818 protein-coding genes, 18 tRNA genes, 3 rRNA genes, 2 other RNA genes, 6 pseudogenes and 1 riboswitch (2 of these 848 running past the window's edge) are annotated in these 908,202 nt (G+C 64.5%); of the genes and pseudogenes, 417 read left to right on the top strand and 430 right to left on the bottom strand.

Annotated features, from left to right (window positions below; all coding sequences use genetic code 11):
* Nucleotides 1–1,473: the 3' portion of an ATP-binding protein gene (locus tag P2869_RS15490; protein WP_346833734.1), read on the top strand. 234 nt of this gene lie to the left of the window's left edge; 1,473 of the gene's 1,707 nt are visible here — the last part of the coding sequence; its start codon lies off the left edge, out of view; its stop codon occupies nucleotides 1,471–1,473.
* A 209-nt stretch (nucleotides 1,474–1,682) separates the two neighbouring features.
* Entirely contained in the window at nucleotides 1,683–2,828 is a 1,146-nt protein-coding gene (locus P2869_RS15485) for a class I SAM-dependent methyltransferase (RefSeq protein ID WP_277596932.1), read from the top strand.
* 171 nt (nucleotides 2,829–2,999) lie between these two features.
* Here the strand turns inward: P2869_RS15485 and P2869_RS15480 are convergent, their stop codons facing one another.
* Both P2869_RS15480 and P2869_RS15475 read right to left on the bottom strand, forming a co-directional pair.
* Nucleotides 3,000–4,304 carry an MFS transporter gene (locus P2869_RS15480; protein ID WP_126879654.1) on the bottom strand — a complete coding sequence of 435 codons (1,305 nt, stop codon included), beginning with the start codon at nucleotides 4,302–4,304 and terminating at the stop codon, nucleotides 3,000–3,002.
* 565 nt (nucleotides 4,305–4,869) lie between these two features.
* Nucleotides 4,870–5,190: a hypothetical protein gene (locus tag P2869_RS15475; RefSeq protein ID WP_017776150.1), complete on the bottom strand. Its 321-nt coding sequence runs from the start codon at nucleotides 5,188–5,190 to the stop codon at nucleotides 4,870–4,872.
* Between the two features lie 396 nt (nucleotides 5,191–5,586).
* Between P2869_RS15475 and P2869_RS15470 the strand changes: the two genes are divergently transcribed.
* Entirely contained in the window at nucleotides 5,587–6,423 is an 837-nt protein-coding gene (locus P2869_RS15470) for an SAM-dependent methyltransferase (RefSeq protein WP_277596931.1), read from the top strand.
* 49 nt (nucleotides 6,424–6,472) lie between these two features.
* On the opposite strand, the gene P2869_RS15465 is transcribed toward P2869_RS15470, so the two are convergent.
* Both P2869_RS15465 and P2869_RS15460 read right to left on the bottom strand, forming a co-directional pair.
* Nucleotides 6,473–7,033 (bottom strand): DUF1415 domain-containing protein, encoded by a 561-nt coding sequence (locus tag P2869_RS15465; protein ID WP_277596930.1) that lies wholly within the window; start codon nucleotides 7,031–7,033, stop codon nucleotides 6,473–6,475.
* A gap of 46 nt (nucleotides 7,034–7,079) precedes the next feature.
* Nucleotides 7,080–7,721, bottom strand: coding sequence for a TetR/AcrR family transcriptional regulator (locus P2869_RS15460; protein ID WP_277596929.1), 642 nt, complete (start codon nucleotides 7,719–7,721; stop codon nucleotides 7,080–7,082).
* 158 nt (nucleotides 7,722–7,879) lie between these two features.
* On the opposite strand from P2869_RS15460, the gene P2869_RS15455 reads away from it, so the two are divergent.
* Nucleotides 7,880–9,163, top strand: coding sequence for an MFS transporter (locus P2869_RS15455; protein WP_277596928.1), 1,284 nt, complete (start codon nucleotides 7,880–7,882; stop codon nucleotides 9,161–9,163).
* Nucleotides 9,164–9,370: 207 nt separating this feature from the next.
* Nucleotides 9,371–9,964 carry a nitroreductase family protein gene (locus P2869_RS15450; RefSeq protein WP_017776145.1) on the top strand — a complete coding sequence of 198 codons (594 nt, stop codon included), beginning with the start codon at nucleotides 9,371–9,373 and terminating at the stop codon, nucleotides 9,962–9,964.
* 294 nt (nucleotides 9,965–10,258) lie between these two features.
* Here the strand turns inward: P2869_RS15450 and P2869_RS15445 are convergent, their stop codons facing one another.
* Nucleotides 10,259–11,860 (bottom strand): MFS transporter, encoded by a 1,602-nt coding sequence (locus P2869_RS15445; RefSeq protein ID WP_277596927.1) that lies wholly within the window; start codon nucleotides 11,858–11,860, stop codon nucleotides 10,259–10,261.
* Nucleotides 11,861–12,200: 340 nt separating this feature from the next.
* Here P2869_RS15445 and P2869_RS15440 point away from each other — a divergent pair, with 340 nt between their 5' ends.
* A complete protein-coding gene (locus P2869_RS15440; RefSeq protein ID WP_277596926.1) occupies nucleotides 12,201–13,451 on the top strand; it encodes an Hsp70 family protein in 1,251 nt (416 codons plus the stop codon).
* Between the two features lie 231 nt (nucleotides 13,452–13,682).
* On the opposite strand, the gene P2869_RS15435 is transcribed toward P2869_RS15440, so the two are convergent.
* Nucleotides 13,683–13,886 carry a cold-shock protein gene (locus tag P2869_RS15435; RefSeq protein ID WP_017776142.1) on the bottom strand — a complete coding sequence of 68 codons (204 nt, stop codon included), beginning with the start codon at nucleotides 13,884–13,886 and terminating at the stop codon, nucleotides 13,683–13,685.
* Nucleotides 13,887–14,329: 443 nt separating this feature from the next.
* On the opposite strand from P2869_RS15435, the gene P2869_RS15430 reads away from it, so the two are divergent.
* Nucleotides 14,330–15,922, top strand: a complete 1,593-nt coding sequence (locus P2869_RS15430; protein ID WP_277596925.1) for an APC family permease — start codon at nucleotides 14,330–14,332, stop codon at nucleotides 15,920–15,922.
* Nucleotides 15,923–16,056: 134 nt separating this feature from the next.
* On the opposite strand, the gene P2869_RS15425 is transcribed toward P2869_RS15430, so the two are convergent.
* The 6 genes from P2869_RS15425 to hemA all read right to left on the bottom strand — a co-directional run bounded on the left by P2869_RS15425 (nucleotide 16,057) and on the right by hemA (nucleotide 21,626).
* Nucleotides 16,057–16,863, bottom strand: coding sequence for a class III extradiol ring-cleavage dioxygenase (locus P2869_RS15425; protein WP_277596924.1), 807 nt, complete (start codon nucleotides 16,861–16,863; stop codon nucleotides 16,057–16,059).
* 147 nt (nucleotides 16,864–17,010) lie between these two features.
* A complete protein-coding gene (locus P2869_RS15420) occupies nucleotides 17,011–17,619 on the bottom strand; it encodes a UbiX family flavin prenyltransferase (RefSeq protein ID WP_277596923.1) in 609 nt (202 codons plus the stop codon).
* 178 nt (nucleotides 17,620–17,797) lie between these two features.
* Nucleotides 17,798–18,109, bottom strand: coding sequence for a Grx4 family monothiol glutaredoxin (gene grxD / locus P2869_RS15415; protein ID WP_017776138.1), 312 nt, complete (start codon nucleotides 18,107–18,109; stop codon nucleotides 17,798–17,800).
* A 109-nt stretch (nucleotides 18,110–18,218) separates the two neighbouring features.
* Nucleotides 18,219–19,121, bottom strand: a complete 903-nt coding sequence (gene prmC, locus P2869_RS15410) for a peptide chain release factor N(5)-glutamine methyltransferase (protein WP_277596922.1) — start codon at nucleotides 19,119–19,121, stop codon at nucleotides 18,219–18,221.
* A 16-nt stretch (nucleotides 19,122–19,137) separates the two neighbouring features.
* On the bottom strand, nucleotides 19,138–20,220 hold the full coding sequence (prfA, locus tag P2869_RS15405; protein ID WP_017776136.1) for a peptide chain release factor 1: 1,083 nt from the start codon (nucleotides 20,218–20,220) through the stop codon (nucleotides 19,138–19,140).
* Between the two features lie 119 nt (nucleotides 20,221–20,339).
* Nucleotides 20,340–21,626 carry a glutamyl-tRNA reductase gene (hemA, locus tag P2869_RS15400; protein ID WP_017776135.1) on the bottom strand — a complete coding sequence of 429 codons (1,287 nt, stop codon included), beginning with the start codon at nucleotides 21,624–21,626 and terminating at the stop codon, nucleotides 20,340–20,342.
* A gap of 196 nt (nucleotides 21,627–21,822) precedes the next feature.
* Here hemA and P2869_RS15395 point away from each other — a divergent pair, with 196 nt between their 5' ends.
* From P2869_RS15395 to P2869_RS15385, 3 genes are all read left to right on the top strand, one after another.
* Complete coding sequence (locus tag P2869_RS15395) at nucleotides 21,823–22,227, top strand: hypothetical protein (protein ID WP_277596921.1); 405 nt, start codon at nucleotides 21,823–21,825, stop codon at nucleotides 22,225–22,227.
* A 17-nt stretch (nucleotides 22,228–22,244) separates the two neighbouring features.
* Nucleotides 22,245–24,059, top strand: a complete 1,815-nt coding sequence (locus P2869_RS15390) for an aminopeptidase P family protein (RefSeq protein WP_277596920.1) — start codon at nucleotides 22,245–22,247, stop codon at nucleotides 24,057–24,059.
* Between the two features lie 105 nt (nucleotides 24,060–24,164).
* The gene (locus tag P2869_RS15385) at nucleotides 24,165–24,788 is read left to right on the top strand and encodes an HAD family phosphatase (protein ID WP_017776132.1); all 624 of its coding nucleotides are present in this window, start codon (nucleotides 24,165–24,167) and stop codon (nucleotides 24,786–24,788) included.
* Between the two features lie 65 nt (nucleotides 24,789–24,853).
* On the opposite strand, the gene P2869_RS15380 is transcribed toward P2869_RS15385, so the two are convergent.
* The 8 genes from P2869_RS15380 to ychF all read right to left on the bottom strand — a co-directional run bounded on the left by P2869_RS15380 (nucleotide 24,854) and on the right by ychF (nucleotide 33,500).
* Nucleotides 24,854–25,975 carry a DUF748 domain-containing protein gene (locus tag P2869_RS15380; RefSeq protein ID WP_277596919.1) on the bottom strand — a complete coding sequence of 374 codons (1,122 nt, stop codon included), beginning with the start codon at nucleotides 25,973–25,975 and terminating at the stop codon, nucleotides 24,854–24,856.
* A 94-nt stretch (nucleotides 25,976–26,069) separates the two neighbouring features.
* Complete coding sequence (locus tag P2869_RS15375) at nucleotides 26,070–26,879, bottom strand: IclR family transcriptional regulator (RefSeq protein WP_277596918.1); 810 nt, start codon at nucleotides 26,877–26,879, stop codon at nucleotides 26,070–26,072.
* Between the two features lie 76 nt (nucleotides 26,880–26,955).
* The gene (locus tag P2869_RS15370; protein WP_277596917.1) at nucleotides 26,956–27,684 is read right to left on the bottom strand and encodes an SDR family NAD(P)-dependent oxidoreductase; all 729 of its coding nucleotides are present in this window, start codon (nucleotides 27,682–27,684) and stop codon (nucleotides 26,956–26,958) included.
* A gap of 81 nt (nucleotides 27,685–27,765) precedes the next feature.
* Nucleotides 27,766–29,067, bottom strand: coding sequence for an MFS transporter (locus tag P2869_RS15365; protein ID WP_277596916.1), 1,302 nt, complete (start codon nucleotides 29,065–29,067; stop codon nucleotides 27,766–27,768).
* A gap of 136 nt (nucleotides 29,068–29,203) precedes the next feature.
* Nucleotides 29,204–29,731, bottom strand: coding sequence for a 2,4'-dihydroxyacetophenone dioxygenase family protein (locus P2869_RS15360; protein WP_277596915.1), 528 nt, complete (start codon nucleotides 29,729–29,731; stop codon nucleotides 29,204–29,206).
* Between the two features lie 303 nt (nucleotides 29,732–30,034).
* Nucleotides 30,035–31,699, bottom strand: coding sequence for an energy-dependent translational throttle protein EttA (gene ettA, locus P2869_RS15355; protein WP_017776126.1), 1,665 nt, complete (start codon nucleotides 31,697–31,699; stop codon nucleotides 30,035–30,037).
* 210 nt (nucleotides 31,700–31,909) lie between these two features.
* Entirely contained in the window at nucleotides 31,910–32,233 is a 324-nt protein-coding gene (locus tag P2869_RS15350; protein ID WP_017776125.1) for a DUF3761 domain-containing protein, read from the bottom strand.
* 172 nt (nucleotides 32,234–32,405) lie between these two features.
* Nucleotides 32,406–33,500, bottom strand: coding sequence for a redox-regulated ATPase YchF (ychF, locus tag P2869_RS15345; RefSeq protein ID WP_277596914.1), 1,095 nt, complete (start codon nucleotides 33,498–33,500; stop codon nucleotides 32,406–32,408).
* 347 nt (nucleotides 33,501–33,847) lie between these two features.
* On the opposite strand from ychF, the gene P2869_RS15340 reads away from it, so the two are divergent.
* The 4 genes from P2869_RS15340 to P2869_RS15325 all read left to right on the top strand — a co-directional run bounded on the left by P2869_RS15340 (nucleotide 33,848) and on the right by P2869_RS15325 (nucleotide 38,705).
* The gene (locus tag P2869_RS15340; RefSeq protein ID WP_126879636.1) at nucleotides 33,848–35,020 is read left to right on the top strand and encodes a UbiH/UbiF family hydroxylase; all 1,173 of its coding nucleotides are present in this window, start codon (nucleotides 33,848–33,850) and stop codon (nucleotides 35,018–35,020) included.
* A 108-nt stretch (nucleotides 35,021–35,128) separates the two neighbouring features.
* Nucleotides 35,129–35,854, top strand: coding sequence for a DsbC family protein (locus tag P2869_RS15335; RefSeq protein ID WP_017776122.1), 726 nt, complete (start codon nucleotides 35,129–35,131; stop codon nucleotides 35,852–35,854).
* 216 nt (nucleotides 35,855–36,070) lie between these two features.
* The gene (locus tag P2869_RS15330) at nucleotides 36,071–37,897 is read left to right on the top strand and encodes a PDZ domain-containing protein (protein WP_277596913.1); all 1,827 of its coding nucleotides are present in this window, start codon (nucleotides 36,071–36,073) and stop codon (nucleotides 37,895–37,897) included.
* Nucleotides 37,898–38,108: 211 nt separating this feature from the next.
* Nucleotides 38,109–38,705, top strand: a complete 597-nt coding sequence (locus tag P2869_RS15325) for an NAD(P)H-dependent oxidoreductase (protein WP_277596912.1) — start codon at nucleotides 38,109–38,111, stop codon at nucleotides 38,703–38,705.
* A 112-nt stretch (nucleotides 38,706–38,817) separates the two neighbouring features.
* Here P2869_RS15325 and P2869_RS15320 read toward each other — a convergent pair whose 3' ends face one another.
* From P2869_RS15320 to rpe, 8 genes are all read right to left on the bottom strand, one after another.
* Nucleotides 38,818–39,669: a uracil-DNA glycosylase gene (locus P2869_RS15320; RefSeq protein WP_277596911.1), complete on the bottom strand. Its 852-nt coding sequence runs from the start codon at nucleotides 39,667–39,669 to the stop codon at nucleotides 38,818–38,820.
* Nucleotides 39,670–39,702: 33 nt separating this feature from the next.
* Nucleotides 39,703–40,353: a CYTH domain-containing protein gene (locus P2869_RS15315; protein WP_277596910.1), complete on the bottom strand. Its 651-nt coding sequence runs from the start codon at nucleotides 40,351–40,353 to the stop codon at nucleotides 39,703–39,705.
* 27 nt (nucleotides 40,354–40,380) lie between these two features.
* Nucleotides 40,381–41,166, bottom strand: a complete 786-nt coding sequence (gene trpC, locus P2869_RS15310; RefSeq protein WP_277596909.1) for an indole-3-glycerol phosphate synthase TrpC — start codon at nucleotides 41,164–41,166, stop codon at nucleotides 40,381–40,383.
* A gap of 48 nt (nucleotides 41,167–41,214) precedes the next feature.
* Nucleotides 41,215–42,246 (bottom strand): anthranilate phosphoribosyltransferase, encoded by a 1,032-nt coding sequence (gene trpD, locus P2869_RS15305; RefSeq protein ID WP_026121724.1) that lies wholly within the window; start codon nucleotides 42,244–42,246, stop codon nucleotides 41,215–41,217.
* A 17-nt stretch (nucleotides 42,247–42,263) separates the two neighbouring features.
* Nucleotides 42,264–42,857 (bottom strand): aminodeoxychorismate/anthranilate synthase component II, encoded by a 594-nt coding sequence (locus tag P2869_RS15300; RefSeq protein ID WP_277596908.1) that lies wholly within the window; start codon nucleotides 42,855–42,857, stop codon nucleotides 42,264–42,266.
* A 13-nt stretch (nucleotides 42,858–42,870) separates the two neighbouring features.
* Nucleotides 42,871–44,364 (bottom strand): anthranilate synthase component I, encoded by a 1,494-nt coding sequence (trpE, locus tag P2869_RS15295; RefSeq protein WP_042302705.1) that lies wholly within the window; start codon nucleotides 44,362–44,364, stop codon nucleotides 42,871–42,873.
* 473 nt (nucleotides 44,365–44,837) lie between these two features.
* The gene (locus tag P2869_RS15290; RefSeq protein ID WP_199544845.1) at nucleotides 44,838–45,542 is read right to left on the bottom strand and encodes a phosphoglycolate phosphatase; all 705 of its coding nucleotides are present in this window, start codon (nucleotides 45,540–45,542) and stop codon (nucleotides 44,838–44,840) included.
* Entirely contained in the window at nucleotides 45,542–46,231 is a 690-nt protein-coding gene (gene rpe, locus P2869_RS15285; RefSeq protein ID WP_126879627.1) for a ribulose-phosphate 3-epimerase, read from the bottom strand. The genes P2869_RS15290 and rpe overlap by 1 nt, the downstream gene beginning before the upstream one ends.
* A 336-nt stretch (nucleotides 46,232–46,567) precedes the next feature.
* Here rpe and apaG point away from each other — a divergent pair, with 336 nt between their 5' ends.
* The gene (gene apaG / locus P2869_RS15280) at nucleotides 46,568–46,942 is read left to right on the top strand and encodes a Co2+/Mg2+ efflux protein ApaG (protein WP_017776111.1); all 375 of its coding nucleotides are present in this window, start codon (nucleotides 46,568–46,570) and stop codon (nucleotides 46,940–46,942) included.
* Between the two features lie 96 nt (nucleotides 46,943–47,038).
* On the top strand, nucleotides 47,039–48,289 hold the full coding sequence (locus P2869_RS15275) for an MltA domain-containing protein (RefSeq protein WP_126879626.1): 1,251 nt from the start codon (nucleotides 47,039–47,041) through the stop codon (nucleotides 48,287–48,289).
* A 69-nt stretch (nucleotides 48,290–48,358) separates the two neighbouring features.
* On the opposite strand, the gene paaK is transcribed toward P2869_RS15275, so the two are convergent.
* The 5 genes from paaK to paaN form a co-directional block, all read right to left on the bottom strand.
* Entirely contained in the window at nucleotides 48,359–49,663 is a 1,305-nt protein-coding gene (paaK, locus tag P2869_RS15270) for a phenylacetate--CoA ligase PaaK (protein ID WP_277596907.1), read from the bottom strand.
* A 115-nt stretch (nucleotides 49,664–49,778) separates the two neighbouring features.
* The gene (paaI, locus tag P2869_RS15265; RefSeq protein WP_126879625.1) at nucleotides 49,779–50,240 is read right to left on the bottom strand and encodes a hydroxyphenylacetyl-CoA thioesterase PaaI; all 462 of its coding nucleotides are present in this window, start codon (nucleotides 50,238–50,240) and stop codon (nucleotides 49,779–49,781) included.
* A gap of 1 nt (nucleotide 50,241) precedes the next feature.
* Entirely contained in the window at nucleotides 50,242–51,033 is a 792-nt protein-coding gene (gene paaG / locus P2869_RS15260) for a 2-(1,2-epoxy-1,2-dihydrophenyl)acetyl-CoA isomerase PaaG (protein WP_277596906.1), read from the bottom strand.
* Nucleotides 51,034–51,081: 48 nt separating this feature from the next.
* Nucleotides 51,082–52,284, bottom strand: coding sequence for a 3-oxoadipyl-CoA thiolase (gene pcaF, locus P2869_RS15255; RefSeq protein ID WP_277596905.1), 1,203 nt, complete (start codon nucleotides 52,282–52,284; stop codon nucleotides 51,082–51,084).
* A 102-nt stretch (nucleotides 52,285–52,386) separates the two neighbouring features.
* Nucleotides 52,387–54,096, bottom strand: coding sequence for a phenylacetic acid degradation protein PaaN (gene paaN, locus P2869_RS15250; RefSeq protein WP_277598155.1), 1,710 nt, complete (start codon nucleotides 54,094–54,096; stop codon nucleotides 52,387–52,389).
* Between the two features lie 136 nt (nucleotides 54,097–54,232).
* Here paaN and P2869_RS15245 point away from each other — a divergent pair, with 136 nt between their 5' ends.
* The 6 genes from P2869_RS15245 to rrf all read left to right on the top strand — a co-directional run bounded on the left by P2869_RS15245 (nucleotide 54,233) and on the right by rrf (nucleotide 60,681).
* Nucleotides 54,233–55,009: an enoyl-CoA hydratase gene (locus tag P2869_RS15245; RefSeq protein WP_017776103.1), complete on the top strand. Its 777-nt coding sequence runs from the start codon at nucleotides 54,233–54,235 to the stop codon at nucleotides 55,007–55,009.
* Nucleotides 55,010–55,463: 454 nt separating this feature from the next.
* Nucleotides 55,464–56,994 (top strand): 16S ribosomal RNA (locus P2869_RS15240).
* A gap of 63 nt (nucleotides 56,995–57,057) precedes the next feature.
* Nucleotides 57,058–57,134: transfer RNA gene (locus P2869_RS15235), tRNA-Ile, on the top strand.
* 40 nt (nucleotides 57,135–57,174) lie between these two features.
* Nucleotides 57,175–57,250, top strand: a tRNA-Ala gene (locus P2869_RS15230).
* Nucleotides 57,251–57,542: 292 nt separating this feature from the next.
* Nucleotides 57,543–60,423, top strand: a 23S ribosomal RNA gene (locus P2869_RS15225).
* Nucleotides 60,424–60,567: 144 nt separating this feature from the next.
* Nucleotides 60,568–60,681 (top strand): 5S ribosomal RNA (gene rrf / locus P2869_RS15220).
* Together the 16S, 23S and 5S rRNA genes with 2 tRNA genes alongside form the textbook arrangement of a ribosomal RNA operon.
* Before the next feature lie 238 nt (nucleotides 60,682–60,919).
* Here rrf and P2869_RS15215 read toward each other — a convergent pair.
* Nucleotides 60,920–62,116 (bottom strand): M20 aminoacylase family protein, encoded by a 1,197-nt coding sequence (locus tag P2869_RS15215; RefSeq protein WP_277596904.1) that lies wholly within the window; start codon nucleotides 62,114–62,116, stop codon nucleotides 60,920–60,922.
* 170 nt (nucleotides 62,117–62,286) lie between these two features.
* Here P2869_RS15215 and P2869_RS15210 point away from each other — a divergent pair, with 170 nt between their 5' ends.
* Both P2869_RS15210 and P2869_RS15205 read left to right on the top strand, forming a co-directional pair.
* The gene (locus tag P2869_RS15210; protein WP_277596903.1) at nucleotides 62,287–64,365 is read left to right on the top strand and encodes a molybdopterin oxidoreductase family protein; all 2,079 of its coding nucleotides are present in this window, start codon (nucleotides 62,287–62,289) and stop codon (nucleotides 64,363–64,365) included.
* Between the two features lie 160 nt (nucleotides 64,366–64,525).
* On the top strand, nucleotides 64,526–66,199 hold the full coding sequence (locus P2869_RS15205; RefSeq protein ID WP_277596902.1) for a long-chain fatty acid--CoA ligase: 1,674 nt from the start codon (nucleotides 64,526–64,528) through the stop codon (nucleotides 66,197–66,199).
* A 278-nt stretch (nucleotides 66,200–66,477) separates the two neighbouring features.
* Here the strand turns inward: P2869_RS15205 and P2869_RS15200 are convergent, their stop codons facing one another.
* On the bottom strand, nucleotides 66,478–67,689 hold the full coding sequence (locus P2869_RS15200; RefSeq protein WP_017777135.1) for a porin: 1,212 nt from the start codon (nucleotides 67,687–67,689) through the stop codon (nucleotides 66,478–66,480).
* Nucleotides 67,690–68,022: 333 nt separating this feature from the next.
* Here P2869_RS15200 and coq7 point away from each other — a divergent pair, with 333 nt between their 5' ends.
* From coq7 to lpxC, 18 genes are all read left to right on the top strand, one after another.
* The gene (gene coq7, locus P2869_RS15195) at nucleotides 68,023–68,670 is read left to right on the top strand and encodes a 2-polyprenyl-3-methyl-6-methoxy-1,4-benzoquinone monooxygenase (protein ID WP_126877980.1); all 648 of its coding nucleotides are present in this window, start codon (nucleotides 68,023–68,025) and stop codon (nucleotides 68,668–68,670) included.
* Nucleotides 68,671–69,059: 389 nt separating this feature from the next.
* Nucleotides 69,060–69,488, top strand: a complete 429-nt coding sequence (gene mraZ, locus P2869_RS15190; protein ID WP_017777133.1) for a division/cell wall cluster transcriptional repressor MraZ — start codon at nucleotides 69,060–69,062, stop codon at nucleotides 69,486–69,488.
* Between the two features lie 26 nt (nucleotides 69,489–69,514).
* Entirely contained in the window at nucleotides 69,515–70,456 is a 942-nt protein-coding gene (rsmH, locus tag P2869_RS15185) for a 16S rRNA (cytosine(1402)-N(4))-methyltransferase RsmH (RefSeq protein WP_277598154.1), read from the top strand.
* Nucleotides 70,453–70,809, top strand: coding sequence for a cell division protein FtsL (ftsL, locus tag P2869_RS15180; RefSeq protein WP_017777131.1), 357 nt, complete (start codon nucleotides 70,453–70,455; stop codon nucleotides 70,807–70,809). Before rsmH ends, ftsL begins: the two co-directional genes overlap by 4 nt.
* A complete protein-coding gene (locus P2869_RS15175; RefSeq protein ID WP_017777130.1) occupies nucleotides 70,806–72,689 on the top strand; it encodes a penicillin-binding protein 2 in 1,884 nt (627 codons plus the stop codon). The genes ftsL and P2869_RS15175 overlap by 4 nt, the downstream gene beginning before the upstream one ends.
* Nucleotides 72,686–74,257, top strand: a complete 1,572-nt coding sequence (locus P2869_RS15170) for a UDP-N-acetylmuramoyl-L-alanyl-D-glutamate--2,6-diaminopimelate ligase (protein ID WP_277596901.1) — start codon at nucleotides 72,686–72,688, stop codon at nucleotides 74,255–74,257. The genes P2869_RS15175 and P2869_RS15170 overlap by 4 nt, the downstream gene beginning before the upstream one ends.
* A complete protein-coding gene (gene murF / locus P2869_RS15165) occupies nucleotides 74,254–75,666 on the top strand; it encodes a UDP-N-acetylmuramoyl-tripeptide--D-alanyl-D-alanine ligase (RefSeq protein WP_126877983.1) in 1,413 nt (470 codons plus the stop codon). Before P2869_RS15170 ends, murF begins: the two co-directional genes overlap by 4 nt.
* Nucleotides 75,667–75,686: 20 nt before the next feature.
* Complete coding sequence (mraY, locus tag P2869_RS15160) at nucleotides 75,687–76,856, top strand: phospho-N-acetylmuramoyl-pentapeptide-transferase (protein WP_017777127.1); 1,170 nt, start codon at nucleotides 75,687–75,689, stop codon at nucleotides 76,854–76,856.
* A 13-nt stretch (nucleotides 76,857–76,869) separates the two neighbouring features.
* Nucleotides 76,870–78,393 carry a UDP-N-acetylmuramoyl-L-alanine--D-glutamate ligase gene (murD, locus tag P2869_RS15155; RefSeq protein WP_277596900.1) on the top strand — a complete coding sequence of 508 codons (1,524 nt, stop codon included), beginning with the start codon at nucleotides 76,870–76,872 and terminating at the stop codon, nucleotides 78,391–78,393.
* On the top strand, nucleotides 78,390–79,661 hold the full coding sequence (gene ftsW / locus P2869_RS15150; protein WP_017777125.1) for a putative lipid II flippase FtsW: 1,272 nt from the start codon (nucleotides 78,390–78,392) through the stop codon (nucleotides 79,659–79,661). The genes murD and ftsW overlap by 4 nt, the downstream gene beginning before the upstream one ends.
* Nucleotides 79,658–80,782, top strand: a complete 1,125-nt coding sequence (murG, locus tag P2869_RS15145) for an undecaprenyldiphospho-muramoylpentapeptide beta-N-acetylglucosaminyltransferase (RefSeq protein ID WP_277596899.1) — start codon at nucleotides 79,658–79,660, stop codon at nucleotides 80,780–80,782. Before ftsW ends, murG begins: the two co-directional genes overlap by 4 nt.
* Nucleotides 80,779–82,176, top strand: coding sequence for a UDP-N-acetylmuramate--L-alanine ligase (gene murC, locus P2869_RS15140; RefSeq protein WP_017777123.1), 1,398 nt, complete (start codon nucleotides 80,779–80,781; stop codon nucleotides 82,174–82,176). The genes murG and murC overlap by 4 nt, the downstream gene beginning before the upstream one ends.
* The gene (locus tag P2869_RS15135; protein ID WP_277596898.1) at nucleotides 82,173–83,111 is read left to right on the top strand and encodes a D-alanine--D-alanine ligase; all 939 of its coding nucleotides are present in this window, start codon (nucleotides 82,173–82,175) and stop codon (nucleotides 83,109–83,111) included. Before murC ends, P2869_RS15135 begins: the two co-directional genes overlap by 4 nt.
* Before the next feature lie 52 nt (nucleotides 83,112–83,163).
* Nucleotides 83,164–83,916 (top strand): cell division protein FtsQ/DivIB, encoded by a 753-nt coding sequence (locus P2869_RS15130; RefSeq protein ID WP_277596897.1) that lies wholly within the window; start codon nucleotides 83,164–83,166, stop codon nucleotides 83,914–83,916.
* Nucleotides 83,917–83,943: 27 nt separating this feature from the next.
* Nucleotides 83,944–85,176 (top strand): cell division protein FtsA, encoded by a 1,233-nt coding sequence (gene ftsA, locus P2869_RS15125; protein ID WP_017777120.1) that lies wholly within the window; start codon nucleotides 83,944–83,946, stop codon nucleotides 85,174–85,176.
* 128 nt (nucleotides 85,177–85,304) lie between these two features.
* On the top strand, nucleotides 85,305–86,498 hold the full coding sequence (gene ftsZ, locus P2869_RS15120; RefSeq protein ID WP_017777119.1) for a cell division protein FtsZ: 1,194 nt from the start codon (nucleotides 85,305–85,307) through the stop codon (nucleotides 86,496–86,498).
* Between the two features lie 271 nt (nucleotides 86,499–86,769).
* Nucleotides 86,770–87,273, top strand: a complete 504-nt coding sequence (locus P2869_RS15115; RefSeq protein ID WP_277596896.1) for a peroxiredoxin — start codon at nucleotides 86,770–86,772, stop codon at nucleotides 87,271–87,273.
* 263 nt (nucleotides 87,274–87,536) lie between these two features.
* A complete protein-coding gene (gene lpxC, locus P2869_RS15110; RefSeq protein WP_017777117.1) occupies nucleotides 87,537–88,454 on the top strand; it encodes a UDP-3-O-acyl-N-acetylglucosamine deacetylase in 918 nt (305 codons plus the stop codon).
* A gap of 95 nt (nucleotides 88,455–88,549) precedes the next feature.
* On the opposite strand, the gene P2869_RS15105 is transcribed toward lpxC, so the two are convergent.
* Nucleotides 88,550–89,020 carry a DUF721 domain-containing protein gene (locus tag P2869_RS15105; RefSeq protein ID WP_277596895.1) on the bottom strand — a complete coding sequence of 157 codons (471 nt, stop codon included), beginning with the start codon at nucleotides 89,018–89,020 and terminating at the stop codon, nucleotides 88,550–88,552.
* Between the two features lie 323 nt (nucleotides 89,021–89,343).
* Here P2869_RS15105 and secA point away from each other — a divergent pair, with 323 nt between their 5' ends.
* The 4 genes from secA (at nucleotide 89,344) to P2869_RS15085 (ending at nucleotide 94,889) form a co-directional block, all read left to right on the top strand.
* Nucleotides 89,344–92,166: a preprotein translocase subunit SecA gene (secA, locus tag P2869_RS15100; RefSeq protein ID WP_126877989.1), complete on the top strand. Its 2,823-nt coding sequence runs from the start codon at nucleotides 89,344–89,346 to the stop codon at nucleotides 92,164–92,166.
* A 165-nt stretch (nucleotides 92,167–92,331) separates the two neighbouring features.
* On the top strand, nucleotides 92,332–93,573 hold the full coding sequence (argJ, locus tag P2869_RS15095; protein ID WP_277596894.1) for a bifunctional glutamate N-acetyltransferase/amino-acid acetyltransferase ArgJ: 1,242 nt from the start codon (nucleotides 92,332–92,334) through the stop codon (nucleotides 93,571–93,573).
* 15 nt (nucleotides 93,574–93,588) lie between these two features.
* The gene (locus P2869_RS15090; protein WP_017777113.1) at nucleotides 93,589–94,458 is read left to right on the top strand and encodes an ATP-binding protein; all 870 of its coding nucleotides are present in this window, start codon (nucleotides 93,589–93,591) and stop codon (nucleotides 94,456–94,458) included.
* A complete protein-coding gene (locus tag P2869_RS15085; RefSeq protein ID WP_277596893.1) occupies nucleotides 94,455–94,889 on the top strand; it encodes an NUDIX domain-containing protein in 435 nt (144 codons plus the stop codon). The genes P2869_RS15090 and P2869_RS15085 overlap by 4 nt, the downstream gene beginning before the upstream one ends.
* A 71-nt stretch (nucleotides 94,890–94,960) precedes the next feature.
* Here P2869_RS15085 and yacG read toward each other — a convergent pair whose 3' ends face one another.
* From yacG to P2869_RS15040, 9 genes are all read right to left on the bottom strand, one after another.
* On the bottom strand, nucleotides 94,961–95,161 hold the full coding sequence (gene yacG, locus P2869_RS15080) for a DNA gyrase inhibitor YacG (protein WP_199543786.1): 201 nt from the start codon (nucleotides 95,159–95,161) through the stop codon (nucleotides 94,961–94,963).
* Between the two features lie 104 nt (nucleotides 95,162–95,265).
* Nucleotides 95,266–96,021: a cell division protein ZapD gene (gene zapD / locus P2869_RS15075; protein WP_017777111.1), complete on the bottom strand. Its 756-nt coding sequence runs from the start codon at nucleotides 96,019–96,021 to the stop codon at nucleotides 95,266–95,268.
* Nucleotides 96,022–96,250: 229 nt separating this feature from the next.
* Nucleotides 96,251–96,877, bottom strand: coding sequence for a dephospho-CoA kinase (coaE, locus tag P2869_RS15070; protein ID WP_277596892.1), 627 nt, complete (start codon nucleotides 96,875–96,877; stop codon nucleotides 96,251–96,253).
* A gap of 36 nt (nucleotides 96,878–96,913) precedes the next feature.
* Nucleotides 96,914–97,849 (bottom strand): A24 family peptidase, encoded by a 936-nt coding sequence (locus tag P2869_RS15065; protein ID WP_277596891.1) that lies wholly within the window; start codon nucleotides 97,847–97,849, stop codon nucleotides 96,914–96,916.
* 28 nt (nucleotides 97,850–97,877) lie between these two features.
* Entirely contained in the window at nucleotides 97,878–99,104 is a 1,227-nt protein-coding gene (locus tag P2869_RS15060) for a type II secretion system F family protein (protein WP_277596890.1), read from the bottom strand.
* Nucleotides 99,101–100,324: a GspE/PulE family protein gene (locus P2869_RS15055; RefSeq protein ID WP_051062084.1), complete on the bottom strand. Its 1,224-nt coding sequence runs from the start codon at nucleotides 100,322–100,324 to the stop codon at nucleotides 99,101–99,103. The genes P2869_RS15060 and P2869_RS15055 overlap by 4 nt, the downstream gene beginning before the upstream one ends.
* Nucleotides 100,325–100,571: 247 nt before the next feature.
* Nucleotides 100,572–101,897 carry an HlyC/CorC family transporter gene (locus P2869_RS15050; RefSeq protein WP_051062070.1) on the bottom strand — a complete coding sequence of 442 codons (1,326 nt, stop codon included), beginning with the start codon at nucleotides 101,895–101,897 and terminating at the stop codon, nucleotides 100,572–100,574.
* A 149-nt stretch (nucleotides 101,898–102,046) separates the two neighbouring features.
* Nucleotides 102,047–102,123 (bottom strand) — tRNA-Pro (locus tag P2869_RS15045).
* Between the two features lie 30 nt (nucleotides 102,124–102,153).
* Entirely contained in the window at nucleotides 102,154–103,146 is a 993-nt protein-coding gene (locus tag P2869_RS15040; protein WP_026121911.1) for a polyprenyl synthetase family protein, read from the bottom strand.
* Nucleotides 103,147–103,395: 249 nt separating this feature from the next.
* On the opposite strand from P2869_RS15040, the gene rplU reads away from it, so the two are divergent.
* From rplU to proB, 4 genes are all read left to right on the top strand, one after another.
* Entirely contained in the window at nucleotides 103,396–103,707 is a 312-nt protein-coding gene (rplU, locus tag P2869_RS15035) for a 50S ribosomal protein L21 (protein WP_006025184.1), read from the top strand.
* Between the two features lie 24 nt (nucleotides 103,708–103,731).
* Complete coding sequence (gene rpmA, locus P2869_RS15030; protein ID WP_017777104.1) at nucleotides 103,732–103,995, top strand: 50S ribosomal protein L27; 264 nt, start codon at nucleotides 103,732–103,734, stop codon at nucleotides 103,993–103,995.
* A 194-nt stretch (nucleotides 103,996–104,189) separates the two neighbouring features.
* The gene (gene cgtA / locus P2869_RS15025) at nucleotides 104,190–105,323 is read left to right on the top strand and encodes an Obg family GTPase CgtA (protein ID WP_042302543.1); all 1,134 of its coding nucleotides are present in this window, start codon (nucleotides 104,190–104,192) and stop codon (nucleotides 105,321–105,323) included.
* An 82-nt stretch (nucleotides 105,324–105,405) separates the two neighbouring features.
* Nucleotides 105,406–106,524, top strand: coding sequence for a glutamate 5-kinase (gene proB, locus P2869_RS15020; RefSeq protein WP_017777102.1), 1,119 nt, complete (start codon nucleotides 105,406–105,408; stop codon nucleotides 106,522–106,524).
* Between the two features lie 21 nt (nucleotides 106,525–106,545).
* Here the strand turns inward: proB and P2869_RS15015 are convergent, their stop codons facing one another.
* Entirely contained in the window at nucleotides 106,546–107,106 is a 561-nt protein-coding gene (locus P2869_RS15015; protein ID WP_277596889.1) for a CNP1-like family protein, read from the bottom strand.
* Nucleotides 107,107–107,254: 148 nt separating this feature from the next.
* Complete coding sequence (locus P2869_RS15010) at nucleotides 107,255–107,923, bottom strand: RNA pyrophosphohydrolase (protein ID WP_277596888.1); 669 nt, start codon at nucleotides 107,921–107,923, stop codon at nucleotides 107,255–107,257.
* Between the two features lie 245 nt (nucleotides 107,924–108,168).
* Between P2869_RS15010 and P2869_RS15005 the strand changes: the two genes are divergently transcribed.
* Complete coding sequence (locus P2869_RS15005) at nucleotides 108,169–109,905, top strand: proline--tRNA ligase (protein ID WP_277596887.1); 1,737 nt, start codon at nucleotides 108,169–108,171, stop codon at nucleotides 109,903–109,905.
* Between the two features lie 19 nt (nucleotides 109,906–109,924).
* Nucleotides 109,925–110,521 (top strand): MarC family protein, encoded by a 597-nt coding sequence (locus P2869_RS15000; RefSeq protein ID WP_017777098.1) that lies wholly within the window; start codon nucleotides 109,925–109,927, stop codon nucleotides 110,519–110,521.
* 124 nt (nucleotides 110,522–110,645) lie between these two features.
* Here P2869_RS15000 and P2869_RS14995 read toward each other — a convergent pair whose 3' ends face one another.
* Both P2869_RS14995 and ffh read right to left on the bottom strand, forming a co-directional pair.
* The gene (locus P2869_RS14995; RefSeq protein WP_017777097.1) at nucleotides 110,646–111,197 is read right to left on the bottom strand and encodes a hypoxanthine-guanine phosphoribosyltransferase; all 552 of its coding nucleotides are present in this window, start codon (nucleotides 111,195–111,197) and stop codon (nucleotides 110,646–110,648) included.
* A 147-nt stretch (nucleotides 111,198–111,344) separates the two neighbouring features.
* Nucleotides 111,345–112,712, bottom strand: a complete 1,368-nt coding sequence (gene ffh / locus P2869_RS14990) for a signal recognition particle protein (RefSeq protein WP_042302537.1) — start codon at nucleotides 112,710–112,712, stop codon at nucleotides 111,345–111,347.
* 81 nt (nucleotides 112,713–112,793) lie between these two features.
* On the opposite strand from ffh, the gene ccsA reads away from it, so the two are divergent.
* The 6 genes from ccsA (at nucleotide 112,794) to P2869_RS14960 (ending at nucleotide 120,305) form a co-directional block, all read left to right on the top strand.
* Nucleotides 112,794–113,723 carry a cytochrome c biogenesis protein CcsA gene (ccsA, locus tag P2869_RS14985; RefSeq protein WP_017777095.1) on the top strand — a complete coding sequence of 310 codons (930 nt, stop codon included), beginning with the start codon at nucleotides 112,794–112,796 and terminating at the stop codon, nucleotides 113,721–113,723.
* 5 nt (nucleotides 113,724–113,728) lie between these two features.
* The gene (locus tag P2869_RS14980) at nucleotides 113,729–114,088 is read left to right on the top strand and encodes a PP0621 family protein (RefSeq protein WP_277596886.1); all 360 of its coding nucleotides are present in this window, start codon (nucleotides 113,729–113,731) and stop codon (nucleotides 114,086–114,088) included.
* On the top strand, nucleotides 114,085–114,705 hold the full coding sequence (gene ampD / locus P2869_RS14975; protein ID WP_126878017.1) for a 1,6-anhydro-N-acetylmuramyl-L-alanine amidase AmpD: 621 nt from the start codon (nucleotides 114,085–114,087) through the stop codon (nucleotides 114,703–114,705). Before P2869_RS14980 ends, ampD begins: the two co-directional genes overlap by 4 nt.
* A 471-nt stretch (nucleotides 114,706–115,176) precedes the next feature.
* A complete protein-coding gene (locus P2869_RS14970) occupies nucleotides 115,177–118,197 on the top strand; it encodes a ribonucleoside-diphosphate reductase subunit alpha (RefSeq protein ID WP_277596885.1) in 3,021 nt (1,006 codons plus the stop codon).
* Between the two features lie 463 nt (nucleotides 118,198–118,660).
* Complete coding sequence (locus tag P2869_RS14965) at nucleotides 118,661–119,896, top strand: ribonucleotide-diphosphate reductase subunit beta (protein ID WP_026121908.1); 1,236 nt, start codon at nucleotides 118,661–118,663, stop codon at nucleotides 119,894–119,896.
* A gap of 91 nt (nucleotides 119,897–119,987) precedes the next feature.
* A complete protein-coding gene (locus P2869_RS14960; RefSeq protein ID WP_277596884.1) occupies nucleotides 119,988–120,305 on the top strand; it encodes a hypothetical protein in 318 nt (105 codons plus the stop codon).
* A gap of 4 nt (nucleotides 120,306–120,309) precedes the next feature.
* Here P2869_RS14960 and P2869_RS14955 read toward each other — a convergent pair whose 3' ends face one another.
* From P2869_RS14955 to P2869_RS14905, 11 genes are all read right to left on the bottom strand, one after another.
* Nucleotides 120,310–120,750 carry a hypothetical protein gene (locus tag P2869_RS14955; RefSeq protein ID WP_277596883.1) on the bottom strand — a complete coding sequence of 147 codons (441 nt, stop codon included), beginning with the start codon at nucleotides 120,748–120,750 and terminating at the stop codon, nucleotides 120,310–120,312.
* A gap of 414 nt (nucleotides 120,751–121,164) precedes the next feature.
* Nucleotides 121,165–121,641 (bottom strand): glycine zipper 2TM domain-containing protein, encoded by a 477-nt coding sequence (locus P2869_RS14950; RefSeq protein WP_017777089.1) that lies wholly within the window; start codon nucleotides 121,639–121,641, stop codon nucleotides 121,165–121,167.
* A 45-nt stretch (nucleotides 121,642–121,686) separates the two neighbouring features.
* Nucleotides 121,687–122,625, bottom strand: coding sequence for a carbohydrate kinase family protein (locus tag P2869_RS14945; RefSeq protein ID WP_277596882.1), 939 nt, complete (start codon nucleotides 122,623–122,625; stop codon nucleotides 121,687–121,689).
* 125 nt (nucleotides 122,626–122,750) lie between these two features.
* Complete coding sequence (gene tpx / locus P2869_RS14940; RefSeq protein WP_017777087.1) at nucleotides 122,751–123,251, bottom strand: thiol peroxidase; 501 nt, start codon at nucleotides 123,249–123,251, stop codon at nucleotides 122,751–122,753.
* A 77-nt stretch (nucleotides 123,252–123,328) separates the two neighbouring features.
* Entirely contained in the window at nucleotides 123,329–124,993 is a 1,665-nt protein-coding gene (locus tag P2869_RS14935; RefSeq protein ID WP_277596881.1) for a DUF3426 domain-containing protein, read from the bottom strand.
* 47 nt (nucleotides 124,994–125,040) lie between these two features.
* On the bottom strand, nucleotides 125,041–125,943 hold the full coding sequence (gene prmA / locus P2869_RS14930; protein WP_277596880.1) for a 50S ribosomal protein L11 methyltransferase: 903 nt from the start codon (nucleotides 125,941–125,943) through the stop codon (nucleotides 125,041–125,043).
* Between the two features lie 4 nt (nucleotides 125,944–125,947).
* Complete coding sequence (gene accC, locus P2869_RS14925; RefSeq protein WP_017777083.1) at nucleotides 125,948–127,315, bottom strand: acetyl-CoA carboxylase biotin carboxylase subunit; 1,368 nt, start codon at nucleotides 127,313–127,315, stop codon at nucleotides 125,948–125,950.
* Between the two features lie 180 nt (nucleotides 127,316–127,495).
* Nucleotides 127,496–127,960, bottom strand: a complete 465-nt coding sequence (gene accB / locus P2869_RS14920) for an acetyl-CoA carboxylase biotin carboxyl carrier protein (protein ID WP_017777082.1) — start codon at nucleotides 127,958–127,960, stop codon at nucleotides 127,496–127,498.
* 79 nt (nucleotides 127,961–128,039) lie between these two features.
* Entirely contained in the window at nucleotides 128,040–128,495 is a 456-nt protein-coding gene (aroQ, locus tag P2869_RS14915; protein WP_277596879.1) for a type II 3-dehydroquinate dehydratase, read from the bottom strand.
* Nucleotides 128,496–128,689: 194 nt separating this feature from the next.
* Nucleotides 128,690–129,235, bottom strand: a complete 546-nt coding sequence (locus P2869_RS14910; protein ID WP_126878025.1) for a TlpA disulfide reductase family protein — start codon at nucleotides 129,233–129,235, stop codon at nucleotides 128,690–128,692.
* Nucleotides 129,236–129,283: 48 nt separating this feature from the next.
* Entirely contained in the window at nucleotides 129,284–129,940 is a 657-nt protein-coding gene (locus P2869_RS14905; protein WP_017777079.1) for a hypothetical protein, read from the bottom strand.
* Nucleotides 129,941–130,254: 314 nt separating this feature from the next.
* On the opposite strand from P2869_RS14905, the gene mpl reads away from it, so the two are divergent.
* The 16 genes from mpl to pyrF all read left to right on the top strand — a co-directional run bounded on the left by mpl (nucleotide 130,255) and on the right by pyrF (nucleotide 148,758).
* Nucleotides 130,255–131,697: a UDP-N-acetylmuramate:L-alanyl-gamma-D-glutamyl-meso-diaminopimelate ligase gene (gene mpl, locus P2869_RS14900; protein ID WP_277596878.1), complete on the top strand. Its 1,443-nt coding sequence runs from the start codon at nucleotides 130,255–130,257 to the stop codon at nucleotides 131,695–131,697.
* Nucleotides 131,694–132,299, top strand: coding sequence for a YqiA/YcfP family alpha/beta fold hydrolase (locus tag P2869_RS14895; RefSeq protein WP_277596877.1), 606 nt, complete (start codon nucleotides 131,694–131,696; stop codon nucleotides 132,297–132,299). The genes mpl and P2869_RS14895 overlap by 4 nt, the downstream gene beginning before the upstream one ends.
* A gap of 162 nt (nucleotides 132,300–132,461) precedes the next feature.
* Nucleotides 132,462–134,636 (top strand): RNB domain-containing ribonuclease, encoded by a 2,175-nt coding sequence (locus tag P2869_RS14890; RefSeq protein ID WP_126878029.1) that lies wholly within the window; start codon nucleotides 132,462–132,464, stop codon nucleotides 134,634–134,636.
* The gene (gene aroE / locus P2869_RS14885) at nucleotides 134,633–135,502 is read left to right on the top strand and encodes a shikimate dehydrogenase (protein ID WP_277596876.1); all 870 of its coding nucleotides are present in this window, start codon (nucleotides 134,633–134,635) and stop codon (nucleotides 135,500–135,502) included. Before P2869_RS14890 ends, aroE begins: the two co-directional genes overlap by 4 nt.
* Nucleotides 135,503–135,516: 14 nt before the next feature.
* The gene (gene mtgA, locus P2869_RS14880; protein WP_277596875.1) at nucleotides 135,517–136,263 is read left to right on the top strand and encodes a monofunctional biosynthetic peptidoglycan transglycosylase; all 747 of its coding nucleotides are present in this window, start codon (nucleotides 135,517–135,519) and stop codon (nucleotides 136,261–136,263) included.
* A gap of 566 nt (nucleotides 136,264–136,829) precedes the next feature.
* Entirely contained in the window at nucleotides 136,830–137,774 is a 945-nt protein-coding gene (locus P2869_RS14875) for an IclR family transcriptional regulator (RefSeq protein ID WP_277596874.1), read from the top strand.
* Nucleotides 137,771–138,931, top strand: a complete 1,161-nt coding sequence (locus tag P2869_RS14870) for a 2-dehydro-3-deoxygalactonokinase (protein ID WP_277596873.1) — start codon at nucleotides 137,771–137,773, stop codon at nucleotides 138,929–138,931. The genes P2869_RS14875 and P2869_RS14870 overlap by 4 nt, the downstream gene beginning before the upstream one ends.
* 224 nt (nucleotides 138,932–139,155) lie before the next feature.
* Nucleotides 139,156–139,836: a 2-dehydro-3-deoxy-6-phosphogalactonate aldolase gene (locus P2869_RS14865; RefSeq protein ID WP_017777071.1), complete on the top strand. Its 681-nt coding sequence runs from the start codon at nucleotides 139,156–139,158 to the stop codon at nucleotides 139,834–139,836.
* A complete protein-coding gene (locus P2869_RS14860) occupies nucleotides 139,833–140,627 on the top strand; it encodes an SDR family oxidoreductase (RefSeq protein ID WP_277596872.1) in 795 nt (264 codons plus the stop codon). Before P2869_RS14865 ends, P2869_RS14860 begins: the two co-directional genes overlap by 4 nt.
* A 170-nt stretch (nucleotides 140,628–140,797) precedes the next feature.
* Nucleotides 140,798–141,796 carry an arabinose ABC transporter substrate-binding protein gene (locus P2869_RS14855; protein WP_126878035.1) on the top strand — a complete coding sequence of 333 codons (999 nt, stop codon included), beginning with the start codon at nucleotides 140,798–140,800 and terminating at the stop codon, nucleotides 141,794–141,796.
* 119 nt (nucleotides 141,797–141,915) lie between these two features.
* Nucleotides 141,916–143,448: an L-arabinose ABC transporter ATP-binding protein AraG gene (gene araG / locus P2869_RS14850; RefSeq protein WP_126878036.1), complete on the top strand. Its 1,533-nt coding sequence runs from the start codon at nucleotides 141,916–141,918 to the stop codon at nucleotides 143,446–143,448.
* A gap of 76 nt (nucleotides 143,449–143,524) precedes the next feature.
* Complete coding sequence (gene araH, locus P2869_RS14845; RefSeq protein WP_277596871.1) at nucleotides 143,525–144,541, top strand: L-arabinose ABC transporter permease AraH; 1,017 nt, start codon at nucleotides 143,525–143,527, stop codon at nucleotides 144,539–144,541.
* A 35-nt stretch (nucleotides 144,542–144,576) separates the two neighbouring features.
* The gene (locus tag P2869_RS14840; RefSeq protein ID WP_277596870.1) at nucleotides 144,577–145,392 is read left to right on the top strand and encodes an SDR family oxidoreductase; all 816 of its coding nucleotides are present in this window, start codon (nucleotides 144,577–144,579) and stop codon (nucleotides 145,390–145,392) included.
* Nucleotides 145,389–146,303 (top strand): SMP-30/gluconolactonase/LRE family protein, encoded by a 915-nt coding sequence (locus P2869_RS14835; protein ID WP_277596869.1) that lies wholly within the window; start codon nucleotides 145,389–145,391, stop codon nucleotides 146,301–146,303. Before P2869_RS14840 ends, P2869_RS14835 begins: the two co-directional genes overlap by 4 nt.
* Before the next feature lie 304 nt (nucleotides 146,304–146,607).
* The gene (locus P2869_RS14830) at nucleotides 146,608–147,765 is read left to right on the top strand and encodes an aldose 1-epimerase (protein ID WP_277596868.1); all 1,158 of its coding nucleotides are present in this window, start codon (nucleotides 146,608–146,610) and stop codon (nucleotides 147,763–147,765) included.
* Between the two features lie 177 nt (nucleotides 147,766–147,942).
* A complete protein-coding gene (gene pyrF, locus P2869_RS14825; protein WP_277596867.1) occupies nucleotides 147,943–148,758 on the top strand; it encodes an orotidine-5'-phosphate decarboxylase in 816 nt (271 codons plus the stop codon).
* Between the two features lie 62 nt (nucleotides 148,759–148,820).
* Here pyrF and P2869_RS14820 read toward each other — a convergent pair whose 3' ends face one another.
* The 4 genes from P2869_RS14820 to thiL form a co-directional block, all read right to left on the bottom strand.
* Nucleotides 148,821–149,372, bottom strand: coding sequence for a cupin domain-containing protein (locus tag P2869_RS14820; RefSeq protein WP_199543836.1), 552 nt, complete (start codon nucleotides 149,370–149,372; stop codon nucleotides 148,821–148,823).
* Nucleotides 149,373–149,392: 20 nt separating this feature from the next.
* Nucleotides 149,393–149,893, bottom strand: a complete 501-nt coding sequence (locus tag P2869_RS14815; RefSeq protein ID WP_017777061.1) for a CinA family protein — start codon at nucleotides 149,891–149,893, stop codon at nucleotides 149,393–149,395.
* Nucleotides 149,894–149,968: 75 nt separating this feature from the next.
* Nucleotides 149,969–150,664, bottom strand: coding sequence for a phosphatidylglycerophosphatase A (locus P2869_RS14810; protein WP_346833733.1), 696 nt, complete (start codon nucleotides 150,662–150,664; stop codon nucleotides 149,969–149,971).
* Nucleotides 150,654–151,646, bottom strand: coding sequence for a thiamine-phosphate kinase (gene thiL / locus P2869_RS14805; RefSeq protein ID WP_017777059.1), 993 nt, complete (start codon nucleotides 151,644–151,646; stop codon nucleotides 150,654–150,656). The genes P2869_RS14810 and thiL overlap by 11 nt, the downstream gene beginning before the upstream one ends.
* 276 nt (nucleotides 151,647–151,922) lie before the next feature.
* Between thiL and P2869_RS14800 the strand changes: the two genes are divergently transcribed.
* The 3 genes from P2869_RS14800 to P2869_RS14790 all read left to right on the top strand — a co-directional run bounded on the left by P2869_RS14800 (nucleotide 151,923) and on the right by P2869_RS14790 (nucleotide 155,782).
* On the top strand, nucleotides 151,923–154,235 hold the full coding sequence (locus tag P2869_RS14800) for an NADP-dependent malic enzyme (RefSeq protein ID WP_017777058.1): 2,313 nt from the start codon (nucleotides 151,923–151,925) through the stop codon (nucleotides 154,233–154,235).
* 538 nt (nucleotides 154,236–154,773) lie between these two features.
* Nucleotides 154,774–155,205: a ribonuclease gene (locus P2869_RS14795; protein ID WP_017777057.1), complete on the top strand. Its 432-nt coding sequence runs from the start codon at nucleotides 154,774–154,776 to the stop codon at nucleotides 155,203–155,205.
* Nucleotides 155,206–155,221: 16 nt separating this feature from the next.
* Entirely contained in the window at nucleotides 155,222–155,782 is a 561-nt protein-coding gene (locus P2869_RS14790) for a barstar family protein (RefSeq protein ID WP_026121903.1), read from the top strand.
* A 104-nt stretch (nucleotides 155,783–155,886) separates the two neighbouring features.
* Here P2869_RS14790 and P2869_RS14785 read toward each other — a convergent pair whose 3' ends face one another.
* Nucleotides 155,887–156,627: a 16S rRNA (uracil(1498)-N(3))-methyltransferase gene (locus P2869_RS14785; RefSeq protein ID WP_017777055.1), complete on the bottom strand. Its 741-nt coding sequence runs from the start codon at nucleotides 156,625–156,627 to the stop codon at nucleotides 155,887–155,889.
* Nucleotides 156,628–156,662: 35 nt separating this feature from the next.
* Nucleotides 156,663–157,076 carry a VOC family protein gene (locus P2869_RS14780; protein WP_026121902.1) on the bottom strand — a complete coding sequence of 138 codons (414 nt, stop codon included), beginning with the start codon at nucleotides 157,074–157,076 and terminating at the stop codon, nucleotides 156,663–156,665.
* A 525-nt stretch (nucleotides 157,077–157,601) separates the two neighbouring features.
* Between P2869_RS14780 and tkt the strand changes: the two genes are divergently transcribed.
* Both tkt and gap read left to right on the top strand, forming a co-directional pair.
* Nucleotides 157,602–159,632: a transketolase gene (gene tkt / locus P2869_RS14775; protein ID WP_026121901.1), complete on the top strand. Its 2,031-nt coding sequence runs from the start codon at nucleotides 157,602–157,604 to the stop codon at nucleotides 159,630–159,632.
* Between the two features lie 109 nt (nucleotides 159,633–159,741).
* Nucleotides 159,742–160,752, top strand: a complete 1,011-nt coding sequence (gene gap / locus P2869_RS14770) for a type I glyceraldehyde-3-phosphate dehydrogenase (protein ID WP_017777052.1) — start codon at nucleotides 159,742–159,744, stop codon at nucleotides 160,750–160,752.
* A gap of 147 nt (nucleotides 160,753–160,899) precedes the next feature.
* Here the strand turns inward: gap and P2869_RS14765 are convergent, their stop codons facing one another.
* Nucleotides 160,900–161,598 carry an FCD domain-containing protein gene (locus P2869_RS14765; RefSeq protein ID WP_277596866.1) on the bottom strand — a complete coding sequence of 233 codons (699 nt, stop codon included), beginning with the start codon at nucleotides 161,596–161,598 and terminating at the stop codon, nucleotides 160,900–160,902.
* Nucleotides 161,599–161,816: 218 nt separating this feature from the next.
* On the opposite strand from P2869_RS14765, the pseudogene P2869_RS14760 reads away from it, so the two are divergent.
* The 3 genes and pseudogenes from P2869_RS14760 to P2869_RS14750 all read left to right on the top strand — a co-directional run.
* Nucleotides 161,817–163,061: pseudogene (locus P2869_RS14760) on the top strand (C4-dicarboxylate transporter DctA); the annotation flags it as partial.
* 320 nt (nucleotides 163,062–163,381) lie between these two features.
* Nucleotides 163,382–164,395, top strand: coding sequence for an allantoicase (alc, locus tag P2869_RS14755; RefSeq protein WP_277596864.1), 1,014 nt, complete (start codon nucleotides 163,382–163,384; stop codon nucleotides 164,393–164,395).
* Nucleotides 164,392–164,928 carry an ureidoglycolate lyase gene (locus P2869_RS14750; protein ID WP_017777048.1) on the top strand — a complete coding sequence of 179 codons (537 nt, stop codon included), beginning with the start codon at nucleotides 164,392–164,394 and terminating at the stop codon, nucleotides 164,926–164,928. The genes alc and P2869_RS14750 overlap by 4 nt, the downstream gene beginning before the upstream one ends.
* An 86-nt stretch (nucleotides 164,929–165,014) precedes the next feature.
* Here P2869_RS14750 and fur read toward each other — a convergent pair whose 3' ends face one another.
* Nucleotides 165,015–165,443 (bottom strand): ferric iron uptake transcriptional regulator, encoded by a 429-nt coding sequence (gene fur / locus P2869_RS14745; protein ID WP_017777047.1) that lies wholly within the window; start codon nucleotides 165,441–165,443, stop codon nucleotides 165,015–165,017.
* 123 nt (nucleotides 165,444–165,566) lie between these two features.
* On the opposite strand from fur, the gene bamE reads away from it, so the two are divergent.
* The 11 genes from bamE to P2869_RS14690 all read left to right on the top strand — a co-directional run bounded on the left by bamE (nucleotide 165,567) and on the right by P2869_RS14690 (nucleotide 177,445).
* On the top strand, nucleotides 165,567–166,472 hold the full coding sequence (bamE, locus tag P2869_RS14740; RefSeq protein ID WP_277596863.1) for an outer membrane protein assembly factor BamE: 906 nt from the start codon (nucleotides 165,567–165,569) through the stop codon (nucleotides 166,470–166,472).
* A gap of 84 nt (nucleotides 166,473–166,556) precedes the next feature.
* Nucleotides 166,557–167,354, top strand: coding sequence for a 4-hydroxy-tetrahydrodipicolinate reductase (gene dapB, locus P2869_RS14735; RefSeq protein ID WP_277596862.1), 798 nt, complete (start codon nucleotides 166,557–166,559; stop codon nucleotides 167,352–167,354).
* A gap of 64 nt (nucleotides 167,355–167,418) precedes the next feature.
* Nucleotides 167,419–168,153, top strand: coding sequence for a MotA/TolQ/ExbB proton channel family protein (locus tag P2869_RS14730; RefSeq protein ID WP_199543845.1), 735 nt, complete (start codon nucleotides 167,419–167,421; stop codon nucleotides 168,151–168,153).
* Nucleotides 168,154–168,170: 17 nt separating this feature from the next.
* Nucleotides 168,171–168,671 (top strand): biopolymer transporter ExbD, encoded by a 501-nt coding sequence (locus P2869_RS14725; protein ID WP_277596861.1) that lies wholly within the window; start codon nucleotides 168,171–168,173, stop codon nucleotides 168,669–168,671.
* Nucleotides 168,672–168,961: 290 nt separating this feature from the next.
* Nucleotides 168,962–171,556 carry a leucine--tRNA ligase gene (gene leuS / locus P2869_RS14720; protein ID WP_277596860.1) on the top strand — a complete coding sequence of 865 codons (2,595 nt, stop codon included), beginning with the start codon at nucleotides 168,962–168,964 and terminating at the stop codon, nucleotides 171,554–171,556.
* Nucleotides 171,557–171,687: 131 nt separating this feature from the next.
* Nucleotides 171,688–172,239, top strand: coding sequence for an LPS assembly lipoprotein LptE (gene lptE / locus P2869_RS14715; RefSeq protein ID WP_033351422.1), 552 nt, complete (start codon nucleotides 171,688–171,690; stop codon nucleotides 172,237–172,239).
* 30 nt (nucleotides 172,240–172,269) lie between these two features.
* On the top strand, nucleotides 172,270–173,454 hold the full coding sequence (gene holA, locus P2869_RS14710; protein ID WP_277596859.1) for a DNA polymerase III subunit delta: 1,185 nt from the start codon (nucleotides 172,270–172,272) through the stop codon (nucleotides 173,452–173,454).
* 249 nt (nucleotides 173,455–173,703) lie between these two features.
* Complete coding sequence (locus P2869_RS14705; protein WP_277596858.1) at nucleotides 173,704–174,975, top strand: glutamate-5-semialdehyde dehydrogenase; 1,272 nt, start codon at nucleotides 173,704–173,706, stop codon at nucleotides 174,973–174,975.
* A 22-nt stretch (nucleotides 174,976–174,997) separates the two neighbouring features.
* On the top strand, nucleotides 174,998–176,395 hold the full coding sequence (locus P2869_RS14700; RefSeq protein ID WP_277596857.1) for an AAA family ATPase: 1,398 nt from the start codon (nucleotides 174,998–175,000) through the stop codon (nucleotides 176,393–176,395).
* A gap of 15 nt (nucleotides 176,396–176,410) precedes the next feature.
* Nucleotides 176,411–177,019: a hypothetical protein gene (locus P2869_RS14695; RefSeq protein ID WP_277596856.1), complete on the top strand. Its 609-nt coding sequence runs from the start codon at nucleotides 176,411–176,413 to the stop codon at nucleotides 177,017–177,019.
* A 9-nt stretch (nucleotides 177,020–177,028) separates the two neighbouring features.
* Nucleotides 177,029–177,445, top strand: coding sequence for a CopD family protein (locus tag P2869_RS14690; protein ID WP_017777038.1), 417 nt, complete (start codon nucleotides 177,029–177,031; stop codon nucleotides 177,443–177,445).
* Between the two features lie 29 nt (nucleotides 177,446–177,474).
* Here the strand turns inward: P2869_RS14690 and P2869_RS14685 are convergent, their stop codons facing one another.
* Nucleotides 177,475–178,323: a MurR/RpiR family transcriptional regulator gene (locus P2869_RS14685; protein WP_017777037.1), complete on the bottom strand. Its 849-nt coding sequence runs from the start codon at nucleotides 178,321–178,323 to the stop codon at nucleotides 177,475–177,477.
* A gap of 280 nt (nucleotides 178,324–178,603) precedes the next feature.
* Here P2869_RS14685 and edd point away from each other — a divergent pair, with 280 nt between their 5' ends.
* The 4 genes from edd to P2869_RS14665 all read left to right on the top strand — a co-directional run bounded on the left by edd (nucleotide 178,604) and on the right by P2869_RS14665 (nucleotide 183,397).
* Nucleotides 178,604–180,505, top strand: a complete 1,902-nt coding sequence (gene edd / locus P2869_RS14680) for a phosphogluconate dehydratase (RefSeq protein WP_277596855.1) — start codon at nucleotides 178,604–178,606, stop codon at nucleotides 180,503–180,505.
* A gap of 2 nt (nucleotides 180,506–180,507) precedes the next feature.
* Nucleotides 180,508–181,149 carry a bifunctional 4-hydroxy-2-oxoglutarate aldolase/2-dehydro-3-deoxy-phosphogluconate aldolase gene (gene eda, locus P2869_RS14675; protein ID WP_277596854.1) on the top strand — a complete coding sequence of 214 codons (642 nt, stop codon included), beginning with the start codon at nucleotides 180,508–180,510 and terminating at the stop codon, nucleotides 181,147–181,149.
* Nucleotides 181,150–181,485: 336 nt separating this feature from the next.
* Entirely contained in the window at nucleotides 181,486–182,883 is a 1,398-nt protein-coding gene (locus tag P2869_RS14670; RefSeq protein WP_277596853.1) for a GntP family permease, read from the top strand.
* A gap of 10 nt (nucleotides 182,884–182,893) precedes the next feature.
* Entirely contained in the window at nucleotides 182,894–183,397 is a 504-nt protein-coding gene (locus P2869_RS14665; protein ID WP_199543856.1) for a gluconokinase, read from the top strand.
* Nucleotides 183,398–183,568: 171 nt separating this feature from the next.
* Here the strand turns inward: P2869_RS14665 and purB are convergent, their stop codons facing one another.
* Nucleotides 183,569–184,957, bottom strand: coding sequence for an adenylosuccinate lyase (gene purB, locus P2869_RS14660; protein WP_042302484.1), 1,389 nt, complete (start codon nucleotides 184,955–184,957; stop codon nucleotides 183,569–183,571).
* Between the two features lie 246 nt (nucleotides 184,958–185,203).
* On the opposite strand from purB, the gene P2869_RS14655 reads away from it, so the two are divergent.
* The 6 genes from P2869_RS14655 to P2869_RS14630 all read left to right on the top strand — a co-directional run bounded on the left by P2869_RS14655 (nucleotide 185,204) and on the right by P2869_RS14630 (nucleotide 190,887).
* A complete protein-coding gene (locus P2869_RS14655; protein WP_277596852.1) occupies nucleotides 185,204–186,175 on the top strand; it encodes a LysR family transcriptional regulator in 972 nt (323 codons plus the stop codon).
* A gap of 136 nt (nucleotides 186,176–186,311) precedes the next feature.
* Nucleotides 186,312–187,616 (top strand): Glu/Leu/Phe/Val dehydrogenase, encoded by a 1,305-nt coding sequence (locus P2869_RS14650; RefSeq protein WP_026121897.1) that lies wholly within the window; start codon nucleotides 186,312–186,314, stop codon nucleotides 187,614–187,616.
* A 156-nt stretch (nucleotides 187,617–187,772) separates the two neighbouring features.
* Nucleotides 187,773–188,666: a glutamate/aspartate ABC transporter substrate-binding protein gene (locus tag P2869_RS14645; protein WP_017777029.1), complete on the top strand. Its 894-nt coding sequence runs from the start codon at nucleotides 187,773–187,775 to the stop codon at nucleotides 188,664–188,666.
* A 78-nt stretch (nucleotides 188,667–188,744) separates the two neighbouring features.
* Nucleotides 188,745–189,485 carry an amino acid ABC transporter permease gene (locus P2869_RS14640; RefSeq protein WP_017777028.1) on the top strand — a complete coding sequence of 247 codons (741 nt, stop codon included), beginning with the start codon at nucleotides 188,745–188,747 and terminating at the stop codon, nucleotides 189,483–189,485.
* Complete coding sequence (gltK, locus tag P2869_RS14635; RefSeq protein ID WP_017777027.1) at nucleotides 189,485–190,165, top strand: glutamate/aspartate ABC transporter permease GltK; 681 nt, start codon at nucleotides 189,485–189,487, stop codon at nucleotides 190,163–190,165. Before P2869_RS14640 ends, gltK begins: the two co-directional genes overlap by 1 nt.
* A complete protein-coding gene (locus tag P2869_RS14630; protein WP_017777026.1) occupies nucleotides 190,162–190,887 on the top strand; it encodes an amino acid ABC transporter ATP-binding protein in 726 nt (241 codons plus the stop codon). Before gltK ends, P2869_RS14630 begins: the two co-directional genes overlap by 4 nt.
* 45 nt (nucleotides 190,888–190,932) lie before the next feature.
* Here the strand turns inward: P2869_RS14630 and P2869_RS14625 are convergent, their stop codons facing one another.
* Nucleotides 190,933–191,871, bottom strand: a complete 939-nt coding sequence (locus P2869_RS14625) for a class II glutamine amidotransferase (protein ID WP_081601905.1) — start codon at nucleotides 191,869–191,871, stop codon at nucleotides 190,933–190,935.
* 245 nt (nucleotides 191,872–192,116) lie between these two features.
* Between P2869_RS14625 and pyrC the strand changes: the two genes are divergently transcribed.
* From pyrC to rnpB, 3 genes are all read left to right on the top strand, one after another.
* On the top strand, nucleotides 192,117–193,178 hold the full coding sequence (gene pyrC / locus P2869_RS14620) for a dihydroorotase (protein WP_126878062.1): 1,062 nt from the start codon (nucleotides 192,117–192,119) through the stop codon (nucleotides 193,176–193,178).
* A gap of 11 nt (nucleotides 193,179–193,189) precedes the next feature.
* A complete protein-coding gene (locus P2869_RS14615; protein ID WP_277596851.1) occupies nucleotides 193,190–194,170 on the top strand; it encodes a DUF3025 domain-containing protein in 981 nt (326 codons plus the stop codon).
* A 65-nt stretch (nucleotides 194,171–194,235) separates the two neighbouring features.
* An RNA gene (gene rnpB / locus P2869_RS14610) (RNase P RNA component class A) lies at nucleotides 194,236–194,647 on the top strand.
* Between the two features lie 94 nt (nucleotides 194,648–194,741).
* Here rnpB and P2869_RS14605 read toward each other — a convergent pair.
* Complete coding sequence (locus tag P2869_RS14605; protein WP_026121894.1) at nucleotides 194,742–195,161, bottom strand: OsmC family protein; 420 nt, start codon at nucleotides 195,159–195,161, stop codon at nucleotides 194,742–194,744.
* 715 nt (nucleotides 195,162–195,876) lie between these two features.
* On the opposite strand from P2869_RS14605, the gene rplM reads away from it, so the two are divergent.
* The 3 genes from rplM (at nucleotide 195,877) to erpA (ending at nucleotide 197,269) form a co-directional block, all read left to right on the top strand.
* A complete protein-coding gene (gene rplM / locus P2869_RS14600; RefSeq protein ID WP_017777021.1) occupies nucleotides 195,877–196,305 on the top strand; it encodes a 50S ribosomal protein L13 in 429 nt (142 codons plus the stop codon).
* A gap of 11 nt (nucleotides 196,306–196,316) precedes the next feature.
* Nucleotides 196,317–196,709 carry a 30S ribosomal protein S9 gene (rpsI, locus tag P2869_RS14595; RefSeq protein WP_017777020.1) on the top strand — a complete coding sequence of 131 codons (393 nt, stop codon included), beginning with the start codon at nucleotides 196,317–196,319 and terminating at the stop codon, nucleotides 196,707–196,709.
* Between the two features lie 194 nt (nucleotides 196,710–196,903).
* Complete coding sequence (gene erpA, locus P2869_RS14590) at nucleotides 196,904–197,269, top strand: iron-sulfur cluster insertion protein ErpA (protein WP_017777019.1); 366 nt, start codon at nucleotides 196,904–196,906, stop codon at nucleotides 197,267–197,269.
* Nucleotides 197,270–197,374: 105 nt separating this feature from the next.
* On the opposite strand, the gene P2869_RS14585 is transcribed toward erpA, so the two are convergent.
* Complete coding sequence (locus P2869_RS14585) at nucleotides 197,375–198,466, bottom strand: anhydro-N-acetylmuramic acid kinase (RefSeq protein WP_277598153.1); 1,092 nt, start codon at nucleotides 198,464–198,466, stop codon at nucleotides 197,375–197,377.
* Nucleotides 198,467–198,751: 285 nt separating this feature from the next.
* Between P2869_RS14585 and tyrS the strand changes: the two genes are divergently transcribed.
* The 3 genes from tyrS to P2869_RS14570 all read left to right on the top strand — a co-directional run bounded on the left by tyrS (nucleotide 198,752) and on the right by P2869_RS14570 (nucleotide 201,284).
* Nucleotides 198,752–199,999 carry a tyrosine--tRNA ligase gene (tyrS, locus tag P2869_RS14580; RefSeq protein ID WP_017777017.1) on the top strand — a complete coding sequence of 416 codons (1,248 nt, stop codon included), beginning with the start codon at nucleotides 198,752–198,754 and terminating at the stop codon, nucleotides 199,997–199,999.
* Nucleotides 199,996–200,466 (top strand): D-aminoacyl-tRNA deacylase, encoded by a 471-nt coding sequence (dtd, locus tag P2869_RS14575; protein ID WP_017777016.1) that lies wholly within the window; start codon nucleotides 199,996–199,998, stop codon nucleotides 200,464–200,466. Before tyrS ends, dtd begins: the two co-directional genes overlap by 4 nt.
* A 158-nt stretch (nucleotides 200,467–200,624) precedes the next feature.
* Entirely contained in the window at nucleotides 200,625–201,284 is a 660-nt protein-coding gene (locus P2869_RS14570; RefSeq protein WP_277596850.1) for a histidine phosphatase family protein, read from the top strand.
* A gap of 40 nt (nucleotides 201,285–201,324) precedes the next feature.
* Here the strand turns inward: P2869_RS14570 and P2869_RS14565 are convergent, their stop codons facing one another.
* The 9 genes from P2869_RS14565 to P2869_RS14525 form a co-directional block, all read right to left on the bottom strand.
* Nucleotides 201,325–202,284: an oxygenase MpaB family protein gene (locus P2869_RS14565; protein ID WP_277596849.1), complete on the bottom strand. Its 960-nt coding sequence runs from the start codon at nucleotides 202,282–202,284 to the stop codon at nucleotides 201,325–201,327.
* A 38-nt stretch (nucleotides 202,285–202,322) separates the two neighbouring features.
* Entirely contained in the window at nucleotides 202,323–203,387 is a 1,065-nt protein-coding gene (gene ruvB / locus P2869_RS14560) for a Holliday junction branch migration DNA helicase RuvB (RefSeq protein WP_126878067.1), read from the bottom strand.
* 152 nt (nucleotides 203,388–203,539) lie between these two features.
* Nucleotides 203,540–204,121, bottom strand: a complete 582-nt coding sequence (gene ruvA, locus P2869_RS14555) for a Holliday junction branch migration protein RuvA (RefSeq protein ID WP_199543868.1) — start codon at nucleotides 204,119–204,121, stop codon at nucleotides 203,540–203,542.
* A 124-nt stretch (nucleotides 204,122–204,245) separates the two neighbouring features.
* Complete coding sequence (gene ruvC / locus P2869_RS14550; protein ID WP_026121892.1) at nucleotides 204,246–204,788, bottom strand: crossover junction endodeoxyribonuclease RuvC; 543 nt, start codon at nucleotides 204,786–204,788, stop codon at nucleotides 204,246–204,248.
* A 124-nt stretch (nucleotides 204,789–204,912) separates the two neighbouring features.
* Nucleotides 204,913–206,478, bottom strand: a complete 1,566-nt coding sequence (purH, locus tag P2869_RS14545; protein ID WP_017777010.1) for a bifunctional phosphoribosylaminoimidazolecarboxamide formyltransferase/IMP cyclohydrolase — start codon at nucleotides 206,476–206,478, stop codon at nucleotides 204,913–204,915.
* A gap of 43 nt (nucleotides 206,479–206,521) precedes the next feature.
* A complete protein-coding gene (locus P2869_RS14540) occupies nucleotides 206,522–206,755 on the bottom strand; it encodes a Fis family transcriptional regulator (RefSeq protein ID WP_017777009.1) in 234 nt (77 codons plus the stop codon).
* The gene (dusB, locus tag P2869_RS14535) at nucleotides 206,752–207,813 is read right to left on the bottom strand and encodes a tRNA dihydrouridine synthase DusB (RefSeq protein ID WP_277596848.1); all 1,062 of its coding nucleotides are present in this window, start codon (nucleotides 207,811–207,813) and stop codon (nucleotides 206,752–206,754) included. Before dusB ends, P2869_RS14540 begins: the two co-directional genes overlap by 4 nt.
* 194 nt (nucleotides 207,814–208,007) lie before the next feature.
* Nucleotides 208,008–209,237 carry a UbiH/UbiF/VisC/COQ6 family ubiquinone biosynthesis hydroxylase gene (locus P2869_RS14530; protein WP_277596847.1) on the bottom strand — a complete coding sequence of 410 codons (1,230 nt, stop codon included), beginning with the start codon at nucleotides 209,235–209,237 and terminating at the stop codon, nucleotides 208,008–208,010.
* A gap of 148 nt (nucleotides 209,238–209,385) precedes the next feature.
* Entirely contained in the window at nucleotides 209,386–210,810 is a 1,425-nt protein-coding gene (locus P2869_RS14525) for an aminopeptidase P N-terminal domain-containing protein (RefSeq protein WP_277596846.1), read from the bottom strand.
* 237 nt (nucleotides 210,811–211,047) lie between these two features.
* Between P2869_RS14525 and P2869_RS14520 the strand changes: the two genes are divergently transcribed.
* Nucleotides 211,048–211,662: a glutathione S-transferase N-terminal domain-containing protein gene (locus P2869_RS14520; protein ID WP_176049032.1), complete on the top strand. Its 615-nt coding sequence runs from the start codon at nucleotides 211,048–211,050 to the stop codon at nucleotides 211,660–211,662.
* Nucleotides 211,663–211,686: 24 nt separating this feature from the next.
* Here P2869_RS14520 and P2869_RS14515 read toward each other — a convergent pair whose 3' ends face one another.
* Entirely contained in the window at nucleotides 211,687–213,072 is a 1,386-nt protein-coding gene (locus tag P2869_RS14515) for a sensor histidine kinase (protein WP_277598152.1), read from the bottom strand.
* Between the two features lie 2 nt (nucleotides 213,073–213,074).
* Complete coding sequence (locus P2869_RS14510; protein WP_017777003.1) at nucleotides 213,075–213,752, bottom strand: response regulator; 678 nt, start codon at nucleotides 213,750–213,752, stop codon at nucleotides 213,075–213,077.
* Nucleotides 213,753–214,035: 283 nt separating this feature from the next.
* Between P2869_RS14510 and P2869_RS14505 the strand changes: the two genes are divergently transcribed.
* From P2869_RS14505 to P2869_RS14495, 3 genes are read left to right on the top strand one after another with little or no spacing between them, the layout of a single operon-like run.
* On the top strand, nucleotides 214,036–215,067 hold the full coding sequence (locus P2869_RS14505) for an ABC transporter substrate-binding protein (protein WP_017777002.1): 1,032 nt from the start codon (nucleotides 214,036–214,038) through the stop codon (nucleotides 215,065–215,067).
* 58 nt (nucleotides 215,068–215,125) lie between these two features.
* On the top strand, nucleotides 215,126–215,968 hold the full coding sequence (locus tag P2869_RS14500) for an ABC transporter ATP-binding protein (RefSeq protein ID WP_277596844.1): 843 nt from the start codon (nucleotides 215,126–215,128) through the stop codon (nucleotides 215,966–215,968).
* 21 nt (nucleotides 215,969–215,989) lie between these two features.
* Nucleotides 215,990–216,850 (top strand): ABC transporter permease, encoded by an 861-nt coding sequence (locus tag P2869_RS14495; protein ID WP_126878074.1) that lies wholly within the window; start codon nucleotides 215,990–215,992, stop codon nucleotides 216,848–216,850.
* 179 nt (nucleotides 216,851–217,029) lie between these two features.
* On the opposite strand, the gene P2869_RS14490 is transcribed toward P2869_RS14495, so the two are convergent.
* The 3 genes from P2869_RS14490 to P2869_RS14480 all read right to left on the bottom strand — a co-directional run bounded on the left by P2869_RS14490 (nucleotide 217,030) and on the right by P2869_RS14480 (nucleotide 220,736).
* Nucleotides 217,030–218,643, bottom strand: coding sequence for an FMN-binding glutamate synthase family protein (locus tag P2869_RS14490; protein ID WP_277596843.1), 1,614 nt, complete (start codon nucleotides 218,641–218,643; stop codon nucleotides 217,030–217,032).
* A 277-nt stretch (nucleotides 218,644–218,920) separates the two neighbouring features.
* Complete coding sequence (mnmA, locus tag P2869_RS14485) at nucleotides 218,921–220,108, bottom strand: tRNA 2-thiouridine(34) synthase MnmA (protein ID WP_277596842.1); 1,188 nt, start codon at nucleotides 220,106–220,108, stop codon at nucleotides 218,921–218,923.
* A gap of 145 nt (nucleotides 220,109–220,253) precedes the next feature.
* The gene (locus P2869_RS14480) at nucleotides 220,254–220,736 is read right to left on the bottom strand and encodes an NUDIX hydrolase (RefSeq protein ID WP_277596841.1); all 483 of its coding nucleotides are present in this window, start codon (nucleotides 220,734–220,736) and stop codon (nucleotides 220,254–220,256) included.
* 278 nt (nucleotides 220,737–221,014) lie between these two features.
* Here P2869_RS14480 and P2869_RS14475 point away from each other — a divergent pair, with 278 nt between their 5' ends.
* Genes P2869_RS14475 through P2869_RS14465 form a run of 3 tightly spaced genes read left to right on the top strand, consistent with a single transcriptional unit; the run spans nucleotide 221,015 to nucleotide 223,967 of the window.
* On the top strand, nucleotides 221,015–222,166 hold the full coding sequence (locus P2869_RS14475) for a Re/Si-specific NAD(P)(+) transhydrogenase subunit alpha (protein WP_277596840.1): 1,152 nt from the start codon (nucleotides 221,015–221,017) through the stop codon (nucleotides 222,164–222,166).
* A 14-nt stretch (nucleotides 222,167–222,180) separates the two neighbouring features.
* Nucleotides 222,181–222,510, top strand: a complete 330-nt coding sequence (locus tag P2869_RS14470; RefSeq protein WP_042302460.1) for an NAD(P) transhydrogenase subunit alpha — start codon at nucleotides 222,181–222,183, stop codon at nucleotides 222,508–222,510.
* A gap of 2 nt (nucleotides 222,511–222,512) precedes the next feature.
* On the top strand, nucleotides 222,513–223,967 hold the full coding sequence (locus P2869_RS14465; RefSeq protein ID WP_277596839.1) for an NAD(P)(+) transhydrogenase (Re/Si-specific) subunit beta: 1,455 nt from the start codon (nucleotides 222,513–222,515) through the stop codon (nucleotides 223,965–223,967).
* A 26-nt stretch (nucleotides 223,968–223,993) separates the two neighbouring features.
* Here the strand turns inward: P2869_RS14465 and P2869_RS14460 are convergent, their stop codons facing one another.
* Nucleotides 223,994–224,680, bottom strand: a complete 687-nt coding sequence (locus tag P2869_RS14460) for a YafY family protein (protein WP_017776993.1) — start codon at nucleotides 224,678–224,680, stop codon at nucleotides 223,994–223,996.
* 96 nt (nucleotides 224,681–224,776) lie between these two features.
* The gene (locus P2869_RS14455; protein ID WP_017776992.1) at nucleotides 224,777–225,166 is read right to left on the bottom strand and encodes a VOC family protein; all 390 of its coding nucleotides are present in this window, start codon (nucleotides 225,164–225,166) and stop codon (nucleotides 224,777–224,779) included.
* 266 nt (nucleotides 225,167–225,432) lie between these two features.
* Between P2869_RS14455 and P2869_RS14450 the strand changes: the two genes are divergently transcribed.
* Nucleotides 225,433–225,774: a metalloregulator ArsR/SmtB family transcription factor gene (locus P2869_RS14450; protein ID WP_277598151.1), complete on the top strand. Its 342-nt coding sequence runs from the start codon at nucleotides 225,433–225,435 to the stop codon at nucleotides 225,772–225,774.
* 97 nt (nucleotides 225,775–225,871) lie between these two features.
* On the opposite strand, the gene P2869_RS14445 is transcribed toward P2869_RS14450, so the two are convergent.
* From P2869_RS14445 to P2869_RS14425, 5 genes are all read right to left on the bottom strand, one after another.
* Entirely contained in the window at nucleotides 225,872–227,191 is a 1,320-nt protein-coding gene (locus P2869_RS14445; RefSeq protein WP_277596838.1) for a class I SAM-dependent RNA methyltransferase, read from the bottom strand.
* Nucleotides 227,192–227,387: 196 nt separating this feature from the next.
* Complete coding sequence (locus tag P2869_RS14440; protein ID WP_277596837.1) at nucleotides 227,388–228,209, bottom strand: PqiC family protein; 822 nt, start codon at nucleotides 228,207–228,209, stop codon at nucleotides 227,388–227,390.
* Between the two features lie 8 nt (nucleotides 228,210–228,217).
* A complete protein-coding gene (locus P2869_RS14435; protein WP_017776988.1) occupies nucleotides 228,218–229,903 on the bottom strand; it encodes an MlaD family protein in 1,686 nt (561 codons plus the stop codon).
* On the bottom strand, nucleotides 229,900–230,604 hold the full coding sequence (locus P2869_RS14430) for a paraquat-inducible protein A (protein WP_017776987.1): 705 nt from the start codon (nucleotides 230,602–230,604) through the stop codon (nucleotides 229,900–229,902). Before P2869_RS14430 ends, P2869_RS14435 begins: the two co-directional genes overlap by 4 nt.
* Before the next feature lie 6 nt (nucleotides 230,605–230,610).
* A complete protein-coding gene (locus tag P2869_RS14425) occupies nucleotides 230,611–231,387 on the bottom strand; it encodes a paraquat-inducible protein A (RefSeq protein ID WP_277596836.1) in 777 nt (258 codons plus the stop codon).
* Between the two features lie 523 nt (nucleotides 231,388–231,910).
* Between P2869_RS14425 and P2869_RS14420 the strand changes: the two genes are divergently transcribed.
* The 4 genes from P2869_RS14420 to P2869_RS14405 all read left to right on the top strand — a co-directional run bounded on the left by P2869_RS14420 (nucleotide 231,911) and on the right by P2869_RS14405 (nucleotide 235,189).
* A complete protein-coding gene (locus tag P2869_RS14420) occupies nucleotides 231,911–232,471 on the top strand; it encodes a cytochrome b (RefSeq protein WP_017776985.1) in 561 nt (186 codons plus the stop codon).
* Between the two features lie 8 nt (nucleotides 232,472–232,479).
* Complete coding sequence (locus P2869_RS14415) at nucleotides 232,480–233,067, top strand: YceI family protein (protein WP_277596835.1); 588 nt, start codon at nucleotides 232,480–232,482, stop codon at nucleotides 233,065–233,067.
* Nucleotides 233,068–233,131: 64 nt separating this feature from the next.
* A complete protein-coding gene (locus tag P2869_RS14410) occupies nucleotides 233,132–233,719 on the top strand; it encodes a YceI family protein (protein ID WP_176049034.1) in 588 nt (195 codons plus the stop codon).
* 198 nt (nucleotides 233,720–233,917) lie between these two features.
* Complete coding sequence (locus tag P2869_RS14405; RefSeq protein WP_277596834.1) at nucleotides 233,918–235,189, top strand: MFS transporter; 1,272 nt, start codon at nucleotides 233,918–233,920, stop codon at nucleotides 235,187–235,189.
* A 165-nt stretch (nucleotides 235,190–235,354) separates the two neighbouring features.
* Here P2869_RS14405 and secF read toward each other — a convergent pair whose 3' ends face one another.
* From secF to queA, 5 genes are all read right to left on the bottom strand, one after another.
* Nucleotides 235,355–236,305 carry a protein translocase subunit SecF gene (secF, locus tag P2869_RS14400; protein WP_017776981.1) on the bottom strand — a complete coding sequence of 317 codons (951 nt, stop codon included), beginning with the start codon at nucleotides 236,303–236,305 and terminating at the stop codon, nucleotides 235,355–235,357.
* A 15-nt stretch (nucleotides 236,306–236,320) separates the two neighbouring features.
* The gene (gene secD, locus P2869_RS14395) at nucleotides 236,321–238,414 is read right to left on the bottom strand and encodes a protein translocase subunit SecD (RefSeq protein ID WP_277596833.1); all 2,094 of its coding nucleotides are present in this window, start codon (nucleotides 238,412–238,414) and stop codon (nucleotides 236,321–236,323) included.
* 140 nt (nucleotides 238,415–238,554) lie between these two features.
* Entirely contained in the window at nucleotides 238,555–238,884 is a 330-nt protein-coding gene (yajC, locus tag P2869_RS14390) for a preprotein translocase subunit YajC (RefSeq protein WP_114813382.1), read from the bottom strand.
* Nucleotides 238,885–239,110: 226 nt separating this feature from the next.
* Entirely contained in the window at nucleotides 239,111–240,301 is a 1,191-nt protein-coding gene (tgt, locus tag P2869_RS14385) for a tRNA guanosine(34) transglycosylase Tgt (RefSeq protein WP_277596832.1), read from the bottom strand.
* 134 nt (nucleotides 240,302–240,435) lie between these two features.
* The gene (queA, locus tag P2869_RS14380; RefSeq protein WP_277596831.1) at nucleotides 240,436–241,533 is read right to left on the bottom strand and encodes a tRNA preQ1(34) S-adenosylmethionine ribosyltransferase-isomerase QueA; all 1,098 of its coding nucleotides are present in this window, start codon (nucleotides 241,531–241,533) and stop codon (nucleotides 240,436–240,438) included.
* Between the two features lie 82 nt (nucleotides 241,534–241,615).
* On the opposite strand from queA, the gene recG reads away from it, so the two are divergent.
* From recG to ubiA, 7 genes are all read left to right on the top strand, one after another.
* On the top strand, nucleotides 241,616–244,108 hold the full coding sequence (gene recG, locus P2869_RS14375) for an ATP-dependent DNA helicase RecG (protein ID WP_277596830.1): 2,493 nt from the start codon (nucleotides 241,616–241,618) through the stop codon (nucleotides 244,106–244,108).
* 154 nt (nucleotides 244,109–244,262) lie between these two features.
* Entirely contained in the window at nucleotides 244,263–245,222 is a 960-nt protein-coding gene (locus P2869_RS14370) for a LysR substrate-binding domain-containing protein (RefSeq protein WP_017776975.1), read from the top strand.
* Between the two features lie 183 nt (nucleotides 245,223–245,405).
* A complete protein-coding gene (locus tag P2869_RS14365; protein ID WP_017776974.1) occupies nucleotides 245,406–245,582 on the top strand; it encodes a hypothetical protein in 177 nt (58 codons plus the stop codon).
* A gap of 92 nt (nucleotides 245,583–245,674) precedes the next feature.
* Nucleotides 245,675–247,126 (top strand): catalase, encoded by a 1,452-nt coding sequence (locus P2869_RS14360; RefSeq protein WP_277596829.1) that lies wholly within the window; start codon nucleotides 245,675–245,677, stop codon nucleotides 247,124–247,126.
* 141 nt (nucleotides 247,127–247,267) lie between these two features.
* Nucleotides 247,268–247,435 carry a hypothetical protein gene (locus tag P2869_RS14355; RefSeq protein WP_156125922.1) on the top strand — a complete coding sequence of 56 codons (168 nt, stop codon included), beginning with the start codon at nucleotides 247,268–247,270 and terminating at the stop codon, nucleotides 247,433–247,435.
* A 168-nt stretch (nucleotides 247,436–247,603) separates the two neighbouring features.
* Nucleotides 247,604–248,092, top strand: a complete 489-nt coding sequence (locus P2869_RS14350) for a Dps family protein (RefSeq protein ID WP_017776971.1) — start codon at nucleotides 247,604–247,606, stop codon at nucleotides 248,090–248,092.
* A 116-nt stretch (nucleotides 248,093–248,208) separates the two neighbouring features.
* Nucleotides 248,209–249,072: a 4-hydroxybenzoate octaprenyltransferase gene (gene ubiA / locus P2869_RS14345; RefSeq protein WP_277596828.1), complete on the top strand. Its 864-nt coding sequence runs from the start codon at nucleotides 248,209–248,211 to the stop codon at nucleotides 249,070–249,072.
* Nucleotides 249,073–249,106: 34 nt separating this feature from the next.
* On the opposite strand, the gene proC is transcribed toward ubiA, so the two are convergent.
* The 6 genes from proC to P2869_RS14315 all read right to left on the bottom strand — a co-directional run bounded on the left by proC (nucleotide 249,107) and on the right by P2869_RS14315 (nucleotide 256,211).
* Nucleotides 249,107–249,922 (bottom strand): pyrroline-5-carboxylate reductase, encoded by an 816-nt coding sequence (gene proC, locus P2869_RS14340; RefSeq protein WP_126877859.1) that lies wholly within the window; start codon nucleotides 249,920–249,922, stop codon nucleotides 249,107–249,109.
* Nucleotides 249,923–249,954: 32 nt separating this feature from the next.
* Entirely contained in the window at nucleotides 249,955–250,653 is a 699-nt protein-coding gene (locus P2869_RS14335) for a YggS family pyridoxal phosphate-dependent enzyme (RefSeq protein WP_277596827.1), read from the bottom strand.
* 111 nt (nucleotides 250,654–250,764) lie between these two features.
* Entirely contained in the window at nucleotides 250,765–252,003 is a 1,239-nt protein-coding gene (glcF, locus tag P2869_RS14330) for a glycolate oxidase subunit GlcF (RefSeq protein ID WP_277596826.1), read from the bottom strand.
* An 8-nt stretch (nucleotides 252,004–252,011) separates the two neighbouring features.
* The gene (gene glcE, locus P2869_RS14325) at nucleotides 252,012–253,100 is read right to left on the bottom strand and encodes a glycolate oxidase subunit GlcE (protein WP_126877862.1); all 1,089 of its coding nucleotides are present in this window, start codon (nucleotides 253,098–253,100) and stop codon (nucleotides 252,012–252,014) included.
* Nucleotides 253,101–253,234: 134 nt separating this feature from the next.
* Nucleotides 253,235–254,728 carry an FAD-linked oxidase C-terminal domain-containing protein gene (locus P2869_RS14320; RefSeq protein WP_199540203.1) on the bottom strand — a complete coding sequence of 498 codons (1,494 nt, stop codon included), beginning with the start codon at nucleotides 254,726–254,728 and terminating at the stop codon, nucleotides 253,235–253,237.
* Nucleotides 254,729–254,786: 58 nt separating this feature from the next.
* On the bottom strand, nucleotides 254,787–256,211 hold the full coding sequence (locus P2869_RS14315; RefSeq protein WP_277596825.1) for an FAD-linked oxidase C-terminal domain-containing protein: 1,425 nt from the start codon (nucleotides 256,209–256,211) through the stop codon (nucleotides 254,787–254,789).
* A 177-nt stretch (nucleotides 256,212–256,388) separates the two neighbouring features.
* On the opposite strand from P2869_RS14315, the gene P2869_RS14310 reads away from it, so the two are divergent.
* Together P2869_RS14310 and hmpA are read left to right on the top strand one after the other, a co-directional pair.
* Nucleotides 256,389–257,009: a cob(I)yrinic acid a,c-diamide adenosyltransferase gene (locus P2869_RS14310; protein ID WP_277596824.1), complete on the top strand. Its 621-nt coding sequence runs from the start codon at nucleotides 256,389–256,391 to the stop codon at nucleotides 257,007–257,009.
* A 109-nt stretch (nucleotides 257,010–257,118) separates the two neighbouring features.
* Entirely contained in the window at nucleotides 257,119–258,324 is a 1,206-nt protein-coding gene (gene hmpA / locus P2869_RS14305; protein ID WP_277596823.1) for an NO-inducible flavohemoprotein, read from the top strand.
* Between the two features lie 43 nt (nucleotides 258,325–258,367).
* On the opposite strand, the gene P2869_RS14300 is transcribed toward hmpA, so the two are convergent.
* The 6 genes from P2869_RS14300 to P2869_RS14275 form a co-directional block, all read right to left on the bottom strand.
* Nucleotides 258,368–258,700, bottom strand: a complete 333-nt coding sequence (locus tag P2869_RS14300; protein ID WP_026121882.1) for an XRE family transcriptional regulator — start codon at nucleotides 258,698–258,700, stop codon at nucleotides 258,368–258,370.
* A 15-nt stretch (nucleotides 258,701–258,715) separates the two neighbouring features.
* Nucleotides 258,716–259,057 carry a type II toxin-antitoxin system RelE/ParE family toxin gene (locus P2869_RS14295; RefSeq protein ID WP_026121881.1) on the bottom strand — a complete coding sequence of 114 codons (342 nt, stop codon included), beginning with the start codon at nucleotides 259,055–259,057 and terminating at the stop codon, nucleotides 258,716–258,718.
* 221 nt (nucleotides 259,058–259,278) lie between these two features.
* Nucleotides 259,279–260,352, bottom strand: coding sequence for a 3-deoxy-7-phosphoheptulonate synthase AroG (aroG, locus tag P2869_RS14290; protein ID WP_017776959.1), 1,074 nt, complete (start codon nucleotides 260,350–260,352; stop codon nucleotides 259,279–259,281).
* A 385-nt stretch (nucleotides 260,353–260,737) separates the two neighbouring features.
* Nucleotides 260,738–262,204 carry a metalloprotease TldD gene (gene tldD / locus P2869_RS14285; protein WP_277596822.1) on the bottom strand — a complete coding sequence of 489 codons (1,467 nt, stop codon included), beginning with the start codon at nucleotides 262,202–262,204 and terminating at the stop codon, nucleotides 260,738–260,740.
* A 52-nt stretch (nucleotides 262,205–262,256) separates the two neighbouring features.
* Complete coding sequence (locus P2869_RS14280) at nucleotides 262,257–263,099, bottom strand: carbon-nitrogen hydrolase family protein (RefSeq protein ID WP_199540208.1); 843 nt, start codon at nucleotides 263,097–263,099, stop codon at nucleotides 262,257–262,259.
* Nucleotides 263,100–263,233: 134 nt separating this feature from the next.
* Complete coding sequence (locus tag P2869_RS14275; RefSeq protein ID WP_277596821.1) at nucleotides 263,234–267,607, bottom strand: AsmA-like C-terminal region-containing protein; 4,374 nt, start codon at nucleotides 267,605–267,607, stop codon at nucleotides 263,234–263,236.
* 192 nt (nucleotides 267,608–267,799) lie between these two features.
* Between P2869_RS14275 and glnE the strand changes: the two genes are divergently transcribed.
* The gene (gene glnE / locus P2869_RS14270; protein WP_277596820.1) at nucleotides 267,800–270,595 is read left to right on the top strand and encodes a bifunctional [glutamate--ammonia ligase]-adenylyl-L-tyrosine phosphorylase/[glutamate--ammonia-ligase] adenylyltransferase; all 2,796 of its coding nucleotides are present in this window, start codon (nucleotides 267,800–267,802) and stop codon (nucleotides 270,593–270,595) included.
* Nucleotides 270,596–270,622: 27 nt separating this feature from the next.
* Here glnE and recN read toward each other — a convergent pair whose 3' ends face one another.
* Both recN and P2869_RS14260 read right to left on the bottom strand, forming a co-directional pair.
* Entirely contained in the window at nucleotides 270,623–272,290 is a 1,668-nt protein-coding gene (gene recN / locus P2869_RS14265; RefSeq protein WP_126877870.1) for a DNA repair protein RecN, read from the bottom strand.
* A gap of 29 nt (nucleotides 272,291–272,319) precedes the next feature.
* Nucleotides 272,320–273,222, bottom strand: a complete 903-nt coding sequence (locus P2869_RS14260; RefSeq protein WP_277596819.1) for an NAD kinase — start codon at nucleotides 273,220–273,222, stop codon at nucleotides 272,320–272,322.
* 310 nt (nucleotides 273,223–273,532) lie between these two features.
* Here P2869_RS14260 and hrcA point away from each other — a divergent pair, with 310 nt between their 5' ends.
* From hrcA to pabB, 7 genes are all read left to right on the top strand, one after another.
* Nucleotides 273,533–274,552: a heat-inducible transcriptional repressor HrcA gene (gene hrcA / locus P2869_RS14255; protein WP_017776952.1), complete on the top strand. Its 1,020-nt coding sequence runs from the start codon at nucleotides 273,533–273,535 to the stop codon at nucleotides 274,550–274,552.
* A 136-nt stretch (nucleotides 274,553–274,688) separates the two neighbouring features.
* The gene (hemH, locus tag P2869_RS14250) at nucleotides 274,689–275,756 is read left to right on the top strand and encodes a ferrochelatase (protein ID WP_277598150.1); all 1,068 of its coding nucleotides are present in this window, start codon (nucleotides 274,689–274,691) and stop codon (nucleotides 275,754–275,756) included.
* A 91-nt stretch (nucleotides 275,757–275,847) separates the two neighbouring features.
* Nucleotides 275,848–276,255 carry an RNA-binding S4 domain-containing protein gene (locus P2869_RS14245; RefSeq protein ID WP_017776950.1) on the top strand — a complete coding sequence of 136 codons (408 nt, stop codon included), beginning with the start codon at nucleotides 275,848–275,850 and terminating at the stop codon, nucleotides 276,253–276,255.
* A 503-nt stretch (nucleotides 276,256–276,758) separates the two neighbouring features.
* Nucleotides 276,759–277,334, top strand: a complete 576-nt coding sequence (grpE, locus tag P2869_RS14240) for a nucleotide exchange factor GrpE (RefSeq protein WP_026121878.1) — start codon at nucleotides 276,759–276,761, stop codon at nucleotides 277,332–277,334.
* A 574-nt stretch (nucleotides 277,335–277,908) separates the two neighbouring features.
* The gene (dnaK, locus tag P2869_RS14235; RefSeq protein ID WP_042303326.1) at nucleotides 277,909–279,864 is read left to right on the top strand and encodes a molecular chaperone DnaK; all 1,956 of its coding nucleotides are present in this window, start codon (nucleotides 277,909–277,911) and stop codon (nucleotides 279,862–279,864) included.
* Nucleotides 279,865–280,159: 295 nt separating this feature from the next.
* Nucleotides 280,160–281,293, top strand: a complete 1,134-nt coding sequence (gene dnaJ, locus P2869_RS14230) for a molecular chaperone DnaJ (RefSeq protein ID WP_017776945.1) — start codon at nucleotides 280,160–280,162, stop codon at nucleotides 281,291–281,293.
* A 24-nt stretch (nucleotides 281,294–281,317) separates the two neighbouring features.
* Nucleotides 281,318–283,207, top strand: coding sequence for an aminodeoxychorismate synthase component I (pabB, locus tag P2869_RS14225; RefSeq protein ID WP_277596818.1), 1,890 nt, complete (start codon nucleotides 281,318–281,320; stop codon nucleotides 283,205–283,207).
* A gap of 121 nt (nucleotides 283,208–283,328) precedes the next feature.
* On the opposite strand, the gene panB is transcribed toward pabB, so the two are convergent.
* The 7 genes from panB to P2869_RS14190 are packed head-to-tail and all read right to left on the bottom strand — an operon-like array spanning nucleotide 283,329 to nucleotide 289,699.
* Nucleotides 283,329–284,144: a 3-methyl-2-oxobutanoate hydroxymethyltransferase gene (panB, locus tag P2869_RS14220; protein ID WP_017776943.1), complete on the bottom strand. Its 816-nt coding sequence runs from the start codon at nucleotides 284,142–284,144 to the stop codon at nucleotides 283,329–283,331.
* A 41-nt stretch (nucleotides 284,145–284,185) separates the two neighbouring features.
* On the bottom strand, nucleotides 284,186–284,866 hold the full coding sequence (locus P2869_RS14215) for a deoxynucleoside kinase (RefSeq protein ID WP_199540214.1): 681 nt from the start codon (nucleotides 284,864–284,866) through the stop codon (nucleotides 284,186–284,188).
* Nucleotides 284,863–285,456: a 2-amino-4-hydroxy-6-hydroxymethyldihydropteridine diphosphokinase gene (gene folK, locus P2869_RS14210; protein ID WP_277596817.1), complete on the bottom strand. Its 594-nt coding sequence runs from the start codon at nucleotides 285,454–285,456 to the stop codon at nucleotides 284,863–284,865. The genes P2869_RS14215 and folK overlap by 4 nt, the downstream gene beginning before the upstream one ends.
* A 48-nt stretch (nucleotides 285,457–285,504) precedes the next feature.
* Nucleotides 285,505–287,142: a polynucleotide adenylyltransferase PcnB gene (pcnB, locus tag P2869_RS14205; protein ID WP_277596816.1), complete on the bottom strand. Its 1,638-nt coding sequence runs from the start codon at nucleotides 287,140–287,142 to the stop codon at nucleotides 285,505–285,507.
* Nucleotides 287,139–287,825, bottom strand: a complete 687-nt coding sequence (locus P2869_RS14200; RefSeq protein WP_017776939.1) for an HAD family hydrolase — start codon at nucleotides 287,823–287,825, stop codon at nucleotides 287,139–287,141. Before P2869_RS14200 ends, pcnB begins: the two co-directional genes overlap by 4 nt.
* A gap of 11 nt (nucleotides 287,826–287,836) precedes the next feature.
* Nucleotides 287,837–288,589, bottom strand: coding sequence for a DnaA regulatory inactivator Hda (gene hda, locus P2869_RS14195; RefSeq protein WP_017776938.1), 753 nt, complete (start codon nucleotides 288,587–288,589; stop codon nucleotides 287,837–287,839).
* A 33-nt stretch (nucleotides 288,590–288,622) separates the two neighbouring features.
* The gene (locus P2869_RS14190) at nucleotides 288,623–289,699 is read right to left on the bottom strand and encodes an AI-2E family transporter (RefSeq protein ID WP_017776937.1); all 1,077 of its coding nucleotides are present in this window, start codon (nucleotides 289,697–289,699) and stop codon (nucleotides 288,623–288,625) included.
* A 92-nt stretch (nucleotides 289,700–289,791) separates the two neighbouring features.
* Between P2869_RS14190 and purM the strand changes: the two genes are divergently transcribed.
* Entirely contained in the window at nucleotides 289,792–290,847 is a 1,056-nt protein-coding gene (gene purM / locus P2869_RS14185; protein ID WP_277596815.1) for a phosphoribosylformylglycinamidine cyclo-ligase, read from the top strand.
* 139 nt (nucleotides 290,848–290,986) lie between these two features.
* On the opposite strand, the gene kynA is transcribed toward purM, so the two are convergent.
* The 3 genes from kynA to kynB form a co-directional block, all read right to left on the bottom strand.
* Complete coding sequence (kynA, locus tag P2869_RS14180) at nucleotides 290,987–291,967, bottom strand: tryptophan 2,3-dioxygenase (RefSeq protein WP_277596814.1); 981 nt, start codon at nucleotides 291,965–291,967, stop codon at nucleotides 290,987–290,989.
* 10 nt (nucleotides 291,968–291,977) lie between these two features.
* Nucleotides 291,978–293,228, bottom strand: coding sequence for a kynureninase (gene kynU / locus P2869_RS14175; RefSeq protein WP_277596813.1), 1,251 nt, complete (start codon nucleotides 293,226–293,228; stop codon nucleotides 291,978–291,980).
* An 82-nt stretch (nucleotides 293,229–293,310) separates the two neighbouring features.
* On the bottom strand, nucleotides 293,311–293,952 hold the full coding sequence (gene kynB / locus P2869_RS14170; protein ID WP_277596812.1) for an arylformamidase: 642 nt from the start codon (nucleotides 293,950–293,952) through the stop codon (nucleotides 293,311–293,313).
* A gap of 160 nt (nucleotides 293,953–294,112) precedes the next feature.
* On the opposite strand from kynB, the gene P2869_RS14165 reads away from it, so the two are divergent.
* Nucleotides 294,113–294,619 (top strand): Lrp/AsnC family transcriptional regulator, encoded by a 507-nt coding sequence (locus tag P2869_RS14165; protein WP_277596811.1) that lies wholly within the window; start codon nucleotides 294,113–294,115, stop codon nucleotides 294,617–294,619.
* Between the two features lie 76 nt (nucleotides 294,620–294,695).
* Here P2869_RS14165 and P2869_RS14160 read toward each other — a convergent pair whose 3' ends face one another.
* The gene (locus tag P2869_RS14160) at nucleotides 294,696–295,208 is read right to left on the bottom strand and encodes a flavin reductase family protein (protein ID WP_277596810.1); all 513 of its coding nucleotides are present in this window, start codon (nucleotides 295,206–295,208) and stop codon (nucleotides 294,696–294,698) included.
* A 175-nt stretch (nucleotides 295,209–295,383) separates the two neighbouring features.
* Here P2869_RS14160 and msrA point away from each other — a divergent pair, with 175 nt between their 5' ends.
* Nucleotides 295,384–295,932, top strand: coding sequence for a peptide-methionine (S)-S-oxide reductase MsrA (msrA, locus tag P2869_RS14155; protein ID WP_277596809.1), 549 nt, complete (start codon nucleotides 295,384–295,386; stop codon nucleotides 295,930–295,932).
* 63 nt (nucleotides 295,933–295,995) lie between these two features.
* Here msrA and P2869_RS14150 read toward each other — a convergent pair whose 3' ends face one another.
* The 3 genes from P2869_RS14150 to pdxH form a co-directional block, all read right to left on the bottom strand.
* On the bottom strand, nucleotides 295,996–297,249 hold the full coding sequence (locus P2869_RS14150; protein WP_277596808.1) for a DUF72 domain-containing protein: 1,254 nt from the start codon (nucleotides 297,247–297,249) through the stop codon (nucleotides 295,996–295,998).
* Nucleotides 297,250–297,339: 90 nt separating this feature from the next.
* The gene (locus P2869_RS14145) at nucleotides 297,340–298,554 is read right to left on the bottom strand and encodes a cyclopropane-fatty-acyl-phospholipid synthase family protein (protein ID WP_017776928.1); all 1,215 of its coding nucleotides are present in this window, start codon (nucleotides 298,552–298,554) and stop codon (nucleotides 297,340–297,342) included.
* A gap of 158 nt (nucleotides 298,555–298,712) precedes the next feature.
* Nucleotides 298,713–299,351 (bottom strand): pyridoxamine 5'-phosphate oxidase, encoded by a 639-nt coding sequence (pdxH, locus tag P2869_RS14140; protein ID WP_017776927.1) that lies wholly within the window; start codon nucleotides 299,349–299,351, stop codon nucleotides 298,713–298,715.
* A 218-nt stretch (nucleotides 299,352–299,569) separates the two neighbouring features.
* Here pdxH and tcdA point away from each other — a divergent pair, with 218 nt between their 5' ends.
* On the top strand, nucleotides 299,570–300,487 hold the full coding sequence (tcdA, locus tag P2869_RS14135; protein WP_277596807.1) for a tRNA cyclic N6-threonylcarbamoyladenosine(37) synthase TcdA: 918 nt from the start codon (nucleotides 299,570–299,572) through the stop codon (nucleotides 300,485–300,487).
* Between the two features lie 102 nt (nucleotides 300,488–300,589).
* Here the strand turns inward: tcdA and trxA are convergent, their stop codons facing one another.
* Together trxA and P2869_RS14125 are read right to left on the bottom strand one after the other, a co-directional pair.
* The gene (trxA, locus tag P2869_RS14130) at nucleotides 300,590–301,438 is read right to left on the bottom strand and encodes a thioredoxin (RefSeq protein ID WP_017776925.1); all 849 of its coding nucleotides are present in this window, start codon (nucleotides 301,436–301,438) and stop codon (nucleotides 300,590–300,592) included.
* A 59-nt stretch (nucleotides 301,439–301,497) separates the two neighbouring features.
* Nucleotides 301,498–302,373 carry a pirin family protein gene (locus tag P2869_RS14125; RefSeq protein WP_277596806.1) on the bottom strand — a complete coding sequence of 292 codons (876 nt, stop codon included), beginning with the start codon at nucleotides 302,371–302,373 and terminating at the stop codon, nucleotides 301,498–301,500.
* 197 nt (nucleotides 302,374–302,570) lie between these two features.
* On the opposite strand from P2869_RS14125, the gene P2869_RS14120 reads away from it, so the two are divergent.
* Nucleotides 302,571–303,470, top strand: coding sequence for an EamA family transporter (locus P2869_RS14120; protein ID WP_277596805.1), 900 nt, complete (start codon nucleotides 302,571–302,573; stop codon nucleotides 303,468–303,470).
* 167 nt (nucleotides 303,471–303,637) lie between these two features.
* Here the strand turns inward: P2869_RS14120 and P2869_RS14115 are convergent, their stop codons facing one another.
* Nucleotides 303,638–305,203, bottom strand: a complete 1,566-nt coding sequence (locus P2869_RS14115) for an N-acetylmuramoyl-L-alanine amidase (RefSeq protein WP_277596804.1) — start codon at nucleotides 305,201–305,203, stop codon at nucleotides 303,638–303,640.
* On the bottom strand, nucleotides 305,185–305,802 hold the full coding sequence (gene tsaE / locus P2869_RS14110; RefSeq protein ID WP_277596803.1) for a tRNA (adenosine(37)-N6)-threonylcarbamoyltransferase complex ATPase subunit type 1 TsaE: 618 nt from the start codon (nucleotides 305,800–305,802) through the stop codon (nucleotides 305,185–305,187). The genes P2869_RS14115 and tsaE overlap by 19 nt, the downstream gene beginning before the upstream one ends.
* An 89-nt stretch (nucleotides 305,803–305,891) precedes the next feature.
* Between tsaE and queG the strand changes: the two genes are divergently transcribed.
* From queG to xerD, 3 genes are all read left to right on the top strand, one after another.
* Nucleotides 305,892–307,205, top strand: a complete 1,314-nt coding sequence (queG, locus tag P2869_RS14105; protein ID WP_346833731.1) for a tRNA epoxyqueuosine(34) reductase QueG — start codon at nucleotides 305,892–305,894, stop codon at nucleotides 307,203–307,205.
* A gap of 57 nt (nucleotides 307,206–307,262) precedes the next feature.
* Nucleotides 307,263–307,736 carry a methylated-DNA--[protein]-cysteine S-methyltransferase gene (locus tag P2869_RS14100; protein WP_026121874.1) on the top strand — a complete coding sequence of 158 codons (474 nt, stop codon included), beginning with the start codon at nucleotides 307,263–307,265 and terminating at the stop codon, nucleotides 307,734–307,736.
* Nucleotides 307,737–307,843: 107 nt separating this feature from the next.
* The gene (gene xerD / locus P2869_RS14095; RefSeq protein ID WP_277598149.1) at nucleotides 307,844–308,794 is read left to right on the top strand and encodes a site-specific tyrosine recombinase XerD; all 951 of its coding nucleotides are present in this window, start codon (nucleotides 307,844–307,846) and stop codon (nucleotides 308,792–308,794) included.
* A 116-nt stretch (nucleotides 308,795–308,910) separates the two neighbouring features.
* On the opposite strand, the gene P2869_RS14090 is transcribed toward xerD, so the two are convergent.
* Nucleotides 308,911–310,839: an AMP-binding protein gene (locus tag P2869_RS14090; protein ID WP_277596801.1), complete on the bottom strand. Its 1,929-nt coding sequence runs from the start codon at nucleotides 310,837–310,839 to the stop codon at nucleotides 308,911–308,913.
* Between the two features lie 89 nt (nucleotides 310,840–310,928).
* On the opposite strand from P2869_RS14090, the gene ybaK reads away from it, so the two are divergent.
* Together ybaK and plsY are read left to right on the top strand one after the other, a co-directional pair.
* Nucleotides 310,929–311,420: a Cys-tRNA(Pro) deacylase gene (gene ybaK / locus P2869_RS14085; RefSeq protein ID WP_277596800.1), complete on the top strand. Its 492-nt coding sequence runs from the start codon at nucleotides 310,929–310,931 to the stop codon at nucleotides 311,418–311,420.
* 295 nt (nucleotides 311,421–311,715) lie between these two features.
* Nucleotides 311,716–312,348 carry a glycerol-3-phosphate 1-O-acyltransferase PlsY gene (gene plsY / locus P2869_RS14080; protein WP_017776915.1) on the top strand — a complete coding sequence of 211 codons (633 nt, stop codon included), beginning with the start codon at nucleotides 311,716–311,718 and terminating at the stop codon, nucleotides 312,346–312,348.
* 138 nt (nucleotides 312,349–312,486) lie between these two features.
* Here the strand turns inward: plsY and P2869_RS14075 are convergent, their stop codons facing one another.
* Nucleotides 312,487–312,972, bottom strand: coding sequence for a YajQ family cyclic di-GMP-binding protein (locus P2869_RS14075; protein ID WP_017776914.1), 486 nt, complete (start codon nucleotides 312,970–312,972; stop codon nucleotides 312,487–312,489).
* Between the two features lie 154 nt (nucleotides 312,973–313,126).
* Here P2869_RS14075 and murB point away from each other — a divergent pair, with 154 nt between their 5' ends.
* Nucleotides 313,127–314,188: a UDP-N-acetylmuramate dehydrogenase gene (gene murB / locus P2869_RS14070; protein ID WP_277596799.1), complete on the top strand. Its 1,062-nt coding sequence runs from the start codon at nucleotides 313,127–313,129 to the stop codon at nucleotides 314,186–314,188.
* A gap of 114 nt (nucleotides 314,189–314,302) precedes the next feature.
* On the opposite strand, the gene argF is transcribed toward murB, so the two are convergent.
* On the bottom strand, nucleotides 314,303–315,232 hold the full coding sequence (gene argF, locus P2869_RS14065) for an ornithine carbamoyltransferase (protein ID WP_017776912.1): 930 nt from the start codon (nucleotides 315,230–315,232) through the stop codon (nucleotides 314,303–314,305).
* A gap of 476 nt (nucleotides 315,233–315,708) precedes the next feature.
* Between argF and P2869_RS14060 the strand changes: the two genes are divergently transcribed.
* The gene (locus tag P2869_RS14060; RefSeq protein WP_026121871.1) at nucleotides 315,709–316,056 is read left to right on the top strand and encodes a DUF3579 domain-containing protein; all 348 of its coding nucleotides are present in this window, start codon (nucleotides 315,709–315,711) and stop codon (nucleotides 316,054–316,056) included.
* Nucleotides 316,057–316,219: 163 nt separating this feature from the next.
* On the opposite strand, the gene rpsT is transcribed toward P2869_RS14060, so the two are convergent.
* A complete protein-coding gene (gene rpsT / locus P2869_RS14055) occupies nucleotides 316,220–316,495 on the bottom strand; it encodes a 30S ribosomal protein S20 (RefSeq protein WP_017776910.1) in 276 nt (91 codons plus the stop codon).
* Between the two features lie 363 nt (nucleotides 316,496–316,858).
* On the opposite strand from rpsT, the gene murJ reads away from it, so the two are divergent.
* Nucleotides 316,859–318,409 (top strand): murein biosynthesis integral membrane protein MurJ, encoded by a 1,551-nt coding sequence (murJ, locus tag P2869_RS14050; protein ID WP_126877892.1) that lies wholly within the window; start codon nucleotides 316,859–316,861, stop codon nucleotides 318,407–318,409.
* A 5-nt stretch (nucleotides 318,410–318,414) separates the two neighbouring features.
* Complete coding sequence (locus tag P2869_RS14045; RefSeq protein WP_026121870.1) at nucleotides 318,415–319,257, top strand: SirB1 family protein; 843 nt, start codon at nucleotides 318,415–318,417, stop codon at nucleotides 319,255–319,257.
* 121 nt (nucleotides 319,258–319,378) lie between these two features.
* Here P2869_RS14045 and P2869_RS14040 read toward each other — a convergent pair whose 3' ends face one another.
* From P2869_RS14040 to lpxK, 5 genes are all read right to left on the bottom strand, one after another.
* The gene (locus tag P2869_RS14040; RefSeq protein ID WP_126877893.1) at nucleotides 319,379–320,137 is read right to left on the bottom strand and encodes a 3-hydroxyacyl-CoA dehydrogenase; all 759 of its coding nucleotides are present in this window, start codon (nucleotides 320,135–320,137) and stop codon (nucleotides 319,379–319,381) included.
* Between the two features lie 173 nt (nucleotides 320,138–320,310).
* On the bottom strand, nucleotides 320,311–320,973 hold the full coding sequence (adk, locus tag P2869_RS14035; protein ID WP_017776906.1) for an adenylate kinase: 663 nt from the start codon (nucleotides 320,971–320,973) through the stop codon (nucleotides 320,311–320,313).
* A 294-nt stretch (nucleotides 320,974–321,267) separates the two neighbouring features.
* On the bottom strand, nucleotides 321,268–322,068 hold the full coding sequence (gene kdsB / locus P2869_RS14030) for a 3-deoxy-manno-octulosonate cytidylyltransferase (RefSeq protein ID WP_126877894.1): 801 nt from the start codon (nucleotides 322,066–322,068) through the stop codon (nucleotides 321,268–321,270).
* Between the two features lie 230 nt (nucleotides 322,069–322,298).
* Nucleotides 322,299–322,499 (bottom strand): Trm112 family protein, encoded by a 201-nt coding sequence (locus tag P2869_RS14025; protein WP_017776904.1) that lies wholly within the window; start codon nucleotides 322,497–322,499, stop codon nucleotides 322,299–322,301.
* Nucleotides 322,480–323,499 carry a tetraacyldisaccharide 4'-kinase gene (lpxK, locus tag P2869_RS14020; protein ID WP_277596797.1) on the bottom strand — a complete coding sequence of 340 codons (1,020 nt, stop codon included), beginning with the start codon at nucleotides 323,497–323,499 and terminating at the stop codon, nucleotides 322,480–322,482. The genes P2869_RS14025 and lpxK overlap by 20 nt, the downstream gene beginning before the upstream one ends.
* Before the next feature lie 601 nt (nucleotides 323,500–324,100).
* Between lpxK and xseA the strand changes: the two genes are divergently transcribed.
* Together xseA and sodB are read left to right on the top strand one after the other, a co-directional pair.
* Nucleotides 324,101–325,501: an exodeoxyribonuclease VII large subunit gene (gene xseA / locus P2869_RS14015; protein ID WP_277596796.1), complete on the top strand. Its 1,401-nt coding sequence runs from the start codon at nucleotides 324,101–324,103 to the stop codon at nucleotides 325,499–325,501.
* 436 nt (nucleotides 325,502–325,937) lie between these two features.
* Nucleotides 325,938–326,519: a superoxide dismutase [Fe] gene (sodB, locus tag P2869_RS14010; protein ID WP_017776902.1), complete on the top strand. Its 582-nt coding sequence runs from the start codon at nucleotides 325,938–325,940 to the stop codon at nucleotides 326,517–326,519.
* Between the two features lie 106 nt (nucleotides 326,520–326,625).
* On the opposite strand, the gene clpP is transcribed toward sodB, so the two are convergent.
* Nucleotides 326,626–327,306 (bottom strand): ATP-dependent Clp endopeptidase proteolytic subunit ClpP, encoded by a 681-nt coding sequence (gene clpP, locus P2869_RS14005; protein ID WP_277596795.1) that lies wholly within the window; start codon nucleotides 327,304–327,306, stop codon nucleotides 326,626–326,628.
* A 207-nt stretch (nucleotides 327,307–327,513) separates the two neighbouring features.
* On the opposite strand from clpP, the gene P2869_RS14000 reads away from it, so the two are divergent.
* A complete protein-coding gene (locus P2869_RS14000) occupies nucleotides 327,514–328,596 on the top strand; it encodes a sigma-70 family RNA polymerase sigma factor (protein ID WP_277596794.1) in 1,083 nt (360 codons plus the stop codon).
* Between the two features lie 88 nt (nucleotides 328,597–328,684).
* Here P2869_RS14000 and P2869_RS13995 read toward each other — a convergent pair whose 3' ends face one another.
* The 3 genes from P2869_RS13995 to P2869_RS13985 all read right to left on the bottom strand — a co-directional run bounded on the left by P2869_RS13995 (nucleotide 328,685) and on the right by P2869_RS13985 (nucleotide 333,274).
* Entirely contained in the window at nucleotides 328,685–329,962 is a 1,278-nt protein-coding gene (locus tag P2869_RS13995; protein WP_026121868.1) for an EAL domain-containing protein, read from the bottom strand.
* A gap of 287 nt (nucleotides 329,963–330,249) precedes the next feature.
* Nucleotides 330,250–331,635: a multidrug transporter subunit MdtD gene (gene mdtD, locus P2869_RS13990; protein WP_277598148.1), complete on the bottom strand. Its 1,386-nt coding sequence runs from the start codon at nucleotides 331,633–331,635 to the stop codon at nucleotides 330,250–330,252.
* 223 nt (nucleotides 331,636–331,858) lie between these two features.
* Complete coding sequence (locus P2869_RS13985; RefSeq protein WP_199540235.1) at nucleotides 331,859–333,274, bottom strand: PLP-dependent aminotransferase family protein; 1,416 nt, start codon at nucleotides 333,272–333,274, stop codon at nucleotides 331,859–331,861.
* Between the two features lie 125 nt (nucleotides 333,275–333,399).
* Here P2869_RS13985 and P2869_RS13980 point away from each other — a divergent pair, with 125 nt between their 5' ends.
* Nucleotides 333,400–333,765: a DUF2917 domain-containing protein gene (locus tag P2869_RS13980; protein WP_277596793.1), complete on the top strand. Its 366-nt coding sequence runs from the start codon at nucleotides 333,400–333,402 to the stop codon at nucleotides 333,763–333,765.
* A gap of 24 nt (nucleotides 333,766–333,789) precedes the next feature.
* On the opposite strand, the gene P2869_RS13975 is transcribed toward P2869_RS13980, so the two are convergent.
* Nucleotides 333,790–335,046: a citrate/2-methylcitrate synthase gene (locus P2869_RS13975; RefSeq protein ID WP_277596792.1), complete on the bottom strand. Its 1,257-nt coding sequence runs from the start codon at nucleotides 335,044–335,046 to the stop codon at nucleotides 333,790–333,792.
* Nucleotides 335,047–335,217: 171 nt separating this feature from the next.
* Here P2869_RS13975 and P2869_RS13970 point away from each other — a divergent pair, with 171 nt between their 5' ends.
* Entirely contained in the window at nucleotides 335,218–336,636 is a 1,419-nt protein-coding gene (locus P2869_RS13970) for a CoA transferase (protein ID WP_277596791.1), read from the top strand.
* Between the two features lie 32 nt (nucleotides 336,637–336,668).
* Here the strand turns inward: P2869_RS13970 and P2869_RS13965 are convergent, their stop codons facing one another.
* Nucleotides 336,669–337,415, bottom strand: coding sequence for a GntR family transcriptional regulator (locus P2869_RS13965; protein WP_017776892.1), 747 nt, complete (start codon nucleotides 337,413–337,415; stop codon nucleotides 336,669–336,671).
* A gap of 215 nt (nucleotides 337,416–337,630) precedes the next feature.
* Here P2869_RS13965 and P2869_RS13960 point away from each other — a divergent pair, with 215 nt between their 5' ends.
* Nucleotides 337,631–338,476: an aldo/keto reductase gene (locus P2869_RS13960; RefSeq protein ID WP_277596790.1), complete on the top strand. Its 846-nt coding sequence runs from the start codon at nucleotides 337,631–337,633 to the stop codon at nucleotides 338,474–338,476.
* A 129-nt stretch (nucleotides 338,477–338,605) separates the two neighbouring features.
* On the opposite strand, the gene P2869_RS13955 is transcribed toward P2869_RS13960, so the two are convergent.
* The 11 genes from P2869_RS13955 to P2869_RS13905 form a co-directional block, all read right to left on the bottom strand.
* Nucleotides 338,606–339,043 carry a hypothetical protein gene (locus P2869_RS13955; RefSeq protein WP_026121866.1) on the bottom strand — a complete coding sequence of 146 codons (438 nt, stop codon included), beginning with the start codon at nucleotides 339,041–339,043 and terminating at the stop codon, nucleotides 338,606–338,608.
* A 297-nt stretch (nucleotides 339,044–339,340) separates the two neighbouring features.
* Nucleotides 339,341–339,880 (bottom strand): hypothetical protein, encoded by a 540-nt coding sequence (locus tag P2869_RS13950; protein WP_277596789.1) that lies wholly within the window; start codon nucleotides 339,878–339,880, stop codon nucleotides 339,341–339,343.
* An 871-nt stretch (nucleotides 339,881–340,751) separates the two neighbouring features.
* Nucleotides 340,752–342,971: an ABC transporter ATP-binding protein gene (locus tag P2869_RS13945; RefSeq protein ID WP_277596788.1), complete on the bottom strand. Its 2,220-nt coding sequence runs from the start codon at nucleotides 342,969–342,971 to the stop codon at nucleotides 340,752–340,754.
* A complete protein-coding gene (locus tag P2869_RS13940; protein WP_017776886.1) occupies nucleotides 342,968–343,843 on the bottom strand; it encodes an ABC transporter permease in 876 nt (291 codons plus the stop codon). Before P2869_RS13940 ends, P2869_RS13945 begins: the two co-directional genes overlap by 4 nt.
* Complete coding sequence (locus tag P2869_RS13935) at nucleotides 343,840–344,859, bottom strand: ABC transporter permease (RefSeq protein WP_017776885.1); 1,020 nt, start codon at nucleotides 344,857–344,859, stop codon at nucleotides 343,840–343,842. The genes P2869_RS13940 and P2869_RS13935 overlap by 4 nt, the downstream gene beginning before the upstream one ends.
* A 116-nt stretch (nucleotides 344,860–344,975) precedes the next feature.
* Nucleotides 344,976–346,631: an ABC transporter substrate-binding protein gene (locus tag P2869_RS13930; protein WP_277596787.1), complete on the bottom strand. Its 1,656-nt coding sequence runs from the start codon at nucleotides 346,629–346,631 to the stop codon at nucleotides 344,976–344,978.
* Between the two features lie 219 nt (nucleotides 346,632–346,850).
* A complete protein-coding gene (locus P2869_RS13925; protein ID WP_017776883.1) occupies nucleotides 346,851–347,369 on the bottom strand; it encodes a cupin domain-containing protein in 519 nt (172 codons plus the stop codon).
* A 172-nt stretch (nucleotides 347,370–347,541) separates the two neighbouring features.
* Nucleotides 347,542–349,647 carry an elongation factor G gene (gene fusA, locus P2869_RS13920; protein ID WP_017776882.1) on the bottom strand — a complete coding sequence of 702 codons (2,106 nt, stop codon included), beginning with the start codon at nucleotides 349,645–349,647 and terminating at the stop codon, nucleotides 347,542–347,544.
* Nucleotides 349,648–350,145: 498 nt separating this feature from the next.
* A complete protein-coding gene (locus tag P2869_RS13915; RefSeq protein WP_277596785.1) occupies nucleotides 350,146–350,649 on the bottom strand; it encodes a DUF192 domain-containing protein in 504 nt (167 codons plus the stop codon).
* Nucleotides 350,650–350,897: 248 nt separating this feature from the next.
* Nucleotides 350,898–351,095, bottom strand: a complete 198-nt coding sequence (locus tag P2869_RS13910) for a hypothetical protein (protein WP_042303276.1) — start codon at nucleotides 351,093–351,095, stop codon at nucleotides 350,898–350,900.
* Between the two features lie 290 nt (nucleotides 351,096–351,385).
* The gene (locus tag P2869_RS13905; protein WP_277596784.1) at nucleotides 351,386–351,952 is read right to left on the bottom strand and encodes a pseudouridine synthase; all 567 of its coding nucleotides are present in this window, start codon (nucleotides 351,950–351,952) and stop codon (nucleotides 351,386–351,388) included.
* 413 nt (nucleotides 351,953–352,365) lie between these two features.
* Between P2869_RS13905 and icd the strand changes: the two genes are divergently transcribed.
* Nucleotides 352,366–353,622 (top strand): NADP-dependent isocitrate dehydrogenase, encoded by a 1,257-nt coding sequence (gene icd / locus P2869_RS13900; RefSeq protein WP_017776878.1) that lies wholly within the window; start codon nucleotides 352,366–352,368, stop codon nucleotides 353,620–353,622.
* A gap of 136 nt (nucleotides 353,623–353,758) precedes the next feature.
* Here the strand turns inward: icd and P2869_RS13895 are convergent, their stop codons facing one another.
* Nucleotides 353,759–354,307 carry a flavin reductase family protein gene (locus P2869_RS13895; RefSeq protein WP_277596783.1) on the bottom strand — a complete coding sequence of 183 codons (549 nt, stop codon included), beginning with the start codon at nucleotides 354,305–354,307 and terminating at the stop codon, nucleotides 353,759–353,761.
* A complete protein-coding gene (locus P2869_RS13890) occupies nucleotides 354,285–355,400 on the bottom strand; it encodes an LLM class flavin-dependent oxidoreductase (RefSeq protein WP_277596782.1) in 1,116 nt (371 codons plus the stop codon). The genes P2869_RS13895 and P2869_RS13890 overlap by 23 nt, the downstream gene beginning before the upstream one ends.
* 170 nt (nucleotides 355,401–355,570) lie before the next feature.
* Between P2869_RS13890 and P2869_RS13885 the strand changes: the two genes are divergently transcribed.
* Nucleotides 355,571–356,056, top strand: a complete 486-nt coding sequence (locus P2869_RS13885; protein ID WP_277596781.1) for a winged helix DNA-binding protein — start codon at nucleotides 355,571–355,573, stop codon at nucleotides 356,054–356,056.
* An 852-nt stretch (nucleotides 356,057–356,908) separates the two neighbouring features.
* On the opposite strand, the gene cspD is transcribed toward P2869_RS13885, so the two are convergent.
* Complete coding sequence (gene cspD, locus P2869_RS13880) at nucleotides 356,909–357,115, bottom strand: cold shock domain-containing protein CspD (RefSeq protein ID WP_017776809.1); 207 nt, start codon at nucleotides 357,113–357,115, stop codon at nucleotides 356,909–356,911.
* A 592-nt stretch (nucleotides 357,116–357,707) separates the two neighbouring features.
* Between cspD and clpS the strand changes: the two genes are divergently transcribed.
* The 3 genes and pseudogenes from clpS (at nucleotide 357,708) to P2869_RS13865 (ending at nucleotide 361,852) form a co-directional block, all read left to right on the top strand.
* Nucleotides 357,708–358,022, top strand: a complete 315-nt coding sequence (gene clpS / locus P2869_RS13875) for an ATP-dependent Clp protease adapter ClpS (RefSeq protein ID WP_017776808.1) — start codon at nucleotides 357,708–357,710, stop codon at nucleotides 358,020–358,022.
* On the top strand, nucleotides 358,019–360,316 hold the full coding sequence (gene clpA / locus P2869_RS13870) for an ATP-dependent Clp protease ATP-binding subunit ClpA (protein ID WP_042300162.1): 2,298 nt from the start codon (nucleotides 358,019–358,021) through the stop codon (nucleotides 360,314–360,316). The genes clpS and clpA overlap by 4 nt, the downstream gene beginning before the upstream one ends.
* A gap of 148 nt (nucleotides 360,317–360,464) precedes the next feature.
* Nucleotides 360,465–361,852: pseudogene (locus P2869_RS13865) on the top strand (amino acid permease).
* Nucleotides 361,853–361,886: 34 nt separating this feature from the next.
* On the opposite strand, the gene dut reads toward P2869_RS13865, so the two are convergent.
* The 6 genes from dut to P2869_RS13835 form a co-directional block, all read right to left on the bottom strand.
* Complete coding sequence (gene dut / locus P2869_RS13860) at nucleotides 361,887–362,333, bottom strand: dUTP diphosphatase (RefSeq protein ID WP_017776806.1); 447 nt, start codon at nucleotides 362,331–362,333, stop codon at nucleotides 361,887–361,889.
* A gap of 55 nt (nucleotides 362,334–362,388) precedes the next feature.
* Nucleotides 362,389–363,390 carry an LLM class flavin-dependent oxidoreductase gene (locus tag P2869_RS13855; RefSeq protein ID WP_277596780.1) on the bottom strand — a complete coding sequence of 334 codons (1,002 nt, stop codon included), beginning with the start codon at nucleotides 363,388–363,390 and terminating at the stop codon, nucleotides 362,389–362,391.
* Nucleotides 363,391–363,594: 204 nt separating this feature from the next.
* Nucleotides 363,595–364,809 carry a bifunctional phosphopantothenoylcysteine decarboxylase/phosphopantothenate--cysteine ligase CoaBC gene (coaBC, locus tag P2869_RS13850; RefSeq protein ID WP_277596779.1) on the bottom strand — a complete coding sequence of 405 codons (1,215 nt, stop codon included), beginning with the start codon at nucleotides 364,807–364,809 and terminating at the stop codon, nucleotides 363,595–363,597.
* Between the two features lie 100 nt (nucleotides 364,810–364,909).
* The gene (gene lspA / locus P2869_RS13845) at nucleotides 364,910–365,410 is read right to left on the bottom strand and encodes a signal peptidase II (protein ID WP_017776803.1); all 501 of its coding nucleotides are present in this window, start codon (nucleotides 365,408–365,410) and stop codon (nucleotides 364,910–364,912) included.
* Nucleotides 365,410–368,247, bottom strand: coding sequence for an isoleucine--tRNA ligase (ileS, locus tag P2869_RS13840; protein ID WP_277596778.1), 2,838 nt, complete (start codon nucleotides 368,245–368,247; stop codon nucleotides 365,410–365,412). Before ileS ends, lspA begins: the two co-directional genes overlap by 1 nt.
* A 190-nt stretch (nucleotides 368,248–368,437) precedes the next feature.
* Nucleotides 368,438–369,433 (bottom strand): bifunctional riboflavin kinase/FAD synthetase, encoded by a 996-nt coding sequence (locus tag P2869_RS13835; RefSeq protein WP_017776801.1) that lies wholly within the window; start codon nucleotides 369,431–369,433, stop codon nucleotides 368,438–368,440.
* Between the two features lie 150 nt (nucleotides 369,434–369,583).
* Here P2869_RS13835 and purN point away from each other — a divergent pair, with 150 nt between their 5' ends.
* The 6 genes from purN to nadC all read left to right on the top strand — a co-directional run bounded on the left by purN (nucleotide 369,584) and on the right by nadC (nucleotide 376,677).
* The gene (gene purN, locus P2869_RS13830) at nucleotides 369,584–370,267 is read left to right on the top strand and encodes a phosphoribosylglycinamide formyltransferase (RefSeq protein WP_277596777.1); all 684 of its coding nucleotides are present in this window, start codon (nucleotides 369,584–369,586) and stop codon (nucleotides 370,265–370,267) included.
* Nucleotides 370,264–371,577 carry an RsmB/NOP family class I SAM-dependent RNA methyltransferase gene (locus P2869_RS13825; protein WP_277596776.1) on the top strand — a complete coding sequence of 438 codons (1,314 nt, stop codon included), beginning with the start codon at nucleotides 370,264–370,266 and terminating at the stop codon, nucleotides 371,575–371,577. The genes purN and P2869_RS13825 overlap by 4 nt, the downstream gene beginning before the upstream one ends.
* Before the next feature lie 54 nt (nucleotides 371,578–371,631).
* Nucleotides 371,632–372,996 (top strand): mechanosensitive ion channel domain-containing protein, encoded by a 1,365-nt coding sequence (locus tag P2869_RS13820; RefSeq protein ID WP_277596775.1) that lies wholly within the window; start codon nucleotides 371,632–371,634, stop codon nucleotides 372,994–372,996.
* A 313-nt stretch (nucleotides 372,997–373,309) separates the two neighbouring features.
* Nucleotides 373,310–374,506 carry an acyl-CoA desaturase gene (locus P2869_RS13815; protein ID WP_026121848.1) on the top strand — a complete coding sequence of 399 codons (1,197 nt, stop codon included), beginning with the start codon at nucleotides 373,310–373,312 and terminating at the stop codon, nucleotides 374,504–374,506.
* Nucleotides 374,507–374,647: 141 nt separating this feature from the next.
* The gene (gene nadA, locus P2869_RS13810) at nucleotides 374,648–375,778 is read left to right on the top strand and encodes a quinolinate synthase NadA (protein WP_277596774.1); all 1,131 of its coding nucleotides are present in this window, start codon (nucleotides 374,648–374,650) and stop codon (nucleotides 375,776–375,778) included.
* Nucleotides 375,778–376,677: a carboxylating nicotinate-nucleotide diphosphorylase gene (nadC, locus tag P2869_RS13805; protein ID WP_017776795.1), complete on the top strand. Its 900-nt coding sequence runs from the start codon at nucleotides 375,778–375,780 to the stop codon at nucleotides 376,675–376,677. Before nadA ends, nadC begins: the two co-directional genes overlap by 1 nt.
* Before the next feature lie 71 nt (nucleotides 376,678–376,748).
* Here nadC and nadB read toward each other — a convergent pair whose 3' ends face one another.
* The 4 genes from nadB to radC form a co-directional block, all read right to left on the bottom strand.
* Nucleotides 376,749–378,347, bottom strand: a complete 1,599-nt coding sequence (nadB, locus tag P2869_RS13800; protein ID WP_017776794.1) for an L-aspartate oxidase — start codon at nucleotides 378,345–378,347, stop codon at nucleotides 376,749–376,751.
* Nucleotides 378,348–378,587: 240 nt separating this feature from the next.
* The gene (gene rpmG / locus P2869_RS13795) at nucleotides 378,588–378,755 is read right to left on the bottom strand and encodes a 50S ribosomal protein L33 (RefSeq protein WP_017776793.1); all 168 of its coding nucleotides are present in this window, start codon (nucleotides 378,753–378,755) and stop codon (nucleotides 378,588–378,590) included.
* Between the two features lie 10 nt (nucleotides 378,756–378,765).
* A complete protein-coding gene (gene rpmB, locus P2869_RS13790) occupies nucleotides 378,766–378,999 on the bottom strand; it encodes a 50S ribosomal protein L28 (protein WP_026121846.1) in 234 nt (77 codons plus the stop codon).
* Nucleotides 379,000–379,273: 274 nt separating this feature from the next.
* Entirely contained in the window at nucleotides 379,274–380,029 is a 756-nt protein-coding gene (gene radC, locus P2869_RS13785; protein ID WP_017776791.1) for a DNA repair protein RadC, read from the bottom strand.
* 201 nt (nucleotides 380,030–380,230) lie between these two features.
* Between radC and P2869_RS13780 the strand changes: the two genes are divergently transcribed.
* The 7 genes from P2869_RS13780 to P2869_RS13750 all read left to right on the top strand — a co-directional run bounded on the left by P2869_RS13780 (nucleotide 380,231) and on the right by P2869_RS13750 (nucleotide 386,774).
* Nucleotides 380,231–380,686 (top strand): peptidylprolyl isomerase, encoded by a 456-nt coding sequence (locus tag P2869_RS13780; protein ID WP_017776790.1) that lies wholly within the window; start codon nucleotides 380,231–380,233, stop codon nucleotides 380,684–380,686.
* Nucleotides 380,687–380,690: 4 nt separating this feature from the next.
* Entirely contained in the window at nucleotides 380,691–381,650 is a 960-nt protein-coding gene (gene ispH / locus P2869_RS13775; RefSeq protein WP_277596773.1) for a 4-hydroxy-3-methylbut-2-enyl diphosphate reductase, read from the top strand.
* Between the two features lie 582 nt (nucleotides 381,651–382,232).
* Complete coding sequence (locus tag P2869_RS13770) at nucleotides 382,233–382,859, top strand: hypothetical protein (RefSeq protein WP_277596772.1); 627 nt, start codon at nucleotides 382,233–382,235, stop codon at nucleotides 382,857–382,859.
* Between the two features lie 216 nt (nucleotides 382,860–383,075).
* Nucleotides 383,076–384,026, top strand: a complete 951-nt coding sequence (locus tag P2869_RS13765; RefSeq protein ID WP_017776787.1) for a branched-chain amino acid ABC transporter permease — start codon at nucleotides 383,076–383,078, stop codon at nucleotides 384,024–384,026.
* Nucleotides 384,027–384,050: 24 nt separating this feature from the next.
* Nucleotides 384,051–385,220 (top strand): ABC transporter ATP-binding protein, encoded by a 1,170-nt coding sequence (locus P2869_RS13760; protein WP_017776786.1) that lies wholly within the window; start codon nucleotides 384,051–384,053, stop codon nucleotides 385,218–385,220.
* A gap of 61 nt (nucleotides 385,221–385,281) precedes the next feature.
* Nucleotides 385,282–386,058 carry an ABC transporter ATP-binding protein gene (locus tag P2869_RS13755; protein WP_017776785.1) on the top strand — a complete coding sequence of 259 codons (777 nt, stop codon included), beginning with the start codon at nucleotides 385,282–385,284 and terminating at the stop codon, nucleotides 386,056–386,058.
* Nucleotides 386,058–386,774 (top strand): ABC transporter ATP-binding protein, encoded by a 717-nt coding sequence (locus P2869_RS13750; RefSeq protein ID WP_026121845.1) that lies wholly within the window; start codon nucleotides 386,058–386,060, stop codon nucleotides 386,772–386,774. Before P2869_RS13755 ends, P2869_RS13750 begins: the two co-directional genes overlap by 1 nt.
* 190 nt (nucleotides 386,775–386,964) lie before the next feature.
* Here P2869_RS13750 and P2869_RS13745 read toward each other — a convergent pair whose 3' ends face one another.
* The 3 genes from P2869_RS13745 to P2869_RS13735 all read right to left on the bottom strand — a co-directional run bounded on the left by P2869_RS13745 (nucleotide 386,965) and on the right by P2869_RS13735 (nucleotide 389,979).
* On the bottom strand, nucleotides 386,965–387,447 hold the full coding sequence (locus P2869_RS13745; RefSeq protein ID WP_277596771.1) for a GNAT family acetyltransferase: 483 nt from the start codon (nucleotides 387,445–387,447) through the stop codon (nucleotides 386,965–386,967).
* 8 nt (nucleotides 387,448–387,455) lie between these two features.
* A complete protein-coding gene (locus P2869_RS13740) occupies nucleotides 387,456–388,640 on the bottom strand; it encodes an acetylornithine transaminase (RefSeq protein WP_126877922.1) in 1,185 nt (394 codons plus the stop codon).
* Nucleotides 388,641–388,947: 307 nt separating this feature from the next.
* The gene (locus tag P2869_RS13735) at nucleotides 388,948–389,979 is read right to left on the bottom strand and encodes a CDP-6-deoxy-delta-3,4-glucoseen reductase (protein WP_126877923.1); all 1,032 of its coding nucleotides are present in this window, start codon (nucleotides 389,977–389,979) and stop codon (nucleotides 388,948–388,950) included.
* Between the two features lie 66 nt (nucleotides 389,980–390,045).
* Here P2869_RS13735 and P2869_RS13730 point away from each other — a divergent pair, with 66 nt between their 5' ends.
* Nucleotides 390,046–391,128, top strand: coding sequence for an NAD-dependent epimerase/dehydratase family protein (locus tag P2869_RS13730; RefSeq protein ID WP_277598147.1), 1,083 nt, complete (start codon nucleotides 390,046–390,048; stop codon nucleotides 391,126–391,128).
* An 85-nt stretch (nucleotides 391,129–391,213) separates the two neighbouring features.
* Here P2869_RS13730 and P2869_RS13725 read toward each other — a convergent pair whose 3' ends face one another.
* Both P2869_RS13725 and P2869_RS13720 read right to left on the bottom strand, forming a co-directional pair.
* Nucleotides 391,214–391,402: a hypothetical protein gene (locus P2869_RS13725; protein ID WP_017776779.1), complete on the bottom strand. Its 189-nt coding sequence runs from the start codon at nucleotides 391,400–391,402 to the stop codon at nucleotides 391,214–391,216.
* A gap of 157 nt (nucleotides 391,403–391,559) precedes the next feature.
* Nucleotides 391,560–392,264 (bottom strand): 16S rRNA pseudouridine(516) synthase, encoded by a 705-nt coding sequence (locus P2869_RS13720; protein WP_277596770.1) that lies wholly within the window; start codon nucleotides 392,262–392,264, stop codon nucleotides 391,560–391,562.
* Nucleotides 392,265–392,779: 515 nt separating this feature from the next.
* On the opposite strand from P2869_RS13720, the gene P2869_RS13715 reads away from it, so the two are divergent.
* Nucleotides 392,780–394,057 carry an MFS transporter gene (locus P2869_RS13715; RefSeq protein ID WP_277596769.1) on the top strand — a complete coding sequence of 426 codons (1,278 nt, stop codon included), beginning with the start codon at nucleotides 392,780–392,782 and terminating at the stop codon, nucleotides 394,055–394,057.
* On the opposite strand, the gene P2869_RS13710 is transcribed toward P2869_RS13715, so the two are convergent.
* Nucleotides 394,058–395,140 carry a tartrate dehydrogenase gene (locus P2869_RS13710; RefSeq protein WP_277596768.1) on the bottom strand — a complete coding sequence of 361 codons (1,083 nt, stop codon included), beginning with the start codon at nucleotides 395,138–395,140 and terminating at the stop codon, nucleotides 394,058–394,060. It abuts the gene before it with no gap.
* Between the two features lie 136 nt (nucleotides 395,141–395,276).
* Here P2869_RS13710 and P2869_RS13705 point away from each other — a divergent pair, with 136 nt between their 5' ends.
* Nucleotides 395,277–396,227 (top strand): LysR substrate-binding domain-containing protein, encoded by a 951-nt coding sequence (locus P2869_RS13705; RefSeq protein ID WP_277596767.1) that lies wholly within the window; start codon nucleotides 395,277–395,279, stop codon nucleotides 396,225–396,227.
* On the opposite strand, the gene P2869_RS13700 is transcribed toward P2869_RS13705, so the two are convergent.
* Genes P2869_RS13700 through hyfB form a run of 7 tightly spaced genes read right to left on the bottom strand, consistent with a single transcriptional unit; the run spans nucleotide 396,208 to nucleotide 403,812 of the window.
* Entirely contained in the window at nucleotides 396,208–396,540 is a 333-nt protein-coding gene (locus P2869_RS13700) for a hypothetical protein (protein WP_277596766.1), read from the bottom strand. The two genes, P2869_RS13705 and P2869_RS13700, sit on opposite strands and share 20 nt — an antisense overlap.
* Entirely contained in the window at nucleotides 396,537–397,139 is a 603-nt protein-coding gene (locus P2869_RS13695; protein ID WP_277596765.1) for an NADH-quinone oxidoreductase subunit B family protein, read from the bottom strand. Before P2869_RS13695 ends, P2869_RS13700 begins: the two co-directional genes overlap by 4 nt.
* Nucleotides 397,139–398,728 (bottom strand): NADH-quinone oxidoreductase subunit C, encoded by a 1,590-nt coding sequence (locus P2869_RS13690; RefSeq protein ID WP_277598146.1) that lies wholly within the window; start codon nucleotides 398,726–398,728, stop codon nucleotides 397,139–397,141. The genes P2869_RS13695 and P2869_RS13690 overlap by 1 nt, the downstream gene beginning before the upstream one ends.
* A 2-nt stretch (nucleotides 398,729–398,730) precedes the next feature.
* Nucleotides 398,731–400,194: a hydrogenase 4 subunit F gene (locus P2869_RS13685; RefSeq protein ID WP_277596764.1), complete on the bottom strand. Its 1,464-nt coding sequence runs from the start codon at nucleotides 400,192–400,194 to the stop codon at nucleotides 398,731–398,733.
* Nucleotides 400,187–400,855 (bottom strand): formate hydrogenlyase, encoded by a 669-nt coding sequence (locus P2869_RS13680; protein ID WP_017774442.1) that lies wholly within the window; start codon nucleotides 400,853–400,855, stop codon nucleotides 400,187–400,189. The genes P2869_RS13685 and P2869_RS13680 overlap by 8 nt, the downstream gene beginning before the upstream one ends.
* Entirely contained in the window at nucleotides 400,856–401,806 is a 951-nt protein-coding gene (locus P2869_RS13675) for an NADH-quinone oxidoreductase subunit H (RefSeq protein WP_017774443.1), read from the bottom strand.
* Nucleotides 401,803–403,812, bottom strand: a complete 2,010-nt coding sequence (gene hyfB, locus P2869_RS13670; RefSeq protein ID WP_277596763.1) for a hydrogenase 4 subunit B — start codon at nucleotides 403,810–403,812, stop codon at nucleotides 401,803–401,805. Before hyfB ends, P2869_RS13675 begins: the two co-directional genes overlap by 4 nt.
* Before the next feature lie 326 nt (nucleotides 403,813–404,138).
* Here hyfB and P2869_RS13665 point away from each other — a divergent pair, with 326 nt between their 5' ends.
* The 5 genes from P2869_RS13665 (at nucleotide 404,139) to P2869_RS13645 (ending at nucleotide 408,647) form a co-directional block, all read left to right on the top strand.
* Nucleotides 404,139–404,636 carry a hypothetical protein gene (locus tag P2869_RS13665; protein WP_017774445.1) on the top strand — a complete coding sequence of 166 codons (498 nt, stop codon included), beginning with the start codon at nucleotides 404,139–404,141 and terminating at the stop codon, nucleotides 404,634–404,636.
* Between the two features lie 91 nt (nucleotides 404,637–404,727).
* Complete coding sequence (locus tag P2869_RS13660) at nucleotides 404,728–405,021, top strand: HPr family phosphocarrier protein (protein WP_017774446.1); 294 nt, start codon at nucleotides 404,728–404,730, stop codon at nucleotides 405,019–405,021.
* Nucleotides 405,022–405,151: 130 nt separating this feature from the next.
* Nucleotides 405,152–405,349: a ribbon-helix-helix protein, CopG family gene (locus P2869_RS13655; protein WP_277596762.1), complete on the top strand. Its 198-nt coding sequence runs from the start codon at nucleotides 405,152–405,154 to the stop codon at nucleotides 405,347–405,349.
* 291 nt (nucleotides 405,350–405,640) lie between these two features.
* Nucleotides 405,641–407,563 carry an OmpA family protein gene (locus P2869_RS13650; RefSeq protein ID WP_277596761.1) on the top strand — a complete coding sequence of 641 codons (1,923 nt, stop codon included), beginning with the start codon at nucleotides 405,641–405,643 and terminating at the stop codon, nucleotides 407,561–407,563.
* Nucleotides 407,564–407,891: 328 nt separating this feature from the next.
* Nucleotides 407,892–408,647 (top strand): response regulator transcription factor, encoded by a 756-nt coding sequence (locus P2869_RS13645; RefSeq protein ID WP_160167475.1) that lies wholly within the window; start codon nucleotides 407,892–407,894, stop codon nucleotides 408,645–408,647.
* 94 nt (nucleotides 408,648–408,741) lie between these two features.
* On the opposite strand, the gene P2869_RS13640 is transcribed toward P2869_RS13645, so the two are convergent.
* Nucleotides 408,742–408,826: transfer RNA gene (locus P2869_RS13640), tRNA-Leu, on the bottom strand.
* 90 nt (nucleotides 408,827–408,916) lie between these two features.
* Nucleotides 408,917–410,302 carry an oxygen-independent coproporphyrinogen III oxidase gene (gene hemN / locus P2869_RS13635; protein WP_277596760.1) on the bottom strand — a complete coding sequence of 462 codons (1,386 nt, stop codon included), beginning with the start codon at nucleotides 410,300–410,302 and terminating at the stop codon, nucleotides 408,917–408,919.
* 253 nt (nucleotides 410,303–410,555) lie between these two features.
* Here hemN and P2869_RS13630 point away from each other — a divergent pair, with 253 nt between their 5' ends.
* From P2869_RS13630 to P2869_RS13620, 3 genes are all read left to right on the top strand, one after another.
* Nucleotides 410,556–410,879 carry a YkgJ family cysteine cluster protein gene (locus P2869_RS13630; protein WP_277598145.1) on the top strand — a complete coding sequence of 108 codons (324 nt, stop codon included), beginning with the start codon at nucleotides 410,556–410,558 and terminating at the stop codon, nucleotides 410,877–410,879.
* Nucleotides 410,880–411,018: 139 nt separating this feature from the next.
* Complete coding sequence (locus P2869_RS13625) at nucleotides 411,019–411,558, top strand: DUF1439 domain-containing protein (protein ID WP_277598144.1); 540 nt, start codon at nucleotides 411,019–411,021, stop codon at nucleotides 411,556–411,558.
* A 71-nt stretch (nucleotides 411,559–411,629) separates the two neighbouring features.
* Nucleotides 411,630–412,526: an undecaprenyl-diphosphate phosphatase gene (locus P2869_RS13620; protein WP_017774452.1), complete on the top strand. Its 897-nt coding sequence runs from the start codon at nucleotides 411,630–411,632 to the stop codon at nucleotides 412,524–412,526.
* 46 nt (nucleotides 412,527–412,572) lie between these two features.
* Here P2869_RS13620 and trmB read toward each other — a convergent pair whose 3' ends face one another.
* The 3 genes from trmB to P2869_RS13605 form a co-directional block, all read right to left on the bottom strand.
* Nucleotides 412,573–413,358: a tRNA (guanosine(46)-N7)-methyltransferase TrmB gene (gene trmB, locus P2869_RS13615; protein ID WP_017774453.1), complete on the bottom strand. Its 786-nt coding sequence runs from the start codon at nucleotides 413,356–413,358 to the stop codon at nucleotides 412,573–412,575.
* 528 nt (nucleotides 413,359–413,886) lie between these two features.
* On the bottom strand, nucleotides 413,887–414,537 hold the full coding sequence (locus tag P2869_RS13610; RefSeq protein ID WP_017774454.1) for a hypothetical protein: 651 nt from the start codon (nucleotides 414,535–414,537) through the stop codon (nucleotides 413,887–413,889).
* Nucleotides 414,538–414,778: 241 nt separating this feature from the next.
* A complete protein-coding gene (locus P2869_RS13605) occupies nucleotides 414,779–415,786 on the bottom strand; it encodes a GlxA family transcriptional regulator (RefSeq protein ID WP_199540270.1) in 1,008 nt (335 codons plus the stop codon).
* Between the two features lie 401 nt (nucleotides 415,787–416,187).
* Between P2869_RS13605 and P2869_RS13600 the strand changes: the two genes are divergently transcribed.
* Complete coding sequence (locus P2869_RS13600; protein WP_017774456.1) at nucleotides 416,188–416,829, top strand: HD domain-containing protein; 642 nt, start codon at nucleotides 416,188–416,190, stop codon at nucleotides 416,827–416,829.
* A gap of 34 nt (nucleotides 416,830–416,863) precedes the next feature.
* Here the strand turns inward: P2869_RS13600 and P2869_RS13595 are convergent, their stop codons facing one another.
* The 4 genes from P2869_RS13595 to P2869_RS13580 all read right to left on the bottom strand — a co-directional run bounded on the left by P2869_RS13595 (nucleotide 416,864) and on the right by P2869_RS13580 (nucleotide 419,164).
* Nucleotides 416,864–417,088 (bottom strand): hypothetical protein, encoded by a 225-nt coding sequence (locus tag P2869_RS13595; protein ID WP_017774457.1) that lies wholly within the window; start codon nucleotides 417,086–417,088, stop codon nucleotides 416,864–416,866.
* Nucleotides 417,089–417,343: 255 nt separating this feature from the next.
* A tRNA-Gly gene (locus P2869_RS13590) sits at nucleotides 417,344–417,418 on the bottom strand.
* A gap of 80 nt (nucleotides 417,419–417,498) precedes the next feature.
* Nucleotides 417,499–418,062 carry a YggT family protein gene (locus P2869_RS13585; protein WP_017774458.1) on the bottom strand — a complete coding sequence of 188 codons (564 nt, stop codon included), beginning with the start codon at nucleotides 418,060–418,062 and terminating at the stop codon, nucleotides 417,499–417,501.
* A gap of 166 nt (nucleotides 418,063–418,228) precedes the next feature.
* A complete protein-coding gene (locus P2869_RS13580) occupies nucleotides 418,229–419,164 on the bottom strand; it encodes a DUF2520 domain-containing protein (RefSeq protein ID WP_277596759.1) in 936 nt (311 codons plus the stop codon).
* 309 nt (nucleotides 419,165–419,473) lie between these two features.
* Between P2869_RS13580 and P2869_RS13575 the strand changes: the two genes are divergently transcribed.
* Complete coding sequence (locus P2869_RS13575) at nucleotides 419,474–419,635, top strand: hypothetical protein (RefSeq protein WP_168724576.1); 162 nt, start codon at nucleotides 419,474–419,476, stop codon at nucleotides 419,633–419,635.
* A gap of 472 nt (nucleotides 419,636–420,107) precedes the next feature.
* Nucleotides 420,108–420,401, top strand: coding sequence for a hypothetical protein (locus P2869_RS13570; RefSeq protein ID WP_017774461.1), 294 nt, complete (start codon nucleotides 420,108–420,110; stop codon nucleotides 420,399–420,401).
* Nucleotides 420,402–420,514: 113 nt separating this feature from the next.
* Here the strand turns inward: P2869_RS13570 and P2869_RS13565 are convergent, their stop codons facing one another.
* Nucleotides 420,515–421,198 (bottom strand): LysE family transporter, encoded by a 684-nt coding sequence (locus P2869_RS13565; protein ID WP_017774462.1) that lies wholly within the window; start codon nucleotides 421,196–421,198, stop codon nucleotides 420,515–420,517.
* Nucleotides 421,199–421,313: 115 nt separating this feature from the next.
* Nucleotides 421,314–422,894, bottom strand: a complete 1,581-nt coding sequence (locus tag P2869_RS13560; RefSeq protein ID WP_017774463.1) for a UbiD family decarboxylase — start codon at nucleotides 422,892–422,894, stop codon at nucleotides 421,314–421,316.
* A 595-nt stretch (nucleotides 422,895–423,489) separates the two neighbouring features.
* Here P2869_RS13560 and P2869_RS13555 point away from each other — a divergent pair.
* Nucleotides 423,490–424,680 carry a transglycosylase SLT domain-containing protein gene (locus tag P2869_RS13555; protein WP_277596758.1) on the top strand — a complete coding sequence of 397 codons (1,191 nt, stop codon included), beginning with the start codon at nucleotides 423,490–423,492 and terminating at the stop codon, nucleotides 424,678–424,680.
* A gap of 163 nt (nucleotides 424,681–424,843) precedes the next feature.
* Here P2869_RS13555 and P2869_RS13550 read toward each other — a convergent pair whose 3' ends face one another.
* The 9 genes from P2869_RS13550 to P2869_RS13510 form a co-directional block, all read right to left on the bottom strand.
* Nucleotides 424,844–426,046, bottom strand: a complete 1,203-nt coding sequence (locus P2869_RS13550; RefSeq protein WP_277596757.1) for a pyridoxal phosphate-dependent aminotransferase — start codon at nucleotides 426,044–426,046, stop codon at nucleotides 424,844–424,846.
* An 88-nt stretch (nucleotides 426,047–426,134) separates the two neighbouring features.
* The gene (nusB, locus tag P2869_RS13545; RefSeq protein WP_017774466.1) at nucleotides 426,135–426,569 is read right to left on the bottom strand and encodes a transcription antitermination factor NusB; all 435 of its coding nucleotides are present in this window, start codon (nucleotides 426,567–426,569) and stop codon (nucleotides 426,135–426,137) included.
* Nucleotides 426,566–427,081, bottom strand: coding sequence for a 6,7-dimethyl-8-ribityllumazine synthase (gene ribH, locus P2869_RS13540; RefSeq protein ID WP_017774467.1), 516 nt, complete (start codon nucleotides 427,079–427,081; stop codon nucleotides 426,566–426,568). Before ribH ends, nusB begins: the two co-directional genes overlap by 4 nt.
* A gap of 79 nt (nucleotides 427,082–427,160) precedes the next feature.
* Nucleotides 427,161–428,321, bottom strand: coding sequence for a bifunctional 3,4-dihydroxy-2-butanone-4-phosphate synthase/GTP cyclohydrolase II (gene ribBA / locus P2869_RS13535; protein WP_017774468.1), 1,161 nt, complete (start codon nucleotides 428,319–428,321; stop codon nucleotides 427,161–427,163).
* Nucleotides 428,322–428,444: 123 nt separating this feature from the next.
* On the bottom strand, nucleotides 428,445–428,624 hold the full coding sequence (locus P2869_RS13530; protein WP_017774469.1) for a DUF1427 family protein: 180 nt from the start codon (nucleotides 428,622–428,624) through the stop codon (nucleotides 428,445–428,447).
* A gap of 12 nt (nucleotides 428,625–428,636) precedes the next feature.
* On the bottom strand, nucleotides 428,637–429,599 hold the full coding sequence (locus P2869_RS13525) for a zinc-binding alcohol dehydrogenase family protein (protein ID WP_277596756.1): 963 nt from the start codon (nucleotides 429,597–429,599) through the stop codon (nucleotides 428,637–428,639).
* A 199-nt stretch (nucleotides 429,600–429,798) separates the two neighbouring features.
* A complete protein-coding gene (locus P2869_RS13520) occupies nucleotides 429,799–430,665 on the bottom strand; it encodes a helix-turn-helix transcriptional regulator (protein ID WP_017774471.1) in 867 nt (288 codons plus the stop codon).
* A gap of 468 nt (nucleotides 430,666–431,133) precedes the next feature.
* On the bottom strand, nucleotides 431,134–431,481 hold the full coding sequence (locus tag P2869_RS13515; protein WP_126877961.1) for a hypothetical protein: 348 nt from the start codon (nucleotides 431,479–431,481) through the stop codon (nucleotides 431,134–431,136).
* 475 nt (nucleotides 431,482–431,956) lie between these two features.
* The gene (locus P2869_RS13510) at nucleotides 431,957–432,409 is read right to left on the bottom strand and encodes an Rrf2 family transcriptional regulator (RefSeq protein WP_277596755.1); all 453 of its coding nucleotides are present in this window, start codon (nucleotides 432,407–432,409) and stop codon (nucleotides 431,957–431,959) included.
* Nucleotides 432,410–432,510: 101 nt separating this feature from the next.
* On the opposite strand from P2869_RS13510, the gene P2869_RS13505 reads away from it, so the two are divergent.
* The 3 genes from P2869_RS13505 to P2869_RS13495 all read left to right on the top strand — a co-directional run bounded on the left by P2869_RS13505 (nucleotide 432,511) and on the right by P2869_RS13495 (nucleotide 437,199).
* Nucleotides 432,511–433,416, top strand: coding sequence for an NAD(P)/FAD-dependent oxidoreductase (locus P2869_RS13505; protein ID WP_277598143.1), 906 nt, complete (start codon nucleotides 432,511–432,513; stop codon nucleotides 433,414–433,416).
* Between the two features lie 1,071 nt (nucleotides 433,417–434,487).
* The gene (locus P2869_RS13500; protein WP_277596754.1) at nucleotides 434,488–434,913 is read left to right on the top strand and encodes a YHS domain-containing protein; all 426 of its coding nucleotides are present in this window, start codon (nucleotides 434,488–434,490) and stop codon (nucleotides 434,911–434,913) included.
* A gap of 132 nt (nucleotides 434,914–435,045) precedes the next feature.
* Nucleotides 435,046–437,199 carry a copper-translocating P-type ATPase gene (locus tag P2869_RS13495; protein WP_346833730.1) on the top strand — a complete coding sequence of 718 codons (2,154 nt, stop codon included), beginning with the start codon at nucleotides 435,046–435,048 and terminating at the stop codon, nucleotides 437,197–437,199.
* A gap of 106 nt (nucleotides 437,200–437,305) precedes the next feature.
* On the opposite strand, the gene P2869_RS13490 is transcribed toward P2869_RS13495, so the two are convergent.
* Nucleotides 437,306–437,908: an ANTAR domain-containing protein gene (locus tag P2869_RS13490; RefSeq protein WP_277596752.1), complete on the bottom strand. Its 603-nt coding sequence runs from the start codon at nucleotides 437,906–437,908 to the stop codon at nucleotides 437,306–437,308.
* Nucleotides 437,905–439,092, bottom strand: a complete 1,188-nt coding sequence (locus tag P2869_RS13485) for a transporter substrate-binding domain-containing protein (protein WP_277596751.1) — start codon at nucleotides 439,090–439,092, stop codon at nucleotides 437,905–437,907. The genes P2869_RS13490 and P2869_RS13485 overlap by 4 nt, the downstream gene beginning before the upstream one ends.
* A gap of 403 nt (nucleotides 439,093–439,495) precedes the next feature.
* On the opposite strand from P2869_RS13485, the gene P2869_RS13480 reads away from it, so the two are divergent.
* The 6 genes from P2869_RS13480 to P2869_RS13455 all read left to right on the top strand — a co-directional run bounded on the left by P2869_RS13480 (nucleotide 439,496) and on the right by P2869_RS13455 (nucleotide 446,085).
* On the top strand, nucleotides 439,496–440,743 hold the full coding sequence (locus tag P2869_RS13480; protein ID WP_277598142.1) for an urea ABC transporter substrate-binding protein: 1,248 nt from the start codon (nucleotides 439,496–439,498) through the stop codon (nucleotides 440,741–440,743).
* Between the two features lie 82 nt (nucleotides 440,744–440,825).
* Nucleotides 440,826–442,436, top strand: a complete 1,611-nt coding sequence (urtB, locus tag P2869_RS13475) for an urea ABC transporter permease subunit UrtB (protein ID WP_277596750.1) — start codon at nucleotides 440,826–440,828, stop codon at nucleotides 442,434–442,436.
* The gene (gene urtC, locus P2869_RS13470) at nucleotides 442,433–443,569 is read left to right on the top strand and encodes an urea ABC transporter permease subunit UrtC (protein ID WP_277596749.1); all 1,137 of its coding nucleotides are present in this window, start codon (nucleotides 442,433–442,435) and stop codon (nucleotides 443,567–443,569) included. The genes urtB and urtC overlap by 4 nt, the downstream gene beginning before the upstream one ends.
* Nucleotides 443,566–444,321: an urea ABC transporter ATP-binding protein UrtD gene (urtD, locus tag P2869_RS13465; protein WP_277596748.1), complete on the top strand. Its 756-nt coding sequence runs from the start codon at nucleotides 443,566–443,568 to the stop codon at nucleotides 444,319–444,321. Before urtC ends, urtD begins: the two co-directional genes overlap by 4 nt.
* 2 nt (nucleotides 444,322–444,323) lie before the next feature.
* Nucleotides 444,324–445,028, top strand: a complete 705-nt coding sequence (gene urtE, locus P2869_RS13460; RefSeq protein ID WP_017774485.1) for an urea ABC transporter ATP-binding subunit UrtE — start codon at nucleotides 444,324–444,326, stop codon at nucleotides 445,026–445,028.
* Between the two features lie 61 nt (nucleotides 445,029–445,089).
* On the top strand, nucleotides 445,090–446,085 hold the full coding sequence (locus tag P2869_RS13455; RefSeq protein ID WP_026121366.1) for an acetamidase/formamidase family protein: 996 nt from the start codon (nucleotides 445,090–445,092) through the stop codon (nucleotides 446,083–446,085).
* A gap of 229 nt (nucleotides 446,086–446,314) precedes the next feature.
* Here P2869_RS13455 and P2869_RS13450 read toward each other — a convergent pair whose 3' ends face one another.
* Entirely contained in the window at nucleotides 446,315–447,256 is a 942-nt protein-coding gene (locus P2869_RS13450) for a LysR substrate-binding domain-containing protein (RefSeq protein WP_277596746.1), read from the bottom strand.
* Nucleotides 447,257–447,337: 81 nt separating this feature from the next.
* Here P2869_RS13450 and P2869_RS13445 point away from each other — a divergent pair, with 81 nt between their 5' ends.
* Nucleotides 447,338–447,736: a nuclear transport factor 2 family protein gene (locus tag P2869_RS13445; RefSeq protein WP_277598141.1), complete on the top strand. Its 399-nt coding sequence runs from the start codon at nucleotides 447,338–447,340 to the stop codon at nucleotides 447,734–447,736.
* A 133-nt stretch (nucleotides 447,737–447,869) separates the two neighbouring features.
* Here P2869_RS13445 and P2869_RS13440 read toward each other — a convergent pair whose 3' ends face one another.
* A complete protein-coding gene (locus P2869_RS13440; RefSeq protein WP_277596745.1) occupies nucleotides 447,870–448,283 on the bottom strand; it encodes a helix-turn-helix domain-containing protein in 414 nt (137 codons plus the stop codon).
* A 92-nt stretch (nucleotides 448,284–448,375) separates the two neighbouring features.
* Here P2869_RS13440 and P2869_RS13435 point away from each other — a divergent pair, with 92 nt between their 5' ends.
* Entirely contained in the window at nucleotides 448,376–449,329 is a 954-nt protein-coding gene (locus tag P2869_RS13435; RefSeq protein ID WP_277596744.1) for an aromatic alcohol reductase, read from the top strand.
* 237 nt (nucleotides 449,330–449,566) lie between these two features.
* Here the strand turns inward: P2869_RS13435 and P2869_RS13430 are convergent, their stop codons facing one another.
* The 4 genes from P2869_RS13430 to P2869_RS13415 form a co-directional block, all read right to left on the bottom strand.
* Nucleotides 449,567–450,658 carry a porin gene (locus P2869_RS13430; protein WP_277596743.1) on the bottom strand — a complete coding sequence of 364 codons (1,092 nt, stop codon included), beginning with the start codon at nucleotides 450,656–450,658 and terminating at the stop codon, nucleotides 449,567–449,569.
* A gap of 243 nt (nucleotides 450,659–450,901) precedes the next feature.
* Entirely contained in the window at nucleotides 450,902–452,023 is a 1,122-nt protein-coding gene (locus tag P2869_RS13425) for a 2,3-butanediol dehydrogenase (protein ID WP_277596742.1), read from the bottom strand.
* Nucleotide 452,024: 1 nt separating this feature from the next.
* Nucleotides 452,025–453,335, bottom strand: a complete 1,311-nt coding sequence (locus P2869_RS13420) for an MFS transporter (protein WP_277596741.1) — start codon at nucleotides 453,333–453,335, stop codon at nucleotides 452,025–452,027.
* A gap of 18 nt (nucleotides 453,336–453,353) precedes the next feature.
* Entirely contained in the window at nucleotides 453,354–453,887 is a 534-nt protein-coding gene (locus P2869_RS13415; protein ID WP_277596740.1) for a 2,4'-dihydroxyacetophenone dioxygenase family protein, read from the bottom strand.
* A 177-nt stretch (nucleotides 453,888–454,064) separates the two neighbouring features.
* Here P2869_RS13415 and P2869_RS13410 point away from each other — a divergent pair, with 177 nt between their 5' ends.
* Nucleotides 454,065–455,030, top strand: a complete 966-nt coding sequence (locus tag P2869_RS13410) for a helix-turn-helix domain-containing protein (RefSeq protein WP_277596739.1) — start codon at nucleotides 454,065–454,067, stop codon at nucleotides 455,028–455,030.
* Nucleotides 455,031–455,519: 489 nt separating this feature from the next.
* On the opposite strand, the gene P2869_RS13405 is transcribed toward P2869_RS13410, so the two are convergent.
* The 4 genes from P2869_RS13405 to P2869_RS13390 form a co-directional block, all read right to left on the bottom strand.
* Nucleotides 455,520–456,155, bottom strand: a complete 636-nt coding sequence (locus P2869_RS13405; protein ID WP_277596738.1) for a riboflavin synthase — start codon at nucleotides 456,153–456,155, stop codon at nucleotides 455,520–455,522.
* 23 nt (nucleotides 456,156–456,178) lie between these two features.
* A complete protein-coding gene (gene ribD / locus P2869_RS13400) occupies nucleotides 456,179–457,300 on the bottom strand; it encodes a bifunctional diaminohydroxyphosphoribosylaminopyrimidine deaminase/5-amino-6-(5-phosphoribosylamino)uracil reductase RibD (RefSeq protein WP_277596737.1) in 1,122 nt (373 codons plus the stop codon).
* Between the two features lie 76 nt (nucleotides 457,301–457,376).
* Nucleotides 457,377–458,672: a glutamate-1-semialdehyde 2,1-aminomutase gene (gene hemL / locus P2869_RS13395; RefSeq protein WP_277596736.1), complete on the bottom strand. Its 1,296-nt coding sequence runs from the start codon at nucleotides 458,670–458,672 to the stop codon at nucleotides 457,377–457,379.
* A gap of 244 nt (nucleotides 458,673–458,916) precedes the next feature.
* A complete protein-coding gene (locus P2869_RS13390) occupies nucleotides 458,917–459,402 on the bottom strand; it encodes a hypothetical protein (RefSeq protein WP_277596735.1) in 486 nt (161 codons plus the stop codon).
* A gap of 168 nt (nucleotides 459,403–459,570) precedes the next feature.
* Here P2869_RS13390 and P2869_RS13385 point away from each other — a divergent pair, with 168 nt between their 5' ends.
* On the top strand, nucleotides 459,571–460,806 hold the full coding sequence (locus P2869_RS13385; RefSeq protein WP_277596734.1) for a Bcr/CflA family multidrug efflux MFS transporter: 1,236 nt from the start codon (nucleotides 459,571–459,573) through the stop codon (nucleotides 460,804–460,806).
* 139 nt (nucleotides 460,807–460,945) lie between these two features.
* Here the strand turns inward: P2869_RS13385 and P2869_RS13380 are convergent, their stop codons facing one another.
* The 3 genes from P2869_RS13380 to zwf all read right to left on the bottom strand — a co-directional run bounded on the left by P2869_RS13380 (nucleotide 460,946) and on the right by zwf (nucleotide 465,118).
* Nucleotides 460,946–462,862 (bottom strand): bifunctional transcriptional regulator/glucokinase, encoded by a 1,917-nt coding sequence (locus tag P2869_RS13380; protein ID WP_026121373.1) that lies wholly within the window; start codon nucleotides 462,860–462,862, stop codon nucleotides 460,946–460,948.
* Nucleotides 462,840–463,544 (bottom strand): 6-phosphogluconolactonase, encoded by a 705-nt coding sequence (gene pgl / locus P2869_RS13375; protein ID WP_126876715.1) that lies wholly within the window; start codon nucleotides 463,542–463,544, stop codon nucleotides 462,840–462,842. The genes P2869_RS13380 and pgl overlap by 23 nt, the downstream gene beginning before the upstream one ends.
* A gap of 113 nt (nucleotides 463,545–463,657) precedes the next feature.
* On the bottom strand, nucleotides 463,658–465,118 hold the full coding sequence (gene zwf / locus P2869_RS13370; RefSeq protein ID WP_017774509.1) for a glucose-6-phosphate dehydrogenase: 1,461 nt from the start codon (nucleotides 465,116–465,118) through the stop codon (nucleotides 463,658–463,660).
* 516 nt (nucleotides 465,119–465,634) lie between these two features.
* On the opposite strand from zwf, the gene P2869_RS13365 reads away from it, so the two are divergent.
* From P2869_RS13365 to ugpC, 4 genes are all read left to right on the top strand, one after another.
* Nucleotides 465,635–466,882 carry an ABC transporter substrate-binding protein gene (locus tag P2869_RS13365; protein ID WP_017774510.1) on the top strand — a complete coding sequence of 416 codons (1,248 nt, stop codon included), beginning with the start codon at nucleotides 465,635–465,637 and terminating at the stop codon, nucleotides 466,880–466,882.
* A 125-nt stretch (nucleotides 466,883–467,007) separates the two neighbouring features.
* On the top strand, nucleotides 467,008–467,943 hold the full coding sequence (locus P2869_RS13360) for a sugar ABC transporter permease (RefSeq protein ID WP_026121374.1): 936 nt from the start codon (nucleotides 467,008–467,010) through the stop codon (nucleotides 467,941–467,943).
* A 76-nt stretch (nucleotides 467,944–468,019) separates the two neighbouring features.
* Nucleotides 468,020–468,865 carry a carbohydrate ABC transporter permease gene (locus tag P2869_RS13355; protein ID WP_017774512.1) on the top strand — a complete coding sequence of 282 codons (846 nt, stop codon included), beginning with the start codon at nucleotides 468,020–468,022 and terminating at the stop codon, nucleotides 468,863–468,865.
* 30 nt (nucleotides 468,866–468,895) lie between these two features.
* Complete coding sequence (ugpC, locus tag P2869_RS13350) at nucleotides 468,896–470,014, top strand: sn-glycerol-3-phosphate ABC transporter ATP-binding protein UgpC (protein ID WP_017774513.1); 1,119 nt, start codon at nucleotides 468,896–468,898, stop codon at nucleotides 470,012–470,014.
* A 98-nt stretch (nucleotides 470,015–470,112) separates the two neighbouring features.
* Here ugpC and P2869_RS13345 read toward each other — a convergent pair whose 3' ends face one another.
* The 3 genes from P2869_RS13345 to trxB all read right to left on the bottom strand — a co-directional run bounded on the left by P2869_RS13345 (nucleotide 470,113) and on the right by trxB (nucleotide 472,874).
* Nucleotides 470,113–470,733: a trimeric intracellular cation channel family protein gene (locus P2869_RS13345; RefSeq protein ID WP_026121375.1), complete on the bottom strand. Its 621-nt coding sequence runs from the start codon at nucleotides 470,731–470,733 to the stop codon at nucleotides 470,113–470,115.
* A gap of 85 nt (nucleotides 470,734–470,818) precedes the next feature.
* Nucleotides 470,819–471,604, bottom strand: coding sequence for a Smr/MutS family protein (locus P2869_RS13340; RefSeq protein WP_277596733.1), 786 nt, complete (start codon nucleotides 471,602–471,604; stop codon nucleotides 470,819–470,821).
* A gap of 274 nt (nucleotides 471,605–471,878) precedes the next feature.
* A complete protein-coding gene (gene trxB, locus P2869_RS13335) occupies nucleotides 471,879–472,874 on the bottom strand; it encodes a thioredoxin-disulfide reductase (protein WP_277596732.1) in 996 nt (331 codons plus the stop codon).
* A 429-nt stretch (nucleotides 472,875–473,303) separates the two neighbouring features.
* On the opposite strand from trxB, the gene P2869_RS13330 reads away from it, so the two are divergent.
* On the top strand, nucleotides 473,304–475,637 hold the full coding sequence (locus P2869_RS13330) for a DNA translocase FtsK (RefSeq protein ID WP_277596731.1): 2,334 nt from the start codon (nucleotides 473,304–473,306) through the stop codon (nucleotides 475,635–475,637).
* Between the two features lie 89 nt (nucleotides 475,638–475,726).
* Nucleotides 475,727–476,494: an outer membrane lipoprotein chaperone LolA gene (gene lolA / locus P2869_RS13325; RefSeq protein ID WP_233411303.1), complete on the top strand. Its 768-nt coding sequence runs from the start codon at nucleotides 475,727–475,729 to the stop codon at nucleotides 476,492–476,494.
* A 46-nt stretch (nucleotides 476,495–476,540) separates the two neighbouring features.
* Here lolA and cytX read toward each other — a convergent pair whose 3' ends face one another.
* Nucleotides 476,541–477,857, bottom strand: coding sequence for a putative hydroxymethylpyrimidine transporter CytX (gene cytX / locus P2869_RS13320; RefSeq protein ID WP_277598140.1), 1,317 nt, complete (start codon nucleotides 477,855–477,857; stop codon nucleotides 476,541–476,543).
* Between the two features lie 425 nt (nucleotides 477,858–478,282).
* On the opposite strand from cytX, the gene P2869_RS13315 reads away from it, so the two are divergent.
* From P2869_RS13315 to P2869_RS13305, 3 genes are all read left to right on the top strand, one after another.
* The gene (locus P2869_RS13315) at nucleotides 478,283–479,596 is read left to right on the top strand and encodes a replication-associated recombination protein A (RefSeq protein ID WP_277596730.1); all 1,314 of its coding nucleotides are present in this window, start codon (nucleotides 478,283–478,285) and stop codon (nucleotides 479,594–479,596) included.
* Nucleotides 479,597–479,706: 110 nt separating this feature from the next.
* Entirely contained in the window at nucleotides 479,707–480,999 is a 1,293-nt protein-coding gene (gene serS, locus P2869_RS13310; RefSeq protein WP_277596729.1) for a serine--tRNA ligase, read from the top strand.
* A gap of 229 nt (nucleotides 481,000–481,228) precedes the next feature.
* Nucleotides 481,229–481,319 (top strand) — tRNA-Ser (locus tag P2869_RS13305).
* Between the two features lie 256 nt (nucleotides 481,320–481,575).
* Here P2869_RS13305 and P2869_RS13300 read toward each other — a convergent pair.
* On the bottom strand, nucleotides 481,576–482,100 hold the full coding sequence (locus P2869_RS13300; RefSeq protein ID WP_346833729.1) for a YadA-like family protein: 525 nt from the start codon (nucleotides 482,098–482,100) through the stop codon (nucleotides 481,576–481,578).
* Nucleotides 482,101–482,395: 295 nt separating this feature from the next.
* Entirely contained in the window at nucleotides 482,396–483,733 is a 1,338-nt protein-coding gene (locus tag P2869_RS13295) for an NYN domain-containing protein (RefSeq protein WP_277596728.1), read from the bottom strand.
* Nucleotides 483,734–484,037: 304 nt separating this feature from the next.
* Here P2869_RS13295 and map point away from each other — a divergent pair, with 304 nt between their 5' ends.
* From map to minE, 5 genes are all read left to right on the top strand, one after another.
* Complete coding sequence (gene map / locus P2869_RS13290; RefSeq protein WP_277596727.1) at nucleotides 484,038–484,823, top strand: type I methionyl aminopeptidase; 786 nt, start codon at nucleotides 484,038–484,040, stop codon at nucleotides 484,821–484,823.
* A 150-nt stretch (nucleotides 484,824–484,973) separates the two neighbouring features.
* Nucleotides 484,974–485,507: a GNAT family N-acetyltransferase gene (locus P2869_RS13285; RefSeq protein ID WP_277596726.1), complete on the top strand. Its 534-nt coding sequence runs from the start codon at nucleotides 484,974–484,976 to the stop codon at nucleotides 485,505–485,507.
* 160 nt (nucleotides 485,508–485,667) lie between these two features.
* Nucleotides 485,668–486,477 (top strand): septum site-determining protein MinC, encoded by an 810-nt coding sequence (gene minC / locus P2869_RS13280; RefSeq protein ID WP_277596725.1) that lies wholly within the window; start codon nucleotides 485,668–485,670, stop codon nucleotides 486,475–486,477.
* 72 nt (nucleotides 486,478–486,549) lie between these two features.
* A complete protein-coding gene (minD, locus tag P2869_RS13275) occupies nucleotides 486,550–487,365 on the top strand; it encodes a septum site-determining protein MinD (RefSeq protein ID WP_017774527.1) in 816 nt (271 codons plus the stop codon).
* A 14-nt stretch (nucleotides 487,366–487,379) separates the two neighbouring features.
* Nucleotides 487,380–487,634 (top strand): cell division topological specificity factor MinE, encoded by a 255-nt coding sequence (gene minE / locus P2869_RS13270; protein WP_017774528.1) that lies wholly within the window; start codon nucleotides 487,380–487,382, stop codon nucleotides 487,632–487,634.
* 93 nt (nucleotides 487,635–487,727) lie between these two features.
* On the opposite strand, the gene P2869_RS13265 is transcribed toward minE, so the two are convergent.
* Entirely contained in the window at nucleotides 487,728–489,128 is a 1,401-nt protein-coding gene (locus P2869_RS13265; RefSeq protein ID WP_277598139.1) for a chloride channel protein, read from the bottom strand.
* A 237-nt stretch (nucleotides 489,129–489,365) separates the two neighbouring features.
* On the opposite strand from P2869_RS13265, the gene waaC reads away from it, so the two are divergent.
* Nucleotides 489,366–490,388 (top strand): lipopolysaccharide heptosyltransferase I, encoded by a 1,023-nt coding sequence (gene waaC, locus P2869_RS13260; RefSeq protein WP_277596724.1) that lies wholly within the window; start codon nucleotides 489,366–489,368, stop codon nucleotides 490,386–490,388.
* A gap of 41 nt (nucleotides 490,389–490,429) precedes the next feature.
* Here the strand turns inward: waaC and P2869_RS13255 are convergent, their stop codons facing one another.
* The 9 genes from P2869_RS13255 to rph all read right to left on the bottom strand — a co-directional run bounded on the left by P2869_RS13255 (nucleotide 490,430) and on the right by rph (nucleotide 498,101).
* The gene (locus P2869_RS13255; RefSeq protein ID WP_017774531.1) at nucleotides 490,430–490,609 is read right to left on the bottom strand and encodes a hypothetical protein; all 180 of its coding nucleotides are present in this window, start codon (nucleotides 490,607–490,609) and stop codon (nucleotides 490,430–490,432) included.
* 157 nt (nucleotides 490,610–490,766) lie between these two features.
* On the bottom strand, nucleotides 490,767–492,083 hold the full coding sequence (locus P2869_RS13250; protein ID WP_017774532.1) for an MFS transporter: 1,317 nt from the start codon (nucleotides 492,081–492,083) through the stop codon (nucleotides 490,767–490,769).
* A 391-nt stretch (nucleotides 492,084–492,474) separates the two neighbouring features.
* Nucleotides 492,475–492,903 (bottom strand): energy transducer TonB, encoded by a 429-nt coding sequence (locus P2869_RS13245; protein ID WP_233425700.1) that lies wholly within the window; start codon nucleotides 492,901–492,903, stop codon nucleotides 492,475–492,477.
* Between the two features lie 344 nt (nucleotides 492,904–493,247).
* The gene (locus P2869_RS13240; RefSeq protein WP_017774534.1) at nucleotides 493,248–493,460 is read right to left on the bottom strand and encodes a hypothetical protein; all 213 of its coding nucleotides are present in this window, start codon (nucleotides 493,458–493,460) and stop codon (nucleotides 493,248–493,250) included.
* A gap of 189 nt (nucleotides 493,461–493,649) precedes the next feature.
* Nucleotides 493,650–494,975 carry an MFS transporter gene (locus tag P2869_RS13235; protein WP_277598138.1) on the bottom strand — a complete coding sequence of 442 codons (1,326 nt, stop codon included), beginning with the start codon at nucleotides 494,973–494,975 and terminating at the stop codon, nucleotides 493,650–493,652.
* A 368-nt stretch (nucleotides 494,976–495,343) separates the two neighbouring features.
* Nucleotides 495,344–495,433, bottom strand: a tRNA-Ser gene (locus tag P2869_RS13230).
* A 75-nt stretch (nucleotides 495,434–495,508) separates the two neighbouring features.
* Nucleotides 495,509–496,678, bottom strand: coding sequence for a radical SAM family heme chaperone HemW (hemW, locus tag P2869_RS13225; RefSeq protein WP_277598137.1), 1,170 nt, complete (start codon nucleotides 496,676–496,678; stop codon nucleotides 495,509–495,511).
* A 41-nt stretch (nucleotides 496,679–496,719) separates the two neighbouring features.
* The gene (rdgB, locus tag P2869_RS13220; RefSeq protein ID WP_277596723.1) at nucleotides 496,720–497,367 is read right to left on the bottom strand and encodes an RdgB/HAM1 family non-canonical purine NTP pyrophosphatase; all 648 of its coding nucleotides are present in this window, start codon (nucleotides 497,365–497,367) and stop codon (nucleotides 496,720–496,722) included.
* Nucleotides 497,364–498,101 carry a ribonuclease PH gene (gene rph / locus P2869_RS13215; protein WP_277596722.1) on the bottom strand — a complete coding sequence of 246 codons (738 nt, stop codon included), beginning with the start codon at nucleotides 498,099–498,101 and terminating at the stop codon, nucleotides 497,364–497,366. Before rph ends, rdgB begins: the two co-directional genes overlap by 4 nt.
* Before the next feature lie 231 nt (nucleotides 498,102–498,332).
* Here rph and P2869_RS13210 point away from each other — a divergent pair, with 231 nt between their 5' ends.
* From P2869_RS13210 to P2869_RS13190, 5 genes are all read left to right on the top strand, one after another.
* Complete coding sequence (locus tag P2869_RS13210; RefSeq protein ID WP_017774539.1) at nucleotides 498,333–499,256, top strand: YicC/YloC family endoribonuclease; 924 nt, start codon at nucleotides 498,333–498,335, stop codon at nucleotides 499,254–499,256.
* A gap of 46 nt (nucleotides 499,257–499,302) precedes the next feature.
* The gene (gene gmk / locus P2869_RS13205; RefSeq protein WP_017774540.1) at nucleotides 499,303–500,007 is read left to right on the top strand and encodes a guanylate kinase; all 705 of its coding nucleotides are present in this window, start codon (nucleotides 499,303–499,305) and stop codon (nucleotides 500,005–500,007) included.
* Nucleotides 500,008–500,043: 36 nt separating this feature from the next.
* Nucleotides 500,044–500,247 carry a DNA-directed RNA polymerase subunit omega gene (gene rpoZ, locus P2869_RS13200; RefSeq protein ID WP_006999799.1) on the top strand — a complete coding sequence of 68 codons (204 nt, stop codon included), beginning with the start codon at nucleotides 500,044–500,046 and terminating at the stop codon, nucleotides 500,245–500,247.
* Between the two features lie 118 nt (nucleotides 500,248–500,365).
* On the top strand, nucleotides 500,366–502,732 hold the full coding sequence (locus P2869_RS13195; protein ID WP_277596721.1) for a bifunctional (p)ppGpp synthetase/guanosine-3',5'-bis(diphosphate) 3'-pyrophosphohydrolase: 2,367 nt from the start codon (nucleotides 500,366–500,368) through the stop codon (nucleotides 502,730–502,732).
* 64 nt (nucleotides 502,733–502,796) lie between these two features.
* Nucleotides 502,797–503,291, top strand: a complete 495-nt coding sequence (locus tag P2869_RS13190; protein ID WP_026121381.1) for a phage protein NinX family protein — start codon at nucleotides 502,797–502,799, stop codon at nucleotides 503,289–503,291.
* Between the two features lie 84 nt (nucleotides 503,292–503,375).
* Here the strand turns inward: P2869_RS13190 and P2869_RS13185 are convergent.
* Nucleotides 503,376–503,452: transfer RNA gene (locus P2869_RS13185), tRNA-Arg, on the bottom strand.
* A 71-nt stretch (nucleotides 503,453–503,523) separates the two neighbouring features.
* A tRNA-Arg gene (locus tag P2869_RS13180) sits at nucleotides 503,524–503,600 on the bottom strand.
* A 114-nt stretch (nucleotides 503,601–503,714) separates the two neighbouring features.
* Between P2869_RS13180 and greB the strand changes: the two genes are divergently transcribed.
* Complete coding sequence (gene greB / locus P2869_RS13175) at nucleotides 503,715–504,275, top strand: transcription elongation factor GreB (RefSeq protein ID WP_017774543.1); 561 nt, start codon at nucleotides 503,715–503,717, stop codon at nucleotides 504,273–504,275.
* 111 nt (nucleotides 504,276–504,386) lie between these two features.
* Here greB and P2869_RS13170 read toward each other — a convergent pair whose 3' ends face one another.
* Together P2869_RS13170 and P2869_RS13165 are read right to left on the bottom strand one after the other, a co-directional pair.
* The gene (locus P2869_RS13170) at nucleotides 504,387–505,520 is read right to left on the bottom strand and encodes a porin (protein ID WP_114810167.1); all 1,134 of its coding nucleotides are present in this window, start codon (nucleotides 505,518–505,520) and stop codon (nucleotides 504,387–504,389) included.
* Between the two features lie 534 nt (nucleotides 505,521–506,054).
* A complete protein-coding gene (locus tag P2869_RS13165; protein WP_081601801.1) occupies nucleotides 506,055–506,270 on the bottom strand; it encodes a hypothetical protein in 216 nt (71 codons plus the stop codon).
* A gap of 416 nt (nucleotides 506,271–506,686) precedes the next feature.
* On the opposite strand from P2869_RS13165, the gene P2869_RS13160 reads away from it, so the two are divergent.
* Together P2869_RS13160 and P2869_RS13155 are read left to right on the top strand one after the other, a co-directional pair.
* A complete protein-coding gene (locus tag P2869_RS13160; RefSeq protein ID WP_017774545.1) occupies nucleotides 506,687–506,890 on the top strand; it encodes a cold-shock protein in 204 nt (67 codons plus the stop codon).
* Nucleotides 506,891–507,284: 394 nt separating this feature from the next.
* A complete protein-coding gene (locus P2869_RS13155) occupies nucleotides 507,285–508,445 on the top strand; it encodes an exonuclease domain-containing protein (protein WP_277596720.1) in 1,161 nt (386 codons plus the stop codon).
* 6 nt (nucleotides 508,446–508,451) lie between these two features.
* On the opposite strand, the gene P2869_RS13150 is transcribed toward P2869_RS13155, so the two are convergent.
* The 5 genes from P2869_RS13150 to pepN form a co-directional block, all read right to left on the bottom strand.
* Nucleotides 508,452–509,012: a chorismate mutase gene (locus tag P2869_RS13150; RefSeq protein ID WP_051062014.1), complete on the bottom strand. Its 561-nt coding sequence runs from the start codon at nucleotides 509,010–509,012 to the stop codon at nucleotides 508,452–508,454.
* A gap of 292 nt (nucleotides 509,013–509,304) precedes the next feature.
* Nucleotides 509,305–509,454 (bottom strand): hypothetical protein, encoded by a 150-nt coding sequence (locus tag P2869_RS13145; protein WP_017774549.1) that lies wholly within the window; start codon nucleotides 509,452–509,454, stop codon nucleotides 509,305–509,307.
* A gap of 650 nt (nucleotides 509,455–510,104) precedes the next feature.
* Nucleotides 510,105–510,180: transfer RNA gene (locus P2869_RS13140), tRNA-Thr, on the bottom strand.
* Between the two features lie 54 nt (nucleotides 510,181–510,234).
* A complete protein-coding gene (locus P2869_RS13135) occupies nucleotides 510,235–511,251 on the bottom strand; it encodes a class 1 fructose-bisphosphatase (RefSeq protein ID WP_017774550.1) in 1,017 nt (338 codons plus the stop codon).
* Nucleotides 511,252–511,611: 360 nt separating this feature from the next.
* A complete protein-coding gene (gene pepN, locus P2869_RS13130; RefSeq protein WP_277596719.1) occupies nucleotides 511,612–514,338 on the bottom strand; it encodes an aminopeptidase N in 2,727 nt (908 codons plus the stop codon).
* A gap of 249 nt (nucleotides 514,339–514,587) precedes the next feature.
* Between pepN and P2869_RS13125 the strand changes: the two genes are divergently transcribed.
* Nucleotides 514,588–515,298 carry a DUF4136 domain-containing protein gene (locus P2869_RS13125; RefSeq protein WP_277596718.1) on the top strand — a complete coding sequence of 237 codons (711 nt, stop codon included), beginning with the start codon at nucleotides 514,588–514,590 and terminating at the stop codon, nucleotides 515,296–515,298.
* Between the two features lie 142 nt (nucleotides 515,299–515,440).
* On the opposite strand, the gene P2869_RS13120 is transcribed toward P2869_RS13125, so the two are convergent.
* The 6 genes from P2869_RS13120 to P2869_RS13095 form a co-directional block, all read right to left on the bottom strand.
* A complete protein-coding gene (locus tag P2869_RS13120; protein ID WP_017774554.1) occupies nucleotides 515,441–516,013 on the bottom strand; it encodes a TMEM165/GDT1 family protein in 573 nt (190 codons plus the stop codon).
* Between the two features lie 56 nt (nucleotides 516,014–516,069).
* Nucleotides 516,070–516,213, bottom strand: a riboswitch (yybP-ykoY riboswitch).
* Between the two features lie 157 nt (nucleotides 516,214–516,370).
* Entirely contained in the window at nucleotides 516,371–517,726 is a 1,356-nt protein-coding gene (guaD, locus tag P2869_RS13115) for a guanine deaminase (RefSeq protein ID WP_277596717.1), read from the bottom strand.
* A gap of 52 nt (nucleotides 517,727–517,778) precedes the next feature.
* Nucleotides 517,779–518,855, bottom strand: a complete 1,077-nt coding sequence (locus P2869_RS13110; RefSeq protein WP_277596716.1) for an adenosine deaminase — start codon at nucleotides 518,853–518,855, stop codon at nucleotides 517,779–517,781.
* 67 nt (nucleotides 518,856–518,922) lie between these two features.
* A complete protein-coding gene (xdhC, locus tag P2869_RS13105) occupies nucleotides 518,923–519,939 on the bottom strand; it encodes a xanthine dehydrogenase accessory protein XdhC (protein ID WP_277596715.1) in 1,017 nt (338 codons plus the stop codon).
* 729 nt (nucleotides 519,940–520,668) lie between these two features.
* On the bottom strand, nucleotides 520,669–521,175 hold the full coding sequence (locus P2869_RS13100; protein ID WP_017774558.1) for a disulfide bond formation protein B: 507 nt from the start codon (nucleotides 521,173–521,175) through the stop codon (nucleotides 520,669–520,671).
* A 138-nt stretch (nucleotides 521,176–521,313) separates the two neighbouring features.
* Nucleotides 521,314–522,702 (bottom strand): amidase, encoded by a 1,389-nt coding sequence (locus tag P2869_RS13095; RefSeq protein WP_277596714.1) that lies wholly within the window; start codon nucleotides 522,700–522,702, stop codon nucleotides 521,314–521,316.
* 222 nt (nucleotides 522,703–522,924) lie between these two features.
* Here P2869_RS13095 and P2869_RS13090 point away from each other — a divergent pair, with 222 nt between their 5' ends.
* The 3 genes from P2869_RS13090 to P2869_RS13080 are packed head-to-tail and all read left to right on the top strand — an operon-like array spanning nucleotide 522,925 to nucleotide 526,184.
* Entirely contained in the window at nucleotides 522,925–524,682 is a 1,758-nt protein-coding gene (locus tag P2869_RS13090; protein ID WP_277596713.1) for a cation:proton antiporter, read from the top strand.
* On the top strand, nucleotides 524,679–524,837 hold the full coding sequence (locus tag P2869_RS13085; protein ID WP_277596712.1) for a hypothetical protein: 159 nt from the start codon (nucleotides 524,679–524,681) through the stop codon (nucleotides 524,835–524,837). Before P2869_RS13090 ends, P2869_RS13085 begins: the two co-directional genes overlap by 4 nt.
* A 9-nt stretch (nucleotides 524,838–524,846) precedes the next feature.
* The gene (locus tag P2869_RS13080; protein WP_277596710.1) at nucleotides 524,847–526,184 is read left to right on the top strand and encodes a type 1 glutamine amidotransferase; all 1,338 of its coding nucleotides are present in this window, start codon (nucleotides 524,847–524,849) and stop codon (nucleotides 526,182–526,184) included.
* Nucleotides 526,185–526,211: 27 nt separating this feature from the next.
* Here P2869_RS13080 and P2869_RS13075 read toward each other — a convergent pair whose 3' ends face one another.
* Entirely contained in the window at nucleotides 526,212–526,775 is a 564-nt protein-coding gene (locus P2869_RS13075) for a GNAT family N-acetyltransferase (protein WP_277596709.1), read from the bottom strand.
* A gap of 345 nt (nucleotides 526,776–527,120) precedes the next feature.
* Between P2869_RS13075 and P2869_RS13070 the strand changes: the two genes are divergently transcribed.
* A complete protein-coding gene (locus P2869_RS13070; protein ID WP_277596708.1) occupies nucleotides 527,121–528,416 on the top strand; it encodes an MFS transporter in 1,296 nt (431 codons plus the stop codon).
* A gap of 204 nt (nucleotides 528,417–528,620) precedes the next feature.
* Here the strand turns inward: P2869_RS13070 and P2869_RS13065 are convergent, their stop codons facing one another.
* Complete coding sequence (locus tag P2869_RS13065; RefSeq protein WP_277596707.1) at nucleotides 528,621–530,558, bottom strand: tetratricopeptide repeat protein; 1,938 nt, start codon at nucleotides 530,556–530,558, stop codon at nucleotides 528,621–528,623.
* A gap of 200 nt (nucleotides 530,559–530,758) precedes the next feature.
* Here P2869_RS13065 and P2869_RS13060 point away from each other — a divergent pair, with 200 nt between their 5' ends.
* Nucleotides 530,759–532,549: an FAD-dependent monooxygenase gene (locus P2869_RS13060; RefSeq protein ID WP_277596706.1), complete on the top strand. Its 1,791-nt coding sequence runs from the start codon at nucleotides 530,759–530,761 to the stop codon at nucleotides 532,547–532,549.
* Between the two features lie 39 nt (nucleotides 532,550–532,588).
* On the opposite strand, the gene P2869_RS13055 is transcribed toward P2869_RS13060, so the two are convergent.
* The 4 genes from P2869_RS13055 to P2869_RS13040 are packed head-to-tail and all read right to left on the bottom strand — an operon-like array spanning nucleotide 532,589 to nucleotide 537,924.
* Nucleotides 532,589–532,822 carry a formate dehydrogenase subunit delta gene (locus tag P2869_RS13055; RefSeq protein WP_017774566.1) on the bottom strand — a complete coding sequence of 78 codons (234 nt, stop codon included), beginning with the start codon at nucleotides 532,820–532,822 and terminating at the stop codon, nucleotides 532,589–532,591.
* A gap of 4 nt (nucleotides 532,823–532,826) precedes the next feature.
* A complete protein-coding gene (gene fdhF / locus P2869_RS13050; protein WP_277596705.1) occupies nucleotides 532,827–535,808 on the bottom strand; it encodes a formate dehydrogenase subunit alpha in 2,982 nt (993 codons plus the stop codon).
* A gap of 14 nt (nucleotides 535,809–535,822) precedes the next feature.
* A complete protein-coding gene (locus P2869_RS13045; protein WP_277596704.1) occupies nucleotides 535,823–537,388 on the bottom strand; it encodes an NADH-ubiquinone oxidoreductase-F iron-sulfur binding region domain-containing protein in 1,566 nt (521 codons plus the stop codon).
* Nucleotides 537,385–537,924, bottom strand: coding sequence for an NAD(P)H-dependent oxidoreductase subunit E (locus P2869_RS13040; RefSeq protein ID WP_277596703.1), 540 nt, complete (start codon nucleotides 537,922–537,924; stop codon nucleotides 537,385–537,387). The genes P2869_RS13045 and P2869_RS13040 overlap by 4 nt, the downstream gene beginning before the upstream one ends.
* Nucleotides 537,925–538,059: 135 nt before the next feature.
* Between P2869_RS13040 and P2869_RS13035 the strand changes: the two genes are divergently transcribed.
* Nucleotides 538,060–539,160 carry a substrate-binding domain-containing protein gene (locus tag P2869_RS13035; protein ID WP_017774570.1) on the top strand — a complete coding sequence of 367 codons (1,101 nt, stop codon included), beginning with the start codon at nucleotides 538,060–538,062 and terminating at the stop codon, nucleotides 539,158–539,160.
* A gap of 109 nt (nucleotides 539,161–539,269) precedes the next feature.
* Entirely contained in the window at nucleotides 539,270–539,533 is a 264-nt protein-coding gene (locus P2869_RS13030; RefSeq protein ID WP_017774571.1) for a hypothetical protein, read from the top strand.
* 77 nt (nucleotides 539,534–539,610) lie between these two features.
* Here the strand turns inward: P2869_RS13030 and ssrA are convergent.
* The 4 genes from ssrA to ompA all read right to left on the bottom strand — a co-directional run bounded on the left by ssrA (nucleotide 539,611) and on the right by ompA (nucleotide 542,386).
* Nucleotides 539,611–539,967: a transfer-messenger RNA gene (gene ssrA / locus P2869_RS13025) on the bottom strand.
* A 109-nt stretch (nucleotides 539,968–540,076) separates the two neighbouring features.
* On the bottom strand, nucleotides 540,077–540,790 hold the full coding sequence (gene gph / locus P2869_RS13020; RefSeq protein ID WP_277596702.1) for a phosphoglycolate phosphatase: 714 nt from the start codon (nucleotides 540,788–540,790) through the stop codon (nucleotides 540,077–540,079).
* Nucleotides 540,791–540,822: 32 nt separating this feature from the next.
* Entirely contained in the window at nucleotides 540,823–541,521 is a 699-nt protein-coding gene (ubiG, locus tag P2869_RS13015) for a bifunctional 2-polyprenyl-6-hydroxyphenol methylase/3-demethylubiquinol 3-O-methyltransferase UbiG (RefSeq protein WP_017774573.1), read from the bottom strand.
* A gap of 214 nt (nucleotides 541,522–541,735) precedes the next feature.
* Complete coding sequence (gene ompA, locus P2869_RS13010) at nucleotides 541,736–542,386, bottom strand: outer membrane protein OmpA (protein WP_026121386.1); 651 nt, start codon at nucleotides 542,384–542,386, stop codon at nucleotides 541,736–541,738.
* Nucleotides 542,387–542,886: 500 nt separating this feature from the next.
* On the opposite strand from ompA, the gene gyrA reads away from it, so the two are divergent.
* The 17 genes from gyrA to cysM all read left to right on the top strand — a co-directional run bounded on the left by gyrA (nucleotide 542,887) and on the right by cysM (nucleotide 562,345).
* Nucleotides 542,887–545,529 carry a DNA gyrase subunit A gene (gene gyrA, locus P2869_RS13005; RefSeq protein WP_277596701.1) on the top strand — a complete coding sequence of 881 codons (2,643 nt, stop codon included), beginning with the start codon at nucleotides 542,887–542,889 and terminating at the stop codon, nucleotides 545,527–545,529.
* A gap of 125 nt (nucleotides 545,530–545,654) precedes the next feature.
* Nucleotides 545,655–546,254: a DUF2059 domain-containing protein gene (locus P2869_RS13000; RefSeq protein ID WP_026121387.1), complete on the top strand. Its 600-nt coding sequence runs from the start codon at nucleotides 545,655–545,657 to the stop codon at nucleotides 546,252–546,254.
* Nucleotides 546,255–546,506: 252 nt separating this feature from the next.
* Complete coding sequence (gene serC, locus P2869_RS12995; RefSeq protein ID WP_199540325.1) at nucleotides 546,507–547,589, top strand: 3-phosphoserine/phosphohydroxythreonine transaminase; 1,083 nt, start codon at nucleotides 546,507–546,509, stop codon at nucleotides 547,587–547,589.
* Between the two features lie 58 nt (nucleotides 547,590–547,647).
* Nucleotides 547,648–548,730, top strand: coding sequence for a prephenate dehydratase (pheA, locus tag P2869_RS12990; RefSeq protein WP_017774578.1), 1,083 nt, complete (start codon nucleotides 547,648–547,650; stop codon nucleotides 548,728–548,730).
* A 226-nt stretch (nucleotides 548,731–548,956) separates the two neighbouring features.
* Nucleotides 548,957–550,069 (top strand): histidinol-phosphate transaminase, encoded by a 1,113-nt coding sequence (gene hisC / locus P2869_RS12985; protein WP_277596700.1) that lies wholly within the window; start codon nucleotides 548,957–548,959, stop codon nucleotides 550,067–550,069.
* A gap of 25 nt (nucleotides 550,070–550,094) precedes the next feature.
* On the top strand, nucleotides 550,095–551,138 hold the full coding sequence (locus P2869_RS12980) for a prephenate dehydrogenase/arogenate dehydrogenase family protein (RefSeq protein ID WP_277598136.1): 1,044 nt from the start codon (nucleotides 550,095–550,097) through the stop codon (nucleotides 551,136–551,138).
* Nucleotides 551,139–551,151: 13 nt separating this feature from the next.
* Complete coding sequence (aroA, locus tag P2869_RS12975; RefSeq protein WP_017774581.1) at nucleotides 551,152–552,456, top strand: 3-phosphoshikimate 1-carboxyvinyltransferase; 1,305 nt, start codon at nucleotides 551,152–551,154, stop codon at nucleotides 552,454–552,456.
* A gap of 4 nt (nucleotides 552,457–552,460) precedes the next feature.
* Entirely contained in the window at nucleotides 552,461–553,171 is a 711-nt protein-coding gene (cmk, locus tag P2869_RS12970; protein ID WP_126876680.1) for a (d)CMP kinase, read from the top strand.
* Between the two features lie 177 nt (nucleotides 553,172–553,348).
* Nucleotides 553,349–555,079 (top strand): 30S ribosomal protein S1, encoded by a 1,731-nt coding sequence (rpsA, locus tag P2869_RS12965; protein ID WP_081884853.1) that lies wholly within the window; start codon nucleotides 553,349–553,351, stop codon nucleotides 555,077–555,079.
* Between the two features lie 23 nt (nucleotides 555,080–555,102).
* Entirely contained in the window at nucleotides 555,103–555,426 is a 324-nt protein-coding gene (locus P2869_RS12960) for an integration host factor subunit beta (RefSeq protein ID WP_017774584.1), read from the top strand.
* Between the two features lie 223 nt (nucleotides 555,427–555,649).
* Nucleotides 555,650–555,943 (top strand): lipopolysaccharide assembly protein LapA domain-containing protein, encoded by a 294-nt coding sequence (locus P2869_RS12955; RefSeq protein ID WP_017774585.1) that lies wholly within the window; start codon nucleotides 555,650–555,652, stop codon nucleotides 555,941–555,943.
* A gap of 64 nt (nucleotides 555,944–556,007) precedes the next feature.
* Nucleotides 556,008–557,183 carry a lipopolysaccharide assembly protein LapB gene (gene lapB / locus P2869_RS12950; protein ID WP_277596699.1) on the top strand — a complete coding sequence of 392 codons (1,176 nt, stop codon included), beginning with the start codon at nucleotides 556,008–556,010 and terminating at the stop codon, nucleotides 557,181–557,183.
* Between the two features lie 109 nt (nucleotides 557,184–557,292).
* Nucleotides 557,293–558,699: a UDP-glucose/GDP-mannose dehydrogenase family protein gene (locus tag P2869_RS12945; protein ID WP_017774587.1), complete on the top strand. Its 1,407-nt coding sequence runs from the start codon at nucleotides 557,293–557,295 to the stop codon at nucleotides 558,697–558,699.
* A gap of 13 nt (nucleotides 558,700–558,712) precedes the next feature.
* Nucleotides 558,713–559,675, top strand: coding sequence for a D-glycero-beta-D-manno-heptose-7-phosphate kinase (rfaE1, locus tag P2869_RS12940; protein WP_126876730.1), 963 nt, complete (start codon nucleotides 558,713–558,715; stop codon nucleotides 559,673–559,675).
* Between the two features lie 10 nt (nucleotides 559,676–559,685).
* Nucleotides 559,686–560,678, top strand: a complete 993-nt coding sequence (gene rfaD / locus P2869_RS12935; protein WP_277596698.1) for an ADP-glyceromanno-heptose 6-epimerase — start codon at nucleotides 559,686–559,688, stop codon at nucleotides 560,676–560,678.
* Nucleotides 560,679–560,755: 77 nt separating this feature from the next.
* Nucleotides 560,756–561,118, top strand: a complete 363-nt coding sequence (locus P2869_RS12930) for a helix-hairpin-helix domain-containing protein (RefSeq protein ID WP_017774590.1) — start codon at nucleotides 560,756–560,758, stop codon at nucleotides 561,116–561,118.
* 324 nt (nucleotides 561,119–561,442) lie between these two features.
* The gene (gene cysM, locus P2869_RS12925) at nucleotides 561,443–562,345 is read left to right on the top strand and encodes a cysteine synthase CysM (protein ID WP_017774591.1); all 903 of its coding nucleotides are present in this window, start codon (nucleotides 561,443–561,445) and stop codon (nucleotides 562,343–562,345) included.
* 128 nt (nucleotides 562,346–562,473) lie between these two features.
* On the opposite strand, the gene mltB is transcribed toward cysM, so the two are convergent.
* Nucleotides 562,474–563,733, bottom strand: a complete 1,260-nt coding sequence (gene mltB / locus P2869_RS12920) for a lytic murein transglycosylase B (protein ID WP_277598135.1) — start codon at nucleotides 563,731–563,733, stop codon at nucleotides 562,474–562,476.
* Between the two features lie 366 nt (nucleotides 563,734–564,099).
* On the opposite strand from mltB, the gene P2869_RS12915 reads away from it, so the two are divergent.
* Both P2869_RS12915 and P2869_RS12910 read left to right on the top strand, forming a co-directional pair.
* Complete coding sequence (locus P2869_RS12915; RefSeq protein WP_277596697.1) at nucleotides 564,100–565,023, top strand: histone deacetylase family protein; 924 nt, start codon at nucleotides 564,100–564,102, stop codon at nucleotides 565,021–565,023.
* 10 nt (nucleotides 565,024–565,033) lie between these two features.
* A complete protein-coding gene (locus P2869_RS12910) occupies nucleotides 565,034–565,846 on the top strand; it encodes an enoyl-CoA hydratase (RefSeq protein WP_277596696.1) in 813 nt (270 codons plus the stop codon).
* Between the two features lie 33 nt (nucleotides 565,847–565,879).
* On the opposite strand, the gene P2869_RS12905 is transcribed toward P2869_RS12910, so the two are convergent.
* On the bottom strand, nucleotides 565,880–566,812 hold the full coding sequence (locus P2869_RS12905; protein WP_277596695.1) for an alpha/beta hydrolase: 933 nt from the start codon (nucleotides 566,810–566,812) through the stop codon (nucleotides 565,880–565,882).
* A gap of 248 nt (nucleotides 566,813–567,060) precedes the next feature.
* On the opposite strand from P2869_RS12905, the gene P2869_RS12900 reads away from it, so the two are divergent.
* From P2869_RS12900 to P2869_RS12875, 6 genes are all read left to right on the top strand, one after another.
* On the top strand, nucleotides 567,061–568,095 hold the full coding sequence (locus P2869_RS12900; RefSeq protein WP_017774596.1) for a methionine ABC transporter ATP-binding protein: 1,035 nt from the start codon (nucleotides 567,061–567,063) through the stop codon (nucleotides 568,093–568,095).
* Nucleotides 568,085–568,738, top strand: a complete 654-nt coding sequence (locus P2869_RS12895) for a methionine ABC transporter permease (protein WP_026121722.1) — start codon at nucleotides 568,085–568,087, stop codon at nucleotides 568,736–568,738. Before P2869_RS12900 ends, P2869_RS12895 begins: the two co-directional genes overlap by 11 nt.
* 105 nt (nucleotides 568,739–568,843) lie before the next feature.
* Nucleotides 568,844–569,641 (top strand): MetQ/NlpA family ABC transporter substrate-binding protein, encoded by a 798-nt coding sequence (locus P2869_RS12890; RefSeq protein WP_126876672.1) that lies wholly within the window; start codon nucleotides 568,844–568,846, stop codon nucleotides 569,639–569,641.
* 257 nt (nucleotides 569,642–569,898) lie between these two features.
* The gene (locus P2869_RS12885) at nucleotides 569,899–570,648 is read left to right on the top strand and encodes an electron transfer flavoprotein subunit beta/FixA family protein (protein ID WP_114810210.1); all 750 of its coding nucleotides are present in this window, start codon (nucleotides 569,899–569,901) and stop codon (nucleotides 570,646–570,648) included.
* Between the two features lie 14 nt (nucleotides 570,649–570,662).
* The gene (locus tag P2869_RS12880) at nucleotides 570,663–571,598 is read left to right on the top strand and encodes an FAD-binding protein (RefSeq protein WP_277596694.1); all 936 of its coding nucleotides are present in this window, start codon (nucleotides 570,663–570,665) and stop codon (nucleotides 571,596–571,598) included.
* 100 nt (nucleotides 571,599–571,698) lie between these two features.
* Nucleotides 571,699–573,489, top strand: coding sequence for an acyl-CoA dehydrogenase (locus tag P2869_RS12875; protein WP_199540336.1), 1,791 nt, complete (start codon nucleotides 571,699–571,701; stop codon nucleotides 573,487–573,489).
* Nucleotides 573,490–573,625: 136 nt separating this feature from the next.
* Here the strand turns inward: P2869_RS12875 and P2869_RS12870 are convergent, their stop codons facing one another.
* Entirely contained in the window at nucleotides 573,626–574,912 is a 1,287-nt protein-coding gene (locus P2869_RS12870; RefSeq protein WP_277596693.1) for a D-amino acid dehydrogenase, read from the bottom strand.
* A 141-nt stretch (nucleotides 574,913–575,053) separates the two neighbouring features.
* Here P2869_RS12870 and P2869_RS12865 point away from each other — a divergent pair, with 141 nt between their 5' ends.
* Together P2869_RS12865 and P2869_RS12860 are read left to right on the top strand one after the other, a co-directional pair.
* Complete coding sequence (locus P2869_RS12865) at nucleotides 575,054–575,542, top strand: Lrp/AsnC ligand binding domain-containing protein (protein WP_017774603.1); 489 nt, start codon at nucleotides 575,054–575,056, stop codon at nucleotides 575,540–575,542.
* A 113-nt stretch (nucleotides 575,543–575,655) separates the two neighbouring features.
* The gene (locus P2869_RS12860) at nucleotides 575,656–576,795 is read left to right on the top strand and encodes a PA0069 family radical SAM protein (RefSeq protein WP_277596692.1); all 1,140 of its coding nucleotides are present in this window, start codon (nucleotides 575,656–575,658) and stop codon (nucleotides 576,793–576,795) included.
* A gap of 44 nt (nucleotides 576,796–576,839) precedes the next feature.
* Here the strand turns inward: P2869_RS12860 and P2869_RS12855 are convergent, their stop codons facing one another.
* Nucleotides 576,840–577,304: an NINE protein gene (locus P2869_RS12855; protein ID WP_277596691.1), complete on the bottom strand. Its 465-nt coding sequence runs from the start codon at nucleotides 577,302–577,304 to the stop codon at nucleotides 576,840–576,842.
* A 391-nt stretch (nucleotides 577,305–577,695) separates the two neighbouring features.
* On the opposite strand from P2869_RS12855, the gene rpsP reads away from it, so the two are divergent.
* The 6 genes from rpsP (at nucleotide 577,696) to P2869_RS12825 (ending at nucleotide 582,102) form a co-directional block, all read left to right on the top strand.
* Nucleotides 577,696–577,959 (top strand): 30S ribosomal protein S16, encoded by a 264-nt coding sequence (gene rpsP / locus P2869_RS12850; protein ID WP_017774606.1) that lies wholly within the window; start codon nucleotides 577,696–577,698, stop codon nucleotides 577,957–577,959.
* Nucleotides 577,960–578,108: 149 nt separating this feature from the next.
* A complete protein-coding gene (rimM, locus tag P2869_RS12845) occupies nucleotides 578,109–578,852 on the top strand; it encodes a ribosome maturation factor RimM (RefSeq protein WP_277596690.1) in 744 nt (247 codons plus the stop codon).
* A gap of 26 nt (nucleotides 578,853–578,878) precedes the next feature.
* A complete protein-coding gene (gene trmD, locus P2869_RS12840) occupies nucleotides 578,879–579,706 on the top strand; it encodes a tRNA (guanosine(37)-N1)-methyltransferase TrmD (protein WP_126876666.1) in 828 nt (275 codons plus the stop codon).
* Between the two features lie 93 nt (nucleotides 579,707–579,799).
* Nucleotides 579,800–580,186 (top strand): 50S ribosomal protein L19, encoded by a 387-nt coding sequence (gene rplS / locus P2869_RS12835; protein ID WP_017774609.1) that lies wholly within the window; start codon nucleotides 579,800–579,802, stop codon nucleotides 580,184–580,186.
* Nucleotides 580,187–580,335: 149 nt separating this feature from the next.
* Nucleotides 580,336–581,019, top strand: coding sequence for a CoA pyrophosphatase (locus P2869_RS12830; RefSeq protein WP_017774610.1), 684 nt, complete (start codon nucleotides 580,336–580,338; stop codon nucleotides 581,017–581,019).
* Between the two features lie 147 nt (nucleotides 581,020–581,166).
* Complete coding sequence (locus P2869_RS12825) at nucleotides 581,167–582,102, top strand: CobD/CbiB family protein (protein ID WP_017774611.1); 936 nt, start codon at nucleotides 581,167–581,169, stop codon at nucleotides 582,100–582,102.
* Nucleotides 582,103–582,164: 62 nt separating this feature from the next.
* Here P2869_RS12825 and P2869_RS12820 read toward each other — a convergent pair whose 3' ends face one another.
* From P2869_RS12820 to P2869_RS12810, 3 genes are read right to left on the bottom strand one after another with little or no spacing between them, the layout of a single operon-like run.
* Complete coding sequence (locus tag P2869_RS12820) at nucleotides 582,165–582,485, bottom strand: DUF2007 domain-containing protein (RefSeq protein ID WP_017774612.1); 321 nt, start codon at nucleotides 582,483–582,485, stop codon at nucleotides 582,165–582,167.
* Nucleotides 582,486–582,516: 31 nt separating this feature from the next.
* Complete coding sequence (rsgA, locus tag P2869_RS12815) at nucleotides 582,517–583,467, bottom strand: ribosome small subunit-dependent GTPase A (protein WP_017774613.1); 951 nt, start codon at nucleotides 583,465–583,467, stop codon at nucleotides 582,517–582,519.
* Nucleotides 583,464–584,723, bottom strand: a complete 1,260-nt coding sequence (locus P2869_RS12810) for a M48 family metallopeptidase (RefSeq protein WP_017774614.1) — start codon at nucleotides 584,721–584,723, stop codon at nucleotides 583,464–583,466. Before P2869_RS12810 ends, rsgA begins: the two co-directional genes overlap by 4 nt.
* Nucleotides 584,724–584,813: 90 nt before the next feature.
* On the opposite strand from P2869_RS12810, the gene orn reads away from it, so the two are divergent.
* Nucleotides 584,814–585,446 carry an oligoribonuclease gene (gene orn, locus P2869_RS12805; protein WP_126876665.1) on the top strand — a complete coding sequence of 211 codons (633 nt, stop codon included), beginning with the start codon at nucleotides 584,814–584,816 and terminating at the stop codon, nucleotides 585,444–585,446.
* A gap of 56 nt (nucleotides 585,447–585,502) precedes the next feature.
* Here the strand turns inward: orn and mog are convergent, their stop codons facing one another.
* Entirely contained in the window at nucleotides 585,503–586,138 is a 636-nt protein-coding gene (mog, locus tag P2869_RS12800) for a molybdopterin adenylyltransferase (protein ID WP_277596689.1), read from the bottom strand.
* A complete protein-coding gene (gene yjgA / locus P2869_RS12795) occupies nucleotides 586,119–586,730 on the bottom strand; it encodes a ribosome biogenesis factor YjgA (RefSeq protein ID WP_277596688.1) in 612 nt (203 codons plus the stop codon). Before yjgA ends, mog begins: the two co-directional genes overlap by 20 nt.
* A gap of 200 nt (nucleotides 586,731–586,930) precedes the next feature.
* Here yjgA and pmbA point away from each other — a divergent pair, with 200 nt between their 5' ends.
* Nucleotides 586,931–588,301 carry a metalloprotease PmbA gene (gene pmbA / locus P2869_RS12790; protein WP_199540343.1) on the top strand — a complete coding sequence of 457 codons (1,371 nt, stop codon included), beginning with the start codon at nucleotides 586,931–586,933 and terminating at the stop codon, nucleotides 588,299–588,301.
* Between the two features lie 135 nt (nucleotides 588,302–588,436).
* Here pmbA and P2869_RS12785 read toward each other — a convergent pair whose 3' ends face one another.
* The 9 genes from P2869_RS12785 to P2869_RS12745 form a co-directional block, all read right to left on the bottom strand.
* Nucleotides 588,437–588,940 (bottom strand): dihydrofolate reductase, encoded by a 504-nt coding sequence (locus P2869_RS12785; RefSeq protein ID WP_277596687.1) that lies wholly within the window; start codon nucleotides 588,938–588,940, stop codon nucleotides 588,437–588,439.
* Nucleotides 588,941–589,023: 83 nt separating this feature from the next.
* On the bottom strand, nucleotides 589,024–590,559 hold the full coding sequence (locus P2869_RS12780) for a sigma-54 dependent transcriptional regulator (RefSeq protein ID WP_033350861.1): 1,536 nt from the start codon (nucleotides 590,557–590,559) through the stop codon (nucleotides 589,024–589,026).
* 15 nt (nucleotides 590,560–590,574) lie between these two features.
* Nucleotides 590,575–592,020 (bottom strand): hypothetical protein, encoded by a 1,446-nt coding sequence (locus P2869_RS12775; protein ID WP_277596686.1) that lies wholly within the window; start codon nucleotides 592,018–592,020, stop codon nucleotides 590,575–590,577.
* Between the two features lie 161 nt (nucleotides 592,021–592,181).
* A complete protein-coding gene (locus tag P2869_RS12770; RefSeq protein ID WP_277596685.1) occupies nucleotides 592,182–592,985 on the bottom strand; it encodes a peptidase C39 in 804 nt (267 codons plus the stop codon).
* Nucleotides 592,986–592,991: 6 nt separating this feature from the next.
* Nucleotides 592,992–593,606 (bottom strand): C39 family peptidase, encoded by a 615-nt coding sequence (locus P2869_RS12765; protein ID WP_277598134.1) that lies wholly within the window; start codon nucleotides 593,604–593,606, stop codon nucleotides 592,992–592,994.
* 223 nt (nucleotides 593,607–593,829) lie between these two features.
* Nucleotides 593,830–595,236 carry a hypothetical protein gene (locus P2869_RS12760; protein ID WP_126876659.1) on the bottom strand — a complete coding sequence of 469 codons (1,407 nt, stop codon included), beginning with the start codon at nucleotides 595,234–595,236 and terminating at the stop codon, nucleotides 593,830–593,832.
* Nucleotides 595,237–595,260: 24 nt separating this feature from the next.
* Nucleotides 595,261–595,956, bottom strand: a complete 696-nt coding sequence (locus tag P2869_RS12755) for a hypothetical protein (RefSeq protein WP_277596684.1) — start codon at nucleotides 595,954–595,956, stop codon at nucleotides 595,261–595,263.
* Nucleotides 595,953–596,459 carry a hypothetical protein gene (locus tag P2869_RS12750; protein WP_277596683.1) on the bottom strand — a complete coding sequence of 169 codons (507 nt, stop codon included), beginning with the start codon at nucleotides 596,457–596,459 and terminating at the stop codon, nucleotides 595,953–595,955. The genes P2869_RS12755 and P2869_RS12750 overlap by 4 nt, the downstream gene beginning before the upstream one ends.
* A gap of 74 nt (nucleotides 596,460–596,533) precedes the next feature.
* Nucleotides 596,534–597,019 carry a hypothetical protein gene (locus tag P2869_RS12745; RefSeq protein ID WP_277596682.1) on the bottom strand — a complete coding sequence of 162 codons (486 nt, stop codon included), beginning with the start codon at nucleotides 597,017–597,019 and terminating at the stop codon, nucleotides 596,534–596,536.
* Between the two features lie 531 nt (nucleotides 597,020–597,550).
* Here P2869_RS12745 and P2869_RS12740 point away from each other — a divergent pair.
* Together P2869_RS12740 and P2869_RS12735 are read left to right on the top strand one after the other, a co-directional pair.
* Complete coding sequence (locus tag P2869_RS12740; RefSeq protein ID WP_026121398.1) at nucleotides 597,551–598,942, top strand: sigma-54 dependent transcriptional regulator; 1,392 nt, start codon at nucleotides 597,551–597,553, stop codon at nucleotides 598,940–598,942.
* A gap of 201 nt (nucleotides 598,943–599,143) precedes the next feature.
* Nucleotides 599,144–600,115 (top strand): thymidylate synthase, encoded by a 972-nt coding sequence (locus P2869_RS12735; RefSeq protein WP_199540349.1) that lies wholly within the window; start codon nucleotides 599,144–599,146, stop codon nucleotides 600,113–600,115.
* A gap of 229 nt (nucleotides 600,116–600,344) precedes the next feature.
* Here P2869_RS12735 and P2869_RS12730 read toward each other — a convergent pair whose 3' ends face one another.
* On the bottom strand, nucleotides 600,345–603,053 hold the full coding sequence (locus P2869_RS12730) for a DUF6600 domain-containing protein (protein ID WP_277596681.1): 2,709 nt from the start codon (nucleotides 603,051–603,053) through the stop codon (nucleotides 600,345–600,347).
* A gap of 317 nt (nucleotides 603,054–603,370) precedes the next feature.
* Nucleotides 603,371–604,084 carry a helix-turn-helix transcriptional regulator gene (locus tag P2869_RS12725; protein WP_277596680.1) on the bottom strand — a complete coding sequence of 238 codons (714 nt, stop codon included), beginning with the start codon at nucleotides 604,082–604,084 and terminating at the stop codon, nucleotides 603,371–603,373.
* Nucleotides 604,085–604,321: 237 nt separating this feature from the next.
* On the opposite strand from P2869_RS12725, the gene P2869_RS12720 reads away from it, so the two are divergent.
* The gene (locus P2869_RS12720; protein ID WP_169743695.1) at nucleotides 604,322–604,471 is read left to right on the top strand and encodes a hypothetical protein; all 150 of its coding nucleotides are present in this window, start codon (nucleotides 604,322–604,324) and stop codon (nucleotides 604,469–604,471) included.
* Between the two features lie 115 nt (nucleotides 604,472–604,586).
* Entirely contained in the window at nucleotides 604,587–605,090 is a 504-nt protein-coding gene (locus P2869_RS12715; protein WP_026121399.1) for an acyl-CoA thioesterase, read from the top strand.
* A 93-nt stretch (nucleotides 605,091–605,183) separates the two neighbouring features.
* On the opposite strand, the gene fumC is transcribed toward P2869_RS12715, so the two are convergent.
* The 4 genes from fumC to P2869_RS12695 all read right to left on the bottom strand — a co-directional run bounded on the left by fumC (nucleotide 605,184) and on the right by P2869_RS12695 (nucleotide 610,523).
* Nucleotides 605,184–606,590, bottom strand: coding sequence for a class II fumarate hydratase (gene fumC, locus P2869_RS12710; RefSeq protein ID WP_277596679.1), 1,407 nt, complete (start codon nucleotides 606,588–606,590; stop codon nucleotides 605,184–605,186).
* Between the two features lie 179 nt (nucleotides 606,591–606,769).
* Entirely contained in the window at nucleotides 606,770–608,347 is a 1,578-nt protein-coding gene (locus tag P2869_RS12705; protein ID WP_277598133.1) for a phospholipase D family protein, read from the bottom strand.
* A 425-nt stretch (nucleotides 608,348–608,772) separates the two neighbouring features.
* Nucleotides 608,773–610,176: an MATE family efflux transporter gene (locus P2869_RS12700; protein ID WP_277596677.1), complete on the bottom strand. Its 1,404-nt coding sequence runs from the start codon at nucleotides 610,174–610,176 to the stop codon at nucleotides 608,773–608,775.
* Between the two features lie 125 nt (nucleotides 610,177–610,301).
* Nucleotides 610,302–610,523, bottom strand: a complete 222-nt coding sequence (locus P2869_RS12695) for an RNA-binding S4 domain-containing protein (protein WP_017774638.1) — start codon at nucleotides 610,521–610,523, stop codon at nucleotides 610,302–610,304.
* A 274-nt stretch (nucleotides 610,524–610,797) separates the two neighbouring features.
* Between P2869_RS12695 and P2869_RS12690 the strand changes: the two genes are divergently transcribed.
* Entirely contained in the window at nucleotides 610,798–612,900 is a 2,103-nt protein-coding gene (locus P2869_RS12690) for an ATP-dependent helicase (protein ID WP_277598132.1), read from the top strand.
* Nucleotides 612,901–612,958: 58 nt separating this feature from the next.
* On the opposite strand, the gene P2869_RS12685 is transcribed toward P2869_RS12690, so the two are convergent.
* From P2869_RS12685 to fdxA, 8 genes are all read right to left on the bottom strand, one after another.
* Nucleotides 612,959–613,726 carry a DUF4088 family protein gene (locus P2869_RS12685; protein ID WP_017774640.1) on the bottom strand — a complete coding sequence of 256 codons (768 nt, stop codon included), beginning with the start codon at nucleotides 613,724–613,726 and terminating at the stop codon, nucleotides 612,959–612,961.
* Between the two features lie 359 nt (nucleotides 613,727–614,085).
* Nucleotides 614,086–614,406, bottom strand: coding sequence for an AzlD domain-containing protein (locus tag P2869_RS12680; RefSeq protein WP_277596675.1), 321 nt, complete (start codon nucleotides 614,404–614,406; stop codon nucleotides 614,086–614,088).
* Nucleotides 614,403–615,083 (bottom strand): AzlC family ABC transporter permease, encoded by a 681-nt coding sequence (locus P2869_RS12675; RefSeq protein WP_277598131.1) that lies wholly within the window; start codon nucleotides 615,081–615,083, stop codon nucleotides 614,403–614,405. The genes P2869_RS12680 and P2869_RS12675 overlap by 4 nt, the downstream gene beginning before the upstream one ends.
* Before the next feature lie 149 nt (nucleotides 615,084–615,232).
* Nucleotides 615,233–616,096, bottom strand: coding sequence for an AraC family transcriptional regulator (locus P2869_RS12670; RefSeq protein WP_277596674.1), 864 nt, complete (start codon nucleotides 616,094–616,096; stop codon nucleotides 615,233–615,235).
* Between the two features lie 54 nt (nucleotides 616,097–616,150).
* The gene (locus P2869_RS12665; protein ID WP_017774645.1) at nucleotides 616,151–616,684 is read right to left on the bottom strand and encodes a CreA family protein; all 534 of its coding nucleotides are present in this window, start codon (nucleotides 616,682–616,684) and stop codon (nucleotides 616,151–616,153) included.
* A gap of 124 nt (nucleotides 616,685–616,808) precedes the next feature.
* Nucleotides 616,809–616,884, bottom strand: a tRNA-Asn gene (locus tag P2869_RS12660).
* Between the two features lie 64 nt (nucleotides 616,885–616,948).
* A tRNA-Asn gene (locus P2869_RS12655) sits at nucleotides 616,949–617,024 on the bottom strand.
* 142 nt (nucleotides 617,025–617,166) lie between these two features.
* Complete coding sequence (fdxA, locus tag P2869_RS12650; protein WP_017774646.1) at nucleotides 617,167–617,490, bottom strand: ferredoxin FdxA; 324 nt, start codon at nucleotides 617,488–617,490, stop codon at nucleotides 617,167–617,169.
* Between the two features lie 302 nt (nucleotides 617,491–617,792).
* Between fdxA and pncB the strand changes: the two genes are divergently transcribed.
* The 5 genes from pncB (at nucleotide 617,793) to rmuC (ending at nucleotide 624,042) form a co-directional block, all read left to right on the top strand.
* Nucleotides 617,793–618,995: a nicotinate phosphoribosyltransferase gene (pncB, locus tag P2869_RS12645; RefSeq protein ID WP_277596673.1), complete on the top strand. Its 1,203-nt coding sequence runs from the start codon at nucleotides 617,793–617,795 to the stop codon at nucleotides 618,993–618,995.
* 169 nt (nucleotides 618,996–619,164) lie between these two features.
* Complete coding sequence (locus P2869_RS12640; RefSeq protein WP_277596672.1) at nucleotides 619,165–619,827, top strand: lactate utilization protein C; 663 nt, start codon at nucleotides 619,165–619,167, stop codon at nucleotides 619,825–619,827.
* Nucleotides 619,828–620,083: 256 nt separating this feature from the next.
* A complete protein-coding gene (locus P2869_RS12635; protein ID WP_277596671.1) occupies nucleotides 620,084–621,526 on the top strand; it encodes a sodium:proton antiporter in 1,443 nt (480 codons plus the stop codon).
* A gap of 45 nt (nucleotides 621,527–621,571) precedes the next feature.
* A complete protein-coding gene (locus P2869_RS12630) occupies nucleotides 621,572–622,561 on the top strand; it encodes a D-glycerate dehydrogenase (RefSeq protein WP_277596670.1) in 990 nt (329 codons plus the stop codon).
* Complete coding sequence (gene rmuC / locus P2869_RS12625) at nucleotides 622,558–624,042, top strand: DNA recombination protein RmuC (RefSeq protein WP_277596669.1); 1,485 nt, start codon at nucleotides 622,558–622,560, stop codon at nucleotides 624,040–624,042. The genes P2869_RS12630 and rmuC overlap by 4 nt, the downstream gene beginning before the upstream one ends.
* Nucleotides 624,043–624,087: 45 nt before the next feature.
* Here the strand turns inward: rmuC and P2869_RS12620 are convergent, their stop codons facing one another.
* The 6 genes from P2869_RS12620 to P2869_RS12595 all read right to left on the bottom strand — a co-directional run bounded on the left by P2869_RS12620 (nucleotide 624,088) and on the right by P2869_RS12595 (nucleotide 631,669).
* Nucleotides 624,088–624,606, bottom strand: a complete 519-nt coding sequence (locus P2869_RS12620; protein WP_277596668.1) for a GNAT family N-acetyltransferase — start codon at nucleotides 624,604–624,606, stop codon at nucleotides 624,088–624,090.
* On the bottom strand, nucleotides 624,607–624,882 hold the full coding sequence (locus P2869_RS12615) for a hypothetical protein (protein WP_017774653.1): 276 nt from the start codon (nucleotides 624,880–624,882) through the stop codon (nucleotides 624,607–624,609).
* A gap of 48 nt (nucleotides 624,883–624,930) precedes the next feature.
* Nucleotides 624,931–626,244, bottom strand: coding sequence for a gephyrin-like molybdotransferase Glp (glp, locus tag P2869_RS12610; protein ID WP_277596667.1), 1,314 nt, complete (start codon nucleotides 626,242–626,244; stop codon nucleotides 624,931–624,933).
* Nucleotides 626,245–626,349: 105 nt separating this feature from the next.
* Nucleotides 626,350–626,964, bottom strand: coding sequence for a molybdenum cofactor guanylyltransferase MobA (gene mobA, locus P2869_RS12605; RefSeq protein WP_277596666.1), 615 nt, complete (start codon nucleotides 626,962–626,964; stop codon nucleotides 626,350–626,352).
* Nucleotides 626,965–626,977: 13 nt separating this feature from the next.
* Nucleotides 626,978–628,096, bottom strand: coding sequence for a GTP 3',8-cyclase MoaA (gene moaA / locus P2869_RS12600; protein WP_277596665.1), 1,119 nt, complete (start codon nucleotides 628,094–628,096; stop codon nucleotides 626,978–626,980).
* Between the two features lie 285 nt (nucleotides 628,097–628,381).
* Entirely contained in the window at nucleotides 628,382–631,669 is a 3,288-nt protein-coding gene (locus tag P2869_RS12595) for an Rne/Rng family ribonuclease (RefSeq protein WP_277596664.1), read from the bottom strand.
* A 774-nt stretch (nucleotides 631,670–632,443) separates the two neighbouring features.
* Between P2869_RS12595 and P2869_RS12590 the strand changes: the two genes are divergently transcribed.
* From P2869_RS12590 to P2869_RS12575, 4 genes are read left to right on the top strand one after another with little or no spacing between them, the layout of a single operon-like run.
* Nucleotides 632,444–633,550 (top strand): RluA family pseudouridine synthase, encoded by a 1,107-nt coding sequence (locus tag P2869_RS12590; protein WP_277596663.1) that lies wholly within the window; start codon nucleotides 632,444–632,446, stop codon nucleotides 633,548–633,550.
* Nucleotides 633,531–634,190, top strand: a complete 660-nt coding sequence (locus P2869_RS12585) for an HAD-IA family hydrolase (protein ID WP_277596662.1) — start codon at nucleotides 633,531–633,533, stop codon at nucleotides 634,188–634,190. Before P2869_RS12590 ends, P2869_RS12585 begins: the two co-directional genes overlap by 20 nt.
* Nucleotides 634,187–634,579: a Rieske 2Fe-2S domain-containing protein gene (locus P2869_RS12580; protein ID WP_017774660.1), complete on the top strand. Its 393-nt coding sequence runs from the start codon at nucleotides 634,187–634,189 to the stop codon at nucleotides 634,577–634,579. Before P2869_RS12585 ends, P2869_RS12580 begins: the two co-directional genes overlap by 4 nt.
* Nucleotides 634,580–634,596: 17 nt before the next feature.
* Nucleotides 634,597–635,610, top strand: a complete 1,014-nt coding sequence (locus P2869_RS12575; RefSeq protein ID WP_277596661.1) for a S49 family peptidase — start codon at nucleotides 634,597–634,599, stop codon at nucleotides 635,608–635,610.
* A gap of 94 nt (nucleotides 635,611–635,704) precedes the next feature.
* On the opposite strand, the gene P2869_RS12570 is transcribed toward P2869_RS12575, so the two are convergent.
* Together P2869_RS12570 and P2869_RS12565 are read right to left on the bottom strand one after the other, a co-directional pair.
* Nucleotides 635,705–636,424 carry an SAM-dependent methyltransferase gene (locus tag P2869_RS12570; RefSeq protein WP_277596660.1) on the bottom strand — a complete coding sequence of 240 codons (720 nt, stop codon included), beginning with the start codon at nucleotides 636,422–636,424 and terminating at the stop codon, nucleotides 635,705–635,707.
* Complete coding sequence (locus P2869_RS12565) at nucleotides 636,421–637,056, bottom strand: Maf-like protein (RefSeq protein ID WP_277596659.1); 636 nt, start codon at nucleotides 637,054–637,056, stop codon at nucleotides 636,421–636,423. Before P2869_RS12565 ends, P2869_RS12570 begins: the two co-directional genes overlap by 4 nt.
* A 247-nt stretch (nucleotides 637,057–637,303) precedes the next feature.
* Here P2869_RS12565 and P2869_RS12560 point away from each other — a divergent pair, with 247 nt between their 5' ends.
* From P2869_RS12560 to fabF, 8 genes are all read left to right on the top strand, one after another.
* Nucleotides 637,304–637,969 carry a DUF177 domain-containing protein gene (locus tag P2869_RS12560; protein WP_277598130.1) on the top strand — a complete coding sequence of 222 codons (666 nt, stop codon included), beginning with the start codon at nucleotides 637,304–637,306 and terminating at the stop codon, nucleotides 637,967–637,969.
* A gap of 148 nt (nucleotides 637,970–638,117) precedes the next feature.
* Entirely contained in the window at nucleotides 638,118–638,297 is a 180-nt protein-coding gene (rpmF, locus tag P2869_RS12555; RefSeq protein WP_017774665.1) for a 50S ribosomal protein L32, read from the top strand.
* 124 nt (nucleotides 638,298–638,421) lie between these two features.
* On the top strand, nucleotides 638,422–639,528 hold the full coding sequence (gene plsX, locus P2869_RS12550) for a phosphate acyltransferase PlsX (protein ID WP_026121404.1): 1,107 nt from the start codon (nucleotides 638,422–638,424) through the stop codon (nucleotides 639,526–639,528).
* Complete coding sequence (locus tag P2869_RS12545) at nucleotides 639,528–640,517, top strand: beta-ketoacyl-ACP synthase III (protein WP_026121405.1); 990 nt, start codon at nucleotides 639,528–639,530, stop codon at nucleotides 640,515–640,517. Before plsX ends, P2869_RS12545 begins: the two co-directional genes overlap by 1 nt.
* A 130-nt stretch (nucleotides 640,518–640,647) precedes the next feature.
* Nucleotides 640,648–641,580, top strand: coding sequence for an ACP S-malonyltransferase (gene fabD / locus P2869_RS12540; RefSeq protein ID WP_126876628.1), 933 nt, complete (start codon nucleotides 640,648–640,650; stop codon nucleotides 641,578–641,580).
* 169 nt (nucleotides 641,581–641,749) lie between these two features.
* Entirely contained in the window at nucleotides 641,750–642,499 is a 750-nt protein-coding gene (fabG, locus tag P2869_RS12535; protein WP_017774669.1) for a 3-oxoacyl-ACP reductase FabG, read from the top strand.
* 165 nt (nucleotides 642,500–642,664) lie between these two features.
* Nucleotides 642,665–642,904: an acyl carrier protein gene (gene acpP / locus P2869_RS12530; RefSeq protein WP_004197638.1), complete on the top strand. Its 240-nt coding sequence runs from the start codon at nucleotides 642,665–642,667 to the stop codon at nucleotides 642,902–642,904.
* A gap of 183 nt (nucleotides 642,905–643,087) precedes the next feature.
* On the top strand, nucleotides 643,088–644,326 hold the full coding sequence (gene fabF / locus P2869_RS12525; RefSeq protein WP_017774670.1) for a beta-ketoacyl-ACP synthase II: 1,239 nt from the start codon (nucleotides 643,088–643,090) through the stop codon (nucleotides 644,324–644,326).
* A gap of 121 nt (nucleotides 644,327–644,447) precedes the next feature.
* On the opposite strand, the gene P2869_RS12520 is transcribed toward fabF, so the two are convergent.
* Nucleotides 644,448–644,678 (bottom strand): hypothetical protein, encoded by a 231-nt coding sequence (locus P2869_RS12520; protein WP_277596658.1) that lies wholly within the window; start codon nucleotides 644,676–644,678, stop codon nucleotides 644,448–644,450.
* 298 nt (nucleotides 644,679–644,976) lie between these two features.
* Between P2869_RS12520 and rpoE the strand changes: the two genes are divergently transcribed.
* The 13 genes from rpoE to nagZ all read left to right on the top strand — a co-directional run bounded on the left by rpoE (nucleotide 644,977) and on the right by nagZ (nucleotide 657,974).
* Nucleotides 644,977–645,576, top strand: coding sequence for an RNA polymerase sigma factor RpoE (rpoE, locus tag P2869_RS12515; RefSeq protein WP_017774672.1), 600 nt, complete (start codon nucleotides 644,977–644,979; stop codon nucleotides 645,574–645,576).
* A gap of 86 nt (nucleotides 645,577–645,662) precedes the next feature.
* Nucleotides 645,663–646,295: a sigma-E factor negative regulatory protein gene (locus tag P2869_RS12510; RefSeq protein ID WP_277596657.1), complete on the top strand. Its 633-nt coding sequence runs from the start codon at nucleotides 645,663–645,665 to the stop codon at nucleotides 646,293–646,295.
* A 5-nt stretch (nucleotides 646,296–646,300) separates the two neighbouring features.
* Nucleotides 646,301–647,362 (top strand): MucB/RseB C-terminal domain-containing protein, encoded by a 1,062-nt coding sequence (locus P2869_RS12505; RefSeq protein ID WP_277596656.1) that lies wholly within the window; start codon nucleotides 646,301–646,303, stop codon nucleotides 647,360–647,362.
* A gap of 23 nt (nucleotides 647,363–647,385) precedes the next feature.
* Nucleotides 647,386–648,894, top strand: coding sequence for a DegQ family serine endoprotease (locus P2869_RS12500; protein WP_277596655.1), 1,509 nt, complete (start codon nucleotides 647,386–647,388; stop codon nucleotides 648,892–648,894).
* Nucleotides 648,895–648,910: 16 nt separating this feature from the next.
* Nucleotides 648,911–649,180 carry a glutaredoxin family protein gene (locus P2869_RS12495; protein ID WP_199540372.1) on the top strand — a complete coding sequence of 90 codons (270 nt, stop codon included), beginning with the start codon at nucleotides 648,911–648,913 and terminating at the stop codon, nucleotides 649,178–649,180.
* Nucleotides 649,181–649,386: 206 nt separating this feature from the next.
* The gene (gene lepA, locus P2869_RS12490) at nucleotides 649,387–651,180 is read left to right on the top strand and encodes a translation elongation factor 4 (protein WP_277596654.1); all 1,794 of its coding nucleotides are present in this window, start codon (nucleotides 649,387–649,389) and stop codon (nucleotides 651,178–651,180) included.
* Nucleotides 651,181–651,204: 24 nt separating this feature from the next.
* Nucleotides 651,205–652,098 carry a signal peptidase I gene (gene lepB / locus P2869_RS12485; RefSeq protein ID WP_017774678.1) on the top strand — a complete coding sequence of 298 codons (894 nt, stop codon included), beginning with the start codon at nucleotides 651,205–651,207 and terminating at the stop codon, nucleotides 652,096–652,098.
* A gap of 152 nt (nucleotides 652,099–652,250) precedes the next feature.
* A complete protein-coding gene (gene rnc / locus P2869_RS12480; RefSeq protein WP_277596653.1) occupies nucleotides 652,251–653,681 on the top strand; it encodes a ribonuclease III in 1,431 nt (476 codons plus the stop codon).
* 53 nt (nucleotides 653,682–653,734) lie between these two features.
* On the top strand, nucleotides 653,735–654,643 hold the full coding sequence (gene era, locus P2869_RS12475; RefSeq protein WP_026121407.1) for a GTPase Era: 909 nt from the start codon (nucleotides 653,735–653,737) through the stop codon (nucleotides 654,641–654,643).
* The gene (gene recO, locus P2869_RS12470; RefSeq protein ID WP_277596652.1) at nucleotides 654,630–655,619 is read left to right on the top strand and encodes a DNA repair protein RecO; all 990 of its coding nucleotides are present in this window, start codon (nucleotides 654,630–654,632) and stop codon (nucleotides 655,617–655,619) included. The genes era and recO overlap by 14 nt, the downstream gene beginning before the upstream one ends.
* Entirely contained in the window at nucleotides 655,616–656,380 is a 765-nt protein-coding gene (pdxJ, locus tag P2869_RS12465) for a pyridoxine 5'-phosphate synthase (RefSeq protein ID WP_017774682.1), read from the top strand. Before recO ends, pdxJ begins: the two co-directional genes overlap by 4 nt.
* Before the next feature lie 72 nt (nucleotides 656,381–656,452).
* Nucleotides 656,453–656,893 (top strand): holo-ACP synthase, encoded by a 441-nt coding sequence (acpS, locus tag P2869_RS12460; RefSeq protein ID WP_199540375.1) that lies wholly within the window; start codon nucleotides 656,453–656,455, stop codon nucleotides 656,891–656,893.
* Between the two features lie 52 nt (nucleotides 656,894–656,945).
* Nucleotides 656,946–657,974, top strand: coding sequence for a beta-N-acetylhexosaminidase (gene nagZ, locus P2869_RS12455; protein WP_277596651.1), 1,029 nt, complete (start codon nucleotides 656,946–656,948; stop codon nucleotides 657,972–657,974).
* Nucleotides 657,975–657,996: 22 nt separating this feature from the next.
* Here nagZ and P2869_RS12450 read toward each other — a convergent pair whose 3' ends face one another.
* The 3 genes from P2869_RS12450 to earP form a co-directional block, all read right to left on the bottom strand.
* Nucleotides 657,997–659,379, bottom strand: a complete 1,383-nt coding sequence (locus P2869_RS12450; RefSeq protein ID WP_017774685.1) for a sigma-54 dependent transcriptional regulator — start codon at nucleotides 659,377–659,379, stop codon at nucleotides 657,997–657,999.
* A gap of 667 nt (nucleotides 659,380–660,046) precedes the next feature.
* Nucleotides 660,047–660,604 (bottom strand): elongation factor P, encoded by a 558-nt coding sequence (efp, locus tag P2869_RS12445; RefSeq protein ID WP_017774686.1) that lies wholly within the window; start codon nucleotides 660,602–660,604, stop codon nucleotides 660,047–660,049.
* 117 nt (nucleotides 660,605–660,721) lie between these two features.
* Nucleotides 660,722–661,924, bottom strand: coding sequence for an elongation factor P maturation arginine rhamnosyltransferase EarP (earP, locus tag P2869_RS12440; protein ID WP_277596650.1), 1,203 nt, complete (start codon nucleotides 661,922–661,924; stop codon nucleotides 660,722–660,724).
* Nucleotides 661,925–662,079: 155 nt separating this feature from the next.
* Between earP and uvrC the strand changes: the two genes are divergently transcribed.
* The 7 genes from uvrC (at nucleotide 662,080) to P2869_RS12405 (ending at nucleotide 667,372) form a co-directional block, all read left to right on the top strand.
* Nucleotides 662,080–664,290 (top strand): excinuclease ABC subunit UvrC, encoded by a 2,211-nt coding sequence (uvrC, locus tag P2869_RS12435; RefSeq protein WP_277596649.1) that lies wholly within the window; start codon nucleotides 662,080–662,082, stop codon nucleotides 664,288–664,290.
* 137 nt (nucleotides 664,291–664,427) lie between these two features.
* Nucleotides 664,428–665,021, top strand: coding sequence for a CDP-diacylglycerol--glycerol-3-phosphate 3-phosphatidyltransferase (gene pgsA / locus P2869_RS12430; protein WP_017774689.1), 594 nt, complete (start codon nucleotides 664,428–664,430; stop codon nucleotides 665,019–665,021).
* Between the two features lie 161 nt (nucleotides 665,022–665,182).
* Nucleotides 665,183–665,258 (top strand) — tRNA-Gly (locus tag P2869_RS12425).
* 60 nt (nucleotides 665,259–665,318) lie between these two features.
* A tRNA-Gly gene (locus P2869_RS12420) sits at nucleotides 665,319–665,394 on the top strand.
* Nucleotides 665,395–665,509: 115 nt separating this feature from the next.
* Nucleotides 665,510–665,583, top strand: a tRNA-Cys gene (locus P2869_RS12415).
* Nucleotides 665,584–665,718: 135 nt separating this feature from the next.
* Nucleotides 665,719–666,738, top strand: coding sequence for an alpha/beta fold hydrolase (locus P2869_RS12410; protein ID WP_277596648.1), 1,020 nt, complete (start codon nucleotides 665,719–665,721; stop codon nucleotides 666,736–666,738).
* Nucleotides 666,739–666,850: 112 nt separating this feature from the next.
* The gene (locus P2869_RS12405) at nucleotides 666,851–667,372 is read left to right on the top strand and encodes a GNAT family N-acetyltransferase (RefSeq protein WP_277596647.1); all 522 of its coding nucleotides are present in this window, start codon (nucleotides 666,851–666,853) and stop codon (nucleotides 667,370–667,372) included.
* A 35-nt stretch (nucleotides 667,373–667,407) separates the two neighbouring features.
* Here P2869_RS12405 and P2869_RS12400 read toward each other — a convergent pair whose 3' ends face one another.
* The 3 genes from P2869_RS12400 to P2869_RS12390 all read right to left on the bottom strand — a co-directional run bounded on the left by P2869_RS12400 (nucleotide 667,408) and on the right by P2869_RS12390 (nucleotide 669,492).
* Nucleotides 667,408–668,337 (bottom strand): cytochrome c oxidase assembly protein, encoded by a 930-nt coding sequence (locus P2869_RS12400; RefSeq protein ID WP_277598129.1) that lies wholly within the window; start codon nucleotides 668,335–668,337, stop codon nucleotides 667,408–667,410.
* A 24-nt stretch (nucleotides 668,338–668,361) separates the two neighbouring features.
* Nucleotides 668,362–668,844 (bottom strand): copper chaperone PCu(A)C, encoded by a 483-nt coding sequence (locus tag P2869_RS12395; RefSeq protein ID WP_277596646.1) that lies wholly within the window; start codon nucleotides 668,842–668,844, stop codon nucleotides 668,362–668,364.
* A 75-nt stretch (nucleotides 668,845–668,919) separates the two neighbouring features.
* Nucleotides 668,920–669,492, bottom strand: a complete 573-nt coding sequence (locus P2869_RS12390; RefSeq protein WP_277596645.1) for an SCO family protein — start codon at nucleotides 669,490–669,492, stop codon at nucleotides 668,920–668,922.
* Between the two features lie 613 nt (nucleotides 669,493–670,105).
* Between P2869_RS12390 and otsB the strand changes: the two genes are divergently transcribed.
* A complete protein-coding gene (otsB, locus tag P2869_RS12385; RefSeq protein ID WP_017774695.1) occupies nucleotides 670,106–670,858 on the top strand; it encodes a trehalose-phosphatase in 753 nt (250 codons plus the stop codon).
* Nucleotides 670,859–670,937: 79 nt separating this feature from the next.
* Nucleotides 670,938–672,416, top strand: coding sequence for an alpha,alpha-trehalose-phosphate synthase (UDP-forming) (gene otsA, locus P2869_RS12380; RefSeq protein WP_277596644.1), 1,479 nt, complete (start codon nucleotides 670,938–670,940; stop codon nucleotides 672,414–672,416).
* 77 nt (nucleotides 672,417–672,493) lie between these two features.
* Here otsA and P2869_RS12375 read toward each other — a convergent pair whose 3' ends face one another.
* Nucleotides 672,494–674,329, bottom strand: coding sequence for an ABC transporter ATP-binding protein (locus tag P2869_RS12375; RefSeq protein ID WP_277596643.1), 1,836 nt, complete (start codon nucleotides 674,327–674,329; stop codon nucleotides 672,494–672,496).
* A gap of 692 nt (nucleotides 674,330–675,021) precedes the next feature.
* Here P2869_RS12375 and P2869_RS12370 point away from each other — a divergent pair.
* Together P2869_RS12370 and P2869_RS12365 are read left to right on the top strand one after the other, a co-directional pair.
* A complete protein-coding gene (locus tag P2869_RS12370; RefSeq protein ID WP_026121411.1) occupies nucleotides 675,022–676,086 on the top strand; it encodes a glycosyltransferase family 4 protein in 1,065 nt (354 codons plus the stop codon).
* Nucleotides 676,087–676,318: 232 nt separating this feature from the next.
* The gene (locus P2869_RS12365; RefSeq protein WP_277596642.1) at nucleotides 676,319–677,209 is read left to right on the top strand and encodes a hypothetical protein; all 891 of its coding nucleotides are present in this window, start codon (nucleotides 676,319–676,321) and stop codon (nucleotides 677,207–677,209) included.
* 16 nt (nucleotides 677,210–677,225) lie between these two features.
* Here the strand turns inward: P2869_RS12365 and gudD are convergent, their stop codons facing one another.
* Together gudD and P2869_RS12355 are read right to left on the bottom strand one after the other, a co-directional pair.
* Nucleotides 677,226–678,584, bottom strand: coding sequence for a glucarate dehydratase (gudD, locus tag P2869_RS12360; RefSeq protein ID WP_199540385.1), 1,359 nt, complete (start codon nucleotides 678,582–678,584; stop codon nucleotides 677,226–677,228).
* 127 nt (nucleotides 678,585–678,711) lie between these two features.
* Complete coding sequence (locus tag P2869_RS12355; RefSeq protein ID WP_233411330.1) at nucleotides 678,712–680,013, bottom strand: MFS transporter; 1,302 nt, start codon at nucleotides 680,011–680,013, stop codon at nucleotides 678,712–678,714.
* Between the two features lie 402 nt (nucleotides 680,014–680,415).
* On the opposite strand from P2869_RS12355, the gene P2869_RS12350 reads away from it, so the two are divergent.
* Complete coding sequence (locus tag P2869_RS12350) at nucleotides 680,416–681,192, top strand: FadR/GntR family transcriptional regulator (RefSeq protein WP_277596640.1); 777 nt, start codon at nucleotides 680,416–680,418, stop codon at nucleotides 681,190–681,192.
* A 70-nt stretch (nucleotides 681,193–681,262) separates the two neighbouring features.
* Here P2869_RS12350 and kdgD read toward each other — a convergent pair whose 3' ends face one another.
* Nucleotides 681,263–682,210: a 5-dehydro-4-deoxyglucarate dehydratase gene (gene kdgD, locus P2869_RS12345; protein ID WP_233425701.1), complete on the bottom strand. Its 948-nt coding sequence runs from the start codon at nucleotides 682,208–682,210 to the stop codon at nucleotides 681,263–681,265.
* A gap of 124 nt (nucleotides 682,211–682,334) precedes the next feature.
* Nucleotides 682,335–683,327, bottom strand: coding sequence for a LacI family DNA-binding transcriptional regulator (locus tag P2869_RS12340; RefSeq protein WP_026121414.1), 993 nt, complete (start codon nucleotides 683,325–683,327; stop codon nucleotides 682,335–682,337).
* A gap of 284 nt (nucleotides 683,328–683,611) precedes the next feature.
* Here P2869_RS12340 and P2869_RS12335 point away from each other — a divergent pair, with 284 nt between their 5' ends.
* Together P2869_RS12335 and P2869_RS12330 are read left to right on the top strand one after the other, a co-directional pair.
* Nucleotides 683,612–684,445: an NAD(P)-dependent oxidoreductase gene (locus P2869_RS12335; protein WP_199540386.1), complete on the top strand. Its 834-nt coding sequence runs from the start codon at nucleotides 683,612–683,614 to the stop codon at nucleotides 684,443–684,445.
* A 41-nt stretch (nucleotides 684,446–684,486) separates the two neighbouring features.
* Complete coding sequence (locus P2869_RS12330) at nucleotides 684,487–685,389, top strand: SMP-30/gluconolactonase/LRE family protein (RefSeq protein WP_277598128.1); 903 nt, start codon at nucleotides 684,487–684,489, stop codon at nucleotides 685,387–685,389.
* Nucleotides 685,390–685,431: 42 nt separating this feature from the next.
* Here the strand turns inward: P2869_RS12330 and P2869_RS12325 are convergent, their stop codons facing one another.
* The 4 genes from P2869_RS12325 to P2869_RS12310 form a co-directional block, all read right to left on the bottom strand.
* The gene (locus P2869_RS12325; protein WP_277596639.1) at nucleotides 685,432–686,865 is read right to left on the bottom strand and encodes a UbiA family prenyltransferase; all 1,434 of its coding nucleotides are present in this window, start codon (nucleotides 686,863–686,865) and stop codon (nucleotides 685,432–685,434) included.
* A gap of 147 nt (nucleotides 686,866–687,012) precedes the next feature.
* Entirely contained in the window at nucleotides 687,013–687,492 is a 480-nt protein-coding gene (locus tag P2869_RS12320; RefSeq protein WP_277596638.1) for a GtrA family protein, read from the bottom strand.
* Entirely contained in the window at nucleotides 687,489–688,235 is a 747-nt protein-coding gene (locus tag P2869_RS12315; RefSeq protein WP_277596636.1) for an SDR family oxidoreductase, read from the bottom strand. Before P2869_RS12315 ends, P2869_RS12320 begins: the two co-directional genes overlap by 4 nt.
* Nucleotides 688,232–689,584: an FAD-binding oxidoreductase gene (locus P2869_RS12310; protein WP_277596635.1), complete on the bottom strand. Its 1,353-nt coding sequence runs from the start codon at nucleotides 689,582–689,584 to the stop codon at nucleotides 688,232–688,234. Before P2869_RS12310 ends, P2869_RS12315 begins: the two co-directional genes overlap by 4 nt.
* A 242-nt stretch (nucleotides 689,585–689,826) precedes the next feature.
* On the opposite strand from P2869_RS12310, the gene P2869_RS12305 reads away from it, so the two are divergent.
* Nucleotides 689,827–690,978 (top strand): hypothetical protein, encoded by a 1,152-nt coding sequence (locus P2869_RS12305; protein WP_277596634.1) that lies wholly within the window; start codon nucleotides 689,827–689,829, stop codon nucleotides 690,976–690,978.
* Nucleotides 690,979–691,172: 194 nt separating this feature from the next.
* Here the strand turns inward: P2869_RS12305 and P2869_RS12300 are convergent.
* The 4 genes from P2869_RS12300 to P2869_RS12285 all read right to left on the bottom strand — a co-directional run bounded on the left by P2869_RS12300 (nucleotide 691,173) and on the right by P2869_RS12285 (nucleotide 693,425).
* Nucleotides 691,173–691,247 (bottom strand) — tRNA-Val (locus P2869_RS12300).
* A 48-nt stretch (nucleotides 691,248–691,295) separates the two neighbouring features.
* Nucleotides 691,296–692,060 (bottom strand): DNA polymerase III subunit epsilon, encoded by a 765-nt coding sequence (gene dnaQ / locus P2869_RS12295; RefSeq protein WP_199540391.1) that lies wholly within the window; start codon nucleotides 692,058–692,060, stop codon nucleotides 691,296–691,298.
* Nucleotides 692,061–692,136: 76 nt separating this feature from the next.
* Complete coding sequence (gene rnhA, locus P2869_RS12290) at nucleotides 692,137–692,586, bottom strand: ribonuclease HI (protein WP_017776169.1); 450 nt, start codon at nucleotides 692,584–692,586, stop codon at nucleotides 692,137–692,139.
* Entirely contained in the window at nucleotides 692,583–693,425 is an 843-nt protein-coding gene (locus P2869_RS12285; protein ID WP_026121733.1) for a class I SAM-dependent methyltransferase, read from the bottom strand. The genes rnhA and P2869_RS12285 overlap by 4 nt, the downstream gene beginning before the upstream one ends.
* 19 nt (nucleotides 693,426–693,444) lie before the next feature.
* Between P2869_RS12285 and gloB the strand changes: the two genes are divergently transcribed.
* From gloB to P2869_RS12250, 7 genes are all read left to right on the top strand, one after another.
* Nucleotides 693,445–694,242, top strand: coding sequence for a hydroxyacylglutathione hydrolase (gene gloB / locus P2869_RS12280; protein WP_199540392.1), 798 nt, complete (start codon nucleotides 693,445–693,447; stop codon nucleotides 694,240–694,242).
* Between the two features lie 175 nt (nucleotides 694,243–694,417).
* On the top strand, nucleotides 694,418–696,082 hold the full coding sequence (locus tag P2869_RS12275; protein ID WP_277596633.1) for a transglycosylase SLT domain-containing protein: 1,665 nt from the start codon (nucleotides 694,418–694,420) through the stop codon (nucleotides 696,080–696,082).
* Nucleotides 696,083–696,348: 266 nt separating this feature from the next.
* Nucleotides 696,349–697,593, top strand: coding sequence for an MFS transporter (locus P2869_RS12270; protein WP_026121735.1), 1,245 nt, complete (start codon nucleotides 696,349–696,351; stop codon nucleotides 697,591–697,593).
* A gap of 501 nt (nucleotides 697,594–698,094) precedes the next feature.
* On the top strand, nucleotides 698,095–699,261 hold the full coding sequence (gene carA, locus P2869_RS12265; protein ID WP_017776174.1) for a glutamine-hydrolyzing carbamoyl-phosphate synthase small subunit: 1,167 nt from the start codon (nucleotides 698,095–698,097) through the stop codon (nucleotides 699,259–699,261).
* A gap of 94 nt (nucleotides 699,262–699,355) precedes the next feature.
* On the top strand, nucleotides 699,356–702,610 hold the full coding sequence (gene carB / locus P2869_RS12260; protein ID WP_017776175.1) for a carbamoyl-phosphate synthase large subunit: 3,255 nt from the start codon (nucleotides 699,356–699,358) through the stop codon (nucleotides 702,608–702,610).
* A gap of 154 nt (nucleotides 702,611–702,764) precedes the next feature.
* The gene (gene greA / locus P2869_RS12255) at nucleotides 702,765–703,241 is read left to right on the top strand and encodes a transcription elongation factor GreA (protein ID WP_017776176.1); all 477 of its coding nucleotides are present in this window, start codon (nucleotides 702,765–702,767) and stop codon (nucleotides 703,239–703,241) included.
* Between the two features lie 23 nt (nucleotides 703,242–703,264).
* Nucleotides 703,265–703,765, top strand: a complete 501-nt coding sequence (locus tag P2869_RS12250; RefSeq protein WP_026121736.1) for a DUF4149 domain-containing protein — start codon at nucleotides 703,265–703,267, stop codon at nucleotides 703,763–703,765.
* 78 nt (nucleotides 703,766–703,843) lie between these two features.
* Here P2869_RS12250 and P2869_RS12245 read toward each other — a convergent pair whose 3' ends face one another.
* Nucleotides 703,844–704,383: a YhbY family RNA-binding protein gene (locus P2869_RS12245; protein ID WP_126876725.1), complete on the bottom strand. Its 540-nt coding sequence runs from the start codon at nucleotides 704,381–704,383 to the stop codon at nucleotides 703,844–703,846.
* A 220-nt stretch (nucleotides 704,384–704,603) separates the two neighbouring features.
* Here P2869_RS12245 and P2869_RS12240 point away from each other — a divergent pair, with 220 nt between their 5' ends.
* From P2869_RS12240 to phoR, 11 genes are all read left to right on the top strand, one after another.
* Nucleotides 704,604–705,278 carry an RlmE family RNA methyltransferase gene (locus P2869_RS12240; RefSeq protein WP_017776179.1) on the top strand — a complete coding sequence of 225 codons (675 nt, stop codon included), beginning with the start codon at nucleotides 704,604–704,606 and terminating at the stop codon, nucleotides 705,276–705,278.
* Nucleotides 705,279–705,445: 167 nt separating this feature from the next.
* Nucleotides 705,446–707,341, top strand: a complete 1,896-nt coding sequence (ftsH, locus tag P2869_RS12235) for an ATP-dependent zinc metalloprotease FtsH (RefSeq protein ID WP_017776180.1) — start codon at nucleotides 705,446–705,448, stop codon at nucleotides 707,339–707,341.
* A 79-nt stretch (nucleotides 707,342–707,420) separates the two neighbouring features.
* A complete protein-coding gene (gene folP, locus P2869_RS12230) occupies nucleotides 707,421–708,308 on the top strand; it encodes a dihydropteroate synthase (RefSeq protein WP_199540396.1) in 888 nt (295 codons plus the stop codon).
* A 42-nt stretch (nucleotides 708,309–708,350) separates the two neighbouring features.
* Entirely contained in the window at nucleotides 708,351–709,709 is a 1,359-nt protein-coding gene (gene glmM / locus P2869_RS12225; protein WP_126876592.1) for a phosphoglucosamine mutase, read from the top strand.
* Between the two features lie 340 nt (nucleotides 709,710–710,049).
* Nucleotides 710,050–711,081, top strand: coding sequence for a phosphate ABC transporter substrate-binding protein PstS (pstS, locus tag P2869_RS12220; RefSeq protein WP_277596632.1), 1,032 nt, complete (start codon nucleotides 710,050–710,052; stop codon nucleotides 711,079–711,081).
* A 172-nt stretch (nucleotides 711,082–711,253) separates the two neighbouring features.
* The gene (gene pstC, locus P2869_RS12215) at nucleotides 711,254–712,258 is read left to right on the top strand and encodes a phosphate ABC transporter permease PstC (RefSeq protein ID WP_017776184.1); all 1,005 of its coding nucleotides are present in this window, start codon (nucleotides 711,254–711,256) and stop codon (nucleotides 712,256–712,258) included.
* Nucleotides 712,255–713,151, top strand: coding sequence for a phosphate ABC transporter permease PstA (gene pstA / locus P2869_RS12210; RefSeq protein WP_017776185.1), 897 nt, complete (start codon nucleotides 712,255–712,257; stop codon nucleotides 713,149–713,151). Before pstC ends, pstA begins: the two co-directional genes overlap by 4 nt.
* 15 nt (nucleotides 713,152–713,166) lie before the next feature.
* Nucleotides 713,167–714,015 (top strand): phosphate ABC transporter ATP-binding protein PstB, encoded by an 849-nt coding sequence (gene pstB / locus P2869_RS12205; RefSeq protein ID WP_017776186.1) that lies wholly within the window; start codon nucleotides 713,167–713,169, stop codon nucleotides 714,013–714,015.
* 25 nt (nucleotides 714,016–714,040) lie between these two features.
* Entirely contained in the window at nucleotides 714,041–714,745 is a 705-nt protein-coding gene (phoU, locus tag P2869_RS12200) for a phosphate signaling complex protein PhoU (protein WP_017776187.1), read from the top strand.
* Nucleotides 714,746–714,773: 28 nt separating this feature from the next.
* A complete protein-coding gene (gene phoB / locus P2869_RS12195) occupies nucleotides 714,774–715,475 on the top strand; it encodes a phosphate regulon transcriptional regulator PhoB (RefSeq protein ID WP_017776188.1) in 702 nt (233 codons plus the stop codon).
* Between the two features lie 154 nt (nucleotides 715,476–715,629).
* Nucleotides 715,630–716,943, top strand: coding sequence for a phosphate regulon sensor histidine kinase PhoR (gene phoR, locus P2869_RS12190; protein WP_017776189.1), 1,314 nt, complete (start codon nucleotides 715,630–715,632; stop codon nucleotides 716,941–716,943).
* A gap of 90 nt (nucleotides 716,944–717,033) precedes the next feature.
* Here phoR and ppk1 read toward each other — a convergent pair whose 3' ends face one another.
* Nucleotides 717,034–719,097, bottom strand: coding sequence for a polyphosphate kinase 1 (gene ppk1 / locus P2869_RS12185; RefSeq protein WP_017776190.1), 2,064 nt, complete (start codon nucleotides 719,095–719,097; stop codon nucleotides 717,034–717,036).
* A gap of 188 nt (nucleotides 719,098–719,285) precedes the next feature.
* Between ppk1 and ppx the strand changes: the two genes are divergently transcribed.
* Nucleotides 719,286–720,866, top strand: coding sequence for an exopolyphosphatase (gene ppx / locus P2869_RS12180; RefSeq protein WP_277596631.1), 1,581 nt, complete (start codon nucleotides 719,286–719,288; stop codon nucleotides 720,864–720,866).
* Nucleotides 720,867–720,989: 123 nt separating this feature from the next.
* Here ppx and P2869_RS12175 read toward each other — a convergent pair whose 3' ends face one another.
* The gene (locus tag P2869_RS12175; protein ID WP_017776192.1) at nucleotides 720,990–721,808 is read right to left on the bottom strand and encodes a GNAT family N-acyltransferase; all 819 of its coding nucleotides are present in this window, start codon (nucleotides 721,806–721,808) and stop codon (nucleotides 720,990–720,992) included.
* A gap of 180 nt (nucleotides 721,809–721,988) precedes the next feature.
* Complete coding sequence (locus P2869_RS12170) at nucleotides 721,989–722,450, bottom strand: histidine phosphatase family protein (protein ID WP_017776193.1); 462 nt, start codon at nucleotides 722,448–722,450, stop codon at nucleotides 721,989–721,991.
* A gap of 135 nt (nucleotides 722,451–722,585) precedes the next feature.
* On the opposite strand from P2869_RS12170, the gene P2869_RS12165 reads away from it, so the two are divergent.
* Nucleotides 722,586–722,662: transfer RNA gene (locus P2869_RS12165), tRNA-Pro, on the top strand.
* Between the two features lie 83 nt (nucleotides 722,663–722,745).
* On the opposite strand, the gene P2869_RS12160 is transcribed toward P2869_RS12165, so the two are convergent.
* The 5 genes from P2869_RS12160 to P2869_RS12140 all read right to left on the bottom strand — a co-directional run bounded on the left by P2869_RS12160 (nucleotide 722,746) and on the right by P2869_RS12140 (nucleotide 730,054).
* Nucleotides 722,746–724,017: an FAD/NAD(P)-binding oxidoreductase gene (locus tag P2869_RS12160; RefSeq protein WP_017776194.1), complete on the bottom strand. Its 1,272-nt coding sequence runs from the start codon at nucleotides 724,015–724,017 to the stop codon at nucleotides 722,746–722,748.
* Between the two features lie 107 nt (nucleotides 724,018–724,124).
* The gene (locus P2869_RS12155) at nucleotides 724,125–725,507 is read right to left on the bottom strand and encodes a TolC family protein (protein ID WP_017776195.1); all 1,383 of its coding nucleotides are present in this window, start codon (nucleotides 725,505–725,507) and stop codon (nucleotides 724,125–724,127) included.
* 42 nt (nucleotides 725,508–725,549) lie between these two features.
* Nucleotides 725,550–725,759 carry a DUF2892 domain-containing protein gene (locus tag P2869_RS12150; RefSeq protein WP_017776196.1) on the bottom strand — a complete coding sequence of 70 codons (210 nt, stop codon included), beginning with the start codon at nucleotides 725,757–725,759 and terminating at the stop codon, nucleotides 725,550–725,552.
* A gap of 10 nt (nucleotides 725,760–725,769) precedes the next feature.
* Nucleotides 725,770–729,012 carry an efflux RND transporter permease subunit gene (locus tag P2869_RS12145; protein WP_277598127.1) on the bottom strand — a complete coding sequence of 1,081 codons (3,243 nt, stop codon included), beginning with the start codon at nucleotides 729,010–729,012 and terminating at the stop codon, nucleotides 725,770–725,772.
* Between the two features lie 22 nt (nucleotides 729,013–729,034).
* Nucleotides 729,035–730,054, bottom strand: a complete 1,020-nt coding sequence (locus P2869_RS12140) for an efflux RND transporter periplasmic adaptor subunit (RefSeq protein WP_277596630.1) — start codon at nucleotides 730,052–730,054, stop codon at nucleotides 729,035–729,037.
* A gap of 522 nt (nucleotides 730,055–730,576) precedes the next feature.
* Here P2869_RS12140 and P2869_RS12135 point away from each other — a divergent pair.
* On the top strand, nucleotides 730,577–730,927 hold the full coding sequence (locus tag P2869_RS12135) for a metalloregulator ArsR/SmtB family transcription factor (protein WP_026121738.1): 351 nt from the start codon (nucleotides 730,577–730,579) through the stop codon (nucleotides 730,925–730,927).
* 138 nt (nucleotides 730,928–731,065) lie between these two features.
* Here P2869_RS12135 and P2869_RS12130 read toward each other — a convergent pair whose 3' ends face one another.
* Entirely contained in the window at nucleotides 731,066–731,734 is a 669-nt protein-coding gene (locus P2869_RS12130) for a Spy/CpxP family protein refolding chaperone (protein ID WP_325101035.1), read from the bottom strand.
* 254 nt (nucleotides 731,735–731,988) lie between these two features.
* On the opposite strand from P2869_RS12130, the gene P2869_RS12125 reads away from it, so the two are divergent.
* The 6 genes from P2869_RS12125 (at nucleotide 731,989) to P2869_RS12100 (ending at nucleotide 743,742) form a co-directional block, all read left to right on the top strand.
* On the top strand, nucleotides 731,989–734,637 hold the full coding sequence (locus P2869_RS12125; RefSeq protein WP_017776201.1) for a PAS domain-containing sensor histidine kinase: 2,649 nt from the start codon (nucleotides 731,989–731,991) through the stop codon (nucleotides 734,635–734,637).
* A gap of 103 nt (nucleotides 734,638–734,740) precedes the next feature.
* Nucleotides 734,741–735,949, top strand: coding sequence for a ligase-associated DNA damage response exonuclease (locus P2869_RS12120; RefSeq protein ID WP_277596629.1), 1,209 nt, complete (start codon nucleotides 734,741–734,743; stop codon nucleotides 735,947–735,949).
* Nucleotides 735,946–737,676 (top strand): ATP-dependent DNA ligase, encoded by a 1,731-nt coding sequence (locus P2869_RS12115; RefSeq protein ID WP_017776203.1) that lies wholly within the window; start codon nucleotides 735,946–735,948, stop codon nucleotides 737,674–737,676. The genes P2869_RS12120 and P2869_RS12115 overlap by 4 nt, the downstream gene beginning before the upstream one ends.
* A 234-nt stretch (nucleotides 737,677–737,910) precedes the next feature.
* Nucleotides 737,911–738,765 (top strand): translesion DNA synthesis-associated protein ImuA, encoded by an 855-nt coding sequence (gene imuA / locus P2869_RS12110; protein ID WP_017776204.1) that lies wholly within the window; start codon nucleotides 737,911–737,913, stop codon nucleotides 738,763–738,765.
* A complete protein-coding gene (locus P2869_RS12105; RefSeq protein ID WP_033351363.1) occupies nucleotides 738,656–740,317 on the top strand; it encodes a DNA polymerase Y family protein in 1,662 nt (553 codons plus the stop codon). Before imuA ends, P2869_RS12105 begins: the two co-directional genes overlap by 110 nt.
* Before the next feature lie 56 nt (nucleotides 740,318–740,373).
* On the top strand, nucleotides 740,374–743,742 hold the full coding sequence (locus P2869_RS12100; RefSeq protein WP_277598126.1) for an error-prone DNA polymerase: 3,369 nt from the start codon (nucleotides 740,374–740,376) through the stop codon (nucleotides 743,740–743,742).
* Nucleotides 743,743–743,763: 21 nt separating this feature from the next.
* Here P2869_RS12100 and P2869_RS12095 read toward each other — a convergent pair whose 3' ends face one another.
* Together P2869_RS12095 and P2869_RS12090 are read right to left on the bottom strand one after the other, a co-directional pair.
* Entirely contained in the window at nucleotides 743,764–744,765 is a 1,002-nt protein-coding gene (locus P2869_RS12095; RefSeq protein ID WP_277596628.1) for an SDR family oxidoreductase, read from the bottom strand.
* Nucleotides 744,766–744,793: 28 nt separating this feature from the next.
* Nucleotides 744,794–745,006 (bottom strand): heavy-metal-associated domain-containing protein, encoded by a 213-nt coding sequence (locus P2869_RS12090; protein ID WP_017776208.1) that lies wholly within the window; start codon nucleotides 745,004–745,006, stop codon nucleotides 744,794–744,796.
* A 285-nt stretch (nucleotides 745,007–745,291) separates the two neighbouring features.
* On the opposite strand from P2869_RS12090, the gene cueR reads away from it, so the two are divergent.
* The 3 genes from cueR to P2869_RS12075 all read left to right on the top strand — a co-directional run bounded on the left by cueR (nucleotide 745,292) and on the right by P2869_RS12075 (nucleotide 746,841).
* Nucleotides 745,292–745,720, top strand: a complete 429-nt coding sequence (gene cueR, locus P2869_RS12085) for a Cu(I)-responsive transcriptional regulator (protein ID WP_126878425.1) — start codon at nucleotides 745,292–745,294, stop codon at nucleotides 745,718–745,720.
* A gap of 291 nt (nucleotides 745,721–746,011) precedes the next feature.
* On the top strand, nucleotides 746,012–746,158 hold the full coding sequence (locus P2869_RS12080; protein WP_017776210.1) for a DUF3563 family protein: 147 nt from the start codon (nucleotides 746,012–746,014) through the stop codon (nucleotides 746,156–746,158).
* Between the two features lie 284 nt (nucleotides 746,159–746,442).
* A complete protein-coding gene (locus tag P2869_RS12075; RefSeq protein WP_277596627.1) occupies nucleotides 746,443–746,841 on the top strand; it encodes a hypothetical protein in 399 nt (132 codons plus the stop codon).
* 13 nt (nucleotides 746,842–746,854) lie between these two features.
* On the opposite strand, the gene rlmJ is transcribed toward P2869_RS12075, so the two are convergent.
* Together rlmJ and P2869_RS12065 are read right to left on the bottom strand one after the other, a co-directional pair.
* On the bottom strand, nucleotides 746,855–747,700 hold the full coding sequence (gene rlmJ / locus P2869_RS12070; RefSeq protein WP_277596626.1) for a 23S rRNA (adenine(2030)-N(6))-methyltransferase RlmJ: 846 nt from the start codon (nucleotides 747,698–747,700) through the stop codon (nucleotides 746,855–746,857).
* Nucleotides 747,701–747,912: 212 nt separating this feature from the next.
* A complete protein-coding gene (locus tag P2869_RS12065) occupies nucleotides 747,913–748,884 on the bottom strand; it encodes an aldo/keto reductase (RefSeq protein WP_017776213.1) in 972 nt (323 codons plus the stop codon).
* Between the two features lie 195 nt (nucleotides 748,885–749,079).
* Here P2869_RS12065 and P2869_RS12060 point away from each other — a divergent pair, with 195 nt between their 5' ends.
* Both P2869_RS12060 and P2869_RS12055 read left to right on the top strand, forming a co-directional pair.
* Nucleotides 749,080–749,877: a 3-hydroxybutyrate dehydrogenase gene (locus P2869_RS12060; RefSeq protein ID WP_017776214.1), complete on the top strand. Its 798-nt coding sequence runs from the start codon at nucleotides 749,080–749,082 to the stop codon at nucleotides 749,875–749,877.
* A gap of 17 nt (nucleotides 749,878–749,894) precedes the next feature.
* Nucleotides 749,895–751,133: a patatin-like phospholipase family protein gene (locus tag P2869_RS12055; RefSeq protein ID WP_017776215.1), complete on the top strand. Its 1,239-nt coding sequence runs from the start codon at nucleotides 749,895–749,897 to the stop codon at nucleotides 751,131–751,133.
* Nucleotides 751,134–751,246: 113 nt separating this feature from the next.
* Here P2869_RS12055 and P2869_RS12050 read toward each other — a convergent pair whose 3' ends face one another.
* The gene (locus P2869_RS12050) at nucleotides 751,247–752,446 is read right to left on the bottom strand and encodes an amino acid aminotransferase (RefSeq protein ID WP_017776216.1); all 1,200 of its coding nucleotides are present in this window, start codon (nucleotides 752,444–752,446) and stop codon (nucleotides 751,247–751,249) included.
* Nucleotides 752,447–752,920: 474 nt separating this feature from the next.
* Here P2869_RS12050 and uvrB point away from each other — a divergent pair, with 474 nt between their 5' ends.
* The 5 genes from uvrB (at nucleotide 752,921) to P2869_RS12025 (ending at nucleotide 758,614) form a co-directional block, all read left to right on the top strand.
* The gene (uvrB, locus tag P2869_RS12045) at nucleotides 752,921–755,014 is read left to right on the top strand and encodes an excinuclease ABC subunit UvrB (RefSeq protein WP_017776217.1); all 2,094 of its coding nucleotides are present in this window, start codon (nucleotides 752,921–752,923) and stop codon (nucleotides 755,012–755,014) included.
* Between the two features lie 318 nt (nucleotides 755,015–755,332).
* Nucleotides 755,333–755,890 (top strand): iron transporter, encoded by a 558-nt coding sequence (locus P2869_RS12040; protein WP_017776218.1) that lies wholly within the window; start codon nucleotides 755,333–755,335, stop codon nucleotides 755,888–755,890.
* 131 nt (nucleotides 755,891–756,021) lie between these two features.
* Nucleotides 756,022–756,312: a cupredoxin domain-containing protein gene (locus tag P2869_RS12035; RefSeq protein ID WP_233425781.1), complete on the top strand. Its 291-nt coding sequence runs from the start codon at nucleotides 756,022–756,024 to the stop codon at nucleotides 756,310–756,312.
* 41 nt (nucleotides 756,313–756,353) lie between these two features.
* On the top strand, nucleotides 756,354–757,196 hold the full coding sequence (locus tag P2869_RS12030; RefSeq protein ID WP_017776220.1) for an FTR1 family protein: 843 nt from the start codon (nucleotides 756,354–756,356) through the stop codon (nucleotides 757,194–757,196).
* Nucleotides 757,193–758,614, top strand: a complete 1,422-nt coding sequence (locus P2869_RS12025; RefSeq protein WP_277596625.1) for a 4Fe-4S binding protein — start codon at nucleotides 757,193–757,195, stop codon at nucleotides 758,612–758,614. The genes P2869_RS12030 and P2869_RS12025 overlap by 4 nt, the downstream gene beginning before the upstream one ends.
* A 403-nt stretch (nucleotides 758,615–759,017) precedes the next feature.
* Here P2869_RS12025 and P2869_RS12020 read toward each other — a convergent pair whose 3' ends face one another.
* The 4 genes from P2869_RS12020 to P2869_RS12005 all read right to left on the bottom strand — a co-directional run bounded on the left by P2869_RS12020 (nucleotide 759,018) and on the right by P2869_RS12005 (nucleotide 761,374).
* Nucleotides 759,018–759,281, bottom strand: coding sequence for a hemin uptake protein HemP (locus P2869_RS12020; protein WP_199540415.1), 264 nt, complete (start codon nucleotides 759,279–759,281; stop codon nucleotides 759,018–759,020).
* A gap of 146 nt (nucleotides 759,282–759,427) precedes the next feature.
* Nucleotides 759,428–759,910: an SRPBCC family protein gene (locus tag P2869_RS12015; RefSeq protein ID WP_017776223.1), complete on the bottom strand. Its 483-nt coding sequence runs from the start codon at nucleotides 759,908–759,910 to the stop codon at nucleotides 759,428–759,430.
* Nucleotides 759,911–760,004: 94 nt separating this feature from the next.
* Nucleotides 760,005–760,403 carry an OsmC family protein gene (locus P2869_RS12010; RefSeq protein WP_017776224.1) on the bottom strand — a complete coding sequence of 133 codons (399 nt, stop codon included), beginning with the start codon at nucleotides 760,401–760,403 and terminating at the stop codon, nucleotides 760,005–760,007.
* A 98-nt stretch (nucleotides 760,404–760,501) separates the two neighbouring features.
* Nucleotides 760,502–761,374, bottom strand: coding sequence for a pirin family protein (locus P2869_RS12005; RefSeq protein ID WP_126878334.1), 873 nt, complete (start codon nucleotides 761,372–761,374; stop codon nucleotides 760,502–760,504).
* 125 nt (nucleotides 761,375–761,499) lie between these two features.
* Here P2869_RS12005 and P2869_RS12000 point away from each other — a divergent pair, with 125 nt between their 5' ends.
* The gene (locus P2869_RS12000; RefSeq protein ID WP_126878335.1) at nucleotides 761,500–762,540 is read left to right on the top strand and encodes a LysR family transcriptional regulator; all 1,041 of its coding nucleotides are present in this window, start codon (nucleotides 761,500–761,502) and stop codon (nucleotides 762,538–762,540) included.
* Between the two features lie 419 nt (nucleotides 762,541–762,959).
* On the opposite strand, the gene P2869_RS11995 is transcribed toward P2869_RS12000, so the two are convergent.
* The 9 genes from P2869_RS11995 to P2869_RS11955 form a co-directional block, all read right to left on the bottom strand.
* Nucleotides 762,960–763,379: a biopolymer transporter ExbD gene (locus P2869_RS11995; RefSeq protein WP_017776227.1), complete on the bottom strand. Its 420-nt coding sequence runs from the start codon at nucleotides 763,377–763,379 to the stop codon at nucleotides 762,960–762,962.
* 18 nt (nucleotides 763,380–763,397) lie between these two features.
* Nucleotides 763,398–764,117, bottom strand: coding sequence for a MotA/TolQ/ExbB proton channel family protein (locus tag P2869_RS11990; protein WP_277596624.1), 720 nt, complete (start codon nucleotides 764,115–764,117; stop codon nucleotides 763,398–763,400).
* Between the two features lie 43 nt (nucleotides 764,118–764,160).
* Nucleotides 764,161–764,865: an energy transducer TonB gene (locus P2869_RS11985; RefSeq protein ID WP_277596623.1), complete on the bottom strand. Its 705-nt coding sequence runs from the start codon at nucleotides 764,863–764,865 to the stop codon at nucleotides 764,161–764,163.
* A 409-nt stretch (nucleotides 764,866–765,274) separates the two neighbouring features.
* A complete protein-coding gene (locus P2869_RS11980) occupies nucleotides 765,275–765,526 on the bottom strand; it encodes a (2Fe-2S)-binding protein (RefSeq protein WP_277596622.1) in 252 nt (83 codons plus the stop codon).
* A 307-nt stretch (nucleotides 765,527–765,833) separates the two neighbouring features.
* On the bottom strand, nucleotides 765,834–766,718 hold the full coding sequence (murI, locus tag P2869_RS11975; protein WP_277596621.1) for a glutamate racemase: 885 nt from the start codon (nucleotides 766,716–766,718) through the stop codon (nucleotides 765,834–765,836).
* A 15-nt stretch (nucleotides 766,719–766,733) separates the two neighbouring features.
* Entirely contained in the window at nucleotides 766,734–767,213 is a 480-nt protein-coding gene (bfr, locus tag P2869_RS11970; protein WP_017776233.1) for a bacterioferritin, read from the bottom strand.
* A gap of 223 nt (nucleotides 767,214–767,436) precedes the next feature.
* Nucleotides 767,437–768,960 carry a fumarate hydratase gene (locus P2869_RS11965; protein WP_042299783.1) on the bottom strand — a complete coding sequence of 508 codons (1,524 nt, stop codon included), beginning with the start codon at nucleotides 768,958–768,960 and terminating at the stop codon, nucleotides 767,437–767,439.
* A gap of 76 nt (nucleotides 768,961–769,036) precedes the next feature.
* The gene (locus tag P2869_RS11960) at nucleotides 769,037–769,645 is read right to left on the bottom strand and encodes a TIGR00645 family protein (protein ID WP_081601877.1); all 609 of its coding nucleotides are present in this window, start codon (nucleotides 769,643–769,645) and stop codon (nucleotides 769,037–769,039) included.
* 254 nt (nucleotides 769,646–769,899) lie between these two features.
* Nucleotides 769,900–770,799, bottom strand: coding sequence for a DMT family transporter (locus tag P2869_RS11955; RefSeq protein WP_277596620.1), 900 nt, complete (start codon nucleotides 770,797–770,799; stop codon nucleotides 769,900–769,902).
* A gap of 384 nt (nucleotides 770,800–771,183) precedes the next feature.
* On the opposite strand from P2869_RS11955, the gene acs reads away from it, so the two are divergent.
* The 6 genes from acs (at nucleotide 771,184) to P2869_RS11925 (ending at nucleotide 778,059) form a co-directional block, all read left to right on the top strand.
* Entirely contained in the window at nucleotides 771,184–773,166 is a 1,983-nt protein-coding gene (gene acs / locus P2869_RS11950; RefSeq protein ID WP_277596619.1) for an acetate--CoA ligase, read from the top strand.
* A 117-nt stretch (nucleotides 773,167–773,283) separates the two neighbouring features.
* The gene (locus tag P2869_RS11945; protein ID WP_033351366.1) at nucleotides 773,284–773,649 is read left to right on the top strand and encodes a DUF4212 domain-containing protein; all 366 of its coding nucleotides are present in this window, start codon (nucleotides 773,284–773,286) and stop codon (nucleotides 773,647–773,649) included.
* Complete coding sequence (locus tag P2869_RS11940; protein WP_017776239.1) at nucleotides 773,646–775,664, top strand: sodium:solute symporter family protein; 2,019 nt, start codon at nucleotides 773,646–773,648, stop codon at nucleotides 775,662–775,664. The genes P2869_RS11945 and P2869_RS11940 overlap by 4 nt, the downstream gene beginning before the upstream one ends.
* Before the next feature lie 59 nt (nucleotides 775,665–775,723).
* Nucleotides 775,724–775,814 (top strand) — tRNA-Ser (locus P2869_RS11935).
* Between the two features lie 269 nt (nucleotides 775,815–776,083).
* Nucleotides 776,084–776,611: a DUF4145 domain-containing protein gene (locus P2869_RS11930; protein ID WP_277596618.1), complete on the top strand. Its 528-nt coding sequence runs from the start codon at nucleotides 776,084–776,086 to the stop codon at nucleotides 776,609–776,611.
* Nucleotides 776,612–776,637: 26 nt separating this feature from the next.
* Nucleotides 776,638–778,059 carry a P-loop NTPase fold protein gene (locus P2869_RS11925; protein WP_277596617.1) on the top strand — a complete coding sequence of 474 codons (1,422 nt, stop codon included), beginning with the start codon at nucleotides 776,638–776,640 and terminating at the stop codon, nucleotides 778,057–778,059.
* 212 nt (nucleotides 778,060–778,271) lie between these two features.
* Here P2869_RS11925 and P2869_RS11920 read toward each other — a convergent pair whose 3' ends face one another.
* From P2869_RS11920 to P2869_RS11880, 9 genes are all read right to left on the bottom strand, one after another.
* On the bottom strand, nucleotides 778,272–778,463 hold the full coding sequence (locus P2869_RS11920) for a hypothetical protein (RefSeq protein ID WP_277596616.1): 192 nt from the start codon (nucleotides 778,461–778,463) through the stop codon (nucleotides 778,272–778,274).
* A gap of 2 nt (nucleotides 778,464–778,465) precedes the next feature.
* Nucleotides 778,466–778,969, bottom strand: coding sequence for a hypothetical protein (locus P2869_RS11915; protein WP_277596615.1), 504 nt, complete (start codon nucleotides 778,967–778,969; stop codon nucleotides 778,466–778,468).
* Nucleotides 778,969–779,919: a hypothetical protein gene (locus P2869_RS11910; RefSeq protein ID WP_277596614.1), complete on the bottom strand. Its 951-nt coding sequence runs from the start codon at nucleotides 779,917–779,919 to the stop codon at nucleotides 778,969–778,971. Before P2869_RS11910 ends, P2869_RS11915 begins: the two co-directional genes overlap by 1 nt.
* Before the next feature lie 72 nt (nucleotides 779,920–779,991).
* Nucleotides 779,992–780,396 (bottom strand): hypothetical protein, encoded by a 405-nt coding sequence (locus tag P2869_RS11905; RefSeq protein ID WP_277596613.1) that lies wholly within the window; start codon nucleotides 780,394–780,396, stop codon nucleotides 779,992–779,994.
* A gap of 199 nt (nucleotides 780,397–780,595) precedes the next feature.
* Nucleotides 780,596–780,883, bottom strand: coding sequence for a hypothetical protein (locus P2869_RS11900; RefSeq protein ID WP_277596612.1), 288 nt, complete (start codon nucleotides 780,881–780,883; stop codon nucleotides 780,596–780,598).
* Between the two features lie 456 nt (nucleotides 780,884–781,339).
* Nucleotides 781,340–782,593 (bottom strand): virulence-associated E family protein, encoded by a 1,254-nt coding sequence (locus P2869_RS11895; protein ID WP_277596611.1) that lies wholly within the window; start codon nucleotides 782,591–782,593, stop codon nucleotides 781,340–781,342.
* Nucleotides 782,590–782,874, bottom strand: coding sequence for a hypothetical protein (locus P2869_RS11890; protein ID WP_277596610.1), 285 nt, complete (start codon nucleotides 782,872–782,874; stop codon nucleotides 782,590–782,592). Before P2869_RS11890 ends, P2869_RS11895 begins: the two co-directional genes overlap by 4 nt.
* Nucleotides 782,875–782,890: 16 nt before the next feature.
* Nucleotides 782,891–783,097, bottom strand: a complete 207-nt coding sequence (locus P2869_RS11885; protein ID WP_277596609.1) for an AlpA family phage regulatory protein — start codon at nucleotides 783,095–783,097, stop codon at nucleotides 782,891–782,893.
* 152 nt (nucleotides 783,098–783,249) lie between these two features.
* Nucleotides 783,250–784,494, bottom strand: coding sequence for a site-specific integrase (locus tag P2869_RS11880; protein WP_277596608.1), 1,245 nt, complete (start codon nucleotides 784,492–784,494; stop codon nucleotides 783,250–783,252).
* Nucleotides 784,495–784,892: 398 nt separating this feature from the next.
* On the opposite strand from P2869_RS11880, the gene P2869_RS11875 reads away from it, so the two are divergent.
* Nucleotides 784,893–786,005, top strand: coding sequence for an AlpA family phage regulatory protein (locus P2869_RS11875; RefSeq protein WP_277596607.1), 1,113 nt, complete (start codon nucleotides 784,893–784,895; stop codon nucleotides 786,003–786,005).
* Nucleotides 786,006–786,136: 131 nt separating this feature from the next.
* Here the strand turns inward: P2869_RS11875 and P2869_RS11870 are convergent, their stop codons facing one another.
* Nucleotides 786,137–787,507, bottom strand: a complete 1,371-nt coding sequence (locus tag P2869_RS11870; RefSeq protein ID WP_277596606.1) for a hypothetical protein — start codon at nucleotides 787,505–787,507, stop codon at nucleotides 786,137–786,139.
* 310 nt (nucleotides 787,508–787,817) lie between these two features.
* Between P2869_RS11870 and P2869_RS11865 the strand changes: the two genes are divergently transcribed.
* Together P2869_RS11865 and P2869_RS11860 are read left to right on the top strand one after the other, a co-directional pair.
* Nucleotides 787,818–788,195: a hypothetical protein gene (locus tag P2869_RS11865; protein ID WP_277596605.1), complete on the top strand. Its 378-nt coding sequence runs from the start codon at nucleotides 787,818–787,820 to the stop codon at nucleotides 788,193–788,195.
* A gap of 415 nt (nucleotides 788,196–788,610) precedes the next feature.
* A complete protein-coding gene (locus P2869_RS11860) occupies nucleotides 788,611–789,759 on the top strand; it encodes an inovirus-type Gp2 protein (RefSeq protein ID WP_277596604.1) in 1,149 nt (382 codons plus the stop codon).
* Between the two features lie 81 nt (nucleotides 789,760–789,840).
* On the opposite strand, the gene P2869_RS11855 is transcribed toward P2869_RS11860, so the two are convergent.
* The 3 genes from P2869_RS11855 to P2869_RS11845 all read right to left on the bottom strand — a co-directional run bounded on the left by P2869_RS11855 (nucleotide 789,841) and on the right by P2869_RS11845 (nucleotide 792,833).
* Entirely contained in the window at nucleotides 789,841–791,436 is a 1,596-nt protein-coding gene (locus tag P2869_RS11855) for a hypothetical protein (RefSeq protein ID WP_277596603.1), read from the bottom strand.
* Nucleotides 791,437–791,831: 395 nt separating this feature from the next.
* On the bottom strand, nucleotides 791,832–792,167 hold the full coding sequence (locus P2869_RS11850; RefSeq protein ID WP_277596602.1) for a hypothetical protein: 336 nt from the start codon (nucleotides 792,165–792,167) through the stop codon (nucleotides 791,832–791,834).
* A gap of 30 nt (nucleotides 792,168–792,197) precedes the next feature.
* Nucleotides 792,198–792,833, bottom strand: a complete 636-nt coding sequence (locus tag P2869_RS11845) for a hypothetical protein (RefSeq protein ID WP_277596601.1) — start codon at nucleotides 792,831–792,833, stop codon at nucleotides 792,198–792,200.
* A 530-nt stretch (nucleotides 792,834–793,363) separates the two neighbouring features.
* Between P2869_RS11845 and P2869_RS11840 the strand changes: the two genes are divergently transcribed.
* Nucleotides 793,364–795,841, top strand: coding sequence for a DEAD/DEAH box helicase (locus tag P2869_RS11840; RefSeq protein WP_277596600.1), 2,478 nt, complete (start codon nucleotides 793,364–793,366; stop codon nucleotides 795,839–795,841).
* 175 nt (nucleotides 795,842–796,016) lie between these two features.
* The gene (locus P2869_RS11835; protein WP_277596599.1) at nucleotides 796,017–796,745 is read left to right on the top strand and encodes a hypothetical protein; all 729 of its coding nucleotides are present in this window, start codon (nucleotides 796,017–796,019) and stop codon (nucleotides 796,743–796,745) included.
* An 80-nt stretch (nucleotides 796,746–796,825) separates the two neighbouring features.
* On the opposite strand, the gene P2869_RS11830 is transcribed toward P2869_RS11835, so the two are convergent.
* The 6 genes from P2869_RS11830 to P2869_RS11805 form a co-directional block, all read right to left on the bottom strand.
* Nucleotides 796,826–797,017: a hypothetical protein gene (locus P2869_RS11830; RefSeq protein WP_277598125.1), complete on the bottom strand. Its 192-nt coding sequence runs from the start codon at nucleotides 797,015–797,017 to the stop codon at nucleotides 796,826–796,828.
* 74 nt (nucleotides 797,018–797,091) lie between these two features.
* On the bottom strand, nucleotides 797,092–797,790 hold the full coding sequence (locus P2869_RS11825) for an Abi-alpha family protein (RefSeq protein ID WP_277596598.1): 699 nt from the start codon (nucleotides 797,788–797,790) through the stop codon (nucleotides 797,092–797,094).
* Nucleotides 797,791–797,917: 127 nt separating this feature from the next.
* On the bottom strand, nucleotides 797,918–798,541 hold the full coding sequence (locus tag P2869_RS11820) for a hypothetical protein (RefSeq protein ID WP_277596597.1): 624 nt from the start codon (nucleotides 798,539–798,541) through the stop codon (nucleotides 797,918–797,920).
* 220 nt (nucleotides 798,542–798,761) lie between these two features.
* Nucleotides 798,762–799,037 (bottom strand): hypothetical protein, encoded by a 276-nt coding sequence (locus P2869_RS11815; RefSeq protein ID WP_277596596.1) that lies wholly within the window; start codon nucleotides 799,035–799,037, stop codon nucleotides 798,762–798,764.
* 192 nt (nucleotides 799,038–799,229) lie between these two features.
* Nucleotides 799,230–799,547, bottom strand: coding sequence for a hypothetical protein (locus tag P2869_RS11810; RefSeq protein ID WP_277596595.1), 318 nt, complete (start codon nucleotides 799,545–799,547; stop codon nucleotides 799,230–799,232).
* A 136-nt stretch (nucleotides 799,548–799,683) separates the two neighbouring features.
* On the bottom strand, nucleotides 799,684–800,241 hold the full coding sequence (locus P2869_RS11805; RefSeq protein WP_277596594.1) for a GYF domain-containing protein: 558 nt from the start codon (nucleotides 800,239–800,241) through the stop codon (nucleotides 799,684–799,686).
* 256 nt (nucleotides 800,242–800,497) lie between these two features.
* On the opposite strand from P2869_RS11805, the gene P2869_RS11800 reads away from it, so the two are divergent.
* The 4 genes from P2869_RS11800 (at nucleotide 800,498) to P2869_RS11785 (ending at nucleotide 802,733) form a co-directional block, all read left to right on the top strand.
* Nucleotides 800,498–800,839 carry a helix-turn-helix transcriptional regulator gene (locus tag P2869_RS11800; protein WP_277596593.1) on the top strand — a complete coding sequence of 114 codons (342 nt, stop codon included), beginning with the start codon at nucleotides 800,498–800,500 and terminating at the stop codon, nucleotides 800,837–800,839.
* Nucleotides 800,840–800,925: 86 nt separating this feature from the next.
* Complete coding sequence (locus tag P2869_RS11795; protein WP_277596592.1) at nucleotides 800,926–801,213, top strand: hypothetical protein; 288 nt, start codon at nucleotides 800,926–800,928, stop codon at nucleotides 801,211–801,213.
* Nucleotides 801,214–801,330: 117 nt separating this feature from the next.
* Nucleotides 801,331–801,723, top strand: a complete 393-nt coding sequence (locus P2869_RS11790; protein WP_277596591.1) for a DUF4304 domain-containing protein — start codon at nucleotides 801,331–801,333, stop codon at nucleotides 801,721–801,723.
* A 644-nt stretch (nucleotides 801,724–802,367) separates the two neighbouring features.
* Nucleotides 802,368–802,733 (top strand): hypothetical protein, encoded by a 366-nt coding sequence (locus tag P2869_RS11785; protein WP_277596590.1) that lies wholly within the window; start codon nucleotides 802,368–802,370, stop codon nucleotides 802,731–802,733.
* Between the two features lie 79 nt (nucleotides 802,734–802,812).
* Here the strand turns inward: P2869_RS11785 and P2869_RS11780 are convergent, their stop codons facing one another.
* Nucleotides 802,813–803,034 (bottom strand): hypothetical protein, encoded by a 222-nt coding sequence (locus P2869_RS11780; RefSeq protein WP_277596589.1) that lies wholly within the window; start codon nucleotides 803,032–803,034, stop codon nucleotides 802,813–802,815.
* An 86-nt stretch (nucleotides 803,035–803,120) separates the two neighbouring features.
* Here P2869_RS11780 and P2869_RS11775 point away from each other — a divergent pair, with 86 nt between their 5' ends.
* The 4 genes from P2869_RS11775 (at nucleotide 803,121) to P2869_RS11760 (ending at nucleotide 806,440) form a co-directional block, all read left to right on the top strand.
* On the top strand, nucleotides 803,121–804,026 hold the full coding sequence (locus tag P2869_RS11775) for a DUF72 domain-containing protein (protein WP_277596588.1): 906 nt from the start codon (nucleotides 803,121–803,123) through the stop codon (nucleotides 804,024–804,026).
* A 131-nt stretch (nucleotides 804,027–804,157) separates the two neighbouring features.
* Nucleotides 804,158–805,264: a hypothetical protein gene (locus P2869_RS11770; RefSeq protein ID WP_277596587.1), complete on the top strand. Its 1,107-nt coding sequence runs from the start codon at nucleotides 804,158–804,160 to the stop codon at nucleotides 805,262–805,264.
* A 7-nt stretch (nucleotides 805,265–805,271) separates the two neighbouring features.
* Nucleotides 805,272–805,694, top strand: a complete 423-nt coding sequence (locus tag P2869_RS11765; RefSeq protein ID WP_277596586.1) for a hypothetical protein — start codon at nucleotides 805,272–805,274, stop codon at nucleotides 805,692–805,694.
* A complete protein-coding gene (locus P2869_RS11760) occupies nucleotides 805,691–806,440 on the top strand; it encodes a hypothetical protein (RefSeq protein ID WP_277596585.1) in 750 nt (249 codons plus the stop codon). Before P2869_RS11765 ends, P2869_RS11760 begins: the two co-directional genes overlap by 4 nt.
* A 537-nt stretch (nucleotides 806,441–806,977) precedes the next feature.
* Here P2869_RS11760 and P2869_RS11755 read toward each other — a convergent pair.
* A protein-coding gene (locus P2869_RS11755) for an IS3 family transposase (protein WP_277598124.1) occupies nucleotides 806,978–808,176 on the bottom strand; the annotation gives its coding sequence in 2 pieces (ribosomal slippage) (nucleotides 806,978–807,861 and nucleotides 807,861–808,176; 1,200 coding nt in all).
* A 307-nt stretch (nucleotides 808,177–808,483) separates the two neighbouring features.
* Here P2869_RS11755 and P2869_RS11750 point away from each other — a divergent pair.
* On the top strand, nucleotides 808,484–809,584 hold the full coding sequence (locus P2869_RS11750) for a DUF6236 family protein (protein WP_277596584.1): 1,101 nt from the start codon (nucleotides 808,484–808,486) through the stop codon (nucleotides 809,582–809,584).
* A gap of 245 nt (nucleotides 809,585–809,829) precedes the next feature.
* On the opposite strand, the gene P2869_RS11745 is transcribed toward P2869_RS11750, so the two are convergent.
* The 3 genes from P2869_RS11745 to P2869_RS11735 form a co-directional block, all read right to left on the bottom strand.
* Nucleotides 809,830–810,411, bottom strand: coding sequence for a TetR/AcrR family transcriptional regulator (locus tag P2869_RS11745; RefSeq protein ID WP_277596583.1), 582 nt, complete (start codon nucleotides 810,409–810,411; stop codon nucleotides 809,830–809,832).
* 27 nt (nucleotides 810,412–810,438) lie between these two features.
* Nucleotides 810,439–810,930, bottom strand: coding sequence for a DUF302 domain-containing protein (locus P2869_RS11740; RefSeq protein WP_277596582.1), 492 nt, complete (start codon nucleotides 810,928–810,930; stop codon nucleotides 810,439–810,441).
* 63 nt (nucleotides 810,931–810,993) lie between these two features.
* On the bottom strand, nucleotides 810,994–812,460 hold the full coding sequence (locus P2869_RS11735) for an amidase family protein (protein ID WP_277596581.1): 1,467 nt from the start codon (nucleotides 812,458–812,460) through the stop codon (nucleotides 810,994–810,996).
* Between the two features lie 191 nt (nucleotides 812,461–812,651).
* On the opposite strand from P2869_RS11735, the gene P2869_RS11730 reads away from it, so the two are divergent.
* Nucleotides 812,652–813,038, top strand: a complete 387-nt coding sequence (locus tag P2869_RS11730) for a hypothetical protein (RefSeq protein ID WP_277596580.1) — start codon at nucleotides 812,652–812,654, stop codon at nucleotides 813,036–813,038.
* Nucleotides 813,035–813,277, top strand: a complete 243-nt coding sequence (locus P2869_RS11725; protein WP_277596579.1) for a hypothetical protein — start codon at nucleotides 813,035–813,037, stop codon at nucleotides 813,275–813,277. Before P2869_RS11730 ends, P2869_RS11725 begins: the two co-directional genes overlap by 4 nt.
* Here P2869_RS11725 and P2869_RS11720 read toward each other — a convergent pair.
* The 3 genes from P2869_RS11720 to P2869_RS11710 all read right to left on the bottom strand — a co-directional run bounded on the left by P2869_RS11720 (nucleotide 813,248) and on the right by P2869_RS11710 (nucleotide 815,269).
* Entirely contained in the window at nucleotides 813,248–813,688 is a 441-nt protein-coding gene (locus P2869_RS11720; protein ID WP_277596578.1) for a hypothetical protein, read from the bottom strand. The genes P2869_RS11725 and P2869_RS11720 overlap by 30 nt on opposite strands.
* Nucleotides 813,689–813,870: 182 nt before the next feature.
* On the bottom strand, nucleotides 813,871–814,962 hold the full coding sequence (locus P2869_RS11715) for a helix-turn-helix transcriptional regulator (protein WP_277596577.1): 1,092 nt from the start codon (nucleotides 814,960–814,962) through the stop codon (nucleotides 813,871–813,873).
* Nucleotides 814,963–815,047: 85 nt separating this feature from the next.
* Nucleotides 815,048–815,269, bottom strand: coding sequence for a hypothetical protein (locus P2869_RS11710; protein WP_277596576.1), 222 nt, complete (start codon nucleotides 815,267–815,269; stop codon nucleotides 815,048–815,050).
* Nucleotides 815,270–815,836: 567 nt separating this feature from the next.
* Here P2869_RS11710 and P2869_RS11705 point away from each other — a divergent pair.
* Nucleotides 815,837–816,097: a hypothetical protein gene (locus P2869_RS11705; protein ID WP_277596575.1), complete on the top strand. Its 261-nt coding sequence runs from the start codon at nucleotides 815,837–815,839 to the stop codon at nucleotides 816,095–816,097.
* A 9-nt stretch (nucleotides 816,098–816,106) separates the two neighbouring features.
* Here P2869_RS11705 and P2869_RS11700 read toward each other — a convergent pair whose 3' ends face one another.
* From P2869_RS11700 to P2869_RS11690, 3 genes are all read right to left on the bottom strand, one after another.
* A complete protein-coding gene (locus tag P2869_RS11700; RefSeq protein ID WP_277596574.1) occupies nucleotides 816,107–817,729 on the bottom strand; it encodes an IS66 family transposase in 1,623 nt (540 codons plus the stop codon).
* Between the two features lie 99 nt (nucleotides 817,730–817,828).
* On the bottom strand, nucleotides 817,829–818,182 hold the full coding sequence (gene tnpB / locus P2869_RS11695) for an IS66 family insertion sequence element accessory protein TnpB (RefSeq protein WP_055347105.1): 354 nt from the start codon (nucleotides 818,180–818,182) through the stop codon (nucleotides 817,829–817,831).
* Complete coding sequence (locus P2869_RS11690; RefSeq protein WP_277596573.1) at nucleotides 818,182–818,646, bottom strand: transposase; 465 nt, start codon at nucleotides 818,644–818,646, stop codon at nucleotides 818,182–818,184. Before P2869_RS11690 ends, tnpB begins: the two co-directional genes overlap by 1 nt.
* 636 nt (nucleotides 818,647–819,282) lie before the next feature.
* Here P2869_RS11690 and P2869_RS11685 point away from each other — a divergent pair.
* Genes P2869_RS11685 through P2869_RS11675 form a run of 3 tightly spaced genes read left to right on the top strand, consistent with a single transcriptional unit; the run spans nucleotide 819,283 to nucleotide 822,646 of the window.
* Nucleotides 819,283–820,848: a recombinase family protein gene (locus P2869_RS11685; RefSeq protein WP_277596572.1), complete on the top strand. Its 1,566-nt coding sequence runs from the start codon at nucleotides 819,283–819,285 to the stop codon at nucleotides 820,846–820,848.
* Nucleotides 820,845–821,747, top strand: a complete 903-nt coding sequence (locus P2869_RS11680; RefSeq protein ID WP_277596571.1) for a ParB N-terminal domain-containing protein — start codon at nucleotides 820,845–820,847, stop codon at nucleotides 821,745–821,747. Before P2869_RS11685 ends, P2869_RS11680 begins: the two co-directional genes overlap by 4 nt.
* Nucleotides 821,744–822,646, top strand: coding sequence for a plasmid partitioning protein RepB C-terminal domain-containing protein (locus tag P2869_RS11675; protein ID WP_277596570.1), 903 nt, complete (start codon nucleotides 821,744–821,746; stop codon nucleotides 822,644–822,646). Before P2869_RS11680 ends, P2869_RS11675 begins: the two co-directional genes overlap by 4 nt.
* A 224-nt stretch (nucleotides 822,647–822,870) precedes the next feature.
* On the opposite strand, the gene P2869_RS11670 is transcribed toward P2869_RS11675, so the two are convergent.
* Genes P2869_RS11670 through P2869_RS11655 form a run of 4 tightly spaced genes read right to left on the bottom strand, consistent with a single transcriptional unit; the run spans nucleotide 822,871 to nucleotide 827,054 of the window.
* Nucleotides 822,871–823,998 carry an acyltransferase gene (locus tag P2869_RS11670; RefSeq protein WP_277596569.1) on the bottom strand — a complete coding sequence of 376 codons (1,128 nt, stop codon included), beginning with the start codon at nucleotides 823,996–823,998 and terminating at the stop codon, nucleotides 822,871–822,873.
* A complete protein-coding gene (bla, locus tag P2869_RS11665; RefSeq protein WP_277596568.1) occupies nucleotides 823,995–824,867 on the bottom strand; it encodes a class A beta-lactamase in 873 nt (290 codons plus the stop codon). Before bla ends, P2869_RS11670 begins: the two co-directional genes overlap by 4 nt.
* A gap of 46 nt (nucleotides 824,868–824,913) precedes the next feature.
* Nucleotides 824,914–826,674 carry a M56 family metallopeptidase gene (locus tag P2869_RS11660; RefSeq protein ID WP_277596567.1) on the bottom strand — a complete coding sequence of 587 codons (1,761 nt, stop codon included), beginning with the start codon at nucleotides 826,672–826,674 and terminating at the stop codon, nucleotides 824,914–824,916.
* Nucleotides 826,671–827,054, bottom strand: coding sequence for a BlaI/MecI/CopY family transcriptional regulator (locus P2869_RS11655; protein WP_277596566.1), 384 nt, complete (start codon nucleotides 827,052–827,054; stop codon nucleotides 826,671–826,673). Before P2869_RS11655 ends, P2869_RS11660 begins: the two co-directional genes overlap by 4 nt.
* A 209-nt stretch (nucleotides 827,055–827,263) precedes the next feature.
* Here P2869_RS11655 and P2869_RS11650 point away from each other — a divergent pair, with 209 nt between their 5' ends.
* Entirely contained in the window at nucleotides 827,264–828,088 is an 825-nt protein-coding gene (locus tag P2869_RS11650) for a hypothetical protein (RefSeq protein WP_277596565.1), read from the top strand.
* A 186-nt stretch (nucleotides 828,089–828,274) separates the two neighbouring features.
* Nucleotides 828,275–828,736: a hypothetical protein gene (locus P2869_RS11645; RefSeq protein ID WP_277596564.1), complete on the top strand. Its 462-nt coding sequence runs from the start codon at nucleotides 828,275–828,277 to the stop codon at nucleotides 828,734–828,736.
* Between the two features lie 244 nt (nucleotides 828,737–828,980).
* Here the strand turns inward: P2869_RS11645 and P2869_RS11640 are convergent, their stop codons facing one another.
* The 4 genes and pseudogenes from P2869_RS11640 to P2869_RS11625 all read right to left on the bottom strand — a co-directional run.
* The gene (locus P2869_RS11640; RefSeq protein ID WP_277596563.1) at nucleotides 828,981–829,778 is read right to left on the bottom strand and encodes an alpha/beta hydrolase; all 798 of its coding nucleotides are present in this window, start codon (nucleotides 829,776–829,778) and stop codon (nucleotides 828,981–828,983) included.
* A 427-nt stretch (nucleotides 829,779–830,205) separates the two neighbouring features.
* Nucleotides 830,206–831,204: an aldo/keto reductase gene (locus tag P2869_RS11635; RefSeq protein ID WP_277596562.1), complete on the bottom strand. Its 999-nt coding sequence runs from the start codon at nucleotides 831,202–831,204 to the stop codon at nucleotides 830,206–830,208.
* Between the two features lie 92 nt (nucleotides 831,205–831,296).
* A complete protein-coding gene (locus P2869_RS11630; RefSeq protein ID WP_277596561.1) occupies nucleotides 831,297–832,277 on the bottom strand; it encodes an AraC family transcriptional regulator in 981 nt (326 codons plus the stop codon).
* A gap of 82 nt (nucleotides 832,278–832,359) precedes the next feature.
* Nucleotides 832,360–832,473, bottom strand: a pseudogene (locus tag P2869_RS11625) (LuxR C-terminal-related transcriptional regulator); the annotation flags it as partial.
* A 104-nt stretch (nucleotides 832,474–832,577) separates the two neighbouring features.
* On the opposite strand from P2869_RS11625, the gene P2869_RS11620 reads away from it, so the two are divergent.
* The gene (locus P2869_RS11620) at nucleotides 832,578–833,591 is read left to right on the top strand and encodes an IS110 family transposase (protein WP_277596560.1); all 1,014 of its coding nucleotides are present in this window, start codon (nucleotides 832,578–832,580) and stop codon (nucleotides 833,589–833,591) included.
* A 702-nt stretch (nucleotides 833,592–834,293) separates the two neighbouring features.
* Here P2869_RS11620 and P2869_RS11615 read toward each other — a convergent pair.
* Nucleotides 834,294–834,941 (bottom strand): LysE family translocator, encoded by a 648-nt coding sequence (locus P2869_RS11615; RefSeq protein ID WP_277596558.1) that lies wholly within the window; start codon nucleotides 834,939–834,941, stop codon nucleotides 834,294–834,296.
* 96 nt (nucleotides 834,942–835,037) lie between these two features.
* Between P2869_RS11615 and P2869_RS11610 the strand changes: the two genes are divergently transcribed.
* Nucleotides 835,038–835,970, top strand: coding sequence for a LysR substrate-binding domain-containing protein (locus P2869_RS11610; RefSeq protein ID WP_277596557.1), 933 nt, complete (start codon nucleotides 835,038–835,040; stop codon nucleotides 835,968–835,970).
* A 132-nt stretch (nucleotides 835,971–836,102) separates the two neighbouring features.
* Here the strand turns inward: P2869_RS11610 and P2869_RS11605 are convergent, their stop codons facing one another.
* The 11 genes from P2869_RS11605 to P2869_RS11555 all read right to left on the bottom strand — a co-directional run bounded on the left by P2869_RS11605 (nucleotide 836,103) and on the right by P2869_RS11555 (nucleotide 844,464).
* Nucleotides 836,103–836,747, bottom strand: coding sequence for a hypothetical protein (locus P2869_RS11605; protein WP_277596556.1), 645 nt, complete (start codon nucleotides 836,745–836,747; stop codon nucleotides 836,103–836,105).
* Between the two features lies 1 nt (nucleotide 836,748).
* Nucleotides 836,749–837,048: a hypothetical protein gene (locus P2869_RS11600; protein WP_277596555.1), complete on the bottom strand. Its 300-nt coding sequence runs from the start codon at nucleotides 837,046–837,048 to the stop codon at nucleotides 836,749–836,751.
* Between the two features lie 76 nt (nucleotides 837,049–837,124).
* Entirely contained in the window at nucleotides 837,125–837,493 is a 369-nt protein-coding gene (locus P2869_RS11595) for a hypothetical protein (protein ID WP_277596554.1), read from the bottom strand.
* 116 nt (nucleotides 837,494–837,609) lie between these two features.
* Nucleotides 837,610–838,416: a DUF4942 domain-containing protein gene (locus tag P2869_RS11590; RefSeq protein WP_277596553.1), complete on the bottom strand. Its 807-nt coding sequence runs from the start codon at nucleotides 838,414–838,416 to the stop codon at nucleotides 837,610–837,612.
* 52 nt (nucleotides 838,417–838,468) lie between these two features.
* Nucleotides 838,469–838,990 carry a hypothetical protein gene (locus P2869_RS11585; RefSeq protein ID WP_277596552.1) on the bottom strand — a complete coding sequence of 174 codons (522 nt, stop codon included), beginning with the start codon at nucleotides 838,988–838,990 and terminating at the stop codon, nucleotides 838,469–838,471.
* Between the two features lie 102 nt (nucleotides 838,991–839,092).
* On the bottom strand, nucleotides 839,093–840,139 hold the full coding sequence (locus P2869_RS11580; RefSeq protein ID WP_277596551.1) for a hypothetical protein: 1,047 nt from the start codon (nucleotides 840,137–840,139) through the stop codon (nucleotides 839,093–839,095).
* Nucleotides 840,136–841,074: a phage capsid protein gene (locus P2869_RS11575; RefSeq protein ID WP_076903711.1), complete on the bottom strand. Its 939-nt coding sequence runs from the start codon at nucleotides 841,072–841,074 to the stop codon at nucleotides 840,136–840,138. Before P2869_RS11575 ends, P2869_RS11580 begins: the two co-directional genes overlap by 4 nt.
* Nucleotides 841,075–841,106: 32 nt before the next feature.
* Nucleotides 841,107–842,099 carry a lambda-exonuclease family protein gene (locus P2869_RS11570; RefSeq protein WP_277596550.1) on the bottom strand — a complete coding sequence of 331 codons (993 nt, stop codon included), beginning with the start codon at nucleotides 842,097–842,099 and terminating at the stop codon, nucleotides 841,107–841,109.
* Between the two features lie 71 nt (nucleotides 842,100–842,170).
* Entirely contained in the window at nucleotides 842,171–843,139 is a 969-nt protein-coding gene (locus P2869_RS11565) for a DUF932 domain-containing protein (protein WP_277596549.1), read from the bottom strand.
* A 90-nt stretch (nucleotides 843,140–843,229) separates the two neighbouring features.
* A complete protein-coding gene (locus P2869_RS11560) occupies nucleotides 843,230–843,574 on the bottom strand; it encodes a hypothetical protein (protein ID WP_277596548.1) in 345 nt (114 codons plus the stop codon).
* 110 nt (nucleotides 843,575–843,684) lie between these two features.
* Complete coding sequence (locus P2869_RS11555; protein WP_277596547.1) at nucleotides 843,685–844,464, bottom strand: hypothetical protein; 780 nt, start codon at nucleotides 844,462–844,464, stop codon at nucleotides 843,685–843,687.
* A gap of 284 nt (nucleotides 844,465–844,748) precedes the next feature.
* Between P2869_RS11555 and P2869_RS11550 the strand changes: the two genes are divergently transcribed.
* The 5 genes from P2869_RS11550 to P2869_RS11530 all read left to right on the top strand — a co-directional run bounded on the left by P2869_RS11550 (nucleotide 844,749) and on the right by P2869_RS11530 (nucleotide 852,193).
* Nucleotides 844,749–847,280, top strand: coding sequence for a type VI secretion system Vgr family protein (locus P2869_RS11550; RefSeq protein WP_277596546.1), 2,532 nt, complete (start codon nucleotides 844,749–844,751; stop codon nucleotides 847,278–847,280).
* A 5-nt stretch (nucleotides 847,281–847,285) separates the two neighbouring features.
* On the top strand, nucleotides 847,286–848,233 hold the full coding sequence (locus P2869_RS11545; protein ID WP_277596545.1) for a DUF4123 domain-containing protein: 948 nt from the start codon (nucleotides 847,286–847,288) through the stop codon (nucleotides 848,231–848,233).
* A gap of 67 nt (nucleotides 848,234–848,300) precedes the next feature.
* The gene (locus P2869_RS11540) at nucleotides 848,301–851,177 is read left to right on the top strand and encodes a T6SS effector BTH_I2691 family protein (protein WP_277596544.1); all 2,877 of its coding nucleotides are present in this window, start codon (nucleotides 848,301–848,303) and stop codon (nucleotides 851,175–851,177) included.
* Nucleotides 851,174–851,905, top strand: a complete 732-nt coding sequence (locus P2869_RS11535) for a putative type VI secretion system effector (protein ID WP_277596543.1) — start codon at nucleotides 851,174–851,176, stop codon at nucleotides 851,903–851,905. Before P2869_RS11540 ends, P2869_RS11535 begins: the two co-directional genes overlap by 4 nt.
* A 33-nt stretch (nucleotides 851,906–851,938) precedes the next feature.
* Nucleotides 851,939–852,193: a PAAR domain-containing protein gene (locus P2869_RS11530; protein WP_017776247.1), complete on the top strand. Its 255-nt coding sequence runs from the start codon at nucleotides 851,939–851,941 to the stop codon at nucleotides 852,191–852,193.
* A 555-nt stretch (nucleotides 852,194–852,748) separates the two neighbouring features.
* Here P2869_RS11530 and P2869_RS11525 read toward each other — a convergent pair.
* The 4 genes from P2869_RS11525 to P2869_RS11510 all read right to left on the bottom strand — a co-directional run bounded on the left by P2869_RS11525 (nucleotide 852,749) and on the right by P2869_RS11510 (nucleotide 856,440).
* A protein-coding gene (locus P2869_RS11525; RefSeq protein WP_277598123.1) for an IS3 family transposase occupies nucleotides 852,749–853,947 on the bottom strand; the annotation gives its coding sequence in 2 pieces (ribosomal slippage) (nucleotides 852,749–853,632 and nucleotides 853,632–853,947; 1,200 coding nt in all).
* A 389-nt stretch (nucleotides 853,948–854,336) separates the two neighbouring features.
* Nucleotides 854,337–854,717, bottom strand: a complete 381-nt coding sequence (locus tag P2869_RS11520; RefSeq protein ID WP_277596542.1) for a response regulator — start codon at nucleotides 854,715–854,717, stop codon at nucleotides 854,337–854,339.
* Nucleotide 854,718: 1 nt separating this feature from the next.
* Nucleotides 854,719–855,120: a response regulator gene (locus P2869_RS11515; RefSeq protein ID WP_277596541.1), complete on the bottom strand. Its 402-nt coding sequence runs from the start codon at nucleotides 855,118–855,120 to the stop codon at nucleotides 854,719–854,721.
* 297 nt (nucleotides 855,121–855,417) lie between these two features.
* A complete protein-coding gene (locus tag P2869_RS11510) occupies nucleotides 855,418–856,440 on the bottom strand; it encodes a sensor domain-containing diguanylate cyclase (protein ID WP_277596540.1) in 1,023 nt (340 codons plus the stop codon).
* A 172-nt stretch (nucleotides 856,441–856,612) separates the two neighbouring features.
* On the opposite strand from P2869_RS11510, the pseudogene P2869_RS11505 reads away from it, so the two are divergent.
* Nucleotides 856,613–856,759 (top strand): annotated as a pseudogene (locus P2869_RS11505) (diguanylate cyclase); the annotation flags it as partial.
* Nucleotides 856,760–856,822: 63 nt separating this feature from the next.
* Here the strand turns inward: P2869_RS11505 and P2869_RS11500 are convergent.
* The 15 genes and pseudogenes from P2869_RS11500 to P2869_RS11430 form a co-directional block, all read right to left on the bottom strand.
* Nucleotides 856,823–856,963: pseudogene (locus P2869_RS11500) on the bottom strand (transposase); the annotation flags it as partial.
* Nucleotides 856,964–857,106: 143 nt separating this feature from the next.
* Nucleotides 857,107–858,024 carry a MerR family transcriptional regulator gene (locus P2869_RS11495; protein WP_277596539.1) on the bottom strand — a complete coding sequence of 306 codons (918 nt, stop codon included), beginning with the start codon at nucleotides 858,022–858,024 and terminating at the stop codon, nucleotides 857,107–857,109.
* Between the two features lie 1,646 nt (nucleotides 858,025–859,670).
* Nucleotides 859,671–860,552: an alpha/beta hydrolase gene (locus P2869_RS11490; protein ID WP_277596538.1), complete on the bottom strand. Its 882-nt coding sequence runs from the start codon at nucleotides 860,550–860,552 to the stop codon at nucleotides 859,671–859,673.
* A gap of 76 nt (nucleotides 860,553–860,628) precedes the next feature.
* The gene (locus P2869_RS11485) at nucleotides 860,629–861,156 is read right to left on the bottom strand and encodes a chalcone isomerase family protein (protein WP_277596536.1); all 528 of its coding nucleotides are present in this window, start codon (nucleotides 861,154–861,156) and stop codon (nucleotides 860,629–860,631) included.
* Nucleotides 861,157–861,171: 15 nt separating this feature from the next.
* Nucleotides 861,172–862,416, bottom strand: coding sequence for a cyclopropane-fatty-acyl-phospholipid synthase family protein (locus P2869_RS11480; protein ID WP_277596535.1), 1,245 nt, complete (start codon nucleotides 862,414–862,416; stop codon nucleotides 861,172–861,174).
* Nucleotides 862,413–863,240 (bottom strand): DUF1365 domain-containing protein, encoded by an 828-nt coding sequence (locus tag P2869_RS11475; RefSeq protein WP_277596534.1) that lies wholly within the window; start codon nucleotides 863,238–863,240, stop codon nucleotides 862,413–862,415. Before P2869_RS11475 ends, P2869_RS11480 begins: the two co-directional genes overlap by 4 nt.
* Complete coding sequence (locus P2869_RS11470) at nucleotides 863,237–864,544, bottom strand: FAD-dependent oxidoreductase (RefSeq protein WP_277596533.1); 1,308 nt, start codon at nucleotides 864,542–864,544, stop codon at nucleotides 863,237–863,239. The genes P2869_RS11475 and P2869_RS11470 overlap by 4 nt, the downstream gene beginning before the upstream one ends.
* Before the next feature lie 84 nt (nucleotides 864,545–864,628).
* Entirely contained in the window at nucleotides 864,629–865,258 is a 630-nt protein-coding gene (locus P2869_RS11465; RefSeq protein ID WP_277596532.1) for a lipocalin family protein, read from the bottom strand.
* Nucleotides 865,255–866,355 carry a cyclopropane-fatty-acyl-phospholipid synthase family protein gene (locus P2869_RS11460; RefSeq protein WP_277596531.1) on the bottom strand — a complete coding sequence of 367 codons (1,101 nt, stop codon included), beginning with the start codon at nucleotides 866,353–866,355 and terminating at the stop codon, nucleotides 865,255–865,257. The genes P2869_RS11465 and P2869_RS11460 overlap by 4 nt, the downstream gene beginning before the upstream one ends.
* A gap of 55 nt (nucleotides 866,356–866,410) precedes the next feature.
* Nucleotides 866,411–867,199: a DUF1295 domain-containing protein gene (locus P2869_RS11455; protein ID WP_277596530.1), complete on the bottom strand. Its 789-nt coding sequence runs from the start codon at nucleotides 867,197–867,199 to the stop codon at nucleotides 866,411–866,413.
* 182 nt (nucleotides 867,200–867,381) lie between these two features.
* Nucleotides 867,382–868,113 (bottom strand): anti-sigma factor, encoded by a 732-nt coding sequence (locus P2869_RS11450; RefSeq protein WP_277596529.1) that lies wholly within the window; start codon nucleotides 868,111–868,113, stop codon nucleotides 867,382–867,384.
* Nucleotides 868,110–868,694 carry a sigma-70 family RNA polymerase sigma factor gene (locus tag P2869_RS11445; protein ID WP_277596528.1) on the bottom strand — a complete coding sequence of 195 codons (585 nt, stop codon included), beginning with the start codon at nucleotides 868,692–868,694 and terminating at the stop codon, nucleotides 868,110–868,112. Before P2869_RS11445 ends, P2869_RS11450 begins: the two co-directional genes overlap by 4 nt.
* Nucleotides 868,695–868,958: 264 nt before the next feature.
* Nucleotides 868,959–870,503 carry a cryptochrome/photolyase family protein gene (locus P2869_RS11440; RefSeq protein ID WP_277596527.1) on the bottom strand — a complete coding sequence of 515 codons (1,545 nt, stop codon included), beginning with the start codon at nucleotides 870,501–870,503 and terminating at the stop codon, nucleotides 868,959–868,961.
* On the bottom strand, nucleotides 870,500–870,592 hold the full coding sequence (locus P2869_RS31105) for a DUF2256 domain-containing protein (protein WP_346833746.1): 93 nt from the start codon (nucleotides 870,590–870,592) through the stop codon (nucleotides 870,500–870,502). The genes P2869_RS11440 and P2869_RS31105 overlap by 4 nt, the downstream gene beginning before the upstream one ends.
* A gap of 71 nt (nucleotides 870,593–870,663) precedes the next feature.
* Nucleotides 870,664–871,260, bottom strand: a complete 597-nt coding sequence (locus P2869_RS11430; protein ID WP_277596525.1) for a deoxyribodipyrimidine photo-lyase — start codon at nucleotides 871,258–871,260, stop codon at nucleotides 870,664–870,666.
* A gap of 255 nt (nucleotides 871,261–871,515) precedes the next feature.
* On the opposite strand from P2869_RS11430, the gene P2869_RS11425 reads away from it, so the two are divergent.
* Nucleotides 871,516–872,517: an FAD-dependent oxidoreductase gene (locus tag P2869_RS11425; protein ID WP_277596524.1), complete on the top strand. Its 1,002-nt coding sequence runs from the start codon at nucleotides 871,516–871,518 to the stop codon at nucleotides 872,515–872,517.
* Nucleotides 872,518–872,562: 45 nt separating this feature from the next.
* On the opposite strand, the gene P2869_RS11420 is transcribed toward P2869_RS11425, so the two are convergent.
* The 4 genes from P2869_RS11420 to P2869_RS11405 form a co-directional block, all read right to left on the bottom strand.
* Nucleotides 872,563–873,117 carry a DUF2878 domain-containing protein gene (locus P2869_RS11420; RefSeq protein ID WP_277596523.1) on the bottom strand — a complete coding sequence of 185 codons (555 nt, stop codon included), beginning with the start codon at nucleotides 873,115–873,117 and terminating at the stop codon, nucleotides 872,563–872,565.
* Nucleotides 873,114–873,806: a sigma-70 family RNA polymerase sigma factor gene (locus tag P2869_RS11415; RefSeq protein ID WP_277596522.1), complete on the bottom strand. Its 693-nt coding sequence runs from the start codon at nucleotides 873,804–873,806 to the stop codon at nucleotides 873,114–873,116. Before P2869_RS11415 ends, P2869_RS11420 begins: the two co-directional genes overlap by 4 nt.
* A gap of 66 nt (nucleotides 873,807–873,872) precedes the next feature.
* The gene (gene folE / locus P2869_RS11410) at nucleotides 873,873–874,604 is read right to left on the bottom strand and encodes a GTP cyclohydrolase I (RefSeq protein WP_277596521.1); all 732 of its coding nucleotides are present in this window, start codon (nucleotides 874,602–874,604) and stop codon (nucleotides 873,873–873,875) included.
* A gap of 652 nt (nucleotides 874,605–875,256) precedes the next feature.
* Nucleotides 875,257–875,556, bottom strand: coding sequence for a hypothetical protein (locus P2869_RS11405; protein WP_277596520.1), 300 nt, complete (start codon nucleotides 875,554–875,556; stop codon nucleotides 875,257–875,259).
* A gap of 390 nt (nucleotides 875,557–875,946) precedes the next feature.
* Between P2869_RS11405 and P2869_RS11400 the strand changes: the two genes are divergently transcribed.
* Genes P2869_RS11400 through P2869_RS11385 form a run of 4 tightly spaced genes read left to right on the top strand, consistent with a single transcriptional unit; the run spans nucleotide 875,947 to nucleotide 878,242 of the window.
* Nucleotides 875,947–876,327: a phosphonate transporter gene (locus P2869_RS11400; RefSeq protein ID WP_277596519.1), complete on the top strand. Its 381-nt coding sequence runs from the start codon at nucleotides 875,947–875,949 to the stop codon at nucleotides 876,325–876,327.
* Nucleotides 876,324–876,653 carry a hypothetical protein gene (locus tag P2869_RS11395; protein ID WP_277596518.1) on the top strand — a complete coding sequence of 110 codons (330 nt, stop codon included), beginning with the start codon at nucleotides 876,324–876,326 and terminating at the stop codon, nucleotides 876,651–876,653. The genes P2869_RS11400 and P2869_RS11395 overlap by 4 nt, the downstream gene beginning before the upstream one ends.
* Nucleotides 876,654–876,680: 27 nt before the next feature.
* Complete coding sequence (locus P2869_RS11390; RefSeq protein WP_277596517.1) at nucleotides 876,681–877,457, top strand: GGDEF domain-containing protein; 777 nt, start codon at nucleotides 876,681–876,683, stop codon at nucleotides 877,455–877,457.
* Nucleotides 877,454–878,242, top strand: a complete 789-nt coding sequence (locus P2869_RS11385) for an EAL domain-containing protein (RefSeq protein ID WP_277596516.1) — start codon at nucleotides 877,454–877,456, stop codon at nucleotides 878,240–878,242. The genes P2869_RS11390 and P2869_RS11385 overlap by 4 nt, the downstream gene beginning before the upstream one ends.
* A gap of 52 nt (nucleotides 878,243–878,294) precedes the next feature.
* On the opposite strand, the gene P2869_RS11380 is transcribed toward P2869_RS11385, so the two are convergent.
* Complete coding sequence (locus tag P2869_RS11380) at nucleotides 878,295–879,191, bottom strand: LysR family transcriptional regulator (RefSeq protein WP_277598122.1); 897 nt, start codon at nucleotides 879,189–879,191, stop codon at nucleotides 878,295–878,297.
* Nucleotides 879,192–879,290: 99 nt separating this feature from the next.
* Here P2869_RS11380 and P2869_RS11375 point away from each other — a divergent pair, with 99 nt between their 5' ends.
* Both P2869_RS11375 and P2869_RS11370 read left to right on the top strand, forming a co-directional pair.
* Nucleotides 879,291–880,880: an NADH-quinone oxidoreductase subunit L gene (locus P2869_RS11375; protein ID WP_277598121.1), complete on the top strand. Its 1,590-nt coding sequence runs from the start codon at nucleotides 879,291–879,293 to the stop codon at nucleotides 880,878–880,880.
* Nucleotides 880,881–880,905: 25 nt separating this feature from the next.
* Complete coding sequence (locus P2869_RS11370; protein WP_277596515.1) at nucleotides 880,906–883,476, top strand: DUF2309 domain-containing protein; 2,571 nt, start codon at nucleotides 880,906–880,908, stop codon at nucleotides 883,474–883,476.
* A gap of 170 nt (nucleotides 883,477–883,646) precedes the next feature.
* Here P2869_RS11370 and P2869_RS11365 read toward each other — a convergent pair whose 3' ends face one another.
* Nucleotides 883,647–883,913, bottom strand: coding sequence for a hypothetical protein (locus P2869_RS11365; RefSeq protein ID WP_277598120.1), 267 nt, complete (start codon nucleotides 883,911–883,913; stop codon nucleotides 883,647–883,649).
* Between the two features lie 769 nt (nucleotides 883,914–884,682).
* On the opposite strand from P2869_RS11365, the gene P2869_RS11360 reads away from it, so the two are divergent.
* Nucleotides 884,683–884,943 (top strand): type II toxin-antitoxin system prevent-host-death family antitoxin, encoded by a 261-nt coding sequence (locus P2869_RS11360; RefSeq protein ID WP_042303648.1) that lies wholly within the window; start codon nucleotides 884,683–884,685, stop codon nucleotides 884,941–884,943.
* Nucleotides 884,940–885,206 carry a Txe/YoeB family addiction module toxin gene (locus P2869_RS11355; protein ID WP_042303647.1) on the top strand — a complete coding sequence of 89 codons (267 nt, stop codon included), beginning with the start codon at nucleotides 884,940–884,942 and terminating at the stop codon, nucleotides 885,204–885,206. The genes P2869_RS11360 and P2869_RS11355 overlap by 4 nt, the downstream gene beginning before the upstream one ends.
* A 190-nt stretch (nucleotides 885,207–885,396) precedes the next feature.
* Here the strand turns inward: P2869_RS11355 and P2869_RS11350 are convergent.
* The 3 genes and pseudogenes from P2869_RS11350 to P2869_RS11340 form a co-directional block, all read right to left on the bottom strand.
* Nucleotides 885,397–885,762: pseudogene (locus P2869_RS11350) on the bottom strand (transposase); the annotation flags it as partial.
* 42 nt (nucleotides 885,763–885,804) lie between these two features.
* Entirely contained in the window at nucleotides 885,805–886,587 is a 783-nt protein-coding gene (locus P2869_RS11345) for a GntR family transcriptional regulator (protein WP_277596514.1), read from the bottom strand.
* Complete coding sequence (locus P2869_RS11340; protein ID WP_277596513.1) at nucleotides 886,584–888,326, bottom strand: glycerol-3-phosphate dehydrogenase/oxidase; 1,743 nt, start codon at nucleotides 888,324–888,326, stop codon at nucleotides 886,584–886,586. The genes P2869_RS11345 and P2869_RS11340 overlap by 4 nt, the downstream gene beginning before the upstream one ends.
* A gap of 214 nt (nucleotides 888,327–888,540) precedes the next feature.
* Here P2869_RS11340 and P2869_RS11335 point away from each other — a divergent pair, with 214 nt between their 5' ends.
* From P2869_RS11335 to P2869_RS11315, 5 genes are all read left to right on the top strand, one after another.
* On the top strand, nucleotides 888,541–890,052 hold the full coding sequence (locus P2869_RS11335) for an FGGY-family carbohydrate kinase (RefSeq protein WP_277596512.1): 1,512 nt from the start codon (nucleotides 888,541–888,543) through the stop codon (nucleotides 890,050–890,052).
* A gap of 87 nt (nucleotides 890,053–890,139) precedes the next feature.
* Nucleotides 890,140–891,945, top strand: a complete 1,806-nt coding sequence (locus P2869_RS11330; protein ID WP_346833727.1) for a thiamine pyrophosphate-binding protein — start codon at nucleotides 890,140–890,142, stop codon at nucleotides 891,943–891,945.
* Nucleotides 891,946–892,005: 60 nt separating this feature from the next.
* Nucleotides 892,006–893,607: a sugar ABC transporter ATP-binding protein gene (locus tag P2869_RS11325; RefSeq protein WP_217997797.1), complete on the top strand. Its 1,602-nt coding sequence runs from the start codon at nucleotides 892,006–892,008 to the stop codon at nucleotides 893,605–893,607.
* Complete coding sequence (locus P2869_RS11320; protein WP_277596511.1) at nucleotides 893,597–894,604, top strand: ABC transporter permease; 1,008 nt, start codon at nucleotides 893,597–893,599, stop codon at nucleotides 894,602–894,604. Before P2869_RS11325 ends, P2869_RS11320 begins: the two co-directional genes overlap by 11 nt.
* Nucleotides 894,605–894,665: 61 nt before the next feature.
* Entirely contained in the window at nucleotides 894,666–895,703 is a 1,038-nt protein-coding gene (locus tag P2869_RS11315; protein WP_277596510.1) for a substrate-binding domain-containing protein, read from the top strand.
* A 344-nt stretch (nucleotides 895,704–896,047) separates the two neighbouring features.
* Here the strand turns inward: P2869_RS11315 and P2869_RS11310 are convergent, their stop codons facing one another.
* On the bottom strand, nucleotides 896,048–896,854 hold the full coding sequence (locus P2869_RS11310; RefSeq protein WP_277596509.1) for an IS5 family transposase: 807 nt from the start codon (nucleotides 896,852–896,854) through the stop codon (nucleotides 896,048–896,050).
* A gap of 72 nt (nucleotides 896,855–896,926) precedes the next feature.
* Here P2869_RS11310 and P2869_RS11305 point away from each other — a divergent pair, with 72 nt between their 5' ends.
* The 5 genes from P2869_RS11305 to P2869_RS11285 all read left to right on the top strand — a co-directional run bounded on the left by P2869_RS11305 (nucleotide 896,927) and on the right by P2869_RS11285 (nucleotide 903,684).
* Entirely contained in the window at nucleotides 896,927–897,373 is a 447-nt protein-coding gene (locus P2869_RS11305) for a hypothetical protein (RefSeq protein ID WP_277596508.1), read from the top strand.
* 97 nt (nucleotides 897,374–897,470) lie between these two features.
* The gene (locus tag P2869_RS11300) at nucleotides 897,471–899,231 is read left to right on the top strand and encodes a ShlB/FhaC/HecB family hemolysin secretion/activation protein (protein WP_277596507.1); all 1,761 of its coding nucleotides are present in this window, start codon (nucleotides 897,471–897,473) and stop codon (nucleotides 899,229–899,231) included.
* 384 nt (nucleotides 899,232–899,615) lie between these two features.
* A complete protein-coding gene (locus tag P2869_RS11295) occupies nucleotides 899,616–900,374 on the top strand; it encodes a glutathionylspermidine synthase family protein (protein WP_277596506.1) in 759 nt (252 codons plus the stop codon).
* Entirely contained in the window at nucleotides 900,344–900,790 is a 447-nt protein-coding gene (locus P2869_RS11290; protein WP_277596505.1) for a glutathionylspermidine synthase family protein, read from the top strand. The genes P2869_RS11295 and P2869_RS11290 overlap by 31 nt, the downstream gene beginning before the upstream one ends.
* Nucleotides 900,791–901,509: 719 nt before the next feature.
* Complete coding sequence (locus P2869_RS11285; RefSeq protein ID WP_277596504.1) at nucleotides 901,510–903,684, top strand: hypothetical protein; 2,175 nt, start codon at nucleotides 901,510–901,512, stop codon at nucleotides 903,682–903,684.
* A 79-nt stretch (nucleotides 903,685–903,763) separates the two neighbouring features.
* Here P2869_RS11285 and P2869_RS11280 read toward each other — a convergent pair whose 3' ends face one another.
* From P2869_RS11280 to P2869_RS11265, 4 genes are all read right to left on the bottom strand, one after another.
* A complete protein-coding gene (locus P2869_RS11280) occupies nucleotides 903,764–905,080 on the bottom strand; it encodes a tyrosine-type recombinase/integrase (RefSeq protein WP_277596503.1) in 1,317 nt (438 codons plus the stop codon).
* A gap of 356 nt (nucleotides 905,081–905,436) precedes the next feature.
* Nucleotides 905,437–905,796, bottom strand: coding sequence for an immunity 52 family protein (locus tag P2869_RS11275; RefSeq protein ID WP_277596502.1), 360 nt, complete (start codon nucleotides 905,794–905,796; stop codon nucleotides 905,437–905,439).
* The gene (locus P2869_RS11270) at nucleotides 905,678–906,202 is read right to left on the bottom strand and encodes a 2-dehydropantoate 2-reductase N-terminal domain-containing protein (RefSeq protein WP_277596501.1); all 525 of its coding nucleotides are present in this window, start codon (nucleotides 906,200–906,202) and stop codon (nucleotides 905,678–905,680) included. The genes P2869_RS11275 and P2869_RS11270 overlap by 119 nt, the downstream gene beginning before the upstream one ends.
* Nucleotides 906,203–906,232: 30 nt before the next feature.
* A complete protein-coding gene (locus P2869_RS11265; protein ID WP_277596500.1) occupies nucleotides 906,233–907,468 on the bottom strand; it encodes a citrate/2-methylcitrate synthase in 1,236 nt (411 codons plus the stop codon).
* Between the two features lie 268 nt (nucleotides 907,469–907,736).
* On the opposite strand from P2869_RS11265, the gene P2869_RS11260 reads away from it, so the two are divergent.
* Nucleotides 907,737–908,202, top strand: the start of a protein-coding gene (locus tag P2869_RS11260; protein WP_277596499.1) for an AraC family ligand binding domain-containing protein. 659 nt of this gene lie beyond the right edge of the window; the window shows 466 of its 1,125 coding nt (coding positions 1–466); it begins with the start codon at nucleotides 907,737–907,739; the stop codon falls past the right edge of the window.

Here is a 908,202-nt window from a genome sequence, read left to right as displayed (position 1 = left end):
GCGTCGTTCAATCGCAATGTGGTGGACAGTTGCCTCGCCGGGCGCACGCTTTCGTACCGGGACAAGGACCTGGTGCTGTATCGCGAGGGTCGCGCGGAAGACGTGTGGCTCGACCTCAGCTACAGTCCGCTCGCCGATGACGACGGCCGTCCCGCGGGCGTGCTCGCCATCGTCTTCGAGACCACGGCGAAGGTGCTGGCGCTGCGGCAGCGCCAGCGTGCCGAAGAGGAACTGCTGAAGCTCACGCAGACGCTGGAGCAACGCGTGGCCGAGGAGGTATCGGCGCGCGTCGCGATGGAAGAGCGGCTGCGCCAGTCGCAGAAGCTCGAAGCCATCGGCAGTCTGACGGGCGGTGTTGCGCACGATTTCAACAACGTCCTGCAGGTCATCTCCGCAAATCTTCAGCTCATCGAAATAGCCACGCGAGGCAACGACGCGCTCAAGCGTCGGGTGTCGGCAGTGAGCAACGCGGTTGCGCGCGGCGCCAAGCTCGCGGCGCAACTTCTCGCGTTCGCGCGACGGCAGCCGCTCGTGCCCACGGTGTTCGACCCTGTCCGCCTCGTCGAAGGCATGGCCGAGATGCTGCGTCGCACGCTGCCCGAAACGACGGAGCTTACGACGGCGGTTCCCGCTGACCGGTGGAACATCTGCGCGGATCGCAACCAGCTGGAAATCGCGCTGCTCAACCTCGTCATCAATTCGCGCGACGCGATTCACGGTCGCGGCAGCATTCGCATCGAGATCGGGTGCGTGCATGCCGCGAGCGACGAACACGCCTGCGTGGCCGGCGTGCCTGCCGGCGAGTACGTGCGTATCTCGGTCTCCGACACGGGCACAGGCATGCCCGAGCACGTGAAGTCGCGCGCTATCGAACCATTTTTCACGACCAAGGCCGAGGGGCAGGGAACCGGCCTGGGCTTGAGCATGGTGTTCGGCTTTGTCTCGCAGAGCGCGGGCTACGTCGACCTGCTGAGCGCAGAAGGCCGCGGCACGACGGTGGATCTGTACTTCCCGCGCAGCCTCGACCCCGCGAGTGACGCCGCTGCGCCCATCGGCAGATTGGCCACGCGCGGCGGGGAAACCATCCTCGTCGTGGAGGACGACGCCGACGTGCGGATCGCCGCGATCGAGATGCTCGCCCAACTCGGCTACAAGGTGATCTCCGCGCAGGATGGCGATGCCGCGTTGGCGCAGCTTCAGGGCGGGCAACGCGTCGATCTGCTGTTCACGGACGTGGTGATGCCCGGCACGGTGAGGAGCAGCGAGCTCGCGCGCATTGCAGGCGCGCCGCCGCACAACGCGCGCATTCTGTTCGCCTCTGGCTATACGCGCGACGTGATCTTCCACGACGGCAAGCTCGACGAGGGCGTGGCGCTCATCGGCAAGCCGTACCGTCTGGAAGGCCTGGCGCGGGCGGTGAGGGATGCGCTGGATGCGGCGCCGGGGAAATCCGCGGAAGGCTCGGGCCAGTAACGCGCGCGCTGAGGCGTTCCGCACCAGCAGGACGCGCGGTGATCCGCATTTGGCTGGGGCCGGCTCCCCCCGTTCCACGCATCGCTTCCAGGCCGGCAAGCCCCGCCCCCCCGACGTGCTATACCGATGCTTTAAGATGACGCGCTCGCGGCCGCCTGGCACGCGCGCTTCTCGTCATCACTCGTCATCGAGTTCCCACTGCATCCGCCATGACCGATTTCCCCACCCTCAGCTGGTCCGACGAACAAGGCACGCACGTCGCGCGCTGGCGCTCCGAAGCGGGCGTGCCCGCGCCGAAACGCGTCGTCGTCGCCGACGACCGCATCACGGCCGACGCCGCGTGGCGCCTCGCCTGCGAGGGCACGGCGCTGCTGTGGCACGGCGATTTCCAGAACGCGCGTCAGCTGCTCCAGGCTATGGCGCGGCGCATGGAGCGCAAGCCTCACAAGAAAGCGAAATCGCCTCCGCCATCGCCGCGCGACGCGTTCAACCTGCACCGTCTCGCGCAGGCGCAGCGCGCACGCACGCTCGGCATGTTGCTGATTCCGCTCGCCGCGGATTACACGATCGCCCTGCGTCGCGCGCCCGACGTGAAGCAGGCATGCGAGGAGGTGTACGGCGAGGCGAGCCCTTCTGGAGACACAGGCTCCGTCGTTTCGCTGCGCGAGTTGCTCGGTCTGATCGGCGCGCACGAATGGCGCAAGAAGGGCGTGGAGATTCCCGCGCTGGGCGACCGGATTCATCCTTACTACGGGGTCTTTTCGCCGGTGCGCGGCGAGTACCTCGATCTCGTCGCGAGCGTGCCTCTGCCCTCGCAGGCGAAGGCATTCGACATCGGCACGGGCACCGGCGTGATTGCCGCGGTGCTCGCAAAGCGCGGCGTGAAGCACATCGTCGCGACCGATCAGGATCCGCGCGCGCTCGCGTGTGCCCGCGAGAACCTGGCGCGGCTCGGTTACGCGTCGCAGGTGGACGTGGTGCAGGCGGACCTCTTTCCCGAAGGCCGCGCGCCGCTCGTCGTGTGCAATCCGCCGTGGGTGCCCGCGCGACCGTCGTCGCCTATCGAGCATGCCGTGTTCGATCCCGAGAGCCGCATGCTGCTCGGTTTCCTCAACGGTCTGAAGGATCATCTGGAACCTGGCGGCGAGGGCTGGCTGATTCTCTCGGACTTCGCCGAGCACCTCGGCCTGCGCACGCGCGATGAACTGCTTGCGGCGATCGATGCCGCAGGCCTCGAAGTGGCCGGCCGCGAGGATATCCGCCCGCGGCATCCCAAAGCCGCCGATCCTACCGATCCGCTCTTCAAGGCGCGCGCCGCGGAAGTCACTTCGCTGTGGCGGCTCAAGGTGCGTTGAAGCAAGTTGCAGCACGCCGTGAGTGTGCATCAGCACACCGATACGCCGGCACTGCGCACGCAACTGAAGACGCTGTTCCATGACGGCACGCCGCCCGTCGAGGTGGTGCGAGTGGCGTGACTGGCGTGAGTGGCGTGACTTACGCTGGAGCGCGGCAAGGCAGCAACGCGACTACATGGCCGACCGCGCTTCGCCGTCCATCTGCTGGCGCCGGTCGTCGGCTGCGGAAAGCGGTTCGATCCGGCCCACGATGACGAGATAGCTGAACGCTCCGAGAAAACAGAAGCCGCCTGCCACGACGAGCGGAATGGTGAACGAGCCCTGGGTGAGCTGAACCATCGCGCCCGTGAAGGTCGTGATGACGATGCCGGCGAGATTCGACGCGAAGTTCTGGATGCCGCCAATCGACGCGACGTGCCGCGGCGTGGGCGCCACGTCCGCGGGCAGCGACCAGATGCTCGCGGCGGCGAACGCGAGGCTGCCGTACGAAATGCCGAAGAACGCCAGCATGAGCCAGATGTTCGAGGTGAACGCGCAAAGCGTAATCACGGACGACATCAGCATGCCGCCCACCATGCACGTCTTGCGCGCCGCGGTGAGGCTCCAGCCGCGGCGGAACAGCGCGTCCGAAACGAGGCCGCCTATCCAGCCACCGGGAATCGACATCAGTGCCGGAATCATGCCCAGCGTGCCGAGCGACTTCAGCGAAAAACCGCGCGTGGCGACGAGATAGCTGGGAAACCACGTGATGAAGAAATAGATCACGAAGTTGAGGCAGAAGAAGCCGAGCATCATGCCCCACAGCGTGCGGTAGCGAAACAGCGAGCCCCAGCTCACGGAGGGTTCGTCGGGACCGGCGCGGCGCTCAGCGGATTGCGGTGCGGGGACTTCGCCGTCGGCGCCAGTCATGTCGGCGTGTGCGGGCGCGCGGTAGATGGCGAACCAGCCCACCACCCACACGAAGCCCACAACGCCTGTGATGATGAACGAGGCCTTCCATCCGAGCGTGCTGATGATGAGCGCGACGAGCGGAATGGAAAGCGCGGAGCCCACGCGCGAGCCGCTGTCGAAGATGCTCGTGGCGAGCGCACGTTCGGCGGGACGAAACCACTGCGCGACGAGCTTTGCGCACGACGGGTACGCGCCTGCCTCGCCCACGCCGAGCATCAACCGGCAACCGAACATCGACGCCACGCTGGTTGCGCCCGCGGTAGCCGCCGTGAAGAGCGACCACCAGCCCACCGCGAGCGGTAGCGCGATGCGCGCGCCCACGCGGTCGACGAACCAGCCGAACGGCATTTGCATGAACGCATAGGTCCAGAAGAAGCCGCTCAGGATGAGCCCCATTTCGGCGGGCCCAATGCCGAGCGCGTGCTGGATCTGCGGCGCCGCGACGGCGAGGTTGGCGCGATCGACGTAGTTCACCGCGATCGCAAGAAAGCACAACAGGACGACGACCCAGCGCATTTTCCTCATGTCTCTTGTCTCCTCCTCGAACGGCATCATGGCGATGCATGGCGGCCCGCTGCGATGCCGGACAGCGGACCACACTGGTGCGCCGCGTTTGCGTTCGGCGCCGGTGTCTTGTTCTGAAAGCGTGCGGATGACTACAGCATGGGACGTGCCGCGCGAGAACGGAAAACTCGCGCGACGCGCATGGCGGACGGTTCGGGTGAGACGGCTTTTTGTGTCGCCTGACGGTGACGCTGAACGATACGTTGGGCGAAGCCTTCGACGAGCGCGTCTTGCGCCATAGCCTGCTTGCGGCGTGGCGCTGGCTGTGTGCGTGCTGCACCGCGCCACGCGACAGGCGGCCATCGCGGTCATTGATAGTAGGAATGGGAGGGGGAGGCGGTCAAGGCATTTTCCGGCGCGCGCTGTGTGGCACTCGCCTTGGCGCCTGCCGCGGGGCTCGCTGTTGCCGGTGCCGAAATCGTGCTGCGCGCGGCCATGCAGTAGACCGTGCGCGCAACGCGTGCGTGCTGGTGCCGCTGAGTCTGTCCAGCCAGGTTCGGCCTTCGTCAGCCCGCGCCAGCCTGCATCAACCCGGATAAGCCTCGTCGACCTTCAGCCCGGCGAGCTTGAAGATCACGCGCAGCGTTTGGGGCTTGATGTCGCGGCGCGCGGCAAGCGAGGTCATCACGAAGTCGAGCACCTTCGCGTATTTCAGCAGGATCAAGCAGGTTTCCAGGTTGGCTTCGCCGTCGCGCATGTGTTCCGCGAGCTGCAGCATCTCCACCGAAATGTCGCGAGCCATTTCGAGTTCGATCTGCTGCTTCTCCGTCCACTCAGGCGTGGCCGTGAGCTTTGCGAGCAGTTCCTGAAACTTCTGCTCGGCCTTTCCGTCGGGTAGTGCGTCCATTGCCGCCTCATTTCATGCCGCGTGCGCTTCTGGGCGTGTTCGACGCTGTCCGGCGCACTGCAGGTTACGTAACATGAGCGCCCATGTTCCGGCGCGTCCTCCCCACATGCCTGCCGGCTTGTTGCGCCGGCGGGCGAGTCTGGTCCCTCTGGTGTCTTGTTTATGCGGGTTCTACGCACGGCACACCGGTGCGGCGTTCACTGCCGGCCGTCCGGCGACCGGGTCTTGCACGAAGCGTTCCAGGCGCACTCGGGCAAGATGGTGCCGCGCCGCCGGTTCCGTCCGGCTTTTTCCGTAAAATGACAGGTACTTTCCGTTCCTTCTGTCCTCTGTCGCACGTTTCGTGGCCCTTCGCCACGCGTCGCTGCGTCTGTGCTGCCTCACGATCCGCTTACGATGTCCACTGCCGCCAAGACCTACGAAGTCCGCCCCAATCAGTCTGTCGAACTCCTGAAGGAACTCCATATCCTCACGCGCGACGGCAAGATGAACCAGGACAGCCGGCGCAAGCTCAAGCAGGTGTATCACCTGTTCCAGTTCATCGAGCCCCTGCTCAAAGAACTGAAGAACGAGAAAGCGAACATCACGCTCGTCGATCACGGCGCCGGCAAGTCATACCTTGGTTTTATTCTCTATGACCTGTTTTTCAAGGAGCAGTGCGATAGCTCGCATATCTTCGGCATCGAGACGCGCGAAGAACTCGTCACGAAGTCGCGCGAGCTTGCCGCGCGGCTGGGTTTTGGCGGGATGTCGTTTCTGAATCTCTCGGTGGCGGAGTCCATCACGTCGAGCGAACTGCCGGAAACGGTCGATATCGTCACGGCACTGCACGCCTGCGATACCGCGACGGACGACGCTATCCGATTCGCACTGAAGAAACACGCGCAGTACATCGTGGTGGTGCCGTGCTGCCAGGCCGAGGTGGCGGGCGTGTTGCGGCGTAACAAGGGCAAGTCGCTCGCGAACGCGCTGACGGAAATCTGGCGGCATCCGCTGCATACGCGCGAATTCGGCAGCCAGATCACGAACGTGCTGCGCTGCCTGCAACTCGAGGCGCACGGCTACCAGGTGAGCGTCACCGAACTGGTGGGCTGGGAGCATTCGATGAAGAACGAACTCATCATTGCCCAGTACAAGAATTTGCCGCGCCGCAAGCCTGCGGAGCGTCTCAACGAGATTCTGGATACGCTCGGCATCGCCGAGCTGCGCGAGCGGTTTTTCGTGGAGGCCTGACGGGCGGCGCAGTGCGGCCGGGGCGAGCGAACGTGCCGCAAAGGGCGAGTCAGTCCTTCTCGCTCATCCATTTGCGCCAGCCTTCGAGTCCCATCTCGCGCAACGTAGCCTCGTTGCGCTCGTAGATCTGGGCGGCGTCGGGAAACGCCTCCACGGCGCGGTCGATGCTCGCCTCGCGCAGCAGATGCAAGATCGGATACGGCGCACGATTCGTGTAGTTCTCGATGTCGTCGGCTTGCGTTCCTTCGAACTGGAACTGCGGATGGAAGCTCGCAATCTGCAGCGTGCCTTCCAGTCGCAGCTGCCGGAGCAGCCGGTCGGCGAAGTGCGTGCAGTCGTTGAAATCGGCGAAGTGGGCGAACGCGTTGGGGAGAATCAGCAGCGTCGTGTCGATATCCGCTGGGCCCGCTTCGGCCAGCGTTTTCAGCTCCGTTTCGAGATCGGCGAGCACGCTTTCCAGGTCCGTCGCTTCGCTTATCGTGTAGCGAATCTGGTTCTTCACGTGCACGCTCTTCGCGAACGGACACAGGTTCAGGCCGATCACGGCGCGCGTGAGCCAGTGGCGCGTGTCGCTCAGGATCGTTTCGCGGGAGGCGGGGGAAAGCGGCATGGTGGTGGGGCGGCGGAGCGAACGAAAGCCGTCATTCTAGATGCGGTTACGGCGCGCTTTGGGTGGGTGCCTGCGGGCAGGCCGCTGCGATCAACTGCGCGGCTACTTTCGGCGCGGCGAGTATCGGACCGCACCCCGGCCCGTAGGTCTGGCTGGCCGCGTAAATGCCTTCGATCAAGAGCGCGAGCGCGTTGGCGAGCGCGGCTGCGTCGTTCGCGCCGGCCTCGGCGGCCAGCTCGGTGAGCCGCGCCATCAGTTTCGTCTTGTTGTCCGTCACGCATCGCCGCGCGGGGTGGTTCGCGTCGGGAAACTCGGCGGAGACGTTCACGAACGGGCACCCGCGATAGTCCTTCACGGACGCCCGTTCCGCGAGGTCTTCGAAATACTGGAGCAGTTGCTTCGCGGCGTTGCCGGGGTGCTTCTCGATGCTGCGCTCGAAGCGCTGGAAGAAGCGTTCGTCGGAGCGCTTCAGGTACGCGACGACAAGATCGTCCTTCGACGAAAACTGCCTGTAGAGGCTCATCTTGTTCACGCCCGCGCGTTCCACCACGGCTTCCACGCCGACGGCCCGCACGCCTTCGCGGTAGAACAGATCGGCCGCGGCGGAAAGCAGATGCTCCTGCGCCTGCGATGCGGCGGTGGGCGGGCGGCGCGTGCCGGTTCCGGATGACGATTCGTGTTGCGACATGTCCATGCTGCCTGTAGTGACGTCGGGGCGATGCCTTGACATGTTACCGAGCGGTAACTAAGATCGCAACAATCTTGTTACTGACCGGTAACAAGCATCGGATGGCGGGTGGAGTGCGGCGCCGAAAGCGCGCCTAACAAGAACACAAAGGAGCGCGGATGAACTGGGCAGCAAGGATGGTAGGCGGACGCTTTCACTACGGTTGGCTGGCGGTGGCAGTGGTGTTTCTGGTGCTGCTCGCGGCGGCCGGAACGCGCGCCACGCCCAGCGTGATGATGATTCCGCTCGAGCACCAGTTCGGCTGGAGCCGCGCGACGATTTCGCTCGCCATATCGGTGAACATCGCGCTTTATGGCCTGATGGGGCCGTTTGCAGCCGCCGCCATGCAGCGCTTCGGCGTGCGTCCCACCATCCTCACGGCGGTGGGCACGATGGGCGCGGGCGTGGCGCTCTCTTCGATGATGACCCACCCGTGGCAGATGATTCTCGTCTGGGGCGTGATGGTGGGCGGCGCAACGGGCGTGGCGGCGCTCACGCTCTCGGCGACGGTGGTGAACCGCTGGTTCAGCACCCATCGCGGCCTCGCGATGGGCATTCTCACCGCGAGTTCCGCCACGGGGCAGCTCGTGTTCCTGCCGCTGCTCGCGGCCATCGCCGAGAAGCACGGCTGGCAGGCGGTCGTGTTCGTTGTGGCCGCCGCCGCTGCGGTGGTGCTGCCGCTTGTGGCATTCCTGCTGCCGGAGCGCCCTGCGGACCTCAAGCTGCGCCCGTTCGGCGAAGCGCACGACGCGCCGCCGGCGCCCATGGCCGCCGCCCAGAATCCGCTCAAAGTCGCCTTCGGCACGCTCGCGATGGCGAGCCGCACGCGCGACTTCTGGCTACTGTTCTTCAGCTTTTTCATCTGCGGCGCGAGCACGAACGGCTATGTCGGTACCCATTTGATCGCGATGTGCGGCGACTACGGCATGACCGAAGTGCAGGGCGCGTCGCTGCTCGCCACCATGGGCATCTTCGATCTGTTCGGCACGACGCTCTCGGGCTGGCTCTCGGATCGTTTCAACAGCCGCGTGCTGCTCTTCTGGTACTACGGACTGCGCGGCCTTTCGCTGATCTACCTGCCGCATGCTTTCGGTATTGACTTCTTCGGGCTGCCCATCTTCGCTGTCTTCTACGGGCTCGACTGGATCGCCACCGTGCCGCCCACCGTGCGACTCGCCACCGACGTCTACGGCAAAGAGGCTGCGCCGGTCGTGTTCGGCTGGGTGGTGGCGGGCCACCAACTGGGCGCGGCCTTCGCGGCGCTGGGCGCCGGCATGCTGCGCGCAAGCCTCGGCACCTACACGGTGGCGTCGATGATTTCAGGCGGGTTGTGTCTCATTGCATCGGTCATCGTGCTGCGGATCAATCGCGGCGAGCAGCGGGCGGTCGCTGCGGCGGTATAGGCGCAAGGCGCTGCACGTCTATTCCCTCTGAGGTGCTGAGCATCGGAACAGATTGCACAGCACCTGTCGTGTCTCCCGGTTATGCTATGGCCCTTTGACGGCCGGCGTTTGCCAGGCGCCGGTCGTCGGCCGTTCATATTTCCGCGGTCGGCATCTTCGGGCCGCGGGGCATCAGGATCATCACGACCCACTGCACCGAGAGACGCCATGAGCCACAAACCCGCCCCTACCGAAGTGCCCATCCACGAACTGCTCGCCGGCCGCTGGAGCCCGCGGGCCTACACCGCCGAGCCGCTTTCCCGCGACGCACTGCGCGCCGTGCTCGAAGCCGCGCGCTGGGCGCCGTCGGCATACAACGCGCAGCCGTGGCGCTTTATCGTCTTCGACCGCTTCGCCGACGAGGCGGCTTTCAAGCGCGCCTTCGGCACGCTCGTGCCGTTCAATCAACAGTGGAACGCGTCGGCCCCCGTGCTGATCGCCGTCACGGCGCACACGCGCAATGCCAAGGGCGACGTGAACCGCACGGCGCTTTACGACGCAGGCGCGGCGGCGATGTCGCTCGTGCTCCAAGCGCACGCGCTCGGTCTCGCCGCGCATCAGATGAGCGGCGTCGACGTGCCGGCGTTCCGCAAGGAATTCGCGATTCCGGAAGACGTCGAGGTGATCGCCGTTATCTCGCTCGCCCACCATGGCGACGCGCAGAAGCTGGAGCCGGTGTTGCGCGACCGCGAAAAGGCGGAACGTGCGCGCTTGCCGGTGGGTGAGATCGCCTACGGCGGGGCGTGGAATAAAGCGTTCTGAGGATTTGAGGGGGCGGGGCGGCGTGGTGGGTGTGGGGTGAAAGGGTAGGCTTGCATGGGCGGTTGGTGTCGGCTGTGGCTGTGCCAGGGTGCCCGCATCGCATCGCATCGCATCGCATCGCATCGCATCGCATCGCATTGGCATTGGCATTGGCGTTGGCGTTGGCGTTGCGCTCGCGGACCACGCTGCGCCGTGCGGTCAAGCCGCGCGAGGCCCCGTGCCGAGGTGCCACCGCCGCGTCCTACGGCGGCATCTCATTGCCACACTCCCCGCGCTCCGCAGCACTCGCCCCTGCTATGCGCGTTTGCCGCTTCCCCGTACTTCGTTCGCGGCGCCGCTTTCGTGGGCGACACCTGGGGCAACGGTGTCCGTCGAGTCTGTCGGCGCATTTTTCCGCACCTGCCGGGCGCCGTTGTCCGCCTCTTCGTCGCTCACTTCGGAGAGCGGCGCCGCCACCGTCTCTAGCGACTTGCGCTCCGCGTCCACGCCCCAGATCGCCGCGATCACCGCGGCCGCGATCATCAGCATCGACCCTGTCAGATAACCGGTGAAGACTTCGCTGCGCTGATGCGTGTCGATCAGCCGCCCGAAGAAGGCCGGCCCCGCGATGCCGCCCAGCGCCGTGCCGAACGCATAGAACACCGCGATGGCGAGCGCGCGGATCTCAAGCGGGAACGACTCGCTCACCGTCAGGTAGGCCGAACTCGCCGCCGCGGAGGCGAAGAAGAAGATCACCATCCACGCCGCCGTCTGTGTCGTGACGGTGAGCCACTGCTGCTCGAACAGATAGCCGCTCACCGTCAGCAGCACGCCCGAAATGGCATAGGTGGCGGCGATCATGGTGCGCCGGCCCGCTATGTCGAAGAGCCGCCCCAGCACGATCGGCCCGATGAAGTTGCCTGCCGCGAACGGCAGCAGATACCAGCCTACGTGTGCGCTGGGTACGCGGTAAAAGTCCGTAAGCACGAGCGTATAAGTGAAGAAGATCGCGTTGTAGAAGAACGCCTGCGCGGTCATCAGCGAAAGGCCCACGAGCGAGCGGCGCCGGTGCAGCACGAAGAGTGCGCGCAGCACTTCGCCGAGCGGCGTACGGTGTCGGGCGCGCAGACGCAGCGGCCGCAGCACGTCGTCGGCGAGCGTGTGGCCGGCGCGGCGAAAGCGGGTCTCGATGTCCTCGACCACCGACTTCGCCGTCTCGTGCTCGCCGTGCGTCATAAGCCAGCGCGGGCTTTCGGGAATCCATCGGCGCATGGGCAGGATGGCGAGCGCGAGCGCGGCGCCGATCAGAAAGCAGGCGCGCCAGCCCCAGTCGCCCGGCAGCAGGTTGGGATCGAGCAACACCAGCGATCCGGTCGCGCCAAGCGCCGCGCCCACCCAGAACGTGCCGTTGATGCCCAGATCGGTCCATCCGCGCACGCGCGCCGGCGTGAACTCCTGGATCGTCGAGTTGATGGCGGTGTATTCGCCGCCAATGCCCGCCCCCGTGAGAAAGCGGAACACGATGAAGCTCGCGAGATTCCACGACAGCGCCGTGGCCGCGGTCGCCGTGAGGTAGAGACCGAGCGTGACGAAGAAAAGGCGCCGGCGGCCGAGGCGGTCGGTGAGCCAGCCGAACCCGAGCGCGCCGAGCACGGCGCCCGCGATGTACGCGCTGCCGGCCAACCCGACGTCGGCATTCGAAAAGCGCAGCGCGGGGCTCGCCTTCAAGGCGCCCGCCACGGCGCCGGCGAGCGTTACTTCCAGGCCGTCGAGCAGCCATGTGACGCCAAGCGCCACGACGATCAGCGTATGAAACCGGCCCCACGGCAGCCGGTCGAGCCGCGAGGGCAGATCGGTCTGGACGACCGCGGCGGCGGGCGACGAATCGCCTGCTGAGGCACGGGGTAGCCGGGACATGGCGTGGCGTCTCCTTGGTGCGGCGTGGGTGGCGCGGCGTTGTGGCGCTGGTTGCCGGATGCCGGATAGGTACCGCAGTGTTGTCGCGGTGTTGTCGCGATGTGGTCGCGGCGTTGCTGCATGCCGCGCTGGAGTGCGGCTGCCCAGAACACGCTTCACGGCGCGCTTCCGCTTCCGTATATCTCCTCGCTTCGGGGCCGCAGCAGGCGTAGCCAAGCCACGTCGCAATCGCCGTTCCCGGCCGCTGGCCGCGCGGCTATCCGGTTGATCGCCAAGCGGTTTTCATGATACAAAGCCCGTCCTCATTTTTCCGCGTCAGCCGTGAGCGGCGAGTCCAGCCATGAACTTCTGCGCGATTGACTTCGGCACGTCCAATTCGGCCGTTGCCTTGCCCGATGGCGCGTCGATGCGCCTTGCCCCGGTGGAGGGCGCGTACACCACGCTGCCCACCGCGGTCTTCTTCAATACCGACGAACACACGCGCGAATTCGGCCGCGCCGCGCTGGCGGCGTACGTGGACGGCTTCGACGGCCGGCTCATGCGGTCGATGAAGAGCATCCTCGGCTCGCCGCTCGCCGAAACCACGACGGACCTCGGCGACGGCAGCGCCATCCGCTATACGGACGTGATCGCCACCTTCCTCGCGCACCTGAAACAGTGCGCGGAGGCCTGCGCGGGCAGCCCGATCGCGCGCGCGGTGCTGGGCCGCCCCGTGTTCTTCGTCGACGACGACCCGCGCGCCGACGCGCTCGCGCAGCGCCAGCTCGAAGCGGCGGCGCGCTCCATCGGGCTCGCGGAAATCCATTTTCAGTACGAGCCGATTGCCGCGGCGTTCGACTACGAGTCGCGCCTCGCGGAAGAGGGGCTCGTGCTCGTGGCCGACATCGGCGGCGGTACGTCGGACTTTTCGCTCGTGCGCGTCGGCCCGGATCGGATGGCACGCATCGAGCGCAAGGACGACGTGCTCGCGCACCACGGCGTGCACGTGGCCGGCACGGACTTCGACCGTCGCGTGGAACTCACGGCCATCCTGCCTGAATTCGGCTATCGGACGCTCGACCCCGAAGGGCGCGAGATGCCGAACCGTATCTATTTCGATCTCGCGACGTGGCATCTGATCAACACCGTCTACACGCCCAAGCGGGTGACGGAGCTGAAGCTGATGCGCCATCTGTTCTGCGATACGCGCCAGCACGACCGCCTCATGCGCGTAGTCGAACGGCGGCTGGGTCATGCGCTGGCCGCGCGTGCCGAGGAGGCCAAGATCGGCGTGGCCGCCGGTGGCGAAACGATGATCGATCTGGAAGAGGTGGAAGAAGGGTTGCGCCTCGCCTTCGACGAGGCGCAACTCATCGAGGCCGGCATCGAGGAAACCCGCCGCATCGTCGAGGCGGCGCGCGAGACGGTGCGCACCGCAGGCGTCGCGCCGCGCGAGGTGAGCGCGGTGTACTTCACCGGGGGCTCGACGGGGCTCGCGTTTCTATCGAACGCGCTTGCCGCCGCGTTCCCTGAAGCTCGCCCGGTCTTCGGCGACCGGCTCGCCAGCGTGGCGACGGGGCTCGGCATTCACGCCCGACGGCTGTTCGGCTGAGCACTGAGAGAACGGTTACGGGCCGGCGGACGATCCGCCGGTCGAGCACGGTTGCTGGATGCGGGTCATCCCGTCCCGACGACGCACCTGCAAAACCCGCCTGCGACGCCGCCCTTGCAACGCTCCAGAAATGACAAAACCCCACCTTCGAACGAAGCGTGGGGTTTTTCCCGCGTCAGGAAGCGCAGAGGCCCAAGCCGCATGTGGCCTGGGCGTGCCGCTTGCTCCTGCTTACAGCGGCTTGATGTTCGCGGCTTGCTTGCCCTTCGGGCCAGTCTTCACTTCGAACTGAACCTTCTGGTTCTCTTGCAGCGTCTTGAAGCCTTCCACGCGGATTTCCGAGAAATGCGCGAACAGGTCTTCACCGCCGCCGTCCGGGGTGATGAAGCCAAAGCCCTTAGCGTCATTGAACCACTTGACGGTACCGGTTTCCATATTACTTTCCTAAAGATGAATTTGAGCCGAAGCCCGTTGGGATGTGCACGAAAATCAAGGAAGGGGGGTAATAGGACAGCCGGAGTACCGTTGATGGGCGAACCACGAAAGACCAATTCACACTCGCCGCTTGAAATCCTGCCCGGACTTTATACGGCGATTTTCAAAGAAGGTCAACCGCAACCGAGGAAATTGCAGGGTCTTTCCTATCTGACACGCCTGAATGGGGCCGCATTCACTCTTACAAAGCTTGCGCTAAAGCGCATTTTTTTGTAGGGACAACCCGGATTTTGACTGCATTCGGCTGGTGCAACCGGTAAACTACGCGCCGCGCGGCGGTTGCACCCAGAAAACACGCTCGCGCATGCATGTGCGACGCCCGCGAGAGCCCCACGTCAGAGGGGGCGCCGCAGCGTCAAGCTGCGCTTGATACAGGAGATGACGTGAAAAGTTCTATTCAACGGAACATTGGTCCGATCGCGCTGATGCTGACCGGGCTGGGTTCCATCATCGGCTCCGGCTGGCTCTTCGGTGCATGGAAGGCCGCCAAAATTGCCGGGCCCGCCGCGATCTGTGCATGGATCATCGGTGCTGTCGTGATTCTCGCCATCGCGCTCACCTATGCCGAACTCGGTGCGATGTTCCCCGAGTCCGGTGGCATGGTGCGCTATGCGCGGTACTCGCACGGCTCGCTCGTGGGCTTCATCAGCGCGTGGGCCAACTGGATCGCCATTGTGTCGGTGATCCCCATCGAGGCGGAAGCCTCTATCCAGTACATGAGCACCTGGCCGTACGAGTGGGCGCACCAGCTCTTTGTGGGCGGTGAACTCACCACAACAGGGTTACTGCTCTCGGCGCTGCTCGTGATCGTGTACTTCCTGCTCAACTATTGGGGCGTGAAGGTCTTCGCGCGCGCGAACTCGGCGATCACGGTGTTCAAGTTCCTGATTCCGGGCCTGACCATCGCCGGTCTCATGGCCACAGGCTTCCATCACGAGAACTTCGGCGAAGCCAGCACGTTCGCGCCGTATGGCTGGTCCGCGGTGATGACGGCCGTGGCGACGAGCGGCATCGTGTTCGCGTTCAACGGCTTCCAGAGCCCGATCAACCTTGCAGGCGAAGCGCGCAACCCGGCGAAGAGCGTGCCGTTCGCGGTGATCGGCTCGATCCTGCTGGCGCTTGTCATCTACGTGCTGCTGCAGATCGCCTATATCGGCGCGGTGAACCCGTCCGACGTCATGAAGGGCTGGAACCAGTTCAACTTCAAGTCGCCGTTCGCCGAACTGGCGATGGCGCTGAACCTGAACTGGCTCGCCATCCTGCTCTACGTGGACGCGTTCGTGAGCCCGAGCGGCACCGGCACGACCTACATGGCGACCACGACGCGCATGATCTACGCGATGGAGCGCAACAACACGATGCCGAAGATCTTCGGCAACGTGCATCCGTTCTACGGCGTGCCGCGTCAGGCGATGTGGTTCAACCTGCTCGTGTCGTTCATCTTCCTGTTCTTCTTCCGCGGCTGGAGCTCGCTCGCGGCAGTGATTTCGGTCGCCACCGTGATCTCGTACCTCACGGGCCCGATCAGTCTGATGGCGCTGCGCCGTTCGGCTACGGACCTCGAGCGTCCGCTGCACATTCCCGGCATGTCGGTGATTGCGCCGTTCGCGTTCGTGTGCGCGTCGCTGATTCTGTACTGGGCGAAGTGGCCGCTGACGGGCGAGATCATTCTGCTGATGATCGTCGCACTGCCGGTGTACTTCTACTTCCAGGGCAAGTCGGGCTGGAGCGGCTGGGGCCGCGACCTGAAAGCGGCGTGGTGGCTCGTGGCGTATCTGCCCATCATGGCGCTGCTTTCGCTGATCGGCAGCAAGGAGTTCGGCGGACACAACCTGATTCCCTACGGCTGGGACATGGTCGTCGTGATCGCGTTTTCGCTGGTTTTCTATTACTGGGGTGTGCGTACGGGCTACCGCACCGAGTATCTGGACGAGCGCGAGAAGCACGACGAGATTCTCGAGGGTATCGGCGTGTGATCTGGGGCTGATCCTTCCGGTAACGGCGGCGTGTAGTCGCCGCGCCGCGCAGTAACGAAAAAGCCTGCCTGAGTTGCTCAGGCAGGCTTTTTTATGGGCTGCAGCGACTGTACTTTTCGCCCGCGATGAAACGCTTACGCGTGACCGAACACGTAGTTCGTCATGGCGAGCGCACGCTGGTACGTGCCGAGCGACTGCACGCCGACGGTGTAGTCGTCGTCCGCGGCGCCGAGGGCCGCGAAGACGGGCAGCAGATGCTCGTCGGTCGGATGCATGAGCGCCGCGTGCGGGGCGCGGGCGCGGTAGTCGAGCAGCGCGTCGATGTCGCGGGCGGCGAGGTGCGCTTCGAACCAGTCCGTGAATTCGGCAACGCGCGGGTCGGCGTCTTCGGGGCGTGCGCCGAAGTCGGCGGCGCGCAGGTTGTGCGTGATCTGGCCCGATCCGACCACCATCACGCCTTCGTCGCGCAGCGCACGCAGTGCGCGTCCCATGCGGAAATGATGCGCGGGACCCATGTGCGGCTGGATCGAGATCTGCGCGACCGGCACGTCCGCCTGCGGGAACATCAGCAGCATGGGCACCCACGTGCCGTGATCGAGCCCGTGCGCTTCCTCGCCGGTCGGAATGCCTTCGGCAGTGAGCAGTTGCGCGGCGCGGCGCGCAACGTCCGGCGCGCCTGCCGCGGGATACTCGATTTCGTAGAGTTCGCGCGGAAAGCCGTAGAAATCGTGGATCGTCTCGGGTTTCGTCGCGGTGCTCACGACGGGGCGCGCCGTGCCCCAATGCGCGGAGAGCATCAGAATGGCTTGCGGGCGCGGCAGGTGTGCCGCGAGAGCGGTGAATCCGGCGGACGGCAGCGCCGGGTCGATGGGCAGCGTCGGCGCGCCGTGCGAGAGATAAAGGCTGGGCACGCGCCCGGCGTGCGGCGTGGATTGGGTCATGTCAGCGAGCCGCCTTGCAGGCGGCAGACGAGAGGTTACGTTGGCTCGAATATAAAGCCGCACTGCTGTTTGATAAACAGCCCATTGCGGATTTGATTGCATCTTTGACGTTGCGAATGACGCACCTGCGGTGCGCGCGGACTGCGTTTATTCGTCTTCGCCGCGCAGGCCCGGCCATGACGGCGAGAGCGCCGGCCCCAGCGCGAACAGGTCGAGCACGCGGCCCACGGTGTGGTCCACCATTTCGTCGAGCGTGGCGGGGCGGTTATAGAAGGCGGGCAACGGCGGGAAGATCACGCCGCCCATTTCCGTGACGGCCGTCATGTTGCGCAGATGCGCGAGATTGAGCGGCGTTTCACGCACGAGCAGCACGAGGCGCCGGCGCTCCTTGAGCGTGACGTCGGCGGCGCGCGTGACGAGGTTATCGGAGAGACCGTGGGCGACGCTCGCGAGCGTCTTCATCGAGCACGGCGCGACGATCATGCCCTCGGTCGCAAACGAACCGGACGCGATACTCGCGCCCACGTCGCGCACCGAATGAACGACGTCGGCGCGGGCGTGCAGGTCGTCTTTGGTCAGCTGAAGTTCGTGCTGGATGTTGAGCCAGCCAGCGCTGGAGATCAGCAGATGGGTTTCGACGCCGCCCATGCGGCGCAGCATGTCGAGCGTGCGCACGCCGTAGATGGCGCCCGTCGCCCCCGTGATGGCGACGATCAGCCGTCGGGGACCGGGGCGGCGCACTGCGTTCGAATCCATGAAAGGCGGTGCCTTGGAGAGCGGAGAGAAACGAAAAGGCGTTCGGCGGGAGGGCCGGCGTACGTTATGCCGCCGCGCCGCAACCGGGAAGCCGAACCAACGGCACCAACGGCATCAATGACGCCAACCGTACGACGATCAGCCCCGCTCCCGCTCGGACGTCTCGCTTGGACGTCGATCAGGCAGCGGTGAAAAGCTGCTGCAGTTCGCCGTTCTGGTACATCTCCATCATGATGTCCGAGCCGCCGACGAACTCGCCCTTCACGTAAAGCTGCGGAATGGTCGGCCAGTTCGAGAATTCCTTGATGCCCTGGCGGATTTCGTCGTCTTCCAGCACGTTGACCGTCTTGAACTGGTCGACGCCGCAGGCCTTCAGAATCTGCACCGCGCGGCCCGAGAAGCCGCACATCGGGAACTGCGCGTTGCCCTTCATGAAGAGCACGACCGCGTTTTCGTCGACGATTTGCTTGATGCGTTGTTGCGTGTCCATAAGCGCCCTTGCGTGTACGGTTTTGTGCGAGATAGATGGAAATGATAGCGGATTTCGTTCAAGCGGGCTGAGCGTGCCACGCGGCGGCCGACCTCGCGGCGAGCCGTGTCTAGCCGGCCAGCGCACCGCCGCTGATGCGTTCGATACCGGCGAGATCCCGCTCCGAGCGCACCTCGCGAAAGCCCGCTGCTGCGAGCAGCGCGCGCACCGCCTCGGCCTGATCGTAGCCGTGCTCGATCCACAGCGCGCCGCGCGGCGCGAGCCAGGCCGGCGCGCCGGCGACGATGCGGCGGATGGCCGCGAGTCCGTCGGCTTCGTCGGTGAGCGCGCCGCGCGGTTCGAAGCGCAGGTCGCCTTGAGCCAGGTGCGGGTCGTTCTTCGCGATGTACGGCGGATTGCTCACGATCGCGTCGAAGCGCAGCGCCGGGTCGAGCGCGGCGTACCAGTCGCTTTCGATCAGCGTGAGCGGCCCGCCAGGCCGCGTCGGGTCGACGAGCCGCGCCGCGTTGCGTCGGGCCACCGCGAGGGCTTCGCTGGAGCGGTCGACGGCCCAGACGAGCGCGTCTGGCCGCGTGGACGCAATGGCAATGGCGATGGCGCCGGTGCCCGTGCCGAGGTCGAGCACGCGCGGACGGTTCGTATCCGCGATGGCCGCGAGCGTCGTTTCCACCAGCAGTTCGGTTTCCGGCCGCGGAATGAGCACGTGCGGCGTGACTTCGAAGTCGAGTCCGTAGAACTCGCGCTGGCCCACGAGTTGCGCGACGGGCTCGCCGGTCACGCGCCTCGATTCGAGCGAATGGAACCGCGCGATGGCGTCTTCGTCGAGCGGTTCGGCCCCGCGCGTGATCAGTTCCGTGCGGCGCCAGCCCAGCGCGTGACCGAGCAGGATGCGTGCTTCGAGCGCGGGCAGCGGCGACGCGCGCAGCAACGCAGCCGCCGTCGCGCCAGGCTCGCCGGCCTTCGGGCGGGCACTCGCGCTGGCGTCGTCCTGTTGTCGCGCGTCGTGGTTCATGTTCTACGGCTGCCCGTCAATCCGCGTCGCCAAGCGACGCAAGCTGCTCGGCCTGATGCTCGGTCACGAGCGCCGCGATCAATTCATCGAGCTCGCCGTCCATGATGGCGTCGAGGCGGTACAGCGTAAGGTTGATGCGGTGGTCGGTGAGCCGGCCCTGCGGGAAGTTGTAGGTGCGAATGCGCTCCGAGCGGTCGCCCGAGCCCACCAGGCTCTTGCGCGTGGCCGCTTCCTTTGCGTGCTGCTCCTGGTACTGCTTGTCCTTGATGCGCGCGGCGAGCACCTTGAGCGCGCGATCCTTGTTCTTGTGCTGCGAACGGTCGTCCTGGCATTCCACGACGATGCCGGTGGGAATGTGCGTGACACGCACGGCCGAGTCCGTCTTGTTGATGTGCTGACCGCCCGCACCAGAGGCGCGGAATGTGTCGATGCGCAGGTCCGCGGGATTGATCTCCACTTCGCCGATCTCGTCCGCTTCCGGCATCACCGCCACCGTGCAGGCCGATGTGTGGATGCGCCCCTGCGTTTCGGTGGCCGGCACGCGCTGCACGCGGTGTCCACCCGACTCGAACTTGAGCTTCGAGTAGGCCTTCTCGCCCGCGATCCGCACGATCACTTCCTTGTAGCCGCCCAGGTCCGACTCGCTCGCGGAGATCATCTCCACCTGCCAGCGGTTGCGTTCCGCGTAGCGCAGATACATGCGCAACAGGTCGCCCGCGAACAGCGCCGACTCGTCGCCGCCCGTGCCCGCGCGGATTTCGAGGAAGATGTTGCGCTCGTCGTTCGGGTCCTTCGGCAGCAGCATTTTCTGCAGTTCGCCTTCAAGCTGCGCCATGCGTTCGCGCGAGGCGCGCACTTCTTCTTCGGCGAACTCGCGCATCGACGCGTCGGCCAGCAGTTCCTGCGCCGTGGCCGCGTCGTTCTGCGCCTGGCGCCAGAGCGCGTAGTGCTCCACGACCGGGCCGAGTTCCGCATGCTCGCGTGTGAGCTTGCGGTATTGATCGATGTTCGAGGTGATGTCCTCGCGGCTCAACAGGTCGTTCAGTTCGGCCAGCCGGGTGGTGAGCTGGTCGAGCTTGTTTTGCATGCTCGTCTTCATCGGGCGGTGCCAGGGGCTCCGTAAAGGACTGCGGGAATGGGTGGGGCCGGGTAGCGACCCGAGGCGTTGTGAGCCGCGAGCGAGCTTCAGCAGGCTCGGCGCGGCGTGCTGCAGTGCCGCTAACGCTCGGACGGGCCTGAGTGTCGGTAGAAGCCGCTCATCAGTTCGATGAGCGTATCGCGGTTTTCACCGCTTGCGCGGTTCAGCGCGTGAGTCGGGCCGTGGATCAGCTTGTTCGTGAGCGCCTGCGACATCGTTTCGATCACGGCCGTCGGGTCGTCGCCGCGCGCCAGCATGCGCAGCGCGCGTTCGACTTCGGCGCGGCGCAGCGCGTCGGCCTGGGTATGCATATGGCGGATCACCGGCACGATGCTGCGCGCCTCCAGCCACTGCATGAAATTCTGCACGCGCGTTTCGATAATCCCTTCCGCCTGCGCGACGGCTGCCTGGCGCGAAGCGTTGCCTTCGCGCACGATCGCGCCGAGGTCGTCCACGGTGTACAGGAACACGTCTTCGAGCTGGCCCACTTCGGGTTCGATGTCGCGCGGCACGGCGAGGTCGACCATGAAAATGGGACGGTGCTTGCGGGCTTTCACCGCGCGCTCCACGGCCCCCAGGCCGATGATGGGCAGCGTGGACGCCGTACACGACACGATGATGTCGAACTCGTGCATGCGCGCGGGCAAGTCGGCAAGCGGGATGGCGCGGCCATTGAAGCGCTCGGCGAGCCGCTGGCCGCGTTCCGCGGTGCGGTTGGCGACCACGAGTTCGCGCGGCTGTTGGGCGGCGAAGTGCGTGGCGCACAGTTCGATCATTTCGCCCGCGCCGATGAAGAGCACGCGCTGATTCGAGATCTTGTCGAAGATGCGCTGCGCGAGCCGCACGGCGGCGGCGGCCATGGAAACCGACTGCGCGCCGATCTCCGTCGTGCCGCGCACTTCCTTCGCCACGGCGAAGGTGCGCTGGAACAGCTGGTTCAGGTACGTGCCGAGCGCGCCCGCTTCGGATGCGGTGCGCACCGCGTCTTTCATCTGACCGAGAATCTGCGTTTCGCCGAGCACCATCGAATCGAGCCCGGACGCGACGCGAAACGCGTGGCGCACGGCTTCGGACTGCGGCAGCGCGTAGACGTGCGGCGCGAGTTCGTCGACCGCCACGTTGTGGTACGCCGAGAGCCACTGGATGGCTGCGTCGCGCGCGGCGCGGTCGTCGGTGGCGCAGTAAAGCTCGGTGCGGTTGCAGGTGGAAAGAATCGCGGCTTCCGGCGCGGCCAGCGAGCGGCGCGCCGACCAGGCCTCGCGGAATGTATCGAGTGCAGGCTTGATCTGTTCGAGCGGAAACGCCACGCGTTCGCGCAAGGCGACGGGCGCGGTGTGGTGATTAATTCCGATCGTTAGAAGCTGCATACGTGGGGCTATGGTCGAAGGCTCCATTATAGCGTTTCCCGCTTTGCCGCATGGGGCGGGGCGCACCGGCAGGCGCGAGCGCCGGCGTGGTCGCGCGGCCTCGCGGCGCTTACCCGCTTGCGCTTGCTTTGGGACATCTGGCCCCCTACACTCGACGCCTGCCCGCGTCCGGCGTGCGACGTCGACCTGCACGCCAATGTCCAGTCGGATTCCCCCGTTTGGGGCGGGTTTCTGTGAAAATCTCCGAGAACAATATGTCACGCTCCGCAAGCCTCCGCGTTCCTCCCTTCCGTCCGACAGGCCAGAAAGTAGCGAAGGCGCGCGGCTGCTGATGGGCTGGACTGGCATCGTCGTGCTGGGTGCCGCGGTCGGTCTGGCCGGCTGGTGGCTCCACCCGCGGCGTAATCGTAGTGCACGCAGCCGCCGCGGCATGCAGATGGCCATTGCGATCGCGGCCGGCGTGGCCGGCGCGGCAATCGCCAAAATGGCCGGCAGCGTGACCGGCATCTTCCTTGACGGCGATACGCTCGAATGGCCGGTTTGCACGGCCGCCGCGCTTCTCGCCGTTGCCGTGACGGCCGGCCTTGCGTCGCGTCGCTGAATCCCGCAGGTGAAACAATGAACGCCCGACTTCCCGAAACCTCCTCCATTCCCGAACGGATCACCGCGCTGCGCGCCGCCATGACGACCCAGGGCGTTGCGGCCTGCCTCGTGCCATCCGCCGACCCCCATCTGTCCGAGTACTTGCCCGAGCGCTGGCAGGCGCGACAGTGGCTATCCGGATTCACGGGCTCGGCGGGCACGCTCGTCGTGACCGGCGACTTCGCGGGCGTGTGGACGGACAGCCGCTACTGGGTCCAGGCGCAGGCGCAACTGGCGGGCAGCGGCGTGCAACTCATGAAGATGACGGGTGGCCAGCAGACGCAGCCTCATGTCGAATGGCTCGCGCAGAACGTGCCTGCGGGTTCGACGGTTGCCGTGGACGGCGCGGTACTTGGCGTGGCGGCGGCGCGGGCGCTGGAAGGCGCGCTGGGCGCGCGCGGCGTGAAGCTGCGCACCGACCTCGATCTGCTCGACGCCGTCTGGCCGAACCGCCCTTCGCTTCCTGTTGCCGCCGTCTACGAGCACGCGGCTCCGCACGCGGACGTGACACGCGCGGGCAAGCTCGACCGCGTGCGCCGCGCCATGCAGGAGAAGGGCGCGCAGTGGCACTTCGTTTCCACGCTCGACGACCTCGCCTGGCTGCTGAACCTGCGCGGCGCGGACGTCAACTACAACCCGGTGTTCGTCGCGCACGCGTTGATCGGGCTCGATCGCGCCACGCTCTTCGTCGCCGACGGCAAAGTGCCCGAGCCGCTCGCCGAGGCGCTCGCGCGCGACGGCGTGCGCATCGAACCGTACTCCGGGGCAGCCGGCGCGCTCGCCGCGCTGCCGGCCGGCGCTGCGCTGCTGGTCGATCCGCGCCGCGTCACGTTCGGCCTCATGCAACAGGTGCCGGCGAACGTGAAGATCGTGGAGTCCATCAATCCGTCCACGTTCTTCAAGTCGTGCAAGACCGGGCCGGAAGCCGGCCACGTGCGCGCGACCATGGAGCAGGACGGCGCCGCGCTCGCGGAATTCTTCGCGTGGTTCGAAGGTGCGCTGGGTCGCGAACGCATCACCGAACTCACCATCGACGAGCGGCTCACCGCTGCCCGTGCGCGCCGCGCCGGCTTCATCTCGCCGAGCTTCGCGACCATCGCGGGCTTCAAGGCGAACGGCGCCATGCCGCACTATCGGGCGACGCCGGAATCGCACAGCGTGATCGAAGGCGATGGTTTGCTGCTGATCGATTCGGGCGGCCAGTATCTGGACGGCACGACGGATATCACGCGCGTCGTGCCCGTGGGCACAATCAGCGACGCCGAGAAGCGCGACTTCACCGTGGTGCTCAAAAGCATGATGGCGCTCTCGCGCGCGCAGTTTCCGCGCGGCGTGCGCTCGCCGATGCTCGACGCCATTGCGCGCGCGCCCATCTGGGAAGCGGGTGCCGAGTACGGCCACGGCACGGGCCACGGTGTGGGCTACTTCCTGAACGTGCACGAAGGGCCGCAGGTGATTTCCTACTACGCGCCGCCCGAACCGTGGACGGCGATGGAAGAGGGCATGATCACCTCGGTGGAGCCGGGCATCTACCGGCCCGGCAAGTGGGGCGTGCGCATCGAGAACCTCGTGCTGAACGTGGCGTCCGAAACCACGGAATTCGGCGACTTCCTGAAGTTCGAAACGCTTACGCTGTGTCCCATCGATACACGCTGCCTCGCCTTGCCGCTCTTGCGCGACGACGAGCGGGCGTGGCTCAACGCGTACCACGAGACGGTGCGCGCGCGCGTCTCGCCGCACGTGAGCGGCGACGCGAAGACGTGGCTTGAGGCGCGCACGCAGCCGGTGTGAGGGCTGGGGCAAAGCGGGGACGCAAACGCGGCGACGCAAACGCAGGGACGCAAACGCAGGGACGCAAACGACGCAGCGCAGGCTGGCAGCTATACGGGAGCTCGTATGACCATCAAAGCAGTCGTGTTCGATTTCGGCGGTGTGCTCGTGGACTGGAGCCCTGAGTACGTCTACCGCGAACTGATTCCCGACGAAGCCGAGCGCCGCTGGTTTCTCACACACGTCTGCGCGATGGACTGGGTCATCCAGCAGGACGGCGGCCAGACCATCGAGGAAGGCACCGCCGAACTCGTCGCGAAGTTTCCCGATCACGAGCCGTTGATTCGCGCGTTCTACGAACGGTGGCACGAGATGCTGGGCGGGCTGCTCGACGGCGGCGTGGAGACGTTCGAGAAGCTCGAAGCGGCGGGCGTGCCGCTGTTCGGGCTCACGAACTGGTCGGCGGAGACGTTTCCGTACGCGTGGGAGAACTTTCCGATCCTGCGCCGCTGCCGCGACATCGTGGTGTCGGGCCGCGTGAAGCTGGTGAAGCCGGACCCCGCGATCTTCGCCGAAATGGTTCGCCGCATCGACGCGCATCTGCCCGGCGTGCAGCCCGGCGAACTTGTCTTCATCGACGACAACCTCAAGAACGCGCAAGCCGCCACCGCGCTGGGCTGGCACGGTGTGCATCACACCAGCAACGCCGAGACCGACGCGAAGCTGCGCGCCCTCGGCCTGCCCATCTGAGGCGCGCCTTTACGCACGCTGCGTATGTGACATGACGTGACGTGACTGACGTGACGGCAAGGGCATCACTGCCCGAGCAGATTCATCAGCGCGCCGCCCAATCCCTTCGCCGTTTCGCCCACGCCTTTCGCCACGCCCTCGACGCTCACGCCGAGGGCGCTCGCAAAGCCGCTCCCCATCTTCGTCATGAGGTTCTCGTTGAGCGAGAACTTCGGGTCGTGCAGATTGCCCGCCAGCACGAAGTGCAGCGTGATGTCGTCGTGGCGGCGCTTGAGCGCGGCCACGGCGGCCTTGGTGGGAATAGACAGGAAGGTGTCGAGCGGATCGCCCGTGTCTGCGAGTTCGAGGTGGTGCAGCGTGATCGTGCCGGGCGCGCGCAACTGGTCATTACGCACCGAGGCTTCCACCGACGCATCCAGCGTGCCGGCGGCGATCTGCGTTTTCGTGCCCACTTTCTTGAGCAGATACGGCGCGAACCGCACGACATCGACGCCTGCGAGCTTCGTCGTGGTCTGTGAATCGCGGTTCGCAAGGGCGATCCAGCCCGCGAACGAGAGGGTGCCCGTGTGCGACGGCCCGCGAATGGCGCCCGTCACGTTCACGTTCGATGGTTCGGCCAGCGCGGGAAAGTGCAGCGGCCCGACAGTGGCGCGCGCGTTCGTCACGGCGATGTGCCACGCAGGCCGGCTCACCGATTCGTCGTAGAAATCGAACGTGCCGTCTTCGAAGGCGATGCGGTCGATGCGCTTCTCGCGCGGCAGCGTGTCCTCGTCGCTGCTTGTCGGAGCGGCGTCACCCGGGCTGGCGAGCGTTTGGCGCAGTCCCGGCAGCAGTTCGATGCGACCGTCGGGCGCGCGCCGCACCGTCAGGTCGAAGCCGCTCACCGCGACCTCGCGCACGTGGAGCCTTCGCGCCATCAGGTCGCGCAGGTCGGTAACGATGGTGACGTGGGCGGCGCGCAGCGCGTCCTGCGCGGGCCAGCCGGCCGGCGCCTTGAGCCGCACGTCGGTGAGTGCGATGGCGGTGAGTCCCACGTCGATGCGCGCGGCGCTGCCTTGCGGACCGAGCGCGGCCACCACGTACTCCCTGACTTCGCGTTCGGCGATGTAGACCGCGATGGTCGCCCCCGCGAGCACCATGACGACAGCCCCCGCGACAATCGCCGCGATGCGTTTGCTGCGGGACATGGCCGTGTCCATTGCCTCGTCATCCTCGTCGCTCGTTGAGTTCTGTGCTGCTGCGCCTTTGCATGGCGCCGAGGCGCAATATTCGCGCCCGCGCTCAAAAGCTGCCGGCGGGCAGCGGCGCGATCCGTTCGCTCACGGCGCGGCACGCCGTCTTCAAGGGCGCAACGTAGGTTTCGAGCGGCGTCGCGCTCTTGCGAAAGAGCGGAATGCTCACGCTGATGCTGCCCACCGGCGCACCGCCTGGGCCGATGATCGCGCAGCCGTAGCAGAAGATCTGCGCCTCGTTTTCTTCGCGGTCTTCGGCATAGCCGCGCTCGCGCGTTGCGTCGAGTTCCGCGGCAAGCGCAGCGGGCTCCACGATCGTGTTCGGCGTGAGGCGTTCCAGCGTGAGCGTGCGCAGCAAGGCGTCGCGCGTGGCCGCATCGAGGGCCGCGAGGTACGCCTTGCCCACCGAACTCGAATAGAGCGTCACGCGCGTGCCGATGCGCGACGCCATCCGCACCGCATGCGGGCTTTCGAGCTTTTCGATGTAGACCATCTCCGTGCCGCTGCGCACGGCGAGGTGCACGGTTTCCTGGGTGGCGTCGCGCAGTTGCTGGAGCGCATCGATGGCCGCCACGCGCAGGTCGGAGCGCTCCCAACTGCGGCTGGCGAGCGTCATCAAACGCGGGCCCGGAATCAACGTGCTGCCGCCCAAACTCTCCGCTACGAGGCCTTCCGCGATCAGCGCACCGACGATGCGATACACCGTGGGCCGCGGAAAACCGCTTTGCGTGGCGAGCTGCGCGATGGTGGGCGGCGTGCCGGCGTCGGCGATCAGTTGCAGGATCGCCATGAACTTCGAGAAGGCGGCGGTGCCGGTGGCACGGGCGGCTTCGATGGCGTCGGCGGCGGGGTTCGGCATGGTCGGAACAAATGTGTAGCGTGGGCTGGACAGACGTAAGCGGACGCAACGGTATCACGCCGTCACCCTGTGCTCGTCACGATACGAGGTACCCGCCGTCCACGGGCAGCACGGTTCCCGTGACGAACGCGGCGGCCGGCGAACACAGGAACGCGACCACGGGCGCGATGTCCTCGGGCTCGCCCCAACGTGCGAGCGGCGTGCGCTCCAGAATGGCTTGCGAGCGCGCGTCGTCGGCCTGTAGCGCCTGGGTGAGCGGCGTTGCGATCCAGCCGGGCGCCACGGCGTTCACGCGAATGCCGTCCTTCGCATAAGCGATGGCGAGCGACTTCGTGAGCTGCGCGACGCCGCCCTTGCTCGCGCTGTACGCCGGCACGAGCCCGCCGCCGAAGAAGCTCAGCATCGACGCCGTGTTCACGATTGCGCCGCGGCTCGCCGCGAGCAGCGGGCGCGCCGCGGCGCAGGCGCGCAGCGTGCCGTTGAGGTTGACGTCGATCACCTGCTCGAACACCTCCGGATCGTGCTCCTCGCCGCGACGGATCATGCCCGCGCAGTTCACGAGCACGTCGAGCGAATCGAGCGGAGCGAAGAGCGCTTCGATGTCGCTCGCAAGACGCACGTCGGCTGCGGCGATCTCGATGCCGGGCCCGAGCGCGTCGCGCTGGGCGTCGGTGGGCGAGAGCCCCGCCGCAATCACGCGCGCGCCGAGCGCCGCGAACTGGTGCGCAATAGCCGCGCCGATACCCTGGGTGCCGCCCGTGACGACGGCGGTCTTGCCGGTGAAGAGGTCGGGTCGAAAGGTCATGTCGAATGGGACCAGGAAGCGTGTCTTGTCTCGTGCAGGGCGAAGAACGAAGAAGCAGGGCGGCGCGGCCGCCCTGCGGCGTCATGCGAGTTCGACGGCGGCCTCGCTGCTGCTGCGCTCGGCAATAGGCGCGCGCACGACGAACATGTAGACGAGCGCCGCGGCAAACGACACGGCCGCGCTAATCAGGAACGCGTTGACGAACGAGTGCGTCCGGTCGACGACGATGCCCGTAATGAACGGCGCGAATGACCCGCCGAAATACCCGCCGAAGTTCTGGATGCTGCCGAGCGATGCCGCCAGATGGCGCGGCGCCGTCACGCTCACGAGCGCCCAGGCGCCGCCGCTCGCCATGTTGACGAAGTACATGGCGAGCGAGAGGTACACGATGGCAAGCGTCGTGTTCGGCGTGAACGCGGCGGGCACCGTGAACACGGCCGCACAGATGAGGCCCGTGCAGATGGGCCACTTGCGGCTGCGGATGGGCGCCATGCCGCGCGCCATCAGGCCGTCCGCGACGTAGCCGCTGGAGAGCATGCCGAGCGTGCCGAAGAGGTAGGGAATGGAGACCACCCAGCCCGTCTTCGCAATCGAGAGATGCCGTTCGTGCTCCAGGTAGGCGGGCAGCCAGGTGAGGTACAGCCACACCATGTAGATCACACCCATGAAGCCGAAGATCATGCCCCACGTGGTGGGTGAGCCGAACAGGCCGCGCCACTCGGCGAAGGTCATGCGGCGCTCGGCGCGCGCGTGCGGCTCGTCTTCGGTGAGGTGGGCGACTTCCTCTTCCGCGAGCGTTACGTCGCCCCGGTTGCGATAGACGATGTACCAGCCCAGCGCCACCGCGATGCCCAGCACGCCCATCACGACGAACATCCAGCGCCAGCCGAACGCGAGCAGCAGCGCGGTGAGAATGGGCGGCGCGAGCGCGGGCCCGATGGTGGACGACGTCGTGAAAATGCCGGTGGGCCGGCCGCGCTCGCGCAGCGCGAACCATTCGCTCACCACCTTGGCGCCGGCCGGAAACTGCGGTGCTTCGCCAATGCCGAGCGCGATGCGCGCCACGAGAAATTGCTGCAACGTCTGCACGAGGCCCCCGCACAGTTGCGCGACCGACCACACCAACATGCCGAGTCCGAGCATGAGCCGCGCGCCGAACCGATCGAGCAACGCGCCCACCGGCAACTGCGAAAACGCGTAAGCAAACGAGAAGGCCGAGAGCAGCAAGCCCATCTGCGATGCGGAGAGACCGAGCTCCCCGCTCACCGAGTGATTGGCGATGGAAAGCGTGCTGCGGTCGAGATAGTTGACGATGCCCGCGAGCATGAGAAACGTCACGGCAATGCGCTGGATGCGCCCAAGGCGCGGTGTCTTCACCTGCATGTGTCTCCTCCTGCGCTCTTTCGAGTCTGTGAGTGGAAGGGGCTGCAATCCTTCGAAATGCGGCGGCCGTGCAGGGCCGCTGTGGCTGCCTTAGGTGGTGTTGCCGCTGCGGCTGCGGGTGTTGCCGCGGGCGCGGCTATCTCACGAACTGATCGACGTAGCCGGCACCGAGTCCCACGCGCTCGTACTGCGCGCGGCACATGTCGAGCTTCGTGAAGACGTCCTCGTAGCCAGTGAAGTTGCCGTGCGGGTCGCAGTAGAACATCACGCCGTTCACCTGGAAGTACGTGATCATTTCTTCGACGTCTTCGGGTACGTAGAGCGTGTGCGTCTCGCCGGGCGGCTCGAAGACGTAGCTGCCTTCGGTGGCGATCCAGTCGTGTTCCAGGTAGCGCCATTTGCCCTTGAGCACCATGCCGTGCACCGCCTGCGGATGACGATGCCGGCTCAGCACGCCGGACTTGCGCACGCGCAGCAGGTTCATCCAGTAGCCGGTGGAGACGTTCAGGCAGAGCGGCCGGAACCATACGTTCTCGGCCTGCGGCACCCAGACGCGCTCGTCTTCGGGAATGGCGGGTGCCACGACGATTTCGGGCAGCGCTTCGGGCGGGTTCGGCAACTGATAAGGCGTCAGGGCGTCAGCGCCGGCGGCTGGGGCGGGCATAGTGTCTCCGGTTGTCCATAATATGAATTTATAGATCGTATTGTGGACAAATGGTCGAACTATTGGCGCGGCGCTGTCAACATGGCGATGCAGTGCCGAAATAGTGGGATGGTGGAGCGGGACGAGGCATGCGCGAGCCCGCGAGGCGATCTCGCGAAGCGTTGCGCGAAAGTGGTGAAGGGAAGAGAGAGGCGGCCGCCAGGACGGCGCCCGGGTGCAGAGGAAAAACGGCGCGGCGCGCAGTTCGAAAACCTGCGCGCCGCGCCGTTCAACGGGGGCGCTTCATGAAGCGCCCCGCAAGCATCAACGCGTGATCGGACGGTAACGGATGCGCTTGGGCCGCGCGGCTTCTTCGCCGAGTCGCTTGATCTTGTCCGCCTCGTATTCCTGGAAGTTGCCGTCGAAGAACACGACCTGCGAGTCGCCTTCGAACGCCAGGATGTGCGTGGCGATGCGGTCGAGGAACCAGCGGTCGTGCGAAATCACCATCACGGAGCCGGCGAACTCCAGCAGCGCGTCTTCGAGTGCACGCAGCGTTTCCACGTCGAGATCGTTCGACGGTTCGTCGAGCAGCAGCACGTTGCCGCCCGCAATCAGCGTCTTCGCGAGATGCAGACGGCCGCGCTCGCCGCCCGAGAGGTTGCCCACCATCTTCTGCTGGTCGCCGCCCTTGAAGTTGAAGCGCCCGATGTAGGCGCGCGACGGCGTTTCGTACTTGCCCACGGTCAGCACGTCCGCGCCGCCCGAGATTTCTTCGAACACCGTCTTCGACCCGTCCAGCGCGTCGCGGCTCTGGTCCACGTAAGCGAGCTTCACCGTGGGGCCCATCACGATCTCGCCCGAATCGGGCTGCTCCTTGCCGGTGAGCATGCGGAACAGCGTCGACTTACCCGCGCCGTTCGGCCCGATGATGCCGACAATCGCGCCCGCCGGAATCTTGAAGCTGAGGTTGTCGATGAGGAGCCGGTCGCCGTACGACTTGCTCACGTTCTTGAACTCGATCACTTCATTGCCGAGCCGCTCGCCCGCCGGAATGAAGATTTCCTGCGTTTCGTTGCGCTTCTGGTATTCCTGGCTGCTCAGTTCCTCGAAGCGGGCAATACGCGCCTTCGACTTCGCCTGGCGGCCCTTCGGGTTCTGGCGCACCCACTCCAGTTCCTTCTTGATCGCCTTCTGGCGCGCCGACTCCGACGACTCTTCCTGCTTCAGGCGCTCTTCCTTCTGGTCAAGCCAGCTGCTGTAGTTGCCCTTCCAGGGAATGCCGTGGCCGCGGTCGAGTTCGAGAATCCACTCGGCGGCGTTGTCGAGGAAGTAACGGTCGTGGGTGACGGCCACCACGGTGCCCGGAAAGCGCGTGAGGAACTGCTCGAGCCACTGCACCGACTCGGCGTCCAGGTGGTTGGTCGGCTCGTCGAGCAGCAGCATGTCGGGCTTTTCGAGCAGCAGCTTGCAGAGTGCGACGCGGCGCTTCTCGCCGCCCGACAGGTTCTCGATCTTCGCGTCCCACGGGGGCAGGCGCAGCGCGTCCGCGGCCACTTCGAGCTGCTGTTCGGCGCTGCCGTCGGCGGTGGCGAGGATTGCTTCGTACTTCGCCTGCTCGGCGGCGAGCTTGTCGAAGTCTGCATCGGGTTCGGCATAGGCGGCGTAGATCTCGTCGAGCTTTTTCTGCGCTTGGAGAATGTCGCCGAGACCCTCTTCCACCGCCTCGCGCACCGTCTTCTGCGGATCGAGCTGCGGCTCCTGCGGCAGATAGCCGATGTTGAGGTTCGGCATGGGCGTGGCTTCGCCTTCGATGTCCTTGTCGACACCGGCCATGATGCGAATCAGCGTGGACTTGCCCGAACCGTTCAGGCCGAGCACGCCGATCTTCGCGCCCGGGAAGAACGAGAGCGAGATGTCTTTCAGGATCTGGCGCTTGGGCGGCACGATCTTGCCGACCCGGTTCATGGTGAAGACGTATTGGGCCATGTGAGTCTTGTCTGGAACCTGTAAAGGGATGAGGAAGGGGGATGCAGAATGGGGCCGGATAGCGGCGGCGCCGAAGCGCGGCGCGTGGGTCCGAAGCCCGTATTGTAAGGGGTGGTGGCGCGGGTGCCGGCTAGCGCTTGCGCGCCATGTTGCGGGCAGCGGTGGCGCACTGCCGGGGTTGAGCCGGGCCGTGGCCGTGGGAGGCCGGGCTCAAAGCCACGATGCCACGCCACCGTGCCGCGAGCACGTGCCGCTGCGATGTCGGCTGAAGCTGTAGGTGCCGTCGCGGCAGCGCGCCGTGGCACCTTCGGGCGCCTTGCCCGAAAGCGAATGGGCCGGTGAATGGACGGTGGCGCCGTCACGGTTGCGGTAGGTCTGGTGGTTGTCGAGATTGCTCTCGTCGGGCTGGACGGACGACGGCTGGAACGCGAAGGCCGGCACGCAAGGCAGCGCGAGCGCGAGGGCCGTGAGTCCGGCCGCGCATATCGCGCTCAAGTCGAGGCGTCGTGGACGGACGCGCGTGAGCAGGCTCATGGTCTTCTCGCTTGCTGTCGTGATGTCGTTGGATGGCCGTGCGGGCGGCCGATGCCGGATGCCGCATTCAGCGGATTGTATGAGCCTCGCCGCCGTAGAAAAGAAAAAGCCGCGCGGGTGGCGCGGCTCTGTGCGGTGAGTGCGGCCATGCAGCCACGGCCGGGACGTTACATCAGACGTTGAACAGGAAGTTCATCACGTCGCCGTCGTGCACCACGTACTCCTTGCCTTCGGCGCGCATCTTGCCGGCTTCCTTCGCGCCCTGTTCGCCCTTGTACGCGATGAAGTCGTCGTAGCTGATGGTCTGCGCGCGGATGAAGCCGCGCTCGAAGTCGGTGTGGATCACGCCCGCGGCCTGGGGTGCCGTGTCACCGATGTGGATGGTCCACGCGCGCACTTCCTTCACGCCCGCCGTGAAGTACGTCTGCAGGCCCAGCAGCTTGAAGCCCGCGCGGATCACGCGGTTCAGGCCCGGTTCGTCCATGCCCATGTCGGCGAGGAACACTTCCTTGTCTTCGTCGGCGAGATCGGCAATTTCCGCTTCGATCGCGGCGCAGACGGCCACCACCGGCGCCTTCTCGGTCTCGGCATAGCGGCGCACGGCGTCGAGGTGCGCGTTGTTCTCGAAGCCGTCTTCCTTCACGTTGGCCACGTACATCGTGGGCTTGGCCGTGATGAGGCAGAACGGCTTGATGAGCGCCTGCTCGTCTTCGGAGAGGCTGAGGCCGCGCACGGGCTTCGCCTGGTCCAGCTGAGCGCGCACCTTTTCGAGCACGGCGGCGAGCTTCACGGCTTCCTTGTCGTTGCCCGACTTCGCCGCCTTCGAGTACCGCGCGAGCGCCTTTTCCACCGTGCCGAGGTCGGCTAGCGCGAGTTCGGTGTTGATCACTTCGATGTCCGCGACCGGATCGACCTTGCCCGCCACGTGAATCACGTTCTCGTCTTCGAAGCAGCGCACGACGTGCGTGATGGCATCGGTTTCGCGGATGTTGGCGAGGAACTGGTTGCCGAGTCCTTCGCCCTTGCTCGCGCCCGCCACGAGGCCGGCGATGTCCACGAACTCGACGACGGCCGGCATGATGCGCTCGGGCTTGATGATGCCGGCGAGCGCCTGAAGCCGCGCATCCGGCACTTCGACCACGCCGACGTTCGGCTCGATGGTGCAGAACGGATAGTTTTCCGCGGCGATGCCCGCCTTGGTCAGCGCGTTGAACAGGGTGGACTTGCCGACGTTAGGCAAGCCGACGATGCCGCATTTGAGGCTCATGGAATTCTCTGCAATCAGGTGGTGACGCGCTTGCCGGGGCGGCGGGTGGGTCTTGCGCCGCGCAGTCGGCCGGGCGGAGTGCGCCGTGCCGGGCGGCGCGCCGCGGGCGGCACGTCGGGAGGCGGTGACGTGGGCCGTCACCAAAAACCGTAATTGTAACCCTGTCCCGGTGGTGGTCCGACGGCTGTCCTGTCGGCATGCTTTCCGTCTGCGCACGGCCAACCGGAGAAGCCGCGGCGCTGTGTCGCGCGGCGGCTCGTCCTGGCGGGAATCGGCGGGCTCGCTATCGGTGCGCTACCCGTCTTTCCGGCCACGGCCGCATCACCCCCCAAAGCTATAATGGCCGGATGACTACCCATCCTCAGACATTTGACGTCGCCGTGATCGGCGGCGGGCTGGTCGGCAAGACTGCGGCGCTTGCACTCACGCAGGGCGGCCTGCGTGTCGCGCTGCTCGCGCAGCCCTCTTCGCCGCTGCCCGCCGACGAGGCGTTCGATGCACGCGTCTACGCGCTCTCGGCGAGTTCTCATGCGCTGCTCGAGCGGCTGCGTGTCTGGCAGGCAATCGACCTCGCACGCGTCTCGCCCGTCTACGACATGCGGGTGTACGGCGACGCTCATGCGGAGCTGCACTTTTCCGCCTTCCAGGCTGCGGTGCCGCAACTGGCGTGGATTGCGGAGTCGTCGCTGATCGAGCGTGCGCTCGACGCCGCGCTGCGTTTCCAGCCGAATCTCACGTGGCTCGACACGCGCGCCCAGGGGCTCGACGTGAAAGCCGATGCCGCCACGATCGGACTCGCGAACGGCCAGGTGCTCGAAGCGGATCTCGTGGTGGGCGCCGACGGCGCGCACTCGTGGGTGCGCGCGCAGATCGGCTCGAAGGTGGAGCGGCGCGACTATCGCCAGACCGGTGTGGTGGCGAATTTTCGCGCCGAGCGGCCGCACGGCGAGACGGCCTACCAGTGGTTCCGCGACGGCGAAATCATCGCGCTCTTGCCGCTGCCGGGTCCGCACGTGTCGCTTGTCTGGTCGGCGCGCACGGAGCACGCGAACGAACTGCTGCGGTTGACGCCGGCGCAGCTCGCCGCCGAAGTGGAGCGCGCCACGCACGGCCACCCCGGCGCGCTGGAATGCGTGACGCCCGCGCGCGGTTTTCCGCTCGCGCTGCAAACCGTGGACAAGCTGATCGCGCCGCGCGTGGCGCTGGTGGGCGATGCGGCGCACCTGATCCACCCGCTGTGCGGCCAGGGCATGAACCTCGGCTTGCGCGACGTCGCCGTGCTCGCCGACGTGATCGCGAAGAAGGAGTCGTTCCGCGACCTCGGCGACACCGTGCTGCTGCGCCGTTACGAACGCGGCCGGCGTGAGGACATCCGCTCGCTGGTGGTTGCCACGGACGGCCTGCAGCGGCTCTTTTCGGTGCCCGGCAGCATTGCGCGCGCGGTGCGCAATACGGGCATGGCGTTGGTGGGCTCGCAGCCGCTCGTCAAACGCTGGCTCGTCGCGGCGGCGTTGGGGTGAATGCCCATTCAGCGTGCGGGCAGCGCGACCGATGTTCCGTCAAGGCCCGTCAAGGCGATTCGCCTCAGTCAATCAAGGCAGTTAATCCAGAAACTCCAGGAAGCAGCAATGAAGATGCGTATCCGACACTGGGCGTTTGCACTCGCGGCCGCCACCACCTTGCTGGGCGGCGTGGCGCAAGCCGACCCGGTTACCGACAAACTGAAGGCCACGCTCGAAGCGCGTCTGGGTTCGGACGCCCAGATCAAGGGCATCGCGAAGTCGCCCATCGCAGGGCTCTACGAGGTGAATCTCGGCTCGCAGATCATCTATAGCGACGCGAACGGCGACTATCTGCTGCTCGGCGACCTCGTGGATGCGAAGTCGCGCAAGAATCTGACCGAAGCGCGTCTGGCCGACCTCAACCGCATCGACTTCGCGAGTCTGCCGTTCGCGAACGCCGTGAAGGTGGTGAAGGGCAACGGCTCGCGCAAGATCGCGGTGTTCTCCGACCCGAACTGCCCGTATTGCCGGCAGCTCGAGAACACGCTGAAGTCCGTGGATAACGTGACGGTCTACACCTTCCTGTACCCCGTGCTTTCGCCCGATTCGACGGCGAAGGCCAAGGCGATCTGGTGCTCGGCCGACCGCGCGAAGGCCTGGGAGGCATGGATGCTCGATCGCCGCGCGCCCTCGGGCGGTTCGTGCGACACGGCCGCGCTCGACAGCAATCTCGCACTCGGTCAGAAGATGAACGTGACCGGCACGCCCACCGTGTTCCTCGCCGACGGCCGCCGCCTGCCCGGCGCCGTGCCGGCCGCCACGCTCGACAAGGAATTGTCGGCGGTGCGCTAAACCGCTCGTCTCGCCGCCGTCCGGATCGTCGATTCTGAACCGGACGGCGCTCGCTCTTTGAGCCGCCGGCGCCGCCCCGGGCGTCCGGCAGCCACAAGCAGCGGCCAGGGCGCCTCGCCACACTGCCGAGCCGCTGACCCGCCACCGCCCGCCGCTGATCTGCCGCCGACTTGCCACCGACTTGCCACCGACTTGCCACCCCACCCAGCCCACACGATGAAGCCGATCCGCTACAGCATCGTTCCCAAGCATCCCGCCGCTCATCTCTTCGAAGTCACCGTCACCGTGCCGGACCCCGATCCCGCCGGCCAGCGCTTCATGCTGCCCGTGTGGATTCCGGGCAGCTACATGGTGCGCGAGTTCGCCCGCAACATCGTCACGCTGCGCGCGTTCAACGAAGCCGGCCGCAAGGTGCGCATCGAAAAGACCGACAAGCATTCATGGCAGGCGGCGCCCGTCAACGGCGCGCTGACGCTGCGCTACGAGGTGTACGCGTGGGACCTCTCGGTGCGCGCCGCGCATCTGGACGACACCACGGGCTTCTTCAACGGCACGAGCGTTTTCCTCGCCGTGCTGGGGCAGGAAGCGGCGCTGTGCGTGGTCGACATCCAGCGCCCCGAGGGCGAGGCGTATCGGCACTGGCGCGTCGCCACGGCGCTGCCGGAAGCGCGCGGCACGAAGCGCTACGGATTCGGCGAGTACCGCGCGGCTGACTACGACGAGCTGATCGACCATCCGGTGACGCTCGGCGAGTTCGCGCTCGCCACCTTCAACGCGCACGGCGTGCCACATGACATCGTGATCGCCGGTCGCGTGATCGCGCTCGACACGGAGCGCCTCGCCGCCGACCTGAAGCGCATCTGCGAAGCGCAGATCGCGCTCTTCGAGCCGAGGTCGAAGAAGGCGCCAATGGACCGCTACGTCTTCATGACGCAAGCCGTCGCGGACGGTTACGGCGGCCTCGAACATCGCGCGTCCACGGCGCTCATCTGCAATCGCACCGACCTGCCCGTGAAGGGGCGCGACGCGATGACCGAGGGCTACCGGACTTACCTCGGCCTGTGCAGTCACGAGTACTTCCACACGTGGAACGTGAAGCGCATCAAGCCCGCCACGTTCGCGCCGTACGACCTCACGCAGGAAAACTACACGACGCTGCTGTGGCTGTTCGAAGGCTTCACTTCGTACTACGACGACCTGATGCTTGTGCGAAGCGGCGCGATTTCGCCGGACGAGTATTTCGATCTCGTCGGCAAGACCGTGGGCAACGTGCTGCGCGGCGCGGGGCGCCTCAAGCAGAGCGTGGCGGAAAGCTCGTTCGACGCGTGGGTGAAGTACTACCGCCAGGACGAGAACGCCGCGAACGCCATCGTCAGCTATTACACGAAGGGGTCGCTCGTGGCGCTGGCGTTCGACCTCACCATTCGCACGCAAACGGGCAACCGCAAGTCGCTCGACGACGTGATGCGTCTCTTGTGGCAGCGCTACGGGCGCGATTTCTATCGCGGCCGCGCGACGGGCATCGAAGAATCCGCCGTCGAGGCGCTGTTTGCCGAAGCGACGGGCGTGGACTTGTCGGCGCTCTTTGCGGAAGGCGTGCGCGGCACGCGCGACCTGCCGCTCGCCGAGCTGCTGGCGCCGTTTGGTGTGTCGCTGGAACCGGACCTCGGCAAGCCTGGCAGCAAAAACGGCGATAAAAACGGGGCCAGGGACGGCAAGCCGTCGCTCGGCGCGCGCACGCGCGGCGCGGCCGAATGCACGATCGCGGCGGTCCATGACGGCGGCGCGGCCCAGAAGGCGGGGCTTTCCGCAGGCGACGTGCTGGTCGCAATCGACGGTCTGCGCGTGACCGGTTCGAATCTGGACGCGCTGCTCGCCCGTTATCGGCCGGGCGCGAAGGTCGAGGTGCATGCGTTCCGTCGCGACGAGCTGCGTGTCGCGCGTCTCACGCTCGACGGCCCGGAAGTGCCGCGCTACAAGCTTGCCGTGACGGACAACCGCACCGCGGCGCGCACGGCGCGCTCGCGCTGGCTGGGCGTCTGAACGGTCCCAGGGAGGCGGGCAGGGCGTAAATGAAATGCCCGCTACCCGTCTCCCGCTCGCTGGCCAGCCGTCGGCCGAGCCTCCAGCCGCCGATTGTTCCACCGATGCAACAATGCTTCGCCGCCGCGATACTTTTTCGCGCGCCGGCGAATCCACAGAATGGCCCCACTCGCGCGACATCTGCGCGTTCCGAAACCGGATGGAGCCAAACATGACCACGATTCTGCAAATCAACTCGGCAGCCCGCTCGCAAGGCGCGCAGTCGACGCTGCTCGCCACCGAACTCACCGCAAAGCTGCAACAGTCGAAGCCGGGCGCGAAGGTTGTCGTCCGCGACCTGCTGGCCGACGCGCTGCCGCACCTCGACGACGCCGTGCTGGGTGCCTTCTTCACGCCGGCCGAGCAGCGCACGCCGGAGCAGCAAGCCATCGCCGCGCGCAGCGACGCGCTGATCGCCGAACTGCAAGCCGCCGACATCGTCGTGATCGGCGCCCCGATGTACAACTTCGGCGTGTCGACGCAGCTCAAGGCTTACTTCGACCAGCTCGCCCGCGCCGGCATCACGTTCCGTTACACGGAGAACGGTCCCGAAGGTCTGGTGAAGGGCAAGAAGGTGTATGTGGTTTCGGCGCGCGGCGGCAAGTACGCCGGTACGCCCGCGGATTCGCAGACGCCGTACATCAAGACGTTCCTCGGCTTCATCGGCATCACGGACGTCGACTTCATCTACGCCGAAGGCCTGAACATGGGTCCCGATGCGGCAAGCGCCGCGCTGGCCGGCGCGCGCGAGGCGATTGCGACGGTCTGAGCGATCACGTATCAGATCTGCCGGCGGCAACGCCGGACATGAAAACGCCATGGAACACGACGTTCCATGGCGTTTTTCTTTGGCGATCGAGCCGGGCGGCGTGTCGCCCCGTTCAGGCGAGTACTTCGGCCTCGTCGGGCAACCGCCAGTCGATGGGCGCGCGGCCGTGTGTCTGCAGATAGTCGTTCGCAAGCGCGAAGTGCCGGCAACCCAGAAAGCCGCGATGCGCCGAGAGCGGCGACGGATGCGGCGCCTCCAGCACGCAGTGCGGCCGGCCCGCCAGCAGCGCGCGCTTTGCCTGCGCATGCGCGCCCCACAGCATGAACACGAGATGCTCGTGCCGCATGGCCAGTTCGTGGATCAGCGTGTCCGTGCATTGCTCCCAGCCGCGCTTCGCGTGGCTCGCCGCCTGGTCCCGTTCGACCGTGAGCACCGTGTTGAGCAGCAGCACGCCCTGGCGCGCCCAGGTGTCGAGGCAGCCGTGATGCGGCACGTCATGCCCGAAATTGGCCGCGATCTCCTTGAAGATATTGCGCAGCGACGGCGGCGGCCGCACCGACGGCGGCACCGAAAAGGCGAGGCCATGTGCCTGCGGCGTGCCGCGGTCTTCACCGTGGTACGGGTCCTGACCCAGGATCACCACCTTCACCTCGTCGGGCGAGGTCAGGCGCAGCGCACGAAACACGTCGGCGGGATAGACGGTCTTGCCGGCGGCGCGCTCGCCGTCCACGAACCGGCACAGCGGTGCGTAGGCGTCGCTTTCCATGAATGGACGCAAATGGTCGCGCCAGGCGGGCGGCAGCGCGTCGAACTGGTCTTCGAGCAACGGCGGGTGCGACGAGGAAGCAGCGGCGGTCGGCTGCACGTCAACGGACGCGTTCTCGTCGTCGAAGAGCGAGGGCTGCGATGCCGCGGACGTTTGCGGCGATCGGGATCGGGAGCGGGAGCGGGAGGCTGAGGTCATGGCGCGCAAGTGTCGCAGCAAAAGCGTGGCGGCTCAATCTCCGCGCGTGGCTTCGCGCAGCCGGTAGCCGCGTTGGGCTTTGCTGACGTTGTCCGGAGCGAGACCAGGAACGAGCCGGCCGAGTTCGGCCGCGAGTGCGTGCAGCACGGCTTCGTCGCCGCGCTTGAGTTCCAGCTCGATCTCGCAGATCGGCATGCGGCGCACTTCAGCCGCCGAACCGCCGCTTACCTCGGCCACGACTTCGCCCTGGTCGATGGCGGCTTCCACGTCGGCCGCATCCGTGTGGATCTCCCACAGCGTGCGCGTGAAGTCCGTGCGGAAGAGTTCGATCAGATGCGGCGCCGCGCTCTGCAGTGCCGCGGCGGCCGAGGGTTCGTCGCAGGCCGCGAGCAGCGCGTCGATTTCGAGCGCCGCGCCGGCCACGGGCATTTCCCATTCGTGCCGCGCGTGCAGTCCGCCGGTGGCGTTGCCCGCGGTCTTGAAAGTCTGCAGCCAGCCCTGCGGCGTGCGGCGCAGACGCAGTGCGCTTCTGGCCGTGGAAAGCGTGAGCTGCGGCGTGTCGAAGTAGGCGTTTTCGAGCCGGATGGCGCGGCCGGCGTGTCCAGCGCGCGCGGTGAAGAACTGGGCCGCCGTGGCGACCTGCGCCTGCGGCAACGCCAGTTTGATTTCGCGTTCAATGGCCATGACTGCGGAGAGGACGGATGAGCGGGTTCAGAAGAACATGCGCGCAAGCTCCGCGCCCGGTTCCGCCGCGCGCATGAACGCTTCGCCCACGAGGAACGTGTTCACTGAATGCTCGCGCATGCGCTCGACGTCCGCGCGCGAGAGGATGCCCGATTCGGTCACGACGATACGGTCGTGCGGAATCGAACGCAGCATGCCGAGCGTCGTTTCCAGCGACGTTTCGAACGTCCGCAGATTGCGGTTGTTGATGCCGATGAGCGGCGTGGTCAGCTTGAGCGCTTCCTGCAATTCGAGGCTGTCGTGCACTTCCACGAGCACCGCGAGGCCGAGCGAGTGCGCGTACGCTTCGAGCTCCTGCATCTGCGAGGTTTCGAGCGCGGCGGCGATCAGCAGGATGGCGTCGGCGCCCATGGCGCGCGCTTCGAGCACCTGATACGGATCGACGATGAAGTCCTTGCGCAGCACCGGCAGGTTGCACGCGGCGCGCGCTTCTTCCAGGTAAGCGGCGCTGCCCTGGAAGAACTGCACGTCGGTGAGCACGGAAAGGCACGCGGCGCCGTGGGCGGCATACGAGCGCGCGATCTCGGCCGGCACGAAATGCTCGCGCAGTACGCCTTTGGAGGGGCTCGCCTTTTTCACTTCGGCAATTACGGCGGCGAGGCCGCTTTCGTGTTTCGCGCGAATGGCGCCCACGAAGTCGCGCAAGTCTCGCGCCGACGCCGCCAGCCGCAGCTCTTCGAGCGGCGCGCTCTCTTGCGCGGCGCGCACTTCTTCGTGTTTCACCGCGATGATGCGTTGGAGAATGTCACTCATGGTTTGCGATCCTTACCGCTTCGATTACTGCTTCGATGGTTGCTTGGGTTAACGCTTGAATTGCTGCGTGAAACGTACCAGCTCGTCCACTTTGGCCCGCGCGCGGCCGCTCGCAATCGCTTCGCGCGCCACCTGGATGCCGTCCGCAATTGACGCCGCCACGTTCGCCGAATAGAGCGCCGTGCCCGCGTTCAGCACCACGATCTCACGCGCGACGCCCGGCTTGTTGTCGAGCGCTTCGAGCAGCAGCGTCTTCGACTCGTTTGCGTCGGCCACCTTCAGCGTGCGGTTCGACACCATCTGCATGCCGAAGTCCTCGGGGTGAATCTCGTACTCGTGCACTTCGTCGTCGCGCAATTCACCCACGAGCGTAGCCGCGCCGAGCGAGACCTCGTCCATGCCGTCCTTGCCGTACACCACGAGCACGTGCTTCGCGCCGAGGCGTTGCATGACGCGTACCTGGATGCCGACGAGGTCCGGGTGGAACACGCCCATCAGCTGATTCGGCGCGCCGGCCGGATTCGTGAGCGGGCCAAGAATGTTGAAGATGGTGCGCACGCCGAGTTCGCGGCGCACCGGCGCGACGTTCTTCATCGCCGGGTGGTGGTTGGGCGCGAACATGAAGCCCATGCCCGTCTCGGCGATGGAGGCCGCTACCTGGTCCGGTTGCAGGTCGATGTTCACGCCGAGCGCTTCGAGTACGTCCGCGCTGCCCGACTTGCTCGACACGCCGCGGTTGCCGTGCTTCGCCACACGCCCGCCTGCGGCAGCCGTCACGAACATGGTCGCCGTGGAGATGTTGAACGTGTGCGAGCCGTCACCGCCCGTGCCGACGATATCGACGAAGTTGTCGCTATCGGGCACGTTCACGCGATTCGAAAACTCGCGCATCACGGTGGCGGCCGCGGTGATCTCGCCGATGGTTTCCTTCTTGACGCGCAGGCCCGTGAGAATGGCCGACGTCATCACCGGCGACAGCTCGCCGCGCATGATGAGCCGCATCAGGTGCAGCATCTCGTCGTGAAAAATCTCGCGGTGTTCGATGGTGCGCTGAAGCGCTTCCTGTGGGGTGATCATGATGTCTGCTCCGCTCTTCATCACGCACCTTGCTCCGCTGCTACGCGTTTCGACTGCTTCAGGAAGTTCTCGAGCAGCGCGTGGCCGTGCTCCGACAGAATCGATTCCGGGTGGAACTGCACGCCTTCCACGGGCAGCGTCCTGTGGCGCACGCCCATGATTTCGCCGTCTTCGGTCCAGGCCGAGATTTCGAGACAGTCAGGCAGCGTGTCGCGCTCGATGGCGAGCGAGTGATAACGCGTCACGTTGAAGTGGCGCGGCAGGTCGGCGAACACGCCTTTGCAGTCGGTTTCGATCTGACTCACCTTGCCGTGCATGATGGTTTTCGCGCGCACTACGCGACCGCCGAACGCTTCGCCGATGGCCTGGTGGCCAAGGCACACGCCGAGAATCGGAATGCGGCCGCTGAAGTGACGCAGCACGTCGAGCGTAATGCCGGCGTGCTGCGGATTGCTCGGGCCCGGCGAAAGGCAGATGCGCTCGGGGTTGAGCTGCGCGATTTCGTCGAGCGTGATTTCGTCGTTGCGGTAGGTCCGCACGTCTTCGCCGAGTTCGCCGAAGTACTGGACCAGGTTATAGGTGAACGAGTCGTAGTTGTCGATCATGAGCAACATGGTCTGTCTCCGGTCAGAAGTCGCTGTCGAGGCCGTCCTGCACCTGCTCCGCCGCGCGCAGCACCGCGCGGGCCTTGTTCTCGGTCTCTTGCCATTCGGACTCGGGCACGGAATCCGCGACGATGCCCGCCGCGGCCTGCACGTACAGATTGCCGTTGCGGATGAGCCCGGTGCGGATGGCGATGGCGAGATCCATCTCGCCGCTGAACGACAGGTAGCCCACGGCGCCACCGTACAGGCCGCGCTTCACGGGCTCGAGTTCGTCGATCAGTTCCATCGCGCGCACCTTCGGCGCGCCCGAAAGCGTGCCGGCCGGGAACGTGGCGCGCAGTACGTCGAAGTTCGTCATGCCGGGCTTGAGCTTGCCTTCCACCGAACTCACGATGTGCTGCACGTGCGAGTACTTTTCGATCACCATCTTGTCGGTCACGGCCACGGAGCCGATCTGCGCGATGCGGCCCACGTCGTTGCGAGCGAGGTCGATCAGCATGACGTGCTCGGCGATTTCCTTCGGGTCGTTGAGCAGTTCGGTGGCGAGTTCGGCGTCGCGTTCCGGCGTGTTGCCGCGCGGACGTGTGCCCGCGAGCGGCCGGATCGTGACGATCTGGTCTTCGCCGCGCTTTTCCTGGCGCACGAGAATTTCCGGCGACGCGCCCACCACGTGGAAGTCGCCGAAGTTGTAGTAGTACATGTACGGCGACGGATTCAGCGAGCGCAGGGCGCGATACAGCGAGAGCGGATTGTCGCGATAGGGCTTGGTGAGACGCTGTCCGACCTGCACCTGCATCAGTTCGCCGGCTGCGATGTATTCCTTGGCCTTGCGCACGGCGGTCAGATAGTCGTCTTTCTTGAACTCGCGATAGGTTTCGGTGCGCACGCTCGCAGACGTCACGGGCGGCTGGACCGTGGTGCGCAACCGCTGGCGCAGGTCGCGCAGGCGCTGCTTCGCCTTCGTGTACGCCTCGGGCGTGGCGGGATCGGCGTAGACGATCAGGTAGAGCTTGCCCGCGAGGTTGTCGATGACGGCCACTTCCTCTGTGAGCAGCAGCTGGATGTCGGGCATGCCGAGGTCGTCCGGCGGTGCCGTGTGGGCCAGCTTCTTCTCGATGTAGCGCACGGCGTCGTAGCCGAAGTAGCCTGCAAGACCGCCGCAGAAGCGCGGCAGGCCCGGACGCTGCGCTACCTTGAAGCGCGCCTGGAACGCCGCGATGAATTCGAGCGGATCGCCTTCGTGCGTTTCGACAACCTCGCCGTCGCGCACCACTTCCGACACGCCGTTGCGTGTGCGTACGAGCGTGCGCGCGGGCAGGCCGATGAACGAGTAGCGCCCGAAGCGCTCGCCGCCCACCACCGATTCGAGCAGGAACGAATTGGCGCCGGCGCGTTCGGTCTGCGCGAGCTTCAGGTAGAGCGAGAGCGGTGTTTCGAGGTCGGCGAGCGCCTCGGCGATGAGCGGAATGCGGTTGTAGCCCTCGTTGGCGAGAGACTGGAATTCGAGTTCGGTCATGTTCCGATCCTGTTCATACTGGCGGCCGGTCGACGGGCCTGGTCTGGGGCGTTGCGTTGCCGGCGTGGGGCAGGCGTTTTGCCTGCGGAACCGGCGCTGCGGGCAGTCCCGGCGATTCTCCGGCTCATCGGCGCGATCCTGTTCCGGCGCGGCGCGCCGCATACCGGGTAAGGGTACACGCTCGCGCGGCACGCACAGCCTGCAGGGGCCTGGCTATGACCCGAACGGCCGGAAGGGACTACGACGACAAGTTGGATAACGCGAGGGGACTGGCGTCCAGCGCAGCCCGAGGTGTGGAAGACCTCTGTACGACTAAGGCTGGATGGAACGCGCAACGAAGTAAAAAACAGCGCCGAAGACGAGCTTCAGCGTACCTCAGCAGAGGTTAGTGCGACCAGCGACGCCAGGGCCATGCTCCCCGGTCGATGCTGCTCAGACTCCGTTTTTTATTCAGAAACATGAGGAAGGACTGTTCAAGTCGGTGAATTGTGCGCCGCGATCGCCTTGGCGGCGTCGAGCAACGTGGCGACTATACCATCCGAATCGATTTTGTGTACAGGCTGGCCGTGGTTGTAGCCATAGGGCACGGTCAGTGTCGCCATGCCGGCCGCACGGCCCGCGAGCGCATCGTTTTCCGAGTCGCCGATAGCCACCGCGACCTGCGGCGCCACGCCGAGCGCGGTGCACGCCGTCAGCATGGGCAGCGGATCGGGCTTTTTACGGGCCACGCTGTCGCCGCCCAGGATCACGCTGAAGTAATCGAAAAGGCCATATTGCCGCAGCAGCTCGATGGCGAAACGGTGCGGCTTGTTGGTGACGCAGGCGAGCTTCAGGCCGGCGTCGCGCAGCGCGGCGAGCCCCGCTTCCACTTCGGGATAGAGCCGCGTGTAACGGCCGTTGATGCGTGCGTACTCGTCCTGGTAGAGCGCGAGAGCTTCGTCGAAGCGGCTTTGCGCTTCCTCTTGCTCGAAGCGCGGCGCGAGCACGCTGCGGATCAGATGCTCCGAGCCCTTGCCGACGTAGCCGACCACTTCCTCGCGCGAGGTTTCTTCCGCGTCGAGCTGCGCCAGCATGCCGTTGAGGCCCGCGGCGAAGTCGTCGGCCGTATCGACCATCGTGCCGTCGAGGTCGATGATCGCGGCTTCGATGCGCGGCGCCGTGAAGGTAGGCGCGCGCATTACTGGCCGTGCTTCACGGTGGCGAGCGCGCCGCGCATGTCGTCGATGACGGCGCGGTAGTCGGGCTTGCCGAAGATCGCCGAGCCGGCCACGAAGGTGTCCGCTCCGGCTGCCGCGATTTCCGCGATGTTGTCCACCTTCACGCCGCCGTCCACCTCGAGGTGAATCTCGCGGCCGGTCTTGTCGCGATAGGCGTCGATGCGGCGGCGCGCCTCGCGCAGCTTGTTGAGCGCTTCGGGAATGAACGACTGGCCGCCGAAGCCCGGGTTCACCGACATGATCAGCACGAGGTCGACCCGGTCCATCACGTGGTCGAGGTAGTTGAGCGGCGTGGCCGGGTTGAACACGAGGCCCGCCTTGCAGCCGTGATCGCGGATCAGCGAGAGCGTGCGGTCGATGTGGTCCGAACCTTCGGGATGGAAGCTGATCAGATTCGCGCCGGCCTTGGCGAAGTCGGGCACGATGCGGTCGACGGGACGCACCATCAGATGCACGTCGATCGGCACCTGGACGTGCGGGCGAATTGCCTCGCACACGAGCGGGCCGATCGTCAGGTTGGGCACGTAGTGGTTGTCCATCACGTCGAAGTGAATCCAGTCGGCGCCGGCGGCGACAACGTTGCGGACTTCTTCGCCGAGCCGCGCGAAGTCTGCGGACAGGATGCTGGGAGCGATGCGGAATTGCGTCATGACGTGATGGGAAAGGGCGAATCGAAAGGCGTCATTTTACCGTTGCGCGGGCGGCGGGGCAGGGAAGGAGGGCGGACGTGCCCCGGCGGCGACGGACCGTGGTGGATCGTGGCGGGCCGCGGCGGTGAGCGCGGTAGAAATGCCGCTGGCCTTGCCTGCCGCGCTTATCTCGCCGTTCTGCCCGCTGTTTTGTCCGGTTGCGGGGCGTGGCGGCATCAAGCAGAATGCGAAACCAGATCGAATCTGCCGCCGCAGCCCGTCGGGCCAGTCCCGCCAAGACGTTGCGGCAGGCGGCGCCGGGCACGCTCCCGGCTTCTTCACCACACCGGAATCAGGATGAGCCAGTACGAATTCAGCGTATCGGCGCAGGTGCGCTACCTTCCCGAAGAGTCGGACCCGGATCGCCGCCAGTACGCGTTCGCTTACACGCTCACCATCCGCAACACGGGACAGGTGACGGCCCAGTTGATTGCGCGCCACTGGGTGATCACCGACAGCGACAATCACGTGCAGGAAGTGAAGGGGCTTGGCGTGGTCGGGCAGCAGCCGTTGCTCAAGGCTGGCGAGCAGTTCGAATACACGAGCTGGGCCGTGATCGCCACGCCGGTGGGCACGATGCGCGGAGAGTACTTCTGCGTGGCGGAAGATGGTGAACGCTTCGATGCGACTGTTCCGGAATTTGTACTGCGCATGCCGCGCACGTTGCACTGAAGTGCGATCCGGATCGCGCAGCGTGCCGACTAGTTGCGTGGTTTGTCGTGCTCGGCGCGCTTATGCTTCTTCTTGCCCGACGCGGTCCAGACAACGATGAAGATCAAGAGGAACAGCGCGAGGAGCGACTCCAGCGCGAAAACGAGCATGGGGTATTCGTCGAACAGATCGGACATGGCGGCTTCCATCAAGAGCAGGCATTGTATGCGGTTTGCCCAGCGTGCCGCGCAGTGGGCCGGCGCGGTTTCGATCGCGGTCTTGCTGGCCTCGTGCGGCGGTCGTCCGCCGCTGAAGACGGCACCGCCCACGGGCGCCGCAATTGTCCCCGGCCAGATTGCGGCGACGCGCCTCACGCCCGTGGCCTGGCAACAGGTGGCAGGCTGGGAGGACGATTCGCTGATCGGCGTGACGGCTGCGCTGCGGCAGAACTGCACGCGGCTCGCGCGCGATTCGCGCTGGCAACGCGTCTGCGCCGCCGCAGCGCAGATCGACGATCTCGACGTGACGACCGCCCGCAAATTCTTCGAAACGTATTTCACGCCGTTCCAGTTTTCGAACAACGACGGCACGCTCGATGGTCTCGTGACTGGCTACTACGAACCACTGCTGCGTGGCTCGCGTACGCGTCACGGCGTGTACCAGACGGCGCTCTACCGCTGGCCCGCGAGCGTGCGGCCGGGTGCTGCGCTGCCGTCGCGCGCGCAACTCGAGCGCTCGGGCATCCTGAACGGCAACGAACTGGTGTGGGTCGACGACCCCATCGAAGCGTTCTTCCTGCAGGTGCAGGGCTCCGGTCGAATCGTGATGGAGGACGGCAGCGTGATGCGCGTGGGCTACGGCGGTACGAACAACCAGCCGTATAAGTCCATTGGACGCTGGCTGTTGGACCGCGGCGAGATCACGCCCGCGCAGGCCACCATGCAGGGCATCAAGGCCTGGGCGCGCGCGAATCCGTCTCGCGTCGATGCGCTGCTCGATACCAATCCGCGCTTCGTATTTTTCCGCGAGATGCCTTCGGCCGAAGGCATGGCGCAGGGCGGTGCCGATGGTCCGGTGGGTGCGCTCGGCGTGCCGCTCACACCGGAGCGTTCCATTGCGGTGGACCCCTCGTCTATCCCGCTCGGCACACCTGTGTTTCTTCAGACCACGCGGCCCATGACTAACGCGCCGCTGAATCGCCTCGTGTTTGCGCAGGACACGGGTACGGCAATCAAAGGCGGCGTGCGGGCCGACTACTTCTGGGGCCTTGGCGACGAGGCCGGCGACCTGGCCGGCAGGATGAAGCAGACGGGCAGGATGTGGCTGCTGTTTCCCAACGCGGATGCTGCGGCGGTGGCGGCGCGGTAAAGCCCGGCGGCTTGCCGCTTCCCGTGCCTGCACCGCCACCGGCCACCACCGGCCGGTCTGCCGGTTCACTCAGCGGCTGGCGTGCCGTTTATCCACTACGCGCCGCGCCTTTCCAACCGAGCGCTCGATTCCATTCACGGCTAGCACGTTGACCACCGCGCTCACGCCGATCAACGCCTTGATGTCGTAGGTGAGCGCTTCTTTCGCAGCTCGCAGAACGGCGGAGTCGGGCGCAGTCTCGGGGCACGGCTCGACGTTGACCGTCATGACGTCGAGCGGTCCTTCCTTGGTCAGCACGATCTGGTAATACGGCGCGAGCGCGTGCTGCTTCAACAGCAGTTCCTCGATCTGCGTCGGGAATACGTTGACGCCGCGGATGATCATCATGTCGTCCGAGCGGCCCGTGATCTTCTCCATGCGGCGCATGGTGCGCGCGGTGCCGGGAAGTAGACGAGTGAGGTCGCGCGTGCGGTAACGGACGATGGGCAGCGCTTCCTTGGTGAGCGAGGTGAAGACGAGTTCGCCGAATTCGCCTTCGGGCAGCACTTCGCCTGTTTCCGGGTCGATGATCTCGGGGTAGAAATGGTCTTCCCAGATCGTCGGGCCATCCTTGGTTTCGACACATTCCGACGCAACGCCCGGCCCAATGACTTCCGATAGGCCGTAGATGTCCACCGCCTCGATGCCCATGCGTTCTTCGATGGCCTTGCGCATGTCGTTGGTCCAAGGCTCGGCGCCGAAGATGCCGATGCGCAGCGAACATTTCGCCGGGTCCACGCCTTGCCGTTCGAGTTCGTCGGCGATGGAGAGCATGTAGCTCGGCGTCACCATGATGATGTCGGGTTTGAAGTCCTGAATCAGCTGCACCTGCTTTTCGGTCTGGCCGCCGCCAAACGGGATGACCGTGAGGCCCGCGCGTTCGGCACCGTAGTGTGCGCCGAGGCCGCCTGTGAAGAGCCCGTAGCCGTAACTCACGTGCACCTTGTCGCCGCGCCGAGCGCCGGCCGCGCGGATCGAACGGGCGACGAGTCCGGCCCAGGTATCGATATCGCGCGCCGTATAGCCGACTACGGTCGGTTTGCCGGTGGTGCCCGACGATGCATGAATTCGCGCGATCTGATCCTGAGGCACCGCGAACATCCCGAACGGGTAGTTGTCCCGCAGGTCCTGCTTGGTCGTGAACGGAAAGCGCGCGAGGTCGGCGAGCGTTTTGAGCTCCGCGGGGTGTACCCCTGCTTCGTCAAACTTGCGCCGGTACACCGGCGAGTTTTCGTAGGCGTGCGCGAGCGACCATTTCAGCCGCGACAGCTGCAATGCGGCGAGTTCGTCGCGGCTCGCCGTTTCAATGGGGTCGAGCGGCAGCGGGGTAGTCATCGATGTCTCCTGGGTGCTTTATGAATAGTAGGCGGCTCGTGCGGCGAAACAATCAGCACAGGGCCCGTTGTGTGCGGCGGGCCTGGATGGGCTGATTCGGTTCGGCCTCGCTGCGTTATTCGGGAACCGGTATGACCTGGCCGCGAATCTGTGCGGACTTGCCGCGAAACATCGCGACGGTTTCGCCCGCGCGGTTCGTCACGCGAATGTCGTAGATGCCCGTGCGTCCGTTCAGCACCTGTTCCGTTGCTTCGGCGGTCAGGACTTCGTCGGGCTGCACAGGCCGCAGGAATTCAATCGAACAGCCAGACGCGACTGTGCTGATGTTGTACGAGTTGCAGGCGAACGCAAAGGTGGAGTCGGCGAGCGTGAAGATGAGGCCGCCGTGGCAGATGCGGTGTCCATTGAGGAAGTCGGGCCGCACGGTCATGCGCATGCGCGCGTAGCCGGCTCGTACTTCCAGCAATTCGAGGCCGAGCGCGCGGCTGCATGCGTCGGCTTCGTACATCGACTGGGCGGTGGCGAGGGCGAGTTCGTCGGGCGTCATGGGCGGGTGCGGGTAATGAATTGAGGACATATCAGCGGCCCTGGAAGCGCGGCGCGCGTTTTTCCATGAAGGCTTGTACGCCTTCCATGTAGTCGTGCGAGTTGCCCAGTTCGCGCTGCAGGTCGCGTTCCAGGTCCAGTTGCTGCTCGAGGGTATGCCCCGAGCCCTGCCGCATGGCCTGCCTCGTGGCGACAATGGCACGCGTGGGCTGTTGGGCAAGTTCTGTGGCCAGGCGGATGGCCGCGGACGGCAAATCGGCGTCGTCGACGGCTTGCCAGATGAGCCCCCAGCTTTCGGCCTTTTCGGCACCGAGGCGCTCGCCCGTCATGGCGAGCCCGAGCGCGCGCGCCATGCCGACCCGCTGTGGCAGAAACCAGGTGCCGCCCGAGTCCGGTACGAGGCCGATTTTCACGAATGCCTGGATGAAGCTTGCGGATCTTGCGGCCAGCACGATGTCGCAAGCGAGCGCGAGGTTCGCGCCGGCGCCGGCGGCGGTTCCGTTGACGGCAGCGACGACGGGCATCGGCAGTGACTGGATCTTTTTCACGAGCGGGTTGAAGTGCTCTTCGATCAGGGCGCCGAGGTCGGTCATGGCGCCGGGCGTGAAGTCCAGATCGGCGAGATCCTGCCCGGCACAGAACGCGCGGCCCGCGCCCGTCAGAATGAGTGCGCGAGCGTTGGCACCCATCACTTCGTCGAGCACGCCTGTCACTTCGCGATGCATAGCCCGCGTAAAACTGTTGAGCTTGTCCGGCCGGTTCAGTGTGAGCGTTGCAACGTGCGTGGATGCGTCGAATTCGACGCGGATCGCTTCGTAGGACATCGGTTGCCTCCTTGTCTCCGCTGCGTTGGCTGTGGCGTCCTGGTGCCGCTAAATGCGTTCGATGGCAAGCGCAATGCCCTGACCGACGCCGATGCACATGGTGCAGAGCGCGAAGCGGCCCGCCGTGCGTTCCAGCTGGTGAAGCGCGGTGGTGACGAGCCGCGCGCCTGATGCCCCAAGCGGATGACCCAGTGCAATCGCCCCGCCGTTCGGGTTGACACGGGGATCGTCATCGCGAAGGCCGAGAAGGCGCAATACGGCGAGACCCTGCGACGCAAAGGCTTCGTTGAGTTCGATGACGTCGAATTGATCGAGCGAGAGCCCGGTTTGGGCGAGCAGCTTTTTGGTGGCGGGCGCGGGGCCGATGCCCATGATGCGCGGCTCCACACCGGCCGTCGCCATACCGATGACCCGCGCGCGCCGGCGCAACCCGTACTGGTCGGCGGCCTTGGCGCTGGCGAGCAGCAATGCACACGCGCCGTCGTTCACGCCCGACGCGTTGCCGGCCGTTACCGTACCGTCGGGCCGGACGACGCCTTTCAGTTTGGCAAGCGCTTCCAGCGTCGTGCTGCGTAGGTGTTCATCCAGGCTCACGCGTATCGGGTCGCCCTTTTTCTGCGGGATTTCGACCGGGACGATTTCTTCGGCGAGCGTGCCATCTTGTTGGGCGCGTGCGGCCTTTTGCTGGCTGCGTAGTGCGAAGGCGTCCTGGTCGGCGCGATTGATGCCGAACTGCACCGCCACGTTTTCGGCCGTTTCGGGCATGGAGTCCACGCCATATTCGCGTTTCATCCACTCATTGACGAAGCGCCAGCCGATGGTCGTGTCGTAGATCTTTGCTTCGCGGGCAAAGGCCGACGCAGCCTTGCCCATCACGAAAGGCGCGCGGGTCATGCTTTCTACGCCACCCGCAATCATGAGTTGTGCCTCGCCTGCCTTGATGGCTCGGGCGGCGCTGCCCACGGCGTCGAGGCCCGACCCGCAGAGCCGGTTCAGCGTGCCGCCGGGCACGTCGACCGGCAGGCCGGCGAGCAGCGCTGCCATGCGCGCGACGTTCCGGTTGTCTTCGCCGGCCTGGTTGGCGCAGCCGTACAGTACGTCGTCGATTGTTTGCCATGCCACGCCGGGATTGCGCGCGATGAGCGCCTTGATGGGTACGGCAGCGAGGTCGTCGGCGCGCACGTCCTTGAGGGCGCCGCCATAGCGGCCAAACGGTGTGCGGATTGCGTCGCAGATGAAGGCGTCGGTCATCGTGGGTTCATTCCTGCGTGAGCGCGAACCGGGCAAGGCGCCAGTTCGTCGGCTCGTTCATATTAGGGAGCCCGCAACGCGCGGGCTATTCGGCCGGATGGCCTAGGCCGTCTTGCCGACTTCCGCAGTTGGTGCTTTGGGCTCAACATGAACCCGGCTTTGAGCGACGCGGAATCGGTTCGCGACGAAAGCCGCGTCGGTCAGGGCGGCGTTGGCGGCGGGATTGGCCCCGGTGCCGTGGAAATCCGAGAACGCCGCAGACTGGTTGACGAATACGCCGCCCGTCAGATTGATCGAGAGAGCAACGCCGCCTTCGATCGAAGCCTCTTGCGCTGCTTCGATCACGGCGTCGTCGGTGCTGTATACGGAGAGCGTCAACGCGCCGTGATCGCGAGCAATGGAGCCCGCAAGTTCGAGCGACTGCGCGGTGGAGTCGGTGGCGATGACGAACGCGATGGGTCCGAACCATTCGTGGGTGAACGTTGCGGGGTCCTTTGCTGCATCCAGCTGAAGGACGAGCGGCGTGCAGACGCGGGCTTCGGGAAACTGAGGATGTTCGAGCGCTCGGCTGTCCACCAACAAGCGGCCGAGCTTGCGCGCTTCATCGATGCGGCGCTTGACGCCCTCGTTCTGGATGGCGCCCAGCACCTCGACCGCCCGCGCGGGATCGGCAACGAGCTTCTCGACGGCTGACGTTATCGCAGCGGCCGCGTCGTCGAAGCTCAACGTTCCATCGGCGGTCCGGATGCCGTTGCGCGGGATGTAAATGTTTTGGGGCGCCGTACACATCTGACCGGAGTAAAGCGCGAGCGAGAAGGCGATGTTGCGCGTGGCTGCCTTGATGTCGTCGACTGAATCGATCACGACCTGGTTGACACCGGCCTTCTCGGTGAAGACGTGTGCTTGCGGCGCGTGCCGCTCGAGCCATGTGCCGTTTTGCGTGCTGCCCGTGAAGTCGATCAGTTTGATTTCGGGGCGTTGAGCCAGCGCCTGGACGAGCGCGCCATCGTCGGGAGCCGTGGCGAGCAGCATGACGACATTTGGGTCGAAGCCCGCTTCGCGCAGCACGTCGCGCGCGATGCGTACGGTGATGGCGAGCGGCAGAATTGCGCCGGGATGGGGCTTGACGATGACCGTGTTGCCAGTCGCGAGGTCGGCGAACAGGCCTGGGTAGCCGTTCCAGGTCGGGAACGTGCAGCAGCCGAGGACAAGACCCGTGCCGCGCGGGACGATCGTATAGCGCTTGTGCATCGCGAGCGGCGGGTTCTTGCCTTGTGGCTTTTCCCAGTAGGCGGTGGCCGGAATGCGGCGCAGCTGGTCCCACGCGTATGCGACCGCTTCGAGCGCACGGTCCTGCGCGTGGGGGCCGCCTGCCTGGAACGCCATCATGAATGCTTGCCCGGTCGTATGCATGACGCTATGAGCGATTTCGAAGCTTGCGCGATTCAGCCGGACGAGAATTTCGAGGCTCACTCCGACCCATGCCGTCGGGCCTGCATCGCGCCAGCTCTTCTGTGCGCTGGCGGCCGCTGCGATCAACTGGTCCGGCTCGGAACGGGGGTAACGAATACCGAGGACAAAACCGAATGGAGAAGCTTCGCTGCCGACGGTCTCGCCCGTCGAGGGCTGGTCCAGCGGGAAGGCCCGATTCAGGTGGGCCTTGAATGCCGCTTCACCGTCCGCACTCGCCGTTTCCCCGTACACTTTGGGGCTGGGCATTTCGGCGAACGGACTCCAGTAGCCGCGTGTCCCGATGGCGGTCAGCGCCTTTTGAAGCGTGGCTTCGTGTCTGCTGAAGAGCGGGTGTGTCATGGCGGGCGAAAGAAGATAGGCGTTAGATGAGTCCGTGTCAATTAATTGACCGACCGGTTGGTTGGCAAATGTTAGCATCAATCAAATTTCTGCGCGAAACGTTTTGTTCGCGCGTCACTTTGAAGACGGAGGACGCATGGCATACGAAAACATCCTGGTGGAAACCCGCGGCAGGGTGGGTCTCGTTACGTTGAATCGACCTAAGGCATTGAACGCACTCAACGACGCGCTCATGGATGAACTGGGCGAGGCGCTGCGCACTTTCGATGCGGACGAAGGCATTGGCGCGATCGTGGTGACGGGTAGCGAGAAAGCATTCGCGGCCGGTGCGGACATCGGCATGATGGCCACGTATAGCTTCATGGACGTCTACAAAGGCGACTACATCACGCGAAACTGGGAGAGCGTGCGATCGATCCGCAAGCCGATCATTGCGGCTGTGGCGGGTTTTGCGCTTGGCGGCGGGTGCGAGCTGGCGATGATGTGCGACATCATTTTTGCTGCTGATACGGCGAAGTTCGGGCAACCGGAGATCAAGCTGGGCATCATGCCGGGTGCGGGCGGTACACAGCGCTTGCCGCGCGCTGTGTCGAAGGCAAAGGCGATGGATATGTGCCTCACGGCACGCTTCATGGATGCTGAAGAGGCGGAGCGGGCAGGCCTTGTATCGCGGGTGATTCCGGCTGCGTCGTTGATCGACGAGGCGATGGCGGCGGCAACCACGATCGCGGAAATGCCTTTGCAGGCTGTGATGATGGTGAAGGAGTCGGTCAATCGGGCATACGAGACGACGCTGGCCGAAGGCGTTCACTTCGAACGCCGGCTTTTCCATTCGTTGTTCGCGACAGAAGACCAGAAGGAAGGCATGGCGGCGTTCGTGGAGAAGCGCAAGCCGGTGTTCAAACACCGTTAATGGTGCTACCTAAAAAACTGCTTGCCACGGGCGCGGGAGGTGACTAGAATTTCGCTCTTTCGCGCTCCGGGAAGCGGGGCGCGGAGAGACGGGAAGGCCCGCGTGGCGGGGCGTTCCGGGCGATGGTGGTGAAGTTGGCGGGTTGGGAAGCGGTAAAAAACCTGTTGACGGCTGACCCGGAAGTCTTCATAATCTCGTTTCTCTGCTGCTGATGCAGCGACGCAGGCGGTGCTGGAGGGAAGTGACTCTGGTGACGGTGCGAACGATCTTTAAAAACTTACAGCCGATAAGTGTGGGCGCTTGATGGCGGCGTGCCCCGGTGACGTTAAGTTGCCGGGCAAGCAAAGGTATCAAGAGTCTCACACGGTAAGGAATAGGAAGTGAAGCAATTCACGACCTGTCAGTACCGAGTTGAGCGACCTGTCCGGAGACGGACAGAGACAGTAACAGGTTTGAACTGAAGAGTTTGATCCTGGCTCAGATTGAACGCTGGCGGCATGCCTTACACATGCAAGTCGGACGGCAGCGCGGGCTTCGGCCTGGCGGCGAGTGGCGAACGGGTGAGTAATACATCGGAACGTATCCTGGAGTGGGGGATAGCCCGGCGAAAGCCGGATTAATACCGCATACGCTCTGAGGAGGAAAGCGGGGGACCTTCGGGCCTCGCGCTCAAGGGGCGGCCGATGGCGGATTAGGTAGTTGGTGGGGTAAAGGCCTACCAAGCCGACGATCCGTAGCTGGTCTGAGAGGACGACCAGCCACACTGGGACTGAGACACGGCCCAGACTCCTACGGGAGGCAGCAGTGGGGAATTTTGGACAATGGGGGCAACCCTGATCCAGCAATGCCGCGTGTGTGAAGAAGGCCTTCGGGTTGTAAAGCACTTTTGTCCGGAAAGAAATCATCGGGGCCAATACCCCTGGTGGATGACGGTACCGGAAGAATAAGCACCGGCTAACTACGTGCCAGCAGCCGCGGTAATACGTAGGGTGCGAGCGTTAATCGGAATTACTGGGCGTAAAGCGTGCGCAGGCGGTGCTGTAAGACCGATGTGAAATCCCCGGGCTTAACCTGGGAACTGCATTGGTGACTGCAGCGCTGGAGTATGGCAGAGGGGGGTGGAATTCCACGTGTAGCAGTGAAATGCGTAGAGATGTGGAGGAACACCGATGGCGAAGGCAGCCCCCTGGGCCAATACTGACGCTCATGCACGAAAGCGTGGGGAGCAAACAGGATTAGATACCCTGGTAGTCCACGCCCTAAACGATGTCAACTGGTTGTTGGGGATTCATTTCCTTAGTAACGTAGCTAACGCGTGAAGTTGACCGCCTGGGGAGTACGGTCGCAAGATTAAAACTCAAAGGAATTGACGGGGACCCGCACAAGCGGTGGATGATGTGGATTAATTCGATGCAACGCGAAAAACCTTACCTACCCTTGACATGTACGGAACCCTGGTGAGAGCCGGGGGTGCCCGAAAGGGAGCCGTAACACAGGTGCTGCATGGCTGTCGTCAGCTCGTGTCGTGAGATGTTGGGTTAAGTCCCGCAACGAGCGCAACCCTTGTCCCCAGTTGCTACGCAAGAGCACTCCGGGGAGACTGCCGGTGACAAACCGGAGGAAGGTGGGGATGACGTCAAGTCCTCATGGCCCTTATGGGTAGGGCTTCACACGTCATACAATGGTCGGAACAGAGGGTTGCGAAGCCGCGAGGTGGAGCCAATCCCAGAAAACCGATCGTAGTCCGGATTGCAGTCTGCAACTCGACTGCATGAAGCTGGAATCGCTAGTAATCGCGGATCAGCATGCCGCGGTGAATACGTTCCCGGGTCTTGTACACACCGCCCGTCACACCATGGGAGTGGGTTTTGCCAGAAGTGGCTAGTCTAACCGCAAGGAGGACGGTCACCACGGCAGGATTCATGACTGGGGTGAAGTCGTAACAAGGTAGCCGTATCGGAAGGTGCGGCTGGATCACCTCCTTTCCAGAGCAGCGCGTCCAAAGTCAGAGCGCTCACACTTGTCGGCTGTATGAATGACAGACTCAGGGGTCTGTAGCTCAGTCGGTTAGAGCACCGTCTTGATAAGGCGGGGGTCGTTGGTTCGAATCCAACCAGACCCACCAACTTTGTCTGTGACGGGCAGTCCCCTGCAGGAGTCGGTGAGGGGGCATAGCTCAGCTGGGAGAGCACCTGCTTTGCAAGCAGGGGGTCGTCGGTTCGATCCCGTCTGCCTCCACCAGTCCCCAGCGCGCAGTGTCGGTGAGACACGGGTACTGCGCCCTGGCGACTGCCAGCCAGACGGCATGAGGTTGATGCCGCTGTCGTTCTTTAACAATCAGGAAGCAGCAGTAATTTGACTGATGCGAAAGCGCCTTGTGAGATGGGCGTGAGTAGGTCAGTCAGGGTTGTGATTGTATCGAAAGTATCTCAGGGCCATCGAAGGATGGCATTGGAATACGGCACAACGCTAAAACTCAACCTGTAGCGGTCGAGGTCTGTTCCCTGTGTGGGAAGAGACACACCCGTTATAGGGTCAAGCGAACAAGTGCATGTGGTGGATGCCTTGGCGATCACAGGCGATGAAGGACGCGGTAGCCTGCGAAAAGCTCCGGGGAGCTGGCAAACAAGCTTTGATCCGGAGATGTCCGAATGGGGAAACCCACTCCTTCTGGAGTATCCGTGGCTGAATACATAGGCCATGTGAAGCGAACGCGGCGAACTGAAACATCTAAGTAGCCGCAGGAAAAGAAATCAACCGAGATTCCCAGAGTAGTGGCGAGCGAAATGGGAGCAGCCTGTACTCTTTATCTGAACTGTTAGCCAAACGCTCTGGAAAGTGCGGCCATAGCGGGTGATAGCCCCGTAGGCGAAAACAGGTTGGAAGAACTGGGTGTACGACAAGTAGGGCGGGACACGTGAAATCCTGTCTGAAGATGGGGGGACCATCCTCCAAGGCTAAATACTCGTGATCGACCGATAGTGAACCAGTACCGTGAGGGAAAGGCGAAAAGAACCCCGGGAGGGGAGTGAAACAGATCCTGAAACCGCATGCATACAAACAGTCGGAGCCTCGAAAGGGGTGACGGCGTACCTTTTGTATAATGGGTCAGCGACTTACATTCAGTGGCGAGCTTAACCGTATAGGGCAGGCGTAGCGAAAGCGAGTCCGAACAGGGCGTCCAGTCGCTGGGTGTAGACCCGAAACCAGGTGATCTATCCATGGCCAGGCTGAAGGTGCGGTAACACGTACTGGAGGGCCGAACCCACTGACGTTGAAAAGTCAGGGGATGAGCTGTGGATAGGGGTGAAAGGCTAAACAAACCTGGAAATAGCTGGTTCTCTCCGAAAACTATTTAGGTAGTGCCTCGTGTATCACCTTCGGGGGTAGAGCACTGTCATGGTTGAGGGGTCCATTGCGGATTACCTCGCCATAGCAAACTCCGAATACCGAAGAGTGCAATCACGGGAGACAGACATCGGGTGCTAACGTCCGGTGTCAAGAGGGAAACAACCCAGACCGCCAGCTAAGGTCCCCAAACATGGCTAAGTGGGAAACGAAGTGGGAAGGCTAAAACAGTCAGGAGGTTGGCTTAGAAGCAGCCACCCTTTAAAGAAAGCGTAATAGCTCACTGATCGAGTCGTCCTGCGCGGAAGATGTAACGGGGCTAAGCCATGTACCGAAGCTGCGGATGCGAGCTTGCTCGCATGGTAGGAGAGCGTTCCGTAAGCCTGCGAAGGTGCACCGGAAGGTGTGCTGGAGGTATCGGAAGTGCGAATGCTGACATGAGTAGCGATAAAGGGGGTGAAAGGCCCCCTCGCCGTAAGCCCAAGGTTTCCTACGCAACGTTCATCGGCGTAGGGTGAGTCGGCCCCTAAGGCGAGGCAGAAATGCGTAGCTGATGGGAAGCAGGTCAAGATTCCTGCACCGGCGTGAAATGCGATGGGGGGACGGATCGCGGAAGGTTGTCCGGGTGTTGGAAGTCCCGGTCGCTGCATTGGAGAAGGTGCCCTGGCAAATCCGGGCACGCAATTCAAGGGTGTGGCGCGAGCGGCCTCGGCTGCGAAGCAACTGGAAGGGGTTCCAGGAAAAGCCTCTAAGCTTCAGTTTCACGTTGACCGTACCGCAAACCGACACAGGTGGGCGAGATGAGTATTCTAAGGCGCTTGAGAGAACTCGGGAGAAGGAACTCGGCAAACTGGTACCGTAACTTCGGGATAAGGTACGCCCTGGTAGCTTGACCGGCCTGCGCCGGAAGGGTGAAGGGGTTGCAATAAACTGGTGGCTGCGACTGTTTAATAAAAACACAGCACTCTGCAAACACGAAAGTGGACGTATAGGGTGTGACGCCTGCCCGGTGCCGGAAGATTAAATGATGGGGTGCAAGCTCTTGATTGAAGTCCCGGTAAACGGCGGCCGTAACTATAACGGTCCTAAGGTAGCGAAATTCCTTGTCGGGTAAGTTCCGACCTGCACGAATGGCGTAACGATGGCCACACTGTCTCCTCCCGAGACTCAGCGAAGTTGAAGTGTTTGTGATGATGCAATCTACCCGCGGCTAGACGGAAAGACCCCATGAACCTTTACTGCAGCTTTGCATTGGACTTTGAACCGGTCTGTGTAGGATAGGTGGGAGGCTGTGAAGCGTGGACGCCAGTCTGCGTGGAGCCAACCTTGAAATACCACCCTGGCTTGTTTGAGGTTCTAACCCAGGTCCGTGAATCCGGATCGGGGACAGTGCATGGCAGGCAGTTTGACTGGGGCGGTCTCCTCCCAAAGCGTAACGGAGGAGTACGAAGGTACGCTAGGTACGGTCGGAAATCGTGCTGATAGTGCAATGGCATAAGCGTGCTTGACTGCGAGACCGACAAGTCGAGCAGGTGCGAAAGCAGGTCATAGTGATCCGGTGGTTCTGTATGGAAGGGCCATCGCTCAACGGATAAAAGGTACTCTGGGGATAACAGGCTGATACCGCCCAAGAGTTCATATCGACGGCGGTGTTTGGCACCTCGATGTCGGCTCATCTCATCCTGGGGCTGTAGCCGGTCCCAAGGGTATGGCTGTTCGCCATTTAAAGAGGTACGTGAGCTGGGTTTAAAACGTCGTGAGACAGTTTGGTCCCTATCTGCCGTGGGCGCTGGAAGTTTGAGGGGGCCTGCTCCTAGTACGAGAGGACCGGAGTGGACGAACCTCTGGTGTACCGGTTGTCACGCCAGTGGCATCGCCGGGTAGCTATGTTCGGAAGAGATAACCGCTGAAAGCATCTAAGCGGGAAACTCGCCTCAAGATGAGACTTCCCCGGGGCTTCGAGCCCCTTGAAGGGTCGTTCAAGACCAGGACGTTGATAGGCCGGGTGTGGAAGCGCAGTAATGCGTTAAGCTAACCGGTACTAATTGCCCGTAAGGCTTGATCCTATAACCGGTGTGTTTCAGCACACCGCTACAGTTGCGCGTTGTGCCCAGTCACAACCCCACAGTTACATACGCTGCTTCCCGATTGGCTGCGCCGCAGCCGGGCCTCATACCGGCCCCGCCCACGCGACGCAGCAACCCGTCATGCCTGATGACCATAGCGAGTCGGTCCCACCCCTTCCCATCCCGAACAGGACCGTGAAACGACTCCACGCCGATGATAGTGCGGATTGCCCGTGTGAAAGTAGGTAATCGTCAGGCTCCTTACCCAGCAAAGACCCCGCCACCCATGTGGCGGGGTCTTCTGCTTTGGGCCAGCGCTTCCCTCCTGAACCACGCCTCGACCAATCCCCTTGGCAGCCCCAAAACCTCCCGCATCTCCAGCCCCAGCAAGCCCATACCAAGGCGAAACCATCCGCGCCTCGTAGGTCGCTTAGGCCTTTGAGGCACTATTAGCAGTTAAATCGGTCCGGAACGTTCACACACGCTGAGCGCTTACTCACTCGCATTGCAATAGAAACTGTGTGGCTAGCCGCACCCAATAGGTCGCGCCTACCGGAAGCAGTGCGTCGTTGAAGTCGTAGCTCGCGTTGTGCAGCATACACGGCCCGACGCCATGTCCTGCTTCCCGATGCCCGCCGTCTCCATTCCCGAGGAATGCATAGCAACCGGGTTTGGCGAGCAACATGAAGGAAAAGTCCTCAGCACCCATGGTTGGCTCTACGTTGCTTTCGACATTTTCTGCCCCAACCACTTCTGCCATTACGCTGGCGGCAAATTGAGTTTCTTTGCTGCTATTCACCGTAGGCGGATAGTTGCGATGGAAGCTTATCGTCACGTCGCAGTCGTACGCTGCTGCCGTACTTTCCGCGATCTTCCGCAAGCGCGTTTCGATCAGATCCAGCGTTTCGGTCGTAAACGTTCGGACTGTGCCGGCTAGCCACGCGTCATCTGGAACAACGTTGACGGCGTCGCCAGCATGGATTTGAGTGATTGAAAGCACTGCCGTGTCGAGCGGCTTCTTGTTTCTCGTGACGATGCTTTGCAGACCGTTGGCGACCTGTACCGCAACGAACACAGGATCGCGGCCGTTGTGCGGAAGTGCCGCGTGAGACCCGACGCCCTTGATGTCGATGCGGAACTCGTTGCTCGACGCCATGATCGGTCCTTCCCTCACGCCGAAATGTCCTTCTGGTAGGCCGGGCCAGTTATGAATGCCGAACACCGCATCGACCGGAAACTTGATGAACAAGCCGTCGTCGATCATCGCCTGTGCGCCGGCTCCGCCTTCTTCGGCCGGTTGAAAGATAAATACGATCGTTCCATCAAACTCACCATGTTTCGCGAGGTGGCGAGCCGCGCCTAGCAGCATCGCGGTGTGCCCATCGTGTCCGCAGGCGTGCATCTTTCCTTCGTTGCGAGACCGATGCGCGAAACTGTTGAGTTCATGTATCGGCAGGGCGTCCATATCGGCTCGCAGTCCAACAGAGCGCGTTCCGTTACCGCGCTTCAGGACGCCCACTACCCCCGTTTTGCCTAGGCCACGGTGAACCTCGATGCCCCACTCGGTCAATCTGTCTGCAACGAGGTCGGCTGTCCGTGTCTCCTCGTAGCGCAGCTCGGGATGAGCGTGAATCGTTCGTCGAAGGGTTTGAATTTCGCCGCGCGCGGCCTCGATTTCGGGGATCAATCTCATGGCTTTCGTCTTGATGTCTCGTGAAGCGCGGCTGGCGCCGCGACAGATCGGACCATTCTACGCCCCACCGATTTTTCCGCCGGAATCCCCCTTTTGGCTGATCTGGCACGCGAGCAGAACGTAATAAAATCACCGCTTCGGTATTCGCAATACCTTCCGGGTCCGTCCATATGAATGCTCCAGCAGAATTTGCCCGCGCCGTTTGTCCTCATGATTGCCCCGATACCTGCGCGATGCGGGTCACCGTCGAAAATGGGCGCGCAATCAAGGTGGTGGGCGATCCGGATCATCCGCCCACACAAGGCGTGCTGTGCACGAAGGTGAGTCGATACGCGGAGCGCGTCCATCACCGTGATCGCTTGACGGTGCCAATGAAGCGGGTCGGCCGTAAGGGGGATGGTCGTTTCGAGCCGGTCAGTTGGGACGAGGCTTACTCGATCGCTGCAGCCCGGCTCTCCGAAATTGCGGCCCGGGCGCCCGAAGCGATTCTTCCATACAGCTACGCGGGCACGATGGGACTCGTGCAGGGAGAGAGTATCGCCCAGCGCTTCTTTCACAAGCTCGGGGCGTCGCGGCTGGACCGCACCATTTGCTCGGCTGCCGGTGCGGCCGGTTTGCGCTATACCTATGGCGCCAGCATCGGCATGCACAGCGAGTTCTTCTCGGAAGCGGAGGTCATCCTGATCTGGGGCGGTAATCCTATCGCGTCGAACCTGCATGTATGGACACGCATGCAGGAGGCGAAGCGCAACGGCGCGAAGCTCATTGCGATCGACCCCTACCGCTCGCTGACCGCCGAAAAATGCCATCAGCACGTCCAGCTCAAGCCGGGCACGGACGCCGCGCTCGCGCTCGGTATGATGCACGTGCTGATCACCGAAGACCGGCTCGATCACGCGTACATCGGCGAGCACACACACGGATTCGAGCAACTGAAGGCCCGCGCCCTCAAGTGGACACCGGATCGCGCTGCCCGTGTGTGCGGTATCGAGGAGCAAACGGTCATTGACCTCGCGCGCGTCTATGGGTCGACCAAACGAGCCGCTATCCGCGCGAACTATGGGCTCCAACGCGTACGCGGGGGAGGCAACGCGGTGCGCGCAATCGCCTGCCTGCCGTCGCTCACGGGTGCATGGCGGCATCGGGCGGGTGGATTGTTGCTTTCGTCGTCGGGCTGGTCGCCGGTCAATAACCACGCGCTGGAGCGTCCCGATCTGATGCCGGGCTGGCCATCGAAACTGCCGCGTGTCGTCAATATGAACGAGATCGGCAACACGCTGCTGCATCCTGGTGACGGCGAATTCGGGCCGAAGGTAGAAGCGATCGTGGTCTACAACTCAAATCCGGTCGCGGTCGCGCCGGACTCCGCGCGGGTCGCGAAGGGTTTCGCCCGCGAGGACCTCTTCACCATCGTGCTCGAGCAGTTCCAGACCGATACGGCGGACTACGCCGATTTGCTGCTTCCGGCCACGACGCAGCTAGAGCACCTCGACATTCACAAGTCGTACGGCCACACCTACGTGATGGCGAATCTTCCGGCGATCCCGCCGGTCGGCGAGGCTCGCGCGAATACGGAGATCTTCCGCGGCATCGCGCGCCGCATGAAGCTCACGGAGCCGGCGCTCTACGACAGCGACGAAGCCGTGGCTGCAGTCGCCTACCGTTGGGACGATCCCGCTCTCGCGGGCGTGAGCTGGGAATCGTTAAAGACAACGGGTTGGGTCAAACTCGCCTTGCCCGAGGCGCCTTTTGCCAACGGTGGCTTCCGAACACCTTCCGGCAAGTGCGAATTCTTTAGCGATCGTCTTGCAAAAGAAGGTATCGATCCGCTACCGGACTATCTGCCACCCCACGAATCGGCCGACGGCTCGCCAGAGCTCGCAGCCCGCTATCCGCTTGCCATGATTTCGCCGCCGGCGCGCAACTTCCTGAACAGTACCTTCGTCAACGTCGAGAGCTTGCGCTCCACCGAAGGCACGCCTCATCTCGACATCCATCCTGTAGATGCCGCGGCGCGGGGTATCGCCGAAGACGACGAGTTGCGTATTTTCAACGACCGCGGCGTGCTGCATGCCCGCGCCCGCGTGACGGACCGGGCGCGCGAGGGTGTCGTTGTCGGCCTGTCGATCTGGTGGAAAAAGTTGGCGCCGGATGGCTGCAACGCCAACCAGGTTACGAGCCAGGCGTTGACGGATCTGGGCCGCTCGGCAACGTTCTACGACTGCCTCGTCGAAGTGGAGCGCGCCTGAGAGTGGCAGCGTGCCGTTGTCATGCGCCTGCCTCAACGGCCGCCCAAACGTATTCGAGGGCGAAATCTAACTGCCTGCCTGGCTTCGAAACCGCCACTGTCCCCGTGCTAGGATGCCATTTTTTAGCACGACCATTCGAAAATTCAGGAGGAGACGCGGCATGGAAAAAGTCTGGCTAAAGTCCTATCCGCCCGGCGTTCCAGCCGAGATCGATCCGAGCCAGTACGCGTCCATTACGGACTTGCTGGAGGAAAGTTTTCGGCAGTATCGCGCGAAGAGCGCGTTTGCCTGCATGGGCAAGCAGATCACCTACGGACAGCTCGACGACCTGTCACGCGCCCTCGGTGCCTGGTTTCAGTCGCGCGGCATTGTGCGTGGCGCGCGCATCGCCGTCATGATGCCCAACGTGTTGCAGTATCCGGTCGCGCTCTCCGCGATCCTGCGCGCGGGTTACGTCGTGGTGAACGTCAATCCGCTCTATACGCCGCGCGAACTCGAACATCAGCTCAAGGACAGCGGCGCCGAAGCCATCATCCTCCTCGAGAACTTCGCGGTTACGCTGCAGGCGGTTATCCGCAATACCGCGGTGAAGCACGTAGTCGTTGCGACGATGGGCGATCTGTTGGGGCCGAAAGGCGCGCTCGTGAACTTCGTTGTGCGTCGGGTGAAGAAGATGGTGCCGGAGTGGGCGCTGCCGGGTCACGTGCGTTTCAATGACGCCGTGCGCGCGGGCGGCCGACAGACCTTCAAGCGCGTGGAGCAGAGCGCGGAGGACGTCGCGTTTCTCCAATACACGGGCGGCACGACCGGCGTGGCGAAGGGGGCGACCCTGCTGCATCGGAACATCATTGCGAATGTGCTGCAGTCGCATGCATGGCTGGATGTGGCGCGCCGCCAGCGGCCTGACATCGAGCAGTTCATTACTGTCGTCGCGCTGCCGCTCTATCACGTGTTTGCGCTGACGGTGTGTGGCCTGCTGACCATCCGGACGGGCGGCCTCGGCGTCCTGATTCCGAATCCGCGCGACATAGCGGGCACGATCAAGGCACTGCAGGGCTACGCGATTACGACGATTCCGGCGGTCAACACGCTCTACAACGCTTTGCTCAACCATCCTGACTTCGACAAGCTCGACTTTTCGAATCTGCTCGTTGCGAATGGTGGCGGTATGGCGGTTCAGGAAGCTGTTGCGAAACGGTGGTTCGAGCGCACCCATACGCCGATCATCGAAGGTTATGGGTTGTCCGAAACATCACCGTGCGTAACCTGCAACCCGGCAACGGTGACGGAGTATAGCGGGACGATCGGCCTACCGCTGCCGTCCACCGAGGTTTCGATCCAGGACGATGCCGGCAACGAAGTGCCGCTCGGCGAGGCTGGCGAAATTTGTATCCGCGGCCCTCAGGTGATGGCGGGTTATTGGAATCGACCCGAAGAGACCGCCAAGGTAATGACGTCCGATGGCTTCTTCAAATCGGGCGACGTCGGCGTCATGGACGCACGCGGTTTCGTGAAGGTCGTCGACCGGAAGAAGGACATGATTCTGGTATCCGGCTTCAACGTGTACCCGAACGAGATCGAGGACGTGGTCGCGAAACTGCCCGGGGTGTTCGAGGTTGCCGCGGTGGGAGTGCCCGATGCGCACTCGGGCGAAGCGGTGAAGCTCGTCATCGTCAAGAAGGATCCGGCGCTTACCGATACGGACGTTTTCGCGTTCTGCAAGACGCAGCTGACGGGTTACAAGCGGCCCAAGATCATCGAATTCCGCGCCGAGCTGCCGAAGAGTAATGTCGGCAAGATCTTGCGGCGGGAACTGCGTGACGGAAGAGCATGAGGTCTTCCAGGAGTGCAAGTGAGCAAAACGTGGGTGTTGCGCGCGAAGCAGTCACATAGCACCTGATGGGCGAGTCTGGTTTAGCTTCCGCCCGCTGCCTCATCGGCATCAGCCCGACGGACGTAAAGTCTGTCGGGCTTTTTTGTGTGCACCGTTCTGGGCACAGTGATCGTCCCGTCTGCGCAGAAGGTCCGGCGATATCGGCCAATCAGCAACACTAAAACGAAAAAAGGCGCCCGAAGGCGCCTTGAGACTACAGACTACTTTGTTCCGACTTATTAGAACTTGTGACGGATACCGACGCGAGCCGTGAACTGATTTTGCGTCGACGAAGCGGACAGGCCGTTGATAGCAGCAACAGCCGGTGCCTTACCCGTCGAATCCGTGCCGCTCGCGTGTTGATACACGCCGATCAGGTAGACGTCCGTGCGCTTCGACAGGAAATAGTCGGTGCCGAGCGAGAACTGGTGATACTTGGCGCCCGGGTTATCCGTACCGTTGCTCAGAGCAACGCTGCTGCCGCGCGTGTAGTCATATGCTGCGCCGATCAGCAGTGCGGGCGTCAGTTGATACTTGAAGTTGACTTCAGCGTTGTTGAACGTTGCCGTCTCGCCCGCGCGGTAACCCGTTGCGTTCGGGCCCGACGTCGTGTCGCCGAGACCCAGGAACTTAATATTCGAGTACGTCAAGCCAACGGTGGCCGCGCCGAACGTGTATGCACCAGCTGCGCCAATGACTTGGTACGTGTGCGCTGAAGCGTAGCCCGAGTAGACCGGCGACGAAATGTAGTTGGTCGTGCTCGCCACAGTCGAGCTTGCGCCGTTGTCGCCGAAGAAGCCGACGTTCGGATTACGCACGTTCAGGTAGCCTGCACCGAGAACCAGAGGACCGTTGGTGTAACCAGCGCCAAACGAGAACACCTGGTTGCGGCTGTAGTCGCCGGCAACGCCGCCGAGGCTGTACAGGCCGCCGAACTTGAAGCCGGCGTAGTCAGCGCTCGTGAACTTGACCGCGTTGTTCGTACGATAGGCGTTGTTGAAGTTATCGAGGTCACCGGGGTGAGCTGCGATGTATCCGCCCCATTGGTCACCGGCTTCCAGGGGACCAACAAAATCCACCACCGAGTCGTATTGGCGACCGAGCGTAACGGTGCCGAACTGGCTGGACAGACCGACATAAGCCTGGCGACCGAACTCGAGGCCTTGCGTGCTGCCCTTGTTGGCTTGGCCGAGCTTGCCGCTATTGATGTCGAAGCCGTTTTCCAACACGAAGATCGCCTTCAGGCCACCGCCCAGATCTTCCGTGCCGCGCAGACCCCAACGGCTGCCTTGCATGACGCCGCTGGACAGGTTGTAAAGGTGCTTGCCGCTGGAGTTCGTATTGATGTTGAAACCTTCATCAATAATGCCGTACAGCGTGACGCTGCTCTGTGCGTGAGCAACACCAGCGAACGCGCCAAGGGCTGCGAGCGCGAGAAGCGACTTTTTCATTGAGAGATCTCCAAGGGATTACCGAAATCGTTATATGGGCAGGGCAAATATTTGTCTTGCGTTGCGGCCTTGCCATCTAACTTCGCGAGAAGTTGCCCGTAATGTAACAAAACGCCTAACGTGGACAAAGAAAAAGCGGGGTGCGCTGCAAGTCCATGTTTCGTTTACGCAACATGGTCTAGAATTGCATATTTGCCATAGGATTTACCCTGGATCTGTCGCGTGCGGAGCGGAAGAAGTCGGCCGGTTGGCTTCGGGCTACTACGTATTTCTTCCGGATGCAGACGCGAGGTATGCCAATGGCCGGACGCAGAAGTCGGATGGAGGGATTGAATGACGCTGGATGAATTGATTACGGAGTTTGATCGAGGCCTGCGAACCATGGCCGGGGTATCGCGAATGAGCCGTCCCACTCCGTTGCCGCCTACCGAAGAACAATCTGGAGAGGGGGCGCAGCCAGTGGACCTTTCTCCGGCCGAGCGCACCCATGCCGCGGGGCTCATGCGGGTGAACCACGTCGGGGAGGTATGCGCCCAGGCCCTATACCAGGCGCAGAAGCTTGCCACGTCGTCGCCTAAGCTGAAAGACGCGTTCGAACGCGCCGCGCGCGAGGAGGAAGACCACCTTGCATGGACCGCCCGGCGTCTGGAAGCGCTGGACTCTCGTCCCAGCTTGCTCAATCCGCTCTGGTACGCCGGGGCACTCTCGATCGGTTTCGTCGCCGGGTGTTTCGGCGACAAGGTAAGCCTCGGATTCATGGCGGAGACAGAGCGTCAGGTCGAGCAGCATCTCGACAGCCATCTGGACAAGCTTCCGGAAGCCGACCGCGAGTCTCGAGCAATCGTTGAGCAGATGCGCACCGACGAGGTTGCGCACGCAAAGGCCGCCACCGACGCCGGCGGCGTCGAACTGCCGTTTCCGGCTCGCGCGATCATGAGAGCCGCATCGAAAGTAATGACGCGTACTGCCTACTATCTATGATCCATTTCAGGTGGGACGGCCTCTCAATGCCGTTCCACCCCGCCTTGCCTCAAACGCCTCTCTCGCTCCGCATCACCATCTCTCCCGCTCGCCCTCCAATCACGCCTTTCCCCCGCACTTTTCAGGTATTACCTTCACAGTCTGCAGTAGCTCATTCATTCGTAACGATTTTTTGCTTTTACCGTGCTTGAACAAGTGCCGCTAAGTCCTTGTTCTAACTAATAAATTTCGTCAAAAAACAGTCCTTCTCCCTTGACCCGTCCAGGGCGTTCCTCTAAAGTGGGAGACAGTGTGAGAAAGTGTATTTTTGTGTGATTCCTCGGGCATCTTCCGGTAGATTTTTGAGATCAGGCGGGCGGTGCGCGGCACCGCGATGAGGGGAGAGCGAAGTGTTCCAGGGGGCGTCGGCGCTGACGCTCGATGCGAAAGGACGGATGTCGATTCCGTCGCGCTATCGGGAAGCGCTGCAACAACAGGCAGAAGGACGGGTGACGGTGACCAAGCACCCGGACGGCTGCCTGTTGCTGTTTCCACGCCCCGAATGGGAAGTGTTTCGCGCGAAAGTCGCTGCCTTGCCCATGGACGCCCACTGGTGGCGCCGCATCTTCCTCGGTAATGCCTCGGATGTCGAACTGGACAGCGCGGGCCGCGTGCTCGTATCACCTGAGTTGCGGCTTGCTGCCGCGCTGGAAAAGGAAGTGATGCTGCTCGGCATGGGCAGTCACTTCGAGTTGTGGGATGCCCAGACTTACGCCGCGAAGGAAGCTGCGGCGATGGCGCAGGGCATGCCCGACGCGCTGAAGAATTTCACATTCTGACCGCGGGTGATTCGATGGCATCCGCGATGGGAAATGGATTGCAGCATCGCACGGTGCTGCTGGACGAAGCGGTCGACGCGCTCGTAACGCGCACCGACGGCATCTATGTGGACGGTACGTTCGGGCGTGGCGGCCACAGCCGGGCGGTGCTCGCCAAGCTCGCTGACAAAGGGCGTCTGATTGCGTTCGACAAGGATCCGCAGGCCATCGCGACGGCCGGCGAAATTGTCGATCCGCGTTTCGAAATCGTGCATGGCAGTTTTGCATCGCTGCGTGACGCTCTGGCGGAACGCGGGGTAGGGCGTGTGTCGGGCGTGCTGCTGGATCTCGGTGTGTCGTCGCCGCAGTTCGACGACCCGCGGCGCGGTTTCAGTTTCCGCGCCGAAGGTCCGCTCGACATGCGGATGGACCCGACGCGCGGCGAGTCCGCGGCTGACTGGCTCGCGCGGGCCACTGTGCAGGAGTTGACGGAGGTAATACGAGACTATGGGGAAGAACGGTTTGCTTTTCAGATTGCAAAGGCGCTTGTTGCTCGCCGGGCAGAGTCCGACCGTCTTGGGCCTCTCGTCAGCACGCGCGAGCTTGCCCAAATCGTGGCTAACGTCGTCAAAACCCGTGAGAAGGGCAAGGACCCGGCAACCCGCACCTTTCAGGCTATACGGATTCACGTCAATCAAGAGCTTGCGGAGCTGCAAGTCGTTCTAGAGGCTGCATTGTCGTTGCTGGAGCAAGGGGGGCGGCTCGTGGTCATCAGCTTCCATTCGCTGGAGGACCGGATAGTCAAGCGGTTCATGCAGACGCATTCGAGTGCGCCTGCGCTCGACCGCCGGCTGCCGCTCCGCGCTGTCGACCTGCCGAGCCCGCCGCTCAAGCTGATGGGCCGTCTGTTCGCGAGCGATGCGGAAGTTGCCGAGAACCCGCGGGCCCGTTCGGCCGTGATGCGCATCGCGGAGCGTGTCACGCCATGAGCCGCCTGAACATCTTTCTATTGATCGTTGTGATGGGGTGCGCGCTGTCGGTCGTCAATGCGACGAACCAGCAGCGCCAGTTTTTCATCGCGCTGCAGCGCGCGCAGTCGCAGGAGCGGCAGCTGCAGCAGGATTACGCACAGCTTCAATATCAGCAGAGCGCGCTGTCGAAGACTTCGCGCATCGAACAGATCGCCACCGATTCGCTCAAGATGCAGCCCGTGACGACCGGACGCACGCAATATCTCACCCTCGCGCCGGGCGCCGCTACGGCTGAAGATGCGCCCGTGCAGGCATCGGCGCCGGGTGGGGCCGCGTCCACGCCGGCGAACGGCCGCGGGGTGACGCGATGAAGAAGTCGTCGAAGCGTAGCGTGGCGTTCTCGGCCAACCCGATTCTCTCGGTGCGCCTGCCGATGTGGCGCTCGAAGCTCGTCGTCTTTCTTCTCTTCATGGCGTTCGTTGCGCTGGCCGGCCGCGCGTTCTGGATCCAGGGTCCGGGCAACGCGTTTTACCAGAAGCAGGGCGAGAGCCGCTATCAGCGCACCATCGAACTGCCGGCCACACGCGGCAAGATTCTCGATCGCAACGGCCTCGTGCTTGCAACGAGTCTGCCTGTGCGCGCCATTTGGGCGATTCCCGAATCCGTGCCGGACGACCTGGGCGCCGACAAGCTCGCCGCGCTCGGCAAGCTGCTCGGCATGACGCCGACGGAGCTGCGCGCCAAACTCTCCGAGGACAAGACCTTCGTCTACGTGAAGCGCCAGGTGCCGCTCGACGTCGCGCAGAAAGTGGCCGACCTCGATATCCCCGGTATTTATCAGCGTAACGAGTACAAGCGCTTTTACCCCGAAGGCGAAATCACCGCTCACCTGATCGGCTTCACGAACGTCGAGGACGAGGGCCAGGAAGGCGTCGAGCTTGGCGACCAGAGGATTCTCGCGGGCACGCCGGGCAGCCGCCGCGTCATCAAGGACCGCATGGGCCATATCGTCGAGGACGTCGACGAACTGGCCGTGCCGCATAACGGTCAGGACGTCGAGCTTTCCATCGACAGCAAGATCCAGTACATCACCTACGCGAACCTGAAGGCCGCCGTGGAGAAATTCCGCGCGAAAGCCGGCGCTGCCATGGTGATCGACGTGCGCACGGGCGAGGTGCTCTCGCTCGTCAATTATCCGACCTATAACCCGAACGACCGCTCGCACCTGACCGGCGAGCAGTTGCGCAACCGCATGCTCACCGACGTCTTCGAGCCCGGTTCCATCATGAAGCCGTTCACGGTGTCGCTCGCGCTCGATCTGCACCGCGTGTCGCCGACTACACTGGTGGATACAGGCCCGGGCCGCTTCGTGCTGGACGGCGCCACCATCACGGACGACAGCGCGTTCGGCGTACTCACCGTGGGCGGCGTGATCCAGAAGTCGAGCAACATCGGCGCGACCAAGATCGCGATGCAGCTGCGGCCCGAAGAGATGTGGAACATGTACACCAGCATCGGTCTCGGTCAGGCGCCGAAGGTCGGGTTTCCCGGCGCGGCGGCGGGCCGTCTGCGTCCGTGGAAAAGCTGGCGGCGCATCGAGCAGGCGACGATGTCGTACGGCTATGGTCTTTCGGCTTCGCTGTTCCAGCTTGCGCGCGCCTACACGGCCATTGCGCATGACGGCCAGATCCTGCCGGTGTCCATTTTCAGGACGCCGGGCGATCAGCCGGTCTCCGGTCCGCAGGTGTTCGCGCCGACCACGGCACGCGAAGTGCGCGCCATGCTCGAGATGGTGACGGCACCGGGCGGCACGTCGCCGGATGCAGCCGTGCCGGGTTACCGCGTCGGCGGCAAGAGCGGCACGGCGTACAAGCACGGCGCGCACGGGTACGACCACGGCAAATACCGTGCGTCGTTCGTCGGTATGGCGCCGATGCCGAATCCGCGCATCGTGGTGGCGGTTTCCATCGACGAGCCCACGGCCGGCAGCCACTTCGGCGGGCAGGTGTCCGGCCCGGTGTTTTCGGGCATCGTCGGCGATACGCTGCGCTCGCTCAACATTCCGCCGAACATGCCCGTGAAGCAGCTAGTCGTCTCCGACGACCCCGCGCAGCAAGCGCAGTCTGGCACGCCCGCACCTGCACCTGTCGCGGCAGCGGCGAAGAAGCTCGCGGGCGGCAAAGAAGCCGGCGGCGCCAAACATATGAAGGTCGCGGAAAACGCGAAGAATCGTCCGGGGGTGGTCCGATGATCGCGCTGGACAAACGGGACCGCGCCGAGCACCCCGCCCATCAGCGGATCGCCGAGGCGCTCGCATGGCTGCGCGCCCATGCCCAACGCGGCGCCGATCTGCACGCCGACACCCGCGCGCTCAAACCCGGCGACGTGTTTCTCGCCTACGCCGTGGACGGCGCCGACAACCGTCCGTTCATCGACAACGCTATCGAGCGCGGCGCGTCTGCCGTGCTGTACCAGCCGGAAGGCTTCGACGGTACGGTCAGCGCCGTCGCCTCGCTCGCGGTACCTGAACTCGACGTGCTGGCGGGCGAAATTGCGAGCGGCTGGTACGGCGACCCGAGCGACGCGATGCTGATGATCGGCGTGACCGGCACCAACGGCAAAACCTCGTGCAGCCAGTGGGTGGCAAGCGCGCTGACCGCGCTCGGCAAGCCGTGCGCCATTGTCGGCACGCTCGGCAGCGGCATGCCGGGGCAACTCGTACACACTGGCTTCACGACACCGGACGCGCCCCAACTCCAGCGCAGCCTCGAACAACTGCGCGCCGGTGGCGCCCAGGCCGTGGGCATGGAGGTGTCGTCGCACGCGCTTCATCAAGGGCGCGCGAACGGTACGGCGTTCGACATCGCGATCTTCACGAACCTCACGCAAGACCATCTCGACTATCACGGCACGTTCGAAGCTTACGAAGCTGCGAAGGCGAGACTCTTCTCGTGGCCGGGGCTGCGCTGTGCGGTGATCAACCGCGACGACGAAACGGGCCGCCGCTTCATCGCTGCCTCGCAAGGCCGTGTGCGCACCATCGCCTACGGCATTGCCGCGACCGGCGAAGCGTCCGGTGCCGCTGCGCAGGTCGCCGACGCCTTCCTCACCGCGAGCAACGTGCGCGCCACCGCGACGGGCACGGCGTTCCACCTGTCGACGTCCGATTGGGGCGCAGCCGACGTCGAAGCGATGACCCTCGGTGCCTTCAACGTCAGCAATCTGCTTGGCGTGCTAGGCGCGCTGCTCGGGGCCGGCGTGCCGTTCGACGCCGCGCTCGCTGAAATCGCGAAACTCGAACCGGTGAATGGCCGGATGCAACGTCTTGGCGGTCGCGTCGATCACGACGAGCCGCTCGTGGTGATCGATTACGCGCACACGCCGGACGCGCTCGAAAAGACGCTGGAAGCGCTGCGTCCCATGGCCGCCGCGCGAGGCGGCCAGCTCGTCTGCATGTTCGGCTGCGGCGGCGATCGCGACGCGACCAAGCGTCCGCTGATGGGCGGCATTGCGGAGCGCCTCGCCGACACCGTCGTCGTCACGAGCGACAACCCGCGCAGCGAAGACCCGGCGAAGATCATCGACCAGATCGTCGCGGGCATGACGAAACCCGACGCCGCGCGCCGCGTCGAAGACCGCGCGAGCGCGATCTTGCAGGCAGTGCGCGGCGCCGCACGCGAAGACGTGATCGTGCTCGCCGGCAAGGGACACGAAGCAACACAGGAAATCATGGGCAAGAAGCGCGCTTTCTCCGATCAGGATCACGCACGTCTCGCGCTCGCGGCACGTGCGACGCACGTCCGCGGAGGTGGCGAATGACAATGTTCTCGCTGCGCGAAGCGGCTCAACTGATCCCCGGCGCCACTGTGCTTGGCGACGACTCGGTGACGTTCGAGCGGGTTGCCACCGACAGCCGCACGGCCGGCCCGGGCGATCTGTTCGTCGCGCTCAAGGGCGACCGCTTCGACGCGCACGATTTCCTTCCGGAGGTCGCGGCGCGCCACGTGAGCGCGGCGCTGGTATCGCGTAGTCCTGGCGACTGGCGTTTGCCCGCACTGCGCGTGGCGGACACGCGCGTCGCGCTCGGCGCGCTCGCGCACGGCTGGCGGAAACGTTTCACCTTGCCCCTCGTCGCGGTGACAGGCAGCAACGGCAAGACCACCGTCAAGGAAATGATCGCGTCCATCTTCGCGGCAGCCGTGGGTGCGGACGCGCGGCTTGCGACGGCGGGCAATCTGAACAACGACATCGGCGTGCCGCTCACGCTGTTCCGGCTCTCCAGCGCTCATCGTCTCGCGGTGGTCGAACTCGGCATGAACCATCCTGGCGAAACGCAGCTGCTTGCGCAGATCGCCGCGCCGACGGTGGCCGTCGTGAACAACGCGCAGCGCGAGCACCAGGAGTTCATGGCGACAGTCGAGGCGGTCGCGCTCGAACATGCGAGCGTGATTCATGCGCTCTCGCCAGACGGCATCGCTGTATTTCCCGCCGACGACGCCTACGCCAGCATCTGGCGCGTTGCCGCAACGGGCAGCGCCGTGATGGACTTTGCGCTGCACACCGCTGAACGCCAGACGCCTGCCGCCGTGACCGGCACGCTTATCGGCAATCGCCTCGCTATCGAGTCGCAGCAAGGTCGCGTCGAAGTCGCGCTGCAAGTGCTCGGCGCGCACAACGCCCACAACGCGCTCGCGGCGGCAGCGGCGGCGCTGGCCTCGGGCGTGTCGCTCGATGCGATCCGGCGCGGGCTCGAGTCGTTCGTTCCGGTCAAGGGCCGGCTCCAGGTGAAGCGCGCCGCGCTCGGCGATCTGGCCGGCGCCACCGTGATCGACGACACCTACAACGCGAACCCCGATTCCGCCCGCGCCGCGATCGACGTGCTCGCGCAGCAACCGTCACCGCGCGTGCTCGTAATGGGCGACATGGGCGAAGTGGGCGACAACGGCCCTGCATTCCATCGCGAGGTGGGCGCCTACGCGAAGGAGCGCGGCATCGACGCGCTCTACGCGCTCGGCGGCGCATCGCGCGACATGGTGGCCGCATACGGTTCCGGGGCAACGCATGCGAACGACGTCGGCTCGCTCGTGAGCGCTCTGCTGCAGGCCGGCTTCGGCCCGGCCGCAACGATTCTCGTGAAAGGCTCGCGCTTCATGCAGATGGAGCGCGTGGTGGACGCCCTGACGAGTCCACTCACCCCCGCGTCGGGCGCTGCGCCCGGCGCTCATTGAAGACTGGAAGGACCGAAAGCATGCTACTGGCGCTGGCGCAATGGCTGCAGAATGACGCAAGCTTCTTGCGCGTGTTCAGTTATCTGACGTTTCGCGCGGTGATGGCCACCATCACCGCGTTGTTGATCGGGCTCGTCTGCGGCCCGTGGGTGATCCGCACGCTGACCCAACTGAAGGTCGGCCAGGCGGTGCGCAAGGAAGGTCCGCAGTCGCACCTCGTGAAGTCCGGCACGCCGACCATGGGCGGCGTGCTGATCCTCATCGGCATTGCGGTGTCCACGCTGCTCTGGGGCGATCTCACGAACCGCTTCATCTGGATCGTCATGCTCGTGACGTTCGGCTTCGGCCTGATCGGCTGGGTCGACGATTATCGCAAGGTCGTCTACAAGGACCCGCGCGGCATGTCGTCGCGCGAGAAGTATTTCTGGCAGTCGGTGATCGGCATTTTCGCAGCCGTGTATCTGGCGTTCAGCGTGTCGGAGGCGAGCAACGTGCGCGTGTTCGACCTCTTCATGGCGTGGGTGCGCAGCGGTCTTTCGATGGGCCTGCCTGCGCGCGCCGACCTCATGCTGCCGTTCCTGAAGTCGATCAGCTACCCGCTCGGCGTGTGGGGTTTCATCGCACTCACCTATTTCGTGATCGTGGGCGCGAGCAACGCGGTGAATCTCACGGACGGCCTCGACGGCCTCGTCATCATGCCCGTCGTGCTCGTGGGTGCCTCGCTCGGCGTGTTCGCCTACGTGATGGGCAGTTCGGTCTACTCGAAATATCTGCTGTTTCCGCACATTCCGGGCGCGGGCGAACTGCTGATCTTCTGCTCGGCGATGGGCGGCGCGGGTCTCGCGTTCCTCTGGTTCAACACGCACCCGGCGCAGGTCTTCATGGGCGACGTCGGCGCGCTGGCGCTGGGCGGCGCGCTCGGCACCGTCGCCGTGATCGTGCGGCAGGAGATCGTGCTCTTCATCATGGGCGGCATCTTCGTGGCGGAAACGCTTTCCGTGATGCTTCAGGTGACGTGGTTCAAGTACACCAAACGCCGTTACGGCGAGGGCCGGCGCATCTTCAAGATGGCGCCGCTGCATCACCATTTCGAATTGTCCGGCTGGAAGGAAACGCAGGTCGTGGTGCGTTTCTGGATCATCACGTTGATGCTGTGTCTGTTCGGTCTGTCCACTCTCAAACTGCGGTAAGGGAAAGCAAGCAATGTTTGGCGAGAAGTTTCGGGATCGGCAAAAGCCGATGGTGCTCGTGCTGGGGCTCGGAGAATCCGGCCTCGCGATGGCGCGCTGGTGCGCGCGGCACGGGTGCCGGCTGCGCGTGGCGGACACGCGCGAAGTGCCGCCCAATCTCGCCGCACTCGAAGCCCATGGCGTGGACGCCGATTTCGTCGGCGGCGCGTTTTCGACGGCATTGCTCGAAGGCGTGGAACTGGTCGGCATCAGCCCGGGGCTTTCGCCGCTCGCGCCGGACCTCGTACCGCTCATCGCGGCCGCGCGCGAGCGCGATATTCCCGTCTGGGGCGAACTCGAATTCTTCGCGCAGGCATTGAAGACGCTCGGCGAGAGCGGCTATGCGCCGAAGGTCATCGCCATTACGGGCACGAACGGCAAGACCACCACGACGAGCCTCACGGGCATCCTGTGCGAGCGTGCGGGCAAGAAGGTGGCGGTGGCGGGCAACATTAGTCCGGCAGCGCTCGACAAGCTTTCGGACGCCATCGACCACACCGCCTTGCCCGACATCTGGGTGCTCGAGCTGTCGAGCTTCCAGCTCGAAACGGCGCACACCTTCGCGCCGGACGCGGCGGCGGTGCTCAACATCACGCAGGACCATCTCGACTGGCACGGTGGGCTCGACGCCTACGCCGCCGCGAAGGGTCGCATCTTCGGACCGCAGACGGTGCGTGTGCTGAACCGCGACGACGCGCGCGTCATGGCGCTCGCCCCGGCCGCAGAGTCCCAGAAAGACAGCGCACCGGTCATCACGTTCGGCGTCAACGAGCCGCAACGCGATGGCGATTACGGCGTGCTGCGTGAGAACGGCATGCTGTGGCTCGTCGCGGCAGAAGATCGCGACGCGACCGACGAACCCGTGTCGCCGCGACGTCGCAAGCAGGAAGCGGCCGCGCCGGCCAACATCGCCCTGAAGCGCTTGATGCCCGTAGACGCGCTGCGCATCCGCGGCTTGCACAACGCCGCCAACGCGCTTGCCGCGTATGCGCTCGCCCGCGCCATCGGCCTACCGGGCGCGCCGCTGCTGCACGGACTGCGCGAGTACCGCGGCGAGCCGCATCGGGTGGAACTGATTGCGTCGATCGACGGCATCGATTTCGTGGACGACAGCAAGGGCACGAACGTCGGCGCGACCGTGGCCGCCCTCGACGGTCTCGCGCAACGCACGGTGCTGATCGCCGGTGGCGACGGCAAGGGCCAGGATTTCGAGCCGCTCGTCGCGCCCGTCACACGCTGGTGCCGCGCCGTCATGCTGATTGGCCGCGATGCGCCGCAAATTCGCGCGGCGCTCGAGCACACCGGCGTCGCGCTCTCCGATCACCCGACGCTCGAAGCCGCCACGCGTGCCGCCACGGCGCTCGCCGAACCCGGCGACGTGGTGCTGCTGTCGCCCGCCTGCGCGAGCCTCGACATGTTCAAGAACTACGCGCACCGTGCCGCAGTATTCCGCAGCACGGTCGAGGACATCGCAGCTGAACGGGGGACGACGATATGAGCTGGTCCGAACGCTTCGGTTCGAGGCTTGCCAAGGAGCGCGGCAGCGCGGGCGGTAACGCCGTGCCGCGTTCGGGCGGCGTGCGCGGCGGCCTTGCGAGCGCGGTCAACGGCGTGCGCGGTGCACGTTCGCGCATGCTCGACTACGACCATTCGCTGCTGTGGGTGGTGATCGCGCTGCTCGGGCTTGGCGTCGTGATGGTGTATTCGGCGTCTATCGCCATGCCCGATTCGCCGAAGTACGCCTCGTATCGCGACTACGCGTTCCTCGTGCGCCAGATCATCTTCGTCGTGATGGGCGCGGTGGCGGGCATCGTCGCGTTTCGCATTCCGGTTTCCACGTGGGACAAATACGCGCCGAAGCTCTTTCTGGTCGCGCTGCTGAGCCTCGTGATCGTGCTGATTCCGCACGTCGGCAAGGGCGTGAACGGCGCGCGCCGCTGGATTCCGCTCGGCGTGACCAACATGCAGCCGTCGGAAATCATGAAGCTGGCCGTGACCATCTACGCGGCCAACTACACGGTGCGCAAGCAGGAATACATGCATAGCTTCGCCAAAGGCTTCCTGCCGATGGCGTTTGCCGTGGGCGTGGTGGGCGCGCTGCTGCTGCTCGAACCCGACATGGGCGCCTTCATGGTGATCGCGGCCATCGCCATGGGCGTGCTGTTCCTTGGCGGCGTGAACGGCAAGCTGTTCGGTGGTCTCGTGGCGACGGCGGTCGGCACCTTCACGCTGCTCGTGTGGGCGTCGCCGTGGCGGCGCGAGCGGATCTTCGCGTACCTCGATCCGTGGGACGACCGCTACGCACAAGGCAAGGCCTATCAGCTCACCCACTCGCTGATCGCGTTCGGGCGCGGCGAGTGGTTCGGCGTGGGCCTGGGCGGCAGCGTGGAGAAGCTCAATTACCTGCCCGAAGCGCACACCGACTTCATCCTCGCCGTGATCGGCGAAGAACTTGGGTTCGTCGGCGTGATGATCGTGATCCTGCTCTTCTACTGGATCGTGCGGCGTTCGTTCGAGATTGGCCGCCAGGCGCTCGCGCTCGACCGCACGTTCGCTGGTCTGATGGCCAAGGGCGTCGGCATCTGGTTCGGCGCACAGACCTTCATCAACATGGGCGTGAACCTCGGGCTGCTGCCCACGAAGGGGCTCACGCTGCCGCTCGTGAGTTACGGCGGCTCCGGCATTCTGCTCAACTGTGTCGCGGTGGCCGTGCTGCTGCGCGTGGACTACGAAAACCGGGTACTGATGCGCGGAGGCAAGGTATGACCACTCCGCGCACGCTCATGGTGATGGCCGGCGGCACCGGGGGACACGTGTTCCCCGGCCTCGCCGTCGCGCATCGCATGCAGGCGTGGGGCTGGCGCGTGGTCTGGCTCGGCAACCCCGGCGGCATGGAGGCATCGCTCGTGCCGAAGCACGGCATCCCGATGGAGTACGTGCGTTTCGGCGGCCTGCGCGGTAAAGGGCTCAAGACGAAGCTGATGCTGCCCGTGAACCTGCTGCGCGCGTGCCTGCAAAGCCTCACGGTGTTGCGTCGCGTGAAGCCCGACGTCGTGCTCGGCATGGGCGGCTACATCACGTTTCCGGCAGGCGTCATGACGGCGCTCTCGGGGCGGCCGCTCGTGCTGCACGAACAGAACTCGATTGCCGGGCTTGCCAACAAGGTGCTCGCGAAGCTCGCAAGGCGCGTGCTCGTAGCGTTCCCGAATGCATTGCCGCACGCCGAATGGACCGGTAATCCGATTCGCGAAGAAGTCGCGCACCTGCCGGAACCGACGGCGCGCTATGCCACTCGAAGCGGCCCTTTGCGGCTGCTCGTGGTAGGCGGCAGCCTCGGCGCCGCGGCGCTGAACGAAGTCGTGCCGCGCGCCCTGGCGCTGCTGGCGCCCGGCGAGCGTCCGCAGGTCGTTCACCAGGCCGGCGCGAAGCATATCGAAGCGCTGCGTGCGAATTACGCGGCGGCAGGCCTCATGTCCGATGCGTCGTCCGATTCTTTTTCCGGCGCGAGCGTGCAGCTCGTACCGTTCATCGACGACATGGCGAACGCGTACGCGAACGCCGATCTCGTGGTCTGCCGCTCGGGCGCCATGACCGTTGCGGAGATTGCGGCGGCCGGCGTCGCGGCTTTGTTCGTGCCGTTCCCGTTCGCCGTGGACGATCACCAGACCACCAACGCAGCGTTCCTCGCCGATCAAGGCGCGGCGCTCGTCGTGCAACAACGCGACCTGTCGGCGGAAAAGCTCGCCGACTGGCTGCGCAGCCAGACCCGCGAGAGTCTCGCGCAGATGGCGGAGCGTTCGCGCTCGCTCGCGAAACCGGATGCCACCGATCAGGTCGCACGCATCTGCGCGACCGTGGCGGGCGCGAGCCCAGAAGGAAAGCAATGAAACACATCGTCAAACACATTCATTTCGTCGGCATCGGCGGCGCGGGGATGAGCGGCATCGCGGAAGTGCTCGTCAATCTCGGCTACCAGGTGAGTGGCTCGGACCTCACCCGCAACGCGGTGACGGACCGGCTCGCCGCGCTCGGCGCACGCATCGCGATTGGCCACGACGCAGAGAACATCGAAGGGGCGAACGCCGTAGTGGTATCGAGCGCCGTGCGCAACGATAACCCCGAGGTGCTTGCCGCGCGCCACCGTCACGTTCCGATCGTGCCGCGCGCCGTGATGCTCGCGGAGCTGATGCGGTTGAAGCAGGGCATCGCCATTGCCGGCACGCACGGCAAGACCACGACCACCTCGCTCGTGGCGAGCGTGCTCGCGGCGGGCGGGCTCGATCCCACCTTCGTGATCGGCGGCCGGCTGATCAGCGCGGGCGCGAACGCGCGGCTCGGCACGGGCGACTTCATCGTGGCCGAGGCGGACGAATCCGACGCGTCGTTCCTGAACCTCTTTCCGGTGATCGAGGTCATCACGAACATCGACGCGGATCACATGGACACCTACGGCCACGACTTCGCGCGGCTCAAGCAGGCGTTCATCGAATTCACGCACCGGTTGCCGTTCTATGGCATCGCGGTGCTGTGCGTCGACGACCCGAACGTGAAAGAGATCTTGCCGTTCGTCTCGAAGCCGATCATCCGCTACGGTTTCGCAGCCGACGCCCAGGTGCGCGCCGTGAACGTCGTCGCGCACGAAGGGCGCATGCATTTCACGGCGATGCGCGAAGACGCGGCGCCGCTCGACATCGTGCTGAACCTGCCCGGTACGCACAACGTGCAGAACGCGCTCGCGGCGATTGCGATTGCGACTGAACTCGAAGTCGCCGATGCCGATATCCAGCGTGCGCTCGCCGAATTCAACGGCGTGGGCCGGCGCTTCCAGCGCTACGGCGAAGTGCCGGTGGCCGCGGGCGGCACGTACACGCTGATCGACGACTACGGCCATCACCCGGTGGAGATGGCGGCGACCATCGCGGCCGCGCGCGGCGCCTTTCCCGAGCGGCGCCTCGTGCTCGCGTTCCAGCCGCACCGCTTCACGCGCACGCGCGACTGCTTCGAAGATTTCGTCAGAGTGCTGTCGACTGTCGACGCGCTGGTGATCACCGACGTTTACGCAGCCGGCGAGGCGCCCATCGTGGCCGCCGACGGCCGCGCGCTCGCGCGTGCGATTCGCGTGGCGGGCAAGGTGGAGCCGGTGTTCGTGGAGACCGTCGACGAAGTGCCGGAGGCGCTCGCGGCGCTGGTGCGCGACGGCGACGTAGTGATCACGATGGGCGCGGGCTCGATTGGCGGCGTGCCGGGGCGGCTTGCCCAGTCAACGGAAGGTGTGAAATGACGAGCAGTATCGATCCGAAACAGTTCGGCAAGGTGGCGGTGCTGCTTGGCGGTGTGTCCGCCGAGCGCGAGGTGTCGCTCAATTCGGGCCGCCTCGTGCTGCAGGGCTTGCGCGCGGCAGGCATCGACGCGCATCCGTTCGATCCGTCCGAGCGGCCGCTTTCGGCGCTGAAGGACGAAGGCTTTGTGCGCGCCTTCAATGCGCTGCACGGCGGCTATGGCGAAAACGGGCAGATTCAGGGCGCGCTCGATTTCTACGGCATCCGCTACACGGGTAGCGGCGTGCTGGGTTCGGCGTTGGGCCTCGACAAATTCCGCGCGAAGCTCGTGTGGCAGCAACTCGGCATTCCCACGCCACCGTTCGAAGCCGTGATGCGCGGCGACGACTACGCCGCGCGCGCCGCCGCCATCGTCGCGAAGCTCGGCTTGCCGCTCTTTGTGAAGCCGGCGAGCGAGGGTTCGAGCGTCGCCGTCATCAAGGTGAAGACCGCCGACGCGCTGCCGGCCGCCATCGCTGAAGCCGCGAAGCACGACAAGATCGTGCTCGTGGAAAAGAGCATCGAGGGCGGCGGCGAATACACCGCCTGCATCGCGGGCGATCTGGATCTACCGGTCATTCACATCGTGCCCGCGGGCGAGTTTTACGACTACGACGCGAAGTACATCCTCGACACGACGCAGTATCTGATTCCGTGCGGACTCGCGCCTGAACTGGAATCGCGTTTGAAGGTGCTCGCGCGCCGCGCGTTCGAGGTGCTGGGCTGCACGGACTGGGGTCGCGCCGACTTCATGATGGACGGCGCGGGCAACCCGTACTTCCTCGAAGTGAACACGGCGCCGGGCATGACGGATCACTCGCTGCCACCGAAGGCGGCGCGCGCAGTCGGCATCAGCTATCAGGAACTGGTGGTGAAGGTGCTCGCGCTCACGCTGTGAGCGGTGGGCAGAAGCACAACAGACATTTGACGCAGACAAAGCAACATCGCACATGTGGAACAACGTTCGCCAGCTCAACCTCGCCACCAGCGCGCTGCACCTGCTGTTCGTGGTGGCGCTCGTCCTGGCGGGGGCGCTGTGGCTGGTGCAGCGCCCGAGCTTCACGTTGCGCGAAATCCGGATCGACGGCGACACCGAGCACATCAACGCGCCCACTGTGCGGGCAAGCGTGATCGGCAAGCTGAAAGGCAATTTCTTCACCGTGGACCTGGACGCGGCACGCCAGGCGTTCGAGCAGATGCCGTGGGTGCGTCACGCGAGTGTGCGTCGCGTCTGGCCGAATGCGCTGGCTGTCACGCTGGAAGCGTACAAACCGTTGGGAACGTGGGGCAGCGATCAACTCGTGAGTGTGGACGGCGAGCTCTTCACCGCGAACCAGGGCGAGCTGGATCAGGAACTGCCGTCCTTCGACGGACCGGACGGCACCGCGCAGGAAGTCGTCGCGCGCTATCACGATTTCCAGAAGTGGTTTGCGCCCATCGGCGCGACGCCGGAAGACGTGACACTCTCGCCGCGCTACGCGTGGACAGTGAAGTTGTCGAACGGCATGCAGGTGGAGCTGGGCCGCGAGCGCAACAGCGACACGCTCGCAGATCGCACGCGGCGCCTCACGGCCGCATGGCAGGCGGTGACGCAACGCTGGGGGAAGGATATCGAGTATGCGGACTTGCGCTATCCGAACGGTTTCGCGATTCGTGCAGCGGGCATGCGTTTCATCAGCGAACCCGTCAAGGGCAAGAAGTAACAGGACATCACACGCAACGAGCACGCTATGAGTAAAGACTACAAGGATCTGCTGGTCGCCCTCGACATCGGGACGTCGAAGGTGGTGGCCGTCGTCGCCGAACTGAAGGGCGAGGGCCACTACGAGGTGATCGGCCTTGGACAGAGCGAATCGAAGGGGCTCAAAAAGGGCGTCGTGGTGAACATCGAGGCCACTGTGCAGTCTATCCAGCGAGCGCTCGAAGAAGCGGAGCTGATGGCCGACTGCAAGATCACGAATGTCTTCACCGGCATTGCGGGCAGCCACATTCGCAGCTTCAACTCGAGCGGCATGGTGGCGATCAAGGAGAAGGAGGTCACGCAGGCCGACGTGGCGCGCGTGATCGAAACCGCGAAGGCGATCAACATTCCGACCGATCAGCAGGTGCTGCACATCCTCACGCAGGAATTCATCATCGACGGTCAGGAGGATGTGCGCGAGCCGATCGGCATGAGCGGCATTCGCCTCGAAGTGAAGGTGCACATCGTGACGGGCGCGGTGAGTGCCGCGCAGAACATCGTGAAGTGCGTGCGCCGCTGCGGACTCGAAGTGAACGACCTGATCCTGCAACCGCTTGCGTCGTCGCTTGCGGTGCTGACGGAAGACGAGAAGGAACTGGGCGTGGTGCTCGTGGATGTGGGCGGCGGCACGACGGACATCGCGATTTTCAGCGAAGGCGCGATCCGCCATACCGCGGTGATTCCGATTGCGGGCGACCAGGTGACGAGCGATATCGCGATGGCATTGAGAACGCCAACGCCCGACGCCGAGGACATCAAGGTGAGCTACGGGATCGCGAAGCAGGCGCTGGCCGATCCCGACGAAATGATCGAAGTGCCGGGGCTTGGCGAGCGCGGTCCGCGCACGCTGTCGCGCCAGGCGCTGGCGGCGGTGATCGAGCCGCGCGTCGAAGAACTCTTTTCGCTCGTGCAGCAGGTGGTGCGCGAGTCGGGCTACGAAGAACTGCTGAGCTCGGGCGTCGTGCTGACGGGCGGCGCAGCGATGATGCCGGGCATGGTCGAGCTGGGCGAGGACATCTTCCTCAAGCCCGTACGCATCGGCGTGCCGGAATACGCGGGCGGCCTGGCGGACGTGGTGCGCAATCCGCGTTACTCGACGGCGATGGGCCTGCTCGTGGAAGGGCGCGCGCAGCGTATGCGCGGGCGCAAGGTGGCGGTGCAATCGGGCTCGATGAGCCAGGTGTTCACGCGCATGAAGGATTGGTTCCTCGGCAACTTCTGAAGCGAAGGGGCGAGGCAAAGGTTTCAGAAATACGCGCTGGTGCCGGCGGCCGGCGCGCGACAGGAGGTTGCCCGATCTCCTGCCGGATAACGGCCGAGTGGCAGCATTTTTTTCTTGACGGAGGCAACATGGAATTCCAGATGCTGGAAACGGAAACCAACGGCACCATCATCAAGGTGGTGGGTGTTGGTGGCGCTGGCGGCAACGCCGTGCAGCACATGATCAACCGCGGCGTGCAAGGCGTCGACTTCATCGTGATGAACACGGACGCCCAGGCGCTGTCGCGCTCGCGTGCACCGTCCGTGATCCAGCTTGGCATGACCGGTCTTGGCGCCGGCGCGAAGCCGGAGATGGGCCGCGCGGCAGCCGAAGAAGCTCGCGAGCGGATTGCCGACGCGCTGCGCGGCGCGCACATGGTGTTCATCACGGCCGGTATGGGCGGTGGCACCGGCACGGGCGCGGCACCCGTGGTCGCCCAGATCGCGAAAGAGATGGGCATTCTGACCGTGGGCGTGGTGAGCAAGCCGTTCGAATTCGAAGGCGGCAAGCGCATGCGCGTGGCAGAAGCAGGTTCGCAGCAACTGGAGGATCACGTCGACTCGCTGATCGTCGTTCTGAACGACAAGCTGTTCGAGGTGATGGGCGATGACGCCGAGATGGACAAGTGCTTCCAGTGCGCGGACGACGTTCTGAACAACGCGGTGGCCGGCATTGCCGAAATCATCAACGTCGATGGTCTCGTGAACGTCGACTTCGAAGACGTGAAGACGGTGATGGGCGAGCAGGGCAAGGCGATGATGGGCACGGCCACGGTGGCTGGCGTCGATCGCGCGCGCCTTGCGGCCGAACAGGCCGTGGCGAGCCCGCTGCTGGAAGGCGTGGATCTGTCGGGCGCGCGCGGCGTGCTGGTCAACATCACGTCGAGCCGCTCGCTGCGTCTGTCCGAAACGCGCGAAGTGATGAACACCATCAAGAGCTACGCGGCAGACGACGCCACGGTGATCTTCGGTGCCGTCTACGACGACGCAATGGGCGACGCGCTGCGCGTCACGGTGGTGGCCACGGGCCTTGGACGCGCGAGCAAGAAGCAGCAGTCCGCACCGATGACGCTGCTGCGCACCGGCACGGACAACCAGCCGGTCGCGGCCGTGCAGCACTCGTACGCGCCGCAGCAAGGCAACATGGCGGACTACGGCGCGCTCGACACGCCGGCGGTCTGGCGTACGTCGCGCGACACCGCGGCTTCGCACGTGCAGGCGCTGCAGGAGAAGGGCGTCGACACGTACGACATCCCGGCGTTCCTGCGCAAGCAGGCGGACTGACACGCCCGCGAGCACGTTCAGCCGCGGCGCGGTAGTATCGCGCCGTGATTGCTGACGGCACGCCGGCGTGGTGGCGAAATGCTAAACGAAGGCCGCGTTCCGTCCGGACGCGCGGCGCGTTGCCGTCTCCTGCGCTTTTGCGAGGGACGAAGGCAGACGCGACTGCGTGAAACGGTGACGACCGCGCGACATTCGTGAGGTGAACCGCCGTGCCGCTGACAGCGTGCTGTGTGCGTGACGGAATGCAGCGCATCGATGTGAAGGACGAGCGATGATCAAAGTGGGTGAAAGGCTGCCTGATGCGACGCTCTTCGAGTTTGTCGAAGATGCGCGCGAGGGCTGCACGATCGGGCCGAACAGTTTCGACGTGCAGGAAGCAACGCGTGCGAAGCGCGTGGTGATCTTCGGATTGCCAGGCGCGTTCACGCCGACCTGCTCGGCGAAGCACGTGCCGGGTTACGTCGAGAAGGCCGACGCGCTGCGTGCGGCAGGTATCGACGAAATCTGGTGCGTGTCGGTCAACGATGCGTTCGTGATGGGGGCGTGGGGACGCGATCAGCACACCGCGGGCAAGGTGCGCATGATGGCGGACGGTAGCGCCGTTTTCACCCGAGCGCTCGGTCTGGATCAGGATTTGTCGGCACGGGGCATGGGAGTTCGTTCCCAGCGCTATGCGATGGTGGTCGACGACGGCGTGGTCAAGACGCTCCATGTCGAAGCACCCGGCAAGTTCGAAGTCAGCGACGCCGCGAGCATTCTCGCCACGTTGAGCTAGCCGCAGCCGCGTCCGGCAAAGGCGCGTGGTGGTCGCCGTTGTGCGCCGCCAACGCTTGTGCCGTGCGGATGTGACGGGCTGTAACGCGGGCCGATGGCCGGAAACGCCTCCGTTCCGGTCGTCGGCCCGTCACGCTTGGCTGGGCGTAATAGCGGGAAACAGATTGTCACGCCGTGTGAAACGACGGGTCAGACGGTTTGGAGTATAATCGCCGCTATGAATTAAAATTCGCGATTGGGATTTTCAATCGAAAATAAGACACCATGTTGAAGCAGCGCACCATCAAATCGATCGTCAAGACCGTCGGCATCGGCTTGCACTCGGGCCGCAAGGTCGACCTGACGCTCCGTCCCGCGGCGCCGGACACGGGCATCGTCTTTTCGCGCGTGGATCTGCCCACGCCGGTGGATATCCCTGCCTCCGCGATGGCGATCGGCGATACCCGGCTGGCCTCGGTCCTGCAAAAGGATGGCGCGCGCGTCTCCACGGTGGAGCACTTGATGTCGGCGTGCGCGGGTCTGGGCATCGACAACCTGTACGTCGATGTCACCGCCGAAGAAATCCCGATCATGGATGGCAGCGCGGCGTCGTTCGTGTTCCTGATCCAGTCGGCGGGCATCGAGGAACAGCCTGCGCTGAAAAAGTTCATCAAGGTCACGAAGCCGGTTGAGATTCGCGAGGGCGACAAATTCGCGCGGCTCGATCCGTATTTCGGCTTCAAGCTCAAGTTCACCATCGACTTCCGCCATCCGGCCGTGGACAAGACCGGCCAGGCGCTCGAAGTCGATTTCGCGACCACCTCGTATGTCCGCGAAATCGCGCGTGCCCGCACGTTCGGTTTCGCTCACGAAGTGGAAATGATGCGCGAACTGGGCCTCGCGCGCGGCGGCAGCATGGACAACGCCATCGTGCTCGACGAGTACCGCATCCTGAACAACGACGGGCTGCGTTACGACGACGAGTTCGTCAAACACAAGATGCTCGACGCGATCGGCGACCTGTATGTGGTCGGTCATCCGTTGCTGGCTTCGTACACCGCGTACAAGTCGGGGCATGGCCTGAACAACGCGCTGCTGCGCGAGCTGCTCGCCCACGAAGACGCCTACGAAATCGTCACGTTCGAAGATACGCAGAAGGCCCCGCGCGGTTTCGGCTACGACGCCCAGACGGCATTCGCCTGAAGCCACTTCTGGCGTTTGCCCGAGGCCGTCCCGACTTCTTTCCGCTCGCTTTGCCCGTGTGGCCATGTGGCCCGTTTTCCGGGCGAACCCATTTCCTATTTCTTCAAATGCCGCGCGGCCATTCTGGCTAGCGCGGCCTGCAGCGGCGACGGGCTCAGCGCCTGACTCAACTCTTGCAGCGCCGTTGCGCCGGCAGGCGTCATGCGCGCCTCCTTGACGGGCGGCGGAGCCTTCATGGCCTGCGGGCGCACGCGAATTCTCAGCGACTCCACAGCCCATCCCCGTTGCTGAAGATCAGAAAGAAGCCGTGGCTCCAGGTGCCGCAGTCGCGCCGCGAGCGCGTTGTGCGCAGCGAACAGGACCAGTACGCCGTCCTTGATGAATCCGGGTTCGACGCTCGCCGAGAGGTACTCCGGCAGTAGCCGGGACAGATCCCGCTCCATTGCCGCAATCTGCTCGACGCCGGCGCGCAGCGGTGCGAACGCGTCCGTGCGGCTCAACACCTCGGCGACGGGCTGCGGCAGGCGGGGGGCGGATGGCCTTGAAAACGGCGAAAATCGGCTCATGTCCTTGTTTGGGTGGGCAACGTGAACGGCAGCACAGCGAGGCACGGGAACGGCGCGGCGTGCGTTGAAGCGTCGAGCTTTCGGGTGCCCCGATTGTAGCGCGGCGCCGGCCTTGCAGGCGCTGTCCGGCAAGCCTTTGCGGCGGCCCGAACGGTGCGAATCGGCCCGGCCCCGCGACCCAGACCTGACACAGGCGCAGACAGGGGCGCGTGCTAAAATGCCCGATTCGAATTCACTACTGGACTTAAGCCGCCGAGGTCCTTCCGCTCCGGGTGCATTTGGCAAGCATGCCCGGCCGAAAGCCGCGACGCAGAACCGATCCGATGATCAACGGTTTCCTACAGAAGATTTTTGGCAGCCGCAACCAGCGTCTGATCAAGCAATATCAAAAGACCGTCGCGGCCATCAATGCGCTCGAACCCCAGATCGAGCAATTGACCGATGAGCAGTTGCGCGCGAAGACGGACGAGTTCCGTCAGCGCGTTGCGAATGGCGAGTCGCTCGATCAACTGCTGCCCGAAGCCTTCGCGGTGTGCCGCGAGGCGAGCCGCCGCGTGCTCAAGATGCGCCACTTCGACGTGCAGCTGATCGGCGGCATGGTGCTGCATTACGGCAAGATCGCCGAAATGCGCACGGGCGAGGGCAAGACGCTCGTCGCCACGCTGGCCGCTTACCTGAACGCGCTGTCCGGGCGCGGCGTGCACGTGGTCACGGTGAACGACTACCTCGCTCAGCGCGACGCCGAGTGGATGGGGCGGCTCTACAACTTCCTCGGGCTCTCCGTGGGCGTGAACCTGTCGCAGATGGATCACGCGCTCAAGCAGGAAGCCTACGCGGCGGACATCACCTACGGCACCAACAACGAATTCGGTTTCGACTACCTGCGCGACAACATGGTCTACGAGACCGAGGCGCGGGTGCAGCGGCCGCTCAACTTCGCGGTCGTCGACGAGGTGGACTCCATCCTGATCGACGAAGCCCGCACGCCGCTCATCATCTCGGGCCAGGCCGAAGACCACACCGACCTCTACGTGCGCATGAACGCGCTGCCGCCGCTGCTTGAACGGCAGATCGGCGAAGAGCGCGCGGACGGCACGGGCGTCGAAAAGCCGGGTGACTACACGCTCGACGAGAAGGCGCGCCAGGTGTTCCTCACCGAGTCGGGGCACGAGAAGGCGGAGCGCCTTCTCGCCGAGTGGGGCCTCATCGGCGAGGGCGAGAGCCTTTACGCGCCGCAGAACATCACGTTGATGCACCACGTGTACGCGGCACTGCGCGCGCATACGCTGTTCTATCGCGACCAGCACTACGTCGTGCAGAACGGTGAAGTGATCATCGTCGACGAATTCACGGGCCGCCTGATGCAGGGCCGCCGCTGGTCAGATGGTCTGCACCAGGCCGTGGAAGCCAAGGAGCACGTGAAGATCCAGAGCGAGAACCAGACGCTCGCCTCGATCACGTTCCAGAATTACTTCCGCATGTACGCGAAGCTGTCGGGCATGACCGGTACCGCGGATACGGAAGCGTACGAGTTCAACGAGATCTACGGCCTTGAAACCGTCGTGATCCCGACCAACCGGCCGCCGAAGCGGATCGATCTGCAGGATCAGATCTACAAGACCGCGAAAGAGCGGTACGACGCGGTGATTCGCGACATCCGCGATTGTCATGAGCGTGGCCAGCCGGTGCTGGTCGGCACGACGTCGATCGAGAATTCGGAGCTGCTGTCGAACCTGCTCCAGAAGGCGGGTCTGCCGCACGAAGTGCTGAACGCGAAGCAGCACGCGCGCGAAGCAGCGATCGTCGCGGAAGCCGGGCGTCCAAAGCGCATCACGATCGCCACCAACATGGCCGGCCGCGGTACCGACATCGTGCTGGGCGGCAATGCCGAAAAGCAGGCCGCGTTCCTCGAAGCGGACGAATCGATTCCGGCCGACGAAAAGGCGCGCCGCATCCAGCAACTGCACGACGAATGGCAGGCGCTGCACGACCAGGTGAAGGCGGCGGGCGGTCTGCACATCATTGGTACCGAGCGTCACGAGTCGCGCCGTATCGACAACCAGCTGCGCGGTCGTGCCGGCCGTCAGGGCGATCCGGGCTCGTCGCGCTTCTATCTGTCGCTCGACGATCCGCTCTTGCGAATCTTCGCGGGCGACCGCGTGCGCGCCATCATGGACCGCCTCAAGATGCCGGAAGGCGAGGCGATCGAGGCGGGCATCGTCACGCGTTCCATCGAGTCGGCGCAGCGCAAGGTCGAGGCGCGCAACTTCGATATCCGCAAACAACTGCTCGAATACGACGACGTCTCCAACGACCAGCGCAAGGTGATCTACCAGCAGCGCAACGAGCTGCTCGAGGCGCAGGACATCACCGAAACCATCGGTGCGATGCGCCACGGCGTGGTCACGGATCTCGTCCGGCAGTTCGTTCCGCAAGGCAGCATCGAAGAGCAATGGGACGTGCCCGAACTCGAAGAAGCGCTGCGCAACGACTGGCAGCTCGACCTCGCCATTCAGGAGATGATCAACGAGTCGCAGTCGATCGATGCGGACGAGATTCTCGAGGCCGTACTCGCCGCCGCGGACGAAACTTACGAGCACAAGGTCGCGCTCGTGGGCCGCGAATCGTTCAGCGCGTTCGAGCGTTCGATCATGCTGCAGACGCTCGACCGCCACTGGCGCGAGCATCTCGCGGCGCTTGACCACCTGCGCCAGGGCATCCACCTGCGCGGCTATGCGCAGAAGAATCCGAAGCAGGAATACAAGCGCGAGGCGTTCGAACTCTTCGCCGCCATGCTCGACGCCGTCAAGCACGAAGTGACGCGGATTGTGATGAACGTCCAGATCCAGACGCCGGAGCAGCTCGAACAGGCGGCGGAGCAGTACGAAGAGGAAGGCAGCAGCCACCTGGAAAATGCCGAGTTCCGTCATGCCGAATTCGCCGAAGCGGCCGCTGTCGCGGCTTCTGCGGCGCCGGCTGCAGCGGACGCCGCTGCGTCGATGGTCGATCACGCCATGCAGTACGGCTCCGCGCAGGACAACCCCGTGCCGAAGGCTGCGCCCGCCGTCGCCAAGGTGGGCCGCAACGATCCCTGCCCGTGCGGCAGCGGCAAGAAGTACAAGCAGTGCCACGGCAAGATCGGCTGATGGCGAACGCGGCGCGTCCTTCATGGCGCGCCGTTTCGTCTCATGCCGCGCTGCGCCGTTGAGACTCCGGCGGCCTGGACTTTGTCCGGGCCTTTTTTGACCCTACGATGCCGGCTCACCCGCCACGCTTTGCCGCCGGCATTGCCTCTCCGACAGGTCGCCACCATGGCTGTCAATTTCCCCTCGATCGATCCCGCACAACTTCATCCTGTCTCCGGCGTGACGCTCGGCTGGGCTGAGGCCAACATCCGCAAACCGAACCGCAAGGATTTGCTGGTGATTTCCGTCGAAGAAGGTGCCACGGTTGCGGGCGTGTTTACGTCGAACCGCTTTTGCGCCGCGCCCGTGACGGTGTGCCGGGAACATCTCGCGCGTGTGCGAGAGGGCGGCAGCGGCATTCGCGCGCTCGTGGTGAACACGGGCAACGCCAATGCAGGGACCGGAGAGCCTGGCCTCGCGGTCGCACGCGAAACCTGCGCCGAACTCGCGCGTCTCGCGGGCATTGCGCCGGAGCAGGTGCTGCCGTTCTCGACGGGCGTGATTCTGGAGCCGCTGCCCATCGACCGCCTGAAGGCTGGCCTGCCGCAGGCGCTCGCCAACCGCGGTCCGGCGCACTGGTACGACGCGGCGCAGGCCATCATGACCACGGACACGCTGCCGAAGGCGGCCTCGCGCCAGGTCACCATCGACGGCCATACCGTGACGCTTTCTGGCATCAGCAAGGGCGCCGGCATGATCAAGCCGAACATGGCGACCATGCTGGGCTTCCTCGCCTTCGACGCCGCTGTGGCGCAGCCGGTGCTCGACGCACTCGTGAAGCACGCGGCGGACCGCTCGTTCAACTGCATCACGATCGACGGCGATACTTCCACCAACGATTCGTTCATTCTGATCGCGACCGGCAAGTCGAGCCTGCCTGCGATCACGTCGACCGAATCGCCCGCGTACGTAGCACTGCGCGACGCCGTGACGGAAATGGCGCAGGCGCTGGCGCAGTTGATCGTGCGCGACGGCGAAGGCGCGACGAAGTTCATCACGGTCCAGGTGGAAGAGGGCGCGAACGTGGGCGAGTGCCGCCAGGTCGCCTATGCGATCGGCCATTCGCCGCTCGTGAAAACGGCGTTCTACGCGTCGGACCCGAACCTCGGCCGCATTCTTGCCGCCATCGGTTATGCCGGCATCGCGGATCTCGACGTCGGAAAGGTCGAGGTCTATCTGGACGACGTGCTCGTTGCGCGCGCTGGCGGGCGCAATCCCGACTACCGCGAGGAAGACGGCCAGCGCGTCATGAAGAAGAGCGAGATCGCGGTGCGCGTGCGGCTAGGCCGCGGCGACGCGCAGGCCACCATCTGGACCTGCGACCTGTCGCACGACTACGTGAGCATCAACGCCGACTATCGTTCCTGATCCCGCACTTTTGCCATGGACAAGCTCGAACAGTTTCTGACCCGCGCCGAGGCTCTGCTCGGCCGCCTGGAGGCGGTGCTGCCGCCGCTCGCACCCGAGGTGGACTGGAACGCCGCAGTGGCGTTCCGTTGGCGCAAACGCCAGGGGCGCGGCTTCCTGCAGCCCGTTACGGCCATTTCCACCATCGCGCTCGATGATCTTCAGAACATCGACCGCCAGAAGGAACTGATCGAGCAGAACACGCGCCAGTTCGTCCACAGGCGGCCCGCCAACAATGTGCTGCTGACGGGCGCGCGCGGCACCGGCAAGTCGTCGCTGATCAAGGCCTGCCTGAACGCACACGCGAAGGACGGCCTGCGCCTGATCGAGGTCGACAAGGACGACCTGCATGATCTGGGCGATATCGTCGATCTGATTTCGCAGCGTCCCGAGCGCTTCATCGTGTTCTGCGACGACCTCTCGTTCGAGGAAGGCGAGTCGGGCTACAAGGCGCTCAAGGTCGCGCTGGACGGGTCGGTTGCCGCGCAATCGGACAACGTGCTGATCTATGCGACGTCGAACCGGCGCCATCTGCTGCCTGAGTACATGAGCGACAACGAGACGTACCGGCATATGCCGGACGGCGAGATCCATCCGGGCGAAGTGGTCGAGGAAAAGATCTCGCTGTCGGAGCGCTTCGGGCTCTGGGTCAGTTTCTATCCGTTCAAGCAGGACGACTACCTCGCGATCGTCGGGCACTGGCTGCGGCATTTCGGCTGCGACGACGCCGAAATCGAGGCGGCGCGCGGCGACGCGCTCGTCTGGGCGCTTGAACGTGGTTCGCGCTCGGGTCGGGTGGCGTGGCAGTTTGCCCGCGACTGGTCCGGCAGGAAGGCGTCGGTATGACGGGCGCGGCGAGTGGGGCAGCAGCAGCGGGCGCCAGCGCGCAACGGCCTGTGACCGAAGTCGCGGTCGGTGTGCTCGTGAAGCCGGACGGACGGTACCTGCTGGCGCAGCGGCCGGCGGGCAAGCCGTATGAGGGCTACTGGGAATTTCCGGGCGGCAAGCTGGAAGCCGGTGAATCGGTGGAGGCCGCGCTCGCGAGAGAGCTTCACGAAGAACTCGGCATCGAGGTGACGGCCTCTCACCTGTGGCACACGCTCGAACACGACTATCCGCATGCTTACGTGCGGCTGTACTTCTGCAAGGTCACTGAATGGGAAGGCGAGCCCCACGGGCGTGAAGGCCAGGCGTTCGTCTGGCAGACACTGCCGGCGGACGTGTCGCCGCTCTTGCCGGCGACGATTCCCGTGCTGGAGTGGCTTGCGGCGGAGTGAGGTGATTCAGTCAGTGCGTGGTGGGTGGCTGCACGCGCTTCCGGCTTCTGGCGGACGCCTGCCACACGCGCTTACTGCGGCCGTGTATCGATGGGTGGCGCGTCGTCCGGCGGCGTCTCTTCTTCGTTGCCGCCGATCCGGTACTTTTCCGCTGCCCACGCCCCCAGATCGATCTGCTTGCAGCGCTCCGAGCAAAACGGGCGGTAACGGTTTTCAGGTACCCAGCGGACTTCCTTTCCGCAAGTCGGGCATTTGACGACAGTGGCAGTCATTCGGCTAGACGTTCGATTGTGCTGAGGGGCTGTACACGATGCGCGTCGGGCATCTTCCTGATCGCAGCGTTCCGTTCATCCGGTGGGTGAGGCCACCGGGTAGCTTAGAGGCTACACAACGTCAGTTGAAACGGCACGTCGACATCGACAGCTCGTGGCCGCAAGTCGCCGTCCTGCACCATGAAGCGCACCCACAGCATGTACTTGTTCGCGCTTGCTTCCGGAATGACGCGCAATTCCGGTGCCACGCGCACTTGCATCAACTGATACGAGCGGCCCGACAGCATTTGCTGGTAGCTTCCCTGCATTGCCATTACCTTCGACGCCTGGCCCGATTCGCGTGCGAGCCGTAGCACGATGGCGGCCGCATCGCGTAGCGGCAACAGCGGCGTGACCCACTTTGCGATGTCCTGACGCCGCTGATCCGGGTGCGACTGCTGCCAGGCGTAGTACGACGGAAGATCGAATTTGCAGGTGCCGCCGGGAATGATGGTGCGGCTGCGGATGCTTGCGAGCCACTCGTTGTCTGCAAGATGCTGGCCAGTTTTGCCTTGCATCTGGCCGAGTCCTGCGAGCGTTTGTTCGATCTCGCCGAGCACAGCCTCAAGCGCGTTCTGTTCGATGCCGGGGTTGCCGCGGAATGGTGCCAGCGTCTGGCGCTGACGCTCGAGTTCCTTCATCAGATCCGACTTCAGATCGGCGCGGCCCGCAACTTCCGATATCTCGAACAGCGTCGTGAGCGCAACGTGATGCTCCCGTGCATCTTCCTGAGTGAGGAAGAACGTGAAGCGCTCGAACAGATCCTCGAGGCGCAACAGCGTGCGGATTCGCTCGTTGAAGGGATACTCGTAAAGAATCAAGCGCGCTCGCCTCGGCGTGGTCGGTGACAGGATTGCAGGACATTCTAATGCCGTGAGACTACCGTCGCAATCGCGCACTTTCATGGCGAGGCACCTGCCGCGGCGCCGTGACGCGCCCCGGAAAGCATGCGTTGATCGCGCTGCGTGGGGCGGCTGGCCGTTCGTTCACCGTATTGTCATGGACTGCGTCTTTCCTGCACGCGCCCAACTTGGCTTCGCCCGCACGCTTCTACGGCTGGTGTGGTTTGCGCACTTGCTCGCTCGCGAGGGCAAGATACCGGCGATGGAGCGTCTCGACCTGAGCAGTCAGGGCATCAATCGACGAGCCGTCGTTCACGACGACGTCGTCCGCGGCAGTGAGTCGGGCTTCGCGGGAAGCCTGACGGGCGATGATTGCAAGCACCTGTTCCCGCGTGAATCCGTTTCGCTTCATGACCCGTTCGATCTGCGTTTCGATGGCGCAGTCGACGACGAGAACGCGATCCACCCGTGTTTTCCAGTCTCCCGACTCCACGAGCAAAGGAACGACGACGATTACGTACGGTCCGTGCGCTTCGCGTCGTTCGCGATCCGCCTCGGCGCGAATGAGCGGATGCGTGATGGCTTCGAGCCGCTTGCGCGCGGAGTCGTCCGAGAAGACGAGCGAACGCATGCGTGCCCGGTCCAGCGACCCATCCGCCGCCGCGAAGGAGGGGCCAAACTCCGCGACGATAGGTGGCATGGCGAGACCACCTGGCGCTGTGATGCGATGGGCGATGAAGTCTGTATCGACCACAGGAACGCCGCGTGCCGCGAACAGATCCGCAACGGTCGACTTGCCGCTTCCGATCCCTCCGGTGAGCCCAACGGAGAACATGAAACACGCTCCCAAATACGAAGTTAGAACGCGAAGTTAAAACGGCGTGAAATAAAACGGTGTGCCGAGAAACAGGGTAGCGAGCCCTCCGGCTGCGAGAAAAGGACCGAACGGCAGCGGCTCTTCGAAACGCATACGGCCTGTCCACGTTGCGACGAGTCCGACGACTGCGCCCGCAACAGCGGCAATCACGACGATCTGCGGCAACGCGGTCCATCCGAGCCACGCGCCGAGCGCCGACAGCAGCTTGAAGTCGCCATAGCCCATTCCCTCCACGCCACGCACCAGCCGGAACAGCCAGTAGACGCACCAGAGTGCGAGATAGCCCGCAATGGCACCGATCACGGCGTCGTGCAGGCTCACGAACGTACTGCTCAGATTGACGATGAGGCCGGCCCACAGCAGCGGCAACGTCATCGAGTCGGGCAGCAACTGGTGGTCGAGGTCGATGGCGCTGACCGCTAGCAGCGTAGCGCACAGGCCGAAGGCGACCAGCGCCTTGCCGGTAGGACCAAATGCGGCGAGGGCGGCCACTGCGCACAGCGCACTCGCGAGTTCGATGAGCGGGTAGCGCACGCTCACACGTGTCTTGCAGTTCGAACAGCGTCCACGCAGCAGCAGCCAGCTGAGCACCGGGATGTTTTCCCACGCGTGCAGCACGTGGCCGCAGTGCGGGCACGCGCTGCGCGGCAGCCACAGGTTGTAGCGCGGCGGCAGGCCATCTTCAGGAAAGAGCTGACCGGTTGCATCGGTTACTTCGGCACGCCACGCCCGGTCCAGCATGATGGGCAGACGATGCACGATGACGTTGAGAAAGCTGCCGATCACGAGCCCGATGACGATCGCGAAGCCGAACTGCACGCTCTGCGGCAACGCGCCGAAAGCGAGCGCAAGTGCGCTGGGCGGATGCCCCGCGACACCGGTTAAGCCGCTTCGCGCGGTATCGGACAGGAACGGAAAGAAAGCGGACATGGACGGATGACGGAATCTGGCAGCGATGCTACACCACGTTGCCGAGTTGAATGATGGGAAGATACATGGCGATCACGAGCCCACCTACGAGCGCCCCAAGCACGACGATCACGAGCGGCTCGCAGAGGCTCGATAGTGTGGCGATCTTTTCGTCGACCTGACGATCGGCGAGTGCGGCGACATCGAGCAGCATGGCATCCAGCGCCCCCGATTCCTCTGCAACCGCAACGGGCTGCACTACGTCGGAGGGGAAGCACTGCGCCGCACGCATGGCGGCCGCGAGCCGTTCGCCACGAGTCAGGCGGCTCGCGATGCCGGCGCTTGCCTGGTCGAAGAACGCGTTCCCGCTTGCGCGCGAGAGCGAGGCGAAGGCGTCGGCAAGCGGTGTGCCGGCCGCGAGAAGCGTTCCGAGCGCGCGGCTCCAGCGAGCGGCGCAGAGGGTTTTTAGAAGCGGGCCGGCAATGGGGATGCCGAGCACGAATCGCCCGAACCGCACGCGTGCCGTGTCGGAACGCCTCAAGAGCCAGCGCAGTGCGAAGGAGGAGCCGACAACGAGCGCCGCCAACGGACCGCTCCAGCGCGCTGCGGCGTTCGAGAGCGCAAGCACCGTTCGGGTGGGGGCAGGCAAGGCGGCGCCAAAGCCATCGAAGATCTGTTTGAAAGTGGGGACCACCCATATGAGCAGTGCCGCCGTGATCGCCACGGCGAACAGCAGGACGGCAACGGGATAAGTCAGCGCAGAGCGCACCTTGGCGCGTTGCGCGGCGGCGCGCTCGCGGTCGTCTGCGATTCGGGCGAGCACGGCCGGCAACGCGCCGGAGGCTTCTCCGACTGCGACCAGTTGGCAGTAGAGCGGACCGAACTGCGCCGGATGCCGGCCGAGCGCCGCAGAAAAGCCGATGCCCGCGGCAATGTCGCGTGAAAGTGCCGCCGCGATGCGCGGCATGCCGCGCGGACCTTCCGCCTGCGCGAGCAGATTCAGCGCGGGCGCGAGCGGCAGCCCGGCGCGCAAGAGGCTGGCGAGTTGACGCGTGAACAACGAAACGTCGGCGTGGGCCGCTTTGGGTCTCGGCGCGGTGCCGCGCATCACAAGTTCGAGTGCGAATACGTTGTCTCGTTTGAGCACTTCGCGCGCCTGAGTGGCATTTGGCGCGACAAGCGAGCCGCGCCGCGGTGCCCCGGAGGCGTCTATGCCACGCCACGCAAAGCGCAGTTCGCGGACGACAGCGTTCGCCTCGGCTTGTTCGGCGCTCATGCCACCTCCGTGGCGGAGAGCGCTTCGTCGAGACTCGTGGTGCCGTCGCAGACTCGCGCGAGCGCGGCTTCGCGCAGGCTTGCCACGTGTTCGGCGCGAGCCTGCCTCGCGATTTCGTGGCTCCCCGCGCGTTGAACGATGAGTTCGCGCGTGACCTCTGAGACCGGCATCACCTCGTGCACGCCGATTCGCCCGCGATAGCCGATGCCGTGGCAGTCGGCGCACCCGCAGGGCGAGTAGGGCAAGCAGTCGTCGGCACGGTCACCGGCCACCGCTCGCCACGCCCCCAAATCTTTTGCCGGCATACGACACCCGGCACACAGCCGCCGCACGAGCCGCTGCGCAGTCACCATGCGCAACGCCGCAGCAAGGTTATAGGGCGCCACGCCGATGTCGATCATGCGGGCGATGGCGGCTGGTGCGTCGTTCGTATGCAGCGTCGAGAGGACGAGATGGCCTGTCTGGGCAGCCTTCACCGCGACGTCGGCTGTTTCCTCGTCGCGGATTTCGCCGACCATGATGACGTCGGGATCCTGGCGCAGAAATGCGCGCAGGGCGACCGCGAACGTGAGCCCCGCCTTCTCCCGAACGCTAACCTGGTTGATGCCGGCAAGCTGAATTTCGGCGGGGTCTTCCACCGAGCACACGTTGCGCGATTCCGTGTTGAGCATCTGCAGGAAGCAGTACAGGGAGAGCGTCTTGCCGCTGCCAGTCGGACCGGTCACGAGCACAAGGCCGTGCGGGGCGCGGATCGCGGTTTCCACGGTGTGCTGCTGTGCCTGACCGAGTCCGAGTGCCGCGAGCGAGAGATCGGCAGGAAGCGCATCGAGGCGTCGCAGCACAAGCTTTTCGCCAAACAGCGTGGGCAACGAGTTGACGCGATAGTCTTCGTTGCGCTCACCTGTGAGCGCAAGACGCAGCCGCCCGTCCTGCGGCACGCGCCGTTCGGCGATATCCATTCGTGCGAGCACTTTCACCCGCGTAACGAACGCATCGCGCAAATGGGCAGGCGGTCGCGCGAGTTCGTGAAGCACGCCGTCGACGCGCAGCCTCAAACGCCAGCCGTGTTCGAAGGGCTCGATGTGCACGTCGGACGCGTTGCGTTGCGCAGCTTGTTCGAGCGTATCGGCGAGCAGCCGGACTGCGGGCGTGTTGTCCGTGTCGCGGAGCGCGGGCGGCGTATCGGCAGGGCGAGCCCGAGTTGGCGAGCTTGCTGGGATGGCGCCGGCTGCGGTTCGAGCGCTCGCGGTGCCGCCGGTCACACTGCCAGGAAGGGGAGCCGGGACCAAATGGCCTTCCTGCGGCGAGGTCGGCCCGTATGGCCGCGAACGCTCCGATTGGGCGTGCTGCGTTTGCGAGGTAAAAGGGGACGTCGAACGAGACATCGAAAACCGGCGCTGTGCCGCCTGCGAAAGATGATGGTTCATCATCGGTCACAGACGGTTCGACCGGCATTCGTCCGGATGGCTAACGCTGCGATGCCTGCATGGTCTTGCTGCCTTTCGTGCCGCCTTTCATGCGGCCTTTTGCGCCGGGCCTGAACAGCTTCACGGTGCGGATAGCCTGATCGTCGCTTCGCATCACCTCCAGCTTCACGTCGCCGATCTGCACGCAGACGTCTCCGTCCGGAATTTCCTCGAGAATTTCGAGGATCAGACCGTTGAGCGTCTTGGGTCCGTCGGTTGGCAACGAAATCTGCAACCAGCGATTCAGCTCGCGCAGCGGCATGGCGCCCGACACAATGCATTCGCCTTCCTCGTTCCATCCGCCGCGCCCTGCGCCGCTGCGGGGCATGGATGTGGTGAACTCGCCGATCAGTTCCTCGATGATGTCTTCCGGCGTGACGAGCCCCTGAAGTTCGCCGTACTCGTTGACGACGAGCGCCGTGCGCTGCCGCGATTCCTGGAAGTACTGGAGCTGCTGGAACACGGGCGTGCCGGTCGGTACGAAATAGGGCTCCGCGAGCAGTTCACGCAGCGTTTCGCGCTCCAGTTCCTGGTTGTGCAGCGCCGCCAGCGTTTTGCGCACGTGAAGAATGCCCAATACACGGTCGATGTCGCCCTGGTAGACGACCAGCTTGTTGTGGTAGCAGGTTTCGAGCTGGTGAAGGATGTCCTCGAGCGGTGCTTCGAAGTCGAGCGCCTCCATCCGGCGGCGCGGGATCATGACATCGTCGACAGTGATGTTTTCCAGATCGAAGAGGTTCAGCAGGATGCTGCGGTGCTTGGTAGGCATGAAGCTGCCTGATTCGAGCACGATGGTGCGCAGCTCTTCGGTGGACAGGCGCTGCTCGCGCGCGCCTTTGGTGTTGATGTGCAGCAGCCTGAGCAGGCTGTTGGCGAAGAGGTTCACGAGCCAGACCACCGGTTTTGTGATCCGCATCAACGGGGCGATGAGCAGACTTGCCGGCAACGCGATCTTCTCGGGATAGGTGGCGCCGACAATTTTCGGCGTGATTTCGGCAAACACGATGATGAGGAACGCGACGATGCCGGTCGCGATGGAGAGCACCACGTTGTCATGGCCGAACGTATGCAGCGCGATCGACGTGGTGAGCACCGGAATGATGGTGTTGAACAGATTGTTGCCGATCAGGATGACCGAGAGCAGCAGGTCAGTACGGGCGAGCAGCCCTTGCGTGACCTTTGCACCGAGGACGCCCCGGCTTGCCAGATGTTTGAGGCGATGACGGTTGATGGCCATCATCGCCGTCTCGGAGATGGAGAAGAAGCTGGAGCAGATGAGCAGCAGGAAAACCGCGCCTATCTGCGCCCATAAGGGGAGTTGTTCCACGCGTCGAGAGGGAAGAGGAAATAGGGATGGGAAAACTATATCAGAGGGGGATGACGCTTCCAGTCTGGCCGGATGGCGAGACTGTTGTGCTATCCGGAAATCGCGGGCGAAAAAAAACCGCGCAACGGTGCGCGGTTTTTCAGTAATTCTGGTCGGGGTGAGAGGATTCGAACCTCCGGCCTCTACGTCCCGAACGTAGCGCTCTACCAGGCTAAGCTACACCCCGAATTAGACTCTCGTGACGTTTCAGTCTTGTTCAGGACTGGCGCGTCGTCGAGTAAGAACATAATTCTAGCAGGCTTTCCTTGTAAATGGAATCTGGGAACGAAGAAATTGCCGCGGCGGCCGCACGCGCTTCTTGTTTCGCACATTCCAGCGTGTGGTCGAGCGCACCGGAGCGCGTGATGGCGGCGAAGATATCCTCGAAACGGTCTGTACCGCCTTGCTCGATGGCTTCGCGGGCGAGTGCCGACTCGGCCGGCGTGCCGTGCTCGATGAGCCAGATCAGCGGCAGCGTGGGTTTGCCTTCGCGCAGATCGTCGCCTGCATTCTTGCCCATGGACTCCGCCGTGCCCGTGTAGTCGAGCCAGTCGTCCATGATCTGGAAAGCCGTGCCGATGCGCCGGCCGTACTCGGCAGCAGCCTCTTCGGTCTTCGCATCAGCACCGGACAGCACGGCGCCCAACTGCGCTGCCGCTTCGAAGAGCTTCGCCGTCTTGTAGCGGATCACCTGCATGTAGCGCGCCTCGTCCACGTCCGCGTCGTGCATGTTGAGGAGCTGCAGGACTTCGCCTTCGGAGATGATGTTGGTGGCTTCGGCGAGAATTTCCATCACGCGCATCTTGCCGACGCCCACCATCATCTGGAACGAGCGGGAATACAGGAAGTCGCCCACCAGCACGCTGGCCGCGTTGCCGAAGAGCGCATTCGCTGTTTGCCGGCCGCGCCGCAGATCCGATTCGTCGACCACGTCGTCGTGCAGCAGCGTTGCCGTGTGGATGAACTCGATCACGGCGGCCAGCTCGTACCGGTGCCCGGTGCGCTCGCCGAGCGCACCCGCCACGAGAAGCAGCAGCGCGGGACGCAAGCGCTTGCCACCAGCGCCGATGATGTACTCGGAGATCTGGTTGATCAGCATCACCTCGGACGCCAGACGTTGCCGGATGACACGGTTCACCTGCTCCATGTCTTCAGCAATCGGGGCAAGCAGGGTGGCGGCGTTGGGGGCAGAAGTGGCGGTCGACGACATGATGGTGAGAATGGGTAGTGCCGCGAATTATAAGGCGAACGGGCACATCCCGGGCTTTGGCGCGGTGGTGCAAGGGCGGCTGCGGCCGGCGAATGCCTTGCCGGCGTTGGCTGGCAAGGCGGGAGCACGCTGTGACTGACGGTGGCGCGAGGGCCATGAATGAGCTTTGACCTTGCTTCTAACTCTATGTATAATCACGGGTTTCCGCGCGCGGTGCGTCGGAAAAACGAATCCAGAGTGAGGTTTTCAATGTACGCGGTCATAAAAACCGGCGGCAAGCAGTACAAGGTTGCCGTTGGCGAAAAACTTAAAGTAGAACAGATACCGGCTGACATTGACGCAGAAATCACGCTCGACCAGGTTCTCGCAGTGGGCGAAGGCGAATCGATCAAGTTCGGTACGCCGCTGGTCAGTGGGGCTTCCGTCAAGGCCACCGTTGTGTCGCACGGTCGTCACGCCAAAGTGACCATCTTCAAGATGCGTCGCCGGAAGCACTACCAGAAGCATGGCGGCCACCGCCAGAACTACACCGAACTGCGCATCGACGCGATCAACGCGTAAGCGCAACGGTCAAGGAGCAATCACATGGCACACAAAAAGGCAGGCGGCTCGTCACGCAACGGCCGCGATTCCGAGTCGAAACGACTGGGCGTCAAAGTGTACGGCGGTCAGGCAATCAATGCCGGCGGCATCATCGTGCGTCAGCGCGGCACGCGCATGCACCCGGGTGACAACGTCGGCATCGGCAAGGATCACACGCTGTACGCGCTGGTCGACGGCCACGTCAAGTTCACGACGAAGGGCGCAGCCCGGAAGCACACGGTCGTCGTCGTCCCGGCAGCAGCCTGAGCGGCCCTTCAGGCACGGGTAACTGACCGGATGAAAGGCCCCGCGAAGTTTGCGGGGCCTTTTTCATTGGTGCTGCGAACGCGCTGCGCGCTCGCATGAGGACAATCGCGGACTCAATTCCCTTGGCCGTTCGGTCAGTTGGTGTCGGCCCGCGCAGCGCGGCAAAATAGCGAAAACACGGGACGGAGTAACGCATGAAGTTCATTGACGAAGCGAAGATCGAAGTCATCGCCGGCGATGGGGGCGATGGCAGCGCGTCGATGCGCCGCGAGAAGTTCGTCCCGTTCGGCGGCCCCGACGGCGGGGACGGCGGACGCGGCGGTAGCGTCTATGCCATCGCGGACCGCAACATCAACACGCTGATCGACTACCGCTATACAAAAAAGCATCAGGCGCGCAATGGCGAGAATGGCCGCGGCTCGGACTGCTACGGCAAGGGCGGCGACGACATCACGCTGCGCATGCCCGTCGGCACAATCATTACCGATATCGACACTGGCGAACTGATTGCCGATCTGACCGAGCACAACCAGCGTGTGCTGGTCGCGAAGGGTGGTGCCGGTGGTTTGGGCAATCTGCACTTCAAGTCGTCTACGAACCGGGCGCCGCGCCAGAAGACGGAGGGCAAGCCCGGCGAGCGCCGCATGGTGCGACTGGAGCTGAAGGTGCTCGCAGACGTTGGCCTGCTCGGTATGCCGAACGCGGGCAAGTCCACCTTCATTTCGTCTGTCTCGAACGCGAAGCCGAAGATTGCCGATTACCCGTTCACGACGCTCGCGCCCAATCTCGGTGTGGTGCGCGTGGCGCCTGGCAAGAGCTTTGTCATCGCGGATATTCCGGGGCTGATCGAGGGGGCCGCGGAGGGTGCGGGACTCGGGCACCAATTCCTGCGCCACTTGCAGCGCACCGGGCTGCTGCTGCATCTCGTGGACCTTGCGCCATTCGACGAGGGCACGGATCCGGTCGCTGAAGCGAAAGCGATCGTCAACGAACTGCGCAAGTACGACGAGTTGCTCTATCAGAAGCCTCGCTGGCTGGTGCTGAACAAGCTCGACATGGTGCCGGAAGGAGAGCGCGAAGTGCGCGTGGCCGACTTCGTCAAGCGCTTCGAGTGGGACGGCCCTGTCTTCGAAATTTCCGCGCTCACGGGCCAAGGCTGCGAAAACCTCTGCTACGCCGTGTACGACTACGTCGCCGCCCATTCTGACGCCCGGCGTGCCGAAGAGGCCGAAGATCTGGCCTCCGACGTGCGGTTTCGCGGCGCGCCTGGCGCGTCCGGTCAGAATGAGGGCGAGGCTGGAACAGCACCAGACCCGTCGCAAGGGTAGGCTATATGTTCCGCCGGTGTTCGCAATGACTCGTGCGCCGGCGTTCCTCCAGCATCATCAGTTATCGCGGAGATTGCGCAGCATGCGTTCCGTCATTGCCGATTCCCGGCGTCTCGTTGTGAAAGTGGGATCGAGCCTCGTCACCAACGACGGGCGTGGGCTCGATCACGAGGCTATCGGCCGCTGGGCCGCACAGATCGCGGCGTTGCGCAGCGCAGGCAAGGAAGTGGTGCTGGTGAGTTCGGGGGCGATCGCGGAGGGTATGCAGAGGCTTGGCTGGACGAAGCGTCCGCGCGAAATCGACGAACTGCAGGCTGCCGCTGCGGTGGGGCAAATGGGGCTCGCGCAGGTCTACGAGAGCCGCTTCGCCGAGCATTCCATCCGCACCGCGCAAATTCTGCTCACGCACGGGGACCTCGCCGACCGCGAACGCTATCTCAACGCGCGTTCCACGCTGCTGACGCTGCTGCGGCTGGGTGTGGTGCCGATCATCAACGAGAACGACACAGTGGTTACCGACGAAATCAAGTTCGGTGACAACGACACGTTGGGGGCGCTGGTCGCGAACCTGATCGAAGGCGACGCGCTCATCATTCTCACGGATCAGCGCGGCCTCTATACCGCCGATCCGCGCAAGGATCCGAACGCGACGCTCGTGGCCCAGGCCGACGCCGGCGCGCATGAGCTCGAGGCCATGGCCGGCGGCGCGGGCTCAAGCATCGGCCGTGGCGGCATGCTCACGAAGATTCTGGCCGCCAAGCGCGCCGCTCACAGTGGCGCGAACACCGTGATCGCGAGCGGCCGGGAGTCCGACGTGCTGCTACGACTTGCCGCAGGCGAGGCGATCGGCACCCAGCTGATCGCGCGTACGGCGCGTATGACGGCGCGCAAGCAATGGATGGCCGACCATCTCCAGGTGCGTGGCCACGTGGTGATCGACGACGGCGCTGTCGAGAAGCTCACGTCAGGCGGCAAGAGCCTGCTACCGATCGGCGTCGTCGCCGTGCAGGGCGCCTTTGCGCGCGGCGAGGTGATCGCCTGTTTGAATGGCACGGGCGTCGAGGTGGCGCGCGGCATCACCAATTACAGCAGTGCCGAAGCCAAACTGATCCAGCGCCACCCGAGCGGGGAGATCGAGTCCGTGCTCGGCTACATGCTCGAGCCCGAACTGATCCACCGCGACAACCTGGTACTGATCTGACGGCTTGGCGCCGTCAGTCGGTCAGTGAATGAGCGAAGTCGCGGTGCGCTTGTAGCGCATGTTCTCGACGATCCGTTGCGCCGAACCCGTCGGAATCTTGTTCGCGCAGAAGTAATCCTGATACAGCGCGGCCTGATAGGCATTCAGGTTGCCGTTCTCGATTCGCTTCCAGTCGGTTGCGACCGAGCGGTCCCAGCCGTCGTGATCGGCGTTCAGACCAGCGTACTGGCGCCACTCATAGGTATCGCAGCGGATCCCTTCGTAGTTGACGTTACGCGCGCCGGTCGGGCTGGTGATTACCACCGTGTAGCGCACCACGCCGTCGCTGCCTACCGAAACCGAGCCCGCGTCCACCCCGAAGCTGAGCGGCGTGTTCTGCGAGACGTCGAACGGCAACAGGCGTGCGCCAGGCTGCGGCAGGGGAGGAAGTGTCTCGACTTTGTTCTCCGTCCAGTTCGCGGGCTTGTCGAACAGGTAGGTGAACACGCTGTCGTCCTGGTTGGTTTTGGGCTGCGTGCTGGAGCAGGCAGCGAGAAGCGCCCCGGTGGCGACGCACGCCACGGCCAAAGCAAATCGTTTCAATATGATGTCCTCGAAACGCCGGCGGTTCGTTCGAACGAATCACCGGCGGCAGCGGCGCGTGAAGTGCCGCCAGAAGTGCCACGACAGGCAGGTACAGTCCGCCGCTCCAACCGTTCAACGAAGAACGGTCGAAACAGCGGCAAAACGATCAGGAGGCCGGGTCTATGCTGCGAACGGTCAGGCTTTCCATCGATCCGCAGTCACCCTCCACAGTGGTGTGGATGGTCGTTGTCTCGACGGTCACGAGCGTTTGCGAAATCGTCGCCGCCTCGTGGGCAGACGACGCGACACGGGGGTACCGCGCTCCATGCGCATGTGCCCCACTGCGCTCGGGGCGCGGCGCAGGGCGCCGCAGAAAACGCGACAATTCCGTCAGCGCAAGCTGATAGACATCCCGCTTGAACTCGATCACGGCGTCGAGCGGCACCCAGTATTCATTCCAGCGCCAGGCGTCGAACTCGGGGTGATCGGTCGCTCGCAGACAGATGTCGCAGTCGCGTCCGAGCATCCTGAGCAGGAACCAGATCTGCTTCTGGCCGCGGTAGTGACCGCGCACCTCGCGCTTGATGAACTTGTCGGGCACCTCATAACGCAACCAGTCGCGCGTGCGACCAATGATCTTGACGTGCTCTGGATGCAGGCCGGTTTCTTCGTGCAACTCCCGATACATCGCCTGCATGGGGGTCTCACCGTACTTGATGCCCCCTTGCGGAAACTGCCAGGAATGTTCGCGAAGCCGTTTGCCCCAAAACACCTCGTTGTGAGCGTTCAAGAGGATGATGCCGACGTTCGGGCGAAAGCCTTCACGATCCAGCATACAACCACCTTCGAATCCTTTAAAATTGCTTTGATTATAAACAGATAACGGTCCTGACGCACCGGACAGGCACCAGGTTGGAACAATTTCCCGTCGCAGCGCGCAGCGTGGCGGCAGGGGTGCCCGGACACCGGGCCCGCCGCGGGGAATGGTTTGGCGTTTCCACCGCCACGCAGGTCCGGAAATCCCACCGTTTGACCTTCTTCGGGCGGACCGTCCTGGCCGCCGCTTTTGGAAAACTCTGAATGAAAGCCTCCCGTTTCTTTATCGGCACCCTGAAGGAAGCTCCTGCTGACGCGGAAATCGTCAGCCACAAACTGATGGTGCGCGCCGGCATGATCCGGCGCGTGGCCGGCGGCATCTACAACTACCTGCCTATCGGGCTGCGCTCTATTCGCAAGGTCGAGGCGATCGTGCGCGAAGAGATGAACCGCGCGGGGGCGATCGAACTGTTGATGCCGTCGGTGCAACCTGCGGAGCTGTGGCAGGAGTCGGGGCGCTGGGAGAAATACGGGCCGGAACTGCTGCGCTTCAAGGACCGCAAGCAGAGCGACTTCGTGCTGGGGCCGACGCATGAGGAAGTGGTGACCGACATCGCGCGTAACCAGGTCAAGAGCTATCGCCAGCTGCCGGTGAATTTCTATCAGATCCAGGCGAAGTTCCGCGACGAGATCCGTCCGCGCTTCGGCGTGATGCGCGGCCGTGAATTCATCATGAAAGACGCCTATTCCTTCGACAAGGACATGGACGGCCTGCGCGAGTCATATCGCAAGATGTACGACGCCTACGTGCGCATCTTCACGCGCTTCGGGCTGGACTTCCGCGCGGTCGCGGCCGATAACGGCGCGATCGGTGGCACGGGCTCCCACGAATTCCACGTGATCGCCGACACGGGCGAAGACGCGATCGCTTACTGTCCGACCTCGGAATTCGCGGCGAACGTCGAGGCCGCGGAAGCGTTGCCGCTGGTCGCCCAGCGTGCGGCGCCCGCCGAGCCGATGCAGAAGGTCGCCACGCCCGGCAAGGCGAAGTGCGAGGCGGTGGCCGAGCTGCTGAACATCCCGCTCGAGCGCACCATCAAGTCCATCGTGCTCGCCACCGAGAACGAGGGCGCCGAGCCCACCATCTGGCTGCTGATGCTGCGCGGCGACCACGACCTGAACGAGATCAAGGCGAGCAAGCTGCCCGGTCTCGCGGACCACCGGTTCGCCACGGAAGAGGAAATCGTCGAGTGGTTCGGCACGCCGCCGGGCTATCTGGGCCCGGTCGGGACGAAGAAGCCCGTTCGCGTAATCGCGGACCGCACGGTCGCGAACATGAGCGACTTCGTCGTGGGTGCGAACGACGTCGACTATCACATCGCCGGCGTGAACTGGGGCCGTGATCTGCCGGAGCCCGTGGTTGCCGACATCCGCAACGTCAAGAAGGGCGATCCGTCGCCGGACGGCAAGGGCACGATCGACATCTGCCGCGGCATCGAAGTGGGCCACGTGTTCCAGCTTGGCACGCGCTACTCGGAAGCCATGGGCGCGACGTTTCTCGACGAAACCGGCAAGCCGCAGCCCATGCTGATGGGCTGCTACGGCATTGGCGTCACGCGTATTCTGGGCGCGGCGATCGAACAGAATTTCGACGACAAGGGCATCATCTGGCCCGAGGCGATTGCGCCGTTCGAAGTCGTGCTGTGCCCGATGGGCTATGACCGCAGCGACGCCGTGCGGGAGCACGCCGACCGTCTGTACGATCAGCTCGTGGCGGCCAGCATCGACGTGATTCTCGACGACCGCGGTGAGCGTCCGGGCGTGATGTTCGCCGACTGGGAACTGATCGGCGTGCCGCACCGGCTCGTCATCGGCGAGCGCGGCCTGAAGGAAGGCAAGATCGAGTACCAGGCGCGTCGCGACGCCGAACCGACGCTGCTGCCCGTGGAAAGCGCCGCCGCCACGGTAACGGAGAAAGTCCGCGCCGCCCTCGCTCGCTGATCAGGACAGGGGAAACGCGGTGGAATACACGTTTCTGTCCGCGACGATCCTGCTCGTGCTGATCACCGACCCGCTCGGCAACATCCCGCTCTTCATCGGTTGTCTGCGCGGCGTGACCGCGCGGCGGCGGGTCGTCGTGATTCTGCGGGAAGTGGCGATCGCGTTCGTGATCCTGCTGGTGTTCATGATCGTCGGCGACCGCTTCCTGCGCATGATGAGTCTCACCGATCAGTCGCTGCGCATCGGCGGTGGCATCGTGCTGTTCCTGATCGCGCTGCGAATGATTTTTCCGCATCCGGGCGGACCATTCGGCCACGTGAAGGGCGGGGAGCCACTCATCGTGCCGCTCGCCATTCCGGCGCTCGCCGGCCCATCTGCGCTCGCAACGGTCATGCTGCTCACGTCGCAGGCACCCGGGAAGATGCTCGAATGGATCGGCGCGCTCACGGTGACGATGATCGTGTGCGCGATCGTGCTGGTGCTGGCCGAGCGCATTCAGCAGTGGCTCGGCGAGCAGACGGTGACGGCCTTCGAGCGTCTGATGGGGCTCGTGCTCGTGGCGATTTCGGTGGAGATGATGCTGGGCGGGATCAGGAGCTTCGTCCACCAGCTTTAGATGAGCTGATTTTTCGCGTTCGGTGTGTTGCGTCCCGGTATCGTCCAGATACCGGGCGGGGCGCTGGTCCAGGCGTCAAGCGCGGCTTCACGCGCCGCGCCCTTATGCAAATGCGCCGTCAGGGTTACGCGTCTTCCGTGAGCGCGCGGATGGTCGGCAGATTGCGCCAGTAACCCTTGGCGTCCATGCCGCAGCCGAACACGTAGCGGTCCGGCACTTCGAATCCGCAAAAGTCCGGGCGCAGCGGCTTCGCCTTCTTGATGATCTTTTCGCACAAAACCGCCGACAGGAAGCGCTTTGCGCCCATGTCGAGAATGCGGTCGCGAATGGCCGCCATGGTCTCGCCTTCGTCGAGGATGTCGTCGAGCACAAGCACCACGCGGTCTTTCACCGATTCGGCCGGCGCCACACGCCACTGCATCTCAGCGCTGCCCTTTGTCGTATTCCGATAGCGGGTGAGGTGGATGTAGTCGAACTCGAGCGGGAAATCGAGGTGAGGCAGGAGCATGCCCGTGAACACCGCCGCACCGCCCATCACCGACAGCACGAGCGGGAACTCGTTGCTCATTTCGGCTCGGATCGCGCTGGCCATCCGGCTGATCGACGCGTTGACTTCGTCTGCGGAGACGATCTCTTCGGAGTGGCGGAAAATGTGGAGAGCTTCTTCGCGATTCATGACGTGTAGCGGGCGTTGTCCCTGTCTATATGAGTGTGGGCGAGAACGGCGGCGTGCGCTATAGCATAAACCCGTGCCCCGTCCGGCACGTTCGCCGCTCAAAAAACGGCTGACCGACGCAGGGCCGGCCAGCCGCGAACGTTCGTTTCAGCGCATGCCGGGCATCATGCCCTTCATGCCGCGCATCAGCTTCTGCAGGTTGCCGCCCTTGAGCTTCTTCATCATGGTGCGCATCTGCTCGTACTGGTTGAGCATGCGGTTCACTTCCTGAACCTGCACGCCCGCGCCCGCGGCGATCCGGCGCTTGCGCGTCGCCTTGATGAGTTCGGGCTTCGCACGTTCGGCGGGCGTCATCGAATTGATGATGCCTTCCATGCGGCGCATCTGCTTTTCCGCTTGCCCCATGTCGGCGCCCGAGGCGGCCTGCTGGAACTGCGCCGGCAGCTTGTCCATGAGCGACGAGAGGCCGCCCATCTTCTTCATCTGGGACAACTGGGCGCGGAAGTCGTTGAGGTCGAAGTCGCCGCCCTTCTTGACCTTGTCGGCGAGCTTTTGCGCTTGCTGGACGTCGACGCCGCGTTGGGCTTCTTCGACGAGGGCGAGAATGTCGCCCATGCCGAGAATCCGGTTCGCCATGCGGTCCGGATAGAAAATTTCCAGACCATCGAGCTTCTCGGCGACGCCAACGAACTTGATCGGCTTGCCCGTGACGTGCCGCACGGAGAGCGCGGCACCGCCGCGCGAGTCGCCGTCGAGCTTGGTGAGCACGACGCCGGTGAGCGGCAGCGCGTCGTTGAACGCCTTCGCGGTGTTGACGGCGTCCTGGCCCAGCATCGCATCGACCACGAACAGCGTTTCCGCGGGATTCAGCGTGTCGTGCAGGGCCGTGATCTCCTGCATCATCGCTTCGTCGATACCGAGCCGGCCGGCCGTGTCGACGATCAGCACGTCGTGATAGTGACGCTTTGCCCAGTCCACCGCGGCGCGCGCGATGTCGACGGGCTTCTGGTCGGGCTGCGACGGGAAGAACTCCGCGCCCACCTGTTCGGTGACGGTCTTCAGCTGCGCGATAGCGGCCGGCCGATAGACGTCGCACGAAACGGTGAGCACTTTCTTCTTGTACTTCTCGCGCAGCAGCTTCGCGAGCTTGCCGACGGTGGTCGTCTTACCCGCGCCCTGCAGGCCGGCCATGAGGATGATCGCGGGCGGCGCGACAGCGAGATTGAGTTCGGCGGCCTTGCCTTCGTAGTCGCCGCCGATTACCGCCGTCAGCTCGCGCTGCACGACGCCGACGAGCGCCTGGCCCGGCGAGAGGCTGGCGAGCACTTCCTCGCCCAACGCCTTTTCCTTGACCTTGGAGATGAAGTCGCGCACCACCGGCAGCGCGACGTCGGCCTCGAGCAGCGCGAGACGCACTTCGCGCAGCATCTCCTGGGTATTCGCCTCGGTGAGCCGGGCTTCGCCGCGCAGCGTCTTGACGACGCGCGCCATCCGTTGGGTGAGAGTGTCGAGCATGGGGGATGGTGGACAGTGCGGCCCGGATGTCGCGCAAAGCGGGAGCCGTCGCGAGAGAGGGGCCTATAGTAAACTGCAACTATGGATATTGTACTGTATGCCCTCACCGTGCTTCTGTACGGCGGCCTGTGCGCTGCCGACTTTCGCGCGCGCCGCCACGTCGCGGTGCAGCCGCTCGCAGGCGGCGTAGCGGCTACGGTGCCTGCGATGCCGGGCGGAGCAAGCGCACCTGCCCAGCCGGCATCGGGCATGGGGCCGGTAGCGCGCGGCGTGCTGTCCCTCGCGCTCATTGTTCATGGCCTGCTGCTTCACACCACCATCTTCCCCGCCAACGCGATGGTGTTCGGTTTCGCGTACGCGCTCTCGGCCATGTTCTGGCTCGGCGCCGGCATCTACTGGATAGAGAGCTTTTTCTTCCCGCTCGACGGTTTGCGGCTGCTCGTGCTGCCGCTCGCGGCCGTTGCATCGGTGCTCCCGCTCGTTTTCGGCGGCGTCCACGTGCTGACTTATGCGGCCGCGCCGATGTTCAAGCTGCACTTCGTCATCGCCAACGTCGCCTATGGTCTTTTCGCCATCGCTGCGCTGCATGCGGTGCTGATGCTCGCGGTGGAGCGTCGGCTGCACGCGCTGCGCGGCGGCGGCCTGCAGCGCGGCGCCGCGCGCAAGGGCTGGCTCTCGAACTGGCTGGAGACTTTGCCGCCGCTGCTCACGCTCGAAAAGTTGCTGTTTCGCCTGATCGGCGCGGGCTTCGTGCTGCTCACGCTCACGCTCGCGTCGGGCATCGTGTTCAGCGAGCAACTGGTCGACCGTGCGCTCACGCTCGATCACAAGACCATCTTCGCGATCCTGTCGTGGCTGATGTTCGGTGCGCTCCTGACGGCGCGCAAGCTCTCGGGCTGGCGCGGACGCGCTGCGCTGCGCTGGGTGCTCGCGTCGTTCGCGGCGCTGCTGCTCGCGTACGTGGGTAGCCGTTTCGTTTTTGAGGTGCTGCTGCACCGTCCTGTGGTCTGAATTCGATGAGACAGATTTTTCTGCTGATCCTGCTGTTCGTTGTGGGCCAATGGCTCGCGAAGGCGCTGCGCCGTGTCGACGCGCGGCCGGCCGACCGTGCCGGCGCAGGCGGCCGCGGTGCCGCCGGCCAGCAGGCGGACACGGCGAGCCACCGAGCCGGCGTGGCCGGTACGCGGCTCGCGGAGCCGATGGTCCGCTGCCTGGAGTGCGGCGTGCACGTGCCGAAGAGCGAGTCTGTCGTGGCGGCCAGCCAGTCCTTTTGCTGCGAGGAGCACGCCCGGCGCTATGTCGCGCGTGCCTCGGCTGCGACTGCGGCTGCGCGGGCAGGTAGCGACCGTACCGGCGGCGACACCAGCGCGCGATGAGCGCGGCGCTTCCCAAAGGCTTCGTCGTCGACGCGCAGGGCTGGGTCGCTGCTGCGCGCCGCCTTGCGTCACCGAACTTCGAGGCGCGTCCTGCGGGCGCCGTGCCGACGCTGATCGTCGTGCACAACATCAGCCTGCCGCCCGGCACCTTTGGCGGGACGGCGATCTCCGATCTCTTCCTCAACCGTCTGGATTGCGATGCTCACCCGTATTACGACGCGCATCTGCGCGGCGTGCGGGTGTCGGCGCACTTCCTGATTCATCGCGACGGCTCACTCGAGCAATACGTCTCGTGCGATCAACGTGCATGGCACGCGGGTCTGTCGAATTTCTTCGGGCGCGAGCGTTGCAATGATTTTTCGATTGGCATCGAGCTTGAAGGCACCGACGCGACCCCTTTCGAATCCGCCCAATACGCCGCCCTGGTGGCGCTTGTAAAGGCGCTCGCCGCCCACTATCCGATTGCGGCGCTCGCCGGTCACTCGGACATCGCGCCTCGCCGCAAGACCGATCCTGGTCCGCACTTCGACTGGTTTCACGTGCAGCGCGAGACCGGTCTCGCGGATCGGTATTTCCCCTACCTCTACCCCGAAGCGCGTTCGCGCCGCCCGTCTTAAGTCCTGCCGCTTCATGCCGCTAACCCGCATGGAGTCTTGCTTTGCGGTTTGCCCCGATGCGGCCGTGGGCTCCAAAAAGTCAAGCGTTCGAGGCCAAATAAATCAATTTGAGGTGCGCCTAAAGTCCACTATACTTAGTGCCAAGTTTTGAGGTTGACACTACATCTTGTGTTAAATGCGGCGCCCCGCTCCCCGAGCATGGCGCCGCGCGCATTCCAGGCGTACGAAACTTTTGTGCGGTGCCGCTAGCAATAGCGCTTCAGCAGCACCGGCATCAATCGAGAAGAAGGGCACAGCCAGTGATCGCGACATACACGATGAAGACCGTTGTCCCGTCTGCTTTGTCGCATCCGGCCGCCCGGCCTTGCTGGACCTTCCTCTCCCTCTCCTCGCTCGCGCACGTGGCGGCGCGGCGCTCTTGTTAATCCGCGGAAACTCTCCGCATATTCTCCAGGACCAGGAGCTTTGCACATGCAAACGACCGATAACGTCACGACCCGGTATGAAGACGCACCCGCCGGCCGTCCGCTGACTGGCGAACAGAATGCTGGCCAGTCGCTTGCCCCGCAGGCCACCTTTGCCGACTACAAGGTGATTCGCCGCAATGGCAGTGTGGTGTCGTTCGAGCCGTCGAAGATCGCAATCGCCGTGACCAAGGCGTTTCTGGCCGTGAACGGCGGGCAGGGCGCCGCATCGGCGCGCGTACGCGAACTCGTCGACCAGCTCACCCAGGCGGTCGTGCGCGCGCTCCTGCGTAGCCGGCCGAACGGCGGCACGTTCCATATCGAAGACATTCAGGACCAGGTCGAACTCGCGCTGATGCGCGGCGGCGAGCACAACGTCGCACGCGCCTACGTGCTGTATCGCGAGAAGCGCAACCAGGAGCGCGGGCATGCGCAGGACACCGGCAGCGCACAGGGCGCCCCCGGCCTGACCGTCATCGACAACGGCGTCACGCTCCCGCTGGACCTGAACGCGCTGCGTGCGCTGATCGTGTCGGCTTGCGAGGGCCTCGGCGACGCGGTGAATCCCGACCCCATCGTGGCCGAGACGGTCAAGAACCTGTACGACGGCGTGCCGATGAGCCAGGTCTACGACTCGGCCATCCTCGCCGCGCGCACGATGATCGAGAAGGACCCGGCCTACAGCCAGGTCACGGCTCGCATCCTGCTGCACACCATTCGCCGTGAAATCCTCGGAGAGGAAGTCATCCAGGCGGAGATGGGCGAACGCTACGCCGAATATTTCCCGCAGTTCATCAAGCGCGGCGTGCAGGCAGAACTGCTGGACGACAAGCTGCTGCAGTTCGACCTGAAGCGCCTTGGCGCCGCGCTCGACGCGAGCCGCGACCTGCAGTTCGGCTACCTCGGCCTGCAGACGCTCTACGACCGCTACTTCCTGCACGTGGACGGCACGCGCATCGAAATGCCGCAGGCGTTCTTCATGCGCGTCGCGATGGGCCTCGCGCTCAACGAGATCGACCGGGAAGCGCGCGCCGTCGAGTTCTACAACGTGCTGTCGACCTTCGACTTCATGAGCTCGACCCCCACGCTGTTCAACTCGGGCACCCGCCGCTCGCAGCTCTCGTCGTGCTACCTGACAACGGTGGACGACGACCTCGACGGCATCTATGAAGCGCTCAAGGAAAACGCGCTGCTTTCGAAGTTTGCCGGCGGCCTGGGGAACGACTGGACGCGCGTGCGCGCGCTCGGCTCGCACATCAAGGGCACCAACGGCAAGTCGCAGGGCGTCGTGCCGTTCCTGAAGGTGGTCAACGACACGGCCGTGGCCGTGAACCAGGGCGGCAAGCGCAAGGGCGCGGTCTGCGCGTACCTGGAGTCGTGGCACCTCGACATCGAAGAGTTCCTCGAGCTGCGCAAGAATACGGGCGACGACCGCCGCCGCACCCACGACATGAACACGGCGAACTGGATTCCCGACCTGTTCATGAAGCGCGTGATGGAAGGCGGCGACTGGACGCTCTTTTCGCCGTCCACCTGCCCTGACCTGCACGACAAGTACGGCGCCGAATTCGAGACGGCTTACACGGCTTACGAAGAGAAGGTGGCGCGCGGCGAACTCAAACTGTTCAAGAAGATCCCCGCGGCGCAGCTCTGGCGCAAGATGTTGGGCATGCTGTTCGAGACCGGCCACCCGTGGATTACGTTCAAGGACCCCTGCAACATCCGCAGCCCGCAGCAGCACGTGGGCGTGGTGCACTCGTCGAACCTGTGCACCGAGATCACGCTGAACACGAGCGACACCGAAATCGCCGTCTGCAACCTCGGCTCGGTGAACCTCGTCGCGCACCTCGCGAAGCAGGCCGACGGCTCGTACACGCTCGACCACGACAAGCTCAAGCGCACCGTCAGCGTGGCGATGCGCATGCTCGACAACGTCATCGACATCAACTACTACGCGGTTGCCAAGGCGCGTAATTCGAACCTGAAGCACCGTCCGGTGGGCATGGGCATCATGGGCTTCCAGGACTGCCTGCACTTGCTGCGCACGCCGTACGCGTCGCAAGAGGCCGTGGAATTCGCCGACCGGTCGATGGAAGCGGTCTGCTACTACGCGTACTACGCTTCCACCGAACTCGCCGAAGAGCGCGGCCGCTATTCGAGCTACCGCGGCTCGCTGTGGGATCGCGGCATCCTTCCGCAAGACACGCTGAAGCTGCTCGCCGAGGCGCGCGGCGGCTACGTCGAAGTCGATACCAGCGAAACGATGGACTGGCCGACGCTGCGTTCCCGCATTGCAACGCACGGCATGCGCAATTCGAACTGCGTGGCGATCGCGCCCACGGCGACCATTTCGAACATCATCGGCGTGTCGGCGTGCATCGAGCCGACCTTCCAGAACCTCTACGTGAAGTCGAACCTCTCGGGCGAATTCACGGTGGTCAACGACTACCTGGTGCGCGACCTCAAGGCACGCGGCCTATGGGACGAGGTGATGGTTGCCGACCTGAAGTATTTCGACGGCTCGCTCTCGCGCATCGACCGCATCCCGGCCGACCTGCGCGCGATCTACGCCACGGCGTTCGAAGTGGACCCGAAGTGGCTGGTCGAGGCGGCGTCGCGCCGTCAGAAGTGGATTGACCAGGCGCAGTCGCTCAATATCTATATGGGCGGTGCGTCGGGCAAGAAGCTCGACGAGGTCTACAAGCTCGCCTGGGTGCGCGGCCTGAAGACCACCTACTACCTGCGCACGATGGCGGCGACGCACGTCGAGAAGTCGACGGTTGCACACGGTGCGTTGAACGCCGTGCCTTCGGGCGGCGACGGTGGCGCGGGTGGCATGGGCGGCGCAGCGGGCGGCAACTCGTTCGGCGTGACGGGTGGCGCGTCGTCGGGCGGCATCGTGGCTGCCGCTGCATCGGCATCGACGCCGGTTCAGGCTGCGGCAGAAGAAGCACCGCAGGCCGACGGCCCGGTGTGCATGATGCGTCCGGGCGACCCTGGCTTCGAAGAGTGCGAGGCCTGCCAGTAAGCGCAGCAACACTCGTGCGGTGAAGTGAGGAAGGTGGGCGGCGACGGCTTCGTGTGCTGCCCACCTCGCGATCCGGCGGCGCACGAAGATTGCGAGCCTCAGCAGCAAGTACGCAACTGCGAGACAACGAAGGTCGAAGAACGCAGCGCAGACTCATCGCTTCAACCAGGTTTGCTGCCTTGGTCACGAACCTTGCGACGAGCCTCGCAACAGACCTCTTCACAACCTCGCAGCAACCACGTCGAGCATGTCTCAATCTCTTCTTGCAGACGCGCTCGTGATGAAGCGAAGACCTTCGACGACGCATCGCTCGCTCTATCTGCATGAAGCGATGCTCGCGATGCGATGAGAAAGTGTTGTATGCAGGTCTCAACGCGAATCGAAAACGGGAATTTTCGTGAGCGAACCCTTTTATCGCTCACGAAAAGATGGTACAAACCGATCTAAATTGATGGTGACATATATGCTCAACTGGGATGACGAGATTACTGCCGTAACTCCGTCGAGCGCTTCGCAACCGAACGTGTTGCGCAACGCGGCGGGTATGGCTGTCGGTACGCAGGCAGTAGCGCGTGCCGCCTCTCCGGTTCCTTCGGCTCAAGACGTTTTCGCGGGCGACATTGCAGTTGCTCCGTACGCGGCGCAGAACACTGCGGCCGCTGCGCCGGCGGTGTCGCCGGAAGCGCGCGTGAACGTGGCCGACAAGCGCATCATCAACGGCAAGACTGACGTCAATCAGCTCGTGCCGTTCAAGTACAAGTGGGCGTGGGAGAAGTACCTCTCGGGTTGCGCGAACCACTGGATGCCGCAGGAAATCAACATGTCCCGCGACATCGCGCTGTGGAAAGACCCGAACGGCCTTTCCGACGACGAGCGCCGCATCATCAAGCGCAACCTCGGCTTCTTCACCACGGCCGACTCGCTCGCGGCGAACAACATCGTGCTTGGCACCTATCGCCACATCACGGCGCCCGAATGCCGCCAGTTCCTGCTGCGCCAGGCGTTCGAGGAGGCGATCCACACGCACGCCTACCAGTACATCGTCGAATCGCTGGGTCTCGACGAGGGCGAGATCTTCAACGCGTACCACGAGGTTTCGTCGATCCGCGCGAAAGACGAATTCCTGATTCCGTTCATCCACACGCTGACCGATCCGTCTTTCAAGACCGGCACGCTCGAAGCGGACCAGGCTCTGCTCAAGTCGCTGATCGTGTTCGCCTGCGTGATGGAAGGCCTGTTCTTCTACGTCGGGTTTACGCAAATTCTGGCGCTCGGCCGCCAGAACAAGATGACCGGCGCGGCGGAGCAGTACCAGTACATCCTGCGTGACGAGTCGATGCACTGCAACTTCGGCATCGACCTCATCAACCAGATCAAGCTCGAAAATCCGCACCTGTGGACTGCTGAGTTCCGTGCGGAGATCCGCGAAATCTTCAAGCAGGCCGTCGACCTCGAATACCGGTATGCGGAGGACACGATGCCGCGCGGCGTGCTCGGCCTCAATGCGTCGATGTTCAAGAGCTACCTGCGCTTCATCTGCAACCGCCGTTGCCAGCAGATCGGTCTCGATGCGCTGTACCCGAACGAGGAGAACCCGTTCCCGTGGATGAGCGAGATGATCGACCTGAAGAAGGAGCGCAACTTCTTCGAGACGCGTGTCATTGAATATCAGACTGGCGGGGCGCTTTCCTGGGAATGACCCTGAGCGCATCGCAGAGAAGATCGATGGGGAGCGCCGGCAGCGTGAAAACGCGGTTGCCGGCCATAGTGATTAGGAGCAGGAACGCCTGATGCAAAGCGTGCCCGGTGCCTTAGCGGCCCAAAAACATGACAGGCACTTTGCGAACCCTTCAGTGGGATGGGCAAACTTCCCCCCGGAAAAAGCCGCTGGCGAGAATGCCGGCGGCTTCATCAAACGCTGGCCGGCGTCGGTATCCGATGCCGGATGGACTTGGCGCGCGGTGCCCGCTGGCACGGCGCGCCTTACCGTATTCATTAGCGTAAGCGCGCAGAACCTGCGTACGCCGATGAATAGCCCGCTTCGTAGCGATCGCCGTGAGACGCGTCCGCGGGAAGCGGGTTTTGACGAAGGGTGTAGTTTGAACTGACCTCTCATCTGAACCTGAAGGAGAAAAAAATGGCAACTGCCAAGAAGAAGCCCGCTGCCAAGAAAGCAGCAGTGAAGAAGGTTGCAGCGAAGAAGGCCGCTCCGGCCAAGAAGGCAGCCGCGAAGAAAGTCGCGGTGAAGAAGGTCGCTGCCAAGAAGGTCGCCGTGAAGAAGGTTGCAGCGAAGAAGGCTGCACCGGCCAAGAAGGCAGCCGCGAAGAAGGTTGCGGCCAAGAAGGCGCCGGCGAAGAAGGCCGCCGTGAAGAAGGTTGCAGCGAAGAAGGCTGCACCGGCGAAGAAGGCAGCGGCCAAGAAAGTCGCGGTGAAGAAGGTTGCCGCGAAGAAGGCCGCACCGGCGAAGAAGGCAGCAGCCAAGAAAGTAGCGACGAAGAAGGTCGCTGCGAAGAAGGCTGCGAAGAAGGCGCCTGCGAAGAAGGCTGCGGCCAAGAAGGCTGCCCCTGCGAAGAAGGCTGCCCCTGCCAAGAAGGCCGCGCCTGCGAAGAAGGCTGCCCCTGCCGCTCCCGCTGCGCCTGCGCAATCGACCGCTCCTGCGGCCACGGTGAAGACGGCGCTGAACCCGGCAGCAGCATGGCCGTTCCCGACGGGCAGCCGTCCGTAAGCAGTCGATGCAGTGACTCGACACACCGCGTGTGTGTCTCACGATTGAGTAAGGCTACTCAATCGCATCCCGCCACCGGCAACCCGGCGGCGGGATTTTTTTTGCCTCGCGTCGGGATCTTCCAGCGCACAAAAAAACGCATGCACCGAGGTGCATGCGTTCAAGAATCAGCCAAAAGGATCAGTCAGCGGCGGCGCGCCGACGCAGTACAGGGGAATGAACCCTTGCCGCGACGGGCGCTCCTAGTGCGTCACGCGGGTGACGCCGCCGCTCGACAGCAGCCTGACGCGCTCGCCAGCACGGAAGATCTCGCCGGTGGCCGACTGCGTGATGGCACGCAGGTCGCCATTGTCGAGCCGCACGGTGATTTCGACGCCATCGCGCATTGCCACACCGTTTTCGACGGCGTTGCCAGCTACGGCACCTGCGATGCCACCCACGATACCCGTGAGGATCGAGCCGCGTCCGCCGCCAATCGTGCTGCCGGCCACCGCGCCGAGTGCACCGCCGCCCACCGCACCGAGGCCACTGGGTTGTCCGTTGTTCGAGCTGATCTTCACCGCCCGTACGCTTTCCACGGTCCCCATGCGGACCGTTTCTTCACGTTGCGCCTGCGACGCCGTGTAGACGTCCGCGGAGCTGCTGTTGTACGCGCACCCCGTCATGGCGAGCGATCCGGCGATCAGCACTGCTGCAATGACGCGACTCGTTGTTTTCATTTTCTCTACTCCAGATACTGAGCTCCACGCGGAGCCCTCATTCGTTCACGGCAGGTCGTAACCGAACGCCTGCTTGAACCGTTCGCCAATCTGCGCGCGAGTGGGCGCGTAGTTTTGCGGGCCTTGGTGCTCGATCTTGAGCGCACCCATGAGGCTCGCGAGGCGCCCGGTGGTTGCCCAGCCGAGCCGGTTCTCGATACCGTAGAGGAGGCCGCCTCGAAACGCGTCACCGCAACCCGTGGGGTCGAGCACGCGCTGTGCCGTCACGGCGGGAATCTCTTCTACGCCTTCCTTATGATAGATCCGCGAACCCTGTTCGCCGCGCGTCACGATGAGCGCTTCGACGCGGCTGGCAATGTCTTCGATCGACCAGCCGGTGCGATGGCTTACAAGGCTTGCTTCGTAGTCGTTGACAGCAACGTAAGTGGCAAGTTCAATGGCGTGCCGCAGCGACTCGCCATCGAAGAGCGGCAAGCCCTGACCCGGATCGAAGATGAACGGCACGCCGGCCGCGGCGAACTGTTCGGCATGCTGCACCATGCCGTCGAAGCCATCGGGTGCGACGATGCCGAGCGTGATGCCGTCCGCATGATCGGCGCGGTTGAGATGCGACTGCATCATCGCGCCCGGATGGAATGCCGTGATCTGGTTGTTCTCGAGGTCGGTGGTGATCATCGCCTGCGCGGACCACGTGTCGGGCAGCACCTTCACGTGGGCCTTCGAGAGACCTAGCTGGTCGAGCCGGTCGATGTAAGGTTGCGCGTCCACGCCGCCAAGCGTCGCCATGATGCGCGCGTCGCCGCCAAGAAGATGAAGCGAGTAGGCGATGTTGCCCGCGCAGCCGCCGAACTCGCGACGCATGGTGGGCACGAGGAAGCTCACATTCAGGATGTGCACCTGCTCCGGCAGGATGTGCTCCCTGAACCGGCCCTCGAAAGTCATGATGTTGTCGTAGGCGAGCGAGCCGCAGATCAGCGTAGCCAAGGCGTGAATTCCCCCAATTGAGCGTGCGAGTGCCTGAGAGTGGCGTGAATGGCATGAGCGCCGACCACCGGCGTTGCTGCGCGTCGCATCGAAGCGCGGCAACGCCGGGGCGGTGGCGCCTGTTTTTACTTGAGCGCAGCGAGTGCCGAGTCGTAGTTCGGCTCGTTCTTGATCTCGCTCACGAGCTCGGCGTGGACCACCTTGTCGTTCTCGTCGACCACTACCACGGCGCGCGCCGTCAGGCCGGCGAGCGGGCCGCTCGTCACGTCAACGCCGTAGGCTTGCGCGAAGTCATGACCGCGGAACGTGGATGCGGTGACCACGTTGTCGATACCTTCAGTCGTGCAGAAGCGCGAGGCGGCAAACGGCAGGTCGCCCGACACGACCACCACCACCGTGTTCGGGAGCTTGCCTGCAGCCTCGTTGAACTTGCGCGTGGACGTTGCGCACACCGGCGTGTCGAGGCTCGGCACGATGTTCAGCACTTTGCGCTTGCCGGCGAAATCGGCGAGCGAGACCGGCTTGAGGTCCTTGCCGACGAGCGAGAACGCGGGTGCCGCCTCGCCCACGGAGGGGAATTTTCCGGCGACTTCGATCGGGTTGCCGCCCAGCGTGACTTGACTCATGTTGTGCTCCGAAGGATCAGTAGTGGTGTGTGAATGCGCCGGATCACGCCGACGCTTGAGACGCAACGGTCATGCCGTTACGGATAAAAAATCTGGATGCGGAAGTTCGACGCGACCGCGTTGCCGATGTCGAGCCGCACGATCATCATCTGCGTCGTGTGGGCGGGCAGGCCGGCGCCGATCGGCGTGCCGGGCCGCACGTAGTCTTGCGGCCAGAGGACGCGCCGGATCGCGACGTTGTTCTGGCTGTCGAGCAGCGTGAGTTCGATGGCGGGATAGGCGAGCGCCACGTTGAAGCGGTTGTGCAGCGGCATCTTCAGTTCGAGGCGATGCGGGCCGTCCACCTGGCGCAGATCGGGCGGCTCGACCTGCAGCCCGTCGATGTCGCGCGGCGGCGCCACGGTGCAGCCGAGCTGCGCGCAGGCCTGTGCAAAGAGCGGCTGCGACGCAGGCCAGTACACCATCACCGTTTCGCGCTGCCACCACGCGAGCTGGGCGAGCAGCAATACGAAGAGCACGACTGCGAGCAGGCCGCCGGCGATGCGCAGGCCGACGCGGCCCGGTTGCGCCGCCCGTTTTTCTCGCGTGACCGCGAAGTGGCGCTCGCCGTCGTCCAGCGGCACGGCGACGAAGGGTTCGGGCGACAGCGTGCGCGTGTCTGCGGCCATCGCGGCGGCTGCGCCTGCTGCGGCGCCTACGGTGGCGGCGGGGGTGGCAGCAGTGGTATCGGTGTCGGCATTCCAGGCATCGCGCCTCGTCGTACCCTCAGCCGCGTGTGCTGCTTCGCCGAGATGCGGCTCGCGCGGTTCGTCCGGTTCATGTGCCCAGCCTGATGCGGCCGGACTTGCCGCAGCAAAGACCGGCTCATGGTGCGAGGGCTCTTCGGGTTCGGGCGCGAGTGTCGGCTCGGTCGCGTCGCGCGGCCCCTCGTCGGGTGGCGGTTGCCAGGCCGGCTCGGGCTCCAGCGACTCTGGCGTGTGAGCGGAGTGGATGACTGCGTCGGCGTTCTCTTCCGCGGGCGTTTCAGGCGGCTCAACGTCGGGGGGCGGAACGCCAGCGAGCGTGGCCGGCGGAGCCGCAGCGGCTGCCGGATGGCTCAGCGGCAGATTGCCGGCATGAAAGCGCGGTCCGATGTTTTCGTTCGCGTCGTGCGGCGGCGACCAGGGATCCCATGCGCGCGAGCGGAAATTCGGCGGACTGGCGAATGGCGGAGCGTGCGGGTCGTGCACCGGGGAAGCCGCTGCCGCTTCTTCGGTTGAAACGTCGGACGGGGGTTCGGTAGACGTGGTTTCAGCAGAGGGCGGTTCAACAGAAGACGCTTCAGAAGGCTCCGCTCCACCCAGCGCCCTTTCAGCCGGGCCTTCTTCGTCACGAAGCACTTCTTCAGACGCCTGCACTTCGGCCGAAGGCGCCTCCGCAGCCGGCTCTTCTGCCGACCGCGCCTCCGCAGGCGCTTCCTCGGCCACTGGCGGTTTCGACTGTTCTTCCGCCGTTACCGCGTGCTCTTGAACCTGCCCTGTTTGCCCGGCGCCGCCATGCGCCGCCAGCGCCGACGCCACATCTGCAGGCACCGGCACGGCCGCCGAGAAGTCGCTGCCCGCCGGCAGTTCGAAAAGACTGCTCGACGCGTCGAACACTTCCTGGCAATGCCCGCATCGCACGAGGCCGCGACGCGGCGCGAGCTGCGCGGGCTGGATACGGAAGACGGCTTCACAGAAGGGGCAGCGCGTTACGAGGAACATGGTGGCCGCTGACCGGCTAGGCGGTGAAGTGGGAAATACGGCCTATTCTAATGGCTTTCGCGTCGCGTTCCGGCAAGGCACACCCAGCCCTCGTGCTCGCGCCACACCGCGATGTCGATCCAGCGCTCGTAGACGCGCGCTACTTCCGCGGCCTGGCGCGCGAGTATGCCGGAAAGCGCGATACGTCCACCCGGCTTCACTTTCGACGACAGCATCGACGCCATCAGCTTGAGCGGATTCGAAAGAATGTTCGCCACGACGACGTCGAACGTGCCCGACGGGCACGCATCGGGCAGCCCGTATGTGACTTCCGCGTGGTTGCGTTCACTGTTATGCCGCGCCGACTCGACGGCCTGCGGATCGATGTCGATGCCCACCACCGGGTTCGCACCGCACTTCTTCGCGAGGATCGCGAGAATGCCCGAGCCGCAACCGTAGTCGAGCAGCGACTGCCCGGGCTGCACCGTCTCTTCGATCCATTCCATGCACAGCCGCGTGGTCGGGTGGCTGCCCGTGCCGAATGCCAGGCCCGGGTCCAGTTCGAGCACGAGCGCGTCGGGGTCCGGGGCGTCGTGCCACGACGGCACCACCCAGATGCGCTTGCCGATATGGATGGGGTCGAACTGCGACTGGGTGAGCCGTACCCAGTCCTGCTCTTCGACCTCGCGCAGCGAAAAGGGCGGAGTGGCCTCCAGCCCCAGTTCGTTGGCCGCCGCCGCAAGCAGCAGGGCCGGGTCGTGTTCCGGCGCGATCAGCGCGATCACGCGCGAGTGTTGCCACGCCGTGCGCTCGGGCGTGAGGCCCGGCTCGCCGAAGAGCGGCTGCTCGTCCGGCGTGTCGGCATCGGCGTCTTCCACCGACACCGAGAGCGCGCCAAGCTCGATCAGCGCGTCCGAAAGGGCTTCGGCACGCTGCCGGTCCAGCTCGACGATCAGTTCCCGGTAGCTCATGGAATTACGCTTCTTCCGGTGCGGCCTGCTGCCTCGCGGCGAGGCGGTTTTCCAGGTAATGGATGCTCGTGCCGCCTTCGACGAACTTCGCGTCGAGCATCAACTCGCGGTGCAGCGGGATGTTGGTCTGGATGCCTTCCACCACCATTTCCGAGAGCGCGATGCGCATGCGGCGAATGGCCTGCTCGCGCGTGCTGCCGTAGGCGATCAGCTTGCCGATCATCGAATCGTAGTTGGGCGGCACGAAGTAGCCGTTGTAGGCGTGCGAGTCGACGCGGATGCCGGGGCCGCCCGGCATGTGCCACGACGTGAGCCGGCCCGGCGACGGCGTGAATTTGAACGGGTCTTCGGCGTTGATCCGGCATTCGATCGCGTGGCCGCGGAACTGCACGTCGCGTTGGCGCAGCACGAGCTTTTCGCCTGCGGCAATGCGGATCTGTTCCTGCACGATATCCACGCCCGTAATGAGTTCGGTGACCGGGTGCTCCACCTGCACGCGCGTGTTCATCTCGATGAAGTAGAACTCGCCGTTTTCATACAGGAACTCGAACGTGCCCGCGCCCAGGTAGCCCATCTTCTTGCAGGCGTCGGCGCAACGGTCGCCGATGCGGTCGATGAGGCGTCGCGCGATACCCGGCGCCGGCGCTTCCTCAATCACCTTCTGGTGGCGGCGCTGCATCGAGCAGTCGCGCTCGCCCAGCCAGATCGCGTTCTTGAACGAGTCCGCGAGCACCTGAATTTCGATGTGGCGCGGATTCTCGAGGTACTTCTCCATGTAGACCTGCGGGTTGCCGAAGGCACGGCCCGCTTCTTCGCGCGTCATGTTCACCGCGTTGACGAGTGCCGCCTCGGTGTGAACCACGCGCATGCCGCGTCCGCCGCCGCCGCCCGCCGCCTTGATGATGACGGGATAGCCCACCGCGCGGGCAATCTTCACGATCTCCTTCGGATCGTCGGGCAACGCGCCTTCCGAGCCCGGCACGCACGGCACGCCGGTCTTGAGCATGGTCTGCTTGGCGGTGACCTTGTCGCCCATCATGCGGATGGTTTCCGGACGCGGGCCGATGAACACGAAGCCGGACTGCTCCACGCGCTCGGCGAAGTCGGCGTTCTCGGAGAGAAAGCCGTAGCCGGGGTGGATCGCTTCGGCGTCGGTGACTTCGGCCGCGCTGATCAGCGCCGGCATATTCAGATAGCTCAGATTCGACGGCGCCGGTCCGATGCAGACCGCCTCATCGGCGAGCTTCACGTACTTGGCTTCCTTGTCGGCTTCCGAATAGACGACGACCGTCTTGACGCCCAGCTCGCGGCACGCGCGCTGGATGCGAAGCGCGATTTCGCCGCGATTGGCAATGAGGATTTTTTCAAACATGGCGGGTATTCGGCTCATCAGTGGGCGCCGCCGCGGCATCGCGCAAAACGCACAAGACGTACGGAATGCGCGGGAGGCACGAAATAGCGAAGGGCGGCTGCCTCGGAGTACTGGGCGCGCGCAACAAGGGCAGGCGCGCTGCGCAAAGCGGTGCGCAGCGCCGGCGCGCGGCTTGCTCGCTTACGCGATCACGTAGAGCGGCTGACCGTATTCCACGGCCTGACCGTTCTCGACGAGGATTTCCTTGATGACGCCGGCTGCGTCCGATTCGATCTCGTTGAGCAGCTTCATCGCTTCGATGATGCACAGCGTCTGGCCTTCCTTCACCGTGTCGCCCACCTGCACGAACGGGTCGGCGCCCGGCGACGGCGAACGGTAGAACGTGCCCACCATCGGCGAGGTCACCACGTGGCCTTGCGGAGCGGCGGGCGCCGGTGCCGCGGCGGCGGGCGCTTCGAGCGGGTGGCCTGCGACGGGCGCGGCGGCCGCAACCTGCGCGGGGTAGGGCGCAGCGGACTGCTGCACGTAAACCGGCGGCGCATTCTTGACGATGCGCACCTTGCCTTCGCCCTCGGTGACTTCGAGTTCCGAGATGCCCGATTCGGAAACGAGGTCGATCAGAGTCTTCAGTTTACGTAGATCCATTGGGCTGCCCCTTTCAATGCGTAGAGCGCCGGCGACCAATGGTGGATGCGTGCCGGCACGGGTTGGGTGTTATTCGGATTCAGGCTTGCTTCGGCGCGGCGGCGAGCCGGTCGAGCGCGAATTCGAGTGCGTATAGATAGCCCTTCCAGCCGAAACCGCAGATCACGCCTTCGGCGTGGTCGGAGAAATACGAGTGGTGCCGGAAGGACTCGCGGCGATGCACGTTCGAGAGATGAATTTCGACGAACGGGATGCATACTCCGGCCAGCGCGTCGCGGATCGCCACGCTCGTATGCGTGTAGGCCGCCGGGTTGATGACGATGAAGTCCGTTTTTTCGGTGCGGGCCGCCTGGATGCGGTCCACGAGTGCGCCTTCGTGATTGCTCTGAAACGTGGCCAGTTCGACGCCGGCATCGGCCGCGCGATCGGCGAGCGCCTGATCGATCTGTGGCAGCGTGACGCGCCCATAGACCTCGGGTTCCCGGGTGCCGAGAAGGTTGAGGTTCGGGCCGTGCAGAACCAGCAGTCGGGTCATGGTCGCTTCAGTTTCCGTGGAATTGCGCGAACTTTAGCGCCGATTAGAGAAACTTGTCTAGGTTTGCGCGAAAAACCTGCGCCATGTCAGGCGCTTCGGCTGGCGTCCTGGCGCTCAACTTCCTTCAATTTTCGTTAAATCACGGACAATTCCGGCGCTTTCGGGCACTTTTCGGCAGAAACGGACGAATGGGCTCAAAGGGCGTCGAGCGTTCGCTTGAGTTCGTCGGGCCGAATTTCGCCGAGTTTTGTCGTACGAACGTTGCCTTTCGCGTCAATTACGACCGTGAAGGGCAAGCCGCCCGCGTTGTTGCCGAACGCCCGGGCGAGGTCTGCGCCGCCGAAGCCCGTCACGTAGATGGGGTAATCGACGGGCACTTTCTGAAGGAACGTTTTCACGTTCTTCTCGGAATCCACGCCGAGCCCGACGAACTGGACGCCCTTTTTGGAGTACTCGTCGTGGAGTTTCGCGAGCGTGGGCATTTCTTCGACGCACGGCCCGCACCACGACGCCCAGAAGTTCACCACCATGGGCCGTCCCTTGTACAGCGCGAGCGACTGCGGCTTGCCGTCCGGGCTTGTGACCGGCGCGGTCCAGAGTTGCGCGACGGCACCCTGTGCCGCGGGCGCTTCGCCCGCCTCGGAGATATCGCCTCCGCGCACCCAGTGGCCCGCGAGAACCCCGCCGCCCGCTGCGATGGCTGCCACGGCGGCAGCGGCCAGAATCCGCTTCGTGTTCATGGTCGATCAGGTGCCTGGCCCGGCTGGGCTCTGTGGGTTTCAGTCGTTTCAGTTGGCAGACGGGGAAGCCGCGTCCGCCGCGTTCGTTTCGTCGAGAAGCGCCTGCACCGCCTGGGCGTTCGCTCGCGCGAGGCGCCCGCGGGCGTCGGCGCGTACCGCGCCGCGCAGGTCGTCGGTGTCGTAGAGCGCAATATGAATGCCTACCGGTTCGGCGTCGCGCGACGCCTTCCACAGGAAGCTCAGCGTCTCCACGTAGCCGCGCTGGGCGAAGTGCCGCGTTTCCGACACGTCATATTGGATGTTGGCATTCAGTAGATAGATCGCGACTTCCTTCGGGTTGTCGCAGAAGATCTGCAGGTGCACATCCGAGTGCTCGCCCGCCGTGCCATTGAGCACGGCCCCGGTGAGATACGGGTTGAAGGGCTCGAGCCGCTGCATCCAGTCGAGCGCGATTTCGCGCAGGCGCCGCAGCACCGCCGGCTGGCTGTCGCCCTGGAAAAGCGACTGGTACTCGCGGATTTCTTCCTCGATCTGGTCGTTATCCGGCAGCCATGAGCCGTCCACGCGCGTCTCGCCCACCACCTGCCTTGCCGCTTTGCGCTTGGCCGTGGAGTAGTCGAGCCCGTCCTCGGCGATCATCCGCGCAGCCGCGATCGCGATTTCCTCACGAACGCGCTGTGGGTCGAAATGTGATTTGCGAACCATCCGGCAATCATACTAGAGAATGCATGACGGCTTTCCGGCGCTCCCCGGGCCCCTGAGCGTGCGTGCCTGCGGGCGGGAACCCACTCCGCAGGCCGCTGCCGCACGGGGTGCGGGCCAACGCGGGACCGCCCGCAGGCGCTACGGCCGGCCCTGTTGCGAGCCCGCCGACAGCCCGGGCGCGCCGGATGCGTCGGGTACAATAGCGGCCTTTGCGGTCCTTCATGGCAACCGGCGCGCAGGCAGGTCAGCCCGGAACGCCGCCCGCATTCTCCCACTCCATCTCGAATACGGCGCCCGCTCGGCGCACCAGGCTTATGCACATCCATATCCTCGGCATCTGCGGCACGTTCATGGGCGGTCTCGCCGTGCTCGCCCGGGCGGCGGGCCATACGGTGACCGGCTGCGACGCCGGCGTGTATCCGCCGATGAGCACGCAGCTCGAGGCGCAGGGCATTCGCCTGATCGAAGGCTACGACGCCGCGCAGATCGACCTGAAGCCGGATCTGTTCGTGATCGGCAACGTGGTCACGCGCGGCAATCCGCTGATGGAGGCCATTCTCGACCGCGGCCTGCCTTATGTCTCCGGCCCGCAATGGCTCGGCGAACATGTGCTGGCTGGCAAGTGGGTGCTCGCCGTGGCCGGCACGCACGGCAAGACCACCACGACTTCGATGCTCACCTGGCTGCTCGAAGACGCTGGCCTCAATCCGGGCTTTCTGATCGGCGGCGTGCCGCTCAACTTCGGCGTCTCGGCGCGGCTTACCGATTCGAGCTTCTTCGTGATCGAAGCCGACGAGTACGACACCGCGTTCTTCGACAAGCGCTCGAAGTTCGTCCATTACCGCCCCCGCACGGCGGTGCTGAACAACCTCGAATTCGATCACGCCGACATCTTCGCCGATCTCGCCGCCATCGAAACCCAGTTCCACCACCTCGTGCGCACGATTCCGGGCGTGGGCCGCATCGTGACGAACGGCCGCGAAGATTCGCTCGAGCGCGTGCTCGCGCGCGGCTGCTGGAGCGAAGTGGAGCGTTTCGGCGTGGAGGGCGGCTGGCAGGCGCTGCCTGCCGAAGACGGTGCACCCGTGGACGAGCGCTTCGCCGTGTATCACGGCGGCGAGCGCGTGGGTGTCGTGGAATGGCAGGTGCAGGGCGAGCACAACCGCATGAACGCGCTTGCGGCCATCGCCGCGGCGCGCCACGTCGGCGTGCCGCCCGCGCAGGCGGCGAAGTCGCTCGCGACATTCCGCAACGTGAAGCGCCGCATGGAAGTGCGCGGCAGCGTGGACGGCGTGACCGTCTACGACGACTTCGCGCACCATCCCACGGCGGTCCAGACCACCATTGCCGGCCTGCGCACGCGCGTAGGCCGCGAGAACACGCGCATTCTGGCCGTGCTCGAACCGCGTTCGAACACCATGAAGCTCGGCGTGATGAAGGCCCAATTGCCGGGCAGCCTCACCGACGCGGACCTCGTGTTCGGCTACGGCGCTCCGTCGGGCCGCGATGCCCTGGGCTGGAATCTTGCGGAAGCGCTTGCGCCCCTTGGCGATAAGGCCCGCGCATTCGACAACCTCGACGCCCTTGTGAACGCCGTCACCGCGGCCGCGCGCCCGGGCGACCAGGTGCTCGTGATGAGCAACGGCGGCTTCGGCGGCGTGCATCAGAAACTGCTCGACGCGCTTTCGGCGCGGCCGGCGGCAACGGCCGCAACAGCCGCACCGGCCGTGACTAGCAGCGGACGGGACAGCGCGTGATCGTCTACCTGCACGGCTTTCGCTCGTCGCCGGCGTCGTTCAAGGCGCGGCTGCTCGCGACTCGTCTCGAAGAAATGGGGCGCGGTCAAGCATGGTGCTGCCCGATGCTGCCCGTCTCGCCGCTCGAAGCGGTGGCGCTGGTGGAGCGCGAAGTGGAGCAGCGGCGCGCCGCGACCGGCGACGCGCATGTAGCGCTGGTGGGCAGCTCGCTGGGCGGCTACTTCGCGACGCATCTGGCCGAAAAGCACGGCTGGCCGGCCGTGCTGCTGAATCCGGCGGTCGTGCCGCAGCGCGATCTGAGCCAGTATCTCGGCGAGCAGCCGTTGTGGCACGGCGGTGGCTCCATCGTCGTGGAGCCCCGGCATCTCGATGAATTGCGTGCGCTGGCCGTCGCATCGGTTACGCGGCCCGAACGCTATTATTTATTAGCCGCGACGGGCGACGAAGTGCTCGACTATCGCGAGATGCTCGCGCACTACCCGGGCGCACGCACGAAGCTGATTGAAGGCAGCGATCACGCCATCAGCGAATTCGCGAGCTACGTGGACGACGTGATCGCTTTCTGCGATGCGGCGTCCGCGGTCCCGCCCGCCATCGGCTGAGCGACACGAACGCGGGCGAAACGACAACAGCAACACGAAAACGAGTGGGCGGTCTGGCGGCAACGAACCGCGCACCTTATCCGGAACGAACACGCGTCTTGCGCCTGCAATGGGGCACGCAAGGCACGCAAGACGCGCAGCAAGTCTGAACGAGAGTACTGAGTGAACGTTTTCTTCGAGGAATCGGGCAGTTTCAAGGCCGGCAGCGTGCTGTCGCGCCAGGGTGACGCATTTCAGGTCGAGCTGCCGGGCGGCCGGCGCGCGAAGGTGCGGGCGAAAGACGTGCTGATCGAGTTCGAAAAGCCGGCAGCGGCCGAACTCATGGAGCAGGCCGACGCCGCCGCGCAGCAGATCGATCTCGACTTTTTGTGGGAATGCGCGCCGCAGGAGGAGTTCGCCTTCTCCACGCTCGCGAGCGAGTACTTCGGCGAAGGTTATGGTCCCGTGGAGCGCGCGGCGCTCGTGCTGCGCCTGCATGGCGCGCCGGTCTATTTCCGCCGCAAGGGGCGCGGCCAGTATCAGCGCGCGCCTGAAGAGCAGCTCAAGATGGCACTCGCGTCGCTGGAGCGCAAGCGGCAGCAGGCGCTCGTCCAGGCGCAGTACGAAGAAGAACTGAAAGCGGGCCGCTTGCCCGAGGCGTTCCAGGGGCGCGCGCTCAGTTTTCTCACGCGGCCCGACAAGAATTCGATTGAGTACAAGGCGCTGGAAGCGGCCGCCGCGGCGCGCGGCATTTCGATGCCGCGGCTTATGCTCGAATGCGGCGGCATTCCGTCGGCGCGCGCGCTGCACGAGGCGCGCTTTCTGGCCGAATTCTTCCCGCACGGCACCGGTTTTCCGCCCGTCACCGTGAATCCGCTTGCCGAGGATTTGCCCGAAGCGCTGGTGGAAGCCTTCTCGATCGACGACGTGACGACCACCGAGATCGACGACGCGTTTTCCGTCGAGCATCTGGCCGACAGCCGCGTGCGCATCGGCGTGCACATCGCGGCGCCGGCGCTCGGCATCAGCCGCGGGGACCCCGTCGATACGATCGCGCGCAACCGTCTTTCCACGGTCTACATGCCGGGCGACAAGATCACCATGCTGCCCGACGAGTTCGTGGATGCCTTCACGCTGAAGGAAGGCGACCTGCGGCCCGCGCTGTCGCTCTACATCATCGTGAACCGCGAAACGCAGGAGATCGTGGCGACCGAAACGCGCGCCGAGCGCGTGTTCGTGAAGCACAACCTGCGTCACAACACGCTCGACGAGCACGTCACCGAGGAAGCGCTCGCAGCGGGCACCGGCGACTATCCGCACAAGGACGACATCGCCGTACTCTGGCCGTTTGCCCAGGCGCTCTTCGAAAAGCGCCAGCAGACGCGCGCGAGCTACGGCCTCAAGCGCGAGGTGCAGCGCAACACCGACTACAACTTCTACGTGGACGGCGAGCGCATCACCATCACGCCGCGCCGCCGCGGCTCGCCGCTCGACCTGATCGTCGCGGAACTCGCCATTCTCGCGAACTCTACTTGGGGCGCGTTCCTGCACGATCACGGCGTGCCGGGCATCTATCGCTCGCAGCGCGCGTTCGGCGCGCCCACCGGTCCGAAGCGCACGCGCATGCAGACCACGGCCGCGCCGCACGAGGGCCTGGGCGTGGCGCAATACGCGTGGAGCACCTCGCCGCTGCGCCGCTACGTGGACCTCGTGAACCAGTGGCAATTGCTTGCGTGCGTGCAGCACGGCGTGACCGCGAAGCTCGCGGCGCCCTTCAAACCGAAGGACGCCGACCTGTTCGCCGTCGTGCAAGGCTTCGACGAAACCTATACGGCCTACGCCGACCATCAGCGCCGTATGGAGTACTTCTGGTGCCTGCGCTGGCTCATGCAGGAGAACCGGCGCGAGGTGGTGGCGGCGGTCGTGAAGGGCGACCTCGTGCGCCTCGAAGAAATCCCGCTGCTGCTGCACGTACCCGCGCTCGGCGTGCACGCGCGCGGCACGCGCTTGCTGCTGGAAGTGATGTCGATCGACGAACTCACGATCGAGGCCTCCGTGCGCATGCTGCGCGTGCTCGACGCGCCGACGGTGACGAGCGGTGCGGAAGCGGAAGAAGAGAGCGAAGACGAAGAGCTGATCGAGGCCACCGACGCGTCCGCCGAAAGCGAGGCCGAAGCGCTGGCCGAAGCCGATGGCGGCGATGAAGGCGGCGAGGGCGAGCCGACCGAAGGCGAGTCGAACACGAGTGGCGAAGCGTCCGGCTCCGAAGGCACCCACGAAAATGCCGCCGAGGGGTCCACTGAAGAGGGCACAACGCACGCCGGTCGCCATCACCACGCAGAGGAACAGAGCCGATGAGCGCGCCGCAGGTGCCGTCGCAGGCGGACCGTTATGCCGTGATCGGCAATCCGGTCGCGCATAGCAAGTCGCCGTTCATTCACGCGCGCTTTGCCGCGCAGACCGGCGAGCCCGTCGCATACGACCGGTTGCTCGCGCCGCTCGACGGCTTCGTCGCAACCGTGCGGGCGTTCGTGGCGTCCGGCGGCCGCGGGCTCAACGTCACCGTGCCGTTCAAGCTCGAAGCGTATGCGCTCGCCGACACGCATTCGGCACGCGCCGCGGCCGCCGGCGCGGTCAACACGTTGCGCTTCGACGCGGACGGCATCTACGGCGACAACACGGATGGCGTCGGCCTCGTGCGCGACATCGAAACGAACCTCGGCGTGGCGCTGAAGGGCGCGCGCGTGCTTGTGCTCGGCGCAGGCGGCGCGGCGCGCGGCGTCGTGCTGCCGCTGCTGGAACGCGGTCCGCGCGGGCTTGCCATCGTGAACCGCACGGCGTCGAAGGCCGAAGGGCTTGTCGCGCAGTTCGCCGCCGCGGCCTACGAAGCCGGCTGCACGCTGACGGGCGGCGGCCCGGATGCCGTCGAGCCCTACCCGTACGACGTGATCGTCAACGCGACGGCGGGCAGCCTCGACGCCGCATTGCCCGCCTGCGACGACCGCGCATTCGGCGCGGCCACGCTCGCCTACGACATGATGTACGGCGCCGAGCCCACCGTCTTCATGCGGCACGCGCAGTCGCTGGGCGCACGCAGCGCGGACGGCCTCGGCATGCTCGTGGAGCAGGCTGCGGAATCGTTTTACGTGTGGCGCGGCGTGCGGCCCGACAGCGCGCCCGTGCTCGCCGAACTGCGCGCGCAGCTGGCCGCGCAGAAGGCCTGACGCGCGAGCACGCCGTGGCGATCTCGCTCACCGCCGCCGCCCGGCGCACGCGCCGTCCAGGCCTCGCCCGATGGGCGTTCTACGGCTTCTCCGTGTTCGCCTGCGCGTGGATCGCCACGCAGCTTTACTACTTCGCGCAGATCGCGGTGTGGAACGTCGTGAATCCGCAATCGACGGCCTTCATGCGCTCCGACGCGTGGCGGCTTTCGAGCGAGCGAAGCGAGCGCGCCGACCCCGCGATCCAGCACACCTGGGTGCCTTACGAGCAGATCTCGCGCAATCTGAAGCGCGCGATCATCGCCTCTGAGGACGCGAAGTTCGTCAGCAACAACGGCTACGAAACCGACGCCATCCTGCAAGCCTGGGAAAAGAACAAGTCGCGCGGACGCATCGTGGCGGGCGGCTCGACCATCACCCAGCAACTCGCGCGCAACCTGTTCCTCTCGCGTGACAAGAGCTACCTGCGCAAAGGGCAGGAGCTGATCATCACCTGGATGCTCGAAACGCTGATGGACAAGCAGCGCATCTTCGAGATCTACCTGAACTCCGTCGAATGGGGCGACGGCGTGTACGGCGCGCAGGCTGCGGCGCAGCACTACTACCGCACGTCGGCGGCGAAGCTGACGGCCTGGCAGGCGGCGCGGCTCGCCGTCATGCTGCCGCGCCCGCGCTACTTCGACGAGCATCGCAACTCGCCCTGGCTGTCCCAGCGTGCCGCCGTGATCGCACGGCGCATGGGCGTGGCGGAGTTGCCGCAGTAGAACCCACAGCGCACGGTCGGGCCGTGTAGCGAGCGGCCACGCAGCACCTGCGAGCGCCCGCGCGTTTTTGCTCGGCCTTTCGGCGCGCGCTTTTCGGCCCGCGCTTTTCGTTCCGCCCTCTCGCCGCTTCCGTCCCCAGCCGTCTCGTTCATTCCAGCGCTGACGCATTCGTCGCCTCACGGCTGCTCCATTCCCTCTCGCGCCACATTCGTTTCCCTCGCGATTTTCCCGCGCCGCTTCGTTCCGTCCAAAGCCTTTAATCCCATTATGTGATCGTCAAACTCATATATTGGAGATTCAAAACGTTCGGCCCTACAATGCGCCACACACCGGGCACGCGATGCCCAGCGCCCACAGCAAGAAAGAAACGGTCGGCCGCGAATTGCCTGCGAGCCGGCACGAAATCGGAGACAAGCCAGCCATGTCCATCACCGCGACGCATGCGGCGCAGTTCCCGCCGCCTGACGGAACGTCCGTCGTCCGCACACTGTTTCGCTCCTCGGGCCAACGCGCCCGCTAACCGCACAAACGCCTTTCCGGTTGCGATCGCCATGGACAACAAACTGATGTCTCCGCCCAACGCTGCCACACCTCAGCCCGAACACGCCGGTCGCGCGTCGCGCGCCGCGAACGGCGCCGCTTCGAAGTCGGCAGCGCACACGCCCGCGCAGCCCGCCGACGAAATCGGCCTGCCTGGTTCGCCGCTCGACCTTGCACAACAGCAGGCCGGCACGCAGACGCTGCTGCGCGGCCTCGCGATTCTCGAAGCCGCCGCGGCCGGCGTGCGCGACCTGCGCTCGTTCGGCGCCGCGCTCGGCACTACGCGCAGCACCACGCACCGCCTCGTGAGCAGCCTCGTGCAGGCGCGCTACCTGCGCCAGGTGCAGGGCGGCTACCTGCTCGGCCCCAAGCTCATCGAACTGGGCACCATCGCGCTCGAACAGATGCCGCTCACCGCAGTGGCGCGTCCGCATCTGCAGGCGCTCGCCGATTACTCGCTGGACACGATTCACCTCGGCGTCCGCGACGGCGACGACGTGCTCTACATCGACAAGATTCCCGGCCAGCGCGGGCTCGAAATGCGTTCGCGCGTGGGGCATCGCATGCCGCTCGCGTCGACGGGAATCGGCAAGGCGCTGATGCTCGATCTCGCGCCCGACATCTGGCGCAAGCTGCACGAAGCGTCGCGCCGAACGCTTGCGGGCGTGAGCTTCAAGCCGGACCATCGCCCGGACCTCGACACGTTCCTCGAACGCATGACGGGCTACGCCGCGGGCGGCTACACGTTCGACCTCGAAGAGAACGAAGCCTCCATTCGCTGCGTCGCCGCGCCCGTGCGCGACGCGTCGGGCGCCATCGTCGCGGCGCTTTCGGTGGCGAGCACGATTCCGTACATGTCGCTCGAACGCATGGACGAACTGGTGCCGATCGTGCAGCGCGAAGCGCGCGCGATCTCGGAAGAACTCGGCTGGCGCGCTCCGCAGCCTGCCGCACGCAGGATTAAACGATGAGTCAATCCACGGCCGGCGGCACGCTTGCCGCCGTCACCGGTTTCGATGCAGCCGGCGCGACCACCGCGGCTGCGGCTGTTGCCAACGCCGCCGCTGCGGCTGCGACTGCGACTGCCGCCAGCGCCGCCGCCACGCCTGCCGCCGCGCTGATCGCGCTCGACTGGGGCACCACGGCGCTGCGCGCGTATCTCTACGACGCGACGGGCCGCGTGCTGGCGAGCCGTGGGTCGCCGGCGGGCATCATGAATCTGCCGCGTCCGGCTGCGGAAGGCGGCTTCGACATGGCGTTCGACGCCGTCTGCGGCGAGTGGCTCGATGAGACGCCGTCGCTGCCCGTGATCGCCGCGGGCATGGTGGGCAGCGCGCAGGGCTGGGTGCAGGCGCCTTACGTGGACACGCCCGCGAGCGCGGACGCGCTCGTCGCCGGCATCGTGCGCGTGAAGACGGCGCGCGGCGCGACGCTCGCGATCGTGCCTGGCGTGCTGGAGCGCGGCGAGTTGCCGAACGTGATGCGCGGCGAGGAAACGCAGATCGTCGGCGCGCTCGGTGGCGACAGCGACGAACCTCACGATGCTCAGGCCACTCAGGCTGGCTCGGCAGCCAACGTGCTGATCGGTCTGCCAGGCACGCACGCGAAGTGGGCGATCGTGCGCGACGGGCGTATCGAACGCTTCTACACGTTCATGACCGGCGAGATTTTTGCGGCGCTGCGCGAGCACACCATTCTGGGCCGCACGATGGTGTCGCCCGGCGAGCCGGACTTGGGTGCCTTTCTGCGCGGCGTGGCCGTCGCGCGCGAACACGGCGATGCGGGCGTACTGGCCACGGTGTTCAGCACGCGCACGCTGGGTCTGACGGCGCAGCTCGAACCGCAGCAGCAGCCCGACTATCTCTCGGGCTTGCTGATCGGGCACGAACTCGCGGGTCTCGAAGCCGTGCTCGCGCACGAGCCGCCGCCGCTGGCAGGCCGCACGCTGCGCCTGATCGGCAACGATGCGTTGTGCGAGCGCTATCGCCTCGCGCTCGCGCAATTCGGCTGCACGAACGCGCAGTTGGTGCGGCACGCGACGGAGCGAGGGCTGTGGCGCATCGCAGTGCAGGCAGGACTCGTGACGCCGGCGGTGGGTGCGCCGGCGCAGGAAGATTCAGCTGCGTAGCGTGAAACGCGAGCTGCGTAGTGCAACAAAGCGAAGCAGCAAAGCGACGCAGCAAAGCGGCGAACCTAGGCAAGACAACGAGGCAAAACACGCAGGCAAAGCACGCGAACAACGAACACGAGCGCGCAGCAACGAACCGAAACCACCCGTCGAGCGAGAGCGAAGCGGCGCCAACGCACCAGCGACGCCTCCTTGACGCAGCAGAGACCGACACAGGAAAGAGCATGCAAACCGATCTCAACCTGCCAGCACCGTATGCGCCGCACGCGGGACTTGCCGCGGCGTTCGACACGTGCGCGCTCATCGCGATCCTGCGCGGCGTGACGCCCGCGGACGCCGCCGATCATGGCCACGCGCTGTACGAAGCGGGCTTTCGCATCATCGAAGTGCCGTTGAATTCGCCGCAGCCGTTCGAGAGCATCGCGGCGATCCGCCAGGCCGTGCCCGCCGACGCCATCGTGGGCGCCGGCACCGTGCTGCAGCCCACGCTCGTGAAGGACGTGAAGGCCGCGGGCGGCGAACTGATCGTGATGCCGCACAGCGACCCGGAAGTGGTGCTCGCCGCGAAGGCGCACGGGCTTGCGTGCGCGCCTGGCGTCGCCACGCCCACCGAGGCGTTTCTCGCGCTCAAGAACGGCGCGGACGTGCTCAAGATGTTCCCCGCCGAGCAGCTCGGCATGCAGGTCGTGAAGGCCTGGCGCGCGGTGATCGCGCCGCAGGTGCCGCTCGTGCCGGTGGGCGGCATCACGCCGGACAACATGGGTCCGTTCCTCACTGCGGGCGCCAACGGATTCGGGCTCGGCTCGGCGCTCTACAAGCCCGGTCAGAGCGCGGAAACCACGGCGTCGCACGCGAAGGCGTTCATCAACGGACTGCGCGTGGCGCGCGCGGGGATGCGCAAATGAAGCGGCTGGCCGGCAAGGTCGCACTCGTCACCGGTGCCGGTCGCGGCATTGGTGCGGCGATCGCTGCAGCTTTCGCACGCGAAGGCGCGGCGGTCGTGCTGGCCGAGCTGGATCTCGATGCCGCCGAACGCACCGCGCAGCAGATCGAAGGAACGCTGAAAGACGAAACACAAGGCTCGCCGCGCGTGCTCGCCGTGCGCACCGACGTCACACAGCCGCAGTCGGTGCGCGACGCCGTGGAGGTGGCCGAACGCACCTTCGGTCCGCTCGACGTGCTCGTGAACAACGCCGGCATCAACGTGTTCTGCGACCCGCTCACGATGACCGACGACGACTGGCGCCGCTGCTTCGCGGTGGACCTCGACGGCGTCTGGAACGGTTGTCGCGCGGTGCTGCCGGGCATGGTGGAGCGCGGCGCGGGGGCCATCGTGAATATCGCGTCCACGCATGCGTTCAAGATCATTCCGGGCTGTTTTCCGTACCCGGTCGCGAAGCACGGCGTGATCGGCCTCACGAAGGCGCTCGGCATCGAGTACGCGCCGCGCAACGTGCGTGTGAACGCCATCGCGCCGGGCTACATCGAAACGCAGCTTACGCACGACTGGTGGTCGAGCCAGCCGGACCCGGCCGCCGCGCGTGAGGCCACGCTCGATCTGCAGCCGATGAAGCGCATTGGCCGCCCCGAGGAAGTGGCGATGACCGCGGTCTTTCTCGCGTCCGATGAAGCGCCGTTCATCAACGCGAGCTGCATCACGATCGACGGCGGGCGTTCGGCGCTTTACCACGACTGAACGAAAAGAAGCGGTAGACGAAGCAGCAACGCAGACACAAAGGCCGCGCCGCCCGGGCGACGCGACTACCGGGTTGTGATCCCGATGACGCACTGGCCGCGTGCGTCGCGCCGGGAACAAGAAAACGCGGCCAATACCTTCGCGTAATTGCCAGACAGGAGACACGCACCATGAAACGCAGAATTTTCCTCACGCTCGCTGCAGCAGCCACGGCGGTGCTCTTCAACGCGCCCGTCGCGCAGGCGGCCGATCCGGTCAAGATCGGCTTCCTCGTGAAGCAGCCGGAGGAGCCGTGGTTTCAGGACGAATGGAAGTTCGCCGAGATCGCCGCGAAAGAAAAAGGCTTCACGCTCGTGAAGATCGGTGCGCCGTCTGGCGAAAAGGTGATGAGCGCCATCGACAACCTCGCGGCCCAGAAGGCGCAAGGCTTCGTGATCTGCACGCCGGACGTGAAGCTCGGACCGGGCATCGTCGCGAAGGCGAAGGCTGACGGGCTCAAGATGATGACGGTGGACGACCGCCTCGTGGACGGCGCGGGCAAGCCGATCGAGTCGGTGCCGCACATGGGCATTTCGGCCTACAACATCGGCAAGCAGGTGGGCGAAGGCATTGCCGCCGAAATCAAGAAGCGCGGCTGGGACATGAAGGACGTGGGCGCGATCGACGTGACCTACGAGCAGTTGCCCACCGCTCACGACCGCACGAGCGGCGCGACCGACGCGCTCATCGCCGCGGGCTTCCCGAAGGCGAACGTGATCGCGGCGCCGCAGGCGAAGACCGACACGGAAAATGCGTTCAACGCGGCCAACATCGCCCTCACGAAGAACCCGAAGTTCAAGCACTGGGTGGCCTACGGCCTGAACGACGAAGCCGTGCTGGGCGCCGTGCGCGCAGCGGAAGGCCGCGGCTTCAAGGCGGACAACATGATCGGCATCGGCATCGGCGGTTCGGACTCGGCCTTGAACGAGTTCAAGAAGCCGGAACCGACGGGCTTCTACGGCACCGTGATCATCAGCCCGAAGCGCCACGGCGAAGAAACGTCGACGCTCATGTACGACTGGATCACGAAGGGCACGACGCCGCCCCCGCTCACGCTCACGACGGGCATGCTGGCCACGCGCAGCAACGTGAACGAAGTGCGTGAAAAGATGGGGCTCGCCTCGAAGTAAGGCAAGGCTGGCAGGCGCGGCGCGTCCTGCTTCAGTGGGCTCCGCGGTGTGCGGAAACGCCGAAGCAGGACCGCCTTGCCGGTCAGAGGGCGAACGAGACGGAAAGAGAGGGAAGCGAAGTGTCAGCGACGCTGAGTTTTGACAACATCGGCAAGGTATTTCCGGGCGTGCGCGCGCTGGACGGCGTTTCGTTCGAGGTGCACGCCGGCGAAGTGCACGGCCTCATGGGCGAGAACGGCGCGGGCAAGTCCACGCTGCTGAAGATTCTGGGCGGCGAGTATCAGCCGGACTCGGGCCGCATCCTGATCGACGGCAACGAGGTGCATTTTTCGAGCGCGGCGTCGTCGATTGCGGCCGGTATCGCCGTGATTCACCAGGAACTGCAGTACGTGCCGGACCTGACGGTGGCGGAAAACCTGCTGCTCGGGCGCTTGCCGAATGCGCTCGGCTGGGTCAACAAGCGCACCGCGCGACGCTTCGTGCGCGAGCGGCTTGCCGCGATGGGCGTGGACCTGGAACCGGACGTGAAGCTGCGCAAGCTCTCCATCGCGCAGCGGCAGATGGTGGAAATCTGCAAGGCGCTCATGCGCAACGCGCGCGTGATTGCGCTCGACGAACCCACAAGCTCGCTCTCGCACCGCGAGACCGAAGTGCTGTTCAAGCTCGTGCGCGATCTGCGTGCCGACAACCGCGCGCTCATCTACATCTCGCACCGCATGGACGAGATCTACCAGCTCTGCGACGCGTGCACGATTTTCCGCGACGGCCGCAAGGTGGCTTCGCATCCGTCGCTGGAAGGCGTGAAGCGCGAGACCATCGTGAGCGAGATGGTGGGCCGCGAAATTTCGGACATCTACAACTACCGGGCACGGCCGCTCGGCGAAGTGCGGTTTGCGGCGAAGAACATCAGCGGTCATCCGCTGGCGGAGCCGGTGAGCTTCGAAGTGCGGCGCGGCGAAATTCTCGGTTTCTTCGGGCTCGTGGGCGCAGGCCGCAGCGAACTCATGCACCTCGTCTACGGCGCGGACAAGCGCAAGAGCGGCGAGATCGAACTGGACGGCGAGCCGATCCGCGTGAAGAGCGCGGGCGAGGCGATTCGCCAGGGCATCGTGCTGTGTCCCGAAGACCGCAAGGAGGAAGGCATCGTCGCGATGGCTTCCGTGGCGGAGAACATCAACATCAGCTGCCGGCGCCACTACCTGCGCGCGGGCATGTTCCTGAACCGGCGCAAGGAAGCGCAGACGGCCGACGAATTCATCAAGCTGCTCAAGATCAAGACGCCGAGCCGCAAGCAGAAGATCCGCTTCCTCTCGGGTGGCAACCAGCAGAAGGCGATTCTGTCGCGCTGGCTCGCGGAGCCCGACCTCAAGGTCGTGATTCTCGACGAGCCCACGCGCGGCATCGACGTGGGCGCGAAGCACGAGATCTACCACGTGATCTATCAGCTCGCGGAGCGCGGCTGCGCGATCGTGATGATCTCGTCGGAGTTGCCCGAAGTGCTTGGCGTGTCGGACCGCATCGTCGTGATGCGCGAAGGCCGCATTGCGGGCGAGCTTTCGCGCGAAGCGGCCACGGAGCACGCGGTGCTGGGCCTCGCGCTGCCCGAGGGTGCATCCGGTGCGAACGCGGAAAACGAAGCGCGCGCTGCCTGAACGCGGCGCGCTCGGCCCACCCGTGCCGGTGGATAGACAGTGAGACAACCCGTGGGGAACGGGAGGAGTGAAGCAAATGCAAGCCAGAGAGAACCTCGCGCATGAAGCGGCCAAGAGCGCTGCGGAAGCGCTGATTCCGAAGACCGGTGACAGGCAGAAGTGGTGGCAGCAGATCACCGAATACAGCCTGATCGTGATCTTCGCGGTGATGTTCGTCACGATGTCGCTGACGGTCGATCACTTCTTCTCGATCGAGAACATGCTGGGCCTCGCGCTGTCGATCTCGCAGATCGGCATGGTGGCCTGCACGATGATGTTCTGCCTCGCCTCGCGCGACTTCGATCTTTCCATCGGCTCCACGGTCGCGTTCGCGGGCGTGCTCTGCGCGATGGTGCTGAACGCCACGAACAACACGTTCATCGCCATCGTGGCCGCCGTGGCGGCGGGTGCGGCGATCGGCTTCGTGAACGGCGCGGTGATCGCGTATCTGCGCATCAACGCGCTGATTACGACGCTTGCCACCATGGAAATCGTCCGCGGCCTAGGCTTCATCGTCTCGCACGGCCAGGCCGTGGGCGTGTCGTCGGATACCTTCATCGCGCTGGGCGGCCTCACGATGTTCGGCGTGTCGCTGCCCATCTGGGTCACGCTGCTGTGCTTCATCGTGTTCGGCGTGATGCTCAACCAGACCGTGTACGGGCGCAATACGCTCGCCATCGGCGGCAATCCCGAAGCGTCGCGGCTCGCGGGTATCAACGTGGAACGCACGCGGGTCTGGATCTTCCTGATTCAGGGTGCGGTGACGGCGCTCGCGGGCGTGATTCTCGCGTCGCGCATTACCTCGGGCCAGCCGAATGCGGCCGAAGGGTTCGAGCTCAACGTGATTTCGGCGTGCGTGCTGGGCGGCGTGTCGCTGCTGGGCGGTCGCGCAACGATCTCGGGCGTGGTGATCGGCGTGCTCATCATGGGCACCGTCGAGAACGTGATGAACCTGCTCAACATCGACGCGTTCTACCAGTACCTCGTGCGCGGCGCGATTCTGCTTGCCGCCGTGCTGCTCGACCAGTTGAAGAACCGCGGCTCGCGCGATTGAGCGCACGTTCTGAACGAAACCGAAGGAACCGAACGATGTCTTCTCCTGCCAACGCAAGCGAGCGCCTGGCCGCAACCAGCGATACGGGCGGCGCCTACGCGAACTATCCGAGTCTTCTCGACCGCACGGTGCTCATCACGGGCGGCGCGACCGGCATCGGCGCCTCGTTCGTCGAGCACTTCGCCGCGCAGGGCGCGCGCGTCGCGTTCTTCGACATCGACGCCACTGCGGGCGCCGCGCTGGCCGACGAACTCGGCGACTCGCGCCACCGTCCGCTGTTTCTGTCCTGCGATCTCACCGACATCGACGCGCTGCGCGCCGCCGTCGCCGACGTGAAAGCGGCGCTCGGCCCCGTCGAGGTGCTCGTCAATAACGCTGCAAACGACCGCCGCCACAAGACCGAAGAGGTCACGCCGGAATCGTTCGACGCGGGCATCGCGGTGAACCTGCGCCACCAGTTCTTCGCGGCGCAGGCCGTGATCGACGACATGAAGGCGGCGCAGCGCGGCTCCATCGTGAACCTGGGGTCGATCAGCTGGATGCTCAAGCAGGGTGGCTTCCCCGTGTACGTGATGTGCAAGTCCGCGGTGCAGGGGCTCACACGCGGTCTCGCGCGCGAACTGGGGCCGTTCGGCATTCGCGTGAACACGCTGGTGCCGGGCTGGGTGATGACCGACAAGCAGAAGCGCCTGTGGCTGGACGACGCGGGCCGGCGCGCGATCAAGGAAGGCCAGTGCATCGAAGGCGAGTTGCTGCCCGCCGATCTGGCCCGTATGGCGCTGTTCCTCGCCGCGGACGACAGCCGCATGATCACCGCGCAGGACATCGTGGTGGACGGAGGCTGGGCATGAGCGCGGGTTCTGCGGCGACCGAACGTGCGGTGGCGCTCGCCGTCGATTCGCAATGCTCGCTGGGCGAAGGCGCGACCTGGTGCGCGCGCACTGCTCGCCTATACTGGACCGATATCGAAGGCGCCCGGCTGTGGTGCCACGACGCGCGCGACGGTGCGATTGCGTCCTGGCCCATGCCGGAGCGGCTGGCGTCTTTCGCGTTGTGTGCCGATCCGCAGTGGCTGCTGCTCGGGCTGGCGAAACACCTCGCGTTCTTCAACTGCGCGACGGGCGCGATCCACCGCATCGTCGAAGTGGAGCCGGATCTGAACACGCGCCTGAACGATGGCCGCTGCGACCGGCAAGGCCGCTTCGTATTCGGTACCAAGGACGAGGGTTCGCCCACGCGTGCGGTCGGCGGCTTCTACCGGCTCAACCGCGACCTCACGCTCGAAAGGCTGCCGCTGCCGGCGCCCGCGATTGCCAACGGCATCGCGTTCAGCCCGGACGGCGCGACGATGTACTACTGCGATTCCCCGACGCGCGAGATCCGCGCGTGCGACTACGGCGACGACGGACGCGTGACGAACGATCGCACGTTCACGACGCTCGGCAATACGACTGCGGAGCCCGACGGTTCGACCGTGGATGCCGACGGCGGCATCTGGAACGCGCAATGGGCCGGCGCCCGCGTGGTGCGTTATGGGCCGGACGGCGTGGAAACGGATCGCGTGCCGATGCCCGTTTCGCAGCCCACCTGCGTCGCGTTCGGCGGCGCGCAACTCGACACGCTTTACGTGACGAGCGCGCGCATCGGGCTGGATGCGGACGTGCTCGCGCGCGAGCCGCAGGCGGGTGGCGTGTTCGCGGTGGTGACGGGCCGCCGCGGGATCGCTGAACCGTGTTTCCAGGGCGCCTTGCCGCAGGGTTAGGCGCGCTTGCGCAGCCGACAATACGGCCCGGCGCGCCTGACAAGCTTGGGCAAAAGCGGTGGGCGAAAGCGCTGGCAGGCATGACGCGCAGCGCGAAGCAGCATGCAACACGAGATGAAGAGGCGGCCACGCGGGCGGCTGGTCCGGCATGCAACGCCGGCTGTGCCATCCCGCTGCGTCCGGCAGGCGCCGGCACTCAGAGCCGCCCGCACTTTGCCGCCTGTATTGGGCCGCCCGTACTGGACTACCAGCAGGGCAACCAGCAGCGCGGCGCGGAGATCCACGCCTCTCGAAGGAGTCTGATATGACCGTCGCGAATTCCGCTATTGGCAGCCTTGCTGGCTCGCCGCCGTCGCCAGGCGCCGCTGTGGCCATTCCCCCGGCTGTTCCTTCCTCCGGGTCGCCCGCCGCCGCGCGGCGCGCGCGACTCGAAGCGGCTGCGCATCCGGTGCTGGCCGGGCCTAGCACGTCGGCGGTCGCGATTGGCGCGGCGGATACTCACGACGTCGCCTGCGTCACGCTCGTGAACGCTCAATTGCGGCTCGACGTCGCGCCCCAGCTGGGCGGCGGCATCACGCGCTTCGACTGGCGCGACGACGGCGCGCTCGTGCCGGTGTTCCGGCGCTGCCTCAACGTGAGTGCGCATACGGATCCGAACGAGCTGGCCTGTTATCCGCTCTTGCCGTACTCGAACCGGATCGGCGGCGGCAGCTTCCGCTTCGGTCATCGCACGGTGCAGGTGCCGCGCAACCGCGCCGCGGAGCCGTTGCCGATTCACGGCGACGGCTGGCTTGGCCGCTGGGACGTGGAAGAGGTGGACGCCGAGCGTGTGCGGCTGTCGTTCGAGCAAACCGACGGCAAGCCGTACACGTATCGCGCGGCACAGACCTACTCGCTCGATGGATCGACGCTCACCATCACGCTGGAGATCGAGAACACGGGCCGCGACGCGTTGCCGTTCGGGCTCGGCATTCATCCGTTTCTGGTACGCGACGCGGCTACGGAGTTGTGCGCGGCGGCAAGCGGCCTCTGGCTCGCCGGAAACGACTGGCTGCCGGTGCGGCACGTGCCGGCGCCGCCGGCCTGGCAGTTCGGCGTGGCGTACCCGTTGCCTGGCGGCATCGTGAATCACGGGTTCACGGGCTGGAGCGGCCGCGCGGCGGTGGTCTGGCCGAAGCGGCGGCTCTCGCTTTCGGTGGCCGCCGATACCGACTACTACGTGCTCTATACGCCGCCGGGCGAAGACTTCTTCTGCTTCGAGCCGGTCGATCATCCGATCAACGCCGTGAACCTGGCGGGCGGTGCGGCCGAACACGGCATGACGGTGCTCGCGCGCGGCGAGCGGCTCGCGCGCGAGTTCAGCTTCACGGTGGAGCGCACGGGGCTGCGTACGGCCGCAGCGGTGCCCGGGGCGCCTGGTGCGAAGGCGGGGCGTCATCCGGCGGGGAAGGTGGGGCGGTAAGGCGGGGGCGATCAGGTGCCGGGATGAGGCGGCCCTACGAGGCGGGGCGATAAGGCGAGCCCGCAAGGCAAGGCAAGGCAAGGCAAGGCGGCGCGCGTGTCGGCCTCAAGTCGCCCCCGGTTTAAAATACGCGCCTCTTCCGTTACCGCCATTACCGGCTCGCCGCGAGTTTCCACCATGTCCTCTTTCATCCAGACGCTCAACGACGCATGGCAGCGCGCCAATTCGCTGCTCTGCGTCGGCCTCGACCCCGAGCCCTCGAAGTTTCCCGGCGCACTCGCGAACCGGTCCGATGCGATCTTCGAGTTTTGCCGCACGATCGTCGATGCCACCGCGCCCTACGCGTGCGCGTTCAAGCCGCAGATCGCCTACTTCGCCGCGCACCGGGCGGAAGATCAGCTCGAAGCGCTGATCGCCCACATCCACGCACATCATCCCGGCCTGCCCGTGATTCTCGACGCCAAGCGCGGCGACATTGGCAGCACCGCCGAGCAGTACGCGCGCGAAGCCTTCGAGCGCTACGCCGCGGACGCCGTCACCGTGAATCCGTACATGGGCTTCGATTCGATCGAGCCGTACCTCGCGCATGCGGGCAAGGGCGTGATCGTGTTGTGCCGCACGTCGAACCCCGGCGGCTCCGACCTGCAGTTTCTCGAGACGGGCGGGCGTCCGCTTTATCAGGTCGTCGCGCAACTCGCGGCGCAGAAGTGGAATGTGGGCGGCCAACTGGGCCTCGTGGTGGGCGCGACGTTCCCGAAGGAAATCGAAGTGGTGCGCGGTATCGTGGGCGACATGCCGCTCCTGATTCCGGGCATCGGCGCACAGGGCGGCGACGTCGAAGCCACGGTGCGCGCGGGCCGCACGGCAGCGGGCACGGGCATGCTCATCAATTCGTCGCGCGCGATCATCTACGCCGGCAAGGGCGACGACTACGCGCAGGCGGCGGCGCGTGCAGCGCAGGAAACGCGCGACAAGATCAACGCGTATCGATGAACCGGTGGGGTGAATCGACGGGTGATTCTTTGGCCGGTGACTCGTGACGGCCTGCGGGCGTGTCAGCCGGCGTGTTGGCCAGACGCGCCGCCAGGCCGCAACTGAACGATGAGTTCGCGATGCGCGGGATACTGCGCCGCGAGTGCATCGACATCGGCCAGTTCGAATTCGCTGAATTCGAAGCCCGGCGCCACGGTGCAGCCCACCAGCGCGAAGGTCGCGGGATCGGTGCAGCGTGCGGCGAACCAGTCGCCCGCGCGGACCACCGCCTGAAACGTCGTGCCAGGGTGGTCCAGCGCGTTGCCTAGCCGGTGAGTGACGAGCGCGCCGGTGGCTGCATCGAGCACGTAGACCTCGAGCGGCGCGCCGGCGTAGAAGTGCCAGACTTCGTCGGACCGGATACGGTGCCACGCCGAATGTGCGCCATTGCACAGCAGGTAGTAGATCGCGGTGGAGGCCGAACGCGCGGCGCTGGAATCGGCGTTCGGCGTTGCGCCCGCGCGCCACACCTGGTCCGCCGCGCGCCACGTTTCGCGATAGAAGCCGCCTTCGGGATGCGGCTGCAAGTCGAGGCGTCGGATCAGTTCTTCCACAGCGATGCCGGTGGCCGTCATGGTCGCGCTTCCTTTGCTGCTTATCGTTCTTTCTCGTCGAGTAATGCGAGCAGCCCGCGCAACGCGTGTGCGGCGGCCTGTACGCGGATCTGTTCACGGTCACCCTTGAACACGAGCGTTTCGGCGGCCGTGTGCAGCCGGTTGCTCCACGCGAACGAGACCATGCCGACCGGCTTCGTTTCCGTGCCGCCGCCCGGTCCCGCCACGCCCGTAATCGCGAGCGACACCTGCGCGCGGCTGTTGCGCAGCGCGCCCTCGGCCATGGCGCGCGCAACCTGCTCGGAGACCGCGCCGTGCTTCTCGATCAACTCGGCGGGCACGCCGATCATCTCGCTCTTCGCCTGATTCGAATACGTGACGAAGCCGCGCTCGAACCAGCCGCTGCTGCCGGAAATATCGGTGATCGCGGTGGCGACCATGCCGCCTGTGCAGGACTCGGCGGTCGTGAGCATCAGGCGCTCGTCGCGCAGCTTGTTGCCGGCGCGGATCGCGAGCTGGTGAACGACAGAATCGGTAGGCATGGTCGAGCAGGGTGAGCGTGGACAAAAGCGCGTAAAGAGGCGCGCATGAACAAAACGCCCGAGCGAAACCGTCTGTCAGACGGACATGCGCCAGAGCGCGACCACGAGCAGCGTGAAGAATGCCGCGACGAGGTCGTCGAACATGATGCCGAAACCGCCTTTGAGCCGCCGGTCGAAGTAGCGGATGGGCGGCGGTTTCACCATATCGAAGAAGCGGAACACCAGGAACGACCAGAGCTGGCCGCTGAACGACACGGGCATCACCATCAGCAGCACGAGCCAGAATGCCACGATTTCGTCCCAGACGACGGGCGAGGGGTCGTCGGTGCCCATTTTCTTCGCCGTGAAGCCGGTGATGCCGATGCCCGCAACGAAGCCGCCGACGATCAGGATGCCCCACTCCAGCACCGTCAGATAGCGGCTCAGCGCCATGAACGAAAGCCACGCGAAGAGCGTGCCCATCGTGCCCGGCATGATGCGCGAGAGCCCGCTGCCGAAGCCGAGGGACACGATGTGCAACGGATGCGAGAGCATGAAGCGCGCACTCGCGCGGCGCGGGGCGCTTGTGGTGTTGGATGCCGCGTCGGAGGTGGCGTTCGGGTTGGCGCGGCTTGAGGAAACGGCGTCGTCTGGCGATGCGGGCGAGGGCGTTTCTGCGCTTGCGCCGCTGGTCGACGGCGAAGCGGACGTGTGCGACGTCGCAGGAACTTGCGGCGCCTCGGGCGCGCGGGGCACGTCTTCGGCCGGAGTCGGCGTGGGTTCAGTCTGCATGGAAATGATCGAAGCCGTGCAACGTCAGGGGAAGCGGGTTGCCCGCCGCGTCGCGCCACGTGATGGCCGGCGCGGCGTCCGCGTTTTCGGGAGGAACTATTGTACCGATGCGCGTTACCGGCACTCCCGCCCGTTGCGCCGCTGCATCGACTGCATCGCGCGCATTGGGCGGCGCCGTGAAGCACAGTTCGTAGTCGTCGCCGCCTGCGAGCGTGCAGCGGCGCTGCACGTCGGGCGCGAGGCGCGCCAGCGCGGCCGAGCGTGGCACTGCGTCCGCATCGATCACGGCATTGACGCGCGAGCTCTCCAGAATGTGCTGGAGGTCGCCGGCAAGGCCGTCCGACACGTCGAGTGCCGCACTCGCAATGCCGCGCAGCGCGAGTCCCAGCGCCACGCGCGGTTCCGGGCGTTCCAGCGCGCGACGGAACGTCGCGGCATCGGCGTCGGCGGCGTGCCATTCGCCGCGCAGGATACCGAGGCCCGCGCGCGCGTCGCCTGGTGTGCCGGAGACCCACACGTCGTCGCCTGGCTGCGCGGCATCGCGACGCAGCGCCTGTTGCGGCGGCACCGCGCCGAACACGGTGATGCAGATGTTGAGCGGGCCTGCGGTCGTATCGCCGCCCATGAGTTCGCAGTCGAAGCGGTCCGCGAGTTCGAAGAGACCTGCGCTGAACGCTTCGAGCCAGTCTTCGCGGGCGGCGGGCAGCGCGAGCGCGAGCGTGAAGCCGAGCGGCCTTGCGCCCATTGCCGCGAGGTCCGAAAGATTGACGGCGAGCGCCTTGTGACCCAGCGCGTGCGGATCGACGTCGGGAAAGAAGTGGCGGCCTTCCACGAGCATGTCGGTGGAGACGGCGAGCACTTCGCCGGCGGGTGGCGCGATGAGCGCGCAGTCGTCGCCGATGCCGAGCGCCGCGTGGTGGACGCGGCCGGTGCGGGCGCGGCGGGCGAAGAAACGGTCGATGAGCGAGAACTCGGAAAGCATGGCCGGAAGGCGTGGCAAGGCTCGTGGATAGTGAAAACCCGAAGGCAATGTCGTCAGGCATTCGCAAGAACGCGCAACGGTCTCAAAGGCAGGCTGGATTGTACGGCGAGCCCCGTCTGACGCGGCTTCACGGCCGGTTCGCGGTGTACTGTTCAGTACGTTCCGGTCGCGGCACCTGCGCCTGAAGTGAAAGCAATCGGCAGGGGGATTGGCGCTACAATGCAGCCGACTGTCTCTCGAAGATCCATTCTAATCCGCACCAGAAGCCCGCCTCTCATGTCGAATTCCGCCAATACCAAGCTTCGCGAAGCCGCGCTCGATTATCACGAATTCCCGAGCCCGGGGAAGATCGCGATTGCGCCCACCAAGCAGATGATCAACCAGCGCGACCTCGCGCTCGCCTATTCGCCGGGCGTGGCGTTCGCCTGCGAAGAGATCGTCGAGAACCCGCTGAACGCGGCGCGCTTCACGGCACGCAGCAACCTCGTGGGCGTGGTGACCAACGGTACGGCGGTGCTCGGGCTCGGCAACATCGGGCCGCTCGCGTCGAAGCCTGTCATGGAAGGCAAGGCGGTGCTGTTCAAGAAGTTCGCCGGCATCGACGTGTTCGACATCGAACTCAACGAATCGGACCCGCACAAGCTGGTCGACGTGATCGCCGCGCTCGAGCCGACCTTCGGCGGCATCAACCTGGAAGACATCAAGGCGCCGGACTGCTTCATCGTCGAACGCGAATGCCGCAAGCGCATGAAGATTCCCGTCTTCCACGACGACCAGCACGGCACCGCGATCGTGGTGGCCGCGGCCGTGACCAACGGCCTCAAGGTCGTGGGCAAAGACATCTCGAAGGTGAAGCTGGTGACGTCGGGCGCGGGTGCGGCGGCGCTGGCGTGCCTCGACCTGCTCGTCGACCTGGGTCTGCCGATCGAAAACATTCTCGTGACCGACCTCGCCGGCGTGGTCTACAAGGGCCGCACCGAGCTGATGGACCCGGACAAGGAGCGCTTCGCACGCGAAACGAGCGGACGCACGCTCGCCGAGGTGATCGAAGGTGCCGACGTTTTCCTCGGCCTCTCCGCAGGCGGCGTGCTCAAGCAGGAGATGGTCAAGCAGATGGCGGCCAATCCGCTGATTCTGGCGCTCGCGAATCCGACGCCGGAAATCCTGCCGGAGCTGGCGCTCGAAGTGCGCCCGGACGCCGTGCTCGCCACGGGCCGCACGGACTACCCGAACCAGGTCAACAACGTGCTGTGCTTCCCGTTCATCTTCCGCGGCGCGCTGGACGTGGGCGCCACGACGGTGACGCGGGAAATGGAGATCGCCGCGGTCAACGCGATTGCCGAACTGGCGCGCCAGGAGCAGAGCGACATCGTCGCGACGGCGTATGGCATTCAGGATCTCTCGTTCGGCCCTGAGTATCTGATTCCGAAGCCCTTCGATCCGCGCCTCATCGTGAAGATCGCGCCCGCCGTGGCGAAGGCCGCGATGGACTCCGGCGTGGCGACGCGTCCCATCGAGGACATGGAAGGCTACGTGCAGCACCTGCAGCAGTTCGTCTATCACAGCGGCACGACGATGAAGCCCATCTTCCAGCTCGCGCGCAGCGCGGAGCCGGAGAAGAAGCGCATCGTGTTCGCCGAGGGTGAGGAAGAGCGCGTGCTGCGCGCCGTGCAGATCGTGGTGGACGAGAAGCTGGCCAAGCCGATCCTGATCGGTCGACCTTCGGTGATCGAGCAGCGCATCGCGCGTTATGGCCTGCGGCTCGTGGCCGGCCAGGACTACACGGTGGTCAATACCGACCACGATGAGCGCTACCGCGACTTCTGGCAGACGTACTACAAGTTGATGTCGCGCAAGGGCATCAGCGAGCAGATGGCGCGGCTCGAGATGCGCCGCCGCACCACGCTCATCGGCTCGATGCTCGTGAAGAAGGGTGAAGCCGACGGCATGATCTGCGGCACGATCAGCACGACGCACCGCCACCTGCACTTCATCGATCAGCTGATCGGCAAGCGCCCGGGCTGCAGCGTCTATGGAGCCATGAACGCGCTCGTGCTGCCGGGCCGGCAGATCTTCCTCGTCGATACGCACGTGAACGTGGACCCGACGCCGGAACAGCTGGCGGAAATCACGATCATGGCGGCCGAGGAAGTGCGCCGCTTCGGCATCGTGCCGAAGATCGCGCTCGTCTCGCACTCGAACTTCGGCACGAGCAACGCACCGTCCGCGCAGAAGATGCGCGACGTGCTCGAAATCCTGAAGACACGTGCACCCGACCTCCAGGTGGACGGCGAAATGCATGGCGACGTGGCGCTCGACGCCAACCTGCGCCGCGAGGTGCTGCCCGACTCCACGCTCGAAGGCGACGCGAACCTGCTGGTGATGCCGAACATCGACGCCGCCAACATCTCGTACAACCTGCTGAAGACGGCGGCGGGCAACAACATCGCGATCGGGCCGATCCTGCTGGGCGCCGCCAAGCCGGTGCACGTGCTGACCGCTTCGGCCACCGTGCGCCGGATCGTCAACATGACCGCGCTGCTGGTGGCTGACGTGGCGGCGGCACGTCAGAACGCTTCGGTTCGCTGACGGAGCGTTGGAGAGCGGCTGATGTCAGTACGGCGTATGCCGTTTGCATCGGCCGCGATATCGGTAGTACGTCCCGGGTAGTATGTCCTCACGCAGCGTGAAGGCGCGCTAAAGCCGCCTCGTAAGGGCCAACTGCAGCGCCTGTGAAAAATTCAAACCAGAACACGCAGTCGTGGCCTGAGCGGCAAAGTACAGACGAAAAAAAGGCGTGCCCGAACGGGCACGCCTCGAGGTAAAGCGCACAGTCGCTGCCCTCAAACTGCCACCTACAGGCTTGGGCTACAGCACACGAACCCTCATGCAACAGCGGTGGCAACCGTCGCGTTCGCATACTGTGCTGCAATTTTATCTCGATTGAGATAAATTTATCTGTGAACTATCGTCAACACAGACGGATCGTGTGGGCGCGCAATGTTCAGCCGAGGCGGCGAAAAGCCTTTCGGTTACCCGGCCATCATTGATTCCCGCGACTAATAGCGATACCCTTACACCTTTCATGGTCGTCGAACTCGTTTATTCGATAGCGGGAATGTGATACATGGCACGCAAGTGGCTCCGCAACGGCGTGCTAGTCGCCGCAACGAGCGCCGTCCTCGCGGCCGGCAATGTGGGCGCACTTTTCGCTGGCAACGCGCTTGCACGCGAGCTTCCCGCTCCTGTAGCGGAGGGCTCGCAAGACGCCCAGGGTGTCGTCACGCGGGCCCAGCTGCCGCCGCAGGCGGTCAATACCTTGAACCTCATAGCGGCTGGCGGACCTTACCCGTACGATAAGGACGGCGTCGTATTCGGCAACTTCGAGCGTTTGCTGCCGCCGCACCGGCGCGGCTATTACCACGAATACACCGTCCCTACGCCTCGTGCGCGCAATCGTGGCGCGCGGCGCATCGTCTGCGGCGGTCCGCTGCGGCGAATCGACAACTGTTATTACTCCGACGACCACTACGCCAGTTTTAAACGCATTGTTGAATGACATTGGGATGAGCGGCATGAGCGACAACATCTACGCGCACGACTCCGGGGTCGCGACGGATCTTTTCGCGGCCGGCGAAGGCAATCTGTTCCAGCGCGTCGTGCAGATGCACGCCACCGGTCAGGGCAGGGACATCCAGGGCGAAGCCAGCACTATGCTTTCAACGAACGAAGGGTCCACGGGCCTGTTCAGAACGGTACGACCGAACATCGTGCAATCGATCCGCGCGTTTCGCGTGCAGGAACTGGCCGACGAAGCGAACCGCCTCCAGCAGCATTTCCTCTACGCACACTGCGCGAACGCGCAGAGCAAGCAGGAAGTGCTCGAGACGATTGCCACGTCGTTCCTGTTTCCGAAGCACTTCGGCAAGAACTATGACGCGCTCTACGACTGCCTCACCGACCTCGTGCACAAGGCCGGCACGCAACCGGGCTTCGTGATCGTGCTGGAAGGCTTGCCGATCGCGCAGAAGTTCGACAAGGAAGGGCGCGAAACGCTGCTCGACGTGTTTCGCGAAGCAGCCGAGTTCTGGGCTGAACGCAAGGTGGCGTTCCGCGTGTTTTACTCGTTCGCCTGACCTGAGCGGCACGACAGGCGCCACAGCGCCAGCCGACATTGCAAGGCCCGCCTCACGGCGGGCTTTGTGCTTTTCGGGCCGGGATTGTTAAACGAGCGGACGGCTCACCAGCCGCCCCAACGCGCCGCCAGCGCCGCGAGTACGGCGATGCCGGCCGTTTCGGTGCGCAGCACGCGTGGGCCGAGCCCGATCGCGGTAAAGCCACGCTCTCGCGCAGCCGCTTCTTCGTCGGCGGAAAGGCCGCCTTCGGGGCCGATCAGTAGCGTGACGTTGCCTCGCGGCGCCTCGTGCGGGAGTGCCGCGAACGGCTGGTTCGCGCGCGGCGAGAGCAACAGGCGCATTTCTCCTTCAGCCGGCGATGTCGGCAGCGATTCCAGCCAGGCATCGAGCTCCTGAGCAGCCGCCACGTCGGGCAGCCGATTACGTCCGCATTGTTCGCAGGACGCCTGAACAATGCGTTGCCAGTGCAGTTGCCGCCGGGCCGCCCGATCGCCGCTAAGCCGCACGACGCTGCGCGCCGTGACGAGCGGCACGAACGCCGCCGCGCCCAGTTCCACTGCTTTCTCGATCAACCAGTCCATCTTGTCGCTGCCCGCAATGCCTTGGGCCAGCGTGAGCCGGTAGGGCGGCTCGGCTTCCACGGCACGGAATTCGCCCACCCGCACCTGGGTATCGCGCCTGCCCATCTCGACGATTTCTGCGTCGAACTGGCCGCCTTCTCCGTTGAAGAGTTCGATGGTGTCGCCAGAGTGCAATCGCAGCACCTGAACGTGGCGCGTGACGTCGTCCGGCAACTGCAGCGTGGCGCCCGGATGAAGCGCGTGATCGACAAAGAAACGGGGCATGACGCGGATCTCTTCCTTCTATTCCTTCACTTCTGTCACGACAGATGGCGCGCAAGCGCCCAGCGGTAGCCGTCCAGATCTTCGATCTGCGCGAAACGGTCGCCCCAGAACTGGTCTTGCGGCTCGCTCAGCGACTTCGCGCCGGCTGCCAGCGCGCGGGCGTACGTGCCGTCGACGTCGTCCACGTACAGGTAGAACGATTGCGGCGCGATGGCGCCTGCGCTGCGCGGCGTTTTCGCCGCCGAGCCGAACGCGCCTTCGGGCGCGAACATCACGATGAGTTGCTGCTGGTAGGTCATCTCCACGTGCATGATGGCGCCGTCGTCCTGTACGCAGTCGCGCACGCGAAACCCGAACGCCGTTTCGAAAAAGGCGATGGTGGCGTGTGCGTCGCGCACGGTCAGGTACGGCGTCAACCACGGCACTCCGGCTGGGCGTGGGGCATCCATCGAACGTTCCTCCTCGGGGCGGGCGGGGCGGATTGCAGAAAACCCGACGACACGCGGCCGGAGGGCGTGTCGTCGGTGCGAGGTCAGGTGCAAGCGATGCGGCTTCGTCCGGCGGGACGGTCCGCACGGACTGGCTCAGGGGCCCTAGTTTATCGCGTGCCGCACGGGGGCCAAAGGGACGCCAAGGGAACACCAAAAGCGCGCGGGCGCACCGCTTGCTGATGCTCTCGCGCGACGAAGGCGTGTCTGCATCGCGAGCCCTACCGCAGGTCGCATGCCTTGGCGAAACCCGCGCCGGCGTGCCGTCCCGGGCCGTTTTGGGCGCCGCCGTCGTCGCCGGATCGGCCGGGAGCCTCCGGTTCGATCTGTTAGAATGACGTGCTTTGCAGCCCTGTCCGTTTGCTCTGCCCGTTTCGCGTCTTCCGGCGCCGCACCGTGCGTCGGAGTTGACGGGCCACCGAGCCTCCGGACTGCCCGCACCGCTGCGCACGCCGCCTTTTTGCACTCTCGTTCTCCGGACTCGACATGACGACCCCGTCTCCCGTTCCCACTTCCCTCATGGCCAACGCGATTCGCGCGCTCGCCATGGACGCCGTTCAAAAGGCGAACTCCGGCCACCCGGGCATGCCGATGGGCATGGCCGAAATCGCCGTTGCGCTGTGGTCGCGCCATCTGCGGCACAACCCGGTCAATCCGCACTGGGCCGACCGCGACCGCTTCGTGCTCTCGAACGGCCACGGTTCGATGCTGCTGTACTCGCTGCTCCATCTGACGGGCTACGGCCTGCCGATGGCAGAACTCGAGAACTTCCGCCAGCTGCATTCGAAGACGCCGGGCCACCCCGAATACGGCATCACCGTGGGTGTGGAAACGACCACGGGCCCGCTCGGCCAGGGTCTCGCAAATGCAGTGGGCATGGCGCTCGCCGAGTCGCTGCTCGCCGCTGAGTTCAACAAGCCGGACGCGAAGATCGTCGATCACCACACGTACGTGTTCCTCGGCGACGGCTGCCTGATGGAAGGCATCTCGCACGAAGCCTGTTCGCTGGCGGGCACGCTCAAGCTGAACAAGCTGATTGCGCTCTACGACGACAACGGCATCTCGATCGACGGCGACGTGGTGAACTGGTTCCACGACGACACGCCGAAGCGCTTCGAGGCCTACGGCTGGCACGTGATTCCCCATGTGGACGGTCACGACGTGGATGCCGTGGACGCTGCGATCGCGCAGGCGAAGAAGTCGGACCGACCCACGCTCATCTGCTGCAAGACGGTGATCGGCAAGGGCGCGGCCACCAAGGCCGGCGGCCACGACGTGCACGGCGCGGCGCTGGGCGCAGACGAAATCGCGAAGACGCGCGAAGCGCTCGGCTGGAAGTGGGAGCCGTTCGTGATTCCGCAGGACATCTACGCGGCGTGGGATGCGAAGGAATCGGGCGCGCGTTTCGAATCGGCATGGAACGAAGCATTCGCGCAATACAAGGCGAAGTACCCGCAGGAAGCCGCGGAGTTCGAGCGCCGCAGCGCCGGCAAGCTGCCCGCCGACTGGGCGCAGAAGGCGCAGGCCATCATCGCGGGCGCCAACGAGCGCGCCGAAACGGTGGCAACGCGTAAAGCCTCGCAGCAAACCATCGAAGGCCTGGCTGCGGCGTTGCCGGAACTGCTTGGCGGCTCGGCCGACCTGACCGGTTCCAACCTCACGAACTGGAAGGCGTCGAAGCCCGTGCGCGCGCCGCGCGCCGGCGAAACGGCCATCCAGTGGGGCAACCACATCAACTACGGCGTGCGTGAATTCGGCATGAGCGCGGCCATCAACGGCATGACTCTGCACGGCGGCTACAGGCCGTTCGGCGGCACTTTCCTGACGTTCTCGGACTACAGCCGCAACGCGCTGCGCATGGCCGCGCTCATGAAGGTGCCGTCCATCTTCGTGTTCACGCACGACTCCATCGGCCTGGGTGAAGACGGTCCGACGCACCAGTCCATCGAGCATCTCTCGAGCCTGCGCCTGATTCCGAACCTCACGCTCTGGCGCCCCGCGGACACGGTCGAAACGGCGGTGGCCTGGACTCAGTCGATCGAGCATCACGGTCCGTCGTGTCTCGTCTTCAGCCGGCAGAACCTGCCGTTCTCGCCGCGCACCGACGCGCAGATCGCGAACATCGCGAAGGGCGGCTACGTGCTGCGCGACTGGGACGAAGAAGTGGTCGCGCGCAAGGTGATCCTGATCGCGACCGGCTCGGAAGTCGAACTCGCGCTGAAGGCCGTCGAACCGCTCGCGCGGGAAGGCATTGCCGCGCGCGTGGTGTCGATGCCGTCTACCAACGCATTCGACCGGCAGGACGCCGAGTACCGCGAGCGCGTGCTGCCCAAGGGCGTGCGCCGCGTCGCCATCGAAGCGGGCGTGACCGATTTCTGGCGCAAGTACGTGGGCCTCGAAGGCAGCGTGGTCGGTATCGACACGTTCGGCGAATCGGCGCCCGCAGGCGTGCTGTTCAAGTACTTTGGCTTCACCGTCGAGCACGTCGTGGACGCGGCGAAGGCTGCACTGGACTGATGCGCGCCGGTGTCCCGGCGGGCTGGCGCGACGTCGTGCCGCTCGGCGGGATCCGTCGATCAGCGGATACTAGAAGGTATTTTTTTTGCCATCCATCAGGAGATAAACCATGACGATTCGCGTTGCAATCAACGGCTATGGCCGGATCGGCCGCAACACGCTGCGTGCCTTCTATGAAAGCGGCAAGAAGCACGACATCCAGTTTGTCGCGATCAACGACCTCGGCGATGCCAAGACGAACGCGCACCTCACCCAGTACGACACGGCGCACGGCCGCTTCCCGGGTGAAGTCGGCGTGGATGGCGATTACCTCGTCGTGAACGGCGACCGCATCCGCGTGCTGGCCAACCGCAACCCGGCCGAGCTGCCGTGGGGCGAGCTGGGCGTCGACGTCGTGATGGAATGCACTGGCTTCTTCACCACGAAGGAAAAGGCGAGCGCGCACATCAAGGGCGGCGCGAAGAAGGTGATCATCTCCGCGCCGGGCGGCAAGGACGTGGACGCCACCATCGTCTACGGCGTGAACCACAACGCGCTGAAGGCCGAGCACACGGTGATCTCGAACGCATCGTGCACGACGAACTGCCTCGCGCCGCTCGTCAAGCCGCTGAACGACAAGATCGGCGTGGAAAACGGCCTGATGACCACGATTCACGCGTACACGAACGACCAGGTGCTGACCGACGTCTATCACGAAGACCTGCGTCGCGCGCGCTCGGCCACGCACAGCCAGATCCCGACGAAGACGGGCGCGGCTGCCGCTGTGGGCCTCGTGCTGCCGGAACTGAACGGCAAGCTGGACGGCTACGCGATTCGCGTCCCGACCATCAACGTGTCGATCGTCGACCTGTCGTTCATCGCGAAGCGCGACACCACGGTGGAAGAAGTCAACGCCATCATGAAGGAAGCCTCGGAAGGCGCGCTGAAGGGCATTCTGGGCTACAACGTCGCGCCGCTCGTCTCGGTCGACTTCAACCACAATCCGGCTTCGTCTACGTTCGACGCCACGCTCACGAAGGTGTCGGGCCGTCTCGTGAAGGTGTCGAGCTGGTACGACAACGAGTGGGGCTTCTCGAACCGCATGCTGGACACGGCGGTGGCGCTGGCTACCGCGAAGTAATTGCCGTCGTGCAGGCGGGCGCGCTTAGGCGCGTTCGCTTGCGGGCAGTGGTCCGGTGCAGGATGCGGACCACAAAACAAAGACGCCACGGAAGCGATGCTCTCCGTGGCGTCTTTGTTTTGGCGTGGCGCGTTCGTTCGTGCCGCTTCAGGCCGTGCGTTGCGGAGTCGGAAAGTACACCCCCGCGCGCTGCGCCGCATTCGCGATGTGGACCTCGATGGCGCGCCCCGTCGCTTCGCTGTTGCGCGCCTTGAGTGCGTCCACGATTTCGCGATGCTCGTGATACGTCGAGAGCAGCAGCTCGCGGCGGTAAAACGGCATCCGCTGGCTTTCCTTCATGATGTCGGCGCTGCTGCGCAGAATTGCTTCGATGGCGGCATTGCCGGCGAGGCTCACGATGCGCATGTGGAAATCGAAGTCCAGTTGTGCCGCTTCGTCCAGCTCGCCTGCGGCCAGCGCGCCATGCAGTGCGGCGACGTTTTCGTCGAACCACTCGACGTCGCTGTCCGTGATCGCGAGCGCCGCCATTCGCGCGACAAAGCCTTCCAGCGCGTAACGCATCTGATAGGTGTCCGGCAGCGACGACTGATCGGCGAAGCGCCAGGCCTGCGGGGTGCTCGCCTGTGCGTTCTCGACGTAGACGCCCTTGCCGGCCCGAATCTTCAACATGCCGAGCGCTTCGAGCCGCGAGAGCGCTTCGCGCAGCGACGCCCGGCTGATGGCGAGTTCCTCGGACAGTTGACGCTGCGCGGGCAGCAGGCTGCCCACCGGATAGGCGCCGCCTTCGATCCTTTCGCGGATGGTGGCGATGGCGGTGTCGGTAACGGTGTGCGGGACGTTCTTCATGATGCTCCGGCAGCGTGGTCTGACCGGCATTCTAAACCGATGTCGCCGATGCCGCGCCTGCCCACGAAACCGGGAACCAACCGACAGGGCGTCACATGAGTCCGGGGGTAAACCCCGTTTTTTGATTTCTTGACGCAACTATATCGGCTTCCTACTATCCGCCATAACAGTACTGGTCAGACCAGTATGAACTGTTGAATCCGGAACAGGAGGCCGCCGTGTCGAGGTTTTTCAATTCGCTGTTTGGGCGGGTAGTGATCGCCCTCGTCGTGGGCGTCGCCCTCGGCGCGCTGTATCCGCAGTTCGCCCAGTCGCTTCAGCCGCTGGGCGACGGCTTTCTCAAGCTCATCAAGATGGTGATCGGGCCCATCGTGTTCTGCGTCGTGGTGAGCGGCATGGCCCATGCCGGCGACTTGCGCAAGGTCGGCCGCGTCGGCATCAAGTCGGTCGTCTACTTCGAAATCATGACCACGATTGCGCTCATGATCGGCGCGGTGCTGGCCTGGGTGACGCGACCGGGCGCCGGCATGAACGTCGACGTGAAGACGCTCGATGCGACGGCGCTGACCACCTACGCGACGAACGCGAAGAGCCTGAAGGACACGGCCGGCTTTCTGCTGAAGATCATCCCCGACACGCCGTTCGACGCCTTCGCCAAAGGCGACGTGCTGCAGATTCTCGTGTTCTCCGTGCTGTTCGGGGCGGCGCTCTCGCTGCTCGGCGAAAAGGGGCGGCGCGTGGGCACCCTGATCGACGACATCGCCCAGGTGTTATTCCGCGTGATGAGCTTCATCATCAAGCTCGCGCCGCTCGGTGTGCTGGGCGCCATTGCATTCACCACCGGCAAGTACGGGGTGGGATCGCTCAAGCAACTGGGCCTGCTCGTGATGGTGTTCTACGCGAGCTGTTTCGCGTTCGTGGTGGTCGTGCTCGGCGTGGTGATGCGGCTCGCGGGTTTCAGCGTGTTCAAGCTGATCCGCTATCTGCGCGAGGAACTCTCGATCGTGCTCGGCACCGCGTCCTCCGACGCCGTGCTGCCCCAGGTCATGCGCAAACTGGAATGGATGGGCGTGAAGGACTCGACGGTCGGCCTCGTCATTCCCACGGGCTATTCGTTCAACCTGGACGGCTTTTCGATCTATCTGACGCTTGCCGTGCTGTTCATCGCACAGGCCACCAATACACCGCTGTCGCTGCACGACCTGATCGTGGTGCTGCTGGTGTCGCTCGTCACGTCGAAGGGCGCGCACGGTATTCCGGGCTCCGCGATCGTGATTCTCGCCGCGACGCTTTCCGCCATTCCGGCCATTCCGGTGCTCGGGCTCGTGCTGATCCTGCCGGTCGACTGGTTTGTCGGCATTGCCCGCGCGGTCACGAACCTGATCGGCAACTGCGTGGCCACGGTGGTGGTGGCCGTGTGGGAGAACGACATCGACAAGGCCCGCGCGCGCCGCGTGCTCGATTTCGACCCGACGCTGCGCTTCGGCGCGGCCGACGCGCAAGCCCTGCCGGCCGGCGTACCCGCAACCGCACAAGCGGCTGCCGGCGACGAGCTTCGTGCGGTCTGATCGCGTTCTGAACATCGCGACGGATGGCTGCGAACCGGGTGTTGCCAATGCAATGGAGCAATCGAGCGCCGTCCGTCGTGAGCGCGTCATGACTTCATCCTGATTCCCCATCGGCCGGCTCGCACCTGATGCGAGCCGGCCGCGAGCGCCCCTCATGCACAGTGGGCCCGCAAGCGCGGCTTCCCGTTCTTCCTCTTCCTCTTCGACCTGAAAACATGGCTACTCCGATCCTCGATCCGAACGCGCCCGCCTTCACGCGCCGCTACATGAATCTGGCCGACCCGCGTCTGGGCGCAAAGGCGCTCGTCGCCAGCGACGAGTTTTTCGCGCCGAAGGAGCGCATGCTCGATCCGCTGCCCGCGGTGTTCATTCCGGGCAAGTACGACGACCACGGCAAGTGGATGGACGGCTGGGAGACGCGCCGCAAGCGCACCGCGGGCCACGACTGGTGCATCGTGAAGCTGGCGCGGCCGGGCGTCGTGCATGGCGTCGATCTGGATACGAGCCACTTCACGGGCAATTTCCCGCCGGCCGCTTCGCTTGAAGCGTGTTATGCCGAAGGCGACCTGCCGCCCGACGACATCGAATGGCATCCGCTCGTGCCTGCCACGACGTTGCAAGGTAATCAGCACCACTACGTGACGGTGCTGCCCACCGCGCCGTGCACGCATATTCGCGTGAACCTTTATCCCGATGGCGGCCTCGCGCGGTTGCGTGTCTACGGACAGCCGCAGCGCGACTGGACGCACGTGGAAGCGGGTGCGTTGGTCGATCTGGCCGCCGTCGAAAACGGCGCCTGGCTGGTGACGGCCAACAACCAGCATTTCGGCGCCGCCTCGCAGATGCTGATGCCGGGCCGCGGCGTGAACATGGGCGACGGCTGGGAGACGCGTCGCCGTCGCGAGCCCGGCAACGACTGGGCGATCGTCGCGCTGGCGCGTCCGGGCGTGATCCGCAAGATCGAAGTGGACACGGCGCACTTCAAGGGCAATTTCCCCGACCGCTGCTCGCTGCAAGCTGCACACGTGGTGGGCGGGACGGACGAATCGCTCGTCACGCAGGCCATGTTCTGGCCCGTGCTGCTGCCCGAAATGTCGCTGCAAATGGACCACGTGCATACCTTCGAGGCCGCGCAGCTGGCGTCGCTCGGCGTGGTCACGCACGTGCGCTTCAACATCTATCCGGACGGCGGCGTATCGAGACTGCGCCTGTGGGGCGAGCTCGCATGAGTACGTCTGCGATCGCGAAGAACGTGCTGTGCGTCGAACCGCTGGCGCGCGAAACGTTCGCACCGTTCGGCGACGTGATCGAACTTGCCGGCGCGCGGCATTTTCCGATCAACGGCGGCACCACCGAGCGTTATCACGACCTCGCGACGCTCGACGTGTGCGCCGACGGCGGCCGTCCGCTCGTCAACGTGTTTCGCGCGCAGCCGCGCGCGCTACCGTTCGAGATTGCGCTGATGGAGCGGCATCCGCGCGGCAGTCAGGCGTTTCTGCCGCTCGCTTGCGCGCGCTATGCCGTGGTGGTGGCGCCTGCGGGCGAGTTCGACGCCTCGCGCATGCGTGCCTTCGTGAGCAACGGCTGGCAGGGCGTCAACTACGCGAGGGGTGTCTGGCACCATCCGCTGATCGCGCTCGATCACGTGAGCGATTTCGTGGTGATCGATCGCGGCGGGGAAGGGCCGAATTGCGACGAGATCGCGCTCGAGCATTCCTGGCAGCTCGTTTTGTCGGAGCGGCCAGGCGAGGTAGAGAGGTAGCGGGAAGTTGGCGAGGGTGGGGAAAGGCGCGTTGCCGACGCTGCGTTGGAGCCTGCCTCAGGCCGCGGCGTCAGCGGCCCGCTGCATCAATGCTTGCGATGCGGGCAGTTTTCTTTCGTGCACGCGCCGTACAGCGCGAGGGCATGCTCCTGTAGCTTGAAACCGCGCTCGGCCGCAATGGCCTGCTGGCGCTTTTCGATTTCGGCGTCGAAAAATTCTTCCACGCGCCCGCAATCGAGACACACCAGATGGTCGTGGTGCGACCCTTCGTTCAGCTCAAAAATCGCCTTGCCCGATTCGAAGTTGCTGCGTGTGAGAAGACCCGCCTGCTCGAATTGCGTCAGCACGCGATAGACCGTGGCGAGCCCGATGTCCAGTTCCTCGTGCAGCAGGTTGCGATAGACGTCTTCGGCCGTGAGGTGACGCACCGGACTTTGCTGAAATATCTCCAGGATCTTGAGGCGCGGCAGGGTCGCCTTGAGCCCGATGTTCTTGAGATCGGTTGGATTGGTCATGACGATGAGTCCCTGGAGTACAATGCAGGGTTCTAATGGTAATGGGTTTTTGCCGTTCCGGTCATCTATCGACAGAATACGCGCGGCTTCACGCCTGAAAGGGCAGCCCGCACGGTGAGGGACATGATTCCAGAATTTCAATTGATCAACCGGGGCAGCCGTTCGGCGCGCACCATGACGGGCGTCCTTATCGCGGCAGCATGCGTGGTTCTGGCCGGATGTTCGACCTACGACAGCCTGACTCAGCGTATCGCCCAGCGCATTACGCCGTATCGCATCACCGTCGTGCAGGGCAACTTCGTCTCGAAAGAGGCGGCCGCGCAGATGCGGGTAGGCATGTCCCGCGCCGAAGTGAAGCAGCTGCTCGGCACGCCGCTCCTCACGGACATGTTCCACGACGACCGGTGGGACTACATCTTCTACTTCAAGCGCGGCTCGACCTCCGTCGTGCAGCAGCGTGACTTCATCGTGAACTTCGCGGGCGACCGCGTGGCGAGCTGGTCGGGCGGCGACGATCTGCCGTCCAACCTGGAACTGCTTGCCGAGATCGATGGCGACAAGAGCGGCAAGAAGGCGAAGCCCGTAGCCGCTGCGCCGGCGAGTGCGGCAAGCGCTGCGCCGGCCGCTGCGGCCGCGCCGGCAAGTGCGCCGTATGCGCCCACGGTGCCGGACACGGCGGGTCAGCCCGGCGTTGCGGCGGATGCCGCCGCGCTGCCGCAGACCGATCCGAACGCGCAGGCCGCCCAGGCCGCGAACCGCGCGACCAACGCGGTGCAGACGCCGTCAGCCAGCGGATCGTCGGCACGGGCCAACGCGCCGCGCAGCGGTGTGGGGGTGCCGTCCAGCGTCGATACCACGCCGCAGCAGCAGATCCAGTTGCGTCGCAAGCCGGCGCCGGCCCCTACGGCGCCGGAGTCGAACCCGGTTGGACCCACGGGCACGCAGGACAATAGCAGCACGGCGCCGACGCACAACGCGCCGCTCACGTCTTCGCCGACGTCTTCAAATGGGCAGGGAGCGGGCGGCTGACCTGACGGTCCGCCATACGAGCGGGCCGCGCGCAGCGCGGTCCCGCCGTGATTTCCGCCTACCCTCCGACTTGCTGGAAAGCTCATGAAAATCGCCATCGCCGGTGCATCGGGCCGAATGGGCCGCATGCTGATCGAAACCGTCCTCAACGATCCCGATGCGACGCTTGCCGGCGCGCTGGACCGCGCGGATTCTCCCCAGCTCGGTCAGGACGCGGCGGCGTTTCTCGGCAAGACGAGCGGCGTGCCGCTCACGAGCGATATCGACGAGGTTTTCGCAAAAGCCGACTACCTGATCGACTTCACGCGGCCCGAAGGCACGATGACGTACATCGATGCCGCGTTGCGTCACAACGTGAAGCTCGTGATCGGCACCACGGGCTTCGAGCCCGAGCAGAAGTCCCACGTGCAGGCTGCGGCGGAAAAGGTCGGCATCGTGTTTGCCGGCAACATGAGCGTGGGCGTGAACGTCACGCTCAAACTGCTCGAATTCGCGGCGCGCTACTTCGCGACCGGTTACGACATCGAGATCATCGAAGCGCATCACCGTCACAAGGTGGATGCGCCGTCCGGCACGGCGCTCATGATGGGCGAGGCGATTGCCGGCGCGCTGGGCCGCAATCTGGACGACTGCGCCGTGTATGGCCGTCACGGCGTGACAGGCGAGCGCGATCCGTCCACCATCGGCTTTTCGGCCATTCGCGGCGGCGACATCGTGGGCGACCATACGGTGCTCTTCGCGGGCATCGGCGAGCGTATCGAGATTACGCACAAGTCCGCGAGCCGCCAGTCTTATGCGCAAGGTGCGATGCGCGCCGTGCGCTTCCTCGAAGGCCACGCCACCGGCCTTTACGACATGCAGGACGTGCTCGGCCTGCGCTGAGCGCGCCGTCCCCTATCCCGCGCCGTGCGCAGCGCGGCAACGGCCACCGGCGTAGCGAGGTCCCATGGCAGCAAGCACCGGTATCCTTCACTACCTCCAGACGAGTGACGCGATCACGCACGCGGTGGCCTGGGTGCTGCTCGCGATGTCGATGGCGAGCTGGTGCTTCCTGCTCGTCAAAACCTGGATGCTCGTGCGCGCGAAAACCCAGGGGCCGCGCGCCCTCGCGCAGTTCTGGCAGGCGAAGACGCTTGCCGAAGGCGTAGACGCGGTGCGCCGCGCCGACCGCGAACGTATCTTCCTGCCGCTCGCGCAGGCGGCACAGCAGGCTGCCGAAGCGGACCTCCCCGGCGCGCTGCTCGCCCGTGTGGACAGAAGCGAACGCGTGCTTCGCGCGTTGCGTCAGGCGCTCAATACCTCTCAGCGTCGGCTCGAATTCGGCCAGGTGCTGCTCGCTTCGGTGGGCAGTACGGCGCCGTTCGTTGGCCTGCTCGGAACCGTCTGGGGCATCTATCACGCGCTGGGCAGCATCGCGTCGAGCGGCCAGGCCGCGATTGAAAACGTGGCGGGCCCCGTGGGCGAAGCGCTCATCATGACGGCGTTTGGCCTTGTGGTCGCGATTCCGGCGGTGCTCGCGTACAACATACTGGGCCGCCTCGCGCGCCAGCTTTCCGAAGACCTGGACGGCTTCGCACACGACCTCCACGCGTACGTCTGCGGACCCGATGCCCATGACGCCCCGGCGCCGCCGCGCGAACCGCAACGCGACGCGAGCGGGCGTCGGGTGTCCGCAGGCTGAGACACGAGGAGCGCGGCATGGCATTCGGCGGACTCGACAAGCACCAGAATTCCGCGCCGATGGCGGACATCAACATGACGCCGCTCATCGACGTGATGCTGGTGCTGCTCGTCATCTTCATCATTACGGCGCCGCTGCTCACGCACGCCATCCGGCTCGATCTGCCCAAAGTCGCGGCCGCGCCGGCACGACCCACGCCCGAAACCATCACGCTTTCCATCGACGCCGCGGGCAAGATTTACTGGAACGCCAGGCCCGTCAGCGCTGACCAGATGCGCGCGCAGTTCGCCGAAGCCGGCCGGCGCGCCGAGCAGCCCGAGATCCAGCTGCGGGCCGCACGCGCCACGCGCTACGAAGTGATTGCGCAGGTGATGGGCGCGGCCCAAGAGGCGGGGCTCGAACGCATCGGCTTCGTGACCGAGCCACCGCAAGGCCAGGGCGGCGGCTCTCCGGACGTTGCGACACCTGCGCCGGCTGCACCCGCGCCGGCTCCTGCGGCTGCCGCGACCAAACCGTAGCCGGTCTAGACGGGTAACCAGTTGGCCGAACAGCCGGTTCTCGAACCCACGCCGCTTCTCAGGCCGCGTCTCAGACCGCGTCTCAGGCCGCTTCGTAGACCACTGCGCAAACCGCTTCCAGCCGCAAAACCCCGCGCTCGCGCGGAAGGCGTCCCGTTGCGGACGGTATAATCGTCGTTTCCCGCGAAAAGTCTGCGGGTCTCGCCGAACGGCGGCGAGCGCGACATCAACAAGGCAAACGCACCCGGCCCGGTGCGCTGCACCGAACCTGGCGAAATCCCATCCACACCATGCACGAAAAATACGTTCCTTCCGACGTCGAGTCCACCGCACAGGGCGAATGGCGCGCGAGCGACGCATACCGGTCCACCGAACGCACCGACCGGCCCAAGTTCTATTGCGTCTCGATGCTGCCGTACCCTTCGGGCAAGCTGCACATGGGCCATGTGCGCAACTACACGATCAACGACGTGATGTACCGCTATCTGCGGATGAACGGCTACAACGTGCTGATGCCGATGGGCTGGGACGCGTTCGGCATGCCCGCCGAAAATGCCGCGATGGCCAACGGTGTGCCGCCCGCGAAGTGGACGTACGACAACATCGCGTACATGAAGGGGCAGATGCAGTCGATGGGCCTCGCGATCGACTGGTCGCGCGAAGTGGCCACCTGCAAGCCCGACTACTACAAGTGGAACCAGTGGCTGTTCCTCAAGATGCTCGAAAAGGGCGTCGTCTACAAAAAGACCGGCACCGTGAACTGGGACCCGGTCGACCAGACCGTGCTCGCCAACGAACAGGTGATCGACGGGCGCGGCTGGCGCTCGGGCGCGCTCGTCGAGAAGCGCGAAATCCCGATGTACTACATGCGCATCACGCAGTACGCCGACGAACTGCTCAACGACCTGGAGGGCCTCGGCTGGCCCGAACGCGTGAAGGTCATGCAGCAGAACTGGATCGGCAAGAGCTACGGCGTGAACTTCGGCTTCCCGTATGAACTCGACGGCGAGCAGAAACTGCTGCGTGTGTTCACCACGCGCGCCGACACGATCATGGGCGTCACGTTCTGCGCGATCGCCGCGGAGCATCCGCTCGCGACGCATCTTGCCGAGGGCCGGCCGGACCTGCAGGCATTCATCGAAGAATGCAAGCACGGCGGCGTCGCGGAAGCCGACATGGCCACGATGGAAAAGAAGGGCCTGGCCACGGGCTTCTTCGTCACGCATCCGCTCACGGGCCAGCAGGTCGAGGTCTGGATCGGCAACTACGTGCTGATGAGCTACGGCGAAGGTGCCGTGATGGGCGTGCCCGCGCACGACGAACGCGACTTCGCGTTCGCGAAGAAATACGGTCTGCCCATCAAGCAGGTGGTCGACGTGCCGGGCAAGACGTACTCCACCGACGCCTGGCAGGAGTGGTACGGCGACAAGGAAGCGGGCGTGTGTGTTGCGAGCGGCAAGTACGACGGCCTCAAGCACGAAGACGCCGTGAAGGCGATCGCCGCCGACCTGAAGGCGCTCGGCGTGGGCGACCGTCAGGTGACCTGGCGCCTGCGCGACTGGGGCATCTCGCGCCAGCGCTACTGGGGCACGCCGATCCCCATCATCCATTGCCCGAGCTGCGGCGACGTGCCGGTGCCCGAGCAGGACCTGCCCGTTGTGCTGCCCGAAGACCTCGTGCCGGACGGCACGGGCAACCCGCTCGCGAAGTCCGAGGCGTTTCTGAATTGCACGTGTCCGAGGTGCGGCGCAGCCGCGAAGCGCGAAACCGACACGATGGACACCTTCGTGGATTCGTCCTGGTACTTCTCGCGCTATCCGGCCTCGGACGCGACCACGATGGTCGACGAACGCACCGACTACTGGATGCCGATGGATCAGTACATCGGCGGCATCGAGCACGCCATCCTGCACCTGCTGTACTCGCGCTTCTGGGCGAAGGTGATGCGCGACATGGGTCTCGTGAAGTTCGGCGAGCCCGCGAAGAACCTGCTCACGCAGGGCATGGTGCTCAACGAAACGTATTACCGCGAGAACGACGCGGGCAAGAAGACCTGGTACAACCCGGCCGAAGTGGCGGTCACGCACGACGACAAGGGCCGCCCCGTGGGCGCCACGCTGAATGCGGACGGCAATCCTGTCGTGCTGGGCGGCGTGGAAAAGATGTCGAAGTCGAAGAACAATGGCGTCGACCCGCAGCTCCTGATCGACCAGTACGGCGCCGATACCGCGCGTCTCTTCACGATGTTCGCCGCGCCGCCGGAGCAGCAGCTCGAATGGTCGGGCGCAGGCGTGGAAGGCGCAAGCCGCTTCCTGCGCCGCGTGTGGGGCTTCGGTTACGCGAACGCGGAAGTGCTGCGTGCGCAGACCGCGCTCGATGCCGCGCAACTCGCCGAAACCGACAAGGTGCTGCGCCGCGAGATTCACGGCGTGCTCAAGCAGGCCGACTTCGACTATCAGCGTCTGCAGTACAACACGGTGGTGTCGGCGGCCATGAAAATGCTGAACGCGCTGGAAGGTGCGAAGGGCGCGCAGCCCGCCGTGCTGCGCGAAACGTTCGGCGTCCTGCTGCGCGTGCTGTACCCGGTCGTGCCGCACGTCACGTACCGGCTGTGGCAGGAACTCGGCTATGCCGCCGAATTCGGCACGCTGCTGGATGCGTCGTGGCCGAAGGTCGACGAAAAGGCGCTCGAGCAGGCCGAGATCGAACTCGTGCTGCAGGTGAACGGCAAGGTGCGCGGCGCGCTGACCGTGGCGAAGGATGCGGCGCGCGAAGCGATCGAGCAGGCGGCGTTGGCCCACGAAATGTTTGCGAAGTTCGGCGAGGGTAAGCCCGCGAAGAAGGTCGTGATCGTGCCCGGCCGCCTCGTCAACATCGTGGTGTAAGCATGCGGCGTCTTGCGCCCTGGTCCGTTCTGAAGGGCGCCAGACGCGAGCGATCGTTTTCGGTCCAGACGGTGTGTCCGGCCAGTCGAACAGACCGCCGCTTCGAACCGTCGTGAACCTCGGGAGCCCAAGTGATTCGTAGATCGTTTCTGACGCTGGCATGTGGCGCGCTGATGTTGTCCGCCTGCGGTTTCCAGCTGCGCGGCCAGCAGAACTACGCGTTCAAGCGCCTCGCGATCGTCGGCGCGCCGGCGCCCGTGGCGGCACGCCTCACGCGCATGGTGGAAGGCGGCAGCGACACCGTCGTCGTCAATTCGCCCGCGAACGCGGATGCCGTGCTGCGCGTATCGGAGGCGCGCGGCATCAGCACGCTGACGCTGAGCACGCTCGGCGTAGTGGAGGAGTATCAGCTCAACTACTCGTTGAACTACACGCTCGTCGGCGCGGACGGCACGATGCTGATCAACCCGAGCGTCATCGCGCTGAACCGCGCCATGACCTACAGCACCCAGTACTCGCTCGCGAAGGGCCAGGAGGCGGACATCCTGTACGCCGACATGCAGAACGACGCGGTCGACCAGCTCACGCGCCGGCTCGGCGTCGTGCACACGCTGCACCCGGCGCCCGGCCAGGAAGTGCCGAGCGTCGCGCCGCGCGCGCCGCTGCCGCCGCCGCCGCTGTGACCTGACTCATCAGCGCAACGCACCCGCGCCATGCAACTGCGACTCGACGCACTCGAAGCACACCTTGGTAAAGGCCTCGCCGGCCTTTACGTCGTCTATGGCGACGAGCATCTGCTCGCGCAGGAAGCGTGCGACCGCATCCGCGCCGCGGCGCGCGCGGCCGGCTTCACGGACCGCAACGTCTTCACCGTCGAGCGTGGTTTCGACTGGAGCACGCTGCTGGGCGCGAGCCAGTCGATGTCGCTGTTCGGCGACCGCCAGCTCGTGGAGCTGCGCATTCCGTCCGGCAAGCCAGGCAAGGAAGGTGCTGAAGCGCTGAAGACGCTGGCCGCGGGCGCGAGCCCCGACGTGCTGACGCTCGTCACGCTGCCGCGGCTCGACGCGGCCACGCAGAAGTCGGCGTGGTTCACGGCGCTGGCCGACGCAGGCGTCGCGCTGAAGATCGATCCGGTCGAGCGCGCGCAGCTGCCGAACTGGGTGGGCCAGCGGCTCTCGCAGCAGGGGCAGCGCGTGGCGCCGGGCGAAGAGGGCCGGCGCGCGCTGCAATTCATCGCCGAACGCGTGGAGGGCAACCTGCTCGCCGCGCATCAGGAAATCCAGAAGCTCGGGCTGCTGTATCCGGCCGGCGTGCTCTCCTTCGAGCAGATTCACGACGCCGTGCTGAACGTGGCGCGCTACGACGTCTTCAAGCTCAACGAGGCGATGCTCGCGGGCGACGTCGGCCGGCTGGCGCGCATGCTGGACGGTCTGCGCGGCGAAGGCGAGGCGGCCGTGCTCGTACTGTGGGCCGTGGTAGAGGAATTGCGCACGCTGCTGCGCGTCAAGCGCGGCGTGGCGGCCGGCAAGCCGCTCGCCATGCTGCTGCGTGAGAACCGCGTCTGGGGGCCGCGCGAGCGGCTCGTCGGACCGGCGCTGTCGCGCATCACGGAGCCTGCGCTGGAGCGTGCGCTTGCCATTGCGGCGCGGCTCGATCGCCAGGTGAAGGGGCTTGCCGCGAACGCGCGAGGCGAGCGGCGCGACCTGCTGCCGCCCGATGCGTGGGACGGGCTCTTCGAACTCGCCATGACGGTTGCGGCGCCGTCGCCCGCGCAGACGAACGCAGCGTCGGGCAGGCCGGCTGCGCCGGCAGGGCGCGCGTCCGGAGGGCGGCCGGCTGGACCGGCCGCGCCAGCAGCGCCAGCGCCATCGAGGCCAATCCGCGGCCGGCCAGTCTGAATGCCGACGCCGCGCGCAAAGGCGAAACGGCGCGGCGCACGACAGACTGCACGACAGGGCGCGAGAGACAAGGCAAGACACGAGCGTCCACCGCAGCGGCCCTTTCAAGCTTCACGGCAAACCTTGGCCGCGAGCAAACGGGGTCGGCAGGACTTACAATCCTGAGACTCCGTGCAAGCAGATACGACATCACGCGCAACGCGCCGCCGGAACGGACCTCGCGAACGCGCAGCATCACGACACATCACCATGGACATCGACCAGTACATGACCGACCTCGGTCGCCGCGCCCGCCAGGCTTCGCGCGCAATGGCGCGAGCGTCGACGGCCGCGAAGAACGCCGCGCTCGAAGCGGTGGCACGCGCCATCGAGCGCGACGCCGCGGCGCTCAAGGCGGCCAACGCGCGTGACCTCGCGAAGGCGCGCGAGAAAGGGCACGACGCCGCATTCATCGACCGGCTCACGCTGTCCGACAAGGCGCTTGCCACGATGGTGGAGGGGCTGCGTCAGGTGGCCGCGCTCGCGGACCCGATCGGTGAAATCTCGAATCTCAAGTACCGTCCGAGCGGCATTCAGGTGGGGCAGATGCGCGTGCCGCTGGGCGTGATCGGCATCGTCTACGAGTCGCGGCCGAACGTGACCATCGATGCCGCCGCGCTGTGCCTGAAGTCGGGTAACGCGACGATTCTGCGCGGCGGCTCCGAAGCGCTCGAATGCAACACTGCGCTCGCGAAACTGATTGCCGAAGGTCTGCGCGCCGCGGGCCTGCCGCAGGACGCCGTGCAGGTGGTGGAAACGGCCGACCGGGCCGCGGTGGGCAAGCTGATCACGATGACCGAATACGTGGACGTGATCGTGCCGCGCGGCGGCAAGAGCCTGATCGAACGCCTGATGGCCGAAGCCCGCGTGCCGATGATCAAGCACCTGGACGGCATCTGCCACGTCTACGTCGACGACCGGGCCGACATCGCGAAGGCGCTCACCGTCTGCGACAACGCGAAGACGCATCGCTACGGCACCTGCAACACGATGGAAACGCTGCTCGTCGCGCGCGGCATCGCAGCCGAGATTCTGCCGCCGCTCGGCAAGCTCTATCGCGACAAGCAAGTCGAGCTGCGCGTCGATCCGGCGGCCCGCGCGGTGCTGGCGGCAGCGGGCGTGGGCCCGCTCATCGATGCAACCGAGGCGGACTGGAGCACCGAGTACCTCGCGCCCGTGCTCGCGATCAAGGTGGTGGACAGCCTCGACGCCGCCATCGAGCACATCAACACCTATGGCTCGGCCCACACGGACGCCATCGTCACCGAAGACCACGACCGCGCCATGCGCTTTTTGCGCGAAGTCGATTCGGCGAGCGTGATGCTCAACGCCTCAACGCGCTTTGCCGACGGCTTCGAATTCGGCCTGGGTGCCGAGATCGGCATCTCGAACGACAAGCTGCACGCACGTGGCCCGGTTGGGCTGGAAGGGCTTACGTCGCTCAAGTACGTGGTGTTCGGGCACGGGGAAGGGCGGCAGTAGTTCTTAATCAAAAGGTTTGCCGATGCTGACTAAGCTGAGGGTGAAAGGATTCAAGAGCCTGGATGATGTGACCGTCTATTTTGGTCCGTTCACGTGCGTCGCGGGTGCAAATGGTGCAGGGAAGTCAAACCTGTTCGACGCCATCGTTTTTCTTCGCGATCTGGCGGATATGCCTATCATCGCAGCGGCTAATCGAGTACGAGACCGCGATGGCAAACGATTCGGATCTGTCGGGTCAATCTTTACCCGCTATCGGGAAGGCAGTGCGGAAACCATGGAGTTGGAGGCCGAGTTTCTCGTTCCCAATTCCGTTACGGACGACTTTGGACGACAAGGCGAGCCGAAGGTGACTCATCTGCGCTATCGCATCGTTCTCAGGTATGTGTTCGATGAGCGGTCCGGTAGCGAGCGCATTGTGCTGCTTGATGAGTCTCTAAAATACATTCCCAAGCGCGACTTTCGCCGCGGCCTGTTTCCGCATGGAGACGCATTCTGGGAAACAGTAAAGGGCGGGACAAAGACGTCCGATTTCATCTCAACTGATACGAGCGAATCGGACGGGCGGCCGATTGTTAACATTCACCAGGATACGGGCGGTGGTCGGCCGGAACGTATTCCTGCCTACGGCATGGAGCGGACGGCTCTCAGCGGCATTAATACCATCGACAGGCCAACAGCACTTGCTGCGCGTCGTGAAATGCGCTCATGGGCCTTACTGCAACTTGAACCGTCTGCGCTGAGGCAGCCGGACGACTTTTCTACGCCAACGGACATTCATGTCGCCCCGTCAGGAGCGCATATGCCTGCTACCTTAAAGAATCTCGGAAAGGATGCGGAGGTTGCCAATCGGCTCGCAGAATTGATTCCGGACGTAGCAGAACTGTCGGTCGAAGTGGACGAGAAGCGAGAGCTAAAAACTCTCTTCCTGACCAATCGCGACCGTATCAAATATCCTGCAAAGGCTCTGTCGGACGGCACGCTGCGATTTCTAGCGCTTGCTATCATTCATGCAGATCCGCAAGCTGGCGGGCTCATTTGTCTGGAAGAACCTGAAAATGGCATTCACCCCTCTCGGGTTCGGGCAATGACGAATCTGCTTCGAGATATGGCGGTCGATCCTTCCCAGGCAATAAGCGAAATCAACCCGTTGCGCCAGGTCATCATCAATACCCATTCGCCCCTCGTTGTCCAGGAGCTCAATGCAGAGGACCTTATTGTCTGCCAGCAGTATCGCTTTAAAGGAGCGGCATTTAGCATGTTTGGTTTTCTGGCAAAAACTTGGCGAGTTGCACTTCAGCCGGAGCAGAAGCCCACGTCCCTAAGTGCGCTGCTTGCATATCTCAATGCGGACGAGGCGGCCGGCGAGCAATCAAACACCGTGGGCCAACTGCTGCGGGAGCAGTTGGTACTCTTTAATTAACAGGCAGGGATTCTGGTGCGTCTTGTTCGATACACGCTTCTCGCAGATGGACGTTCAGACTCGGGTTTGCTGCCTATTATTCAGTGGGTCATTGAAACCAATTTCACCGACATCGCGACGCAGCCCGCATTTGCAATGGAGGGCATTCCGAATCCATCGCAAGGCTTGCGCCGGCGTGTTGACGCTGCTTTGGCGTTGTACGCGTGCGATGTGCTGTTCGTGCATCGGGACGCCGAACGTGAGCCTTACGATGTGCGAAGAAGGGAACTGGAGAGTCAGCTCGGAAGTACGGCTACAACTTGGGTTCCTGTTATCCCCGTGCGAATGACAGAAGCATGGTTGCTCGGCGACGAAGCTGCGATACGCCGCGCAGCGGATAACCCGCGCGGACGCGTCCCCTTGCAGATTCCGCCGCACGCGAGGTGGGAAGCTTTGCCCGATCCGAAAGAAGTTTTGTTCGACTTGTTGCGCACCGCGGCAGACCGTCCTGCACGAAGGCCGATAGACGAGCGTCGATGCAGGTCGCGAGTAGCAGACTTGACGGATGGTTTTGAACACTTGAGAAATCTGGACTCATTTCGCCGCTTTGAAGCGGATGTCATCAAGACGTTCGCCACGATATAAGGACCACCAATGCTCTGGGTGAAGACGTTTCACATCGTTCTGATTGCTTCCTGGTTTGCCGGCCTGTTCTATTTGCCGCGCATCTTCGTCAATCTGGCGATGGAGACCGAGCCCGCTGCCGTGAAGCGGCTGCTCATCATGGCGCGCAAGCTGTATCGCTTCATGACGATGATCGCCGTTCCGGCGCTGCTGTGCGGCCTGTGGTTGTGGCTCGTGGTGGGAATTGGCCGCGGCCAGGGCTGGATTCACGCGAAGATGGGCGTGGTGGTGCTGCTCGTCGCGTATCACGTCTGGTGCGGGCGGCTGCTGGCCACCTTCGAGCGCGGCGAGAACCGCCGCTCGCACAAGTGGTATCGCATGTTCAACGAGCTGCCGGTGCTCGGCATGCTCGCCGCCGTCGCGCTCGTCGTCATCAAGCCGTTCTAGTTCCCAGGCCGGAGCCGGGGCCCCAGCGCCTACGGCTCCAGTGGGTCGATGCGTCGACCCACGATCAGATCTTTCGCCTTCCTCAGCTTTTCCGCGAGCGCCGGTCCGCGCTGCAGCGCCACGCCTACGGCGAGAATGTCGCCGATCGCGAGGTGCGAGGTGCGCGAAGTCATCGGCGAAAAGATGTCCGTGTCTTCGTCGACGTTGGCGTGCAGGCCGACGGTCGCGATGCGTGCGAGCGGCGAATTGCCGTGCGTGATCGCGATCACCTTCGCGCCGCCCGCGAGCGCGGCTTTCGCGGCGTCTACGATGTCGCGCGTGCGTCCCGTGTTCGAGATGGCCACCACCACGTCGCCGTCGCTGAGCAGCGCGGCCGACATCAGGAACGTGTGCGGGTCCGAATAGGCGACGCTCGGCATGCCGAGCCGGAAGAACTTGTGCTGCATGTCCTGCGCGGCGATGCCCGAGCCGCCCGCCCCGTAGAACTCGATGCGCCGCGCGGCGGCGAGCAGCGCGATGGCGGCGGCCACCGCATCCGATGAAAGCGTGTTGCGCACCTGGATCAGCGCGCCGATGGTGCGGTCGAGCACCTTGGCCGCGACGCCCGGCACCGGCTCGTCAGGCCGCACGTCCCGATAGACGGCGGGCACGCCGGCTGCGACGCCCTGCGCGAGCCGGATCTTGAATTCCCGAAACCCCGAAAAACCGAGCGCCCGGCAAAAGCGCGCGATGGTGGGCTGGCTCACGCCGGCGCGGTCGGCGACCTCGGTCATCGAGAGATCGAGCACTTCGCGCGGCGATTCCAGCACGTAGTCGGCCAGCTTGCGCTCGGATGGCCGCAACTGGTCGCGCATGGCTTCCACCTGGGAAAGCATCATCGAAAAACTCGCACTATGCTGAAAGATCCGGGGACTATAGCGGATTGAATGATTGTACAAAAACTACATGATCGGCGTAGGTGTATTCCCCAGGTTGCAGCCAATTTGCCTTGAGGGATCGTGGGTATTGGGGGTTGCGGTGAGTGGGCAAGCAGACGTGTGTCTGAAAAAGTGCATTGATAGCTTGTAGTTTTTCTACTAACATCTTCGGGCGCGGCCCTCCGCGCCGGTGGCCGCGCAGCGTCAGCGCCACGTCCATGTCAGAGACGAAGGAGATTCGATGGCTTCCCCGCATGCCCAGTTGATGAAGGTCACGCGCCGCGTGATCGAGCGCAGCAAGCCCACGCGCGAGTCGTATCTCGCGCGGATCGAGGCAGCGCAAGGACGCTTTCCGGCCCGCGGCGCGCTCTCATGCGCGAACCTGGCTCACGGATTCGCCGGCATGGAAGGCAACGACAAGTTCGAGATCAAGGCCCTGCGCACGCCCAACATCGGCATCGTTTCGGCCTACAACGAGATGCTCTCGGCGCACGCGCCGTATCGCGACTACCCCGAAGTCATCAAGAGGGCCGCACGCGAGAATGGCGGCGTGGCGCAGTTTGCGGGCGGCGTGCCGGCGATGTGCGACGGTGTCACGCAGGGCAACGCGGGCATGGAGCTGTCGCTCTTCTCGCGCGAAGTGATCGCCATGAGCACGGCGGTCGCGCTCACGCACAACATGTTCGACGCGGCGCTGTGCCTCGGCATCTGCGACAAGATCGTGCCGGGCCTCATGATCGGCGCGCTGCAGTTCGGCCACCTGCCCACCATTTTCGTGCCCGCCGGGCCGATGACGAGCGGCCTCTCCAACGACGAAAAAGCGAAGATCCGCCAGCTCTACGCCACGGGCCAGGTGGGCCGCGACGCGCTGCTCGAATCCGAGGCCGCGGCCTATCACGGGCATGGCACGTGTACCTTCTACGGCACCGCGAACAGCAACCAGATGCTCATGGAAGTGATGGGCATGCATCTGCCCGGTTCCGCGTTCATTCATCCGCATACGCCGCTGCGCGACGAATTGACCGCCGCCGCCGCGCGCCGCGTTCTGGATCTCACCGCGGAGCGCGGCCACTACACGCCGATCGGCCATGTGATCGACGAGAAAGCCATCGTCAACGGCATCGTGGCGCTGCTGGCCACGGGCGGTTCCACGAACCACACGCTGCACCTCGTCGCGATTGCGCGCGCGGCGGGCATCCTGATCGACTGGAACGATTTCGACGAACTCTCTCAGGCCGTGCCGCTGCTCGCGAAGGTCTACCCGAACGGCAAGGCCGACGTGAACCATTTCCACGCGGCAGGCGGCATCGCGTTCCTCGTGCGCAACCTGCTGGAAGGCGGTCTGCTGCACGAGGACGTGAAGACCGTGGCGGGAGAGGGACTTGCTCACTACACGCAAGAGCCGAAGCTGATCGACGGCAAACTCACATGGGTGCCCGGCGTGGCGGAAAGCCAGGATACCGCGGTGCTGCGCGGCATCAAGGAGCCGTTCCAGCCGGACGGCGGCCTGCGGCTCATGCAGGGCAAGCTCGGACGCGGTGTCATCAAAATTTCGGCGGTGGCGGCCCAGCATCGTGTCGTGAAGGCGCCGGCCGTTGTGTTCGACTCGCAGGAAGCGGTGCAGGAAGCGTTCGATCGCGGCGAGCTCAAGCGCGACTTCGTGGCGGTAGTGCGCTTCCAGGGCGCACGCGCCAACGGCATGCCGGAACTGCATCGGCTGACGCCGCTGCTCGGCGTGCTGCAGGATCAGGGCTTTCATGTGGCGCTGGTGACGGACGGCCGCATGTCGGGCGCGTCGGGCAAGGTGCCCGCAGTGATTCACGTGTCGCCCGAAGCGCTGCTGCAAGGGCCGCTTGGCAAGGTGCGCGACGGCGACACGATCGTGATCGACGCCGAAGCCGGTGTGCTCGACGTCGAAGTGGACGAGGCCGAATGGGCCGCGCGACCGGTGGCCGCGCCGCGCCATCAGGCGGAAAACGAAGTGGGCTTCGGCCGCGAGCTGTTCGGTGTCTTCCGCGCGGCGGCGGCGCCGGCGGAACTGGGCGCATCGGTGTTCGGCCCGCTCGTGGGCGAAACAGCGCGCGAGCAGGCAGACACCGCGGCATCCCATGCTCACCACGAACTGCACAAACAAGGAGCTTGAACATGACTGCACAGACAGTGGCCGAGATCGTACGGCTCGGTCCCGTGATTCCGGTACTCGCATTCGAATCGGTGGAGCAGGGCGAAAACGTGTCGCGCGCGCTGCACGCGGGCGGCGTGAAGGTGCTCGAAATCACCTTGCGCACCGAAGCCGGCCTCAAGGCGATCGAGCGCGCAAGCCAACTGGCGGAAGACATCGTGGTGGGCGTGGGCACGATCACGAAACCGGAGCAGTGCGCGCTGGCGAAGAAAGCCGGGGCGCGCTTCGGCGTGTCGCCGGGTCTCACGAAGGACATGCACCAGGCCGCGCAGGACGCCGGCTTGCCGCTGCTGCCGGGCGTGATGACGCCCACCGACATCATCGTCGCGCTCGAACTCGGCTATGAGATCGTGAAGTTCTTCCCGGCGCAGCCGGCCGGCGGCGTGCCGATGCTGCAGGCGTTCCACGGTCCGTTCCCGACGCTCAAGTTCTGCCCCACGGGCGGCATCACGGCCGAATCGGCGCCCACCTTTCTTGCGCTGCCCAATGTGGTCTGCGTGGGTGGTTCGTGGCTCACGCCGAAGAGCGCGCTCGCCGCGCAGAACTGGGACGAAGTCACGCGGCTTGCCCGCGCGGCAGCCGAACTCGCGCCGCCTGCCCGGTAAGGTGCTGGACGGCCCGGCGTTCCGCTCGATCGGAATGCCGGGCTGTGGCCATCACGATCCGACGCGCTGGCGTGAGCACAGGCGCCGGGCGGATGTGATGTCGAGCGCGCTGCCGGAACGCACAAAAGCCGCCGTACGGACGTGCCTTGCGAACGTGCGCAGTCCGGCCGATCGGACCTTCGTGCAGCACGCTCTGCTCGCGCGCAAGCGCTCAAATCTGACAGTAAAATTCAGCGGCCTCGCAGACGAGCCGTAAGCGCAGCCTTGCGCAGAGCCGCCGTCCCGTGCGCCGGCAGCGACTCGCATCCGTTTCCATAACACCAAAGGAGGAGCTTCATGGGAGCCGTCCACGGCAGCATGCTGCTGGTTTTCGCGCTGGTTGCCATTGCCGCGCTGATCCTGCTGATTACGCGCTTCAAGGTTTATCCGTTCCTCGTTCTCATCATCGTCTCGCTGCTGCTCGGCCTCGCCGTCGGCATGCCGATGGATCAGATCGTCAAGTCGTTCGAGACCGGCAACGGCAACACGCTGGGCCACATCGCAATCGTGGTGGGCCTCGGCACCATGCTCGGCAAGATGATGGCGGAGTCGGGCGGCGCGGAGCGCATCGCCACCACGCTCATCGGCTGGTTCGGCGAGAAGAACATCCACTGGGCGATGATGTTCGTTGCGATCATCGTGGGCCTGCCGGTGTTCTTCGAAGTGGGCTTCGTGCTGCTGATCCCGATTGCGTTCAACGTCGCGCAGCGCACCGGCAAGTCGCTGCTGCTGATCGGTTTGCCGATGGTGGCGGGCCTTTCCGTCGTGCACGGGCTCATTCCGCCGCACCCGGCCGCGCTGCTCGCGGTGCAGGCGTATCACGCCGACATCGGCCGCACCATCGCCTACGGGCTGATCGTGGGTGTGCCGACGGCCATCGTCGCTGGTCCCTTGTTTGCGCTGCTGATTCATCGCCACATCAAGCTGACCGCGCCGAATCCGCTCGCGGCGCAGTTCATCGAGGGCAGTGATGGTGGCACCGCTTCAACGGGCGGCGCTGGCGGCGCAGCGCGCCCGCAGCGCGAGCTGCCGGGCTTCGGCATCACGCTCTTCACCATCCTCTTGCCTGTGATCCTGATGCTCGTGGGCAGTTGGGCCGACCTCGTGTTCGCGCCGAAGACGATTCCGAACGGTCTGCTCCACTTCGTCGGCACCTCGGACGTTGCGCTTCTGATTGCGGTATTGGTGAGCTTCTGGACCTTCGGCACGCAACGCGGCTTCACGAAAGAGCAGATCCAGAAGTTTTGCGGCGACTGCCTTGCGCCCATCGCGGGCATCACGTTGATCGTGGGCGCGGGCGGCGGCTTTGGTCGCGTGCTGATGGACAGCGGCATCTCGAAGGAAATCATCTCGCTCGCGCAGAACGCGCAGCTTTCGCCGCTGTTGCTCGGCTGGTTCGTCGCCGCGTTGATCCGCCTTGCAACGGGGTCGGCAACCGTCGCGATGACGACCGCGTGCGGCATCGTCGCGCCGATCGCGTCGGCGAGCGGTGTTCAGGTGCGGCCGGAACTCATGGTGCTTGCCACCGGTTCGGGCTCGCTCATCTTTTCCCACGTGAACGATGGCGGCTTCTGGCTCATCAAGGAGTACTTCGGCATGACCGTCGGTCAGACGTTCAAGACGTGGTCGCTTTGCGAGACGATCATTTCGTTGCTGGGTCTCGGTTTTACGTTCGCACTGGCGGCAGTGCTGTAAGGAGCAGTAGATGATCTTGATAGCAATGGGCGTGTCGGGCGCCGGCAAGTCGCGCATCGGCGAAATGCTGGCGGAGCGCCTTCACTGCAGCTTCACCGACGGCGACGCGTTCCACAGCGCGGCCAACAAGGAGAAGATGCACCACGGCATTCCCCTCACCGACGACGATCGCTGGCCGTGGCTGCGCACCATTCGCGCGGCGATCGAGGAAAAGCAGCGCGCGGGCGAGACGGCGGTGTTCACGTGTTCGTCGCTCAAGCGCGCGTACCGCGACATTCTGCGCAATGGCGACAGGGACGTGTGGTTCGTCTACCTCAAGGGTTCGATGGAGACGCTGCGCGAGCGCCTGAAGACGCGCACGGGCCACTTCTTCGACCCGTCGCTGCTGCAAAGCCAGCTGGACACGCTCGAAGAGCCGGGCGAGGACGAGGCCGTGGAGGTGAGCATCGACCTTGCGCCGGAGCAGATCGTCGAGAGCGTGCTTGCGCAGTTGAAGGCGCGCGGCGCGTCGTGATCGGCGGGCTGATCCGCCGCGTTTGCGGCGGGCAGGCGTAAAAAAGGCGTTCCTTCAAGGAACGCCTTTTTGCTTTTGAGCGGGTGCTCAGGCAGCCATCGCTCTCAGGCAACTGCTCAGGCAACCACTCAGGCAGCCGCTCACACCGCCGCTCACACCGCCGCTCACACGTTACGCAATCCGCTTCGCCAGTTCCTCGGCCTTGCCCGTGTACGAGCCCGGCGTCATGGCGAGCAGGCGTGCTTTCGCATCGGCCGGAATGTTCAGACCGCCGATGAACGTCTGCAACGCCTCGCGCGTAATGCCCTTGCCGCGCGTGAGTTCCTTCAGCTGCTCGTACGGGTTCTCGATGCCGTAGCGGCGCATCACCGTCTGCACCGGCTCGGCGAGTACTTCCCAGCAGTTGTCGAGGTCGTCGTTGAGGCGTTGCGGATTGACTTCGAGCTTGTCGAGGCCGCGGATCAGCGCGTCATAGGCGAGCAGCGAGTAGCCGAACGCCACGCCGATGTTGCGCAGCACGGTCGAGTCCGTGAGGTCGCGCTGCCAGCGCGAGACGGGCAGCTTGTCTGCGAGATGGCGCAGCGTGGCGTTCGCGAGGCCCAGGTTGCCTTCGGAGTTTTCGAAGTCGATCGGGTTGACCTTGTGCGGCATCGTGGACGAACCGATCTCGCCGGCCTTCGTCTTCTGCTTGAAGTAGCCGACTGAGATGTAGCCCCACACGTCGCGATCGAGGTCGAGCAGGATCGTGTTCGCGCGCGCGACCGCGTCGAACAGTTCGGCCATGTAGTCGTGCGGCTCGATCTGGATGGTGTACGGGTTGAAGGTGAGCTTGAGCCGCTCTTCCACGACCTTGCGCGAGAACGACTCCCAGTCGAAGTCGGGGTACGCCGAGAGGTGCGCGTTGAAGTTGCCCACGGCGCCGTTCATCTTGCCGAGCAGCTCCACCTTCTCGATGCGTGCGATGGCGCGTGCGAGGCGCGCCGCGACGTTGGCGATTTCCTTGCCGAGCGTGGTGGGGCTGGCGGGCTGGCCGTGCGTGCGCGAGAGCATCGGCTGAGCGGCCTGCGCATGCGCGATCGCGACAAGGCGCTCGTGCACCTTGCGTAGCGCCGGCACCATCACATGCTCGCGCGCGCCGGCCAGCATCATGCCGTGCGACGTGTTGTTGATGTCTTCCGAGGTGCAGGCGAAGTGGATGAACTCGCTTGCGCGCTCCAGTTCCGGCTGACCCTTAACCGACTCCTTGAGCCAGTACTCGACCGCCTTCACGTCGTGATTCGTCACACGCTCGATTTCCTTGATGCGGGCGGCGTCGTGCGCGGTGAAACGCTCGGCGAGCTGCAACAGGAACTGTTCCGACGCTTCCGAGAAACGCGGCACCTCGGCGAAGCCGGCGTGCGAGAGCGCGATGAGCCAATGGATCTCCACCGTCACGCGGTGGCGCATGAAGGCGGCTTCGGAGAGCCAGTCGCGCAGGGCTTCCGTTTTGGCGGCGTAGCGGCCGTCGAGCGGGGAGAGCGCGGTGAGCGCGTAGAGGGTGTCGGGGCGGGTGTCGGACATGATGGGACGAGCCGGAGGCGGGTGAGATCGGAAACGGGGAGAACCCCGAATTTTACCACCGACGCGCGGCTGCCCCGACCGTGGGCGATCGGCCCGGAGAGCCGCCGACGAGCCGACGGAGAAGCCTCGCCGGTGCGTTGCCGCAAAGTAAAGGTCCTGAGCCGAGGCCGGTGGCGGCGCGCCCGCTAGAATGCAGGCTTTCCCGCCGCGCCCCCGCGGCGGTCCTGTCCTCCCACGCCGCCCGCCATGGAACTCAAGTGGCTCGAAGATTTCGTTTCGCTCGCCGAAACCCGTAGTTTCAGCCGGTCCGCGGAGTTGCGGCACGTCACCCAGCCCGCCTTCTCGCGGCGCATCCAGGCACTGGAAGCGTGGCTCGGCACGGAACTGATCGACCGTTCGGTTTATCCGACGCGCCTGACGCCCGCCGGCCAGGTGTTCTACGAGCAGGCGCTCGCGATGCTCTCGCAATTCCACGAGGCGCGCACGCTGCTGCGCGGCCACATGGCCACGCCCGCGGCCACGATCGAATTCGCGGTGCCGCACACGCTGTCGCTCACGTACTTTCCGCGCTGGCTGCAACGTATCGAGGCGCAGCTGGGCCCCGTGCATGCGCGCCTGCGCGCGCTGAACGTGCACGATGCGCTGCTTTCGCTGGTGGAAGGCGGCTGCGATCTGGTGATGGGCTACCACCATCCGAGTCATCCTGTCGCACTGGACCCCGCGCGCTACGACATGCTCACGCTCGGCACCGAGCCGATCAGCCCGTTCTCCGCGCCGGGCCGGGCGGGCCGCGCACGTCACACGCTGCCGGGCACGCCGGATGCGCCGGCACCTTACCTGTCGTACACGCCCAACGCGTACCTCGGACGCATGACGGAAGTGATCATCGCCAACGCGCCCACCCGGCTCTATCTGGACCGCATCTACGAGACCGATATGGCCGAGGGCTTGAAGGCGATGGCGCTGGCGGGCCACGGCATCGCGTTTCTCCCGCACAGCGCCGTGGAGGAAGCGGTGGCCGAGGGCAAGCTGATACGCCTCGACCGCGCGACGCGCGGCGTGGCGCAAGACCGGTTCACGCTGACCATGGAGATCCGGCTCTATCGCGACAAGCTTGCCGCGCAGGGCGACGATCCGCGTCATGTGCTGATGAGGAAGCTGTGGGATGTCGTGTCGGCAGAACTGGCCCTGGCCCAGCAGGCGGGCGCACGCAACTGAGCGCCGCGTCCGCGGCAGGTTTTTTCGCTTTTGCCGACGTTATGCAAGAAAAACATAACGCAATGACCAAACGGCATTGGATTTCAGCAGATCGATTTTCGACAATGGCGACCATTCGTTGACCGCTGGAGCGTTCATGTCTTCCCAACCGCAGTCCGCAGCACCCGATCTTTCCATTCCCTCGTATCTCAACGCCGACAACCTCGGCCCCTGGGGCAACTATCTGCGCCAGGTGGACCGCGTCGCGCCCTACCTCGGCTCGCTCTCGCGCTGGCTCGAAACGCTGAAGCGTCCGAAGCGCATTCTGATCGTCGATGTGCCCATCGAGCTGGACAACGGCACGGTTGCGCACTTCGAGGGCTATCGCGTGCAGCACAACGTCTCGCGCGGTCCCGGTAAGGGCGGCGTGCGTTACCACCAGGACGTGACGCTCTCGGAAGTGATGGCGCTTTCCGCGTGGATGTCGGTGAAGAACGCGGCCGTGAACGTGCCGTACGGCGGCGCGAAGGGCGGCATCCGCGTCGATCCGCGCAAGCTTTCACGCGGCGAACTGGAGCGCGTGACGCGCCGCTACACGAGTGAAATCGGCATCATCATCGGCCCGAACACCGACATTCCGGCGCCGGACGTCAACACCAACGAACAGGTGATGGCGTGGATGATGGACACGTACTCGATGAACCAGGGCCAGACGGCGACCGGCGTCGTGACCGGCAAGCCGATCGCGCTGGGCGGCTCGCTTGGCCGCCGTGAGGCAACGGGTCGCGGCGTGTTCGTGGTGGGTTGCGAAGCGGCGCGCCGGACGGGCCTCGCGATCGAAGGCGCTCGCGTGGCGGTGCAGGGCTTCGGGAATGTGGGCGGCATTGCTGCGCGCCTCTTCCAGGAAGCGGGTTCGAAGATCGTGGCCGTGCAGGACCACACCGGCTCGCTGTACAAATCGACCGGCATGGACGCTGCTGCGCTGCTGGAACACGTGGCGAAGACGGGCGGCGTGGCCGGCTTCACTGGCGCCGACCCGCTTTCCAACGACGAGTTCTGGACGGTGGAGACGGACATCCTGATCCCGGCGGCACTGGAAAACCAGATCACCGAGAAGAACGCCGGCAAGATCCGCACGAAGATCATCGTGGAAGGGGCGAACGGCCCGACCACGACCGCGGCCGACGACATCCTGCACGACAAGGGCGTGCTCGTGATTCCCGACGTGGTGGCCAACGCGGGCGGTGTGACCGTGTCGTACTTCGAGTGGGTGCAGGACTTCTCGAGCTTCTTCTGGACCGAAGAGGAAATCAACCAGCGTCTGGAGCGCGTGATGCGCGAGGCATTCGCGGCGGTCTGGCAGGTGGCGAGCGAGCACAACGTTTCGATGCGTACGGCCGCGTTCATCGTGGCGTGCAAGCGCATTCTGATGGCGCGCGAACTGCGCGGCCTGTACCCCTGATATAGCCTGCAGCAAGTCTTACCGGAAGCGGACGGCGTCGCGACGATGCCGTCCGCTTTTGTGCACCAGAAGACGCCTGTCTGACATGGTTTACAACAATAACTTTCAGTTAAATTACTTTGATAAACTGCGCCCGTTCTAGCCAAGGAGATCAGAATGAAGGTTAAAAAAGCTGCGCTGCTTCTCGCCACCCTCGGTTTCGTTGCCTGCGCCGCGAACGCGCAGGAAAGCGGTACGTTGAAGAAGATCAAGGACACGGGCGTGATCGCGCTGGGTCATCGCGAATCGTCCATTCCGTTCTCGTATTACGACGACAAGCAGAACGTCATCGGCTACTCGTACGAGTTCCAGATGAAGGTCGTGGACGCGGTCAAGCAGAAGCTGAACATGCCGAACCTGAAGGTCAAGTTCATCCCCGTCACCTCGCAGAACCGCATTCCGCTCGTGCAGAACGGCACGGTGGATATCGAGTGCGGCTCGACCACGAACAACCTGGAGCGCCAGCAGCAAGCTGCGTTCTCGGACACGATCTTTGTGATCGGTACGCGCCTCATGACGAAGAAGGACTCGGGCATCAAGGACTTCGCCGACCTGAAGGGCAAGACCGTCGTGACGACGGCCGGCACCACGTCGGAGCGCCTGCTGCGCAAGATGAACCAGGACAAGAACCTGGGCATGAACATCATCAGCGCGAAGGACCACGGCGAGTCGTTCCAGACGCTGGAAACCGGCCGTGCGGTCGCCTTCATGATGGACGACGCGCTGCTTGCGGGCGAACGCGCGAAGTCGAAGACGCCGGGCGACTACGTGATCGTGGGCGCACCGCAATCGCGCGAAGCGTACGGCTGCATGATGCGCAAGAACGACCCCGAGTTCAAAAAGGTGGTGGACGACGCGATCGCGAAGGTCGAGACGTCGGGCGAAGCGGACAAGATCTACAAGAAGTGGTTTGAATCGCCGATCCCGCCGAAGGGCCTCAACCTGAACTTCCCGGAGAGCGACGACATGAAGGCGCTCTTCAAGAGCCCGAACGACAAGGCAATCGACTAAGCAGTCTCGAACGCCTACGTTGAACAGAACGGAAGAAGCCTGTGCTTCTTCCGTTCTTTTTGTTGGAGAGTCTTCGCCATGTCTTATCACTGGAACTGGGGCATTCTGCTGAGTCCGGTTTCCACCGGCGAGCCGACGACCTATCTCGGCTGGCTGTTGTCCGGCATGCGCGTGACGGTCACCGTGGGGCTGGTCGCCTGGGTGATCGCGCTTGTCGTCGGATCGTTGTTCGGCGTGCTGCGCACGGTGCCGAACAAGTGGCTTGCGGGCATCGGTACTGTCTACGTTGCGATTTTCCGCAACGTTCCGCTCATCGTGCAGTTTTTCGTCTGGTACTTCGTCATACCGGAACTCGTGCCCAAGGGGCTGGGCGACTGGTTCAAGCAGTTGCCGCCGGGTGCGCAATTCTTCTCGGCGTCGGTGATCTGTCTGGGCCTCTTTACCGCCGCACGTGTGTGCGAGCAGGTGCGCTCGGGCATCAACGCGCTGCCGCGCGGCCAGCGCGCCGCGGGTCTCGCCATGGGCTTCACGCAGTGGCAGACCTATCGCTACGTGTTGCTGCCCGTGGCGTATCGCGTGATCGTGCCGCCGCTCACGTCCGAGTTCCTCAACATCTTCAAGAACTCGGCGGTGGCTTCCACCATCGGTCTGCTCGATCTTTCGGCGCAGGCCCGGCAACTTGTGGACTACACGGCGCAGACCTATGAGTCGTTCATCGCCGTCACGCTCGCGTACGTGGTGATCAATCTCGTGGTGATGACGCTGATGCGGTTCGTCGAGCAGAAAGCGCGGCTGCCAGGCTACATCGGAGGCAAGTGATGAGTCATCAATTCGACTGGAGCGGCATTCCCGGCGCAATGCCCACGCTTGCCACCGGCGCCGTAGTCACGCTGAAGATCACGATCATCGCGATCGTGATCGGCATTATCTGGGGCACGCTGCTCGCGCTCATGCGCCTGTCAGGCGCGAAGCCGCTCGAATGGTTTGCGAAGAGCTACGTCACGGTGTTCCGCTCGATACCGCTCGTGATGGTGCTGCTGTGGTTCTTCCTGATCGTGCCGCAGGTGCTGCAGAACCTGCTGGGGCTGTCGCCCGATATCGACATCCGCTTTGCGTCGGCGCTCGTCGCGTTTTCGCTCTTCGAAGCCGCGTATTACTCGGAGATCATTCGCGCCGGCATTCAGGCCGTGCCGCGCGGGCAGGTCAACGCATCGTTCGCGCTCGGCATGACCTATGGGCAGGCAATGCGCCTCGTGGTGCTGCCGCAGGCGTTTCGCGCGATGGTGCCGCTGCTGCTCACGCAGGCCATCGTGCTCTTCCAGGATACGTCGCTCGTCTACGTGATCAGCCTGGCCGATTTCTTTCGCACAGCGACGAATATTGGCGATCGTGACGGCACGATGGTCGAAATGGTACTGTTCGCCGGTGCTTGCTACTTCGTGGTTTGCGTGGTGGCGTCGGGCCTCGTCAAGAGTCTTCAGAGAAAGGTCGCAAGATGATTTCCATCAAGAATGTTTCCAAGTGGTACGGCCACTTTCAGGTACTCACCGACTGCACGACGGAAGTGAAGAAGGGCGAGGTTGTGGTGGTATGCGGCCCGTCGGGCTCGGGCAAATCGACACTCATCAAGACCGTGAACGGGTTGGAGCCGTTCCAGAAGGGCGAGATTCTCGTGAACGGTCAGTCTGTGGGTGACAAGAAGACCAATCTGTCGAAGCTGCGCTCGAAGGTGGGCATGGTGTTTCAGCACTTCGAACTGTTCCCGCATCTTTCGATTACCGAGAACCTCACGCTCGCGCAGGTGAAGGTGCTCGGACGTTCGAAGGACGAGGCGTCGGCCAAAGGCCTGAAGCTGCTCGATCGCGTGGGTCTCAAGGCGCATGCCGACAAATACCCGGGTCAGCTTTCGGGCGGTCAGCAGCAGCGCGTGGCGATTGCACGCGCGCTTTCGATGGACCCCATCGCGATGCTGTTCGACGAGCCGACCTCGGCGCTCGACCCCGAGATGATCAACGAAGTGCTCGACGTGATGGTGGAACTCGCGCAGGAAGGCATGACGATGATGTGCGTGACCCACGAAATGGGTTTCGCGAAGAAGGTCGCGCACCGGGTGATCTTCATGGACAAGGGCATCATCGTGGAAGACGATCGCAAGGAAGACTTCTTCGCCAATCCGAAGTCGGACCGTGCGAAGGACTTCCTCGCGAAGATCCTGCACTGAGCGTTAGCGCAGCGCATGCGGCTCACGCAGCCGCGTGCGCCGTTTTCAGGACTCGACGGCCGCCCGGTCGTCGTCTGCTTCGAAATCCACAGCGGCAGTAGCTTCCAGCTTTGCCTGCACCTGCGCCGCCTGCGCGACCGTGCTGGCCGACGCGGACCTGTCGCATTCGGGATGGCGCAGCTTCTCCAGCACCGAAGCCGGCACCGGCACATTCTTGCGCGCAGTCACTTCCCCGTTCTGAAACATCAGCAGGTCGCCGGGCGCGAAGCGCGTCCAGACTTCGTTGTCCGTGAGCGGCTGCGTGGCGATCACGGCGACGCGGTCCTCCGGCGTGGTGTACTTGGCGAAGTCGATCGAAACGTCGGCGTCCACGAGGTGCGCCGTCGAGAATGGCCAACTGCGCACCAGGTAGTGCAGGTGTGTCGAGCAGTGCGCAAAAAGCGCCTGGCCGTTCGACATCAGGAAATTGAACACGCCGTACTGGGTGATCTCGCGCGTGAGCGAGGCGACGGCCTCGAAGAGTTCATCGAGCGGCGGCTGGGCGCCGGGAAACGCCTTGCGCAGGCCTTCAAGAACGGCGCAGAACGCCAGTTCGCTGTCTGTCGTACCGACCGGCTGGTAGACGCCGGAAAGAGCAGGGCGGTAGTCCTGCAGATCGCCGTTGTGGGCGAAGATCCAGTGCCGGCCCCACAGTTCGCGCAGAAACGGATGGCAATTCTCGAGCAGGATGTGCCCCTGCGTCGCCTTGCGAATATGCGCAATGGTGTTTTTCGATTTGATCGGATAGCGCTTCACCATCTCGGCGAGCGGTGAAGTCGCGGAAGACTGGTGGTCGATGAAGAGCCGGCAGGCTTTGTCCTCGAAGAACGCGATGCCCCAGCCGTCGGCGTGGTGATCGGTGACGCCGCCGCGCGCCGCAAAACCGGTGAAGGAGAACGTGACGTCCGTCGGCGCGGCGCAGTTCATTCCAAGAAGTTGGCACATGGTGCGGAAGCGGGGCGCGGGCCTTCGGTGCGGCCCGGTACAATAACGATTTTCCAAGGATAGCACCGAGCTACGCGCGTCAAATTGGAAAATTGGCGCCCAAAGGCGTGCCAGTTTCCCGCTGTTGCGCGATGTCCACGGCGCGCCGTGGACGAGGTTCAAGGTTCATGCCGCGTGTGGCCTTGCATTTTGCCCGGCCGCTCTTCAGTCCTGTCCCCTGTGGTCCGTTTCCCTTCCCTGTTGCCATGAACGCTTCCGCTCCCGTCATCGACACCTTGACCCTTGCCCGCCCCGACGACTGGCACCTGCACGTGCGCGACGGCGCCATGCTGGCCGCGGTGCTGCCGCATACGGCGCGCCAGTTTGGTCGCGCGATCATCATGCCGAACCTCAAGCCGCCGGTGACCACCACGGTGCTGGCGCAGGCGTATCGCGAGCGGATCGTGGCAGCGATTCCGGCCGGCGTGCGCTTCGAGCCGCTGATGACGCTCTACCTCACCGACAACACGCCGCCCGACGAGATCCGCCGCGCCCGCGAAAGCGGCTTCGTGCACGGCGTGAAGCTTTATCCGGCAGGTGCGACGACGAACTCGGACGCGGGCGTGACCGACATCCGTAAATGCGCAAAGACGCTCGAAGCGATGCAGGAAACGGGCATGCCGCTGCTGGTTCACGGTGAAGTGACCCATGCCGAGATCGATCTGTTCGACCGCGAGAAGGTCTTCATCGACCGCGTGATGACGCCGCTGCGCCGCGATTTCCCGGCGCTCAAGGTCGTGTTCGAACACATCACGACGAAGGACGCCGTCGACTACATCCGCGCAGACAGCGCGAAGCCGGGGCTGCTCGGCGCGACCATCACGGCGCATCACTTGCTCTATAACCGCAACGCGATTTTCCAGGGCGGCATTCGCCCGCACTATTACTGTTTGCCGGTGCTCAAGCGTGAGACGCACCGCGTCGCGCTCGTGGAGGCCGCGACGTCGGGCGACCCGCGTTTTTTCCTCGGCACCGATAGCGCGCCGCACCCGAAGGGCCTCAAGGAACACGCGTGCGGGTGCGCCGGCTGCTACACGGCGCTGCACGCACTCGAACTCTACGCAGAAGCCTTCGATCAGGCGGGCGCCCTGGACAAGCTGGAAGGTTTCGCGAGCTTCTTCGGCGCGGACTTCTACGGTCTGCCGCGCAGCGCCGAGCGTGTGACCTTGCGGCGCGAGACGTGGACGCTGCCGGCCGAGGTAGTCGCGGGCGACACACCCGTCGTGCCGCTGCGCGGGGGCGAAACGATCGGCTGGCGGCTGGTCTGACGGCGGCCGCGATGCCGCACAAGGCGGCGAGCGATGCGTGGGCGAAGGCGGAGGTGCCGGCCGGGGCGGTGGCGCCATGGGATGCCGCGGGCGTTGCGGCATCGCAAGCTCCGCGTACGTCCGCGGATCAGGTTGAACCGCAGAAGCCGGCCTTGGCGGATGCGGACTGCGCTGTCCGAAGCGACCCGGCCGGCTTTGGCCGGATCGATTGGTCGCAACCGTGGTTCCAGCAGTTCGCCGCGCGCGGTGTGCGCTGGCAGCAGGCGGCGCTTCACGGCTACCCCCCGTTTCTCTCCGAGCTCAATGCGGATGCGCAGGCGTCCGGGCAGACGACTGGCCGAGGCCGGCCGCTCGCGTTCATCGCCCAGGACGACCTGCCGCCCGGCGCCGCCTACGAGGCGCATATCGCGGCCACCGGCTGCGTACCGACGCGGCACAACCTCCATGATTTCTTCAATGCGCTGGTGTGGTTCTCGTTTCCGCGCGTCAAGGCGGTCCTGAACGCCCGGCAGGCCGAGCAGATCGACTTGCTCGGCGTAGGCCCAACGCGCGGCGGCGTGCGTGACGCGCTCACCTTGTTCGACGAGAACGCCGTGATCTTCGCCAGCGCGAACCCCGAACAAACCGCGGCGTTGCGTGTCTTCGACTGGCACACGCTTTTCGTTGCGCATCGCGCGGGTTGGGGAGGGGACCGCGAGGTCCGATGCTTCGGGCACGCGCTGCTCGAAAAGCTCATGGCGCCGTTCAAGGCCTGCACGGCGCACGCGTGGATCGTCGAGGTGCCCACAGCCTATTTTTCGTGGGACAGGGCGCAGCGCGACGCGTGGCTCGATGCGGCGGTGAGCGAAGCGCTCGCGCGTGACACCGAACTCAGCGGCCAGCGCTTTGCGCCGCTGCCCGTACTGGGTATTCCCGGCTGGTGGAGTGCAAACGAAGCCGCGGGGTTCTATGACGACCCGTCGGTATTTCGCAAGGGACGGCGGCAACGGTAGGCAACGGCTCTGCGCTCCGCCATTGCAAATAGCCGGGCGCCCCACATGTTAAGATCGCGCTTCGCAAAGCAGGCCGGGCAGTCGCGGCCTCGCGGGCTTCGGTCCGCGGGGGCGAGGAAAGTCCGGACTCCATAGGGCAGGGTGATGGCTAACGGCCATCCGTGGCGACACGCGGAACAGGGCAACAGAGAACAGACCGCCGATGGCCCGGCTCAGCCGGGATCAGGTAAGGGTGAAACGGTGCGGTAAGAGCGCACCGCGGCTGCGGCGACGCAGACGGCACGGCAACCTCCACCCGGAGCAATTCCAAGTAGGCAGGCGCGTATCTTCGCGATACAGGACGGGGCCCCCGTTTCGTCTGCGGGTAGGAAGCTTGAGCGCGCCAGCAATGACGCGCCTAGAGGAATGGCTGCCACGCGCGCAGCGCCGCAAGGCGCCGCGTGTGCACAGAATCCGGCTTACAGGCTTGCTTTGCCGCTTCATTCAGGAAAAAAGCCGGCGTCGATAACCGACGCCGGCTTTTTTTCGGCTCATCGATGAGCCGGCGCGTGCCGATGCGCACGCGGGCGCGTCAGATCGCGACGATATCGAACGAATGCGTGAGTTCGGCTGTTTTGGCGAGCATGATCGACGCCGAGCAGTACTTGTCGTGCGAAAGATTGATGGCCCGCTCGACGGTGGCCGGATTGAGATTCTTGCCCGTCACCGTGAAGTGGAAATGGATCTTCGTGAAGACCTTCGGATCCTCGCTCGCGCGGTCGGCTTTCAGCGTCACGGAGCAGTCACTCACTTCCTGACGGCTCTTCTTCAGGATCATCACGACGTCATAGGCTGTGCAGCCGCCGGTGCCGAGCAGAACCATTTCCATCGGGCGCGGCGCGAGGTTGCGGCCGCCGCCTTCCGGGGCGCCGTCCATGGCCACGAGGTGGCCGCTGCCGGTTTCGGCGGCAAACGCCATTCCCTCGCCCATCCAGCTTACTTTGCATTCCATGCGTGTACTCCAGCCGTCTGGCTCAAACGTCAAGGCGGCAATTGTAGCCCGGTGTCTTCCGCGACGTTTCCCGGTATTGCCCGCCGTAATCCCATGGCGTGATGGCGTTTGCCCATCGGGCTTCCGCCTTGCCTTTCGCGGAAACGTGTGACCGAAGAATGGCGCGCGGTCGCAATTCTTTAGGGGTTTTACTCTAAAACGCGCGCGCTACGCGGGGTGCCACTGCCGCTAACGGGCTGATTTCCTTGAAGGTAGGACTTCTCGCTGTGCGAAGCGCATCGTTTCACATAGTGGTTTATGATTTCGCAATGCAAATATTCTTGCGTCGCACAAGCGCTGTCCGTATAATTGCGTTCATTGGTGATCGAGTTGTTCATCACCTCAGCATGTCTCCTCCACCCTCCTCCTTTGGTGGATTAAGCCCGAACCAAAAGCGTTCGGGCTTTTTTTCGTCCGTTGCAGGCATGATTGCGACGCGTTTGCCCGGCGGTAAGTGTTCACTCCGACATCGACGAGATACCGCCGGCGCTCGCGCGACGCCTCCTTGCCGCCACGTCAGGCCGGCTTTGACGTAGCCCGCCAATTTCCTTTATAATTCAGGGCTTTTCCGTATCATGCCCACGGAAGAAGAACAGGGAGAGCCTGCGCCAGCGCCTCGAGCGCTTTTCAACAAGCAGGAAAGAACACAGGGCACTGCATTTTTATTGGATCGATCATGAAGACGTTTTCCGCAAAAGCCCATGAGGTGACGCGTGAATGGTACGTGATTGACGCGACGGATAAGGTTCTCGGCCGTGTCGCCAGCGAAGTGGCACGCCGTCTGCGCGGCAAGCACAAGCCTGAGTTCACCCCGCACGTCGATACCGGCGATTTCATCATCGTCGTCAACGCGAGCAAGCTCAAGGTCACGGGCAACAAGACCACCGACAAGAAGTACTACCGTCACTCGGGCTACCCGGGCGGTATCTATGAAACGACGTTCGGCAAGATGCAGGAACGCTTCCCGGGCCGCGCGCTCGAGAAGGCAGTGAAGGGCATGCTGCCGAAGGGCCCGCTCGGCTACGCGATGATCAAGAAGCTGAAGGTCTACGCCGAAGCAACGCATCCGCACTCGGCTCAGCAGCCGAAGGCGCTCGAGATCTAAGGGGAGCCCACATGATCGGTAACTGGAATTACGGTACGGGCCGCCGCAAGAGCGCAGTCGCTCGTGTCTTCATCAAGTCGGGCAAGGGCGAGATCGTCGTCAACGGCAAGCCTATCGCCGACTACTTCTCGCGTGAAACCTCGCTGATGATCGTGCGCCAGCCGCTCGAGCTCACGAACCACGGCGCCACGTTCGACATCAAGGTGAACGTGACCGGTGGCGGCGAAACGGGTCAGGCAGGCGCTGTGCGCCACGGCATCACCCGCGCGCTGATCGACTACGACGCGACGCTGAAACCGGCACTGTCGAGCGCCGGGTTCGTCACCCGCGACGCACGTGAAGTGGAACGTAAGAAGGTCGGTTTCCACAAGGCACGCCGCCGCAAGCAGTTCTCGAAGCGTTAAGCGCTTCACTGGCTGTCCCGCGCACATTGGGTGCGGGGGCGCCGGGACTGCAAAAAGCCGCCCGCGCAGATGCGCCGGCGGCTTTTTCGTCTGTATAGCCAGGTGCGTAGAGAACCCCTTGATTTTGTGGGCTTAAAGCACGACTTTGGGATCAGTCCTACAATACCGGCTAAAGGCTTTTTTGGAGAGTTCGAATGAACGCTGTGACCGACACCCCCGTGACCGACATGCCGGGTCCCTTCGTCTTCACGGACGCAGCGGCTGACAAGGTCAAACAACTGATTGACGAAGAAGGTAACCCCGAGCTGAAGCTGCGCGTGTTCGTGCAAGGCGGCGGCTGCTCCGGCTTTCAATACGGCTTCACGTTCGACGAGACGACCAACGAGGACGACACCGTGATGGTGAAGAACGGCGTCCAGTTGCTGATCGACGCCATGAGCTACCAGTACCTGGTGGGCGCTGAGATCGACTACAAGGACGACCTAAACGGCGCACAGTTCGTCATCAAGAACCCGAACGCCTCGACTACCTGCGGTTGCGGCTCGTCGTTCTCGGTCTGATCGACCTGAGGTTGTACGGCGGGTGGTATCAAAAAACGGGGCGCGAAGCCCCGTTTTCTATTGGTGTCTCATTGCCCGCTCCACACAGGCGTGTGGCCGCGCTCTTCAGTGCGGATAAATCGCTCCCAGCACCCGTTCCCCCGCGGCGCCCGTCACGGACGGCAGGTTGCCCGTTTCGCGCGCGACGCAGCGCATGGCGAGCCAGGCGAAGGCGAGCGGCTCGACCTGATGCGGCGGCACGCCGAGCGCCTCGGTGGTCATCACCGGCACGCCCGCCACGCCGCTCGCCTGTAGCGCGTCCTCCAGCGCCTTCAACAGTCTGGCATTGCGCGCCCCGCCGCCGCAGACGTACACGGCGCGACAGTCGGAGGCATGACGCTCGATCTCGCGCGCCACGGTCACGGCCGTGAGCGCCGCCAGGGTAGCCTGCACGTCCGCGGGCGGTACCGCCTCATAGCCGCGCAGCTTGCCATCGAGCCAGACTGCGTTGAAGAGGTCGCGCCCTGTGCTCTTGGGTGGCTTCTGTTCGAAGAATGGTTCGTCGAGCAGCGCGTTGAGCAGCGGCTGATGAATCTGACCGCTCGCGGCGAAGTGGCCGCCTTCGTCGTACGGTTTGCCGATATGCCGGCTGGCCCACAGATCAAGCAGCGCGTTCGCCGGCCCGCAGTCGAAGCCGCGCACGGCGCCGGACGCGTCGAGAATCGTAATGTTGCTGATGCCGCCCAGGTTGCACACCACCCGTGTTTCGCGTCGCGAGCCGAACACCGTGGCGTGGAAGGCGGGGACGAGCGGCGCGCCCTGACCGCCCGCCGCTACGTCGCGGCTGCGGAAATCGGCGACCACGTCGATATGGGTCATCTCGGCGAGCAGCGCCGGATTGTTGGTCTGCCGCGTGAAGCCCATCTCGGGACGATGACGCACGGTTTGTCCGTGCACGCCGATGGCGCTCACCTGGCCGGGCGACAGATTGCCGGCACGCAGCAGTTCGTGGCAGCAGACAGCGTAGCGGGCAGCGAGCGCATTGGCCGCCAGCGCCTCGCGTTCGATCTCGTTCTCGCCGGGATGCTGAAGCGCGAACAGGGCGTCGCGCAGGCCGTCCGCGAAGCCCACGAAGGCCTCCGCCCGGACCACTGGCGGCCTGCCGTGCTCGAACTGCACCGCGATGCCATCCACGCCGTCCATGCTCGTGCCGGACATCAAGCCGAAATACAGGCCGTCGGCGGCGTGCTGTGCCGCCCGTTCATCGTCGCGCTGGGACACGTCTTCACTCCTTTCGCTGAAGTCGTTGCGGCGCGGTGGCCGCGTGTGTATGCGTCACGCGATTATCGGCTATCAGCGCAAGGGCGGGGCGCGTAAAACGGGCGTGATCTCGCGGATCGGTGCCGTCTTGCGTCGCGACCTTTTCCCGAGCCGCGAGCAAACATCGGCGCGGGAAGGGGAATCACGTAAAATCGCATGTCTGACTTCAAGTTACGTTACAGCATGAGCACCGAGTCCCCGTCCCAAGCCGCCCCCGCCTTTCCGATCACCGACGAAGTGCGTCACGCGCTCGCCGTCGCCAAACGTGGCGCCGATGAACTGCTGATCGAAGAAGAGTTCGTGCAGAAGCTCGCGAAGAGCGCCGCCACGGGCACGCCGCTGCGTATCAAGCTGGGCCTCGACCCGACCGCACCGGACATCCATATCGGCCACACAGTGGTACTCAACAAGATGCGCCAGTTGCAGGACCTGGGGCACACCGTGATCTTCCTGATCGGCGATTTCACCTCGCTGATCGGCGACCCTTCAGGGCGCAACGCGACGCGCCCGCCGCTCACGCGCGAGCAGATCGAGTCCAACGCAAAGACCTATTTCGATCAGGCGGCGCTCGTGCTCGATCGCGAAAAGACGGAGATCCGCTTCAATAGCGAATGGTGCATGCCGCTTGGTGCCGACGGCATGATCAAGCTCGCCTCGCGCTATACGGTGGCCCGCATGCTGGAGCGCGAAGACTTCACGAAGCGTTTCCAGGGCGGCGTCCCCATTTCGATCCACGAATTTCTGTACCCGCTCATGCAGGGCTACGACTCGGTCGCGCTCAACGCGGACCTGGAACTGGGCGGCACGGACCAGAAGTTCAACCTGCTGGTGGGTCGCGAGTTGCAGAAGCAGTACGGCCAGGACCAGCAGTGCATTCTGACGATGCCGCTGCTCGAGGGTCTGGACGGCGTCGACAAGATGTCGAAGTCGAAGAACAACTACGTGGGCATCAGCGAAAAGCCGAACGACATGTTCGGCAAGCTCATGAGCATCTCCGACACGCTGATGTGGCGCTACTTCGAGCTTCTGTCGTTCCGCCCCATGGACGAGATTGCGCGCTTCCGGCGCGAGGCCGAAGAGGGCCGCAATCCGCGCGACTTCAAGGTGATGCTGGCGCAGGAAGTCGTGGCGCGCTTCCACTCGCAGGGCGATGCCGAGCGCGCGCTCGAAGACTTCAACCACCGCGCGAAGGGCGGCGTGCCGGACGACATTCCGGCCGTGACGCTGCCGGGCGCGCCGCTCGCCGTTGGCCAGTTGCTCAAGCAGGCGGGCCTCGTGCCGTCGACCAGCGAAGCGCTGCGCAATATCGAGCAGGGCGGCGTGAAGATCGATGGCGCCACGGTCTCTGACAAGGGACTGAAGGTAGACGCGGGCGAGTACGTGGTGCAGGTCGGCAAGCGCCGTTTCGCGCGCGTGACGCTCACCGCATGATTGCGCTGATCCAGCGCGTGCGGCGCGCCGATGTGCGCGTCGTGGGCCCCGAAGGCGAGCGCGTCACCGGTGCCATCGGCGCCGGGCTGCTCGCACTCGTATGCGCCGAACGCGGGGACACGGAGGCAATGGCCGACCGGCTGCTTGCCAAGGTGCTCGGCTATCGGGTATTCAGCGATGCCGCGGGGAAGATGAACCTCTCCGTGCAGAACATCGACGGCGCGGGGCAAGCGGGTGGTCTGCTGCTTGTCTCGCAGTTCACGCTTGCCGCCGATACCAACAGTGGCCTGCGTCCCAGCTTTACGCCGGCGGCTCCGCCCGAAGAGGGGCGTCGGTTGTTCGACTACTTCGTTGCGGCGGCGCGAGCAAAGCATCCCATCGTGGAGACCGGCGAGTTCGGCGCCGAGATGCAGGTTTCGCTCGTCAACGACGGCCCCGTCACGTTCTGGCTGCAAGTGCGTAACTGACCTCGGCCGAACTTGCCGGCTGAACTTGCCGGCCGAGGTTGCCCGCGGTTGTGCGGCAGAGCGCCCGTGTCGCGCGGCCATCGTGGACGCGGCGCGGCTTTTGCGACAATGTCCGCTTTCCGGGACTGCCGCCTGCGGGCGGTGCCACCATCCTCTCCATGTCCACTCAGATTCTCTTCATCCGCCACGGCGAAACCGAATGGAACCGCATCAAGCGGATCCAGGGGCACATCGACATTCCGCTCGCCGCAAGCGGCGAAGAACAGGCACGGCGACTCGCGGCACGTCTTTCGCGTGAAGCGGCGGACGGTGCGAAGCTCGACGCCATCTGGTCGAGCGACCTGCAGCGCGCACAGCAGACGGCCGGGCCCACTGCCGAAGCGCTCGGCCTTTCGATCCAGCTTTCCGAAGGGCTGCGCGAACGTTCCTACGGCGCGTTCCAGGGGCACGACAGCGACGAGATTGCCGCGCGTTTTCCCGACGAATACGTGCAGTGGCAAACCCGCGATCCTGGCTTCGTTCCACCTGACGGCGAGTCGCAGCGGGCGTTCTACCACCGGGTGTTGCACGCGCTCGAGCCGATCGTCGCCGCACACCCCTTCGGGCGCATTGCGTGCGTGACGCACGGCGGCGTGCTGGACTGCATCTATCGCTTCGCACGAGGGTTGCCGCTGCAGGCGCCGCGCGAGTGGCCGCTGCTCAACGCGAGCGTCAACGTGGTGGATTTCGAGGCAGGGGCGGCGCGCATCGTTTCTTGGGCCGATGCCTCTCACCTTGGCGGGCAGAGCGCCGACGACAACCTGAAGAAAGCGCGCTGATCGGTGAGCCTAAGCCTGAGCTTTACCGCCCAGGCCGCCTTCAATCGTCGTGATGCATGCCCGCGGCGACGCGCCGCCTTGCGCGTTTCGACACGCCGTTCGTCAACGCCCATCTCATTACCGGCGCGACCGCGCGCATACCCGGCCGCACCATTAACCGGCGCATGCCTGAAAACGCATCGAAGCCGAGCATCCGCTGAGCCCAATCCGGAAGCAGATCCACGCCCGCGTTGAGCATGAGCAGCCCGGCAGGGCGCACGGCGGGATTGGGCGGCAGCGCATGCATGAGAATGTGCACGACTTCGCGCGTGCGGTCGCTCACTTCGAGTTCGGGTTGCATCGCGAGCAGCCAGGCATCGACGGCCGCCCGCGAGCGCGGGATGTTCGTTGCGCCCAGCATTTCGGCGATGCGCGCGGTTTCGTCAAAGTACTGGTCCTGGGCGGCTAGCGACAGGCCCGGATTCACATAGCGCAAGTGGGCGGCCAGAAAACTCGACACTTCGGCCACATGGACCCACGTCAGCAGCGTGGGGTCGCTCGCGCGGTACGGACGCCCGTCCGGCGCCGTACCCGTCACGCCCAGATGGATCTGCTTCACGCGTTCGATCAGCGCGAGCGCGTCGCGCCGGCTGCCATAGGTGGTGCCGGCAATGAAGGTCGCCGTGCGCCGTAGGCGGCCGAGGATGTCGGTGCGAAACGCCGAGTGGTCCCAGACGCCCGCAAGCGCGAGTGGATGCAGCGTTTGCAGCATCAAGGCGCTGATGCCGCCCGCCATCATCGACGTGAAGTCGGCGTGAACCTTCCAGCACACCGCATCGGGACCGAACAGGCCGGGGTCGCCCGGTGGCGATGAGTAGTCGAGCCTGGGGCCGCCGCCGCTCGTGAGATGGGTCACTGCGTCGGCGAGCTTCGAGCGCACGCGCTGGGCCAGTTGTGCGGTGAGTCCGCTGCGTTCCCTCGTGCCCGGCGTGCTGCTGCGGTGGCTGGCGTCGTCGGACATGGCGTGCTCGGTTGCGGCTTAACCTGTCTTGCGCGGCGTCAGGGCGCGTCGGCGTCCCAAAGGCCGCGCACGGGGTTCGACGCTTCAGGCGCCGAGAGCCCGAAATGCCGATAGGTGAGGAGCGTAGCGACACGTCCGCGCGGCGTGCGCTGCAGATAACCCTGCTGGATCAGGTACGGCTCCAGCACGTCTTCAATCGTGTCCCGCTCTTCGCCGATAGCCGCAGCGAGGTTGTCGACGCCCACCGGACCGCCGTCGAACTTGTGCAGGATGGCTTCCAGCAGCTTGCGGTCCATCAGGTCGAAGCCGACGGGATCGACGTCCAGCATGGCGAGCGCTGCATCCGCCACCTTGGCCGTGATATTGCCGTCCGCTTTCACTTCGGCGAAGTCGCGCACGCGGCGCAGCAGTCGATTGGCGATACGAGGCGTGCCGCGCGAGCGTTTGGCGATTTCGAGCGCGCCGTCCGGATGGATCTGCGCGCCGAGCAGCGAAGCGGAGCGCCGCACGATGCGGGACAACTCTTCCGCGTTGTAGAACTCAAGCCGCGCGACGATGCCGAAGCGATCACGCAGCGGGTTGGTCAGCATGCCGGCCCGCGTGGTGGCGCCCACCAGCGTGAACGGCTGCAGGTCCAGCTTTACGCTGCGCGCGGCCGGCCCTTCGCCGATCATGATGTCGATCTGGTAGTCCTCGAGCGCCGGATACAGGATTTCCTCGACGACCGGCGAAAGCCGGTGAATTTCGTCGATGAACAGCACGTCGTTGGCTTCGAGGTTCGTGAGCAGCGCCGCGAGGTCGCCGGCGCGCTCTAGCACCGGGCCCGACGTCTGCCGCAGATTGACCCCCATTTCGCGCGCGATGATGTGCGCAAGCGTGGTCTTGCCGAGACCTGGCGGCCCGAACAGCAACACGTGATCGAGCGGTTCCGAGCGGCGCTTCGCTGCCTCGATGAAGATTTCCAGCTGGCCGCGTACCTTTTCCTGGCCGACGTATTCCTCGAGCTGGCGCGGACGCAGCGCGCGCTCGAACGCTTCCTCGTTCGGAGAGACGGGCGTGGCCGCGATGATGCGTTCGGCGGCGAGTTTGTCGGTTTCGATCATGGACGCATTGTACCGCGCGGTGCCGGCCGGCAAAGCTGGCCGAACGGCCAGGTGGCGGGGGCACGTGCGGCATGCGAAGCTTGTCCCGTCATGCGCTGCGGCACTAGCGCCCCAGTACTCAAGGTCGCCGAAGGCCGTCCGTCGGGCATCTCTTACGCCTTGGACAGCGCCTTCAGCGCGAGCTTGATGCCCTCGGAAACCCCGGTGCCGGCCGGCACGTTCTTGATGGCGGCCAGCGCCTCTTTTTCGGAGTAACCCAATGCGAGCAATGCATTCAGGATGTCAGAGGCGTGATCCGATGCGGACACGGTGGCAGCAGCTGCGCCCAGGTCGGCCCCCAGCTTGCCCTTCAGTTCGAGCAGCAGCCGTTCGGCTGTCTTCTTGCCGATGCCCGGCACCCGCGTGAGGCGCGCCGCATCCTGCAGCGTGACGGCCTGGGAGAGTTCCTGCACGCTCATGCCCGAGAGCACGGCAAGCGCCATACGCGCGCCAATGCCCGTGATCTTGAGCAGTTCGCGGAATGTCGCACGTTCCTGCGTTGTACCGAAACCGTACAGCAGGTGGGCGTCCTCGCGCACGACCATGTGCGTGAGCAGCACGACTTTCTCGCCGGTGGAAGGCAGGTTGTAGAACGTGCTCATCGGCACGTCGATTTCGTAGCCTACGCCGTTGCAGTCGACGAGCAGATGAGGCGGATTTTTTTCCAGCAGGACACCGGCAATGCGACCGATCATGGCGGATTCAATGAGAACGGAAAGCGCGAGTGTAGCTCAGCGACATAGGTCTGCGGCACGCAGCGGCGTAGCTGAAAAGCGGGACCTTGCGGTGAACGGCGCTGGCTTGCCGGCGACACCGCCTTCAGCCCACCAGACGCCCGCGCCGCACGCGCAGGCCCTTTTTCGCGAGGGAAGGTGCAATGCCGCCCAAGGTCGCAAGCGTGTCGCCGCCGTGCGCGTGGCAGATGGCCATGCCGAGCGCGTCGGCGGCGTCAGTGCCCGGCACGCCGGCGAGACTCAGCAGGCGCACCACCATCTGCTGCATCTGTTCTTTGGTCGCGCGGCCGTAGCCCACCACCGCCTGCTTGAGCTGCAGCGCGGTGTACTCGGCAACTGGCACGCCGCCTGCCACGAGTCCGCAAATCGCGGCGCCGCGCGCCTGACCGAGCAACAGCGTGGATTGCGGGTTGACGTTGACGAAGACTTTCTCGATAGCCGCCTGATCCGGCGCGTGCTGGCGAATGAGGGTGGAGATGCCGTCGAAGATGGTGCCGAGCCGGGTCGGCAAGTCGGCATCGGCGGTGCGGATTACGCCGCTCGCGACGTAGGTGAGCTGGTGGCCGGTCTGGTCTATTACGCCGAAACCGGTTACGCGCAAGCCGGGGTCGATGCCGAGAATTCTCATGAAATGCACTGCTGACGGAATGCCTGCGATGGTACAACGAATGCCCGCCGCGCCCGCACAAAAAAACACCCCGCAGAGGCAAGCCGCCTGCGGGGTGTTTCGCGGCCTGGAAGGCCGGTGCGACTCAGTGCCGGAAGTGGCGCACGCCGGTCAGCACCATCGCGATGTTGTGCTCGTCAGCGGCGGCGATCACCTCGTCGTCACGCACCGAGCCACCGGGCTGAATCACGCAGGTCGCGCCCGCCGCCACCACCACGTCGAGGCCGTCTCGGAACGGGAAGAACGCGTCCGACGCCACTGCAGAGCCGCCCAACGTGAGGCCCGCATTCTGCGCCTTGATGCTCGCGATACGGGCCGAATCCACGCGGCTCATCTGACCCGCGCCTACGCCGAGCGTCATGCCGTTGGCGCAGAACACAATGGCGTTCGACTTCACGAACTTGGCCACGCGCCATGCGAAGAGCAGGTCGTCCATTTCCTTCGGCGTGGGGTGGCGCTTCGTCACCACGCGCAATTCGCGCGGCTGCACGTTCTTCGAATCAAGCGATTGCACGAGCAGGCCACCGCCCACGCGCTTCAGATCAAACGCGTTGAAGCCGGCGCCCAGCGGAATTTCCAGCAAACGCACGTTCTGCTTGGCTTCGAACACTCGTCGTGCGGCGGCGCTGAACGCCGGCGCGATCAGCACTTCGACGAATTGCTTCGCCACGGCCTGGGCCGCGGTCTCGTCCACTTCGCGGTTGAACGCGATGATGCCGCCGAAGGCCGAGGTCGGATCGGTCTGGAACGCCTTCGAGTAGGCCTCGTGCGGATCGCTACCCACCGCGACGCCACAGGGATTGGCGTGCTTGATGATTACGCAGGCCGGCGCGTCGAAGGTCTTCACGCATTCCCAGGCGGCGTCCGAATCGGCGATGTTGTTGTACGACAGTTCCTTGCCCTGCAACTGGCGGTAGTTCGCAAGCGCGCCTTCGGGTACCGCCAGGTCGCGATAGAACGCCGCGCTCTGATGCGGGTTTTCGCCGTAGCGCAGGTCCTGCACCTTGTCGAACGCGAGGTTCAGCGTGGCCGGATACGTGTTGCGCGACGTGTGCGAAAGCGAATCGGTGAGGCTCGTCAGATAGTTCGTGATCGCGCCGTCGTATTGAGCCGTGTGCGCGAACACCTTCGTTGCGAGGCGGAAGTTCGTCTTGTAGCTCACGCTGTTGCCGTTGGCGCGCATTTCGTCCAGCACGGCCGCGTAGTCGGACGGATCGACCACCACCGTTACGTCGCGATGGTTCTTCGCCGCCGAACGCAGCATGGTCGGGCCGCCGATATCGATGTTCTCAATGGCTTCCTCCAGCGTGCACTCGTCCTTCGCAACGGTCTGCACGAACGGATACAGGTTCACGACGAGCAGGTCGATGGTCGGAATCTCGTGCTGTTCCAGCGCCGCCATGTGCTCCGGCAGATCGCGGCGCGCGAGGATGCCGCCGTGCACCTTCGGGTGCAGCGTCTTCACGCGCCCGTCGAGCATTTCCGGAAAGCCCGTGTAGTCGGCCACTTCGGTAACGGGAAGGCCGGCGTCCGCGAGCAGTTTCGCGGTGCCGCCGGTCGACAGGATCTTGACGCCGAGGCCCGACAGCGACTTGGCGAAGTCGACGATGCCTGACTTGTCGGAAACGGAGATGAGCGCTTGCTTGATCATGATGGGAACGGGAAGCCGGAGGACGAGGGCGCGGCGCGCGGCGCTACAGCAGGCCGTGCTGCTGAAGCTTCTTGCGCAGCGTGTTGCGGTTGATGCCGAGATACTCGGCGGCCAGCGACTGATTGCCGCCGGCCTGCTCGAGCACCACCTCGAGCATGGGTTTTTCGACGCACGAAATGACCATGTCGTAGACGTCGTGCGGGTTGGCGCCGTCGAGGTCCTGGAAATACATCCCCAGGCTCTCGCGGACGCAGTGGTCTATGTTGTGCTTGCTCATGCTGCCAGTCGATCGTTTGTTTCGGGCTCGTCGCCGGCGCCTTCTTCGTCCACGTATTCGAGGCGCTCGGAAAACGCCTTTTGTGCGTCGAAGAATTCGTTGACGGCGGCGAGCTGCTCGCGCGTGGTGTCCAGCGTGTTCATGCGGTGCCGGAACGCCTGGGCGCCACGAAGGCCGCGAGTGTACCAGCCGATGTGCTTGCGCGCAGTACGTACCCCGGTGAATTCGCCGTAGAACGCGTAGTGGTCTTCGAGATGGCCGTTCATGATGCGCTGGATCTCTTCGACACGCGGCGGCAGCAGCAACTCGCCGGTTGCGAGGAAATGGACGATCTCGCGAAAGAGCCACGGGCGGCCCTGCGCGGCGCGGCCGATCATGATGGCGTCCGCGCCGGTGGCGGCCAGCACCTCGCGTGCCTTGCGCGGCGACGTGATGTCACCGTTCGCCACCACGGGAATGCGCGCGGCGGCTTTCACCGCGGCGATGGTGTCGTATTCGGCCTCGCCGTGATAGAGATCGGCGCGTGTGCGGCCGTGCACGGTGAGCATCGAGATGCCCGCCTCTTCGGCAATGCGCGCAATGGTGAGCGCATTGCGGTTCTCGCGGTTCCAGCCGGTGCGAATCTTGAGCGTGACGGGCACGGCGTCGGGCCCTACGCCGACGGCATTCACCACCGCCGACACAATGCGCGCGACGAGCGCCTCGTTCTGCAGCAGCGCAGAGCCGGCCGCGACGTTGCAGACCTTCTTGGCCGGGCAACCCATGTTGATGTCGATGATCTGCGCGCCGTTGGCCACGTTGTAGCGCGCGGCCTCGGCCATCATGTCGGGATCGGCGCCCGCGATCTGGACGGCGATCGGCTCGACTTCGCCCGCGTGGTTGGCGCGCCGCATGGTCTTCTCGCTCTTCCACAACTGGGCGTTCGAGGCGACCATCTCCGAGACCGCATAGCCTGCGCCGAGGTGCTTGCACAACTGGCGGAACGGCCGATCCGTGACGCCCGCCATCGGGGCGACGAACAGGTTGTTGCGCAGCGTGTGGCGGCCAAGCGTGAGCATGTCGAAGGGCAGGAACGGGCGCGCGTGCCGCGTTGCGGCATACGCATGGTGCGAAGGGGAAAACGCATATTTTAGCGTAACCGCTCCTGCGGACGGCTCGCTCGCCGTATGACCCCGGGTCTGACGCCGGGGCTGGCCTGCTAAATCTTCGATGAAAATCGCCTGCGGCCTGGACTGCCCCCGCGTTCGCGCAGCTAGCGGCGCTGGCCGAACATCATCTGCCTCGCGAGCGCCGTCTTCACGGGCGGGACGAATTCAAGCGCGGTGAGCGCGAGGCCGCGCAGCGTGCCGAGCGCCGGCAGGTCGAACGTGAAGAGCCGCGCGAGCGTGTCCGTGGCGCCGATGGTGAGACGCCGGTCGAGTGCTCGGCGTTGGCCGAACGAGGCCAGCGCGAGCGGCGTGGCGCCATGCTGCGACAACGCATCCGAAAGCGCATGCGCATCGCGCAGACCGAGATTGAGTCCCTGACCCGCCACGGGGTGCAGCGTCTGGGCTGCATTGCCGACCGCGGCGACGCGGCCCTTCACCAGCGTATCCACGGCCGAAAGCCCGAGCGGGAACGACGCGCGCCCCGCGACGTGCGTGAAGTGTCCAAGGCGGCTGCCGAACGCGACTTCGAGTTCGGCGAGGAACGCGTCGTCGGAAAGCTCGCCGCGCCGCCGGGCTTCGTCGGGCGAGCAGCACCAGACGAGCGCGTAGTCGGCGCCGCGTGCGCCGCCCATCGGCAGCAGGGCGATCGGCCCCTGGTCGGTGAACCGCTCCCAGGCAACGTGCGGCTGTGGTGCAGAGAGCGTGACCGTGCCGATGATCGCCGTCTGTCCGTAGTCACGCGTGCTTCTGGCGCTCGCAACGAGGCTCGCGGATGCGCCCGGTTCCCGCCGCTGGTAAAGGCCGCCTTCCGCGTTCACGAGAACGCGCGTGCGCAGGTTGCGAGCACCATGCGCGTTCTCGATGGGCAGCGTGACGCCATCGTATTCCTGCACGGGCGGCAGTGCCGACGTGGAGCGCAGCCAGTGCACCGGCGTGTCGCGCACGCACGCAGCCAGCGCCTGCACGATGGACCCATACCGAACCACGTAGCCGAGGGCAGACAGATCGTGCTCGGTCCGGTCGATCAGCGTGCGGCCGAAGTGCCCGCGCTGCGACACGTGAATGCGATGGATGGCGGTGGCGTCCGCGGGCCAGGCGAGCGGTTCGAGCAGCATGCGGCTACCTTCCGATACCGCGATGGCCCGCGGGTCGGAGACCGAGTCTTCGGGTTCGCGCGCATCGATCAGCGCAATCTTGAGTTCGCGCGTGGCGCTGCGCCGCGCGAGCCAGCCCGCGAGCGCAAGGCCAACCGGGCCCGCGCCTACGATGGTCACGTCGAAGTCGAACGGCGTGGCCGCGGTGATGTGCGTCGGCCCCGCTGATGAAGTTGCCATGTCCGTGCTTTGTGCAGGGGCGGGGTGTGCCGGCCCCGCGGTTCGGGAGACTGCGTTCATTTCGTTTCCGTACCGGTTGCTTCTCTCAGGCGGGCCGTCGCGTTCGCACACGCCCGCACGTCATGCTGTCCGTGCTGGTTCGTGCATCTCACGCAGGCGCGCGCGCCTCGCGCATCAGCGCCTCGATTTCGTCGGCTTCTACCGGCACGTCGCGCGTGATGAGTTCGCAGCCCTGTTCGGTGACGATGGCGTCGTCCTCGACGCGAATGCCGATGTCCCAGTAGCGTTCCGGCACGTCTTCGGCGGCGCGCACGTAGAGGCCTGGTTCGATCGTGAGCGCCATCGAAGGCCGCAGCGTGCGCCACGGCGGCGCGGCGTCCGGCTTGCCATTCGCGGTGCCGGCCCGTTCGCGGTAATCGCCGCAATCGTGCACGTCCATGCCCAGCCAATGCCCCGTGCGGTGCATGTAGAAGCGCGTATAGGCGCGCTCGGCGATCACGTCGTCCACGGACGAAAACTGCGCGCGGCCGATGATGCCCGTGTCGAGCAGCCCTTGCGCGAGCACGCGCACGGCCGCTTCGTGCGGCGCGTCGAAGCTGACGCCGGCGCGCGTGGCATCGATGGCCGCCTGCTGGGCCGCCAGCACGATTTCGTAGAGTTCGCGCTGGGCCGGCGTGAAACGGCCGCTCGCCGGAAAGGTGCGGGTGATGTCCGACGCGTAGCCGTCCAGTTCGCAGGCCGCGTCGATCAGCACGAGGTCGCCCTCGCGCGCAATCGCGTTGCCCGCCGGATAGTGCAGCACGCAGGCGTTCGCGCCCGCCGCCACGATCGAGCCGTAGGCCGGCGCCTGCGCGCCGTGCTTGCGGAACGTGTAGAGCAGTTCGGCCTCGATCTCGTACTCGCGCATGCCGGGCCGGCACGCGGCCATCGCGCGACAGTGCGCGGCCGCCGAGATTCGTGCGGCGCGCCGCATGATGTCCAGTTCATGGGCGTCCTTGAAGAGACGCATGTCGTCGAGCAGCGGCAGCAGGTCGTGCGCTGCCGTGGGCGCCGTCACGCCGCTGCGGCCCTGGGCGCGCACGGCGTCGAGCCAGCGTCGCACCTGCTCGTCGAGCGTGGCGGACGAGCCGAGCGCATAGTGCAGCGCCGGCTTGCCGGCCAGGATGCGCGGCAACTGCGCGTCGCTTTCGTCGGAGGCAAAGGCCGCGTCGAAGCCGAAGGTGCCGCGTGCCGCTTCGGGGCCGTACCGGAAGCCTTCCCAGGTTTCTCGCTCGGCGTTTCTCTCGCGGCAGAACAGGATGGCGGCGGGTTCGCCGGCTGCGGCGCTCGCGTCGAGCACGAGCAGCGCTTCGGGTTCCGCGAAGCCGGTCAGGTAATAGAAGTAGCTGTCGTGCCGGTAGGCGTAGTCCGTGTCGCGATTGCGCAGGACTTCAGGCGCGGTGGGCACGATGGCGACGCCGCCGCCCGCGGCCCGCAGCGCAGCGAGCACGCGCTCGCGGCGGCCGCGGTAGACGTCGATGGCGGGCGCGTCGGCGGCGGGGCGGTGCAGGGAGGAATCGGTCGGCTGGTCCATCGCGAGATTGTAGCGCCCAATCCGCAGACGTTCCCGGCTGGAGCGCCTGCGGGCGTGCACCACGGGCAGGCCACCGGAAAGCCGCCGGAAAGCACGGCAAGCGCTGCGGGCGCCATGTTGCAATCCGTCCACAGCCATACGGCCATCGGCCATTCGCCGGGCGCGCCCTTCGTCTGGATCGCCGAAAACCAACGTATACTTTCGCGGACTCCAGAATTCCAGAAAAGGCAGGCAGGCGTGATGAAACTCATCGGTTCGCTCGGCAGTCCGTTCGTGCGCAAGGCGCGAATCGTGCTCGCCGAAAAGAAGATCGACTACAAGCTGGTGCTCGAGAACGTCTGGGTGCCGGAAACCACGATTCACGACTTCAATCCGCTCGGCAAGGTGCCCTGCCTCGTGATGGAAGACGGCGAGGCCGTGTTCGATTCCCGCGTGATCTGCGAATACGTGGATACGCTTTCGCCCGTGGGCAAACTCATTCCCCCGTCGGGGCGCGAGCGCGTCGAAGTGCGCTGCTGGGAAGCGCTCGCCGACGGCATGCTGGACGCCGCCGTGCTGATTCGCCTCGAAGGCACGCAGCGCACGCCGGAACAGCGCAACGAAACCTGGCTCGCGCGCCAGCAGCGCAAGATCGACGACGGTCTCGTCGCCATGTCGCAAGGGCTGGGCAGCAAGACGTGGTGCGCGAGCACCCATTACTCGCTCGCGGACATCGCGCTGGGTTGCGCGCTCGGCTACCTCGACTTCCGCATGCCGGAACTCGACTGGCGCGACAAGTACCCGAACCTCGACAAGCACTTCGCCAAGCTCTCGCTGCGCCAGTCGTTCATCGACACGGTGCCTTCCAACTGAGCACAAGCCCTCGCGGTCGTCTTCTCAGGCGTTCGCTGCCGTGAAGATGACCGTGACGGTCACGCCGCGCCCGTCCGGGCCGGCGCCTAGTTCGATTTCCCCGCGATGGGCCTGCACGATCTCGCGCACGATGGCGAGGCCGAGGCCCGTTCCCTCGGTGTCCGTGGCGGCGCGATAGAACGGCTCGAACACACGGCTGCGCGCCTCGGCGGGAATGCCGGGGCCGTTGTCGCAGACGGTCAGCACGACGCGGCCGTCCGCGCGCTTTACAGCCACCGTCACGTGACCGCCGCGCTGCGTGTAGCGGATCGCGTTTTCCGCGAGATTCGACACCAGCGCGGCGAGCAGCGCGCGATGTCCCGTCACGCATGCCGGGCCGTGCAGTTCCACGCCCAGGTCGATCTCACGTGTCTGTGCGAGCAGCGCGAGTTCTTCCACCACCTCGGTGGCGAGCGCGCTCAGGTCCACGTTCTGGCTTGCCAGTTGCGAGTAGTCCGCTGATTCGGCCTGCGCGAGCAGCAACAGCTTGTTCGTGAGCCCGACCATCGACTGGTTGCTTCGATGCATCGCCGCCAGCACTTCCGAGAGTTCCGGTTCGATGCTGCGCCGTTGCCGCGCGAATTGAAGCTGCGTGCCGAGCAACGTGAGCGGCGTGCGCAGCTGATGCGCCGCGTCGGCGATAAAGCGCCGTTGCGTTGCGACCTGCAGACCGAGGCGCGCAATGCACTGATTGATCGCATCCACGATGGGCCGCAGTTCGGTATGCAACCGCTCCACGCGCAGCGGCGCAAGCTGCATCGGATCGCGGTCCGCCACGTCGTCTTTCACCTTCATGAGCGGCCGCAGCTCGAACGTGAGCCCGATACAGACGAGCGCGACGGCGAGCACGATCATCTCGATCTGCCGGATCAACTGCGGCCGCCACACGGCTTCCACCATCGCGTCGCGCGAGCGCGTCGTCTTGCCCACGAGAATCTGCACGCGACGCGTCGCGCCGTTGTCGTACATGAGCCGCACGAGCGACACCGCGCGCACGCGCTGGCCGCGCAGCGTGGCGTCGAACCATTGCGGCTCGGTGGCCGGGTCGGCCACGCGTCCGGTGGCCGACGGGAAGTCGGGCAGGCCCGCGAGCAGCCGCCCGTCTTCCAGACGCACGCTGTAGAACACCTGGTCGCCGTAGGGCGAGGCGAATACTTCGATGGCGGCGGGCGGCATATCGACCACGAGCGCGCCGTCCGCCCATTCCACTTCGCCGGAGATCATGCGCACCGACGCGACCAACAGGTTGTCCTGCACGAGGTCGGCGGTGTGGCGCGCGTTGTCGTGTTCCGTTTTCGCGGTCACGAACACGTAGAGCGCGAGCGGCAGCAGCAGCCACCACAGAAGGCGCACGCGCAGGCTATTGGTCACCATTACTGCTCATCGTCTTTCTTGCGCAGCAGGTAGCCGAGGCCGCGCAGCGTGACGATGGCCGCCGAGCTGCCATCGAGCTTCTTGCGCAGGCGCGAGATGTAGATTTCGACGGCGTCTTCGCTCGGCTCGTCGGCGAGCGTAAAGATGGCGTCCATGAGCGCCGCCTTGGAAACCGTCTTGCCGAGCCGCAGGATCAGCGTTTCGAGCACCGTGCGTTCGCGCGGCGTCACCGCGAGCGGGGCGCCTTTCAGCGTGAACTGGCGCGTGTCGATGTCGAAGGCGAGGTCGCCGCAGATCACGTCACCCGCCTTGGTGGGCGCCTGGCGGCGGATCAGCACCTTGATGCGCGCCACCAGTTCGCGCACTTCGAACGGCTTGACGAGGTAGTCGTCCGCGCCAAGGCCCAGCAGTTCCACTTTCTCGTCGATGGACCCGCTCGCCGTGAGGATCATCACCGGCGTTTCGTCGCCGCGCTGGCGCATGCGGCGCAGCACGTTCTTGCCCGAGAGCTTCGGCAGGTTCAGGTCGAGCAGCACGACGTCGTAGCGGTTCGTGCGCAACAACTGGTCGGCGGCGTCGCCGTCCTGCACCGCGTCGAGCGCGAACGCGTCCTGCTCCAGCGTTTTGGCGAGCCAGTGCGAGAGCGTGGGATTGTCTTCGATGAGCAGCAGCTTCATGGGGCAGCAGCGGGCGAGCCGCACGGATCAGGCCGTCGATTGTGCCGCAAATCGGCGGCTTTGCAATGCTGGCTCACCCGCCACGCGGGCGGCTCGCGGCATTGCGGGTTAACACGAATGCTTGCCGCTGCCGGCCGATAGCTGGCAGAAGGATTCGGATTTCTATAATCCGCCTCACGCCTGGCTCAAGACCAGGCCCAGAAAGGACCGCGCCGCAGTAAGCCCAGACCCAAGGCCAGCGGCGAAGCACCAGGCGGTCCGCCCAACCAAGGAGACTTTCTTCATGCGTACCCTGCGTAAAGTGGCTGCCCTGTCGAGTTTTGCCGTGCTGGCGTTCGCGCTTGCCGCGGCCCCGACGTCGGCGTCGGCCGAATCCTCGAAGATCACGATCATGGTGGGTGGCGCGACCAAGATCATCTACCTGCCGGCCAAGCTCACCGAGCAACTCGGCTACTTCAAGGAAGAAGGCCTCGACGTCGAGATCCAGTCGCAGCCCGCCGGCGTCGATGCGGAAAACGAACTGCTCGCAGGCGCCGTGCAGGGCGTGGTGGGTTTCTACGATCACACCATCGACCTGCAGAGCAAGGGCAAGGAAGTCGAAGCACTCGTGATCTTCGGCCAGGTGCCCGGTGAAGTGGAAATGGTGGCCACCAAGGCCGCCGGCAGCCTGAAGAGCATGGCCGACGTGAAGGGCAAGACCCTTGGCGTGACCGGCCTCGGTTCGTCCACGAGCTTTCTCACGCAATACCTCGCGCAGCGCGCCGGCGTGCCCTCCACGCAATACACACTGCTGCCCGTGGGCGCGGACGCCAGCTTCATCGCTGCCATCAAGCAAAGCCGCATCGATGCCGGCATGACGACCGAGCCCACCGTCTCGCAACTGCTGAAGACCGGCGACGCGAAGGTGCTGGTCGACATGCGTACGCTCGACGGCACGCGCGCCGCGCTGGGCGGCACGTATCCGGCCTCGAGCTTCTACGTGCAGCGCGCGTGGGCCGAGTCGCACAAGGAGGAAGCCGCGAAGCTCGCGCGCGCCTTCGTGAAGACGCTGAACTTCATCGCGACGCATAGCGCCGACGAGATCGCCGACAAGATGCCGAAGGACTACTACGGCAACAATCGCGACCTCTACGTAGGCGCGCTGAAGGCGTCGCTGCCCATGTTCACGAAGGACGGCAAGATGCCCGCCGACGGTCCGGACACGGTGCTGAAGGTGCTCTCGTCGTTCAGCCCCTCGGTGAAGGGCAAGCATATCGATCTGGCGCGCACTTACACGAACGAGTTCGTCTCGTCGGTGAAGACGGCGGCGAAATAACCTGCGCATTGCGCGTGAGTCACACATGGCGGTCAAGACAACAGCGGAACTGCAAGCGATGAATCGACCTGTACCCCTTTCCACGAACGGCTCGCTGAATGGCTCGCCGAATGGGTTGCCAGCGGGCGCGCCGGCCATCGAGCTGCGCAACGTCTCGTGCCGCTTCATCAGCCCCGACGGCAAGGCGACGATCGCGCTGCGCGACTTCAGCATGTCGGTAGCGCGAGGCGAGTTCGTTGCGGTCGTCGGGCCCACGGGCTGCGGCAAGTCCACGACGCTCAGCATGATTACGGGCCTGCTCAAGCCCACCACGGGCGAAGTGCGCGTGATGGGCCAGCCCGTGGACGGCATCGACCCGCGCATCGGCTTCGTGTTTCAGGCCGACGCCGTGTTCCCGTGGCGCTCGGTGCTCGACAACGTCGCGGCAGGTCCGCTGTTTCGCGGCCGCTCGAAGTCTGCGGCCTACGACGAGGCCAACGAATGGCTGCGCCGCGTGGGCCTCGAGAAGTTCGGCAAGCACTACCCGCATCAGCTGTCGGGCGGCATGCGCAAGCGTGTGGCGCTCGCGCAGACCTTCATCAACAGGCCGGAAATCCTGCTCATGGACGAGCCGTTCTCCGCGCTCGACATGCAGACCCGCACGCTGATGCAGGACGAACTGCTGCAACTGTGGTCGGCGAATGCGGGGTCGGTGGTGTTCGTCACGCACGATCTGGAAGAGGCGATTGCGCTGGCCGACCGCGTGTTCGTGCTGACGGCACGCCCGGCCACGCTCAAGAAGGTGTACGAGATCGATCTGCCGCGTCCGCGCATCACCTCCGAGGTGCGCTACGACCCGCGCTTCATCGAAATCTCGCGCGACATCTGGCACGACCTGCGCGAAGAAGTGCAGATCGGCTAATCAACGAAAGCGGAGCACATCATGTCTACCCCTCAACAAGCGATGCCCGTGGGCATCGACGCCACGGCGCTCGCACAGGTCGAGCGCGTCGCCCAGCAGCGCATCCGGCGCCGCCACGCGCTCGTGATCGGCCTGCGCATCGCCGTGCTCGTCGTCGTGCTGGGCGGCTGGGAAGTCGCGGCGCGGCTCAAATGGATCGATCCGTTCTTCTTCTCCATGCCGTCGCAGATCTTCGCGCAGATCGTCGACTGGTTCGTCAACGGCACCTCGCAAGGGCCGCTTTTGACGCAGGTGTGGGTCACGCTCGAAGAGACCGGGCTCGGCTTTCTGATCGGCTCGGTGGCGGGCGTGTTCTGCGGCATCGTGTTGGGCCGCAACAAGCTGCTTTCCGACGTGTTCAGCATCTACATCAAGATCGCCAACTCCATTCCGCGCGTGGTGCTGGGTTCGGTGTTCGTGATCGCGCTGGGCCTCGGCATGGCGTCGAAGGTGGCGCTCGCCGTGGTGATGGTGTTCTTCGTGGTGTTCGCCAATGCGTTCCAGGGCGTGCGCGAAGCGGACCGCTACATGATCGCGAACGCACAGATTCTCGGCGCTTCGCGTCGCCAGGTGACGACGGCGGTGGTGATTCCCTCGGCGCTCAGCTGGATTCTCGCGAGCCTGCACGTGAGCTTCGGCTTCGCGCTGGTTGGTGCGGTGGTGGGCGAGTTCCTGGGTTCGAAGCAGGGTATCGGCCTGCTGATCTCGACGGCGCAAGGCGCGTTCAACGCGAGCGGCGTGTTCGCGGCGATGATCGTGCTGGCCGTGGTGGCGCTCGCTGCGGATTACCTGTTGACCGCAGTCGAACAGCGTCTGCTCAAGTGGCGGCCGATGGCGGTTTGATCGTGCGCTGAGCGTTCTCTAACGCCGCCGCACAAACATCAGGCGCGGCCCGTGTTGCACAGCATCGGTCCGCGCCTTCGGCTTCATCCGTTCTTTCGCGTGGTTACGTCACGTTGACCACATTGCCCCGCTTCGGCGGGGTTTTTCTTTTGAAGCGCAGGGTTGCGCGCGGGGGCTCGCTAGGCCGTCACCGCTTCTTCCCGTCGCGGCGCGAACGAGTCGCTGCGTGCCACGGGCCACCACTGCTCGTAGAGCGTATAGCGATAGTTGCCGTTGAGCAGGTCGCCCGGCTCCAGGTACTTGAGCAGCTGCGACATCAGCTGAACCTCGTGCGACGACACGCGCCGCACGATGTGATGCGCGCGCAGTTCCGACGGATGCCTGAGGCCCGCCGCCTGCACGATTTCCTTGAGCGCGTGCAGCGTGTTGTGGTGGAAGTTGAATACGCGGTCGGCCTTGTCGGGCACGACGAGCGCGCGCTGGCGCACCGGGTCTTGCGTCGCGACGCCGGTGGGGCAGCGTCCCGTGTGGCAGGTCTGGGCCTGGATGCAGCCCACGGCGAACATGAAGCCGCGCGCGGAGTTGATCCAGTCCGCGCCGATGGCGAGCGTCTTCGCGATGTCGAATGCAGTAATCATCTTGCCGCTCGCGCCGATGCGGATTTTCTCGCGCAGCCCGCAACCCACCAGCGTGTTGTGCACGAGCAGCAGCCCTTCCTGAAGCGGCACGCCGATGTGATCCGTGAATTCGAGCGGCGCGGCGCCCGTTCCGCCTTCCGCGCCGTCCACTACGATGAAGTCGGGCAGGATGCCCGTTTCTAGCATCGCCTTGGCGATGCCGAAGAACTCCCACGGGTGGCCGATGCAGAGCTTGAAGCCCGTGGGCTTGCCGCCCGAGAGCTTGCGCAGCCGTTCGACGAATTCGAGCAGCCCGCGCGGCGTCGAAAACTCGGAGTGCGTGGCGGGCGAGATGCAGTCGCGGCCCATCGGCACGCCGCGTGTCTCGGCGATTTCGGGTGTGATCTTCGCGGCGGGCAGCACGCCGCCGTGGCCCGGTTTGGCGCCCTGCGAGAGCTTCACTTCGATCATCTTCACCTGCGGGTCCGCGGCCTCGCGCGCGAACTTCTCGGCGTTGAAGGTGCCGTCGTCGTTACGGCAACCGAAGTATCCCGAGGCGATTTCCCAGATGATGTCGCCGCCGTGTTCGCGGTGGTACTTCGAGAGCGAGCCTTCGCCCGTGTCGTGCGCAAAGCCGCCTTTCTTCGCGCCCAGATTGAGTGCGCGAATGGCGTTGGCCGAGAGCGAGCCGAAGCTCATGGCCGAGACGTTGAAGATGGAGAGCGCGTAGGGCTGCTCGCGATCCGGTCCGACGAGAATGCGGAAGTCGTGGTTCGGGAGTTGCGTCGGCATGAGCGAGTGGCTGATCCATTCGTGACCGGCGGCGCGTACGTCGAGTTCGGTGCCGTAGGGCCGGCTGTCCACTTCGTTCTTCGCACGCTGGTAGACGATGCTGCGCTGCTGACGCGAGAACGGTTTTTCTTCGGTGTCGTCTTCAACGAAGTACTGGCGAATCTCGGGACGAATGAACTCGAACGCAAAACGCAGATGACCCCAGAGCGGATAGTTGCGCAGAATCGCGTGGCGCTCCTGAGTGAGGTCGGCCAGTCCGAGAGCGACGAGGAGCGCCGGAATCAGGCTCCAGAACCAGGACAGATGATGGAGCGCAGCGGCGGCAACGCAGGCGGCAAGCAGCACCACGGCGCACCACATGGCCAGATAGCGTCGGGAAAACATACGGTCTCCTCGGGGTGAACGAAGGAGGCCGGCGCGCTTCGTGTGCAGCGCACCGGCCGGTTGTGCCCCGAATGATGCCGCAAGATGAAGGGCGCGGCTGTGAAACTCACTGGTGCGCGAGACGGAATGAACGTCCTGCGAAAGGTGCCGAAAGGCGTGTGAAGGAATGGAAAGCGTGGAGCGTGGCGGCGAGGTGAGCGAGGGCGGTGGCCCTCGCTCAATCGTGTCGGCGCTTGTGAAGAGCTTGTTCGGCGCTGGGTTGGCGCGTAGTTCGTGTTTATCGCGCGCCCAGCAGCGCCGCCTGCTGCGGCTCGCGTGCGGCGGGTTGCGGCGCGGGCCGGGCCGTCGCCGCGCTTTCGATGATGCCGCCGCCCAGGCACACGTCGCCGTCGTACAGCACGGCGGACTGGCCGGGCGTCACGGCCCATTGCGCTTCGGTGAAGCGCAGCTGGAAGGCGGCGCCGGCATCGCCGGTTTCGCCTGAATCGGCCGGCGAAGACGGCAGCGCGTGGAAGACGCACGCCGCATCGGCCTGGCGATAGCGCGTTTTCGCGCCGCAGGCGTGGCCGTCCGCGGGGGGCTCGCCTGCCACCCAGCTCACATTGCCGGCGCGCAGCGTCTCTGAGAGCAGCCACGGATGATCGTGGCCCTGCACGACGTACAACGTGTTCGAGGCAATGTCCTTGGCCGCCACGAACCAGGGCTCGCCGCTGCCGTCCTTGCTGCCGCCAAGGCCAATGCCCTTGCGCTGGCCGAACGTATAGAACGCAAGGCCGATGTGCTCGCCCACCACCTTGCCTTCGGGCGTCTTCATCGGGCCGGGCTTCGTCGGCAGATAGCGGTTCAGGAAGTCGCGGAACGGCCGTTCGCCAATGAAGCAGATGCCCGTGGAGTCCTTCTTCTTCGCGTTCGGCAGCCCGATTTGCGCCGCGATCTCGCGCACTTTCGTCTTCGGGATCTCGCCGAGCGGGAACATCGTCTTCGACAGCTGCGCCTGGTTGAGGCGGTGCAGGAAGTACGACTGGTCCTTGGTGTGGTCCGTGGCCTTCAGCAATTCGAAGCGGCCGTCGTTCTCGCGCACGCGCGCGTAGTGGCCCGTCGCGATGCGCTCGGCGCCCAGACTCATGGCGTGGTCGAGGAACGCCTTGAACTTGATCTCGGCGTTGCAGAGCACGTCCGGGTTCGGCGTGCGGCCCGCCGAGTACTCGCGCAGGAACTCCGCGAACACGCGGTCCTTGTATTCGGCGGCGAAGTTGACGGCTTCGACGTCGATGCCGATCAGGTCCGCTACCGAGACCACGTCGATCCAGTCTTCACGGGTCGAGCAGTATTCGCTGTCGTCGTCGTCTTCCCAGTTCTTCATGAAAAGACCGACCACGTCGTATCCCTGCTCCTTGAGCAGCCACGCGGTGACCGACGAATCCACGCCGCCCGACATGCCCACTACGACTTTCTGTTTGCTCATGGCTTGCTGCCTGTTGCTGCTTGTTGGTGCTGCAAATTGATATTGCCGATTGATGCTGGACCGGTGCCGCGGGTTGATGCCTGAGGTTGATGCCGCAGGGTACGTCGCCGATCACTCGACTTACGACCGCCCGCCGGCATCGCGCTTATGAGCGCCGCGGCCCCACCGCGTGCGTGTGCACGAAATCGAGCGGAACGCGGCGTCCCGCGAGGTAATCGTCGATGCAGCGCATGACGAGCGGTGTGCGATGCCGCTCGCCCGCCGCGCGCAGTTCGTCGGCGCTCATCCATAGCGTGCGGACGATGTCGGCGTCGAGCGCGCGATCCGCGAGCGCCTCGCCCGCCGTGCCGCAGAACGTGAAACGCAGGTAGGTGGCGCCGCTTTCGTGGGGCTGGCCGAAGTGTGTCATGTACACGCCGACGAGCGCCTGCGGCACGAACGGATGCGCCGTTTCCTCGAGCGTTTCGCGGATCACCGCGTCGACGAGCGATTCGCCCGCCTCGAGATGCCCGGCCGGCTGGTTCAGCCGCAGGCCCTGGGATGTGTGCTCCTCCACGAGGAGAAAACGCCCGCCGCGCTCGACGATGGCCGCCACCGTAACGTGCGGGGCCCAGATTTCCGGTTCCATGGGCCGACATTTTACCGGTTGGCGGAGCGCCTCGCTTCAGACCGCTTTCAAGCCCGGGTCAAACCCGAGTCAAGCCCGAATCATGCGCGAGCGAGGCCAGCATCAGCCCGGAAGCGGCGCGCACGGCCGGGATTGTGCGGATTACGGTTCGCCCCCCACTTTCGGTTAAAGTGGCGCGGTAGCCGCTGCACGAGACGCCGGCGCACCGTGGCCGGCCCCTGTCTTCGCTTTATTCGCTTGATAAGCGCTTGATGAGCAATAAGAAGGAGGGTTCCAGGATGCATATCGGAGTGCCTGCCGAGACGCGGGCGAACGAAACCCGAGTGGCCGCGACGCCCGAGACGGTCAAGAAGTACGTGAGTCAGGGGCATCGCGTCACCGTGCAGGCGGGCGCGGGTACTGCCGCGAGCTTCACCGACGAGGCCTACATTGCCGCGGGCGCCGAGATCACCGACGCGGCCACAGCCTTCGCCGCCGACCTCGTGCTCAAGGTGCAGTCGCCCTCCGTGAGCGAGCTGCCTTTCATGAAGCGTGGCGCCGTGCTCTGCGGCATGCTCGATCCGTTCAATGCCGCGAATGCCGCGCAACTGGCCGAAGCGGGGCTCACCGCCTTCGCGCTGGAAGCCGCGCCGCGCACCACGCGCGCGCAAAGCCTCGACGTGCTCTCGTCCCAGGCCAACATCGCCGGCTACAAGGCGGTGCTCGTGGCCGCCCACTTCTACCCCCGCTTCATGCCGATGCTGATGACCGCCGCCGGTACGGTGAAGGCCGCGCGCGTGCTCGTGCTGGGCGCGGGCGTGGCGGGTCTGCAGGCCATCGCCACGGCGCGGCGGCTGGGCGCCGTGATCGAAGCATCCGACGTGCGGCCGGCCGTGAAGGAGCAGATCGAGTCGCTGGGCGCCAAATTCCTCGACGTGCCCTACGAGACGCAGGAAGAGCGCGAAGCGGCCGAAGGCGTGGGCGGCTACGCGCGGCCCATGCCGCCGTCGTGGCTCGCGCGCCAGTCGGCGCTCGTGCACGAACGCGCGCGCCAGGCCGACATCGTGATCAGCACCGCGTTGATTCCGGGCCGCGACGCGCCCACGCTGCTGCCCGCGCAGACGGTGGAGGCCATGAAGCCGGGTTCCGTGGTGGTGGACCTTGCAGCGGGGCGCGGTCCCGTGTCCGATGAAGCCACCGGCCGCCGCGGGGGCAACTGCCCGCTCACGGTGGCGGACCAGGTGGTGACGAAGCACGGCGTGACGATCGTGGGCTACACGAATCTGGCGGCAATGGTGGCGGCGGACGCGTCTTCGCTCTACGCGCGCAACCTGCTCGACTTCCTGAAGCTGATCGTCACGAAGGAAGGCACGCTCAACATCGATCTCGCGGACGACATCGTCGCGGCCACGCTGCTGGCTCGCGACGGCGCCGTCACGCGCAAGGCATGAGGAGAAACGCGGCGATGGAAGTCATCAACCATACGGTCATCAACCTGATCATCTTTGTGCTGGCGGTCTACGTGGGCTATCACGTGGTGTGGAACGTCACGCCCGCGCTGCACACGCCGCTCATGGCGGTCACCAACGCGATTTCGGCCATCGTGATCGTGGGCGCCATGCTCGCTACGGCGCTCACGGTGGGTGGCGCCGGCAAGTTCTTCGGCACGCTCGCGGTGCTGCTCGCGGCCGTGAACGTGTTCGGCGGCTTTCTGGTGACAAGGCGAATGCTGGAGATGTTCAGAAAGAAAGAACCCAGGAAGCAAAGCGGCGCCACCGGCAAGGAGGGCGCGTAAAAATGAGCATGAACGTGGTGACGCTGCTCTACCTGCTGGCCTCGGTGTGCTTCATCCAGGCGCTCAAGGGGCTGTCCAATCCGAAGAGTGCGCGGGCCGGCAACGTGTTCGGCATGGTGGGCATGGCCATCGCCATCCTCACGACCATCGCGCTGATCGTGAAGCAGGCCGGCTCCCTCGGGTCGAATCTCGGTCTCGGCCTTGGGCTGCTGTTCGGTGCGCTCGTGGTGGGCGGCGCGATTGGCGCCTATGTGGCCGCGCGCGTCGAGATGACGAAGATGCCCGAACTCGTGGCGGCCATGCACTCGCTGATCGGTCTCGCGGCCGTGTGCATCGCGTATGCCGTGGTTGCCGAACCGGCCGCGTTCGGTCTGGGTGCCGAGGATGCGCCGTATGCGGGCTTCCTGCCCTACGGCAACCGCATCGAACTCTTCATCGGCACGTTCGTGGGCGCGATCACGTTTTCGGGCTCGGTGATCGCGTTCGGCAAGCTCTCGGGCAAGTACAAGTTCCGGCTCTTCCAGGGCGCGCCGGTGGTGTATCCGGGCCAGCATCTCTTGAACCTGATGCTCGCCATCGCGATGGTCGGCTTCGGCGTGATCTTCTTTCTCACGCAGTCGTGGCTGCCGTTCATCATCATGACGGTGATCGCGTTCGCGCTCGGCGTGCTCATCATCATCCCGATCGGCGGGGCCGACATGCCGGTGGTGGTGTCGATGCTCAACTCGTACTCGGGCTGGGCTGCCGCGGGCATCGGCTTCTCGCTCAACAACGCGATGCTGATCATTGCGGGGTCACTGGTGGGTTCGTCGGGCGCGATTCTCTCGTACATCATGTGCCACGCGATGAACCGCTCGTTCTTCAACGTGCTGCTGGGCGGCTTCGGCGCAGAGCCCGGCGCGGCCGCGGCGGCCGGCACGCAGGAGCAGCGGCCGGTGAAGTCGGGGTCGGCCGAAGACGCGTCGTTCATGCTCGGCAACGCGGAAACGGTGGTGATCGTGCCGGGCTACGGGCTCGCGGTCGCCCGCGCGCAACACGCGTTGAAGGAGCTCACCGACAAGCTCATCGAGAAGGGCATCGACGTGCGTTACGCCATTCACCCCGTGGCGGGCCGCATGCCGGGGCACATGAACGTGCTGCTCGCCGAAGCCGAGGTGCCCTACGACCTTGTCTTCGAGATGGACGACATCAACAACCAGTTCGGCCAGACCGACGTGGTGCTGGTGCTCGGCGCGAACGACGTGGTGAACCCGGCGGCGAAGAACGATCCGAAGTCGCCGATTGCGGGCATGCCCATCATCGAGGCGTACAAGGCGCGCACCGTCATCGTCAACAAGCGGTCGATGGCAGCGGGCTACGCCGGTCTCGACAACGAGTTGTTCTACATGGACAAGACGATGATGGTGTTCGGCGACGCCAAGAAGGTGATCGAGGACATGGTGAAGTCGGTCGAGTGATCCACGTTGAGGTCACAAGCGCGCCGTCACCGCGACGGCGCGTTCACCACGCGCAGATAGTCCGCGAGGCGTCGGCCGCTCATGTCGGGAAAGTGCTCGTGCACTGCCACGCCCTTCATGCGCGCAATGTCGAAGTTGCGGAAGTCTTCGCGCAGTTCGCACCAGGCGCCCACCGTCCAGCGCCCGCCCCAGTAGACGAGACCGAGCGGCCACACGCGCCGCTCGGTCTGCGCGCCCAGCCGGTCTTCGTAGCCGAAGCTCACCACGAGCCGCGTATCCACGGCGCGATGCAGCGTGTCCACCTTCTTCGAAAACTCGCCGTCGATATGAAACGACGGCACGAACACGGCGAGCCGTTCGAGCGCCGCGCGCTTGTCGGCCGGCATGGCTGAGGCGATTTTCGCGAGCGCGCTGCGGGCGCCGCCCGCGAGGCCCGCGCCGCCCCACGTTTCGAGCATCCGCGCGCCGGTGGCGAGCGCCGCGAGTTCGTCGGCGGTGAACATGAGCGGCGGCAGGCTGGCCGCGCGCGAGAGCCGGTAGCCGATGCCCGCTTCGCCTTCGATCGGCACGCCTGACAGCTGCAGGTCGCGCACGTCGCGATACACGGTGCGCGCCGACACGTTGAGCCATTCGGCCAGCTGCTGCGCAGTCGTGAGCCGCCGGCCGCGCAGCAGCTCGGCGATCTGGAACAGGCGGTCGGCGCGACGGGTCATCGTGGCGGGTGCGGTGGGTGGAATGCGGCGATCATAGCGCGCGGGCGCAGGCGGCTCGCCGTGTTTCGCGAACCGCTTGCGCCGCGCCTGCGTGGCTTAGGCGAGCTTGAGCGAATGCAGGCCGACACGGTTGCCTTCGGTATCGATGAAGTAGCCGATGTAGCCGTAGTTGTTCGGCAGTTCGATAGCCGGCCCCTGCTTTTTGCCGCCCGCGCGCTCCACGCGCTCGAGCGCGTCCGTCACCGTGGGCTTCGCGTTCAGGTAGACGAGCACGCCCTCGTTGTCGGGCTTGTGCTGCTGCGGGTTGAACACGATGCAGCCGCCGGTGTCGGCTTCGCCGCGGCCGAAGATGGCCATCGGAATGCCGCTCACCACTTCGCGCCGCAGTTCGACGTCGAGCGCGGCTTCGTAGAAACGGGTGGCGCGGTCGAAGTCCACGGCCGGAATGTCGAACCAGGCGATGACGCGCGATTGATCTGCTGACATGACACGCTCCTTGATTGTCGGTAAGTCCTGAAGGCGCCGGATGGCGTGATGGAAGTGTGCGGGGCCGCTGCTGACAGCGTTCTGTCAGTAGCTTGGCTGGACGGCGTGAAAGAGCCGCATCGTCGAATGGAAGGGTGCGCCGCGCTTGACGTGCAACCTCATGGTTGCATAATGGACGCCGATTGCAGGCCTGCACGCGCATCTTCGTGCGGATCCCCGAACAGACGGGCCAGGCCGCAAAACACGAACGAGGTTCCCACCAACGTATGGACGCCGTATTCAAGGCGCTGGCCGACCCGACGCGCCGTCAGCTGCTCGACCTGCTGCACGCGCGCAATGGACAAACGCTGGGCGAGCTTTGCGAGGGCCTCGCGATGACGCGCCAGGCCGTGAGCAAGCACCTGGCGCTACTGGAAGAAGCGAATCTGGTCGCGACCGCCTGGCGCGGACGCGAAAAGCTGCATTACCTGAACCCTGTGCCGATCCATGAGATTGCGGAGCGCTGGATCGGCAAGTTCGAACGCGACCGGTTACGCGCGCTGCACGACCTCAAGCGGGGGCTCGAGGCGCGTGCTGATGCGGGGGACGAGGAGGAGCGGGAAGGGTGATGAGCCGTGCAGTGCTGGCTGCCGCGGCGTGGAACGCCGCCGCCGGGGAGCGGGCGGGGGCTGCTACGCCGTGGAATCGCCCCGGCGCAGCGAGCGTTCAGCCGCCGCTGGCTTCGCCGTCGTTTTCGGCGGGCGCCGCGCTCGCGCGTTGCCGCACGCTGCCCGCGATCAGGTCGAAGCGGAACAGACGGCATTCGAGCGCGCCGTTGAAGAGCGGCGTCTTAGCCGATTCGCGCAGCCGCAGCTGACCCGGGAGCTTGCGGTCCGACGTGAGGAAGAACGCGCGCCAGCCGGTGAAGCGCTGCTTGAGCGCATCGCCGATGGCATGGAAGAACTCGCTGTCCGGCGCATCGGGCTGCGTGCGGCGAAAGCCTTCGTCGTCGTAGGCGTCGCGCTCGGCCCGCCGACCGGTGTCGCGAATCTCGCCGCGCGGGCCGCGGCCTCGCACCTCGATCCGCTCGCCGTAGGGCGGGTTCGCCACGAGGATGCCGGGTGCGTCGGTGGGCGGCGTCATGGCGCGCGCATCGACCTGCTTGAGCGGCACTGCCGGCAGGCCCGCGCGCTCGATATTCGCGCGCGCCTTGTCCAGCATGTCGCCCGAAATGTCGCTGCCGTAGATCTGCAGATTCGTGCGCGCGCCGCGGGCCGCGCGCTTGGCGTCCATGGCGGCGACCTTCAGCGTCTGCCATGCGGTGATGTCGTACTGCTTGAGCTTTTCGAAACCGAAACGACGGTCCACGCCGGGCGCGATGTTGAGCGCGATCTGCGCCGCCTCGGCGAGGAACGTGCCGCTGCCGCACATCGGGTCGTAGAGCGGCGTGCCGGGCGCCCAGCCGGTGAGGCGCAGGATGCCCGCAGCCAGGTTTTCGCGCAGCGGCGCCGCGCCCTTGTCGAGCCGCCAGCCGCGCTTGAAGAGCGGCTCGCCCGACGTATCGAGGTACAGCGTGCACTCGGCTGCCGTGAGGAACGCGAAGACGCGCACGTCGGGCACGGCGGTATCGATGCTGGGCCGTGCGCCGCTCACTTCGCGCAAGCGGTCGCAGACCGCGTCTTTCACGCGCAGCGTCGCGAACTCCAGGCTGCGCAGCGGCGACTTGATCGCCGTGATGTCGACGCGCAGCGTCTCGTTGGCCGAGAACCACTGCTCCCAGCGCTGCTCGCGCGCGAGGTTGTAGATGTCCTGCTCGTTGCGGTACGGCTGCTGCGCGATCTTGAGCAGCACGCGGCTCGCGATGCGCGAGTGCAGGTTCACGGCCATGCCGGCCGACCAGTCGCCGCGGAAATGCACGCCGCCCGGCACGTCGCTGCCCGATTGCAGGGCGCCGGCGCGCAGATGGCGCGAGCCGATCTCGGCGATCTCGGCGGCAAGGGCGGCTTCGAGGCCGCGCGGACAGGGAACGAAGAAATCGAAAGACATGAGGAGGGCGGAACGCTGCGGGGAAGGCGCTATTGTACGCGGTCGGGTTTGGGCGGCCGGTCGCTTCGTGTCGGCGTCATGCTTCGTTGCGCGGCTCGGCGGCTCCGGGGCTTCCGTCGCATCTGCAGCTTCAATAGCAGCGGCGCGGACTCGTTTTGTGCATTCCGCCGCGCGAAAGCGGCGCCGCCTCGTGGCATCAGCTGCCCGAGCTAACGGCCGCCGACGAGCCGGCCGAAGCGGCATCCGGCGACATCGCCGTTACGGGGCAGGGCACGACGGGCGCAGCCGGTGCCGCTGTCGTTTCCGCCGTTGCTGCCGTTCGCGGCGCGCTCGCCCGGGACGCGCCTTTCCCGACCCTCGCCGCGGCATCCGTGTCCGCCATCCGCGGCAGCGCCGCGAGCGACTGCACGCCGCCCGCGATCGCCGTAGCGATCGCCTCCACCGCGCGCCGATGCCCGTCCACGAGCGCGTCGTAGCCGCTCGCCACCGGCACGCTTGCCACGCTGCGGCAGGTCATCACGGCGCGGCTACCCACTGGCCGCACGCTCCATACGGCGTCGATGAGCGCATGCGAGCCAGGCCAGGATTCGAAGCGATGCACGTTGACGCTGACGCGGTACACCGGCACGCCCTCGGGATACGGTGCGCCGTAGACGTCGATCGTGCCGAGCCGCTGCGCAAGGTCGCCCGAGAGCGCGCGCCGCACCTCGTCGCCGGGCAGCGACGCCCAGCGCTCCTCTTCCAGCACGCTCACCTGGTTCGCGTCTTTCTGCACGACGAGCTGGTTTCGCGCGACCTGCGACGGCATGTCGACCGGCGCCACTTCGATCAGCAGCGAAGGATTGGCCGCGGCCGCCGCCGTGCGCTGCGCCGTGTCGACGCCAGCACCGGGCGCGGTGCTGAGCGTATAGAACCGGCTGGGCGGCGACGAAGAACACGCGGCGAGCATCGTGAGCGCAGCGGTGGCAACAGCGGCAGCGGTGGCCGTGGTCCGGGAACGAAGCAGGGTGCGAAGCATGGCGTTTTTCATGGCTTGTCCCCCGGCTTGCCGCGCAACAGCGATTCGGGGTGGCGTTCGAGGTAATCGGACAGCGCGTTGAGCGACTGCAGCGTGCGCGTGAGTTCCTGCAGCGCCTGGTGCACGTCGGACTGCAGCGGCGAGTCTTGCTGGAGCGTTGCTTCGGCGGCGCCGAAGGTCTGCTTCGCGGCCGAAAGCGTGTCGCGCGCCTGCGGTACCACTTCGGTATCGAGCCGCGAGAACAGGCGGTCGGCGTTCTTGAGCGCGCTGTTGAGATTGGTGCCGATCTGGTCGAACGGCACCTTGTCCAGCTTCCTCGCGATGTCGGCCACCTGCAGTTGCAGTTCGTCGAGCGTGTTCGGAATGGTGGGCAGCTCGATGGGCTCGCGCGTCACGTCCACGGTGGCGGGCGGCGCCTTCGGGAACAGGTCGAGCGCGACGTAGAGCTGGTTGGTGAGCAGGTTGCCCGTGCGCAGCTGGCCGCGCAGACCATGCTTCACCAGCGTCTTGAGCATCTCGCTCGCCTCGGGCGTGCTTTGCATCGGCATCTGGTTGCGCGAGTGGCGGCGCAGGCGGTCGGGGTAGAGGTCCATCGTGACCGGCATCGTGAACTCGTGCGTCTTCGGATCGTACTCAACGCCGATGTCGGTCACCTGGCCCAGCACGATGCCGCGGAAGTCCACGGGCGCGCCCACCGAAAGGCCGCGCAGCGACTGGTTGAAGTTCATCACCACGCGCACCGGAATGCCGTCGGGCTCGCGCATCGCGTCGCTTTCGTCGGCGCCTAAGCGGAACATCGTGCCGTTGGGCGCGTTGGTGCCCGCGGACTGGCCGGGCGGCGCCTGGAACGCGAGGCCGCCCACGATCACCGTGGCAAGCGACTGCGTGTTGAGCTTGAGTCCGCTCGCGTCGAGCCGCAGGTCTACGCCGCTGGCATGCCACCAGCGCGTGTTGGTGCCCACGTACTGGTCGTAGGGCGCGGAGACGAACACCTGCACCGTGACGCCCGTGCCTCCCTTGTCTAGCGAGAAGCCCGTGACCTGGCCCACCTGGACGCGGCGGTAGAAGATCGGCGAGCCGATATCGATGGAACCGAGCGAGTCGCCGTGCAGCGTGTACTGGTGGCCCTTCTGGTCGATGGTGACGGGCGGCGGGGTTTCGAGGCCCACGAAATCCGTTTCGCTTTCGCTGGAGCGGCCGGCATCCACGCCGATGTAGGCGCCCGAAAGCAGCGTACCGAGTCCGGACACGCCCGTCGTACCCACGCGCGGACGCACGATCCAGAAGCGGCTGTCCTTCACGGCGAAGTTCTCGGCTTCCTTGGTGAGTTCCACCTGCACCAGCACGTGCGAAAGATCCTTCGACAGCCGGATCGATTTCACCGATCCGATGTTGACGTCCTTGTACTTGACCTGGGTCTTGCCGGGCTCCAGCCCTTCGGCGCTCACGAAGCTGATCGTGATGTTGGGCCCTTGCGCGAGCACGGACTTCACCACGAGCGCCACGCCGATCAGCGCGGCGAGCAGCGGCACGATCCAGACGAGCGAAGGCAGCCAGCGGCGGGGCGGCTCGACGTCGGGGTCCGGAAGCTCGGGGGGCACCGCGGGCGGCACGGACGCGCCGGCACCGCTTGCAGTGCGCGCGTCCTGCGACTCGGGTGGCGCCGGCGGCGTGGGTCCTTGCGTGCTGTTCATGAAGCAGGATCCTCTGTTGAGGGTGGTTGTTCGTTTTTAGTGTGCGGGGCCGCCGCGGACGGAACCGAGGACGCCCAGGGCCCGTCTTCCTCGACGGCATCCCAGATCAGGCGCGGGTCGAATTGCATCGAGGCGATCATGGTGAGAATCACGACCGAGCCGAAAGCCAGGGCGCCCGGCCCCGCCGTGATGACGGCAAGCGACTGGAAGCGCACCAGCGCCACGGTCATGGTGACCACGAAGACGTCCAGCATCGACCAGCGCCCGATGAACTCGATGATGCGGTAGAGCCGCACCCGTTCGTTGGGCCGCCATGCGGAGCGACGCTGCGCGGTGAGCGTGAGCAGCGTGAGCACCGAGAGCTTGAGCATGGGCACCACGATGCTCGCCACGAACACGATCACGGCGAGCGGCCATTCGCCCGAGGTCCAGAAGTAGACCACGCCGCTCATGATCGTGTTGTCGTCGCTGCCCACGAGCGAGGACGTATGCATGATGGGCAGCAGGTTGGCCGGAATGTAGAGGATGGCGGCGGCGGCGAGCAGCGCCCAGGTGCGCATGAGGCTGTCGGGATTGCGCCGGTGCAGCACCGCATCGCAGCGCGAGCAATGCTGTTTGCCGACCGAGCGCAGCCAGGGCTGCACGCGGCCGCAGGCATGGCAGGAAACGAGGCCGGCGCGCCTGGCAGTGAGGTATCGCATGGGGCGTCAGTCCTTGCGCGCGGCGAGCGGGGCGGGACGACGGCCGGGTACGGCGCCCGCGCTTGCGCCGGGACCACCGCCTACCGTTGCGCCGGAATGGCGACCGGAGTGACCGCCCGGATTGTCGCCTGACCCGGACGCCGGCCCGGACCGGCCCGGTTGGCGAGACGCGCGGCGCGCCCGCAGTTCGTCGGCGATGTCCCAGAGCGTGCGCGAATCGAAGGTCACGACCACCGTCGACATGAGCGTGAGCGCGCCGAAGCCGAACAGCGCGACGTCGGGAATCACGCGCGCGAGGCTCACCATTTTCACGATGGTGACGAGCACGCCCAGCATGAAGACTTCGATCATGCCCCAGGGCCGCACGAACTGGATGGCGCGCAGCACGCGGTTGAAGCCGGGCGGAACGTGGCCCTGGCGCACGGGAAGCAGCACGTAGAGCAGGGCGACGAGTTCGGTCAGCGGGAACAGGACCGTGCAGCAGAACACCATGACCGCGACCAGTTCCATGTGCTCTTCCCAGAGCACGACGAGCGCGCCGAACAGGCTCGCGCGCGAGGTGACGCCGTTCGCGTCGAGTTCGAGAATCGGAAACGACTGGGCAATGATGAACGTGATGAGCGCGCCGAGCGTCATCGCGCAGATGCGGTCCAACTGGGCGGACGAGCCGTGATAGAGCGCCGCGCCGCAGCGCGGGCAACGCGCGGTGAGCCGGGCGCGTAGCAGTGGCTTGCGGAACAGCGCGTCGCACTCGTGGCATGCGATCAGATTGTCTCGTTCCATGTGGGCGTGCTGGATAAAACGGCCTAAACGGCTTGATCGGCCTAAATGGCTTGAACGGCCTGATCGTCTGTCTGATCGTCCGTGAAGCAGCCGGACGAAAGCGGCGGTGCCGGGCGCCGTGTGGCGCGGTACGAACCGGCTGGACGGTCCAAAAGGCGCCACCATGTTACCAAACCCATGCCGGGCCACGCACAACGGGGCTGGGCAAGGCCGAGACCGGCGAATGCCGGAATATCGACCCTCGCGCCTTCCTTTCGTTCCGTTACGCCAGTCTTCATGCAGGACGGCCCAAGGCTGGAGTAGCATGGCGGCCTTGACATCCCCGGCTGTTGTCCGCTGTTTGCGCGGTTGCTTTTAGCGCCGTACCGGGTCATGCGCCGTTTGCAGGGCTGCGTGGCGTCCTCGCTTCGCCGGACGCCGGCGCGGCATGGGCGGCGGCCTCGCGCGCAGCTTTTCCCCCTTACGGATGGAATAAGCGCGCCGGCTGCCACGTTGAACGTAATGCGTTAGCGTCCGGATCGTCATGCCATCCCGTCCTTCCTTTGCCTCGCCCGAGCCGTACACCCGCACGGCGATCGGGTTCCACTGGCTGATCGCGCTTCTCATCGTCTGTGCCTTCGCGCTCGGCTGGGTGATGACGGGCATTCCGGGCCTCACGCCCACCAAGCTTCGCTACTATTCCTGGCACAAGTGGATCGGCGTGACGGTGTTCGCGCTCGCCGTGCTGCGCATCGTCTGGCGCGCCACGCACCGGGCGCCGCCGTTGCCGCGCCGCATGCCGGGCTGGCAGCGCGTGCTCGCGCACGGCGTGCATGCGCTGCTCTATGTGCTGATGGTGGCCGTGCCGGTCTCGGGTTATCTGTTCAGCTCCGCGGCCAACGTGCCGGTTGTCTATCTCGGGCTGGTGCAGTTGCCCATGCTGATCGGCCCTGATCCCGTGCTCAAGACGGTGTTCCGCACGATGCACGTCACGCTCGATTACTCGCTCGCCGTGCTCGTGGTGCTGCATGTGGCGGCGGCGATCAAGCATCAATGGCTCGACCGCGACGGCCTGCTGTCGCGCATGATTCCGTTCCTCAAATAAGGACAAACATGAAGGGTTCGTTCTATCGCTACATGCTGGCCGTATTCGCCGCGGCTGCTCTGAACGCGGCGGCGCCCGGCCGCGCGCTTGCCGAGACCGGCGCGGCAAGCCAGGTGGATCTCGCGAAGAGCTCGATTACCGCGACCTCGAAGCAGATGAACGTGCCGGTGGAAGGCCGGTTCAGGAAGTTCACCGCGCAGCTCAGTTTCGATCCCGCCAAACCCGCCGCGGGCAGCGCGCAATTCACGGTGGACGTGGCCAGCTACGATCTGGGCGACGAGAGCTTCAACGACTCGGTGCGTGGCAAGGACTGGTTCGATGCAAAGACCTGGCCGCAGGCCACCTTCGTTTCCAGCGCCATCGCGCCGGCCGGCGGTAATCAGTACAAGGTGACGGGCAAGCTCACCATCAAGGGCAAGTCGCAGACGGTGGTCGTGCCCGTTGCGTACTCCCAGCAGGGTTCCGCGCAGGCTTTCGACGGCACGTTGCCGATCCGCCGCCTGCAATTCGACGTGGGCACGGGCGACTGGAAGGACACCTCCACCGTGGCCGACGAAGTGGTCATCAAGTTTCACATCGTTGCCGCGCGCAAATAGAGACTGCTGCTGTCGTGTGCCGCGGTGTTTTCGTGTCGTCGATTGTCTGTGAGGAGGACAGGACTTGAAGAAGTCACAGCTGTTTGCCATGGCGGCGCTGGGCGCGTCGCTGTCGTTGGGTTCGGCCGGTGCGTTCGCTGCCGACACCTACATGCTCGACCCGAACCACACCTATCCGAGCTTCGAGGCCGACCATCTGGGCGGCCTTTCGATCTGGCGCGGGAAGTTCACGAAGACCTCGGGCACGGTCACGCTGGACCGTCAGGCGAAGACGGGCACGGTGGACGTGACGGTCGACGTCGCGTCCATCGACACGGGCAATGCCAAGCTCGACGATCACCTGAAGGAGGCCGAGTTCTTCGACGTCGCGAAATATCCCAAGGCCACCTACAAGGGCACGCGCATTCGCTTCGACGGCGAGCGGCCCGTGGAAGTGGACGGCGATTTCACGCTGCACGGCGTGACGAAGCCACTTGCGCTCAAGATCGAGTCGTTCAAGTGCATGCCGCACCCCGTGTTCAAGCGCGAGGTGTGCGGCGTGGAAGCGAGCGCCACATTCGACCGCTCGGACTACGGGCTCGCGTTCGGCAAGGACTACGGCTTCAGCATGCAAACGACGCTGCATATCCAGGCCGAAGGAATCAAGCAGTAGGCATCGCGCGGGGCCGCGTTGTGTACGAACGGCCCCGCGCCTGAACGGACGAACGAACAGAAGCAGACAGGCGCGCGTACGGCAGTGCGCGGGCATGGACGCTGCGTATGGAACGGCTGCACACCCCGAAGCAGCCAATAAGGCGGTAACTACCCGAACCAGAACGACATACAAACGGAGGTCGCGATGAACAGGGGCATGACGGCAATCCCGCCGGCTGTCGCCACCGGTAGCCGCTCCTGGCGGCTGATCGTGGCGGCATCCATCGGCAACGCGCTGGAATGGTTCGATCTCGTCGTCTACGGCTTTTTCGCGGTCGTCATTTCGCGGCTCTTCTTTCCGGCCGGCAACGATACGGTTTCGCTGCTGCTCACGCTGGGTACGTTCGGCGTGTCGTTCTTTATGCGGCCGCTCGGCGCCATCGTGCTGGGCGCCTATGCGGATATGCGCGGACGCAAGGCGGCGCTCACGCTCTCCATCCTGCTGATGATGGTCGGCACGTTCGTGATCGCGGTGCTGCCGGGTTATGCGTCGATTGGCGTGGCGGCGCCCATCGTGCTCGTGCTGGCGCGTCTGGTGCAGGGCTTTTCGGCCGGCGGCGAGTTCGGCAGCGCCACCGCGTTTCTCGCCGAGCACGTGCCCGCGCGGCGCGGTTTCTATGCGAGCTGGCAGATTGCGAGTCAGGGCCTCACGACGCTGCTTGCCGCTACGTTCGGCACGTTCCTGTCCGGCGCGCTCACGCCGCAGCAGATGGACGCGTGGGGCTGGCGCGTGCCGTTCCTCTTCGGGCTCCTGATCGGGCCGGTGGCGTGGTACATCCGCTCGCGCCTCGACGAGACGCCCGAATTCCTCGCCGCCGAGACCACGCCTACGCCATTGCGCGACACGTTCGCTTCGCAGAAGGTGCGTCTTCTGATTGCGATGGGCGCGGTGGTGCTCGGCACCGTCGCGACCTATCTCGTGCTCTTCATGCCCACTTACGGCGTGAAGCAGTTGGGGCTGTCGCCTTCGGTGTCGTTCGCGGCGATCATGCTCGTGGGCGTGATCCAACTCGTGCTCGCGCCCGTGTTCGGGCACTTCTCGGACATCCATGGCCGCACGCGGCTCATGCTCGTCTCGGCCGTGTTGCTCTTTGTCCTGATCCTGCCAGGCTTCGCCTGGCTCGTTGCCCATCCCGGCTTCGGCACGTTGCTCGTCATCGAGGCTGTGTTCGGCTTGCTGATGACGGGCTACTTTGCGTCGCTGCCCGGGCTCTTGTCCGAGATATTTCCGGTGCAGACGCGCACGACCGGCATGTCGCTCGCCTATAACGTCGCGGTGACGATTTTCGGCGGATTCGGTCCGTTCATCATCGCGTGGCTGATTCGCGCGACGGGCACGAAGGTGGCGCCTGCTTTCTACGTGATGCTCGCAGCGGCGTTGAGCATCGCTGCGCTGATCGCGGCACGACGCAAGCTGCAGTTTCGGTAGAGGCCGTTCAAGGCGATGGTGCGTCGTGGCCGGGCGTGACCGATTGCTTGCTGTCGACCACCATCAACCGCCACGGCGGCGCCATAAAGCACGAAGGCCGGTTCTTTCGAACCGGCCTTCGTTTTTACGTCGACTGCTTTTGCATGCTTACGTCGGCAAGTGCAATTACACCTGTGCGCCCGCGTTCGGATCGTTCGGGTCGTGCCGCTCGCGCCGTTCCTTGATGAGGTCCTCGCGCTTCACGCCGAGCCACATGGCGAGCGCGGCTGCCACGAACACGGACGAGTAGATGCCGAACAGAATGCCCACCGTGAGGGCCAGCGCGAAGTAGTGCAGCGTGGGGCCGCCGAAGAGGAACATCGAGAGCACCATCATCTGCGTACAGCCGTGCGTGATGATGGTCCGCGACATGGTGCTCGTGATCGCGTGGTTGATGACTTCGATCACGCTCATCTTGCGCTCACGCCGGAACGTCTCGCGAATCCGGTCGAAGATAACGACCGATTCGTTCACCGAGTAGCCCAGCACCGCGAGCACCGCGGCCAGCACGGAGAGCGAGAACTCCCACTGGAAGAACGCGAAGAAGCCGAGAATGATCACGACGTCGTGCAGGTTCGCGATGATGCCCGCCACGGCGTACTTCCACTCGAAGCGGAACGACAGGTAGATCACGATGCCGGCTACCACGCAGGCGAGGGCGAGCAGGCCGTCGGTGGCCAGTTCCTTACCCACCTGCGGACCCACGAACTCCACGCGCTGCAACTGCACCTGCGCGTTTTGCCCCTTGAGCGCCGACATCACCTGGTCGCTCTGCTGCGCCGACGAAAGCCCCTGCTTGACCGGCAGGCGGATCAGCACGTCGCGCGAGGTGCCGAAGTTCTGCACCTGCGCGTCGCTGTAGCCGATCTTCTCGAGCGTGCCGCGCACCGGCTCCAGGTCCACGGCCTGCGGATACTGGACCTCGATCACGGTACCGCCCGTGAACTCGATCGAGAGGTGCAGGCCGCGATGCAGCAGGAAGAACACGGCGGCAATGAAGGTCACGAGCGAGATCGCGTTGAAGAGCAACGCGCGCTGCATGAACGGAATGTCTTTACGGATGCGGAAAAATTCCATGGTCTTCTCCGGGCCTTAGCGGGACGAGCCCGGTTTGCCTGAGTTCGGGCTGGAGCTGCCCGGACCCGAACGGCGCCGCACCACCGGCTTGCCGGTACGTGCCTGCGCCTTCTGGCGGTTCGCCGCGTTCGCTGCGCCCGATGCGGCGCGTGCCGTGCTGGTGGCAGCTTCGCTCTCCTCGTTACCGTCGCTACCGTCGGTCAGGGATGGCATGGGCGGCGCGAAGGCTGCACCGGCCGCGCCGGCACCTGCACCTTCCGGACGCCACACCTGGCCGATGGCGAGCGACTTGAGCTTCTTCTTGCCGCCGTACCAGAGGTTCACGAGGCCGCGCGAGAAGAACACCGCGGAGAACATCGACGTGAGAATGCCGATGCAGTGCACGACCGCGAAGCCGCGCACCGGGCCCGAGCCGAACGCGAGCAGCGCGAGACCTGCAATCAGCGTCGTCACGTTCGAGTCGAGAATCGTGGCCCATGCATGCTGGTAACCGTTCTGGATCGCGAGCTGCGGCGGCGCGCCGTTGCGCAGTTCTTCGCGCACGCGCTCGTTGATCAGCACGTTCGCGTCGATGGCCATACCGAGCGCCAGTGCGATAGCGGCGATGCCCGGTAGCGTGAGCGTGGCCTGCAACATCGAAAGCACGGCCACCAGCAACAGCAGGTTCACCGACAGCGCAATGACCGAAATGGCGCCGAACAGCATGTAGTAGACGACCATGAACGCAGCGATGGCCGCGAAGCCGTAGACCACCGAGTCGAAGCCCTTCTTGATGTTGTCCGCGCCGAGGCTCGGGCCCACCGTGCGTTCTTCGATGATGTCCATGGGCGCCGCGAGCGAGCCGGCGCGCAGGAGCAGCGCGAGGTCGGTGGCGGCCTGCGGCGTGGGTTGGCCCGTAATCTGGAAGCGGTCGCCCAGTTCGGACTGGATCGTCGCCACCGTGAGCACTTCGCCCTTGCCCTTCTCGAACAGCACCATGGCCATCGGCTTGCCGATGTTGTCGCGCGAGACGCTGGCCACCGCGCGGCCGCCCGCCGAGTCGAGACGGATATTGACCGAGGGACGCTGATGCTCGTCGAAGCCCGCCGAGGCGTCGATGATGCGGTCGCCCGTGAAGATCACCTGCTTTCTCAGCAGCACCGGTGCCTGGTTGCCCTGCGTGAAGAGTTCGTCGCCGGGCGGCACGGGCGCGTTCGGATCCGGATGCAGGCCGAGCGGGTCGGCAAGGCGCGCTTCGAGCGTTGCCGTGCGGCCGATGATGTCCTTCGCCTTTGCCGTGTCCTGCACGCCGGGCAGTTCGACCACGATGCGGTCGGCGCCTTGCTGCTGGATCACCGGCTCCGCCACGCCCAGTTCGTTGACGCGGTTGTGCAGCGTGGTGATGTTCTGCTTGATGGCCGCGTCCTGCACCGTCTTCTGGACCGCGGGCGTGAACGTGCCCACCACCTGGAAGCCGCCGCTTGCCGCGGGCTGCACGGCCCACTGCAGTTCGGAGCCGTTGCGCGAGAGCAGCGTGCGGGCCTGTTCGGCGACGTTCTGGTCCGCGAAGCTGACCACGACCGACTGGCCGACGCGGTTCACGCCGCCGTCGCGGATGTTGTTGTCGCGCAGCAGCGTGCGTGCGTCGGAGGCGTCGGAATCGAGCTTCTTGTTCAGCGCGCCCGCCATGTCGACCTGCAGCAGGAAGTGCACGCCGCCGCGCAGGTCGAGGCCGAGGTACATGGGCAGCGCGTGCAGCGCCGTGAGCCAGCGTGGCGAGGCGCTTTGCAGGTTCAGGGCGACGATGTACTGCGGGTCGTTGGGGTCGGCGTTGAGCGACTTCTGCAACAGGTCCTTCAGGCGCAGCTGCGTGTCGGTGTCGCGCACGCGCACACGGATGTTGGCGTTGTTCGCGGAGTTGTCGAACGTGACGTCGTCAGCCTGGATGTGGCTCGCGGCGAGCGCGGCTTCCACCTGCGAGAGCGTGCCGGAATCGAGCTTGACCGTAGCCTTGCCGCTCGACACCTGCACCGCGGGCGCCTCGCCGAAGAAATTGGGCAACGTGTACACGAGGCCGATGACGAGCGCCACCAGCATCGCGACATATTTCCAGAGGGGGTAACGGTTCATGGGATGGCCCAACGGGATGGGTTGCCTGATCGGGAAGGTCCGGCGCGGGCAGGTCCGGCGTTGCCGGGCCTTGTGGCCGGCCGGCGGCAGCGTGTCTCACGACGAAGCCGCGCCGGACGCCGGAATGCGCTGCGACAGGCTTACAGCGACTTGATGGTGCCCTTGGGCAGAATGGTGGAGACCGACGACTTCTGCACGGTGATTTCCGTGCCGTCTGCCACTTCCACGCCGACGTAGGCTTCGCCCACCTTGGTGATCTTGCCGACGATACCGCCGCTCGTGACGACTTCGTCGCCCTTGGCCATGGCGGCGAGCATGTTGCGATGCTCCTTCTGACGCTTCATCTGCGGGCGGATCATGATGAAGTACAGCACCGCGAACATCAGGATCAGCGGCAGAAAGCTCATCAGGCTCGATTCTGCGCCGCCTGCTGCTGCGCCTTGTGCGAAAGCACTCGAAATGAACGACACGTTGGTCTCTCCAGGTTTATTACGGTCCAAAAAACCGAGCCGGTCATTCTACCACCGGCCTGTGGCGCGACGGCCTCGGTGACTGGCCTGGCGATCAGGCCGCTTGCGGTGCTCCCGGGCATGCCGGCAGGCATGCTTCGGGGCGCCTCCCGTCCGTCGCGAAAGCAGATTGTAATGTGCGTTTGCGCATGGCCTGCGTAGAAATCGGGCGTCGTCGTCCAGCCGACTATCCCGCCGCCGCCTCTTCCACGCCGCGCGCGCGGTTCTCGTGGAACGTCTTGCGGAACGCCTCGAAGGTGTGGGTTTCGATCGCTTCGCGAATCTCACCCATCAATTCCAGGTAGTAGTGCAGGTTGTGGATGGTATTCAACTGCGCGCCCAGAATCTCGCCCACGCGATGCAGGTGGTGCAGGTAGCCGCGCGTGAAGTTGCGGCACGTGTAGCAGCCGCAGTGTTCGTCGAGCGGACGCAGCGAATTGCGGTGCGTGGCGTTGCGGATCTTGATGTCGCCGAAACGCGTGAAGAGCCAGCCGTTGCGCGCATTGCGCGTGGGCATCACGCAGTCGAACATGTCGACGCCGGCCGCCACGCCTGCCACGAGGTCTTCGGGCGTGCCCACGCCCATCAGGTAGTGCGGCTTGTGGGCGGGCAGCTTCGGCGCGATGTGGTTCAGCACGCGCATCATGTCTTCCTTGGGCTCGCCCACGGAAAGGCCGCCGATCGCGAAGCCGTGAAAGTCCATCTCCGAAAGCCCCGCGAGCGACTCGTCGCGCAGGTCCTCGTACATGCCGCCCTGCACGATGCCGAAGAGCGCGTTGGGGTTGCCGAGGCCGCGGAATTCGTCGATGGAGCGCTTCGCCCAGCGCATCGACATGCGCATCGATTCTGCCGCGTCCTCGTGCGAGGTCGGCACGCCGTCGGTGGCGTAGGGCGTGCATTCGTCGAACTGCATGACGATGTCCGAGTTCAGCACCTTCTGGATCTGCATCGACACTTCGGGCGACAGGAACAGCTTGTCGCCGTTCACGGGCGAGGCGAACGCGACGCCCGCTTCGGTGATCTTGCGCAGGTCGCCGAGCGAGAAGACCTGGAAGCCGCCGGAGTCCGTGAGGATGGGCCGCTTCCAGCCCATGAAGCCGTGCAGGCCGCCGTGTGCAGCGATGGTGTCGAGGCCGGGGCGCAGCCACAAGTGAAACGTGTTGCCGAGAATGATCTGCGCGTGAATTTCCTCCAGCTCGCGCGGCTGGATCGCCTTCACCGTGCCGTAGGTGCCCACGGGCATGAAGATCGGCGTCTCGATCACGCCGTGGTTCAGCGTGAGGCGGCCGCGCCGGGCGAGGCCGTCGGTCGCGAGCAGCTCGAAGGCAAGGCCGTTCGGCGGCGGGGTATGGCTATGGTCGGATGGACCTGCGGTCATCGGTAACTCCTGTGCCACCGGAAGACAGTCCGGCGCATGTGGTGAACGACCGCCGCAGGGAGCGCGGCGGCGAAGAAACAGTGTCGAGGCGGCGCGGCTGTCGCGCCGTTGTGGGGTTTGAGGGGTTGTGAGCCTTATGGGTCGAGCGTTTGCGGCGCAGTGGCACCTGCGTCTGCGGCGCGCGTGAGCAGCATCGCGTCGCCGTAGCTGAAGAAGCGGTAGCGCTCGCGAATGGCGTGGCGATACGCCGCGCGAATCGTTTCAACGCCCGCGAACGCGGACACCAGCATCAGCAGCGTCGACTTCGGCAAGTGGAAGTTCGTGACGAGCCGGTCCACCACGCGAAAGCGATAGCCCGGCGTGATGAAGATGTCCGTTTCCGCCGACGTCGCGGCGAGCGCCCTGCCTGCCGCTTCGGCGTCGCGTGCGGCGGCTTCGAGCGCGCGCATCGACGTCGTGCCCACGGCGATCACGCGGTTGCCGCGCGCCTTCGTCGCCGCGATGCGATCCACGAGCGTCTGCGGCAGTTGATACCACTCGCTGTGCATCTTGTGTTCGGCGATGTTGTCCACGCGCACGGGCTGGAAGGTGCCGGCGCCCACGTGCAGTGTGAGTGTGGCGCGCTGTACGCCGCGCTCGTCGAGTCTTGCGAGCAGCGGCGCGTCGAAGTGCAGGCCAGCAGTGGGCGCTGCCACCGCGCCCGGGTTTTGCGCGAACACGGTCTGGTAGCGTGTTTCGTCGGTGGCGTCGGCATCGTGCTCGATGTAGGGCGGCAGCGGCAGGCGGCCGTAGCGCTCGATCAGCGTGAGGCAGTCGTCTGGAAAATGCAGCGTGTAGAAGGGCTCGACGCGCTCGCCCACCGTGACCTCGAACGCGTCGGCGAGGCGCAGCGTCGTGCCCGGTGCGGGGCTCTTGCTTGCACGGATCTGCGCGAGCGCGGTACGCTCGCCGGTCAGCCTTTCGACCAGCACCTCGATGCGGCCACCGCTGGCCTTCTGGCCGAGGAACCGCGCCTTCAGCACTTTGGTATCGTTGAACACGAGCAGATCGCCGGGCTGGATGCAGTCGGGCAGCTCGGAAAAACGGCGGTCGACGAGGCGCGGCTCGAGCGGATTGGCCTGGTCGGCCTGGTTATGGACTTCAAGCAGGCGGCTTGCGCTGCGCTCGGGCAGCGCGGTTTGCGCGATGAGTTCGGGCGGCAGCTCGAAGTCGAAATCGGAAAGCTTGAACATGCGAAAGACGATGGAACGGGGCGCGCCGCCCGCCAGCGGCAAGCGGCTATGATGGCGGGGCGGTGCTGCGGCCCCGATAACCGTGGTGGATCGGCCGCCCGCGCGTTTTTTGCGTAAAGCCGACATTGTACTTGCGAAGCGACTCATGCCTTTTCCCTCCCGCCCGTCGAACCCCGCAGAATCTCGCAGCCAGCGCAGTCAGGACGCGCACGCGCTGGATTCGGACGCGGCGGGCGAGGCACGCGACGTGCCGGCAAGCGGGGCGAATGGCGGTGAGAGCGGCAATGAGGCTGATGGCCACAGCGACCGTAGCGACCATGGCGACCATGGCGACCGCGCTGGCCGGACGCCGGCAACGCGGCGCAACGGCAAGGCTGCCGCGAAATCCGCTACGTCGAAACGCCGGGCTGCGAAGGCAGCCGAGGCTGCGGATGAAAACGCTGGGGAAGAATCGGACGGCGCGGGCGCTTCCAAAACCGCCGCGCCAAAAACCGCCGCCCCAAAATCCGCCGCCGCCAAAACGGCCGACAAGCTCGCGCGGCTCGGCCTTCATCGCGATATCGATCTCGTGCTGCATCTGCCGATGCGCTACGAAGACGAAACCACGCTCACGCCGATCGGCGAACTGCTGCCCGGCGGTGTCGCGCAAACCGAAGGCGTGGTGTTCGACAACGAGATCGCCTACCGGCCGCGCCGCCAATTGCTCGTGAAGCTGCGTGACGACGCCGGCGACGAACTCGTGCTGCGCTTCCTGAATTTCTACGGCTCGCAGGTCACGCAGATGGCGATCGGCAAGCGTCTGCGGGTTCGCGGCGACGTGCGGGGCGGTTTCTTCGGCATGGAGATGGTGCATCCGGCCGCGCGCGTGGTCGATGCCGATACGCCTTTGCCGCAGGCGCTCACGCCCGTTTATCCGAGCACCGCGGGCGTCACGCAGGCGTATCTGCGCAAGGCCATCGACAACGCGCTCGCGCGCACGGCGCTGCCCGAACTGTTGCCCGAGGTGATTGCGCGGCGCTATTTCGGGCCGCTCGGCCTGCCGCCGCTGATGGACGCCGTGCGCACGCTTCACCATCCCGCCGTGGACGCTGACGAGACCGCGCTGATCGACGGCACGCATCCCGCGTGGTCGCGCATCAAGTTCGAGGAACTGCTCGCGCAGCAGCTTTCGCTCAAGCGCGCCCACGAGGAGCGCCGCACGCGTGCGGCGCCGGCCATGCCGCGGCGCGCCGCGGACGACGCCACATCGCTCGTCACGCGGCTGATGCAGACGCTGCCGTTCAAGCTGACGGGCGCGCAGCAACGCGTCGTCGGCGAAATTGCGCAGGACCTGACGCTACCGCATCCCATGCAGCGCCTGTTGCAGGGCGACGTGGGCAGCGGCAAGACCGTCGTGGCGGCGCTCGCTGCCGCGCAGGCCATCGACGCCGGCTATCAGGCCGCGATGATGGCGCCCACCGAAATACTCGCCGAGCAGCACGCGCGCAAGCTGCGCGACTGGCTCGAACCGCTCGGCGTGAGCGTGGCCTGGCTTGCCGGCAGTCTGAAGGCCAAAGAGAAGCGCGCGGCGCTGGAAGCGGCGGCGCTCGGCACTGCGCGGCTCGTCATCGGCACGCACGCCATCATCCAGGACACGGTGGAGTTCGCGCGCCTCGGGCTTGTGATCGTCGACGAGCAGCACCGGTTCGGCGTGGCGCAGCGGCTCGCGTTGCGCGCCAAAGCGGCGCAGGCCGCGGATGGCGCGCGCGACTTCCAGCCGCACCAGCTCATGATGTCGGCCACGCCGATTCCGCGCACGCTCGCCATGACCTACTACGCGGACCTCGACGTCTCCACCATCGACGAACTACCGCCCGGACGCACGCCGATCCTCACGAAGCTCGTCTCCGATGGGCGCCGCGAGGAAGTGATCGCCCGCGTGCGCGAGGCCGCGCTGACGGGTCGGCAGGTGTACTGGGTCTGCCCTCTGATCGAGGAAAGCGAGACGCTGCAATTGCAGACCGCGGTGGAAACGTTCGAAACGCTGGTGGCCGCGCTGCCGGAGCTGAGAGTGGGCCTTGTGCATGGCCGCCTGGCCCCGGCGGACAAGGCGGCCGTGATGGAGGCGTTTTCGCGCAACGAGGTGCAACTGCTCGTTGCGACGACCGTGATCGAAGTGGGCGTGGACGTGCCGAACGCGTCCCTGATGGTGATCGAGCACGCGGAGCGCTTTGGTCTTGCCCAGTTGCATCAATTGCGCGGGCGGGTGGGGCGGGGCAGCACGGCGTCGGTGTGCGTGCTCCTTTACAGCGGGCCGCTTTCGCAGTCCGGCCGCGCGCGGCTGCAGACCATGCGCGAAACCACGGACGGCTTCGAGATCGCCCGGCGCGACCTGGAGATTCGCGGTCCGGGCGAGTTTCTCGGCGCGCGGCAGTCCGGCGCAGCGATGCTGCGCTTTGCCAGCCTCGAAAACGACGGCTGGCTCATCGAGCCGGCGCGCGAGGCCGCTGAACAACTGCTGCACGAGTACCCGCACGTGGTGACGCAGCATCTGACGCGCTGGCTCGGCGCGCGCGAGCAGTATCTGAAGGCGTAAGGTTGGCGGCGAGGGCTGAAAGGGCGAAGGGGCGACGGGTTCAAAGGCGGAAAGGGCGATCCTCGTCCAGCCGCATTCAGGTTGAATATTGGCGAATTGGCCCCATAGGTGTATAACTGAAACCTATCGAATCTTTCGCCTGATTGGTCCCCGAATGACCCTGACCGAACTGAAATACATCGTCGCCGTGGCTCGCGAACGGCATTTCGGCCGCGCCGCCGAAGCCTGCTTCGTCAGCCAGCCGACGCTTTCTGTTGCCATCAAGAAGCTCGAAGACGAATTGAACGTGCAGATCTTCGAGCGCGGCACGAGCGAAGTCAGCGTGACGCCCATCGGCGAGCAGATCGTCACGCAGGCGCAGCGCGTGCTCGAACAGACGCTCGCCATCAAGGAAATCGCCAAGCAGGGCAAGGACCCGCTCGTCGGACCGCTGCGCCTCGGCGTGATCTACACCATCGGGCCCTATCTGTTGCCCACGCTCGTGAAGCAGATGATCAAGCGCGTTCCGCAGATGCCGCTGATGCTCCAGGAGAACTACACGCTCAAGCTGATCGAACTGCTGAAGCAGGGCGAAATCGACGTTGCCATCATGGCGCTGCCGTTTCCGGAAACCGGTCTCATGCTGCGCCCGCTCTACGACGAGCCGTTCGTCGTGGCGCTGCCGTCGGGCCACGCTTGGGAAAAGCGCCCGAAGATCGATCCGGGCGACCTCAAGCAGGAAACGATGCTGCTGCTGGGAAGCGGCCATTGCTTCCGCGACCACGTGCTGGGCGTGTGTCCGGAGCTGATGCGCTTCTCGCAGAATGCCGACGGCATCCAGAAGACCTTCGAAGGCTCGTCGCTGGAGACCATCCGGCACATGGTGGCGAGCGGCGTGGGCATCACGGTGCTGCCGCGCATGTCGGTGCACGAAGTGAAGCCGCATGCGGGCGGCGTCGATTCGGGGCTGCTTTCTTATGTACCGTTCGACGAACCGGTTCCAGATCGCCGCGTCGTGCTGGCCTGGCGCAAGAGCTTTACACGCATGCCGGCCATCGACGCGATTTGCGACGCCGTCGCCGCGTGCGATCTGCCTGGCGTGAGGAAGCTCGACATCCCGGCAGCGGCCGCCTGAGGTTTCGGGCTGGTGGTGTCGACGGCGCCCCGGCCCCATTTCTTCCATGACGCAAGGCCGCCCTTTAGCCCTGTTTAGTCCAGGGCTATCGAATAAATAAAATCAATCAAATACGCCGAATCGATAGCGTTGTTATAGTTTCCTCCATGGATCAATCGATCCACAGCCAACCCGGAGGAAGCCATGTCCCAGCCCGTTCAGCCGTCCATTGCCAACTCCGCCGCGCAGGCCTCGTCGCTGCGCGCATCGCATTCCGCCGTCGCCATCGCGCCGCAGCGCGTTTTCGCTTCTGAGTCGTCCATGCGCGAACTGCGCACAGTCGCATTCTCGCTGCTCGTGGATCGCGCGCTGTCGGCCTAGATCGGCCTGAACAAGAGGCTAAGACGCTGTCTTTTCCGCCTTCCTCTTCGCACCGTTTCTCCCATTCCAGTATCACCACCAAGGAGTCCAGGATGTCCGAACGCAATCTCACCTCGGCCGCCGGCGCGCCCGTTGCCGACAACCAGAACTCGATGACCGCGGGCCCGCGTGGCCCGGTCATGCTCCAGGACGTGTGGCTGCTCGAAAAGCTCGCCCACTTCGACCGCGAGGTCATCCCCGAACGCCGCGTGCACGCCAAGGGCTCCGGCGCCTTCGGCACGCTCAAGGTCACCCACGACATCACGCAGTATACGAAAGCCAGGGTCTTCGCCCAGCCCGGCAAGGAAACCCCGCTCTTCATGCGCTTCTCCACGGTAGCCGGCGAACGCGGCGCCGCCGACGCCGAGCGCGACGTGCGCGGCTTCTCCATCAAGTTCTATACCGAGGAAGGCAACTGGGACGTGGTGGGCAACAACACGCCCGTGTTCTTCATCCGCGACCCGCTCAAGTTCCCGGACTTCATCCACACCCAGAAGCGCGACCCGTACACCAACCTGCGCAACAACGTGGCCGCGTGGGACTTCTGGTCGCGTCACCCCGAGTCGCTGCATCAGGTCACCATCCTCATGAGCGACCGCGGCATTCCGAAGAACTACCGCCAGATGCACGGCTTCGGCTCGCACACGTATTCGTTCATCAACGCCAGTAACGAGCGCTTCTGGGTCAAGTTCCACTTCAAGTCGCTCAACGGCATCGAGAACTACACCAACGAGGAAGCCGCGCAGGTGATCGCCGCCGACCGCGAAAGCGCGCAGCGCGACCTCGTGGAGCACATCGACCAGGGCAACTTCCCGCGCTGGGCGTTCCGCATCCAGGTGATGCCCGAGGCCGACGCAGCAAAGGTGCCCTACAACCCGTTCGACATCACGAAGGTGTGGCCGCACAAGGATTACCCGCTGATCGACGTGGGCGTGATCGAACTGAACCGCAACGCGCAGAACTATTTCGCGGACGTGGAGCAGGCCGCGTTCACGCCGGCCAACGTGGTGCCGGGCATCGGCGTCTCGCCGGACCGTCTGCTGCAGGGGCGGCTGTTCTCGTACGGCGACACGCAGCGCTACCGGCTGGGCGTGAACCACCACCAGATTCCGGTGAATGCGCCGAAGTGTCCGTTCCACCACGCGTTCCATCGCGACGGCGCGATGCGCACCGACGGCAACCTGGGCGGCACGGTGAACTACGAGCCGAACCGCTTCGGCGACTTCACGCAGGACCGCAACGCGGCAGAGCCGCCGCTCGCCGCAGGCACCGTGGACCACTACGACCACCGTGAAGACGGCGACTACTACAGCCAGCCGGGCGCGCTGTTTCGTCTGTTCGACGCGGCTCAGCGTGAGCGTCTGTTCGCGAACATCGCAGCGGCCATCGACGGTGTACCGAAGGAAATCGTGGAGCGGCAGGTCGAGCATTTCCGCCGTGCCGATGCGGCGTATGCCGAAGGCGTGATTGCGGCAATGGCTTCGCGGGCGGAAGCCGCGAAGTAAAAGCCCGGCAATCGAGGCGCGTTGCGGACGGTGGGTGTTTCCGCCGTCCGCGCAGATCGAGACGCAAGGCGAAGCAGGCGAAACACCGGTCGAGGCGCTTCAGCGCCTCGTTCGTTCTTGAAGTTGGAAAGGAGAAGGATCATGAATTCGAACCCAATCGCCCAGCGAGCCCATTCCGGCGCGGCAGTCGCATCCGCCTTTCATGCGGGCGGCGACATGCTGATGCGCAAGGCACTGGGTTTCGCGATCGTGAGTAGCGGGTTTGCAGTGTTGGTCGTGCAAGGCGTACAGCACGTACTGCGCGGCTAGGTCCGTGTCACGCGCGATGCGCGGTTCTTGACCCGCATGCCTGCGCGTGTGCCACCGTGCGCAAGCGGATCGCTATTCCAAGCTAAACTGTCGCCTGCTCGAAGGTCCATGCATGGCGTCTGTCTCATGGGCCAGCGACGGTTCGAATCACTCTTCCAAGGAGTCATCATGGCCAAAAAGGGATCCGTGCAGCAAGTCAACATCGGCATCAACGACAAGGACCGCAAGAAGATCGCGCAAGGCTTGTCGCGTCTGCTTGCCGACACGTACACGCTGTACCTGAAGACCCACAACTTTCACTGGAACGTGACGGGACCGATGTTCAACACGCTCCATTTGATGTTCGAAACGCAATACACGGAGCTCGCGCTCGCGGTGGACGCGATCGCCGAGCGCATTCGCGCGCTGGGCGAGCCGGCGCCGGGCAGCTATCGCGACTTTGCGAAGCTCTCGTCGATTCCGGAAGCGGACGGCGTGCCCGCCGCCGAGGAAATGATTCGCCAGCTGGTGCAAGGGCAGGAAGCCGTGGTGCGTACCGCCCGCGAAATCTTCCCGGCCACGGAAGCCGCCAACGACGAGCCCACCGCCGACCTGCTCACGCAGCGCATGCAGACGCACGAAAAGACTGCATGGATGCTGCGCGCAATGATCTCGTGATGTCCCGCGCGCGAACACGCGCCCTGCAGTAACGCGCGTGACGGCAGAGCCCGCTTGCCGGGCCTGCCCGCGCGGCCTGACCTACAATAGCGGGATCGTTTTCACCGGCACGTCCCATGTTCGCCCGACTCCCGCTGTATCTGCGCCTCGTCCGCATGGACAAGCCGATCGGCAGCCTGCTGCTGCTCTGGCCCACGCTCAACGCGCTCTGGATCGCGTCCAACGGACACCCGCCGCTCCAGCTGCTCGTCATCTTCGTCGTCGGCACCGTGCTCATGCGCTCGGCGGGCTGTGCCATCAACGACTACGCGGACCGCGATTTCGACCGCTACGTGAAGCGCACCGCCGAACGGCCCATCACGTCGGGCAAGATCAAGGCGTGGGAAGCCGTGGCACTCGCGGTAGGGCTCTCGCTCATCGCGTTCCTTTTGATCCTGCCGCTCAATGCGTTGACGAAGGAGCTTTCCGTCGTGGCGCTCTTCGTGGCCGGCTCGTATCCGTTCACCAAGCGTTTCTTCGCGATTCCCCAGGCCTATCTCGGCATTGCGTTCGGTTTCGGCATTCCAATGGCGTTCGCGGCACTTCAGGACCACGTGCCCGTACTCGCGTGGGTGATGCTCGCGGCGAACGTGTTCTGGTCGGTGGCGTACGACACGGAGTACGCGATGGTGGATCGCGACGACGACATCAAGATCGGTATCCGCACGTCGGCGCTGACCTTCGGCCGCTTCGACGTGCTCGCCATCATGCTCTGCTATGCCGCGACGCTGGGCATCTATGTCGGCATCGGCGTCGTGCTGGGCTTCGGGCTGCTGTACTGGCTCGGCTGGGCGGCGGCGGCGGGTTGCGCCGTCTATCACTACACGCTGATCCGTAACCGCGAGCGTATGCCGTGCTTCGCGGCGTTCCGGCACAACAACTGGCTGGGCGGCGCACTCTTTGCAGGCATCGCCGCGCATTACGCGGCGGCTTCGTTCTAGTTTCTTCTGCTGCCCTCGGGCACCGGCTTCGGGCTTACTGCTTGCCGAACGCCTCGCCCATTTCCTTTGCCCGTGCGTCGGCGGCCAGTGCGCCGCGTACGATCGCTTCCTTCACGCCCGACGCGTCGAACGAGGCCAGCGCCGCCGCGGTGGTGCCGCCCTTCGACGTCACGCGCTCGCGCAGCACGGCCGGCGGCTCGTCGGACTGCGCCGCAAGCTGCGCCGCGCCCGCGAATGTCGCGATGGCGAGCGCGCGTCCCTGCTGCTCATCCATACCCAACTGGCGTGCGGCTTCTTCGAGCGCCTCGATGAAATAGAACACGTAGGCGGGGCCGCTGCCGGAGATTGCCGTGACGGCGTCGATCTTCGTTTCGTCGTCGAACCAGACGGTTTGGCCCACGGCGCCCAGCACCTGCGAGGCGAGCGCGCGGCCCGCTTCGTCCACCCCCGAGGTCGCCACGAGACCGGCCGCGCCCATGCCGATCAGCGCGGGCGTGTTCGGCATCGTGCGCACGATGCGCGCGTGGCCGCCCAGCCAGCGCGAGAGGTCCGCGGCGCGGATGCCGGCCATGATGCTGATGACGACCTGCGTCGGCGCGAGGTGCGGTGCGAGCGCCGTTGCCACGTCCTTCGCGACCTGCGGTTTCACGGCGAGCACCACGGCGTCGTAGGCGGCGAGCGCCGCGTCGGCGGCGGCGCCGGTGCGGATGCCGAATTGCTGCTCGCTGCGCGCGCGGGCGTCGGCATTCGGATCGATCGCGTAGAGGTCGCCGGGCGCCACGCCGCGGCGGATCATGCCGCCGATGAGTGCAGCGGCCATGTTGCCGCCGCCGATGAAGGCAATCTTCATGATGGTGATGAAAAGAGGTGAGAACGGGTGAGTCAGTGGGCGTATTGGCGCGCGCCGAAAATCGCGGTGCCGATGCGCACGATGGTGGCGCCTTCGAGCACGGCCGCTTCGAGGTCGGCGGACATGCCCATGGAAAGCGTATCCAGCGCGAGGCCGTCGGCGCGCAGCGAGTCGAATAGCTCGCGCAGCATGCGGTGCGGCGCGCGTTGTGCCTCGAGGGTTTCGGCCGGCTCCGGGATCGACATCAGCCCGCGCAGACGCAGCTTCGGCAGCGCGGCGATTTCATGCGCGACGGCGGCCGCTTCGGCGGGTGCCACGCCGCTCTTCGACGCCTCGCCGCTCACGTTCACCTGGAGCAGGACGTTGAGCGGCGGCAGCGCGTCGGGCCGCTGCTCGGCGAGCCGCTGCGCAATCTTGAGGCGGTCCACGGAGTGCACCCAGTCGAAGTGTTCGGCGACGGGGCGCGTCTTGTTCGATTGCAGCGGTCCGATGAAATGCCATTCGATGGATGCGCGCAGGTCGGCGAGCGCTTCGATCTTCGCGATGGCTTCCTGCACGTAGTTCTCGCCGAACGCGCGCTGGCCCCCGGCGTGGGCGGCGCGTACGTCGGCGGCGGGGAAGGTCTTGGAGACGGCGAGCAGCGCGACCGATTGCGGGTCGCGGCCGGCCGCGTGCGCCGCGCGCTCGATGCGCGCGTGGACGTCGGCGAGGTTATGGGCAATATCTGACATGACGCGCGGGCATGAAGCTGGACGGGGACGGCAGAGCGGACACCTGGCGAGCCATCTGGCGAATCCGTAGGCAAACCGGCAGGCAGGCGCGGTGCCGCGAGCAGGCGCCCATTATACGGAGCCTGGATTGGCGAGCATATGCTCGACCAGCTCGATCCAGTGCGCGACGGGCAGGGACGTACCGCTTTGCAGATGCGCGATGCAGCCGATGTTGGCCGACACGATCATCTGCGGCTCTACGGCGTGCAGGCGCTCCAGCTTCTGGTTGCGTAGCGCGTACGAGAGCTTTGGCTGCAGCAGCGAGTACGTGCCCGCCGAACCGCAGCAGGTGTGGCTGTCGGCGGGGAGTCGCACATCGATGCCGAGCGTCGTGAGCAGGCGCTCGACGTCGCCCCTCAACTGCTGGCCGTGCTGAAGCGTGCAAGGCGGGTGGTACGCCACCGTATGCACGCTGCGCCGGCGCGCTGCTGCCGCCAGCTGCTCCTCGAACTGGGGCAGGATTTCCGAGATGTCGCGCGTGAGGTCGGCCACGCGGCGCGCCTTCTCCGCATACGCGGGGTCGTTGCGCAGCAGGTGCGCGTATTCCTTGACCGTTGCGCCGCACCCCGACGCGTTCATCACGATCGCCTCGACGCCCTGCTCGACATAGGGCCACCAGGCGTCGATGTTGTGACGGGCGTCGTCGAGGGCTTCGTCGTTGTAGCCGAGGTGCAGGCGGATCGCTCCGCAGCAGCCGGCGTCCGGCGCGACCACGGTTTCGATGCCGAGCGCGTCGAGCACACGCGCCGTGGCGGTGTTGACGTTCGGCATCATCGAAGGCTGCACGCAGCCGGCCAGCATCAGCATCTTGCGCGGATGCTTCGCGGTGGGCCACGCGAGCGCACGCTGGCGCGCGGGCACCTTGTCGCGCAGCTTCTTCGGCAGCAGCGCGCGCACGTGCTGGCCAAGCCGCATGGCGGGCGTGAAGACGGCGCTGTTGGGCAGGAAGCTCGCAAGGAAGCGGCGCAGCGCGCGCTGGCCCGCGGGCCGCGGCACCTTTTCTTCGGCGAGCTTGCGGCCTATCTCCACGAGCCGGCCGTACTGCACGCCGGAAGGGCAGGTCGTTTCGCAGTTGCGGCAGGTGAGGCACCGGTCGAGGTGCGTCTGCGTGCTGCGCGAGACTTGCGACCCTTCCACCATCTGCTTGATGAGATAGATGCGTCCGCGCGGACCGTCCAGCTCGTCGCCGAGTAACTGATAGGTGGGGCAGGTCGCGGTGCAGAAACCGCAATGCACGCACTTGCGCAGAATGGCGTCGGCTTCGTTGCCGTCGGCGGTGTTGCGAATGAAGTCCGCGAGGTTGGTTTGCATCGCGTTGCTCAGAAATCGGGGTAGAGCCGGTTGCGGTTGAAGATGCGCGCCGGGTCGAACGCGGCTTTCAGCCCGCGGTGGATCTTCATCACCGGCGCCGGCAGCGGCGTGAACACGCCCGCGCTGCGGTCGTAGCCGTGGCCGGTTCGAAAGAGGGTGGCGTGGCCGCCGGCCTGTTTCGCGCTCATGCGTACCGTCTGGGCGTCGGTGTCGGTGATCCACCAGCGTTGCGCGCCGCCCCATTCCATCAATTGAGCGCCCGGCAGTTGCAGCGGCTCGGCAATCGAGGGCAGCGCGAGGCGCCACAGCGCCGACTTCGGCGCGATGCCGGTGAAGAACGGATCGGTCTGCTCGCGCAGGCCTGCCCAGAAACGTTCGGCCTCCACAGCATCCACCACTTCGCCGCCGAGCGTGGCGCGCGCCGTCTTTACAGCGGCCTCGGCGCCCGCGAGGCGCACCACCAGCGTGTCGTTGCGCCACGCGCTGCCCGTGATGGGCAGCGGGCGGCCGCCCCACTCGTTGAGTTTGCGCACCGCGTCGGTGCCGTTCATGTCGAAGCGAAGCGTCGCTTCGGCTTTGGGCAGCGGCAGCACCTTGACGGACAGTTCGAGCATCAGACCGAGCGTGCCGAGCGAGCCGGCGAGCAGACGCGAGACGTCATAACCCGCGACGTTTTTCACCACCTGGCCGCCGAAATGCAGCACCTGCCCCTGGCCATTCATGATGACGGCGCCGAGCACGAAGTCGCGCGGCGCGCCCGCGTACGGGCGGCGTGGCCCGGCAAGTCCGGCGGCGATGCAGCCGCCCAGCGTGGCCTGCGCGCCGAAGTGAGGTGGCTCGAATGCCAGCATCTGGTCGCGTTCCGCGAGCGTGGCTTCGATCTCGACGAGCGGCGTGCCGGCGCGCGCCGTGATGACGAGCTCGGGCGGATCGTAGGAGACGATGCCGCGGTGCGCGCGCGTATCGAGGATCTCGCCTTCCAGCGCCTGGCCGTACCAGTCCTTGGTGCCGCCGCCGCGGATGCGTAGCGCGCGTCCCTGGGCGCTTGCCGAGCGGATGCGCTCGGACCAGTCCGCGACGATGTCGTCCTCTTCCATGGCGTCTTGTTCGTTGTAGGTCGTTCGATTGTACCGACTGGGTTTGCCCCCGCAACCGGAACGACCCTAAGCCCGGCCCCCGATCCATCACGCCGCAGGCAATTGCAAAAAACCGCGGCTCAAAAGCCTGCGGCTCAGAACCGCGGCAGATCCGGATGCGGCAGCAGCCCGCCGCGCACGTGCAGCTTGCCGTACTCGGCGCAGCGCGCCCGCGTCGGGATGCCTTTGTCGGGATTGAGCAGTCCCGGCGGATCGAAGGCGCGCTTCACTGCGTGGAACGTGTCGCGCTCTTCCGGCGAAAATTGCACGCACATCGAATTGATCTTCTCGATGCCCACGCCGTGTTCGCCCGTCACCGTGCCACCCAGTTCGACACAGGTTTCGAGAATGTCGGACCCGAAGGCCTCGGCGCGGTGCCACTCGTCGAGGTCGTTGCCGTTGAAAAGAATCAGCGGATGCATGTTGCCGTCGCCTGCGTGGAACACGTTGATGCAGCGCAGCCGGTACTGCTCTTCCAGCGTCTTGATGCGCATGAGCAGCGGCCCGATGCTGCGCCGTGGCACGGTGCCGTCCATGCAGTAGTAGTCCGGCGAAATGCGGCCCGCGGCCGGGAATGCGTTCTTGCGGCCCGACCAGAAGCGCAGCCGCTCGGCTTCGGTGCGCGAAATCTGGATGCGCGTGGCGCCATGCTCGCGCAGCACGGCGGTCATGCGCACCACTTCCTCGGCCACTTCTTCGGGCGTGCCGTCCGATTCGCACAGCAGGATGGCCTCGGCGTCGAGGTCGTAGCCCGCGCCCACGAATTCCTCCACGGCACGCGTGGCGGGGTTGTCCATCATTTCGAGCCCGGCCGGAATGATGCCCGCCGCGATGATGCCGGCCACGGCGTCGCCGCCTTTCACGACGTCGTCGAAGCTCGCCATGATGACCTGCGCTGTTTGCGGCTTCGGAATGAGCTTCACCGTGACCTCGGTGACGATGGCGAACATGCCTTCGCTGCCGATCAGCACGGCGAGCAGGTCGAGGCCCGGCGCGTCCGGCGCGAGCGAGCCGAATTCGACGATGTCGCCGTCCATCGTCACCGCGCGCACGCGCAGCACGTTGTGGACCGTGAGGCCGTACTTGAGGCAGTGCACGCCGCCCGAATTCTCCGAGACGTTCCCGCCGATCGTGCAGGCAATCTGCGACGACGGGTCCGGCGCGTAATAGAGGCCGAACGGCGCCGCCGCTTCGGACACCGCCAGGTTGCGCACGCCGGGCTGCACGGTGGCCGTGCGCGCGTACGGGTCCACCTCGACGATTTTGCGAAAGCGCGCGAGCGAGAGCACGACGCCGTGGCGGATCGGCATGGCGCCGCCCGACAGGCCCGTGCCCGCACCGCGCGGCACGATGGGCACGTCGAGGCGCCGGCAGATCTGCACGATGCGCTGCACCTGCGATTCGGTCTCGGGCAGCGCGACTGCGAGCGGCAGGCGCCGGTACGCCGAGAGACCGTCGCATTCGTACGCGACCGTGTCTTCCTCGCGGTAGAGCAGGCAGTGCGTCGGCAGCACGGCCATCAGCGCCTGCACGACTTCGCGCTGGCGTTGTGCGAGCGCGTCCGCTGTCAGTTCGCCCGGTGCGTTCATGAGGTCTCCCGCGTCGAGGGTGTCGGGTTTGTCGGGTTGTCGGGGCGTCGCCGCGCTGTCATGCCGACCAGGAAAAAATCTTCCCCGGGTTCATCAGATTGCGCGGATCGAGCGCGTGCTTGATGGCGCGCATCGTGTCGACCGTGTCGGCACCGTGCTCGTCCAGCAGAAAGCCCATCTTGTGCAGGCCCACGCCGTGCTCGCCGGTGCAGGTGCCGTCCATGCGCAGCGCGCGTTCGACGATGCGCCGATTGAGGTGCTCGGCTTCCTCGAGTTCCTCGGGCTTGTCGGGATCGATCAGGATGGCCACGTGAAAGTTACCGTCGCCGACGTGGCCCACGATCGGGCAGGGCAGCGGCGAGGCGCCAAGGTCGGCCTCGGTCTCGGCCACGCACTCGGCGAGGCGCGAGATCGGCACGCAGACGTCTGTCGTCACGGCGCGGCAGCCGGGCTTCAGTTGCAGCATCGCGAAGTAGGCGTTGTGGCGCGCGTTCCAGAGCCGGCTGCGGTCTTCGGGACGCGTGGCCCATTCGAAGCCTTCGCCGCCGTTTTGTGCGGCGATTTCCTGAACCGTCTCGGCCTGTTCCTTGACGCCGCTTTCGGTGCCGTGGAACTCGAAAAACAGCGTGGGCGCCTCGCGCAGCGTGAGGTTCGAATGGCGGTTGATCGAACGGATAGCAAGTGAATCGACGAATTCGACACGTGCCACGGGTACGCCCATCTGGATGGTCTCGATGACGGCACGCACCGCGTCGCCCATCGAGGCGAACGTGCACACCGCAGCGGACACCGCCTCGGGCTGCGGATAGAGCCGCAGCGTGATCTGCGTGATGACGCCGAGCGTGCCTTCCGAGCCCACCAGGAGGCGCGTGAGATCGTAGCCGGCAGACGACTTGCGCGCGCGAGAGCCGGTCTTGATGACGCGGCCGTCGGCCAGCACCGCCGTGAGGCCGAGCACGTTCTCGCGCATCGTGCCGTAGCGCACGGCGTTGGTGCCCGAGGCGCGCGTCGCGCACATGCCGCCGATACTCGCGTCCGCGCCCGGATCGATGGGGAAGAACAGGCCCGTGTCGCGCAGCGCCTCGTTGAGCTGCTTGCGCGAGATGCCGGGCTCCACGGTGACAGTGAGGTCTTCGGCGTTGATCGAGAGCACGCGGTTCATCTCGGAGAGATCGATCGACACGCCGCCCTGCACCGCGAGCAGATGACCTTCGAGCGACGAGCCGTTGCCGTACGGAATGACGGGCACGTCGTACTGGCCGCACAGCCGCACGATGGTCTGAACCTCTTCGGTGCTGCGCGCGAACACGACGGCGTCGGGCAATTGAGGATCGAACGGCGATTCGTCGCGACCGTGATGAGCGCGTACGGCTTCGGCTGTCGACACGCGTTGGCCAAAGGCGCTCTGGAGCGCGGCAAAAAGACCAGCGGGGAAGGGGCGACGGGCAGGATGCAGGGAGGTGGGCGGCGCGAGTTGATTCACGCGTGTCTCCTGATAACGATTGAGTGGTTCTGCTTTTGCTTCATTTTACGCCGATCGACCCTGCGCCCGCCGCCCGGGCTTCCCCGCGCCTGGCCGGCACGGAGAGGGGCCACGGGCGAACCTATAATGTCGCGCACCGCATTGGCCAATGCATCGATCGACAAAGGGGAGGACATCATGGGCAACCGCCTCAGCAAAATCGCAACGCGCACCGGCGACGACGGCACCACGGGTCTTGGCGACGGCAGCCGCGTGCGCAAGGACGATGCGCGGATCGCGGCGATCGGCGATGTGGACGAACTGAACTCGCAGATTGGCGTGCTGCTCTGCGAAGCGCTGCCCGACGACGTGCGCGACGCGCTGACGGTCATCCAGCACGATCTGTTCGACCTGGGCGGCGAACTATGCGTGCCGGGCCACACGATGATGACCGACACGCACCTGGCGCAGCTCGACGATTGGCTCGCGGCATACAACGTGACGCTCGAACCGCTCAAGGAGTTCATCCTGCCGGGCGGATCGCGGGCGGCGGCGCTGGCCCACGTATGTCGCACGGTGTGCCGGCGTGCCGAGCGCTCCATCGTGGCGCTGGGCGCTCAGTCCCACTCCGCCGGCATGGAAGGGGCGAAGGCCGGCGAGCCGGATAAGGGGCGCGATTCGGCGCTCAACGATGTCCCGCGCCGCTACGTGAACCGCCTTTCCGACCTGCTGTTCGTGCTCGCGCGCGTGCTCAATCGCGCCGACGGTGGCAATGACGTGCTGTGGCGCCATGACCGCAGTGCAAAAAAACATCGCTGATGTTGGATTCGCGTCACGTTTCAGGCTTTTTGCGCTGCGACAAAATGTCCTCGTTTTTGTTCGTGCTAAAAAATGTATCGTGTCAGCATCTTTTGAGGAGAGACACGCTATGACAGCGCTTACCGCTGAACAGATGGCCCGCGTGAAGGCTACGGCCCCCGTTCTTGCCGAGCATGGCACCACGATCACGAAGCATTTCTACAAGCGCATGTTCGCGCACCACCCGGAGCTGAAGAACGTCTTCAACCAGACGCACCAGCAAAGCGGCAGCCAGCCCGAAACGCTGGCACGCGCGGTCTATGCCTACGCCGCGAACATCGACAATCTCGGCGCGCTCGGTTCTGCGGTGTCGCGCATCGCCCACAAGCACGCGAGTCTCAACATTCGTCCCGAACACTACCCTGTCGTGGGGCGGCATCTGCTTGGCGCGATCGTCGACGTGCTGGGCGACGCGGTGGATCAGGACACGCTCACGGCGTGGAAGGTGGCCTACGGTCAACTGGCGGACATTTTGATCGGCGCGGAAGCGAAGCTGTATGAAGGCGCGGCGTGGAGCGGTTTCCGTCCGTTCGTGGTGGCGCGCAAGGAAGTGGAAAGCGACGAGATCACGTCGTTCTATCTGACGCCGCCCGATGGCGCGGACGCGTGCCGCTTCCAGCCGGGCCAGTATGTGAGCGTGATGCGTTTCGTGGACCGGCTCGGCGTTGACCAGCCGCGTCAGTACAGTCTTTCGGACGCCCCGCATGGCCGCTGGCTGCGCATTTCCGTGAAGCGCGAGGCCGCACGCGATGACGTGCCGCCGGGCCACGTGTCGAACCTGCTGCACGACGGCGTGGAAGAGGGCACTGTGGTGCATGTGAGCGCGCCGATGGGCGACTTCACGCTCAACCGTTCGGCCGATACGCCGGTCGTGCTCGTGAGCGGCGGCGTGGGCATTACGCCGATGACGTCGATGCTCTCCACCTTGCTGGCCGATGGCAGCCAGCGCCCTGTGGCGTTCGTGCATGCGTGTCGCAATGGCCGCGTGCATGCGTTCAAGACCTGGCTGAACGGTGTGGCTGCGTCGAACGCAAACGTGTCGCGCACGGTGTTCTACGAAGCGGTGGATGCAGCTGACCGCGAGGGCGTCGATTACGACTTCGAAGGCCGGCTCGACTTCAAGCGCATTGCCGACAACGCGCTGCTGCCGAATGCCGACTACTACATCTGTGGTCCGCTGCCGTTCATGCGCGAGCAGCGCGACGCGCTTGTGGCACTGGGTGTGGACGCTTCGCGCATCCATACCGAAGTGTTCGGCTCGGGCGCGCTCGAATAAGCGTTTCGTTTTCCGCGTTCGGGTACGGCATCAACCCGCTGCATCACCCCACTGAGAGCCGGACCGGCTTGCCGATCCGGCTCAGCAGTTCCACCAGCATGTCGATGGTGAACTTCGAAGTCTTGCGGTTCACCACATCCGAAACGCGCGGCCGCGACACCATGAGCACCTGGGCGGCCTCCGCCTGCTTCAGGTGGTGCTGCTCGATCCATTGCGTGAGTTCGGCCATGAGCTGCTCCTTGAGCAGCCGCGTGTCGTTGATCTGCTTTTGCGACGCCGCGTAGAGACGCTTCGCTTCGTCCGGCGCAAAGCCGAGTTCGAGGAAGAGATTGGCGCCCGGCTTCGTGACGTGCCGGATTTCGGTGTCGATGCTCACGGTCTTGCTGGTCATTTACTGAATCTCCCTGCGATGAGCCACGGCGCGGTAACGCGCCATGGCGATTTCCGTATCGAGCTTCCGGGTAACCGGTGTCTTCTTCTGAAAGCAGTGAAGCACGTACACCGCTTCTTCGAACTTCGCCACGTAGAGCACCCGCCAGGTGCCGAAGCGTTCGCGGATACGGATTTCCCGCGTACCCGCGCCGATGCGCTCGAACGGCTTCCAGTCGGTCGGATCGAGCCCCGCCTGCACCTTGCCAAGATCGAAGCCAGCCTGCCTGCGTACTGCCTGGGGGAAAGCGAGCAGGTCGTCCAAAGACGAACCCACCCAGCGGATCTCTCGTTCGTGAATCATGGTTACCCAGCGTGTATAAAATTTTATACAAGAATGCGCCGTAAAACAAGTTTTGTTCTGCGGCGCGACGGCAACCACCTTACGAATCTCAGCACCCTTCGGCCATTCGTCCGGACGGCCAAATAAAAAAGCCCGGCACCTTTGTGCCGGGCTCCTGCTGCTGCCCACCGTCGCTCGAATCAGCCGGTTGCGCAGTTACGTCCGAACTCGTCTGGCCACGCTCAGTTCCCGCTGCCGCGGGCTGCGCGTCGCTGTCGTACCGCTTCGGCGAGGCCTTCGAGCACGCCAACACTTTCGTCCCAGCCGATGCACGCGTCCGTGATGCTCTGGCCGTAGGTGAGCGCGCAACCTTCCTTGAGGTCCTGGCGCCCCGCGACCAGATGCGACTCCACCATCACGCCGACAATGCGCTCGTCGCCGCCGGCAATCTGGCGGCCGATATCAGCGCACACCGGAATCTGGTTCTCGTGCTTCTTCGAGCTGTTGGCGTGGCTCGCGTCGATCATGAGGCGCGCGGCGAGGCCGGCTTTGCCGATGTCGCTGCATGCCGCGTCCACGCTTTGCGCGTCGTAGTTCGGCGCCTTGCCGCCGCGCAGGATGACGTGGCAGTCCTCGTTGCCGGCCGTCGAGACGATGGCCGAGTGGCCGCCCTTCGTCACCGATAGGAAATGGTGCGGCTGCGACGCGGCCTTGATTGCGTCGACCGCGATCTTCACGTTGCCGTCCGTACCGTTCTTGAAGCCGACCGGGCACGACAGGCCGGAGGCCAGTTCGCGGTGCACCTGCGACTCGGTCGTGCGCGCGCCGATCGCGCCCCAGGAGATCAGGTCGGCGATGTACTGCGGGCTGATCATGTCGAGGTATTCGGTGCCCGCGGGCAGTCCGAGTTCGTTGATCTGCATGAGCAGTTCGCGCGCGGTGCGCAGTCCGTCGTTGATCTTGAAGCTGTTGTCGAGGTACGGGTCGTTGATGAGGCCTTTCCAGCCCACCGTCGTGCGCGGCTTCTCGAAGTACACGCGCATCACGATTTCGAGTTCGCTCGCGAAGCGCTTGCGTTCCTTCACGAGTCGCCCCGCGTATTCGAGCGCCGCGCGCGTGTCGTGGATCGAGCACGGCCCGATGATGACGATGAGCCGGTCATCCATGCCATGCAGGATGCGATGCATGGACTGCCGCGCGTTGTAGATGAGGTCGGCAACCGTTTCCGTGCACGGGAATTCGCGGATGAGGTGGGCCGGCGGGACGAGTTCCTTGAGTTCGCGGATGCGCACGTCGTCGGTGTTGTACGGGGGCATGGTTTTCTCCTGATTCTCTTCGTAGCGTGTCTGCGCAGTCTTTAATGCGGCTACAGACGAATTCGAAAGGTCTTGCGGTCAATGCATGAGGCGAAAAAAAACCGCCAGACTGGCTGGCGGTTTTTCGGGAATTTCGGGTGACTTTCGTGCGCTAACACCCCTCTCGATCCGCCAGCGGCCTGAGATACCAAAAGAAATAAAAGTAAAACCGGGCGGACATGATCGTGAGGAAACGCTGGATGCGTGAAGTACGTGCGTTGAAAGTGTTGAGCTTTATAACCCGGCGAACCGGTGCTGACAAGCCAAACCGCGCAAAAATGCGGGAAATCCGCACGATCCGCTGCGATGGCGCAAGGACCGTGCGTCGGCTCGGATCAGATTCGGATCAGACGGTGCCGCCCACCGTCATGCGGTCGATGCGCAGCGTCGGCTGGCCCACGCCCACCGGCACGCTCTGGCCTTCCTTGCCGCAGACGCCCACGCCCGTGTCGAGCCGCATGTCGTTGCCGATCATGCTCACGTACTTGAGCGATTCCGGGCCGCTGCCGATCAGCGTCGCGCCTTTAACGGGGTAGCTGATCTTGCCGTTCTCGATCATGTACGCCTCGGAGGCGGAGAACACGAACTTGCCGTTCGTGATGTCGACCTGGCCGCCGCCGAAGTTCACGGCGTAGAGGCCGTTCTTCACCGAGGCGATGATCTCCTGCGGATCCTTGTCGCCGTTCAACATGTAGGTGTTGGTCATGCGCGGCATGGGCAGCGACGCGTACGACTCGCGCCGCGCGTTGCCCGTTACGGGCATGTTCATGAGGCGCGCGTTGAGCGTGTCCTGAATGTAGCCCTTGAGGATGCCGTCTTCGATCAGCGTCGTGCACTGCGTGGCGTTGCCTTCGTCGTCGATGTTGAGCGAGCCGCGGCGGTTCGGCAGCGTGCCGTCGTCCACCACCGTCACGCCCTTGGCCGCCACCCGTTCGCCGATGCGCCCCGCGAACGCCGACGACCCCTTGCGATTGAAGTCGCCTTCAAGCCCGTGGCCAATGGCTTCGTGCAGCAGCACGCCCGGCCAGCCCGGCCCGAGCACGACCGTCATCGCGCCGGCCGGCGCGGGACGCGCTTCCAGGTTCACGAGCGCCGAGTGCACGGCGTCGTCGACGTAGCGCGACAGCACGTCGTCGGTGAAGTAGCCGTAGTCGAAGCGGCCGCCGCCGCCGCCGTTGCCGATCTCGCGGCGACCGTTCTGTTCGGCGATCACCGTGACGGACACGCGCACGAGCGGCCGGATGTCGGCTGCCAGCGCGCCGTCGCTGCGGGCCACGAGCACAATGTCGTACTCGCCCGCGAGCGCCGCCATCACCTGCGTGATGCGCGGGTCGCGCCCGCGCGCTATCTGCTCGATGCGCTCGAGCAGTTTCACTTTGGCGGTGGCGTCGAGCGAGTGGAGCGGGTCGGAGGGCAGGTACAGATCGCGGCCGGCCACGCCGGTGAGCGACGACGCCACCTTCACCTTCTGCTTGCCGCCGCCCGACTTCGCGATGGCGCGCGTGGCGATGGCCGCCTGGCGAATCGCTTCGGGTGAGAGGTCGTCGGAATAGGCGAAGGCAGTCCTGTCGCCGGACACGGCGCGCACGCCTACACCTTGATCGATGCTGAAGCTGCCCGATTTGACGATGCCTTCCTCGAGGCTCCACGCCTCGCTACGGGTAGCCTGGAAATACAGATCCGCGTAATCCACGCGATGCGTGAAGATCTCGCCGAGCGTGCGCGTGAGCACGCTTTCGTCGAGTCCATATGGCGTGAGGAGCACGTCCTTTGCGGTCGCGAGATTGCGGATGCCGGGTTCGATGATGTTCATGCGAGCAGTAATGAAAGGACTTGGGTGACAGTTCGGGCCAATATGCGGGATATCAACGGGCGCGCGGCTCGTCCAGCACGCGATGTCGCCATGCGGGCAGGCTCGTGCGAACTTCCTGGATGCGCGCAGGATCGATGTCGCCGACCACGGCGCCCGCGCCTTCGTCGCGTACCGCAACGATTTCGCCCCAGGGGTCGATCAGCATGCTGTGCCCCCAGGTGCGCCGACCGTTTTCGTGCTTGCCGCCCTGGGCCGCGGCGAGCACATAACACTGGTTCTCCACGGCGCGGGCGCGCAGCAGCGTTTCCCAGTGAGCGCGGCCGGTGGTGTACGTGAATGCGGAGGGCACCACCATCAGCGCGCAATCGCCCATGCGCCGGTACAGCTCCGGAAAGCGCAGATCGTAGCAGACCGAGAGTCCCACGCGCCCGAACGGCGCGTCGAAGGTGCGGACGGCGTCGCCGGGGCGGATGGTGCGCGCCTCGTCGAACGACTCCTCGCCTTTTTCGAAGCTGAACAGGTGGATCTTGTCGTAGCGCGCCACCTCGGTGCCTTGCGGGTCGAACACGAGCGTCGTGTTGAGCACGCGCTCGGGTTCCGGTGCCACGAGCGGCAGCGTGCCGCCGATCACCCATACGCCATGGCGGCGGGCGGCGTCCGACAGAAAGCGCTGGATCGGACCGTCGCCGTGCGGCTCGCGCACGGCGATCTTGTCCGTGTCCTTGAATCCCATGAAGCAGAAGTATTCGGGCAGCAGCACGAGCTGCGCCCCTTGGGCGGCCGCTTCGGCGATCAGTTGTTCCGCCTCGGCGAGATTGCGCTCGCGCTCGGGCGTGCTGACCATCTGCAGCGCCGCAACGCGGTAAGACGACAAACCGGTGTGTGGATCGCTCATCAACCTGACAACCCCCGGCACTGCAACGTCCCACGAAAAAAGCGGGTGCCGCCGTGCGCGTAATCTGCTGAATTTCCTGAAAGCCCAGAGGCCGGGTGCCGGGCGAAAGCCCCGGTGGGCGTGGCGCTTGCGGCCTACTGCGCCGCGACCGGCATTTGAGCGTCCATCTTACCCTGTTCGCCCCGCACCCGCTCGACGTGGGGTTTCGACCACGAACCGGTGATCGCGTAGTCGAGCGCGAAGGCCGACGAGATGGAGTGGGAGAGGGCGAAGTCCGCCACGAGCGCTCCCAGCCCGAACAGTGGATTGATGACCGCGGCCGCCACCACGCCGGCGCCGGCGCTCAGCGTGGGGACCACGTGGACGTGCAGGTCCTGCGTTTCGTGCGCGAGGTCAACGGTGCCTTTCATTTCGGCGCGTGCCGGAGCGGTGACCATCTTGAAGTTGCTGGTGCGCCCAATGCCGTTCTCGATCTGGCCCGTGCCCGTCACGCTTTCGTACGGCAGCCCTTCGCCGATCACGTCGCGGAAGTTGAGCGTGACGAACCGCGCGAGGCTTTGCAGGCTCAGCACGCCGAGCAGCTTCGCCATACCGGGATCGACTTTCAGGATCTGCCCGTGATGCAGGTCGAGCGCGAGATTGCCGTTGAGCGTGGGATAGTCGATCGCCGTGGGGCCGCCGCGCCACGCCACCTTCCCCGAGAGCGTGCCGCTGCCCTTCTTGAGCGTGCGCGGCAAACCCGCTCGTTCGAGCAGCGCACCGGCGTCCTTGATGTCGAGCTTGAAGTCGAGCACGGTGCGACGCGGTGCGTCTTCGTCCGCGTTGGCGCCGAAGCTGCGCGCCGTGCGCCAGTTCGCCGTGGCCGTGAGCTGGGCGGCCGGATTGCTGATGTCGAGCTTGTCGAGTTGCCACACGGGCGCACCGTCTTCCTCGCGGTTGCGGGCGTCCACTTCGAGCCGGCCGACGTTGCGGTCTCGCACGATCAGCTCGTTCACGACGAGGTCGATGGAAGGCATGTTCTGCGCCGGTGCCGAGATCGCTTCGCCCAGCAGATCGTTTTCCGCACGGGCCGGCACCACGAGTTTCGCGAGCCGCGCTTCCAGCGTGCCGGGCGCGCCGGGCACCGCGCCCGGCAGCCAGGTCAGATGGCCCGACACCTGGTTCGACGCGATGTTCGCCTGCCACGTGCGGTCGGTATGGGATGCGCCCAGCACCACGCTTTCCCAGTGGCGTTTGAGCAGCGTGAGCGTACCGATGTGGACGGCGAAGCGCGATGGCAGGAATTGCGCGACGGCGCTGGCGGGCAGGGCGGGCGCTGCCGTCTTTGCCGTTGTCTGGTTCGGCGCCTGGCCTGTTGCAGGCGCTGCTTGTGCAGTCTGTGCTGTGCCGGCCGTAGCGGTTTGATCCGCACCGGTTTGTCCGGCGGATGCCGACGACGCTTGCGGCGCTGGCGCCACCGGCTGTTGCTGGGCCTTCCCGCGCATGGCTGCGATCACGCTGCGCCAGGCATCGGCGTCGAGCGTGTCGAGATCGACGGCCGCGGTCACGCCTTCGGACGGCAACTCCGCCGGGCGGTTCACGCCGATCGCGCCGCGCACGACTTCCGGCGGTTCGCCCGGCGTCGCGCGCAGCAGATAGGTCGCGGCGACCGGCCCGAACGTCAGCGCCGCGCGTTGCAGTCCACTCGGCTCCAGCTTGCCCGCTTCGTCGCCGTGGGCATCGTCTTCCTTCGTGTTGTCGGGGCGAAACGAGAGGCGCAGCGGCATCGGCTGACCGGCTGGCTTGCCGAATGGGGCGGGGAAGTCGAGCGCGAGGTCGGTCAGATCGGAGCTTGCGGACACCTCGGGCAACTGCTTCTTCGCGCCGCGCACCGAGAGCGCATACGGCGCCGTGCCGCTCATGCGCGTGAGCACCTGCGCCGCCGTGCCGCGCAGGTTGAGCCCGCGTGCCGCGTCGACCGCGATGTTGCCGTCGAGGTCCAACGCATAAGTGCCGTCCTGGCGCAGGCCGCCGTTGGCGTGCACGTCGCCGCCCATGAAGCGGCCCGCGAGGCGGTCCAGTTCGGCCGTGTGCTCGGTGAAACGCACCTTGCCCGTGAGGTCGGAGAGCGGCGGCACGTTGTGCATCGAAAGCCGGTCGTTCTGGAAGCCCAGCGCGCCCTCCACGGCAATATGCGGTTTAGGCGTGCGCGGTACCGTGAGCTTGAGCGCGAGCGCCGCGGGGCCTTCGGCTTCCACCTTCTCGCCTACGTGCTTCGAGAGGCTGCCCAGCGCGCTGTTGTTCGCGTAGTCGATCATGTCGGCGAGCGGGCCGCGTCCGTTGCCGTTGATGACGAGACTCGACGCCTTCGTGCCCAGGTCGTCGATCTTGCCCGTCACGCCCGTGAGCAGCACGCGCTTGTAGTAGCCGCGCCCGATGTCGAAGCGCAGCAGGTTTTCCTTGAGCCGGAACACGCCGTCGATGCGATCGAAACCCGGCCACACGCTCGGCGTACCGTTCTTGAGCTTGCGCGGCGGGTAGGGCGACGGGTCGAAGCGGCCGCCGGTGAAAGGTGCCTCGATGCGGAAGATGCCCGCTGTCGGGTCGCGCGAGTACGGGAATTTTTCGAGGTTGCCGTGCACTTCGATGGTGGCGCTGCGGGACATGCCGGCCTGCAGACCGTGTCCCAGGTAGATACGCAGCTTCTCGCTGATGCTCGTGGGCAGATAGCGCACGATGCGGTTCACCTGGGCGTGGTCGAAGCTCGCCTTCAGATCGAGCGCACCGCGGCCGTGGCCCGGGTTCGTATAGTTGGCGACGGCGCTGGCTTTGACGTCCGCGTTCTCCACGCCGAACTCCGGCACGTTGATCTGGAAGCCCTTGCGCTTCTCGCCCGGCGCGCGGGCGTTGGCGATAGTCCAGTCGCTGCGGCCATACAGGCGGTCGAACGTGAGGCGCGGATCGTCGAACACGCCGGGCAGCGTGATGGCCGCGTTTGCGGTATCGAAGGTGGCGTTGCCGTGGGTTTCGTCGGCGTCGATGTGCCCCCACAGGTTTTCGATGCCGGGCAGGCCCGCGCGCGGATGGTTACGCGCCGTGAGGCCGGGCGGCGGTTCCTGGGCGGCCACGCTGATGCCCTGCAGGTCCGCCTTGAAGCGGTAGCGCACGATCGGCTCCACGCCGTCGCCGCGCTGCTCGGCCGCGGCTTCGCCCGCGTCAGGCCGCGCCCGCTCGATGCCGATCTCGTAGTTGGCAACGAGCCCGCGCGGGTCGAAGCGCACCAGCGTATTGAGGAAGCGGCGCGGCAGCGGCAGCGTGCGGCTGAACTCGGAGAGCATGCCCAGATCCATGCGGTCGCCTTGCACGCTCATCATCTGCCCGTGCTGGACCGACGGACGGCGGTAATGGCCGGTCAGCGTGGAAAACGAGAGCGTGCGGAAGACGGGCGTGCCGTCGTCGAGCGGCGGCTGGCCGAGTTCGGCGCGCAGGCGGCTCAGCTTCACCGTGTAGTCGCCGGGCGCGGCGTCGACGGTCCAGGAGAAGTGCGCGACCGGCATGTCGAGCCGCGGCTGCGTGGGATGCACGCGCAGCGCGACACCGACGCCGTCCAGCACGCCGGTCGCGGTCGTGATGCGGCCTTCGCTGAAGCTTGCCCAGATCACGTTGTCGATGCGGCCGGCGTACGTCTCGACGGGAATGTCGATGTAGCCGGCGAGCGTGGGCAGGTCCACCGGTCCGGTGGATACGTAGGCTGAGCCGCTCCAGCCCACGGGCTTGCCGGGCGCTCCCGTGCGCGGGCTGCGAAAGCGCGCGCGGAAGTCGAGGGGGCCGTGCAGCAGCCGGCCTTCGGGCGGGGCCTGGAGCGCGAGGCGGTGGTCGGTGCCCTCGTTGAGAATGGCGAGGCGGATGTTCTGCAGCGCGATTTCCGGCGCATTGTGGCGCCCGTCGCGCCAGCGCAGCGTGCCGCCGCGCAGCACGATGGCCTGCTGGCGCAAAAGCCAGGTGCTGAACGCGTCGTTGCCGGTATGGGCCGAGGGAATCGGCACGCCGGCCACCGAGAGCGAGCCGCCTTGCGAGCGGGCAACCAGCACGTCAGGCCGGTCCACGATCAGGCTCGACAGGCGCGGCGCGAGCGTCACCAGCGAGAGCCACGAGACCGTGGCCGTGGCATGTGGCACGTTCAGTGCGATCTGGCCGTTGTGGTCGCGAATGGTGAGGTTGGTGACGTCGATGCCGGGCTGGAAGCCGAGCCAGTGCGGCGAAAGCTTGCCGATACGCAGTTCGGCGTGAATTTTGTCGGAAACGAGCGTTTCGATGCGCGGACGGAACGTATCGATGCGCGGCAGCACCACGTAGCGCAGACCGAGAATGAGCGCCGCGGCGATGAAGTAGAGCACCACCGCAATGGCGAGCACGACACGCAGCGTGTGCCGCAGCGCGACATGGTGGTGCTCGACGGGGACGCGTCCGTTCGCCCGGCTGGCCTGTCCGGCTTCGTACGGACCGGCGGATTCGTTTCGCTCGGACATGCTGCGAGGGGGGCGGTATGGTAGCTTTGCGGTCTAACGACGAAATGTAACACACGGGTGCGCGGCTCACGACATCCGGCAAACCCTGCGCCATCGGCGCCGGCGCGGGGATTGGCGGACCACGGCGCCAGCCTGCCGACGCGTCTTCCTCACCCGCTCGTGACCAAGCAACGAACGAGCCCGGAAACCTCCATGACTGATGCAAACCTCCTGAGTTCCGCCGCTTACTCCCACTATGCGTCGCGGGCGCTGGCGAGCCGCCCGGAACTCGCCGGGTGCGTCGCGGCGCTTGCCGCAACGCCCGTCACGCGTGAGCGCATCGAGGCACGCTTCGATGCGCTGTCCAGCGAGGTCCGGGGCGGCGCCGCGGCGGCGCTGACCGACGATCAGCTCAAGAAGGTGCTGCGTCAGTTGCGCACCGAGGTCTTCTGCGCCGTGATGGAGCGCGATCTTGCGTTCAATGCCGACGTGGCCGAGGTCACGGGCACGATGACCGATCTCGCCGAGGTGGCGATCCAGCGGGCGCTCGCCGTCGTCACCGCGGATCTGGAGGCGCTCTACGGCGAGCCGCGCGGCCCCGAAGGCGAGCGGCTCACGCTCGGCGTGGTGGGCATGGGCAAGCTGGGCGGCCGCGAACTCAACGTGTCGTCGGACATCGACCTCATCTTCGTCTACGAGGATGACGGCGAGACGGCCGGCGGCGAGCGCGCGCCCATCGCCACGCAGGAGTTCTTCACGCGCGCAGGCAAGCGCCTCATCGCGGCGCTCAACGACGTCACGGCGGACGGCTACGTGTTTCGCGTCGACATGCGGCTGCGGCCGAACGGCGACGCGGGGCCGCTCGCGTGCAGCCTCGGCATGCTGGAGGAGTATTTCTACGTGCAGGGCCGCGAGTGGGAACGCTACGCGTGGATCAAGGGGCGGCTCGTCTCCGAAGGCCAAAGCGCATCGGCCCAGCGGCTCGCGCAACAGCTCGACGCCATCGCGAAGCCGTTCGTCTACCGGCGCTATCTCGATTTCGGCGTGATTAGCGCCATTCGTGCGCTGCATCTGCAGATTCGCCAGGAAGCGCAGCGGCGCGCCTCCATGCGCCCCGAGAAGGCCGACGACATCAAGCTCGGGCGCGGCGGCATCCGCGAGATCGAATTCAGCGCCCAGGTGTTCCAGCTGATTCGCGGCGGCCAGGACGCGGATTTTCGCGTGCGTCCCACGTTGGCCGTGCTGCGGCACGCGACGGCGCGCGGTCTCATTGCGCCGTCGGTCTGCGCGGAACTGACGGAGGCCTACCGGTTCCTGCGGCGCCTCGAGCACCGGCTCCAGTACCGCAACGACGCGCAGACGCACGCCATGCCGGTGGACCCCGAGGAGCGCGCGGCACTCGCCACGACGATGGGCTTCGCCGACTACGCCGCCCTGATGGCCGCGCTCGACGCGCATCGCGAGAAGGTGGAGCGGCAGTTCGACCAGATCTTCGCCGACAAAGTGAACGGCCACGGCGGCTGTGCCGCGCCCGACGACGGCGCCGCCGCCTGGGTCTGGAGCAGCGCGCTCGCGGACGACAGCGCCGGCGAGGCGCTCGAGGCGCGCCTCGCGGACCTCGGTCTCGCCGAGCCCGCCGACCTGCTCGCGCGGCTGCGCGCCATCTGGCAGTCGCCGCGTTACCAGGGGTTGCCGGAGCACAGCCGTCAGCGCTTCGACAGCGTGGCCAAGCGCGCGCTGGACGCGGCGCGCACGATCGATTTGCCGGAGCGGCGCACCGCTACGCTCGCGCGCTTCTTCGATCTGCTCGAAACGGTGGGCCGGCGCGGCGCCTATCTGGCACTGCTCTGCGAGTATCCGCATGCGCTCGAACGCGTGCTCTCCGTGCTCGGCGCGTCGCGCTGGGCGGCCGGCTACCTGATTCGCCACCCGCAATTGCTGGACGAACTGCTCGACGACGAGGCGATTGCAAGTCCCTTCGACTGGCCGGAATTCAAGCGCACGCTGCGCACGCGCCTTGCCGCCGCGGACGGCGCCGAGCAGCAGATGGACCTGCTGCGCCACGCCCACCAGGCCGAGGTGTTTCGTATTCTGTTGATCGACCTGGCGGGCAAGCTCTCGGTCGAGCACGTGAGCGACCGCCTCTCCGAACTCGCCGACGCCGTGCTCGACGTGACCATCGAAACGGTCTGGGCCCAGTTCGCGAAGCGCCATCGTGAGGTGCCGCGCTTTGCCGTGATCGCTTACGGCAAGCTGGGCGGCAAGGAACTCGGCTACGCGTCGGACCTCGACCTGATCTTCCTCTACGACGATCCCGACGAGGCCGCACCCGACATCTACACGGCCTTCACGCGCCGGCTCATCACGTGGCTCACCATGGCGACGGGCGCGGGCACGCTGTTCGATGTGGACCTGCGGCTGCGACCCAACGGCGAGTCGGGCTTGCTCGTGACAGACCTCGATGCGTTTCGCCGCTACCAATTGCGCGAAGGCGACGCCGCCAATACTGCGTGGGTGTGGGAGCACCAGGCCCTGACGCGCGCACGTTTTTGCGCGGGCGACGAACAGATCGGCAGGGCTTTCGACGCGATCCGCCAGCAGGTGCTCACGATGCCGCGCGAGGCCGCACCGCTCGCGAAGGAAATCGTGGAGATGCGGCAGCGCGTGGAAGACGGACACCCGAACCGCAGCGAGTTGTTCGACCTGAAACACGACCGCGGCGGCATGGTCGACATCGAATTTCTCGTGCAGTACTGGGTGCTGTTGCACGCCGGGCGCGATCCCGAACTTGTGCGCAACACGGGCAACATCGCGCTGCTTCGCGAGGTGTCGCGGCTCGGCATCATGAGTGCCGACGAGGCCGAGACGGTGGGCGCCGCCTATCGCACCTACCGCAAGCTGCAGCATCGGCTGCGGCTAGACGGCATGGAGAAGGCGAGGGTGGAGCCGCAGCGTGTGGAGACCGAGCGCGCCGCAGTACTTGCGTTGTGGAAGCGGGTGTTCGGATGAAGGCCGGCGCTCGGCCTTCTCGGGTTGTTACGCTGCCAGCATTTCCTTCGCGTGACGCCGCGTGGTGGCCGTGATTTCGAGTCCGCCCAACATGCGGGCCACTTCCTCGACGCGGCTTGCGCGGTCGAGCGGATTGACCGAACTCACCGTGCCGCCGTTGCCGTCGGACGCCTTTGCGACCTGGAAATGGTGGTCGCCGCGCGCGGCGACCTGCGGCAGGTGCGTGACGCAGAGCACCTGGCGGGCACGGCCGAGCTGATGCAGCAACCGCCCGACCACTTCTGCCACGCCGCCGCCGATGCCGGTATCCACTTCGTCGAAGATCAGCGTGGGCGTGGGGCTTGCAGCGCTGGCGATCACGGCGAGCGCGAGGCTGATGCGCGCCAGTTCGCCGCCTGACGCCACCTTCGCGAGCGGTCGCAGCGGCACGCCCGCGTGACCGGCCACGCGAAATTCGACCTGTTCCAGCCCGTGTGCGCCGCCCTCCGCCAGCGGCACGAGGGCCACTTCGAAGCTGCCGCCTGCCATCGACAATTCCTGCATGCCGGTCGTCACGGCCGCGCCGAGCGCCTTGGCCGCCTTGGCGCGCGCCTTCGAAAGCTGCTTCGCTTCGGCGAGGTAGCCTTCTTTGGCCTTTGTCTCGGCGGCGCGCAGCGCGTCGAGGTCGGCGGCTGCGTCGAGTGCGGCGAGTTGCGCCTGGCGCGCTTCGTGTTCGTCGGGCAGCGTTTCGGGCTGCAGACGGAATTTGCGTGCCGTGGAATGCAGCGCGTCGAGCCGCTTTTCCACCTGGGCGAGGCGGTCCGGGTCGAGTTCGAGCCGCTGGGCATAGTGGGTGAGCGAGTAGGCGGCTTCCTGCAGCTGGATCGCGGCGGGTTCGAGCGCCGCGAGCGCGTCGTTGAGCGCAGGATCGATCTCGGCGAGGTCGCGCACCTTCGAGACGATAGAGCCGAGCTGCGAAATCATCGCGTCGTCGGACTCCGAAAGCGCGGCGAGCGCACCCTGGACGCCCTCGATCAGATTGGCTGAATGCGAAAGCCGCCGGTGTTCGGCGTTGATCTCTTCCCATTCGCCAGGCTGCGGGGCAAGCTTGTCCAGCTCGGCGAGTTGCCAGGCGAGGCGCTCGCGTTCCAGTTGCAGTTCGCGGTCGCGCGTCTGGGCCGTTTCGACCGCATTCGATGCGTCGCGCCAGGTGCGCCAGGCGCGGCCTGTTGCGGCGGCCAGATCGGCGAGCCCGGAGTGCGTGTCGAACAGCTCGCGTTGCGCGTCGGGACGCATCAACAACTGGTGCGCGTGCTGACCGTGGATGTCCACGAGCATTTCGCCTACTTCACGCAGTTGCGTGAGCGTAGCCGGTGTGCCGTTGATGAAGGCGCGCGAGCGACCGCTGGCATCGACCACGCGGCGCAGCAGCACCGTGCCGCCCTCGCCTTCGTCGCCTTCGGCGGCAAACGCCTGGTCGTCGAGCCAGCGTGCGACGAGCGGGTGGGCGTCGAATTCGGCGGTGATGTCGGCGCGCGTTTCGCCGGTGCGCACGACGCTCGCGTCGGCGCGGGCGCCGAGCGTGAGCGCGAGCGCGTCGATGAGAATGGACTTGCCGGCGCCGGTCTCGCCCGAGAAAACCGTGAAGCCGCTGTTGAACTCGAGATCGAGCGCGGCGACGATGACGAAGTCGCGTATCGAAAGGTGGCGGAGCATGGTCTGGGTTCTGGCTTCTGCGTGTGGAGTCAGTACAGCGAGTTGTCCTCGAGCGACGGATGTTCGTTCCAGTGCAGCTTCTGGCGCAGCGTAGCGTAGTGGCTGTAGCCCACGGGATGCAGGATCGGCACCGTATGGCGCGAGCGGCGCACCTCGATGGTGTCGTTCAGTTGCAGCGCCGTGAACGACTGCATGTCGAAATTGACGTTGACGTCCCGGCCCGCGACGATCTGGATGCTCACTTTGCAGCTGTCGGGCAGCACGATAGGGCGGTTCGAGAGCGCGTGCGGCGCGATGGGCACGAGCACGATGCCCTGCAGCTGCGGATGCAGGATCGGCCCCGACGACGACAGCGCGTAGGCTGTCGAACCAGTCGGCGTGGCGACGATCAGGCCGTCTGAGCGCTGGTTGTACATGAAGCGGCCATCCACGTGTACGCGCAGTTCGGCCATGCCTGAAAAGCCGCTGCGGTTCACCACCACGTCGTTGAAGGCGATGGCGTGATAGATGGGATCGCCGTCGCGCGTGATGCGCGCCTCCAGCAGCGTGCGCTCCTCGCGCTCGAAGCTGCCGCAGAGCATTTGCGGCACGACTTCCTGCATGTCGGCGAGCGGAATATCGGTAATGAAGCCGAGCCGCCCAATGTTGACGCCGATGAGCGGCGTGCGGTACGGCGCGAGCTGCCGTCCGATGCCGAGCATGGTGCCGTCGCCGCCGAGCACCACCGCCACGTCGGCGCGCGCGCCGATTTCCGCCGGGCGCAGTGCCGTATAGCCCGTTGCCCCAATATCCTGTGCCGTCTCGGCCTCGAACACCACGTCGAAACCCCGTTTCGCGATGCACGAGGCGAGCGCCGTCAGCGGCTCGGCAATGCCGGGCGTGTTGCTGCGCCCGACGAGCGCCACGGTCTTGAACTGGCTATTGATCTGCATGCCGGCATTACACCATAGTCAGGTCGCGAAAAGAACCGTGCGCAGACGCCGCGACAGGGCCTGCAGGACGCGGTGTGACGGGGCCGCCGGGCCTTGCACGATTATCGCTAGAATGGTGATGTGTTGATGACAGGGCAAGAAGTCATGTCGATGTGGAGGCAATGCCTTTGGCCAAGCGTTGCGGGCGCTCTCAGAGCGAGCGCAACGAAGCCGGTGCACCCGCGGCAGGTGCGCGGACGTGCCGCAACGCCGGGCGTGCGCACGTGCGCCGGCTCCCGGGCGACATGGCGTTGAGCTAAAATTTCGCGTCATGCTAGATCCCCGCGCACAAACCCTCCTCAAAACGCTGATCGAGCGATACATCGCCGAGGGGCAGCCGGTCGGCTCGCGCACGTTGTCGCGGTTCTCTGGCCTCGAACTCAGCCCCGCGACCATTCGCAACGTGATGTCGGATCTCGAGGAACTCGGCCTCGTCGCCAGCCCGCACACCTCCGCGGGCCGCATACCGACGCCGCGCGGCTACCGCCTGTTCGTGGACACCATGCTCACCGTAGAGCCAGCCGGAGACGAAGAAGCTGTCACGCGCGCGGTGAAAACCACCCTGAAGCCCGGCGAACCCCAAAAGGTGATTGCCGCCGCGGCGAGCGTGCTGTCGAATCTCTCGCAGTTCGCGGGCGTCATACTCACGCCGCGGCGCAGTCACGTCTTCAAGCAGGTGGAATTCATGCGCCTGTCCGACAAGCGCATCCTGCTCATCATCGTGACGCCGGAGGGTGACGTTCAGAACCGCATCATGGCTACGCAGCGGGACTTTTCGCCGTCCGAACTCATTGAAGCGTCCAATTACATCAACGCACACTTCGCGGGACTCTCGTTCGACGAGGTGCGCCGCCGGCTGCGCGAGGAAATCGACCAGTTGCGCGGCGACATGACGGCTCTCATGCATGCCGCGGTGACCGCGAGTACCGACGAAGTCGAACCCGGCGAAACTGTGGTGATTTCGGGTGAGCGCAACCTGCTCGAGGTGGCTGACCTCTCCTCGGATATGGCCCGTCTGCGCAAGCTTTTCGACGTATTCGACCAAAAGACCAGCCTCCTTCAGTTGCTCGACGTTTCCAGCCATGCGCAGGGCGTGCAGATTTTCATCGGCGGCGAATCCAATCTCGTCCCTATCGAGGAGATGAGCGTCGTGACCGCGCCGTATGAGGTGAACGGCAAGATCGTGGGCACGCTCGGCGTGATCGGTCCTACGCGCATGGCCTATAACCGCGTGATTCCGATCGTCGACATCACCGCCCGCCTGCTCTCCACCGCGCTCAGCCAGCAATAAGCGCATAGATCCCATCATCCGCGATGCCCGTGCGGCGCGCCATCGGCCGGATGGCGGGGTGTCCCCACAGGGGCCGCTGGCTATAATGAAAACTTTCCAACCGGATCTCCGCGCCACGCGGCAGACCTTCTCGCCTATGCGCTTCGATCTCGAGCGGCCTTCGCAGTCTGCCGCGTCTCATCGCGTTGCGGTGCTGCTCATCAACCTCGGCACCCCGGACGCGCCCACGCCGCGCGCCGTGCGTCGCTACCTCGCGCAGTTCCTCTCGGACCCGCGCGTGGTCGAGATTCCCGCGTTGGTCTGGCAGGTGATCCTGCGCGTGTTGATCCTGCCATTCCGGGGTTCGGCGTCTGCAAAGAAGTACGCTTCGGTGTGGATGCCGGAGGGCTCGCCGTTACGCGTTTTCACGGAGAAGCAGGTGGAGGGGCTGCGGCAACTGCTGCACGTCAACGACTATGCCGTGATCGTGGACTACGCGATGCGCTACGGCACGCCCGGCATTCCGGCTGTGCTGAACCAGCTCAAGCTCGCGGGCGTCGAACGGATTCTGCTGATGCCCATGTATCCGCAGTATTCGTCGTCCACCACTGCCACCGCCTTCGACGACGCATTCACCGCACTGCGCCGCATGCGCAACCAGCCGGAAATTCGCACGGTTCGTCATTACTGTGATCATCCGGCCTATATCAGCGCGCTTTCCGCGCAGATTCATCACTACTGGAACGCACACGGGCGGCCCGATTTCGCTGCTGGCGACCGGCTGGTGCTGAGCTTTCACGGTGTGCCGAAGCGCACCATGGACCTCGGCGACCCTTATCACGACCAATGCCAGCAGACCGCGAGCCTCCTGATGCATGCACTCGGTCTTCAGCCGGTGGAGTGCCTCGTCACATTCCAGTCGCGATTTGGTCGGGCGGAATGGCTTCAGCCTTACACTGCTCCCACGCTGAAGGAACTCGGCTCGGCCGGTGTGAAGCGGGTTGACGTGTTTTGCCCCGGCTTTACAGCTGACTGCCTGGAAACGATCGAAGAGATCGGCATCGAAGGGCGTGACGAGTTTCTCCACGCCGGCGGCAAGGCGTTTCACCGGATCCCTTGCCTCAACGCAGCGCCGGCATGGATTGCGGCGCTCGGCGAAATCGTGGCGCAAAACCTTCAGGGTTGGTCGGTGCAAGCCGCCGTACCGGCAGGCGTGGCGGCATGAGGCATGCTTTACCGGAAGTTCGGCCGGTGCCAGCCGTAGCCTCCTGCAATAGCGGCCATCGTTGCCGTGCGGCAGAACTTGAATTCCCCGTATGAAAGACAAGATTTCGACTGATCCGTCCGCTCGGACGCGTGTGGACAAGTGGCTGTGGGCTGCACGCTTCTTCAAGACGCGCTCGCTTGCCGCCGATGCCGTGGCGAAGGGCCGGGTGCGGATCGACGGTGCGCCGGTGAAGGCGTCGAAGGACGTCCGCGTCGGCGACCTGATCGACATCGACATCGAGCGGGTCGTCTGGCAGGTCGAGGTACGGGGAATTTGTGACGTCCGCGGGCCGGCCAGCGTGGCGCAAACGCTTTATGCGGAGACGGACGACGGCCGTGCGAGGCGCATGCAGGAACTGGAGCGGCGCAAAACGTTTCGCGAACCGGCCGCGGCGCTGCACGGCCGGCCTACGAAGCGGGACCGCCGGACTATCGACAAACTTTCAGGTGGGGATTGAAGAACGACTCGATCGTTGCGTGAACGACGCCGTACTCCGTCGTGTTCTCCGTGACGGCCCCGGACATGCAGATGGTGGTGGTCCCCGCGATGAGTACCAGCGCGACCACCGATATTGCGAAGGTCAGTTTCACGGTACTCCCCTCGGTCATTCAGATCGGATCAGGTCGGAAAGGGGCCGAAGACAGGCAACCCTCTGACGGGCGGCATTGCTGCGCCGACATCAGGGTAAACGTGTCCTGCGAGCGCATGAGTTGCAGTGTAGGTCAGCGCCCGAGGCCGCTCAATCTCAATCTGCGGGTGCCGAAGTAATGGTTGTTACCGTGCGTTTCGATGGCACGGAGGCGGTGCAAAAAGTGAGGCTGGTGACCTTGAAATCGCCAATTCGGCCCCCATGTGCACCGCCTGTGAGCGAATGGGTTGTTGCTTTTCCGCAACCGCATGACTGCATGCGGAAGGGCCACGCATTTATTCAGGCATTTATTTTTGACGACTTTCAGCGACATGGAAAACACGCAAGAGAACCCGACGAGCCAGAACCCGACGACGCCCGAAGACGCCGCTCGTGAGGCGGCCGCGGCGGGAGCGGATCAGAGCCCGCAGCCGGCTGCCGAAAACGCGGCAACTGGGGCCGAGGCTGCGCTTGCTGAAGCGCAGGCGAAGATCGTCGAACTTCAGGAAAGCTTCCTGCGCGCGAAGGCCGAAACGGAAAACGTACGGCGCCGCGCTCAGGAAGACGTCGCGAAGGCTCACAAGTTCGCAATCGAGAGCTTCGCCGAACACCTGTTGCCCGTGGTGGATAGCCTCGAAGCGGCCACGACGCACGAGTCCGACGACATCGCCAAGGTGCGTGAAGGCGTCGAGCTCACGCTGCGGCAGCTGACGGGCGCACTGGAGAAAGGGCGCGTGGTGGCCATCAATCCGGTGGGCGAGAAGTTCGATCCGCACCGGCACCAGGCCATTTCGATGGTGCCGGCCGACCAGGAGGCGAACACTGTCGTCTCGGTGCTGCAGAAGGGCTATACGATCGCGGACCGCGTACTGCGCCCGGCGCTCGTGACGGTGGCGCAGCCGAAGTAAGCAGCGCGAGCCACGGGACCGGAACGTTTCTGCCGCAAGCGTGCATGGCCTTCGATTCCCGGCTTTGGCTGCCTTCGGCATGCCGGGGCCGAGAGCCGGGAAGCCGGGCGCGGCATTTGCCGCGGCACGTGACCCGCTCGCTGGTTCCGTTGCCTCGGACCACGGCTGCATCGCCGCGAAATCATGAAGAGCAGTCGTCGCTTCGTGCTGCAAGGCGTACCGGCCTTAGGGCTTCGTTTACCGGGCCATGGAGCCTGACCGCGCGACCGGCTGCCACGTGCCAGGGCAGTTCGAAGCGGTGGTATCTGTGGGTCGCGCGAAAAATGAGAAAATCCGCGCCGCCGGTGAAGAACCTGCGGCCGGCGAGCCGGTATCAGGCGGGCTGGCATCCGGTCGGCGCCGCGGTGGCGCTGGCGATTGAGAAAAATTAAAGACCGCATCGCCTTTGAGGTCTTGAAAACGATGCGGCGGCACTTACCTTGGGTGCAGTGAAGGATTGAAGGCCGGCTGCCTCGCGACAGGAAGCGCAAAAGGGCAGCCAGCAACAGCGATCGAAATCAGGAGATTAGTAAAAATGGGCAAAATCATCGGCATCGACCTCGGTACCACGAACTCTTGCGTGGCGCTGATGGAAGGTAACCAGGTCAAGGTGATCGAGAATTCGGAAGGCGCGCGTACCACGCCGTCGATCATCGCTTACCTCGACGAGAACGAAGTGCTGGTGGGTGCGCCGGCCAAGCGTCAGTCGGTCACCAACCCGCGGAACACGCTGTACGCGGTCAAGCGCCTGATCGGCCGTCGCTTCGACGAGAAGGAAGTGCAGAAGGACATCAACCTGATGCCCTACAAGATCGTCAAGCACGACAACGGCGACGCCTGGGTGGAAGCCCACGGCCAGAATCTCGCGCCGTCGCAGGTTTCGGCCGAAGTGCTGCGCAAGATGAAGAAGACCGCTGAAGACTACCTCGGCGAGCCGGTCACGGAAGCCGTGATCACGGTTCCCGCGTACTTCAACGACAGCCAGCGCCAGGCCACCAAGGATGCGGGCCGCATCGCGGGCCTGGAAGTCAAGCGCATCATCAACGAGCCGACGGCAGCGGCGCTCGCGTTCGGTCTCGACAAGTCCGAGAAGGGCGACCGCAAGATCGCGGTGTTCGACCTGGGCGGCGGTACGTTCGACATCTCGATCATCGAGATCGCAGACGTGGACGGCGAAAAGCAGTTCGAAGTGCTCTCGACGAACGGCGATACGTTCCTGGGCGGTGAAGACTTCGACCAGCGCATCATCGATTACATCATCGGCGAGTTCAAGAAGGAGCAGGGCGTCGACCTCTCGAAAGACGTGCTCGCGCTGCAACGCCTGAAGGAAGCGGCTGAAAAGGCGAAGATCGAACTCTCGTCGTCGCAGCAGACCGAAATCAACCTGCCGTACATCACGGCTGACGCCTCGGGTCCGAAGCACCTGAATCTCAAGATCACGCGCGCCAAGCTGGAAGCGCTGGTCGAAGACCTGATCGAGCGCACCATCGAACCGTGCCGTATCGCGATCAAGGACGCAGGCGTGAAGGTCGGCGAAATCGACGACGTGATCCTGGTCGGCGGCCAGACGCGTATGCCGAAGGTGCAGGAGAAGGTCAAGGAGTTCTTCGGCAAGGAACCGCGTCGCGACGTGAACCCGGACGAAGCCGTGGCCGTGGGCGCCGCGATTCAGGGCCAGGTGCTCTCGGGTGACCGCAAGGACGTGTTGCTGCTCGACGTGACGCCGCTGTCGCTCGGTATCGAGACGCTGGGCGGCGTGATGACGAAGATGATCAACAAGAACACCACGATCCCGACGAAGCACTCGCAGGTGTATTCGACCGCGGACGACAACCAGTCGGCCGTGACGATCAAGGTGTATCAGGGCGAACGCGAAATGGCGGCGGGTAACAAGCTGCTGGGCGAGTTCAATCTGGAAGGCATTCCGCCCGCACCGCGCGGCCTGCCGCAGATCGAAGTGACCTTCGACATCGACGCGAACGGCATCCTGCACGTCGGAGCGAAGGACAAGGCGACCGGCAAGGAAAACAAGATCACCATCAAGGCGAACTCGGGTCTCTCGGAAGCCGAGATCGAAAAGATGGTGAAGGACGCCGAGGCGAACGCCGAAGAAGATCACAAGCTGCGCGAGCTGGCCGATGCGCGCAATCAGGGCGACGCGCTCGTCCACAGCACGAAGAAGGCGCTGACCGAATACGGCGACAAGCTCGAAGCAGACGAGAAGGGCAAGATCGAAGCTGCGCTGAAGGACCTGGAAGACACGCTGAAGAACACGTCGACTGACAAGGCGGCGCTCGAAGGCAAAATCGAGGCGCTGGCTACGGCTTCGCAGAAACTCGGCGAAAAGATGTACGCCGACATGCAGGCCGCCCAGGGCGCGGCAGGCGCAGCAGCCGGTGCTGCGGGCGCTTCGGCTGGGGCATCGGCGGGCGCGAGCCAGCAGGCGGACGACGTGGTCGACGCCGACTTCAAGGAAGTGAAGAAGGACTAAGGCCGCCGGGTTGAAGTAACGATCCGTGATGCCGCGCACCGCAAGGTGTGCGGCACGGCAGCAGGACAGCCGGCGCGTCGCCACAGCAGCGAATGCGTACGGTATTGCAAGCGCCTGGCGAGCCTTTCGGCTCCCCGGGCACATTTGTTTTCTGGACGCCGTTCTCGGAACGGCGCGGCGGGCACCGCAATGCCGGCCGCGCCGTGCCACGAAGAGGCGGCAGGACGGGTCGCGAGACTCCAGCAATCACAAGGAGCGGCCGTGCGGCGATGCGCATGGCTGGTGTTGAACCGATATGGCGAAACGGGATTACTACGAGGTTCTGGGCGTCGCGAAGAATGCGAGCGACGACGAAATCAAGAAGGCTTATCGCAAGCTCGCGATGAAGCATCACCCCGACCGCAATCCGGGCAACAAGGAAGCGGAAGAGCAATTCAAGGAAGTGAAGGAAGCCTATGAAATGCTCTCGGACTCGCAAAAGCGCGCGGCGTACGACCAGTACGGGCACGCGGGTGTCGATCCGAACATGGCGGGTGCGGGTGCACAAGGCTTCGGCGGTTTCGCGGACGCGTTCGGCGACATCTTCGGCGACATCTTCGGCCAGGCCGCTGCGGGCGGTGGGCGCGGTCGCGCGGGCCCGCAGGTCTATCGCGGCGCCGATCTGCGCTACAGCATGGAAATTACGCTCGAGCAGGCGGCGCACGGCTACGACACGCAGATCCGCGTGCCGGGCTGGATCTCGTGCGAGGTCTGTCACGGCTCGGGCGCAAAGCCGGGCACCAAGCCCGAAACCTGCCCCACCTGTAACGGTTCGGGCGCGGTGCGCATGTCGCAGGGCTTCTTCAGCATCCAGCAGACCTGCCCGAAGTGCCACGGTACGGGCTCCTACATCCCCGATCCGTGCACGCACTGTCATGGCGCCGGCAAGGTAAAAGAAACGCGCACGCTGGAAGTGAAGATTCCGGCTGGTATCGACGACGGCATGCGCATCCGCTCGGCCGGTAACGGCGAGCCGGGCATCAACGGTGGACCGTCGGGCGACCTGTACGTCGAGATTCATATCAAGGCGCACCCGGTGTTCGAGCGCGATGGCGACGACCTGCATTGTCAGATGCCGATTCCGTTCACCACCGCGGCGCTGGGCGGCGAGATCGAGGTGCCTACGCTCGCGGGCCGCGCGAGTTTCACGGTGCCCGAGGGCACCCAGTCGGGCAAGACGTTCCGGCTGCGTGGCAAGGGCATCAAGGGACTGCGCTCGAGCATTGCCGGCGATCTGTACGTGCACGTGCAGGTCGAAACGCCGGTCAAGCTCACGGACCAGCAACGCGAACTGTTGCAACAGTTCGAGAAGTCGCTCGTCGAAGGGGGCGCGCGGCACAGTCCCCAGAGCAAAAGCTGGTTCGACCGGGTGAAGAGCTTCTTTGACTGACGGGTAGCCCCGGCTGGCGGCGCTATGACCGATGAAGACCGCGGCGCGGCGTTCGCGCTGCTCGACGACTGCGACTCGACGGGCGCGCACCGCACGAGCCGCCTGTACACGGGCTTCGTGCACGAGCGCGCGACAACAGACCCGGCGGCGCTCGATGAACTGTGCGCTGCCGTGGTTGCCGACACGCGCGCCGGCCTTCACGCTGTCGTGCTCGCGGACTACGAGTTTGGCCGCAACCTCCAGCTGAAATCGAAATCGACGCAGCGTGGCGATGCCGCGCTGCGTTTTTTGTTGTTCGAGCGCTGCGAGCGGCTTTCGCGCGACGAAGCCGACGCGTGGCTCGCAGAACGCGATGGCGGTGCCGCTGAACCGTCGATTGCCGGCACCGCGAATGTGCGCGAAAGCGTGGACGATGCGCAGTTCCATCAGGCCATCGCCGCCATCCACGAAGCGCTGCGGGCTGGCGACTCCTACCAGGTCAACTACACCTACCGGCTGACATTCGACGTATTCGGCTCGCCGCTCGGGCTGTACCGGCGGCTGCGCGCGCGGCAGCCTGTGCGCTACGGCGCACTGATCGCGTTGCCGCAGGACCGTTGGGTGTTGTCATGCTCGCCCGAACTCTTCGTCGAAAAGGCCGGGGACACGCTGCGCGCGCGTCCCATGAAGGGCACCGCGCCGCGTTCGGCCGATCCGCACGAAGACGAACACGGCGCCCGTTTTCTCGCGAGCGACCCCAAAAACCGCGCCGAAAACGTGATGATCGTGGATCTGCTGCGCAACGATCTTTCGCGCATTGCGCAAACGGGATCGGTGAGCGTGCCGGCGTTGTTCTCCGTGGAGCCCTACCGATCCGTGTGGCAGATGACCTCGACCGTGACCGCGCGTCTGCGCGAGGGCGTGTCATTTGCCGGTGTGCTGCGTGCGCTGTTTCCGTGCGGCTCCATTACGGGTGCGCCCAAGCATCGCACGATGGAGTTGATCGACACGCTCGAAAGCACGCCGCGCGGGCTCTATACGGGCGCCATCGGCTGGCTCGATGCGCCCGCGAGCGGGACGGGAGTCGCTGAGGCATGCGGCGACTTCTGCATGTCGGTCGCGATCCGCACGCTTACGCTTGCGAACGCAAACTCAGCCGGTCTGCGTCGCGGCACGCTGGGCATTGGCGCCGGCATCGTGCTCGACAGCGTGGCCGCCGATGAACGCGCGGAGTGCCGGCTGAAAGCGCGCTTCCTGACCGAGGCCGATCCTGGCTTCCAGCTCTTCGAAACGATGTTCGCCACGCGCGAGGACGGCGTGCGGCATCTGGACCGCCATCTCGCGCGGCTCGCCCGCAGCGCTGCGCAGCTTGGGTTTGGCTACGACGAGGCCCACGTGCGCGCGCGTCTGCAGGCACAGTGCGAGCAGTTAGCACCCGCGACGCCGCATCGCATGCGGCTCGCGCTCGACAAGGCGGGCGCGGTGCACGTCACGGCCGCGCCGCTTTCTCCGCTCGCGACGAAAACGGTCGGCGTCATGCTCGCGCCCGACCATGGCTTCGCGCTCACGCACGCAGCCGACCTGCTGTTGCTCCACAAGACCACGCGTCGCGCCGAGTACGATCGCGCGTGGCACGAGGCCGAGCCGAACGGTGCCTTCGACATGCTGTTCTTCAACGAGCGCGGCGAGTTGACGGAAGGCGGTCGGTCGAATGTGTTCGTGAAGCTCGATGGACGGTGGTGGACGCCGCCGCTCTCCTCAGGCGTCCTGCCGGGCGTGATGCGCGGCGTGCTGCTGGACGATGCGTCGATGAACGCGGCGGAGCAGGTGCTGACCCGCGAAGACGTATTGCGTGCCGAAGCGCTGATCCTCTGCAACGCCCTGCGCGGCGCGTTGCCGGCGCAGATCGTGACCGGAGCGCCACGCAAGGCGTGACGCTCACCCCACCGTCGCAGACCGAGCCGCGAGGCGCCGGTGGGTGGGCAAGCAAGCGGCAACGCAACACAGCAGAGTAGCCACCGCCGTATCGAGGCCGCCTGCGCCAACCTTACCTCAATCAGAACGAATGCTCGGGCCCCGGGAACGACCCGTCCTTCACGGCGCGCACGTAAGCATCCACGGCTGCGGCGATGCCCGGCTGCCCTTGCATGAAATCCTTCACGAAGCGCGGCCGCTTGCCGGGGAATACGCCCAGCATGTCGTGCAGCACCAGCACCTGGCCCGAGCACTGCGCACCCGCGCCGATGCCGATGGTGGGAATGCGCAGTTGCTTCGTCACGTCTGCGGCGAGCAGCGTGGGGATTGCTTCCATCACGATGAGTTGCGCGCCCGCGTCCTGCATGGCGAGCGAGTCGCGCAGCAACTGGTTCGCGCCCGCTTCGGTCTTGCCCTGCACCTTGAAGCCCCCGAACGCGTGCACCGACTGCGGCGTAAGGCCCACGTGCGCGCACACCGGCACCGACCGATCGATCAGAAAACGCACCGTTTCGCCCAGCCATTCGCCGCCTTCCAGCTTCACCATCTGCGCGCCGGCCCGCATCAGCTGCACGGCGCTCTCGAACGCGGCGGTAGGCGTGCCGTAGCTGCCGAACGGCATGTCGGCGACGATCAGCGCCGAGGGCTGTGCGCGCGCCACGCAGGCGGTGTGATACGCGATGTCCTCGAGTGTGACGGGCAGCGTGGTGGTGTGTCCTTGCAGCACGTTGCCGAGCGAATCGCCGATGAGCAGCACGTCCACGCCTGCACGGTCCAGCAGCGCCGCGAAGCTTGCGTCGTAGCAGGTCAGCATGGCGATCTTCTCGCCGGCCTCGCGCATGGCCTGCAGTTTCGGAACGGTCACGGCCGGCCGGCTCGCTTCCTGCAAATAGGTCATCAGACAGTCCGTTTGAAAAGGGGGAGGAGGGTACGCGCGATCTAGCGCGCCGTGCCCTTGACGAAGAATTCCTTGCGGCCGCGCATCGTTTCGATCCGCTCGACGACGAGCGCGAGGTCCGCCTCGGAATCGAGCGGATTCAGATGTTCGACGTTCACCGTGAGTACGGGCGCTCGGTCGTAGTGATAGAAGAACTGGTTGTAGGCGTCAGAGAGCCCACGCAGATACGCGTCGGAAATCTGCTGCTCCATTGGAATGGCGCGTTTCTGGATGCGCGAGAACAGCACCTCGGGGCTGGCCTGCAGGTACACGACAAGGTCGGGGTCGGGCGCGCTTGCTGTGAGCCGCGCCGCGATGGCGCGATAGAGCTGCCACTCGTCGTCAGGCAGCGTGAGGCGACCGAAGACGTCGTTCTTCTGGGTGATGAAGTCGGTAACGAGCGTCCCGCCCTGGGCCAGCGTCGACGCGATCGCTTGCGCTTCTTCCATGCGCTGCAGCGCGAACTGGAGTTGCGTGGGCAGGGCGTACCGCGTGTTGTCGCGATAGAAGCGATCGAGAAAGGCATTGTCCTGCGGGCGCTCGAAGCAGGTCTGCATCGACCAGCGCTGCGCAAGCCGCATGGCGAGCGACGTCTTGCCGGCGCCAATCGGGCCTTCGATTGCGAGGTACCGCACCGGCGGGCGCAGTTCGGGGGCCGTGACCGTGAGCGGCGGCGCGGTCATCGGCAGCCGCCCCGCTTCATCTTGCCGTTGCCTTCGCCTGCGGCGAAATCCGCGTCTGCGCCTGGGTTCCTGTCCAGGTCGGCTGCGGCCGTGCCGGCTAGGCACTGGCACAGCGGCTTCACCTTCTCGATGCGCTGGCCCGCGACGGCCGTGAGGAACGCGTCGGCGCGTCCGTGCTGCGGAATGATGAGGTCGGGTTCCAGTTCGATGAGCGGCACCAGCGCGAAGGCGCGTTCGATGAGTCGCGGATGCGGGACGATCAGATCGGGCTCTTCGATGACGTGGTCGCCGTAAAGCAGAATGTCGAGATCGAGCGTGCGCGGTGCGTTGCGAAAGGGACGCTCCCGGCCGAAATGGCTCTCGACGCGGTGACACAGCGCCAGCAGATGCCGCACCGGCAGCGTCGTGTCGAGCTTCACGACGCAGTTGTAATAGTCGTCGCCGCCCGCGTCGATCGGGGCGGTGCGATACAGGCTCGACTTCGCGAGCACGGTGATGGTGTGCTGCTGTGCAAGGCACACCACCGCGTCTTTCAAGGTCTGGCGCGCGTCCCCGAGATTCGCGCCGAGCCCTAGCCAGGCTACCGTCATGGCATCACTTCCTGCGACTTTCGTTTGACGGCGAAAGCGCCAGCCCGATCAATCCTCGTGTGCGCCGTTGTGGCTCACCTCGCCGGATGCGTGCGGGCCCGCTGCTGTGCCGTCCTCCACTCCGTCGCCCGTCTTGCGGTTTCTGGCGCCACCGCGCCGCCGTCGTTTTCTGGGCGTCCGGTCCTTCCCGCCTTGCGCGAGCAATGCTTCGCGCGCAGCCGCGTCTCCTTCGATGAACTCCGTCCACCACGCGCCCACGGCTTCGTCCAGCTCGCCTGACTCGCAGCGTAACAGGAGGAAATCATACCCCGCTCTAAATCTTTGGTGTTCCAGCAGCTTCAGCGCGCTGCGGCCCGAATGTTTTTCGAGGCGCAACTGCAAGCCCCAGATTTCGCGCATGTCCGACGAGAAGCGGCGATGGATGGCGAGCTTCTCGGTTTGCGCGTCGATCACGTCGTCCATCGCGCGGTGCAGCGCGGGCACCGGATAGTCGCCCGCAGCCGTGTACTGCTGGTAGCGCTGCTGCACGTCGTGCCACAGGAGCGTGGCGAACAGGAAGCCCGGGGAGACCGGCTTGCCGGCGCGCACGCGGGCGTCGGTGCTGGAAAGCGCGAGCGTGATGAACTTCTCGCCTTGCGGCTGTTCGAGCACGACGTCGAGAAGCGGCAGCAGGCCGTGATGCAAGCCTTCCTTGCGCAACCGCTGCAGGCACGCGAGCGCGTGGCCCGAGAGCAGCAGCTTCAGCATTTCGTCGAACAGACGCGCGGCCGGCACGTTGTTGATGAGGTCGGCGAGTTCCTGGATGGGCGCACGCGTGTGGTCCTCGATCTCGAAGCCGAGCTTCGCGGCAAAGCGCACCACGCGCAGCATCCGCACCGGGTCTTCGCGATAGCGCGTGGCCGGGTCGCCGATCATGCGCAGCAACCGCGCGCGCATGTCGGCCATCCCGTTGTGATAGTCGAGCACGGTCTGCGTGGCCGGGTCGTAGTACATCGCGTTGATCGTGAAGTCGCGTCGTGTGGCGTCTTCGTGCTGCTCGCCCCACACGTTGTCGCGCAGCACGCGGCCGCTCGCGTCCACGGCGTGCGTGCGGCGGTCGAGTTCGTCGCGGCGATAACGCTTCGGCGGCACTTCGGCACTGACGCCTTCTTCGAGCGAGGGCGGCGGCGGATCGACGAGCGCGCGGAACGTGGAGACTTCGATGATCTCCTGGCCGAACTGCACGTGGACGATCTGGAAGCGCCGGCCGATCAGGCGCGCGCGGCGAAAGAGGCGCTGAACCTGGTCCGGCGTGGCATCGGTGGCGACGTCGAAATCCTTCGGCGCGATGCCGAGCAGCAGATCGCGCACGGCGCCGCCCACGATGAACGCGCGGAATCCCGCCTGCTGCAGGCCTTCGGTCACGCGCACCGCGTTGCGGGAAATCAGCGAGGGGTTGATGCCGTGAACGTCCGCCGAGAGGATGACCGGTGCATCCGGATCGCCCGCCGTAGCCGCCGCTTTGCCGGTCTTGCGAGCAGGGCGGCGACGCGCCTTCGAGCCGTCTTGCGCCGCTTCGTCGGCCGTGCGCGAACCTGAATGTGAGCCGGGCGGCGAGCCGGACTGTAGATCGGCGTCGGCATCGGACGAGCCGGCCGCGGCGGCCGTGTCCTGACCGAACAGCTTGCGGATGAGTTTCTTGATCACGAGGGTTGGAAGAGGTCGAGAATGCGCCAGCCCTTGGACTGCGCGTGAGCGCGCAGCGTGTCGTCAGGGTTGGTCGCGATCGGGTCGGTGACTTTTTCGAGCAGCGGGATGTCGTTGTGCGAGTCGCTATAGAAATAGCTGCGCTCGAAGTCCGACCACGTTTTGCCGAGGGAGGCGAGCCATGCCTCGGTGCGCACGATCTTGCCTTCGCGGTAGCTCGGCGTGCCGGTGGGGCGGCCCGTGTAATCGGAATGCGGCTGGCCGTCCACAGTTTCCACTTCGCAGGCGATCAGCTTGTGCACACCGAACACTTCGGCGATAGGGGCCGTGATGAACTCGTTCGTGGCGGTCACCATGCAGCAGAGGTCGCCGGCGTCCCTGTGCTCGCGCACGAGTTCGAGGGCGGCCGGCACGATGGCCGGCTTGATCACTTCATGCATGTACTGGTCGTGCCAGATCTTGAGCTGCGCGCGCGGGTACTTCGCAAGCGGCGTAAGCATGGCGACGAGATACGCGTGAATGTCCAGCACGCCCGCTTTGTAGTCGGCAAAGAAGCGGTCGTTCTGACGCGCGAAACTTTCGCCGTCCACAATGCCGAGCTTCACCATGAAGCGACCCCATTCGTGGTCGCTGTCGGTGGGGATGAGCGTGTGATCGAGGTCGAAGAGTGCGAGATTGGCCATGGGGGCTCATTTTACTTGAAGCGGGTGAAGGCGTTGCCGCCGTCCGGCGCACCGTCCGCTGCGCCTCGCGCCATCTTCTCCGGCGAGGCCAGCATGGCGCGCAGCAGCGGCAGCGTGACGGCGCGTTTCTGTTCGAGCGAAAAGCGGTCGAGCGCGTCGAGCAGCGCCATCAGGCTCGGCATGTCGCGGCGATAGTGCGTGAGCAGATAGGCGGGCACGTCGTCGGCGAGCGCAATGCCGCGCTCGCGCGCGGCCTGTTTCAGCACGGCGGCCTTGTCTTCGTCCGCGAGCGGCGCGAGGTGATAGACAAGGCCCCAGCCGAGCCGCGTACGCAGATCCTCGCGCACGGCGAGCGCGATGGGCGCCGCGTTGCCGGCCGCGACGAGCGCGCTCGTGGGATGCGCGCGCACCTCGTTGAACAGGTTGAAGAGCGCGATTTGCTGGGCGCCGGAAAGCGCGTCGCAGTCGTCGATCGCGTAGATGGAAACCGCGGGGTCGAACGAGAAGGCCGCGAGGCCGCTTTGCGGACTCGCGAAGCGGGCGTGGCCCGGCGGCGTTTCATGAACCAGCGCCTGGAGCAGATGGCTGCGGCCGCTGCCCGCCTCGCCCCAGATATAGAACGTGCGGTCCGCGACGGGGCCGGCCGCTAGCGCGGCGTCGAGTTCGCGCAGGCGCGCGACGAGCTCCGTGTTCGGGCCCGCGAAAAAATTGTCGAATGTCGATGGCGGCGGGGTGCCGAGATCGAGCGTCAGCTGTCGAAGCACAGTGAGATGAAAGCGGAAATACGGTGTCGGATATCAGTTCTTGTAGAGCGCGCTGGCGAGGTAGCCGCGGCGCAGTTCGCGCAGCGCCACAGCGAGCACGGCGCTCACGGGCAGCGCGATCAGCACGCCGAAGAAGCCGAACAGCTGTCCGAACGCGAGCAGCGCGAAGATGACGGCGAGCGGATGCAGGCCGATGCGCTCGCCCACGAGCCGCGGCGTCAGGAAGAAACCTTCGAGAACCTGTCCGACGCCGTAGATCAGTGCCACGGCGCCGAAGCCGTACCAGTCGCCGAACTGCAGCGATGCGGCGATCAACGCGAGGCCGAGGCCCGTTGCGTAGCCCACGTACGGAATGAACACGGCGAGCCCCGTGAAGACGCCCACGGGCAACGCAATCTCGAACCGCGCGATGCTGAGCGCGATTGCGTAGTACGCGGCGAGGACGACCATCACGAGCAACTGGCCGCGCAGGTACTGCGAGAGCATGCGGTCCATTTCACCCACGAGTTCGCTGGTGCGCCCGAGCCAGCGGCGCGGAATGAACGCCTGCACGCGGCCGATCATCGCGTTCCAGTCGTAGAGCAGATAGAACAGCACGAGCGGCACCATGACCACGTTGCCGATCACGGAGATCATGACGTTGCCGCTCGTGCGAATGGAGGCCCATGCGGCGAGCGCGATGGACTGCGCGCTGCCTTCGAGCTGCCCCATCACGGTGTCGCGCAGGCTCGCGAAATCGAGCGGATTGGCAAGACCGAGCAGTGCGAGCTTCGGCTGCAGCCAGTCGTGCAGATGCGCGAAGAGCGCCGGTACCTGCTGCTTCAACTGCGGCACCTCGTTCTGCACGACGGCGAGTACGAGCACGACGAGCAGCGTGATCACGAGCGCGAACAGCAGCATCATGAGCAGGGCGGCAAGCCCGCGCGGCACGCGGTGGCGCACGAGCCAGGCCACGCCCGGCTGCAGGATGTAGGCGAGAATCGCGCCGAGCAGGAACGGCGTGAGCACCGGCCGCAGGAGCCACAGCACGATGCCGAACGCCATGGCGAGCGCGGCCCAGATGAAGGCCTGGCGCTGGTATGGCGTGAAAATCGGAGAGTTCTGCGACAAGGTTGTTTTCCCAAGGTGGTCGGACAGGCGAATTCAGCCAGGCGGCCGGCATCGGGTAAAATCGCATTTTACCGACCTTCTCGCTCTTCCCCATGAATCAACCGAAATCCGACCCGAACGCCCAGGGACTGTCGTATCGCGATGCCGGCGTGGACATCGACGCAGGCGACGCCCTCGTCGACGCGATCAAGCCCTTTGCCAGGAAGACGATGCGCGACGGCGTGCTCGCCGGCATCGGCGGATTCGGTGCGCTTTTCGAGGTGCCGAAGAAGTACCGCGAGCCGGTGCTCGTGTCCGGCACCGACGGCGTGGGCACCAAGCTCAAGCTTGCATTCCATCTGAACAAACACGACACCGTGGGCCAGGACCTCGTGGCCATGAGCGTCAACGACATCCTCGTGCAGGGCGCCGAACCGCTCTTCTTCCTCGACTATTTCGCCTGCGGCAAGCTCGAAGTGGGCACCGCCGCGACCGTCGTGAAGGGCATCGCCCATGGCTGCGAGCTGGCGGGCTGCGCGTTGATCGGCGGTGAGACGGCCGAAATGCCCGGCATGTACCCTGACGGCGAATACGATCTCGCGGGCTTCGCTGTCGGCGCGGTGGAAAAGAGCAAGATCATCGACGGCAGCACGATCACGCCGGGCGACGTCGTGCTGGGCCTCGCGTCGAGCGGCATCCATTCGAACGGCTTCTCGCTCGTGCGCAAGGTTATCGAGCGCGCGCAGCCCGATCTTTCCGCCGACTTCGACGGCCGGTCGCTCGCCGACGCGCTGATGGCGCCCACGCGCATCTACGTGAAGCCGCTTCTCGCGCTGATGGAGCAACTGCCGGTGAAGGGCATGGCGCACATCACGGGCGGCGGGCTCGTCGAGAACATTCCGCGCGTGCTGCGTGAGGGCCTCACGGCCGAACTCGACCACCGCGCCTGGCCGCTGCCGCCGCTCTTCGCGTGGCTGCAAAAGCACGGCGGCGTGGCCGATGCGGAAATGCACCGCGTGTTCAACTGCGGGATCGGCATGGCGGTCGTCGTTGCAGCAGCGGATGCCGACAAGGCGATCGGCCTGCTTTCGGCCGCGGGCGAGCAGGTCTGGAAGATCGGCTTCGTGCGCGAGAGCGCCGCGGGCGAAGCGCAAACGGTCGTGGTCTAAGCGTGATCCAGGCGGCCTGTCAGTCCTAAGCCGTCGGTAGCAGCAGGAACAAAAAAAGGCGTGCCGGGTTCATCCCGGCACGCCTTTTTTGACTTCCGGCCGCGCTCCATCCGAAAGCGCGGCGCGCAGCGGCGGCACGCTACAAAACCGTCCTGACGTGCCAAAGCTCGGGAAACAGCACCACGTCCAGCATCTTGCGCAGATACGGCGCGCCGTTCGTGCCGCCCGTGCCCTGCTTGAAGCCGATGATCCGTTCCACCGTCGTCACGTGACGGAAGCGCCACTGACGGAACGCGTCCTCCAGATCCACCAGTTCTTCGGCCATCTCGTACAGGTCCCAGTGCCGCGACGGGTCGCGGTACACCTCGAGCCACGCGGCTTCCACCGACGCATCGTGCGCCGTCGGCTGCGTCCAGTCGCGCTCGAGCCGCTCTTGCGCAATCGGAAAGCCGCGTCGCGCAAGCAGGCGAATCACTTCGTCGTAGAACGAAGGCGCTTCCAGCGCGGCTTGTACCTGCGCGAAGACATCGGGCCGATGCGCGTGCGGCTTGAGCATCTGTTCGTTCTTGTTGCCGAGCAGAAATTCGAGCAACCGGTACTGGTACGACTGGAATCCCGACGACGCCCCCAGGTACGGCCGCATCGCCGTGTACTCCGAAGGCGTCATGGTGGCGAGCACGTTCCACGCCTGGACGAGCTGCTCGAAGACGCGCGACACGCGCGCGAGCATCTTGAACGCGGGCGGCAGGTCGTCGCGGTGCACACAGGCGAGCGCCGCGCGCAGTTCGTAGAGCGCGAGCTTCATCCAGAGTTCGCTCGTCTGATGCTGGATGATGAACAGCATCTCGTTGTGATCGGGCGAGAGCGGATGCTGTGCCGAAAGGATCGGGTCGAGCGAGAGGTAGTCTCCGTAGCTCATCGACTTCGAGAAGTCGAGCTGGGCGCTGTGCCAGCCGGCATCGGCCGCGGATCGCTCTGCCGCCAGGGCTTCGGGCACGTGCGCGGCGTGCTTCGCCTCCGAGCCGTGCAGGCCCGCCGCGCCATGTCCGAACGGACAGCCGCCGCGCTGTTCGTCGACCCGCTCGACCGGTTCGCCCGGCACTTCCATGTGATCGGTCATCGCTGTCTCCTCAGGTCACGGCGCCGCGTGCGGCAAATTCGGGCGCGCGCCAGATTTCGCTTTCGAGCACGTCGCGCAGCGTTTCCACGGCGTCCCAGACGTCCGCATAGCGCAGATAGAGCGGCGTGAAGCCAAAGCGCAGCACATGCGGCTCGCGGTAGTCGCCAATTACGTTGCGCGCGATCAGCGCCTGCATCACCTCGTAGCCGTGCGGATGCGCGAAGCTCACGTGCGAGCCGCGCTGGCTATGCGCGCGCGGCGTCACGAGATGCAGCGCGTGGCCTGCGCAACGCGATTCGACGAGGTCGATGAAGAGGTCCGTCAGCGCGAGCGACTTGCGCCGAATCTCGTGCATGCTGGTTTGCAGGAACACGTCGAGCCCGCACTCGACGAGCGCCATCGAAACCATCGGCTGCGTGCCGCACAGATAGCGGCCGATGCCCGGGCCGGGCTGATACACGGGGTCCATCTGAAACGGCGCGCGGTGTCCCCACCAGCCCGAGAGCGGCTGCGAGAACGCATCCTGATGACGCTTCGGCACCCAGACGAAGGCGGGCGAACCGGGGCCGCCGTTCAGGTACTTGTAGGTGCAGCCCACGGCGTAATCGGCGGCGACGCCGTTGAGATCGACCGGCACGGCGCCCGCCGAATGTGCGAGATCCCAGAGGGCGAGCGCGCCGCTCTGGTGAATCAGCTGCGTGAGCGCGGCCATGTCGTGCATGTAGCCCGTGCGGTAGTTCACGTGCGTGATCATCGCGACGGCCGTGTCGTTGCCGATTGCGTCGGGCAACTCGGCGGGGTCGTCGACGAGGCGCAGTTCATAGCCGCGGTCGAGCTGCTCGATGAGCCCCTGCGCGATGTACAGGTCGCTTGGGAAGTTCGAACGCTCCGACACGATCACGCGACGGTGCGGGTCGCGCGCGTCCTGCAGGCGCAGCGCCGCCGAGAGCGCCTTGAAGAGGTTGATGGAGATGGTGTCGGTCACGACCACCTCGTCCTCGGCCGCGCCGATCAACGGTGCCAGCTTGTTGCCGAGCCGGCGCGGCAGCGCGAACCAGCCCGCGGCGTTCCAGCTGCGAATCAGCCCCTCGCCCCATTCGGCGCCGATCACCTGCTGCGCACGGGCGGAGGCCGCCTTCGGCGGCACGCCGAGCGAGTTGCCGTCGAGGTAGATGGTGTCGGATGCGAGCGCGAACTGGTCGCGCAGCGGCGCAAGCGGATCGGCGCGGTCCAGCGCCAGGGCGTCGTCACGGTGTTTCATGGTGCTCCAGTCGAAAAAATGGGGGCGGGCGCGGACTTTGGCGAGGCGAGATATCGGCGGCCTCAGTCGGCTTCCGGGTGCCTCAGGATCGCGCCGGCAGCGCGCGCAGCACGGCGCGCACGGGGCTTGCGTCCAACGTGGCAAGGCGCAGCGGGAGCGCGATCAGCTCGTAGTCGCCGGGCGCCACGGCATCGAGTACAAGGCCTTCCAGGATCGCCATGCGATGCGCGCGGATGCGGCCGTGCGAATCCATGGTTTTGGAATCCTGCGGGTCGAGCGAAGGCGTGTCGATGCCGATCAGCTTCACGCCGTGCGAGGCGAGCAGATCGATGGTCTGCGGCGCCACGGCGCAAAAGCGGCTGTCCCATTCGGTGATCGGCGCGCGCAGACAGGTGCGCAGCAGCACGCGCGGCGGCATGCCGTCAGCCAGCGCCGCCGCGACGTGTTCCGGCCTCACGAGCGGCGCCGCGCCGATGCAATGAATCACGCGGCACGGGCCGAGATAGGCGTCGAGCGGCACCTCGCCAATCGGCGCGCCGTGCGCGTCGTAGTGCAAGGGCGCGTCGGCGTGCGCGCCGGTGTGCGGCGAGAGCGTGAGCCGCCCGACGTTCACGGGCGAGCCCGCCTCCATGCGCCACACACGCTCGATGCCGACCGGCGTGTCGCCCGGCCACACGGGCGTTTGCGGCCCGACAGGCGGAGAAATGTCCCAAAGTGCATCCATGTCTGCGGATGTCCTGCAAGTGGTCGTGTACTCGCCGCGGTGCGGCGAGCTGATCCTTTGAATGATAGGCGGCCTGTCACGAAATGTGCTTGCAAAAAAATCACCGCAAGGGTGTGCTGTTGGAACATAATTTGAGGGAAAGCGGAAAGGGAGACCGAAAATGAACGCAATCTCGCTCGACGCCACGGATTGCCGCATTCTGGCGGTGCTTCAGAACGAGGGCAGGATCAGCAACCTGGACCTGGCTGATCGCATTTCACTGTCGCCGTCCGCGTGCCTCAGGCGATTGCGCCTGCTGGAGGAGCAGGGCGTGATCGAGCGCTACCGCGCCTGTCTGAATCGCGAGGTGCTGGGCTTCGAACTGGAGGCTTTTGTGCAGGTGTCCATGCGCAACGACCAGCAGAACTGGCACGAGCGTTTCGCGCAGGCGCTGCGCGACTGGCCAGAGGTGGTAGGCGCCTACGTCGTGACGGGCGAGACGCATTACCTGCTGCGCGTGCTGGCCCACAACCTCAAGCATTACTCGGACTTCGTGCTGAACAAGCTCTACAACGCGCCGGGCGTGATGGACATCCGTTCGAACATCGTGCTGCAGAAGCTGAAGGACGATACCGGCGTGCCGGTAGATCTGGTGGCGCGCTCGGGAGGTAAGGCGGCCGGTACGTGAGGGCGTGCCTCGGCCTGGCCTTTACAGCATTCGCGGCTTTCGCGGCCTTTCAGGCCTCGACTTGCCCGAAGCCGCGTCAGAGCGGCTCGATTCGATGAAACCCGCCGCTGTGGAACACGAGCGGCGACACTTCTCCGGCGCCGTCGCGCACACCGCAGCGCTCCACTTCACCCACGAAGATCACGTGGTCGCCTTCCTCGTAGCGGCTGCGGTTGTGGCATTCGAACCAGGCGAGCGCGCCTTCGAGCACCGGCATGCCGGTGTCGCCGGCCGCATGGGCCACGCCCTCGAAGCGGTCGCCCTTCACCGTGGCGAAGCGCTTGCAGAGGTCGAGTTGTGACGCGGCGAGCACATTCACCACATAATGGCTGTTCGTCTGGAACACCGGCATCGACGCCGAACGCGTCGCGAGGCTCCACAGTACGAGCGGCGGATTCAGCGACACCGAGTTGAACGAACTCGCCGTAATGCCGATCAGCTGACCCGACGGCGCGCGCGTGGTGATGACGGTCACGCCCGTGGCGAACTGGCCGAGCGCGTGGCGGAACGCCTTGTCGTCGAAATTGGGGGCTTTGGCGCGGTGCGTCATTGCAGTACGGACTCCGTTGCAACGAGCACGGGCGATCGCGCGGCGGGCGCCGGCAGGACGAAAACTGGAGCGAAGGTCATGTAGAAAACGCGTGAATTGCCCCCATTCTAGCGTCATTCGCGCGCGTGCAGCCGCGGGCAGCGGGCCCGGCGCGGACTATCCAAGGAGGAATTCCATGAGTCAGGCAGTCGAAACCGCCACCCTCGGCGGCGGGTGTTTCTGGTGCCTCGAAGCGGTGTTTCTGGGCGTCGACGGCGTGGTGGCGGTGGAGTCGGGTTATGCGGGCGGGCACGTGGACCATCCGTCGTACGAGCAGGTCTGCGACGGCAATACCGGACACGCGGAAGTCGTGAAGGTGCAGTTCGATCCGTCGAAGATCGGGTATCGCGACGTCCTCGACATCTTCTTTGCGATCCACGATCCAACGCAGCTGAACCGCCAGGGCAACGACGTCGGCACGCAGTACCGGTCGGTGATCTTCACGCATTCGGAAGCGCAGCGCGAGACCGCGTTACAGGCGATTCGCGAACTGACGGCCGAAGGCGTCTACGACGGGCAGATCGTCACCCAGGTGCTGCCACTCGACGGCAATTACTGGCCGGCCGAGGCCTATCACCAGAACTACTTCGCCCAGCATCCCGAGCAGGGCTACTGCGCGTTCGTAGTGGCACCGAAAGTGGCCAGGTTCCGGCAAAAGTTCGCGCATCGCATCCGCGGGGCCTGATTTGCACCGAGGCATGCCGGGCGTCGCGCTGCCGTGCGAGGGCACGGGCGGCGCGGCGCCCGTTCAATGCGGCTCGTGCCCTTCCTCTTCTTCCAGCATCTTCGTACAGGCCGCGCCAATCTCGCGGGCGAGTTCAATGCACGTGAGCGGCGCCGAGCCTTCCGCCTTGTTGTTCGTCGCGATCAGCACCGGCTGGCCCGCAATTGCATAGCGTGCCGCCAGCTCGGCGAGCGCGCGGCGGGTGTACGGATCTTCGTCGACGAGCTTGTCGAACGGCTCGTATTTCGCCTTCGCCTGCTCGTACTTGAAGCCGCTGTGCAGGCTCCAGCGCACGATCAGCGGGCCCGCGGGCGTGTCGCCATCCAGCAGCGCGAGCGCCGCAGCCTGCCGTAGCGGATCGGGCATGCGCGCGTGAAGCCCGACGCAGTACCGCACGCCCGCGGCGCGCAGCGCGCGGATGAAGCGCGGCGTCAGCAGGCAGGCGTCGCGAATCTCTACGGCGTAACACGGCGTCGACCCCGCCGTGGAGCCCATGGCGGATAACGGCGGCAACGCGGCGAGGAATGCAGAAAGCCGCTCGATGAACCCGGCCGGATCAGCAAGCAGTGCGTCGGGCAGCGGCGGAAACTGGAACACGAGCGCACCGGCGCGTATGCCCAGTCCATCGAGACACGGTCGCACGAATTCGTCGATGGCGAGTTGCGCATTCAGGAAGCACGGATTCGCTTCGACCGGCTCGCCACGCTCTCCGCGCACGACGGCGTCCGTAATCAGCGCCGGGCACTTCACGATGAAGCGAAACGTATCCGGCACCTGCTGCGCGTATCGCAGATAGTCCGCGACGGTGAGCGGCGCGTAGAACGAGCGGTCGATGCTCACGGTGCGCAACAGCGGATGCGCGCCGTAGGCGGAAAGGCCGTCGCGTGAGAGCTTCGAGTTGCTGTACTCGTCGCCGTAGACAATGCCCTTCCAGCCGGGAAACGACCACGACGACGTGCCGAGATGCACTTCGCCGGGCAACGCGCGGGCGATGTCGAGCACGTCGTCGTTGGGCGGCGCAGCCAGGACGACGGCGCGGCCCCGGGACTTTTTCGGTGCGGCGGAAGAAGATAAACCGGCGGACCCCAAAGGCCCGGTTTGCGCAGGAGAGGAGGCGGCTGGCCGAGGCGCGCCGTGCGGCGGCAACGGCTCACCGAAGAGGTCGAACTGCTGCTCAGGACCACCGCTGTCCGTGGCGCTTTCCGCAGTGCTTTCAGACTGCGCGATAGCGTCGATTGCGTTGGGCTCGTGAGCGGCCGGTGCGGCGCCTTCGTTCATCTAGTCCTGTCGGTGTTTCCTGGGGCGCCGCCGCGCCCTAGCGGCACGGCGGTCGCCCTCGCGAGCCTCAATGAAGTGCTGGCGAATGACTTACAGCGGCTTTTCGTACATGTAGCGGCGCGACCACGGCAGCGTCGCCGCGCTGCGTCCGGCCTTGCGGCAGACCACCTGGAAGAGCGACACGTCGTCGTGTTCGAACGCATAGGCGCAGCCCGCCAGATACACGCGCCAGATGCGGAACTTCTCGTCGTCCACGAGCTTTCTCGCCTCTTCGGCGTGCGTCTCGAACCGTTCCGCCCAGATGTCCAGGGTGTGCGCATAGTGACGGCGCAGGCTCTCGGCGTCAATCGCTTCCAGGCCGCCGCGCTGCATGGATTCGAGCACGAGGCCGATGTGCGGGAGTTCGCCGTCCGGGAACACGTAGCGGTCGATGAATTCGCCGCCGCCCAGCGAGGTCTCGCCGCTGTCCGCGTCCGACGACGTGATGCCGTGATTCATCGCGATGCCTTCGTCGGTGAGCAGGTCGTGCATCTTGCGGAAATAGCCGGGCAGGTTCTTGCGCCCCACGTGCTCGAACATGCCGACGCTCGTGATGCGATCGAATTGACCTTCCACGTCGCGATAGTCCTGCAGGCGGATCTCGATGCGATCCGAGAGTCCTGCGGCCTTCACGCGTTCGGTGGCGAGGTTGAACTGGTTCTGCGAGAGCGTGACGCCTACGCAGTTCGCGCCGAACTTCTGCGCGGCGCGCAGGACGAGCGCCCCCCAGCCGCAGCCGATGTCGAGCAGGCGTTGGCCGGGCTGCAACTGGATCTTGGTGAGAATGTGGTCGATCTTCTTGAGCTGAGCCGTGCCCAGATCTTCGTTGCCGTTCTCGAAGTAGGCGCACGAATAGACCATGTTCTCGTCGAGCCACAGCTTGTAGAACTCGTTCGAGACGTCGTAGTGATACTGGATCGCTTTCTTGTCCGACGCCTTCGTGTGGTTGAAGTAGCGGCGCACGCGGGCGAGCTTGCTCGCATTGGTGACCGTGCTTCGCGCCAGCGAATAGCCGATGTTGATGATGTCCGAGAGCTTGCCCTCGATGTCGATCTTGCCCTTCACATACGCTTCGCCGAGGTTGTCGAGGCTCGGTTCGAGCAGAAGCGGCAGCGCCGACGCGCTATTGACCTTCAGCGTGACCTGCGGCGCCGCGAAGTTGCCGAAATCGAGTTGTTGTCCGTCCCAGAGCACGAGACGCGCAGGCAGATTCGCCTTGTCCCGTACTTCCTGCACCCACTGCGCCAGCTTCTTCTCCCAGAACATGTGATTTCTCCGTGTCCGATGAAATACAAAGCAAAGCTCATGGATCGCGCCGATGCGCTCCTTTTTGTGCTGCGTGTTACCCCGATGGAGTACGCGATCCGTATTTTCACTGCGCGCCGGGTGCGTCCCGCGCGGCGGTGTTCGTCAACGCCTCGACGTCAAGGCGACAGCCGCGCGATGCGCCAGTCGCCGCCTGTTTCGCGCGTGTAGAGAATGCGGTCGTGCAGGCGGGACGGCCGGCCCTGCCAGAACTCGATGGCCTGCGGCACGAGCCGGTAGCCGCCCCAGTGCGACGGGCGCGGCGGATGTTCACCGTACTTCGCTGCCATGTCGCGCTCGCGTGCTTCCAGCACGGCGCGGCTTTCAATTTCCTTGCTTTGTTCCGATGCCCACGCGCCAATGCGCGAGCCGAGCGGACGCGAGGCGAAGTAGGCGTCGCTTTCCTCGGCGCTTGTCTTGACGACGCTACCGTCGATGCGCACCTGCCGTTCCAGCTCGATCCAGTAGAAAAGCAGGCTCGCGTGCGGATTGGCGGCCAGTTCGTGGCCTTTGCGGCTTTCGTAATTCGTGAAGAAGACGAAGCCCTGTTCGTCCACGCCCTTGATGAGCAGGATTCGCGCGGTAGGACGAGCGTTCTCGTCCACCGTGGCGAGCGTCATCGCGTTTGGTTCGGGCAGTTTGGCGTCGAGCGCCTCGGCGAACCATTTGTGGAATTGTTGGATCGGGTTGGGATCCACGTCGGTCACGTCGAGTGAGCCGAGCGAATAATTCTTGCGGAGATTAGCGAGGGAAGTCATGTTCTTATGCGCACGCTTCAATTAGGCCAGTATAGCCGGGGTGTGAATTTTCTGCGTGCGGTCGCACGCGCGTGAAAGGGCGCGCCGTTTCCTTGCGCGCGATCAGGCAAAATACGGTTTGCTCGCGCTCCGTCGTCCGCTGCCGCGCCGTTGCAGGCCCTGGCGGCCGTGCCAGACGGCCGGATCCGAAGCGCCTCCTTCTGTTTCCGTATCGAGCCATGTCCGCCTCCGGCCTTACCGCGCACCACGCTAGTTCCGATGTTACCTCCAGCCTCGCCGAGCCTGAAGCCGCCGATCGCGCCCGCCGTTTCGGCGGCATTGCGCGGCTTTACGGCGACGCGGCGCTGGCCGGCTTCGAGCGCGCCCACGTGGCGGTGATCGGCATAGGCGGCGTGGGTTCGTGGGCGGCCGAGGCGCTCGCGCGCAGCGCGGTGGGCACGATCACGCTGATCGACCTCGACAACGTGGCCGAAAGCAACACGAACCGGCAGATCCACGCGCTCGACGGCAACTATGGCAAGCCCAAGGTAGAAGCCATGGCCGAGCGGATCGCGCTGATCGACCCCGCGTGCAAGGTGCGGCTCGTGGAGGACTTCGTCGAGCCCGACAATTTCGACGCAGTGCTGGGCGCCGGCTTCGACTACGTGATCGACGCCATCGACAGCGTGCGCACGAAAACCGCGCTCGTCGCGTGGTGCGTGGCGCGCGGGCAGCCGCTCGTGACCGTGGGCGGCGCGGGCGGTCAACTGGACCCCACGCGCATTCGCATCGACGACCTCGCGCTCACCATTCAAGACCCGCTGCTCTCGAAAGTGCGTGCGCAATTACGCAAGCAGCACGGCTTTCCGCGCGGACCGAAGGCGAAGTTCAAGGTGAGCGCCGTGTATTCGGACGAGCCGCTCATCTACCCCGAAACGGCGGTCTGCGACATCGACGCCGAAGCGGAGCACGTGAGCACGTCGCCGGGGCACAGCGGACCGGTGGGTCTCAACTGCGCGGGCTTCGGATCGAGCGTATGCGTGACCGCGAGCTTCGGCTTCGCGGCGGCCGCGCACGTGCTGCGTGCGCTTGCCCGTCGCGCGACGGACGCGGCGCGCGGCGAAGGTCTCGCCGCAGCCGCCACCACGCGCGCATAAAAACGAACGCGGCCCGAGGGCCGCGTCATGGTCGTGGGAGCGTGGGAAGGGATGCCGGATGAAGCGAAGCGGCGAAGATAAGGCGCGTTCGGAAACGCGCGGTCAATAAAGCGCCGCGCTCAGCTTGCGGCGCCATTCGCTCACGAGCTGCGGCTGCCCGGCCGCGAGATCGAACACCGACAACATCGTCTTGCGGCCGATGTCCTCACGGAACGACCGGTCGCGCTTCACGATTTCCAGCAGATGCTCGAGCGCGCCCGCGTACTGACGGCGGGCGATCAGCGCGCTCGCCAGGTCGAAGCGGGCGTCGAGGTCGGCCGGATCTGCTGCCACGCGCGCTTCGAGCGCGTCGGTGGGCGGCAGATCGGCGGCAGCGTCCACTGCGTCGAGCCGCGTTTTCAGCGCGTTGAAGCGGGCGTCGATACCTTGCGTCGTCTTGGGCGAGAGCAGTTCGACTTCGGCACGGGCGTCGTCGATGCGCTGGTCTTCGAGCAGCATTTCGATCAGGTCCATGCGAGCGTCGTCGTAGCCGGGGTCGTAGGCGAGGGTGGCTTTCAGCGCGTCGTAGGCCTCGTCGCGACGGCCTTCCGCAAGGGCCGCGAGCGCCACGCGGCGTGCCGCCTCGGCGCCGTCGGGTACGAGCCGGTCGAGGAACGCACGCAGCTGACCCTCGGCCAGCACGCCGACGAACTGATCCACCGGACGACCGTCTGCAAACGCGATCACGTGCGGAATGCTGCGCACCTGGAAGTGGGCCGCCAGTTCCTGGTTCTCGTCGACGTTGACCTTCACGAGCTTCCATTTGCCGCCGTACTCGGTTTCGAGGCGCTCGAGCATCGGACCGAGCGTGCGGCACGGACCGCACCACGGCGCCCAGAAGTCCACCAGCACCGGCGCGAGCGTCGAGGCAGCGATCACATCTTTTTCGAAAGTGGCGAGTGTGGTGTCCATTGCGTCCTCGTGGGAAAACTGACTCGATTTCATCTAGGGGCGGCGGGGGCCATTTCAAGCTACTTCTTCTGCGGCAACGGAATCCAGTCCGTTTCCCCGGGCACCTGGCCCATCTGCTGGTTCATCCACGCGGTCTTGGCGTGCTCGATCTTCTCGCGCGAACTCGATACGAAATTCCATTCGATGAACCGCTCGCCTGCAAGTTTCTCGCCGCCCAGCAGCATGACCGTGGCGCCGCGCGTGCTCGCGAGCGTCACGGTTTCGCCGGGAACGAGCACGGCCATGCGGTAGGGGTCGAGCGGCGTGCCGTCGATGGCGAGGTCGCCCTCCACGAGATACACGCCGCGTTCCTCGTGCTCCGGTTCGAGCGCGAAGGCCGCGCCGGGCGCGAAGTGTGCTGCGACATAGAGCGTGCCCGAGAAGGTTTCGACCGGCGACGTCTGGCCGAACGCCGTGCCGGCAATGACGCGCAGCGTCACGCCGTTGCGCTCGAGTTGCGGCAGCGTGGCGCCCGGATGGTGAGCGAACGAAGGCTCGATGTCTTCGTCCTCCACGGGCAGTGCGACCCAGGTCTGGATGCCGTGCACCGTCATGCCGCGCGCGCGGTCTTCTTCGGGCGTGCGTTCGGAGTGGACGATACCGCGGCCCGCGGTCATCCAGTTCACGTCGCCAGGCACGATCTTCTGCGCAGAGCCGAGGCTGTCGCGATGCATGATGGCCCCGTCGAACAGATACGTGACGGTGGCGAGCCCGATATGCGGATGCGGACGCACGTCGATGCCGGAGCCGGGCGCGAGCGTGGCGGGGCCCATGTGGTCGAAGAAGATGAACGGTCCGACGAGGCGCGCGGCGAGCGCCGGCAAGACGCGGCGCACCATGAGGTTGCCGATGTCGCGTTCATGAGGCTTGAGGACTGCTTTGATCGCAGGGGACATGAGGATTCCTTGGTGGCCTGGGCGAGCGACGGGCCCATTCTAGCCTCATGCAGCGCGACGGTACCTGGAGCCTGTGCAGCAGGGCCATCGGCGCACCGGGGGCGCCTCGGCGAGTGTCGGGAGCCCCAGGCTAAACTCGGCCACGTCCAGCAGAAACGCGGGAAAAACTTCAGTAAAACAGAAAGGAGGATCCGGCCATGTCGCCGAAAGACCTGTTGCTCGCGCTTGTCGTCGTGGTGGCGTGGGGCGTCAACTTCGTGGTGATCAAGGTGGGCCTGCACGGTGTGCCGCCCATGCTGCTGGGTGCGCTTCGGTTCATGCTCGCCGCGGTGCCGGCGGTCTTTTTCGTGAAGCGTCCGCGCGTGCCGTTGCGCTGGCTCTTCGCCTACGGCGCAACCATTTCCTTCGGCCAGTTCGCGTTTCTGTTCTACGCGATGTATGTGGGCATGCCAGCGGGGCTCGCTTCGCTGGTGCTTCAGGCGCAGGCGTTTTTCACGCTCGGGTTCGCCGTGCTGTTCCTGCACGAGCGCTTTCGCGTGCAGAACCTCGCAGGTCTCGCGATCGCGGCCGTGGGCCTGACCGTGATCGGCACCGTGAGTGCGGCGGGCTCGTCGGGCGGCCATTCGATGACGCTCGCGGGCTTCGTCCTCACGCTGTGCGCGGCGGTGCTCTGGGCGCTCGGCAACATCGTGACGAAGAAGGTGGGCAAGGTGGACCTTGTGGCGCTCGTCGTGTGGGGCAGCCTCATTCCGCCGCTGCCGTTTCTGGCGTTGTCGTACGTGATGGAAGGGCCAGCGCGCATGGCGGCGGCGCTGAGCGGCATCGGCGTGACCTCGATACTCGCCATCGTCTATCTCGCCTTCGTGGCGACCATTCTGGGCTACGGGCTGTGGAGCCGGCTGCTTTCGCGCTATCCGGCCTCGCAGGTGGCGCCGTTCTCGCTGCTCGTGCCGATTGTCGGGCTGGCATCGGCCGCGCTGCTGCTGGGCGAGCATCTGTCGACGGTCCAGGTCGCGGGCGCCGGGCTCGTCATGCTCGGGCTGGTCGTGAACGTGTTTGGCGGCTGGGTGGCGCAGCGTTTTGCGGCTGCGCGTTGAGGGTTCGGCGCGAGCCGCGAGGCGGCCGGCGTGGATACGGTTCGCGCCTCCGAGCGCACATGGCGGCGCACCGGCAGTGGGCCGACACGGTTGTCGCTGAAACTGGTGAGCGCACGGCAGGAGCGTTCGGCACGTGCCGGACGCACGACCCGTACGCCCCGTGCCCCTTACGTCATCCGGCTTTTCGCCAGCGGCGGATTCGCTGCGAAGTACCGCTTGATGCCCCTCATGATGGCGTCGGCCATCTGGTCGCGATAGCTGTCGTCGTTGAGCTTGCGCTCTTCGTCCGGGTTGCTGATGAAGGCGGTCTCCACGAGGATCGACGGAATGTCCGGCGCCTTCAGCACGGCGAAGCCCGCCTGTTCCACCGCACCCTTGTGCAGCTTGTTGATGTCGCCAATCTCCTTGAGCACGAAGTTGCCGTAGCGCAGCGAGTCTCGAATCTGCGCGGTGGTGGACATGTCGAAGAGCGCGCGGTTGACGGTGGCGTCCGCAGTCTTGATGTTGATGCCGCCAATCAGGTCCGACGAGTTTTCCTTGTTCGCCATCCAGCGCGCCGCGGCGCTCGACGCACCGTGTTCCGAGAGCGCGAACACGGAGGAGCCGCGCGCTTCGGGTGTGGTGAACGCATCGGCGTGGATCGACACGAACAGGTCGGCTCCCACGCGCCGCGCCTTCTGCACGCGCACGTTGAGCGGCACGAAGAAGTCGGCGTCGCGCGTCATCATGGCGCGCATGTTGGGCTGGGCGTCGATCTTCGCACGCAGTTTCTTCGCGACGTCGAGGGCGATGTGCTTCTCGTAGCTGCCGCCGCTGCCGATCGCGCCCGGGTCTTCGCCGCCGTGGCCGGGGTCGATCGCGACGGTGAGCAGGCGCACCGTGTTGCCCCGGCCGCCTTTCGGTGTGGTGAACGCGTAGGTGTCGCTGTCGGTGCCGTCGTCCGAGTTGTTGCCGCTCTTGTCCCGCGCGATGGCGGCAGGCGGTTGCGTGGGCTTCGGCGTGGCGCGGGGCGCCGTGGGGCCATTCGTGCCCGCGGACGGCGGCGTATGCGCAGCCGAGGGCGGCCGTGGCACTTCGCCCGCGGGAGCCCCGTTCTGCGCGTAGCGCTGGAAGAACGCCTCGCTGTTGTCGGCTGAGCCGGGCGGCGTGTTGGGGCCGCCCAGCGTTGCGGCGGGCGGGGCGCTGTTCTCGTTGAACTGCTGCTCCTTGCGCTCGGTCTGCGCAAGCAGGTCCATCAACGGGTCAGGCGCCACGGCCGGGTAGAGGTCGAAGACGAGCCGGTAGCGATACGAGCCCACAGGCTGCAGCGTGAACACCTGCGGCTTCACCTGGCCTTTGAGGTCGAACACCATGCGCACCACGTGCGGCTGATATTGCCCCACGCGCACGGACTGAATCTGCGGATCGTTCGGTGTGATCTTGGAGACCAGGTCGCGCAGCGACTGGTCGAGGTCGAGCCCGTTGAGGTCGACCACGAGCCGGTCCGGTCCTTGCAGAAGCTGCTGCGTGTTCTGCAGCGGCTGATCCGATTCGATGGTGACGCGCGTGTAGTCGCGCGCGGGCCATACACGCACGCCGACCACCGAGGTTGCCCAGGCGAGGCGCGGCGCAACGAGCCCGAGCACGAGCGTGGACGCGCCCGCCCGCAGGATCTGCCGGCGTCGCCAGTTGTGGCTCGCGGTGGCGGCGGATTCGATGGAGCGGAACGGTTTGATTAACATCTTTCCAGACATGCCTTTCCTGTTTCGCTGTACGCGCGCGCGGTGAGGGCACGCGCGTCATGCTCTTTGCCGTTCCGCAGTTCGCTCACGACGTCGAGCGAAAAGACGAGATCCGGCACGCCCAGCAACGCGCCTGCCCGCTGAGGCCATTCGACGAGGCAGATCGCGCCGCTGTCGAAGTACTCGCGAAAGCCGGCATCGGCCCATTCGGCCGGATCGGCAAAGCGGTACAAATCGAAGTGATAGAGCTCGAGTTCCCCATCCGGCGTGTCCACGGCATAGGGTTCGACGAGCGTGTAGGTGGGGCTGCGCACCCGGCCCGTGTGGCCGAAGCCGCGCAGCATGGCCCGCACGAGTGTGGTCTTGCCGGCGCCGAGGTCGCCGGTCAGTTGCACCTGCAGGCCCTCGAATGCCGCGCCGCCTTGCGTTGCCTCGGCGCTCGCCTTGGCGTGGCGCACCTCGGCAATCGCGTGCGCTGCGCGCTCGCCGAACGCCTGGGTGGCCGCGTCGTCCGCGAGCGCGAAGTGGCGCTCGAGCAGGACGGTGGCGTGAGCCAGGCTGGTGAGTGCTTCGTGGCCTGACGTGCCGGCGGTACCGGGCGTATTGGGCATTCTCGTAAAATGGCGTGATGAACCGAAGTTCGCATCTCTCTTCCTGCACACCCTTGCCAGAGCACGACAGCGCGAGCGATCGTGATGGTGTGCATGCTGGCCGGGACGCGCCCTCGAATGAGGCGCTGGCGTCGCTTGCGGCGCGCATTCGGGCGTGGGGACGCGAACTGGGTTTCAGTGCGATCGGTATCAGCGATACCGACCTCTCCGATGCCGAAGCGGGCCTTGCCGCGTGGCTCGAAGCGGGCTGCCACGGCGAGATGGATTATATGGCCAAACATGGGCTCAAACGCGCACGCCCGGCCGAGCTTGTGGCCGGAACGCGACGCGTGATCACCGCGCGCATGGCCTATTTGCCGGCTTCGGCGCTCGCCGTCGAAGCGACCCGTGAGCACGATGAAAGTGCTTCGCAAGGCACGCCACCCTCGCAGCCCGCACATGACGACTGGCGGAACCGCGAGCGCGCGCGGCTGGCTGACCCTGCCGCCGCGGTCGTCTCCGTCTACGCGCGCGGCCGCGACTATCACAAGGTTTTGCGCCAGCGGCTGCAGCACCTCGCGCAGCGTATCGAAGACGAGATCGGTGCCTGCGGCTACCGCGTCTTCACGGATTCAGCGCCGGTGCTCGAAGTCGAGCTGGCGCAGAAGGCCGGCATCGGCTGGCGCGGCAAGCACACGTTGCTGCTGCAGCGCGACGCCGGGTCGCTCTTCTTTCTCGGTGAAATCTATGTGGACTTGCCGTTGCCCACCGATGCCGAGTGGCACGGGGGCGATGCCGTCGGCACAGCGAATGTAGCCAATGCGACCGCAGATTCACGCACGTACGACGCACCAACGATCGCGCGGCTGGACGCTGAAGCCGCTGCCCCGCATTCCGCACACGCGCCCGAAACCGCGGGCGCGCATTGCGGCAGTTGCACGCGCTGCATCGGTGCCTGTCCCACGGGGGCGATCGTGGCGCCTTATCTAGTGGACGCCCGGCGCTGCATCTCATATCTCACCATCGAGCTGAAGGGCAGCATTCCCCAGGACTTGCGGCCGCTGATCGGCAATCGTGTGTATGGCTGCGACGATTGTCAGCTCGTGTGTCCGTGGAACAAGTTCGCGCAGGCCGCGCCCGTCGACGATTTCGACGTGCGGCACGGGCTGGACCGCGCGTCACTGGTCGAGCTGTTCGAATGGACCGAGAGCGACTTCGACGCGCGCCTGCAAGGCAGCGCGATTCGCCGGATCGGTTACGCGTGCTGGTTGCGCAATCTCGCAGTCGGCATGGGTAACGCGCTGCGCTCAACGGCTTTGCCAGCCGAAGCGCGCGAGGCCATCGTAAAAGCGCTGCGCCGACGTGCCGGCGACGCGTCGCCGCTCGTGCGCGAGCACGTGCAATGGGCGCTCGAGGCAGCGTAGAGTAGCGGGGCGCGGCCGTGGCCCTGCCCGCGCCCGCGATGAGGAGAACGCAACATGATGTTCAACGCCGTGATCGATGCGCCGTTCGGCAAGGTGGGCATTCGCACTCAGGCCGATGCCGTGCGCGAGATCGTCTATCTGCCCGAGTCGGTGAAGAACGTGGCGCCCGATTCGGCGCTCACGCGCCGCGCGGTGCAGCAGATCGAGCGGTATTTCGAGCGCGCCTCGGCCACCTTCGATCTGCCGCTCGCTGAAGTGGGCACCGCGTTCCAGCGGCGCGTCTGGCAGGCCATCAGCGAGATTCCGCCCGGCATCGTGCTGACCTACGGCCAGCTCGCGAAGGCCGTGAGCTGCGGCTCGCCGCGCGCGGTCGGCCAGGCCTGCGGCGCCAACTATTTTCCGCTCGTCATTCCGTGCCACCGCGTGGTGGCTTCGGGCGGCATCGGCGGATTCGCGAATCACGACGACGACGGCTACTTCCGCAAAGTGAAGCGGTGGCTGCTCGCACACGAGGGTGTGCCCTACGCATGACGACTGACATCAAACGCGCCGCCACGCAACCAGACGACATCGCGCCAACGCCGGGCGCCGCTTCTGCCGACCTCGCGGGCGCAGAAACGGTGACGGCCGAAACAGCGATAACGGAAACAGCGACAACGGAAACCGCAGCCGAGGAAACCATAGCCGCTTCGCCGCTGCTCACCGTGAGCCATGCCTCGATCGACGCCTTTTGCGATTCGCTCTGGCTCGAACATGGTCTGTCGCGCAACACGCTCGACGCCTACCGGCGCGATCTGCGTCTTTTTGCCGAATGGCTCGCGAAGGCGCGCAATGGCTCGCTGGACACCGCCGCCGAAACCGATCTGCTCGCCTACAGCGCGGCGCGCAAGGAGAGCAAATCGACCTCGGCGAACCGTCGGCTCTCGGTGTTCCGGCGCTACTACGGCTGGGCCGTGCGCGAGCACCGCGCGCAGGGCGACCCTACGGTGCGCATCCGCTCGGCGAAGCAGCCGCCGCGGTTTCCGTCCACGCTCTCCGAGGCGCAGGTGGAGGCGCTGCTCGGCGCACCCGACATCGATACGCCGCTCGGCCTGCGCGACCGGACGATGCTCGAATTGATGTACGCAAGCGGCCTGCGCGTGACGGAACTCGTGACGCTAAAAACCGTGGAGGTCGGCCTCAACGAAGGCGTGGTGCGCGTGATGGGCAAGGGCTCGAAAGAGCGGCTCATCCCGTTCGGCGAAGAGGCGCACGCGTGGATTGCGCGCTATCTGCGCGACGCGCGGCCCGCGTTGCTCGGCGCACGCACGACGGACGCGCTCTTCGTCACGGCTCGGGCCGAAGGCATGACGCGCCAGCAGTTCTGGAACATCATCAAACGACACGCGCGCGCAGCCGATGTGCACGCGCCGCTCTCGCCGCACACGCTGCGGCACGCGTTCGCCACGCATCTGCTCAATCACGGCGCCGACCTGCGCGTCGTGCAACTGCTGCTCGGGCACAGCGACATCTCGACCACGCAGATCTACACCCACGTGGCCCGCGAGCGGTTGAAGTCGCTGCACGCGCAGCATCATCCGCGCGGGTGATTTTGCGGGTGATGTGCGGTCGACGCGCTGCTCACTGCTACGCGCATGCTTCTCCCGCGGTTCCTTCGGCGTTTGCCGCCTGCTCCGCGCGCGGCAAACGCCGAGCAAAGCGTGCATCAGACCAGTTCGCGCAGCTTGTGCTTGAGGATCTTGCCCGTGGACGCCGCCGGCAGCGCCGGCATGACGCGGATGTGCGCGGGCCGCTTGTAGGGTGCAAGACGCGCGCTGCACCATTCGTCGAGCGCCTGCGTCGTCACGGTGGCGCCCGCGGCGAGCTCCACGAACGCGATCACTTCCTCGTTGCCTTCCACCGGCCGTCCGATCACGGCGGACTGCATCACCGCAGGGTGCGCGTTGAGCACGTGCTCGACTTCGGACGGATATACGTTGAAGCCCGAGCGAATGATGAGTTCCTTGCTGCGGCCCACGATGTGCATGGCGCCGTCCGGATCCTCGCGCGCGAGGTCGCCTGTCTTCAGCCAGCCTTCTACGGTGACCGCGGCGCGCGTGAGTTCCGGGCTGCGGTAGTAGCCGAGCATCACGTTCGGTCCACGCACCCACAGTTCGCCGATCTCGCCGCGCGGCACGTCGCGGCCCTCGGGCGACACGTAGCGCACTTCGACGCCTGGAATGGCGTGGCCCACGGAGCAGTCCGCGCGGGGTGCGTCGAGCAGCGTTTGCGCCACGGTCGGGCTGCTCTCGGTCATGCCGTAGCCGTTGTGGAGCGTCACGCCATACGCGCTTTCCACACGCGCCTTCAGCGCGGCATCGAGCGGCGAGCCGCCCGAGTAGGCGAAGCGCAGCCGCGGCGCGCGCCATTCGAGATGCTCCGTTTGCAGATAGTCGAGCAGCTTCGCGTGCATCGCTGGCACGCCCTGAAAGATGGAGACGTGCTCGTCGGCCAGCGCGCGGCGCACCGCTTCGGGCACGAAGCGCGACGCAAGCCGTAGCGTGGCGCCCGCATACAGGCTGCCGAGGCACACCGACGCGAGACCGTACACGTGCGAGATGGGCAGCACGGCGTAGACGACGTCGTCGGCGTTCACGCGGCGCAGCGTGCTGGAGACCGCCGCGATGAACAGCAGGTTGCGATGCGAGAGCATCACGCCCTTCGGCGCGCCGGTGGTGCCCGTCGTATAGATGAGGGCCGCGCATTGGCGGTCTGCTTGCGCTTCTACGGGTTCGGCGAGCGCGCTTTCGGTGTTGCGCGTGTTGTGCGTGTCGCTTGCGTCGCTCTTGTCGGGTTGCCAGTGCCACGCGCCGATATCGACCGGTCCGGCGGGCGCGGGCGTGGCGCCGTGTCGTTGCGCATGGGCGCGCGCATCGGGCGAACTGGCGACGACGTAGGCCGTGAGCCGAGGCCGCGCATGTGCGCGAATGGCGTCGAGTTCGGCCGCCGAGAGGCGCGCGTTCGAAACGAGCGCCCACGCGTCGAGCCGGGTCGCGGCGAAGAGCAGCACGATTTGCGCGACGCTGTTTTCGGCGACGATCATTACGCGGTCGCCGCCTCGCACGCCATGCTCGCGCAAGCGTGCGGCCGTGGCGTCCACGGCCTCGGCGAGCTGCGCGCGCGTGATGACGCGTAGGCGCTCGCGGCCTGCTTCGTCGGCATCGTGCGCATCTTCGATCAGCGCGATGCGGTGCGGGTCGTGCGCGGCGAGTCGAATGGGAATGTCGGCGATGCGGTCGGGCAGGGTGGCGAGCAGCGCGGCGACGTCGAACGAATGGCTGGACGCAGGCGCGGTGTGCGAGGGCTGAGCCTGTGCGTCGCCATGGTGAGGCGCGGCATGCGGATGCGGGCGGGCGGTCAAAGCGGTCTCCTCCGATTCTTCGCCGCGATTGTACGGGCGCGGCGGCGCGAAGCTGGCTGTGTGCGGCATGTGGAGCGTGGACGGCCTGTGCGGCCTGTGCGGCCTGTGAGGCCTGTGAGGCCTGTGCGGCCTGTGAGGCCTGTGAGGCCTGTGCGGCATGTGCGGCATGTGCGGCATGTGCGGCATGTGCGACGGACAGATGCGCCGCCGGCAGATTGCGAACGATCGTGCCATAACTGCTGGGCACGGACAACGGGCGGTTCGTTCATCCCGCTTTGCCTCCCGTCGTACCCTTCGTTCGGACCGGCCATTACAATGCGCCGATGAGCAAGAACCGACACGTTTCCGAAACCCCCGCCACGCAGTTCCTCAAGCGTCATGGCGTGCCCTTTGACGAGTATCCGTACGAGTACGTCGAGCATGGCGGCACGGCCGAATCGGCGCGTCAACTGGGCGTCGACGAGCATCTCGTCATCAAGACGCTCGTTATGGAAGACGAGCACGCGAAGCCGTTGATCGTGCTCATGCATGGCGACTGCAAGGTCTCGACCAAGAATCTGGCGCGGCAGATCGGCGCAAAGCGCGTGGAGCCCTGCAAGCCCGAGGTGGCGAACCGGCATTCCGGGTATCTGGTGGGCGGTACGTCGCCGTTCGGCACGCGCAAGGCCATGCCGGTGTATGTGGAGTCGAGCATCCTCGAACTCGAGCGGATCTATCTGAACGGCGGACGGCGGGGCTTTCTGGTGAGTATCGAGCCGTCGGTGCTGACTGCGCTGCTGGAGGCCAAACCGGTGCAGTGCGCAAGCGTCGATTGAGTAGAGGTCTCAGCGCGGCCTTTGCCCGGCAGCGCTTTCCTCAAAGCGGTGTACCAGGGGCGTTTGAGCTGACCGGCGCCGCGCGGGCCGCGCGACGAAAGGGCTCCGGTAGAATGAGCGCCTTTGCGGGGCGGCGCGGCCGTGGGGCGCGTGGATCCGGCGTCAGGGTTTTTCCGGCTCGCGCTTGCACGGATGCTGCCTGACCATGCGCGCGGATGCCGGCGATGGTCCCGCTGTTCGCGCCGTCCCAGCCGTTCATCCAGTCTTCCGATTCATTACAAGAAGAGTTACCTGCATGTACAACCTGATCGTTGCCGTCCTGGCCTATCTGATCGGCTCGGTGTCGTTTGCCGTGGTCGTCAGCGCCGCAATGGGTCTCGCCGACCCGCGCTCGTACGGCTCAGGCAACCCCGGGGCGACCAACGTGCTGCGCAGCGGAAACAAGACCGCCGCGATCCTCACGCTGCTCGGCGATGCGTTCAAGGGCTGGCTTGCCGTGTGGCTCACGGCGCATTTCGCATCGCGCTTCGGCCTGGACGACGATGCGATCGCGCTGGCCGCCATAGCCGTGTTTCTCGGCCACCTGTACCCGGTGTTCTTCCGCTTCAAGGGCGGCAAGGGGGTGGCGACGGCGGCGGGCGTGCTGCTCGCGATCAATCCGGTGCTGGGCATCGCCACGGCGCTCACGTGGCTCATCATTGCGTTCTTCTTCCGCTATTCGTCGCTGGCGGCACTCGTGGCCGCCGTGTTCGCCCCGCTCTTCGACGGTTTTCTGTTCGGTGCAAACGTGATCACGCTGGCGGTCTTCGCGATGAGCGCGCTGCTCATCTGGCGTCACCGCTCGAACATTGCCAAGCTGATGGCGGGCAAGGAAAGCCGCATTGGCGAGAAGAAGGGCGCGACGCCGCCGGCGGGTAGCCGGCATTGAAGTGATGCTGGAGTGGGGCGGTGCCGGCTGCGGCTGCCGTTGCGAGGAGGCGGGGCCCGGCCGCGCTGGGCCGGGTGCCGTTTGATCGTTTGATCGTTTGATCGTTTGATCGCTTGGTCGTTTGATCGCTTGAATCGATCAGTCGCGGAAGTTGTTGAAGTCGAGCGGCGTGTCGCTCACTTCCTTGCGCAGCATGGCGATTACGCTTTGCAGGTCGTCGCGCTTGGCGCCTGAAACGCGCACTGCGTCGCCCTGAATGCTGGCCTGCACCTTGATTTTGCTGTCCTTCACGAGCCTGACGATCTTCTTGGCCAGATCTCCGGACACGCCCTTCTTCACGGTGATGACCTGCTTCACCTTGTCGCCGCCGATCTTCTCGATCTTGCCGTGCTCGAGGAAGCGCACGTCCACGTTGCGCTTCGCCATTTTCGACACCAGCACGTCTTTGACCTGACCGAGCTTGAAGTCGTCGTCGGCATAGGCGGTGAGTTCGTGCTCTTTCTGCTCGACACGCGCGTCGGAGCCCTTGAAGTCGAAGCGCGTCGAAATCTCCTTGTTGGATTGCTCGATCGCGTTCTTCACCTCGATCATGTTGGCTTCGCAAACCACGTCAAACGATGGCATTGGTTTCTCCCAGTAGTGCAGTGGAGGCGGCGCAAAGCCGCCGTTCGCACTCGCTATAATCACGGACCGGCCGTCATTTTACCGACGCCGTCCCCTTTTGCCCAAGGCTCGCGCGCGCTGCGCGGCCGCATGTGTGAAGACACGCCGCCCTCCGATGTCCGTTCCCTCCGTTCCCGCTGTTTCTCTGGCCGACCCCGTCTGGTTTGCCGCCGACTATCCCTTGCGCGAGCACAACACCTTCGGGTTCGACGTGCGTGCGCACTTGCTGTGCCGCATCGAAAGCGAAGCGCAGTTCGCGGCTGCGTTGGCCGATCTGCGCGCAAAGGGGCTGCGTACGCTGGTGTTGGGCGGCGGCAGCAACGTCGTGCTGACGCGCGATTTCGATGGACTGGTGCTGTTCGTCGCTTTGCGCGGACGCGAAGTGGTGCGCGAAGACCGCGACGCCTGGTATGTGCAAGCGGCGGCAGGCGAGACCTGGCACGAGTTCGTGGCCTGGACGCTCGCGCAGGGCATGCCGGGCCTCGAAAATCTCGCGCTGATTCCGGGTACCGTGGGCGCGGCGCCCATCCAGAACATCGGTGCGTATGGGCTCGAGATGGGCGAGCGCTTCGCGTCGCTGCGCGCCATCGAGCTGGCGACGGGCACGGCGCACGAGTTCGATGCCGCGGCCTGCCGGTTCGGCTATCGAGACAGCTTCTTCAAGCGCGAAGGGCGCGGCCGGTTTGCGATTACGTCGGTCACCTTCAGGTTGCCGAAGGCGTGGCAGTCGCACGCCGATTACGCCGATATCGCGCGCGAATTGACGGCGCAGGGCAAAGCGGACAATCCCGATGCCCGGGCGATCTTTGATGCGGTGGTAGCGGTGCGGCGCGCGAAGCTGCCCGATCCGCGCGAACTGGGCAACGCAGGCAGCTTCTTCAAGAATCCCGTGATCGACGCGGTGCAGTTCGAGGCGTTGCGGGCGCGCGAGCCGGAGGTGGTGTCGTATCCGCAGCCCGATGGACGCGTGAAGCTTGCGGCGGGTTGGCTGATCGACCGTTGCGGCTGGAAGGGCCGCGCGTTGGGACACGCCGCGGTGCACGAGCGCCAGGCGCTGGTGCTTGTCAATCGGGGCGGCGCGACGGGGGCCGAGGTGCTCGCGCTCGCGCAGCGCATTCAGCAGGATGTGATGCTGCGCTTTGGCGTGGCGCTGGAACCCGAGCCAGTCGTACTCTGAGTGCTGCTCTGCGAGCCCGTGTTTCACGGCGCCAGGAGATCGTGAAACGAAAACCGGCGGTCTTCACCACCGGTTGGTCTGCGTCTGCTACGGTCCCGCGCCAGCGTTTGCCGCTCAGTGATTCAACCGGCCGAGCAGCAGAAATTCCATGAGCGCTTTCTGGACGTGCAGGCGGTTTTCCGCTTCGTCCCAGACCACGCTTTGCGGTCCGTCGATCACTTCCGCGCTCACTTCCTCGCCGCGGTGCGCCGGCAGGCAGTGCATGAAGAGGGCGTCAGGCTTCGCGCGGGCCATCATGTCGGCATCCACGCACCAGTCCGCGAATGCCTTTTTGCGGGCTTCGTTTTCCGCTTCGAAACCCATGCTGGTCCAGACGTCTGTCGTGACGAGGTCGGCGCCGGCGCAGGCTTCGTTCGGATCGTCGAACTCTTCGACGAACGGCGCGCTTTCGGGCGCCACGAGCGCGCGGTCGAGCCGGTAGCCGGGCGGCGTGGAAAGCCGCAGCGTGAAGCCCAGAATCTGCGCGGCCTGGATCCACGTGTAGAGCATGTTGTTCGCGTCGCCCACCCAGGCCACGGTCTTGCCGCGAATCGGGCCGCGATGTTCGTAGTACGTGAACACGTCCGCGAGCACCTGGCACGGGTGGTACTCGTTCGTGAGACCGTTGATGACCGGTACGCGCGAGTTTTCCGCAAAGCGTTGGATGATGTCCTGCCCGAACGTGCGGATCATGATGATGTCCACCATGCGCGAAATGACCTGTGCTGCGTCTTCGATCGGTTCGCCGCGCCCAAGCTGCGTGTCGCGCGTGCTCATGAAGACGGCATGCCCGCCAAGCTGGAAAATGCCGGCTTCGAACGACAGACGCGTGCGCGTTGAGTTCTTCTCGAAGATCATCGCGAGCGTGCGGTCGTGCAGCGGATGGTACGTCTCGTAGTTCTTGAATTTGCGTTTGAGAATACGGGCGCGCTCCAGCACGTACTCGTAGTCTTCCAGCGAGAAATCCTTGAACTGCAGGTAGTGGCGAATGTTCCGGGAGGTCATGAAAGGAATACGGCGGTTAGCCTGACCGGCACGGTGGATGTGTACCGGGAAACGCCGCTGTGATGGGTGGTAAGTCGATGCAGCATAAAGGATTTTGCCGCGTTTGACGAGTCGGCCGGAAGGCCGGTGGAGCCTGCCCGAACGGCCCGGTGGTGGCTTGGTTGCAGTGCGGAAAAAAGCGGCGTGCGCTATAATGCTCCGGTTTTTTCAGGCCCAGCGAGCAGGTCTCGCGCTTGCGGGTGAACCCTGCGCACGCCCCCGCGGTGTGCGGTTGCGGGCTATCCGCAGAATAAGGTCGGGACGATGCCGGGCAGGCCTGTCCGCATGTCCCGCCGCACGCCTCACGGGTCTTCGATGCATCGGGCCGGCTACGCCGGCAGCGCATGGAAGGGTCGCGAAGGTGGGGCGTCAGCCCGGCCACGCGTCACGGCGGGCACGCCAGGTGTAACGCAGCGCAGTCACTCAGGTATTCCTACATGGCCGAAACACCCCCAACCGAGTATTTCATCCAGGGCATTACCAAAAGCGGGAGAAAGTTTCGACCCAGCGACTGGTCCGAACGCCTCGCCGGCGTCATGTCATGCTTCGGTCCTAGTGCGCGGGAGTTGCGGGGACCGAACGCCCGTCTGCAGTATTCGCGCTACGTGCGGCCCACCATGATCGGCGACCTCAAGTGCGTGATTCTCGATTCCCGGTTGCGTGACATCGAACCCATGGCGTTCGATTTCGTCATGAACTTCGCGAAAGACAACGATCTGGTTGTGACCGAGGCCTGCGAATTGCCGCCGGAACACGGCACGCAGCAAAAAGCCAAAGACCGCTAACGACGCTCTACGCGCGGCCCATCTCGGCGCGGTGCCTTGCTTGCACCGCTTGCTTGTACCGTTTGCGAGACGGGCAAGCGGCAACAAAAAAAGCCCGCCGAAGCGGGCTTTTTTTGTTGCGCAGTGGAAACAGGAGGCGGCCCGCTGTGCGGGCCTGCCGGATTTACTGCGCGCTTGCCTGCAGCGCCTTGACGGCGGCAGCGAGGCGGCTCTTGTGACGAGCGGCCTTGTTCTTGTGAACGATCTTCTTGTCGGCAATGATGTCCATCGTCTTTGCCGATGCCTGGAAGATCTCGGCGGCCTTGGCCTTGTCGCCGGCTTCGATTGCCTTGCGAACGGCCTTGATGGCGGTACGGAACTTCGAGCGCAGCGCCGAGTTGTGCGAATTGGCTTTGGCGGCCTGACGGGCGCGCTTGCGTGCTTGTGCGGTGTTAGCCATGACGGTTCCCTTGTCCTGTTTCCTGCTGTGATCGCGGCGAAAGGCCCGGAGATTTACCGCCGGTTCCCTTGCTTTCAGTGCCCGGCAAGCCGGACGAGCTTCGAAACCGGCGATTATAGCAACAAAATCAGGGCTGTGGCAAATGAAGACTGCGGCCAAGCTTGGGCGGGCTGAGGGGACGGCTGACAGGCCATTTCCGCCTGATGTTGCCGATCAGCGAACGTTTGTACGCGCGACCGGTCCGATCTCGCTTGTGCCCTGGCCTCGCTGCCGCGCGCCGCGCCGCGTGCACGAGCGTCCGCTGCGCGGGCCGGCCATCGGGCTGTCGAGCCCATCACCCGGCTTCCGTATAATAAGCGCCCCATGAATCTATTCCGAGCCCTGCTGACGGTCAGCGGCTTCACGCTGCTGTCGCGCGTGACCGGACTGGCCCGCGAAACGCTGATTGCCCGCGCGTTCGGCGCGAGCCAGTTCACCGACGCTTTCTACGTCGCTTTCCGCATTCCGAACCTGTTGCGCCGCATTTCCGCCGAAGGCGCGTTTTCGCAGGCATTCGTCCCCATCCTCGCCGAGTTCAAGAACCAGAAGGGCCACGATGCAACCCGCGCGCTCGTGGACGCGATGTCCACCGTACTCGCGTGGACGCTGGCCGTGCTTTCGCTGCTCGGCATCGTGGGCGCGTCGTGGGTCGTGCTGGTGGTTGCGTCCGGTCTGCAGGCCGAGGGCGAGGCGTTCAGGCTGGCCGTCGTGATGACGCGGATCATGTTCCCGTACATCGTGTTCATCTCGCTCACGTCGCTGGCGTCGGGCGTGCTCAACACCTACAAGCTCTTCTCGCTGCCCGCCTTCGCGCCGGTACTGCTCAACGTGTCGTTCATCGCCGCGGCAGTATTCGTGGCGCCGCATATGAAGCAGCCCGTCTATGCACTCGCATGGGCCGTGATCGTGGGCGGGGTGTTGCAGTTCATCGTGCAACTGCCGGGGCTGAAGAAAATCGACATGATGCCGCGCATCACCATGCGGCCCGTCGCGGCGCTCGCCCACCGGGGCGTGAAGCGTGTGCTTGCGAAGATGGTGCCCGCGATGTTCGCGGTGTCGGTCGCACAGATCAGCCTCATCATCAATACCAACATCGCATCGCGCCTGGGCGCCGGCGCGGTTTCGTGGATCAACTACGCGGACCGCCTGATGGAGTTCCCCACCGCGCTGCTCGGTGTTGCCTTGGGTACGATCCTGCTGCCCAGCCTCTCGAAGGCGCACGTGGACGCGGACACGCACGAATATTCCGCGCTGCTCGACTGGGGCCTGCGCGTGACGTTCCTGCTCGCCGCCCCCAGCGCCATTGCGCTCTTCTTCTTCGCCGAGCCGCTCACGGCCACGCTGTTCCACTACGGGCTCTTCAACGGCCGCTCCGTCGTCATGGTGGGCCGCGCGCTCTCGGCTTACGGCGTGGGGCTGGTCGGGCTCATTCTCATCAAGATTCTCGCGCCCGGTTTTTACGCGCGCCAGGACATCAAGACGCCGGTGAAGATCGGCGTTGCGGTGCTTGTCGCGACCCAGGTGGGCAACTACGTGTTCGTACCGATCTTCGCGCATGCGGGGCTGACCTTGTCGGTCGGGCTCGGCGCTTGCATGAACGCGCTGCTGCTGTTCATCGGTTTGCGCCGACGCGGCATCTATTCGCCGCTGCCGGGTTGGACGGCATTTTTCGTGCAACTGCTCGGGGCATGCCTTGTGCTGGCAGGCACCATGCACTGGTTCGCGATCAACTTCGACTGGATCGGCATGCACCGCCAACCCTTCATGCGCATCGCGTTGCTGGGTGCCTGTCTCGTGCTGTTCGCGGCGCTATATTTCGGTATGCTCTGGCTGATGGGTTTCAAGTACGCGTACTTCAAGAGGCGGGCGAAGTGACCACCATGACGCGGGTTCTCGATTATTTCAGCGCGCTCGTTGCCGAGGACGACGGCCTGCCGCTCACCGAGGCAGCACTCGCGATCGCGCAGGACGCCTACCCGGACGTCGACCTGCAAGGCACGCTCGCGGAGATCGACGAACTCGTCCTGCGCGTGAAGCGCCGCCTGCCGGAGGGCGCCGACGTGCGGCAGAAAGTGGGCATCCTGAACCGCTTCTTCTTTCGCGAACTCGGCTTCGCCTGCAATCTCAACGACTATTACGACCCCGATAACAGCCACCTGAACGTCGTGCTCAAACGCCGGCGCGGCATTCCCATCTCGCTAGCCATTCTGTATCTGGAGATGGCGTCCCAGCTCGATCTGCCTGTGCGCGGCGTATCGTTTCCCGGCCACTTTCTGCTGCGTGTTTCCACGCCGGAAGGCGACGTGATGCTGGACCCGACCAACGGACACTCGCTGTCCGAATCGGAGATGGTCGAGATGCTGGAGCCTTACGTCGCGAAGGCCGGCGAGTCCGTGGGGCGCGCGCTGCGCATGTTGCTGCAGCCGGCCACGCGGCGCGAGATCGTGGCGCGCATGCTGCACAACCTGAAGTCGACGTATCTGCAGACGGAGCGCTGGCAGCGCCTGCTCGGCATACAGCAGCGGCTTGTGATCCTGCTGCCGGAGAGCCTCGAGGAAGTGCGCGACCGTGGCTTTGCCTACGCGCGGCTCGATTACCTGCGGCCCGCGCTCGAAGACCTCGAACGCTACCTGGGCGAGCGGCCCGATGCAGAGGACGCCACCGTCGTGGAATCGCAACTGCACGAATTGCGGCAGCGTACGGAGAACCACGGCGGTAATTGAGCGAAGCCAGAGCCGCGCTTGCAAGCCGCAGGCGCTTGCAGCAAGAAAAAATCCCTCGACAAGGGCGCGCCCCATCGAGGGATTTTTTATGCCGCGGCGAAGGCGGCGCTACGCCCTGCGCTTACTTCGGCTGCATCCGGATCGCGCCGTCGAGGCGAATCACTTCGCCGTTGAGCATCGGATTGTCGAAGATCTGCTTGACGAGCATCGCGTACTCGGCGGGTTTGCCGAGTCGCGAGGGGAACGGCACCATCGCACCGAGCGCGTCCTGCACTTCCTTGGGCATGCCCAGCAGCATCGGCGTTTCGAAGATGCCTGGTGCGATGGTCATGACGCGGATGGCATTGCGCGACAGGTCGCGCGCCACGGGCAGCGTCATGGCCACCACGCCGCCTTTCGATGCCGCATAGGCGGCCTGGCCGATCTGGCCGTCGTACGCGGCCACCGAGGCCGTATTCACGATTACTCCGCGTTCGCCCGCGGCATTCGGCTCGTTCTTCGCCATCGCCGAGGCGGCGAGACGAATCATGTTGAAGGTGCCGATGAGGTTGACCGAAAGGGTCTTCGTGAAGATGTCGAGCGGATGCGGACCTTCCTTGCCGACTGTCTTCGCGGCCGGCGCGATGCCCGCGCAGTTCACGAGCCCGCGCAGCGAGCCCAGCGCGAGCGCGGCGGCAACGGCGCGCTCGCCGTCCTCCTCGCTTGCCACATTGCACCGGACGAACACGCCGCCCAGCTCTTTCGCCAGCGCGTGGCCGGCTTCTTCATTGAGATCGGCGAGAACGGTTTTGCCGCCCTCGTTGGCGATCAGGCGTGCCGTGGCTGCGCCCAGACCCGATGCTGCGCCGGTGATCAGAAAAACGTTGTCGCGAATTTCCATCGTTGCTGCTCCTCCTGGGTTTTCCTGGATGTGTCCAGGTTCTTTGTCCCCGGCCTCGCGGCACGGCGCGCGGGGCCGGGGACAATCGGAGAAAGCAGCCGGAAAGTCGCCGTGCCGCGGTGCCGCCGTACCGATGCGGCGGGGCGCTTGTTTTGTGAACGGCGAGTGGCGGCTTACTTGAGCGCGTCGAAAACGCGCGCGCGGATTTCGTCCACGGAGCCGAGGCCTGAAATGCGCCGGTATTCGGGCGCCTTGAGGCCGTTTTCGTCGCCGCGCTGCGCCCACGCCTGGTAGTAGTCGATGAGCGGCTTCGTTTGCGCCACGTAGACGTCGAGGCGCTTGCGCACCGTTTCTTCCTTGTCGTCGTCGCGCTGGATGAGCGGTTCGCCCGTGACGTCGTCGACGTTCGCGTTCTTCGGCGGGTTGAACTTCACGTGATAGGTACGGCCCGACGCCGCGTGGACGCGGCGGCCGCTCATGCGCTCGATGATCTCGTTGAACGGCACGTCGATTTCGAGCACATAGTCGATCGCGACGCCGGCCTGCTTCATGGCTTCGGCTTGCGGCAGCGTGCGCGGAAAACCGTCGAACAGATAGCCGTTCGCGCAGTCCGCGTCGAGCAGGCGTTCTTTCACGAGGTTGATGATGAGCTGGTCAGGAACCAGATCGCCCGCGTCCATGAAGCGCTTCGCTTCGAGGCCGAGCGGCGAGCCTGCCTTGACGGCGGCACGCAGCATGTCGCCTGTCGAAATCTGCGGAATGCCGAACTTTTCCTTGATGAAGTTTGCCTGGGTACCCTTGCCCGCACCGGGGGCGCCCAACAGGATCAAACGCATGAGATATCTCCAGATCTATGTGAATTCTTGCGGCGCGATGCGGGCAGCCTGCCTTGCGCATGCCGTTCCTGCATTTGCCTCGTTTTTCTGCTGTTCCTTCGTGCGGGTCTCGCGCTCCGTTACTACACCTGCGACACCGGCGGTGCTGCCGCCTCGCGCAGCAACGTCTTGAAGACGGCGCAGCAAGGCTGGCGCATCACGCATGGGCGTCGGCATTGGCATCGGGAAACACGGGGAAACCCTGGCGCACAAAGGCTTGGGAAGGCGCGCGCGAACGTCCGATTATGCCATGGCTTACTGCGTTGTCAGCCCGAAAAGCGCCTGAACGCGGGCAAGATCGGCGGGTGTATCGACACCGGGCGCCGGCGCATCGGCGGCCACGAGCACCGCGATGCGCTCGCCATGCCACATCGCGCGCAGTTGTTCGAGCGCCTCGACTTCTTCGATCGGCGAGCGTGCGAGCGTGGGGTAGGCGCGCAGGAATCGCGCGCGATACGCATAGAGGCCGATGTGCCGATACACCGTTGCCGGCGCAGGCGGCGCGGGCATGGCCGCGACGTTGGGCCAGTGCGGCTGCCATGCGTCGCGCGCCCACGGAATGGGTGCGCGCGAGAAGTAGAGCGCGAGGCTGCGCGCATCGAGCACGACCTTCACGACGTTCGGGTTGAAGATCTCGGCGGGATCGGTGATGCGGTGTGCCGCCGTCGCGATGGCGCAGTCCGGATTCGCCGCGAGGTGCGACGCAACGTCGCACACCAGCGCGGGGTCGATCAACGGCTCGTCGCCCTGTACGTTGACGACGATCGTGTCGTCGCTCCAGCCGAAGGTCGTCGCGACTTCCGCGAGGCGGTCGGTGCCCGAGGGATGATCGGCGCGCGTCATCACCGCTTCGAAGCCGTGGTTGCGCGCGGCATCGAGCACGGCCTGCGCGTCGGAGGCGATCAGCACCTGGCTTGCGCCCGACGCCTGCGCGCGCTCGGCCACGCGCACCACCATGGGCTTGCCGCCGATGTCGGCGAGCGGCTTGTTGGGCAGACGCGTCGACGCGAGGCGCGCCGGGACGACAGCAATGAACGGATGGGCGGGAGCGGTCATCGGTGCAACGGGCGGTGAAAGAAGGACGGTGAGGGATGCGTGCGCCGCACGCTGTGCGAAGACGTTTGCATCGGGCGATGCCTGCGCGGCGGGCGACGTGTCAGCGCGCAATCAACCTGCCTGCGGACAGCTGCCGCGCGCTCATTCCGATTTCAGCAGGTCGAAAGCGCACCGCCCAGCATCACGATGACAAAACCCAACGGCACAAAGCCCAACGCAACGTCAGCGCGTCAGGCGCCGGGACCCGCGGGATCGACGGGCGTGCCTTCAACCGTCTGACGTGCTTCGTCGACGAGCATGACGGGGATGCCGTCGCGAATCGGGTAGGCGAGCTTGTCCGCGTGGCAGATAAGCTCCTGTGCGGCGCGGTCGTAGCTGAGCGGGCCCTTGCAGATCGGGCAGACGAGGATTTCAAGCAGGCGGGCGTCCACGGAGTTTCTCCACAACCAGTGCGATGAGGCGGTGATCGAGCGCAGCCTGGACAGGTACCACCCAGATGCGCGCGTCGTGCCAGGCCGCCAATTTTACCGCATCCTTTTCGGTGATCAGGATCGCGTCGGCCTCCACATCCGCGAACGGATTCGTCGCGAACGCGTAGTGATCGGGCAGCGCGCGCGTCTCGGGCGAAAGCCCGGCCGCGCGCAGCGTCGCGAAGAAGCGCTCGGGCGCGCCGATGCCTGCCGCGGCGAGCACGCGCTGCCCGGCGAACTGCGCGAGTGGCCGGCGCAGGGCAGGGTTATCGAGATGCCACGCGTCGCCGGGCGCGAGGTCGAGGGCGAACGTGTTCGGCCAGGCCGGCAGCGAGCGCGCGTAGGGATCGTTGACGAGCGTTGCGTCGCGGTGCCGCGAAAGCGGTTCACGCAGCGGCCCGGCCGGCAGCAGAAAGCCGTTACCACCCAGGCGATGATCGAACACGACAAGTTCCACGTCGCGCGCGAGGCGATAGTGCTGGAGACCGTCGTCGCTCACGATCACGTCCACGTCGCGGTGCGCCGCGCACAGCGCCTGCGCGGCGGCCACGCGGTCCGGACAAACCCAGACCGGCGCACCGGTGCGCCGCGCGATGAGGAGCGGCTCGTCGCCGGCCACCTCCGGTGTGCTCGCGGAGGTGACGGCCGTCGGCCGTTCGATTCGCGCGCCATAACCGCGCGACACGATGCCCGGCGAGAAGCCCGCCGCGCGCAGCGCTTCCACGAGCGCGATCACGGTTGGTGTCTTGCCCGTGCCGCCCACGGTCACGTTGCCCACCACGACGACCGGCACCGGCGTGCGCACGCTTTTCAGCCAGCCCGCGGAAAAGGCCGCGCGACGCAGGGCCGCCACGGCGCCGAAGACACACGCGCACGGGGTCAACGCCCACGCGAACGGACCGCGGCGCTGCCATTCGCGGCTGACGCGGCTTTCAAGGCGCGAACGCAGGGCGTCGATCATCGGGGCAAGGCGATGCGGATGGCACGAGGTGCACGAAGCGAACGAGGTGCACGAGGGGCGAGGCAAAGCGCGCCGTCAGACGATTGCGGCTCGGAGAGGGCCGGCGCGCTGAGGTGAGACGTGAGGGGCTGGGCTGCTGGCATCGGCGAGATTTCTCCGGGCGGCTAGGGCGTGCAGTGATGCGGGCGAGGCGCGACGGCGTTCTGCATCCGGCCCCGCAAAGCCGGCACTCTAGCGCGCGAGGGCCTTGCGCGGCAAGTCGGGGACGGTTGCCAGCGCGGTGCTCAGGACCTCGCGAGGCGCTTCGAGCGCCTGTGGACAACTTTGTGGAGAACCAGCCATCGATCGCCCCGGAAAGCCCGTTCGAAAAGCCTTCCATCGGCGCCCTCCCACATGGAAGCACGCGCAAATCCTTGTAGATCAAGGGTTTGCGCCGAATTCATTGGCGTTGCAACGGTATTGGGCGGCACTCGCGCGCGCCCGCCTGGAATGTGGACACATTGCGCTTCGCATACAGCCCGCTGGACGCAGCAAGCCCGATCGGTCTATTGTCTGGGCGACCAGTCAAACGCAAACTGCTGCAAAACCGCTCATTCATCGCATGAACTCCGACAGCTTCGACCGTTCCTCCGATCGTTCATTCACCTCGTCGATTTCGGCGGGTGGCGAGGCCGTGGTGCCGGTTTCAGCGCTCAACCGCGCCATCGGCACGCTGCTCGAACGGTCGTTTCCTCTGGTGTGGGTGTCGGGCGAGGTGTCGAACTTCACGCGCGCCGCGAGCGGCCACTGGTACTTCTCGATCAAGGATGCGCAGGCGCAGATGCGCTGCGTCATGTTCCGTGGACGCGCCCAGTACGCCGAGTTCACGCCGCGCGAAGGCGATCGCATCGAAGTGCGCGCGCTCGTCACGATGTACGAGCCGCGCGGCGAATTGCAGCTCAACGTGGAAGCGGTACGCCGTACCGGCCAGGGGCGTCTCTACGAGGCCTTTCTGAAGCTGAAGGCAAAGCTCGAAGCCGAAGGGCTCTTCGATGCCGAACGCAAGCGGCCGCTGCCCGCGCATCCGCGTGCCATCGGCGTGGTGACGTCAATGCAGGCGGCCGCCTTGCGCGACGTGCTCACCACCTTGTGCCGGCGCGCGCCGCATGTGCCGGTGATCGTCTACCCCGCGCCGGTGCAGGGCGCAGGCGCCGCCGACAAGCTCGCCGCGATGGTGGACGCCGCGAACGCGCGCAACGAAGTGGATGTGCTGATCGTCTGCCGCGGAGGTGGCTCGATTGAAGATTTGTGGGCGTTCAACGAGGAGGTGCTGGCCCGCGCGATTGCGGGCAGCGCGCTGCCCGTGGTGAGCGGCGTGGGTCACGAAACCGACTTCACCATTGCCGATTTCGCTGCCGACGTGCGCGCGCCGACGCCCACCGGCGCGGCGGAACTCGTGAGTCCGCAGCGTGTGCTGCTGCTGCGCGATCTCGATCATCGGCATGCGATGCTCGCGCGCGGCTTCGGCCGCATGATGGAGCGACGGGCGCAACAGCTCGACTGGCTGGCGCGGCGGCTCGTGTCGCCCGCGGAGCGGCTTGAGCGGCAGCGCACGCATTTGCAGCAGCTGGCGGTGCGGCTCGCGTCGGCCGGCGCGCGTCCGGTGCGCGATGCGAAGTCGCGCTTTGCGCTCGTGCAGATGCGGTGGCAGCGTTGCCGTCCTGACCCCGCGCGGCACCGGCTGGCGCTCGATGCGCTGGCCCAGCGGCTTCACGGCGCCCTCGCGCGCCGGCACGAGCGCGCGTCGGCGCGCGTGGCCTCGCTTGCTGCGCGGCTCGAGGTGTTGAGCCCGCAGCGCACGCTGGAGCGCGGATACGCTGCGCTGCTCGACGTGCAAAGCGGCGAAGCACTGCGCTCGCCCGCTCAACTCAAGCCCGGCAAGCGGCTCACCGTACATCTCGCCCAGGGCGCGGCGGACATTGCGCTTGCCGACGTCCAGCCGCGTTTGACGGAAGGCTTTTGAATTGCCGGGGGCGAGCGAGGAAAGCGCAGGGCGTATGAGAAGTCGAGACGAGAAATCAACGCAAATAATCAACGCAAACGCCCGACGCAAACGCCCCACCCGAGAAACGCCCGTCAAACCATCGCGGCGCGCTTCTTGCGGCACCGTGCAAAGCGGATTGCTCACGCGACGATACCCGCTGCCGTCCCGCCATCCAGCGCTGTTGAATGACGTCCCGATGACAGTTCGCGTCGCGACAGCCTGACGCCGTGCGGCACGCACTTTTAACCTTGCCCTTGCTGGCGTAAAGGCAGCTTTTACGCCAGCCACGCCGTTTGTCAGCATGAAGTTCGACAAAAAGGCGCGTGGTTTGCGGGGTTATTCCAAGTCGCCTACAATCCAGTGCTCCACAGCGTCATCCGCAGACTCCCCCATAAACGACAGAAGGATCAGCACCATGGCACAACATACGCTCCCGCCGCTGCCGTACGCGAAGAACGCGCTCGCTCCGCACATGTCCGAAGAGACGCTCGAGTTCCACTACGGCAAGCATCACCAGGCCTACGTCACGAACCTGAACAACCTGATTCCGGGCACCGAATTCGAGAACCTGCCGCTGGAAGAAATCATCAAGAAGGCGTCGGGCGGTATCTTCAACAACGCCGCGCAAATCTGGAATCACACGTTCTTCTGGAACGGCCTTTCGCCGCAAGGCGGCGGTGCGCCGGCCGGCGCGCTGGGCGACGCAATCAACGCGAAGTGGGGTTCCTACGACGCGTTCAAGGAAGCCTTCTCGAAAGCAGCCGTCGCGAACTTCGGTTCGGGCTGGACGTGGCTCGTGAAGAAGGCCGACGGTTCGCTCGACATCGTTTCGACGAGCAACGCCGCCACGCCGCTCACCACGGACGCCAAGCCGCTCCTCACCATCGACGTGTGGGAGCACGCGTACTACATCGACTACCGCAATGCGCGTCCGAAGTTCGTGGAAGCGTTCTGGAACATCGTGAACTGGGACTTCGCCGCGAAGAATTTCGCATAAGGCGTTTGCCGTTCCGTTGCAGCGTTGCTGTAGCGTCGCAGAAAGCCCTCCGGTTCCGGAGGGCTTTGTCGTTTACGGCGTCCGGCGGTCTCAGCCGAGCCACGCTTCACACAGGCGAATCGCCTCTCGCCGGCCCAGTCGCGCCGATTGTGCCCATCGTGCCCATCGCGTCGCGCGAACTCAGCACATCGTCGATGAGACCATATGCTTTCGCTGCGCTCGCCGACATGAAGTTGTCGCGGTCGGTGTCTTTGCGGATCTGCTCGAGCGTCTGCCCCGTGCGTGCCGCCAGTACGCCGTCGAGCTGATCGCGCAGATACAGCACTTCCTTCGCCTGGATCTCCACGTCCGCGGCCGTGCCCTGACTGCCGCCCGACGGCTGGTGGATCATGATGCGTGCGTTCGGCAGCGCGTAGCGCTTGCCCGGATGCCCCGCGGCGAGCAGAAAGGTGCCCATGCTGGCGGCAAAGCCAGTGCAGAGCGTGGATACGTCGGGCTTGATGAACTGCATCGTGTCGTAGATGGCGAGGCCGTCGTAGACCGAACCGCCCGGCGAGTTGATGTAAAAGCAAATATCCTTGTCGGGGTTCTCGGACTCGAGAAAGAGCAGTTGCGCCACGATCAGGCTGGCCGACTGCTCGTTCACGGGCCCGACGAGGAACACGATGCGCTCGCGCAGCAGTCGCGAATAGATGTCGTAGGCGCGCTCGCCGCGGCCGGATTGCTCGATGACGGTGGGCACGAGTCCGAGCCCGGACGACGCAACGAAGGGATAACGCGTGTGCATGGATTCCTCGCCAAAACGGGACGTGAACGGGACGTGATCTGCCCTGTTGACGCCTCGCCGCCGCGCCGCGTGACAGAAAAATTTTTCGCGGGAAGGCGCCACACGGTGTCACACGCCGGGCACGCCGAACGTCATCGGAAAGAAGGGCAGCAAGAAGTCATCGAGGCGGCGCGCAGAAGCCCGCGCGATCATCGAGGAGCGAGACGAATGACGCAGTCTTCCAGCAACAACGGCATCACGGCCTTCGAGGCATTGCGCTCGCGGCTGGAGTCGCTCGCGTACCGCCTGCTGCGCAGCCGCGCGGAGGCCGAAGACGTGGTGCAGGACGCCTGGCTCAAGTGGCACGCCGCCGACGCTAACGCGTTGCGCGAGCCCGCCGCGTGGCTCGCAACCATCACGACGCGCCTCGCCATCGATCGCCTGCGGCGGCTGCGAAGAGAGCGGATGCCGCGCGCGCACGGCGCGCTGCCGCAGACGTGGCCGGGTGATGCGGGTGAGGCGGGCGATTCGGGCAATTCGGGCTACTCGGGCCACGCCGCGGATTGGGCGCCCTCCGCGGAAGACCTCGCGCTGCGGGCCGCCGAGATGTCGCATGGCCTGTTGTTGCTGCTCGAACGGCTCTCGCCCGTCGAGCGAGCAGCCTTCGTGCTGCACGAAGGCTTCGACTGCGACTATGCCGAGATCGCGCGCGTCGTCGGCAAGACGCCGGCGAACTGCCGGCAGATCGTGCACCGTGCCCGCGAGAGGCTACAGCGGCCCGGCATGCCGTCCGCACCCGACGATCCGGCGCGGCACAGGCAGGTGGTCGACCGTCTGCGCGAGGCGATTGCCTTGCAGGACCGGGCGGGTGTGATGGCGCTGGTGGGGGCGGGTACGGCGGCGGCATATGAGGCGGGTGTGCCCCGCGACAGCGCGCGGCTTGTGGAGCGCGACGAGGCGAGCGCGCTTGCCCCCACCTCACAGCGGTTCAGCGACGCCTCTATGCCGGCGCAAGCGCGTGATGGCGTGCTCCGCGCCGAGTCCATCACCACAATCGAAGGCGAACCGCGCGTGGCGCTGCTCGATGCCGAGGGCGAGATCGTCGCGCTTGTCGCCGTATCGGTTGGGCTGGAAGAAAGCGAGGGTGCGCCCGTCGCCCGCATGGCGATCGTCACGGACGCGGCCGTCTTGCGCGCCGCCAATCGGCTGTATGGCGCGCAAGCGATCAAACGTCTGCTTCAGCGGATATTCGAGCAGCCGGCGCGCAGCGGCGCCGTGCGTTGCAGTTTGGAGGAAGCGATCGTCGCGTGACGTGACGGCTATTCACGCAAGCCCACACATAAGCGCGTATCGAGCCGGGTATCAAGTGGGTATCAAGCGGGCATTAAAAAAGCGCCCATCACGCGCTGCGCCGCGCCGCCATGTCCCAGTTGATATCGACGCACAGCACCTGCATGCCGCGCGACGTGTGCGCCGCGATGGACGCCGTCACGCACAGATGCGCCTCGTTGATCGAGAGATATGGCGGCGTGAGATGCACGTGGCCGGGCGCGCGCACGGCCTCGATGAAATAAGGGCGACGCTCCCAGCTCGCGCCTTCGGAGTGCAGCAGCGGACTGAAGCGCTTGGCACGCTGCGACGTGCGGCCTGTGGGCAGCACGTTGTCGCCGATCTGCCGGCCCGAGCCGTCCAGCAGGAAGCAGCGCGCGGTCTCGCCGAGCTTGAGCAGCGGCGCCGTGGCTTCGGCCATCGAAACGCCGGCCGCCAACTGCTTCGCGGCGCCTTCCAGCGCACGCACGTAGGGCGCGAGGCGCGCCGTCTGGTCGCGTTCGCGGGCCGCCACGCGTTCGCGCAGCCGCGCCGAGAGCGCGTCCATGAGTTCCGCCGCAACCTGCGGCTTCACGGGCTCTACATCCGGCCCGGCGAAATACGCGCCCTGCACGAAATCGACGTTGCATTCCAGCGCGATCAGCGCGTCGCGCTCGGTGGCGAGCCCGCCCATCAGCACCAGCTGGCCGGACTCGTGGAGCATCGAAACGAGTCCGGGCAACACACGTTCGATGTGCGAATGGCGCGTGGCCTGCGCAAGGATGCCGCGGTCCAGCGTGACGATGTCGGGGCGCAGATGCCACACACGGTCGATGTTCGAATGCTTTGCGCCGAAGCCGTCCAGCGCGATCAGGAAGCCCGACTTGCGCAGGCCGTCGATGATCTCGGCAAAGCGCGTCGTCTCGCCGCCCGTTTGTTCCGAAAGCTCCAGCACCACGCGTTGCGGCGGCAGACCGAGCGCCTTCAGGCGCGCGAGCAGCGCGTCGCCGTAGCTCGTATCCATGAGCGCCGCAGGGTGCAGGTTCAGGAAGAGCCACTCGTCGTGGCTGTCGAAGGCGTTGAAGTTGCCCAGATGCAGCGACTCCGTGAGCCGCCCCAGTTCGAGCAGGTCGCCGCGCCGGGCTGCCTGCGTGAACACCTCGTGCGACGAAACCTGCTGCCCCTGTTCGTCATGCGCGCGCAGAGAGGCGTGATAACCGATGGCACGCCGGTGCGCCACCGAAAACACCGGCTGGAACACGCTGAACACGGTGTAACCGCCGTACAGCACGGTGCGCCGGGAGCCTTCGTCGCCGGCCACAGGGCGCGGCGGCTGAAAGCCGGGGGGATCGAGGTCGAGCATGCTCATCATGTCAGTGAGGCGGCGTGTGTGCGGGACTGCGCGAACCGCACGAGAGGAGGCTTCGAGTTTACAGGATAGGTCAGCAAGAAGCATGCACAGTTCGAAGACGCCGCCTTCTTGCCGCCTTTCTGACGTGGAGCAGGACCGGGCGGCGCGGTCTCGTGGCATCTGCACACGAACGGTGCGCGGGCTGCCCCGCAGCGGGTCGCAAGCGTGCAGCCGGCGCCCCGGCGGGCGCTCGGGCCGAGGCGAGAGTCAATCGAAAGAGGCACGCAGGAGTGCGATGAACCGGCTCAGGCCCGCTCGGAAGGATCGGTTTTCTTCGCCGTGCCGCGCACGTCCGGCGAGAGCTGCGCGAAGATCCACGACGACCCGGCCGTGATGATGCCCACGCACAGGAACGTGGCGTGGAAGGCCGGCAGCACGTGCGTGGCGGTGGCGCGCGGCAGGATGCCGGTGAACGTGGTGAGCATGGCGCCGGCCACGGTCACGCCGAGGCTCATCGAGAGCATCTGCACGAGCGAGAAGAGGCTGTTGCCGCTGCTCGCGCCGCCCGTGCCGAGGTCCTTGAGCGTGAGGGTGTTCATCGCGGTGAACTGCATGGAGTTCACGCAGCCGAAGAGCGCGAGCTGCACGAGGCGCAGCCACAGCGGCTCGTTCGGGCTGGAGAGTGAAAAGCTCGCCATCGCCAGTCCGACCAGCACGGTGTTGGTCACCAGCACGCGCCGATAGCCGTAACGCGTGATGAGTTGCGTGACGAGCCGCTTGGCCGACATGCCGGCCGCGGCGACGGGCAACATCATGAGGCCCGCTTCGAATGCGCTGTAGCCGAGACCCACCTGGAGCAGCAGCGGAATCAGATACGGCATCGCGCCGCTGCCGATGCGCGCGAACAGATTGCCGAGCAGCCCCACGCTGAAGGTGTGGATGCGAAAGAGGTCGAGCGGGAAGAGCGGCTGCGGGGCGCGTACCGCGTGCAGCCCGTAGGCGACGAAACAGGCAAGGCTCAGGATCAGCAGCACGAGCACCGTGGCGTGCTCGAGGCTCAGTTCGGCGCGACCGTCGAGCGCAACGGAGATCGCGATCATGCCTACCACGAGCAGCAGATAGCCGGCGAGATCGAAGCGCGGCGTATCGGGATTGCGGCTGTCGTGCATGAAGATGAAGGTCGCGATGCAGCCCACGATGCCTACCGGCACGTTGATCAGAAAGATCCAGTGCCACGAGGCGATCTTGACGAGCCAGCCGCCCAGCGTCGGGCCGATCAGCGGTCCGATCAGCCCGGGAACGGCGACGAACGAGAGCGCCGGCAGATAGCGCTCGGCAGGAAAGGTGCGCAGCACGGCGAGGCGCCCCACGGGCAGCAGCATCGCCCCGCCCACGCCTTGCACGATGCGCCACACGACGAGCTGCGTCAGCGAATGCGCGTTGGCACACAGCAGCGAGCCGAGCGTGAACACGAGAATCGCGCTGAAGAATACGCGCCGCGTGCCGAGTTTGTCCGCGAGCCATCCCGACACCGGAATCATCACTGCCATCGTGAGCGAATAGGCGATCACGACGGACTGCATTCTGAGCGGCAACTCGCCGAGGCTGTTCGCCATGGCGGGCAGCGCGGTGTTCACGATGGTGGAGTCGAGCGTCTGCATGAAGAAGCCCGTCGCGACGAGCCACAACATAACAGTGAGGGAACGGGCAGACGGCGTAGCGGACGGAGCAGCAGGAGCGGTGGTGGGGACGGGCATGGGCGTGCTGGAGGAGCGGGCCGCGGGCAGGTGGAAGGCAAGTACCGGACAAGTACAGGACTCGTACCGGGCAAATAAGGGGCAGCCGCCATTGTAGGGAAAACAGCGTGTGCCCGCAGTTTGCGCGCCTGCCGATGCAGCGGGCGCGCCCGGGTGGTCAGCCGCTCAGCCGCGCCGCCGCCTCGAAGAACGCACGTGCCCGCGGATCGTTCGTGAATGCGGCATTGATGCGGATCCACGGACTCGGCTGGCCGTCAGGACGGAAGTAACTGCCCGGCGTCACCGTTACGCCGAGCGGCTCGCCGCAGGCAACCAGTCGCGCCGAGTCTTCGATGTGCGGCACGCGTGCCCACAGGAACTTGCCGCCCTGCGGACGGGCGAACAGCTCCCAGCCGCTCGTCGTGAGCGTCTGCGTGGCGCTGCCGAGCGCATCGCGCATGCGGCGCCGCAGGCGTTCCAGATACTTGCGGTACGCGCCGCGTTCGAGCAGCGCCACGGCTACGGCTTCGGCAAAACGCGAGCCGCCGATGCTCGTGAGCACCTTGATGTCGGCGAGGTCTTTCACGATCTGCGGGCTCGCCACCACGTAGCCCACGCGCAGCGAAGACGACAGCGTCTTCGAAAGCCCACCCACGTAGACCACGTGTTCGAGTTGGTCGAGCGTGGCGAGGCGGTCGGTGGGATCGGTCTGGAAATCGCCGTAGATGTCGTCTTCCACGATGGTGAAGCGGTGCTCGCGCGCCAGCTGCAGCAGCCTGAACGCGACGGGTGGCGTCACGGTCGTGCCGGTCGGATTGTGGAACACGGAGTTGATGAAGAACGCGCGTGGCCGGTGCTCGATCAGCATGGCTTCGAGCATGTCGAGATCCGGCCCGTTGGCCGTGCGCGCAATGCCCACCAGCTTCACGCCGTGCAGCTTGAGCAGGCCGTAGAGGTTGTAGTAGCCCGGGTCTTCGACGAACACTGTGTCGCCGCCCTTGAGCATGTAGCGCATCAGCAGGTCGAGCGCCTCGCTTGCGCCTTCGGTGATGAGGATCTGCGACGGATCGACGGCAATGCCGAGCGGCGCGAGGCGCGTCTGCAGATGCTCGCGCAGCTTCACGTTGCCGAGCGGCGTGGCGTAATCGACGAGGCTCGAACCGTCGGTGCGCGATACGAGGCGGATAGCCTGGCCGAGGCTCTCCATGTCGCGCCAGGCCTGCGGAATGGAGCCGCTGTCGAGTTCCAGCGTCTCGTCCGGCCGGTTCAGGTGCCGCAGGATGTGAATGGATTCCTCTTCGGCGCGTCGCGGGTCCGAGAGCCCCATGCCGCTCATGCCGAACGTGCCGGGCAGTCCGCGCTCGGACACGTAGAAGCCCGAGCCGTGACGCGAATCGACGTAGCCGAGCGACACGAGCCGGTCGTATGCCTCAATCACGGGAAAGCGGCTGATGCCGTAGTCGGCGGCAAGCTGGCGGATGGACGGCAACTTCGCGCCCGGGTGCGCCGCGCGCGAACGAATCCAGTCCTGCACGCCGGTGACGATCTGTTCGGTGAGCGGCACGCCGCTCGCGCGGTCGAGTTGTAGCTTCATGAGGACTCACTGTCAGGTTTTTCGACTGTACAGTTCAGACCGAACTGTACGGAACTGTGCATGGGCGCAGCAGCGTCGCCTCGCAATAATGCTCGAACCGTCAATGCCCTTCAAGGAGCACTGCAATGCGCGAAATCCGTACATTCGAACTCGAACACGGCGAGCCCGCGGCCGCCCTGCACGCCGCGCAGCCGCTCGTCCTGGAAGTGCGGGCCGGACAGATCTGGTTGACGGTGGAGGGCGACGCCGGCGATTACTGGCTCGCGGCCGGCGAGTCGTTTGCGCTGCCGCGCGGCGCCCGTACGTGGGTCAGTTCGGGGCATGCCGGCGCGCGTTTTGCGCTCGCATTCGGTGTGCAAACGACGCGAGGCGGCGCGGCCGAGGCGCCAGGTGTTGCGCTCGGACGCGTGCTGCGGAATTGGGCGCCGAAGTGGAGCCTGGCTCGCTTTGCTGCGCGCTTTGCCTCGCGTTTTGCCTCGCGCCTCGCGTGACCGGCGGCGCCCCGCAACTCAACGTCATTCACCCGCGACGGTTTCGTATTCCCCCACATACCGTGCGCGCGGACGGATGAGCCGGCCGTCCGCCGCCTGCTCCATCGCATGCGCGATCCAGCCCACCGTGCGCCCCACGGCGAACAGCGTGAACGCGGCGCCGTGCGGCAACCCCAACACGCGCTCGATAGCGGCAAGCGCGAAATCCACCGTAGGAAAGGCGCCTGTCGTCTCGTGGACGGCGCGCGCCAGTGCGTCCACCTCGCGCATCGATGAGCGCGCGGGCGCGCGTTCGGTCAGCAGTTCGAGCAGCAGCCGCGCACGCGGATCGCCGTCCGGATAGAGCGGGTGCCCGAAGCCCGGCAGGACCGCGGCGGGGCGCTCGGGCGCAGCCGTCGCGCTGCCGTGCTCATGTGCGGCGAGCCGGGTGGCGAGATAGCGGTTCAGGTCGCCGGCGCGCGCGGCTTCGTCGAAGAGGGCGGCGACGCGCGCTGTCTCGCCGCCGTGACGCGGCCCGGCCAGCGCCGCGAGCCCGCCCGCCACGGCGCCGAACAGATGCGTGCCCGTGGACGTAATGCATCGCACGGTGAACGTGGACGCGTTGAGTTCGTGATCGGCGCAGAGCACGAGCGCTGCGCGCAGCAGATCGGCTTGCTGGCGATTGCGCACGCCCCAGGCCGCGGCAAGCTGGCGATGCAGCGGATCGGCCGACGGCGCCGCCGAGATCATCGCCGCCGCCACGAAGCGCAGCACGAGCGCTGCTGTATCGAGCTGCGCGTCGCGGCCGAGTGCCCAGACGCGCGGCATCTGCGCGGCTGCAGCCGGCAACAGCACGAGCGCGCGATCGAGCGGCGTGCTGTCGGCCCATAGCTTGAGCCAGGCGGCCCATTGCGCCGCGGCGAGCGGTGCAGCGGGCGCTTCTGTGATGCGGCGCGGCGTGCACTCCCACAGCAGCGCGGCGACGTCTTCAAGCGTCGCGGTGCGCGCGAGCGCGGTGGCGTCGCGGCCGCGATAGAAGAGCCGGCCGTCGGCGATCAGCGAGATCGACGATTCGAGCACCGGCACGCCCCAGTCCAGCACCTTCTGCGCGACCTTGCCGGCGCGCTTGCCGTCGGCCTTGCGCCGCGCGAGACGGCGCACGTCGGTTGCGGCGTAGCGGCGCCGTTTGCTAGCCGGGTCGGGCGCGGATTGCAGCATGCCGCGGCTCACGTAGGCGTAGAGCGTGGCAAGGCTCACGCCGAGCGCGTCGGCGGCTTCGGATGCGGTCATATAGCTGGACATGGCGGCCTGGGCGGAAAAACCGGAGAAATCGATATATGTTGATTATCTTAATCAAGATTGATCGGTGTGGCCGGGAAATCTAGACTCGTTTCACTTCGGTTGTTTCGCCTCACCTGTTTGTTCTCGCTGTTTCGACCCACTCACACCGCCGGACCTGCCCGGCTGCCGATCATGACGCCTCGTCTCGCTCTGGAACATCTGTGGTCTCTTGCCGAATGCGATCCTGCTGCGCTCGATTCGATCCATCTGGACGGCAACGACCCGGGCTTGCCTTCGGTTTATCGCGTGGGCACGCTGGCCGCCTCCACGATCGGTGCCGCGGGGCTTGCCGCAGCGGAATGCTTCCGGCTGCGCACAGGTTGCCGCCAACGCGTGGAGGTGGATGTGCGACGCGCGCTCGTCGCATTTCGCAGCGAGCGCTATCTGCGCGTGAACGATGAGTTGCCACGCGAGCTGCGTCACCCTGTGACCGGCTTTTACGCCACGCGCGATGGCCGCTGGATTCAGCTGCACACGAACTTCCCGCACCATCTGCACGGTGTGCTCTCGGTTCTGGGCTGCGAAAACAGCCACGAGGCGGTGGCCGAAGCGATTCGCGGCTGGGATGGCGCCGCGCTCGATACCGCGCTCGCGGACGCCGGCCTCTGCGCGGCGCTGGTTCGCTCGCCGCGCGAATGGGCCGCGCTGCCGCAGGCGAGAGCCATCGCGGACCTGCCGCTCATCGAGATCGAACGCATTGGCGATGCGCCGCCGCAGCCGCCGGGCCGCGGTGGCGCCGACCGGCCGCTTGCAGGCGTACGTGTGCTGGACCTGTCGCGGATCATTGCCGGACCGGTGGCGGGCCGGGCGCTCGCGCATCACGGAGCGGACGTGCTGCTCGTCAACGGTCCGCATCTGCCGAACATCGAACCACTCGTGATCGACAACGGTCGCGGCAAGCGCTCGGCCACGCTCGATCTGCGCGAAGCGGCGGCGCGCGATACGTTGCGCGCACTCGCTTCGGAGGCCGACGTGTTTCTCCAGGCCTATCGCCCCGGCGCGCTCACGGCGCGGGGTTTCGGGCCGCAGGCGCTCGCGCAGCAGCGGCCCGGCATCGTGTACGTGTCGATCTGCGCTTACGGACACACCGGGCCGTGGGCCAACCGGCGCGGCTTCGACAGCCTCGTGCAATCGGCGAGCGGGATCGTGTGGACGGAAAGCGGCGCGGTGAGTTCGCATTGTGCGGGAGGCAACCAGCCGTTCGACGCGCCCCGGCATCTGCCGTGTCAGGCTTTGGATCACGGCACCGGCTATCTTGCGGCGTTCGGCGCGATGGCCGCGCTCGCGCGGCGCGCGAAGGAGGGCGGCAGCTGGCACGTGCGCGTTTCGCTTGCGCAGACGGGGCGCTGGCTACAGTCGCTGGGGCAGATTGAAGGCGGTTGGCGAACGCCCGACGTGACGTTCAGCGACGTGGCCGACTGTCTCGAAATGACGGACTCGCCGTTCGGGCGTGTGTGCGCGGCGGCGCCTGCGGAGCGGTTGTCGGAGACGCCGCCGTTCTATGCCCGCCCGCCTGTGCCTATCGGGACAGACGAACCGCGCTGGAGCTGATTCACGCTCGAGTGCGACGCCGGCTTGCGAGGCTACTTGCGCAGCTCCGCGACGAAATCGTAATAGTCGTTGCGGCAATACGTGTCGGTGAGTTCGATGGCGCGCTGATCCGCCGTGTAGCCCACGCGCGTGATGAGCAGCAGCGCTTCGTTCGGCGCAATGCTCATTTGCCGCGCAATCTCTTCGCTCGCGTTGACCGCGCGGAAATGCTGAAGCGCGCGCACGATCGCAAGCCCACGTTGTTCCAGGAAGCTGTACAGCGAATCGCCGATCGCCTGCGGATCGGGAATCAGGGCGGCGGGAAAGGTGGAGTTCTCGACGGCCATCACGATGCCGTCCGCGAGGCGCAGCCGTTTGAGGCGCGTGACGGCAGCCGCCGGCGAGAGCCCCAACTGGATCACTTCTTCGCGGCTTGCGGGCTGAATCTCGCGTGAGAGCCACTTCGAGCTGGGCGTGAAGCCGCGGCGCCGCAGCATCTCGCTGAAACTCGTGAGCCGCGAGAGCGGATCTTCGTAGCGCGGCGTGATGAAGCTGCCCGCGCCTTGCGTGCGGCGAATCAAGCCCTGTTCGACCAGCAGCGCAATCGCCTTGCGCGCCGTGATGCGCGACACGCCGAGCGCTTCCGAGAGCACGCGTTCCGAGGGCAGCGCCTCGCCGGCGTTCCAGCGATTCTCGTGAATCGCGTGGCCCAGTTTGCGGGCGAGCTGCAGATAGAGCGGCGTGTCGTTGTCCGGGTCCGGGCGCAGGTCGTGCCAGCGGTCTTCCGAGGGAGCGTTCATAAGGGAGCGGGCGTGAAAGGCGATTGTCGATTTTAAGTCATCGCGTGCGGCCGTTATAGCGAGGTTTCGTGAGGTGGGCGGTGACGCGGCTCGCAAAGGGCTAAACTGGCCCGCTCCGGTTCGCGCCTCGCGTGATGTGCACGCCGCGAGGGTGGTCCTGAAGGAACATGAGGCCCACGCGAAGCAACCGAAGTCGAAGCCTTTGAGGAGCGTTCATGGTCACCGAGATTGCAAGTGTCGCGCTGCCCGACGGCGAGCGCATTCCGAAGCTGGGGCAGGGCACGTGGGAGATGGGCGAGCGGCCGGCGCGCCGCGCCGACGAGATCGCGGCGCTGCGCGAAGGCATCGCGCTCGGCATGACGTTGATCGATACCGCGGAGATGTACGGCGAGGGCGCGACCGAAACGCTGCTCGCCGAGGCGCTGAACGGGCTGCGCGACGAGGTGTTCCTGGTGAGCAAGGTGTATCCGCACAACGCGAGCCGGCGCGGCGTGCAAGCAGCCTGCGAGGCGAGCCTCAAGCGCCTGAAGACCGATCGCATCGATCTCTATCTGCTGCACTGGCGCGGCACGGTGCCGCTCGAAGAGACCGTGGCGGGCTTCGAGGCGCTGCGCGAGGCGGGCAAGATTCGCCACTGGGGCGTGAGCAACTTCGACACCGACGATATGGAAGAGCTTTTCTCCGTTCCCGGTGGCGACGCGTGTGCGACCAACCAGATTCTCTACAACGTTGCGCGCCGCGGTCCGGAGTTCGATTTGCTGCCGTGGCTTGCCGAACGGCGCTTGCCCGCGATGGCCTACAGCCCCGTGGACCACGCACGCTTGCCGAAGCGCTCGGCGCTCGACGACATCGCGCACGCGCGCGGCGTGTCCGTGTTTCAGGTCGCGCTCGCGTGGGTGCTGCGGCAACATGGCGTGTTCGCCATTCCGAAGGCAGCGCGCTTGGAGCACGTGCGGGACAATCGCCGCGCGCTGGACTTGAACCTCACGGCCGAAGAATGTGCTGCGCTGGACGTGTACTTCAGGCCGCCGCGCGGCAAGCGGTCGCTGGAAATGCTGTAACGGCGGGGAAGGGAACGAAGGAGAGACGGATGCGGCGGCCTTGCGTTTCAGTGATGCGCGAGGCCGCCGCTCTATGTTGCGATTGAATGCGTCACGCGAGACTCGCGTTGCGGCGAGACACGCCGATTCTTACTCGCACGCGTGGTGCATGTGCACCGAGCCCAGCACCGCGACTTCGGCGGGCGTGCGCTTGAGGGCGTCGGCATCGACCTGGCGCGTGTCGGCGACGAACTCGTCCACGATGGCGGGCACCGGCGTGTTACGCAGGCAGAGCGATACGCGTTGCGTCTCGCCGGTGGGCAACGTTCCGCGTTGGCCGAGGAACAGCACGCCGTACTGATAGCCGTGAATGATGCCGCGAATGGCGCTCACACACTGGCCGCGCGAGACGTTGTCCGACGAAGGCTGTTGACACAGCTGAGAGAGCCAGTAAGCCGAGAATGACGGGTCCACCGGGGGAGGCGCCGTGGACGCCTGGGTCTGCGCGCTGGCTGCCGACGCGAGGCCAAACGCGAATGCCGCTGCGAGCGTGAGGCGCGCGGCGCCGTGCGGGAAGTATTGCTTCATGTTGTTGTCCTCCTGCCAGTTTGTCGAAAGGGCTTCGAATGCACTGTAGGAGACTGCGCCGCGCGATTGGTTCCCTGTTTGGCTGACCGCTTGCGATCGATGCGGGGCTTTCGCGCGGTTTGTTGGTCGCCGTCAAATGCCGGGCCATGCGCTTCATGTGCGTCAACTGACTCGCTCGGTACGCGACATCCGCAGAAGGGCAAACGGACCGCAGTGCGGTCCGGGCCGCGGCGGTGACGCGCCGACCGGGGGATCGGAGCGCCACCGCCGTCACCACAGAAAGGCGTGACTGGGATGTCATGCCGTTTCGGGGCAGTGTGCGGTGCGGGGGCACCGCCGCGCGGGTCTAACGTCCGCTACCACCGCCACCGTGACCGCCGCCGGGACCGCCGCCATAGCCCCCGCCGAAGCCGCCACCTTTTCCGAAGCCGCCGCCGGGTCCTCCACCCAACCCCCCGCCGAAGCCTCCACCGAAACCGCCGCCCGAACTGCCGCAGCCACAACCTCCACCACCACCGAAACCACCGCCACCGAATCCGCCGCCGGGACCGCCGTGGCCACCACCGCCACCACCGCCACCACCGCCACCACCGCCACCACCGCCACCACCGCCACCACCGCCACCACCGCCACCACCGCCACCACCGCCACCACCGCCACCACCGCCACCACCGCCACCACCGCCACCACCGCCACCACCGCCACCACCACCACCGCCACCGCCACCGCCACCACCGCCACCACCGCCACCACCGCCACCACCGCCACCACCGCCACCACCGCCACCACCGCCACCACCGCCACCACCGCCACCACCGCCACCGCCACCGCCACCATTACTCCCGCTCCCTGAAGCTTTCCCGCCTGCCGCTGCCGCTGCGCTGCCAAGCCCGCCAGACGACCCGCTGGCACTCGACCCCGCCGCGGAGCCGCCCACGCCGCCGCTCGCGCCACCTGCTCCACCTGCGCCTCGCCCGCCGTTCGCGCTGTGTGCGCTGCTGGGGTTGCAGGCCGCCGTGCTACCCGCGCCGCTCACGTTGCGATCGCATTCGCGCGGCAGGAACACCGTGGCCGCGTCTTCGGCGGCGGTAATGGCGTCCGCGGATGCCTCGGCGTTGGTCGTCGCGCCCATTCCCGCGGCCGTGTCCTGCGCGAGGAAGATTGCGGCGGCCGTGACGCTCGCAGGAAGTGGGACGTGCGCGCTCACGGCCCACTTCGCTGCGTCCGCGTCATCGCGTGCGCCTGCCGCGCAGGCCGGCGCTGCAACGAGCAGACCGACCATCGAGGCAACCGCCACCGCGACCTGCCACGTCAACGTATGGCAGTCCTGATCAACTGCTTTGTTATTCATCGCTTATCTCCCTGGAGTCCCGACGCCTCGTCACCGGAACTCTTCACTGCCTCATGCAGGGCGTGCCCGTTATCTCCAGGTTTTGCCGACCCCGTGTCGTGCCGCGCGCAGCGCTCCGCCGCCGCGCGGCTCGACCTGCATGAGACCCGCTTCTTGTGGTTCATCCGTCGCGTGCGAAGGGCATTCGCCAGTCTCTGCCACGATGCGACTCACGGGCCGGATGTGCCTCGTGTTTAGCGATAAATGTGCCACCGGCCGCGAAGGCACGTCGCAGATGGGGGCCGCCGCGGCAGCGGCTCAGCGCCGCACGTGAATTGCGGAAAAACGTTTCGGCGGTGAAACGCGAAGCGCGCTGTTTTATCGCTCGCGCGTAACGTTTTGAAGCGCGCGCAGTTCGGCGACAGGGATGTGGCAGCGAATGCGATGACCGTCGCCGGCATCGGTGAACGGCGGGTCTTCCTGCTCGCAGAGGGCGCCGATCTTGCGCGGGCAGCGCGTGTGGAACACGCAGCCCGACGGCGGCGAGGCAGCGCTGGGCGGGTCGCCCGAGAGGCGGATGCGCTTGCCCTGGGAGAGACCGTCGAGTGCGGGCACCGACGAGATCAGCGCTTCTGTGTAGGGATGATGCGGCCCGTCGAACACGGCCGCGGCAGGACCGACTTCGAGCAGGCGGCCCACGTAGAGCACCGCGATGCGATCGGAGAGATAGCGCACCACGTGCAGGTCGTGAGAGATGAAGACGTAGCTCACGCCGTGCTCGCGTTGAAGGTCGGCGAGCAGGTTGAGAATGGCGGCCTGCACGGAGACGTCGAGCGCGGAGGTGGGTTCGTCGCAGACCACGATGCGCGGATTGCCCGCGAACGCTTGCGCAATAGCGACACGCTGCTTGAGCCCACCCGAAAGCTGCCGCGTGCGGGCGTCGAGATAGCGATCGGGCAAGCGCACCGCCTCGATGAGTGCATTGAGCCGCGCCTCGCGCGCGGGACCGTGCAGCGAGCCGAGCCGCGACAGCGCGCGGCCGATCAGCCGCTTCACCGGATGCGCCCGGTTCAGTGCCGAATCGGGGTTCTGAAACACGATCTGCAGCGATTTCACCTGGTCGTCGTTGCGTGCGGTGACGCGCGGCGGCAGCGGCGCGCCGTCGAGTTCGATGACGCTGCCTTCGTCGGGCGCGATGAGGCCGAGCAGCAGCTTCGCGAGCGTCGTCTTGCCGCTGCCCGACTCGCCGACGAGCCCCAGCGTTTCGCCGGCCGCGAGATCGAGCGAGACCGCGTCCACCGCGCGCACCGTCGTGCTGCCCACGTGGAACGTCTTCGAGATGCGCTCGGCGCGCAGGATCAGCGTGTCGTCGCGTGGGCGCTCGAGCGTGCCGTCGCCGTTTGCGTTCGCCGCCGTGCCGCTTGTGTCATTCGTGCCACGCGTGCCGTCTGCTCCGTTTGCGTCCGTCACGCGCGTGGCCGCACGAGGCAGCTCGATGGCCCGCTCGTGATAGTGGCAGCGCGCCATCTGCTCGCCGTGCGGCGCGTTCACGCGCCAGGGCGGTGGAGCTTCGCGGCGGCAGCGCTCGTCGGCGAGGCGGCAGCGGTCCGCATAGATGCAGCCGGGCGGCGCTTCGCCTGGCGAAGGCAGTTGTCCCGCAATGGTATCGAGCCGGTCGTGGTCCTTGCTGCGGCCGGAAGCGGGCAGGCAACGCAGCAGACCCACCGTGTACGGATGCCGCGGTCGTGTGAACACGTCGCGTGTGGCGCCTTCCTCGACGAGCCGGCCCGCGTAGAGCACGCCCACGCGTTCGCACATCTGGCCGATCACCGCAAGGTTGTGGCTGATGAAGAGCACCGCCATGCCGAGTTCCGCGCGCAATTGCGCGATGAGGTCGAGCACTTCGGCTTCCACGGTGGCGTCGAGCCCGGTGGTCGGCTCGTCGAGAATCAGCAGGGCGGGGTTCGACGCCAGCGCCATCGCGATCACGATGCGTTGCTGCATGCCGCCCGAGAGTTGGTGTGGAAAGCTCTCCATCACGCGCTCGGGCTCCGCAATGCGCACGCGGCGTAGCAGGTCCGGCGTGCGCGCGAGCGCATCGGCACGCGAGGCGCCCGCGGCCTCGAACGCTTCGGCCACCTGGCGCGCGACCGTGAGCGACGGGTTCAGCGCGCGTGCCGGGTCCTGATACACCATCGAGATCGCATTGGCGCGCATGACGCGCAGCCGGTCGGCATCGAGCGCGTGCACGTCTTCACCGCCAATCGAGATGCGTCCCGCCTTCACCTTGCCGTTGCGCGGCAGATACCGCAGCGTTGCCATTGCGACGGTGGATTTGCCGCAGCCCGACTCGCCCACGAGCCCATAGGCTTCGCCGCGACGTACGCGCAGCGAGACGTCGTGCAGCACTTCGCGATCGCGTCCGCGAATACGGTAGGTGACGGTCAGGCCAACAATGGCGAGCGCGTCGGCGCGATCGTTTTTCGCGGCGCCGAAGGTGGGGAACGGCGCGGGCGGCGGCGTGGACGGCGAGGCTTGCGCATCGTTCTGCAAGCTACCGCGCGAGCCAGTCGGCGTGCCACTCGTCGGGCCATTCATCGGTCGAGCACTCCCTGCACGCCGTCCGCCATGAGGTTCACGCCGACGACGAGCGAGGCGATGGCGAGCGCGTCGAATACGACGGTCCACCAGGCACCGCCCGCCATCAACGTGTACGACTCGGAGAGTGCGAGGCCCCAGTCGGCTGACGGAGGCTGGATGCCGAAGCCGAGGAACGACAGCGTGGCGACGGCGAAGATCGCGTAGCCGAGCCGCACCGTGGCCTCGACGACGATGGGCGGCAGCACGTTCGGCAGAATCTCCACGAACATGATGTAGGGCGCGCGCTCGCCGCGCAGCTGCGCCGCGGCCACGTAGTCGAGGTGGCGTTCCGCGAACACGGCGGCGCGCACCGTGCGAGCCGTGATGGGCGTGAAGGTGATGCCAATCACGAGGATCACGGTGAAGTTCGACGCGCCCACCGCCGCGAGCGCGAGCAGCGCGACGATGACGAGCGGCAGCGCGAGCACGGCGTCGATCACGCGGCCAATCACGTTGTCGACCCAGCCGTCGAAGTAGCCCACCACGAGGCCGAGCGCGGTGCCCGCGAGCGTGCCCGCCAGCGTGGCGAGCGGCGCGATCGTGAGGATGTCGCGGGCTCCCACGATCACGCGCGAGAACACGTCGCGACCCAACTGGTCGGTGCCGAACCAGTGAACGCCGTCCGGTGCAGTGAGCGAGTTGAGCGGGTCTGACGCATAGGGATCGTGCGGCGCGAACCACGGTCCCGCCACGGCGCAGACGATCCACCACAGCACGATAGCGAGCCCCACCACGAACGACGGTGAACGCAGCAGCACGCGCAGACGCTCGAAACGCGGTTCGGCCGCGGCGCGCGTTGTGGAAGACGAAGACGGCGTGAGTGTGCTCACTGCGCGCTCCTCACGCGCAGGCGCGGATTGAGCAGCACGTTGAGCGCGTCGGCCACGAGGTTGGCCACTGTGTAGACCACGCCGATGGTGAGCACGCCGGCTTCAAGCATCGGAAAGTCTTTCGCCTTCGCGGCGTTGTAGATGAGCGAGCCGATGCCCTGGTAGTGGAACAGCGTTTCCACCACGACGAGGCCGCCGATCATGTAGCCGAGCTGCGTGGCGGCCACGGTGATGGTGGGCAGGAGCGCGTTGCGCAGCACGTGTCGCCAGATCACCACGCGCTGCGGCAGACCTTTGAGCACGGCGGTGCGCGTGTAGTCGGCGTCGAGCGCTTCCACCGTGCCCACGCGCGCCATGCGTGCGATGTAGCCGAAGAACACGAAGACGAGCGGCAGCACGGGCAGCACGAGGTGCCGCAACTGTTCGAGCACGCCGGCATCGGGCGGCCATGAGGCTTCGATGGGCAGCCACCGCAGCCACACGCCGAAGATCAGGATCAGCGCGATCGACGAAACGAACTCGGGCACCACCGTGGCCGACAGCCCCGTAATGCTGATGACGCGGTCGAGCCAGCGCCCGGCGTGCATCGCGGCCCAGACGCCGCCTGCAATGCCGAGCGGCACGACCACGACGAAGGCGAGCAGCCCGAGCTTCGCCGAATGCGCGAGCGCGTCGCCGATGAAAGGCCCCACCGGTTCACGGTAGGCATACGAGAGGCCCATGTCGCCACGCACGAAATGCGTGATCCACTCGACGTACTGCGTGACGAGCGGGCGGTCCACGCCGAGTTGATGATCGAGTGCGGCCACCGCGCGTGCATCGGCGAGCGGGCCCAGAATCGCGCGTCCGATGTCGCCCGGCAGCAACTGGCCGCCCGCGAATACGATCACGGAGAGCAGCCACAACGTGATGGCCGACAGCACGAGGCGCGTCGTCAGAAAACGCGCGATGCGCGCGGCGTTGCCGCTGGCTGCGCGCCGGGCGCGAGGAGTAGGAGAGAAGACCGAGGTCGACATCGAAGTTCTCGAGGCACGTTCATGCGGGCTGCGGCTCACCGCGCACAACCCGCCGCGGGCGTGTCTTCGCGACGGCGGTGGGCTGTGCGCGCCTCATGCGCTGTACGTCCGGCGCTTCAGGCGGCCAGCACCGCGCGGTCGAAATACAGTTGCGCGATGGCCGTGAAATGCACGCCGTTCAATGCAGCGCGGCGTGCGATCAGCTGATCGTAGAAGTACGGAATGATCACGGGCGTTTCGTCGAGCAGCAGCGTCTGGATTTGCCCGGCGATCTTCTTCTGCGAGGCGACATCCAGCGCGGCGACGAACTGCGCCACCAACTGGTCGTACTGCGGGTTCTTGAAGTGCGCAGCATTCCACGTGCCACCGCTCGTGAGCGGCGCGTTGAGGAACACGTTGGGCACGCCGCGATGGCCGTAGTCGGTGATGCCGAGCGGCGAGTCGAGCCAGTCCGATTTACCGAAGGTGCCTGCGCCGTAATACTGATTCTGGCTCTCCACCTTCAGCGCGAGCTGCACGCCGATCGCTTTCGCCGCGTTCTGCACGACCACGGCGAGGTCGGGAAGCTCCATGAACTTTTCGGTGGTCAGCGGCGCCTCGAAGCCGTGTCCCGCGCCCGCCTGCGCGAGCAGCGCCTTCGCCTTCGCAACGTCGAGCCTGCGCTGCGGCACGGAGGTATTCGACGAGGGAAACACCGGCGCGAACGGACTGTCGTTGCCCACCACGGCGCGGCCGCGGAAGAGTCCGCGCACCATCACCTCGCGGTCGATGGAGAGCGCCAGCGCCTGGCGCACGCGCTTGTCCTTGAACTGCGGGCTGTCGGTGCGCATGTGGATCTGGCGATGGGCGCTGGAGCGCACGCCGTCCACCTTGAATTCCGGGTTGTTGAGAATGCCCGTGCCGCCCTGCACGGTGAACGTGCCCATTACGTCGGCCTGGCGGCCCTGCAGCGCGAGAATCTGCGACTGCTGGTCTGCATAGAACGAGAACTGCACGCGCTGCGGCAATGCCTTGTCGCCCCAATAGTCGGGATTGCGTACGAACGAGGCGCCCACTTTCGGCTGGTATTTTTCGAGCTTGAACGGCCCGGTGCCGATGAAGGTCTTCTCGTAGTTGCCCGTATAGCTCGCGGGCAGGATCACGGCGTTGTAGTTGTCCGAAGAAACGTAGTACGGGAAGTTGCCGTTCGGCGCGTCGAGATGGAAGGCGACCGTGTGGTCGTCCACGGCTTTCGCGCCGCCCTTCGAAAGCACACCCTTCAGCACCGAGAGCGCCGCCGATCCGGCTGCGGGATCGGCGAGGCGGTCGAAGGTGGCGACTACGTCTTTCGCGGTGAACGGTGCGCCGTCGTGGAACTTCACGTTCTGGCGCAGCTTGAAGGTCCACACGTCGCCTTTCGCGTTCGGCTGCCACGAGAGCGCGAGCGCGGGTTGCAGCGTGCTGTGCTCGTCGTCGTTGACGAGGAATTCGCCGGTCTGGTTCAGCAGGCACAGGCCGCCTGCGTCCGTGACGGTGAGCGGGTCCACGGCGCCTGCGGGCATCAGATGGGCCACGCGAATCGTCTGATTGCTTGCGGTGCCCTGGGCGCGTGCGCGCGGTGTGGCGAGCAGACCGCCGCCCACGAAGGCGAGGCCGATCACGCTGGCGTGCCTCAGCAATTCGCGCCGGCTGAGCCGGCCGGCGAGGAATTCGTCGATTGCGTGGTTGCCGAAGCTGTCGGCGTGGCGCCGGAGCAGTTCGAGGGCGACGCTGGGATCCGCGGGAGTCTTCATCGATAAGGGTTCCGTTCTGTTCCGTGTTTTGCCGGAGTGCGTGCGCGGATGGCGCAGGGTGCCTGCCACACGTCTTGCGCCGGGTGCGGCGCAGCCTGTGTCAGGAAACGACAGCAGAAGAGCGGTATTGCGATGACGAATGCGGGTTCAGTGTAAGCGATTGGCCCGCGATGCGGAACGGGCCGCGTCGCGCTGGAAAAACCGATGCCGCAGCGGCGCTCAGTGCTCGTGCGGATGCTTGTGGATCGGATCGACCCAATAGACGGCTTCGGGTTGCTCGACCGCGTCGATGTCGAGGTTCACCACGACCGTCTCGTTGTCGCTGCGCACGAGCACGCATTCGAGCGGCTCGTCGGTGCTCGCGTTGATCTCCTGGTGCGGCACGAACGGCGGCACGAAGATGAAGTCGCCGGGACCGGCTTCAGCCGTGAATTCGAGATGTTCGCCCCAACGCATGCGAGCGCGCCCGCGGACCACGTAGATCACGCTTTCGAGCGGACCGTGGTGGTGCGCTCCGGTCTTCGCGTCGGGATGAATTCTTACCGTGCCGGCCCAGATCTTCTGCGCGCCCACGCGGGCGGCGTTGATGGCGACCGCGCGGTCCATGCCAGGCGTCTGCGCCGTGTTGACGTCGAGCTGGTCGCCGCGGATCACCTTGACGCCGTTGTCGCGCCAGTCCGGCGCCGGGGTGTCGCGATGGTCGTGATCGTCGCGATGATCGTCATGGTCATGGCTCATGCTGTGCTCGCTGGGATGGGATTCGGGAGAGACGCCGGACGGCGCCGCGCAGTGTGTAACGGTTGCGGGCGTCGTCCGGCTCGAGGTGCTGCTGAAGGCGTTACATGAAGGCCTTGGATGAAGGCCCGCATGAACAACCGCATGAACAACCGCATGAACAACCGGGCGCGGCTCAGCGCTTCGCGCTCATCACGGCTTCCGCGATGTTTTGCGGCGTTTCGGCGTAATGCTTGAACTCCATCGTGTAGGTGGCGCGGCCCTGCGTGAGCGAGCGCAGCGTCGTGGAGTAGCCGAACATCTCCGCGAGCGGCACCTCGGCGCGCACGATCTTGCCGCCGCCTCCCGCGATGTCCTCCATGCCCTGCACGATGCCGCGCCTGCTAGAGAGGTCGCCCATCACGTTGCCCATGAAGTCTTCGGGCGTTTCCACTTCCACGGCCATCGTGGGTTCTAGCAGCACGGGCTTCGCGCGGCGCATGCCTTCCTTGAACGCCATGGAACCGGCCATGCGGAAGGCGTTTTCGTTCGAGTCCACGTCGTGGTACGAGCCGAACGTCAACGTGACCTTCACGTCCACCACCGGGTAGCCCGCCAGTACGCCGGCCTTGAGCGATTCCTGAATGCCCTTGTCGACGGCCGGGATGAATTCGCGTGGAATCACGCCGCCCTTGATGGCATCGACGAATTCGTAGCCCTTGCCCGCCGGCTGCGGTTCGAGCGTGATGACGGCGTGACCGTACTGGCCGCGGCCGCCCGACTGCTTGACGAACTTGCCTTCCACATCTTTCGCCGTGGTGCGCACCGTTTCGCGGTACGCCACCTGCGGCTTGCCGACAGTGGCTTCCACGCCGAACTCGCGGCGCATGCGGTCCACGATGATTTCGAGGTGCAACTCGCCCATGCCCGAGATGATGGTCTGGCCGGATTCCTCGTCGGTCTGCACGCGGAACGACGGGTCTTCCTGCGCCAGACGGTTGAGCGCAATGCCCATCTTTTCCTGGTCGGCCTTCGTCTTCGGCTCCACGGCCTGGGAAATCACCGGCTCCGGGAACACCATCTTCTCGAGAATGATGATGTTGTTCGGATCGCAGAGCGTATCGCCCGTGGTCGCTTCCTTGAGACCCACGGCCGCTGCGATGTCGCCCGCGCGCACTTCCTTGATTTCCTTGCGCTCGTTCGCGTGCATCTGCAGGATGCGGCCGAGGCGTTCCTTCTTGTCCTTCGTGGCGTTGAGCACGGTGTCGCCCGATTCGACGACGCCGGAGTAGACGCGGAAGAAGATCAACTGGCCGACGAACGGGTCGGTCATGATCTTGAAGGCGAGCGCCGAGAACGGCTCGTCGTCGCTCGGGTGACGCTCCGCTTCCTTGTCGTTGACGTCGTGGCCGAGAATCGCGGGAATGTCGACGGGCGAGGGCAGGTAGTCGATCACGGCGTCGAGCATCGCCTGCACGCCCTTGTTCTTGAACGCGCTGCCGCAGAGCATGGGCACGATCTCGTTGCGGATGGTGCGTTTGCGCAAGGCGCCCTTGATCTCGTCCTCGGTCAGGCTCTCGTGGTCGGTCAGATATTTTTCGAGCAACTCCTCGTCTGCTTCCGCCGCCGCTTCCACCATCTTCTCGCGCCACTCGTGGGCGAGGTCGGTGAGGTTGGCCGGAATGTCCTGATACTCGAACTTCACGCCCTGGCTTTCCTCGTCCCACAGGATGGCCTTCATCTTCACGAGATCGACCACGCCCTGGAAGTGGTCTTCGGCGCCGATCGGAATCTGGATGGGCACGGCCACGCCTTTGAGGCGCTCGCCGATCTGCCGCTGCACGCGGAAGAAGTCCGCGCCCACGCGGTCCATCTTGTTGACGAACGCGATGCGCGGCACCTTGTACTTGTTCGCCTGGCGCCACACGGTTTCCGACTGCGGCTGCACGCCGCCCACGGAGTCGTAGACCATGCACGCGCCATCGAGCACGCGCATCGAACGCTCCACTTCGATCGTGAAGTCGACGTGGCCCGGGGTGTCGATGATGTTGATGCGGTGCTCGGGATAGTTGTTCGCCATACCGCGCCAGAACGCCGTGGTGGCCGCCGAGGTGATCGTGATGCCGCGCTCCTGCTCCTGCTCCATCCAGTCCATGGTCGCGGCGCCGTCGTGCACTTCGCCGATCTTGTGATTCACGCCGGTGTAGAACAGGATGCGTTCGGTCGTGGTCGTTTTGCCGGCATCGATGTGAGCGCTGATCCCGATGTTGCGATAGCGCTCGATGGGAGTCTTGCGGGGCACGTTTATCTCCTTGGAATGGCGCGCCGGTGGAGTCTCTCTGGCAGGCCGCGGCGCGGGCTGCGGTCTGCACGGCGGGCCGCGAGCCGATCAGGCTCGCGAACCGAGACTACTAGCATAGCGCGCGGTGCGGGCTTTTGCAGGGTTCTTGCCAGGCCGGCGCGCCCGCTGCGAGCGCTTCGAGCGGGGCAGCGGTTCGGGCGGACAGCGCCGGCCGGACCAGGTCGCAAATGATCGCAAACGGCTTGCCCGGGGTCGCGTGGTCTGTTGATGCGAGCGGTGCGCGACTGGCGCCCGGGGATAGCGAACGCGCTGGCGCAAAAAAAAGCCGGTGCCATTCACGTCACCGGCCTTGCCCTGGCTGAAGGTTGGATGGCGTCGTCGGCAGAGCGCGCCTGGCATGGTCCGCTGTAGCCGGTACTCGATGACACCCATTCCTCCGAACGATGCGGGACGGGCGCAATTCGAGCGCTCCGCGTCCCATCGAGTTACATCGCGCTATTACGGCTGGGGCAGCCCCTGAATCTTCATGCCGGGCTTGATGCCCTTCGACTGAAACCAGCCTTTGCTCATTTCGAGTGCATAGACACCGTTGTTGCGCGGGCAATGGTTGTTCGTGGTTTCCGCCTGCATTTCATCGACGTCGGTGATTGTGCCGTCGGCGCGAATGAACGCGATCGACAATGAGATCAGCGTGTTCTTCATCCAGAAGCAATGCACCGCGTTCTCGTTGAACACGAACAGCATGCCTTCGTTCGGCGCGAGCTGCGTGCGATACATGAGGCCCTGCTCGCGATCGGCGTCGTTGGCCGCGACCGCGGCATCGACGACAAACATGCCCACGGTGAGCTTCACGCGTGGGAACTCGCTGGGTTGTTTCGCGCCGGGCGGCATCTGCTGCGCCTCGGCGTTACCCGCGCACGCGAGGGCAAACGATACGGCGGCAACGGGTACTACGGCGGCCAATGCGAGGCGCGCAATCAGCGAGCGCAGGAAGATTCGCACGAGAGGGCTCCTTGGGCGAGAAGAGTAACCCGCGCATGTTACGCGAGCGCGTCAAGATGGGTCAAAAGACGGACGGTGCGGATGTTGCGTGGCCCAATGGGGTGGCCAAAGCGGGTAGCGGGTAGCGCGAAGCGAGAGGCCAAAGCGTCGCTCCAAAAACAAAAGGCAGATCGCCTCGAGGGTGATCTGCCTTTCAACGCCGTAAGAACGGCAGAACTGCGTGTTCTTGACTGCGTTTTTACAGCAACTTATTCCGAAGCGGCCGAAGCGGCTTCAGCCTTCGCTGCCTTCTTGTGCGACTTCTTTGCCTTGTGGGTCTTCTTCGCCTTGTGAGCCGACGAAGCAGCAGCAGCCGGAGCGGCCGAAGCGGCTTCCGGAGCCGAAGCTTGTGCGAAAGCAGCCGTTGCGAACAGGCCAGCAACCAGAGCGGCGATCAGTTTGTTCATGTTTTGAATCCTCAGCTTGAGTTAATTAACCAAGTGACCCGGTCATTGAGTCACGACGGTAAACGTGCCATCCACCTTTCGGTTGACAGTAGCCGGCGCAAATTTGTCCTTGCTGCTGCCAGCGGTCGGAACCGTCTCGTGTGCCTTGTGAGGCAGGCGGGACGGACCTGAAGGCTGAATGCCGGATAGCTTCGGGGGCATCTGCGAGCAATAACGCATCGTGTTGCGCACCGGTTGACGCGCTCTGGTGTAACGAATGTTTGCTCGTCATGACACCGTTATCCGAGGGATCAGACGCCGTCCCACGGTGCGCGGGGCGGCAGGTCCATGCTTTCGCCGGGCTGTAGCCCGAGCGAGAAGATGTCGAGGGCGCCGATGCCCACGCGCACGAGCCGCAAGGTAGGGAACCCCACGGCCGCGGTCATCCGTCGCACCTGACGGTTCTTCCCTTCGGTGATGGCGAGCTCGATCCAGGTGGTCGGAATGGCCGCGCGATAGCGGATGGGCGGCGTGCGCGGCCAGAGCGTGCCGGGCGGCTCGACCAATTCGGCGCGACACGGCCGCGTCACGTAATCGCCCAGATTGACGCCGCGCGCGAGCGTTTTGAGTGCGGTGTCGTCCGGTGCGCCTTCCACCTGGGCCCAGTAGCGTTTCACGAGTTTGTGGCGTGGTTCGGCGATGCGGGTTTGCAGCGCGCCGTCGTCCGTGAGCAGCAACAGGCCTTCGCTGTCGGCATCGAGCCGGCCCGCGGGATATACGCCCGGCACCTTCACCCAGTCGGCGAGCGACGGGCGGGTTTCGTGAGGCGAGAACTGGCAGATGGTGCCGAACGGCTTGTTGAGGGCGATGAGACGCATGCGAATGAGGCGCGACCGACGGTCGCCGGGATGGAGCCGCCGACGGGCCGGTTCTATGGCAAATGACGAGATATTAATGCATAATATGAAACGCCAACTCTTTTGTCTTATATAAGACTCAAGACTGAACCGGGCAATACGTGCGGCATGGCGCATCGTGTTCGTGGGTTGCGGCCCCGTCGCGTTGTGGCATGGCAGGCATGCGTGCCTGCGCCGCGTTCTCGCTCCAGCGTGGGCTAGAATAGCGGCCTGGCCGCGTGAGGCAGGCCGGCGCTCTCCACGCGAGAGGCAGCCGTTGCGCTCAGGCTGCCGGCCGCCAGCAGTCCCGCGCCACCGGCCCGTTGCCGGCAGGCCGCGCCCCGGTTCCGCAGGCCCAACCGCTTCCACCAGCACAGCCATCACTGGAGTCGATCATGCCGTATCAGCACATCAAGGTTCCGACCGGCGGTGACAAGATCACTGTCAACGCGGATTACTCGCTCAATGTTTCCGACCAGCCGATCATTCCGTACATCGAAGGCGACGGTACGGGTGTCGACATCACCCCGGTGATGATCAAGGTGGTCGACGCGGCGGTCGAAAAGGCGTACGCGGGCAAGAAGAAGATCCACTGGATGGAAATCTATGCCGGCGAGAAGGCGACCAAGGTCTACGGCCCGGACGTCTGGCTGCCGGAAGAGACGTTCGAGGTGCTCAAGGAATACGTGGTGTCGATCAAGGGCCCGCTGACCACGCCGGTGGGCGGTGGCATCCGCTCGCTCAACGTCGCGCTGCGCCAGGAACTCGACCTGTACGTCTGCCTGCGCCCCGTGCAGTACTTCAAGGGCGTGCCGTCGCCGGTGCGCGAGCCGGAGAAGACCAACATGGTCATCTTCCGCGAGAACTCGGAAGACATTTATGCCGGCATCGAATGGGCCGCCGAGTCCGAGCAGGCGAAGAAGATCATCAAGTTCCTGCGCGAAGAAATGGGCGTGAAGAAGATCCGCTTCCCGGAAACGTCGGGCATCGGCATCAAGCCGGTTTCGCGCGAAGGCACGGAGCGTCTGGTGCGCAAGGCGATCCAGTATGCGATCGACAACGACCGCCGCTCGGTCACGCTCGTGCACAAGGGCAACATCATGAAGTTCACGGAAGGCGCATTCCGTGACTACGGCTACGCGCTGGCGCAGAAGGAATTCGGCGCGGAACTCATCGACGGCGGCCCGTGGATGAAGTTCAAGAACCCGAAGACGGGCAACGAGATCGTCGTGAAGGACGTGATCGCCGACGCGTTCCTGCAGCAGATCCTGCTGCGTCCGGCCGAATACGACGTGATCGCCACGCTGAACCTGAACGGCGACTACGTCTCGGACGCGCTGGCGGCACAGGTGGGCGGCATCGGTATCGCGCCGGGCGCGAACCTGTCGGACTCCGTCGCCATGTTCGAAGCCACGCACGGCACGGCGCCGAAGTACGCGGGCAAGGACTACGTGAACCCGGGCTCGGAAATTCTCTCGGCTGAAATGATGCTGCGCCACCTCGGCTGGACCGAAGCGGCCGACGTCATCATCTCGGCGATGGAAAAGTCGATTCTGCAGAAGCGCGTGACGTACGACTTCGCGCGTCTGATGGAAGGCGCGACGCAGGTTTCCTGCTCGGGCTTCGGTCAGGTGTTGATCGAAAACATGTAAGTGTTGGTGCCGGGACGTTTGGTAACGTCCCGGAAGGTTGGAAAAACCCAGCTAGATCCCTGGTCTAGCTGGGTTTTTTGTTGCCCAGGCCGTAGCGGTAGCGCGGTGACAGTTCCCCACCATGCAAGCCGACGTATCAGCTTGCCGCTGCCAATGTTCCGGCAAGCGTCGTGTATTGCCCTTGCCAGTAGACCAGCGGGCCTGGCGCCGACTCGTCGCGCGCGAGCGCACGTACGCGGCCGATGACGAGAATGTGCCCGTGGCGCACGAGTAACTCCTCCGCCTCGCAGTCCATGGCGACGACGCTGTCCGCGAGGAGCGGCGCGCCGTCCGGCGTCATCTGCACCCACTCGTCGTTGCCGTAGCGCGCGGCGCCCTGCTCGCCGCGAAAGCCCGTGAAGCGCTCGGCAATCGCGCGGTGCTCGGTGTGCAGCAGGTTCACGCCGAAGCGTCGCGTGCGCGACAGCAGTCCCGCAGAGGAACTGGTGGCTTTCAGCGAAGCCACCACCATGGGCGGCTCCGCTGAAAACGAAGACACCGAAGTCGCCGTGAAGCCGCTGCGCTCGTTGCCGTCCGCGACCGTCACGACGCAAACCGCCCCCGCAAAACCACGCATGGCTTGCACGAAGCGTTTGCTCAGTGCCGGTGTGTCGTTCAAGGCGTCAGGCGGCACGGCGCGTTTCACGCGGGCTGCGCAGCCCGTGTGCCTCCAGGATGGGCAGTACCGTGTCGCGGAAGTACGGGAACTCCTTGACGTAATCCACGAACGACAGCGTCGTGCCTTTGAAGCCGGCTTCTGCAAGCGAAATCAGACCCGCGGCGACCTGCTGCGGGGTCCCGACGAGCGGGAAGCCGCCATGTCCGGCCGCCATGCGGTCGCGGATCAGCGCGAGCAGGTCGTGCGGGAACGAGTGCGCATTCGCGAACTGGAGCGCGACGAGGTTGTCGACCGCGCCCCAGTCTGCGTTGTCCTGTGCGAAGTACTGGAGATACTGGCGCGCCTCCTCTTCTGTCGGGCGGCAGACCACGTGCGAGAACGTCAGTACGTTCACCGCCTTGTTCGCTGCGGCGGCCTTCTGCTTGAGGTCGGCGACTTCCGCGCGGGACCGCTCGAGGTCGATTGCCGGCGTGAACAGGAAATTCGCGTTGCCGATGGCGAAGTCGCGCCCCTCGCCGGAACCCGCTGCGTTCAGGATAGGCGGACGCTCGCCGTTCCACGAGCGCGGCAGGCCGTAGACGTTCTTCAACTGGAAGTTCTCGCCTTCCCAGTTGAACGGGCCTTCGTGGGTCCAGATCTTCTGCACGATGTCGAACCACTCCTGGGCGTACGCGTAGCGCTTGTCGTGACCCGTCGCGAGCGGCAGACCGAGCGCTTCGTATTCGGGGCGGTTCCAGCCCGCCACGATGTTGAGCCCGGCGCGGCCTGCGCCAATCTGGTCAAGCGTCGCGATCTGTTTGGCCACGACCACGGGATGGTTGGCCGCCGTGTGAATGGTCGCGAAGACCGTGAGGTTGCGCGTCTTCGCGAGCAGGCCGGCAGCCCACGTCATCGTTTCCAGCACCGAGCCGTGGAAGTCGGTCTCGCCGCCGTAGCCGATCCAGCGCGCGATGGGCAGCATAAAATCGATGCCGGCTTCGTCCAGCATCACTGCGAGTTTCTCGTTGTTCTCCCAGGAGTTGTCCCAGCGCTCGCCGATCTTCGTCACCGACATCCCGCCGGAGCAGTTCGTTGCGAATGTGCCGAGAATGAAATCCCTGGTGTTCAGAATTCGTCTCATATCCATCCTGTCGCAGTAAAATTTATCCACTCGGCGGGTGCCTCGCGGCGGTCCCACCGTCCCAACCCAGTCGACGGCACAGGCCGCAACCGCGCGATTCCGCAATGACCGAAAGATCACGCAGAACCCCGAAAAACGCTGCTACTGTCGAACATCGCTGGCATCTCGCGATGGACGACTTCAGCGTCGAGATCACCGATCTCGAATACGCCGTCATGCGGCTCAATCAGTCGTTTTCACGCTGGCAATCCGAATGCATGGGCGCCGTCCTCGGCGTCGCGTTGAGCGGACAGGAAAACGCACTGATGCACGTCATTCACATGCACGAACGGCCCAAGACCATTCGCGACCTGTTGCATATGACCAACCGGCAAGACGTCGCTAATATGCAGTACGAACTACGTAAGCTGATCAAGTCCGGCCTGATCGAAAAGAACGGCACGGCACGCACCGGCGTGTACTACTCCACGACACCGGAAGGCGCGCGCGTATGCGAAGACTACGCAGCGTTGCGTCGCAGCGTGCTGCTCAAGATGGCTCAGTCGACCTCGGGCATCCAGTTCGCGGCCGCTGCTGCCACAGCCTGCCTCGAACAATTGGAACGCGTGTACGAAACCGCTACGCGTGAGGTCGCAACGTTCCATCGGCGGCGCTAACTCTGGATTTCTTGATTGCAGTCTTTCAAATAAAATTTCACATTGAATGTTTATTTGATCGAATCCTAGGGCAGCCGATTTTCGGCTGCAACCGATTTCGGCTAGGGGAAAACACCATCCGCTGGAAGGTGGGGCTATCGGATGAATGTGATCGCACGGTGCCAGCTGTGCACGATCAGCTCGCGAACCATTGAATAGCGGGGCTCGGGAGGGCGCCGGAGCATCTGCGGTCCACGCGGGTCTTCTCGAGCGAATACCGAGCGAGCAGCGATGCTCACCATGGCCCGATGTGCCGGCCGTCGCGGGCGCCTGGTCAGTCAGACGCGAGCAGCACCGGGGAGATCAAGCTGTTCCGTAGTTTTGACGGGCGAGCGCTCGGATGTGCAATCCGGATCGGACCTTGACGATTGGTCCCTGAAGTTTGGCGTTCGGACGCAGCCGAGCATCCTGGTCCGGCTCAAGCACGGTGCGAGGAGTTGTGTCGTGACATCTGAGCGCCTCGTTGCGCGCCGCCTTTGTCTATGGACCTGGAGGCATACTCTGGCGCCCGTGCGGTCTTCGGACACCGCGACTTCGTTTCGCCCGGCCGCGCTGTAGAGACATCATCGCTTACACCCTGCCTGCGTTTCGCGCATGCGGGGTGTTCCATCTCCGCGCTCGCCACGACGACGAAGGCGGACGGGATGAAAACGTTTTCGAAGGGAACCCTGCCGGTTTGCATCCGTCGATACGGGAAGTGTTCCCTACCGACCTGGACTTCGCGACGCGTTTGACTCGCACTGTGCACCGATCAGGCGCACAAAAAAAGAAACCCGGCCAAAGCCGGGTTTCGAGGAGCGGGATCGAACCGTCTCAGGCAGCTGCCTGGATGTTCGATGCCTGTTTGCCCTTCGGGCCTTGCACGACCTCGAAGCTTACCTTCTGGCCTTCCTTGAGGGTCTTGAAACCGTTCATCTGGATAGCCGAGAAATGAGCAAACAGATCCTCGCCGCCTTCGTCGGGCGTAATGAATCCGAAACCTTTCGCGTCGTTAAACCACTTGACCGTACCAGTTGCCATACCAACTTCCCCTGTAACTCATGTCACTACCACGAGCACGCTCGAAAAGCTCGACGGCCACATATGCGGCCGTCCCCTCCTCACAAGCTCACCAACGGCATTTTTTCGAAAATATGAGGCAGTGAAAAAAGTGCCAGCTTGATTGTTGAGGCTCTTTATTCAAGTGTCAAGCACATTTTGTGGGGTGTCCCACAGCGTTGTAAAAGAATCGGTTTCCAGGGTTTCCACGGCTTTTCTTATGTGCGGTGGCGCAAGGTGCCTGACTTGAAAAACCGCATAATCCTCCCATAACGCATGGGTATGTTCATGGGCGCGCAACTATGTCGCGCGGGCCGCCTCAGTGGTTGCCGCAGCGGCATTTTTTGTGGCCCACGCCCTGGCGCGGGTTGTGCGATACTCGATTCGAACCTCTCCCGGCGCGGTTATGTGCCGTGGCCAGGGGCGGGAGTATCCCGGAACGACCGGTGCCGCAGCCGGTCTGGTCACAGGGTGCGCGAGACCTGGCACGCCGGGTGCACGTGCATCGGTCGCCGGCCGGCCGGTCGGGTTTCGGCAGGATTGCGGGCCTGCCCGAGTTGTTTAGAATGGGTGTATGGCGATTATCCCGGACAAGCAGGACGGCACCGTACTGGAGCGGCAGGAACAAAAGCTGAAACCGCCTTCCATGTATAAGGTGGTGCTGCTGAATGACGACTACACGCCAATGGAATTTGTCGTGATGATCGTGCAGGAGTATTTCAATAAGGATCGCGAGACCGCGACGCAGATCATGCTCAAGGTCCATCGTGAGGGTCGGGGGGTATGTGGGGTCTATACGCGGGACATTGCGTCGACCAAAGTTGAGCAAGTAGTTACCCACGCACGGCAGGCCGGGCATCCGCTGCAGTGTGTGATGGAGGAAGCATGATTGCCCAGGAACTGGAAGTCAGCCTGCACATGGCGTTCATGGAAGCACGCCAGGCACGGCATGAGTTCATCACGGTCGAACACCTGCTGCTGGCCCTGCTGGATAATCCCACGGCCGCAGAAGTGCTGCGCGCGTGTGCAGCCAATATCGAAGACCTGCGCCAGAACCTGCGCAACTTCATTCACGACAACACGCCTACCGTGCCAGGCACGGACGACGTCGATACGCAGCCCACGCTGGGTTTCCAGCGTGTGATCCAGCGCGCGATCATGCACGTACAGTCCACGTCCAACGGCAAGAAGGAAGTGACGGGCGCGAACGTGCTCGTCGCGATCTTCGGCGAGAAAGATTCGCACGCCGTCTACTACCTGCAGCAGCAGGGCGTAACGCGCCTCGACGTCGTGAATTTCATTTCGCACGGTATCGCGAAGACGAACAGCGGCGACGCGGCGAAGACAAGCGACGCCAATGCGGAGTCCGAAGAGGCGGCCGCGCAGAAGGAAACGCCGCTCGCGCAATTCACGCAGAATCTGAACCAGATGGCCAAAGACGGTCGCATCGACCCGCTGATCGGGCGCGAGGCGGAAGTCGAGCGCGTGGTGCAGGTGCTGTGCCGCCGGCGCAAGAACAACCCGCTGCTCGTCGGCGAAGCCGGCGTGGGCAAGACCGCGATTGCCGAAGGGCTCGCATGGCGCATCACGCGCGGCGAAGTGCCCGACATTCTCGCGGACGCGCAGGTGTATTCGCTCGACATGGGCGCGCTGCTTGCCGGCACCAAGTACCGCGGCGACTTCGAGCAACGTCTCAAGACGGTGCTCAAGGAATTGAAAGAGCGTCCGCATGCCATTCTGTTCATCGATGAAATTCACACGCTGATCGGCGCGGGTGCCGCATCGGGTGGCACGCTGGACGCGTCGAATCTGCTCAAGCCGGCGCTCTCGTCGGGCACGCTCAAGTGCATCGGCGCGACGACCTTCACCGAATATCGCGGCATCTTCGAAAAGGATGCGGCGCTCTCGCGGCGCTTCCAGAAGATTGACGTAACGGAGCCCACCGTCGAGCAGACAGTGGCGATTCTGCGAGGCCTCAAGTCGCGCTTCGAAGAGCATCACGGCGTGAAGTATTCGTCGGGTGCGCTCTCGGCGGCGGCTGAACTGTCGGCGCGCTTCATCACCGACCGTCATCTGCCCGACAAGGCTATTGACGTGATCGATGAAGCAGGCGCAGCGCAACGCATCCTGCCGAAGTCGAAGCAGAAGAAGACGATTGGCAAGACCGAGATTGAGGAAATCATCTCCAAGATCGCGCGCGTGCCGGCGCAGAGCGTGTCGCAGGACGACCGCAGCAAATTGCAGACGCTCGACCGTGACTTGAAGGCCGTGGTGTTCGGGCAGGACCCGGCCATCGACGCGCTTTCCGCCGCCATCAAGATGGCGCGCGCGGGCCTCGGCAAGACCGACAAGCCGATCGGCGCGTTCCTGTTCTCGGGCCCGACCGGTGTCGGCAAGACCGAAGTCGCGCGTCAACTCGCGTTCACGCTCGGCATCGAGCTGATCCGCTTCGACATGTCGGAGTACATGGAGCGCCATGCGGTGAGCCGTCTGATCGGTGCACCGCCGGGATACGTCGGTTTCGATCAGGGCGGTCTGCTGACCGAGGCCGTCACCAAGAAGCCGCATTGCGTGCTGCTGCTCGACGAAATCGAGAAGGCGCATCCGGACATCTTCAACGTGCTGCTCCAGGTCATGGACCACGGCACGTTGACCGACAACAACGGTCGCAAGGCTGACTTCCGCAACGTCATCATCATCATGACGACGAACGCGGGCGCCGAAGCGATGCAGAAATCGTCCATCGGCTTCACGAATCGTCGCGAAACGGGCGACGAGATGCAGGACATCAAGCGCATGTTCACGCCCGAGTTTCGCAACCGGCTCGACGCGATCATCAGCTTCCGCTCGCTCGACGAAGAGATCATCCTGCGCGTGGTCGACAAGTTCCTCATGCAGCTCGAAGACCAACTGCACGAGAAGAAGGTCGATGCGCTCTTCAGCGACGCACTGCGCAAGCACCTGGCGAAGCACGGCTTCGATCCGCTGATGGGCGCGCGTCCCATGCAGCGGCTGATCCAGGACACGATTCGCCGCGCCTTGGCCGACGAACTGCTGTTCGGCAAGCTGCTGAACGGCGGCCGTGTGACGGTCGACGTGGACGAGAACGACAAGGTGACCTTGACGTTCGACGAACATCCGGCACCGCGCAATCCGAATCCGGAGGCTGTCGAAGTAGAATAAGCGGTTCGTTTCCGGAACTGTCTATCGCGAAACGGCGCGGGCTCTTGGGCCCGCGCCGTTTCTGTTTGTGCGCCTGCCTGCGCGAATCTCCTCGCCGGGGGAGATCGGCTATGCGGCCCGCCAGGTACACATTGCAAGGGTTTTAGAGTTGTCTACACGTGAACGCGATACGTTCGACTCGATTGTCGAGCGCGAAAGAGGCCTGCAACGGGGGTTGGGCGCGGGCCAGATGACGATGATCGCCATTGGCGGCGCCATCGGAACCGGTCTCTTCCTCGGTAGTGCATTTGCCATTGGATTTGCAGGACCGGCCGTGCTCGTGTCGTATGCAATTGGCGCATTGATCGCGCTGCTGCTGATGGGCGCGCTTGCCGAGATGACGGTCGCGCATCCCACCTCGGGCTCGTTCGGCGCCTACGCCGGGCATTACATCGGTCCGCTCGCCGGTTTTGTGGTGCGCTATGCGTACTGGTCCGCCTACGTGCTCGCCGTGGGCACCGAAGTTTCGGCCATCGCGGTCTACATGAAGTACTGGTTTCCGGCGGTGCCCGGCGCGTGGTGGATCGTCGCTTTCTCGGCGCTGCTGATTGGCGTGAACGCCATGAGCGTGCGCGCGTATGGCGCCATCGAATATGCGTTTTCCAGCTTGAAGATTGCTGCGATTGCGGCGTTCATCGTGCTGGGTAGCTGGTTCGTCTGGCGGGCGCCCACAGGGTCGGGCGTGGGCCTGGCCAATTACACGTCGCACGGCGGCTGGCTACCGAAAGGATGGTGGGGCGTTTGGGTAGGCACCGTCGTGTCGCTCTTCAGCTACCTCGGCGTCGAGACCATTGCTGTGGCCGCCGCCGAGGCGCGCGACCCGCAGCGTGCCGTCACACGGGCCTTTCGCGCCACGCTCGTGCGCCTCGCACTGTTTTATCTGGTGACACTCGCGCTGATGCTGGCCATCGTTCCCTGGACTCAGGCCGGCGCGGACGAAAGCCCCTTCGTGAAGGTGATGGCCGCGACAGGCGTGCCTTACGCCGCCGGCGCCATCAACTTCGTGATACTCGTGGCGGCGCTTTCGGCGATGAACAGCCAGCTCTACATCACGACGCGGATGATGTTCAGCCTTTCGCGCGCAGGCTACGCGCCGGGCCGCTTCGGGCGGCTCAACGGGCACACGGCGTGCCCACCGCAGCACTCTGGCTCTCGACCATCGGCATTGCGGTTGCCGCCGTGGTGAATGCGCTGTACCCGCAGACCGCGTTTCCGCTGATGATGTCGATCGCCATGTTCGGCGCGATGTTCACGTGGCTGATGATTTTCGTCACGCACCTCTTTTTCCGGCGCCGCTACGCGGGGCCCGCACCCGCGTTTCGGATGCGCCTGCATCCGGTCGGCAGCGTGGCCGGTGCCGTGTTGATGGCTGCAGTGCTCATCGCTACGGCGTTCACGCGCGAATTCAGGATGACGCTCGTGTACGGCTTCGCGTTCCTGGTCGTGCTGATTGCGGCTTACGCACTGTGGTATCGGCGGGGCGCGCCGCAGCAGTAGCCACGGGCGCAAGGTCGGCCCACCGTGCACTTCCTCAATGCTTGCCGGTGCTGCCGAATCCGCCCGCGCCGCGCTCGCTCGTCTCGAATTCATCGACGATGTTGAACTGCGCCTGCACGACCGGCACGATCACGAGCTGCGCGAGCCGTTCCATCGGATTGAGCGTGAACGTGGTGTGGCCGCGGTTCCACGTCGAGATCATCAGTTCGCCCTGGTAGTCCGAATCGATCAGCCCCACCAGGTTGCCCAGCACGATGCCGTGTTTGTGGCCGAGGCCCGACCGCGGCAGGATGAGCGCTGCGTAGCCTGGATCCGCCAGATGAATGGCGAGGCCCGTCGGCACGAGCGCGGTCTGACCGGGTTCGAGCGACAGTGGCTTGTCGAGGCAGGCGCGCAGGTCGAGCCCCGCGCTGCCGGGCGTCGCGTACTGGGGAAGCTGGTCGCGCATGCGCGCATCGAGAATCTTCAGGTCGAGTTTCATTGACGCTTCTGGTTCGTGGTGGATATCAAAGGCTTCGTCGGGTGCAACACGTGAGTCAGCGCGGCAACTGGAACGCCTGCGCCAGCAGGTCATACGAACGCAGCCGCGCGGCGTAGCTACCGGCGACCGTCAGCACGATCAGTTCGTTGGCCTGAAACTGTTCCTGCAGCGCATACAGTCTTTCCGTGACCTTTTCCGGCGTGCCGATGATGCTGCGCGGCTTCTCGCGGTCGATCACAAGCTGCTCGCGCTCGCCGTACTCCTGTGCGAGACCTTGCTCGGTGCTCGGAATGGGCGCGTTCAGACCATAAGCCATTTGCACGCGGCGCAGATCGACGGCTTTTTCGAGGTCGGCGGCTTGCTGTTCCGTGTCCGCGCAGATCACGAACACGGCGGCGGCCAGCCAGGGCTGCGGTTCGTGGCCTGCCGTAAAACGCTCGCGGTAGGCGTTGGCGACCAGATGACCGAAGTGCGCGTTGATGAAGTGCGCGAACGCGAAGCGGATGCCGAGCTGCGCCGCGAGCGCGCCGCCGAACTCGCTGGAACCCAGCATCCAGAGCTGCGGACGCGTGTCGATCTGCGGTTGGAGCACGACGCCGTGAGCCAGGTGGTCGGCGGGCAGCGTGCCCTCCATGAGCCTCACGAGGTCCGTCACCTGTTGCGCGAAGAGTTCGCCGCGGTTGTAGTCGCCCGCCGCCACAGCCTGCGCGGTACGCATGTCGCCGCCCGGTGCGCGCCCCACGCCGAGATCGACGCGATTCGGGAACAGTGCTTCAAGCATGAGGAACTGTTCGGCGACTTTGAACGGGCTGTAGTAAGGCAGCATGATGCCTCCCGAGCCAATGCGGATGCGCTTCGTCACGCTGCCAATCCGCGCGAGCATCACCTCGGGACAAGGATTCGCGACGCCGAGCAGCCCGTGATGCTCCGCGCACCAGTAGCGCGTATAGCCGAGGTCATCGGCGAGCTGGGCGAGTTCCAGGGTGGCCGCGATAGCGTCCGCCGTCGAATGCCCGGCGATCACGGGCGTTTGATCGAGCACGGAAAGTAGCGTCATGGCGTTGCGCTCCTGGCTGACTGGGCGGATGAATTCGCGAATGAGCTAACAGACGGGTGGCCGGCAAGCGTGCGGGTGAGCGTGAGCGGTTGGGCAACGCTGCACGTTCGCGGCCCTGCTTGCGGCGACGACTCCCGGCCTTGACTCTTGGTCCTGACTCGCGGCCCCACTCTTGGCCCGGGCTCGCGACCTTCAACTCGCGCGCTACGAAATGAGGCTCGTGTCGGGTAGCCGTTTCGCAATCTCGGCGATCAGCGTGCTCGCGAGTGCCTGCTTGTCCGCGCGCGGCAGCTTCGTATGCCCGCTGGCTTCGAACAACACGACTTCGTTGTCGTCGCGGCCGAACGTGAGCGGCCCGAGGTTGCCGATCAGAAGCGGCACGTTCTTGCGCGCGCGCTTTTCTTCGCCATGCACGTCGAGGTCGCCGCTTTCCGCCGCGAAGCCGACGCAGAATGGCGGATGCGGCAGCCTCGCCACGGCCGCGAGAATGTCGGGATTCTCGACGAACGTGAACGACGGCAGGCGGTGGTCGGCCGTCTTCTTGATCTTGTGATCGCTCGCGTGATCGACGCGCCAGTCCGCCACCGCGGCCACGGCGATGAAGATGTCGTAGTCGGGCACCGCGCGCATCACGGCGTCGTGCATTTGCTGTGCGGTCTGCACGTCTTCGCGGAAGACGCCCCAAGGCGTATCGAGGGCGACCGGACCCGCGACGAGATGCACGTCCGCGCCGGCCTGTTGCGCGGCGCGCGCGAGCGCGAAGCCCATCTTGCCGCTCGAACGGTTGGTGATGCCGCGCACGGGATCGATAGGCTCGAACGTGGGGCCCGCGGTGAGCAACACGCGACGTCCGGCCAGCACCTGCGGCGCGAAGAACGAGGCGATGGCCTCATAGACGGCTTCAGGTTCGAGCATGCGACCGTCGCCCACTTCGCCGCACGCCTGCGGGCCCGAATCCGGCCCGAGCGTTTCGACGCCATCCGCACGCAGTTGCGCCACGTTGCGTTGCGTCGCCGGATTGGCCCACATCTGCCGGTTCATCGCGGGCACGACCAGCAGCGGACACTCGCGCGCCACACAGAGCGTAGTGAGCAGGTCGTCGGCCACGCCGTGTGCGAGCTTCGCGAGAAAGTCGGTGGAGGCAGGGGCGATCACGATGGCGTCCGCTTCACGCGACAGGTCGATGTGCGCCATGTTGTTCGGCACGCGTGCGTCCCACTGGCTCGTGTAGACCGGACGGCCCGAGAGCGCCTGCATGGTGACGGGCGTGATGAATTGCGTGGCCGCCTCGGTCATCACGACCTGCACGGTGGCGCCCGCTTTGACCAGAAGGCGCGTGAGCTCGGCGATCTTGTAGCAGGCGATGCCGCCTGTCATGCCGAGCACGAGATGTTTTCCAGCGAGTTCAGCGGTTGCCAAGGCAGGTCTCCGACACTCACGCCACGCCGGCGAGTGCGCCGGCGGCCGTTGCACTGGGGCGCGAACGCCCCACGTTTCTCAGACGCTCAGCGGCGTGCGCCTAGCGCGAGCCGCGTACGCGCCGCAATTCGTCGAACACGAGCAGCGCGGCGCCAATCGTGATCGCGCTGTCGGCGAGGTTGAACGCCGGCCAGTGCCATGCGCGCACGTGGAAATCGAGGAAGTCGATCACGTGGCCATACGCGAGCCGATCGATCACGTTGCCGAGCGCCCCGCCCAGAATCAGCGAAAGCGCGGTGCAGAAGAGCCGCTGTGCCGCGTGGCGCTTGAGCAGATAACAGATCACGAGCGCCGCCACGATGCCGAGCGCGGTGAACGCCCAGCGCTGCCAGCCGCCGGCCGCCGCGAGGAAGCTGAACGCCGCGCCGCGGTTGTACACCAGCACGAGGTTGAAGAACGGCGTTATCACGCGTCCTTCGCCGTAGGCGAACACCTTCGCGATGGCGATCTTCGTGAGCTGGTCGCAGAGAATCACGATCAGCGCCACGCCCAGCCACGGCGCCAGCGAACCGCCGGCTCGCTTCGAAAGGGTTCTGGCCATTATGCCGCGCTCCTCGTTTCCCCGCCGCCGAACAGGTTTGTCACGCACCGGCCGCACAGCGTCGGGTGCGCCGCGTCCACGCCCACGTCGGCGCGGTAGTGCCAGCAGCGCTCGCACTTCAGGTACTTCGAGGTGATCACCTCGACGCCTTCGTCCGCTTCGCTTTCCACCTTCGCGACCGTTGCCGCCGAGGTGATGAGCACGAACTTGAGGTCGTCGCCGAGGCTCACGAGCGCGTCGTAGCGCTCGCCGCTCGCGCGAATCTCGACTTCGGCCTGCAGCGACGAGCCGATCAGGTTCGCCACGCGCGCTTCTTCGAGCGCCTTGGTGACGTCGCCGCGCACCGCGCGCAGCAGCGTCCATTTTTCGATCAGCACGGCGGCGTCGGGCACGTCCGGGAACGCGTGGAACGTTTCGGTGAAGATGGTTTCGCTGTTCGGCTGGAACACCTTCCACGCTTCTTCGGCCGTGAACGAGAGGAACGGCGCCATCACGCGCAGCAGGCTGTGCGTGACGTGATAGAGCGCGGTCTGCGCGACGCGGCGCGCGGTTGAATCCGGCGCGCTCGTGTAGAGGCGGTCCTTCAGCACGTCGAGGTAGAAGCCGCCCATGTCTTCGGAGCAGAACGTGAGCAGCTTCGCCACCACCGGGTGGAACTCGTAGCGGTCGTAGTGCGCGAGCACGTCGCCCTGCAAACCGGCCGTGAGTGCGACGGCGTATCGGTCGATCTCGAGCCATTCCGAGACCGGCCGCGCGTGCTTGCCGAAGTCGAAGTCCGAGAGGTTCGCGAGCAGGAAGCGCAGCGTGTTGCGAATGCGCCGATAGCTTTCCGTCACGCGCTTCAGGATTTCTTCGGAGATCGCCAGTTCGCCCGAGTAGTCCGTCGACGCGATCCACAGGCGGATGATTTCGGCGCCCAGGCGGTTGGCCACTTCATGCGGGTCCACGCCGTTGCCGAGCGACTTGCTCATCTTGCGGCCTTCGCCGTCTACGGTGAAGCCGTGGGTGAGCAGGGCGTCATAGGGCGGCCGGCCGTCGAGCATCGACGCCGTGAGCAGCGACGAGTGGAACCAGCCGCGGTGCTGGTCGGAGCCTTCCAGGTAGAGGTCGGCGGGGAACTGCAGCTCACTTGCGTGCGAGCCGCGCAGCACGTGCCAGTGCGTCGTGCCGGAGTCGAACCACACGTCGAGCGTGTCGCGGTTCTTTTCGTAGAGGTTCGCGTCGTCGCCAATCAGCTCGCGCGGATCGAGCGACTGCCACGCCTCGATGCCCGCCACTTCGACGCGCTTTGCCACTTCTTCGAGCAGCTCCAGCGTGCGCGGATGCAGCTCGCCGGTTTCCTTGTGCACGAAGAACGCCATCGGCACGCCCCACTGGCGCTGGCGCGAGAGCGTCCAGTCCGGTCGATTCGCGATCATCGCGTAGAGGCGCTGCTTGCCCCAGGAGGGATAGAACGCGGTGGCCTCGATGCCTTCCAGCGCCGTTTCGCGCAGCGTCTTGCCGCCGCCCTTCGGCGTGACGTCCATGCCGGCGAACCACTGCGAGGTGGCGCGATAGATGATGGGCGTCTTGTGGCGCCAGCAGTGCATGTAGCTGTGCGTGTACTTTTCGCTGCGCAAAAGCGTGCCTGCGGCCTGCAGCGCTTCGACCACCTTCGGATTCGCGCTCCAGATGGACAGACCGCCGAAGAGTGGCAGCGACTCGATGTAGCGGCCATCGCCCATCACGGGGTTGATGATGTCGGAGTCGGCCATGCCGTGCGCCTTGCACGACACGAAGTCTTCCACGCCGTAGGCGGGCGACGAGTGGACGATGCCGGTGCCGGTGTCGGTCGTGACGTAGTCGCCGAGATAGACCGGCGACGTACGCCGGTAGCCCGGATGCGCCGACGCGAGCGGATGATGGAAACGCAGTCCCGCGAGCTTCGCGCCCGGCGCGGTCGCCAGGGTGCGGCCTTCCAGCCCGAAGTCCTTGAGACACGCCTCGACGCGTTCCTCGGCAAAAATCAGCAGCCCGCGCGACGTATCGACGAGCGCGTAGACGATCTCGGGATGCAGGTTCAGCGCTTGGTTGGCGGGAATGGTCCACGGCGTCGTGGTCCAGATGACAATGCCGCCTTCGGCGCGCGGCAGCGCCGTGAGCCCGAACGCGTGCGCCGTCTTTTCCGGCTCGGCGAAGGGGAAGACGACGTCGATGGTCGGGTCGGTCTTGTCCTTGTACTCGACTTCCGCTTCCGCCAGTGCCGAGCCGCAGTCGAAGCACCAGTTCACGGGCTTCAAGCCCCGGAACACGTAGCCCTTTTCCATGATCTTCGCGAGGGCGCGGATCTCGTTCGCCTCGTTCACGAAGTTCATGGTCTTGTAGGGGTTGTCCCAGTCGCCCAGCACGCCGAGACGCCGGAAGCCCTTCTTCTGCGTTTCGATCTGGCCGGCCGCGTATTCGCGCGCCTTCTGCATTACTTCGGTGGCGGGCAGCGACTTGCCGAACTGCTTTTCGATCTGGATTTCGATGGGCATGCCGTGGCAGTCCCAGCCCGGCACATAGACCGCGTCATAGCCCGCCAGGTTGCGCGCCTTGACGATCATGTCCTTGAGGATCTTGTTCACCGCGTGGCCGAGGTGAATGTCGCCGTTCGCGTAGGGCGGGCCGTCGTGCAGGATGAACTTCTTGCGGCCTTTGCTGGCGGCGCGGATCTTTTCGTAGATCTTCCGCTCCTGCCATTCCTTGACCCACTGCGGCTCGCGCCTGGGCAGGTCGCCACGCATGGGAAACGGCGTGTCGAGCAGGTTGACCGGGTATTTCGCCTCGGCTTTGGAACTGGATTTCTTGTCGCTCATGGTCAGATCACGGTGAATTCGGGTGACGCGGTGACGCGTGGTGTTCGGTGCTTAAGGAGGCGCGGGCGGCCGGACAGAGGTCCGTCATACGCCAGCGGCTGGCTCGCTGCGAGCATGGGGCCCAACGCGGTGGGCGGCACAGGTCGGCGTGAGCCGGGTTACGTGTGCGAGCCCGGCGTAGGCGCCGCAATCATCTAATTCGGTCGGTAGCCGACGTGGCGAAGCCGGTGGCGCGGCTACCGGGGGCGTCGGCGCCCGCCGCGGCGAACCATTCGCGCGCATGGACGACGTCGCGCGCAATGGCTGCGGTCAGCGTTTCGAGGTCGACGTACTTTTCCTCGTCTCGCAGCTTCTTCAGGAATTCGACGCGCACGAGCTTGCCATACGCGTCGCCATGCCAGTCGAGCAGATGCACTTCGAGCAGCACGCGCCCCGAGTCGTCCACGGTGGGCCGCAGGCCGAGGCTCGCCACGCCCGGCAGCGGCTCGTCTTCGACGCCGTGCACGCGCACGACGAAGATGCCCGCCAGCGCGGGCCGCTTGTGGGCGATGGGCAGGTTCAGCGTCGGGAAGCCGAGGTCGCGCCCCAGCTTGAGGCCGTGCACCACGTGCCCGCTGATGACATACGGCCGGCCGAGCGCCGCGCGGGCCGCATCGAGGTCGCCCGCCACGAGCGCGGCGCGCACGCCGGAACTCGAAATGCGGGCACCCGACGGATCCGCGATGGTGGGCATCTGCTCCACTTCGAAGCCGTAGCGGTTACCGGCCGCCTTGAGCGACACGAAGTCGCCCGCGCGCTTTGCGCCGTAGCGGAAGTCGTCGCCGATCATCACCCAGCGCGCGTGCAGGCCGCTCACGATGATGCGTTCCACGAAGGCGTCCGGCGACTGGCTCGCGAAGGTGTGGTTGAAGTGCTCGACGACAACGCGGTCCACGCCGTTCGTGCGCAGCGCCTCCAGCTTGTCACGCAGCATGGCGATGCGCGGCGGAGCGCTGGCGGGATTGAAGAATTCGCGGGGATGCGGCTCGAAGGTCATGACGCAGACCGGCAGGCCGCGCGCGTCGGCTGCGGCGCGCGCACGCGCGAGCAGTTCCTGATGTCCGCGGTGGACACCGTCGAAATTGCCGATGGTGAGTGCGCAGGGCGCGCGGCTCTCGGCATTGGGAAGACCGCGGAAGACTCTCACGATAGCGGGCAGGCAGTTAGCGTGCGAACGGACGGGGGATGAGCACGACGGCCTCAGGGCCGCACGACGAAACAGGAGATTATAAACGCTCAGGCGCGCCCCCGCCGCCGTGGCACGGTTTTTGGCTGGCCCGGATGATAAAATCCCCGGATGAAAAATCTCGTGATCCTGATTTCAGGGCGGGGCAGCAATATGGAGGCCATCGTGCGGGCCTCCTCGCGTGAAGCGTGGCCGGCGCGTGTCGTCGCCGTGATTGCCAACCGCCCGGAGGCCGCCGGCCTCGCATTCGCGGCGGCGCACGGCATCGCCACCGCGGTGGTGGACCACCGCCAGTTCCCGGACCGCGAATCGTTCGACGCCGCGCTTGCGCGCGAAATCGACGGCTTCGCGCCCGACCTCGTCGTGCTGGCCGGCTTCATGCGCGTGCTCACGGCGGGCTTCGTCGATCGCTACGCGGGCCGCATGCTCAACGTCCATCCTTCGCTGTTGCCCAGCTTTCCGGGGCTCAAGACCCACCAGCAGGCGCTCGACGCCGGCGTGCGCGTGCACGGTGCCTCGGTGCATTTCGTCACCTCGCAACTCGATCACGGGCCGATCGTTGCCCAGGCCGTCGTGCCGGTCCGCACGGGCGACGACCCCGCCGCCCTTGCTGCACGCGTGCTTGCCGCCGAGCACGTCATTTATCCGCGCGCCGTGCGCTGGTTCGTCGAAGGGCGCCTCGCGCTCGACGGCCTGCGCGTCACCGTCACGCCGCCCGAGCCGCAATGGTTCTTTGCCGACGAAGCAGCCGCTGCTTCGGCCGATACACAATCCACCACCGGGGAGGGCACATGAGGCTCCATGGTTTCCTGATCGGACAGATCGAAACGCTGCTGGCCGAAGTGCTCAAATTCGCCGGTCCCGCCGATGCAGTCACGAGCCGTTTTTTCCGTGCGCATCCGAAGCTCGGGCATGCCGAGCGCGGCATCATCGCCGAAGCGGTGTTCGCGGTTCTGCGACGTCGCATGGAGTTCGCGAACCTGGCCGAAAGCGGCACGGGCAACCCGGCGCGGCGGCTCGCGCTGCTGGGCCTGATGCAGACCGTGGGGCGTTCGGCGGTGCGCCCGTTCGTCTCGGACGACGAGGCGCAATGGCTCGAACGTGTGGCGAAGGTCGATCCGGCCAGCTTGCCGCTGCGTGTGCAGATGAACCTGCCCGACTGGATCGTGAAGTCGCTGGAAAGCCGCTTCGATGCCGCCGAACTCGGTCAGCTCGCCGCGGCGCTCAACTACCCGGCGCCGCTCGACCTGCGCGCCAACGTGATGAAGGCGACGCGCGACCAGGTGATCGCCGCACTTGCCTCGGCCGGCATCGAGGCCGGCGAGACGCCGTTCGCACCGTCCGGCGTGCGCGTGACCGGCAAGCCGGCGCTCACGAAACTCGACGCCTTCCAGAAGGGCTGGATCGAAGTGCAGGACGAAGGCAGCCAGCTGCTGTGCTCGCTCGTCGCGCCGCGCCGCGGCGAGATGATCGTCGACTTTTGCGCGGGCGCGGGTGGCAAGACGCTTGCGCTCGGCGCGGCGATGCGCTCCTCGGGCCGTCTTTACGCCTTCGACGTGTCGGAGCGCCGGCTCGCCAAGCTCAAGCCGCGGCTGGCGCGCAGTGGCTTGTCGAATGTGAATCCGGTGCTGATCGACAGCGAACACGACGCGAAGATCAAGCGCCTCGCGGGCAAGATCGACCGCGTGCTGGTGGACGCGCCGTGCAGCGGGCTCGGCACGCTGCGCCGCAATCCCGATCTGAAGTGGCGGCAGACGCCGGAGTCGGTGGCGGAACTCACGCCCAAGCAGGCGTCCATTCTCGCGAGCGCCGCGCGGCTCGTGAAGAAGGGCGGCCGGCTCGTCTACGCAACGTGCAGCCTGCTCGAAGCGGAGAACGAGGCCATCGTCACGCAGTTCCTCGCCGACCATCCCGACTTTGCGCTGGTGAGCGCGAAGGACGTACTGGCGGAGCAGCGCATCGATCTCGACACAGGCGACTACCTCTCGCTTTGGCCTCACCGGCACGGCACCGACGGGTTTTTCGCGGCGGTGCTGGAGCGCCGCGGGGCGGCAGCAGGGGCGGTAGCAGGCGTGGCGACAGACGCAGCGGCCGTAAAACAGTAAGCGGCGATTGCCGCTCCGCGGTAATCCCGGGGCGGCGCAGCGAGCAGACAGACCATGCAGAACCGTTTGTTTTCCCACATGCTCGGCGACGTGGTGCGCGACTACGGGCAGCCGGTCATCCTTTGGCAGGCCGGGCTGCTGCTCGCGGCGCTCGTCGTTGCCTGGTTCGTTGCGCGGGTAGTGCGGCACGCGCTCGACCTGCGGCGCCAGACGCGCTACGAGTCGCTGCGGTTCGGCGCCGAAAGCCTCAACCGGGCGTTCTTTCCGCTCGTGGGTGCGGCGGTGGTGTGGGTTACCTCGGCGGTCGCGAGCCAGTTCATCCATACCTCGTTGCTCGACCTCGCACTCGTGCCGCTGTTCGGCATCGGGCTCATCTACATTGCGTTCTTCGTGGCGCGGCGCGTGTTCGGTCGCGACGGCGAGACGCACGTGTGGCTCGGCATCGTCGAGAAGGTTGTGTCGCTCGTCGTGTGGGTGGGCATGGTGCTTACCGTGATCGGCGTGCAGGACGACGTGATGACGTGGATGAGCGCCGTGCGCTTTCGCGTCGGCAACGTGCACCTGACGCTGCTCTCGCTCTGCAGCGGCTTGCTGTGGGTCGCAGTGACGATGATCGTGGCCGTCTGGGCCGGCGCGGCGCTCGAAGACCGGCTGATGCGGTCCACGACGCTCGACGCGAACCTCAAGGTCGTGCTCGCGCGCGTGGGACGTGCGCTCCTCATGCTGGCGGCGGTGCTCATGAGCCTGTCGCTCGTGGGCATCGACGTCACGGTGCTGGGCGTATTCGGCGGCGCGCTCGGTGTGGGGCTCGGCTTCGGCTTGCAGAAGATCGCGAGCAACTATGTGTCGGGTTTCATCATCCTGATTGACCGGTCGTTGCGCATTGGCGACGCGATCACGGTGGGCGGCTTGCAGGGGCGTGTCACGCAGATCCGCACGCGCTACACCGTTGTGCTCGGCCTCGACGGCACCGAAACGCTCGTGCCGAACGAAAAGCTGATTACCGACGTCGTGCAGAACCAGTCGTCGTTCCTCACGCGCGGCCGGGCCGCGCTGCCCGTGCAGGTCGCGTACACGGCGAACATCGAGCTGGCGATGGCGCTGCTTGTGGAGGCGACGCGCGACGTGCCGCGCGTGCTCGACGATCCGGCGCCCGCCGCCTATCTCGTGGGCTTCGGCGCGGACGGCATCAACCTGGAAGTGGGTTTCTGGATCGACAATGCCGCCGACGGCACGGCTGCCGTGCGCTCTGCCGTGAACCTCAACATCTGGCGGCTCTTCGAGCAGAACGGCATTTCGATCCCCTACGCGCAGCGCGAGGTGCGCATCGTCGGCAGCGGGGGCAGCGACATAGTGTCGCAAGTCGCGGCCGTTACGGACCGTACGGTCGTCGATAGGTCCGCTGCTGCGGCACCCTGAACGCGCCCGCTGGCGAGTCGGCTCGGTGCGGCACGGGCTTTGCAACCGCTTTGCAGCCGCGTACTCGCGTCCAGCTCGCGAGGAGAGTGGCGCTGACGGCGAAGAAGGCGATGCAGTGGCGTCGCAGCTTGTGTTCTGTCCCCGTAGTAAGGTTGCTGGCGTTGTCTGCGTACAAAAAAACCTCCTTTGTTACAAACACTTGGAGCGCTTCGAGTAGAATGCGGCTACCCGGTTGATGCTTTCACTTCCTTGACAGCTGCGCTGTCTCCGGCCGGGCCGTTTCCTCCGTTTTCCGTTTCACAGGTAGAGTGCCTTGTTGAATTCCTTGCTCGATTTTCTGGCCCACGGACTGCTGCGCTTTTCGTGGTGGCAAATCCTGCTTTTCACGCTCGCGGTGACGCACGTCACGATCGTCGGCGTGACGGTTTACCTCCATCGCTGCCAGGCGCATCGCGCGCTCGATCTGCATCCCGCCGCAGCGCATTTCTTTCGCCTCTGGTTGTGGATGACCACGGGCATGCTCACTGGCCAATGGGCGGCGATCCATCGCAAGCACCATGCAAAGTGCGAAACCGAAGAAGACCCGCATAGCCCGCAGACGCGCGGCATCTGGAAGGTGCTGCTCGAAGGCGCCGAACTCTATCGCGCCGAGGCGAAGAACGAAGAGACGATGCGCCGCTTCAGCCATGGCACGCCGAACGATTGGATCGAGCGCAACGTGTACACGCGCTACCCGATTCTCGGCGTGAGCCTGATGATGGTGATCGACGTCGCGCTCTTCGGTGTAGTCGGACTCAGCGTGTGGGCCGTGCAGATGGTGTGGATCCCCTTCTGGGCAGCCGGCGTCGTCAACGGGCTCGCGCACTTCTGGGGCTACCGCAACTTCAATTCGGCGGACGCGAGCACCAACATCTTTCCGCTTGGCATCCTCATCGGCGGCGAAGAACTGCACAACAACCACCACACGTTCGCGACTTCCGCGAAGCTGTCGAGCAAGTGGTTCGAGTTCGATATCGGCTGGATGTATATCCGGCTGATGTCGGCCGTCGGTCTCGCGAAGGTCAAGAAGGTGGCGCCTACACCGCGTCTCGCGAAGGGCAAGATGGTGCTCGACCAGGACACGCTGCAGGCCGTGCTTTCCAACCGGTACGAAGTGATGGCGCGCTACGCGAAGACCGTCAAGCGTGCGTATCGCCAGGAACTCGCGCACCTCAAGGAAATGGGGGCGCGCGAGAAGTATCAGCTCATGCGCAGTGCACGCAAATGGTTCCACAAGGACGAAGCGGGTCTTGACGAGCCGCAGCGCCGCCAGTTGCCGCAGATCTTCGCGAACAGCCAGAAGCTGCGCACGTTCATCGAACTGCGCAACGAACTGGCGGCGATCTGGGAACGGTCCAACGCGTCGCGCGAACAACTGCTTGCGCAGCTCCAGGACTGGTGCCACCGCGCCGAGCAAAGCGGCATCAAGGCGCTGCAGGAGTTTGCGATGCGCCTGCGCCGGTACGCCTGAGCAGAAAATCCAAAATCCATTAAAATTTGAAGACGTCACAAAACCCCGCGTTGGCGGGGTTTTGCTTTTTGGGCTGCCGGCCTCATATGGTTTTTTGTAAAGCCTGACAGGGCAGGCGGCATCGGCAGGGCAGAGGAGATCATGAGTCAGCCAATCAGGAGCGTCGAGTACGACCGCCCGCAGGGCGCGGTGTGCAGCGTCGGGCAAGCCTGGGCGAGGGTGCCGGACGCGCCGTCGGCCGCGGAAAAGTCCGAACTGAAGGCTCGCATCCGCACGCTGCTCGCGCGGGAAAAAGCGGTGCTCGTCGCGCACTACTACGTGGACGCGGAGCTGCAGGAGCTTGCCGACGAGACTGGCGGTTGTGTGGCGGATTCGCTCGAGATGGCGCGCTTCGGGCGCGATCACGACGCCGATACGCTCGTTGTGGCAGGTGTGCGATTCATGGGCGAAACGGCGAAGATTCTGAGCCCGGGCAAACGCGTGCTGATGCCTGATCTCGATGCGACGTGTTCGCTCGATCTCGGTTGTCCGGTGGACGAATTTTCGGCGTTTTGCGACGCGCACCCGGACCGCACCGTGGTCGTGTACGCAAACACGAGCGCTGCCGTGAAGGCGCGGGCCGACTGGATGGTGACGTCGTCGATCGGGCTGGAGATCGTTGCGGACCTGCACGCACGCGGCGAAAAGCTGATCTGGGCGCCGGACCGCCATCTGGGCAGCTACATTCAGAAGAAGACGGGTGCCGACATGCTGCTGTGGCAGGGCTCGTGCCTCGTTCACGACGAATTCAAGGGGATCGAACTCGATCTGCTGCGCGAGCAATACCCGGACGCGAAGGTGCTCGTGCATCCCGAGTCGCCGGCAAGCGTCGTCGCGCTGGCCGACGTGGTGGGTTCGACCACGCAACTGATCGACGCGGCGCGCAAGCTCGACGCGACGCACTTCATCGTGGCGACGGACCTCGGCATCCTGCACAAGATGCGTCTTGCTGCGCCGGGCAAGACATTCATCGAGGCGCCCACGGCCGGCAATAGCGCCACCTGCAAGAGCTGCGCGCACTGCCCCTGGATGGCGATGAATGGCCTTGCGAATCTGGCCGATGTGCTGGAGCGCGGCCACAACGAGATTTTCGTGGACCCGTCCATCGCCGTGCGGGCGAAGTTGCCGATCGACCGCATGCTGGATTTCGCCGCACGTCACAAGACGCGCGTGCAGGCGAGCGGCGACCTCGCGCGCGACGCATCGCTCTTCTCCAACGTGGGAGCGGCTTGATGGGTGCGCTCGAATTGATTGGCGTGGACGCTGTTTCGCCGCTCTATCCGGCCGTTCGCGCGCAATACGGCGACGCCTTCGACGCCGCGCTGACGCGCAATGTGGCGGATGCGCTGGCGGAAGACGTCGGCACGGGCGACGTGACGGGGCGCCTCGTACCCGCAGACGGCATGCGCGACGCGCGCATCATCGTGCGCGAAGAGGCTGTCCTGTGTGGCGTGCTGTGGTTCGACAAGGTAATGGCGAGCGTCGATGCCCGCATCGAAGTGCGCTGGCACTACCGTGAAGGCGACCGGATGGCGGCGGATTCGGTGGTGTGCACGATGCGCGGTCCGGCGCGTGGACTACTCACGGCCGAGCGCAACGCGCTCAATTTTCTGCAGTTGCTCTCGGGTGTGGCGACCGCAACACGTCGCTACGTCGATGCGATCGCTCACACGCGCACCAGCATTCTCGACACGCGCAAGACGTTGCCCGGTTTGCGGCTCGCACAAAAATACGCGGTGCGGGTGGGCGGCGGCGCGAACCAGCGGCTCGCGCTCTACGACGGCATTCTGATCAAGGAAAACCACATCGCAGCGGCGGGCGGTGTGGGCGCGGCCATGGACGCCGCTCTTGCGTTGCAGTCCGGCGTGTCGATCCAGATCGAGGTGGAAACGCTGGAGCAGCTGGAAATGGCGCTCGCGCACGGTGCTACGTCGATTCTGCTGGACAACTTTTCGTTCGAAGCGATGCGCGAAGCGGTGCGCATCACGGCCGGACGGGCGGTGCTCGAGGTTTCGGGCGGGGTCAATTTCGACACGGTCCGCACGATTGCCGAAACGGGTGTGGACCGCGTGTCCATCGGCGCGCTCACGAAAGACGTGCGCGCGACCGACTACTCCATGCGTATCGTCTGAGCCGACATGGCGCGGCCGAAGTGTGCCGCGCCGTCTCTCGTTGACTAGCAGGAACGCCCGAAGGCTGGAGGCTAGGCAGTGCGATTGCGCACGCGCTCCGGCGACAGCACTGTCGGAAGCGCTTTCGGCAACGCGGCGGGCCAGTCGCGGCTGTAGTGCAAGCCCCGGCTTTCGCGGCGCGAGCGAGCGCTGTCGACGATCAGCGACGCCACGTCTACCAGATTGCGTAGTTCCAGCAGATCGCGGCTCACCTTGAAGTTCGCGTAGTACTCGTGAATCTCGTCGCGCAGCAGTTCGATGCGGTGCTTCGCGCGCGTGAGGCGCTTGTCCGTGCGCACGATGCCGACGTAGTTCCACATCAACCGGCGCAGTTCGTCCCAATTGTGGGCGACCACGACTTCCTCGTCCGGGTCCGATACGCGGCTCTCGTCCCAGTCGGGCAGCGGCGCGTGCGCCATGGCACCGAAGCCTTCTTCGCAGATTGCGGCAGCGGCGGCGCGGCCGATCACGAGACACTCCAGCAGTGAATTGCTAGCCAGCCGGTTTGCGCCGTGCAGCCCCGTGCACGAGGTTTCGCCTACCGCGTAGAGCCCCGCCAGATCGGTGCGTCCCGCGAGGTCGGTCACGACGCCGCCGCACGTGTAGTGGGCCGCCGGCACGACCGGAATGGGTTGTTTCGTGATGTCGATGCCGAATTCGAGGCAGCGCGCGAGGATGGTGGGAAAGTGCTCGCGCAGGAACTCGGCGGGCTGATGGCTGATGTCGAGATAAACGCAGTCGATGCCGCGCTTCTTGATCTCGAAGTCGATGGCGCGGGCCACGATGTCGCGCGGCGCCAGTTCGGCCCGCTCGTCGTGTGCCGGCATGAAGCGTGTGCCGTCCGGCAACTTCAGCAATCCGCCTTCGCCGCGCACCGCTTCGGAGATCAGGAACGACTTCGCGTAGGGATGGAACAGGCACGTGGGATGGAACTGGATGAATTCCATGTTGGCCACGCGGCACCCGGCGCGCCACGCCATGGCAATGCCGTCGCCCGTCGCGGTATCGGGATTCGTGGTGTACAGATAGACCTTGCCGGCGCCGCCGGTCGCGAGCACCGTGTGCGGCGCTTCGATGGTGACGGTGCGGCCCGTGTTCACATCCAGCGCGTACAGCCCGTGGCACCGCCGGCCAGGCAGGCCGAGGCGGTCGGACGTGATGACGTCGATCGCATGGTGATCTTCCAGCAAGGTGATGTTGGGGTGCCGCCGCACGAGTTCGCTGAGGGTGGCGACGACCGCGTGGCCGGTGGCATCCGCAGCGTGAATGATGCGCCGGTGGCTGTGGCCGCCTTCACGCGTGAGGTGGAAGCCCAGCTCGGCGGCGTCGTCCCTCGTGAAAGGCACGCCTTGCGCGATCAGCCATTCGATCGCCGAGCGGCCATGTTCGACGATGTAGCGCGTTGCAGCTTCGTCGCACAGCCCGGCGCCGGCCACCAGCGTGTCATCTACGTGGTTCTCGACGCTGTCCGCCGAATCCAGCACCGCGGCGATGCCGCCTTGTGCCCAGTCGCTCGCGCCTTCGGTCATCGAGCGCTTCGCGATGACCGCGACACGCCGCGTGTCGGCAAGATTGAGCGCGACGGTCAGGCCGGCGAGGCCGCTGCCGACAATCGCCACATCGAAGTTCATACCCGCTTCTCCATCTGTTGTGCTGTTGCCGCGGCGCACGGGCCGCTTGCGCGCCGTCATCATGCACCGGTAAGTCAGCAAGCATACCCTGTTGACGGAAAGTGGGAAAACTTGCCGGCTGGCCAGGGTGCAGCGTGTCGGGAAACGTTGCGCAAATCGGGATGTCGAGACGGCGCCCATAAAGAAAAAGCCCCGCAGGGTAGCGGGGCTTTTTCTCGTCTTCAGGCTCGAAACCAGACCTTACTTGATCTTGGTTTCCTTGTACGTCACGTGCTTGCGGACGACGGGATCGAACTTCTTGATCTCCATCTTTTCCGGCATGTTTCGCTTGTTCTTCGTGGTCGTGTAGAAGTGACCGGTGCCAGCCGTGGACTCCAGCTTGATCTTGTCGCGCGCGCCCTTTGCCATGATTTACTCCTTAGACTTCGCCACGTGCGCGCAGGTCAGCGAGCACGGAGTCGATGCCGTTCTTGTCGATCAGGCGCAGGCCGGCGTTCGAAACGCGCAGGCGCACCCAACGGTTTTCGCTTTCAACCCAGAAACGGCGGCTTTGCAGGTTCGGGAGGAAGCGACGCTTCGTCTTGTTGTTTGCGTGGGAAACGTTGTTGCCGCTCATCGGCGCTTTCCCAGTTACTTGGCATACGCGTGCCATGAGAGCACTCCTAATACGCTTAAATTCTGAGTTCGAACGCCGCTGAAGTTTCCCGGAGCAGCGATACCGGTTTTCGCGTATGGAGCGAAAGAGGCCGCTTGCTTTCCTGGAAACCCGTTGACGGGCTTCGGAACAGGGTTGGAATGAGGCAAACCGCGATTCTAGCAGAAAAAACTGCGGAAAATCAAATGCGATTTACAGCTCGCCAGATGAGGCCGCGAAAAGCCGCCGGTCCGCCTCCTACGCCCGTTTGCCGCCTGCCTCACGTTGGCGTTCAGTCCCAGCCGGCACGCGCAAATGAGAACGTTTCGCTGCGGCCGATCACGAGATGGTCGATCAGTTGCACATCGATCAGCGTAAGCGTGTCGCGCAGCACGCGCGTGAGCCGCCGGTCGCTGGCACTCGGGTGGACCGCTCCGGATGGGTGATTATGCGCCACGATGAGGTTCGCGGCATTGAGGACCAGCGCGCGCCGCGCAATTTCGCGGGGATAAACGGCCATGCGCGTAAGCGTGCCGCGCGTGCATTCCTCGAAGCGGATCAGGCGGTGCCGCACGTCGAGGAAGAGACACACGAACATCTCGAACGGCCGCGCACCGATCATGAGGCGCAGGTAGTCTTCGACGGCGCCGGGCGAATCGATCAGCGGACGTTCCTGCAGTTTTTCGGCGAGCGCCCGGCGCGCCAGTTCGGTGATTGCCTGCAACTGCGACGCCTTGGCCGGGCCGATGCCGCGCAGGCCGAGAAATTCTTCCGGCTGTGCGTCGAGCATGGCGCGCAGCGAACCGAAGCGGCTCAGCAGCGACTCCGCGACGACAAATACGTTGTGGCCCGGCAGTCCGGTGCCAAGTACGAGAGCGACGAGCTCAACGTCGGACAATGCGGCCGGTCCCGCTTCGCGCAGGCGCTCCCGCGGCATGTCGCGCGAGCGGCCGCGTGGGGCGGGAGGTGCCGCTCGCGGGCCCTGCGTCGGTTCGTCGCGCACCGCGAGGGGACTGGATTCCGGCAACCAGCAGACGGCTTCTTGCATACCTCGACTCCCTGTTTAGACAAAGGCGGCCGGCGCCTGCGACACGTTGCGGGCGACCGATGCCGGGCGCCCGGCCGCGCACGACTCGGGCCGGATATGTGGCTTACAATGGAACTTTTGCAGGCGGCGCGGCACGCGCTTTCCCCTCCCGCGCACGCACGCCCTGGGCGCGCGCTGCGCGCTCAGACCGAACGAGACAGCATGAGCATCATCGACATTTCCGAAGTGAAACCCGGTTCCCATGTCACGCTCCACTACCGGCTTTCGCTTGCCGATGGCGCTGACATCGTCAATACATTTGTGGACCGTCCCGCCACGCTGCTCATCGGTGCCGGACAAATTGCGCCGCCGCTGGAAGAAATTTTGCTGGGACTGAAGGTAGGCCACCACTCGACCTTTCAGCTGCCAGCCGGCGAGGCGTTCGGCCAGCGCAATCCCGAGCTGGTGCAGCGCGTGTCGCTTGCCACGCTGCGCGAAAACGGCATGATCGGCGAGGATTTTTCTCCCGGCGATCTCGTCGAATTCAACGCGCCCGACGGCGGGCGCTACGCGGGCGTGCTGAAGGAGATTGGCGAAACCTCCGCGCTGTTCGACTTCAATCACCCGCTCGCCGGTGCGGCGGTGGCGTTTGAAGTCAAAATCATCGGAATCCTGTAAATACATGAGCACCACGGACACGACCCTGACCGACGCCGAAATCTTGCTGGCCCAGCCAAGAGGGTTCTGCGCGGGCGTCGATCGCGCGATCGAGATTGTCGAGCGTGCAATCCAGATCCACGGCGCGCCGATCTATGTGCGCCACGAGATCGTTCATAACGCCTACGTCGTCGAAGATCTGCGCAAGAAGGGCGCGATCTTCGTTGAGCAGCTCGACGAGGTGCCGCCCGGCAACACGGTGATCTTCAGTGCCCACGGTGTGTCGAAGGCCGTGCGTGCCGAAGCCGAAGCGCGCGGCTTGCGCGTCTACGACGCCACGTGTCCGCTCGTGACGAAGGTGCACATCGAAGTGGCGAAGATGCGCCAGGAAGGCCTCGACGTGGTGATGATCGGCCACAAGGGGCACCCTGAGGTCGAAGGCACGATGGGGCAGGTGGGCGAAGGCATGTATCTGGTGGAGGACATCGAGGACGTCAAGGCACTTCCGTTGTCCGACGCCAGCCGGATCGCGTTTGTGACGCAAACCACGCTTTCCGTGGACGACGCTGCCGAGATCATCTCGGCGCTCAAGGCGAAGTACCCCGGCATTCGCGAGCCGAAAAAGCAGGACATCTGCTATGCCACGCAGAATCGCCAGGACGCGGTGAAGTTTATGGCGCCCCAGTGCGACGTCGTGATCGTGGTGGGCAGTCCCAACAGCTCGAACTCGAACCGCCTGCGCGAGGTGGCTGAAAAGCGCGGCGTGCCGGCGTACATGGTGGATTCGCCGGATCAGATCGATCCGGCCTGGCTTGCCGGCAAGCGTCGCATTGGCCTCACGGCCGGAGCGTCAGCGCCCGAGGCGTTGGCCCAGGCGGTGATCCGGCGTCTGAACCAGCTGGGCGTGCATAACGTTCGCGCGCTCGACGGGATCGAGGAAAGCATTGCGTTTCCCTTGCCGCGAGGGCTCGGTCAGCCGGCCTGAGGCGAAGTTTCTCCTGCCTATATAAGGGCGGTCCGCTATGGATTGCTCCCAAACAAAAAAGCGCGCCTCTTCGGCGCGCTTTTTTGTTTGCGGTGCCGAGCGACGCGGCAGGCATTTAATAGGTGACAGATCACCTGGAAAAGCGAGTGCGCCGGGTGTCACCAAGCCTTGCTTCTGACTCTGCCGCGCACGGGTCGCGTGCCCATAATATGATGCGTCCCTTATAAATCACCGACATTCCACATGTCTCAAGCCGCTCGCCTCATGACGGTGCACATGCGGCGATGTGGCTCCCAAATGCTCCTCTTTCGGGCAGACGCCCGTTGCGCAAGGCTGTACGGCCGTCGCCCTGCAACGATTGATGTCAAAAGTCGGCAAATTCGGCGCAACTGGTGCGTAAAGAGACGTTGCAACCAGGTTGCGACGACCGAGCGGTATAAGTCTCAAAAAGCGGTTGCAATGCAGGAAAACCCTGCGGGATCAGAATATTGCCCACCGCATAATTGGAGTTACAATGCGCGCGTTCTGAAGGCCTGGCGGTCTGTGGACCACGGATTTTGCAAGGCGCAGGAGACCTGTTTGATGCGAGTCGAGTTTGCTTACGCCGTGTCCATTGCGGCCGCAGTCGTGAGGTTTGCGACCGGCAGCAACAATAGTGATGACGTGGCGGGCAAGGGCGCAATGAGCGCAACCGCGGCGCCGGTAGACGGAATGACCGTTGGAACGACCGTTGTCGTACCCAGTCGCGCAGCGGCGCCGTTTCGCGATGGCGTCCATGAAGGCCCGGATAACGAAAGCAGTGCGCAAATGGCCGTTCGCGGCGTTGGCGCGCGCGATATCAGGATCGGTGGCCACGGGGATCGGCTCATTCGGAATACACGCTTCGCCGCACTTCGTTTGTCGAGTGGCATACATGTTGCTGTGACTTCGTCCTCGCGCGCGGGCTTGCCGCAATTGCAGGCGGTGCGTCTGGCAGCGAACGATGCGGCGTCCGCAGAGCGGGCCATCCTCAGGAATACCACGAGCGTTCCGCGCGACACGGCAATGTTGCGCGAGACGAGTGCAGCCGTAGAGCAGATGGCCGCGCGTGTTGCCGTACCTTCGACCGCGCGTCTGGCGCATGACAGGGTGCGGACAGACAGCAGCGTCTTCGCGCTTGACGACTTCAAGGGCAGCGGTCAAGCCGTCCTCGGCGTCGCGAAGCTGTAAAGGATTTGTTGAACCGACGGCACCGAACCATCGGACGGTGCCGTTTTTGCATCCGCCGGTCGCGGATCGCTGTTGCCGGCAACGCGTGTGCCGGTGGCGGGTTGGCCTCGACCGGTTTTTTTATCAGTACCCGAGAGTGCAGTTGCGGTTCCGTGACCCATCGCCCACCGGCGCATGAAGATCGCGAATCCGGTCGCACGGGCTAAGGAGTATTAAATGGATATTTTCATCCAGCAGATCCTGAACGGACTGGTGCTTGGTAGCGTCTACGCCATCATCGCACTGGGCTACACGATGGTTTACGGGATTCTGGGCATCATCAACTTCGCTCACGGCGATGTGCTGATGGTGGGGGCAATGGTCGCGCTGTCTGCGATCGGCGTGCTGCAGAATCACTTCCCGGGTCTCGGCAACGTGCCCACACTCATCATTGCGCTCGCTATTGCCGCGGTCGTTTGCGCGGTGGTGGGCTACACGATCGAACGCGTGGCCTACCGGCCGTTGCGCCGGGCGCCACGGCTAGCCCCGCTGATCACCGCCATCGGCGTCTCGATTCTCCTGCAGACCCTCGCGATGATGATCTGGTCGCGCAATCCCCTCGCTTTCCCGCAGTTGCTTCCCACCGATCCCATCAACGTGATCAAGGCCACGGACACCACGCCGGGCGCCGTGATTTCGATGACTGAAATCGTGATCATCGTGGTCGCCTTCCTCGTGATGGGCGGTCTGCTGCTGCTCGTGCACAAGACCAAGCTGGGCCGCGCGATGCGCGCCATCGCCGAGAACCCCGGCGTCGCGAGCCTGATGGGCGTGAACCCGAACTTCGTGATTTCGGCCACCTTCATGATCGGCTCGGCGCTCGCCGCTCTGGCCGGCGTGATGATCGCGTCCGAGTACGGCAACGCGCACTTCTATATGGGCTTCATCCCCGGCATGAAGGCCTTTACCGCAGCGGTGCTGGGCGGTATCGGCAACCTGACGGGCGCCATGGTCGGCGGCGTGGTGCTCGGTCTCATCGAGCAGTTGGGTGCGGGCTACATCGGCAATCTGACCGGTGGCGTGTTCGGCAGTAACTATCAGGACGTGTTCGCATTCATCGTGCTGATCGTGGTGCTCGTGTTCCGTCCGTCGGGTCTCCTCGGCGAGCGTGTTGCGGATCGTGCCTGATCCGGGTTCTGAGGAGAGAAACAAATGACTTCAATTCAACCGATCGAGCCGTCCACGACGCTCATCCCCGAGAAGAACGCGACGAAGACCCTGCTGGTCGGCGTCGTCACCGCGGTACTCGTGATTGCTGCGCCGATGATCATCGGCGCAGCCGGCGGCAACTACTGGGTGCGCGTGCTCGACTTCGCGATGCTGTACGTCATGCTCGCGCTGGGCCTGAACGTGGTGGTGGGCTTTGCGGGCCTGCTGGACCTGGGCTACATCGCTTTCTATGCCGTCGGCGCGTACACCGCGGCACTGCTGTCGTCGCCGCACCTGACGACGCAGTTCGAATGGATCGCCCGTCTGGCGCCTGCCGGCCTGCACACACCGATCTGGCTCATCGTGCCGATTGCCATGGCGCTCGCCGCGATCTTCGGCATTCTGCTCGGTGCGCCGACGCTGCGTCTGCGAGGCGACTATCTCGCCATCGTGACGCTCGGTTTTGGTGAAATCGTGCGGATCTTCATGAACAACCTCGACCGTCCGGTGAACATCACCAACGGTCCGCAGGGCATCACGGGTATCGATCCGGTGAAGGTCGGCGGCTTCAGTCTCCAGCAGACCCATACGTTTTTCGGCTTCTCGTTCCCGTCCGTGTACATGTACTACTACCTGTTCGTGCTGTGCGCGCTGCTCGTGATCTGGGTGTGTACCCGGTTGCAGCACTCGCGTATTGGCCGTGCATGGGCCGCGATCCGCGAAGACGAAATTGCCGCCAAGGCGATGGGTATCAACACGCGTAACGTGAAGCTGCTCGCGTTCGCAATGGGCGCGTCGTTTGGCGGCCTTTCCGGCGCGATGTTCGGCGCGTTCCAGGGCTTCGTGTCGCCCGAGTCGTTCACGTTCTGGGAATCGGTCGTGGTGCTGGCCTGCGTGGTGCTGGGCGGTATGGGCCACATTCCGGGCGTGATTCTCGGCGCCGTGCTGCTCGCCGTGTTCCCCGAATTCCTGCGCTCGACCATGGGTCCGCTGCAGAACGCCGTGTTCGGCCACGAAATCGTCGATACCGAAGTGATCCGTCAGCTGCTGTACGGCCTCGCCATGGTGCTGATCATGCTGTACCGCTCGGAAGGCCTGTGGCCCGCGCCGAAGCACGAAGACAAGATCGCAAGACTGGCGAAGCGCAACGGCAAGAAGCCGGTGCGCGCGTAAAGGCATGGGACCCGCGTAAGCGCTGGAACGTGAACGCGGGTCGACACAGGAGCACGACAACATGAGCAACAAGAGCATTCGACTCTCGGTGAAGGGCGTCAACAAGCGCTTCGGCGGTCTGCAGGCGCTTTCCGACGTCGGCCTGCAGATCGAGGAAGGCCAGATCTACGGACTGATCGGCCCGAACGGGGCAGGCAAGACCACCTTCTTCAACGTGATTACGGGGCTGTACACGCCCGATTCGGGCGAGTTCAAGCTGGACGGCCAGACCTACACGCCGACCGCGGTTCACCAGGTGGCCCAGGCCGGTATCGCCCGGACGTTCCAGAACATTCGCCTGTTCGGCGGTATGACGGCGCTCGAGAACGTGATGGTGGGCCGCCATGTGCGCACGAAGCACGGGCTGATCGGCGCCGTGCTTCAGACGCCGGCCGAGCGCAGGGAAGAGCGCGAGATCAAGGAGCGCGCTATCGAGCTGCTCGAGTACGTGGGTATCGCGCAGTACGCAGACTACACGTCGCGCAATCTCTCGTACGGCCACCAGCGGCGCCTCGAAATCGCGCGTGCGCTCGCGACCGATCCGAAGCTGCTTGCACTCGACGAACCGGCCGCAGGCATGAACGCGACGGAGAAGGTGGAACTCACGCGGCTGCTGGACAAGATCCGTTCGGACGGCAGGACGATTCTGCTGATCGAACACGACGTGAAGCTGGTGATGGGCCTGTGTAACCGGATGACAGTGCTCGACTACGGCAAGGTGATCGCCGAGGGTCTGCCGCAAGACGTGCAGAAGGACCCGAAGGTGATCGAGGCATATCTGGGCGCGGGGGTTCACTGATGGCTACGCCAATGCTGAAAATCAAGGGATTGCAGGTTAACTACGGCGGCATTCAGGCCGTGAAGGGTGTGGACCTGGAAGTGGGGCAGGGCGAGCTCGTCACGCTGATCGGCGCGAACGGCGCGGGCAAGACGACGACCATGAAGGCGATCACGGGCCTCAAGCCTTACTCGGCCGGCGACATCGAGTACCTGGGTCAGTCGATCAAGGGTATGCCGGCGCACGAGCTGCTCAAGCGCGGCCTCGCGATGGTGCCGGAAGGCCGCGGCATCTTCGCGCGCATGACGATCATCGAGAACATGCAGATGGGCGCGTACCTGCGCAGCGACACGGACGGCATCAAGAAGGACGTCGAGCGCATGTTCGGCTTCTTCCCGCGCCTGAAGGAACGGTCGACGCAGCTTGCGGGCACGCTCTCGGGCGGCGAGCAGCAGATGCTTGCAATGGCGCGCGCGATCATCAGCAAGCCGAAGCTGTTGTTGCTCGACGAACCGTCGATGGGTCTCTCGCCGATCATGGTGGAGAAGATCTTCGAAGTGGTGCGGGAAATTTCGAAGGAGGGCATCACGGTGCTGCTCGTCGAACAGAACGCCCGCCTCGCGCTGCAGGCCGCGAACCGCGGCTACGTGATGGACTCCGGTACGGTGACGATGTCGGGCGACGCGAAGCAGATGCTCAACGATCCGAAGGTGCGCGCGGCGTATCTGGGCGAGTAATGGAGTAACGTGCGCTGACGGACCTGATGGCGTTGCCGTGAGCGGCGCCATCGGCTGCAATAACCGTCGGTCAGAAGACAAAGGCCGCATGCGTTTGCAAACGCATGCGGCCTTTTCTATTGGCGCGAGCAATAGCGAGAGCGCCCGGATCGAAGCGACGCGACTAAAGCCCCCGCCGCCCGCAGAAAGACTAATCCGCCGTCTGCGTCACCGCTTCAGCCTGCGGCGCCGACGCACCCAGCCGTTTGCCAAGGCTGATCACCGCATCGCTGCCGTAGCCCAGTGCTTCGTAGAAGCGCAGTACGTCGGGCTTGCTTTCCAGCACCTGCAGATTCACCTTCGGACAACCCAGCGCCGCCAGTGCCTGTTCGGCATGCGCCACGAGCCGCGTGCCGATACCGTGCCGGCGCAGGTCCTTCGGAACCGCGAGCGAGTAGAGCCAACCGCGGTGTCCGTCGTAGCCGGCCATCACCGTGCCCGCGAGCCGCGCGTCGAGCGTCGCGACGAAGAACAGTTCGGGCTGCGTCGCGAGCTTGTTCGCGATGGACAGGCGCGGGTCGCGTTGCGGCCGGCTCGTGTCGCCATACTCGGGAAACGCCTGCTGCCACAGCGCGATCACGGCTTCTGTGTCCGCGACTTCGAAGCGGCGCATGACGAGCGTCGTGTCTGTCATGGCGGCCTTTACAGCGAATCGAGTACCGAGCGCAGCATCGCCATCATCTGGTCGATCTCTTCGATCGTCACGTTGAGCGCCGGCATGAAGCGCAGCAGATTCGGGCGCGCCGCGTTGAGCAGCAGGCCGTCGGGCTGCATGACGCGTGCCTTCTCGACGATCTGGTTGCCGATGTCCTTGCCCAGCAGCAGCGCACGCAGCAAGCCTTCGCCGCGCTCGCCTTCGAATCCGCGTTCGGCCGACAGTTCGAGCAGCTTCGCGCGCAGGTACTCGCCGCGGGCGCGCACGCCTTCGAGGAAGCCCGGCGCCACGAGTTGCGAGATCACCGAATGGCCCACTGCCGTCATCAGCGGATTACCGTTGTACGTGCCGCCCTGGTCGCCGGCTTCGAACACGGCAATCTCTTTCTTCGAGAGCAGCGCCGCGAGCGGAACGCCACCGCCAATGCCCTTGCCGAGCGTCATGATGTCCGGTTCGACGCCGGAAAGTTCGTAGGCGAACAGCGTGCCGGCGCGGCCGCAGCCGCTTTGCACTTCATCGACGATCAGCAGGATGCCGTGCTTCTTCGTGAGCTCGCGCAGTTGCTGCATGAATTCGCGCGTAGCCGGAATCACGCCGCCTTCGCCCTGAATGGGTTCGAGCATCACGGCCACGGTCTTGTTGCCGATCAGCTTCTCGACGGACTCGATGTCGTTCAGCTCGGCTTTCGGGAAGCCCGGCACCTGGGGTGCGTAGATGGTGTCCCAACCCGCCTTGCCGCTCGCCGACATGGTGGCGAGCGTGCGGCCGTGGAAGCTGTGATTGAACGTGATGATCTCGTAGGCGCCGTCGCGAAATTTCTTGCCCCACTTGCGCGCGAGCTTGATGGCGCCTTCGTTGGCTTCCGCGCCGCTGTTGGCGAAGAAGACCTTGTCGAAGCAGCTGTGTTCGGTGAGCAGCGCGGCGAGCTTCGCCATCGGCTCGTTATAGAAGGCCGGCGACGGATTGATCAACAGGCGCGCCTGCTTCTCGAGCGCTTCGATCATGCCGTCGTTGCAGTGGCCGAGGCTGTTCACGGCCCAGCCCTGAATGAAATCGAGGTAGCGCTTGCCTTCGTTGTCGTAGATCCACGACCCCTTGCCATGCGTGAAAACGATTTCGGGCCGGTTGGTGATGTACATCAGCGACTCGATCGGGTACTCGGTGAATTTCATGGCGACAGGCTCCGGCAAGACGGGCTAGAAGGTTGAAAAAGGGAGCGGAAAAAACAAAAAGCCACGGAGGTCCGTGGCTTTCATGATTCGAACAGCTTGCGCGTGGTGCAGCGTGTAGCGCGCGAGTCCGTGACGTAGCCAGGCCCCCACTATGGGTGCAGAGCGCGGCGACGTCGGAGTTCGGACAGGATGCGGTTCATGCGCGAAAGAATACGACAACGCGAACGCCGGTGTAAACCATGAATTTCGCACGGCGGGCACTTTTTTGCGGCTTGGCCCGCCGTGTTCGATTCGCGGGAAAACGCGCTTAAACGGGGTTGGCCAGGTCGGCCGCGCTCGTGAACGAATCCGCGTAGAACTCATCGGCCGGCAGCCCGTGGTGCTGCGTGAAGTCGCGCTGCGCCGATTCCACCATCACCGGTGCGCCGCACGCGTACACCTGGTAGCCCGACAAGTCTGGCAGGTCTTCGATGACGGCGCGATGAACGAAGCCCGTGCGCCCGGTCCAGCCGTCCGCCGCGTCGGGCTCCGAGAGCACCGGCACGAAACGGAAGTTGGGAATGTCCTTCGCCCATTGCTCGGCCAGCTCCATCAGGTACAGGTCTTTGCGCTGGCGCGCGCCCCAGTAGAGCGTCATCGGGCGTCCGATGTTCTTGAACGCCGCATGCTCGACGATGGCCTTGATGGGCGCAAAGCCGGTGCCCGAGGCGAGCAGCACGATGGGCTTGTCGGATTCCTCGCGCAGGAAGAACGTGCCAAGCGGGGCCTCGAAGCGCAGGATGTCGCGCTCTTTCATGGCGCCGAACACGTGGTCGGTGAACTTGCCACCGGGCATGTGGCGGATATGCAGCTCGATCGGGCCTTCCTCGTGCGGCGCCGTGGCCATCGAGTAGCTGCGACGCGAGCCGTCCTTCAGCACGAACTCCAGGTACTGGCCCGCGAGGTACTGCAGGCGCTCGTTCGCGGGCAACTGCAGCTTCAGCACGACGACGTCGTCGGCCTTGCGTTCGATCGACATCACGCGGCACGGCAGTTTGCGCACTTGAATGTCGCCCACGCCGGCGACTTCGCGCACGTCGATTTCGAGGTCGGTCTGCGCGGTCGCGCAGCAGAAGAGCGCCATGCCGCGCGTGCGCTCGTCGTTGGAGAGCGCCGACGACGAATGCGCGCCCTGTTCGATCTGCCCCGATACCACCGTGCCCTTGCACGAACCGCATGCGCCGTTCTTGCAGCCATAGGGCAGCCCGATGCCCTGACGCAGGGCGGCGGTGAGCACGGGCTCGTCGGGTTCCACCTGGAACTGACGGCCGCTTTGTTTGAGCGTTACATTGAATGCCATATACGAAGAGAACGAAGAGTCGGAAACCTGTGAGCGCCGCGCATGACGGCTAGAATTGCGTCCACCATGATCGCGACACGAACCTTGCGCCGGCCGCGCGTGCTGATTGTCGGCTGTGGCGACGTCGGCTTGCGCTGCGTCGCGCGCGTCTTGCCCCGCTCGCGCGTCTTTGCGCTGACGAGCCACGCCGCACGCGCCGGCGAACTGCGCGCGGCCGGCACGATTCCGCTGGTCGGCGACCTCGACGTGCGAACGAGCCTCGCACGCCTTGCCGGACTCGCACCTGTCGTGCTGCACCTCGCGCCACCCCCGAAGACAGGGGACGCCGATACCCGCACACGTGCCCTGTTAGCCGCGCTTGCCGCGCCGCGTCGACAGCCGGCACGGTATCGGCAGCGTGCGCAGTTTCGGGGGCGTGGGTGCACTGGCGGCCTTGTGGACCGCTTCGCAACGCTTGCGGCTCCCGCCACTCGCTTCGCAATCGGCGTGCCGCGCGGCAAGGCGCCTATTGTACCCGAGGGGGTGGGCCGCGCCGCCGCCCGTCCGGGCTCTCGCGCCCCGGTTCGCCTCGTGTATGCAAGTACCACAGGCGTGTACGGCGACTGCGGCGGCGCGCGCATCGACGAGACGCGCGCCGTGCACCCTGCGAATGCGCGCGCCATGCGGCGCGTTTCGGCGGAACAGCAACTGCGTGCGGCGACTGCACGCGGCGCGGTGCGGGCCACCATCGCACGCATTCCCGGCATCTACGCGGCGACCCGCCTGCCGCTCGCGCGGCTGGGAAAGGGCACGCCCGCCTTGATCGATGCCGACGACGTCTACACCAACCACATTCACGCCGACGACCTCGCCACCATTCTCGTGCGCATGGCGACGCACGGCCGACCGGGCCGCGCCGTGCATGCGAGCGACGACAGCGAACTGAAGATGGGCGAGTATTTCGATCGAGTGGCCGACGCCTTCGGTCTTGCGCGTCCGCCGCGCGTGTCCCGCACCGAGGCCGAGAAGACGCTCGACTCCACGCTGCTTTCCTTCATGCGCGAGTCGCGCCGGCTTTCGAACCGGCGCCTCAAGCGCGAGCTGGGCGTCCGGCTACGCTATCCGCACGTGGACGACTTCCTGCACGCAGTCGCTACCGCGCGCAAGTGAGTTGGGCGTTAGTGAATCGGGCGTGGCCAATGCACGCGTGGCGACTTTGTGCGGCACGCAGCGCGCGGTGCAGGCGCGCGGACGTTCAGGTGAACGAAGGCAGTGTTTCAAGCAGAACGAAGCACAGCAAGGCGCCGATCAATGCGCCAATCAGGTTGGGCCGATACTGATGACGCGCATGCATGGCTGCCAGCAGCGTCCCGATCAGAATCGCTGCCATGCAGACAAACGCAATCATCATGTATGAAATCTTGAACGTGTCGTAGATGACCATGGCACGTCTCCCTTGGCGGTTTGTCGTCGTTCTGTAACCCAGTATAGGGCGCGATGTGGCGCGGGGCATGCGGCAACGCAACACATGGAGCCCGTTCCAAGGGACGTTGTGTGCGCCGTCGAACAGAGCCGCGCATCGTGCTGAACGGTCGCGGGGTTTACCCCTTGCGCAGCGCCGCGAGATCGGCGTCGTCGAGCCATTGCCAGGCGCCGGCCGCAAGCCCCGCAGGCAGCGCCCATCCGCCGATCCGCTCACGATGCAGCGCCTCCACGCGATTGCCCGCCGCGGCCACCATGCGCTTGACCTGGTGGTACTTGCCTTCGAGCACCGTGAGTACGAGTTCGTGGCGGCTGCGTGCTTCGGCGGCCACGGCCGCTATCGGCTTCGCCTCGCCGTGCAGTAGCACGCCGTTGCGCAATGCCTGAAGCTGCGCGTCGTCGATGGCGTGGCGCGTCGTCGCCACGTAGACCTTCGGCACCTTGCGCTTCGGGGAGGTGAATGCGTGAACGAACTGGCCGTCGTCGGAGAGCAGCAGCAGGCCGGTGGTGTCCTGATCGAGTCGGCCCACGGACTGTACGCCCCGCGTCGCGAACTGCGGCGGCAGCAGATGAAACACGCTGAGATGATGCTGCGGGTCGCGTGAACACTCGTATCCGGCGGGCTTGTTGAGCGCGATGTACACGTGCTCGCGCCATGGCCAGGTCGCGCCGTCGACGCTGAATACCAGCGCGGTGGTATCGAACGGTGCATCGGGATCGGTGCATGCGACGCCGCCGATGGTCACGCGCCCGTCTGCAACGAGCGCGCGGCATTGACGGCGCGAGCCGAAGCCTTGAGTGAAGAGAATGCTTTCGAGGTCCATGAAGTGCGCGAAGCCACAAAGTCGCCGAGTCGCCAGGTGGCGAGGCCGTTGTTCAACCGGCAGCCCGGCGCATTTTAACCGGCGCTCCCCATCGGGCCTGAAGCAGCACGCTCTACCTGCGTTCCGGCACCTCGCGCTCCCGCTACGCGCTACTGCACACTCGTCCGGCGCTCCCCGAAGCGCCACCGCCCGAGCCGCGCGCCGCGCGTCTTCCCGAGCAGTTGTCCCCCATCTCGCACGGCTCTCGAAACCCGTGGCGCCCGGCTTGTGCGTCGGGTATGTGCGAACGCCCACGGCGTGGTGCTCGAAAGCCGCGGCCGTGATTCGCAGCGACTGCCGGATGACCGTGTCGCTCGTGGCCGAAATCGCCTCGCGTTGGGTGGAGAACGGCGAGATCGACCGGCTGTGTTCGATGCAGCGCGCACCCGGCGCGCCGCCAATGAGACCGCAAGAACCGGAGCGCGTCCCACGGCCTCACCGGCGACGATGAACCCATCGTCAACCGGAGGCCATCCATGCCATTCCGTCTCTTCAGCGCTTCATCGCGGCGTACCGCTTCGGTCAGTGCCGCCCGTCCCGCGTTCGGCGCGGCCTTCAATCGCCTTGCGTGGTCCAATCTCTTCGCGCAATCGGCGGAGCAGATCAGCCTTGCCGCGGCACCGCTCGTCGCTGTGTTCGCGCTCGATGCCTCCGCAAGCGACACCGGTTTGCTGCAGACCGCGCAGACGCTGCCGTTCCTGCTGCTTTCCATTCCGCTCGGCGTCTGGGCCGACCGTCATTCGCGCCGCACGCTGATGACCGTGGCCGAAGCCGTGCGCGTCGCGGCACTCGTGGCGGTGCTGGCGCTCGTCTACACGCATGCACTCTCGCTGCCGCTACTGATGCTGCTCGGTTTTCTCGGCGCCACGGGCACGGTGGCGTACGGCGTGGCGGCGCCCGCGCTCGTGCCGTGGCTCGTGGCGCGCGAACAGCTGGCGGCGGCCAACGGACGCGTGGAGCTGGCCCGCAGCGTCGCGTACTCGGCGGGACCGGCGTTGGGCGGCCTGCTCGTGGGATGGATCGGCGCGGGCTGGGCGTATGGCGTAGCGGCCGGCCTATCGGCGCTCACGGTGGCGTTGCTTGCGCGGTTGCGCGAGCCGCCGCGCGCCGCGTCGGCGCATCGGCATTTCCTGCACGAGTTGCGCGAGGGCGCCCGCTTCGTCGCGCGCGATGCCTTGTTGCGGCCCATGCTTGCTACCGCCGTGTTCTTCAACGTGGGCTTCTTCACGCTGCAGGCCGTCTACGTGCCTTATGCGGTGCACCGGCTCGGGCTGGGTGCGTCGGCGGTCGGCGTGACGCTCGGCGCCTATGGCGTGGGCATGGTGTGCGGCGCGCTTGCGGCGCCTGCTGTGGCGCGAGCACTCGCGTTCGGCCGCATGCTCGTGATCGGGCCGCTCTGTGGGCTGGCCGCTTCGCTCGTCATGGTGGCCACGCTCGCCGTGCCGTCGTTTCTGCTCGCCACGCTGAGCTTCTTCCTGCTGGGCGTGGGGCCGATCCTGTGGGTGGTCGGCTCCACCACGCTGCGTCAGGCCATTACGCCGGGCGGCATGATGGCGCGCGTGTCGGCCATCAACGCGACGGCGACGCAGGGGGCGCGTCCGCTCGGGGCGCTGCTGGGCGCCGCGATCAGCGCGCACTTCGGGATGGACGCCTGCCTCGTGGCCGCCGCCGCGGCATTCGCCGTGCAGGCCGCCATCATCGTCGTTTCGCCCGCAGCGCGGCTTCAGGGCGTGCCCGAAGCGGCCGCGGTCTGATTACAGCCGCTCGGCGACCGCTTCGCCGAGCGCGCTCGTGGATGCCTCGCCGCCCATGTCGCGCGTATGCGGACCGTGCTTGAGCACCTCCGAGATCGCCGCGACGATGGCGTCGTGCGCCTCGTGCTCGGCGCCGCTCGCGTTGCCGAGGAAGTCGAGCATCATCGCCGCGGACCAGATCATCGCGATCGGGTTCGCAATGTATTGGCCCGCGATGTCGGGCGCGGAGCCGTGCACCGGTTCGAACAGCGAAGGAAAGCGCCGCTCGGGGTTCAGGTTCGCGGACGGCGCAATGCCGATGGTGCCCGTGCAGGCGGGGCCCAGGTCGGAGAGGATGTCACCGAACAGGTTGGTTGCCACCACCACGTCGAAGCGTTGCGGCTGCAGCACGAAGCGCGCGCAGAGAATGTCGATGTGCTGCTTGTCCCATGTGATGTCGGGATAGCGGGCCGCCATCTCGGCTGCGCGTTCGTCCCACCACGGCATGCTGATCGCAATGCCGTTGCTCTTCGTGGCCACCGTCACGTGGTGCCGCTCGCGCCGCTGCGCGAGATCGAAGGCGAACTTCAGCACGCGCTCGGAGCCCACGCGCGTGAAGACGGACTGCTGCACGACGAACTCGCGCTCGGTGCCCTCGAACATCGTGCCGCCCACGGCCGAGTACTCGCCCTCGGTGTTCTCGCGCACGATATAGAAGTCGATGTTCTTCGCGTTGTGTGCCGCGAGCGGCGAGCGCACGCCTTCGAATGTGCGCGCGGGACGCAGGTTCACGTACTGGTCGAACTCGCGGCGGAACTTGAGGAGCGAGCCCCACAACGAGATATGATCCGGCACGGTGGCGGGCCAGCCGACGGCGCCGAACAGAACCGCGTCCACGCCTTCGAGCTGCGCCTTCCAGTCGTCGGGCATCATCTGACCGGTCTTCGCGTAGTAGTCGCAACTGGCCCACTCGATGTGGCGGAAGTCGAACCGGATGCCGAAGCGCCGCGACACGGCGTCGAGTACGCGCAGCGCTTCAGGCATGACTTCGCGGCCGATGCCGTCGCCGGGAATGACTGCAATGCGATGGATTTTGTCTGTCATGTCGTACGCTCTCGGGGTGGTGCCGCCTGATCGGGACGAGTCGCCCGGCGATGCGGCATCGGCGGGCACCTGCACATTCTAGGCAGGCAGGCGGTGCTGTGCAGCCTCCGGCCGGTTAACCCACTTTCCACGAAACGTGAATAAAACGCCGAATCTCAACGATCTGCGCGTGTTCCGCGCGGTGGCGCGCCACGCCGGCTTCAGCGCGGCGGCAGCGGAGCTGGCCATGTCGCCCGCGTTCGTCAGCAAGCGCGTGGCGGTGCTCGAAGCCGAACTCGGTACGCGCCTTCTGCATCGCTCCACGCGACGCGTGGCGTTGACCGAAGCCGGCGAACGCGTGCTGGCATGGGCCCAGAAGATTCTCGACGACGTCGATCATCTGGTGGACGAGGTCTCCACCGCGCGGCGCGTGCCGCGCGGCACGCTGCGGGTGTCGAGCAGCTTCGGGTTCGGGCGGCATGTCGTGGCGCCCGCTGTGGCGCGGCTCTCGGCGCAGTATCCGCAACTCAACGTGCGGCTCGAACTGTTCGACCGGCTCGTGGACGTGGCCGCCGAAGGGTTCGACATCGACATTCGCGTGGGCGACGAGATCGCGCCGCATCTCATCGCGACGCGCCTCGCGTCGAATCATCGCGTACTGTGCGCGTCGCCGGCCTATCTTGCGCGCCGCGGCGCGCCTGCCGAAGTCGCGGACCTGAGAACGCACGCCTGCCTGCCGATCAAGGAGCGCGACCATCCGCTCGGCGTGTGGCGCTTGACGGTGAACGGTGTGCCGACCACGGTGAAAGTGGACGGGCCGCTTTCCACGAATCACGGCGAGATTGCGGTGCAGTGGGCGCTGGCCGGCTACGGCATCGTGCTGCGCTCCATCTGGGACGTCGCGCCGCTCATCGCAAGCGGCGCGCTGGTGCAGGTGCTGCCCGAGGCGATTCAGCCCGCGAATATCTGGGCGGTTTATCCCGAGCGGCGCGCCGGGCTCGCGAAGGTGCGCGCCTGCGTCGATCTGCTCGCGCAGGAATTCAGCGAGTGGGACAAAGGAGACAAGGACGAGAAGACGGTGTCGCCCGTCAAAGGCGTTCGGCGTTGACAAGCGCCTCAAGCTTCGCGCGTTCCTGCTGCACGTCGCCGTTCTGCTGCGGCCAGTCGAGCGCGATGCCGTCGTCGAGCGACTTGCGCACGAGCGACGAGTAATCCCATTTGCTCAACTGGCCCGACTTCATGGCGTCCGCCACGTCGTGCCGGAGTTCAGGCGGAAAGGCGGGCCAGGCGAGCGAGAGCGATGCGTACTGCCGTGCATCGATTTCAGCCGAGGAACGCGGCCAGACCCATATCACGACCGCCACGAGGGCGAGGAACGGCACGAACGTGTAACGCAGGACAAACTTGACGGGCTGCTTCATTCGGAAAGCGTGGTGGAGGAAGTGGACTTCGTGTCTTGCGCCGCGGTGCTCGCGCGCAACGCGGCCAGAATGCCTTTGAGCAGATCGGCGGGCGTGGGCGGGCAGCCGGGGATGCTGACATCGACGGGAAGCAGGGTCGACAGCGGGCCGCTCACGGCGTAGCTGCCTTTGAAGACGCCGCCGGTGCAGGCGCAGTCGCCCGCGGCTACGACGAGCTTGGGGGCCGGCGTGGCTTCATAGGCCTCGCGGACGGCTTCCCTCATGTTCAGCGTGAGCGGCCCGGTGACGAGCAGCATGTCCGCATGGCGCGGGCTCGCCACGAATCGGATGCCGAGGCCTTCGATGTTGTAGTACGGGTTGTTGAGCGCGTGGATCTCCAGTTCGCAGCCGTTGCACGAACCACCATCGATCTGGCGGATGCACAGCGCGCGGCCCAGTACGTCGAGAATGGCTTGCTGGAGCGCGGCCTGTGCGGCGTCTTCTGCGCCCTGCGTGCCCGGACCCGAGCTTGAGCCGGGTTGGCGCCACGCGTCCTCGGGCTCCGGCGCGGGCTCTGTCGGCGTGCCGGTTCGCGCGATCTGTTTGAGCAGTTGCCACATTACAGGTCGTGCCCCGCGTAGTTGAGGTTGAACGATTTGTTGATCAACGGAAAGTCGGGAACGATGTTGCCGATGATCGCGTGCTCAAGCGCGGGCCAGTTCTGCCACGACGGATCGTGGCAATGGCAGCGCGCAATCGTGCCGTCCGGGCCTGTTTCGAGTGCCACGAGCACGTCGCCGCGCCAGCCTTCCACCCAGCCGAGTCCGCGCGAAGGCGCGCGGGTCACGTCCACGGGCGCGGCGATTTGGCCTGTCGCGGCAGCCTCGCCCGCGAGCCCCTCCAGTCCTTCAAGCAACACGCGGATCAGCCGCAGCGACTCGCTCACTTCGTTGAAGCGCACCGCGACGCGGGCGGCGACGTCGCCGCGGTCGTCGGTGACGATTCTTGGGGCGAGCGCGTCGTAGGGCGTATGCGGATGGTCGACGCGCACGTCCATTGCCTGGCCGCTCGCACGCGCGGCGAGACCGCAGACGCTGAAGTGCGCCGCGACCGCGGGCGTTAGCCGGCCCGTGGTCGAGAAGCGGTCCTGCAAACCGGACTGCTCGTCGTAGATGCGCTGCATCACGCGAACCTCGCCTTCGATCTGCGCGCACTGCACGACGATGGCGTCGGCGAGCGCGGCTTCGAGGTCGCGCGCCACGCCACCGGGCACGATCTGATCCATGAGATAGCGGTGGCCGAACGCGCGCGCATTCAGGCGCAGCCAGTCTTCCTTGAGGCGCGAGAACTGCGCGAGGCCGAATGCGAAGCCGGCGTCGTTGCCGAGCGCGCCCAGGTCGCCCAGATGGTTCGCCACGCGCTCGCGTTCCAGCAACAGCGCCCGCAGCCATTGGGCGCGCGGAGGAACCGGCACGTCGAGCGCCCGTTCCAGCGCCATGCAGTACGCCCACGAGAACGCCACCGTCGAATCGCCTGCAATGCGCGCGGCAAGCCGGTGTCCTTCGAGCAGGGGCGTGGCCCCGAACAGGCGCTCGATGCCGCGATGCGTGTAGCCGAGCCGCTCTTCGAGCCGCAGCACCTTCTCGCCGACCACCGAGAAGCGGAAGTGCCCCGGCTCGATGGTGCCGGCGTGAATGGGCCCAACAGCGATCTCATGGACGCCATCGCCCGCCACAGGCACGAAGGCGTAATCCGCCTCGTTCGACTCGAATGATTCGCGCCCCGACCATTGGCTCTGCCGCAGCGGATGGTAGTCCGCCGGCCAGTTGCCGTGATTGAGCCAGGGGCGCGTGTCCGCGGCGCCGGCCGCGCTTAGGCCGAGCAGGTCGTGCGCGGCGCGCTGCATGCGCGTGGCGCACGCGAAGATGCCGGACAGGTCGGGATAGGAGGCGCTGTCGGGCGTAGCGCCGTCCAGCGCGAGGCGTACCCACAACAGACCGTCTTCGAGTGCGTAGACGGCGTTAATCGAGAACCGGCCCGGCGCCTCTTCGGCGCCCCAGAGCGAGACTAGCCGGCCACCGCCGTGGCGTACCGTTTGTGCGGTGCGCAGCCATTCGCTCGCATCGGCGTGCGCAATGAATGCAGCGGATCGAGCAGAGAGGGCGTGCAGGCGAACGAGATTGGCAACACCGATGGCATCGATACGCATGCTCACCCCGCAATCATGGCGGCCGCCTGCCGGTACCACTCGGCGAGATACGGCGGCACATAGAGGCCGAGCATGAGCCCGAGGCCCAGATGGACGAACACGGGCAAGAGCGCCGGCCGGTGCTCGAGCACCTTCGCCGTGGTGGTCTCGCCGAACACCATCGACTGCACGCGCGCGAAGATCGCCGCGAAGGCCACCGCGAGCGCGAGTAGCAGGAACGGCGCGGCCCAGGGCAGGCGGGCCATGGTCGTTGTGAGAATCAGGAATTCGCTGGCGAACACGCCGAACGGCGGCATGCCGAGAATGGCGAGCGCGCCGAGCATCAACCCCCATCCCACCACCGGGCTCACGCGCAGCAGACCGCGGATATCGTCCATGATCTGCGTGCCCGTCTTTTGCACGGCGTGTCCCACCGTGAAGAACACTGCGGATTTGATGAGCGAGTGCACCGTCATGTGCAGCAGGCCCGCGAACGTGGCCGCCGGGCCGCCCAAGCCGAACGCGAACGTCATCAGCCCCATGTGTTCGATCGACGAGTACGAGAAGAGGCGCTTCACGTCCCGCTGCCGGAACAGCGCGAACGTGGCGACGAGCACCGAAACCAGCCCGAACCCGATCAGCATGCGGCCCGGCAGACCATTGCCGAGCGCGCCGTCCGCGAGCACCTTGCAGCGCAGGACCGCGTAGAGCGCGACGTTCAGCAGCAAGCCCGAGAGCACGGCCGAGATCGGCGTGGGCCCTTCTGCGTGCGCGTCGGGCAGCCAGTTGTGCATGGGCACGAGACCCACCTTGGTGCCATAGCCGATCAGCAGGAACACGAACGCGAGCGAGACGATGGTGGGGTCGAGGCTTGCCTTGACGGTGTTCAGGCTGCTCCAGAGCAATGCGTCGCTGCCGCCCAGCTGTCGGCTCGCAGCGAGATAGAGCAGGATGGTGCCGAAGAGCGCCTGCGCGATGCCCACGCCGCACAGGATGAAGTACTTCCACGCGGCCTCGAGGCTCGCGGCCGTGCGGTACACGCTCACGAGCAGCACGGTGGCGAGCGTGGCGGCTTCCATCGCGACCCAGAGTATTCCCATGTTGTTCGTGGTGAGTGCGAGCAGCATGGCGAACATGAAGAGCTGATACATGCTGTGGTAGAGCCGCATGCGCGAGGCGGTCATCCTGCCGCGGTCGCGTTCGATGCGCATGTACGGGCGCGAAAAGATCGACGTCGTCCAGCCGACGAAGGCCGTGAGCGCGACGAGGAACACGTTGAGCGGGTCGACGAAGAACAGCTTGCCGAGCGCGAACGACGGCCCGTGCGCGACCGTGAGGGCGGCCAGCAGCATCGCCGCCACGAACGTGAGGAAGCTGAGCGCGACGTTGAGGTCCGGTGCGAACGGCCGCTGCCCGAGCACGGCGAGGCACGCGCCGGCGACGAGCGGCGTGCCGCAGACGGCCATCAGGATCCACGCGTCAATCATCTTTGAGCTTTTCGAGGTGATGGATGTCGAGGCTGTCGAACTGCTCGCGGATCTGGAACATGAAGACGCCCAGAATCAGGATGCCCACGAGCACGTCGAGCCCGATGCCGAGCTCCACGATCATCGGCATGCCGTTGGTGGCCGCGGCTGCCGCGAAGAAGAGTCCGTTCTCCATCGAGAGAAAACCGATCACCTGCGGAATCGCCTTCGAGCGCGTGATCATCATCATGAACGAGAGCAGCACGCAGGCGAGCGCAATGCCGAGCGTGCCGCGCGCCTCGGACGAGGCGAGCTGGCTGATCGGCGTGGCCACGTTGAACGCGACGATCACGAGCACGATGCCGATGAGCAGCGTGGCCGGAATGTTGAGCAGTGGCTCGACGTCCGTCTTCACGTTGAGGCGCTGCACGAGCTTGTAGAGAATCCACGGAATCACGCCGACCTTGAGCACGAGCGTGAGCATGGCGGAGACGTACAGGTGGGCGTCTTCGGCCACGTAGCCGAGCACGACATTCGCGCAGACGAGCGCAAGACCTTGCAGCGTGTAGAGATGAATCAGCGAAAGAATGCGCCGCTGGCTCAGCATCGCGAACGAGAGCAGCAGCAGGATGGCCGCGAGGAAGTTGATGATCTGCGTAGCGAGGCTGTGAGCGCTGTGCATTTACGCCCCCAGCAGGAAGTGAACCAGCATGCCGATCACGGCGAGCAGGAACGCGGTGGCGAGAAACTCGGGCACGCGGAAGATACGCATCTTCGCGTTGCTGGTTTCGATCAGCGCAAGTATGGCGCCGCCCGCCAGCAGCTTCACGGCGAGCGCCGGAATGGCCACGAGCAACGCCAGCGGATTGCCGGCCTCGGCCATGCCCCAGGGCACGAACAGCGCGATGCCGATACACGAATACGCGAATAGCTTGAGGCTTGCCGCCCATTCCATGAGCGCAAGATGGCGGCCCGAGTATTCGAGGATCAGCGCCTCGTGGATCATCGTGAGTTCGAGGTGCGTGGTGGGGTTGTCCACGGGCAGCCGCGCGTTTTCGGCAAGCGAGACCATCGTGAACGCGATGCCCGCGAACGCGAGGCTCGGATAGAGCGCGAGCTCGCGATGGCTGAGCGTGGCGACGATGTGCGTGAGCAGCGTGGACTGCGTGATGAGCGAGGCCGAAAACAGCACCATCAGCAAGGCCGGCTCGGCGAGAAAGCCGACCAGCATCTCGCGCCGTGCGCCCAGCGTGCCGAACGCGGTGCCGATGTCCATGGCGGCGAGCGAGACGGCGACGCGTGCGAGCGCGAAGAGGCCGACGAGCGCGATGGCGTCGGCGGCGGAGGAAAGCGGCAGGTCGGTGGAAAGCGTGGGCACGATGGCGCAGGCGAGCGTCATGGCGCCCCAGATCACATAGGGCGCGCCGCGGAACACGGGGCTCGCGCCGTGCGCAATCACCGACTCCTTGTTGAACAGCTTGTGTAGCATCCGGTAGGGCTGCCAGATGGACGGCGCGCGGCGATTCTGCATCCATGCGCGGCAGATGTTCACCCAGCCCGTGAGCAGCGGCGCGACCGCGAGCGCAACGACGATTTCGAGCGCCTGGGAGAGCAGACCGGAGAACGTGATCATCGTCTCACCAGCATGAGCAGGACAACGAGCACGACGAAGCTGTACAGCAGATAGATCGCGATGCGCCCGGTCTGGAGCCGGCCCGCGAGCGCGGCGACCTGCTTCACGAGCCGTTCGATGGGCAGATACAGCAGCGTCCAGACGCGGTCCGAAACGGTGACGTGATAGGTGGGCTGCGTGTCGAACGGCGAAGGCAACTGCCGCTCGATCTGCATGAGCGGCGCGAAAATTTCGCGGATCGGCTGGCCGAATCCTTCCGCTGTGTCCTGCATGCGCGCATTTGCGAACGGAAAGCCGCAGGCCCACGGAATCGAGCGGCGCAGCCTGCCGTGATAGAAGCGGCGTACGAGCAGCCAGGCAAGGCCGCAGCAGCCGAGGAAGAAGAGCACGAACACTGCGGGCATGTAGCTGGCGCGGCTGGCTTCGGTCGGCACGAGCAGCAGCCAGCCATGCCGGGCCAGCGCCTGGCCGATGCCAGCGCCGACAAGCGCATTCGTGACGCGGTCGATCAAGCCCGCGTACTGTACCGGCAAGAGGCCGAGCAGCACGCAAAGCGCCGCGAGCCAGGCGAAGCCGATGCGTTCCCAGGGGCTCGCGTCATGCGCACGGGCGAGCTTGGCCTCGCGGGGCTGTCCGAGAAAGACGATGCCGAAGAACTTCACCATCGTGTAGCCGCCCAGCGCCGCCACGAGCGCGATCAGCGCCGCGACGATCGGCACGATCATGTTGAGGAACGGGTCGGGCAGGCCGGGCGTGAACAGAAAACTTTGCAGCAGCAGCCATTCGGAGACGAATCCGGAGAGGGGCGGCAAACCCGCGCTGGAGAGGGCGCCCACCAGCGCGGCGAGCGCGGTCCATGGCATGTAGCGGATCAGTCCGCCCAGCCGGCCGAGGTTGCGCTCGCCCGTGGCATGGAGTACCGAGCCGGTCGAGAGGAACAGCAGGCTCTTGAACGCAGCGTGGCTCGCAATCTGATAGAGCAGCGCGGTGAGCGAGAGCGCCGCGAGCGCCGGCATGCCGTACGCCTTGAATAGCACCGTGAGGCCGAGGCTGGCGAACATCAGCCCGATGTTGTCGATGGACGACCAGGCGAGCAGCCGTTTCATGTCGGTCTGGACCGCGCTGAAGACCACGCCGGAGAGCGCCGAGAAGAGCCCGAGCCCCAGCATGACGACGCCCCACCACGCAATCTGCAGATGCAGCAGGTCGAAGACGACGCGCAGCACGCCGTAAAGACCGGCCTTCAGCACGAAGCCGCTCATGAGCGCCGACACCGGCGACGGCGCGGCGGGGTGCGCCTCGGGCAGCCACACGTGCAGCGGGAAGATGCCGGCTTTCGTGCCGAATCCGAACAGCGCGAGTACGAAAGCGAGCGAGGCCCAGAACGGATTCAGGTTCTGCAGCCGCATGTTGGCGAAGGTGTAGTCGCCGGTGCCGGCCTGCAGCAGCCCGAAGCACAGCAGCAGCCCGAGCGCGCCGACGTGCGAAATCAGAAAGTACAGATAGCCCGCGCGACGGATCTCCGGCAACCGGTGATTGCTCATGACGAGGAACGTGGCCGAGAGCGTCATGGCTTCCCACGCCACCATGAAGCAATAGGCGTCGTTGGCGATCAGGACGAACGCCATGCTCGCGAGGCACACGTGATATTCGAAGCAGAGAAGCCCCGGCGGCGTGCCTTCGCCCTTGCGGAAATACCCGCTAGAAAAGGCGCTGATGCCGGCGCTTATCGCGCCCAGCACCATGAGGAAATACGAGGAGAGGGCGTCGAGGCGCACGTGGAACGGCAGGCCCGGCAAGCCGACCGGCAGGATCGCTTCGGCGGGAGCCTGGAACACGCCGGCCGCGCCGATTGCCGCGAGCAACAGACCGATGGCGGCACCGGCGGGAAACAGCATATGAGCAACGATGCCCGTGCGGCGCAGGCTCGCGATACCGAGCGTTGCAACCGCAAGCCACCCTGCAATGACGAGGAGCACGCCATGAAGAAGGGAGGACGGGGCCATCGTGAGTCGTTCTCGTTGAGAAAGCTTATGAGCGCCGGGTGACGGCCGCGCCAGGCTGCGCGTTTTGGCCTGAAATACGGAGAATCATGTGGTTATCACAACATGGTAATGCTGTTAGCATGCTAGCAGCTTTGCCGGGGAGATTCCACAAGGCCGGCCGTGAGGCCGAACGGCCAGGTTGACCTGCGACGTTATGTCCGTTGCGCGATTCATGGTGCACGGCCTCGCGCTATGCTAATTTCATGCACATTCGATGTGTCGCGTTACGGTGAGGAGCAGTTATGTCGCAGTCACAAGCCGGTCCTGGCTTTCCTGAACCTCACTGCATGCCGGACGAGCCGGATGCCGCCAATCCGCAGGCGCTTATCGGCGGCAAGGCAATCGAGGCGTCCGCGCCGCTTATCTCGCTCGACTACACACCGAGGTTCGTCCGTGATCTGACGGGCGAGCATGGGCTCATCGTCGTGGGCATGGGCCGTGCCGCCGAACGGGGCTTCCAGATGCTCTACCGCTTTGCCGGCGCGTGCGGCGGACTTGAGGCGCAAGGCGTCAATGTCGCGTTCGTTTATCCCAAAGAATCGGCGCGGCACGTTTTCGATGCAACGTCTGTTCGTGCGGCGCGCTATCGGGCGAAGCCCGTCCTGTTTCTGGACGCAAGCGGCAAGTTCTTCCTGGAGCCCGTGGAGCCGAGATCGCTGCATGTCGTGCAGCTGGATCGCGAGCTGCAACAGACCAGGGCGGCGCACGTGACGCTGACCGACGACGGCTGGGATGCGAGGCTGCTCGCCTTTTTTGCCGGTGCCAGTGGCAATGGAGCGGTTTGAGGCTGAGGTGTGGCGGCCTGTTGCCGCGGCGACTTCGCAAGTGCCTCGCACGGGCGCAAGGGATCGGTTTGCGCTGACTTATCTATGAGGAATGGTGGTGATGGAAGGGTGGGTTGAGGTGGATCGTCGTTGGGGGCGGCCAGGATATGAGCCGACGACGGTGGCCTGCATTGCCTCTGGCTTCGTGAGCGAGATTGTCTGCTTTGCGAATGGCCGTTTCGTCAACGGCAAGGACGCGATGTCGGTCATGTCGCTGCGGGTGAGGCCCGGCACAGAAGTCCGCATTGTTGCGACAGGCCCAGACGAGGCGGCGGCAGTCCAGGCTGTTTGCGAAGTGCTTGGCCCGCAGCGCGCCGCAGCCGACGTGTATCGACAAACGTGTTGACGCGCGGACGGACGATGAACGGGGCGTGCTGCTCTGTCTCGCTGTCTCTTGCCTTCGCAGCCGACGTTGCCCGGCGAGCGGCGTGTATTATAATTTGATTAACATACGTCAAATTCTTCCTCCGTCTGCCATGGAAACAAAAAGCGCCCGACTGACTGTTCTGATCGATCCCGTGAAAAAGGAGGCGTTCGAAAAGCTGTGCGCGGCGCAGGACCTTACGCCGTCGCAGGTCGTACGCCAGTTGATCCGCGACTACCTCGAGCAGCACGGTGTGACGTATCGCACGCGCAACACGCTCGGAGCGCGTCCGCGCCGCAAGTCCGCCTGAGTCCCTGAGCACCTCCGCGCGGTGCTTTTCCTTTCCCTTTCCCTTTCCCTCTATCTTCCGATCCGGCCGTAGACGCGTTCTCGTCATGGCTTCCTTGCAGGAGCCATCCGGCGCTCCTGCCGTGCGCGCATCCATCGTTCTTGCGTTGGGTCTATCGCACCGGCGTACCGTAACAAACCTTGACAGTCTGGCCATCGTTCCACTGCTAAGGTGCAGGCGGTTTGTCAGCCTGTCTGCCGTCGGGAAAACGGCAGATCGGGCAGTCCGCTTGTTCCTGAGCAGGGGTTCGCATTGAAGCAGATCGATCTAGTACAGTCGACCAATCACACGTTTTCCGAGCCGGTCAGGAAGCAGCTATCCACGCAGATCGGTCTGTCGCCTGAGATTCTCGAACACATGGTGGGCTGTGCCACGCCGGCCCTCGTGGCCTCGTTGATGGCGGCGGCGATCTCGGCCGAAGGTAACGCCGCGATTTTCGAGGCAGCCAGATCGAAGGAAGCGAATCCACATATCGCCGAAGAGCTGGTGCAGCTCACGGCCGCGACCGCTGGCATCAAAGACCTGGAGACAGCCGGCGACGCGCTGCTCACCCACGCTACCGGCCGGCGCGTTGCCGTGCTGGGCGATCAGGTGGCGGCGCAGACCGGGCTTCCCTCCCAGGCCACGCACGTGTTGACCGGCATGGTGGCCGCCGTGCTGTTCGGCGTGCTCAAGCACCATCTGCTGCTCGAACAGGCCCACGAGTCAGCGTTGCCCGCGATGCTTCGCGCACAGTTGTCGGCCGTCTCAGGTCGTATCTCCGATACCGTCGCGCAGGCCATGGGCTTCGCCGATGCCAGCGAGTTCCAGCGTTCGATTGCTTCCCGGCTGGGTGCCGCCACCCGTGCCGTGACCGCTGCGCCGGAAGTTGCTGCGCCGAGGCAGCCGGTAGCTGTTTCGCCAACGGCTGCCGCAGCGCGTTCTTCATCTGACATTGCGCCGATCGAAGCCGGGAAGGCGGGCAGATGGGCATGGCTTCTTTTCGCCTTGCTTGCCATCGTACTGGGTGGGGTTTTCACGTGGAGCCGTCTGCACCCCGCAGGCGGGGCGGACGAGGCGAAGCCGGCCGCTGCTGCGGCCAGTTCCCAATCTGTTGCCGCGACCGGGTTGGGCGGAACGACTTCTGTGGGCGCGGTTACGGCAGCGAGTACGGTCGCCGCCAGCAGGCCGGCAGCGGTCGCTGGCCCGGCGGTCGCCAGCCAGGCCGTCGCCAGCCCGGCCGTGGCGGGCAGTTCGACGGCTGCATCCACTGCGGCCGCATCCGTGTCGGTCGTGCCTGCAACGGCAAGTGCGCCCGTTGGCGCTTCCGCGGTAGCGGGGAGCATCCCCCTTGTGTCTGCGCTGCGTTCCGGTGAGCCGCACCCGCTCGAGCACGATACTGTGCCCAAGGCGCAACTCGCATTCGGCGCGAGTCGCGCTGGCGTTCCGATGCTTGAGGCCGTTCTGAAGGACGAAACGGAGAAGGAGAAGCTTCTCGACGCTCTGGGCCGCAACGCCGCCGCGGGGCGCGTCCATGTCGACGTGAGGCTCGACGCGCATGTGGCGTCCGCGGGCTGGCTTGGCCACCTCGACGATCTGCTGGCGCCCATGACTGTTCCGGGGGCCGCATTGCGGATCGAGGGAACACGGATCGAGCTCGCCGGCGCTCTCGCTGCGAACGCATCGGACTGGCGCTCGCGTTTGCAGCGACAACTTGGTCCCACCTACAACATTGCGGTCTTCAACGCGGACGAGGCCACCACCTCGGCCACCGATGCTTACCTGCGCGCCATGGCCCACATCGTCGAGACCGACCGCCGCTGCGTCGCGCCAGACATGGCCGGCGTTCTCAACCTGCAGGTGATCGGATTCGCGAGTTCGAGCGGGCATGTGCCAGCGTCGGCAAAGGAATCGCTGACCGAGGCCGCGCAGTTGATGAAGGCTTGCGCGGATGGCGGCCATCCCGTTCGATTAACCATATCGGCGTTTTCGGACAACGCCGGAAATGCCGATGCGAACCTCCAGCTTTCACAGAAGAGAGCCCAGGCCGTGCGTGATTTTCTCGTGAGTGCCGGTGCGCCTGCTGATCAACTGACAGCGACGGGCTACGGCCGCGCGCAACCCGTCGCGAGCAATCTGACGCCCGGCGGGCGATTTGCGAACCGCCGCATCGTTTTTGCGGCGGACGGGCGATGAAATAGCGCGAGTAACGCTTGCGAGTTAGCTCCAGGTAAAACGAAATGCCGTACCGGCCAGCGTATTCCTGGTTCGAGGGCAATTACCGCCGAAGTACCGTCCATGGCTCACCTTCGAGATGGGCCTTTTTTTGTGCCCATTTCGAGTAATTTCTCGATATGCGTGCGATTGCCTCGGGTCAGGCGAGCCATCTTCCTGTACAGAAAAGTTCAAAGATTTTCACCATTGATGATGCGACCATTAAAGTCAGATTAAGCGGTGACGAGAATTTCATTCTCATACTGAATTGTTAATGGCCATTCGGCCAATTCTTGGAGATATTCGCGGAATGAAAATTCTTGTTCTTGAGAGAAATTTTCTGGATGCCGCGCTCATCCAGGACGCACTGATATCGCGCGGCTACGATGTCCATCACTTTAACGACGGCAGGCAACTCATCCGATACCTGGAAAATTCGACCGCGGATCTGCTGATACTGGACTGGTCGAGCGGGCCGTTCGCTGGCATCGAGGTGTTGGGCTGGGTTCGCGCGCGCATGGGAGTGTGGATGCCCGTGCTGTTCGCGACCAATCGTACGGCCGAGGAGGAAGTGGTTGCCGCGTTCGAGGCGGGCGCCGACGAATACATGATCAAACCGCTTAGGCGAGAGGAACTGGTGGCGCGTGTGGAGGCGTTGATGCGCAGGGTCGATTCACACGCGGCACAGTCGCACAGTTCACGCATCGAATTTGGATGTTATTCGTTCGATTTGCGTAACGGCACCATCGCAGTCCATGGCGAGCTCATTGATACCTCACCGAAGGAATTCGAACTCGCCTCGCTGCTATTTCGCAATATCGATCGAATCATGCCGCGTCATACGCTGATCAGATTGCTCTGGGGAAGCGATATGAACTTTTTCTCGCGAGGATTGGATACGTATGTCTATCGCGTGAGAAGGAAGCTGCGTATCGGACGCGAATCCGGATTTCGCCTGCGTACGGTGTACAGCCAGGGGTATTGTCTCGAAAGATGCATTTGGGATCAGCCCTCACGATCCCCGATGACAAAAAGCATTGGGCTGCAAGTAGTGGCAGGGGTTTGAGCTTTCCGTCAGCGCTTGATCTATGTGCTGCGGCGCGGAGCCGCCATTAAACGCGCTTTTGCCCAACTGGGCCGGAGAGCCGAACAACATTTTTTGGTGCCCAGGGCCGGACTCGAACCGGCACGCCTTGCGGCGGGGGATTTTGAGTCCCCTGCGTCTACCTGTTTCACCACCTGGGCTTGTGTGGAGGCGCACGCACGGCAACCGCGCGTGGCGAAACGTGGATTATGTCGCAAATCGGTTTGCCGGGCAAGATGATGCCCACAGGCTCAGACTGTCCGCGAGAACCGCTCCATACGCTGCGTGCCGAGATAGCGGTCGAACACCATGGCGACGTTGCGCACCAGCATACGGCCGGCGGGCAGCACGTCCAGGCGGTTGCCGCCAATCGAAACAAGGCCATCGCGCTCGAATTCGCGCAGGCGCTCGAGTTCCTGCGCAAATGCGTTGCCGAAGCGAATGCCGTACGCCGCCTCGAACTCGTCGAAGCGCAATTCGAGGTTGCACATGAGCTGCGTGATGATGTCGCGGCGCAGCCGGTCGTCCGTAGTGAGGCGGATGCCGCGTGTGATCGCGAGGTGCCCTGCATCGATGGCCGCCGAGTAGGCCGGCAAGTCCTTTGCGTTCTGCGCGTACACATCGCCCACCTTGCCGATTGCCGAGGCGCCGAAGGCGATCAGATCGCAGTCCGCTCGCGTGCTATAGCCCTGGAAATTGCGATGCAGCGTGCGCTGCGCCTGGGCGAGTGCGAGTTCGTCGGTGGGCAGCGCGAAATGGTCCATGCCAATGTAGACGTAGCCCGCCGCGGTCAGCCGTTCGACCACGAGTCGCAGCAGCGCAAGCCGTTCCTGGGGCGACGGCAGTGCAGACGCGTCGATCTGGCGCTGCATCTTGAAGAGGTGAGGCATGTGCGCGTAACCGAACACCGAGAGACGATCGGGCGCGAGCGAGAGCATTGTGTCCAGCGTGCGGCTGAAGCTGTCGACCGTCTGGTGAGGCAACCCGTAGATCAAGTCGACGCTGATCGAGTGGAAACCCGTGGCCCGTGCCGCACGGATGACGTTCGTCGTGAGCTCGAGCGGCTGGATGCGGTTGACCGCTTGCTGCACCAGCGGATCGAAGTCCTGTACACCAAGGCTGATCCGGTTAAAGCCGAGCGTGCGTAGCTGCACGATGGTTTTCGCGTTGGCTTCGCGCGGGTCGATCTCGATCGAGTACTCGCCCTCGGCGTCGGGGCGCAGCGTGAAGTTCTCGCGCGTCGCGGCCATCAGTTCGGCCATTTCGTCGTGCGAAAGGAAGGTGGGCGTGCCGCCGCCCCAATGCAGTTGCGACACCGGACGCGAGGTATCGAAGAGCGCGGCCTGCAGCGCCATCTCGCGCTTGACGCGCTCCAGATACGGCCTGGCTCTCGCGCGGTTCTTCGTGATGACCTTGTTGCAGCCGCAGTAGAAGCACACCGTGTCGCAGAACGGGATGTGGAAGTAGAGCGAGAGATCCGTCTCGGCGGCGCCGGGGTCGCCCGCAGCGCGGGTGTAGTCGGCGATGTCGAAGTCGTCGCGGAACTGGAGCGCCGTCGGATAGGACGTATACCGCGGACCGTTCGCGCTGTACTTCGCAAGCAGTTCGGGGTGAAAGAGGGTGTCGGCTGCGGTCATGGGAGCTTTCCGGCTGATGCCTTGCACGATAGAGCGCTTTGGCGCTCCTGCATCTCATTCCGGGGCACGAACGCGTGCAGCGGGCCAGGATGAACTGGCAGCAGCGGCATGGAATCGTTGTGGTTGGCGGAGCGGTTGCGCATCGGGCTTCGGGTCTGGTCGATCTACGGGAGTGGCGATCCACCGCACTGTGCAAACGGTCGCACGGGTGGTCGATGGCACAATGTACTTCCGCAAAGCGGGCTGGATTTTGATGTATTGCAACTTTCTCCAAACCGGAAAGCCGTTGGTGAGTACCGATTCCCCCTTCAATGTGCCTGGCCACGCGTGTCGCCCGGGCTGCGGCGCGTGCTGCATCGCGCCGTCCATTACGACCCCCATTCCGGGCATGCCGCACGGCAAGCCCGCGGGCGTTCGGTGTATTCAGCTTTCGGACGATATGCGCTGCCGGATCTTCGGCTCGCCGGAGCGGCCTGCCTGCTGCTCCGGCCTCAATCCTCAGGTGGAAATGTGCGGCGAATCGCGCGGCTCGGCCCTGACGTGGCTTGCGAACCTCGAGGCGCAGACTCGACCCTAACGTCAAACTCGCGGCGCGCAGGCATGGCCTGCCGCCAGCATCAGGAAACAGGAGATTTCATATGAATCGAACCGCTGCACCGGTTTGCCGGCCACCGCTTGGTCGGCCACCGATTTCCCGACGCAACTTTCTGCTCGGGATGTGCGCGGCCGCCGGCGCCACCTTGTCGGTGACGGCGTGTGCAACGGGCATCTTTCCATTTATCCCCGACCACTACACGTTCTCCCAGCAGCAGGTGCAGGACGCGGTGCAGCGCAAGTTCCCGTACGAGCATTCGGTGTCGCAGGTCTTCGACGTGGCGCTCAGTCATCCGGTGGTGGGGCTGCTGCCCGACGCCAACCGCGTTTCCGTGCGGCTCGACGCGCATCTGGCGAGCCCGTTTCTGCGGCAGCCGGTTGACGGCGTCTTCATGCTGTCCAGCCAGCTCGCGTGGGATGAGGCCAGCCGTTCGGTGGTGCTGCATGAGCCGAGCGTCGACAACGTCGCGGTGAACGGCGACGCCGCGGCTTACACGCAGCAGATCAACGCGGCCGCTGGCGTGCTGGCCACCCAGCTACTGACCAACTATCCGGTCTACACCTTCAAGCCGGAGCAGCTTCAGTTTGCCGGGGTGAGCTACGAACCCGGTACAATCACTATCCTTACAAACGGCATACGCGTGCAGATCGTCGAGAAATGACGTGCGTGCGGCCGAAAGCGGGCCGCACGTAACCATCGCGGCTCCGGCACGAATACTCTGGAGAGAGCCCGATGGATTGGATTCTGACCTGCAAGGCACTGATTTTGGGTTTGGTGGAAGGCTTGACCGAGTTCTTGCCCGTTTCGAGCACGGGGCACCTCATCGTCGTGGGTAGCCTGCTCGGTTTCAATAACGACGACGGCAAGACCTTCGACGTGGTGATCCAGCTGGGCGCCATCCTCGCGGTGTGCTGGGAGTTCCGCCGCAAGATCGGGGATGTGGTCGCCGGACTGGCGTCGAAGCCGGATGCGCGGCGCTTCACGGCGAACGTCGTCATTGCCACGTTGCCGGCCATCGTGCTGGGGCTGCTGTTCGGGAACGCCATCAAGGCCGTGCTTTTTTCTCCCGTATCGGTGGCCTTTGCGCTCGTTTCGGGCGGCGTGATTATTCTCTGGGCGGAATCGCGTCAGCGGGAACGCCGGGCCGTAGCGGCCGCTGCAGGCGCGGCGCCAGGTGGCAGCGCTGCGGCCGGCGTCATCGCTCAATCGGAGGCGCGTGTGCAGTCTATGGACGAACTCACGGCCACAGACGCACTCAAGGTAGGCTGCGCGCAATGCGCTGCACTGATTCCGGGCATGTCCCGTTCGGGCGCCACGATTATCGGCGGCATGCTGTTTGGACTTGACCGGCGCGTCGCCACGGAGTTTTCGTTTTTCCTCGCCATTCCGGTCATCTTCGGCGCCACGGTCTACGAGCTGTACAAAGGCTGGCACGCGCTGTCAGCGAATTCGCTCGGCCTGTTTGCCCTCGGCTTTGCCGCTGCGTTCGTCAGCGCGTTTGCCTGCGTGCGGTGGTTGTTGCGCTACGTCGCCGCGCATGACTTCACGGCTTTCGCGTGGTATCGCATCGGCTTCGGGCTCGTGATCCTGCTGATCGGCTATAGCGGCGGCCTCGATCTGGGCGAATGACGCGGACGTCGCGTGGCCCCCACGCGTGCGCGGCCAGTGTGTTCCGTCAGTCCGCGCGACGCCTGAAAATCAGATCCCACACACCATGACCCAGCCGCAGTCCGCGGCGTTCGAACTTCGTCACCGGCCGATAGTCGGGGCGCGGCGCGTAGTCCGGCGCGGTGTTTTCGAGCGTGGGCGCGGCGCTCAGCACCTCCAGCATTTGTTCGGCGTAGTTCTGCCAGTCCGTTGCGCAATGCAGGTAGGCGCCCGGCTTCATGCGTGAGGCGAGCAGGGCGACGAAAGGCGGCTGAATCAGCCGGCGCTTGTGATGGCGCGCCTTGTGCCATGGATCGGGGAAAAAGATGTGCACGCCGTCGAGGCTGCCGGGCGCGATCATGTGTTCCAGCACTTCGACCGCGTCGTGCTGCACGATGCGGATGTTCGTCAGCTCGTGTTCCCCTATGAGCTTCAGCAGCGCGCCTACGCCAGGCTCGTGCACCTCGACGCCGAGAAAGTCGTCGCCGGGACGATGCGCTGCGATTTCGGCTGTGCTGTTGCCCATCCCAAAACCGATCTCCAGCACGCGCGGCGCCTTGCGTCCGAAGACGACGTCCCAGTCCGGATGCTCGGCCGCATACGGCACGACAAAGCGCGGGCCCAGTTCGTCGAGTGCGCGGCGCTGGCCCGTCGAAACACGGCCAGCCCGCGTCACGAAGCTGCGGATGCGACGGCGGTGAAGCACATCGTCGGTTGCATCGTCCGCGGACGGGTCAGGCTGCGGAGCTTCAGCGGACAGGTTTGCGTCAGGCGTGGTGCCGGGCAGTTCGGCGTCGTTCTGGTCGTGGATCATCGTGTGAGACTGCGTGTCTGGGACTGCGGTGAGCGTATGAGGCAGGGTTCTGGCGTCGCGTTCGGCCGCGGGAGCCCGTGGGGCGCGATAGCGAAAGACCGGCGGACGGAGCAACGACGAAAGGCGGCGTGTTGAGCGATGCACCGAAGCGCGATGCCGCGACCGTAGTTGACGCAGCGGATCGCAGCAGGTCGCCTGGCTGGAAAGCGCGCAAGGCGTACGCCGAATCGCAGTTGCGGGATGCGTCGCGTTGCTGCGGTTCATGCCACATGGCGAATCGCCCGCTTTTGCAGCGGTTGCCCGATTTCCATCAGCCCGCTCGCCGATCGCATCGAGGAGCGCCGGTACTTCGTCACCCATCTCTGCGCGATTCCACACTGTCGCGCCATATCGGTGGCGCCGTGTTCGTTGGTTTCGCAGGCGCGGATTATAGCAGCGCAGCCAGGCGGCCCTTGAACCAAGGGTCGCCTGGAATGTGTCGGCAGGAAGGGGGCCGCGGGGTCTGCTGGCGGCCGAAAAACAACGATCTCAGAAGCGGTAGCTCGCGCCGATCTGGACGATCGGATAGAAGCGGTAGCGCTGCACCGAATCGCGAATCTTTTGCTCTTCCCGCTGGATGTCGCCGTCCGCGAGCGCCTGCAGGTCGGGCGAGACGCTGAAGTCGACGCGCGGCCGTCCGTAAGCGACGCCCACGTCCGCTACGAGCCCGAAGCCCTTGGCGGTCGGCTTGTGACCGAAGCCGATGCCCAGGTATGGCATCGCGACCGGGTACTTCACTGTCGTGTTCGCGTAGGCGCCGGGCAGCGCCGGGTAGGTCTTGCCGTTGAACGAAAACGTGCCGTTGGTCGGCACTGCGTTGCCCTGGAGCCGGTCGGCATCCAGAAGCAAGCCACCGGTCAGACGGAACGAACTGCTCGCGAACGGGAACAGGTCCAGATAGCCGCCGCCATGCAGGATGCGCAGATGCCCGTCGAACTCGTTGCCGCCTGCGTTGAACGAGTGACTGAAGGCGAAGCCGTTGACGTCGGCGTGCAGGCCGAGCCAGTGGGTGACGCCGACTGCGAGGCCGGCGCCGCCACCTTGCGTGCCGCCTTGCAGATAGACTTCTTGTGCCGCGACAGGGCCGGCACAGAGCGCGCCGCCGAGTACGACAGTCGCGAGCGTGATCAGAATCTTCAAAGAACTTCTCCAGACGAATTGCGCGGTCAATGCAGTGCCGCGCAACGAGACTGTAGAGAGAGTCGCCGTAAAGCAATGCGTGGATAAGGGGGGCGTTGAGGGCGTAATTCCGCGGCAGTTGTGCGGCACCTGGGCGAGCCGCGTGTTGTGATGTTGTCCGAAACATTTAGGGCTCGGCCCCAACCGGCGTAGGCGTCGTGGCAGCTCCGCTCTCGTGCCGCCGCAAGGTAGAACTTGCCGGTCAGCGCGGTGGTTTCTCGCGCGCAACCTCGGTATCGCCATCACGTTGCAGCGTGGCGCGGAATCGCTCGCGATATTGCATCGGTGTCGCGCCGATGCGCCGCATGAAGACGAGCCGCATGCGGTCCGAGGTGCCGAATCCGCAGTCGTAGGCGATCGTTTTCAACGCGGCATCCGTGCTCTCCAGCAGCTTGCGCGCCGAATCCATGCGCGCCCGCTCGACGAACTCGTGCGGCGTGATGTTCGTCTGCTGGACGAACACGCGCGCGAAGTGGCGGGCGCTCATGCCCGCAATTTGCGCGAGTTCGCTCACCGTGAACGATTCCCGGATGTGCGTCATCACGTGAGCCAGCACCTTGGCGACCGGCGATGTGTCGTCGGCAGGGGCCGTGAGGTAGGGGCTGAACTGCGACTGGCCGCCCTGGCGCTGCGCGAACACCACGAGCCGCTTCGCAACGGCAAGCGCAAGCTGCGGACCGTGGTCTTCGGCGACCAGAGCAAGCGTGAGGTCGATGCCGGCCGTAATGCCCGCGGACGTCACGAGCGGCCCGTCGCGCAGATAGATGCGATCGAAGTCCACGCGCGCTTGCGGAAACTGCTCGGCCAACTGTTGCGCGTGCTGCCAGTGCGTCGTGACATGGCGGCCTTCGAGCAGGCCGGCGCGGCCTAGTGCAAATGCACCTGTGCAGATGGAACCGTAGCGGTTGCAGCCCGCGGCGACGCCGGAAAGCCATTCCGTAACGCCGGACGGTGCATCGCCTCGCGGCAGCGCCGGCCCTCCGGCCACGAGCGCGAGATCGAAGCGGCGCGGCGCGCGCGCAAAGGTGTCGTGAGGCGCAAGCGTAAGGCCGTTGGAGGCGCGGACGGCGCCTGCGGTATCGGCGAGCAGCATGACGTCGTAGCGGTCTTCGGGCGCGAGAAACGCGTTCGCCTCGCCGAGCACGTCGACCGGGCCCGCGACGTCGAGCGCCTGCACGCCTGGAAAGATCGCAATCGCGACGGTGCGCATGAGGAAGAGTCCTTTGGGTTCTATGGCGCCGGCTCAATTCGCCGCGACGCGCGCATCGGCACTCGCCATCGCGGCGCGCACGGCGATGCGTGCGGCAGAAGACAACGTGCGTTTGGCAGTGTCCGGCGGTCCGTCGGCGTTGCCCGAGGATGCCCGTACACCAATACTCGGTGGCATGGAAGTTCGCTTCCGGCGGGCAACGATGCACGAGCATAGCAAAGCCACTGGCGTCGATACGCGCCGGCACGCGCCTCGATTCCCGCACGGGCGCCTGCGCCCATGCCTACATCGAGCAGGGGGCGTTACGTCCTTCGTACGTGGCTGGATACGTCAGGCCACCGTCACAACTTGTCCGCGTCATCCGTACGACATGCGCGGGCTCATTCTCATCGAGGTTCCACATGACACAGACGATTGCCGGCATCAAGATTCCCGACAGCGCGATGGCGCGCGAAGCGACCGAACTCGTGCGCGACACGGAAACGGATCTGCTCTTTCATCATTCGCGCCGCGTGTTTCTGTTCGGCGCGCTGACGGGCGAGCGCAAAGGGCTCGCCTACGATCCCGAACTGCTCTACATCGGCGCGATGTTTCACGACATGGGGCTTGTCGAACCCTACAGCAGCAAAGACGAACGCTTCGAGGTGGACGGCGCCAACGCGGCGCGCGATTTTCTGCGCCGCCACGGTATCGGCGCCGCGGATATCGACGACGTCTGGGATGCCATCGCGCTGCACACCACGCCGGGCATCCCGAAGCACAAGCGGCCGGTGGTCGCGCTCGTGACAGCGGGAGTCGAGATGGACGTGCTCGGGCTCGCGTACCACGACTTCACGGACGAGCAGCGCCACGAGGTGACGCATGCGCATCCGCGCGGGCTGGGGTTCAAGGAGGGGATCATCCACGCGTTCGCGTGCGGAACGATGCACAAGCCGGAAACCACGTTCGGCAACGTAAAGGCAGACGTGCTGGCGCTCAAGGACCCGCACTATCACCGCGAAAACTTCTGCTCGATCATTCTCGGCTCGGCCTGGAAGGATTGAGACGCCCTGGACGGGCCGTCGGCGCGGCCTGCGCTTACAGCGATACGATGACGCGCATCGGCGTGGGACTGCCGAGTTCGAACTCGCGCGTGCGGCCGGCGCGCACGTCGAGCAGCAGGCGGTCGATCTGATTGACCGCCGCGCGCATGCGCTGAGCCTCCGTGGTCGACGACGAATGGTCGGCCTCGGCGAGCATCGATTGGCGGGTCTCGACGAGCAGGGAAATTGCACGCGAGCGCGACATGAAGAAGCGTTCCATCTGTGCAGCCACGCGAACGAATACGGGGAAAACGGATATTAACCGTACACAGACAATTGGGCCGCGTGGAAATTCCCAGCCGGGCAGGATGTGCCGCGTCACGACGCACGTGGTGTGGCGAACGCCCGAGGCGCCGTCGTTCGGCGATTGCCTGATTTGATCGGAATCGGAGTTTGGCAGTTGGGAGCGCGGATACCGCTGCTGCCGGGAGAGGTGCTGGCCGGTGTGGCTACCAGCAAGGCCTGTGGTGCCTGGTGGAGCGGGCGATGGGAATCGAACCCACGTCTCCAGCTTGGGAAGCTGGGGTAATAGCCATTATACGACGCCCGCGGAGCACGCAATTCTACGCGGTTTTGCCCGAATTCCGCAATCTCGCGCGCCGCAGGCGCGGCACGCGAGCTTTACTGCATTCAAATGCCGAACAACGTGAGCGACACCGCCAGTCTCGTCACGACCATCAGGAGCACCTGCACGATCACGAAGAGCAGGATCGGCGACAGATCGACTCCGCCTACCTGCGGCACGACGCGGCGCAACGGATTGAGGAACGGTGCGGTGAGCTGATAGAGAATCGGCATGGCCGGCGAGCGCGGATTGAGCCACGAGAGCAGCGCCATCAGGATCGTCAGCCAGATGAGCAGGTTCAGCGCCCATTTGACCACCGTGAGCACGGCAACGAGGAGCAGCATGGGCAGCAGGCCGAGCGGTTCGACGCCGGCAATCAGCACCATCAGCACGACATAGACGAGTGCCGCGATCAGCGCGGCGACCACGCTTGCCCAGTCGATACCGCGCGCACCCGGAATCACGCGCCGCAACGGCAGCACGAGCCAGTTGGTGACCTGCAGCACGGCGCTGGAGACGGGATTGTACGGCGGCATGCGCACGAACTGCAGCCAGGCGCGCAGCAGCAAGGCGGCGCCGAACAGCGTGAAAACGGTATTGAGCAGAAAGCGGGCGATATCGCCGAACATCGCGTGTCCTTTTCTTTCAGGGCGCATCGATGGATGCGCCGGCCTTGTTGTCGAATGGTGTTCCGCGTGGGGCGCAGCCTCGCGTGAGCGCCCCGAAGGCATGCGCCCCGCGCCGCCTTCGCGCGGCAAATGGATGGCGCCGCGCCGGTCGTCACATTATCACGGCTTACTCGCCGCTTGCATCCGCCGGAATGCGGCCAAGCGTGCGCACGAGTGACGCCTCGACGGCGCTCGCCATCGTGTCGATTGTCGCGGGCGGCGCCTTGCGCCTGCGTGCGAGTTGGATGGCACGTCGTGTCATGAGCACGTAGAGCGGCGCATGGTCGCCGCCCAGCGATTCGAGCAGCGCGAGCTGCTTTTCCACGACGCCCGCATCGCCGCGCGACACCGGGCCGGCAAGCGCATTGACGAGCCCTTTGTCGCGAGCGGTTTCGATCGTGCCGGAGAGCATGGGCAAGACGGCGCGCAGCGCATCGTTTTCGTCGAAACCGAGCTTGCGCCACAGGGCGACGCACTCCGCGAGGCTGCACAGTGCGAAGCTCGCCGCATAGTGCGCGGCGGCGTGGTACAGCATGCGGCCGCCCGGCGGGATCGAGAGCGGATGGCAGCCGAGCGCGCGGGCGAGGTCCGTGAGGGCGTCCTTGAGACGACCATCCGCCTCGATGGTGACAGAGCAGCCGGCGATGCGCGCCAGGTCTGCGAGATTTCCGGCGAACAGGTAGAGTGGGTGAAAACCACCGGTCGCAGCGCCCTGGTCGCGAGCGGCTGAAAGCAATTCCACCGGCGACGCGCCGCTGCAATGCACGAGGGCCCAGGCGCCAGTGCGCGCGGACAAAGGGTCGAAGCGAAGACTGTTCGCTGTCGAACCGATGGCATCGTCCGGGACGGTTAGAAAGACGATATCGGCTGCGTCGACAACCTCTTGCGGGTCGTCGTACGCGGCACATTGCCCGATCTGACTGGCGAGCGCACGAGCCGACTCTGGTGTGCGACTCGCGATGGCCGCCACCGGATACCCGGCGCGCGAGAAGCCGTGCGCGAGACAGAACGCGATGCGGCCCGCACCGATGAAACCGATGCGCGGTAGTGGGGACAGAGACATGGTTTCTGCTCCGACGAAATGAATACGGAAGGGTGGAGTATCGCCCATCAAAAGGGCGATAACGGCGGCGGACGGCTGGTTTGGGCGGGCGTCGTGGGTCACACACGCTGTGGCGTGATGGCCGCTACGTTGCGACGGGCGCTTTCCTCAGAACAGTACTGGCCGAGTATGGCGGATGCCACGGCTCATGTACGCGCCATGCCCTTGACGCAACGGAAACTGCGCACAATTTCCGCTCGGCTCCGGCTTTCCGTTGTGGTTGGTCGTCGTGTTGCTTCTATCCGGCAGTTCGTTTCGGGAGCGTTCACCATGAGCATCTTTTCTTACCGGAAACACCTGCGGTTCCTGACCCACTCGCAGCGCCGTCGGTGGTGGGACCAGAGAAAACGTCTGACGCCACGCGTGCAGATCGGCGGCGCCTACGTGCCGCCCAGCGTGAGCCGCGAATTCACCTACGTCAAAGTCGGATAGCGCCGCGGGCCCAGCCGGCGAATAGCTTATGAACAGACCCCGAGCGCCCGGCCACGTGCCGGGCGTTTTGTTTTTCCGTCAGGCGATTTGATGCTGCTGCCGGTTCTTCTTTCGTTCCGCAGCGGCGCGCAAGTCCAACACAACGGCATGACCCGTGCTGCCGGATCACAACATCACCACCCCCGAATTTGTAATTAAACATTACCGGTCCGGCGTGGGCCGCCGGCGGCGAGCCGGTAAGAACGCCTTTGACTATCGACACGGCACCGCAAATGTCTTGATTTATCTTGAATTCACATGGGCCGCCCGAATCCAATATGTAGCGGCCGTTCCTCCTGCTCGCCGACGCGTTCACGGACCTTGCAATTTGCAACAAATGGCGTCGGCGGCATAACGGCGTTTTCGTTACATTGAACGCATGACCGTACCGTCATGCGGGCCGGCAGGGTGCCGTGCCGCAAGGAGAAGAGAAGTGAAGAAGACCGTTTCGTTTGTCGTTGCCGCCGCGCTCGGTTTGGGGCTTGCGGGTGCGGCCGAGGCCCATGTGTCGATCGGCGTCGGCATTGGGGTGCCACTGGCCCCTGCCTATCCCGTCTACGCCGCGCCCCCGCCTGTTTATTACGCACCGCCTCCGCCGCCAGTCGTCTACGCGCCGGCTCCGGCTTACTACTACGGTCCGCCGCCGGGCGTGGTGGTCGGCGGTTACTGGGGCCGGCCGTATTGGCATCACGGCGGCTACTGGGGACACGGCCACTGGAGGCGGTGAGCTTCGGCCAGATGCCGGCCGGCGGTCGATGCGGTCTCATGTAACCGTATCGATGACGCGCTGATACGAACGGCGCAACGTGAGGCTTCCCGCCCCGTTGCGCCGTTCTGCGTTTACAGCACGCCGTTGTTCTGCGCGTGCTGCACGATGAGGTCGTGATATCCGTTCACGATCACGCTCCACGAGAAGTACGCAAAGAGCAGCGCGGAAAGAACGTGGCATGCGCGCAGCAACCCGGGCCCCGCCCGTTTGCGGCCGTGGCTCGCGAGGCTGCAGAGAAACAGCGTCCAGGCGAGGCCGCCCAGGAAAAAGCCGCTGAGAAACACCGCGGCGCCGCTGGCGTTCGTTGCGCCGGACTTTGCGATGAGCGCGCCGCCCACCGCGGCGAACCACAGAATCGCAGTCGGCGACGAGAGGGCGAGCAATGCCCCGCGCGTGAAGCCGCGCGAGGGGCTGAGGTGCGGGGTACTGGCATCTGCTTCGCCAGCCACCGCGGGCGCCACGGCGGGATTGATGGCCTCTCGCGCCATCTTCCATGTGAGGAACAGCAGAATGGCGCCGCCGCCTATCCAGACCACCCACCGTACCGGCGCGAACTGCAGAAGCGCGGCCATGCCCGCGAGCGCAAGCGCGGCGTAGATCAGATCACCCAGGCAGGAGCCGAGGCCTAGCCAGAATCCCGGCTTGAAGCCGTGTGTCAACGTGAGCGAGATCATCGCTACGTTGACGAGTCCAATGTCGAGGCACAGCGACAGCGAGAGAAAGAAACCGTCCGAGAACATCGAGAGGGCGGGCATGCGCGAACAAACTCCAGTTTCTGATTTGTTGTGACGACTCGCGTACAGGAATGCGCGGCCAGTCGCGAAAGCGGTCTGCACGTGACTGTGCCGCCGTCACGCGACCGTCGCTTTTTTAGCCGCCTCCGAGTCCGAGTTCGTCCCACAGGCGATCGATGCGCGCCTTGACCGCGCTCTCCATCACGATCGGGCGACCCCATTCCCGGTTGGTTTCGCCGGGCCATTTGTTCGTGGCGTCGAGGCCCATCTTCGAACCGAGGCCCGCCACGGGCGACGCGAAGTCGAGATAGTCGATGGGCGTGTTCTCCACGAGCACCGTATCGCGCGCGGGGTCGATGCGCGTCGTGATGGCCCAGATCACTTCCTTCCAGTCGCGGATGTTCACGTCTTCGTCCACTACGACGATGAACTTCGTATACATGAACTGCCGCAAGAAGCTCCAGACGCCGAACATCACCCGCTTGGCATGGCCCGGGTAGCTCTTCTTCATCTGCACGATGGCCATGCGGTAGCTGCAGCCTTCGGGCGGCAGGTAGAAGTCGGTGATCTCGGGGAACTGCTTCTGTAGCAGCGGCACGAAGACTTCGTTGAGCGCGACGCCCAGCACGGCCGGTTCGTCGGGCGGCTTGCCTGTGTAGGTGGAGTGATAGATCGCGTCGCGGCGCATCGTAATGCGCTCCACGGTGAACACCGGGAACCACTCCTGTTCGTTGTAGTAGCCGGTGTGGTCGCCGTAGGGGCCTTCCAGTGCGTATTCATACGCGGCAGCGGCGCCTTTCGACGGACGCGGCGGCGCACCGTGCGGTGTCTCGGGAGTCACGTGCGGATCTTGCGGGTAGATGAAGCCTTCGAGCACGATCTCGGCGCGTGCCGGCACCTGCAGCGTATCGACGCCCGGCGTGAGGCACGACGCAAGTTCGGTACGGGCACCGCGCAGCAGTCCCGCGAACTGGTACTCGGAGAGCGTGTCCGGCACGGGCGTCACCGCGCCCAGAATGGTGGCCGGGTCTGCGCCGAGTACGACCGCGACGGGATATGGCTTGCCCGGGTTGCGCAGCGCGAACTCACGAAAGTCCAGCGCGCCGCCGCGGTGCGCGAGCCATCGCATGATGAGCTTGTTGCGTCCGATCAACTGCTGCCGGTAGATGCCCAGATTTTGCCGCACCTTGTTCGGCCCGCGCGTGACGGTGAGCCCCCACGTGACGAGCGGCCCTGCGTCGCCGGGCCAGCAGGTCTGGATAGGTAACCTTTCGAGGTCGACGTCCGCGCCTTCCCAGACGATTTCCTGGCAGGGCGGCGAGCCAACCGTCTTCGGCGCCATGTCCCACACGGCCTTGGCGAGTGTGAAGAGCTTGCCCGCGTCCTTGAGGCCGCGCGGCGGTTCGGGTTCCTTGAGGGTCGAGAGCAGCCGGCCCACGTCGCGCAGCGACCCCAGCGCGGCACCTTCGCCATCGGACTCCGACGCGTCGACGCCCATGCCGAGCGCCACGCGCCGCGGCGTGCCGAACAGGTTGCCGAGCACCGGGAACCCATGCTGACCGCGATGCTCGAACAGCAGCGCGGGGCCGCCGGCCCGGAGCACACGGTCGCATAGCTCGGTCATTTCCAGCACGGGCGACACGGGCTGGGCGATGCGGCGTAGTTCGCCGAGCGTCTCGAGGCGGCTGATGAAGTCGCGCAGGTCTTTGTATTTCATTCGGATGGGTCAAGGCCGCGCGAGTGCGGCGAGGCCGAAGAGGTGAGCGAAACAGACGGACGACAGGGTGCGTTCGCGGCGTCCAAAACGGTTGTCGATTTTACCTGCGTTACCCGCCGCACGTTGGCGGCGGAAATCGCGATGGGCCGGAAACGCGCTCAGTGAGCGGTTCTCCACGCGCTGAACAGCGTTCATTATTACATTTAGTTATAGTTGTGACTGGCTATAGTGTTGACGATCTATAAAACCCTGCTAGAATCGCTCGACATTGGTTGCAGGGCTTGAATTCTTTACCATCGCCCCCGGTCCTTCAGACGCAACGCGTCACCGTTTGCCGACCCCTGCACGGCTACTGAACGGTCTAGATTTGTTGTCCTCGCCGGCGCCACGTGACGCCGGCTTTTCGCGTGGGAGTCACTGCGCGCATGTCTTCGACACATGCCGCCCGACTTTTGTGGATGACTCCCCGTACGGCGCACCTGCCGTTTCCCGACGCTACCGCACCAACCAGAGCGCGTGGCGTCTTTGACCCTTCGAATGGCTGTACGTCGGCTTGCCGACACGTTCACCGGGTCATGCAACATGGGAGATCCGAATGAACACCTGGTTAACGTGGCGTCCCGACGAACGGTTCGCTGAACGCATCACGCAAGGTTTGCGTGCCGTTCTGCGCCGTGGGACGCGTTTGAGTCACCATCTCTTCAGCGTGGTAGGCGGCATGGCCGTCCTGTTCGCGCTCGCGCTCTGGCTGATGCCCAGTTGGCGCGGTACATTCGCGGCCCGCGTCATGCCGTTCGTGTCGGCGGCCGTTCAGGCTGGACCGGCGCGGCTGTTGCAAGGCAATCCGCTGCCGTCGTTTGCGCCGCCGGGCGCTCATAGCGGTGTGTCAGACGACTCGCTGGCCTCCACGGCAAGCAACTCCGCGGCCGTGGCAGGCGGCGTGGCGCCCGTATCGATGTCGGGCGTTGCGGGCGACAGCAACAGCGCCGCAGCCACGTCCTCGCCGTTTGCGTCCGTCACGTTGAACGGCCTCGATCCGCGTTCGTTGCCGAGCGTCGGCGAACTCGCCCGGATGATCCCGTCGCAACGCGTGGCCGCCGATGCGCGGGACAACCGCGTGCTCGTTTCCGTGCGCGAACAGGCGCTCGTCGCGACGTATCTGTCGCGCCGCTATCGCGTGGCCCAGGAGCCAGTTGGCGAACTGGTGAAGGCGGCATTCGACACTGGTCGTGAAGTCGGTCTCGATCCGCTCCTGCTGCTGGCCGTGATGGCGATCGAGTCCGGCTTCAACCCGTATGCCGAAAGCGGCGTCGGGGCGCAGGGCCTCATGCAGGTCATGTCGAAAGTCCATTCCGACAAGTTCCAGTATTTCGGCGGCAAGAGCGCCGCGCTCGACCCGCTCGCGAACATCAAGGTCGGCGCGCTGGTTCTCAAGGACTGCATTGCACGCGGCGGCTCGCTCGCGGGCGGCCTGCGGCTGTACGTCGGGTCATCGACGCAGGACGACGGCGGCTACGGCGCGAAGGTGATCGCCGAGCGCAGTCGTCTGCGCGACGTGGCGCGCGGCGTGAAGGTGCCGATCAACGCGCCCCAGGCGCCCACGACGGCGGCCGCTCCGGCGCAGCAGTCGCAGACCACGGTCGCCTCGGCCAAGCGCGTGCAGGTAACGCTCGATGGCGCGCATCCGCTCTCGGACAAGGCTGCTGCGGCAACGGCGCACGTGCCGGCTCAAGACGACGCCAGCACGAGCGCGCAGAAACATCCGTCGCCTGAGATGGGCGCCTGACGCGTTCGCTGGAGCGCGCAAGCCGACTCAGGCGAAGCGAAGAAGACGGGATTGCCGTTGGCCGGATGGGCAAGGCTGACGGAAACAGAAAGGGCACCTCGCGGTGCCCTTTTTCGTTGACGCGGCGTTTGGGGTGCCGCTCGCTTTGTCTTCGATGGGACGCTCAGCGCCCCATGCGCTCGAACAGTACCCGCAACCGCTGTACCGCTTCCTCGAGCTTCGCCTGCGCCGTCGCATAGGAGAGGCGAATGTAGCGGCGCGGCTCGTTCGTGCCGAAGTCCATGCCCGGCACGAGTACGACGCCGGCGTCATGGAGCATTGCTTTCGTCAGTGCGTCACTGTCGCCGGCTGCGGGATGAGGCACGCCCGTGCAGTCGGCGTAGACATAAAACGCCCCGTCGGGCATCACCGGCACCGAGAACCCGAGCGACGCCAGGCCCGGCACGATGTAGTCGCGCCGTGCCTGGAATTCGAGCCGCCGGGCTTCATAGATAGCGAGCGTGTCGGGCTCGAAGCAGGCGAGTGCCGCATGCTGTGCGAGCGCCGAGGCGCAGATGAACAGGTTCTGCGCAAGTTTCTCAAAGGCGCTCACGAGCGTGGGCGGCACCACCAGCCAGCCAAGTCGCCAGCCGGTCATGTTGAAGTACTTCGAGAAACTGTTGACCGTGATGACGTCGTCGCCGAACGTCAGCGCCGAGACCGGCCGCGCGCCATAGCTGAGACCCTGGTAGATCTCGTCGACGATCGTGAAGCCGCCGCGCGCCCGCACCGCCTTGACGATGCGATCGAGCTCGGCCGGCTCGATGGAGGTGCCCGTCGGGTTCGACGGCGACGCCAGCAGCACGCCGCGCGTGCGCGAGGTCCACAGGCGCTCGACGTCGTCTGCCGTCAGTTGGAAGCGTTCGGCCGGACCACTCGGCACCAGCACCGGCTTGCCTTCCGCCGCGGCCACGAAGTGCCGGTTGCAGGGGTAGCACGGGTCGGGCATCAGCACTTCGTCGTCGCGATCGACCAGTGCCGCACAGGCGAGCAGCAGCGCCGCCGACGCACCCGCTGTCACGACGATGCGCGCCGGGTCCACGCTGACGCCGAAAGCCTGCTCGTAGTGGCCGGCAATCGCCTCACGCAGCGCGGCGATGCCGAGTGCGCTCGTGTACTGCGTCACGCCGCGCCGCAGTGCGGCCGCGGCCGCTTCGACGACAGGCTCGGGCGCCGTGAAGTCGGGTTCGCCGATGCCCATGTGGATGATGTCGCGCCCGGCCTGCTCGAGCAGCGCTGCCTCCTTGGCCAGTTCCATCACATAGAACGGCTGGATGGCGTCGACGCGGGCGGCAAGCCGCAGCAGCGGTTCGGCTACGGAGTTCATACGGTGTTTCCAGTTCCTGCAGGTGCCCGGCGACTCGGACTTCAGCGGCCCGGGCTTAAGGTGTAACGACGGGGCTTAACGTCAGAGCTTAGCGGCGGCGCGCGGCCTGCGATTCGTCGGGCCGCAGTTGCGCCGAGAGCTTGTCGAGCACGCCGTTTACGTATTTGTAGCCATCCGAGCCGCCGAACGTCTTGGCGAGTTCCACGGCTTCGTTGATCACAACGCGATACGGAACGTCGATGTGGTGCTTGAGCTCATACGTGGCGACGAGCAGCACGGCGCGTTCGACCGGCGAGAGCTGTTCGATCGGACGATCGAGGCAGGGCGTGATGTCGGCGGAAAGCGTGTCCGACTCGCGGATCACCCCGTGCAGGATTGCTTCGAGGTGTTCGTGATCGGCTTTGTCGTAACCCTGCGAACCGCGCAACTGTGCATCGATTTCGCCGGCGGGCACGCCCGAAAGCAGCCACTGATACAGCCCCTGCGTGGCCAGTTCGCGGGAGCGTCGGCGTGCGCTCTTCATGCCCGTTCCTCTTCGTCTTCCTCGTCTTCGTCTTCTTCGTCGTCGCCGTCGAGTTGCTCCAGCGCGACCGCCAGGTTGGCCATCTCGATGGCTACGCGCGCGGCGTCACGGCCCTTTTCCGTCATGCGGGCCACGGCCTGCTCGTCGGTGTCGGTGGTGAGCACGCCGTTGGCAACCGGAATGCCGAAGTCGAGCGCGACGCGCGTGATGCCGGCGCCGCTTTCGTTCGAGACGAGCTCGAAGTGATAGGTCTCGCCGCGGATCACGGCGCCAAGCGCGACGAGCGCGTCGAACTGGCCGCTTTCGGCGAGCTTTTGCAGTGCGAGCGGAATTTCCAGCGCGCCGGGCACGGTGACGAGCAGCACGTCTTCGCCGGCCACGCCGAGGCGTTCGAGTTCTTCGATGCACGCGTCAGCAAGGCCGTTGCAGACCGGCTCGTTGAAGCGCGACTGCACGATGCCGACGCGCAGGCCGTCGCCGTCGAGATTCGGTTGGTATTGTCCGATTTCCATATGAGGTCCGTAGTGTCGGGTTGAGCGTGGAGAGGCCCGAAAGTGCCGGGTGGCTTTCGGATAGTGGGCCGCGCGTGTTTCAGTCGTGCGGCGATGGCGTCTCGGGCGGGTAGGGCGGCAGCGATTCCTTGCTGCCGGGCATCGGCATGAAACCGGTGACTTCGAGGCCGTAGCCCGACATGCTGCCGAGCCGCTTCGGTTTGGAGAGCACCTGCATGCGGCCCACGCCGAGTTCGCGCAAGATCTGCGCGCCGACGCCGTAGGTCTTGAAGTCGACCGGGCGCCGCGCGAGAGCCTCTGCGCGCTCTTTCTGGTCGAACGCCTTGAAGACGTCGATCAGATGTTCCTTGGTGTCGCCGCAATTGAGCAGCACGACGACGCCGAGTTCGCGCGATGCGATTTCCTTCATCGCCGCGTCGAGCGTCCACGAGTGCGTGGACGCGCCGGTTTCCAGCAGGTCGAGCACGGAAAGCGGCTCGTGCACGCGCACGGGCGTGTCCTGGTCCGGCCTGGGTGTGCCGCGCACCAGCGCGATGTGCGGCATGCGCGTGGGCTGATCGACGTACATGACCGCGTGGAACGGGCCGTGCGCGGTCTGCATGGTGCGCTCGGCAACCCGCTCGACGATCGATTCGGTGCGGCTGCGGTAGTGGATCAGGTCCGCGATCGTGCCGATCTTGATGCCGTGTTCCTTGCCGAAATCGATGAGGTCCGGCAGGCGCGCCATCGTTCCGTCGTCCTTGATGACCTCGCAGATTACGGAGGCGGGCGTGAGCCCCGCGAGCGCGGTGAGGTCGCAGCCCGCTTCGGTGTGCCCGGCGCGCACGAGCACGCCGCCCGGCTGGGCCATGATGGGGAACACGTGGCCCGGCTGCACGATGTGGTCTGCACGTGCGTCGTGTGCGACTGCGGCGGCGATGGTGCGCGCCCGGTCTGCGGCCGAGATGCCGGTGGTCACGCCTTCCGCGGCTTCGATGCTGACCGTGAACGCCGTGCCGTACTGCGTGCCGTTGCGATACGTCATGAGCGGCAGGTTCAGCTGCTTGCAGCGTTCCTGCGTGAGCGTGAGGCAGATCAACCCGCGGCCGTAGCGAGCCATGAAATTGATGGCTTCCGGCGTAACGAAGTCGGCCGCAATGATGAGGTCACCTTCGTTTTCCCGGTCTTCTTCGTCGACGAGAATCACCATCCGGCCTGCTTTCAGTTCGGCGATGATCTCGGGGGTGGAGGCGAGCGTCATGTGGGCGGCAATTTGGAGAAAGCGCGTATTTTACGCCACGCTGACGCGCCCGTCCCCTCGGCCGGATGGAAAAGGCCTCCGCGCTTTCCCTGCTTGCGGCCGCTGCTCCGCTCCTCCACCCGGTTAGCCCAGCAGGTGCGCGGCGATCGAACGGGCGAACGCGGGCAGATGCTCGCCGCCCAGCATGCCCAAAAGGCCGACTAGCGCCACGGCGGGCGGCGCGGGAGACTTCACATCGAGCACGCTGTAGATCACGCCGACGAGCACGCCCACGGCAAGTGAGACCAGATAGGTTTTCAGCATGGCCGGCCTCCGTCACATCGCGATCACGACGCGGCCCGCAGTACCTGCGGCCACGGCCTTGTATGCCTCGTGCGCGGCGTCGAGCCCGAAGCGTGCCGCGATGACGGGCGGCGCCAGCTTGCCGCTTTCGAAACCGTCCACGAGCGCGTTCATGAGCCGCGCGGATTCTGCCACGCCGAGCTTGGCGCTGTCCGCGCCGAAGAGCTGCGTCTCGTTGTGATAGAAGTCGATCAGGTCGAATTCGACGCGCCGCCGGCCCGTCGCGCTGATTTCGACCACGCGGCCGCGCCGTCGCACGAGGCCGAGCGCCGTTTCGAAGGCGACGCCGCCCACCGTGTCGTAGACCACGTCCGCGCCGCCGCCGGTCAAGGTCTTGACGGTTTCGACGGTGGAGGCGTCGAGCGGGACATAGTGATCGATCAGCCGTCCGGCGGGTGAATCCGGGCGCGGCGGATGGCGGTCCACGGCGATCACGCGAGCGCCGCGCGCCTTGGCGATCTGCGTCACGGCACCGCCTACGCCGCCGCCCGCACCGATCACGGCGATGGTTTCGCCCTCGCGCAGTTGCGCGTAGTCCACCGTGCCGAGCCAGGCCACGACGAAATTCACGCCGATCGCCGATGCTTCTTCGTGGCTCAGGTTCGCAGGCTTGCGCGAGAGCGCGGCGGCCGGAATGCGGATGAATTGCGCGTGGGTGCCGTCCCGCGTGAAGCCGATGTCGCCGCCGGTGCCCCAGACGTCGACACCTATCCAGTCCGGCGGCCCGTCCACCACGACGCCGCTGAAGTCGCGCCCGGGAATGCGCGGCAAAGCGGTGTGCTCGAAATGGCCGGACACGTTCTTGACGTCGCTCGGATTCACCGATGCGCTGACGATCTTCACGATGGCCGAATCGCCGTCGCGCTCGGGCGTGGGCACGTCGACGTATTCGAGCGCGTCTGGACTGCCGAAGGTGCTGAATCGGATGGCTTTCATGGCGACCGTTCCTGTATGAGATTGCGTCGCCGCGCAGGGGCGACGTACGGTCCGAAGTGTAGGTGGCGTGCAGTCCGTCGAGTAGACAAGCGCTTTCGAATTTCGGACAAGACGGCGTGCGGCGTTTTCGGCGGCCAAGTGTCGCGGCTGGCGCTTACGTCGCTTCGCTCTATGCGCCGTGCGCCACGCGGTGCCGCAGTCAGTCGGCCGGAGCGTCGGCGCGGCTCGGTCCGTCTGATGCACTGGCGGCCCCGCTGACGCCGCCGCTATCCGAAGGCGCTTCGGTAGCCAGCGTGGCGCGCGTGTAGAACCCGGTGGGCGGCGCGCCGAGTTCGCGGCGGAACATATCGCTGAAACTGCCCGGCAGGTAGCCGAGCGAGCGCGCCACGCTGCCCACCGGCTGCCCTTCGGCAAGGCGCGACACGGCGACGGCAAGCTGAACCTGGCGGCGCCACTCGGCGAAACCCACGCCCAGTTCGCGCATGAACAATCGGGCGAGCGTCCGCACGCTCGCTCCGGTGTGGGCAGCGTGCTGTTCGAAGCTGACGTCGATGGACGGATTGGCGATTACCGCCTCGCACAGTGCCGCAAGCCGGCGGTCGGCGTGCGCGCCCGGCAGCGGGATGCGCAACGCGTGTCGCGGCGCATGTTCGAGTTCGAGCACGATCATGCGAAAGGCGGCGTCCAGATAGGTGTCGTCGCGATCCTGCTCGTGCTCCGCGATGGCGCTGATCAACTCGCGCAGCAGACCGTTGACCTCGAACACGTCGCACCGGTTGCTCAAGTGCTGCACGTAAGCGCTGCGCAGATAGACGTTGCGCATTTCGACTGCGCTCAACATGCGGATGGCGTGCACGGTACCGGCCGGCAGCCACACCGCGCGCTGCGGCGGCACCATGAGCGCTTCGTCGCCGGCTTCCACCCACATCACGCCTGCAACCGCGTAGAGCACCTGCGCCCAGTCGTGCGCGTGCGGCTCGATGTAAAGGCCGCGCGGATAGCGCCGCGCGAGCGCACGGCCGCTGCCGTGGCTTGCCTGCAAGTCGGGAGGAATGGCCTTGGGCATGCTGGTGGCTGCGTTCAGGCTTGGAAAGATGAGGGTGCGGCCGGGCTGCTGCTGCCCGGCTGTTGAGACGCGATAACCGGTTCCGCTCGCGACGGCTGCCGCATCCGGGCGGCGTAGACGACCGCGTTACAGCGGCTTGCGGTCGTCCTGTTCCAGCGAGAGCATCCGCTCCACATCGCGCAATTATGTTGAGTCTGGCTGGAGACGGCCAGCCTATATACGCGTGGTTGCAAAGTGACAGCAGTATACCGTCAGAAATACCGTCGCCTGACCGTGTCTGTAGCGAGACGACTTCGGAAATTGGACCGACTGTCGTGTGACGGGGCACCGCGCGAACGCGGCACCCTCCTCGATCGCGCGGCTACGGCTGTGACGATTGGCAAGGCGGGAATGGCGGTGCCGGTCGGGATGTATTGTGCGGTCTAGCGCCCCCCCCCCTCCCGTCCGGATGCTGCGCCTTACGTCGCATCAGGGGTGATAGTTCTCGTCCGGCGGCGTGGCGGGCGTCATGTTGATCACGGCCTGCGGCGTCGGAGTGTCCCAGTTGTTGACGCCTGAGATCCAGGCATTGCCGCCGAACCGCACCCATGCGTTGTCCTGCCAGCTGTAATGCACGTGGGCGCGCACGGTGATGTCCGGCAGATCCTGCACCGGCACGTTGCTCCACTGGACGGTCAACGTGTATTGATAGCCTTGCGGCGCCCAGCCGTCCGGCGGAACCTGGGCAAAGATCGGGTTGAGGTCGTACTGGGGCGGATTGCCCAACAATGTGGTGGCTGCCGCAATCCGGCGCTGTGCGGGTGGAACGTAGTTCATTGCGCTGCTCCTGTTCGTTCGATGTCGGGAAGGTCCGGCTGCGGTCTCGCGACTGCGGCCTGTTCGAATGAACGTCTGGCGGCTGACAACGTGAAAACCCGTGACGGATGGTGACCTGGGACGACCGACGACAATCGGCGATGCGGCCAGTTTGAGACGTTCGACGTCGACCCCTGAATCAGTGACGATGAGACTTGCTCGGTGGCTCACGCCGCGGCTGAATGGGTATAACTGGGAGGATTTCGAGGGCTGGATCGAGGATCGTCGCCTGCGGCTCGGAGGTACGGTGGGCGACGACTGCGATCAATGATCGAGTCTCTAAATCTAGCGATTCGCATGGGTCGAGATACGGCCAGTTGCAGTCACTAGCCCGTCCCGCAAAACTGCCATTTAAACGGCGGGTTCGCATCCCAAACCTGCCAATCAATCGTCTACGTGTGCATCGCGGAACCGGACGGGCCGCATACGACGACCGCTATTTATTCCCTGCTCGAGACGATTTCGACCGCAACGCCGAAGTTTCAACTTCTCCTGCAAGCATCGCAATGGTGACCATCTCGAATTTTTTCAGCAGGACAGCCTCGGCTTCGAGAAGCGTCGCCGAAAGATGGGTATTCACAGCTTGTTCGACAAGACATTCCGGATGATCCTCCGAAACAAGATGCGAGAAAAGCGAAGGTTCGCCGACCGCACGGTAGACGTCCAGTAGCGTGATGTTTTCGAGGGGTTCGGCCAGCACCCAACCACCTCCGTGCCCTTTCTCCGAAGTGACGTATCCAATATCGCGCAGACCGCTGAACAAACGCCTCACGACGACGGCGTTCGTGCACAGCATTTCACCGAGCGCTTCGGAGGTGAGCGGACCATCCGCATGCTTCATGTGAATCAACGCGTGCAAGACGCGAGACATGCGGCTATCGGTCTTCATCGTGGGCGCCCATCTCAAGAAACTTGTCAAGTTGCATAAGAGTTTAACATGGCGCTATCATGCAACTCACGACGTTACGTGATGATCTGGGGAGGGAACGTATGGATGAGCACTACGATGTCATCGTGATCGGCGGCAGCTTCGCCGGTCTTTCAGCCGCAATGCAGCTGGCGCGCGCGCGACGGCGTGTGCTTGTGCTCGATAGTAGAAGGCCACGCAATCGGTTCGCATCACACGCTCATGGTTTTCTCGGGCAGGATGGCAAGGCGCCCGGCGAGATCATCGATGAGGCGACGGCGCAACTCTCGGCGTATCCGACGGCGCACGTCGAGACAGGCGAAGCACGCACGGCGGAGCGTGTTGATGATCGCTTCATCGTCACGCAAAGCAGTGGGAGCACCGCAAGCGCGGATCGATTGATCCTTGCGACGGGCGTTCGAGACGAACTGCCCTCTCTCCCCGGTCTGGATGAACGGTGGGGTATCAGCGCGCTGCATTGTCCGTATTGTCACGGTTACGAAGTCGCGGACAAACGGCTCGGCGTCCTGGCAACGCATTCACTATCGATTCATCAGGCGATGCTCGTTCCTGACTGGGGACCGACAACCTGGTTTACGCAAGGCATAGTCGAGCCATCGCCCGAAGAGACTGCATTGCTCGAAACCCGCAATGTGCGGATCGAACGGGCGCCAGTCGTGGAAGTGCTTGGCGACGTACCCAACATGACAGGGTTGCGTCTCGCCGACGGCCGCGCCATCGAAATCGATGCACTGTTTGTGGGGTCGCGCACCCAGATGGCAAGTCCGCTCGCAAAGCAGCTCGGATGCGAGTTCGACGAAGGTCCGATAGGTCCCGTTATCCGCGTGGACGACTGGAAGCAGACCACCGTTCCGGGAGTGTTTGCCGCTGGCGATGCGGCGAGCGCATGGTCCAACGCGACGTTCGCCTCGGCGGCCGGCGTTGCAGCGGGCGTTGCAGCACATCGCTCGCTCATCTTTGGCTTGTAAGCGATCGTGGAAGTGGCCGCGCCCTGGCAGCGGGCGCTAACGCGTCGAGTGCATCAAACGGCTATCCGCGAGGCTCGCATTCGTACGAGGTTGCCACGGGACGGTCCGATCGATCATTCCTGCGCCTTGGTTCTTCCCACAAGCAGGTAAAGGCCATTGAGGCCGGAAGCCGAGCGGCCGCTTCACGGTCGGCAATCGCCATTCAACCAGCCGTGTGTCGAGTGACTCGGATGGATCGATTTCCGACGTCCGCCGTCTCTCTACTCTTCGATGACGTGCATGCGGCCCAGGCCCTACACTTGCCCGGCTTGATCTTCGTCAAGTGGGTGTGGCCTCACGCTCACACAATGAAAACCTGATTCTCGCGGGGGCGCCAGGCGTGACGTATGCGTGGCCGATTGTTCCGCGAATGCTGACGAGCGTATCGACCTTTCCCGGCTGTCGTGGTGGCTGCATTTCCTGCTGCCTGTCCTCTTCAATGGATCCGCAAGTAAGGGCCGACGCAAACGTGAAGCGTACCTTGACCTTCCTGCGATGGGAAGGCCCAGCATGCGTTCATTTTTTCCGGGACAGTCACAGCGATGCTTCGCTTGCCCGCATTCCTGATCGCCGTTCTGCTGGTCCTGATTCTGCCGATTCGGCTGGCGGGAGCAGCGACGTTGTCTTGCGATAGGGACGCGGGGCCAAGACCGATGAGCAGCGGTCATCACGTCGAACTGCGACATGGCGACATTGCGCGACAAGGCGCGTCGAACACGTCCGACGCGATCCGCATGCATAGCTCGACGCGCGTGAGACATGCGACCGTCCCATGCGGAACGTGTTCTTCGTGCTCTACCGGTGCATTTGAAGCAGGTCCCGGCTTCGCACCACCCGGCGTTAAAGCGTTCATGTTTTACACGGCCCGTCCCACTTCCGATCCCGAGTCGAGCTTTCTGACCGAAGGTATCGATCGTCCTCCTCGCGTTTCTCTCGCGTAACGCCGTCAGCCAGCCCTTGTGTCTAAGGTCGTCCTGGCTGCTCAAACCGCCGTATAGCGCATGGCGTGCATACCCATGCGCCGGATCCGGCATGAAACGATCTTCATCGATCGTCAACCTGATCCGTTCGGACTATGGAGCATGCCTTCCGGCAACGCGTGTCCGGGTGGTGTGTGTCCAATCAGAATTGGAGGAAATCAAAATGAACTGGTTATCGCAGAACGGGTACTGGATCGTCCTTGCCCTCGTCATGTTCCTGATGATGCGGCGAGGTGGAATGGGATGCGGCATGGGGGGAGGCCGCCATGCACCGCGCGAGGACAACTCGCATCACGACAGCGACGGCGCCGCGTTGCGTGATCCGGTCAACGGCCACCCGGTAGATCGGGCCCACGCGTTGACGACCATTTTCGACGGTCGCACGTACTACTTCGAATCGGAAGCGTCGCGCGAGACGTTCAATCGGGATCCGCAGCGGTTTGCCGGTGGCATGCACCGCCGTCATCACGGCTGTTGAGCCGAATCCAGAATCCACATTGTTCATTGAGGGGAGATCGCGATGGATACAGCAACTCATGCGGCGATTTACACGTGCCCGATGCACCCCGAAATCGAGCGCCCGTCGCCCGGTGCATGCCCGAAATGCGGTATGGCGCTTGAGCTGAAGACGCCGGTATCGAGCCACACCGAATGGACATGCCCGATGCACCCGGAGATCGTTCGCCCGGAACCCGGCGCCTGTCCGAAGTGTGGAATGGCGCTCGAACCACGCGCCGCTCACGCCGACGAAGAGCGAAACCCCGAACTGGAATCGATGACCCGGCGTTTCTGGGTGAGTGCCGTCCTGACCACGCCGCTGCTCGCGTTGACCATGGCGGGTGACATTCCTGCCATGCACCTCGGCTCGCTGCCCGGCGCATCGTATTTTTCCTGGATCGAGTTTGCACTCGCGACTCCAGTGGTGCTGTGGGGCGGCGCTCCGTTCTTTGCCAAAGGCGGGCAATCGGTCGCGACGTGGAATCTCAACATGTTCACGCTGATCGGGCTCGGTGTAGCGGTGGCCTATGCCTACAGCGCGGTCGCGCAGATCGCGCCGGGATTTTTTCCGCCCGCGTTCCGGCATCCCGTCACCGGCCACGTCGCGGTGTATTTCGAGGCCGCCGCGGCGATCGTGACGCTCGTACTGCTCGGCCAGGTGCTCGAGTTGCGCGCGCGGAGCAGCACCAACGCCGCAATCCGCGCGCTGCTCGGCATGGCGCCCAGGCTGGCTCGGCGGGTGGGAACCGATGGCAGCGAAACGGATGTTCCGCTGGAGCAGATTCAGGTCGGCGACCGGGTGCGGGTACGGCCGGGCGAAAAGGTGCCCGTCGACGGCGTGGTGCTCGAAGGACGTTCGTCGGTCGACGAATCGATGATCACCGGCGAACCCATCCCGGCGGAGAAAATCGCGGGCGACAAGGTGGTGGGTGCGACGGTGAACGGCAGCGGTACGCTGATCATCGAGGCACAGCGCGTGGGGGCCGACACGCTGCTGGCGCAGATCGTCCAGATGGTCTCCGAAGCCTCGCGCAGTCGCGCGCCGATCCAGCGCCTGGCCGACGTCGTAGCAGCGTACTTTGTGCCGGCCGTGGTGCTGGCCGCCATCGTGACCTTCGCCGTTTGGGCCGTGGTCGGACCGGCACCCGCGATGGCCTATGCAATCATCAATGCCGTCGCCGTGCTGATCATCGCCTGCCCCTGTGCGCTGGGGCTGGCCACGCCAATGTCGATCATGGTGGCGAGTGGGAAAGGCGCCACGGTGGGCGTGCTGTTCAGGAACGCGGAAGCGATCGAAACGCTGCGCCGCGTGGATACCCTGGTGGTCGACAAGACCGGCACCCTCACGGAAGGGCACCCAAGCCTTCAGGAGGTGCTGCCAGCGGCCGGGTTTCTCGCCGATGACGTGCTGCGTTTATCCGCCAGCCTGGAGCGCGGCAGCGAGCATCCGCTTGCGGCTGCCATCGTGCAGGGCGCGCAGCGCAAGGGATTGGCGCTGGAGCAGGTGGAGGCGTTCGAAGCGGTGCCAGGAAAAGGCGTGAAGGGCCGGGTCGAGGGCCATCCTTGCCTGCTGGGCAACATGGTCTTGCTGACGGACGAGGGCGTCGACACGTCGGCCCTTGCCGGGCTGGCCGAAGCACAGCGCGCGCAGGGGCGCACCGCGATGTTCGTCGCGATCGACGGAAAGCCGGCTGGTCTCGTCTCGGTGGCCGATCCGGTCAAGGCCACGACGCCTCAGGCGATTCGCGACCTGCACGACGAGGGATTGCATATCGTGATGCTGACCGGGGACAGCGAGACAACCGCAAAAGCCGTTGCGCGGACTCTCGGCATCGATGAGGTGATTGCCGGCGTGCTACCCGATCAGAAGGCGCTCACGATCAAGCGTTTGCAGTCGGAAGGACGATTCGTGGCCATGGCCGGTGACGGCGTGAACGATGCGCCTGCACTGGCTCAGGCTCAAGTGGGCATCGCCATGGGCACGGGCACCGACGTGGCCATGGAGAGCGCGGGGGTCACGCTGGTCAAGGGAGACCTGCGCGGCATCGTGCGCGCACGGCGCCTGAGCCGAAGCACGCTGCGCAATATCCGCGAGAACCTGTTCTTTGCCTTTGTCTACAACGTGCTGGGCGTGCCGATTGCCGCAGGCGTGCTCTACCCGGCCTTCGGCATCCTGCTTTCGCCAATGATCGCCGCAGCGGCCATGTCGTTCAGTTCGTTTTCGGTTGTGAGCAACGCTTTGCGGCTGCGGCGGGCACGCATTTGAGCGTCCGGCGCGATGTCGATCGGTTACAGGGTTGAGTTGCACGGAAACCTGACTCGGCCGGGGCCGTCTTGTCTCGAGACAAAAGACAATCCCGGCTCGGCGAGTGTTAGAAACTCAGGGTCTCGTATGCCTTCACGATGTCGCCAGCCACCGTCTCGATCTGTTCGCGTTTGAGCATGGCCTGCGAGCGCAGCAGTTGATACGCATCTTCTTCGGACATGCCGCGCGACTCCATGACGATCCGCGTGGCCTGGCGGATCACGAGGACCTTCGCCTGCTTCTGCTCGAGCCGGTCTATGTATCGCTCACGCGCGCGGGATGCCTTGAATTGCGTGAGCGCAACGGCAATAGCGGTCAACAACCCGAACGAGCGTACCGGCGAGGGAATCGTTGCGAACGCATTCAACCGTAGTACCGCTTCGATGGTGATCGGATTCTCGTACGTCACGACCGGAATCACCGGCGGTGACGCACTGGATCCAAGCCACGGATAATCGACCGAGAGCGCCTCGGGACGAATCGCCATGATGACGAGATCGGTGTTGCACGGCAGGGTATCGAGGCGCGGCCAGCATACTTCCACGCCGCAGCCAATGCGCTGAAGCTGCGCGAGCAGCTCTTCGCAATCCTGATCCCGCGGATGAATCACCACGACTTTTAGCGAACGCAGGTCGCGTAGGATCGTCGGCGTCTGCGCGGTCCGCTTCATCGATCGGCTCCCGTGCGTGCGACTTCAGGATGCGCTTGCGCGGTCCACGCCGGTGTGCTGTGAGAAACGACATAAGGATCCGCCTTCACGCGTTCGGGCGCGCGCCCGATGATATCGAAGCGGCCACGCGCGTCGACTCGCCCGATTAGCGGATGCAGGTAGGTGTGGTTGTTGTGCTCGTCAATGCGGACGCGGCCTTGTGGAGCGTCGAATTCGAGTCCGGGCAACACACGCAGCAACAAGGTGGGGTCGTCCGAGCCGACGCGGCGGATCGCATCCGCGAGCAGATGCATCTGGAAATAGGAGGCTTCCCAGCACATGTTGGTCGGCTGATTGTCGCCGAAGCGGGCCTGATAGCGGGCAACGGCGCCGAGGTTTGCGGCTGTATCCACACTCTGGAAGTAGGTGGCGGAGGTGATGTGCCCTTCTGCGAGGTCGTTTCCCATTAGCGCAATTTCGGCTTCACTCGTCATATGGCTGGCGATAGGCGTGCGGTACGGATCGAGCCCGACCTGCGCAAATGCACGGTACAGATGCGGAATGCCTTCGCCCACTACCGTGGAGAAAATGAAGTCTGGGGCGAGTTGCTTGATCCGTCTCGCTGCATCCAGATAACTTTCCCACGGCGCGTCGAGCGACAGATAGGTTTCATCCACCTTTTCTCCGCCCCGCTCGAGAATCAGATCGCTCATCACGCGATTCGACTCGTAGGGGCATACGTAGTCCGAACCGATCATGCTCACGCGTGAGCCAAACTGCGTGAGCATGAAACCGGCGAGGGGTAGCGTGTTCTGATTGGGCGCTGCTCCCGTGTAGATCACATTGCGGCTGTATTCGAAGCCTTCATACGGCGTCGCGTAGAAGAGCAGCGCATTGTGCCGTTCGACAATCGGAATGACCGCCTTGCGTGTGCTGGACATATAGCAACCGACGATCACCCTGACCCGATGTTCGAGAATCAGTTGTTCGGCGAGATCGGCGTAACGCCAGGGCTGGCATTGTGGATCGAGGCAGACGAGTTCGATCTCGCGTCCCGACACGCCTCCTGCGCGATTGATCTCCTCCACCGCGAGCATGGTGGCTTGCAGTTGAGTGAGCTCCGCAGCTGAAGTTGTACCTGAACGTGAATACAGGACGCCAATTCTGATTGGCTCCGAGGCAAGGCCGGCGTCAATACGGGTCATTCGTCAAAACCGATGGTCGCTACGTTTGGGAAGTGCGCTGTTTGTGCGCGCGGCACGCGACTGGTGCGCACGAGCACTGCCACGGTGCGGCGCTGGGCGCATCAGCGGCGCAGACTGCTTTATTTATGATGCCGTCCGCTTTATCAGGAACGCAACTGATCAATTTGCATCCGCCGCGCAAAAGGAATTTGCGGTAGCTGTCCTCGCCAACCGTAAATTCTGGCATAGCCATTGCTAATAGAAGTGCGTCGACCCGTCGTGCAAAACGGGGACGTACAGCATCTATTTAGCTGTTCGAGACAAAGGCGTCTTGAGCGGCACCGGCCAAAAAAGCCCGAAACCAGCTTGTCTGGTTTCGGGCTTTTTGCGTTTGCGATTTCTAATCCATGTCGGAGTGAAGCAAATGAAAAGACGTACTTTCCTGTCGGCAGTCGGCTCCGGATTGGTGAGCGCTGCGGGCGCTGCGCTGCCTAAGGCTGCGTTTGCCGCGGGTGCGGGCGATCCGATCAAGCTCGGCCTGTTGTTCTCGCAATCGGGCACGATGGCCAACGGCGAGTCGCTGTTAAAAGATACGGCACTGATGACGATCGATCAGATCAACGCCAAGGGTGGTGTGCTCGGGCGCAAGCTGCAAGGTGTCGTTGTCGATCCGGCGTCGGATTGGCCCATGTATGCACAGCTCTCCAAGCAACTGATCCTGCGCGACCAATGCGCGGCACTGTTCGGCTGCTGGACGTCGGTGTCGCGCAAGTCGGTGTTGCCGGTCGTCGAGTCGCAGAACAGTCTGCTGTTTTATCCGCTTCACTTCGAAGGCGAAGAGCAGTCGAAGAACGTTGTCTATCTGAACTCGCCGCCGAGCAGTTCGGTGCTCCCGGCTATCGATTACCTCATGAGCGAGCAGGGCGGCGGTGCCCGGCGCTTCTACATGATCGGCAGCGACTACGTGTGGCCGCGCACGATCAACAAGATGCTCAAGGGCTATCTGAAGACCAAAGGCATTCCGGACTCGGCATGGCGCGAACATTACGTTCCATTCGGGCAGTCGAATTTCCAGACCATCGTGCGCGACATCAAGGACTTCGCCGCGCAGCCTGGCGGCCAGGCCATCGTCGTGATGACCGTGGTGGGCGATTCGATTCCGGCGATGTTCAAGGAAGCGATCAATCAGGGTGTGCGCGCAACTGATATTCCGATCCTCGGCCTGGACGTGGTGGACAGCGATCTCGAAGGTCTCGATACCACGCCACTGGTTGGCCACCTCAGTTGCTGGTGCTATTTCCAGAACGTCGATACGCCGCAGAACAGGCAGTTCAAGAGCGACTGGAAGAACTATGTCGGCGCGCACAACCTGAAGCATCGACCGGACATGGTGATCGACCCGATGGTGTCGACTTACCTGGGCATCCATCTCTGGGCGCAGGCCGTGACGAAAGCGCACTCCACCAGCACGGACGCGGTACGCAAAGCGCTTGCAGGGCAGTCCATGGTCGATCCGGCGGGTTACACCGTGAAGATGGATGCCTCCACGCAGTACCTGTGGCGCGGCGACATGATCGGTTCGATCAATGCCAAACAGGGCTTCGACATTTTGTGGAAGTCGAAAGACATCGAGAAGCCGGTGCCGTTCAGCCCCTTCATCGGTAAGGCTTGACAGTCCCTGCTGCATAGCCTCGCAGTTGTGGGATCGGCGTGCGCAAGCATGTCGATCCCTGCAGGATCGAATGGAAATACCCATGATCAATTTCAGGCAGATCTTTTGCACGATCGTTTGTCTCGCGCTTGTCTGGAGCAGTGCCGCGAGCGCCGCACCGGGCCGCGCCGCGATACTCGCGTCGTTCTGCGCGACGAACGGCGATAAAGCCGCTGCACTGGAGCAACTGGTGGAAGCAGGCGTGTCCGATGACGCGCACGAACGTGCGTGGGCACGTCAGATTGTCGATGCGATTCGCAACGGTGCGCTGGCGTGCGGCGCCGACGGTCAGGTTACGCTGCAGGGACACCCTGCGCTCGATGGCGTGACTCTTCAGCCACGCGTCAATGCGTCAACGGATTCGCCCTATGTGCCGAGCATCGTGATGATGCGCAAGCTCGCGGTGGCGTCGGCGGAAATGGACCTGTTCTCGTCGCGACGGGACACTCGCGCGGCGGCTGCGCGGCAAGTCGACAAGTTCTTTGCCTTGCTCGACCCCGCCGTCGTCACACGCGCGGTCAAGGCACAGCGTGACCCGGATATCGCGACCACTCTCACGCTGGCATTGGCCAAGCGCGGTCTCAACAGCAATGTGAAGGCCGACCGCCTGGCGGCGATCAACGCTGTGGCCGAGGTGCCGAGCGAGACCGCGCGCACCGCGCTGACGAACTTCGCGGCGGAGGACTCCGTGCGCTCGGACCCGGACGTGCTCGCCGCGGTGCAGGGAGCGATTCGCCACATGGACACGTGGCTGTCGCTTGGCAAGGGCTTGTCGATCCTGTTTAGCGGCTTGAGCTATGCCGGCGTGTTGTTGTTGACGGCACTCGGCCTGTCGATCGTATTCGGCCTGATGGGCGTGATCAATCTCGCGCATGGCGAATTCATCATGATCGGCGCGTATGCGACGTATCTCGTCGAACGTTTCATGCAGGCGCATCTGCCAGGCTGGTTCGACGCCTACATTTTTGTTGCGATTCCGGTGGCATTCGTGATCTGCGCCGCGTGCGGCATGTTGCTCGAATTTCTCGTCATCCGGTTTCTGTATCGCCGGCCGCTCGAGACGCTGCTCGCTACGTGGGCGGTCAGTATCGCGCTGATCAAGCTGATTCAGGTGCTGTTCGGCTCGCAGAACGTCGAGTTCATTACGCCGGGCTTTCTCAACGGCGGCATGCAGGTTGCGCCCGGCTTTTTCGTGACCTACAACCGCGTGTTTGCCATCGCGCTAGCGGTGTTGATCTTCGGCGCGACCTTCGCCGTGGTTCGCTTCACGAAGCTTGGTTTGCTGATGCGTGCCACGACGCAACTGCGGGACATGGCGCGCTGCCTCGGCGTGCCCGCCGAGCGCGTCGATCGCATCGCGTTCGGGCTGGGCGCCGGACTCGCGGGGCTGGCCGGCGTGGTGTTGACGCAGATTGCGAGCGTCAATCCGTCGATGGGCACGGGTTTCGTCGTCGACTCGTTCATGGTGGTGGTGCTCGGCGGCGCGGGTAGTCTCGCGGGGACAGTCGCGTCGTCGCTCGCGCTCGGCGAAATCAACCAGTTCATCGAACCGTTCTACGGAGCCGTTGCCGCCAAGGTGGCCGTGCTTCTGCTCATCGTGCTGATTATCCAGAAGCGCCCGCAAGGACTTTTTGCATTGAAGACCCGCGTATGAATACGTTTCCCGATCCGCGTACCAGCAGGAAATTCACCTTGTCGGCGTTCGCAACGAAATGGATGGGCCAGTCCGTGGAGGTCGGCATCGTGCCGCTACTGGTCCTGCTGGCGCTCTATCTGCCTTTGGCCTATTTCGTGATTCCGGAGTCGAATGCGCTGCATCTGTCGCTGTTCGGCATCAACCTGATCGGACAGATCATGTGCTTCGCGCTGCTCGCGCTGGCACTCGATCTGGTGTGGGGTTATGCCGGCATCCTGAGCCTCGGGCACGGCATCTTCTTCGGAATAGGCGGCTACATGATGGCCATCTATCTGCTGAACGGCGCCTATGCCGACACGCACGTCTTGCCGGACTTCCTGCAATACATGGGGGCGAGCGACTTTCCACCGGTATGGAAGATGCTCTCGCGACTCGATGTGACGATCATCGTCACCGTCGTCGTAACCGTGCTGATTGCGGGCACGTTCGGTTTCGTTACGTTTCGCTCGCGCATCAATGGCGTATATCTGTCCATCATCACTCAGGCGCTGACTTATGCGCTGATGCTGCTCTTGTTCATCAACGACGTGGGCCTCGGCGGCAACAACGGCATGACCGGTTTCACGAGCCTCGCGGGCCATCAGCTTGCCGATACCTCCACGCAGATCGGCCTTGCGGTGTGTTCGTGCCTGCTGCTAGTGGCGGCCTATATCGGCGTGCGCTTTCTCGCCCGCTCCAGTTTTGGCAGAGCGCTAATCGCGGTGCGCGACGACGAAGCAAGGATGCGGTTTCTCGGCTACCGCACGCATACGCTGAAGCTCTTCGCGTGGTGTCTCTCGGCGGTGCTCGCCGCGTTTGCCGGGATGCTGTACGTGCCGCAGGTCGGCATCGTCAACCCGACTATCGTGTCGCCGCAACTGTCCGTCGAGATCGCCGTGTGGGTGGCCATTGGTGGGCGCGGCACCCTGATCGGCGCAATCGTGGGCGCTATCGTGGTCAACGGACTCAAGTTCTGGCTGACGGCGCAACTGCCGGCGCTGTGGCCGTTCATTCTTGCTGGCGTGACACTCGTGATTGTCGTGTATTTCAGCAATGGCCTGTGGGGTGCGCTCAAGGCTACCGGCCCTGAAAACAACGGGGGCGGCCAATGAACCAGCCACTGCGTGCCACCGCCGTCTACATCAGCGGGCTGTGTGTGACGTTTTCCGGTTTCGCGGCGATCACGAACCTGTCGATGGAGTTTCGATACGGCGAGATTCGCGCCATCATCGGCCCGAACGGTGCGGGCAAGACGACCTTGATGGACGTCATCACGGGAAAGACCCGCCCGGTGTCCGGTGAAGTGTTTCTCAACAAGGTCACGAACCTTGCGGCGCTCGACGAAGCATCCATCGCGCGCCTCGGCATCGGCCGCAAGTTCCAGAAGCCAAGCGTGTTTGAAGCGCTGCGGGTCCGCGAGAACCTCGAACTGGCGATTCGCAATGGCCGCGGCTATGCGGAGATGGTTCGCTCGCGCCTCGGCCCCCAGCAGAACCGTCGTATCGACGAAGTACTCGAGACGATCGGTCTGGAGCATGAAGGGCGCCGCCTGGCCGGCACGCTGTCCCACGGCCAGAAGCAGTGGCTCGAAATCGGCATGCTGCTCGTCGCCGATCCTCACGTGATCCTGCTCGACGAACCTGTTGCCGGCATGACCGACCACGAAACCGCCCGCACCGCCGAACTGATCTCGCGTCTCAGGTCGCCGGACCGGGCAGTGGTGGTGATCGAACACGACATGGATTTTGTCGGTGAAATCGCGGACCTCGTCAGCGTGTTGCATGAAGGAAAGCTGCTCGGAGAGGGATCGATGGAGAGCGTGCGCAATGACCCACGCGTGATTCAGGTTTATCTGGGACGGTAGGCATGCTGAAGATTTCCGCACTCAACCAGTTTTACGGCAGCAGTCACACATTGCGCGACGTGTCGCTGAACGTGGCCGACGGCGCTTGCACGGTAGTGCTCGGCCGGAATGGGGTGGGTAAGACGACGCTGCTGAAGTGTCTCGTCGGGTTGCTGCCTGTCAAAGGCGGCGAAATCGAACTGGCGGGGCAGCCGCTTACGCGCACGCCATCGCATCGGCGCGCGCTGGCGGGTCTCGGCTACGTCCCGCAAGGACGCGAGATTTTCCCGCAGCTTAGCGTCGAAGAAAACCTGCGTATCGGTGCCTACGCGGGCGAACGCAATCAGACCGCGAGGGGCAAGCAATTTTCTTTCGACGATGTCTTTCACACCTTTCCTGTGCTGAAGACGATGCGCCGGCGCATCGCCGGCAATCTGTCCGGTGGACAGCAGCAACAGCTCGCGATTGGCCGGGCGCTTCTGACCAATCCGAAGCTGCTGATTCTCGATGAGCCGACCGAGGGCATTCAGCCGTCGATCGTGATGGAGATCGAGGCGGTGATCCGTTCGCTGAAAGGATCGCTGTCGATCCTGCTGGTAGAGCAATTTTTTGATTTCGCGCAGGCGGTAGCCGACGACTATGTCGTGCTGGTACGAGGCCAGGTTGTATCGGCGGGACCTCGTGACCAGATGGAAGCCAATAACGTCAGAGCGCTAATTTCAGTGTGATGCGGCGCCCAGCCAGGCACGCTTTCACTTCGACAACCCACATTCGAGCAGGAACCCCATGATGAAATGGCTAGAACAATCGATCATGCACACGCGCGGCGTCGCACGCGGCGAGGTTCGCGTAACGCATGAACTCAGTGAATCCCGTCAGGGCACATTTCACTACACCATCGGGCCGTACTCCGCGCCGGTGATGAGCATTGCGCCGGGCGACCGGGTGGTGGTTCAGACGCGCGATGCGTTTGACGGCAAGATCCTCACGGAACAGGATCTGCCCAGCCAGAAGCTGCGGGTGCCGTTCTTGAATCCGCAGAGCGGCCCGATCATGATCGAAGGCGCGGAGAAGGGCGACGTGGTGGCGGTGTATATCGAATCGATGCTGCCGCGCGGCGACAACCCTCGCGGCACCTGCTGCCTGATTCCGCGCTTCGGTGCGCTGACGGGTACGGAATACACCGCGACGCTCAATGAGCCGCTGCCCGAGATGACCCGCAAGATCGATGTGGACGAAGAAGGCGTCTACTGGAGCAAGCGCGTGACGCTGCCGTACAAGCCACATATCGGCACGCTGAGTCTGTCGCCGGAAATCGACTCGATCAATTCCCTCACGCCGGACAACCACGGCGGCAATATGGACGTGCCAGACATGGGGCCCGGCAGCATCACTTATCTGCCGGTGCGTTCCGCCGGTGCGCGGCTCTTTATCGGCGACGCGCACGCCTGCCAGGGCGACGGCGAAGTGTGCGGCACCGCTGTCGAATTCTCCAGCACGACCACGATTCACGTCGATCTGATCAAGGGTTGGCCTATCGAGTGGCCGCGCCTCGAAACGGATGAGCTGCTGATGGCAATCGGCAGCGCCCGCCCGCTGGAGGACGCAACACGCATCGCCTACCACGAACTGGTGCTCTGGATGGAGAAAGAGTACGGCTTTGACCGCTGGGATGCCTACATGATGCTTAGCCAGTGCGGCAAGGTGCGGCTCGGCAATTTCGTCGACCCCAAGTATTCGGTTGGCGCGGCGATCAGCAAGAAATATCTCGCACCGGCCGCCTGAGGAGACGCTATCGGAGACTTGAAACTCAAGCGTCTGAAGTCGCTCGTAACCGGCGGCGCCAAGGGTATCGGCCGCGCGATGGCGCCGCTGTCGAACAGACGGTGGCCGACATCGCGCAGGTCGCGGGTGGCGCGGTGAAGGTGCGGGGCGTCCCGTTCAACGTTTCGGATGGCCCGGCGTTACAGGCCTCGACGCGCGATGCCGCGGCGCAACAGGGCTGCATCGACAATCAGTCTTCCTGTGCAAGCCGAAACAGGACGTCAGCGAGGGCGCGGATTTTGGACTGTGCGGCTCGTTGAGACGGATAGACGACGAAGTACGACAAGCCGTTTTTCGCCACATCGACAAAAGGCGTTACCAGTGTCTCCGCCCGCAGGCGGTCCCTCGCCATCCGGGGATCGCCTATTGCAACGCCATGCCCCTCCGCCGCAGCGGTGAGCGTCAATTCGAGAGTATCGAAAACGAGTCCGCGGTTCGCATCGATGTGGCTTGCCCCCACGCTTTCCAGCCAGCATCGCCACTCCTCATGGCCGTGCCCGGGATGAAGCAATGTGACATGAGCAAGGTCGTCTGCCGAGCGCAGCGATGCGGCCATTTCGCGTGTGCACATCGGGGTGAGTTGCTCGGCAAACAACGGAACCGCGTCCATTCCCGCCCACTGCCCGGTTCCACGAACAACGATGGCGTCGACGTCTGGCGTGGTGAAATCCGGCGTGTCGTCCGCCGATGTGGAGAGGCGGAGTTCCGTTCCAGGCAACGCGTGATTGATGTCTGCCAGCCGTGGGAGCAACCAGCGAATCGCGAACGTGGAGGGCAACCGCAGGGTGACGATAGACGCTGTCCTCGCGTGCATGTCTGCGTGTTGGACCAGTTGCGTGAGTACGCTTACGGCCACGGTCAACAGTTCGCTTCCTTCCGCTGTCAGCGTCAGCCCCGACGCATGGCGCACGAAAAGTGCACACCGGTAGTGCGCTTCCAGTTGCTGGATCTGACGACTCACTGCGCCCTGCGTTCGACACAGATGGTCCGCGGCTTTGCTGACGCTCCCGAGTTGCGCCGCGGCGACGAATGACTGGAATGCTGTCAGCGACGGCAGTGCCCGCGTCAGGTCGGCCAATGGATATGCATGCGCTGCATACCCGGGTTGCGGATTTTTCGATTGTTCGGTCATCGGTGCATCGCTATCGTGCCTGTATCGGATGCGCGTCCGCTCGAACGCGCGGAGTGGTCAACGAATGATCGGAGAATGAAGATGACCTCATCGTCGGAAGCACTATACACGCGGCAGGTTCGCAACTATCTCGGGGAACTGGAGCGCGGCGATGTCGCGGCGATCTGTGCGTTGTTCACGCCGGACGCCCAGATCTTCTCGCCGTTTCTCGGCTGGATGCGCTCTGCGCCATTCTTTGCGAAGGTCAGTGCCGCGTCTGGAGAAAGCAGAATCACGCCTATCGACATCTGTGTGAGTACGACGGGGGCCCGACGTGCGACCGGTTACTTCGTCTATGACTGGGGGTTAAAAGATGGGTCCGCAGTGCGTTTCGAGTGCGTCGATGTTTTCGAATTCGACGACGATGGGCTCATCGAGCGGATGATCATCGTCTACGATACGCATCCCATTCGCAGTACGGTAGGCGACAAATATGCGTAGCCGTATGGATATCGCTCGATACCGAAGGCTGGCGTTTGCGAAGGGCTGCGCCGATCTTGATCGCCACGCACCCAGAGGCTCCAACCCTTCTTCCGGCCATGGTGGTAGGGAATGCGAATCAAAACCCGGCAAGCTACGAGTTCGCGTCGGGGTGCTGTCTGTCGAAATTCTGCCTTGCTTCTCGAAAGAGGTCTGCATTCTCGACGATCCAGGTCCACAGCGGGACCATGCGAACGAGCAGTTCCATGCCCGTGTCGGACAGCTCGTACTCGACCTTGGGGGGTATCTCGTCGAAATCATGACGGAGCACCAGGCCGTCACGCTCGAGCTGTCGTAAGGTGCGCGTCAACATACGTTGAGTAACCCCGTGCATGCGCCGGCCGATTTCTGCATGGCGCAGTCTGCCGTACACGCCGAGCGTGTGGACGACACCAAGCGACCAACGGTTTCCGGCATGGGCGAGCACCTCCCGCCGCAACCCATCATCATCGTCTCTCAGGCCGTCACAAACGGTCTGCGAATATTTGAGAAGTTCGTCTCGGTCCAACTATCTGGCTCCCAGTATCACGCGTGTGCCTTCTTTCATACACGTCCATGCATTGCTAGACTGCCGCAACGCATTCCTTGGCAGGCTAGACAATGAACCAGACAGATCCTGATGCTACGTCTCAAAACATTCTCGTGCTCGGTGCCGGCGAACTCGGCCTCCCGGTGCTGCGCAATCTTGCGCGTCGCGCGAAGGACGTGGATGGCGCGAAGATCAGCGTGCTGCTGCGCGCAAGTGCCGTAGAGTCCAGTGTACCTGGCAAGCGACAAGATATCGCGGAGATCCGAGGTCTGGGGATCGAGATTGTCGTAGGCGATCTTGTGAAGAGCTCCATCGACGAACTTGCCGAAGTATTCGCACGATATGACACGGTAATCGGTTGCGCGGGCTATGCAGCCGGAATCCACACGCCAATGAAGCTGGCGCGGGCGGCCTTGCAGGCGCGCATCCCGAGGTACTTCCCATGGCAGTTCGGGGTCGATTTTGACGTGATCGGTCGCGGCAGTCCGCAAGACATCTTCGACGCACAGCTTGACGTGCGCGAATTGCTGCGCAGTCAGCACCAGACCGAGTGGGTCATCATCTCGACCGGCATGTTCATGAGCTACCTGTTTGAACCGGACTTCGGTGTTGTTGACCTGCAAAACGACGCAGTCCACGCCCTGGGCAGCCTCGACACCGCTGTAACGCTGACGACGCCCGATGATATCGGCGCACTGACTGCCGAGATCGTGTTCGCCCAACCCCGTATCCGGAACGAGATCGTGTATCTGGCCGGTGACACCGTGACTTACGGAGAGGTCGCCGACAAGCTGCAAGCAGCGCTCGGCCGCCCCTTCAGCCGTTCGGAGTGGAGCGTGCAGTATTTGCTGGATGAGCTGGCGCGCGACCCGCACAACATGATGCGTAAGTATCGTGCGGCTTTTGCTCAAGGGCGCGGTGTCGCATGGGACAAGAGTGGGACGTTCAATCAACGCCACGCTATTCCGGTCACCGACGTCGCATCGTGGATCGATGCAAACCTTGCTTCGGGCCGCAGCGAGTAATCGTCAGTCCGACCATCCTTTCAACCGCACGTACCGTTTTCCGGGGATAGCCGAACCGCGTGAAGCGGCACGTTTTCAAGGGATCCACGCGAGATATAGGCCGCGAGTACGGGGCGTCGTTCATCGACGCGTAGGCCGAATCGAAGTCGGTACCCATTCGCTTCTGAGGGCGTAGCGCGAACGTCAAGCCCGCCTGGGACGACCCGGGCGGGCATTTCCGTCAAACGGTGCGGCGCGTCAGAACCGCGTACTGAACCCCACCCGCGCGATCGACTGCACCGCGCCGCTCGCCGCGCCATCGGCATCCATCACGCCATTGATCTGCGCGTTGCTGCCATGGCTCGCGCGCTGATGCACGCCCGCGACGTACACCATCGTGCGTTTCGACAGCCAGTACTGGACCGCGGCCAGGACCTGGTGCGCATGTGCGTTGTCGAGTGTGTCGTTACCCTTCATGTACGTGTAGCTCGCGCCGATCACCCAGACCGGCGATGGATGCCACGCGGCGCCGGCCTCCGCCGACCACGCGCCCGCGCCGTTCCACGCGTTGTGCACGGTCGTGAAGAGCGCTTTCGCGGTGACCGTACCGAGCGTGTAGTGCGCCCCTGCGCCCCAGTTACGCACGCTCGTGGCCGGCATCCCGTCCGTCGCGCCGTATTTCTGGTTGGTGTAGGCGGCGCCCGCGCCGAACGGGCCGTTGTTGTAGCTCGCGCCGACGCTGACCGTGTTGTTCGCGCCGACCGATCCCGCGACGTTGCCGAAGCCGTACAACGCGCCGAAGGTCAGCCCCGACAGCGACGCGCTGGTGTACTTCACGGAATTCGCGACGCGGTTGCTGCCCGCGACGCGGTCCCAGTCGAACGCGCCGGTCGCATTGTTCGGCAGCGCGAGCTTGTCGAACGGCCCGTTGCGAAAGCCGTACAGCCCAACGAGATCCTGCGCGATCTCGTTGCCGCTCGCGGCCAGCGCGTCGACCATGAACTCGTACTGGTTGCCGAGCGTCAGCGCGCCGTAGCGGTCGTTCTGTAACCCGACATAGGCCGTGCGCGCGAACAACCCGCCGCCGATCATCGAACCGTTCGCGAGCGAGAACTGATTGACGAGCCGGAAGATCGCGCGAGTGCCGGCGCCGAGATCTTCCTTGCCCTCGAAGCCGAGCAGGTTCGGGAAGAATATGTTGTCGTCGAATTTCGCATTACTGTGGCCGCCTTCGTTGCTGACATAGCTGATGCCGGCATCCAGCAGCCCGAACATCGTTACGCTGCTCTGCGCGAACGACGCGGCCGGAATCGTGCAGGCCGCGAGGGCCAGCAGGGTCTTTTTCGTCATCTCCAATGTGCTCCTCATATGTTTCCGGTCATGCCGGAATATTTTTGATTGGACTACTGATTAATACAAAATAATGAATCGTCGAACTGGCAATTCGATCGCGTCCGGCACGGAACCGGATCGGACTCGCGCGGGTACCGGCGTGCAGTTCATGCGCCAATGTTCGCGCGTGTCGTGCGCTAGACCGTCGAATACCCGCCGTCCACCGGCACGATTGCGCCCGTGACGACGACGGTCTTGGCGTCAAACGACCAGGGGCGGCTCATGTTCGATACTCCCGACAGTGTGATGCGAGCGCGCATGCCGGCGCGGTGGCGCGACCAGGATCTTGATCTGCGCGCGATCGGCGAGCAGTGCGTCGAAGCCGTCGGCGACGGCGTCTTCGAGCGAGACGGTGCGCGTGACGATCGATGTGAGATCGAGCGCGCCCGACCCGATCAGGCGCAGCAGGTCTTCGTACACGTGCCGGTAGCCCACGCTCGCGGTGAAGGTCAGCTCGTCGTTGACTGCGCGGAACGCATCGAAGCTCGCGTGCGGCATCAAGCCGACCATCACGAGGCGACCGCCCTTGCGCAGCCCCTGCATTGCCGCCTCGAACGTGGCCGGCAGGCCGGCCGCCTCGAAGCTCACGTCGACGCCGAGCCCGCCTGCCGCTTCGCGGATCGCGTCGCGCAGCACCGGCGCGTCGAGCGAGCGCGCATCGAACGTGTGCGTCGCGCCGAAACGCGCCGCCGCGGCGAGCCGCTCGGGCGACACGTCGACCGCGACGATGGCCGTCGCGCCCTGCAGCTTCGCGAGCATGATCAGCAGCAGACCGATCGGTCCGAGCCCGAACACCGCGCAGGTGTCGCCGAGCCGCAGTTCGCCGCGCCGCAGCGCGTGCAGCGCGACGGCGGCCGGCTCCATCACCGCGGCCTGCTCCAGACTGACGTCATCGGGCAACCGGTGCAGCATGTAGGCAGGCACAACCGCGAAATCGGCCATCCCGCCATCGCCCATCAGGCCGGCGAAGCCCATCGAGACGCACAGGTTGTACGACCCTGAGCGGCAGTACGCGCACTGGTGGCAGTGATACTCGGGCTCGACCGCGACGCGGTCACCGGGGACGAGCGTCGTGACGCCCGCGCCGACTTCGACGACGGTGCCGCAGAACTCGTGGCCGAGCGTCAGCGGCGCGGTGCGGCCGGACAGCGGATGTGGCGCGTCGACGGGAATCGCATGCGGGCCGTCCGCGTATTCGTGCAGGTCGCTGCCGCAGATGCCGCAATACGCGACCGCGATGCGAACCTCGCCGGGTCCGGCGCGCGGCGTGTCGAGATCAACGAGGCGAATGTCGCGCGCGCCGTGCCATTGAAGTGCACGCATGTCAGCGTCCTCCGAGGTTTTGGGTATCGAAACACGGGGCGGCGCCGTCGAGCGCGCGTTTGCGCAGCACGGCGGGCGCGGTTTCGACGAGACCGAACGACAACACGCACGCGAGGATCGCGCCGGCGGCCGATGTCCACATCGCGAACTGAAGGCCGTACTTGTCGGCCGCGAAACCGGCGACGGTCGGCGCGACGAAGCCGCCGATCAGCTCGCCCGCACCCATGATCAGGCCGAGCGCGCTGGCGATCGCGCGCGGCGGCACGGTTTCGGCCGGGATCGTCGCCATGAACAGCGTGAAGCAGCCGAGGCCCGTGTACGTGGCGAACACGAGCGCGCCGAGTGCCCACAGCGAATTCACGTGGATCATCACGATCGGGCAGGCGGCGGCGATCAGCGCGAACACGACCATCGTCGGCTTGCGGCCGATCCGGTCAGAAATCGCCGGCACCGCGAAGCCCCAGAACACCCACGCGGCGCCCAGGCAGGTCATCACCACGCCCATGTTTGCCGGGGACAGGTGGCGGCTCTCGACGAGAAAGACCGGCGCGAACGAGATGATCACGACGAACCACGTGAGGAAGAAGCAACTGATGAGCACACACAGCAGGACGTTGCGTTCCTTCAGCAGTGCCCAGCGATTGATCGCCGCGCCGCCAGCTGACGGTGCACCGTGCGGGGCCATGCTGTCGGCCTGCGCGTTTCGCACGCCGCCGGGTGGCACTTCGCGCACCCAGCGCCAGATGCAGAACGCGATCAGGAAGCCCGGAATGCACGACACGTAGAACGCCTCGCGCCAGCCATAGGCGGTCGCGATGCCGATCACGACCGGCGGGCCGATCATTGCGCCGAGCAGGCCGGCGGCCGAGCCTTGCAGCAGGCCCATGTTCAGCCCACGGCGGCTCGGCGTCGAACTCTCGACCATCAGCGATTGCGACAGCGGCAGCACAGGCCCTTCGGCGATACCCATCAACGCGCGGAACGCGATCAGGCTCGCGAAGCCGCCGACGAGCCCCGACAGCGCCGAACATACGGAGAAGCCGAGCACCGCGGCGACCAGCAGCGGCTTGCGTGTGCCGCGCGCATCGGACCATGCGCCGGTCGCGGCGCCCGACAGCGCCCACGTGAGCGCGAGCGCGGACGACACCATGCCGAGCTGCGTATTCGACAGGTGCAGTTCGGCCGACATGAATGGGAACAGGAACGACAGCGCGAGGCGGTCGAAGAACACGAAGCCGAAGGTCATGAACAGGATCAGCAGCACCCTGTTCTCATACGTCCACGCCAGTCTGGGGGAAGGTTGGGGTGTCATGGGCGGCCTCGTCGCGTGTCAGCGGAACAGCTTCTCGATCGCTTGTGCGCCGAGGCCCACCTTCTCGTAATGCGCCTTGCACATCGCGATGTACGAATGCACGTCGAAGTAGCCGTCGGGGTTGCCTTCGTCGTCGAGCCAGATCAGTGGGCCTTTGACGATGAAGAACGCGCGCATCGGTTCCGGGTGGTCGAACGCGACGAGCGTGTGCCCCTCGCCGGGCGTTTCATACACGAAATCGCCGCGCGTCGCGGTCCATTCGTGCTCCAGGTATCCCCATTTGCCCGACAGCGTGTAAGCGAAGACCTCGTGTGGGTGGTAATGCCGGTTCACGAGCCCCGCCTTCTTCGCCATCAGGATGTCGCACCATTTGTTCTGCGACGGCGAGATCCACAGCGGCCGCGACGAAACCGTTTCGGTAAACGGAACGTAATAGCGCTCGTCCTCGGTGGCCGCGTTCTGGATATAAGCCTCCGGCAGCGCATCGGGCTTGAACGGATTGGCAATCGGCGCGATGCCTTGCCAGAATTCGGATAAGGCTTTGTCGACCATGGTTTGTCTCCTTGTGGTTAGGTGTCGTGGGGTCGACTTTAGCCAGCCGGTGCGCGCCGCTCTTGACTGGGCCGGACGAAATGCTTGATCCGGCCGGACATCGCACCGCAACAACAACCAGACGCACCCTCTCCCAATCCGTGCCGCTCCGCACGACGGGTGCCCCCAGGAGGCGACGTGACGAATTCGACCGTTCTTTCATGCACGCGCGGCTCGACGGCCGACGTGCCGGTGTGCGACCGGATGGCGTACTGGGAGGCGATATGTGCTCAGACACTCGTCGGCCTGCGCTGCTCGTCGCTGTCGCCGGCAGGGCTCGAAGTGGAGAAGACCGACATTGCGCTGCCGGGCCTCGGCATCGCCGACATCAGCGGGCAGGATCACGTGATCGAACGCAGTCCCGCTCTGGTGCGCCAGTTGCCAAAGGAGTCGCTGTTTGCGTGCCAGATCCTGAACGGGCGTGCGTATTTCATCCAGTACGACCGCTGCCTGCTCGTGGAAGCCGGCGACGTCGTCGTGTATGACACGCGTGTGCCTTATCTTTTCGGATTCCTGACGCCGATGCGGCAGCTGCTGATCGACATTCCGGTCGCGATGTTCGACGAGCGCTTCGACGCGGGGCTGCCCGCGCTACCGCTGCGGATCGCCCCAAAGCCGGGCGCGGGCGTGATGCTCGGCACGGCGCTGCGCGCGGGTGTGGAGCGGTTCATGAAGGCGCCGGTCGAAGGTGACGCCGCGCGCTTCGTCGAACACACGCGCACGCTGGTCGCGGAACTGATCGATGCGGAAGTGAACGGCGCGGGCACATCACGCGCATCGCTGTCGTACCTGCTGACCGCGAAGCAATACATCGCGACGCACCTCGGCGATCCGGAACTCGCGCCGCAGGCGGTCGCCGATGCGGTCGGGCTGTCATTGCGGCACCTGAGCCGGCTCTTTGCCGCCGAAGGCGAGTCGATCACGCAGTACATCTGGGCCGAGCGGCTGTCGCGCGCGCACCGCGAACTGGTCGATGCCCGACTGCGCAAGACGAGCATCGGCGAAATCGCGTTTCGCTGGGGCTTTTCAAGCCAGGCGCACTTCAGCCGCGCGATTCGCGAACGCTACGGTGCATCGCCGATGGCGCTGCGCGAAGCCCGTTGAAGCAGCGAAACCGATGCCAATGCGGGACGTGATTCACGCGCCGCTTTCGTTTTCATCGTGCTTCCGTTGCGGCGGGCGCGTCGCCGCGTCACCTGCGCGAGCATGAATTTGGCGCAGCGCTCCGCAGGGGTGATCGTCGGAGCGTTTGCGTTGGTGGGTGCGGACGAAAACCTGGATTACCTGGGATTAACGACGCTCGGTATCAATTCGACGCGGACCAAACCGACGCAGCGGGTCTTTGGAAAGGGATTCCTCGAGTCAGTGAGGTGTATTACAACAGCCTGCTAGCGCGGTATTGCCGATCGATACAGATCCAACGTTGCGCGGCAAGCAGCCGTCTTCAGTGTGGCGAAGAGGCCTGGTCTCGGAGGTGTGACGGTATACGAACCGCAGAAAACGGCCGTATACGTCAGAAATACCGTCACCAAACCGTAGGTCCAGCGAGATTCAGCGATACGCCAGTAGACAGGCGTATCGCCAAAAACCAAATTACTTCAACGGTTTATAGCCATCCTGAGACGTCCCGAGCATCCGCTCCACATACCGCGCAATCAGATCCACCTCGAGATTCACCGGTGTGCCTGCCGCCAGATGCTTGAGCGTGGTGACCTCAACCGTGTGCGGAATCAGGTTGATCGAGAATTCGCAGCCGTCGGTGCGGTCTTCCACCGAATTGACGGTCAGGCTCACGCCGTTCACCGTAATCGAGCCCTTGTACGCCAGATAGCGGCCAATCTCGCGCGGCGCCAGCACGCGCAACTCGTGCGACTCGCCTACCTGCGCGAAGCGCGTGACCTGGCCCAAACCGTCCACGTGGCCCGAGACGATATGGCCGCCCAGCCGGTCATGTGCCCGCAATGCCTTTTCCAGGTTGACCTCGCCGGTTTCGGCCAGGCCCACGGTGCGGTTCAGGCTTTCGCGCGACACGTCCACGTCGAAGCTGCGCGCCGTCTTTTCGATCACGGTCATGCAGGCGCCCTGAATCGCGATGCTGTCGCCGATCTGCACGTCCGCGAGATCGAGGCTGCCTGCGTCCACGCTGAGGCGCACGCCCGCGTCCGGCGTGGTGCCGAGCGGGCGGATCGATTCGATGCGGCCCACTGCCGCGACGATTCCCGTAAACATCGTGTCGTTCCCTGTCAGTGTTGTCAGTGCGAAGGTTGAGCGGGCGTGAGGCGCGCGAGGATGCGCAGATCGGTGCCGATCCGCTCCACCTGGTGAAACTCGAAGCGCATGCGCTGTTCGAGCGAGTCGGGCGCGAGCACGTTGACCATGCTGAGCGAATTCGCGCCGAGCAGCGTGGGCGCCAGATAAACGAGCAGTTCGTCCACGCAGCCTTCGCGCAGCAACGAGCCATTGAGCTTGTAGCCCGCCTCGACGTGCAGTTCGTTCACGCCGCGTTCGGCCAGTTCCTTGAGCATGCCGGGCAGGTTCACCTTGCCGTGCTCGTTGGCGAGCGCGACGATTTCGGCGCCCCGCGCGCGCAGCGCTTCGGCGCGCTCTGCGTTGCGCTCGTCGAGCGCGGCGCAAAAGATCAGCGTGGGCGGGCCGGCCAGAATGTGCGCGTCGGGCGGCACTTCGAGCTTGCTGTCGATCAGCACGCGCCGCGGCTGGCGCGGCGTTTCCACGGCGCGCACGGTCATGCGCGGATTGTCTTCCTTGACCGTGCCGATGCCAGTCAGGATGGCCGATGCGCGCGCCCGCCAGGCGTGTCCGTCGGCGCGCGCCGCTTCGCCTGTGATCCACTGGCTTTCGCCGGAAGGCAGGCCGGTGCGTCCGTCGAGCGAGGCCGCGACTTTCATGCGCACCCACGGTCGTGCCCGCGTCATGCGCGAGACGAAGCCGATGTTGAGTTCGGCCGCTTCGTTTGCGAGCAGGCCGCAGCGCACGTCGATGCCTGCGTTGCGCAACATGCCGAGCCCGCGGCCCGAGACCTGCGGATTCGGGTCTTCCATCGCCGCGATCACGCGCGCCACTTTGGCTTCGATCAGTGCGTTCGCGCACGGCGGCGTGCGGCCGAAGTGGCTGCACGGTTCGAGCGTGACGTAAGCGGTGGCGCCGCGCGGATCGTTGCCGCGCGAGCGCGCGTCTTTCAGCGCGCGAATTTCGGCGTGGTCCTGGCCTGCGGGCTGCGTAAAGCCTTCGCCGATCACCTCGCCGCTCTTGACCAGCACGCAGCCCACGCGCGGATTCGGGTCCGTGGTGTAGAGACCGCGCGCCGCAAGCGTCAGCGCGCGCTGCATGTGGACAAAGTCGGTTTGCGAGAACATCGGCTGGGTTTCTCCGCGGCGGCGTTCAGTAAGGGCGAGCAAGGTACGGCGGCTGGGCCGCCGAGGCGGGCATCGATCAGGCAGCGAGCGCGGCGAACGCGCCGCGCGCAGCGTCGATCGTCTCGTCGATCACGTCGTCGCCATGCGTGCTCGACACGAAGCCCGCTTCGTACGCGGACGGCGCGAAGTACACGCCGGCGTCGAGCATCTTGTGGAAGAACGCGTTGAAGCGCGCGATGTCGCTCTTCGTGACGTCGGCAAAGCTCTCGGGTACGTGCTGCGTGAAATAGAGGCCGAACATGCCGCCGAGCGAATCGGCCGCGAACGGCACGCCGGCTTCGCGCGCCGCATCGGCAAGGCCGCCCACGAGCCGCGCCGTTTGTGCGCCAAGGCGCTCGTAGAAGCCCGGCGCCTGGATCAGTTCGAGCGTCTTCAGGCCCGCCGCCACCGCTACCGGATTGCCCGACAGCGTACCCGCCTGGTAGACGCCGCCCGTTGGCGCGAGGTGGGCCATGATGTCGCGCCGGCCGCCGAATGCCGCCGCGGGCATGCCGCCGCCGATCACCTTGCCGAGGCACGTGAGGTCCGGCGTGATGCCGAAGAGTTGCTGTGCGCCGCCCAGCGCCACGCGAAAGCCGCACATCACTTCGTCGAAGATCAGCACGCCGCCGTACTCGTTCGTGAGGCGCCGCAGTGCGTTGAGGAACTCCGGCGTCGCCTTCACGAGGTTCATGTTGCCGGCCACGGGTTCGACGATCACGGCCGCGATCTCGTTGCCGAATGCCTTGAACGCCTCTTCGAGTGCGGCGACGTTGTTGTACTCGAGCACCGTGGTGTGCTTCGCGATGTCGACGGGCACGCCCGCCGAAGTCGGATTGCCGAACGTGAGCAGCCCCGAGCCCGCTTTCACGAGCAGGCTGTCGGCATGGCCGTGATAGCAGCCTTCGAACTTGACGATGCGGCTGCGGTTCGTGAAGCCGCGCGCAAGACGCAGCGCGCTCATCGTGGCCTCGGTGCCGCTCGACACCATGCGCACCTGTTCCATCGACGGCACGAGCTTGCAGATCACCTCGGCGATCTCGATTTCGGCCTCGGTGGGTGCGCCGAACGAGAAGCCCTTCACCAGCGTGCGCTGCACCGCTTCCAGCACCTCGGGATGCACGTGGCCCACGATCATGGGGCCCCACGAGCCGATGTAGTCGATATAGCGTTTGCCGTCGGCATCCCAGAAGTACGGGCCTTCTGCGCGTTCGATGAAGCGCGGCGTGCCGCCCACGGAACGGAAAGCGCGCACGGGCGAATTGACGCCGCCGGGGATGGTGCGCTGGGCGCGTTCGAAGAGAGCCTGATTCCTGGACTGGGTGCTGGACATGAGTGACCTGACCTGCTGTGACGTTGAATGAGCGTTGAAATGCGCGTCGGGCATGAATGAAGGGCGTCGTCGCTGCGGTGGGCGTCTTGTGTGCACGGGGTGGTGCGTCTTGTTTCGTGCGCCTTGCCGCGCGTTCCCTGCTGCCGATGCCCGTGCGCGCCCGGCGAGGCGCGGCGACCGGATAGTTCCTCGAAATTGTACCGGACTCCCGCGCCGCGAGCCGGGCCGCTGCCTGTGGCGAGCGCTACCGCCGCCGGGGCGACGGCCCCGCCGGCAGCGACCCCGGCCCGGGCCGCTTGCCCGTGAACGCCGCCCAGCGCTTTTCGAGCGCCCCTTCGGCAATCGGCTTGATGGTCGTGCCCGAACTCTGCGCATCCCAGGTCTGCACGGAAAACGGATGTTCGCGCAGCGCCTCGCGCCCGATCACGACTTCTTCGTGCGCATCGACGAGCCAGTCGTAGACGAAATCGATGCAGAGCCGATAGCCGCGCTTGTAGGCGGGATCGGGCACCTCGTAGGGCGCGCGCGTGACGTATCCCGACCCGAACAGGCCGCGCGGCTCCAACGCCACGCGATGCAGGAACACGCGGTCGCCGGGCAGGATGCCGCGGGCGAAGCCGCATCCCCAGACGTCGGCGACGGCTTCGCCTGCGGCAACGCGCCGCGCCACGTCCGGCAACTCCGGCCACGGCCACTTCTTCGGGCTCCAGATCAACAGGAAGGCGGTCATGCTGGCTGTTTCGAGGCGCAAGGGGAAGGAAACCGCGAGCTTAACGCATCGAAGCGGCAAGCCGCGTGCGGATTAAGCACCGGGTTACAATCGGCTCTGCTCCGCCTTTCACAAGGCCTGAACCGCCGCCGTAGCGTTGCGGGAACGGGCCGATTCTTCCGGATTCCCATGTCTCACGTCGTCAGACGCCGGCCCGATGCCCGGCTGATTCTGCTGCTCGGTGCGCTTGCCGCGTGCGGGCCGCTCGCTACCGACATGTATCTCCCGAGCCTGCCCGCCATCGCGCAAACATTCGGCGTGGCGCCCGGCGTGGCGCAGTCCACGCTCACGAGCTTCATGGCAGGCTTTTCGATCGGCATGCTGCTGTACGGCCCGGTTTCGGACGCCTATGGCCGGCGGCCGGTGCTGCTCGGCGGCATCGCGCTCTTTACGCTGTCGAGCGTGGCCTGTGCGTTCTCGTTCTCGGTCGGCTCGCTCGTGTTCGTGCGTTTTCTCCAGGCGCTCGGCGCCGGCGCGGCGTCGGTGCTGGCTCGCGCCATTGCGCGCGATGCCCACGAACCCGCCGACGCGGCCCGCGTGCTCTCCATGGTCGCGATCGTCACGGCGGTCGGGCCACTGCTTGCGCCGCTGATTGGCGGCCAGTTGCTTTTGCTCGGTGGCTGGCGCGTGGTGTTTGCCGTGCTGACGCTGTTCGGCGCGCTGTGCGCTACCGCCGCGTGGCTGCGGGTGCCCGAGACGTGGCCGCGCGAAAAGCGTGCAAGCCCGGCCGTGCTGAAGTCGTTCGCTGCGTACGGCCAGCTGCTGCGCGACCCCGTGGTCTGGGGGCACATGCTGTGCGGCGGCATGGCGTTCGCGTCGATGTTCACGTACATCTCCGCCACGCCGTTCGTGTACATCGAACACTTTCACGTCTCGCCGCAGCGCTACGGCTTCTTCTTCGGCGCGAACGTGTTCGGCATCATGATCGGCAACTTCCTCAACACGCATTTCGTAGGTCGCTTCGGCTCGCTGCGGCTCATCTCCGTGGCGGCCACCGTGAGCAGCATCGCGTCGCTGTTCGTCGCACTCGTCTGCGTGACGGGGTGGGGCGGCTTGTGGTCGATCGTTGCGGGGTTGTTCTTCGTGGTGGGCGTGGTCGGGCTGCTGTCGGCTAACTGCGCGACCGACCTGATGCATCGCTATCCGCACAATGCCGGCGCTGCGGCGGCCGTATTTGGCGCAATGCAGCTCGCGCTGGGCGCGCTGGCGAGCATCGTGGTCGGACTCTGGCACGACACGACGCCCACGGGCATGGGCTTCACGATCGGCGCCGCAGGGCTGCTGTGCTACACGGGCCGTCTGCTGCTCGTGCGCTGGCATGACCGGCCGGTCTCGGGGTCGGCGACGGGGCGCGTCGCGCCCTAAAGGCTGCGCACTGCGCACGCGACGGCCGGGAAGCGACCCGGGCACACAAAAAAAAAGGGCCGTGATGCAACGAAGCATCACGGCCCTTGTTGTTTCATCGTGCGGGCGGGAGCGTTATGCGCTCAGCCGCCCGCCGTTTCTAGTCCTTCCCCGAGTACGCCGCGCCGTGGCTCAGCCAGTCGAGCACCGCGCTTGCGTCGTCGTCGGCGCTTTCGCGGGCTCGTGCCACCGCCTCGCTCACTTCGGCGTCCGGCGCAGCACGGCGAATGGCCACGCCCACCGCGAGGACGTCGATCATGAGCAGGTGCAGGATGCGCGAGATCATCGAAAGCTGCGACTCGCGCATCTCGATGTGATCGGTTTCGAGCGCCACCGTTGCGCGCTTGGCGAGCGGCGTATTGCTCGAGGTGATCGCGATCACCTTTGCGCCCGCCTGCATTGCCACTTCGAGCACGCGCAGCAGTTCCGGCGCGCGGCCCGACTTCGACACTGCCACGATCACGTCGCCCTTGCCGAGTAGTGCCGCGGACGCCGCCTGCATGTACAGGTCGCCGTAAGCGATCGTCGGGATACCGAAGCGGAAGAACTTGTAGTGCGCGTCCTGCGCGACGATGTTCGAGTTGCCGAGCCCGTAGAACTCGATGCGCCGCGCGCCGTTGAGCAGTTCGATGGCGCGTTCCACGTGCTCGAAGTTCAGGTGCTCGCGCAGTTGCAGGATGGCTGAGACGGTGTTGTCCAGCACCTTTGCGCCGAAGTCCGTAGCGGTGTCGCCCAGGTGCACCTGGCTGTGGCTCACGGGAATCGTGCCGGTGAGACCGGTGGCGAGCTTGAGCTTGAAGTCCGAGAGCCCCTGGCAGCCGAGCGAACGGCAGAAGCGGATCACGGTGGGCTGGCTCACGTCGGCCTTGCGCGCGATGTCCACGATCGGGTCGTTGATGATGGAGCGCGGATGGTTGAGCGCAAGGTCGGCCACGCGGCGTTCGGCGGGCGTAAGTGCGTCGCGCATCTGGCGGATGCGCTCGAACACGGCCGACGAGCCGCCGCCCGCGCGATTCGACAACTGCTCCGCGAGAATTGCCGAGACGCCGAGGAACGCCGGGTATTCGGCGGTGATGACGTAGGTCGGAATGTTGGCGAGATAGGTCTCGAAACGACCCTTCGCCTCGAAGCGCTGGCGGAACGACGAGCGCTCGAAGAACTCGCCGAGCCGCGGCACCACGCCGCCGCCGATATAGATGCCGCCGAGCGACCCGAGCGTCATCGCGATGTTGCCGGCGAACGTGCCCAGAATGCCGCAGAAGCATTCCACGGCTTCGGCCGAGAGCTCGTCGCCCTGCAGCGCGCGCTTGACGACCTCCGAGGTATCGAGCGAAGCGGCAACGCGTTTCTTGTCGCGCGCGGCGAGCGCCCGGTAGATCACTTCGATGCCGGGCCCCGCGGCCACACGTTCGAACGACACATGCGACCACTTCTTGCGCGCGTACTGCAGCACGAGGTCTTCGCGTTCGTCCTGCGGCGAGAAGCTCGCGTGGCCGCCTTCGCTGCCGAGCGCGATCCAGCGGTCGTCGGCGGGAATGAGGCCCGACACGCCAAGGCCCGTGCCCGGCCCGAGCAGGCCGATCACGCTGTTGGGCCGGCGCTGGCCGCCGCCCACCTGCACGCGTTGCGCGTCGGTCAAGCCCGGCAGCGCCATGGCGAGCGCGGTGAAGTCGTTGACGACGAGCAGCGTGTCGAAGCCGAGCGCGCGTCGCGTGGCTTCGATCGAGAAGCTCCAGTCGTGATTGGTCATGCGGACCTGATCGCCGTCCACGGGGTTCGCGATCGCGATGGCCGCATGATTCACGCGGCCGATCTTCGTGTCCTTCAGGTACTTCTTGATGACCTCGGCTACGCCCGGGTACTCGGCGCAGGGGTAGACCATGACCTGCGAGATGTCGCCCGGTCCCGTCTCCAGCGCGAAGCGTGCGTTGGTTCCGCCGATGTCGGCGAGCAGCCTCGGTCCGTCGGCGTGCTGGCCCGCGCCGGGGGCTGTTCTAGTTTGCACACCAGTAGACATCGAGTCTCACTCCCTTGTCGTTCGCCAACATCGAAATGGCGTTTTTTTGTTGGACCGCGGCGGCCTGTTGGAGAACTTCGAGCTTGCGCTCGCCCGCGATCAGCAGGAACAGTCGATCCACCTGCTTCAACGCGCTGAGCGACCAGCTCACGCGCGCATGCGGCGCGTTGCCGGGATGCACGGCGACGAACGGCCGCGGCGTCGAGATCGCGAAGTCCCATTCGGGCGCATCCGCGAAGATCGACGCGGTGTGGCCGTCTTCACCCATGCCGAGCACCGCGACGTCGGGCAGCTTGCGCTGCGCGTCGGCGTTGAGCGCGGCCACGTGGGCATCGAGCGTCTGCGAGACGTCGACGAGCGGCAGGAAATGCGCGTGCTGCGCCGCGTTTTGCAGCAGCGTTTCGCGCACGAGGCGCGCGTTGCTCGCGCTGTCGGTCTCGGGCACCCAGCGGTCGTCCACGAGCGTCACGTCGATGTGCGCCCAGTCGAAGGCATGGGTCGAGAGGTCCTGCAGGAACGGACGGGGGCTTGTGCCGCCGGAAACGGCAAGCGTTGCGTGGCGTGCGCCGGTCACGGGCGCGGCCGCCTGAGCAGCAAGCGACGCCTGTAATGCGTCGCCCACCGCTCTCGCCAGCGCGTCGCGTTGGACGCGCGGGTCGTCGAAAGCGTGAAGCTCGATCACTTCTCCTCCATGCTGCTTTCTTGTGGTGCGGGGCGGATCATGCAGTGCGGCCGCCGCGCGGAACGACGCAGGTTACGCGTTCCGCGCGAGGGCCGTCGCCCCGCGCGAATTCATCAATTCTCTTCTTCCAGCCAGCAGGTGCCGTGCTGTGCCAGCATCGCGCTCGATGCCGCCGGTCCCCAGGTGCCCGCCGCATACGGCTTCGGCGGCTTGTTCGAGTTGGCCCACTCGCCAAGGATCGGCTCGACCCAGCGCCATGCGGCTTCCTGCTCGTCGCGCCGCACGAAGAGCGCGAGGCGCCCGCTGATGACGTCGAGCAGCAGACGCTGGTACGCCTCCATCTGGCCTTCGCGGAAGAACTGGTCGAACGCGAGGTCGAGGTGAACGCTGGCGAGATTCATGCCTTCGCCGGGTTGCTTGGCGAGGCAATACAGGCGAATTGTTTCGTTGGGCTGCAGGCGGATGACGAGCCGGTTCGCGCCGGGCCGCAATGCCGTCGCGCCGAGCGCCGAGTGCGGCACGGGGCGGAAGTTCACGACGATTTCAGCGACGCGGTCGGCGAGCCGTTTGCCGGTGCGCAGGAAGAAGGGCACGCCGGCCCAGCGCCAGTTTTCGATCTCGACCTTCAGGGCAACGAACGTTTCTGTCGTGCTGTCGGGCTTCACGCCTTTCTCGGTGGAGTAGGCCGGTACCGGCGTGCCGCGGATGCCGCCCGCATGATACTGGCCGCGCACCGCGACCTTGCTGATGTCGCGCGGGTCGATGGGCTTGAGCGAGCGCAGCACGCGCAGCTTCTCGTCGCGTACGGCGTCGGCGTCCATGGAATGCGGCGGCTCCATCGCAATGATGGAGAGCAGCTGGAGCAGGTGGTTCTGCACCATGTCGCGCAGCGCGCCGGTGTTGTCGTAGAAGTCTCCGCGGCCTTCCACGCCGAGTTCTTCGGCGATGGTGATCTGGATGCTCTCCACCCATTCGCGGCGCCACAGCGGCTCGAAGAGCGCGTTGCCGAAGCGCAGCGCGAGCAGGTTCTGAACCGGTTCCTTGCCGAGGTAATGGTCGATCCGATAGATCTGGCCTTCGGCGAAGATTTCGCCCACCGCGTCGTTGATCGCGTTCGACGAACGCAGGTCGTAGCCGAGCGGCTTTTCGAGCACGATGCGCGCGTTTTCGTTGAGCCCTACCGAAGCGAGCGCGCGGCAGATCGGTACGAACAACGAAGGGCCCGTAGCGAGATAGAACACGCGGATGCCGGGCAGCGTGCCCACTGCGTCGCGCAGCACGCCGAAGTCTTCGGGACGCGACAGGTCGAGCTTCACGTAGAGCACACGCTCGAGAAAACTCGTCCACGCTGCCTCGTCGAGCCCGTTCTTCGAGACATGCGGCTTCACGTGCTCGTTGACCCACGCGAGGTACGCGTCGCGATTGTCCTCGTGGCGCGCGACCGCGACGATCTTGCCGGCTTCGGCGAGCAGGCCCGCGCGGTGGGCTTCATAGAGGGCCGGCAGGATCTTGCGCATCGACAGGTCGCCGGTGCCGCCGAACAGCACGAAGGTGAAGCTTGAATCGGTTTGCATGAGTCTCCGTCGCCAGTCCTTGAGGGCCGTCAGACGCGGCCGTAGTCCGATAAAGTTTTTTTTGACACTGAATTGTAGTTTAACTACAATCCAAATCAAGAGGTAACGCTCATTCGATAAAAAAGCCGTGCGCCGCCTGCGGTGTACGTGTTTTCCCGAAGGAGCGGAACGTTCCTGCATGTTAACGGACAACGCACTCGCGCATTGTATGGCTCGCCTGCCGGGCCGCCGTGATGCAAGGATCGCTCCGTGTGACGCACGCGGTACCTCGGGCCAGCCACCGGATCGGGCAACGTACCCGGTGCTGGCGAAAACCAGAAGAGGAGACAGTCAGTTGCATTCCGAACCACTCATCTCTTGAGCGTCCCGCGGCCGGACACCGGCACGCGGCCCTGCATCCGCAGGTCAGCACCGACGCCCGACCGCCCAGTGTTTTGCCTGTTTGAACCAACCATCGCACCCTGGCGACATCAGGGGCTCATCGTTTTTTGTTCAGGTGTCTGGAGGAGATAAGCAATGAAATTCCGTGCGATCATGGGCGCCCTGTGCGCCGCAGGTCTGATGTGTGGCGTGTCGGCGGTGCAGGCGGCCGAGTCGGTCGAAGTGCTGCACTGGTGGACCTCGGGCGGCGAATCGAAGGCGGTCGGCGTCCTGAAAGACGACATGCAGAAGCAGGGCTACACCTGGAAGGACTTTGCGGTGGCGGGCGGTGCGGGTGCGGCAGCCATGACGGCACTCAAGACGCAGGTGATCTCGGGCAACGCGCCCACCGCGGCGCAGATCAAGGGCCCGCTGATCCAGGAATGGGCGCAGCAGGGCGTGCTCGTGAACATCGATTCGGCCGCAACGGACTGGAAGAAGAACCTGCCGCCTGAAATCGACAAGATCATGCACGCGGACGGCCACTACGTTGCCGCGCCGTTCTCGGTGCACCGTGTGAACTGGCTGTACATCAACAAGGCGGCGCTCGACAAGGTGGGCGGCAAGGTGCCGACCACGTGGCCGGAATTCTTCGCCGTTGCCGACAAGATGAAGGCCGCTGGCATCATGCCGGTCGCGATGGGCGGCCAGCCGTGGCAGGACCTGACGCTGTGGGAAGACGTGGTTCTCTCGCAGGGCGCGGACTTCTACAAGAAGGCGCTGGTCGACCTCGACCAGAAGACGCTGACCTCGGACAAGATGCTCCAGGTGTTCGATACGGTGCGCAAGATTCAGGGTTACTTCGATAGCGGCCGCACGGGCCGCGACTGGAACCTCGCCACGGCCATGGTCATCAACGGCAAGGCCGGCATGCAGTTCATGGGCGACTGGGCGAAGGGCGAGTTCGCGAACGCGAACAAGAAGCCGGGTAGCGACTACATCTGCGCCGCGGTGCCGGGCACGGAGAAGGCCTACACGTTCAACGTCGACTCGTTCGTGTTCTTCCAGCAGAAGGGCCAAAGCGCCGCAACGCCGGGCCAGCTCGCGCTCGCGAAGACCATCATGAGCCCGGCCTTCCAGGAACAGTTCAGCCTCTACAAGGGCTCGATCCCGGTGCGCCTCGGCGTGTCCATGGCCAAGTTCGACGACTGCGCGAAGAAGTCCTACGCGGATGAGCAGACGGCGATCAAGTCGGGCGGCTACGTGCCGTCGCTGGCTCACGGCATGGCTCAGCCCGATGCCACGGCCGGTGCCATCACCGACGTCGTGACGAAGTTCATGAACTCGTCGCAAGACTCGAAGAGCGCGGTGGAGGCGCTCGCGAAGGCGGCAAAGACGAAGTAAATGTGCAATACGGAACGCCCGGTGTACGCTCGCGCATACCGGGCGTTTCGTTGAGCGGTTGCAGTGCAACAGAGTCACATCAGCTGGCGCAGCATGAGGCGCCGGCATAGCTCAGGAGTCGAGTAGTGGCTGCCTCTCTTAGCGGAAACGGAAAGAACGCCGCGGCCCGCCGCGCGTCGCCCATGGCCGCGCTTGCCGACCGCTGGATTCCGAAGCTGGTGCTCGCGCCCAGCATCGCGATCAGCCTGGTCTTCATCTACGGTTTCATTCTTATCACGGGCTATCTGTCGCTCACCAACTCGCGACTGATGCCGCGCTACGACTTCGTCGGGTTCGCCCGCTACAGCGAACTCTTCCAGAACGACGTGTGGTGGACCTCGGCGCAGAACCTCGGCTGGTTCGGCATCCCGTTCATCGGCATCTGCGTGGCGCTGGGCCTGTTTCTCGCCATCCTGCTCGACCAGCGGATTCGCAACGAAGGCGCGCTGCGCGCGATCTTCCTGTATCCGATGGCGCTTTCGTTCATCGTAACGGGCACGGCGTGGCAGTGGATCTTGAACCCCGGCCTCGGCCTCGAGAAAGTGATGCACGACTGGGGCTGGACGAGCTTTTCGTTCAATTGGCTGGGCGACCCGGACAAGGCCATCTTCTGTATCGTGATTGCCGCCGTGTGGCAGTCCACGGGCTTCGTCATGGCGCTCTTCCTCGCCGGTCTGCGTGGCGTGGACAGCGAAATCTTCAAGGCGGCCCAGGTGGACGGCGCGACGCTGCCCACCATCTACCGCAAGATCGTGATCCCCAGCATGCGCCCGGTGTTCTTCTCCGTGCTGCTGATTCTCTGCCACATCACGATCAAGACCTTCGACCTCGTCGTCGCGCTGACGGCCGGCGGCCCCGGCACCTCGTCGTCGCTGCCCGCCATCTTCATGTACACGTTCTCGTTCAACCGCGGACAGCTGGGCGTGGGCGCGGCGTCTTCGGTGATGATGCTGGCCACGGTCGTCGCGGTGCTCGTGCCGCTCATGTATATGGAATCGAGGAGCACCCGCAATGCAGCCTGACGTGCAACAACCCCCGCGTTCGCTGCCCCCCGTGGGGGCTTCCAGTACGCTTGGGAGCGGCCCGGCGCGTACTGGAATGACGATCAGCCGCGCTGTCATTTACGCGGCGCTGATCCTGTTCGCGCTTTACTTCCTATTCCCGATCTACGTGATGGTGTCCACGTCGTTCAAGGACATCGACCAGTTGCGTACCGGCAACCTGCTGACGCCGCCGTCGCACTGGACCGTGGCGCCGTGGGTGAAGGCGTGGAGCGAAGCCTGCACGGGCGTGCGCTGCGACGGCATGAAGCCGTTCTTCCTGAACTCCGTGCGCATGGTGGTGCCCGCGGTGCTGATCTCGTCGCTGATCGGCGCGTTCAACGGCTACGTGCTCACGCACTGGCGCTTTCGCGGCGCGGACGCGTTGTTCACGATGCTGCTGGTCGGCTGCTTCATTCCGTTCCAGGTGATCCTGCTGCCCATGGCACGAGTGCAAGGCATGTTCGGCATGGCCAACACCATCACGGGTCTCGTGTTCGTACACGTGGTGTACGGCATCGCGTTCACCACGATGTTCTTCCGCAACTTCTACGTGAGCGTGCCCGCCGAACTCGTGAAGGCGGCGCGCATTGACGGCGCGGGTTTCTTCACGATCTTCACGCGCATCCTGCTGCCGGTTTCGCTGCCCATCTTCATGGTCTGCCTGATCTGGCAGTTCACGCAGATCTGGAACGACTTCCTGTTCGGCATCGTGTTCTCGGGCGTCGATTCGATGCCGATCACGGTCGCGCTGAACAACCTCGTCAACACGTCCACCGGCGTGAAGGAATACAACGTCGACATGGCCGGCGCCATCATCGCCGCGCTGCCCACACTGCTCGTCTACGTGATCGCCGGCCGCTACTTCGTGCGCGGCCTCACCGCCGGCGCGGTGAAGGGCTGACACCCTATCAGAGAGAAGAGGATTCACAGCATGGCAAGTCTTTCCATCCGTGACGTGTACAAGACCTACCCGAACGGGGTGCCGGTTCTGAAGGGCGTCAACATTGACATCGAAGACGGGCAGTTCCTGATTCTCGTAGGCGGCTCGGGCTGCGGGAAATCGACGCTGCTCAACATGATCGCGGGCCTCGAGACGGTCACGAAGGGCGAGATCTCGATCGACGGCAAGGTGGTGAACAACCTCTCGCCGAAAGACCGCGACATCGCGATGGTGTTTCAGTCGTACGCGCTCTATCCGTCCATGACGGTGCGCGACAACATCTCGTTCGGCCTCAACATCCGCAAGGTGCCGAAGGACGAGCAGAACCGCATCGTGGACCGCGTCTCGCAGATGCTGCAGATCCAGCACCTGCTCGACCGTAAGCCGGGCCAGCTCTCGGGCGGCCAGCGGCAGCGCGTGGCGATGGGCCGCGCACTTGCGCGCGACCCGGTGATGTTCCTGTTCGACGAACCGCTCTCGAACCTCGACGCGAAGCTGCGTATCGAGATGCGTTCGGAAATCAAGCTGCTGCATCAGCGCCTCGGCACGACGATCGTCTACGTGACGCACGACCAGATCGAAGCGATGACCCTGGGCGACCGTATCGCGGTGATGAAGGACGGTATCGTCCAGCAGTTCGGCGCCCCGCAGGACATCTACGATTCGCCGTCGAACCTGTTCGTCGCCGGTTTCATCGGCGCGCCGCCCATGAACTTCATTCAGGGCAAGCTGGTGGAGCAGGGCACGGGCGTGGGCGTCGAGCTCGACACGGGCGTCGGCCGTTCCGTGCTGAATCTGCCGTTCGAGGCGGGCAAGCTGAAGTCGCATGTGGGCCGCGAAGTGATTCTGGGCCTGCGTCCCGAGCGCATTACCGACGCGCGCAGCTCGCACAACGGCCACGGCGGCGAGTTGCAGGCGGTGGAGGTGAAGGTGGACGTGATCGAGCCGACCGGCCCGGACACGCTCGTGTTCGCGCAGGTGAACGGCAAGCGCATCGTGAGCCGCGTGCACCCCGGCTCGAACCCGCAGCCGCTCTCGAACATGACGCTGCTGTTCGATGTGTCGAAGGCCGTGCTGTTCGATCCGGCGACGGAAGAGCGGATCGCTTGATCGGCGAGAGAGGGTTGTGATGTGAATCGAGGCGCCCAGGCATTAGCCGGGCGCCTCGATTTGTTTGGGGCGCCGTATTCGTGTGAAACGCGCGCGGCTCAATGCGGCAGCCGCACGTCGAGCCGGAACGTGATGAGCCGCGCCAGCAGAATGAAGGCGGTCGCGATCAGTACGCTATAGACGTTGTCGAAGCTGCTTCTTGCGAGCAGCACGTAGAGGCAACAGCCCGCGAACGCACAGGTCGCATAGGGCCGCGAGTCGCGCAGGATCAACGGCACGTCGTTGCAGAGCACGTCGCGCAGTACGCCGCCGAAGACACCCGTCACCACGCCCATCATCACGCAGGTGAACCAGGGCAACTGGGCGTCGATTGCGAGCGACGTTCCCGAAATGCTGAAGAGCCCGAGACCGATGGCGTCGGCCACGAGCAGCATGCGCTCCGAAATCAGCCGCGTGGCCCACTTGAGCAGCAACGGCGCAAAGAGCGAGAGCACGAAGATTGCGATGACGTAGTCCTGATGCTCGACCCAGTAGAACGGCCGGCGCTCCAGCAGCACGTCGCGCACGGTGCCGCCGCCGAACGCGCTCGCCATCGCGACGAGGAACATGCCGACGGCGTCGAGCCGACGCTTGCGCGCCTCGATCAGGCCCGAGATGGCGTAGGCGAAGATGGCGAGCGCTTCCATGAGGGAGAGCGCGAGCGTGAGGCGCGGATGAATCACCGGTGCTCCGTGGCGGCTGGATTCGAGGCTCGGGCCGACGCCTGATTCGTGGCTTGATTCGAGGCCTGAATGAGGGCCCGGCTCAAGGCTCGAATCCGGGTTTGATCGCGGCGCTTTGCGGGCTTGCGAGCTGCGGTTGCAGCAGAACGAGCACGGCGCCCGATCCACCGTCGTGGCCCCGAGCCTCGCAGAAGGCGATCACCTCCTCTTTCTGCACGAGCCACGTGCGGACCTTGCCCTTCAGGACCGGCTCCTTGCCCACCGAACCAAGCCCCTTGCCGTGGATCACCCGCAGGCAGCGCAGGCCGCGCTTCACGGATTCGCGGATGAACGTCTGCAGCGCCTCGCGCGCCTCGTCGCGGCGCATGCCGTGCAGGTCGAGTTGCGCCTGCACGATCCACGCGCCGCGCCGCAGCTTGCGCACGACCTCGGCACTGATGCCGGGGCGGTGGTAGTAGAGCGTGTCGTCGGTATCGAGCAGGGCTTCGGGGTCGAATTCGTCGGAAATGGCTTCGTGCAGCACGGCTTGTTCGTCGCGCTGTGTTTGCAAGGGCAGCGGCACGGGCGGCGCGACGGTGCGCGGTGCGCGCGCGGCAGCGGCGAGCGGCGATACGGCGCCGATCTCGCGGCGGAACAGGTCCGCGTCTGCCGCGGCTTCGCGGCGTGCCTGCGCGGCGGCCGTCCGCTCGCGTTCACGGCGCGCGGCGTCGGCCTTCAGGGCGTCGCGCAATGCGCCGAGGCCGGCCAGTCCGGCCGCCGCCTGAGGTGCGGGTGCCGCGGGTGCGGCCGGCGCTGCGTTGGGCGCGGCTTGCTGCGCCGTGGCGCGCGGGCGCTTCGGCTCGCCCGGATGAGGGACGTTTTTCGGCATGGCGGTGACGAACTGCGAATAGCTGCGAATAACTGAGGCGATAAAACGACGTGCTGTGCTGTCGGGTGCTTCGATGGTGCGAAAGCGGTGCGGCGCAATGCGGCCGAGATCGGCGGCCGCGCAGAATGGATAAGGGCCGCGGCGATCCGCCTGCGGCCCTTATTCGATGCACCGGCCGCCTGTTTTCACACCCAGGACGCTATTCTAGCGACCCGGCGGCAGACAGCTTGCGCAGCCCGGCAGCCCGGCAGCCCGCGCCGGGCCCGTGCCCGCTTCAGCGGTCCGCTTCCTGGCTCATCACGTGCGGCGCGCTCACTTCGTGGATGCTTTCGAGGTAGCGCTGGGCGTCGAGCGCGGCCATGCAGCCCGTGCCCGCGCTCGTGATCGCCTGGCGGTACACGTGGTCCTGCACGTCGCCCGCGGCGAACACGCCCGGCACGCTCGTGCCCGTTGCGTTGCCGTTCAGGCCGCCGTTCGTGATGATGTAGCCGTTCTTCATCTCGAGCTGGCCTGCGAAGATGTCGGTGTTCGGCTTGTGGCCGATCGCGACGAAGAGGCCTTGCAGATCGACGTCGGTCGTCTCGCCGGTCTGGACATGCTTGATCCGCAGGCCGCTCACGCCCGAGTCGTCGCCTTTCACTTCGTCCAGCACGTGGTTCCACTTGATCTCGACCACGCCTTCCTTTTCCTTCTCCAGCAGGCGGTCGATCAGGATCGGCTCCGCGCGGAACTTGTCGCGGCGGTGGATCACCGTGACCTTCTTCGCGATGCCGGCGAGGTAGAGCGCTTCCTCGACCGCCGTATTGCCGCCGCCCACCACGGCGACGTGCTGCTGCCGGTAGAAGAAGCCGTCACACGTTGCGCAGGCCGATACGCCGCGGCCCATGAACGCCTCTTCCGAAGGCAGGCCGAGATACTGCGCGGAGGCGCCGGTGGCGATGATGAGCGCGTCGCACGTGTATTCGCCCGAGTCGCCGATCAGGCGGATCGGCTTCTCGTCCAGCTTGGCCGTGTGGATGTGATCGAACACGATTTCGGTGTTGAACCGCTCCGCGTGTTCGAGAAAGCGTTGCATCAGTTCGGGGCCCTGCACGCCGTTCGGGTCGGCCGGCCAGTTTTCGACGTCGGTCGTGGTCATCAGCTGGCCGCCCTGCGCGAGTCCGGTGATGAGCAGCGGCGAGAGATTCGCGCGCGCCGCATAGACGGCGGCCGTATAGCCGGCCGGGCCGGAACCGAGAATCAGGACTTTGGCGTGTTTGCGTGATGACATGATCGAAATCCGTAACGAGATTCGGGTAAATGCGCGCTCCGTGCGGCCTGTGAGACCACTTCGGACGCCCGGCGCGTGGGCGCGCCGGCACAGCGGCAGGTGTTACATCAATTGGGTATCAGACCGCGATTATAAAGGTGGGGGCCGGGTGCCGCTTCATGAAGCTTTCCGATCGCGGCGATAGCGCCGGGCGCAACGGCGGCCCAATAAGGGCGCATGAGGTGGCATTCGAGAGCGGCCCGCGGCGACATGGCGTCGCAGGCGGTCGTGCGGGCCGCCGTTACCGTCATTTACAGCCCCGGCCCCTGCAACGCGTTTACAATAGCCCGGATCGCAAAACGGGCACCCAGCGTCACCATGGCTGCCCGGCCGTAGCGGGCGCACACGCCCGCGCCGCGGTTGCATGAAGGATCAGCACCACCAGGATCAATGGCCAAAACTCCCTATTCGACGACCGCCACCAACGCGACGAATGCGCAGGCATTGCCGCATCGCATGTCGCGTCTTTTCACCGAAATCCGCTGGATTTTGCAGGTCGCGCTCGGCGTTTTCCTGCTGATGGCGCTTGTCAGCTATAGCCGGCGCGATCCGAGCTGGACACATGCCGCTCAGGTGGACCACATCTCGAACTGGGCGGGCCGCGTCGGCGCGTGGACCTCGGACATCCTGCTGCTGCTCTTTGGCTTGTCCGCTTACTGGTGGGTTGTGCTGCTCGCCCGGCGTATTTCGGCCAACTACCGGCGCATCACGCGTGAAGCGATCGAAGACGATGCGCTGCGCGACCATGGCTGGCTGGCGGAGGCCGTGGCGTTCGTCGTGGTGCTGCTCGCCTGCGACGGCATCGAGGCGCTGCGCATGTGGTCGCTCAAGGTGCAACTGCCGCGCGCGCCCGGCGGCGTGATCGGCGAAGCCGTGGCGCGTGGCGTGTCGCACGCACTCGGTTTCACGGGCGGCACGCTGGCTTTGCTGGTGCTGCTCGCCGTCGGTCTTTCGCTGTATTTCCGCTTCTCGTGGCTTTCGGTGGCCGAGAAGGTGGGTGACTCGATCATCTCGGCCGTCACGCTCGCGAAGCTGCGCCGCGAAGCGGGCCGCGACCGCAAGCTCGGCGAGGCCGCGGCCGTGAAGCGCGAAGGCAAGGTCGAACAGAGCCGCGTGAAGATCGAAGAGCACGAGCCGGTCACCATCGTGCCGCCTGTCGCGCCGCAACGCTCGGAACGCGTGGAGAAGGAGCGCCAGGTGCCGCTCTTCACCGACCTGCCGGGCGACTCCACGCTGCCGCCCATCGCGCTGCTCGATCCGCCGCCCGCCTCGCAGGAAACCATTTCTCCGGACACGCTCGAATTCACGTCGCGTCTGATTGAAAAGAAGCTCAAGGATTTCGGCGTCGACGTGAGCGTCGTGGCGGCCTACCCCGGGCCCGTGGTGACGCGCTATGAGATCGAGCCGGCGGTGGGCGTGAAGGGCAGCCAGATCGTCAATCTGGCGAAGGATCTGGCGCGCTCGCTCTCGCTCGTGTCGATCCGCGTGGTCGAAACGATTCCCGGCAAGAACTACATGGCGCTCGAACTGCCGAACCAGCGCCGGCAAACGGTGCGCCTCTCCGAGATTCTCGGCTCGAGCGTGTACGGCGATGCGCCTTCCATGCTGACGATGGGCCTCGGCAAAGACATCAGCGGCAAGCCCGTGTGCGCGGACCTCGCCAAGATGCCGCACCTGCTCGTGGCGGGCACGACCGGCTCGGGCAAGTCCGTGGGGATCAACGCGATGATTCTCTCGCTGCTCTACAAGGCGACCGCCGAGCAGGTCCGCATGATCCTGATCGACCCGAAGATGCTCGAAATGAGCGTCTACGAAGGCATTCCGCATCTGCTGTGTCCCGTGGTCACCGACATGCGCCAGGCCGGCAACGCGCTCAACTGGACCGTGGCCGAGATGGAGCGCCGCTACAAGCTCATGAGCAAGCTGGGCGTGCGTAATCTGGCGGGCTACAACAACAAGATCGACGAAGCGACGAAGCGCGAAGAGAAGATTCCGAATCCGTTCAGCCTCACGCCCGACGAACCCGAGCCGCTCGCGAAGCTGCCGCACATTGTCGTCGTGATCGACGAACTGGCCGACCTCATGATGGTGGTCGGCAAGAAAGTCGAAGAACTCATCGCGCGGATCGCGCAAAAGGCGCGCGCAGCGGGCATCCATCTGATTCTGGCGACGCAGCGTCCGTCCGTGGACGTGATCACGGGGCTCATCAAGGCCAACGTGCCGACGCGCATCGCGTTCCAGGTGTCCTCGAAGATCGACTCGCGCACCATTCTCGACCAGCAGGGCGCCGAGTCGCTGCTGGGCATGGGCGACATGCTCTACCTGCCGCCCGGCACCGGCCTGCCGGTGCGCGTGCACGGCGCATTCGTTTCCGACGAGGAAGTCCACCGCGTGGTGGAAAAGCTCAAGGAGCACGGCGAGCCGAATTACATCGACGGCCTGCTCGAAGGCGGCCTCGCGGGCGAGGGCGACGAAGGCTCGGCCGGCGAGGGAGCCGGCGCGGCAGGCGGCTCAAGCGGCGAGTCCGACCCGCTTTACGACCAGGCGGTGGAGGTGGTGATCAAAAACCGCCGCGCGTCCATCTCGCTCGTGCAGCGCCATCTGCGCATCGGCTACAACCGCGCGGCGCGGCTCTTGGAGCAGATGGAGCAGTCGGGGCTCGTGTCGGCGATGTCGTCCAACGGCAACCGCGAAATTCTCGTGCCCTCGCGCGAGACCGAATGAGCGCCGACGGCCTTCGCTGCGATCCGCCTCGCCTCGTCTCTGCCACCCTCAATTTCTTGCCTCGTTCCAGTTTCAACACGGAGAGTCACATGCAGCATCACGCATCGTCCGGTGCCGATTCCAGTCACGGCGGCGCCGTCCGCCGGTCAACGTTTGAGCGGGCAGCGTTTCACCGCAGCCTTGCGCTGCTTCGCGCGCTGCCTCGCGTAGCGGGCAATCTGGCGGTGGGCGCGTCGCTGCTCGTCGCCTCGCATGCCTTTGCAAGCGGCACGGAGCAGCTCAAGCAATTCGTCGCGCAGGTGCATTCGGCGCGCGGCGTGTTCGTGCAGAAGGAGGTGAAGGCGCCGAGCAACGCGCAGGGCGCGAGCGGCACGCTCTCCACGGCTTCGCGCATGGGCGGCACGTCGAGCGGCACGTTCATGTTCGCGCGGCCGGGCAAGTTCATCTGGGAATACCAGAAGCCCTATGAGCAACTGCTGGAGGCCGACGGCGACAACCTCTACGTCTACGACAAGGACCTGAACCAGGTCACGGTGCGCAAGCTGGGTGGCGCGTTGGGCGCGAGTCCGGCGGCCATCCTGTTCGGCAGCAACGATCTGGAGAAAAATTTCACGCTGCACGACGCGGGCGTGAAGGCCGGTATCGACTGGCTCGAGCTGATTCCGAAGTCGAAGGACACGCAGTTCCAGCGCGTGGGCATAGGCTTTCGCGACGGCAACCTCGAAGCCATGGAGCTGCACGACGTGTTCGGCAACGTGACGCTGCTCACGTTCTCGAACATCCAGAAGAATCCGCCGCTGCCGGCGGATCAGTTCAAGTTCAACGTGCCGAAGGGCGCGGACGTCATCAACGGTTGATCGTCCTGCGCCCCTGCGCTGCTACGTCGCTGCGTGCGGTGGATTCCTAGGCGAACGCCTGCCGCCGCACGCCGGCCAGCACCAGATAGCAGAGCGCGCCGGCCGCGAACGCCGGCAGCGTGGCGCCCACGTTCGGCAGCCACTGGTTGATCGCGTGATAGGCGGCGATGCCTGCGGCCCACGCCACGAACGCGCTCAGATGCCAGCCGCCCGAGTAGCCATAGCGGCCGCGGGAATCTGAGAGCGCGGCAGCGTTGATGCGCCGTCTGCGCACCACGAAGTGATCGGCGAGCACCATGCCGAAGAGCGGCGCGAACACCGAGCCGATCAGCAGCAGGAAGTTTTCGTAACGCGCCATTGGCACGACGAGCGCGATCAACGTGCAAAGCGCCCCGAACGCGGCCGACAGCAGCGGAATGCTGCCGCGCGCCCACAGCGTGCCGGTCGAGACGGCGGCCGAATGGATGTCGGCGAACGCGTTGTCCGCTTCGTCGATCAACACCAGCAAGAGCGCAATGCCGCCGCCCGCCTGGGCCAGCGCCGTGGTGAGCAGCGCGTCGCCGCCGCCGGCGGCGAGTCCGTAGATCGCGCCGAGTACGTAGAACCAGACGTTCGCAATGCCGTAGCCGATCAGCGTGCCGCGGAAGGTTTCGCCCGCGCGCCGGCCAAAGCGCGTGTAGTCGGCAATCAGCGGCAGCCACGACAACGGCATGGCGACGACGAGGTCGATGGCGCTGCCGAGCGGCATCTCGCCCGTGCCGGGCCGGGCGAGCAGCGCGGCGAGATCGTGTCGCGCGAGCACGCTCCACGTGAGCCAGCCCGCGCCGGCCAGCAGCAGCCAGAGTCCCCACGTGCGCAGGAAGCGCCGCACGAACGAGAGCGGGCCGCTCACCGCGAGCAGCGTGGCGAGCAGACCGAAGACGAGCGTCCAGACGAGCGGCGACGAGAAGCCGAAGGATTGCCTCGCGAGCGCGTCGGCGGAATCGCGCATGACGATGATCTCGAAGGCGCCCCAGCCCACGAGTTGCACGGCGTTGATCACGGCGGGCACCGAGGCGCCGCGCACGCCCAGCGTGGGCCGCAGCGACGACATCGCGGCAAGGCCGGTGTCGGTGCCGATTACGCCGGCGAGTGCGAGCAGTACGACGCCGACCGCGCTGCCCACGGCGATGGCGACAAACGCTAGCGGCAGCGAGAGCCCCGGCACGAGCAGCGCGCCGGCCTGAGCCACCAGGAGCCCGATGCCGAGCGAGAACCATAGTGCGAAGGCGTCGCCGGTGCGGAACTGGCGGCGTGCATCGGGCACCGGCGTGAGCGGCGCGTAGGTGGGGCCGGCGTTGCCGGCGAGCGGGTCTTGTGCCATCGAGAACGTTCCCTGTCTGTCGATCTGTTTGCGTATCGTGGCGACCACGAAGGGTCGCGGGTTCATTGCTTTGCGGTGATTCGTAGCCATTTGCCCGGGACGGCAAGACATCTGCGGTTGTCTGCGACGGTGCTCGGCGGGAATGGGCCTTGTTGTGACCTGCGATCCGTCATCCCGGCGCGCGAAGCATGCTTTCGCAAGCGCGCTTGCCGCTGTCCCGCCCGTCGCCCCTGGGCGCCGGCTGTCATAATGCAGAACTACCCCGTTTCGGACGGGCCGCTGCGGTATCGCGCGGCACCGTTGAACCGTCGGACTGCTGTGCCGCCTCATGCCGCCTTGCCCGAACTACACGGCAAAGTGCGGCGATGGCCAGCGCCTGCCGCCTGAAAGGCGACCCACAAAGCCGACATTATCGCGAAATCGCCATGTTTGAAGAAACCCGCGCCAACGTACCGCTTGCCGAGCGACTGCGCCCGCGCACTATCGACGAAGTGATCGGACAGAAACATCTGCTCGGTCCGAACAAGCCGCTGCGCGTCGCGTTCGAATCGGGCGAGGCGCATTCGATGATCCTGTGGGGACCGCCCGGCGTCGGCAAGACGACGCTCGCGCGGCTCATGGCGGATGCGTTTCATGCGGAGTTCATCGCGCTCTCCGCCGTGCTCTCGGGCGTCAAGGACATTCGCGAGGCGGTGGAGACGGCACAGATGCACCGCGCGCATGGGCACCAGACGCTCGTGTTCGTCGACGAGGTACATCGCTTCAACAAGAGCCAGCAGGACGCATTCCTGCCGCACGTGGAGTCGGGGCTGTTCGTGTTCGTCGGCGCGACCACGGAGAACCCGTCGTTCGAAGTGAACAGCGCGCTGCTTTCGCGTGCCGCGGTGTACGTCCTGAAGAGCCTCGACGACGATGAGCAGCGCGAACTGCTCGATCGCGCGCAACGCGAACTCGGCGGCCTTACGTTCACCGACGAGGCACGCAACGTGCTGATTGCCTCCGCGGACGGCGACGGCCGCAAGCTGCTCAACAACCTCGAAATCGTGGCGCGGGCGGCGGCGCAACAGAAGACAACCGAGATCGACGGCGCGCTGCTCGGCAGCGCGCTCGCCGAAAACCTGCGCCGCTTCGATAAGGGCGGCGACGCGTTCTACGACCAGATCAGCGCGCTGCACAAGTCGGTGCGCGGCAGCAACCCGGACGGTGCGTTGTACTGGTTCTGCCGCATGCTCGACGGCGGCGCGGACCCGCGTTACCTCGCGCGCCGCATCGTGCGCATGGCCTGGGAGGACATCGGCCTTGCCGACCCGCGCGCGGCGCGCATCGCGCTCGACGCCGCCGAAACCTATGAGCGGCTTGGTACGCCCGAAGGCGAACTGGCGCTGGCGCAAGCCATCATCTATCTCGCGGTTGCGCCGAAGTCGAACGCGGGGTACATGGCGTACAACGAGGCGCGCCGCTTCGTCGGCAAGGACCAGTCGCGGGCGGTGCCCGTCCATCTGCGCAACGCGCCGACCAAGCTGATGAAGGAACTGGGCTACGGCCACGAGTACCGCTACGCGCACGACGAGCCGGATGCCTATGCGGCCGGCGAAACCTACTTGCCCGACGGCATGCGCGAGCCGCACTGGTATATGCCGACGCCGCGCGGCCTCGAAGGCAAGATCGGCGAGAAGCTCGCGCGGCTCTCGGAACTCGACGCGCAATGGCGCAGCGAGCACAAGACGAAGAAGGGATGACCCTTGCGGCCGGGCACCGCCGGCTGCCTTCCCGCGACACGTCCACGCGCCGGCAGACCTGGCCGGTGCGCTAAAATCCGTCTTTCACACAACGAAACTCCGTTCTCCCCATGCTCGACATCCAGCTGCTGCGCAAAGACCTCGATGGCGTTGCGAAACGCCTCGCCGACCGCGGCTATTCCCTCGACGTGGCGGCGTTCTCCGCACTCGAAGCGGAGCGCCGCGCCATCCAGACCCGCACCGAAGAACTGCAGGCGCGCCGCAACAGCCTGTCGAAGCAGATCGGCGCGATGAAGGGCCGCGGCGAGGACACGTCGGCGGTGATGGCGGAAGTGGGCGGCATTGGCGACGAGATGAAGACGTCGGCGGCGCAGCTCGACGAGATCCAGAAGCGTCTCTCCGATCTGATGCTGGGCGTGCCGAATCTGCCGCATGAAAGTGTGCCGGCGGGCAAGGACGAAAACGACAACGTGGAAGTGCGCCGCTGGGGCGCGCCGCGCCAGTTCGAGTTCACGGTGAAGGATCACGTGGACGTGGGCACGCCGCTCGGTCTCGACTTCGAGACCGGCGCGAAGCTCTCGGGCGCGCGCTTTACGATGCTGCGCGGTCCGATTGCGCGACTGCATCGTGCGCTTGCCCAGTTCATGATCGACACGCACACGCAGCAGCACGGCTATACGGAAATCTATACGCCGTACATCGTCAACCCTGAGATTCTCTACGGCACCGGCCAGTTGCCCAAATTCGCGGACGACATGTTCCGCGTGGAGAAGGGCGGCGGCGAGAACGTCGTGACGCAGTACCTGATTTCGACGTCCGAAATTTCGCTGACGAATACGGTGCGCGAGAGCATTGTCGAAGGGAGCGCGCTGCCGATCAAGCTAACGGCCCATTCGCCGTGCTTTCGTTCGGAAGCGGGTTCGTATGGCCGCGACACGCGCGGCATGATCCGCCAGCACCAATTCGACAAGGTCGAGATGGTGCAGATCGTGGCGCCCGAAGCGTCCTACGACGCGCTGGAGCAGATGGTCGGGCATGCGGAGACGATCCTGCAGAAGCTCGAACTGCCTTATCGCGTGATTACGCTGTGCACGGGCGACATGGGTTTCTCCGCGGCCAAGACCTACGACCTCGAAGTGTGGTTGCCGGCGCAGAACACGTATCGCGAAATTTCGAGCTGCTCGAACACCGAGTCTTTCCAGGCGCGTCGCATGCAGGCTCGCTACCGGAATGCGCAGGGCAAGCCGGAACTCGTGCATACGCTGAACGGGTCCGGGCTCGCCGTGGGGCGCACGCTCGTGGCCGTGCTGGAGAACTTCCAGAATGCCGATGGATCGGTGACGGTGCCGGCCGTGCTGCGCCCGTATCTGGGCGGACTCGAACGTATCGAGGCAGCGGCCTGACGGGTTGTCTCAGATGAGAACCGCTTGATGGTTTGCTGGCTCGTTGGATGGATGGCTGATACGCGCGTTCCGCAAAAAAAACTTGGAAAGCCGTATCGGCTGTTCTATAATCTTCGCTTCGCCAAGCAGCGACCCGCTTGGTGAGAAGTCAAAAGCCGAGTCAAACTCGCACGATTTCACGTGGTTTCAGCGCCTTCCAAGGCGCGTTGCATGTGAAGTCATCCATCCCGGAAAGGTGGCAGAGTGGTCGAATGCGCCGGACTCGAAATCCGGTATACGGTTATACCGTATCGTGGGTTCGAATCCCACCCTTTCCGCCAGGATTCAACAGAAAGCCCTGCAAGTTCAAGCGACTTGCGGGGCTTTTGTTTTTCCAGTCCGGATTTGGCGCCGTTGCATGGGGAAATGGAAAAGGGCGGTTGGCGCCGAATGCGCCAACCGCCCCATGCCTTCAATAGCGTGCCGGAGGCTTCGTCAATCGCGGGCCGGGCAAATCATTCACCCGGTCCACGGTACAACTGAACTATCACTGATAGCTGGCACCTGCCCCGTAGGTCTAGCCTCCGGAGCCGCCGCTCACGCCACCCTTGATTTCAGGTTCTCCGTAATGCGGGCGCTGAAGCCAAGTGCTGCGGCGCTATAGCCGTGGTAGTTGCCGGTGCCGATCCCGATCGCCAGCGTCTTGCCGGGATCGACCTCGGGAATCATCCTTAATGCCGTGGCTGCAGCGATCCCGGTGTAGGCTGCCCGAGCAACGGAGTTGACGCTGCTTTGCACGCCGGTCAATTGCTGCACGTTCACGGCGTCAATCGGATTGGCGCCCGGCGACACGTTCGTGATGCGGCGCGTGTTTCCGGTGGACCCGACAGAGACCGTGTTCGCCTCGTTCGCCACGGAATTGGCGCCCAGGGCGACCGCGCCTGTACCGGTTGCGACGTTTGGGTCGCCGATGGCGACTGCGCCATTTCCGGATGCCGTGTTGGCTACGCCGATCGACACTGCCTGACCGTTCTGCGCGAGCGCGGCACGGCCAATGGCGATGGCGCTATCGGAACTTGCCGTCGCACCGTAAGCAGACTCGTTTCTCGTGGTGAGCCGCATAGCGTCTGCAGAAAGGGATTTTGATCGTGGCGTCCGGTGCCAAGGTCGTGGCCATTGCGGATGCATTGCAACGCCAAATCGACGCCAAATCGTTAGTGACCGGCGTCCAGCGTCCTGTCCGGATTGAAGTTTTGCCGCTCGTGTAATGGTCGAGGACGAGCGCGCCGGTGTAGTCCCACGAGAAAGGGCTGCACAGCATCACGGCCGGCCGCGATTTTCAGTGGCTCACGGCGCAAGGGCAGAGGGGACTGCCGCAACGTTGGCGGCAGCCCCCGAGAGCGGGATTTTGTGACGTCTACGTTGATGCGTCGCCGCTATTTGTGCGTGAGCGCCGCGAGCGTGCCGTCGATTTGCGAGCCTTTTTTGCCGGCGCAGTTTCGCCGTTATTCCCGATTTGTTCTGACGCTGATGCCGGCGCTGCTTCTTTCGCCCGCGGCGATGTGTCGACTTCAGTCGCGTCGTCACTCTTCTTCGCGGACTTGCGCGACGGGCGCTTGCCTCGAGGGGTGGATTTCGCAGCGTCGTTCAATTCGTCGCGGGTAGCGACCAGGGGCTTCGCGCTTTGCGTGTCGGCCTGTTCTTCCCTTGCCGGCTCGGTTGGGGCGATTTCGGTCCGCTGCGGTTCCGCCGCCTCCATGGGTACTGCCGCTTCGTTGCTCGCACCCGTCCCAGCGGTGGCGTGGGTATCGTGGGTATTGGACCGTGAGCGCTGTCGGCGCCGTTGTGCGCTTTTCTGGACGTCGCTCGCTTCGCCGTCGCGGTGCGTGTCGTCCATGTCATGAGCTGCATCGCCGTTTCCGCTCGCGTCGGGGCCCCCGGGACGCTGCACGAACGTCCCCGACTTCTCGTCGCGCCCGATCTCGAGGAGCCCACGCGCCTGCGCTTCTTCGAGCAGGTTGCCGAACGCGCGGAAGCCGTAGCGCGATTCGTTGAAGTCCGGCCGGCGTCGCTTGATCGCGCTTTTCAACACCGATGCCCAGATCTTCCCGCTGTCGCCGCGTTCGGAGGCGAGCGCGTCGAACGTGTCCACCGCGAGTGCGATGGCCTTTGCCTTGCGATCTTCCTGATCGGGCTTCGCTGCGCGCTCGTCGTTGGCGGGGCGCTTTGCCGCGGCGCTTTTCTCGCTCTTTTCGCGTCGCGCGGCTTCACGCTGCTGCTCGCGCACGAGATCGTCGTAGAAGATGAATTCGTCGCAGTTCGCCACCAGCAGATCGGACGTCGAGTTCTTCACGCCCACGCCGATCACCTTCTTGGCGTTCTCGCGCAGCTTCGAGACGAGCGGCGAAAAATCGGAATCGCCGCTCACGATGACGAACGTGTCGACGTGCGACTTCGTATAGCAGAGGTCCAGCGCGTCCACTACGAGCCGGATGTCGGCCGAATTCTTGCCTGACTGGCGCACGTGTGGAATCTCGATCAGCTCGAAGCTCGCTTCGTGCATGCCCGCCTTGAACGTCTTGTAGCGGTCCCAGTCGCAGTAAGCCTTCTTCACGACGATGCTGCCCTTGAGCAGCAGCCGCTCCAGCACAGGCTTGATGTCGAAGCGGTCGAACTTCGCGTCGCGCACGCCGAGGGCGACGTTCTCGAAGTCGCAGAACACGGCCATGCTGACGCTTTCCTGGGGTGAAGCCATGAATTCTCCAACGGTGTTTCGCGACGGGGCGCCGGGGGTGGACGTCGCCTGCGCCGCCACGATGCGGATGGGATTCCCGAAGTTTATGCCGAAGCTTGTGCCGGCCCGCGTTCGTTTATAGCGCAGGTGGACGAGGAAGTGCTGAATCTCACGCAAAAATGGCCGATCGGCCAGGAGATAGGGCCCTTCAGCGGCCCTGTACAATTGCTCCTGTCGTGCTGCCCGAGGCACCGTGGCGCACCCGGTGCCTCGGGCAGGCACAGGGCGCCGTGCGGCGCCGCCCGAACTTCTTTGCCTCCATCAGATGGCCATTACCTACAAGACTCCTGACGACATCGCGCGGCTGCGCCTATCCGGCCGGCTTGCGGCCGACGTGCTCGCGATGATCGGCGAATACGTGCAACCGGGCGTGTCGACCGATGAACTCGACGCCCGCTGTAACGACTACATCGTCAACACGCTGAAGGCCGTGCCTGCGAACGTGGGCTATCTCGGCTTTCCGAAGACCGTCTGCACGTCCGTGAACCAGGTGGTTTGCCACGGCATTCCGGATCGCAAGGAGATTCTGAAGGAGGGCGACATCATCAACATCGACGTCGCCGTGATCAAAGACGGCTACTTCGGCGACACGAGCCGCATGTACTGCGTCGGCCAGCCGAGCACGGTCGCGCAAGTGTTGATCGATACCACCTACGACGCGATGGTGGCCGGCATCCGCGAAGTCAAGCCGGGCGCCACGCTTGGCGACATCGGGCACGCGATCCAGAAGCGCGCGCAACGCGACGGCTTTTCGGTGGTGCGCGACTACTGCGGTCACGGTATCGGCAAGGTCTATCACGAGGAACCGCAGGTGCTCCACTTCGGGCAACCGGGGCAGGGTGTGCGCTTGCGCCCCGGCATGGTTTTCACCATCGAGCCCATGATCAACGCGGGCCGTGCCGGTACCACCGTGCTGCGCGACGGTTGGACGGTGGTCACGAAAGACCGCTCGCTCTCCGCCCAGTGGGAGCACATGGTGGCCGTAACCGACGACGGCTTCGAACTCCTTACGCCCTGGCCGGACGGCACGGGCCGCTACGAAGCGCCGTAAGGCGACGCGAGCGGCCACCGCGTCATGGCCGCGCCTGTCAGGCGCCGGACTGCCGCGGCATGGTGTTCATGATCGAGCCTGCGGGGATTTGACTCTCCGCGCCGTTCGGTTAAAGCTATATGGAAGCGTCCTACCGAGGTTCACGTCTGCATGAATCCTTCATTGACCGTTCGCCGCATCGCCGCTAATCAGGGCGTCGTGTTTCGCGAACTGCGCACTGCATCATTGCGCGATGCGCCCTACGCTTTCGGCGACACGCTGGAAGAAGCGCTGGGCGCGGACGCTTCCGTCTTCGAGGCCACGGCAGGCGAGCATGCCGTTTCCCGCACTGCCGCAACGTTCATCCTCTATACCGAAGGCCATCCGGCCGGACTCATCGGCGCGTGCTTCGACGACACACCGCAGCGCCGCGCGTTCGTGCGCGAGTTGTGGGTGGCGCCCGCTGTGCGCCACCTGCGCGGTGGCGAGTTGCTCGTGAATACCGCGAGCGAATGGCTCGCGAGCGAAGGGGCACGCGAGATCCATGCATGGGTGGCCGACGAGAACCGCACCGCCATGCGCTTCTACGAGCGCCTCGGCTTCGGACCCACCGGCGACCACGTCCGCATTGCACGGGCGCCGGATCAATGGGAAACGCTGCTCGTGCGCGACGTGCGCTTTGCGCCGGGTATGCAGGAGCACTGACTGCCTCTGCGCGTGGTGGCTTCACAGCCCGCCATGCAAACTTCCTCCTGTGACGACGCTCGTGCTCGCCTGCCGGTGCGCGCGGCGGGCCGGCTCATCTAAAAATACTGATCGCGCGTCAGGACGCCTGTAAAATACGCAAAATTTTTTGCCGAACGCCATGTCGCCCAGGAAATCGCCTTACTTTGAACTGAAGAGCGGGACCGTCGATACGCTCCTGTTCGTGGTGAAAACGACCGAGCTCGACGCAATGCGCGCCGAACTCACCCGGCGCTTCGAGGCGACGCCCGAGTTTTTCGCGAACGACGTGGTGGCGATCGACGTGCGTCGTCTCGGCGAGCAAGAGCGCGTGCCGGTTGCCGAGATCGCGCAGTTGCTCGAGAGCGTGCGCATGAAACCGGTCGGCGTTGTTGCAGACGCCGCGCAGCACGAATGGGTGGCCGAAGCCGGGCTGCCGTTCCTCGAAGCGCGCGACCGCCGTTCGGCCAGCGCGAAAGCTGCGGACGACGAACGTGAAGCGCCAGTCGTGGCTCAGGTGCCGGAACCGGCCGGCGCGGCCACGTCTGTTGTTGGCGAGGCAGCAGCGGCTGCGCAAGCCGAGTCTCAAGCCACCGCCGCTGTTTCGGCGGCAGCCGCCCAAACGCTCGTCATCGACAAACCTCTGCGCTCCGGGCAACGCGTCTACGCAAAGGGCGATCTGGTCGTGCTCGCAATGGTGAGCAACGGCGCGGAAGTGATCGCGGAAGGCAACATCCATATCTACGCGCCATTGCGCGGCCGTGCGCTCGCTGGCGTGCACGGCAACCACGACGCGCGCATTTTCTGCACGTGCCTTGAACCGGAGCTGATCTCGATCGCAGGCATTTACCGCACGACCGAAAATCCGTTGCCGGCGGACGTGCAGGGCAAGCCGGTGCAGGTCCGGCTCGACGAGGAAAGACTGATATTCGAACCGTTACGGCTCACGTGAAGCCGCCGCAGCGTGCATGATGCGCGGGCGGCGAACCCGGTAGACGAAAATTGACGAACGCAAGGTAAGGGAATGGCAAAAATCATTGTGGTGACTTCGGGCAAGGGTGGCGTGGGCAAGACGACCACGAGCGCGAGTTTTGCGTCGGGCCTAGCGTTGCGCGGCCACAAGACCGCCGTGATCGACTTCGACGTCGGCCTGCGCAATCTCGATCTCATCATGGGCTGCGAGCGTCGCGTGGTGTACGACCTGATCAACGTGATCCAGGGCGAAGCGAATCTCAACCAGGCGCTCATCAAGGACAAAAAGTGCGAGAACCTGTTCATCCTGCCGGCCTCGCAGACGCGCGATAAAGACGCGCTCACGCAGGAAGGCGTGGAGAAGGTGATCAACGACCTCGTCGCCATGGACTTCGAGTACATCGTCTGCGATTCGCCGGCGGGCATCGAGTCGGGCGCGCTGCTCGCCATGCACTTCGCCGACGAGGCGCTGATCGTGACGAATCCCGAGGTGTCATCGGTGCGTGACTCAGACCGCATTCTCGGCATTCTGTCGTCGAAGACGAAGCGCGCGATCGAAGGCAAGGAGCCCATCAAGGAGCACCTGCTGATCACGCGCTACAACCCGAAGCGCGTGAGCGAAGGCGAGATGCTTTCGCTGACCGACATCCAGGAGATCCTGCGCATCGAGCTGATCGGCGTGGTGCCCGAATCCGAAGCCGTGCTGCACGCGTCGAACCAGGGCGTGCCGGCCGTGCATCTCGACGGCACCGACGTCGCCGAAGCGTACAAGGACGTGGTTGCGCGTTTCCTCGGCGAGGACAAGGCACTTCGCTTTACCGATTACCAGAAGCCGGGCCTGTTGCAGCGCCTCTTCGGCACCAAGTAAGGGGGGCGCACCTAATGTCGATTCTTTCGTTTTTGCTGGGCGAGAAGAAGAAGTCCGCGTCGGTAGCGAAGGAACGCCTGCAGCTGATCATTGCCCATGAGCGGGCCGGCGGCCATGCGCCTGCCGATTATCTGCCGGCGTTGCAGCGTGAACTCGTCGCGGTGATCTCGAAGTACGTGAAGATCTCGGACGACGATATTCGCGTGAGTCTGGAACGTCAGGACAACCTCGAAGTGCTTGAGGTCAAGATCGAGATTCCGCAGGCCTGATGCCTGGGGCGCGCCGGGGCACGGGTTATTCCGGTTATGCCCCGATCGCGTTTCTTCGCGACTCCCCACCGTCTCCGATCGAGACTTTACGAGTCAGCGGCGCGGTCCGGCGTCTGACGCGGCGGCAGTCTGCTCGGGCTCGGTGACGTTCAGTGCCTCCGGAACTTCCGGCACAGGCGCCGGAGCCGGCTGCGGCAGCGGCGCCATATAGCGCTCGGAGAGCGATTCATATAGCGGCGGTGCCAGGAGCCGCGACACGCGGCTTGCAACGAGCGCGGTGGCCATCAGCGAAATCACCAGCGCGTGGCCATTGATCATTTCCATCACGATCACGAACGATGTGATGGGCGACTGCGTCACGGCGGCCAGATAGCCCACCATCGCGAGCGCGATGAGCATCTGCAGCTGCAAACTCCCGAACACCATGTGCAGCAGATTGCCGAAGCCGGCGCCAATCGAGAGCGACGGCGCAAAAATGCCGCCCGGAATGCCGGGCAGGTACGAACCCACCATCGACGCCATCTTCAGGAACGGATAGAGCACGGAAAGCTGTTCATGGCCGTCCAGCAGTCCGCGTGCCTCTGCATAGCCGCTGCCGAACGTCGTGCCGCCCGACACGGCGCCGATCACCGCGATGCCGAGTCCGCACAGCGCGCCGAACGCTATCGGCTGCTCTCCATGCAGCTTGCGCAGCGGTGCCGGGATCCAGCGCGCCGTATTGAGCAGCAGCCACGCAAAGACGCCGCCTGCGATGCCGGTCACGATGGCGGTCAACAGTACCGCCACCGCAAGCAGATCCGGAAAATGTGCCCCGATCTGAATGGTGCCGAAGTAGGTGTAGTTGCCGTTCAAACCGAGCGCGATGACGCCCGCAATGATGATGGCCGTGATGAGCACGCCACTGGCGCGTGCCTCGAAGCTGCGTGTGAGTTCCTCGATGGCGAACACGATGCCCGCCAGCGGCGTGTTGAACGCCGCAGAGAGCCCGGCCGCCGCGCCGGCCAGCACGAGTTGCCGTTCGATCAAGGCGTTGGACCGCGGATAGAGCTTTCGCAGGTTGAACATGAGCGCGGCGCCAACCTGGACAGTGGGGCCTTCGCGCCCAATCGTGAAGCCGCCCAGGATGCCGAGGAACGAAACTGCGATCTTGCCGCACAGGATGCGCAGCGTAAGAAGGCGCGCACCCGACTCCCCTGGTTTGGCGTGGAGCGTCGCGATGACCTGCGGAATCCCGCTGCCTTCCGCGCCGCGAAAGAGGCGTCGCGTGAGCCACACGGAAGCCGCGGCGACGGTCGGCGTGATGATGAACGGAAGCCACGCGTGATCGTGCTGCGCGTTGCGGAACACGCCATACCCCCAATCGATGAGGCGTGCGTAAAAGACGGCGATCAAGCCCACCGCGATGGCGCCTAGCCAGAACACGCCGTACTGGCGCCAGAGGCGCCACGCACGGCGTCCGACATGGGAAGGGAAGGAGGGCAGCGTCCGGCGCATCGGTATTCCGCCGTGAAAAGGCGCAAGTATACCGGCCGCATCATTTCGGTGCTCGGTGCCAACGTGCTCTTCCATGATGTGAAAGCAGGCGGGTAAAGGCCGCTCAGGCAGCCTTCGCATTTACATCTTGTAATACGAAGGCTTTCGCGCCCTTAATCCAGGAGCCTGATTTCCTTCGGTCGATGAAAGGATCGTCCGCTAAAATCTGCGTGGCAAACGATAAAACGAAACGCAACAATGAAACGAATTCTCATCGTCAAGGTGACCTCGCTCGGCGACATCGTGCAGGCCCTGCCCGTGGTAGCCGATATTCAGCGCGCATTCCCGGGCGCCAAGGTCGACTGGGCGGCAGACGAAGCGTTCGCGGACGTCGTGCGGTGGAACCGCGGCGTGGACCGCGTACTGTGTGCGCCCTTGCGGCGTTTCAAGAAGGCGCGGCGGTGGGCCGACTTCAAGGCGATCGCAGCGTCGATCGCCGAACTGCGCGCGCACCGCTATGACGCCGTGATCGACATCCACGGTGTCTACAAGAGCGCCATCATCGCCTGGCTTGCACGTGCATCGCGGCGTTTCGGCTACCGTTCCAGGGATCTCGGCGAGCGCGGTGCTGCGTTCGCCTATAACGGTCGCTTCGGTCCGCGTCCCGATTGCGACGCGTGGCACGGCATGCGCATCAGTACGGGCGAGGCGCTCGGCTACGAAGTGGAAGGTCCGGCTGTCTACAATCTTCGGGTGCCGCGCAACACGCCGGCTGAACCCGCCATGTCGACGGCCCTAGGCACACAGCCGCTCGCGCTGTTTTTTCACGCGACATCGAAGGACGAAAAGAAGTGGCCCGTATCCCGCTGGGGCGAGCTGGGCCGTGAACTCGCAAGGCGCGGTTACCGTATCGCCCTGCCTTGGGGCTCCCAGGCCGAACATGCGGCCGCGGTGCAGATTGCGAGCCTTGTGCCCGGGGCAACGGTCTTGCCGCAGCTCTCGATCGTGGAGCTCGCGCGCAAGATCGAGGAAGCGTCGCTCGTGGTGGGCGTGGACACCGGGTTCGTGCATCTCGCCCATGCATTGATGAAGCGCACCGTGATGATCTTCACGGCCACTTCGAAGGACCATTGCGGCGTGCATGCGCCGTTCCGCTCCACTTCCCTGGGCGGTCCTGGGCAGATGCCCGAGGTCAGGAACGTGCTCGATGCGATCGATTATGTGCATGGCGATCCGCGTATCGAGGAGCCGATGAGCCTCGGCTCCGTTGCCGCAGCCTGATCTACACGACACTTGCCGGCAAGCAGGCACCGCGCATCGGCTCAGGCCAGCAGCATTTCCAGCGCAACCACCGTGCCGATGGCTACCACGTTCGCCGCGACCGCCTCGGCCAGAATGCCCTTCCACGTAGACGGGCGAAAGCGGATAGCGAGAAGCAGCGCCCCGATCAGCGCCAGTGCGATGACAGCTACGACGTCGGCATTGCTCAAGTGAAACTTCATGGTCGGCTCCCTGCAAGGCCCCTCATTTCGTCCCTTCGCATCCCGCGCGGCGGCTTCGCGCCGCGCGTGAGGGACTGCGTGTTTCGAGTATAGGCACGCCAATGAGCCCTGCAATTCGGGGAAAGCACGCAGGCTGCCGTTCCCCGCGCCGGTTGCGCTACATCAGATTTGCGTCGCGGGTCTCGCGCATGCAGAGCACGCCCACGAGGCTCACCACCGCCGCCGCGGAAACGTAGCCGCCCACCCATGCAAGCCCGCCGTGCGCCGCGAGCAGCTGTGCAATATAAGGCGCCACGGACGCGCCCAGAATCCCGCCCAGGTTGTAGGCCACCCCCGCGCCGGTGTAGCGCACCCGCGTGGGGAAAAGCTCGGGCAGGAGCGCGCCCATCGGCGCGAAGGTCACGCCCATCAGGAACAGCTCGATTACGAGAAACAGCAGCACGAGCGGCGTCGATCCGCTGCCGAGCAGCGGTTGCATCGCGAAGCCGGAGAGAATCGCCGCGACGATGCCGACGACGAGTACCGGCTTGCGCCCGAAGCGGTCGCTGGCCCAGGCCGACAGCGGCGTGGCGAGCCCCATGAAAACCACGGCCACGCACAGCAGACCGAGGAACGCCGGACGAGAGAAGTGCAGCGTCGAGACGCCGTACGAGAGCGAGAACACCGTCGAGATATAGAACAGCGTGTAGCAAACCACCATCGCGAGCGCGCCGAGCACGGTCGCTCCGCCGTGTTGGGTCAGCAGCGTTGCGAGCGGCACGCGCACGCGTTCTTCGCGTTCGACTGCTGCCTTGAACGCGGGGGTTTCGGCGATCTTGAGCCGCACGTAGAGGCCGAGCGCGACCAGCACCGCGCTCACGAGGAACGGCACGCGCCAGCCCCAACTGCGGAATTGTTCGTCCGAGAGCGACAGGGCGAGACCGAAGAAAAGGCCGTTCGAGGCGAGAAAGCCAACCGATGGCCCAAGCTGCGGGAACATGCCGAACCAGCCGCGCTTGCCGGCTGGCGCATATTCGGTGGCGAGCAGCGCCGCGCCGCCCCATTCGCCGCCAAGACCGATGCCCTGGCCGAAACGCAGCACGCATAGCAGAATCGGCGCAAGGCTCCCGATGCTGTCGTAACCGGGCACGAAGCCGATCAGTGTGGTGGAGAGCCCCATGACGAGCAGGGACGCGACGAGCGTCGACTTGCGGCCGATGCGGTCGCCGAAGTGGCCGAACAGGAACGACCCGATCGGCCGCGCGATGAAGGCGATGCCGAACGTAACGAACGCCGAGAGCGCCTGCGCCGTGGCCGACCCGTGCGGAAAGAATACCGGGCCGATCACGAGCGCGGCTGCGGTGGCGTAGACATAGAAATCGTAGAACTCGATGGCCGTGCCGATGAAGCTCGCGAAGATGACGTGCGAAGTTCTGGTCGATGCGGCGGCGTTCTGTGCGTCCGCACGTGCGGAAGAAAGCGGCGATGTGGACATGCAGTGTCTCCTGTTCGAGGCGGCACGCGGCGGCTGTGCCCGCGGCGTGGCGGCCCCGCGCTCGAGGCGCAGGGTGTGTGTTGTCGTTCGGTTGTTATTGCCGTGATGGCGGTTGCTGTGATTCTCGTCGGCCCTTTGGCTGCCTCGCTTCGCGTGGCATGAAGCGTGTGGAGGCTCGACCAGGCTTCTGACCGCACGCGCGGCCTGCGCGGGTGGCGTGGCTGCATGGCGGTTGGAGCTTGCTGGCGCAGTGGGGTGGCGCGCTGCAAGTGCCGGCGCGCCGGCAGGGAAGTCGCGGGAAATTATAACGAGCGTGCGACAGGCGTGCCAGGCGCATGCGGGCACATGCGGGCACATGCGGAGGGTGCCGAGGACGGGTGCTGGCCGCGCGTCAGTTGAAATTGCGGGCCTGCGGCGAGGCGAGCGTGCGTAACTGGAATTTGCCGTTGTCGTTGAACAGCCAGTCTTCCATCAGTTCGAGCTGGCCGCGCGTATTGAGCAGCTTCGAAGGTGGCTGCGGCAGCGGCGAGGCGCGCTTGAGGGTGGCGAGCGCGGTGCTCTCCGCTTCGTCGTCGCCATTGGTGCGATATACCGACTCCGTCACGACGCCGCCGCGGCTATCCACGGTGAACGAGACCACTACGAGAGAGCGCAGCATCGCTTGCGGCGAACCATGCAGCACGTAGGACGGATTGCGTTCGAGAATGCGTTGGGCGACGGCGGACCGGTACTGGTCCAGCGTGAGGCTGTTGACGGCGGCGGGCGGTGTGATGAGTGCCGGACGGCCCGGTGGCGTGACCGTAAAGTTGCAGGCCGACACGGCGAGGGCGAATACCAGGGCGGTCGCGCCGCGGGTGACGCGCGGCAGGCCTCGCGCACAAGCCGTAATGAAGCAATGAAGGTGACGTACGCAAGGGCGCATCGCCAGAAGCTCAGGTGCCGAACGTAATTCGATGCTAGGTCAAATTCGTGCGGTTGCAATCCGCATTCGCCCTGCGCGACTTCGTTGAAGCGTGCGCAATGAGCGATGACGTACAGAGCGGCTTGCGCTTCGGCGAGGTGCGCCTGCAGGCAACAAAAAGATCGGGTGTTGGGCGCAGCCGTGAATGGCTTGAGCGGATGATTAGCGTCGCGTGACGAGAAGCGACGTGCCGACGCCGTGAATCACTCGACAGGCATCTGCGCGCAGGGCTGGCTCATCGCCGAGGCGCACATGTACGAGTACTCCGTGCTCTTCAGGACGAGCTCCTTGCCTTCGTGCAGACCGAAGCGGAATTCGGGCGAACTTTCGTACGCGATGAAGGCCGAGCAGAGAAGCGCGGCGAGCACGACGAGCGAAAACGCGATTCTTTCAACAAGCTGAAAACGGGCGGGCATGGCGGTATCTTCCAGGACTGCCCGCCATGATACCGGATCTAAGGGTTTTCACCTAGATACGCGTTGCGCCGCCGTTGCGTCTTTGCAGCGCTTGCCGGTTCCATTCCAACGGCGTTCCTGTGCCGTTTCTGCACCGTTCGCCCGCCGGACGGGCCGTTGCGCCCGTCCGGCGTTCCGTGCGGCGCGTTCTCAATGGTTGATCGATTCGAGCGCCTGACCCCGCGTGGACGGCCCGAGCAGAATCATGCAGATGCCGACCACCATGGACGCCCCAATGAAGACCGCGACGCCCGGCACGCCGTACAGATGCAGCAGGATGCCGATGGCGAGCCCCGCGAACGCGGCGGAGATCCGGCTCCACGAGTAGACGAAGCCCACGGCGCGGGCGCGCACGCGCGTGGGATACAGCTCGGCCTGGTAGCCGTGGTAGGCATACGACATGATGTTCGAGGCCAGCGTGAACACCACGCCGAGCGCGATCAGCAGCCAGGGCTCGGACGTCTGCGAGAAGATCGCGATGACGATGCCCATCACGAAGAGGCCCGCGCAGATCTGCGTCTTGCGTTCCAGCCGGTCGGCGAACCAGGTGCCGAGCAGCGGTCCGAACGGATTGGCGATGGCGATGATGAACGCGTATTCGAGGCTCGCCGTCACGTGGATGCCGCGGTGAATCAGCAGCGTCGGGACCCACGCGGCGAAGCCGTAGAAGCCGATCACCTGGGCCATGTTGAACACCGAGAGGATGATCGTGCGCTTCAGGTAGAGCGGGCCGAAGATTTCGGCGTAGGAGCCGCGGCCTTCCTTCTCGGGCCGCGCCGGCTGGGGCGGCGGCAGCGTGATGTCTTTCTCGGCGGCCACGCGGCGTTCGATGTCGGCCACGATGCGTCCAGCCTCTTCGAACCGGCCGTGGCGGGCGAGCCAGCGCGGGCTTTCAGGCACGTTGCGGCGAATGATCCACACGAGGAGCGCGCCCACGGTCCCGATCAGGATCACGACGCGCCAGTAGTCGAGGCCGAACGGGTGCGTGCCCTTCAGCGCGTAGGCGAGGAACGCGACCACCGGCACCACGAGGAACGTGATGAACTGGTTGGTGGCGTACGCGCGTCCGCGTTCGGCGCTAGGGATCAGCTCAGAGATGTACGAGTCGATGGTGACGAGCTCGACGCCGATACCGATGCCCGCGATCAGGCGCCAGATGTTGAGTTCGAGACCCGTCGTCTGGAACGCCATGATCGCCGTGCAGACCATGTACCAAACCAGCGACCAGGTGAAGATGAAGCGCCGCCCGAAGCGGTCCGCGACGAAACCGAAGAGGAGGGCGCCAATCCACAGGCCTGCAAACGTGGAGAAGACAAAGGTGCCGAAGCCCGCGACCGCGAGCGGCTGGAGCGCCGCGAAGAAGCCGAGCGATTCCGGCTTGAACAGTCCGGACTCCACCATGCCTGGCGCCACGTAGCCGGTGAAGAACAGGTCGTAGAACTCGAAGACGCCGCCGAGGGAGATCAGGATCACCATCGTCCACACGGTGCGTGAGGGGGGCAGGCGGTCGATGCGCGCAGCAATTTCCGCCGATTGTTGTTCTGACACGTGGGCCTCTTGATTGTGATTGTCGAAAAGTTTGTAAGGACTTCCTGTGGAACAGGCTCATTTCACACGGCATTTCGACAATGTTCAAACCGGGGCAATACGGATATCGGCGAAGCAGGCGGGGGCGAAGCTCAAGGATGACCGCGATGTGATCAGGGCAGGCGCGGCGCTTTAGTGGGGAGCCGCATGCGTCGCGTGCCCACGGTTGGAGAGCGCGCGAGCGCGGATGGAAAGAGCGGAAAGAGGCGAGGCCAGAAAGCAAAAACGGGCCTGGCGGCCCGTAGTTGTCGACGTTCTGGCGGAGGCGGTGAGATTCGAACTCACGGAAGGGTTGCCCCTTCGCCGGTTTTCAAGACCGGTGCATTCAACCGCTCTGCCACACCTCCGAAGCCCGGCATTGTAACCTGGAACCGCCGTCCGACAGCATGGTCAGGCTGGGCATCAGAACGTAGCGCCGTGCCTTATGCGTCGTCTTTGAGAAAGAGCGCCTGCAGGTCGTTCAGGAAGCGCTGCCCGAGCGGTGTCGGGGCAATCGTTTCGTGGTCGCGCGCGATGAGGCCGCGTTGTTCGGCTTCCTCAAGCGCGGGTTCGATCGACGTCATGGACAACCCCGTGCGCTCGACGAAGCGATGCACCGGAAAGCCTTCCATGAGGCGCAGCGCGTTGAGCATGAACTCGAAGGGCAGATCGTGCGGGCCCACCTCGTGTTCTTCTTGCACCGGCGTGCCGGCACGCGCCTGCTCGATGAACGTGGCCGGATGCTTGTAGCGCGCCTGCCGCAGCACGCGATGCGGAAACGAGAGCTTCGTGTGCGCGCCCGCGCCGATGCCCAGGTAGTCGCCGAAGCGCCAGTAATTGAGGTTGTGCTTGCACTGCCGGTTCGGTTTTGCGTACGCCGAGACCTCGTAGTGTCCGTAACCCGCGGCGGCCATGTGCTCGTGAATCCAGTCCTGCATGTCCGCGGACGCGTCGTCGTCGGGCAGCGCCGGCGGAAACTTCGCGAACAGCGTGTTCGCCTCGAGCGTCAGGTGGTACAGCGACAGATGCGGCGGCGCAAACGCGAGCGCCGTTTCGATGTCGGCCTGACATTCGGCCAGCGTCTGTTGCGGTAGGGCGAACATCAGGTCGAGATTGAAATTGTCGAACGTGTTCGCGGCCACTTCGACGGCATGGCGCGCCTGCGCGGCATCGTGAATGCGCCCCAATGCCTTGAGGTGCGCCTCGTTGAAGCTCTGGATGCCCACCGAGAGCCGGTTCACGCCGCTCGCGCGAAACTGCGCGAACTTCGCGGCTTCGAACGTGCCGGGGTTCGCTTCGAGGGTGATTTCGGCGTCGGCGTCCAGCGGCAGCAGCGCGCGCACGTCGGAGAGCAGCCGGTCGAGCCCGGCGGCCGACAGCAGACTTGGCGTGCCGCCACCAATAAACACCGTATGCACCTGACGGCCCCATACGAGCGGCAGCGCCTGTTCGAGATCGGCACGCAGGGCGTCGAGATAGTCGTTCTCGGGAAACTGGTCGCCCTTCCATTCGTGCGAATTGAAGTCGCAATACGGGCACTTGCGCACGCACCAGGGGAAGTGCACGTACAGCGCCAGTGGCGGCAGCGAGGTGAGGCGAATGCGGCCCGGCATCGTGAACGCGCCTACGACGTTCGCGCCCGTCGACGCGGCGCTCACGCTTCCTCCTTCAGTCGCGCGAGCAACTGGCGCAACGCCATGGCGCGATGGCTCGCCGCGTTCTTGATGGCCGGCTCCAGCTCTGCCGCCGTGGCGCCGAGCGCCGGCACGAAGAAGTACGGATCGTAGCCGAAGCCGTTCGCGCCGCGCGGCGTATCGCGCACGAGGCCGTGCCAGCGGCCTTCGGCGATCAGCGGCTCCGGGTCCTCAGCGTGCCGCACGAGCGCGAGCACGCAGTAGTAGTAGGCGCGACGGTCGTCGTGTCCCTTCAATTGATCGACGAGCCGGGCGTTGTTCGCCGCATCGCTTTTTTCGCCGCCCGCAAGCTGCGCATAGCGCGCGGAGTACACGCCGGGCGCACCACGCAGGGCACGCACGCACAGGCCCGAATCGTCGGCGAGCGCGGGCAGGCCGGTCAGCGCCGCCGCATGACGCGCCTTGGCGAGCGCATTTTCGACAAACGTGGGATGCGGCTCCTCGGCCTCCGGCACGCCCAGCTCGCCTTGCGGCACCAGCTCGATGCCGGCCGCGCCGAGCAGCGCGGAGAATTCGCGCAGCTTGCCTGCGTTGTTCGAGGCGAGCACCACGCGCGTGAGCGTGCTGTCGCTCGTTGCGTGCGGCGTCTGAGCGTTCTGGTTCGTCACGCGGCGTTCTCCAGCGCGGCCTTTTGCATGTCGATCAGCGACCGGATGCCGGACTGCGCGAGATCGAGCAGCGCGTTCATCTCGTCGCGCGTAAAGGGTACGCCTTCAGCGGTGCCCTGAATTTCGACGAAACCGCCGTCGCCCGTCATGACGACGTTCATGTCGGTATCGCATTGCGAGTCTTCGTCGTAGTCCAGATCGAGCACCGGCACGCCGTCGAAGACGCCCACCGAAATGGCCGCGACGTAATCTGTGATGGGCGATGCTTCGATGCGTCCCGTGGCGAGGAGCTTCGCGATGGCGTCATGGGCCGCGACGAATGCGCCTGTGATGCTCGCGGTGCGCGTGCCGCCGTCGGCCTGGATCACGTCGCAGTCGAGATGAATGGTGCGTGCGCCGAGCCGTTCGAGATCGAACACCGAGCGCAGCGCGCGGCCGATCAGCCGCTGGATTTCCTGCGTGCGGCCGGTCTGCTTGCCGCGTGCCGCTTCACGGTCGCTGCGCGTGTGCGTGGCGCGCGGCAGCATGCCGTACTCGGCGGTGAGCCAGCCCTGGCCGCGGTCGCGCAGGAATTCGGGGACGCGCTCCGTCACGCTGGCCGTGCAGATCACCTTCGTGTCGCCGAACTCGACGAGCACCGAACCTTCGGCGTGCTTCGTGTAGTGGCGCGTGATGCGTACGTCGCGCAACTGGTCGGGACGGCGGCCGCTCGGGCGTTTCGTGGTGTCGTTCATCGTGGGGAGTGTGAAAGCGAAGGGGAACTGCGCATTTTAGCGCCGTTCGGAGAAGCGCAATGGCGCCCCACCGCGGGCCTTTTCCCGGCGTGCCGCCTGCGCCGGGCTTCGTAGCCAAAAATGGGATAATGTCGGTCTTGCGCGCCCCGCGTCTCGTACACGCCGGGCGCCTCACATCCAACGCCATGCGCGATCCTGGCGTCGCGCATCGGCCTTTTCGCGAGGCGAACGATGATCTACAGCATGACCGGCTATGCGAGCGCGACGCGCGAACTCACCTCGGGCGAGGGTAACGGCGGCGTGAGCGTGTCTGTCGAACTGCGCACGGTGAACTCGCGCTTTCTCGACCTGAACTTTCGCATGCCTGAAGACGTGCGCGCCTGCGAGCCCACGCTGCGCGAAATGCTCATGACGAAGCTCTCGCGCGGCAAGGTCGATATCCGCATCAACCTGCAGCGCAGCGAGCAAGCCGCCAACGCCGGTGCGCTGAACCGCGATTCGCTCGAACAACTGGCCGTGCTGCAGCGCACCGTGCTCGCGGCGTTCCCCGATGCGGGGCCCCTGCGCACGGGCGAAATTCTGCGCTGGCCGGGCGTGCTCACGGAAAGCGAAATCTCGACGGATACGCTGCGCGAGGCGGTGCTCGAGTGCGGCAAACGTGCTATTGCCGATCTGATCGACGTTCGCGCCCGCGAAGGCGCGCAACTGGCCACCATGCTGCTCGGCAACGTCACCGAAATGGAAGCGATCGTCGCGCGCATCACGCCGCTCGTGCCGGAGCTGATTGCCAAGCATCAGCAGAAGATCGTCGAGCGGCTGCAGGAGGCACTGGGTATCGCGGCGGCGGACCAGCCGGCGACCATCGTGTCGCGCGAGGAAATCGCCGAGCGCATCCGCCAGGAAGTGACGATGTACGGCATCCGCATCGATATCGCGGAAGAGCTCTCGCGGCTCACCGCGCATCTGAACGAAACGCGTCACGTCATCGAGAAGGGCGGCAAGGTCGGCAAGCGGCTCGACTTCATGATGCAGGAACTGAATCGCGAGGCGAACACGCTGGGCTCGAAGGCGGCGGCCAAGGAGCTCGCGGATGCGTCGATGACGCTCAAGCTCCTCATCGAGCAGATGCGCGAACAGGTGCAAAACCTCGAGTAACAGCAGGCAGCCAACACAATCAGATATAGACGGAAGGACTTCGGCAATGACCGGACAAAGCAGCGAAAGCCCCGATTCGAGCAAGCGCCGCAACCCGTACGCGGGCGTTTATCCGGGCAATCTCTTCATGGTGGTGGCGCCCTCGGGCGCCGGCAAGTCGACGCTCGTGAACGCGCTTCTCGCAGAAGACGAAGCGATTCGTCTGTCGATCTCGTACACCACGCGTGCCCCCCGCTCGAAAGAACGCGACGGCGAGCACTATCACTTCACGACCGTCGACGACTTTCTCGCGCGCCATGCGGCCGGCGAGTTCCTCGAGAGCGCGGAGGTGCATGGCAACTACTACGCGACCTCGCGCGTGTGGATCGAAGAGCAGATGAAGATCGGCCACGATGTGCTGCTCGAAATCGACTGGCAGGGCGCGCAGCAGGTGAAGAAGCAGTTTCGCAACGCGGTGGAAATTTTCATCCTGCCGCCGTCGCTGGAAGCGCTCGAAGAGCGGCTGAAAAAGCGTGGCCAGGACGAGCCCAACGTCATCACACGGCGCCTGCTTGCAGCGGGCAGCGAGATGGCGCATGCGGCCGAAGCCGAGTACGTCGTGATCAACGAAAACTTCGATCGCGCGCTTGCCGAACTGCGTTGCCTCGTGGCTGCCACGCGGCTGCGTTTTGCGTCCCAGTACGCACGCCATACGGAGCTCTTCGTTCAGCTCGGCATTCACCTGCCTCAGCCCGGCGCATCCGGCACATAAGGTAGAATAGACACCATATCGAGAAGGAAGACCAACATGGCCCGCATCACCGTCGAAGACTGTCTCAAACAGATTCCGAACCGCTTTGAACTGGCGCTCGCCGCCACTTATCGTGCCCGTCAGCTGGCACAAGGCCATACGCCGAAGATTGAAAGCCGCGACAAGCCCACCGTGGTTGCGCTGCGCGAAATCGCGGCCGGCCAGGTCGGAATCGAAATGCTGAAGAAGGTGCCGGTATAAGGCACTCGCAGGCACTCGCGTTGATCGCACCCGCGATTGCCATTTGATTCACACCGCGTGCAGATACTCGAGCGCCACGCTGCGGCTAACCTGCGACTCACCTGATACGGAGGCGAACATGAGCACGACACCGTCGCCCGCCGCCACGGAAGTGGAACAGGAAACCGAGACGAGTTCGTCTGCACGCAACTACATCGACGCAGTCCTCGAACAGTCGTTCCGTCACCTCTTCGGACCGACTGCCACGCCGGAGCAGCCACGCAAGCACGGCGTCGTTTCCATCGCGAACCTGACGAGCGCGCTCTCCACGTATCTCGCCGCTGACGAGATCAAGGAAGTCAAGACCGCGTTCCACTTCAGCGACGAAGCTCACCTCGGTCAGTATCGCCAGAGCGGCGAACCCTACATCACCCATCCGGTTGCCGTCGCGGAAATCTGCGCCGGCTGGAAGCTCGACGCCCAAGCCATCATGGCGGCGCTTTTGCACGACGTGATGGAAGACCAGGGCGTGACCAAGGCCGAGCTCGCCGAGCGCTTCGGCGCGAAGGTGGCCGAACTGGTGGACGGCCTCTCGAAGCTGGACAAGATGGAGTTTCGCAATCGCGAGGAAGCGCAGGCGGAAAACTTCCGCAAGATGCTGCTCGCGATGGCCCGCGATGTGCGCGTGATTCTCGTGAAGCTCGCCGACCGGCTGCACAACATGCGTACGCTCGGCGCCGTGCCGATGGAAAAGCGCCGCCGCGTGGCGCGCGAAACGCTGGACATCTATGCGCCCATTGCGCACCGGCTGGGGCTGAACAATACGTATCGCGAGTTGCAGGACCTGAGCTTCGCGAACTTCAATCCGAATCGCTACGCCACGCTCGAAAAGGCCGTGAAGGCGGCTCGCGGCAACCGGCGCGAGGTGGTCAGCAAGATTCTGGAGTCGGTGCAACGCGCACTGGCCGAGGCGAAAATTTCAGCCGAAGTTACGGGCCGAGAGAAAACCATCTTCAGCATCTACAAGAAGATGCGCGACAAGCAGCTGTCGTTCTCGCAGGTGCTCGACGTGTACGGTTTTCGCGTCGTCGTGGAAACGCCGCTCGAGTGCTATACCTGCATCGGCGCACTGCATGCGCTCTACAAGCCCGTGCCCGGCAAGTTCAAAGACTACATCGCGATTCCGAAGGTGAACGGCTACCAGTCTCTGCATACGACGCTGGTGGGGCCGTTTGGCGCGCCGATCGAGTTCCAGGTGCGTACGCGCAAGATGCACGAGATCGCCGAGGCCGGCGTGGCCGCCCACTGGATGTACAAGAACGGTGGCGCCGACCTCAATGATGTGCAGAAACGCGCGCATCAGTGGCTGAAGTCGCTGCTCGACATCCAGAGCGAAGCCGGCGATTCGAGCGAGTTCCTCGAACATGTGAAGATCGACCTCTTCCCGGATGCGGTCTACGTGTTCACGCCGAAGTCGAAGATCATGGCGCTGCCGCGCGGTGCCACGGCGCTCGACTTTGCGTATTCGATCCACAGCGACCTCGGCAATCAATGCGTCGCCGTGAAGATCAACAACGAGCTGCTGCCGTTGCGCACGGAGCTCAAGAGCGGCGACATCGTCGAGGTCATCACAGCGCCGTACTCGAAGCCGAATCCGGCGTGGCTCGGTTTCGTGCGCACGGGCAAGGCCCGTTCGGCGATCCGCCACTACCTGAAGACGATGCGGCTCACGGAGTCGGTGCAACTCGGCGAGCGGCTCGTGGATCAGGCGCTCAAGGGCTACGGCTACGCCCTCGCGGACGTGACACCCGAGGTGTGGGACAAGCTCGTGCAATGGACGGGCAACAAGAACCGCCAGGAAATCTTCGCCGACATCGGTCTTGGCCGTCGCGTAGCCGCGGTGATGGCCAAGCGCATCGAGGTGCTGATGAGCGGCCACGACGCGGATGACGACGAGCATCCGCGCGGCGAAGCGGCCCATCATCCGCATGCGCCGCCCGTCGTCATCACGGGAACTGAAGGCATGTCGGTGCAACTCTCGGCGTGCTGCCGCCCGATTCCGGGCGACAACATCATGGGCTACATCGGCATCGGCCTGGGTATGGCGATTCACACGACGGATTGCCGCGTCGCGCAGCGCATTCACCGTCGCGATCCAGGCCGCTGGATCGACGTCGCCTGGGCGCCGCAACCGGGTCGCCTGTTCGATGTAGCGGTGAAGGTGCTGGTCAAGAACACCAAGGGCGTTTTCGCCCGCGTGGCGGCCGACATCACGTCCGCTGACGCGAACATCGTTCACATCGCGATGGATGAAGACCTGTCGCAGGAATCCACCTTGCTTCGCTTTGTGATCCAGGTGAGCGACCGCGTCCATCTGGCGAACGTGATGCGACGGGTGCGCACGAATCCGGATGTGATGCGGATCGCGCGAGAACGGCCGAGCGAAGAGCCTCACCATCGCCACGATGGCGGAATGCGCATCGACCGGGAGCGGGCGGACTATTGACGGTCCGGACTGCCTGGCAGGCCTGTCTCCACGCTTACCAGCCAGGTGTGGGAGGGACGACGTGATGAAGGTAGCTGACTTGACAGGCGTGGCGCTCGATTACTGGGTCGCCCGCAGCCTGCATGACTTCGTGCGGGAAATCCATTTCACCGATAGCGGCAACACGGTCGCCGTTCGCGGCACGGACCGTGGCCGCCCGTGGGATGGCCGCTTCACGCCGTCCACGTCTTGGGATGCTGCGTCGGTGGTGCTTGAACGCACGCAGCGGCTCGAAGTGCAGGAGCCTGCCCATCAACGAGGCTCCGCTCATTGCGTGGCGCAGTTCGAGGGTAGCCATCGGACGGTGGAAGGGCGGGGCGAATCGTTTCGCATCGCGCTGCTCCGCGCGTTCGTGGCGAGCCGCTTTGGCGATACCGTGGGTGATGTGATGCGGCAGGCGCAGGCGCTCATCGGGCCGCGAGCAGAGCCGATTGCCGAGCAAAGTGCGCTGTGGTCGGTGGAAGACACGCCGAGGCCGGACATGCATATCGGCGATATCGGATCGGCCCCGCGGCCCTGATAAGCCGTGGCTGGGCGCCCGGAGTGCGGTATTCGCGGATGGAGCCAAAGAAAAAGGGCCTTCCGATGGAAGGCCCTTCATAGGTGGCGCGGCTGGCAGGATTCGAACCCACGACCCCTTGGTTCGTAGCCAAGTACTCTATCCAACTGAGCTACAGCCGCACGCAAACCGGGTACTGCGGTGATGCAGTGTGAAACGAAAGGGCCTTCAGGTAGAAGGCCCTTGAAAAAGGTGGCGCGGCTGGCAGGATTCGAACCCACGACCCCTTGGTTCGTAGCCAAGTACTCTATCCAACTGAGCTACAGCCGCACGCAGAAGCGAAATTATAGCAAAGCTGCGGAAAAAGGGAAGCGTCTCGACGCGGTTTGTATCGTCCGGGCGTTCGTGTAACCTTGGGAACGATGTCTATTGCGGTTGCGGATTATGAACAAAGCCTTCGTTAAAGAGTCGAGTGAGGACAGTGACGACGATCTCGACGTCGCCCAGGCCGAAATCCCGGCAGGTGCCAAAAACTACATCACGCCAGCGGGTTACGAGCGCATGCGCAGCGAACTGCTGCATCTCATCGACGAAGAACGGCCAGATGTCGTAAAACTCGTGTCGTGGGCGGCGTCGAACGGCGACCGGTCAGAAAACGGCGATTACATCTACGGCAAGCGCCGCCTGCGGGAGATCGACCGGCGCATCCGCTTCCTGACCAAGCGCCTGGATCTTGCCGAGGTCGTGGATGCGAGCCGTCAGGAGAATCTCGATCAGGTTTTTTTCGGGGCGACGGTGGATTACGCGACGCAGGACGGCGAGGAGCATACCGTAACCATCGTCGGTATCGACGAGGTCGACCTGGATCGCGGTCACGTGAGCTGGATTTCGCCCGTGGCGAGGGCGTTGCTCAAGGCGCGCATTGGAGAGCAGGTGACGCTGCACACGCCGGCGGGACCAGAGCCCATCGATGTGCTCGACGTGAAATACCCGCCGCGGCAATAAGCGTCTTCAGACGTTCGCCGAGACTTGCAGGATGTCGCTCTTTGCGGCGCGGTGAAACGAAAAAAGGCGCCGCAAGCGGCGCCTTTTCATGCTGCAGTGCTACCTGTCGCTTTAGAAGCGGTGACGCAGACCCGCCGTCACAGCGACCTGGTTGTTCGTGCTCGAAGCAGCGCCCAGGCCGTTGATGTTGGCAGTCAGGCCCGAACCTTCGTTCACAGTCTGATACACGCCTTGCAGGTAGACGTCGGTACGCTTGGACAGCGCGTAGTCCGTCTGCAGGTTGACCTGGTTCCAGTGAGCGTGGACACCGCCGAGGCTTGCGCGCGTGTACGTGTATGCGCCAGCCAGGCTCAGTGCCGGGGTCAGAGCGTAACGAACGTTGCCTTCGAAGTTCTGGAAGTGCGCGCTGTTGCCACCGAAGCCCGTGATGCCGCTCGAGAAGCCCGAAGCTGCCGACGAGATGCTGTTGAGGCCCGTCAGGTTGGTCTGCGTGTACACGATACCTGCGGTTGCCGGGCCGAACGTGTAGTTCGCGCCTGCGCCCCACGTTTGCTGGCGCTTGGCGCCGAACGTGAAGTCATCCGACACTGCGCCGCCGGCATTACCCGTACCGGCGTTGTTCAGTTGCAGGAAAGCGGCGCCGACGTTCAGGCCGTTCCACGAGTACGAACCACCGGCGCTGTATGCACGGTTGTTCGAGAAGCCGCCAGCCTGGTTCGAGAAGCCATACAGGCCGCCGAACTTGAAGCCAGCGTAGTTCGTGCTCGTGTACTTGATCGAGTTGCTGACGCGGAACGAGTTGTTCAGGTTGTCGTTGTCGAACGGGTGCGCGAACTGCGTGCCGCCGTATTGCGTGCCGGTCAGCGCCAGCGGGCCGACGAAGTCGACCATGCTGTCATACTGGCGACCCAGCGTGACGGCGCCGAATTGATCACTCGCCAGACCCACGAAGGCTTGACGGCCGAACTCACGACCACCTTGCTTGAACGTGCCGTTGTTGATGCCGAAGCCGTTTTCCAACGTGAAGATAGCCTTCAGGCCGCCACCCAGGTCTTCCGCACCACGCAGGCCCCAGCGGCTGCCGTTGATCGACCCGCTGGTTTCTTGCCAGGCGGCGTGGCCATGCTGGTTGTTCGTGTACGTGATACCGGCGTCAATCAGGCCATACAGCGTAACGCTGCTCTGTGCGTGAGCTGCCGTAGCAAAAACGCCCGACAGGGCAGCGACCATGAGAGTCTTTTTCATCTTTGTAAACTCCGAGTACAGGATGGGTTTTGTGGAACCCAGGCTTGAAGGAAACCCATCACGCGAGCGCTGCGAGAGGCGGAATTCACGTGAAAGCGCGCAGACAAGCGAGCGCGCCGGTTTCCGGACAGGCAAAGTGTAGAGAGGCGCCTCGTCCCGGCGCATTCCGATTTCCGCAATAAAGTATTACTCTGCGAGAAATTATGTCGAAATGTGACTGGATGCCTTGCTGGAAAAGGCTTTGAGGTTGATTCGCCGTCTGGGCGACAGCGTGTCAATTGCGAGGCGTTGTGCGATTACGACACAACTCAGGAGGAAGCAACAATGCAAAAATTGGTAAAAATCAGATTGTTGCAGTATGAGGAATAGATGGTTGTGTAGTGTGCTGTTAATTGGTTCTAGTGCGGCCAGTTATACTGGCGCCACTGCTTTTCGAAGCAGACTTTTTCGTTGACGAAAAAGATCTCCAAACCTTTGTCAGCGCGGCTTCCGCCGCGCTTTTTTTTGGCCTTTACTATCGCGTGGCCTACGGCCCTATTGCTTGGCCAATATTCCAGTCGGCTCCGGCTGAAATGCCGCAACGACGCTCCAATCTTCCATGACGTAGTGGCGTGCGTCCATAGGGGCTGACAGCAAGTTCTGCCAGTGGTCGCCATGCCATGTAGAGTCCAGCAGGGCTGACGACGATGGTGTGGACGCGACGGGCCGAACAAGTGATGCGGCGAGATGAAAGAGTTTGCTCAGCAGCATGGCCCTCTCCCTGAGTAAGGCGCAATTAATAGCTCCCATGTTGAGTTGAAGGGAGGCGCCGAACAACCGGTGGAAACACTTACGATTGACATGTTTTGTTACAAATCGGCAAGTATTTCCTGCCCTGTTCGCCAAATGCGTAATTAATGCTGATTTGCGTCCGTTGGATGCTGCCGGATGGCAGTTTTTTCGCACTCGTTTTATGCATGTTGCCTCTGTTCTGCCGGGTGCGAATCTATTCTCTAAAATTCTCTTGACGCTTCATTGGACCGCCATTATAAAAGCATGGCTGATTTTCGACGTGCGACCGGTCTGTGGAACATTCACCGCACTCTTTCCGCGATGACGGAATACCGCTTCGTTTTTCGGCGTATGGGCTTGGCCCGCTTTTTTAAAATTTTGAGGGAAACTGCAACATGGAAACCGGTATCGTCAAATGGTTCAACGATGCTAAGGGGTTTGGCTTCATCACGTCGGACGCAGGCGGTGAAGATCTGTTCGCGCACTTTTCGGAGATCCGCGCCGACGGCTTCAAATCGCTGAAGGAGAACCAGCGCGTCTCGTTCGACGTCAAGGTCGGCCCGAAGGGCAAGCAGGCGGCGAACATCCAGCCGCTGTAAGTCCGCGCGCCCCTGTGGCGCCAAAGTGTCGTCGAGCCCCGGCATCTCAACCGGGGCTTTTTATTTTTACTTGACAGCAATGTCGATTCAAATTCGCCATTGAATGTCGCCAGGCTGCGTATTCGAATAATCGGGTTAACCCGGAGATAATCGCGCCCGTTGAATGGAGTATCGGCCGTCTGGGTAATGTGGCCGCATTACGGTCCACCTAAATTGTGCGCATCGCGTGTTGACGAAGACGCCACCTTATCGACCGGTATTGGAACTCGCGCGCGTTAAAAAAGCGTCCCAGACGGTACATGCAATATCCGCGTAGACCGCTGACTCCGTTATGTTGCACCACGAACTGGTGCATACTTTGGCCCACGCCGCGCGCTCCACCGTAACATTTGCCATGTCCGAACTCTCTTCGCCGTCCGTTCCCGTCATCGATCTGCCCATCGTTTTCGTCGACCTCGAGACAACCGGGGGTTCGGTTGGGGTCGATCGCATCACCGAGGTTGGCGTAGTGGAGGTCGGGGCGGGTGGTGTGACGCGCTGGAGCACGCTCGTCGATCCCGCCCGGCCCATCCCCGCGTTCATTCAGCAACTCACGGGCATCAGCGACGCCATGGTTCGCGGTGCGCCCACCTTCGAGGACATTGCGCCATCGCTCTTCGAACGGCTTGCGGGCAAGCTGTTCGTCGCCCACAACGCCAGTTTCGATCGCGGATTTCTGCGGGCGGAGTTCCAGCGGGTCGGCCTGGCGTTCAATCCCGACGTACTGTGCACGGTTCGCCTGTCGCGCGCGCTGTTTCCGGCTGAAAAGCGCCATGGGCTCGATGCACTCGTCGAGCGGCATGCGCTTGTGCCGGCGGATCGGCACCGCGCGCTAGCGGACGCCGATCTGCTCTGGCAGTTCTGGGGCCGCCTTCACACGCTCGTGCCGGCGGACACCCTGCGCATGCAGATTGACCGCACGACACGACGCTATCGGCTCGCGGGCGAAATTACGGACGACCTGATCGAGCGCGCGCCGGCCGGATGCGGAGCGTACGTGTTTTACGGCGAAGCGGGCGAGCCGCTCTACGTCGGACGCAGTGTGCGGGTGCGCCAGCGTATTCGCGCACATCTTTCCGGCGAACGACGATCGTCCCGCGAATTGCGCATGGCGCAGCAGGTACGCCGCGTCGAATGGCGCGCAACCGGCGGCGAATTGGGTGCGCTGCTGGTCGAGGCTCAGTGGATCGGCAGTCTGCGGCCCGCGTTCAACCGCGTGCCGCGCGTTTCAAAAAACGACCCCGTCGACGCGCCGTGGCCGTTCGACAGCGCGGTGGCATTCGAAGAGCAAGACGCGGCCGGGGACGTGCGCGCCTTCCACGTGGTCGACCGCTGGCGCTACATCGGGCACGCACCTTCGCTGGACGAGGCGGCCGCGCTTGCCGCTGCAGCTGCTCCAGGGGCGTTCGAGCTTCCCACTTACCGAATTCTCCAGACTCACCTCGCTCGCGGCCTGCGAGCGCTTCCGCTCGCGGGGCTCGCGACAGCCGGCGAACAGATGAGCGCGGCTGTCTGAGTCGTCTCAGGCGACGCCGCCCACGCCGCCCGACGCGCATACGTGCTGGAGCGCCTTTGTGAGCGCTTCAGCGCGCGCCGCGTCGTACCGCGTGAGCGATTTCCAGTTGGCGATGCCGCGGGCGACGCGCGTCGGACAATCCGACGCACTCCGCACCGGCTGAACGCGCGCAAGGCCGGCAATGAGCGACTGTGTTAGCTGATCGAGCCGGGGCCGAGTGCTGGTTGCCAGATCGGGCGCCGGGCCCTCGGGCGGGCGCGTCGCCCGCCAGTTCTCGAACAACGCGTTTTGCACGATCTTGCTGGCTTCGATCTGATCCTGAAAGAACGCGCGTGCGTAGGCGGGATCGACGTTTGCTGCCGTGGCCCGTTTTTCGACATCGGCGAGCAAGGCGGCTTCTCGCGGTGCATCAGTGATCGATTGATGATGGGCCCACTTCCACCGTGCAACCGGCTCGGCAAGCGACAGCCGTTCGGAGGCGAGAGCAATCAGGTTGGTGAGGGCCGTATCGTCGCCGTCCGCATGGACGGTTCGAGGGAGGGCGAATGTCGCGATGAGCGCGACCACGACGGAAGACGCGGCGAGGCGAAAGGAGAACGTCATCGGGAAAGGGCCCGCGGAGGGCCGAAGCGGAAAAATCGCAGGATAGACGATGTGCCGCGCAGGTGTTGGCGACGCCGGCAACCCTGGTTAAGGCTGGTACTGCGTAGGGGCATCCCTTCCCAGGCAGGAGGAAAACCGTCAGGCGAGTGCGGTCAGGCGGCGTGGAAGGCCGCCGCGCGATTGGCGATGCGCGCGCGTAAAAACACCCGCCGCATCATTGGTGCAGCGTCGCGCGGAATGGCCTTCAGCCGTCGCGTCATTTCGGTTCGTGCGCCTTGCGTTGCTCTTCGAAAAAAGCGCGTACGTGTTCAGGCAACTCAGCCCCGAGGAACTCGACGCCTGCGGGCTCCGGATCCGGGCTGAACACCTTGTCCGGGGTCGGAATCGTCGGCGGTTTGGCATCCATGATCTTTCTCCTGTATAGGCCGATTATCAGCCTCGGCTCTTCGTTTGCGCCAGTGACCCGGCGCGGCGCAATGTTTCTGGCTGCGCTTTTGTTGCTTTAACGGCACAAGGCCGCAGTATTTAAAGCATTGGGAATAAAATTTTCTGGTTGCGTCTAATTCATCACGTCGCGTTCATCGGCACTGTTCGGTACCCGGCACTTACTTCCGTCAGTTGATGAGCGAGTCGGTCACTTCTTCCTCTCTTCCTCGGCGTGGCCGCGCCCGTTTGTGGGTCAGCCTCATCGACCTTCCTGCCGGCCGTTCTTTCTCAACGACTGATCTGCGTGTTGCGTTGACGCTTCGCGCCTGAAATGGTCTGTTCCGGCTGCGCGAAGGAATGAACGTGCGAGCGGGGCCTTTATCGCGCACATTCGTTAAACCGGTTTAAATCATTTTGCTAGAGATAAATCGCCTGTCTTGGGAAATGGCTCAGACTGAAGCGAAACGCTTGGCAATGGGGCAGACGAGGCGGGTGAAGCAGAACAGGTCGGGGCGTTGTGCGCAGACTGTGTAAGTGAGGATGCTGCTGGGGAGAGGCGCGCGGCCGAGCGGCCGCGCAAATGAAAAACCCGCATGGTCTTTCGACGATGCGGGTTTCTCGAATGATGCTTGGTGCCGGAAAGAGGAATCGAACCCCCGACCTTCGCATTACGAATGCGCTGCTCTACCGTCTGAGCTATTCCGGCATCAGGAGAAACGCGATTATAGGGACTTCTTCATTGGCTTGGCAAGACCCCTGCTCACTTTTTTGCTTCGAGGTGATAGCGCGTCACGCGATCCACCTCGTTCTTCGACCCGAGGAACACGGCCACGCGCTCGTGCAGGCTCGTCGGCTGGATGTCGAGAATGCGCTGTTCGCCGTTGGTGGCCGCGCCGCCGGCCTGTTCGACGATGAACGCCATGGGGTTCGCTTCGTACATCAGGCGTAGTTTGCCGGGACGGTCGGGCGTGCGCTTGTCCGCGGGGTACATGAAGACGCCGCCCCGGTTCAGGATGCGATGCACGTCGGACACCATCGAGGCGATCCAGCGCATATTGAAGTCGTGTTGCCGCGGGCCTTCGCTACCGGCGTTCAGCTCACCGATGTAGCGTTGCACCGGCTCGTACCAATGGCGCGCGTTCGACGCGTTGATCGCGTATTCGCGCGTTTCCACCGGGATGCGCATGTCGCTCTGCGTGAGCACCCAGGAACCGAGCTCGCGGTCCAGCGTGAAGCAGTTCACGCCGTTGCCCGTGGTGAGCACCAGCACGGTCTGCGGACCGTACACCGCGTAGCCCGCCGCAACCTGGCGCGTGCCGGGCTGGAGGAACGACTGCTCCGTAGCCAGTTGACCGTCCGGGCAGCGCAGTACGGAGAAGATCGTGCCGATCGACACGTTCACGTCGATGTTCGACGAGCCGTCGAGCGGATCGAACACCAGCAGGTACTCGCCCTTCGGATAGTTGGCCGGAATCGGGAAGAACGTCTCCATTTCCTCGGACGCCATCGCGGCCAGGTTGCCGCCCCATTCATTGGCGTCGAGCAGAATTTCGTTGGAGAGGATGTCGAGCTTCTTCTGCACCTCGCCCTGCACGTTCTCGCTGCCGGCCGAGCCGAGCGCGTCGCCCAGCGCGCCTTTGCTGACGTGATAGCTGATCGCCTTGCAGGCCCGCGCGACGACTTCGATCAACAGGCGCAGGTCGGCGGGCAGATTGTTGTTCTCCCGCTGCTGCTCGATCAGGTACTTCGTGAGAGTGGTACGACGTTGCAAGGACATTGCTGTGCTCCGGGGATGCCAGTGAATACCCCGAATTCTAACCGCTCACCTCCGCCGGGCTTGGCACTTCTTTCGCGCCCGGCAACGTGGCGATGCAGCGTCGGCTTGCAATCGGCAGGTGGATGGCCACCGTGAGCCCGAACGTGCGCGGCTTCGGTTCGATGCCAGCCGCCGTCGCATGACGCGCTGTGGCCTCAGCGTCTGCCCTTCGATGCATCACGGGTAACGGCGAGGCCACGGGCGCGACCGACGTCGAGGCCGACGTCAGGACTGCGGCCCGCAGCAGCGACGCATGCGGGCACGAATACACGCATGCCGCCGCGGGCCGCTCTCGCTTCAAAGCCTCAGAGCTTCACAACCTCAGGCGAGGGCTTTCTCTACGATCTCGCGCACGTCGCGCGACTTCGCCTGCGCTGCTACTTTCTCGAGCGCAGCGCGCATCTTCTCGCGCAGCGCGGGCGTGAAGCGGCGCCACAGTTCGAGCGCACGGGCAAGGCGCGCCGCGACTTGCGGGTTGAGCGCGTCGAGGGCAATCACCTGCTCGGCCCAGAACGCGTAGCCGGAGCCGTCGGGCGCGTGGAACTGCGCCGGGTTGCCCGAGCAGAAGCTGAAAATCAGCGAGCGCGCGCGATTCGGGTTCTTGAGGTTGAACGCGCGATGCGCCATCAGCGTGCGCACCGTCTCGATTACCGGCCGCGCCTTGGTGCCGCGCTGCGTCGCCTGCAGGGCGAACCACTTGTCGATGACGAGCGGCTCGTTTTCGAAGCGGCGGTAGAAGTCGTCGAGCGGCTCGTCGGCCCAGGCGCCGCCTGCTGTCGCCGCGGCATTGAGCAGCGTGCCGAGCGCGGCGGCGCGATCCGTCATGTTGTTCGCCGCGTCGTATTGCGCGCCCGCGAGGCGCACCGCCTCGGCCGGTTCTTCGAGTTCCGCCAGGTACGAGAGCGCGAGATTCTTCAACGCGCGACGGCCCGCAGCCTCGGGCGTGGCCTGATAGGCGCCCGGCGTGCGGTGACGCTCGTAGATGGCGAGCCAGTCGGCCTTCAGCGCCTGCGCAAGGCGCCGGCGGACGAACTGGCGCGCCGTGTGTACCGCAGCCGGATTCGACTCGGCCATCTGCTCGGCGAGATACGCTTCCGACGGCAGCATCAGCGCGAGCTCGCGGAACGCGGGCGAGAGCGTCTCGTCGTTGAGCACGCGGCCGAACGCGGCCACCACGGCGTCGTCGAGCGTAAGCGGTGCGTCGCTGGCGGCGCGTGCGGCGAGCGCCAGCAGCTCGCGCGTGGCGAGGCGCTGGCCGGCTTCCCAGCGGTTGAACGGATCGCTGTCGTGTGCCAGCAGGAACGCGAGTTCGTCGTTGCTGTAGTCGTACTCGACGATCACCGGCGCCGAGAAGTTACGCAGCAGCGAGGGCAGAGGCTTCGCGGCGACGTCCTCGAACGTGAAGGTTTGCGCGGTTTCGGTGAGATCGAGCACGCGCGTCGTGCCGCGCGCCTGCGTTTCGCCCTCGAGGCGCAGCGGCAAATCTTGACCGTCCGGTCCGATCAGGCCGATCGCGAACGGAATCAGCAGCGGTCCCTTTTGCGTTTCGCGCGCGGCGGGCGACGCCTCGCCGTAGCCCTGGGCGAGCGTCACGACATAGCGGCGCGAGGCTTCGTCGTAGCGCGTTTGCACCGTCACGCGCGGCGTGCCGGCCTGGCTGTACCAGCGCTCGTATTGGGCGAGGTCGCGGCCGTTGGCGTCCGCCATTGCGTGGCGGAAGTCATCGCAGGTCACGGCCTGGCCGTCGTGCCGCTTGAAGTACAGGTCCATGCCCTTGCGAAAGCCTTCGCGGCCGAAGAGCGTCTGGTACATCCGCACGACTTCCGCGCCTTTCTCGTAGACGGTCATCGTGTAGAAGTTGTTGATCTCGACGTAGCTTTCGGGGCGCACCGGGTGCGCCATCGGGCCGGCGTCTTCGGCGAACTGCATCTGACGCAGCACGCGCACGTCTTCGATGCGCTTCGTTGCGCGCGCCGCGGCGCCGCCGCCGTTATCAGCGCTGTTGTTCAGACTACCGGCTTCCATGTCCGCGGAAAACTCCTGGTCGCGAAACACCGTCAGCCCTTCCTTCAGGCTCAGCTGGAACCAGTCGCGGCAGGTCACGCGGTTGCCGGTCCAGTTATGGAAGTACTCGTGGCCCACCACGGCTTCGATGTTGGCGAAGTCGGTGTCCGTCGCGGTCTCGGGGTTCGCCAGCACGTATTTCGTGTTGAAGATGTTGAGCCCCTTGTTCTCCATCGCGCCCATGTTGAAGTCGCCCACGGCGACGATCATGAAGCGGTCCAGATCCAGTTCGAGCCCGAAGCGCGCTTCGTCCCAGCGAATGGCGTGGATCAGCGAATCCATGGCGTGACGCGTCTTCGGCAGGTCGTGCGGTTCCACCCAGACCTGCAGCAGTTTTTCCTTGCCCGAGCCCGTGCGGATGCGCTCTTCGAGCGCCACGAGCTTGCCCGCCACCAGCGCGAAGAGGTAGCTTGGCTTGCGGAACGGATCTTCCCAGCGCGCAAAGTGCCGACCATCGGGCAGATCGCCTTCCTCCACGAGGTTGCCGTTCGAGAGCAGCACCGGGTAGGCGGCCTTGTCGGCGCGCAGCGTGACCGTGTAGGTGGACATCACGTCGGGACGGTCGAGGAACCACGTGATGCGGCGAAAGCCTTCCGCTTCGCACTGCGTGAAGAAGTTGCCGCTGGACACGTACAGGCCCGAGAGCGTGGTGTTTGCCGAGGGATTGCAGATGCCGACGAGCGTGAGTTCGAACGCATCGGGCACGTTCTCCACGGTGAGCCCGTGTTCGTGCACGCGCACGGCGGCGTAAGCCTCGCCGTCGAGCGCGGCGCTCACGAATTCGAGCGCTTCGCCCATCAGCTCGAGATGCGGCGCGCGGCCGGACGAACCGGCGGCGTCGGGGTTGCGGCGCACGACCAGGGTGCTCTTGACGGTAGTGCGTTCGGCGACCAGCTCGAATTCGAGCGCGACGGTGTCGATCAGAAAGGCGGGGGGCGCGTAGTCGGCGCGGCGGATGACGGCGGGCGTGGCGGTATCGGACATGGCGTATGAGGTAGGAACGGGGGAGCCGCATCCGGAGAGCGGGCGGCGGGCCATGAGCCTTGGGCCTGCGCCTTTCTCGCCCGGATGGCGGGCGCGTCGGGCCATTGTACAAAGCCTTGCGCAAGGCGTGCACGGCGAACTTTTGGCGGGCGGCGCGGGTCAGCGTATCATCGGGCCGCCGTCGGCTTTGACCCGCAACGTCCGTACCGCGGCGCCCGTACCGCCGCATCTGCACCAATAAGGAAGACCATGAAGTTCGACCAATGGACGCGCCGCGCGCTGCTGATGCTGGCCACGCTCGCCGTGACGCTCCCGGGATGCACGACCTACGTGACGACGCAGGTGACGGCGTTTTCCGACTGGAGCGGCAGCGACGCCACGCGCACCTACGCGTTCACGCGCACCGCACAGCAGCAAAACAGCATCGAACAGCGTACCTACGAAGGGCTGGTTGCGAACGAACTGGAGACGTACGCGTTCCGCCAGACGCCTGTGGACCGCGCGCGTTATCTCGTGGCGCTGACCTACGGCAGTCACACCGACCAGATGACGGTCGCCCAGCCGGTCTACTACAACTACAACCCGTGGCCGGGACCGTTCTGGCGTCCGTACGATCCGTGGGGGCCGCTGGGTCCGTTCCCGCCCACCTACGTGAATCAGACCTACGCGGTATTCACGCATTCGCTCGGCATCCGGATCACCGAGCGTGCGACGGGCAAGGAGGTCTATAACGTGACGGCGCGCAACGCAGGCGACGAGCCCTCGCTGGTTCGCGCGATGCCGTATCTGGTGCGCAGCGCGCTTGCCGATTTTCCGTTGTCCAACGGCGCGGTGCGTACGGTGAAGCTGCCGGTGGACCGGCATGGCGGGGTGGCATCGAACGAGGTGCCTGTTGAGCCTGCTGGGCCTGCGGCACCGGCAGGAGCGTCCGCGCCGGCGGCGGCGAAGAATCCGCAGTAAAGAGCGCGCTGAAAACGCCGCTCCAAACCGCAGCGGCGCCCGTCGTCATTTTCATCTTATGCTGGCGGGCACGGCCATCCGGCCTGCCCGCCTTATGTGGCCCGCGTGCTTACGTTGTGGCACGGGCCACACAGCCTTCCTGTCAAATCCCCACGCCCAGCAGCGCCAGCACGCCCAGCACCACGAACAGCACGGCGGCGATGCCGTGCACGAGCTTCGTCGGCAGTCGGTGAGCGAAGCGGTCGCCGAGCAGGATGGCCGGCACGTTGGCGATCATCATGCCGAACGTCGTGCCCGCCACCACGCCGAAGAAGTCGTGGAAACGCGCCGCAAGGGCCACCGTCGCGATCTGGGTCTTGTCGCCCATCTCCGCGAGAAAGAAGGTGAGGACCGTGGTGCCGAACACGCCCAGATGCGAGCGCGTCAGGTGGGTTTCGTTTTCGTCGAGCTTGTCGGGCACGAGAATCCACAGGCCCATCACGACGAACGAGAGCGCGAGCGCCCAGCGCATCACGGAAGGCGTCAGGAGCGTGCCGAGCCACGCACCGAGTGCGCCCGCGCCGGCATGGTTGATGAGGGTGGCGGCCAGCACGCCGAGGATGATCGGCATGGGCTTGCGGTAGCGTGCCGCGAGGACGAGCGAAAGCAGTTGCGTCTTGTCGCCGATTTCGGCGAGAGCGACCGCACCGGTCGAAATCAGAAAGGCTTGTTCCACGTTTTGATGATCCCCGGGCCGAGATGTGTGCGAGCGACGACCCACGGCTCGCCGGGCCCTGTGACGGCGGCGGTGGGTCATCGGTCTCGCCAGGCCAGAGGCTGTGTCCGCCATGGCCGCGCGGGCCAAGTCTGTTGACGGACACCCCCGCTCGCGTACGCAGATACGGAACGAGGCGGCTACTCCCCAATGAGCGGCGGAGTATAGCAGCAATCGCGGCGGCAAAACCCGAATTGCCCGAATCGCTGTATGGGCGGCGCGGAAATTGCGTCGCCAGCAGCCTTCCCCGCCGCTTCGAGGCGTGCTTCGTCTCGTCTACCCGTGCCGGTTCCGCACCGAATCCAGCGAAGTCAGCGGTCAGTGCGTAGCCTGAAGCGCTGCCGGCCTGGCCCCGGCGCCGATCGCCGCCCCGCGCCGTCCGTCGCGCCGATGCACGCACTGGCCGGCGGCATAGGTGGCGAAGACCGCGCGGTCGTCGCCGAGCAGCGCGAACGCGAACAGCAGTTCTTCGAGCGACTCGGCACGTGCCGTGCGTCGCGCGAGCAGCGGCGTCGCCTGCGGGTCGAGTACGACGAAATCCGCCTCGGCGCCAGGCGCGAGCGTGCCGACCTTGTCCGCCAGGTCGAGCGCCGCTGCCGCCCCCGCTGTTGCGAGCCAGAACATGCGTGTGGCCGTGAGATGGTGGCCCGTGAGGCGCGCCACCTTGTGGGCCTCGTTCATGGTCTGAAGCATGGAGAACGACGTGCCGCCGCCCACGTCCGTGGCGAGCGCTACGGGCATGCCCGCCTGGCCGGCCTTCTCGAAATCGAACAGGCCGCTACCGAGGAAAAGGTTCGACGTCGGGCAGTGCGATGCCAGGGAGCCGGTCTGCGCCATCCGCGCACGGTCTTCGTCGTCGAGATGGATGCAGTGGCCGTACACGGCGCGCCGGCGCAGCAGCCCATAGTGATCGTAGACGGCGAGGTAGCTGCGATGACCGGGAAACAGCTCGGCTACCCACTTCACTTCGTCGAGATTCTCGGCCACGTGGCTCTGGATAAAGACGTCGGGGTGGCGCTTCGCGAGCTCGCCGCACGCCGTGAGCTGCGCTTCGGTGGACGTCGGTGCAAAGCGCGGCGTGAGCGCATAGAGTTGCCGCCCGCGGCCGTGCCAGCGTGCGATGAGTTCCGCGCTGTCGTCGTAGCCCGATTGCGCGGTGTCCTGCAGGAACTCGGGGCAGTGGCGATCCATCAGCACCTTGCCCGCCACCATGCGCAGATTGCGCGCCTCGCTTTCGGCAAAGAACGCATCGGCCGACTGCTTGTGCACCGTGCAGTAAACGAGCGCCGTCGTCGTGCCGCAGGCGAGCAGTTCGTCGATGAAAAAGCGCGCTGTCTCGCGGGCAACGGCCTCTTCGGCGAAGCGTCGTTCGGTGGGGAACGTGTACGTCTCGAGCCAGGGCAGCAGGCCCGGCGCCGGCGACGCGATCATGTCCGTTTGCGGATAGTGGATGTGCGTGTCGATGAAGCCGGGCACGATCAGCTTGTCGCGCATTTCGTGCACCTGTGCGCCGGGCGCGAGCCGCGAGACGAGCGCCGCGTGCGCGCCCGCCGCCACGACGCGGCCGTCTTCGACGATCACGAGGCCGTCTTCGTCGAATACCGCCGCGCTGGACGATTGCGCGGGGTCGCCGGTGAAGGTCAGCAGTTGCGCGCGGTAAGCCGATTGAGTCATGGGTACGACGTCTCCTGAATCCTGAAGAGAGAGGTGTGCTGTTGTTGTGTTGTTATGAGCCGCTCGCGCCCACGCTACCGCCGCGCTCACCGTGCCCGCCGTGCCAGTAAGCGTCGAGCTTCGCGATCAGTGCAGCGCGTTCCTCGGGCGTCACGAACGAGGCCTCGAAGCTGTTGCGCACGATCGTGTACACCTCGGCGTCGTCGAGCTTCAGCGCCTCGATGGTGGCGAGATAGTTGTCGTTGACGTAGCCGCCGAAGTAGGCCGGGTCGTCCGAGTTGACGGTGACGGCCACGCCGCGATCGAGCAGGTCTTTGAGCGTGTGCTTCGTCATGTCGTCGAACACACAGAGCTTCACGTTCGAAAGCGGGCACACCGTGAGCGCGATGCGCGTGTCCGCGAGGCGTGCCACGAGCGCCGGGTCTTCGATGCTGCGCACACCGTGATCCACGCGGTCTACCTTGAGCAGATCGAGCGCTTCGTACACGTACGAAGGCGGCCCTTCCTCGCCCGCGTGCGCCACGAGCTTGAGGCCTTTGGCGCGCGCCTTCGCGAACACGCGCTCGAACTTCGACGGCGGATGACCGCGCTCGGACGAATCGAGGCCCACGCCGATCAGCCGGTGACGGTACTGCTCAAAGAGCGGCAGCGCCGCGTCGAAGGTGGCGAGCGCGTCTTCCTCCGGGAGGTGGCGCAGAAAGCAGAGGATCAGCTTGCTCGACAGGCCACGCTTTTCCGCGTCCGCGAGCGCGCGGTCGATACCGGCCACCACCGTGGCAATCGGCACGCCGCGTTCGGTGTGCGTCTGCGGATCGAAGAATATTTCGGTATGCACGACGTTGTCGGCGAGCGCACGCTCCACGTAGGCGGCGGTCATGTCGTAGAAGTCCTGCTCCGTGAGCAGCACGCTCGCGCCGGCGTAGTAGATATCGAGGAACGATTGCAGATTCGTGAACGCGTAGGCCGCGCGCAATGCCTCGATGGAGTCGTACGCGAGCTTCACGCCGTTGCGCTGCGCGAGGCGAAAGATCAGCTCGGGTTCGAGCGAACCTTCGATATGGATGTGCAGTTCGGCTTTCGGTGCGCCGGCGGCTTTTTGTACGAGAGAGGCGGGGACGGAACTATTCATGTCGAGATCGAATTATTTTCAGTGCCTGGGGTAAAGAATGACGTGTGGGGTGCGCGCCCCGCGGTATTCACGCGGGCTCGCGCGTATGCACGTTTGCTTCCACGGCCTGCAGCAATTGCGCAGCCGCCGAGATCGCGATCACTTCGGGCGCTTTATCGACGATGCCTTCCACGCCGATCGGGCACTTCATGCGCGCAATCTGCATCGGATCGATGCCGCGCGCCGCGAGCTGATGCTCGAACTGCTTGCGCTTCGTATGCGAGCCGATCATGCCGAAGAACGCGTAATCGCCGCGGCGCAGGATGCGTTCCGCGAGCACGAGATCACGCGCGTGGTCGTGCGTCATCACGATGAAGTACGTGCCGGCGGCCGCGGTATCGACGGCTTCGTCGGGCGCGTCGCCCGGCTCCATGACGACGTTCGGCGCGCCGTAGGTGGCGAAGACATCGGGTGTGGGGAACGCGGCTTCGCGGCGGTCGATCCAGCGCACGCGGCAGGGCAGCGTGCCGAGCACGCGCACGAGCGCGTGGCCCACGTGCGAGGCGCCGAACAGCAGCACCTCGAATTCGTTGGGCGCGATGGTTTCGGTCAGCAGCGCGCCGTCGTTGCCAAAGCCCGCGCCTTCCCAGAGCAGGCAGTCGGAGCCGTGCACGCCGGGCTCGGGATCGGAGAGCATCACGGCGTCCGGCGCGGGACCGAACGATACACTGCGAACGGTCGAAGCGCCGGCAGCTAACCGCTTGGCAAGCGAGGCGAGCCAGCCCAGGTCGCCGATGTCGAGCCGTTCGAACGCGAGCACCACCGAGCCGCCGCAGCACTGCCCGAGACTCGGGCCGAGGGCGAGACGTTCGAGCCGCCGCGCGTGCGGCGTGCGCATGCCGTCACGCAGCACCTGGCGGGCGATCTCGATGGCTTTCCATTCCAGGTGCCCGCCGCCGATGGTGTGTCGCGCGCTGTCGCGCGTGACGATCATTTTTGTGCCGGCATCGCGCGGCACCGAGCCTTCCACGCGCGCGACCGTGACCAGCACGGCGGCGTCGCCGTGCGCCAGCAGGTGTTGCAGATCGGTGAGCCAGGCATGCATCCGGCTTTCTCCAGCTGGGCCGCACGAACGCTTGCGGGAGCGCACGGGCGGCGGATTGATCGTTTCAGTTTCTACGTTTCACTGGAATCGTAGGGCCTGAAGGCGCGCGAACGTTCAGTACATCTTCGCGTATCGATCAGGTTCGTGGTGGCAAGTGCGCGGGGCGTGGGCCGGCGGTTGTGCGGGCGCGATACGGCTTCACACCGCGACGCGGCCACGATGCGCGTGACCGGGACGCGGTGCATTTCGTGGACCGCGCCACGAGGGAAGAAGCGGATGGTTTGCGTTGTCATGGTGAATCCAGGAGACATTGCGGATCGGGCGCGCGTTACGCATCGGGCTGCCGCAGCCGGCCTCGCGCACGTAGATCGCCATCCAGGTTCGAAGATAGCACTGCTCGCGGCCAGAAATATTTCCCGCGCATGATGAAGCCTATCAGCCGGCTGTCATGGCCCTCTTACGATCCGGCCACGGGGAAGAAGTTGCGCGGCGGCCGTGGGTCAAAGGGGCGCTGAGGCGCATGGCAGGCGCTGCTGCAGAGCAGATGGCCGGGCTAGCGGCCGCAGAGGCGCGAAGAAGCAACCGCGGATCCGGGCAGACGGCGCGAAACACGCGGTGCAAAGGCGCGAGGCAAACGTACCAGGCAAACGCACAACCCAGGAGCGGACACCGCGTAGACCAAGCGCCACCGCCGCGCTTCGCTGCGCCTAACGATTCAACCGCGCGGCTTCAGCGCCGGCCGCGATTGCCCCACAGGCTCAACACGAGCGATACGAACGCGAGAGCAAAGCCGACGAGCGCCCAGGCCGGCAGCGAGAGGCCGAGTATCGGCGGATACGGCGTTTCGCACAGGCCGGCCACCTTGAAGACGCCGGGCAGCCAGTGCGCGGGCGGCAGGCTGTCTACGAGCGGTTGCAGTGCGTCGAAGCCGCAGCTGAAGCCCGGATGAGCCTGCACATAGACATGGCGCACCGCGGTAATGATGCCGCCTAGCGCCGAGAGTGCCGCCAGCGCTTCGAGCACGCGCACGCCGCCCCAACTGCGAAAGCGCGCGCCAAGGAACGCGAAGACGGCGATCAGCAGGAAGAAGTAGCGCTGGATGATGCACAGCGGGCACGGGTCTTCGTTCTTGAAGTATTGCAGCCAGAGTGCGCCGCCCACGAGCGCAAGGCAGATGAAGCCGAGCAGGACCAGCAGGGAGCGCTCGCGGCGCAACAGGGCATCGTTGTAGTTCATATCGGGTCGTGTGGCGAATCGTGTGCGAATTGTGTGCGAATTGTGTGGATTAAGTCGGGCGAAGCGTTGCGCGATTCTAGCGCGAAGCGTGTGACGGTCGTCGCGGCGCCTCGCCGGTTCCGCGGCGCCGGTCCGGGTCTAGCGGATCGTGCTCAGCACCGCCTCCACGGCGCGGCCCGTGGCGAGCAGGGCGTCGTCCGCCCAGGGCGCGCCGGCGAGCATCAGCCCGACCGGCGCCGTGCCGCGCACGTGGCACGGCAGCGAGAGCGCGCAGGCGTCGAGGAAATTGAACGCGGACGGGTTGCGCAACACGAGCGCGTTGGTGCGGCCGAACGCGTCGTCGTCGTGTTCGAGGTCGGCCACGCGCGGCGGCGCGATGGGCACCGTGGGCGCCACGACCGCGTCGAAGCGCTGCCACAGCGTGGTTTGCGCCGCTTCGAGCATCGCGGCGCGTTCGGCCATGAGGTCGAGATAGTCGGCGGCCGTGGCCGGTTCGCCCTTCAGGATGCGAGCGAGCACACGCGGATCGTAAGCGTCGCGATGCTCGGCGAGCAGCGGACGGTGCCACGCGTAAGCCTCGATGGGCGAGAAGCCGAAGCGGTTGATCTCGGGCAGCCGGTCGAACGGCGCGAACCGCACCTCGCTCACGATGGCGCCCGCGGCTTCCAGGTGCTTGAGCGCCGTATCGAGCGTTGCGGCCACGGCAGGCTCCACGCCATCGGTCACGTAGTTCGTCAGTACGCCGAGCCGCAGTCCTTCAATGCTGCGTGCCCCCGGAACATGCGGCTCGAGTCCCGCGAGGATGCGGTCCACGAGTGCGCAGCACGCCACGGTCATGCCGATCGGCCCGAACGAATCCAGTGTGGTCGATAGCGGCACGCCGCCCTGTCTGGGAATGCGCGCGGCCGTGGGCTTGAAGCCGGTCAGGCCGCACAGCGCGGCGGGAATGCGGATGGAGCCGCCCGTGTCGGTGCCGAGCGCCACGGCGGCCATGCCGTCCGCGACCGACGCCGCCGCACCCGACGACGACCCGCCCGCCACCCGCTCGTCACCTTTCACGTTGCGCTGCCAGGGCGAGAGCGGATGCCCGTAATGCGGATTGAGCCCGAGCCCGGAGAACGCGAACTCGCTCATGTTGGTGCGTCCCACGATCACGGCGCCTGCGCGTTTGAGCCGTGCCACGGCGACCGCGTCGGTCGTGGCCGGTGCCGCGTTCGCGAGCGCGCGGGAACCGGCGCGCGTCACCTGGCCTTCGACGTCGAACAGGTCCTTCACCGACACGGGAATGCCCGCCAGCGGCGAGAGCATCGTACCGGCGGCGCGCAGGCGGTCGTGGGCGTCCGCGGCGGCGCGGGCGCTCGCGGCATCGACGTGAAGGAACACGGTGGAACCCTGGCCCGCCGGGTCGGCGATGCGTTCGAGCGCGCTCTCGACGAGCGCGCGGCTCGTGGTGCGGCCCGCGGCGAGGTCGGCGGCCAGCTGGGCAAGCGGCGGGAAGGGGAGGGATGCGTCGGAGTGGGTCGTCATGGTCGTGCGGCGTGCAGGTGGTGGGGCTCGCTTCGCTTTGAGTGCTGAGGCGCTCGGGCGGCGTGGGCGTGGACGTGGGCCACATTCTAGGGCCTGTCCGTGCCGGCGACCGGCTTGCGCTCACCGCCAGAAGGGTCGGGCGCCGTGCCGCTCACGGTTGGGCGGCTTTCCCGCGTGCGGTACCATCGCACTTCACATTACTGTCTGTAAGGAATCGTCTTCATGCACCACGGCATCGGCTTCATTCAGGACCTGGCGGTCGTGATGGTGCTCGCAGGTATCGTCACCGTGCTGTTCCATCGCCTGAGGCAGCCGGTGGTGCTCGGGTACATCGCGGCCGGCGTGATCATCGGCCCGTACACGCCGCCGTTCCAGCTGATTCACGACGAACAGACCATCCAGACGCTCGGTGAGCTTGGCGTGGTGTTCCTGATGTTCTCGCTCGGCCTCGAATTCAGCCTGCGCAAGCTCTTTCGTGTGGGCGCGACGGCCGTGGTGGCCGCGCTCTCCGAAATCGTGCTGATGCTGTGGATCGGCTTCGAGATTGGCCGCGCGTTCGGCTGGAGTCCGATGGACTCGCTCTTTCTGGGCGCCATTCTTGCCATTTCGTCCACGACGATCATCGTCAAGGCGCTCTCCGAACTCGGCCTCAAGCGTGAAAGCTTCGCGCAGCTCGTGTTCGGCATTCTGATCGTCGAGGACATTCTCGGCATCGCGATGCTCGTGCTGCTTTCGGGCATCGCTCAGACGGGGCAGCTTTCGGCGGGCATCGCCTTCGTCACGCTCGGCAAGCTGCTGCTCTTCATGACCGTTTCGCTCGTGGCGGGCATTCTCGTTGTGCCGCGCGCGCTCGCCTACGTGGCGCGCACGGGTAGCGACGAGATGCTGCTGGTCGCCGTGCTCGGCTTCTGCTTCGGCTTTTGCCTGCTCGTCGTGAAGCTCGACTACAGCATCGCGCTGGGTGCCTTTCTGATCGGCGCGATCATGGCCGAGTCACGCCATCTGCATCGCATCGAGCATCTCATCGCGCCGCTGCGCGACGCGTTTTCGGCCATCTTCTTCGTGACCATCGGGCTGATGCTCAATCCGCTGGTGCTCGTGGACTACGCGCTGCCCATCGCGACGATCACGGCGGCCGTGATTCTCGGCAAGCTGGTGTCGTGCGGACTCGGCACTTTTCTCGCGGGCAAGGACGGCCGCACGGCGATGCGCGTGGGCATGACCGTTTCGCAGATCGGCGAGTTCTCGTTCATCATCGCCTCGCTCGGGCTCACGCTGAAGGTGACGAGCGCGTTCCTTTACCCCGTGGCGGTATCGGTCTCCGCGCTCACGACGCTCACCACGCCTTATCTGATCCGCGTGGCCGACCCGCTCTCGCGGCGTGTGGCGAATGCGATGCCGCCTACGCTCGCGAACGTCTTCGACCTGTACGGCCAGTGGTTGCGCAGTCTGCGGCCGGCCAGCGGCGAGCCGACGGTGCTCGGCATGACGGGGCCGATCGCCGTACAGATCGCCGTGAATCTCGCGCTCGTCGCCGCGATCTTTCTTGGCGTGTCGTACAGCGCGCCCTGGACGAGCGGCTTGCTCGCCAACTGGCTCGGCGAGGAGTCGATGCGGCGCGTGGTGCTCTGGAGCGGGGCGCTCGTGCTCTCCATGCCGTTTCTCGTCGCGGTGTGGCGCAAGGCGACGTCGCTTGCGATGCTGCTCGCCGAGGTGAGCGTGCAGCCGGCCACGGCGGGGCGCTTCACGGGGGCGATCCGGCAGACGATTGCGCAACTCGTGCCGGTGGTGTCGATGATCGGGGTGTTCCTGCTGGTGGCGGCGTTCTCGGGCGCCATCCTGCCGCCTGTCGGGCTGCTCACAGCGGTGCTTGTCTGCGCGGCGCTCTTGATGGCGGTGCTCTGGCGCTGGTGCGTGAAGATTCACGCGAGCATGCAGATCGCCTTCAAGGAAACGCTCAACGAGCAGCCGGACCCGTGAAGTTCGCGATGCGGCCGGCGCGGCAGAAGGGGCACGACGAAATGGACACGCCGAAGGGCCGCGAAGATGGGGCACGAAGGGCCGGTTTGCCGCACGGCGACGTGCTGGCGGATAATCGCGCTATGTCCACCCGTTTGCGTGCGGCGCGCGCCTGACCCGAAGTCATGAGCGAAAACAATCCTCCTCCCACCGGTCTTGCCGGTTCCCCTTCCGCTTTTTCCACCGAACTTCCTGGTGTGTCCAACATGGCGAACACGCCAACTGCGGCCGCCGCGCGTCCAACGCCGCCAGAAGAGGCGCCGGGCAAGGACGCCTCCGCGGCGGAGCGTGCGTCCACCGATGCCCCCTCCAGTGCCTCGACCGTAACGACCACGGAGCAGAAAGCGCCGCAAAGCGCGGCGGAGCGGGCCACCGCCCAGGCGGAAGCGGCTGCGGCACAAGCTGCACAGGCCGAAGCCGCGCGGGCGTCGTCGTCTTCCGCCGATGCTGCTGCCTCGGCCTCATCGTCTCCATCCAGCCAGGCATCCGGCTCACGGCCCGGCACCGCGCCGGCCGGTTTCGGCCAGGCGCCCGACTTCACCGCGCAGAATCCGCCGCCGCCTGGCGCCTTGCCGCCCGGCGCGCCGCGCTACCTGCACCAGAACGATTCGGCGTGGTCGGTGTTCGGGCGCATCATCGCGGCCCGCGCGCGGCAGATTTTCGACCGCGCCGGGCAGCGCATCACGCAGCGCACGCTGCGCATTGGCGTGTCGGCGCGCATCTTCCACCCCGAGCCGGGGGCGGTCGGCCTGCGCGGCAAGACGCTGCAGTATCTGGAGGAATCCATCGCGCACTGGGTGATGTCGCGTGACGTGCTGGTGTTCATGATCCCGACGGTCGGTCATCAGGGCATGTTGCACCCGAGCAACATCCGCCTGCGCGACTACGCGAAGCATCTCGACGGGCTGCTGTTGCAGGGCGGTGCGGACGTCTCGCCGCAAACCTATGCCGACGGCGCCGCGCGGCCCGAATGGCCCGGCGACCGCGTGCGCGACATGTACGAACTGGAGCTGCTGCACGAATTCGTCGAGTCGGGCAAGCCGGTGCTGGGCGTGTGCCGCGGCTGCCAGCTGATCAACGTCGCGTTCGGCGGCACGCTCTACCAGGACATCGCGACGGACGTGCCGACCGCGGGCGTCCACGTGAGCGAGCATTACGACCAGCATCGCCACGCCATCCATTTTCCGGAGGGCTCCACGCTCTCGCACATGTTCCCGGGCCGGCGCGAGGCTATCGTCAACTCGATTCACCATCAGGCCGTGAAGACGCTGGGCCGCGACCTGAACGTGGAGGCGGTCTCGGCGGGCGATGGCCTGATCGAAGCCGTGCGCTACCGGCGCGCGCCGTTCGTGGTGGGCGTGCAGTGGCACCCCGAATTTCACCGCGCGGGCGGACCGGAACTGCTCGACTGCACGCCGCTGCTCGATACCTTCCTGCGCGTGGCGCGCGAAACGCGGTTCTAGCGCCTCGCCTCGCTGTGGCGGCTGCGCTCAGCCCTGCGCGTGGAGCCGGTAGACGTAACGCAGCGCGGTGATGTCGATGCCGCCCATCTTGTCCGGTTCGGCGCCCGAGTATTGCCAGCCCTGGCTTTCGTAAAACGCGATGGCCGGGGCATTTCCTTCCAGCACGTATAGGTAGAGCTGCGTCTCGCCCTGTTCGCGTGCCCAGTCTTTGGCTGCGCGCATCATCAGCTTGCCGGCGCCCATGCCTTGCCATGCCGGCATCGCGTGAAGGTTGTCGAGCAGCACGCCCCATGGCGAGCCGATCTGCCGCTCCACGCACATGAAGCCCACCGGTTCGTGCGGCGCGCGCTCGGCGATCTGCACGAGCCGCCGCTCTTCGCCCGGCGCTTCGAGCCGCGCGCGCCAATAGGCCGCACGGTCATTGCTCACTTCGGTATCGAGGAACGTGTCGGGCAGCAGCCCGCGATAGGTGGCCTGCCAGCTCGCCGCATGCATGGCGGCGATGAGCGGGGCGTCGGCGGGTGTCGCGGTACGCAGGGACAACGTGAGCGGGGTCAGCGGGGCAGGCGTGGCGGAGCGGTCGGCGTGCATCGGGCTGCATCGAAAACGGAGGGGAGGGTAGAGTGTACTGCCACCTTCCGTCGCCTTCTGCCGCGTTTGTGGCGGGCGGCGTACGCGAAAGGTAGGCAGGGCGCGGCGACTCGCCTCATGGTGCCAGGCGGCGCGTGGTTCGACGAGGCGCAGCGGGATGCTCACTGGATCAGGTTTAACCCTGATATCGACGCCTCGACGAGCCGCGCATAATGGCCCGCCCCAGCGCGATAAGGGTAGACCCTATCAGGGATATCCCGAGGCGCCCCGCTCCGGCGCGGCGCCCCCCGTCGTCAACTCAGAGCCGTGCGGCCGTGCCGCGCGGCGCGCTATTCAGAGAGTGTCATGTCTACTGCGTCCCACGCATCGCCCAACGAGTCGAAAGCCCGGACTGTGTTCCGCGTCGTCAGCGGCAACTTCCTGGAAATGTACGACTTCATGGTCTACGGCTATTACGCATCGGCGATTGCCAAGACCTATTTCCCGAGCGGCAACGCCTTCGCTTCGCTCATGCTGTCGCTCTCCGTGTTCGGCGCCGGCTTTCTGATGCGACCCATCGGCGCCATCGTGCTCGGCGCCTACATCGACCATCACGGCCGCCGCAAGGGCCTCATTCTCACGCTCGCGCTGATGGCGCTCGGCACGCTCACCGTGGCCGCGATTCCAGGCTACGCCACGATCGGCGCGCTCGCGCCCGTGCTCGTGCTCGCGGGACGCCTGCTGCAGGGCTTCTCGGCCGGTGTCGAGCTGGGCGGCGTCTCGGTGTATCTCTCGGAGATCGCGACCAAGGGCAACAAGGGCTTCTATACGTCGTGGCAGTCGGGCAGCCAGCAGGTGGCGGTGGTGTTCGCCGCGCTGATCGGCGTGTTCCTGAACCGCCTGCTGCCCGCCGAGGAAATGACAGCCTGGGGCTGGCGCGTGCCGTTCCTGATCGGCTGCCTGATCGTGCCGTTCCTGTTCCTGATTCGCCGCTCGCTCAAGGAAACCGATGAGTTCCTCGCGAAAAAGCATCGTCCGTCGATGAGCGAGATCCTGAAGTCGATGGCGCAGAACTGGGGCGTCGTGCTGGCGGGCATGGGCATGGTGATCATGACCACCGTGTCGTTCTACATGATTACGGCCTACACGCCGACCTTCGGCAAGGAAGTGCTCAAGCTCTCCGCCATCGACACGCTCGTCGTGACGGTCTGCATCGGTCTGTCGAACCTGATCTGGCTGCCGCTTTCGGGCGCACTGTCGGACCGTATCGGGCGGCGTCCCGTGCTGATCGCCTTCACGGTTCTCACGATTCTCACGGCGTACCCGGCGGTGCAGTGGCTCGTGGCCGATCCGTCGTTCGGCCGCCTGCTCGCGGTCGAAATGTGGCTCTCGTTCCTGTACGGCAGCTACAACGGCGCGATGGTGGTGGCGCTCACCGAGGTGATGCCGTCCGACGTGCGCACCGCGGGTTTTTCGCTCGCGTACAGCCTTGCGACGACCATTGGCGGCTTCACGCCCGCCATCTCGACGCTGCTCATTCACGTGAGCGGCAACAAGGCGGCGCCCGGCGCATGGATGGGCGTGGCCGCGATCTGCGGGCTCATCGCGACGCTCGTGCTCTATCGCACGCCCGAAGCGCGCAATCAGTACAAGACGGCATGAACGCTGTGGCGGCCCGCTGCGCCGTGGATGTTCAGGCGCGGTGACGAAGGCTGCGACGCGGCGTAGCGGTGAAAGCCGCGAGGGTTAAAGCCGCGAGCCCTCAAAGCAACAGCCCCGCACTCGATTCGCGAGTGCGGGGCTGTTGTGTTTTTATGGCTTGCTGCACGGGCCGTTCAGGGCTAATCGGGCGATGAAGCCGAACTGCTAACCGTGTCGCAGCGCCGCAGCCACCCGCTCCACCACGCTCGCCCAATCTCCCGGCTGCGGCTGACGAACGAGCGTGGCCGCCGGATACCAGGGGCTTTCGTCTGTGCCCGTGAACCAGCGCCAGTCGGCGGCGAACGGCAGCATCACCCAGAGCCGTTTGCCGAGCGCGCCGGCCAGGTGCGCAATCGACGTGTCGATGGTGACCACGGCATCGAGCCGTTCGATGATCGTGGCCGTATCCGCGAAGTCCGCAATGCGATGACCGATACGGTGGATCGTGCCGGCGCGCGGATGGGCGTCGAGCGAGGCCTGTTCCGCGGCGCTGAGGTCGGGCTGCAGCACGAGCCAGTCGATGCCCGGAAGCGCGAAGAGCGGCTCCAGCGCGGCGAGCGGCATCGTGCGGTTCTCGTGCTTCTGGATACGCCCCGACCACGCGAGCCCGATCTTGCGCTTCGCCTGGCCGCCGAGCGAGCCGCGCCACTTGCGCCGGTACGCGGCTGGCGCCGCGAGGTAGGGCGTGCGTGAAGGAATCGTGTCGAACGTCATGCCGAGCGCGAGCGGCAAGCTGAGCAGCGGACAGTGCAGGTCGGCCGCCGGACGCGGGCCGCATTGCGAGCCATTGGTGCTTTGAGCGACGAGCGTGATGCGCCAGGCTTCGGCCGCGGGCGCGATCAGCGGCATCAGTTCCGGCTGCACTTCGAGCACGATGCGCCCCACGCGCTGGGCCACAAGCGGAATGAAGCGCACGAACTGCAGCGTATCGCCGAAACCCTGCTCGGCCTGGATCAGCAGCGTGCGTCCCGCAGCCGGCTCGCCTTGCCAGCGCGGCAGCGCCGGTGTACGGGGCGTGCGGGGCGATGGCGTGAGCGCTGCGGCATCTGCCGCGCCGGTTGCCGTCGGGTCGACGGCGAATGCGCTGTGCGCGAGCGCATCGAGCCGCCATTCGTACTCGGGCAGGCCGCGTGCGAAGTCGCGCAGCGTAAGCCACGTGAGCGCGCGATTCAGGTGGGCGGCGGCGAGATCGGGGCGCAGGCGCAGCGCTTCGTCGAACGCGCGCAAGGCAGCGGCGTGCCGACCAAGCGCATGGTGTGCTGTACCGAGCGCGAGCCACGCGAGCGCGAATTTCGGATCGTGACCGATGGCGCGCTCGAAGCGGGCTACCGCTTCCTCGTGCCGACCCAACCCGGCAAGCGCATTGCCGAGCGCGAAGAGCGCAGGGGGCAGGTACGGTTGCTGCGCAAGAACGGTCTCGAAGGCGTCGATAGCCTCTTCGTGACGGCCGAGCGCGTCGAGCGTATTGCCCAGGTTGAACTGGGCGGCGGTGAATTGCGGCTCGACCGCGAGCGCCTCGCGAAAGTGCTGCAAGGCTTCGTCGGTGCGGCCCAGCGCGTTGAGCGCCATGCCGAGATTGTTGTGCGCGCCGGCATGCCGGGGCCGCAACGCGAGCGTGCGTTCGAACGCCTCGATGGCTTCTTCGTGGCGGCCGAGCGCATGCAGCGCATTGCCGAGATTGTTGCTGGCGGAGGCATCGCCGGGCTGCAGCCGCAGCGCGCGATCGAACGCGTGCGCCGCGTCTTCGTGGCGGCCCAGCGCAGCGTAGGCGTTGCCGAGGTTGTAGTGGGCGAGCGCGAAAGTGGGCGCGAGCGTGAGGGCGTTGCGAAAGCGCTCGATCGCGCGATCGATCTGCCCCATCGCCTTGAGCGCGTTGCCCAGGTTCAGTTGCAGCGCAGCGTCTTCGGGGCGCAGGTCCACGGCGCGGCCCACGAGATCCGCGGCCTCGGCGTGCTGCCCCTGCTGGTGACGCAGCACGCCGAGCAGGTGCAGCGCATCGACGTGCACGGGGTTGGCGTCGAGCGTCGCGCGGTAGCCGCGCTCGGCATCGTCGAGCCGGCCGTCGCGGTGGGCCGCGTAGGCGCGGGCAAAAACCTGTTCCATGACGGTCGGGGAAGGCCTGCAAAAACAAAACGCCGCATTTTCCCACATTCGCCGCGGCGTTCTACGGGCCCCGAATTTGATGCGCTGCGATTTCATGTACCGCCAGAGGGTAGCCGCGAACGTGTCACGCGAAGTTGTGAACGACAGCGAAATGGGGCGGCGTACACTAACCGGCATGTCGACCTTCGGAGGTTCGATGCATGGCTGCCGTTTCTGACCTGCAGCCGGTGCTCGTCGTCGGCGCCGGCCCGACGGGGCTCGCCGCTGCGATGAGCCTTGCGCGCGCGCACATTCCCGTGCGTCTGATCGACCGCGCGCCCGAGCCCGCCCGGCATTCCCGCGCCATCGGCATTCAGGCCCGCACGCTCGAACTCTTCGAGCAGCATCGCGTGGTCGAGCCGTTTCTCGAACTCGGTCATCGCGCTCGGGTGGCCAACCTCTACTCGAACGGGCAGCGCCGCGCGCGGCTCGATTTCGATCCGCTGCAAACCCGCTATCCGTATCTGCTCTTTCTGGACCAGACAGTGACGGAACGCATTCTCGCCGCGCATCTGGAATCGTTCGGCGTGAAGGTGGAGCGCGGCGTGGAACTCGTGGAGTTCTCGCAGGGGTCGGCCGGCGTGCACGCCACGTTGCGGCGCACCGACGGCCATACCGAAACACTGCGCCCTTCGTATCTCGTCGCCGCGGACGGCGCGCACAGCACGATTCGCCATCGGCTCGGCATGAGCTTCGTGGGCAAGGCTTTCGAGCAGACTTTCCTGCTCGCCGACGTGAGCGCCGAAACGGAATGGCCCGACGACGAGTTCCATCTCTTCGCGTCGGGCGAAGGTCTGGTCGGCCTGTTTCCGCTCGGCAAGGGCTGGTACCGGCTGATTGCCGATCACACGCCGGCGGGGATGCCGGCTGCGAAGGGCGAGGAAGCGGATGCCAGCGGGCACGTGCCGGATGGCGGGGCCGCGGCTGCGCCCTCTCTCGACGAGTGCCGGGCCGTGGTCGAACGGCGCGTGCATCACGTGGTGATGCTCTCCGAACTCTCGTGGTCTTCGAACTTCCATGTGAACAGCCGCATGGTCGAGCAACTGCGCGTGAACCGCGTGTTTCTTGCCGGCGACGCCGCGCATGTGCACAGTCCGGCCGGTGCGCAGGGCATGAACACGGGCATCCAGGAGGCGTTCAATCTGGGCTGGAAGATTGCGCGCGTGCTCGCGCACGGCGCGCCGGACCGGTTGCTCGATACCTATCACATGGAACGGCATCCGATCGAGCTCGACGTGCTGCGGCAGACAAGCTTCGTCACGCAGTTGGTCGGCGCGGAGCACGGGCCGCTCAAGTTGCTGCGCGAGCGCGTGATGCCGCTGCTTGCTGCGTTCGGCCCGCTGCGCGACGCGGCGCGCGCCACGGTCAGCGAGCTTGCGATCCAGTACCGGCGCAGCCCGCTCACGCTGGAACGCGTGCTGGACGGCGGACCGCGAGCCGGAGAACGGGCGCCCGACGCGCTCGTTCACGTCGTTGACGGGCCGCTAGGCAAGGCGCCCGGCAAGGGCTGCATTTTCGACCTGCACGATCCCGGCTGCTTTTCGCTGTTCGTGCTCGTGGAACGGGAGGCGGAAGCAGCGGAAGCGGCGGATGCGCTGGACGTGGCCACAGAGTCTGCGCCGGCAGTTACGGCCATGAACGAGCGCCTCACGCTCGCCGCAGCGAACGGTGGCGATGGCGACAAAGACGACCTCACGCGCCTCGTCTCCGCCGTGGAAGGGCTGCTCGGCGACGCCGTGCGCATCTGGCGCGTGACGGACACCGAAGGCGAGGGCGCGGCGCCCCTCGTGGAGTCGTATGGCCGCACGCGGCCGGCGTTCTACCTCGTGCGGCCCGACGGCTATATCGCAGCGCGCGGCCGCCCCGCGTCGGACCTCAATGCGCTGCTGCGCCACTGCGAGGCCTGGTTTGCGCGCGGCGCGGACGAGACCGGCGCCGCGGCGCAGGGCTGATCTTGCGACAGCCGACCACGGTCGGCCGACCGCAACCCTTTAGGCCGCAACGGGCGTCAACTGCTCGCGATACTTCGTGAGCGCGTTGCTCACGATCTCCGACATGCCGGGCGTGCCGGCGTCGAAAGCTGCATACAACGCGCGCCGCATGCGCGGCTCCCAGAAGCGGCGGATGTGATCGGCAACGCTGGCCGTGGCTTCTTCCCGGTCCGGCATCGATTCGAAGAAACTGCCGATCTGGTTCGCCATCTCGATCAGGTGGTGTTGATCCATTGCGTCACTTCCCTGCGGTCACGGATTCGGTCGCACCGGCCGCGCTTCGCTGCCGCAACAGTTCGAGCTGCTCGGCGTTGAAGCGCGAGTAGTCGCGCTGCCACTGCGACGGCTGCTGCACGAGGTTCACCTGCACCGCGGTCACCTTGTACTCGGGGCAGTTGGTGGCCCAGTCGGAGCTGTCCGTCGTGATGACGTTCGCGCCCGACTCGGGGAAGTGGAACGTGGTGTACACCACGCCCGGCTGCACGCGGTCCGTCACCTTCGCGCGCAGCACGGTCTGCCCCGCGCGCGATTCGATGCCCACCCAGTCGCCGTGACGAATGCCGCGCTCCTCGGCGTCGTGCGGATGGATCTCGAGGCGATCTTCCTCGTGCCAGCGCGAGTTCTCGGTTCGACGGGTCTGCGCGCCCACGTTGTATTGCGTGAGGATGCGGCCCGTGGTGAGCAGCAGCGGATACTTGCGCGTGACCTTTTCCGGCGAGGCGATGAACTTCGTGATGACGAAGCGGCCCTTGCCGCGCACGAACGTATCGACGTGCATGGTCGGCGTGCCTTCGGGCGCTTCCTCGTTGCACGGCCACTGGATGCTGCCGAACTGGTCGAGCTTCGCGTACGAGACGCCGTGGAAGGTGGGCGTAAGTGCCGCGATCTCGTCCATGATCTCGGACGGGCTCGCGTAGTCCATCTCGTAGCCGAGCGCCCGCGAGAGCAGCAGCGTCACTTCCCAGTCCGCGTAGCCCGCGAGCGGCGGCATCACTTTGCGCACGGGCGAGATGCGGCGCTCGGCGTTGGTGAACGTACCGTCCTTTTCGAGGAACGACGAACCCGGCAGGAACACGTGCGCGTACTTGGCCGTCTCGTTGAGGAAGATGTCCTGCACGACGATGCATTCCATCGACGAAAGCGCCGCCGCCACGTGCTGCGTGTTCGGGTCCGACTGCACGATGTCTTCGCCCTGGCAGTAGAGGCCCTTGAAGCTGCCGTCCAGTGCCGCGTCGAACATGTTCGGAATGCGCAGGCCAGGTTCGGGCTGCAGCGTGACGTTCCAGGCGTCCTCGAACAGCGCGCGCACCTTTTCGTCGCTGATATGGCGATAGCCCGGCAGTTCGTGCGGGAACGAGCCCATGTCGCACGAGCCCTGCACGTTGTTCTGGCCGCGCAGCGGATTCACGCCCACGCCTTCGCGGCCGATGTTGCCGGTGGCCATCGCGAGGTTCGCAATGCCCATCACCATCGTGGAGCCTTGCGCGTGTTCGGTCACGCCGAGGCCGTAGTAAATGGCCGAGCGTCCCGCGGGCATGCCGGGCGCGCTGCCGCCGCGCGCGTAGAGGCGCGCCGCTTCGCGTACCTGTTCGGCGGGCACGCCGGTGACGTCGGCGGTGGCTTCCGGCGAGTTTTCCGGCAGCGCGACGAACGCGCGCCATTGTTCGAACGCACGCGGCTCGCAGCGCTCGGCCACGAACGCTTCGTTGAGCAACCCTTCCGTCACGATCACGTGCGCGAGCGCATTGACGATGGCGACGTTGGTGCCGGGACGCAGTTGCAGGTGATACGAAGCCTGCACGTGCGGCGTATCGACGATGTCGATGCGGCGCGGGTCGATCACGACCAGCTTCGCGCCTTCACGTACGCGGCGCTTCAGGCGCGAGCCGAACACGGGGTGACCGTCGGTGGGATTCGCGCCGATCACGACGATCACGTCCGCGTGCTCCACCGAAGCGAAGGTCTGCGTGCCCGCCGATTCGCCCAGCGTCGTCTTCAGGCCATAGCCCGTCGGCGAGTGGCACACGCGTGCGCAGGTATCCACATTGTTGTTGCCGAAGGCCGCGCGCACGAGCTTCTGCACGAGGTACGTTTCCTCGTTCGTGCAACGCGACGACGTGATGCCGCCAATGGAGTCGCGGCCGTGCTTGTCCTGAATTCGGCGGAACTCGGAAGCCGCGTAGCGGATCGCTTCGTCCCAGCTGACTTCGCGCCACGGGTCCGTGATCTTTGCGCGGATCATCGGCTTCGTGATGCGGTCCTTGTGCGTGGCGTAGCCCCAGGCGAAGCGGCCCTTCACGCAGGCGTGGCCCTCGTTGGCCTCGCCGTTCTTGTACGGCACCATCCGCACGACCTGCGAGCCTTTCATCTCGGCCTTGAACGAGCAGCCCACGCCGCAATACGCGCAAGTCGTGATGACCGAATGCTCGCCCTGACCCAGCAGCGTCACGCTCTTTTCCTGCAGCGTTGCGGTGGGGCATGCGGCCACGCACGCACCGCACGACACGCATTCGGAGTCCATGAACGGCTGGCTTTCGCTTGCTGCCACACGCGACTCGAAACCGCGGCCGGCGATGGTGAGCGCGAACGTGCCTTGCGTCTCTTCGCACGCGCGCACGCAGCGGTTACAGACGATGCACTTCGACGGGTCGTAGGTGAAGTACGGGTTCGATTCGTCTTTCGTGTCGCGCAGGTGATTCGCGCCGTCGAAGCCATAGCGCACTTCGCGCAGGCCCGTCACGCCCGCCATGTCCTGCAGCTCGCAGTCACCGTTCGCAGGGCACGTGAGGCAGTCGAGCGGGTGATCGGAGATGTACAGCTCCATCACGTTGCGGCGCAGCTTTTGCAGGCGGTCGCTTTGCGTGCGCACCTTCATGCCTGCTTCGACAGGCGTCGTGCACGAGGCCGGATAACCGCGCCGGCCTTCGATTTCCACGAGACACAGGCGGCACGAGCCGAACGGTTCGAGCGAATCGGTGGCGCAGAGCTTCGGCACGTTGACACCCGCCTCGATCGACGCGCGCATCACCGACGTGCCTGCCGGCACCGTGACGCTCTTGCCGTCGATTTCGAGCGTCACGTCCACGTCGGCGTGACGCAGCGGCGTGCCGTAGTCGGTGTCGTCGAACGGATTGCGGGCGGCGCGTTGCTGCGCCTGCGACTTGCAGCTGCAGTTGCCTGAACCGCAACCACCCGTGCTGGAATTGAGCGCGTCTGACATCCTTGTCTCCATCGTCAGGCCGCCGCCGCAGCAGGACGCTGCGACGCGGTGTCGAGACCGAAATCTTCGGGGAAATGCTCGAGTGCGGAGATCACCGGATACGGCGTCATGCCGCCCATGGCGCACAGCGAGCCGGACACCATCGTGTCGCAGAGGTCGCGCAGCAGTTCGACCTGCTTCGGCGAGCGATCGCCGTTGCGAATGCGCGCAATGACCTCGACGCCGCGCGTGGAACCGATGCGGCACGGCGTGCACTTGCCGCACGATTCGATGGCGCAGAAGTGCATGGCGTATTGTGCGAGTTCGGCGAGGTTCGACGTGTCGTCGTGCACGACGAGGCCGCCGTGACCCACCACCGCACCTACGGCCGCGTAGGCTTCATAGTCGACCGGAATGTCCCACTGGCTCTCGGGCAGATAGGTGCCGAGCGGGCCGCCCACCTGTACGGCGCGTGCGGGCCGGCCGCTTGCCGTGCCGCCGCCGTAGTCGTAGAGCAGCTCGCGCAGCGTCACGCCGAATGCGAGTTCGACGAGTCCGCCCTGGCGCACGTTGCCGGCCAGCTGGAACGGCAACGTGCCGCGCGAGCGGCCCATGCCGTAGTCGCGGTACGCCGCGGCCCCGCGCGCGAAGATGATGGGCACGGTGGCGAGCGTGATGACGTTGTTGATCACCGTCGGCTTGCCGAACAGGCCCGCGAGCGCGGGCAGCGGCGGCTTGGCGCGTACGATGCCGCGCTTGCCTTCGAGCGATTCGAGCAGCGCGGTTTCCTCGCCGCACACATAGGAGCCGGCGCCCTTGGCGACATACAGATCGAAACGCCGGCCGCTGCCGAGCACGTTGTCCCCCAGCCAACCGGCATCGCGCGCCTTTTCGATGGCGGTTTCGAGCGCGGCGATGGAATGCGGATACTCGCTGCGCACGTAGATGTAGCCGATCGTCGCGCCCGCCACGATGCCCGCAATGGTCATGCCTTCGATCAGCACGAACGGGTCGCTTTCCATGACGAGGCGGTCGGAGAAGGTGCCCGAGTCGCCTTCGTCGGCGTTACAGACCACGTACTTCTGGTCGGCTTGGGCGCCGAGCACCGTGCGCCATTTGATGCCGGCCGGGAAGGCGGCGCCGCCGCGTCCGCGCAGGCCCGATTCGATGAGCGCTTCGCAGGCATCCGCGGGCGTCATGGCAATGGCGTGACGCAGACCGTCGAGGCCGCCATGGGCCACGTAGTCTTCCGGCGAGAGCGGGTCTGTAATGCCGATGCGGGCGAACGTGAGCCGCTGCTGGCGCTTCAGATACGGAATCTCGTCGACGATGCCCACGTGGCGCGCGTGCTCGCTACCTTCCAGAAAGCCCGCGTCGAACAGCGAGCCGACGTCGCTTTCCTCGACGTTCGAGTAGCCCACGCGACCGCGCGGCGTTTCCACTTCCACGAGCGGTTCGAGATAGAGCAGGCCGCGCGATCCGTTGCGCACCAGCTCTACGGCGACGCCGCGGGCCGCGGCTTCGCGGACGATCGCGGCGGCAACGGCATCGGCGCCCAGTGCGAGTGCCGACGAGTCGCGGGGAACGTAGACGCGCGTCATGCCGGCTCCTTCGTGTGGGTTTTCGTCTCGCTCCTCGCTTCGCCCTTCGCCTCGCGTTCAGCCGCTTCAGTGGCGGCGGCGAGGAGCGTATCGAATTTCTGCGGCGTGACTTTGGCGTGGAGCATGCCGTTCACGGTCATCGCAGGAGACAGCGCGCATTGGCCGAGGCAATAGACCGATTCGAGCGCGACCGTGCCGTTGTGCCCCGCGTCGTGGCCCTGATCGAAACGGCAACCGGTGCGTGCCTCGATGTGCTGCGCGAGCGCTTCCGTCCCCATGCTGCGGCACGCCTCGGCACGGCACAGCTGCACGGTGACCGGCGCGGCAGGCGAGGTACGGAAGTGGTGATAGTAGGTCAGGACGCCGTGCACTTCGGCGCGCGACAGGTTCAGCGCGCGCGCAAGCGGTGTGACCACGGCGGGCGGCACGAAGCCGGCTTCGTCCTGAATGGCGTGCAGCACGGCCACGAGCGACCGGCCAGGCTGCGCATGGCGCCGGACGAGATCGTCGGGCGCGAGGGAGGGTGTCTCGTCCAAAGTGGGGCTCCTCGGAAAGTCATATATGCACTTGCCCTTCATAAGGCGCGCACGTATGCTTTCTTATCTCATAAACGTTTAGCCGAACAATAGGCCGCTGCCATGACTTGCGCAATAGGAAACCGGATTGCATAAATGATCCAGATAAAGTGCCATGCCGAGCTGGTGGTGCGCGACGTAGACGGCCGCGAAGCGAGCCTCACCGACGTGGTGCCGTTGCTCGCGCTCGTCGATGAAACGGGGAGCATCGCGCAGGCGGCGGAACGGCGGGGGCTCTCGTATCGCCACGCCTGGGGTTTGCTGCGCGCGCTCGAGGAGCGTCTGGGCGGCGCCCTGATCGCGAAGGAGCGTGGTCGCGGCTCGCAACTCTCGGCGCTCGGCGAGGCGGTATTGCGGGCGCAGCGGCTGTGCGTGGAGCGACTGGACGGGAATATGCAGGCGCTCGCGAGCGAAGTGGCAAGCGACCTGAACCGCTGGCTCTCGCCGCCGTCGCTGAACGTGCGCATCTACGCTTCGCACGGCTATGCGGTGGCGGCGCTCGTGACGGCACTCGTCGCGTCGGATTTGCCGGTTGATATCAAGTACCGCGACAGCGCCGACGCGATTGCCGCCCTCGCGCGCGGCGAGTGCGATCTGGCCGGCTTTCACCTGCCGCGCGGCGAGTTTCGCGACGCGTGCGCCGCGGTTTACCGGCGTTGGCTCGATCCAGACCGCCACGTGTTGATTCATCTGACGCGCCGCAAGCAGGGCCTCTTTCTCGCACGAGGTAATCCGAAGCGGATCGGGTCGCTGCGCGATCTGTCCCGCGACGACATTCGCTTCGTCAACCGGCAGCCCGGCTCGGGCACGCGCATGCTGCTCGATCTCGCGCTCACGCGCATCGGTATCGATCCGGAACGCGTGAACGGCTACGCGTCGGCGGAACTCACGCATTCGGCCATTGCGGCGTTTGTCGCGAGCGGCATGGCGGATGTTGGCTTTGGCGTCGAGCCGGCCGCGCATCATTTCGGACTCGACTTCATTCCCGTGGTGGACGAGGACTATTACTTCGCCTGCGAGCGCGCGCGCCTCGCGCGCGAGCCGCTCGCCGCCGTGGTCGCTTTGCTGCGCAGCGAAGCGTTTCATGCCAGCGTGGCCGGATTGCAGGGCTACGACCCGCGCGCATGCGGCACCGTGGTGGGCCTGGAAGAAGGGCTCGCGGTGGCCTCCGCCGATGATTCCGGTAAGACGCAGTAACGCGAGGCGAGAGGCGGCGCGACGCAAGCACGCTGCAACAGGCCGTCGTTTTTGCGATACTTTGCGCTACGTTTTGCTTTCTGCCGCGCGACCGCCGCGCCCATCCGACATGAAATTTCTGCTCAACGCATGCGTGGCCGCCGCGACGGCCGGTACGCTCTTCGCCACCGTTTCGATTGCCTTTGCCCAGAACTCGCCTGGTGTGCCGGGCGGCATCCTGCAGGACGAGTTTCGTTTGCAGGAGCATCCGCAGATGCAATTCGCGGCATCGGCGCCCTCGAAGAAATACCAGAAAGGCGCGCCCTCGAAGATGCGTCGTCGCGGTGACGATGGCGATCCGAATGGCTGCAACCTGCAGTGTCCGCAGGATTGAAGAGGCAACAAAAAACCCCGAGGGTGTTTAGCCGTCGGGGTTTTTTGCTATCCGTGTCCGGATGCTCGAAGGTGTCTTGGTGGAGCCGGCGGGAATCGAACCCGCGTCCGCAAGTAGTCCACAACCAGTTCTACATACTTAGTTCAGTCATTTGATTTAACCGCACCGACGCGGACGAACACGCTTCGTTACGGCGAGTCACTTGATTTTCGGCCCCGGCGCCGTGACATCGCTGAGGATTATCTGACGTGAATGACCTCGCTGGTCTTGCGACCCTGACCCGTCAGCGAGTCAGTGCGAGGTTGGCGGGGTTAAGCCGCCAATGCGTACGTTTCGTCGTTCGCAGTTACTTAAGTCCCATTGATTTACGAGGTGACGGGTCCTCGGTATGCCCTGAGCTGCTTCATTACCCACGTCGAAACCAGGTCGGCCCCAAGTGGAACAAGCATTATCCCATAGAAGCGGATGTGGGGCTAACTGACCGGGTTTCAAGAGGTGGGGTTTCAAGAGGTCGCTTCGAAGAAGCGACTGAAGAGACGCCATTCAGCTGATGTCGCGCAGGAGCAGACGCAGCTCGGCCGTGGATTCGACGACGTGCTGCGCATGCCAGTGAGAGGGCGGCAGGTCGTCGCCACAATAGCCGTAGGCCGCCGCGACGGTAACCATGCCGGCCGCAAACCCTGCCTGGACATCCCGCAGATCGTCGCCGACATAGACGACGCGCTCCGGCTCCATGTCGAGCGCCTTCGCGGCATGGAGCAGCGGGGCGGGATGCGGTTTGGAGTGCGGTGTGGTGTCGCCGCTGACCACGCAGCTCGCGCGTTCTTCGAGACCGAGCAGCGCAACAAGCGGTTCGGTGAGCCGTGTGACCTTGTTCGTCACGATGCCCCAGCGCACGCCGCGCGCATCCAGCTCGTCGAGCACCGTATCGATGCCCGGGAAGAGCGTCGTTTCGATGCACAGGTCGGCCTCGTAGTTGGCGAGGAATTCTTCGCGCAAAGTGGCGTAATCGTGATGATCGGGCCCGATGCCAAACGCGCCGCCGATTAGACCGCGTGCACCCGCCGACGCAAGCGGCCGCAGCTTGTCGAGCGGCACCATTTCCAGGCCGCGTTCGTGTCGCATGCGGTTCACAGCAGCAGCGAGGTCAGGCGCCGTGTCGGCAAGGGTGCCGTCCAGATCGAACAGCACAGCCTGACAGAGACGGATGGAGGCGTCGTCGTTTTCGCGCTGGGGCAGGGGCGTCGGGTCGCTCATGAACGTGGTTTTGGCGTGCGAACGGTGGAGGCTCAGGCCTCGCGCCGGCAGGCGAGCAGGTAGTTGACGCTGGTATCGTCCGACAGCGCGAAATGCTTGCTGATCGGGTGGTAGACAATGCCTTTGATGTCGGCCGTGTTCAGCCTGGCGGCGCGCACGAAGCCGGCGAGTTCGGACGGACGGATGAAGCGCGCGTAGTCGTGCGTGCCCCGCGGCAGCATGCGGGCGATGTATTCGGCGCCGACCACGGCAAGCAGATACGACTTCACGTTGCGGTTGAGCGTGGAGAAGAACACCCAGCCGCCTGGTTTGACGAGCGCTGCGCAGGCCGCGACGATCGCCGCCGGCTCCGGCACGTGCTCGAGCATTTCCATGCAGGTCACGACGTCGTACGAGGCCGGCTCGCGGGCCGCAAGCGATTCGGCGGCAATCTCCTCGTATTCGACCGTGACGCCGCTTTCCAGGCTATGCAGATCGGCGACGCCGAGTGCCTCGTGGGAAAGGTCGATGCCCTTGACGTTCGCGCCAAGCCCGGCCATGGATTCGGACAGGATGCCGCCGCCGCAGCCAATGTCGAGCACGCGCTTGCCTGCAAGATGCGCGTGCGCGTCGATCCAGTCGAGCCGCACCGGATTCAGCTCGTGCAGCGGCTTGAACTCGGCATTCGGGTCCCACCAACGATGCGCGAGATCGCTGAATTTCTGCAGTTCGTGGGGATCGGCGTTGGTCATGGGTCGGACGGCCTTGATTGGGGCGCGCGGAGCGGGGAACGGGGATAAACCCGGAGTATATAGGCGGCGTGCCATGGCGGCAAAATGCGGCACTTCCTGATTGCGCGCGGTCAGCTGTCGCGCGGGCGACGCAGGACGGAGCCACTTTGGGCGAGCGCCAGACGAAAAAAAGCCCCGCCGAAGCGGGGCTTTGGATGCTGCGGTAACTTGCTGCTTACTGCTTCGAAGTACCGACAACTTCGACTTCCACGCGACGATCCGGTGCGAGGCAGGCGATGAGTTGCTTGCGGTTCTTCTGGTTGCAGCCCGTCGTGACCGGGTTACGCTTGCCCTTGCCTTCCGTGTAGATACGGTTGGCGTCGATGCCCTTGCTGACCAGGTATGCCTTCACAGCCTGAGCGCGGCGCAGCGACAGACGGTCGTTGTACTTGTCCGAACCGATGCGGTCCGTGTAGCCCGTTGCAACGACCACTTCGAGGTTCAGGCCCTGGATCTTCGATGCGAGCTCGTCAAGCTTTTGCTTGCCGGCCGGCTTCAGGACAGCCTTGTCGAAGTCGAACAGCGTGTCGGCTTGATACGTGATCTTCTGGCTCGTGATGGGAGCCGGTGCCGGCGGTTGAGCGACCGGCGGTTGCGGTGCCTGGGCGACCAGTGCGCCGTCGCACTTTGCGTTAGCCGTTGCCGGCGTCCAGAACGCATCGCGCCAGCAAAGCTCGTTCGTGCCGTTCATCCACACGTATTCGCCGGTGCCGTTCACCCAGTTGTCATTCGTGGCTTGTCGCGACGCCGGCACGGACTGTGCCGAAGCGGATGCAGCCATAACTGCGGTAGCTGCAATGAACGCGAGCTTTGAAAGTTTATTCATATTTCTCCTCTCGAAATTGAGATTACCGCAGGTTTACTGCGAGCCTGATGACGAAGACAAGTCATACATTGCTCGAAGTATAACATCGGTGCGTTGTGAGCGACGCTTTGTATAGACTTCGAGCAGCGTCTGACTTTGTGCGTTGGCATTTTGCCATATCGTTCCCGTCCGACGATAAAAAAAGCCGCCCCTCCTGGCAGCCCGGTTCCAATTGTGGTGCATGCGCAACAAAAGGCCGCCCGGCGTGGGTTTGCGGCCGCATAGCCGACCGAGTGCCATTGGCGGCGTGTCCCGTTGGTCCCTTCGGTGGTCTTTTTGACGCAGCTTCGAGGCGTCGGCCCGGTCTCCCTCTAATAGGTATACGTAGGCGCGGGGCGGGAGTTGCCGCGTGGTAGAATCGCGTGATGCCCGGCGCCCTGCCACCGCTTTGCTTTAGCCAGCAAAGCACGTGTGCGAAGGAGGGTGCGGCACCCGAGCAAGTACGCACAAGACACGGATAAATGGATCAATTCGCCAAAGAGACCCTGCCCATCTCCCTCGAGGAGGAAATGCGTCGCTCGTATCTCGATTACGCGATGAGCGTGATCGTGGGGCGTGCGCTTCCGGACGTCCGCGATGGCCTGAAGCCCGTTCACAGGCGCGTTCTCTACGCCATGCACGAACTCAACAACGACTGGAACCGCGCCTACAAGAAGTCGGCGCGTATCGTCGGCGACGTCATCGGTAAGTACCATCCTCACGGCGACACGGCGGTCTACGACACGATCGTGCGGATGGCGCAAGACTTCTCGCTGCGTTACATGCTCGTGGATGGTCAGGGCAACTTCGGCTCCGTGGACGGCGACAACGCCGCCGCCATGCGGTACACCGAAATCCGCATGGCCAAGATCGGCCATGAACTGCTCGCCGACATCGACAAAGAAACGGTCGACTTCGGGCCCAACTACGACGGCAGCGAAAGCGAGCCGCTGATCCTGCCGGCCCGCATCCCGAATCTGCTGATCAATGGTTCGTCGGGCATTGCGGTCGGCATGGCGACGAACATCCCGCCGCACAATCTGAATGAGGTCGTCGATGCGTGCCAGCACCTGCTGAAGCACCCCGAGGCGACGATCGACGAATTGATCGAGATTGTCCCCGCCCCCGATTTTCCGACGGCCGGCATCATCTACGGCGTCGCCGGTGTGCGTGACGGCTATCGCACGGGCCGCGGCCGCGTCGTGATGCGCGCGACGACCCACTTCGAGGAAATCGATCGCGGCCAGCGCATGGCGATCATCGTTGATGAGCTGCCGTACCAGGTCAACAAGCGTTCGCTGCTCGAGCGCATCGCGGAACTGGTCAACGAGAAGAAGCTGGAAGGCATCTCGGACATCCGCGACGAATCCGACAAGAGCGGCATGCGCGTCGTGATCGAGCTCAAGCGCGGCGAAGTGCCCGAGGTCATCCTCAACAATCTGTACAAGGCCACGCAGCTGCAGGACACCTTCGGCATGAACATGGTTGCGCTCGTCGACAACCAGCCGAAGCTGCTGAACCTCAAGGAAATGCTCGAGTACTTCCTCGCCCACCGGCGCGAAGTGCTCACCCGGCGCACCATCTACGAACTGCGCAAGGCGCGCGAGCGTGGCCATGTGCTGGAAGGTCTCGCTGTTGCGCTCGCCAATATCGACGAGTTCATCGCGATCATCAAGGCGGCGCCTACTCCGCCTATTGCCAAGCAGGAATTGATGGCGCGGTCGTGGGACTCGTCCCTCGTGCGCGAGATGCTGACGCGCGCAGAGTCCGAGAACGCCACCGCCGGCGGCCGCGACGCGTACCGTCCGGAAGGCTTAAGCCCGGCGTTCGGCATGCAGGGCGACGGACTTTACCGTCTGTCGGATACGCAGGCGCAGGAAATCCTGCAAATGCGGCTGCAGCGCCTCACGGGTCTCGAGCAGGACAAGATCATTGGCGAGTATCGCGAAGTCATGACGCAGATCGCCGACCTGCTGGACATCCTGGCCCGGCCGGAGCGTGTAACGTCTATCATCTCCGACGAACTCGCGGCGATCAAAACCGAATTCGGCGACAAGCGTCGCTCGAAGATCGAGATAAACGCCACGGAGCTCAACACCGAAGACCTCATCACGCCGCAGGACATGGTCGTAACGATGTCGCACACGGGCTACGTGAAATCGCAGCCGTTGTCGGAATATCGAGCCCAGAAGCGGGGCGGTCGCGGCAAGCAGGCCACCTCGATGAAGGAAGACGACTGGATCGACACGTTGTTCATCGCCAACACGCACGATCACATTCTGTGCTTCTCGAACCGCGGCCGCGTTTACTGGGTGAAGGTCTACGAGGTGCCGCAAGGCTCGCGCAACTCGCGCGGTCGCCCCATCGTGAACATGTTCCCGCTGCAGGAAGGCGAGAAGATCACGGTCGTGCTGCCCGTGAAGGAATTTTCGGCCGACAAGTACGTTTTCATGGGAACGGCGCTCGGCACGGTCAAGAAGACGCCGCTCGAGGCTTTCAGCAGACCATTGCGCAAGGGTATTATTGCGGTCGGTCTGGACGACGGTGATTACCTGATCGGCGCGGCCATCACCGATGGCCAGCACGACGTGATGCTGTTCTCCGACTCCGGCAAGGCGGTTCGCTTCGACGAAAACGACGTGCGCCCCATGGGGCGCGAAGCGCGCGGTGTGCGCGGCATGCAACTCGAAGACGGCCAGCAGGTAATCGCCATGCTGGTGGCCGGCGACGAGCGGCAATCGGTGCTAACGGCCACGGAAAACGGTTTCGGCAAACGCACGCCGATTACGGAATACACGCGTCACGGCCGCGGCACGAAGGGCATGATCGCGATCCAGACGTCGGAGCGCAACGGCAAGGTGGTCGCCGCGACCCTCGTAGACCCGGAATCGGAAATCATGCTGATTACGACGACGGGCGTGCTGATTCGCACGCGCGTGTCGGAAGTCCGTGAAATGGGACGCGCAACGCAAGGTGTTACACTCATCAGCCTTGACGAAGGAACGAAGCTTTCGGGTCTGCAACACATTGCAGAGGCGGAGGCCGAAGCTGAAGGAGACGCCGACGCGTCGGCTGCCGACGGTGGCGAAGCGGCTGACCCGGGTGAAGACGGCGCGGAGAATTAACACCGCGCCCGCCCGCAGGCAATGGTTAGGCCTTGCAGGCTGAAGCGGCGCCAGACGAGAACAGATGGCGCCGTTTTTTTGAGTCCGCAGGCAAGAGTTCGACTAATTTCTCTTAGGGAGTAATGATGCAAAAACGATTCAAGCAGGTAATGTTGCTGGCCGCTCTTGTGCCGACCTTCGCAATGGCTCAGGCTCTGCAGAGCCAGGCGCCGGCAGCGAGCGCGACTGCAGCACCGGTCGATCCGGCCAAGCAGGCCGCGATCAAGGACCTGCTCGACGCAATCGATGCACAGAAACTCGTCGGTGCCATCGGCAACAGCGCCCAGATGCAGGCCAAGCAACTCGTGCCGGCCATCCTGTCGGACGCGCTGTCGGAAAACAAGACGCTGTCGGACAAGCAGAAGCAGGCCGCCGTGCCGACCCTGCAGAAGAATGCCGTGCCGAAGCTGGTTGACTCGGCAGGCCAGGTTTTCGCTACGGACCAATTCCGCCAGGACGCCATGCAAGCTCAGTACGACGCCTACGCGAAGTACTACAGCGCGCAGGAAATCAAGGACCTGACCACGTTCTACAAGAGCCCGACGGGCCGCAAGTTCATCCAGGTGCAAGACCAGGTGGGCCGCGACGTTGTGAACGGTCTGATGCAGAAGTACATGCCGCAATCGATCAAGGCGACCCGCGACCAGGCTGACAAGGAAGTCGCTTCGGTCAAGCCGGCCAAGTAAGAAGACGCGTCGCCACACCGGCGGCGCCAGTCTTTCTCGCCACGCTCCGGCGTTTGCTCGCGGCATCGTTCGTTGCCTCGGGCGGCGCGCCTGAAAGCCTCGCGGCATAGGCCGCCTGGTTTGGCGGGTTGGTGGCGAGGGTGCGATAATGGCCGTTTGCGCGATCTGCGCAAGCGGCCTTTTTCTTTTCTGGGCGCGGTATCGCGGTATTCGGTCTTTCTTTGCCGCAGCGCCTGCCTCGGGGTTCTTCACATGCGCGTCTTTAACTTCTCCGCCGGACCAGCGGCATTGCCCGAAGAAGTGCTTCGCCAGGCCGCCGACGAAATGCTCGACTGGCACGGCAGCGGCATGAGCGTCATGGAAATGAGCCATCGCGGCGCGGAGTTCATGTCGATCCACCAGGAGGCGCTCGTCGATCTGCGCGAGCTTCTCGAGGTGCCGGCGAGCCACCACATTCTTTTCCTGCAGGGTGGCGGCATTGGCGAAAACGCCATCGTGCCCATGAACCTGTTCGGTTCGAAGCCGCGCGCCGACTTCATCATCACGGGTTCGTGGTCGCAGAAGTCGTTCAAGGAAGCGCAGAAGTACGGCACCGCGCACGTCGCGGCAACCGGCAAGACGGAAGACGGCTTCACGCGCGCTCCCGCGCGCACCGAATGGCAGCTTTCCGAGGACCCGGCGTACGTGCACCTGTGCACCAACGAGACGATCAACGGCGTCGAGACGTTCGATATCCCCGATCTGGGCGACATTCCGCTCGTGGCAGACGCGTCGTCGCACATCCTTTCGCGTCCCATGGACATCGCCAAGTACGGCGTGCTCTATGCCGGCGCGCAGAAGAACATCGGCATTGCCGGCGTGACGGTGGTAATCGTGCGCGAGGACATGCTGGGCCGCGCCATGTCGATCTGCCCCTCGGCGTTCGAATGGAAGACGGTGGCGGAGAACAACTCGATGTTCAACACGCCGCCCACCTACGCGATCTACATTTCGGGTCTCGTGTTCAAGTGGCTCAAGCGTCAAGGCGGCCTCAAGGCGATGGAGGCGCGCAACATCGAAAAGGCGAAGCTGCTTTACGATGTCATCGATTCGAGCAGCTTCTACATCAACAAGGTGGAGCGCCATGCGCGCTCGCGGATGAACGTACCGTTCTTCCTCGCCGATGAGTCACGCAACGAAGATTTCCTTGCCGGCGCGAAAGCGCGCGGGCTGTTGCAGCTGAAGGGCCACAAGTCCGTCGGCGGCATGCGGGCGTCGATTTACAACGCGGTGCCGCTCGAGGGCGTGAAGGCGCTCGTCGAGTACATGAAGGAATTCGAGGCGCGTTGCGCCTGACGCCATGCGTCTGCGCGCACTTCCTTTCTGTCCTTTCTGATACGGCCGGTTTTCACGCATGGACGACGAACTCAATTCACGCCTCAAACCCCTACGCGAGCGCATCGACGCGATCGACGCCCAACTCATTGCGCTCCTGAACCAGCGCGCGGCGGTCGCGCTCGAAGTGGGCGAAGTCAAGAAGCATTTCAACGCGCCGGTGTTTCGCCCCGAGCGCGAGCAGCAGGTGATTGCGCGCCTGCAGTCGATGAGCGCAGGGCCGCTCGCCGCCGGGCACATCAGCGCGATCTGGCGCGAAATCATGGCCGCCAGCCGTTCGCTGGAAAAGAGCATCAAGACCGCTTTTCTCGGTCCTGTCGGCACTTACAGCGAACAGGCGATGCACGAGTACTTCGGGCAATCGATCGAAGGGCTGCCGTGTCCGTCGATCGACGAGGTGTTTCGCGCCGTCGAAGCGGGTGCCGCCGAATTCGGCGTGGTGCCGGTCGAGAACTCCACGGAAGGCGCGGTCTCGCGCACACTCGATCTCTTTCTGCAAACGCAACTCGTCATTGGCGGCGAACTGGCGCTGCCCATCCATCACAACCTGCTGACGCTTTCGGGCAACCTCACCGGCGTGACACGCATATGCGCCCATGCGCAAGCGCTCGCGCAGTGCCAGCACTGGCTCACGGCGAATGCGCCGCACCTGGAGCGCCAGGCGGTGTCGAGCAACGCCGAGGCAGCCCGTATCGCTTCCGAAGACCCGACCGTGGCCGCGATCGCCGGCGACCGCGCGGCCGCACACTATGGCTTGCAGGTGGCGTACGCATTGATTCAGGACGATCCGCACAACCGCACGCGCTTCGTGATGATCGGCAAGGAGCCTGCAGCGCCAAGCGGCTACGACCAAACGTCGCTCATCGTCTCGGTGCAGAACGAGCCGGGCGCGATGTTCCGCCTGCTCGAACCGCTTGCGCGCCACGGCGTCTCGATGACGCGTTTCGAGTCGCGGCCCGCACGTTCGGGCACATGGGCGTACTACTTCTATATCGACCTGGAAGGCCATCGCGACGACGCGCCGGTTGCGGCTGCGCTCGCTGAACTCGAAGAGAAGGCAGCGTTCCTCAAGATTCTCGGTTCGTACCCGCGTTCGCGTTGAACGACAGGGGGCGCCGTCCTGCGCGGCGTTGTGTTGGCCATGCACCGTCCTTGCACCGGCTTTCCGATGCGCCAGCGCCCTGGACGCCATGCGAGGCCGGCACTTCGGCCCGTCCCCGGCAGCGCGTAACGAGTCACTAACGAGCTATACCGACCACAACCTGGCGCGCTGCCCCGTCAGCCCAATTACCTTTGTCGCACACAGCCATCGCCGATCTGGAGCCATCATGACAATGCAATTCGGTCCTACCTACGTGCGCGCCATCGCGCCCTACGTTGCCGGCAAACCGATCTCGGAAGTCGCCCGCGAATTCGGGCTGGACGAGGCGCGCATCGTCAAGCTCGCGTCGAACGAGAATCCGCTCGGCATGCCGGAGTCGGCACAACGCGCGATGGCGCAGGCCGCAAGCGAACTGGGCCGCTATCCCGACTCGAACGCGTTCGAACTGAAGGCCGCGCTGGCGGCGCGCTACGACGTGCCGGCCGACTGGATCACACTCGGCAACGGCAGCAACGACATCCTCGAACTTGCGGCGCACGCGCTGGTGGAGAAGGGGCAGTCGATCGTCTACTCGCAGTACTCGTTCGCCGTCTACGCGCTCGCGACGCAAGGGCTGGGCGCGCGCGCCATCGTGACGCCCGCCGTGCATTACGGCCACGATCTCGAGGCGATGCTGGCCGCGATCGCCGACGACACGCGGCTCGTGTTCGTCGCGAACCCGAACAACCCGACCGGCACGTTCATCGACGGCGCGACGCTGGAAGCGTTCATCGCGAAGGTGCCGCGCCACGTGGCCATCGTGCTCGACGAGGCGTACACCGAATACCTGCCCGCCGAAAAACGCTACGACGCAATGGGCTGGGTGAAGCGCTATCCGAACCTGATGGTCTCGCGCACGTTCTCGAAGGCGTACGGTCTGGCCGGCCTGCGCGTGGGCTTCGCGATTGCGCAGCCGGAACTCACGGATCTGCTGAACCGCCTGCGCCAACCGTTCAACGTGAACACGCTCGCACAGGCCGCGGCGATCGCAGCGCTCAACGACAGCGCATTTATCGAGCGCAGCGCCGCGCTCAATGCGCAAGGCTATCGGCACCTGACCGAGGCGTTCGAGCGCCTCGGGCTCGAGTACGTGCCTTCGGACGGCAACTTCGTTCTCGTGTGCGTGGGCAGCGACGACGGCGCGGGCAACCGCGTGAATCTGGAACTTCTGAAGCAGGGCGTGATCGTGCGGCCCGTCGGCAACTACGGTTTGCCGCAATGGCTGCGCGTGACGATCGGTTTGCCCGAGGAAAACGAGGCATTCGTCGCGGCGCTCGAGAAGACACTCGTCGCGGCGTGAACCTCTTGATGGGGCGTTGAACAGTATGGCGTGGCGCAGCCCGCAGGGGCGCTGCGGCACGTCTTCTTTCCGGTTGGGCAGCGTGGTGGCGTTCTCTTTCGACAAACTTGTGATTTTCGGCGTCGGGCTGATCGGCGGGTCGCTCGCGCGCGCGTTGCGCGAGCGACCCGCCGTGGCCGGCGCGCGTGAAGTGATCGGCGTGGCGCGTTCGGCGAATTCCGCTGCGCGCGCGGTCGAACTCGGCGTGACGGACGCCGCCGTGTCGCTCGACGACGACCGCGCGCTTGCCGCGGCGCTCGCCGGCGCCGATATCGTGCTGCTCGCCGCGCCCGTCGCGCAGACGCGTCCGCTCATGGAGCGCATCGCACCGTTCCTCGACGCCGCCACGATCGTCACCGACGCGGGCAGCACCAAGTCCGACGTCGTCGCGGCCGCGCGCGCGGCGCTCGGCGAGCGCATCGGCCAGTTCGTGCCGGGCCACCCCATCGCAGGTCGCGAGTCGAGTGGCGTGGACGCGGCGCTGGCCGACCTGTACGTAGGACGCAACGTCGTACTGTGCCCGCTGCCGGAGAACGCGCCGCAGTCGGTGGCACGTATCGAGGCGATGTGGCGCGCAACCGGTGCCGTGGTGGGATCGATGTCTGCCTCACAGCACGACCGCGTGCTGGCATCGGTGAGTCACTTGCCGCATGTACTCTCGTACGCACTCGTTGAGCAGATTCTCGGTTCGCCCGACGCGGAGCTGAAGTTCTCGTTCGCCGCGGGCGGTTTCCGCGATTTCACGCGCATCGCCGCGTCGAGTCCCGAAATGTGGCGCGACATCTGCCTCGCGAACCGCGAGGCGCTGCTCGACGAACTGGACGCCTATACCGCGGTGCTCGCGCGTCTGCGCGTGGCGATCGACGCCGGCGACGGCGCCGCGCTCGAAGCGGTATTTACGCGTTCGCGCGTCGCCCGCACCGCGTGGCAGGAGCGTGGCGGCAAGCTGGCAACGAGCGGCGAAGCGGCTGACGCACCCGCCGCAGCAACACCCGAGGCGCCGCCCGAAGACGGCGCGCCCGCTGAATAAACAGGACACGCATATGGACTACCTCGACCTCGGACCGTTTACCCGCGCCGAAGGCACCGTTCGCCTGCCCGGTTCGAAGAGCATTTCGAACCGCGTGCTGCTGCTTGCCGCGCTGGCGGAAGGCGAAACCACGATCACGAACCTGCTCGATTCCGACGACACGCGCGTGATGCTCGACGCGCTGCAGAAGCTCGGCGTGCGGCTTCAGCGAGACGGCGACACCTGCGTCGTGCAGGGCACGCGCGGCGCGTTCACGGCGAAGACAGCGGATCTGTTCCTCGGCAATGCGGGCACAGCCGTGCGGCCCCTCACGGCTGCGCTGGCCGTCAACGGCGGCAACTACCGTATTCACGGCGTGGCACGCATGCACGAGCGGCCGATCGGCGACCTCGTGGACGGGCTGCGCCAGATCGGCGCAAAGATCGACTACGAGGCGAACGAGGGCTACCCGCCGTTGCGCATCCGCGCGGCGCCGCTCTCGGTGGACGCGCCGATCCGCGTGCGCGGCGACGTGTCCAGCCAGTTCCTCACGGCGCTCCTGATGAGCCTGCCGCTCGTGCGCGCGAAAGAGGGCTTCACGACCGTCGAAGTGGACGGCGAGCTGATTTCGAAGCCCTACATCGACATCACGATCCGCCTGATGGCGCGCTTCGGCGTGACGGTTGCGCGCGAGGGCTGGCAGCGCTTCACCATTCCCGCGGGCGTGCGGTACCAGTCGCCGGGCCGCATCATGGTGGAGGGCGATGCGTCGTCGGCGTCGTATTTCATCGCGGCGGGTGCCATTGGCGGCGGACCGTTGCGCGTGGAAGGCGTGGGCCGCGCGAGCATCCAGGGCGATGTGGGCTTCGCGGACGCCATCGAGAAGATGGGCGCCGACATCATCATGGGCGACGACTGGATCGAAGTGCGCGGCAGCGGGCGCGTGGGCGGCGGGCTCGAAGCCATCGACATGGACTTCAACCTGATCCCGGACGCGGCCATGACGATCGCCGTGACCGCGCTTTTCGCGCGCGGCACGACGACGCTGCGCAACATCGCGAGCTGGCGCGTGAAGGAAACCGACCGTATCGCCGCGATGGCCACCGAACTGCGCAAAGTGGGCGCGCAGGTCGAGGAAGGCGCGGATTACCTCGTGGTGACGCCGCCCGAGAAGCTCGTGCCGAATGCCGCCATCGATACCTACGACGACCATCGCATGGCCATGTGCTTTTCGCTGGTGAGCCTGGGCGGCGTGCCGGTGCGCATCAACGACCCGAAATGCGTCGGCAAGACGTTCCCTGACTACTTCGAGCGCTTCCTCGCGCTCGCGAAAGCCTGACCTGATGAAACCGACCCGTCCCTTTTACCAGACGCCCGTCATTACCATCGACGGCCCGACCGCCTCGGGCAAGGGCACCGTCGCCGCGCTCGTGGCGGCGCACCTCGGCTTTCACCTGCTCGACAGCGGCGCCCTGTACCGGCTCGCCGCGCTCGCCAGCGTGCGCTACGGCATCGCGCCGGAGGACGCCGACGGTCTTGCAAAGCTCGTCGACGACCTGCACATCACGTTTCGCGAAGGTCTTGCCCAGCTGGACGGCGTGGACGTATCGACGGAAATCCGGGCCGAAGAGATCGGCAAGCGCGCCTCGGCCATTGCCGTTCATCCCGCGGTGCGCGCGGCGCTCGTGGCGCGCCAGCGTGCCTTCCGCAAGCCGCCCGGCCTCGTCGCGGACGGCCGCGACATGGGTACCGTCATCTTCCCGGACGCCGCGCTGAAGGTCTTTCTGACGGCAAGCGTGGAGGCCCGCGCGGCGCGCCGGCATAAGCAATTGATCCAAAAAGGTTTTTCTGCTAATATGGATGACTTGCTCCGGGATTTGCGTGAACGCGACGAGCGCGACAGTACGCGTGCGGCCGCGCCGCTCAAGCCTGCGGCAGATGCAAGGCTGCTCGATACCTCGGCGCTCTCCATCGACCAGGCGGTTGGTGAAGTGGTGCAGTGGTACCGCGCAGTGCCGGGCGCCCAGCATGACGGTGCCCACGGCAGACAGTAGGCAGCAAGAATTAGCAGTAAGCAGCGAGCAGTAGGTGCTCTGCCGTGAAACGCGGAGCGTGTGTTAAACCCTTTAACCCCGTATGGCTTTCGCATCGGGCCGCGAACGTTTCCGTTGCGGCGCAGCAGTCGGCAGGCGTGCCACCTGGCGCGTCCAGCAAGTCGAGCGGCGAAAACCATGCAACTTCCGATTTTTATGTCCGACCTGCAAACCTCTACCCCGAATACCGAATCTTTCGCGGCTCTGTTCGAAGAGTCGCTGACCCGCCAGGACATGCGCGCCGGCGAAGTCATCTCTGCCGAAGTCGTGCGTGTCGATCACAACTTCGTGGTCGTCAATGCCGGCCTCAAGTCCGAGGCCTACATTCCCATCGAGGAATTCCTGAACGACCAGGGCGAGGTTGAGGTTCAGGCGGGCGATTTCGTTTCCGTCGCGATCGACGCGCTGGAAAACGGCTATGGCGACACCATCCTGTCGCGCGACAAGGCGAAGCGTCTGGCTTCGTGGCTGTCGCTGGAAAAGGCCCTCGACAACAACGAACTCGTGACCGGCACGATCACGGGCAAGGTGAAGGGCGGCATGACCGTGATGGTCAACGGCATCCGCGCGTTCCTGCCGGGTTCGCTCGTCGACACGCGTCCGGTCAAGGACACCACCCCGTACGAAGGCAAGACGCTCGAATTCCGCGTCATCAAGCTCGACCGCAAGCGTAACAACGTCGTGCTGTCGCGCCGTGCCGTGATCGAAGCTACCCAGGGCGAAGAGCGCGCGAAGCTGCTCGAGACGCTCAAGGAAGGCGCGATCGTCAACGGCGTGGTCAAGAACATCACCGACTACGGCGCGTTCGTGGACCTGGGCGGTATCGACGGCCTGCTGCACATCACCGACATCGCGTGGCGTCGCGTGCGTCACCCGAGCGAAGTGCTGTCGGTTGGCCAGGAAGTCACCGCGAAGATCCTCAAGTTCGACCAGGAAAAGAACCGCGTTTCGCTCGGCATCAAGCAGCTCGGCGACGATCCGTGGGAAGGCATCTCGCGCCGCTACCCGTCGGGCACGCGCCTGTTCGGCAAGGTCACCAACATCACCGACTACGGCGCGTTCGTCGAAGTGGAATCGGGCATCGAAGGCCTCGTCCACGTGTCGGAAATGGACTGGACCAACAAGAACGTTGCACCGTCGAAGGTCGTGCAGCTGGGCGACGAAGTCGAAGTCATGGTCCTCGAGATCGACGAAGACCGCCGCCGTATCAGCCTCGGCATGAAGCAGTGCAAGCCGAACCCGTGGGACGACTTCAGCCGCAACTTCAAGAAGGGCGACAAGATCAGCGGCGCCATCAAGTCGATCACCGACTTCGGCGTGTTCATCGGTCTGCCTGGCGGCATCGACGGCCTGGTTCACCTCTCCGACCTGTCGTGGAGCGAGACCGGCGAAGAAGCCGTGCGCAAGTACAAGAAGGGGGACGAAGTGGAAGCGGTCGTGCTCGGCATCGACGTCGAGAAGGAACGCATTTCGCTCGGCATCAAGCAGCTCGAAGGCGACCCGTTCAGCAACTTCGTGGCCATGAACGACAAGGGCTCGATCGTCGACGGTACGGTCAAGGCCGTGGACGCGAAGGGCGCTGTGGTGCAGCTCACGGCTGACGTCGAAGGCTACCTGCGCGCGTCGGAAATCGCTCAGGACCGCGTCGAAGACGCACGCAACGTGCTGAAGGAAGGCGACAAGGTCAACGCGATGATCATCAACATCGATCGCAAGTCGCGCGGCATCAACCTGTCGATCAAGGCGAAGGATTCGGCCGAGCAGCAGGAAGCCCTGCGCACCATCTCGTCCGACACGAACGCGGCGGCAAGCGGCACGACGAACCTCGGCGCGCTGTTGAAGGCCAAGCTCGACGGCCAGAACCAGTAAGCCTCGAGGAGGCTCGCTGAAGTATGACCAAATCTGAATTGGTCGCGCAGCTGGCTACGCGATTTCCGCAACTTGTCCTCAAGGATGCGGATTTCGCGGTCAAGACGATGCTCGACGCGATGTCCGAAGCGCTTGCGAAAGGACATCGCATCGAAATTCGCGGCTTTGGCAGCTTCGGGCTGAACCGCCGTCCGTCACGCGTCGGGCGCAATCCGAAGTCGGGCGAGAAGGTGCTGGTACCGGAGAAGCACGTACCGCACTTCAAGCCGGGCAAGGAACTGCGCGAGCGTGTGGACCGGCGTTCGGGCGAACCGCTCAAGGCCGAGGAGCCGGACGACGATCAGTAAGCGCCGTCTTCCGATGGTCCTGCATGCAGCCGGCGGCTAACGTCAGACGGCATTGATTAAAAAAGCGCCTCCGGGCGCTTTTTTTCTGCCTGCTTTCCGCGGCTTACCGCCTACGTCTGTTGGGCCAGGGCTTCATTTACAATACGGGTCACTTCGGCGCGGACCTTCCGTGGTGCGGCATCCCACGGCCGGCGCCGCCCTGCAACTGCCAAGAGACCTCTTCATGAAATTTATCGCCTGGCTGATTCGTGTACTGGTGTTCGTCTTGCTGCTCGTGCTTGCGCTTGCGAACACGCAGAGCGCTACGCTGAATTTCCTTGCCGGCTATGCGTGGCAGGCGCCGCTGATCCTGATCGGCCTCGTCTTCTTCGTGGTTGGCCTGCTGGCGGGCCTCGTTTCGCTGCTGCCGCAGGTGTTTCGACTGAGGCTTGAGAACGGCCGCCTGAAGCGCGATCTTCGCGCCGCGCGCGAGACGCCGGCGCCGGTGGCCGAGCCGCCCATGCCGCCGCTCATCTGACCCAAACTCCCGTCGCCGCGCGCCGTTCGCGCGCGGCTTTGTTCCTGCCTTTACCATCGTTCGCATGGATCTGGATTTCTGGTGGCTCCTCGTCATACCGGTCGCGTTCGCGCTCGGCTGGATGGCGGCGCGCTACGACCTCAAGGCGTTGCTTTCCGAAAGCGCCAATCTTCCGCGCTCGTATTTCCGCGGCCTCAACTTCCTGCTCAATGAGCAGCCCGACAAGGCGATCGATGCCTTCATCGAGGTTGCTAAGCTCGATCCCGAAACCGTGGAGCTGCACTTCGCCCTCGGCAACCTGTTTCGTCGTCGCGGCGAAACGGACCGGGCGATCCGCGTGCATCAGAACCTGCTCTCTCGCGCCGACCTGCCCGCGAGCGAGCGCGATCACGCGCTCTATGAGCTGGGTCAGGACTTCCTGAAGGCAGGCCTGCTCGACCGCGCCGAAGAGACGTTCCGGGCGCTCGAAGCCGGCGATTACGCGCTGGGCGCACAGCGCGCGCTGCTTACCATCTACGAGATCGAAAAAGACTGGAACCGCTCCATCGATACGGCCCGCAAGCTGGAGACGATGGGCGCGACTTCGCTCGATCTCGAAATCGCGCAGTTCCATTGCGAACTTGCGCAGGAAGCGCTGCAGCAGAAGAAGCCCGACGAGGCACGCCGTCAGCTCGATCTCGCGCTGAAGGCGAATGCCCAGAACGTGCGCGCCACGATCCTGACGGGCGACGTCGACGCGGCGGCCGGCCATCACGAGGCCGCGCTCGCGCAATGGCGCCGCGTCGAGGAGCAGAACGCGTCGTATCTGCCGCTCGTCGCCGAAAAGGTGATGAAGACGTACGAGGCGCTCGGCCGCGCCGAAGAGGGCGTGCAGTTGCTCACGTCGTGGGTGGACCGTTATCCGACGAACGATATTCTCGACGTGGCGTACCGCTATGTCGAGAACCTGCGCGGTCTCGACGCCGCGCACGCGCTCGCACGCGCGCAGATGCAGAAGTCGCCGAACCTCGCGGGCATGATGCGCTTGCTGGAAGCCCAGCAAGCCACCGCCGAGGAACCGCGTAAGAGCGAACTCGAACTCATGCGCACGCTGATCCGGCAGCGCACCAAAAATCTGCCACGGTATACGTGCCAGAATTGCGGTTTCCGGGCGCGTCTCTTCTACTGGCAATGTCCCGGCTGCAGCGGCTGGGAAACCTACGCGCCGCGCCGCGTCGAGCCGATTACCGCTTCGAGCTGAGGCGCCGCAGCAGCCCCGTTCGCGCGGGCGCTTGCTGCACGAAGATTGCCCGGGCCTTCCCGGAACCCGTCAACGAACTTCATGACCGGAATCTAGACCCGGAACACGTATGAAAATCACCATCATCGGCACCGGCTATGTCGGCCTCGTCACGGGGGCCTGCCTCGCTGAAATCGGCAACGACGTCTTCTGTCTCGACGTCGATCCGCGCAAGATCGGCATCCTGAACAACGGGGGCGTGCCCATTCACGAACCCGGCTTGCAGGAGATCATCGCGCGCAATCGTGCGGCAGGGCGTATCACGTTTTCCACCGACATCGAAGCGAGCGTCGCGCATGGCGACGTGCAGTTCATCGCCGTGGGCACGCCGCCCGACGAAGACGGTTCCGCCGACCTCCAGTACGTGCTCGAAGCGGCGCGCAACATCGGCCGCTACATGGACGGCTTCAAGGTGATCGTGGACAAGTCCACGGTGCCGGTGGGCACGGCCCGGCGCGTGAGCGACGCGGTGCGCGCCGAGCTCGCGCAGCGTGGCCTTGCGGGCAGCGCGCAGCATCGTTTCTCGGTGGTGTCCAATCCCGAGTTCCTCAAGGAAGGCGCGGCCGTGGACGACTTCATGCGACCCGACCGCATCCTCATTGGTAGCGACGAAGACGAGGACGGTCTGGTTGCGCGCGAGAAGATGAAGCGGCTCTACGCGCCGTTCAACCGCAACCACGAGCGCACGCTGTACATGGACGTGCGCTCGGCGGAATTCACGAAGTACGCCGCGAACGCGATGCTCGCCACGCGCATCTCGTTCATGAACGAACTCGCGAATCTGGCCGACCGCGTCGGCGCCGATATCGAAGCAGTGCGTCGCGGCATTGGTTCGGACCCGCGCATCGGTTACCACTTTCTCTATGCGGGCTGCGGCTACGGTGGCTCGTGCTTCCCGAAAGACGTCCAGGCGTTGATCCGCACCGCGGCAGAGATCGGCGAGCATCTGCGCATTCTCGAAGCGGTCGAGGACGTCAATCATGCGCAGAAGGAAGTCCTCGTGCGCAAGATCACGAAGACGCTCGGCGAAGACCTGCGCGGCCGTACGTTCGCCGTGTGGGGGCTAGCGTTCAAGCCGAACACGGACGACATGCGCGAGGCACCGAGCCGCCGCGTGATCGCCGATCTGCTCGCACGCGGCGCACAGGTTCGCGCCTACGATCCCGTCGCGACCGAGGAAGCGCGCCGCGTCTTCGCCATGGACCTGGAGAATGCACCGGACCATCTCGCGCGCCTGCATTTCACAGGCACCCAGGACGAAACGCTCGCGGGTGCCGACGCGCTCGTGATCGTGACCGAATGGAAGGAATTCAAGGCACCGGACTTCGCGCATCTGAAGGCCGTGCTCAAGACGCCGCGTATCTTCGACGGTCGCAACCTCTACGAACCGGACGCGATGAGCGAACTCGGCATCGACTATTACTCGATTGGACGGCCTCATGTCGCAATCCAGAATGGCTCCGGCGTCGCAGTCTGACGGCGCGCGCGCCATGGCGCCGGGCAGCAGGCTGGCTCCCCAGGTCGGCATCGTGCCGCGCGAGCGGCTTGCCGGCGCGCGCGTGCTCGTGGTGGGCGATGTGATGCTGGACCGCTACTGGTTCGGCGACGTCAATCGCATCTCGCCCGAAGCGCCCGTGCCCGTGGTGCACGTGCAGCGCCAGGAGGACCGGCTCGGCGGCGCGGCGAACGTCGCGCGTAACATCGCCGCGCTCGGCGCCCAGGCGGGGCTGCTCTGCGTGGTGGGCCACGACGAGCCGGGCGAGCGCATTGTCGAACTGCTCGACGCGAGCGGCGTCACGGCGTATCTCGAACGCGATCCGGCGCTGCCGACCACCATCAAGCTGCGCGTGCTCTCGCGTCAGCAGCAATTGCTGCGCGTCGACTTCGAGAACACCCCGGCGCACGAAGTGCTGCTTGCTGGGCTCGCCCGTTTCGACGCGCTGCTGCCCTCGCACGACGTGATCCTGATGTCCGATTACGCGAAGGGCGGGCTTACGCACGTCACGCGCATGATCTCGAAGGCACGCGAGGCGGGCAAGGCCGTGCTCGTGGACCCGAAAGGCGACGACTGGGAGCGTTATCGCGGCGCGAGCATCATTACCCCGAACCGCGCCGAATTGCGCGAGGTGGTGGGCAAGTGGAAGTCGGAGGAAGACTTGCTGGCTCGCGTCACGAAACTGCGTACTGATCTGGACCTGGGCGCGCTGCTGCTCACGCGCTCGGAAGAAGGCATGACGCTCTTCTCGGACGACGGCATCCTGCACGCGCCGGCGGTAGCACGCGAAGTGTATGATGTTTCGGGCGCTGGCGACACGGTGATCGCCACGCTCGCCGTCATGCTGGGCGCGGGCCTGTCACTCTTCGAGGCCGTGTCGCTGGCCAACCGCGCGGCGGGCATCGTCGTCGGCAAACTGGGTACGGCAACGGTCGACTACGACGAACTCTTCAACTGACACCACGATCATGACTCTCATCGTGACCGGCGCGGCCGGCTTCATCGGCAGCAACATCGTCAAGGCGCTCAACGAGCGCGGCGAACAACGCATCATCGCCGTCGACAACCTCACGCGCGCGGACAAATTCCGCAACCTCGTGGACTGCGAGATCGACGACTATCTGGACAAGACCGAATTCGTCGAGCGCTTCGCGCGCGGCGACTTCGGCAAGGTACGCGCGATCTTTCATGAAGGCGCCTGCTCGGACACCATGGAAACCGACGGCCGCTACATGATGGACAACAACTTCCGCTACAGCCGCGCGGTGCTCGACGCGTGCCTCGCGCAGGGCACGCAGTTCCTGTATGCGTCGTCGGCGGCGATTTACGGCGGGTCGAGCCGCTTCATTGAAGAGCGCGAGGTGGAAGCGCCGCTCAACGTTTACGGCTATTCTAAGTTCCTGTTCGATCAGGTGATTCGCCGGGTGCTGCCGCAGGCGCGCAGCCAGATCGCGGGTTTTCGCTACTTCAACGTGTACGGGCCGCGTGAGACGCACAAGGCGCGCATGGCGTCGGTGGCGTTCCACAACTTCAACCAGTTCCGCGCCGAAGGCAAGGTGAAGCTGTTCGGCGAGTACAACGGCTACGGGGCGGGCGAGCAGACGCGTGACTTCGTCTCGGTCGAAGACGTGGTGAAGGTCAACCTGTTCTTCTTCGATCATCCCGAGAAGTCGGGCATTTTCAATCTCGGCACGGGCCGCGCGCAGCCGTTCAACGATATCGCGACGACCGTGGTCAACACGCTGCGTGCGCTCGCGGGCGAGACCCCGCTTTCGCTCGCCGAACAGGTGCAGCGCGGGTTGATCGAGTACGTGCCGTTCCCCGACGCGCTGCGTGGCAAGTATCAGTGCTTCACGCAGGCCGACCCCACGAAGCTGCGCGCAGCGGGTTACGACGCGCCGTTCCTTTCCGTCCAGGAAGGCGTGGACCGTTACGTGCGTTGGCTATCCGGCCAGGTGTGATTCCGGCTTCGGTCTCCCTACACTGAGCTCTCCTGCTGGCGATGGGCGCCAGTCAGGAGTCCAGAGGGAGATCCAGCATGTTCAAAAAAATTCTCGCTGCCGCGGCGCTCGTTGCCGCGTTCGGTCAGGCGTTTGCTGCCGTCGACGTCAACACGGCCAACGAAGATGCACTGCGTGGCATCAAGGGCATTGGCCCGGCGAGAGCCAAGGCCATTCTCGACGAGCGCGGCGCACACGGCCCGTTCAAGGACCCCGCCGATCTCGGCAAGCGCGTGAAGGGCATGGGCGGCCATACGGTCGAGCGGCTGCAGGCCGAAGGTCTGAGCGTCGGGCCCTCCACGCCGGCTACCGGCTCGCAAACCGCGGCGGTCGCACAGGCGCACGCCACACCGGCCGCAGGCTCGCAAAAGCCGGCGCCCGCCACGACGGCGAAGAAATAGGCGCGATTCGCGGCATCGCGCTTCAGGTCACGTCCCCTGCGTGCACGTCGCCACCCTCGTGTACGCGCCCAGAGCGGGTTTCGGGTCCACGACGAAACACGCTCCTTCAGCCGTCCTTCAGATGACTGGCTCCCGCGGCCTTGGCCGCGGGCTTTTTGGCGTTCGGCGTCCCGTGCGACACGCGTCATTCAGTTCGATGCACTTCCCTTCACCTCCCTTCGCGCAGCAGGGTCGGGCGGCACCCGCGGGCGGCGTGGTTTAGAATCGACGCATTCATCCCCTGTTTGCGCAACGCTTCATCCTGCGCCCGACTGCGATCCGCGTATGGCCTACAAGACAATCGAAGACACGATCGGCAATACCCCGCTCGTGCAACTCGTCCGGCTTTCGGACGATGAAATCCGCAGCCGCAACAATGTCGTGCTCGGCAAGCTCGAGGGCAACAACCCCGCAGGCTCCGTGAAAGACCGCCCGGCGCTCTCGATGATCCGCAAGGCCGAAGAACGCGGCCGCATCAAGCCGGGCGACACGCTCATCGAAGCCACGAGCGGTAACACCGGCATTGCGCTCGCGATGGCCGCCGCCATTCGCGGCTACAAGATGGTGCTCATCATGCCGGAAGACCTTTCGGTAGAGCGTCGCCAGAGCATGGCGGCCTACGGCGCACAGATCGTGCTCACGCCCGTGAAGGGCGGCATGGAGTACGCGCGCGATCTCGCCGAGCAGATGCAGCGCGACGGCAAGGGCATCATCCTCGACCAGTTCGCCAATCCCGACAATCCGCTTGCGCACTACGAGACCACGGGGCCCGAAATCTGGCGTGAGACCGAAGGTCGCATTACCCACTTCGTATCATCGATGGGCACGACGGGCACCATCATGGGCGTGTCGAAGTATCTGAAAGAGCAGAACCAGGCTGTCGAGATCGTCGGTGCCCAGCCCGAAGAGGGCTCGCGCATTCCGGGCATTCGCAAGTGGCCCGAAGCCTATCTGCCGAAGATCTTCGATCGCAGCCGCGTGGATCGTGTCGAGAACGTGAGTCAGGCGGCGGCGGAAGCCATGGCGCGGCGTCTCGCTTCGGTCGAAGGGATCTTCGCGGGCATCTCGTCGGGCGGTGCGTGCGAGGTCGCGTTGCGCATTGCGCGCCAGGTCGAGAACGCCACGATCGTGTTCGTGGTGTGCGACCGTGGCGACCGGTATCTCTCGACGGGCGTGTTCCCCGCCTAAAGCGCGCAACGTTTCAAAAAAACGCGGAGCATGTCACCGCGTCCGCTGAATGACAAAACGCCGGCAATGTCCGGCGTTTTGTTTGTTTAAGCGACGACTCAGGAATCAGGCGGCGACGATAGACCGCCTCAGTCTGCGGAAGGTGCAGCGGGCGTCGTGGGCGCCACAGGCGTTGACGGCGCGGGTACCGTTCCACCCGGGGCGGAGTTGCCTGGCGTAGCACCGTTCTGCGCAGGAACGCCGGCCGCGGGAACGCCGCCCGACACCGAAGCTCCCTGCGGCGCGAACGCGGGTGCCGCGGCGCCGGAAGCAGCGGCGCCCGAGCCCGCGCCAGGCATGCCGCCGTTGCTCGCCATCATTTGCGCCTTCACTTTCTGTCCGAGTTGATACACCGCAAGCGCGTAGAAGAAGCTGCGGTTATAGCGCGTGAGCACGTAGAAATTTCTGAGTCCCAGCACGTACTCGGTGGCGCGCCCCGGCGTTGGCAGGTCCACGATGGTGACCGGCGTGCCCGCTTCCGAGGCGATGTCGATGTCGGGCTGGTTCAGCACCAGTCCGGCGCGCAGCAGTTGCTCGAGCGGCCAGTGCGGCTCAGGCTGTCCATCGGCGGCGGCCTGCGCGACACCCTGGCTACCCGGGTCGCCTGCAATCTTCCACACCACGGGGCGTCCCGTTTCCCAGCCGTTCTGCTTGAGATAGTTCGCGACACTGCCGATCGCATCCGCCTGGCTCGTGCGCAGGTCGATCTGTTTGTTGCCGTCGTAACTCACCGCGTATTTCACGATGCTGCTGGGCAGGAACTGCGGAATGCCGATTGCGCCCGTGTATGAGCCCAGCACGCTGGTTGGATCGACCTGTGAGTCGCGCGTCCACACCAGGTAGTCTTCGAGGTTCTTGCGGAACGTCGCCATGCGATCGGCGCGGTTCGGGGTATCCGGGTAGTCGAAGGTCAGCGTGGTGAGCGCATCGAGCACGCGGAAGTTGCCCATGAAACGTCCGTAGATCGTCTCGACACCAATGATGCCGACGATCACCTCGGGCGGCACGCCGAACTCGTCGTAGGCGCGTTGCAGCGTCGCCTGGTTCTCGCGCCAGAAGCGCACACCCGCATTCACGCGTATCGCATCGAGAAAGCGCGCCTGATAAGCGCGCCAGTTCTTCGCCGCGGGCGTGGGCGACGGCAGCACGAGCTTCACCGCGGTTGCCGAGTAGCTCGCGTGCGCAAAGAGCGCATGCAGGGCAGCAGGATCGAAGTCGTAGCGGGCAACCATGTCGTCGACGAATGTGTCGACGTTGGGATTGTTCGCGTAACGCTGCGGGATGATCTCTTCTTCGAAGGTCTGCCCCTGCGGTACGGGAGCCTGCGGCTGGGCCTGGGCGAGACGCATGGCGGGCGTGGAACTGCCGGTCTGAGCGAATGCCGTAGAGGGCGCCGCGAGCGTCTGTAGCGCAATGCATGTCGCAGCGGTGAGCGTCGAGGCGGACAGGCGGCGGAATACGGGCGAGGCAGACTTGAAGATCATGGGCAGCAAGGCGGGAGAACAGACGGAGCAAAACGGTTCGGCGCAGTATAACCGACGACTCTGGCGCAACTAACCTCGCCGAACGACAGGGCGCGGGCCCTTGCGGCATGGGGTCGAGTCGCGGCGTCGTGTGGTAACGTGACGGTTATTACCCGCGGCGCGTTGCCGCGCGCATATGAAGGAGACCTGCCGCGCACGAGCCGACGGCGCGCGCCGCAGAACGAACGAATCATGGCAACAGCCTTCTACTCCCACGCCGATTGTCTGCTGCACGAGATGGGACAATGGCACCCCGAGTGTCCCGCGCGGCTGCAGGCGATCGAAGACCAGCTGATCGCAAGCCGCATCGACGCGCTGATCGAACGCGAGCCCGCGCCGCTCGCCGACGAAGCCGCGCTACTGCGTGTCCATACGAAGGCGCATGTCGATCACATTCGGGACACCTCGCCGATCGAGGGCTACACGCCCATCGATCCCGACACGTCGATGAATCCGCACACCTGGCAGGCAGCGCTGCGCGCAGCGGGCGCGGCCATTGCCGCCACGGACGCCGTGATCGCGGGCCAGTACGACAACGCGTTTTGCAGCGTGCGTCCGCCGGGACATCACGCGGAGCCGGCACGCGCCATGGGCTTCTGCTTCTTCAACAACGTGGCGATTGCGGCGCGACATGCGCTCGACGTTCACGGCCTTGCGCGCGTGGCGATCATCGACTTCGACGTGCATCACGGCAACGGCACCGAGGCCGCGTTCGCCGCGGACCCGCGCGTGCTGATGTGCAGCTTCTTCCAGCATCCGTTCTATCCGTTCACGGGCGCGGACAACCAGGCGCCGAACATGGTCAACGTGCCGATGCCGGCGCGCTCGAAGGGCATGGCGGTGCGCGAGGCGGTGGACGTGCTGTGGCTGCCGCGGCTCCACGACTTCAAGCCCGAGATGATCTTCATCTCCGCCGGCTTCGATGCCCATCGCGAGGACGACCTCGGCAACATGGGCCTCGTTGAAGACGACTACACGTGGATCACCGACCGCGTGCGCGACATCGCAAACCGCTATGCGCGCGGGCGCATCGTGAGCTGTCTCGAAGGCGGATACAACCTGTCTGCGCTCGGCCGCAGCGCCGTCGCGCACATTCGCGCGCTGGCGGAGGTTTGAGGAGGCGAGCATGAGCACGCAAACCGTTTCGTCGAAGGCGAGCGAAGCCAGCCCGCTGGTCGAGCTAACCCGGGACGCCTACGGAGTGCATGGCGTGACGGCCGTTACGCTCAATCGGCCGGATGCGTTCAACGCACTATCCGAAGCGCTGCTCGACGAATTGCAGACTGCGCTCACGTCGATTGCAGCGAGCGACGCCCGTGTCGTCGTGATTGCCGGCGCGGGACGCGCTTTCTGCGCGGGACACGACCTGAAGGAAATGCGCGCGGCACCTTCGCTCGAGTACTACCAGGCGCTGTTCGCGCGCTGCACGAAGGTGATGCTGGCAATCCAGCGCATGCCCCAGCCGGTGATCGCGCGCGTGCATGGCATCGCGACCGCCGCCGGCTGTCAGCTGGTGGCGATGTGCGACCTCGCGGTGGCATCGGACGAAGCGCGTTTCGCGGTCTCCGGCGTGAACCTCGGGCTCTTCTGTTCGACGCCTTCCGTGCCGCTCACGCGCAACGTGTCACGCAAGATGGCCTTCGAGATGCTGATGACCGGCGAGTTCATCGATGCGCACGAAGCCCGGCGCCGCGGGCTCGTGAACCGCGTGGCGCCCGCGGCCGAACTGGACGCCACGTTGGCAGCGCTCGCCGCGAGCATCTGCGCCAAGCCGCGTGCCGCGGTCGAGGCGGGCAAGGCGTTGTTCTACCGGCAGCTCGAAATGGGTGTCGAGGCGGCTTATCAGCTTGCGGGACAAACGATGGCCTGCAACATGATGGAGGACGCCACGCTGGAAGGTGTGCAGGCCTTCATCGAAAAGCGGGCGCCGCGGTGGTGAAGTGAAACGGGGCGAAACACGAGGCGAAGTGCCTCAACTCCGCGCCGCTATCCAGTCGATCAGCGCTCCGATCACGCGATCGCGGTCCAGGTCGTTCATCGTCTCGTGGTAGCTGCCTTCGTAGAGCGTGAGCGTCTTGTCGGGCGAGCCGACGTGGCTGCCGAAATCGCGGCTGCCTTCGGGCTCGGTCAGCTTGTCCCGCGTACCGTGATAGACGAGAACGGGCAAGCGCAGACCCACGCGGCCCCGCTCGATGCGTTCCATGGCAGCCAGAATCTCCGCGCCCGTGCGAGCGGGAATTGCCCCGTGATGGACGAGCGGATCGCAGCGATTCGCTTCCACCACGGCGGGATCGCGCGACAGTAGCGCTGCGTCGATTTTCATGGCGGGAAACCGGGGCCACACGCGGCTCATGACGCGGCTGGCCGCGATCATCCAGCGGGGCACGTCGCGTCCAGGCGCGAGCGCCGGGCTCGACAGGATCAGGCCCGCGACGTCACGCCGGCTCGCCGGCAGCCGTTCCACGGCATAGAGCGCAGCCACTGCGCCGCCCATGCTGTGGCCCATCAGGAAGAGCGGGCCGCCGTGCTGTGAAGCGGCGTCGATCAGCGCTTCGGCGTCGAGCAGGTAGTCGTCGAAGCGCGACACCCATGCGCGGGGGCCGGGCGCCTGTCCGTGTCCGCGCAGATCGATAGCGACCAGTTCGATCCCGACGGCATTGAGCCGTGCCGCGAGCGCCGCATATCGCCCGGCGTGTTCGGCGAGACCGTGGACAAGCGCGACAGTGGCCCGCCGTGTTCCGACGGCGGGCCAGCGGTAGAGCGGCAGGTCAGTGCCGTCCGCGGCCGTTACGGTGTCCGTGTGCGGCGGCGAGGTGTCCGAGCCCTCGCCGTTCCCGCCTGCGAGCGTCTGCGTTGCGGCCGCACTTCGCTGGGTTGCGGCATCGAGAGGCTTTGTCGTCTCCATGACTGATTGCCCGCCGTTTCATATTGATAATGCGACGGATCATAGCCGCGCCCGCGTATCTCAAGCGAGCGCGGTCGGTGGCGTGCCGCTCTAATTCCCTCGCGTTATGAAAGGATCGAAATTGATTATTAAAGAGAATTTCGCGGCCAGGTTAAAATCGCGGCCCACACACCAATAAAACAGCGGCGGCCATTGCCGGCGTGCATCGGCCCAAGGCCTGCCCGGCAGTACCGCCGTTTCGTTTTTTCATGATCGAACTACGCAATGTGTCGCAGCGCTTCGCGGGGCCCCGAGGCTGGGTCGAAGCGCTCCACAACATCAACCTCACGATTCCCCCAGGCGAAGTGTTCGGCATCATCGGCCGCAGCGGCGCCGGCAAGAGCACGCTGGTACGCACCATCAATCTGCTGACGCGGCCTACCGAAGGCGAGATCGTCGTGAACGGACGGGCGCTCACGTCGTTGCCGGCTGCTGAGTTGCGTGCTGCGCGTCGCGAGATCGGCATGATTTTCCAGCACTTCAACCTGCTGTCGTCGCGCACCGTCTACGAAAACGTTGCGCTGCCGCTCGAGCTTGCGGGCATGAAGCGCGCAGAGATTGAAGAAGCGGTGTTGCCGCTGCTCGAACTGGTTGGCCTGACCGCGCAGAAAGACCGCTACCCGGCGCAGATCAGCGGCGGGCAGAAGCAGCGCGTCGGCATTGCGCGCGCCCTTGCCAGCAAACCGAAGGTGCTGCTTTCCGACGAAGCTACGTCGGCACTCGACCCCGAAACCACGCGCGCCATTCTCGATCTGCTGCGCAAGATCAATCGCGAACTCGGGCTCACCGTCGTGTTGATCACGCATCAGATGGAGGTCATCAAGCAGGTGTGCGATCGCGTCGCCGTGCTCGATGCGGGCAAGGTGGTGGAAGAAGGTCGCGTGATCGACGTGTTCCTGCAGCCGCATCACGAAGTCACGCGCGCGCTGCTGGGCGACGTGATTGCCCAGGAGTTGCCGCCCGCGCTCAAGGCGCGCGTGGCCGAGCGTCTGAAGACGGGCAACGGACATCTGCTGCGCCTCGCCTTCACGGGCTCGGGCGTGGACCAGCCGGTGCTCTCGGAAACCATTCGCCGCTACGAACTGGACTTCAACATTCTGCACGGCCAGATCGACGAGATTCAGGGCCAGGCGTTCGGGTCGCTCGCGGTGCTTGCGAGCGGCGAGGCGGTGAAGGTCGCGCAGGCCATCGCGTGGCTGCGCGAGCAGGGTGTCGTCGTGGAGGAGCTCTCGTATGTTGAGTGAAATGCTCGATATGTTCGTGCAGTCGTTCTGGGAGACGCTCGTGATGGTCGGCATCTCGGGCTTGATCGGCGCCCTCGTGGGGCTGCCGCTCGGCGTGCTGCTCCATCTCACCGACCGTCAAGGCGTGCTGCAGAACCTCGCCGTGAACCGCGCGATGGGTATGCTCGTGAACGCTGTGCGTTCGACGCCGTTCATCATCCTGCTCGTCGCAGTGATTCCGTTCACGCGCCTCGTGGTGGGTTCATCGATCGGCACGGCCGCGGCCGTCGTGCCGCTCACGATTGCCGCTGCACCGTTCATTGCGCGACTCGTCGAGACGGCGCTGCGCGAAGTGGATCGCGGCCTGATCGAAGCCGCTCAGGCGATGGGCGCCACGACGCGCCAGATCGTCTTCAAGGTGCTGCTGCCCGAAGCGCTGCCAGGCATCGTGGCCGGGCTCACCATTACGTTCGTCTCGCTCGTCGGCTATTCGGCGATGGCGGGTGCGATCGGCGGTGGCGGACTGGGCGATCTGGGCATCCGCTATGGCTATCAGCGCTTCGAGCCCGAAGTGATGGTCGCAGTGGTCGTGATTCTGATCGTCTTTGTTCAGCTCGTGCAGTCGTTCGGCGACTGGCTCGTGCGGCGCCTGGGTCATCGCTGAATCGATGCAAGGCCCGTGGCGTTCGCGACGCGGGCCATGCGTCAGTGCGTCAATAAACAACACACGAAACAACACACGAAACAACACACGTTTGGGGATTGAGTTATGCAACGTCGCTTCGTATTGAAACTGGCCGCCGTGCTCGGTGCGGCTACGCTGTTTGCCTCGGGCGCCGCGCGCGCCGATGAAACCATCAAGGTGGGCGTGACGGGCGGGCCGCACGCGCAATTGATGGACGTCGTGAAGACTGTGGCCGCGCGTAACGGGCTCAACATCAAGATCGTCGAGTTCTCGGACTACGTGCAGCCGAACGCGGCGCTGGCAGGCGGCGACCTCGACGCGAACAGCTATCAGCACGAGCCGTATCTGCAGGCGCAGGTGAAGGACCGCGGCTACAAGATCATCAAGATCGCGGATACGGTGACGTTCCCGATGGGCATCTACTCGAAGCGCGTGAAGTCGCTGGCGGCGCTGCCCGTGGGCGCGAAGATCGCCGTGCCGAACGACCCGACCAACGGCGGCCGCGCGCTCCTGCTGCTGCAAAAGCAGGGCCTCATCAAGCTGCGCGCCGACGCGGGACTGAAGGCCACGCCGATCGATATCGTCGACAACCCGAAGAAGCTGAAGATCGTGGAACTGGACGCCGCGCAGATTCCGCGCTCGCTGGGCGATGTGGACGCGGCCGCCATCAACACGAATTTCGCGATGGAAGCCGGGCTTAAGCCCAGGCAGGACGCCATTGCCATCGAAGATCCGAACGGCCCGTACGTAAACATCATCGCGATTCGTGAGGCTGACCGTAACAAGCCGTGGGTGGCGAAGCTCGTGGCGGCGTACCACTCGCCGGAAGTGAAGCAGTACATCGAAACGAAGTTCGGCGGCGCGGTGGTGGCGGGCTGGTAATAGGCTGCGCAAAAACGGCTCAAGCAATATGGACGGCCGGTCCCGCGAGGCCGGCAGCAAAATTAGAGGCGCCGGTCGGAGCCCGGGCTTGGCGCCTGGGTTTTTTCAAGGCTAAAATCGCACGACCGTTCGCTATTTCCGACGCCCAGCCCAAGGGCGGTATTGTTGATCGAAACGGCCTGCGGCGCCGCAGTGCGCAAGGGGCTATCGCTATAATGTCCCGCAGGTTGACGTATTCGTAACTTTGGAGCGTGTGCATGAAAATCCTGGTGCCAGTCAAGAGAGTGGTCGACTACAACGTGAAGGTCCGCGTGAAGACGGACGGCACGGGCGTCGACATTGCAAACGTGAAGATGTCGATGAACCCGTTCGACGAAATCGCCGTCGAGGAAGCTGTGCGCCTGAAGGAAGCGGGCGTGGCGACCGAGGTGATCGCGGTGTCGGCGGGCGTGGCGCAGGCGCAGGAAACGCTGCGCACGGCGCTGGCCATCGGCGCGGACCGGGCCATCCTGATCGAATCGAACGAAGACCTGCAGCCGCTCGCCGTGGCGAAGCTGCTCAAGGCGCTCGTGGACAAGGAACAGCCGCAGCTGGTCATCCTGGGCAAGCAGGCCATCGACGACGACTCCAACCAGACCGGCCAGATGCTTGCCGCACTCGCGAACCTGCCGCAGGCGACGTTCGCCTCGAAGGTGACGGTTGCAGACGGTAAGGCCACGGTGATGCGCGAAGTGGACGGCGGTGCCGAAACGCTCTCACTGAAGCTGCCCGCCGTGGTCACGACCGACCTGCGCCTGAACGAGCCGCGCTACGTGACGCTGCCCAACATCATGAAGGCGAAGAAGAAGCCGCTCGAAACCATCAAGCCCGAGGATCTCGGCGTGGATGTGACGCCGCGCCTGAAGACGCTGAAGGTTGCCGAGCCGCCGAAGCGCTCGGCCGGCGTGAAGGTGCCGGACGTGAAGACGCTGGTGGAGAAGCTGAAGACCGAAGCGAAGGTGCTGTAAGGGAGCGACGACAAATGACGATTCTGGTAATTGCGGAACACGACAACGCGACCGTGAAGGGCGCGACGCTGAACACGGTGGCGGCTGCGACGAAGATCGGTGGCGACGTGCACGTGCTGGTAGCCGGCCACAATGCGCAGGGCGCGGCCGAAGCCGCAGCGAAGATTGCGGGCGTATCGAAGGTGCTGCTCGCCGATGCGCCGCAGTTGGAAGCGGGCCTCGCGGAAAACGTCGAGGCGACGGTACTGAACATCGCGAAGGACTACTCGCACATCCTCGCGCCGGCTACGGCGGCGGGCAAGAACGTGACGCCGCGCATCGCGGCGAAGCTCGACGTGGCGCAGATCAGCGACATCACGGCCGTGGTCGGTGCCGACACGTTCGAGCGCCCGATCTACGCGGGCAACGCGATCGCAACGGTGCAGTCGGCGGACCCGATCAAGGTCATCACGGTGCGCACCACAGGCTTCGACGCCGTGGCGGCCGAAGGCGGCAGCGCGTCCATCGAGAAGATCGAGGCCGCGCCGGACGCCGGCATCTCGCAGTTCGTGAGCCGCGAAGTGACGAAGCTTGACCGTCCCGAGCTGACGAGCGCGAACATCATCGTCTCGGGTGGCCGGGGTCTCGGCAGCGGCGAGAACTACACGAAGGTGCTGGAGCCGCTCGCCGACAAGCTGGGTGCAGCGCTGGGCGCCTCGCGCGCGGCGGTGGACGCGGGCTATGTGCCCAACGACTACCAGGTGGGCCAGACGGGCAAGATCGTGGCGCCGCAGCTGTACGTGGCGGTGGGCATCTCGGGTGCGATCCAGCATCTGGCCGGCATGAAGGACTCGAAGGTGATTGTCGCGATCAACAAGGACCCCGAAGCACCGATCTTCAGCGTGGCCGACTACGGCCTCGTCGGCGATCTGTTTGCGCTCGTGCCCGAACTCGTCGGCGAACTCGGCTAAGCGCGGTACCCGCGCCTCGCAGAAGGCTATCGGCACACGAAGGGGGCGCGCACGGCGCCCCCTTTTTTATTGATATCAGGCAGTAGAGGAGACTGACTCAATGAGCTACACCGCCCCCGTCAAAGACATGCTGTTCGTGATGAACGAGCTTGCCGGCATCGATCAGGTCGCAAGCCTGCCCGGCTTCGAAGACGCTACGCCGGAGACGGCCCAGGCCGTACTGGAAGAGGCCGCGAAGCTGTGCGGCGACGTCATCGCGCCGCTCAACGTGGAAGGCGATCGCAACCCCAGCAGCTGGCACAACGGCGAAGTGAAGGCGACGCCCGGTTTCGCCGACGCTTTCCGGCAGTTCGCCGAAGGCGGCTGGCAAGGCGTCCAGCATCCTACCGATTACGACGGTCAGGGCCTGCCGAAGCTGATCGCCACTGCGTGTATCGAAATGCTCAATGCCGCGAACCTGTCGTTCGCGCTGTGCCCGCTGCTTACCGACGGCGCCATCGAAGCCCTGCTGACCGCAGGCACGGAGGAGCAGAAGCAGCGCTACGTGCCGAAGCTGATCTCCGGCGAATGGACCGGCACCATGAACCTCACCGAGCCGCAAGCCGGCTCCGATCTCGCGCTCGTGCGCACGCGTGCCGAGCCGCAGGGCGACGGCACGTACCGCATCTTCGGCACGAAGATCTTTATCACGTGGGGCGAGCACGACATGGCGGGCAACATCGTGCATCTCGTGCTCGCGCGCACGCCTGGCGCGCCGGAAGGCGTGAAGGGTATTTCGCTCTTTACCGTGCCGAAGTTCCTCGTCAACGACGACGGTTCGCTCGGCGCGCGCAACGACGTGCATTGCGTGTCGATCGAACACAAGCTGGGCATCAAGGCGAGCCCGACGGCGGTGCTGCAGTTCGGCGATCACGGCGGCGCGATCGGTCAGCTCGTGGGCGAAGAAAATCGCGGCCTCGAGTACATGTTCATCATGATGAACGCGGCCCGCTTCGCGGTCGGCATGCAGGGCGTGGCGGTGTCCGACCGCGCCTACCAGAAGGCGCTTGCCTATGCGAAGGAGCGTGTGCAGAGCCGGCCCGTGGACGGATCGGCGAAGCAGGCCGTCACGATCATCCACCACCCGGACGTGCGCCGCATGCTGGCCACGATGCGCGCGCTTACGGAAGCGTCGCGCTCGCTTGCCTACGTGGCGGCCGCGCACTGCGATATCGCGCATCGCCACGCGGACGCCGCGACGCGCGAGCGGCATCATGCGATCTACGAGTTCCTCGTGCCCGTGGTGAAGGGCTGGAGTACGGAGCTTTCGCTCGAAGTGACGAGCCTCGGCGTGCAGGTGCACGGCGGCATGGGCTTCATCGAGGAAACGGGCGCGGCGCAGTACTACCGTGACGCCCGCATCCTGACGATCTACGAAGGCACCACGGCGATTCAGGCAAACGACCTCATCGGCCGCAAGACGGTTCGCGACGGCGGTGCGGTGGCGAAGGCCCTGATCGCGGAGATCGGGCAGACCGTCGAAGCGCTAGGCGCGCACGAAGGCGCGGCATTCGGTGCCATGCGCACGCAGTTGGCGCAAGGTCAGCGTGCGCTGCAGTCGGTTGTGGAGTATGTCGTTGCCAACGCGAAGGGCGATCCGAACGCGGTGTTCGCGGGCAGCGTGCCGTATCTGAAGCTGGCCGGCATCGTCCTGGGCGGCTGGCAGATGGCGCGTGCCATGCTGGCCGCGGCCAGCAAGCGCGCGGAGGACCCGGCGTTCTACGAAGCGAAGATCGCCACGGCACAGTTCTTCGCGCAGCACGTGCTGCCTCAGGCTGGCGCGTTGGAGGTGTCGATCGTCAGCGCGAAAGGTGGCGAAGGCGTGTTTGCACTTGCCGAGGATCAGTTCTGACACTGATGGGCCGGACGCCCTGCGAGAAGCGGGGCGCCTTGCGCGCGGAACGCGTTCCATAAGACAGAAGGCGCCCAATGTGGGCGCCTTTTTTTTGCTTCTGCGAGCTTCTCGTGTGCGGCTCGCGCCAGTCGAATCAGGCGTATGCAGGACGCCCCGTGCCGCCCGTTTCGCCGAGGTAGCGATGGACGGAGAGGTCGTCGGCGCGAATGGCGGGTTGCTTGCCCGACATCAGGTCTGCGAGCAATTGGCCCGAGCCGCACGACATCGTCCAGCCCAACGTACCGTGTCCTGTGTTGAGGAACAGATTGGGCATCGGCGTGCGGCCCACCACCGGCGTGCCGTCCGGCGTCATCGGGCGCAGGCCGGTCCAGAAGGTGGCGTTCGAGGTGTCGCCGCCGCCCGGGAACAGGTCGTTCACGCACATTTCGAGCGTCTCGCGACGCGCGTCGCGCAGACGCTTGTCGAAACCGACGATCTCGGCCATGCCACCCACGCGGATGCGGTCGTCGAAGCGCGTGATGGCGATCTTGTACGTTTCGTCGAGCACCGTCGAAACCGGCGCAGCCTTGGCATCGACAATCGGTGCCGTGATCGAGTAGCCCTTGAGCGGATACACGGGAATCTTCACGATGCCCGACAGCAGCTTCGTCGAGTACGAGCCGAGAGCGACGACGAAGGCGTCGGCACGCACGAGTTCGCTGCCGCACTGCACGCCGGCAACGCGCCCACCCGCAACGGCAAGGCCATCGATGGCCGTGTTGTAGCGAAAACGTACGCCGAGTTCGCCGGCAAGCGCGGCAAGGCGCGTGGTGAACAACTGGCAGTCGCCGGTTTCGTCGCCGGGCAGACGCAGGCCGCCCGTGAGCTTGTGCGACACGCCGGCGAGCGCCGGCTCGGCACGCCACAGCTCTTCGGGCGTGAGCAACTCGTAGGGCACGTTCGCGTCTTTCAGCACGGTGATGTCTTTCGCGGCGCCCTCGAGTTGCTGCTGCGTGCGGAACACCTGCAGCGTGCCGCCTTGACGGCCTTCGTACTCGATGCCGGTTTCCGCGCGCAGCGCTTGAAGGCAATCGCGGCTGTATTCGGCAAGGCGAACCATGCGGCCTTTGTTGACGGCGTAACGCCCGGCCGTGCAGTTCTGCAGCATTTGCCACATCCACTGCAGCTGGAAGCGCGTGCCGTCGAGCCGGATGGCGAGCGGCGCATGCTTCTGGAACATCCACTTCACGGCCTTGAGTGGCACGCCGGGAGCGGCCCAGGGCGAGGCATAACCCGGCGAGATCTGGCCTGCGTTCGCGAAACTCGTGTCGAGCGCAGGGCCGGTTTCGCGGTCGATCACCGTGACCTCATGACCGGCGCGCGCCAGATAATAGGCGCTCGTCACGCCGACGACGCCACTGCCCAGAACGACGATTCGCATAGCTGCTCCATCCAGAAAGGGAAACTGGTCTGCGCGTCCGAAAAACCATGAAATATCGCGTGTGTCCAGTATTTACGGCTATGCTATTGGTGTTGAGGTAGGTTTTGTTATTGTATTTTTCCGTTTTTCAGTAGAAAAACCATGCGCACGCAACGTCAGCCCGTCCGGACCCTCGATCGCATCGATCACCGCATCCTGAAACTGCTCCAGCAGGACGGTCGCATGGCGATGAAAGACCTCGCCGAGCAGGTCGGTCTCTCGGTCACCCCGTGCACGGAGCGGGTGAAGCGCATGGAGCGCGACGGCATCATTACTGGCTACTACGCGCGGGTGAATCCCGGCATGTTGGGCGCGGCGCTGCTCGTGTTCGTGGAAATCACGCTCGATCACAAGAGCGGCAACATGTTCGAGCAGTTTCGCCGGGAGGTGCAGAAGATTCCTGAGGTGCTGGAGTGCCACCTCGTGTCGGGCGACTTCGACTACCTCATCAAGGCACGCATCGGCGAGATGGCGGACTACCGCAAGCTGCTCGGCGACATCCTGCTGCAGCTGCCCGGGGCGGTTCAGTCGAAGAGCTACGTGGTGATGGAAGAGATCAAGGAAACGCTGACGATCGCTGTGGGCGATTGACTGAACTGCGGCTCGAAGAACGGCTCGACAAACGGCCGAAGTACTGTATATTTATACAGTACTTCGGCCGTTGCCTCGTATGCGCGGTCGCTTTCCGTTTGTCGTGTGCCGCCGTGAACGATCCCGACGCTGAATATTCCGAGTATCCCGTTGCCCCGCCCGCCCCACACAAGGGGCGCGGCGCCGTAACGAACCTGCAGGGCCGCTACGAAGTCGACCAGCGCGAAGCGTTCGACGACGGCTGGACGCACCTCGACTCCCCGGAGGGCGACGTGCCGCCCCCGCTGCGCACGCAGGTGTTCGAGGAGCGCGCGAAGAGCATCCTTACGCGCAACCAGTCGCCGGATATTCCGTTCAGCATTTCGCTGAACCCGTACCGCGGCTGCGAGCACGGCTGTATCTACTGTTTCGCGCGGCCCACGCATGCCTATCTGGGCCTGTCGCCGGGCCTGGATTTCGAAAGTCGCATCTATGCGAAGGTCAACGCGCCGGAACTGCTGGCACGAGAGATTTCGAAGAAGTCCTATGTGCCGGAACCGATTGCGCTCGGCGTCAACACGGACGCATGGCAGCCCGTGGAGCGTGATCTGCGGCTCACGCGTCGCGTGATCGAGGTGCTGCACGATCGTCATCATCCGTTCGCCGCCATCACGAAGTCGTCGCTGATCGAGCGCGACCTCGACCTGCTGGCGCCGATGGCGGAACGCGGCCAGGTGATGGCTGCCATCACCATCACCACGCTCGATGCAGGCATTGCGCGCACGCTGGAGCCTCGCGCGGCGTCGCCCGCCCGGCGCCTGCGCACCATTCGTACGCTCGCTCAGGCGGGCGTGCCGGTGGGCGTGAGCATTGCGCCGGTGATCCCGTTTGTAACGGAGCCCGACATGGAGCGTATTCTCGAAGCGTGTACGGAGGCCGGCGCGACGAGCGCGAGTTACATCGTGCTGCGGCTGCCATGGGAAGTCGCGCCGCTATTCAAGGACTGGCTGGCAGCCCATTTTCCGGACCGCGCGGACCGCGTCATGAGCCGCGTGCGCGACATGCGAGGCGGCAAAGACTACGACGCCTCATTCGCACGCCGAATGAAAGGCGAGGGGCCGTGGGCCGATCTGCTGAAACAGCGCTTCGGGAAGGCCGTGCGACGGCTCGGTCTCAACGAGCGGCGGCGTGGCATTCTCGACATTTCGCAGTTTCGCCGCGAACCGGTCGTGTTGCGGCGTGCGGCGGATGACCCGCAACTCGATCTGTTCTAGGCGGGCTGCCGGCTTGTGCGGCGTCGCGTCTCTTGCCGGTCCGATTACTGCGATAGCGACTTCGCCGCTTCGACCTGCGACTCGAAATAGGTCTGGAACGAGAGCGCAAGTCCCGTCATCAGCAGGAAGGCGCCAATCAGCAGCGAAAAGATGACGATGAAGATGACCGTCCAACCCGAGCGACTGCGACGGCCGGCCTGCGCGTTGAACTGCGCGTCCCACTTCTCGTCGGGGCGTAACCCGTAGACGATGGCGGCGAGAAACGCGGCCAGCAGCGACACTGCGCCGGGTAGCGCGAGCGACCATCCGAGGGCAGATTCGCGCTGGGTGGCGACGAGCAGCAAAAAGCCAGGAATGCCGATCACGGTGCCGAGCAGATGTGCCCATCCCCAGGCATCGCGCGGGCCGTATAGATAGAAGCGATGTGCTCCGATGCTGCCGAAGAAAAAGGCGAGAGCAGCGGTGAGCGTTTTGGAACGAAAGCGCGATGAATTCGAAACGGTGGACATGGGAACGAGTGATGGTGGAGAGCGCCGCCGCTGCCTGTAGTGCCTGCGTAACGCTGCTCGGGATTCCGGCCGAGCCGAATTCTACGCCGACGGGGCGGCGTAAGGCAGGTGGGACAGTCGGCGAATGCGTCACGGCGAGAGTGACCGGGATGGGCTGGTTGCGGCGCCCGAATACGGTCGGCAGGGGTGCGGGCATAGGTACGGAATAGGCCCGCGGGCAAAGGCACGTCGGGTGGCAAGCCGCTTTGTGCCACCTTCGCGCAGCCGGGCCTGCATTGCCGTCACAGCCCGATTTGCAAGGTTCTCCGTTAAGTGTTTGTTATGGCGTTGGTTTCAGGCTATAATCGCCGGTTTCAGTGGTCCCGAACCCCCGGTTTTCAAGGATTCAAGTATGGTCATCATCCGTCTGGCTCGCGGCGGCTCGAAGAAGCGCCCGTTCTACAACATCGTTGCAACCGATTCGCGTAACCGTCGCGACGGCCGCTTCATCGAACGCGTCGGCTTCTACAACCCGGTCGCGACGAAGGGCGAAGCGCTGCGCATTGCGCAAGATCGCGTGACGTACTGGCAAGGCGTGGGCGCCCAGCTGTCGCCGGCCGTGGAGCGTCTCGTGAAGCAGGCGCAGAAGGCGCAGGCAGCAGCTCCGGCTGCGTAATCTGCTTGCATGAGCCGCGTGCATGAGCTTGTCCGGCTCCGCAGGGTCCGCGCTTGTGGGTGTGCATTCCCGGTTGCGTCGCGCAAACTCTGCGATGCCTGGCGGGTCGAGTGTGCCCCGGCAATTGAAACTGGCTGCGAGGTTCGCTGATGTCCGCACGTGATTCCGAACGATCGGGACGCGCTGGACCGGTGGAGCGCAGCCAGCGTCGCGTTCAGCCGCCGGCTTCCGGCGAAGGCGTCGCACCGTTCGGTGCATTCGTGCGCAAACCCGGCCGCAGCCGTGAAGCAACACGCGGCGAGTCGCAGGGCGCAGCAGAGGCGCCGGGCATGCGGCTTGAGTCGGAACAAAGCTGGCCGGTCGACGCGGTGGAAGTCGGCGCGATCGTCGATGCCTACGGTCTGAAAGGCTGGGTCAAAGTAGCGGCGCACGCGCAGGCCGGTCGCGGCGGCGATGCCCTGCTGGCTGCGAAGCGCTGGTGGCTCGAGAAGGGCCGCGAGCGCAAGTCGGTGCCGGTCGTGCTCGCCAAAACGCACGGCGACGCAGTGGTGGCGCAATTGGGTGGCACGGACGACCGCGATGCGGCACTCGCGCTGCGTGGTCACCGCGTGTACGTGAGCCGCACCGAGTTTCCCGCGCTCGAAGCCGACGAGTTTTACTGGGTCGATCTGCTCGGCCTCGAAGTTGTCAACGAAGGCGGCGAAGTGCTCGGCAAAGTGGCGAGCATGATCGACAACGGCGCCCACTCGGTGCTGCAGGTCGAGTATCCCTCCACCGGGAAAGACGGCAAGCCAGTAACCGGCGAGCGGCTGATTCCGTTCGTCGGCGTCTATGTGAAGTCGGTGGACCAGGCGGCGAAGCGGATTGTCGTCGACTGGCAAGCCGACTATTGAACACGATTCGCTGAACGGAGAGAGCGATGCAGTTCGATGTCGTGACGCTCTTTCCTGAGATGTTCCGTGCGCTGACCGATTGGGGCATTACCAGTCGGGCCGCGAAGCAGCAGCGCTACGGGTTGCGTACGTGGAATCCACGCGATTTCACCACCGACAACTACCGCACGATTGACGACCGCCCCTACGGGGGCGGGCCCGGCATGGTAATGCTCGCCAGGCCGCTCGAAGACGCGATTGGCGCGGCGAAAGCGGCTCAGGCGCAACAGGGCATTACCGGTGCGAAGGTCGTGCTGATGTCGCCGCAAGGCGCAACGCTTACGCATGAACGCGTGATGCAGTTCGCACAGCAGCCCGGCCTCGTATTGCTGTGCGGGCGGTATGAAGCCATCGACCAGCGCCTTGTCGACCGTTGTGTCGACGAAGAAGTGAGCCTCGGCGACTTCGTGCTGTCAGGCGGCGAGCTGCCGGCCATGGCGCTGATGGATGCGGTGGTGCGACAACTGCCGGGCGTGCTCAACGATGCGCAGTCGGCGGTGCAGGACAGCTTCGTGGACGGACTGCTCGATTGTCCCCATTACACGCGCCCTGAGGAATACGACGGCATGCGCGTGCCGGATGTGCTGCTTGGCGGGCATCATGCGGAAATCGAGCAGTGGCGCCGCCGCGAGGCATTGCGCAACACACTCTACAAGCGGCCCGATCTGATCGAGAAGGCCAGGAAGAACAAGATGTTGAGCCGCGCCGACGAGGCATGGCTCGCAAGTCTCGCGAAGGAAGCGCGGAAGGCATCGTCTTCGGCGGCCACTAGCGAGGCGAAAGGCGGCGCCGCTCCATGCGTGGACGGTGCCTGATGTGAACCCATCCTCTATCGGGGCCGTGGTGCCGGAATGCTGCTCAAGCCGGTACGGGCACGAACGCCGACAAGATGGCTTACGGAGTCAGTGATGAACCTCATCGGAAAACTCGAGCAGGAAGAAATCGAGCGCGTGCTCGCAGGCAAGACCATTCCCGAATTCGCCCCCGGCGACACGGTGGTGGTGAACGTGAACGTCGTGGAAGGCAACCGCAAGCGCGTTCAGGCATACGAAGGCGTCGTGATCGCGAAGCGTAATCGCGGTCTGAACTCGTCGTTCATCGTGCGCAAGATCTCGTCGGGCGAAGGCGTCGAACGGACGTTCCAGACGTACTCGCCGCTGCTCGCCAGCATCGTCGTGAAGCGTCGCGGCGATGTGCGTCGTGCGAAGCTGTACTACCTGCGCGAGCGTTCGGGCAAGGCTGCCCGGATCAAGGAAAAGCTGGTGTCGAAAGACCGCGCAGCTGCCGCAGAGTAAAAGCTGTAAGAAAAAGCACCCTTCCCGGGTGCTTTTTTGTTTGCCAGGTCAAAATAGCGATATGTGCAGATGTCCGCGCGACATCGCTATGTTCGCTGTCCGGCGGTAGCGCCCTGCCACGCACGCCGGTGCCCGTTCCGGGAGACCCGTTGATCCGTCCTGTATTCGAGCCTGAAAACCTGCCGGTCGAGTCGACCGGCACGGACCTGCCGCCTGTGCCGTCTGCCCGTTTGACGCCGGACGGCTTGCGCGCGCGCTTCGAGCAACGCCTGCTGTGGTCGCCTGAGCCGTTCGAGCCGCGTCTCACGGAAGACGTCGACCCACGCGACGCAGCTGTGCTCGTACCGCTCGTAGTGCGAGAGGAGGGGCTGACGGTGCTGCTCACCCAACGTGCCGATCACCTCAACGATCACGCTGGCCAGATCAGTTTTCCCGGCGGACGCCGGGAACCGGAAGACGCGGACGCCTTCGCCACCGCGCTGCGCGAGGCGAACGAGGAAGTGGGCCTCGATTCCGGGCGCGTGGAAGTGCTGGGCGCCTTGCCGGACTACATCACGGGCACCGGCTTTCTGGTGGCGCCCGTGGTGGGTCTCGTGCATCCGCCCTTCACGGTGTCAGCCGACACGCTCGAAGTGGCGGACATCTTCGAAGTGCCGCTCAGCTTCCTGATGAATCCGAGGCACCATGAGGTGCGCGTGTTCCGCTGGGAAGGCGGCGAGCGACGCTTCTTCTCCATGCCGTATCCGCGCGGCGGCAGCACCGGTGGTCATTACTTCATCTGGGGTGCGACGGCCGGCATGTTGCGCAATTTCTATCGCTTTCTTGCGGCATGAAACGCCATGCCGACTGGAATGTGGCTCGTGCACATCACGCCGTTGTTGTTTCGATGTTGCGCCGCGGCTCGCGCGCATTCAGGCCCATCTGACCCTGTGCTATCGTTATAAAAGAATTCCAAACTTCCGAATCGCACGGCGCGTCGCATGACTTTTTTCTCCGTATTGCTGGCCCTCATCATCGAACAGGTGCGCGCGCTGTCGCCGACCAATCCGGTGTCCGCGCTGCTTCAATTCCACGCCGAGTCCGCGGCGCAAGGGTTCGACGCCGGCAAGAAAAAGCATGGGTTGCTCGCGTGGCTTGCGGTGGTGTTGCCGTGGACACTCGCGGTCGCGCTCGTCTATTACGTGTTGTATCGCATCAGCTTTGTGCTGGCGTTCCTGTGGAACGTCGTCATCGTCTATTTCACGCTCGGCTTCCGGCAGTTCAGCCACTATTTCACGGACATTCATCTCGCTCTGAATAGCGACGACGTGCCGCGCGCCCGCGAAATTCTCAATGAATGGACTGGCATGGACACCGTCGACATGCCGGTCGGCGAAATCGTGCGCCACACACTCATTCATGCGGTTGTGGCGTCGCATCGGCACGTGTTCGGCGTGTTCTTCTGGTTCCTCGTGCCGATCGGACCCGCCGGCGCGGTGTTGTACCGGATTGCGGAATATCTCGCCCGCACATGGTCGCGGCCCGCCGACGATCGCACCGCGGCATTTTCCAGCTTCGCGCAGACCGCGTTCTTTCTGATCGACTGGGTGCCCACACGGCTCACGTCGCTGGGTTTTGCGATTGTCGGCAACTTCGAAGACGCGATTTACGCCTGGCGCAATCATGCGCACACGTGGCCGGACACCAACGAGGGGGTATTGCTCGCCGCGGGCAGCGGTGCATTGGGCGCGCGTCTCTCCGGGCCGCTTGCCGAACCGTCGAGTCTCGATGCCCTGGCCACGGGCGACGGCGGTCCGCTGCAGGTTGGCGACGATTGCACGCCGCGTACGCTGCAATCCGCAGTTGGACTGGTGTGGCGTGCGGTGATCCTGTGGATGCTGCTGCTCCTCATGCTCACCATCGCGATGTGGTTCTAACCCACCCGCGCTCGTAGATCCGCTTCAGCCTCTCCTTTCCGTTTCAGCGCCCCTGGTTTCAGTCAGTCCAGCGGATTGCGCGCCGTCCCGCATTGCCAGCACACGGTGAATTGCGCTTCCAGCGTTTCGCCGCATTGGCGGCAGCGCCACGGCGCCGCGTCCTTCGGCGGTCCGCTCATCGCGGCGGCGAGCAGCTTGCGCGCCACCGCCTCGTCGCGTTCGTCAACGAGCCACAGTTCCGGCGCACATTGTTCCGCCGGAATCTCGCCCATCGCGCCACTCAGATAGCGGTTGTGCATCTCGCACGCAATCCCGGCTGTCTCGAGTACGTTCAGCCAGTGCTGTGCGGTCAGCAGGTTCGGCGCGCTCGTGAGCTTGAGCATAGCGGTGGGCGGGCTGCGGCGACCGGGATGGTCAACGCACGATCTGGCTCGCTTCGTGAACGAGCTGCGCGTAGAGCGCATGCCGTTCGCGGGCGATGCGGCCATCTTCGACGGCGGCGAGGATCGCGCACCCAGGCTCGTGCAGATGATGGCAGTTGTAGAAGCGGCAGTGCGCGAGTAGCGGCCGGAATTCCGGAAACGCGCGCTCGAGCCGTCCTTCTGTGAGATGGTGCAGCCCGAACTCCTGGAAGCCCGGCGAATCGATCAGCGCCCCGCCGCCCGCAAACGGGTAGAGCCGCGTGAAGGTCGTGGTGTGTCGGCCGCTGTTGAGTGCCGTCGAGATTTCGCGCGTGGCGGCTTCGGCGTCTGGAATCAGCAGGTTCACGAGCGTCGATTTGCCCATGCCTGACTGGCCGAGCAGCAGCGTGTCGTGGCCGTGCAGGTGCTCGGCGAGCACGGCCTGCGCCGCCTCCGGCGCCGCCTTGATCGATACTTCGAGCACGGAATAGCCAAGCGCGCGGTAGCGTTCGAGGCGCGCACGCGCCGCTGGCAGCGCGGCCTCTACGTCGGTCTTGTTGAGCAGGATGATCGGCTTCAGCTCGTTCGCTTCGGCCGCGACGAGTGCGCGGCCGAGCAGGTCCTCGCTGAAGTGCGGTTCGGTGGCGAGCACGATCAGCAACTGGTCGAGATTCGCCGCGAAGAGCTTCGACTTGTACTGATCCGAGCGGTAGAGCAGATTGCGCCGCTCGCCGATGGCCACGATTACGCCCTGGTCCGCGGAGGTCGGCTCATAGGTTACGTGGTCGCCCACGGCGACCTCGCTGCGCTTGCCGCGTGGAAAGCACTGCAGCGCAGCGCCGCCAGCGTCCGGGGTCACGAGGTAATGGCGGCCATGCGCTGCGATCACGCGTCCTTCCATGCGCTTACCTTGCGCGCGGTTTTCCGCGGCGCCTTGCGCCGCTTTCGGTGCGCGCCGCGTCATGCGTGCCGCAGCAGCCGGTCGATGCGCTGCGAAGCGGGCGGATGCGAGTAGTAAAACGCGGTGTAGATGGGGTCCGGCGTGAGCGTGGAGGCGTTGTCTTCGTAAAGCTTCACGAGCGCATTCACAAGATCTTTCGCGTCCGTTTGCGTGGCGGCGAACGCGTCGGCCTCGAACTCGTGCTTGCGCGAACTCAGGCTGCCGATGGGCGTGACGAAGAACAGGAACACCGGGACCGCGAGGAAGAACAGCACGAGCGCGAGCCCGCTGTTGTCGCCGATGAGCGACGGCCGCACGCCGAGTCCTTCGTAGAACCACACGCACTGCGAAAGCCAGCCGAGCAGCGCGAGCATGGCGAGGCTGATCGCGAAGGTGACGATCATGCGTTTGATGACGTGATGGCGCTTGAAGTGACCGAGCTCGTGCGCGAGCACGGCTTCGATCTCGCTGCCGGAGAGGCGCGAGAGCAGGGTGTCGAAGAACACGATGCGCCTTGCCGACCCGAAGCCTGTGAAATAGGCGTTGCCGTGTGCCGAGCGGCGGCTGCCGTCCATCACGAAGAGGCCCTTGGCCGCGAAGCCGCAGCGCTTCATGAGCCCTTCGATGCGCGTGCGCAGTGCGTCGTCCTTGAGCGGTTCGAACTTGTTGAAGAGGGGCGCGATGACCGTGGGGTACAGCACCAGCACGAGCATCTGGAACACGACCCAGACGACCCACGTCCACAGCCACCACAAGCTGCCCGCCTGGCGCATCAGCCACAGCACCACGAACAGCAGCGGCAGGCCGAACGCGGCGCCGAGCAGCACGCCCTTGAGGCGGTCGGCGAAGAAGATGCCCTTGCCCATGCGGTTGAAGCCGAAGCGCTCTTCGATCACGAACTGGCGGTAATAGTCGAACGGCACCTCGACAATGCCCGAAATGGCGACAACCGCTGCCACCAGTACGATCTGGCCGAGATACCCGCGGCCGAGCCACTCCGAAATTGCCAGGTCGAGCACCTGAACGCCGCCCACCAGCGTGAGCCCGATCAACACCGCCGCGCCCACTACGATCTCGACCATGCCGAGGCGCGTGCGCGCAACCGTGTAGTCGGCGGCGCGCTGGTGGGCGGAAAGCGGGATGGACGTCGCGAACTGGTCCGGCACGATCTCGCGGTGCGCGGCGACGAAGCGGATCTGGCGCGAGGCGAGCCAGAGTTTCGTGACGACCATCGCAAGCACGGCGACGGCGAACAGCACGGTGAAGTACAGGGTAGGCATCCGGGGAATCCGTGGTATCTATGCGACAATTATATGTTCTCGCCGACCGGCCGGTGCGCCCTGCACCCCGCGACACACAAGGTTGCTTTCATGACTGACACTCTCGACTCCGTCACGCCGCCCGCGCTCGCGCGCAGCGACATGAATCTCATCTGGCTCGACATGGAAATGACGGGGCTCGATCCCGACAACGACCGCATCATCGAAGTCGCCGTCGTCGTGACGAATTCGACGCTGGACAAGATGGTCGAAGGGCCGGTGCTGGCCATCCACCAGAGCGACGAGACGCTCGGCAAGATGGACGAGTGGAACCGCAATACGCATGGCCGCTCGGGCCTGACTGACCGGGTGCGCGCCTCGACGGTGGACGAGGCTTCGGCCACGGAACAGCTCATCGCCTTTCTGTCGCAATACGTGCCGCCCGGCAAGTCGCCGATGTGCGGCAACTCGATCTGCCAGGACCGCCGCTTCATGGCGCGGTGGATGCCCGACCTCGAGCGCTTCTTTCACTACCGCAACCTCGACGTGAGCACCTTGAAGGAGCTGTGCCGCCGCTGGCAGCCGGCCATTTACAAGGGCTTCCAGAAGCGCGCCATGCACACCGCGCTCGCCGACATTCACGAGTCGATCGACGAACTGCAGTACTACCGCAAGCACTTCCTGATTCCGGCGGCCAGCGACTCGCTTGCTATCGACGCGAGCGCAGCGCAGGTCGACAAATAAGCCGGCAACTGAGCGGTTACGCTATCCGCGCGTTCTAACCGGGCGCACGCCGCCTGTTATGCCGTGCGCGGCGCCCGCCGCGCGCTCTTGGGCCGGAATGCCGCCACGACCGCGTCGTTGGTTTCCACGTACGGCCCGCCGATCAGGTCGATGCAATACGGCACGGCCGCGAAGATGCCCGGCACCTTCACGGTACCGCTCTCGTCGCGCAAACCTTCCAGCGTTTCCTTGATCGACTTCGGCTGTCCCGGCAGGTTGACGATCAACGCCGCGTGCGTCGCCGACGTCTGGCTTTCGCGGATCACCGCGACCTGGCGCGAGAGAATCGCGGTGGGCACGAAGTTCAGGCTGATCTGCCGCATCTGTTCGCCGAAGCCCGGCATTTCCTTCGTTGCCACGGCAAGCGTGGCTTCGGGCGTCACGTCGCGCCGCGCGGGGCCGGTGCCGCCCGTCGTCAGCACGAGGTCGCAGCCTGCCGTGTCGACGAGTTCCACGAGCGTCGCGGAAATGGTCGCTGCATCGTCGGGGATGAGCCGCGTTTCGGCGCGCCACGGCGAGGTCAGGGCCGCGCCAAGCCAGGCGGTGAGCGAGGGAATGCCTTCATCCTGATAGACGCCGCTCGTGGCCCGGTCGCTGATCGAAACGAGGCCGATCACGATTTCGTCGGGATGGTTACGCGTGGGAGTCGTCATCGTCGGTTCCTTCGCCTGCGTCGCCGGTGTCGCCTGTGTCTTCGTCGGTGCTGCCGCTCACGTCCTTGATCCACTGAAAGAGTTCGCGGAAGTAGCGGGGCGGCTTGCCCATCTGCGCTTCCTTGCGCGCGTTGCGGATCAGCGTGCGGCCTTCCTGGGCATCGGCGGCGGGGTGCTCGCGCAGGAACGCCGTGAACGCGGCGTCGTCGGCGAGCAGCTTTTCGCGGGTACGTTCGATCCAGTGGAGTTGTGCCGTGGCCGCGCGGTTCACGCCGCGGTAGGTTTCCAGCGCCGTGCGCAACGCCTCGGTCTCTTCGTCGGCCAGTCCGCGCATCACGCGGCCGACGTACTGCAGTTGGCGGCGCTTGCCTTCGTGGTCGGTGATGCGGCGCGCTTCGGCAACGGCGTCGGCGAGATGCTCAGGCATCGGCATGCGCTTGAGCGCGTCTTTCGGCAGTTCGACGAGCGCCTTGCCCAGCTCCTGCAACGCGTGCATTTCACGCTTCAGTTGGGATTTGCTGGGGCGATCGTAGCCGTTGTCGTCTTCCTCGACGGCGGCGTGCATAGGTTGGATGCGGGTTTTGCGTGTCATGGGCCGTATTGTAGCGTGGGCCTGCCACGGGACAGCTCCGGCCCGGGCCGCCGGCACGCCGCACAGCCGCGCTGGCGAACGCCGTCAGGCTGCGGCGCATGTCTTTGCGCGGACCTTGCTATGATCGCGTGATACGTGACGAAATTGCCACGCACCTTATCCCGGGCCACCCAGGGCCCCGAACCCGGACAGCAAACACAATGGCAGCAGACATCGAAGCCCGGCAACGCTTTTTCCCGCACACCCAGGACGAGCTCAAGGAGATCGCGTCGGACATTCTCCGCCACGCGAAGGCGCTCGGCGCGACCGATGCCGGCACCGAGATTTCCGAAGGCGACGGCCTCTCGGTGTCGGTGCGGCGCGGTGAAGTCGAGACCATCGAGCACAACCGCGACAAGATGGTGGGCGTGACGGTCTACATCGGCAACAAGCGCGGTAACGCGAGCACCTCGGACTTCTCGTCGCAGGCGCTCAAGGACACCGTTGCGGCCGCCTACAACATCGCCCGTTTCACGGCTGAAGACGATTGCGCGGGCCTCGCCGAGGCCGAACTGCTGGAAACGTCGCCGCGCAACCTCGACCTCTACCATCCGTGGAATCTCACCGCCGACGAGGCTGTCGCGCTCGCGCGTCGCGCCGAAGAAGCCGCTTTTGCCACCGATTCCCGCATCCGCAACTCGGAAGGCGCGAGCGTGTCGGCGCAGCACTCGCAATTCGTGCTGGCCACCACGCGGGGCTTCCTCGGGGGGTATCCGTATTCGCGCCACTACATCGCCTGTGCGCCGATTGCGGGCGAAGGCCGCCACATGCAGCGCGACGACTGGTACTCCTCGAAGCGCAGTGCGGCAGAACTGGCGCAGCCCGAGGCCGTGGGTCGCTACGCCGCCGAACGCGCGCTCGCCCGCATGGGCGCGCGCGGGCTCGATACGCGCAAGGTGCCGGTGCTGTTCGAGGCGCCGCTCGCCTCCGGCCTGCTCGGCGCGTTCGTGCAGGCCACGAGCGGCGGCGCGCTGTATCGCAAGACCTCGTTTCTGGTGGACAGCCTCGGCAAACCCGTGTTCGCGCCGCACATCCAGATCGTCGAAGACCCGCACGTGCCGCGCGCCATGGGCAGCGCACCGTTCGACGAAGAAGGCGTGCGCACGAAGCAGCGTTCGGTCGTGAAGGACGGCGTGGTGGAAGGCTATTTCCTCTCCACGTATTCGGCGCGCAAGCTTGGCATGCAGACCACGGGCAACGCGGGCGGCTCGCACAATGTCTCGCTGCTCAGCACGCAAACGCGGCCCGAAGACGACTTCAAGGCGATGCTGAAGAAGCTCGGCACGGGCCTGCTGCTCACGGAGCTGATGGGGCAGGGCGTGAACTACGTGACGGGCGATTATTCGCGCGGCGCCTCGGGTTTCTGGGTCGAGAACGGCGAGATCCAGTATCCGGTGGAAGAGATCACCGTGGCGAGCACGCTTCAGGAGATGTTTCGCAACATCGTTGCAGTGGGTGCCGACACCATCGTGCGCGGCACCAAGCAGACCGGTTCGGTGCTGATCGAACGGATGACGGTGGCAGGACAGTAAATAGCAGGCGCAAGTCACCGCAACAGCGGGCGGACCTGCGCGTCAGGTTGGCACAGGCCGCCGCTCTTTGTTTCACATCGGTGAGCGGCGCACCCGGCCGCTCGCTTCCCTCGCAGTTCTTTCCCCGAATACGCCTCAAGCCCCCGGCTTGCGCGCGTAGACCACAAACGCGAATTCGAAGTCGTTGGGCGCCGCGGCCCGATGGGCTTCGCGCGAGACTTCGTCCCACGTGAGCGGGTCCGGCGCCGGGAAGGTGGTATCGCCCGCGAAGTCCGCGGCAATCTCGGTGACGATCAGTTTTTGCGCCCGCTCGAATCCTTCGCGGTAAAGCTCGGCGCCGCCAATCAGGAATGCCTCTGCGGCGCCGTCGCGCGCGGCGAGCGCGAGCGCGTCGTCAAGACCCGTCACGGTGTCGCAGCCTTCGAAGCGGCGCGCCGGGTCGCGCGTGACGACGATGTTGCGCCGGCCCGGCAGCGGCCGGCCGATCGACTCGTGCGTCTTGCGCCCCATGATGATGGGCGCGCCCATCGTGGTGCGTTTGAAAAACGCGAGGTCTTCGGGCAGCCGCCAGGGCAGCTGGTTGTCGCGGCCGATTACGCCGTTGCGCGCGCGCGCCACGATCAAGGTGAGCGTCGTCATGAAAACAGGAAGGGCAGTCGTGAATCTCGCGATTCTAACCGACCGCCCTTCGTCGCCCGGCTGCGTGCGAGCCGACTAACGCGTTACTCGTGTCCTTCCGCTTCCCCGCCGAACAGGTTCTTCTCGTCGCTTGCGCTCGCGTCGCGCAGGCCGTGCGCGCCCATCAGCCGGTACAGCGTCACGCGCGAGATGCCGAGGTCGGTGGCCGCTTCGTTGAGCCGGTGCCGGTGGCGCAGCAGCGCCGACTCGATCGCGCGCTTCTCGGCGGCCTCGCGGGCCTGCGCGAGCGTCATGGTCTGCTGCGCCGTGAAGTGCTCGAGGTCGAGGTCTTCGGCCGAAATCAGCTTGTTCTCCGCCATCACGATGGCGCGGCGCACGCGGTTGATGAGTTCGCGCACGTTGCCGGGCCAGTTGTAGTTGTACATGGCCTCGATGGCCGACGGCGTGAAGCCGCGAATCTTGCGCGCGCTGTCGGTCTTGAATTTGTGCAGGATGTGATGCGCGAGGATCTCGATGTCCTTGCCGCGCGCGCGCAGCGGCGGTTCGTCCACGCGCAGCACGCAGAGGCGGTGAAAAAGATCCGCGCGAAAGCGGCCGTCGCGCATCGCCGCTTCGAGATCCACGTGGGTCGCCGAGATGATGCGCACGTCAACGGGAATCGACTCGTGCCCGCCCAGCCGCTCGATCTTGCCTTCCTGCAGAAAGCGCAGCAGGCTCGCCTGGCTTTCGAGCGGCAGGTCGCCGATTTCATCGAGGAACAGCGTGCCGCCGTCCGCGGCTTCCACGCGGCCGACCTTGCGCTGGTTCGCGCCCGTGAACGCGCCGCGCTCGTAGCCGAAGAGTTCGGACTGCAGCAGGTGATGCGGAATCGCGCCGCAGTTGATCGGCACGAAGGTGGACTTGCGCCGCTGCGAGCGCTCGTGGATGGCGAGCGCGGTGAGTTCCTTGCCCGTGCCCGATTCGCCCGAGATGAAGACGGTCGCGTCGGTGTTCGCCACCTTCCGGATGGTGCGAAAGAGCTGCTGCATTGCCTCGCAGGTGCCCACCATTTCGTCGTCGCCCGCAGTGGCCACGCCCGCCACGAAGTCGAGATCGCAGAGCGTGACCATGCCGTAGGCGTGGCCGACGAGATAGTCGATGGTTGCATTGGCAACCGGGATCTTCACGTAGTCGAAGCAGTAGTGGCGAATCAGGCGGCGCACTTCCGGGTCGGCAAGCCGCTCGCTGTTGGCGAGCGCAATCCAGCCGATCTGCTGCTGGCGCAGCGCGGATTCGAGCCCGGCAATGTCGCGGCCGGCGAAGCTCGTGAGGTCGACAATGCCCGCGCAGGTCGCGTCGGGCTTGGCCAGCCGGGCGACGTCGTGCGCGGAGCGGGCGACTGAAATGTTCCAGCCGCGGCTCTTCAGGTGTGCCGCCAGGTCGTCGTCGGGGGAGCGCGCGACGTAGAGCAGCAAGCGTTCGGCCTGAGCAGTCGTCAAAGGTGTCGTGTCCTCGGTTCGGGCGGGCGAAGTGTTTTTGTGGCGCTGCGCTTCGATCTTGTCCGGGCTCGTCATGACGAGACGAGGGCCCGAGCCCGCTAACGACGTAACTGTACCGCTCAAGTGGGGTGATTCGCGCACGATGAGCCTCTTACATCAGAAAGTGTAGGGAAAGCGCACGCCAACCACGAAGTTCGGCGTATCGGGCGTGAGGCCGATCGATACCGAGCCGTTGATGGTCAGATGCTTGTTTACCACGTGATTCAGGCCGAACGTCACGGCGGAGGCGGTGGTTTCGCTGCCCGGCACCTTCGACCAGGCGCCGCCGGGCGCCTTCGTTTCGGTGGCGGGTTCCAGCGCCATGGTGTAGGCCACGCTTGCCGAGTCCTTGTCGGAGAAGGCGAGCGCGACGCCGCCGCCGAACTGGATCACGTCGCCCAGCTTGACGGTGGCGGGCTGCGTCTGCCCGACCACCGACGAGATGTCCGCGAACGAGCGCGACACGTTGTACGTGTACGAGAAGCTGCCGAACAGCACGACCGGGTCGTAGGTCTTCAGCACCGACACGCCGCCCGTGATGTTCCAGAAGCCCGTGCCCGTGGGCAGCTTGGTCGGCGCGACGAGGTTGGTATTGTCCGCATCCACCTGCACGACCTTGATGCCGAAGGGCGAGGTGCCGGTGGGCGCCTTCACGCGCAGGCTCGCCACCACGTCGGGCAGGTTGCCGGTCTCCTTGAGCAGCTGATAGTAGAGGCCGAAGTTGACGTCGCCGAGCGCATGCGAGCTGGCGGACGCATCCGACATCGTGCTCGCCGACCCGCCCGCGCCGCCCACGATGAAGTTGCTCGTGCGGTACATGTAGGGCACGTCGGCGTCGATGCTGATGCGGTCGGTGAGCCCGTAGCGCACGTCGAGGTCCGACATGACCTGGTGCGACTTCGTCTCGCCCAGGTTGATGTTGCCGAGGAAGATCGCGTCGAGCGCGAGGAAGCCGGAAAGCTGCAGCTGCCGGCGGTCGTAATAGGTGTCGTTGATGCCCCAGTCGAGCGTGAGCTTGTGGTCGAAGAGCGGGGCGTGTTCGCGTTGCACGACGGCTTCTTCGGCCTGGGTGCGGGCGGGCTCGGCGGCCTTCTGGGTCTGACCGATCGCGCCCGGCGATTCGCCTGACGACGGCGCACCGCCTGTCCCTCCACCCGTGCCTGCGGCCTTTGCGCTCGCGCCTTCAGGCACCGGCGGCGTGACCGGCACGCCCGTGGCCGTGCCCGTGCTGCTGCCCGGCGCATTCGCGTTGGGATTGATCTGTGCGAGCGGCGGCAGCGGCACCGGCAGGCCGTCGGCGCCGGGCTGCTGGGTAGCGGTGCTGTCGGCTGCGCCGTTGTCGGCGGGCGCGGCGCCTGCGCCGGGCAGCCCGCGCCCGCGCTGTGCCATCTGGAGATCCGTCACCTGGCGCTCCAGCGAATTGATCTGTCTCTGCTGCTCATCGACCACACGCATCAGCGTGTTGAGCCGGTCTTCCAGCGACTGATGCGCAAGCGCCTGCGCGCCTGCTCCCTGCGATATGGCGAGCAGCATCACTGCTGCCGGAATGGCCGCCAACGCCATGCGCGGCCCCCTCGTCCTCTGCAAGCGGTTCATTGTTGGTCCCCCGGTGTTGCGGCCGCGCAGCACCGGTCTCCTGTGATGTGCGCGACTGCGTTCTTCTTCCGTGTACTGCCTTTGTTTCTGCGCGTCCTCGGTGACGCGCGTGCGGGCCGGCTGCGCGCCTATCTCCTCACACCGTTCTGCAGGGCTTGTAGTACGCCGAGCTGGCGTAGCGCGTCGGCCGACATCGGCTGCGTCTGCAGATGCAGTTGCAGCTGGTTGGCCACTTGCTGGTTATTGCCTGCGATCTGAAGGAGTTGCCCGATCATGCTTGCCTGTTGGGCGTTGGTCGGTGCAACCGTTTGCGTGGCGATGCCTGCGGGTGTTTGCAGGGCCACCTTGATGCCGCCGCTGCCGAACGTGATGCCGGCTTTGACCGAACCGTCGGCACTGCTGGCGGCAGCCGAGGTCGCGTTGTTCCAGGCGGCGGGCGACGTGTGAGCGTTGGTGGCCGCGTTGAAGTCGATGGCGGCCTGGTTGCTGCCGATGTTGCTGTTGCCCGCGATCTGGGTGATCTGCGAAACGCCGTTGACACTGACGTTTTCGCCACCTGCGGCGCCCGCGTTCGGATTGGCGCCGCTGCTTGCGTTGTGCGCTGGCTCCGTGACCGAAGCCTGCGAACTCACCTGGGCGGCCACCTGGTTGAGCTTGCCGGTCACGAGCGAGAGCGCGCCTTGCGCGACGGCCGTGGCCCCGTTGGGCATTTTCCAGCTGGAGAGCAGTTCCACCACCACGCCCGAGATGATGTCTCCAGCGAGCCCCTTGCCGGTTTGTGCTGCGAGCACGTTGTCGTCCACCGCCTGAAGCCTGAGCGCCGGGACGTTGTCGAAAACGGTCGAACCTTGCCCGGCAGCATGGGCGACCGAAGCCAGACCGAGCGTGGTGATGCACAACGCGCAGCCGGCGGTGAGAAGGTTTCTATCCATGACGAGTCAGAACAACTCTGCCTTGATCAGACCGAACTCTACGAAGGGAATCGCTGCACTTCCGTCTTCCAGCGCACGTTGGCGCAGCTTGAGCGCATGCGATTCGTTGCCCTGCAAAAGCGGAGAGTCCTCCAGAAAAGGTTTGCCGACGACGGCAAAGACGAGCCCGTTCCACTTCTTCACGAAGTCGTCTTCGAGCACGATGCGGTTGCCGAGCGCGGGGTCGGCGACGAAGATGCGGCCGTACTCCGCGTGCTTGACGATGACGAAGTGCTCGTAACCGTCGCTGTTCATCAGCACGAGCACGGGGATCTGCAGGTGGTAAAGCGCCTCGGAGGTGACGCGAAAGCCGCGGCCGCGCAGCCCGATGGTCTCGACGAACTTCTTCATGTCGAGCATCGAAAAGCCGTTCTTGACGACGACCTCGGGAGTCGAGAACGCCATCATGCGGGCGATGAGTTCGCTTTCGGGAATGTCGATGCCGTAGCCGTACTTGAGCAGCGTGGCAAGCGCAGCGGACCCGCAGCTGTAGTCGAACTGCTGCGTGACGATGTGGTTGTAGCGCAGCTCGCGCACCGAGCGCACCTTCACGTTGAAGGGCACGCCGGCCGCGGCGTTCATGTTGAGGGAAGACTGCGCGCGCACCGCTTGCGGCACGACGCATGAGACGGCCAATGCCAGCGCGGACAAAGCAGCGGCCCTGCTCGTTCCAACGAACATGATGTCCCCCTTGGTGATGCGGGCCGACCGGCCTCGACATCAGGTCCGGACCGGCCTCGACGCCGATGTCGAGGCCGGCCGGCTTTTTCCCCGTGCAGTGCTGTTGCCTGCGTTGGAAGGTGGCTTAGTGCGATGCCACGCTCGCGACTGCGAGGCCGTTGTGCTGCAGGTTGCCCACGCCCGACGCGATGTTCACGCCGATGTTGCCCGTGGCGCCTGCAAGCGCGCCGGCGCCGAGGTACGACGAGCCGGTGAAGCTGCCCTTCACGCCGGCTTCGGCGGTCTGGCAGTTCTGGTCGCTCGCGATGACTTCGCCGCCGTTGCCGCTCTTGCTATGTTCATCCCAGCCCCTCGGGTCGCTCTTCGAGACCGTCGTGGACGACACGGCGAGGCTGTTGTTCTGCACGTTGCCCGCACCCGACGCCACGTTCACGCCGACATTGCCCGACGCGCCGGCGAGCACGCCGGAGCCCACGGCCGCCACGAAGTTGAGCGGACCCACCTTCGCCTTGCCCGACGAGCTTTGCGTCGAGAAGATCTGCGCGCTGCCGAACACCGGGCCTACGTCCATGTTGGCGAGCGCGGCGTCGTTGGACTGCGCATTGTTGGCACCCGTGGCCATGTTCACGCCGATGTTGCCCTGTGCGCCAGCGAGTGCGCCCGAGTCGATCGTCGCGGCCATGGTGGTGGTCTTGCGCGTGTCGATGTGCTCCGTGACCGAGCCCGTCACCGTCACGCGGCCGGCGTCTTCGGCGTAGTTGCGGTTCCAGCCGTAGGCGTGAGCGTGCGCCGAGTAGTCGTTCGACGTGAACGAGCCGCTGCCGCTGTTCGTGTGCGTCGCGCTGCTCTGGCCGCTTGCCGCGAAGCCGCCCCATGCCACGTCGTAGCCGCTCGCGTTGCCGTGGAAGCCGCCGCCGAAGTTCGACGATTCGTGCGTGTTGAGCGCACCGGCGAAGCCCGCCGCCACGCCGCCGAAGATCACGCCGGGGCCGCCGCCCAGGCCCGCGATGAAGCCCGCCGCGATGAAGCCGTTCGCGGACTGATGCGTGTTCGCGTACTGGTAGCCGCCATAGTTGGCCGAGATGCCCGAGGCGAAGCCGCCACCCTTCACGAAGCTGCCGCTCTTCGACCAGTTCGAGGTGCTCGTATGCGTGTTGTTGTACGCATAGCTGTCGTTCTTGTACGAGTCACTCACGCTCCAGCTGCTGCCGCTGCCGCTTGCGTTGTCCCAGGCGTGCGTGGTGTTCACGTTCGTCGTGATGTTGCCCTTGGTGTACGACTGCGGCGGACCTTGCATGTCCACGCCGCCGATGTTGACGCTCTGCGAGTTGTTGACCGTCGCGCCCGAGCTGGCCGCCACGTTCACGTGGCCACGCAGCGTGATGAAGCCGAATTCGCCGATGTCGGTGTAGATGTTGGTGGCCGTGAAAAGCTCGGCGGGGTCGCAGCCGGATCCGCAATTGCGTTCGCCCGCGTAGGCGCCGGTGACCATCGTCGACAGAACAGCCGCTGCAATGAGAGTGCGTTTCATGATTACGCTCCGAAAAACATCAAGTTAAAAAAAGGTGCCCGCCGGGGGACGGAGCACAAAACTGTTGGAACTGACGTTGCCTGCTCCGGCTGTCTGGTTGATCTGCAAGACGCCGTTGACGTTCTTGAAGGCGCCCGCACCGATGGACGCTTCGCGCACGTCGTGGCTTCCCACGGACCTGGCCAACCCACTGCCGTTGGCGGTCGTAGCGGATAGCACCCCATCCGATACGATCTCCGCTTCACCCGGAGCAGCGCCGATCAAGGCGCTGTTCCGCTGAAGATTCGCTACGCCTGCCGACTGGTTCAGCTGAATCACGCCGGAGGCATTGGAAAATGCGTTGCTCGCGATCACGCTCGCCGCGTTCGTGGCGCGCGCATTGGCGCTCGCGCCTTGCGCGCTTGCCGTGAGGTCGATCGGCATCGCGCCGGTCGTGACCACCGCCTGGTTCGCCTGAACGTTGTCGAGGCCGCTCGCCTGGTTCACGGCGACCACGCCCACCGCGCCGGCGACCGCCGCGCTACCGATCACGGAGAGCGCGTCGACGCGCTCGGGCACGCTCTGCGCGTGGGCGGCGAGGCTCGCCGCGCTGCTCGCGCCTGCCACCGCGCAGGCGACTAACGTGCGGCCGAGCACACGGCCAACGGCGCGGCCTGAGCCAACATGCCGATCGATGGCAGTCGCGAAGAGAACACGATGCAGAAGGCGCGACGCGCTCATTTCGTGGCTCCCAGTGCGGCGCCGAGCGGCGCCAGCGCACTCGTCACGGTCTGTGAGATCGAGCTGCCGAGACCGGCGAGGCCTGCGCCCGCCGTTGCGTTCGCACCCACGGGAACGGAGTTGCCTGTGGCGCCGAGCACTTGCCCCATGCCGCCGACGCTCGCAAGCGTGGAGCGCACGCCGCTGCCCGCAATGCCGCCCGAACCGTGTGCGCCGTTCAGGTCGAGGTCGGTGGCCATGGACGCCATGGCCCCGTTGAACGTGGCGCGCGGGAAGGTCTCCACCTGGACTGCGATGGGATCCTGACTCTTCGGTACCGGCACGAACGCATCGCGCGGCGTGATGGTGCGCTCGATCACGAGATTGCCAGGCTGCGTGGTGGGCTGCATGAGCTGTTGCGCGGCGACGGGGCTTGCCGCCGCCGCTGCGGCAGCGCTGGCGAGCGCGCACAGCAGGGCGGCGAGTGGGACGCCGCGGCGCGGCGTTGGAGATGAGGCGATCATGTCGGTTCCTCGAAACTGGCGGGCGATGTGGGCGCGTGGCGCACGATGCCCCGCCCAGTGGCTCTTGATTGCTCTTAGTTACCGTTGCGCTGATACGTCGTGACGTTGCTCTGTGCGGCGCGCGCAGCGTCCACCGGAATGGGCAGCGGCGCGGGCGGGGCGATTTCGTCCCACAGCGTCACGCCGTTGCCGCGCATCAGTTGAGGCGTGGCGGCGACCATCATCATTCCCACCGCACCGCCGCGCTGACGCGAGAGCACCTGGTCGTCGAGCGGGATGTCGCTCAAGGTGGTCGCGCCGGGAACGGCCATTGCTCGCGTGAACAGGATGGCTGCGGTGGTGGGGGCCCTGCCGGTGTCGGCCTGGGCCACCGTCTGCGACGGCGTCACCGCTGCGGACGGTGTGTCCACGAGGGTGGCGACCGCCGGGTCGGGTGAGGCGATGGCTGCGGCTTCCTGCGCCGAGGCAGAGGAGGCAGCAAATAGCAGTGCTAGCGAGGCGGCGAGCACGAGCGGAGCGCGCCTGGCAATGCATCGTTCTACGCAGTCAACGAGTCGCATGATGTTTCTCCCTGGTGGCCCACGTTTAGCGAAACGTGTGCCATCGCGCGGAAACCATTGACGCGACAGGAGAAGCTGAAATTGGCGCCCGGGCACAGGTCCGAAATCGCGCCGAAACGTTTCAGCACTGAAACGGCGGGAAGAAAATACCGCTTATTTCGCAATGAGGCAGTCACATTACCAGGGTAATCATGGTAATGGCGCAGAAAACGTTTTATGTAATTCGTCAGACATGCGGTCATGCCGCACAGCCTTGTGGGATATGGGCTCCGAGGATTTTATTTGCATATTTGCTGTTGCCCGAACGACGCGTATAGTAAGCTCCTGACACGAGCCGATTTTTAAAAAACCTCAGCATTCGGCCGTTTGAACGCACACATGCCGCTTTCGGGTATCAGCAGTCCACAGGAAATGGAATGGTCGTTCGGTATTTTTTGCCATTGGGCAAATGCCGCCGCCCGTCCGCATGTCCGGAGAATCAGGTGCGTGCTGTCGGATTTTCGGGCGCACGTTGACGAGAGGATCTGAAGAATGGAACCCGCAACACGGCAACTCGTTTATGTCACCCGCAACCCCAGCCCGGAGTTGAGTTCGCGCTTTCGTGACCGTGGCTGGCAAGTCGATGTTGTGGAAAGCGCGCGCGACGTGCGCCGCGCCGTGCGGCCAGGTGCCACGGCGGGCGGTCTGCTGGACCTCGCCAGCCGTTTTCAGCCGCATGAAATCGTGACCTTCGAGTCGTGCCTCACCATGCCCAACGTGGGCTGGGTGGCGGCCACGACGGCCGGGCAACTGCAGGACGCGTCGCTGCGCCGGCTGGTCCGTGATTACTGTTTCGACTATGTAACGATGCCGTGGACGGGCGAACGCGTGGTGGATTCGGTGGGCCACGCGTTCGGCATGGTGGAGCTGGGGGAGCCGGCGTCGAACGAATCGGGCGCGGGCGCCGAGGGCGAAATGGTCGGCTCGTGCGACGCGATGCTGGCGCTCTTCCGCTCCATCCGCAAGGTTGCGATGACCGATGCGCCCGTTTTCATTTCAGGCGAATCGGGCACGGGCAAGGAATTGACCGCGGTCGCCATTCATGAGCGCTCCGCGCGACGCAATGCCCCGTTCGTGCCCATCAACTGCGGCGCCATTCCGCCGCACCTGTTGCAATCGGAACTGTTCGGCTACGAGCGCGGCGCGTTCACGGGCGCGAACCAGCGCAAGATCGGGCGCGTGGAAGCGGCCAATGGCGGCACGCTGTTCCTCGACGAAATCGGCGACCTGCCGCTCGAAAGCCAGGCGAGCCTGCTGCGCTTTCTCCAGGAGGGCAAGGTGGAGCGGCTGGGCGGGCATCAATCCATTCCCGTGGATGTGCGCATCATCTCGGCCACGCACGTGGACATGCAGACGGCGATGATCGAAGGGCGCTTCCGTCAGGATCTCTATCACCGCCTGTGCGTGCTGCAGATCGACGAGCCGCCGCTGCGCGCGCGCGGCAAGGACATCGAGCTGCTCGCGCGGCACATGCTCGAACGCTTTCGCAAGGACGCGAGCCGCCGTCTGCGCGGCTTCTCGCCGGATGCCATCGCGGCGCTGCACAACTACAGCTGGCCCGGCAATGTGCGCGAGCTGATCAACCGCGTGCGCCGCGCCATCGTGATGTCGGAGGGCCGTGCCATCACGGCGCGTGACCTCGAACTCTCGGAGTACGTGGAGATCGTGCCGGTCTCGCTCGCCCAGGCGCGCGAGGCGGCGGAGCGCCAGGCCATTGAGCTTGCGCTCTTGCGCCATCGCGGACGTCTTGGCGACGCCGCGCAGGAACTCGGCATCTCGCGCGTCACGCTGTACCGGCTACTGTGCGCACATGGCATGCGCCACATGGAGGGCGATCTCGGCCATCAGGGCGGGGACTTGCCGGCGAGCGTGCCGCATTTGTGAGAGGGCATGACGCGACATACCGCGGCATGGCCTGACGTTCGGGTACGCGGATGCCGGGCGATCTGCCGGTGCGGCGCCCAATGAGCGATGCCCAATGAGCGATGCCGAGGGCGGCGCCAGGTGAGGCGCACGCGCGCTTGTTAGAATCGGGGGCTTCAGTTCATCCAAACGGAGCCGCGCCGGCCCGAAGGAAGCCCCCGAATGAAACAGTACCTCGACCTCGTCCGCACGATTCTCGACACCGGCACGTGGCAGGAAAACCGCACCGGCATCCGTACCATCAGCATGCCGGGCGCGATGATGCGCTTCGACCTCCAGCAGGGCTTTCCCGCCGTCACCACGAAGAAGCTGGCGTTTAAGTCGGCGGTAGGCGAACTCGTGGGCTTTCTGCGCGCGTCGCGCAGCGCCGCGGACTTCCGCGCGCTCGGCTGCAAGGTGTGGGACGCCAACGCGAACGAGAACGCCCAGTGGCTCGCGAATCCGTACCGCGAGGGGCCGGACGATCTGGGCGACGTCTACGGCGTGCAATGGCGCCGGTGGCCGGCCTACAAGGTGCTCGATGCATCCGCAACGGCGCAACTGGCCGACGCGCAGGCGCGCGGCTTCAAGGTGGTGACACAGTTCACCGAGGACGGCACGCAGAAGGTGCTGCTGTACAAGGCAGTCGATCAATTGCGCCAGTGCCTCGACACGATCATGCAGAACCCGGCGGATCGCCGCATCCTGTTCCATGCGTGGAACCCTGCAGTGCTTGACCAGATCGCGCTGCCGGCGTGCCATCTGCTGTACCAGTTCCTGCCGAACGCCGCGCGGCGCGAAATTTCGCTGTGCCTCTACATCCGTAGCAACGACGTGGGACTGGGCACGCCGTTCAATCTCACCGAAGGGGCGGTACTGCTTCATCTGGTGGGTCGCTTGACGGGCTACACGCCGCGCTGGTTTACCTATTTCATCGGTGACGCGCACATCTACGAAAACCAGCTGCCGATGCTGCGCGAGCAGCTTACGCGCGAGCCGTACGAGAGCCCGCGGCTCGCCATTTCGGACCGTGTGCCCGACTACGCGCAGACCGGCGTCTACGAGCCGCAATGGCTGGAGCAGATCGAGCCGTCCGATTTCTCGCTGGTGGGGTATCGGCATCACGAGCCGCTGACGGCGCCCATGGCCGTTTGAATCGACGGGCAGCGCAGCTTCTGCTGCGCTCGTGCCGCTGCTGTGCGCGGCTTGCTTTTTGTCCCGTTCGTCCGGCTTGCGCCGATGCGCCGCAGGCATTCCGCCGCAGCGTTGCAGGTCTGAAACGGTCGCGCCGCTGGTTAATCACCGCATCACGCCCGCTTCGCGATTTCGCGGAGCGGGCGTTTTCTTTTGCAAGTGAGACTTTCCCTTCGCGGAAAAGCCCCGCCTAGCCGTGATGGTGCTCGTCGCGCTGGCCGGCTGCAGGCGCGGGTGCCGGTGCGGCGTGCGGCTGAACGGCCTGCGGCTGCGGATGGAATTCCTGACGCGGCTGGAGCTGCGGTTGCGGCTGAGGTTGCGGATGGACTTCCGCGCGCGGCTGAGGTTGCGACTGAGGCTGAGGCTGCGGACGGAACTCGGCACGCGGTTGCGGCTGAGGCTGTGGACGGATTTCCGGACGCGGTTGCATTGCCTGCGGTGCGCGAACTTCTGGCCGTGGTTGCTGCACCTGGGGTGCCGCCATCGGAGCGCGCGGCTCAAACTGCGGGCGCGGCGCCTGGGCCGCTGCCTGTGGCGCGCGGACGGTTTCGCGCGGCTGCTGTACCTGAGGCTGGCCACCCGGCTGCGCGCGCATTTCAGGCGCATGCGGCGGCTGCGCGCCGCCTTGCGGCATGAGCGCCTGACGTTGTTGGCCTTGCCCTTCCGGCGCACGCGGCACCGGCTGTCCGCCCTGCGGCGCAAACGCCTGACGTTGCTGGCCCGCAGCCTCCGGTGTGCGGGGCATCGGTTGTCCGCCTTGAGGTGCAATGCGCGATTCTTGCGGCGCCGCTTGTGCGCCGTTGACGCGCGGCTGCCCTTGCATCGCCATCGGCGTGTGGGGTTGCGTCCAGACCGGCTCGCGCCGCGCGTTTGCCTGGGCCGGCTGCGGCTGCTGGCCGCCGGCGGCAACAGCGCCGCGCGGCATGCCGTTCTCGGGTCGCACGCCGGGTTGTGGCGGCCTTGGCACACCGTTGCCGGGCTGGGGCTGCCGCTCGAGCGCGGCCATCGGTGCACCGGGCTGCGGCCGGGCTCCGCCGCCTGGTACGGCCCCCGTGCCCGGGCGTTGCGCTGCCTGAGGACCGGCCCCCGCTGCCGGCATGCCGGGCTGCGCGCCCCGTTGTCCGGCTCGTTCCGCTTGTCCATTCATTGGCGGCTGATGCCCCGGCCCAGCGGTGGCCAGCGTCGGCGAATGCGGCGGCACGAGTCTCACATTCGGAATCGCCTGCACGGCCGGATTACGCGGCACGTTGCCGATGAACCCGCTACGCGCGGGCGCGGAAGTCCTCACCACCGGCGCGCCCGCGCCCGGCACCACGCCGCCATGCGCCGCACGTTGTGCGAGCGCATCGTGGAAGGCCGGCGGCGCGACGGGCCGCCGCGTGGCGACGACCTGGCGTTCGCCCGCGCTCGCGGGCGGTCGGAACCCGGCGTTGCGCAAACCCGGGCCGAAACTCTCGCGCACTGGCGCGATGCCAGGCGTGCCCGATTCGATCCTCGCGTGTTGCCACTGCCGCGGATCCACATTCTGCGCGAACCGCGACGCGGGCTGTCCGTGAACGAACGCCGTGGCCGGCACAGCCGTGATGGCCCCCGGCGCCCGGTAGTTGATGTACGTGTTGTGAACATTCGTGATGTTGGTGATGTTCACGTTGTTGCGGTAGTTGTTGATCACGACAGGCTGATTCACCCGTTCGTAGTAGTGCGGACTCCAGTTGCACCAGCGCGGATGCCACGGCTCGCCGGGGCCGAGCGGGAACCACGCCACCCCGGCCGCTGCCACGCCGCCCAGCGTGAGGCTCACGCCCCAGTCGACGCCTCCGCCTCCGCCACCCACGAACGCCACCAGCGCCGGCGCATAGACAGGCGGCGCCGCCTCTACGACCGGACCCGGCACCCAGGCCCATGTGTCGTCGACGTAAGCCCAGCGGCCGTAGTGGTAGGGCGCGAAACCCCACGGAGCGTCGTCGACCCAGGTCCAGCCCCACGGCGCTTGCCATACCCAGTGTCCGTCGTGATAGGGCGCCCATCCCGCGGGCACCGCATTGGGCACCCAGACGTCGCCGTACTGCGGGTCGTCGCGCCAGGACCCGTTCGCGTCGAGATCCTGGTAGCCCGGCATTTCGCGCGAGACGTAGCGCGCGGACACCGAGCGGTCTTCGGCCGCGTCGCGCGCGCCGCTCCACTGGTCGAACACGTCGGGCGCGGGGGCGCCGCTCGCCGCGACCTGCTGCAGGTTCGTACCGGCGAACTGGACCTGCTGACCCGCCTCGACAGGCATCTGCCCGCCGTCGCCGTACACGGTAGCGCTGCCGCGCCGCACCGTGACGGTAGTGGTGCTGCCGTCGGGCGCGACGTCCACGCGGTAGTCGCCAGGGCCGTTCACGCCGAGCGCGAGGTTCGGTGTGTCGATCTCATAGCTGCTGCCGGGCGGCAGCGAGCGAACGTGGGTGGACAGCGTGCCCTGCGCGACCTTCAGTTGCGTCGAGGTGTCGTCGAGGTTGAGGACGTCGAGACTCGTCTGTTCGTCCATGCGTACCGCGGTGGAGCCGATGTGCAGGTCGGAGCGCGCGTTGCGGTCGTTCCAGAGCTGGTCGCCGGTGGTGAGCGGCCGGTTCAACTGCGCGTATGACCAGTCCGATGCACCGGCGGGCTGCGTAGTCACGGCACCGGCCATGTAGTCGAGCCGCGCCACACGGCCGGGCGGGTCGCCTGCCTGCGTGACCGCTGCGCCGGGGGCCACCGGCGGCGTTTGCGCGAGCGCCGGCAAGGCTGCGACGTTGAACGCGGCAAGCACCGCGCAGACGATGATGGCGGGGCGGCTTATGCGTCCCGTGCGGCTGACGCGAGTCGCGGAACTGGCGCGTCGAAATAGCGTGAGCGATGTGGCTGGCGTTTTCATTGTGTGTCTCCGACGGAGCGGGGCGGCCACGCGCGATCGCGGCCGGCACGGCGCGCCCTCGGAATTCACTCTATCCGCGGTGCATGTTTCAAGGGGCAGTCATTTGTAAGGGCGCCATGGTGCGCTGTAACAAAATTTGTCCCGGATGCGGGGGCCTTTCGAGCGCCTTGCGTCTGAAGGTCGCGCAAGGCGCTTGCCTGACCGCGCCTTGCTGCCTTGCCGGGCTGTACGGCCGGTTGGGGCGGCAGTTGGCCGGGCGGCTGACCTCGCGGTTGATCCGATGGTTGATCCAGTTGACGCGGCAGTAGGCGCAGCAATCAGCTCGACAAGAATTCGTCGAACGCGCGTTGACCGGGCGGCGTGATACGGAGAACGCGCGCGCGCTCCGCGTGTTCCACCCAGCCGCGTGCGGTCCAGGCGTCGAGCAGGGCCGCGCCGAGCGAGCCGCCCAGATGCGGCCGGCGTTCGCTCCAGTCGGGGCAGGTGCAGGCGAAACGCCGCCGCCGTCGGCGCTGTGCGACAACGTCGATGCCCCAGTCCGCGAGGCGCGCTGCCCCGGCCGGCGTGGCGTCGAGTTCGTCGCCGTGGGCGCTCAGCAGTCCGTCGCGGACGAGCCGGTCGAAGACGTTCACGGCCAGCTCGCCCGCCATATGGTCGTAGCAGGTGCGCGCGTAGCGCATGTCGAGCGGGACGGTGCGGGCCGGGCGCGGTGCCGGCCGTTGCGGTGCGGCGGCTTCGGCCAGATGCGCGAGGGCTTCGATCGACGCCGCGATTTCGGGCGTGGCGATGCGGAAGTAGCGGTGGCGGCCGCGCACTTCGAGCGCGAGCAGGCCGCTTTCCGTGAGCCGCGCGAGGTGGGCGCTCGCGGCGGAGGGCGAGAGTCCGGCGATCAGCGTCAGTTCGCCAGCGGGGCGCGCGCTGCCGTCCATGAGCGCCCACAGCATGGCGGCGCGGCCAGGGTCGGCGAGCAGCGCGCCGATGCGCGAGAGCCCGGGGAAATGGCTCGAATCGGCGGAGTGGGGAAGGGACATCGGAACCTCCTTTCGGTGCGCCAGCGTAGCAACGCAATGCGGCGTGCTGCGCGGTTGGCCTCTTTCGTCGGAACTGGTCTGCACTGTAGCGGATGCCGGCATTCGACGTTTCAGGGTGACGTGAAGCGTGGACTGCACGGCGACGATTCGTGCCGAGCCTGGTTCACCTGCGGCGCTTACAGTCCCTGCGCTAGAATCGGTGGCTTCTGATTTCGAACGTCAGTCGACCAGCCAGCCATGAAATTTTCCTGGGTCGTTGCCGCCGTGCTTGCCGGCATTCTGTGCAGCGCCTGTGCCGCAGGCGGATCGTCTGCATCGTCGGGCGGCGGGAGCGGCATCACGATGTACGGCACCATCGACGAAGGCATCAGCTACCACAGCAAGTAACGCGGCCACGCGCGCCCGCCGCATCTCCGACAGAACCACCGCGCTTTATGGCGCCCCGTATAATCGGCTCCTTCCATATACATCCGCACGAGCGGAGTCAATGACCGGAGTCAAGATGAGTACCCCTTCGAACGCACACGACCGTTCCGAAACCACGTTCCGGTTTCTGGCCGAGCCGAGCTCGGTGAATTTCGGCGGCAAGGTCCACGGCGGCGCGCTCATGAAGTGGATCGACGAAACCGCCTACGCCTGCGCGGCCGTGTGGTCGAGCCGCTATTGCGTGACGGTGAGCGTGGGCAACATCCGGTTCCGGCGTCCCATTCATGTCGGCAACATGGTGGAACTGCGCGCGCGCGTCGTGGCGACGGGCCGCACCAGCATGCATATCCATGTTTCCGTTCACGCGGGCGACCCGAAGAGCGGACAGTTGCGCCAGACCACCGACTGCCTCGTCGTGTTCGTCGCAGTGGACGAGACGGGTACGCCCATGCCGGTGCCGTCGTTCGTGCCCGAGACGGACGAGCAGAAGCGCCTTGCCCGTTACGCGATGGACGTGAAAGAAGCGCTCGACGCGATCGTGGAACTCAAGCCCGAAGAGGTGGCAGCGGGCGCGGTTTGAAGGGCTTTAGGGGCTTGAAGAGCTTTAAGGGCTCGAGCGGCATGGCGCAGGCGTTCACCGCCTACGCCACGGCCGAGTTACTCGCCGGCGCCATCAACCCTTGCCCGGCACTTGTCCCACCATATCCTGCGGCCGCACCCACTCGTTGAACTGCTGCTCCGTCACGTAGCCGAGCGCGAGCGCCGAAGCCTTGAGCGTGGTGCCTTCCTTGTGCGCTTTCTTGGCGATCTGCGCGGCCTTGTCGTAGCCGATGTGCGGATTGAGCGCGGTCACGAGCATCAGCGACTCGTTGAGCAGCGCATCGATGCGCTCGCGATTCGGCTCGATGCCCACCGCGCAGTTGTCGTTGAAGCTGCGCGCGCCGTCGGCGAGCAGCCGCACCGATTGCAGCACGTTGTGCGCGATCATCGGGCGATACACGTTGAGTTCGAAATTGCCGCTCGCCCCGCCCATGTTCACGGCCACGTCGTTGCCGAACACCTGGCAGCACAGCATCGTGACCGCTTCGGACTGCGTGGGATTCACCTTGCCCGGCATGATCGAGCTGCCCGGCTCGTTCTCTGGAATCGACAGTTCGCCGAGTCCGCAGCGCGGGCCGCTCGCGAGCCAGCGGATGTCGTTGGCAATCTTCATGAGGCTTGCGGCCACCGTCTTCAGCGCGCCGTGCGCGAAGACGAGCGCGTCGGCGGCGGCCATCACTTCGAACTTGTTGGGTGCCGTGACAAACGGCAGTCCGGTCAGCTTTGCGATGGCTTCGGCCACTTTCCGGGCGAATTGCGGATGCGCGTTCAGGCCCGTGCCCACCGCCGTGCCGCCCTGCGCGAGTTCGCAGAGGTGCGGCAGCGTCGACTCCACATGCCGGATGCCCTGGTCGAGCTGCGCCACGTAGCCCGAGAACTCCTGGCCAAGCGTGAGCGGCGTGGCGTCCTGCAGATGCGTGCGGCCGATCTTCACGATGTCCGCGAAGGCCTTCGCCTTGCCGTCGAGCGTCTCGCGCAGCGTCTTCAGCGAGGGCAGGAGATGCGTGACGATGCCCACCGCGGCGGCGACGTGCATCGCGGTGGGGAACACGTCGTTCGACGACTGGCCGCGGTTCACGTCGTCGTTCGGATGCACCTTGCGCGCTTCGCCGCGCACGCCGCCCAGCAGCTCGCTCGCGCGGTTCGCGATCACCTCGTTGAGGTTCATGTTGGTCTGCGTGCCCGAGCCCGTTTGCCACACGGCGAGCGGAAACTCGTTGGCGTGTTTGCCCGCGATGATCTCGTCCGCGGCCGTCATGATGGCGCGCGCCTTCGCTTCGTCGAGCACGCCGAGGTCGAGATTCACTTGCGCCGCGGCGCGCTTGATGGTGGCGAGCGCGGTGATGATTTCGGGCGCCTGCTTTTCCGTGGAGATGCGGAAGTTCTGCAGCGAGCGCTGCGTTTGCGCGCCCCATAGCTGCGCGTTGGGCACGGCGATTTCGCCGAACGTGTCGCGCTCCATTCTGACGTCTTCGGTCATAGCTTCGCTCCGTATGACGAGCGTTGCCGGTCGCGCGATGGTTGCAACCGGCAGAGGCTCTGGGTGGATGGCGCATCGTCGCGAGACGGTGCGCCGCAGTTCTTCGCTGCAGTTCTTCGCCGCAGTTCCTCGATTCAGGGACGTTCGCGCGGGCAGGTCGTTCAGGGGCGCAGCGGGCTTCAGAGCTGATCGTCCACCGGCAACAGCAAGAATAGCCCGGTCAGCAGATTCCTGTAGAAACCCGCTTGCGGGTCGAAGTTGTAGGTACGCATCTCGCCGTCGTCCTCGCCGGTCCAGACGAGCGGCGAAGGCGGCGCGCCGATGCGCCGCAGCGAGGCGGCTTCCTGCGGCGAGGCCAGTTGCACGCGATAGCTCGCCGTGGGCGCCGTTGCGCTTTTGAAGAGCGCCGCGGCCTGACTGGCGATCTGGGGGCTGTGCACGATGAGCGCGAGTTCGGTATTCAGATGCACCGAGCGCGGATCGAGATTCAGCGAGCCGATCACGAGCGTGCTGCGATCGATGATGTAGGCCTTCGCGTGCAGGCTTGCGCGCGAGCGCGAGCCGGTGAAACCCACGCTGCGTTCGCGTTGCACGGGCTTGAATTCGTAGAGGTCGACACCGTGTTCGAGCAGCGGCACGCGGTAGGGACTGTAGCCGGCCTGCACGGCGACGGCGTCGGTGGCCGCCAGCGAGTTCGTGAGAATCGCCACGTGCACGCCGCGTGCCGTGAGCCGCGAGAGCGCTTTCACGCCCACTTCGTGCGGCACGAAGTAGGGCGAGAAGACCTGCAGACTCTCGTGCGCGCCGCGCATCAGTTCGAAGAGCCGCTGCGCGGGCGGGCTCTTGTAGTCGGCCGTCGGCACGGCGACCTTGTCGGGCGTGTCGGCCTTGAATTCGGCCGGGGCCCAGACGAGGCCCAGCTCGTCACGCGCGATCTGCTGCGCAAGCGGTGTCGCGTTGATCGGCTTCGCGTCGTAGGGATCGGCGTTCTCGCGCCAGTGCTCGCGCAGCGCGTCGCGCGCGAGGTCGAGATCGTGCGGGTCGAAGCTTTGCCGGTTGAGCACGCGCAGCGGGTAGGCGCTCGCGCTGTTCCAGTACCGGTCGAAACTCGCGGAGATGTCCGCGACGATGGGCCCCGCGGCAAGCATGTCGAGATCGCGGAACTCCAGCGTGGGGCTCGCGTTGAAATACTCGTCGCCGAGATTGCGGCCGCCCACGATCGCGAGCTGGTTGTCCACGATCATCGCCTTGTTGTGCATGCGGCGCGTGAAGGTGTCGATGCGCGTGAACAGGTCCGTGGTGCGCTCGAACATGCTCAACTGCTCGCTGCCGAACGGATTGAACACGCGGATCTCGATCTTCGGATGCGTGTTGAGCGCGGCCATCAGCTTGTCGATGTCCTTGAAGTTCAGGTCGTCGACCAGCATGCGCACGCGAACGCCCTGATCGGCCGCATAGAGCGCCGCGCCGAGCAGCAGCTTGCCGGTGGTGTCCTCGTTGGCGATGTAGTACTGCATGTCGAGGGTTTTCGTGGCGGCGCGCGCGAGCGCAATGCGCATCTGCAAGGCTTCGGTGCCGGCGGAGAGCAGTCTGAATCCGGACTGGCCGCCATGGGCCTTCACGGGCGCGTCGAGCGCTTCGGCAAGTGGCGTGGAAGCGCCGGGCGGCAGTGCGTGCGTGACGTCGCGCGGGTAGGCCGTGGCGGGCGGGCGCGTGGCGCAGGCGCCGAGCGCGAGCGCTGTAACGAAGGCGAGCAGAAGGCTGGCGAGCCGGCTCGCAAACCCGGCAGGCGCGTCATGGCAGAGACGTGCCGCAGGCGTTGCGCGGACACGCTTGCGCCACAGCGCTGCGACGGACCGGTCGATGTACGGCAGCACGCCTCGTCCTCCACGGGTGGTGTTGTCGGCGCCGGCCTGACGGGGCCGGTACCCTGTGGAGAACATTCTACGGGCAATTGTTAAGGCAGGCTGTGGGGCGGTACCGCACGTGGGTGCGCGGTCGATGGGGGCGCGGGCGTGAAAAAAAGCCCGCGCAGTGCGCGGGCCCAAACCCTGTCAGAGGAGTGTCACGGAAAACGGCTTCATCGTAGCGTGCACGCCATGTGCCACCAACCAACGATCCGTGCGTTGCTTATCGTCGGTGCGCTGCGATGCTTCGCTCCCGCGTTGTTCTGACGTTTCGATCAAGCGCGGTCTTGCCCTGCGCCCGGCCCACGCTGAAGGCTCAGGCGGTGAAAGCGCAGCGTCATCAGAACAGCCACGCTCGCGAGCCCCGCGGCGAGCCCCCACCACAACCCGCGCGCGCCCAGGCCGAAGTGAAACGCGAGCGTGTAGCCCGTCGGAAAACCGATGCCCCAGTAGCCGAACGCAGCCGCGATCATGGGAACGCGGGTGTCCTTGAGGCCGCGCAGGCAGCCCGAGGCCACCGTCTGCATGCCGTCCACGATCTGGAAGATCGCGGCCACGCCGAGCAGCGACGCGGCGAGCGCGACCGTGTTCGCGTTGGCGGGGTCGTCGAGCTTGAGGTACAGCCCGACGATCCAGTGCGGCGCGACGATCAGCACGAGCCCCGAGAGCGACATGAACGCAACGCCGAGCACGAGCGCGACGAAGCCCGCATGGCGTGCGGCAAGCGGCTGCGCCGCGCCTTCCCAGAAGCCGACGCGCACGTTGGCCGCCTGGCCGATCGAGAGCGGCACCATGAACGACACGGACGCTACGTTGAGCGCAATCTGGTGCGCCGCGAGCTGCGATTCGCCCAGCACGCCCACCATGAGCCCCGTGGCGAGAAAGAGCGTCGATTCGACCCCGTACGTGATCGCCACTGGCCAGCCGATGCCGAACAGTTCGCCCATCAGCGGTACGGTGGGACGCCGGGCGGCGACGAAGTGCCGGTAGCGCGGCCGCAAATGGAGCAGCGCCGCCAGCACGAGCGCGGAGAGCCAGACGGTGAGCGTCGTGGCCGCGGCCGAGCCGAGAAAGCCGAGCCGCGGCAGTCCGTACACGCCGTGGATGAGTCCGTAGTTGAGAAACGCGTTGACGAACACGCTCGCAATCGAAACGCCGAGCAGCCGCCGCGCTGCGCCAATGGCGGGCAGAAACGAGCGCAGCAGCCCGATGCCCGCAAGGCTCGCGGGCGCGGCCCAGCGCAACACCGCGCAGTACTCGCCCACGTTGCGCGCGAGCAGTGGCGGTTCGCCGAACGCCAGCAGAATCGGCGTGGCAAACGACAGCAGTGCGAACGCCGGCACGGTGAGCAGCAGCGACAGCACGAAGCCGGTCCAGTAAATGTGCGGCACGTGATGCTCGTTCTGCGCGCCGCGCGCGTTGGCCACGGTCACGCTCACGGAGGTGAGCACGCCTTGCAGCAGCGTGACGACGACGAAGTAGAGCGCGGCGCCGAGTCCGCCGGCGGCGAGCGCATCGGCGCCGAGCGAGCCGAGCAGCACCGTGTCGGTCACGCTCATGGCCATCTGGGCGAGCTGCGCGATGGCGAGCGGGGCGGCGAGGCGGGCGGTGTCGGCGGCGTGGCGGGAAAGCGTGGGCGGCCTCGTGCCCACGCGCGAGAAGCTCGATTGCTGGGTCATGGGAAGGGAAAAACGGCGCGAGCGTATGGGCGCGCCGCGATTCTTATGATGTCTTTCGGGACGGACAGCTTATTGCGGGAACGGGCAGTTGTCGATGGAAAAGCCCGTTTTTGGTGCAGTTTCTTTCAATCGGCTTCGCGCACGGCGATGCGTGTGTCGCCGAACAGCACGACCTGGCCCGCGCGGATCTTGCACGTTTTGCGCAGCTCCACTTGACCGTCCACCTTCACTTCGCCTGCGGCCACCAGCTGCTTGGCCGCGCCGCCGCTGTCGGCGAGGCCGGTGATCTTCAGCAGGTTATGGAGTTCGACGTAGTCGCCGGTGAGCGGGAAATCGAGATTGGGCATGGCGCACGCGAGGGAACAGGTTCAAGGGCTCGCATCATAAGCCCGCGGGCGCGGGCGCGTCGAACGGATTGCGTGGAGGTAGCGGGTGCGTGGGGGGCAAGGGTTCTGCGCGCTTGTCTCGTAGGGGTGTATGGATATACAGTGTGCGTCGCCATCTTCCCATTCTGCCTACGCCGTGCCTTCCGCTTCCGTTCCGGTTTCCGCTTCTGTTCGCGATTCGTCTGCCCTCGTCGAGCGCCCCGCCGCGCATGGCGGCGCAAGCCCGACGCCCGAAATGGCGGCCGAGGTTGCAACGAAAGTCGCCGCCTGGCTCGCGAAGCTCAACGACGCCCAGCGCGCGGCCGTCGAGCACGGCGTCGGCGAGGCCGGCGCGCCCGCGCCGCTCGTGGTGATCGCGGGCGCGGGCTCGGGCAAGACCAATACGCTCGCGCATCGCGTGGCCCATCTTGTCGTGAACGGAGCGGACCCGCATCGCATCCTGCTGCTCACCTTCTCGCGCCGCGCCGCCGACGAAATGACGCGCCGCGTGACGCGCATCGCCGCCGGGGTGCCGGGCGCGTCTGCGGCGCTCGCGCACGGGCTCATGTGGGCCGGCACGTTCCACGGCGTGGGCGCGCGGCTCTTGCGCGAGTACGCCGAGCGCATCGGCCTCGCGCCGGGCTTCACCATCAACGACCGCGAAGATTCCGCGGACCTCATCAACCTCGTGCGCCACGAACTCGGTTTGTCGGCGAAGGAACGGCGGTTCCCGTCGAAGTCCACGTGTCTCTCGATCTATTCGCGCGTCGTGAATACCGGTGCGTCGCTCGCCGATGTGCTCGCCCGTGCGTTTCCGTGGTGCTGCGAGTGGGAGGCGGACCTGCGCGCGCTCTTTGCCCGCTACGTCGAGGCGAAACAGGCGCAGAACGTGCTCGACTACGACGACCTGCTGCTGTACTGGGCGCACATGGCCGCGGAGCCCGCGCTCGCCGCCGAGCTTTCCGCGCGCTTCGATCACGTGCTCGTGGACGAGTACCAGGACACGAACCGCCTGCAGGCGTCGATCCTGCTCGCCCTCAAGCCCGACGGGCGCGGCCTGACGGTGGTGGGCGACGACGCCCAGGCCATCTACTCGTTTCGCGGCGCCACGGTGCGCAACATCCTCGACTTTCCCGCGCAGTTCGATCCGCCCGCGCGGCAGGTCATGCTCGAGCGCAACTACCGTTCCACGGCGCCCATTCTCGAGGCGTCGAACGCGGTGATCGGGCTCGCCAAAGAGCGCTTCGCGAAGAACCTCTGGACCGACCGCGCGAGCGAGCAGCGTCCGCGGCTCGTTACCGTGGCCGACGAAGCCACGCAAGCGCGCTATGTCGTCGAGCAGGTGCTCGAGGCGCGCGAAGCGGGCATGAAACTGAAGTCGCAGGCGGTGCTGTTTCGCGCCGCGCACCACAGCGCGGCGCTCGAAGTGGAGCTGGCTCGACGCAACATTCCGTTCGTCAAGTTCGGGGGGCTGCGTTTTCTCGATTCCGTGCACGTGAAAGACGTGCTCGCCGTGCTGCGTTGGGCGGAAAATCCGCTCGACCGCGTGGCGGGCTTTCGGGTCGTGCAACTGCTGCCTGGCGTGGGGCCGGCCACGGCGGCGCGGCTGCTCGATCAGGTCGCAGCCTGCAAGGGCACCTGGCCCGCCGCCGACGCGCTCGCGGCATTCGCGCCGCCACCGCGCGCCGCAGAAGACTGGGCCGCGTTCGTCGCGATGATGTCGACGGTCTGCTCGCGCACGAGTGCATGGCCTGCCGAGTTCGAGCTGATCCGCCGCTGGTACGAACCGCATCTGGAACGCAACCACGAAGACGCCGCCATGCGTCACGCGGACGTGCTGCAGATGGAAAGCATTGCGGGCACGTACCCGTCGCGCGAACGCTTTCTCACGGAACTCACGCTCGATCCGCCCGACGCCACGAGCGGCGAGTCCGGCGTGCCGCTGCTCGACGAGGACTACCTGATCCTCTCCACGATCCATTCGGCGAAGGGCCAGGAGTGGCGCAACGTGTTCGTGCTCAACGGCGTGGACGGCTGCATTCCGTCCGACCTCGGCACCGGCAGCGACGAAGAGATCGACGAGGAGCGCCGCCTGCTCTACGTGGCGATGACGCGCGCGAAGGAAGACCTGCACATCGTCGTGCCGCAACGGTTCTATGTGCACAATCAGACGCAATCCGGCGACCGGCACGTCTGGGCCTCGCGCACGCGCTTCATTCCGGCGCCGCTATTGCCGCTCTTCGAGGCGCGTGCGTGGCCGCCCGTGCCCGTCGCCGCCGCGCCGACAGCGGCGGGGCTGGCTGCGGCGGCTCACGCCAAGGTGGAGATTGCGGCGAAGCTCAGGAAGATGTGGGACTGAGCAGGGTTATTGCATCCGAGGCCGAAGCGGCTGGAATGCGGGCGTCAGCGCTGCGCCCTCAGCGCGACTGACGCTGCTGCTGTTGCTGGTTGCGCACGGGCGGCGTGAAGACGTTGCGCAGCCAGGCCGCGAGGCGGGCGAATACGTCGTACGGTTCTTCGACGAAGATCTCGGGCTTGAGCAGGCGCAGGTATTCCATGATCTGCTGCGCTTCCTGCTTCTGGAACGAGCCGTGCGAAATGCCAAGGCGCAGCAGCCCGCGCAACTCGCCCAGCTTTTCGCGCGACGCGCTGCCCACACTCGTTTCGCAGGCGATCTTCGCCTCGTAGATGCGCTGGCGCAGCGATTCCGCGAGCCGCCACGCCGGCGTCTGCATCACTTCTTCGAGCGTCTGGATGTCCTGCACGGCCGACTTGATCTGCGCCGAGAGCGGATCGATCAGGTTGGGCGCGGCCTGCGCCTCGTTGACGATCGCCGTGGCCCAGTCGCGACAGTGCTTGGCGAGCTCGTCGGGCGTCCATTCGGAGCGGGCGGCGAAACCGAAGCCGTACTCGGCGGCCTGCCGCATCAGGATGGCGACGACGTCCGGAAATTCCTTGTCGAGCGTGCGTTTTGCCCACGCGTACTGGCCGCCCTGAAGCATGCGCTGCACCGCGTGCTCGGTGAGCGGCACCATGTTGTCGAGCAGCTTCGCACGCAGGAAGTCCTCGAACGAGGGCGTCGCGAACTGCGGGTCGAGCTTGAGCGACACGCGCAGGAACGCGTCGAAATCCTTGCGTAGCGACACAAGGGTTTCTTCCTTCAGCGTAAGGGTGATCTGGCCCATGTTGTTATCCCGTTTCCCCGGTCCGCCCCTCTTCGTGGCGCCGTGGCGTATCTGCTGTATGCCGGCGGAGCGTCCTTCGCGCGGGTTGCCGGCGTCTTCACGTTCGTGACGGCCCGGTGGACGGACGACGCGCGGCGTGCGATCTGCGTGCGATTCGGGCGCATTGCGCGCCGCCAGGCCGGCGGGCACCAGGGCCGGAGCCGGCGCGAAAAGCGGATTTCGATCGGCGGACTTCGATCTGTTTAACGGCGTGCGGTGGGCAAACTTGAGGAAGTCATGACGCAGCGCACGAAACGCCGGCTTCCGGGGCTGGCGCGCCGGGGGCTCACGTTCGGTGGACGGGGAAGGGACGGGTGGCGCTAACGCAGCACGACGCCTTGCCAGACAAAGAACACGGCGAGCCCCACGGCGATAGTGAGCAGTGGGCGGCGCGTGAGCGCACTCACGGCAATGGCCGCGAGCGCGCCGACGAGCTGCGGATTGCGCCACGTCAACTCAGGGCTGCCGTGCGGGGCGACCGCCATGGGAACGATGAGCGCCGTGAGCACGGTGACGGGCAAGAAGCCAAGCGCCGTGCGCACGAGCGGCGGAAAGACGACGCGGTCGCCCAGCACGAACACGGCCGCGCGGATCGCCCAGGTGATGAGCGCCATGCCGAGAATCAGGAGCGCGTAGTTCATCGGCTTGCCTCTGCGGTGCGTCCGCGCGAGGCGCCCGGCAGCGACAGCGCGACACCCACCGCGACGCCGGCGAGCACGGCGCCCAGTAGTCCGAGCTTGTAGGGCCACGTCTGCCAGAGCAGCGCGAGCGTGCCCGCGGTGACCGCGGCCGCGAAGTAGCGAACGGCCACCAACTGCGGCACGACGATGGCGATGAAGGTGGCGACCATCGCGAAGTCGAGCCCGAGCGACTGCAGTCCCGGAAAGGCCGCGCCGAACAGCAGCCCGGCCGCCGTCCAGAGCTGCCAGTTCACGTACATGGCGAGCCCGGAGCCGAAGAAGTACCAGGGGCCAATGGCGTCGAACCGGCCATGCGGCTGACGACGATAGTAGGCCCAGGCCACGGCGAATACTTCGTCGGTGAGCAGGCCGGCGAGCACCAGCCGCCAGCGCAGCGGCAGGTGCGCCACATAGGGCGCGAGCGTCGCGCTGTACAGCAGATGCCGCAGATTCACCACGAGCGTCGTGCCGAGCACGACCGGAAAGCTCGCGCTGCCCGCAATCAGGCCGAGCGCAATGAACTGCGCCGAGCCGGCGAATACCGCGAGGGACATCAACTGCCCTTGCCACACGTGAAGCGGTCCCGACGTGACGAGCGTGCCGAAGATGATGCCGAACGGGGCGGCGCCGACCATCATCGGAATCGTGTCGCGCGCGCCCGCCGTGAATTCCTTGAAGCGAATGGAACGGGTCACTCTCTCCTCCTTTTGCCGCGAGCTTAACGGAGGGCGTAGGCAGCTGGCTTGTACGTTCTTGCGGCGGGGTGCGGAGGGTGTTCCCGGGGCGGTTATGCCGCTTGCCAGCGCCCCGGCGGCACGCCGAACATGCGGCGGAAATGGCGCGTGAAGTGGCTCTGATCGACGAAGCCGGTGGCCGCCGCGACCTCGGCCACTGGCCGGCCCGCGCGCAGGGGCGCAAGCGCGCGTTGCAGGCGAATCTGGTTGCGCCACGCGTGCGGCGGTAGCCCCGTAGCCTGGGCGAAAAGGCGTGCCGCGTGAAAGGGCGAAAGGCTGACCGCTGCCGCGAGGTCGGCAAGCAGAAGCGGCGTGGCGAGATGGCTGGCGAGGTGTTCCTTCATCGTTGCCACACGCGGGTCGCGCGCCGGGCGCAGCACGTGTTCCGGCGGCGTGCGGCCGTAGCGGACGAGCAGCGTGGAGAGCGCGTCGAGCAATGCCGATTCGGCAGCGAGCGGGTCCGCCGTCGGCGTGGACGTCAGAGCGGGCAGTCCGGCGGCGCCGGCTTCGAGTAGCTGGTGCGCACGAGAGAGGCGGCGCGCCAGGTCGGCGTCGCGAATCACATCGGCGTCGAACCACGGCAGCGGCTGCGCGCCGCCCGCGATGTCCTGCGCGAGGCTGTGCATGTACTCGATCGGCACGTACATCACCCGATAGCGCCAGCCTTCGTCCACGGCACGCGAGCCCGTATGCACCTCGCCGGGATTGATCACCGGCACGCTGCCCGCTTCGGCGACGTAGTGCGTGGCGCGATAGCGATAGCGTTCCGCGCCTTCTTCGATCACGGGAATCGTGTAGGCGTCGTGCCAGTGCGGTGTGAACTCGTGATCGTGATATTCCGCGGTGAGCAGGTCCGCGCCGGGCAACAGCGGCGTGCGCCAGTAATGGGCGGAATCGCGGAAGCGGGTCACGGTCATGGTTTCGGGCTTGCGGGTCTGTCGAGTCGGGTGCGGTAGGCGTGTGCGGCGCGCCTACTTCAACGGAATGGGCGTGCCCGCGGGGACGGGCACGGCGCTCACGCTATTCTTGGCGCTGCCGCTTACCACGCGGTCACTGTAGGTCAGATAGACGAGCGCGTTGCGCTTTGCATCCACGACGCGCACCACGTGCAGCGTCTTGAAGATGAACGACATGCGTTCCGTGAACACGTCCGACTGCTGCTTGAGGTTGCCTGTGAAGTGGATCGGCCCGACCTGGCGACATGCGATGGACGCCTCCGTCGGATCTTCGGCTACGCCCAGCGTGCCCTTGATGCCGCCGGTGCGTGCCCGCGAGACATAGCAGGTGACGCCATCCACGAGCGGGTCGTCGTAGGCTTCGACCACCACGCGGTCGGAGCCCGTGATGCGGAAATTCGTGTTGACGCTGCCGATCTCCTCGCCGTATGCCGCGGCTGTCGTGGCCGCGAGGAACGCGGTACCGACGGCGGCAGCGCATCGTGCGGTGACGCGCAGGCGCGGGTTTCGCGTCGTGGAGAAGTCGTGAGTGCGTTTGGCGAGGTTCATCGTGGATCGATCGGCGGGAATGACAGATCCACATTATCGACGAACTCGCGCGGCGACTCGCCACCGCTCTGCCGGAAAAGAAAAAAGGGATTACGTGAAGACACGTAATCCCTTCGATATCTTTTGGCTCCCCGACCTGGGCTCGAACCAGGGACCTACGGATTAACAGTCCGGCGCTCTACCGACTGAGCTATCGGGGAACAGCAATACAACCGTTCACTACGTAAAAAAGCCCGTTATGGTTAACGGGCTTTTGCAATTTCTTGGCTCCCCGACCTGGGCTCGAACCAGGGACCTACGGATTAACAGTCCGGCGCTCTACCGACTGAGCTATCGGGGAACAACAAAAGCAGAGAAGCGAGATTCTATGGGGTACTTCAGACGCTGTCAATACTTCGGGGCTTCGGCGAGGCGTATTTCCTGCGTGCGCTTCTTGTCGTAGCGCCTGCCGGACCGGCCTGATAGACAAGCCCCGATGTCGCTTAGCGCTGCAGCAGCGACAGCTTGTCCTTCACGTCCTTGAATTCGTCGGCTTCCGGCAGCGGCTGCTTGGTCTTCGTGATGCTCGGCCATGCCTTCGCCAGTTCGGCGTTCAGCGGAATGAAGTCCTGCTGGTCGCCCGGCACGTCTTCTTCGGCGTAGATCGCGTTCACCGGGCACTCGGCCACGCACACAGCGCAGTCGATGCACTCATCCGGGTCGATCGCGAGGAAGTTGGGACCTTCGCGAAAGCAGTCCACCGGGCACACATCGACGCAGTCGGTATAGCGGCACTTAATGCAGCTTTCGGTCACAACGTGAGTCATTCAGGCAGCTCCTGCGTGCAGTATCAGGGGTGGCGAAACGCCAAAACCGGTATTGTAACTGAACGTCAAAAGACGAATCCACACGCTGACAGGCCGGCTTATATCGTTTGGTGATTAGTTTATGGGTCGCGCCGCGGCTGTCATGGCGCGATGAGCCTTGTCCAGCCGGTGTGCTGGCACGTGCCGTGCCGACGCCTTGCGGTAACATGGCGACCAAAGGGCGCGGGGGACGTGCCCTGCAAGCGCGGGCGTGCGGACGTCGTGACCGCGCGACCGTCCGACCGCAGTCCAGCCGCCACACCATGATCATTACTTCGCTGCTCGATACCGATCTGTACAAGTTCACGATGATGCAGGTGGTGCTGCATCATTTCCCCGCCGCGAGTGTGGAATATCGCTTCCGTTGCCGCACGCCGAATGTCGACCTGGTTCCCTACATCGACGAGATTTGCAGTGAGCTGCGCCTGCTCTGCAAATTGCGTTTCACGGAGCCCGAACTCGACTATCTGCGGCAGATGCGTTTCATCAAGAGCGATTTCGTCGACTTTCTGGCGCTCTTTCAGCTCAACGAAAAATACATTTCGGTGACACCGTCGCCGAAGGGCAACGGCGAGATCGACATCGAGATCAAAGGGCCGTGGCTGCACACCATTCTCTTCGAGATTCCGGTGCTTGCCATCGTCAACGAGGTCTACTTCCGCAACACGCAGCAGCAGCCCGACTACGCCGTGGGCCGCGAGCGGCTGCGCGAGAAGATCACGCTGCTGGGCGCGAAACCGGAGTTCGCCGACTGCAAGATCGCCGACTACGGCACGCGCCGGCGCTTCTCGAAGCGCTGGCATGAGGAAGTGATCCTGACGCTCAAAGACGGCCTGGGCCCGCAGTTCGCCGGCACGAGCAACGTGTTCTATGCCATGAAGCACGGCCTCACGCCGCTCGGCACCATGGCTCACGAATATCTGCAGGCGTGTCAGGCCTTGGGTCCGCGGCTGCGCGATTCGCAGACCTACGGTTTCGAAATGTGGGCGAAGGAGTACCGCGGCGACCTCGGCATCGCGCTTTCCGACGTCTACGGCATGAAGGCGTTTCTGCGCGACTTCGACATGTATTTCTGCAAGCTCTTCGACGGCGCGCGGCACGACTCGGGCGATCCGTTCGACTGGGGCGAGCGCCTTATCAGCCACTACGAAGCGAATCGCTGCGACCCGCGTACCAAGGTGCTCGTGTTCTCCGATGCGCTCGACATCCCGAAGGTGCTGCAGCTCTACGAGCGCTTCCGCGGGCGCTGCAAGCTGGCCTTCGGCGTCGGTACGAATCTCACCAACGACCTCGGCTACAACCCGCTGCAGATCGTCATCAAGATGGTCCGCTGCAACGGGCAGCCTGTGGCGAAGCTCTCCGACTCACCGGGCAAGAACATGTGCGACGACAAGGCGTACCTGGCCTACCTGCGCCAGGTGTTCGGCATCGAGCAGCTGGCCGACGACGAGACCTCGGGCAAATAGATCGCGCTGTGCGGCGCCGCCGTGGAGCGACTTGATCGCTCATTCTGCGATGGCCGCGTGTTTGCCGCCATCCGGCCGCCTGGAATAGGCCGTTTGCCCCCGCGGCGGTGCATCCCCCGCCGGTATAATTCCGCGATACTCGATCCGCCCACGACACGAGGACCGCTTCATGGATACATCCGCTGCCCGTCGCAACATCCTCGCGCGCATTCGCGCTGCGCAGGGACGCGACGCCGAGCCCACCGCGCCGGAGCGCGCAGCGGTCGCGGACTACCTCGCGCGTCATCCGCAAGGTCCGCGTCCGCCATTGCCCGCCGATCTGAAGGCCTGCTTCATCGAGGCCGCTCACAAAATGGCCACCACGGTGGACGAAGTGGATACGCTCGCCCAGGTGCCCGCCGCCGTGCGCCGCTACCTGGAGACGAACGGCTTGCCGCTCACCGGCGTGGCGTGGGCGACGCTCACGGAACTTGCCTGGGCCGACGCGGGACTCGCCATCGAATTCCGCAAACCTGTGGATACCGATCTTGTCGGCGTGACCGGCTGCTTTTGCGCGGTCGCGGAGACGGGCACGCTGGTGCTGCTCTCCGGACCCGAGACGTGGGCGTCCGGGGCGCTGCTGCCGGAGACGCACGTTGCGATCGTGCCGGCTTCGCGCATCGTGGCCGGACAGGAGGATGCGTTCGCGCTGATTCGCGCCGAACGCGGCGAACTGCCTCGTGCCGTCAATTTCGTTTCGGGGCCGTCGCGCACCGGCGATATCGAACAGACCATCGTGCTGGGCGCGCACGGTCCTTATCGCGTGCATGTGGTGATCGTGCGCGGGGCGTGACACGTGTGCCGCGCGGCCGCATGCGGCGGCACGGCGGCTTGCTGCGTGCCGGTGCGCCACGCGTTCGACGCCGGACCTGCGGGATAGCCGGACAGCCGGACAGGCGAAACACCAACCGGACACGCCACACTGACGGGTCGCCCGGAACTTCGTGCTTCGTGCTCGCGCGTTGAACCCATTTCGCCGACCGCGCTGCCGCCACGCTCCACATTGACGGCGCATCCACGGCGTTTCTACAACAAACAAGGACTTGAACATGACACGACACGCCGCGAGTGCAGGCGTGGCCCTCTTTGCTGCATATGCCGCGTTTGCATTGTTGGCCGTGTGGCCCGCGCTCGCCGTCGCCGCGACGCTCGATGGGGCTGCCTTGTCGGCGTGGTGGACGGTGCCGTTCGCCGGCATGCTGCTCTCCATCGCCATCTTTCCGATTGTCGCGCCGGCCTTCTGGCATCACCACTTCGGCAAGATCGCCGCGGCGTGGGCGGTGCTCTTCATCGTGCCGTTCGGCGCAGCGTTCGGCCTCGCGGCCGCGTGGCGCACGCTGCTGCACGCGCTCGTCGAGGAATACGTGCCGTTCATCGTGTTGCTGACGGCGCTCTATACCGTGGCCGGCGGCATCTGCGTGCGCGGCAATCTGCACGGCTCGGCGCGCGTCAATACCGCGATGCTCGCGCTTGGCACCGCGCTCGCCAGCATCATGGGGACGACGGGCGCGGCCATGCTGCTGATCCGGCCGCTGCTGCGCGCCAACGACAACCGCCGGCACGTCGTCCATGTCGTCGTGTTCTTCATCTTCCTCGTGGCGAATGCGGGCGGCTCGCTGTCGCCGCTCGGCGATCCGCCGCTCTTTCTCGGCTTCCTCAATGGCGTGGGCTTTTTCTGGACGACCCAGCATCTCGCGTTGCCCATGCTGTTCGTCTGCGGCGTGCTGCTGGCAGTGTTCTTTGCGCTCGATAGCTGGTACTGGGCGCGGCGCGAAGAAGCGCGGCCGGCGAGACTCGATCCCACGCCCGATACGGTGTCGTTCGGTATCGACGGCAAGATCAATCTGTTGCTGCTCGCGGGCGTCGTCGCGCTCGTGCTCGCGAGCGGCCTGTGGAAGCCCGGCGTAACCTTCGACCTGATGGGCGTACACGTCGAACTGCAAAACGCGGTGCGCGACGTTGCGCTCGTTGCGATCACGCTGATTTCGCTTGCCGTGACGCCGCGTGTGGCGCGCATCGGCAACGGCTTCAACTGGGCGCCCATCGAGGAAGTCGCGAAACTCTTTGCCGGCATCTTCGTAACCATTGCACCCGTCATTCTGATCCTGCGCGCGGGCGAGGGCGGTGCCTTCGGCGGTATCGTGCACCTGGTCAACGACGCCGCCGGCCAGCCGCGCGAGGCCATGTATTTCTGGGCGACGGGGCTCCTCTCGTCGTTCCTCGATAACGCGCCCACGTACCTCGTGTTCTTCAATCTCGCGGGCGGCGACGCACCGTCGCTGATGACCGCGGGCGCCACCACGCTCGCGGCGATTTCGGCCGGGGCGGTATTCATGGGTGCGAACAGCTATATTGGCAACGCGCCGAATTTCATGGTGAAGGCCATTGCGGAGTCGCGCGGCATTCGCATGCCGAGCTTCTTCGGCTACCTGCTGTGGTCGGGCGGCGTGCTGTTGCCGGTGTTTCTCGTGACGACGTGGATATTTTTCTGACGCCAACTGGCGCGCAAACAGAAACAGAGTAAGCGGAGAAAACCGATGCAGAAGATTCTCGTGGCACGTCCCATCTTTGCGGACGTGATCGAGCGGTTGAAGCAGCACTTCGAAGTGGAGTGGAACAACGGCGACGTGCTGAGCGCCGACGAACTCGCACGACGTCTCGCGGACAAGGACGGCGCGCTGACGGCGGGCGACCCGATTGGTGCGGCGACGCTCGCGGCGGCGCCGAAGCTGCGTGTCGTGTCGAACATGGCCGTGGGCTACAACAACTTCGATATGGCCGCGTTCAACGCGGCGAACGTGCTCGGCACCAATACGCCGGATGTTCTCAATGAATCCACGGCCGATTTTGGCTGGGCGCTCATGATGGCGGCTGCGCGGCGCATGGCGGAATCCGAGCACTGGCTGCGCGCGGGCCACTGGCAGAAGTGGTCGTACGACGGTTTTCTCGGCGTCGATCTCTACGGTTCCACGCTGGGTGTGATCGGCATGGGGCGCATCGGTCAGGCGCTGGCGCGCCGCGCGCGCGGCTTCAACATGCGCGTCGTCTATCACAACCGTTCGCGCGTTGCGCCCGAGATCGAAGCCGAACTGAACGCCACCTATCTGCCGAAAGCCGAGCTGCTGCGCGAAGCCGATCACGTCGTGCTCGTGCTGCCGTACACGGCCGAGAACCACCACACCATCGGCGCTGCCGAACTCGCGTTGATGAAGCCCACCGCCACGCTCACGAACATCGCGCGCGGCGGGATCGTCGACGACGCCGCGCTCGCTGAAGCACTGCGGGAAAAGCGCATTGCCGCAGCCGGCCTCGACGTGTTCGAAGGCGAGCCGAACCTCAACCCGGCGCTGCTCACGGTGCCCAACGTGGTGCTCACGCCGCACATCGCGAGCGCGACGGAGCGCACGCGCCGCGCGATGGCCAATCTCGCTGCCGACAACCTGATTGCCGGCCTGGGTGAAGGACCGCGTGCCGGACAGCCGCCGAATCCCATCAATCCTGAAGTGATCGGAAGGGCACGCTCATGACGGCGATGCTGTTGATGTCGATTGCCGTGATCGTGCTGGCCACGGCGCTCGTGATCGTGCTCGTGATGGCGATGCGCGGGCGCGACGGCCCGGCGCAGGCGGGGCTCCACGAGCTGGCCGACCGGCTCGCGGCATTCAATGATGTGCAGTCACGTACCGCCGAACGGCTCGAACGCGAGCTGCGCACGGACATCGCGCAGACCGCGCAGGCCTCCCGCACTGAACTGGGCAGCGGCCTCGCGCAATTTCAGCAGACGCTCGCGACGCAGCTCACGAGCATCGCGACCGTGCAGAACAACCAGATCGACGGCTTCGCGCAACAGCTCGTCAAGCTCACCGAGACCAACGCACAGCAGCTCGAAGCCGTGCGCCAGAGCCTGCAGCAGCAGGCGCTCCAGGCGCGTGACGAGCAGGGCTCGGCGCTCAAGCGTTTCGGCGACACGCTCACGCTGCAACTTTCGCAGCTGACCGAAGCGAACGACCGGCGCTTTGCCGAAGTGCGCGCCACCATCGAGCAGCGGCTCAAGGACATCGAGGCGAACAACGCGACGAAGCTCGAAGAGATGCGCCGCACGGTCGACGAAAAGCTGCACGCCACGCTCGAGCAGCGCCTCGGCGAGTCGTTCAAGCTGGTGTCCGACCGGCTCGAGCAGGTGCATCGCGGGCTGGGCGAGATGCAGACGCTCGCGGCGGGCGTCGGTGACCTGAAGAAGGTGCTGACGAACGTGAAGACACGCGGCACGTGGGGCGAAGTGCAGCTTGAAGCGCTGCTCGAACAGATGCTCACGCCGGATCAGTACGCGAAGAACGTCGCGACGGTGCCGAAGAGCGGCGAGCGCGTGGAGTTCGCGATTCGACTGCCGGGCCGTCCTGACGCGACGGGCACCGTGGCGCCGGTGTGGCTGCCCATCGACGCGAAATTTCCGCGCGAAGACTACGAGCGGCTGATCGACGCGCAGGAGCGTGCCGACGTGGCGGCCATCGACGAGGCAGGCCGTGCGCTCGAAGCGCGCGTGCGCGGCGAGGCGCGCACCATCGCGGAGAAATATCTGGCGCCGCCGCATACCACCGACTTCGCGCTGCTGTTCCTGCCCACCGAAGGGCTGTACGCGGAGATCTTGCGGCGCCCTGGCCTCACCGACCTGTTGCAGCGCGACTATCGCGTGACCATCGCGGGGCCGACCACACTGACGGCGCTGCTGAACAGTCTGCAGATGGGTTTCCGCACGCTCGCCATCGAAAAGCGGTCGAGCGAGGTCTGGCAGGTGTTGGGCGCGGTGAAAACCGAGTTCGGCAAGTTCGGCGACGTGCTCGCGAAAACGAAGTCGCAGCTCGAAACAGTGACGCGCTCCATCGAGGCCGCCGAGGTGCGCACGCGTGCGATGAACCGCAAGCTGCGCGACGTCGAGGCACTGCCGGGTGAAGAGGCGAGCGGTGTGCTGGGTGAGGCGCTTTCGGGCGCGGACTCGGACGAGCCCTGAGCGGTTGCGTTGACCGCGGCGTAGTGAGCGCGGTCAACGCGGCGGCTATGCTCGCTCTTGGCGAGTCTGCACGCTGGCGGGCGGCGCCGTGTCGGCGAGGCGGTCGATGGCGTCGCCCGTCATGCGCACGATGCGCCAGTCGGGCAGCACGGTGGCGCCCAGCTTCTCGTAGAAATCGATGGCCGGCTGGTTCCAGTCGAGCACCGACCATTCGAAACGTCCGCATTGGCGCTCGCGTGCGAGCGCCGCGAGGCGGCTCAGCATGGCTTTGCCGAGCCCCGTGCCGCGCTGCGACGGCTGCACGTACAGGTCTTCGAGGTAGAGCCCGCGCCGGCCGAGAAAGGTCGAGAAGTTGTGGAAGAAGAGGGCGTAGCCGACCACGCGTCCGTCGTCGTCGGCGAGCAGCGCTTCCGATGCCGGCCGCGGACCGAACAGCGCGTCGTTGAGACCCGCTTCGGTTGCAACGAACAGATGCGTGAGCTTTTCGTATTCGGCCAGTTCGTACATCAGCGCGAAGATCGCGCCGACATCGGCGGGCGTTGCGGGACGAACGACGGCGGTCATTTACGCTTCCTCGGGCACATCGGAGAGATGGATTTCGATGCCGCCGAAACGCGAGGCGACCCAGTTGTACGCGTGGCACGCAATCCACAGCAGGATGAAACCGAGAATCGCGTTGAGCAGGAGCGCGCTGAACACGGTGCTCAGCTCCACCGAACCGTAGCGAATGAACGCCACGAGCACGCCGAGCAGCACGATCGGCACGCTGAAGGTCAGGTAGACCAGGATGAGCGCTTTGGCGGTCTGCCCCGGAGCGATGAAGGAGATCTGCTTTTTCATTGAGTCGAGACCCGTGGTCGTGTGTGTTGGTTGGTGAAAGACGGTGATTCAGACGAGTGCATCGAACAGCATGATGTCGACGCGGTCGCCTGCGTCGAGATCGGCGGCATCGTGCGCAAGGACGACGAAGCAGTTGGCCTCGCTCATCGAACTCAGCGCCGCCGAGCTTTGCGAGCCCGTGGTCGTGACGTGCCATTGGCCGTGCGCGTCGCGGCGGGCGATGCCGCGCTGAAATTCCGTGCGGCCGGGCCGCTTGCGGATAGCGACCGTGCAGGCGGCGTCGATCAGCGGCACCGGGTTCACCGAGGCCCCGGTCATCGCGATCAGCGCCTCGCGCACGATCTGGTAGAACGTGACCATCACCGCGACCGGGTTGCCCGGCAAACCGAAGAACAGCGCGGGATGGCCGTCGCCGGCACGCGCCCCGGACCAGATGCGGCCGAAGGCGAGCGGACGGCCGGGCCGCATGGCGAGGTTCCAGAACGCCACGTCGCCGATGGTGTCGAGCAGTTTGCGCGTGAAGTCGGCTTCGCCCACCGACACGCCGCCCGAGCTCAGCACGACGTCGGCATTGGCGGCTGCATTGCGAATGGTGGCTTCGAGTGCGCCCGGTTCGTCGCGCACAACGCCGAGGTCGATGGCTTCCACGTTGAGGCGGCGAAGCATCGCATAGAGCGTGTGCCGGTTGCTGTCGTAGATGCAGCCTGCCGCGAGCGGCTCGCCGATGGAACGCAGCTCGTCGCCGGTCGAGAAGAACGCGACGCGCAGACGCCTGCGCACCGGTACTTCGGCGATCCCGAGCGAGGCCACGAGGCCGATGTCGGCGGCGCGCATCCAGCGGCCCGCACGCAACGCTGGTTGCCCTGCGGCCAGGTCTTCGCCCGCGCGTCGCCGGTTGGCGCCTGGCCGAACGGCGCTGGTGGCGAACGATACCGTCTCGCCTTCCACCTTCGTGAGCTCCTGAGGCACGACCGTGTCGCAGCCGGTGGGCATCGGCGCGCCGGTCATGATGCGCACGCACGTGCCGCGCGCGGCCCTGCCGTCGAACGGGTGTCCGGCGAACGCCTTGCCGGCGATCTTCAGCTCGACGGTGCGTGGGGCGTCGCCGTTCGCCGCGCTTGTGCCGAGGGCTGTGCCGTCGAAGGCGTAGCCGTCCATGGCGGAGTTGTCGTGCGCGGGCACGTTGATGGGAGAGACGATGTCTGCGGCGAGCACGCGGTCGAGCGCATCGCGCAGCGGCACCCGTTCAATAGCCGTGACGGGCGTGGCCCACTGGCGCACGATGGCCTGGGTGGCGGCAACGGGCAACGCCTCGGGATCGTAATCGGCGACGCAACGGGACAGGTTGTTAAGCGTGGTCATTGATTGGAGATGCGTCGCGCCCGGAAGGAATCCGGCGGTCGTACCAGGATGAGCGGCGGTGTCTTGCGGACCCCGCACACGCGCATCGTGGCGCGCCTGGCATGGTCACGCGCGCCCGGATTCGGCGAGTTCCTGCAATGAATTGATATTGTAAAACGCGCGTTCATCGGCAAAGGTCACTTCAACGGCCTTGTGGCGCGCGTACCACGCGCGAACCTTCCGCTCGCCCGCGGCCAGAAAGGCCGCGAGGTCGTCGGCAAGCGAGGTGCGCAGCAGGACGAAGACCGGATGCAGCGAAGTCTCGCCGGCGGCGTTGGTGGTCTTCACGGTCGCAATGTCGGCGTCGTCGGCTTCGACCGCTTCGGCGAGACGTTGGGCGAGATCGGCCGGCAGCCACGGTGAGTCGCAAGGTGCTGCTAGCAGCCATTCGGTGCGTGCCGCAAGCATGCCGGCGAGCAGCCCTGCGAGCGGTCCGGCGTAGTCGGGCAGGGAGTCGGTTACGACCGCGGCGTGCCAGGGCGCGCCGAGCGCGGCGTAGGCGTCCTGATGCCGGTTCGCGCTGACGAGCAGCGGACCGACCTGTGGCGCGAGGCGCCGCATGACGTGCAGCGCCAGTGCTTCGCCTTGCAGCGGTTGCAGACCTTTGTCGGCGCCGCCCATGCGAGTGCCGCGTCCGCCGGCGAGCACGAGTCCGGTGATGCGGTCGGCGGGCATGTTCATCGGCGTGTCTTGTTCAGCCGCCGATGTACGACATTTCGATCCGGCCGCCGTCTCCGGAAGGCGGTTGTCCAGCGCTGCTGCCGCGCAATTGCGAATAGCGGTCGGCGCGGCCTTGCCAGATGTGCGTGATGGCGCCGTCGATGTCGTCGTCCGTGGCGTCGCCGCGCACGAGCGCGCGCAGGTCGTAGCCGGCCGAGGCAAAGAGGCACAGGTAGAGCTTGCCTTCCGTCGAGAGGCGAGCACGCGTGCAGGTGCCGCAGAACGCGCGCGTGACGCTGGAAATCACGCCGATTTCGCCGGCGCCGTCGGCATAGGCCCAACGTTGCGCAGTTTCGGCAGCGCTATGCGCTTCGAGCGGCACCAGCGGAAACTCCGCGTGAATGCGGCTGACGACGTCGGCGGACGGCAGCACTTCGGTCATGTTCCAGCCGTTCGACGTGCCCACGTCCATGTACTCGATGAAGCGCAGCACGATGCCGGAGCCGCGGAAGTGGCGGGCGAGGGGCAGAATTTCCGCGTCGTTGGTGCCGCGCTTGACGACCATGTTGACCTTCAGCGGGGCGAGGCCCACGGCCTCGGCGGCAGCGATGCCTTCGAGCACGTCGGCCACGGCGAAGTCGGCGTCGTTCATGCGGCGAAAGAGGGCGTCGTCGAGCGCATCGAGACTCACGGTGACACGCGTGAGCCCGGCATCCTTGAGGCTGCGCGCCTTGCGCGCGAGCAGCGAGCCGTTCGTGGTGAGCGTGAGATCGAGCGGACGTCCGTCGGGCGTGGTCAGCGTGGCGAGGCGTTCCACCAGGTGCTCGACGTTCTTGCGCAGCAGCGGTTCACCGCCGGTGAGGCGGATTTTTTCGACGCCGTGTGCGACGAAGCGCTTTGCGAGCCGCTCGATTTCCTCGAACGTGAGCAGGGCGCTGTGCGGCAGAAAAGGATGGTCCTTGTCGAAGACCTCGCGCGGCATGCAGTAGACGCAGCGGAAGTTGCAGCGGTCCGTCACCGAAATGCGCAGGTCGCGCAACGGCCGCGCCAGCGTATCGAGGAGTACGCCGCGCGGTGCGCTCGCGGCTCCGGCAGTGGAGCGAGGGACGGTGAGCGCGTTGGCGTCGGCGACAGGGATGATGCGACGGGACATGGTGGTTTTAACAAGGCTTGACCATGCATTTTAGCCGAACCGCCTCTTTGCCACATGGGACCAGACCGGCCGCGTGGGGTCTTGCGGGTGGCTTGCCGGCGAGGGGGCGCCTCAAGCGTGGAAGGCTCGCGAGGAACTCTGCCATGTTGTGGGCCTCTGGCGCTGCCACGTTGCGGCCGTTGGCGGCGTCCGGGCACAGGCGTCGGACAAAAAAAGCCCGCCGGTGAGGGCGGGCTTTCGGGTTTGCAGCAGGGTTTGCAGCGCGGTTCGAGCGACCGCGCAGCCTTACTGCGGGTGCTTGACGGTCTCGACCTGTTGCATCGGCGTCGAATCCGCCGGCGGCAGCGGCTTGCGTTCGCGCGGCGCGCGCGGCGGCTTCACCACCTGGGCGGCCGCTTCCTGCGCGGCGCGCAGCTTGTCGGCGTCCGTGTTGACCCAGACGAGGCCGGCGTTTGCCAGCATCGGCTGCAGCGTTTCCGGCGACAGACCGTTGGCGTGCGGCGCAGCCTGGCGGGGCTTGACCGCGGCCGCTGCTGCCGGCGCCGTTTCCACGGGAACTGCGGCGGCGGGCACGGCTGCTTCATGCGCCGGAACCGCAGCCTGGATCACGTCTTCCCGAATCACCGGAACCGGCTGTGCCGCTGCGGGAACCTCTTCCACCGGCGGCGTGGTGCCTTCCGGGGCCGCTTGCGCGGCGGGTGCCGTTTCAGCGGATGCGGCGTGAGACGGCGCAGCGGTCTCGGCCGATGCAGGTGCCGCGGCTTCAACCGGCGCGACAGGCGCTGTTTCGACTGCGGCGGCAGCCGGAGCGACCTCGACCGGAGTCATCGCGGGGGCCGGCACAGGCGCCGGTTCGGTAGCCGGCACCGCTGGCGCATGACTGGCTTCCGTAGCCGGGACGCTTTCTTCCGCGGGCACGATGGGCGCGACGGTTTCGATCTTCGCTGCGGCTTGCGCGGCGAGTTCGGGGGCGTCGGTGGCGGGCTGGAGTTCAGTCACGACGACCTTCTCCGTCGCCACAGCAGCGACCACGGCTTCCACTGCGCCCGCCGGCTTCACGCCGTGATGCTCCACTTCGTGAACGGCTTCTGCTCCCTCTTCAGGCTCCGTGTCGCCGCCGGCTTCCGCGAGGTCGGCCGTATGCGTCAGGTTCGCGCCTTCAGCTTCGCGCTCGCGACGACCGCCACGGCGGCCGCGACGACGGCGGCGGCGTTCTTCGCCTTCACGCGGTGCGGCGCCCTGGTCTTCCGGTGCGATGTCTTCAGTGATGCCTGCCGCGAGACTTGCCTCGACGGCAGTTGTCGACTCAGGCGCCAGCAGCTCGCCCGGGACGTTCAACTGCTCAGCTGCGGCCTCGGCTTGCGGACGACGGCGCTCGCCGCGCTCTGCACGCTCGCCACGTTCGCGGCGCTCACCGCGCTCCTGGCGCTCCTGCCGTTCGCCGCGCGGTGCGGCTTCTGCCGCGGCGTCGGCGCGTTCCTGGCCGCGCTCTACGCGCTCGATGCGTTGCTCGCGTCCTTCGCGACCCTCCCGGCCCTCGCGGACTTCACGGGCTTCACGCGGTTGGCGCGGCTCGCGTGCCTCACGACCTTCACGACCTTCGCGGCCTTCACGACCTTCGCGCGGTTCGCGTTCCTCACGGCGTTGAGCCGGTTGCTGCTGACGTCCGCCGACGGCTGCGCCTTCACCGCGCGCGGCTCCGTCGCGTCCGCCGCGGCGGTTGCGATTGCGATCGCCACCGCGCTCGCCGGCCGGGCGTTCCGGGCGCGCTTCACGTGCCGGACGTTCAGTCTTTGCGGGTTGCGCAGGTGCCGGAGCGGTAGCGACCGGAGCCGGCTGCACGCCGAACAATCCCTTGAGCCAGCCAAAGAAGCCGCCGCTCGCGGGCGCGGCAACGGCCGGAGTGGGCGCCGCCTGGGGCTCCGCGGCCTTGACCGGTGCGCTGGGTGCCGGACGCTCAGGCGTAATGCCCTTCACCGCGGCCTCCTGCTTCGGTTTCACTTCTTCGCTGCGCTTGCTGTAGCCCGTTTCGGACTCCATTTCGCGGGCCGCGTCTTCGGCCATCTTCCAGGATGCACGCGGCTCGTCGAGGCGCGCGTCGTCGTGGCGCAGGCGCTCGAGCTTGTAGTGCGGCGTGTCGAGGTGCTTGTTCGGAATCAGGACGACGTTGACCTTGAAGCGCGACTCGATCTTGTTGATTTCCGCGCGCTTTTCGTTCAGCAGGAAGGCCGTCACTTCGACCGGCACCTGGCAGTGGATCGCGGCGGTGTTTTCCTTCATCGCCTCTTCCTGAATGATGCGCAGGACCTGCAAGGCGGACGATTCGGTGTCGCGGATGTGGCCCGTGCCGTTGCAGCGCGGGCAGGTGACGTGGCTGCCTTCGGAAAGCGCCGGGCGCAGACGCTGGCGCGACAGCTCCATCAGGCCGAAGCGCGAGATCTTGCCCATCTGCACGCGGGCGCGGTCGTGCTTGAGTGCGTCTTTCAGGCGCTGCTCGACTTCGCGTTGGCTGCGGGCCGACTCCATGTCGATGAAGTCGATCACGATCAGGCCGCCCAGGTCACGCAGGCGCAGCTGGCGGGCCACTTCGTCGGCGGCTTCCAGGTTGGTGCGGGCCGCGGTTTCCTCGATGTCGGCGCCCTTGGTGGCGCGCGCCGAGTTCACGTCGATGGCGACGAGCGCCTCGGTGTGATCGATCACGATGGCGCCGCCCGAAGGCAGCGGCACCGTGCGCGAGTACGCGGTCTCGATCTGGTGCTCGATCTGGAAGCGCGAGAAGAGGGGCACATCGTCGTGGTAGCGCTTCACCTTCCCGACGTTGTCGGGCATCACGATGTCCATGAAGGCGCGGGCCTGATCGTAGATGTCCGTCGTATCGATCAGGATTTCGCCGATGTCGGGCTGGAAGTAGTCGCGGATCGCGCGGATCACGAGGCTCGATTCCAGGTAAATCAGCATCGGCTCGCCCTGGCGGCCGCTTTGCGAGGCGGCCTCGATGGCGCGCCACAGTTGCAGCAGGTAATTCAGGTCCCACTGGAGTTCTTCGGCGCTGCGCCCGATGCCGGCGGTGCGCGCGATGATGCTCATACCGTCGGGCAGTTGTAGCTGACCCATGGTTTCGCGCAGTTCCTGGCGGTCGTCGCCCTCGATGCGTCGCGAGACGCCGCCGCCGCGCGGATTGTTCGGCATCAGCACGAGGTAGCGGCCGGCGAGCGAGATGAACGTGGTGAGCGCCGCGCCCTTGTTGCCGCGCTCTTCCTTCTCGACCTGGACGATGAGTTCCTGGCCTTCGCGCAGGGCGTCCTGGATGCGCGCCGAGCGCATGTCCACGCCATCGCGGAAATACTGGCGGGCCACTTCCTTGAACGGCAGGAAGCCGTGGCGGTCTTCGCCGTAGTTGACGAAACAGGCTTCGAGCGACGGCTCGATGCGGGTAACGATGCCCTTGTAGATGTTGCCTTTGCGCTGCTCGCGCCCGGCGGTTTCGATGTCGATGTCGATCAGCTTCTGACCGTCGACGATGGCAACGCGCAGTTCTTCCTGCTGCGTCGCATTAAACAGCATGCGTTTCATTGAACGGCTCCAGAGCGGCCTTGCCGGCCCACGTCCCGTGGTTGTCAGGCACGGGGACGCTGGCGGGCGGCGGCATGCCGCGCCTTATTGTGTTGTCACAAGCACGCTGGAGCAGGAACGATGGCGGGGAGAATTGCCGTCAGAGGGCCCATCCGTCAAACGGATGGAAGGGCCGCGGGGCACGTGCGAATACGGCTTCAAACAATGGCTCGATACGCCGCGCGGAATGCGGTGGTCCGAATGCTTCCGGTTTCTTCGACGCCTTGGCCTGCTGCGCGCAATGTGCTGCGCGCGGCCTTGCTGCGCGTTGAAACCTGCGGTCGTGCCGCATGCGGGAAGCTGATCTGGAACGCCCGTCTTCCCCCTCGGGTGTCTCGCCTCATTTTGACGTCGCCATGTTCCGCCGTTTTCTCGGAACGCTTCGGGCGCACGCCGTATTTTCGCCACTGGCCGCCTTGTGCCGCGCAACCGCACAAACTGTGGAGCGCGAGAGAAGGCCTGCCAGACAAATTCTTTGTACCAACATTCCGTTACCGTCGGAGCCGACGTGACCGAACGTGCCTGTGGGCGCCGTCCCTGCCCGTTGCGGGATCCGTGCGTGCAACTCGTTGCATCTCGTTGTCAGGGTGAGCAACCAGCCCCGGGCGCAAGTAAAATGACGATTTATCGCTTGCTGCCTGCGCAGACCGTGCGGTTTGGGGCGCCTCGAAGTCGTTCGAACCGTTCGAACGCGAAGGCCGGCCGCGCCGGTACGCTGGGCAAATTATATTCAGAATGAAAGGGTTAGGCAAAATTTCCCAGAATCAGGTCGCAAGCGACCAGGTTTCCTTCGTCGAAGTGGACGAGAACTCCGCCGGTCAGCGCATTGACAATTTCCTCACGCGCGTCTGCAAGGGCGTGCCGAAAAGCCACATCTACCGGATCCTGCGCAGCGGCGAAGTGCGCGTGAACAAAGGGCGGGTCGACGCCCAGTACCGGCTCGAACAGGGCGATCTGGTGCGCGTTCCGCCTATCCGGATCGCACAGACCCAGAGTTTCGACGCTGCGGCTGTGCCCTCCGCGCAGTTCGACATCCTCTTCGAGGACGACGCACTGCTCGTCATCGACAAACCCGCCGGTGTGGCCGTTCACGGCGGCAGCGGCGTGGCGTTCGGCGTGATCGAGCAAATGCGGGAGGCGAGGCCGCACGCGAAGTTCCTGGAACTGGTGCACCGGCTGGACCGCGAAACCTCGGGCGTGCTCATGCTGGCGAAGAAGCGCACGGCGCTCGTGGGCCTGCACGAGCAGATCCGCGACAACCGCATGGACAAGCGCTACTACGCGTGCGTCCATGGACAATGGGCAAACGACTGGGGCCGTCGGCGCGTCGTCAAGGAGCCGTTGCACAAGTACCTGACTCCGGAAGGCGAGCGGCGCGTGCGTGTGCAGCCCGATGGTCTTGCCTCGCACACGATTTTCAATCTGGTCGACCGTTGGCCCGGGTACGCGCTTCTCGAAGCGGAGCTCAAGACCGGCCGCACGCATCAGATTCGTGTGCATCTGGCGCATCTCGGCCTGCCGATCGTCGGCGACGCCAAGTACGGCGATTTTGCGCTGAACAAGGCGCTTGCCCGAGCGAACGCCGTCCCGGGGCTCAAGCGCATGTTCCTGCACGCGTACCGGCTCAAGCTCGTGCATCCGCTCACCGGCGAGACCTTGCAGTTTGAAGCACCGTTGCCGGCGGATTGCCGGCGTTTCCTCTCGCAACTCACGGCGTTGCGCGATGGGGCCGCAAATGCAGGAAATTCGCCGCACGCCGGGACGGATCAGAACCCGGGTGAAAATAGGCACGATACCGATATCGAAGGGGAGACGAACGCGCATGGCCCGACAGCACTTTGACCTGATCGTCTTCGACTGGGACGGCACGCTGATGGACTCGACAGCGCACATCACGCGCAGCATCCAGGCCGCGTGCCGCGATCTCGGCCTTCCCGTGCCCGCCGACGAGGCGGCGAGCTTCGTGATCGGGTTGGGATTGCGCGACGCGTTGCAGATCGCCGCGCCGACGCTCGACCCGTCCGACTATCCGCGTCTCGCCGAGCGGTACCGGTTCCACTATCTGGTGAAGGATCAGCACACGGAACTCTTTGCGGGCGTGCGTGAAATGCTGGAGGAACTGCGCGACACCGGCTATCTGCTGAGTGTTGCCACGGGCAAAAGTCGCGTGGGCCTGAACCGCGCGCTGGATCAGGCTCGTCTCACGAGCCTTTTCGACGGCACGCGCTGTGCTGACGAGACGTTCTCGAAGCCGCACCCCGCCATGCTGCAGGAACTGGCGCGGGAGCTTGGCCAGGACCTCGAGCGCACAGTCATGATCGGCGACACCACCCACGATCTGCAGATGGCGATCAACGCAGGCGCGGCCGGCGTGGGCGTGGCCTATGGCGCGCACCCGGCGGACTCGCTCGCGGCGCTCGAGCCCCGCTTCGTGGCCGACAGTGTCGGGTCGCTCGTCGCGTGGCTGCGGGAGAACGCGTGAGCGCCGCGGTGCTCGACCCCGTGCGCGTATGCGCCGCCGGGGACCTTGTCGAGGGCGGCCAGGGCGTGCGTTGCCGGGCGTCGTATGCGGGCGGGGAGGCGGTCGTGTTCTTCGTGCGCTACAACGGCAGGCCCTACGGCTATCTCAACCGCTGCGCCCATGTGCCCATGGAACTCGACTGGGTGGAGGGCCAGTTCTTCGAATCGTCCGGTTTATACTTGATGTGCGCTACGCATGGCGCGATTTACGAGCCCGATACCGGCCGGTGTGTCGGCGGTCCGTGCCGCGGCGGCAGGCTTCGCCCGGTGCAGGCTGACGAAAGGGACACGCCGGAAGGCCGCGCCGTATTCTGGCTGCCGGACAACGATCTGCGTCCGGCCGATTCCTGACCTTCCACACGCCACGCATGTCCGACCAGCCGACTTCCGATCCGCGCGACCCCTCCTCGTCGGGTCCCCGACCCGCTCCTGCCACCTCTGCCGGAGAGCCCGGCTGGGAGCGGGCGGCGCTCGAGCGTATCGCGCTCGCCGCGATCAACGAGCAACGCGCCGCCCGGCGCTGGAAAATTTTCTTCCGCTTCGCCTTTCTTGCCGTGTTGCTGGTTGTCGCCATCGGGCTGCTCGACGTCTCCGGCGGCAAGGTGTCCGGCTCGGGCCGTCATACGGCGCTCGTGTCGCTGGACGGCGAGATTGCGTCGGATAGCACTGCGAACGCCGAAGACATCGATACCGCACTCCAGAATGCGTTCGAAGACGACGGTACGGCCGGCGTGATTCTGCGCATCAACAGCCCGGGCGGAAGCCCCGTGCAGGCCGGCGTTATGTACAAGGAGATTCGCCGGCTGCGCGCGAAATATCCGGCCATCCCGCTGTACGTAGTGGTGGGCGACATGTGCGCCTCGGGCGGTTATTACGTCGCGGCTGCGGCCGACAAGATCTACGTGGACAAGGCCAGCATCGTGGGCTCGATCGGCGTGCTGATGGACGGCTTCGGTTTCACCGGGTTGATGGAGAAGCTCGGCATCGAGCGACGGGTTCGTACTTCTGGTGAGAACAAGGCGTTTTACGATCCGTTCTCGCCGGATACGCAGAAGATGGATGAGCATGCCCAGTCGATGCTCGATCAGATCCATACGCAGTTCATCTCGGCCGTGCGCGAAGGGCGCGGCAAACGGCTGCACGAGACGCCCGATATCTTCTCCGGCCTCTTCTGGACGGGCGAGAAGAGCGTGGAACTGGGTCTCGCAGACGGTTTCGGCGATATGGACTATGTGGCGCGCGACATCATCAAGGCGCCGGACATCGTCGATTACACCGTGAAGGAAAGCCTGACCGACCGCGTGGCGCGCAAATTTGGCACCGCCGTGGGCAGTGCCGCCGTCCACACGCTGATTCTGACCGGCAAGGTGAATCTGCGCTGATTGCATCAACGAGTGGATGAGTGGGCGCTCGCTTTTTTGCCGCCTGAGCGGAGCGGAATGATGCGCGGCCTGCGCCAAAGGCCGCGGCTACACGTTATACGGCGAGCAGCAGAAAAATCGCGGGCCGCTTCTGCAGATCCAGGGCTGGCGCCTTTTTCCAGGCAGATACCGGCCGGCTTGCAATAGTCTCCGTGGGTAAGGTCAGATCGGCCGCGACGCACAAGAGTGTCGAGGGTGCGCAGATGGAGATGAGCGCGTCCAGCAACGCGCGGTTGCGATACGGCGTCTCGATGAAAATTTGTGTCTGTTTCGACTTGCGCGACTGCTGCTCGAGTTCGCGCAGCCGCTTCGCGCGTTCGCCGGCATCGACGGGCAGGTAGCCGTGAAACGCGAAGCTTTGACCGTTCAGCCCCGAGGCCATGAGTGCAAGCAGAATCGAGCTGGGCCCGACAAGCGGTACGACCTTGACTCCACGCTCATGTGCGCGACGCACAAGAAGCGCGCCGGGATCGGCTACGGCCGGGCATCCCGCTTCGGACACGAGCCCGGCGTCCGTGCCGGCGAGCACCGGTTCGAGCAGCTTGTCGATTTCGCCGGGCGGCGTGTTCACGTTCAACTCGCGAATTTCGATTGCCTGAACAGGCTGTTCGGTACCCACTTTCTTCAGGAAGGCGCGCGTGGATTTCGCGTTTTCGCCAATGTAGTAGCGAAGCCCGGCCGCGCGCGTGCGCACCGCTTGCGGCAGCACGGCTGCGAGCGAATCGGCGTCGCCTTCGCCCAGCGTGTTCGGAATCAGGTAAAGCGTTCCGCTCATGCCGCCTCCAGCAAGGGATAACCTGCGGCGAGCAGCATCCGCGTGAGCGCGATTAGCGGCAAGCCGATCAGCGCGGTGGGGTCGTCGGACTGAATCGCCTCCAGGAGCGCGATGCCGAGCCCTTCGGATTTGGCGCTACCCGCGACGTCGTAAGGCGTCTCGGCTCGCAGATAGGCGTCGAGCGCGCCGTCCGGCAGGCGGCGAAAACGCACGTGGGTGATCACATCCACGCTTTGCGACTCGGTCGATGCGCTGTCGAACAGGCATAGCGCACTGTGGAACAGTACCTCGCGGCCCCGCATGGCCTGCAATTGCGCCAGGGCGCGTTCGTGCGTGCCCGGTTTGCCGATCTGCTGGCCGTCGAACGTCGCAACCTGATCGGACCCGATAACGAGTGTGCGGCGCGCGTTCGCGGGCAGCGTGGCGGCCACGGCTTTCGCCTTGGCTTCGGCGAGGCGCAGCGCGGTGGCCTCCGGCGTTTCACCTGGGAGAGGCGTTTCGTCGATCGCGGGTACTGCTACGTCGAACGGAATGCGCAACCTTTCGAGCAGTTCACGCCGGTAGGGCGAGCTGCTGGCGAGAATCAGGGCGGGCCGGCCGGTTGAAGGCGGGCGATCGGAAAAGTCCGGCATGGTCTATTGGGCGCTGAAAGAGGGGTGGCTGACGGGCTGGTGACGGCTGACGAGGGGCTGCGGCGGCCCGCGAACGTGCAAGAGACGGCGGCGCTACCGGCGATTTCGCCCGTGCCCTTAAGTGTTTGACTCGAAAAGACAAAGGCGATATGATCTCCGGCTTTTCATCGGTACGCTTTCGCATGCTCTTGCCGGTTCTCTTGTTGGCAACGAAGCTGCACGAAATTCACCGATGCAGGAGCCGCCCATGACCGAACATCCTGGCAAACCTGCCGGTCCGGCCAGCATGCATGAACTTGATCTCTTCGAGTTCGCGCGCAGCGGGCGCCAGGCTGCGGGTGTAGTGCGCGTCTCGCAACTGCCGCGCATGTTAAACGAAGTCCCGGCAGACGCGCCAGACCGCGATACCTCGTTTACGTGGCAGGCGGAAGGCTCCACGCAGCCGGAATTGCAGGACGACGGTACCGAAGGTCCGCAGCCGTATTTGAGGCTCGCCGTCCACGGTGCCGCCTGGCTCGAGTGTCAGCGGTGCCTTACGCCGTACGAGCAGGCGTTCGATGTCGATGCAATTTATCGCATCGTTCAAACGGAAGCCGAGGCGGAGGAGTTTCCGCTCGACGAGGACGAAATCGAAGTGATCGTGGGCTCGCGCCAGTTCGATCTCATCGAGCTGATCGAGGAAGAATTGCTGCTTTCGTTGCCAGTGGTGCCGAAGCACGAGGTCTGCCCCGAAGTCCACGAGAGTCTCATTTCCGGTGCGAGTGGCGAGGATGCCAGCGAGCCGCCCGAAGAAGACGTTGAGGGCGGCCAAAGCGGCCAAAGCGTTGGCGAGCCGGAGCAGGGCACGACAAAGCCCAATCCTTTTGCGGCGCTGGAAGCGCTCAAGAAGGGTGGGGCGGGCGACAAGCATTGACGGCGCTTTAAGCGGGCGTTGAACAAACAGGTTGCAGGGTAGCGCGATACGCCTCTGCGCAGTCCGGGCAGTAGGTCGGGACAGGTGTCAGGGTTGGTTAAGGCCGGATCGTGCTGTGTTAGAATTCGGAAAATTTTCAGGAGTTATCATGGCAGTTCAACAGAACAAGAAGTCGCCGTCGAAGCGCGGCATGCACCGCTCGCACGATTTCCTTCAGTCGGCCCCGCTGGCTGTCGAGCCGAGCACGGGTGAAGTGCATCTGCGTCACCACGTCAGCCCGAATGGTTATTACCGCGGCAAGAAGGTTGTCAAGACGAAGAACGACTAATCGCCACATCGCGTTGCGCCTTCTGGCGTTTCGCATGGCGACCCGTTCGCTTGACTACTTTCCTGCTCGGCAAAAAGGCGGCATTCAACTGCCGCTTTTTTGTGTCTGAAATTCGTCGCATTCCATGACTGTAAAGCTCACGATTGATTGCATGGGAGGCGACCACGGTCCGTCCGTCACCGTCCCCGCTGCGGTCCATTTCGTTCGTGCGCATCCCGACGCGCATCTGATGCTCGTCGGCGTCGAAACGGCGATTCGAGCGCAGCTGAAAAAGCTCAAGGCACTGGACGACCCGGCGCTTTCCATCGTGGCAGCAAGCGAGATCGTCGCCATGGACGATCCGGTCGAGGTCGCGCTGCGCAAGAAGAAAGACTCGTCGATGCGCGTGGCGCTCAACCGCGTGAAGGACGGCGAGGCGCAGGCCTGCATCTCCGCCGGCAACACCGGCGCGCTGATGGCCGTCTCTCGCTATGTGCTCAAGACGCTGCCGGGCATCGAACGGCCGGCTATCGCGTTCGCCATGCCGAACCCGCATGGCTACACGACCATGCTCGATCTCGGCGCCAATGTCGATTGCGGGCCGCAGCATCTGCTGCAGTTCGCCGAGATGGGGCACGCGCTCGTGTCCGCACTCGAAGGCAAGGAGCGTCCGAGTATCGCACTCCTGAACATCGGCGAAGAAGTCATCAAGGGTAACGAGACCATCAAGCGCGCAGGCGAACTGCTGCGCGCAAGCACGCTGAATTTTCGCGGCAACGTGGAAGGCAACGATATTTACAAGGGCACCGTCGACGTGATCGTCTGCGACGGTTTCGTTGGAAATGTCGCGCTGAAAACGTCGGAAGGATTGGCTCAGATACTCGCCGACATCATCAAGGAAGAGTTCGGCCGCTCGTGGCTCACGAAGCTCATGGCGCTCGCCGCGCTGCCGGTGCTTTCGCGCTTCAAGAAGCGTGTGGATTACCGTCAGTACAACGGCGCGGCCCTTCTCGGCCTGCGCAGTCTCGTCATCAAAAGCCACGGTTCTGCGGACGCCTACGCGTTTGAGTGGGCGATCAAACGCGGGTATGATGCCGTCAAAAATGGCGTGGTGGAACGTCTTGCGCGCGCCATGGAAGAGAACGCGGCACCCCTTGAGCGGGCCGCGCGCGAAGCGGGCGGCGCGGGCTTTGCGAGCCCCGTCGCGGGCCAGCCGGCCGAGCCCTACGCAGCATTATCCCCGAAGGCATAATGGCTCAATCGACTCTATATTCCCGCGTGGCCGGTACTGGCAGCTATCTGCCGCCGGGCCGCGTCACGAACCAGGAACTGGCTGAACGCCTCGCGAAGAACGGCATCGAAACGAGCGATGAATGGATCGTTGCCCGCACCGGCATCCATGCGCGCCATTTCGCCGAACCCGACGTTCCCACCAGCGAACTCGCACTGATCGCTTCGCGTCGTGCGATCGAAGCGGCGGACATCGATCCGCAGTCCATCGATCTGATCATCGTTGCGACGTCCACGCCCGACTACGTGTTTCCGAGCACGGCCTGCCTGCTGCAGAGCAAGCTCGGCATCAAGAGCCACGGCGCGGCATTCGACGTGCAGGCCGTGTGCTCCGGTTTCGCCTACGCCCTGGCGACCGCCGACAGCTTCATTCGCGGCGGACAGGTGCGCACGGCGCTCATCGTCGGCGCCGAGACGTTCTCCCGTATTCTCGATTTCAATGATCGCACCACGTGCGTGCTGTTCGGCGACGGCGCCGGAGCGGTGATCCTCCAGGCATCGGACGAGCCCGGTGTGCTCTCGAGCGCACTGCACGCCGACGGCAGCTACGCAAATATTCTCTGCACGCCCGGCAACGTGAATGGCGGCGTGGTTGCCGGCAGCGCGTTCCTGCACATGGATGGCCAGGCGGTGTTCAAGCTTGCCGTCAACCTGCTGGAGAAAGTTGCCGTCGAAGCGCTGGAAAAGGCTCATCTCTCGGCTGATCAAATCGACTGGCTCGTTCCTCATCAGGCCAACATCCGCATCATGCAGGGCACCTGCCGCAAGCTGCACTTGCCGCAGGAGCGCATGATCGTCACGGTCGGCGAGCACGGCAACACGTCGGCCGCCTCCATTCCGCTCGCTCTCGACGTCGCCGTGCGCGACGGGCGCATCCGTCGCGGCCAGAACGTGCTGATCGAGGGAGTCGGCGGGGGCTTCACCTGGGGTGCATCCGTCATCCGTTATTGACGACCGCAGTGGTGCGGTGCCGGAGCGCTGCAACCGCCTACGTGGTTGTCACGCGGGGCAATCGCGCCGCATCGCGGTGCACGCGCAGAGCGTGTGCGCCCGCATCTGAAATCATCGAATTGGGGACGTTATGAAATTCGCGTTCGTTTTTCCCGGACAGGGCTCGCAGTCGGTCGGCATGCTGAATGCGTTCGCCGACCACGCTATCGTGCGCGAGACCGTCGAGGAAGCCTCCGACGCGCTCGGCCAGGACCTGGGCAAGCTGATCGCCGAAGGGCCCGCCGAGGAACTCAATCTCACGACCAATACGCAGCCCGTCATGCTCACGGCGGCTTACGCCGTCTACCGCGCCTGGCAACAGGCGGGTGGTCCGGCGCCGGCCATTGTGGCCGGCCACAGCCTGGGCGAGTACACCGCGCTCGTGGCGGCCGGCGCGCTCGCATTTCGCGATGCTGTGCCGCTCGTGCGTTTCCGCGCGCAGGCGATGCAGTCGGCGGTGCCGGTGGGCGAAGGCGGCATGGCGGCGATTCTTGGCCTCGACGACGACGCGGTGCGCGCCGTGTGCGCGGAGGCATCAGTCGCCGGCGTGGTCGAAGCGGTGAATTTCAACGCGCCTGCGCAGGTCGTGATCGCGGGCCACAAGGCCGCTGTCGAAAAGGCCTGCGAACTCGCGAAGGCAAAGGGCGCGAAGCGCGCGCTGCCGCTGCCGGTGTCGGCGCCGTTTCACTCGTCGCTGCTCAAGCCGGCTTCGGACCAGTTGCGCGAGTATCTCGCGAGCGTCGAAGTACGCGAACCCGCCATTCCGGTCGTGAACAACGTCGATGTCGCCATGGTGCGCGACCCGGCGGCAATTCGCGACGCGCTGGTGCGTCAGGCCGCGGGCGCCGTGCGCTGGGTGGAATGCGTGAAGGCGATTGCAGCGCAAGGCGTGACGCACGTGATCGAATGCGGTCCCGGCAAAGTGTTGGCGGGCCTCACGAAACGTATCGATGGCAACCTCGTGGGGGCGGCGATCGTGGACCCGGCTTCGCTCGACGAGGCACTGAAGCTCGCCGGCGCCTGACTCGACGAGTGCGGTCGGGCGGCTTTGCTGCCCACGGGCCCGCGGCGTGCCTGCGCTGACAGACAAGCCAGACGCTTTCGTCGCGAGGCGCATCGCCGATGAGCGCATTCCTGTATTACTCGCCCGCTGATTTGATGGTTATCGGGCCATTCGCAATCCGGACTGAACGATGGAAAAGACTCTCGACAAACAGATCGCGATCGTAACCGGCGCGTCGCGCGGCATTGGCCGCGCCATCGCGCTCGTACTGGCTCGCCAGGGCGCAACCGTGATCGGCACGGCAACGAGCGAAGCGGGCGCAGTCGCGATCAGCGACGCGTTCAAGGCAGCAGATCTGAACGGTCGTGGCGCGGTGCTCGACGTCAACGATGCCGGCGCGGTGGAAGCGCTGATCGAAGCGACCGTCAAGGAATTCGGCAGCCTCGGCATTCTCGTCAACAACGCCGGCATCACGCAGGACCAACTCGCCATGCGCATGAAGGACGAGGAGTGGGACGCGGTGATCGACACCAACCTGAAGGCGGTGTTCCGTCTGTCGCGTGCGGTTCTGCGTCCGATGATGAAGGCGCGCGGCGGTCGCATCATCAACATCACGTCGGTGGTGGGTTCGGCGGGCAACCCGGGTCAGGTGAATTACGCTGCGGCGAAGGCCGGGGTGGCAGGTATGACGCGTGCGCTCGCGCGCGAGATCGGCAGCCGCAACATCACCGTGAATTGCGTTGCGCCGGGCTTCATCGACACCGACATGACCAAGGTTCTGCCCGAAGAGCAGCAGGCGGCGCTCAAGGCGCAGATTCCGCTCGGCCGTCTCGGCAGCCCGGACGATATCGCGCACGCCGTTGCGTTCCTCGCGTCGCCGCACGCCGGCTACATTACCGGCACGACGATGCACGTCAACGGCGGTATGTACATGTCGTAACCGGATTCAGGTACTATCCGCGCCTTGATGCGCTCGTCGCAAACACCGTCGAAGAGCGCAGCGCGGACTGGCCATCTGGAACCCGTGGGCGCAGCTTTTTTGCCAGGTCAAACCTGATAAAATGCGCGCACTCGTATTTATGAACTTTCTTCCCTTGGAGGGGTAATGGACAACATCGAACAGCGCGTCAAGAAGATCGTCGCGGAACAACTGGGCGTAGCCGAAGCGGAAATCAAGAACGAAGCATCGTTCGTGAACGATCTCGGCGCGGACTCGCTCGATACCGTCGAACTGGTCATGGCCCTCGAAGACGAATTCGGCATGGAAATTCCGGATGAGGAAGCCGAAAAGATCACGACCGTCCAGCAGGCTATCGACTACGCCCGCGCGAACGTCAAGGCCTGAGCCGGTTCGCGTCCGCGTTCCGCGCGCTGCCTGCCGGGCCGCGCCGCTGCCCGCTCATCAGCCAGTGCACCTGCGAGCACATTTGCAAGCGCATCTGCCGGCTAACAGCCACAGGGCTCACAGGAGCATTTCCTGTGGCCCCTGTGGCTTTTGCTTTTGTCATTCTATGGAAAAGGGGTTACCGTGAGCCGCCGTCGAGTTGTCGTTACAGGCCTGGGGCTGATTTCGCCTGTTGGCAATAATGTTGCCGACGGCTGGTCCAATCTCGTTGCCGGCACGTCCGGCATCGCCAACATCACGAAGTTCGACGCGTCGAACTTCTCGACGCGCTTCGCCGGCGAGGTGAAGGGCTTCAACATCGAGGACTACATCCCCGGCAAGGAAGCCCGCCATATGGATACGTTCATCCATTACGGCGTTGCGGCGGGCATGCAGGCGATGCGGGACAGCGGGCTCGAAATCACCGACGAAAACGCGGAACGCGTGGGCGTGGTGGTGGGGTCCGGCATCGGCGGACTGCCGATGATCGAAATTACGCAGACCGAACTGCTCAATCGCGGTCCGCGCCGTATTTCGCCGTTCTTCGTGCCGGCCTCGATCATCAACATGATCTCGGGCCACCTGTCGATCAAGTTCGGCATCAAGGGTCCTAATCTCGCGATCGTCACGGCGTGTACGACGGGCCTGCATTGCATCGGCGAGGCCGCGCGCCTCATCGAGTACGGCGATGCGGACGCGATGATCGCGGGCGGTGCTGAGTCCACCGTGTCGCCGCTCGGCATTGGCGGTTTCGCCGCGGCGCGCGCGCTTTCGCAGCGTAACGACGATCCGGCTACGGCGAGTCGTCCGTGGGACAAGGATCGCGACGGCTTCGTGCTGGGCGAGGGTGCGGGCGTGATGATGCTCGAGGAGTACGAGCACGCGAAGGCGCGCGGCGCGAAGATCTACGCCGAAGTGGCGGGCTACGGCATGAGCGGCGACGCGTACCACATGACGGCACCGCTCGAGAATGGCGACGGCGCGCGCCGCTGCATGCTGGCCGCGCTGAAGAATGCACGCGTCAATCTGGACGAGGTGAGCTACCTGAACGCACACGGCACGTCGACGCCGCTTGGCGATCTCGCGGAGACGACGGGCATCAAGCGCGCATTCGGCGATCACGCGAAGAACATCGTCGTCAACTCGACCAAGTCGATGACGGGCCACCTGCTCGGTGGCGCCGGTGGTCTCGAGTCGGTGTTTACGGTGCTGGCCGTGCACAACCAGGTGTCGCCGCCCACCATCAACATCTTCAACCAGGACCCGGAGTGCGATCTAGACTACTGCGCCAACACGGCGCGGGAGATGAAGATCGACGTGGCGCTGAAGAACTCGTTCGGGTTCGGCGGCACCAACGGCACGCTGGTCTTCAAGCGCGTCTGATCGCTTGACGCCGCTCTCCCGGGCGGGGTGTCCGCCGGGTCCGCAAGATGGACCATGGTCTGCGCTGCCGTCCGGGGAAGTGGTGCAACGCCTGGCGCCGCGACGCATTGCGTTGCGGCCGTCAGGCGGTTTGCAGATTGCCGTGTTCTGTTTCATCGCGGTTGCTGTTGCAGCCGTTCATACGAGCCTCGCGCCTTGGCTCGGCGGCTGGCGCGCGTTGCCGCTTTCTCTGGCCGTTCTGGCGCTGCTTGCGTTGGTTTCTGCGGCGCTTCGTCGCGGCGGCCCGGCTGCAATTGAAATCGGGCCAGACGGTGTGTCGGCATTCGACCGCCGCGGCGTGCGCGTTGCCCAAGGGCTCATCGCGGCCAGTTCACAGTGGGGCGCCTGGCTGCTCGTCCTCGTTGTCGCTTCAGGCCGGCGCCGGTACTCACTGGTTATCACGGCCGACGCGCTCCATCCCGATGCTTTTCGCGAACTCTCGGTAATCGCGCGTTGCGGCGGACGTGGATGACACCCGCGCGTGCTTGCTGCCGGCTGAACCGGCTACTACCCGTAACGCCTGTAACCGCTGTTACCGGCGTAACGTGAGGGGCCGAACGGAACGCTACAATGGTGCCCCGCGGGGCACTCCCCATTAACGGATTTATCAGGTGAGCGAAAAAGAAATCGATCAGTTGCTCGTCGAGCGCGTGCAAAAAGGCGACAAGGCGGCGTTCGAACTTCTGGTCTCCAAATACCACCGCAAGATCATCCGGCTGATCTCGCGTCTCGTGCGGGACCCCGCCGAGGTCGAGGACGTGGCCCAGGACGCCTTCATCAAGGCATACCGCGCGCTGCCGCAATTTCGCGGCGAATCGGCGTTTTATACGTGGTTGTACCGGATTGCGGTGAATACCGCCAAGAACTACCTTGCGACCCAGGGCCGCCGGGCGCCCACCTCGACGGAGGCGGACGCGGAAGAGGCGGAAACTTTCTCCGACGCCGATCAACTAAGGGATATCAATACGCCCGAGTCGATGTTGATGAGCAAGCAGATCGCGGAGACGGTCAACGCTGCCATGGCGCTGTTGCCGGAAGAACTGCGCACCGCCATTACGCTCCGGGAAATTGAAGGATTGAGCTACGAAGAGATCGCCGAGATGATGGGCTGCCCGATCGGCACCGTCAGATCGCGAATTTTTCGTGCTCGAGAAGCCATTGCGGCAAAATTGCGTCCGCTGCTGGACACACCTGAAGGCAAGCGCTGGTAAGCGGTACCGGCGGCCAGAAGGGCACGAGCGCGATTATCAGGGTTTGGGTGGTGTCACTACGGGGTCTGTAAGGAATGGGGATCATCATGGGGTCGGTCTCGATGCAATCGCAAGCAGGCTCGCACGGCGAGCACCTGTCCGCTTTCGTCGACGGGGAAATGCCTGGCGACGGGCAATTGAACACCTTTCTCGGCGGGCTCAACCCCGAGGAACGCGCGGCGTGGTCCAGCTATCACCTGATCGGCGATGCGCTGCGTTCCGACGACCTCGCCATCAGTCCGGCGGCAAGCAGCGCTTTTCTGGCGGGTTTTGCCGCGCGCTTCGAGTCGGAGCCGCATCTACTCGCACCGGCCTCGGCGCCAGTCACGCGCCGTTTGCTTGCGCTGCGTCGCCGGGTGGTTCCCGCGTTCGCCGTCGCGGCCGCCGCCGCAACGCTGACGTGGATCGTCGTGCCGCAACTGCAAGGTGCGGGCGGCGTAGCCAGCCATGGCGGCGCCCAACTCGCGGCGGTCCAGCCCACCGACAGCGTACAGCGCGTGGCGATGGCTTCCATGCCGGCGGCCAATGTGCAGCCTGCGGTGGCGCAGGACGCCAACATCATTCGCGACGCGCGACTCGACCAGTATCTTGAAGCGCACCAGCAGTTTGCCCAGCAACCGATGGTTCCCGACTCCATGCCGCTGATCCGCGCCGCAGCGCTTACTACGCAAGGCCAATAAGTCTGATGCAGACCCTGCGGTTGAATAAAACGACGATCTGGGGACGGCTGCCGGCATTCCTGTGCTGTGCAGCCGTGTTGTTATCGGCGCTGTCGGTCACAGCCCGCGCCGACGCGCAAGGGACTTCCGCCAGCGAGCCGGCTGCCACACGCCGCATGGCGGCCGAATGGCTGAACCGGATTCACCAGGCCGCCCAGCAGCAGAACTACGAGGGCGCCTTCGTTTATCAGCGCGGCACGTTCGTGCAGACTTCGCGCATCACCCACTACGCCACGCACGGTGACGGCGAGTACGAGCAGCTCGAAAGCCTCGATGGCAAGCCGCGCAAGATGCTGCGCCATAACGACGAGCTTTATACGTTTGTTCCCGAGCGTCACCTCTGTGTGGTCGAAAAGCGCCAGAACAAAGACTCGTTCCCGGCCTTGCTCGCCGCGAGTGCGGACCAGGTGTTGTCGGTCTATGAGCCGAAGCTGGTGGGTACCGACCGTGTGGCGGGCGTCGACAGCCAGGTGATCGAGCTCGATCCGAAAGACGCGTATCGATTCGCGTACAAACTGTGGGCGGACACGAAGACCGGTCTGCTGCTACGTGCGCAAACACTGGACGCTGGCGGTCAGGTGCTCGAACAGTTGTCGTTCTCGCAGATCCGCATCGGCGTGCCGGTCGACAAAACGCCGATCGCGAACGGCATTCGCAATACCGCAGGCTGGACCATCGTACGGCCGCCGGTCGAAGCGGTGGACATGGAAGCTCAGGGCTGGCAGTTCGCGCCCACCGTGCCGGGCTTCCACAAAATTCGCGAGCTGCGCCGGCCCATGGCCGCCCGCAACCCGTCGAGCCCGCCCATTCCGGTCGATCAGGCCGTCTTCTCGGACGGGCTCGCCGCCATTTCGATTTTTATCGAGCCGGTCGAAAACAATACACGCAAGGAAGGGACGGGCAATAGCGGGGCGACGCACGTTCTCGTGAAGCGCAGCGGCGACTACTGGATCACGCTGCTCGGCGAGGTGCCCCAGGCAACGTTGCAGCAATTCGCGTCTGCCATAGAATACAAGGCTCCGCGATAAACCCTCCTTCGGCTGACTACGATATGACGACTTTTTCGGTGCGCAAATTCTTCGCGGCCGCAGCGGTGGCGGTCTGCCTGCCGTTCGCGCCGCACCTGGCGTCTGCGGCCCCGGCGGCCAATCTGCCCGATTTCACCGACCTTGTGGACAAGGTCGGTCCCGCAGTCGTCAATATCCGCACCACCGCGCGTGTGCCGACGTCGCAGCGCGGGCTGCCGCCCGGACTCGACGACGGCGACATGTCGGAGTTCTTCCGCCGCTTCTTCGGCATTCCGATGCCGCAGTCACCGCAAACGCCGCAATCGCCGCAATCGCCGCGTGGTGGTCAAGGCGGCGGCTCGGACTCGTCACCCGACAGCGGCGGCAACGACACCGAGCAGAACAGCGGCGTGGGTTCCGGCTTCATCCTGTCGGCCGACGGCTACGTGATGACGAACGCGCACGTCGTGGACGGCGCGGACAGCATCTACGTGACGCTCACCGACAAGCGCGAGTTCAAGGCGAAGCTGATCGGCGTGGACGACCGCACGGACGTCGCCGTCGTGAAGATCAGCGCATCGAGCCTGCCCGCGGTGACGATCGGCGATTCGAACAAGGTTCGCGTAGGCGAATGGGTGGTGGCGATCGGCTCGCCGTTCGGGCTCGAAAATACGGTGACGGCCGGTATTGTCAGCGCGAAGGGCCGTGACACCGGCGACTACCTGCCGTTCATCCAGACCGATGTTGCGGTGAATCCCGGCAACTCGGGCGGTCCGCTCATCAACATGCAGGGCGAGGTGATCGGCATCAACTCGCAGATTTATAGCCGCACCGGCGGCTTCATGGGCATCTCCTTCGCCATTCCCATTGACGAGGCCATGCGCGTGGCCGACCAGCTCAAGTCCACCGGCAAGGTGGTGCGCGGTCGCATTGCAGTGGCGATTGGCGAAGTGACCAAGGACGTGGCCGACTCGCTGGGCTTGCCGAAGGCGCAGGGCGCCCTGGTGAGCAGCGTGGAGCCGGGCGGGCCGGCCGACAAGGCAGGCGTGCAGCCGGGCGACATCATCCTGAAGTTCAACGGCCAGTCGGTGGATGCGGCAACGGATCTTCCGCGCATGGTGGGCGACACGAAACCGGGCACGAAGGCGACGGTCACGGTCTGGCGCAAGGGCCAGACGCGCGATATGCCCATCACGGTTGCCGAAATGCAGACGGACAAGACCGCGAAGGCGGACCAGAAGCCGGCCCCGGCTCCGAAGCCGCGCGCGTCGAATTCGCTCGGTATTGCGGTGAGCGACATTCCCGAAGACCAATTGAAGACGTTGAAGCTGCGCAGCGGCGTGCAGATTGACGCCGTCGACGGCCCGGCCGCGCGGGCGGGGCTGCAGAAGGGCGACATCATCCTGCGGGTGGGCGACACGGACATCAAGAGCGCGAAGCAATTCGAAGAGGTTGCCTCGCACCTCGATTCGCAGAAGATGGTCGCTGTGCTCGTGCGTCGCGGCGAGAACACCCAGTTCGTACCGCTGCGCCCCCGCGCAACGGCAAAATGACGAGGCATAGCGCCTGATGCCCACCGCTTGCGCAACCCTCACGCTGTATGGGCGCGCGTGGTGCCACCTGTGCGACGACATGCGCGCTGCGCTCGAGCCGCTGCTGGCCGAGTTCGGCGCGACCGTCGAAATCATCGATATCGATGTGGACCCCGTGCTGGAGGGGCGCTACAACGAACTGGTCCCGGTGCTCGCAATCGGGGGCATCGAGTTGTGCCGCTACCGGTTCGAAGAAGCGCCGGTACGAGCCGCGCTGATGCGGCTCACGACATCTACGCGCGGGTAAAGGCTGCAAATCGGCCGTATGGCTGATCCAGTCGTCGTCCTGATGCTTTGTCCGTTTCTACGCCCGAACGCGCTGAAGATTGGCCGAGGCCGCCCAAAGCTGCCTTCTGGAAGGCCTTTTCGGCTAAAATAGTCCTGTTTTTCATTTGCTTACAAGGCGTGCTCTGCAATCGTCCGGGCGCGCCTTTTTCGCTTGATCGGTACTGAATGGATCATATTCGTAACTTCTCGATCATTGCGCACATCGACCATGGCAAGTCGACGCTCGCCGATCGCATCATCCAGCTGTGCGGCGGCTTGTCTGACCGCGAAATGGAATCGCAGGTGCTCGACTCAATGGATCTCGAGCGCGAGCGCGGCATCACCATCAAGGCGCAGACCGCGGCGCTCAGTTATCGCGCGCGCGACGGGAAGGTCTACAACCTCAACCTGATCGACACGCCGGGCCACGTCGACTTCTCATATGAAGTGAGCCGCTCGCTGTCGGCTTGCGAGGGCGCGCTGCTCGTCGTGGACGCGAGCCAGGGCGTCGAAGCCCAGACGGTTGCGAACTGCTACACGGCCATTGAACTCGGCGTCGAAGTCGTGCCGGTGCTCAACAAGATCGATCTGCCGGCAGCGAATCCCGAAAGCGCGATTGCCGAAATCGAAGACGTGATCGGCATCGACGCAACCGACGCCACACGCTGCAGCGCCAAGACGGGCGAGGGTGTGGAAGACGTGCTCGAAGCGCTCGTCGCCAAGGTGCCGCCGCCGAAGGGCGACCCGGAAGCGCCGTTGCAGGCGCTCATCATCGACTCGTGGTTCGACAACTACGTCGGCGTCGTGATGCTCGTGCGCATCGTCAACGGCACGCTGCGCCCGAAAGAGCGCATCAAGCTGATGGCGACGGGCGCCCAGTACCCGGTCGAGCACGTCGGCGTCTTCACGCCGAAGTCGAAAGACCTCGAGGCGCTCTCCGCGGGCCAGGTGGGCTTCATCATCGCCGGCATCAAGGAACTGGCGGCAACCAAGGTGGGCGATACCGTCACCAACGCGGCAAAGCCTGCCGCGGAGCCGCTGCCGGGCTTCAAGGAAGTGAAACCGCAGGTGTTCGCGGGGCTGTATCCGGTCGAAGCCAACCAGTACGACGCGCTGCGCGAGTCGCTCGAAAAACTCAAGCTCAACGACGCGTCGCTGCAATACGAGCCGGAAGTCTCGCAGGCGCTCGGCTTCGGCTTCCGCTGCGGCTTCCTCGGTCTGTTGCACATGGAGATCGTGCAGGAGCGGCTCGAGCGCGAATTCGACATGGACCTGATCACCACGGCGCCTACCGTGGTGTACGAAGTGGTGCTGGCCGACGGCAGCACAATCATGGTCGAGAACCCGGCGAAGATGCCGGACCCGTCGAAGATTGAAGAGATTCGCGAGCCGATCGTCACCGTGAACCTGTACATGCCGCAGGACTACGTGGGCTCGGTCATCACGCTGTGTACGCAAAAGCGCGGCAACCAGGTGAACATGCAGTACCACGGCCGCCAGGTGCAGCTCACCTACGAAATTCCGATGGCCGAGATCGTGCTCGACTTCTTCGACCGGCTGAAGTCGGTATCGCGCGGCTACGCGTCCATGGACTACGAGTTCAAGGAATATCGCGCGTCGGACGTGGTGAAGGTCGACATGCTCATCAACGGCGACAAGGTGGATGCGCTTTCCGTGATCGTCCACCGTTCGCAGTCGCAGTACCGCGGCCGCGAAGTGGCGGCGAAGATGCGCGAGATCATTCCGCGCCAGATGTACGACGTCGCGATCCAGGCGGCGATCGGCGCGCACATCATCGCGCGCGAGAACATCAAGGCGCTGCGCAAGAACGTGCTCGCCAAGTGCTATGGCGGCGACATCACGCGCAAGAAGAAACTGCTCGAGAAACAGAAGGAAGGCAAAAAGCGGATGAAGCAGGTCGGCTCCGTCGAAATTCCGCAAGAGGCATTTCTTGCCATCCTCCGGGTCGAAGACAAATAAGATCAACACGGGAACCGTACCTACATGAATTTTGCCCTGATTCTTTTTGTGCTCGTCATTCTGACGGGCGTTGCATGGGTGGCGGACAAACTGGTTTTCATGCCGCAGCGGCGGCGGGCGGCAGAGGCGGCGGTGGCGGAATTCGACCGCCAGCAGGCGCGCGTCGGCGAGCGCTTCGCAGACGAGAACGCGCCCGCCACGCGAGCCCGCCTGCGCGAAGAAAAGCTGCGCCAGCCGTGGTGGCTCGAGTATTCCGCGAGCTTCTTTCCTGTCATCCTCGTGGTGTTCATGGTGCGCTCGTTCGTGATCGAGCCGTTCAAGATTCCGTCGGGATCGATGGTGCCCACGCTGCTGGTTGGCGACTTCATCCTCGTCAACAAATTCGACTACGGCATTCGCCTGCCCATCGTGAATACGAAGATCACGCAGGGCCGTCCGCTCGAACGCGGCGACGTGGTGGTGTTCCGCTACCCGAAGGACGAGTCGGTGGACTACATCAAACGCGTGATCGGCTTGCCTGGCGACGTGGTCGCGTACGAAGACAAGAAGCTCACCATCAACGGCAAGCCGGTTCCCGAAACGCCGCTGCCCGACTACTTCGACGAGGAGCGCATCGGCTACGCGAAGCAGTTCGAAGAAGATCTCAACGGACGCAAGAACGCGATCCTCAATAATCCGGCCGTGCCGCCCTTCGTGGTGGGTGCGGAAGATTACCCGTATCGTGAGAACTGTCAGTACAACGATCGCGGCGTCGTATGCAAGGTGCCGGCGGGGCACTACTTCATGATGGGCGACAATCGCGACAACAGCGCCGACAGCCGCTACTGGGGCTTCGTTCCGGACAAGAACCTGGTCGGCCGCGCCTTCTTCATCTGGATGAACTTCGGCAACCTGAAGCGCGTCGGCTCGTTCAACTGAGCACACATCGTCACGATGCGTTTCGCACGCGAGACGCATCGCATCGTGTTCGCACGGCACTTTAAGAACGTGCGATAACACCGCTTCACCACGCTTTTTCGCCCGCTGCCCCGTGTGTTCGCCGGGGCAGGCCGGCGCGTTATACTCTGCCCATGCCCCTATCTCCGCTGGAAAGCCGCTTGCGCTATGAATTTCGTAATGCGGAATTATTGCGCCAGGCTTTAACCCACCGCAGTCACAGTGCCACGCATAATGAACGGCTCGAATTTCTGGGCGATTCCGTTCTGAATTGCGCGGTGGCTGCCCTTTTGTTCCAGCGTTTCAGCAAACTGGACGAAGGCGACCTGTCGCGTGTGCGGGCCAATCTCGTGAAGCAGCAGTCGCTGTATGAAATTGCTCAGGCCCTCAATATCTCGGAAAGCCTGCGGCTAGGGGAAGGCGAACTGCGAAGCGGTGGTTTCCGTCGCCCGTCCATTCTGGCGGATGCGCTGGAGGCGGTCTTCGGCGCGGTCTTTCTCGACGGCGGCTTCGACGCCGCCCAGACCGTCATCAAGCGCCTGTACGTGCCGATTCTCGACCATATCGATCCTCGTACGCTCGGCAAGGATTCGAAGACGCTGCTGCAGGAATACCTGCAAGGTCACAAGATCGCGCTGCCCACCTATACCGTGGTCGCCACGCATGGTGCGGCGCACAATCAGCAGTTTGAAGTGGAATGCACGGTTCCGAAGCTCGACGTGAAAGTGTCGGGCTCCGGCGCGAGCCGGCGCGCGGCTGAGCAGGCCGCGGCCAAGAAAGCGCTGGAAGAGGTAATGGCCGTGGCGCCTGCGCTCGCGACGAAACCGAAGCGTTCGAAGAATTCGCGTGCGGCCAAGGCGGAACAGGAAGTGGTGCCGGGGGTGACAGGTGTGCAGGCCGCGCTGGATCTGCGCGCACCGGAGCGCCGTCCGGATCGCGCGGCACGTGCCGCGGAAAAGACCGCGGCCACCGCCGAGCCGGCGGCCGAGCGTGCGCCTTCGGGGTCTCCTGTGGCGTCGGGCGCCGTGCCGCCTGCCGCGCCGCTGGCCGTGATTCGTGCCGCCCACGTCGGCTCGACGCAAGGCCAGGAGAGAACGCCCGAAAAGCCGGCTGAAAAAAGCACTGAGAAAGCCACAGAAAGAACGTCCGAGCGAGGCGCCGAAAAGCTCCAGGACAAGGCGCCCGAGAAGAGCGCCGAAAAAGCGCAATCGAAGGAAGAGCACAGCGCTGAGAAGGTCGAGTCAGCTTCTGCGGAACGCAGTCGCCCCGAGAAATCCGATCGTCCTGAATCGCGTGCCGACCGTTCTGCCGAAAAATCCGAATCTGCTGGTGCTGCGGCGACTACGTCGGGCACCCCGGCCATCAAGGCCGCGGCAGATCGCGCCGAAGCCACCGTCCATAGCATCGACCGCTCCGGCGAGCGTAACGACGCATCGTCCGGCGCGCGTCCGCTCGCGGAGAAGTCCGTTGCACTGCGCGCTCGCGATGCGTCGTCCGGCACGTCCGAAGACGCAGTCGTGGCCCCCGGCGCCGTACCCGTCCGCGCCGCGGACGCCGGCCACTGAAACAATGTCGCCAGCGTGCGCCGCACGTTGGTGAAATCCGCTGTCATCCGACCATGAATGCTCCTCTTTCCTCCTCGTCTTCCGGTTTTCGCTGCGGCATGGTCGCGATCGTCGGCCGCCCGAACGTCGGTAAATCGACGCTGATGAACGCGCTGGTCGGACAGAAGATCAGCATCACGTCGCGCAAGGCGCAGACCACGCGCCATCGCATCACGGGCATCAACACGATCGACGACGCGCAGTACATCTTCGTCGATACGCCCGGTTTCCAGACCCGCCACAGCTCCGCGCTCAACCGCTCGCTGAACCGCGCCGTCACGTCGACGCTGAGTTCGGTGGACGCCGTGCTGTTCGTCATCGAGGCAGGCCGCTTCGGCCCTGACGACCAGAAGGTGCTCGACCTGATTCCGCCTTCCGCGCCCACCTTGCTGATTGCCAACAAGCTCGATCGCGTCTCGGACAAGAACACGCTCTTTCCCTTCTTTCAGCAGATGAACGCGCTGCGGGAGTTCAAGGAAATCGTGCCGCTTTCCGCGAAGAATCCGGACGACATCAAGCGCCTGCTCGCCACGATCAAGCCGTACCTGCCCGAAGGCGAGCCCATCTATGGCGAAGACGATCTGACCGATCGCAGCGAGCGCTTCCTTGCCGCCGAAATCCTGCGCGAGAAAGTGTTCCGCTGGACCGGCGACGAGTTGCCGTACACGAGCACGGTGCTCATCGACAAGTTCGAAACCGAAGGGCGGCTGCGCCGCATCTTCGCGACCATTCTCGTCGAGCGCGACGGACACAAGGCGATGGTGATCGGCCAGAAGGGCGCCAAGCTCAAGCAGATCAGCACGGAAGCGCGCCTCGACATGGAAAAGCTGTTCGACGGCCCGGTCTACCTGGAGACCTTCGTCAAGGTGAAGAGCGGTTGGGCCGACAATGAAGCCGGGCTGCGGGCGTATGGGTACGAATGACGGATGGATGACGCTCGACCCGGGCGTCAATCCCGTCGACCCCATCGATCCAGACGAGGCCGAAGCCGCTGAAACCGCCCCGCGTGCGCCGCGCGGCCGCAAGGCAGGCGCCGCCGTCAAGGCGGCGAGCGAGTCGGCGCACGACACGCATGAAGACGCGGGCAATGAAAGCAGCACCCGCGCCGCCTCGAGCCGCGTGAGCGGCGAACGAAGCCGACCCTCCACGCGCCGCGCACCCCGTGCGCCGTCGCCGCCCACTCCGCAGTATCGAATTGCCGAGCAGCCCGCCTTCGTGCTGCATAGCTATCCCTATCGCGAAACCAGCCTGATCATCGACGTGCTCTCGCGCGACCATGGCCGTCTCGCCCTTGTCGCCAAGGGCGCCAAGCGTCCGCATTCGGCGCTGCGCGGGGTGCTTCAGACGTTCCAGCCGCTCTCGCTCTCGTGGACCGGCAAAGGCGAGGTCCGCACGCTCACGACGGCCGAATGGGTGGGCGGCATGTTGCCGCTCGCGGGCGACGCGCTCCTGTGCGGCTTCTACGTGAACGAACTGCTCGTGAAGTTCTGCGCGCGCGAAGATCCGCACCCCCAGCTGTTTCATCACTACGTCGTCACGCTCACGCGCCTTGCGCACGACGAACCCGCCGTGCAGGTGCTGCGCTCCTTCGAGCGCGTGCTGCTGCGCGAGACCGGCTATGCGATGTCGCTCGACAAGACCGCGTCGCGCAAGCCCGTGCTGGCCGAGGGCCGCTACGTGTTCGACCCGGAGCGCGGCGTGCGCGAAGCGTCCGACGACCTGCCCGCGCAATGGCCCATCATTGCGGGCCAGACATTGCTCGATATGGAAGAGGACGATTACCATCGTCCGCAGACCGTCGCGCAAAGCAAGACGCTGATGCGTTTCCTGCTCAACACCTACCTTGGCGGCGCGCCGCTGGCCACTCGTCAGATCCTGATCGACCTGCAAAACCTATGAGCTTCTTTCTCACCTCGCCGAACGTCATCGAGCTGGGCGTCAACATCGACCACGTCGCCACGCTGCGCAATGCGCGCGGCACGTCGTATCCCGACCCGATCCGCGCCGCGCTCGCGGCTGAAGAGGCGGGCGCCGACGCCATCACGCTGCACCTGCGCGAGGACCGCCGCCACATCGTGGACGCCGACGTGCGCGCACTGCGCCCGCAGCTGAAGACGCGCATGAACCTCGAATGCGCCGTCACGGCGGAAATGCTCGACATCGCGTGCGACGTGAAGCCGCACGACGCCTGTCTCGTCCCCGAGAAGCGCCAGGAGCTGACGACCGAAGGCGGCCTCGACGTCGCGGGTCAGTTCGAGGCGGTGCGCGCCGCGTGTCGCCAGCTTGCGGACGTGGGCATTCGCGTGTCGCTCTTCATCGACGCCGACGAGACGCAGATCCGCGCCGCTCACGAAGCCGGTGCGCCGGTGATCGAACTGCACACCGGCCGTTACGCCGAAGCGCACGATGCCGGCGAGCAGCAGCGCGAATACGAGCGCGTCGTGCGCGGCGTCGAGTTCGGTATGGGCCTGGGTCTCAAGGTCAACGCCGGACACGGCCTGCACTACACGAATGTCCAGCAGATCGCCGCGATCGACGGCATTGCCGAACTCAACATCGGTCACGCGATCGTGGCGCACGCGGTTTTTGTCGGCTGGGAGAACGCCGTGCGCGAGATGAAGGCGATCATGGTCGCCGCGCGGCTCGGTGCGCGCGGCTGATCCGCCGCGATCTTCGCAACTTTCGCGATTGGCCATCCCATCCCTGGCGCAGACGACACACAAACAACTTCCATGGCGATCTACGGCATCGGCACAGACATCGTTCAGGTGAGCCGCGTCGAGGCGGTGATGACGCGCACCAATGGGCGCTTCGCGGAGAAGGTGCTCGGGCCCGACGAGCTGCGCGTCTACCACGCGCGCAATGCGCGTTCGCAGGTGCGCGGGCTCGCGTTTCTCGCCACGCGGTTTTCGGCCAAAGAAGCGTTCTCGAAGGCGATCGGTCTCGGCATGCACTGGCCCATGACGTGGCGCGCGATGCAGACGCTCAATGAGCCGAGCGGCAAGCCCGTCGTGGTGACGTCAGGCGAACTCGCCGAGTGGCTCGCCGCGCGCCGCATTACCGCGCGCGTGACCATCAGCGACGAGCACGACTACGCCGTGTCGTTCGTGATCGCCGAGGTCGATGGCAGCAGCGACGGCAGCATTGAGACCCGCTCCGGCCCGGCCGCATGATTCCTGAATGCGCGGCACGCTCCGCGCTCTTTCCACCACTTTTCCCGATCCGATGAAAACCAGACCCGGCCCGGTGATGCTCGACGTCGCCGGCAAGACGCTGACCGACGCCGACCTGCGCCGCCTCGCCCATCCGATGACGGGCGGCGTGATTCTGTTCGCGCGTCACTTCGAAAGCCGCGCCCAGCTCGTCGCGTTGACTGACGCGATCCGCAACGTGCGCGAGGACATCCTGATCGCCGTGGACCACGAGGGCGGACGCGTGCAGCGCTTTCGCACCGACGGCTTCACGGTGCTCCCCGCCATGGGCCGGCTCGGCGAGCTATGGAACAAGGACGTGCTGCATGCGACGAAGGTCGCGACGGCAGTCGGCTACATCCTCGCCTCGGAGCTGCGCGCGTGCGGCATCGACATGAGCTTCACGCCGGTGCTCGATCTCGACTACGGCCACTCGAAGGTGATCGGCGACCGCGCGTTCCATCGCGATCCGCGCGTCGTCGCGCTGCTCGCCAAGAGCCTCAATCACGGTCTCGCGCTCGCCGGCATGGCGAACTGCGGCAAGCATTTTCCGGGACACGGCTTCGCCGTGGCGGATTCGCACGTGGCGGTGCCCGTCGACGATCGACCCCTCGACGCCATCCTCGCCGAGGACGTGAAGCCTTACGACTGGCTGGGTCTCGCGCTGCAATCCGTGATCCCCGCGCACGTCATCTATCCCCAGGTGGACGACAAGCCGGCCGGCTTCTCGCGCGTGTGGCTGCAGGACATCCTGCGCGGCAAGCTGGGCTTCACCGGCGCCATCTTCAGCGACGATCTTTCGATGGAAGCCGCGCGTCAGGGCGGCACGCTGACCGAGGCGGCCACCGCCGCGCTCGGCGCGGGCTGCGACATGGTGCTGATCTGCAATCAGCCGGAAGAGGCGGGCAAGGTATTGGATGCGCTGGCGTTCGAGCCGTCGAAGGCGTCCCGGCAGCGCATCAAGGCGATGCGCCCGCGCGGCAAGGCGCTGGAATGGAACAGGCTCGCAAGCCAGCCTGCCTATCAGCGCGCGCAGGCGCTGCTGCGCAGCGCCCTGGGCTGAGTTCCTGGCTCTAGTTCGTCCCTCAATTGAGCCGCATGCGCTGCAGCTTGTTGTAGAGCGTCTTGGGACTGATTCCGAGCAGCGACGCGGCGCGATGTCGCGTTCCGCCCACCGCGTCCAGCGTCGCGCGAATCAGCATTTCTTCGACATCCGCGAGCGGCGTGCCGACCGTCACCTGGACACGGCCGCCATTGATGTCGCGCATGCCGCCGCTGCCGGTCTCGTCTGCGCGCAACGTTTCCAGCACTTCGCCCGACGCGTGATACGCCCGCCGCACGCGCTCCTGCAGTTCGCGCACGTTGCCGGGCCACTCGTACGAGAGACACTCGCGGACGAATTCGGGCGAGATCAGCCGCGTGGTGCCCGTGAGGCCTCGCGCGTGCGTTTCCTGGTTCAGTTCGTCGACGAATGCCTGCGCGAAAAGTGCGGCGTCGTCTTCGCGTTCGCGCAGCGGCGGGAGCGCGAGCGCTGCGGCATCGAGGCGCAGCCACAGGTCTTCGTGCAGCCGGCCTTCGGCCACCGCATTGCGCGGCACCGTGCGGGTGGCTGCCACGAGCCGGAAATCGGTACCCACCTTGCTCGTGCCGCCTACGCGCATGAAGGTCTGCGAATCGAGCGCGTGCAGCAGCGCTTCCTGTTGCGCGCGCGGCAGGTCGGCGAGTTCGTCGATGAACAGCGTGCCGCCGCTTGCCTGATCGACGAGTCCGGGTTCGCGTTGCTCGGCGCCGCTAAACGCGCCGCGCTCGTGCCCGAAGAGCAGGCTCTCGAGCGGGCGTCCCTCTTCTTGGGCGGCAGCCTTGCGGGTGTCGAACACCACGAACGGCCCTTTGCGGCGGCGGCTCATCTCGTGCAGCGTGCGTGCTGCGATCTCCTTGCCGGTACCCGCTTCGCCACTGATGAGCACGGCGGCCTCGGTAGGGGCAATTTGCTCGATGGCGTCGTAGACGTGCTGGATGGCCGTGCTGTGCCCGATCATGCGGCCGAAGCGGCCCATCTGCCGCAGCGTGGCGCGCAGCGTGCGCACTTCCTCCGTCAGTTCATAAGGACGCGGAATACGCGCGAGCAGGCTGCGCAGACGCGGAATGTTGACGGGCTTGAGCAGATAGTCCCAGATGCCATGCCGCAAGCCTTCGATGGCGCTTTCCACTGTCGCGTTGCCGGTCATCACGATCACGGGCAACGCGCCGCCGGGCGGTTGCGCAGGCAGGTGCTGGAGCAGGTCGAGACCACTGCCGTCGGGCAGATTCAGGTCGACGAGCACGACGTCGGGGATGAACCGCGCGAGCGCGCTGCGTGCCTCGGCAAGCGTGGCCGCGGTATCCACAGAAAAACCGTCTGCCGCGAGGATGGCAGAGAGGCCGGACAGGCTGTTGGGATCGTCTTCGACAATCAGGGCGTGTGGCATGGCGGAGCGCAAGTTGCAGATATTGGGATGCGTAGGGCGACGTCGCGTTGCTGCCGCTCTGACGTGAGCCGGCGGCGGTCGCGATTCGACGCGTTCGTTGTCTTTGTCATTCGGTCCTTGTCGAAAACGCCTGCGGGCGCCGCGCGGCTCTTGCATGCCGCGTCCTGCGGAGTGCCTCCGGACCAACCTCACGGGGCTGGTGCCTGTTTCCGGGCGCCTCGAGCGTTACGGTGTTACGGTCCCCAGTCTTCGTCTGTGTCGAAAAACTGGCGCACTTCGCGCGGCGCTCCTTCGCGGATCTTTGCCCGTGAAGCGCTTCTACTTGCCTGCTGTGACGTCGTTGTTTATGGCACGCCTCCTGAACCTCGAGGATGGGGATGCAGCTCCCCAAAGACTCGCGTCGTTTAAAGCAGGGAACGTGCCATCCTGTGACGTCTGGATCAAGCCCCGTGCTGCGCGGCACCGCGACGGTCTGTGTGCCGGAGAGGGCGCGGAATGACGTGCAAAAGCGGTAAAGTTTTCCCAAACATACACGGTCGACGGAAAAAGAAAAAGCGCCCAAAAGGGCGCTTTATTCCCTGAGGGCGCTTTATTTCGTCGCGGCCGCGGACTGTGCCGCAGCGCTTTCTTGCAGCGAGTAAGTCGTGTGCGCCGAGTGAGGCCGGCCTCAGGCGCGGCTGCGGTACTCGTTCGTACGCGTGTCGATTTCGATCTTGTCGCCGATGTTGCAGAAGAGCGGCACTTGCAGTTCGAAGCCCGTGTTCAGCTTCGCGGTCTTCAGCACCTTGCCCGAGGACGTGTCGCCCTTGACTGCCGGCTCCGTATAGACGATCTCGCGCACGAGCGTGGTGGGCAGTTCGACCGAGATGGCCTTGTCGTTGTAGAACACGACTTCGCACGCCATGCCGTCCTGGAGGTAGTTGAGCGCATCGCCCATCATCTCGGCTTCCACTTCGTACTGGTTGTAGTCGGCGTCCATGAACACGTACATCGGGTCGGCGAAGTACGAGTACGTCACTTCCTTGCGATCCAGCACGACGACGTCGAACTTGTCGTCGGCTTTGTACACCGATTCCATGCCTGCGCCCGTCAGCAGGTTCTTGAACTTCATCTTCACGACGGCGGCGTTGCGGCCCGACTTGTTGTATTCGGCCTTCTGCACGACCATCGCGTCGCTACCAATCATCACGACGTTGCCGGTGCGGAGTTCCTGTGCAATCTTCATAAAACTGTCCTGTCCAAAAATTTAAATCGCTTCGAATATTTTCTACGGCATACGACCCTGGGCGGGTTCGCGCTGCATGCTGCGCCTACCCGGGGATGCGCGTTCACGGGTAACCGCTTATTTTAGCTGACTTTTTGCAAATCCGGCCAGATTCGCGGCGAGGTCGCCCACCCGCGCAAGCTCGCTCGCCCATTCCACTGCACGGGCCGCGAATTGCACGCGGTGACGTTCGAAATCGGCCCAGTCGGGCACGCCGTTGCCGTTCCACGCATGCCAGAACCGCGCGAGCGACGCGCGTGCCGCGTCGGGCAGCGTGCGGGTGTAGTGGGCGAGGGCGGCGTCGAGCTTGGGCAGATGAGCGTCGTCGGCTTGCGGGTAGATGTGCCAGACGAACGGACGCGCCGCCCACTGCGCGCGCACGAACGAGTCCTCGCCGCGCACGAAGTTGATGTCGCTGGCCCATAGCAGGTTGTCGTAGCCGCTCTGGTCAGTGAACGCGAGGCCATATGCCGTGAGCGCCCCCATGCTTGCATGCGTTTGCGCGCCAAACGATCCGACCCCGAAAAAGCGGGCCACGGCCCCGGAGATCCGGCCTTCGGGGACGAGCAGCACGATGGGTGCCGCGCTGTCGCGCCACTGGGCGAGCAAAGCGTCCACGGCGGGGTTTTCGTAGGCGAAGAGAGAGACCACGGTAGTGCCTTCGGCCGGCGGCGGGCCGCCGGTCACGCGTTGCCACCAGTCGGCGCGCGCCTGTGCGGAGGCTTCGAACGCCGCGCGCCGGGCGTCGAGATCATGTTCTTTCAGCACGCCGCCCGTGCCGGCGCCGAGCCCCGGAAAGAAAAACGTCTTCGTGAGCGCATAGCGCGGGTGTGGCGATGGCCGCAGATGAAAGTCCGCCACCCAGTCTTCCGCGCTCAGATATTCGAGATTGAGCCACACGGGCTTGCGTTCGCGCCGCGCCATGGCCGCGACGTACACGGGCGGCAGTTCGCAGGCGAACGCCTCGATCACCACGTCGGCGATCTCGAGCACGTCGCCCGCGTGCGTGGGCGTGTGCCAGTGCTCCACGGCAATGCCGTCTACCGTTTGCCGTGACTTGTCGAGATCCAGTGCCGGACAGAGTTTCTGGAACGCATGCAGGTCGTCCACGAACACGCGCACCTGCCAGCCGTGCTCGTGCGCGAGCTGACGCGCGAGCCGCCAGCTGACGCCGATGTCGCCGAAGTTGTCGATAACGGCGCAGAAGATGTCGCAGGCGATGGCTGTCGCTGTACCGGAGGGATGCATGCCGGGACGGGAAGAGGAGGACGAAGCAGGCATGGCGTCGGCGTGCGCATTGCGCAGCGTGGCGCGGCGCCTCGAGCGCTTGCCCGCGCCGCGATTCGGACGCGCGTGGAATGTTCTAAACTGGCGATTCTAAAGCACATCAGCCATCGAGGCGGCCCGCGTGCAAGCGCGTCCTCGCCCGTTTCTGCATGACCGAATCCGAAGACTTCGAACCGAAAAAAGTACTGGCGCAGCTGCCGCATCTGCCCGGGGTCTACCGTTATTACGACACCGCCGGCGCCGTGCTGTACGTGGGCAAGGCGCGCGACCTGAAGAAGCGCGTGTCGAGCTACTTCACGAAGACGCTGCTGTCGCCGCGCATCGCGATGATGGTGACGCGCATCGCGCGCGTCGAAACCACGGTGACGCGTTCCGAGGCCGAAGCGCTGCTGCTCGAAAACAATCTGATCAAGGCGCTCGCGCCGCGCTACAACATCCTGTTTCGCGACGACAAGTCGTATCCGTACCTCAAGCTCACGGGCCACGCGTACCCGCGCATGGCGTACTACCGCGGCGCTGTCGATCGCAAGAACCAGTACTTCGGGCCGTTCCCGAGCGCATGGGCGGTGCGCGAGAGCATCCAGATCCTGCAGCGCGTCTTCCAGTTGCGCACCTGCGAAGACTCGGTGTTCAACAACCGCACGCGACCGTGCCTGCTGCATCAGATCGAGCGCTGCTCCGCGCCTTGCGTGGGCGCGATCAGCGAAGAGGATTACGCGCGCGACGTGCAGAACGCCTCGCGCTTCCTGCTCGGGCGGCAGACCGAGGTGATGAAGGAACTCGAGCAGAAGATGCACGCCTTCGCGGCCGAGCTGAAGTTCGAGCAGGCCGCGGCGGTGCGCAACCAGATGAGTTCGCTCTCGACGGTGCTGCATCAGCAGGCCATCGAGACGGGCGGTGACAGCGACGTCGACATCCTCGCCGTGGTCGCGCAGGGCGGCCGCGTTTGCGTGAATCTGGCGATGGTGCGCGGTGGCCGGCATCTGGGCGACAAGGCGTACTTTCCCGCGCATGTGGAAAGCGCGCTCACGGCAGACGAAGGCGGCGTGGGCGACGAGTCTGAAGTGGTCGCGGATGGGCAAGACAGGGAGGAGCGCGCGGAGGGCGAGGCCGATGCCCGCGCCGTGATCCTGCGCCAGAACGACGATGAGGCCGCGGCAGACGCGAGCGCCGCTGAAGCCGATGCCGCCGGGAAGGGGGCCCACAGCGAAGCCGGCGCCGCGAATTTCGCCGACGACCCCCTCGCGCTCGCCGAAGCCCTTGCGCCGGAGAGCGACGACGAAGAAGGGGCCGACGCCGCGAGAACAGGCCGCAGCGTCGCGATCGAATCGGAAGTGCTCGATGCCTTCATTGCGCAGCATTACCTCGGCAATCGCGTGCCGCCGGTACTGGTCGTGAGCCATCCACCCGCTAACAGCGAACTCGTCAACCTGCTCATGGAGCAGTCAGGTCACAAGGTAACCGTGCTGCGCCAGCCGCAGGGCCAGAAGCGCGCCTGGCTCACGATGGCCGAGCAGAACGCGCAGCTCGCGCTCGCGCGCCTGCTCTCCGAACAAGGCTCGCAGCAGGCGCGTACGCGCGCGCTTGCCGATACGCTGAGCCTCGAATTCGACGACCTCGCGCACCTGCGCATCGAGTGCTTCGACATCAGCCACACCATGGGCGAAGCCACGCAGGCATCGTGCGTGGTCTATCACCATCACAAGATGCAGTCGGGCGAATACCGGCGCTACAACATCACGGGCATTACGCCAGGCGACGACTATGCCGCCATGCGCCAGGTCCTGACGCGCCGCTACGAAAAGATGGTCGCGCAGGCCGCGCAGAATGCCGCCGACGAAGCCGGAACGCTGCAATCCGAAGAGGCCGCGAGCGCCGGCGGCGACGTGGCGGAGCCGGCTGCGGCGGGCGGGACGCTGCCGAACATCGTGCTGATCGACGGCGGTAAGGGGCAAGTCGAGATTGCGCGCCAGGTGTTCACTGAACTCGGGATCGATCGCGGCATGCTGGTGGGCGTGGCGAAGGGCGAAGGCCGCAAGGTGGGTCTCGAAACGCTTGTCTTCGCGGACGGCCGCGCCCCGCTGGAACTCGGCAAGGAAAGCGCGGCGCTGATGCTGGTCGCGCAGATCCGCGACGAAGCGCACCGCTTCGCCATTACGGGCATGCGCGCCAAACGCAGCAAGACGCGGCAGACCTCGCGGCTCGAAGAACTCGAAGGCGTGGGGGCGAAGCGCCGGCAGCGGCTGCTCGCGCGGTTTGGCGGTATTCGTGGCGTCATGGCGGCGAGCGTGGACGACCTCGCGAGCGTGGAGGGCATCTCGCGCTCGCTTGCGGAGCAGATCTATCAGCAGCTTCACTGAGGCGCCGCGGTGCCATCCAGCCGCCTTGCCGTTTCGTCGCGTCCTGCGCTGGGCCTTGCGGGGCTCGCCGGGCTTTGCTTGTAGCGGGTGCGACGACACGGCACAATTGCAACTCCCTTGACAGATGGCGCCCGCCGATGCCGTTCAATTTCCCGATCTTTCTGACGTGGCTGCGGATCGTGCTGATTCCGCTGTTCGTCGGCGTGTTCTACCTGCCGGACATGATGATGAGCCCCGCGCATCGCAATCTGGCGGCAGCGGCCATTTTCATTCTGGCGGCGCTGACAGACTGGTTCGACGGCTATCTGGCGCGCAAATGGAATCAGACGTCGTCGTTCGGCGCGTTTCTCGACCCGGTGGCGGACAAGCTGATGGTAACGGCGGCGCTGCTCGTGCTCGTGCAGCTGTTGCGTCTCGACGCGGCCATTGCACTCGTGATCGTGGGTCGGGAAATCGCTATCTCGGCATTGCGCGAGTGGATGGCGCAGATCGGTGCGTCGAAGAGCGTGGCCGTGAATCAGCTCGGCAAGTTCAAGACCGCGTGCCAGATGGTCGCGATCCCGATGCTGCTGCTTTACGGGCCTGTGCCGCTGGGCGGCGGCTTCGTGCTCGACACGCGCGTGTGGGGCTTGTGGCTCATCTACGTGGCTGCCGTGTTGACCATCTGGTCGATGCTTTATTACATGAAGCTCGCGTGGCCGCAGATTCGCGAGCGCGGTGGGCGGGCCTGAACCGGCGAGGGGCCGGCCTTGCGTGATGCCGCCGCTTCAAAGAGGAAAAACTTGCGTGGGGCTTGACACGTTTCAGCGGCTTATACATAATCTCATCTCTCCGGTGCACGCGGTTCTGAACACCGGAGTTGCTTTAAGAAGGCGGCAAAAAGCAGCAAAACGCGGGAGTAGCTCAGTTGGTAGAGCGCAACCTTGCCAAGGTTGAGGTCGCGAGTTCGAGACTCGTCTCCCGCTCCAGATTTTCGATGCGGCGTTTTGCGGTTGTGTCGGTTCCGAAAGCGTTGCAAGCAGGACCATGCGGGAGTAGCTCAGTTGGTAGAGCGCAACCTTGCCAAGGTTGAGGTCGCGAGTTCGAGACTCGTCTCCCGCTCCAGATACACGGGGAAGCTGCGCTTCCCTTTTTGTTTGGCAGGCCGGAAGGCTGCCGCACAAATCTGCCGGGCCGTTTCAGGCGCACCCTGTTCGATCCGGGCCGGCAGTCCGCTTCTGGCGCGATAGCAAAGCGGTTATGCAGCGGCCTGCAAAGCCGTGTAGGCCGGTTCGACTCCGGCTCGCGCCTCCAGATAGAAAGCCCTGATCCGTCAGGGCTTTTCTTTTTTCCGGGCCACTGCGCGCGGGCTCATGCGCCCATCCCCAACCGCCTTTGCTATGCTTCTTCGCCCACGCTCATTTCGAGCGACGTGCGAGGAGCCACGCCATGCGCTGGATAGTGACCGTCGTGCTGTTTATTGCGTTCGCGTGCGCGGCTCGGGCGCAGACCGACGCGCCGAGCTTCAACGCAGGCGTCATCCGCCTGACTGTCGTCGATCAAACCGCGCCGATCGACACTGTTGTCTTCTATCCCACCCGCGATCGCGAAACCGCCTGGCAAGCGGGGCCGTTCCTGATCGAGGCCACGCGCAATGCCGCGCCCATCGCGGACAGGCGTTTTCCCGTCGTGCTGCTCTCGCATGGCCGGCGCGGCGGTCCGCTGAGCCATCGTGAGCTGGCGACCGCGCTTGCGCGTGCCGGATTCATCGTCATTCTCCCAACGCACGTGGGCGATGCTTACGGCTCGCCGCCGGCGCCGACACAGTCGCGCATCTTGATCGATCGTCCGCGGCAAGCTGAGGCGTCGCTCAATGCCGTCCTCGCGGATCCACGGTTCTCGGCGAGCGTCGACGAAAACCGTATCGGCATGATCGGCTTCTCGGCCGGCGGCTACACCGCGTTGATCATCGCGGGAGCGAAACCAGACTTCCGGGCCGCAGTCGCGTACTGCTCGACGCACGACGATCCCGGCTCATGTCCGCGTCGCGTCGCGCAGGGCGGGACCACGCCTGTCGCAGAATCGGCCGCCGCCATCACGCCCGAACTCGCGGCGTGGAAGCCGCCTCTCGACCGCCGCGTAAAGGCGCTCGTGCTGATGGATCCGCTGGCGGTCATGTTCGATGCGTCGGCGCTTTCCGCCGTGCGTGTGCCCACGCTGCTCTATCGTCCGCAAAACGACGCCTATCTTGGCAGCGCGGTCAATGCACTTGCCGTTGCGACCGGCTTGCAGCCGAGGCCGCAAATGGAGGTCGTGCCCGGCAATCACTTCGTCTTTATCGATCCTTGTCCTGACTCGATTGCGCTCGATCAGCCCATGGTGTGCCAGGACGCGCCCGGGGTCGATCGAGCGCAGATTCATCGGCAAATCGAGCACGAGGTGGTCAGCTTCTTGCGCGAGCACCTCTAGCCGGCGCCGCGCGTGGCGAATCCGGTGTGTGCAACGCGGCGCCCGGGCGGCTCTGCCCATCGCCCGGTGAGCGCGGCATAATCGCGTATTCCCGCAGCGTGACGAACGTCCCATGGCCGAGCAACCGAGCATCCCCGAGTTTGCGCATGTCGAATGGCGCTGGAAAGCATTCGACGACCTCACGACCGTCGAGGTCTACGACATGCTGGCCGCCCGCGCGGCGGTATTCGTGATGGAGCAGAACTGTCTGTACGGCGACATCGATGGTCTCGATACCACCGCATGGCACCTCTTTGCCTACAGCGCCAAGGCGAACGACGCAGCGGACGGCACCGCTAAGGGCGGTCGTCCGAAGCTTGCCGGTTATCTGCGCGTGCTGTTGCCCGATGCGTCCGACCCCGACGTCCGCATCGGCCGGGTGCTCACGACGGCGCCGTTTCGCGGCATCAAGCTCGGCAACGCGATGCTGGACCGTGCGCTCTTTCATATTCGCGTGCAGTGGCCGGGCGTGCCGATTCGCCTGCACGCGCAGGCGCATCTGCAGAAGTTCTATGGCGCCTTCGGCTTCGAGCCGATCTCCGAGATTCACGAGGAAGACGGCATTCCGCACGTCTGGATGCGCTCTGCGGCTTGAGCGCATCGCTTGAGCGCTGCCTCGCGCCGCGACTTTCAGGCGCTGCTTTTCGCCGTCTTTCCGCTCGCCGCGCCGGCTTGCTTGCCGGTGATGCCGCCGCCGACGTCGCCGTCATGACGCGCCGCTACCGGCGCCATCCCGACCCGCTCCTCGCGCAGCCGCGCACGCGCCGATAGCCGCATCCAGTGCCGCAAGGCGAGCACGGCGCCAAGCACGCTCATCATCGATCCCGGAATCCACAGCAGCAGCCCGCCGATCTGCTGATCGCGCAGCGGGCTGAGCCACGTGAATGCGCGTCCACAGATCGAGTAGATCGGATAAAGCTCGCGCGGCGAAAAGAAGATGAACGCGCCGAGCACGATCTGCGGCGGAATCGCGGCAATCACGATCAGCACGCGCCGCCCCGGCGAGAGCCGCGCGGGCGGCGCGGGCCGCGAGTCGAGCACGAGCCACCAGAACATCAGGCCGTCGATCACCATGCTCCAGTTCATGACGCGATAGAGCCGCCAGTCGAGCATCGCCATGAAATGGATCGGCGAGAGCAGCCAGAAATAGATGAGCCCCACGAACAGCACGACCGCGACGACCGGATGCATCAAGACGTCCACGACGGCCCGCACGGGGCGCGCTGCGAGCGCCGGTCGCACGAAGCGCTGCCGCCACGCGAACGGAATGCCGGCACGCAAAGCCGCGCCCGGGTAGGCAAGGGCAATGAAGAACGGCCCGAGGTGATGCAGCACGAGATGCTGCGCGCGGTGCATGAAAAACTCGTGCTCGAAGAAGTAGTCGAGCCGCGTATGCAGCGCGACGTAGAGCCCGGTGAGGCCGAGCCAGAACGACAAGCGGCGCGCGAACGACACGCGGGCCTTGCGCTGCCCGCGCACGAACAGCACCGCCGCGACCGCGATGGCGATCACGACCGTCGGCGACGGCTCCCAGGGTTCGAGCCAGTAGAGCAGATTTATCACGATGTCAGCCGTGCCTGCCGTTCACTGCACGCCCGCGGGGGGCTTCACCGGAAACGCGGTGTCGAGCGTTTCGCCGTCCGAGAACTTCAGCTTCAGATGCACGGTGCTGCCCGGCATGATCTTGTGCGAGGCGTCCTCGAGCATGAGGTGATAGCCGCCCGGTGCGATCGCTACCGAACCGTGCGCGGGCACCGTCAGCTTGTCGACCATCACCATCTTTTGGGTCGAGCCGTTCGACACCGTCTGGTGCAGCATCGCGCTGCCGTAGTCGTCGCTCGAAATGCCGACGAGGTCGACCGGCTTGTCGCCGTCGTTGGCAAGCGTGACGTAGCCGGCCGCCGGCAGGTTGTTGGGTAGCCAGCGCACCCAGGCGTCGCGCGCGGTGACGGCGTGAGCGTCGGCTGCCATGGCCATGGCCGGGGCGCCGATGAAGGCGGTCGCGAGCAGCGCGGCAAACGTGGCGGCGCGAGCGTGGGAAGCGAGCAATGAATGGCGGATCGACATGGCGAAGTGAGCAGGCAAATGAGTGGGCTTCAGTTGAGTTGAACGGGAACGGAGCGAAGGCAGAACCGGGGCCGGCTACGACGTGGACTCGATCACGCGCCGCACGTCGTGGGCGATGGCATCGGGCGAGTCCTGATCGGTGGCGATGAGCCGGGCGTGCCCTTGCGCATCGAACACGTAGACCGCGGAACTGTGCGTGACCTCGTAGTCGCCGTTGGGATCGCGCTTTTCCATCTGGTAGGCCACGCGGTAACGCTGCGCGAGGGATTCGATCTGGCCGTCGGTGCCGGTGAGGCCGCGTGCGTGCTCGGCATCGAAGGCGCCGACGTAGTCGTGCAGCGCGCGCGCCGTGTCGCGGGCCGGATCCACGGTCACGAACAGAATGCGCACTTTCTGCGCATCGGGGCCCAGCTTGCCGATCACCTGCATGAGCCGCGCCATCGTCTCGGGGCAGACATCGGGGCAGTGCGTGTAGCCGAAGTACAGGAGCACCGTTTGTCCGCGGAATGCCTGCGCGGACGTGGGCCGGCCGTCGTCGCCGGTCAGCGAAAACGTGAGGTCGGGCAGATGCCCGCTCACGTTCGTGAGCTGCCACGGCTCGTTGTCGTGCGAGCACGCAGCGAGACCTGCGAGCGCCGCGGTGAGCACGAGAGATGCTACGACTCTGTACCGACGCGGCGGCCGGCGGGGCGGCTGGGGCAGAGAACCTGAGCGGCGGTTGGCGTCCAGTTTGTTTCGAGGTGCAAAGTTGGGGAACAAAGGCTTGTCCGGAAGTTCGATCTTCAGTGCGCCGCGGCAGTTGTCCGGCCTTGGCCCGCGATGCGGCTGCGCTTGGGCTGGCTGATGTGAATGGCGGCGCGCAACGACGCTGTGCGATGACGCAATGAACGCGGCGGATGCCAGTGCGACGGCTTGCCGCGCCCTGGCTGGGACTCTAGCAAAAACGGCTCCGCGCTGCCTTGCAGTGCCCTTTCCGCGCCAGCAAACGCGGGCAATGCAGGAGAAAGCGAGGCAATTTGCCGCAGGCGGGTATGTTGACCGGCGTGAGGCGGAAAGGTCCGCGCAGGCCGATTGTTCGCGATCTGCATGGAAGCCAACGCTGCCGCGTTCTACCGGCTGTGGCACGTGCGCGGTCGCGTCCGGGCGTCGTTGGACGAAGCGCTTCAGGTTCGCGCCAGGCTTACGTTGTCGAAAAATTGTCTGATGCGCGGTAAGATTCGCTCACTTTTCCGGCGCACGCCGCCGAGAGGCCAGAAACCAGATGCAACTCCTTCCTGCCGTGGTCACCCCCTCCCAGACGGCATTCTTCTTCGACTTTGACGGCACGCTCGTCGAACTGGCGCCTACGCCGGACGGCATTCTGGTGCCGACCGAAATGGTGTCGCTGCTCCATGACCTGCGTCGTCTCTCGCATGGCGCGGTGGCCATCGTGTCGGGGCGCGGCATCGACAGCATCGATTCGTTCCTTGGCATTCCCGACCTGCCCGTGGCGGGCATGCACGGTGCGGAGCGGCGCGACGCGAACGGCGACACCCAGCGTGTCGGCTTCAACGACGAGCGCCTGCTGCGCATGGAGCAGGTGCTCGCGGACGTGGTGAGCCGCAATCCCGGCATGCTGCTCGAGATCAAGGGCGCCGCGCTCGCGCTCCACTATCGCAACGCGCCCGAGCGGGAAGCGGTCGCGCGCGCCGCCACCGAACGGCTCGTGGCCGACTATGCAGGCGCCTATGTGCTGCAGCCCGGCAAGATGGTCTACGAGATCAAGCCCAAGGACGTCGACAAGGGCCGCGCGCTGCGCGCTTTTCTCGACGAGCCGCCGTTTGCCGGCCGCACGCCGCTCTTCGCCGGCGACGATCTGACCGACGAGAAGGGCTTCGCCGTGGTCAACGAGCACGGCGGGCTCTCCATCAAGGTTGGCGGCGGCGATACCATCGCCCGCGCGCGAGTCGAGTCGGTCGATTCGCTGCTCGCCTGGCTTGGCTCGATCGTCGCGCACGCCCAGGGCGCGACGTGAGCTTGCGCGCCGCGGTGCGTTCCGGCCTTTGCCGCGCGCCCGCGCCGCTCCATTTGTCTTCGTACGGAACCTGCCTTTCATGAGCCGATTGATTATCGTGTCGAACCGCGTGGCGCCTATTTCGGAGGGCGGACCCGCGGCGGGCGGTCTTGCCGTCGGCGTCTACGATGCGCTCAAGGAAACCGGCGGCATGTGGTTCGGCTGGAGCGGCGACGTGCTTTCGTCGGGACAACTGGAGATTCAGCTCGAAGAGCGCGGCCCCGTGACGTTCGCGACCATCGGCCTCATGAGGCGCGATTACGACCAGTACTACCGGGGCTTTTCGAATGCGACGCTGTGGCCCGCGTTTCACTACCGCGCCGATCTGATCCAGTACGACCGCCACGACTTCGAAGGCTATTGCCGCGTCAACACCTGGCTTGCCCAGCAGCTCGTTCCGCTCCTGCGCCCCGACGACGTGATCTGGGTTCACGACTATCACCTGATTCCGTTCGCGCAGGCCTTGCGCGCGGCGGGGGTGAAGAACCGCATCGGCTTCTTCCTGCACATTCCGTTTCCCGCATCGCAGGTGCTGCTCGCGGTGCCGCCGCATCGCGCGCTCGTGGAGGCACTCTGCGCGTTCGATCTGCTCGGCTTCCAGACGGCGCCCGACCTGCGTGCGTTCTGCGACTACGTCGTGAACGAAGCGGCGGGTGCGGTGGAACTGCGGCCCGACGGTCTCACGACTGTGCGGGCATTCGGCCGCACGCTGCGGGCCGGGGCCTATCCGATCGGCGTCTACCCGGACGAGATTGCGGAACTGGCGAAAGCCGGTGAGCGCGGCAAGCCGGTGCGCACGCTCAAGGCGACGCTGCATTCGCGCAAGGTCATCATGAGCGTGGACCGGCTTGATTACTCGAAAGGGCTCGTGGAACGGTTTCGCGCGTTCGAGCGGTTGATCGACCTCGCGCCGGCACAGCGCAATCAGGTGTCGTTCCTGCAGATCGCCCCGCCCACGCGCGCCGATTTGCACGCCTATCAGGACATCCGGCTGCGGCTCGAAGCCGAATCGGGCCGCATCAATGGGCGCTTCGCCGAACTCGACTGGACGCCTATCCGCTACATCCACCGCCAATACGAGCGGTCGGTGCTGGCGGCACTCTTTCGCGCGTCGCACGTAGGCTACGTCACGCCGCTGCGCGACGGCATGAACCTCGTGGCGAAGGAGTACGTGTCGGCACAAGATCCGGAGAACCCGGGCGTGCTGGTGCTCTCGCAGTTCGCCGGTGCGGCGCAGGAACTGGGCGGCGCGCTGATCGTGAATCCGTTCGATATCGACGGCATGGCCGACGCGCTCGCCACCGCGCTTGCGATGCCGCTCGAGGAGCGCCAGGCGCGCTATCGGGACATGATGGCGCGACTGCGCGAGAACAACGTCTCGGTGTGGCGCGACAACTTCATGCGCGATCTGGCGCGCGCGGGCGCGAGTGGCGAGGGTGGCGATAGCGGCGAGGGTGCTGGCACCCAGCAGGCGCCCGGCCATGGCCCCATGGCGCACGTGCCGCTGGCGGCAGAGTAGGGGCCGAGCGGTTGTGGCGCGCCGACGGCGGGTGATACTGGGTGCGGCCCCATGAAGTCTCGTGAGGCCCCGCCACCTCAGGCGACGTGCTTCTCGTTGACCTTCTTGCTGCCCAGATGCAGCGTGGACGTCTTGCCGTACTGTTTGGCGAGCAGGTCGCGATAGAGGCCGGGGCGCTCGCGCAGCTCTTCGGGGCTGCCGTCGTCGATCACCTTGCCCGTGCTCATCACGATGATGCGATCGAAGTTGTGCAGCGTCGACAGGCGGTGCGCGATGGCGATCACCGTGCGGCCCACCATCAGCCGGTCCAGCGCCTGCTGGATGGCTTCTTCCGACGCGCTGTCGAGCGCGGACGTCGCTTCGTCGAGCAGCAGGATCGGCGCGTCCTTCAGGATGGCGCGTGCGATCGCGATGCGCTGCCGCTGACCGCCGGAGAGCTTCACGCCGCGGTCGCCCACGATCGTGTCGAACCCTTCGGGCATGGCTTCGATGAAGTCGGTGCAGCGCGCTTCGCGAGCCGCCGCGATCACTTCTTCGCGCGTGGCGTCGGGGCGGCCGTAGGCGATGTTCTCGTAGATCGTGCGGTGAAAGAGCGAGATGTCTTGCGGCACGAGCGCAATGGCGTGACGCAGGCTGTCCTGCGTGACCGCGCCGATGTCCTGGCCGTCGATCAGGATGCGGCCGCCCTGTGGGTCGTAGAACCGCTGCAGCAGCGCCAGCACCGTCGATTTGCCCGCTCCGGACTTGCCGATCAGGCCCACCCGCTGGCCGGCCTCGATGCGCAGGTCGAAGTGGTCGAGAATCGGCTTGCGCCGCGGATACGCGAACGTCACGCTGTCGAACTCCACGCGCCCGCCGCTGGCCACGAGCGTGGTGGCGTCGTTGCGGTCCGGCATGCCGTGTGGCTCAAGCAGCGTCTGCACGGCTTCGGCAAGCCGCGCGACGTGCTGGGTGACATCGACGAGCGCCACGGCCAGGTCGCGCGTGCCGTGCAGGATCGTGAAGCCAAGCGAGCTCACGAGCACGATGTCGCCCGAGGTGGCGCGCCCCTGGTTCCACAGCCACAGCGCCCAGCCGAGCAGTCCTGCCGAGAGCAGCGCGGTGATCACGGCGTGCAGCAGCCGCAGTTTTTCGAGATACAGCAGGCTGTTCTGGCGCGCGTCCATCTCGGCCTTCACGGTCGCGCCAAAGCGCTTCTGCTCGCGCAGCGTCATGCCGAAGGCGCGCACGAGCGCCATGTTGGCGATGACGTCGACGAGTTCGCCGTCCACGGACGCCGCCCGCGTGGCGAACTGGTGGTGTCGCGCCGAGCCGCGGCCCGCCAGCTTGTAGAGGATGACCGAAAGAATCGCAGAGCACAGCAGCAGGCCGCCCGCCATCAGCGGATTGACCGTGATGATCATGACGATCGCGCCCATCACCGCAATGCAGGGCGGCAGGACGTTCCAGGCCATCGTGTTCTCGGCCGTGTAGACGGCGTTCGAGGTTGCCGTGATGCGGCTCGCGAGCGTACCGGGCTGCTTTTCGGCGTAGTAGGTGGGCGAGTGGCCGCTCAGGTACTGAAACAGGTCGCGGCGCAGGTCGCCCGTCACCGCGACGAAAGTGTGGGCGGCAACCCAGCCGCCTACGCGCCACAGCAGGTTGTCGGCGGCGATCAGCCCGACGAGGATCGCGAACGCGCCCCACAGCGGCCCCGGATGGTTGCGCCCCGCGCCCAGCACGTCGATCAGATGCTTGATGGCGTACTGGGAGGCGAGCGCGCAGGCCACGGCCGCAAACACGCTGGCGAGCACGATGGCATGCGCGAGCGGATGGCGGCGGATGAAGCGGAAGAGGAACGCGAGCGGCCGGTGCGCATAGCTCGCGAGCTTTGCGTTGTGGGCGTTACGCTGGGCAGTGGTCAAATGTTCCAATTGAGCGTGTCGTCGGTCAGCAACGGGTGGTTGGCTACGCGGCCGGGTTGCGGAGATGCCGCAACGGCGAGTGACGGCGAGAGCGGATAGGCGTTCCGGCATTTTAAACGTGCATGCCGCGCTCCGCTGTACGGTTTGCCGCATGGGCCGCGCATCATAGCGCGACAGAACGGCGGGGTGCATGCCTCGTCGACCCGTTGTTGCTGCGGTGGTTCAACGCGGATCACAGCGGCAATTAACGTTACAATTACAGATTGCATTCGGTCTCGGCGCCGGGAGTGGAGCAAGGTGCGCGCCGGCTGGTTCGATGCTCTGCGAAAAGCCCTTCGAAGGATGGTGGCAACGGCTGCCGCGAAAGCGTTCCAATCTAGAAGTGTCTTAGAAAACAATGGGTTGCAAAGTGTTTCGGCTTTGTAACAACGTAAAGTATTTGAAATGTTGACCTCGGCCGAATTGTTGCAGCGCGGATAATACGAACCGCCTGGCCGGCAAATTACAGAATTTTGAAGAACTGTCAACGCCAGTTCTTTCTGAACGTTTACCGCCGGTGTACCGTCCTGCCATGAAGACAGGCGGGTGCTGCCGGGAATGGGGCTTGCTGCCGGGGATGGCCCGCGCGGTCCATAGCGGTGGCCAATCAGTCAACCTGCAGTATTTTTGCCCGATTTATTACGAGGAAGGAGTTCACCACTATGCGAATCGCTCAAATCGCTCCGTTGCACGAGGCGGTTCCTCCCAAGCTGTATGGCGGCACGGAACGGGTGGTGTCCTACCTGACCGAAGCGCTCGTCGAACAAGGCCACGACGTGACGCTGTTCGCAAGCGGCGACTCGCAAACTTCCGCAAAGCTCGAAGCCTTCTGGCCGCAGGCGTTGCGCCTCGACCCCACCATTCGTGACACGGTCGCGCCGCACATGCTGCTGCTCGAAGAGGTGCGCCGCCGTGCCGATGAGTTCGACGTGCTGCACTTCCACATCGACTATTACCCGTTCTCGTTGTTCTCGCGCCAGCCGGTGCCGTTCGTCACCACGATGCACGGCCGCCTCGACCTGCCCGAACTGCAACCCGTGTTCAGCACGTTCAATGACGTGCCGGTGGTGTCGATTTCCGATAACCAGCGCATTCCGCTGCCGCAGGCGAAGTGGATGCAGACCGTCTATCACGGCCTGCCCGACAACCTGCTCACGCCGCGTACCGACACCCAGCCGAGCTACCTCGCGTTCCTCGGCCGCATTTCGCCGGAAAAGCGTCTCGATACGGCGATCCGCATCGCCGAGCAGGCCGGCATGCCGCTGAAGGTCGCCGCCAAGCTCGACAAGGCCGACCGCGCCTACTACGACGAAGTGATCAAGCCGCTGATGGCGCTGCCGCACGTCGAGTACATCGGCGAGATCAGCGAAGCCGAGAAGGCCGAGTTCCTGGGCGGCGCGCACGCGCTGCTGTTCCCGATCGACTGGCCGGAGCCCTTCGGTCTCGTGATGATCGAGGCAATGGCCTGCGGCACACCGGTGATCGCGTTCAAGCGCGGCTCGGTGCCGGAAGTGATCGAGAACGGCGTGTCGGGCTTCGTCGTGGAAGACGAGATCAGCGCCGTCGCAGCCGTTAAGCGCCTGTCGAGCCTGCCGCGCGAGAACGTGCGCAAGGCGTTCGAAGCGCGCTTCTCGTCGAAGGTCATGGCGAAGAACTACGTGGCCGTGTACGAAGAACTGCTGCGGCAGAAGCGTCGCACGGTGCTGCGCGAAGTCGCCGCCGGCTGATTGTCAGCGCGCGCAGGCGCGTTCTGGGTGGCTTGATGCAGTCATCAAGCCGCCGCGAACAACGCCCCGTTTGCCTCCGGCAACGGGGCGTTGTTGCATCTGCGCCGCACCGCGCGTGCGGAAAGCATCGCGAAAGGTGTTTTTCGGCACACGAGGAATGAGGCGCCATCCCAATGTCCCTATAATGGCCGTGCCGCAAAAATGCGGCGCCGCACACGACAGGAGTATGGCCTTGACGAGAACGAAACAGACGCGCGCGAACGCGGCGCCCGGCGCGGGCACGCTCTTCGCACTGCGCGCCATCGGTCTCGTGATCCTGGTCCGCTGGCTGTTCTCGATGTCGGAGATGCATCTGCTCTCCGCACTTGCCGCTATGGCGTCGTCGCCGTGGGCCTGCATCAATCTCGTCTTCCTGTTCCTGCTGATCTTTTTGCCCGGCGCGCGGGCTCGCGCGGAGCGTCCGTTTCACCCGCTGCCCCAATGGCTGCGTCAAGCACTGCGGCTCTTCGCCTTTCTCGGCTTCGTCTTTGCCGTCTGGACCGTGGGCGCGTTCGTGTGGACCGCCGGTTGGCGCCGTGCCCTTCTCGCCGTGGCCGAGACGAACGGCTGGCTCGTGGCGGCGCCTACGCTGTATGCCGTCGTACTGTGGATTTGCCGGCCGCGTGCACTGTGGAGAACCAATGTCGCCGCGCGTCGATTTGCGATTGGCCGCTACGCGGTGTCGCTCGATGGAACGACACGTACCGCGGTGGTCTGGGCCGAAAGCCGCAAGATCGGGCAATACGATGCGCGCGAACTCTCGGTGCGCTGGCCCCAGACAGCCCAGACGGCCACAACCGCTTCTGCGCCCAGTGCATCGATTTCACCCTTCGCCGCAGGCACGGATGTTCCCGATCCGGATGCCGTTCCAGCCGGTTCGGGTTCTGCGCTTCCCGGCGCGGCGCGCAATACGCCGAATCGGGCAAGCCTTGCGGGCTGGGGGCGCTGGCCGAGAGTCGAATTGCTGTGGGATTCGCCGGCTGCCGCGGGCCATAACCGGCAGACGGTTTTCCGCGTCCCGCTCGTTACCGAGCGGGACCGCATCGCCGCCCGCGCGCTCGACGCCACATTGAAGCAGGCGTAATCGCGCGCGGCGGGCGTTACGCGCCGCGTACGAGGCAAGGGCGTTTGTTGTCGAAGGTCCAGTTCGGGATCAGGTACTGCATCGCGACGCTGTCGTCGCGCGCGCCCAGGCCGTGCTGTTTGTACAGTTCGTGCGCCTTCGCCACTTCATCCATGTCGAGCTCGATGCCGAGCCCCGCGCGCTGCGGCACCGTCACCTTGCCACCCACGATCTTCAGCGGATCATGGGTAAGGCGCTGCCCGTCCTGCCAGATCCAGTGCGTATCGATCGCGGTGATCTTGCCGGGCGCCGCGGCCGCGACGTGCGTGAACATGGCGAGCGAAACGTCGAAGTGGTTGTTCGAGTGCGAGCCCCACGTGAGCCCCCAGTCGTTGCACATCTGCGCCACGCGCACGGAACCCTGCATGGTCCAGAAATGCGGGTCGGCGAGCGGAATGTCCACCGACTGAAGCTGGATGGCGTGACCCATCTGGCGCCAGTCCGTGGCGATCATGTTGGTGGCCGTGCGCAGGCCCGTCGCGCGGCGGAATTCGGCCATGACCTCCCGGCCCGAGTAGCCGTTTTCGGCGCCGCACGGATCTTCGGCGTAGGCGAGCACGTCGTGCTGGTCGCGGCACAGGCGGATTGCCTCGGCGAGGGACCAGGCGCCGTTCGGATCGAGCGTGATGCGCGCGTGCGGAAAGCGTTCGGCGAGCGCGGTGACGGCCGCGATCTCTTCGTCGCCGCGCAGCACGCCGCCTTTCAGCTTGAAGTCGTTGAAACCGTAGCGCGCGTGCGCCGCTTCCGCGAGGCGCACCACCGTTTCCGGCGTGAGCGCAGCCTCGTGACGCAGGCGCGTCCAGTCATCGGTGGCATCGGCGCCTTCGGAATAGGGCAGGTCGGTCTTGCGGCGATCGCCGATATAGAACAGGTAGCCCAGCATCTCCACCTCGTCGCGCTGCTGGCCTTCGCCGAGCAGTGCCGCGACCGGCACGCCGAGGTGCTGGCCCAGCAGGTCGAGCAGCGCCGCTTCGAGCGCGGTGACGGCGTGAATCGTGGTGCGCAGGTCGAAGGTTTGCAAGCCACGGCCGCCTGCGTCGCGGTCGGCAAAGCGCCGGCGCATTTCGTTCAGCACATTGTTGAAGGCGCCGATGGGCTGGCCCACCACGAGCGGGCGCGCATCGTCGATGGTCTGGCGGATTTTTTCACCACCCGGCACTTCGCCCACGCCCGTATGTCCGGCGCTGTCCTTCAGGATTACCAGGTTTCGCGTGAAGAACGGGCCGTGCGCACCGCTCAGGTTCAAGAGCATGCTGTCGCGGCCGGCGACGGGAATGACCTGGAGGTCGGTGACGCGCGGCGCGTCGGTGGGGCGCAGGGAATCGGAAGCGTTCATGGTCAGATGCAGTGGGGTGAAAAAACGCCGGAGCAGCGAGTGAGGCACAGAAGCGTGGCGGCGTACGGCAGGGCTGCCACGCGGCAAAGACAGCAGTGGGGTGCGCGACGTGACGCGAGGCGCAACATCATGCCGAAGCGATCAGCGAGTGTTTGAGTTCGACGCGGCGAATTTCGCCCACCACGAACAGATAACAGCCGACGGCCACGAGCGCGTTGGCGCCTACGAACACGAGCGCGGCCGCAAACGAGCCGGTGCCCTGCACGAGGTAGCCGATGACGATCGGCGTCGTGATGCCCGCCGTGTTGCCGAATGTATTGAAGAGGGCGCCGCACAGGCCGCTCGCTTCCTTGGGCGCCGTATCGGCAACCACGGCCCAGCCGAGCGCGCCCACGCCCTTGCCGAAGAACGCGAGCGCCATGATCGCGACGATGAGCCACTGCGTGTCGACGTAGTTGCACGCGATCATCGCGGTCGAGAGCAGCATGCCGGCCACGATCGGCACCTTGCGCGCGAAGGTCGTCGAATGGCCGCGACGCAGCAGCGCGTCGGAGATCACGCCGCCCAGCACGCCGCCGAGGAACCCGCAGATCGCCGGAATCGCCGCGACGAATCCCGCCTTCAGGATCGACATGTGCCGCTCCTGGACGAGGTAGATGGGAAACCACGTGAGGAAGAAGTACGTGATCGTGGTGATGCAGTACTGGCCGATGAAGACGCCAAGCAGCATGCGGCTCGCCAGCATCTCCTTGAGGCACGCGCCCACTTTCACGCGCGGCGCGGGCCGCGCTGTGGCCGCAGTGCCGCGCTGCCGGTCGAGATCCACGAGCGCACCGCCTTCTTCGATGTAGCGCAGCTCTGATTCATTGATCAACGGATGCTCGCGCGGCGTGTAGACCGTCTTCATCCAGAGGGCGGCGATCAGAATGCCGAGCACACCCATCACCGTGAACACGTGCGGCCAGCCGAAGGCGTGCGTGATCCAGCCCATGATGGGCGCGAACAGCACCGTGGCGAAGTATTGGGCCGAATTGAAGATGGCGGCCGCGGTGCCCCGCTCGGCGGTCGGGAACCACGTGGCCACCAGACGGCTGTTGCCCGGGAAAGAGGGCGCTTCGGCTGCGCCGACGAGAAAGCGCAGGGCAAAGAGCGCCGCGACCGCGGTGCCCACGGCGAGCCCGGCCACCCAGCCTTGCATCATGGTGAGCACCGACCAGAAGAAGATGCTGAGCGCGTAGGTGCGCTTCGAGCCGAACCGGTCGAGCAGCCAGCCACCTGGCAGTTGCGCGATCACATAAGCCCACGCGAATGCCGAAAAGATGTAGCCCATCGAGACGGGCGTGAGGCCCAGCGCGTGTTCCATCGCCGTGCCGGTGATGGAAAGCGTGGCGCGGTCGGCATAGTTGAGCGTCGTCACGACGAACAGCATGAGCACGATCAGGTGACGAGCGCGCGTGCGCCGTGCGTCGCTTCGCGCGCTTGCCGCGCTTGCTGCGCTTACGTTCGCGCCGGACGGCTGCTGAACGATGGCGGATGCCGTTTCTGCCGAAGCGCCGATACGTTTGTTGAATTCAGTCATGACGAAGGACCGGAACCGGAAGGGACTGCTGGCGGTGGATTGCCGCGGTTGGGCGGACGCGAGCCGATCTTGGGAATACGACGACGGCCGGCGCTCGAGAGCTGGATCGGAATCCATATCATCAGTCATCAGATGACATGTGACGCAGTATAATGAACTCAGCTTTGAGAGACCTACCCCGCGTTAACCCTTAAACGAGCCTTGGACCGGGCAGCATTCGCCTGCCGGTCTGTCGCGAGGATTTTGCCCATCATGTCTGCGCCCACCGTGCCGCCGCCCGCCAGCCCAGCGGGAGTTTCGCCCCGCCGTCGCGTGCGCAGCCTTGCCCAGGAAGTCGTCGACGCGCTCACGGCGCAGATCGAGGCCGGCACGCTGCGCCCCGGCGACAAACTGCCGACGGAAACCGAAGTCATGCTGGCTCAAGGTGTGAGCCGGACGGTGGTGCGCGAGGCAATCTCGCGGTTGCAGGCAAGCGGTCTGGTCGAGACACGGCATGGCATTGGCAGCTTCGTGCTGGAGCGCGCGAGCCGGCCGGTGGGCATCGATCCGGCCACCATCACGACGATTCGCGACGTGCTCGCCATTCTCGAACTGCGCATCAGCCTCGAAAGCGAATGCGCGAGCCTCGCGGCCCAGCGCGCTACGCCGGAGGACCTGGCCGCGCTGAGGCGTGCGCTCGATGCCATTTCAGTCGCGGCGAAATCCGGCGGCGAAACCGCGACGCTCGACTACGCGTTTCACCTGCAGATTGCAAAAGCCACGGGCAACCGCTATTTCGTCGACATCATGTCGCAGCTGGGCACGACGCTGATTCCGCGCACGCGCCTGAATTCGGCGAGCTTCGCGGAGGACGACGCCGACCGTTATGCCGCGCGCCTCGGGCAGGAGCACGAGGACATCTACGAAGCGATTGCGCGGCGCGACCAGGAGGCGGCGCGCGCCGCGATGCGAACTCATCTCGCCAAGAGCCGGGAGCGGCTGCGCCGTGCCCACGAAGCGGCCGAGCAGGCAGGCGGCGATTCGCTTTAATTCCCGATTAAATGCTTGCCTGCGCGCCACCGGGGCACAACCGGCGGCGCGTGGCGGGTGCCGTTACTCGTTACTGCGCGCCAACCGACTTGATGAGCGCGTCGAGCTTCGCGCACTCTTCTTCGGTGAGGTCGGTGAGCGGTGCGCGCACCGGACCCGCGTCGTGGCCCACCAGTCGCGCGCCAGCCTTGACGATGCTCACGGCGTAGCCCGCACGGCGGTTGCGGATTTCCAGATACGGCAGGAAGAACTGGTCCAGCAGACGGCCAGCGGTCGCGTGATCGTCGTTGGCGATTGCCTGGTAGAACTCGACGGCCGTTTTCGGGATGAAGTTGAACACCGCCGACGAATACACGGGCACACCAAGCGCCTTGTACGCCGCTGCGTAGACTTCCGCCGTAGGCAGGCCGCCCAGATACGTGAAGCGGTCGCCCAGCTTGCGGCGGATCGTGACCATCAATTCGATGTCGCCGATGCCGTCCTTGAAACCAACCAGGTTCGGGCAGCGGTCAGCAAGGCGCGCCAGCGTGTCGGCCTGCAGACGGCACGCGCCGCGGTTGTACACCACCACGCCGAAGTTCACCGACTTGCACACCGCCTCCACGTGAGCCGCGAGGCCTTCCTGCGACGCTTCCGTGAGGTAGTGCGGCAGCAGCAGCACGCCTTGCGCGCCGACGCGTTCGGCTTCGCGCGCGAACGCGATGGCGGTGCGCGTCGGGCCGCCGGCGCCGGCGAGAATCGGCACCTTGTTGCGGCAGGTTTCGACCGCGGTGCGGATGATGTCCGTGAACTCGCCCGGCTGGAGCGAGAAGAACTCGCCGGTGCCGCCTGCGGCGAAAAGAGCGCTCGCGCCGTAGGGCGCAAGCCATTCGAGGCGCGCCGCGTAGGTGTCCGGGCGGAAATCGCCATTGGCGTCGAAGTCGGTGACGGGGAACGACAGCAGGCCCGAAGAAAGGACTGTCTTCAGCTCTTGAGGGGTCATGGTGGACGTGCGCTGCGCGCGGTTCGTTGTAGACATCGGTCATCGTACAACATCAGTCGGGCGAGCGGCAACGCTTTTCATTAAAGGCGCTACCGGGCGAACGTATGACTTGCGCGACGTTCAGCCCGCCATGCCTCGGGTCGCGTCTTCAGGCGCGTCCTCAATTGCGCCGGATGGTCGATTCGCGCACGATCAGGCGCGGCTCGAATGTTGCGTAGCCGCTTTCGCGCTTGCCGGCGAGCGCCTCGAGCAGCTTCTGCATGGCCAGCTCACCCATCTTTTCGCTCTGGATATCGACCGTGGTGAGGGCGGGCGACGCATATTCGCCATACGGCACGTTGTCGATGCCCGTGACGGATACGTCCTGCGGCAGCCGGAACCCGAGCGAGGCCGCTTCCTTCATGAAGCCGAGCGCGATCAGGTCGTTGTAGCAGATCACCGCGTCGGGCCGGGACGGACCCAGCATCACCGACGAACAGGCCCGCTCGCCCGCCTGCGCCGTGGGCGCATGCGCGTCGTACACCTCGAGCGTGAGACCCGCCTCGGCGAGGCATTCGCGCGCGCCGCGAATCCGCTCGTCGTTGACGCGCGCCTGGCCGAAGCCGAGGTACGCCACGTGCCGGTGCCCCTGATTCACGAGATGGCGCGCCAGCATGTAGGTGGCCAGATGATTGTCGATGCCCACGCTCGGAATCTGCAGATGCGGACTGCGCCGCAGCAGCACCACGGGTTTGTTGAGTTCGAGCATCCAGTCCGACGCTTCGTCGGGCATACGCGAACTCACGATCAGGCCGTCGACGCGCAGCGCCAGGGCTTCGATGAGCGGCCGCTCGCGCGCCTGGTTTTCTTCGGTATCCACCAGCAGCAGCGTGTAGTCGTGCTGCAGCGCGACCCGGTTCGCGCCTTTCACGATGTTCGTGAAGTGCGGGTTGGAGATATCGAGAACCGTGAGACCGATGGTGCGCGTCTTGCCGGTGATCATGGAGCGCGCGAGCGGATTCGAGCGGTAGCCGAGCGCCTCGATGGCAGCCTTCAGCCGGGCTTCTACCGGCGCGGAAAAGCGCTGCGCGCCGTTCATGTACTTCGAGACGGTGGCAACGGAGACACCCGCTGCGGCGGCGACATCACGGATGGTAGGGGACGATTTCTTCATCGGTGGAGGTAACGTTTTCTCGAATTGTTAACTGCATTTTCGCGGAAGACGGCCTCTGCTGTCACTCACCTGCTCGTACCGATGTCGTTTTGCCGTCGCGCGTGCGCTTCTTTTGCTCACCGGACTTGACGAAGCGGCGATCCCTGGTTCGCGGTAGGGCCGGATTGACTCGCTCACCGCACCACCTTATTATCGGGAAAACGTTTTCTCTCGCGCCGCCTGCGCCCCGGAGACAGGGCGAGGCCAATCCACTACTCAATCCTCAATCCATCTGGGTGGCATTCATGAGCAACGAATCAGCGGCGCCGCGCAAACCTTTCCGTCGGCTGCTTCTGACCGGCGCGGCCGGCAACCTCGGCAAACAGTTGCGCGGCCCGCTCGCACAATGGGCGGACGCGGTCCGCATCACGGACGTCGCCCCGCTCGACGCGGTCGCGGCACACGAAGAGGCATCGGTGGTCGACCTGGCCGATCGCGCCGCGGTGGATGCGCTGCTCGAAGGCGTGGACGCGGTGATCCACCTCGGCGGCATTTCGGTGGACGCGCCGTTCGACGACCTGATCGAAGCCAACATCCGCGGCACCTACAACCTCTACGCCGCGGCGCAGCGCCATGGCGTGAAGCGCGTCGTGTTCGCGAGTTCCAATCACGCCATCGGTTTTCATCCGGTGACCGAAGTACTCGACGCCGATTCGCCGCAGCGTCCCGACAGCCTTTACGGCGTGACCAAGTGCTTTGGCGAGGCCCTTTCGCGGTACTACTACGACCGCTTCGGCATTGAAACGGTGTGCCTGCGCATTGGTTCGTCGTTCGAAGAGCCGAAGAATCCGCGCATGCTCGTGACCTTCCTCAGCTATCGCGATTTCGTCGAACTCGTGCGCTGCTCGCTGTTCACGAACCGTGTTGGACACGCGATCGTCTATGGCGTATCGGACAACCCCGCGAAGTGGTGGGACAACACCAAGGTCGGCTTTCTCGGTTTCTGCCCGCAGGACAGCTCGGCGCAGTTTGCAGGCCGCTTTCCCGTGAGCGCGCCGACCGCCGCCTACGACGACCCCGCGCAACGCTTCCAGGGCGGCGCGTTCGTGGTGGGCGAGCCGCTGGAGCGTGGCCGGTGAGCGGTACGGGCCACGTCGAACGCATTGCCGCTGCGGGGCGCATGCAGGTGGGCGAAAGCCCGGTATGGCGCGCGCAGGAGAACGCCCTGTACTGGGTCGATATTCCGGCGCAAAAAATCGTGCGGTTGCGCATCGATGACGGCGCGCGGACCGAGTGGCTCTTGCCGGAGCGTGTGGCGTGCATCGCGTTTGCGCGGGGTGGGCGGCTCATCGCGGGGCTGGAGACCGGCATCTTTGCTGTGACGCTGCCGGAGACGGCGGATTCGGCAAACGCGACCGGTTTCACCGCAGCGCCGGGCGCAGCGTGGCGAGCCCAGGTGCGAAGGCTCGCCACGCCCGTTCACGCGGCGCCCGACATGCGCTTCAACGACGGCCGCTGCGATCGCCAGGGGCGCTTCTGGGCCGGGACGATGGTGCAGGACATGTCGCTCGCTAACCCGGCTGGCGCGCTTTATCGATTCGACGCCGAAGGCATGCTGTCGGCACCGGTTGTCGAGGGGCTCGTTACGCAGAACGGTCTTGCCTGGTCGCCGGATGGCAGGACCCTGTATTTGTCGGATTCCCACCCTTCGCGGCGGCTCGTCTGGGCATTCGACTTCGATACGGACGCTGGCATTCCGCACAACCGCCGCATGTTCGCCGACCTGCATCACTACGCGGGCCGGCCCGACGGCGCGGCGGTCGATGCCGACGGTTGCTACTGGATCTGCGCCAACGACGCGGGCCGTGTTTTGCGCTTCACGCCAGAGGGCGTGCTGGACCGCGAGATCGCGGTGCCCGCCGTGAAGCCTTCCATGTGCGCGTTCGGCGGGCGTGGACTCGATACGTTGTTCGTGATGTCGATCCAGCCTGCGAATAGCGCATCCGACGACGACGGCGCCGTGTTCGCGGTGAGACCGGGCGTGGTCGGCTTGCCGGAAACGGAGTACGCGGGCGTGCTGTAAGTCCGCGGGGGCCACGGCGCGGCGTCTTCCTCCCCAGGTTCCTCAGATTGCGAGCAGCATGCTGGCGCCGCACAGTGCGATGACCGCCATGCTTACGCGGTCGCGAAACGCGAACACGATCGGGTCGTCGTGCATCCTGCCGCGAAACGCGAACATCCAGATGCGGCTCACCCAGAACAGCGTGAGCGCAAAGAGCATCCACAGCGCGGGAGGATGGCTGTACAGCAGCCTCTGTTCGGGCGAATTCAGATACAGCGCGAGCACCAGCACCGCGAGATACGCGGAGGCCGTACCGAACGAACGCAGGATCGACATGTCCTGCGTGATGTAGCCGCGCCCCGCCGCCTCGGCTTTGCCCTCGCGCAGAATCGCATCCAGTTCGACATAGCGCTTGACCATGGCGAGGCTCAGGAAAATCGGCACGCAGAAGAGGATCAGCCAGTGCGACAGCGTGATCCCGGTGGCTGCGCCGCCAGCAATTACGCGCACGGTGTACAGGCAGGCGAGCGTGAATACGTCGACCAGCGCCATGCGCTTCAACGCGATCGAATAAGCGAGCGTGGCCGCGAAGTAGCCGGCCAGCACCGCCGCAAACGGCGCAGGCAGCAACACGGTCAGCCCGCCCGCCGCAGTGGCCAGCACGACAGTCAGCACCACACCCCACGAAAGCGGCAGATTGCCCGAGGCGAACGGCCGGCTGCACTTGCGCACGTGACGGCGGTCGGCGTCGAGATCGAGCATGTCGTTGAGCAGGTAGACCGACGACGCGCACAGGCAGAACGCGGCGAACGCAATGCAGGCGTCGCGCAGCGCGAGTGGGTCGGCGAGCCGATGCGCGGCAAGCAGCGGAACGAACACGAGTACGTTCTTGATCCACTGGTAGGGGCGCATCGCCTTGAGCGCAAGCGGCAACCGGTGCCGATTGTCGTCGAAGAAGATAGTCGTTGCGTTGACCTTGCGCGCCGCCGCTTCGATGTGGCGGCTCCCCACCACGATGGCGCGGCGTGCGCGCCGCCATACGGGGATGTCGGCGCGCGCGTCGCCGCAGTAGTCGAAGCCGCCGTCGCCGAATTGCTCGACCAGCACGCGCGCCTTGTTCGAGCCGCGCAGATTGAGCTGTCCTCGCGTCGCGAATACGCCGGTAAAGAGGCCGATGTGCGTGGCCACCTGTTCCGCGAGCGTGCCGTGCGTGGCAGTGCACAGATACAGTTCGCGGCCGCTCGAGCGTTCACTGCGCAGGTAGGCGAGCAGTTGCGTGTTGTACGGCAGCATGCTTGCGTCCAGCGTTACGCGTTTCGCAATCTGCTCCTTGAGATAGGCGCGTCCGCGCAGCATCCAGACGATGCACAGCAGCAACGCGAGCGGGTTCTGCCTTGCGAGCGCGAAGAACGCTTCGAAGAGCAGATCGGTGCGCGCAAGCGTGCCGTCGAGATCGACACACAGCGGCACTGGCGACGCAGCAGGCAGCGTGGCCATGGGTGGTCTCCGCGCCGGTGGCGTGCGACCCGGCAACAAGCAAAACGGGATCGGGCCGCGCTGCGCGCCGCGCATCGCATGTCCGGACTTTTCGAGGTCATTCTGTCGGTTCGCGCAAAGCGTTTCCGTACGCGAACGCACGCGCAATCAGGCAAACACGAAGCGCTTGTCGAGCCTGTACTTTGCGACGTAACCCGCCACGAGACCGAGCGCGCCGCCCGCCAGCCGCGCCGGCTCCGTGTGGAAGAGTGCCTGCGCGCCGAATTCGAACAGCCAGAAGACGAGCGTCGTGCCGATTCCCATCACCACGTACAAGACGAACGTGCGCGCGCCGTGCGCGGCGTTGCGGTGCTCGTAGCGAAATATCCATGTCTTGTCGAGCAGGTACTTCACGACGAGCCCCATGCCCGTGCCTGCGCAGACGGAAAACGGCACCGCCCATGCGGCGCAGGGCGAGCTGGCTGCCGTGCAGAACAGATCGGCGTCGGCGAGCCAGCCGGCCGCAGCCAGATAAACGCGATATGCAATGGTTTGCACGCCGAGGTTGGCGGCAATCGAAAGCGCGGCGAAGAACGCATACCAGTAGACGATCTGCGCACGCGAGAGCTGAGGCGCAGGGGCGCTCACAGCGACAGCCTCTTGAACACGAACGACGGCAGCAAGCGGATTGCCAGCATGACCTCTGCCCAGAACCACGGCGTATAGAGCGAGTCGCGGCTGCGGCCGATCGCGCGGACGATGTCCGTTGCCACGCGCTGCGGCGATGCGACGAGCGGCGCGGGCAAGGGCAGGCCGGCTGTCATGGGCGTTGCGACGAAGCCGGGCTTGATGGTGAGCACGCGCACGCCGGACTTGAACAGGCGCGCGCGCAGCCCTTCGCAGAAGGTCGTGACGGCGGCCTTCGCGGCGCCGTACACGTAATTCGAAGGACGGCCGCGATCGGCCGCCACGGAGGAAATCACGGCCAGCGTACCGCCGCGCTGCGCCTCGAAACGCTGCGCCAGCAGCGTGAGCAGCGCGATGGTGGACACCGCATTGGTCATGAACGCATCGACTGCCGCGGAAGGATCGCGTTCGCAGGCAGCCTGGTCGGCGAGCGTGCCGTGCGCCAGGAGGGCGATATCGATGCGCCCGAGCGCGGCAACGCAGGCCTCGACCATGGGCGGGTGCAGCGCAAGATCGTTCACGTCGAGCACGTAGGTCTCGACGCGCGCCGCGCCGCGCACACGCAGGTCGTTCGCGACCGAGGCGAGCCGGGCTTCATCGCGGCCAACGAGGAAAAAGCCGACCGGCTGCGCCGCACGCAGCCATTCGCGCGCGCACGCGGCCGCAATGGCCGAAGCGCCGCCGATGATCAGAATGTTCTTCATGATTGTGTCGTCCGTTGCCAGAAGCGGGACATCAAAGCCGGATCGCGCAGGCTTTCCAGGGTTTGCCATGCCGGATAGGTGGCGCGGAAATCCGCACCGCTCATGTGTGCGTCCTTCGCCGGATACAGGCGGCCGCCTGCCTCCCGCACGATGGCATCGAGCCGGTCGAACAGACGCGCGTCGCGCACCGTGCGTTGCGGAAAGTCGAGCGCGAGTGAAATGCCCGGCATCGGAAACGACAGCAGCCCGGGCGAGGGCAACGTGCCGCAGCGCTTGAGCACCGCGAGAAACGAACCGCTGCCATGTGCCGCGATGGCTTCGAGGGCGGCGCGCAGTGCGTCGTGCGCCGCTGCTGTCGGCACGACGAACTGGTATTGCTGGAAACCGTTGCGGCCGTACAGCCGGTTCCAGTCGCGAATGCGATCGAGCGGATAGAAATAGCGCGCGTAATCGACCCAGCTGCCGCCTCGAGTTCGAGCGGCCCGGGCGCGCTGCCGATGGTAGTAGAGCGTGTTGAAGGGCTTGAGCGTCAGGCGGTTTACAGGCGAGCAGGGCAGTGCGAACGGAATGCGCCACAGGCCGCTGCTTTGCGGGCGGGTGTCGTGGCCAGCGACAGACGCATCGGCATCCGCGTGATCGGCGGACATATAGATGCCGCGCCCGAGCGCGGCGCCGCGACTCATGCAATCCACCCAAGCCACGCCGTATTCGTGTTGCGCGTCGAGCGCATCGGATAGCGCGAGGAATTCGTCGACGTGCGCGAACGGAACAGTCTCGACATGGAGCAAGCCGGAGCGCACGGGCATCAGTTGCAGTTCGATCCATTCGACGACGCCGGTCAGCCCGAGGCCGCCAATCGTTGCGCGAAAGAGCAACCCGTGCTCGTCGGCACTGCATTCGAGCGGCGGCGAATCGGAACGCAACAGACGAAAACGCCGGACGTGTCGCCCGAACGTGCCCCTGACGTGATGGTTCTTGCCGTGCACGTCGTTGGCGAGCGCGCCGCCGAGCGTGACGAACTGCGTGCCGGGTGTCACTGGCAATATCCAGCCGTGCGCGACGGCGAGCGCCTGCACCTCGCCGAGCGTCACGCCGGCTTGCGCGCGCAGGATGCCGGCTTGCCAGTCGGCAGCGATGAAATGGTCGAGCGAATCCAGCGTGAGCACGTGGCCGCTTGCGGCAAGACAGCTGTCGCCGTAGCTGCGGCCATTGCCGAACGGCAGCGTGGTGCCTGCCTGCGCAGCCAACTGGCGCAACGCGCGCGCGGCTGCATCGGGCCACGCCAACGCGTGACCTGTCTGCGGGATCGCGGGATAGCGGCCCCATGACAATAGCCTCATTGCATGCATCGACAGATCCAGGAGCCAGCTCAAGGCTGCGGCGGTCCGCCGATCGTATGCCGGCCGCCGGCCGCGAACCGTGCGCCAAGGCACACGTGGGCATGGGCGGCTTCGTACGGCAGCACACGGTTGCCGGCGCGCTGCCTGCCTACCATCCTCGGACGGATCCATGTGCGTGCGGTTGCGTCGGCGCCGGCCGCGCGCGCATCTGTCACGACGAGTACGCGCATAGCGATAGAGGGGAGCGAGCCATGAACGTGTCTGCACTGTCACGCGCCGCCACGCGCACGACGATGCTGCTGTGCGTCTACGTCCTCGTTGCCGCGGCATCGTATTGCGGCTTCCTGGCGAAATACGGCTTTCGCGATGGCGACGCCGGCACGTCGCTCGTCGCGATCGTCGACGGCACGGCCGAGCGTCCGTACGTGTACCGGCAACTGCTTCCGGCGGTCGTCAATGTTGCTGCGAAAGCGGTGCCTCACGCCATCGAGCAGCGCTTCCTCGCGCATCTCGCCACCGAGGCGCCGAAGCACAGCCCGTTGCGCGCGTCGTTTGCCCATGCTGCCGGCTCGGACGCTCCGCCTTACGCGCTGCGCTACTACATGGCATACGGGCTGACGTTTGGCGCGCTCGTTGCCGCCATGCTGATGCTGCGGCGCGCGTGCATGGAGGTGACCGGCAACGAAGCTGCGTCCACCCTCGCGCCGCTTGCGTTCGCGATCGCCATGCCCGCGTCGTTCTATTACGACTTCGTCGAGCTGCTGTTCATGGCGCTCGCCGTCTGGCTGGCGTTGCGCGGCCGCTGGCAGTGGCTGATTCCGCTTACCTTGGTGGCCACCTTCAACAAGGAGTCGTTCGCGGTTTTCGTAATCGCGCTGTATCCACTGGTCCGGCAGACTGTGTCGAGGCGCACTGCGCTTCTCGGCGTGGCAGCGTGCGTTGCGGTGGGCGCGCTCGTCAACGTCGCGGTCAAACTGCATTACGCGCACAACCCGGGCCAGCCCGCGATCTTCAACCTGTGGCTGAACCTGCATTTCCTGCTGAATCCGCGCAACTATCTGCTGGGCGAGTGGACGTATGGCGTGCTGCTGCCGAAAGGCGTCAACGTGCTGATCCTGGCCGCGCTCGCCTTCACGGTACGCGCGGGCTGGCGTGCGCTGCCGCGAGCGCTGCGTCAACACACGCTCATTGCCGCGGCGATCAACGTGCCGCTGTTCATCGCGCTGGGTTATCAGGACGAGGTGAGGGCGCTCAGCATGCTGTTCGTGCCGGCTACGCTCGTGATGTGCGCGAGTATCGCGGCGTATCTGGCCGGGGCCGGCGCAACGGCCCGCGTGGCAGCTGCGCCGGTGGAAGCCGCGGCAGGCGCGCGTGCCGCGCAGGTAGTTGCCACATCGGGATGAATGTTGCGAGCGTGGCTGTGCCCGATGAGGTCGAACGCAGGTCGGGTGAGCTGGTAATGCCCTGCTGATGTTGTGCCGCTGATGTTGTATGCGAGGCGGATCCGGTTGCCAGTAAGGAGCCGGAAATGAAAAAGGCCCTCAGACTTTCGCCTGAGGGCCTTTGTTCTTCGGGCTTCCGACACACCCACGAATTCTGGTGGGCGGTACTGGGATCGAACCAGTGACCCCTGCCGTGTGAAGGCAGTGCTCTACCGCTGAGCTAACCGCCCGAAGAGCTGCGCATTATGTCAGACTCCTCTCGCTTCGTAAAGCACTTTTTAAGCAGTCTGCGTATCGACGGTTTTGCCAGCAGCTTCGGCCGTCGCAACGGGCGCCGGTTCGAGCCGCCAGACGCTCGTTCCCTTGACTGCCTTGTCGAGGCCATCGAGCAGCGCCTGGTGTGCGGCGAGTTCCTCGTCGGTCGCAACGATCACGGGCAGGGCCAGCGAACTCGCCTGCAGCAGCGGCGCACCGGCTTCACCCGCCGCCGCGGCGGTTTCCCCGATCATGTCGATCACGAGGCTTTCCTGGCCGCGTGTCATCGACAGGTAGACCTCCGCGAGCAACTCCGAGTCGAGCAGTGCGCCGTGCAGCGTGCGGTGCGCGTTGCTGATGCCGAAGCGGTCGCAGAGCGCGTCGAGCGAATTGCGCTTGCCCGGGAACATCTGCTTGGCCTGCACGAGCGTATCGATGATTTCGCCGCACTGCTCGCGAAACGACGGCAGTCCGAGCAACGCAAATTCCGCTTCGAGAAAGCCGATGTCGAACGGCGCGTTATGGATGATGATTTCCGCGCCACGCACGAAGTCGAGCAGCGCGTCGGCGATTTCGGCGAATTTGGGCTTGTCGCTCAGAAATTCGGTGGTGAGGCCGTGTACAGCGAGCGCGCCCGGGTCGCTATCGCGTTCCGGATTCACATAGAAGTGCAGGTTATTGCCGGTCAGCCGGCGGTTCACCAGTTCCACGCAGCCAATTTCGATGATGCGGTCGCCGGAACGCGCGTTGAGGCCGGTGGTTTCGGTATCGAGAATGATCTGGCGCATGTTGAGCGGTTCTACGTTGAGGTGTTGCGGGAAACGGCTTTAGCCGCTTGCCTGAGCTGTGGCTGTGAGGCCGGCTTCACGTTGGCGCGAGCGCGGCGACGCCGCGGTTGGCGAGCGCGTCGGCGCGCTCGTTCTCCGGATGGCCGGCGTGGCCCTTGACCCAGCGCCATTCGATCTCGTGGCGCCCGACGGCGGCATCCAGCCGCTTCCACAGATCGTCGTTCTTCACGGGCGTTTTCGCCGCGGTCATCCAGTTCTTTTTCTTCCAGCCGTGAATCCACTCGCTGATGCCTTTCTGCACGTATTGCGAATCGGTGTGCACGACTACGCGGCAGGGGCGCTTGAGCGCGTCCAGCGCGGCGATCACGGCCATCAGTTCCATGCGGTTGTTGGTGGTCTGCGCCTCGCCGCCGAACAGTTCTTTTTCCTGCGTGCCGAAGCGCAGCAGCGCGCCCCAGCCGCCCGGACCGGGATTGCCCTTGCAGGCGCCGTCCGTGAATATTTCGACGAAGTCGGGAGAAGTCATGGGTTCCTGTTGCGTGGATGAGGGGTGGCGGCCGGCGCGAGGCCGGCGGCCAGCACCGGCTTTTTCACCTTCACGGGCCCGACGAGGCGCATGCCGCGCACGCGCTTGATCGCCGTGACCATGTAGACGGCGCCGAAGATGGGCCACCAGCGGTCGCCTGCGCTTTCCATGAAGGCGTAGCGCGCGAGCCACTGGTCGGTGGCAAGCGGCGGACGATAGCAGCCGAAGCGCCCGCGTTCAAGTTCGAAGCCGAGCAGCTTGATCCAGTCCTTGAGACGCGTGAACGCGATGAGGTCGTGCTCGCCAGGCAGGAACGGGCGCCCCGCCACCTTGCCCACCGACTGGCGGGCGCCCCAGAGGCTCAGCGAATTGAAGCCGAGAATCACCAGTTGCCCTTCGGGCATGAGCACGCGCTCGGCCTCGCGCAGCAGCCGGTGGGGGTCGCTCGTGAACTCGAGCGTGTGCGGCATCACGATGAGGTCGACGCTTTGCGTCTCGAGCGGCAGGTCCAGCAGGTCGCACCACACCACGCTGCGGCCCTCGGGGGCATGACGCGGCGCGGGTGCCGGCCAGACAGGTGCAACCGGCCCGGCGATGCCGGCCTCGCGCGGCAGGGTGTAGGGGGCGCTCGCGACGCTTTGGGCGTCGAGCAGCAGGCCCCGGCATGGCATGCGGTTCTCGCGCAGTCCGTCGAGTTGCGGCAGGCCGAGTTGCAGTGCGTGATAGCCGAAGACGTCCGACACCACGCGGTCCAGCTGCTCCTGTTCCCAGTCCAGCACGTAGCGGCCGGGCGGCGAGGCGATCCAGGCGGGCCAGTCTATAATCGGTCGGTCAGACATATTGAAGAATGCGTCGCCCATGAATGCGCTTGCGTACGAATACGTACCCGTCCCGGCGTTTGAAGACAACTACGTCTGGGTCGTGTCAGACGGTCGCGATGCGATCGCCGTCGATCCGGGCGAAGCCGGCCCGGTGCGCGCGTATCTGGCGAAGCGGGGCTGGCGGCTCGCCGCTATTTTACTCACGCACCATCACAACGACCACGTCGGCGGAGTGGCCGATCTGCTGAAAGGCGAGGCGCTGCCCGTCTACGGTCCGGCAGCCGAGCAGATTCCCTGCGTCACGCATCCGCTTGCGGGCGGCGACCACATCCACATCGCCCAGCCGGCGCTCGAATTTTCCGTGATTGACGTGCCCGGCCACACGCGTGGCCATATCGCGTACTTCCAGGCGGCCGACCCACTCGGCACGCCGCACGTGTTTTGCGGCGACACGCTGTTCGCCTGCGGCTGCGGCCGGCTTTTCGAGGGCACGCCGGCGCAGATGCTGACCTCGCTCGACGCGCTCGCGGCGCTCCCCGGCGCGACCCAGGTGCATTGCGCACACGAATACACGCTTTCGAACATCCGTTTCGCGCTGGCGTGCGAGCCGGCCAATAGAGACCTTGCCGCGTGGCGCGATGAGGCCGTCGCCCGGCGCGAGCGAAACGAGCCCACGCTGCCCACCACGATCGCGCACGAGCGCGCCGTGAATCCGTTCCTGCGTGCCGGCGACCCGACAGTCCAGGCCACGCTTGCGCAGTCGCTCCACGAAACGGTGCCGGACCGCCTCGCGGCGTTCACGCTCATGCGGGAGTGGAAAAATCGCTTCCGCTGAAGCGTTGTCAACGCGCTTTCCAGCCGTTGTAAATCGCGGCGATCTTCATCCCATCACTATGGAAAATTGGCCAAGCTTCGGATTTAGCTGGGTTTTTCCCGTTATTTCCAATTGACGGAAACGCTTGGCTTCCCGTACCATCGGCTCCAAATTCCAGCCTTGTGGAAGCCGATTCATGCGATTTATCTTTAGTGCGCTAATGGTCCTCATGCTCGCCGCGTGCGCGAGCCAGGGACCGACTGCGAGTCAATCCGCCTCACCCGATCCCAATACCCAGCAAGTTGTAGCCGACACCCTCCGCAAGACTGCCTCCGCCAAAGAAACCATCGACGTCGACAACGGTTCCGTCGATCAGCTCACCAGCGCCGATACCGATCTGTGGGCGCGCATCCGCCGCGGTTTCCAGATGCCCGACCTGCAGAGCGACCTGGTCGACATGCAGGTCAACTGGTATGCGCAGCGCCCCGCCTACGTGGCCCGCATGACCGAGCGGTCGCAGAAGTACCTCTATCACATCGTCGAAGAGCTCGAGGCGCGGCACATGCCCACCGAGCTCGCGCTGCTGCCGTTCATCGAATCCGCGTACAACCCGCAGGCCCTTTCGGTCGCGAAGGCGGCGGGCATGTGGCAGTTCGTCCCGGGCACGGGCCGCACCTACAACCTCAAACAGAACATGTGGCAGGACGAGCGCCGCGACGTGCTTGCGTCGACCAGCGCCGCGCTCGACTATCTGTCGCGCCTGCATGACATGTTCGGCGACTGGTATCTCGCGCTCGCGGCGTACAACTGGGGCGAAGGCAATGTGCAGCGCGCCATTGCGCGCAACCAGGCGGCGGGGCTGCCCACGGACTACCAGAGCCTGCGCATGCCGAACGAGACACGCAACTACGTGCCGAAGCTGCAGGCCGTCAAAAATATCGTGACGAACCCGCAGCAGTACGGGCTCGCGCTGCCCTCCATCCCGAATCACCCGTACTTTGTGACGGTCACGACTTCCCACGACATGGACGTCGACGTGGCCGCGAAGCTGGCGAACATGTCCACGGACGAATTCCGCTCGCTTAACCCGTCGTTCAAGAAGCCGGTCATCCTCGGGGCGACGCAGCCGCAGATCCTGCTGCCGTTCGACAACGCGAGCGCGTTCGAGCACAACCTGAAGGCCTACAAGGGCCAGCTCTCGTCGTGGACCACGTACACGGTGACCGAGCGCGCGCGCCCTGTGGCACTCGCCGAGAAGATCGGCGTGGACGCGGACACGCTCATGTCGGTCAACAAGATTCCGGCGGGCATGCGTCTGAAACCGGGCTCTACGCTCGTGGTGCCGCGCAGCGGCGGTGACGACGACGAAGACATCAGCGCCGACGTCGCCGAAAGCGCCGTGCTGGCAATGGAGCCCGACGTACCCGACACCCGCAAGATGCTGATCCGCGTGCGCCGCAAGCAGTCGATGGCCGCCGTGGCGAGCCGCTACGGTGTTTCCGTCGGTCAGTTGCAGGCGTGGAACCGTACGCACCGGACGCTCGTCGGCCCGGGTCAGGTGCTCGTGTTGCACGTGCCGGTCGGCAAGTCGATGCCGAGCGAGCCGGGCCCCGAAAAGCTCGCGACCACTGTGCAGGGCGGCGGCGTGGAGAAGGTCAGCGCAAGCGTTCCGGACAGGCCTGCCGGTTCGCGCTACGATAAGAAGCACGGTCACGCTCGCACCGGCGTCGTCAAGGTTTCGGCGGCTGCGAAGAAGACGCCGGCTGCATCGACGAAGGCGCCTGCAAGCGTGTCCAGCAAGGCATCGAAGTCTGCGGCAAGCCGCCCGAAGACCGCAGGCGAAGCGCGCAAGCGCAAGTAAAACAAGCGGCCCGCCTGGGGTGACCACATGCGTTGCGGGGGCAGCGCATGAAACGCGCTCCGATCACACCTGGTATTTTCATGCGCCGTCACCTTGCGTGACGGCGTTTTCATTTCTGCTGCAGCCGTTCCCGTCGCCGCGTGATGCGGATTCGGTGGGGCGTGGCGTCGAATCCGCGTCCGGCAGGCGCGGCCGCTTTCCAGTATCGTTCCGGTTTCTCGCCGGCCGATGCGCCGGCGCTTACACAGTGCTCGTCCGACGTTCCCATGTCCTCTACCCAGTTGCGTGTGTTCGTGCTGTTCTCCGCGGGGTATTTCGTCTCGTACGTGTTCCGTGGCGTCAATCTCGGCTTCGCGCCGTTGATCACTCATGAACTCGGACTTTCCGCAGCCGATCTTGGCCTTCTCACCAGTCTCTACTTTCTCGGCTTCGCGGGTGCCCAGATTCCGGCAGGCGTGCTGCTCGATCACTACGGCGCGCGCCGCGTAACGGCGGGGATGCTCCTCTTTGCTGCGGCCGGCGTATGGGTCTTCGGCGCGGCTCATGGCGTGGCCGGGATGATGGCAGGGCGGCTGCTGATCGGTGTGGGCGTTTCCGTATGTCTCGGCGCGGCGTTCAAGGCGCTTGCGCAGCATTACCCGCAGGCGCGGCTGCCGCTCATGAACGGGCTCGTGATGGCGGTCGGCGGGCTGGGCGGCGTTGCAGTCGGATCTCCGCTGACCTGGCTACTGACGTTTGCGGGCTGGCGTACGGTGTGCGTTGGTTTGGGCGTGCTTACGGTGGCCGTGTCTGCCGCGCTCTGGCTCGGCGCACCGGAGTCGCGCGACTCGCAGCATCGCCAGGGCGGGCTCGTGAGTCAGTTCAAGGGCACGTGGCACATCATGCGCAGCGCGGCGTTCTGGAGGATGGCGTCGTTCTCCGTCGTCACGCAGGGGGTCTTTTACGCCATGCAGTCGCTGTGGGTCGGTGCGTGGCTGCGCGATGTCGCGGGCTTCGCCGGGCCGGCCGCGGCCGCGCTCGTATCGGTGTTGGGCTTCGCGATGATGGCGGGTTGCGTGGGCTTTGGCGCGGCGGCCCGCGGCCTCGAGCGCCAGGGCATTTCTTTGTACGCGTTCTGCGGCATCGGCATGGCGCTGTTCGTCGTCACCCAGGTCCTGATCGTGTGCGGCGCGCCGCTGCCCGCCGGCTTCCTGTGGGCGGCTTACGGCTTCTTCGGCGGCACCGGCATCCTGAGTTACGCGGCGATGGCGCGACATTTCCCGGCGCATTTGATCGGACGCGTTAATACGACGCTCACCCTCGTTATCTTTCTGCTGATCTTCGGTTTCCAGATCGGCGTGGGCGCTGTGTTGTCGCACTGGCCCGAAATGGACGGACATTATCCGCGCGCGGCGCATCTCACCGCCTGGGGCATCCTGATTGCGCTGCAACTCGCAAGTGCGGTGTGGTACGTACTGCCAGGTCCGGCGATGGCGGAATCGGCCGCGCTTTCGGCCGAGCGGCAGCTCTGAGCGACTCGAACCTGAAATGGGCTGGAGAACCGGATTGGCGCGCTCGTCCGGTGTCCCGCAATCACGATGTCGAGCCTTGCCGGGCACGAACGACTGGGGACTCATCGGCTGCCCGTGGGGCCGGGTGGACTATAGTGAATACGGTCAGCGAGCCGCCGCGGTTCTGGCCCTAACGTCCCGGGATTTGAAGATAACGTCGCTTTCAGGCTATAATTCGAAAGTTTCAGCTTATCAACCCGCACCCTAGCGCCTACCTCCTCCAAACCGTTCATCCGCCGCGCGTCGGCGTGCATTCGCACGCAATGTGTACGCAACAGGCAGCGGAAGGCGCGCCGCAGCTCCCGTCCGGTCCGCTCGTTGAGAGCCGCGACCGTCCGCCGCGAGCGCGACGCCTGCCGCCAGCCGCGACGGGCTCTCGCGCGCATCGAACGATGCCGCTGCCTCAGCCCGTACGGTCGGATCAACAGGTCGGCAACAGGGTGTTCCCCCAAGGAGTCTCCCGTGTTGCCGTCTTTTTCTCCTGCTCTGCTCGCGCTTGCCGACGGCACGGTCTTTCGTGGTTACTCGATCGGCGCGCCGGGCCATACCATCGGCGAAGTCGTGTTCAACACGGCCATGACGGGCTATCAGGAAATCCTGACCGACCCGAGCTACGCCCGCCAGATCGTCACCCTCACGTATCCGCATATCGGCAACGTCGGCGTCAACGCTGAAGACGTCGAAGCCACGAAAGTCCATGCCGCCGGTCTCATCATTCGCGACCTGCCGGGGCTCGCGTCGAACTTCCGCATGGAGCGTTCGCTCTCCGACTACCTGCGCGACGAAAACGTGGTGGCGATTGCGGGCATCGACACGCGCAAGCTCACGCGCATTCTGCGTGACAAGGGCGCGCAAAACGGCGCGATCGTAGCGGGCTCGGCAGACGAAGCTCAGGCCATCGAACTGGCGCGCTCGTTTCCGGGCCTTGCCGGCATGGACCTCGCGAAGGTGGTCTCGACGCAGCGCGAGTACGTCTGGACGACGACCGAATGGCAACTGGGCGAAGGCTACGGCGTGCAGAACGAGCCGAAGTACCGCGTGGTCGCCTTCGACTACGGCGTGAAGCACAACATCCTGCGCATGCTCGCGCAGCGTGGCTGCCACGTCACCGTGCTGCCCGCCCAGGCGAGCGCCGCCGACGCGCTCGCGCTCAATCCGGACGGCATCTTCCTTTCGAACGGTCCCGGCGACCCGGAACCGTGCGACTACGCCATCGCGGCCACGAAGGAATTCATCGCGCGCGGCATCCCGACGTTCGGCATCTGCCTTGGCCACCAGATCATGGGGCTCGCCGTCGGCGCAAAGACGATGAAGATGAAGACCGGCCACCACGGCGCGAACCACCCGGTGAAGGATCTTGCGGACGGCCGCGTCGTGATCACGTCGCAGAACCATGGCTTCGCGGTGGATGCCGACACGCTGCCCGCCAATGCGCGCGTGACGCACGTGTCGTTGTTCGACGGCACGCTGCAGGGCTTCGCGCTGACCGACAAGCCGGCGTTCTGCTTCCAGGGCCACCCGGAAGCGTCGCCGGGGCCGCACGACATCGGCTATCTGTTCGACCGGTTCACGGCGCTGATGGACGCCGCCCGCAACACCGGCGCGACGGGTCGCACGGCTGCTGCCTGAAGAGCCGGCACGAAGGACGCAGCGCCGGCGGCGTACCCTGCCGCCCGAGCGCGCGAGCAAGCAAGGAACACAGGAATACATCTACGAGAGCGTTATGCCCAAGCGGACAGACATCAAGAGCATCCTCATCATCGGCGCCGGTCCGATCATCATCGGCCAGGCGTGCGAGTTCGATTATTCGGGCGCGCAGGCGTGCAAGGCGTTGCGGGAGGAGGGCTACAAGGTCATTCTCGTCAACAGCAATCCGGCGACGATCATGACCGACCCGAACACGGCCGACGTCACCTACATCGAGCCGATCACGTGGGAAGTGGTGGAGCGCATCATCGCGAAGGAGCGCCCTGACGCGATCCTGCCGACGATGGGCGGCCAGACCGCGCTCAACTGCGCGCTCGACCTGTTCCGCGAAGGCGTGCTGGCGAAGTACGACGTCGAGCTGATCGGCGCCTCGCCGGAAGCCATCGACAAGGCCGAAGACCGCCAGAAGTTCAAGGACGCGATGACCAAGATCGGTCTTGGCTCGGCGAAGTCCGGCACGGCGCACTCGATGGAAGAGGCGCTCAAGGTACACGCGGAAATTGCCCAGGCCACCGGCACGGGCGGTTATCCGATCGTGATTCGTCCTTCGTTCACGCTGGGCGGCTCGGGCGGCGGCATTGCGTACAACCGCGAAGAGTTCGAGGAAATCTGCAAGCGCGGGCTCGACCTCTCGCCTACGCGTGAGCTCTTGATCGAAGAATCGCTGCTGGGCTGGAAAGAGTACGAGATGGAAGTGGTCCGCGACAGGAAGGACAACTGCATCATCGTGTGCTCGATCGAGAACCTGGACCCGATGGGCATCCACACCGGCGACTCGATTACGGTCGCGCCGGCACAGACGCTCACCGACAAGGAATACCAGATCCTGCGCGATGCCTCGCTCGCCGTATTGCGAGAGATTGGCGTGGATACGGGCGGCTCGAACGTGCAGTTCTCGATCAACCCGCAGAACGGCCGCATGATCGTGATCGAGATGAACCCGCGCGTGTCGCGTTCGTCGGCGCTTGCCTCGAAGGCAACGGGCTTTCCCATCGCGAAGGTCGCGGCGAAGCTCGCCGTGGGCTACACGCTCGACGAACTCAAGAACGAGATCACGGGCGGTCAGACGCCGGCGTCGTTCGAACCGACCATCGACTATGTGGTCACCAAGATTCCGCGCTTCGCGTTCGAGAAGTTCCGCGAAGCCGACCCGCGCTTGACGACGCAGATGAAGTCCGTGGGTGAGGTGATGGCGATCGGTCGCACGTTCCAGGAGTCGTTCCAGAAGGCGCTGCGCGGCCTCGAAGTGGGCGTGGACGGTCTCGACGAAAAGACCACGAACCGCGACGAAGTGATCCGCCAGATCGGCGAGGCCGGTCCGGATCGCATCTGGTACGTGGGCGACGCGTTCCGCCTCGGCATGACGCGCGAGGAAGTCTTCGAGGAAACGTCGATCGACCCGTGGTTCCTCGCGCAGATCGAGCAGATCGTGCTCAAGGAGAAGGCGCTCGCCGGCCGCACGCTCGCAAGCCTTTCGAAGGAAGAACTGTACTTCCTCAAGCAGAGCGGCTTCTCGGACAGGCGTCTCGCGAAACTGCTGGGCGCGACGCAGACCGACGTGCGCCGCCGCCGTATCGAACTCAACGTGCGCCCCGTGTACAAGCGCGTGGACACGTGCGCGGCCGAGTTCGCCACGAAAACCGCGTACATGTACTCGACCTACGAGGAAGAGTGCGAAGCGCAGCCCACCGACAAGAAGAAGATCATGGTGCTGGGCGGTGGCCCGAACCGGATCGGCCAGGGCATCGAGTTCGACTATTGCTGCGTGCATGCCGCGCTCGCGATGCGCGAAGACGGCTACGAAACGATCATGGTCAACTGCAACCCCGAGACCGTTTCCACCGACTACGACACGTCCGACCGTCTGTACTTCGAGCCGCTCACGCTCGAAGACGTGCTCGAAATCGTCGACAAGGAAAAGCCGCTCGGCGTGATCGTGCAGTACGGCGGCCAGACGCCGCTCAAGCTCGCACTCGATCTGGAGGCGAACGGGGTGCCCATCGTCGGCACGTCGCCTGACATGATCGACGCCGCGGAAGACCGCGAGCGTTTCCAGAAGCTGCTGCAGGACCTGAACCTGCGTCAGCCGCCCAACCGCACCGCGCGTACCGAAGAGGAGGCGCTCAAGCTGGCGGACGAGATCGGCTATCCGCTCGTCGTGCGTCCGTCGTATGTGCTGGGCGGGCGCGCGATGGAAATCGTCCACGAGCCGCGCGACCTCGAACGCTACATGCGCGAGGCCGTGAAGGTCTCGAACGACTCGCCGGTGCTGCTCGACCGCTTCCTGAACGACGCGATCGAATGCGACGTCGACTGCATCTCCGACGGCGAAGCGGTGTTCATCGGCGGCGTGATGGAACACATCGAGCAGGCCGGCGTGCACTCGGGTGACTCGGCGTGTTCGCTGCCGCCGTATTCGCTCTCGCAGGAAACGGTTGTCGAACTGAAGCGCCAGACGGCCGCGATGGCGAAGGCGCTCAACGTGGTGGGCCTGATGAACGTGCAGTTCGCCATCCAGCAGGTTCCGCAGGACGACGGCTCGAAGCGTGACGTGATCTACGTGCTCGAAGTGAACCCGCGCGCCTCGCGTACGGTGCCGTACGTCTCGAAGGCGACCAGCCTGCCGCTCGCGAAGATCGCGGCGCGCGCGATGGTTGGCCAGACACTCGCGGAGCAGGGCGTGACGCGCGAAGTGGTGCCGCCTTACTTCAGCGTCAAGGAAGCGGTGTTCCCGTTCGTCAAGTTCCCCACCGTCGACCCGGTGCTTGGACCGGAAATGCGTTCGACCGGCGAAGTGATGGGCGTGGGCAAGACCTTTGGCGAGGCGCTTTTCAAGTCGCAGCTCGCCGCGGGCTCGCGCCTGCCCGAGTCGGGCACGGTGTTGCTTACGGTGATGGACGCCGACAAACCGAAGGCCGTGGAAGTCGCCCGCATGCTGCACGAACTCGGCTATCCGATCGTCGCGACGCGCGGCACGGCCGCGGCCATCCAGGCCGCCGGCGTGCCGGTGAAGGTGGTGAACAAGGTGAAGGACGGCCGTCCGCACATCGTCGACATGATCAAGAACGGCGAGATCGCACTCGTCTTCACGACGGTCGACGAGACGCGATCGGCGATTGCGGACTCGCGTTCCATCCGCATGAGCGCCCAGGCAAACAAGGTCACGTACTACACGACCATGTCGGGTGCGCGTGCCGCGGTGGAGGGTCTGCGGTACCTGAAGAACCTGGAAGTCTATGATTTACAAGGACTCCATGCTCGCCTAAACTAAGGCCTCGATCACCAGTCCAATTCGTAACTGCCGCGGTTAGGCGGCGTCCCGAAGGCTACGGCCTGATACCTGCGTATCGTGGCCGGTTCCGCACCGGGATGCACTTAACCGCGGTGATTTTTTTTATGGCCGTTTTTGGCCACATGAGTCGTCTATGAGCACTATTCCCTTGACCAGACGTGGCGCGGATCAACTGCGCGACGAACTGCAGCGTCTTAAAACAGTCGAGCGTCCCGCTGTCATCAATTCGATCGCGGAAGCCCGCGCACAAGGTGACCTGTCGGAAAACGCCGAATACGATGCAGCCAAAGAAAAACAGGGCTTCATCGAAGGCCGCATTGCCGAGATCGAATCGAAGCTGGCAGCGGCGCAGGTCATCGATCCCGCCGCACTGGAAGCGGACGGCCGCGTCGTGTTCGCGGCAACGGTGGAACTCGAAGACCTTGAATCGGGCAAGACCGTGACGTATCAAATCGTCGGCGACGACGAAGCCGACCTCGAGCACGGACTCATCTCCATCAGCTCGCCCATCGCGCGTGCGCTCATCGGCAAGTCGGAAGGCGACGTCGCCGCCGTGCAGGCGCCAAGCGGCGTGCGCGAGTACGAAATCATCGAAGTCCGTTACGTCTGAGCGGCGCCGTGCAGGTGTCCTCGATGCCTCACCGGGTATTCCGGCTCATCGTCGTAGTCTGGGTCGGCAGCTTGCTGACGATCGGCTACGCGGTCGCGCCCGTGCTGTTCACTTCGCTCGATCGCATGACGGCGGGCAGCGTCGCGGCGCAACTCTTTCGCATCGAAGCGGTGATCGGTGTGGTGTGCGGCGTGTTGCTGCTCGCGCTCGGCAATCTGCTCGTTCGGCGCGGTAACGATGTGTATCGCCGGCTGCGCTGGGTGATGACGGGCATGCTGGTGTGCGTGCTCGTCGGTTACTTCGGATTGCAGCCGTTCATGAATGCGCTGCGCGTAGCGGCCCTGAATGCCGGTACGGATGTGGGCCATTCCGCCTATGCAAGCCGCTTCGGGCTGCTGCACGGCGTATCGAGTCTGTTCTATCTGGTGGAGAGTCTCTTCGGCCTCGCGCTGGTCTGGATGCTTCCCGGCAGCGCGACGCTCGCGGCGCCGCTCCGGTCGGGCGCACAGCGCGATGCTGCATAACCGCCTGGACGCGCTGGGGCCATTTGACGCACCTCCGGCGAAAGGCGCGTAAGCGCCTTGCCGATTCCTGTTGCGGCCTTACTTGGTGCCCTGGTGCTGTCGTTTTGCGCCCGTCTGGCGCTTTTTCGCCCGTTTCACGTTGCCGCCCGCCGTCACGCGTTCATTGCCGCGTACCACGACGAGTTCGGGTCTGTTCCGGCGCATCGGGTTGTCGCTCGGCTTGACCACTTTGACGACGCGCGGCGCGCGGCCTTTCGGCGCGGCAGGCTCTGCGGCCCGCGCCTCGCGGGCGCCCGGAACGGCCGCTTTGCGAGCCGCACCGCGCCTCGCGGCGGGTTCGGCGGGTCGGCGCTTCCAGATCACGAGCAGCTTGCCGATGTGCTGGATCGGCGCGGCGTTGAGCCGGTCGCAAATTTCCTCGTAGATGGCGAGGCGCGTTTCGCGCTCGTCGCCGAACACGCGGATCTTGATGAGTTCATGGGCCGCGAGGTGCACCTTGATCTCTTTGAGAACGGCGTCGGTCAAGCCTTCGGCGCCGACGAGTACGACCGGTTTGAGCGCGTGCGCTTCGGAGCGCAGTGCGGCGCGTTGGTCGGAGGAGATTTGGAGGGCGGGCATGGCGGCTGTGGGAGTTCGGGACTCGACTAGAATGGCGGCGCCCGCTCGCTCGCCGCATGGGCGCGAGGAGCGGCTCGCCGGAACAAGGGAAAACGTGGGGGGGGAAGAAACAACCCGCAAGCAGCCCTGCGACCCGGTACGGGCGAGGGCGGCAGCCACGTAAATAAAACGCGTATTATCCGCTAAAAGTGCGGCATCACGCAGCAACAGTTCAACGGTAATGGCAAAAAATCGATTCAACCAGTCGTGGCTGCACGACCACATCAACGACCCGTACGTGAAGATGGCGCAGCGGGAGGGGTATCGCGCCCGCGCCGCCTACAAGCTCAAAGAGATCGACGAGCAGGACAAGCTGATCCGGCCCGGTCAGGTCATCGTCGATCTCGGCGCTGCGCCGGGGAGTTGGAGCCAGTACGTGCGCAACAAGCTCGCGCAGGGCGGCCGACGCGACGCGGCGCGCCAGGGCGGTATCGACGGCACAATCATTGCGCTCGACCTGCTGCCCATGGAGCCCATTGCCGATGTCCATTTCATCGAGGGCGATTTCCGCGAGGAGAGCGTACTCGCCCAGCTTGAAGAAGTCGTGGGGGACCGGCCGGTGGACCTTGTAATTTCCGACATGGCACCCAACCTGTCCGGCGTGGCCGTTGCCGACGCCGCGCGCATCGAGCACGTTTGCGACCTGGCGCTGGAATTCGCCCAGCAGCACCTCAAGCCGGATGGCGCCCTTTTAGTCAAGTGCTTTCACGGCAGCGGGTATAGCCAGATCGTCGAGAAGTTCAAGCACCAGTTCAAAATCGTGGCGGCCCGCAAGCCGAAGGCGTCACGCGATAAATCGGCTGAAACGTTTATTTTGGGCAGACAGCTGAAACGTCCGGAAGCCCGCGACAAGTGACGGTTGCGGGGCATCGCCGGATGCCGCCAGGGCCGCTTCTGGCGCGGTTTCCGGCTATCCCTGCAGTAGCGATTCGTTATGGCAGGGGTCTGCGGACTGGATTAGAATGCTTTCGTGGTGCCGCAAGGCAAATGTAGGCGCCCGTCTATGAGTGAAGGAGTGGTGCTTTGAACAACAACATGTTTTCGAAGGCAGCAGTGTGGCTGGTCATCGCACTGGTGCTGTTTACTGTGTTCAAGCAGTTCGATAAGCCCCGCGTCCAGGAAGGCGTCTCGTATTCGCAGTTCATGGACGACGCCAAGAACGGTAAGGTCAAGAGCGTTATCGTGCAGGGGCGGAACCTCACGGTCACTCCGTCAGACGGCCAGAAGTATCAGATCGTGTCGCCCGGCGACATCTGGATGGTCGGCGATTTGATGAAGTATGGCGTCCAGGTGAGCGGCAAGGCCGATGAAGAACCCAACGCGCTTGTCTCGGCGCTGTATTACCTTGGACCAACCATCCTCATCATCGGCTTCTGGTTTTACATGATGCGACAGATGCAGGGGGGCGGAAAAGGCGGGGCCTTTTCGTTCGGCAAATCCCGCGCGCGTCTGATCGACGAGAACAACAACGCTGTCAATTTCTCCGACGTCGCGGGCTGCGACGAAGCCAAGGAAGAAGTATCCGAACTCGTGGACTTCCTGCGCGATCCGCAGAAGTTCCAGAAGCTGGGCGGTCGCATTCCGCGCGGCGTGCTACTCGTCGGCCCTCCGGGTACCGGCAAGACGCTGCTTGCGCGCGCCATCGCAGGCGAAGCGAAGGTGCCGTTCTTCAGCATCTCGGGTTCCGACTTCGTTGAGATGTTCGTCGGTGTGGGCGCGGCGCGCGTGCGCGACATGTTCGAGCAGGCGAAGAAGCACGCGCCGTGTATCGTGTTCATCGATGAAATCGATGCGGTGGGTCGTCATCGCGGCGCCGGCATGGGCGGCGGCAACGACGAGCGCGAACAGACGCTGAACCAGATGCTCGTGGAAATGGACGGCTTCGAAGCGAATTCCGGCGTGATCGTGATTGCTGCGACGAACCGCTCCGACGTGCTCGACAAGGCGTTGCTGCGTCCGGGCCGTTTCGACCGTCAGGTGTATGTCGGCCTGCCCGACATTCGCGGTCGCGAACACATCATGAAGGTGCATTTGCGCAAGGTGCCCATTGCGAACGACGTAGATGCGGCGGTGATCGCACGCGGTACGCCGGGCTTCTCGGGCGCCGATCTCGCGAATCTCGTGAACGAGGCTGCGCTCTTCGCGGCCCGCCGCGGCAAGCGCATCGTCGAAATGCAGGACTTCGAAGACGCGAAGGACAAGATTTTCATGGGTCCGGAGCGCAAGTCCGCCGTGATCCGTGAGGACGCGAAGCGTGCCACGGCGTACCACGAGTCGGGCCACGCCGTGATCGCAAAACTGCTGCCGAAGGCGGACCCGGTGCACAAGGTCACGATCATTCCGCGTGGCCGGGCGCTCGGCGTTACGTGGCAGCTGCCTGAGCACGACAACGAAACGTACTCGAAGGACTACCTGCTCGATCGTCTTGCGATCCTGTTTGGTGGGCGTGCAGCCGAAGAACTGTTCCTGAACCTGATCAGCACAGGCGCGTCGGACGACTTCAACAAGGCGACGCAGACGGCACGCGCCATGGTGGCCCGTTTCGGCATGACGGACGCGCTGGGGCCGATGGTGTATGTCGACGACGAGAACGACGCTTCGCCGTTCGGCCGCGGGTTCACGCGTACGATTTCCGAGGCGACGCAGCAGAAGGTCGATGCCGAAATCCGTCGCGTGCTCGACGAGCAGTACAGCCTGGCAAGGCGTCTGCTCGAAGAGAACCGCGACAAGGTTGAGGCGATGACCGCCGCGCTGATGGAGTGGGAGACGATCGACGCCGATCAGATCAACGACATCATGGCGGGCCGTCCGCCGCGCTCGCCGAAGAGCGCGCCGCCGCCGGCCAGTGACGCCTCATCGTCCGGTGGCAGCAATACGGGCACCGAGGTCAAGCCGGGCAGCGCTGCCGCACCGGCGTAATAGAGGCCGCATAACGTACGGGCCGGTGTGACATCACACCGGCCCGTTTTGCATTCCTAGTCACGTCGAAAGCGTTTTCGTGTCCAGCATCGAATCGCGGTCTTATCCGCTTCCCGCGCCGCTACAGTGCGGCCGCTTTACCCTGTCGTTCGAGCGTCCGCTCGTGATGGGCATTCTCAACGTCACGCCCGATTCCTTCTCCGACGGCGGCAAGTTCATTGCCCGCGGCGACGCTTTGCGTCAGGCCGAGCGGATGATGCTCGATGGCGTCGATCTGATCGACATCGGCGGCGAATCGACGCGGCCGGGTGCGCCACCCGTGCCGCTCGACGAAGAACTCGAACGCGTGATTCCCATGATCGAGCAATTGCGCGACGCGAACGTGCCGTTGTCCATCGATACCTACAAGCCCGAAGTGATGCGGCAGGCATTGGCCGCGGGCGCCGACCTGATCAACGACGTCTGGGGTTTCCGGCTGCCGGGCGCAATCGACGCGGTTCGCGACAGCCGCTGCGGCCTCTGTGCAATGCACATGCTTGGCGAGCCGCAAACCATGCAGCGCGGCGAGCCGGCGTATACGAACGTGGTGGACGACGTGCGTCAGTTTCTCGAAGAGCGCGTGCGCGCGCTGACTGACGCGGGCATCGCGCGCGAGCGCATCAGCGTCGATCCGGGCTTTGGTTTTGGGAAGTCCGTGGTCGAGCACAACTACGCGCTGCTCGCGCATTTGCGCGACACAGCGCCGCAGGCCGATCCGCCGTTCCCGATTCTGGTCGGCATGTCGCGCAAGTCGATGCTGGGCGCGGTCACGGGTCGTTCGACCCCTGACCGCATGGCGGCGAGTGTGGCCGCCGCCGTGTGCGCAGCGGAACGGGGGGCGGCGATCATCCGCGTGCACGACGTGGCACCGACGGTGGACGCGTTGAAAGTTTGGGCAACAGTGCGCGACGCGGCACGCCGCGTTTGATCCGCACGGGCCGTCAATATAAGGAAGGGAGGACCACAAGCAATGGCACGTCGCTATTTCGGTACAGATGGCATTCGAGGCAAAGTCGGTGCGGCGCCGATCACCCCGGACTTCGTGTTGCGCCTCGGCTTTGCTGCGGGCAAGGTGCTTGCCGGTGCGGACCGCTGGGCTAAGTCGGGTACGCGCCCCACGGTATTGATCGGCAAGGACACGCGTGTTTCGGGCTACATGCTCGAAGCGGCGCTTGAATCGGGTTTCTCTGCAGCCGGCGTCGACGTAATGCTTGCCGGCCCGATGCCAACGCCTGGCATCGCGTATCTCACGCGCGCGTTGCGCCTCGCGGCGGGCGTCGTCATCAGTGCCTCGCACAATCCGTACTACGACAACGGCATCAAGTTCTTCTCGGCGGACGGTAACAAGCTACCCGACGAGGTCGAACTCCAGATCGAAGAGCAACTCGAGAAGCCGCTCGACTGCGCGCCGTCGGAGCAACTGGGCAAGGCCCGGCGCCTCGATGACGCGGCGGGCCGCTACATCGAGTTCTGCAAGGGCACCTTTCCTCAGACGTTCGACCTGCGCGGCATGAAGCTCGTCGTCGATTGCGCCCACGGCGCGGCCTATCACATCGCGCCGCACGTGTTCCATGAGCTGGGTGCGGACGTGATCCCGATTGGCGTCGCGCCGAACGGCTTCAACATCAACGACGGTGTGGGCGCCACTGCGCCGGACGCATTGGTGCGCGCAGTGCGCGCGAACCACGCGGACCTCGGTATCGCGCTGGACGGCGATGCGGACCGCCTGCAGGTCGTGGACGCAGCCGGCCGCCTCTATAACGGCGACGAACTGCTTTACGTACTGGTCCAGGATCGCATCGCGACAGAGGGCAAGGTCGAAGGTGCCGTCGGCACGTTGATGACGAACATGGCTGTCGAAGTCGCGCTGCAGCGTGCCGGGGTGAAGTTCGTGCGCGCAGCGGTGGGCGACCGTTACGTGCTCGAGCAGCTGCGCGAGCACGGCTGGCAGCTGGGCGCCGAAGGGTCGGGTCACATTCTGTCGCTGGATCGCCATTCCACGGGCGACGGCATCGTGTCGGCGCTGCTCGTGCTCGCGGCGATGAAGCGCAGTGGTCGCACGCTCGCCCAACTGCTCGAAGGCGTGAAGCTGTTTCCGCAGAAGCTCATTAACGTGCGGATGCAGCCCGGCTCGGACTGGAAGGGCAGTGATGCGATTCGCCACGCGATTCGCGAGGCCGAGAGCGCGCTGGCCGATCGCGGCCGCGTGCTGATCCGCGCCTCGGGCACCGAGCCCGTGCTGCGCGTCATGGTGGAGGCGCAGGCAGAGCAAGACGCCGTGCGCCATGCCGAAGCCATCGCCGACGTGGTGAAGCGCGCGACGGCGTAATCATCAGGCCCGCCAGGCCGATTCACGAGCGACACGCGACGCAATGCCGCCGCGGCGTCGCGCCCGCTGCACCAACTTTGTGTACGATTCACGTCGACGCGGGGTTCGCGAGGCGTTCTGCGCAAACGTTCGCGCCGCCCATGCCCCTTCCGCGGAAGTCCCGCCACGCCTGGCTCAACGCCGCGTAATCGCCAAACGAAGCACCCGCTTAACCGCGCGATTTCGCTTTCATCCCGTAATAAGAATGTCATGTGACTTTCACGGAACGTCACATGACTGTCATAAAGAGACCCTAAGCTTCGCGGTGTTGTGTCATCCGCTCACACCACTGGAGGTCTCAATGAAATTGATGCAAACCGCGCTTGCTGGCATTGCTGGCGCGCTCTTCGCGATCGCCGCACATGCTACCGACATCACCGGCGCGGGCAGCACCTTCGCAGCACCCATCTATACGAAGTGGGCCGATGCCTACCAGAAATCGGGTGGCGGCAAGGTCAACTATCAAGGCATCGGTTCGTCGGGCGGTCTCAAGCAGATCATCGCCAAGACGGTCGACTTCGCCGGCTCGGACGCTCCTCTGAAGGACGACGAACTCGAGAAGCAAGGCCTCTTCCAGTTCCCGACGGTGGTGGGCGGCGTCGTGCCGGCGATCAACGTGCCGGGCGTGAAGGCCGGCGAACTCGTTCTGTCGGGTGAAGTGCTGGGCGACATCTACCTCGGCAAGATCAAGAAGTGGAACGATCCGGCCATCGCCGCGCTGAATCCGAAGGTCAAGCTGCCGGACCTCGACATCGCCGTGGTGCGCCGCGCCGACGGTTCGGGCACGAGCTTCATCTGGACCGACTACCTCTCGAAGGTGAACGCCGAGTGGAAGTCGAAGGTGGGCGAAGGTACGACGGTGAACTGGCCGGTCGGCACGGGCGGCAAGGGCAACGACGGCGTTGCGGCCTTCGTGCAGCGTCTGCCGGGCTCGATCGGCTACGTCGAGTGGGCGTACGCCAAGCAAAATCACATGGTCTACACTTCCCTGAAGAACGCGACGGGTGCGGTTGTCGAGCCCACCACCGAAACGTTCAAGGCCGCAGCCGCGGGCGCAGACTGGAAGAAGTCGTTCTACCAGATCCTGACCAACGAGCCGGGCAAGAACGCATGGCCGGTCGTCGGCGCGACGTTCGTGCTGCTGCATACGGCGCAGGACAAGCCGGATAGCGGCAAGGAAACGCTGAAGTTCTTCGACTGGGCGTTCAAGAACGGCACGGAAGCAGCGGATCAGCTCGACTACATCTCGCTGCCGGCGTCGGTCGTGAGCGAAATCCGCACGCAGTGGAAGGCGAAGGTGAAGGACACTTCCGGTAAGGCCATCGCCGAGTAAGTCGTCAGCGCCGGTTCGGGGCTGTGCCGTGTGGCGCAGCCTTTGTGATCCGGTTGTGCGCCGCTTCGCCCCGGGTTTCTGGGCGAGGCGGCTTGCGGTTTCCGTATGCCCGTCTTTACCTGGCTGCACGCCGACGCAATGCGTCGCCGGGCGGCTTCTGAAACAGGCCAACATGTCCGACATCCAACTCGCGCCCGGCGTCACCCGCCCGGCTCCGCCAGGAGGCTCGGCGCAGCAGAAGGCGCCCAGCCCTCTCGGCGACGTCATCTTCGGCAGCCTGACCCGCCTCGCGGCCATCGTCACGTTACTGCTGCTCGGCGGCATTATTGTGTCGCTGATCGTTTCGTCGATGCCGACCATCGAGAAGTTCGGCCTGCGCTTTCTCTGGACGGCCGAGTGGGATCCTCCTTCTGAACAGTTCGGCGCGCTCGTGCCCATCTACGGCACCATCGCGACCTCGCTGATCGCGCTCATCATCGCGGTGCCCGTGAGCTTCGGCATCGCGCTCTTCCTGACCGAGCTGTCGCCCGCCTGGCTGCGCCGGCCGCTTGGCATCGCCATCGAACTGCTGGCCGCCATTCCGTCGATCGTGTACGGCATGTGGGGTTTGCTCGTGTTCGCCCCGATCTTCGCCGCGTGGTTCGAAAAGCCGCTCGGCACGTTGCTTGGCGGCATTCCGATCGTCGGCGCGCTGTTCCAGGGCGCGCCTATCGGCATCGGCATTCTGTGCGCGGGCGTGATCCTCGCCATCATGATCATTCCGTACATCGCCTCGGTGATGCGCGACGTGTTCGAAGTGACGCCCGTGCTGCTCAAGGAGTCGGCATACGGCATCGGCTGCACGACGTGGGAAGTCATGTGGAAGATCGTGCTGCCGTTCACCAAGTCCGGCGTGATCGGCGGCGTCATGCTGGGCCTCGGCCGTGCACTCGGTGAAACGATGGCGGTGACGTTCGTGATCGGCAACACCAATCTGCTCGACAACGTCTCGCTGTTCTCGCCCGGCAACAGCATCACCTCGGCACTCGCCAACGAGTTCGCCGAAGCAAGCCCTGGCCTGCATACGTCCGCGCTTATGGAACTCGGCCTCATTCTGTTCGTGATCACGTTCATCGTGCTCGCAATCTCGAAGCTCCTGCTGCTGCGTCTCGAAAAAGCGGAGGGTGGCCGGTCATGAGCGAATCGCAGATGAAAATTCCGGGCGCGATCTACGGCGAAAAGCTCGAAACGATGCGCGCGCGGCTGCAACGCCGCCGCCGCACGGTCAACGCCATCGCGCTCTCGCTCTCGCTCGCGGCCATGGCGTTCGGCCTGCTGTGGCTCGTGTGGATTCTGTTCACGACGCTTCAGCTCGGAGTGGGCGGCCTCTCGGTGCAGCTCTTCACGCAATCCACGCCTCCGCCGAATACCGATGGCGGCGGTCTTGCCAACGCGATAGTGGGCAGCCTGCTGCTTGTGGTGATCGCGACGTTCGTGGGCACGCCGATCGGCATTCTCGCCGGCGTGTATCTGGCCGAATACGGCCAGAAGAGCTGGCTTGCGAGCGTCACGCGCTTCATCAACGACATTCTGCTGTCGGCGCCGTCGATTGTCGTGGGCCTCTTCGTCTACGCGCTCGTCGTGGCGAAGATGGGGCACTTCAGCGGCTGGGCCGGCGTGATCTCGCTCGCGCTGCTGCAAATTCCCATCGTGATCCGCACGACCGAGAACATGCTCAAGCTCGTGCCGAACGCGCTGCGCGAGGCGGCTTTTGCACTGGGCACGCCGAAGTGGAAGATGGTGATGTCGATCACGCTGAAGGCGTCGGTGGCGGGCATCATCACCGGCGTGTTGCTGGCCGTTGCCCGTATTGCCGGTGAAACAGCGCCGCTGCTCTTCACGGCGCTGTCCAACCAGTTCTTCTCGTGGGACATGAACCAGCCGATGGCGAACCTTCCGGTCACCATCTTCAAGTTCGCGATGAGCCCGTTCGCGCAGTGGCAGTCGCTCGCGTGGGCAGGCGTTTTCCTGATTACGCTCGGGGTGCTGGGACTCAATGTCCTCGCACGCACGGTCTTTTCGAAAAAGTAAGGGCGGAGCAATCCGATGAACATGGCAGAGACTCACCTGAACACCGATGGCCGTGCCACGACGCCTGCTGGCATGGACCCCGCCCAGGGCACGCACGCGAAGCCGATGGGTGCCGCGAAGATCGAGGTCAAAGACCTGAACTTCTTCTACGGCAAATACCACGCCCTGAAGAACATCAACCTGAGCATTCCCGAAGGTAAGGTGACCGCGTTCATCGGTCCGTCGGGCTGTGGCAAATCCACGTTGCTGCGCACGTTCAACAAGATGTTCGCGCTTTATCCGGAGCAGCGCGCCGAAGGCGAAATCCTGATGGACGGCGAGAACCTGCTCACCACGAAGCGCGACATCTCGCTCTTGCGTGCGCGCATCGGCATGGTGTTCCAGAAGCCGACGCCGTTTCCGATGTCGATCTACGACAACATCGCGTTCGGCGTGAAGATGTTCGAAACGCTGTCGCGCTCGGAGATGGACGACCGCGTCGAATGGGCGCTCACGAAGGCGGCGCTGTGGAGCGAAGTGAAGGACAAGCTGGGGCAGAGCGGCTACGGCCTCTCGGGCGGCCAGCAGCAGCGCCTGTGCATTGCGCGCGGCATCGCCATTCGTCCCGAAGTGCTGCTGCTCGACGAACCGTGCTCGGCGCTCGACCCGATCTCCACGGGCCGCATCGAAGAGCTGATCGCCGAGCTGAAGAGCGACTACACCGTCGTGATCGTGACGCACAACATGCAGCAGGCCGCGCGTTGTTCGGACTACACGGCGTATATGTATCTCGGAGAACTGATCGAATTCGGCGACACCGAGAAGATCTTCATCAAGCCGGTCCGCAAGGAAACGGAAGACTACATCACCGGCCGTTTCGGCTGATTCCCGCCGCCGTGAGGAGCACGACATGTCCGACAAACATCTCTCCAGCCAGTTCGACGCCGACCTGAACCTCGTTTCATCGAAGGTGCTCGAAATGGGCGGCCTCGTGGAATCGCAGATCGTCCACGCCATGCAGGCGCTCAACGCGTTCGATACCGAGATCGCCGACCAGGTGATCACGAACGAAGAGCGCGTGAACACGATGGAAATCGAGATCGACGAGGAATGCAGCAACATCATCGCGCGCCGCCAGCCGGCTGCACGCGATCTGCGCCTGCTGCTCGCCATCTCGAAGACGATTACAAACCTCGAGCGCGCTGGCGACGAGGCGGAAAAGATCGCCAAGCGCCTCAAGCGCCTGACCGAAGACGGCGCGGCGCGCACGGTCAACATCGCCGAGATCAAGGTCTCGGGTGAGATGGCCGTCTCGATCCTGCGTCGCGCACTCGACGCGTTCGCGCGCCTCGACACGGTGGCCGCCGCGCAGATCGTGCGCGACGACAAGGCGATCGACGAGGAATTCCGCGCTTTCGTGCGCAAGCTCGTGACGTACATGATGGAAGATCCGCGCACCATCAGCGCGGGCCTCGAATTCCTGTTCATCGCAAAGGCGATCGAGCGCATCGGCGACCACGCGAAGAACATCGCGGAATTCATCATCTACATCGTGAAGGGCACGGACGTGCGACACAAGTCGCGCGACGCGCTCGAACGTGAAGCGCTCAGCTAATTCTTTTCGCAAAGGTCAAGAGGTGCCGATGCCCAGCAGCATTCTTGTCATCGAAGACGAACCCGCGATTTCCGAGCTCATTTCGGTGAACCTCCAGCATGCGGGCCATTGCCCCATTCGCGCGTACAACGCGGAGCAGGCGCAGAACCTGATCAGCGACGTGCTGCCCGACCTCATCCTGCTCGACTGGATGTTGCCGGGCAAGTCGGGCATCGCCTTCGCCCGCGATCTGCGCAACAACGAGCGCACGAGGCACATCCCCATCATCATGCTGACCGCGCGCGGCGACGAGCAGGACAAGGTGTTGGGCCTCGAGATCGGTGCGGACGACTACGTGACCAAGCCGTTCTCGCCGAAGGAACTGATGGCGCGCATCAAGGCGGTGCTGCGCCGCCGCGCGCCGCAGTTGACCGAGGACGTCGTGGCGATCAACGGTCTCAAGCTCGATCCCGCCACGCATCGTGTGGCGGCCCATTCGGACGGCAGCGAAATCAAGCTCGACCTGGGTCCGACCGAATTCCGTCTGCTGCATTTCTTCATGACGCATCCGGAGCGCGTGCACAGCCGTACGCAGTTGCTCGACCAGGTATGGGGCGACCACGTGTTCGTCGAAGAACGCACGGTGGACGTCCATATCAAGCGGCTGCGGGCGGCCCTCAAGCCCGCGGGCTGCGATGCGATGATCGAAACGGTGCGCGGCAGCGGCTACCGTCTCGCGAAGAGCGCCTGAAAGAAGCGTTCGCGGCGCCGGCAGCCAGCGACCAGCGACGTACCGCCGGAGCGTACCCCTATAATCAGAACGACAACCCGGCGGAGCGCGTAACAGCGCCCCGCCGTTTCTTCGCGCGGACGTGTTGCGCGTAACGCTTTCCATCGCTACATCCATGAACATCATCTGGGTGCGCTCCATCGTGTCGGTCGTGCTGCTGGCTGTGCTGTGTGCCGGCGTCGGCGCGTTTTTCGGCATCGAGGCGGCCTTGATTCTCGCGGTCGTCGTGCTGCTCGCGCAGGGCTTCTTCAGCACGTTTCACAAGCAGCAGCTCTGGCGGCTGCTCGATGCCCCTGTGTACGGCGAGGTGCCGAGCGCGCCCGGCGTGTGGGGCGAAATCTATTACCGGCTGCACAAGCTCGCGAAGCGCTGGCATGCGCAGGTGCGGCAGGTGGAACAGCAGCACTCGCGCTTCATCCAGGCGATCCAGGCGTCGCCGAACGGCGTGGCGATGCTCGACGACCACGACCAGATCGAGTGGTGCAACGCGATTGCCGAAGTGCATTTCGGACTGGACGCGAAGCGCGACCTGCGCCAGCACATCACACATCTCGTGCGACAGCCCGAGTTCGTGCGCTATCTGAATTCGCAGCAGTACGACGAGATGCTGATCATGCGCGGCATGGGCGAGAAGCGGCAGAACGTGCTGTCGGTGCAGGTGTTTCCGTACGGCGAGAACCGCAAGCTCGTGCTCTCGCAGGACATCACGGAACTCGAACGAACCGATTCGATGCGACGCGACTTCGTGGCCAACGTGTCGCACGAACTGAAGACACCGCTCACGGTGCTGTCGGGCTTTCTCGAAACCATGCGCGAACTGCCGCTCAGCGAATCCGAACGCACACGCTACCTCGACATGATGGAGCAGCAGGCCTCGCGCATGCGCCACATCGTGACGGATCTGCTCGTGCTCGCGAAGCTCGAAGGCGAAGCCAAGCCGCCTGGCGAGCGGCTCGTCGACATGTCTGCCGTGCTGCGGCACGTGCGCGACGATGCCAGCACGCTCTCCGAAGACCGGCATCGCATCACGTATGACATCGACGAAGGGCTCACGGTCAAAGGTGCGGAAACCGAGATTCTGAGTGCGCTCGGCAATCTCGTCATGAACGCGATCCGCTACACGCCGGACGGCGGCAAGGTGCACGTCGACTGGCACATGGAAGGCAACACCGCGGTGTTTTCGGTGACGGACAGCGGGCTGGGCATTCCCGCGGCCGATATTCCGCGTCTGACCGAGCGGTTCTATCGTGTAGACCGCAGCCGTTCGCGCGACACGGGCGGCACGGGTCTTGGGCTGGCCATCGTCAAGCACGTGCTGCAACGGCACGATGCGCAGCTCGAAGTGAAGAGCGAGGAAGGGCGGGGCAGCAAGTTCACGGTGCGGTTCCCCGCTGTACGCACGGCGCGCTGCCAGACCACTGCGGCTTGACGTTGCGCCTCCGCGGCCGCAACTGAGGCGCGGTAAGTCACGTAAGTCACGATACGGCCGGCGCAACGCCGGCCGTATCGCTTCAGCAACTCACGAACAGAACTTCGCGAGCAGGCTCAGTTGTGCATTGCGCGACGACTTGCCGGGGCGGCGCCGGCGATAATGCCCGTCACTCTGCATGAGCCACGCCGACTGATTGTCTCCGAGGTACACCGAGAGCCCTTCCGCAATCACGCGTCGCTTCAGGCGCCGGTTCTTGATCGGGAACGCTACTTCCACGCGACGGAACAGATTGCGGTCCATCCAGTCGGCGCTCGAAAGGTAGACGTTCTCTTCACCGCCCGCATAGAAGTAGTAGATGCGATGGTGCTCGAGAAAGCGTCCTACGATGGAGCGCACCGTGATGTTCTCTGAGAGTCCCTCCACGCCGGGCTGTAGCGCGCACACGCCACGCACGATCAAGTCGATCTTTACGCCGGCCTGCGATGCTTCGTAGAGCTCGTCAATGACGCTCGGCTCGAGCAGCGCATTCATCTTCGCCACGATGCGCGCCTTCTTGCCTGCACGGGCACGTTCCGCTTCGGCGCGAATCGAGCGGATCAGTTGCGGGTGCAGCGTGAACGGCGACTGCCACAGATCGTGAAGAGCGAGCTCGCCACCAATACCCGTCAGTTCCTGGAACACGTGGTGCACGTCTTCGCAGATCTTCGGGTCGGCGGTCATCAAACCGAAGTCGGTATAGAGGCGCGCCGTGCGCGGATGGTAGTTGCCCGTGCCCAGGTGCACGTAGCGCTTGAGGACCATCTTGCCGTTCATGGGCGTGCGCCGCACGATCAGCATCATCTTCGCGTGGCACTTGTGGCCCACCACGCCGTACACCACGTGCGCGCCCACCGCTTCGAGCTGCGACGCCCAGTTGATGTTGGTTTCCTCGTCGAAGCGCGCGAGCAGTTCCACCACCACGGTCACTTCCTTGCCGTTGCGCGCGGCCTGCATCAGCGCATCCATCAGCGGCGAGTCGGTGCCGGTACGGTAGATGGTCTGCTTGATGGCAACGACGTTCGGATCTTTCGCAGCTTGAAGCAACAACTCCAGCACGGGCTGGAAACTCTCGTACGGATGATGCAGCAGCACGTCGCCCTGATCGATCACGTCGAAGAGACTCGTGCTGGCCGCGACCTGCGAGGGGATCGCCGGAATATGCGGGACGAACTTGAGGTCGGGCCGGTCCACCATCTCGGGCAACTGCATGAGCCGCACCAGATTCACGGGGCCATCGACGTAGTAGCAATCCTTTTCCGAGAGCGCGCTTTCGTCGAGCAGGCGTTTGACGAGATGCGGCGGCGTTTCCGCGGAGACCTCGAGCCGCACTGCGTTGCCCAGGTGCCGTGCGGGCAGTTCGCCTTGCAGCGCAACACGCAGGTTCGTGATTTCGTCTTCGTCGACGAAGAGTTCGCTGTTGCGCGTAATGCGGAACTGGTTGCAACTGCGCACGACGAGATTCGGAAAGAGTTCGTTCACGAAGCGCTGCAGCAGCGAACTCAGCAGCACGAAACCGTGGGCGAAGCCGGAGAGTTCTTGCGGCATGCGCACGAGCCGCGGCAGCGCGCGCGGGGCCTGAACGATGCCCATCATCGCCTGGCGGCCGAAAGCGTCTTTGCCTTCCAGCTCGACCACGAAATTCAGGCTCTTGTTAAGCACGCGCGGAAAAGGATGTGCGGGATCGAGCCCGATGGGCGTGAGCACCGGCAGCAGTTCATCGAGGAAATAGCCGCGTGCCCATTCCGTCTGCGCTTCGTTCCACGCTTCGGTGCCGTGGAAATAGATGCCTTCCTGTTCGAGGGCGGGCAGCACGGTCTCGTGCAGCATGGCGTACTGGCGATGCACGAGCTTCTGGGCGCGTTCGACCACGAGGTCGTACACATGCTGCAGCGACATGCCGTCGGGCGAGAGTGCGCCCGGATTGTCACGCATCTGTTCGTGCAGCCCCGCCATGCGGACCTCGAAAAACTCGTCGAGATTGCTGCTCGTGATGCAGATGAAACGCAGCCGTTCGAGAAGCGGCACGGCGGGGTCGGCGGCTTGCGCGAGCACGCGCTCATTGAAGCCCAGGATGCCCAGTTCGCGATTGAGAAGGGGGTAGCGGGCGGACATCGGTTGGGAGAATGGGGTGTCGGTAGACTTGAGTGGACCGTCGGAAATTCTCACAATAACGTGGCATTCTTATGACATTCGGGCTGTCACAAATTCTACGCTGTATTTTCGGGCCACCGTAAATAGGATGCGGTATTGAGCAGCATTCCGGCGCGAGGAGCGACATCGTGAGGTCCGCAACGCTTAAAATGGCGACTTTGAACAGCGCTGCGCTGGCCCGTGCGGCCTTGCTGGCGCGTATGGAACCCGCTCAATCGATGGTCAATACTCCGCATCTTCTCGCCGCAGTGGATCTCGGCTCCAACAGTTTCCGGCTGATCGTCGGGCGCGTTGAGGAAACCGAAGCCGGCAGCCAGATCTACCAGGTCGATGCCCTGCGCGAACCCGTGCGTCTTGCCGCCGGCCTTTCAAAAGACAAGATGCTCGACCGCGCCTCGCAGGTGCGCGGCTGGGACGCGCTGAAGCGTTTCGGCGAACGGCTGCGCGATTTTCATCCTGATCACGTGCGTGCGGTGGCCACCAATACGCTGCGTATCGCGAAGAACGCGCGCGAATTTCTCGTCGAGGCGGAAGCGGCGCTCGGGTTTCCGATCGAAGTTATCGCGGGCCGCGAAGAAGCGCGGCTCATCTATGCGGGCGCGGCACATTCGGTGCCCGCGAGCGCGGGCAAACGGCTCGTGGTGGATATCGGCGGCGGTTCCACGGAATTCATCATTGGCCAGCATTACACGCCCATCAAGATGGAGAGCCTGTATATCGGCTGCGTGAGCCACAGCCGCGGCTTCTTTCCGGCGGGCAACGTCGACGAGTACACGATGCGCCAGGCCGAACTCGCTGCGCGCCGCGAAATCCAGATCATCTCGACCGAGTACAAGGACGCGGGCTGGGAGCAGGCAATCGGCTCGTCGGGCACGGCGCGCGCGCTGGCCGAACTCGTGGAGGCGAATGGCTTCAACGACGCCGGCATTACGCACGGCATTTCGCGCGGCGGTCTCGAGCGACTCAAGCGCGCGCTGATCAAGGCCGAGAACGTCAACCGCCTCAAGCTCGTTGCGCTCAAGGCCGACCGCGTGCCGGTGCTCGCGGGCGGTCTCTCGATCATGATTGCGGTATTCGACGAACTCGGCATCGACTACGTCGATACGACCGACGGTGCGCTGCGTCTTGGCGTGCTCTACGACCTGCTCGGGCGGTCCCAGCACGAGGACATGCGCACCGTGACGGTGGAAGGATTCATGCGCCGTTACGGTGTGGACCGTGCGCAGGCGGTGCGCATCGGCGAGCTTGCCGTGCAGTTCTACGACCAGTTCGAAGAGGCCGACGAGGAAGTGTGCGCCGAGAACCGCATGTTTATTTCGTGGGCGGCTTCGCTGCACGAAATCGGGCTTTCCATCTCGCACAGCGCCTATCACAAGCATTCGGCGTACATCGCGAGCAACGCGGACATGCCTGGTTTTTCGCGTACCGATCAGGCGCGCCTTGCCGCGCTCGTGCTCGGCCACGCAGGCAAGCTCGGCAAGCTCTCGCAGACGCGCGAAGTGGAGTGGCAATTGCTGTTTTGTCTGCGCCTCGCCGCGTTGCTGTCGCGCCGCCGTGCGGACGTCGGCTTGCCCGAGATCACCGTGGCGCGCGAGGGCAATGGTTACGAGGTGCGTTTGCCCAAGGAATGGGTGGTGAACAACCCGCTGACGGACTACAGCCTTATTCAGGAGGCTGCGGAGTGGGAGAAAGTTGGCATTCCGTATCGTGTGGTCTACACGGACAGGTAGCCTTTCCGCTGCGGCGGCACGCAACCATGCTGTGCCGTTTCGTTCGATATCCCGATGAAAAAGAGCCCGGCATGCCGGGCTCTTTTGTCTTCGTTCGCGCGACGGCTGCGCTTGTGTCGGCTTTCAGCGCGGCAGTGCGTCACCGAGGAAGTGACGGGCGTAGCGCGCGTTGATTTCCGAGAGGCGGAACAGCGTGAGGAAGTCGGCCGTGTTGAAGTCGGGATCCCAGGCCGGTGCGCCGCAGATCTTTGCGCCAAGACGCAGATAGCCCTTCACGAGCGGCGGCGCCACAGCAACGGCACCCGTGCGCAACTCGTCGACCGGCAGCGGCGTGTGCGGGAACGCGCGATATTCGGGTGCCGTGAGCGCGCTTTCGTCGAGCGACGCGTAAAGGTTCGCGGCGTAGTGGCCACCGTCCACCATCGGTACGCTCGCGCAGCCCAGCATCGTTTCGTAGCCGTTCTGCATCATGTATGAGCCGAGGCCCGCCCACAGCGACATGATGACGGAACCACTGCGATAGTCGGGGTGCACGCACGAGCGGCCCACCTCGACCATCTTCGAGCGCAGATGCGTGAGGCGTGAAATGTCGAACTCACCTTCGGCATAAAGGCGGCCGATGCGCGCTGCCTGATACGGCGGCAGCACGCGGTAGGTGCCCACGACCTTCAGCGTGTCGAGGTCGCGAACGAGCAGGTGATCGCAGTACGCGTCGAAGGCGTCGACGTCGAGACCGGCCGGGCCCGTCAGATGCGCGCCCATTTCCTCGGCGAAGACGCGGTAACGCAGACGCTGCGCTTCGCGAAGCTCTTCGTCGCTGCGCGCCCAAGCCACCTGCAACCGATGCTGGGCCGTGATCGTTTCCTCCGCGTGCGGCAGGCGACGACGCGGCTCGAACGGGATCGAAGCGAGGGGCAGGGTGGGCGTCGGCAGTTCTCGCATGGGGCGTTCCTGGTCGTAAAAAGGGGCTTCACTTGAGCGCCAAATATAGTAATGACCGGTGACGCTTCCATGGCAAACCAGTGACGATTCGATGACGTATCGTAAGGCTGACATGCAGGCTGACATGCGGCACCCATCGCGCGCGGAACGGCCGTTCCACGCCTTCCATGCCCCCTGCATTCAGACCAGGTCCGGGCTCATGACCGCGCGCAACACGGCCTCGTCGTGGCCGTTACGCTCGCGGCTTTCGAACCACCAGAGGCCGCCTTTCTTCACGGCCCAACTGCTTTCGCCGCTGCCTGTCAGCAGCAGGGCCGCCACTTCGCCGAGCGTAGGCTGATGACCGACTACGACGACGGTCGATGCGATGCCCTGGGGCCAGCCGGCGGCGGAAAGGATGTCGCTTGCGCTTGCGCCGGGTGCGATGTCGCGCACGACACGGTATTGGTCCGAGAGCGCTTCCGCGGTCTGCACCGTTCGTGTAGCAGGACTCGCGATGACCATGGCATCGTTGTCCAGTCGGGAGCGCAGCCACCGCGCAACGTTTTGAGCCTGCTTGCGGCCACGCGTGGTGAGCTGGCGCGCGAGATCGGTCGCGGCGACATCTTCGGCCTCGGCGTGGCGCCATAGGATGAGGTTCATGCGGCGTCTCCTTGAGTGGGCGTATCTCGCATGGTGCATGCGGGATGCCTCGCGCGGCAAGACGCGACGTGACGGTGGTCAGAGGCTCCCTGGTTTGACGGATCGAGCGCGTTCTGGGTAGAATGTTGGATTACTCGGAGCGTAGCGCAGCCTGGTAGCGCATCTGATTTGGGATCAGAGGGTCGTAGGTTCGAATCCTATCGCTCCGACCAGCAACACCAAGGGGTTACCCGCCTTCCGGCCGGTAACCCCTTTCTGTTTTGTCCACCTGAATTTCACTCCTCACGAAGAAGCCTCACGCCTTCAGCTTCTTCACTCCGAGCCAATCCAGCACCATGCGTTCATAGGCCGGTTCCGTTCCGCCCGTGCGCATGCGGTGCATGAAGTACTTCTCGAAGCCGATCTTGGCCACGTGCACCCACTTTCCTTCGCTCGACCAGTTGAGGTTGCGCGGCGGAATCTGCGGGAGGGCGACGAAGGCGACGCCGCGGTCGCCGAAGTCGGCGAGGCACACGGCATTCCACGTGGCGCGCGTCGACGGTTCGCGTCCGTCGAGCACCGCGCGGATGTTTTCCGCCGTCGCGCTCACCATCGACTCGATCATGAATCCCGTTTTCGGCACGCCGGTGGGCACGGGTGTGGTCTCGATCGGCGCAATGGCCACGCACACGCCCACCGCGTAGACGTTGGCATACGTGGGATTGCGCTGGAACTCGTCGATCACGACAAAGCCACGCGGATTGGTGAGCTTCTCGATGCCGGCTACGGCGTCCACGCCTTTGAACGCGGGCAGCATCATGGCGTAGCGGAACGGCAGTTCATGGCTGCGCCGTTCGTGGCCCAGGTCGTCGTACTCAGTGACGAACATTTTGTCCGCTTCCACGCGCGTGGTCTTTGCGTTGCAGATCCACTTGATGTCGTGCTCGCGCATGGCCGACTCCAGCATGCCCTTGGAGTCCCCGACGCCGCCCAGGCCGAGATGCCCGACATATGGCTCGGCCGTGACGAACGTCATGGGCACGCGGTCGCGGATTTTGCGTCGGCGCAGGTCGGCGTCCATGATCATTGCGTACTCGTACGCCGGGCCGTAACACGACGCGCCCTGGACCGCGCCCACCACGATCGGCCCCGGGTTGGCGACGAACGCGTCCCACTGGCTCGCGGCCTGTTCGGCGTGATCGACATGGCAGATGGACGCCGTATGCCCTTGCGGCCCCAGGCCGTCCACCTCTTCGAACGCCAGTTTCGGACCCGTCGCAATGACGAGGTAGTCGTAAGAGAGCAGCCTGCCGTCCGTCAGTTCGATTTCGTTGCGTTCGGGGTGCACGCGCTTCGCGCCCGAAGCGTCGAAGCCGATGCCTTTGCGATCGAGCACGGGGCGCAGTTCGACGTCGACATCCTCGCGCTTGCGCCATCGCACGGCCACCCACGGATTCGACGGCACGAAATGGAAATGCGTGTCGTCCGAGACGACGGTCACGCGATCGTCGTGACGTGCCGCCTTGCGCATTGCGTAGGCCATCGACAGGCCGCCGAGGCCTGCCCCCAGAATCACGATATGAGCCATGGTGTCTCCTCCTTGGGTGCGCCACGTGGCGCAGGGAATCTCTTTCTGTCGGCCGCCTTCTTCTCCATGGAGCGGTACGGTCAGCGCGTTCCGCGCGATGACTGCGATCAGTGCAGCAGGGCGTTGATTTGTGCGAGCTGCTCCTCGTCGAGTTCACCGGCGGCCGCAGCCAGCCGCAGCCGGTTCAGCGCAATCTGATAACGCGCCGCCGCGAGGTCGCGCCGTGTCGCGAACAACGCCTGCCCCGCGTTGAGGACGTCGATCGACGGGCGATCGCCTGCTTCGAAGCCCGTGCGGTTTGCGTCCAGCTGCAATTCGGCCGAGTGCAGCGCCTGCGTGAGCGCCGTGACCTGGACCTTCGAACTCTGCAAGCCGAGGAACGCCTGCCGCACCTCGCGCGCAACGGCGACGCGCGCGGCGTCTTCATCCAGCCCCGCGCGGTTGAGGAGCGCTGCGCTTTCTTCTGCCTTCGCGCTGCGCAGGCCGCCCGTGTAGAGCGGAATGGTGACCATGATGCCGACCACGGCGCTGTTGCTGCGCATCGAGCTGTTGCCGCCGTAGCCCGCACCGTTCATGCGGTCGCCGATGTACGAGGCGAACGCGTCGACCGTCGTGCCGGCGCCGGGCCGGTAGCGCGAGGTCTCCGCCTGCGCGTTGTCCACGCCAAGCCGGCGCAGTTCGATCAGCGGATTGCCGGTCATGGCGCGCGACTGCCAGTCGGCGAAGTCGCCCGCCTGGACGGACTCCAGCGCAGACTTCACGGCCGCCGTGTTGCCGGGGCGGCGCAGCGCCGTGTCGGGATTGCCGGTGAGGTCGCGCAGTTCGGCGCGCTTGAGGTCGAGCGCCGTTTGCGCGGCCAGCATCTGTGCCTCGGCGAGATCGGCGCGCGCCTTGGCGTCGTTGACGTCGGTGATCGCGGCGTCGCCCGCTTCGAAGCGGCCCTGGGCGATGCGGCTCGCCTCGAGCGCCGCTTCGCGCGTGGACTTCAGCGCGGCGACATCGTCTTCGGCGGCGAGCACGGCGAAGTACGCCTGGGCAACCTGGAGCAGCAGCGTTTGCCGCGCGAGCCGCAGCGAGGCGTCGCCCGCGTCCGCCGCATTGTTCATCTGTCGGGCGTCGGCGTTCTTTGCTGCGCTGTAGAGGTTCTCTTTGATGGTCACGGCCCAGCCCGCACCCGTGGCGCCTGCTGCACGCGTATCGAACGCGATGCCGTTGCTCGACCCGAAGCCGCCGCCGGCGAAGTGCGCGCCGGTCGTTTCCTGATCGACGGTTCCGTAGCGCACGTTGCCGGTCGCGAAGACCTGGGGCAGGAAGCCCGCGCGGCCCTGCTTGCGCCGCGTTGCGTCGGCCTGGTTCTGGGCCACGGCGGCGGCATAGACCGGATCGTGGGCGAGCGCATCGTGGGCGGCGGCGAGCAGGTCGGTCTCGGCGTGCGCCACTGAACTGACCGCCGCGAGCGCGATCGCCCATGCAGACAGGCTGAATCTCATGGCAGCCACCGTTCGGTACGCGACATCATCGGCCCCCGCGCTTCATGCACCGCCGCGCACGCCGAGCTTGCGCAGGAAGATTTCCATTGGACACCACTGCGTCAGGCCGCTTTGCAGCAGGTTGGCGCCCACGAACACCGTGACCCAGAGCCACCAACTGCTCATGAAAAGCGGACTGGCCGGCGCACCGAGCGCCAGCGTGACGAGGATGACGATGCCCGCGAAGACGCGCGTGATTTGCCAGGAGGTCATGATGGGCTCCTTAGGAGTGGGAAGGAGAGGACGGCACGGCCGCGAAACGCCGCCGGTACGCCGTGTAGTAGAGCAGCGGGATCACGACGAGCGTGAGCAGCGTCGAGACCAGCACCCCGAAGATGAGCGAGACGGCGAGGCCGTTGAAGATCGGGTCGTCGAGGATGAAGAGCGCGCCGATCATCGCCGCCACCGCCGTAAGCAGAATGGGCTGCGCGCGCGTGGCGGCCGACTGCACGACCGCGTCGCGGAACGGCACGCCGGCCGCCACCTGCAGATTGATGAAGTCCACCAGCAGGATCGAATTGCGCACGATGATGCCGGCGAGCGCGATCATGCCGATCATCGACGTCGCCGTGAACTGCGCGCCGAGCAGCGCGTGCCCCGGCATCACGCCGATGATCGTGAGCGGGATGGGCGCCATGATGATGAGCGGCGTGAGGTATGAGCCGAACTCCGCGACCACGAGCAGATAGATGAGCACGAGGCCCACCGCGTACGCGATGCCCATGTCGCGGAACGTTTCGTAGGTGACCTGCCATTCGCCGTCCCACTTGATGGAGAAGCCGCGATACGGGTCGTCGGGCTGGCTCACGAACCATTCCCCAAGCGTGCCGCCGCCCGGCACGGGCAGCTTCGCAAGGCGACCACGCATCTCGAACATGCCGTAGAGCGGACTGTCTACCTTGCCGGCCATGTCGCCCACCACATAGGTAACGGGCAGCAGATCCTTGTGATAGATGGGCTGCTCGATGTGGGTGTCGCGCTGCCGCACCAGTTCAGAGAGCGGGACGAGCTGACCCTCGCTGCCACGCACGGTCAACGCGAGCAGGGCCGAGGCGTCGCCGCCCAGCGTGGCGGGCAACACAAGACGGACCGGCGCGGGATATTTACTGCCGTCGCGAACATAGGTGACGTCGTCTCCGGTGAGACCGGTGCGCAGCGTCTGCGCGACGTCCTGCTGCGATACGCCGACGAGGCCCGCCTTGCGCCGGTCGAGTTCGAAGTCGCGCTGGGCCGCGGCCACCACCGTGCTGTCGTCGATATCGACCACACCCGGCGTCGCGGCGAACACGCCGCGCACCGCATGCGCGACGGCATTGCGCTGCGGCGCGCCCGCGCCGTACACCTCGGCCACGATGGGCGCGAGCACCGGCGGCCCGGGCGGCACTTCCACCACTTTCACGCGCGCACCGTTGCGCTGCGCGATGCGCTCCAGCGCGGGCCGCACCGACGTCGCGATGGCATGGCTTTGCCGGTGGCGCTTCGACTGCTCGACGAGATTGACCTGAATGTCGCCCACGTTGCCGCCCGCGCGCAGGTAGTACTGACGCACGAGTCCGTTGAAGTTGATGGGCGCACTGAGCCCGGCGTAAGCCTGCCAGGTCGCCGTCTCCGGCACCGTGGCGAGGTAGGCGCCCATCTCGTTCAACACGCCGGCGGTTCGTTCAAGCGGCGTGCCCTCGGGCATGTCGACCACGACCTGGAACTCCGATTTGTTGTCGAAGGGCAGCATCTTCAGCACGACGAGCTGAAGCACGGGCAGCACGAGCGACAGCGCAATGGCGCCCGCCACGCCGAGCCACAGCAGCTTGCGGTTGCGCGAGCCGCGCGTTTCGTCGAGAAACGGCGCGAACACGCGGGCAAAGAACGGCTGGAGCTTCGCGCGCAACTTGCCCTGGGCACCTTCGCCGCTAGTACTGTCTGTGCCGTGATGACTGTGAGCAAGCCACATGCGCGAGAGCCACGGCGTGACGATGAACGCGACGGACAGCGAGATGGCCATGCCCATGCTCGCGTTGATCGGAATGGGGCTCATGTACGGCCCCATCAGGCCCGTGACGAACGCCATGGGAAGCAGCGCTGCAATCACCGTGAGCGTGGCGAGAATGGTGGGGCCGCCCACCTCGTCCACGGCGCGCGGAATCACGGACGCAAGCGGCGCATGAGGCTCCAGTTGCCGATGGCGATGAATGTTCTCGACGACCACGATCGCGTCGTCCACGAGAATGCCGATGGAGAGAATCAACGCGAACAGCGACACGCGGTTCAGCGTGAAGCCCCAGGCCCACGATGCGAAGAGCGTCGCGGTGAGCGTGAGGACCACGGCCACGCCGACCACCGACGCCTCGCGCCAGCCGAGCGCGAAGAGCACGAGCACCACGACCGAGGTGGTGGCGAACGCGAGCTTCTCGATCAGCTTCATTGCCTTCGCGTTGGCCGTGACGCCATAGTCGCGTGCCACTTCGACTTTCACGTCGGCGGGAATCACGGTGTTGCGCAGCGTGTCGACGCGCTGTAGCACGTTCTTCGCGACCGTGACGGCGTTTTCGCCGGCCTTCTTGGTGACCGTGACGGAGACGGCCGGATACTGCGCGGGATGCGCGCCGGCAATGCCTTCCCACACATAGTGTGTCGGGGCGGGCGGACCTTCCACCACGGCCGCCACGTCGGAGACGAAGACGGGATGACCGTTGTGGACCGCGACGATGACGTCGCCCACGTCGCGTGCGTTGTCCAGCACCGGGCCGCTCTCGATGTGGATGCTGCTGTTCTCGCGCACGAGGTCACCCACCGTGGCGCTCGCGTTGGCGGTAACGAGCACGCGCCGCAGGTCGTCTACCGTGACGCCCGCCGCGCGCATGCGGCCGGGATCGAGCAGTACGTTGACGGCACGTTGCGGGCCGCCAAGGGTGGTCACTTCGCGCGTGCCAGGCACACGCTTCAGTTCCGCCTCGATGGAATGGCCCACGCGCTCCAGGTCGTATGCGTTGCCGCCCGGGCGCGTGGAGTACAGCGTGAGCACGACGATGGGCACATCGTCGATGCCTTTGGGTTTGATGAGCGGCGGCAGCACGCCGAGGTTTTTCGGCAGCCAGTCCTGGTTGGAGAATACGGTGTCGTAGAGCCGCACGAGCGCTTCCGTGCGCGGCACGCCCACCTTGAACTGCACCGTCAGCACGGCAAGCCCCGGGCGCGACACGGACATGACATGCTCGATGCCGCTGATCTGCGCCAGCACCTGTTCGGCCGGCCCCGCGACCATGCGCTCCACGTCGCGCGCGCTGGCGCCGGGGAAGGGCACGAGCACGTTCGCCATCGTGACGTTGATCTGCGGCTCTTCTTCGCGCGGCGTCATCACCATCGCGAAGAGACCGAGCAGCAGGGCGACGAGCGCAATGAGCGGCGTGATGCGGTTCTCGAGAAAGAACGCGGCGATGCGGCCGGAAATGCCCAGCTTCGGCGTGTCCATCGTCATGACGTGGCCTCGCCCTTCAATGCTTTGCGGCCGCGAGCGGATCGAGCGCGATGCGCTCGCCGGCCGACAGTCCCGCGAGAATTTCGACCTGGTCGGCACGCGTTTCGCCGGGGCGCACCTGGCGCAGCGACGCGCTGCCGTCGTTCGCGACGACGTAGACCGCCGTGACTTCGGTGCGACGCACCACGGCGGCAAGCGGGACCATCAGGCGCGGGCGCGGTGAGCCGACGAGGAAATGGGCGCGCGCGAACATGCCGGGGCGGGCCACATCGCCCGCCGACGCGGGTAAGGCGAGCCGCACCTTGACCGAGTCGCTCAGCGGGTCGGTGACCGGCAGCACCGTGACCGACGCCGCGGTTTGCCAGTGCTGTGCGCCTGGCACGTCGGGCAATTCGATGCGCACCGGCAGATCCGTGCGCAGTGCCGTGGCGCGCGATTGCGGCACGGTCGCGACGGCGCGCAGCGCAGCGGGATCGAAGAGGGCGACGAGCGGCATGCCTGGCATGGCCATCGAGCCCAGCTCCACGTCTACGCTCGCAATGGTGGCGGCGTAGGGCGCCGCGATGTTGTGCAGGCTTGGGCCCACAGCGGCGGCGCCGGCGTCGGCCTGTCTTGCTGCCGTCATGGAAGATGCCGACTGGTAACGGGCTTTCGCGCGGTCCAGTGCAGCCTGGCTCACGTATTTGCGGTCGAACAGGAATTGCGTGCGTTCCAGTTCGCGTCGTGCGACATCGAGTTCCGCTTGCGCGGCGGCAGCCTGGGCGCGGACCGCCGCCAGTTGCTGGTCGGCCGCGCGCTGGTCGACGGCGAGCAGCTTTTGGCCTGCGCTCACGTGGTCGCCGGCCTTGACGAAGAGCCCCGTGATACGGCCGGAGACCTGGGCGGCGATGTTGGTCTGGCGCGCCGATTCCACGACCGCGTCTGTGACGATCTCGTCTGCAACCGGCGTGGGTTCGACCACGAGCGTGGCCAGTTTTTCGGCGTGAGCAGCCGGCACGGCGATGCCCAGTGCCGCGGCAAGCGCCCACCTCCGCAACAGCGGAGCCGCTCCGTGGCGGGGACCGTCTCCTTGCGTCAGAACGCTGCGCCGCGCGGGCAGGGTGCACGTTGCCTGCGCAGGCCTTCCCATTGGTCTCGACGCTTGTTCTTGATGTTCGTTGTTCATGGTGTGGCAACCATCGATGATGCAGATGCTGGTTTGCAGCCGATGCGCACACGGGCGCCATCTGCTGCACGTTCAATCTTCGGCCTGTGTTTCCTGCTGCTTTTGACTCACGTCAACGCCGGGTTCGTGCGAGTGTTTTCCCGATACCCTCGCGGCGCGCCCGCGCGGGAAGCGTTCCGGCGGACGGTACAATGCCGGCGCGCTGCGGCCTGTAAAGACGCATCGGGCGGAACCCTTGCCAGCGTGGACGACGGAGCGGGTCGTTGCAGCGATGAAATCGAAGAAGGGCGCCACCTTGGACCCCATTCCGGGCGCCTTTCGATATACACAAAACTAATATATATTTTTGTATATTGTTAGTCAATGATGACCGGACAGGACGTCATGAAAAAGATGCCAGCCTCCATACCGACACAGGCGCTCACCGGACTGCGCAAGTCCGCGGCGCAATGCAGTGCGCTTCTCAAGGCCATGGCGCACGAAGACCGTCTGCTGCTTCTTTGCCAGTTGACGGAGGGCGAGTTCAACGTCGGAGAACTCGAAGAGCGGGTTGGTCTGCATCAGCCCAGTCTGTCGCAGCAACTGGGCGTGCTGCGCGAGGAAGGACTGATCGCGGCGCGACGCGACGGGAAGTACATGTACTACAGCCTCGCCAACCCGGCAGTCGTCTCCATCATGGAAACGCTTGCGGAGTTGTACTGCGGCCGCGCAGCACGCAAAACGGGCGCGGGCTCACGGAGTTAGCCGCGCCGTACCCGGGCGTTTCGCGCGCGTTCACGGCGCTCGACAGGCTCATTCGGGCAGGCCCACCCAGCCGGCTTACTCGCCGGCGGCGCCATGCCGTTATGCCGCCATGCCGCCATGCCGGCTCCGCGGCCATGCTCACCAGCCGAGCTCTTCCTGCTGGTTTTCGAACGTGCGAAGCTTGTCGAGTTGCGCTTTGGTCAGCACCGCCTGCATGCGCTTGTGAGCGTCTGCCGACGAGTCGATCATCTTCTGACGAATGCCGTCGATCGCCTTGTACGCGTCGTCGATCGCAGCGGCGTCGCGTTTGGGCGCGTCGTAAAGATCCCGCAGCTTCGCCTGCTGATCCATCATGCTGCCCATCAGCGCCCAGTGGGTTTTGCGCGTTTCGTCCTGTATCTGGTGGATCTTTCCGCGCTGTTCGTCGGTGAGGTTCAAGCCGCCCGTCCACGCGTCGGACATCATCATGCCCGGGCCCATACCGTAACCGTAACCGCGCATCATGCCGCGGCCCGCGCCGTAGCCCATCATGCCGCCGCCATAGCCCGGCCCGGCCCCGCCCATCATGCCGGGCCCCCATCCGTAGCCGCCTCTGCCGCATGGCGTCTGCGGCGTGCCATCCTGTCGCGAGGGGGATTGTGCAAGCGCGCTCGCTCCCAGGGTTGCCGCGACGACGACGCCGGCAAGACAGAGCGCAACGCGTTTCGGGTACGAAGCAGTAGACATGGCCATCTCCATTTGATCGGTCGGCTGCAAGGGCAAAGAGAACATCTGCACCGAGTTTAGAAAGACAGGCGAGGCGCCCATTGACTCACGTCAACCGGTGTCCGCGCAGGGGGCGTCGAGGCATGCCGGATTGACCGAAGGATTGACCAAAAACGGTGAGCCGCGCCGCCGCGCCCGGTGAGCAAACATGCCGTTTCCCCGTGCCGCGCAGGAGACCCCGCATCGCTGCCGGTTTATCCTTGCGCTATGCTTGGCGAATGAGTTCCAGCGCCCATTCGCCCGCCGCACGGCCCCGGGAAGCTGGAGCAGATCTCACCTGACACGCGCGGGGCTCCATGGAAAACATCGGACATGAGACGCCCGAAGGGCAGGGTGCCGTGTTGCCCGTGGACGCGGCGCGCCTCGCGCAGACGGCCGCCAGTCCGCAGGCCCTGCTGCATCTGTTGAGCGTTGTGCTCAACCTCGTTCGCGAGGCGGCCTATCTGATCGACGAGGACGCGCGTTTTCTCTACGTCAACGACGAAGCCTGCCGCTCGCTCGGATACGACCGCGACGAGGCGCTGACCTTGCGCGTCATGGACATCGATCCCGAGTGGACCGACACGCGCTGGCGCGAGGCCTGGGACGAGTTGCGCGCGAAGGGCTCGCTCCTTGTCGAATCGACCCATCGGCGCAAAGACGGTCTGACCGTGCCTGTCGAGATCACGGCGAGTTATTTCGAGCACGGCGGGCGTGCCTACAACCTCGCGCTTGTGCGCGACATCACGGAACGCAGGCGGGCCGAAGGGCTGGCACTGGCGCAGTTCGAACTCGAGGCGCAGTTCCGGCGGCTCGCCGAAAGCACGCCCGACATCATCTGCCGCTACGACCGGCAATGCCGGCTCGTCTACGCGAACCCGGGCCTCGCCGCGATCATCGGCCGGCCCGTGCAGGACATGCTGGGCGCGACGCCCACCGGGCACACCGAGGATCCGCAATTTGCCGCATACGAGGCCGCCATTGCGGCCACGCTTGCAACCGGCGAGTCGCGCACGCTCGAACTCGTGTTCGGCGCACACGGGTGCGATCTGCGCTATCACCACGTCCGCATCACTGCGGAGCGCGGGCCGCACGAGGAGATCACGGGCGTGCTCGCGATCGGCCGCGACATCACCGAACGCCGCAACGCGGAAGAGCGGCTCTATGCGAGCGAGCAGGCGTTTCGCGCGCTCGTCGAGCATTCGCCCGATTACATCGCGCGCTACGACCTCGCGTTCCGGCGCGTCTACGCCAACCCGGCGCTGCTTGCGCTGCTCGCGCCCGCCGAGGTTCGTACGAGGGGCGTGGCGGCCATCGAGACGTCGCCCATCACGGACATTCCCGGCTACGTGGACCGGCTGCGGCACGTCGTCGAAACCGGCGCGGAATGGGTGGACGAAGTGCGGTTTCGCAACCGCCAGGGCGAGCTGCGCTGGGGCCATATGCGGATGGTTCCGGAGTTCGCGCCGGACGGACGCGTGGCTACCGTGCTCGCCATCTGCCGCGACATCGATGGACTCAAGCGCAGCGAGGAGCGCTTTCGCACGCTGGCCGAAAACTTCCCCGATCCGCTCGTCCGTTTCGATAGCGAATGCCGTTATCTCTACGTGAACCCGCGCGTGTCCGCGACGAGCGGCGTTTCGCAGGACGCGTTCGTCGGCAGGCGGATCGGCGAGATGAGCGCGGGCGTCAACGGCGTCCAGACGCGCATGCTGGAAGACGGCATTCGCGAGGTGTTCGCCACCGGCGAGGCCCGCGGGCTCGAAACGCACTGGGCCACGAACGGGGTGGGGCGAATCTACGAAGCGCGCCATATTCCCGAAAAGGACGCCGAGGGCAAGGTGGTGAGCGTGCTCACCGTGGCGCGCGACATCACGCCGCTGAGAACGGCCGAACTCGCCGCGCGCGCGAGCGAGGCCGCGTTTCGCACGCTGGCCGAAAACGCGCCGGAGATGATCGTGCGTTACGACCGCAGCGGCCGGCATGCCTACGTGAACCCGCGGTTCGAAGCAGTGTGCGGGGTGGCGGCCGAGGACGCGCTCGGCAAGACGCCCGCCGAATTGCCGGGCACGGCGATGCCCGAACTGCCGGCCATTACGACGACGCTCGAAGAGGTCATGGCAAGCGGCGTCGGCACGCGGTTCGATCTCACGTGGGAACGCGACGGCAAGCCGGTCGGCTGGCACGTGAGTGCCGTGCCCGAGCGCGATGCGGGCGGCGACATACGCGGGGCGCTCACCATCTGGACCGACATCACGGAACGGTTGTATGCCGAGCATCAGCTGCGCGATTCGTATGCCTTGCTGCAGGAACTCACGTCGCGGCGCGAAACGGCCCGCGAGGAAGAGCGCAAGCGCATTGCCCGCGAACTGCACGACGAACTGGGACAACACCTGACCGCGTTGCGCATGGGCGTGTCGGCTCTGCGGCTCGAATTTGCGCCGCACCATCCCGTGCTGGCCGAGCGTTGCCAATACCTGCTCGGACTCGCCGACGACACCATCGGCGTGGTGCGCAACGTCGTGGCTTCACTGCGGCCCGCGGCGCTCGACGCGGGCATTGTCGCGGCGCTCGAATGGCTCGCGGCCGAGCTTGCGCGCGATGGCCGCATCCGGTGCCGTCTGCGCGTGCCCGACGACAGCCTCGTTCTCGACGAGGCGCTGGCCGTCGCGCTCTTTCGCATCGTGCAGGAGGCGCTGACGAACGTCGTGCGGCACGCGTCGGCGGAGCAGGTCACGATCTCGCTTGCCCAGGCGAACGACGACTGGGTGCTCGAAGTGCGCGACGACGGGCGCGGCTTCGATTCCACGACCGTGCGCGAGAAGTCGTTCGGCCTTGTCGGCATGCGCGAGCGCGCGCTGATGCTGGGCGGCGAGATCTCGATTGCGAGCGCGCGGGGCTGCGGCACCTCCGTTGCCGTACGCATTCCGATGAACGGCGCACAGCGCATACGGCGCACGGACTGAACGCGTCGCGCGGGTGAGGTTGCTGGGGTGGGCATGGCCGGCGTGCGTCGGCTGGCGCCGTTAAACTGACGAAATCGCTTACGTCCTGCCGCAAGCTTTCGTCTTGAATCCTTCTGCCGACCTGATCGTTGCGCGCCCCGAAGGTTTGTATTGTCCGGCGGGCGATTTTTATATCGATCCGTGGCGTCCCGTGGAGCGGGCCGTGATCACTCACGCGCACGCCGATCACGCGCGGGCCGGGCACGGCCGTTACCTTGCGTCGGCCGCCGGTGCCGGCGTGCTGCTCGCGCGACTGCCCGGCATCAGCCTGCAAGCCGTGGCGTATGGCGAGCGGCTCACCCTCAACGGCGTGACGGTATCGCTGCATCCCGCAGGCCACGTGCTCGGCTCGGCCCAGGTGCGGCTCGAACATCGCGGTCGCGTGTGGGTGGTCTCCGGCGACTACAAGCTCGAAGCGGATCCCACCTGCGATGCTTTCGAGCCGGTGCGGTGCGACACCTTCATCACCGAATCCACTTTCGGCCTGCCCGTGTACCGATGGGAACCCGCGCACAGCGTGTTCGAAGGCATCGACTCGTGGTGGCGCCACAACGCGGCGCAGGCGCGCGCGTCGGTGCTGTTCTGCTATTCGTTCGGCAAGGCGCAGCGCATTCTGGCGGGCGTCGATGCCGCCATCGGCCCGATCTTCTGCCACGGCGCGGTCGAGCCGCTCAACCGCGCGTATCGCGCGGCGGGCGTGGCCTTGCCCGAGACGCGGCTCACGGCCGACGTGCCGCCGAAGGCGCGCGACGTGTTCAAGGGCGCGCTCATTGTTGCGCCGCCTTCCGCGCAGGGCAGCGCGTGGCTGCGCCGCTTCGGCAATTACGGCGACGCCTTCGCGTCGGGCTGGATGCGGCTGCGCGGCACGCGTCGCCGGCGCGGCGTGGACCGCGGCTTCGTGCTTTCCGATCACGCGGACTGGCCCGGGCTTCTGAGCGCGATTGCTGCGACGAAGGCTGAACGCGTCATCGTCACGCACGGGCATGTCGAGCCGCTCGTGCGCTGGCTGCGCGAGACAGGGCTCGAAGCCGAAGCATTCGCGACCGAGTACGGCGGCGACGCAGTGGAAGCGGACGCGGCGGCGCAGTCGCTTGATGCCGCGGCGGCGGGTGGATCGCCTGAATCGCCCGCATCGCTCGAATCGCTCGCGCGAAAGCAGTCGGCATCGCGGCACGATGCCAACGCTGGCGACCACGCGGAGGACAGCGAACGCGCGGACGCAGGCGAGAACCCGGACACCGCCGCAGATGCTTCCGGAGACACGCCGTCATGAGGCGTTTCGCTGCGCTCTACGCGGCGCTGGACGCCACCACGTCCACGCGCGACAAGCTCGACGCGCTCATCGCGTACTTCCGTACGGTGCCGCCCGAAGACGCGGCGTGGGCCTCGTACTTTCTCGCGGGCGGCAAGCCGCGGCAGTCGGTGCCCACGCGTTTGCTTGTCGAGATCGCGCGCGAGCGCGCAGGCTTGCCCGAGTGGCTCTTCGACGAGTCGTACGAGGCCGTGGGCGATCTCGCGGAAACCATCGCGCACATCCTGCCGCCCGCAGCACGCACGACGGAACTCGGTCTCGCGCAATGGATCGAGGACCGGCTGCTGCTACTGCGCGGCGCCGCGCCCGAGACGCTGCGAGAGCGGCTCACTGCGTGGTGGGACGAACTGGACTGGAGCGGCCGTTTTCTGCTCACCAAGCTGATTGGCGGCGGCTTCCGGGTGGGCGTGGCGCGGCAGCTCGTCGTGCGTGCGCTGGCCGATGTAGCGGGCGTCGATCACAAGCTCGTCGCCCAGCGCATGGTCGGCTGGACGGATTCGCGTCAGACGCCGGACGCCGCGCGCTATCTGCGCCTCGTCGCGCCCGCGTGGCAGGAGAGCGCCCGCGACGGCGACACGCAGACCGGACAGCAGCCGTTGCGCGCGGACCTCGCGACGCAGGTGCATGCGGGCGACGCCGGACTGCCGTATCCGTTCTTTCTCGCGCATCCGTTGCAGGACGAGCCGTCGTCGCTCGGCGCGCGAAGCGACTGGCTCGTGGAATGGAAGTGGGACGGCATTCGTGCGCAACTCGTCAAGCGCGCGGGATGCGTGTGGCTGTGGTCGCGCGGCGAGGACCTGATCACCGAGCGCTTTCCCGAGATCGAAGCGCTTGGCCGCGCGCTGCTGGACGGTTACGTGATCGACGGCGAAATCCTCGCGTGGGCGCCCGGCGCCGCCGTGCCGCTGCCGTTCGCGCAACTGCAGCCGCGCATTACGCGCAAGACGCTCACGAAGAAGGTGCTGGCCGACTATCCGGCCACCTTCGTGGCCTACGACCTGCTCGAAGCGCAAGGCGAAGATCTGCGGACCACACCGCTCGAAGTGCGTCGCGCGCGGCTTGAAAAACTTGGCTCGCCCGGCATGTCGGGCGAGCCCGCAGTCGAGGTTGCCGCGCCGCCGCTGCGTCTGTCGCCGCTCGTCACGGCGGCCGAGGCACCGGACTGGGCCGCGCTCGCCGCACTGCGCGAAGAAAGCCGCGCGCGCGGCGTGGAAGGCCTGATGCTGAAGGGGCGCGAGTCGCTGTACGGCGTGGGTCGCACGAAGACGGCGGGCGCGTGGTGGAAATGGAAGATCGATCCCTACGCGGTGGATGCGGTGCTGCTCTACGCGCAGCCCGGACACGGCCGGCGCGCCAGCCTCTACACGGACTTCACCTTCGCCGTGTGGGACGAGGCCGGCGGCGTGCGCACGCTGGTGCCCTTCGCCAAGGCCTATTCGGGGCTCACGGATGCCGAGATGCGCGAGGTGGATGCGATCGTGCGCAAGACGACGGTCGAGAAGTTCGGCCCGGTGCGCAGCCTGCGGCCCACGCTCGTGTTCGAAATCGGCTTCGAGGGCATTCAGGCGAGCGGGCGGCACAAGTCGGGCGTGGCCGTGCGCTTTCCGCGCATGCTGCGCTGGCGTACGGACAAGAGCATTGAAGACGCCGATACGCTCGCCACGCTGAAGGGCTTTATCAAGGGCTAGAACATCGCCTGATGTGTCCCTTTGTGGGCGTCGTTACGTGCCCTTTTTGTGCAGGCGGCGTGTTCGCCATTCCTTATCGAAACCTCTTCCCGTTCCTTCTTCGATACTGTATAAACATACAGGTATCGGCGCGCGTTTCGGTATCCGGTTTGCGTGTTCGGCGACGGTTCCGCCTTGCCCGGCTTGTGTCGGGAGGGCGGCGTATCCCCTTTTGAAAGAGCATCAGCACGAATCATGGCTGCAGCACTCCATGCCACGAGCGCTTTGCCGTCCCGGCTGCGCAGCCAGGTATGGCAAGGGGATCAGCTTGCCGGCGCGACGGCGGGCGTCGTGCCGAGCGGGTATGCCGCTCTCGACGCACTGTTGCCCGGCGAGGGCTGGCCAGCCGGCAGCCTGACCGAACTGCTGGTGGAGCACGGCGGCATCGGCGAAATGCGTCTCGTGGCACCGGCGTTGAAGTCCCTCACGGCGCGCGACGGTAAGCACGTCGTGTTCGTGGCGCCGCCCTGGCAGCCCTATGCGTGTGCGCTGAAGGCGTGGGGCATCGCGCTCGAACGGGTGGTCTGGGTGCGTGCACGCGAAGAGGAAGCCCCCTGGGCCGCCGAGCAGGCATTGAAGCAGGAAGGCATGGGCGCGGTACTGGTGTGGCTCGCGAAAGCGCGTCCGGATGCGGTGCGTCGGCTGCAGGTCGTGGCGCAGGATTCGCGCTCGCTCGCTTTTCTCGTGCGGCCGGCGCACGCGCGCAGCCAGTCTTCGGCGGCGCCGCTGCGCATCGCATGCGAGCCGATGCTGCCGCCCGATGCCGAGACCATCGACCGGCATCGCTGGCTTCAGGAAGCGTCGTTGTCGGTGGACGTTTTCAAGCGGCGCGGGCCGCCTCCTGCCCGGCCGCTTTTCGTCACGTTGCCGTTGCAGGCCGGATTGCTGCCACCGCCGCAGTCCCAGTCCGGCCATCAACGTCAATGGCACGAGAGCAATCATGTTGTGGATCGCAGTTACCTTGCCCCTGTTGCCGCTGGAGGCGGTGAAGCCGCCTCTGGCTCTCCCGCGGCAGCCCGAAAACCCGGACGCTCCGCACAGCCGGCATGAGGCCGGCGCCGCGCACGTCGCAAGCGGTGCGGTGGACGGCGCCGCGAACGTGCGCTGCCATGTGCTCGCTGATCATGTGCGCATCCTGATTCCCGATCTGGATGCGCTCCGTCTCGGCGTGCGCGCGGGCAACACGCGCTCGCATGCGCTCGCGCTCGCGCCGCAGATCGTGATGCTCACGCCCGATCCGGCGCGTGAGAAAGCGGCGCTCGAAGCACTGGCGCTGGCGTTGCTCGCCTTTACGCCGAACGTGGCGTTTGCCGAAGGCAATACGCTGCTGCTGGAGGTGGGTGCGGGGCTGCGTCTTTTCGGCGGCCTGCGCGCGCTGCTCTCGCGGGTCGCCTCGACCGTGGCGATGCTGGGGCACACCGCGCGCTTCGCCTGTGCCCCCACGGCGTGGGGCGCATGGCTGCTGGCCGCGGCGTGTGCCGAGCGAGCGGAGAGGGCGGAGAGGGCGGGGCGGCGCTGGCGTGTGGTCAAGCAGGCTACGCTTGCGCGCACGCTCGATACGCTGCCCGTTTCGCTCTTGCCCTTCGCCGCCGAACATGACGATGTGTTCGAGCAGATCGGCTGCACGACCCTCGCCGATCTGCGCCGGCTGCCGCGCGAGGGCATCGTGCGCCGCTTCGGCGACGGCGTGCTCACGCTGCTTGCGCAGGCTTTCGGCGAGCATCCCGATCCGCGCGAATACTTTCAGGCGCCGGCCTCGTTTCACGCGCAACTGGAATTGCAGGCGCGGGTCGATAGCGCCGAAGCCTTGCTGTTCGCGGCGCGCCGGCTCGTCGTGCAACTGGCCGGCTGGCTGGGCGCCCATCACGCGGCTTTGCGCAAGTTCGAACTGCGGCTCGAGCACGAACTCGCCTCGCGCCACGCGCCGCGCACGTCGTCGTTGAAGCTCGGCTGGGCGGTGCCGTCGCGCGATGCCGATCACCTGATCTGGCTGTTGCGCGAAAAGCTCAATCAGACGGAGCTGGCCGCGCCGGTGATCGGGCTGAAACTCGTCGCCGACGAAGTGAGCGAATACGCGGCGCCCACCGGCACGCTCTTTCCCATGCCCGAGGCGTCGGACGAATCCATGGCGCGGCTGATGGAGCGGCTCGGCGCGCGCCTGGGCGCACAGAACGTGCTGCAGCTTTCGGCTCACGAAGACCACCGCCCCGAGCGCGCGATGCAGACCGCCGCTTATCGCGAGCCCGCAGCGGGGCGCCGCAAGCCGGCGCGTGCGAAGAAGCCCGCTGCCCAGCCGACAGGCGATGCGTACCCGCCGCCGCATCAGGCCGTGCTCGATCTGCCCGAGAGCCCGTTGCCCTCGCAGCCGCGTCCGGTGTGGATGCTCGAACGGCCGCTGCGGCTCGTGGTGCGCGACGAGCGTCCGGTCTACCGGCGTCCGTTGAAAACGCTTACGCGCACCGAACGCATCGAGGCAGGGTGGTGGGATGGCGAAGGCGTGGAGCGCGATTACTACGTGGCCGGCGACGATCAGGGCCGCATGTTCTGGGTGTATCGCGAGCGTCTGAGCGGGCAGTGGTTCCTGCAGGGCCTCTTTGGCTGAGCGCCATGTCGAGAGTCGATACAGCGTCCCGTGACGGGAAGGGCGCCGTGCCCCCGATGCCGCAATTGCCGGCGTATGCCGAGCTGCATTGCCTCACCAACTTCACGTTCCTGCGCGGCGCGTCGCGTCCCGGTGAACTCGTCGAGCGGGCCATCCAGTGCGGCTACAGCGCGCTCGCGATTACCGACGAGTGCTCGCTCGCCGGCGTAGTTCGTGCCCACAGCGCGCTCAAGATCATCGAAGCGGAACGCGAGAAGGAACGGAAGGCATGCAGTGAAGGAGAAGAGGAAGCGCAACCCGACCCGCCGCTGCATCTGCTGATCGGCAGCGAACTCAATCTCACCGATGAAGCCGGTGCACCGTTCTGCACGCTCGTAGCCATCGCGATGAATCGCGATGGCTACGGCAATCTCTCCGAACTGATCACGCTGGGACGCTCGCGCGCGGCGAAGGGCAGCTATCGGCTGCATCCTGCCGACTTTACCCAACCGCCGGCCGATCTCGCGCATCTGCGCCATTTGCCCGACTGCGTCCTGCTGCTCGTGCCGCAGCAGGCGGCAACGCTCGCGCAGACGCTGCGCTGCGCGCACTGGCTTGCGGGCATCGCGCCGGACCGCGCCTGGCTCGCGCTCGAACTATGGCAAATCGGCAACGACGAAGTGCGCATCAACGCAATGCGGACCATCGCGCAGCAAAGCGGGCTGCCGCTCGTGGCCGCGGGCGGCGCGTTGATGCATGCGCGTTCGCGCAAGCCGCTGCAGGACACGTTGACGGCCATCGGTCTCGGCCAGCCGCTTGCTCGATGCGGCCATGCGCTCGAACCCAACGCGGAGCGGCATCTGCGCACGCGGGTGCGGCTCGGGGCGCTGTATCCCGCGGATACGCTCGCCGAAACGCTGCGCGTGACGAGCCGCTGCTCGTTCTCGCTCGACGAACTGGCCTACGAATATCCCGAAGAACTCGTGCCGCCCGGCGAAACGCCGGCCAGCTGGCTGCGCAAGCTCGTGATGGAGGGCGCACGCGCGCGCTGGGCGGGCAGCTTGAGCGAGCGCCAGCGTGAGCAGATCGACAAGGAACTCGATCTGATCGCGGACCTGCGCTACGAGAAGTACTTCCTCACCGTGCACGACATCGTGCGTTTCGCGCGCGAGCAGGGCATCTTGTGCCAGGGGCGCGGGTCGGCGGCCAACTCGGTGGTCTGCTATTGCCTCTATGTGACCGAGATCGACCCCGTGGACATGAACATGCTGGTCGAGCGGTTCATTTCGCGCGCGCGCAACGAGCCGCCTGACATCGACGTCGACTTCGAGCATCAGCGCCGCGAAGAGGTGATCCAGTACGTCTACGGCAAGTACGGCAGGCGCCGCGCGGCGCTCGCGGCCACGGTGATCTCGTATCGCACGCGCAGCGCGCTGAAGGACGTTGGCAAGGCGCTCGGCCTCGAACCTGCGCTGATCGAACGCATCAGCAGCGCCCAGCAATGGTGGGATGGTCCCGAGGCCGTGGCGCACTATCTGGCCGAAGCCGGCTTCGATCCCGAGTCGCACGTCACGCAGCATCTGATCCGGCTCACGCGCGAGCTGCGCAATTTTCCGCGCCACCTGTCGCAGCACGTGGGCGGCTTCGTGATCGCGAAAGACAAACTCTCGCGGCTCGTGCCCATCGAGAACGCGGCGATGAAAGACCGCTGCGTGATCGAATGGGACAAGGACGACATCGATGCGCTGAAGCTCTTGAAGGTGGACGTGCTGGCGCTCGGCATGCTCTCGGCGATCCGGCGCGCGCTGGAGTTCGTCGCGCTGCGGCGCGGGTTGCCGGCGTATCGCATGCAGGACATCAAGCGCGGCGACCCGGCCGTCTACGAAATGTGCTGCCACGCGGACACGGTGGGCGTGTTCCAGATCGAGTCGCGTGCGCAGCAGAGCATGCTGCCGCGGTTGAGGCCGCGGAAGTACTACGACCTCGTGATTCAGGTGGCGATCGTGCGCCCGGGGCCGATCCAGGGCGGCATGGTGCATCCGTATCTGCGGCGCAGGCAGAAGCTCGAAGCCGTCGAATACGAGAAAGACGATTTGAAGCCGGTGCTCGAACGCACGCTTGGCGTGCCGATCTTCCAGGAGCAGGTGATGCACCTTGCGATGGTCGCAGCCGGCTACAGCGCGGAAGAGGCCGACCGCCTGCGCCGCGCCATGGCGGCGTGGCGGCGCGACGGCGACCTGCGGCCCTATCAGGACGACCTCACGAACCGGATGCTGGCGAGGAAATACACGCGGGAATTCGCGGACCGCATCTGCAAGCAGATCGAGGGCTTCGGCGATTACGGTTTTCCGGAGAGCCACGCGGCGAGCTTCGCGCTGCTCGTCTACGTGAGCGCGTGGCTGAAGCGCTACGAGCCCGCGGCGTTTCTCGCGGGCTTGCTGAACAGCCAGCCGCTCGGCTTCTATTCGCCATCGCAGCTCGTGCAGGACGCGAAGCGGCATGGCGTGACGGTGCTCGCGCCCGACGTTTCGGTGAGCGACTGGGAATCGGTGCTGGAGGTGCGCGGCCGGCCCGGCGCGCGGTTGGCGGCCGACGAGGCGGCGGCGCGGCGTGCCGATGCGCCTCGCTATGAGCGGTTACTGCGTGCCGTTGCGGTGCCGAAGCACTGTTTTGCTCGCACTGTCCGGCGTGCTGTGAGAGCTTGGGTCAAGCTGCCGGCGCGCGCCTATGGGCGGCGCGGGCCGGCGGTGCGGCTCGGGCTGCGGCTCGTGAAGGGGCTGCCCGAGGAGGCGGCGCATCGCGTGATGGAGGCGCGCCGCGAGGCGCCTTTTACCGACGTCGATGATCTCGCGCGCCGTGCGGCGCTGACGCGGCGAGAACTCCAGGCACTGGCCGCGGCGAATGCGCTCGCAAGCATTGCGGGACACCGGCGTGAGGCGTGGTGGGCCGTCACCGCCCAGCATGCCGTGCCGAAGCTGCTGCGCGACGCGCCGATCGCCGAGGCGCCGCTCGCGTTGCCGCGCGCAACGGAAGGCCGCGAGATCGTCGCCGATTATTCGAGCCTCGGGCTGACGCTGAACCGGCATCCGCTCGCGCTGCTGCGACCGGGGCTCGCGAAGCAGCGCTTTCGCACCGCCGCGCAGCTCGCCCTGTGCCGGCACGGCACGCTGGTGCGCGCATGCGGCATCGTGACGGTGCGGCAGCGGCCGGGCACGGCGAGCGGCACCATTTTCGTGTCGATCGAGGACGAGACCGGCGCGATCAACGTGATCGTGTGGCCGTCGGTGGTGGAAACGCAGCGCCAGGCGCTGTTGAGTTCATCGCTGCTGGCGGTGTCGGGCGTCGTGCAGCGCGAAGGCGAGGTGGTGCATCTGGTCGCACACCGGCTGGAGGATCACAGCCGTTTGCTGGGGCGACTGGCTACGGCGAGCCGCGATTTTCACTGAAGGCGGGCGCGGTTTCGTCGTTCATCGCCTTGTGGCTGACTGCACGCCGCCGGGCCGCCACGGAAAGGCGCGCAGCACGTCGCGAATGCCGGTGTCGAACGGCGTGCGCCGTCCTATGCCCAAGGCTTCGAGACGGCTCGAATCGAGACGGCAGTTGTAGGGGCGCGGCGTGGCGTCAGCGGGCGTGGTCTGCGGCACGAGCGCGGCATCCACCTCCAGCGCTGTGGCGAGGCGCTGCGCGATCTCGTATTTCGTCATCGGTTCGTCGCCCGACCACTGGGCGATGCCGCAAAGCGGCGCTCCGTCGGCATGCCGTTCGAGCAGTTGCCGCACGACGTAAGCAACGTCCGGCGTGAAGGTGGGGTAGCGAATCGCCCAGGCGTCCATGACGGCGGGTTTGGCGGTTTGCGCTTGACGGTCTTCTTGCGTGAAAGCGTTTCGCGCCGATGCCGCAATGGCCGGCACGAGGCTCGTCACGGCGGATTCCTGCCAGTCCACGATCGGCCCGTAGAGCAGCGGCAGACGCAACACGAGACCGAGATCCGTGGCGTCGAGCAACGCGTGCTCCCCTTCGAGCTTGCTGCGCCCGTAGGCGTTGATGGGCGAGGGCGGGTCGTCGGCGTGATACGGCGGGCGCGTGCCGTCGAACACGTAGTCGGTTGAAATCGACAGCACCCACGCGCCGCGCCGCTTCGCTGCACGCGCAATCGCTGCCACTGCTTCGACGTTGAGCGCGCGGGCCAGCGCCGGGTCACGTTCGCAAATGTCGGGCCGCCGCTCGGCGGCTGCGATCACGATGGCCTGGGGCGCTTCGCGTTCCATGAAGTGCTCGACCGCGTGCGGGTCGCGGATGTCGAGCGAAAGCTGGCCCAGCCCAGGGCGACTAAACGCCGTCTCAATCACCTGCCACGGCTCGGCTGCCGTGGGTTCCCCGGGGGGCTCATGTTGCGTGTGTTGCCGCAGCTCGGCCGCAATGGCGCGCCCCAGCAGCCCGGACGCCCCGAGCAGGCCAACCTTGAACATGCGTCGCTCCTTTGCCTCGAACGCGTGATTACTGCGCCGGAGACGATGCGCCGACCACCGTGTAACCGGCTTCGTCGATCGCAGCCTTGAGCACGTCCTGAGGCTGGTTCGACTCCACCAGAACGCGGCCCGCGGGGAGATCGACCTGCACGCTGGCGGTGGCATCGTGTTCGTGAATGGCCCGCGTCACGGCGGCGACGCAATGCTGGCAGCTCATGCCTTCTACCTGGAACTGGATCATGGTGTGGACTTCCTTTCGAACTGGAGTGAAACAACGGTTGAATTATGCCCGTGGAAATACATCTACCGTGCTGACCTTCCCATCATGGGAAGCTGTACGATCGACGGACATTGTGAAACTTGCTGCCGCACGCTGCCTGCCGCCTTGCTGCGACGGCGCAGGCAGCGACAAGAGGAGAAGCGCATGAAAACGGTGGGTTTGACCCTCGACATGCCGGCCGGGAAGGGCGGGAAAAGAATGAGCGTTGCGACGGACATCGCCGCGAACGTCACGCTGAGCAGCGCGATGAACATCGGCGAAGCGGCGCGCGCGTCGGGCGTTACGGCGAAGATGATCCGCTACTACGAGAGCGTCGGACTGCTTGCGGCCCGGTCGCGCACCGCAGCGGGCTATCGCGTCTACGGGCCCGAGGAGGTGCATTCTCTGCGATTCATTCGCCAGGCTCGACGGCTCGGTTTTCTCGTGGAGGACATCCGCCGTCTGCTGGCCCTCTGGCACGACCGCTCGCGCGCCAGCGCGGACGTCAAGGCGATTGCGCTCGAGCACGTCGGCGAACTGGACCGCCGCATCGCCGAATTGACCCAGATGCGCGATACGCTGGTTCATCTGGCTGCTCACTGCCATGGCGACGCACGGCCGGATTGCCCGATCATCGAGCGGCTGGCCGACGCCGAGGGAACGACCGAGTCTTGCGCCGGGTGCCACGACGTATGAGTGCAAGGGCTCGGCGAGCTTGCTGCAGGGAGGGCGCGGCAAAATAGCACTGAATTGGTGCATTTTTGCGCCCGCCGAGCGTGCGAAAAGGGATTCATCAAAATAAAAACTTTGAAAATTCAGTAGCTTGAACCAATTTCGTGCATGCACCATTCCAAAACGGAATGCACGCCATTCGGGCATTTCACTACCGCGCTCACGTTGTCTCGCTATAATTCGGGTTAACCCTTTTAAGGGAAATCCCTGACATCTGATCCACCGGGGATTCATTCCTGATCCTTGGAGAACATCATGTTTGCGTACATCCTCGACAAGTTGAGCACCTGGTTCGAAACCGCTGAACGTAACCGCCGCGAGGCCTACCTCGCGCAGTCCACGGACATCGTCCAGCTCGAACAGCGCCTGCGCTCGCTCGAATCCAACGGCTACTCGCTGTAAATTGCGACAGGCCGCGTTCACCGCGGTCGCATTGCCTTGCGGTTTCGTCCAAAGCCCCGCCTCGCGGGGCTTTGGCGCATCTGGAGCGGGAGTTCTTGCGTCGGCGGGCCCTGCACGGGACGCGGGCAATGGCACGGCAAGTCGTACGGGCTAGTCTGAAGCCTGCCATCGCGGTAAGGTAAAGCGTTTCTTGCGCGGGCTCCGGCATCGGGCTGCTGCCCGGCTGCTTACCGGCTCGCGCACCGATCCTTTACAACAACGATCTCGCCGAACGGGGGCTGTTCATGGTCGCACTTCGTTATCTACGCGTCGCCGCGTTGTCGATCCTGCCGGTGGTGGGAGCGCTCTCGATGCTCGCCGCATCTGCGGCGCAGGCTGCTTCGGGCGGACAGCCGCTAATTCTGGATACGCAGAGGGGCATCAGCGACGGCCAGAGCGGCACGGTGCTGCAGACGGCGCCACTCGTGAAGGCACCCATCGTGGAGGCGCAGCCCATTGCGGAACCTGCGCAGCTTGCGCCGTCCAATCAATCCATTCCGTTGTACGTTGCGCCGTACATCTCCGTGGGCGGGCCACAGCAGCAAACGGTCACGCCGGGATCCACGACTCCCGCGACTCCCACGCGCCCGTCTCAACCGGTGCATATCAAGCCGGGACCGCCTCGCATCGTGCCGCAGCAGTAGGCGCATCGCACGCCTAGTTCATGCGGTGTTCAAGCTTGAACTGCGCGTTGTCGTCTTGACCGAGGGCTTTGACGAGCCACGGCAGCGTCTCTTTCATCGTGGCCGCGAGCGTATACGGCGGGTTCAGGACGAACATGCCACTGCCGTACAGGCCGAAACCGTCTTCCGGCGGCCGGCTCACGGTGAGCGTGGCGTGCAGCCAGTTGGTGCTCTGTAGCCGCTTGAGCTGCTCGGGAAAGCGTTGCGATTCGGGCCGTGTGACCTGCGGATACCAGATTGCATAGGTACCGGTGGCGAAGCGCTTCAGGCATTCTTCGACGCAGTTCAGCGTGCGCGCGTAGTCGCGTTTGTCTTCGAACGACGGGTCCACCAGCACGAGTGCCCGGCGCGGGGGCGGAGGCAGAAGCGCCTTGATGCCTTCGAAGCCATCCCCCGCAAACATCATCACGCGACGGCCGGCTTCGCGAAAGTTGTGGCGCAGCACTTCGATTTCCGTGCTGTGCAGTTCGAACAGACGCATGCGGTCCTGCTCGCGCATCAGACGCCACGCGAGATACGGCGACCCGGGGTAATAGCGCAGTTCGCCGTCCGCATTGAGCGCGGCTACTTCGCCCACGTAATCCGCCAGCGCTTCCGGCAGATCGCGCCGGTTCCACAGCTTTGCGATGCCGGTTTCGTACTCGGCTGTCTTCGTCGCGTAGCCCTCCTGCAGTGAATATGCACCGGCACCGGCGTGCGTATCGATGTACCAGTAGGCCTTGTCCTTCTTGCCGAGGTAGCGCAGCAATTGCACGACAACGGTGTGCTTGAGGACGTCGGCGTGATTGCCGGCGTGGAAAGCGTGGCGGTAGCTGAGCATGATGGCGGGCGACGATGTGAGGCGACGAAACGAAGCGCTGAAACGAAACGATGAATTCGGCGAGGGCGAAGACGCGGGACGTGCAGCAGCGGCGCTTTGCATGGATGTGAGCGCTACGCGCAGTGGTAGCCGTGCGCTGCGGTCGCGTATTGTACGCGAGCCTCGCGCATGGCCCGCCGCTCTTTGCGCTGCATCCCGCGGCGGTTGCGTCGTCAGTCGTATGCGTCGCCTACGATTGCCTCGATGTCCCGCTTGATCTCAGGTGTGATCTTTGCCGCGATTTCCTGCGCTTTCATGTTCTCCGCGATCTGCTCGATGCGGGAGGCGCCCGTAATCACTGTGCTCACGTTGGGATTCTTCAATATCCACGCGATGGCCAGTTGCCCGATCGTGCATCCCAGTTCATTTGCAACGGTGCCGAATTTTCCGACGATCGCGTTCCTGTCTGTGTCGATGAGCCGTTCGCGCAGCCAGTCGTAACCTTGCAGTTGCGCACGGCTGCCTTGCGGCACGCCTTCGCGGTACTTGCCCGTTAGAAGGCCTGACGCGAGCGGACTCCACGTGGTCAATCCCAGTCCGATGTCCTCGTAAAGCCGTCGGTATTCGTCTTCCACGCGCCGGCGATGAAAGAGGTTGTACTGCGGCTGTTCCATGACAGGCTTGTGAAGGTGATGGCGTTCGGCGATCTCCCAGGCGCAGCGAATTTCGTCCGCACTCCACTCGGACGTTCCCCAGTACAGGGCCTTACCCTGCGTAATCATGTCGCTCATCGCCCAGACCGTTTCTTCGATCGGCGTGTTCGGGTCGGGGCGATGGCAGAACACGAGGTCGACGTAATCGAGCTGCAACCGTGCAAGCGAACCGTCGATTGCGTTGAGCAGATATTTGCGATTGAGCGTGTGGTACTGGTTCGGTGCTTCCTGTAGTCCCCAGAAAAATTTAGTGGACACCACGTAGCTCACACGCGGCCAGCCGAGTTCCTTCAGCGCGTGCCCCATGATCTCTTCGGATTTACCGCCCGCGTAGACTTCGGCGTTGTCGAAGAAATTGACGCCGGCGTCGCGCGCGGCGGCGAGCGATTCGCGTGCAGCGCGGCGGTCAACCTGATTGCCATAGGTGACCCAGGAGCCAATGGACAACTCGCTGACCTGCAAGCCGGAGCGGCCGAGCCTTCGATAGTTCATGAATTCCTCCGTGGAAAAAAGTTGGCGCAACCGGCAGCTTAGTCCTGTCCGGTTTTATTCGCCGCGTGCTCTGCTTCATGCACAATAGCGTGGTTGGCCGCGGCGCAGTATCTTCCGTCTGGCATAGGCCGTCCGGACGAGTGTGCGCCACCTGCGCGCCGTGGTTTCATTTCATCTACTGCATGGAGGTGCTGGATGTCTACAGTGAATACGAGGCTCGATGGCAAGGTCGCCGTTGTCACCGGCGCAGCGAGCGGAATCGGCAAGCAGATCGCGCTTTCGTTTGCCGAGGCGGGTGCGGCCGTGGCCATCGCCGACTTGAATCCGGAAGGCGCGAACGCCGTGGCGGACGAGATTCGGGCAGCGGGTGGCAAGGCGCTTGGCGTTGCGATGGATGTCACGAACGAAGACGCGGTGAACCAGGGTATCGACAAGGTCGCCGCCGAGTTCGGTTCAGTGGACATTCTCGTTTCGAACGCCGGCATCCAGATCGTCAATCCGATTGAAAACTACGCGTACGCCGACTGGAAGAAAATGCAGGCCATTCACGTGGACGGCGCATTCCTCACGACGAAGGCTGCACTCAAGCACATGTACAAGGACGACCGTGGCGGTGTGGTCATCTACATGGGGTCCGTGCACTCGCACGAGGCCTCGCCGCTGAAGTCCGCTTACGTAGCCGCCAAACATGCGCTGCTGGGTCTTGCACGCGTGCTCGCCAAGGAAGGCGCAAAGCATAACGTGCGCTCGCACGTGGTGTGTCCGGGCTTCGTGCGTACGCCGCTGGTGGACAAGCAGATTCCCGAGCAGGCGAAAGAACTCGGCATCAGCGAAGAGGACGTGATCAAGCGCGTCATGCTGGGCGGTACGGTGGACGGCGTGTTCACGACCGTCGACGACGTCGCTCAAATGACGCTCTTCCTCGCCGCCTACCCCACGGCCGCGCTGACGGGGCAGTCGTTCATCGTCAGCCACGGCTGGTACATGCAATAACGGCAGGGAGCGCGGCCATGGCGCAACCGAAGGTGAAACGGGCCCGGGCCGGCACAGCCGGCGACGCCGCCGGCGAGCGCGCCGGCGCCGCGTCCCGGGTTCGGGCGGAAGGCCCTGTCAAGCTGCCGCCGTATGAGTGCATCGCACTGATGCTGCAAGGCGGCGGCGCACTAGGCGCCTATCAGGCGGGCGTCTTTCAGGGCCTCGACGAAGCGGGCATTGTGCCGAACTGGTTATGCGGTATTTCGATCGGCGCACTCAATACCGCCATCATCGCGGGCAATGAGCCTCGGCATCGCGTCGAGCGTTTACGGCAGTTCTGGGAAACCATCTGTCAGCCCGCATTCGGGCCGCCGCTGCCGCCTTTCCTTGAGCACGCGCTTTTCAATTCCGGCGACGTGCTGCGTAAGACATTCACGGCGATGCAGGCAGTTGGCGCAGTCGTGGAGGGGCAGAAGGGCTTCTTCGTGCCGCGGTTCCCGCCGCCCATGCCGGCCGGCGCCGGTGCGCCACAGGCCGCAAGCTACTACGACACCGCGCCGCTGAAGGCGACACTCGAGCGCCTGTGCGATTTCGATCGCATCAATTCGGGCGAGATTCGCGTGTCGGTCGGCGCGGTGAATGTCGCCACAGGCAACTTCGCGTATTTCGACAACCGGCACCAGCATCTCAAGGCCGAGCACTTCATGGCGTCCGGCGCGCTGCCGCCAGGGTTTGCGGCTGTGGAAATCGACGGCGAGTATTACTGGGACGGCGGCCTCATGTCCAACACGCCGCTCTACGAGGTCATTCAGACAACGCCGCGCCACGACACGCTCGCGTTCCAGGTGGATCTTTGGAGTGCACGCGGCCCCGTGCCCGACAACATTACCGACGTGCAAGGGCGCGTGAAGGACATCCAGTATTCAAGTCGCACGCGCCTTGTCACCGACATGATGCAGCGCTCGCAACGTTTCAGGCACGTGCTGCGCGAGGTGCTCGAACGTGTCACGCCGCAGGAGCGCGACGATCCCTGGTGTCAACTCGCGGACGAACTTTCGTGCTCGAAGAAGTACAACGTGTTCCATCTGATCTACCGCCAGAAGGAATACGAAGGGCACTACAAGGACTACCAGTTCGGGCTCTCAACGATGCGCGCGCATTGGGAAAGCGGTCTGCAGGACATTCGGGCGTCGCTTGCCCAGCCCGGGTGGCTCGACATGCCGGACAACGACGCGGGCTTCGTCACGCACGACATCCATCGCGATCTGCGCTAACCCGCACAGAAACAAAAACGGCGCTCCATGAGGGAGCGCCGTCAGATGTCCGGTGGAAGCAATACGCTGCGGTAAGACCGGCGACGTCCGCAGTCGTATCGCCGCCCCTGCAATTACTTCAGTACTTGCGCGATCGCATTGGCCACCACGTCGAGGTTGCGCGTGTTGAGCGCAGCCACGCAGATGCGGCCGGTGCTTACCGCATAGATGCCGAACTCTTCGCGCAGACGGTCAACCTGAGCGGCCGTCAGGCCCGAGTACGAGAACATGCCACGCTGTGCGTTGACGAAGCTGAAGTCGCGCTGCACGCCGGCTGCCTTCAGGCGTTCCACGAGCCCGTTGCGCATGGCGCGGATGCGATCGCGCATTTCGCCGAGTTCCGCTTCCCACGTCGCGCGCAGTTCCGGCGAGCCGAGCACGGCCGCCACGATCGAGCCGCCGTGCGTCGGCGGATTCGAATAGTTCGTGCGAATCACGCGCTTCAACTGCGAGAGCACGCGCGCGGCTTCTTCCTTGCTGCCCGTCACGATCGACAGTGCGCCGACGCGTTCGCCATACAGCGAGAAGGACTTCGAGAACGACGACGAGACGAACACGTTCAGCTCAGCCGCTGCGAAGAGGCGCACAGCCGCTGCGTCCGCATCGATGCCGTCGCCGAAACCTTGGTACGCGATGTCGAGGAACGGCACCAGCTCGCGCGCCTTCACGACTTCGACGATCTGCTGCCATTGCGCCGGGCTCAGGTCGACGCCGGTGGGGTTGTGGCAGCACGCGTGCAGCACGACGATCGTACCGGCCGGGTAGCCGTTGAGTGCTGCCAGCATGCCTTCGAAGTTCACGCCGTGGGTGGCCGCGTCGTAGTACGGATAGGCGACCACCTCGAAGCCCGCGCCCTCGAACAGCGCGCGGTGGTTTTCCCAGCTGGGGTCGCTGATCGCGACCTTCGCCGTGGGGTTCAGTCGCTTGAGGAAGTCCGCCCCAATCTTCAGTGCGCCCGTGCCGCCCAGTGCCTGGGCCGTCACGACGCGGCCAGCGGCGATCAGCGGCGAATCGTTGCCGAGCAGCAGCTTTTGTACGGAAGCGTCGTAGGCCGCAATGCCCTCGATGGGCAGATAGCCGCGCGGCAGCGCCGCTTCGACACGCGCCTTCTCCGCCTCGCGCACTGCACGAAGCAGCGGAATCTTGCCTTCTTCGTTCGTGTAGACGCCGACGCCGAGATTCACCTTGGTGGTACGGGTGTCGGCGTTGTAGGCCTCGTTCAGGCCGAGGATGGGGTCGCGCGGGGCAAGTTCGACAGCGGAAAAGAGGGACATGATGGTTCGACAGTAGTCAAGGAAGGAATGCTGGTGTCGTGGGCGGCGGCGAGCGGAAGGCTTGCCGGCCCGGCGCGTCGCTCGGGGCGGGCGACACGGCCGCAGCCACGCATAACAGCGAGGCTCATCGGCACGCGCAACGCGACATTGTAACGAATCCGGGCGTCGTTTTTGACCCGCCAGCGGCGTTTTTGCCCATAAAGGCGGCACGCGGGATGGTTCGCCGCCTTTGCAAGCGCCGGCCAGGCGGCTTGTGTGCGGCCCGGTGTGGGCGCTTGCCGCGCCGTTGGCTCTGCGACGCGATGCAACGCGACGAGCCGCCGTCCCGCCACCCCGGGCAGCGCCCGCTGCCGGCCACCTCGCCGCTCATACCACTCACGCCGCTCACGCGAAACGCCGCTGGATCAGGCCCCCGCCCGCCCTTTTGCAAAACGCTAGAATAGTCGTTTGCTTGCGGCTGAGGATCCTGCTCCCATGTCCGAACACCACCTGGCCGAAGTCGACGGCACGCTTGACGAATCGAAGTTCGTCTCTTTCGAAGGTTCTCCTTTCCAGCTGTACCAGCCTTATCCACCCGCCGGCGATCAGCCGGACGCGATCAACACGCTCGTGGAAGGCGTCGAGGACGGGCTCGCGTTCCAGACGCTGCTCGGCGTGACCGGTTCCGGCAAGACGTTCACGATGGCCAACACGATTGCGCGGCTGGGCCGTCCGGCGATCGTATTCGCGCCCAACAAGACGCTCGCGGCGCAGCTTTATTCGGAATTCCGCGAGTTCTTTCCGCGCAACGCCGTCGAGTACTTCGTCTCGTACTACGATTACTACCAGCCGGAAGCCTATGTGCCGCAGCGCGACCTGTTCATCGAGAAAGACTCGTCGATCAACGAGCACATCGAGCAGATGCGCCTGTCGGCCACCAAGAGCCTGATGGAGCGCCGCGACGTGGTGATCGTCGCGACGGTGTCGGCCATTTACGGTATCGGCAATCCGACCGAGTACCACCAGATGATTCTCACGCTGCGCACGGGCGACAAGCTCGGCCAGCGCGACATCATCGCGCGGCTGATCGCGATGCAGTACAACCGCAACGAAGCCGATTTCCAGCGCGGCACGTTCCGCGTGCGCGGCGACACCATCGACATCTTCCCGGCCGAGCATGCCGAGATGGCGCTGCGCGTCGAACTCTTCGACGATGAGGTCGAAACGCTGCAGCTCTTCGATCCGCTCACGGGCCGCGTGCGGCAGAAGATCGTGCGCTTCACCGTGTATCCGTCGTCGCACTACGTGACGCCGCGCGAAACGGTGCTGCGCGCCGTGGAGACGATCAAGGCGGAACTGCGCGAGCGGCTCGAATTCTTCAACCGCGACGGCAAGCTCGTGGAGGCACAGCGGCTCGAGCAGCGCACCCGCTTCGACCTGGAGATGCTCCAGGAGCTGGGCTTCTGCAAGGGCATCGAGAACTACTCGCGGCACTTTTCCGGCGCGGCGCCGGGCGAGCCGCCTCCCACGCTTGTCGATTACCTGCCGTCGGACGCGCTGATGCTGCTCGACGAGTCGCACGTGCTGATTGGCCAGCTGAACGGCATGTACAACGGTGACCGAGCGCGCAAGGAGAACCTCGTTGACTACGGGTTCCGGCTGCCGTCCGCACTGGACAACCGGCCGCTCAAGTTCGCCGAGTTTGAACGCAAGATGCGCCAGGTGGTTTTCGTCTCCGCGACGCCCGCCGACTACGAGCAGAAGAAGGCCGGGCAGGTGGCCGAGCAGGTGGTACGGCCCACGGGGCTCGTGGATCCGCAGATCGAAGTGCGGCCGGCGTCCACCCAGGTGGACGACGTGCTCTCCGAGATCAACGAACGCGTGAAAGCTGGCGACCGTGTGCTCGTCACGACGCTCACGAAGCGCATGGCCGAGCAGCTCACCGAGTTCCTCACCGACCATGGCGTCAAGGTGCGCTACCTGCATAGCGACATCGACACGGTGGAGCGCGTCGAGATCATCCGCGACCTGCGGCTCGGCACGTTCGACGTACTCGTCGGCATCAACCTGCTGCGCGAAGGATTGGACATTCCGGAAGTCTCGCTGGTGGCGATTCTCGACGCCGACAAGGAAGGTTTCCTGCGCGCCGAGCGTTCGCTGATCCAGACCATCGGCCGTGCGGCGCGCAACGTGAACGGCAAGGCGATCCTGTACGCGGACCGCATCACCGACTCCATGCGCCGCGCCATCGACGAAACGGAGCGGCGGCGCGCGAAGCAGATCGCCTACAACGAACGCATGGGCATTACGCCGCGCGGCGTGGTGAAGCGCATCAAGGACATCATCGACGGGGTCTACAACGCCGACGAGGCGCGTGCGGAACTGCGCGAGGAGCAGGAGCGGGCGCGGTTCGAAGACATGTCCGAGAAGCAGATTGCGAAGGAGATCAAGCGTATCGAGAAGCAGATGATGGAGTACGCGAAGAATCTCGAGTTCGAGAAGGCCGCCCAGGCGCGCGACCAGCTTGCGCTGCTGCGGCAGCGCGTGTTCGGCGCGAATGTCGGCGATCACGTGGCCGGGGCGAGTTGAGCGACGGAGCTGAGCCGACGCTTATGCCATGGCGCCGGCTGCCATCACCTGCCTTTCACTGTTGAGCCTGGGCTGTCTCGCCCGTATCCCTTTCCAGAATGCTCGCTACTGCCGCGCCGAAAAACGCGCGGCGGCTAGCGGGAAACCCTCCTGCCGTAAGGCTTTCATGACATTTCGATTTGTTGATGGCGGGGAACGGTGATACACTCGCGCATGTATTGAGAATTGTTCGCATTAGCGTTCTTGCATTAATGTGTTTTGTCTCAGCCTCGTAGACGCAGCCTCATGAAGGCAGCTTCATAAAAACAAGGAGTTTCGATGCAGGTCTCATTTTTCGTGCGCGGCGGTGTCGCCGTTGCGGCAGCGGCTGCGCTTGCAACCGCCGTCACGGCCCAGGCGGCCGAATACCCGATCGGCAAGCAGCAGATCCAGGGCGGTATGGAAATCGGCGCGGTCTATCTGCAGCCGATCACGATGGAACCCGAAGGCATGATGCGCAAGGCGTCGGATTCGGACGTCCATCTGGAAGCCGATATCCATGCCGTGAAGAACAATCCGACGGGTTTTGCGGAAGGCGACTGGATGCCGTACCTGCAGGTGCGCTACGAGCTCACGAAACCCGGCTCGGCCTACGCGCAGAAGGGCGACCTGATGCCGATGGTGGCGAGCGACGGTCCGCACTATGGCGACAACGTCAAGCTGGCGGGCCCGGGCAAGTACCACCTGACGATCTACGTCGAACCGCCGATGCAGTCCGGCCACATGGCGTTCGGCCGCCACGTCGACAAGGAAACGGGTGTCGGCCCGTGGTTCAAGCCTTTCACGCTCCAGTACGACTTCACGTACGCGGGCATCGGGAAGAAGGGCGGTTACTGATTGGATGGCAGCATCCGGGCGAGTTCGCTTAACCGCGGCCTCGCCCGGCAAGAGTCGTTCGCGCGTCACGCTTTGCTCAGGAAAAGTCGATGGGAATCAACAGAAAGATCGTTTGGGTCGCGCTGGCGGCGATGATGGCGGGCACTGCCTATGCGGAAGATCTGCCCACCTTCAAGCTGGAAATGGCGGACGGCAAGCTGAGCCCCGCGCGTATCGAGGTGCCGGCGGGCAAGCGCATCAAGATCGAAGTGCGTAACACGGGCAAGGGCGCCGCCGAGTTCGAGAGCGTGCAACTGCGCAAGGAAAAGGTGCTGGCTCCCGGCGCCGATTCGTTCGTCGTGATCGCGCCGCTGTCGCCCGGCGAATACAAGTTTTTCGACGACTTTCATCAGCAGGCGCAGGGCGTGATCGTCGCGAAGTAATCGCGCGGTTGCAGCGAAGCAAAGCAGCAGGAGAATTTTCGATGGGTCAGATTCTGTTCGTCGTGTGGCGGGAGAGCGTCGAGGCGCTGCTCGTCGTGGGCATTCTCTATGCGTGGCTGAAAAACGGCGACGAAGACGCGCAGCGCGGCATCCCGTATCTGTGGACGGGCGTCGGTCTGGGCGTGCTCGCGGCCGTGGCGCTCGGCGCGGCACTCGTGGGCTTCACGGAGGTGCTCTCCGGCGACGCGCAGGACTATTTCCAGACCGCGATGGTGCTCATTGCGTGCGTGCTGATCGTGCAGATGGTGCTCTGGATGAAAAAGCACGGGCGCACGCTCAAGCGCGACATGGAGCAGTCGCTGGCACTGAGCGCGCGCGACTCGAACTGGTGGGGCGTCGCGGCGCTCGTGGCGCTCGCCATTGCACGCGAGGGTAGCGAGACCGTGATCTTCCTGTATGGCATTGGCTTCGGGCAGTCGGGTCACGTGGACGCGAGCCAGATTCTCGCGGTCGTGATTGGACTTGGGCTGGCGTTCCTCACGTTCTATCTGCTGCAACTGGGCGGCAAGGTGTTCTCGTGGCGCCACTTCTTCCGTGTCACCGAAATCATGCTGCTGTTCCTCGGTGCGGGCCTGTTCCAGACCGGCGTCGACAAGTTGATCGACAAGGAACTGCTGCCCACGCTCGTGGACCAGGTCTGGAATACGTCCGCGCTGCTCGATGATTCGAGCACCTTCGGTTCGCTCGTCGCCACGCTGACCGGTTATCGCGCGCATCCCGCATTGATGAACCTGATCGCTTATGCCGTCTACTGGGGCGTGGTGTGGCTGCTCGTGCGCCGCGCCAGCCGTCAACCGCTCCAGACAGCGGGACGGCCGGCATGAGCTGCGTTCCTGCCGGCACGACGCGCAGCGCTCGCGGCGGTCGGCTTGCTGCCGTCGGTCATTGGATGCAGCGCCACGGCGCGTTGATTCGCGGCATCCAGTGGGTCGTGGTGGCGGTCTACGCGTTCCTGATTCTCGTGCCGGCCTTCACGCCGCTACCCGACGACACAGCGCATCTGTGGAACAACCTCACGCTCGCGGCGCAATTCGTGTTCTGGGGCATCTGGTGGCCGTTCGTGCTGCTCTCTATGGTGCTGCTCGGCCGCGTGTGGTGCGGCGTGCTGTGTCCCGAAGGCGCGCTCTCCGAATTCGCGAGCCGCTTCGGCCGCGGCCGCGCCATTCCGCACTGGATGCGCTGGGGCGGCTGGCCGTTCGTCGCCTTCGGGCTCACTACCATCTACGGGCAGATGGTGAGCGTCTACCAGTATCCGAAAGCCGTGCTGCTCGTGCTGGGCGGATCGACGGTGGGCGCCATGGTGATCGGCGTGCTCTACGGACGCGAGAAGCGGGTGTGGTGCAAGTACCTGTGTCCGGTCAACGGCGTGTTCTCACTGCTCGCGCGGCTGGCACCGTTTCACTACAAGGTCGACGAAGACGCGTGGCGACGCTCGTACAAGGCCGGCGAGCATGGGCACCGCGTGATTCCCGTGAATTGCGCGCCGCTTGTGCCGCTGCGCAACATGAAGGGTTCCGCCGCGTGTCACATGTGCGGTCGCTGCAGCGGGCACCGCGATGCGATCGAACTGACGTGGCGTTCGCCGTCGAACGAAATCGTGCAACTCGGCGACCGGCAGGCGAGTGGATGGGACACGGCGCTCGTACTGTACGGTCTGCTTGGCATTGCGATTGGCGCGTTTCACTGGACGGCATCGACGTGGTTCGTCGGTCTCAAGCAGTTCTTTGCGACGTGGCTGGTCGATCGCGACATCACGTGGCCGCTGGAAACCAACGCGCCGTGGTTCCTGTTCACGCATTACCCCGAGCAGAACGATGTGTTCTCGTGGCTCGACGGCACGATGGTGATCGGCTATATCCTCGCGACGGGGTTGGTCTACGGCACGGCGCTGCTCGCGTTGCTGTCGGCGGGAACGCGCATGCTCGGTCGTTTCCAGGCCACACGTCTTCATCACCTGGTGCAGGCGTTGATTCCGCTCGCGGGCGCGGGCGTGTTCCTCGGCCTCTCGGCAACGACGCTTTCGCTGCTGCGCGCCGAGCACGTACCGCTCTGGTGGGCGTCGGATCTGCGCATCGCGATTCTTGCCGTCTCCAACGCCTGGAGCGCGTGGCTGGCCTGGCTCGTGACGCGCCGCTACAGCGCAAACCTCTTGCAGCGTGGCGCTGCCATGCTGTGGTTCATCGCGGCGCTCGCCGTCGTCGACAGCGCGTGGTGGCTGATGTTCTGGGGCTGGGCGCGGTGATGGAGCGGAACGCGTAGGGCGCTAGAGACGCTGTCCGCGCTCAGGGCAACTCGCTGGCATTGCCAGGATTGCATCGCTCGGCGTCGAACCCTTTCGCCGGACCGTGGGCGCACGAACAACGTGGCGCTGAAGACGTCCAGAAAAAGCCGCAGGAAGGTACGTACCTCCTGCGGCTTTTTGCCGATTGAATGGTTGTTGCCATGTCCAACCGTCGAGCGCCTTGATGGCTCGACGGCGACGCAGAGGGAACCAAAAAAGCGGCCTGGCTGGCTGCGACGGTTGATGTGTGTTTGCGCGAAGGGGTCTGGTATCCGTGCAAAACCGTCGTGACTGGCTAATGCCTAACACCTCTCGAGGAGGTGGTCCCCACAATACCCTGTGCTATTCCGTAACTATTTCGTGACTATTTGGTGAGAATCAGCTTGCCGAGACGCGTGGCGCGCAGCTGGTACGTCTCGCCGTTGTGCGTGATGCTGACGTGGCTGCGTCCCTGCAATAGCGTTTCGCTGCTCACGACGCGGTCGCTTGCGGCCGCCGCCCGGCCTTTCGTTTCGGCGGGGCCATTTGCCGCCGTCGTGATGGCCTTCTGACGGTCCCCGGCGAGCGTGCTCGCCGTGATGGTGGGACGGCGCGGGCCGCTGGTGGAAGAGCGCGTCATGTCATTCATTGCGTCACCGCGTGTTGATTTGTTGAGTTGATTCTAAATGATAATGGTTCGCATTTCCTAGTCTAATGAATTGATTGAAACCGAATGTCGATAGGCATGGTTCATCGTGATGGGCGCCCGCATGACGCCCCGCCCAGTCCGCTCGTTCAGTGCACCGAATCCGGTTCGCCGCCGCCCAGCATGTACTGGCGGATCAGCCGTACCGTATCGATGTCCGATTCCCGATACGCCGACTTCACGATCTCCTCCGTCTGCCGCGAATCCGCGTCGAGCGCGGCGGGGAGAGTGGTGCGGTACTCGAAGCGCAGGAACAGTTGCAGCTCGTCGGGCTGCTCGATGGTCATGGTGAGCGAGCCGCCCACGTGCGCTTCCGTTGCGAGGATGTCGTAACGGACGCTCTCGTTGGGCACGAGCGTGACACGGTCGCGCACCGTGGCGTGCCCGTAGTGCAGTTCGCGTTCCAGCGTGCTTTCGGTGCGCGACAGGATCGTGCAGCTATCCAGTCCGAGCACGAACAGTTGCGGTTGTTCGGCACGCAGCACCAGACCGTCCCAGAGCTGTTCGCGCGTCATCGTATCGACGAACGGGTTCAGCGGGTCGTTTACCTGGATCAGATGTTCGAAGTTCAAAACTGCAGTTTCCTCTAAAGACACCCGGCGTAAAGCGGATTCATGCGACCTCGTGCAGCCTTACGCGGCCTCACGCGCGGCGCTAAAAAAGGCCTCAGGCCGCGGCGAGTCCCGTGCGGATCGCGATCGGCCGGCTGAGCACCTTGTGCACCGGACACGCATTGGCGATCTGCAACAGCCGTTCGCGCTGCTCGTCGGACAGATTGCCTTCAAGGACGATCTGCCGGTCGATGGTCGAGCCACTGTCGCCGGTTTCGAGCGAAAGCTTTACACGCACGTTCTCGAGCGGCCAACCCTTGCGCTCGGCATACATCTTCAACGTGATCGACGTGCAGGCACCGAGGCTCGAGAGCAGCAGCGCGAAAGGCGCGGGGCCGCGGTCGCCGCCGCCCGCCGATGCGGGTTCGTCGGCGAGCCACGTGTGCGTGCCGTCGTCGAAGAAAACCTGAAAGGGCTCCGGGCCGGTATGGGCGGTGACTACAGTGTCTGCCATGCGCGTGTTCCTGAAAACGGTAACGGGGCGCGCCGCGGGCGCGGCGAGCCCCTATTGTGACGGAAAGTGCTGCGGCTTGCGGCGCTCGCGCACGGCGCTCAGTGTGCGATCTGCCCCATGCGGCCGGCCTGGTAGTCGAACACTGCCTGGCGGATTTCATCTTCGGTGTTCATGACGAAGGGGCCGTAGCGCACCACCGGCTCGTTGAGCGGCACGCCGCCGATCAGCAGCACGTCGAGCGGTTCGTCGCCTGCGGCGAGCGTCACCGCGTCGCCGTCGTTGCCGAAGATCACCATCTGCTGTGCGCCGATTTCCTGACCGTCGGCGCCGTAGCGCCCCATTCCCGACAGCGCGTAGGCGAACACGCGATACTCCCGCGGCACCGGCTGCTCGATGCGCGCGCCGGGCTGCAGCGTGTAGTGCTGGTACAGGATCGGCGTGCGCGTTTCGATGGCCGCCTTCACGCCGAGCGCCTCGCCCGCAATCACCCGCACGCGCACTTTGCCGTCCGCGGAGGTCGCCACGGGAATGCGCGCCGACGGAATCTCCTGGTAGCGCGGCGCGATCATCTTGTCTGTACGCGGCAGGTTCACCCAAAGCTGCAGCCCGTGCACGCGCCCGCCGCGGCGCGTGAATTCCTCACCCGGCATCTCGCTGTGCACGACGCCCGCGCCTGCGGTCATCCATTGCACGTCGCCGGGCCGTAGCGTGCCCGAATGCCCGGCCGAATCCTTGTGGCCGAATTCGCCTTCGAGCATGTAGGTCACGGTTTCGAAGCCGCGATGCGGATGGTCCGGCGCGCCACGGGCTTCGCCCGGCGCGTAGTCGACCGGTCCCATTTCGTCGAGCAGCAGGAACGGGTCGAAGTCCATCAACATGCGTGTGGGAAACGGGCGGTGGACGATGAAGCCGCCGCCCTCGGTCGTGCGAACAGCGGGATGCGTGCGTTCGATCGTGCGTGTCGTGGTCATCGATATGTCACCTCAAAAAAGGGGGAATAGCGTTATTTCTGAAACACCCAGCTATTATAGGAACGGTCTTTACGGCCTTCAGCCGCCCTGCGCGCAATGGATTGTCCTGCTCATGGAACAATGAGATGAAGATCGATTCCCACAACCTGAACGACCTGATGTACTTCTCGCAGGTCGTGGAGCACGGCGGCTTTTCCGCGGCGGAACGCGTGCTCGGCATTTCGAAGTCGCGGCTCTCGCGCCGGCTTTCCGAACTGGAGGCGTCGCTCGGCGTGCGCCTCTTGCAGCGCTCTACGCGCAAGCTCGCGTTGACCGAGGCCGGGCAATTGTTCTACGGACACTGCCAGGCCATGCTGAGCGAGGCGCAGGCGGCCGTGAACGTGGTGCAGTCGCTGCGTGCCTCGCCGCGCGGGACGGTGCGGGTGAGCGTGCCGGTCACGCTTTCGCAGACCATTCTGTCGCGCGCCATTCCAGACTTCATGATTCGTTATCCGGAAGTGCGCGTGGTGATGCGCGTGACCAATCGCGTGGTCGATCTCTTCGAAGACTCGGTCGATGTCGCGTTGCGCGTGCGCTCGGACCCTCCTGAGAACGCCAACATCGTCGTGCGGCCGCTGTGGCGAACCGAGCAGATGCTGGTGGGCGCGCCGAGTCTCTTGAGCCAGAACGCGCCGCCGCTCACGCCGGCGGATCTCTCGCGTTTCGACACGCTCGACACGCCGACCACCGACGGCCGTCACATGTTCCAGCTCATCGCACCGGACGGCACGCGCCACACTCACGAGCACGAACCGCGCCTCATCACGGCGGATCTGTCGACCATCCGCGAAGCGGCGCTCTCGGGTCTTGGCATCGCTGCGTTGCCGGAGATGATGTACGGCGCGGCGCTGCGAACAGGCAAGCTTTCGCCGGTGATGCCGGGCTGGACCCTGCCGACGCCGCAGCTCTACGCTGTCTTCCTCTCGCGCCAGGGGATGGTGCCTGCGGTACGCGCGTTCGTGGATTACCTCGTCGAAGTGCTGGGCACAAGCGATGCCCACGGCGAGTGTCCTCTGCACGAGGACGTGATGGCTGCGGCCGCGGCGAACGCGGCGGCCAGTCGGGACAGTGCGCGTGCGGCGGCGGGTGAACATGCAAGCGCGAAGCCTAAGACCGAGGTGGCATAACGCCACAGCTGCACGCTGCATGCGCAGCCGTCAATGTCGCGAGGCCACGCGCAGCAGGCCTTTTCGCCGGCGCTCATTTCTTTTGTCATTTAAGCGTCGCCGGCAATCACTTCTTTCAATTGCTCGATGCTTGAATGCGCGCGGCACGAGGCCTATATTGAGGGTGCCTTTCGCCAAGCCTGTTGCTTGAGCGGGAGTTGATGGCAGCTATCATAGCGAGCCTTCTAGGGCAGAGCACAACCGTGGCAATCACGGCACGTTGCATGCGTTCGCGCCAGCCACGTCAATGGCTGACGAGTCCGCCGCCCGAATGCGCCGCGTGCGCACGAAAAAAGGCCTTCATCTGACGATGAGGGCCTTTTACTTTCTGTGGGCTCGTTGCGTGTCGCGCAGATGTATCGCTTCGATTCAGTGTGCGTTTAGCGCGCGTTCGGATCCGTCACGAAACCGATCTTCGTCAACCCGCCCGCCTGCGCGGCGGACATCACCTGCGCCACTTTCTCGTAGGGCACCTTGCGGTCGGCGTTCAGGTGCAGTTCGGGCTGCGGCTGCTGTTGGGCCGCGGCCGCGATCTTCGCGCGCAACGTGTCGAGATCCACCGGCGTCTTGTCCCACACGATCGTGCCGTCGGCCTGCACCGACACACTCACTTGCGCAGGCTTCGTCTCTTCTTTCTGGCTGCTCGCATGCGGCAGGTCGATCTTCACGGCGTGACGGATCACGGGAATGGTGACCATGAAGACGATCAGGAGAACCAACATGACGTCGACGAGCGGCGTCATGTTGATCTCGTTCATCAAGCCGTCGTCATCGTCGGCGGCGAAGGGGCTCATTGCCATGGGATGCCTCGCCTCTCGTTACTGACCGCGCGCGGCGAGCCGCAGATTGTTCTTCGACGACGACAGCTGCGTGCCCGTCACGAAGAACGCATGCAGACCGTGCGCGAAACGCTTCAGCTTGCTCACGACCGCCTTGTTGGCGCGCGTGAGCGCGTTGTAGCCGAGCACCGCCGGAATCGCGACGAAGAGGCCGAACGCGGTCATGATGAGCGCTTCGCCCACGGGGCCGGCCACCTGGTCGATGGACGTCTGTCCCGTCGCGCCGATGGTGAGCAGCGCGTGATAGATGCCCCACACCGTGCCGAACAGACCCACGAACGGCGCCGTGCTGCCCACGGAGGCGAGCACCGCAAGCCCGCTTTGCATGCGCGAGATGGATTCGTCCATCGTGTCGTTGAGGCACCGGGTGATCCAGTCCGATACGTCCATGCGATCGTGCAGATGCGGCTGCGTCTGATGATGATGCTCCGAGGCTTCCTGGCCCGAGAGCGCCAGCGCGAGGAACGGATTGTCGGCGCGTGTGCCGCTGCCGAGCTTGCGCACGCCGTCGGCGAAATCGCCGGAATGCCAGAACGCCTGTTCGGCGTGCTTCGTGAGTCGCTTCAGACGCATCACGTTCCAGCTCTTCAGCGCGATCACGCTCCACGACAGCACCGACATCACGGTGAGCGCGATGGCAATACCACGCGTCACGAAATCCCCTTGCGCCCAGACGTGGGCGATACCGTAGTTCTGCATTTCGATCCTCTTGTTTTGCGTGCCGGTGTCGGCAAAAGCGGCTTCAGTCGTGCAGGCTGAAGTCGAAAGGCTGGGTGTAGGCGGCACGCACCGGTTCGCCGTTTTCCAGGTATGGCTTGCAGGTGCTGTCGCGCATGGCGTCGAGCGCGGCGTCGTCGAGCCGGCTGTAGCCGCTGCTTTTCTTCAGCTCGACGTTCTCGATCGAACCCGTGAGGCCCACTACGAAGCGCACGTAGGCGATGCCTGTCTCGCCGCGGCGCTTCGAGAGGGCGGGGTAGTCGGGCTGGGCAATGCGGCAATCCAGATGCGAGACGTTGCGAGGCGCGTTCAGGGCCATGGCCGGCCTGGCCGGCGCCGACGGTGCGGCGGCGGGGCTTGAGGGCGCCGCAGGCGTGGTCGCAGGAGCCGGCGTGGCCGCGGGGGCCGGCGCCGGCGTTGCGTCCTGAGCCGAAGGCGCCGCTGTTTGCGGCAACGGCGTCGGTGCAGGCTTGGGCACCACCTTCTGCTGAGGCTTGGGCGGCGTTTTGGCTTTTTCGTGTACGACGGGCGGCGCAGGCCTCGGCTCCGGCGTCGACTGGATCGCGGACGGGGCCGCCGCCGCTTCGGGCCGCAGCAACTCGGCAGTAATGGTGTGCGACTCGAGCGCGAGCGGCTGGGCGTTTTCGTTGCGCACACGCAGCGCGACGGCCAGCAGCGCGGCATGGATGGCGGCCACAGCCGCGACCGCAACGACAACGCGGGGCTTCATGCGAAAGGAGGGAGCCGGGTTCATGCCGGCATGGAGACTGAAAACCTGCATGTTAGCGTGGTCGCGTGGCCGGGCGCTCGACGAAAAGGCGGCTTTTCGCAAAGTGCGGCGTCATTTGTGGAAGATCAGCAGAGAAATGCACAGCGTCATGACGAAACCCATCAGCAATTCCATCCCGGACTCCTCGTCGAGAATGAGCGTCAGCTGGCTGGTTTCGGAACTGGCTTGCTGTCGGTGGTGAAGAGAAGCGCGAAGCGGTGCGTACGGTGGGTACGTCACGCGCCTGGGAGCGGCGCTTCAGTGAAACGTGTACCTCAGCGCTCGTGGCGCAACGCGATGCTCACGTTGAATCCGCGGGGCCGGCTGTCCCGGCGCGCGCTGCATTGCCGGGTGGGGCGCCGAAGCCTTGTCATGCAGCTTTGCGTCCGTAGAACGTAACTGCGGCCGTGACGGGCTGCGCGGCCGGACGACCGTGTGCTACGCCGCACTGGCTCGCGCAGACACCGCTCTCGGCCATGATCTGGCGGACGGTTTCCTCGCACTTGCCGCAGCACGTCGCCACGCCAAGCTCGAACTGGAGCCCCTCGAACGTGTCGACGCCTTCCGCAATGGATGCGCGAATCTTCCGGTCGGAAACAGACTTGCAGACGCAGACGATCATGGCTTGAGTGATAGCTAACGTTAATGCGAATTATTATCATTATGTTGGGCGCATTTGGCAAGCCCCGGCCCTCTCCCCAGAAGGGATTTTTGTAACAAAACCAGTCACATGCGAGTGGATGGGGCGAGAGTGGGGCGACAGCGGCGTGCTGAGTGGCCTGCTGAGTGAGGCTGCTGAGGCGCCTGTGGGCGTGTCGGTCGACGGGGCGGCGGGGCCTTCTGGCCCCTCGGTGGCCCAACGGCGGCGTGCCTTGCGGGCCGCAGGCGCTGAGCGGGTCGGTTGTGTCTCGTGGGAAGAGCGGCAGCGCTCAGGCCGCTTGCGGCGCCGTCGCGGTTCGTCGCGACGGAATATCGACGCTTTCCACCGGTGCGTCGATTTGTAGCAGCGTGAGTGCCAACTGACGCAGATGGGCCCCGTCGCCCGTCGAGCAGAACCGCGGCGGCAATGGTGCGGCGGCGGATTCGGCCAGCAAATCGTGCTGGGCGAGCACGCGTTCAAGCTGGCGCGCAATGGCCACGCTCGTGTCGATGAGCGTCATGCGTTCGCCCACGATGTCGCGGATGGTGGCATCGAGAAACGGATAGTGCGTACAGCCCAGCACGAGCGTGTCCGCGCCGGCCTCGAGCATCGGCGCGAGGTAGCCTTCGAGCCGCGCCCGCATCTCGGGCGAGCCGACGTCGCAGCGTTCGATGGCTTCCACGAGCCCGTGCCCGGGCTGGCACAGAAAGCGGCAGTCGGCGCCGTGGCGCTGGAGCAGTGCCTGAAAGCGTGCGCTTGCCAGCGTGACCTGGGTCGCGAGCACGCCTACCACGCGCGACTTCGACTGCTGCACGGCAGGCTTGATACCGGGTTCCACGCCGACGAGCGGCACGGAAAGCTTCTCGCGCACCAGTGCGATCGACTCCGCCGTCGCCGTGTTGCAGGCCACCACGAGCGCCTTCGCGCCTTGCGCCACGAGCCACGAGCAGATGGCGAGCGTGCGGTCGGCGATGAAGTCGGCGTCGCGTGCGCCGTAAGGGGCGTAGCGGGAGTCAGCGGCGTAGATGATCGATTCGCCGGGCAGCATCGCGCGCACCGCGCGCAAGACGGAGAGGCCGCCCAGCCCCGAATCGAAGATGCCGACCGGTGCCTGGCGAAGCAGGGACGGGCCGGACGTGACGGCGGGCGCGAGCGCGCCCAGGTTCGGGCTCATATCGGATTCGGCGGATCAGGACTCGGCGGAACCCATGGCGGACTGCTGGTAGTTCTGAATGCCGACCTTGTCGATGAGATCGAGCTGGGTTTCGAGCCAGTCGATGTGTTCTTCGGTGTCGTCGAGAATCTTCACGAAGATTTCGCGCGAGACGAAATCGCGCACCGACTCGCAATACGCGATGGCTTCCTTGCAGGTGGCCTGCGAGCCCTGTTCGAGCTTCAGGTCGCACTCAAGGATTTCCTTCGTTTCCTCGCCCACGAGCAGCTTGTGCAGGTCTTGCAGGTTCGGCAGCCCGTCGAGCATGAAGATACGTTCGATCAGCCAGTCGGCGTGCTTCATCTCGCCGATCGACTCGTCGTACTCGTGCTTGCCGAGTTTCTCGAGGCCCCAATGCTTGTACATCCGTGCATGCAGGAAATACTGATTGATCGCGGTGAGCTCGTTCTTCAACTGCGCATTCAGATATTCGAGGACTTTCTTGTCGCCTTGCATGGTGATGTTCCTTGTGTCTTTTAGGGGCTTCGGCAAGATTGCGGCCGGTGTTTCGACCGAGGTTCTCAACGATAAACGCTGGAACCGCAAAAGCCAAGGCCGGCGGCCTTACTGGCCATTCCCGAACGCACCAGGGCCAGCCGTAACGGCTGGCCCTGGTGCGTTGCAGGCGCTCTTGCGGGCGCCGCGTCCAGCCACGTTCAGACCGGGTTCAAACCATGATTCAGGCCGTGGCGACCGGAATCTTGCCGATCTTCGCCTGCCATTCCTTCGGACCGGTCTGGTGTACCGACGTGCCGGTCGAATCGACGGCCACGGTCACGGGCATGTCCTGCACGTCGAACTCGTAGATCGCTTCCATGCCGAGGTCTTCGAATGCGAGTACCTTCGCGCCGCGAATCGCCTTCGACACGAGGTACGCCGCGCCGCCCACTGCCATCAGGTAAGCTGCCTTGTGCTTACGGATCGCCTCGATGGCCACCGGGCCGCGCTCGGCCTTGCCGATCATCGAGATGAGGCCCGTTTGCGCGAGCATCATTTCCGTGAACTTGTCCATGCGCGTCGCCGTGGTGGGGCCGGCCGGGCCGACCACTTCGTCGCGTACCGGATCGACCGGACCGACGTAATAGATCACGCGGTTCGTGAAGTCCACGGGCAGCTTCTCGCCCTTCGCAAGCATGTCGGCGATGCGCTTGTGCGCGGCGTCGCGGCCCGTGAGCATCTTGCCCGAGAGCAGCAGCGTCTGGCCCGGCTTCCAGCCCGCCACTTCCTCGGGCGTGAGCGTGTTGAGGTCCACGCGCTTGCTCGTTTCCGTGTTCGGCTGCCATTGGACCTTCGGCCAGGCGTCGAGCGAGGGCGGTTCGAGTTTCGCGACGCCGGAGCCGTCGAGCGTGAAGTGCGCGTGACGCGTAGCCGCGCAGTTCGGGATGATGGCGATCGGCTTGGACGCGGCGTGCGTCGGCGCAGCCATGATCTTCACGTCGAGCACGGTAGCGAGGCCGCCCAGGCCCTGAGCGCCGATGCCGAGCGCGTTGACCTTCTCGTGCAGTTCCACGCGCAGTTCCTCGATCCAGTCCTGCGGGCCGCGGGCAATGATCTCCTGAATGTCGATCGGGTCCATCAGCGATTCCTTGGCCATCAGCATCGCCTTCTCTGCGGTGCCGCCGATGCCGATACCGAGCATGCCCGGCGGGCACCAGCCCGCGCCCATCGTCGGCACGGTCTTGAGCACCCAGTCGACGATCGAATCCGACGGGTTGAGCATGGCGAACTTCGACTTGTTTTCCGAGCCGCCGCCCTTGGCCGCCACCTGCACGTCGACCTTGTCGCCCGGCACGATCTCGTAGTGAATCACGGCGGGCGTGTTGTCCTTCGTGTTCTTGCGGGCGCCCTCGGGCGGATTCACGATCGAGGCGCGCAGCACGTTGTCGGGATGCGTGTAACCGCGGCGCACGCCTTCGTTGATCATGTCGGTGACGCTCATGGTGGCGCCGTCCCACCGCACGTCCATGCCCACTTTCACGAACACCGTCACGATGCCCGTGTCCTGGCAGATCGGGCGGTGGCCTTCGGCGCACATGCGGCTGTTGGTGAGGATCTGCGCAATGGCGTCCTTCGCCGCGGGGCTCTGTTCGAGCTCATAGGCGCGGCCGAGCGCCTGAATGTAGTCGAGCGGATGGTAGTAGCTGATGTACTGCAGAGAATCCGCAATGCTCTGGATCAGGTCTTCCTGTTTGATGACGGTCATGACTAGGCTCAGTGGGGACGGGGACAACGTTGTGCCGGCAGGGCACGGCGTTGTTCGCCGTGCCCTGCCGGCGAATTCAGTGTTGTGTATCGATGGCGGCGGGGGCCGCAGCAGCGGGCTGACGCGCCGCGAGTTCGTGAAAGTGCTCGGGATGCGTGCTCGTGGTCAACCGGTCGATCCACGCCATCACGAGCGCCGACACGAGGAACGCGCCGTGGATGATGACCTGCCACATCACCGTGTGCGTGGAGTGCTTGTCGGGATCGATGAACGTCTTGAGCAGATGGATCGACGAGATGCTGATGAGCGCCATGGCGAGCTTCACCTTGAGCACGCCGGCGTTCACGTGGTCGAGCCATTCGGGCTCGTCGGGATGGCCTTCCACGCCGAGCCGCGACACGAAGGTCTCATAGCCGCCGATGATCACCATGACGAGCAGGTTCGAGATCATCACCACGTCGATCAGGCCGAGCACGATCAGCATGATGCTGGTCTCGTCGAGCGACATGGAGGCCGTCACCAGATGCCAGACCTCTTTGAGGAAGAGGACCACGTACACGCCTTGCGCGACGATGAGGCCGAGATAGAGCGGCACCTGCAGCCAGCGGCTCATGAAAATCAGCCTGGGGAGCGGACGCATGGGCCGGCGGGCGCCGGTTAGCGGGTCGGGACGTGCAGCGGACATAGACAGTGACGGTATAGGCAGGTGGCGCTGGCGGGTCGGCAACGGGCCGGTCAATGGGCCAGTCAACGGACCGTTGCGCCGCAATTCGCGGTACGGGCCGGCGGCGCACGTGAAGGGCGCTGCGCGGCGGGCGCGTTATTGTACAGCGTGGCGGACATCGACCGCCGCGGCGCGGGCGACGCGCGCCGTGTTTGCGCGTCATGTCTTGCTGTCGTCGATGCGGCCGCTCAGGTGCCGCGGTCATTCACGACCATTCAAGAGGTCACAGGCGGCACCCGCCTGCTCTTGAGGCTCGCGAGCGCGATGCCCGCCACCACGCAGGCAAGCGCTACACCGTGCGCGAGCGTGGGGCGCTCGCCGAGAAACACGATGCCGTAGGCCGCCGCGGCCACCGGCAATACCGCGCTGAACACGCCGGCCAGACTGCCCGGCACATGCCGGATTCCCTTCATCCACAGCCAGAACGAAAAGATGCTGGCCGACAGCGCGTACCAGAGCGCGAGCGCCCAGATACCGGCCGGCACGGAGGCGAAATGGAACTGTGCGAGCGGCGCGATGCCGAAGGGCAGCATGAGCAACAGACCGAAGAAATGCGTGTAGGCGCAGATGTCGATGGGCGCGAGGGTCTGGGTAAGGCGCCGCGACAGGATCACGTAAAGCGACTCGCAGCACACGGCGCCGAGCACCATCAGGTTGCCGGCCACGGAAGATGCCGCCTCGCCGCCGGCTGCGTCACTGGCATGGGCAAGATTGATGACCACGACGCCCACCACGGCGAGCGCGATGGAAGCGAGTGCGCGGCCGTCGGGCCGCTCGCGCAGGAAGAGCCACGAAAACAGTGCGACGACGGCGGGAATGGTGCTCGTGATCACGCCGGCCGCGACCGCGCTCGTGCGATGCACGCCGTTGAGCATGAGCAGCGTAAACCCGAATGTACCGAACAGCGCCTGAAGGAACAGATTGAACCATTCGCCCCGTTTCACCTGTTTCATCTTCGACAGGCGCAAGAGCGGCCACAGCACGGCCATGGCGATCACGAAACGCAGGAGCGCAAAGAAGGGGACGGGAACAAAGGCGACGATCGATTTGCCGATGCCGACATTGCTGCCCACGAGCAGCATGGCGGCGATGAGAAACAGCGCGTATCGGTTCAAGCTTCAATCCGGTGGGCAGGTCAGTTAGCATTGTAAGAGCCTGCTTACGAGGGCGCATAGCGCGATCTCGCGCGTACCGAAGCGAGGGCGTTCGGCGCGCCGCGGCTCACGCGTAAGTGCTCGGTAAGTTACCGCGCTTATCGTTGCAGGCGGACGGGGCGGTGGCCGCCGCGGTTCTGCCATGGTGCAGCGCCGCATGCGGTGCCGCATGTCGTACCGTTTCGCGGCGCATCGGCCGGTCTGCTTACAGCGGGATCACGGACGCCATGCGCGAGGGTTGGAGACAGATACGGACGGTCCGCCATGAGCGGCGCCGCCAAAGATACGGTGCGCAGCATGCGTACCACAACGGTTTCACGTTTCATCTTCACCAAGGGGTAGTCGATGTCTGCGATTGAATCGGTTCTTCAGGAACGCCGTGTGTTTCCGCCGCCCGCCGCCATGACGGCGAGCGCATCCGTGCCCGGCATGGATGCCTACCTCGCACTCGTAGCGGAAGCGGAGCGCGATTACGAAGGTTTCTGGGCGCGTCTTGCACGCGAGACGCTCACGTGGAAGAAGCCTTTCACGAAGGTACTCGACGAGTCGAATGCGCCGTTCTACACGTGGTTCGAGGACGGCGAACTCAACGCGTCGTACAACAGCCTCGACCGCCACGTCGAAGCGGGCAACGGCGAGCGCGTCGCCGTGATCTTCGAGGCTGACGACGGCACGGTCACCCCGGTCACCTATAGCGATCTGCTTGGGCGCGTGTGTCGCTTCGCCAATGCGCTCAAGAAGCGCGGCATCAAGAAGGGCGACCGCGTGGTGATCTACATGCCGATGTCGATCGAAGGCATCGTCGCCATGCAGGCCTGCGCGCGAATCGGCGCCACGCACTCGGTCGTGTTCGGCGGGTTCTCGTCGAAGTCGCTCAACGAGCGGCTCGTCGACGTGGGCGCCACCGCGCTCGTGACTTCCGACGAGCAGATGCGCGGTGGCAAGGCGCTGCCGCTCAAGAACATTGCCGACGAAGCGCTCGCCATGGGCGGCTGCGAGGCCGTGAAGAGCGTGATCGTCTATCGCCGCACCGGCGGCAAGGTGGCCTGGGACGAAGGCCGCGATCTCTGGATGCACGAGGTCGTCGCCAACGAGTCCGACACCTGCGCGCCCGAATGGGTAGGCGCCGAGCATCCGCTCTTCATCCTCTATACGTCGGGCTCCACGGGCAAGCCGAAGGGCGTGCAGCACAGCACGGGCGGCTTCCTGCTGTGGGCGGCCCAGACCATGAAGTGGACCTTCGACTGGAAGCCCACCGACATTTTCTGGTGCACGGCCGACATCGGCTGGATCACGGGCCACAGCTACATCACGTACGGCCCGCTCGCCATGGGCGGCACGCAGGTCGTGTTCGAAGGCGTGCCGACCTACCCGAACGCCGGCCGCTTCTGGGACATGATCGCCAAGCACAAGGTGAACGTGTTCTACACGGCGCCTACGGCGATCCGTTCGCTCATCAAGGCCGCTGAAGCGGATGCGAAGGTGCATCCGAAAAGCTACGACCTGTCGAGCCTGCGCATTCTCGGCACCGTGGGCGAGCCGATCAATCCGGAAGCCTGGGTCTGGTACCACGAGAACGTGGGCGGCGCGCGCTGCCCGATCGTGGACACGTGGTGGCAAACCGAGACGGGCGGCCACATGATCACGCCGCTGCCGGGCGCAACGCCGCTCGTGCCGGGCTCGTGCACGCTGCCGCTGCCGGGCATCACGGCCGCGATCGTCGACGAAACGGGCCAGGACGTACCGAACGGGCAGGGCGGCATCCTCGTGGTCAAGCGGCCGTGGCCTTCCATGATCCGCACCATCTGGGGCGACCCGGAGCGTTTCAAGAAGAGCTATTACCCCGAGGAACTGGGCGGCAAGCTCTATCTCGCAGGCGACGGCAGCGTGCGGGACAAGGAGACCGGCTACTTCACGATCATGGGCCGCATCGACGACGTGCTGAACGTTTCCGGCCACCGCCTCGGCACCATGGAGATCGAGTCCGCGCTCGTCGCGAACCCGCTCGTGGCGGAAGCAGCTGTGGTGGGCCGTCCCGACGACACGACCGGCGAGGCCGTGGTCGCGTTCGTGGTGTTGAAGCGCGCACGTCCTGAGGGCGAGGAAGCCGTGAAGCTTGCCAACGAACTGCGCGCCTGGGTCGGCAAGGAGATCGGGCCGATCGCCAAGCCTAAGGACATCCGCTTCGGCGAGAACCTGCCCAAGACGCGCTCGGGCAAGATCATGCGACGCCTGCTGCGCTCCCTCGCAAAGGGCGAAGCGATTACGCAGGACGTGTCGACGCTCGAGAACCCGGCGATTCTCGAACAGCTGGGCGAGTCGGCGTGAAGTAACGATCTGAGGCACCAGCCTGATCGACCGGCCTGACGCAAAGAGCAGGCCAAAAAAACGCGCTGCGCGGACAATCCCGATTGCCTGCGCAGCGCGTTTTTGCTACATAGGCGCATGACCGCGCCGCACCTCTCTTCCCGAACCCCGATCAATCCCTTGCCCGAGCCGCCTGTGGTCACGCAGGCCATGGCGCGCGCGCATCGCCGTTACTGGCGCTTCAACGTCGCGCTGATCGCGGTGCTGATGACGATCGGTTTTCTCGTCTCTTTCGTCGTGCCGCTCGTGGCGCCCCGTGTTGCCGATGTGCGTTTTGCGGGCTTCAGCCTGCCGTTCTATCTGGGGGCGCAGGGCGCCATTCTCGTGTACCTGGCGCTCATCGCCATCTACATCGTGTTGATGCAGCGCGCGGACCGCGTGCTGCTGACCACCCTCAACGAAGAGGCCGCTGCGCTGGCCGGTCAACGCCAGCCCAGCGCATGAAGCTCGTCCATCGACTCATCCGTTCCTACGCGCTCTATACGGTCGGCTTTCTCGCCTTCATCTATGCGCTGTGGCGCGTCGAGTTGACGACCGGGCCCGGCATGTGGATCGGCTACGTGTTCCTGTTCGTGCCGATTGCCGTCTATGCCGTGATCGGTCTGCTGTCGCGCACGTCGGACCTCGTCGAGTACTACGTCGCAGGGCGGCGCGTGCCGTCCGTGTTCAACGGCATGGCCACGGCGGCCGACTGGCTGTCGGCGGCGTCGTTTATCGGCCTTGCGGGATCGATCTACGCCACCGGCTACGACGGCCTTGCCTACATGATGGGCTGGACCGGCGGCTACTGCCTCGTGGCCTTTCTGCTGGCGCCCTACGTGCGCAAGCTGGCGCGCTACACGATTCCCGATTTTCTCGGCACGCGCTTTTCCAGCAACCTCGTGCGCGGGCTCGCCGCGGCGGCCGCGATTCTGTGCTCGTTCGTCTATCTCGTCGCGCAGATCCAGGGCGTAGGGCTCATCGCGACGCGCTTCATCGGCGTGGACTTCGCGATCGGCATCTTCTGCGGGCTCGCGGGCATTCTGGTGTGTTCGTTTCTGGGCGGCATGCGCGCGGTGACGTGGACGCAGGTCGCGCAGTACATCATTTTGATCGCTGCGATCCTCATTCCTGTCTCGCTGATTGCCCACAAGGACGGGCTCGGCTGGGTCCCGCAGTTCAACTACGGGCGGCTCATGGCACGTGTGGAAGGCCTCGAGCAGAACGTGCGCGATGCGCGCGGCGAAGAGAGCGTGCGCGAACAGTACCGGCTCGACGCGCAGCAATGGCAGACGAAGCTCGACACGCTGCCGCAGTCGTACGTGAAAGAGCGTGGCCGGATCGTCGATGAACTCAACGACCTGCGCCGCCACAACGGACCGCTGCGGCAGATCGATGCCCGCGAGCGCGCGCTCGCGGCGTTCCCACGCGACGCCGACGCAGCGCGCGTTGTGTGGACCCGCAATCGCGACGACCTGCTCGCGCGGGCCGCGGCCCCTGTGCCGATGCGCGAGCCGTTTCCCGCCGCCACCGACGAAGAGCGCCGCACGCACGAGCGCAATTTCCTCGCGCTGCTGCTGTGCCTGTCGCTCGGCACCGCAAGCCTGCCGCACATTCTCACGCGTTACAACACGACCACATCGGTGGCATCGGCGCGCCGCTCGGTGGGCTGGACGCTCGTGTTTGTTGCGCTTTTCTATCTGACGGTGCCGGTGCTGGCCGTGCTGATCAAGTACGAGATCTTGACCAGTCTTGTCGGTCATCGATTTGCGGATCTGCCGCGCTGGGTGATCGAATGGCATCGCGTGGAGCCGTATCTGATCAGCGTGATCGACGTGAACGGTGACGGCTTCGTGCGATGGAGCGAGATCCATATGCAGCCCGACATGGTGGTGCTCGCGGCGCCCGAGATCGCGGGGTTGCCGTACGTGATGTCGGGACTCATTGCGGCGGGCGCGCTCGCCGCCGCGCTTTCGACCGCGGACGGCCTGCTGCTCACGATTGCGAACGCGCTTTCGCACGATGTCTACTACCACATGGTGGCGCCGCGTGCGTCGAGCCAGCGGCGCGTGACGATATCGAAGATCCTGCTGCTCGGCGTGGCACTGTTCGCGTCGTGGGTGGCCTCGCTCAACACGGGCAACATCCTGTTTCTCGTGGGGGCGGCGTTTTCTCTCGCGGCGTCGAGCCTCTTTCCCGTGCTCGTGCTGGGCGTGTTCTGGAAGCGCACGACACGGCTCGGCGCCGTGGCGGGCATGGTGGCGGGGCTTGCCGTCTGCGTCTACTACATCGTTGCGACCTATCCGTTCTTCACTCAACTGACGGGGTTCGTGGGGGCACGATGGTTCGGCATCGAGCCGATCAGCTCTGGCGTATTCGGCGTGCCGGCCGGCTTCCTCGTGGCCATCGCAGTGAGCCTGCTAGACCGCAAACCGGACGCTTACACGGTGGCGCTGGTGGACTACATCCGGCATCCGTGAAGGGCGCGCGACGCCCTTTGTGCCGGGCGCCAGGACTCTGCTATAATTCGCCTCCCGCCGGAGAGATGGATGAGCGGTTTAAGTCGCACGCCTGGAAAGCGTGTATAGGTTAATAGCCTATCGGGGGTTCGAATCCCCCTCTCTCCGCCAGGAAGCATTCTAAGCCCGTGATTTCACGGGCTTTTTTGTTTTCGTCCAGTTCGTACCCATACTTTTACCCATACACAACCACTGTCGTGTGAGGCCGTATGAGTCGCATCAATTGGCAGTGTCCTCATTGCGAACGTCACGTTTCGCTTGGCGACAGCGACCGAACAGCAGGGCGGCATACGCTCAAAATCGAGAACGCGGACGGTCGATTGTCACTGCTTACAACGTTCTATGTTTGTCCGAACGCCGAATGCAGGCGGCCTACACTCATGGCCGTGCTTCAGGAAACGCAAGAGTTAATGTTCGAGCGCAGTGTGCACGAAAGAGTGCTTAAAACACGGTGCGAGTGGCGCTTAGTTCCTTTTGGCTCCGCTAAAACCTACCCAGACTACATCCCAGTTTCGTTGAGAAACGATTACACAGAGGCGTGTCACATCGCTGATCTCAGTCCGAAAGCGGCCGCGACCCTTTGTCGCCGATGCTTGCAGGGGATGATTCGAGACTTCTGGGGAATAGACACCAAGAGTCGAAGACTCTGGGATGAAATTAAGGCCATTAAGGACAAGGTAGATATCGGAACCTGGGAAGCGATTGTTGCTCTGAAGGATATCGGTAACATTGGCGCTCACATGGAAATGGACGTTGAGATGATCGTCGATGTTGAGCCAGAAGAAGCGCGACTTCTCATAGAGCTGATTGAATCGCTTTTCGAGGACTGGTATATCAGCCGAGAGCGTCGAAATAATCGAAATAGGGCGTTAAAGGCTGCGGCCGAAGCGAAGAAATCGACTGAATAATCTTTCGATTGAAATTAGATAATTGTATGAATGATGAAAATAGCCCAGAGGAAAGCCCGTTCGCCAGCGATTTGTTGAATCGCAAACCAGCAGCGGAATTTCTTACTAAGTATCTGATTGGTCGCCACAGCGTTTCCAAATCCGTCCCCGAAAACGCAAGCTTCGTTCTCAACTTAAACGCTGAATGGGGTCTCGGTAAAACGTATTTCCTAACGGAGTGGGCCAAGATTTTACGCGCCAATGGGCATCTGGTCGTTTATTTTGATGCATGGGCGAACGATTATGCATCGAACCCGTTCGTCGGTTTTATGCTTGAAATTCAAAATCAACTTAACGAAGGACTGTCTGCAGACAAACGCATAAAAGCTAGTGCCCGCAAAATGTTAAAAAAGGGCAAAAATGTCATTCAAGCACTCGCGCCATCACTTGCTGTTTCGATGGTGAAACATTACACTGGCTTTGATGCTGAGAAAATTAACGATGCTTTAAAAGAATCAGCAATAGATGTTGCGTCTAGTGTCAAGCGCGATTTGTTCAAAGAGAGCGAAGACATACGCGCCGCGACAAAGGCATTTCGTGCTGCACTTAGCGACGTTGCGAAGGCGGTCGAGGAAAGCGAAGGGACTGCGCTACCGGTCTTTTTGCTGATTGACGAATTGGATAGATGTAGGCCAACTTATGCAATCGAATTGCTGGAGAACGTAAAGCATATTTTCCGCGTGCGCGATGTATACACAGTAATCGCCACCGATTCGGTGCAGCTGTCGCACTCAATTCGAGCAATCTACGGTGCGGGTTTCGATTCGGAGCGATATTTGCGTAGATTTTTCGACCACGAATCGAGACTCGAAACGCCAGATTTCGAGCGAATTTCTGAATTCATGTTGTCGGGTCGCGGTCTAGGTTTAGGTGCTTTCGATAATCCATTTTCTCAGCTCTTGGGATCATCGGCCAATGCAACGGTGTTATCGTTGCTCGCAAAAGCACTTAAAATTACTGTTCGCGATTTTCAGCGAGTGATTGATATCATCGATTCGATACGCCTGACTTATCCAAAAAAGCTCGAAATAGTATTGATGGGTTTTGTTACCATGCTATTTGTTGGGCACAGAGCAGCATATGATGTATATCGAAGAGATCATAACAATCAATCGGTACAAAAGGCTTTGAGTGGAAACGTAGATCATTCTATAAGAATTCCGATTTTGCACTCGATGGGTCCGCATGGGCAAGCCGTCAATCATGTCACTACCGGCGAGAAATCGATAATTGAATTTTGTATCGCTTACCTCGCTGCTGTGTGGGACGACAGTAATCAGTTGGTAGCTAATGGCTCCAATGTTACGCTTTTGCAGATGGAACGAAGTTTCAAATTCAAGCCGGAAGTGGTTTCAAGTTTGCGTGAGTACGCTGGGCTTGTCGCAGTGGCCGGGTCGTTCAGCGCATAGTTCTTGTGTGACAGCGTGCTTGCAAGTGGATGCTGTGGAAGTCGCCCCGATACTTCCGGCGTCGGGGCCAGCGCGAATGACTCGCTAGGCGGCGCGACTGTGCTTGGCAGCTTTGCGTCTGGCTCGCTCTCGCATCGCGCGAAGCACTGGATCACGCCGAACAGGCTTGGGCTGGTATGATCCGCGCATCAAATACGCCACTCGTGGGGCTTTCATGACCCTGCCGTTACTTCGAGTCCACGGCGAAGAAGGCCGGCGGTTGCCTGACTGAGCGACAGGCGCACGCCCGTTTGTTCCTGAACACGCTTGCGATGTTGCTCGATACTCGCGAGCAACTCATCATCGAAGGTGACGCCAATCTGACGGCGCCTGACGGCCGTAGCTTCAAAGGTGTTGGGCTGCATGTTTAAAAGTCCCTGTAGGTTTTAATGGGGTAGCTGCGCACACCGTCCGTGAGCCAGCGCCTTTTGGGCCTCCCCGGTGCTTCGGTCATCGCTCGAATGGCTGCGGTGCAACCGGCATCGATGTGTCGGACCACCCGATTTATCTGCACGTCGTCAAGATCGGGCCAGGCGCGTTCGATGCGCGTCACGATGTCTTCACCGCCTTCGCCGCCCACCATCACCGAACCGACGGCCGGGATCGTGACTACTACGCGCGGGAAGCCATCGCCATCGGGGGAACGCATCTGATAGCTCGCGGCTGCCAGCGCATCTTCGATATGGCGGGGCAGCGCGTTACCGGCTTTCTTCTTCACGCGAGTGACAGGCTTGATACCCTTCGCGCTGCATGTCCGGCACTGGTAAACACGGCGGTCGCGCTTGTCGTCGCTGTCGTCATCGCTTGCGGGAGTGACGCGGCTCGTAAGAGAGTTGCAATTGCCACAACGGCCAATAACGCTCAGTCGCATCAAGCCTCCACCGTCCAGAAGCGCGAGGTATCAGGCAGGAGCGGTTGAAGCGCCGCCCACGCCGTGAAAGCCACCGAGCCGTCGATGTTCACGCGCTCTGCGATCACTTCCACATCGCTGCGAATCATGATGGCCGCTCGTGCGAATGAGCCCACGAGGGTGGCCGCCATGTCTGGGGTCAGTTCGGCAGCGATGCCGGCGGCACGCAACTCGCCGTCCTGCCCAACGGCCGCGCCTGTCGCATTCGTGCCTACCAGCGCGCGCAGTTCGCGAAATCGGACGGCAGACGCAGCAGCGGCAGACAGAGAGAACGGGGCGGGGGCCGCTGCAACGATTTGGCCCAGCAACACCGTATCGGTGGTCCGTGCCAAGCCCTGCGTCATCACGTGCATGATGGCGTCTTCGAAATTTGGATAATTCTTCATCGTCGGGCGGCTGAACTCGAACCGCAGCCCGTAGCTCGCGGTATTGGTCTGTGGGCCGCCGTCCGCATCGACATGGATAGCGGCACGCTTGATCGGCAGTGGCGTAACTGTCACTTGCTGCCCATCTGCGACGAGAGAGAACGGCGCGGCCTCGTAAGTCTCGAAGTAGGCCGGTCTGCGCTCCAGCACCACATCGCCCAACTCGCCAACGGAGACCGCCTTCGTCGGGTCGGCGTAGATAATCACTTCCGCCCCCGCTTGCGCCACGAGCGATTGCTTGATGATGCCGGCCCCGATCGTCGTCACTTCCACTGCTGGCCTGCCGACCGGAGGGCGTTTCAGGTGCATGCCGTTCTCGGCTTCGATACGCGGCAGCAAATCGCCGTTTAGATCGATGATGCTGCGCACCACAGGTTTGCCGGGTATCACGACGCGCACGTTGTCGTAGTGGTCGTAAAGAGCCGTGTTGCTCTGTGCGCGGCGCGCGCCTTCGAAGAGTGCAATAAGAGGATTAGGTTTCGTCATAGCTCGTTTAAACGAAGTGATAAGCACTACAAATCAAACCGAATGCGTGTTGATTATGCGAAGACATGTATTTCAGTTACACGTGTGGGTTTTTGCCTGCTCGTCGCAGAAGGCCAACGCTTCGTCCAACGCCATGTTGAAGTCCCGGCGCGTATAGCCGTTGCGTTCGAAAACCGCGAGAAAGGCGCGAACATCGTCCGCTTCCAGGTCGTCGCCAACCGTGTCAAGCCAGCCGAGTACCACGGCCGCTGTCGCGGGGAGCACTCGGCGCCGGCTGCCCGCAATCTGCTGTCCGACGGCTAGGTTGAGGAGCCAAACGCAGTCGAAGCGATTGCCAGTAAGGCGCGGCAACATGTCGTTGTCGGCATACAGGTGCAGCACGGGCTCGGGGATACCAAACAGCTTGGCAATCCTTTCGGCGGTGCAGGCGTAGGCTGGAAATCCCTCAGCAAAGCCACGAGCTATTTCGTGTTTCATCGGTTCAAGTCCTTTTCTGACTGCTATCTCACGACGTAGACTACTTCCGAAAAGCGTGTTTCACTTTTCGATTCAGGTGTTTACCTTCTAAAACATAGTCGTAGTCTGCGTTTTAAAAAACCTCTCAGATTTTTTTCTTCGCGGTGCCTTGTACCCCGCAGGCACTCCCCCTCAGGAAGGACCCAAGTTATCAATGGGGCTATGCGCTGCGATGACCGCCCGTCTTTCCGCTGCGGACACTCATCCTGCGTTCCGAATCGATTTCCGGAATGCCGTCATAGCCGGTGACGCCGCGCACACGTGCCCCATACGAGCTATCAGACCAATCGCTCAATTGCTGTTTGAATGCCTCGGCTGCAATGGCACATCCGCATACCATCCAGGCAGACACATCACCGCGCGGAACTTCCCGCAACATTTGCACGTATCGCTTGCCCAACAAGTCGCGGGCTGCAAGGTTCTTCGCTGTTTGATCCGTCGTTTTCATTGAGTTCCTTAATGGTTACTGGGTGAGACGAATCGTAATTGGCGTACTTATCTGTGAATAGTCTTTACCTAAGTAAACACGCATTCCGTAAATGCGTGTTTGTTAAGAGAAATTTCGAGGTTTGTTTACATAGGAAAACACTCAAATATTTTTGGATGTTGTGCGCGAACAACAAGGCGCGATGACTTAGAGGTAACTGGTAACCAGGGGGTGGAAACCGCTGAAACCCTTATCCAGAAAGGATTTTGGACAGGCGGTTACCGAGTTACCAGTTACCACCGCAATTTCTATACTTTCCCCTACAGCTCCATATCTGTTCTTTTTGCTGATAGGTGGTAACGGTGGTAACCCGGTAACCAGCCTTACCTCATAAGGGGTTCAGCGGTTACCACATGGGCGATGGAGGTAACCTGGTTCGGTAACCGGACACAAAAAAACCGCCGCAGCGGTTTTGGGTCAGAAGGGGGAGTCCGGCTCGGATTCATCCTTGATCCATCGCTTTACGGCTTTGCCCCCGCGTTTCACCGTTTTGCGCTCGTAGCCGAGCGACTTGAGGACTCGGCCGGCGCGCGCCTGCTCGGCCTTACCTTGCTTTGCCAAGTCAACGCCGACAACGTGCAAAACGTCTGGGATGGAAACTTCAGTGCGGCCCAGGCAGTAATCCGCAATCGACGCTTCCCACGCATCATCTTCGCGGCGCGCGTCCGTGTGCTCTCGGTGCGCCTGCTCGGGGATTTCCCACCATGTTGCGTTGCTCTGGTACTGCTCCACGGCTTCCGCGAATATTTGCTCGCGGTTCTGCCGCAGCCAATCCAGGTTCACGTTACCGACCAGCGCGGGCCAGAATCGGCGGGCGCCGGTGGCGTCGCGCAGGTAGTCGCTTTCATTCGTCGTGCCGGCGAACACGGTGCGCCTGGGTGCGTCGATGGAGTGCTTTCCATACGGCGGCCGGAATCGGTCAACCTGCGAACTCAACACCTGCTTGATCCGTGTAACGTCAGACTTCCGGAAGGCGTCCAGCTCGGCAATTTCCACGAGCCACTTTCCCTGGATCGACACGAAAAAGTCTTTGCTGTCGAGTGAATCGGTCAGCTCCGCGTAGAACTTGCCGCCCAGCACCGAAAGCAACGTCGATTTGCCTTTACCCTGGCTGCCTTCAAACACGGGCATGGTGTCCACCTTGCAACCCGGCGCAAGGCCGCGCGCTACCATCGAAATGATGAAATTTCGGGCGATGGCCGTGTGGTATTCGTCTTGCGGCACGCCGGCAGCATTGGCCAGCCAGGCATCCAGGCGGAGCGTCTCGTCCCAGCGCAGGGACTTCAGCCAATCGCTTAGCTCGTCGCGCTGATTCTTCATCGCGATAACCATCACTGCCTGTTCGACCAGTTCGGGCGTGAAGCGGAACAGCCCCATTTCGCCCTGCAATACGTCAGCAATGGCGATGCGATCCACATCGGCCCAGCGGCGCGGCTCGCCGCCGTCCCAGGTCGTGAAGATTTCCTGATGGAAAGTGTCGAGCCAGAAGCGCCCCGCGAATCGTGGATGCTTTTCAAGCACTTCACGCGCGTTCGCCACTGTGCCCATTGCCTCACCGCGTCCGTTCGGCTGGACGCTTACGCCAAGCGCTGCGAGTCCATGAATTGCGACCATCGGATTGGTGGCAATGCCGCCCATGCTGTTCACGCTCGTGGCGCGCGGGTCGGTCATGCGCGCTCCCGTTTCGGCTTCCAGCCGAGTTGGGCCAGGATATTGCGAGCCTCGTCCACGAACGGCGACGCGTAGCGTGCCGCCTTCGCAAGGCCAAGAAACTTGTCCCCAATCTGGTTAGGGGAGTAGCCTTTCGCGTACTCGCGCCGGAAGAAGTCGAAAACCTTTGTCCGTGCATCATCGCGCAGTGAGGCGATCACCGCACGCCGCTGGGTTTGTAGTCCCGCCAGCCGCGCCTTAAAATCTTCAACCGTTCGCCGTTCTTCTTTAGGGAGTGCCATGTATCGGTGCTCCCTTTTATTGGCCACGTGCGGCTGCGATACGTTGATTAAGCCAGTCGTTCACCTCTTGCTCAACCCACCCGGCGTAACGCGGCGAGATGCGAACCGACGCAGGGAATTCCCCTCGTCGGATCATCTGGTAGATGAACGGCTTCGACAGGCCGGTGCGCTCCAGCACGGTTGCGATGCGAATGATCTTGGTCGGCTGTTGTTGTGTTTGCATGGTCGTTATCCACGGTGTAGTTACTGTATGCACTGGATTTTGAAGACCGATGCACACCGATTCCACGTGGGGGTTTTTCGACCAGCTTTTGGGGCGTTCGCCGCTGATTGTTACGACAATGAAGCGCGTTTAAACGTGCTGGCGCGAGCACATCACGCTTGACGCTGTAGTGGAGCAATGGTTCCGGCTTCGCGCTTCCTCGAACAGTATGTAGCCCAAGCGTCCATCATTCTGCCGCGCTTGGTCAGCAGATCGCCGCGCTGATAGGCGGCTTCCACCTCACTGCGGACTGCGTGGGCGAGTGCCTTTTCGGCCAACTCGCGCGGAAAGTTGGTGCATTCGGCGGCCCAATCACGGAATGTTGAACGGAACCCGTGCACGGTCAGGTCGGCGCGCCCCATACGCTTCAGGACGGCAAGCAGGCTCATGTTCGAAAGGCCGCTACCATCACGCATACCTGGGAACACGAAATTACCGTGGCGAGCTAACTCCATCTCCTTCAGGATCGTAACCGCGCGCTTGCTTAAGGGTACGCGGTGTTCCTTTTTCATCTTCATGCGCTCGGCAGGAATTGTCCACAGCTTCGCGTCTAGGTCGATTTCCGTCCACTGTGCGCCGATAATTTCCGACGTACGCGACGCGTTGAGAATACCGAATTCCAGCGCACGGGAGGCGACCCCATCCATAGCGCGCAGGCTTTCCATGAAACCGCCGATTTCAGAATAGGGAAGGGCGGCGTGGTGTTCTTCTTTCTGAACCGCGCTCGGCTTCGCTAACAGGGTATCTAGGTGTCCCTTCCAGCGGGCGGGGTTCTCGCCGCTGCGTAGGCCGCGCGTAGTTGCCCATGCAAGGACCTTCTCTAGGCGGCCCCGGACACGTGACGCTGTTTCGTTCTTCGTCGTCCAGATCGGCTCAAGCACGCGCATGACGTCGTGAGTATCAACCAGGGAGATGTCTTTCTTGCCGATGAACGGGTTGGCATACGTCGTCAGTGTGTTGGTCCACTGGCCCACATGCTTGTCGTTCTTCCAGCCATGCTTGTGTGCTTCAATGTAAGCCGCTGCACAGTCGGTGAAAGTCATTTTCGATGCGATCTTTGCGCGCTCGGACTGCCGCATTGCCAATGGGTCTTCCCCATTTGCGATGGCGCGACGTATGCCATCGGCCTTCTCGCGTGCCGCTTCGAGCGAGACACTCAAATACGAGCCCAGACCGATATCTGTATGCTTTCGCTTGCCGTTCGTCGTGAGAACGCCGCTTCTGGAATATCGGAATATCCATGACTTCGTGCCGGTCTTGCTCACTTGTAGGTACAGGCCGCCACCGTCCGCATAGTAGCCTTGCGCCTTTTCCTGCCGGACCTTTACAGCTGATAGCCTCTTGATTGGTCGAGACATATTCTCCGCCTGAGCTTTCTACCCATACATATACCCATACATGAGGTGTGGATGGTAGCATACTCAAGCAAACCTAAGAACACTGGAAACCATTGTAAATAAAGGGTTTATGTCTGAAATTGAAGAATGAAGCATACTCAAGGATACCCGTATTAAGCGGACCCTCTCTCCGCCAGAATTTGGCGGAAAACCCTGCAAGATCAATGATTTGCGGGGTTTTTTGTTTTTTAGCCCATCGGTCAGCCTATCAGTGGGCTTCGTGTTAGGGCGAGGCACAACAACGATTGTGTTTACAGGGCACGCTCGGTCCAACGGGCTACGTGACTGCCACGACCGAACAGCGCGACGCGTTTTATACTCCCTCGCACGATGACATATCTTCGCCAGGTGGAGTGCGAATGCAAATCCAGGTCGAGCTTCCAGACGGACCATTGATTGAGTACTGGAGCTTCTGTCAGGCTATCGCGCGGGCGGTGTCTCCGGCCGATGAAAATCCTATCGAAGGGAGCGACTGTATCGTCCGAAAGCGGATACGGCGTACCGTCTTTATCGACGAGCCGGAAAACACCGGGCGGAATCCTTACCTCTGCGGCCTGCAGAATGTGCTGGTCTCCGATGATGGTCGCACGCTCGACGGACTGCTTCCACGGGACGGTGAGCCTGCTCCGACATTGTTCGGGAAAGAGCCAGCGGAAGTCGTCGAACATTTCGTGGAGGCGTCGCTTACGGACCATGACCGGCGCGAACTTGCGGCGCTGCTTCCGCGTCTTCCCGTTTTGCGGTATCCGGTGTCCGATGAGGCGGCCTGTTCGTTTCTTGACGCCTACTGCTCACTTTCGGCCCGACCGGAGTGGGCTCCCGTTCTCATTACGGTAGCCGATGTCGAAGCCAGGCGCGCGAAGCAACGTCAAACCTTGACGGATCACCAGAGGGCTCTTCAAGCAGATTGCAGTCGGGGATTGATGGTGGCCATCGACGAGCGGCACATGCATGTGCCCGTGCTGAAAGTCGGCTGTCTGATTTCTCGAGAAGACGCCATCGGGTATCTCAAGCGTCATCGCCTGCCGTACGAGGAAGGCGTCGCAGGCCAAATGCAGCGGAGTAAGGATGGTTCTGCAAACCGGCAGCATGAGCGGCCGTCCGGCGAGATGCTCGCGCCTATCGACCGGGATAGAAAGACCGCTGCGCCCGAACGAGAGACATCACCGACAAAAAGAACTGCGAGGGTTCATCCCACGCTCGATGAAGCTCAGACTGAGCGTTCAGATACGGATTCCCAGGTGCGGAAACGAGGAAGGATTATCCGGCTGAGTCGTGTCGAGGAGCTTACTGGCTTGCAACGCAGTTCCATCTACAACCGGATGAACCCGAAATCCAGGTACTACGATCCCACGTTTCCTGGTCAGTTCTCGCTCAGCGAAACAGCCGGTGGTGCGGTGGGGTGGTATGAAGACGAGGTGCTGCATTGGGTTGCGCAACGCGGCACGGTGAGCCGCAGTGGCGATCAGTAGCAGACCTTGTAAAGCGACGAATCGGACGGTCCGTAGGGCAGGGCAACCCGTCTCTTGCCTCGCCGCTCGACTCGATAGAGCGCATGATGAAAAAAGAAGACGGAGGCGTGGCAATGCGTATCTTGCTGCTGCTATGACCGGTCGACGTCACGTTCTTTTCCCCGTTTTCGTTTCAGGGCAGCCTTTATTCTCCGGTCTGACAAGAGTTTCCGGTGCTTTTGCAGTCGCCATTCCCAGCGGTAAAGTTTGAGTTCAGCCTGCTTCTGAAGATTTTCTTCCTGAAAAAATCTGGTGAGCGGGTCCAGCGATAACTTCGCATCTCTGCTCTTTGCATTTTTTGCGCTCCGCTTGCGCACATGGGTACGCTTGGATAGCCGCCCAATTGGCGATTGGCTACACCAGAAACTGCGTGCCTTTTCTGGCGAAACGACACGGCAATAGAAATCGAATTCGGTTGCCATTGTGGTTAAAGCGAGCACCTTGTCATATTGCTCTTCCGCTGGCATCCAATAGCCAACGCAGTCTACCTTATCGTCTTCCATCCGGGAGCGCCACGTGTAAAGTAAATTCTGCATAGACTTGTCTGCCCATCGCAACAGATCATCATTCCTGAAATATACAAATATATCCAGCCAGTACCCATACTGAGCGTTGTGCCGTAGCAAAATTGAGTACCCTAAATAAATTTCGTTGGGTGTATCTGATTTTAATGTCTTGATGATTATCCTGCGGAGACGCTGTATTTCTTCGTGCGTGACTGGTTTGTTACCTGTAAGGCGTGATGGGCGGTAAACCGCAAATCTCCCTATGTATGGTTTGGGCGCATTTTCCAACAGATGTTCGTTGTATCTCATAAGGCTGAGTCGAGTCTCTTGCGCCGTGCGGCGAAAGGACTTAATGCCTTCCCCTAATGCCCGTGACCGTCTGTAAAGTTCTTCGCATAAAGCGTTTAGCTTTTCCTTGTAATAAAAAATGTGCGGCGCATTGAAGAAAGCGAGTTTTTCTGGAAGCGGGCGCCGAAAAAAATAATCATAAAATCGCCCTATCCAATCATATTCACGCCCTGGCTGCCTCCGTAGGGCCAAATCTAGATAGACGCCAAATAACGGGTGGAATTTATGTTCGGGGAAGTGGAGAACAACCGCTGCGGCCTGTTTTATCGCCTGCTCGCAGAACAGTTCGAAAATCTCCGGGCACGGTGATTCTGCAAAGAGAGTCAGCCGCCCAAGATTGTCAGAGATGACGGAAAAGGCAATCGGGCGTCGCCCGTAGTTCCGCACAAATTTCTCCATCTCTAGCGAAACATAGCGGATGAAGCCCACGGATTCCAGATGTAGTTCGTAAGGCGGAAGGCCAGCAGAGGACTGGAACAGCATTCGCCATGCGAGAGCCTGCAATTCTTCCGATGGCCGGCCGTGTTTCAACTGGTAGGCAGGGTCTGGAGGCGAAACACGCTTTGGCCTTCCTGGGAACCTCTTGGCGGACTTGGCGATGGTCGGCATGAGGGCGGTGCTGAGATGGTAACGCGTGGATTCTAGCACAAACAAATACCATCCCCATACGTAAAAAGTTAGCACCATAATCTTGTTTTTATTAGGGTTATATTAGGCATGATGTTTCTAATTTGAGGCGACCTCAACGGCTGGAAGTGGACCAGTCACGTGGCAGGGACAGACACGACGGCACGCGATCGAGAGGCAGTGCACCTGAACAAAACGTAGTTGCCGTCGTGCATTTGGCGTGCACTTACCGTTCACACATCGGGCAGAAGTGGTGCACTATGTGGGCATTGGGAATGACTCTGGAGGCGCCATGGTTGGCCTGAGATCCGGACGTGATGACGTGACGTCCCTGTCCGATTTGGAGCTTTGCGAACATCTTCGTCAACGTGCTGTGGATTGCCGGCAAAAGTCCATGACAGCGAGGTTGGCGGCGATCATTGAAATCGTCGAGGCGATACTCGCTCGCGGTTATGATCGTTCGCAGGTGTTGGCTTTGTTGATCGATGCCGACTGGCGCTTCACGCCAGATAGCTTTGACTCGGCACTATCCCGAGTCCGGAAACGGCGTGTGAAGCAAGCCTGTAATCCAGAAAAACCGAACGAATCGCAATCATCGGAGCACAGCAGTGCTTCGCCACCATTTGTAGAAGCGTTTTTAAGGACATCCCGAAACTGGAAGGGGAAGTGATGGTCGTTGCCTCGAGCTTCCCTAAAGAAACGTCATCGACAATTCCGCTATTCGTGCTCCACCTTGCTGAGTCGTTGATGCGTATTCCCATTTGATTGATGTGTCCATTCGACATATCTCCGAAATTTGGATAATCTTATTTTTGTAAGAATGCTCTTGGGGGCGTGGTCGATGCTGGGGGATGTTCATTGCGAATTCGGCATGGTGGTGTTTGTTCCTGCTAATAGTAAGATAGTGATTTTTTTATCATCATATATCTCTAAATAAGATATAAGTAAGTAGGGTAGGTAAATGGTCTTGCTGGGAGTGATGTTTTACGGGCATCATGTTCTTCGTCCCTCCCTTCGACGATTTCTATCATAAAAATTTAATGTTCGCTTGAATGGGTTGACTGAAATGACACAGGTAACCCATCATGACTCATGTCGACAATCCCGTCTCTTCCAGTTTAAATGCTGATGAAGCCACTTCAGCGATCTACTGGTCGTTGAACTCCTTCGGATATACTTACGCTGACCTGGTTGATCTGGTAAATATCGCCGTCGATACGGATTACACTCCCTTCGCGTTTGATCCTCTCAAACCGTATCCTGTCCGCACGCCTGTATCGGATGGTGCGAGCAAGCATCTCGGTGGCTTTCTACCGAAATTCGATCTGTGCATGGACCTTTGCTGGCCGGGTTACTACTACAGTCCGGATTTCCGGCTTTTCTTCGATGTATTGTCAAAACATCCAATCGCTGAGTTGAGACAGACAGACGGGTCTCGCACGGTTACAGCAATGAAACAGCAGGCTGCTCTGTACAACCGGTTCATTGCTGATCTTCGGCAGGAGGGAGAGCGTCGCAATATCAAAAAGCAGCTGTCGGACTGGCGAGGAGGCCTGACCGAGCAGGCGCGCTCGGTGAGAGAGCTGATGGTGGATCTGCGGGTGCTCGATAAGCGATTAATACCGATGCGCGTGGACCTGTACTACAGCACTTCAGCGGTAGTGGAGGCGGACGCCATGCCGCGTTTCTGCTGGGGCGCCTACAGCAGGGCGGAGCATGGGGATGACCGCTTCGATGTCCCTGGTTGGACAGGTTCCTTCGAAGTACGGGCACGGATTGATTCCCATCAAGCGATGGAGGACCGTGCGCGCTTCTTCGACAACCGAAAGGGCGTTGACAGGCCGCTGTTCGACTCGCTGGTCGCTTACGTCTGCAAGATAGAAGTCGGTGGACGACACCGTGCTAATCACTTTCACGCGCTCTTCCTGTTTGACGCTGACCGTGTGGGCGTGCAGGACCTGGTTCGCCTGTATTCGCTCGTGGAGCAGCGGTGGCGTCGTGTCACGGGTGGGGTTGGACTGGCATTTCACTCGCGTGATCGCGAGGACGTGCAGAGACTGCGAGGGCAGGGGCGCTGGGCGCTTGATGCGCTGGACTGCCGCGATGAAGCTGAACTGGCGGCGCTTGAGCAGCACGTACTGGGCTACCTCGTGAAGGACAAGGGCCAGACGCTGCGCGTCAAGCCCTCTCCGAAGGCACATACGTTCGTGAAAGGCTTGCCGGGCCGGTACTGAGGAGCGTGCGGTCGGGTTGCTGGCGACGATCACGGCTCCGCGCGGTCAAGGCCACACCGGTTGCCTGTGATGATCGCGTCCTCACGGTGTTGTCTGGACGTACTGCGAGAAGTCACCGAGGTAGGTCGCTGCTCCGTTTACTGTATGGCCCAGCATGTGGTCCTTGGGTACGCTAAGCTTTACGCAGGCAAGCGAGTCGGCCTTTGCAGGGTCGACGGCGCGAAGCCTTTCCAGTCGAAGGTCATCGCATGAATATGATGCGAGGAACCCGTCTGTATGGGGAGTCCCTGCCTTGGGTACTCGCAGAGTCAGCGGAACCAGATTCGTGCGAGGCGGGACTGCTCCGTGAGGTTCCGACGCCGGCACATCTTGGCGCTGCTTCTGTGGGGTTGCGGAAGGGGCCATCACGCGCTGGACTTGCAGCTCGATCAGCACCGTAGATCCGAGGCGATTGAGAATGTTGACGTTCGTGATGCCAATGCTGCTGTCCTTTTCCGCCTTGCAGTTGATGCCGTAGGGGACGAGTGCAGGGCATTCCGTGCTGGCCAGGACGAGGTTCGTCGCGTGTCGATTGCCGGAACCGAGTGCGCTAACCACCATCTTTGGCAGCAGCGTTGCGTTGTTACTCTGTAATGGCAGCATGACGAAGACGAAAAGGAAAGCTCCTGCGGCGGCCATGCCGCGCTGTTTCCAGTCGCGCGCACTAAACGAGAACCAGTTCAACAGCAGCAGATAACTTCCGCCGACGATGGCAGCAGTCACTTGCGCGCGCGTCGGCGTGGCGTCCACTATTGCGTAGAGGAGAAGAAGGGGGATCGCCGAAAAGAGGCAGAACACAAACGTGATCCATCCCTTGGCAGCCAGGAGGTTCAGTCGCTCATTCTTGAAGGACGGCCGGGGCGGTTGCCCGGATCTATTTGCCTGTCGACGGCCTCGTGTGACCGTAGCGATGTACGAGACGACGGCTCCGGCTACCAGGGCGGTTATCGTTGCTGTGGCAACAAGGTGGTCGTGCAGCAGCCACGCGCCCGCATCAGCGGCCCATGTCGTTGCTTTGGCCAACGGTACGGACGAGGAGGCTTGCGCGCCTTGCTTGCCATGGGGGACCGGAGCGTAGTCGCACAGGGACGCCCAGACAAGAACAGCAAGAAATGCGATTGAACCTGTCAGGATGAAAAACAGCGTGTACTTGAGCCTGCGTTTTCCGTTGCGCCAGTCGAAGATCACAAGGAGCGCAGACGAGCAGATGGCACCCCAGTACGCCGTTCGCGCGAGCCACGTGGCGGGAGGGATTAGCCACCGGTCAAAGGAAGTAGTTACAAGGCCAAACCAGGCAAGAACACAAAACACCGTGACGCCCTGGATGAAGTTGCCACGGATCAGGTAGGTGCGGTTGGCCGGCGGTGGCCCGGAAGGCGTTTCGGGGTAAAAGGCGCTCACCGCGTTTCTGGCAGCGAAGCCCGCGAAAAGCACGTAGCAGACCGTTAGCGCTGCGATGACCAGCTCAGTCAGAAAGGAGGCGATCAGTGCGCCGGTTAGGTCGCTCAGTGAAAAGTCCGGCAGCTCCCCGACGCTCATCGAGTAGATATAGAGCGGGATGGCTCCGAGCAGTGGAACGGCGATCGAAAGCACCCAGATCTTGTTGTCCTTCACGAACTCAAGAAGTTGTTTTTTCACTGGTTTCGTGTTCCGTAATGGTCGTCAAGGTGGGTGGAAAGGCTTGCGTGCCTCTCATGACCGTTGGACGCCTGTCAGAAGTGTCCTCAGGGTATGGGGAATATTGCAGCAGATTCATCCAGGTTCGGAAATTGCCGATCTGGATTTGACTGTAGCGGCGGTGACTTTGTCGTGGGTCAACATTGTGCTCACGGGCGTGGTTGCTGCGCCTTACGTCGAGCGCGACATGCGGGTAAGAGAAGGTCTTCGAATCCCGCAGAAGGCCGCCAATAGTTCCGTGAGGATCGGTGAGAGGCAGGCTTGTGCCACAATGGGTTCGCGAGCGTCGTAGAAGTCCATGCGGCCTTTCCGTCCAGTCTTCCAGCCCGCAGGCGGCCGTATGAGCGGCACGAATGTCAGGTCGACGATGGCGGCACCAGCCGACGATCGATTTCCGCGATGCCAGTCGACCAGCCTGCTGCAATCAGTTCTTCGTCAGTGGGCGGCTCAAGGTTGAGCGCCCACGCTACGACATCGGGGTCCATGCCGTCGGTGCCGAATTCCGCGATGATCGCGGCCATCTCCCTGCGGTCGATCTCGTCCTGCTCTTCGAGTGAGGGGCGGCCCTGCGCGCGACGTATCGCGTTGAACGATTCGATGTCAGCGGCGAGCCGCGTGCTGTTCAGTGCCACCTCAAGCGCTGCTTCGTGGCCGGCAGTGGCGGCCAGGTTCCTGTCGTAGAACTTGTTCATGGCAGCGTTTACGGCAATGCCGGAAGCTTCTTAATGGTCGAACGTCGAAGCCGCATCCCGTAAGCTCTGGGCTGTTTCGGAGATAATGCGCACTGAATTCTTGATGACGGTGATTGCCTTGTCGCGCTGCGGGTTCGCTTGCGGTGTCTCCGGATAGAGTCGTTCCGCCGAAGTAAGTGCGATCGAATCGAGAGCGCCCAGAAACTGCTCCTGCAATGAGTCTAGCTGTGTGGTGAGTGCGCTTGCGGCTGCGATTGCAGCGGGCGCCTCCCATTCATGCAACGGTATCGCCCGAAGTCCATCGGCTGCGTTCGAAAGCAGTCGCCTGCCTGCCAGGCGCTCCAGCTCGTCGCGCGGCACGCCTGACTGGCTCACGAACGTTTCGAGTTCGTGAGCGCGCTGAACAGCAACGTCCACCACGGCCTTGTACGCCGCAAAGCGGTGCTTGCGGGCGAGCGTGGCCTGAAAACGCTGTGCGGCGGTCTGACGCTCACCAATCAGATACGCACCGAGAATTGCGGCGACGGAGCCGACTGCCTGGAGCCAACTTGCCATGACGGTCGGATCATACGGCCGCGTACCGGCAGAGGTGGTGCCGAAAGCGGAGATGACGATAACCGCGACGATACCTGCGATTGCGCTGAGCGCGGCGCGCCAGTTTTTCATAGCTGGGTTCCCGGTGAGGTAGCTGCTGAGTGAAGCTGCGGTGATGCAGCAACGATTTCCCTGCCGGCACACCCATCATCCACTCGTCATCTTGATGGTCCGACGGGCACTTGCACAACGTGCGTCCCTCTACGACAGAAAGGCGGCGTCTGAACCTGTATCAACTTGAGATTGCGTTTGACATCCGTATTCAGTTTGCCCGAAGACTGGCGGTGTCATCGCGAATTTGGGTTCGCAAACGCCTGGAAAAATGAACGATAGCCCAATGAAACACCACGAGTTTGTACGTGCGTGTCATCAATGTGCTAATGAACATGGCATCAGAAGCGGTGCCTCTATGCCCGTCCCCGTTTCTGGCCCGCCACTCGTTCTCTTCGACTATTCCAGTGGTTTCAATTCGATGTGTAAAGGTTTAGGAATGCATTCGCGCATCGTTTATGCGTTTTGCATGAAATGCGACAATAAACAAAGCCTGATGTTGCTGACGCGCATGTGTCAAAATCGGTAAAACCACGCGCGAGGAGTGACCAATGCCTTTGGATTTCGGCAAGCTGAATGCAGGATCGGCAGCGAAGCAGACCGATCCGCGCAAGATCTTCACCACGCTCAAGCGTGACGCTCGTTTCAGGCGTCCTCTGGACGAGCAATCGGATGTCCTGGACGAATGGTATCTCCGTCGCAACGCATGCGATCTGACTATCAAGATGAACACCGGTGGGGGCAAGACAGTCGTTGGCCTGCTTTGTCTTCAGAGCTCGCTCAACGAGAAGGTAAAGCCGGCGGTTTACATCACGCCCGACAGCTTTCTTGTGGCACAGGTTCTAGCGGAAGCTAAGGCACTGGGAATTGCGGCAACCGACGACGAAAAGGACCCCGATTTTATCGCCGGGCGCTCCATTCTCGTTGCGAACGTGCACAAGCTCTTTAACGGCCGTTCTGTTTTTGGGGTTGGTGAAAAGAAGATTCCTGTTGGCAGCATAGTCATCGACGACGCACACGCCTGCCTTAATGTTGTCAATGACCAATTTTGCATCAAATCGAAGGCAGGAAATCCCGTCTATGATGAATTGATGGCGCTGTTCGAGGAAGACTTGAAGGCGCAGTCGCCTTCGCGCTTGCTTGATGTGAAAGCGGAGGACCCCACCGTTGTCATGCCGGTGCCATACTGGGCATGGCGGAAGCAGCAAGACAAGGTCGTCGAGCTCCTTCACGCGAAGCGAAAATCCAGTGAACTCGAATGGAGTTGGCCGCTTTTGAATGAATGCATTCCGTTATGTTCGTGCGTATTCGGCGGTGGTCGGGTGGAGATTGTCCCCCACTTTGTTCCCATTGACAGGATTCCTGCATTCGCTTCCGCGAGTCGCCGCATCTACATGACCGCGACCCTTGCGGACGATACCATCCTCGTAAGCCACTTTAAGGCCGACGCCTCGGAGGTCGGTAAGCCCATCAGACCGAAAGGCGGCGGCGACATTGGCGACCGGATGATCCTCGCGCCTCAGGAGATCAATCCGGCTTACACGATTGAAGAACTCAAGTCCCTTATCTCGGAGATCGCCGAGGAAAAGAACGCGGTCGTCATCGTTCCATCCAGGCAGCGTGCGGAGTTCTGGAGTGATGTGGCAGCCCAGATTTTAGACAAAGACTCCATCCATGATGGCGTCGAAAGACTGAGAACCGGGTACGTCGGACTGACCGTACTGATAAACAAGTATGACGGCATCGACCTTCCCGGTGCAGCTTGCGAGCTTCTTGTGATCGACGGACTTCCGGAGGTGTCGAGCTTGAGTGAGCAACTGGATATGCAGATTCTTGATGGCACCCAGAGACAACTTGTACGTCAGATACAACGAATCGAACAAGGCATGGGGCGCGGAGTTCGTTCGAGCGACGATCATTGTGTTGTGCTGCTCCTCGGCGGGAAATTGACCCAACGCCTGCACCAGCCAGGCGCGGAAGCCATGTTTTCGGCTGCGAGCAGCGCTCAGATCGCCCTTGGCAAGGATGTCGCCGCGCAAGTGCGCGGCGAACCGATCGAGAAGCTAAGGCCCATACTGGACCTTTGCCTCGACGAGGATGATGACTGGATCAACGCTGGCCGTAACGCCGTCGTTAACGCGACGCCCATAACAGGGGGGCATCTCGACGCCAACCAGGTCAAGCTCCGTCAAGCATTTGATGCGGTGCGTATCAACAGGCACGACATCGCCATCAGCAAAGCACAGGAGGCCGTTAACGCGACTACCGAACCGGCAGTGAAGGGCTACCTTATGCAGCAACTCGCTGAGTACACAGGCTTCACAGACGAGGTGAAAGCCCAGGAGCTTCAACTTGCTGCGTTGGGCTTCAATTCGCGCCTGCTCAAGCCCATGGCCGGGGTCACCTACGACAAACTGAGCGCGCCCCCAAGCGGCCAGGTTGCCACTGCCGTCGATTTTATGACTGAGCGCTTCCTTGAGGGGAATGACCTCATCATTTGGGTGAACGGACTGCTGGACGATCTGGCGTGGGGCGAGGGCGGCACGAAGCGGTTTGAAGCGGCCGTATACGAGCTTGGACGCTTCCTGGGTTTCGGGTCACAGCGGCCCGAGGATACGACCGGTCGCGGTCCTGACAATCTATGGGCGCTCGGGAATCTGAAGTATCTGGTTATCGAATGCAAGAGCGGAGCCACTACCGCGCAGCGCATCTCAAAGGCCGACACGAATCAGTTGAACGGATCGATCGTCTGGTTCGAAGAGAAGTACGACGGTTCTTGTTCGGCAACTCCGATCATGATTCATCCAAAGACGGTCTTCGAGAACGCTGCGTCGCCCCACAAAGCCATCCGTATTATGAATGGGCCTGGTCTTGAGCGGCTCCGCAATGCAATTCGTGCCTATTCAATTTCGCTCGCGACTAACGGGAGTTTCAAGGGTCCGACGGAGGTAAAGCGGCAACTTCAACATCACAGACTGGCAGCGAGCGAACTGGTGGCATTGTGCACTGTCTCCCAAAATTCAAAGTAATGCCGGAACCCGGATAACAGGGCGTCTTGTTCTCTTTCCGGTACATATTGTTGCCGGCCATGAGAATGAGGCGTGCCACGTTGGCGCTGCGAGGTTGGCGCGTGGGCGCAGCACAAACTTGGAGATCGGGTGGCGAATCCTATGGTTCTTCACCCCCCTTTCCTTGAGGCGCGTCATGTCGACACCTCCATCATCTCTCTCCACGGCACTTGCCGCGCTCAGCGACTCGATAACGGGCCTCGCACCCGGTATTCGCTCCATCGCGCAGACGGCATCGAATGCACAGGCGACAGCCAGCGCCGCCATTCCGAAGGCGCAGATGGGTACCGCACCGGGCGATGTCGTCGTGCTCGACGACAATGGCCAACTGCCCGCTCTCGATGGCAGCCAGTTGCTGAACCTGCCGCAGCCGCACGGCATCCTGCCGGTGCTCGCCATCGAACTCGGCCATTCGCAGCAGGCCAATGGTGGCCGGGGCATCGACATGGGCAACTGGTTCCAGCTCGATTTCCGCATTGGCGTCAATACATTCAACGGCTTTGCGTTCCAGACCAACAGCGATGGCAGCGCCACCATCGCAGGTGGCGTGTATCTCGTGGCGGGTGGCGTGCGCATCATCGCCGACAGCACCGATACCTGGCAACTGCCCACGCAGATGACGATTGCGACCGGCCAGTCGTCGTATCCTTTTCCCGGCATCTACCAGTACGACGCGCAGCGTCTGCCCGACTATCCGGTGGCGAGCGTGAGTGCCGGCGGCGTGATCGGGTTCGCGACGCTGTGCAACGTGATGCCCTCGTGGGGCGACGGCAAACTGTGGCTCGGCTTCTCGAAGGTGATCGGACCGTCGACGCAGACGCCGCTGCGCCTGCAAGGCTACATGACGTACACCAAGATCGGCTGACCCGGCGGTGCGATGCTGGCCTGGGCATCGATGGCCGTCCCGTTCGTGCCCGCATGCCGTTCACCGTGGCGCTTCTGTTGTCAGAGAATCCGCAGCCTGCGGATCTTCGCGATCTGCGGCGAGTGCTTCAGGATCAGTTCCACGATGTACTCGGGCAGCAGCGCGCGCGGTACGTTGGCCGGTACGTCAGCGACGAGCTGTGACGGTACGTGGGCGATGAACTCGTCCGGTTTATCCCTGACGCTGTATTCGTAGGTGATGCGGTAGTCCATGTATGCGTTGAAAACGCTGGCGGTAATGCTGATCATCCGGGCGGTGCGAGCGGCAGTGTTGCCTTGCAGCAGGTTTACTCTGCAACCGTCCCAGAACACGCTCGCACAAGTTGGCGGCCGAGCATGGTGAGTTTCACCTGTGCGACTGTGATCCCACCATCCCACGTCGCCGCAGGCGTGATCGCAGAAATACGAGCGAGGTTGCTCAGACTGAAGGCGACATCCTCGCTGGGATCCGTGAGAGGCTCAACACTCTTCAGGTCAAGCACCGGATGTGCGCGTTCAGGCAGCTCGTATGTCAGCATTGGCGTGTACGGAGTACCCTCAGCCCTCGCCAGTTCGTTTAGTACCAGGGCGTCGAGCGGCGTCATGTTTTCCAGCATGCTGATGAATGCGCGGTTCTGCGGATTTGGTTCAATCGAGGAATTGACCAGGAGTTGGGCCCACATGTCCTGCACGTAATCGTCGTCCTCGAGTGTCGCGGCTTGCAACAGGGGCACGGCCAGTTTAAGGGGGATGCCGGTCGGTGGATGCTTCACTCCGCGAGCAGAAAGAAATGCGGAAGCACGGTCCATCAACCGGTACTGCCGCTCCCATCTGGCGTAAGCGATCTTGTCGTGCACGATGCCCATCGCTTGCTCCAGGGTGCCATGCGTATATTTCGCAATAAATCCACCCATATCGCGCGCGGCGTCGACCACTTTACCAGCGGTCTTGGCAACCTCCCCAATGGCCTTCGCTCCTTCAGTCGTCGCTTGAACTGGATCCGCCATATCCGACTCCTATGGTGATGCGCCACTTTATCGCGCGAACTCTGGCGCAGTGGCTCGATCGGCCTGCAAAAGGACGACATCCCAGCCAATCCCTTTGCCGCTGCCGGATGCTGCTTGTTCGCACGGGTTACTGCCCGAACGGCTTGTTCGCGTTTTTCATCAGCTCGATGACCTCGTCGAACTTCGTCCGCAGCTCCTTGAATCGCTGGTCGCTGCGCCGCCGGACCGAACTGTTGACTTCAGCCTGGCGCCGGTCCGCGAACTCGACCGTCGTGGAACGGAAGCTCGCACTGATCGCATAAACAATCTCGCCATCCGGTCGCTGGATTTCCCAGGTGTCCCCGAACGAACCCGTTGGTTTCGCCTTGCCGACGTCAGGAATCAGGCAGTGAATCACTTCTGTCTCAGCAGTATCGAGATCTAAATCCACCTGGGTGAGCCTGTCACTGGTGTCGAAGTACATTCTAATCGCCGTCACCGGCGCGCCGCAAAGCTGGAAGCCGCTTTTGGGGGGCGTCACCTGGTAAAAGTCACGCGGGACCTGATACCGTTCGGCATGCGTCGCCTCGGCAGGACCAATCTGTTCGCGTGCCATCGCCAGTACGTTGTCTTTTCCCTCGCCAAGGCGGAAGCCGCCGAGCTCGATGTCCGCTATTGCACCTTGCGAGTAGCACAGCAGTGCCGCCAGGGCCGTTGCGGCAAGCGGTCGTCGCCACCGCCGACAGGCTGCGATGTTTTGAGCTAAACCCATGTCCAGATACCTGACGTTTCTATAGCGCCTCGTCCATACTCTGGTTTGCCGACGCGCTTTCACCTGTGTAGTTGAATGATCTGGACCGCATCATCGCACACTGGGCGGCGCGTACGATGTCGCCCACGCGTAACGCCGGCCCATGTGCCTCGACGATTCGTTGGGTCAGGTTCCTGTGCACATCGACATGCGCAGCGCTCACCGTGATGGCACTCAGACATCACGAAGAACCATGGGGTAGCCATGTTGCGAACAGCAGCGCGACGAGTACCACGCCCGCGACCAGGGCCGCCAGCCAGTACCAGCCCTTCCTCGACGCCGGAAAGTTCACGCCCTGGCCTGCAAATGCGATGACCAGCAGCAACACAATTGCAGCCGCGCCGGTCAGTCCTTTGACCACTAGCGCGGGTATTCCTGCGAGGCGCGCCCGGACGCTGCTGCTGCGCCACGGGCCAGCGATTGGGCGCTTGAACTCTGGTCGCCTGTCAAACAGCATGAGGAAGCGTGCCTCCGTTCATCCTGCCTTGAGCAAGATCTGCTTTGCGCCCCGTTGCGCAATGGTGTCGAGCAGGTGCATACCGACGTTCTGTGATCCCATTGTCCCGACTCCTTTCGCTGTTGTGCTGTGTCGGAATAACGGCAGCAGCTGTGCCCTGCCGTAAGGGGGCACTGGCCCGTGCATCGAGGTTCAGCGGAACGTGAATGTGAACGTCCCGTCGTCGGTCGTGATTGCGACTTTCGACACGTCGTCGCACGACGAGAGGATGTCCACCGTGTCGCTCTGCGTCTTCGGAATGGTTCGGGGGAAGCGTTCGAGCATGTTGAGTTCGCAATCGCCGCCGTTGACCTCAACGCCGATGACGGTAACGTCCTGATTCACAGCGGTGAGGCGCAGGCGGGGGATGTTGGGAAAGGCCGGGTTGTGGGTCAGCGTCACTTTCAGGTGGCTGTCCGAGCAGCCAGCAAGCGCAGCGGTTGCGCACAGCAGGGCGATGAGCAGTTTCATGAGGGTTCTGTGTTGAGCTGGGGAGGCGTTGGAACAGGCCCGAAGGTGCGTGCGGCCTGCGGAAGAAAGATGCCGGCCAGCGGTCGCCGGCCGGCCAGGTCCGGGCAGGGCAACGGCGACGGCGACGGCGCGCCGCTTATGCGGCGGCCAGCAGCGTGATAGCGAAGAGCCCCATCCACGTCCAGAAGTACGAGGGCGTCTGGCCGAGTGCCTTTGCGCGCTGCCACAGGTAGGCCGGCACGATGAAGACCAGCCTGCCGAAGCGCGACGTGTCGACGCCCGCGCGTTTGAGACGCCGCTCGTCGAGCACGCTGAGGCCGATGTTGAGCAGGACCGTCACCCAGCAGTACTGCCCCGTCTTCACGGCGATCTGGCCGGCGAGGCCCGCGAGGTCGTCGTCCGGTGCGAGCGCCCCGCCGATCATCGCTTCGAGCATCAACCCGATGAGCGGCGCGAAGGCGAGCAGCCACACGACCACGTTACTGATACGTGCGGCGGGCAGCGCGGGCGGCACGGACGACGTGTCGAGATGCGCGGCGAGTTCGGTGTCGCGCAGCGCGTGCCAGGCGGTGAGTCCGGGTTTCCAGACCAGGGTGTCAGCGGACAGGGCGCGCTGCCGGATGAGGTTCTGTATTTCTGCGTCCGGCACCGGACCGATACGGCTGCCGTCCTTTTCGTAATGCCATGTGTTCATGGATGGATGTCCTTTGCAGGGGAGTGAAAGAAACCGGCAGGGGAAGCCGCCGGCAGAAAGCGGTACGCCTGGAGGCGTACGGAGAGCGGAATGGGTAATGCATGACGTTGTCGTGTTAACTCGACAGATGACGGTACGGCAGAATCCGCCCTGCCGGCCACAGGCACGAGAGTGGCGAGCGGGGAAAACCGGTTGACGATTATATACGACGATAATTGTTGAATTTACAGCGTCGTGATTCAGTCGACAGACGGGCATGCTGCACGCCATGACTACCCGACGCTCTACCTCTTCCGTTTCCCGGGCGGTTCCGCTCGCCACCGCGCTTGGCCGGCGGATCAAGGAATGCCGTCATGCGGCAGAGAAATCGCAGGAGACGCTGGCCTTCGAGGCGCACGTCGACCGCACCTACATTTCGTCGATTGAGCGCGGCATCGCAAACCCGTCTGTGGAGACGCTGGCAAACATCTGCCATTCGCTCGGCGTGACGCTCTCGGAACTGTTCGCGCCGCTGGACGGCGTGTCGCTCGCGCCGACCGGGGAGCGGCGCAAGAATGCGGCGACACCACCAGAGATCAAGCGCAGCCGGTTGCGGTGAAGAGGCAGATAGAATGGGGCGGCCGCGCGTCCGTGAACCAGAACGAACGCAGGGCAGTGACAGTGACACAGGCGAGGAGAGGGCCGATGGCAGATGGGTTGATAGCGCTCGACGTCGCATGGAGGCACGACTTCGACGCGGAGCCAGTCCGTCTGGTGTCTGTGCTCGATCGGGATCGCTATGAGATTCGCAAAATTGAATTCTTTCGCGACGGGCGAATTGGATTTGCAGACAAAACGAAATCGGCATTCGGGACACAACCCGGATTGCTGCCGGTGCCTACCTTGGCTGAGGTAAACGCAGACCCGGAGTTCGAAGCACGGGAAATTACTATGAAAGCATTCGAAGCGCTGTGGTCTAGTCGTGTGCCGTGACTGATCATCCCGGCTGAGCTCGGCGGCGGCCGTTCGACATCATCGCCCGAATCGCTAACAATCAAGGTTTCGAAAACAGGCGGTAACCTGGCGGCCTCATTTTGACTGGACATGCCGATGAACCGTGACGAGATGGACCGCGCGTTAAAGGCGCGCTTTGTTCCCGCGCTTCGCCAGCTAGGGTTCAAAGGTTCCTTGCCCCATTTTCGGCGGCAACGGGATGATCGAGTCGATCTGTTGACAGTGCAGTTCGATCGCCACGGCGGAGGGTTCGTTGTCGAGCTATCTCAATGCGGCGCGGAGGGCATCACAACCCACTGGGGAAAATTCATTTCGGCGAGCACCGTTACGGCGCACGATCTACACCCAAGTCAGCGCCATAGGCTCGGCTCGCCTGGGCCGAATATTGACCACTGGTTTAGATTCGACGACGGCACCCAGCCAATGGCGGTCGCAGACTTGCTATGCGCTCACATCGATGAAGCTGAGCGTTGGTGGGCTAGCCGCTAATAACCTAGCCTTCGCGGCGGCCAGGACTCTTCGGCCGCCTGCTGTCGGGTATCGGGCGGCGATCTTGGTCACAATCGGCCGTTCGACATCGACGCGCGAATCGTCGACAATTTGGCTCGTCACCTTTCCTGGTATCTGTCCGGCCATCCCTGTTGAGGGAGGAACAACCCTTGAGGAGTCTTCTGTGGCATGCGCTCGATGCGAGGACCTTTGCGTTCGGTATGCAGTCAGGTATCCTCGCGAGCTACGCAGAGCGATACAGATCGCAGCGGAGAACATCGCGGATAACACGCTCGCGGAAGTGATTCCCGACAGCCCTTGGGTCTCCGTCTCGTTTGACAAACTCGCGGCGGGTGCCGCGTGGGACGACTACGTCGAGTACCACTTTCGCTGCCTGCATTGCAATGAAGCTTTCTGCTTGCGTGCGGAAACGTATCACGGTGGCGGTGGGTACTGGGAACCGGAAGACCCGGCATCGATACGCGGCAATATCACCAACTAGCCGCGAACGGCCAGAATTGGAATTAGACACTCGGCGGGAATCCCCGAATCGTAAAAAATCTGGCGATGGACCATGAGACGAGTTTAAATTCGAATCGCGGCTAAATCGTGTCTCCACACACCACCCCATCAGCCGAAAAAGGATGAACTGGACGCCTCTACCTCAAGGCAAGAGCAATGCGCCAACGTGGCTCAAGACGAGCCTTACCTTGCTCTATCGCTTCCTTTGTGGACTTTTGGCACTAGGGGCGCTTGTGCCCATTGCGGCGCATGTATTTGACTTCCCGATCCAGTTTAATGCGATTCGGATGGTTTCTCTCTTTCTTCTTGCTGCCGGCTTGCTCTCGATAACGGACGCATGTCGCACCTGGCTCTTGCGCCTACCTGTCGCGACCCGATTTTCCCCACCGGTGCAATACAGCTACCCCGGATGGCGCAGCATTCTCCAATCTCAGTTCGTTGGCGGATGTTTCCTGTTTATGTCCGGTGCGCTATTGTTCCTGCTTTGAGTCGCAAAAGTCGACGAGTCTAATGGCCGCTTTGTCGCAGGCTCGTTGTCGGGGAGGCCCAGTAGTAGCACTCGCCACCTCACTTCTCCCACATTCTGCTCGCGCCCGTGCACGTAGCGGCATAGTCGATTCCGAGTTCGTTGCGGTCGCGGCGGGTCTCATCTAGGCGTCGGGTGCCGTCCCGACCGTATGCCCACCATCGCTCTGCCTCTCCGTCCGTCATCCAGAAATTCGTTTCTTTGACGCCGCCCCAATAGCCGTCCTCGACGAATTGCCAACGATATTCCCACATCGCTTCCACGGTGTTCCCCTCCCCAAATAACTGTATGGATATACAGTATCGTGCATGGCAGAATGGCGGCTCCCAGGACTTCTCCGGAGACTGGCATGTCGATTCTCGTGGGGACCGCGTCGTGGACCGACAAGACGCTGATCGAGTCGGGCGCCTTCTATCCTCCGGGATGCAACAGGGCCGAGGCGCGCCTGCGGTACTACTCGAGCGTATTTCCGCTCGTTGAGGTCGATTCCTCCTACTACGCGATGCCGAGTGCCGCCAACAGCGCGCTGTGGGCCGAGCGCACGCCGGCCGGCTTCGTTTTCGACGTGAAGGCGTTCCGGCTGTTCACCGGCCATCAGACGGAGCCGAAGTTCTTTCCGAAGGATCTCCAGCCGGAGTTGCCGGACACGGGCAAGAAGAATCTCTACTACAAGGACGTGCCGGCGCCGATCATCGACGAGATGTGGGCGCGGTTCTTTGCCGCTCTCCAGCCGCTCCGGGCGGCCGGCAAGCTCGGGTCGGTGCTGTTCCAGTTCCCGCGCTGGGTGACTGCGGCCCCGAAAGCACTCGCGCACGTCGAGCACTGCGCCGAGCGGATGCATCCATTTCTCACGGCCTTCGAATTTCGGCACGAGAGCTGGTTCAACGAGGAGCACCGCGAATCCACTCTGGCGATGGAGCGTGAGCGGGGCATCGTCCATGTGATCGTCGACGCGCCTGAGGGCGTGACGGGGCGTGCGCATACGGTGTGGGAGGTTACGTCTCCAGAGCTTGCGATAGTGCGCTTGCATGGGCGCAACGTGGAGACTTGGAGCGGCGCTGAGTCGGCCGCGGAGCGATTCAACTACGAGTACAGTGACGACGAATTGCGAGAACTCGTACCGCCCATTGAGGCGATCGGGAAGAGAGCGCGGCGCACGCATGTTATTTTTAATAACTGCTGGCGCGACGTGGCTCAGCGAAACGCGGTGACGTTTATGTCCTTCACTAAATTTGCGGGCCGTTCTCCAAACTGACGGCTGTTCTATGCTATTCGCATAATGTTGCGAAAACAGGCAAATGTTTCCCATAAACACTAGGAGGCGCTTGTCTAATGCGGTAAGTTTGTCGCCTTACTGACTCAATGTGGCGTCGGCCACCACAGGAAATGAACGTACGAGACGAGCAAGCGACTGAAGCTCAACTGAAGCGCGAAATTCTTCAAATCCTTGACGCTTTGCGTGAGCGCCAAGTCTGCTACTCGTTTCGGCTCGTGGGAGCGCGGTTGAAAGCAGCCAAGATGCCTACCGCGCAAGGTTGGACCCCGCTGATAGAAAAATTTAAGGATATGGCGGTCTCCGGCAAGCGGTTAATCGAATGTCGTGACGAACTCATGGCCATTTATCTTGATTCGCTCAAAGTTGGAACCCGCGCGGTGTCTGTGTTCAAGGTGTCGAAGGCAGAGGCCAAACGTGCGGCGGACGAGATTGGTAAGCTCGTCGACAGCCAATCGGAGTTCGCGCAACGATTCCCGTTTCCGCTTTCCAAGTCGAAATTGGCCCGGGCTCCCTTCAATGGGGTCTTTTGTAACGCCAAGAAGGATGGAGACGGCTCTGTTCGTTTGTTCGCCTGTTGTAAACGTGCTTTTCGAACTCGAGAATATATTGATCTTGAGTTGTTGGACTCGCAGGCTCGTTCCGCCCTGGAAGGCTACGATGAGATATTCGGTGTACGTAGCGGATACGTTCAGGGGTTTGATTCGATTGTCGTGCGCCCGGACGCCGAAACGGTCGAAGTGCAGCTGGATATAGCTTGTCGCCTGACGAGAGAGGATTTTGCCAAAGCAAGAAATTTCTATACAGAGCGCGTGAATAGCTATTTCGGTGAAAAATTCAAGAAAGACGCGTGGCTACTTTTGCCTGAAAATTTTTACCCGTTTATCCAGAAACTTTATGCAAGCACAGATGGAATAGTTAACAGCTTGGGCCATGCGACCACAACTAATTCAATAAAGGAAGAGCGCATGCGAGGACGCAAGTCCGATCTTCGTAAGGAGCGCTTTCACGAAGAAGGGATGCAGGCTATCAAAGGCTCGACGGACGAATACTCGATCCGCAAAGGGTGGTTTTCTGCAGACGGTAATCGCGTTCCGTCTGTAATGATTTCGGGAAATTTTGCGATTGCGGGAGGGAAGGACGCGAGGGTAAGCTACGCGATCATCGAGGGTTGTGCCGACGAGGACGACTTCGCAATGGTGATGAGCAAACTTAAATGAGCGACGTGTGGACAAGACATTCGTGATTGACAGGATCGAACGTGACCTCGGGCCTTTACCCGCGGTCCGGGAAGCCTGTCTTGCGATTGTCGAGTTCTTGTCCAGCAGTTGGGATCCTGGTTTACAGCGAGTCACGTTCGGGCAATTGACGAAAGCGGCGGGGCTCTCCGAGGTGGACGAGGTCCTTCCGGCCGTACAGTATTTGTCCGGTGGGCGACTCCACCTCCTGGAACCGAAGTTCGAATTTATCGATCTGGACACAGACACGATAGAAGAGGTGTCGTCCGAACGCGTTCGCAGACTTCGAAACGGCGAGGAGCCGTTCTACCACCCTGATACCGGCGAGAAGGTCGAGAATATTGAGCGGTCGCTATATATGTTCTTTGTGCCGAGCGCCGAAGCGCGCCAGTTGGGTCGCTCGCCGAGATGATTGACGGTTCCCTTTCATTACACGATATGAAACGACTGGCCATGATCCGGCCAGAATGGGGACTTCTTGCAGATCGAATGCTGGTTGCCAGCTATGCCGAGTTCGTTACCGTTCTCTACCGTGACATTGACCAGTGTGTGGCCAAAATCGAGGAGGATCCGCATATACGGTCGAAAGACGGCGAAGATCGATTGACTGCAGAGCTGATTGCAATGTTGTGCTCTCGGATGTACGACGCTTCGCATGATGAGAAGGTTGGAGGGCATTCAGACATCGTGATTCGCCATCCCGCGGGATACCTATGGGTAGGGGAAGCGAAGATCCATAAAGACTATGCGTACCTTGAGAAAGGCTTCAATCAACTCACCACGCGGTACTTGCCCGGAACGCCCCACGCGGACGAAGGGGCGTTGATCGTCTACGTACGAGTTGCGGATTGCGCCGGTGTAGTGTCGGAGTGGCGCGAAAGACTTAGCGCGCTGGTGCTGCCAGAATATTCCGACGCGGATTGTGAGCGGCGAAAGGAGTTGGGCTTCTTTTCTGAGCACAAGCACGAAGGGTCCGGACGGAAAATCCGCATACGGCATATTGCAGTAAAGCAGCACCACGATCCGAAGGATAAGAGGCCTGCGAAGAAGCCTCTGGTGAGGTCCGCACCGAAAGCAAAGCCTGCAGCGAAAACGAAGGCGGCAGCTGCCAGCGCTTTGCCAAAGCGAGCAGCGGTTCGCCGAAAGTCGCCTGTGTGACTGCATCGCCTGGGACCTGCGTTCAGTTCCCAAGCGACATCCCGCCGAAGGCGCATCAACATCCTCATCTCTTCAGCCTCTAAAGCTCTCTTGGCCGTTGCCCATATTCAGCTATAGGGGCTTCCCTGACTTTGCCCTTTTGGACGTTGCAGGCGTGTTCATAACGCGCCCGTAAGTACTTGATTCCATTGGCCGCGAGACGCCACATTTGGCCGCGGTTTTCGACGAGCAAATCGCGCCTAAACATCTGATCTTTAAGGGAAAGTGCCCAAAATTTGCGACATTTGTATCTGAATTGTCGACAATCGACACAAGGGTCTACGGTACGCATGACTTGGAGGAGCGCAAAATCGACACATGACGACGGACCGCACAAAAATTCGGCTAGCTAGCGAGCTCAGTCGCTTCGTGCACCAGTACGCCCGCAAGGCTCAAGCCTCAGCGCCCAACGACCGTCAATACGATCGCAAGCTCGAAAAGATAATGAAGCGCCTCTCCCCTGGAGTTGCCCCTGTAGCTCAGGACACGCGGACACCGTTAGGTTGATGACACCGCATTACGCCTGAACTCGCGAGGCGAGCGGTATTTCAGGGCTTTGTGCGGGTGGCGCTCATTGTAGTGTTCGAACGCGATAGCCAGACGCGAGAGCGCCGTTGGTGCGTCAGGCTTGTCCATATAGGCGACGTAATTGTGCTTCATGGTCTTCACGAACGATTCCGCCATGCCATTGCTCTGCGGCGAACGGACCGGTGTGGTCAGCGGCTCAAGACCCAGTTCGCGAGCAAAGCTGCGCGTGCGGTGGTCGATGTAGGCCGAGCCGTTGTCCGTCAGCCATTCGATGGACTGCGCGGCCTGCGTGGTGCCGAAGCGCTGTTCGACGGCGGCCAGCATCACGTCGCGCACCACATCACCGCTATGCCCGCCGGTCGTCGCTGCCCAGCTAATCGCCTCGCGGTCGCAGCAGTCCAACGCAAACGTCACGCGCAGCGGCGTACCATCGTCGCACCGGAACTCGAAGCCATCGGAGCACCAGCGGGTGTTGCTGCGGTCCACGGCAACGCGACCGTCATGCCGCCGCTTGTCTTGCCGCACGCCGGGGCGGCGCAGCAGCAACTGATGCTCCCGCATGACCCGATACACGCGCTTGACGTTGATGCACGGCGCACCGCTCTGCTCCCGACTGCGGCGCAGCAGCGCCCAGACACGCCGGTAGCCGTAGGTGGGAAGGTGCGCCACATGGGCCTGAATCTCCTCGACCAGCCCGGCATCGTTGGTCACGCGGGCACGGCGACCATCGCGCCAGTCGGACGAGCGAGCTCGCTTCACCGCCACGGCAGAGCGCGCCACGCCGAGAACTTCGCAGACCGTCTTCATCGGTCGTCCCCCGGCAGCAAGGGCGAGCGCGCAATCAGGTTTTTTGAACGACCCCATTCCACGGCTTCTTTCAGGATTTCGACCTCCAGCGTCTTCTTCCCGAGTAGCCGTTGCAGCTCCTTGATTTCCTTGATGGCGGCGGCCAGCTCAGATGCCGGCACAACGGTTTCACCTGCCTTCACCGCCGCCAGACTGCCTTCCTGGTATTGCTTGCGCCAGCCGAACACCTGGTTGGCGTTGACGCCGTGCCGACGTGCAACGGCCGACACCGACGCTCCCGGCTCCAATGTTTCCTGCACGATGGCGATTTTTTCTTGCGCCGTGCGCCGACGACGACGCTCCGGCTCGGTCAGAATTTCGATGCTTTCCACGTAATGACTAGGCTTACTGATAGGCACAAGACTATTCCTTATTTTAAGAGAGTCCTTGTGTCCTCAGATACGTGGGGCCGCTCCATCCCCATTGGAACTATCCGACCTTCTTTCCCGGGACGATCAAGAGGCAGACGAGCCGGGGCGCGAGAACGGGTGAGAGCGGCCAACAGAAAACGCTTGTGTTGCTTCTGAGAAGCGGGCAGGCATACCCATCTCTTGATGTACACGGGTTAGGTCGGCGCATATAGAATCTGTCGTCGATAGTCAATCGCAAAATTTCAATCAAGGGGGTCCAGTGCCGGCAGCATTTTCCTCAGCGCTCTACTATCCGTACATCGACATTAAAGATGAACGGTGGCTACGAAGTGCTGCGTTGTTCTGGGACACGATCCGAACGATAGTTCCAATCTCACATCGCGATCCCTACTCGAATGATTTTGCTCGCGCGCTCTGTGATGAGGGAGTGCTCGAACCTGTTCGCGTTTCGTCGGACATGGACGAGGTAGAGGAACTTACCGACAAAGTTTTGGACTTTCTCACAGACCCCTCCGCCGCAGGTGTCATGTACGACACTGACAAACATCCAACTCGCCGAATTCATCCGGAAAAGATGTCATATGACGTGCGCGCGCTTGCCCATATACATCCAGAAAAGCTTCCATATATGATTCGCTCGGAACTTGAGCGAGGGCTAAATGATGATGGCTGGTTTCATGTGGCGCCTGGTTTCGCTAACTTTTACATGACGTTGCTCGCTTCTCAGTTAGCCCAGCGGTTAGGTTTGGGTCTAGTGACTGAGTCGTCTGCAGCAGACCAGTTGGCAATTGCTGTGCGAAAAGGAAAGCCGCTCGGCACATCTGGTAACGGACGAATTGGTCGTCACTTCGACGCATATGGACCAAGGCGCAACTTGCCAACGGATGTTGCACCTAGTTTGCTCATCGATCTCATGATGCAAGGGGTCTCTTTGCCCGATGATCTTTCAGTAAAAGAAATACTCAAGTTCAAGAAGGCTCATAAGGAAGAGTTGGCTGTGTTCCGCAGAGAAGTTGCACGTCTTACGACGGACTTGCCGAAAGAAGTCCCGATCGAAGCGCTGCGACAAGCAGTCTCAGATCAGTACCAAGCCAGCGTACTGCCTGCAATGCGTAGCCTCCGGGAGTCCCTAAAGGCCCAAAGCTGGGACTCCGGACTCAATGGGCTGCTAAAGGTGTCTTTCTTCTCAGCTGCCCCGACTTCGGCGGCAATCCTTGCCGGCATACCTAGTTCTGTAGCCTTGCTTGCTGGCGCAGGAATTTCGCTTACGGCGTCAGCTGTGTTGTTAGCGAACCAACGACGGCGGGTGAGAATTGACAGTCCATATTCCTATTTGCTTTCGATGGAGCGTCAGTGGTGAGTCGTCCGCTGACCAAGGCGTAGGACGACCGCTTCTGGCGAGCGCGATGGTCTCTTGTGGGTCGGCTACCGCTGACCGCATCAGGCAGCGGTCGGTCAGTTTCTGCCGTTCAATGGAGTCACAGGGCGGATGCTCGAACGGCTGCTTCACGCCGGTGGCAGTCGGCGGTCCATCCGCAGGTCACCTTGGATCTCGGCACTGAGCTGGCTCAGCCTGAGGAGGCTGGGGTGCGCGCCACGGAATCTTCAGACGGGCGACGCTCGGGCAAGGAGGAGCGCCGCCTCGACGCCGCCTTCCAGAATTTGCTCCGCGCGTGCCACGTCTGGCACGGCGCGCGCGAATTGAAGAGTTCCCACCATGAGAGCGAAGATGGCTGTCGCCCGACGACCGGCTGCAGCGGAATCGGCATCTGGGAGCAATGCGGCTAACGTCGAAACGAAGCTTTGCAGCCCATCCTCATAGGTTTGCCGTGTTGGCACAGACTGCCGAGCGATTTCCGGAAGCAAGGCCGCTGATGGACATCCGCATGCTGGGTCTTCGCGATGCGCCTGATTGAGATAGCTTCGAATTACTCCCTCGAGGTCAACACCTGCCTGAACTTTCTCTTCGAGGTTCTGTTGCCGCTCCGCTAGCGCGCTCCCAACCGCCTCTCGGACAAGCGCCTCCTTGGACTCAAAGTGGAGATAAAACGCGCCGTTGGTTAGGCCGGCCTCTCCCATGATCCCACTGATGCCCGCTGCCGAGACCCCTTCCCGACGGAAGCATTTCGAGGCGACCTCAAGGATATGCTGCCGAGTCACAGCTTTGTGACCTTTTTCGAAACGCATTTTCTCTCCACTAGTGTCCCGCAGCTGTCAGTTTGCAGCCGCCTCCAACAAGGTTTGGAGGTCGCGATCAAGCTGCTGAGCCACGGGATTGACCTCGTCGCTGCCGAACTGGCCGAAAACGGAGGCTGGTCGATCATATTCAAACCCGACACCACCATCGCCATCCTCGCGCAGCAGCACACGGATGGGTGCATAGAGTCCCGCCGACAGTTGATGGCGGGTCATCTTCGATGCGGTGAGCGGATTGCCGATATCGTACTGGATGGATCGGCGCGTCAGCCCAGCAATAGCCAGCAGCGCCCCGTGGTCACGCTGGCCGAAAATGGTGAGTGCCGGACATGCCTCCAACTCTCGAAGCGCGCGCGTGCTTTCGCCGTATCGCAGAAGCGTGAAGATCCCGTCATCGATGCGAGGCGCCAAGGCCACGAGCTTGGCTCGAACTTCCTCGAATGGCTTTATCGATTTGATTGTGACGTGCTCAATCGAAATGGTGCGCGCGGAGTACAGTGCATTGGCCATCTGTTGATCCTCGTTTCAGTTGCTGTTCGCGTTGGCCCGTTTCCCACGGAAAGGGCTAGAACGTCAGAGCGTCGGCGGTTGGGTGCCTAAGACTGCCTCGATCCGGCGGGCAAGCTTCAGAAGCGCCCGGTCGCTCGCCAGCGGGGCGTCCAGCTCAAGACCGATCGGAAGGCCCGCGCGAGACATGCCCGCAGGGAGGCTGATGCCCGGCAGCCCCACGCTGCTCGCTGACAAAGTGTGGTTCGCCAAAGCGAGATTGCTGACTTCCTGGCCCGCGATGTGGAACTCTCCCTGCTCCTCGATCGAAGGCGCCGTGCAGGGCGTCGTCGGCTGCAGAATGGCAAGCGCCCCTCGCGTGACGAACGCCCGGTTCAGGCGGCGCTGGATTTCCGGACGGCCTACGTTGAGCGCAGTCTGATAGGCCTCCACTGAGGTAGCACCTGCACCGCCCGGCAGTACGATGTGCTCCCACGCTTGGCGAAGCTGGGGCTTGAGGCCTTCGTAAATCGCCTCGAATGTGGTCGGAATATTGTATAGACGGAGGAATTCCGAGATCGCGCCCTGGGTCTCATGGGCGAAAATGCCCCACGTAGTTGTCTGGATGAGTGCATTGAAATCTTCCCCGAGGTCGATCTCAAAGACCTCGGCGCCGGCGTCCTGCAACCGCCGAACTACCTCGCGAAAACGATTCTCGACTTCCGAGTCCACCAAACCCAGAAACTGCCGCGGCGCGAAGGCCAGTCGGGCTCCCTTGAGGTTGAAATCCCACTCGACGGGCTCCGCAGCCTGCTCCCTGGTGATGACCTGGTCCAGCAGTATGCAATCCTCAACACTACGCGCGAATACACCCGTCGTGTCGAGAGTGTGGGAGATCGGTGCGACGCCGTTACGCGGCCAGCGTCCTGTGGTCGGCTTGAACCCGACGACACCACAGAGCGACGCGGGCACACGGATCGATCCGACTGTATCGCCACCCAAGGAGGCGGGCACTATCCCGGCGGCCACAGATGCGGCAGAACCGCTTGAGGACCCGCCCGTGACGCGATTGTGGGCGCGCGGGTTCTTCACCTGGCCATAGCGTTCGTTGTGCCCGGTCAGCCCATAGGACATCTCCACCAGATTGTTCTTGCCGAAGACGAGGGCGCCTGCCTCCTTGATCGCCCGGACCGCATCGGCGTCTTGCGTCGGAATGAAGTGCGCCAGACGATCGAGGCCGATGCTCGTGGGCAGCCCCGTCGTCAGGTAGCTGTCCTTCACCCCGATCGGCACACCCAGTAGGGGGGTCTCCGCCCCCGCCGACCGCGCCTTGTCTGCGTTCTTCGCAGCCTCAAGCACGGCGTCTCCGTCGATGGTGATGAAAGCGTTAAGGTCAGCGTGCGACCGAGCCTGCCGCAGCAAAGCCGTGGCGTACGCCTCTGATGTCATCTCACCGCCGCGGATCGCGTCGGCGGCCGCGGCGAGCCCGAGTGAAGCGAACCTCTGCACTTCCGGCGCAGACGTTTGGCCAGAGCTGGCGATTGTGTCGTTCATAAATTCCTCACAAGAATGGTGTGTGACCCGGCATTTCACGACCTCGAAGAGGGTCGCAGCCATCGCATTACGATCATAATATAGAATTACGATCGTAATGCAAGAGGGTTCGCAGCGCATACGACTTCGTTGCGAAGCGCGGGAGGATCTGGACTGTGCTGGGGTCCCACTCGCTGCGAGGGAACTGTGCAGTGCTCGATGGCTACTATTTGGTCTTACCCGCGGTTGAACGAGAGATGCTGAGATCCGTGGGACTCGAACGGGTAAGAAATTGGGACTGCTCGCGAGCCGATCCGAACGATGACAGTGGGTTGCCGTCCCATTGTCGCGGTTTGTTCTGGGGCAGCGCGACGGAGCGTGGCTGGACCGAAGGCACCCTCGCCTTCACCTGCGAACTTGGACCCAGACCGTACGCGATCATTGACCGCGCCGGCAACGACACGACCGACCGCTGGGCCGAATCGCTGCTGTTGCAGGGCATGATCCGCAAGGTTTGGGAAGACGTTCAACGCGACGTTCGACCAACGGACCACGCATATCACGAACAACAAGCGCTTCAGCAGAGAAGTGCAGTATGAAGACACAGGCATCCATCGCATGGAAAGCCGGCGCGCCGTTGACCATCGAAGAGGTCGATCTGGAAGGACCGCGTGCAGGTGAAATGCTGATCGAAGTGAAGCCCAGCGTCCGCGGTTTTCGGCCGACTCCTGGAATACATGTATCAGAGGTCACGGCTGAGCAGAGTGGCGCGGTTCAGTTTGAAGATGTTAACGATTCGTGGGTTATATTAATTGATGGCGAAATTTCCTTCGATTGATCCATTTTTGAACGTACCGCCCCACGAGTAAGATCCGGCCATTCCGTTGCCGCGACGGCACCCCACGCTTGTTGATCCATCTTTAAGGAATGTCTGTGAAAAAGTGCCGTGTTCTGAGTCGCAGCAGGCTTTCGCGGCTCCAATGGATTGGCCCTTTCTCTGACACATGTCGCCGGAAGACGATGTTGCATAGCTCTCCGTCGTGGCCACATACGGATCGCGTATTGCGCCACTGCCGCCTTGGTTGGTAACTGTCCGGATGGTCTTCGTACCCTCCTCAGGAGAGGCAGTACCGCCGAGCGTGAACACATCGACTATCGCGCCCATCGCCACGCCCATCGTGCTATCCCAAAGGCCTGCGGCGATATGCCCTTGCTGAAACTCGTCGCTGGCGGTATCGACGGCCTTCATCGTGGTGCAACCAGACACTGAGGCAATGGCTAGCACTATCGACAGTATTTTTTGACGACATTTCATTCATTGGCCCCCGGATTGTGTATTGATGAATACAGGAAGCCATTGTCTCTACGATGAGCGTTGCGTTTCATCCCCTAAATTGGGTATATAAAGCGGCATCAGCCGAGCGCCTCGCCTCAGGTGGCGAGCACAAGCCGGACGAGATCGGCGACACGCGACACGCCCATCTTCGAATGAATCGATTTGAGCTGGCTGCGCACCGTTCCTGCGGAGACACAGCGCGCTTCGGCGCACTCTGTAGGCGAAAGACCGTCGCAACTGACGGCTATTGCCACCTGTGCCTCGCTCGCGGTCAAGCCGTAGAACAGCTGTAGGCGTGTCTGTCGTGCGCCGGACGTACTCAGATGTATGGACGTCATCAGCGTGACGTTTCGATTTTGCTGCAGCGCGAGCGTTGCGTGCGCGGGGACGGGCATCAGTGCGAGAATCAGCTTCGTACCATCGACGCGGCGCAGCTGAATGCCGCCGCGATTCAATGCTTCGCGCCACTGAGCATCGTCCGAACAAACTTCGGGAACAAAACGGCCCCGCACAAAGCGCAGTACGGCTTCGCTTGCCATTAACTTCGCTGCGGCGAGATTGGCAAATATCAGGGTCCGGCGCTCGTCGAGCAGAAAAACCGGCGTTGGCAAACCTTCGAGCGTTGACTCCGCCAGTGCAGCACGCGCTTCGCCTTGACCAAGCCGCGCCTGGATCCGCAGTGCGTGGCTGAAATGCGCACCGAGCGCGGTGCAGGTGCGTTGTTGTGCCGGGGCGAGTCCTTGGGAGCCGGGGCCGCCGAGCAGGCTCAAAAATGCGCTATCACCCTGATGGCGATGAACGAAAATCCCCGAAATGCTGCCGAGCTGATTTGGTCGCATAAACTCCTGATAGAAGACGCTGCGTGCACGCTGTTGTCGCGTCACGAACGCGTGGTCCTCGAACCAGCGGCCAGGAGCCCAACTGCCGATGACTGGTGCGCCGGGGTCGTACAGATAAAATTCGGCGCTGTAGTCGTGATGGCAGCTTGCCATCCATGCGTCGTCATCACCGACGGCGCGATCGATCGAAGCGAGTTGCGACGTGTCGTCGTAGGAGAGCAGCGTCGCCATGCGCGCGCCGGTCAATCGCCTCAGCCCATGCAGCGCGTCTTCCCAGCCGGTGTCGCCGAGCGCGGCCGCATAGATGTCTTCGATGAGCGCGTCGAGGCGCGAATCGTCCCTTGGCACCTTGGTCTCCCTCCGAATGAGTGGTGCGCTACCGCTGTTTTGGGACGAATATTACCTTAGGGGGCTCCGTCGGTGGAACGTTAACTCATCTCCCTGCTGGCACGTTGTCCTTTGGCTGAATCGCGACCTTGATGCCGCGTATGACGCGCGCTAGGGCTTCGCCTGCGAACGATATGAAGAAGCCGATGATGTACCCGCTATAGCTGCAGACAAGCAGCGTAATGGTCGGTCGTCTGAGCGGAATGCCGAGGTTGTCGTCAATTACCCATATATCGACCAACGTGTGGTCCGTTTCCAGACGCTCCATCGGGCGGCCTGCATACTCTGCGGCTTTGGAATACCACCATTTTCCTCGAGCCTGCGTGACACCAAGGCGGATGCGGTCACGATCGAACGGGCTGACTTCACAGGCAATGCTCGCCGTGTATGTCCTGGGTCATCCATAATCAGGTACGTACGAGAGGAAGATCGCTGAGTCGATGTGAAAACGGGCGCGCTTGCTTGGTGGACAATAGGCGTTCCATCGTAAGCTCTGAGGCGTATAGAACGCGTTTTAAGGTCGAATTTGGCGCTGAAAAGCCGACACGCGGTCCTTTCGTCAAGGAGGTGTCGGTCACGCGCGTCGCTACACGTCAAAATGCGACGTTCAGCGAAGAGCTGGCCGGCGTGCGCTGAACGTGTGTCGACAATGTGCCGGCCTGGAGCCCTGCCATGAGACCGGCCCGCACCTGCGCCGCCTGCGGCGCGCTCTTCACCCCGCTCGCACACGTCCCGAATCAACGTAAGCGCTAAATCCGCCACACGTCGTTAGGTGACGTGTTACCGGGTAACATATTTCAGATCGATAGTTACCGGGTAACGAAGGAGATGCGAGATGACGCAAACGACGGCGCAGCGGCAAGCGGCTTATCGGGCAAGGCGCGAGACGGCAGGCAAGGACGGCAACGGTGATCGGCGTCTGGATATGTGGGTGAGCACGGAAGCGAATCTTGCTCTGACGCGGTTAGCTCGCCGTTACTCGGTAACGAAGCGCCAGATGCTGGAGCGGTTGATCGCACGGGCCGACGACGCGATCGTGCGCCGACTCGATCCCGATTCGGAACAGTGGGACCAATACTTCGGCCCGGCGCGATAGGGACCGGAGTTACCCGGTAACGGCTTGCTGTCGAGCGAAGTTGAACGGTAGCAGGTCGCTAATATCGGCGTCCGGCGCACGCTGCGGCAATTGCGTCAGCACGTGCAGCAGATAGGCGTGAGGATCGACGCCGCAGGCTCGACACGTGAGCATCAGGCTATAGACCATCGCGCTCGCTTTTGCGCCGTCGACCGTATCGCTGAAGAGCCACGACTTTCGTCCGGTCACAAAGGGCCTGATGTCGCGCTCGATGACGTTGTTATCGATTGGGGACCGGCCGTCCTCGACATAACGGCTCAGATACCGCCATTGCCTGAGACAGTAGCCGATCGCCTCGCCCAGCAGGCTCTTTGGCAGAACCTTCGGCGCGAGCTCGTCGAGCCAGGTCTTAAAGGCATTGAGCAACGGCACGCTGTGCTGCTGGCGCAGGCGGTACCGGTAATCGGCCAGCGTCTCGCCTTCGGGCAACGTCTGCTTGGCGAGCGTCTCGACTTGATACAGCGCCTGGAAGAATTCGAGCGCCTTCGTGATGCGCGGGCTCGGTTTGTTCTTCTGTCCTTTGAGCGCGTCCGTGAACATCCGGCGTCCATGCGCAAGGCATCCGAGGTGCGTGGCCGATTTAACCGTTCGCCACGCAGGCCAGCCGTCCGTCATCAGCGTGCCCGCGTAGTCTCCGAGGAATTCCTTCGGGTACTGCTGGCCACGCCCCGGCTGGTACTCGAACAGCACCACCGGCTGCTCGCTATCCTCGGCGCTTCGGTAGACCCACATATACGAGGTGGACTGCGCGTTTCGGCCGCTTTCCTTCAGGACCTGGACGGTGGTCTCGTCGCCGTGAATCAGCCACTGGCTTAGCAGAATCTTCTTGAGCGCCTCGAACAGGCGCGTGTAGTGAAGCTCGGCGGGGCGGATGATCCAGTTCGCCAGCGTGCCGCGGCCGACCGCGATGTTCGAGCGCGCGAGCACGTCTTCCATCCGGTACAGCGGTGTGCCGTCGACATACTTGCCGGCCGTGACGGCGGCGATCATCGAGGCACTGGCGTGACTGCCCGGCAAAGGCTGCGCCGGCATCGGCGCGACCACGATCGGCGTGTGCGTGCCATGACGCTCGCAGTGCCGACACGCGTACTTGAAACGCGCGTGCTGCAGCACAGAGACCTTGACCTCCATGTGCAACTGTTCGCTGATTTCCTCGCCCATCCGATGCATGGCCTTGCTGCAGCACGGACAGATCTTCTGCTCCTCGGGCAGGTCGTACTCGATTCGCTCGCGCGGCAGATCCGCGGGCAGCGGCTTGCGGCCACGCTTGCGCGGTTCCGGCTGACCGGGTTCCGGCAACCCGGTATCGGGCAGCGCCGACACATCGCCGTCGTCCTCGTCGGCCGGCTCGGCTTGGGCTGCTTCCTCGGCCTCGTTGAACACGCGGTCGCGGCGCTTCTCGCTCTTGGGCGCGTACTGTCGGGCCAACGCGAGACGATATTGCTCTTCGAGCGCATCCAGGCGCCGGGTCAATTCGTCGATCCTGGCGTCACGCTCGGCAATGACCTGCGCATCGGCCGCCACCCGTTCCTCCAGCTTGTGGATATAGGCCTTGGCGGTGCGCGGAAGTCGGGGGAGATCGGGAGGAGACATGCGCTCAACGATAGCGGATCGCCGAGCCAAATAGGTTTACGCGAATTTGTAACAGCTAAAGCCGCCGTTGTTTACCGGCAACGGCGGCGATACCCTGCTTCAGCTCGCGTGGCAGTACTGCCGCGCTGGGTGGCGGCGCACGGCGTCGATATCGACGCCGTCGAGCAGCAGGTGAAGCTGCTCGGCCGTCAGTTCGATCACGGCTTGCTGACGGCGGGGCCAAACGAAACGGTCGGCCTCGAGGCGTTTCAATAGGAGCCAGAATCCGGCCCGGTCATACAGCAGAAGTTTCACGCGATCGCGTTTGCGGTTGTGGAACGCGAAGACGGCTCGCGCAAGCGGATCGAGCTGCATCGACTGCTCGACCAGCGTGACGAGGCTGTTGATGCCGGCACGGAAGTCGATGGGCTCGCGGTGCAGGTAGATCTGCAGGTCCGCGTCGAAGCGGAACATCAGCGCGTCCCCAACGCTTCGATCATCGCCTTCACGAGCGCGCCATCGTGTGCGGCGCATTCGAGCTGCAGCGTCACGCCGTTGGGCAACTGCGCTGATAGTCGCGCCGGCGTCATTGCCTTCGCCGAGTCGTACCTGTGAGACGTTCGCCGTACGTTCGCCGGCTCGGGGTTCGTGCGCATCGGCGCCACTTCGTCGACCGTGACGACCGGCACGAATGCGGACGGCAACGGCTCGACGCTCGCCGTCGCAGCAGCGGCATTCGTGCGTTCGCGCAATTGAATCCACTTATGCAGCTGGTTCGCGTTCACCCCAGCCTTCAACGCCAGTCCGGCAATTGACGCGCCCGGTTGCCGGCAGGCGTCAATCAGCTTGCGCTTACCCTCGGCGTCAAACTTGCGCTTGCCCGTCGCCGTCACGCCCGTCACCCGCAGCGGAAGGAAATCAACTTCGTTCTGTGTCATCGGTTGCGTCCGCAAGTTGTAGTTGCGGACGCAAGCCTGCGCTCGTTCAGCTTTCGATTCTAGGTGGGGTTAAATTCGCGCTTACGAATCAACGGTACTGCTCATCGGCGGCCTGTCAGGCCGCCCGTCGGCGCGCCTGGCAGCATGAGCGCCTTCGAACGGATCCTGACTATCGAGAGAACCAGGCAAAGGCCCAAGCCACCTGGAGTGCCCGGCATCCGGAGTACTGGCGACGCTATCGCGAAACGCATCCAGCGTCGCGCGAGCGCAACCGCGCAATGCAGCGAGAACGCAATGCCCTGCGACATGCCGAGCCCGTTGCAAAGATGGATGTGTCAGCGGCCTTCCGCCCGCTGACGTCGGGCTTCTATCTTCTGTGCGATGTAGTCGGGGCAAGCGTTGCAAAGATGAACGCGTGGATGGTTCACATCACCGTCCTTTCCGCTCCCGGCTCTCCTCCCGTGTGATTGCAAAGAGATGACGTGATTGATCCCGGCTGTACACCTGCTACGTTTGTCTTGTGTTGCTCGCATCAGCCGCGCTCAACCTGTTGGATCGGCTGACGTCGACAGGAATCCGGTTGGCCGGTGGACCTGGAGCGGCGAGGCGAGGAGTCGTTGCCGGTTGGAGCGAATCGTGAACCTCGAATGCACAGGCGAACCAGTCGTCACGCAGGCTTCAGCGGTGCGTGCGGCCGAGTATGTCCGGATGTCAACGGAACACCAGCAGTACTCGACCGAAAATCAGCGGGACCGGATACGGGACTACGCAGCGGGCCGCGGACTCGAGATCGTGCGTACCTATGCCGATGAAGGCAAGAGCGGCCTGAGCATTGGCGGGCGCCAGGCGCTCCAGGCCTTGATCCGGGACGTCGAAAGCGGCGCCGCGGATTTTCAGGTGATTCTCGTCTATGACGTGAGTCGTTGGGGCCGGTTCCAGGATGCAGACGAAAGTGCCTACTATGAGTACGTCTGCCGGCGGGCCGGCATCCAGGTAGCGTACTGCGCCGAGCAGTTCGAAAACGATGGCTCTCCGGTCTCAACGATCGTCAAGGGTGTCAAGCGCGCAATGGCTGGAGAATACAGTCGGGAGCTCTCGGCGAAGGTGTTCGCCGGACAATGCCGGCTGATCGAACTGGGTTTCAGGCAAGGCGGTCCCGCAGGCTATGGGCTCCGCCGCATTCTCGTGGACCAGGCTGGCCTGATGAAGGGCGAACTGGTGCGCGGCGAGCACAAATGCCTGCAGACCGACCGCGTCATCCTCATGCCAGGCCCTGAGAACGAGGTCCGGACAGTAAACCTGATCTACAGCTGGTTTATCGACGAGTCACTGAACGAATATGAGATCGCCAGCCGGTTGAACGGCATGCATATCCAGACCGATCTTGGGCGCTACTGGACCCGGGCAACCGTACGGGAGGTCCTGACCAACGAGAAATACATCGGCAACAACGTCTACAACCGTGTCTCGTTCAAGCTCAAGAAGGCCCGCGTTGTGAATCCACCTGATATGTGGATCCGCAAGGAAAGGGCGTTCGAACCGGTTGTCCCCAGTGAAACCTTCTACACAGCCCAGGGCATCATGCGCGCGCGAGCCCGGCGCTACTCAAGCGAGGATCTCATCGAGCGCCTGCGCAAGCTGTATCACAGTCGGGGATTCCTTTCCGGCGTAGTGATCGACGAAACGGAGGGTATGCCATCCTCGTCGGTCTATGCCTATCACTTTGGCAGCCTGATCCGCGCATACCAGACGGTCGGATTCACGCCGGGTCGCGACTACCGGTACATCGAGACCAACCGGTTCCTGCGACAACTGCATCCGGGCATTGTTGCCGAGACCGAGAACCGGATCGCGGCATTGGGTGGCATGGTCGTTCGCGACTCTGCAACAGACATGCTGACCGTGAACAGCGAATTTACGGCATGCATTGTCCTGTCGCGCTGCCAGACACACGACTCCGGTCGTAACCACTGGAAGGTCCGGTTCGACACCAGTCTGCTGCCCGACATCACGGTAGCTGTCCGGCTGGACCGCAACAACCAGTCCACGCTTGACTACTACCTCCTCCCGCGGCTCGACTTCGGCCAGCCGCGTATCCAGCTCGCGGACTGGAATCCCATTGAGTTCGAAAGCTATCGCTTCGACACACTCGATTTCCTGTACGGCATGGCGCAGCGCGCCCGCCTGAGGAGAGCAGCATGATGCGACATGGGCAGCCAGCCGAGGTAAGGATGGTCCCGATCGACCAGATCGACGTGATCAATCCAAGAGAGCGGAACAGCCGCGTTTTCGAGGAGATCGTCAGCAACATCAAGGCGATCGGCCTGAAGAAGCCAATTGTCGTAACCCCGCGCGCGACGGCGGACGGGGGTGAGCGCTACCTGCTGGTCTGTGGCGAGGGCCGCCTGAAAGCATTTCGCGCCCTTGGCGAGACCACCATTCCGGCTCTTGTGGACATCGTGAGCGACGAAGACGCATTCATCATGAGCCTGACGGAGAATATTGCACGTCGGCTGTGCCGTCCGCTTGAGTTGCTCGCCGGAATCCGGGACCTGCAGGAACGGGGCTATGCGCCGAGAGCCATCGCCGAGAAGACTGGTCTCACGATGCATTACGTCCAGGGCATCCTGACGCTGCTTCGGCAGGGCGAGGAACGCCTTGTCGTTGCAGTGGAAACGGGGCAGGTTCCACTGAGGACGGCTCTGTCGATCGTTGGCGCCGGCGACAGCGATGAAGCCATTCAGGCGGCCCTGCAGGAGGCGTACGAATCCGGGAAGTTGCGCGGCCGGCAGTTGATGGACGCCCGAAGGATCGTCGAGCGTCGCAAGGCGCTTGGGCGTGGCGCCGGCCGGAACATGCCGCGCAAGGTCGCTGAAGTAACGACGTCGAGTCTCGTCCGGACATACCAGCGCGAGGTGGCGCGGCAAAAGGCGATGGTAAAGAAAGCTGAGTTCACGCAGCAGCGCTTACTGTTCGTGGTCGGCGCACTTCGGCAACTGTTTTCGGACGAGAATTTTGTGAACCTGCTGCGCGCGGAAGGACTGGCCACGCTGCCGAAGTATCTGGCAGAACGTGTGTGGTCCAGTGGGAGCCTGGCATGAGCAGCGTTGCACTAGGCTTCATTCCCGAACCGCTGACGGTTCCGGTCGGGAACATCCTGCCCTCCAAGCGGTTGTCGGCCGGAGTGCCGATATCACGCAAGTTCAGGCAGATCAAAAGTTCGATCGAAGAGGTCGGGATGATCGAACCACTGTCGGTTACGGCCGCCGACATCACGTCGGGTCAGCACGTCCTGCTCGATGGCCATCTCCGGCTCGCTGCGCTGCTGGATCTGCAGTTCGAAACCGCTACCTGTCTCGTCGCAACCGACGATGAGAGCTACACCTTCAACAACAGGGTGAACCGGCTATCCACCATCCAGGAGCATCACATGATCCGGCGGGCGGTTGAACGGGGGGTCTCGCCGGAACGGCTGGCGAAGGCGCTGGCGGTGGACGTATCACAGATCCTCAAGCGGATGGCGTTGCTCGACGGCATCTGTGCGGAGGCGGCCGAACTGCTAAAGGACCGGCAGTTTTCGCCCGAGCTGGTTCGTGCCCTGCGCAAGATGAAAACGACGCGACAGGTCGAGTGCGTCGAATTGATGACTGCGGCGAATAGCCTGACCGTCGCGTACGCTGAAGCACTGCTCGTCGCGACGCCTGCATCCCAGCTGATCGACGGAAAGAAGCCCAAAAAGCTGACGGGCGTGGGTCCGGAGCAGATGGCAAAAATGGAACGGGAGATGAGCAACCTGCAGGGGCAATACAAGCTGGTGGAACAGACCTATGGGCAGGACGTGTTGAACCTTGTGCTCGCAAAGGGATATCTGGCGAGGCTGCTGGACAACGCATCGGTACAACAGTATCTGCGATCTCAATATTCCGACCTGTTCGTGGAAATCCAGACCATTGTCGACACAATTGCTCTCGATCAGCCCGCGTTCGAGGGGGCGGCATAAGGGGCGCTCCACGCTCGGAAGCGCATACAGCCGACCACCTTCGCCGGCTGCTTCGACTCGATATGCCATTCGCATGAGGCGCAAATCGGCCAAACGCGGACATTGGCGGCGGTAGCGGGACCGGCCGCACCCCGACCAGAACCAGTCGCTCAGCCTCTGCACCCGATTCGAGCTGGGAGGTGTTCGATGTCAGGTTGATCCCGCTTGCAGTACTCGCTTTTAGGTCAAGATCTTCTCGGAATCAGCCAATGGCGCACAATGCGACTCGACGGCTCAGCGTACATTCGCGCGATAATTACGCTCAGACAAGTAGAAAGCAACAGATAGCCGACCAGAACCACCAGTTTTTCGTCACCCGCCACGCCGGGAGGCGGGAAAATCGTGCGCAGCAGGCCCAGCACGATAAGGTGAAACAGATAGAGTTCATAGCTAAGCCTGCCGAACGCTTCTAGCACTGTGGACACACGCGTGCCTCGTGCTTTTGATTCGTCCAGCCGATCACTCGCGCCCAGTAGCAAAACCGCAGCGCCGAAGGCCATTGCCGTGACACCGAACACGTTGCTTTCGCGGATCGGCCAGGACAGATAGACAAACGTCATGGCCAGCGCCGTCGGCCATGCCCGCACGCTCCACGCGCGGCCACGCCACGCGCCGCGTTTTGCTAGCAGCGCCGCGCAACAGCCGGTGGCGATTGCGTCGAAGCATGCGAAATACGCGTAGAGATAACCACCCTCGTCGCCTTGGTGCAGGAAACGGTAAGCCGGACCAACGAAAATGCATGCGAGCCAGAAAGCAACGAGCTGCGCCTCCCTGCGAAACGCGAGACAAAGCAGAGGAAACGAGAGGTAAAACACCTCCTCGACGGAAAGCGACCACAACACGCCGAGTGCATAGTTGGTCCATCCGTGCGTCCCGATGAGCACGTTCATCCAGAACGTCAACGAAGCCAGGTTCACAAGCCAAAATGAAACCGGCGTGCCGGCCGGCGAGTGGTTCTGGAAGATGGCAATGCCAGCCATTGCAAGCGCGTTCACTACAGCCAGCAGCAGCAACAGGCACGGAACGATGCGCGCGATGCGCAAGCCGTAGAACACCCTGACATCAACATGACCGAGTTCGGACCAGCGGCGAGTTGCGTTCGCCGTTATCAGATATCCCGAGATCACAAAAAACATCGTGACGCCATAGTTGCCGTTTCGTGCAACAGCCCGGACCGCTTCCCAGCCGAATACGCGCGACAGAAAAGTGTCGTCGAGCCGATAGGCGATATTGAAGTGGTGAAACAGCACGAGCAGGATGGAAACGCCGCGGAGTAAATCGATCTTCCGGTTTCGCGTGGGGGCCTCGGTCATGCCGCGCTCGTGGACCACTGCACGAACGCCGTGCCCGCTTCGCGCAAAACGGACTCGCGCGCGTCCATGTTCACGCCCGGTGCATCGTAGTAGACAGCAACGAGCAACGGCGCGCGTCCGGGCGGGCGCACGAGCGCGTAGTCGTTGGTCTCGCTCCCGACGCTGGTGCCGGGCCGGTCGGCAGCCTGCCAACCGGCGGGTAGCACGGCGCGGATGCGGTTGAGCCCCGGATTGCAGTCGGCCATGCCGCGCTCCAGTTGTGCGCGAGAACTGGCGCTCAGGGCATCACCCAGCAGAAGGCGCTGCGCCGTGGTGGCGATGGCCTTTGGCGTCGTGGTGTCGAGCACGCCGCGATAGCCGTTCGAGTCGGGCTCGTAGCGGTCCGAACGCGTGACGGTATCGCCGAGTCCACGCACGAACCGGGTCAGCGCCGGTGGACCGCCGGCGCTGCGCATCAGCAGGATCGCGGCCGTGTTGTCGCTCTCCACGAGGACTGCCCGGCAGAGCGCGTCGATCGACAGCGCACCCCGCGCGACGTTGGCCTTGGTCACAGGCGACGTGAAGATAAGGTCCTTCTCCGTGTAGTGAACAAGTCGATCGAGTCGCTCTTTGCCGCTATCGACGCGCGCCAGTATCTGGGCCGCGAGCAATCCTTTGAACGTGCTGCACATCAGGAAGCGTTCTTCGGCGCGGTGGCTCAGTGTGCGGCCCGAGCCGGTATCGATCGCAAACACACCGAGGCGGCCTCCATTGCGCCGCTCGATATCGGAGAGCGGTGAATCGGCTGCCCGCAATGCGGGCGCCACGCCCATGCCGGCGAGCAAGGGCAATCCAATCAACAGCTTTCGACGCGTGATCGAGTGAGTCAAGGTCAGGTCCAGTCAGAGTGAAGAAACGCGGTGCGCGCGACTAACGTCAAGCCAGCTTGTGGGCAAGCAGGAGGCGACGGATGTTGATCGCGTCGCGCGCAGGGAACGCAGTGGGCCCGGCATCCAGAAACACCATCGTGACGCTGTCCCGAACCGAGTGCAGCCGCATGATCAGGCAACGTCCGGCCGCGTCGGTAAAGCCGGTTTTCGACAAGGCAATGTCCCAGCCTTTCTGCCCGACGAGCGGATTCGTGTTCTGGTACTCCACGAGCTTGCCGTCGATCGGAACGACGCTTCGGGGGGCAGTCGAGGCCCGTGCGATCGCCGGATAGCGGGCTGCCGCGTTGACCATGAGCGAGACGTCGGTTGCCGTCGACGTGTTGAGCGGCGAAAGGCCGGTGGGCTCTTCGATCGTCGTGTGCTTAAGCCCGAGCGTCGCGATCTTGGTACGCATCGCGGCCTGGAACGCCGGGAAACCGCCGGGATAGTCATGCGCCAGCGCGTATGCCGCACTGTTATTCGAGGACATCAGAGCGAGTTGCAGCACCGCATGGAGGGGCAGACTCGCGCCGGCCGGCAACCCCGTGCGGCTTGGCCGAAAAGCTTCGGCGTCGCTGGCGTCGATGCGAATGGTCCGGTTCATATCGGGCCGGGCATCGAGCACGACCATGGCGGTCATCAACTTCGTCAACGATGCGATCGGCACGATATCGTCTGGGCGCTTCTGGAACAGGACCTGACCGGATTTGTCGTCGATCACCACGACGTGGTTCGATGCGAGCAACCCGGCGGGCACGATGCCCGCCGCGTGTTGCGACACGGGCACCTGCCACAGTGTCTGCGCCGTCACGCACAACGCGACGAAGCAAACCGTGATGGCCGGGACGCATGCGACCCAGTGCGGCGAGGGCGGGACGGGGTGGCAGAGGCGTCTGATGCGGTCCAGCAGATGGCCACCCCGCGCCGATTGCGCGACTGGCGCGTATCGCGCACTCGTCGATTGAAGAGCGTCGAGTTGCTCAAGTGCGAGCGCCAAACGTCGCGGACTTTGTATTAGCGTGCCGGCGATCTGATCAGCAACGCATTCCCGCTCGATACGAATTTGCCTCGACAGCCACCACACTGCTGGATGAAAAAAGAGCAGCGCCTCGCTCACGCTTTGCAGCAGGTTGACCAGATAGTCGGCGCGCTTGATATGCGCGACTTCGTGGGCAAGCACCGCTTCGAGCAGATCGGGTGGCATGCGCGTCAGCAACACAGCCGGAACAAGCACGAGCGGTCGCCACCAGCCGATCGTCAGCGGGCTTGTGAGATGCGTTGCCACGCACAGCGTCACCGGACGCGACAGCCCGCAACGCACGGCCAGCGTCGACATGTAGCCCTGCCAACGGGGATCTGGCCAGGCGGGAAACGCGTGTCCGATCTGACGTACCCACAGCAAGCCGGCGGTCAGCCGGCATGACATGGCGGCGACACCGACCAGCCATGCCGCAACCAGCCAGGGCAGGACGTTCTCAATCGTGAACGCTTCGCGTGTGTGTTCCGTTGGCACGATCAGGGAGTCGGTCGCGCGAAACCAGCCAGATCGCCGCGACGCCGTTTCGATACCGCAGTACGCATCGAACCCTGGTATCGCGAGACACAAAAGAAGCGAAAGGCAGAGGAGCGCATAGCGACTTTGCGGACTGGCGTTACGCATTAGCCGCAACGAGAGCGCCGTTGCCACGCCGATCAAGGCACCTTTCCATGCGAAGCAAATGAGCGCCCAGCCCAATGCCTGAACAAGCGTCCAGGCAAATGGGCTCATCGCTTATCTCCATGGAGAAATTTGCGAATTTCCTCTCGTTCCTCCTGACTAACGTGCTTGCGCAAAGCGGCCATGACAAGTGCCTTGCCCGAACCCGAGAACGCCTTGTGGATCAGTTCCTTCAGCAGGCTGGTTTGCAGCATGTTTTGGCTTTGCGCGGGCGCGTAGACGTGGGAACGCTCACTTTCGTCGCGCGTAAGTAGCCCCTTCGCATGCATGACCTGCATCTGGCGCAATACGTTGGCATAGGTAACGTCCGCACGTTCCTCATGCATGGCCTCATGGACCTGCTTGACGGTAGCGGAGCCGATTGGCCATAGAACCCGAAGGAGTTCGAGTTCAGCCGCAGTCGGCCGGGTCGCGGGACTAGCTTTGGTCATGACGACACCTTCGAGCAAAGACGGGATGACGTAGAGTAACTTGTCTAGACCAAATTGTCTACGCAGATTGGGTCGTGTCCTCACGGAGATCTTTGCCCGATCGGCGATTCGTTGTACCCTCGCCATTCGTTCGGCGATTTCAACTCCAAGCCTCACGTTTTCCGCAAAGTCGTCGTAAACTCGCTTACAGGACACAGAGAGAGGAACGAATGAGCGCGCCAATTACGTTGGCAAATTCGAACCCGGTGGCATTGGGCCAAAGCCAACTCCCGCTGGGTACTCCCGGGTTGATGCAGTCTTTGCCAGCCACGCAAGCGTCGCCGACGCAAGTTGCTGTGACTGTCGTTGATCCGTCTGTGACAGCGGCTCGCGTCGCAAAGTATCTGGATGCTTTGGGCGCACCGTTGAAAATGGGAAACGACGCGCGGAACATCGCTAACGCCCTGACGTCCACAATGCAGTCAGTCCTGTCGCAGAGGCCGGACCTCGCCAATGCCCACTTTGATTTCCATTCGAGCAACGGCTCGATCGAGGTCACGTCCAACGACCTTGGCGCAAACGATATAGCGTGGCTTCAAGGCATGCTTAATGGAAACGCTTCACTCGTCGCTTCGGTTAACGCTTTTCATAATGACGCGGTGAGCGGCTATGCAAAGTGGTCTGAAGCGGATGGAACGCCGCTCACCGCATCCCAGTCCGACGCGGTTAGCGAGAAAGCGGACGCGCTCGGAGGGTTTATGTCGCTTTTCCAGTCGCTCGGGCAGGATGCGCAAAAATATCAGATGAAGGACGGCGATTACAAGCTGGCCGACGGGAGCAAGATGGATCTCGGCCACGATCCGACCACCGCAGCGGGCTTTTTGCTGTTCGCGAAGAGTGCACAGGCTGCTGAAAATGGTACGTCGACCTTCGTTTCGACATCGGGCAATACGCTTTTCGGCGGCCAGATGAGTGTCTTTCAGAATACTTCGGTGATCCCGAATTTCTTTCCGCCTTCTGGGACCAAGTCATTGGGATTTTCACAGACGGCCTGAGCATCGCGGCCCACGCGTCGAGGTTGGCATCTCATCTATGATGTTGCGCTGACAGCTGAGGGGCGCTTTGACCTTTTGGTAACGGCCCTTGGTTACCCGGTCGATTGAAGCCTATCGGGCCCGCGCCTGGTTCCAGAGAGGATGGTTCCCGAAGCTGATTGTCGCTCGATAAGGAAATGAGACGACGTGAAGAGACGATGCCTGCTAAAGGGTGTTGCCGCTCTGCCATTGCTTCCCACCGCCACGACCTTTGCGGACGTGACTCCAGTCGTGGCTGTAATGGACCGCATCCGGCCTGGCGATCCTGCGTGGCCAGAAGCAGAGGAGTGGCGGGCGCTGAGTCGCGCAGTTGGTGGTAATTTGTTGCGACCCACGACGATCTGGCAGACCTGTGCGGAAGCACCCCACACGCCCGCTTGTCTTGCTCGCCTTGAGGAAGCGCGAAACCCCATCGCGCTCGGCGACGATCCCGGCGGCACCCAGATATCAGGCTGGCTCGACGGATGGACACCCCGCGCGAGCGCCTACGCCGTGGCGGCCCGTTCTACGGCGGACGTGGTTGCCAGCATCGATTTCGTCCGCCGACACTATCTGCGTCTGGTGGTGAAAGGCGGGGGGATTACCAATGACTGCAATACCCCGAGTTGAGGCACTGCCACGGGCAATTTGCTAACCGGAAACCGGCCATTGAGTGGGGACCGGCGAGACCTTATCTATTCGAAGTGGATGGCGACCTCGACCGGCAGCTCCTGGCCGGGAAGCTCCCGATGTCCGAGCCCGGCGGTCGCCACGGGCGCGAACTCCCATGCAAAAGGCATAAAGCGACCCGTTGCGGACAATCCAGGCCCGTGCCTGAATATGTCCGTTTCCAGCTTTCCTGCGGCCAGTCAAGTCAGGTGGTACTGCGTTTCAAGAAGCCTTCGATAACGGTTGCGAAATATGGCGGGCACTCCTGCATCGGGTAATGACCGCAGTTGGGGATAACTTGCAGTTCTGCGTTCGGATGCCATGCGAGAAAAGTGCGCGCCATTGCCTCCGAATCCAGTCCGGGATCCTTATCACCGACGATGACCAAATACGGTGTTTCAAGACCCCGAACGTCATCGACGAAGTCCGCCGTGACGAGCATTTCGAGGTATCTGGCCCGGCTGTCAGGTGAGACTGTGTCGCGGCTTTGTCGGGCCTTGCGTTCAGCCCACGAATCGGACAGTCCTCCGGTGACGAAGCGAAACAACCTCCGAAGGGCATCGTCGTCTTGCATGGTGCTGGCAAAGAAAGCCAGTGCATCAGGACTCAACCGATTTCCAGCTGCGGAAACGGGACATACGGCGATCGCGCTTATGACGCGGGACGGCGCGTCCGCCGAAATACGTTGCGTGACCATTCCGGTCATCGAGTGGCCGACGATATGGAAGTGCGTCCAACCCAGTCGGTCAGCGAGCATGAGGCAATCGGCTGCAATCTCCTCGACCGTGAATTCACCGTCCAGGTTGATGGATTGCCCGTAGCCGCGCAAATCGACGAAAACGTAGCTAAACGAATGGCCATCGAGCCAAGGCATGACTGCATCGTAGCTGGAATGGTCGCCGAGCCAGTCGTGCATGACCAGCACGCGAATTGGACCATTGCCATACTGCACATATCCGAGACCGGCATCCGAGCCAGATCGGATTTCAAGAGAGCCTTTCATTCCAGGGTTCCATTTTGGTTGCAGGAACCAAAACGAAACGCCCTCCCGGCGGACCGGGAGGGCGTTTTGAAAGTGAGGCCATCCTATCAATCTCCGGAGCATGGGTCAATAGGCGAGCGCGCGACGGGCGCGTGACCGGAGTACGGACATCAAGCGCCGCTCCGGCATGCGCGTTGGCCCCGCTCGAACGACCGCATCTGGCCGGCCAGCGTCCGACGACCGAGCGGAGTGATCGTCGCGGAGACGGCCTCTCATGCAACGGGCATAAAGCGACCCACAAGAGACCCTCGGGAGTTTCGATACCGGCCATTCGCAAAGTTCGTCGCGCGCGCTCGACCATCGCGTAACTCAACACTCTTTGGAGCGACGAAGCCATTCGCGCATGAACATATTTCCCGTCGCTGAGGCAATATGGAAACGATAGCGGCTATTTCTCACTGTCGATCGTGTGCAACCAGGCCTCTGGATAGCGCGTTCCCACGACTGCACTTTCGGGCACAGCCTCCTCCAGCGCCGCGACTTCGGCGCCATCAAGAGACACGTCGAGGCTCGCGATCACGTCGGCGAGTTGCGCGCGGGTGCGAGCACCCAGCGTCGGGACAATTGTCACGCCAAGAGCCGCGCCTCGGGCACGAACCCAGGCAATGGCCAGTTGCGCCGGCGTTATGTTCTTCCCGGCGGCTACACGGGCGAGAGCATTAACGAGCGGTTCGTTCTCTTTTGCAAACTCGAAGCGCGGGAGTTGTGCGCGGGCGTCTCCTTCATCCTTCGGTCTCGCGGCCGTTAGCAGGCCGCGCGAGAGCACGCCATAGGCCGTGATGGCGACTCCCAGTTCCGCGAGTGTTGGGACGATCTTTGATTCAATGCTGCGGCTAATGAGGCTGTACTCGAGTTGGACGTCGCAAATGGGATGTACCTTGGCAGCGCGACGAACTGTGTCGGCGCTGACTTCGGACAAAGCGATGTAGCGGACGTATCCTGCGTTCACCATTTCGCTCATCGCCCCCACGGTGTCCTCGATGGGTACGTTCGGGTCCAATCCCGTTCGATAGATGTCGATGTAATCGACGCCCAACCGTGACAGGCTGTGGGCCAAAGCGTTCTTCACCGCCTGCGGACGCGCGTCCCGGCCAACGATCGCGCCGTCCGGTCCACGCTGCGTACCGAATTTGACGCTAAGCAGTGCCTTATCGCGTCGCCCCTGAAGTGCCTTGCCAAGAAGGAGTTCGTTACGTCCCATGCCATAGAAGTCCCCAGTGTCGAGCACATTCACACCGCGCTCAAGCGCCTCATGAATCGTGGCGACGTTCTCGGATTCATCGCTCTTGCCGTACCAACTGGTCGCGCCCATGCCCATGCAGCCCAGCGCAATAGGGAACACGGTAGGGCCGGCCGCGCCAAGCTTCACTTCAGGTTTCGTCGTCATAGCTTCTACTCCAAGTTGCGTCGTTCGGTGAGGTCTATGTCGACAAGATACCGATCGGGATTCCCGCGCTCAAATCCAATCGCGCCGATCACTCATCCAATCGCGCCACGAAACTCGCGCCACTGTTTCGGCGTCTTGCCCTCCCAGTTCCGGAAAGCACGCGTGAAGGAGTTCAGTTCCTCAAACCCGAGCAGGAAAGCAATTTCCGCGATCTCAATGCTCGTCGTGCAGAGAAGGCGCCGCGCCGTGTCACGGCGAATTTCTTCGAGCACCTGCTGGTAGCTCGTGCCGAGTGCCCTGAGGCGACGCTGAAGCGTGCGCGCACTAGTCGCAAGCTCATGGGCGACCTTATCGGCGCTCGGTCGCTCGCCCGACATTTGTTTGGCGAGGGCCTTGCGAACTTCGTCGAGGAAACCATTGCCACGTTTTTTCGCCACCTGCTCGTCGAGAATGGGGAGCAGAGCATGGAGCAGATCGGCGTTATGCGTGACGAAACGCGTCTCCAGAACGCGGTCGTCGAAGATAAGTGCGTCGCGCTTCGCGTGAAACTTCAGCGGGCAGCCGAAGAACTGCATCAGCATGGGTTCATCTGAGCGCGCCCGTGTAAGTTCGAGGCGCTTCGGGGCAAGTGCCTGGCCAGAGCCCCGATGGAGCAGCAAGAGCAGCGTTCCGAACATGACATCGACAAGGCGCGACGGCGGCGGCGTCGAGGCGCTCAACCACGCCGTCGAGACGGCAACTTCCTTCGGAGAAAACTCCAGGTGCAAGTCCTGTGGTCCGCAGAGGCGTTTGTAGCGAGCGAGTTTTTCGAACACGGTTCGCACGTCTGGCGAATGCAGCGCCGCAAGCAACGACAGGTCGTACTCGTGCACCGTTGTCACGCCCGCAAGCCGAAGCCCTATGTCCGGGCGCGAGGAGGTACCCACTGCCTCCCAGAATGCGAAGTACCGGGCCGTATCTACCCGACCGGACGTGGGCACACGTGCGACAGCCATGGCCTGATCGACATTTGCCCCAAGGCGCACGAGGCGTGACAGAACGGCGGGCCGGACATGAATGAGGTCAAGATTCATGCTCCGAGTGTACGAAAAAACGCTTCCCGATAGCCAATCCGATCGCGCCATTCGAAGCGGTGGTGAATGCGTTCGCCCCCTTTTACAGTAGCCCCAGCGCCGACGCCTTCAACGTCGCAGCGGTACGCATCGAGCATTCGAGCTTGCGAAATACGCTTTCCACGTGCGTGTGGACGGTGCTCGGACTAAGGTCGACCTCAGGCGATTGAAAATCATCTAGCGGGCCTCCTCCGCCGCCCTGCCGGGCGACCGGGTTAAAGTGAGTTTGCCAACAGCGCTTTAACCGGAAGGAGGTCCATCATGAACTATAGCGGCATTGACCTGCATTCGAACAATAGTGTGGTGAGCGTGATCGACGAAACGGACCGCGTGGTCGCCGAGAAGCGGCTGCCGAACGAGCTGGCCAGGATCCTGACGTTCCTTGCCCCGTGGCAGGCCGAGCTGGCTGGCGTCGTAATCGAATCGACGTATAACTGGTACTGGCTTGTCGACGGCCTGCAGGCGGCCGGCTTCGTGGTGCATCTGGCCAACACCACCGCGATCAGGAAGTACGACGGGCTCAAGCACAGTGGTGATGAGACCGACGCGCGCTACCAGGCTCACCTGTTGCGCCTGGGGATACTCCCGACAGGGACCGTCCTGCCACCACAACAGCGTGCTGTCCGTGATCTTGCGAGGAAGCGCATGCAGCTCGTGCGAAGCCGCACGACCCACATTCTCGCGGTGGAGAACATCACGGCACGCCAGTTCGGCAAGCGAATCACAAGCCATCAGGTCATCCGACTCGACGAAGAAGCCATCAAACAAATGCGCCTGCCAGAGGACGTTGAGCTCGCGCTTCGGGCCAACGTCGCGGTCATAACGACGCTCTCCGCGCAGATCGCTATCGTGGAAAAGCGTCTTCAGGAAAAGGTCGCGCCAGACGCGCACTACGACCTGCTGACCACAGTGCCGGGCATCGGCAACACGCTTACAACTGTCATTCTTCTGGAGGTGGGCACCATCGAGCGCTTCGCCAGCGCCGGTAACTTCGCTTCCTATGCGCGATGCGTGGACAGCCAGCGTATAAGCAATGGCAAGAAGAAAGGCGAAGGCAACACAAAGAATGGCAACCCATATCTGTCCTGGGCGTTCATCGAGGCGGCCAACTTTGCGCTGCGCTTTAGCGCTGAAGCCAAGCAGTTTTACGGGCGCAAAAAGGCCAGAACAAACACCGTGGTCGCCCGCAAGGCACTGGCACACAAGCTGGCGCGTGCGTGTTTCCACATGCTGAAGGAGCGAAAGCCATTTGATGTGACTCGCTGCTTCGCATGAGAGTTACGACGGCGACCGGAAAGCCCTAATCGTCAACTGGCAAGCAGCCACCACGATTGAATGCGATGCCGTGCCGCCGTCCCCGATGTGCAGAAAGCGGATCGCCTGCAACGCGAGCCAGCCGTAGATTGGTGCCGAAGGTTTGGCAACCACGAGTATTGTGCGAACCCGATGGACATGTTGCGGCACCAACATTCTTCCGGGGTGGTAAAGCCACCAGGGCGACGGGCAAACGTAGCACGCTCCTTCGCTTGATCCTAATGGGTGTTTGGCGCGATCCGTCGCAGCCAAGTATTGAAGAAACGGGTGCGTCCCGCAACTGCATTCGGGAATTGAAATCGAAACCGCTGCGCGCCAGTCGGAGGTATTGTTTGCTCGCTTGACACCGGGCCCGCTAATGGGTGTTGACGATCTACGTGCCGGTGTCGACTGGCCGCTTCTGGCCGAACTCGGCCGGCTGCCGCCCGGCGCAAGCGACCGGCGCAGATCGTACCCATAGCGGCCGCTGGGTCACTCAACGGCCGAAGGGCAGGAGCGGGTCGCTTTATCCCCTTTGCATGAGAACCGTGCCCAAGACGATCGCCGTGCCCGGTCATGGGGCACTGGTCGGCCAGTTTCTGCCGCTGGTTCTTCTACGTGCGGTGGCCGATTGGCTGCGGATAGCAGACGCACATCTGCCAGCCAGACATTCCCATGCCCGCCTCAGTGCAAAACATCGGTTCGTCTATACACGGCGAGTATCAGGCGCAATCCGAGCGCGGCTATCGCTGCTGAAGCGCAGCGGTCTATCCAGATCTTTGCGTTCAGGTACCTGTGCCGAAGACCGTCACCCGAAAAACATACCGCGACGGTAGCGTACCACCCCGCCTCGACGGCAAAGACAAGCGGCGGCAACGCGATGTAGCACCACAAAGGTGGATGCTGCGGCAATAGCGCCGCGAAAATGCTGCCGTAGACAATCGCTGTCTTGGGATTGGTCAACTGGGTGGTCAACCCCGTCCAGAACGATCTGCCCGTGCTCGGCTTCGCTTCAGGCCGATTGCCGGCAATCACAATCGACGACGATGATCCGCGCCAGATTCCCAGAGCGAGATAGAGCAGATAGGTGCCACCGGCGATCTTGAGCCCGCCGTATAGCCATTCCACGCTGTTCAGCAGCGTATAGAGTCCCGCCAGGGCGACTCCGCTGAAGCACACTCCCCCGACGCCCATTCCTATTGCGGTGGCAAGTCCGTCCCGACGTGATAACCCGAGCGAATTTCTGACAACCAGAACGAAGCTTGGCCCGGGGCTTATCGCGCCGAGCAAAAGGGCCACGAGGATGGCGATGAGAGCCGACGAGATATTCATGGAGTCTCCACAGGCCAGGAAAGAGGCTGGAAGACCATATTTTGAGGGGCAGGCTGTCTGATAAGCTAGCGCACAGTTCGATAGCGAGGTGTGAATTTGAAGCACATCCAGAAAGCCCGGCCGCCGCTTGCCAACCTCGAAACTGTCTGTCTGGTCGCTCACGCAGGATCGTTCAGTGCAGCAGCCACGGCCAGCGACATTACGCACGGGGCGGTCAGCCGGCGCATTGCCGCTGTCGAAAACTGGCTTGGCGTGCCGCTCTTCGAACGGCACGGTCGCGGAGTCACGCTCACACCAGACGGGCAGCGCTTTGTCGGACAGGTGGTGCAGGCATTCGACATCATCGATGGCGCCGCCGACCAATGGCGTACACGTCAAAGCGCAAGACTGGTACGCATGAGCGTTGTCTCTTCATTCGCGCAGCTCTGGCTCTTCAAGCGGCTTGCCGCGCTCGAAGCCGGCCCGAATCCGCCCAGGATTCAGCTTGATGTCGGTTCGCGTAACGCGGACATTTCCGGCGGGGAAGCTGACCTCGCGATTCGCTATGGCCGGGGGCACTGGCCAGGCCTGCATGCCGAATTGTTATTGCCGGAAATGCTGTCCCCAGTGGCGCATCCTGACACCGCCGCAAAACTAAGGCGAACCGGCCCTGACGGGTTACTGGCGCACCCTCTGCTCCACGATTCGGACCTGACGGGCTGGCGTACGTGGTTCCACGGCCACGACGTTTCACTCAAGGGACGGCCACACGACCGACGTTTCGAGGATTACACGTTGGTCCTGTCTGCGGCGGAATCAGGATTGGGTATCGCGTTGGCCCGTCTGCCGCTTGCAGCAGCGTGGCTGCAACAAAGCAAACTCGTTCGGTTAGACCGGCGCACGGTCGCGAGCCCGCTCGCGAATTACATCGTCACGGCAAGGCAGGAACGAAGGCCGGAGGTACTTGAGGTGATTCAATGGTTACGGGAGGGCATCGGAGCAAGCGCAGGGCCGTCAGTACAGCGCAAGAGCACCTCCTCACGGACTTGATGCCGGATAGCCGTTGTGCGCCGGCATTCGGACATTTCTCGTTTCGGCAACAACGACCGCTCAGGGTCGACTGCGGAAATCCGGCGGATTGCTGTGTCGCAGGCGCCGCGCAAACGCGGCGCCCGCCCACGATCATGCAGCAGTAGCTGTGTCGCCGGTGGCGATAGCCCCGATCGACACAACGCCTCTCAGGCAGATGGCCCGTGCCGCGTTTGACGACCGGTAAATCGTCCCTTCGTCGCCATGCCGGTCCAGCCTCGCATTGAAGCCTGCGAGCACGGGTGCATTGCAGGCCGGATCGAGCAGCAGCAATGAATGCGCGTCGAAGCTGCGCCCGTTCTGGAGTCCCTCAACGCCCACGACGAGCGCCGCATGTGCGCTCACCGGATGCGGCTGGTTCCAGCCCACGATCACGGGGTTGCCCGCCGCGAGTTCTCTCTCACTGAAACGCAGGATGGAAGCGACGCTTCCGTCGCGCATCACAGGCCGCACGCCAATATTGAGTTCGGCGATGAAGCTGGCGAGCTCCGACAGCGTGAGCCCGTGCAGGTAATGCGGCCACGCGTGGTCCCACACGGCGCGCTCGGCGCCGTCCTCGTGATACGGCAGCCACACTGGATCACCGATCTTACCCAGCAGCGCGAGCGCCATCGCGACGCAGTGCAGGGTACTGCCGCCGTCCCAGTGGCCCTGGTGGCTGAAGAGCTTGGCGCCGGTGGCAGCAACCGCAGGCGATTCGCTGGGATACAGTGCGGCATGGAATTTCTGGATCAGCATCTCAGTAGTCTCCCGGCAGGAGAAAAGTTGTCGCGGAGCGGTCCCACTCCGTGATGACCCATACGGTCTGGCCGTTGGGCAGCACGTAGCTCGACAGCACGCGCAGGCCTGCATCGACGGCGAGTTCGTTCTGCTCGCGGTCGGACTGGCACAGGTCGCCCCAGTCACCGCGCAGATGGCGTACGAGCAGATCGAGGATCGAGACCCGCGCATCGGCGATGGCTTCGACGGCAGCCGGCGTGGCGAGAATGCGGCCGGGTCGGAAGCGCGGCCCAGCCAGACGTGTGGAAGGAAGATTCATGTTGTTTGCTCCAGGCAGGAACATGCCTCCGGACCGGCCGGAGACGTGTCCAGAAAGAGAGAGGGCGGCAGGACCGTTACCGGCCCCGGCGCGTCTGGGTCGTGTTGCCGTCATGGACCGGCCAGCCGTAGCGGCGGCCCACGACCTGTGCGCAATGCAGCGCATCCGCGTGCGTCGTCGGGTCGGCGCAGCACACGAGGTGGCCGTCGGCGCACCGCAGGAAGACGCTGAAAAGCGCCGGGGCGTCGCGGTCGATCTCGCACCAGCTCCAGAGCGGATCGTCGGGATCGGTGCGTTGCCTGGCGCCGTGAACCTCGATGGCGTTGAACCGTTCGGGCTCATGCCGCACCAGCAGGTCGGCGTAGCAGTAGGTCGGCAGCTGGCGTTGCTTCGCGCGGCAGAGCGCAGCCCACAGCTGCCTGAGCGGGGCAATAACGGGTGTCATGGTGAAGGACTCCAGGAAAGGGCGAGCGCAGGCCTCCGGCAGGAGCCGGGCGCTGGATCGCAGGAACAGGTGAAATGGGTTAAGGCAGGTGTGGCGCGGCGAGGCGCCGGGCGGAACTAGCGGACTTCCGAGGCGAGGGCGTTCGGGTAGTGCTTCGCGAGGATCAGGTTCATCTTCTCCACCAGATCAGCACGTTTGAACGTCACGTGCCCGTTGCCATTCCTGAACCACCGGAGATGGAAGTAGGCGTTCTCGGCCCCGGTCTTCCGCGCATGCCGGGCATCCGAAACAAGGCCATACGCGCCCTGCCGGTGATCGGGTTCGGCCTTGCCGTCGAGTATCGAGAACACGCGAACCAGGTCGTCCAGTTCGTTGGTGACGCGGTGATTGGGGAAACCGGAGCTGAGCAGGCAGCGCACGATGATCCGTTTGCCGAAGCGGAACGGCTCATTCGTTTTGTAGTTCCACGACAGCCGCCTGAAGCACTGGATCACGCCGCGTTCGAACATGTCGCCGCGCGCGCCATACAGCTGCGTGAAGGTGGCCTCGATGGTGGCGGCGGTGAGTTCGGGCACGTCGCCTTCGGCAAGCTGCCGGTCCCACTGCTCACGGGCCTGTGCATCCATGAAGGTGCGCACGCCCGATTCGGACAGCAGGTAACTCCAGCCGCGCACGTCGATGACGCGAACGATGGCGGCTTCGGCCTCGTCGCGCTTCGCGTAGTCGCCGGTAACGGATGGCCTGCCACGGCAGGCATAGACTTCGTCGAGCACGAGCCTCGGAAAGCCCAGGTGGGCAGCTTTGGCGAGTTCCTGCGCCTCGCACAGCAGATCGAGCGCCTGGCGCACGCGTTCAATTACAGCGGTGCGCTGGTTCGCCAGACTGGTGATGCTGATGCTCTGAACCAGATCGGTGGTATCCATGATGGAAGAGAAGTGGAGCCCGCCGCAGCGGGCGTGATGGATAACTGCACGCTCACGCAGCCTGCTGAACCGGCTGCTTCGCGTAGCGCCGCAGTCCTTCCTGCACGAGCAGCCCGATGGCGTGCTTCACGCCGTCGGCATCGGACGTGTCGAACGTGGGAAGCGCGGTGACAGACGGCGAACCGCCCGACAGCCCGAACTTCGGATCGACGTGAACACGCGTGATGCCCGCAGCGACGAGCGCGCGGTGCGCGTACTCGGCGAAGTCGTCCGTATGGCCCAGCTTTTCGTTGCAGGCGGTGAGCCTGCGGCTGATGACGGCCATCTTGCGCACGGCGGCGCGCAGCTCGTTCAGTCGCGCGCCGATGTGCGAGTGGTATTCGAGTTCGAAGGCGTAGGCATCCCCGAACTGTTCGCTGAACGAGCAGCGGATGCGGATGTCGCCCATGTAGGCGTCGCCGAAGGCGTTGACGACGTAGTTGCGCAGCTCGACGATGATGCGCCCGTAGCCGTATTCGGAATTACCGTAGCAGTAGGCGAATGGTTCACTGCGCGGTTCGTTGCGTGTGGTCATGACAGTGCTCCAGGTGCAGATGTGCGCGTGCCTCCGGCAGGACCGGATGCAGGCGCGTCGATGGAAACGAAAGGGAAGACGGAGCCGGGCGCGAGGTCGGTGTTATGCCGCAGGCGAAAGCGCGGCGAGCTGGCGGCGCAGTGCGATGGCGCGCGACTGGGAACAGCCGAGATGACGCCTGATGTCGGCGACGGTCGGACGCACACGACCGGCCGCGATGTCATCGGCGAGACGAGCCACGTCGTCACCGGAGACAACAGTGTCGGGCAGCGGATCGTCGCGACTGTGAGTCACGGCTTGGTGACCCGCCGTTACTTCCGCACGACTCTCCGCTACCGCTTCGCGACTGGCCGTCACGCCGACGTGACTGTCCGCGACTGCCGTGGCTGCCACGCCCGTCGCATCAGTCACGCCTGCGACCGGCGCGACCGTTGCGACGACTCCCGGTAACGGCGCAGGCCGCGATGGTGGCGACAGCGCCAGCCACCACAGCAGGCACGCGACGCCTTCCAGGACGGCGGCGAACGCCAGCCCCGAGAGCAGATCGACGCGTGCAGTCGTGGTCCCGAGTAACGCCGCGAGTCGCGACGTGACCGGATCGGCGAGTAACGCATCGCGCTGCGCGACTACCCGGTCGTCTGCTGCCTGGCTTCGTCGCACGTCGCCCGCTTCCGCATCGAGCGCGTCGAGTCGCGCGGCCAGCGTCGCGTGACGGGCGGCACGCGCGGTACAGTCGCGGGAACAGCGCTGCGCATCGATCCACGCGAGCTGCCGCACCACGGCTGCACGGTCTGCCATCACCGCCGTGAGGTTTCGCGCGGGCGTGGTGACCGGCGTAACCGCCACCGTCGTGGCCCGCTGTTCTCCCGCATGCTGCTGCGCGAGAACAAAGAAGACCGCGTGCCCGTAACATGCTGTCGCGAGACACGCGGCCCACAGGACGCTACCCATGACGCGCACGTGAGGCGGCGTGTCATGGACGAGCGCAGGCAGCAGATGGGCGCTCACGACAAGCACCACGCCCGTGGCGACCCAGACGATGCGCTCGGGCAGCGTGCCGCCGCGCTGCCAGCCGGCCAGCACCGACAGGCTGAGCGCGGTCGCGGTGGCGGCAGCAGCGAGAGTAGCTGTCCAGCGCCGCACGCTCATGCCGCCTTGCCGCCGAGCAGCACGGCCTTGCGGTCCAGCTTCTCGCGCAGCGTGGGCTTCGGCGATGTATCGGTAGAAGGTGGCGGGTCGCCAACAGAGGCTTCCGGCGATACGGAGGTGCCCGGCGCCGCGTCTGGATAGAATTCTTCCGCCACGGCGGCGCGCTCGTCGGGACTGTCCTCGAATGCGCCATTGGCGAACCCCGCACGTGCAGCGGCATCGAGCGCTGCCTGATCGAAGCCCGCAGCGCGGCGGCGTGCATCCAGCTCCCGCGCTTCCACCAGCGCCTGTTCGAGCGTGCTGCCCGAACGCACACCGAGATCCACGTAATAGATCGCCGACCTGTAGCTTTGCGTCGTCGACTTGCCCCGCAGCTTCAGCTCCAGCGGCAGACAGGCAAGCAGGTTGCCCGATACGGCACTGAAGTAGTGAAGACGCGCGGCGAGCGTGCGGATCGAGTTGTACGAGGTGGTGCGGAAGATGAACGAGCCCATCTCGTCCTCGTCGCCGATGATGACGTTGAGCCGCGCATACGGCTTGCAGCCGCCCTGCGTGCCGAAGGCGCAGCCGTCCGGAGACGGGCAGGGCAGGGTTTCGATGCCGTTGCCGTCCACACCGGTGCGCCGGCAGGTATGGCCGTCGCCCACGCACACGGGCCGTCCCGTGTCGCGGTCGAACAGTGAGTAATCCGCCCGCAGGTTCAGGTCGGGAGCGTTGAACAGCATGCGCACGGGGATGGCGCGCAGCTTGCCGGTGGTGGCCTTGCGCAGCTGTTCGTTGAGCGGATGCAGCAGCCATTCGCCGCGCTGCTGCACCTGGGTAGTCAACGTGAACTGGTCGTCCTTCTCGGGCATGCGTTTGCCGCCCTTCTCTACGATGCGCCCGATAGAAATCCTGCCGACAACCGGTGGTGTAATGGAAAGTCCCTTGAGCATGATGGTCCTCGAAATGGACAGTGAAGGGGGAATCAGGTGGAAACCAGAAAGCGCCGCGAACCGGGCCGGTCCATGGCGTACTGCGTTTCGAACTCGGGGTGATCGGCAAGCAGCCGCCTGAGGTCGACGGTGGACGAATCGCGGCTGCGCCTGAACGACACGGCGCCGGTCTCGAACACCGCACGCGTGGCCTCGCCCATGGCCTGGATAAGCGTCTGTTTCAGCAGCGCTTCCTGGGCCTCGCGCTGTTCGATCTCGGCCCGCACCGCAACGAGATCGGCGAACACGGACGACAGCCGCCGGTCATCGGTAAAGTCGACGGTGCCGCCGTTGCCCGGATACAGATGCCGCAGCGCACGCTCTGCCGACTCCGACCCGTCGGCTGGCGGTGGCGTGTCGGTCTCGACGTAGCGCCAGAATTGCTGCTCAAGCTCGATGAGCCGTGCAATCAGCGCGTCGTCACGCCCGATGCGGAACACTTCCAGCGCCTGACCACACAGCAGCACGGCGACGTGCGCCGCCGTCTTGCCCGTCACCGCAAGCTGGTGCTGCACCTGCAGTTCGACGTACTCCGGCACACCTTCCCGCCACAGCCGCGCGCCAAACTCGCCGGCGGTCTTGCACTCCAGCAGCTGGATGTCCCGGCAACCTACGACTTCCCGGTCAACGTTGGCGAGCATCCAGGGGATGGTGGGATGCCGCAGTACCGCATTGACCCGCCGCACGCGATTGCCGGTCTGCTTCGTGTACGACGCGGCCACGATGGGTTCGAGCAGCGTTCCCCAGTAGGTGGGCGAGGTCGTATCGTCCGGTGAAGGACGCGGCATGCCCTCGGCCCGTCCCGTCTTGTCGAGCCACAGTTCGAGCGGGCTCATGTACGGATTGAGGCCGACGGCAGCAGCGGCATCCGAGCCGCCGATGCCGGTACGGCGCACGGCGAGCCAGTCTTCGCGTTCCAGGTGCTTCGTTTCGACGAGCCTCAATGCGGGCCGCCTGCGTGGCCCGTCGGGTTGTGTCGCGCTCATGGCGTCTCCAGAAGTGCGAAGGCCCGGCAGGCGAACCTGACCGGGCCGGTGTTGAAGGGAACGGGGAGGAACTACACGACGAGCCGCAGCGCTTCATCCCACGCCTTCTGCTTGAGCGCCGCACCTGCACCGAACCACGCAGCATCGAGCCGGTGATCCTCACTGCGCGCGCGACGATGGTGGTCCACGTATTCCGTCACGGCATTCACCAGGCCCCACGCGCTGCCCGAAGCGGAAGCGAGATCGGCACCCTTGCCGCGCCCGGCATACAGCTGGCCCACCGCCTTGATGGCGCGCTCATTCACTGCAACGGCGTCACGGTCCGCCGTTGCGGCCGGCGAGTACGTGAGCACGCGCCGCAGGAACTTCTCTGCGGCGGCATCGGAAACCTTGCGCTCCGACAGCGCCTTCATACGCACCATAAAGGCATCCCACGAAGACACGGCGATGCCGAGCTGACGTTTCACGGCCGCCGCGTCGAACTGCGAGCGGTGCGGCACCTTCACGGCGCCAGTGCCGTCGCCCAGGGCGATGGCGAGTGTGTTGTTACAGACCACGCGTACGCTGGTGAATTGCGCGGTCGTCGCCAGCGATCCGTCACAGGCTGTGGCGAGCAGCAGATAGCCGTTGACGGTATCGCGGCCCTTGAGCGTGGCCGACTGTCCCGTCTTCGCGAGCGCCCACAGTTTCTTGCCATCTTTCAGCACACCGGCTGTTTCAAGCTCAAAGCCGCCCACCTCCGTGAGGTCGCGGTAGAACTCGAGTATCTGCGCGGGCTGAACCACGTTGTAGCGCGCCGACACAACGGACAGCGGCGCCTTCGTGTCCGAGCGGTAGAGCACCTTCTGTTCGGGAAACGCGTGGATGGCGCCGAGGTTGCGGTTGCCGCTGGCGACGAAGCGCACTTCGGCTTCCTCGATGGTCCAGTCCATGCCGGCGGCGCGGCTCCAGACTTCGAGCGGCTGGTTGGGGGCGAGTCTGTTGCCAAGGCCATGCCACGGCTCTCCACCAGCATAAGCCATTGTTTGTACGAGATGCATGTGGAACTCCTTTGTGAACGAAATGCATAAAGCCCGGCACAGGGCCGGGCGCAATAAATGGATACAGGAAACGTAAGGGCCAGTGGTGCGTTAGCGCGGCTGGATGCTGAAGGTGCGTGCGCAGGCAAGACACCGCCAGTTGTCGAGGACCTTCTGGTCGACGGTATCGCCGAAGGCCGCTCCGGTGGCGCAGCCTGCCGCGCCCGCCACGAACCCTGCCAGGATCGCGCCGGCCACGCTGCCCAGCGGGCCGCCGATCATGCCGGCCGCCGCGCCGGCTTCGGCACCGGACAGGGCAACGGCGACGGCGCCCCCTGCACCCGCTGCGGCGCCGACTGCACCGCCGATGCGCCGCGCGACGTGACGCGGTTCCGTACGCGTTGACTGGCAGTGAGGACAGGCCTGGCCTCTGCCGGTACCGGGCGGTTCATGCATGGCCCGTGTCCTCCCGGTGTGACGACCACGCTGCGCGGTGAAAGAGGTTGAACATTGTGGAACTCCTGTGTGTGACGACAGCTGCGCCCGGCCACATGTGTGGTGGTACTTCAATGGATGTGTGCGCCGAAGACGTGTCCGCATGCGCGGCACCGGTAGTTCGGGAGCAGGTTGTCGTCAATGGCCGCTCCGACAGCGGAGCCGGCAGCGCAGCCGGCGGCACTGCCCAGCAGACCGGCGATCACGGCACCCGCAAGGCCGCCAAAGATGGAGCCCACAGGACCGCCGATGGCGCCCACTGCGGCGCCCGTTTCGGCACCCGACAGCGCCATGGCGAACCCGCCGGTCGCGCCTGCCACGCTGCCGATGGTGCCGCCCGTCCTGCGTCCCACATCCAGTGTGTCGATCCGCGTCGAGTCGCAGTGCGGACAGCGTGCCGCTGCGGCAGCGGTGGATGAATCCGCACCGCTGCCCGGCCACGGAAAGAAAGGGGAGAACGTGCCGTCGGGATCGGGTGGCGTATCGCGGACAGGCTGTATGGGAGTTTCTGTGTCGGGCGGGGGTGGCTCAAACGCAGGCTCATCGTGGAAGCCGGTGCGGCGTTCGCGAACCGGCTCCGGAGTGAGGGGCGAGGCAAATGAGTGCGCCGCGTGCAGTGCATGGTCGGGATACGGCGCGAACGCTTCCCACTCGTTGCCCTCGTCGAAGGCAGAGGGAGGCGGGCAGGTGCGGGGTGGTGTGGCGCGTGCGGCACTGGCAGGCGGCGGCCCGACAGGTGAGGGTGGCGTCGGTGCGCGGCGGCGCATCACGAGCCACGCGATGGCGGCAGGCACGGCCACGAGCGCGAGCGCCATGGCAGCGAGTAGTGCAGGGTGAAGGGAAGGATTCACGGAGCCTCCTGGGCGAAGTGCGCCGCTGCGGGATTGCAGCGGCGGAGCGGCCTCAGATGGCCGTGCTCAGGCAGGTGATATGTGGTTCAAAAAATCTGCATTACCAGCATAGGAAATTTTTTCCTGATATTTTCCAGGTGGGAATTTATTACCTCGCAAAGTTTGGCCGTTAATTTATTAAAGAAAGATAAATTGCCGCTCTCCCACTATTGTGGTGGTCCAAATGGCATCTATAATCAGCGCTCGGCAGAAACCCAACCGAATACCAACCAAGGGCGAGCTGCATGAGCCACACCGCGCTTTATAAGACGTTGCGTCTCGGCGACGCGCAATACAATCGCCTGGTCAAGCTTGATACGCCGCTCGGCGTCGATTGGTTATTGCCGCTCTATGTAAAGGGAACGGCCAGACTCGGCCGGGATTACGAATTTGTAATTGATGCGGTTTCGGCGCGTGGCAGCCAGATCGAACTCAATGCGTTACTGGGCAAACCGGTGACGCTATGGCTTCAGCAAACAGACGGTTCGTATCTTCCCTTCCACGGTTATGTGCACCGCTTCAGCCGGCTCGGTTCGGACGGTCCGCTCACCTTTTATCAGCTGCGTTTCTCGTCCTGGCTGTATTTCCTCCGCTTGCGCCGCGACATGCGTGACTGGCAGGAGCAGACGGGTGAGCAGATCCTGACCGACGTATTCGATCAGCACCCGCAAGCTCGTGGAGCGTTCCGCTTCGCGCTGCAACGCCCCATGCCTTCGTACTCGACCCGCGTGCAGTGGGAATACGACTGGAACTTCGTGCATCGAAGCCTGGAAGAGGTAGGCGTATTCGCTTACTTCGAGCAGGCAGACAACGGGCGGTCGCATACGGCGGTGTTTATCGATGACGTTTATTCAGTCCCGACGCTCAGGCAGCCGGTTGTCCAGTTCGGTCGGATGGAAATCGGCGATGAGTTGGACGGTTTTACGCAATGGAAAGAACAGCTTCAGATGGAGAGCGCACAGCTCACCACGCGCACGTTCGACTACAAACGGCCCGATCTCACCCGCGAGGTGCAGACCGGCACCAGTGAAGACGGCGAGCAGCCTGCGTACGGCGAGGTGTACGACTACACCGGCGCGTACACGTGGTCGGACCGCGATCAGGGTTCGAGGCAGGCGCAGATCCGGCTGGAAGAGCGAATGTCGCGGATGAAGCGGTTCCACGGAGTGGGCGCGTTACGTTGCGCATTGCCTGGCAGGCGTTTCGAGCTCCGTGGACACCCAGTGCACGATGCGGGAAGCCAGCCGGACCGCGAGTTTGTGCTGCTCACGGTCGACTGGTCGATCCGCAATAATCTGGCTGGGATGGACGGGGTAGCCGAGTTCCCTGAGAGTCTGGGCGCCGAGCTTTCCCAGGTAAGTGACGGCGCGACTGTCACTCATCCGGACGGAAGTGCAGGACACTTTCGCGTGATGGTGGAGGCGCAGCGGCGCCAGGTGCCCTTCCGCAGTCCGTTCGAGCACAGAAAGCCGGTCATGCAATTGCAGAACGCGATTGTGGCCGGTCCCCAGGGGGAAGAGGTCTACACGGACTCGTTGAACCGTGTGAAGGTGTGGTTCCAGTGGAACCGCCGTAACGGGCAGGACGAACGCGCTTCGTGCTGGGTACGGCCAGCATTTCCGGATGCGGGCTCGACACGCGGCGGTATCCAGCCACTGCGAAAGGGCGACGAAGTGGTCGTCGGCTTCATGGAGGGCGATTGCGACCGTCCAGTGATCATCGCGCGGATGTACGGCGGCGCGACACAGCCTGTCTGGCACACAAACGGACTGTTGTCGGGGTACCGCTCGAAGGAGTATGGCGGCAGCGGGTACAACCAGCTCGTCATGGACGATTCGACCACGCAGAATCGCGTGCAGCTGTACTCGAGCAGCTACCAGTCGCATCTGCACCTGGGGTATCTCATCCAGCAGACGGACAATACGCGTGGCGCCTATCTGGGTAGCGGCTTTGATCTGAAGTCGGACGCCTACGGTGCGATCCGCGCAGGACAAGGGTTATTTGTTTCGACTCATCCGGCATCGGTCGCGCAGCCTCTCAATGTAAGCCCTGCAACTGAGCAACTCGCGAGCGCGGAAAGCGTGATGGAGCTCGCTTCCCAGGCCAGTACCGAGAATCGGGCGGAAAGCCTGCAGGAGGCGCAGGACGCCTTGAAGAAGTTTACCGACGCCACCCAGTACAGCATGTCTGGCAGCGCCGGTACTGGCGGGCGCACGGCCGGAGGCGGCACGGGCAACGCGAATGGATTCGCGACGCCCGTCATGCTCGTGGCGAGTCCCGCCGGCATGGGCTTGTCGACCCACGATTCAACGCAGATCACGGCGAACCAGCATGTCAATATCGTGAGCGGTAAGAGCACGCATCTTGCCGCCGGCAAGTCGCTGATTGCCAGCGTGATGGAAAAGGTGAGCCTGTTTGCGCAGAACGCCGGCATGAAGCTTTTCGCGGCGAAGGGAAAGGTCGAAATTCAGGCCCAGGGTGACGCGATGGCGCTGTCTGCGCTCAACGACGTGACGATTACCAGTTCGAGCGGCAAGCTGGTTCTGTCGGCCGACAAGGAAATCTGGATCGGTGCTGGGGGCTCGTACATCCGTATCACGGCCGACATGATCGAAAACGGCACATCCGGGCAAATTCTCGAAAAATGTGCGTCGTGGGACAAACCCGGCGCATCGACGATGCGCATGCCGGCGCAGGTGGCGAGCGTCGCGAAGGGCTGTGCATGGAAGACCGCATCGGCGGCCGCAGATAGCGCATCGAGCGTCGCACTGGATTGAGCGCCATGGACTTCGATCGTAAGGGCGCAGATGCTCGCTTAAATCCAGATGCAGTCGACCCAGTCGCGCAGATGACCGCCGAGCTTCGCGAGCATTTCCGCAAGCGCGGTGATTCGCGTTGCGTGCTCGTGGTGGACCCCGCGTGTCGAGCTTTGGTCGATCGACCGGAATCAGGGATCGTCTTCAGTGAGCAGCCACGGGCAACCGTACCTGTCGTGCATGACGCTTTTCCGCCGGAGCATTCGCCCTACCTCCTCGAGCTGGATCTTTCCGCTCCCGAGGGTGCGCGTCTGTTGCGGGAAAGCGTCCGTCTGGCGGCTGAGGATCGCGAGCCGGCGCGTATCGCGCGTGGGCAGGGACAACGCATTGGCGGCTGGCTGACGAGCAACGCATCACTGGACGACATAGCAGCGCATTGGTCCCATCTGGTGTTGCAGAAAGATGATCAGGGGACCACGTGTCTTCTGCGCTTCTACGATAGCCGCGCACTCGCTCTTCTTTGGGGCGCCCTCAGCGCGGGGCAGCAGCAGGTGCTGCTTGGCCCCGTCGCGGCGTGGCATGCTCCAGACGCGTGCGGCCGGCTGCACGCCTATACGAGCGATCAGGCGCTTCAATCCGAGCTGCAGATTGAGCCCGAACAATGGTTTGCTATCCGGCTGCACGGCTTTATCAACAAAGCCGTTGCGCTGCACATGCATGAAACCGGACGCCAGCCTCGTCCGAGCGAGATCGATACGGCGGTGGCGGCGGCGTTGCGTGCCGGTCGAAATGGGCTGACGGACCCTGAAGACCTGGTTGCCTTCATTCGCCATGCCCTCGTCTGGCATCCGCGTTTCGATGCGCACCCCAGGGTGCGCGCACTCCTGTCGCGACTCTCGCCTGATGACCAGTATTCCTGGCTCGTCAGCGAACTTTCCGACGAAGAGATTGAGGAAATCAAACGTGGAGAATGAGATGACAGCGCGCAGGCCGGCCCGGCAGGGTCTGCTACCCGATCAATAATGTAAAGAACAGCTCGCCATGGCTACCACAGAAACCCAATGCGCAAACTGCCAGAAGACGGGGCTGCCAATTTTGCCGGTGCGATACACCGTTCTGCCTTCGACTGTCGCGGCAAAGATTCCCGCAGGTATCAGCGGGCACGGGGTGACGGATGTCGCGCTGAGCGAGCATCGCTATGGTGTCCGGATTCTCCGCGAGGGATGGCTATACCTCTTCTATGTGAAGGGCGCGAGAGGCAGTAACTATTGGGAAGCGTACAAGGTCACGGCCGATGGCCGGCTCTGGAAGCAATCACTACCGTTGCCCCAGGTTCCGGTTACCCATCCGGCGTGCGCGCAGTGTGCGGTCGCTGTGCCGATGGACATCATTGCGATCGAACGGCCGGAGAAGTGTGGCGAGGTCTATATCGCGTTTTCCGAATACCCCTGGCACGACGACATCTTCAAGCAGTACGCGTCGGATGCAGCGTTGCGGAAAAAGCGGATGCAGTGCATCGAGCCGGCGAAGTGGATTGCAGGCGGGACGAACAGTCACGCGGCAATCGCCACGGAACAAGGCATCGACGAGGTGATCGAGTACATGCCGGGCTTTGATCCCAAACTGTTGCAGCCGCCTCCGTTTCAGTCGCCGGGACACACGCTGTCCGATGCGACCGGGCGTTACGATCCGTCGCTTGTGCGACAGGAGGCGACGCGCTATCCGCTGGCGATCCGCCAGGCAACGCCCCTTTCAGCCAGTGCAGCGCTGGTGAAGCTCATGCATACCGTTGGCGCGACAAAGGCTGGCCAGCATCATCCTCCCATGCTGCTGGCGCTGTGGGATGCGATCGGAAACGTCCACGAGTTGAACGGCTTTCGCAACGACGCGGGAAGTATGCTCGCCGTCTATGTGCGGGAGCGCGCCGTGCAGATAGACGCGTTGGACTCGGTTGGTGCTGCAGAAAAGGCCGTCCGTAATGGTGCGGTTGCGTCGACGGGACGTTGGCGTTCCGCGCGCCAGGCGGCCTGGGAAGGCTTCATGAGTGCACCGATGGCGGGTGAGGCCGTGATGCCCGTCCTGCAATCGCCCGAGGAAGAAGCCGCTTCGGCAAAGCGCATCGAGGACGCCGGGCGGATCAGTCCTGCCGAGGCGAAGAAGATTGGTGACGCCGAATGGCCGAAGTACGAGAAGAAGCTGAACCTGTCGAAATACAAAGGGTTCAAGCCATGGTTCGAGTCGATCCAGAAGGCCGTTGCCGAGTTGCAGGGCCACCGTACTGCCGATGTCGCGGCGTGGCTCAAGGCACCCCTGCTCATGGCGACGCTGCACGATTATCACGAAAACGATGTTGCCAACGGCCTGGCGTTCGAAGGAGTGGTGAATGAAGCGATTACCGGTCTGCCGTCTGAAGAGAAAGGTGCAGAGGTAGTCGTCGATCTGGTGAATCAGACCGATCCTACCCAGCCGACAAGTCTCGTATGGCGTGCGTTCGCCTACAACCAGGCCCAGCCGAAGGTAGAGATCAAGGAATTGCTCGCGCAGGCTACCGCGCACAAGTCGACGACGATGGAGCAAGTCGGCGAAAGCATGGAGACAGTAGCCAAAGTGCTGGAGAAGCTGAAGACCTTCGTCGAATTCCGGGAAAAGATGGGTGAAGTAAAGGAGCACGAGCAACCCATCTCGGCGACCGAGTACGCACTGAAGAAATTCAGGACAGACCGGCTCATTGTCACCATCGGGGACGCGTTGTTCAAGTGGACGTTGATGGGAAAGGTTGCAGATTGCGCGGGAGCCTACATGATTCGCGGCGCCTTGCTCATGCGCATCGGAATCAGCCAGAAGGATACGATTGGTCTCGTCAGGGAGTCGGCCAAAGTCGAGCCGGCGATGAGGGCGAAGCTGCAGGCCGGCTACAAGGCTTTACGCGCGCGGGGCGTTGCCGCCGCGGAAGCCTATGCGCAGACCTTGCAGGCGCTCGCCGAGGACGATGACGGCAAGCTGTTACGTGCAAAATGGAACGCCGTACGATTGACCTCAGAGGGGGCGGAAGCCGTCCATCCTATTCGCATAGCATCGACGCTGGCCATCATCGAGGTGTTCTGCTTCACCGCCAGCCTGGCGAAGGCTGACAAGAACGGCGAAGACTATGCGCTGCTGTTCGGCAGTGGCTTCTCCGCGACATCGGCGTGTCTGCAGGCATCGACAAAGGCGATGACTGCGATGGCAAAGGATGCGGCGCAGACATTGGCGAATCTGAAGGCGATAACGGGCTATTTGAGCGGAAGCGCTGCGGCGATCGCGGCCGTCGTGGACTTTGGAAAAGGTGCGGAGCAGGTAGGTAAGGGACGGGCAGGATTTTCTTCCCTTTACTTCATAAAAGGGACGCTCGGCTTGGCGGGGGCCACTGCTAACCTTCTGACCGCTATGACTTCGTCGGCACCACTAATTGCGCGCGTAAGCGGCGGTCGCAGTGTTGCGTGGCTGGGGAAGGTAGGGGCGGGAATCGCTGGGGCGACTGCTCGAAATGAGGCAATGGCTGGCACCGCCGCTAAAGCAGGTGCTGGGTCTGGATGGCTCGAAGGGTGGTTCGCCAAGTCGAAGGCTGCAAATGCCGTTGGAAAGGTTGCGATAGGTGAGGCGGCGGCGGAAGCCGGTGTGGTTGTTGGCGAACGTGGTGCGCTACTTCTGATCGGTCGTGCCGTGCTGTTCATGGCTGGCTGGGAAGTCGCGGTGGTTATTACGGTGATTCAGTTGCTCATCTGGTATTTCTCAGATAACGATTTACAGACGTGGATGGAGAAATGCGCGTTCGGACAAGCGCCTAACAAGCCCGCCTGGCCTGCGGATAAGCAGCACGAAGAATTCGAAAAGGCATTGAAATCGGTCGGTTTAGAGGCGGACGAGGGCTCGGAATGAAGACAACTGATATGTCGTCGACACAACTACTACGCGGTCGTGTTCAGAATTTGCGGAAGACGCGCTGTAGCCAGGACTTCTTCTTCACTCCGGAGGATCGGGCGAAGATGGGCGGCACGGCCATCGCTGCAGGTCTCGCAGGCTTGGGTGGCATTGCCACCGGTCTATCCGGTATGGCCATGGACACCACCGAAGAAGCGGATCTGCTGGAGTTCGAACTGGATGGAAAACAGGTTAGGGCATGGGTTTGGGTTTCAGTCTTCGAGGATGGAGACGAAGTCGAGGTAGTGGCTGAGCGTTGGGGTGATGTGTGGCAAGGATATGGCATTCGCCGCCTTACTGACCGGATTGTGGCACTTCACCCTCACTGCAGTCGCGGACGATACGCACACTACAAAGCTTTCGCCAAGTGGTGGCTCATCGCAGGTGGGGCACTGGTACTGACGGGGTGCGTCATTACGGTATTAATGGCGCTGGTAAAGTCCATTGATGACTGGAAGGGGATTTTCGTAATGTGCGCTTTAGGGGGATTAGGGTCCATGGCGATTTTCGGTTTGATCGCGTATAGAGTTGCGGGAAAAATGACTGGATTTGTCCGTCTTGCTGAAGGCATTTTCCAGGGGTTCGGCTGGAAGAACGTCAAGAGCATTGATCTTCCAGCATTAACAAAGAAAAACAAGCGACCGGAAGATCCAGGCGCACTAGGTGTGTTGTACTTTCGATACTGACCAGGCTGTACGAGTGATCCGGAGGTCTAAAGCATGATGAACCTGATCCGCGTCGGCGACGATACGGACCATGGCGGCAAAGTCATCACAGGCTCATCGGTCATGCGCTTCGATGGCCGTTTCGTTGCCCGAAAGGGCGACGAGGTATCGTGCCCGCGCCATCCCGACGTCAAACCGAATCTTATTGAGGAAGGCGACGAATCGATGACCGATAACGGTATTCCGATCGCCCGGCATGGCCATCGCGCAACCTGCGGTTGTCATCTGATATCGAGTCTCACCGAATGAGCCTGAGTTCTGAGCCGCCTGTCCCACCAACTGGCGGCACGGAATATCGTTGACTCGCAGGACCCAGCGTCCTCGTGACCAGTGTTTGATCCTGGTGCGCGTTCAATACACGTGCACGATTTCCCCGGCTTGCTGCCGTCCGATGTGAAGTGGCGCAGTACGGCGTGCGTCGTAGCCTTTCTCACCATATTCAACCCTCCGAGGTCGGCGAGCTGCTTCCTTAGCGCCGCTCGCCCAATGACGGGATAGTCGCAGACCGGTTGATTATCCAAAAAGCATAATCTCTGTCGCTTTTTTTCACACCTTGTGATCTGTCTGTTGATAGACCAGTTCCGGGCCATTATGCCAGCACCCATGAGCGCGCCGGCTGGCGTGCGCCGGTTGCGCCGCTGCTCGTCTGGGGCGGCAAGTATCACAACCCACATGTCGAGGCAGTCGACGTTGGATGCGTTCGCCAACATCAGCTGAGACCGGACGAATCTCGCCTCGACTAGGTCCAATGTTTTCCCGATGGCCCCTGTAGTTGCCCCTGCAACTCAGGACACGCGGACCCCGTTAGGTTGATGTGACCGCGGCGCGCCTGAACTCGCGAGGCGAGCGGTATTTCAGGGCTTTGTGCGGGTGGCGCTCATTGTATTGCTCGAAGGCAGCGGCGAGATGTGTGAGCGCCGTGGGCACATCGGACTTGTCCATAAAGGCGACGTAATCGTGCTTCATCGTTTTCACGAATCGCTCGGCCATGCCGTTGCTTTGCGGCGAGCGCACGGGCGTGGTCAGCGGCTCCAGGCCAAGCTCGCGCGCGAAGCTGCGCGTGCGATGGTCGATGTAGGCCGAGCCGTTGTCCGTCAGCCACTCGATGGGCTGCGCGACCTGCGTGGTGCCGAACCGTTGCTCGACAGCAGCCAGCATCACGTCGCGCACCACGTCGCCACTGTGGCCGCCCGTAGTCGCTGCCCAGCTAATCGCTTCCCGGTCACAGCAGTCCAGCGCGAACGTCACACGCAGCGGTTGGCCGTCGTCGCATCGGAACTCGAAGCCATCCGAACACCAGCGCGTATTGCTCCGCTCCACGGCCACGCGACCGTCGTGCCGCCGCTTGTCCCGCCTCACGCCAGGCCGACGCAGCAGCAACTGGTGCTCTCGCATCACGCGGTAGACCCGTTTGTGATTGACGCACGGGGCACCGGCCATCTCGCGGCTGCGTCGCAGCAGTGCCCAGATGCGCCGGTAGCCGTAGCTCGGCAGACCTGCCACATGCGCCCGGATTTCATCGAGCAGGACTGTGTCGTCGGACATCCGTGCGCGACGGCCATCCTGCCAGCCGGCATCACGAACCTGCTTCACCGCCACGGCAGAGCGCGCCACGCCGAGAACTTCGCAGACCGTTTTCAATGGTCGTCCCCCGGCAGCAAGGGCGAGCGCGCAATCAGGTTTTTTGACCGGCCCCACTCGACTGCCTCGCGGAGAATCTCATTCTCCATCGTCTTCTTCCCGAGCAACCGTTGCAGTTCCTTGATTTCCTTGATGGCGGCGGCCAGTTCCGATGCAGGCACGACTGTCTCGCCCGCTTTGACTGCCGCCAGGCTGCCCTCCTGGTACTGCTTGCGCCACCCGAACACCTGGTTCGGATTGACGCCGTGTCGTCGGGCCACGGCCGATACCGACGCGCCGGGGGCTAACGTCTCCTGCACGATGGCGATTTTTTCCTGCACGGTGCGCCGACGACGACGCTCCGGCCCGCTCAGAATTTCGATGCTTTCCACGTAATGACTAGGCTTCGTGATGGTCACAAGACTATCCGTATTTTAAGAGAGTGCTCGTGTCCTCAGATGCGTGGGGCTACTCCAGCCCCATCTGGGTCCTCCCAGCCCGTCGCCACGGATCTGCGCCGTACTGCTACACCTCATAGTAGCGGCCTCTACCCCGAACAACGTGCGCATTCGCTCGTCCTTCGCCGCAGAAGCGCCGCTGAGATCGATCGTTGATTTGCAAATCAACACCAATTCCGGCCATTGATGCGCAAGCCCTCGCCGAGAGTTGAGCGTCGTCTATTCGCGACAATGTAGACGGACTGCCATCTGCTTGATCACAGGTGACAACGTGAGCGAGGTATACGATCTTGCCTTCCGCAAGCGTACGCCGATCAGGAGCGGTCCCGGTTCTTTGTGGCTCGCAGCCGCTGGATCTGCTCCAGCACAGCGCGATGATCGTAGGGCTTCGAGATGGCGGGACCATCTTCGCATAGTCGGGCCGCTCTCTCGACCGACCCGGCGATGCTGCCTGCGAGTACGACGCGAATATCGGGAAATCGCTCCCTTATCCACTTCGCGAGGGCAAATCCGTTGCGGTCCTCGCCTGCGACGTCTGCAAGGACGATGTCAATAGCAGACGGTCGTTCGGAGATTAACGTTCGTGCCTCCACACTGTCATTCGCCTCGATGACGAGGTACCCGCACTGACGGAGGTATTCGGCAAGTGGAGCGCGAACCAGTATGTCCGCATCCACGATCAGGACATGGGGCAAATCACGAACCTCCTTCCGGCAGTCGCAGGCCAAGCAAAGACAGAAGCAGCGCCACGGTATGCTCAAGGCTGAACGGTTTTGCGACGAACAGCCGTGTCGGTGCGCCTGCTCCCAGATGAGTCTCACCGGAGGCGAGAACGACGGGAATTTCAGGGTGTTCTTCGGCCATTAATGCGGCTAGTTGCCGCCCGTCGATACCGCCAGGCATCTGTATGTCGGAGAATACAAGATCGACCTTTCCGCCGGCGCGGATGTAACCCAGCGCTTCATCGGCGCAACTCGCTTCGATGACCACAAAGCCAGCCGTACGCAGCGCTTCTGCGAAGGCTACCCGCACAAGCACATCATCGTCTGCAACCAGGACGCGGGCCGCCGCTGGTTGCGGCTGCGGTTGAGGCAACATGGGCTCCCCGTGGAGGCGTAACCGGATCGCATGAACAGAGCAAACACTGTTCCCGGTCCGTACCGTTCGACGTACACGCCTATTCGTTCGATAGACGCCCCGCAGCTGCATTGAAGATTATTCCGTCAGCTCAGGTGGGCCCTGCTTCGAAGGCGGCCATTGCGGCCTTACTACTCCAATGGCCGGGACCTACCGCGACAAACAGATTCCGGCGCAGGCTCCGATGCTTTCTGGCTCGGGTAGCGCCGGGGGGGAGGCGGGCGCGCATGCGAGGTGTAGCGCCAGCGCTGAGTGTTGTTACTCGTTGCCGGCCGTCTGGCGGGTCTGCTTGCGTGCCTGTTTGTGACGATACATTGCCGCGTCCGCCGATTCGAGCGCCTGGTCAACGGATACAAACTGCACTGCCACAACTCCCGCGCTCACGCCTGCATAGTCGATCTCGTTTTCACCAAGCCGATATTTGCCTTTCGTGGCATTCGCCACGCGAGTGGCGAACGTTGCGGCCGCACTGTCCGCCTGCGTCTGCTCGGCCGGTCCCGGACCCACAATTGCGAATTCGTCGCCGCCTACGCGCGCGAGCATGTCGGTGTCGCGGGCTACGTTAAGGAGGCGTCGCGTGCAGGCCTTGAGAAATGCGTCGCCCGCTGCATGACCGCGGGTATCGTTGATCTGCTTAAAATCGTCAAGATCAATCATCCCGACGATCACATAGGAGGCTTCGCGTGCCGCTCGCGCCAATAGCCGGCCCAATTCATCGAGCAATGCTCGGCGATTAGGCAAACCCGTGAGTGAGTCGGTCAGGGCGAATTTCGTCAGGTACTCGTTGGCTTGTCGAAGTTCGGTTATCAGCCGTTCGCGCTCGATATGCCTCGCGATCAGACTGGAAAACAATTCAAGTGCGGCGTGCGTGTCAGGTCGCAGATCCTGTTGAAACCTACTCGCGGCACACAACGTACCGATCACCTCGCCATTACTACCGAGCACGGGTGCACTCGCATAGCTCGTGATCCCAAGTAATCGTGCTGGAGCCAGATCGGGCCAGGACTCCCTTACGTTCGAGGTATAGCGACGCCCTTCGTCAAGGCAACGCTTACAGAGCGTGTCCGACCAGGGCACCCGAAGTCCTGGTGGGATATGGAGTTCACCCGTATTGACGGCAAAGGTGACGGACTGTGAGGCTGATTCTTCGTCGATGGACGTCAAGTATGCCGATTCGAGGCCGGTCACCTGTGTGAGTAGTTTCAGGAGCGGCCCTGCCAGCTCTTCCACATTGCCGGGTGCTGTAACCGACTCCGACAGCCGCTGGAGAATGCTTTCCATAGACGCCCTCGTAGTGCCTGCATTCAGCATATTCTATCCGCCCGCTCCAGCCTGGAAGGGAAGATGTCGCTACTTCCGGGGCTGTGCCCGGCGATCAATAGCTCCAAGGAAACTGTCTGGCGCACTTGGCATCGTCCCAATTCAGGGCTGAATCGGTGACCACTTCAAGTGGGTGAACGACACGGCAGGACACAAGGCGGGCGACGAAGTACTGAAGCGAATCGCGCTCGTGGCGAGAGATATTGTGAGTGCCTCTACCGTTGTGGGCCGACTGGGCGGCGAGGAGTTTGTCCTGCTACTTTCGTCAACGACGTTGGAAGCTGCTGCTGCAATCGCGAAGCGCCTACGTGCTTCGATCGAGCAGGCCCCTGTGGAGACAGGCGGACTTCGTGCGACCGTTGCCGGGCGCCAGCACAGGCAGCGGTACATCGTCCGCGCGGATCTTGGTGCCCGCGAGCGCATGGCGACGCACGGCGTTGACGAGCGGCGCCAGAAGCTGCGTGACGCTACCCATCCAGTATCCATCGTGCCGGTATCGATCTCGACGCCAAACTACTGCAGGCAACTCAGAAATACCGTTGACGTGCCCGCATTAACTTAAACCAACCAGCCTCCACGATTCCCGGTGCGGTTCGGCCTTGTACCAGCGACGGTGCTGACGGCCACCTACGATTTGGAGGCAAGCCGCTTCGTGCTTGGTGCGCCGGTTACATCCCACCCTTCATGCTCGATTACTTCGGCCAGCGCCGCTTCGAACATCTGGACGGCCCGGTTTGCTGCATCGCCCAGATGGCGGTGCAAAAGCGCGTCGGCGGGCGAGCGAGACAGGCAGGCATCGCTGTACCGTTCGAAGGCCGAAAGTTGCAGCACGAGTTCGGAGAGGTGCCGGGGACATTCGCAGGCTATCGTGGACGACAATCCCACGAATCGCGCCAGCGTCGCGTCGTCGAAACGACGTTGCGAACGCAGCCACAGGCCCCGCTGGCCAGCGTCGCGCCTGCTTCGGTCGTCCAGGACCGAAACGAATTCGGCCAGTATTTCTTCGGCACGCAGAGCCCCATCCGGAGCCTTCTTGAGTGTTAACCCTTCGAGAGCGGCCAGCTCGATTGCGCGCTTCGTCCCAAACGGGAACACCACCATTACCTCGGATGCGCCGAGATGCTCAGCTGCTGCCACTATCCGGTTCACAGTCTCGTCGTAAAGCGCTGTTACCTGGACGATCAACCCTGTCGCCCGGACGTCGACGTTGTCGCTCAGCACGGCATCGAGACTGTCGAACTGCGCAACGACCGATCCGCTCGAAACCTGCAGCGGAAACCCGGTCATGACGACCGCGACATGGTCGGCCTCGTCTTCGTCGGCCTGAGACTGTTCGCTTCTGGGAGCGCTGGTGAGGAGCGCCTCGAGCGTTGAGGTGCTCATCTTCGCGATTGATCCGATGGCATGCCCTCTGTCGACCAGCGACTTGAGAAGCCGCAGACGATGCAGATCTTCATCGGAGTAAAGTCGCTGGCCCGATTCGCTGGTGGGAGGCGAAATGGCTCCATATCTTTGCTCCCAAATACGGACGGTGGCGGCTGGCATACGGGCAGCCTTCGCAGCCTCTCCACTGCGATACCGGCGAGTCCTCAAATCGTGCTTCGGCACAGGGTTCTCACTTTTCCGGGTAGATGTCAAACTCATTGCGAGTCGCAATTTTAACTCGTGCTCGACCCCACGCACAAGTGCCTTTTTGCCGTGCTGCAACGTGCACTCGTTGTCAGGACGCAAGGAGCAGCCTTGCGGTGCATCTCTACTGGGCGCGACGGCAACTCGACCCCATGCTGGGCATCGTTTCAACTGTCAGGACGTTGCGACTGTGCGCACGCGAGGTGAACCTGCGACCGGAGAGCAATTGTGTTTGCCAGGTCGACATGCACGTAGTCCGGGCTGACCGATGGCTTTATCAGCGCGACGACCGGGTACAGCGCTCTTGACGCAGTTGAACTGCGCGGCATACGTGGCTAGCCAGCATCGGCGCAATACGCGTTTCGATCAGGACTAGTGCACGAACAGCCACGCGGATATCATGCTCTCGGCCGGGAGTCGTGGCGGCAGACCACCATAGCGCGCTGGCGGAGACTATCAACGATCGATACGGGGGAACCAGCGGCGGGACGCTGCCGCCACTGACTCTAATTTTCAACACTACAACGACCCAAACATAGGGTTACCCCACGGAGGTTGCGTCAACAGTCTTGCTGTCAGGATTCACACAGGATTGCCCATGTCTGCCATCGGACAGGACCGCAGTTCGTCGGCCTCGCATCTCACGAGCACCCGGCAGAGAGATACTGCAGTCGCACGGCCAACCCCGTGCCGGGCCGGTTACTGGCGGTGACGGTTGCAAGATAGTTGGAGTATCGATACTGCACCAGTGCCGTTTCTACCGGATACACAGCGAGAGTGGTTGCCTCTGGACTGCTGAGCACAATGTCGGGTGCGCCCAGAGCAAGCCTCACCCGGACCGTGGCGTAGCTCCCTCCGTACCTCGCTGACCTGCGCAGCACTCATACCTCGCTGGTAGATATCAACGCCGATGAGCGTATCGAGAGGACCAAAGCTCAACCACATTTCGCTGACTGGCGGCCCCGCAAGACCCACTGACGATGAGTCAAGCCACCGGTAGCGCAGGAATCGATACCCGCGTCCCACAAGGTCGCAACTGATGTTCCGGTCTTGAGCCCATCGCGTGACTTTTGCTTCGATGCTGACGTCGAGTGCGAGACCGGCTGGCAGCGGCCGGGTTGGGGCAGGCTTTGCGGCGGCCAACGGAATCATGGCCTGCGGTACCGAGATGCGCGAAATCGGGCGCCTCCTTCGGGTTGGCCAACAAGCCCGTGACCGCGTCGTCAATCACCTTGGATATCGCGGCCGGTGCGTTCGCATTCCCGCCCAGTCCTGCCTACATGTCCGCGTTTTGAGGGTACTGTGCGACCTTGTTTGTCGACGGGCTCAGATCATTACCTCCACCGCAAGCGCCGAGACGCACAGCGGCAGAACATGCCTTGAAAGCATTTTTATTTCATGCTCCTCCCGAGCTGGTTGGGCGCGTATGCCGATCGCCACGGCAGTGCTGCCGCGATCATCCGGAGGTACGGGCGCAGGCAACGTCCGGATGCATGAAAATTCAACGAATTGTTTGCGGTTCGACCGCTGCGGGCTGGAGAGCCTCCGCATCAAGGCATCGCTCAGTGCTTGTTGACAAAAGCCACCACGTCGTCGAGAACGGGCGCGGTTGCCACCACAGGTCCCATGGCACGCACCGGTGCGGCGAGACTGCCCACCGTCATCGCGTGCGTAAGCGTGGGATATCGGCGTACTTCTACAACATCGCCCTTCGCCCGCAGCCGCGCCGCAAGGCGTTCTGTGTTCGCCGGATCGACCGTTGTGTCGCGTAGGCCAACGCCGAGAAATACGGGCGGTTCGCCGCCTTGAACGAACCGGACGGGCTGGCTTGCGTCGCGTACCGCGGGCGGAAAGATGCGCTCCAGCGTGGCGTCTTGTAACGGCAGAAAATCGTACGGACCGGCCAGTCCTATTGCGCCTGCCACCGCGTGCGACGGCGTACCCGCTTCGGCTAGCCAGGAGCGGTCGGTGGTGAGGAGCAGGGCGATCTGGGCGCCAGCCGAATGCCCGGCAAGGAAAACGCGCTCAGGGTCCGCACCGTAAGCGGCAGCATGTGTTCTTGCCCAACTCACGGCCATGGCAGCGTCCTGCATATAGCCCGGAAACACGACCTGCGGGTACAGGCGGTAATCGGGAATGACAGCCACTAATCCCCGCGAAGCGAGTGCCTCACCCACAAACAGGTAGTCCTGCCGTCTGCCGCTTTGCCAACTGCCGCCGTAAAAGAACACCACCATCGGCGGGCGGTGCGTCGCGGATTGCCTCGGGACATATACGTCGAGGCGCTGACGCTGATCCGCACCATAGGGAAGGTCGACGTATCGCGTGCAGTCGTCGCGTGGCACGAGGGCATTGACGAGCACGACAGGATGGCTCGCCGCCCATGAGAGGGCGCTTGCCGCAACGGCCGCGCAGGCGAAGAGACGGGCGAATGGAAGGCTCATGCGTGAGCGTTCCTCTGCCACACGCGCCACACGGGCCCTTCCTCGGGCGTGCCGCAGCGTTGCGAGCAGCGGTTCTTCACTGGCGCGCTCCGAGCAGGCTTTGCCGCAACCGCGCCGCGCGCGTTTCGGGATCGAGCCAGATGCGGAAAAAGGCCACGGCGAAGGCCGTGTCGTCGATCTGCGCGGTGAGGGTGCCGTTGGTGTAGAAGCGTGCCCCGTGGCCGGGCATGAATACCCCGCAGAGCCGGTCCCCGGGCGCGACATCGTTGAAAGCGCGCCTCATGTCGGCGCGCCAGGCATCGAGCGTCCCGGCGGGCAGCGGCGCCTGCGCGAGACGCCGGATCTCGCCGATGCCGGCGTCGACTAGCGTGTCGGCCTTGATGGCGCGTCGGTAGGTGAGCAGCAGTGCGAACGGTTCGTCGAATTCATACGGCGGGCGCTGCGCCCAGAGCTGCGCGTCATACAGGCAAAAGCCGAGAAAGCAGAACGGGCCCCGGCCGATCAGATGGGCCTGTGGGACGTCCGAGCGGCATTCCGCGCGCGCCGACGCGGTGATGCAAGCGAGCGCCAGTGCGAGACCGGCAAGCGCGAGCTTCGTTCGCATATCAGGCTGAGTGCTTCATGCGTGCGTCACGACGAACTGCACAACGTCAGTGCGCTGCTCCTCGAAGCCTGCCTCGCAGTACGCGAGGTAAAGGCGCCAGGTCCGCACGAACGTTTCGTCCAGACTGAGCGCCCGCACTGCATCGAGCCGCGATTCGAATGCCTCGCGCCAGAGCCGAAGCGTGTACGCATAGTCGAGCCCGAACGAGAGCGAAGGTTGGGCAACCAGTCCCGCCTCGCCCGCGGCGCGCATGAAGCGCTCGGGACTGGGCAGCATCCCGCCGGGGAAAACAAATTCGCGGATGAAGTCGCTCGTCGCACGATAGGCGGCAAAGCGCGATTCGTCGATGGTGATGGTCTGCACGAGCGCGCGACCGTTGGGCGCGAGGCACGCGCGCAGCATGCGGAACCATGTCGGCCAGTACGCTTCGCCCACTGCCTCGAACATCTCGATGGACACGATCGCGTCGTAGCGCCCGCGCAGGTCCCGAGAGTCCCCAGAGTCCCGATCGTCCAGATAGTCCCGGTAATCGCGCAATTCAATGCGCGCGAGGTTGTCCAGCTTTTCGCGCCGGATGCATTCCGCCGCAAACTCGTGCTGGCTGGCCGAGATCGTTATGCCGTGCACGTGAATACCGCACCGCGCCGCATGCATCGCGAAGCCACCCCAGCCGCAGCCCACCTCCAGCACACGCATGCCCGGTTTCAGGCCGAGCGTGTCGACAATGCGCTGGTACTTGGCGCGTTGCGCCGCTGCCAGCGTGAGGGTGCGATCGCCATCAAACCAGGCGCTCGAGTAGGTCCACGTCTCGTCGAGCCACTGTCCGTAAAACGCGTTGCCAATGTCGTAATGCGCGTGGATGTTGCGGCGGCTGCCGCGCCGGCTGTTCATGCGTAGCCGGTGCCGCAGGTTGTACCAGACCTGCTCGAGCCGGCCGCCATGCACGGTGCGCGAAACGGCGGCTTCGTTGCGCAGCGCGAGCCGAAGCAGCGCCACGAGGTCAGGGCAGTCGATCCACTGCGCCCGGTAGGCCTCCGCCAGTCCGATATCGCCCGCGCGCAGGATGGCACGGCAGGCGCGCCAGTCGAGCACGCGCAGCGTTGCACCGGGCGGCTGGTGCGGGTCGCCGAACACGTATTGCGCGCCCCCGGGCGTGGCAACGGTGAGGTGACCCACGCGGATGCGCCGCAGCACATCGAGAAAGAGCCGTGCGTAGAACGGCGGGGCACCAGGTGTGGAAAGCGATCGCAGCAGGTTCATGACGGGGTGTCCTCTGGTGTGTGCGGGGGAAGCGTCGCGGTGTGCGCTGCCGCTGCCTCGGACGGCGCGTGCGCGCCATAGAACGGCACGCGCCTGAGCCACAGGCGCAGCGCCTGCCAGTGAATGCGCACGATCACGGCGACGATGGCGAGCGGCTGGCGGGCAAGCGTGCGCAAGGCAAGCGGTCCGTCGAGTGGCTGCGCGTGCAACGTCAGCGCGGTGCGCAACAAAAGGGCGTCGGCGTCGTGGTAATCGATGGCGACCGAGAGGCGTTGGCCGCTATGGCGCACGCGAAACACGTAATGGCCCGTGACGTCGCAGAACGGTGAAACGTGGAAGGTCTTGCGGCAGACCAGCACCGTGTCGTTGGCGATGGGAGCTTGGCCCGGCGCGCTGAGCAGATAGCCGTGATGGCTGCCGAACGTGTTGCGCACGTCTGCATAGAGCGCGCGCAGCGCGCCGGCACGGTCGTGGCAGAACCAGAAGCTCACGGGGTTGAACGCGTAGCCAAAGAGGCGCGGGATGGTCATCAGCCAGATCTCGCCATCGGCGGGAATGTGCGCGTCAGCCAGCCGCGCGCGCATCCACGCTTCAAGGGGCTGTCCGTCGCGCGGCCCGTAGTCGCGCAGCGCGAGCCCGAGCGGCGCCCAGCGGTCGATACCGAACCACCAGCGCTCGGTCTCGGCCAGTCGCGCAAGATCGCAGCTCACATAGAGCGCCGGATAGTGGAACCAATGCCGCACGGGACGTAGCCGCGCGTGCATCACGCGGCCGGTCAGCAGGGCGGCCGCGGGATGCCGTCTGCAGTCGGGCGCCGTTGTCATAGCACCGCCCAGGCCGGCGTTACGCCGAATGCACGCGCCACGCGCAATGCCGACTTCAGGCCGTCTTCGTGGAACCCGTAGCCGGTCCACGCGCCCGCGTACCAGGTGCGGCGGCGGCCCTGCAGCGCGGGCAGGCGCTGTTGCGCATCGACACACGCGAGGTCCAGCAGGGGATGCTCGTACACGTAGCGCCCAATGACGGACTCGGGCGCGGGCGGAACCACCGCGTTGAGCGTGACCACCACGGGCGTGCTGAACGGCAACGGCTGCAACTGGTTGAGCAGATAACTGACGCAGACCGGGTGGCCCTGTTCGCGCCCGAGCAACCCGCGCCCGCCGAGGTAATTCCATGCCGACCAGACGCGGCGGCGGCGCGGCAGCAGACGTGTATCCGTGTGCAGCGTGGCGACGTTGCGCTGATAGCGTACGGCGCCAAGCACGCCGCGTTCGGCTTCGTCGGCGTCCGTGAGCAGCCGCAGGCTGGTGGGCGCGTGGCTCGCCAGCACGATGGCGTCGAAGCGCTCGGCGCCGCCCTCGTCGGTGACGACTGCGACGCCGTCGGCATCTCTGCGTATCGCATGCACGGGCGTGCCGGTTCGTACGTCAGTGAGCGTGGCGGCCATGCGGCGCACGTACTCGCGGCCGCCGCCCGCCACGGTCTTCCAGGGCGGCCGGCCGTTCACCTGCAACAAGGCGTGGTTCAGGCAGAAGCGCAGGAACGTGACGGCGGGAAAGCGCAGGATGTCGCTCGCGGCGCTGGACCAGATGGCGGCCGCCATGGGCAGCAGATAGTGCCGCTGAAACGGTGTCCCGTAGCCGCCTTCGAGCAGTAGTTCCCCCACCGAGCAGCGATTGCGGCTTGCGTTTTCCAGATGCTGCTGCGCGCAGGCGTTGAAGCGCAGGATGTCGCGCAACATGCCGAGGAAACTCGGCGAGAAAAGATTGCGCCGCTGGGCGAAAACTGTGTTGAGGCTGGTCCCTGCCCATTCGAGCTGGCCGCCGTCGAGCGACACGGAGAACGACATGTCGGTGCGATGGGTCGCTACGCCGAGTTCGTCGAAGAGCGCGATGAGGTTCGGGTAGGTGCGGTCGTTGAAGACGAGAAACCCGGTATCCACAGGATGGCTGTGCCCGTCCAGTTCGACGTCCACGGTGTGGGTGTGGCCACCCAGGTAGCCGGCCGATTCGAACAGCGTGACCCGGTGTCGGCGCGAGAGCAGATAAGCGCTGCCGAGGCCGGCAATGCCGGCGCCCACGACAGCGATGCGCTGTCCGGGCTGCGTCTCGACGGGTTCGGGATGCATGGAAAGGGGTCTCCTCTTCGCGGGTATTGGGTTGGGTTGCGTTTTCACAGATACGGAAGAACCACGTGAACGGATGCATTCGGCTCAATCGTCGTCATCCGGTTGCTCGAAGCCTGGTTGCCCGAGTTGCGCGGGCACCTGCGGTACGCGCCTGAACCGCGAGGTGTCGTAGCCCATTGCGTCAAGCCGGGCGAGCAGCGAGCGATAGGTGTCGTCGCTGATCTGCGGTTCGCGTGCGAAGATCCAGCCGAGCGTCTTGTCCGGGTAGCCGAGAATCGTGTAGCGATAGTCGGGATCGACATAGAGCGTCAGCTGCGAGACGTACACGGGCCAGAAGAGCCGCACGCGCCACTCGCCGCCGCCGCTGCCGGGCTTCACGGTGTCGAGGAACTGGTAGCGCCGCTCGGGCTGGTCGAAGCCTCCTTTGCGGCCGATGAACGCGTCGTCGATGCGGCCGTCCGCGCGCAGCGTCCATTCGGCGCGGCTTGCGACGAAGTGCCGTTCGGCGAAGTACGGGATATGGGCGATCACGTACCAGCGGCCCATGTAGCGCGGCAGGTCCACGGGTACCGTCTTGAGCGGCAGCGCGGCGCGCGGGTTCGGGTTAGGCGGTCCGCTCGTGCAACCCGGCAGGACCGCGAGCGCGATGGCGCAGGCGAGCGCCGCGGCGAGCAGAGGGACAGGCGAAGCGCCACGGGCATTGCGGGACATCATTGGCCTCCCCGCGCGCCGCGCTTCTCGAACAGGTAATGCGCAACGCCCCATTCGTTGCCGCGCGCGTAGCCGAACAGTTCGGCTACGGCCATGTAGAACATGCGCCAGCGCTGGAGCCAGAGCGCAGCGTCCTTGCCGTAGACGTCGGCGAAGAGCGGCAGGACGCGCTCGCGCGAGGCGTCGAGCGCTTCAAGCCACTGCTGCGCGGTGCGCGCGTAATGCCGGCCGTCTACCCACCACTGGCGCGTCACGCGCAGATCGTCCTGGAAGTGCAGAAGCAAATTCGCCGAGGGCATCGTGCCGCCCGTGAAGAAGTGCCGCGACATCCAGTCGGCGGTGTCGCGCGAGGCGAAGTGATAGGCGAGCGTGCGATGCGCGAAAAGATGGACGAACAGGCGACCGTCGTCGCGCAGCCAGCCAGCGAGCTTCGCGAGCAGCAGTCCGTAGTTCTTCATGTGCTCGAACATTTCAACCGAGACGATGCGGTCGAACCCGCGCTCGTGCTCGGGGAAATCGAAGTCCACGATGTTGCCGGTCACGACGCGCAGATTGTCGAGGCCGTAGCGGTCCGCCTGCTGCTCGATGAAGCGGCGCTGCCCGTGCGAATTCGAGAAGGCCACGATCTGCGCGCGCGGCAGACGCCTCGCAAGCCGCAGCGAGAGCGATCCCCAGCCGCAACCCAGATCAAGAATGCGCTGCCCGTCCGCCAGCCCGGCACGCATGGCATAGCAGTGGAGCATGGCTTCCTCTGCCTCGGCGAGCGTTTCGTCGCCGCGCGGATAGTACGCACACGAGTACTTCATGTGAGGCCCGAGATGCGCCTGGAAGAACGCGGCCGGCACTTCGTAATGCTGGGTATTGGCGGCCGGCGTTTCGATCGCGATCGGGCTTGCGCGCAATTCGGCGAGCAGGCGCTGCAAGGCTTCGGTGCTGCGCTCGCTGTTTTCGCCGTTTTCGTCGCGCAGGCGTGTGCCGATCAGCCGGCGCATGCCGGCCCGTACCAGCGCGTCAGGCAGCCAGCCGCGCTCGCAGCAGCGGATGATCCAGTGATCGTCGACGATCTCGGCATTGGGCGAATCGGTGAGGGTCGTGCTCATCGAACGGGTCCTTGTGTTGAGTGGGCTTCTGGTCGAAGTCGGAGCGGTGTCGGCGCTACCCGCGGCGCTCGCGGGACGGCGGCCACGGAATCAGCGCGCTCGTCGTGCGCATGTATTCGTCGTAGCCGGCGCGTGTTCTGGCGAGGCGGGCTTCGAGCAGCGGAATGCCGGAGACTTTCATCAACAGCCAGGCCATCAGCAGGGGCGGCGCGAACGTGAGCCAGCCCCACGGCAGCCGCAGTGCGAGCACGGTGTAGGCGAGCCAATGCACGCACTCGAAGAAGTAGTTGGGATGGCGCGAGTACCGCCACAGGCCGGTGCGGCAGACGTGGTTCCGGTGTCGGGCGTCGGCGGTGAAGCGGGCGAGTTGCTGGTCGGCCAGTGCCTCACCCGCTACTGCGACGAGCCAGACGGCCACGGCGCCGGCCGCGTTGACGGGCGATGCCGCCCTGGCACTGAAGACCGGCACGAAGAACGCCACGGCGAGCAGCAGCGCAACGAGCGCCTGCAACTGGAAAAACCAGAAGAAATTGCGCGGCGCGGCGGCGCCCCACTGATCGCGAAACTGCCGGTAGCGCGCGTCTTCGGGCTTGCCGGAATTGCGGCGCCAAAGATGGATGGCAAGCCGCACGCCCCATACGCCGGCGCCCGCGGCGACGAGCAGGCGGTTCAATGGTGCGCCGGAGCCCGCGAGTGCCGCGAATACCGCAACGCAGCCAAGGGCGGCCGCCCAGACGGCGTCGATCATGCCCGCGTTGGCGGTGCGCAATTGCCACAGCCAGACGGCCGCGAAGGTCAGGGCCAGCCCGGCTGCGGACGCAGCAACGATGGCGGTTGGGGACATCAGGGCGTACTCCGTTCCGGATCTCAACCGCATATACGGATGGCGCGGCGGTTTGGATGCAGCAGGAACAGAGATGTTTTTTTTGATGCAGGGAAAAAAGAAAGGCCGCCAAGAGGCGGCCCCAGAACGCGGCCCAAAAGGGCGGCCCTATGCTCGGGTTTGCGACGACCGCTGCTCGGGTGTCAGGCGAGGTGCATTGCGCCCGTCGCGATGACCGGGCCGGTGGGCTGGCCGGTGGGCGATCCGCCCGGGGGTTCGACGGAAACGGCCAGCACGGCGCGCGTGCTCATCTGTGCGAGCACCTGCGGCGGCAAGGGCATGGAGGCTGCCGTATTGATGGGTACGACGCCAAGCCCAATCGGCCGGGCGCCAGGCGGTATCAGCCAGAGTTCGGTGGAGCGGTTTGCGGCGACGTGCGGCTGGACGGCGGGCACCACCACCATGCGCCCGCGCTTCACGTCGACCGTGGCGGTCCAGTGGGCGACGCCATCGCTGCGCGCGAGCGTCGCGACCATGTAGCCGTTTTGCGCCACCTCGGCCGATGGCTGTCGCGCCTCGCGCAGCGTGACGATATTGACCGCGAGCAGCACGAGCGCGGCAGCGCTCGCGCCAACGCCGAGCCAGCGCCATACATTGAGACTGTTCCACCAGCCACCGCGGGACGCAGCCGTAGCGCGGGACGGCAGGAATCCAAGGTCGCGCTGAATGCGTGTCCAGACACGGGCCGGCGGTTCGACGTCCGCGAGGTCCTCCGCCAGCGGGGCGAGGTGCGCCAACCAGTTGTCGAGGCAGGCGCGCAGAGCCGGATCGCGCAGCACCTCGCGCTCGAGTGCGCGGCGCGAGTCGCTGTCGAGAACGCCGAGCGCGTATTCGGCGCAGCGCAGATGGTCGTCGGGTGAGAGCGGAGTGTTCATCGTTCGAGACACAGCTTCAGTTGCAGCAGACTGCGTCGTATCCAGCTCTTCATGGTGCCGAGCGGCACGCGCAGCCGCTGCGCCAGTTCGCTATAGGTTGCGCCGCTGAAAAAGGCCTCGCGCACCGCTCCCCCCTGCTGCGGATCGAGCGCCGCAAGGCACTGTTCGAGCCGGCGACGCTCCTCGCTCCATTGCACGGCGTCCTGCGGCGTGGGCGCTTCGTCCTCGATTTGCGCCGCGGCATCTTCGTCGAGTGGCGCCTCGCGATGTTGCCGCATGCGGTCGATCGTGCGGTTGCGCGCAAGCGTGAGGAGCCAGGTCATGGCGCTGCCGCGGTCCGGATCGAAGCTGTCTGCGCGGCGCCACGCGTTCGTGTAGACCTCTTGCAGAACGTCTTCGGCTTCGCCGTCGTCATGAATCATGCGTACGATCACCGCAAATACGCGCGAGGCAGTCAGCGTGTAGAAGTCCGAAAAGGCTTGCTGGTCGCCCTCTGCAACTCGACGTAGCGTGTGGTTGAGGTGAGTGCGACGCACTTCCTCGAAGTCGGGGCTCGCGGTCATGTCGGGCGCATCACGCATGCTCGGAGTCGGACGGATCTTGGCGCGGGGGGAAAGTGAGCCGCAATATAGCACGCGAGACTGGCTCCGGCGCGCCGCTGCGGCAAGTCCAGTCGTGGCCATCATGGCTGCATTGCTCCCCTCGTGAATAGCGCCCCGTCCTGTAATACGAATGACGTGGCCGAGCGGATGCAGTGCGGTTGTCGGGCATGGCCGGCGGCGCGGCATATTGAGCCCGGGCGGGGCGGCGCAACGCTGATCGAACCGGCGCCCCGTCCGCCTTCGTCAGGCGTTCACGCTGCCTTCACGAATGGCTGCGGCCCGTGCGCGGATGCTCGCACGCTCGTCGGCCGTGATGCGGGTCAGGTTCTTGAGTTGCATCGTCATGCGCGGGTTGGCGCGAAGCTGTGCGTCGTGACGCAGCAGAAAGTCCCAGTAGAGCGTGGTGAACGGGCAGGCACGCTCGCCGGTGCGCTCGCCGGGACGAAAGCGGCAACGCGCGCACAAGCTGCCGGCGCTCATGCGCTCGATGTATCGGCCGCTTGCGATGTACGGCTTGCTGGCCATCAGGCCGCCGTCGGCGGCCTGGCTCATCCCGAGCGTATTCGGCAGTTCCACCCACTCCACCGCGTCCACATAAACGGCCAGATACCAGGTGTGGACGGCTTGCGGATCGACGCCGAGGAGCAGCGCGTAGAGCCCGGTGACCATCAGCCGCTGGATATGGTGAGCGTAGCCGTGGTTCAGCGTTTGTCCGATTGCGTCGGCCATGCAGGCCATCGGCGTATGACCTGTCCAGTAAAAGTCGGGCAGCGCAAGCCGAGCTTCGAAACCGTTGGCCTCGCGGTAATGCGGCATTCGAGTCCAGTAAACGCCGCGCACGTATTCGCGCCAGCCCAGGATTTGCCGCACGAAGCCTTCGGCGCTTTCCAGCGGAACGGTTCCTTCGCGCCACGCGGCCTCGGCCGCCGCCACGACCTCGCGCGGAGCAAGCAACTTGAGGTTCAGCGCCGCGGACAACTGGGAATGCCAGAGCCACGGCTCGCGAGGCCACATGGCGTCCTGCCAGCGGCCAAACGCGAACAGCCGCTGCTCCACAAAATGATGTAGCGCTTGCAGGGCCTGCTCGCGCGTCAGCGGCCAGGCGAACGATGCGAGCGCGCCGGGATGGTCGGCAAAGCGGCGCGTGACGAGTGCGATTACCTCACGCGTCATCGAATCGGGCGAGAAGCGGGGCGGCGCGGGCAGATTCGCTGGCCCGCTGCGAGGGAATGCTTCGCGATTTTCCGCGTCGTAGTTCCATCGTCCGCCACTGGGCTCACCGGCGTCCATCAGGACGACGTGACGTCGGCGCATGTCACGGTAGAAATACTCTAGACGCAACTGTTTGCCTGCGCGCGCGTGTTCAGCGAACTCGCGCACGGTGCAGAAGAAATGGCGATCTTCCCTCACCTCGAGTTCGAGGCTGTGTGCCGCAGCTGTCTCTCTGAGGGCCGCCAGCACCCGATAGTCCCCAGGCGCGGTCATGACCAGTGACGCGGGACGTAGCCGCGCAATCGACGCCCCCAGCTCAGCGGCGAGCGTGCCACGGTTGCCGGGCGCATCGAGATGCGTGTAGTGGACGGTCCTGCCCGCCTCGCGCAGTGCGTTCGCGAAGTGGCGCATTGCGGCCAGAAAGAGCGCCGTGCGCGGTTTGCTCGACCAGACGTGCGTGGATTCCTCAGCGACCTCGGCCATCCAGACGGCATCCCGCGCCGGGTCGAAGTCATCGAAGGCGCTGGCGTTCAGATCCAGTTGATCGCCAAGCACAAGAACGAGGCGGCGTGTCATCGCGCCCCTCGCGTTCGGCGCCGCCTGCACGCATCGGAGCAGTAACGCACCTCCGGCCAGTTTCTGGCCCAGGCCCGCCGCCAGGTCATCGGACGCCCACACGCCGCGCACATCTTGCACAGCAGCGCGCTCTCGTTGCCCTTGAAGCCTCGTGACTCGCTCATTCGAACAATTCCTTTTGCACGCCCAACTGGCGCGGGCTCCGGCGGCGGACGCGGTCGCTCGCAGGCAGTCCGCTTCTGCGTGAGCCGTGGCGCTGTTGAATCGCGTCCGCTTCTTCGCGCGCTGCCTGCGAGCGGCGCATGGCGTACAGGCGGGCCTTTGCGTCCGCAAGTGCCGAACGTTCGTCGACGATGGGTGCCGGGTACGACGCCGTGCCGATCCCGCGCGTACGTCCAGAGCGGTCCTGTTTCCTCGTGGCTAAAGAGGCGCGTGAAGCGAGGTGCGTGGAGCCGCTTTCGCCATGCAACGACTCCAGCACCTTCGGCATGTCGCCCGTGCGGACGAGAAGCGGCAGTCCCAACCGGCTGAGCTGTTCTTCCAGCGCGGCGACGCAGCATCGCAGAAAGGCGACGTGCTGCGAATCACATTCCGGACTCGTGAGCCATTCAGGTTCGAGCACGACCAGTGCAAAGGCGTCGTCGCAGCGTGCTGCGGCGGCGAGCGGCGCGTGATCGCTCACACGCAGGTCGCGCTTGAACCAGATCAAGCCGCGCGACATGGCGGGGCCGCCCAGTGTGAGCCGGCCGGGTTCCACCCGGCGGTTCCTTCTGTTGCGCACCTCGGGCTATGGCCAGCGCAAGTGCCATGCATATCGACTCGCAATGAGTTTATTTGAGGCTATGGTACGCGCTGACCTAGGCGGATTGCAATGATTCGTAGACATTATGTATCGAAAAAATGCGATATAGTGACTCGTTGTGAGTTTGTTTGGGCGGCGACGGCTCGCAATCGGTAATGGCCGTGGGCACATTCAAGGCCGCCGGCGCAGCGAAGGTATCGGGACAGGGCTATGAAGCATCGAATTGCGGTGGTAGGGGCGGGGATCGCCGGTGTGCCGTGCGCGAGGCTCATCGCGGACGAGGGGCATGAGGTCACGCTGTTGGAGAAGAGTCGCGCCGCCGGCGGTCGTATGACCACGCGATGCGGCGACGGCTGGCAATGCGATCACGGTGCGCAGTTTTTCACCGCGCGCGACCCGAGCTTTAGCAGAGAGGTTCAGCGCTGGTGCGCCGACGGTCTCGCCGCGCGGTGGACGGGGCGGCTCGTGGCCTTTGATGCGGCCGGCGTCGCCCAGCCGGTCGCGAACCACGATCGTTTCGTCGGTGCCCCCCGCATGCACTCGGTCGTGGCCGCAGCGGCGGCCTCACTGCGCCTGCATACCCTGCAGACGGTGACGGGTCTGCGCCATGTCGACGGCGGATGGGTCCTGACGACGCGCGAGCGTGGTGAGTGGCCGGACGTCTTCGATGCCGTCGTACTCGCCATGCCGGCGCACCAGGCCGGCGTGCTGCTGCGCGACGTTTCACCCGCGTTGTCGGTCGCCGTCGACCGGGCTGCCATGCAACCGACGTGGGCGTTGATGCTCCGCTATACCGACCCGCCCGGGGCCGCCTTCGACGCGGCGTTCGTCAATGGCGGCCCTTTGCGATGGATTGCTAACGATTCGTCGAAACCGGGCCGGAATGGTCAATCGGTCTGGGTTGTGCATGCCAGCGCCGAGTGGAGTTCACGCAACCTGGAACGGCCTGTTGCGGCCGTATGCGATCAACTGCTCGACGCTTTCAATACGATCGTGCCGGGAGAGCCTGATGCGTGCACGGCGCATCTCTGGCGTTATGCGGATGTAGCGAAGTCCACCGCAGACGAGTCGCGCGGCTTTGTGTGGCGCGGCGCTGAACGTCTGGGACTCTGCGGAGACTGGCTTGCCGCGGGACGGGTGGAGGGTGCGTGGCTAAGCGGACGCTCTCTTGGGGCTGCAATGCTTCGCGATATGGAGCGGAGCCGGTGGTGATCTGCGCGCGCCGCACAGAGGCAGACCTTGTGCGTTCATGGTCGGTCAGCGCGGCGATGTCATTCCGTCCCACCGCGCGGCCAACGTGACGAATGATGGAAAGAGGACGGCCCACCCGGCGGCCAGTGTCACGATGGCGGTGGCGGTGTGGCTAAACTGCACCGCATGCAGGGCGGCGCCCGCGCGATATGCCAGTGGGCCGCCCGCGCCGCCAAACACAATAGCGGTCAGCGTTCGCGACCGAAGCCAGCGAAACAGGGTGTTGAGCTGCACCGCGAATAGCATCCAAAGGCCTGCCATCCAGTAGGGTGCGGTTCCCGCAATCCATACGCCATTGGGATAGACAAGCAGGCCGCTGCGCGCAACGGCGCTATCCCAGATCCATCCCAACGCCGTGACGACAGCGACGAGTCGCATCTCGCTCGCCGGGCGTCTCGCGCACCAGATGTGAATGCAGGCGACGGCCAGCGCGAACGCCATACCGACTTCTGCGTGTCCCGCTGCTGCACTCAATACGCATGCGAACCAGCCGCCCTGACAGGCGATGAGGTAAATCCAGGTTCTGGCGCCGCCCTGGCGAGCACGAGTGATGGTGGTCACGGGTCGAGCAGCACCTTGAGTTTTACGAGGCCGCGCCTGATCCAGCTCTTGGCCGTTCCCTCGGGGACGCCAAGCGATAGCGCCAGTTCGCGGTAGGTGAGGCCGCCAAAGAACGCCGCTTTCAACGCGCCACGATGATGCGCCTCGAGCTGGCGCAGGCCGTTCTCAATCTGCGCGCGCGCCTCGCTCAGCTCAGCGAGCGCGAGAGGCGAAGGACCGTCACAGGGTATGGCTTCGGCGACAGGGTCATCGAGCGGACAGTATTTGTATCGACGGACGTGATCGATGGCCTTATTGCGGGCGAGCGAGACGAGCCAGCTCATGGCGTTGCCCCGGGCGGGGTCGAATGAGGACGCGAGACGCCATGTCGTGGTGAAGGCCTCCTGCAATACGTCTTCCGCGTCGGCTTCGTCGTGGATGATGCGCACGATCACCGAATAGAGACGACGGGCCGTGACCCGATACAGCTGCGCAAAGTGGGATTCGCTGCCTTGCGCTGTACCGAGAAGAAGGTGGTCGACGTAGTCGGGGTCGGCTAGCGTGTCCGCGCGATACACGCGTCGCATTGCCGTGTGATGGGCGCGCCTGCGCCCATCACTGCCGGCAGCGTCTGCGCACGATGGCGTTGAGTGGGCAGCTTCGCGTGCGAGCAATGCTTCGAGGCCTTCTAAAACGGGAGCGTTGTGCATCTTGAATCCCGTGCTGCAGAGGGTCATGAGATAAACCGCGACAGTCGCGCGCGCCGTGTCCCGATCTCAGCTGTTCTTTCGCTTGAGCAGCGACAGAAACTCTTTCCGAAGAGCGGCATCTTCGAGGAAGCGGCCCCTCATCACGCTGGTTGTCATCTGCGCGCCGTCGTCCTTGGTGCCCCGCCAGTGCATGCAGTAGTGGTCCGCTTCAATGACGACGGCGAGACCGTCTGGAGCAATACGCTGCTCCAGAAGGTCGGCGATCTGTTTCACGGCCTCTTCCTGAATCTGGGGCCTCGACATGACCCAGTTCAACAAGCGCGAGTACTTGGACAGCCCCGGCAGATTTGAGCGCGCATTCGGCAGCACACCAATCCAGGCATGGCCCATGATGGGACACAGGTGATGAGAGCAGGTGCTGCGCAGGCGCAGCGGACCGATCACCATCAATTCGTCCAGTTGGCCGACGTTGGGAAATTCAGTGACGGGCGGCGCGGATTCGTAGCGGCCGGCGAACACCTCGCGCAGATACATCTTCGCGATGCGTTTTGCCGTGTCGCGCGTGTTGTGATCGTTGTCGACGTCGATCACCATGGCGCGCAGCGCGTTGGCGATGTGCACGGCAACCTCGTCCTGCAGCGCGCTCAGTTCGCCGTCTTTGAGGAATGCAGAAATATTGTCGTTGGCGTGAAAACGCTCACCCGCTCGCTGCAGCCTCTCGCGTATGACGCTTGATGCAGGCATATCGAGCGGTGTGGCGCTGTCTACGACCGCTTTGGAGTCGATCACGGTTCCCATTTACTTCTCCTCAAGTTGGCATAGAGCAGCAAGCTGGCTATTGATTGGTCGGTGAACCGGATGCGGCGCGCGCGGGCATCGTCTGATCCCGCGGACCCGGGCTTGCGGTGTCTCCATGCGGGTGGCGGCTGCCCCCGGCGGCGCGCGTTGGCCCGCGTGGGTCGAACAGCCGTGGCGCGCGGCCAGCTCTCGCAACGGACTCGCCATCAAACTCGTTGAGAGTTGCAATAGTAGTTCACAATGAGTTCGAATGCAACGATTTAGACTCATGAACGCAAATTGGTGGCGCGCAGTGGAGCTTGAGCCCGGTCTGTGACTGGATCCACCTGCTTTCAACACGGCGTGAGTTGGCCCGGGTATCAGTGGCGGTCCCGTTTGCTTCAAGGGGGGCACGGGTACACCACTCCACCTGGGCGTGACCGGGCGCGGTTCAAGGAAATCGGCGGCGGCGCATTCATCAGCGGCCTCGCGTTATGCGGATGGCCCCAATGGCGCGGGCTCGTTGCAACGTGATGGCACTGCCGCGCGCAGGAATCGTCGGACGTGGCCACCGCGCTTGCGGCGTCAACAGCGCAATGCGGCTCGCGCGCGAGTGCAGCAGACGGCCACGCTCACCGTGCGATCCCGCGCGAAGCCGCCCATGAAATGTGCTTTATTGCCTGTCGATGGGGTGAACGCCGGCGAGCGGGCTGCCGTACCCGCCGGACTGCGCGTTGTTGGGCAGTCCGTTCACCAGCTGGGCGCGGGGATCTGCGGGATTGAGGGGGAGTTCGCCGGCCTGCCGGTTGCCGTGCGTCGGGTATTCGCTGCCAAGGGGGGGGCCAGGGGTGAGTGCGGGCGTATTGAGCGACGAGTTGACGTCGTCTCGCGCGGTCAGATCCGCGCGAGCTTCGGAAACGGGAAGGACGGCGAGGGCGAGGGCACAGCCAAGGAAAGTGAGCGCGGTACGCATGCTGTAACTCCTTTGAAGAAGGGTGCAAGACGGATCGGCCTGGATCCATGGGGATATACGAATGTGCTGGCTGGCCGGATGCAGATCGTTGCAGGGCGTCGCGACGTCGGATCGACATGACATCGGGAAGCGGCGAGGAGCAGCGGTCGGGGCGCTGGTTACCGGCCGTTGTTGCCGGCGGCAGGCGTGCGTGTGGCGCAGAGATGAGGTGCCCTGTCAAGCCTCACGCCACGGCGGGCGGTTCTGGCGCGTATTGCACCGATGGCGCGAGCTAAAGTTGACGCGCCGTGAGTCGTAAACAGGCATGTTGGGTTGTGTCTTTGCCGTGGCCGCCATACCGCGGTGCATCTTGCAAGACATCTTTGAGCGTGAAATTGTCTGACGGACCCCATGAGCAACGACGACTACAGGTTTGAGGTGGCGACGATCTATCACTGCGCGATGCTGGATTCAGGCCGCTTCGACGAACAGCGCTATGGAGTCATCGGGTTCGATCCGGATTTGCGTTTGACGGTGTACAACGCAACCGAATCGCGAAATGCGGGCCTGCCTGCGACGCGGATTTTGGGCCTGAACATTTTCGAAGAAGTCGCGCCATGCATGAACAACTTCATGGTGGCTCAGCGGTTTGTGAATTGCGACGCGCTTGACGAGACGATCCCCTACCTCCTCACACTGCGGATGCGTCCGACACCTGCGCGGCTGCGCTTGCTGATGTCACCCGACGTTGCCACGCGCTTTCTGCTCATCGACCGCGAGGTGCGAAATTGACGGACATTCCTGCCGAAATTGACGGACTTGCCGTGGAGTACGAGTCGCTGCTGTCGTTCATGTACCTGTCGCCGGTCGCACTTGTCCGCAGCGACAGGTCGGGTATCTTGATGACGGTGCTCACGGACATATCGCGTCAGATTGCCGCTGAAAGGCGGATTCAGCGGACAGAGTCCTGGTTGACCGGCATCTACACCAACGTCAACGACTTTGCGTTTTTCACGCTCGACGCGCGGGGACGAGCGGAAGCCTGGCACCCGTCGATAGAATGGTTAACTGGCTTTCTCGCAGCCGATGTCGTCGGCCAGCGGTTAGACACGTTTTAGGCCGCGGGCAAAACGAAACACGGAAGTTTGCTGGAACACGTCGCGCTTGTACGTGATAACGGGTGTTACATCGGGGAACCCTGGTGCCGGACAAAACCAAGGCAACGCTTCTGGGGACAAATACTTGTTTCCGTGCTTCGCGAGGAGGCGGGGGAGCTGTCCGGCTATTCCGTTGTAATTCGCGACACCACCGAAAGAAAGGTGGCGAGCGACAACCTCGAGCGTCTGCTCACGAGGGACCGCTTGACGGGTGCTGCTAATCGCGCTCATTTCTTTCGCGTCGCGGCGGCGGAAACACAACGTGCCAAACGGCATGCTCGTCCGCTCGCGCTCGTGATGTTTGATGCAGACCACTTCAAGCGGGCGAACGACACGGCGGGACACAAAGCGGGCGATGAAGTACTGAAGCGGATCGTGCTCGTGGCGAGAGATATTGTGAGTGCCTCTGACGTTGTGCGCCGACTGGGCGGAGAGGAGTTTGTCCTTCTCCTTCCGTCGACGACGCTGGAAGAAGCAGCTGCAATTGCGGAGCGGCTACGTGCTTCGATTGAGCAGGCACCTGTGGAGACAGGTGGGCTGTTGCTGAGGGCCACTGTGAGTCTTGGTGTTGCGTCGATGCGGGATTCCGGCGACGAACTCGAAGATTTGCTCGAAGCGACAGACCGCGCGCTGTATGAGGCTAAACGCTCCGCGCGCAACTGCGTGCGCGTGGCCGAAAGCATGGGGCGCGGCCGCATTGTCACGAGGCATGTAGCGGCACGTCTGGCGGCGCACAACGAGCAACCCGGAGGTAATGTCGAATGAAATCTTCAAGCTTATCCAGTGCCGACAGGCCATTGAATCAATTCTCAGGCTGCAACGGCTGTCAGGGTCAATCTTCACCGCCTGTCGATATTGCATTCGCCTTTCAGCCGATCGTCGATGTTCGCAGGAGAGAGCCTTTCGCATATGAGGCGCTGGTTCGCGGCACCCATGGAGAGGCTGCCTACTCGGTGTTGTCGCAGATCGACGAAAAAAACCGCTACTGGTTTGACCAGAAATGCCGCCAGGTTGCCATCTCAACGGCTGCCGGACTCAAGCTGGACACGCACCTGTCGATCAACTTCATGCCGAACGCCGTCTACCGGCCGGACGTGTGCATCAGAACGACGCTGGAGGCCGCGCAAACGCACGGATTTCCCGTTGACCGGATCATATTTGAAACCCTGGAGAGCGAGTATGTCGGCGATCGCAAGCACATGGTCGAGATATTCAAGGCGTACAAGAAACACGGCTTTCTGACCGCGATCGACGACTTCGGTGCGGGATATTCGGGACTGGCCTTGCTCGTGGATTTCCAGCCGGACATCGTCAAGCTGGACATGGGGCTGCTTCGCGGTATTGACGTAGACAAGGTACGCCAGCACATCGTGAAGGGCGTACTGGTGATTGCGCGAGACCTCGGCATACAGGTCATCGCTGAAGGTATCGAAACAAGCGGTGAGCGGGACTTCTTCCTGGATCATGGCGTGAGCCTGATGCAGGGCTATTTCTTTGCGAAACCGGAATTCAGGGCGTTGCCCCATATCGAGCCGCGTGTATTTCTCTGACTGGTTGGCGGGTGGCCTTCGCTTCTTGGCATGGAGCATGCGCGGCTCGCAGCTATTTTTCCGCTGAGGTTTCGCTCTCAAGCAACTGATCCAGCCATTCGATGCGTTGTCGGCGCGAGGTGGTGATGGCATAGAAGTGTTCCTGCAACTCTGCCGATTGCCCCACCTTTACGAGGCTGCCGAAGCGCAGTTCGTCCTGCACGACGACTTCGGGCAACACCGCCAGCCAGCCGCTATCGCGCGCGAGCAGGCGAAGCATGGCCATATCGTCCACTTCGGCGCGCACCCGGGGTTTGGCGTTCGCGGAAAGGCACAGCGCATCGAATTGGGCTCTGAACGCGTGCCGCGGACCGGGTAGGGCGATGTCCATTCCATCGAGGTCGTCTGGAACGCGCAGCGTGCGATCGGCCCATTTCGCGGCGGGCCCCACCAGCGAAATCGCCTGACTCCCCAGAAAGCGCGAGTACAGAGGACGGTCGGGATCGGACGGCACGGCCTGATTCGCCAGCACGACGTCGAGCTTGTGTTGAACGAGCCGCTCCAGTAACCCCTCCAGCAAGCCTGACTCCAGTGTCAGCACGACGCTTCTGTCCATCAGCAGCGGGCGGATCCAGTTCTCCTGATAGTTGCGCGACATGGTGGCGACGCTGCCGACGCGCATCCGAACCATCCCGTCCCGTTGGCCGTGAAGATGCCCGAGCATCTCTTGCCCCAGACCGAAGATGTCTTCCGCGTAGGACAGCACGAGCTGCCCCGTGTGAGTGGGGATCAGCCGCCTGCGTTCGCGCTCGAAAAGCGGCTCGCCTAACCGGTCTTCGAGCTGCCGGATCTGCGCCGACAAGGCCGACTGGGAGACGTGCAGCGCGCCGGCGGCGCGCGTCAGATTCCCCGTCTTGGCGACTCGCCAGAAGTAGAAAAGGTGACGAAAGTTGAGTTGCTCGAGGTCGATCATTCTATTTTATATATCGTTTCGTTTCATTCAATGAATTTTACAGAACGCCGAGATGCGTGCAACATCGCCCCACCTGATTCGAAATCTGCCTTAAACATGAACATGCTTCGCCTGATGCCGTTGCTGTACGCGTTGGCGCCTCCTGGTTTGATGCTGTTGGCGGCCCTGTCTTCATTTGCCGGCTGGCGTACGCCGGGTTCGCACTGGAAGCAATTCAACGTCCTCTCGGCATTCGCACTGCTGCCTGCGGCGATCACCGCGGCGCTGCAGTTCTTCTCGCCGCACGCCGTGTGGAATCCGCTTGCCGACTGGCTCGCTGTGGGGCCGTTCGGCGCCTGTATGGCCCTGCTGGTTCAACTGCTTGCCATCGTGATCGGCGCGTTCTCGGGGCGTTATCTGGATGCCGAGCAGGGGCAATCGCGTTACATCGCTGCGCTCGCCGCAGTACTGGCCGCGGTCCACGCGCTCTTGCTCGCAAACCACTGGGTGGTGTTGATCGTGTCGTGGTCGTTGACCGGCTCCGCATTGCAGCACCTGCTCTGTTTCTATCGCGACCGTCCCTTCGCGATGCTGGCTGCCCACAAGAAGCGCATCGCCGACACGCTCGCCAACGCACTTCTGCTCTGCGCCGCCGCGCTCGCCTGGCGCACCGTGGGAAGCGGCTCGTTCTCCGCGTTGTGGCAGCACCTGGTGCACGAAAACGGTGGGTCGTGGCCGCTGCAGATCAGCGCGGTTTGCCTCGTACTGGCCGTCGTCTTAAGAACCGCCTTGCTGCCCGTACATGGCTGGCTGATTCAGGTCATGGAGTCCCCCACGCCGGTTTCCGCGCTGCTCCATGCGGGCGTGGTGAACCTTGGCGGCTATGTGCTCATCCGCTTTGCGCCGCTGCTGGACCATGCGACAGCGGCGCACTGGCTGCTCGTCGTCTTTGGGCTCGCGACAGCCCTGCTGGCAGGACTGGTCGTGCTCACCCGCACGAGCGTCAAGGTCCGTCTTGCGTGGTCGACCGTCGCGCAAATGGGCTTCATGCTGCTCGAGTGCGGGCTGGGCCTCTACGCCATGGCAGCGCTACATCTGGTTGGCCACTCGTTGTACAAGGCGCATGCGTTCCTGTCCACCTCCACGGTGGTAGGCGACTCCAGACTTCAGGCCATGCACGGTCAGTCGCCGCTCTCGAAGTCCAGTTTGATGATCGCGCCGCCGCTCGCGGTTTCCAGTGTCGCGCTCGTTCAACTCTGCGTGCCGCACACCGCCTGGCCGTGGTGGTGGAGCGGCGTGCTCGCACTGGCGTGGGCGCCGCTGTTCTGGGTGCAGGCCAGCCCGGAAGGCGATGCATGGGCCGTCTTGCGGTCCAGTGTGGCGGCGTGGGGGATGGCGGCTGGCCTGACAGGCATCGCGTCGATCGCTCATGCGCTGCCGCTCGGCATACATGACGCGCCTAACGAACCGGCGGGCGCTCTGGCGCTGGCGGGGATGGTCGCCATGTATCTGTGCCTCGTCATTTTGCAGGTGCGCCCCGGATGGCTCCACGCTTGGCGGCGCTGGAGCTATGCGGGGTTCTACATCGATGAGTTCAATACGCGCCTTGCCCTGCGGTACTGGCCCACGCGCTGGGTTCCGGCCGCGGCCAACAGAATCGACCAACGGACGATGACGCGCCCGGTCGTAACCATGACTGCCGAGTGAACGATTGCGGGGAAAAGATATGGAAATGGACGTTCCACCACTGTGCGAGAACCTCACGAGCGCTTCCCGGCAAGGAGCCGCGACGGCCTATCCGGTTGCTGCCCACGCATCTGAAGACGCGCTTGCCGCGCGCATCGAAGCGGCGTGCGAGCAGGCATGTCAAGCCATCGCCCCGGTATGGCCGCTCGATCGCGCCATTGCCGTCAATCCGCACTGGGCGCGCACCCACCGCGGGGTACGTCAGGTTGCCGCCCGCATGGCCGTTCTCGGCGGCATTCAGGTGTTTCCGTCGCGCAGCTATTTTTCCGATGCCTGGACGAGCGAGCGCATCACGCATGCCGATCTGTCCCACGCGTTGGTGTCGCTGCCTGCCGCGCGCGCCCGCGCCTTGACCGCGAAACAGTGCATCGACGCCCTGCGCGACGGCTCGACACCACCGCAGCTGCCGCTGCTGCTGGATGTGCTGGACGACGACCCCATGCGCCATACCCGCCTGTCATGGCGACAGGCGATCACACATCAGGTCAGCCAGACCTGCGCCGCGTACTTCGACGAACACCAGGCCGACTGGCAGCCCGATCGATCCGAGGGGCTCTACGCGTTCTGGCGAGACACGCTGACGCACGACCACGGCATCGGCACATTGATGGGCATTCCGGAATTGGGCAAGTCGCTCGGCAAGCTTCCCGCCGACCGCCGCGAAGCCGAACGGTGGGTGCTCGAACGCGTGGGCTTGGCTCCCGCGGTATGGGTCGATTATCTGGAAGCGGTTCTGCTGACCGTGAACGGCTGGGCTTCGTGGTGCGCTTATCTGCGCTGGCAGGCACGCCTCGCAAGCGAGACCGATCCGCATCTGCGCGACCTGCTGGCGATTCGTCTTGCGTGGGGCGCCATCCTGCTCGAAAGCAAAGGGGCGACTCATGGCGCCCGGGCGTTTGCGGCCCTGCAGGCGCAGTGGAGCCGCGCGCCTTCGCTGCTGCAACACGCGGAAGACCTGCTCGTTATCGACGAAGTCTGGCAGATGGCGCTGGAGGCCGGCTATCAGCGCCAGCTCATGCGCAAGCTGCACGCCGTTCCTCGCGCGCGTCTGGCTGATCTGCCGGGGCACGCGATCGAAGTGCAGGCGGCATTTTGCATCGACGTGCGCAGCGAACCGCTGCGCCGCTCGATCGAGGCAGTCTGGCCCGCGGTGCAGACCATCGGGTTCGCCGGCTTTTTCGGACTGCCAGCAGCCTACACCCCGCTGGCTACGTCGGCCGCTCGACCGCAACTGCCGGGACTGCTGGCGCCCTCGCTCGCGATCACGGATCGCATCACGGCGCCCCGCGACGCAGATGCGTGCGACGAGGCGCATCTGAACGAAAGCGCGAGCCGCGCAAGGCGGCGTCAATTCGCATTGGCGGAGCAGGGGCGATCGCTCGGTCGCTGGCCCGCAGCCGCGTTTTCCTTCGTGGAGTCAGCGGGCATCGGTTATCTTGGCAAGCTCGCGCAGTGGATCCTGCCGCCTGCGCGCTCGCGCGAGCGCGATGAACTGGCCGGGCGGCCGGCGCGTTACCGGAGCGTGTGCCGGCCGACCATCGTGGGTCTGGACATCCAAGCCAGGGTCGCCCTTGCAGCGCATGTATTGCGCTCGATGGGACTGGATCGCCATCTGGCGCCTATGGTGGTGTTCGTGGGGCATGGCAGTCAAAGCAGCAACAACGCTCACGCGGCCGCGCTGGACTGCGGCGCGTGCTGCGGTCAGACGGGCGAAGTCAACGCGCGCGCGCTTGCGCAACTGCTCAACGACCCGCTGGTTCGCGAGGGATTGAGAAAAAGCGGCATCGTGATACCGCACGAGACCGTGTTCGTGGCCGCCCTGCACAATACGACCACCGACGAGATCGAAGGCTTCGACCTCGATCTGCTGCCCTCGAGCGCTCTTGAACGCTGGGACCGGGTGGAGGCCGCCTTCGCCCAGGCCGGCGATCAGGTGCGTCGGGAGCGCGCGGTGCGTCTTGGAATTGATCCTCGTACGCGGAGCGGCGAGTTGCGCAAGCTTCTCCGCCGCCGTGCGAACGATGGCGCGCAGACGCGGCCTGAGTGGGGCCTCGCCGGCAATGCCGCCTGTGTCATCGCACCGCGCCGTCGGACGCAGGGCGCGGTGCTGGACGGACGATGCTTTCTGCACGACTACGACGCGGACCATGACCCGGACGGCCGGCTCCTCGAGCAACTGATGACGGGGCCGCTACTCGTGGCTCACTGGATCAACTGGCAGTATCACGCGTCGACCTGCGATCCGTTGCATCTTGGCAGCGGCAACAAGGTTCTGCACAACGTCGTAGGCCGCAAGATTGGCGTGTTCGAGGGCAATGGCGGCGATCTTCGCGTCGGGTTAGCTCGCCAGTCTGTGCACGACGGGAAGCAATGGGTGCATGAACCGCTGCGAATGACTGTGATCATCGACGCGCCCCAGCGCTCGATCGACCGTGTACTGAACACGCGCGAGGAAGTCAGCCGGCTGGTCGATCAAAGCTGGCTGCATTTGTGGCGGTTCGACGATTCGAAGCTGATCCGTTACGCGGACGGCAAATGGCTGGCCCTCACGCTATGAAGCCTTGATGGGCCCAGCCCGGTTATTCATGGGTGGGAGAGGCTGGCCGACTGAAATACCTCTCCCGGCTTCAGCGGTTTCGTGCCGACGGCCCGGCTAGGGCCTCGCGGGTTTAGCCCGGACGTCTTCGCGCCAGGGCGGATCGACGCTGGCTGGCATTCCTTTGAGCGTCACGACGCCCAATGACCTTCGACCCAGACCCAACCCGGGCCACGGGCGGCCCAGTGACCCGGCACCCACTGATAACCGACTCTCACCTCCTTCCAATGACCGGGTTCCCAGATATATTCGCCGTGGGTCCAGCGCCAGTGCCCCGCTTCCCAGACAAAACCCGGCCGAGGCGGAGGCGGTGCCTCTGCACGCGGAGCGGGCGGTGCCACGCGTACGACTTCGGGTTGTACGCGTTCGACGACGCAGGCCGCAAGACTAGCGCACAGGAGAGCAGCGGCCAGCGTAGTCGCGACCGTATCGGGCGGGAGCTGCAGACGGCCTGACGACCGGGGAGCGTTCTTGAGTGACCTGCCCCCGGTTCCTCGTGGCGCGTACGCCCGTCGCGAGGCTGCTTTCGTCCGGATGCTGCGAGACAGCGTACACGGCCGCGGACGCGCGGTGCTTGCCTAGGTGCTTGTGTCGCTGCTTGCCGTGACTGTGTTGTGCGGGACCTGTGTCCACGCGCATCCCGAAGCGCTGGACGTTTTCGGCCAGCCGGCGGGCGCGGCTTCAACCACCGCGGAGCCCGACAGCGCACCGGCTGCTCTGTCGTGGTGGTACAGCTTACTTGCCCGATTTCGTGCGGACGGGCGTCGGCGACTGGTTGCGCTTTCAGGCGCGCTGGAACGGCAGGATCGAAGGGTTCATGGCTCAGTAGTTGGACCGCGCTTCGCTGGCCGCCTGGGCGACGCTCGTCGTCTCGCTCGGTTACGGTGCGCTACACGCTGCTTCCGGGCCACGACAAACTCGTGGTCAGCACCTGGCTCGGATCCCGTCGCGCGCGACGAAGGCGCGGACGCGGTTCAGACGGCTCCAGACGCCGTCGACGTGAGGTGCGGCGACGCAGCCGTCGGGGGCGCGTATCTGCGTACCCGGTTGACTCGCGTGGCGCAAGAAAAGAGTGACAGACCAACATGTACTATTATGTGTACATGTTGGCCCGGGCGTGGTAGAGTTGTACCTGTATCGGTACAGGTTAGCCATGAAGGAGGACGTATGCGCACCATCCCATTCACCGACGCCCGCGCCAATTTGAAGCGCGTCATTGACCAGGTTGTTGATGATGTGGACGTAACGCTCATTACCCGCCGCGACGCACCCAATGCGGTTGTCATGTCCCAGGAACATTACGATAGCTTGATGGAAACGGTCCATCTGCTGCGCTCCCCGGCAAACGTAGCTCATCTGGAGCGCTCTATCGCGCAGTCACGCGCGGGCAAGGTCAAGCCCCGCAAGTTGGTCGACGACAGCGAATGAGCGGCGCTTTGAACATCATGTGGACTGCCGAGGCCTGGGACGATTACGTCTACTGGCAGGGGCAGGACAAAAGGACGTTGAAGCGCATCAATCAACTCATCAAGGATATGCAGCGCTCCCCATTCGAAGGCATCGGCAAACCCGAGTCGCTGAAGGAAAACCTGACGGGTTTTTGGTCGCGCCGCATTGATGAAACGAATCGCTTGGTCTACGAAGTCGCGAGTACGCAAATCAATATCGTTTCGTGCCGGTACCACTACTGATAGACAGGAAAACGCCGTGCAAGTTACGCTCGACGGGGCCAAAGCAATTTACCGTAAGGCCATCGACGCGCGGGCGAGCGATGTGGAAGGCCTGACCTGGTGGAACCAAGTCGCGGACCAAATGCGTGGCGTGATCGCCGCACGAACTCTGGCCGACGCGGCAGCGATAATTGCTGGTGGCACCACGACTGGACACATGCACCGCAAGCAGTTGCCCAAATGTGTCCACCGCCATGTGTACCTTGCTGCCTTTTTTGCGCTTGTACCCGTCATAGCCTGCGCGTGGACCGCTCTCGCACGTCGACTGCAGCGTGCGGCCATCGAGGATGATTGCACTGGGCTGCCCCCGGCGGTCCTGAGCCACCCGGATAATGGAACGCAGGTCGTTGACCATCGCTTCGAAACAGCCTGCCTGAATCCAGTGCAAGGCGTTGAACATCTCGCGCAATTCGTAACGACGCTGAGGTGCATCCTGGTTCATCAATGTCAGGTACGGAGCGGCGAAGTACCACTCATCATCCGATATATCCGTTGGGTAAGGTCTGCGTTCTTTCATCCCGCCAGGGTACCAGGTCTGGCCGGAAGTTCATAACACCTTCTAGCGACGAATCTGGAAATGCAGCGAAGCCACGTCCGTGCGGCAAAGGGCTTGCCAGTACTCGATCGGCTGGCCGGAAGCAGAGTGCGCGCACGACTCAATCGCGATGAGCGGCGTTGACGTAGTCACTTCGAGCAACTGTGCATTCTCCGCTGTCGTCGTGACCGCTTCTATCCACCGGTCGGCGCTCTGGAAATGCAAACCGTACCGGCGACGCAGCACGTCGTACAGCGAGCGTGCTTGCAGCGGAACCTGATCGAGACCGGGCACGAGATGCTCGGGAATCGAAATCGTGACGAGCATATGAGGTATGCCTTCCACGCTCAGTACACGAGAGACTTCCACCACGCGCGACTCCGGACCGTCACCTGCCGGCAACTGCAGCAGTTCGCGCGCGCGCGCGCCTGGAAAGGTGCTGGCTTGCCGGAGAATACGGCGGTCTACTGCGCGATGCTTCTCGAACCATTCGTCCGAGAAGCCGATGATCGAGCCGACGAACTCCTGGCTCTCTCGACGTCCCGCCACGAAGGCTCCTTTACCCTGGCGCTTGTAAATCACATGCTCGTAGACCAGCTGATTCATCGCTTCCCGCACGACAGTACGCGATACGCTAAAGCGCTGACACAGATCGCTTTCTGAAGGCAGGGGTGCGTTGGCCGGCAGACGTTCGTCCTGGATCAGGCTGAGGATGGCGTGTTTGACTTGAGACCAGAGTGGCTCGCGAGGCGCCGTGGTGCCGGAGTCGTTGGCGGGCCGCGGCGTGGAGGCGACGTCGGATTTCATTGGAGCGGTGCAGTCGGTCGTGTGCGAAGCGCAGCAGCGTTGCCCGGTATCTTAACACCGTGACGTTCGCGCAACAGCGAGGCGGTTCGGGCGATTTCCGCCTCGGTCTGCTCGGCATCCCAGTTCATCTCACCAGCCATCCAGGCGGCGATTTCGCCAAGCGTCTCGAATGTGCAGTGGCCTTCCAGTGCGAGCAGCGTACGCCGCAGCACGATGTCGTCGAGATGCATTACGCGCCCGTGGCGAATGAGATGCAGCAGTTCCCCTTTCCAGTAGCCGCGCGCCGCGGGCGCCGGCGCACCGTCATATTGCGCGACCGATGCGAGCACGGCCTCGCACGCGCAACCGTAGCGCTCCCATAGCGTTCGCACCACTGAGCCTGCGAGGCCGTAATGCCTGGACCATGTGCTGAGACGCGCGTCGAGTGCCTCGGTGCTGTATGGCCAGTCTGCGCCGCCGCCGACAGGCAATGCGCCCGTACTGCGCAGGCGTTTGCGTTGCAGGCGCAGAAGGACCGTGTCGGCAATCTGCTCCGCGCATGCGCGGTAAGTGGTCCACTTGCCGCCAACGAGGGCCAGCACCGCGAACGGGCGCGACGCGTCCGGCTCGTAGGCATGCACACTGTGATCGCGGCTAATGGATCCCGTCACCTGCTCGTCGGCATGCGGAAGCGGGCGGATGCCCGCGTACTGAAAGACGATGTGCTCATGAGACGCGTCGATGTGCGGCATGATCGACTTGAGCGCGTCAAACAGATAGTCCACTTCGGCGGACGTGCAGCAGTTGTCGTCGGGATCTTGCGTGCTGATATCGGTTGTACCGAGCAACACGTTGTCGTTGCCGATACCGTACGCGAGGCAGATTCGATGATCCGGCGTTTCGAAGTAGATCATGCGCCCGGCAAGCTGTGTGGCGAGCGCCGCGTGCCGCAGAACGAGATGCGAGCCGCGCGTGCCGCCAATCAGGCCGCTTCGGATACCGAACCGATCGTTCACGCGATCTACCCACGGTCCGGCCGTATTCACGACGAGCTTCGCGCGCACCGTAAACGTCTGGTTACCCGCATGGTCTCGCAGGGTGATCACGCCGTCTTTCGCGCCTTCCAGCGAAAGATACGAAATGGCCAGCGCAGCGGGGCAATCCGCTTCAGCATCTTTGATCAGTTCGAGTGCCAGGCGTTCAGGATGCGAGAGACGCGCATCGTAAAACTGCGCGGCCATCCGCACAGACCGATCCATCGCAGGCATGAGGCGCTGGACGTCCTTGCGTCCGATCATCTTGTGACGCGGCGTAGCCTGGTTGCCGCGCCCAAACCAGTCATACACGAGGAGTCCGAGCTTCGTGACGAGCGAGCCCTTGGCGCCGGGTGCCCTTGTCCAGCCCAGCAGCCGCGCGGGCGCTTTAAGTAAGCCCGCCCAATGCTGACGCAGCGGCACCCACACGGCAAGCGGCTTGACGAGATGCGGCGCGTTGTGCAGCAGACGGTTACGTTCCACGACGGACTCGCGCACCAGTGCGAATTCACCGGTCTCGAGGTAACGCAGCCCGCCGTGCACAAGACGTGAAGGTGCGGCACTGGCGCCGCTGCAGAAGTCGGCCTGATCGATCAGCAGGGCCCCCACGCCTTGCGCGGCCAGATCGCGATACAGGCCAATGCCATTGATCCCCGCACCGACAATCAACACATCGACAGTGGGACTCGCTCGCAAAGTCGAAAGAACGGAAGCGCGGGATCTCATCAGGGTTCCTCTGGAGTCAAAGGTCGTAGGTGGATCAACCTGTAATTACAAATAGAAATTGGCCTTATGCTAGTTGTGGTCGAATCGGAGCGATACGCAGTGAAAACCCCTATATTTGTTGCACTGCGTTTTGATTGACTTGCAAAAGCAAGCATATAGAATCCACTGAACCGATAACTTGTAACGACAAGTTGAGCGGAAGGAGACACCAGCGATGACCCACTATCTTGTTGGCCTCGACGCCGGCAATACAATGACGAAGGCGGTCCTGTTCGATCTTCAGGGCCGGGAAATCGGAGCCGAAAGGCGTAGGAATCCGATACGTTTTTCAGCGCCGGGACACACCGAGCGAGATGCCGACAGAATGTGGCAGGACTCGGCCGAAGCGATCCGTGCGCTGCTCGAGAATGCGGGTGTTGCTGCGGCGGACATCGCAGCGGTCAGCACCTCGGGTTACGGCGCCGGCCTGTATCTCGTCGACGAACGCGGCAACCCCACGCGCCCCGGCATCATGTCGACCGATTCTCGCGCCCGTGATGTGATCGACGGGTGGGTTCGCGATCGCGTTGCTGCCAGCAGCGAGCAGCGCGTGCAGCAGCGCCTGTGGAGCGGTCAACCAGCGCCGCTGTTGAGCTGGATCGCGGCGTGCGAACCGGAGGTCGTTCGACGCACGCACCGCGTTCTGTTCTGTAAAGACTTCCTGCGCGGCAAACTCTGCAACACACTCGACACCGATCCGACCGATGCCGGCATCGCAGGTTTGAGTAATGTGGTACAGCAGCGTTACGAGCCCGAGTTCTTCGCTTCGCTCGGTATCGATTCGTGGTTCGACAAGCTGCCCGACATCGCGCCGAGCACAGCAATTGCAGGCAAGGTCACGGCGACCGCGGCGGGGCTGACCGGGCTGCTGGAGGGTACCCCCGTCGTGCGCGGGGTGGTAGATGTTGTTGCCGCCGCGCTCGCTTCAGGCGTGAAGGCGCCCAACCAGATGAGCGTGGTGGCGGGTACGTTCAGCATCAATTCGACCCTGCACGCGTCGCCGCGGCTCGATGGTCTGCCGTTGCTGCAAAGCCCCTATCCCATTGACGGGCTGTATCTTGCGACGGAGGGCTCCCCAACGTCGGCCAGCAATTTTGAGTGGTACTGCAAATCGGTGCTCGGACCGGTCGTCGCCGCAGCCGCGGAAGACTCGGGCCGCACGATCTACGAGTCGCTAAGCAGCCGCGTGCAAAGCGCCATGGAAAGGGCCAACAACATTCTCTTCATGCCGTTTCTGTTTGGTGGCCCGAACCGGGCGCCGGCGGGGTTTATCGGACTGGAAGCCGCGCACAGTTCAGTGGATATCGTTCGCGCCATCTTCGAAGGGATCGCATTTGCGCATCGTCTGGATATTGAAGCACTGCGCACGGGGCGAGATGTGGCACCCGTGGATTCGATTCGCCTGACGGGCGGCGCTGCACGCAGTGCGCCCTGGGCGCAGATTTTCGCGGATGTGCTCGGTCTGCCTGTTGAAATTACCGGGTGCAGCGAACTGGGTGCGCTCGGTGCGGTGATGGCCTCTGCTGTCGGCATCGGTGCATACGAAGGCTGGCACGACGCGATCGACAACATGGTTCATGTCACGCAGCGCGTGGTGCCGCGCCCCGACTGGCAGGATGTATACGAGAAAAAGTTCGAGCGTTTCAAGGCACATGTCAACGCGCTTGCCGCACTGAATCAACCGTAAGCCCCGCCGGGGCGATTTAAACCGACACCAGAATCGACAATCTTCTCGATTACCGATTCAGTTTTTATATTTTCAATAGGACTACATATGAAACACGTAGGTGATCTTCTTGCAAAAATGCTGCTGGACTACGGCGTTGAATATGTCTTCGGCATGCCGGGCGGCCAGACAACGGCGTTGCACGACGGCATTTCGCGGCTCTCGCCGGCCATCCAGCATATTCTCGTGCGCGACGAGCGCTCGGCGCCCTATGCGGCGGACGCTTACGCGCGTCTCACCGGCAAGCCTGGTGTGTGCGACGTTACGGTAGGTCCTGGCGCGACCAAGCTGCCCGATGGACTGGTGGAAGCCTATAACGCGTCGATTCCGATGATCGCCATCGTGGGTGAACTGCCGCTCGACTGGGTCACGCTGCGTCACAAAGGCGTGGCTTCGCAAGGCTTCGACCAGCAGGCGTTTTTTCATACTATTACCAAGGCCACGTTTACCGTGCCGAGCGTGGCGGCGCTGCCCGATGTTGTGCGTAGTGCATTTCGCATTGCCACGTCGCCGCGACCGGGGCCGGTGGTCATCATCGTTCCGCACGACGTGATGGACGCGCCCTATCCCGAGAATCTCGATGTGCCAGTCGAAGCGCGCTGTGTATATGCGCCGTCGGTTCGATACCGTCCGCCGCAGGAACACCTCGAAAGTGCCGCCGCGCTCATCGCACGCGCACGACGTCCCGCGATCATTGCCGGCGGTGGCGTGCATGGCTCGGACGCGTCCGATGCGCTCACTTCGCTGACCGACCTGCTGCAGCCGCTCGTCGTGACCAGTCTGTCGGGTAAGGGCGCGGTGCCGGAGTCGCGGCCGTATTGCGCGGGGGTGCTCAATCCGCTGGGTTCCGCGGCCGCCATCGAATTGATCAAGGAGGCCGATCTGCTGATCTGGTGCGGCAGTAAGGCGAGTCAGAATACGGCGATGAACTGGACCTTGCCGCTCGCCGGCCAGGCGACCATCACGATCGACGCCGATCCCGCCGAGCATGGACGCACGTTTGAGCCGACCGTGGCGCTCTGCGGTGACATTCGACTCACGATCGAGGATCTGCATGCGGCATTGCTTGATGCCGGGGCAACCGTGCAAGCGGACTGGCTCGATTTCGTCTCGACCCGCAAAGAGGCGCATGAAAGCCGGTTGCTGGTCGAATCCATCACGGACACGTTGCCACTCAAACCGCAGCGCGTGATGCACGAAATCCGCAAACGTCTAACGTCGGCAGATGTCGTGATCAGCGACGCGAGCTGGTCTGCCGGCTGGATCGCGCAATACATCCCGGCGGAAGCAAACGGCCGGCAGTTTCTGTACGCGCGTGGGCAGGGCGGTCTCGGTTATTCCATTCCCGCCGCGATCGGCGCAGGTGCAGTGCAACGTTCGCGGGGCGGTTATGTCGTCACGGTTGCAGGCGACGGCGGTCATTCGTTCTCCGTCGGCGAACTCGCAACGCTTGCGCAAAACAGGCTCAAGGTGGTGAACGTTGTTCTTAACAACGGCACGCTGGGATGGTTGCAGATGTGGCAGGAACTATTCTTCTCCGGGTTGCGGCAGTCGGTCGATCTTTCTTTTGGCGGCAAGCCTGATTTCTCGGCGGCAGCCAGCGCCATGGGGCTGCTTGGCCTGAAGGTGCAAGAGGCGTCCGAGCTGGCCGATGCATTCGACGCAGCGTTTTCCTTCGATGGCCCAAGCGTGATCGAAGTGCTCGTAGATCCCCGTGCTACGCCCATTCACAGTTTCAGCCGGCGTCTTGCCGATACCAGTGGAAAAGTGTCGGCACGGCCTGGCACCGTGTACGAGCTTCGGCAATGGCGCACCGCGGCCCATCTGCATCAGCCGGAAGAGACGCTGGCGTAGCCGCCATGTACGACAGGCGCAACCGATGCGCCACGATTCCCGAAACCAGTGGAGCTTTCTATGGCTGCAGAACACGCCGTGATGTCGTACGCGGCTGCACCGCCTGACGCGTCCGGTCCCATGCTTGCATCAAACGTCGCTGCCGCGAGTCGGGCAGATACGATGGCAATCGAGTGCCGTGGCGTATCGAAGGCCTACGACGGTATTCCGGTGCTGCGTGATATCACTGCCTCGTTTCCGGCCGGCGCGGTCACCGTGCTGGCCGGCGAGAACGGCGCTGGCAAGTCGACATTGTTCCGTATCCTGACCGGACAAATTGCACCGGACGCCGGCGATGTTCGTATCGCCGGCCAGCAGATCACGAATTTCAGTCCGCTGCACGCCCGCTCGGCCGGCATTTCGATCATTCCGCAGGAGTTGCTACCGATCCCGGATATGCTGGTGTACGAAAATCTCCTTATCGGGCAGGAGATCCGGGATCGCTACGGATTCCTGAATCGTCGTCAGATGGTCCGGCAGGCCGAGAACATGCTCGCGGCCGTGGGGCTCGATGTCGACCCGCGCATGCCGATGCGGCGCCTGAACATCGCCGCCACCCAGCTTGTCGAGATCATCAAGGCGACCTCGCGCAACGCGCGCATCGTGTTGATGGACGAGCCTACGTCGTCGCTCTCGTCGCGCGAAACCGACCATCTGTTTCGCGTCATCGATCAATTGCGGCGCAAGAACGCCTGCATCCTCTATACGACGCACCGCATGGAGGAGATCGCCATCGTGGCGGATTACGTGGCTGTACTGCGCGATGGCCAACTGATTACGCAGCAGCCGGCGGGCCAGATTTCCGAGCCGCAGATCGTTGCAGCCATGGTGGGGCGTGAAATCAGCAACCTGTTTCCCGATCTGCAAGGCGTTCCGACCGGTGCCCGCGCGCGTCTCAAAGTCGAAGGGCTGCGTGTGGCGGGCTACGACGTACCGAACAGCTTCTCGCTGGCCGAAGGCGAGATTCTCGGCCTCGGTGGGCTCGTGGGGGCGGGCAGAAGCGAACTGCTCGAGGCGATCTTCGGGTTGCGTGCTTCGAGTGGATCGGTCGAACTCGATGGCGTTCGACTGCCGCGCAACAAGGTGAGCGCAGCGCTCGACGGCGGTATCGCCATGGTGCCGGAGGACCGCAAGCTTGCGGGCGTCGTGGTCGAAATGAACGTGCTCGACAACACGACGCTGCCGCATATCGGCGCGTTCAGGAATTCGCTGGGGTTGCTCAAACGCCGCTCACGAAGGCGTGCCGCGCTGGACGCGCTGAAGACCGCCGGCGTGCGGTATTCGAATCTCAAGCAGAAGGTCAATCATCTGTCGGGCGGCAATCAGCAGAAAATCGCGCTTGCCCGCTGGTTGATCGCGAAGCGACCAAAGGTGCTGATACTCGACGAACCGACGCGCGGCATCGACGTTTCCGCGCGCAGCGATCTCTATAACCAGATCATCGAACTTGCGAAGAGCGGCGTGAGCATTCTGCTCGCGTCGTCCGACATGCCCGAGTTGCTGAACCTTAGCCACAGGGTGTTGGTATTTCGAGGTGGGCGGATCGTAGGCGAACTGCCGAGGCACCAACTGGATCAGGAAACCATTCTTCGCCTCGCAATGGGAGCGGCTGATGAACACTGAAAACGGAACGTTGCAGCTTGATAATCTCACGGCACTTCAACGGGTAAGAGGTCTCGTTGGCGGCTGGCGGCAGATGCTTGTGCGCTATCTGCTCGTCGTCATCATGCTGGTCTTCATGGCGGGCATTTCGCTGTCGAATAGCGAATTCCTGACGTTCTCCAACATGGGCGTGATTCTGTCCCAGGTATCGACCAACGCGTTGCTGGCAACCGGTGCCACGTTCGTCATTCTGACGGGCGGGATCGATCTCTCTGTGGGCAGCATAGTCGGGTTGACCGGGGTGATCGCTGCCTTGATCGCGCAGCAGGACGGCACCGGCTTCACGGTGGCAGCCGTGGCGGCGGCGCTCGCAGCGGGCGCGGCGATCGGTGCAGTGAACGGCATTCTGATCGCATTCGGACGGCTTCCCGCATTCGTCACCACGCTCGGCACGATGACCGTGATGCTTGGCGTCGCCTCGGTATTGAGCGACGGCCAACCGATCTCTGGCCTGTCGACCAGCTTCCTCGCGTTGTCGGGGAGCGTGGGCATTCTGCAAACTTCCGTGCTCGTGATGATCGTCGTCATCGTCGGCTCGCACGTCGTGCTCTCGCGAACGCAGTTCGGCATGCATGTCTATGCGGTGGGCGGCAACGCGCAGGCCGCGCGCGTTGCGGGCGTGAAGGTGCGTGTCGTGCAGGCGAGCGTGTATGCCGTCAGCGGACTGCTGGCGGCCTTGAGCGGCGTGCTGCTCGCTTCACGCGTAACGGCCGGCATTCCGACCACGGGCGCCGGTTACGAACTGAATGCCATTGCCGCGGCCGTGATTGGGGGCATCAGTCTTTCGGGCGGTCGCGGGTCGATCAAGGGCGCATGTTTCGGCATTCTGATCATCGGTGTGATGGACAACGGTCTGAACATCATGAACGTATCACCGTTCTATCAGAACATTGTGAAGGGCTGCATCATCATTTGTGCCGTTTTCATTGACGTGATCGTCAACCGGAAGTCTTCGTAGTGGCGGCGGATGTGGCCGGTATCTACCCGGTCGATATACCTGATAAATAATGGAGGCAGACATGAAGTTGAAGAAAACGGTTGCGTTGCGAAAATGTGTTGGGCTCCTCGGGGCGTCTACATTGGCGCTCGCGTCGTTCGGCGCGCACGCTGACAAGAACAGGCCGGTGATCGGCTTCGCGATTTATGGCATGCCGTCATGGGTGGCATGGGGCAAACAGGGTGCAGAAAAAGTTGCCGCGGCTAACAATGTCGATTTGCTGTGGGTGAGCGCCAATATGGATGTCAACACGCAGATTTCGCAGATTCAGCAGTTCATCAACCGCAAGGTCGATCTCATCATCGTGGGGGCGGTGAACTCCGCCACCCTCGCGCCGCAATTCGAGGCGGCGAAGAAGGCAGGCGTGCCGGTGGTGGGCGTAAATATGGCGATCCGCGCGCCGAGCGACGCATTGCTCGCCTCCTATGTGGGTCCCGACGACGTGGGAGCAGGGGCCCAGGTCGCGAACCAGGTGATTACGAAACTTGGCGGCAAAGGGAATGTGGTGATCCTGCAAGGGCCGATCGGGCAGTCCGCTGAAGTGGATCGCACGGCGGGCATCAAGCAGGCGCTTGCGAAGGCACCCGGCATCAAGGTGCTCGCGTGGCAACCCGGTAAATGGGACCGCACGCTGTCGTATAACGTGACGCAGGACTGGCTCTCGCGCTTCGGCAGTCAGGTGAACGGCATCATTGCGGAAAACGACGACATGGCGATAGGCGCTGTACAGGCGCTCAAGGCGAAGGGATTGGAGGGCAAGATCGTCGTGGCAGGCATTGACGGCATCAAGGACGGAATGCGCGAAGTGCAGGCCGGAACGATGGTCGGCACGAGTTTGCAAAACGCCGCACTGGAAATGGGCGAGGCTGTGCAGGTCTCGGTGGATTATCTGCAAGGGCGCCCCTATCCCAGGAAAGCCTTGCTGCACATGATTCCCGTCGACAAGGTCAACGTGGCCGGCTATTACGATCAGTTGTACACGAATCCCGGCGCCTTTCTGGACCGGCTGCCGGATCTTGTCAAAGCCAATCTGAAGAGCGGGGATCTGACGGCGCAGTAGGCGCCAGCACAGAGCCACTGTATTGGCGCGCGGGCCGTCATGGATTCGCAAGTGAGACTAGCGCAATTTCCGTCCCGATCCTGGTTGTAGAACTCGGGCCCTTCGGGACGGAACGAACGAGTTCGATCCGCGCACTGGCGGGCGAATTCCGCGGGGTGTCATGCATTGCAGCGCGGAATGGAGATGCGCCCGAGGTAGTTTCACGCCAGAGGATCAAGTTCACCCCTCTTTTATGTTAATTCGATTTGCATTCCTTAGCAGAAGTGCATAATGCCCCATAGAGGAGCGGAGGTGCTAATGCTCAGGCGCCAGTTGCGAACGTGAGCGTGTATGACTAGACCGTGTTAGGCACTTTTCGTCAGGTTTGCGAAATGAACGAGCATCAGAACGGAAAGGATAACGAAATGAAGCCTCGCCAGTGTCTCGGGCAGGCGCTCGTAATTTCGCGTGAGCCGGCGAAAGCGGTTCAGCCAGCCGAAGCTGCGCTCCCCCACCCAACGGCGTGGCAACAGTACGAAGCTTTTTTTCGTCTCGGCCAGCCTGATCACGTGCAGCTCAATGCCTTCATCAAGCGCCGCCTGCGCGGGTTCCTCGCCCGTATATCCCTGATCGGCGAACGCCACCTTTACCGTCTGGCCCGTGGCTCGCTGGACCTGACGTGCGAGTTCCCTGACCTGCGCTCGCTCCTGCTCGTTTGCTGGCGTCACATGCACCGCAAGCAACTGCCCCAGGGTATCGACCGCCATATGCACCTTGCTGCCTTTCTTGCGCTTATAGCCGTCGTAACCGGCACGAGGCCCACTCTCACAGGTCGACTGCAGCGCACGCCCGTCGAGAATGACCGCGCTGGGCTGGCCCTTGCGGCCCTGCGCGACCCGGCTGATCGAACGCAGATCGCTCACCATGGCCTCGAAGCAGCCCGCCTGAATCCAGCGTTGAGTCTGTTGATAGACCAGTTCCCACGGCGGGAATTCATGCGGCAGAAGACGCCACGGCGCGCCCGCGCGCACGATCCAGCGCAACGCGTTGAACATTTCGCGCAATTCGTATCGGCGCTGCGGCGCGTCTTTGCTCATCAACGTCAGGTATGGTGCGGCGAAGTGCCATTCTTCGTCCGATACGTCCGTCGGGTAGGGCTTGCGTTTGCTCATCCCGCCAGGTTACCAGGTCTGACGAAAAGTGCCTAACACGGTCTAATGGCCGAACGACAAGGGAGATTCGATATGGCACAAAATGAACGGTTTGTATCTGTGTCGGGTCAAGAACTTGCCGATATGAAGCGCCTTTTGCTTCCGGACGGCACGTTGAACAGTGCCGATGCGATCGATCGCTCTTGGGTAATCGGTCAAATCGACGATAAGTCTTTGTTCAATAAGGATGCGCAAAATCTCGCGCAGGCCTTTCGAGAGCAAAACGCTAAGTTTTTCCTTGTGGCCCGCGTACCCGATTTACTCTCTTCTCGCGATTGCATTACAGCCTATCGATTCGGGGCAACCAAAGAGGAAATAGAAACGTTTCAAGGCCCAGACTGGTTCGAAGCCAACCTGGAAGACTGTTTGCTCTTTTGTTTGCCAATATCATGCGCTGTATTGAGACCCGGGGAGGTCGACAAAACAGAATTTGCCGGCAGTGCAAAATTTGTTGAGAGAGCGACTTTGGGAAAAGGCTAGGCATCTCGATTTTCAATCGAGCCAGTCTGTTAGTCAGCGGGTCGCGTATGTCGCCCGAACATCCGCGCTCACGCGCAAGTCTGCGGAAACAAGAACAATGCAACGCAAACGGGGTGTCGCCATCGTGCCGGCGACAATGCTGGCTGTTGCCATGAACACCATGGCGCAGTCGTCACGAACGCCGCCTGACGTCGCCAACGCGGCGCGCAGCTCGGCCCAGCAACAGCAGCTCATCGAACAGCAGCGCGAGGCCCAGCAGCGCGAGCGCACGGTCAACGCGCCCGCCGTGCGCTCCACCGCGCCGGCCGCCGGCGCGTGGCCCGATCTGCCGAAGGAAGAGCCGTGCTTCCGCATCGAGTCCTTCGCGCTCGATGTGCCCGCCACGCTCCCTGACGCCGTGCGTGCGCAGGGCGCCTCGGCACTGCCGATGGACCGCTTCGCCTTTGCACGCGAATGGCTGGAACACTACAAAGGCGAGTGCATCGGCAAACAGGGCGTCGAACTAATCGTGAAGGGCCTGTCGCAGCTGATCCTCAGCCGTGGCTACGTCACCACGCGCGTACTGGTGCCCGAACAGGATCTGTCGACCGGCACGCTGCGCCTCTCGCTCGTACCCGGCGTGATCCGCGAACTGCGCTTCGCCGATCCGGCAACGCGCTGCACGTGGAAGTCTGCGTTCCCGGCGCGCGGCGGCGACCTGCTCAACCTGCGCGACCTTGAACAGGGTCTTGAGCAGATGAAGCGCGTACCCAGCCAGGACGTCGACATGCAGGTCGAGCCCACGAACGTGCCCGGCGAGAGCGACGTGGTCATCAGCGTGAAGCGCGCGAAGCCGTGGATGGTGGTCGCTTCCGTCGACAACTCTGGCACGCGGGCCACGGGCAAGCTCCAGGGCAACCTGTCGCTTGGCATCGACAACCCGCTCGGACTGAACGACCTGTTCAACATCGGCGCGAGCCAGGACCTGGAGTTCGGTGACAAACGCTTCGGCTCCCACGGCTTCAACAGCTTCTACTCGGTACCATGGGGCTACTGGACCGCGACGGTCTCGGGTAACACGAACACGTACTACCAGCCCATCGCGGGCGTGAACCAGACCTTCGTGTCGAGCGGCAACGCGCAGACGCTTGGCCTGAAGCTCCAGCGCGTGTTACGGCGCAGCCAGAACGACGTGTTCGGCGTGGAGTTCCAGCTGACGAAGCGCTGGGGCGCGAACTTCATCGACGACACCGAGATTCCCTCGCAGCGCCGCGACAACACGTTTATCGAGGCGGGCGTCACGGACCGGCACTACTTCGGCGCCGCGCAGTTCGACGGCACGCTCGCGTACCGGCAGGGCATCGGCTGGCTCGGCGCGACGCCGGATACGTCAAACGACGGCGGTCCGACGTACTGTTTTCACATGGCGGTGCTCGACGCAAACCTCTCGGTGCCGTTCTCGGTGGCAGGCCAGAACCTGCGCTATGTGACGACGCTGCACGGTCAGTTCACGAACAACACGCTGTTCTATATCGACGACCTGACCATCGGCAGCCGCTACACGGTCCGTGGCTTCGACGGCGAGACGATGCTTGCTGCGGAGCGCGGCTTCTACTGGCGTAACGAGATGCAGGCGCCCATCGGGCAGACGGGGCAGAGCGTCTATGCGGGCTTCGACTACGGCCACGTGTATGGCCCCGGCACGGCGTTTCTCGCCGGCACGCAGCTGGCCGGCGCGGTGATCGGCGTCCGTGGCGCGTTGCCGACGCGCTTCGGCACGTATGCCTGGGACCTGTTCGCCGGCACGCCGGTGTACAAGCCGGCGCGGTTCGACACAGCGCGCGTGACGTTGGGATTCCAGTTGACGGGCCAGTTCTGATTCAGCGGGAACTGAACGCATGGAGTAAAGACTTCGCGCGGTTCAGTGCGCAGGTGTCACGACAGCAATGGAATGGAAGCGCCACACATATGGCAGACAGCATGGCTCAAGCCCACGGGAAAAAAGCGAACGCCTTCCGGGTATCAGTAGCGGTTTTCTGGCGCCGGAGCGTGGCAATCACGAGTGATTGCATCGTGCTCGGAGTTGCCGCTCTGTCGCCAGCAGCGAGGCTAAGGTCGCTGCCGTAGTCATGGATGCACGCGACAACGAATATGTGAATGAGGGCGATTCTTCGGCGCTTGAGAAGCGCCGCACGACGCCGGCGAACTAGCGATATGCGGTCCCGGCAAAAAGGTGCGATGCCGCAACAACAAAAGAAGATCCATGCAACGTATTCCACAGATTCCCCGTGCCGACTGGCCGCAGAGACTGGAAGACATCGGCTTCCGGTTCCACTCCATCGACGGGCAGGGCGTCAGCCAGACTCCTGATCCCGATGCCTTTCCCTACTGGGTGGAGAACGCGGCCTATGCGTTCTCCGAGAACGAGATCGAGACGCTGTGGGCGGACACGCGCGAACTGCACGCGCGCTGCCTCGATGCCGTGGATCACGTCATCCGGAACAACCTCTTTCGCCGGCTGGCGATTCCCGATGGGTTCGATCGGTTCATCCGCGCATCTTGGGAACGGCGCGACCCTTCGCTCTACGGACGCTTTGACCTCACGCTCGATGCTGGTGGCGTGCCAAAGCTCTACGAGTACAACGCTGACACGCCGACATCGCTCATCGAATCGAGCCTCGCGCAGTGGTTCTGGAAGACGGAGGTGCAGCCCGGACATGATCAGTTCAACAGCATTCACGAAGCGCTTGTCGAGCGCTGGGCCGAGCTCCGCCGGCATTATCCGGCGGTGAGCACGCTGCACTTCGCCTGCATCTTCGAGAGCCTCGAAGACGTGGGCAACGTCGAATACCTGATGGATACGGCGGTACAGGCCGGCTGGGCCGTCAAGATTCTCGACGTGTCACGCATTGGCGTCGACCGGGTAGACCAGTTCTATGACGAAGAAGACCAGCCGATCGAGCTGATATTCAAGCTGTACCCGTGGGAGTGGTGCTGCGCGAGCGTTTCGGCCAGAGCCTGATTGCCAGTCCGACGCGATGGGTCGAGCCGCCGTGGAAGATGGTCCTGTCGAACAAGGCGATCCTCGCCGTGCTGTGGGAACTGTTCCCCGATCATCCGAACCTGCTGCCGGCGTCGTTCTCGCCGGATGCGTTCGAGGGACGGCCGCATGCGAAAAAGCCGTTCTATTCGCGCGAGGGTGCGAACGTCTCGCTTGTACTCGACGGCGGCGCCACCTTGACGACCGATGGACGGTACGGCGAAGAGGGATTCGTGTATCAGGCATTCGCGCCACTTCCACAGTTTGGGGATCGCTATGCAACGCTCGGCTCATGGGTGGTCGGCGACGACGCAGTAGGTCTTTGCATCCGCGAGGAGCTTCAGCCGATCACGAAGAACACCAGCTACTTCCTGCCGCACTATTTCATCAGGAACTGAATCATGAGAAAGCAGAAGCGTCCTTCCCTCAGCCTGATCGGCGCTGCAAGCGTTCTCGCGGGAGTGAGCGTGGTGGCCGGGTGCGGGAACGACGAGCAGGTGGACGTCCAGCGGGCCAGCTACCGGTCGCTTGCTGACTGCCAGGCAGACTGGCCGCGCGCGGGCGACTGCACGTATGCGGCTGACGGGGCACAGGGAACCTCCGGTGCGAGCCAGACGGGTTCGTCCGGTTCTGCCCATGGATCGGGAGGCGGGGGAGGATGGCACGGCCCTTACTACACGCGAAGTGGCACGGTGTATCACCGCGACGGCGCGGAGTCGTCCGGGTCTGTCCACCCCGACCATGCAGCCGGATTCACGCGCACCTCAATGTCTGAAGGCGCACTTTCCGGACATGGAGCTGGTGGTATTTCGCGCGGCGGCTTTGGTGAGTCCGGGCATGCGGGCGGAGGCGAGGGCGGGCACGGTGGTTAGGTTACGCGTCTCCTGCCCGCTGTGTAGTCGACCGGCAGGCACAGGGCCATTGGCGTCGGCAATCACTGATGATCGGAGCCCTGGGATGAGTCACGTGGCGAAAGAGACGGCCGTGCGTGTCAGCCAGCTCGCGAAGCCTGCGAGGTATATGCCCTTGGCGCAGCAATGGGAGGGTATCGTCTGTTCCATCCGGCGCGTCGTCGTGGCCATATCGAGAAATGGGTAGCGGACTAAGCGAGAACGTGATGCCTCAATCCACTGCAAAACTGTTTGTTTACCTGTTTGCGGCAGCGGTAACGCACTCGGGAATGGCGGAAACCATGCCCGAGACGACTGTCGAAGGGGCTCACTGGCGAATTGAGTCGGCAGCCAAATTTGACGACGAAGCCGTGATCGCCTCGCAGCGTAACGAACAGATTCTCGTTTGGGACGTGGGCGGCACTGCACACGTGGCCGGCGCCGCTCTACTGCTCGTGAATGCACCTTACGATCAAGTCCAGCGCACGGTGCAGCAAGCCCTGAAGCCGCTGGGTACATTTGAATTCGCGGCTGACACCAGTCCTTTGGCATACCTCCCGGACGGCTGGGACGAGGTGCTGCTGTCGCGTCGCTCCGATCTGCGTAACGCGCTGGTGGATCGCTTTACCCGACCGCAACTGCAACAGGCTGTCGAACAAGGTGCGCTCATGCCAGCGGAAATGGAGCAACGACTCGCCAGCGTGCGCGCGAGCGTGGGCTCTGTCCCGCAGCAGCGGATCGAGCTCGACGCATTCCGCACGTCATATGCCAGTTGGTACGCCACGCAGAACACCAGCTACGGTCTTACCGGAAAACGCAGCAGCGAACTGACCATCAAACTATTTGACGCCACGGCGATGTTTGCGCAGCCAGCGACAGTGATCCAGATGAAGCGCGTCGATAGCTATCCCAACCCGGCCGCCAGCTTGTGGAACGAGATAAGAAATTTTGATGTGCTAAGTCCGTCTCCTGCTGCCCGTCTTGCCGATAGCGTGGTACCGGCACGGGTGTTTATCGCTGTGAGGGATGCCGTCGCAGGATTGCCGGGGAAGGTGGCGATCGCGCGTACCCCGCATGCGTGGGTACAGCCAATTCCGCAACCAAAGACGGCACCGCCTCTTGTGTTGGCCGCACCAGCAGTTGATACGCCGCTGGTCAAAGCGCAAATATCCAGATGGGATACGCAGGTGATTGACCTGCACTCGTCGCGTTATGCCCTCATCTATCCGCACGACCTGCTCACTTTGCCCGACGGTGATTTGTTGCTAAGCGCGGAGGTGTCTGATGGTACCAGCCAACGCCAGCGTGTCTGGCGTCTTCACGACGTCGCTGGCGCATGGCGCATAGAGGAAGTCTGGCGGGGCGCTAATGGCACACGTCACTTGTCGCTGAGTGCAGACGGCCACACGGCATGGTTTGATGGCGACGCGGTGCGGCCTGCCGGGGTCGATCTGATGGCCTACGACATCGAAACGCGCAAGATTATTGCTCACTCGGTGACATGGCCCGAAGCGAACAACAACAAACTCGATATGCTGCGTTGGGAGTTGGCGGGCGATCAGTTGCCAGCAATATTCGATCCGTTGTACCGACTTGATGACACGGAAATAAGCCCCGCTTTACAGCGCTCCAGTTATCTGGCGATCCTGCGTCCGGAGACAGCAGCCCCTGCGGAAAACAGTAACTGGCGCTTCAAACCAGCGCTTACTTCCGCGAGGCAATCGACGATGGATCGGTATACCGAGCACGGCAATACGCTGATCCGGCCAGTGCGCTGGCGCGACGCTAAAGCCTTCTGGGTCGAAGATCCCAGCGGCGTCGCGGAGCTTGATGTATCCAGTGGTCGCGTTCTACGCGCGTGGGCGATGCCGCAACGATCTGGTCGGCCGGACTCCAATGACGGGGGCGGCGTGGCGCAATGGGTCCCGGAGCCACTTGGTTCGCCGGAGGCAGGCTGGATCGCGACCGGGTTTGTGCTCATGCTTCACGATGACGGGCGCATGCCGCCCACGCTGCAAACCTCTGCCAGCGATAACGACCGTTTCGTGGGGATGCATGTAATCAATATAAAAGACGGACATGTGCTGTCCGCGTTGCTGGGACGCTCCGATACACTGCGGGCGGCAGCGCGATCCGCCCATGGTAGGCTTCTGGCCCTGGGCTCCAACGGCAAAAACGGTGACAGCAACGGCCAGGCAGTTCTGTGGGATGTAGCGCAGGGACGTACTCCTGTTCGGCTCGATACGTCGCAATTCAAGGGCGAGATGTATGCTCTGGCGTTTTCATGGGATGGTCAGGAACTGTGGGCGCTCGGTCATGGCGAACTGTTCCATTGGCATCTGCCAGATGCAATTCGGGATGGTGTCTCCCAAGGCAACTTCCCTGATCAATCTCATAACTAGGAGGTCGTTGAAGGAATGGATGCCATGCGCGTTGCCCTGTTGGTAGGAAAATGAAGCCATTGGTATCGCGCGGTGACCTTTACCGTGCGGTCTGACCCACTAGTGCGTCAGCCAAGCCGGATTGCGATGAGTCGTAGAGCGAAGTATCTTGTTGCGTCATCGTCACAGGTACCGCTTCGGTGGTTTCCGCTATCGGCGTTGCGGTCATCGACGAATAGGCGTGTTTTGCCCACTCTTCCATGAGGGGGCGACGCTGCTCCAGCAGATCGGTCCGGTGGTATGCCGCCTCAACCTTGTTGGCGACCGTGTGCGCGAGTGCTCGTTCGGCGAGGTCGCGTGCATAGCCATGTTCACTCGCCCAGTCCCGGAAGCTGGAACGGAAGCCATGGGCGGTTGCAAAGCGCTCGGATGTATCGCTCTGTGCCTTGACGCGGCGGAGCAGTGCAGTCAGGGTCATGTCGCTCAGCATCTTTTGCCGGGGCGACGGGAAAACCAGGGTTTCGTGCAACCGCTGCTCCTTGAGTGTCTTGACCAGTGCCCATGCCTTCTCCGACAGCGGAACCCGGTGAGCCTCTTTTGCCTTCATTCGCACCGCTGGAATGTTCCAGACGCGTCCAGCCAGATCAAATTCGTCCCACGTCGCGCCGCGCACTTCGCCGCTGCGGGCGGCCGTCAGGATCAGAAGCAGCAGCGCCGCGCGCGTGCTGTCGGTCGGTTTGTGGCTGGCCAGGTGTTCCGCGACGAACTCCGGCACCTGCCGCCACGGCATGGCGGGCTGGTGTTCGGGTTTTGCGGACTGCTTCGGCAGGATGTGGTCGACCACGGTAACCGGGTTCGCCGCAATGTGGCCGTGTGCCCACGCCCACTGCATGACGGCGTGCATGCGTTGGCGCGTGCGGCTTGCCGTTTCAGCTTTGGTCAGCCAGATGGGCCGCAACACGTCCGCGCAGTCGCCGGGGCTGATGGCGTCGAGCTTGCGGTTTCCAAGCTTTGGAAACACATAGGTTTCGAGCGTGCTGATCCACTGGGCAGCGTGCTTCCGATTCTTCCAGCCGGGCTTGAGTTCTTCGTGGACTTTCCGTGCAGCCTTTTCGAAAGTGAGCGCGGCAGCCGCGACTGCGGCGGCTTCCCGTTCCCGGTTGCGCTGGTCAATCGGGTCCTCGCCGCTGTCGATGAGCTTGCGCATGGCGAGTGCCTTCTCGCGGGCTTCGGCGATTGATGTTTCGGGATACGTGCCGAGGCCGGCGTCGCGCCGTTTGCCCGTCACCGGGCTCGTGAAACGCAAGGTCCATTTGCTGCCTGATTTCGACGGCGTCAGCAGCAGTCCAGTGACCTTTCCATCGAAAACCGGCTTGTCGCCGGGCTTGAGAGCTTTTGCTTGTTTGTCGGTTAGCATCGTTTTCAGCCCATCACTCAGCCCATCAGTAGACGCTGGATGGGGTTGGAGGGTGATAGACTAAATTGGATGATTGGACAGTGCAAGCCTTTGAATTATTGGAAGATGTTTGGAAGGGCTTGGATGGGTTTGGGAACGGATTTGGCGGCCCCTCTCTCCGCCAGAATTTGGCGGAAAACCCCGCAAAGTCAAAATGACTTGCGGGGTTTTTTGTTTTGTGACCGATCATCGAGCCCGGATTCGCCTCCCGGCTGAATGTCGCACCTGCGGTCATTGGTAGGGACAGATTGCAGTTGGGGCTGGTGGTCACTCAAGATCGTCTCGGCAATGAACCACGGCCCCCGTGCCATCGCCCATTAGATATCCGCGTAGGCCGGTAGCAAGTCCTGAGCGACCAACCGGATTTCAATGCGGTTCGCCACCTCGACATGCTCAGGTCTGTCCACGGAAAACAGAGCGTCCGTCACGCTGACGATGATCGTCCCAATTTGCTTCCCGTCCTCGCCCTTCACAGGAATTAGCGCTCGCGCCTCCGGAACCTGCTGAATGGTGATTTTCCGAGGCAGGTAGATCATCCAGCCGACACCGGGCTTGTCATCAAACACCTGTCTCGGTGAATACTTGCGCGGTGCAGCTGTTACGTACGCGGGTGCATAGCTGACCACTACAGCTTGCCAGTTGAGGGTTCGACATCGTCGTGACCATGCCCAGGCCATCCACGCGAAAGCGTAGCCGTTGATCCACCAGAAAAGCTGTCATATTTGGAAATCCGAAAGCGAAACGTTGTGCGCCTACGATGGATCGATAGGGTTCGATGCCTTGGAACATATTGAACATCAGCAGGATGGTGTTCGCACGGCTTGCGGATAGTGCCGGCCGTAGCGGCGCGAGTTGGCGTTCGGGACCGGTGACGATTGCTAGATCGTAGGGTGTAGTCGGATCGAGCAAGGACACGACCTCGATCGGAGCGCGTCGCCCGTCGATGGTTATGATTGCGCCGTCGCGAGCCGGGGCGTCAAAGCGCGCACCGCGTGCCAAGACAGTGAGGTCATGGCCGGCCTGGGCAAGGCAGAAGGCCACGGCGCTTCCGATCCGCCCCGCGCCAATCACGATGATTTTCACGAGTGTTGATTTCCACAAGCAAATCGCGCGTCACAGGCGCGCGCCCGAAATGTACTTCGCGCGCGGGCGCAGTAGAAACGCCTGCGAGCGTTGTTCGAGCACATGCGCCACCCATCCGGCCGTGCGGCTGACGATCCACAGGGCGGTCGCGGTGCCGTCCGGCAAACCGAGCGCACGCGCCAGCGTCACGAGCGCGATCGCGACGCCGGGATGCATGCCGAGCTTCTGCTTCACGAGATCGAGAAAATCGAGCGTCGGCCGGGTCGCGGGCGTCGCGTGGCGCAGCGCGCGCACCTGTTCGAGAATCAGATTGGCGCGCGCGTCGCCGTCGGGATAGAGCGGGTGGTTGAAGCCGAACAGGCTCGCGCCGTACTCGCGCACGAGTTGCAGACGCGCGGCAACCTCGCCTGCAGCGATGTCGCGCAGCAGCAGCGTTTCGACTTTTTCGGTGGCGGTGCCCGTCGAAAAGCCGACGTGCGAGCCGATTGCCGCGGAGAGGCAGTTGAACAGGTCCGCGTGTGTCGAAGCCGCCACGCGCGCGGCGAACGTGGCGGGCGCCAGTTCGTTATCGGCCAGCACGGTCAGCGCGCCGTTGATCGCGAACAGTGCGTCCGGCGTGCGCTTTCCCCCCGCCGCGCGCAGCAGATGCGCGGCGAGACTTTCGCCCGGATCGCGCGCGATGAAGGCCCGCTTACGGCTCAGAAAACCAAGGCATCCGGCCATGGTCTGCATCGACAGACGCGCGCACTGAACCGCGCTGCCGTCGGAGATTTCGGCCGCGCCGCGTCCTTGCATCGCGAGCGCGAGCGGCACCATGCCGAGCAGATTCGCGATGTCTCCTGCACGCAGTTTTCCGGCATACGCATGAAAGAGCGGCAGCACGTCTGACGGCGTGTCGAGCGTGCTCCATGCGGTGACGCCGTCCTGCCAGATGCCCGTCATCAGCAATTGCGACACGGATTCGAACGACGCGCCCGCCTTCGCCAGGTCAACAGCCGAACGGTTGCGATACGCCGGGCCTTCCGGCGTGATATGCGTGACGGCCGACGCGAGCACCGGCTCACCCCAGCGCATCGTCGATTCGGCCGACACCGCGCGCGGCGTGCGCCCGCGCTTGCGGCTCCCGACCCGCTCGACGTCCGCGCGCACGTACAGGCTCCGCCGCCCGTCGTCGTGCGGCGCCGTGCCTATTAGCCCACGGCTTACGTACGAATACAGCGTGCCCGGCTTGATCCGCAAGCGGTCGAGCACTTCTTCCCGGGTCATCAAATCTCTGGGCGCCATCGATCAATCTAATCAACATAAATAGGGATTCCCGAATCTTAGCCGACGCGGCAGGCTTTTGAAGCGGAATCGTGACCGGCCTGGTGGCCTAAGCCAGCCGGCCGGGCTACCAGTTGCAGCATCGCGTCGATTTTATATTGATTTGAAATATCAATCTTGATCGCCGAAATCGGTGAGGGTAATTTTCGACTCGAAATCAACTGTTGCGCGCAACACGACGATGCGCGCGGCGCTTTGAGGAGACTGCACGATGCATGACCTGAAACGCGAATTCGCGCCCGCGCAAGCAAGTTTTGTCGATCAGACGGGACGGCGCGCACGCGAAAACCACTACTGGGCGCCCGTGATCATGAGCCGCGAACAGATCGACGCGGAAGTTGAACGCCTCGCGTCGCTGCCGAAGCCCGCCGACGGCCACCGCCAATCACTGATCGTGCACCCGTCGGCACGTGAGGGATCGTTGGGTCTTGCGCCGGGCATTCGGGTGTCGCTTCAGGTGCTGTTGCCGGGCGAGTCGACCGAGCCTATGCGCCACAACGCGACGGAAGTGAACTTCTGCATCCGCGGCGGCGGCTCGACGCGCGTCGCTGGCCGCACGATCGGCTTCAAACAGTACGACGTTTGGAACCATCCGGCTTTCGTTGCGTATTCGCATACCAACGACACGAGTGACGTGCAGGTGCGCCTCGTCTATTCGAACATTCCGCTGCTGCAGC

This window comes from Paraburkholderia sp. SUR17, from assembly GCF_029536165.1.
Taxonomy (GTDB): Bacteria; Pseudomonadota; Gammaproteobacteria; order Burkholderiales; family Burkholderiaceae; genus Paraburkholderia; species Paraburkholderia kururiensis.
This window is presented reverse-complemented; position numbering and strand designations above follow the sequence as displayed.

Bases quoted from the DNA above. Each gene is read 5' to 3' on its own strand.
- P2869_RS11815 (WP_277596596.1), bottom strand. From the start codon at position 799,037: ATGCTGTTTGACAGGCGACCAGAGTTCAAGCGCCCAATCGCTGGCCCG.
- rpmB (WP_026121846.1), bottom strand. From the start codon at position 378,999: ATGGCACGCGTATGCCAAGTAACTGGGAAAGCGCCGATGAGCGGCAAC.
- trxA (WP_017776925.1), bottom strand. From the start codon at position 301,438: ATGGACACCACACTCGCCACTTTCGAAAAAGATGTGATCGCTGCCTCG.
- P2869_RS12670 (WP_277596674.1), bottom strand. From the start codon at position 616,096: ATGACCGTGACCCGCTTCCGCGATTCCGCCCATTACTGGCGCACGCCG.
- P2869_RS15210 (WP_277596903.1), top strand. From the start codon at position 62,287: ATGAATGCTCCAGCAGAATTTGCCCGCGCCGTTTGTCCTCATGATTGC.
- P2869_RS13745 (WP_277596771.1), bottom strand. From the start codon at position 387,447: ATGACAGACACGACGCTCGTCATGCGCCGCTTCGAAGTCGCGGACACA.
- recN (WP_126877870.1), bottom strand. From the start codon at position 272,290: ATGCTCCGCCACCTTTCGATACGCGACTTCGTCATCGTCGCCGCGCTC.
- murD (WP_277596900.1), top strand. From the start codon at position 76,870: ATGTTTGGCGAGAAGTTTCGGGATCGGCAAAAGCCGATGGTGCTCGTG.
- P2869_RS11475 (WP_277596534.1), bottom strand. From the start codon at position 863,240: ATGACAACGGCGCCCGACTGCAGACGGCATCCCGCGGCCGCCCTGCTG.
- P2869_RS13730 (WP_277598147.1), top strand. From the start codon at position 390,046: ATGATCGCGACACGAACCTTGCGCCGGCCGCGCGTGCTGATTGTCGGC.
- P2869_RS11860 (WP_277596604.1), top strand. From the start codon at position 788,611: ATGACTCATGTCGACAATCCCGTCTCTTCCAGTTTAAATGCTGATGAA.
- P2869_RS13755 (WP_017776785.1), top strand. From the start codon at position 385,282: ATGAGCAACAAGAGCATTCGACTCTCGGTGAAGGGCGTCAACAAGCGC.
- P2869_RS15320 (WP_277596911.1), bottom strand. From the start codon at position 39,669: ATGACCTCAGCCTCCCGCTCCCGCTCCCGATCCCGATCGCCGCAAACG.
- P2869_RS13385 (WP_277596734.1), top strand. From the start codon at position 459,571: ATGTCTCACGTCGTCAGACGCCGGCCCGATGCCCGGCTGATTCTGCTG.
- P2869_RS14640 (WP_017777028.1), top strand. From the start codon at position 188,745: ATGTCTTATCACTGGAACTGGGGCATTCTGCTGAGTCCGGTTTCCACC.
- hemL (WP_277596736.1), bottom strand. From the start codon at position 458,672: ATGTCCAGCACCCAGTCCAGGAATCAGGCTCTCTTCGAACGCGCCCAG.
- P2869_RS11995 (WP_017776227.1), bottom strand. From the start codon at position 763,379: ATGGCAATGAGCCCCTTCGCCGCCGACGATGACGACGGCTTGATGAAC.
- P2869_RS12115 (WP_017776203.1), top strand. From the start codon at position 735,946: ATGAGGCGTTTCGCTGCGCTCTACGCGGCGCTGGACGCCACCACGTCC.
- ompA (WP_026121386.1), bottom strand. From the start codon at position 542,386: ATGAATAAACTTTCAAAGCTCGCGTTCATTGCAGCTACCGCAGTTATG.
- P2869_RS14125 (WP_277596806.1), bottom strand. From the start codon at position 302,373: ATGTCCCCTGCGATCAAAGCAGTCCTCAAGCCTCATGAACGCGACATC.
- P2869_RS13095 (WP_277596714.1), bottom strand. From the start codon at position 522,702: ATGACGACCCACTCCGACGCATCCCTCCCCTTCCCGCCGCTTGCCCAG.
- P2869_RS11775 (WP_277596588.1), top strand. From the start codon at position 803,121: ATGTCGATTCTCGTGGGGACCGCGTCGTGGACCGACAAGACGCTGATC.
- P2869_RS13625 (WP_277598144.1), top strand. From the start codon at position 411,019: ATGTGCGCGGCCGCCGGCGCCACCTTGTCGGTGACGGCGTGTGCAACG.
- aroE (WP_277596876.1), top strand. From the start codon at position 134,633: ATGAGCGCGCCGCAGGTGCCGTCGCAGGCGGACCGTTATGCCGTGATC.
- P2869_RS13445 (WP_277598141.1), top strand. From the start codon at position 447,338: ATGACCTCATCGTCGGAAGCACTATACACGCGGCAGGTTCGCAACTAT.
- P2869_RS11330 (WP_346833727.1), top strand. From the start codon at position 890,140: ATGAAACACGTAGGTGATCTTCTTGCAAAAATGCTGCTGGACTACGGC.
- P2869_RS15475 (WP_017776150.1), bottom strand. From the start codon at position 5,190: ATGGACGCACTACCCGACGGAAAGGCCGAGCAGAAGTTTCAGGAACTG.
- ccsA (WP_017777095.1), top strand. From the start codon at position 112,794: ATGGATATTGTACTGTATGCCCTCACCGTGCTTCTGTACGGCGGCCTG.
- P2869_RS13955 (WP_026121866.1), bottom strand. From the start codon at position 339,043: ATGAAGCAATACTTCCCGCACGGCGCCGCGCGCCTCACGCTCGCAGCG.
- P2869_RS11550 (WP_277596546.1), top strand. From the start codon at position 844,749: ATGAGCCACACCGCGCTTTATAAGACGTTGCGTCTCGGCGACGCGCAA.
- P2869_RS14320 (WP_199540203.1), bottom strand. From the start codon at position 254,728: ATGAACGCACCGGGCGAACTGACAGCGGACGCGCTCGCACAACGCCAG.
- P2869_RS13255 (WP_017774531.1), bottom strand. From the start codon at position 490,609: ATGAAGTTTCACTTGAGCAATGCCGACGTCGTAGCTGTCATCGCACTG.
- P2869_RS11590 (WP_277596553.1), bottom strand. From the start codon at position 838,416: ATGGATACCACCGATCTGGTTCAGAGCATCAGCATCACCAGTCTGGCG.
- P2869_RS11440 (WP_277596527.1), bottom strand. From the start codon at position 870,503: ATGACACGCCGCCTCGTTCTTGTGCTTGGCGATCAACTGGATCTGAAC.
- hisC (WP_277596700.1), top strand. From the start codon at position 548,957: ATGACAATGCAATTCGGTCCTACCTACGTGCGCGCCATCGCGCCCTAC.
- pstC (WP_017776184.1), top strand. From the start codon at position 711,254: ATGTCCGACATCCAACTCGCGCCCGGCGTCACCCGCCCGGCTCCGCCA.
- P2869_RS15085 (WP_277596893.1), top strand. From the start codon at position 94,455: ATGACGGGCGCGGCGAGTGGGGCAGCAGCAGCGGGCGCCAGCGCGCAA.
- P2869_RS11810 (WP_277596595.1), bottom strand. From the start codon at position 799,547: ATGAAACTGCTCATCGCCCTGCTGTGCGCAACCGCTGCGCTTGCTGGC.
- rpsP (WP_017774606.1), top strand. From the start codon at position 577,696: ATGGTCATCATCCGTCTGGCTCGCGGCGGCTCGAAGAAGCGCCCGTTC.
- P2869_RS14365 (WP_017776974.1), top strand. From the start codon at position 245,406: ATGTCCCAGCCCGTTCAGCCGTCCATTGCCAACTCCGCCGCGCAGGCC.
- P2869_RS14215 (WP_199540214.1), bottom strand. From the start codon at position 284,866: ATGACCGCGCCGCCGCTCACGGTCACGGCCCCCGAACTGCGCCCGCCG.
- P2869_RS13520 (WP_017774471.1), bottom strand. From the start codon at position 430,665: ATGCCCAAGGCCATTCCTCCCGACTTGCAGGCAAGCCACGGCAGCGGC.
- P2869_RS12080 (WP_017776210.1), top strand. From the start codon at position 746,012: ATGTTTGCGTACATCCTCGACAAGTTGAGCACCTGGTTCGAAACCGCT.
- P2869_RS13820 (WP_277596775.1), top strand. From the start codon at position 371,632: ATGCAGAACCGTTTGTTTTCCCACATGCTCGGCGACGTGGTGCGCGAC.
- P2869_RS11845 (WP_277596601.1), bottom strand. From the start codon at position 792,833: ATGAAAAACTGGCGCGCCGCGCTCAGCGCAATCGCAGGTATCGTCGCG.
- P2869_RS13000 (WP_026121387.1), top strand. From the start codon at position 545,655: ATGCAAAAACGATTCAAGCAGGTAATGTTGCTGGCCGCTCTTGTGCCG.
- P2869_RS12810 (WP_017774614.1), bottom strand. From the start codon at position 584,723: ATGCCTACCCTGTACTTCACCGTGCTGTTCGCCGTCGCCGTGCTTGCG.
- P2869_RS14450 (WP_277598151.1), top strand. From the start codon at position 225,433: ATGGACGCCGTATTCAAGGCGCTGGCCGACCCGACGCGCCGTCAGCTG.
- P2869_RS14280 (WP_199540208.1), bottom strand. From the start codon at position 263,099: ATGAGCGATCCACACACCGGTTTGTCGTCTTACCGCGTTGCGGCGCTG.
- P2869_RS12695 (WP_017774638.1), bottom strand. From the start codon at position 610,523: ATGCCCAATCTCGATTTCCCGCTCACCGGCGACTACGTCGAACTCCAT.
- urtE (WP_017774485.1), top strand. From the start codon at position 444,324: ATGCTGAAGATTTCCGCACTCAACCAGTTTTACGGCAGCAGTCACACA.
- otsA (WP_277596644.1), top strand. From the start codon at position 670,938: ATGAGCCGATTGATTATCGTGTCGAACCGCGTGGCGCCTATTTCGGAG.
- P2869_RS11405 (WP_277596520.1), bottom strand. From the start codon at position 875,556: ATGCGTACCGCGCTCACTTTCCTTGGCTGTGCCCTCGCCCTCGCCGTC.
- proB (WP_017777102.1), top strand. From the start codon at position 105,406: ATGCGTTCCGTCATTGCCGATTCCCGGCGTCTCGTTGTGAAAGTGGGA.
- P2869_RS31105 (WP_346833746.1), bottom strand. From the start codon at position 870,592: ATGACCTGGCGGCGGGCCTGGGCCAGAAACTGGCCGGAGGTGCGTTAC.
- pabB (WP_277596818.1), top strand. From the start codon at position 281,318: ATGACCGATGAAGACCGCGGCGCGGCGTTCGCGCTGCTCGACGACTGC.
- uvrB (WP_017776217.1), top strand. From the start codon at position 752,921: ATGTCCGAACACCACCTGGCCGAAGTCGACGGCACGCTTGACGAATCG.
- glcF (WP_277596826.1), bottom strand. From the start codon at position 252,003: ATGCAAACCAACCTCGCGGACTTCATTCGCAACACCGCCGACGGCAAC.
- orn (WP_126876665.1), top strand. From the start codon at position 584,814: ATGACTGACACTCTCGACTCCGTCACGCCGCCCGCGCTCGCGCGCAGC.
- P2869_RS15370 (WP_277596917.1), bottom strand. From the start codon at position 27,684: ATGACCTTTCGACCCGACCTCTTCACCGGCAAGACCGCCGTCGTCACG.
- P2869_RS14405 (WP_277596834.1), top strand. From the start codon at position 233,918: ATGACGGCAATCCCGCCGGCTGTCGCCACCGGTAGCCGCTCCTGGCGG.
- cspD (WP_017776809.1), bottom strand. From the start codon at position 357,115: ATGGCAACTGGTACGGTCAAGTGGTTTAACGACGCGAAAGGTTTCGGA.
- P2869_RS11875 (WP_277596607.1), top strand. From the start codon at position 784,893: ATGCAAATCCAGGTCGAGCTTCCAGACGGACCATTGATTGAGTACTGG.
- P2869_RS11710 (WP_277596576.1), bottom strand. From the start codon at position 815,269: ATGGAGCGTCTGGAAACGGACCACACGTTGGTCGATATATGGGTAATT.
- P2869_RS15435 (WP_017776142.1), bottom strand. From the start codon at position 13,886: ATGGAAACCGGTACCGTCAAGTGGTTCAATGACGCTAAGGGCTTTGGC.
- P2869_RS11885 (WP_277596609.1), bottom strand. From the start codon at position 783,097: ATGCAAACACAACAACAGCCGACCAAGATCATTCGCATCGCAACCGTG.
- gltK (WP_017777027.1), top strand. From the start codon at position 189,485: ATGAGTCATCAATTCGACTGGAGCGGCATTCCCGGCGCAATGCCCACG.
- P2869_RS13605 (WP_199540270.1), bottom strand. From the start codon at position 415,786: ATGCGCACCGTCGCGATTGCGATCTTTCCAGGCGTGCAGGCGCTCGAC.
- P2869_RS11495 (WP_277596539.1), bottom strand. From the start codon at position 858,024: ATGCCAGCCGCCACCGTCCGTATTTGGGAGCAAAGATATGGAGCCATT.
- rpoZ (WP_006999799.1), top strand. From the start codon at position 500,044: ATGGCCCGCATCACCGTCGAAGACTGTCTCAAACAGATTCCGAACCGC.
- P2869_RS13485 (WP_277596751.1), bottom strand. From the start codon at position 439,092: ATGACCCGTATTGACGCCGGCCTTGCCTCGGAGCCAATCAGAATTGGC.
- P2869_RS14460 (WP_017776993.1), bottom strand. From the start codon at position 224,680: ATGACCCGTCGCGCCGACCGCCTGTTCCAGATCGCCGAGCTGCTGCGC.
- P2869_RS13595 (WP_017774457.1), bottom strand. From the start codon at position 417,088: ATGGAACGCTTCTTCATGTCGCGCTCGCGTGCAATTTCCCTGCTCGTC.
- P2869_RS12410 (WP_277596648.1), top strand. From the start codon at position 665,719: ATGCGCTGGATAGTGACCGTCGTGCTGTTTATTGCGTTCGCGTGCGCG.
- P2869_RS15485 (WP_277596932.1), top strand. From the start codon at position 1,683: ATGACCGATTTCCCCACCCTCAGCTGGTCCGACGAACAAGGCACGCAC.
- P2869_RS13125 (WP_277596718.1), top strand. From the start codon at position 514,588: ATGAAGTTCGACCAATGGACGCGCCGCGCGCTGCTGATGCTGGCCACG.
- P2869_RS11835 (WP_277596599.1), top strand. From the start codon at position 796,017: ATGTCGACACCTCCATCATCTCTCTCCACGGCACTTGCCGCGCTCAGC.
- P2869_RS13390 (WP_277596735.1), bottom strand. From the start codon at position 459,402: ATGACCGCCTTCCTGTTGATCTGGAGCCCGAAGAAGTGGCCGTGGCCG.
- P2869_RS13315 (WP_277596730.1), top strand. From the start codon at position 478,283: ATGTTTGAAGAAACCCGCGCCAACGTACCGCTTGCCGAGCGACTGCGC.
- P2869_RS14145 (WP_017776928.1), bottom strand. From the start codon at position 298,554: ATGTTCTGGGAGAAGAAGCTGGCGCAGTGGGTGCAGGAAGTACGGGAC.
- fabG (WP_017774669.1), top strand. From the start codon at position 641,750: ATGGAAAAGACTCTCGACAAACAGATCGCGATCGTAACCGGCGCGTCG.
- P2869_RS11360 (WP_042303648.1), top strand. From the start codon at position 884,683: ATGCGCACCATCCCATTCACCGACGCCCGCGCCAATTTGAAGCGCGTC.
- P2869_RS12450 (WP_017774685.1), bottom strand. From the start codon at position 659,379: ATGCCACACGCCCTGATTGTCGAAGACGATCCCAACAGCCTGTCCGGC.
- P2869_RS12755 (WP_277596684.1), bottom strand. From the start codon at position 595,956: ATGAGCGCGTCGCGCCTTCTGCATCGTGTTCTCTTCGCGACTGCCATC.
- P2869_RS13500 (WP_277596754.1), top strand. From the start codon at position 434,488: ATGAAACGATCTTCATCGATCGTCAACCTGATCCGTTCGGACTATGGA.
- rnc (WP_277596653.1), top strand. From the start codon at position 652,251: ATGCCCCTATCTCCGCTGGAAAGCCGCTTGCGCTATGAATTTCGTAAT.
- lolA (WP_233411303.1), top strand. From the start codon at position 475,727: ATGCAGCATCACGCATCGTCCGGTGCCGATTCCAGTCACGGCGGCGCC.
- P2869_RS13970 (WP_277596791.1), top strand. From the start codon at position 335,218: ATGACGCCTCGTCTCGCTCTGGAACATCTGTGGTCTCTTGCCGAATGC.
- P2869_RS13420 (WP_277596741.1), bottom strand. From the start codon at position 453,335: ATGACACCCCAACCTTCCCCCAGACTGGCGTGGACGTATGAGAACAGG.
- P2869_RS11805 (WP_277596594.1), bottom strand. From the start codon at position 800,241: ATGAACACATGGCATTACGAAAAGGACGGCAGCCGTATCGGTCCGGTG.
- coaE (WP_277596892.1), bottom strand. From the start codon at position 96,877: ATGTTCTCCGTTGGGCTCACCGGAGGGATCGGAAGCGGCAAGTCGACC.
- P2869_RS12875 (WP_199540336.1), top strand. From the start codon at position 571,699: ATGAGCTACACCGCCCCCGTCAAAGACATGCTGTTCGTGATGAACGAG.
- P2869_RS13695 (WP_277596765.1), bottom strand. From the start codon at position 397,139: ATGTGGCAACTGCTCAAACAGATCGCGCGAACCGGCACGCCGACAGAG.
- carB (WP_017776175.1), top strand. From the start codon at position 699,356: ATGCCCAAGCGGACAGACATCAAGAGCATCCTCATCATCGGCGCCGGT.
- P2869_RS11880 (WP_277596608.1), bottom strand. From the start codon at position 784,494: ATGTCTCGACCAATCAAGAGGCTATCAGCTGTAAAGGTCCGGCAGGAA.
- P2869_RS15330 (WP_277596913.1), top strand. From the start codon at position 36,071: ATGAAGCCGATCCGCTACAGCATCGTTCCCAAGCATCCCGCCGCTCAT.
- P2869_RS15470 (WP_277596931.1), top strand. From the start codon at position 5,587: ATGTCCACTGCCGCCAAGACCTACGAAGTCCGCCCCAATCAGTCTGTC.
- radC (WP_017776791.1), bottom strand. From the start codon at position 380,029: ATGCAAGAAGCCGTCTGCTGGTTGCCGGAATCCAGTCCCCTCGCGGTG.
- greA (WP_017776176.1), top strand. From the start codon at position 702,765: ATGAGCACTATTCCCTTGACCAGACGTGGCGCGGATCAACTGCGCGAC.
- P2869_RS14860 (WP_277596872.1), top strand. From the start codon at position 139,833: ATGAAGCGGCTGGCCGGCAAGGTCGCACTCGTCACCGGTGCCGGTCGC.
- P2869_RS15350 (WP_017776125.1), bottom strand. From the start codon at position 32,233: ATGAGCCTGCTCACGCGCGTCCGTCCACGACGCCTCGACTTGAGCGCG.
- P2869_RS14815 (WP_017777061.1), bottom strand. From the start codon at position 149,893: ATGCCTACCGATTCTGTCGTTCACCAGCTCGCGATCCGCGCCGGCAAC.
- P2869_RS13935 (WP_017776885.1), bottom strand. From the start codon at position 344,859: ATGTCGACCTCGGTCTTCTCTCCTACTCCTCGCGCCCGGCGCGCAGCC.
- ettA (WP_017776126.1), bottom strand. From the start codon at position 31,699: ATGGCCCAATACGTCTTCACCATGAACCGGGTCGGCAAGATCGTGCCG.
- P2869_RS13515 (WP_126877961.1), bottom strand. From the start codon at position 431,481: ATGAACTACGTTCCACCCGCACAGCGCCGGATTGCGGCAGCCACCACA.
- P2869_RS11310 (WP_277596509.1), bottom strand. From the start codon at position 896,854: ATGAGCAAACGCAAGCCCTACCCGACGGACGTATCGGACGAAGAATGG.
- paaN (WP_277598155.1), bottom strand. From the start codon at position 54,096: ATGACACACCCGCTCTTCAGCAGACACGAAGCCACGCTTCAAAAGGCG.
- P2869_RS14540 (WP_017777009.1), bottom strand. From the start codon at position 206,755: ATGAGCAAGCACAACATAGACCACTGCGTCCGCGAGAGCCTGGGGATG.
- grpE (WP_026121878.1), top strand. From the start codon at position 276,759: ATGGAAAACACGCAAGAGAACCCGACGAGCCAGAACCCGACGACGCCC.
- P2869_RS14655 (WP_277596852.1), top strand. From the start codon at position 185,204: ATGGAACTCAAGTGGCTCGAAGATTTCGTTTCGCTCGCCGAAACCCGT.
- P2869_RS11700 (WP_277596574.1), bottom strand. From the start codon at position 817,729: ATGTCTCCTCCCGATCTCCCCCGACTTCCGCGCACCGCCAAGGCCTAT.
- P2869_RS12125 (WP_017776201.1), top strand. From the start codon at position 731,989: ATGGAAAACATCGGACATGAGACGCCCGAAGGGCAGGGTGCCGTGTTG.
- P2869_RS11790 (WP_277596591.1), top strand. From the start codon at position 801,331: ATGAACCGTGACGAGATGGACCGCGCGTTAAAGGCGCGCTTTGTTCCC.
- P2869_RS11635 (WP_277596562.1), bottom strand. From the start codon at position 831,204: ATGACGACGAAACCTGAAGTGAAGCTTGGCGCGGCCGGCCCTACCGTG.
- P2869_RS13030 (WP_017774571.1), top strand. From the start codon at position 539,270: ATGAAATTTCTGCTCAACGCATGCGTGGCCGCCGCGACGGCCGGTACG.
- P2869_RS11760 (WP_277596585.1), top strand. From the start codon at position 805,691: ATGATTGACGGTTCCCTTTCATTACACGATATGAAACGACTGGCCATG.
- P2869_RS12595 (WP_277596664.1), bottom strand. From the start codon at position 631,669: ATGAAACGCATGCTGTTTAATGCGACGCAGCAGGAAGAACTGCGCGTT.
- P2869_RS14865 (WP_017777071.1), top strand. From the start codon at position 139,156: ATGCAAACCGATCTCAACCTGCCAGCACCGTATGCGCCGCACGCGGGA.
- P2869_RS12150 (WP_017776196.1), bottom strand. From the start codon at position 725,759: ATGACCTCCTGGCAAATCACGCGCGTCTTCGCGGGCATCGTCATCCTC.
- P2869_RS12785 (WP_277596687.1), bottom strand. From the start codon at position 588,940: ATGACGACGCTCACCTTGATCGTGGCGCGCGCGCGCAACGGCGTAATC.
- aroG (WP_017776959.1), bottom strand. From the start codon at position 260,352: ATGCCCCCGTACAACACCGACGACGTGCGCATCCGCGAACTCAAGGAA.
- P2869_RS12915 (WP_277596697.1), top strand. From the start codon at position 564,100: ATGGCAACAGCCTTCTACTCCCACGCCGATTGTCTGCTGCACGAGATG.
- P2869_RS13145 (WP_017774549.1), bottom strand. From the start codon at position 509,454: ATGGATGCCAAACCGCCGACGATTCCGACCCCGGACAAGGTGTTCAGC.
- kdsB (WP_126877894.1), bottom strand. From the start codon at position 322,068: ATGACCGCTCCCGCCCATCCGTTCATTGCTGTCGTCCCGGCGCGCCTC.
- P2869_RS11990 (WP_277596624.1), bottom strand. From the start codon at position 764,117: ATGCAGAACTACGGTATCGCCCACGTCTGGGCGCAAGGGGATTTCGTG.
- P2869_RS15175 (WP_017777130.1), top strand. From the start codon at position 70,806: ATGAAGAAGTCGTCGAAGCGTAGCGTGGCGTTCTCGGCCAACCCGATT.
- P2869_RS12050 (WP_017776216.1), bottom strand. From the start codon at position 752,446: ATGTCCCTCTTTTCCGCTGTCGAACTTGCCCCGCGCGACCCCATCCTC.
- P2869_RS11340 (WP_277596513.1), bottom strand. From the start codon at position 888,326: ATGAGATCCCGCGCTTCCGTTCTTTCGACTTTGCGAGCGAGTCCCACT.
- gap (WP_017777052.1), top strand. From the start codon at position 159,742: ATGACGATTCGCGTTGCAATCAACGGCTATGGCCGGATCGGCCGCAAC.
- P2869_RS13425 (WP_277596742.1), bottom strand. From the start codon at position 452,023: ATGCGTGCACTTCAATGGCACGGCGCGCGCGACATTCGCCTCGTTGAT.
- lpxC (WP_017777117.1), top strand. From the start codon at position 87,537: ATGTTGAAGCAGCGCACCATCAAATCGATCGTCAAGACCGTCGGCATC.
- P2869_RS13580 (WP_277596759.1), bottom strand. From the start codon at position 419,164: ATGTCTCTGTCCCCACTACCGCGCATCGGTTTCATCGGTGCGGGCCGC.
- P2869_RS15290 (WP_199544845.1), bottom strand. From the start codon at position 45,542: ATGCGCGCGCCTACCTTCACGGCGCCGCGCATCGAAGCCGCGATCATC.
- rsgA (WP_017774613.1), bottom strand. From the start codon at position 583,467: ATGACGCGGCGCGCACCGAAAGCGGCGCAAGGCGCCGCGGAAAACCGC.
- earP (WP_277596650.1), bottom strand. From the start codon at position 661,924: ATGCCTGCTTCGTCCTCCTCTTCCCGTCCCGGCATGCATCCCTCCGGT.
- secF (WP_017776981.1), bottom strand. From the start codon at position 236,305: ATGGAATTTTTCCGCATCCGTAAAGACATTCCGTTCATGCAGCGCGCG.
- pgsA (WP_017774689.1), top strand. From the start codon at position 664,428: ATGCCGTTCAATTTCCCGATCTTTCTGACGTGGCTGCGGATCGTGCTG.
- P2869_RS14795 (WP_017777057.1), top strand. From the start codon at position 154,774: ATGGCACGCAAGTGGCTCCGCAACGGCGTGCTAGTCGCCGCAACGAGC.
- P2869_RS14980 (WP_277596886.1), top strand. From the start codon at position 113,729: ATGAGACAGATTTTTCTGCTGATCCTGCTGTTCGTTGTGGGCCAATGG.
- P2869_RS13100 (WP_017774558.1), bottom strand. From the start codon at position 521,175: ATGAACTACAACGATGCCCTGTTGCGCCGCGAGCGCTCCCTGCTGGTC.
- kynU (WP_277596813.1), bottom strand. From the start codon at position 293,228: ATGAAACACCGTGACGACGCCCTGGCGCTGGACCGCGCCGATCCGCTT.
- P2869_RS11545 (WP_277596545.1), top strand. From the start codon at position 847,286: ATGGACTTCGATCGTAAGGGCGCAGATGCTCGCTTAAATCCAGATGCA.
- P2869_RS12500 (WP_277596655.1), top strand. From the start codon at position 647,386: ATGACGACTTTTTCGGTGCGCAAATTCTTCGCGGCCGCAGCGGTGGCG.
- ffh (WP_042302537.1), bottom strand. From the start codon at position 112,712: ATGCTCGACACTCTCACCCAACGGATGGCGCGCGTCGTCAAGACGCTG.
- P2869_RS11595 (WP_277596554.1), bottom strand. From the start codon at position 837,493: ATGACACCCGTTATTGCCCCGCTCAGGCAGCTGTGGGCTGCGCTCTGC.
- P2869_RS13415 (WP_277596740.1), bottom strand. From the start codon at position 453,887: ATGGTCGACAAAGCCTTATCCGAATTCTGGCAAGGCATCGCGCCGATT.
- P2869_RS11655 (WP_277596566.1), bottom strand. From the start codon at position 827,054: ATGACCAAAGCTAGTCCCGCGACCCGGCCGACTGCGGCTGAACTCGAA.
- P2869_RS11400 (WP_277596519.1), top strand. From the start codon at position 875,947: ATGAGCAACGACGACTACAGGTTTGAGGTGGCGACGATCTATCACTGC.
- mnmA (WP_277596842.1), bottom strand. From the start codon at position 220,108: ATGAGCAAACAGAAAGTCGTAGTGGGCATGTCGGGCGGCGTGGATTCG.
- folK (WP_277596817.1), bottom strand. From the start codon at position 285,456: ATGACGGTAGCCTGGCTAGGGCTCGGCGCGAATCTCGGGGACGCGCGC.
- P2869_RS13110 (WP_277596716.1), bottom strand. From the start codon at position 518,855: ATGAATAGTTCCGTCCCCGCCTCTCTCGTACAAAAAGCCGCCGGCGCA.
- P2869_RS12680 (WP_277596675.1), bottom strand. From the start codon at position 614,406: ATGAACTACGCGCTCCTGATTCTCGGCATGGCGCTCATCACCTGGGCG.
- otsB (WP_017774695.1), top strand. From the start codon at position 670,106: ATGCAACTCCTTCCTGCCGTGGTCACCCCCTCCCAGACGGCATTCTTC.
- P2869_RS11720 (WP_277596578.1), bottom strand. From the start codon at position 813,688: ATGAAGGCCGTCGATACCGCCAGCGACGAGTTTCAGCAAGGGCATATC.
- accB (WP_017777082.1), bottom strand. From the start codon at position 127,960: ATGGATCTACGTAAACTGAAGACTCTGATCGACCTCGTTTCCGAATCG.
- pstS (WP_277596632.1), top strand. From the start codon at position 710,050: ATGAAATTGATGCAAACCGCGCTTGCTGGCATTGCTGGCGCGCTCTTC.
- P2869_RS11940 (WP_017776239.1), top strand. From the start codon at position 773,646: ATGAAGCTCGTCCATCGACTCATCCGTTCCTACGCGCTCTATACGGTC.
- serS (WP_277596729.1), top strand. From the start codon at position 479,707: ATGCTCGACATCCAGCTGCTGCGCAAAGACCTCGATGGCGTTGCGAAA.
- secD (WP_277596833.1), bottom strand. From the start codon at position 238,414: ATGAACCGTTACCCCCTCTGGAAATATGTCGCGATGCTGGTGGCGCTC.
- ribBA (WP_017774468.1), bottom strand. From the start codon at position 428,321: ATGACGCTCGCCTCCACCCCCGAGATCATCGCCGAACTGAAAGCAGGC.
- purB (WP_042302484.1), bottom strand. From the start codon at position 184,957: ATGTCCGACACCCGCCCCGACACCCTCTACGCGCTCACCGCGCTCTCC.
- P2869_RS11840 (WP_277596600.1), top strand. From the start codon at position 793,364: ATGCCTTTGGATTTCGGCAAGCTGAATGCAGGATCGGCAGCGAAGCAG.
- P2869_RS14570 (WP_277596850.1), top strand. From the start codon at position 200,625: ATGTCCACTCAGATTCTCTTCATCCGCCACGGCGAAACCGAATGGAAC.
- P2869_RS14855 (WP_126878035.1), top strand. From the start codon at position 140,798: ATGAAACGCAGAATTTTCCTCACGCTCGCTGCAGCAGCCACGGCGGTG.
- P2869_RS14115 (WP_277596804.1), bottom strand. From the start codon at position 305,203: ATGTCTGGAAAGATGTTAATCAAACCGTTCCGCTCCATCGAATCCGCC.
- P2869_RS14160 (WP_277596810.1), bottom strand. From the start codon at position 295,208: ATGACGCACCGCGCCAAAGCCCCCAATTTCGACGACAAGGCGTTCCGC.
- P2869_RS12055 (WP_017776215.1), top strand. From the start codon at position 749,895: ATGGCGCAACCGAAGGTGAAACGGGCCCGGGCCGGCACAGCCGGCGAC.
- P2869_RS11465 (WP_277596532.1), bottom strand. From the start codon at position 865,258: ATGATGTCCCGCAATGCCCGTGGCGCTTCGCCTGTCCCTCTGCTCGCC.
- P2869_RS13740 (WP_126877922.1), bottom strand. From the start codon at position 388,640: ATGAAATTCACCGAGTACCCGATCGAGTCGCTGATGTACATCACCAAC.
- P2869_RS14685 (WP_017777037.1), bottom strand. From the start codon at position 178,323: ATGATGCTTTCCCAGGTGGAAGCCATGCGCGACCAGTTGCGGCCATCC.
- P2869_RS11825 (WP_277596598.1), bottom strand. From the start codon at position 797,790: ATGGCGGATCCAGTTCAAGCGACGACTGAAGGAGCGAAGGCCATTGGG.
- dnaK (WP_042303326.1), top strand. From the start codon at position 277,909: ATGGGCAAAATCATCGGCATCGACCTCGGTACCACGAACTCTTGCGTG.
- ftsW (WP_017777125.1), top strand. From the start codon at position 78,390: ATGAGCTGGTCCGAACGCTTCGGTTCGAGGCTTGCCAAGGAGCGCGGC.
- P2869_RS13720 (WP_277596770.1), bottom strand. From the start codon at position 392,264: ATGGACCTCGAAAGCATTCTCTTCACTCAAGGCTTCGGCTCGCGCCGT.
- P2869_RS15200 (WP_017777135.1), bottom strand. From the start codon at position 67,689: ATGAAAAAGTCGCTTCTCGCGCTCGCAGCCCTTGGCGCGTTCGCTGGT.
- nagZ (WP_277596651.1), top strand. From the start codon at position 656,946: ATGAAAACCAGACCCGGCCCGGTGATGCTCGACGTCGCCGGCAAGACG.
- P2869_RS11565 (WP_277596549.1), bottom strand. From the start codon at position 843,139: ATGCATCTCGTACAAACAATGGCTTATGCTGGTGGAGAGCCGTGGCAT.
- tkt (WP_026121901.1), top strand. From the start codon at position 157,602: ATGACGACCCCGTCTCCCGTTCCCACTTCCCTCATGGCCAACGCGATT.
- P2869_RS12060 (WP_017776214.1), top strand. From the start codon at position 749,080: ATGTCTACAGTGAATACGAGGCTCGATGGCAAGGTCGCCGTTGTCACC.
- P2869_RS14120 (WP_277596805.1), top strand. From the start codon at position 302,571: ATGTCGCCGAAAGACCTGTTGCTCGCGCTTGTCGTCGTGGTGGCGTGG.
- P2869_RS14435 (WP_017776988.1), bottom strand. From the start codon at position 229,903: ATGAACAGCACGCAAGGACCCACGCCGCCGGCGCCACCCGAGTCGCAG.
- P2869_RS14670 (WP_277596853.1), top strand. From the start codon at position 181,486: ATGGGAGCCGTCCACGGCAGCATGCTGCTGGTTTTCGCGCTGGTTGCC.
- P2869_RS13055 (WP_017774566.1), bottom strand. From the start codon at position 532,822: ATGGATCAACACCACCTGATCGAGATGGCGAACCAGATCGGCAGTTTC.
- P2869_RS11895 (WP_277596611.1), bottom strand. From the start codon at position 782,593: ATGACCGACCCGCGCGCCACGAGCGTGAACAGCATGGGCGGCATTGCC.
- paaK (WP_277596907.1), bottom strand. From the start codon at position 49,663: ATGACTACCCCGCTGCCGCTCGACCCCATTGAAACGGCGAGCCGCGAC.
- P2869_RS14835 (WP_277596869.1), top strand. From the start codon at position 145,389: ATGAGCGCGGGTTCTGCGGCGACCGAACGTGCGGTGGCGCTCGCCGTC.
- P2869_RS13285 (WP_277596726.1), top strand. From the start codon at position 484,974: ATGAATCCTTCATTGACCGTTCGCCGCATCGCCGCTAATCAGGGCGTC.
- P2869_RS12495 (WP_199540372.1), top strand. From the start codon at position 648,911: ATGCCCACCGCTTGCGCAACCCTCACGCTGTATGGGCGCGCGTGGTGC.
- moaA (WP_277596665.1), bottom strand. From the start codon at position 628,096: ATGTCCCGTCGCATCATCCCTGTCGCCGACGCCAACGCGCTCACCGTC.
- P2869_RS11570 (WP_277596550.1), bottom strand. From the start codon at position 842,099: ATGAGCGCGACACAACCCGACGGGCCACGCAGGCGGCCCGCATTGAGG.
- P2869_RS14165 (WP_277596811.1), top strand. From the start codon at position 294,113: ATGAACGCAATCTCGCTCGACGCCACGGATTGCCGCATTCTGGCGGTG.
- P2869_RS14090 (WP_277596801.1), bottom strand. From the start codon at position 310,839: ATGGCACGATCGTTCGCAATCTGCCGGCGGCGCATCTGTCCGTCGCAC.
- paaG (WP_277596906.1), bottom strand. From the start codon at position 51,033: ATGTCCTACGAAGCGATCCGCGTCGAATTCGACGCATCCACGCACGTT.
- P2869_RS13265 (WP_277598139.1), bottom strand. From the start codon at position 489,128: ATGCGCCGGACGCTGCCCTCCTTCCCTTCCCATGTCGGACGCCGTGCG.
- trmB (WP_017774453.1), bottom strand. From the start codon at position 413,358: ATGATCCACGACCAGAACGACGCCGAACTGCCCGGCACCACGCCTGAC.
- hemW (WP_277598137.1), bottom strand. From the start codon at position 496,678: ATGCCGGGCCGCATTCGCCTCACCTCGCTGCCGCCACTGGCGCTGTAC.
- P2869_RS12585 (WP_277596662.1), top strand. From the start codon at position 633,531: ATGGCCCGACAGCACTTTGACCTGATCGTCTTCGACTGGGACGGCACG.
- P2869_RS13525 (WP_277596756.1), bottom strand. From the start codon at position 429,599: ATGAAAGCCATCCGATTCAGCACCTTCGGCAGTCCAGACGCGCTCGAA.
- P2869_RS12170 (WP_017776193.1), bottom strand. From the start codon at position 722,450: ATGAACCTCATCCTATGGCGCCACGCCGAGGCCGAAGATGTCGCCGCG.
- panB (WP_017776943.1), bottom strand. From the start codon at position 284,144: ATGACCTATTTGCAGGAAGCGAGCCGGCCGGCCGTGACCGTTCCGAAA.
- mdtD (WP_277598148.1), bottom strand. From the start codon at position 331,635: ATGTTGTGGCTCGTCGCGACGGGCTTCTTCATGCAGACGCTCGACTCC.
- ugpC (WP_017774513.1), top strand. From the start codon at position 468,896: ATGGCAAGTCTTTCCATCCGTGACGTGTACAAGACCTACCCGAACGGG.
- dusB (WP_277596848.1), bottom strand. From the start codon at position 207,813: ATGCTCACGCTTGGCCGCCACACGCTGCGCAACAACCTGTTCGTCGCC.
- rph (WP_277596722.1), bottom strand. From the start codon at position 498,101: ATGAACGACACCACGAAACGCCCGAGCGGCCGCCGTCCCGACCAGTTG.
- P2869_RS12405 (WP_277596647.1), top strand. From the start codon at position 666,851: ATGGCCGAGCAACCGAGCATCCCCGAGTTTGCGCATGTCGAATGGCGC.
- P2869_RS12370 (WP_026121411.1), top strand. From the start codon at position 675,022: ATGCGAATCGCTCAAATCGCTCCGTTGCACGAGGCGGTTCCTCCCAAG.
- P2869_RS14810 (WP_346833733.1), bottom strand. From the start codon at position 150,664: ATGCAGACTGAACCCACGCCGACTCCGGCCGAAGACGTGCCCCGCGCG.
- ftsZ (WP_017777119.1), top strand. From the start codon at position 85,305: ATGGAATTCCAGATGCTGGAAACGGAAACCAACGGCACCATCATCAAG.
- gph (WP_277596702.1), bottom strand. From the start codon at position 540,790: ATGAGCGACCCGACGCCCCTGCCCCAGCGCGAAAACGACGACGCCTCC.
- P2869_RS11530 (WP_017776247.1), top strand. From the start codon at position 851,939: ATGATGAACCTGATCCGCGTCGGCGACGATACGGACCATGGCGGCAAA.
- P2869_RS11320 (WP_277596511.1), top strand. From the start codon at position 893,597: ATGAACACTGAAAACGGAACGTTGCAGCTTGATAATCTCACGGCACTT.
- minE (WP_017774528.1), top strand. From the start codon at position 487,380: ATGTCGATTCTTTCGTTTTTGCTGGGCGAGAAGAAGAAGTCCGCGTCG.
- P2869_RS14995 (WP_017777097.1), bottom strand. From the start codon at position 111,197: ATGAATCGCGAAGAAGCTCTCCACATTTTCCGCCACTCCGAAGAGATC.
- P2869_RS11305 (WP_277596508.1), top strand. From the start codon at position 896,927: ATGGCACAAAATGAACGGTTTGTATCTGTGTCGGGTCAAGAACTTGCC.
- P2869_RS13765 (WP_017776787.1), top strand. From the start codon at position 383,076: ATGGATATTTTCATCCAGCAGATCCTGAACGGACTGGTGCTTGGTAGC.
- ispH (WP_277596773.1), top strand. From the start codon at position 380,691: ATGAGCACCACGGACACGACCCTGACCGACGCCGAAATCTTGCTGGCC.
- P2869_RS11485 (WP_277596536.1), bottom strand. From the start codon at position 861,156: ATGCGAACGAAGCTCGCGCTTGCCGGTCTCGCACTGGCGCTCGCTTGC.
- mraY (WP_017777127.1), top strand. From the start codon at position 75,687: ATGCTACTGGCGCTGGCGCAATGGCTGCAGAATGACGCAAGCTTCTTG.
- P2869_RS14765 (WP_277596866.1), bottom strand. From the start codon at position 161,598: ATGAAGAACGTCCCGCACACCGTTACCGACACCGCCATCGCCACCATC.
- adk (WP_017776906.1), bottom strand. From the start codon at position 320,973: ATGCGTTTGATCCTGTTGGGCGCCCCCGGTGCGGGCAAGGGTACCCAG.
- prmC (WP_277596922.1), bottom strand. From the start codon at position 19,121: ATGAACCACGACGCGCGACAACAGGACGACGCCAGCGCGAGTGCCCGC.
- P2869_RS12035 (WP_233425781.1), top strand. From the start codon at position 756,022: ATGATGGCGGGCACTGCCTATGCGGAAGATCTGCCCACCTTCAAGCTG.
- P2869_RS14690 (WP_017777038.1), top strand. From the start codon at position 177,029: ATGCTCTGGGTGAAGACGTTTCACATCGTTCTGATTGCTTCCTGGTTT.
- P2869_RS12685 (WP_017774640.1), bottom strand. From the start codon at position 613,726: ATGGGCCAGATCACCCTTACGCTGAAGGAAGAAACCCTTGTGTCGCTA.
- P2869_RS11650 (WP_277596565.1), top strand. From the start codon at position 827,264: ATGAGCGCGCCAATTACGTTGGCAAATTCGAACCCGGTGGCATTGGGC.
- P2869_RS11450 (WP_277596529.1), bottom strand. From the start codon at position 868,113: ATGAACACTCCGCTCTCACCCGACGACCATCTGCGCTGCGCCGAATAC.
- ribD (WP_277596737.1), bottom strand. From the start codon at position 457,300: ATGTTCTCGCAAACCGACTTTGTCCACATGCAGCGCGCGCTGACGCTT.
- P2869_RS15105 (WP_277596895.1), bottom strand. From the start codon at position 89,020: ATGAGCCGATTTTCGCCGTTTTCAAGGCCATCCGCCCCCCGCCTGCCG.
- P2869_RS14615 (WP_277596851.1), top strand. From the start codon at position 193,190: ATGCCGCACAAGGCGGCGAGCGATGCGTGGGCGAAGGCGGAGGTGCCG.
- P2869_RS14150 (WP_277596808.1), bottom strand. From the start codon at position 297,249: ATGAACGAAGGCGCCGCACCGGCCGCTCACGAGCCCAACGCAATCGAC.
- P2869_RS13565 (WP_017774462.1), bottom strand. From the start codon at position 421,198: ATGCCCGCCCTCTCGATGTTCTCGGACGGTTTCTTTCTCTCGCTGTCG.
- P2869_RS13240 (WP_017774534.1), bottom strand. From the start codon at position 493,460: ATGCCCGCCCGTTTTCAGCTTGTTGAAAGAATCGCGTTTTCGCTCGTC.
- urtD (WP_277596748.1), top strand. From the start codon at position 443,566: ATGAACCAGCCACTGCGTGCCACCGCCGTCTACATCAGCGGGCTGTGT.
- mltB (WP_277598135.1), bottom strand. From the start codon at position 563,733: ATGCGTCTCGCCCAGGCCCAGCCGCAGGCTCCCGTACCGCAGGGGCAG.
- argJ (WP_277596894.1), top strand. From the start codon at position 92,332: ATGGCTGTCAATTTCCCCTCGATCGATCCCGCACAACTTCATCCTGTC.
- P2869_RS13780 (WP_017776790.1), top strand. From the start codon at position 380,231: ATGAGCATCATCGACATTTCCGAAGTGAAACCCGGTTCCCATGTCACG.
- P2869_RS13710 (WP_277596768.1), bottom strand. From the start codon at position 395,140: ATGACAGACAAAATCCATCGCATTGCAGTCATTCCCGGCGACGGCATC.
- clpP (WP_277596795.1), bottom strand. From the start codon at position 327,306: ATGCACACGCGTTATCCCTTCGTTGCGTCGTCCGGGCTCGGACTCGTG.
- P2869_RS14465 (WP_277596839.1), top strand. From the start codon at position 222,513: ATGAGCATGAACGTGGTGACGCTGCTCTACCTGCTGGCCTCGGTGTGC.
- cmk (WP_126876680.1), top strand. From the start codon at position 552,461: ATGAAACCGACCCGTCCCTTTTACCAGACGCCCGTCATTACCATCGAC.
- pncB (WP_277596673.1), top strand. From the start codon at position 617,793: ATGATCATTACTTCGCTGCTCGATACCGATCTGTACAAGTTCACGATG.
- pdxJ (WP_017774682.1), top strand. From the start codon at position 655,616: ATGAGCTTCTTTCTCACCTCGCCGAACGTCATCGAGCTGGGCGTCAAC.
- rpe (WP_126879627.1), bottom strand. From the start codon at position 46,231: ATGACGCAATTCCGCATCGCTCCCAGCATCCTGTCCGCAGACTTCGCG.
- P2869_RS11575 (WP_076903711.1), bottom strand. From the start codon at position 841,074: ATGCTCAAGGGACTTTCCATTACACCACCGGTTGTCGGCAGGATTTCT.
- P2869_RS14585 (WP_277598153.1), bottom strand. From the start codon at position 198,466: ATGTCCGGCACGAGCATGGACGGCGTGGATGGCATCGCGGTGCAGTTC.
- P2869_RS15340 (WP_126879636.1), top strand. From the start codon at position 33,848: ATGACTACCCATCCTCAGACATTTGACGTCGCCGTGATCGGCGGCGGG.
- P2869_RS11640 (WP_277596563.1), bottom strand. From the start codon at position 829,778: ATGAAAGGCTCTCTTGAAATCCGATCTGGCTCGGATGCCGGTCTCGGA.
- P2869_RS13495 (WP_346833730.1), top strand. From the start codon at position 435,046: ATGGCGCTTGAGCTGAAGACGCCGGTATCGAGCCACACCGAATGGACA.
- rfaD (WP_277596698.1), top strand. From the start codon at position 559,686: ATGACTCTCATCGTGACCGGCGCGGCCGGCTTCATCGGCAGCAACATC.
- P2869_RS12910 (WP_277596696.1), top strand. From the start codon at position 565,034: ATGAGCACGCAAACCGTTTCGTCGAAGGCGAGCGAAGCCAGCCCGCTG.
- P2869_RS12330 (WP_277598128.1), top strand. From the start codon at position 684,487: ATGCAGGTGGGCGAAAGCCCGGTATGGCGCGCGCAGGAGAACGCCCTG.
- P2869_RS12825 (WP_017774611.1), top strand. From the start codon at position 581,167: ATGACTTTTTTCTCCGTATTGCTGGCCCTCATCATCGAACAGGTGCGC.
- P2869_RS11470 (WP_277596533.1), bottom strand. From the start codon at position 864,544: ATGCATCCCGAACCCGTCGAGACGCAGCCCGGACAGCGCATCGCTGTC.
- alc (WP_277596864.1), top strand. From the start codon at position 163,382: ATGGCTACTCCGATCCTCGATCCGAACGCGCCCGCCTTCACGCGCCGC.
- P2869_RS11740 (WP_277596582.1), bottom strand. From the start codon at position 810,930: ATGGCCAATGCACTGTACTCCGCGCGCACCATTTCGATTGAGCACGTC.
- P2869_RS12895 (WP_026121722.1), top strand. From the start codon at position 568,085: ATGTTGAGTGAAATGCTCGATATGTTCGTGCAGTCGTTCTGGGAGACG.
- P2869_RS13750 (WP_026121845.1), top strand. From the start codon at position 386,058: ATGGCTACGCCAATGCTGAAAATCAAGGGATTGCAGGTTAACTACGGC.
- P2869_RS12905 (WP_277596695.1), bottom strand. From the start codon at position 566,812: ATGGAGACGACAAAGCCTCTCGATGCCGCAACCCAGCGAAGTGCGGCC.
- P2869_RS12615 (WP_017774653.1), bottom strand. From the start codon at position 624,882: ATGAAAAAGCAGATCTCCTTCATCGCTCCGGGGCAGACCGCCAAAGCG.
- P2869_RS12750 (WP_277596683.1), bottom strand. From the start codon at position 596,459: ATGATCGCCTCATCTCCAACGCCGCGCCGCGGCGTCCCACTCGCCGCC.
- nadC (WP_017776795.1), top strand. From the start codon at position 375,778: ATGGGTGCGCTCGAATTGATTGGCGTGGACGCTGTTTCGCCGCTCTAT.
- trpE (WP_042302705.1), bottom strand. From the start codon at position 44,364: ATGACCGAACTCGAATTCCAGTCTCTCGCCAACGAGGGCTACAACCGC.
- P2869_RS14295 (WP_026121881.1), bottom strand. From the start codon at position 259,057: ATGATTCACGAACGAGAGATCCGCTGGGTGGGTTCGTCTTTGGACGAC.
- P2869_RS12765 (WP_277598134.1), bottom strand. From the start codon at position 593,606: ATGAACGCCGCGGCCGGCGTGCCCTTCAACGTGAAGGTGCGCTCGGTG.
- P2869_RS13855 (WP_277596780.1), bottom strand. From the start codon at position 363,390: ATGACGCTACTTTCCGTGCTCGATCAAACGCCCGTGATCGCCGGGCAT.
- P2869_RS11585 (WP_277596552.1), bottom strand. From the start codon at position 838,990: ATGACCACACGCAACGAACCGCGCAGTGAACCATTCGCCTACTGCTAC.
- P2869_RS12065 (WP_017776213.1), bottom strand. From the start codon at position 748,884: ATGAACTATCGAAGGCTCGGCCGCTCCGGCTTGCAGGTCAGCGAGTTG.
- P2869_RS14645 (WP_017777029.1), top strand. From the start codon at position 187,773: ATGAAGGTTAAAAAAGCTGCGCTGCTTCTCGCCACCCTCGGTTTCGTT.
- P2869_RS13530 (WP_017774469.1), bottom strand. From the start codon at position 428,624: ATGCTGAAAACCTATCTGGTCTCACTTGCCGTGGGCGTGCTCGTCGGC.
- leuS (WP_277596860.1), top strand. From the start codon at position 168,962: ATGCACGAAAAATACGTTCCTTCCGACGTCGAGTCCACCGCACAGGGC.
- P2869_RS13680 (WP_017774442.1), bottom strand. From the start codon at position 400,855: ATGCACAGCGCTCACAGCCTCGCTACGCAGATCATCAACTTCCTCGCG.
- P2869_RS15245 (WP_017776103.1), top strand. From the start codon at position 54,233: ATGGCATACGAAAACATCCTGGTGGAAACCCGCGGCAGGGTGGGTCTC.
- P2869_RS15445 (WP_277596927.1), bottom strand. From the start codon at position 11,860: ATGTCCCGGCTACCCCGTGCCTCAGCAGGCGATTCGTCGCCCGCCGCC.
- P2869_RS12855 (WP_277596691.1), bottom strand. From the start codon at position 577,304: ATGTCCACCGTTTCGAATTCATCGCGCTTTCGTTCCAAAACGCTCACC.
- pheA (WP_017774578.1), top strand. From the start codon at position 547,648: ATGGACGACGAACTCAATTCACGCCTCAAACCCCTACGCGAGCGCATC.
- P2869_RS12270 (WP_026121735.1), top strand. From the start codon at position 696,349: ATGTCCTCTACCCAGTTGCGTGTGTTCGTGCTGTTCTCCGCGGGGTAT.
- phoR (WP_017776189.1), top strand. From the start codon at position 715,630: ATGAACATCATCTGGGTGCGCTCCATCGTGTCGGTCGTGCTGCTGGCT.
- P2869_RS11335 (WP_277596512.1), top strand. From the start codon at position 888,541: ATGACCCACTATCTTGTTGGCCTCGACGCCGGCAATACAATGACGAAG.
- P2869_RS15390 (WP_277596920.1), top strand. From the start codon at position 22,245: ATGAACGCCCGACTTCCCGAAACCTCCTCCATTCCCGAACGGATCACC.
- P2869_RS14565 (WP_277596849.1), bottom strand. From the start codon at position 202,284: ATGTCCGACGACGCCAGCCACCGCAGCAGCACGCCGGGCACGAGGGAA.
- P2869_RS13910 (WP_042303276.1), bottom strand. From the start codon at position 351,095: ATGAACAAACTGATCGCCGCTCTGGTTGCTGGCCTGTTCGCAACGGCT.
- murJ (WP_126877892.1), top strand. From the start codon at position 316,859: ATGAATCTATTCCGAGCCCTGCTGACGGTCAGCGGCTTCACGCTGCTG.
- P2869_RS13340 (WP_277596733.1), bottom strand. From the start codon at position 471,604: ATGCCGAAAAACGTCCCTCATCCGGGCGAGCCGAAGCGCCCGCGCGCC.
- P2869_RS12545 (WP_026121405.1), top strand. From the start codon at position 639,528: ATGGCTCAATCGACTCTATATTCCCGCGTGGCCGGTACTGGCAGCTAT.
- P2869_RS12725 (WP_277596680.1), bottom strand. From the start codon at position 604,084: ATGTCCCTTCCCCACTCCGCCGATTCGAGCCATTTCCCCGGGCTCTCG.
- P2869_RS15170 (WP_277596901.1), top strand. From the start codon at position 72,686: ATGATCGCGCTGGACAAACGGGACCGCGCCGAGCACCCCGCCCATCAG.
- P2869_RS13435 (WP_277596744.1), top strand. From the start codon at position 448,376: ATGAACCAGACAGATCCTGATGCTACGTCTCAAAACATTCTCGTGCTC.
- P2869_RS11285 (WP_277596504.1), top strand. From the start codon at position 901,510: ATGCCTCAATCCACTGCAAAACTGTTTGTTTACCTGTTTGCGGCAGCG.
- P2869_RS15420 (WP_277596923.1), bottom strand. From the start codon at position 17,619: ATGGATTCGAACGCAGTGCGCCGCCCCGGTCCCCGACGGCTGATCGTC.
- P2869_RS12040 (WP_017776218.1), top strand. From the start codon at position 755,333: ATGCAGGTCTCATTTTTCGTGCGCGGCGGTGTCGCCGTTGCGGCAGCG.
- P2869_RS15130 (WP_277596897.1), top strand. From the start codon at position 83,164: ATGTGGAACAACGTTCGCCAGCTCAACCTCGCCACCAGCGCGCTGCAC.
- map (WP_277596727.1), top strand. From the start codon at position 484,038: ATGGCCATTACCTACAAGACTCCTGACGACATCGCGCGGCTGCGCCTA.
- tsaE (WP_277596803.1), bottom strand. From the start codon at position 305,802: ATGCCCAATACGCCCGGTACCGCCGGCACGTCAGGCCACGAAGCACTC.
- P2869_RS12240 (WP_017776179.1), top strand. From the start codon at position 704,604: ATGGCAAAAAATCGATTCAACCAGTCGTGGCTGCACGACCACATCAAC.
- trmD (WP_126876666.1), top strand. From the start codon at position 578,879: ATGCAGTTCGATGTCGTGACGCTCTTTCCTGAGATGTTCCGTGCGCTG.
- murG (WP_277596899.1), top strand. From the start codon at position 79,658: ATGACCACTCCGCGCACGCTCATGGTGATGGCCGGCGGCACCGGGGGA.
- yacG (WP_199543786.1), bottom strand. From the start codon at position 95,161: ATGACTGCCACTGTCGTCAAATGCCCGACTTGCGGAAAGGAAGTCCGC.
- rpmG (WP_017776793.1), bottom strand. From the start codon at position 378,755: ATGGCAAAGGGCGCGCGCGACAAGATCAAGCTGGAGTCCACGGCTGGC.
- P2869_RS12635 (WP_277596671.1), top strand. From the start codon at position 620,084: ATGACACGACACGCCGCGAGTGCAGGCGTGGCCCTCTTTGCTGCATAT.
- grxD (WP_017776138.1), bottom strand. From the start codon at position 18,109: ATGGACACGCAACAACGCATCAAGCAAATCGTCGACGAAAACGCGGTC.
- coq7 (WP_126877980.1), top strand. From the start codon at position 68,023: ATGACGCTGGATGAATTGATTACGGAGTTTGATCGAGGCCTGCGAACC.
- P2869_RS14905 (WP_017777079.1), bottom strand. From the start codon at position 129,940: ATGGTTCGCAAATCACATTTCGACCCACAGCGCGTTCGTGAGGAAATC.
- P2869_RS13300 (WP_346833729.1), bottom strand. From the start codon at position 482,100: ATGCGGCTCACCACGAGAAACGAGTCTGCTTACGGTGCGACGGCAAGT.
- P2869_RS13170 (WP_114810167.1), bottom strand. From the start codon at position 505,520: ATGAAAAAGACTCTCATGGTCGCTGCCCTGTCGGGCGTTTTTGCTACG.
- rpmF (WP_017774665.1), top strand. From the start codon at position 638,118: ATGGCAGTTCAACAGAACAAGAAGTCGCCGTCGAAGCGCGGCATGCAC.
- pmbA (WP_199540343.1), top strand. From the start codon at position 586,931: ATGGCAGCAGACATCGAAGCCCGGCAACGCTTTTTCCCGCACACCCAG.
- tldD (WP_277596822.1), bottom strand. From the start codon at position 262,204: ATGAACATCATCGAACCCGGCATCCGCAATCTCGCGACCGCAAAGGAC.
- greB (WP_017774543.1), top strand. From the start codon at position 503,715: ATGAACAAAGCCTTCGTTAAAGAGTCGAGTGAGGACAGTGACGACGAT.
- folE (WP_277596521.1), bottom strand. From the start codon at position 874,604: ATGGGAACCGTGATCGACTCCAAAGCGGTCGTAGACAGCGCCACACCG.
- P2869_RS12560 (WP_277598130.1), top strand. From the start codon at position 637,304: ATGACCGAACATCCTGGCAAACCTGCCGGTCCGGCCAGCATGCATGAA.
- P2869_RS14045 (WP_026121870.1), top strand. From the start codon at position 318,415: ATGACGCGGGTTCTCGATTATTTCAGCGCGCTCGTTGCCGAGGACGAC.
- murB (WP_277596799.1), top strand. From the start codon at position 313,127: ATGTCCGTTCCCTCCGTTCCCGCTGTTTCTCTGGCCGACCCCGTCTGG.
- cytX (WP_277598140.1), bottom strand. From the start codon at position 477,857: ATGGCACAAGACCCGCTCGCCGGCAACGCCGGCCCCACCTACGCGCCG.
- P2869_RS14625 (WP_081601905.1), bottom strand. From the start codon at position 191,871: ATGTGCCAACTTCTTGGAATGAACTGCGCCGCGCCGACGGACGTCACG.
- dnaQ (WP_199540391.1), bottom strand. From the start codon at position 692,060: ATGCGCCAGATCATTCTCGATACCGAAACCACCGGCCTCAACGCGCGT.
- P2869_RS12640 (WP_277596672.1), top strand. From the start codon at position 619,165: ATGGATACATCCGCTGCCCGTCGCAACATCCTCGCGCGCATTCGCGCT.
- P2869_RS14310 (WP_277596824.1), top strand. From the start codon at position 256,389: ATGGGCAACCGCCTCAGCAAAATCGCAACGCGCACCGGCGACGACGGC.
- P2869_RS15360 (WP_277596915.1), bottom strand. From the start codon at position 29,731: ATGCCCGCCCCAGCCGCCGGCGCTGACGCCCTGACGCCTTATCAGTTG.
- P2869_RS11355 (WP_042303647.1), top strand. From the start codon at position 884,940: ATGAGCGGCGCTTTGAACATCATGTGGACTGCCGAGGCCTGGGACGAT.
- P2869_RS14965 (WP_026121908.1), top strand. From the start codon at position 118,661: ATGCTCAACTGGGATGACGAGATTACTGCCGTAACTCCGTCGAGCGCT.
- P2869_RS12285 (WP_026121733.1), bottom strand. From the start codon at position 693,425: ATGTCTGACCGACCGATTATAGACTGGCCCGCCTGGATCGCCTCGCCG.
- P2869_RS13060 (WP_277596706.1), top strand. From the start codon at position 530,759: ATGGCTGCCGTTTCTGACCTGCAGCCGGTGCTCGTCGTCGGCGCCGGC.
- P2869_RS14950 (WP_017777089.1), bottom strand. From the start codon at position 121,641: ATGAAAACAACGAGTCGCGTCATTGCAGCAGTGCTGATCGCCGGATCG.
- P2869_RS12740 (WP_026121398.1), top strand. From the start codon at position 597,551: ATGGAACCCGCAACACGGCAACTCGTTTATGTCACCCGCAACCCCAGC.
- pepN (WP_277596719.1), bottom strand. From the start codon at position 514,338: ATGTCCGATACCGCCACGCCCGCCGTCATCCGCCGCGCCGACTACGCG.
- mpl (WP_277596878.1), top strand. From the start codon at position 130,255: ATGCACATCCATATCCTCGGCATCTGCGGCACGTTCATGGGCGGTCTC.
- P2869_RS14060 (WP_026121871.1), top strand. From the start codon at position 315,709: ATGGCCGAAACACCCCCAACCGAGTATTTCATCCAGGGCATTACCAAA.
- acpP (WP_004197638.1), top strand. From the start codon at position 642,665: ATGGACAACATCGAACAGCGCGTCAAGAAGATCGTCGCGGAACAACTG.
- P2869_RS13965 (WP_017776892.1), bottom strand. From the start codon at position 337,415: ATGAACGCTCCCTCGGAAGACCGCTGGCACGACCTGCGCCCGGACCCG.
- nadB (WP_017776794.1), bottom strand. From the start codon at position 378,347: ATGAACTTCGATGTGGCGATTGTCGGCAGCGGCCTCGCCGGCCTGACC.
- P2869_RS12310 (WP_277596635.1), bottom strand. From the start codon at position 689,584: ATGCATGCAATGAGGCTATTGTCATGGGGCCGCTATCCCGCGATCCCG.
- P2869_RS15325 (WP_277596912.1), top strand. From the start codon at position 38,109: ATGACCACGATTCTGCAAATCAACTCGGCAGCCCGCTCGCAAGGCGCG.
- P2869_RS13630 (WP_277598145.1), top strand. From the start codon at position 410,556: ATGTATTGCAACTTTCTCCAAACCGGAAAGCCGTTGGTGAGTACCGAT.
- P2869_RS11375 (WP_277598121.1), top strand. From the start codon at position 879,291: ATGAACATGCTTCGCCTGATGCCGTTGCTGTACGCGTTGGCGCCTCCT.
- P2869_RS14605 (WP_026121894.1), bottom strand. From the start codon at position 195,161: ATGGAATGCAAAGTAAGCTGGATGGGCGAGGGAATGGCGTTTGCCGCC.
- cysM (WP_017774591.1), top strand. From the start codon at position 561,443: ATGGCCTACAAGACAATCGAAGACACGATCGGCAATACCCCGCTCGTG.
- P2869_RS11890 (WP_277596610.1), bottom strand. From the start codon at position 782,874: ATGGCACTCCCTAAAGAAGAACGGCGAACGGTTGAAGATTTTAAGGCG.
- phoU (WP_017776187.1), top strand. From the start codon at position 714,041: ATGTCCGACAAACATCTCTCCAGCCAGTTCGACGCCGACCTGAACCTC.
- P2869_RS14730 (WP_199543845.1), top strand. From the start codon at position 167,419: ATGGCAGCAAGCACCGGTATCCTTCACTACCTCCAGACGAGTGACGCG.
- P2869_RS11560 (WP_277596548.1), bottom strand. From the start codon at position 843,574: ATGCATGAACCGCCCGGTACCGGCAGAGGCCAGGCCTGTCCTCACTGC.
- waaC (WP_277596724.1), top strand. From the start codon at position 489,366: ATGAAACGAATTCTCATCGTCAAGGTGACCTCGCTCGGCGACATCGTG.
- rpsT (WP_017776910.1), bottom strand. From the start codon at position 316,495: ATGGCTAACACCGCACAAGCACGCAAGCGCGCCCGTCAGGCCGCCAAA.
- rplM (WP_017777021.1), top strand. From the start codon at position 195,877: ATGAAGACGTTTTCCGCAAAAGCCCATGAGGTGACGCGTGAATGGTAC.
- P2869_RS11670 (WP_277596569.1), bottom strand. From the start codon at position 823,998: ATGACCGAGGCCCCCACGCGAAACCGGAAGATCGATTTACTCCGCGGC.
- P2869_RS14630 (WP_017777026.1), top strand. From the start codon at position 190,162: ATGATTTCCATCAAGAATGTTTCCAAGTGGTACGGCCACTTTCAGGTA.
- cgtA (WP_042302543.1), top strand. From the start codon at position 104,190: ATGAAGTTCATTGACGAAGCGAAGATCGAAGTCATCGCCGGCGATGGG.
- clpA (WP_042300162.1), top strand. From the start codon at position 358,019: ATGATTGCCCAGGAACTGGAAGTCAGCCTGCACATGGCGTTCATGGAA.
- P2869_RS11735 (WP_277596581.1), bottom strand. From the start codon at position 812,460: ATGAACGACACAATCGCCAGCTCTGGCCAAACGTCTGCGCCGGAAGTG.
- P2869_RS11265 (WP_277596500.1), bottom strand. From the start codon at position 907,468: ATGACCCGGGAAGAAGTGCTCGACCGCTTGCGGATCAAGCCGGGCACG.
- P2869_RS12590 (WP_277596663.1), top strand. From the start codon at position 632,444: ATGAAAGGGTTAGGCAAAATTTCCCAGAATCAGGTCGCAAGCGACCAG.
- P2869_RS13645 (WP_160167475.1), top strand. From the start codon at position 407,892: ATGAAAATTCTTGTTCTTGAGAGAAATTTTCTGGATGCCGCGCTCATC.
- tyrS (WP_017777017.1), top strand. From the start codon at position 198,752: ATGAGCACCGAGTCCCCGTCCCAAGCCGCCCCCGCCTTTCCGATCACC.
- glmM (WP_126876592.1), top strand. From the start codon at position 708,351: ATGGCACGTCGCTATTTCGGTACAGATGGCATTCGAGGCAAAGTCGGT.
- pstA (WP_017776185.1), top strand. From the start codon at position 712,255: ATGAGCGAATCGCAGATGAAAATTCCGGGCGCGATCTACGGCGAAAAG.
- P2869_RS13560 (WP_017774463.1), bottom strand. From the start codon at position 422,894: ATGAAATACAAAGACCTGCGCGACTTCATCAGCCGCCTCGAGACGCTC.
- minD (WP_017774527.1), top strand. From the start codon at position 486,550: ATGGCAAAAATCATTGTGGTGACTTCGGGCAAGGGTGGCGTGGGCAAG.
- P2869_RS15215 (WP_277596904.1), bottom strand. From the start codon at position 62,116: ATGAGATTGATCCCCGAAATCGAGGCCGCGCGCGGCGAAATTCAAACC.
- P2869_RS13235 (WP_277598138.1), bottom strand. From the start codon at position 494,975: ATGGTGATCCTGATCTCCCTCGGCGGCGTCTTCGAGTTCTACGACCTG.
- ppx (WP_277596631.1), top strand. From the start codon at position 719,286: ATGGCGACTTTGAACAGCGCTGCGCTGGCCCGTGCGGCCTTGCTGGCG.
- P2869_RS12155 (WP_017776195.1), bottom strand. From the start codon at position 725,507: ATGAGATTCAGCCTGTCTGCATGGGCGATCGCGCTCGCGGCGGTCAGT.
- P2869_RS13675 (WP_017774443.1), bottom strand. From the start codon at position 401,806: ATGATCACGTTCTCCGGTCTGCTCTCCCAGGCGCTCGAAATCGTCGTT.
- rfaE1 (WP_126876730.1), top strand. From the start codon at position 558,713: ATGGCGCCGGGCAGCAGGCTGGCTCCCCAGGTCGGCATCGTGCCGCGC.
- P2869_RS12090 (WP_017776208.1), bottom strand. From the start codon at position 745,006: ATGATCCAGTTCCAGGTAGAAGGCATGAGCTGCCAGCATTGCGTCGCC.
- P2869_RS11905 (WP_277596613.1), bottom strand. From the start codon at position 780,396: ATGAAACACGAAATAGCTCGTGGCTTTGCTGAGGGATTTCCAGCCTAC.
- hyfB (WP_277596763.1), bottom strand. From the start codon at position 403,812: ATGGCCCCGTCCTCCCTTCTTCATGGCGTGCTCCTCGTCATTGCAGGG.
- bamE (WP_277596863.1), top strand. From the start codon at position 165,567: ATGATTCCAGAATTTCAATTGATCAACCGGGGCAGCCGTTCGGCGCGC.
- P2869_RS11850 (WP_277596602.1), bottom strand. From the start codon at position 792,167: ATGAACAAGTTCTACGACAGGAACCTGGCCGCCACTGCCGGCCACGAA.
- purH (WP_017777010.1), bottom strand. From the start codon at position 206,478: ATGATCAAGCAAGCGCTCATCTCCGTTTCCGACAAGTCAGGCATCGTC.
- P2869_RS12880 (WP_277596694.1), top strand. From the start codon at position 570,663: ATGACGATTCTGGTAATTGCGGAACACGACAACGCGACCGTGAAGGGC.
- P2869_RS13405 (WP_277596738.1), bottom strand. From the start codon at position 456,155: ATGTTTACGGGAATCGTCGCGGCAGTGGGCCGCATCGAATCGATCCGC.
- P2869_RS12675 (WP_277598131.1), bottom strand. From the start codon at position 615,083: ATGATGGTCGGCGCCGCCCCGTTCGGCATCATCTTCGGCACGCTCGTC.
- P2869_RS14780 (WP_026121902.1), bottom strand. From the start codon at position 157,076: ATGGATGCCCCACGCCCAGCCGGAGTGCCGTGGTTGACGCCGTACCTG.
- P2869_RS12715 (WP_026121399.1), top strand. From the start codon at position 604,587: ATGAGTACCCCTTCGAACGCACACGACCGTTCCGAAACCACGTTCCGG.
- P2869_RS14725 (WP_277596861.1), top strand. From the start codon at position 168,171: ATGGCATTCGGCGGACTCGACAAGCACCAGAATTCCGCGCCGATGGCG.
- P2869_RS14650 (WP_026121897.1), top strand. From the start codon at position 186,312: ATGTCTTCCCAACCGCAGTCCGCAGCACCCGATCTTTCCATTCCCTCG.
- argF (WP_017776912.1), bottom strand. From the start codon at position 315,232: ATGACCTCCCGGAACATTCGCCACTACCTGCAGTTCAAGGATTTCTCG.
- P2869_RS15365 (WP_277596916.1), bottom strand. From the start codon at position 29,067: ATGCAGGTGAAGACACCGCGCCTTGGGCGCATCCAGCGCATTGCCGTG.
- P2869_RS11945 (WP_033351366.1), top strand. From the start codon at position 773,284: ATGACCGCGCCGCACCTCTCTTCCCGAACCCCGATCAATCCCTTGCCC.
- cueR (WP_126878425.1), top strand. From the start codon at position 745,292: ATGAACATCGGCGAAGCGGCGCGCGCGTCGGGCGTTACGGCGAAGATG.
- P2869_RS11490 (WP_277596538.1), bottom strand. From the start codon at position 860,552: ATGAGCCTTCCATTCGCCCGTCTCTTCGCCTGCGCGGCCGTTGCGGCA.
- P2869_RS12565 (WP_277596659.1), bottom strand. From the start codon at position 637,056: ATGCCGGACTTTTCCGATCGCCCGCCTTCAACCGGCCGGCCCGCCCTG.
- P2869_RS11785 (WP_277596590.1), top strand. From the start codon at position 802,368: ATGAACTGGACGCCTCTACCTCAAGGCAAGAGCAATGCGCCAACGTGG.
- P2869_RS14430 (WP_017776987.1), bottom strand. From the start codon at position 230,604: ATGCGATACCTCACTGCCAGGCGCGCCGGCCTCGTTTCCTGCCATGCC.
- P2869_RS11615 (WP_277596558.1), bottom strand. From the start codon at position 834,941: ATGAATATCTCGTCGGCTCTCATCGCCATCCTCGTGGCCCTTTTGCTC.
- P2869_RS13195 (WP_277596721.1), top strand. From the start codon at position 500,366: ATGAGCACGACACCGTCGCCCGCCGCCACGGAAGTGGAACAGGAAACC.
- P2869_RS15115 (WP_277596896.1), top strand. From the start codon at position 86,770: ATGATCAAAGTGGGTGAAAGGCTGCCTGATGCGACGCTCTTCGAGTTT.
- lpxK (WP_277596797.1), bottom strand. From the start codon at position 323,499: ATGATCGACGCCCTGCGTTCGCGCCTTGAAAGCCGCGTCAGCCGCGAA.
- trxB (WP_277596732.1), bottom strand. From the start codon at position 472,874: ATGTCATCACGCAAACACGCCAAAGTCCTGATTCTCGGTTCCGGCCCG.
- rmuC (WP_277596669.1), top strand. From the start codon at position 622,558: ATGACGGCGATGCTGTTGATGTCGATTGCCGTGATCGTGCTGGCCACG.
- P2869_RS13715 (WP_277596769.1), top strand. From the start codon at position 392,780: ATGCCATTCCGTCTCTTCAGCGCTTCATCGCGGCGTACCGCTTCGGTC.
- P2869_RS11920 (WP_277596616.1), bottom strand. From the start codon at position 778,463: ATGCAGCCCAACACCTTTGAAGCTACGGCCGTCAGGCGCCGTCAGATT.
- tgt (WP_277596832.1), bottom strand. From the start codon at position 240,301: ATGACCGCAGGTCCATCCGACCATAGCCATACCCCGCCGCCGAACGGC.
- rnhA (WP_017776169.1), bottom strand. From the start codon at position 692,586: ATGACTTCTCCCGACTTCGTCGAAATATTCACGGACGGCGCCTGCAAG.
- P2869_RS14840 (WP_277596870.1), top strand. From the start codon at position 144,577: ATGTCTTCTCCTGCCAACGCAAGCGAGCGCCTGGCCGCAACCAGCGAT.
- P2869_RS13585 (WP_017774458.1), bottom strand. From the start codon at position 418,062: ATGTTCGGCGATATCGCCCGCTTTCTGCTCAATACCGTTTTCACGCTG.
- prfA (WP_017776136.1), bottom strand. From the start codon at position 20,220: ATGAAGACGAGCATGCAAAACAAGCTCGACCAGCTCACCACCCGGCTG.
- P2869_RS11865 (WP_277596605.1), top strand. From the start codon at position 787,818: ATGGTTGGCCTGAGATCCGGACGTGATGACGTGACGTCCCTGTCCGAT.
- P2869_RS12510 (WP_277596657.1), top strand. From the start codon at position 645,663: ATGGGGTCGGTCTCGATGCAATCGCAAGCAGGCTCGCACGGCGAGCAC.
- P2869_RS14830 (WP_277596868.1), top strand. From the start codon at position 146,608: ATGACCGTCGCGAATTCCGCTATTGGCAGCCTTGCTGGCTCGCCGCCG.
- plsX (WP_026121404.1), top strand. From the start codon at position 638,422: ATGACTGTAAAGCTCACGATTGATTGCATGGGAGGCGACCACGGTCCG.
- P2869_RS11630 (WP_277596561.1), bottom strand. From the start codon at position 832,277: ATGAATCTTGACCTCATTCATGTCCGGCCCGCCGTTCTGTCACGCCTC.
- P2869_RS12335 (WP_199540386.1), top strand. From the start codon at position 683,612: ATGAGCAACGAATCAGCGGCGCCGCGCAAACCTTTCCGTCGGCTGCTT.
- P2869_RS13575 (WP_168724576.1), top strand. From the start codon at position 419,474: ATGAGCATCTTTTCTTACCGGAAACACCTGCGGTTCCTGACCCACTCG.
- P2869_RS14260 (WP_277596819.1), bottom strand. From the start codon at position 273,222: ATGCAGATCAATAGCCAGTTCAAGACCGTGGCGCTCGTCGGGCGCAGC.
- P2869_RS11725 (WP_277596579.1), top strand. From the start codon at position 813,035: ATGAAGACACAGGCATCCATCGCATGGAAAGCCGGCGCGCCGTTGACC.
- xseA (WP_277596796.1), top strand. From the start codon at position 324,101: ATGAACTCCGACAGCTTCGACCGTTCCTCCGATCGTTCATTCACCTCG.
- dapB (WP_277596862.1), top strand. From the start codon at position 166,557: ATGAAAATCGCCATCGCCGGTGCATCGGGCCGAATGGGCCGCATGCTG.
- P2869_RS15395 (WP_277596921.1), top strand. From the start codon at position 21,823: ATGTCCAGTCGGATTCCCCCGTTTGGGGCGGGTTTCTGTGAAAATCTC.
- fumC (WP_277596679.1), bottom strand. From the start codon at position 606,590: ATGACCGAAGACGTCAGAATGGAGCGCGACACGTTCGGCGAAATCGCC.
- P2869_RS14490 (WP_277596843.1), bottom strand. From the start codon at position 218,643: ATGTTTTCCCGACGCTATCTGGCCATGTGGTGCGCCGTGGTGCTGCTT.
- P2869_RS14505 (WP_017777002.1), top strand. From the start codon at position 214,036: ATGCGTACCCTGCGTAAAGTGGCTGCCCTGTCGAGTTTTGCCGTGCTG.
- P2869_RS12690 (WP_277598132.1), top strand. From the start codon at position 610,798: ATGGCGGCCGAGGTTGCAACGAAAGTCGCCGCCTGGCTCGCGAAGCTC.
- bfr (WP_017776233.1), bottom strand. From the start codon at position 767,213: ATGCAAGGCGACAAGAAAGTCCTCGAATATCTGAATGCGCAGTTGAAG.
- P2869_RS11800 (WP_277596593.1), top strand. From the start codon at position 800,498: ATGCTGCACGCCATGACTACCCGACGCTCTACCTCTTCCGTTTCCCGG.
- P2869_RS15375 (WP_277596918.1), bottom strand. From the start codon at position 26,879: ATGCCGAACCCCGCCGCCGACGCCATCGAAGCCGCCCGTGCCACCGGC.
- P2869_RS13330 (WP_277596731.1), top strand. From the start codon at position 473,304: ATGGCCAAAACTCCCTATTCGACGACCGCCACCAACGCGACGAATGCG.
- P2869_RS12275 (WP_277596633.1), top strand. From the start codon at position 694,418: ATGCGATTTATCTTTAGTGCGCTAATGGTCCTCATGCTCGCCGCGTGC.
- P2869_RS14870 (WP_277596873.1), top strand. From the start codon at position 137,771: ATGAGTCAATCCACGGCCGGCGGCACGCTTGCCGCCGTCACCGGTTTC.
- P2869_RS11540 (WP_277596544.1), top strand. From the start codon at position 848,301: ATGGCTACCACAGAAACCCAATGCGCAAACTGCCAGAAGACGGGGCTG.
- hemH (WP_277598150.1), top strand. From the start codon at position 274,689: ATGCGCTTCGATCTCGAGCGGCCTTCGCAGTCTGCCGCGTCTCATCGC.
- P2869_RS15060 (WP_277596890.1), bottom strand. From the start codon at position 99,104: ATGAGCGCCGAACAAGCCGAGGCGAACGCTGTCGTCCGCGAACTGCGC.
- icd (WP_017776878.1), top strand. From the start codon at position 352,366: ATGCCGTATCAGCACATCAAGGTTCCGACCGGCGGTGACAAGATCACT.
- acpS (WP_199540375.1), top strand. From the start codon at position 656,453: ATGGCGATCTACGGCATCGGCACAGACATCGTTCAGGTGAGCCGCGTC.
- aroQ (WP_277596879.1), bottom strand. From the start codon at position 128,495: ATGACCCGACTGCTGGTTCTGCACGGCCCGAACCTCAACCTTCTCGGC.
- P2869_RS11600 (WP_277596555.1), bottom strand. From the start codon at position 837,048: ATGAATCTTCCTTCCACACGTCTGGCTGGGCCGCGCTTCCGACCCGGC.
- P2869_RS13735 (WP_126877923.1), bottom strand. From the start codon at position 389,979: ATGGCATTCAATGTAACGCTCAAACAAAGCGGCCGTCAGTTCCAGGTG.
- P2869_RS12575 (WP_277596661.1), top strand. From the start codon at position 634,597: ATGTCCGACCAGCCGACTTCCGATCCGCGCGACCCCTCCTCGTCGGGT.
- rpsI (WP_017777020.1), top strand. From the start codon at position 196,317: ATGATCGGTAACTGGAATTACGGTACGGGCCGCCGCAAGAGCGCAGTC.
- murF (WP_126877983.1), top strand. From the start codon at position 74,254: ATGACAATGTTCTCGCTGCGCGAAGCGGCTCAACTGATCCCCGGCGCC.
- P2869_RS13455 (WP_026121366.1), top strand. From the start codon at position 445,090: ATGAAATGGCTAGAACAATCGATCATGCACACGCGCGGCGTCGCACGC.
- P2869_RS13885 (WP_277596781.1), top strand. From the start codon at position 355,571: ATGGACGACTTCAGCGTCGAGATCACCGATCTCGAATACGCCGTCATG.
- P2869_RS13825 (WP_277596776.1), top strand. From the start codon at position 370,264: ATGAGGCTCCATGGTTTCCTGATCGGACAGATCGAAACGCTGCTGGCC.
- P2869_RS12865 (WP_017774603.1), top strand. From the start codon at position 575,054: ATGCGCACGCAACGTCAGCCCGTCCGGACCCTCGATCGCATCGATCAC.
- holA (WP_277596859.1), top strand. From the start codon at position 172,270: ATGCAACTGCGACTCGACGCACTCGAAGCACACCTTGGTAAAGGCCTC.
- ruvB (WP_126878067.1), bottom strand. From the start codon at position 203,387: ATGATCGAAACCGACAAACTCGCCGCCGAACGCATCATCGCGGCCACG.
- fabD (WP_126876628.1), top strand. From the start codon at position 640,648: ATGAAATTCGCGTTCGTTTTTCCCGGACAGGGCTCGCAGTCGGTCGGC.
- P2869_RS13960 (WP_277596790.1), top strand. From the start codon at position 337,631: ATGGTCACCGAGATTGCAAGTGTCGCGCTGCCCGACGGCGAGCGCATT.
- P2869_RS14275 (WP_277596821.1), bottom strand. From the start codon at position 267,607: ATGTCCGAGCGAAACGAATCCGCCGGTCCGTACGAAGCCGGACAGGCC.
- efp (WP_017774686.1), bottom strand. From the start codon at position 660,604: ATGAAGATTGCACAGGAACTCCGCACCGGCAACGTCGTGATGATTGGT.
- P2869_RS14500 (WP_277596844.1), top strand. From the start codon at position 215,126: ATGAATCGACCTGTACCCCTTTCCACGAACGGCTCGCTGAATGGCTCG.
- P2869_RS11745 (WP_277596583.1), bottom strand. From the start codon at position 810,411: ATGCGTTTCGAAAAAGGTCACAAAGCTGTGACTCGGCAGCATATCCTT.
- P2869_RS12135 (WP_026121738.1), top strand. From the start codon at position 730,577: ATGCCAGCCTCCATACCGACACAGGCGCTCACCGGACTGCGCAAGTCC.
- dtd (WP_017777016.1), top strand. From the start codon at position 199,996: ATGATTGCGCTGATCCAGCGCGTGCGGCGCGCCGATGTGCGCGTCGTG.
- P2869_RS11385 (WP_277596516.1), top strand. From the start codon at position 877,454: ATGAAATCTTCAAGCTTATCCAGTGCCGACAGGCCATTGAATCAATTC.
- ybaK (WP_277596800.1), top strand. From the start codon at position 310,929: ATGAGCAAGAACCGACACGTTTCCGAAACCCCCGCCACGCAGTTCCTC.
- aroA (WP_017774581.1), top strand. From the start codon at position 551,152: ATGGACTACCTCGACCTCGGACCGTTTACCCGCGCCGAAGGCACCGTT.
- P2869_RS13665 (WP_017774445.1), top strand. From the start codon at position 404,139: ATGCCGGACGAGCCGGATGCCGCCAATCCGCAGGCGCTTATCGGCGGC.
- P2869_RS14530 (WP_277596847.1), bottom strand. From the start codon at position 209,237: ATGGCAACTTCATCAGCGGGGCCGACGCACATCACCGCGGCCACGCCG.
- P2869_RS13080 (WP_277596710.1), top strand. From the start codon at position 524,847: ATGAGCGAAAACAATCCTCCTCCCACCGGTCTTGCCGGTTCCCCTTCC.
- urtC (WP_277596749.1), top strand. From the start codon at position 442,433: ATGAATACGTTTCCCGATCCGCGTACCAGCAGGAAATTCACCTTGTCG.
- prmA (WP_277596880.1), bottom strand. From the start codon at position 125,943: ATGAGCTACCGGGAACTGATCGTCGAGCTGGACCGGCAGCGTGCCGAA.
- nusB (WP_017774466.1), bottom strand. From the start codon at position 426,569: ATGAAGAGCGCACGCCGACGCTCCCGCGAACTGGCCACGCAGGGGCTG.
- P2869_RS14705 (WP_277596858.1), top strand. From the start codon at position 173,704: ATGGACATCGACCAGTACATGACCGACCTCGGTCGCCGCGCCCGCCAG.
- P2869_RS12105 (WP_033351363.1), top strand. From the start codon at position 738,656: ATGTTGTGGATCGCAGTTACCTTGCCCCTGTTGCCGCTGGAGGCGGTG.
- lepA (WP_277596654.1), top strand. From the start codon at position 649,387: ATGGATCATATTCGTAACTTCTCGATCATTGCGCACATCGACCATGGC.
- P2869_RS12010 (WP_017776224.1), bottom strand. From the start codon at position 760,403: ATGGCAGACACTGTAGTCACCGCCCATACCGGCCCGGAGCCCTTTCAG.
- P2869_RS14790 (WP_026121903.1), top strand. From the start codon at position 155,222: ATGAGCGACAACATCTACGCGCACGACTCCGGGGTCGCGACGGATCTT.
- P2869_RS13905 (WP_277596784.1), bottom strand. From the start codon at position 351,952: ATGCGTCTCATCGCCCTCAACAAGCCGTTCGGCACCATCTGCCAGTTC.
- dnaJ (WP_017776945.1), top strand. From the start codon at position 280,160: ATGGCGAAACGGGATTACTACGAGGTTCTGGGCGTCGCGAAGAATGCG.
- P2869_RS11900 (WP_277596612.1), bottom strand. From the start codon at position 780,883: ATGAAAACGACGGATCAAACAGCGAAGAACCTTGCAGCCCGCGACTTG.
- P2869_RS13700 (WP_277596766.1), bottom strand. From the start codon at position 396,540: ATGAAGCAGCCCGTCAAGTTTGTCCTGCGTTACACGTTCGTGCCGTTC.
- rimM (WP_277596690.1), top strand. From the start codon at position 578,109: ATGTCCGCACGTGATTCCGAACGATCGGGACGCGCTGGACCGGTGGAG.
- P2869_RS13950 (WP_277596789.1), bottom strand. From the start codon at position 339,880: ATGGTGGCGGTGGCGGTGGCGGTGGTGGCGGTGGTGGCGGTGGTGGCG.
- P2869_RS14445 (WP_277596838.1), bottom strand. From the start codon at position 227,191: ATGTCTTTCGATTTCTTCGTTCCCTGTCCGCGCGGCCTCGAAGCCGCC.
- P2869_RS12720 (WP_169743695.1), top strand. From the start codon at position 604,322: ATGAAATTTTCCTGGGTCGTTGCCGCCGTGCTTGCCGGCATTCTGTGC.
- P2869_RS12340 (WP_026121414.1), bottom strand. From the start codon at position 683,327: ATGAAGAAATCGTCCCCTACCATCCGTGATGTCGCCGCCGCAGCGGGT.
- trpC (WP_277596909.1), bottom strand. From the start codon at position 41,166: ATGAGTGACATTCTCCAACGCATCATCGCGGTGAAACACGAAGAAGTG.
- P2869_RS12665 (WP_017774645.1), bottom strand. From the start codon at position 616,684: ATGAACCTCGCCAAACGCACTCACGACTTCTCCACGACGCGAAACCCG.
- tnpB (WP_055347105.1), bottom strand. From the start codon at position 818,182: ATGTTCCGCTTCGACGCGGACCTGCAGATCTACCTGCACCGCGAGCCC.
- pyrC (WP_126878062.1), top strand. From the start codon at position 192,117: ATGAACGCTTCCGCTCCCGTCATCGACACCTTGACCCTTGCCCGCCCC.
- P2869_RS14935 (WP_277596881.1), bottom strand. From the start codon at position 124,993: ATGTTCCTCGTAACGCGCTGCCCCTTCTGTGAAGCCGTCTTCCGTATC.
- P2869_RS11325 (WP_217997797.1), top strand. From the start codon at position 892,006: ATGGCTGCAGAACACGCCGTGATGTCGTACGCGGCTGCACCGCCTGAC.
- P2869_RS11620 (WP_277596560.1), top strand. From the start codon at position 832,578: ATGAACTATAGCGGCATTGACCTGCATTCGAACAATAGTGTGGTGAGC.
- P2869_RS12245 (WP_126876725.1), bottom strand. From the start codon at position 704,383: ATGCCCGCCCTCCAAATCTCCTCCGACCAACGCGCCGCACTGCGCTCC.
- P2869_RS14440 (WP_277596837.1), bottom strand. From the start codon at position 228,209: ATGCTTCGCACCCTGCTTCGTTCCCGGACCACGGCCACCGCTGCCGCT.
- fdhF (WP_277596705.1), bottom strand. From the start codon at position 535,808: ATGTCAGACGCGCTCAATTCCAGCACGGGTGGTTGCGGTTCAGGCAAC.
- P2869_RS15065 (WP_277596891.1), bottom strand. From the start codon at position 97,849: ATGTCCGCTTTCTTTCCGTTCCTGTCCGATACCGCGCGAAGCGGCTTA.
- glcE (WP_126877862.1), bottom strand. From the start codon at position 253,100: ATGGAAGAGGACGACATCGTCGCGGACTGGTCCGAGCGCATCCGCTCG.
- glp (WP_277596667.1), bottom strand. From the start codon at position 626,244: ATGACCACGCTTAACAACCTGTCCCGTTGCGTCGCCGATTACGATCCC.
- clpS (WP_017776808.1), top strand. From the start codon at position 357,708: ATGGCGATTATCCCGGACAAGCAGGACGGCACCGTACTGGAGCGGCAG.
- P2869_RS15480 (WP_126879654.1), bottom strand. From the start codon at position 4,304: ATGAGGAAAATGCGCTGGGTCGTCGTCCTGTTGTGCTTTCTTGCGATC.
- P2869_RS15455 (WP_277596928.1), top strand. From the start codon at position 7,880: ATGAACTGGGCAGCAAGGATGGTAGGCGGACGCTTTCACTACGGTTGG.
- P2869_RS12945 (WP_017774587.1), top strand. From the start codon at position 557,293: ATGAAAATCACCATCATCGGCACCGGCTATGTCGGCCTCGTCACGGGG.
- hrcA (WP_017776952.1), top strand. From the start codon at position 273,533: ATGCTAGATCCCCGCGCACAAACCCTCCTCAAAACGCTGATCGAGCGA.
- P2869_RS11910 (WP_277596614.1), bottom strand. From the start codon at position 779,919: ATGACGAAACCTAATCCTCTTATTGCACTCTTCGAAGGCGCGCGCCGC.
- P2869_RS12505 (WP_277596656.1), top strand. From the start codon at position 646,301: ATGCAGACCCTGCGGTTGAATAAAACGACGATCTGGGGACGGCTGCCG.
- gmk (WP_017774540.1), top strand. From the start codon at position 499,303: ATGACCGGACAAAGCAGCGAAAGCCCCGATTCGAGCAAGCGCCGCAAC.
- P2869_RS11985 (WP_277596623.1), bottom strand. From the start codon at position 764,865: ATGAAGCCCCGCGTTGTCGTTGCGGTCGCGGCTGTGGCCGCCATCCAT.
- P2869_RS12305 (WP_277596634.1), top strand. From the start codon at position 689,827: ATGAACGTGTCTGCACTGTCACGCGCCGCCACGCGCACGACGATGCTG.
- dut (WP_017776806.1), bottom strand. From the start codon at position 362,333: ATGAAACTCGACCTGAAGATTCTCGATGCGCGCATGCGCGACCAGCTT.
- erpA (WP_017777019.1), top strand. From the start codon at position 196,904: ATGAACGCTGTGACCGACACCCCCGTGACCGACATGCCGGGTCCCTTC.
- P2869_RS14350 (WP_017776971.1), top strand. From the start codon at position 247,604: ATGGCCAAAAAGGGATCCGTGCAGCAAGTCAACATCGGCATCAACGAC.
- P2869_RS14785 (WP_017777055.1), bottom strand. From the start codon at position 156,627: ATGCCCCGTTTCTTTGTCGATCACGCGCTTCATCCGGGCGCCACGCTG.
- P2869_RS13210 (WP_017774539.1), top strand. From the start codon at position 498,333: ATGATCTACAGCATGACCGGCTATGCGAGCGCGACGCGCGAACTCACC.
- P2869_RS13250 (WP_017774532.1), bottom strand. From the start codon at position 492,083: ATGTCCACATCGCCGCTTTCTTCCGCACGTGCGGACGCACAGAACGCC.
- P2869_RS11930 (WP_277596618.1), top strand. From the start codon at position 776,084: ATGGCCGTGCTTCAGGAAACGCAAGAGTTAATGTTCGAGCGCAGTGTG.
- P2869_RS14960 (WP_277596884.1), top strand. From the start codon at position 119,988: ATGCAAAGCGTGCCCGGTGCCTTAGCGGCCCAAAAACATGACAGGCAC.
- recO (WP_277596652.1), top strand. From the start codon at position 654,630: ATGGGTACGAATGACGGATGGATGACGCTCGACCCGGGCGTCAATCCC.
- P2869_RS14750 (WP_017777048.1), top strand. From the start codon at position 164,392: ATGAGTACGTCTGCGATCGCGAAGAACGTGCTGTGCGTCGAACCGCTG.
- P2869_RS15440 (WP_277596926.1), top strand. From the start codon at position 12,201: ATGAACTTCTGCGCGATTGACTTCGGCACGTCCAATTCGGCCGTTGCC.
- P2869_RS13155 (WP_277596720.1), top strand. From the start codon at position 507,285: ATGTCCGAACTCTCTTCGCCGTCCGTTCCCGTCATCGATCTGCCCATC.
- P2869_RS13355 (WP_017774512.1), top strand. From the start codon at position 468,020: ATGACGATCAGCCGCGCTGTCATTTACGCGGCGCTGATCCTGTTCGCG.
- P2869_RS12980 (WP_277598136.1), top strand. From the start codon at position 550,095: ATGGCGTGGCGCAGCCCGCAGGGGCGCTGCGGCACGTCTTCTTTCCGG.
- P2869_RS11425 (WP_277596524.1), top strand. From the start codon at position 871,516: ATGAAGCATCGAATTGCGGTGGTAGGGGCGGGGATCGCCGGTGTGCCG.
- plsY (WP_017776915.1), top strand. From the start codon at position 311,716: ATGTACAACCTGATCGTTGCCGTCCTGGCCTATCTGATCGGCTCGGTG.
- P2869_RS14820 (WP_199543836.1), bottom strand. From the start codon at position 149,372: ATGACGGCCACCGGCATCGCTGTGGAAGAACTGATCCGACGCCTCGAC.
- eda (WP_277596854.1), top strand. From the start codon at position 180,508: ATGACTGCACAGACAGTGGCCGAGATCGTACGGCTCGGTCCCGTGATT.
- P2869_RS11980 (WP_277596622.1), bottom strand. From the start codon at position 765,526: ATGATCGTCTGCGTCTGCAAGTCTGTTTCCGACCGGAAGATTCGCGCA.
- rplS (WP_017774609.1), top strand. From the start codon at position 579,800: ATGAACCTCATCGGAAAACTCGAGCAGGAAGAAATCGAGCGCGTGCTC.
- P2869_RS15300 (WP_277596908.1), bottom strand. From the start codon at position 42,857: ATGTTGCTCATGATCGACAACTACGACTCGTTCACCTATAACCTGGTC.
- P2869_RS12075 (WP_277596627.1), top strand. From the start codon at position 746,443: ATGGTCGCACTTCGTTATCTACGCGTCGCCGCGTTGTCGATCCTGCCG.
- P2869_RS12900 (WP_017774596.1), top strand. From the start codon at position 567,061: ATGATCGAACTACGCAATGTGTCGCAGCGCTTCGCGGGGCCCCGAGGC.
- P2869_RS15450 (WP_017776145.1), top strand. From the start codon at position 9,371: ATGAGCCACAAACCCGCCCCTACCGAAGTGCCCATCCACGAACTGCTC.
- ruvA (WP_199543868.1), bottom strand. From the start codon at position 204,121: ATGATCGGTCGCATTGCCGGTGTCCTGCTGGAAAAAAATCCGCCTCAT.
- kdgD (WP_233425701.1), bottom strand. From the start codon at position 682,210: ATGTCTACAACGAACCGCGCGCAGCGCACGTCCACCATGACCCCTCAA.
- P2869_RS13985 (WP_199540235.1), bottom strand. From the start codon at position 333,274: ATGAAGCTACAACTCGACCGCGCGAGCGGCGTGCCGCTCACCGAACAG.
- P2869_RS12325 (WP_277596639.1), bottom strand. From the start codon at position 686,865: ATGGCCACGCTGCCTGCTGCGTCGCCAGTGCCGCTGTGTGTCGATCTC.
- P2869_RS11770 (WP_277596587.1), top strand. From the start codon at position 804,158: ATGAACGTACGAGACGAGCAAGCGACTGAAGCTCAACTGAAGCGCGAA.
- P2869_RS13490 (WP_277596752.1), bottom strand. From the start codon at position 437,908: ATGAAGCGGACCGCGCAGACGCCGACGATCCTACGCGACCTGCGTTCG.
- P2869_RS14875 (WP_277596874.1), top strand. From the start codon at position 136,830: ATGTCTCCGCCCAACGCTGCCACACCTCAGCCCGAACACGCCGGTCGC.
- P2869_RS14970 (WP_277596885.1), top strand. From the start codon at position 115,177: ATGCAAACGACCGATAACGTCACGACCCGGTATGAAGACGCACCCGCC.
- P2869_RS13550 (WP_277596757.1), bottom strand. From the start codon at position 426,046: ATGAACTCCGTAGCCGAACCGCTGCTGCGGCTTGCCGCCCGCGTCGAC.
- P2869_RS11370 (WP_277596515.1), top strand. From the start codon at position 880,906: ATGGACGTTCCACCACTGTGCGAGAACCTCACGAGCGCTTCCCGGCAA.
- P2869_RS14415 (WP_277596835.1), top strand. From the start codon at position 232,480: ATGAAGGGTTCGTTCTATCGCTACATGCTGGCCGTATTCGCCGCGGCT.
- ftsA (WP_017777120.1), top strand. From the start codon at position 83,944: ATGAGTAAAGACTACAAGGATCTGCTGGTCGCCCTCGACATCGGGACG.
- P2869_RS12890 (WP_126876672.1), top strand. From the start codon at position 568,844: ATGCAACGTCGCTTCGTATTGAAACTGGCCGCCGTGCTCGGTGCGGCT.
- P2869_RS14040 (WP_126877893.1), bottom strand. From the start codon at position 320,137: ATGGAAATTCGCGACAACGTTTTTCTGATCACCGGCGCAGCATCGGGT.
- P2869_RS11315 (WP_277596510.1), top strand. From the start codon at position 894,666: ATGAAGTTGAAGAAAACGGTTGCGTTGCGAAAATGTGTTGGGCTCCTC.
- pcaF (WP_277596905.1), bottom strand. From the start codon at position 52,284: ATGACCGACGCCTTCATCTGCGACGCAATCCGCACACCGTTTGGCCGC.
- P2869_RS12870 (WP_277596693.1), bottom strand. From the start codon at position 574,912: ATGCGAATCGTCGTTCTGGGCAGTGGCGTCGTCGGCGTGACGAGCGCC.
- P2869_RS11830 (WP_277598125.1), bottom strand. From the start codon at position 797,017: ATGGACTACCGCATCACCTACGAATACAGCGTCAGGGATAAACCGGAC.
- rsmH (WP_277598154.1), top strand. From the start codon at position 69,515: ATGGGAAATGGATTGCAGCATCGCACGGTGCTGCTGGACGAAGCGGTC.
- hemA (WP_017776135.1), bottom strand. From the start codon at position 21,626: ATGCAGCTTCTAACGATCGGAATTAATCACCACACCGCGCCCGTCGCC.
- P2869_RS14245 (WP_017776950.1), top strand. From the start codon at position 275,848: ATGAAAGACAAGATTTCGACTGATCCGTCCGCTCGGACGCGTGTGGAC.
- P2869_RS14475 (WP_277596840.1), top strand. From the start codon at position 221,015: ATGCATATCGGAGTGCCTGCCGAGACGCGGGCGAACGAAACCCGAGTG.
- queA (WP_277596831.1), bottom strand. From the start codon at position 241,533: ATGTTCAAGCTTTCCGATTTCGACTTCGAGCTGCCGCCCGAACTCATC.
- ychF (WP_277596914.1), bottom strand. From the start codon at position 33,500: ATGAGCCTCAAATGCGGCATCGTCGGCTTGCCTAACGTCGGCAAGTCC.
- P2869_RS14100 (WP_026121874.1), top strand. From the start codon at position 307,263: ATGTTCAACGCCGTGATCGATGCGCCGTTCGGCAAGGTGGGCATTCGC.
- hemN (WP_277596760.1), bottom strand. From the start codon at position 410,302: ATGACCGCAGCCGACACCCTCTTTCACCCCGAACTGCTTGCGAAGTAC.
- P2869_RS11820 (WP_277596597.1), bottom strand. From the start codon at position 798,541: ATGGGTTTAGCTCAAAACATCGCAGCCTGTCGGCGGTGGCGACGACCG.
- guaD (WP_277596717.1), bottom strand. From the start codon at position 517,726: ATGACTCAATCGGCTTACCGCGCGCAACTGCTGACCTTCACCGGCGAC.
- P2869_RS11345 (WP_277596514.1), bottom strand. From the start codon at position 886,587: ATGAAATCCGACGTCGCCTCCACGCCGCGGCCCGCCAACGACTCCGGC.
- P2869_RS13075 (WP_277596709.1), bottom strand. From the start codon at position 526,775: ATGCACGCCGACCGCTCCGCCACGCCTGCCCCGCTGACCCCGCTCACG.
- P2869_RS14355 (WP_156125922.1), top strand. From the start codon at position 247,268: ATGAATTCGAACCCAATCGCCCAGCGAGCCCATTCCGGCGCGGCAGTC.
- lspA (WP_017776803.1), bottom strand. From the start codon at position 365,410: ATGGCCAGAACCCTTTCGAAGCGAGCCGGCGGTTCGCTGGCGCCGTGG.
- P2869_RS13165 (WP_081601801.1), bottom strand. From the start codon at position 506,270: ATGCTGCTGAGCAAACTCTTTCATCTCGCCGCATCACTTGTTCGGCCC.
- ruvC (WP_026121892.1), bottom strand. From the start codon at position 204,788: ATGAGAATTCTCGGCATCGACCCCGGCTTGCGCGTAACCGGTTTCGGC.
- P2869_RS14470 (WP_042302460.1), top strand. From the start codon at position 222,181: ATGGAAGTCATCAACCATACGGTCATCAACCTGATCATCTTTGTGCTG.
- ppk1 (WP_017776190.1), bottom strand. From the start codon at position 719,097: ATGTCCGCCCGCTACCCCCTTCTCAATCGCGAACTGGGCATCCTGGGC.
- P2869_RS12130 (WP_325101035.1), bottom strand. From the start codon at position 731,734: ATGGGCGCCTCGCCTGTCTTTCTAAACTCGGTGCAGATGTTCTCTTTG.
- thiL (WP_017777059.1), bottom strand. From the start codon at position 151,646: ATGCTTTCCGAGTTCTCGCTCATCGACCGTTTCTTCGCCCGCCGCGCC.
- P2869_RS13685 (WP_277596764.1), bottom strand. From the start codon at position 400,194: ATGATTGACGCGTGGATCCTGATGGCCGTCTGCGGCACGCCGCTCGTC.
- pstB (WP_017776186.1), top strand. From the start codon at position 713,167: ATGAACATGGCAGAGACTCACCTGAACACCGATGGCCGTGCCACGACG.
- gudD (WP_199540385.1), bottom strand. From the start codon at position 678,584: ATGAACGCTTCCGATTCCCTGCGCCCCACCGACGCGCCGCGCGTCACC.
- hmpA (WP_277596823.1), top strand. From the start codon at position 257,119: ATGACAGCGCTTACCGCTGAACAGATGGCCCGCGTGAAGGCTACGGCC.
- P2869_RS11455 (WP_277596530.1), bottom strand. From the start codon at position 867,199: ATGTCCCCAACCGCCATCGTTGCTGCGTCCGCAGCCGGGCTGGCCCTG.
- P2869_RS11960 (WP_081601877.1), bottom strand. From the start codon at position 769,645: ATGTCCGCTGCACGTCCCGACCCGCTAACCGGCGCCCGCCGGCCCATG.
- P2869_RS13480 (WP_277598142.1), top strand. From the start codon at position 439,496: ATGAAAAGACGTACTTTCCTGTCGGCAGTCGGCTCCGGATTGGTGAGC.
- fur (WP_017777047.1), bottom strand. From the start codon at position 165,443: ATGACCAATCCAACCGATCTCAAGAACATCGGGCTCAAGGCGACCCTG.
- P2869_RS13065 (WP_277596707.1), bottom strand. From the start codon at position 530,558: ATGGAACAGGTTTTTGCCCGCGCCTACGCGGCCCACCGCGACGGCCGG.
- P2869_RS12760 (WP_126876659.1), bottom strand. From the start codon at position 595,236: ATGAAACGCACTCTCATTGCAGCGGCTGTTCTGTCGACGATGGTCACC.
- P2869_RS11480 (WP_277596535.1), bottom strand. From the start codon at position 862,416: ATGAACCTGCTGCGATCGCTTTCCACACCTGGTGCCCCGCCGTTCTAC.
- tpx (WP_017777087.1), bottom strand. From the start codon at position 123,251: ATGAGTCAAGTCACGCTGGGCGGCAACCCGATCGAAGTCGCCGGAAAA.
- secA (WP_126877989.1), top strand. From the start codon at position 89,344: ATGATCAACGGTTTCCTACAGAAGATTTTTGGCAGCCGCAACCAGCGT.
- P2869_RS14510 (WP_017777003.1), bottom strand. From the start codon at position 213,752: ATGAAGCTGCTGCTCATCGAAGACAATCCCACGCTCTCGCACTGGCTC.
- xdhC (WP_277596715.1), bottom strand. From the start codon at position 519,939: ATGCATGCCTGGCTCACCGATCTGCAACACCTGCTGGCGCACGGCGAC.
- era (WP_026121407.1), top strand. From the start codon at position 653,735: ATGAATGCTCCTCTTTCCTCCTCGTCTTCCGGTTTTCGCTGCGGCATG.
- P2869_RS15460 (WP_277596929.1), bottom strand. From the start codon at position 7,721: ATGTCGCAACACGAATCGTCATCCGGAACCGGCACGCGCCGCCCGCCC.
- P2869_RS11275 (WP_277596502.1), bottom strand. From the start codon at position 905,796: ATGGCCTGGGCATGGTCACGACGATGTCGAACCCTCAACTGGCAAGCT.
- P2869_RS11690 (WP_277596573.1), bottom strand. From the start codon at position 818,646: ATGACACAGAACGAAGTTGATTTCCTTCCGCTGCGGGTGACGGGCGTG.
- P2869_RS13365 (WP_017774510.1), top strand. From the start codon at position 465,635: ATGAAATTCCGTGCGATCATGGGCGCCCTGTGCGCCGCAGGTCTGATG.
- P2869_RS13660 (WP_017774446.1), top strand. From the start codon at position 404,728: ATGGTGGTGATGGAAGGGTGGGTTGAGGTGGATCGTCGTTGGGGGCGG.
- pyrF (WP_277596867.1), top strand. From the start codon at position 147,943: ATGTCCTCTTTCATCCAGACGCTCAACGACGCATGGCAGCGCGCCAAT.
- rpsA (WP_081884853.1), top strand. From the start codon at position 553,349: ATGCAACTTCCGATTTTTATGTCCGACCTGCAAACCTCTACCCCGAAT.
- P2869_RS14800 (WP_017777058.1), top strand. From the start codon at position 151,923: ATGTCGAATTCCGCCAATACCAAGCTTCGCGAAGCCGCGCTCGATTAT.
- P2869_RS15315 (WP_277596910.1), bottom strand. From the start codon at position 40,353: ATGGCCATTGAACGCGAAATCAAACTGGCGTTGCCGCAGGCGCAGGTC.
- P2869_RS13995 (WP_026121868.1), bottom strand. From the start codon at position 329,962: ATGAGCATGCTCGACCTCGATCCCCCCGGCTTTCAGCCGCCGCGCCCT.
- pdxH (WP_017776927.1), bottom strand. From the start codon at position 299,351: ATGACTTCCCTCGCTAATCTCCGCAAGAATTATTCGCTCGGCTCACTC.
- P2869_RS15465 (WP_277596930.1), bottom strand. From the start codon at position 7,033: ATGCCGCTTTCCCCCGCCTCCCGCGAAACGATCCTGAGCGACACGCGC.
- P2869_RS11295 (WP_277596506.1), top strand. From the start codon at position 899,616: ATGCAACGTATTCCACAGATTCCCCGTGCCGACTGGCCGCAGAGACTG.
- P2869_RS12620 (WP_277596668.1), bottom strand. From the start codon at position 624,606: ATGACCGCCGTCGTTCGTCCCGCAACGCCCGCCGATGTCGGCGCGATC.
- P2869_RS13760 (WP_017776786.1), top strand. From the start codon at position 384,051: ATGACTTCAATTCAACCGATCGAGCCGTCCACGACGCTCATCCCCGAG.
- P2869_RS14200 (WP_017776939.1), bottom strand. From the start codon at position 287,825: ATGGCCAATCTCGCACTCTTCGACCTCGATCACACGCTCATCCCCACC.
- kynB (WP_277596812.1), bottom strand. From the start codon at position 293,952: ATGGATGCACTTTGGGACATTTCTCCGCCTGTCGGGCCGCAAACGCCC.
- P2869_RS13600 (WP_017774456.1), top strand. From the start codon at position 416,188: ATGACACAGACGATTGCCGGCATCAAGATTCCCGACAGCGCGATGGCG.
- P2869_RS12030 (WP_017776220.1), top strand. From the start codon at position 756,354: ATGGGTCAGATTCTGTTCGTCGTGTGGCGGGAGAGCGTCGAGGCGCTG.
- P2869_RS12145 (WP_277598127.1), bottom strand. From the start codon at position 729,012: ATGGACACGCCGAAGCTGGGCATTTCCGGCCGCATCGCCGCGTTCTTT.
- P2869_RS12570 (WP_277596660.1), bottom strand. From the start codon at position 636,424: ATGAGCGGAACGCTTTACCTGATTCCGAACACGCTGGGCGAAGGCGAC.
- P2869_RS13190 (WP_026121381.1), top strand. From the start codon at position 502,797: ATGAAGGTAGCTGACTTGACAGGCGTGGCGCTCGATTACTGGGTCGCC.
- P2869_RS12960 (WP_017774584.1), top strand. From the start codon at position 555,103: ATGACCAAATCTGAATTGGTCGCGCAGCTGGCTACGCGATTTCCGCAA.
- P2869_RS12100 (WP_277598126.1), top strand. From the start codon at position 740,374: ATGCCGCAATTGCCGGCGTATGCCGAGCTGCATTGCCTCACCAACTTC.
- P2869_RS11795 (WP_277596592.1), top strand. From the start codon at position 800,926: ATGGCAGATGGGTTGATAGCGCTCGACGTCGCATGGAGGCACGACTTC.
- P2869_RS15385 (WP_017776132.1), top strand. From the start codon at position 24,165: ATGACCATCAAAGCAGTCGTGTTCGATTTCGGCGGTGTGCTCGTGGAC.
- P2869_RS14000 (WP_277596794.1), top strand. From the start codon at position 327,514: ATGACGCAGTCTTCCAGCAACAACGGCATCACGGCCTTCGAGGCATTG.
- P2869_RS14665 (WP_199543856.1), top strand. From the start codon at position 182,894: ATGATCTTGATAGCAATGGGCGTGTCGGGCGCCGGCAAGTCGCGCATC.
- P2869_RS14495 (WP_126878074.1), top strand. From the start codon at position 215,990: ATGTCTACCCCTCAACAAGCGATGCCCGTGGGCATCGACGCCACGGCG.
- murC (WP_017777123.1), top strand. From the start codon at position 80,779: ATGAAACACATCGTCAAACACATTCATTTCGTCGGCATCGGCGGCGCG.
- P2869_RS12355 (WP_233411330.1), bottom strand. From the start codon at position 680,013: ATGCTGTTCGTCGTGACGACGCTCAACTATGCCGACCGCGCCACGCTT.
- P2869_RS11460 (WP_277596531.1), bottom strand. From the start codon at position 866,355: ATGAGCACGACCCTCACCGATTCGCCCAATGCCGAGATCGTCGACGAT.
- P2869_RS13135 (WP_017774550.1), bottom strand. From the start codon at position 511,251: ATGTCCTTGCAACGTCGTACCACTCTCACGAAGTACCTGATCGAGCAG.
- P2869_RS13770 (WP_277596772.1), top strand. From the start codon at position 382,233: ATGCGAGTCGAGTTTGCTTACGCCGTGTCCATTGCGGCCGCAGTCGTG.
- P2869_RS12955 (WP_017774585.1), top strand. From the start codon at position 555,650: ATGAAATTTATCGCCTGGCTGATTCGTGTACTGGTGTTCGTCTTGCTG.
- P2869_RS12005 (WP_126878334.1), bottom strand. From the start codon at position 761,374: ATGACCACGACACGCACGATCGAACGCACGCATCCCGCTGTTCGCACG.
- P2869_RS11535 (WP_277596543.1), top strand. From the start codon at position 851,174: ATGAAGACAACTGATATGTCGTCGACACAACTACTACGCGGTCGTGTT.
- zwf (WP_017774509.1), bottom strand. From the start codon at position 465,118: ATGCAAACCGATTCAAGCTTCACCTTCGTGCTGTTCGGCGGCACCGGC.
- P2869_RS12775 (WP_277596686.1), bottom strand. From the start codon at position 592,020: ATGGCGTTGGCGGCCATTCCGGCAGCAGTGATGCTGCTCGCCATATCG.
- P2869_RS11300 (WP_277596507.1), top strand. From the start codon at position 897,471: ATGCAACGCAAACGGGGTGTCGCCATCGTGCCGGCGACAATGCTGGCT.
- P2869_RS13690 (WP_277598146.1), bottom strand. From the start codon at position 398,728: ATGCGTATCGATGCCATCGGTGTTGCCAATCTCGTTCGCCTGCACGCC.
- ftsL (WP_017777131.1), top strand. From the start codon at position 70,453: ATGAGCCGCCTGAACATCTTTCTATTGATCGTTGTGATGGGGTGCGCG.
- apaG (WP_017776111.1), top strand. From the start codon at position 46,568: ATGAGCCAGTACGAATTCAGCGTATCGGCGCAGGTGCGCTACCTTCCC.
- rlmJ (WP_277596626.1), bottom strand. From the start codon at position 747,700: ATGCTCAGCTACCGCCACGCTTTCCACGCCGGCAATCACGCCGACGTC.
- P2869_RS11445 (WP_277596528.1), bottom strand. From the start codon at position 868,694: ATGCGTGATGCGCCCGACATGACCGCGAGCCCCGACTTCGAGGAAGTG.
- araH (WP_277596871.1), top strand. From the start codon at position 143,525: ATGCAAGCCAGAGAGAACCTCGCGCATGAAGCGGCCAAGAGCGCTGCG.
- P2869_RS13655 (WP_277596762.1), top strand. From the start codon at position 405,152: ATGGAAACAAAAAGCGCCCGACTGACTGTTCTGATCGATCCCGTGAAA.
- proC (WP_126877859.1), bottom strand. From the start codon at position 249,922: ATGAAGATTGCCTTCATCGGCGGCGGCAACATGGCCGCTGCACTCATC.
- P2869_RS12735 (WP_199540349.1), top strand. From the start codon at position 599,144: ATGAAACAGTACCTCGACCTCGTCCGCACGATTCTCGACACCGGCACG.
- P2869_RS12350 (WP_277596640.1), top strand. From the start codon at position 680,416: ATGTCTGCGCCCACCGTGCCGCCGCCCGCCAGCCCAGCGGGAGTTTCG.
- P2869_RS15205 (WP_277596902.1), top strand. From the start codon at position 64,526: ATGGAAAAAGTCTGGCTAAAGTCCTATCCGCCCGGCGTTCCAGCCGAG.
- imuA (WP_017776204.1), top strand. From the start codon at position 737,911: ATGGCTGCAGCACTCCATGCCACGAGCGCTTTGCCGTCCCGGCTGCGC.
- minC (WP_277596725.1), top strand. From the start codon at position 485,668: ATGTCGCCCAGGAAATCGCCTTACTTTGAACTGAAGAGCGGGACCGTC.
- P2869_RS15425 (WP_277596924.1), bottom strand. From the start codon at position 16,863: ATGACCCAATCCACGCCGCACGCCGGGCGCGTGCCCAGCCTTTATCTC.
- P2869_RS12745 (WP_277596682.1), bottom strand. From the start codon at position 597,019: ATGCGACTCGTTGACTGCGTAGAACGATGCATTGCCAGGCGCGCTCCG.
- P2869_RS12930 (WP_017774590.1), top strand. From the start codon at position 560,756: ATGTTCAAAAAAATTCTCGCTGCCGCGGCGCTCGTTGCCGCGTTCGGT.
- P2869_RS13725 (WP_017776779.1), bottom strand. From the start codon at position 391,402: ATGGTCATCTACGACACGTTCAAGATTTCATACATGATGATTGCGTTT.
- P2869_RS12730 (WP_277596681.1), bottom strand. From the start codon at position 603,053: ATGAAAACGCCAGCCACATCGCTCACGCTATTTCGACGCGCCAGTTCC.
- P2869_RS11680 (WP_277596571.1), top strand. From the start codon at position 820,845: ATGATGCGACATGGGCAGCCAGCCGAGGTAAGGATGGTCCCGATCGAC.
- P2869_RS13510 (WP_277596755.1), bottom strand. From the start codon at position 432,409: ATGAAGACCGATAGCCGCATGTCTCGCGTCTTGCACGCGTTGATTCAC.
- P2869_RS14335 (WP_277596827.1), bottom strand. From the start codon at position 250,653: ATGTCAGATATTGCCCATAACCTCGCCGACGTCCACGCGCGCATCGAG.
- P2869_RS13430 (WP_277596743.1), bottom strand. From the start codon at position 450,658: ATGACGAAAAAGACCCTGCTGGCCCTCGCGGCCTGCACGATTCCGGCC.
- P2869_RS14700 (WP_277596857.1), top strand. From the start codon at position 174,998: ATGCTGACTAAGCTGAGGGTGAAAGGATTCAAGAGCCTGGATGATGTG.
- urtB (WP_277596750.1), top strand. From the start codon at position 440,826: ATGATCAATTTCAGGCAGATCTTTTGCACGATCGTTTGTCTCGCGCTT.
- P2869_RS15090 (WP_017777113.1), top strand. From the start codon at position 93,589: ATGGACAAGCTCGAACAGTTTCTGACCCGCGCCGAGGCTCTGCTCGGC.
- ubiG (WP_017774573.1), bottom strand. From the start codon at position 541,521: ATGACCAACGCCGATCCCCACGAACTGCAGAAATTCAGCGATCTCGCG.
- P2869_RS12820 (WP_017774612.1), bottom strand. From the start codon at position 582,485: ATGCTCAAGCTCACGAGCGCGCCGAACCTGCTGACCGCACAGCACTGG.
- purM (WP_277596815.1), top strand. From the start codon at position 289,792: ATGAATCAACCGAAATCCGACCCGAACGCCCAGGGACTGTCGTATCGC.
- P2869_RS14525 (WP_277596846.1), bottom strand. From the start codon at position 210,810: ATGGACCAGCCGACCGATTCCTCCCTGCACCGCCCCGCCGCCGACGCG.
- P2869_RS13945 (WP_277596788.1), bottom strand. From the start codon at position 342,971: ATGAATGGCCCGACGAGTGGCACGCCGACTGGCTCGCGCGGTAGCTTG.
- gyrA (WP_277596701.1), top strand. From the start codon at position 542,887: ATGGATCAATTCGCCAAAGAGACCCTGCCCATCTCCCTCGAGGAGGAA.
- P2869_RS15335 (WP_017776122.1), top strand. From the start codon at position 35,129: ATGAAGATGCGTATCCGACACTGGGCGTTTGCACTCGCGGCCGCCACC.
- P2869_RS12315 (WP_277596636.1), bottom strand. From the start codon at position 688,235: ATGAAGAACATTCTGATCATCGGCGGCGCTTCGGCCATTGCGGCCGCG.
- P2869_RS15380 (WP_277596919.1), bottom strand. From the start codon at position 25,975: ATGTCCCGCAGCAAACGCATCGCGGCGATTGTCGCGGGGGCTGTCGTC.
- phoB (WP_017776188.1), top strand. From the start codon at position 714,774: ATGCCCAGCAGCATTCTTGTCATCGAAGACGAACCCGCGATTTCCGAG.
- mog (WP_277596689.1), bottom strand. From the start codon at position 586,138: ATGACGACTCCCACGCGTAACCATCCCGACGAAATCGTGATCGGCCTC.
- P2869_RS12395 (WP_277596646.1), bottom strand. From the start codon at position 668,844: ATGTCGATCCGCCATTCATTGCTCGCTTCCCACGCTCGCGCCGCCACG.
- P2869_RS13505 (WP_277598143.1), top strand. From the start codon at position 432,511: ATGGATGAGCACTACGATGTCATCGTGATCGGCGGCAGCTTCGCCGGT.
- P2869_RS15005 (WP_277596887.1), top strand. From the start codon at position 108,169: ATGAAAGCCTCCCGTTTCTTTATCGGCACCCTGAAGGAAGCTCCTGCT.
- P2869_RS11510 (WP_277596540.1), bottom strand. From the start codon at position 856,440: ATGGAAAGCATTCTCCAGCGGCTGTCGGAGTCGGTTACAGCACCCGGC.
- P2869_RS14370 (WP_017776975.1), top strand. From the start codon at position 244,263: ATGACCCTGACCGAACTGAAATACATCGTCGCCGTGGCTCGCGAACGG.
- P2869_RS12700 (WP_277596677.1), bottom strand. From the start codon at position 610,176: ATGACCCAGCAATCGAGCTTCTCGCGCGTGGGCACGAGGCCGCCCACG.
- sodB (WP_017776902.1), top strand. From the start codon at position 325,938: ATGGCACAACATACGCTCCCGCCGCTGCCGTACGCGAAGAACGCGCTC.
- acs (WP_277596619.1), top strand. From the start codon at position 771,184: ATGTCTGCGATTGAATCGGTTCTTCAGGAACGCCGTGTGTTTCCGCCG.
- P2869_RS15010 (WP_277596888.1), bottom strand. From the start codon at position 107,923: ATGCTGGATCGTGAAGGCTTTCGCCCGAACGTCGGCATCATCCTCTTG.
- P2869_RS13035 (WP_017774570.1), top strand. From the start codon at position 538,060: ATGATCCAGATAAAGTGCCATGCCGAGCTGGTGGTGCGCGACGTAGAC.
- P2869_RS13930 (WP_277596787.1), bottom strand. From the start codon at position 346,631: ATGAAGACTCCCGCGGATCCCAGCGTCGCCCTCGAACTGCTCCGGCGC.
- P2869_RS13555 (WP_277596758.1), top strand. From the start codon at position 423,490: ATGAACACCTGGTTAACGTGGCGTCCCGACGAACGGTTCGCTGAACGC.
- paaI (WP_126879625.1), bottom strand. From the start codon at position 50,240: ATGTCCTCAATTCATTACCCGCACCCGCCCATGACGCCCGACGAACTC.
- tcdA (WP_277596807.1), top strand. From the start codon at position 299,570: ATGTCCGCCTCCGGCCTTACCGCGCACCACGCTAGTTCCGATGTTACC.
- P2869_RS12250 (WP_026121736.1), top strand. From the start codon at position 703,265: ATGCCTCACCGGGTATTCCGGCTCATCGTCGTAGTCTGGGTCGGCAGC.
- P2869_RS12025 (WP_277596625.1), top strand. From the start codon at position 757,193: ATGAGCTGCGTTCCTGCCGGCACGACGCGCAGCGCTCGCGGCGGTCGG.
- yjgA (WP_277596688.1), bottom strand. From the start codon at position 586,730: ATGACACGCAAAACCCGCATCCAACCTATGCACGCCGCCGTCGAGGAA.
- edd (WP_277596855.1), top strand. From the start codon at position 178,604: ATGGCTTCCCCGCATGCCCAGTTGATGAAGGTCACGCGCCGCGTGATC.
- P2869_RS11925 (WP_277596617.1), top strand. From the start codon at position 776,638: ATGAATGATGAAAATAGCCCAGAGGAAAGCCCGTTCGCCAGCGATTTG.
- rplU (WP_006025184.1), top strand. From the start codon at position 103,396: ATGTACGCGGTCATAAAAACCGGCGGCAAGCAGTACAAGGTTGCCGTT.
- P2869_RS12095 (WP_277596628.1), bottom strand. From the start codon at position 744,765: ATGTTCAAGGTTGGCCTGCTCGGGGCGTCCGGGCTGCTGGGGCGCGCC.
- P2869_RS11515 (WP_277596541.1), bottom strand. From the start codon at position 855,120: ATGTTGCCTCAACCGCAGCCGCAACCAGCGGCGGCCCGCGTCCTGGTT.
- purN (WP_277596777.1), top strand. From the start codon at position 369,584: ATGAAAAATCTCGTGATCCTGATTTCAGGGCGGGGCAGCAATATGGAG.
- rpmA (WP_017777104.1), top strand. From the start codon at position 103,732: ATGGCACACAAAAAGGCAGGCGGCTCGTCACGCAACGGCCGCGATTCC.
- msrA (WP_277596809.1), top strand. From the start codon at position 295,384: ATGAGTCAGGCAGTCGAAACCGCCACCCTCGGCGGCGGGTGTTTCTGG.
- glnE (WP_277596820.1), top strand. From the start codon at position 267,800: ATGACTGATGCAAACCTCCTGAGTTCCGCCGCTTACTCCCACTATGCG.
- lapB (WP_277596699.1), top strand. From the start codon at position 556,008: ATGGATCTGGATTTCTGGTGGCTCCTCGTCATACCGGTCGCGTTCGCG.
- P2869_RS12885 (WP_114810210.1), top strand. From the start codon at position 569,899: ATGAAAATCCTGGTGCCAGTCAAGAGAGTGGTCGACTACAACGTGAAG.
- P2869_RS13380 (WP_026121373.1), bottom strand. From the start codon at position 462,862: ATGTCTACTGGTGTGCAAACTAGAACAGCCCCCGGCGCGGGCCAGCAC.
- uvrC (WP_277596649.1), top strand. From the start codon at position 662,080: ATGACCGAATCCGAAGACTTCGAACCGAAAAAAGTACTGGCGCAGCTG.
- mobA (WP_277596666.1), bottom strand. From the start codon at position 626,964: ATGAACATGCCCGCCGACCGCATCACCGGACTCGTGCTCGCCGGCGGA.
- P2869_RS14420 (WP_017776985.1), top strand. From the start codon at position 231,911: ATGCCATCCCGTCCTTCCTTTGCCTCGCCCGAGCCGTACACCCGCACG.
- P2869_RS13295 (WP_277596728.1), bottom strand. From the start codon at position 483,733: ATGGCTTCACCCCAGGAAAGCGTCAGCATGGCCGTGTTCTGCGACTTC.
- P2869_RS11675 (WP_277596570.1), top strand. From the start codon at position 821,744: ATGAGCAGCGTTGCACTAGGCTTCATTCCCGAACCGCTGACGGTTCCG.
- P2869_RS14360 (WP_277596829.1), top strand. From the start codon at position 245,675: ATGTCCGAACGCAATCTCACCTCGGCCGCCGGCGCGCCCGTTGCCGAC.
- P2869_RS11915 (WP_277596615.1), bottom strand. From the start codon at position 778,969: ATGCGACTGAGCGTTATTGGCCGTTGTGGCAATTGCAACTCTCTTACG.
- P2869_RS14425 (WP_277596836.1), bottom strand. From the start codon at position 231,387: ATGGAACGAGACAATCTGATCGCATGCCACGAGTGCGACGCGCTGTTC.
- P2869_RS13890 (WP_277596782.1), bottom strand. From the start codon at position 355,400: ATGAGACGAATTCTGAACACCAGGGATTTCATTCTCGGCACATTCGCA.
- P2869_RS13070 (WP_277596708.1), top strand. From the start codon at position 527,121: ATGTCTACTGCGTCCCACGCATCGCCCAACGAGTCGAAAGCCCGGACT.
- P2869_RS12175 (WP_017776192.1), bottom strand. From the start codon at position 721,808: ATGCGAGAACTGCCGACGCCCACCCTGCCCCTCGCTTCGATCCCGTTC.
- murI (WP_277596621.1), bottom strand. From the start codon at position 766,718: ATGAGCCCGAACCTGGGCGCGCTCGCGCCCGCCGTCACGTCCGGCCCG.
- lepB (WP_017774678.1), top strand. From the start codon at position 651,205: ATGAATTTTGCCCTGATTCTTTTTGTGCTCGTCATTCTGACGGGCGTT.
- P2869_RS14455 (WP_017776992.1), bottom strand. From the start codon at position 225,166: ATGTCAGCAGATCAATCGCGCGTCATCGCCTGGTTCGACATTCCGGCC.
- P2869_RS13620 (WP_017774452.1), top strand. From the start codon at position 411,630: ATGGATTGGATTCTGACCTGCAAGGCACTGATTTTGGGTTTGGTGGAA.
- ribH (WP_017774467.1), bottom strand. From the start codon at position 427,081: ATGGAAATCGGACAATACCAACCGAATCTCGACGGCGACGGCCTGCGC.
- P2869_RS14480 (WP_277596841.1), bottom strand. From the start codon at position 220,736: ATGGAACCGGAAATCTGGGCCCCGCACGTTACGGTGGCGGCCATCGTC.
- P2869_RS12160 (WP_017776194.1), bottom strand. From the start codon at position 724,017: ATGGCTCATATCGTGATTCTGGGGGCAGGCCTCGGCGGCCTGTCGATG.
- ampD (WP_126878017.1), top strand. From the start codon at position 114,085: ATGAGCGCGGCGCTTCCCAAAGGCTTCGTCGTCGACGCGCAGGGCTGG.
- P2869_RS11580 (WP_277596551.1), bottom strand. From the start codon at position 840,139: ATGAGCGTGCGGCGCTGGACAGCTACTCTCGCTGCTGCCGCCACCGCG.
- P2869_RS14910 (WP_126878025.1), bottom strand. From the start codon at position 129,235: ATGAACACGAAGCGGATTCTGGCCGCTGCCGCCGTGGCAGCCATCGCA.
- P2869_RS13975 (WP_277596792.1), bottom strand. From the start codon at position 335,046: ATGTCCAGCTATATGACCGCATCCGAAGCCGCCGACGCGCTCGGCGTG.
- P2869_RS12000 (WP_126878335.1), top strand. From the start codon at position 761,500: ATGAAGATCGATTCCCACAACCTGAACGACCTGATGTACTTCTCGCAG.
- serC (WP_199540325.1), top strand. From the start codon at position 546,507: ATGCGCGTCTTTAACTTCTCCGCCGGACCAGCGGCATTGCCCGAAGAA.
- P2869_RS13045 (WP_277596704.1), bottom strand. From the start codon at position 537,388: ATGACGCGCGTCTACGTTCCCCGCGACTCGTCGGCACTCGCACTGGGC.
- P2869_RS11660 (WP_277596567.1), bottom strand. From the start codon at position 826,674: ATGAGCCCATTTGCCTGGACGCTTGTTCAGGCATTGGGCTGGGCGCTC.
- P2869_RS13980 (WP_277596793.1), top strand. From the start codon at position 333,400: ATGCGCGAAATCCGTACATTCGAACTCGAACACGGCGAGCCCGCGGCC.
- P2869_RS15275 (WP_126879626.1), top strand. From the start codon at position 47,039: ATGAAGATCAAGAGGAACAGCGCGAGGAGCGACTCCAGCGCGAAAACG.
- P2869_RS13925 (WP_017776883.1), bottom strand. From the start codon at position 347,369: ATGAGCCATGACCATGACGATCATCGCGACGATCACGACCATCGCGAC.
- P2869_RS15040 (WP_026121911.1), bottom strand. From the start codon at position 103,146: ATGTCGTCGACCGCCACTTCTGCCCCCAACGCCGCCACCCTGCTTGCC.
- P2869_RS11965 (WP_042299783.1), bottom strand. From the start codon at position 768,960: ATGACCGTCATCAAACAGGAAGACCTGATCCAGAGCATTGCGGATTCT.
- kynA (WP_277596814.1), bottom strand. From the start codon at position 291,967: ATGACCGATCACATGGAAGTGCCGGGCGAACCGGTCGAGCGGGTCGAC.
- P2869_RS11705 (WP_277596575.1), top strand. From the start codon at position 815,837: ATGACGCAAACGACGGCGCAGCGGCAAGCGGCTTATCGGGCAAGGCGC.
- gloB (WP_199540392.1), top strand. From the start codon at position 693,445: ATGAATGCGCTTGCGTACGAATACGTACCCGTCCCGGCGTTTGAAGAC.
- P2869_RS14075 (WP_017776914.1), bottom strand. From the start codon at position 312,972: ATGCCATCGTTTGACGTGGTTTGCGAAGCCAACATGATCGAGGTGAAG.
- ubiA (WP_277596828.1), top strand. From the start codon at position 248,209: ATGTTCGCCCGACTCCCGCTGTATCTGCGCCTCGTCCGCATGGACAAG.
- P2869_RS11415 (WP_277596522.1), bottom strand. From the start codon at position 873,806: ATGCACAACGCTCCCGTTTTAGAAGGCCTCGAAGCATTGCTCGCACGC.
- P2869_RS13450 (WP_277596746.1), bottom strand. From the start codon at position 447,256: ATGACCGAACAATCGAAAAATCCGCAACCCGGGTATGCAGCGCATGCA.
- ileS (WP_277596778.1), bottom strand. From the start codon at position 368,247: ATGAGCGACAAGAAATCCAGTTCCAAAGCCGAGGCGAAATACCCGGTC.
- accC (WP_017777083.1), bottom strand. From the start codon at position 127,315: ATGTTTGAAAAAATCCTCATTGCCAATCGCGGCGAAATCGCGCTTCGC.
- P2869_RS13090 (WP_277596713.1), top strand. From the start codon at position 522,925: ATGCACCACGGCATCGGCTTCATTCAGGACCTGGCGGTCGTGATGGTG.
- P2869_RS13160 (WP_017774545.1), top strand. From the start codon at position 506,687: ATGGAAACCGGTATCGTCAAATGGTTCAACGATGCTAAGGGGTTTGGC.
- P2869_RS12020 (WP_199540415.1), bottom strand. From the start codon at position 759,281: ATGAATGACATGACGCGCTCTTCCACCAGCGGCCCGCGCCGTCCCACC.
- P2869_RS12770 (WP_277596685.1), bottom strand. From the start codon at position 592,985: ATGGATAGAAACCTTCTCACCGCCGGCTGCGCGTTGTGCATCACCACG.
- P2869_RS11280 (WP_277596503.1), bottom strand. From the start codon at position 905,080: ATGCTAACCGACAAACAAGCAAAAGCTCTCAAGCCCGGCGACAAGCCG.
- P2869_RS12630 (WP_277596670.1), top strand. From the start codon at position 621,572: ATGCAGAAGATTCTCGTGGCACGTCCCATCTTTGCGGACGTGATCGAG.
- P2869_RS15135 (WP_277596898.1), top strand. From the start codon at position 82,173: ATGACGAGCAGTATCGATCCGAAACAGTTCGGCAAGGTGGCGGTGCTG.
- fdxA (WP_017774646.1), bottom strand. From the start codon at position 617,490: ATGACTCACGTTGTGACCGAAAGCTGCATTAAGTGCCGCTATACCGAC.
- nadA (WP_277596774.1), top strand. From the start codon at position 374,648: ATGAGTCAGCCAATCAGGAGCGTCGAGTACGACCGCCCGCAGGGCGCG.
- P2869_RS11870 (WP_277596606.1), bottom strand. From the start codon at position 787,507: ATGCCGACCATCGCCAAGTCCGCCAAGAGGTTCCCAGGAAGGCCAAAG.
- P2869_RS11605 (WP_277596556.1), bottom strand. From the start codon at position 836,747: ATGCTGATCCAGAAATTCCATGCCGCACTGTATCCCAGCGAATCGCCT.